This is a genomic window from Acidaminococcus fermentans DSM 20731 (genome assembly GCF_000025305.1).
Taxonomy (GTDB): domain Bacteria; phylum Bacillota; class Negativicutes; order Acidaminococcales; family Acidaminococcaceae; genus Acidaminococcus; species Acidaminococcus fermentans.
In genome coordinates this window covers 1,438,023-2,329,769 of sequence record NC_013740.1, presented here as the reverse complement: position 1 = coordinate 2,329,769, position 891,747 = coordinate 1,438,023, and the positions used below count along the sequence as shown (strand labels likewise).

Here is an 891,747-nt window from a genome sequence, read left to right as displayed (position 1 = left end):
TCATTATACCATATTCCCCGGATTGTGGATAAGTGGGGGCTGCAGGAGCCGGAACCCGGGACGGAATGTGGGGTCCGGGACTTTTCCACAGGGAAGGGAGTTTTCCACAGAAAATTATCCACAGATGTGGATAACTTTGGGGACAAGTCCGGAAATACAGGCCGGACGGGGCTTTTTCGAACGTCCGTTCTGTGGAAAACCCTCCTTGCATCTTGGGGGAGAATTTCCTATAATGAGGTCACTTGAGCGCCGGAAGGTCCCTGGAGGACAGGAAATCCGGCAAAAGGAGGAATTTCTATGACCAAATGCCGTATTGCCATTACCGCGGACACCTATCCCTTTGCATCCGATGTGACCAATCTGGTGGATGCGCCGTTTGCCCCCCGGGGACTGGTGGAAGTGATTGCCCGGCTGGGAGCCATTCCGGTGGTGCTGCCCGATGTGCCCGGGGTACGGGGAGAAGACTATGTGGATCTGTTTGACGGACTGATCATTCCCGGCGGACCGGATGTGGATCCCACCCTGTTCGGGGAAGAACCCAAATGGAAGATCGGCCGGACCAACTACAAGCGGGACCTGTTCGAGCTGGAACTGTTCCAGGCCTTCTACAAGGCCGGCAAACCCATTTTCGGCATCTGCCGGGGCTGCCAGCTGATCAACATCGCTCTGGGGGGCAATGTGTACCAGGATCTGCCCAGTGAAGATCCCCAGTGCACCATCCGCCATTCCCAGGGAGCCCCCGGGGGCTATCCCACCCATCATGTGGAACTGGTGCCCGGCAGCAGCCTGTACGGGACCCTGGGCGAAAAAGCCTATGTGAATTCCCGGCATCACCAGGCCATCCACCGGGTGGCCGAAGTCCTGGAAGTCACCGCTGTGGCGCCGGACGGGGTCCAGGAAAGTGTGGAGACCCACGACCACAAACAGGTGGTGGCCGTCCAGTGGCATCCGGAAAACATGTGGCAGGACCACCCGGAACAGTTGAAGCTGTTCGCAGACTTCCTGAAGAGGGTGGAGGAGAGCAGATAAAAAGGAGCTGTGAAAAAATAATTCACAACTCCTATATTTGCCAGCGACAGCTGGCTTCCATCAGCTAGAGACTAGTGACTAGAGACTAGAGACTAGTGACTAGAGACTAGTGACAGGGGCTGTGAAGAAATGAGGATTCATTTCTTCACAGCTCCTTTTTTTACTTGTCCGTACTCCTTCTTCCGTACTCCTTCTTCCGTACATGACCCCTTTGTCCTGATACATTTTCCGGTCCACCTGGGTGATGATCTGGTCCACATTGGCCAGGGGGGTCCGGCAGGTGACGGTGCCCAGGGCCATGCTGACTCCCAGGGCTTTGTACCGGTCCTTCAGGGCCTTTGTGAGGGCCTCAGCGTCCTCTGGAGAGGCGATTTCCTTCAGCAGGAGGAATTCATCGCCTCCCATCCGGAACACCTTCCCGGAGCCCTTCAGCTGCCCCATGACCTCGGCTGCGGTGCAGATCAGCTGATCCCCCGCTTCGTGGCCCCGGGTATCGTTCACCCGCTTCAGGCCATTGATGTCCCCGAAGACAAAGGCCAGATCCACCCCCTCAGGCAGGGCGGCAATGGCGGCGTGGAAGGCATACCGGTTCCCGGCACCGGTAAGGGGGTCGGTCCGGCTGTTGTGTTCCAGGATCCGCCGGCTGTTCCGGTTCCGGAGCAGGATGGCGAAGAAACGGGTCAGGGTGGCCAGCAGCAGGCTGGCGGAATGGAAGGTATCCGCAGAGGGATTGACCACTTCCGTAAAGCCCAGGGACCGGCCGCCCTGGGTCAGGTGGCCGGACACCACACTGTGGAGGTCCGGAATATGGGGATGGAACCCGTGATAACGGTCCAGCAGGGCCTGCATATCCGGGACCAGGGCAATTTGTTCCTTGTCAAAGGTGTCATACAACGGTTGTGCAACCTTTTTGGGCAGGTTCTGGAGCTGATCCAGGTGGGGGGCCAGCCCTTCCCGGTACCATTCGTAGGTGGCACTGATGGTGCCGTCAGGATTCTCTTCGAAAATGTAGAACCGGTCCGCTTTCATGTTCTGCCCGATCTGGGCCATCATCTTCCGGATGCCCTGGTTGGGATCTTCTTCCCGGAGCCCCAGGGCGATTACGTCATTGGCGGCGGCCTCCCGGAAAATCAGCTCGTTCCGGGCAATGTCCATATCCACATACTGGTTCAGGTTCAGGGCCATGACAAAATGGAGGGCCCGGCCCCGCCAGGGCACCAGGGTATCCCGGACCAGCAGATCCAGGCCGGCTTTCAGGCTGTGGTGGGTCACCACATGGAATTTGTCCTGGCGGAGAATGGGGACGGGGCAGTCCGCACAGGGGGTTTTCTGGGCTTCCAGCACCTCATGGCAGGACCGGCCTTCATAGTCCTGGGGACCCTTCAGGTGGTAGGCCTGCTGGGCCACTTTGTTCATGTAGACCATTTCATGGGTCTCCGGATCACTGATCATTACCAGTTCATCCATGTTGTCGAATTTTTCCCGGTCGAAGACGATCCGGTCCCCGATGAAAATGGATTCCCCATACCGTTCTTCCCGGGCCTCCTTCAGCCGCTCCGTCAAAAGGGAAAGCAGGTTGTCCAGGTTCTGGCACTCGGATCCCCGGGCCAGGGCATACTGGAGATACAGGGTGCAGGGGTAGCCTTCCACCTGGGTAATGGCGTGGATGCGCCGGGCCAGGAGCTGGATCTGCCCGTCCAGCTCCTTCAGGATGAGGGCTTTGGTAAAGGCCAGGAAGCAGCAGCTGCCGATCCGGGACAGGGAAATGGCCTTGAGCCCCAGGTTTCGGAGTTTTTCCGTAATCTTGTCCAGCAGCTTCCGGCCCAGTTCCATTCCATAGGCCTGGCAGAACTCGTCGAATTCCGGGATATCCAGGAGACAGGCGGCATAATCCTCCTTCCGGCAGCGCCAGGCGTCGGCGTACTGGAGCCCCGTTTCCAGCATCCCCCGGTAACTGAGGAAGCCGGTTTCCGGATCCCGCAGGCTCAGTTCCCGGAGCAGGGCCTGCTGGGCGGGGGTATCCTCCAGATCATCAAAATAGCCCAGGATCCCTACAATCTGGTTGTTCCGGTACAGGGGGAATTCGCTGGACAGGATGGTGTGGGGGACCCCCCGGACAATGCAGGTCCCCAGATGCCGGGTAATGGTCCGTCCCTGCAGGAGGACATCTTCTTCATCTTTCCGGTACGGGTCCGGAGCCGGGTGCCAGCCCAGTTCCTCATCGGTGCGGCCCAGGATGTCCTTTTCTTCCAGACCGTAGAAATCCAGGAAGGAACGGCTGGCTCCCTTGAACCGGAGCTGCCGGTCTTTCCAGAAGAATTTCAGGGGAGAGGTGCGGATGGAATTCCAGAACAGTACCTGATAAGCGGACTCGTCCCGGGGGGATGATTCCAGAGGGATTCCCAGAGACCGGGCAAACTGGGGCAGCTCCCGGCGCCGAACAGACGGATCCTTTTGTTCCCAGCATTCCTCCTGGATACCCAGGAGCAGCTTCCGTCCGGATGATTTGTAAGGGAGGACCCCGTGGAACACGAACCAGCGGTACTCGCCCTTGGACCGGAGCAGCCGGAACAGATCCGCGGTTTCCCCATGGTCGGAATGGCTGGCCTGCTGCTGGATGTTGTCCGGCCGGAGAAATTGGAGGAACCGGGTCCGGTCTTCCGGATAGACGAACCGGTCCGCATAGGTCTCGAAAAAGGCAGCGATGTCGTGATACACGCGGCTGCCGTCCAGGGAGGGATTGGTGTTCTGGAGAAGCTCCACCGTATCCCGGTCCAGATCCAGCTCCAGCAGACTGTCGTAGGTGGTGAGCAGGTTCCGGAAATGGGAATCCAGCTGCTGCTGGGAGGCCGGGGCTTTTTTGTCCCAGGTGATGTTCTGGAGTTCTGCAGTGCCCAGATAGCAGGGCGTCGTCCCTGTAATCTTCCGGGCCTTCAGCCGAAGATACTGCCCGTTCTGCACAAAGACGATGGGTGATACGGAACGGCCGGCCACCAACTGGTCCAGGTAGGCCCGGATCCGGCTGCCCGGAGGATAGGCTGGATCGCGGAGCATCTGGTTGGCTTCTTCCAGAGAATGGATCCCTACGCTCCGGAGCACCCGGAGATAAGCCTGGTTGATGAAAATCAGGGTGAGGGCTTTCTGGTTGTAGCGGAACAGCCCCAGGGGCAGGTCCGTCACCACGTTCTGGAGCCCCAGCTGTTCATAGCACTGATCTTCCAGGCCGGTTTCTCCTGGAATGTGCCGGGATTTCAGGTGGGTCATGAGGGCTTCATAGGGCTGGGGACGGCTGAAATAGAAGCCCTGGATCTTTTCACAGCCCACTTCCCGGAGAAACTCCAGCTGTTCCCGGGTTTCCACCCCTTCGGCCAGGGTGTGGATTCCCAGGGATTTGGCCATGAGGATGATGGAGGTGATGATCTTTTTGCCCCGGGCGTTCAGGTTGCGGAGAAAGGCCTGGTCGATTTTGATCAGGTCGAAATGGTAATTGTGGAGCAGGTTCAGGGAGGAATAGGCACTGCCGAAATCATCCATCCACAGCTTGTAGCCGCTGGTGTGGAATTTCTGCAGGGTCTGGAGGATGGGGCCGGACTGGTGGATCAGGGCGCTTTCCGTCACTTCGATCCGGATGTATCCCCGTTGGAGCCCGTATTTCCGGACGGCTTTTTCCACCAGCTGGAAAGGATTGGACACCAGGAAGTCGATCCGGGAAAAATTCACGGAAATGGGGATCAGGGGCTGATGGCTGCTCCGCAGGTCCCGGAGCAGCCGGGCCGACTGGTTCAGGACGAACTGGTCCAGCTGATGGATCAGACGGGCTTCTTCCAGGATGGGTACGAAGACCCCGGGGGGAATCATTCCCCGCTCCGGATCGATCCACCGGGCCAGGGCTTCCATGCCGCAGAGTTTGCCCGTAAGGCTGCGGATCACCGGCTGGTAATACACCTGGATATGACCGGCCTGGAGGGCCTGGGCAAAGTGTTCGATCACAAAGGAGCGGATCTCCAGCCGGGCACCCAGTTCCGGAGTATAGAAGGCAACGGCCTGGAGGGCATCTTTTTTGATGGAATCACAGGCGGATTTGGCCATGTCGAAGGACTGGCGCAGATCCTGGGGGAAATCGTTTTCCTGGGGAGGATAGATCCCCGCCTTCAGCTGGATGTTGGGATTGCCGATCAGCTGGTTCACCTGCCTGACAGCATCCAGGAGCTTCTCTTCCAGGTCCTGGGCGGCGGCCATCAGTACAAAGCCGTCCCCGGTCAGCCGGGTCAGCAGCTGGGTGGGAAAATGGCTCTGGAGTACAGCCCCGATGGTCCGGAGCAGGTTGTCCCCGGCCTGGATGCCCCAGGTGGCGTTGTACAGCTTGAAATTGGTCAGGTTGAGATAAACGGGACAGAAGGTTTTCAGCTGTCCCTCCTGTTTCTTCCGGCTGCCCAGGCAAAAGGCTGCCTGGAAGAAGGTATGGATCCCCATAAGGCCGGTAATCGGATCCCGCTTCAGTTCCAGCATTTTCTGGGAAGTGCTGATGAGACTCAGGATCCATACGGTACCCAGCTGGGGCACATCCTCTTTGCCCAGGATGCCCTCCACCCGCCGGTAGTGGCCCTCCCGGGTCCGGATCCGGAACGTGAGGAAGGGATGGATGGGGCCCTGGGTCCGGGCCAGGGGATCATTGGAAGGATGGCTCACGATTTCCAGGGGACGGTAGTCCTCCGGATCCACCATGTCCCGGAACCGGCTGCCCGTCAGGGCCTGGAATTCCTCCTGGGTGCGGCAGGCATACAGGGAGAGCAGGCCCTGGCTGGCGAACAGGATCTGTTCCCGGCCATCGGTGGACAAAAGACAGATCCCGGAAGGCAGGCTGTCATAAAACGCATGGAGTTCCTGGAGAGGAGCAGATGGTGTCAAGGATATCCCTTCTTTATCTGAAAATTTTCCGGAAACAGAAAGAAGCAGCCTGTCCGGACAGGAGTTTTGTTATGTATCTTTTATTATACCCCAATCCAGCCGGTTCCAACAGGGTGATTTCCGGCAGGATTACCAAAATCTCCGGATTACCCCTTTACAAACAGAGAAAAAATTGCTAAAATACAGTTTATCTGATGCGGGCATAGTTCATTGGTAGAATGAAAGCTTCCCAAGCTTTAGAGGTGGGTTCGATTCCCATTGCCCGCTCCAACTGAAAAAGCAGGGGGCTGTGAAAAAGTGAGAAATCATTTTTTCACAGCCCCTTTTTTGTCAGCAGTCAGCAGCCGATGGAAATCAATTTTAGCAAATTGATTTTGAAACAGTATAAACCGTAGGGGGCGCAGGCCGGTTGCCCCGCAAAACACATGGTCAACGGCTGATTTGGCGGGCGGCCGGGCCTGCCGCCTCTACGGAAACGATTTATATAACGGTTGCCGTTGTTCAAAGCCAGCTTTGCTGGCTTCCTTTGGCCGTTGACAGTTGACAGGGGGTGTGAAAGCTGTTTTTTCACACCTCTTTTTTTGTTCTCCGGAAGGTACGGATATGATATAATATCCCTTTATAAAAACAATATGATTTGTCTGGAAGAAACGGGAGGAAGACATGGCAGAGTACAATTTACTGCAGAAGAAAATCCTGGCGGACGGGACCATTAAAAGCGGCGATGTGTTGAAGGTGGACAGTTTCCTGAACCACCAGATCGATGTGCCTTTCATCAGCAAGCTGGGGAAGGAATTCTACGAACTGTTCAAGGACCGGCCCATCAGCAAGATCCTGACCATCGAGGCTTCCGGCATCGGCATTGCCTGTCTGACGGCGGTCCATTTCCGGGTGCCCGTGCTCTTTGCCAAGAAAAGCGCCGGCAGCAACATGGACAAGGACGTCTACAGCACGGAAATCAGATCCTTCACCCACAACAAGGTGAACCATGTAGTGGTTTCCAAGAAATACCTGAATGCCGGAGATCACGTACTGATCATCGATGACTTCCTGGCCAACGGCTGTGCGGTGGAAGGCCTTATCGACCTGGTCCACCAGGCTGGTGCCGAAGTGGAAGGAGTGGGCATTGCCATCGAAAAAGGCTTCCAGGGGGGCGGCGATGCCCTGCGGAAGAAAGGCTACGATGTAAAGAGCCTGGCCATCATTGAAAAAATGGATGCCGCATCCGGCACCATCGTATTCCGGTAAGGAGGGGCCATGGCAGAAGAAAAGATCCAGGAACCGGGTTTGGACCTGTCCGATCCCATTTACCGGTTCGACGGCGAAATCAGCCTGAAAAAGGCAGTGCCCTTCGGGCTCCAGCATGTGCTGGCCATGTTCGTGGCCAATATCGCCCCCATCCTGATCGTCACCGGGGCGGTGAAGATGCCCACGGAACAGGCGGCGGCCCTGATCCAGGCGGCCATGATCATGGCCGGGGTGGGGTCCCTGTTCCAGATGTTCCCGGTGGGTCCCCTGGGGAGCCGGCTGCCCATCATCATGGGGATCAGCTTCACCTTTGTATCCACCTTCTGCGTGATCGGGGCCAAATACGGCTACGGGGCCATCCTGGGAGCGGCCCTGGTGGGGGGCTGTCTGGAAGGCTGTCTGGGACTCATTGCCCGGTGGTGGCGCCGGTTCATCCCGCCCATCGTTTCCGCCAGCGTGGTGACTTCCATCGGGTTCTCCCTGCTGGGCATTGGGGCCAATTCCTTCGGGGGTGGTTTTGGCAACCCCCATTTCGGGGAAGCTCCTTATATGATCGTAGGGACCGTGACCCTGGTGTCCTGCCTGGTGTTCAACATCAAAGCCAAGTCCTTCTACAAGCAGCTGTCCGTGCTTTTCGGGCTGATCGTGGGGTACATCACCGCCTTTTTCTACGGTATGGTGGATCTGTCCAAGATCGGTTCTGCCGGGCTCTTCTCCCTGCCCCAGCCCCTGCCCTATGCCCTGGAATTCCATCCGGACGCCATTTTCTCCGTATTCCTGATTTTCCTGGTATCCGCCACGGAAACCCTGGGGGATACGTCGGCGCTGACGGTCATGGGCTTTGGCCGGAATGCCACGGATAAGGAAATCGAAGGGTCCATTGGCGTGGACGGGTTCATCAGTGCCCTGTCCTCCCTGTTCGGGTGCTTGCCCATCACGTCCTTCAGCCAGAACGTGGGGCTCATTGCCATGACCCATGTGGTGAACCGGAAAGCGGTGGCCAGCGGTGCGGCCATTATGATTCTGGCCGGTCTGTTCCCGGTGCTGGGAGTGATCCTGGCGTCCCTGCCGGAAGCGGTGCTGGGGGGCTGCACCCTGATGATGTTCGGCTCCATCGTGGTCAGCGGGGTGCGGATGCTGGGCAGCTGCGGCTACAGCCAGCGGAACATGATCATTGCGGCCCTGAGCCTGTCCATCGGCATCGGGTTCACCCAAAACCCCGCCATCTTCAAGATCTTCCCGGATCTGATGAAAAGCGTCTTCGCCGAAAACTGCGTGGCCGTGGTGTTCGTGGTGGCTGTGGTGCTGAATCTGATTCTGCCGGAAGAGATGAAATAAAGGGTTGCTGCACGGCTTGTGCAACAATCCTGTCAACGGCCGAAGGATAAAATTTGCAGGCAAATTTTTGCTTGTATCAATCGGAACTGTAGGGGCTGCACGCCGGGCAGCCCGACTGAACGCTGATGATGAGTGCTTTGGGCGGGGCGCCGGGCCTGCGCCCCCTACGGTTTATGCTGTTTCAAAATCAATTTGCAAAATTAATTTCCATCGGCAATTGACCATTGACCACTGACAAGGGGATGTGAAAAAATGATTTTCACATCCCCGTCACTAGTCTCTAGTCACTAGTCTCTAGCCGATGGAAGCCAGCTTACGCTGGCAAATTTAAGGCGCTGTGAATGATTTTTTCACAGCGCCTTTTTTATTGGAAACAACTGGTTGTTTTACAGGTTGTTTCCCTTTCCCCGCTGCCTTGTTCAGCTTTTCCACCCAGGCGGCACCGTCATCTCCGTACTGGAGGCTCATGATCCGCCGGCCTCCGAAATACAGATCGCTGCCGTCCTGCTCAGCAGAAGGTTGTACGGAAGGTTGTTCGTGGTAGACCCGGGCCAGGCTGCCGGCCACCAGATAGGTCCGTTCCCGGCTGCTCATGTTTCCCCCGGGCCGGACCAGTCCCAGATTCTTTTTGTTCACCAGGATGGCGCCGGTCTTCTTGTCCACATTCACATGTTTCCCGCTGTATTCGTACATTCTTTTGGTGTATTTGTCCCGGCGGGAGCCGTTGTTGGGATGGTCGCTGGGCATGAAGATGGTCCCCAGGAAGGTTTCCCGGTTGTTCCCCATCTTTTCCATCACCCGCTGCCACAGGGCACTGCCGGCTCCTGGGTTGTAGCCGGCTTCCGTGGCGTAGGTGAAGCCCAGTTCATCGGCTTTCTTTTCCATGGGCAGGGTAACCAGTTTGGCACTGCCCAGGTTGGCCAGCAGGTTGGTGCCCACCGCTTCCAGCATATTGCTCTGGCTGCCGGCCACGGCTGCCAGCAGGGCAATGGGGAAGGTCCGTTTCACCCCGTTGGCCGGGTCGTGCTGTTCCCCGTGGCCCAGTTCGTGGCCCAGTACAAAGGCCACTTCGTCCTCATTGTAGTTCAGGGTGGTGAACAGGCCGATGTTCACGGATACATTGTGGCCCAGGGTGCAGTAGGCATTGAATTTGGTGCTGTTGTTCACAAAGTAATGATAGGGATTCTTTTCGATGGAAGGATCCGTTTTGGCGATGGCACCGGACAGCCGTCCCATTACCCGGTCCAGCATGGCATTGGCTTCCGGATCCTCATTGACTCCTTCCTGGCCCTTGATCTGGTCCAGGTATTCTCCCCGGCCTTTGCCGTCCAGGTAGGCCACCTGTTTGTTCAGCATGCTGTACTGGGCGGAGACCAGGACAATGGACCCGATGGCATTGCTCCAGTCAAAGGCTTCCGCCGCCGGGGCGGCGGACAGGGTCAGGGCGGTGGAAAGGAACAGCCCGGAAAGGGACAGGGACAGTTTCTTTTTCAGTTTTCGGGTAAGCAGACCGGTCATGGAAAATCTCCTCCAAACGTAACAGAAATAGATAAAACAACAATAAAACAACGGTTGTTTTATATCAAAACAACCCTGTACAACCGTAAAAATCTTTGGAATGCATCCACTTCCTCTGCCTGAATTCCTTACATATGCTATAATTGTTTCTATAGATTATAGAACAAGGAGAAGGAAAAATCCATGAAGAAAATACTCTTTCTGACCACCGGCGGAACCATTGCCTGCACGGTAACCGACGAGGGGCTGGAGCCCACCCTGAAGGGGGAGGACATCCTGAAGCAGGTACCGGAACTGCGGACCCTGGGAGAGATCACCGTACAGGATCTGACCCTCCTGGACAGCAGCAACCTGGAACCGGCCCACTGGAGTGCCTGGGCCCGGCTGATCGGGGACAATTACAGCGACTACGATGCCTTTGTGCTGACCCATGGCACGGACACCATGGCCTATACCTCCAGTGCCCTTTCCCGGATGCTGATCAATCTGGGGAAACCGGTGGTGCTCACCGGGGCCCAGGTGCCTCTCAGCCTGACCAACAGCGATGCCCGGAGCAACCTGGAACTGGCGTTTTCCGTGGCGGCCAGCGGGCTGCCCGGAGTCTTCGTGGCCTTTGGGAACAAGGTGATCAAGGGGGACTGTGCCAAGAAGATCTTTACCCGGAACCCCAATGCCTTTGAAAGCGTCAACGAGGCACCGGTGCTGTATTTCGGCAAGGAAGGGGTCAAGAAGAACCTGCCCAGCCGGGAAAATGTGGGGGGCTTCCGGGTGGAGGAAAAAATGGAACCCCGGGTGATGGCCATCACCATGACCCCCGGCCTGAAACCGGACATCATCGATTATGCGGTGGAACGGGGCTACCGGGGCCTGGTGCTGGAATGCTATGGGGCCGGAGGGGTGAACACGGACCAGCAGAACTTCCTGCCGGCCATCCGCCGGGCCATCAAAAAAGGCGTCAAGGTGGTCTGCGTCAGCCAGTGCCTTTTTGACGGGGTGGATCTGTCCCTGTATCCCATGGGGATCCTGGCGGCCCAGGCCGGGGTGGAATCCGGCGGTCCCATGACCCTGGAAGCGGCGGTGACCCGGCTCATGTGGAGCCTGGCCAACGAAACGGAAGAGGAAGCATAAAGGAGGGAGCAGTATGGCCGGGGATTACAAACATCTGGCATCCCAGTTCCTCCAGGCCTGGCAGCGGGAACGGGATCATAAAATCAAAATCTGTCTGTTCGGGCAGCCGGGGGCCGGCAAAAGCTCCCTGATCAACGAACTGGCCGGCCAGCGGGTGGCCCGGGTGAGCCAGGCCACGGACACCACCCGGGAAGCCCAGATCGTGGAATGTCCGGATGTGATCTATGTGGACCTGCCGGGCTATGATACCAGCCTGTTTCCGGAAAACGCCTATTTCAGCACCTTCAATCCTCTCCAGTATGACCTGTTCCTGTGCGTTTTTGCCGGGAAGCTCCATCAGGCGGATGTGGACTTTTTCGGGAAGATTGCCCGGACCGGCCGGGTCTGCCTGTTTGTCCGGAACAAATGCGACGGACTGTACGATCCTTCCTGCAGCCGGGAAGAGCTGGAAGCAAAGATCCGCCGGGATCTCCATCATCAGGTGGGGCCCCGGGAAACCCTGGTGTTCACCAGCTGCCGGCGGAACCGGCCGGCCGGGGAACGGGGGATCCCGGAACTGGAACGGGCCATGGGTGCCCTTTTGCCGGAAGCCCAGCGGGACCGGTTCTTCCGCCATGCCAAAGCCTATACGGAAGAAGCCCTGCAGGTGAAGCGGAGGGCGGCGGAACGGTCCCTGAAGAAGTTCATGATGCTGGCAGCGGCCAACGGATTGAATCCGGTGATCGGCATGGATGCGGCCCTGGACAGCCAGATCCTGAAAAGCCTGTACCGGGCGGTCCGGGAGGCCTTTGGTCTCAGTGAAAAAGAAGTCCTGCCCCAGGGGCCCGCTTCCCAGGCGGTGAAAAAACTGGCGGAAGGGGTCACGGGAGAACGGGTGACCAAGGGGATCACCTGGCTGCTCCGGAAAAAAGCCACCGGAAAAACCGCCAAAGTGATCCCGGTGATCGGAGGAGCGGCGGTGATGGGCTTCAATGCCGCCAGTCTCTATTACCTGGGACAGAAATACATCGACGACTGTTACACCTATGCCCTGGAACGGCTCCAGGCGGAAATCCGGATGGGGGACGCATGACAAAGGACGGAAATGCCATCAGAGAAAAAATGAAGAACCTGGACCAGGAGAATGTGACCATTGTGCTGTTCGGTCAGCCCGGTTCCGGGAAATCCAGCCTGATCAATGCCATCTGCGGGTATCAGGCGGTACCGGTGGGGGTGGAAACGGATACCACCCGGGAACCCCTTTTGGTGGAACACGGGGATGCCACCTTTATGGATCTGCCGGGATACGGAACAAAATCCTTTCCCTGGAACGAGTTTATCGATCAGTTCCATCTTTTCGACTATGATATGTTCCTCTGTGTGTTTTCGGACAAACTGCATCAGGGGGATACGGAATTGTTCCGGCAGCTCACCGGGAAGGGAAAACCCTGCATCTTCGTCCGGAACAAAACGGACCTGATCTATGAAGAAGGGATGAGCCTGGAGGAAAGCGAAGCTTCCATCCGCCGGGATGTGGCGGCCCAGCTGGGACGGGAGGATTTCGAACTGGTCTTTGTCTGTTCCCGGAAGGATGCTCCCGCCGGACTGGATGACCTGAATGATGCCATTATCCGGAAAATGCCCGCCGCCCGGAGGGAAAAGTACATCCTGACCGCGGAAGCCCGGACCCAGGAACAGCTGGACGCCAAACGGGAAGCGGCCCGGAGCTATGTGCGCCGGAGTTCCGCCTATGCCGCCTACAATGGCATCAACCCCATTATCGGGGTGGATGCGGCGGTGGATCTGCTGATCCTGTACCAGATGTACGGTTGTATCCGGGATGCTTTCGGCATCACGCCGGAAGTGATCCACAGCAGCCGGAAAGTCTCTCTCCGGGACAAGGCCATGGTCCTGGGCGGCATGAGCCGGGAAGGAATCAAGGTGATCATCAAGACCCTGGGCCGGAAATTCGCGGCCCGGAGCTTCCTGAAAGCGGTGCCGGTGGTGGGGCAGGCGGCCTCGGCCCTCCTGGGGTATCAGCTGGTGCGCCAGGCCGGTCTGGCCTATATCGAAGCCTGCTACGGACTGGCCCGGGAACGGTTGCTGGACGAACTGGATGCCCGGCGGGAGAAACCGGAAAAAGCATAAACAACCTATGTCCGACAAAGGTTGTACAACTGTTGTTATGCAACGAAGGAGGTCAATGCCCATGAATCTGGAACCCTATGAAAAAGAACTGGAGAAACTCAATGCCTGTATCTGGGACTATGCGGAACTGAAATTCCAGGAGGTCCGGTCCGCCGGAGCCATGGAGGATCTGCTGGAACAGCACGGATTCCGGGTGACCCGGGGACTGGCCCATATGCCCACGGCCTTTGTGGCGGAATACGGCAGCGGGAAACCGGTGATCGCCATCCTGGGAGAATATGATGCCTTAAGCGGGCTCAGCCAGGAAGACGGAGTCTGGGAGGAAAAGCCCCGGGAAGAGAATCCCAACGGCCACGGCTGCGGCCACTGCCTGCTGGGCACTGCCGCTGTGGGCGCCGGGCTCCTGCTGAAGGACTATCTGGCAGCCCATCCGGGCCAGGGCACCATCCGGGTCTATGGCTGTCCGGCGGAAGAAGGGGGCAGCGGCAAGACCTACATGACCCGGGAAGGGGTCTTTGCTGATGTGGATGCGGCCCTTACCTGGCACCCGGGGACCCAGAACGAAGTGATGGTGGGCACCAACCAGGCCAACATCCAGGCCGCCTTCACCTTCCGGGGTCGGGCCTCCCATGCGGCGGCCGCCCCCCAGAACGGCCGCAGTGCCCTGGACGCGGTGGAACTGATGGATGTGGGGGTCAATTACCTGCGGGAGCATATGGCCGACTACGAGCGGGTCCATTATGCCATCCTGGATACCGGCGGGGTTTCACCCAACGTTGTACAACCCAAGGCGGAAGTGTTGTATCTGGTCCGGTCCCGGTCCAATGAAGAGACCCGGCGGCTCTATGACCGGGTGGTGAACATTGCCCGGGGGGCAGCCCTGATGACGGAAACGGAACTGGCCATCCGCTTCGACAAGGCCGTATCCAACCTGGTGCCCAACCGGACCCTGGGACAGGTCCTCCAGGACGCCATGGAAACGGTTGGGGCCCCCGGGCGGACGGAGGAGGAAAAAGCCTTCCTGAAAAAATTCCAGGACCAGGTGGGTCCGGAACGGGTCCTGAAAGATCCCGGCATGGCGCCTTTCCCGGATCCGGAACTCCGGGAGGAACTGATCCGGAAGGATCCCTCCGGGGCCTACATCCTGCCTTACCAGCCCACCAGCGCCGTGGCCATGGGGTCTTCGGACACCGGGGATGTGAGCTATGTGACGCCCCTGGCCCAGTTTGCCGCCGCCTGTTTTGCCATCGGCACCAGCGCCCATTCCTGGCAGTGGGTGGCCCAGGACAAGGGAAGCGTGGCCCTGAAGGGCTGCTTCTTTGCCGCCCGGGTGCTGGCGGAAGGAGCCCGGACCCTGTACGAAAAACCGGAAGTGCTGGCAGCGGCGAAAGCCGAGCTGCAAAAACGCATGGACGGCCGGACTTATGAATGTCCCATTCCCCGGGACGTGATGCCCAGAGGGTATGGGAAATAACGGCTGCTGACTGTTGACAGCTGACAAAAACAGGGCTGCCGCCTGGGCGGCAGCCCCTTACACAAAGGAGCTGATACCATGTTTCGTCCCATGCGGCGTTTCAAACAGGCACTCTCTGCGGAGGAATGCCTGGAAGTGTTGAAGGAGGAAAAACGGGGGACCCTGGCTCTGGCCGGAGATGAGGGCTATCCCTATGCTCTTCCCATCAATTATTTTTACGAGGAGGCTTCCGGCCGGATCTATTTCCACGGAGCCGGGGAGGGTCACAAGATCGATGCCATCCGGCGCTGTGACAAGGTATCCTTCAATGTCCACGATGCCGGGGTGAAGCTGGAAGGAGACTGGGCCTATACGGTCCGGTCCGTGACAGTTTTCGGCCGGCTCCATATCCTGGAGGACCGGGACCGGGCCATGGCTCTTTTGCGGCAGATCGGCCTGAAGTACTACCCTTCCGTGGAGGAAGTGGACCAGGTCATGGAACGGGCCGCCAGCCGGGTGACCATGCTGGAACTGGTGCCGGAACACATCACCGGGAAACGGGTCCATGAAAAGTAAGAAAAAAGGAAGGTTTTCTCCGGTTTTCTTGGTAAATATATTGACACTCTCTCTTTTTCCTCTTATAATGATATGAGCTGTCAAACGATTTACTTATTATAGATCTTGACGTATCTTTGGAGGCAAGGGAGGGTTAGGAACATGAAGAGAACTTTTCAACCGAATACCAATCGGAGAAAAAAGACTCATGGCTTCAGAGAAAGAATGAAGACTCTGGGTGGTAAACAAGTCTTAAAAAGAAGACGTGCAAAAGGCAGAAAGAGATTGTCTGCATAAAGATTAAGATAGGCCGCTCTTCGCGGCCTATTTTACTACAAGGCAGGTGCAGGAGTTTGGAACAGAATGTTCCCCCAATGAAATATACCCAGGCCAACCGGGTCAAGGCTCATGGGCGGTTCCAGGAGGTCTACGAAAAAGGCAGATCCTTTGCGGACCGGTACGGGGTCTTCTACGTGCTTCCCTCAGCCAACGGACAGAACCAGCTGGGGACGGCTGTGGGCAAGCGGCTGGGACATGCTGTGCTGCGCAACCAGGTGAAGCGCCGGATGCGGGAAGTGTTCCGGAAGGAACAGGCCCGTCTGAAGGGAAAACACGCCATCGTCTGGGTGGCCCGCCATCGTCTGGCCCATGCTCCCTATGCAGTCTATGAAGAAGTTTTCCGGCGGCTGGCCAGAAAGGCCGGTCTGCTGTAAATCAGCGGAGGGCTTATGAAAACCATTGCCATTGCCCTGATCCGTTTTTATCAGGTATGGATTTCTCCCTGTTTTCCACCCCGGTGCAGGTTCATACCCACCTGTTCCCAGTATGCGCTGGAAGCCGTCCAGAAATACGGCTTTTGGAAGGGATCCTATCTGGCTGTGAAGAGAATACTGAAATGTCATCCTTTCCACAAGGGAGGATATGATCCTGTGCCCTAACGGACAGGAAGAAAAGGAGTCGAACTTTGGAAATTTTAAGCTCGTTTGTCCAACAGGTTGTGGCCCATATTTATGAACTGACCCGTCTGATCGGGGAACCCAGCTATGGGCTGGCCATCATCATCATGACCATCCTGATCAAGCTGATCCTGTCGCCTCTGACGGCCAAGCAGATCGCTTCCACCCGCGCCATGAGCCGGATCCAGCCCAAAATGAAGGAGCTGCAGGCCCGGTACAAGGACGACAAGGTGACCCTGAACCAGAAAATGTCCGAGCTGTACAAGTCGGAAGGCGTGAATCCGCTGGCCGGCTGTCTGCCTCTGCTGATCCAGATGCCCATCATGATCGGCATCTTCTACGGCATCCGGGATTTCCAGTATGCAGGACCCAGCTCTTTCTTGTGGATGCAGAGCATTGCCGATCCGGATCCCTACTACATCCTGCCCATCCTGTCCGCTCTGACCACCTTTATCCAGTCCAAACAGACCATGCCCCCCTCTGACAATCCCCAGGGGAAGATCATGCTGTACTTCATGCCCCTGTTCATCGGGTACATCAGCTTGAAGTTCCCGGCCGGGCTGGTACTGTACTGGGTAGTCATGAACATTATGCAGATCGGACAGCAGTTCCTGCTGGACCGGAAGAAATAAGAAGACAAAACAAGTGCCTGAGGGCCTGTAAGGAGGCTTGAAGATGAACATGGTGGAAAAGACGGGCAAAACCGTCGAAGACGCAGTGAAGGCGGCACTGGCAGTGCTGGGTGTCAGCCGGGATCAGGTGGACGTGGAAGTCCTGGAGGAATCCAAAAGTTCGATCCTGGGCCTGTTCGGAGGCCGGGATGCCAAAGTGCGGGTAACGGTGAAGGAAGTCCCGGCAGAGGAACCTTCCGTTCCGGAACCGGTGGCGGAAATCCCGGAAGAAAAGCCTGAACCGGCAAAGGGAGAGGTTCCGGAAGAACCGGTACAGGAAATCAAAGCACCGGCAGACCGGGATGCGGAACGGCAGGCTGTGGCCGCCGCGGCCAAGACTTTCCTGGAAGAAGTCTTCCGTGCCATGGGCATGGACCTGCTCATCGAAAAATTCATCAGTCGGAAGGATGAGGAAATCATCCTGAAAATCCATGGGGACGGCATCGGTGTCCTGATCGGAAAACACGGCCAGACCCTGGATGCCCTCCAGTACCTGACCAATCTGGCCGGGAACAAGGGCCACAGAAACTGGCACCGGATCATCCTGGATGCGGAGAACTACCGGGAACGCCGGCGGGAAACCCTGGAACGGCTGGCCAAAAATCTGGCGGACCGGGTGAAACGGACCCGGAAGAAGGCCATGCTGGAACCCATGAATCCCTATGAACGGAAGATCGTACACATGAGTCTGCAGTACGATCCGGCGGTAACCACCTACAGCGAAGGAGAAGAACCCTACCGCAAAGTGGTCATCGATCTGAAATAAGGACCTTTTTTGTCAGCGGTCAACAGTCAGCGGCCAGCGGCCGTCGGAAATCAATTTTCTCAAATTGAGTTTGCATGGGAAAAAAGTTGGTTGCTCAAGTTGTTTTGACGATGTTCAAAGCCAGCTGTGCTGGCTTCCTTCGGCAGTTGACCGTTGACAGCTGACCGTTGACGGGGCTGTTGCGCTGCAACAGCCCCTCTTTTTCTTTTGGAGGAAACGAATGATGGATGATACAATCAGTGCCATTGCCACTGCTCTGGGCGTGGGTTCCATTGGGGTGATCCGGGTCAGCGGACCGGACAGCCTTGCCATTGTCCGCCGGTTCTTTGCCGGGCGGGAACAGCCTGGAAGGGAAAATGCCCGGAAGCTGCTGTACGGCCATATCCTGGACGGGAAAGGCCAGGTGGTGGATGAGGTGCTGGCGGTGTACATGCCGGGACCCCATTCCTATACGGGAGAAGATGTTTGTGAGATCCAGTGCCACGGGGGCCGGGAAGCCCTCCAGGAAATCCTGAGACTGACCTTCCAGGCCGGGGCGCGGCCGGCGGAACCGGGGGAATTCACCAAACGGGCCTTCCTGAACGGCCGTCTGGACCTGGCGGAAGCGGAAAGCGTCATGGACATCATCAATGCCCGGAGCCGGCAGGCCCTGGCAGCGGCCAACCGGGGCCATGAAGGGGGACTGTCCCGGCAGGTGAAAGCCCTGCGGAAAACTCTTCGGGACCTGGTGGTCCAGCTGGAGGCCTGCATCGACTATCCGGAAGACGATATTGAAGAAGTCACCTATGACCGTACCGTATCCACCCTGGAAGAAGGGAAAAAGGCGGTGGAAACCCTGGTGCGCCGGGGGACTGCCGGCCGGATTCTCCGGGAAGGGCTGCGGACGGCCATCGTGGGCCGGCCCAATGTGGGGAAATCCAGCCTGCTGAACAGCCTGCTCCAGGCGGACCGGGCCATTGTGTCCAATATCCCCGGCACCACCCGGGACATCATTGAGGAACAGATGACCATCGGCGGGATCCCTCTGGTGCTCACGGATACCGCCGGGCTCCGGGATACCAGCGACCTGGTGGAAAAGATCGGGGTGGAACGGTCCCGGGCGGCCCTGGAGGATGCCCAGCTGGCCCTGGTGGTGCTGGACGGCTCCCAGCCCCTGGATCCGGAAGACCGGCAGCTGCTGGAAAGTCTCCGGGACCGGAAAAAACTGATCCTGGTGAACAAGGCGGATCTGCCCCTGGCCCTGGATGTGGAGGGGCTCCGGAAAACCTATGGAGAAAAAGATGTGCTGGTCCTTTCCGTGAAGGAAGGGAAGGGCCTGGAACAGGTGGAACAGTGGCTCCGGGATTTTGTCTACGGAGAAGGGTCCGACAGCGAAAGCAGCAGCATGACCCAGAATGCCCGGCAGCAGAACCTGCTGGAAAAGGCCCTTCAGAGCCTGGAGGATGCCCTGGCAGGGGCCCGGCAGCATCTGCCCTATGACTGTCTCACCATAGACCTGACCCAGGCCCTCCATGACCTGGGGGAAATCACCGGGGAAGACGTGCCGGATGAAATCATCGATGAAATCTTTGCCCAGTTCTGTGTGGGCAAGTAACAGCGGAGGGGAAAAGCATGATCGTAGTGGATCATTATGATGTGGTAGTGGTGGGAGCCGGCCATGCCGGATGCGAAGCGGCTCTGGCAGCGGCACGGATGGGGCAGAAGACCCTGCTGGCCACCCTGTCCATGGACAATATTGCCCTGATGCCCTGCAATCCGTCCGTGGGGGGACCAGCCAAAGGCCATCTGGTCCGGGAAATCGACGCCCTGGGAGGACAGATGGGACTGGCAGCCGATGAAGCCTGCATCCAGATGCGGATGCTGAACACCGGCAAGGGCTATGCGGTACAGGCTCTCCGGGCCCAGGCGGACAAACCCCTGTATCACACCATCATGAAAGAAGTGGTGGAAAACCAGGACAACCTGGACGTGAAACAGCTGATGATCGACAAGCTGCTGGTCAAGAATGGCCAGGTCCAGGGGGTGGAAGCGGAAACCGGGGAAGTGTTCGAAGCCGACGCGGTGATCCTCTGCACCGGCACGTACCTGCGGGGGAAGATCCTCTACGGGGAAGTGGCCTACATGTCCGGTCCCATCGGCCAGCGGTCCGCCATGAAGCTCACCGGGTCCCTCCAGGAAGCCGGTCTCCAGCTCATGCGGTTCAAGACCGGGACTCCGGCCCGGGTGGATGCCCGGACACTGGACTACACCAAAATGGAACCCCAGTACGGGGATGAACGGGTGCGGAATTTCTCCTTCATGAGCACCATCACCACCCGGAATCAGGTGCCCTGCTACCTGACCTACACCAATCCCCGGACCCATCAGATCATCCGGGACAACCTGGACCGGAGCTGCATGTTCAACGGCATGATCGAAGGGGTGGGGCCCCGGTACTGCCCCAGCATCGAATCCAAGATCATCCGGTTCGCCGACAAGGACCGGCACCAGCTGTTCCTGGAACCGGAGGGGCTCCGGACCAACGAAGTCTATGTCCAGGGTATGAGTTCTTCCCTGCCGGCAGAGATCCAGGTGGCCTTCATGCAGACCATCCCCGGGCTGGAACACTGCAAGATGATGCGGGCCGGCTATGCCATTGAATATGACTGCCTGGATCCCCTCCAGCTGAAAGCCAACCTGGAACACAAGGCCATCAGCGGGCTGTTCAGTGCGGGACAGGCCAACGGTACCAGCGGGTATGAGGAAGCCGCTGCCCAGGGGCTTATGGCCGGGATCAACGCGGCCCTGAAGCTCCAGGGGAAGAAACCCCTGATCCTGAAACGGAGCGATGCCTATATCGGGGTGCTCATCGATGACCTGGTGACCAAGGGCACCACGGAACCCTACCGGATGATGACCAGCCGGGCGGAATACCGGCTGCTGCTGCGCCAGGACAATGCGGATCTGCGGCTGACCCAGAAGGGCAGGGATGTGGGGCTGGTCACTGATGACCGGTATGCCGCCTTCACCCGGAAACGGGACGTGATCGAGCGGACCCTGTTCAATCTCTCCAAAATCAATCTGGCTCCCAGTGAGGAAAACCAGGAAAAAGTCACCGGCATGGGGTCCACGGCCCTCCGGAGTTCCATCAACATGCTGGATCTGCTTCGCCGGCCGGAAGTGACCTATGAAAAACTGGCGGACGCCTTCGGCCTGGAAAAACTTCCGGTGGATGCGGCGGAGCAGGTGGATGTGCAGGTGAAGTACCAGGGCTATATCCGGAAACAGAAGCAGGAAGTGGAACGGGCCCTGAAACTGGAGGACAAACTGCTTCCGGAAGACATGGATTATACCAAAATCCAGGAACTGTCTTCGGAAGCCATGGAAAAACTCACGAAGCAACGGCCGGTTTCCATCGGTCAGGCCAGCCGGATCTCCGGGGTGTCCCCGGCGGATATCAGCGTGCTGATGGTGTGGCTGGAAACCCAGCGCCGGAAGGGAGAAGAAGCATGAGTTATCGGGAAACCCTGAAAGCAGCAGGAGAAGCGGCTGGTTTTACCCTCAGCGAAAAACAGCTGGACCAGTTCACCCGGTATGCGGATCTGCTGCTGGAAACCAACAAAAGCCTGAACCTGACGGCCATTACGGATCCGGAGGAAGTGGCAGTGAAGCATATGGTGGATTCCCTGCTGGTGTACGATCCGGAACGGTTCCACAACCATACCATTGTGGATGTGGGCACCGGCGCCGGGTTCCCCGGGCTGCCCCTGAAGATCTATGATCCCGGGATGCGGGTGACCCTCATCGATTCCCTCCAGAAGCGGCTGAATTTTCTGGAGCAGGTGGTGAAGGATCTGGGCCTGGGCCAGGTCCGGTGCACCCATGCCCGGGCAGAGGATGCCGGGAAGGATCCGGCTCTCCGGGAAAAATTCGATGTGGCGGTGGCACGGGCGGTAGCGGCCCTGCCGGTGCTGGCGGAATACTGCCTGCCCCTGGTCCGGGTAGGGGGCGTGTTCTACGCCATGAAGGGCAGCCGATACCAGGAGGAAGTGGACGCTGCCCACCATGCGGTGGAGGTGCTGGGCGGAAAGATCACAGAAGTCCGGCCGGTGCAGCTGCCGGGGCTGACCGATCAGCGGGCCATCATCACCATCAAAAAGGTGCGGCCCACTCCGAAGCAGTATCCCCGGAAAGCCGGGACGGCGGTGAAGAAACCGCTGTGAGTGGGGAAGGCAATGTTTCACGTGAAACATTGCCTTCTTTTTGTTGTCAGTCCTTTGTCACATAAACGTAACTTCTTTGTGGTATCCTTGAACCATCTGATCCTGAAGGAGGTTCCATCCATGAACAAGAAAATCGCAGCCGCAGTGCTTTCCGCCTATCTGTTGGGAGCCGGTACGGCAGCTCTGCCGGCCCAGGCTTTTGATCTGGGTTCCGTCCTGAAACTGGGAGGCATCAGCTATCTGGTCAGCCGATTCGGGGGAGAAATCAACACCTTCATCAACAAAATGACCCTTCAGAAGGGCATGGATACCCATTATGCCACCAAGGTGGTGCCCATCCTCAGCCTGGGCAGCGGCAGCTACATCGGCGCCGTCCAGGTGGTGGGGCCAAAAGCCCAGGTGGACAAGGTAAAAGCGGTGGGACAGCTGGAAGGGAAGTTCCTCAGCGTGGCCCGGGTCAAGGCCATGATCCCCATCGACGCCACCAGTATCTCCAACATCAACCGGGTGGACGGAGTAGGCGTGGGAGCCATTGTGGACTTTAAGCTGTAAGGGAGGGTGAAAAAATCACACCCCCTTTGAACAACGGTAATGGCAGCATCAATCGTTCCCGTAGGGGTGGCAGGCCCGGCCGCCCGCCAAATAACCGTTTGCCCGTGTGTTTTGCGGGCTGCCGGTTGTGCGGCCCCTGTCAACGGCCAGTGACCATTACGGGCAGCGTTGCTGCCCTCAGATCCAGAAAGGAGACGGATACCATGATCGACGAAAACAAACTGGTGGACCGTTTTTTGCAGTATGTTTCCTTTGACACCCAGTCCGACGAGGAACAGGATGTCCTGCTGCCCAGCACCCCGGGACAGATGGTGTTTGCCCGGGCCCTGGCGGAAGAACTGAAGGGACTGGGGCTTTCCGATGTATCTCTGGATGACCATGGCTATGTGATGGCCACCCTGCCGGCTTCGGCGGGGATCTCCGGACCGGTGACGGGCTTCATTTCCCATATGGATACCAGTCCGGACGCCTCCGGGGAGGATGTAAAACCCCTGCGGGTCCGGAACTATGACGGGGGAGATGTGCTGCTGAACCGGGACAAGGGCATCGTGTTTTCCGCAAAGGATTTCCCGGAAATCCGGAAATACCGGGGACAGGACATCCTGTTCACCGACGGCACCACCCTGCTGGGGGCCGACGACAAGGCCGGGGTGGCGGCCATCGTCACCGCCATGGAACATTTCCTGGACCATCCGGAAATCCTCCACGGGACCCTGCGGGTGGGGTTCACCCCTGACGAGGAAACCGGACGCAGCGCCTCCGGCTTCGATGTGGCGAAATTCGGAGCGGATTTTGCCTATACGGTGGACGGCGGGGAACTGGGAGGTCTGGAATATGAGAACTTCAATGCGGACAACCCGGTGGTCACTTTCCATGGGCGCAGTGTCCATACCGGTTCCGCCAAAGGGAAGATGAAGAATGCCCTGGCCATGGCGGCGGAATGGCAGCAGGCGCTGCCGGCAGGAGAAAAACCGGAATACACGGAAGGGTATGAAGGATTCTTCCATGTGTACAAAATCACGGGAGATGTGGAAACCTGCCGGATGCACATGCTGGTCCGGGACCATGACCAAAAACGGTTCGGAGAACGGAAGGTCTTCCTGGACCGGCTGGCGGACTTCCTGAACGAAAAGTATGGCATTGGCAGCGTGGAACTGGAACACCATGATGTGTACTACAATATGGCGGAAAAGATCCGGGACGGCCATATGGCCGTGGTGGACCTGGCCCGGGAAGCCATGGAGGCGGTGGGGGTCACGCCGGTGGTGGAACCCATCCGGGGCGGCACCGACGGAGCCCAGCTGTCCTGGCGGGGCCTGCCCTGCCCCAACCTGTTTACCGGGGGCGCCAATTTCCACGGCCGGTTCGAATATTTGCCCATCCCCAGTCTGGTGAAAGCCTGTGAGACCGTAGTGGAGATCGGGAAGAGAGGGTACAGGATTTAGGGCCGCGGGCTATGGGTCCCGGGCTTGTTGGTGAGGGTCGGATGATACGGTCCTGGAGTCAGGGTACAGCTGCATCGCTGTTTTTTGAAAAGAAAAGGACGGAAAGAGCTGCAGAAACAAGCCCGGGACCAGCGACTCATGGCTCGTGACCTGAGGTTGTTGCTTCTATGTGCAACAACCTCATTTCTATGTTACAATATCCTACAGTGTCCCAAAAAGGAAATCCCATTTGAAAGGAGTGGACCCTATGACCCGAATCATTGCCGTGGCCAACCAGAAGGGCGGGGTGGGGAAGACCACCACCAGCATCAGTCTGGCGGCCTGTCTGGCGGAAGGACGGAAAAAGACACTGCTGGTGGATCTGGACGCCCAGGGGAACGCCACCAGCGGTCTGGGTATCGATAAAAGCAGCCTGGAACGCTGTCTGTATGATGTGCTGATCAACCATACGGAACTGGAGGAGATCATCCAGCCCACTGCCTGGAAGGATCTGTGGGTGGCTCCTGCCACCATGAACCTGGCCGGCGCGGAAATCGATCTGATCGAGAAAAAGAATCCCCCCAATGCCCTGAAAAAACATCTGTACAAAATAAAGGACAATTACGACTTTGTAATCATCGACTGTCCCCCTTCTCTCAGCCTGCTGACCGTCAATGCCCTGACGGCGGCGGACAGCGTGCTGATCCCCATCCAGTGTGAATTCTATGCCCTGGAGGGCGTGACCCAGCTGCTGGCCACCGTGGACCGGATCCGTCAGTCCACCAACCCGGATCTGACCATTGAAGGCATCGTCATGACCATGACGGACAGCCGGACCAACCTGTCCAACGATGTGGTGGCCCAGGTGAAGGAACATTTCCCTGAGCTGCTGTTCAAGACCATGATTCCCCGTTCTGTGCGGCTGGGGGAAGCCCCCAGCTATGGACAGCCCATTACCGTGTACGATCCTCACGGGAAAGCGGCGGAAGCCTACAGAGCACTGGCAAGGGAGGTGAAGCGCCGTGGCCGGTAAGAAAGGCGGTCTGGGCATGACGGGCCTGGACAAGATGTTCGGCGGGCGGAAGCCCAAGGGAGCTCCTGCGGCCAGAACGGCGGTGGAAGAGAAACAGGCCGGAGAAGCGGTAGGGGAAGTGACGGTGAAGAACCTGAAGCCCAATCCCTACCAGCCCCGGAAGACCTTTGACCCTGAGGCCCTCCGGGAACTGGAGGAAAGCATCCGCCAGAGCGGGGTGATCCAGCCCCTGATCGTCCGGAAGAAAGGGCGGCAGTACGAAATCGTGGCCGGGGAACGGCGTTGGCGGGCGGCCAAAGCCGCCGGACTCACCAAGGTGCCGGTGGTGGTCCGGGACTACGATGAAGATGCCATGATGGAAGTGGCCCTGGTGGAAAACATGCAGCGCAGCGACCTGGATCCCATGGAAGAGGCCCGGGGCATCCAGCAGCTGATGGAGACCCTGGGGCTGACCCAGGAAGAAGCGGCCCGGAAGCTGGGGAAAAGCCGCGCGGCGGTGGCCAATGCCCTGCGGCTGCTGAAATTGCCCGCTGAAGTGGCAGAACTGGTTTCCGCAGGGAAACTGTCTCCCGGCCAGGTACGGCCCCTCCTGGGGCTGGATACGCCGGAGAAAATCAATGAACTGGCCCGGAAGGCGGCGGAAGGGGGCTGGTCTGCCCGGATCGTGGAAGAAGTGGCCAAGGCGGAAAAAGCAGGGAAACCCTGGCATCTTTACCTGAAGACGGAAGAAGAACTGCTTCCTCCGGAAAAAACGCCAGGAAAGAAAGAACGGAAAGCCCCGTCTTCCCAGAACGGAACGAAGGCCCAGGATCCGGATACCCGGGCCTTCCAGGAAAAGCTGATCCAGTACCTGGGGACCCGGGTGAAGATCGAGCCTTCCCAAAAGGACCAGGGGGGCCGGATCCTCATCGAATATTATGGACCGGAAGATCTGGAACGGCTCTATGAACTGCTCCAGGGGCCGGTCCGGTCCGGGAACCGGAAAAAAACCGGGCTGTTCACTGTGTGAGGGCTGCCATGATCGGATCGGGAACCCTTGTGAATGTGGCCGCCATTGCCGGCGGCAGCCTGGTGGGCCTGCTGGTGGGCCGGGGCATCAAGGAAAAATACCAGGAAACGGTGATTTACGGTCTGGCTCTCTGTGTGATCCTGCTGGGGCTTCAGATGGCCCTCCAGGGACAGCACATCCTGCTGACCATCATCAGTCTGGTCACCGGATCCATCCTGGGGGAAGCCCTGGGGATCGAAGAGAAACTGGAACAGGTGGGCACCTGGCTGGCGGCCCGGGTCCAGAAAGCCAAGGGAAAGGGAGATGCAGGGACGGAGGCCTTTGTGGAAGGATTCCTGTCCACCAGTCTCCTGTACTGTGTGGGGGCCATGGCCATTGTAGGGTCCATCCAGGACGGGCTCAGCGGGGATGCCACCACCTTATACACCAAGGCCATGATCGACGGCCTCAGCGGCATCATCTACGCCTCCAATATGGGGATCGGGGTCCTGTTCTCCGCCTTGTCCGTAGGGGTCTATCAGGGCATCCTGACAGCTCTGGCCGGAATCCTGGGGCCCTATATGAGCCAGACCGTGGTCCAGGAGATCTCTGCCAGCGGAGGCCTGATGATCCTGGGGGTGGGGATCAACATGACCCGTCTCCTGAAGATCCGGGTGGGAAACATGCTGCCGGGGCTTTTGGTGGCCGGAGTGGCTGCAGGAATTTTTTTATAAAACCCCTTGCATTATTTGGGAAAGAAGCGTATAATACAATTTATCGGGATTATAGCTCAGTTGGTTAGAGCGCATCGCTCACATCGATGAGGTCTACGGTTCGAATCCGCATAATCCCACCAATTAAAAGGTAAGAGGCTGTTGCAAAAGCAACAGTCTCTTTTTTGCGTATGAAAAAATCCGTCCGGTCAACGGTCAACAGCCAAAGGAAACCAGCAAAACTGGCTTTGAACAACGGCAACCGTTATATCAATCGTTTCCGTAGAGGCGTCAGGTCCGGCCGCCCGCCCAACCAGCAGCTGACCATGTGTTTTGCGGGGCGACCGGCCTGCGCTCCCTACGGTTCATGCTGTTTCAAAATCAATTTGCAAAAATTGATTTCCATCGGCTGCTGGCCGCTGACCGTTGACAGCTGACAAAATAGGGCCTGTTTCCCTTGCTTCCCACTCTTCTTTCCTCTTTTTTACCAAATCCCTTCACTTTTTCCATTCACTTTTCATCCATCCGGACATGGCTCCCGTCCATGCCCCTTGTCCGGCCTGGATTTCCATGCTACACTTCTTCTGAAGGCGCTGACTTCAGACTTTATCAGAAACGAGGTTTTGCAATTGTTCTCTCTGAAGACGAAACAGTTTCTTGCAGTATCTGCTTCCCTGCTGATCCTGGGGATAGCCGGACCGGTTTTTGCGGCTCCGGCCGCCGGTCCGGATCAGGTTCCCAATCCCTATGTGTCCTATGCCACCTACCAGGATGCCGCCCGGGTCCTGGGCTTTTGTCCTCTGACCCTCAGCCGGGATTCCGGCTATGCCCTGGATGGGATTTCCGTGATCAGCGGGCGTTCTTCTGACCTTTCCTTTGTCCGGCTGGGACAGCCAGAAACAAAAGTACGGATCCGTACTGCATTGAAAAACAATATGCCTAAAGAAACTCTCAGTGGAGTTTATGGAGTAAAATGGAATAAGCAACCCGTAAACAAGACGATTGTCAGCATGGCCCGGCTGGGACCCCGATTCTTTGCCGCCTGCTGGGAAACCGGGAACTATGTGTTCGCCGTCCAGGGAAAAGGCCTGGAGGAAGCCGCTTTCCAGAGCCTCCTCACCAACAGCCTGGTGGAGGATGCGGAACATTATTTCATTTCCCTCCAAAAAGAGAAAGAAGAGGGGAAGAAGACTGTGTACAGCAATTTGTGAAGAGGTGGCTGCTGCACGCGTTCTGTGCAACAGCCACCTGTCTGGTCGCGGGCTTCTTGGCGGAACCCCAAAATACGGTTTTCTGGATTTCTGTCGGTTTTGCCTCATCCTTCTATAGAAAAAGAATAAACGGTTGCAACGTCCAGGCTCGCGACCCATGACTCGCGGCCCGCGACTGGGGGTGTGAATTTTTCACACCCCCTTCCTCATTTCTCCTGGAACCGGTATCGTACGGTCCATCTGGGGCAGCCACTGGTGTTTTTTGTGGCTGTAGGTGCGGATTTCGATTTTTTCCGGGTACAGATACAGGGAATTGGTCCATATCTGCTTTCCGTCCCAGGTGGGGTTGTGCACATCCAGGATTTCCGTGCCGGGGATTTTGTTCACCGGGTTGTTGAAACTGGGGTTCTTGGGAGATGTATGGGTGTGGCCGGATACCCACAGCAGCACCTGGGGATTTTCCGTCAGCAGTTGGTGGAGCTTTTTGGCCGGCTGGGCGTAATTCCGGGGCGTATCCAGTTTGCTGCCGGGGATCAGGGTGCCGGTGATGGGGGCATGGCAGAAGATCAGGGTGGGTTCCTGCCGGTGGTCCTTCAGTTCCTTTTCCAGCCAGGCTAGCTGTTCCTTGGACAGCTCCACGGCATATTTGCTTTCCAGGGTGTCCGGGGACAGGAATACCAGGAAGTACTGGCCCAGCTTCCGGGAATGGTACAGGGGACCGAATGTCTTCTCGTAGGTCTGGAGGTGGAGCCCCCGTTCATAAGGATCCGCCGGTACCAGCCTGCCGGTGCTGGACAGATCCCGGTGATAGATGACTTCATGGTTCCCGGCCAGGAATTCCTTGGGCTTTTTCACCCGGTCCGTCAGTTCCCGGGCCAGTTTGTAGTCAGCCGGGCTGCCGGTTTTCTGGACCATATCCCCGGTAAAGACGCACAGGTCCACATCCTCCCAGCCGTTGATGTCCCGGACGGCTGCTTTTTTGTTTGCGATTTTCCGGGCCCGGAGTTCCGGTTCCCGGGTTTTGCTGCCGTAATGGATGTCACTGCACACCACGATCCGTTCATAGCGCCGGGCCTGGACCGGCTTGTCCAGAGGCAGGAGGGGCAGCACACAGGCCGCCAGGGTGCACAGGGCCGTGAGAAACACCTTCTTTTTGTTTTGCATAAGGAAACAACTCCCTTCTTATGGAATCCATTATAGCAGGGAGGGGGAAAAGGGAAAGAATCGCGAGTATACAATGAAAACGATTGCATGAAAAGCTCATAAAATACGATTACTGACAAAATCCTCTTTTTGAAGTGGAATAACCTCATTAAACCTTGCTTCTAGACATGAAAAGCCGGTGCAAAAAATTGCGGAACTGTCAGAAAACATTGACGGATGACCCTGAAACATGATATAAAATAGCCAAGGTTGATGCAAACGATTGCAGAGACAGGACGAAAAAATAGAAATCATTTTCAGGAGGTTTTTCATCATGGCAAAAGTAAAGAACTTCAAGACCATTTTCCCGGCGGTATCCGTTCCTCTGAACGCTGACTATACCATCAACGAACCGGAATTCAGAGCATACCTGCGCTGGATCAAATCCTTCTACAACAAAGGCATCGAAGGTCTGGTCTGCAACGGCCACACTGGCGAAGTCACCGGTCTGACCCGGGAAGAACGGAAACGGGTAACGGAAATCTGCGCCGAAGAATGCGGCGATGTGATGACCATCATCTCCGGGGTCAACTGTGAAAACACCGAAGGCGCCATCGAAATGGCCAAGGATGCCAAAGAAGCCGGCGCTGACGGGATCCTGCTGATGCCGCCCCATATGTGGCTGCGTTTCGGGATGAACCCCAAGGCTCCCTTCCAGTTCGTCAAAGATGTGGCTGACGGTGCCGACATCGACATCATCATCCACCTGTATCCGGCTACCAGCAAGGCCTTCTACCCGGTGGAAACCCTGATCAAGATGGTCAAGGAAATCCCCCATGTAAAGGCCATCAAGATGGGTACCCGTGTCACCGCCATCTATGAACACGACGTCCGTGAACTGCGGAAAGCCTGCCCGGATGTATCCCTGATCACCTGCCATGATGAGACCCTGTGTGTATCCTGGTTCCCCGGCATGGACGGCGCTCTGATCGGCTTTGCCGGCTGCGTGCCCGAACTGATCACTGCAGCCTGGAAAGTATTCAAGGACCCGGCCAACCACACCCTGAAGGAAGCCCAGGATGCCTCCAACAACATTTATCCCATCAGCCAGGCCATCTACGGCGGCGGCCAGCCTTCCGGCGAAGCCCATGCCCGTCTGAAGGAAGCTCTGGTACAGCGCGGTGTATTCACCAGCGGCCTGATGCGGAAACCGGTTCTGCCCCTGGACCAGGAAGAAAAAGACTGGGTGGCAGAAGGTCTGAAGAAGAGCGGTCTGCCCAAAGTGGACATGAAACCCTTCGAAAAATAAGCAGGAGATTCTCCTCTGAACGGAGTGCATCAAAGACCATCCTTTTTGACCTATACAGGAAAACCACGAGGCGGCTGCCCATCCAATCATGGGCAGCCGTTTTCATTTGAAATAAGGAAGGAAATTATGGAATCTGCAGTAAACAAACAACTTGGGTTTGACCCCTCCACCGTAAAACGGCTGACGGCTCTGGAGATCCTGAAGCGGATCGGCCCCGGCATCATCCTGGCCGGTGTTGTGGTGGGGCCGGGGGCCATCACCACTGCGGCCATGCTGGGTTCCAGCTATGGATACCATATGCTGTGGCTGTTTATCCCCATCTTCATCATGAGTATTACCTTTATGCTCACCTGCTATCGGCTGGCCATGCTGACCGGCATGCCTCTGCTCCATGGGATCCGGCACTATTATGGCCATGGAGCCGCGGCCTTTGTGGGCATCTGTCTGTTTTTTTCCTGTCTGTTCTTCACTTTCGGCAATATTTCCGGAAGCGGCGCCGGGATGAGCCTGCTTTTCGGGGTCGACTGGAAAATCGGAGCACTGATCATGCTGGCACTGCTGCTGGGACTGTACTTTTCCAAAGATACCTATTCGAAAATCGAAAAAGGCGTCATGGTCTGCATCCTGGGGATGATCCTGGCTTTTTATGCCACCCTCTATGCGTCCGGAGGCCCGGACCCCCAGGGATTCATCTTGGGACTGACCCATTGGGGATTTCCGGAAGGGAGCGTCCTGGGGTCATTGGCTTTTCTCAGTACCCATGCTTCCATTACCGCCGGGATCTACGGAACCTATCTGGGGGCTGAAAAAAAGTGGAAGAAACAGGATTTGTTCAACGGCACCATGCTGTCGGATGCCTGTGCCCATGTGCTGACAGTGATCCTGATTTCCGGGGCCATTGTTACCGTGGGTGCCATTGTCCTCCATCCCACCGGGCTGACCATTTCCAGTCCGGTGCAGATGGCCGGCATGCTGGAACCCGTCCTGGGCAGTAAAGCGCGGTTCGTTATGGGGGCCGCCCTGCTGGGCTCCGCCTTTTCCGCACTGATGGGGAATACCCAGCGGGGGGTGGTGCTGCTGAACGCCGGCCTGGGCTGGGAAGTAGGGCTGGAAAGCAGACGGGTCCGCTGGAGCTGTGTGGCCTGCCTTCTCCTGGGGGTGATTGTATGCTTTGCCTACAGCGGGTCTCCCACCCAGCTGATTTTCCTGGCCAATCTGGCCACCAGCATCGGGACCCCCACGGCCGGGCTCTTTGTGACCCTGATGATCTGGAGGAAAGATGTCCAGGCAGGCCTGAAGCCGCTTCGCCTGTTGCAGCTCACCATGACCCTGTGCTATCTGTTTACCACCGCGCTGACTCTGTATAGTTTCGGAGCCCGGTTTCTGTAACCGCAAGGGATTGAAAAAAGAGGGGCTGTTGCTTATGCAACAGCCCCTCTTTTTTCAATCCAACCCATGTCCCACAATGATTGTACAACCGTTGTTTATCAGGTGCTTTCCCGTTCGATCAGCACTGAATCGTACACCACATGCTGGATGGACACGGCGCTCCGGTCCTTGGCTTCGATCTGCTCCAGCACCAGCTGGGCGGCTTTCCGGCCGATTTCCCGGGCGGGCATTTCCAGGGTGGTCATGGTGGTTTCCAGCATGTTCCCGATTTCATGGCCGGTAAGGCTGATGATCCGGACCTGCCGGGGAACTTTTTTCCGGGCTTCCTTCAGGGCCCGCATGGCACCGATGCCCTGGGCATCCGTGGCCGCCAGGATGGCATCCAGTTCCGGATGCTCCAGAAGCATCTGCCTGGTGGTCTGGTAGCCGTATTCCAGGGAACTGGTGAACCCTTTGGCTTCGGAGGTGATTTCCTTCAGCCCCAGTTCCTCCAGGGCTTCCCTGTATCCCTGATACCGGAATTTATAGGGAGATACCTTCAAAGAACCGGTGATCAGACCGGGATGACGGCTTCCCTTGCCGTACAGGTACTTCACCGCCTCGTATCCGCATTTCACATAGTCCACGGTGACGCTGGAGAGAGTGTCATCCTGGATCCGGATTACCTGGGTCACCGGGATCCCGGAAGCCTGGATGTCCCGGACCAGTTTTTTGTTCTTTCCGGTGCCGGCCAGGAGGATCCCGTCCACCAGACCGTTCCGCAGCCGGCTCAGCCCCTCTTTTTCAATCTGGGGATCATCTTCGGTGCTGCACAGCAGGGTGGCATATCCCTGGGCCCGGGCCGTTTCTTCGATGGCCTGGGCTACGGTGGAGAACACTGTCAGATGGAGCCGGGGCACCACCACTCCGATGGTGTGCCGTTTGCCCTGACGCAGCCCCTTGGCCAGCAGGTTGGGCCGGTAGCTGAGTTTTTCCACCGCGGCCATGATCCGGGCCTTGGTCTCCGCGTGGACGCAGGGATTGTTGTTCAGGGCCCGGGAGACGGTGCTCACATCCACGCAGGCCAGCTTGGCCACGTCTTTCAGGGTTGGCATGGAATTTCACTCCTTTCCCGGATTGATGGATCCGGAATTGATAGGTATTGTTACTTATTTACGAAAACGTTTGCATACGATTAATAAATATCATAGTGAAAGAGTTTTGTCAATATAAACTTGTCAAGGCGCATGAAACCTTGCTGTACGATATATTTATCCGTGCAATAAGTTGCAGAAGTATCAGAAAATATTGACGAAAAGCCCAGGGAAATGCTATAAAGTAGGAGCAGTAATACAAACGATTGCAAAAAGCAGCTGCCAATACCTGAAAATACGGGCTGGGAAAGAAACCCGGCGCCTGCCACAAGGAGATAAGATCATGTACATTGAACATCTGGGCTTCGACCCTGAAACCGTTCCCAAACTGACTTTTCTGCAGATGCTGAAGCGGATCGGCCCCGGCATCATCCTGACCGGGGTGGTCATCGGTCCGGGAGCCATCACTACCGCTGCCATGCTGGGGGCCAACTACGGCTATGACATGCTGTGGCTGTTCATCCCCATTTTCCTTATGGGCATCACCTTCATGCTCACCTGCTACCGGATTACCATGCTGACGGGCATGCCCATCATCCACGCCATCCGCCACTATTACGGCAAAGGGTCGGCGGCCTTTGTGGGTGTCTGCCTGTTCCTGGCCTGTCTGTTCTTCACTTTCGGGAACATTTCCGGCAGCGGAGCCGGCATGAACCTGCTGTTCGGCATCGACTGGAAAATCGGGGCCCTGATCATGATCGCCATCCTGCTGGTGATGTATTTTTCCAAGAATACCTATTCCAAGGTGGAAAAAGGGATCCTGCTGTGCATCCTGGCCATGATTGCCGCCTTCTATGCCACCCTGTACGTGTCCGGAGGACCGGAATGGGGCGGATTCTTCCAGGGTGTCACCCACTGGGGATTCCCTAAGGGGAGCATCCACAACAGCCTGGCCTTCATCAGTACCCATGCGGCCATTACCGCCGGGGTCTACGGCACCTACCTGGGCGCAGAAAAGAAATGGAACAAGAAGGACATGTTCAACGGGACCATGCTGGCGGATGCCATTGCCCATGTGGTGACGGTGATCCTGATTTCCGGCGCCGTGGTGCTGGTGGGGGCCATCGTCCTCCATCCCCAGGGGCTGCGGATCAAGGCTCCGGCCCAGCTGGCGGCTATGCTCCGTCCCTTCCTGGGCGGGTATGCCAACCTGGTCATGGGCCTGGCGCTCCTGGGAGCCGCCTTCTCCAGCCTTCTGGGGAACACCCAGAGAGGGGTGGTACTGCTGAATGCAGGGCTGGATAAGGACGTGAGCCTGGAAAGCAAACTGGTCCGGTGGCTGTGTGTGGCCTGCATCGTGTTCGGCTGTGTCATCTGCTTTTTGTACAACGGGTCTCCCACCCGGCTGATCTTCATCGCCAACCTGGCCACTGCCATCGGGACGCCCACGGCAGGGTTCTTCGTCACCCGGATGATCTGGCGGAAGGACGTGAACGAAGGGATGAAACAGCCCCTGCTGCTCCAGATCTCCATGACCGTCTGCTACCTGTTCGCCCTGGGCATGACCGTATACGCCCTGGTGGCGAAGCTGTGAAAAGGTGGGGCTGTTGCATGCGCAATAGCCCCATGTCAATTGACAATTGACCATCGACAAAAAGGGACTGTGAAAAAATAATTTCTCATTTTTTCACAGTCCCTTTTCTGTTGCCAACTTCCTTTCCATCCGGTAAGATACTATTATATAGAAAACAACTGGGAAAAGGAGCGATACTATGGGGAAATACGACTTTGACCGGATCATCGACCGGAAGAACACCAGCTGCCTGAAATACGATTTCGGCATGAAACGGAAGGGGCGGACGGATCTGCTGCCCATGTGGGTGGCGGACATGGATTTTGCTCTGCCGGAGGAGATCCTGGAAGATTTCCACAAACGGATCGACCATGGGATCTTCGGGTATACGGATCCGGATGCAGAATACTTTGCCGCCCTGGACCGGTGGTTCTCCCTCCATCACGGGTACCACATCCAGCCGGAATGGGTGACCCTGGGCTGCGGGGTGGTCTATGGCCTGGCCACCGGGGTGAAGGCTTTTACGGAGCCGGGGGACAGGGTGCTGATCCAGCAGCCGGTGTATTATCCCTTCCGGGAAGTCATCGAAGACAATGGCCGGAGCTTCATCAACAGCCAGCTCCATTATGAAAATGGGAAATACACCATCGACTTTGGGGATTTTGAGCAGAAAATCCGGGAAAACAAGGTAAAAGCCTTCCTGCTGTGCAACCCCCACAACCCGGCGGGACGGGTGTGGACCAGGGAGGAACTGACCCGGTTGGGGGATATCTGCCTGAAGCACAATGTGATCATCCTGGATGATGAGATCCATTGTGATTTCGTCTATGCGCCCCATCACTTTACCAGCTTCCTGACCCTGGACGAAAAATACAGAAACAACCTGGTTGTATTCAATTCGCCCAGCAAGACCTTCAACGTGGCCGGCCTCCAGCCCGGGAACATCATCATCCCGGACAAGGAACTCCGGCGCAGATACCGGAAAGCCAATGCCGCTGCCGGCTACAGCCAGGGCAGCATCATGGGACAGGTGGCGGTGAAAAGCTGCTACACCAAAGGGGATGCCTGGGTGAAGGAACTGGTGGAATATATTGCCGGGAACATTGCCTGGGCCCGGGAATTCGTGAAGGCAAACTTCCCCAAAGCCACCTTTGTGGAACCGGAAGGGACCTATCTGGTGTGGATCGATTTTTCCGGCTACGGGCTTTCTGACGACGAATTGGAACACCTGATGGTGGATGAGGCCAAATTGTGGCTGGATTCCGGGAAGATCTTCGGACCGGCCACCGCCCAGTTCGAACGGTTCAACATGGCCTGCCCCCGGTCCACTGTGGAAAAGGCCTTCCGGCAGCTGAAGGCGGCCATGGAGAAAAAGGGCCTGTAAAGAAGAAATTCCCCGTCTTGTGAAATAATATACTCTAAAGTATGATACTCTAGAGTATATTATTTTTTTATAAACAGGATGAAAAAACAGGAAGGAGGAAAAGGACCTGTTATGGGTATGACAAAACTTATCCTGGCTCCCCAGCAGAAGCAGCAGCTGAACCTCCATCTGGTCCAGCAGATGAAACTGCTCCAGCTGGGGGCCCTGGAACTGGAACAGTACGTCCGGGAGGCGGTGGAAGCCAATCCCCTCCTGGAATTTCCCGGTGAAGCAGAGGGGCCGGCCTGGCAGGAAACGGCTCAGGAGGTATACCGGAGGAAACGGACCCGGGATCAGGAGGATGAACCGCTGCCGGATCCGGTGGCCAATGCTGGGCGGCAGGAAAAGACCCTGCAGCAGGTGGTGGAAGAACAGCTGGGCTGTCTGCGGCTTTCCGGGGTGGATCGGAGCCTGGCCTGTTATATGGCCGGGACTCTGGACAGCCGGGGCTGGTGGACGGAAAGTGTGGAAGAAACGGCCCGGGCCTTTGGGGTGACGGAAGACCGGGTTCTCCAGGTGCTGCAGCAGATCCAGCAGCTGGAACCGGCGGGAATCGGGGCCCGGGACCTGTCCCAGTGTCTGCTGCTCCAGCTGGAAAACCAGGGGAAAGAGGCAGATCTGACCCGGAGAATCATCCGGGAGGGGTTGGACCTTCTGGCCCGGAACCAGATCCCGGCCCTGGCCCGGAAATTCGGCTGTACCCAGAAGGAAATCCTGGCCGCCAAGGCCCGGATCTGTGTACTGGATCCCAAACCGGGAGCCCGGTTTGCCGGAGCCGGACCGGTGGTGTACCAGCGGGAGGACGCCCGGGTGGAAGATACCGGGGAAGGATTGAAAGTCACCGTCTACGATACCTGGGGACGGAAATTCGTCCTGAACCAGGAATATCTGGACTGGGCCGGGGAGCAGGGGAATGGGCAGGTGAAAGCCTATCTGAAAGAACAGCTGGGCAAGGCACGGCAGCTCCAACAGCTGCTGAAGGAACGGCAGCAGACCCTGCTGGTGGTGTTCCAGGCCCTGGTGAGCCATCAGGAACCCTTTTTCCGGCTGGGGCCCGGGCACCGGCAGCCTTTGAAACTGGCAGATCTGGCAGAAGAAACAGGGCTGGCCGTTTCCACGGTCAGCCGGGCTCTCCAGCACAAGGTGATCGGCTGCCGCTGGGGAAGTTTTACTGCCGGAAGTTTTCTCCAGGGACAGGCGTCTTCCCATGAACAGGGAGCCGTGACGGAAGAACGGCTCCAGCAGCTGATCCGGGAACTGATTGAGGGAGAAGACAAGCATCATCCCCTCAGCGACCAGGCCATCTGCCGGGCCCTGGAACAGCAGGGCGTCCAGGTGGCCCGGCGGACCGTGAACAAGTACCGGGTGAAAATGGGCATCGGGGATAAAAGCGCGAGAAAAGAGTGGTAATTTAGGGGGTGTTGCTCATGCAACATCCTCTAAATTATCTCAAATTCTGTACGGGCCATGAGTCACGGGTCGCGGGCTGGACCTTTTGGCTCGTTTGTTCTTTTCTATAGGATGATGAGATAAAATCGATTGGAATTTTGTAAAACCGAAAGGGGGGGTGAACTTTTTTCACCCCCCTTCTTCATTCACTTCGTCGCCTTTTCCGTTGCGGCTTTTACCAGCGCCTGGAAGAACTTCAGGGATACCTTCGTATCGCAGTAGTCCTTGGCGTCTTTTTTGTTGATCAGTACCTGTTTCAGATCATTTTCCGGATGGAACTGGAGAGCCACCGTAAAGGTGTTCTTGGGATATTCCACCCCTTCGATGACGGATACACCATTGTAGGTGGTTTCTGCGGTCTGGATCAGATCCGTACCGGCGATGCTGCCGATGGCCTGATGGTGCCAGGAAGAAACGTTCTTCAGCTCATCAGCTCCCACGATTTCCCGGAGATGGGAGTGGGCCGGCAGGATATGCACATCGTGACGGGCGTAATCCCGGTTGGGAGTTCCCGGAGGCATCCGATGGAAATCATCATGGTAGGTCTTTCCCTGTTCTTTGTAATAATCCGTCAGGTCCTGGATCATTTTGGCTCCGGACACCACCCCCAGCATCTGTTCACTCCGGCATACATCCAGGGTGGGGATGTTGTTGGCCAGGCAGTAGGCCTGGAGGGTATAGTCGGAAATATCCCGGGTGGCATTGATTCCTTCCCCGTGGTTCTTTTCCTTTTCTGCATTTTTATACAAGGACGGGCTGATGTCTTCCCCTCCGGTGCCGAAGACCCCATCCACACCCTGCATCACCGTGGCGATGTTGGTTTTGGCAAAGTCTTTGGCTTTGATCTTGTTGGCATATTTCTGCTTCAGCATGCCGGATTTTTCCAGAGCGGATTTGTCCACGGCTCCGTCACCGTCATATTTCACATCGGTGCTTTTGATCTGGCCCAGTTCCACCGGGACACCGCCGGCCAGCTCAATGATTTTTTTGAAGGCCGTATAATCCTGTTTGTTGCTCTTCCAGGAAATTCCGATGACCGGCTTGCCTCCCACCATGGCATGGACATCATAGGCCATCCCCAGGGAGAAACTCAGAGACAGGGCAGTTACAGCGAGGACTTTTTCCAGTTTCTTCAACTTCATGGACATGCACTTCCTTCTCATAGAATGGTTCCGGATGCAAACGGAACAGAACAAGGTTAGTGTAGTCCATTATATGTATAAAGTCAACAAAAGTGTGAAATCTCCATGAAGAAATATGAAATATGTCAGATATGATACAGAAAAATAGGTACAAGTGTCTTATCATACTGAACGATTAAAAAAACAGATATGTGCAGTTCGGAAAATACAACAACTACATTTTTACCCCTTCATAAAGCTCCTGGAGATCGATCAGCTTCAAGGGTTCCTTTGCAGCCTGCTCCTGGAGCCAGGAAGAAAATCCACTGCGGGCGAAGAAAAGATACTGTACAGTCTGGTAATGACGGTCAATCAAACCATTCCGTTCTTTTAGGCTTTCATAGACTTTTTTGTCCACCGGCTCCATTTTGAATTTGCATTCCCCCAGCACAGCCTGTTTATGGACGGGATCCAGGCCTATCACATCGATATCCGTTTCTTCTTTCTTTTGGGGATTGGTGCCCCACCATTTTCCCGTCCTGGTAACGAAGCAGGCCAACTTGCCGTCCAGCCCGGCCAGCAGCGTATAGGTGCGGCACATTTCTTCGTAAATGCTTCCCATATAGTCGGACAGCTGGGGCCGGACAATGGTTTGGTAATAAGCGGCCCCCCGGCCCAGTTCGATGGCATCCAGTGCCGCGGGAACAAACCGGTACCAGAACTGGAACATGGTGTCAGCCAGGGTGTAGCGGATTTTTTTTCGATTCTTCTCATCGGTAATGGGCTGGTTCTTCTGGACAATCTCTGTGGCCACAAGGTTGCGGAGGGCATGGGAGGTGGCGGAAGAATCCAGGTGTGCCGCATCAGCAATTTCCGCAGGCCTGGTTTTGCCGGAGGCAACGGCTTCGATAATGGCGCTGTAGGAAGAAATGTTCCGGAACTCCTGGGTCAGCAGATTGGCCGGTTCCTCAAACAGGTAACCGCTTTTCTGAAAAAAAAGATCTGTAATGTTCTGGTCCAGAGAACGGTCTTTGTCCCAAAGAGACAGATATTTGGCCACCCCGCCGGTTACCCCGTAACAGATGGCCTTTTCCTCGAAGCTGCAGTCAGGAATGAAATCGGCGGCTTCCAGATAGGAAAAAGGCCCCAGTTTCAGCTGGGAGGTGCGGCGCCCAAATAAAGGACTTTTTTCGCTGAGGACCTTTTCTTCCATAAACGAAAGCGAGGATCCGCAGAGAATCAGATACATCTGGCCCTGCTGCCATTCCGTGTCGATGGCCTTCTGCAGTATGGAGAGCAGGGATGGGTATTCCTCTGCCATATAGGGAAATTCATCCAAAATGAACACAATCCGCTCTTTCTGGCATTTTTGGGCCAGAAAAGAAAACAGCTGTTCCAGATTCTGGAAGACCATCCCCAGGCTTTCCGGTGCCAGGACTTCCAGGACCCGCTGGCTGAGCAGTTCCAGATTCCGGTAAAGACTGCTGCGGATGGCGGTATAGAAAATGACCTTTTTATGTTCAGCAAACTTTTGCAGCAAAGTGGATTTGCCGATCCGCCGGCGGCCGTAGAGAATGGTCATCTGGAAACCCGGCTTGCGGTAGAGAGCTTCCAGTGCCTGCAACTCCTTTTTTCTGCCAATGAAAGAGTACATGGAAACAGCCTCCTTTTTACTGAATTGTACTTCAGTGAATTATAATTCAGTGAAATATGATTCAATAAAAAGTATAGCAGGATTCTCTGCGGAATACAACCTGCTTGCATTCCTTCTCCTTACCCGGTACAATACGGTCAACAGAAAAACAAAGGAGCGAGAAACCATGATCCTGTTCTATGGAAGCGAAATCTGCATCGACTGCCGGAATACCCTGGCCATCCTGAAGGCCCGGAAGCTGGAAGACCAGTTCCGGTTCATTGATATGACGGCCAATACCGATAACATGAAGGCCTTCTTCACCCTCCGGGACCGGGAAGCGGCCTTTGCCCCGGCCCGGGAAGGAGAAAACGGCCGTTCCTTCATCGGCATCCCCGCCTTTGTAAAAGAAGACGGAAAAGTGACCCTGGACCTGGATGAAGCCCTGGGCTGGCTGGGACAGCCGCCGGTCCGGGAAGAGGAGATTGTGGAGAAATAATCCGCTTTTCCAACATCCATATTGCCAAACTGACAAATCCTGTACAGTTTACCTGCCTGAAATCGTGTATACATCTCTTTAAACTGTTCGGCATTTCCCAGGCTGCTTTGGGCGGCAAAGCGGCGGCTCTGTGCCTGCCGGAAATGTTCCTGCCCTCCATCCTGATCAAGAGCAGCGGGACCCTGCTGCTGAAATTCGTCATTGCGGTGGTGAGCATTTCGGAGATCCTGTTCTTCTCCGCCAGCATTCCCTGCATTATGGGAACGGATATTCCATTGAAAATGAGGGATATCCTCGTAATCTGGTTTGAAAGAGTGGTGCTGTCCATTCTTATCACCATCCCCATCGGCTGGTTCCTGGGACTGCCGGATTGAAGGAGACACAGACCTCCTGAGCGGCCGGGGTGGATTTTGCCTGGGGTGAACCCCTGGGGCGTTGGTGCCGGAAACTGGTGCATCTGGCGGGGCAACCGGCCTGTGCCCCCTACGGCATCGCAATGGGGCATAGGATTTTCATCGTCCGTGCTCTTCCATCTGCACTCTTTACTTTGCTGCATAACTATACTGGGATGAAGGTTTTACCGGGAACTTGTTGACTCATACCATTGAATCAGTTCAATTGCATTTTTTATGACGGGAATGATATACTGTACTCAGGCAAAATGATAGGAGTGCTTATTGGGCACGCGAAAAAGACCGGTGTTGCCGCACCGGTCTTTTTCTGTTTCGTTTTGGAGAAGGTGGCTTAGGCCTTCGGCTATTGACCATTGACAATTCAAGGTACTGTTGCCCATGCAACAGCACCTTGACAGAATCCCTGCCGGTTCGATAGACTATAGGGAAATACCATCTTTGAGGAAACGAGGTTTTCCGTATGTCCATTCACGAATTGGAAGAAGCCAACCGGTGTCTCCAGTGCAAGAAACCCATGTGCCGGGAAGGCTGTCCCATCCATACCAATATTCCGGAAATGATCCGGCTGTTCAAGGAAAACGACCTGATGACCGCTGCCCAGATGCTGTTCGACAACAACCCGCTGTCCGTGGTCTGCAGTCTGGTATGCAACCATGCAGCCCAGTGCGAAGGGCATTGTATCCGGGGAATCAAAGGAGCTCCGGTACATATTTCCGCTATTGAGAACTACATTTCTGATTCCTGCTTCGACCGGCTGAAAATCGAACAGGCACCCTCCAACGGGAAAAAGGTAGCCATCATCGGCGCCGGCCCGGCGGGGATCACCATTGCCATCATCCTGGCCAAACGGGGCTACCAGATCACCGTGTTCGATTCCCGGGACAAAATCGGGGGGATCATGCGGTACGGGATCCCGGAATTCCGGCTGCCCCGGTACATCTTGGACCGGTTTGAGGAACGGATGAAGCAGATGGGGATCAAGTTCCGGTTCAACTTCACCATCGGCGGCAACATCACCCTGAAGGACCTGTTTGCCGACGGGTACAAATCCGTGTTCATCGGTACCGGGGCCTGGCGGCCCAAACGGATGCTGATCCCCGGGGAAACCTTCGGCAACGTCCATTATGCCATCAGCTATCTGAACAACCCGGATGCGGTGGATCTGGGCCAGAGCGTGGCCATTTTCGGGTCCGGGAACTCCGCCATGGACGTGGCCCGTACCGCCGTCCGTCACGGCTGCCAAAACGTCACCGTCTATGTGCGCCGGGACCATGTGTCCGCCTCCCAGGATGAATACGAATATTCCCTGCTGGACGGGGTGAAGTACGAATTCAACAAAACCGCCGTGGCCATCAAGGACGAAGGCCCCATGGTGGCGGATACCAAAGTGGAAGACGGCCATGTGATTGTGCTGGAAGACACCGCCCGGCTGGTGCCCGTGGACAGTGTGGTGATCGCCGTTTCCCAGGTGCCCAAGCGCCGGCTGGTGGAACACAATGAAGGGCTGGAACTGAACGACCGGGGGAACCTGAAGATTTCCGAAGAAGGGGAAACCACCCTGCCCGGGGTCTTTGCCTCCGGAGATGTAGTTACCGGGGCCAAGACCGTGGTCCATGCCGTGGAGTATTCCAAGAAGATTGCCGATGAAATGGATCTTTATATGAAAAACCTGGAAAAAAAGGGTTGACAAAATCGGCTGCTTCACGCTATAATGATTAAGCTGTAACGCAATGATTCACTAGCTCAGTTGGTAGAGCACCTGACTTTTAATCAGGGTGTCCCGGGTTCGAGTCCCGGGTGGATCACCATTTGAAAGTAAAAGACCTGTCCTGCTGGGCAGGTCTTTTTTTGCGTGCACGGAAAAAATTCCCCTGTCCGGTGATTTTTCGGGCCTCCCGGCGTGAGGATCCTGCAGATCATGCTGGGATGTTGGGGTTGAATCGTCAGCCTCGACTCCAGAGAATTTGTCAGAAAGGGGGAGAAATATCCATAATCATCTTTTATCATGAACAAATGCTGTATTTATACAACCTGTTGTATACAGTGTTGCAGACAAAATTGTGTTGAAAGTGTGAAAAGTGTATGTTATACTGAATCCATAGAATTTGCGGAATTATGAAAATAAATGTCTGGTTTATGCAAAACAGAATTTTGCGGTTCACGAATTGCCTTTTTATGATGTACCCCCTTTTCTTTCTGAATTCAGCCCTTTGCCGGGTTTGAAGAGCTCTCATTTCATCAATCTAAGGAGGGATTATTGTGAAAAAGTGGTTTGCAGTATTGATGGCAGGGTTGCTGGCCGTAACGGCCGCAGGCTGCGGCGGCTCCGGGGACAAAAAGACCAGTGACGGAAAACTGGACCGGAGCAAACAGTTCATCACCGTCCTGACCGGACCTACCAGCGGGATCTATTTCCCCATCGGAGGCGCCTTCTCGAAAGTCGTCGGGGAAATGGGATACAAAACATCCGCTACGGCCACCGGGGCTACGGTTGAAAACATCAACGGGATCCTGACCGGCAAGGGCGAAATGGCCATTGCCATGTCCGACTCGGTGATCCAGTGCCAGGATGCCTTCGGGGCTTTTGAAGGCAAGAAAAAAGAACCGGATCTGCGGGTGATGATGGGTCTGTGGCCCAATGTGGTCCAGATCGTTACCACGGAAGATTCCGGCATCAAGACCTTCAAGGACATCAAAGGCAAGAGAGTGGGGGTAGGGGCTCCCAACTCCGGGGTGGAACTGAATGCCCGGATGATCTTTGAAGCCAACGGCATGAGCTACAGCGATGCCAAAGTGGACTACCTGTCCTACGGGGAAGCCATCGACCAGATCAAGAATGGCCAGTGCGACGTGGCCTTTGTAACCTCCGGTCTGGGGAATGCCACCATCAAGGAACTGGGCACCATGAAGAAGATCCGGTTCATTCCCATCGACGGGGAAGCCATCAAGAACCTGACCACCAAATATCCCTTCTACATGCCCTTCAAGATTCCCAAGGAATCCTATGACACCGAAGTGGATACGCCTACCGCTGCTGTGATGAACGTGATGCTGGTGGACAAGAAGCTGCCGGACGATGTGGTCTATGACCTGCTCACCGGGATCTATTCCCAGAAGGGCCTGGAAACCATCGGCGCCTCCCACGCCACCGCCAAACGGGAAATCACCCTGGATACCGGCCTGAGAGGCATCAAAGGGACCTCTCTGAAGCTGCATCCCGGTGCGGAAAAATTCTGGAAAGAAAAAGGGAAGCTGTAACGCTGTCCCATGAAGGGTAAAAAAAAGATCCTGGCCTGTCTGGCCCTGCCCTTTGCCGTCGGACTGCTGTTCTGGTGGCATTGGGCCAGCCAGACGGTCCTGCGGATCAGGGATTATCAGACAGGGAAAACCTATGTGGAATTTCCCGCCGGCAGGGGGGACCGGCTGTTTTTCGGCTGGATCCATTCCCTGGAGCACATCCACTGGCATGAATATTTCCATGTGGCTGACGACAACAGCCTGGTGCTGGATACCATTTCCTTCCCGGCCTTTGGGGCGGGGATCCCGGAGAACAAGGGGAAAAAGACCTGGGTCGACGAAAAGGGAAACATCTACATGGACGAAATCGGCCAGGTGTTCCCCCGGATCGACTGGCTGAATTCCCATTACGCCACCCGGGAAATCCGGCTGAACGACCAGCTGATCACCAGCGGACGGCTCCTTCCGGAGCATACCCGGCTGACCCTGATCATAGAGAAGAGGGGGTATTTCGATGGACGATTTGAAGAAACGCTCGACAGAATCGGGTACAGACGCCTTCTCCCAGGCTCCCGTCAATAAGGACGGGATCATCACCGGGGATATGACGGAAGAAATGGCCGCCAAGACCAATGCCATCATTGAAAAGGTGGATAAGGAAAGCGCCACCCGGAAATTCACCGGAAAAATCAAAAGCTTCTTTTATATTTTTGCCATCCTGGTTTCTCTGTACCATTTGTACACGGCCATTTTCGGGCCTCCGGTCACCCTGGTGCACCGGTCTCTCCATGTGGCCATGATGTGTTCCATGTGTTTTTTGATGTATCCCATGCGGAAAAAATCCAGCCGGACCAAACCCAGCTGGTTTGACTGGTTCCTGGCCGCCATTTCCTTTGTGATCCCCTTCTATATCTGGCATGATTATCTGGGGGTCGTGGAACGGGCCGGACGGGCCAGCGATATGGATATGGTGATGGCCACCCTGCTGGTGGTACTGGTGCTGGAAGCCACCCGGCGGTGCAGCGGCAAGGCCCTGCCCATCCTGAGCCTCTGTTTTATCCTCTACGGGATGTACGGACGGGAATTCCCGGGCATGTTCATGCACCGGGGCTATGACTGGCTCAGCCTGTCCAACCATTTCTTCGCCAATACGGAAGGGATCTACGGGACTTCCGTCAACGTATCTTCCAGCTATATTTTCCTGTTCATTCTTTTCGGCTGTGTCATGACCAAATCCGGCATGGGGAAATTCTTCAATGACATTTCCCTGTCCCTGGCCGGCCACACCAAAGGCGGTCCCGCCAAGGTGTCGGTGGTGGCTGCCGGGCTCCTGGGCTCCATCAACGGGTCTGCCGTGGCCAATGTGGTGACCACCGGATCCTTTACCATTCCCCTGATGAAAAAGACCGGGTATTCGGCGGAATTCGCCGGAGCCGTGTCGGCAGCGGCATCCGTAGGGGGCCAGCTGCTTCCGCCCATTATGGGGGCGGCCGCCTTCATCATGGCGGAAATCCTGGGGGTTAAATATTCGGAGATCATTGTGTGGGCGGCCATCCCGGCCCTGCTGTACTACATGGGGATCATGATCCAGGTCCAGCTCCGGGCTTCCAAGGACGGGCTGGTGGGGGTTCCCAGGGAACAGCTGCCCCGGACCCGTGATGTGCTGAAGGCCCAGGGCCATCTGATCATCCCCATCGTGTTCCTGCTGTACATGCTGTTCATGTCCGGTTCCACCGTGGTGTATGCGGCGGTGCTCACCATCGGGGTGACCATCCTGGTGGCAGCCCTGAAGAAAACCACCCGGATGAAACCCAAAGCCATTGTGGATGCCCTGGCGGAAGGGGCCAAGCAAACGGTCAGCGTGGCCATTGCCTGTGCCTGCGTGGGCATCGTGGTGGGGGTTTCCTCCAAGACCGGGTTCGGGCTCACCATGGCCAACACCATCATCAGCCTGGGGAACACCAGCATCATGTTCACCCTGGTGTTCACCATGATCACCTGCATGATCCTGGGCATGGGCCTGCCGTCCATTCCCTCCTACATCATCACCTCCTCCATTGCGGCTCCGGCCCTGTTCAAGCTGGGGATCCCCAATGCGGCGGCCCATATGTTCAGCTTCTACTTTGCCATGTTCGCCAACCTGACGCCTCCCGTGGCGCTGGCGGCCTTTGCGGCAGCCGGTGTGTCCGGCGGGGATCCCATGAAGACCGGGTGGACTTCGGTGAAGCTGGCGGTGGCCGGGTTCATCATTCCCTACATCTTCGTGCTGTCGCCCCAGCTGATGCTGATCAATACAACCCTGGCAGAAGGGTTGTTTACGGCGGCCACGGCGGCCCTGGGGGTATTCCTCCTGGCAGTGGCCTGCGAAGGGTATGTGTATGCACCGGTGAATGTGGTCATGCGTCTGGTTTCTCTGGCGGGAGCCCTGCTGCTGATGATCCCGGGGGTCCAGACCGACATTGTGGGGGCTGTGATCCTCATCGGCGTGATCTTCTTCCAGAAAAGGAAAGCTGCCGCCCTCCAGGCGGCGTGAAACAGAAGGGGCTGTTGCATGGGCAACGGCTCCTTCTTCATTTGACAAACCTTTGGGGCTATGGAATAATGCAGGTATCATGAGAAAGGTGAGGGGATAGCATGGCGAAAAAAGAGGAATGGCGTCTGGAACGGGATTCCATGGGAGAAATCAGAGTCCCGGCGGATAAATACTGGGGGGCCCAGTCAGAACGGAGCATCGAGAATTTCCGGATCGGTACGGAAAAAATGCCCCCGGAAGTGATCCGGGCCTTTGCCTATCTGAAGAAAAGCGCGGCCCAGGCCAATGAGGCCCTGGAAAAACTGGACAAAAAGCGTTGCCAGACCATCGGGAAGGTCTGTGATGAAATCCTCAAGGGGAAACTGGACGGGAATTTCCCCCTGGCGGTATGGCAGACCGGCAGCGGTACCCAGAGCAACATGAACGTAAACGAAGTGATCGCCCACCGGGGCAATGAAATGGCCGGGGAAGCCCTGCTCCACCCCAACGACCATGTGAACATGTCCCAGAGTTCCAACGACACCTTCCCCACGGCCATGCACATTGCCGCCGTCTGGGAACTGGAAAAACATCTGCTGCCCTCCCTGGACGAACTGGTGGCGGCCTTCAAAAAGCTGGAAAAAGCCAACAAGGGCATTGTGACCACCGGCCGTACCCACCTGCAGGATGCGGTGCCTGTGGCTTTCTCCCAGGAAATCTCCGGCTGGCGGACCATGCTGGAACGGAACCGGCAGGAAATCAAAGCGGCGGAAAAGGGCCTGCTGGAACTGGCCCTGGGGGGCACGGCCGTAGGCACCGGTCTCAACGCACCCAAGGGCTTTGACAAAAAGGTGGCCGGCTTCATTGCCAAGAACACCGGGTTCCCCTTTGTGACGGCTCCCAACAAGTTCCATGCCCTCACCAGCCTGGATGACATGGTCTTTGCCCATGGGGCCCTGAAAGCCCTGGCAGCCAACCTGATGAAAATGGCCAATGATGTGCGGTGGCTGGCTTCCGGTCCCCGGGACGGCCTGGGAGAAATCACCATCCCCGCCAATGAACCGGGTTCTTCCATTATGCCCGGGAAGGTGAATCCCACCCAGTGTGAAGCAGTGACCATGGTGGCGGTCCAGGTCATGGGGAACGATGCGGCCATCGGTTTTGCCGCTTCCCAGGGGAATTTCCAGCTGAACGTGTTCCTGCCGGTGACCATCTACAATTTCCTCCAGTCCGTGCGGCTGCTGGGGGATGTGATGGAATCCTTCCGGAAGAACTGCGTGGTGGGCATTAAGGCAAACAAGGAAAAAATGGCCCACAACCTGCACAATTCCCTGATGCTGGTGACGGCCCTGAGCCCTTACATCGGCTATGACAAATGCGCCCAGGTGGCCAAGCTGGCCTTCAAGGACAATGTTTCCCTGAAGGAAGCCGTGCTGAAACTGGGCTTCATGGAAGAAAAAGAATTCGACAAAGTGTTCCATCCGGAGAAGATGGTATAAAAAAGGGGGTGTGGAAAAATCCACACCCCGGTTGCGGGTCGCGGGCCACGAGTCGCGAGCCAAAAGGCGCTGTGAAAAAATCATCCACAGCGCCTTTATTTCGCTTGCGTCAGCTGGCTTCCATCGGCTAGTGACTAGAGACTAGTGACTAGTGACGGGGTGTGAAAAAGCATTTTTTCACACCCCCTTTTTCTTATTCTCCCAGCATCTCCAAAATCTTGGCGCCGGCGGTGCAGGCCGGGCAGAAGCAGTATTTGCCCCCTTCAGCCTTGACCTTCTGGCCCTGGGCCAGCATCTGGGCGGCCGCTTCTTCTCCGAAAGCCTTTTTGGCTTCATCGGAAGCGAAGAAGGGCAGCACCTCATCGATGGTGCACACATCTTCCTTCAGGGCTGCCCGGAGCAGAGCCGTCAGGTTGGCCTGGGCTGCGGTACCGTCCGCTGCCAGCCATTGTTCCGCCAGATCCTTCAGCCCGCTGTATACGCTGGGGGCTGCCGCCAGATTCTTTACTTCTGCAACCAGTTCTTCATGATTTGCCATGGGAATCATCCTTTCTGTAATGAAAAGTATTACAATGCTATTATACACCATTTCCAGGAAAGAGCATAGGCTTTTTTTGCAGAATTTCGTATAATGGAACGGTGCAACAACCAAACTGCAATGAGGTGATACAATGAAAATGACGACCCGCCTGTTTTCCGCCCTGCTGACCGGCATCCTGGCAGCAGGCTTTTCCCTGCCGGTGTGGGCAGCGCCCGGACGGAACTTCAGCGACGACATGAAATTCCAGGAACCGGCCAAGATTACCCAGGACCAGGGGGCTGCTTCCATCGAACGGAAGCTGGATCACAAAAAATCCATCTATTATGCCCACCCTGATTTCTATCATATGCATTCCAAAGGGTCTTTGACGCTGCTGCCGGCCTTCAAGACCATTCAGCAGTCCAGTGAATGGTCCTGCGGGCCTGCCGCAGCTCTGATGGTCCTCCGGTGGTATGACCGGCAGAAGGACTGGACGGAACAGAAGCTGGCGGATCTGCGCCATCCCCTGAAGGATGTGGATGTGCCCGGCTTCCCGGATGGCTACCCGGGCACCACCCTGGAACAGATGAAGGACATCTTCCAGAAGGTGGGGGGCTTCGACCTGGTGACCACCGAAGATTATGCCAAAGCCGGAAAGACCTTTGGGCCGGAAGACATCAAGGCCACCCTGAAGGCCGGTAAACCCATCCTGGCGGGATGGATCGACTGGGGCGGCCACTGGCAGGTGATCATCGGCTATGACGATATGGGCACCGCCGATACCCAGGACGATGTGCTGATCGTGGCAGATCCCTATGACACCACGGACCACAACCAGGACGGCTACGGCATCTACCCGGCGGCCCGGTTCTTCTCCACCTTTGACATGTACGGTCAGTTCCCGGAAAAAGAGGGAGGGAACCACAACCTGTTCCTGATCGCCTCTCCGGCAAAGGTGAAGATGTAAAAGTCAAATAAAGTTTGACTTTTTAGCACTCAACGCTTGACAGTGCTAACAAAGTGTGCTAGTATAATAGCAGAACGAAGGAAAGACACAGAGAAGGGTTCCCAAGAGAACCTGGAACGTGGGAGGGGCTCCTCAGGGAGCCACAGGAATCCAGCCTTTCGGTAGTTCCAAAAGCTGACCTTCAAGGCCAAGATTGAATGGAGGAATGGCTTATGTTACTGCCTAGCGTTTTCAATGACAATGTGTTCGATGATCTCATGAATGACTTTGATGATGTGTTCACCGCACGGAACCCTCTGTACGGGAAACACGCCAGAAATATGATGAAGACCGATGTGCGGGATGTGGGCGACCACTATGAACTGGATATCGATCTGCCGGGCTTCAAGAAAGATGAAATCCATGCACAGCTGGAAAACGGGTATCTGACCATCAGCGCCAGCAAGGGTGTGGACAAGGATGAAAAAGACAAGAAAGGCCAGTATATCCGCCGCGAACGGACCTTTGGCCAGTGCGCCCGGAGCTTCTATGTGGGCGAAGGGGTCACCGAGGCTGATGTGAAAGCCAAGTACGAGAACGGGATCCTGGAACTGAGCATTCCCAAGAAGGAACCCCAGAAGGTGGACAACAAGAAATACATCGCTATCGAAGGATAACGAGGGAGGGAGACTCCGAGGGAAGCCGGAGCTCCCAGGTGAAAAAGGACTGCTGCTTTGGCGGCGGTCCTTTTTCTTGGCGTTCAAACCGACTGAGCAGTCGGATACTGACCTGTTAGTCTGGAAAAAACGAAGGATGTTACAGGGATTTCTCCAAAGCAATGTGGCAAAAAAATGAAAATCATGAACTTTTCGCCATGGGATTGCTGAAGGAGGATAGCCCGTGCTACACTGGGACCAACAAGAAATTGCAGAAAGAATGGAGTTTCAGATAGTATGGGCAGAAACAGAAAAGAACCATTGGCAGATATTCCTCTACAGGAGCAGGCGAGTCGGGAAAAAGTGCTGAAAACGGCAGTCCGGATGCTGCAGGAAATCGGCTATCAGCGGACGACGCTCCGCCGGATCAGTGCGGAATCCGGTGTGGGGGAAGGTGAACTCCGCCGTTGGTATAAAACCAAGGACGAACTGCTGGCCGCCATCTCGGAGATGCTGCTGGTCCGGGCCCAGGAAGTGATGGAAAAAGAACTGGCCCCTTCGGAAATCCTGCTGAAGGAAAATCCCAGGGAAATGCTGGCCCTGTACCAGTACATTGTGCCCCTGGCCATAGCCCTGGAAGCCGTGGACAAAAGCGCCATGCTCTGCAGCCTCTGCCGGACTCTGTACACTACCTCCCGGCTGTTCGAGCTGCTGGTGGACCGGCATGCTTCTTATGCCCATCTGACTTTTGCCCGGCAGTTTACCGCCCAGGAATGTTATGAACGGGTGCTGGTGGTCCGGGCTTCCCTGGGCGGGTACATCATGGCTCACGATTTCAAATACCTGTTTCCCCGGGAGCAGCTGAAACGGCTGATTCTGGCCCAGGCCCTGGAGGTGTTCCAGGTGCCGGCGGACCGGATCGAGATGCTTTTGGTGGAACTGGAAACCCAGAAGAAGAAACTGCTGGAAGTCTGCTGTCAGATTTTCCGGCCCGAAGGGCGGAAATCGGAAAAATGCTGACCGTTGACCAGTGACCAAAAAGGTGCTGTGGGAAAATGATTCTTCATTTTTTCACAGCACCTTTTTTTCTTGACATCCCCCCGGCGGCCCCATAAACTATACATTATAATGTTATTGCAGCAAAGGAGCATCGCAGCATGGAAAAATCGATTCCGGAACTGATTACGGTGGAAGCCGCCAGGGATACCCACCGCTGGGTGGCCATGACGGCCCTGCTGTTGGCCATTGGAGTCATCCTCCATACCATCAGCCCCAACGTGGGCGGGGTCACCCCCAACTGGACCATTGCCATGTATTCCATCACCATCTCGTTGACCAGGCCGGGGCTGACCCGGGCGCTGGGCATCGGCTTTGTGGCCGGTCTGACGCTGATCCCTTCCTCCAAATCCGCCTTCCCCCTGGGGAACATTGCCAGTGAGCTGTGCGGGGCAATGACCGCCTGCATCCTGGTGAAGGCCTTCGCCCTGGCCCATCTGGAGCAGCTGAAAGTGAAGCCTTTTATTGTAGGTTTTCTGGCCACCACGGTCAGCGGCAGCGTATTCACCTACATCCTGAAACTGGTGCTGGGCCTGCCCCTTGCGGTATGGACCCGTGCCATGCTGCCGGTGGTGCTCACCGTAGGGGTGCTGAACGGAGTTGTGACCCAGGTACTTTACGGTCCGGTCCGGAAGATTTTCTTTGCCACGGAGGGAAAACGCCATGAGTGAAACAGCCATCCGGATTTCGGATTTCTATTTTGCCTATCTGAACAGTGATCTGGTGCTGAAAGACATCAACCTGGAGATCCAGAAGGGCAGCTTCACCGCCATCGCCGGGCCCAGCGGCGCCGGCAAGACCACCCTGTGCAAGGCCATGACGGGCATCGTCCCTCATTATTACGGGGGGCGGTACCATGGCTCCGTGGAAGTGCTGGGAGAAGACCTGAAGGGCCGGAAGATCTCGGAAATTGCCATGCGGGTGGGGATTATGATGGACGATTACGAAAGTCAGATGGTTTCCCTGACCGCCGGGGAAGAAATCGCCTTCGGTCTTTTGAACCATGGGTTTTCTCCGGACGAAGTGGATGCCCGGGTGAGCCAGGCCCTGGAAGACGTGGGGCTCCCCGGCCGGGAAAACTACCAGCTGGATGAACTGTCCGGAGGACAGCGGCAGCGGCTGCTGCTTGCATCGGTGCTGGCCTGCCGGCCGGAAGTGCTGATCCTGGACGAACCGGTGTCCGCTCTGGATCCGGACGGAGCCCGGTCCCTGTATGCCCTGGTGCACAAAATCTATCAGCAGCACCAGATGACCGTGGTGGTGGTGGAACACGACCTGAACTACCTGCTGCCCTATATGACGGATCTGGTGCTGATCAGCGGCGGGGAAGCCCGGGTGCAGGGGAAATTCGAAGAAGCGGCCCGGACCGCCTTTGCCCAGGAAGATCTGCGGGAGAACCTGCCGGAACTGTGGCTGGTGAAACTGGGCCTGGAAGAAAGATACCCGGTGAAGCTGGGCGACTGGAGAACGGAAGAGGAAGCAGAAAAAGAACTGCTCCAGAAATTTCAGGGAGGCGGCAAGGCATGATTGAAGCAAAAGCAGTAAACTTCGCCTATCGGAGAGGCGTCCCTGTGCTCCAGGATATCACCTGCCGGGTGGAAGACGGGGAAGCAGTGGCGCTTCTGGGCCACAACGGCAGCGGCAAGACCACCCTCAGCCGGCTGTTCATGGCCCTGGACCATCCCCGGAGCGGCCAGGTGCTGGTGGATGGGGTGGACATTGCCGGCTACGAACCGGCGGACCTGGCGGACAAGGTGGGATATGTGTTCCAGAATCCGGACCTCCAGCTGCTGGGGGATACGGTATATGATGAGGTGGCTTACGGGCTCCAGAACCGGAAAATGCCCAAAGAAGCCCTGGACCGGCAGGTGCGGGATGCAGTGGAAGCCATGGGGCTGACCCCTTATCTGGACCAGTATCCCCGGGGCCTGTCCTTCGGCCAGAAACGGCGGCTGGGGGTGGCGGTGGCGCTGTCTCTCCAGCCCCGGACCCTGATCCTGGACGAAATCACCAACGGCCAGGACGAACAGGAAAAACAGCATATGATGGAATACCTGGCCCGGCTCCAGGAAGAAAAGCACATCACCCTGATCCTGATCACCCATGATATGGAAATCGCCCGGAAGTTCACCACCCATGCCCTGGTGCTCCACGACGGCCAGCTGGTCTATGACGGGAAAACCGGGGATCTGTTCGACGGGAAGCGGCCCATTGGGGAATGGGGCCTGAAGCAGCCCGTCATGGCCCGGCTCAGCGCTCTGTTCAATGTAATGGCGGACAGTCCGGAAGACCTGTGTGAAAAAATCCAGCCGAAAGAAGGTGCCAAGGCATGAAAATCACCGCATTTACCAAACTGATCCTGGTGCTGGCGGTCACTGCCTGGGTGTTCCTGCTGCCGGTGTCCGCAGTGGCCAGCCTGCTGGTGCTGGAACTGGTGATCCTGCTGACCATCAAGCGGGACCGGATGACCATGGCGGCCATCGGCACCCTGACCGTATTCACCGGCATGATGGTGCTGCTCCAGCTGCTGTTCGGCTCTCCCCTGTATGTGGCCCTTACCGGGGGCCTGCGGATGTTCGTGATGACCACGGCCTTCCTGTGCCTTCTGGCGTCCACCCGGATCCAGGACATTGCCCAGGCCCTGGTGGAAAAGTTCCACATGCCCTATGAATATGCCTTCATGCTCACCACGGCCCTGCGGTTCGTGCCGGATTTCCTGTCCGATTCCGCCATTACCCTGGATGCCCAGTCCTGCAGGGGCTATTCCAACCGGGGGAACGCCTTCAAACGGCTCTATGCCTACCTGGCGGTGGTAAAGCCCCTGGTGATGCGGGCGGTGGCCAAATCCGACACCCTGGCCCTGTCCATGGAACTGAAAGGATTCGGCCCCAACACCTACAAGAACCGCCGGCCCATGAAACTGCACCTGGGAGATTATGTGACGCTGCTGATAGTCATCATCCTGAGTACGTACCCGATATGGGTGAAACATATTTAAAGGCTGACGCATAACCCATCTCGTGTGCCTGGAAAGAGTCGGGGCTGCGGTATAATCCGCAGCCCTCTTTTCTACGAAAGGAAAATATCCAATGAAACAAACTGACATCGCCCCGCGCATTGCCCGGGAACTGTCCGTCCAGCCCTGGCAGGTGGAAAAGACCGTGGAACTCCTGGATGGGGGCAACACCGTCCCCTTTATCGCCCGTTACCGGAAAGAAGTCACCGGCTCCCTGCTGGATGAGCAGATCCGGACCATCGAAGAACGGCTGGGCACCCTCCGGAACCTGGTGAAGCGCCAGGAAGAGATCCTGGCCAAAATCGACGAACAGGGAAAACTGACCCCGGACCTGCGGAAAGCCATTGAAAATGCCCAGAAACTGACAGAACTGGAAGATTATTATCTGCCTTACAAGCAAAAACGGCGTACCCGTGCCCAACAGGCTCGGGAAAAAGGCCTGGAACCCCTGGCTACCGCCTTCCTCCTCCAGCGGGACCAGAAGGGAGATGCCCTGACCGCCGCCCGGGCCTATGTGGATCCGGACAAAGGGGTGGAGACCCCGGAAGACGCCCTGGCCGGCGCACGGGACATTGTGGCGGAACTGGCGGCGGAAGATCCCACCCTGCGCCAGACCCTCCGGGAACAGCTGTGGAACCACGGTTTCCTCCAGACCGAACTGGTGGAAGATGCGGAAGAGGCCCAGACCTTCCTGATGTACGCCGATTACCGGGAACCGGTCCGGACCCTGCCTTCCCACCGGGTACTGGCCATCAACCGGGGCGAAAAGAAAGGCTGTCTGAAAGTCCATCTGGTGTGGGATGAACAGCAGGCCCTCCGGAAAATGGAATGGCGGGTGCTCCGCCGGCCCTGCATCTACCGGGACCAGTTGAAGGAAGCCCTGGCGGACAGCTGGAAACGGCTGCTGTTCCCGGCCCTGGAACGGGAAATCCGCAGCAGGCTGACGGAACAGGCGGAAGACCAGGCCATCAAGGTGTTCGGGGCCAACCTGGGACAGCTGCTGCTCCAGGCTCCCCTGGCCGGCCATACGGTTATGGGGCTGGATCCGGGCTACCGGACCGGCTGCAAGGTGGCGGTGGTGGATCCCACCGGCCAGGTGCTGGACCACGGGGTGATCCAGGTGACACAGAGCGAAGGCCAGAAGAAAAAGGCCGAGGCCCTGCTCCTGTCCATGATCCAAAAGCACCATGTAACCCTGCTGTCCATCGGCAACGGCACTGCTTCCTATGAGACAGAGCAGTTTGCCGCCCGGCTGATCCAGGAACACCAGCTGAAGGACGTCCATTATCTCATTACCAATGAAGCCGGGGCTTCCGTCTATTCCGCCTCCAAACTGGCTCAGGAGGAACTGCCGGAATACGATGTGACCATCCGGGGTGCCGTATCCATGGCCCGGCGGGTCCAGGATCCTCTGGCGGAACTGGTGAAGATCGATCCCCAGGCCATCGGGGTGGGCCAGTACCAGCACGATGTGGACCAGAAAGCCCTGGCCGGCACCCTGGACGGGGTGGTGGAACGGGTGGTGAACCATGTGGGAGTGGACCTGAACACCGCGTCTCCCGCCCTGCTCCGCCATGTGGCCGGGATCACTGCCGCCACCGCCGGCAACATTGTGGCCTGGCGGAACGCCAACGGCCGGTTCACCGGACGGCGGCAGCTGCTGAAGGTGCCCCGGCTGGGCCCGGCTGCCTTTACCCAGTGCGCCGGGTTCCTGCGGATCCACGGGGGCAAGTCTCCTCTGGATGACACCCCCGTCCATCCGGAATCCTACGCCCTGGCCCAGCAGATCCTGGAAAAGCTGGGCTTTGCCCTGGAAGACCTGCAGGACAAAGAAAAACTGGCACGGCTGGCCGCCCGGCGGAAACAGGTGGATGAAGCCCGGATGGCCCGGGAACTGGAGGCCGGGGAACCCACCGTCCACGACATCCTGGATGCCCTGGTGGCTCCCGGCCGGGATCCCCGGTCCGATCTTCCGGCCCCTCTGACCCGCCAGAACATCGTGAAACTGTCGGACATCAAAGTGGGGACCATCCTCCGGGGCACCATCCGGAATGTCACCGATTTCGGCGCCTTCGTGGACATCGGCATCAAAACCGCCGGCCTCATCCACATTTCCCACATGAGCCAGAAACGGATCAAACATCCCCTGGATGTGGTCAGCGCCGGAGAAACGGTCCAGGTCAAGGTGATCAGCGTGGATGAGGGGAGGGGGAGGATTGGGCTTGCTCTGGTAACGGCTGACGCATAACCCCTGCACACAATAAGACCCCATCTGCTTTGTCAGCGGAGATTTTGGAGCTGGGCATGTACCACTATGTACTATGCCCAACTCCAAAATCTCCGCTTTCGCGCATCTGGAGCCATCTCGTGCACCTGGTTCCTTTTTCTGTCCGCCCGCTTTGTTCCGCATCCTATGCTATAATATCCCCGACAACACAAATCCAAGGAGGAATTGCCCATGTCTCAACTGACTCAACAACTGCTTGATCGTTTTCTCCGTTACGTGAATATCCCTTCCCAAAGCAAGGCCGGGGTCGCCGCTGTTCCCAGCACCCCGGACCAGTGGCATATGGCCCAGCAGCTGGAAGCGGAACTGGAAGTGATGGACCTGGAAAACATCCAGCTCAGCGACCGCTGCGTCCTTACCGGAATGCTGCCCGCCAACCTGCCCGCCGGCTTCACCGGCACCGTGCCCAAAATCGGCTTCTGCTGCCACCTGGATACGGTGGATGTGAACCTGAGTCCCCAGGTCCATCCCCAGGTGATCCGGAACTATCCTGGGGGCGACGTGGTCCTCAACGCCGATAAGAACATTGTCATGAAGGCTGCCGACCATCCGGAACTGGCGGACTATGTGGGCCAGGACATTGTGTTCACCGATGGCACCAGCGTCCTGGGGGCCGACAACAAGGCCGCCCTGGCCAATGTGATGACCATGCTCCAGACCCTGACGGACCATCCGGAGATCCATCATGGGGATATCTATGTGGCCTTCGTCCCGGATGAGGAAGTGGGGCTGAAGGGCTCCAAATCCCTGGATATCAGCCGGTTCCCGGTGGATTTCGCCTATACCATCGACTGCTGCGCCCTGGGAGAAGTGGTGTATGAAACCTTCAATGCCGGAGCCGCCACCGTGGAAATCCAGGGCATCAGTGCCCATCCCATGAACGCCAAGGGGAACCTGGTGAACCCCACCCTGCTGGCGGTGGATTTCGCCAATTTCTTCGACCGGAAGGAAACCCCGGAATGCACCGAAGGGAAGGAAGGGTATATCTGGATCAAGAGCATCCAGTCCAATGCCTCCCAGGCCACGGTCCAGCTGGCCATCCGGGACCACGACAAAACCCGGTATGAAGCCCGGAAACAGACCATCCTGGCCAATGTGGAACGGCTGAAGGCCCGGGAACCCCGGGCCCGGATCCGCTGCACCCTGGAAGACATCTACGGCAACATTGCCGACGCCATGACTTCGGACAACCGGGAAGCGGTGGATTTCCTCTATGAAGCCCTGGCAGAACTGGCCATCACCCCCAAAACCATTGCCATGCGGGGCGGCACCGACGGCTCCTGGCTGTCCACCCAGGGCATCTTTACCCCCAATTACTTCACCGGGGCCCTGAATTTCCATTCCCGGTATGAATTCCTGCCCCTGCCTTCTCTGGAAAAATCCTGTCAGGTGACCCTGAAACTGGTGGAAAAAGTCTTCCGGAAAGCCGCTGAAAAATAAAAAGGAAAAAACACAAAAACTTCCTTGAAAAATGGACTCATTTCCTGTAAAGTGTAAGGAGCTTCTATAGTCAAGTGAGTATTTAAGGGAAAGAAAGAGGAATCCTATGCTTCAGCGCAAGATCGAAAAATTCCTGCAGACCTGGAAACAGGTCCCGCAGCACAATCCCCTGGTGGTCAAGGGGTGCCGCCACTGCGGAAAGACCACTTCCATCCTGGATTTCGCCAAAAAGGAATACGCCCATGTGGTATACCTGAACTTCCAGGAAAAGCCCGATTATGCGGCCATTTTCCGGGATTCGGTGGACGTGAACTACCTGGTGATGCTGATCACCGCCCTGGTGGGTCCGGAAGCCGTGTTCGAACCCTACCGGACCGTCCTGATCCTGGACGAAGTCCAGGAATGCCCCGAAGCCCGCAGTGCTCTGAAGGCCTTTAAGATGGACGGCCGGTACGATGTGATCGCCGCCGGGTCCCTGCTGGGGGTCAAGGGCTACGGCAAAGAGCCCGCTCCCATTGCGGTGGGCTGCGAAACCGTGGTGAACATGGTGCCCCTGGATTTCGAAGAATTCCTCTGGGCCAACGGCATCACCACCCCGGTGCTGGATATGCTCCACCAGAGTCTGGATAAGGAGACTCCCGTGCCGGAGGCCCTCCACCTGCGGCTCAACGAACTGCTCCGGCAGTATGCCCTGGTGGGCGGGCTGCCGGAAGTGGTGGAAACCTATGTCCAGACCCACGACATCAACGCCGTCCTGGAAAAACAGCAGGCCATCCTCCGGGATTATGAGGAGAACCTGTTCGTGGACGTGAACAAACGGGCCCGGGCCAAGCTGAAGACGGTACTGGATGCGGTGCCCCTCCAGCTGAACAAGGAAAACAAAAAGTACCAGTATGCCCAGCTGAAAAAAGGCTCCAAAGCGTCCCAGTTCGAAGGGGCTCTTTCCTGGCTGGAAGAAGCGGGCATCGTCACCCGGTGCTACAACCTGACGGAACCGGGGCTGCCCCTGGAACGCCACGCCATCGATTCCATATTCAAGGTCTATATGAAGGATGTGGGGCTCTACGCCGCCATGCTCACCGGGGAGGACCGGCTGAAACTGCTCCAGGGCGATCTGTCCGGCTGCCAGGGAGCCGTGTACGAAAGCCTGGCCGCCGACCTTCTCAGCAAGGGCGGCCGGAAGCTCTACTACTATCATAAAAATTCCGGGCTGGAAGTGGATTTCGTCATCCGCTGCCAGGGCAAGAGCACCCTGGTGAAGGCAACCCCTTCCACCGGCAACACCAAGAGCCTGAAGACCCTGCTCCAGCAGCCGGAAAAATACCAGGTGGAACAGGCCATCCAGCTCACCGCTGACAATGTGTCCCGGAAGGGGCAGATCCTGGAACTTCCCCTGTATTTCGGTTTTCTGGTGGGATCCTATTAAAAAACAGGAGGTATGGCAATGGAATTTGATGCATCGGTTTATCCTTATCCTTCCCGGCGGCGGACCATTTTCGCCCGGAACGGCATGGTCTGCACCGGGCAGCCTCTGGCGGCCCAGGCCGGGCTGCGGATGCTGCTCCAGGGAGGCAACGCCATCGACGCGGCCCTGGCCACGGCCATCTGCCTGACGGTGGTGGAACCCAACTGCAACGGGCTGGGCAGCGATGCCTTTGCCCTGGTGTGGGTCAAAGACCATCTCTACGGTCTCAACGGCAGCGGTCCGGCTCCCGGTCTCCTGACCCGGGACAAGGTCCTGGCCGCCGGTCATAAAGAAATGCCCCAGCGGGGCTGGATCCCGGTGACCGTACCCGGAGCCGTTTCCGCCTGGGCGGAACTCCACCGGCGGTTCGGCCGTCTGCCCTTTGCCAAACTCTTTGAGCCGGCTCTGGAATACGCCCGGAACGGCTATCCGGTTTCTCCCACGGTACGGATGCTGTGGAAAGCGGCGGAAGACATTTTCGCGCCGTACCGGGACGATCCGGCCTTTGCCGGATTCTTCGCCACCTTCCTGCCCAAAGGTGCGGCGCCAGAAGTGGGCGAGACCGTCACCCTGCCGGATCATGCCAAAACCCTGGAACTGCTGGCCCGGACTGAAGGGGAAGCCTTCTACCGGGGCGCCCTGGCGGAGCAGATGGACCAGTTCAGCCGGGCCACCGGCGGCTTCCTCCGGAAAGAAGACCTGGCCGGCTACCGGGCCCAGTGGGTGGAACCCATCCGCACGGACTACCGGGGCTATGATGTATGGGAGATCCCGCCCAACGGCCACGGGATCACCGCCCTGATGGCCCTGAACATCATGAAGGGTTTCCACCTGGAACAGCGGGAAACCCTGGACAGCTATCACAAACAGATCGAAGCCATGAAACTGGCCTTTTCCGATGCCCGGCACTATGTGGCGGATCCCCGGTTCATGCACACCCGGGTGGAAGACATGCTGAGCCAGGCCTATGCGGACCAGCGCCGGACCCTGATCGGGGAACAGGCCCTGGAACCCCGGTGGGGCAAACCCTTCAGCGGGGGCACCGTGTACCTGTGCACCGCCGATGGAGAAGGGAACATGGTCTCCTTCATCCAGAGCAATTTCCGGGGCTTTGGCTCCGGCATCGTGATCCCCGGCACCGGCATCGCCCTCAACGACCGGGGGAACAACTTCAGCCTGGATCCGGCTATGGACAACTGCCTGGCCCCCGGGAAGAAACCCTACCACACCATCATCCCCGGGTTTCTGACCAAAGACGGGAAAGCCGTAGGGCCCTTCGGGGTCATGGGCGGCTTCATGCAGCCCCAGGGCCATCTCCAGGTGATCCTGAACACTCTGGATTTCCACATGAATCCCCAGGCGGCCCTGGATGCCCCCCGGTGGCAGTGGATCGAAGGAAAGAAAGTGGAAGTGGAAGCCCAGGTGGATCCGGCCATTGTGGAAGGACTCCGGGCCCGGGGCCACGAAATCACCGTCAAAAAAGACCGGTCCACCTTCGGCCGGGGTCAGATCATCTGGCGCCGGGAAGACGGCACCCTGGTGGGAGCCACGGAGGGGAGGACGGATGGGACGGTGGCGGCGTTTTAGGGCCGCCCGCCAATGACAACACCTCCTTGTTGACATTCCTTTGCAGCAGCTGTATAATGCAATACATCACGATTAGAGGGGTTGATGGATATGGCATCCGTTAATGTTAACATCCGCATGGACGCGGAGCTGAAAAAAGAGTTTGAAGAATTCTGCAGCAACGTGGGCATGAACATGACCACCGCTTTCACCATCTTTGCCAGAAGGACCGTCCGGGAAAACCGGATTCCCTTTGAGGTTTCCGCTGACTGCCGCCGGGCAGCCGTCCACCAGGTGCCGGTGGACCCGGCTGCTGTCCAGGATGCGGCGGCGAAGAAACCGGAAGACATGTTTGAGGAAATCAAACGGGATTTCAATATTTGAATAGGTTGTCAATGGCCATTGGCGAGAACCCGTCCTTTTTGGGGGACGGGTTCTTTTTTGGAACAAATTTCCGCCCCGGTACCATCCCACGCAAAAGGAGACCATCTGCCGGGGACAGATGCTGCCGATTGGAAACGCCCCCTTGGCGGGCGGCCGGGCCTGCCGCCCCTACGGTTTAGGTACCCAACCACCTGATCACCCAATCACCTAACCCTGGCGGGTCTGCCGCCCCTGCGGATCCAACCCCTTAACCACTCATCCCATACATAAAATAACATTAAATACGAAGAAAAGATGAATAAATAATCAATATTGACAAGTATTAAACAGCTACATATAATGAGGTCATAAAGTGTATAGAATTTTGTTTTTCCTTTTGATAAAGGAAAAACAAAATAAAGAAGTAGACTTTTCGGGGCAACAGGTTACAGTCATTCAGGAGGGAATCTGTCATGAACAAAATTTATAAAGTCATCTGGAGCCGGGTCCGGCACTGCTATGTGGTGGTGTCTGAGCTGGCCAAACGGGCTGGGAAGGAAAAGTCCAGTCATCCGGGGCTGGCGGCTCATCTGGCAGCAGGGGCTCTGTGTGTGTGCCTGCTGACCCTGGGCGGACACGGGACGCCGGCAGAAGCGGCAGGACAGCCTGCGGTATCGGCTGCTACCCAGAATCAGTATGTGGCGTTTCTGGTCACAGTGGATTCCGGCAGTGTAAAGGGCAACGACAACGGCCAGGACACCAATACCTTCAACGGAGCCACCTATCACAAAGTGACCCTTTCTGACGGCAGGACCAAATACTGGGTCCGGGAAGGCTATACCCTGACGGAGGGAACAAATGGCAAATACACTACCTTATCCCGGTCGGATAAAAAATTTGACGTGGCTTTTACCGGCAGTGGGAATCAGCCGGCTGATATCCTGTCCAATACCACTTCTGCCGTTTCTTCCACCGGTGTTTCCACCAATGTGGGGGAATCCCTGAACAAGGTTTCTGCCAGTGCCTTTGAAGGGCTGAGTCAGGCCGGTGGTACCCAGGTGCCCGGAAACTGGGATTACATCATCTACGAACCTTCCTGGGAAGGACACACCCAGGCCAATACTGCCAACCGCACCTATTACAAAGACGGCTATGCGGATATGTACAATCCCTCTGCAGGGACCAACGGCAATCCCCGGGGATTTGTGTCCGTGGGGAATGACCTGGTATGGAACGGGACCCTGAATCAGTATACCTACAAAGGGAAGGCGGTGGACACCTCCCACCTGTATGTCATAGGCGGCAAAATCGGTGTCTTTACCAGTTATGATGGATCCAAAGTCTATGAAGGCACCGTCTATGGGGCCAACAACGAAATCCTCATGACGGCTATAAAGGACGGAAAATATTACAGCTACTGGGCAGCCCCGGTGACGGACCCCAGTGCCACCATGGGCACGTACCGGGTATCGGATTACAACAAGGACCTGGATGTGCTGAAAAGCAACGATGTGGCCTTATATCACAACGATATCAAATCCGTGGATATGGCAAAAAGGGGCACGAACGCAGCGCCTGCAGCCACCATCACCGCCATGCGGAACGGGAACGGCACCCCTGAGGCCGTGGACGGAGCCATTACCGTCACCGGAGGGGGCGGCACCAACGGTCAGGATACCACAGTGACCCTGTCCAACACCACCAATGGAGCTACAGTATCCCAGGTGTTTACCACCGGTTCCAAAGTGGTGGTCAATACGGCTGCCACCGGGTCCAGTGAACTGAAAAGCCTCACCATCAACGGTCAGGAGTATGCAACGGCCCTGAAATTCGGCGGGGACAACCATGGTACCACCACCCTCACCAGAAATCTCAGCGAGGAACTGGATATCCTGGGGGGAGCCACAGGCACCCTGACGGACAATAACATCGGAGTCAATGCTTCTGACGGCACCCTGAAGGTCCAGCTGGCCAAAGATGTAGATCTTACCGTAGCAGGGTCCCTGACGGTGGGGAATACCCGGGTGGACACCAATGGGGTCACGGTTGCTCACACGGGGAGTACTCTCCAAATGGGCTATCAGAGCTTTACCTATGACTATATGAAGCCCGTTACTGAAAATGGCACGCTGAAGCTGGAATCTGCCAGAGCCAATGCAAAAGGGCTGTTTGTGACGGGCCTTTCCAACCGCACCTGGACCCCTGGAAACTATGTGACCGGCCGGGCAGCTACGGAAGACCAGCTGGAGCAGGCAGGCCGCCACTTCCTGAGCATCAAGACGGCTACTACGGATGAAGATGGCAATCCAATTACGCCAGCAGAGGAAAATACCCTGGCCAATTATTACAATGATGGCGCCACGGGCTCGGCTTCCATGGCCTTTGGCGTAGAAACTAAGGCATCTGGCGATCAATCCTTGGCCATGGGTGCCAAGAGCTCTGCTTCGGGCATGAATTCCCTGGCCATCGGCTATGGCAATGAAGCAGCCGGTACGCAATCTGTGGCCGTGGGCAATAGCACCAATGCCAGCGGCAATTTCTCCGTTGCCATGGGCCTTGGCGCGCAGGCTGGTACGAAGAATGATGATGTAGAGTCTACCGACCATGGTGCGGCTGTGGCCGTTGGTTATGGTGCAGAAGCTGCGGAAACTGGTTCAGCCGCTTATGGCTACTCGGCTATGGCAGGTGGAGTGGAATCTTCCGCCTTTGGTACCAGCGCCAATGCCGCAGCGGAAGGTGGTGTAGCCTTAGGTGCTCATTCTATTGCCAATAGAGGAAGTGGAGAACAGGGATATTTGATTCCTGATGAAGTCAAGAATATCTTGATTAAAGATGATGGCGATAAAGGCAACACGTCGGCAGATACGGATATTGATACTACCACTTGGGTAGCTACCTCTGGTGCTGTTTCTGTAGGCGGTACTGATGCGACGGGAGTCAAGATTACCCGCCAGATTACCAATGTAGCAGCAGGTTCTCAGAATTCGGATGCGGTCAACGTGGCCCAGCTCAAAGCCTTGGCAAGCCAGGGCATGAACTTCCAGGGTAATGACACGAGTACTTCTGTCCACCTCGACCAGGGCGGCACCCTCCAGATCCAGGGCAGCGGCCGCAAGAAAGACGAGGAATATTCCACCCAAAATGTGAAAGTCCTGACGGATACGGCCAATAAGCGCCTTTCCATCGCTCTGGACAAGAATCCGACGTTTGACTCTGTCATGGCCGGTACGGAAAACGGCACTTCCGGCGGACAGGCCGGCTCCATCAAGATTGTGGGAGCAGACAGCAGCAATGCAAACAAGGCCACGACCATCACGGCGGGCTATGCCGCTTTGCCGGAACTCGCCGGCACCAATGGCACGGGCCGCATCAGCTATACCGACGGGGACGGCACGGCTCATACCGTGGCTACCCTCGGCGATGGCCTCAAGCTGGCCGGAGATGCGGGAACGGGCAGCGTGGCTCTGGACAACACCCTGACGGTTTCCGGCGGCGCCACAAACCTGGCAGCGGGCAGCAATATCGGCGTTACTGCCAATGGCTCCACCTTGTCCCTGAAACTGGCCAAGGACATCACCGGCCTCGATACGGTGACGGCCGGCGGCGCCAAGCTGGGCAAGCAGACCGATGGCAATGATACCACTCGGAGCGGTGATTATCTCACCGGATTGGACAATACCACCTGGACCGTAGGGCAGACCAATTATGTATCCGGCCGGGCTGCTACGGAGGACCAGCTGAAGAGCGTGTCCGATGTGGTGAATGCCAACAAGACAAATATTGCCAATAATACCGAAACCATTGGCAGAGGTCTCAACTTCCAGGCCAATACCAAGGGAACTGATGACTCTTATAAAACGGTCAACCGGGCTTTGGGCAGCACCGTGGCCGTCCGTGCCCACGATGCTCAGGATGGGCACACCTACAAGACGGACAACCTGACCACGGAAATCGATGACAACGGCATCATCACCGTGAAGATGGACACCCAGCTTACGGCGGACAAGGTGACTGTGGGGAAGGACAATAATGCCATCACCATCAATGGGGCCGACGGCAGTCTGACTACCGGTTCTTCCACCCTGAGCGGCACAGGCCTGACCATTAATAATGGTCCCAGTGTCACCACCAGCGGCATCAGCGGCGGCAGCAAGCAGATCACTGAGGTCAAGAGCGGTGCATCCAGATATGATGATTCCAATAATCCGGTATATGGAACAGACACCAATGCCGCCAATATCGGCGATGTCAAGAATATTGCCGCAAAGATCGTAACCGTCAGCGGCGATGGGACGAATACGAAAGTCGATAAGACCACCGCTGCTGATGGAACGGTAGACTATAAGGTTTCCCTGAATGACAGCGTGACACTGGGCAGTGATGCTGCCAAGAAAATTGCCCTGGATGGCACGGCCGGAACTGTAATGGTGGGAGATAAAGTCACCCTGAATGGGAATACGGGAACGGCCGCCATCGGCGGGGCCACCCTTGGCAAGTCTGGTGCAGACACCTATCTGACCGGCCTGACCAACAAAACCTGGGACGGTACAGCTGTGAGTGGCCGTGCGGCTACGGAAGATCAGCTGAAGAGTGTGTCTGATACAGTGAATGCCGGCTGGAATGCCAAAGTGGGAGACCAGACCCTGGCGGTTACTCCTGCCAACAATACCTTCACTTTTGCAGCGGGGGATAATATCGCTCTTACACCGACTGACAGCAGCAAAACCATTACCATTGCAACCCAACCCAATGTAACCTTTACCACGGTCCGTGTGGGAAGTACGGATGGAACCGATGGTATTTACATCGGCAGCCAGCCCGGCGGCGGTGCCAACGGCAGTGCCACTTCAAACATTACCAGTATTACAGGACTCAAAAATACAGCATGGGTGACGGATCATTTTATGTCCGGCCGGGCAGCTACGGAAGATCAGCTGAATGAAGTAGCGAAAACCATCAAAGGGGAAGCCAGTGCTTCGGATATTTATGTAGAAAGTGGATCCGTTTCTTATGGCAATAATGGGGAAGGCACAGGGACTTTAGTCAGAAAAAATGACAAGACTACTGGGCAACTTACCGGGCTCCACGATTACTATGTAACCGGCGGCAGTGTCAGCACGGATGGTAAGACCCTGAATCTGACGAAAAATGGCGGTGCTGCCATTCCGGGTATTGACCTGACCAATGTGCTGAATCAGGACAGCCATCTGGTGACCGCCGACAGTGGTGAATACACGGTAGGCAGCGATGGCAAGGTAACGCTGAAGGTGAAAAATAACGTAGCGGGAAGTACTCCTACGGATGTGGTGATTTCTGGTATTGCCAGCAATGCGGCTCTGCGGCAGGGCCTGAATTTCAAGGCCAATGCTGCTGAAAAAACGGATGGCAGTGATACCTACAATGCCCAGCTGGGAGGAACTGTCAGGGTGTTGGGCGGTGCAGCAAAAGAGAAGCACACCTATAACACGGATAACATCACCACTACCATGGACAATGGCACCATCACGGTGAAGTTGGACAATGACCTGACGGCTAACAGCCTGACGGCAGGGTCCAGTACTGTTGATGGTACAGTGAGAGTAACTGGCGCTACAGGTGCCTATGTTGAGATGGACGGCAGTGACGGTTCCATTCATTTGGGCAACAACGGTGGCCGTTATTCCGCACTGTATCAGAATTATGGTGGCAAGGGCTTCTTGACGGCTGAAACATCTCCGCGTTTGGAATATGCGGTAGACAATGACCTGAACACGCGTCACACCATTGCCACCCTGGACGATGGCATGAAGTTTGCCGGTGATGATGCCAAGACCGATTCAACAAAGGTGGTCAGCAGGACACTCAACAGTACCTTGAATATCACGGGCGGGGCTGCTACTGGAAACTTGACGGACGGCAATATCGGTGTGGTGAAGAACGATGCCGGTGACGGCCTGACCATCAAGCTGAACAAAGACCTGACGAATATGGGCACCATCAGCTTTGCGCCGACTGAAACAGGTAAGCAGGGAATCAAGATTGGCTCTCAGAATGTCGGTACTTCTGGCAAAGGGACTAATGCCCAGACTGGGGATTATATCACTGGCCTGACCAATACCAAATGGAATGCCGATGATATCGTCAGCGGCCGGGCGGCTACGGAAGATCAGCTCCAGAACGTGGCCAAGTCCATTGTCAATGGCTCGGCTACGGGCGGCGGCTTTGGCCTCAGCGCCGATAATGCTGACAGCACGAATGCGACGGAGGTCAAGCAGGATCTCGGCAGTTCCATCAAGATTACTACTGGCGGTGACATCAACCTGTCCACGCAAGCAGATTCTGCCAACAAGGCCATCGTCGTTTCTCTGAATAAAGAATTGAACCTGACGAAGACGACCCTTACGGATGGGATAACTGGAGCCACTACGGTGGTAGATGGCAATGGTGTTGTCATTACGCCGAAGCAGGGGTCTGATGCGGACAAGGTAAAACTGACCACCGATGGTCTGTCCAACGGCGGCAAGCAGATTACCAATGTACAGAGCGGCCTGGATGGTACGACCTTTGAAAATGCTGCTGGGGATGTGTTGAACCATGCAGCAACCATTGGCGACCTGAAGACTGTCAGCAATGGTGTGAAGACAGACCTGACAGCTACGGGTTTGAACTTTAAAGGCAATAATGAGGATACTACGGTTCATCGGAATCTGGGCGATACCTTGATCATTCAGGGAACCGGTGCAAATGGCCGCGACTATGATGGCGGCGCCAATGTGCAGGTCCTGGCTAATAAAGATACGGGTACCCTGACCGTTCAGCTGGACCGTGACCTCAATGCGCATACCATGACGTTGGGGAAAGCAGGTGCACCAGGTGTTGATGGTGAAACCGGTATCCTCAAGATTAACGGCCAGAATAAGGACGGTAGCATCAGTCCTGTTTCCATCAAGGCGACTTATGCCGATACGACGCAGGATAACACGACGACTTTAAAGACGGCCATGTCCCGTATTACCTATGATGGCGGTAATGGTCATTCTCATACGGTGGCCACCCTGGAAGATGGTTTACAGCTCTCTGGTGATAATGGTGAAACAGCCAACACCACGCTCAATAAGAAAGTGACCATCAAAGGCGGTGTCACGAAGGATAACCTGGTGGATAACTCCACAGATCCCACGAAGAACAACAACATCGGCGTCATTGCCAGCCAGGATTCTGGCGGCAATACCACCCTTTCCCTGCAGCTGGCCAAGGATATCACCGGTCTCCATACGGTGGAAGCCGGCACGGTGGTTATGGGGAATCAGACAGTTGTGAATTCGAACCAGACGAATGAAACGGGGAACTATGTAACGGGCCTCTCCAACAAGGATTGGAATGGTACTTATGTCTCCGGCCGGGCGGCTACGGAAGACCAGCTGAAGAAGGTCAATGATTCCATTACCCGGGTCCTGGGAAGCGGGACATTTGCCATTACGGCCGGTGGCAGAGGCGAAGCCGTGGATGCCACCATCGAACAGAATCTGGGCAGTGCCATCCGGATTTTCGGGGATGCCCCTGTGACCAATGAACAGAATGACGGCTCCGGGGATTTCTGGGATCGCAGCAAGGCTAATATCCTGACCAAGGTGAAGAAAGACCATAACAACGAGGATTACGTTTCCGTAGAACTCCAGGATCATCTGGAAGTCGGTGTCCATGGGGATGGTAAAACCATCGAAGGCACAGACGGCAGCATGCAGTTCAAGGGCAAGTCTGCCAAAGAGGTGAACATCACTGGCGATACCGGGATTGCCCTGAGCGATAATGGCAATCAGGCCGCTGCCCTCCGCCAGGCTGATGGCGCAGGCTATCTGGACCTGACGGGAACCACGGCTGGAACCAGGGCTGCGGTATCCGTCTATACCGGTGCCAAGAACCTGGCCCAGCAGGACCAGACCCGTCTCACCTATACGGATCAGAGCAACACTCCCCATGATGTGGCTACCATGGATGATGGTCTGATCTTTGCCGGAGATACTGAGGACAATATAAGCCGGACTTTGAACGGCACTTTGAAGATTTACGGGGGCGTGACGGATAAAGATAGTCTGTCCACTGGTTCCAATATCGGCGTGGTGGCTTCTTCCGATGGTTTGCAGCTGAAGCTGGCCAAAGATCTCACCGGCATCGACAGCCTCACCGGGCTGACCAACACAACCCTGGATGTGGCCGGGTTTGGTGCCAGCCATCGGGCAGCCACGGAAGAACAGCTGGTCCTGATGAAAGGGAGCATCATTAATTCCCAGCAGGGCGGCGGCTTCGGGCTGACGGCGGATAAGGCCAATACCAGTGGTAAGTCGGACGTTAAACAGAATCTGGGCAGTACCATTGGCATCCATGGGGATGGCAATATCACCACTGCTGTTTCGGAAGATGGCAAGTCCATCGACATCAAGCTGAACAACCAGGTGGATCTTGGCACTGAGGGTTCTCTCAAAGCCGGCGGAGTGACCATCAACAAAGATGGTATCGACGTTGGCGGCAAGAACATCATCAAAGTGCACAGTGGTATCGTCAAGGGGGACGACAGCGACAACACCAACGCCGCCAACATCGGCGATGTGAAGAAACTGGCTGGCGATGCCGCCAAAAGGGCCGTGGACAGCCTGGGCACCCGGGACTTTACCGGGGACGACGGAGAAAAAATCTCCAAAAAACTGGGCGAATCCATGAAGCTGTCCGGCGGGGCAGATACCACGAAACTCACTGACAAGAACATCGGCGTGGTGAAAAACGCCAACGGGGAGGGCCTGGACATCAGGCTGTCTAAGGAATTGAACGGCCTCACCAGCGTTACCACCGGCAGCAGCACCCTGAACAACGAGGGTCTGACCGTCCATAGCAGTACCGGATCCGCCGGGACCACCGTAACCAGCAGCGGCATCAAAATCGCATCCGATGGGGAAGGCACGCACGCTGTGGAAGTCAGCAATGGCAATGTCTCCATGGGCGGCCAGCAAATCCATGACGTGGCTCCCGGGACCAAACCTACCGATGCGGTGAACGTGAGCCAGCTGGGCGGGGTGGTCAGCGGCGTGAGCAACGCCATCACCCGTCTGGACAGCCGGGTGGACCGGGTGGGGGCCGGTGCCTCTGCCCTGGCGGCCCTCCATCCCCTGGAATTCGATCCTGAGGACAAACTGAACTTTGCCGCGGGCTTCGGCCATTACCGGAGCGCCAATGCGGCGGCCATCGGGGCCTTCTACCAGCCGACGGAAAGCGTCCGCTTCAATGTGGGCGGCAGCTTCGGCGGCGGGGAGAACATGGTGAATGCCGGGGTGACCTTCTCCCTGGATCCCCAGCGGAGAGACCGGTTCCAGAGCCGGATTGTCCTTATGCGGACGGTCCAGCAGCTGCGCAGCGACAACGATGCCCTGCGCCAGGACAACCAGAAAGTCCACGCCCAGCTGGACGCCATGAACGACCGGCTGAACCAGCTGACGGCATTGGTGGAACAGTTGAGTGCAAGAAAATAAAGGGGTTGTCAACGGTCAGCGGCCAAAGGAAAGAACCCGTCCTTTTTGGGGGACGGGTTCTTTTTTTACGATGAATGACGAATCCTTTGCGGGCGACCGGGGCTGTCGCCCTTACGAGTGAGCCTATCCTAACTATTTATCCACTTACCCCCCAAAATCGCTATAACTGTGCTATAATATTCCATTATCCCGGTTGATACTGGAGTAAGGTACCTGAGATCTGATTTGAATGCGGCTTTGAGGACGTGGATTAGGCCGTTCCCAAAGATCGGGCGCTCTGCCCTGCTCATGTTTACACAGCTTCCTAATAGGCGAAATGCTCCGGGGAAAATTTACCATGGTTCACAGAAACTGTGAGCCGAGAAGGGAGCCATTTTACTATGGAAAAAGAAGATTGGATCAAAACGGGTTTGGTAGCTGGAGGCGCCGTACTGGGCCTTCTGGGAGAACGGGTGGTCAAATCCAAGCTGGTGAAAAAAGCTCTGGTCAAGACCACGGCTGCTGCTCTCCGTGTGCAGAAATGTGCTGCGGAAAGCTCTGCGTCCCTCCAGGCACAGGCTGATGACATCGTAGCCGCTGCCAAAGAAGAAAACCAGAAGCTGGAAGAGGCGGAAGCGGCAGAAAAAGCCAAGGAAGAAGCGGCGGCTGCCGTGATTGAAGACCAGGCCAAATAAGCTCTTTTCTTAGAGAAAGGAGCCGAAGCCTCATGAAATTTCAAATCCAACATGAAACAGCCGGCCGTCTCCGGGTCCGCTGCCTGGCCCAGGAAGGGCGGAGTGTCCGTTCCTTCAGCCTGGAACAGGGAGCGGCCATCCTGGGCGGCCTGGAACGGGTCCCCGGGATCCGGAAGGTGAAGCTGTATTCAGGAGCAGCGGGCATTGCCGTGCTGTACCGGCCCGATGATCTGGGGAAGACCCGGGAAGGGATCTTGAAGGCCCTGGCCCGGCTGAACATGAACGATCCGGACCTGCGGAAAGCCACCAAAGAAAAGGCTGGAGCCCTGATGCTGAACCGGCAGTACCGGAACCGGCTGATCACCCTGCTGGCCCGTCACTTTGCCTGCAAGTGGTTCCTGCCCCTGCCCATCCGGATGGTCTGGGGCTGGTACCATACCCTGGGCTTTATCCGGTTGGGGCTGCAATCCCTGCGCCACGGCCGGCTGGATGTGCCGGTGCTGGACGCCACGGCCATTACGGCGGCCATGCTCCAGAAGGACATCAGTACCGCCGGTTCCGTAATGCTGCTGCTGCGGGTCGGGGAACTGCTGGAAGAATGGACCTACCAGAAGTCCGTCCATGATCTGGCGGACAACATGTCCCTTCACATCGACACAGTGTGGAAAGTGGTGGACGGGTCGGAAGTGGAAGTGTCCCTGTCCGATATCCAGGCCGGGGACCTGGTCAGCGTGAAGATGGGCAGCACCATTCCTCTGGATGGGGAAGTGGCCGGGGGGGACGCCATGGTGAACCAGGCGTCCATGACCGGGGAATCCCTGCCGGTGCACAAGACGCCGGGGCTTACCGTCTATGCCGGGACCGTGGTGGAAGACGGGGAAATCACCATCCGGGTGAAAGGCGGTGCCGGTTCCAACCGGTACGACCGGATCGTCCAGATGATCCAGGATTCCGAAGCCTTCAAGTCCAACCTGGAAAGCCGGGCCAACCATCTGGCGGACAGCCTGGTGCCCTGGTGCCTGGGAGGGACCCTGCTCACCTATCTGCTGACCCGGAACCTGACCCGGGCCATGTCCATCCTGATGGTGGACTTCTCCTGTGCCCTGAAACTGTCCATGCCCCTGGCGGTGCTGTCGGCCATGCGGGAATGCAGTACCCACAAGATCACCGTCAAAGGGGGCAAATTCCTGGAAGCGGTGGCCCAGGCGGATACCATTGTCTTCGACAAGACCGGTACTCTGACCCTGGCCAAACCCAAAGTGGCAGATGTACTTTGCTTCAGTGGGTATGACCGTGCCACCGTGCTGCGCTACGCGGCCTGTCTGGAGGAACATTTCCCCCATTCGGTGGCCAACGCCATTGTGCGCCAGGCGGCGGAAGAAGGGCTGATCCACGAGGAAATGCACAGCAAAGTGGAATACATCGTGGCCCACGGGATCGCCTCCATGGTGGAGGGCAAACGGATCGTGATCGGATCCGGACACTTCATCTTCGATGATGAGAAATGTGTGATCCCGGAAGGGGAAGAAGCTCTGTATGAAAGCCGTCCGGAGGAATATTCCCATATCTACATGGCCCTGGACGGCAAACTGGTGGCCATCATCTGCATCCAGGACCCGCTCCGGCCGGAAGCGCCGGCAGTGCTCCAGGATCTGCGGAAAGCCGGATTCAAGCACCTGGTGATGATGACCGGGGACAGCGAACGGACCGCAGCCGCCGTGGCGGCCAAAATCGGCGTGGACAAGTTCTATGCGGAGGTGCTGCCGGAAGATAAGGCCCGGTTCGTGAAAGACGCCAAAGCCAGCGGCCACCGGGTGGTCATGGTGGGGGACGGCATCAACGATTCCCCGGCCCTGTCCGAAGCGGATGCCGGGGTGGCCATTGCCGAAGGGGCGGACATCGCCCGGGAGATTGCGGATATCACCATCTCCGCCCACGACCTGCGCCAGCTGGTGGTACTGAAACAGATCAGCACCCTGCTGATGAAGCGGGTGAATTTCAACTACGATTTCGTCGTGTCCTTCAATGCAGGTCTGATCGGCCTGGGGGTGATGGGGATCCTGCCTCCGGCCACAACGGCCCTGCTCCACAACGGATCGACCATAGCCATCAGTCTCCACAGCATGACGGATCTGATGGAAGCGTAAAAAAAGGGCGCTGTGAAAAAATCATCCACAGCGCCTTTATTTCGCTTGCGTCAGCTGGCTTCCATCGGCTAGTGACTAGAGACTAGTGACTAGTGACGGGGTGTGAAAAAGCATTTTTTCACACCCCCTTTTTCACGGCATCAGCGCCCTCAGGACAAATCCGATCAGCCGGTCCAGCAGCTGCTCCAGCGGCTGGTTTTCCGGATTCAGGGACAGGGGCCGGTCCTTGACCAGGAACAGCATTTCCGTAATGGCCGTCAGAATGAAGGTCACATAGGCATAATCGTCGTCCTGGACCGGGGCTTTGAGCTGCCCCTGCTCCACTGACTGGATCAGCAGGCTTTCCACGTAATTCCCCATCTGGGTCAGCTTGTGCCATGAGTCCTGATCCAGCAGTCCGGAAGGGGTCAGCAGCTCCTGGTACAGGATAATCATGTGACGCCGGGGATCCAGCTGGCTTTTCAGGATGGCGTGGAGATACTGTTTCAGCCGCTGGAGAGGCATTTTTTCTTCTTTTTCAATCCCGTCTTCCAGCTGGTGGAGCACTTCCAGCTGGCTTTCGATGATGGCCTGGTACAGGGCCTGTTTGCTGCCAAAATGGTAGGAAATCAAAGCACTGTTGCAGCCGGCCAGCCGGCCGATTTCCTTGATGGAAACATTGTGGTACCCCTTTTTGTCAAACAGTTCCGCCCCGGCATCTATCAGCCGCTGCATGGTTTCTTCCGAATTCCGTCTGTGCATAAGCCTTCCCCTCTTTGCAGTTAATTAGTTATGCGATTAATTTAATTATAGCGCAGAAATGAGAGAGGGTAAAGGTAAAAACACCTGTTCGCATATCTTCTTTTTTGCTATAATGGAATGAGAATTTTACGAAAGGCGGAAACTGTCATGGAAACCATCTTGCTGGGGGCGGTATTGTGCGCCCTCCTTGTGCTCATCGTGCTTCTGGTCCAGCTCCAGAAATCCCTGGGGGCCCAGGAAGAAATCCGGGCCCAACAGGCCCGGGAAGAGGCGGACCGGCTCCGGAACAGCCTGGATCAGAAGGTGACCCTGTCCATGAGCGTGGTCAGCGACCGGCTGGCCATGGTGAACCGGGGGCTGGGGTCCATGCAGTCCCTGGCCCAGGGTGTGGGAGACCTGAAAAAGGTCCTGACCAATGTGAAGAACCGGGGGATCTGGGGCGAAATGCAGCTGGGGAACCTGCTGGGGGATATGCTGGCTCCGGAACAGTACGGCACCAATGTGGCTATCCGTCCCCGGAGCCAGGAACGGGTGGAATTCGCCATCCGTCTTCCGGGACGTACCGGGGATGCCCCGGTATGGCTGCCCATCGATGCCAAATTCCCCCTGGAGGACTACCAGCGCCTGGTCCAGGCCCGGGAAGACGGGGATGCCGATGGGGAAACACTGGCCCTGAAACAGCTGGAAATCCGGCTGAAAAGCGAGGCAAAAGACATCCGGGACAAATACATCGCGCCTCCTTATTCCACAGATTTCGGGCTGCTGTATCTGCCCCTGGAAGGGCTTTTTGCAGAAGCGGTGTCCCGGCCGGGGCTTGTCAGTGAGCTCCAGCGGAAATACCGGGTGACCCTGGTGGGACCCACCACCCTGGCGGCGGTGGTGAACAGCCTCCAGATGGGCTTCCGGACCCTGGTGATCCAGAAACAGACCAGCCAGGTGTGGCGGCTGGTGGCCCAGATCAACACGGACCTGGGGGCTTTCCAGACGGCAGTGGAACGGGCGGAAAAGAAGCTGGCGGAAGCCCAGTCCGCCATGGAGTCCGTGGGAGACCGTACGCGGATTCTGAAAAAGCACCTGGACCGGGCGGAAAAATTTACGAAAACTCTTGACAATACAGGGGAGAATGAGTAAAATCGTAAGCAAGTGCTTGATGTACCTAAATAGATATACCGAAAAAAGTGTCCATGAAGGAACCAAGTACACAAGGCCTTTTCTTTCAGAGAGCTGCTGGCTGTGGGAAGCAGCGGAAGACCCTGTGGAATCCACTCCTGAGACGGTGGGGGCAGCAACCCACCCGGCCAAGCCGTTACCCTGGAAATGAGGCTGCAGTGCAGCGAAATAAGGTGGCACCACGTGAGAGGTTCTCCCGTCCTTGACATACCCGTTTAGGGGGTCAGGCACGGGAGTTTTTATTTTATCCCTACAGGGAACAAGGAGAGAAAAAACATGGACAAGAAAAAAGTCATCGTGGTGGAACGGATTTCTGACAAAGGCGTGGAAATGCTGAAAGCCCAGCCGGATCTGGAAGTAACTGTAAAATTCGACATTCCCCGGGAAGAGCTGCTGAAAATTGTGGGGGATTATGATGCCATCATCGTCCGCAGCGTAACCAAAGTCAACGAAGAATTCTACCAGGCCGCCAGGAACCTGAAAGTGGTGGGCCGCGCCGGCAACGGGGTGGACAACATCGATATCGAAGGGGCCACCAAACGGGGGATCATTGTGGTGAACACCCCGGAAGCCAATGTGATTTCCGCTGCCGAACACACCATCGGCCTGATGCTGGCTTCCTGCCGGAACACGGTGAAAGCCCAGAAAATGATCGAAAGCCGGGTGTGGGACCGGAAGAACCTGAAGGGCGTGGAACTGTACCACAAGACTCTGGGCATCATCGGCCTGGGCCGGATCGGTACCCTGGTGACTAAACGGATGCAGGCTTTTGAAATGAAAGTCATCGCCTACGATCCCTATATCCCTGATTCCCGGTTCAAACGGCTGGGAGTGGAAAAATGCGAAACCCTGGATGATCTGCTGGCCAAGGCCGATGTGATCACCATCCATACTCCCAAGACCGAAGAAACCATCAACATGATCGGCAAGGAAGAACTGAAGAAATGCAAGAAGGGCGTCCGGCTGGTGAACTGTGCCCGGGGCGGCCTGTACAACGAACAGGCTGTGGCCGATGCCATCAAGGAAGGCCAGGTGGCCAGCATTGGTCTGGATGTGCTGGTGGATGAACCCAAACCCATTTCTCCCCTGATCGGGCTGGAACAGTGCGTGCTGACACCTCACCTGGGCGCGGATACCGTGGAAGCCCAGGACAAGGTGGGCATTTCCATTGCCCAGGAAGTGGTGAATGTGCTCAACGGCCAGATGGTGCCCAATGCGGTAAACCTGCCGGCTCTCCATCCTCAGGAACTGGAAGGGATGATGGGCTACCTGCAGCTGGGTGAATGCCTGGGCAAACTGTACTACCAGATGGAAAAAGACCCGGTGGACAAGGTGGAAGTGGTCTACGAAGGGCCGGCCGCCAACCTGGAAACCACCCTGATCACCCGGAGCATCCTGAAGGGCCTGTTCGATCCCATCCTGAAGGAACGGGTGAACATGGTCAACGCCGAACTGGCTGCGGAAACCCGGGGTGTAGCCGTGGTGGAAGGCAAGATGAACGGGGAAGAACGGATGAACCGGGTTTCCGTGAAGATTTCCAGCGGGAACAAGACCTTTACCGCTGCCGGTATGGTGGCTCCCGACGAAACCCCGCATATTACGGAAGTCCAGGGCTATCACTATGACCTGGTGCCGGAACACTACATGATCCTGGCCAAGAACGACGACAAGCCCGGGATGATCGGCCAGATGGGGACCCTCTTGGGAGCGGCCCATGTGAATATCGCCAACATGCAGGTGGCCCGGAAGCCCAAGACCGGCAACGCCATGATGATCATGACCGTGGACAGCCCGGTGGAAAAAGCCACCCTGCAGATGATCGCCGGCCTGGACGGTATCCAGAGCGCGGATTTCGTAACGCTGTAAAGAGAACGGCTGCCCTGAGCAGCCGTTCTGTCACTAGTCACTGGAAGAAGGAAGGCAGCCGGTCTCCGGCTGCCTTTTGTTTTTTTGCTGCTGGAACATTCACAAAGAAAATTTGTCAATATTTCAAACTATAACTGTTTTACTTTGTTGGTAAAATCCCGTATCATACAATTGCAAAGAGAAAACAAGAGAATCTGTGATTCGGGAGGATATGGATATGAATATTGGATTTATCGGTTTCGGCGAAGCGGCATTCAACATTGCACAAGGGTTGTATGGGGAAGGCATCCGGGGCATCAAGGCCCACGACGCCATGCAGAACCATGAAGTCATGGGGAAACTGGTCCACAAACGGGCGGAAGAAGCCCATGTTACCCTGGTGGACGATTCCAGGGACCTGGTGGACTGGGCGGATGTGGTTTTTGCCGCGGTTCCCTCCACCTTCACCATGGGGGTCTGTGACGAAATCAAAGACCATCTGCGGAAAGGCCAGCTGTATGTGGATGTAAGCGCTTCCACCCCGGCCACCAAACAGGCCATCTGGGAAAAGATCAAAGACACTGGCGTCCTGTTCACCGACGGGGCCATGCTGGGATCCCTGCCCAAAAAGAAACACCAGGTGCCCATCACCGCCAGCGGCAACGGGGCCGCTGCCTTCAAGGAAACCATGGCACCCTACCATATGGACATCACCCTGGCCGGGGAAAAAGCCGGTTCCGCTTCCGCCATCAAACTGGTGCGCAGCATTTTCATGAAGGGGATTGCCAGCCTGATGATCGAAATGCTGGAAGGGGCCCATGCCTATGGAGTGGCCGAAGAAGTGGTGAATTCCCTGTCCAAATCCCTGGACGGCACGCCCTTTGTGTCCCATCTGAACCGTCTGGTCACCGGTACCGGTGTCCATGCCAAACGGAGAGGCCATGAACTGGAAGGGTCCATCGACCTGCTGAAGGATGCCGGGGTGGAACCACTGATGACCGTAGCCGCTAAAGCATCCCATGAAATGCTGGTGCCTTTTGATTTTGCGGAGAAGTTCGTGGATGCTGCTCCTACCCAATGGGAACAGATCGTAGATCCTCTATTGGAAGAAGCAAAGAAGAGAAAATGATATGGAAGAAGGCGCTGTGAAAAAATCATCCACAGCGCCTTTATTTCGCTTGCGTCAGCTGGCTTCCATCGGCTAGAGACTAGACTAGAGACTAGTGACTAGTGACGGGGTGTGAAAAAGCATTTTTTCACACCCCCTTTCCTTATTCCCTAATCCTGGTGAGATCCAGGGCGTCGATTTGGCTGTAATATTCCCGGAGCAGCTGGATGAAGTACTGGGTGTACTGGGGGTGGTAGCGGTTTTCGTAGTAGGCCAGGTACAGGTCGTGGCTCACCGGGTGCCGTTTGTAGAGCACCGGGAACACGTTCACATCCTCCGCCAGATTCTGCTGGAGCTTGTACAGGGGCATGGTGGTGGAAAAGGCGGCACAGAGCCCCTGGGAGGCCAGGGCCCCGCCCATCCGCATGTAACTGGTGGACAGGTACACCCGGGGGATCACCCCGGCTTCTTCGAAGCAGTTGGCGATCAGGGTACCCAGTTTGTTGGGGGGTGTGATCAGCAGGAAGGGCAGTTTGGCAAAATCCTCCAGCTGGGCTCCCCGGCGGGACTGCTCCTTGATGGCCTGGGCCGCCGGGCCGTAGTACTGTTCCAGCAGCCGGTCGGAAACCAGCAGGTACAACTGGTTGGACAACAGCAGGGTGCTGGACAGACCGGGAAGATTTTCGTTCCGCACGGACAGGATCACATCCAGTTCCCCCTGGTCCAGTTTGGCCATCAGATGGCCGGAAGTGTCATCCGTAAGCTGGAGGGACACCTGGGGGTATCTCTGGGAAAAGGTGGGCAGGATGCTGGGGAGCATGTAGTTGTACCGGACGAAGCTGGCTCCGAACCGGATGACCCCGCTGGATTCGTCGATCAGGTCCGAAAGCACCTCCTTGAATTCCCGTTCCTGGGTCAGGATGCTGCTGGAAAAATGCAGCAGGGCCAGGCCGGCGGGAGTCAGGGACAGCCGGGGCTTCCGGTAGAACAGGGCCGTGCCGCAGTACCGTTCCAGCCGGGCTATGTGGTTGGACAGGGTCTGCTGGGACAGGTACAGCCGTTTGGCCGTCTGGGTCATGTTCAGGTCCTTGGTCAGTTCGGCAAAATAGTGGAGACTTTCCAGATCCATGAAGATTCCTCCTTTGCACAGGCATGGATTATGCTACAAAAATAATTTGTTATATATCCAAATTATAACTGTTTTACTTTGTTGTCGCAAGGATTTATGATACAGGTGTCAAAAGGAAATGACAGAAAAACCGAAATAACCTGTCATGGAAAAAAACATTCAAGATATACTTTGAGGAGGAATTGATTATGTCTATTGGAAACCGTATTTTCCTGAAAAAACCGGAAGCTCCCCAGGAACTGCTGGATGCCTTCAGCACCATTCCCGCCGCCAACATTTCTGACACCATGGGCCGTCTGGTGGGGATGCATCCCCGGATCAAACTCCAGAGCGCTCCCAAGAACCCCATCAACGTGGGCCGCGCCCTCACCATCAAGACCCGCAGCGGGGACAACCTGATGCTCCACAAAGCCCTGAACATGGCCAAACCTGGCGACGTGATCATCCTTTCCAATGACGGCGGCGAAAGCTACCGGTCCCTGATCGGAGAAATTATGTTCACCTACCTGGCTTCCCGGGGCGCTGCCGGCATCATCATCGATGGGCCCATCCGGGATATCGATGCCGTCCGGAAAATGGAAATGCCGATTTATGCAACGGGAACCAACCCGGCCGGCCCGTATAAAGAAGGACCCGGGGAAATCAACGTGCCCATCTCCTGCGGCGGCATCAGCATCAACCCGGGGGATATCATCGTAATGGATGAAGACGGTGTCATCGTGATCCCTCTCCAGGAAGCGGAAACCGTGCTGAAGAATGCCCGGGCTTTCCAGGAAAAAGACGAAGCCAAGCTGTTGGCCGCCCAGGAAGGCAGAGCCAAACGGGAATGGGTGGATGCCCTGATCGAAAAGAAAGAAGTGGAGATCCTGGACAAGGCCTGGAACGAATAAGAAACAGCAGGACAAACCCTCTACCCCTCATGAGAAGGACGGAAACCTTCAGTTCCCGTCCTTCCCTTTTCTCAAAAGATGACTGAAATTTTATACTTATAGAAACTGGAAGATACGTCCGAGGTGCAATATGACAATCAGAGCATTGATGAATATGATGACGGCCGTAAGTATGTTTATTCTGCTGGGGTTCTTCGTCCGTGAATTTATAAAGCCCCTGCAGAAACTGTTTTTGCCTGCTTCCCTGGTGGGAGGACTGATTATGCTGGCACTTGGTCAGCAGGGTGCAGGTTTGATTACCGTACCCAAAGTGTTGGGCAGTGTCCCCGGCGTCCTGATCGACATCGTCATGGTGTCCCTGGTGTTCGGGGTCAGCTTCAACCGGAAAATGCTCCACTCCTACCTGGACTATGTGTGTCTGCCCATGCCGGCCTATGGCATGCAGATGTGCGTGGGCACGCTCCTGGGAGCTTTCCTGAGAGGCGCCTGGCCGGGACTGCCGGTAGGCTGGGGAGTCCTGGGGGTCTTCTCCTTCCACGGGGGCCACGGGACCGCAGCAGCGGCTGCCGCTTCTTTCGAAAAGCTGGGTTATGAAGGCCATATGGCCATTGCCATGGTGCTGTCTACGGTGGGGCTGATTGTGGCCATGACCGTGGGGATGGCCCTGGTGAACTACGGGGTTCGGAAAGGCTGGGGGACCTATGTGAAGGAACCCACCAAACAGCCGGATTACTTCTACGGGGGCGCCCTGCCGGCTGACCAGCGGAAATCCGTAGGGAGCACGGTGACCACTTCCATCAGCATCAACCACCTGGCCCTGCAGTTTGCCTGGCTCATGGGAGCCCTGTTCATCGGGCAGCAGATCTTCGGTTTCCTGAACACCTTCCCGGCCTTCAAGGCCCTGCACCTGCCCAGCGTGCTCCACGGTGTGGTAGGGGGTGCGGTGATGTGGGCCATCATTGAGCAGCTCCATCTGGAAAAATTCGTGGATCTGAAGACCGTCAAACTGCTGTCCGGATTCTTCCTGGAACTGGTGGTGTTTACTGCCATGGCCACCCTGAACCTGAAGTTCGTTTCCACTTATGCGGCGCCCCTGGCCATCTACTGTGTGGTGATGACCGCCCTGACCGTGCCCCTGGTGCTGTTCTGTGCCCGGAAGTTCGCCAAGGAAGAATGGTTCGAAAAAGCCTGCATGTGCTTCGGGGCAGCCACCGGCAATACGTCCACCGGTCTGGCCCTGGTCCGTTCCATCGACCCCAACTCTGAATCCCATGCCGGGGACAGTCACGGGATCTATTCCACCCTCATGTCCTGGAAGGATATCTTTGTGGGACTGACGCCCATCTGGCTCAGCAGCGGGGTAGGCCTTACGGCAGGTGTGGGGGCTGCCATTATGGTAGCATTTCTAGTCATAGGGTTCATGTTTTTCAACACCAGACGGGCACTGAATTAACGGTGCTTTGGCTGCTTATCGGAAAGATCAACGGATGAACAGATAGAATGGGAAAGGCTGACAGAAACTGTTTGGAATTTGTGAAGAAGAAAAGAAATCATCTGGCATGATGAAATTGCAAAGGAGCGTGTGATACAAATGGGCTGGAAAATCTTATTACCACAGGAAATCATGAGTGAAGGACGGGAATTGTTGGAAAAAGCCGGTCATACCATCATTCAGGGGCGAGGATTTGAAACGGCTGATGTACTGGCTGATTTCAAGGAACATCAACCAGATGCCATGATTGTCCGGATTACGCCCATTACCCGGGAAGTCATTGAAGCTGATCCCAATTTAAAAGTCATTGTCCGCCATGGTGCCGGATTTGATGCCCTGGATGTGAAGGCCTGCCATGACAATGGGGTCCAGGCCCTGTATGCACCGGTGGCCAACAGCACATCTGTGGCGGAAACGGCTCTGCTGCTGATGCTGGAATGCAGCCGGAATGTGACTGTGCTGCATAAAACCTGGGTAAATGATTTTTATAAAGCAAAATTGAAAGTCCGCAAGAATACCCTGAATGGCAAGACCGTAGGGATTGTGGGCTGTGGAAACATCGGCAGCCGGGTGGCGAAACGGTGCCTGGCTATGGAAATGAACGTACTGTGCTACGATCCTTATAAACCGGCCAAAGATTTCCCTGATGGAGTGGAAGTGGTCCGGGATCTGGATCGGATCCTTACGGAAAGTGATTACGTTTCCCTTCATGCGCCCAACACTCCAGTAACCCGAAATATGATCAACAAGGAAACCCTGGCCAAGATGAAACCTACTGCTTTCCTGATTAATACGGCCCGGGGCGCCCTGGTGGTGGAAGAAGATCTGTATGAAGCCTGCAAGGACGGAGTCATCGCTGGGGCAGGCCTGGACGCCATCCGGAAAGAACCGGTGGATCCCAAGAATCCCCTGCTGACCCTGGACAATGTGATCATTTATCCTCACATCGGCGGGAATACAACGGAAGCAGCCCATAGAGCTTCTTACTTCTCTGCCATGGGAGTCGAAGAAGTCTATGAAGGCAAGGAACCTACCTGGCCCATCCACGATGTGGATTACGAAACGGCCAAAACCTATACAGATACAAAAAAACCGGACAAAGCACCTGCAGGGATGTTTGATTTCTAAAAAAGACAAATCCCAGTTGGAAAGGTCTGTCAGGGAGCCGTAAAAAATCCGTACAACCCGAAAAACAAAGGTTGTACGGATTTTCTTTGTGATTGTATGATCCTATGGTCGTTTCAATTTAATTATACAATCATTCAACAAAATTATTTTGTTAAACAGTTAAAATATATATGTTTTACTTTGTTGACAGAATAAGTTATCATACTATTGCGAACAAGAAATGCCCTTGCGGAAGCTAGCACCGGATAAGGGGCGTAAAAAGCACGTACCAAGGGAGGAATTTATTTATGACACCGATGGCTCTTGCCTTAGGCATTCTGGCAATTACAATTATATGTTTTATATGGGAACCATTTCCCATTGCCGTTACAGCCATTCTGGCATCCTTGTCCTATGGCTTCTTCGGCATTGTGAAAATGAATACGGTTTTTGCCGCTTATGACAACAATACCAATATCCTGCTTGCCGGGATGATGGTTGTGGGAGCGTCTTTATTCCACACCGGGATTACCGATGCCATTGGCAAGAAAATGGTGGCTCTTACGGGAAAAAGCGAACGGAATATCATTCTGGCCACATTGATCGTTTCCTGCCTTCTCAGTTCTGTCTGCAGCAATATCGGGGTAATGGTGGCGATGGCTCCTCTGGTCACGGCCATGTGTGTGGCTGCTGGAATTGGGCCGTCCCGGGCACTTTTGGGCTTGCTGTTTGGTGCTCAGTTCGGAGGATTCGTCACGTTGGTTGGTGTGGGATCCAATGCTGCCGCAGCTGCTTCCATGGGAGAACTGGGATTGACACCATTTGGCTTTTTCAGCATTACCCCTTTCGGTATTGGGGTATGCATCATCGGAACCTTGTACTTTACCTTTATTGGGTCCCGGATGATCCCCGATACGGGATACATTCCTGAATTTGCCAAAACAGAAAAGAAAGAGCTGAATAAATCCAAAGCGACCATCGCTTCCATTACCATGCTGGTGGTTCTGGCCGTCATTGCTTCCGGAATCAAGGCTGTACCCATGCATGTGGCGGCTGTATTGGGGGCCTGCGTTATTGTGGCAACCCGCTGTATGACTTTGAAAGAGGCCTTGAAGGCCATTGATTGGAACTGCTTGATTCTGGTAGGAGCTTTGAGTGTAATTTCAACCGGGGTAAAGAACAGTGGCGCTGGTCAGGCCGTAGCGGATCTGATCATCCATATCCTTGGCGACAATCCCAGCCCTTTCATGATTTCTACTGTTATGTTCTGGGCTGCTGCTGGGCTGACTCAGATTATGTCCAATATTCCAACTATATTGGTGTTCATGCCCATAGGGATTTCCATTGCACAACAGATTGGAGTCAGTCCTTATCCGGTGGCCATGATCATTACCCTGGCTGGGGCTGCTTCTTATGCCACTCCTTTTGCGGCACCTCAAAATATGATGACGGTAGGCTGGACCCAGTATAAATTTCTGGATTTTTTAAAAATTGGGATTCCCATGGTAGTTTTAACGTATCTGGTAATTGTTGGGTTGATTCCTGTTTTCCTGCCATATTAAGGAGGAATTGCAATGAAGATTTCCTGTAAAGGATTCTATGATATTCATCTTCATCCAGGACCGGATGTATCTCCACGAAAATTTTCAGATGAAGAAGTTGCCGAACAGCTGTCAAAAAAGAAATTTGCGGGATTTGTCCTGAAGAATCATTTTTCTGAGACTGCCAGCCGGGCTGCTCTTCTCCAATCCAGATATCCGTCCATGCTTATTGTGGGAGGGATTGTCCTGAATAGGACGGTAGGAGGGATGAACCCTTATGCCGTGGAGAATTGCAGCAAACTGGGCGGGCGGATTTGCTGGATGCCCACTTTGGAAGCCCGCAGTTATCAACAGAAAAAAAAGCCAGAACTGACAAAGCAGGAAGCAGATTCCTATCTCTATCTTTTGGATCCTGAAGGAAAGCTGAAACCAGAGGTGGTATCCGTACTGGAAACTGTGGCTCGATGCGGAATGGCTCTGGCTACCGGGCATATCAGTGCCCAAGAAGGCCTGGCTGTTCTGCAGAAAGGAAAGGAACTGGGAATCCGGACATTGATAGCCACCCATGCGGATAATCCTGCCGATTATTATACGAAGGCAGAAAGAAAGAAAGTTGTCCAATTGGGAGGTTTCGTAGAACACTGCTTTTTCAATGTACGTCGGGGAGATACCCCGATTGAAGAGCTGGTGGAGGAAATCCGGGAGCTGGGAGCGGATCATGTGCTCCTTTCCTCTGATGTGGGACAGCCCTCCTCACCGTATCCGGATGAAGCGATGGAAATGTTTGCCGAAATGTTGTTGGAAAATGGCTTGTCCCAGGATGAATTGGATTGGTGTTTTAAGAAAAACCCCAAAAGAATACTGGAAGCGTAAAAAGCAGCAAAAGAGGATTGGTCATAGGCAGACGATTAACCATGTCCTTGAAGCACGGAAATCCCCCGGTGTGTGGCACCGGGGTATTTTGCATTTTTTTATTCCAACAAAAAACAAGGATATTTTTGTGGATGATTCCATTCAGTAAAATTTTATATTTAACACTTTATCCTATAAATAGAAAAACGTAAAGTACAGACGAACAGAAATGGAAAAACAAGATTTTCGTAAAGTACAGAAGAACACTTTCCCGGCAATTCTACCAGGCCTTCAACATTGCCCAGGAACGGGTGGATCAGGCTTTGGCCGCCCAAAAATCCGGGGACAAACCCCTGTGCGTGGTCACTGACGTGGATGATACACTGATCCTCCATCCGGACTACTGGGGGTCCATGATTGCCACCAAACATGATGCTTTCGATGATCCCATGTGGGATGAGCCTATCAAACAGGATAAACTGACCACAGCCCCTGGGGCAGTGGACTTTCTCAACTATTGCAAATCCAAAGGGGTGGAAGTGTTCTACGTCACCAGCCGGGACCAGGGAGAAGGCACCTATGGCTATGCCCTGAAGAACCTTCAGGATCTGCAGTTCCCCTATGCGGACAAAGACCATCTCACCGTGCTCATCGACACCTCCAACAAGGAAAAGGAACAGAAGAAAATCGCCCAGACCCACAATATCGCCGTGTATCTGGGAGACAGCCTGAATGATTTCCAGCGGGTATATTATGTGAAGGATGTGGACCAGCGGAATGACCTGATGGAAAAGGACAAGGATCTGTTCGGGAAAAAATTCATCCTGATGCCCAATCCCACTGACGGGCACTGGGTACGGGCTATTTTCGGGGAATCCGAACCGGCTCCCACCAAAAAGAACCGGGAGACCTGGAAAAAGGCTGCCGAAAAACAGCAGAGCCGGGGAATCCGGGATCATATGGGGAAATGAAGGGGCTATTTATAAAACAAGATGAAAAATAAAAATATTTTTCAAGGGAAATAAATCACATAATCAATAAATTTCGTACCAAAAATATTAAAATTACAATATTTTTGGTACGAAATTTATTTTATTGGCAAAATAAAGCCCTGTCCCGTAGAGGGAACTCGTAGGGGGTGTAGGGGCGGCAGGCCCGGCCGCCCGCAGGATGCCCGGCCACCCCTTCTTATAAAGTCACGAAAAAAACAGGAGATAATTTTAAAAAGATTTATCGTTTTCGTGCAAAAATAGCCAAAAACATTTACTGTTTTCGTGCTATAATAACCTAAAAGATTTATCATTTTCGTGCTGAAAGAGCCATAAACACTTTTCATTTTGTGTAAGATATGTTAAAGGAGGGTTCAGCGTGCTGTTTCGGAGAAAGGTCTATGAAAAACTGCTGTATTGGAAAAAAATGGCAGCCGGTTCTACGGCGGTACTGCTGGAAGGGGCACGGCGTATTGGAAAAAGTACCATCATTGAGGAATTTGCAAAAAACGAGTATGATGACTATCTGATTTTGGATTTTGCTCTGGAAAATCAGGACATCAGAGAAAATTTTCGGGAAAATCTGAACGATTTGGATGCTTTTTTTCGTACTCTGTTCCTTTTGAAAGGAAAATCCCTCAAGGGAAAACGCTGTGCCATTATTTTTGACGAGGTACAGCTTTTCCCGGAAGCCAGACAGGCCATCAAGTATCTGGTGAAGGACGGCCGGTATGATTATCTGGAAACCGGTTCTCTGATTTCCATCCGCAAGAATGTACAAAATATCCTGATCCCTTCCGAAGAATATCGGATCAGGATGTTTCCCATGGATTTTGAAGAGTATCTGTGGGCCATCCAGGACGAAATCACGGGACCAGCCATCAGGGACGCCTTTGCCCGGAGAAAACCGTTGGGGGATAAAATCCATCGGGTCATCATGAAAAAGTTCCGCACCTACATGGCCGTGGGGGGAATGCCCCAGGCAGTGGAGGCCCTTGTGGAAGGGAAGGATTTCGCCCAGATCGATTTCATCAAACGCAATATCCTGGACCTGTATGAGGAAGACCTGGCAAAATATGATCAGCAGAATCATGACAAGGCTTCCGTGGTATTCCGTACGATTCCGGAACAATTGGAAAACAAGAATTCTCATTTCAAACTGTCCCTGTTGGGAAAAAATGCACGGTATCGGAACTATGTAGAAGCCGTTTCCTTTATAGCGGATTCTATGATCGGCAATGAATGCATCAACGTAACCAAACCGGAACCAGCACTGGAACTGTTTGCGGACCGGAGCAATTTTAAACTGTATATGGGGGATACGGGGCTTTTGGTGACCCAGATCATGCGCAGTGATGCAGAAACAGGAGATGCCTTGTACAAAGCGCTGATTACCGGGCGTTTGGGAATCAATGAGGGAATGGTTATGGAAAACATGGTGGCCCAGATGCTGCGGGCGGCCGGGCATGGCCTGTATTTCCATGAATACCGCTACTGTCCTGAAGGCAGCCAAAGGGAGAATTCTTATGAGATTGATTTCCTGATTGTGAGGAATAAGAAACTCTGCCCCCTGGAAGTGAAATCCTCAGGCTACCAGACCCATAAATCCTTTGACTATCTGGTGAAAAAGTACCAATTGAAAATGGAAGAACGGTACATCCTCTATACCCGGGATCTGCAGATGAAAGAAGGAATCGGATTCCTTCCCTTGTATATGGCTATGTGTCTCTAACGGCTTCTTATCCAACCTCTATACAACCTTTGCACAACAGACGTTGCCCGAGATCAAAAGGGGGGCCGGGAAGAAGACCGGATTGGATTGCATACTCTGTTTGTCCGTTCTGAAAAGACAGATACCACAAATGAAGAGATAACAAATGTATCATTTTCCAATAATTGCATTTGAATAAAAACAAAGTTGACAAGTTGATGAATAAAAATTCTTCGATAAAATACTTGATTTCTATGATATGCCATGGTAGAATAGCCGTCATCACTCATTGTTTTATGAGTGCAGAATTGAATGAGGGGCGGTTTTATCATGCAAGAGTCTTTAACCATTGAAAAAACAATGGAAGATGCCGAAGAGAACAGTCAGGTCTCCAGCTGGCATTCCAAACTCCGGGCACTGGGGCCGGGTATCCTGATGGCATCGGCTGCTGTGGGCGGATCCCACATTGTTGCTTCCACCCAGGCAGGGGCCATTTACGGGTGGCAGCTGGCCATCATCATTATCCTTGCGAACCTTTGCAAGTATCCGTTTTTCCGTTTTGGTGTCCATTATACCCTGTCCACCAATGAGTCCCTGCTGCAAGGGTATCAGAGAAAAGGCAATCTGTATCTCGGGGTATTCTTCATACTGAACGTGTTTGCCGCCATGGTCAACACTGCCGCCGTCAGCATTATTTGTGCTGCAATCCTGAAATTCATCTTCATGGCGGTGGGCGTGAACTTTGCCGTGAGCATCCCCATGGCCAGCACCATGGTCATTGCCATTACCTGGGGAATGCTGATCCTGGGACAGTACCGTTTCCTGGATGGGCTTTCCAAAGGGATCATGATTGCCCTGACCGTTTCTACGGTATCTGCCGTAATTATCGCAGCCTTCAAAGGCGGTATGCCCATGGCACAGGATTTTGTGGCACCCAATCCCTGGACGCTGACATCTCTCGGCTTTATCGTGGCCCTGATGGGCTGGATGCCGGCACCCATTGAAATCTCCGCGTTGAATTCCATGTGGGTGGTTGCGAAACGCCGCCTGAATCCGGTCAGTTTCAAGGATGGCATCTTCGACTTCAACGTGGGCTACATCGGTACGGCAATCCTTGCCCTGGTCTTCATGGCCCTGGGGGCACTGGTCCAGTACGGCAGCGGTGAAAAGGTCGAGGCAGCCGGTGTTGCCTATATCGGCCAGCTGATCAAAATGTACGCCTTTGCCATCGGATCCTGGTCCAAACTGCTCATTGCCCTGATTGCTTTCCTGTGCATGTTCGGGACCACCCTTACCGTTATCGACGGCTACTCCCGTGCCAACGATGAGGCCCTCCGGCTGCTGCTGAAAAAGGATCACAGCTCCACCCGGAACCTGAACATCTGGATGACGGTTACGGCCCTGATCGGGATTGTCATCATTTCCGGCTTCATGAGTGATGTGGCCACCATGCTCTACTTCGCCATGATCTGCTCCTTTGTTTCCACTCCGTTCTTTGCACTGCTGAACTTCTCCCTGGTGCGGACGGGAGCGAACAAAGTCAAGGGCGGCCTGTTCTGGCTGGGTGTATTCGGATTCCTGTACCTGGCAGGCTTTACCATTTTGTTCATTGCGTATGAGGCAGGATTGCTGAGATAAAACAGGGATTTTGGGGTAAGATCTCTGTTGGGCTCCGGCAGGTGGATGAAAGCGTCATTATGGAAGATATGGAGAAGAAGGACCAGTCCGAACTCCGTCGGCCCAAACTGTTCTGGTTCAACCTGCTGCTTACAGTGCTGCTGATTGTAGGCCTCAGTGTGGTTCCGGCTCCCGGATATGTAATCTTTGCCCTTGTGGGTCATGAACATCATGTGGCTGGTGGCCGGCTACGTGCTGGGTATCTTTCGGTAATCTTCTTTCGCCAACTGTGTACCAAACTCATACATCCTTGGAAACCAACAGACCCAAAGGGCTGCTCCTGCGCAGGAGCAGCCCTTTGGGTCATTCTGCGTTTTATTTTTCACTTTTGCTCTGCACTCTGCACTTTGGCTTTTTGCATCCAGTACTCCCGGGCCTGCTGGATGAACAAATTCTCCGCCTGGTTCAAAAAGGCTCCTTTGGGGTAGCTGACTGCCACGTTCCAGCGGAGGGGCTTTTCAAAGGAATAGTACCGGATCCCCTGTTCGAAGCCCTGGGCAGTGGATTCCGCCACGATGCCGCAGCAGATCCCGGCCCGGACCATTTCCAGGATGGTGGCAGGGTTGGCGGTGTCGAACAGGATCTGCGGCACCACCTGCCGGGCCCGGAACAGCCGGTCCAGCACCGGACGCATGGTGGTCTGCTTCCGGAGCAGGATCATGGGCCGGTCCTTCAGGGCCAGGAGGGGCAGCCGGGGCCGTCTTTTTCCGGCTTCCATTACGGCCCCTTCCAGATTCCAGGCTTCCGGCACCGCAATGAGGATCTCTTCTTCATACAGATTCTGGTATTCATTGTCATCCCGCTGGCTTTCGAACAGGGTCATGAACCCCAGGTCCAGATCCCCGGCAGTGACCAGCTTCTGCATCTGGAACACGTTCAGTTCATAGGGAACCACCACCAGATTGGGATACTGTTCATGGAAAGCCGGATACACATGGATGAACATGTCCGGTCCCCGGACCGGGGTCATGCCCACCCGGATGGTTCCCGTGTACCCATGGGTCAGGTCGCTGATCTGGCTGTAGGTATTCTGCTTCACCCGGAGCATTTCCCGGGCTCCCTCCAGGTAGATTTCCCCGGCCCGGGTGGGCCCCCAGTTGGTCTTGCTCCGCTTGAAAAGCGGCGTTCCCAGTTCATGCTCCAGGTGGAGCAGCTGCTGGTTCAGCGCCGACTGGGTCAGATACAGCTTTTCCGCCGCTTTGGTGATGCTCTTTTCTTCTGCAATTTTAAGGATATGCTCGATGAGTCTGGTATCCATAAGTGGAATCAACTCCTTATTGCTGACATATAGAAAAATAATTAAGGATTCTCTGTTGATTTATTAAGTGTACATCTACATTATAGGGCAATATAATGATTGTAACAAGGTGTTACGGAAAATTCAGGAAATTAAAATTCTGCTTGCTGTTCGCAAAATATTTAATTTTCGTAAAAATCCAAGGAGGGAGAACAATGCTGAAAAAAATTTTGTGTGCAGGGCTGGCAGCGGCGCTTCTGGTTGCTGTTACAGGCTGTGGGGGAGCCAAAGACAAGGGGAAGACCGCCAATACCAAGGCCAAATGGCCCAAAAACGTGGAAGTGGTGGTCCCTTATGGGGCCGGCGGGGATACGGATTTCAACGCCCGTCTGCTGTCCCAGAAGCTGAGCAAGAAACTGGGAACCAACATCGTCGTTTCCAACATCAAGGGTAATGGAGGCGCTACCGGATCCCGGAAGGTCAAGGATGGGAAGAAAGACGGCAGCATCCTCCTGTTCAACCACACGGGATTTGCCGTGAACAAGGCCAGCAAGGCTTCCGATTTCGGATTCGATGATTTCTCCTTTGCATCCATAGTAGGTCTGAACCCCGGGAATGTCATTGTGGTGAACAAGAAACTGGGGATCAATTCGTTGGCTGAACTGAAAGCCTATACGGAACAACATCCGGATGAACTGAAGATTGCCGTCCAGACCGGGGCTACCTCTTATGTCATTGCATCCCAGCTGGTCAATCAGGGATTTAAACTGAAAATGGTGGATGCAGGAGCTGCAGCATCCCGTCTGACCGCCCTTCTGGGGGGCCATGTGGATGTCATCTTCTCTCCTTACGGCGGCGTAAAGGATTACATTGCCAAAGGGGAAATGGTTCCTCTGGCTATGGATGGGGAAAATGATCTGGTGGTTCCGGACAAGAACATCAATGTAAAGACCATCAAACACCAGGGCTTTGACGCCTATGTGCCCTTCTACTACTTTGTGGCCTTCCCCAAAGGTACGGATCAGGCTCTGATTGATTCTTTCAATGCGGCAGCCAAAGACATCATTGAAAATGATAAGGATTACCAGAGCAAGATTTACAACATGTACTTCCAGAAACCCACCTTCCTGCCGGGCAGCGATGGACTGGCCAAGTTCAGCGCCTATGAAAAAGTCCTTCAGGGAGTCAAGTTTACGGATGTTGCCAAGAACAACTGACGGAGCCGTCTCCTGAATGAAGAGCAACAAAGCTGGTACCGGCTCGCTGCAGATCGGTGCCAGCTTCTCCATTTGTGAAAGGAAAAATTATGGGTACAAGAAAACTTGCGGAATACATCATCGATCTGGTCCTGCTGCTGGTGGGCATTGCCCTGGCGGTGGCGTCTCAGAGCATCCCTCCGGGATCTTCCATTGGCATTGGTGGAGACTTTATGCCGAAAGTCTGTACGAAAATCTGGATTTTTATCAGTCTCTGCCTGTTGCTGTGGGAAAAATTCACTCCGGATGATCACCAGAAAGGCATCACGGCTGATCTGAAATGCCTGGGCCTTACAGCCCTTGCACTTTTTCTTTATATTGCTCTGCTGGATACTCTGGGATTTGTGCTTTCTTCCATTCTGTACATGGCCGCCCAGATGCTGATTTTCATCCCGTTGGAAAATCGGAACCGGAAGCACTACATTATGATCGGCGTCCTGGCCCTGGTGGTGCCCCTTTTGATCAATGAAGTCTTTGAAGAAGTCTTTTCCCTGCTCCTTCCGGCCGGGATCCTGTTCTAAGGAGGATGTTATGGTTGTTGAAGGCATTTTATCTGTACTGAATCCCACAACCCTGCTGATTATCCTGGTGGGGGTTGTTGTGGGTATCATCTTTGGCTCCATTCCCGGGCTTACTTCCACCATGGCAGTGGCCCTGTGTCTGCCCATTACCTTTGGGATGTCTCCACTTAACGGGATTTCCATGCTGATTGCGCTGTATGTGGGAGGCACTTCCGGCGGTCTGATTTCTGCCATTCTGCTGAAAATTCCCGGTACACCCTCTTCCGTAGCAACCACTTTTGATGGTGCACCCATGGCGGAACGGGGAGAAGGAGGAAGGGCTCTGGGCATCGGTATCTTCTATTCCTTCCTGGGGACCATTCTTTCCATGATTGCCCTGTTCTTCATTGCACCGCCTCTGGCAAAAGCTGCCTTGAAGTTCGGTCCCATTGAAACTTTTTCCATCTGTCTCTTTGCGCTGACCATGATTGCCGCCATGATTTCTGACAATCCCTTTAAAGCGGTTATGGCCGGGGTGTTCGGCATTGTGATTTCCCTGTTTGGGATTTCCGATATTACCGGTTCCGCCCGCTTCACCTTCGGGATCCCGGAACTGGAAAACGGTTTTTCCCAACTGCCAGTGATGATTGGGCTCTTTGCCACCGCTGAAATCCTGAAAGCGGCAGCCGACGGGGTCAAGTCCAAGGAAGGGCAGATCCTGGAATACAAAATCAAGGGTTTTGGTTTTACCCTGCAGGAATTTAAGGACCAGTTCGTCAACTTCATACGGTCGGCTCTGATTGGTATTGGCATCGGCATCCTGCCGGGAATTGGCGGAGCCACTTCCAACATTGTGGCCTACAGTGTGGCCAAACAACAGAGCAAACATCCGGAAAAATTCGGCACCGGCTGCATGGACGGGATTGTGGCTTCTGAAACATCCAACAACGCTTCCATTGGCGGGGCGCTGATCCCGCTGCTGACCCTGGGGATTCCCGGGGATACGGTAACTGCCATCATTCTGGGCGGCCTGATGCTCCACGGCATCATCCCCGGACCCCTGCTGTTCCAACAGAGTGGTGAACTGGTCTATGGCCTGTTTGCCGGTCTTATGGTGGCCACAGTCGTGATGCTGGTAGTAGAATACGGAGGTATCCGGGCCTTTGTACGGGTCCTGGATGTGCCCAAATACATCCTGTTCCCCATTATTTTCGTCTTGTGCGTGGTGGGGACCTATGGCACCAACCACAATATGTTCGATGTCTGGACTTCTCTGGGATTCGGGGTCATCGGTTACTTCATGAGCAAGTACAAATATCCCCAGGCACCGCTGATCCTGGGTCTGGTACTCGGGAAGGAAGTAGAGCAGAACCTGATCCGGGGCATGCAGTATACGGACGGAAGCTTCCTGAAATTCTTCCAGTCTCCCATTGCTGCCGTATTCCTGACCATTTCCATCGGCGTTCTTCTGTGGTCTGTAATCAAGCAGATCAGACGGAGATTCTGTTAGGCGTAAAAAACGAACTGTGAAGTTGCCAGCAGGCAGTTTCACAGTTCGTTTTTTTATCTGTTATACTTATTATTTTCCAGCTTTTTCAGCCAGTTTCCGTACATAGCTGACAGGAACCTTTGTCCCTGCAGAAATCTGCTCCACAGGCATACCGCTGGAAAACAGGTTCAGCAGCAATTCCCGTTGGACCAGAGCAATGCCTTCCTGTTTCCCCTCCAGGCGGCCTTTTTGCAGGCCCTTTTGCATGCCTTCTTCCAGGTTCTTTCTTGCAATGGCGTGTCCGATACCGCACATGGTCTCCGCCTCCTCTTTCATTTCAACGGTCATGGGAATGGCGTATTCCCGTTCCAGGATTTATTTCTTCTCGTCAGGGTCCATCTGATGATGTCCTCCTGCCGTCTGTCCGGCTGTCCCAGGCCAATCATGATCATGGACATCATGTCATAATTCATTTTATCATATTTGGAGCTATAAATGATGAAAAGTGAAGAATGCAGAGTTAAGAGTGAAGCGCACTGGACTAAACCGTACCCCTTGTCAAGGACAGTTTCTAAAAGTAGGACCCCTTGTTTTAGACAGTTCAACAATCCTGGTACCTTTAAAATGGACGTTTGGTAATTGTCTATCAGAAGGCCCCTAACCATCCAATCTTATGCACTGGCTCCTTACTCATAAAATGGCTGCTTTTGCCATTTTATGAGGTGAGCTGGTTCCCCAGCTCACAGGCTCTCCGCTTCAATGTAGGAACCTCGGGCATCTTGGGAATATCGAGCGGATAAACCCCTGTTGTTACAAATTGGTAGAACTCGTTTGGCGACAGTTTCGCCAGTTCCCACTGGTAGCGCTCGTTGTTGTAATAATCCATGTAATCATCTACGATGGCCTTCACCTCCCCAAAGCTCACTGCTGCTGCAATTTTCTTTTTCACATGGTCTTTCATACGGCCGAAGAAGCTTTCCTGCGGCGCATTGTCCCAGCAATTCCCCCGCCGTGACATGGATTGTCTGAGATCCTTGTCATGGAGGATATCGATGAAGCTGTGACTCGTGTAATGGCAACCCTGGTCAGAATGCACGATGGTTTCAGCATGCAGTGAGACGCCGTGATCTCGAATCAGGTTGTTCACCGTTTCTACCACGAAATCCACCTCCAAAGAATCGCTGAGGACATACGCCAGAATCTGCTTGGTATAGGCATCCAGTATGGTGGAAAGATAAGCAAAGATCCCATTGTAAGGAAGATAGGTAATATCTGTCAGCAGTACCATGCGAGGACCATAGTCCTCAAACTGGCGCTGCAGCAGATTATCGGCCACCGTATTGGTCTTCAGGGCTTTCGCCAGCTGCCGATAGGGATTCGCCTTCCTGATGGGGCAAAGCAGGTGGAACTTTTTCATCAGACGACGGATTTTCTTCACATTCATAATGACGGGCGGATCCATGTGGAGCAGCTCCATATAGATGCTGCGGGCGCCCTTCTTGTACCCTCGTCTTTTGTAAGCGGCAAGGATCAGTTCAAAGTCCTTGCGGTCCTGTTCTTGCTGGGCCTGCCGAAATGCTTCCGCCTTTACCCAGGCATAATAACCGCTTCGGGACACGCCTGCCATCTTGCATAAACTGCTGATGGAAAGTCTGTTCTCGCTGGTACTTACCGTCTTTTCTATGATTTCGAACACACAAGAGGAATCGTTCATGAGCAGAGAACCTACCTTTTTGTGTTCTTGATCGCGGAAATTTTTTTTAAATATTCCACTTCCTGCCGCAAGTATTCAACTTCATGTCTGAGGGCCTTAATGTCATCTTCAGGCTTGACCTTGGCGGCGGTGTCAGACCTGTCGGCGGGTCTCCTGCCTTCATAGAAACAACCATATTTGGCATATTCCTCTTTGATATGCTGGAGAGCACCGCCAATGCGTCTTTCGCCCAGCACAGCAGGGTCAAAGCCGTATTTTTTGAAGACGTCTTTAGGATAGACTCCTTCCATATATTCGGTGTAAAAGATTTCTTTAAAGGACTTCCTCAGGACCAGGGTAGAGCGGCTTACGCTATACACATAAGGGTTCTGGCGCAACGCTGCAATCTGCTCCTCAGTAAAAAGTTTTCTGCTCATGTGGATTCTCCTTGGCTTTATTGGATTTGAGGATACCACATGCATATGATTGTGTTCAATAGGTTGGGTCCAAAATGAGCACGCCAATTTTAAAGGATTCAAATTGTAGCCTGTCCAATTTTGTGGGCAGGTGCTACTCTTAAAAAGTGTCCACACTTATGGGGACAGTATAGGACCGTAGGGGACGCAGGCCCGTCGCCCCGCCCGGTATTCGTCTATAAGCTCAAGAACAGCAGCATGCAGTGCCTGTTCTTCCAGCCACGTGCCCAGATCCTGGGCCACAGTGGTAGAGGTTTTCATGGAATCACCATCTTTCTGTAAGATTTTGCAAGGATCACTGGGGGATTCTTTCCCTTATCCAACAGAAAAATTCCTTCCCAACTGGAAAAAGGAGGTCATTATTGGGCATTTTTCCGGCATGAATGGGATTTTGAGGTCTTGGAAAAGAAAATAGAAATGGAATTAGGTCATCGTTTGTCGCAAAACTTGTTGCAAAAATGAAACCGTGAAAGGCACCAATAGAAATGAATGGCATCTTTCACGGCTTGTTTCTATTTTACGATATATTTTTCAATGCGCTCCCAGTCAACTTCAATACCTAGTCCAGGTCCGTCCGGAACGAAAAAATTCATTTCAGGATCGGTCTGAAAGGGTGTTTTCAAGATATCTGTTTTCAGCGGATTGGGATTTTCTTCTGATTCCATGGCAATGGTGTTGCTCATGGCGGCGGCTGTTTGGAGACTGGCGGCAAACAACACAGCAGAACCAAAGCAGTGGAGAGAAATCTTTTTGTTGGCCGCCAAGGCTGCGGCACCGATTTTTTTGACTTCAGAAATACCTCCGGCCCAGCCTACATCGGGTTGAAGGATATCAATCTGATTTTCTTTCAGCAGATTTTGGAAGTTCTTGAGACCCTGCTGTGTTTCACAGCCAGCGATGACTAAAGAAGGCACGGCATCAGCAATTTTGCGATAGCCGTCCACATCTTCGAATGGCAGAGGTTCTTCGATAATCTTTACTCCGTAAGCCTGGAGCTTGGGAGCATTTTGAATTACTTGGTCTGCCGTCCAGGTGGCATTGGTATCCACCATTAACATGCCATCTTCCATGATTTCATGAGCTGCCTGAATGCGCTGCCAGTCCTCTTCTTCACTGACTTTGTCATTTTTATTATCCATATAATCCAGAAAAGGATTGGATGAGGTACGGCCAATTTTGATTTTGGCATCTTTGTAGCCTTTTTTACGGTAGGAAGACAGTTCTTTCCGAAGACCATCAAGTCCTTTGCCAGGAGCATAAAAGCCACCACTGGCATAGGTGGGAATCTTTTGAAAAGCCAATCCCAAGAGATGACTGACAGACATGTGGGCGGCTTTTCCCAAAATATCCCAGAGAGCGGTATCAACGCCGGAAATAATGGCCATAGTAAGACTGCGGCGGCCATTGGCCAATGTACGCCAGTACATGGTTTGCCAGAGCTCTTCGATGTTTTCTGCTTCTTTTTCCAGGATAATGGGGGCAATTTGCTGATCAAGCAACGTCTGAAGTGCATTGAGGGGAGCTCCAAAGGAAAAGGCTTCCCCAATTCCCCAAATTCCTTTATCAGTTTCAATACGGATCAGAAAGGCCTGTCGGGCAATAGAAGTGCTTAAAGCATCATGGATTTCTTCACAGGGACAGCGCAGCTGGATCCCTTTCACAGAAGTGATTTTCATAGCGTCCTCCTATACAGTCATTCCCAGAAATGTGGGAAACCACAGGCTGATGGATGGGACAAATGTAATCAGCATCAAGGCAATCAGCAGACAGGCCAGCCAGGGAAGCAGTGCTCTTGAGAAATGACCTACAGATATATGACCAATCTTGCTGACTACGAACAAGACCAGGCCAAAAGGCGGCGTCAACAGCCCAATCATCAGATTCAATACCATGATGATGCCAAACTGCGTAAAGTTTACATGGTACGCTTTCAGGAGAGGCATAATCAGCGGTACAACAATGGTGATGGCGGAAGCGGTTTCCAGGAAACAGCCAATAACCAACAGGAAAATATTGATCAGTAAAAGCAGCATAAATTGAGAGGAAACCAACCCTGTCATTTCTTTCAGAATCAGCTGGGGAATCCGTACACGGGTTGCCACGTAACCAAAGAAGGTGGCGCCGGCAATGATCAGAGCAATGGTCACAGAATCCCGGAAGGTTTCTTTCAGGATGGAAATAAATTTTTCCAGTGTCAGTTCACGATAAATGCAGATTTCCAGGAACAGGCTGTAGCAAACCACAATGGCGGCACTTTCTGTAGGGGTGAAGACACCGCCGTAAATTCCTACCAACAGGATAACAGGAGCCATCAGCGGGAGAAATCCGTCTTTAAGAGCGGTAAAAAATTCTCCTCCAGAGGGAAATTTGGTACGGGGATAGTGCCGTAGAATGGCATAAGCACTGACCAGTACCATCATCAAAATGGCCATGACCAGGCCAGGGATGATTCCAGCCATAAACAGGGCACCTACGGAAGCTCCAGATACGGTTGCATAGACAACCAGAGGAATGGAAGGGGGGATAATGGGTCCCAATGTTGAAGATGCCGCTGTGACACAGCAGGAAAAATCATTATCAAATCCATTTTCGTTCATGGCTTTGATTTCGATGGATCCCAGTCCGCCGGCATCAGAAACTGCTGTACCGGACATACCGGCAAAAATTACGGAACAAAGGACATTTACATGGCCAAGACCACCAGGCAGCCAGCCGACAACTTTCATACAAAAGGAAAAAAGCTTTTTGGTGATGCTGCCCGTATTCATGATTTTGGCGGCCAACAGGAACAGTGGAATGGAAAGAAGTGTGAAAGAATCCACCCCTGTATAAAGATATTGGCTGAGCAGGCTCCATTTCATGCCAAAGCGGGTAGCCAGGACGGCACATCCTGCCAGGGACATACTGATGTAAACGGGGACTTTCAGCAGGAAGAGAGCCAGCATGGAAACAAGGAGCATCAGGATAATTGTATTCGTAGTCATATTCCCAAATTCATCTCGCTTTCTTTTTTTCGGGCAAGCGCTTTTTCTTCTTTGTTGATATCCATGGTATCCGGGCAGCCTTTGCACAAAGCGACGATTTTGCATATAGCGACCACAAAGAGAAAAGCGAATCCTACGCACATGGCTGAATAGATCCAGTTCATTTTAATCCAGGGAAGTGCTACCGCTGAAACTCCTGCGTTGGTACGGATCAGGACCAGAAGGCTTTTGAGACAGAGTACGGAAAATACACATGTCAGAATGTTGATCAGGATATTGATGGCCTTCTGCAGCTTTGCAGGGCATTTGTTGACCACCATATCCACACAGATATCAGCGCCTTCTGCCAGCGTCAGGGGAGCTCCCAGAAAGATCATCAGACAAAAACAGATGCGGGCCAGTTCTTCCGTAAAATTCTGGCCAATGGTAAAGAGACGGCAGACAACCTGGATAACCATCAGCAAAAAAATGATGAATAAAAGCGTTATACAAATTCCTTCAACAGTTTTCAAATAGCCTCGTGCTATTTTATGGAACATAAGAGAATCCCTCCTTATCTGCGAGAAAGGGTGCCGTACCCTTTGGTGCGGCACCCTTCTGTTGTAGATTATTTGGCGTATTTCATGACTTCATCGTAAGTGGTGACCGTCCATTTGCTGTTGAACTGTTCCTTGTAATAATTTTCCAGTGCACTGCGGAAAGCAGCCTGGTCAACTTCCAGCACTTTCATTCCCTTGTCCTGGCACTGCTTTTTGTATTCCTGGCGGCTTTCTTCAGCCAGCTTGTCAGCATAGGCAAGGTCTTCCTTGGCACATTCCTGCAGGATTTTCTGCTGTTCAGGACTCAGTTTTTCAAAAGCTTTATTGTTGATGAAGAGTCCAACAAATTCATATACATGGTTGGTTTCCATGATGTAAGGCTGGACTTCATACAATTTCAGCGTAGCCATCTGTTCATAGCCGCCTTCGCAGGCTTCAGCCACCTTGGTCTGCAGAGCCGTGTACAATTCATTCATGGCAACGGTGGTAGAGCTTACACCTAGTTGGCTCCAGGTATCCACATAGACTCTCATGCCGGGCAGACGAAGTTTCAGACCCTGCAGATCGGCCGGTGTCTTGATGGGCTTTGTCCCAGCCAATTCCCGAACATCCCGGTTGTGGAAACCCAGAGTGGTAAAACCATTTTTCTTATAGATGGCTTTGAGCTTATCGCCAATTCCACTGTTCAAGATTGCCTGCTGTTGTTTCAAATCTTTCATCAGGAAGGGGGCATCCAGGAATGTGTATTCTGGAGCATACAAGTCAAGTCCTTCCAAACCGGACATCGTCATGTCCAGGTCGCCACTGGCTACAGAAGAATAGTTGTCTTTGGGATTCCCTAAAGTTCCATCTGTGAACAAATTGATTTCAATGCTGCCGTTGGATTTCTTCTTTACATCTTCTACGAATTTTTTCATGGCTTTTCCTGCAGGAGAATCTGCTGAGTAGGCGGTAGCCAGATCCATTTGGACTTTTCCTTCACTGCTCTTTGATTTTCCGCCTTCTTCAGATCCGCAGCCGGTAAGAGTAAATACAGCCAGTGATGCCAGGCACAAAGCGGCAAGTGTCTTTTTGATGTTCATTACAGATTCCTCCCCTTTAAAAGCATATAAAAGATTCTAAAAATTCCGTTCATTTTTCCTAGTTCGATTCTAGCATAGATTCTTTTTGCATCCAAAGGATATATCCAGTATAATTGAAATATATCTGATGTATACAAGAGAATGGCAGGACAGAGGTGAAAGCGGAGCCATGATGAGTTTGCGGGACAAGGCCTATTATGCAATCAAAAACAAAATCTTACGATGCCAGTATGAAAGCAATGGCTTTTTGAATGAAACTGCTCTGATGGAAGAACTGCAGGTCAGCAGAACACCTATCCGGGAAGCTCTGACGCGGCTGGAACAGGAGGGGCTGGTTACGGTTCTCCCCAAAAAAGGGGTGATGGTCAGACCATTGACCATCAATGAAATCAACCAAAGTTTTGAAGCCAGGATGCTTTTGGAACCTTTCATTATCCGAAAGGATCTGAAGTATCTGGATTTAAAGAAACTGCATGAGATAAGGGATAAATCTGAGGAACTAATAGAGTCTGCACCGGACCCGGAGCAGTTCGCTTTACTGGATGACCGGTTCCACCGACTTCTGGCACAAGGATGTTCCAATCTTTACTTTCGCAATATGCTGGCTCATATTTTTGATCAGCATATGAGAATCCGGGTCCTGTCCGGGAGTGATATCTGGGAACGGCACAAGGAAGCAGCCAAGGAACATCAGAAGATCATTGATTTGATTTTTATGGGAGAAAGGGATAAGGCAGGAGATGCCATGCTGTTCCATTTAAAAGGATCCCGAGAAACAGCTCTGCGGAGTTTGGGAAAATAATCAATTACTAAAAAAGCACTGCGTACGCCGCAGTGCTTTTTTGTGCTTTATTTTGTCTATTTTTGCCAGTGTTCCTGACACCGCCTGAAAAAGTCTGATACAGCCTGGTCGTAGTTGTAGGAATTGCATAAAACATAAAATTTGCGAGGATTATAGGCAGGAACGATCTTTTTTAGGAGAACGTTTTTGTAGGATTCCGTTTTTATAAATGAGGGAACAAAACCAATCCCCATATTGGCATCTACCAGGGCGATTTTGGCAGCAAAGGAATTGACCTGGATTACGGTACGGAATGGCTCGGTAAAATCCTGATTCCGATAGATGTTCCGGATCATTTTGCTGCTCCCGTTGTACATGGTGATGATGGTCTGGTCCCGCAATTGTTTTCGGTCTATAAAAGGATATGCAGCCAAAGGGTTGTCCCGGGAAAGAATCAAACTCCAGCTGTCCTGCCAAAGCAGTTGCTTCTTGTAGGCGTTTTCGGAAATCGAGGAAAGGAATTGGTCGCTGGTCAGAATGATGTCCAGATTTCCCCGGATAAAATATTCCAGGAGTGTTTCATAGACAAATTGATACAGATTGATTTTGATGTTTGGGTGGCTGGCAGAAAACTGCCCAATAAACGGCATAAGGAAAAAATGCTCATAGTAACCAATACCGATCCGGAGTTTTCGGGAATATCCGCCTACTGCTTTTTTGGTCAAACTGATGGCCAGGTGGTACTGCTCCAACAATTTGTTGGCTTGGAAGTAGAATTCTTTTCCTGCTTCCGTCAATTTTATATTGCGGGTATCCCGTTGGAACAGTTGGACATTCAGTCCTTTTTCCAGGGACTGGATCCGACGGCTGAGTGTGGACTGGGAAATATGTTCTTTTTCTGCCGTTTTGGCGAAACTGAGCAGTTCAGCCAGAACTACAAAACTGTGGATGTTTGCAATATCCATGACAGAATCCTTTCTACTGATGCATAAAACGCAATAATACATGCAACAAATAGAATTTAGTTGTTGTTCAAAAGACTCTATGATAAATAATATACAAAAATAATAATAAGACGACAAACAAAAGAGAAAAATGAAACAGAAAGCAAGAAAGGACTGAAAGATTATGCAAAATTATATCAGAAAAATGCCAGGGAAACAATATTTGGAAAGAATGGAAAAGGATCCTCTGGTTATCATTCCTACAGGCGCTTGTGAAGTCTACGGGCCTCATCTGCCCATGGGAACGGATCTGCTGGTGGCCAAACGGATTGCTGAACTGGTTGCCGAGGAGACGGATGCTTTGATTGCACCGACTATTGAAGCCGGAGAATCTTCTGCGCTGGCTTCTTTTCCCTGCACATTTGCCATGCCTCGGAAGATTCTGGAAGACTATCTGGATTATATCCTGGGGAAAGTACTGAAAGATGGAGCCAAGAAAATTTTATTTATCACTGGCCACGCAGGGAATGTGGATACAGTCAATTATTTGTCCAAAAAATACATGGAACAGTATGATTTTAAAATGGCTCAAGTTGACTGGTGGCGTTTTGCTACTGTCCACAACAAAGGAATCTGCCAGTATGAAGGGTACATGTGCAATGGCCATGCCAGTGAATGCGGAACATCTGTAATGTTGTATCTGTTCCCTGAATTGGTGGATGAAGCTGGAGAAACCTGTGTAGATCCTCATACCAGCTCTGAATTCAGTGATTTTATCACGTTGGGAAAATTTACGGATAAAACTTACAACGGAACGGTAGGGGATGCAACGGTTGCTACCAGAGAAAAGGGCGAAAAAATCGTGGAGGCCTGTCTGGCAAGGATTTTGAAGTTTATCAAGGCCTACTACAAGTAAGCTAACGTCTCCGTTTGGGCGGGAGGGGGAGTGAAAAATGAACTTGACAGATATTGCCATTGATATTGCAACAGTCAGCTTTCTGCTGTGTCTGGGGTTTGCACTGCGGGTGAAGATTGCTTTTTTCAGACGGTATTTTATTCCGGCATCTCTGATTGCCGGAATCCTGGGTCTGCTGTTGGGGCCCCAGGTGTTGGGGGAAGTATCGCCCATTTGTCTGCATTACAGCAAAGGAATCGGGCAATGGATTAATTTTGCTTTCTGCTTCATCTTTGCCACTTCATTTTTAGGAAATTCTGTGGGCAAACTGGGAAGAGACATCTTATCCACAACAGTTATTGCCGGGACCATGCATATGATGCAGATCCTTGTGGGGTTGGCCATAATTGTGGCATTGCTTCCGTTTATGCAGGATCTGCCCATGTGGCTGGGCCTGTTGCCTGTCACCGGTTTTTATGGAGGACACGGTTCTGCTGGAATCATTGGGGCGTCCTTTGGATCTGAAGGAATCAGCGATGCCATGGGGATTGCCATGACCTATGCTACCATTGGGATGTTCGCCGCCGTTATCGGAGGGATGTTCCTGATCAACTATGGGGCTTCCAGAGGATGGACCAGTCATAAAGTAGATCAGGCAGAAATCGACAAACTGACCCATTCTTCCGGATTGCTTGAAAAGGGAAGCCGTCCTTCCATGGCCGCTGCAGTGTGCAGTCCTTCAGCTCTGGATCCTTTTGCTTTTCAGTTTATGATTGTCGGCGTTATCATTGCCATTTCCTATATCACACGGATTGGTCTGATCGCCATTATCCCTTTCTGGAAGCGGATTCCTTTGTATACCATGTGCCTTCTGATGGGGGCCATTGTAGGACCTATTCTGGGGAAAACAAAATGGGGACAGTATATTGACCGTCCTTCCATGAAACGGATTTCCGGGCTGGCACTGGAATATATGATTGTGGTGGCGGTGGCAACCATCCGGATCAGCGTCTTAAAAGCCTATTTCGTTCCTATTGTTGTGTCTACCATTATCCTGTGCGGATTGACGGCTTTCTTTTCCGTGTATCTTTCCAAAAAATGGTATGGAGATCATTGGTTTGAGGTAGCTATGGGAATCTATGGGCAATGCACCGGGACTTTGGCAACCGGCCTGCTGCTGATCAAAGTCCTGGATCCTGATGGGGATACCATGACCAGTGAGAGTATTTCCGGTTCCAGTACCCTGGGATCCTTCTACCAGCTGCCCAATACCACCATGGGCCCCATGCTGTTCCTGAGCAGTCCCATGCTTTATATAGGGGGTGTTTCCGCTGCCCTGGTGGCATTTATTCTGGCAGGGATACTCTTCTTTAGGGTGAAAGGAAAGGCGGATCCGGCATGAAAAAGTTTATTTTGACCGATACGGAAATCAAGGAAGCAGTGGCGTTTCGAAGAGAATGTCATCAGTATCCGGAATTGGGGTATGAAGAAACCGAAACTACGGAAAAAATTCGTAGGAAACTACAGGAATGGGGAATCCCCATTCTGGATACTGGTTTGAAAACAGGCTTGGTGGCATCCATCGGTCAGGGGAAAGAGCCCCAGTGCATAGCGCTGCGGGCGGATATCGACGCGCTGCCCATCCAGGAAGCATCCGGATTGCCCTTTGCTTCAAAAAAGGCAGGTATCGCCCACTGTTGCGGGCATGACCTGCATATGACCGCTCTTCTGTATGCGGCAAAACTGCTGAAAAAGGCTGAAAATGATATTACTGGCAGAGTACTGCTGATTTTCCAACCGGCAGAGGAAAAACTCAACGGTTCCAAGTCCGTGATTGACACAGGGATTTTTGAAAAATATCATCCACAATTCATTATCGGACTCCATACCTGGCCGGAAATTCCCGGCGGTACCATTGGCATACGGAAAGGTCCTTCCATGGCCGCCAGTGACTCTTTGAAAGTGACTGTCCATGGGAAAGGTGGTCATGGGGCACATCCCCATAAATCCATAGATCCGATTTGCATTACGGGCTACATCCTGACGGCCCTGCAAACCATTGTATCCCGGAATATAGCGCCGCTGGATTCCGGTGTTATCACCATTGGAAAGATTACAGGAGGAACGGCCCCCAATGTGATACCGGACAAGGTGGTGCTGGAAGGGACGGTCCGTTCTCTGGATCCCTCTGTACGTACGTTGATCCAAAATCGTTTGGAAACACTGTTGCCTTCCATTGCCGAAGGATTTGGCGGAACCTGTGAAGTGGAGTATCAGAAGGGAAATCCCCCTGTCATCAACGATGCCAATGTAGTTGACCGGATCGCCCAAGCGGGGAAGGAAGTACTGGGCGAAGACCATGTAATAGAACTGGAGAAAGCCTCCATGGGATCTGAGGATTTTGCGGATTACCTGGAAATTCTTCCCGGGGCGCTGTTCCGCATAGGGACCTGCAATGCGGATGAGAAATCTCATCGTCCCCTGCATAACAGCGGCATCGTTTTTGATGAAAAGGGAATTGCCACTGGAGCGCAGGTGCTGGCACAAACAGTTTGGGACGCTTTTCAGGAGAAATGATTTTTTGCGTGCATCTTGGGCTCATGTAAGGAAAAGAAAAAACAATTCAAAAAGCGAGGATACCCTTTGTACGGTATCCTCGCTCTTTTTTCAAGGAATGATTGGAAAAACCTCCATCCTCATTCTCTGGTCAGATGGGTCAGCACTTTCTCCAGGACGGAAGCTGCCTGTCCAATATCTTCTGCTGAAGTGAATTCTTCGGGAGAATGGCTGATGCCGTTTTTGCTGGGGACAAACAGCATGGCAGTGGGCAGTTCGTGGCCCAGGATCATGGCATCATGGCCTGCCCAACTGGGTTGTATCTGAAAACGGACACTTTCTTTTTGAGCGTACGATTGAAAAAGTTCCATGATTTTCCGGTCCATGGGCAGGGGCGGAATCTGATCCAGCTGATTCCACAGAAATCGGACGCCATATTGTTTCTCCAGGTTTCGTGAGAAATCCTTGTAGGCAGAAACGACACAATCCATAGTGGAATCTTCCTCCGCACGGATTTCCAGAGAGAACTCTGCTTCTCCTGGAATGACATTTCCTGCATCGGGAGACACCCGGATATGTCCGACTGTGGCTACATACTGATTGTTGGATGTCAGGGCGCACTGATGGATTTCACTGATTTCTGCAGCTGCTGCCGCCAGGGCGTCATGCCGGTCTTTCATGGCGGTAGTGCCGGCATGGTTGGCCTGGCCCTGGACCCGGATTATAAAATGCCGGATTCCTACAATGGCGGAAACAATGCCCAGAGGCAGTTTGGCATCTTCCAGGGCACGGCCCTGCTCAATATGCATTTCCACAAAACATTTCCCCGGAAGCAGATGCGGGGCAAAGGGATCCCCTTCCAGTCCGGCTTCCTGGAGCAGTTGGGGAAGGGGTTGGCCTTCTGCTGTGATAAAACTGCCAGGATCTTTTCCCTGGAGCTTTCCTGCCATAGCTTGGCTGCCCATGCATGGGGGTCCGAATCGGGTGCCTTCTTCTTCGGCAAAGGCAATGATGGTCAGAGGGCGGCGGGGACGGAATCCTGCCTGATGCCAGGCTGCGGCAATGGCCAGAGGGACCGTAATCCCCAGGGCTCCATCATATTTTCCTCCATGGGGAACGGTATCCAGATGGGAACCGGTATACACCGGCGGAAGGCCAGTTTCTCCCGGTACAGTCATGAGCAGATTACCCCAGCCGTCCCGCTGGCATTGGAGTCCGGCAGCTTCTGCGTAACTATGCAGATATTTCTGGGCCTCCAGGAAAGGGTTTGACCAGGAAAGACGGGTGGTACCCTGGCCTTCTTCATAGCCGAAGGCTGAAAGGGCTTGGAAAAGCGCTGACCAGATATCTTTCAGGTTATCCATTATGGCATCTCCTTTCTCATGGCCTGTTTCCAGGTATCAATGGCTTTTTGGAAATCCTTCAGCAGATCGTTTTTGAGCTGGGGAAGGGATTTTACAAAGAAGGTGGCACTGATAGTCAGCAGCAGCCGGCCTTTTTCATCATAGAGGGGCACTGCCAGGCTGCCCACATCATTGACAAATTCTTCGATTTCCGTGGAATAGCCGTTTTTCTGGATGGCTTTCAGCTGGGATTCCAACTGTTCTCTGGAACGGATACTGGAAGGTGTGAAAGCCTTGAAATCCAATTGACCCAACATTTCTTTCCTTCCATGGGTCACTTCATCCAACAGAAGCAGTTTTCCGGAACTGGTGGCATGGAGGGGAAGATCTGTGTATTCACTCATAACGATGTAATAGGCCTGCTTGGTGGGATAGGTACAATAGACACTGAAAATCTGATTCTGGTACACCATCTGGAGACTGGCGGAGAAGTGATATTTTTCTGCAATGGCATCGACCAGAGGTTTGAACAGTTCCACATACCGGTCGATATCCTGGTGGATCATGGAAGCTTTGGTAACGAAGTAATATCCCAGTTTATAATAACCGGTTTCCCTGTCCCGCAGCAGCAGCTGGCTTTCTACCAACGTGTTGACCAGACCCCGGGTGGTATTGATGTTCAGTCCCGTTTTTTCGCTGATGGCTGACAGGGGCAGACTGGGATCCGTAGGCGTGAAACAGTCCAGAATCTGTACAGCCCGCTGGATGGACTGAATGGGCTTTTGTAACTTTTTTTCCATAAACGACCTCCCTTGGCAGCGATTTTTTCTTTATTAGAGTAGCACAAAAGATTTTGATTGACAAACAGAAATAATGGTGGTATAAAAATACACAAAACTACAATGCGAAATAAAAAACGACAATGTAGTTAAACAAGAGCGAGTAACTAGGGTAATGCGGCGTAGGATTTTACCAATGAGGGGGAGAGAAGTATGGCGGACAAAAAAGAAAAGCAGTTTACCCTAAAGGAAAAATTGGGGGCATTGGGGCCTGGCTTCCTGATCGTCGGCTCCTTTATCGGACCGGGGACGGTTACCAGTTCCACGAAAGCCGGGGCTGATTATGGGTTCCAGCTGTTCTGGTGCATCATCTTTTCAGTTATTGCAGTAATTGTCATGCAGGGCATGGCAGCCCGCCTGGGTATTGTGACCCAGATGGGGCTGGCTCAGAACCTGGTCAAGGATTTTGAAAACCGTCCTGTACTGCGGAATCTGCTGTGCGGTCTGGTGGCCGTGGCCATCACTATTGGCGGGTTCGCTTACATGAGCGGGGACCTGACAGGGACGGCCATTGGAATCAGCGCCCTGACCGGGATTTCCACCCGGATCATTGCTCCGGTTTGGGGCTTTTGCATCCTCCTGCTCCTGAGCTTCGCCGGAGATGCCCTGAAATACCTGGAAAAATTGTTGGGAGCCTGCGTCATCATCATGGCTGTGGTATTCCTGGTCACCATGTTCGTGGTGAAGCCGGACCTGGGAAAACTGCTGGCTGGCTGTGTCCCCAACATTCCCAAGGGCGGACTGATGACCTGTCTGTCCCTGATCGGGACCACGGTAGTGCCTTACAACATGTTCCTCCATGCGGCCTCCGCCAAGAGAACCTGGCATTCTACTGATGACCTGCCTCTCTGCCGGTTCGGGACCAATATCCCCATGATCATCGGGGGCATCGTAACCGGAGCCATCATGGTTACGGCGGCAACGGTCATGCTGGGAATGCCGGTCCGGAATGCCATGGACATGTCCATCCAGTTGGAACCGACTTTGGGGACTTTTGCCAAACCCTTCATGGCCATCGGCCTGGTGGCCGCCGGGGTGTCCAGCGCTGTTTGCACGCCCATGGGTGTTTCCTATGTGCTGGCCGGTCTGTTTGGCTGGAAAACCAACCGCAGTGACAAACGGTACACCGTGACCAACTTCCTGGTTCTTATTACCGGCATCATCGTTGCCGGGATGGGATTTAACCCCATTGCCCTGATTATGGCTGCCCAGATGGTCAATGGTGTGGTATTGCCCGTTGTGGTGGGTGTGACCATTTATCTGACCGCCAGCCGGAGAATTATGGGAGAATTTGCCAACAGTACGCTGGAAAACGTTCTGGGAACTGCCATCTTTATCATCTCCCTGATCTTGGGAGTCAGCAGCATCATCAGTTTGTTCTAAAAAGGCATTGGCCTCTTTGGTAGATTTATAAGGAGATGTTTTGAAATGAGAGAAAGTAAACCTACGATTTATGATCCCAATTTCCTGCCCAATATGATTTACAGCGGAGTACCTTCCTGGTTGAACCTGTCCGTCATTGAAAATGATGACGATCTGAAAAAAATCGATGCCGCAGTGGTTGGGGTACCCTGGGAAGGAGGCTGTACCATCGGCGGGTATTCTTCCACTACGGAAGGCCCCAAAGCAGTCCGCTCTGCGTCCATCCGGTATACCGGCTTCCTGCCTGACTACAACCTGGATTGCTTTGATTACCTCAATGTGGCTGATTCCGGGGATATTGCCACCCAGAATGGCAACTATGACTTTACCTTCAAATCCATCCGGGAGCGGATTGGCAAACTGGCTGATGCCAAAATTATCCCCATTACCATTGGCGGGGACCATGGCATTGCCTATCCCATCATCAGTGAAATCGCCAAACGGTATCCGAAGAAAGTAGGCGTTCTCCACTTTGACGCCCATCTGGACAACTACTCCCATTTCGGTGATGATGAATTGTCCCGGTGTTCTCCTTTCTATCGGGTCTACAATGATCCCAACATGGATCCCACCAAGATCGCTCATATCGGGATCCGTGGACCCAGAAACCATCGGGAAGAATACAACAATGCCGTAAAATATGGCGCAACGGTCATCCGGGCCATCGATGTCCATGAAGATGGCTGGAAGGCTTCCATTTCCAAAGCCCTGGAAGTAGTCAGCAAGGATACGGAATATATCTACATTACCGTATGTGCAGACAGTCTGGATGCAGCCAACATGCCTCAGGCACCCCAGGACATGGGTGGTCTGACTTCTTATGAACTGCTGATGATGCTCCATGAAGCAGGACTGGCAGGGGCGAAAGGCATTGACTTTGTGGAAACCTATCCGGAAGTGTTCACCCTGCAGACGGCGGCCCATGTGGTTAACTGGGCATTCCTGTACTATCTGAACGGCCTGGCTCAGCATATCAAAGAAAGCAAATAAATACGATTGTTCTGGTTGAGGGTCCTGCTGTATCTGCAGCAGACCCTGGGACATAAAAAAGGGGAGTGTAAAACTTGAAACCGCAAAAAATGGATGAACCGGTTTCCATGTTCGTTCTGTTTGCCCGTTTTTTTTCCATCCTGGCAAAGAATCTGGAAAAAGAATTTGGGGAAAAAGGCCTGGAAATCCTGAAACAAAGCGTTATCGACTGGGGAATAGCCCGGGGTAAAGATATTGCCCGCCGGGCTGCTCAACGGGGCCAGAAAAATGATCTGGATGCCTATCTGCCCAACTATGACATGGAACGCAGTGAACTGTTCGGGTATGACACAGAATATGGCAAAGACGAAATCAACCAGGATTTTGACCGCTGTGTATTCGCCAAGACCTGGATGGATGCGGGGGAAGAAAAATACGGCCGCATTTACTGCGAAAATATCGACCCCGCCATCTGCAAAGGGTACAATGAAGACCTGGAATGTGTACATGACCATATCATGTACAAAGATCATCACTGCACCTTCTGCTTCCGGATGAAGAAAAAGTAAAGGAATAAAAAAGGCTGTGCAAGGATACGGACAGAGAATCTCCGGGATTCATGCACAGCCTTTTTTATGCTTAAGTTATTATGCAAAAGGACTGTTGGAGGGTGGCTTTTTGAGAAGTGAGAAATGTAGTTTTGTGGTTGTTAAATACTATACACTATTGGATGATTTTATTTGAATTGTAAAAAACATGTAAATATTCAGTAAAAATATGGTAAAATTAGCACATAAAGTACTTTGCCCGGCAAAGAGATTCCAATAAGGGAGGCTGAATTACCATGAATCTGAAGAAGTGGCTGTCTGTAGGGATGCTGTGCGTGCTGGCAGCAGGAATCAGTGCCTGCGGTGGGGGCGGGGCGATTCCCGGTTCCAAACAGGACAAGAAATCCGCAGGGAATACGGTGATGCTGTATTCCTCTATGCAGGAAGACCAGTTGAATGCTGTGAAGAAAGCGTTTGAAAAGAAATACCCGGACATCAAACTGGATTACTACTTCGCCGGAACCGGGAAAGTTATTACGAAAATCGCCACGGAAGCGAAATCCGGCCAGGTAGCGGCAGATGTAATCTGGGTAGGGGATCCGGCCGACTACATCGGTTTTAAGAAAATGGGCATCCTTCAGAAATACAGTTCTCCGGAAGCCAAGGCCATCGATCCGGTATTTATTGATAAGGAAGGCTATTATACCGGTGCCCGGATGATGAATATGGGGATTGCCTACAATCCTCAGAAGGTTTCCAAAGAAGAAGCGCCCAAGACCTGGGATGATCTTTTGGATCCCAAATGGAAAGGCCAGATTGTCATGACGGATCCCGGTACGGCGGGAACCACCAAATACGCCGTAGGGGCCCTGATTTCCAATTCCAAGTACGGAAAGGCCTATTTTGAAAAACTGAAGGAAAACGGCACGGAACTCCAGTCCGGGACTACTGCAACCCACAACCAGATTGCAGCCGGTGCCTATAAAGTAGGGATGTGCCTGGATTATGTCACGGAAAACCTGAAGAGCAAAGGGTCCACCATCGAATTTGTCTATCCGAAACAGGACATCATCTCCATTTACAGTCCCATCGCTCTGGTAAAGGGAGCCAAAAACGAAGCCAATGCCAAGAAACTTTATGACTTCATCCTTTCCAAAGAAGGACAGGAAGTCCTGGTACAAAACAATATGCTTTCTGTCCGCAAAGATGTGAAACAGAAGGGTGTGACCATTGAGGAAATCGCCAAGAATGCCATGAAGGTGGACCTGGAGAAACTGGCAGCCAATGCCAAGAACGTGCTGGATCAATTCGATGCCATCTTCAAGAAAAAATAACGTCGGAACGGACGGCAGGACAGGCTGCCGTCCGTTTTTTCAGGAGGTGAAAGTATGGCCGATGTTCGGTTCAATCATATTACCTTCCACTATGGGAAAAAATGTATTTTCAAGGATCTTTCTCTAACAGTGGAAGAAAGCCAGATCATGTGTCTGGTCGGCCCTTCTGGCTGCGGGAAGACAACTTTGGTCCGCTGTCTGTTGGGATTCATCAAACCGGAGACAGGATCCATTTATGTAGGAGACCGCTGCCTGTTCGATGCGGAAAAAGGCATCGACGTCTCTCCGGAACACCGTCATATCGGGGTGGTGTTCCAGGATTATGCGGTGTGGCCCCATATGACCGTGCTGGAAAACGTACTGTATCCCATGAAGAAAATGAGAATACCCAAGCAAGAAATGAAAGAAAGAGCCCACCATGCCCTGGAGCAGGTGCGGATGCTGGGGTATGAGGAACATTTGCCCAGCCAGCTTTCCGGTGGGCAGCAGCAGCGGGTGGCCATTGCCCGTGCCCTGGTGAGCAGTGATGAAGTCATCGTCATGGATGAACCCATTACCAACCTGGATGCCAAGCTGCGGGAAGAAATGCTGACGGAAATCCGTCTGATTCAGCACGATATCGGGACCACCATCCTCTATATTACCCATGACCAGGAAGCGGCTCTTCAGCTTTGCGACCGGATGGCCATTATGGACCGGGATGGGAATCTGTGCCAGATCGGCGAGGATGAGGACATCATCTTGAGACCGGCTAATCGGTTTGTCTTTGAATTTATCGGAGTCTCGAACTTCTTCCCCCTGGTACGGGAAAATGGACATACCTATCTGGTAGCCGGAGAAAAGTTCCTCTATGATGAATGCCCCCAGGAAATCTTTGCAAGTGGAAGACCCATGGAAATGGGAGTGCGTCTCAATGATATGATTTTTGATGACAGTTCCCCTGTCCGTGGAAAAGTTACCCGAAGCGTGTTCCTGGGCAGTGAGTACGTATATTTCATCCAGCTGGGAAATCGGGAAATCCGGATGCAGGTCAATGCACTGGATGTGATGCAGAACAATAAGGCAGAGGAAGGCCAGGAAGTGGGCCTGCGTTTCCTTCAACCCCGGTATTATGAAGCCAGAAAGGAGGATCATGATGAATCTGCGTAGAACTCGTCAGGGCACGTCTGATCTGGCGGCCCTGGATGGAAAAACTTTCAGCTTGGACAAGGCCATGACTCTGGTCAGCTTTGTGCTGCTGTTTGTCATCGTCTTTATCCCTATTTTCATGATTGTCTACAATGCCTTCTTTTACGAAGGCCGTCTGGATATCGAGATGTTCAAGACTGTTGTTTTCAGCCAGGACAATATCAGTGCCATGACCCATACGGTCATCATCGGTCTCAGTGTGACAGTGGTGGGAACGATCATCGGACTCTTCTATGCCTGGCTGCTGGGACGCAGCGATATCCCCTGCAAGAACCTGATGCGGGCCCTGTTTATGATTCCCTATATGTTCCCACCTTTTTTTGGGGCCATGGCCTGGGATATGCTCCTTTCAGGACGAGGCGGCTATGTGAACACCTGGCTGATGAATACCTTCCATCTGACAACGCCGCCATTTAACATCAATTCGCTGGGTGGCATCATTTTCGTTGAGGTATCGTATTATTTCCCCTTTGTGTTCATGCAGGTGGTCAGTGCTCTGGAACGGATGGACCCTACTCTGGAAGAAAGTGCTCGGATCGCCGGAGCCAGCCAAGGAACGGTCATCCGGAAGATTACCATCCCTCTGGTGACTCCGGCTATTTCCGCAGGTGCCCTGCTGATCCTGATTTCTTCTCTCGCCCATTTTGGGGTGCCAGCTATTCTGGGATTTTCCAAACAGATTTACACCCTGCCTACAGTAATCTATGCTTATATTGATCGGGCAGGAGGCAGTTTTGAGGGGATTCGGCAGGGGGCGGCCCTTTCCATCCTTCTGGTCTTTGTGGTCACTATGGCTCTGATCCTGCAGAAAGTGGTCCTTTCCAGCGGGTCTTACGATATCATCAAGGGTAAGAGCATGCGGCCCACTCTGATCAAGCTCCGGGGAGCAAAATATCCTCTTCTGCTGTTGGCTGTGCTGACATTGGTACTCATCGTGCTGGTTCCTCTTATCATGATTTTCCTGGAAGGCTTGGTAAAAGCTTATGGACTGCCGCTGATTCCAGCGAATTTCACCCTGGATAATTTCCACAATATCATTACCAGCAAGCAGACCATGGATGCCATCCAGAACTCCCTGTTCCTGTCCATCAGTGCCGGGATTCTCTGTATGTTCCTGGGTGTGATGATTGCTTATGTGGTCATCAAGATCAAACCCAAAGGAAAGGAAATCCTGGAAATGCTGTCCGTACTGCCCTATTCCATCCCCGGGACCGTGCTGGCCATTGGGGTCATCCTCTCCTGGTCCGGGCAGTTGGGCATCAGCCTGTATAACACCATTTGGATCATTTTGGTGGCATATATGGCCCGGTATCTGAGTTTTTCTATGAAGAGTGCCTCTGCTTCCCTGCAGCAGGTCCATCCATCTCTGGAAGAAGCGGCCCGTGCCTGCGGGGCCTCTCATACGGAATCTTTGAAAGACATTACCCTGCCGTTGATCCGTCCGGCTATGGTGGCCGGGTTCTTCCTGATTTTCCTGCCTTCCATGCGGGAACTGACCACTTCCATCTTACTGTATGGGCCCTATACCCGGACCCTGGGGGTACAGATCTTCGCCCTGCGGGATAGCGGGCAGATTCCTCAGGCATCGGCATTGGCTGCTGTAGCCATCTGCATCATCATTATCTGCAATTTCATCGTTACGCAGATTACCAAAGATAAGAAGGGGGTGTAAAACGTGACTGACCAGATTGTGCTGCGGCACGTGACCAAACGTTTTACCACCAAAAAACTGGGCACAATAACCGCTGTCAATGATTTCAATCTGACGGTCCGGGAAGGGGAGTGCTTTTCCTTCCTGGGGCCTTCAGGCTGCGGTAAAAGCACCACGCTGCGGATGATTGCCGGATTTGAAGACCTGTCGGAAGGTGAAATCGAACTGTGCGGCCGTCCTGTTTCGGTAAAAGATAAAAATATCTATGTGCCTCCCGAGGAACGGGGCTTGGGAATGGTGTTCCAGGCCTTCGCTGTCTGGCCACATATGAATATCTTTGAAAATGTGGCTTTTCCCCTGCAGATCCGAAAACTGCCCAAGGCGGAGATCGTGCAGCGGGTGAAAGAGGCCCTGCATCACACTAGTCTGGATGGGATGGAAGAAGTCTATCCCAGTGATCTTTCCGGAGGACAGCAGCAGCGGATTGCCCTGGCCCGGGCCATCGTTACCAATCCCAAGGTCATGCTGCTGGATGAACCTTTGTCCAACCTGGATCCCAAACTCCGGGAAAGCATGCGTTTTGAAATCAAGAACCTCCAGCAGAAATTCGGGTTCACCATTATTTTCGTGACCCATGACCAGAGCGAAGCCATGGCCATTTCCGACCGGATGATGGTCTGCGACATGGGGAATATCGTCCAGATCGATACTCCGGAGAATCTGTATAATCGGCCGTGCAACCGGTTTGTCCATAGTTTCCTGGGACAATCCACATTTTTACACGTTTATTTAAAGGACGATAAAGTATATGTACGGGGGGATTCGGAACAGACCCTGGATTTGCCCATCCCGGAGAATGTGGACCGGGAGATGGTCATTGCTACCCGACCCAATGAAATAGACCTGAATCGGACAAAAGGCTTCAGGGGAAAGATCGAAAGCCGGATTTTCCTCACTGATTCCACCCAGTATCTGGTCCGTATGGGAGATCAGCTCCTAAAAGTTCAGACTCCTCATCGGATCACCTTCGCCGAAGGAGAAGAATGCCGGGTCAATCTGGTGAAAGTCATGTGGTATCCGGAAGAAGACCCTGGCAAAGAAGAAGAAAGGGCCAGAAGACAGCTGGTATAAGTTATTCCAAAAATCCATAAAAATGTTGTCTAGAAGTTATTTTTGACTTCTAGACAACATTTTTTTTGTCGGTTGTAAAATGAATTTGAACAGGTAATCTAAAAATAAAAATCCATAGTGAAGCTTCATGTTAAAATGGTTTTGCGAGAAATCATCAATAAAGGGGCAATCACTATGAATCACATCCATTCTAACACAAGTGAGGACGTACATACACCCGGCCGCCATCTTTCTTTGGAGAAACGTGGCATGATTCAGGCTCTGCATCGCCAGGGGCTCTCCCTTCGCAGTATCGCTGCCGCGATAGGATGTGCTCACACGACTGTTTTCTATGAACTTCGGTGTGGACGCCGGATCGAAAAAGCAAGCACGGCCGTGCCCCTCAGTGTATGGCAAAGTGCAGTCAGGAAAAGCGCTTCAGCCAGATTTTTAAGACGATAACCGGTCCTGAGTTTGAGAACTTGTCACAGTTCGAGAGTCTCGGCACCAAGATGTACTTTACACATTCGTACAGCTCATGGGAGCGGGCTCAAAACGAACGCCACAATGGCTTGCTGAGGGATTTTAACCCAAAGGGCATGTCCATGGAGCGGTTCTCTAATGAAGATATCCTGAACATGGCAGATACGCTGAACCAGCGCCCACGTCGTGTTTTAGGCTACCATACGCCGTCAGAGCTATTTGATGCATTCCTCGATGAAGTTTATGCTATTGAGTGTGTTTCTTGATTATAGTTGTTCAAATTCAACTTGCAATTTACCATTTTTTATATTCTCAATGAATTTTGTAACACACTGATTGAACTGTTCCGGTTTTTCCCAGAACAGCATATGGCTGCAGTCCTCAAAGATTACGGTTTGGGCACCGGGGATGTGTTCCCCGACCCAGGCACTTCCGTGTACATCGAAGACCTTGCTTTCCCGGGCGCAGCAGACCAGGGTGGGGATGTTGATATGCGGCAGGAAATCCCGCCAGTCCAGGTTGGTGTGGTCCCGCATGATTTCAATCCGCACATAGGGAGGGCATTTGCAGATTTCATCCACCAGCATATTGCGGTCTTCTGCTGATGGTGCGTGTTTCAGACAGGCACTGACAAGTCCTTCGGCGGCGCCCCGTGGATCGCTTTTGGCCGCAAAACAGGTTTTCATGAAGGTTTCCACATCAAAACAGGCTTTCTGTCCCCAGGGCCAATCGGATTTCACATATTGGGCTGGGGACTGATCTACGCAGATGAGGCTGTCGATCCGGTAGTTTCCAAATAATTCGATATAACTCCAGAGGATGGAGGCGCCCATGGACCAACCCAGTACTGTCACATCTTTCAGGTCCAGGGCATCCAGCAGATTCTTTACATCCATGGCATATCGGGAAATGCGGTGGCTGTGGAGTACTTTTTCTGATTCCCCATGGCCCCGCATATCCATCAGGACAACCTGGAAATGACGGGCAAGTTCGTCCACATTGTATTTCCAGAATTTGGTGGAACAGGTCCATCCGGGCAGCATGAATAAGGGTTTTCCTTCCCCATGGATTTCGTAGTAAATGGAAACATTGTCGTTGGTTGTAATAAATGGCATGGCTTGACCTCCTGAAGATAAAATTGAAGATTCTGAATAAAGTATAACATATGGTGAAGTGAGTGAAAATTGTAAGGGAAATGGTAGGAAAAGTATGCAAGATCTTCTTTATATTCATCATGGACAAAGAGAAATTCTGTGATACAGAAATCTGCATGGGCTTCTTTAAGGCTTTGATCAAGGCTTCTACAAAATAATACAGACAAAACAACACCATCCTGTCTGCCTGATTGGCAAACAGGATGGTGTTGTTTTGTGGCCGTTCATTTTCTCAGGCACTTATCCGTTTCTTTTCCGCATTCCCTACGATCACCGTTCCGGCCAGGTCTCCCAGGCAGTTGATCATGGTCATGCCCATATCGTTGAAAGCGTGGACACCGGCTACAAGACCCACGATTTCCAACGGGAATCCCAGGCTTTCCAACAGGATGGCCAGGATGACCAGCATACCGCTGGGCACGGCGCCGCTGCCGGTGGTGAGGATCAGGCCCAGGATCAGCACTTTCAGCATCAGTCCCAGATCCAGCGGAGCACCAATGGCCTGGGCCGTCATAATAAATACCGTGGTCAGGCAGACGCAGGTTCCGTCCTTATTGATCTGTGCACCCAGAGGAATGGTGAAGGAGTACACTTTTTTAGGGGCGCCCAGGCTTTCCGCACAGGCCATGTTGATGGGGATGGAACTGGTGCTGGAACAGGTGCTGAAAGCGGTGACCATGATCCGGCTGGCTTTCCGGAAGAATTCCCGGGGTGTAATCCGGGTGAACAGGAATACCAGGGTGGCATACAGACAACACATGGCAAAGATCCCCAGGTACACACTGCCGATGTATTTGGCCAGGGTGCCGAAGATCTTGCTGCCGTATTTGCCGACGGAAACGGCAATGAGGGCAAAAATCCCATAGGGGGCCAGGATCATCACAATGGATACCACCTTTCCCATCAGGTCGGACATATCCTGGAAGAAAGTGGCCAGCCGTTTCCGGGGAGCTTCCGGCAGCAGAAGGAGAGCGATGCCGGTGACGGCACTGACGAAGACAATCTGGTCGAACCGGCCTTCCATCATGGCTTTGAACACGTTGCCGGGAATCAGGGCCAGCAGAGTGGAACTGATGGTGGGCAGTTCACCCACGACCCCTTTGTAGGTCCCTTCCAGAGGCAGGTTGACGCCGGGCTGGATGATCAGGGAAATGACCATACCCACCACCATGGCCACGGCACTGGTGGCAATGTAATAGAAGATGATCCGTCCGCCGATACGACCGAAAGATTCCGGACTGTCCAGATTGGAAATGCCGGCGATCAGGTTTACGATGACCAGCGGCATGGCGATGCATTTGAGACAGGTGAGGAAAAATTTCCCCAGCGGCTGGAACCAGACGGCATCAGGTCCCATGGACCAGCCGGCCAGGATGCCCAGCACCATGCCTGTTACCATTTTGTAGATCAACGGTATACTTTGGTATTTTTTCCACATGATGAGTCTCCTCCTAAAGTTTTTGTGTATAAAAATTATTATACACGAAAAAGAGAAAGAGATTTACATATATTTCACAAAAACATTACGCAAATTTTACAAAGCGGGGGGCGGTGCAGCAGCACCCTTTCTCTTTTTGAGAAAAAACAGTAGAATAAGGGCAGCGAAAGAGAAGGGAGCGTATTCTCTATGGAAAAAGCAGGGGACGAAATCCGGTCCAGGCTCCGGAACATCCAGCGGACGGTGGCTTCTTACGCGGGGATCATTTCGAAAATCGCCGGGGTGGATGTGGAAGTGGTGGACGACAACCTGTACCGGGTCGCCGGGACCGGCATGTTCGCGGCAGGGGTGGATGCCAGTATGGCCCAGGAAGGCCATGTGTACCGGAAGGTACTGGAAACCGGGAAACGCAGGGTCATTTACCAGCCCGGGGAAGAACTGGTCTGCCAGGGCTGTCCCAATTTTCTCAACTGTCCGGAAGAAATCGAACTGGCCATGCCGATCCTGGCGGAAGGCCATCCCATCGGGGTCATCGGCCTGGTGGGAAGCAGCCGGGAACAGAAACTGCATATCCTGGAAAATGAAACGCTGTTCCTGGAACTGATCGAACAGATTGCCGACTTCATTTCCGTCAAAGCCATGGAGCGGGAACGGGCTCTTCAGCGGGAAGCACTGCTGAGCACCCTGAATGCCACCCTGGAGCATATCCAGCAGGGAATCCTGATCCTGGGGAAGGATTTTCGGGTGACGGATTGCAACCGGGCTGCCATGGAACAACTGGAAACGCCCAACCTGGCCGGCGAGCGGATTTTTCTGGAAGCCACCGGGGATAATCTGGCCAAATATACGGAATACAGCCTGACGGCCCTGGGACGGCAGTACCGGCTCATGGGGACCTATCTGCCGGTGCCGCAGCCAACCCGGGATTACCAGAGCGTCCTGATTTTTTACCGCAGCAGGGAAATCAAAGAGCGGTATTTTGAAACAGCAGCACTGCCGGCGGTGGACAAAACCAGCATTCTGGGCTCCAGTCCGGCTACCCTGAAACTGAAGGAAGAAATCAGCAAGGTGGCCCGCAGTACCTCTACGGTGCTGATCACCGGCGAAAGCGGTACCGGGAAGGAAATGGTGGCCACGTCCATCTGGCGGGAAAGCGACCGGCGGGACAAGCGGTTCATTGCCCTGAACTGTGCGGCCATCCCGGAATCCATTATGGAAAGTGAATTGTTCGGCTATGTGAAGGGGGCCTTTACCGGAGCGGATCCCAATGGACGGATGGGAAAATTCGAACTGACCAATGAAGGGGTCATCTTCCTGGATGAAATCGGGGACATGCCCCTGTATCTCCAGTCCAAACTGCTGCGGGTGCTCCAGGAACGGAAGATTGTACGGATCGGATCCAATCAGCTGATGGATATCGATGTGCGGGTCATTGCGGCCACCAACAAGGATCTGAAGAAAATGGTCCGGGAGAAGCGGTTCCGGGAAGACCTGTACTATCGTCTGGATGTGATCCCTTTGCGGGTGGCTCCTCTGCGGGAACGGTTGGAAGATATCGAAGATCTGACCCTTTTCTACAGTCAGCGGTTTGCCCGGAAATTCGGGAAAAAGGCACCTCGTCTCACGGAAGAGGTCATGGATGCCCTGAAGGGGTACCGGTGGCCGGGGAATGTCCGGGAACTGGAAAATGCGGTGGAATACATGGTGAATCTCATGGGCGAGGATGGGACGCTGGATGTCTCCATGCTGCCGGAAGATATCCGTACCGGGAGCCGGGAAGCAGCGGCGCCGACAGAAAATGGTCCTGGAAAACAAACCGGGGCGGGACAGATCCTTTCTCTGCGGGAATTGGAAAAGAATGCCATCCGGCAGGCCCTTCTCCAATGCGGGAACCATACGGCCGGGAAAGCCATGGCGGCCAGGAAACTGGGTATCGGGATGGCAACCCTGTACCGGAAGATCCAGCAGTACGGACTGTAAAATAGAAATTCTTATAATGAGAAATTTTCTCAAAATGAGAAGAAATACTTATCAAAATGATAAAAATAAAACCCCTGCAGAGTGACAGGCGGGGTGAAAATTGCATCTGGCACAGATAAAAACGGGGGAGATCCCGGAATTTATCTGTGCTTTTTCTGTGTAGAGAAAAAACGAAAAAAAGTTGGCACGGTATTTGCAATATATAAAGGCGAATCAACAGAAAGGGGTCGTCATATGGAACAGAAATTTGCCATGGTCGCTTTGGACCATGGAACACAGAAAACAGATCTGACCTTTCTCAGCAAGCCGGTGGAAGAAAAGGTCAAAGCTTACCATCAGAGTTTTCCTGTCTATCAGGAAACGCCTCTGGCCTGTCTTCAGGAAACCGCCAGGGAACTGGGGGTAGGAAATATTTATGTAAAAGATGAATCCTACCGGTTCGGGCTGAATGCGTTCAAGGTTCTGGGCGGAAGCTATGCCATGGGCCATTATCTGGCAGACCGGCTGGGAAAACCCATGGAGGAAGTGGATTACAGGTTCCTGACTGCGGAAGCTTCCCGCAAAGCACTGGGAGACATTACCTTTGTGACGGCTACGGACGGAAACCATGGCCGGGGGGTAGCCTGGACGGCACGGCAGCTCCGGCAGAAGTCGGTGGTCTATATGCCGGAAGGGAGCGCCCGGGAACGCTTGGAGAATATCCGGGCTGAAGGGGCAGAGGCTTCCATTACAGATCTGAATTACGATGATGCAGTCCGCCTGGCCAACCGGCAGGCCGAGGAAAAGGGCTGGGTCATGGTCCAGGATACGGCATGGGAAGGGTATGAATCCATCCCCCGCTGGATTATGCAGGGGTACGGGACCATGGGACTGGAAGCCTATGAGCAGCTGCCGGAAAAGCCCACCCATATCTTTCTCCAGGCAGGGGTCGGATCCATGGCAGGCGCTATTACCGGACTGTTTTCCTCTCTGTATGGATCGGAAAAACCCATCATTGCCATTGTGGAACCCAATGCGGCCGATTGTCTTTTCCGGACCGCCCGGGCTCATGACGGAAAACTCCATCCGGTCACCGGATCCATGCGGACAATCATGGCCGGACTGGCCTGCGGGGAACCCTGCAGCATCGGCTGGCAGGTCCTGAAGGATTATGCAGATTTCTTTCTCTCCTGCCCGGATTATGCTGCCGCCCAGGGAATGCGGATCCTGGGCAATCCGGCAGGCGGGGATCCCCGGGTGATTTCCGGGGAAAGCGGAGCCGCTGCCTTTGGGGCGGTCAGTGAAATCCTGCGGAATCCGGAACTCCATTCTCTGAAGGAACAGCTTCAGCTGGATCAGGATTCCCGCATCCTGTTCTTCAGCACGGAAGGAGCAACGGATCAGGAAAATTATCGGCACATCGTTTGGGATGGAACGTATCCCAGAAAATAACAGTATACAGTTACAGGAGGAATGCAAAATGATCAATAAAGAAACCCAGGAACAGGCCATCGCTTTATGTCAGAAACTGGTACAGCAGAAGAGTTATTCCGGCCATGAAGACGGGCCTGCCAAAGTGCTGGAGGAAGTCTGCAGAGCCAATGGATTTGATTCCATCCATGTGGACAAATACGGGAATTTCATTGCCTGCATCAAGGGCAAACGTCCGGGCAAAAAGCTGCTGTTCGATGGTCATATGGATACGGTGCCGGTGACCAATGAAAAAGAGTGGATCCATCCTCCTTTTGGAGCGGAAATCCATGAGGGAAAGATCTATGGCCGGGGAACCACGGACATGAAGGGAGCCATTGCCGGGTATACGGCAGCCGCCATTGCCTTTGCCAAAGACACCAACCGGGGTTTTGCCGGAGAAATCTATGTGGACGGGGTGGTCCACGAAGAATGTTTTGAAGGAGTGGCTTCCCGTTCCATCAGTGACTATGTGAAGCCGGATATCGTGGTCATCGGGGAAGCCTCCCGGTGCAATCTGAAAGTGGGACAGCGGGGCCGTGCGGAAATTGTGGTGGAAACTTTTGGGAAACCCTGCCACAGTGCCAATCCGGAAAAAGGCATCAACGCCGTTTATAAAATGGCCGGGGTAATCCAGGCCATCCGTACCCTGGTGCCGCCGGAACATCCTGTCCTGGGCAAAGGAATCCTGGAGCTGGTGGATATCAAATCTGAACCGTATCCCGGTGCTTCCGTGGTTCCGGAATACTGCAAGGCCTCCTATGACCGCCGGCTGCTGGTGGGGGAAACCAAGGAAAGTGTGCTGAAACCCATCCAGGAACTGCTGGAAAAACTGATGGCGGAAGATCCTGAACTGAAAGTGAAGGTTTCCTATGCGGTGGGGAAAGAAAAATGCTACACCGGTGCGGAAATCGAAGGAGAACGGTTCTTCCCGGGCTGGCTGTATGCCAAGGATGCTGATTTTGTCCAGGCCGTGAAACAGGAACTGGAAGAACGGGGGTATGCTCCGGAAGTGACCCAGTACAATTTCTGCACCAACGGCAGCCATTATGCTGGAGAGGCAGGCATCAAGACCTTTGGCCTGGGACCGTCCCAGGAAAATCTGGCCCATACAGTCAACGAATACGTGGAAGTGGATCAGCTGATCAAAGTGACGGACTGCTATTACGGAGTGATGAAAGCTCTGATGAAATAAGAGAGAGTCCAGCCTGCGGATGCTGCAGAGCGGATGGTTGCCAGGATTCCGCAGGCTGTCGTTTTGGAAGGAGATGGAAAAATGAGTTCTAAGCAGATAACGGCCCTGATGATCATTCTCCTCTATATGGCAATGACCATTGTAATTGGCCTGGTGGTTTCCAAACGGAAAGCCAAACAAAAAGCTTCTCAAAGCAATGAAGACTTCCTGATGGCCGGGAAATCCCTTGGTCCCCTGGCTCTGGCAGGAACCTTGTTTGCGGCCAATACCGGCGGGGCCAGTACCACTGGTATTGCGACCAATGTGTATCAGTATGGTCTGTCTGCCAGCTGGTATGTAATCGCCGGGGGGATCGGTTTCATCCTTGTGTCGTTCATTGCCCCTTACTTCCGGCGTGCGGCTGCTTCCACGGTTCCGCAGATCATCGGGACCCGGTATGGGAAACCTTCCCATATTGTGACCGCTTTTACTTCCATTACGGCCTTGTTTATGGCTACCGGGGCACAGATCATCGCAACGGCTTCCATCATCAATGTAATCACCGGGCTGAGCTTCCAGACCGCAGCCATTGTCACTACTGGCGTGGTCATCGTTTATACGATGATCGGAGGGTTTGCGTCTGTGGCGGCGGCCAACATGATGCATGTGCTGTTCATCACCATCGGGATGGCCATTGCCATGTTCGTCATGGCGGAAAATCCGGAAGTGGGCGGATTCAGCGCACTGTTTGCCAAAGCTGCTGCCATTAAGGGGTCTCAGGGACAGAATATGGATCTCCTGAGCATGACGAAAATCGGACTGCCCACCATCATAGGGTATATCGCCATGTACTGCATGACTTTTCCCACAGGGCAGGAAATCGTACAGACCTACTGTTCGGCAAAAGACGGGCGTACGGCCAAAGTGGGATCCGTAATCACGGGGATGCTGTCCGCTGTTTATGCCATCGTTCCGGCCATTATCGGGCTGATGGCCTACACCTGTATCGACGGGTATGCGGCCGGGCCCCAGAAAAATGCCCTGGCGGATGCCACCATGCGCTTTGCTCCGGCGGTTGTGGCGGGGATCATCCTGGCTGCCGTAGTGGCGGCAACCATCAGCTCGGCTTCTGGGAATATGATCGGGACGGCAACCATGTTCACCAATGATGTGTACCGCCCGTACATCATGCATGGCGTCCATGATGACAAGAAAGAAATCTGGGTGTCCAAAGTGGTGATGACCATTGTGGGCCTGGTCGGATTGGGAGTGGCACTGACCTCTTCCAATATCATCGCCGTGATGATGAGCTGTTTCGCACTGCGCAGTGCCGGGCCTTTTGCCGCTTTTATTTGCGGACTTTTCTGTAAGAATGTGACCCAGAGTGCAGGTTTCTGGTCCATTCTCTCCGGGACGGCTGTAGCCGCTTACTGGATCTATGGGCTCCATTCTCCCTATGGGCTCAGCGCCGTGGTCCCTGGCGGACTGGTGGCATTCATCGTGATTTTTGTGGTATCGCATTTCCAGAGAGCCAATGGTGTACCGGCAGCTCCGGAAATTCAGCTGGATCAGGAATGAAAGAGGAGGAAGATCCATGGCAAAGATTTTATTTCAGAATGGAATGGTAGTGGATGGAACCGGGGCCAAGCCCTATCAGGCAGATGTCCTGGTTGAAGGAGACCGGATCGTAAAAATCGGGAAAGTCACTCCGGATCCTTCCATGGAAGTCATTGATGCGGCAGGGCTGGCGGTGGCACCGGGCTTCATCGACACCCACAGCCACAGTGACCTGCAGATCCTGGTGGATCCGGAAGTGAAGCCCAAGGTCATGCAGGGCATCACCACGGAAATCCTGGGGCAGGACGGTATCTCCATGGCGCCGTTGCCGGAACAGTACATCAGCCCCTGGCGGAAAAATCTGGCCGGTCTGGACGGGGACAGTGACCAGGTGGATTATCACTACAAAGACACTGCTGGTTATCTGAAAATGATCGAAGGGGTGAAGCCCGGTCCCAACGAATGCTACCTGGTTCCTCATGGGAATGTGCGGATGGAAGCCATGGGACTGGACAACCGGCAGCCTACCGAAGTGGAACTGGAAAAAATGAAGGAAATCGTCCGCCGGGAAATGGAAAACGGAGCCATTGGGCTGTCCACCGGTCTGATCTACATGCCCTGTGCATACGGAGAGACCAAAGAAGTGGTGGAAATGTGCAAAGTGGTTGCTGAATATGACGGCCGGTTCGTTATCCACCAGCGCAGTGAAGCGGATACCATCCTGGATTCCATGAAAGAAGTGATCCGGATCGGCAAAGAATCTGGGGTCAAGATCCATTATTCCCATTTCAAGGTCTGCGGCCGGAAAAACTGGGATAAAATCGACGGGATGGTGCAGCTGCTGGAAGAAGCCGAAAAAGAAGGCATCGATGTTTCCTATGACCAGTATCCCTATGTGGCCGGCAGTACCATGCTGGGGGTCATCCTGCCGCCCTGGGTCCATGACGGCGGCACCAACAAGGTGATCGAACGGCTGAATGATCCGGAACTGCGAAAAAAGATGGTCTATGATATTGAGCACGGGATTCCCGGTTGGGACAATTTTGTGGATTTCGCCGGGCTGGACAATATCTATGTCACCAGTGTAAAGACGGAGAAAAACAAGGATGCGGTGGGGCTTTCCCTGACCCAGTTGGGTGAGCTGCGGCAAAAGGACCCTTATGATGCCACCTTTGATCTGCTCCGGGACGAAGAAAATGCCGTAGGGATGGTGGACTTCTATGGGACGGAAGACCATGTGAAGCTCTTTATGAAACGTCCGGAAATGAACGTCTGCACGGACGGGCTGCTGGGCGGCAAACCCCATCCCCGGGTCTATGGTGCATTTCCAAGAGTCCTGGGCAAATACGTCCGGGAAGAAAAAGCACTGACCCTGGAACAGGCTGTGTACAAAATGACCGGCAAACCGGCAGATGCCTTCAATATCAAGGAACGGGGACAGATTGCAGAAGGAAATTATGCGGACATCACCGTTTTCAATCCGGACACGGTCATCGACAAAGGGACCTTCACAGATCCGGCACAGTATCCGGAAGGCATTGAATACGTCATGGTCAACGGGGTACTGGAAGTGTCGGAAGGAAACCATACCGGCAGACGGAATGGGACGGTCCTGCGGAAGAAAGGCAAAGAGGTGATCAAATGATGAAGAGAGAAATCATCAATACCCCAGAAGCTCCGGCAGCAGTGGGGCCTTATGTACAGGGAATCAAAACCGGGGACACTGTCTACGTTTCCGGTCAGTTGGGCATCGATGTGGCGGCAGGGAAAATGCCGGCTTCCTTGGAAGAACAGGCGCATTGTTCCATGCGGAATCTGGGCGCCATTCTGGAAGCGGCCGGTTCCTGTTATGATCAGATCGTCAAGACAACGATCTTTCTGCAGGATATGAATGATTTTGGCAAAGTCAATGAAATCTATCAGTCTTATTTCAAGCAAGGATTCCCCGCCCGATCCTGTGTCCAGATCGGCAGGCTGCCTCTGGGAGGCCTGGTGGAAGTGGAATGCGTGGCAGTGATTACGGAATGAGGCAGAAATAGAAAAGCTGTGGAAGCAGGGACCCCTTGGGGACTGGCTGCTTCCACAGCTTTTTTTGCACGATTTGTCAGGATTTTCCCCGGTCACAGTACTTTCGGAAAATTCTTCCATGGTATACTGGACCTGCTGTGGAATCGGAATTTTGCAGGAAGGAGGAACTGTCATGAGTTCACTGGAAGATATGCTGAAGGGATATGAAATCCCGGAGGTGGTGAAGATCCGGACGATCTTTGACCGGACCCGGCTGGAGAATCCGGAAGAAATGCTGTTGGAACGACTGCGGGAGAAGGATCTGCCGGTGCTTCCGGGGCAGCGGATCGCCATCACGGGAGGCAGTCGGGGCATTGCGGATTACGTGGCTCTGATGCGGGCTGCGGTCCGGTATCTGAAGGAAAAGGGTGCTGTGCCTTTCATCGTCCCGGCCATGGGGAGCCATGGGGGAGCTACGGTAGAGGGCCAGGTGGAAGTGCTGCGGAATCTGGGCATTACGGAAGACAGTGTGGGAGCCCCCATCATTTCCAGTATGGAGGTGGTGGAGATTGCCCGGACGGAACTGGATCTGCCCGTGTATCTGGACAAAAATGCCTGGGAGGCAGACGGCATCCTGCTGCTGAACCGGGTGAAAACCCATACGTCCATTTATGGACGGTACCAGAGCGGTCTGGTGAAGATGCTGGCCATCGGTCTGGCCAAGCATGTGGGGGCGGCCATGACCCATAGTCTGGGGACGGATTATCTCAATGACAATATGGCCCGGGTGGGACTGACTGCCTTGGATCATGCCAAAGTGGTGGGCGGGATCGCTGCCATAGAAAACGGGTATGACCAGCTGGCTGACGTCTATGTGCTGAAAAAAGAGGAAATCCGGGAGGAGGAACCAAAAATCCTGGAACGGGCGAAGACAATGGTGCCCCGGATTCCCTTTGCCCATATGGATGTACTGATCTGCCGGAAACTGGGCAAGGAAATCTCCGGGACGGGGATGGATCCGGCGGTGGTGGGACGGCCCATCAACAACCGGCCCAATGTGGGTCCGGATGTAACGGAACTGGGCATCCTGTCTCTGACGGCCAAGTCGGAAGGAAATGGCAATGGCATCGGTATGGGGGATTTCATCAGCCGGCGGCTGCGGGATGCGGTGGATGAAAAGATGACGGTGGTGAATGCCCTTACCGGGATGAAACCTTTCACGGCCCGGATTCCGCCCACCATGGATACGGATGAGCTGGTGTTCAAAGCCTGTATCAAGGCGGCGGGACGGATTGCGCCGGGAGACCTGAAACTCTGCATCATCAACAGCAGCGGTGACCTGCGCCATATCTGGTCCACCAGGGCCCTGGCGGAGAGCCTGGATCCCCGTAAGGGAGAATTGGCCGGAGCGTATCAGAAGGTGCCCTTCGATGCTTCCGGAACGCTGATGCTGGAGGAATAAAGGGGGGCTGTTGCGTGAGCAACAGCCCCCCTTTTACATATGCTCCCGGATGAATTTTTTGGGCGGCTGGCCCAGTTTGCTGGTGAATGTGCGGATAAAGTGGGTATAGGTCCGGAACCCGACGGCTTTGCCCACTTCCTTTACTTTTTCACCTTTTTCCAACAGGGAGCAGGCTGTCTGGAGCCGGTACATGGTCAGATAGTTCCCGATGGTGAAGCCGGTGTGCTCCCGGAACACTTTGCACAGCCGTGATTTGCTCACATACAGATGGGCGGACAGTTCTTCCAGGGAAATTTCTTCCCGGTAGTGGCCATGGATGTACTGGAGGATCTGCTGGACCAGGCCGTTGTATTCTCCGGAACCGGGCTGCCGGGCCGGCTCTCTGGTGTGCAGGATGCGGGCAAGGATGAGGATGAACTGGAAAAGAAGAAGGTTCTGCTGGATATCCTGGGCAAAGCGGTTGGGAGCCGGCTGGAGCAACCCTTCCATCAGTCCGCTGACCTGGGCCAGTTCCTGGTGGGTCAGCTGGATGGACTGGGGCGCGGTCCGGAACAGGGTTTCCAGATCGGTATCGGCCGTGGAAAGCTGTTTCAGGATTCCCAAAGGAAACCGGATGGCATAGCGGTTGGTGGTTTCATTGGCACCGCAGAAACCGTGATGGATTTCAAAAGGATGGATCAGGAAGAGACTGCCCACTTGCAGCGGATATTTCTTTTCCTGCAGGAAGAAATCACCAATATTGTTCAGGCTGATGTAAATTTCCAGCTGGTCATGGAGATGGGGACGGGGATTCACATTGTGATCGCCCCAGTAGGCATAATACAGACAGTGTGTCATCATGAGCTTCCTTCCTGAAAAATGGAGTTAATTCCATCATACGCCAGAAAGAGCATTTTGTAAATTCCAGGGAAAAACTGCGGAATCGTATCCGTATTTTCCGCCCGATTGGCAAATCCTCGCCGGATGCTCCAAATGAATTGACGGTAAAATTCAGAATACTCTATGATAACAGGCAGATGGCTCTGCCGGAACGGCGGAGCAAGCGGAAAAGATTTTGCGAAATGGGGAAGGAGCGGTAACATGAGTGAAATTACAGTCTGCCTGATCATTGCGGTGGTAACCATGATCCTGTTCATCGGCCGGGTGTTTCCCATGGCACTTACCTCAGTGCTGTGTGCCCTGGCCATGGGAATCTGTCTGCCCAGTGTGAAGCTGTCCGCCATTTACAGCGGGTTTGGGACAGCTCCGGTGTACATGATTGCCGGGATGACCATTGTGGGGGATGCCCTGTTCCAGACCGGGGTGGCCCAGAAAATCGGGATTACCCTGAGCAAGATGAAAATCTTCCAGAGCGAGCGGATTTTTACCGTGATGGTGGTTGTGGTTTGTACCCTGATGTCCGCATTTATGAGCGATTCGGGCTGCATTGCCATGTGGATGCCTATCATTGCGGCGGTGGCTGCCGGTTCCAAGGGGAAAATCCGGTCCAAGATGGTGATCATGCCCGCCGGCATTGCCTGTATCGTGGGCGGGGCCACCACCCTGGTAGGGTCCACTTCCCAGAATACGGCCAACAGTTTCCTGATGCAGGTACCCGGGTTTGAAACCGGTATGGGTGTTTTCGATATGACGTCCGTCATGTGGATGGTGGATGCACTGATGGTCCTGTATTTCGCTACCATAGGGTATACCATCACCAAGAAAACCCTGAAGCCCGGCTCTCCCCATTTTGATGACGGCAATGTATTTGCCCAGAGTTCAGAAGAACTGGACAATGTGCCTCAGGCATCCACCCGGAAACAGGTGATTTCCGTATTCACCCTGCTGCTGTGCATCCTGGGATTCATCCTGTGTGGATTTGCCCCGTTCAACAAATACCTGAACATTGCCAATGTGGCCCTGATTGGAGCGTCCATCCTGTTTGTGACGAAGACCATTGATTACAAGACCACGTTAAAAAATATAGGCTGGGATGTGCTGCTGACGGTGGGGTTTATCGCTACCCTGGGGGTGGCATTGGAGAAGACCGGTGCCGGAAAGCTGATTGCGGAACAGACCCTGGCCTTCTTTGGCGGGGAGGATGCCTCTCTGCAGGTCATCCTTTGCGTAATGTTCGTCCTGGGCAGCTTCCTGACCCTGTTCATGTCCAATGTGGCGGTATCCGCCATGCTGGCCCCTATTTATATCCCTCTGGCCCAGCGCATGGGTCTGAGTCCGGCACCGTTCATCATCCTGATTGCCATTGCCTCCAACATGGCCATCGCCACGCCGATCGGGACACCGGTGAATATGCAGATCCTGCCGGCCGGGTATAAATTCAGTGATTATGTGAAAATTGGCGGTCCGCTGTGGCTGATTTTTGTGATTGCCGTATGCCTGACTGCCAAGGGTATTCTGTTCTGATGGGAGAGATGGAAAATGGAATTGTATGATGCAGTTGTTGTTGGTGCCGGTGTGGTGGGCTGTGCCATAGCCCGGGAACTGTCCCGGTACGATCTGAAGATCCTGGTGCTGGAAAAGGAACTGGATGTGGCAACCGGGAATTCCAGCCGGAATACGGGGATGCTCCATGCCGGGTTCACCTATAAATTGGGGACTCTCCGGGCCAGATGTTCCGTGGAAGGAAACCAGGAATTCGACCAGGTGGCCGCCGAACTGGGGGTCCCCTTTAAACGGACCGGCAAGCTGGTAGTGGGCTTTACGGACCATGACCGGGAGAACATCCTCCGGTTCAAGGCCAATGGGGAAGCCAACGGGGTTCGGGGCATCCGGATGGTGGATCCGGAGGAAATGCACCGGATCGAGCCCAATGCAGGAGGAAATTTTGCCATGTATGTACCGGCTTCCGGTATCCTGGACCCTATGCAGTATACCATCGGGCTGGCGGAAAATGCCTGCAAAAACGGGGCCAGGTTTTCGTTCGGATCCCGGGTGATCGGCATTGAAGGCCTGGATGGTCCGCGGCAGCAGCAGGTGCTGGGCCGGACGGAAAAAGGAAAGGTATATCAGATTGTCACCAATCGGGGCATGGTGTGCAGCCGCTGGGTGATCAACAGTGCCGGAGCCTATGCGGTGAAAATCGGGCAGCTGATGGGGTATCCGGAAGTCCCTCAGATCGGGACCAAGGGAGAATATTACGTGCTGGATAAAAAGGCCGGGGCTTTCCTGAAGACCCCGGTGTACCCGGCACCCAATGACCGGGGCGGTTTCGTGACCCATGCCACTCCTACGGTGGACGGGAATATCCTGGTGGGGCCGGACTGGTATACCACGGAGGGACCAGAAGATTATGCCAACCAGCAGCAGAGCCTGGACCGGCTGTTTCAGGATGGCCGGAAAATGTTCAAAAAAATGGAACGGCAGTATTTCATCCGGAACTTTGTAGGCATCCGCTGGCGGAACTGTGATCCTGTCACCAAAGAACCCATGGATTTCCGGATCATGACGGATCCGTCCATTCCCCATACGGTCAGCCTGGTGGGCATCGAATCTCCCGGGGTCACGGCAGCACTTCCCCTGGCACGGAGAGTGGCGGCCATCCTGGTGGGAGAATCGGAAAATGAGGGCCGGTCCATTGCCCAAAAACAGGATTTCGACCCGGTGAGAAAACCGATCCGCCGTTTTGCGGAGATGAGCCTGGAAGAAAAGGAAGAAGCCATCCGGGAAAATCCGGATTACGGCCAGGTATTCTGCCGGTGTGAAAATGTTTCCCGGGCAGAGATCCTCCAGGCCATCCACAACCCGCTGGGGGTCCATACCCTGACGGGCATCAAGAACCGGACCCGTTCCATGATGGGCCGGTGCCAGGGCGGTTACTGCCAGACCCGGATCACCCAGTTGATGGAACAGGAACTGGGCATGGCACCGGAAGAACTGCGGTACCAGCGGGAAGGCGGATGGCTGTTCACGGGAGAAGTGCGGCCTGAAAAACAGGGGGAGGAATGAAGCATGGAAGCAGTGAAAAAAGCGGAGAAAGGGCAGTCCTTCCGCCAGGCGGACGTGGTCATCATCGGCGGCGGGCCTGCCGGACTGGCGGCAGCGGTGCGGCTGTATGACCTGGGAGTCAAAGACATTCTGATCCTGGAACGGGAACACCAGCTGGGAGGGATCCTGAAACAGTGCATCCATGACGGATTCGGACTGACCCGGTTCGGGGAAACCCTCAGCGGTCCGGAATATGCGGACCGGTTCATCCAGGAGGTCAAAGAGCGGAAGATCCCCTTTGTGACGGATACCACTGTGATCCAGATTACGCCGGATCATAAAGTCTATGCGGCCCATGAAGACGGCATGGTGCTGGTCCAGGCCAGGGCCATTGTACTGGCCATGGGATGCCGGGAACGGACCCGGGGAGCCCTGGCCATTCCGGGGACCCGGCCGGCAGGGGTGCTGACAGCCGGTGTGGCCCAGGCCTACATCAATCTGCAGAACCGGATGCCCGGGAAGGAAATCGTCATCCTGGGGTCCGGGGACATAGGCCTGATCATGGCACGTCGGCTGACCCTGGAAGGGGCCCATGTGAAAGGGGTCTATGAAATCAATCCCATCCCCAGCGGGCTGCCCCGGAACATCGAACAGTGTCTCCATGATTACAATATCCCCTTGTATCTCAGCCATACGGTGGCGGATATCCGGGGCCGGGACCGGCTGGAAAGCGTGGTGGTGGCCCAGGTGGACGGCCATTTGCGGCCCATTGCCGGCACCGAGAAGGAAATCCCCTGCGATACCCTGATCCTTTCTGTGGGGCTGATCCCGGAAAATGAACTGACCCTGGGAGCCGGAGCAGAACTGGATCCCCACACCCAGGGAGCCCTGGTGGACGAGTTCTGCCAGACCACGGTCCCCGGCCTGTTTTCTGCGGGGAACGTGCTCCATGTCCATGACTTGGTGGACTTTGTTTCCCTGGAAGCGGAAGGGATGGCGGAAGGAATCAGACAGTACCTGGAAGCCGGTCTGCCTGAGGCGGAAATCCCGGTGCGCTGCGGTCGGAACATCGGGCATACGGTACCCCAGCGGGTCAGCGGAAAACGGGATTTCCGGCTGTCCCTTCGGGTCCGGCAGCCTCAGCGGAATGCCCGGCTGGTGGTGAAACAGGGAGAACGGATACTGGCCCGAAAGAAAATCGTCAATGCGCTGCCGGCCAATATGATTGAACTGACGGTTCCCTGCAGGGAAATGGCAGCAGAGGGAGAAATCGAGGTGAGCCTGGATGAATAAGGAAATGACCTGCATCGTCTGCCCCAATGGGTGCACCCTGCAGCTGGATTATGAAATCCGGGAAGGAAAACCGGTACTGGAAAAAGTAACGGGGAACCTGTGCTCCCGGGGAGAGGAATATGCCCGTCAGGAACTGCTGGCTCCCAAACGGACCATTGCCAGTTCCGTCCTGGTGGAGGGCGGAGAACTGCCCCTGGTCAGCGTACGGACCCGGGGGGCCATTCCCAAAGAACAGATCTTTCCAGTGATGGAAGAAATCCGGAAATGTCAGGTAAAGGCGCCGGTCAGGGCAGGTACGGTGCTGATTCCCAACGTACTGGGACTGGGAGCGGATGTGATCGCCACAAAGACGGTGGAAAAGAGATAAGAAAAAGGCGCTGCAGAAAATGGGCAGCGCCTTTTTTAGCGGTTGTATCCGGGACTGTGACAGGAAAACTGTTCTTCCATAGAGCGGCCGTACTGTTTCGCCAGTTCCAGCAGATATCGGGTGGCTTCGCCCAGCCGGTAATCCTTCCGTCGGACTACGGAAACGGACCAGGTGGGATTTTCCAGCAGGCGGAACCAGGCACACTCGTCCTGGTGACTGCTGGCCAGGACCCGGGAATGGGGCAGAATGGTACAGCAGAAGCCACGGCTGACCAGGGTGGCCAGGGCGTTGTTCATGGCAGTTTCCAGCATGATATGGGGATAGAATCTACTCTTTTCGAATAAGGGATCAATGACGTCCTGCCGCATGGTGGAAGACTTGAAAATCAGGGCAAACGGGTCATCTTTGAAAAGGTGCAGATCAATGACTCGGAGAGGTTTCCCTGCACTGAGAGGAACCGCCCGGGAGGCCAGGGGGTGGGACAAAGGAATCCCCAGCAGCAGATCTTCCTGATACAGATCTTCCCGGATCAGGGTGCGCTGGATCTCGGCGGGAAGTTTCTTGATCAGGACAATGCCCAGGTCCAGAGAGCCCCGGCCCAGCATCTGGTACTGGTCCGCCACGATTTTTTCTTTCAGGGAAAAGTTGATATGGGGGTAACGCTGATGGAACTGCTGATAAATGGCAGTAAACACATCGATGCCGTGCTCATGGGTCAGTCCCAGGGAAATCAGGCCGCTGATGCTGGATTGAAGATCACTGAGCTGGGTCAGGGTGTTCCGGCGGATCCGGAGGATTTCCGTGGCGCTGTCCACAATCAGCTGGCCGGCGGGGGTGATTTCCAGATGATGATTGTCCCGCTCAAAGATTTTGATGCCCAGCCTGTTTTCCAGTTTGATCAGCTGCTGGTTCAGTCCGGACTGGGTGATGAACAGTTTCTGAGCAGCCCTGGAGATGCTGCCGCAGTCGGCGATGGTTACGATATATTCCAGAACCTGGATATCCATGATGTGGCCCCTTTCCATTCTTTGCTAGTAGTATTACTTCTTATCACTATAATTATTAGCACGTTTACTGCTAGCAGACAAGATGATAGGATAAAAGTATGAAATTTCCGGAAAATTCTTGCTTCAGAGAGGGGAGTAGGAGAAAATGAAACTGGTCAAATGGTTTGATAAAAATCTGGAACTGCTCATCCTGGCCATTATGCTGGCTGTGATGTGCTGCCTGTCCTTTGCCAATGTAATCATGCGGTACGGTTTTCATCATGCGCTGACCTGGTCGGATGAAATATGCTGTTATCTGCTGGCTCTGTCGGCTTTTTACTGCCTGCCCTGTGCGGTACGCCACGGGGTGAGCATCAAGGTGGATACCTTTACCACTATGATGCCGGAGAGTCTGCAGAAAACCCTGGGACTTGTTTGTGACGGAGTGATGATCCTTCTTTTGGCTTATCTGTTCAAAGGCACTCAGGAACTGATTCAGAAAGCGGATTTGATCCATCAGGCCAGTCCGGCTCTGGCCATTCCGGTAGCGGATATTTACCGGATTATGGCTTTTGGAATCCTGTTGGGAATCTTCCGGTATGCACAGCTGATGGTCCGGGTCTTCCAGGGAAAAGTGAATCTGGAAGCGGACAACGGCAATGATCTGGAAAAGGGAAGGGGGGCGGAAAAAGAATGAATATCGGATTCTTTTTTGCACTGCTGGGTCTCCTCCTTTTTGTGGCACTGCCGGTGGGCGGGGTGTTTGCCCTGCTGTCAGCGGCTCCCAATCTGCTGAACAGCCATTTTACCTTTGGCATCAGTGACGTGGCCCGGGCCATGTTTTCCGGGCTCAACAGTTTTACTCTGCTGGCCGTTCCCATGTTCATGGTTTCCGGGATGATCATGGCCCAGGGCGGGATTTCCAAAAAGCTGTTCAACTTCTTTGGCTATTTCATTGGCAACAAGACGGCCGGGTTCCCCTGTGCGGTGGTGGCAACCTGCATGTTCTACGCAGCCATTTCCGGTTCTTCTCCGGCGACGGTTTCTGCCGTAGGGGCCATGACCATTCCTTTCCTGGTTTCCATGGGGTATGAAAAAATCTTTGCTACCTCCATCGTAACGGTGGCCGGGGGGCTGGGGGTCATTATTCCGCCCAGCATTTCCTACATCGTGTATGCCTCCACGGCCAACTGTTCGCCTTCCAAGCTGTTCATTGCCGGCATCATTCCCGGCGTCCTGATCGGGGTTTCTCTGATGGGATACTGCTGGATCTACTGCAAAAAGCATGGGGAGGACAAGGAAAAGCTCAACGCCAGCTATCAGAAACTCCATGAACAGGGGCTGTGGAAACTGTTCCGGGAAAGCTTCTTTGCCCTGATGACTCCGGTCATCATTCTGGGGACCATCTATTCCGGTATCTGCAGTCCTACGGAAGCAGCAGTAATCAGCGTGTTCTATGGGCTGTTCATCTGCCTGTTCGTCTACAGGACCCTGAAGTTCCAGGACCTGGGGAAGGTGTTCATGGAAGGGGCCAAGACCTATGTGAACATCCTCTTTGTGATTGCGGCAGCAGCGGCTTTTGCCAAGGTCATCACCCTGCTCCGGTATCCCCAGACCATCAGTACGGCGGTGCTGGCAATGTCCGCCAACAAGTATGTGGTGCTGCTGATCATGAACGTTATTATGCTGATTTGCGGCATGTTCATCGACAACATTCCCAACATCATGATCCTGACGCCCATTATGGTGCCGGTAGCTACAGCACTGGGCATGGACCCCATCCATTTCGGGATCATCATGACCTGCAACCTGGCCATTGGCATGGTGACTCCGCCCATGGGCATCAACCTGTTTGTGGCATCCGGGATGACCAAGATCCCCATGCTGAAACTGGCCCGGGCCACGGTTCCTTTCCTGGCTACATTCCTGCTGTCCCTGATGCTGATCACCAACATCCCCGGCATTTCCATGGGTCTGGTCAGCGCACTTTCCAAAGAAAAGGCCAAGGTGGCCTCCAATATCAGTACGGCGCTGGATGCGGATGCTGACGAATTCGGCAAAAATATCCAGCCGCTGGATCCCAGTGAGATTCCGGGAGAATACCATTGGCGGGCGGCCATGACCGTGGCGGATTCGTCCATCAACTACCAGATGGTCGCAGAATTCGCCCATCTGCTGAAACAAAAATCCGGCGGAAAGATTACGGTGGACCTGTATCCCGGCGGACAGCTGGGGAACACCACGGAATTTACCGAAGCCGTGGTCAGCGGCTCCATTGAAATCGGTACCGGCATGACTACGGACCTGGTGGACTTCATTCCTCAGTATGCGGTCTTTGATATGCCCAACCTGTTTGACAATGTAGGACAGATGCGGGCCGTGCTGAATGGGCCTTTTGTCAAGGTCATGAATCAGTACTGCAACGCCGGCGGCATCCAGATGCTGGGTTATTCGGACGCCGGTTTCCGGGAACTGACCACCAACAAAAAAGTGACGAAACTGGAAGATCTCCAGGGTCAGAAAATCCGGGTGATGACCAACAAGTATCATATCGCCTACTGGAATTCTCTGGGAGCTGCGGCAACTCCCATGCAGTTTACGGAAGTGTTCATGGGCCTGCAGCAGGGGACCATTGACGGGGAAGAAAATCCCTATATGAACATCGTGGGGAACAATGTGCAGGAAGTGCAGAAGTATGTGGTGGAAACCAACCATGTGGGGCACATCATTACCTTCTTTATGAACAAGGACGTGTACAATTCTCTGCCGGACAATGTGCGGAAACTGGTGGATGAATGTGCTGCAGCTGCTACAGCCTACGGCAACCGGCGGGCGGACAAGAGCATCCAGAAATACAAACAGACCTGCATCGATGCGGGATGCGAAATCGTCGCTCTGGATCCTCAGGTCATTGCCCAGCTGCGGGACAAGGGCAAAGTGGTTTATGACATGGTCAGAAAAGATCAGGGCAGTGAAATCGTGGATCAGTTGCTCCAGGCCATCGACCAGGCCAGAAAAAACGGAAAATAAAAGAAAAGACCCGGCAGGACATTTTCTGCCGGGTCTTTTGAAAGGACGTGCTGAATATGGATTTTTTAATCAGGAATGGACTGCTCTATGATCCGGCAGCCCATCGGCTGATCAGGAAAGATGTGGCCCTGGTGGAAGGGAAAATCGTTTATCCCGCGGTAAATGCGGGCTCTGCCGGTTACAGGCAGATCATTGATGCATCTGGATGCCTGGTGACACCGGGTCTGATCGATTATCATACCCATTACTGTTTCCGGGGCAGTGAAAATGGTGTCAATGGGGATGCCGCCTCTTTCTGCATGGGGATCACCACTGCTGTGGACGGCGGGAGTGCAGGCACCGGAAATTATGAACTGTACAGAGCCAGCATTATGGCCATGGCAGAAGTCAGGATCCTGAACTATCTGCTGGTGGCGTCCGGCGGACAGTCCAATGACCAGTATCCGGAGAATCTGGATCCCCGGTATTTTGATGAAAGAAAGATTCTGGATTTCTTTCAGCGGTATGAAGACAATCTGGTGGGCCTTAAAACGCGGCTTTCCCGGGGAATCCTGGGCCCGGAAATGGCACGGAAATCTTTGCAGCGGACTGTGGAGATTGCTGAAAAGGCAGGCACAAGGGTCATCGTCCATGTGACGGATTGTCCTCTGCCCCTGGATGAAGTGGCTGCCATGCTGCGGTCGGGAGATGTGATCTGCCATATTTACCAGAACCGGGGAAATCATTCCTGTCTGGACGAAAAGGGGAAGGTGCTGCCGGGACTGTGGAAAGCCAGGGAAAGAGGCGTACTCTTTGATGCCTCCAACGGGCGGAGCAATTTTGACTTGGAGGTGGCTCGGAAGGCCGTAGAACAGGGATTCGTCCCGGATGTGATCAGTTCGGACAACAATGCCTCCAGCTTTTTCCTGCAGCCTCTCCATTCCCTGCCCCGGGTTTTGTCCAAGTACCTGGATTTCGGGATGCCGTTGGAACAGGTATTGGACTGTGCCACTGGAAACCCGGCCCGACTGATCGGACGTCCGGAACTGGGAACCATGGAAGAAGGTACAACCGCTGATGTGGCGCTGTTCCGACTGAAAAAGAAAGAGGTCCCCTATTGTGATATCAACGGCCATACCATGACGGGACATCAGGTGCTGGTGCCCCAGATGACGTTTAAAGGGGGCAAGTGCGTATACTGCCAGGCGGATTTCGGATAAGAAAAATCCGCCCCTCCTTGCTCATTTTGCCAAAGGATTGGATAATAGAGGAAAAGGAGGGACGCATATGGAACTTTTTGATCTTTTGGCGGCCCGGCGGAGTGTGCGGCAGTACACGGAACAGCCGGTAAGCCGGCAGGATCTGGAGAAAATCGTGAAGGCGGGGCTGATGGCTCCCAGCAGCAAGAACCTGCACAGTACGGAATTTCTGGTGGTGGAGGACCGGGGCATCCTGAAGGCCATGGCCCACTGCAAACCCCGTTTTGGCCAGATGCTGGAGCAGGCGCCGGCGGCCATTGTGGTAATGGGGAAACTGGAATCTCATGCCTGGGTGGAAGACTCTTCAGTGGCCATGATGGCCATGATGCTCCAGGCGGCGGAACTGGGACTGGGTAGCTGCTGGGTCCAGGTGCGTCATATGACGGCTGGGGAAAAAGGGGCGGACGGTCAGTGTCTTACGTCCCATCAGTATCTGGCACGGCTGCTGGATCTGCCGGAAGGGGTGGAGGTGGAAGCCATCCTGGCCCTGGGCCATGAGGTCAAGAAACAGCGGCCCAGGACCCTGGAGGAAGCCCGTCCGGAACGGGTTCATTGGGGCAGGGTGTGAGAGGACCCAGGACAAGAAGGTAGAAATGGTCTCTATGTTGTCAGTCGTTGAGAAGCTTATTTCAGGCATTCGGGAATTTCCAGAATGGCACCCCGGTCGGCACTGGTAACCAGTGCTGCATATTTCTGAAGCGCCGGTGTTGCCGTTTTTTTGAGAAGCTTTACCTGGGTTAACCGTTTTTGGATTTCCTCGACCGTAAGATGCAGGGTCAGCTTTCTCCCGGGAATGTCTATGGTAATGGTATCTCCGTCCTGTACAGCGGCAATGGGCCCCCCTGCAGCGGCTTCGGGAGAGATGTGTCCGATGGCGGGACCGCGAGTGGAACCGGAGAACCGTCCATCGGTAATCAGAGCGCAGCTTTCATCCATGCCCCGGCCTACCAGCAGGGAGGTGACCATGTGCTGCTCCCGCATGCCGGGGCCTCCTTTGGGGCCTTCATAACGCAGGACGATGACGGTGCCGGCAGGGATCTCCCCTGCCTGGATGGCCCGGCAGGCATCTTCCATATAGTTGAATACCCGGGCAGTCCCTGTAAACTGGTACATGGATGGCTTTACTCCGGCTTTCTTCACTACAGCGCCTTTGGGAGCCAGATTGCCGTAGAGGATGGCAATACTTCCTTCTGGCTTTTTGGGATGATCCAGAGAATGGATCACCGGTCCGTCAGCAAAAGAAACCTCTTTCAGGTTTGCTCCCAGGGTCTTTCCTGAGGGTGATCAATCCTTCTGCGGCAAGGGTCTGAAAGGCTTCCCGTACGGGGGTGCGGCTGATGCCCAGCTGTTCCGCAATGGCGGTCAGGCTCAGCTCCTGACCCGATTTATATTCTCCGCTTTCTGGGTCTATACCAACTGCATGGGATTCGATATGAAGACCGGGCTGAAAACCCTGTCCCTGGGCAACGTTTTCATGTCCCTGGGAGGGCTGCTGGCCACCTACATCGCCAGCCTGTGGCTGTAAGACAGCCGTACTGCTATAAAAAAACACCAGAACCGTACCTGGTAAGGGGTACAGTTTTGGTGTTTTTTTGTATTTGTACGACAGAAATCAAGTGCAGAGTGCCGCCCAGAGGGTTGTTCAACGGCGAATGCCTGGCATTTGGCATCCAAAACGATGAAGGATGGACGACCAACGATGAGCCCGCTGGTTCTCCGGAAAATCATACAGTAAACATATAACTTGCCATGAATCATAAAAAATATCATATAACTCCTATGGGAGGAATAGTATTGGAAACTGTTTGAAAAATCATTTAATGTAATACCTGACAGAAGGAAGATTTTGAACGGAAAGAAATGAGGGAGGAAAAATGGAAAAACGGAGAGAGCAGGTGCCTTACTGCGGAGGGAAGACTTTTCCCCGAAATCGTATCCCGCTGGGAGCTTGTGACTGCCATCATCACATCTATGATCCCGTCCGGTTCCCTTATGTACCGGGGGATGTGAGAAACCAACCTCCGGCTGACGTGGAATGCTACCGTCTGCTGAAGGATAAACTGGGCATTGCCCGAAGTGTGGTGGTGCAGCCTTCTGCTTATGGCCTGGACAACCGGTGCACCATGGATGCGGTCCAGAGACTGGGTGTGGAAAATACCCGGGCCATTGTGGTATTGGACAACCAGGTGATGGATTCCCAGCTGGCGGCCCTTCACCGGAAAGGCGCACGGGGCATCCGGTTCAACATGAACTGCGGATATAAAGGCGATTGGGAAGAAATCCGCAGACTGGTGGAACGGGTTGCGGAATATGGCTGGTGTGTCTGTCTGTGGATGGATCCGGATCTTCTGGTGGAGAAACGGACATTTTTCGAGAATCTGCCTGTACAGCTGGTCCTTGACCATCGGGGACACCTGCCTGCAGGGACAGGGACCAGTCATCCCGCATTCCGGATGATCTGTGACTGGCTGGATCAGGGAAGGGCCTGGGTCAAACTTTCCGGCTGGTATTTTGACAGTGGGGAGGAAACTTATGGAGACACCCTGGCCATAGGCCGGGAATACGTCAAGGCCAATCCCAACCGGTTGCTGTGGGGAACGGACTGGCCCCATCCCAACCGGTACAGCAAACGGAAACCCTGCCCCGATGACAGTGCGTTGCTGGATGCTCTGTTCGATATGGCAGAGGATGAAGAAACGGTTTATAAAACGTTGGTGGAAAATCCGGCAAAACTTTTTGGCTTTTCCAATTCCGGACAGGAGGCATAAGGTCATGAAAGAAACCACGTTTAAGCTTTATGGTATGGACTGGCGGATTTTCACGTTTTTCTCTGTAATCGTTCTGATTTCTGCCTGCCTGAACATCATTCCCAATCAGTTCATTGGAGGCATCGCTGTCATGTTCATCCTGGGTGCCATCTTCGGTGAAGTGGGAGAACGGCTTCCTGTTTGGAACAAGTACTGCGGAGGCGGAGCCGTGCTGGCGTTCCTGGGCTGCGGGATTCTGGTATACAACAATCTGATGCCCAAAAACATCCTGACTGTTTCCAAGGGATGGATGAATACCTACAATTTTTTGAACGTATTCATCTGTGCCCAGGTGGTGGGAAGCCTGTTGGGAATCGAAAGAAAGGTCCTGCTGAAATCCAGTCTTCGTATTGGCCCAGCTGGTGGCGAAAAAAGTCCTGCCCACGGTCTTTGGAGTGGCCATTCCCAATTTTGCCTACATGATCATATTTGCCACCCTGGCCAATGTGCTGGACCTGATCCCGGAACGAACGAAGGAAGCCTGCCACCGGGTACAGCAGTTCTGCGCCAGCCGGCTGGTCTGGGCCATGATGGCCGGATGCGGTGTCACCCTGATCGATTTCAACAAGATGATGGGTGTGCTGAGCGTTGCCAATTTCATTATGGTGCTGCTGATTGTCCTGGGCTGTGTCATCGGTTCCGCAGCTTTTGGTTCGCTGGTGGGCTTCTATCCCATTGAAAGCGCCATTACAGCCGGACTGTGCATGGCCAACATGGGCGGTGCAGGAGATATGGCCGTGCTGGGTGCCTGCAGACGGATGGACCTGATGAGTTACGCTCAGATTTCCTCCCGGATCGGCGGGGCCATTGTCCTCCTGGTGGGCAGTTTTATTTTCCAGTTCCTGTAATCAGAAAGAGAGGTTTTATACGATGAGAAAGTTTCCTGTGGTATATATGCGGGGTGGGACCAGCAAGGGCTGCCTGTTCCATCGGGAAGATCTGCCGGAAGATTCCAAGGAATGGGATGAGATTTTTCTCCAGGTCATGGGGAATCCGGATCCCAAGCAGATGGACGGGATGGGCGGGACGGTATCGTCCAACAACAAAATCGTCATTATCTGGAAGAGCGCCCTGCCCAATGTGGACATCGAATACCTGGTGGGCCAGGTCATTGTAGGAAAGAAACAGGTGGATTACAAAAGCAACTGCGGCAATATGACCGCTGCGGTGCCGGCCTATGCGGTGGAAGAGGGCATGGTCCCCATTGTGGAACCGGTGACCACCGTCCGGATGCTCAACAAGAATACGGATAAATATATCAATGTGACCGTCCCCATTGATCCCCGGACCCACACTTTTGCTCAGGAGGGGGATTGCCATATTGCCGGTATCGATGGAACCGCTGCGGAACTGAAGGTGAATTTCCTGGATCCGGCAGGAGCCAAGACGGGGAAACTGCTGCCCACGGGCAAAGCACTGGATGTGCTGGAAATCGACGGACGGAAAATCGAAGCCACCATCCTGGATGTATCCAATCCCCTGGTCCTGGTCCGGGCGGAAGATGTGGGCCTCCAGGGTACGGAACTGCCGGCACAGGTGGATGCGGACAAAGAAGTATCGGCTCTGCTGGAAAAAATCCGGGGAGCGGCTGCTGTGAAAATGGGCTTTGCCAGGGATCTGGAAGATGCCACAGCCCATTCCCCGGCGGTGCCCAAAGTGGGCTTCTTCACGGCACCGGTTTCCTATACGGATATTGCCGGGAACCAGGTGGATGCCGGCCAGATGGATCTGTGCGCCCGGGTCATCTCGGTGTTCAAGTGCCACAAAGCCTGCCCCCTGACTGCTGCCAGTTCCATTGCCGTGGCGGCTTTCGTACAGGGGTCCATCATCGAAAAGACATTGGGCAGACAGACTGAAGGCCGGCAGGCCATCCGGCTGGGGCACCCAAGCGGAGTGATGACCGTCTATCCTGATCTGGAAGTCCGGGAAGAAGGGAACCTGGATGTAAAAGGGGTGGCTGTCCAGCGGACGGCCCGCCGGATTATGGACGGCACCATTTACATCAGAAAATAAGCTGCAGAGAAAAGGAGAAAATTCATTATGATCAATCTGTTCAAGAACGGGGCCTACCTGGTCCATGGCAACGAAATCATCCCGGAAGAAGAACTGTCCCGGGCAGAAGCAACCCTGGGCCGGAAAATCCAAAAGGAAGAAGCCCAAAAGGGCACCATTGCCTATGGCATCCTGAAAGCCCACAACCAGAACGGGGACATGGACAGTCTGAAAATCCGCTTCGATGCCCTGACCAGCCATGACATCACCTACGTGGGGATCATCCAGACCGCCAAAGCGTCCGGCATGGAAAATTTCCCCATGCCCTACATCCTCACCTGCTGCCACAACTCCCTGTGCGCCGTAGGGGGGACCATCAACGAGGATGACCACATGTTTGGCCTCAGCGCCGCCCAGAAATACGGAGGCATCTTCGTACCGCCCCATATGGCCGTCATCCACCAGTATATGCGGGAAATGCACGCCGGCTGCGGGAAGATGATCCTGGGGTCCGACTCCCACACCCGGTACGGGGCTCTGGGGACCATGGCCGTAGGCGAAGGGGGCGGCGAACTGGACAAGCAGATCCTGAAGGATACCTGGGACAACCCCTATCCCGGTGTGGTGGCCGTATACCTTACCGGCAGCCCCAAACCCTGGGTGGGACCCCACGACATTGCCCTGGCCATCTGCCGGGCAGTGTACAAAAACGGCTATGTGAAGAACAAGGTGATGGAATTCGTGGGCCCCGGAGTCTCCTCCATGACCACCGACTACCGGAATGCGGTGGACGTGATGACCACGGAAACCACCTGCCTGTCCTCCATCTGGCGGACTGATGAGGATACCCGGGCCTTCCTGAAGGAACACCACCGGGAGGGGGACTACAAAAAGCTGGATCCGGCGGAAGTGGCCTATTATGACGGCTGCGTCCAGGTGGATCTGTCCACGGTGAAACCTATGATCGCCCTGCCCTTCCATCCCTCCAATGCCTATGAAATCGACGAACTGAACGCCAATCTGGGGGACATCCTCCGGGAAACGGAAAAAAAAGCGGCGGAAGTGGCCCAGGGCCGTGCTGCCTACAGCCTGACGGACAAGATCCATGACGGGAAACTCCAGGTCCAGCAAGGTGTCATCGGCGGCTGTGCCGGGGGCAACTATGTGAACGTGGTGGAAGCCGCCAACCTGCTCCGGGGCAGAGCCATCGGCAGCGGGGAATTCACCCTGAACGTATACCCCTCCTCCATGCCGGTGTACATGGATCTGGCCAAAAAGGGCATGCTCACCGATCTGATGGCTGCCGGGGCCGTTGTGAAGACTGCCTTCTGCGGACCCTGCTTCGGGGCGGGGGATACCCCCAACAACGATGGTCTGTCCATCCGCCACACCACCCGGAACTTCCCCAACCGGGAAGGGTCCAAACCGGGCCAGGGCCAGATGGCTGCCGTGGCCCTCATGGATGCCCGGAGCATCGCCGCCACTGCCGCCAACAATGGCCGGCTGACTTCCGCAGAAGAATTCGCTGATGCGTTCGGGAACGTGCCGGCCTACCATTTCGATGACAGCGCCTACAAGGCCCGGGTGTATAACGGCTTCGGGAATCCGGAACCGGAAAAGGAGCTGTTCTACGGACCCAATATCAAGGACTGGCCGGAAATGCCGGCTCTGGGGGACAATATCCTGCTGAAGGTGTGCTCCAAGATCCTGGACCCGGTGACCACCACCGATGAACTGATCCCTTCCGGGGAAACTTCTTCCTACCGGTCCAACCCCATGGGGCTGGCGGAATTCACCCTGAGTCGCCGGGATCCGGAATACGTGGGACGGACCAAGGCCGTCAAAGAACTGGAACTGGCCCGGGAAGCCGGAAAAGACCTGTCGGAAGTGGACAAGGTGCTGGCACGGGTACAGGGACTGCCGGGCAGTGCCACCCTGGCCAATACGGAAATCGGGTCCATGGTGTATGCCAACAAACCCGGTGACGGATCTGCCCGGGAACAGGCCGCCAGCTGCCAGCGGGTGATCGGAGGCCTGGCCAACATCACCCAGGATTACGCCACCAAACGGTACCGGAGCAATGTGATCAACTGGGGGATGCTGCCCTTCCACCTGAAGGGAGAACCCACGGACTTCGAAGTGGGGGACTGGATCTACGTGCCGGAAATCCGGAAGGTCCTGGACGGGGATCTGGAAACCATTCCGGCTTATGTGGTGAAGGAAAGCGGCACCGTGCCCCTGACCCTGTACAGCAAACCGCTGACGGAAGAGGAACGGGCCATCATCAAGGCCGGCTGCCTGATCAATTACAACCGGATGAAAAAAGCAAAATAAAGACAAAAGGGACTGTGGCTCAGACCGCAGTCCCTTTTTTAATGGCCCGGACCAGTTTGGGAGCCAGGGCCCGGAGCGGAGAATCCTCCCGGAAGGCCAGGCCGATGGTCCGGTGATTGCTGCGGCTTTTGAAATGGAAAAAGCGCACATGATTGGTCCGGGGATTGTAATTCCGGGCAATCACATCGGGCAGGAATCCCACCCCGTAGTTGTGGTTCACCAGGGAATAGACCGTATCCAGATTCTCGGAAGAATAGACGGACTGGGGCTGGAAGCCCAGATGACGGCAGATGTTCAGGGCCGCCTTGTGCATTTTCAGTCCTTCCTTGGGCAGGACGAAGGGAAAATGCCGGTAATACCGGAGATCCAGGAACCCGTCCTTGTCCGCTTGGGCCAGCAGGGCCATGGCCTCCGGATTCTCTTCACTGAAGGCAAAAAGGATCTCTTCTTCTCCCAGGGGCAGGAAGTGGATTTCCTGATGGACCACCGGCGCCGGATAGATGGCAAAGTCCAGCTTCCGCTGGATCATCAGGAGCTCCAGATGCCGGGATTCCCCGTCCACGATGCGGACCTGGTACTGGGGAAGGCTTTTCTGGATGTTCTGGAGGTAGGGGGTCAGGAACCATTTGCCGTAGAACTGGGAAACTCCGATGCTCAGCTGCCGCTGTTCTTCCTGCTGCCAATGGCGCATGGTCTGTTCCAGGTCCTGCATCTGTCGGAGGATGGCCTGTCCTTTTTTTACGTAGTAGGCGCCGGCCGGGGAGAGTTCCACCTTGTTCCGGTTGCGGTAGAACAGGGTCACCCCCAGATTTTTTTCCAGCCTCCGGATGTACTGGCTCAGGGCCGGCTGGCTGATGAACAGCATCTGGGCCCCTTGGGAAAAGCTGCCGGTCCGGGCAATGGCCATTACATATTCCAGGTCGCGGGAATCCATAGGCATCCACTCCTTATAACTTGATATTATAAGTATATCATAATCTAATATTATACAAAAGGAAGCGTACATGATACAGTATAGACAAGGAAAAAGTGAGAATAATATGAAATATTACTGAAACTATGAAAATTTACAGACGGAATCAAAGGAGTGTGCTTTCCATGGCAATGAATCTGACGCAGAAACTGTTTGCGGCCCATCTGGCAGAACCGGCGGAACTGGTGCCGGGCCAGGAAATCAAAGTGACGGTGGATCAGACCCTGACTCACGACATCAATGCGGTCATGGCCTATCTGGCTTTTGAAGCCCTGGACCTGGACCGGGTGCGGACCAAACTGTCCGTCAGCTATATCGATCACAACCTGCTCCAGATCGACAACAAGACACCGGATGACCATATCTATCTCCAGTCCATCGCCCAGAAATACGGGCTGGTGCTGTCCAAAGCCGGGAACGGCATCTGCCATGCTCTCCAGTGCAGCCGGTTCGGGAAGCCGGGAACTCTTCTCCTGGGAGGCGACAGCCATACGCCCAGCTGCGGAGCCCTGGGGATGCTGGCCATCGGGGTAGGGGGCATGGATATCGCCGTGGCCCTGGCCGGATTCCCTTATGTGATGAAAATGCCCAAGGTGGTGAAGGTGAACCTGAAGGGCCGGCTCCGGCCGGGAACCGCCGCCAAGGATATCATCCTGGAAATGCTCCGCCGGACCACGGTGAAAGGCGGCGTGGGCAAGGTCTATGAATATGTGGGAGAAGGTGTGGAAACCCTGTCCATTCCCGAACGGCTGACCATTGCCAATATGGGCGCGGAAATGGGCGCCACCACCTCCGTATTCCCGGCAGATGGACAGGTCCGGGCTTTCCTGAAGGCCCAGGGCAGGGAACAGGATTATACGGAATGGCTGCCGAATGCAGGATGCGGATACGACGAAGAAATCCAGTTGGATCTGGATGCCCTGGAACCCCTGGTGGCCTGCCCCCATATGCCGGACAACGTGATGAAAGTGGCCGATGTGCCCAAAATCCCGGTCCAGCAGGTGTTCATCGGCAGCTGCACCAATGGGTCCTACAGTGATTTCAAAAAAGTGGCCCTGGTGCTGAAGGAGCATAAAATCAATCCGGATGTGAGTCTGGTGCTGGGCATCAGCTCCCGGCAGATCTATCTGCGGCTGCTCCAGGACGGGGTCATTGCCGATCTGGTGGATTCTGGTGCCCGGATCACGGAATTCGCCTGCGGCCCCTGCTGCGGCATCGGCATCGCTCCTTCCAGCAAGGGCATTTCGGTGCGGACGTCCAACCGGAATTTCAAGGGACGCAGCTCCACGGCGGATGCCAGTCTGTATCTGGTGAGCCCGGAAGTGGCGGCGGCCACGGCCATCAAGGGGCGGCTGGCCCTGCCCCAGGAAGTGATGGACGATGTAAGCGTGCTGGGTACAGTGAAGGAACCGGAAACCTATCCCATCAACGACAACCTGTTCCTGCTGCCGCCGGAAGACGGCCGGGACATTTCCATCGTCCGGGGCCCCAACATCAAACCCCTGCCGGTAGCCGATCCGCCGGAAGAAACCCTGGAAGCCAAGGTCAGCCTGAAGGCCCGGGACAACGTATCCACCGACGACATTACCCCGGCCAGCGCCCAGTTCTCCTCCATGCGGAGCAATATGCCGGCCATGGCCCAGTACGCCTTCTGCCGGTATGACCCGGACTTTGCCAAACGGGCCCAGAAGGACGGCAAGAGCTTCATCGTAGGCGGCGAGAACTACGGCCAGGGATCCAGCCGGGAACATGCGGCCATCACGCCCATGTACCTGGGCGTGAAGATGGTCATTGCCAAGAGTTTCGCCCGCATCCATAAGGGAAACCTGATCAACCACGGGGTGATCCCGGCCGTGTTCGTGGACAAGGCGGCCTACGATGGCATCGACCTGGATGATACTTTCCATATCGACAACCTGCGGGACCAGATGAAGAACAAAACCATTGAAATCCAGAACCTGAGCAAAGGGAACCGGTTCACAGTGAAACTGGAACTGACGGACCAGGAAGTGGAAATCCTGCTGGCTGGCGGCAAGCTGCGGTTCTACAAGGCCAAACTGGCAGAGGAGAATAAAAAATGAAAAAAAGCAGCTGGCTCCGCCTGGTCCTGTCCACCATGCTGCTGTGCATGGCAGGGACGGGCGTAGGGATGGCGAATCAGAAAATCGAGAAAGGAACGAAGAAAATGACTACTGCATATGTAGGCTGCCGGACCACGGCGAAGCGCTATGCCCACGGGAAGGGCATTTCCCGCTACACCATCGACGAGAAAGGTAACTGGAAGCTGGAAGGCATCACGAAGACTCTGGACAACCCGGCCTGGCTGGTACTGGACCAGACAAAAAAATATCTTTATACCGTCCATGGGGATGCCCATGAAGTCAGTGCCTTCCGCATCAAAGAAGATGGGGACCTGGAATTCCTGGATACGGTGGACAGCCAGGGGAAGAACCCGGTGTATGGCGTGGTGACCCCTAACAATCAATTCCTGCTGGTGGCCAGTCTTCAGGGCGGAGCGGTGGCCAGCCTGCCCATCCGGGCCGACGGGAGCCTGGGCGAAGCGGTCAGCGTGGAGCATTTCGAAGGCCCCAAGGCCGGCGGCATCTCCCACGCCCATGCCTGCGTGCTGGACCGGACGGGCAAATGGCTGTTGGTCCCCACCCAGGCAAGGGGCAGCGGCTATGATCGGGTATGGGTATTGGCCCTGGACGAAAACACGGGCAAACTGACCCGCACGTCCTATGCGGAGGCCCGGAAATACGACGAACCCCGCCACCTGGTGTTCAGCAAGGATAATCGGCACGTGTATCTGGTGAACGAAAAAGCTAGCACACTGCGGGTGTTCGATTTCGACGATCAGAAAGGACAGCTGACTGCCAGACAGGTGGTCCCCACCCTGCAGGATACGTATGTGGGACCCAATATGGCCAGTGCCATCGTCCTGAGCCGGGACGGGAAACAGGTCTATGTGTCCAACCGGATCAAAGAGGGCATCCCGCCGGAAGGGGAAGGGTATGCCGGGACCTTCCGGGGCCAGGAAACGGTGGTCAGCTACACCATCGACCCGAAGACGGGGCTGCTGGGGAATCCCCAGTGGACGAATTGTGAAGGGTACACACCCCGGTTCATGACCCTGACGCCGGAAGGACAGCTGCTGGTGGCCAATATGGACAGTGACACCCTGCAGTTCTTTGCGCCGGAAGGCAAAAACGGGCAGCTCCACTTCACCGGGAAGACCGTGAAGACGGAAAGCCCCTGCACTGTGGTATTTCGGTAAGGAGGAAGGATTATGGAGCTGGGTATCATTTCTCTGCTGCTGCTGGCGGTGGCCATCGCCATCGGCTTTTTCCGCAAGACCAATGTGGGCCTGGTCTGCCTGCTCTTTGCCTTTGTGCTGGGCAAGGTGGCCGGCATTCCCACGGCGGAAATCCTGAAGGGCTTCAAGCCCAACCTGTTCATCAACCTGATGGGCGTCACCCTGTTGTTCAGCATCCTGAACAAGAATGGTACCATCGAACTGCTGGCCCGGAAAATCGTGAGCCTGGCCGGTAGCAACAAATACCTGATTCCCATCGCGGTCTTCCTCATGGGAGCCCTGCTTACCGGAATCGGGCCGGGGTCCATTCCCTTGCTGGCCATCATGCCGGCCATTGCCATCCCTTTGGCCAGGGCCCGGGGCTACAACCCTCTGATGCTGGCCATCATCGGGTGCAGCGGCTGTTTCGGAGGGCGCATGAGTCCCATTACCCCGGAAGGACTGCTATCCTATGATCTGCTGCGGCAGAGCGGGCTGGATGCGGTGGCTGCGGTACGGTCCATCTATACGGCCCAGATGATCAGCGGCATCCTCATCGCCCTGGCAGCTTTTGTCTACTACAAGGGCTACCGGATCCAGATGCCGGAAAAGGGGACGGAAGAGAAACTGTCCGGATTCACCGGGCAGCAGCTGCTGTCCCTGCTGGGACTCCTGGTCATGGCTGTGCTGGTCATTGCGTTCAAACAGAATGTGGGGCTCACCAGCTTCTCCGTCAGCGCCATACTGCTCATGTGCCATGCAGCCTCGGAAAAGGACAGCCTGAAGGCCATCCCCTGGGGTGTGCTGCTCATGGTGTCCGGCGTCAGTACCCTCATGAATCTGGTGATCAAGACCGGGGGCATCAAGCTGCTGACGGCGGCCCTGTCCACCTTCATGAACAGTTATACCGCTCCGGCGGTCATGGCCTGCACGGCAGGGGTCATGAGCCTGTTCTCCTCCGGCCTGGGCGTGGTGTTCCCCACGCTGCTTCCCACCGTGGCTTCCCTGGGACAATCCGTGGGTGTGAACCCGGTTGAACTGGGGTCCATGGTGGTCATCGGCGGGACCATCACCGGCATCAGCCCCATATCCACAACCGGCGGGCTGATCATGGCCACCCTGATGGCCGATGAAACCGAAGGGACGGACAAAAAAGGGGAAGAAATGAAGCTGTTCATGGAACTGACCGTCTGGGCTCTGGGCATCCTGGTGGTGCTGACCCTGCTGGCCGGCCTGGGCTTCTACAAGATCATCTTTTAAAGGATTGGCTCTGTTCTATGGATGGACGCACAGCATAGAAAGAATCAAATGATTCCTATGGGAGCAGAAGTATTGGAAATTGCCTGAATCATCGGATAGAATCGGGGGTAAGAAAATGACCCCCCAGAAAATGGTATTGGAAAAAAGGAGAAGGTGCAGCATATGGAAGAAAAAGACCGTCAGGAACAGAGCATCCGGAACGCCATGGAACAGTTTGGCCGGCTGATCCGGGAGGATTTCAAACGGATCGAGGCCATCAAACAGGCTCCCGGCCGGAAGGATTTCAAGAAGCTGGATCACATCACCGTGGGAATCCTTCCCGGGGACGGCATCGGGCCCTGCATCATGGAACAGGCCCTGCGGGTGGCCAAATATCTGTTGAAGGACGAAATGGCCTCCGGCAAGGTGGAATTCCGGACCATCCCCGGCATGACCATCGAGGAACGGGTCCAGAAGAATGAAAGTCTGCCGGCGGAAGTGCTGGAAGCCTGCAAAGCCTGTGACGTGCTGGTGAAGGGGCCCTTTGTGACGCCCCGGGCCGGGGATCCCTGGCCCAATATGGTCAGCGCCAACAGCCTGTTGCGTCGGGCCCTCCAGCTGTATGCGGCGGTGCGGCCGGTGCGGATTCCGGAAAAGGGCATCGACTGGACCTTCTTCCGGGAAAATATCGAAGGGGAATACATCTGGGGCAACAAGGGAATCCAGGTGGATGATGACCTGGCGGTGGACTTCAAGGTGCTGACCCGTCCCGGAGCGGAACGGATCTGTCGGGCCGCCTTTGAATTCGCCAAAAACAACGGGAAGACCAACGTGACGGTGGTCACCAAGGCCAACATCGTGAAACTGGTGGACGGGAACTTCCTGAAGACGGCCCATGCCCTGGAAAAGGAATATCCCGGAATCACCGTCCGGGAAGAACTGGTGGATTCCATGGCTGCCAAGATCACGGACCAGGAATTCACCAAAGGGATGCAGGTGTTCCTGCTGCCCAACCTGTACGGGGATATTGTCACCGATGTGGCGGCGGAATACCAGGGGGGCCTGGGGACCGCCAGCTCCTCCAATATCGGGGACCAATACGCCCTGTTCGAAGCCATTCACGGGGTGGGGAACTTCCTGGTCCAGCACAACCGGGCCCAGTACGCGGATCCCTGCAGCCTGATCCGGGCCATGGGAGAAATGATCAGCCATATCGGCTATCCGGAAAAGAAGGAACAGCTGGTGAAGGCCCTGGACATCTGCACCCGGACGGAACGGAAAGTGGTGATTACCACGGACAAGGACGGGGCAACCGCAGAAGAATTCACGGATTATCTGCTGGATACCCTGCAGCGGGAAGCATAAAAGAAACAACAGGGAACAAAAAGGACTGACTGTGTGGATCCAGTCAGTCTTTTTTTTGATGGTTTCCAAAATGCTCTTTCAGCAGTTCGATGAGATACCGTTCCGCTTTGTTCAGATAGGTGTTTTCTTTGTAAATGGCGTTGACTTCCCAATGGATGGGCTGGGGGGTGCACCGGTAGCAATAGTCCTGCCAGTCTTTCCCCAGGATGGCCCGGGCCCGGCCGGGGACGATGGTGAATCCCAGACCGCCGGCTGCCAGCTGGGCGGCGGAAATGCTGCTTTCCTCCTCCAGGAGGATGTTGGGGGTGATGTTGGCTTTCTGGAACAGCCGGTTGACTTTGGCGTGGACGGAATGGGCTTTTTTGATCCGGATGAAAGGCATGTCCGCGAATTTTTTCAGATCCACAATGCGCTGTTCCTGATTCAGGAACATGTCGGGAGAAAGGGCATCTTTTCCGGCCACCAGGATCAAGTCTTCCGGATAAATGAATTCCGCTTTCAGGTGGGCCGGAAGATCTTCTTCGTTGCAAGGAACCACAATGAAGGACACTTTGTTGTTCCGCAGCAGGCTGAACAGTTCGGTGGTGCTGGCTTCCTGGATGTAGAAGGAAGAACCAGGGAATTTCCGGCGGAACTGGGGCAGTACGGGAGGGAGCATATAGCCGGAACGCTCCGCAGGGATCCCCAGGCTGATGGATCCGTTGGCGCCGTTCTTCAGGTCGGCCAGATGATTCTGGAAGTTGCTTTTGTCCCGCAAAAACTGCCGGGCTACAGAGACATAGTACTGGCCGGCGTCAGTAAGGACCAGGGGCTGTTTGGAACGGTCGAACAGCTTCAGGCCGATTTCCTTTTCAATTTTTGCCAGGGCATAGCTCAGGGAAGGCTGAGAAATATAGAGTTGTTTGGCCGCATCGGTGATGCTGCAGCAGTCCGCAATGGTGACCACATACTGGAATTCCCGAAAATCCATGAAAAGCCTCCTTCTGTCTATGATCCGTCCAAAGGACGGGCATTTATAAAAAAAGGTGTTTCAAATGATTATAGCACAGAATTGTTTGAATGAGTGAAGAGCACGGACGATGAAAATCCAATGACCCATTGCGATGCCGTAGGGGCCGCACGCCGGGCGGCCCGCCAAATGCCCGTTCCTCCAACACCAACGCCGTAGGGGTTCGCCGGAGGCAAACCCCTACGGCCGCCCCTTTTTCATTTCCCCAATACCTCAAAAATCACCTGGTCCAGGGCCTGGGTGGCTTTGGAATGGTACCGTCCCGGTGCCATGGCCGTGCCCAGGGCGATGGAGGTGCCGTCTTTGCCCAGGCTCAGCAGCTGGGCCCGGTGGAAGTACTGGCGGCTGCTGGCGTAGGTAAAGGCCAGCCCCAGGCCGCTGGCCCCCAGGGAGGCGGCGAACAGGGCGGTCAGGTTTTCGTTGTAATAGGTGGGATTCATGCCGTGGCGCAGGAAGATCCTTCTGGCTTCCCGGCCCAGGATGGTGTCGTAGCCGCTGAGCAGGAATTCGTAGCAGGCTGCATCCTGGATGTTGATGTACTGGGACAGCTGGGAGGGATGCAGCCCGGCCTGTCCCTGATGGACGCACTCCATCACAGGATGATTGGGGCTGGTGATCAGGCAGATTTCATCATTCATCAGGAACCGGGCCTGGATGCGGCTGCGTTTTTCCGGCATGACCAGCAGGGCCAGGTCGATTTTTCCGGTGAGCAGCAGCTGTTCCAGGGCCAGGGAATTCTCTTCCACGATCTGCACCCGGATTCCAGGGTATTTTTTCTGGAACACCTGGAGTACCGGGGGCAGCAGGAAGGAGCCCCGGAAGGAACTGATTCCCAGGATCACATGGCCTCCCTTCAGGTTGCCGATGTCCTGGATCTCATCTTTGGCCCGGTGGAATTCGGACAGGGTGTCCTGGGCGAACCGGATCATCCGTTTCCCCGGTTCTGTGGGCCGGATGCCGCTGGAGGTGCGGATGAACAGCCGGTATCCCAGGTGGGCTTCCGTGCTGCTGAGAAACTGGGACAGGCTGGACTGGGCCATGAACAACCGCTCCGCCGCCCTTGAAATGCTTTTTTCTTCCGCCAGGGCCAGTAAATAATGAAGTTCCCGTAGATCCATGATTTTTCTCCTTTGCCATCGGTTTTACCGATACAATATATCGCATTTTATCGGCTTCTGCAATGACTGATCCCGCGTTACACTAAAAGCAAATTTATTCTGAATACTTTCATAACAAGGGGGAGCATCATGAGCAGAGTTTCACTGAAAGGCATTTGCGATATGCATGTACACACCAATCCGGATCTGCGGCTGCGGGCCTACAACGATCTGGAACTGGCGGATGCGGCGGTCCGGGTAGGGGCCCGGGCCCTTGTGATCAAATCCCACCTGGGCTTTACGGTGAACCGGGCGAATATCGCCAATGCCTATGTGAAAAAGGTTTATGGGGATAAGACCAACTTCACCATGTACGGTGGTGTGGTCATGAATAAGGTCATCGGCGGGGTGAATCCGGAAGCGGTGGAAAAAGGCCTGAAGCTGGGAGCCAAGGTCATCTGGCTGCCCACCCAGTCCGCCCGCCGGCACCTGGAAAAAATGGGGAAAAATCCTGATGAAGGAATCCAGCTGGTCCGGGACGGGAAGGTGATCCCGGAACTGGAAACGGTGTTCGGGCTGATCAAAGACCACGACGCCGTGCTGGCCACAGCCCATGTGTCCCCGGAAGAGGCCTTTGTGGTGGTGGAAGCGGCCCGGAAGGCCGGGGTGGAAAAAATTGTCATCACCCATCCGGAATGGTGGGTCTGCGGGTACACGCTGGAAGACCAGATCCGGTTGGTGAAGGATTATGATGTGATCCTGGAACGGTGCTATGCCCAGAACATGGGGAAAGGGAAAAAATATCACATGAATCTCCGGGAAAATGCGGAACTGATCCAGGCCGTGGGGTACCGGCATGTGATGGTGGATACGGACGGGGGACAGACGGAAAATCCGGACTGGGAAACGGAAATCTATGAATACATGCATTACCTGGTGGAATATGGGATCCCGGAAGAACAGGTGTACTACATGACCAAGACCATTCCTTATCGGCTGCTGGGCATCCAGGATGAACCGGTGGGAGCAGCCAAGGACTGATTACAAAGGGGGAGAATCATCATGTTGAGTGCGGCGATTATTCTGGCCATTGCCATAGCCATCTATCTGGGATACAAAACCAGTCTGAATACCGGGCTGTTCTGTATCGTCTTTGCGTATCTGATCGGGTGTCTGGTCATGGGGCTGAAGCCCAAGGCAGTGATCGGCTTCTGGCCCATCAGCACCATGTTCGTGATTCTGTCGGTGTCCCTGTTCTACAATGTGGCGGCCATTAACGGGACCCTGGAAAAAATGTCCGGTTCTCTGCTGTACGCCTGCCGGAAATTTCCGGGCATGCTGCCCTATGCCCTGTTCGGTGTGGCCGTGGTGCTGTCGGTGATGGGGGCCACCTATTTTACGGTGCTGGCGTTCCTGGCGCCCATTACCCTGCTGATCTGCGATGAATCCAAAATGGACAAACTCACCGGGGCCGTGGCCATCAATTGCGGGGCCCTGTGCGGGGGTAACTTCCCCACTTCCAACCTGGGGGTGATTTTCCGGGGACTGTCGGATACGGCTTATGAAGCCCTGAAACTGAAGGCCCCCATGGATTCCTTTGCCATGGAAATGGAAATCTTCCTGCTGTCCCTGGTGTTTTCCCTGGTGTTGATCACGGTGTTCCGGTACGGCATCAAGGCCAACCGGAACATCGGCCAGGGGGTCACCTTCAAGAAACCGGAACCCTTTACGAAGGTCCAGAGCCAGACCCTGACTCTGATGCTGGTGATGATGGTGGTAGTGCTGATCTTCCCGCTGCTGAAGATCCTGGTGCCCGGAAACCCGGCCGTTGCCTATATGGCGGGTAAAGTGGACGTGGGGCTGGTGGCCATTATCTTTGCGGTGATCGCCCTGCTGATGAAACTGGCGCCTCAGAAGGAAGCCATTGCCAAGATTCCCTGGAACACCATCATCATGATTGCCGGGGCCGGGATGCTGATTGCGGTGGCGGTGAAAGCCGGGACCATCAAGATGCTCAGCGCCTGGGTGGGGGCCAATGTGCCCACGCCGCTGATTCCCCTGGCGTTCTCCATCATTGCGGCCATCATGAGCTTCTTCAGTTCCACCACCGGTGTAGTGGCTCCTGCGTTATTCCCGCTGATTCCGGGGCTGGCGGAAAGTACAGGGCTTTCTGCCGGGGCACTGTTCGCCTGCACGGTGCTGGGCGCACAATCCAGTGCCATCAGCCCGTTCTCTTCCGGCGGCTCCCTGATCCTGGGGTCCACCCCGAAAGAAGAAGACCGGACCACTCTGTTCAACAAGCTGCTGCTCCGGGCGGTTCCCGTCAGTGTCCTGGCAGCCGGGGCCTACAACTTCCTTGTGGCGTTTGTGCTGTAAGGGAAGTGAAAAGTGCGAGCGCAGAGCACGGACGATGAAAATCCAATGACCCATTGCGATGCCGTAGGGGCCGCACGCCGGGCGGCCCGCCAGCGAGATGCCAGATGCGGAACGCATTTCTTCCATTCAAAAAGGACCCGCCTGTTTCTGGACGGGTCCTTTCCTTCGGCCATTGACAATTGACGGGGCTGCTGCGCCTGGTGCAACAACCTCCTACTTCTGGCACTCCCTGCAGGTCCCCAGAAAATACGTCTGGTGGCAGCGGATGGTGAAACCGGTCTTCTTGGCCACATCCTGGTCCAGGTGTTTGTGGTAGGTGAAATCCAGGTTGAACACCTTGCCGCACTGTTCGCAGCGGAAATGGGGATGGGGCCGGGGTTCCACATCATACCGCATGACTCCGTCTCCCACATCGATGGTCTGGAGCAGGTGCAGCCGGCAGAAAAAGCCCAGGGACTGGTAGATGGTGGCAAAACTCAGGGTGGGCATCTGCAGCCGCACTTTTTCGTAGATTTCCGTGGCGGTGGGGTGTTCCTCCGGTCCGGTGAAGGCCCGATACACTTCCAAACGCTGGGGGGTGATCTTCATCCCTTTGGCTTTCAGGATTTCTGACAGTTCCTTTGGACTCAGCATGACACGTCCTCCTTGCCTGTATATCATGGAAAAGAATTGTTAAAATAGAAGTTTCTTTAATAATAACTTTTAATATATAAAATGTCAATAAAATAAGTATTTTTGCCAAGCGGATGTTCTCCATAACCAACTGGACCATCCTCAGCCCACGGAAGCTGTGTTACAATAGAATGATAGAACAAGATCAGGCAGGGAGCGTGAAACCATATGGCACAAGGACAGGAAAAGGAAATCAAACTGCTTTCCACCAAGGCGGGCCGGCGGAAATTCTTCCAGCTGGCACTGGTGAAGGAAAAGATCATTCCCGGCAGTCGCCATACTCTGGATCTGTGGAATCAGTACAGGGATACCCGGGATGGGAAACTGACCCGGACCGGCATGGCGTACCGTATCCGCCGGACTAACGGCAAGGCCTTTGAAGCCACGGTGAAAAGCCAGGGCAAGACGGTGAACGGCTTCTCCAGCCGGGAGGAGTACACGGTGCCCCTGGAAAAACCGGAACCGGTGATCCAGGGCTTTGCTCCCCAGCTGGACCAGAAACTCCAGACCCTGCTCCAGGAGGATGAGCTGCTGCCTTTGTGCACGGTGGAATTCACCCGGAAGACGGCGCTCCTCCAGCTGTCGGCGGTGACGGTGGTGGAAGCGGCCCTGGACCAGGGAACCCTTACCGCTGGGGACAAAACGGAACCCATTGAGGAACTGGAACTGGAAATCAAACGGGGCCAGGAACGGGACCTGCTGCGGTTTACGGCAGTTCTGGCCCGGGAAATCCCCCTGTGGCCGGAAGAACGGAGCAAGTTCAAACGGGGACTGGATCTGCTGGGCTGGAAGGGCACTCCGTCCAAAGCGGCCAAAGGGCCGGAATGGAACCGGGAAACGGAACCATCGGAGGTGTGGCAGGCTCTGGTCCGGCAGACCCTCAGCCAGGGTCTGGATCTGTTGGTGCCGGACGCTGACCGGGAATTCCAGGACCGGCCTTTCCTGGAGCTGCTCCAGCAGTGCGCCGGGCTGTGGAATCTGGGGGAGGGATTCCTGTCCCAAACCTCCTGGAAAAAAGGACGGGATCTGCTGGACGGGCTGCTCCAGGTGCTGGAACCGGTGGACTATCTGGCGGTGTCTGACCGGCAGAAGGGAAAACCCTTTCCGGAAGAGTTGCTGTCCCTGGAACCGGCCTGGCAATGGCTGGAAGACCGGTGGGTGGCGGCGGCCCAGGAATGGGCGTCCTGGTGCGGCCGGGATGCGGCAGGGGCTCTGTGGCAGCTGCTGTACCTGGTTTCCCTGGCCCGGAAAGATGGGGAGAACTCCACCCTGGAAACGTTCCTCCAGAAGCGCTGGAACCGCTGGCAGCAGGACTGGCAGCTGCTGGAAGACGCCGGGAACCCGGATCCCTGGGAACAGAAGGAACAGATGGAAAATCTGGCAGGCCTGCTTGCCCTGGAGCGGAGCCTGGGCGAAAAGCGTCTGGTGAAGCGGGGGCAGGCCTATAAGGAACAGTGGTGGAAGACCTGCCGCAGCTATGCCCGGACCGGTGCCCTGGCGGAAGGAGCGGAAAGCAGCCGGGAACGGAGCCTGATCCTGGCCCTGGCGGCTCTTTGCGGCCAGGAAGGGATCCGGACAGAAAAGCGGGGGAATAAAACGGAAGAAGCCGGCAAGGCCTTTTTCCGGGAAATGGCCCGCCATCCGGAATGGTCCTGCCTGGCCCTGGAAGAATAAAATCAAAAAAAGTCAAAAAAACGAAAATAATATTTGACTTTTTGACTTTTAAGCGGTACAATAAGACCCGGGAAGTGAGAAAAAGACTTCCCGGGCCCTGCTTTTTTCTGCAGGAGCCGTAATTGAGAATACTATCCATTGATCCAATGGTTTTTTGGAGGTGTTTGTTATGCAGGCAGAACGCTTGAGTGATGAAGTGCGTGGATTGTTGGAAGCTGCCCAGCAGCAAGCCGTTATGAATTACAACCAGGAACTGACCACCGTCCATCTGCTGTCCGCCATGTGCAGCCAGCCGGACGGGTTCTTCAAGTTTGTGCTGAAGAGCCTGAACGTGGATGAGGCCCAGTTCAGCCGGGAAGTGGACCGGCTGCTGAAACAGATCCCCTCTGTGAAGGGGTCCGACCAGATGAGCATGAGCACGGGGCTGGCCCGGGTGTTCGCCCTGGCGGAAAAGGCTGCCGGCCAGAACCCGGTGACCGCATCCCATCTGCTGGCCGCTCTCTGTGAGGACGGGGATACGGAAGTGGTGAACCTGTGCAAAAAGTACGGGATCACCCGCAGTGCCATCCGGGGTCTGATCGACAAATATGAAAACAACGGGGATGCGGACGAAAACCGCAAGACCCTGGAGAAATTCGGCCAGGACCTGACCCAGAAAGCCCGGGATGGGAAACTGGATCCGGTGATTGGCCGTGACGATGAAATCCGTCGGACCATCGAGATCCTGTCCCGCCGGAAAAAGAACAACCCGGTGCTGATCGGTGAACCCGGCGTGGGCAAAACCGCCATTGTGGAAGGTCTTGCCCGCCGTATCGTGGCCGGAGATGTGCCGGAATCCCTGAAGAACAAGACCCTGTATGCCCTGGACCTGGCGTCTTTGGTGGCCGGGGCCAAGTACAGAGGGGAATTCGAGGAACGGCTGAAGAAAGTCCTGAAGATCGTGTCCGATTCCGCCGGTCAGATCATCATGTTCATCGATGAACTGCACACGGTGGTGGGGGCCGGGGCTTCCGAAGGCTCCATGGATGCCGGGAACATCCTGAAACCCATGCTGGCCAGAGGGGAACTCCGGTGCATCGGTGCCACCACCCTGAAGGAATACCGGAAGTACATTGAAAAGGATTCTGCTCTGGAACGGCGTTTCCAGCCGGTGCTGGTGAAGGAGCCCAGTGTGGAGGACACCATTTCCATCCTGAGAGGGCTGAAGGAACGGTATGAAGTCCATCATGGGGTGCGGATCAAGGATTCCGCCCTGGTGGCGGCCGCAACCCTGAGCAACCGGTACATCAACGACCGGTTCCTGCCGGACAAGGCCATCGACCTGGTGGATGAAGCAGCTGCCCGTCTGCGGGTGGAAATCGATTCCATGCCCACGGAACTGGATGAAAGCCGCCGGCGGATGCTCCAGCTCCAGATCGAGGAACAGGCCCTGTCCAAGGAAGAGGACGATGCTTCCAAGGCCCGTCTGGAAAAAATCAAAGAGGAACTGGCCAAGCTGAAGAGCGAGAACGACAAGCTCATGGACCAGTGGAAGGCCGAAAAGGGCGGCATTGCCAAGATCCGTCAGGTGAAGAAGGATATGGACAATGTGAAGAAGGAAATGGAAGAAGCGGAGCGGTCCTATGACCTGAACCGTCTGGCAGAACTGAAGTACGGCAAGTTGCCGGAACTCCAGAAACAGCTGGCGGCCCTGGAAAAAGAGGAACATTCCGACAAGCGCCTGCTGAAGGAAGAAGTGGACGAGGATGATATCGCCAAGGTGGTCAGCACCTGGACGGGGATCCCTGTGAACCGTCTGATGGAGGGGGAAAAGAAGAAACTGGCCCATCTGCCGGAAATCCTCCACAAACGGGTGATCGGCCAGGACGAAGCGGTGGAAGCCGTCAGCGAAGCCGTCATCCGGGCCCGGGCCGGGATCAAGGATCCCAACAAGCCCATTGGCTCCTTCATCTTCCTGGGGCCCACCGGTGTGGGCAAGACCGAACTGGCCAAAGCCCTGGCAGAAGTGCTGTTCAATGATGAAAAGAGCATCATCCGGATCGATATGAGTGAATACATGGAGAAACATACGGTGTCCCGTCTGATCGGTGCCCCTCCTGGCTATGTGGGCTATGAAGAGGGCGGCCAGCTGACGGAAGCCGTGCGGCGCCATCCGTATTCCGTGATCCTGTTCGATGAAATCGAAAAGGCTCACCCGGATGTGTTCAACGTGCTGCTGCAGGTGCTGGACGACGGCCGTCTGACCGACGGTCAGGGCCGGATGGTGGATTTCAAGAACACCCTGATCATCATGACCAGCAACCTGGGGTCCCATGAGATTATGGAAAAGAAGGGGGCCATCAGCAAGGACGAAGTCCGGAGCATGCTGATGAAGTTCTTCCGGCCGGAATTCCTGAACCGGGTGGACGACATTGTGGTGTTCAAACCCCTGCAGGAAGAACAGCTGAAGGACATTGTACGGCTGATTCTGAACCATCTGGGCAGCCGGCTGCACAGCCAGCTGGAACTGACCCTGACGGCCACCGACGACGCCATTGCCTACCTGGCCAAAGCCGGGTTCGACCCTGCCTTCGGGGCCCGTCCCCTGAAGAGACTGATTGTCCACACAGTGGAAACCGTGGTGAGCAACAAGATCGTCCGGGGCGAGATCCAGAGAGGGGATCATATCGAAGTGGTATTCAAGGACGGGAACATCGATGTGGTGAAGAAATAAAAGAAAAAATGCCTGGGAGAGCAATCTCCCGGGCATTTTTTATCTTTCCAGGGCGGGGAATCCGATACAAGTTTTCATTTGCTTTTCATTTGCTCCAGGTACAATAATCTATACGATTGGATAAGGAGGCAGATCATGGTGAAATGGAAACTGTGCCTGGGGACCGGGCTGCTGGCCGCCTGTTGTTTTTCTGCGGGGGCTTTTGCTGCCGGGCATGTGGAGGATGTGGAAGCCATCTCTCAGGTCTATGGGGATGGAGAAAAGCTGGCAGAAGTCCAGCTCAGGTATGACGCCGATCTTTTGGGCTCGTCCGTGACCGCAGAAGATTATGCTGTACCGGGACGGACGGTGGCAAAAGCCTTCGTTTCCGCAGTACCGTATGGAAAGGCAGCGGAAAAAGGGCGCTATGTCCAGGTGGAACTGGCACCCCTTCCCCTGTCCGACCAGATGGTGGATCCCCATCCGGAAGATAAGCACAAGGCTCCTGTGGGAGTGGGAGGACCCCAGCTGGGGAGCCATGGAAATCCCCAGCCTCTGGTTCCTGTTACGGGCAAAATCAGCCAGAAGGGTCTGGTCAAGACGGCAGAGGGACGGCTGTACGGAGGAGAACCGGAAATGAGCAGTTCCCATACCCGCCAGCTGCTGATCGAGAAATTCACCCAACACACTTTCACTGATCAGGATGGGAAAAAACTGCAGTACAATTTGTATGTGCCGGAAAAACTGGAAAAGGGCAAGGTGTACCCGCTGGTCCTTTTCATGCATGATGCGGGGACGGTGTCTCCGGAAGTGAAGGCCACCCTGAGCCAGGGCCGGGGCGCTGTGACCTGGGTGGAACCGGAATGGCAGAAGGAACATCCCTGCTTTGTGCTGGCACCCCAGTATGATACGGTGATCGTGAATGACCAGTACCAGTACGGACCGGAACTGGATCGGACCATCCATCTGGTGGAAAGTCTGTCCAGCCAGTATCCCATTGATACCCAACGGATCTACAATACAGGGCAATCCATGGGATGCATGACCTCCATTGCCATGGATGTGAAGTACCCGGATTTCTTTGGGGCTTCCTATCTGGTAGCCGGCAAATGGAATCCCCGGGTGACGGCGCCCCTTGCCCGGCAGAACATCTGGGCAGTGGCGGCTGCGGGGGATCCGGGAGCCAAACCTTCCATGGATACCATCATGACCCAGCTGGATGCGGACGGAGATCGGGTCATCAGAGGAACCATCGCCCAGGATGCTCCGGAAACCCAGGTGGATCAGCTGACGGAACAGATGATCCAGCCTGGAGTCCATGCGTATTATCTGCTGTACCAGGGAGGCAGCCATCGGAGCACCTGGCAGCACGCCTATGATATCACCCCGGTCAAGGAGTGGATCTTCGGGCAGAAAAAGGGCGCCTGATTTTCTGGCCAGGCCCCTTGACTGCGAAAGAAGGGACTGTTGCACGTTAATGGTCGATGAGACCTCTTGAAAGCCCTTTTATCTGTGTCCTGTCATTATGGACTAAAAGAGGCATCAAAAAATGATCCATCATTTTTCGATGCCTCTTTCTTTATTTTCAGTCCGCTCCCTTGGGGGCGGGGGACCGGGCTTGCCCGGTGGTGGGGGTGCTGTCGAGTAACGCCGGTTGTCTCCGTTACTGTCACCGCCAGTCGGGGCACCCCTGCCCGACGCCGTTTCCCGTCACTAAAATTTTCGGCCTCGCCATTCGAATCCGCTTCCCGCCAACGCGCTGGCGATTGAACGAGGCTCCCAGCGGATGAGCGAAACCGGAAATTTCTTCACGCTCCGCTCAAGGGTCGTTCAGCGGTTCCCCGCCTGGCTCTTGCCTGCTGTTTTCTAAAAAACTAAAAAAAAAAGAACTTCTTGAGGTTTCAAAACGGCTCCTGGAATTGCGGGCAGAAGATAAGAAACGGATAACGTCGGAAGAGGGAAAACTGCTGAGGATGAACCGGTCGATCCAGGCTGAAGGTGCCTTTGCAGATGTGAAAGAAACTCAGCTGTTCCGCCGCTTCCTGGGGACTGGGCATCTGAATGCGCTTACAGAGACCGTGATCTGTGTTCTGGCCCACAACTTCAACAAATTGCACCACAAGATACAGAACGGAACCCAGGGCAGATATCTGTTTCCCTTGCAAAAGCTTGCCTAACCCGCCTGCATAACTAAAAAGTGAGCAAGAAAAAAGCCACCAAAATGGACGGTTTATATTGTTGTATCCAATTTTAGGGAATTCGAGATGTTTTTTTCGATTTTCCATTGAAGACTTTAAAACTGAAGAAAAAAGAAAGCTGTTGCATGTGTGAAAACCCCACACACGCAACAGCCCCCTTTTCCTTGACTTTTTCCGGTATGTTGTCTACCATGTATTTTCAAAGTCTATTTTTTCTATCCGAAGGTGAAGCCTGTGAAAAATGAATCCAATACTTTTGTGCGCCGGGCCGATGCCCGGCTGTTTCTGTCCATAGTGGCGGCGGGACTGCTGTCCTTTACCGGGGTGGTGATCGAAACCGCCATGAATGTGACCTTTCCCACCCTGATGGAGGAATTTTCCATCAGCACTTCCACGGTCCAGTGGCTGACCACCGGGTATCTGCTGGTGCTGGCTCTGGCGGTATTCGGCTGGCAGGAAAACTTGCTCCAAAAGGTTGGGGTCACCCCGCTGCTGAACCTCCAGGTGTTCCAGGTGCCGGCTTTTGATGGAGCGGTGCTGGGACTGCTTCTGATCCAGTTCCTGTGTCTGGGGGTGGGGTTCCTGCTGCCCAACTATGCCCAGATCGTCCTGGGGTCTGATCCTTTTGCCGCCGGGTGCATCCTGCTGCCCGGGTGCCTGGTGGGGGCGGCCCTGGCCCCTGTGAGCGGCCGGCTCTATGACCGGCTGGGAGCCCGGAAACCGCTGCTTTTGGGGAGCTGTGCCATTGTCCTCAGCTTTGTGCTGTATCAGCTGGCCCTGGGCCGGGTGGGAATTTCCGGGCTTACGGCCATTTATGTGGTGTTCACCCTGGGTCAGGGGCTGTCTGCCGGGAACATCCTTACCTATGCCCTGGAGAACCTGCCGGAATCCATCCAGCCGGATGGGAATGCGGTGTGCAATACCCTCCAGCAGCTGGCTGGGGCGGTGGGGACTTCCGTCTGCGCGGCCCTGGTGGCGGCCGGCCAGGTGGGACGGGCCCTGGGAGAAGGTACCAGCCTGGGCACTGCCCATGCCTTCCATCTGCTGCTGATCCTGGCCCTGTGCCAGGGCGCTTCCATGGTATGGGCGCTGGGGAAAAATAAGTGCAGAGTGAAGAGTAAAGAGGGAAGAACGGGACGGTGAGTCCGACTGACCCTGGAAAAACTGGAAAGCCTGGTGGGACAAGACCCCTGGGTGGATGTATGCAAAGAATGAAAAACAAGGAAGGATGCTGTTTATGAATCCATTTCCATATGAACAGGAAGAATTAATCGGACTGGAAACTGTGAAACGGAATTTTCGGTCTGTACCAACAAGCCCGCGACTCACGACTCGCGATCCGCGACACCTGCTTTTTCCCTGATCCGTTCCGCTTCTTCCCCTTCCACCAGGGTGGGACAGAAATCGTTCCAGTCCGGGGTGGAGGAAATCCGGCAGGGAATCACTTTTCCCGGATCCGCTCCCAGCAGACGGCCTTTCTGGAACCGGAAGGTCTGCTGGTAGATGAAGGTGTCCTTGTCCCGGGGGTTGCTGTTGCCACCGAAGCAGAAATTCCCCAGGCTGTAGCAGATGGTCCTGCCCTTGTAGGTTTCCAGGGGCTGGATCACATGGGGATGGGCCCCCAGCACCAGGTCCGCTCCCTGGTCCACGGCCAGGTGGGCCAGCCACACCTGATCCTCGTCCGGACGGGTCTCCAGTTCACTGCCCCAATGGAAAAACACCACCGTCAGCCGGGCACCCCGTTCCTTCACTTTGGCCAGTTCCTCCTGGAGCTGGTCGGGGGCCCCGGCTTCCAGGGCGTTGATTCCTACCAGCCCCACCGGGATCCCTTTCACGGTGAGGATCTGGCTTTCTTCATAGCCGAAGGGCATGATCCCGTTGTCTCCCAGGGTTTTGAAGGTGTCCCAGTATCCGTCGTTCCCGTAGTCGTAACTGTGGTTGTTGGCCAGGGAGGCGGCTTCCACGCTGCCGGTTTTCAGCACTTCCACATAGGCCGGGTCTCCCCGGAAGGCGAAGGTCTTGTCCTGACGTTCTCCCCGGGTGGTGAGGGGGCCTTCCATGTTCACCAGGGTCAGGTCGTCCTGGACGAAAACGGACCGGACCCCGGCCAGGAATACGGAGCCGTCACCCCCGGCGGCATCCCAGGCTTCCGGAAAAGTCCCTTCATAGCCGAAACTTTCCTCCGTGCCCAGGGTGCAATCACCGGCAGCGCTGAGGGTCACTGTGGTGACGGGGTCTGCCGGAGGCTGGGGCGCCGGAGCAGGTGCAGCGGGGGCGGAGGGGGCTGTTGGAGAAACAGCCGGAGCGGCAGCCGGCTGGGCAGGGGCGGCCGGCACCGGGGCCTTGGCCTGGACCGGCGCCGGCTTCCGGGTCCCCGGGACCGCCGGAGAAGCAAAGGAAGGAGCGGGCATTGCCAACAGGGCCAGGGATGCCAGAAGGGAAATGAAAAGGGCAGAAATGGAATGGGTCATACAGCAGGTTCCTTTCTCAGAAATTTCAGTACCTATCATACGATGGAACCGGACTGCTTGTCCAGTGTGTGTGTGCGGTAGAAATCCGCAGGGGCGAATCAAGACCGGCGCAGCCGTGCCGCCTGGTTCACCCGTTGCCTCCTGTTTGCAGGGATTTTCCTTTCGGGGGAGAACAACAGAGAAGAGGAGGAATGCATCATGAACGTATTGCTGACAGGTTTTGATCCCTTTGGCGGGGAACCGGTGAATCCGGCGCTGGAAGCGGTGAAAAAACTGGACGGGCTGCTCCTGGCCGGGGCCCGGGTCCACACGGTGGAAATCCCCACAGTCCGGGGGAAGGCCATTGCCAGAGTGAAGGACGCCATTGCCGCCTTCAATCCGGACATCGTGATCTGCATCGGCCAGGCCGGAGGCCGGACGGACCTGACGGTGGAACGGGTGGCCATCAACTGCGATGATTTCCGGATCGGGGACAACGAAGGGAACCAGCCGGTGGATGAGCCCGTGGTGCCGGGCGGTCCGGCAGCTTATTTTGCCACCCTGCCCATCAAGAAAATGGTGGCCGCCCTCCAGGCCAGAGGTATCCCGGCCAAGGTTTCCAACACTGCGGGCACCTTTGTGTGCAACCATGTGTTCTACGGCCTCATGGACCTGTTGGCCCACGACAGCCGGCAGCGCCGGGGCGGCTTCATCCACGTGCCCTATCTGCCGGAACAGGCGGCCCGGCTGAAAGATCAGCCCAGCATGGCCCTGGAGACTATTGTGGAAGGCTTGAAAACGGCCGTGGAAACGGCGGTGGAAAACCAGGAAGACGCCAAAGTGACAGGGGGAACGGAGTGCTGAAAAAAGCGGGGTGTGAAAAATTCACACCCCGGTCGCGGGTCGCGAGTCGTGAGTCGCGAGCCTGGACGTTCAAGCCGTCTGTTCTTTTTCTATAAGATGAAAGGATAAAATCGGGATGGACTCTGAAAAACAGAATCTTCGGTTCGCACCAACAAGCCCGCGACCCGTGACCCGTGGCTCGTGACCGGAGCTGCTGCCTATGCAGCAGCTCCTTTTTACATCTTCCACCCAAAATGGTCCGTATGGAGCAGGGCTTCTGCTTTGGGGCTCAGGGGCTTGCCCAGGAATTCCCGGTACAGCCGCTGGATCTGGGGATTTTCGTGGGAGAACCGGAAGCGGCTGCGCTTGTCCAGGGTCCGGAGCTGTTCACCCCGCACGCCTTCCAGTTCCTCGTCCTCCTGGGGAATGGGCTGGCCGCCCCCGCCGGCGCATCCGCCCGGGCAGGCCATCACTTCCACGAAATCGTAATGGACTTCCTTCCGCTTCAGGGCCTGGATCAGCTGCCGGGTGTTCCCCAGACCGCTGACCACCGCACAGCGGATCTCTTTGCCGGCGATGGTGTACACCGCATCCCGGAGCCCGATGCCGTTCCGCAAAGGAGCAAACAGTTCCGGGTCGGGATTTTCCCCGGTGAGTTTGGCATAGGCCGTCCGGAGCGCCGCCTCCAGCACCCCGCCGGTGGTTCCGAAAATGGTCCCGGCACCGGTAAAGGTCCCCATGGGATCATCCAGGGGCTCTTCCGGCAGCAGGGACGGATCCAGATGGTCCGCACGGAGCACACGGATGAATTCCCGGGTGGTCAGGGCCAGGTCCACATCGGGCCCGTGGTCCGTGCGCATGGTGGGCAGGGCACATTCCGCCTTCTTGGCCAGGCAGGGCATGATGGATACGCAGTACAGTTTTTCCGGGATCACCTGCAGCTTGTCCGCCAGCCAGGTCTTGGCTATGGCCCCGAACATCTGCTGGGGGGATTTGGAGGTGGACAGCCGGTCCGTCAGCTCCGGATACTGTCCTTTCAGGAACCGGACCCAGCCGGGACAGCAGCTGGTGAACATGGGGAATTCCCGGGTATCCCCTGCCAGGAACCGTTCCAGGAATTCGTTGGCTTCTTCCATAATGGTCAGATCCGCGGCAAAGGTGGTGTCGTACACATGGTCGAACCCCAGCTGACGCAGGGCTGCCGCCATCCGGCCGATGGTCCCTTCCTCCCGGGGCAGGCCGAAGGCTTCGCACCAGGCCGTCCGCACCGCCGGAGCCACCTGGACCAGGGTCACCTTGTCCGGGTCTGCCAGGGCTTCATAGAGCCGGTCCGTGTCGTCCCGCTCCCGGAGCCCGGCCACCGGGCAGTGGATGATGCACTGGCCGCACAGGGTGCAGTCCGAATCCTTGATCACCCGGTTCCCGGACACATCCACGGTGGTCCGTCCCCCGGTGCCCGCCACATCCCAGATGTGCATGGCCTGGATTTTGTCGCACACCTGGATGCAGCGCATGCACTTGATGCATTTGTTGTAGTCGTGGAACAGGGGATAGGTGGTGGTCCAGGCCCGGCGGAGCCCTTTGGGCAGCTGTTCCTCATAGGGATTGTCGTGGATCCCCAGGCTGTTGGCCAGGGACTGGAGCCGGCAGTTGCCGCTGCGGACGCAGGTGGCGCACCGGCAGTCATGCTGGGACAGGATCAGTTCCACATTGATTTTCCGGGTTTCCCGGACCCGGGGCGAATTGGTGCGGACCACCATGCCTTCTTTCACCGGGCTGTTGCAGGCGGTGACCATGGCCGGTTCCCCTTCCACCTCCACACAGCACACCCGGCAGGCGGCAATCTCGTTCAGCCCTTTCAGGTAGCACAGGTGGGGGATCCGGATGTGGGCCTGCCGGGCCGCTTCCATGATGGTGGTCCCTTCCGGCACCTGGATGATTTTTCCGTCGATGGTACAGGTTACCATTCCCGATTCCTCCCTCCTTTGAAGCTGCCGTAGCCAAAGTGGTCACAGCGCAGACAGCGGCTGGCTTCCTGCCGGGCCTCTTCCGGCGTCATCCCTTCCGAGACCAGGTGGAAATCTCCCACACAGTCCGGGGTGCAGTGCTGCTTCAGGTTCACCCGGCCGCAGGGCGGGGTGTGGGTGAAATAGGCCGGAGGAATCTCCACCCCGCAGGAAATCCGGTGGTGGAATCCCAGGAAGGAATCGATGTTGTCCGCTGCCACCTTGCCGGCCGCCACCGCCCGGATCACCGTGGCCGGACCGGAGACGGCATCCCCGCCGGCAAACAGGTTCCCCAGGCCCGGGACGCTGCTGGACAGGTCCGCCTGGATGGTGCCCCGACGGATGGTGACCCCCACCGCCTCAAAGGGCTGGGTGACAATGGACTGACCGATGGCCACGATCAGCACATCGCAGGGGAACCGCCGTTCAGGAAGAGCCGCCTTCACCGGATTGGGCCGGTCCTTTCCATTGTAGGGACCGATGTGCTGGGGCTGGGTCCACAGGGCCGTCACCTGGCCCTGTTCGTTGGTTTCGATCCGGCTGGGGGCTTCCAGGGTGACAATCTCGCAGCCCTCCGCCATGGCATCCTGGATTTCTTCCGGCAGGGCCGTCATGTCTTCCAGCCGGCGCCGGTAAATGCACTGGACGGAAGCAGCGCCCAGCCGTTTGGCCGTGCGGGTGGCGTCCATGGACACGTTGCCGCCGCCGATGATGCATACCCGTTTCCCGGTAAAATCCGGAATCCGGCCTTCCCCGATGTCCCGGAGCAGCCGGACGGCGCTGAACACTCCCTGGGCCTCTTCCCCGGGCAGGTGCAGTTTTTTGTCGCTGTGGGCCCCGATGGCGATGTACACCGCATCGTACTGCTGCTGGAGCTGAGCCACCGGGATATCCGTGCCGATGGAGACGCCGGTGCGGACCTGGATGCCTGCGGACAGGATGTAGGAAAGATCCCGGTCCAGCACCTCCAGGGGCAGCCGGTAATCGGGGATCCCGTACCGGAGCATGCCGCCCAGCCGGGGCCGCTGTTCGTACACCGTGACACTGTGGCCCATCAGGGAAAGGTAATAGGCCGCCGTCAGGCCTCCGGGGCCCCCTCCGATCACCGCCACCGTCTTTCCCGTGGCCGGGGCGGGAGCCGGAGCCTTGGCCGGTCTGGCATGGTCCACCGCAAACCGCTTCAGGCCGCAGATGTTCACCGGAGCATCCACCATGCCCCGGCGGCAGTGGTGCTCGCAGGGATGTTCACATACATAGGCGCAGGCCGCCGGGAAGGGATTGTCCTTCCGGATCAGTTCCAGGGCATCCTCGTAGCGGCCGTCCCGGATCAGGGCCACGTAGCCCGGGATATCCACATGGGCCGGGCAGGTGGACACACAGGGCACCGGGTGGCTGAGACCGCAGATGCACCGGCCGGTGAGCACGTGTTCCTCATAGTCCTCCCGGAAGCCCCGGACTCCCTTCAGCACCATGGAAGCCGCTTCAAACCCAATGGCGCAGTCCGAAGAATCCGCAATGCTCCGGGCCGTCTTTTCGATCAGGGTGATGGTGTCCAGGCTGGCCGTCCGATCCAGCACCTGTTCGATCAGCACTTCCAGCTGGCCCAGCCCCACCCGGCAGGGCACGCATTTGCCGCAGCTCTGGGCATGGCAGAAGCGCAGGAAATTCAGGGCCATGTCCACCGGACAAAGCCCCGGCGAACTGGCACTGATCCTTCGGTGCATATCCTGATACAGGCTGTTCAGGACCGTCTGGGCCCTGCCCGGCGTTTCAATCTGTAAGCGACTCACGATGATTTCCCCCTCTGCGAATTTCCGGTATGGATTCCGGAAACAGAATGAACAGATACGATATTATTTTACCGTTCGGAAGCAAAGAGTGTCAATCGATTCGGCGAAAAAATCAGATAAATCAAGAAGGATGAAATTCCTAAAAATTACTAGGAATTTACCTTTCCTTTTGGAAAATTCTATAGTACAATTATAGGAAATTATTCTTGCTGCGAGGAGGAACCATGAAAATCTCTACCAAGGGACGGTACGCCCTGCGCCTGATGATCGATCTGGCCATCAACGGCACCGAATCCTATGTACCCATTAAAAGTGTCTCTCAGAGACAGGAAATCTCAGAAAAATACCTGGAACAGATCATTACCCAGCTCTCCCGCGCCAAACTGGTGAAAAGCGCCAGAGGAGCCCAGGGCGGGTACAAACTGGTCCGTGATCCCAAAGACTATACAGCCGGAGAGATCCTCCGGGCGGTGGAAGGGTCCCTGGCCCCGGTGGCCTGCCTGGAACCCGGCCATGCCATCTGCGACCGGGCCGCCCACTGCGTGACCCTGGACCTGTGGAAAGAAATCCAGGACGCCATCGACAACATCGTGGACAACACCACCTTGGAAGACCTGGTGAAAAAGCAGGAAAAGAAGGGGATGTAAAAAGAGGGGTTGCTGCCTGGGCAGCAGTCCCTCAGTCTGGAGTCAGAAGACTCAGGACAGGACCTGGCCTGATGGCCAGGTCCTTTTGATGTGTATAAAAAGACTTGGGAAATGAAATAGGATGCCGTAGGGGCGGTTCAAAACCTTTGCCTCCGGCAAAATGTTGCCAGAGCCGCCCGCCCATTTTCCCCCTTTTTCTGCTGCCAAATTGATTGATTTTTAGATGACCCTTATAAGATTTTTTGCAAACAAAAAAGCATCCACACGGTCAAAACCCGCATGGATGCTTGCTTTTTGTCTGGTGGAGCATAGGGGGAAGGGCGCATATTTCCTTGTTCCGCGCTCCTTTATATAGAAAAGTTGGTAAAAAGTTGGCAACCAACATAAAATTTCATTGTGCCCCTGCAATAGGCCTGGATTTTTACCAGGTCTATTTTTTATGTGCAGGTGGCAAGGGATCCGGACAGATCGTTGCAAAGAAAAAGACAAGGGGCGCCCATGTTGTCAACCACCAGTAGGCCACAATGGTCACACCCCTTGCCCTCATGCTCTGTATTTTACACGGTTTTTAATTCTATTGCAACCGCCCCGCGTGCTGAATTGAACCGGGTTTAATATGGGTGTTTGGGGTGAAACCCGCCCGCCCTATATACTTATACCTGTTTTCAATTCTGTACTTTTTAAAGGGGCTTAAACACGTGTTACCAGTCGAACGATTCCCGTTCGGCGTATTCGCCGTCCGTTCTTTCCTCATAATCATCATAGATTTCCTGCGGGGTGGAATCGCTAGGCATTTCCACTAACGAATCTTCCAGGGCTTCTTCCTGCGCATTGTCGCAAAAATCGTCATAATCAATATAATCACCGTTTTCCATTTCAATATCATCCATCTTTTTGGCTCCTTTCAGAAATTACACTTTTTATAGGGACTTTTAAGGGCGGGTGAAAAAAGAAACAAACCTACCGCCGAATTGCAAAATTGCCGCCCGATTTTTGGGACTATACCCCCCATTGCAGGGGGATCCCGTTGCCTAACAACGTAAAAATTACGCTGATTCATTCGCCCTCCCTGGCTGTTTACCGTTTTTTCGTTAAAATTTAACGGTATTTTGGGGCTTTCGTTAAACCGAAAACCCGCTCCCCGCCTTGCTCTACGGGTTTTTTAACGAATTTAACAGTTTTTCTGCACAATAACACTATATATATTTAATTTATTGCGGCGGGGGATTGGAATATACCCGCATAATAAATTGGATCATATATATATATTATTTATTGTTAAAAATGTTAAATTCGTTAAATTTTACTCATGCAGCAAGGATTCATGCGGGTTTTCGGGTTTAACGAAACTGGCCAAAAGTTTAACGATTTTAACGAAAAGGGTTTTATTCACGGTCTAATACCAATGTTCCTATATGGTTACTTGTAATACCGGCAATAGAGCCGCGTCCAAAAATCCCGTCTTTCCTGTAACGTTTCATGTAGCCCCGTTTTAACCATTCCCGCTTGACGGCCCGCAATGAATAGCCTGCTTCCTTTAGGATCCCTTCCAGGGCTTCCCTAAAAATATCCACGGTGTTATCACCAAACACTTCGCCCCATGTTTCGCCTTTCGGGTTGATACCATTCATCACAAACTTGTTTTGGTTGATTCCAATCTGGCCGCAAACATACTCATAGGCCCGCTGCGGTACATCCACTTCTTGTTCTGTTTTTATACACCCTTTTACGTCCCCTACGGTCAACACGGGACAGCCAGCCGGGGCCATGCTCTGAAGAAGATCGTAGGCGGTCAGCATTAGTGCCAGGGCTTGCACCTGTTTTCCTGTTCCGCCCATGTCCTGTAGTTCCTTTTCAAACTGTTTGAATACCTTTCTATTGGTGTCCTGGCTTTGCCTTGCTTGTGCAACGAAGGCCCGCCCCAATACGCCGTGACAGTCAGCAATTGCCGCAACCGTGCCGTTGCCGTCTTGAATAATCTTCTCCGTACATTCCAGTTCAATAACCCGGTTGATAGCCCCGCCGCCGCTGTTGCTCTGCGTAATGGGTTCTTCCCCTGTGAAAAGGAAACTGTTTTGCCAGGACAGCCGCCGCACCATAGATCCGTTGGCCCGCAATCTTCCCCTGTTAGTCTGGCCGGTTACCCGGTAAATCAGACTATCATAGTTTCCGCCGTTTCCTTTGATGGTCTGCAATTCATCCCCGAAAAACGGGATACTGTATAAAACCCCGGCCTTGTCCATAATGTAATTTATGGTGTTGTTCATGGTGTCCACCATTTTTCCCTCGTCTGGATTTCCCCATATACTGGCCGCAACTTTGAGCGCAACTGTTTTTCCCGCGCCCGTGCCGCCCCATAAATGAAGGATAAAGGGCAACGCGTGCATGGGGCCTATAAGTACACTGGCCAGGCTTGCGGCTATGGTCATGCGCATGTAGGGGCTTTTTAGCAGGGGACACACAATCTTATACCATTCTGGCAACGTTCCTTTTGGTTCCAGGGCTTTCAGTAATGCGCCGAATTGATCGCCAACATCTGGTTGAATAGAATCAGAGTAGGGGACAAATTCCCCGTATTCCTCTTTGGGATCCCAGCCCATGTGCCCAATACTGGCAACGCGCGGCAACGTATCCTGGTTGCTGTTTACTACGTCAGAAATATATTTAACCAGGAAACTAGAATTTTCACTGGTAACCTCTATACCATCGTCAGCCAGGGCAATAATTTTTGTTTTGTTGGCTACAATCGAACGGGGTACAAGTATTTGCTTCCATTTGCCATATTTAAAGAATGACAGTTCAATTTTTTCCGTTCCTGTTTCCTGGTTCTCATAGATTGCCGAAGGTAACAGGGGAATAGAGGACGCGTCTTCTCTTTTCGTGTTTCCGTTGCCTAAAAGAACGAATTTCCGCACCCCTTCTTCATCCGCGATCCAGTCACCACACCGCAATTGTAACGGCTGGCCCGGAAATTGTGTGTAGTGTTCTTCCTGGTTTCCGTTCCCTTTCTTTGCCTGTTCATGCATGAAGGCTCTGTAATTCTTGTCAAATTCCCGCTTTATAGACAGGTCACTGGCACGGAACGTGGCCAGGCTTTCCACTCGTTGCCGTTTCGCCGTGTCTTCAATAGCACAGATCCTTGCAAACAGTTTCGGGCTTGTCAGTTGTGCTTTGTCCAGGGTTTTAAAATACTCTACTATCTGTTCTTCCTGGCATGTTTCTAAATCCGGGGCCGCTGCTTCTTCCTGTGCGGGGAACTGATAGTTTCTAATTTTTTCCGGATCCCCGTCTGCCTGGAAATAGTCGGCAACGTCACCCTTTACCGGGCACTCTGGCCAGATTTCCGGTAAAGGAAGGATCCTGGCCCCTTGTTTCTGCTGCCAAAATTCCGCATAAGCGCGGCCCGGGTCGTCATAGTCGGGTATCACGATTTTATTGGAAAATTTACCCAGGATTTCCTTGTCCGTTTCTGACAGGTTCGGGCTTTCCGCGCCCGTGTTGGTACTCGTTGCCAGAAAGCCCGCCGCCGTCATTGAATCCGCGCATTTTTCGCCCTCAACGATATATAAAGGCGTATCCGGGGCCGCTTTGGCCAGTTTATCCAGTTTATCCAGGTTATACAGATTGTTGCAATGTTTCGGCTTTTTATAAACCAGGTTCCCGTCCGCGTCCGTGTAGAGAAAGCTGAATTTCTTATGACCATCCGCGAACTTTTCCCGAATCTTGCAATAGGCTTCCCTGCCGTCTGGATCCCGATAGGTATATACAATCCGTTCTACTTGTTTTCCATGGTCTTTGGGCTTTTTAGGTTCAGCAGGGGCCGGGGGCTTTGCGGCAACGGGGTTTCCGCCGTTGTTCATGCCCAGGGCTTTCAGTACAGCAGGGAGGGACGCGTGGCACTTGTGGCAAAAGGCCAGAACTTTTCCGTCTTCTACTTCTTTTATATATAAATGGTGGTCACTTCCGCATACAGGACAAGCGGTTTCCCATTCGTTCTCGCCCCTCTTGTGCCATTCCCCACACTTTGATAGAATTTCATTCAGAGAATATAATTTCTTGTTCATGTTTCTCCTTTCATCGTTAGTGTTTTTTATTGTTACATACTGTTAAAATCGCTATAATAAAGAACAAGGACAAAACCCCTGGCCGGAATTTTGTCCCTTGCCGTTGTGAATGGTCGCTCATTCATGACGGCTGTTTTTATTTTTCAACGATTTCAAACAGGGCCTTTTTCATGCTGTCTGCCTTTAATTCTTCCCGTACTGCTACTTTCTTCATGAATTCGACAACTTCCGGATAATTCTCATTGCCCGCAATGTCCCCCATGGTATTCCATAGTTCCGCCGATTTCAGAACCTGTTCAATGTAAGCCGTTACGGCTTTCATCTGTTCCCGCGTTACTCTGATTCTTTCCATGTTGCACACTCTCCTTTTACAACTTTTACCGTGTAGGATTTTCCCAGGCTGTTTATGGCCGCCTTTGGCCCCTTACCGAACCGATAGGGGAACAGGGGGCAATCTGTCAAAACACAATCCCGGACTTCCGCCCGCTGATAACCAGAACAGTTTAAACATTTTGCCCGAATAGCCCGGGCCATTGAAGGGGTTTTAACGTCCAAAATTACAACCGTTTGTTTCTTGCTCATGGTTTCACCTTCTTTCCACTTGTTGTGTGAATCTGCAACGGGTTAAAGCCGCCGCAATGCCAATAAATCCCCGCCCCGGATGGAATCCCATAGGGGCTTTATTTCGTTGCCGAAAAACGGGGTTTATTTCTTCAAATACGCCAGGTTCTGTTCTTTCAGAAATTCCTTTAGATCCCGTTCCCGAACACGTTTCAGAGTGCTGCTTAAATCCAGGAACGCGCCCCGGTATTTCGGAATTGCCCGCATTTTGTTCAATAGCCGCCAGGCAGTAGGCCTTGAAATAGAAAGTATTTCCGCAATCTCTGTGCGGCTCAACCAACGCTCGCCGTAATCATCAACGCAAACCGTTTTGACTTGTAACATGTTCATCCTTCCTTTCCCGACTCAATAAGCACTGACAGGGTACTTGTTATTTTTCGATAATATCGGCCGGGGATACATCCAGGGCCGCGGCAATCTTGTACACGGCTCTTTCACTAGCCTTACGCCGCTTTGCTTGATATGCAAACAGAGAAGCCGCGGAAACATGGGATTTAATTGCCAGGTCTTGCAGGCTCATGTATTTTTTGTAGGCTGTTTCCTTAACCTTCCGCATATCAACATTGAAAGTTTTCATATGGTTCCCTCCTCTTAAAATGTCCATAAAATCAATTTTCAAGAGAAGTATAGCCGATTCTCAAATATATGTCAATAGCTATATTGGAAATATACTTTACTTATATTCACTTTATGGATATAATACTAGATATGAAAGGGGGCTTTTCCGTGGGATTTCAAGAAAACTTAATTCATTACAGAGAAAAGGCCGGGTATAAATCCGCAAAAGATTTTTCCGAAAAACTAGGCATAAACTACACAACTTATATGGGGTACGAAAACAAAGGGCGGGAACCTAAATATTCTTTATTGGTGAAAATTGCCCGCCTTCTTCATGTATCTGTGGACAATCTCCTGGGATATGATCCGGAACAGCCGGACGAATTAACCAGGTGTTTGGACGTATGCAAGGAGGCGGGACTTTTCACGGATCCCTGGCAATTTCGGGGGAGTACCGCTGTTTTTGTATATCAGAACAAGGAAGAAGCCAAACAAGACAAGGGCTCATTAGACGTTCCTGTTTTGGGCAAGGATGAATTTATCGCGGCGGTCATTGCAGGCGCGAATAATCCCAATTACCAGGCCGCGAAAAAAGACTTGTTGAAAATGTATGTATACGCTAGCATATTGCAAAAATACGCTAAAAGCGCGGGGAATATCAATGTTGATATTGAGAGTTTAAAGGCAGGTGCTTTGCCGTCAAAAGCGAAAAACGCGATTCAAGAAAATCTTGACGCCTTGCAGGAAAACCCAGATAAATAACCTTTTTTCTCCCGACTCAATAAGCACTGACAGGGGCACAATGAGTAACGGGAAAGAAGGTATTTTGTATGTGGATAACCAAAAGAACGAACAGCAAGGGAACACGGTATGTTTATCAAGAACGGTTTGAAGATAAGAAAACGGGGCTTAAATTAACTGTTTCTGTTACTTTGAACAGCAAGAACGCCCATGCCCAAAAGGTGGCAGCGCAAATGCTGCGGGAAAAGTTTGAAGAAAAAGCAGACAAGGGGGAAGCCAGAAAGGCTAGCCGCCTTGAATCCCTGGCCCTGTCTACCGTCTTGCAGGAATGGCAAGAAATTACGGATATGCGGATCAAAGAAGCAACCAGGATAAACCATGACTTGTATATACGGAAGATCCTGGCCGGATTGCCGGAAGGGATCCTATTCAAAGACTTCACCGCCCCAATAGCGGAAAAAATGCTGTTCCGTTATTACTACGTGGACAAACTTTCTTTTAACTATTGCAAGTCCCTGCTGATTACTGTAAAAGCGATTATGCGGTATGCGAAAAAAGCCGGTTACACCGACAATGTAACCGACTTTGAAGAAATTGACTTGAAACGCCGCCCGGATACCCCGGAAGAACTGGCCAAAAAGAACAACAAGTTCCTGGACAAGGAAGAATTAAAAAATTGCCTGGATCAACTCAAAGAACGGAATTTCCGTGTTGGCCTGGCCATGGAATTTATTTCACTCACGGGGCTACGGTGCGGGGAAATGCTTGCTTTGCGCCGTCAAGACGTGAACCTGGATAAGCGGCAACTTTCAGTCACGGGAACCATCCTGGTAACAGCCAAAAACGGGGAATCCATTCAAAGGGGAACGCCCAAAACAAGAACGTCCTATCGTACCATTGATTTAAGTATGCGGGCTGTTCAGATCCTGGAATGGTTCAATACCGACAACAAGCGCATGGAACGATGGGGGAAGCAAGGGAACAGCCTTTGCAGCAAGTACAAGGACAGGGGCTATATATTTACCACGGATACGGGGTTTCCATTGAATCGGCAATATATAAACCGCCTGTTACGGGCTGTGCAGATCCCGGGGAAGCATATCAGCACCCATATTTTCAGACACACGCATATTTCCATGCTTGCGGCCATGGGGGTACCTGTAAAGGCAATTATGGAAAGGGTAGGCCATTCAGATCCAAAAGTTACCTTGTCGGTTTATACCCATGTCACACAAGAGATGAAGGAACAGCTTGACGAATGTCTGGAAAAAATTACCGTATGAAAAAGTTGGCGACTTTGGCCCAATACCCTTTGAAAAAAATCAGCAAAAAAAGGCCGCAACCCTAGACAGGAAGCGGCCCCCCGGCTTTGAAAAAAGTTGGCAAATTTTTCTCATGCTGATTTTAGGAAAGTTGGCAAAAAGTTGGCAAAAAAGGGTAAAAAAAAGAAACGGTTTGAAACGCTTCAAACTGTCTTGAAAACCGCTAACCCCGCATGGAAACACGGTTTGAAACACTTTGAAACATTTCACCGTTTCGGCTTAATAATTGGTGGAGCACAGGGGGATCGAACCCCTGACCTCAAGATTGCGAACCTTGCGCTCTCCCAGCTGAGCTAGTGCCCCAATACATAATATTATAGCGCTTCCGGAGAAAGTGTGCAAGGATTTTGTCAGGGATTAATCCCCTCTCTGTACGTCGGTCTGACGTCTTTTTTTACTTTTTCGCGTTCTTCGTCATTTCGTCCGTGGCGGTGCGGATGATTCCGGCCAGCAGGGTGTCGGAATCGTATTCGGTGCTGGTCCGGCTGTCGGTGACCTGGTAGATGGTCTGTCCGTTTTTGGTGGCCAGGAAGCTGACGCCGGCGTAGGCGGTTTCCCCTTTGGCCAGTCTGTTCCCCTTCCGGGCGGCAGGTTCGGTGCCGTCGGCGGTTTCAATGCCCACCGGGTTCACCTGCACCTGGAGGGTGATGGTGTTCCGGAGTTTTTTGTCCGGCAGCATCACCGGATTGCTGTACACGGTGACGCCTTCTCTTTTGAAGTCCCGCTCCAGGGTCAGCAGGGTCTTGCGGACTGCATCATCATCCCGGGTAAAGGCGGGATGGGCTTTCCGGAAGTCCATATCCTGCCGGCTGAGATCTTTGAGATAAACGACTTGGACATTTTTGAAAGCAAAGGTGCTGCTCTTCCAGCCGCTGCGTTCCGCGCCCGCCGTCAGGGGCAGGGCCAGCAGGGTCAGGAGCAGGGTGGCCAGGGTCAGGAATTTTTTCATGGGTGTTCCTCCTCTTTGGTTCTGTCTTCCCATTTTACAACGGAAAAGGCCGGCTTTCAACGGCTTTTCATTTTGACTAACCCGGGGAATCGGGCTATAATTTGTAGAGTTATCTTGTATCCGCTGTGGGTACAGTGCAGGAAGTGAGGGAATCATTATGCCAATACCTCTTGTGGTATGGGCGGCTGCCGGGATCGGGGCTGCCGGACTGAAACTGTATAAAAGTGCCACCAGCTCTGCAAATATGGTGAAAAATGCCATTGAACGGTATAATGAAGAGAGGTTCAAGTTCTACAAGGTGCTGGAACGGCTGATGCCGGAAGTGGAGGAACTGGGCCGGATGAAGCTCCATATCTGGGGCTGTTACGACAAGGTCTATGCCATCCTGGACCGGATCGAGAACAAACCGGGCCATTATACCTACAAAAGCCACAAAAACCTCCATCTGCTGCCCCAGGATGTGCGGAAACTGAAGCGGATCCGCCGGGTGGTGGACCGGATCCAGGAAAAGAAGCTGGATACGGAAGGCACCGGGATGCTGACGGTGGTGGCTCTCCAGGGGGGCGCGGCCAGTTCCTACAGCCAGTCGGAACTGGAACGGGATGAGGCCAAGCTGGTGATGGAAAAGATCATGGACCAGCCGCTGTACACTTCGGAAGTGACGGCCCTGGACGAAATGAGCGTGCTGGAATCCATCATGTGCTTCCCCAAGGTGCTGCGGCCCGGGTATTTTTCCGACAAGGACGGGTCCAAGATGACCAAGGATGAGGCGGTCCGGTTCAAGACGGACACGGACACCCAGTCCCTGCTCCTGGCGGATGCGGAAGCCCGGGGAGAACGGCTGCTGGAAGTGGTCCGCCATGTGTACAGGACCACGGAAACCCTGAAGAACGAGCAGCGGGAACAAATCCAGTTCATGCAGCGGCTCCTGGAGACCAAGACGGATTACCAGACCTTCACCCTGGAGGAAAAGGACCGGCTGAATTTCCTGGTGGCCCTGGGGTTTGTACTCCGGGAACTGGCCCGTACGGATATTGTACTGAAGAATGGCAGCATGGCCATCCTGAACCGGAGCGGTCTGCGGGTGCCTCTGGGCAAGGCCCAGGATCTGCTGCCGGTGGAAAATCTGGCACTGCTGGATGAAAATGACTAAGTGTGGGAGGGAATCATTATGATCAGTACCAAAGCATTCAAAGCCTATGACATCCGGGGAATCGTCCCCAGTGAAGTGAACGAGGAACTGGCGTACCGGCTGGGCCGTGCCCTGGCCTGGAAACTCCAGGCAAAGAAACTGGTGGTGGGCCATGACATCCGGCTCAGCGGACCGTCCCTCAGCGAAGCGGCGGTCCGGGGCATGCGGGATGCCGGTGCGGATGTGCTGGACCTGGGCCAGTGCGGTACGGAAATGATCTATTTTGCCACCGCCCACCTGAAAACCGATGGGGGCATGATGATCACCGCCAGCCACAATCCCAAGGACTACAACGGTATGAAACTGGTCCGCTCCGAAGCCCGGCCCATTTCTGCGGATACGGGGCTGAAGGAGCTGGCGGAACTGGTGGCGGCGGAGGATTTCGAGACCCGGGTGCCCAAGGCGGAAACCCGGGGATCCTATGAAGAAGTGGACATCGTCCCCAGCTATGTGGACCATCTTCTTTCCTATATCAATGTGAAGACCCTGCTGCCTCTGAGGATCGTGGCCAATCCGGGGAACGGGGGTGCCGGTCCCATTGTGAAGGAACTGGCCAAGCACCTGCCCTGCCAGTTCATCCTGATCAACGACACTCCGGACGGCACCTTCCCCAACGGAGTCCCCAATCCGCTGCTGACGGAAAACCGGGCGGCCACTTCGGAAGCGGTCAAGGAAAATGGCGCCGACCTGGGGATTGCCTGGGACGGGGATTTCGACCGGTGCTTTTTCTTTGACGAAAACGGCCGGTTCATCGAAGGGTACTATCTGGTGGGGCTCTTTGCCCAGTATTTCCTCCAGAAGCATCCCGGGAGCAAGATCCTCTACGATCCCCGGCTCACCTGGAACACGGAAGATATCATTGCCCGGTACGACGGCCAGCCGGTGCGCTGCAAGAGCGGCCATGCCTTCATCAAGGAATGCATGCGCCGGCAGGGCGTGCTCTACGGGGGCGAAATGAGCGCCCATCATTATTTCCGGGATTTCTCCTACTGCGACAGCGGGATGATCCCCTGGCTGCTGCTGATTTCCCTGCTGTCCACCTCCGGCATGACCCTGTCCCAGCTGGTGGATGCCCGGATCAATGAGTATCCCTGCAGCGGGGAGATCAACCTGAAGGTGAAGGATGCGGACGAAGTGCTGGAACGGCTGTCCAGCCATTTCCGCTCCGGCATCCAGGACCGGATGGACGGGCTCAGCGTGGTGTACAATGAATGGCGGTTCAACCTGCGGAAATCCAATACGGAACCGGTGGTGCGGCTGAATGTGGAAACCCGGGGGGACAAGGATCTGCTGAAGCAGAAGACCCGGGAAATGCTGGAACTGATCGGCGGAGAAAGAGCATAGGAGGCAGAAACGGATGAATGTACTGGTAACAGGGGGAGCCGGCTATATCGGCTCCCATGTGGTGGAAGAACTGACGGCCAACGGGTATACCCCCATCGTTTATGACAATTTCAGCACTGGCCACGTGGATGCGGTGTCGGACAAGGTCCAGCTCATCGAAGGGGATATCCACGATTTCAATTTCCTGAAGCATATCCTGGGAGAATATGAAATCGACGGGGTGCTCCATTTCGCCGCCAGCAGCCAGGTGGGAGAATCCATGGTGAACCCGGGGAAATACTACTACAACAATGTGGCAGGGACCCTGGGCCTGCTGGATGCCATGCGGGAAGCCGGGGTGGAACAGCTGGTGTTCTCCTCCACCGCCGCGGTGTACGGGGAACCGGACCGGGTGCCCATTACGGAAGACATGCCTCTCCAGCCCACCAATGTATACGGCCGGACCAAGCTGATGATCGAAAAGATGATGGAGGACTACAGCCACGCCTATGGTCTGCGCTATGTGGCCCTGCGGTACTTCAACGCGGCTGGTGCGTCCCTTCTGGGGAACATCGGGGAGAATCACCGGCCGGAGACCCATCTGATCCCCCTGATCATCCAGGCGGCCCTGGGCCAGCGGGAAAGTGTGTCCATTTTCGGGACGGACTATCCCACTCCGGACGGCACCTGTCTCCGGGACTACATCCATGTGAAGGATCTGGCCAGCGCCCATGTACTGGCCATGGACCATCTCCGGAACGGAGGCGGCTGCCGGACCTACAATCTGGGGACGGAAAACGGCTTCTCCGTCCGGGAAATCATCGATGCGGTGAAGACGGTCACCGGCCGGAACTTTACCGTGAAGGAAGAGGCACGGCGGGCCGGGGATCCGGCGAAACTGATCGCCTCTTCGGAAAAAATCAAGAAGGAGCTCCATTGGGAGCCCCGCCACAGCCAGATCGAGGAAATCGTGGAAACTGCCTGGCGGTGGCATGAAGGGCATCCCAAAGGATACGAGAAATAAGCTGTATGGATATTTTGCTGACCGTGGACGGCCTGAAAAAAAGTTTCGGCGTCCACGATATTTTTCAGAATGTGAGTTTTACTCTCCGGCAGGGGGAGAAAGTGGGCTTAGTGGGGGTAAACGGCAGCGGCAAGACCACCCTGCTCCGGTGTCTGCTGAACCCGGATTTTGCCGACGGAGGGTCGGTGAAGTTTGCCGGGGAACTGCGTCTGGGTTATGTGGAACAGGGATTCGATGATTTCCGGGAGGAAACGGTCCGGGAATTCATGGAACACGCCTGTCCGGATATCCTGGACCTGCGGGAGAAGATGCGCCGGCTGGAGGAAGCCAGCGGCCGGGCTCAGGGAGAGGAACTCCAGGGGATCCTGGACCAGTATGCCCGGACGGAAAGCCGGTATGCCCATCTGGACGGGTACCATTACGAAAGCAACATCAAGCGGGTGCTGCTGGGGCTGGGGTATCCGGAAGACACCTGGCAGTGGCGTGCGGACAAGCTCTCCGGGGGACAGAAGACCCGTCTCCAGCTGGCGGCGGCCCTGGTGAATTCTCCGGACCTTTTGATCCTGGACGAACCCACCAACCATCTGGATATCGTCATGAGCGAATGGCTGGAAAAATACCTCCGGGAATTCCGGGGGGGCGTGCTGGTGATTTCCCATGACCGGGCCTTCCTGGACAATGTGGTGGAAGAGATCCTGGAAATGGAAGGGGGCACCATCCACCGGTTCAAGGGGAATTATTCCCGGTACCTGGAACAGAAGGAAATCCAGGTGCTGACCCAGACCCGGGCCTACGAGGCCCAGCAGGAATACATCGCCCGGCAGGAAGCCTACATCCGCCGGTTCAAGGCGGGGATCAAGAGCAAGATGGCCCGGGGACGCCAGTCCCAGCTGGACCGGCTGGAGCGGATCGACGCACCGGTGCAGGAGGAGGAATTTGAGCTGCGGCTGCCCCCTGCGGCGGAATGTGCGGAAAAGGTGATCATGCTGGAACATCTGGATGTGGGGTATCCCCAGCACCGGCTGCTCCAGGATGTGGATCTGACCCTGCGCCGGGGGGAGAAGGTGGCCATCATCGGTCCCAACGGCTGCGGGAAATCCACCCTGCTGAAGACCATCCTCCAGGAACTGCCCCCTCTGAAAGGGGAGGCCCGGATCGGGAACCGGGTGAAGATCGGCTATTTTTCCCAGAGCTATGAACGGCTGGACGAAAAACAGACCATCATGGAAAACTTCCTGACGGAATACGGCATGACCGATGAACAGACCCGCCGGCTCCTGGGGAGCATGATGTTCCACGGGGAGGACGTGTTCAAAGTGATCGGGACCCTCTCCGGGGGCCAGAAGGCCCGGCTGGTGCTGCTGAAACTGGTGCTGGACGGGGCCAACTGCCTGCTCCTGGACGAACCCACCAACCATCTGGACATCGCCGCCAAGGAAGCGGTGGAAGCGGCCCTGGAGACCTTTGACGGCACCGTGCTCCTGGTGAGCCACGACCGGTACCTGGTGAACGAGGTGGCCGGCCGGATCTGGGCGGTGGAAAACGGCCATGTAACCGATTACAAAGGCAACTACGACTTCTATCTGGAGGAGCGGGACAAGAACCGGGCCCGGGAAGGGGCTGATGCTCCGGCGGCGCCCCGGAAAGAGGAGAAGAAGGCGGCAAAGCCGGCCCCGGAAAAAACGGCGCCGGAAGCTGCCAAAACGGAAAAGAAAACGGAGAAAAAGCCCTACAGCCCGGCGGAAGCCCAGAAGCTGCTGCCCCAGGTGGAACTGAAGATCCGGGAATATGAAGCCCTCCAGAAGGTGCTCAGTGACCGGATCGCCGACCCGGCCAACCAGCAGGACCTGGAAACCAGCACCAGGCTGGCGGAGGAGTACGCGGAACAGGAAAAGATCCTGGACGGGCTCATGGACAAATGGGAAAAGCTCATGGAGTCACTGGAATGACCATCAACGAATTTCTGCATGCACTGCAGCAGTTCCAGGGGGACGGCTGCTTCAATCCCTGGAGGGAATACGACCCCTCCTGCGACATCGGACCGGAAGCCCCGGTGATCCGGGCGGCCAATTTCCGCCGGTACCTGGAACTGCGGCAAAAGGCCCGGTTCCTGTTCATCGCCGAAGGCCTGGGGTACCAGGGGGGGCATTTTTCCGGCATGGCCATGACCAGCGAACGGATCCTGCTGGGGCATCATCCCACGGTGCGGCCGGAAGTGGTGCTGGGGGAAGGCTGGGACTACCGGCGGACCAGCAATCCGGACAGTCCCCTGCTGAACCGGAAACAGCGGGAAGAGGGGTTCAACGAGCCCACTGCCACCATTGTGTGGGGAGAACTGGCCAACCAGGGGCTGGCACCCTTCCAGACCATCCTGTGGAACATCTTTCCCTTCCATCCCTACAAACCTTCCGGCATCCTGACCAACCGGACCCCCACCGGGCCGGAACTGGATCAGGGAATCGTCTATGCCCGGATGCTGCTGGGGCTGGTCCCCGGCCTCCGGGTCATCGCCATCGGCCGGAAAAGCGCCGGCACCCTGGAAAAATACGGGGTGCCCTGTGCGGCGGTGCCCCATCCCTCCATGGGCGGGGCCAACCGGTTCCGGGCAGCTGTGGCGGCGCTGTTTGCCCAATAGAGGTGAAATTATGGCGAAGAGTACCTTAGCATCCATGAGCAAGGAACAGGTGCTGAAAATCGCCCTGACCGCCGGGAAGATCCTCCTGGTCAGCGGGGCGGAGACCTACCGGGTGGAGGACACCATGCTGCGGATCTGCCGGGAGGGGGGTATGACCACCATTGCGGCCTTCTGCACCCCCTCTCTGATCATGATCGGGGAGGAGACCATGGAAGGGGCCAGCCTGATGTACCGGGTGACCCACCGGGGCACGGACCTGACCCTCATCAGCGAAGTGAACGACATGAGCTTCCACATGCCCACCTGGGGGAAGAGCTTCCAGGACACCATGGCCATCCTGGAGGAAAAGACCATGCGGAAACCCCGTCCGGCCCGGGAGGAAATCTTCTGGTCCGGCCTGGCCGGGGCTTTCTTTGCCGTGGTGCTGGGGGGAGGCCCTCTGGAATTCCTGGCGGCCCTTCTGGGCTCCCTGCTGTCCATGGCCTTTGTAAAGGCGGTGTCCCCCTTCCGGCCCAGCAGTTTCTGGGAGACCACCATGGCCGGGGCCATCATCTGTCTGACCGTGGTGCTGTTCCGGATGGCCTGTCCGGACCTGGTGATGGAACTGGCCATTGCCGGGGGCGTGATGCCCTACCTGCCGGGGATGGCCTTTACCAACGGGATCCGGGATTTCATGGCCGGAGATCTGCTCAGCGGCACCTGCCGGGCCGGGGAAGCCATTTTCCTGGTGGGCGGGGTGGCCATCGGCATTGCCACCGTCCTGGGCATTCTGTACTTGTAGGAGGGGCCTATGCCGCTGGCAGCAACCATTTTCATCAAAACCGTATTTTCGTTCTTTGCCACCGTGGCTTTCGGCAAACTGTTCAAATGTCCGGAAAGCTGTCTGTACAAGGCGGGCTTCGTGGGCATGGTGGGCTTCGGGGTGTACATCATCCTGCTGAGCGGCTTCGGGCTCAGTTCCATGCTCAGCAACTTTGCCGGGACGGTGGCCCTCTCCATCTGCAGTGAGATCTTTGCCCGGTGGTACCGGCAGCCGGTGCCCATTTTTTCCATTCCGGGGATCATCCCCCTGGTGCCCGGACTGCCCCTGTACCGGGCCATGAACTACACCATGCTCAATGCCTACAGCCTGGGGATGCACACTTTTGTATCCGCGGCCCTGGACGCCACCGCCATCGCCATGGGGATCCTGCTGGTATCCGGCCTGGCCAAGGTGTACAAGACCAGCAAGAAGATGGTCCGGGACAAGCGCCGGTCCGGCCGTTGAGGAATCCGTCCACCGGGCTTATAATACAGGCAGGAAACGTGAAGGAGGAGATTCTTATGGCAGTATTTACGGAAAAAGCAAAACAGGTGGTCACCAATCCGGGAACCGGGACCATCGAAAAGGAAATCCTGGTGGATCCGGCCCTGTTCCAGGGGACCAACGACCTGTTCGCCCGGATTACCCTGCATCCGGGCTGTGCCGTTCCCGTCCACCAGCATCTGGGGAACAACGAAACCTATTACCTGCTGAAAGGGGAAGGGGAATACACGGACGAAGACAAAAAAGTGGCCGTGAAGGCCGGAGACGTGACTTTCTGTGCCGACGGAGGCACCCATGGCCTGCTGAACACGGGGAAAGAGGATCTGGTGTTCATCGCCCTGATCAGCAATACCCCGGGGTACAAGAGATAAAAGAACGTCAACGGTCAGCTGTCAACTGGCAGCGGCCGATGGAAGGAACCCGCTTCCCGCGGGTTCCATTTTTATTTGTAAAAAGATTGTGAACTTCTGTATAAAATTTACCGGTTTCTTTGTGGAATTGACGGCAAAAACGAGAAAACTTTCCTGCTTTACTGCAGTACCAGTGTCCGGAAAGCGAGGATTTTTGCCCCGGTTTACAGAAAAAGAAACACCAGGAACTGTGTAAAGAAAGAAGCGCATAAAATGTGGGCTAAAACAGAAAAAAATCCCTAAAAAATATTGACATCCGGTGTCAGTAATGTTACAATACCACAGTGTCACAGAGGGTAGTATGTCTTTTGGAGGTGTGAAATGTTTCTCGCAGACGTAAAGAACGGTTCGCCGGTTGTAGTCGGTGTGAAGCAGTCCCAAAAGGCCATTGCCCGGGATCAGGCCGCAGGGGTCATGATTGCCCGGGATGCGGATGAACACGTGACGGGGCCTGTCAAGGACCTGTGCGAAGCCAAGAGTGTTCCGGTGGAAACCGTGGAGACCATGGCTGAGCTGGGAAAGACCTGCGGCATCCATGTGGGTGCATCCGTCGCCGCTGTGCTCAAAACCCGGTAGAATCTGCCGGAAACGGCAGGTTTTCATACTCATTAAATCTTATTCTCGAGAAAGGAGGTGCCGGAATGCCTACAATCAACCAATTGGTTCGTAAAGGTAGACAAGTCATTACTCAAAAATCCACGGCGCCAGCATTGAAAAATTCACCGCAAAAACGCGGTGTCTGCACGAGAGTGTACACCACCACTCCGAAGAAACCTAACTCTGCTCTGCGGAAGGTTGCTCGTGTCCGTCTGACCAATGGTATTGAAGTTACCGCTTACATTCCTGGTATTGGCCATAACCTGCAGGAACACAGTGTTGTTCTGATCAGAGGCGGAAGAGTCAAGGATCTTCCCGGTGTTCGTTATCACATCATTCGCGGCGCATTGGATACCGCCGGTGTTGCTGACCGCAACCAGGGCCGTTCCAAATACGGTGCCAAACGCCCGAAAGCAGCCAAGAAATAATCAGCTGCCGCTGTAGAATGAGACAATAACGAAGGAGGAAATACAGATGCCGAGAAAAGGTCCTGTAACCAAAAGAGACGTATTACCGGATCCAGTATATGGTTCCAAACTGTTAACCAGATTCATCAACAAGATTATGCTCGACGGCAAAAAAGGTGTTGCTGAGCGTATCGTATATGACGCATTCGATCTGATCCATTCCAAGACCGGAAAGGATCCCATGGAAGTGTTCGACGCTGCCATGAAGAACGTAATGCCTGTCCTGGAAGTCAAAGCACGCCGGGTGGGCGGTGCCAACTACCAGGTTCCTGTGGAAGTCAGAGCTGACCGGAAAACCACCCTGGGGATCCGGTGGCTGGTCAACTATTCCCGCCTGCGCGGTGAAAAGACCATGTGCGAACGGGTTGCCGGCGAACTGATGGATGCCGCCAACAACACCGGTGCTTCCGTGAAGAAACGGGAAGACACGCACAAGATGGCTGAAGCAAACAGAGCTTTTGCTCATTATCGTTGGTAAGATTCCTTAAGGAGGAGTAATTCGTGGGTAGAGAGTTTCCCTTAGATAAAATCAGAAACATCGGTATCATGGCTCACATCGATGCCGGTAAAACTACGACCACGGAACGTATCCTGTTCTACACCGGCAAGACTCACAAGATCGGTGAAGTTCATGATGGGGCTGCCACCATGGACTGGATGGTACAGGAACAAGAACGTGGTATTACGATTACTTCCGCTGCTACGACCTGCCATTGGAAAGGCCATTCCATTAACATCATCGACACCCCGGGCCACGTTGACTTCACCGTTGAAGTAGAACGTTCCCTGCGTGTACTGGATGGCTCTGTGGCTGTATTCAGCGCCAAGGGCGGTGTTGAACCCCAGTCCGAAACCGTATGGCGTCAGGCGGAAGAATACAATGTTCCCCGTATCGCTTATGTGAACAAAATGGACACCACCGGGGCCGACTTCTTCAACGTAATCCAGATGATGAAAGACCGTCTGGGTGCCAATGCGGTTGCCATCCAGGTTCCCATGGGCGCTGAAGACAGCTTCGTGGGTCTGATCGACCTGGTGAAGATGCAGGCCGTTATTTACGGGGACAAACTGGGCAAGGATGAAGAATTCGAACCCATCCCTGAAGAATACGTGGAAGAAGCCCAGAAATACCGTCAGATCCTGCTGGAAGCCGTTGCAGAAAGCGATGACGATCTGATGGAAAAATATCTGGAAGGCGAAGACCTGACGGAAGAAGAAATCAAGGCCGCCATCCGGAAGATGACCTGCCAGTGCAAGCTCTTCCCTGTGACCTGCGGTTCTTCCTACAAGAACAAAGGCGTACAGCCGCTGCTGGATGCCATCATCGACTACATGCCGTCTCCTCTGGATGTTCCCGCCATCAAAGGGACCAACCCGGAAACCGGGGAAGAAGAAGAACGGCCTTCCGATGACAAGGCTCCCTTCGCGGCTCTGGCCTTCAAGATTGCCACTGACCCCTATGTAGGCCGTCTGGCATTCTTCAGAGTGTACTCTGGTACCCTGACCGCCGGCTCCTATGTCTATAACTCCAACAAAGACAAGAGAGAACGGATCGGCCGTATCCTGCGGATGCACTCCAACCACAGAACGGAAATCGACGAAGTATTTGCCGGGGACATCGCGGCAGCCGTTGGTCTGAAAGACACCGGCACCGGTGATACCCTGTGCGACGATAAAGCCCCCATCATCCTGGAATCCATGGTGTTCCCTGAACCGGTTATTTCCGTGGCCATCGAACCCAAAACCAAGGCTGACCAGGAAAAAATGGGCATTGCCCTGGGCAAGCTGGCTGAAGAAGACCCCACCTTCCGTGTGCGCACGGATCCGGAATCTTCCCAGACCATCATCTCCGGGATGGGTGAACTTCACCTGGACATCATTGTTGACCGGCTGAAGAGAGAATTCCATGTAGACTGCACCGTGGGCAACCCGCAGGTAGCTTACAGAGAAACCATCCGCAAGGAAGTGGAAAGCCAGGGTAAATTCGTACGGCAGTCCGGTGGTAAAGGGCAGTACGGCGATTGCTGGCTGAAACTGACTCCGCTGCAGCCGGGCGAAGGCTTCAAGTTCGAAAACAAGATCGTTGGCGGTGCCATTCCCAAAGAATACATCGCTCCTGTTGAAGCCGGTGTCAAGGAAGCTATGGAAAACGGTGTCATCGCCGGGTATCCCATGGTGGATATCGCTGTTACCGTATTCGACGGCTCCTACCACGAAGTCGACTCCTCTGAAATGGCATTTAAGATTGCCGGTTCCATGGGCTTCAAGAGCGGTGCTCTGAAAGCCAACCCTGTTCTGCTGGAACCGTACATGAAAGTGGAAGTCACCATCCCCGAAGAGTACATGGGCGACGTTATCGGCGACCTGAACTCCCGCCGGGGCCGCATCGAAGGCATGGAAGCAAGAAGCGGTGCACAGGTTATCACGGCTTATGTTCCCCTGTCCGAAATGTTCGGGTATGCAACGGACCTGCGTTCCAAGACCCAGGGCCGCGGCAACTACTCCATGGAAGTAGACCATTACGAAGAAGTTCCCAAGAACATCGCGGAAGCGATCGTTGCTAAAAATAAGGGGACCGCACAGGACTAAGGTCCTGGCATCACTAGGAGGATATTAACAATGGCTAAAGAGAAATTTGAAAGAACCAAACCCCATGTTAACATTGGTACCATTGGTCACGTCGATCACGGCAAGACCACTCTGACTGCGGCTATCACCAAAGTCCTGTCCGAAACTCCGGGCTGCAAAGCCACTTTCGAAGCTTATGCCGATATCGATAAGGCTCCGGAAGAAAGAGAACGTGGTATCACCATCAACACTGCCCACGTTGAATATGAAACCGAAACCAGACACTATGCACACGTTGACTGCCCGGGGCACGCTGACTATGTAAAGAACATGATCACCGGTGCTGCTCAGATGGACGGTGCCATCCTGGTTGTTTCCGCTGCTGACGGCCCCATGCCTCAGACCCGTGAACACATCCTGCTGGCCCGCCAGGTTGGCGTTCCTGCCATCGTTGTGTTCCTGAACAAATCCGACCAGGTTGACGATCCCGAACTGATCGAACTGGTTGAAATGGAAGTCCGTGACCTGCTGAGCCAGTACGGCTATCCCGGAGATGATATTCCCATCGTTGTTGGCTCCGCTCTGAAAGCCCTGGAAGGGGACAAGGAACAGGAAGACAACATCCGGAAACTGATGAAGGCTGTTGACGAATACATCCCCACTCCGGAACACGATCTGGCCAAACCGTTCCTGATGCCTATCGAAGACGTGTTCACCATCACCGGCCGTGGTACCGTAGCTACCGGCCGTGTGGAACGTGGCGTGATCAAAGTTGGCGACACTGTTGAAATCGTCGGCCTGTCCGAAGAAAAGAAACAGTCCGTAGCCACCGGTCTGGAAATGTTCCGGAAGACCCTGGATCAGGCTGAAGCCGGCGACAACATCGGCTGCCTGCTGCGTGGTATCGACCGTACCGAAATCGAAAGAGGTCAGGTACTGGCCAAACCGGGCACCATCCATCCTCATACCAAATTCAAAGGCCAGGTTTACGTACTGACCAAAGAAGAAGGCGGCCGTCATACTCCGTTCTTCAACGGCTACCGTCCGCAGTTCTACTTCCGTACCACCGACGTTACCGGTGTTGCTCACCTGCCTGAAGGCACCGAAATGGTTATGCCTGGGGACAACGTGGTGATGGATGTTGAACTGATCACCCCGATCGCTATCGAACAAGGTCTGCGTTTCGCTATCCGCGAAGGCGGCCATACCGTTGGCGCCGGTGTTGTTACCGAAATCGAAGGCTAATCCTTTCGATTCAATCTAAAGAAAGCCCATATGAGGGGCTTGGCCAAAGCCCCTCATATTCTTATGCTTTACAGGGCCCGCGATGAGGCAGAAGATGGCTTCTGGCCCGCTGGCAAAGAAGGGAACTTCTGCTGAGTATGTCCGTTCTTGGAAACGTGGCGAATGGAGGAATTAAAAACAATGGCAAAGACTCAAAAAATCCGTATACGCCTGAAAGCGTATGACTACAAAGCACTGGATCAGAGTGCTTCCAAAATCGTAGAAACGGCGAAACGTACCGGTGCTCAGGTATCCGGCCCGATTCCCCTGCCTACGGAAAAAAACATCTATACGATTCTGCGTTCCCCTCATGTGAACAAAGACTCTCGTGAACAGTTCGAAATGCGGACCCACAAGAGACTGGTTGACATCCTGGAACCTACAGCTAAGACGATCGATGCACTGACTCGCTTGGATCTTCCTGCTGGTGTAGATATCGAGATCAAAGCGTAAGGAGGTGCGATGATGGCTAAAGGAATCTTAGGCAAGAAATTAGGTATGACCCAAATTTTTGAAGCTGACGGTACTTTGGTTCCCGTAACGGTTGTTGAAGCGGGTCCCTGCGTCGTACTGCAGAACAAAACGGAAGAAAAAGACGGTTACAATGCTGTTCAGCTGGGTTTTGGGGATATCAAAGAAAAACAAGTCAACAAACCCATGAAGGGCTTCTTTGACAAAGCTGGCGTGGCTCCTGTAAAGGTTGTCCGTGAAGTTCGTCTGGACGCTCCTTCTGAATATAAAGTCGGTGACAAGATTGCTGCTGACATTTTCGCAGCCGGCGATCTGGTTGACGCTGTCGGCGTTTCCCGCGGTAAAGGGTTCGCTGGTACGATCAAACGCCACAACTTCGCTCGCGGGCCTATGAAACACGGTTCCAAATCTCATCGTGAACCCGGTTCCAATGGTCCTATGCATTCCGGTCCTGGCGGCCGCGTGATCAAAGGCAAGAAACTGCCTGGCCGTATGGGTGGAATCAGCGCAACTGTGCAGCGCTTGACGATCGCAAAAGTGGACAAGGACCGCAACCTGATTATGGTGAAAGGTTCTGTACCTGGTGCCGCTGGTACCTTCCTGCTGCTGAGAGACACGGTTCGTCCCGATGTCGTGAAAGCAGAACAAAAATAAGGTTTAACGAAAGGAGGGCGTTTCAATGCCGAAAGTAGCAGTTTACGATATCACCGGCAAACAGACCGGTGAAGAAATAGAATTGATGGATTACGTCTTTGGCGTAGAATTCAACGAAGCCGTTGTTCATCAGGCTGTAGTGATGCAGCAAGCCAACGAACGTCAGGGCACTCATGCAACCAAGACCCGCGGTATGGTACGGGGCGGTGGCAGAAAACCCTGGAAACAGAAAGGTACTGGCCGGGCTCGTGCCGGTTCCGTCCGTTCTCCTCTGTGGGTAGGCGGTGGTACCGTCTTCGGTCCTGCTCCCCGGAGCCATGCCAAAGATATGCCCCGGAAAGCACGCCGTCTGGCAATCCGCTGCGCACTGAGCGCGAAAGTGGCAGAAGGTGCACTGGTCGTGGTGGACAACCTGACCTTCGATGCTCCCAAGACCAAAGATGCTGTTGCCATGCTGACTGGTTTTGAAGCCGCTGACAAAAAAGCCCTGATCATCACTGACGGGGAAAACGAAAACGTAGAAAAATCTTCCCGCAACATCGAAAAGGTAAAGGCCCTGTCCAACGACTGCCTGAACGTTTACGATATCCTGAATGCGGAAAAAGTACTGCTGGCTAAAGATGCCGTAGCAAGAATTGAGGAGGTGCTCGCATAATGGCTGCCAATCCTCGCGACATTATCATCAGACCCATTGTGACCGAAAAGACTTCTGACATGATGAAGGACAACAAATACACTTTCCAGGTGGCAATGGGCGCAAACAAGACTGAAATCCGCCAGGCCATTGAAGCCATCTTCAATGTGAAGGTTGTGAATGTCAATACCATCCGCGTTCTGGGCAAAACCAAGCGTATGGGCAAATATGAAGGCAAGCGTTCCGATTACAAGAAAGCAATTGTAAAACTGGCTGAAGGTAATACAATTCCGCTCTTCGAAGGAATGTAATTCGTCTAAGGAGGTCAAACAATGGCTATTAAAAGCTTTAATCCGTATTCTCCTTCCAGACGCAGCATGACTGTGTCCACCTTTGAAGAGATCACTACGGACAAGCCCCATCGCCCTTTAGTTGTTAAACTGAACCAGCATGCCGGCCGCAACAACACCGGTAAAATGACGGTTCGTCATCAGGGCGGCGGTCACAAAAGACAGTATCGTATCATCGATTTCAAACGGAATAAAGACAACATCCCTGCAAAAGTTGCGACCATCGAATATGATCCCAACCGCAGCGCCAACATTGCTCTGCTGAACTATGCTGACGGTGAAAAACGCTACATCCTGGCTCCTCAGGGCCTGAAGGTGGGCGACGTTGTTGTCAGCGGTCCCGAAGCTGATATCAAAGTGGGCAACGCTCTGCCTCTGCTGAACATCCCTCTGGGTACCATGGTCCACAATGTGGAACTGAAGATCGGCAAAGGCGGCCAGATGGGCCGGAGCGCCGGTGCTGCCATCCAGCTGATGGCCAAAGAAGGCAGCTATGCTCTGCTGCGTATGCCTTCCGGTGAACTGCGCCAGGTACACATCAACTGCCGTGCCACCATCGGTCAGATCGGCAATCTGGATCATGAAAACCTGACTCTGGGTAAAGCCGGCCGGTCCCGTTGGCTGGGTGTCCGTCCTGCCAACCGCGGTGTGGCAATGAACCCGAACGACCATCCTCATGGCGGCGGTGAAGGTCACTCCCCTGTTGGTCGTAAGCGTCCTGTTACTCCTTGGGGCAAGAGTGCTTTTGGTACCCGGACCCGGAAGAACAAGAAAGCATCTTCCAAACTGATTCTGAAACGCAGAACGAAATAATAGAGTTTGTTGAAAGGAGGCATACAGAGTGTCCAGATCCGTTAAAAAAGGACCTTATGTCCAAGCTAGTCTGCTGAAAAAAATCGAAGCGCTGAACGCTGCTCAGGAAAAGAAAGTCGTCAAGACTTGGTCCCGCAGCTCCACGATTCTCCCTGATTTCCTGGGTCACACCATTGCTGTCCATGATGGCCGCAAACATGTGCCTGTGTATATCACCGAAGATATGGTCGGCCATAAATTAGGCGAATTCGCTCCCACCCGTCTGTTCAAGGGCCATGGCGATAAAGCTGCTGCCGTGAAATAATCAGGGGAAGGAGGATATAAATAGATGCAAGAAGCTAAAGCTGTTGCCAAATACATCCGTATCGCACCTCGCAAACTGCGCATCGTGATCAACCTGATCCGGGGCAAGTCTGTGAACGAAGCCTTTGCAATCCTCAAGTTCACCCCGAAAGTTGGTTCTGAGGTTATTGAAAAAGTTCTTCGCTCCGCTGTTGCGAACGCTGAACACAATTTTGACATGAACGTTGACAAACTGGTCGTTTCCAACGCTTTCGTTGACCAGGGTCCCACCATGAAGAGAATCCATCCGCGGTCCCGTGGACAGGCCTTCAAGATCCTGAAACGTTCCAGCCATGTCACTGTGGCTGTTTCCGAAAAATAATCATCCTGACAGAAGGAGGGAATGAATAGTGGGTCAAAAAGTTAATCCACATGGTTTCAGAGTGGGCGTAATCGCTGATTGGGATTCCAAATGGTTCGCCGACAAAGACTATCAAAAGAATCTGTTGGAAGACATCAAGATTCGTGATTTCATTAAAGATAAACAATTCCAGGCTGGTATCTCTCGGGTTACCATCGAAAGAACGGAACAGAAGATGCGCATCAGCATCTACACCGCAAAACCTGGTATCGTGATCGGCCGTCAGGGCAGCAACATCGAACTGCTGAAAAAAGACCTGGCCAAAATGACCGACAGCAAACTGGACATCAACATCATCGAGGTAAAACAACCCGATATGGATGCCACCCTGGTTGCTGAAAACGTGGCTTCCCAGCTGGAACGCCGGATCGCTTTCCGCCGTGCCATGAAACAGTGCGTGGGCCGTACCATGCGTCTGGGCGCCAAAGGGATCAAGATCCAGTGTGCCGGCCGTCTGGGCGGAGCTGAAATCGCCCGTACCGAAAGCTATCGTGATGGCAGCATTCCTCTGCACACCCTGCGGGCCAACATCGACTATGGAACCGCTGAAGCTCATACCACTTATGGCCGTATCGGCATCAAGGTATGGATCTACAAAGGCGAAGTCCTGCCGACCAAGGCTGTGAAGAAGGAAGCTCCTGAAGCGCAAGAAGGAGGGGCGAAATAATGTTATTACCGAAGAGAGTACAGCATCGTAAACAGCATAGAGGCCGTATGAAAGGCCGTGCAATGCGGGGCAACAGAGTGGCTCATGGCCAGTTCGGCCTGGTGGCTCTGGAACCGTCCTGGATCACCAACCGGCAGATTGAAGCTGCCCGTATCGCCATGACCCGTTACATCAAACGTGGCGGTCAGGTATGGATCCAGATTTTCCCTGACAAACCTGTAACTGCCAAAGCTGCTGGCAGCCGTATGGGTAGTGGTAAAGGTTCTCCCGAATACTGGGTTGCCGTGGTTAAACCCGGCCGTGTTCTGTTCGAAATGGCAGGCGTTACTGAAGAAATCGCCAAGGAAGCCATGCGTCTGGCCGGCAACAAGCTGCCGATCAAGACCCGCTTCGTAACGAAGGAACAGCTGGATGCCGAAGTCACCGCGCGTGAAAATGGAGTAGGTGGTGAAGCTTAATGAAAACTAACGAAATCAGAGAAATGTCTGTTGAAGAGCTGGAAACGAAGCTGGCAGGCTTAAAAGATGAACTTTTTAATTTGCGTTTTCAAATGGCAACCGGACAACTGGACAATCCGATGAAAATCAGAGAAGTCAAGAAATCCATTGCCCAGATCAAAACGATCCAGCGGGAACGCGAAGTGAACGCTTAATCCGGGTTATACCCTAAGCGAAGGAGGATACATTCCGTGGCTGAAGAGAGAAACTTGCGTGTTACGCGTACTGGTAAAGTCGTAAGCGACAAAATGCAGAAAACCGTTGTGGTCGCTATTGAACGTCTGGTTCAACACCCTCTTTACAAAAAAGGCGTAATGCATACCATTAAACTGAAGGCTCATGACGAAAACAACGACGCTCATACTGGCGATATCGTAAAGATCGCCCAGACCCGGCCCCTGTCCAAGGATAAATGCTGGCGCGTAGTTGAAATCGTAGAACGGGCAAAATAAGATAGACTGCTGAGCATAGCTTGGCAAGGGAGGTAAACCATGATTCAACAGCAGACTGTGCTGAATGTTGGGGACAATACCGGCGCCAAAAAGATTATGTGCATCCGTGTGCTGGGCGGTTCCTATCGGAGATACGCCAACATCGGTGACATCATCGTGGCTTCTGTCAAAGATGCTACACCCGGTGGCGTTGTCCAAAAAGGTGACGTAGTGAAGGCCGTTGTGGTGCGCTCCGTAAAAGGCACCCGCCGTCCGGATGGTTCTTACATCCGTTTCGACGAAAACGCTGCGGTTCTGATCAAAGACGATAAGACCCCTCAGGGCACTCGTATTTTTGGGCCTGTTGCCCGGGAACTCCGTGATAAAGACTTCATGAAGATCATTTCCCTGGCACCGGAAGTGCTCTAAGAACAAGGAGGTGTTGCAGAAATGGCTGAAGCCGTAAAATTGCACGTAAAAAAAGGCGATACCGTTGTGGTATTGGCCGGTAAAGATAAAGGCAAGGAAGGCAAAGTGACCGCTGCTTTCCCGAAGAAATCCAAGGTGACTGTGGAAGGCGTGAACCAGGTAAAACGGCACACGAAACCTTCCCAGAGCAACCCTCAGGGTGGGATCATTACCAAGGAAGCTCCCATCAGCGTTTCCAACGTAATGCTGGTATGCCCGTCCTGCAAGAAACCGACCCGTATTAAGAAAGTGGCCGCTGGCAACGGTTTTGTCAGAGCCTGCAAAAAATGCGGGGAAGTCATCGACAAATAATCTTCGGGAAAGGAGGAAAACAGATGGCAACGAGACTGCAAGACAAATACAATTCCGAAGCTGTGAAAGGCTTAATGGAAAAATTCAATTACAAGAACGTCAACGAAATTCCGAAACTGGAAAAAGTTGTTTTGAATATTGGCTGCGGTGAAGCAGTGACCAACAGCAAAGCCATTGAATCTGCTGTGGCTGACATGACCATGATCGCCGGTCAGAAACCCATCATCACCAAAGCAAAGAAATCCATCGCTGCATTCAAACTCCGTGAAGGCATGCCCATCGGCGTGAAAGTTACCCTGCGGGGCAACCGGATGTACGAATTCCTGGATAAATTCATGAACATTGCCCTGCCCCGGGTACGTGACTTCAGAGGGGTCAACCCCAAGTCCTTCGACGGCCGTGGCAACTACTCCATCGGCCTGAAAGAACAGCTGATTTTCCCTGAAATCGACTACGATAAAGTCGACAAAGTCCGCGGCATGGATGTTATCATCGTAACGACTGCGAAAACCGACGAAGAAGGCAGAGAACTGCTGAAGCTTCTGGGTATGCCGTTTGGGGCATAAGGAGGGAAAACCGTGGCAAAGACCGCATTGATTGAAAAATGGAAAGCGGAACCGAAGTTCAAGGTCCGCAAATATAATCGCTGCAAAATCTGTGGCAGACCGCATGCTTACATGCGCAAATTCGGCATTTGCCGTATCTGCTTCCGGAAGTATGCTTACGAAGGCGCTATTCCCGGCGTAACGAAAGCAAGCTGGTAAGAGCGGAAAAAGGAAGGAGGGCTTTTATAAATGACCATGACTGATCCGATTGCCGATATGCTTACGAGAATCCGTAATGCCAATTCGGTTCATCACGATAAAGTTGAAATCCCCTGCTCCAAAATCAAAACTGCCATTGCAGAGATTTTGAAGAGCGAAGGATTCATTAAAGATTTCGAAGTCGTAGCCGGTGAACACCAGAATGTGATCCGTGTACAGCTGAAATACGGTCCCAACAAGGAAAAAGTTATTTCTGGCATTAAGCGTATCTCCAAACCCGGTTTGAGAGTCTACACCCAGAAAGACCAGCTGCCTCGCGTACTGGGCGGCCTGGGCATCGCCGTAATCTCCACTTCCAAGGGCATGATGACCGACAAGGCTGCCCGGAAAGCTGGATTGGGCGGCGAAGTAGTGGCTTACGTTTGGTAAGATATTCCCTAGACCGGAGGTGCTTATAAGTGTCAAGAATTGGAAAAGCTCCGATTACCGTCCCTGATAAAGTTACGGTAACGGTGGAAGATAACCTGGTCTCCGTTAAGGGACCGAAAGGCGAACTGAGCCGTCAAATCAGCAAAGAACTGACCGTGGCCCTGAATGATGGGGTGATCACCGTGACCCGTCCTTCCGACGACAAGGTGCACCGCAGCCTCCACGGCCTGTCCCGTACCCTGATCAACAACATGATCATCGGTGTTACGGAAGGGTATTCCAAACACCTGGAAATCCAGGGCGTTGGGTACCGTGTAGCCAAGAAGGGCAAAGCCCTGAGCTTCACCCTGGGCTTCTCCCATCCCTGCGTGATGGATCCTCCCGAAGGCATTTCCTTCGACTGCCCGAACTCCACGGAAATCATCGTTTCCGGTATCGACAAGGAAAAAGTTGGTGCTGTTGCTGCTGAAATCCGCAGCCTGCGGGCTCCCGAACCCTACAAAGGCAAAGGGATCCGCTATGTAGGCGAACATATCATCCGCAAGGTTGGTAAAGCCGGCGCCAAAGGCAAGAAATAATTTCTAATAGGAAGGAGTGAATCTCTTGCTGAACAAGAAAGATAAAAACGCAGCACGTCAGAAACGTCACCTGCGTATGCGCAGAAATATTGTGGGAACGGCTGAAAAACCCCGTTTCAATGTATATCGCAGCCTGAGCAACATCTACGCTCAGATTATCAACGATGAAACTGGTGAAACTCTGGTATCCGCCAGCACCGTGGAAAAGGCCAACAAAGCCAACTACGGCGGCAACATCGAAGCTGCCAAAGCTGTGGGCACCGAAATCGCCAAAAAGGCTCTGGAAAAGGGCATCAAGACGGTTGTATTCGACCGTGGCGGCTACCTGTATCACGGCCGTGTGGCAGCTCTGGCTGAAGCAGCCCGTGAAGCTGGTCTGGAATTTTAACAGAGGGAGGACATAAGAGTGGCTAATTACGAAAAACAAGATGATGGCTTCAAAGAAAGAGTAGTCTTCATCAACCGCGTAGCTAAGGTCGTAAAAGGCGGACGTCGTTTCTCCTTCTCTGCTTTGGTTGTTGTTGGTGATGAAAACGGCAAGGTTGGCATGGGCCTGGGCAAAGCTGCCGAAGTTCCCGAAGCCATCCGCAAAGGTGTGGATGATGCCAAAAAGAACCTGATCACCGTTCCCCTGAAGGGCACCACCATTCCTCACGAAGTAATCGGTGTGTTCGGTGCAGGCCGTGTTCTGCTGAAACCGGCTATGGAAGGTACCGGGGTTATCGCCGGCGGTCCTGTCCGTGCGGTCCTGGAACTGGCTGGCGTTCGGGACATCCTGACCAAATCCCAGGGGACTTCCAACCCCAACAATGTGGTCCGGGCTACCCTGGAAGGGCTGAAATCCCTGAAGAATGCCAAAGACGTTGCTGCTCTGCGCGGCAAAACTGTTGAAGAACTGTTGGGCTAAGGAGGTAGCATGATGGCACAGGTAAAAATCACGCTGACCCGTAGCTTGATCGGGTATCCCAAAGACCAACGCGCTACTGTCAAGGCTCTGGGTCTGACCAAGATCCGTACCAGCGTTGTGAAAGAAGACTGCCCTGCTCTGCGCGGTATGATCCACAAAGTGGAACATATGGTCAAAGTAGAAGAAGTCAAGGCGTAATAAGGAGGTCTGCAAATGTATTTGCATGAATTGGCTCCCGCTGCCGGCTCCAAAAAAGCTCGCGTCCGTGTAGGCCGCGGTCTTGGTTCCGGCCTGGGCAAAACATCCGGCAAAGGCCAAAAAGGTCAGAAATCCCGTAGCGGCGGGGTGAAACGTCCTGGATTTGAAGGTGGCCAAAAGCCGTTGTACCTGCGTCTGCCGAAACGCGGTTTCTACAATAAATTCGGCAAACATTACACTGAAATCAACGTGGAAGTATTCAACTGCTTTGACGACGGTGCTGTAATCGATCCTGTGGCCCTGATCGAAGCCGGTCTGGTGAAAAACATCCGTGACGGCATTCGTGTCCTGGGCAATGGCGAACTGACCAAAAAGGTCACGGTAAAAGCCATGGGCTTCAGCAAAACTGCTCAATCCAAGATCGAAGCTGCCGGCGGTAAGGTAGAGGTGATCTAATTGGCATCAGCCCTTGATAACCTGTTAAAGGCTACGGAACTCCGAAAGAAAGTATTCTTTACCCTTGCGATGTTCATAGTATTCAGGGCTGGTACGCAAATTCCCGTTCCGGGGGTTAACGCAGCCATGATCGAACGGCTTTTCACCAGTGGGAATCTGTTCGGTCTTCTGGATCTGTTCTCCGGCGGTGCTCTCAGCAAATTCTCCATATTTGCCATGAGCATTACTCCTTACATCAATGCGTCAATCATTACGCAGCTGCTGACAGTGGTGATCCCGACTTTGGAAGAATGGTCCAAAGAGGGAGCGGAAGGAGCAAAAAAAATCAATAAAATCAACCGCTACGCAGCGGTGGGCCTGGGCGCCATTCAGGCAATCGGGATGGCATATGGCTTGCGGGCAGCAGTCAACAATCCTGACTTCTTCTCCTTTGCCATGATTGTCATCACCCTTACCGCAGGCTCTCTGCTGCTGATGTGGATTGGGGAACAGATTACGGCCAAAGGGATCGGGAACGGGATTTCTCTGATCATCTTTGCTGGGATTATTTCCCGACTGCCCAACGGGCTGGCTGTGATCGGCCGGTACCTGCAGGCAGGAACTATCAACGTCTTCAACGTATTGATCTTCGCTGTGCTGGCTGTACTGATGGTGATGTTCGTGGTGGCCATTACGGTGGCCTACCGGAAAGTCCCCGTCCAGTACGCAAAGCGGATCGTAGGTCGGAAGATGTACGGCGGGCACACCACCTATATTCCCTTAAAGGTGAATCAGGCTGGTGTGATGCCCATCATCTTCGCTTCTTCCGTATTGATGTTTCCTGTGACCATTGCGCAGTTCATCAAGATCCCCTGGATCCAGAAAGTGGCCGGCTATTTAGCATGGGGCACACCGTTGCAGACCTCGCTGTACATCCTGCTCATCCTGTTCTTCACTTACTTCTATACGGCAGTAAGCCTGAACATTCCGGATATGTCCGACAACATCAAGAAATATGGGGGCTTCATCCCCGGGCTGCGGCCTGGCAAACCCACCACGGACTATCTGGACAAGGTGATGAACCGGATCACCCTGGCGGGTGCTGTTTTTCTGGCGTTCATTGCTATTATGCCCAACATGATCGTCTGGCTCACAGGAATTTCCGGAGTATACTTCGGCGGAACGGCTTTGTTGATCGTGGTTGGCGTAGCGCTTGACACGATGAAACAGGTAGAGTCCATGACCCTCATGCGGCACTACCAGGGTTTCATGAAATAAGGAGAGAGAACATGCATATTCTTTTAATGGGACCTCCTGGCGCAGGCAAGGGGACCCAAGCGGAAAAATTAGTTGCCGATTTCCCCATTCCCCATATTTCCACGGGAGATATGTTCCGTGCGGCTGTGAAAAATGGGACGGAACTGGGGAAAGAAGCCAAGAAATATATGGACGCCGGCGGTTTGGTTCCTGACAGTGTCACGATCGGCATTGTGAGAGAACGGCTGAGCCAGCCGGATTGTGCCAAAGGATTCATCCTGGACGGTTTTCCCCGTACCAAAGAACAGGCAGAAGCTCTGGACGAAATCCTGAAGAATCTCGGGATCACCCTGACCGCTGCCGTCAACATCAGCGTGCCTGATGAAGACCTGGTGGCCCGGGTCACCGGCCGGCGGATCTGCAAGAACTGCGGTGCGACCTATCATGTGGTATACAATCCTCCCAAACAGGAAAATGTATGCGACAAATGCGGTGGGGAACTTTACCAGCGGGATGATGACAAAGAAACCACTGTAAAAAAACGTTTGGAAGCGTACCATAGCCAAACTGCTCCTCTCATTGCGTATTACAAGGCGGAAGGCGTGTACAGGGAAATTGACGGCACTCAGCCCATCGACAAGGTGTATGCTGATGTGGTCGCTGCGGTAAAAGGGTAAGGAGGCATTAGCGTGTCAAAACAAGATGCGATCGAAGTAGAAGGTACTGTCTTGGAATCTTTACCCAATGCGATGTTCCGGGTAAAACTGGAAAACGATCATGAAATCCTGGCACATATTTCCGGAAAAATACGTATGAACTTTATTAAGATCCTCCCAGGGGACAAGGTTACCGTAGAGCTGACGCCCTATGACCTGAACCGGGGCCGGATTACTTATCGGTTCAAATAAGAGGATTGGCAAGAGGAGGTTCAAGCAACATGAAAGTAAGACCGTCTGTAAAACGCATTTGCGAAAAATGCAAGATTATCAAACGCAAAGGCCGCGTTATGGTCATTTGCGAAAACCCGAAACATAAACAGAGACAAGGATAAGGAGGTGCTTTGAATGGCTCGTATCGCCGGTGTAGATTTGCCTAGAGATAAACGTATCGAATATGCCCTGCCGTACATTTACGGGATTGGTCTGACCCTGTCCCGGGAAATCCTGGCCAAGACCGGGATCAATCCGGACACCCGTGTCCGGGATCTGACGGAAGCGGAAATTGCCAAGCTGCGTGAAATCCTGGATCATGAATATAAAGTGGAAGGGGACCTTCGCCGTGAAGAATCCCTGAACATCAAACGCCTGGTGGAAATCGGCTGCTACCGCGGCCGCAGACATCGTGCAGGCCTGCCTGTGCGCGGTCAGAACACCAAAAACAATGCTCGTACCCGTAAAGGCCCGAAAAAAGTGGCCGGTGCTAAGAAGTAAGTTTGTCTAAGGAGGGATTAGACGAGTGGCTGGTAAAAAAGTTGTCCGTAACAAACGGAAAGTAAGCAAGAACATTGAAGCTGGTGTAGCACATATCCGCTCCACCTTTAATAACACGATCGTAACGATTTCCGACCTGAACGGGGCTGTCCTGAGCTGGGCTTCTGCCGGCGGTCAGGGCTTCCGCGGTTCCCGGAAAAGCACTCCTTTCGCAGCTCAGATGGCTGCTGAAACCGCTGCCAAAGCCGCTATGGAACATGGCCTGAAACGGATCGAAGTATTCGTAAAGGGACCCGGCGCTGGCCGTGAAGCTGCCATCCGCGCTCTGCAGGCTGCAGGCCTGGAAGTGGAATCCATCAAAGATGTGACTCCGATTCCTCACAATGGCTGCCGTCCGCCGAAACGCAGAAGAGTATAATTGGAGGTGAAAGACTAGATGGCTATTGATAAGACTCCTGTTCTGAAAAGATGCAGATCTCTGGGCATGTCTCCGGCATTCGTTGGGGTTATGAAAGAATCCAACCGTCAGCCGAAACGCCAGTTCAAAAAGAAGAGCGAATATGGTATGCAGCTGGCTGAAAAACAGAAAGCCAAGTTCATCTATGGCGTTCTGGAAAAACAGTTCCGCGGCTACTACGAAAAAGCCAAGAAAATGGAAGGCATCGCTGGTGCCAACCTGCTGATCCTGCTGGAACGCAGACTGGACAACGTGGTGTATCGCATGGGCCTGGCCCACACCCGCCGTCAGGCTCGCCAGCTGGTGACCCACGGCCACATTGCCGTCAACGGCAAGCGCCTGGACATCCCCTCTGCTCTGGTAAAAGCCGGGGATGTAGTCTCCGTAATGGAAAACAGCCGCAGCTCTGCCTACTTCAAGGGCATGGCTGAAGTCCTGGGCAAGACCTCCGTTCCTGCCTGGATCTCTGTGGACGCTCAGAACCTCTGCGGAAAGGTTGACCGTCTGCCGGTTCGGGAAGACATCGACGTTCCTGTTGAAGAACAGATGATCGTCGAATTGTACTCCAAGTAATCCGATACTGTTCTCCACTTACTTATACCGCGTATTGTGGTAATGCGCGAAAGGAGGCTTCCGCATGAAGGAAATCGAAAAACCTAGCCTGGTTGTCGACGAAATTTCTCCTGACGGACGTTATGGCAAGTTCGTCTGGGAACCTTTGGAACGTGGATACGGTATTACTTTAGGTAACAGTCTGCGTCGTGTACTGCTTTCTTCCTTGTCCGGCATGGCTGTGACGGGCATCAAAATCGATGGAGTTCTCCATGAGTTCTCTACCATTGAGGGAGTCAGAGAAGACGTTGCGGATATCGTATTAAACATTAAAGCCCTGTGCTTCAAAGTGGGTCTGGATGACCAGGCCTCCTTTGAGCCCAAGACGTTCTACATCAAGAAGGCCGGCGAAGGCGAAGTGACCGGCGCTGACGTGATCACCGATCAGGATACGGAAGTTCTGAACCCTGAGCTGCACATTGCAACCCTGGACAAGAACGGCGCCCTGAACATGGAAATCTACGTTGACGTGGGCCGCGGCTACGTGCAGGCGGAGAAGAACAAATCCAAGGATCAGCCCATCGGCTTCATCCCTGTGGATTCCATCTATTCTCCCATTACCCGTGTGAAATTCGGTGTTACCGATACCCGGGTGGGCAACGTGACCAACTATGACCGGCTGACCCTTGAAGTGTGGACCGACGGGAGCCTGGGGCCGGATGAAGCTGTGACTTCTGCAGCCGAAATCCTGATCAAGTATCTGGCTCTGTTCAAGACCACCAACGTGCCCCGCATCCAGGGGGACGAAGATGGTACCAAGACCAGCGACGAAGGCAGCAAGTCTTCTGTGCTGCAGATGTCCATCGATGATCTGGATCTGACTGTCCGTTCCAACAACTGCTTGAGACGGGCCGGCATCAACACGGTAGAAGATATCATCAACAAGACGGAAGACGAGCTGATTTGCGTCCGGAACCTGGGCAGCAAATCCTTGGAAGAAGTCAAGAACAAAATCGAGGAGTTGGGATTGCACCTGCGCAATGCTGACGAAGAATAGGAGGAAGACGAAAGATGTCCTACAGAAAATTCAACCGGAACACCAGCAACCGGAAAGCTATGTTCCGCAGCGTCTTGACCGCCTTCTTCAAAAACGAGAGAATTGAAACCACCGAAACGAAGGCCAAAGAAATCAGCGGTCTGGCTGATAAGATGATCACCCTGGCCAAAAAAGGTGATCTGAGCGCCCGTCGTCAGGTTCTGGCATTCCTCGTGGATGAAGATGCCACCAAGAAGCTGTTTGATGTAATCGCCCCCAAATACGCTGACCGCAACGGCGGTTATACCCGTATTTACAAAACGGCTCCCCGCCGCGGCGATGCAGCTGAAATGGCTATCCTGGAACTGATCTGAGTTCTGCAAGAAGGGGTGTTGCTGCGGCAACCCCCCGGTTTCGGGTTTCGAGTCTCGCGTCTCGGGCCTGTGGAGAGAACCCGCCCTTTGGGACGGGTTCTTTTTTATGGTATACTGACGATGAAGGCTGCTGCTTCATGGGAGATTCATGTGGAGATGGCAGAATACAAGAAATCAGAAAAAACAGAAAGGGTGAGACACCATGAAACTGCTGCAAGGCATCCGCACGGTGCTGCTGGCGGGATTCCTGACGGTGGCCGGGGCTTCCGGGGCGCTGGCGGAATACACCAGCTGGCAGGATACGGAGTATGATTTCAGCCAGGTGAAGACGGTGTATCTGTCGGAGATGGATCTGAGCGGGTATGGGCTGGAAAGCGGGACCAAGGCCCAGAAAATGCTCCAGGAATACCGGAAAAAGGCGGGGAAAGTGAAATCTCCCAAAGTGGTGATGGAATCGGCGGCCCAGTTCCGGGCCCTGCTGCCGGGGGAAGGGAAAACAAAAGCCTCCCTGCCTGCTCCGGGGACAGGAGAAAAAGCCGGGGAACAGGAAACAGAGAAGTCGGTCCATCCGGCGGAAAGCGGAGAGCGGAAGGCAGTGACCATCCCCCAGCAGGCCCTGGATGCCGGGGCCCAGCTGTATATCCTGGCCCTGCTGGACAAATGCCAGGTGGATTCCTATCTGGTGCCCGCCCACACAGAGTGGAAGACCCGGGAAATCGACGACAGCTACCGGGATGACAAGGGCAACTGGAACACCTTTTACCGGACCATTACCTATCCGGAGTATATCCCGGACTACTATGTGCCCTATGCCAGCGTCACTGTCCGGTTCCTGTGGTTCGACACCAAAACCGGGAAGCTGGTGGCTTCCAGCGAAGACGCCCGGGTCCGGAACAGCGAAAACGATCCCCTTGGAGTCTACAACCGGATCATCGACCGGTTTTTCAAGAATCTGAAGGAGATGGGGAGGAAGTGAAAAAAGGGGGTGTGAAAAAATTCACCCCCCTTTTTTACAACGTATACGTCACTCCCATCAGGGCCGTGCGGCCGTAGGCGGGACAGTCTCCCAGGGCCCGGGAGCCCACGTCTTCGTAACTTTCGTCCAGCAGGTTCCGGAGCTTCAGCCAGGCGCTCCAGCGGCTGTTGAACCGGTAGTTGAAATTGGCGTCCAGGGTATAGGCATTGCCGGTGTACCATCCCTTGTCCCGGCCCCAGGCGGCCTGGAACAGCAGGCTGTTGGTCCAGCGGCTGTCCTGGTAGGTCAGGGCCGTCTTGAAGGCATGGGGAGCCACCTCATCGGTGTACCGGGGATCGATGCCCCCGCCGCAGGTGGTGTCCGTCCGGGTCCAGGCATAGGAAGCAGTGAGCCCGTACCGGGGACTGAACCGGTCTTCCCAGGTGAGCTGGAGCCCCGATTTGTTCTGGCTTTCCAGATTCTTCGGAGTCCAGGCTCCGGCCTCCTTGTACCAGACAATGGGATTGTTGATGTGGGACACAAAGGCATTGGCGTCCAGGGTGCTGTGATCATTGAGCCGGTATCGGATGCCCCCGTTCCATTTGAGGCCCGTTTCCGGCTGGAGATGCTCATTGCCCCGAATCTTCCAGGCACCGTTGGAATCCCGGTTGGCATTGTTGTAATACAGCTCATCCAGGGTGGGGACGGAATAGATCCGCTGGAGGGATCCGTAGAGGGTCAGCCGGTCATCGGGATGGTATTCCAGGGAATTCCCATATACGTATTCATTGTCGAACCGGGTGTTGTGGTTGAACAGGGAGGTGCTCTGGAGGGACAGTTTGCCGTACCGGGTCTTGGTGGTCACAAAGGCGGACAGGTTGCTGATGCCCTTGTTGTAGTCCTTGGCAAAGTTGTGTGCATCCAGCAGGTTCTGCTCCGTATCCAGGGAGGTGTGCTGCCAGGAGGCCCCAGCGGAAACCGTCAGATTCCGGCCCACTTTCCACCCGTCCCGCCAGTCCAGACTGTTGGTCCGGGCTTTCCACCGGCTGTAGCTGGGGAGCCGGTCCTGTTCCTCCGTCCCGGCAGGATAGTAGGAATCCGCCTGGTTGTAGTTGTGGGAGAAGGAAATCCAGGCCGGCACCGGAGCGTCTTCCTTGTAGTTGTAGGTCAGGTTCACGTTGTTGGCCAGCTTTTCCGCCTCATAGTCCTCCCGGTGGCTGTCCCAGTAGGAACGGCCCAGCCAGAGCCCCCGGCTGTTGCTGAAATGGGCGTAGGAGAGGGTCAGGGAGGTGGAATCGGTGAACTGCCGGTCGAATCGGTAGAACATTTCCCGCCGGTTCCGGGCGGAATCGGGCATGGTGTGCCGGCTGCCGGAAGCGTCCCGGTAGTGGAGGGCATCCAGGTTGGAACGGCCTCCGGTGGCCAGCCAGCTCCAGCCTTCGACGCTGCCTTCCAGATGGGCGCTCCAGCGCCAGCCGTCATAGGGACCCCGGGCTCCTTCCAGCCGGACCTGATGGTCCCGGCCCTTCCGGGTGACGATGTTGATGGCCCCGCCGGGGGTATCATAGTTCAGATAGCCGCCGTCCGCCATCCCGCGGATCACTTCGATCCGTTCAATGGCGGAAGGGGGCACGGCCATGTCCAGGTCGTAGGTGCTGCGGCCGTTGGTCAGGCCGCTTTCCAGGTTCCTCCGGTGGCCGTCGATGAATACCGCCACCCGCTCGTCCCCGTCGATCCGGACGATCCGCTGGGAGGTGTTCACCACCCCGCCGGTGACGGTGATTCCCGGTGCATAGGTCAGGGCTTCGGCCACGCTGTCATAGTGGTTGGCGGCGATTTCCTGCCGGGTGATCACCGTGACGCCGGCCGCCACCGGCATCAGATCCGTGTTGGCCACGGCGCTGTGGGCGTCGATGACCGGGGAGATTTTGCCGTGGGGGCGGCCCAGGAGCGCCGGGGCTTTTTGGGGATGGGGCGCGGCCTTTTGGGCATGGGAGGGACCGGCCTCCGCCGCCAGGGCAGGAAGGGGCCGGAAACCCAGGGGAGCCAGGGCCAGGATGGCCAGGAAAAGGGAAAGAGAAACTTTTCGGGAAAGAAGCATGGTGGTGGTCCTCCTATTCCAGTGCTTTCCAGAGGGGCCGGTCCTTTTCCAGCACCATATATCCGTGGGCGCTGCCGGCTTTGGGCAGGGATACGGAGCCCGGGTTCCAGTACCGGTTGTCCCGGCCCCAGGGTTCGTCAGCGGGGATGTGGGTATGGCCGTGGAGCAGGATGTCTCCGGGCTGGAGGGGCGGCGGGTTCTGGGTGTTGTAGAGGTGGCCGTGGGTCACAAAAATCAGGTGATGGTTCCATTCCAGCAGGGCATAATCTGCCAGCACCGGAAACTGGAGCACCATCTGGTCCACTTCCGCTTCACAGTTTCCCCGGACGCAGAAAATCCGGTCCTTGACGCTGTTCAGCAGCCGGATGACCTCTTTGGGGGCATAGCCTTCGGGCAGGTCGTTCCGGGGCCCGTGGTACAGCAGGTCGCCCAAAAGAAGCAGTCGGTCGGCCCCTTCGGCACGGAACCGTTCCAGCAGCTGCCGGGTGAACAAGGCGGACCCATGGATATCAGAAGCAATGAGCCATTTCATGAGTATCAGTCCTTTCATGGGTCCATTATAACAAAAAAGGAGCTGTGAAAAAATAATTCACAACTCCTATATTTGCCAGCGATAGCTGGCTTCCATCAGCTAGAGACTAGTGACTAGAGACTAGTGACAGGGTGTGAAAAGCATTTTCACACCCTTTATTACTTCAACCCCCAATACCGGATCCCGTTCCAGTAGAGAGGCTTGTACACTTCCGCCTTTTCCGGCAGGTGCACGTCCCGGAGGATGTACCGGAGGAATTCTTCCGGACCGGTCCGGTCCACCATGTACCCGATGTGTTCCTTGCCGCCAGGGGCTTCCGGGTCGATGTACTTCCGGGCGTAATCATACACATTGCTGACGATCTTTACCACGCTGTCCGCATCCGCCCATTTGATGAAGTCCACGCCCATCCGGGGATTCTTCTTGCCGCTGCGGCCCAGGAGGGTGATCCGGAAGTACTGGGTCCTGCTCCGGGTCCAGGCCCGGTTGGGACAGGCATGGGCGCAGACCCCGCAGCCGATGCATTTTTCCACGTTCCGAACCGGCCGGAATTTGTCCATATGCAGGGCTTCCACGGAAAGCTGTTTGCATTTCTTCACGCAGGCCCCACAGCTGATGCACCGGGACGGGTCGAACTGGGGCTCGGTCATGCCGATGATCCCGAAATCGTGCATCCGCACCTTGCAGCAGTCGTTGGGACAACCGGTAAGGGCCACCTTCACATGGAGGTCGTTGGGGAAGATGGCCTTTTCGATCCGTTTGGCCAGGGCAGTGGTGTCATAGTTCCCGAAGGGGCACACCCGGTTCCCCACGCAGGCCATGATGTTCCGGGTACCGGAAGCCGGGTAGCCGGTGCCGGGGGCTTCCTGGTTGATGTCCAGTTCCTCGATGATGGGCTGGAGAGCCTTGTTCACTTCCGGAACTTTTTCAAAGGGGATGCCCAGGATCTCGAAGCCCTGGCGGATGGTCAGATGGACCTGGCCGTTGCCGTAGGTTTCGGCGATTTCCTGGATCTTTCCCAGCACATCGGCGGTGAGATGCCCTCCGGGCACCCGTACCCGGGAAGAGGTGACGCCCCGGTGCTTGGTGACCCGGTAGGCGTTCTTTTTCAGTTTTCCACAATCCATATCCAGCATGGCACGCCTCCTAGTCAATGAAGGAACGGACCTGGGTGTATTTGAACACCGGTCCATCCTGGCACACGTAGATTTCCCCAATCCGGCAGTGGCCGCATTTGCCTACGCCGCAGCACATCTTCCGGGATTCGGAGACCCAGACTTTTTCTTCGTCGAAGCCCAGGCCCAGCAGGGTCTTGATGGAGAATTTGATCATCATGGGCGGGCCCACCACCACGGCGATGGCGTTGTCCGGATCCTGGAGGTTCATTTCCGGGATGTACTGGGTCACCAGGCCCACATGGCCGTCATAGTCCGGGTCGTCATCGGCCTTGTCCACGGTGTAGATCAGGTTCATGCCGCTTGCTTTCCACCGTTTCAGGTCATCCCGGAACAGGATGTCATGGGGGGACTTGAAGCCCACGATTACCGTCAGCCGTTCACATTCATCCATATGGTCCGCAAAGTAGTCGATGACCCCGTGGATGGGGGACAGGCCGGAGCCCCCGGCCACCAGGATGATTTCCTTTCCCTTGAACATGTCCACATCGAACCCGTTGCCGTAGGGTCCACGGAGAAAGAAATGGCTGCCCACGTAGTTTTCAAAGATTTCGTTGGTCAGGCTGCCCACTTTCCGGATGGTGAAATCCAGGGAATGGTCGGTGATGCCGCTGACGGAAATGGGGGCCTCCCCGTATTTGGGGATGGAAATCTCGAAGAACTGGCCCGGCTTCACCGGATGTTCCGCACCCCGGTCATAGGCCATCCGGAAGGTATATTCCAGGTCCGCATGTTTGATCACTTCCAGGATCTCGGACCGGAAAGGCAGATAGGTGTTATTTTTCATCTTTCGTAACCTCCGTCATGCCGTCCGCCAGTTTTTCGATGCAGCGGACAAAGGAAATGTATTCCGGACAGATGGCGTCACAGCGGCCGCAGCCCACGCACATCTGGTAGCCGGCCCGTTTCTTGAAGTCCAGGACCTTGTGGAGCACCTTGAAGCGCATCCGTTCCCCGCCCTTCTGGCGGAACTTCAGGCCCCCGGCCACGTCGGTGTAGCCGTCGATCATGCAGGAAGCCTGGACCCGGCGCCGTTCCCCGGCCTGGCCGTTTTCCGTGTAGTAGAGATCCTGCATGGACCAGCAGGTGCAGGTGGGGCACACCAGGGTGCACCGGCCGCATTTGATGCACCGTTTGTCGTATTCGTCCCAGATGGTGCTTTTGGCCACCGCTTCCGTCAGGTTGTCCGGTACGGTGACGGTGAAATCGTTGGTTTCCACCGCATCCGGGGCCACCTCCCCACAGGAGGTGCCGGCTTTTGCCAGAGCGTCCGCCAGGAAGCCGTCCCGGGCTTCTGCCAGGTATCCTTCAGGGCGCCGGTTCAGGGCCCCGTCCCAGCCATCGGCATGGTTGGTGCCCATGGAGCAGCAGAAACAGCCCTCAAAGGACTCCGCACAGCCCATGAGGACGAATTTGATCTTGTCCCGGCGGGCTTTGTAGTAGGAATCCTCCGGCCCGTTCTGGAGGAAGATGTAGTCGAACCGTTCCACTGCCGCCAGGTCGCAGCTCCGGAGCAGGACAATCTTGCCCCGGTCCGGGTCCTGGGCTTCGGTGACCGTGTCTTCCGTAAAGTACAGCAGGGTCTGGCACACCGGCAGCAGCGCTTCCTTCCAGGAATAGTCGGACCGCTGGTCCCAGATCACTTCTTCCGGATCGGAAACCGTGCCATAGCGGATCACGTCGGTTTCCGAGAACCGGCCAGTGCCTTCGAACCGTTTGGGAGCGTAGATGTCGTACTCCCGGCTCCAGGCGGCAAAGACCTGCCGGAGCCCTTCCTTTGTCAGTTGATAACCCATGTTTTTCTCCCCTTGTTTTCCATGAATCCTGTTGTGGGTCACAGGCCCGCCGCCCATGCGGCAGACCCCTATCGGGGACAGTATAGCATACGGTACAGGCAGATGTCTGTTGTCCCGGCAACGGATGGGAGGATTGGACCCGGCGGGGGTTTTATGGTATACTAAATCGATTATAAAGGCTGCTGCGGGGCAGCAACCCTGTCAACGGTCAGCTGTCAACTGTCAACGGCCCAAGGAGGCCAGCAAAGCTGGCATGAATGAACAAAGATGAAGGAGTTCCTGCATGAGCGTTTTGGATGTTGCCCATCTGTCCCACAGTTATGGGGGACGGGATATTTTCGACGATGTTTCTTTCCGCCTGGAAAAAGGGGAGCACGTGGCCCTGGTGGGGGCCAACGGGGAAGGAAAATCCACCTTTATGTCCATCATCACCGGCAAACTGAGTCCGGATGAAGGGAAGGTCACCTGGGCCCGGCGGACCAAGGTTGGCTATCTGGACCAGCATTCCGTGCTGGTGCCCGGGATGACCATCCGGGAAACCCTACGCACCGCCTTCCAGGACCTGGTGGAACAGGAACAGGAGATGCTGGCGGATTACGACAAAATGGAAAGCGCTTCCCCGGAGGAAATGGACCGGCTCATGGAAGAAGTGGGAGAAATCCAGGAACGGCTGGAAGCGGCGGACTACTACAACCTGGATGCCAAGATCGAGGAAGTGGCCGGGGGTCTGGGGCTCCGGGACATCGGCCTGGAACATAAGGTGGACGAACTGTCCGGGGGCCAGCGGACCAAGGTGCTCCTGACCAAACTGCTGCTGGAGAATCCGGACATCCTGCTGCTGGACGAACCCACCAACTATCTGGATGCGGAACACATCCAGTGGCTTACCCGGTACCTCCAGGATTATGAAAACGCCTTTATCCTGATTTCCCATGACGTGCCCTTCCTGAATGCGGTGACCAACATCATCTGGCATGTGGACAACCTGAAGCTGGACCGGTATACCGGGAACTATGAAAAGTTCGAGGAAATGGCGGCCCTGAAACGGCGCCAGGAAGAAGCAGCCTATGAACGGCAGCAGGCGGAAATCAAGAAGGAACAGGATTTCATCGCCCGGAACAAAGCCCGGGTGGCCACCCGGGGCATGGCCAACAGCCGGCAGAAGAAGCTGGACAAAATGGAGCTTCTCACCAAACGGGCGGAGAAACCCAAACCCCATTTCCGGTTCCTGGAGGACCGGACCCCGTCCCGGTTCGTGCTCACGGCCTCCAACCTGGTGCTGGGGTACGATGTACCTCTCACCAAACAGGTGGACCTGAAGCTGGAACGGGGACAGAAAATCGCCATCCGGGGCACCAACGGCCTGGGGAAATCCACCCTGCTGAAGACCCTGCTGGGAATGATCCCCCCGGTGGCCGGCAGCGTGGAACAGGGAGATTTTGTTTCCGTAGGGTATTTCGAACAGGAAAGCGCCAAGGGGAACCAGAACACTGCCCTGGAGGAACTGTGGCAGGAATATCCGGGGATGAGCAATTCGGAAGTCCGGGCAGCCCTGGCGGCCTGCGGGCTTACCAATGACCACATCACCACCAGGATGACCGCCCTTTCCGGGGGCGAGGCGGCCAAGGTGCGGCTGTGCAAGATCATGCAGCGGCCGGCCAACCTGCTGGTGCTGGACGAACCCACCAACCACCTGGATGTGGAGGCCAAGGAGGAACTCCAGCGGGCCCTCCGGGAATACAAGGGAACCCTGCTGCTGGTGTCCCACGAACCGGAATTCTACGAAGACTGGGTGGACCAGGTGTGGAACATTGAGGGATGGTCCACGAAAATCGTATAAATTGTCAACGGTCAGCTGTCAACGGTCAGCGGCCGGATGAAAAAATCTGCTGGCAGATTTTTTGAATGTGTAAAGCGGAACCATAGGGGCTGTACAACCGGCAGCCCGCTGCATGAGGGGAGAAAAACATGGAAGAAAGCAAAGCGAAGAACCTGACTCTGGATGAACTGTATCACAAGATGCTGAAGCGGGCGGCGGAAGGGAAGAATGTGGAAGACATCGAAAACGCCGATCCCAAGATGATCGAATGTCTGGCCCATCCGGAAGACACCAGCCTGGTGTGGCGGGTGAAACCCTGCACCTGTTCTGAAGACAAACAGGCGGACTGCGTGAAGGTGTGTCAGTGGGATGCCATGCACCCCAGCGCTGACGGGGTCCAGATCGATCCGGACAAATGCGTGGGCTGCCAGGCCTGTGTGGATGCCTGCAAACTGGAATCCCTGAAGACCAAGAAGGACATCATCCCGGTGGTGGAAGAACTGAAGAAGGGGGATACCCCCATCTACGCCCTGGTGGCACCGGCTTTTTCCGGCCAGTTCGGTCCGGAAGTCACTGCCGGCAAGCTGCGGACGGCCCTGAAGCTGCTGGGCTTTTCCGGGATGCTGGAAGTGGCGGTGTTCGCCGATATCCTGACGTTGAAGGAAGCCCTTGAATTTGACAAGAACGTCAACAAGGAAGGGGACTTCCAGCTGACCAGCTGCTGCTGCCCCATGTGGATCGCCATGATCCGCCGGCTGTACCATCAGCTGATGCCCAATGTTCCCGGTTCCGTATCTCCCATGATCGCCGGGGGCCGGACGGTAAAAGTGCTCCATCCGGAAGCCAAGACCGTGTTCATCGGGCCCTGCATGGCCAAGAAGGCGGAAATCAAGGAACCGGATCTGAAGGGTGCCATCGACTACGTGCTCACCTATGAAGAACTCCGGGATCTGTTCTCCACCACCAAACTGGATCTGGCTTCCCTGGAAGAGGACAATGTGCCCCACGCTTCCAAGGCCGGGATCCGCTACGCCTATGCCGGCGGGGTGGCGGCGGCTGTGGATGCCACGGTGAAGAAGCTGAATCCCCACCGGAAGATCGAAATGAAGATCCGCCGGGCGGACAGCGTGCCGGAATGCCGGGCCATGATCGACAACATCCTGAAGGGGAACCATGAAGGGAACTTCTTCGAAGGCATGGGCTGCAAGGGCGGCTGCGTAGGCGGCCCCAAGGCCCTGGTGAACCGGGAGGAAGGCAAGAAGAACGTACAGGCCTACAGCGATGAGGCCCAGTACAACACCCCGGCGGAAAATCCCTACGTGATCGAGCTGCTGAAAAAGCTGGGCTTCGCTACGGTGGAGGAATTCCTGGCCAAGAGTGATCTGTACGACCGGAAGTTTGATTAAAAAAGGGGCTGTGAAAAAATGAGAAATCATTTTTTCACAGCCTTTTTTTTTATTCCTTCTTCTCCTTTCCCACCCCTGGCACCGTATCCACGTGGGGAATATGGACCGGATGGCCGGCGGCTGATGGGGCCTGGGGGGTTCCTTCCGGTCCGGTCGCGGGATGGAGACCGTGCCAGGACAGGTTGTTTTCCACGATGCCGTCCGGATTGGTGGCCACATGGGGCTGCACATAGGTGGTGCCCCCGTCAGGGGTGGAACGGAAGTAGCCGTTCACATGGTGTATGGGCACCGGGTGGCCATCTGCCGGCATAGGGACCTCGCCGGTGCCGTGGAAGCCGTCGGTGGTCTGGATCCCGTGGGTGCCATGGAATCCGTCCGTGCCATGGAATCCGTCCCCGCCCATGTGCCCGGTGTGGCCGGCGTCGGTAAAAGCGGCCCCGTCAAAGGCGCCCAGGATTTTCAGGAAGGGCAGCAGGAAGGAAAGCACCACCAGGGGCAGGCCGAACAGCACCGTCAGGGCATTGCGGCTTTCATACCCCCTCCGGTAGGCCAGCCAAAGCAGCAGGTGGACCAGGAGCACCGGGAGACCGGCGGCCAGGAGCAGGGCCGGGTAGGCCAGGAAATGCCGGAGCTGCCAGGGCAAACAGGTGGTTCAGAGTCACCAGTTTGTAGCAGGCTTCCACCAGCGCCCAGCCCAGCCGCATCCGGTCGGCAAACAGATGGTAGTACAGCAGATAGACCAGGAAGCCGCTGGCCAGCAGCTGGGCGTTCTGGATCACGTACCGGATCCGGAGGATGAAGAACACGATGCCGATGATGAGGAAAATCAGGGCCGCCGGAGGAAAGAACCGGGACAGGAACAGGATGGCCCCGGTGAAGACCAGCATGGTCCAGAGCATGGGGGCGGTTTCCACCAGAAGGAACAGCACCCAGCCCGCAATGGCGGCGGTATAGTGGCCCCGGCCCGCCCAGCCCAGGGTGTAATACCCCAGTCCCCACAGGGCCAGCAGGCTCCCCCAGTGCCAGGGGTTCCGCACCTGGGCCCGTATCCATTCCTCCCGTGTCATCCAACCAGCTCCCTTCAAAAAGTCTGTCCCCATGGTAGCACGGGGGAAGGGAGAAAGACAAGATGAAATTGACAACGGGGTGGGGGTATGTTAAAATTTTTACGATTTGAAAATTCGGTCACGTGTTTTCAAAACCTTCATCGGACCACTGGACAAGATTACGTCTTTCGGGACGGCTGTCCGGTCAAGGCCATACGGACAGCCGGGTCCACTGCCGAACTGGCGGCAACTGGTTTGCAGCCTTATTGATTGAACCTGTGGGTTCAACTTTTATAAGTTGGTTACTTCATAACCGCAATGCGTCTGTGCGCAGACTTGTGAAACGGTCAATAAGAGTCGTTCGTAACGGGGAGATTCCCTGAAAAGAAGCAAACCGCCATACCGGATGAGACCTTATTACGCAAGCTGCAAAGAGGCAGCTTGCGTTTTTTTTGCAGGAAGCAGAGACAGCAGCAATACTGGGGAGGGAAAGAGCTTGGAAAAACAATATCGGTTGAAGCAGGATCGGGCCCCCATCTATGAGGCCCTGGAACGGTTCCGGAAGATGCGGGTGGTGCCCTTTGACGTGCCCGGCCACAAACGGGGCCGGGGAAATCCGGAACTGACGGATTTTCTGGGAGAAAAATGCGTGGGGGTGGATGTAAACAGCATGAAGCCCCTGGACAACCTGTGCCATCCGGTGTCGGTGATCCGGGAGGCGGAACAGCTGGCCGCCGACGCCTTTGGGGCCAGCCAGGCTTTCCTGATGGTGGGGGGGACCACCAGCGCTGTCCAGTCCATGATCCTGTCCGCCTGCAAACGGGGGGACAAGATCATCCTGCCCCGGAATGTCCACAAAAGCATGATCAACGCCCTGGTGCTCTGCGGGGCCATCCCGGTGTACGTGAACCCGGATGTGGACAAGCGGCTGGGAATCAGCCTGGGGATGAAACGGGATGCAGTGGCCAAGGCCATCCGGGAAAATCCGGACGCGGTGGCGGTGGTGGTGAACAACCCCACCTATTACGGGGTGTGCAGCGATCTCCGGGCCATTGTGAAAATGGCCCATGACGCGGGGATGCTGTGCCTGGCGGATGAAGCCCACGGCACCCACTTCTACTTCGGCAGCGGCCTGCCCGTATCCGCCATGGCCGCCGGCGCCGACATGGCCGCCATCTCCATGCACAAAAGCGGGGGCAGCCTGACCCAGTCCAGCTTCCTGCTCACCGGGCCCAAGGTCCACGCCGGGTATGTGCGGCAGATCATCAACCTGACCCAGACCACCTCCGGCAGCTACCTGCTGATGTCCAGCCTGGACATCAGCCGCCGGCGGCTGGCCCTCCACGGCCGGGAGATCTTCCACAAAGTGGTGGATATGGCGGAATACGCCCGGCAGGAAATCAACAACATCGGGGGCTACTACGCCTTCGGCCGGGAACTGATGAACGGGGATTCCGTCTTTGATTTCGACAACACAAAACTGAGCATCCACACCCTGGACATCGGCCTGGCCGGCATCGAAGTGTACGACATCCTCCGGGATGACTACGACATCCAGATCGAGTTCGGGGATATCGGCAACATCCTGGCCTACCTGTCCATGGGGGACCGGATCCAGGATCTGGAACGGCTGGTCAGCGCCCTGGCGGAAATCCGCCGCCGGTACCAGAAGGATCCCACCGGCATGCTTACCCAGGAATATGTGGAACCGGTGGTGGTCACCAGTCCCCAGGAAGCCTTCTATGCGGACAAGATCAGCCTGCCCCTGGAGCAGTGCGAAGGCCGGGTGTGCAGCGAATTCGTCATGTGCTATCCGCCGGGGATCCCGCTGCTGGCACCGGGCGAAAAAATCACCAAAACCGTACTGGAACATATCCGGTACGCCAAAGAAAAGGGCTGCAGCATGACCGGTTCAGAAGATCCGGAACTGAAGCACCTGAATGTACTGGCATAAGAGGGGGATACAACCAATGGAAATGTGGTTCAGCGAATTCCATACACCGGATGTGAAACACAGCCTCCGGGTGAACCGTCACCTGTTCTCCAAACAGAGTGACTTCCAGCGGATCGATATTTTCGAAACGCCGGAATTCGGCCGGGTCCTGACACTGGACGGCAATGTGATGCTGACGGAACGGGACGAATTCATTTACGACGAAATGATGACCCATGTACCCATGGCGGTCCACAAGGGCATCAAGGACATCCTGGTGATCGGCGCCGGGGACGGGGGCGTGGTCCGGGAACTGACCCGGTACGACCGGGTGGAGAAAATCGATCTGGTGGAAATGGACCCCATGGTGGTGGAAGCCTGCCGGAACTATCTGCCCGGGAACGCCTGCCGGATGGATGACCGGCGGGTGCACATCTATTTTGAAAATGCCCTGAAATTCATCCGCCACCGGGAAAATTCCTATGACCTGATCATTGTGGATTCCGTGGATCCTTTCGGTCCTTCCGAAGGGTTCTTTACCCGGGAATTCTACGGCAGCTGCTACAACGCCCTCCGGGAAGACGGGATCATGGTGAACCAGCAGGGGAGCCCCTTCTACAAGGAAGACGCCATCGCCATGCAGCGGAGCCACCAGCGGATCGTCAGTACCTTCCCCATCAGCAAGGTGTACCAGGCCCATATCCCCACCTATGCGGCGGGCTACTGGACCTTCGGCTTCGCCAGCAAAAAGTACCATCCCATCAACGACCTGGATGCTCCGGCCTGGGAAGCCCTGAACATGCACACCCGGTACTACACCACCCGGCTCCATGTGGGAGCCTTCTGGCTGCCGGCCTTCCTGGAGGAGATGCTGAAGGAAGTGGAAACGGAAGAAGGGTGCCAAAATGCTGAAAAATAACGTGGAAACCTTCCTGGCCTGTGATGCTCCCTATGAGGACGCCAAAATCGTCCTGTTCGGGGCGCCCTTTGATTCCACCACCAGCTTCCGGCCCGGGACCCGGTTCGGGTCTTCTGCCATCCGCCACGAAAGCTTCGGGCTGGAAACTTACAGCCCCTACCAGGACAAGGATCTGGAAGAGTACGCCGTTTTTGACAGCGGGGATCTGGAACTGTGCTTCGGCAGTTCGGAAATGGCCCTCCAGGACATTGAGGAACGGACGGCCACCATCCTCCAGGACGGGAAACTGCCTTTCATGGTGGGGGGCGAGCACCTGGTGACCCTGGGGGCTTTCCGGGCAGTGCTGAAAAAGTACCCGGATGTCCAGATCATCCACTTCGATGCCCACACGGACCTGCGGGACGATTACCTGGGGGTCAAACTGAGCCATGCCTGCGTAATCCGCCGGTGCCACGACCTGATCGGGGACGGAAAGATCCATCAGTTCTGCATCCGCAGCGGGGAAAAGGCGGAATGGCAGTTCGCCCGGCAGCACACGGACCTGCATCCCTTCAGCTTCGGAGGGCTGGAACAGCTGGTCCGGAATCTGGAAAAGAGTCAGGTTCCGGTGTACTTCACCATCGACCTGGACTGCCTGGATCCTTCGGTGTTCCCGGGGACCGGTACCCCGGAAGCCGGGGGCGTCACCTTCATGGCGCTGCTGAACGCCCTGCGGCTGGTGGCCCGGACAAATGTGGTGGCCGCCGACGTGAACGAACTGGCACCCATGCTGGATGCCAGCGGCGCCTCCACCGCCGTGGCCTGCAAAGTGGTCCGGGAACTGCTGCTGGCGCTGTTGTAAGGCTGCCCGGAGGGCAACCTCGGTCTCGAGTCTCGAGTCACGGGTCTCGGGCCGAAGGATAAATTTGCAGGTAAAATTTTTAAACGTGTAAACCGGATCCGTAGGGGCTCCACGCCGGGGAGCCCGCCGAATTACAGACAGTATGTGCAGCAAGCGGGCCGTCAGGCCTGCGGCCCCTACGGTTTTATCTGAGAATACAAGAAGTCAAGGAGGAAAATACTATGAGCAGAGTCCTTGTTATCGGCTGCGGCGGGGTTGCTTCCGTGGCCATCCAGAAATGCTGTCAGGTCAGCGATGTGTTCACCGAACTGTGCATTGCCAGCCGGACCAAATCCAAATGCGATGCCCTGGCGGAAAAACTGAAGGGAAAAACCGCCACCAAAGTCACCACTGCCCAGGTGGATGCGGACCAGGTGGATCAGGTGATCGCCCTCATCAAAAGCTACAAACCGGATCTGGTGATGAACATCGCCCTGCCCTACCAGGATCTGACCATCATGGACGCCTGCCTGGCCTGCGGGGTGAACTACATGGATACCGCCAACTACGAACCGGAAGACACCGATGATCCCCAATGGAGGGCCATCTACGAAAAACGCTGCAAGGAAGAAGGGTTCTCCGCCTACTTCGATTACAGCTGGCAGTGGGCCTACAAGGAAAAATTCGAAAAAGCCGGCCTCACCGCCCTGCTGGGCTGCGGGTTCGATCCCGGGGTGACCCAGGCTTACTGCGCCTATGCCCAGAAGCATGAATTCGACACCATCGACACCATCGACATCCTGGACTGCAACGGCGGGGACCATGGGTATGCCTTTGCCACCAACTTCAACCCGGAAGTGAACCTGCGGGAAGTGTCCGCCCCTGGCAGCTACTGGGAAAACGGCCACTGGGTGGAAATCCCGGCTATGAGCATCAAACGGGAATATGATTTCGACCAGGTGGGCGAAAAGGATATGTACCTGCTCCACCACGAAGAAATCGAAAGCCTGGCCAAGAACATCCCCGGGGTGAAACGGATCCGGTTCTTCATGACCTTCGGCCAGAGCTACCTGGACCATATGCGCTGCCTGGAGGATGTGGGCATGCTGTCCACTACCCCCATCAACTTTGAAGGCCACGAAATCGTTCCCATCAAATTCCTCAAGGCCCTGCTGCCGGATCCCGCCAGCCTGGGTCCCCGGACCAAGGGCAAGACCAACATCGGCTGCATCTTCACCGGGAAGAAGGACGGGAAGGACAAGACCTATTACATCTACAACGTGTGCGACCACCAGGCCTGCTACCGGGAAGTGGGCAGCCAGGCCATCAGCTACACCACCGGCGTACCGGCCATGTGCGGTGCCCTGATGCTGCTCACCGGCAAATGGACCACTCCCGGCGTCCATACGGTGGAAGAATTCGATCCGGATCCCTTCCTGGATGCCCTGGACAAGCACGGCCTGCCCCGGAGCGAATCCCATGATCCGGCGCTGGTGAAATAATGGACTGGAACAAGGTGCGGGAGGACCGTCCCGCCTTTGCGGGCCTGCAGGGGAAAACACCGGAGGCCGCTTTCGGCCGGCTGGGCACCCCCTGCTACATCCTGGACAAGGCGGCCCTCCGCCGGAACGGGGAGATCCTGAAAGGGGTACAGGACCGGACGGGCTGCCGGATCCTCCTGGCCCAGAAGGCTTTTTCCAACTACGACCTGTACCCGGTGCTGGAACCGTACCTGGCGGGCACCGAAGCCAGCGGCCTCTATGAGGCGAAGCTGGGCCGGGAAGCCATGCCGGGGAAGGAAGTCCACGTGTTCTGCGGGGCCTACCGGGCCGACCAGATGGAAGAAGTCTGCCAGGTGGCGGATCACATTGTGTTCAATTCGCCCCGGCAGCTGAAAACCTATGGCCCCATGGCCAAAAAGGCCGGGAAAAGCGTGGGGCTCCGGATCAATCCGGAATGTTCCACCCAGGAAGGCCACGCCATCTATGATCCCTGTGCCCCCGGCAGCCGGATGGGGACCACCCGGGCCCAGTGGGATGCCTGGATGACTCCGGATCTGGTGGAGCTCCTGGACGGGATCCATTTCCACACCCTGTGCGAACAGGATGCGGATGATCTGAAAAAGACCCTGGATGCGGTGGAAGAGAAGTTCGGGGATGTGCTGCCCAAAATGAAATGGGTGAACATGGGGGGTGGGCACCACATTACCCGTCCGGGCTACCATATCCCCCTGCTGGAAGAATGCATCCGCCGGGCCCAGAAGGCCTGGGATGTGACCGTGTACCTGGAACCGGGAGAGGCCTGTGCCCTGAATGCCGGCTACCTGGCCACCCGGGTGCTGGATGTGGTGGAAAACGGGGATGTGAAGATCGCCATCCTGGACACCAGCGCTGCCTGCCATATGCCGGACGTGCTGGAAATGCCCTACCGGCCCCCTCTGTACGGAGCCGGGGAACCGGGAGAACGGGCGGTGACCTGGCGCCTGGGCAGCGGCACCTGCCTGTCTGGGGATGTGGCCGGAGACTACAGCTTCGACGGGGACCTGGAAGTGGGGGACATGCTGCTTTTCGGAGACATGGCCATCTACACCACCTGCAAGAACAACACCTTCAACGGCATGCCTCTGCCGGACATCGACGTGCTGGAAGAGGACGGCTCGGTAAAGGTGCTGAAAAAGTTCGGATACGAAGATTTCAAGATGAGATTGGGGAGGTAAAGAGCTCAGCCCTTTACCTGTCAACTGTCAACAGTCAACGGCCAAAGGAAGCCAGCAAAGCTGGCTTTGAACAACGGCAACCGTTATATAAATCGTTCCTGTAGGGGCGGCAGGCCCGGCCGCCCGCCAAATCAGCAGCTGACCATGTGTTTTGCGGGGCGCCGGGCCTGCGCCCCCTACGGTTTATGCTGTTTCAAAATCAATTTGCAAAAATTGATTTCCATCGGCTGCTGACCGCTGACCGTTGACAGCTGACAAAAAAAGAGATGTGAAAAAATGAGAAATCATTTTTTCACATCTCTTTTTTACAATTCTTTACAAAACCCTGCCCTTACTTTTTACATGACTCTGGTATCTTATAGCCATAGACAAAAGCAATACTGTCATCAAGGAAATTCTGTAAGGGGAGCGATGAAGATGATCTTGAAAAACAAATGGAAAAAGCTGGCTGTGACGGTCCTGGCAGGGATGATGGTCATGGGAGCCCTGGGCTGCGGCGGGCAGAAAGCCGCTGACACCAAGAAACCGGCTGCGGTCAGCGGCAACATCACCGGATCCGGTTCTTCCGCTCTGCTGCCGCTGGTGAAGGATGCCGCCGAAAGCTTCAAGAAGCAGCACAAGGAAGTCAGCATCAGCCTGAACGCCGGAGGATCCGGCATGGGCCTGAAACAGGTATCCGACGGTTCCGTGGATATGGGGAACTCCGACGTGCCGGCCGCTTCCAAACTGCCCAAGGAAAAAGCGGATAAACTGGTGGACCACAAAATCTGCGTCATGACCGTGGCCACCATCGTCAACAAGGATGTGGCGGAAAAAGTCAAGAGCCTGACCAAACAGCAGCTCACCGACATCTTCACCGCCAAGATCACCAACTGGAAAGAAGTGGGCGGCCCGGATGAACCCATCACCCTGGTGACCCGGCCCAAGACTTCCGGCACCCGTGCCCTGTTCAGCAAATACGCCATGGGCGGTGCGGAAGAAGCCGCCAACAAATCCCTGGAAACCGATAACTCCGGTCTGCTGGTCCAGAGCGTAGCCCAGAACAAAGGGGCCATCGGGTATGTGGCCCTGCCCTACCTGACCAAGAACGACACGGTGGCCACCGTTGCCATCGACGGCGTGGCTCCCACTCTGGAAAACACCTATTCCGGCAAGTACAATGTATGGGGTTATGAACATGTTTACACCGGTAAAAATCCGAAAGCGGCTGTAAAAGCCTTCCTGGATTACCTGCTGTCCGCCGATTACGGCAAACGGATCGAAGAACTGGGGTATGGTGTAAGCAGCAAGATGCAGGTCAAAGATACCGCTCATGATTAACGAAAAGGTTTCAAAAAAACTGGTGCAGGTACACCGCAAAGAGTCCCTGTCACAGTCCGTGATCACGGCCTGCGGCATTGCAGCGGCCCTGCTGCCTTTCCTGATGGCCGCTTTCCTTCTTGTGAAGGGAAGCGGCACCTTTTGGGATTTCGGCCACAACATAACCGAATTCCTGTTTTCCGCCCAGTGGAAGCCCAGTGACACCATGGAGGGCGGGGGCCAGGTAGGGGCCGCCATGTTCATCAGCGGTTCCCTGGTTACCTGCTTCCTGTCCCTGGTGTTTGCCCTGCCGGTGAGCCTGGCGGCGGCCATTTATATGTCGGAAATGGCTTCTCCCGGAGTCCAGCGGCTGATCCGTCCCATTGTGGAAATGTTCACCGGGATCCCTTCCGTCATTTACGGCTGGGTGGGGCTTACCGTGCTGGTGCCCTTCCTGCGGAAAATCTTCCCCATGCCCTTCGGGTTCTCGGTACTGGCCGCAGCCCTGGTACTGGCGGTGATGATCTTCCCGGTGATCACCACCATGGCCGCTGATGCCATGCTGGCGGTGCCCAAAAGCTGGAGGGATGCCTCCTATGGCCTGGGGGCCACCCGGTGGGAAACCATCCGGAACGTGATCCTGCCGGCAGCCCAGCGGGGCATCTTCACCGGCGTGGTGCTGGGCCTCGTGCCCTGGGAGAAGCCCTGGCGGTGGCCATGGTCATCGGCCAGATGAAACGGTTCCCCACTTCCCTGTTCATGCCGGCTTCCACCATGACCACGGTGATCGCCAACGACATGGGGGGCGCCATGGAAGGCGGGGAATACAGTGCAGCCCTGTGGACCCTGGGCCTGCTGCTGTTCGTGATTTCCTTTATCCTGATCTTTATCATCCACACTTTTGGGAAAGATCCCCTGAAGCTGAAAGAGGAGGAGTGAGCCATGGGAGACCTTGCACAGAAAAAAGCCATGGACCGGTTCATGAGCCTGCTCTTTACAGCCGGGGCGGCCGGTTCCGCCATCCTGCTCTTCGCCTTTATCCTGGATGTGGTGGGACAGGGCCTGGGGGCCCTTACGGCAGATATCCTGCTGAGCCTCCGGGACATGTTCTTCAACACCCTGTATCTGGTGTTCCTGGCCCTGGTGATCAGTGCCCTGTGGGGCATCCCCGCCGGGATCTATCTGGCGGAATACGCCCGGGACGGGAAGCTGACCAACTGGGTGCGGATGGCGGTGGAGACCCTGTCCTCCCTGCCGTCCATCGTGGTGGGCCTGTTCGGCTACCTGGTGTTCATCGTCATGACCGGTTCCCAGTGGAACCTGATGGCCGGCGCCCTGTCCGTGTCCATCCTGACCCTGCCCCTTATGGTGTCGGTGACGGAAAACGCCCTGAAGGACCTGCCGCCGGAATACACCCTGGGCAGCCTGGGGCTGGGGGCCTCCAAATGGCAGACCATCTGGAACGTGCTGCTGCCGGCCTGTCTGCCCCGGATCATGACCGGCCTGATTCTGGCCGCCGGCCGGGGCTTCGGGGAAGCTGCCGCGCTGATGTTCACCGCCGGCATGTCCACGGACATCGACTGGGGGAACTGGAATATGAGTTCCACCACCTGTCCTTTGAATCCTTTCCGCCCCGGGGAAACCCTGGCTCTCCATGTGTGGGTCATGCGGACGGAAGCCCTGAGCCCGGATGCGGCGAAAATCGCCGGGGTCACCTCTGCCATCCTGATGCTAGTGGTGGTGCTGTTCAACGTACTGGCCCGGTATATCAGCTGGCGGCTGGAAAAGAAGATGGAGGGAACTGCAGATGACTGAACAAGGAAACGGACCGGTTTCTCCGGAAACCCTGGTCTTCGATATCCGGCACCTGAACCTGTTTTACGGAAAACATCAGGCTCTGAAGGATATCAATATGCAAGTGAAACGCAATGAAATCACCGCCCTGATCGGGCCTTCCGGGTGCGGCAAAAGTACCCTGCTCAAGACCCTGAACCGGATGAACGACTGGGTATCCGGGTGCCGGGTGGAAGGACAGATCCTGTTCGAAGGAAAGGATATTTTCAAGGAAGTGGACCCTCTGGCCCTCCGGTATCGGGTGGGCATGGTGTTCCAGCAGCCTTCTCCTTTTCCCAAGAGCATTTTTGACAACGTGGCCTACGGGCCCCGGGTCCAGGGCATCACCAACAAGGCCCAGCTGGCGGACATCGTGGAAAAGAGCCTGCGCCAGGCGGCCATCTGGGACGAACTGAAGGACCGGCTGGACAAAAGCGCCCTGGGGCTCTCCGGCGGGCAGCAGCAGCGTCTGTGCATCGCCCGGACCCTGGCGGCCCAGCCTTCGGTGATCCTCATGGACGAACCCACCTCCGCCCTGGATCCCATTTCCACCCAGAAAATCGAAGACCTGGCCCTGGAATTGAAAAAGGACTACACCATCGTCATCGTCACTCACAACATGCAGCAGGCCAGCCGGATTTCCGACAAAACGGCCTTCTTCTACCTGGGTGAACTGGTGGAAATGAACGATACGGAAACCCTGTTCACCAATCCTTCCGAACCTCGGACGGAATCTTATATCACCGGCCGGTTCGGCTGAGAGAGGAGCCATTATGAGAGATGCCTATGTAAAGACCCTGGTGGAAATCCAGGACGATGTGCGGGTGCTCATCGGCAATCTGGAAAAGACCCTGGAGGAAACCAAGACGGCCCTGTTCACCCAGAATCTGGACAAAGCCCGGATTGTCCGGGATGGGGACGATCAGTTCGACGAACAGATCCGGGGGATCATGCGGAAGGACCTGACCGTCCAGGTGCTCCAGTCTCCGGTGGCTTCCGACTGGCGGAGCCTGATGGGGACTTTCCGGGTGCTCAGCGAACTGGAACGGATTGCGGACCACTGCTCCGACATGGCCCTGTACATTGCCCGGATTTTGGAACGGAATCCGGTGGTGAAGCCTCCGGAAGGGTTTAAAGAGATGTACGAGGATATGCAGTCCCTGCTGGAAGAAAGCTTCCGGTGCTACCTGGAAGGGGACGACGAAAAGGCCCGGTACATCGGGGACAAGGACGATATCGTGGACGCGGATTTCGAGCGTCTGCTGCCCCGGCTCACCGACGCCATCAAGGATGACCCGGCAGATGTGGCCTCCTACGTGGATTACGTGCTGCTCCTGAAATACATGGAACGGACCGCCGACCACGGCACCAACATCGGCAACTGGGTGCTGTACATGAAAAAGAACCTGTTGAAAGGGGACAACGGGTTTACGATGGACTGAGGAAAAAGGACTGCTGCGTGCGCAGCAGTCCTTTTTTTGGTCGCGGGTCGCGACCCGTGACCAGGGGGCTGCTTCAGCAGCACCCTTAAAATTTGACACAAATTTGACAAACCGTTGACTGGAATCTGACAGAGACCGCCTATAGTTATACCTGTGCAGACAACAAGTTCATTTTTGCTTTCCCTGCACCAACCAGCAGGGAAAGGTTTAGGAGGCATATCCATGGAAAAAAAGTGGCTGAAACGAGCGATCCTGTCAGCGGTGCTGGGAAGTTCCTTCCTGGGCCTGCTGCCCTCTGTGGAAGCGGCGGAAGTCCGCATCCTGCCGGTGGACCGGGCCAAATTCTGGGCCGGAGCCAAATTTGACTTCGATGTGGAAGTCAAAGGGGACCAGCAGCTGAAGGACGTGGCCATCACCGTCAACGGCCAGCCTGCGGACAAATTCTTCGGGCAGAAACTGGTGAAGAAGGATCTGGGCAACGGGGTCACTTCCTACCGGGCTGACCAGGTCACCTTCCCCAAGACCGGTGCTTATGAAGTGAAGGTCACCGCCCAGGACGGGGCCGGCAAAGGGGTTTCCGCCGCCGGTTATACCGTGGTCAGCGAAAAGGCGCCCAAACGGGCCAAGAACGTGATCCTGTTCGTGGGGGACGGCATGAGCCTCCAGGCCCGGGAAATCGCCCGGATCCTGTCCAAGGGTCTGACCAACGGGAAATACAATGATCTTCTGGCCATGGAAAAACTGGAGCACAATGCGGTGATCACCACCAGCGGCTATGATTCCCTGGTCACCGACAGTGCCAACTCCGCTTCCGCCTATGCCACCGGCCACAAATCCGTGGTGAACGCCATGGGGGTCTATGAAGATTCCACCAAGGATCCTTTTGATGACCCCAAAGTGGAAAATATCTCCGAAATCGTGAAACGGACCCGGGGCATGTCCGTGGGGGTCGTCACCCAGGCCGAATCCACCGACGCCACCCCGGCTGCCATGATCGGCCATACCCGCCGCCGGGCCAGACAGGACTGGCTGGCCAGCAGCTACCTGGACCAGTACCACCGTCCCGATGTGATCATGGGCGGAGGCTCTGCCCGGTACCTGCCCAAGAGCACCCCGGGATCCAAACGGAAGGACGATGAAAACGTAATCCAGGAATTCAAGGACCTGGGCTACACCTTTGTGGGCACTTCCACGGAAATGAAAGCGGCGCCCAGCGACAAACCGCTGCTGGGGCTGTTCCACACCGGTACCATGAACGTGTACCTGGACCGGGAAATGCTGAAGGATCCCCAGGTGCTGAAAGGGTTCACCGACCAGCCCAACCTGATGGACATGACCAAAAAATCCCTGGACATCCTGTCCAAGAATCCCAACGGCTTTTTCGCCATGATCGAAGGGGCTTCCATCGACAAGCAGCTCCATGTGATGGACTGGCAGCGGGCAGCCTATGATACCATTGAATTCGACAAGGCCATCCAGTATGCGGAAGACTGGAACAGGAAACGGGGGAACGATACCCTGATCATCGTTCTGGCCGACCATGCCCATGGGGTTTCCATCAGCGGCACTTACCATGAACGGGATGGGAAGAAAGGCACGGAAGCCGTCCGGGTGTACCAGAATTCCGTATTCCCCACCTTCAAGGATGAAAATCATGACGGATTCCCGGACAATCCGGATCCGGATGTGACCCTGGCCGTCCAGTACGCCAACCATCCGGAATACTACGAAAACTACCACTTCATGAAGAAACCCACCCCGCCGGCCCTGTCCGTAACGGAAACCAAACAGGAACAGTCCGCCATCGGGGACAAGGTGGAATTCCATCAGGTGACCAAGGCCAGCTCCAAGGCCAACCCGGCCCGGATCCATCCGGGAGACCCGGCGGAACTGATGCCTGCCAACACTCCCAAGGACGATCCCCAGGAATGCCACAGCGCCGATGATATTCTGCTGAACGCCGGCGGTCCCGGTTCCGAATACTTCAAGGGCACCATGGACAACACGGAAGTGTTCTTCGGGATGCTGCGGGCCCTGGGTATCGACGGCAACAAAACCAAAGTCCACCTGACCCAGGCCAGGAAGTGACATGGCCTGGCTGAAGCGGGGGCTCCTGGCCCTGGTGCTGACCCTGTCCCTGGCCCTGCCGGCTGCAGCGGAGGAGCTGTCTTTCGGAGAGCTGTACAGCGGCTATTCCTCCGAAGGACTGACCTTTTCGGATAAAGTCCAGAACCTGGCGGGGGGCACGGTGACCATGACAGGCTACATGGCTCCGCCCCTTACGCCCACCATCCGGTTCTTTGTGCTGACGGAAGTGCCCATGTCCGTCTGTCCCTTCTGCTCCACGGATGCGGACTGGCCGGACAACATTGTGGTGGTGAAACTGTCCGATCCGGTAACGGCCCTGCCCTATGATACCCCCATTACGGTGACCGGAATCCTGGAGACAGGCAGTGAAACCGATGAAGAAACAGGATTTGTGAGCCAGCTGCGGATCGTGGCGGACTCCATAGATGAATAAGGCAGGAAGGGAGGCTCCCGGCCGCAGCGGCGGCCGGCCCCTCCTTTTTTGCGCAGGAGGATGGAAATATGCTGGAAGTGGAAAATCTGATCTGTGATTACCCGGAAGAAGGGGGCAGGACGGTCCGGGGACTGACCCTGCCTTCTTTTCAGATGGACGAAGGGGAAGCCTGGGGGGTGGAAGGACCCTCCGGCAGCGGCAAGACCACCCTGTTCCACTGTCTGGCCGGGCTCCTGACGCCTACCCGGGGGCGGATTGTCCTGGACGGGGTGGAGCTGACCGGCCTTTCTGAACCGGAACGGGCCCGGTGGCGGGGAAAGAACCTGGGTTATGTGTTCCAGGAACCCAAACTGCTGCCCTTCCTGACCCTGGAAGAAAACATCCGGCTCAGCGGCCGGCTGGCCGGGCAAACCGTTTCTTCCGGGCAGATCCGGGAACTTCTGGCTCAGGTGGATCTGCCAGACTGCGCCGGGCGGTTTCCCCGGCAGCTCAGTGGGGGCGAACGGCAGCGGGCGGCTTTCGTCCGGGCCATTGTCCGGCGGCCCCGGCTGCTCCTGGCGGATGAACCCACCGCCAGTCTGGATGTAAAAAACAGCCGGCGGATCCTGGAGCTGCTCCTGGGGTATCAGGCCCGGAGCGGCTGTCTGCTCCTGTGCGCCAGCCATGATCCGGCGGTCCAGGCCCGGTTTGCCCGGAAGCTGGAACTGCGGAAGGAGGAAGCGTGATGCTCTGTCTGGCTTTTCTTTCTTTGTGGCGGCGGCCCCTCCGGTACGGGCTGCTGATTCTTCTGACGGCGGTGGCCTGTGCCCTGCCGGTGTTTGTGATCCAGATGGCCGGGGGCCTGTGCCAGGGCCTGAACCGGGCGGCGGCTCCCTTTCCCATCCTGGCAGGGGCCAAAGGGTCTCCCTACCAGCTGGTGCTGAATACGGTATTTTTGCGGGACCGGCCCATCGGGAACATCCCTTATGGGGAAGTGGATGACCTGCGGCAGAGCGGCAAAGCCGACAGGGTGCTGCCCCTGGCTTTCGGGGACAGCTACCGGGGGTTCCGGCTCTGCGGCACGGAACCGGAAATCTTTTCCTATGTGGTGCCCGGGGAACACAAGCCCTGGCTGCGGCCTGCCCGGGGACGGAGCTTTGCCGGTACCGGGGAAGCGGTGCTGGGAGCGGAAACCGCCCGGCTCACCGGGCTCCAGGTGGGAGATGTGTTCCAGTCCAGCCACGGGTTCATTGGCAAAGGAAAAGCCCACCATCATCCCTACCGGGTGGTGGGAATCCTGGCTCCGGTCCAGGGACCCTATGACAAAGCCATCCTGGTTCCTCTGAAAGACATCTGGGAAGCCCATGCCGGTCATGGAGCCGCCCTGGTCTCCGGCCAGAAGGGGGAAGTGACTGCCATCCTGGTCCGGCCCAAGGGGTATGGTCAGGCCATGGCGCTGCTGGCCGCCTGGCAGCGGAAAAAAGGCGGCCCCTCCCAGCTGCTGTTCCCGGCCCAGAGTCTGATCGCCCTCTATGGGATGGTGGGCCAGAGCCGGCAGTTCTGGATCACTCTGTCCCTGGGCCTTTTGGGGGCGGCCACCCTGGTGACCCTGCTGGCCCTGTATTGGGACGGGACTTCCCGGATGGAAGAATGGGCCCTGCTCCGGGCCCTGGGAGCCAGCCGCCGGAAAACCCAGGCTCTGCTGCTGCTGGAACAATTCCTGCTGCTCCTTCTGGGCAGCACCCTGGGCTGGTGCCTGGGATGGGGCGGCAGCCTGCTGGCGGCAGAAGGCATCGGGCAGCAGGCGGCGGTGCAGATGAGCTGGGTTCCCCTGTGGCAGGGATTCCTGGCCCCGGCGCTCCTTTTGGGCGCCGGGACCCTGGGAGGGCTGGTCCCCCTGTGGCTGCTGCGGAAGAAGGATATTGCCCCGTATCTCTGAGGGGCTATGGTATAATGAGAACCATACGGACGGAAGAAATCGAAAGAAAGCAGGAAAAACCATGACTTTACAACAATTGCGCTATATTGTGGCCATTGCCGAAGCCGGAACCTTCAGCGGAGCGGCCAAGACCCTGTTCATCACCCAGCCCAGCCTCACCAAGATGGTCCGGGAACTGGAACGGGAAATGGGCATCCAGATCTTTGAACGGACCAACAAGGGGGTCCACCTGTCCCGGGACGGGGAAATCTTCCTGGGCTATGCCCGGCAGGTGCTGGAACAGGCAGATCTCCTGGAATCCCGGTACAAGAAACAGGCCGGGGGCAAGCAGGAATTCACCGTGTCCACACAGCACTATTCCTTTGCGGTGAACGCCTTTGTGGATCTGATCAAACAGTACGGGGGCGATACCTACGATTTCAGCCTCCAGGAGACCCAGACCTACACCATCATCGACGATGTGGCCCACATGCGCAGTGAAATCGGCATCCTGTACTACAATGCTTTCAACAAAGCCGTCCTCCAGAAAATCTTCAAGGCCAACGACCTGGTGTTCCGGGAACTGTTCGTGGCCCGGCCCCATGTGTTCCTCAACGCGTCCCACCCCCTGGCGGGACGGGACAGCGTTTCCATGGAAGAACTGGCTCCCTATCCCTATCTGTCCTACATCCAGGGAGACCACAACGCCTTCTATTTTTCCGAAGAGATCTTCAGCACCCTGGTCCGCAGCAAAAACATCCGGGTCACTGACCGGGCCACCCTGTTCAACCTGCTGATCGGGCTCAACGGCTATACCGTGTGCAGCGGGGTCATCGACCAGAAACTGAACGGAGCCAGCATCATCGCCGTGCCCCTCCAGAAAGAAGGGGACATGCACATCGGCCTCCTGACCCACAAACAGACCCATCTCAGCCGCCTGGGTAAGGCCTATGTGGAGGCCCTGGAGCGGTATATCGCAGGGCAGGTGGGGGAGAAAACAGTGAAGAGTGCAGAGTGAAGAGTGAAGTGCGGGTCAGTTTGAATAAACCGTACCCCTTGTCAAGGACAGTTTCTAAAAGTAGGACCCCTTGTTTTAGACAGTTCAACAATCCTGGTACCTTTAAAATGGACGTTTGGTAATTGTCTATCAGAAGGCCCCTAACCATCCAATCTTATGCACTGGCTCCTTACTCATAAAATGGCTGCTTTTGCCATTTTATGAGGTGAGCTGGTTCCCCAGCTCACAGGCTCTCCGCTTCAATGTAGGAACCTCGGGCATCTTGGGAATATCGAGCGGATAAACCCCTGTTGTTACAAATTGGTAGAACTCGTTTGGCGACAGTTTCGCCAGTTCCCACTGGTAGCGCTCGTTGTTGTAATAATCCATGTAATCATCTACGATGGCCTTCACCTCCCCAAAGCTCACTGCTGCTGCAATTTTCTTTTTCACATGGTCTTTCATACGGCCGAAGAAGCTTTCCTGCGGCGCATTGTCCCAGCAATTCCCCCGCCGTGACATGGATTGTCTGAGATCCTTGTCATGGAGGATATCGATGAAGCTGTGACTCGTGTAATGGCAACCCTGGTCAGAATGCACGATGGTTTCAGCATGCAGTGAGACGCCGTGATCTCGAATCAGGTTGTTCACCGTTTCTACCACGAAATCCACCTCCAAAGAATCGCTGAGGACATACGCCAGAATCTGCTTGGTATAGGCATCCAGTATGGTGGAAAGATAAGCAAAGATCCCATTGTAAGGAAGATAGGTAATATCTGTCAGCAGTACCATGCGAGGACCATAGTCCTCAAACTGGCGCTGCAGCAGATTATCGGCCACCGTATTGGTCTTCAGGGCTTTCGCCAGCTGCCGATAGGGATTCGCCTTCCTGATGGGGCAAAGCAGGTGGAACTTTTTCATCAGACGACGGATTTTCTTCACATTCATAATGACGGGCGGATCCCATGTGGAGCAGCTCCATATAGATGCTGCGGGCGCCCCTTCTTGTACCCTCGTCTTTTGTAAGCGGCAAGGATCAGTTCAAAGTCCTTGCGGTCCTGTTCTTGCTGGGCCTGCCGAAATGCTTCCGCCTTTACCCAGGCATAATAACCGCTTCGGGACACGCCTGCCATCTTGCATAAACTGCTGATGGAAAGTCTGTTCTCGCTGGTACTTACCGTCTTTTCTATGATTTCGAACACACAAGAGGAATCGTTCATGAGCAGAGAACCTACCTTTTTGTGTTCTTGATCGCGGAAATTTTTTTTAAATATTCCACTTCCTGCCGCAAGTATTCAACTTCATGTCTGAGGGCCTTAATGTCATCTTCAGGCTTGACCTTGGCGGCGGTGTCAGACCTGTCGGCGGGTCTCCTGCCTTCATAGAAACAACCATATTTGGCATATTCCTCTTTGATATGCTGGAGAGCACCGCCAATGCGTCTTTCGCCCAGCACAGCAGGGTCAAAGCCGTATTTTTTGAAGATGTCTTTAGGATAGACTCCTTCCATATATTCGGTGTAAAAGATTTCTTTAAAGGACTTCCTCAGGACCAGGGTAGAGCGGCTTACGCTATACACATAAGGGTTCTGACGCAACGCTGCAATCTGTTCCTCAGTAAAAAGTTTTCTGCTCATGTGGATTCTCCTTGGCTTTATTGGATTTGAGGATACCACATACATATGATTGTGTTCAATAGGTTGGGTCCAAAATGAGCACGTCAATTTTAAAGGATTCAAATTGTAGCCTGTCCAATTTTATGGGCAGGTGCTACTCTTAAAAAGTGTCCACACTTATGGGTACAGTATAGAACGGAGAATCCATTGCGGAACCGTAGGGGCGTCACCAAGGCCGGCGGAGCCGTGCCGCCCGGTGCGCCCGCAACAGGCAACGGCAGGATATGCACGGGTCCCCTGGGGCTTCACGCCGGGAGACCCGCCTCATCATAGCCGACAGATAAAGATACTATACATCAAATCAATACATATATCCATATATGTGTAACAAATTGCACAAATTTTGCCATATTTCCTGCTTTATTGTATAATAGCTCTCATGGAATCATAAAGGAAATCAATACGCCTCATGAGGAAAACAAAAGGGAGACACAGCACAAGGTGGGAGACGCAATGGAACTGAAAGAACAGCGGTATGTGTGTACGCTGGCGGAATACGGAAACCTGACCCGGGCGGCGGACCGGCTGTATATTTCCCAGCCGGCCCTGAGCATCTACATCAGCAATTTGGAAAAACATCTGGGGACCCCTCTTTTCGACCGGGAAGGCAAAAAATTCGAACTGACCAAGGCTGGGGAACGGTATGTCCTCCATGCCCGGAAAATCCTGGAAGAATCCAACCAGTTCAATGAAGAACTGAACATGATCCTCAGTGACGAAGTAGGCCGTCTGCGGCTGGGGATATCCCTGCTCCGGGGTCCCTGGCTGCTGCCCCGGGTGCTGAAGGCCTTCGGGGAAAAATGGCCCCATGTGGAACTGACCCTGCGTCAGGGGAACATCATGTTCCTGAATGAACTGCTGAACAACCATGAACTGGACATGATCATCGTCAACGGGGAAAACTGGGACCGGACCATGGAGTTCCGGGAACTGTTCGAGGAAGAATTCCTGGTGGCCGTACCCCAGGGCCATCCTCTCAACAGCCAGGCGGTGTTCCGGGAAGGCCATCCCTACGGGATCCTGGCACCGGAAGCCCTGAACGGCCAGGTGCTCCTGTCCACCACCCAGGAACAATCTTCCCGGGACCTCCAGGACAGGATCTTCCGGAAGCACCAGATCCGTCCCAGCCATATTTATACCATCCGGAGCATCGAACTGATCCTCCAGATGGTGGCGGAAGGATTCGGCATCACCCTGGTCCGGGAAGCCTACACCAAAACTTTCCGGTATGCCAAACCGGTGAACCTGTATCAGCTGGACGTGCCGGAACACCGGCGAAAAGTGGTGGCCGCCTTCCACCGCCGGGAAAAAGTGCCCCGGTACATGGAGGACATGATGGAAATGCTGAAAAAGAGAGGGCTGGAAATCATGGCCGGAAGATTGTAAAGGAGAAAGCCTTTTAGTTTTTAAATATAGCTCTTAATAAAAATATATTTCGAAAAAGTCCATTTTACTGGTATCCTTTAGTTGGATAAAGGATGCAGTGAAATGGATTTTTTTGCATATCGCCGTTTCTGTCCCGTATCTATACAAATGCGGACCAGGAAACAGGAAAACGGGCAGTTGCAAGCACAAAAATGGACAAAGGTATTTACATAATTATGAGATAAAAAGAATGAAATATTCATGATTTGTATCAAAAAGTGTGGTATAATACATAAATGTTCTTCTGTAAAAAATAAATGTTCTTAAGCAGTAAACCGTGCTGAGAATGTGGACGTCCTGAACAAACGAGATCCTTGGAAAAGAAAGCAGGAAAGGTAAAAACATGGACAATCAGATGAGAAGAGAAAAACTGTATGAGATGCTGGAAAATGCGGAAGAACCCCTGACCGGAGTGGTTCTGTCCAAAGCCCTGAATGTGACAAGGCAGATTATTGTAAGCGATGTGGCCCTGCTCCGGAGCAGCGGGAAAAAAATCATTTCCACTGCCCGGGGGTATCAGCTGGCAGGAGAAGCACAGGAAAAAGGGTTCCATCAGGAAATCCACTGCCAGAGCCGGGCCATGGATGACGGAGAACTGGAAGCCGAACTGAATGTGGTGGTGGACAATGGGGGCATCGTCCATGGTCTGGTCCTGTCCCATGAGGTCTACGGGGTGATCCAGGTGCCCATGAAACTGTACAGCCGGCGGGATGTGCGGCAGTACATGGACCGGCTCCGGGAAGAAAAAGGTCCTCTGATCGTAACACTGACCCAGGGCCGTCATACCCTGCTGGTGGAAACCCGGAATGACGAGGATATGGATGCCCTGGAAGAGGGATTGAAGGAACTGGGGGTGTTGGAATAAAGAAAAGATCCCCTATGGTTCACATCATGAAATGTCCGAATAGTTCAACAGCTGTTGAACTGACAGGTACTCAATCCATAGACAACAAATACCCTGCTGCTGGCCAGCAGGGTATTTGTTTGGACAGAAGAAAACAGCGTGAGGAAATGAAATGAGGAAAGACGGGCGGAAGAAAAACAGCAGAACAAATATAATATAAACAGCAAACCGTAGAGAGTAGTTGATATATAGGCTGATGTTCAATAAAGATATACAAAATGCAATATAATTTATTTATAATATATACATATTGTAAATAAAATGCCTGATTGATAGGATAAAAAAGCAAACAACGAAAAATTTGCTGGGGAAAAGGAGAACTTATGAAAAGAATCAATCAGGCAGTACGGAAGCAGACGGAAAAGGGCCGTAGGGTTGTGCCGGAACAGGTGGCAGCCGGACCAGAGGGAAAGGGGAAAAAGCTGCGGAGTGCCGCTTTGACCCTGCTGATCCTTTCGGCTCTTGGCAATTGCACCTATGCGGCAGACACTGCAACGGGAGCGGGAAACGGTGTTGCATATGGCACAGGGAGCAATGCCCCCAAAGCTGAGAATGTGGCCATTGGGAAGGGGGCGGGGATTTCCTATTCCAATGGCGCCAGCAATGCCACCGGGGATATTGTGGTGGGCAATGGAGCCAACATCAACAACTATGCCAGCCAGGGGGGCAGCATCGCCATCGGCAAAAATGCCAAAGTGGAAAACATGGCCGGCGGAGGGGAAGCCAGTTTTGCCTTCGGGCAGACCACCTACAGCGGCAGCTGGTTCTCTTCCCCACGGATCCCTGCTGACCCTACAAAAGTCGTCGGCAGTATCGCCATCGGGGACAATACCTTTGCCCGTACCGGCAGTACCATGATCGGGTCCCACAATTACAAGGGAGAGCTGGGAGATACCACGGTGGACAGTGCTTCCACCCGGACTGATGCCCTGAACGTTTATGCCACCACCATCGGGGCCAACAGCTTCAGCAATGGGGCGTTCACCACCAGTACCGGTGTGTACAACATCATTTCCAGTGAGTATAACGGTGGGCGGCTGGCCAATCCGGTAAAGAACCTGGGGGCCACCATCAACGGAGCCCTGAACAGCATTGAATCCAAAACGGGAAGCTATTACTCAGGGATTGCCAATACCATCAGCGGGGTGGCCAACCGGGCTTTCAATTCCAACGGGGCCCTGATTTACGGGGCGGGGAATGAAATCACCAATTCGGTAACAAGTCTGAGTGGTGTCCCTTCAGACAGCGGAGCTTCCGCCAAAGAATTTGCGGAAAAACTGAGGACCGCCATTGCCGCTTCTGACAGCGGCGGCGCCACCCTGGCCATCGGTGGTGGGAACAAGGCAGATTACACCGAGAAGACGGCTATCATCGGGGTGGGAAACCAGGTGACCGGGGCCAGCGCAGCCGTCAGCAGCCACAATATGGTATCCGGATACAAGAATACCGCTTCCAATGTCCAGCATGTGTCCGTAATCGGGTCCGGCAATACGGTGAAAGATACGAATACGGCGTTGCTGCTGGGGGACAAAAGGACTTTGTCCGGGGCCACCAACAGCGTTGTGCTGGGGTCAGCAGATAATATGACCACCACGGACCAGAAGAATGTGGTGATCCTGGGGCACAATGCCAACGCTACTGCAGAAGGGGGAGTGGCCCTGGGAAGCGGTTCCCTGGCATCGGTGGGAGCCGGGGAAGCCGGCTATGATCCCTCCACCAAACAGGCTTCCACGGATACCTCCTCCACCTGGGTGGCGACGGGAGCCGCAGTGGCCGTGGGCAGCGGAACGGAGCTGACCCGGCAGATCACCAGTGTGGCCGCCGGGACCCAGGATACGGATGCCGTCAATGTGGCCCAGTTGAAAAAAGTCAGCGCGGTACTGAACCAGGCAGCAGCAGAAGCAGGGAAACATTCCACTGTTTCGGCAGGGGACAATATCCAGGTGCAGAATACTGCGGGTGCCGGAGAAGCAGCCAATTATCAGGTGTCGATGAAAAAAGACATTGCCGTGGACACCATTACTGCCCAGAAAGCGTATGTGGGAGATGGGACCATTGCAGCAGGTTCCAAAGAAGCTGTCAATGGGGGCCAGATCTATGGCATCCAGAAAGAGGTGGAGAAAAACACGGGAGATATCAGGAATCTTTCTGGAGATGTCCAGAACATGAGCCGTTCCATCACCAAACTGGATGCCCGGGTGGACCGGGTGGGGGCCAATGCGGCAGCCCTGGCGGCTCTCCATCCTCTGGATTTCGATCCGGATGACAAACTGGACTTTGCGGTGGGGGCCGGCAGCTACAGCGGGGCCAATGCCGTGGCCCTGGGGGCCTTCTACCGGCCCAATGAGGATGTGATGTTCAGCCTGGGCGGCAGCGTGGGCGGCGGAGAAAACATGGTGAATGTGGGTGCCACCTTCAAACTGGGTCAGCACAACCATGTGTCCAACAGCCGGGTGGCCATGGCCAAGGAACTGAAAGATCTGCGGAAGGAAGTGGAAAACCTCCGGGGCGCCCTGGCCGATGTGGCCGCCGGACGGAAGCTGGATCCCACTCTGACCAAACTGTTCCCGGATGTGGAAAAGAACCACTGGGCCTACAACGAAATCGCCCAGCTCTACGGGAACGGCATCATGGAAGGGTATCCGGATGGAGAATTCAAAGGCGACCGGATGATGACCCGGTATGAATTCGCCATGATCGTCTATCGGGAAATGCAGAAAGGCGCCCGGCTCAGCGAACGGATCCTCAACGAATTCGAACCGGAACTGGAACGGATCCGGGTGGATACCATTGCCAAAGACAGCAAAGGGAATCCCACCATCCAGCGGGTACGGGTGATCAAAGGAAGAGGATAAGGGGGATAGAGCAGAGGAAAGAGTGAAGAGTGGAATGGTTTGACTGGAGAATCCATTGCGGAATCGTAGGGGCGTCACCAAGGCCGGCGGAGCCGTGCCGCCCGGTGCGCCCGCAACAGGCAACGGCAGGATATGCACGGGTCCGTAGGGGCCTCACCGCCGGGAGACCCGCCAGATTACAGAGAGACTTCTGAAAAAAACCGTAGGGGACGCAGGCCCGGCGCCCCTCCTGCTGTACAGGGACAAGCGTCCGCCCGGCGGGCTCTATGAAAAGGCGTTGGACACGTGTCTGACGCCTTTTTCTTTCTGCATAAATTATCCAAGAATTCCCTTCAACAAGCGGTTAATTTTCAGTTATAATGAAACCGTGCACTTTACTACGGTACAATTGGAAAGGAGGGTAGCGAAGGTTCAGCAGTTCGATTTTTTTTGTATCAGAATTTACAGAATTAAACGACAAAGATTGGAGGAACAACCCATCATGAAAGAATCCAACTGGAGTGTACTGCTGGGGGCGGCCTTCCTGATGGCCACCTCGGCCATCGGACCGGGGTTCCTGACCCAGACCACCGTGTTCACCGGCAAGCTGGGGGCCAGCTTCGGTTTTGTGATCCTGGCCACCATCCTGATCCACGCCATTACTCAGCTGAATGTGTGGCGGATCATTGCGGCGGCCAAAAAGCCCGGCCAGGATATTGCCAACGCCCTCTTGCCCGGGCTGGGGTATTTCGTATCGGCTCTGGTGGTGGCCGGGGGCCTGGCCTTCAACATCGGCAATGTAGGGGGCGCGGGCCTGGGGCTCAATGTGCTGCTGGGGGTGTCCCCGGTGACCGGGGCTCTCATCAGCACGGTGATTGCTGTGTTCATCTTCCTGAATAAAAGTGCCGGGGCCCTCATGGACCGGTTCGCCCAGATCGTGGGGGGCTTCATGGTGCTCCTGACCATCTATGTGGCCGTTACCTCCCATCCTCCGGTGGGGCTGGCTCTGGCCAAAACCGTCATGCCGGATACGGTGGATGTGATGTCCATCGTGACCCTGGTAGGGGGCAGTGTGGGCGGCTACATCACCTTCGCCGGCGGCCACCGGCTGCTGGATGCGGGGATCACCGGGGTGGAAAACATGAAGGAGGTCAACAAGAGCTCGGCCATGGGCATCGGCATCACCAGCCTGATGCGGATCCTGCTGTTTTTGGCCACACTGGGGGTCATTTCCCAGGGGCTGACCCTGGATCCGGCCAACCCGCCGGCTTCTGTGTTCAAACTGGCAGCCGGTGACCTGGGCTACAAGATCTTCGGTCTGGTCATGTGGTCTGCGGCCATTACCTCCGTGGTGGGCTGTGCCTATACCTCTGTTTCCTTTATCCGGACCTTCAGCCCCACCCTGGAAAAATATCACCGGTATCTGATTATCGGCTTCATCCTGTTCTCCTCCTTCATTTTCTCCTTCATCGGCAAACCGGTAATGGTGCTGGTGGTGGTGGGGGCTCTCAACGGGCTGATCCTGCCCATTGTGCTGGGCTCTCTGCTGCTGGCGGCCAAGAAGGAAAAAATCGTGGGGGCCTACCGTCATTCCTCCTTCCTGTTCTATACAGGCTGGCTGGTCTTTGCAGTGATGCTGTACATGAGCCTCCAGACCATCCTGAAGATGCTGGGCTGACAGAAGGGGAGGACTTTATAACAAATTTGACAGGCTGGAGGTGTGTATACAGTATAATGTGAAGAAAATGTGACGTAGTTAATTAATAACGAGAATCATGGTAATATCCTAAATGTTCGGTATGTAGCAAAGGAAAGGGGTAATATTATGAAAATTGATTTAAACTCTGATCTGGGAGAAAGTTTCGGCGCCTACAAAATCGGCATGGATGACAAGGTCCTGCCGCTGGTGACTTCCGCCAACATTGCCTGCGGATTCCATGCAGGGGATCCTTCCGTGATGAAAAAGACGGTGGATCTGGCGGTAAAGAGCGGCGCAGCCCTGGGGGCTCATCCCGGATACCCGGACCTGGTGGGTTTCGGCCGTCGGAAAATGGCCGTTTCTCCGGCAGATGTGTATGCCATGGTGGTGTATCAGGTGGGGGCGCTCAGTGCTTTTGCCAAAGCGGCGGGCACCCGGCTCCAGCATGTAAAGCCCCACGGAGCCATGTACAATATGGCGGCCAAGGATCCGGCCCTGGCGGAAGCCATTGCCCAGGCCATTTATGATGTGGATCCGGAAATCATCCTGTTTGCCCTGGCCGGCAGCGAAAGCGTCAAGGCTGCGGAAAAGATCGGTCTGAAGGTGGCTTCGGAAGTGTTTGCGGACCGGAGCTATCAGGAAGACGGTTCCCTGACGCCCCGGACCCAGCCCGGTGCCATGATCACGGATGAGGATGCTTCCATTGCCCAGGTGCTGTCCATGGTGCTGAAGGGCCAGGTGACCACCCTCAGCGGCAAGGTGATCCCGGTGAAGGCGGATACCATCTGCGTCCATGGGGATGGGGAAAAGGCACTGCTGTTCACCCAGAAAATCCGGAAGGCCCTCCAGGAAAACGGGGTGGAAATCGCTGCTGCCGGAACCTTCCTGAAATAACAGGTGAGGGTCCATGCCGGATGGCTAATGTCCACGGGGTACCCATTGTAAAGAACGCGGATCTGAGCGTGCTGTAAAAAAAGAGAAAAAGCACGGGACCCGACCGTTCCAGAAAAAACCATAACAGGATCCAAATGAGGGGGAAGTTTGTTATGAAAAAAGAATCCAACATCAGCGTACTGCTGGGTGCTGCCTTCCTGATGGCCACATCCGCCATCGGACCGGGCTTCCTGACCCAGACTACGGTATTTACCGGCCAGCTGGGGGCCAGCTTCGGCTTTGCCATCCTGGCCATGATCATCATCGATGCCATTGCCCAGCTGAATGTGTGGCGGGTGATTGCTGTGGCCAAAAAGCCCGGCCAGGACATTGCCAACATGGTGCTGCCGGGCCTGGGCTATCTGGTGTCCGCCTTTGTGGTGTTCGGGGGCCTGGCCTTCAACATCGGCAACCTGGGGGGTGCCGGCCTGGGGCTGAATGTGCTGTTCGGGATCTCTCCCATTGTGGGGGCTTTGATCAGCGCGGCCATTGCCATCTTCATTTTTTCCAGCAAGGAAGCCGGCACTCTGATGGACAAGTTCGCCCAGATCGCCGGAGGTGTCATGGTGCTCCTGACCATCTATGTGGCGGTCACTTCCCATCCTCCGGTGGGGGAAGCAGTGACCAAGACTTTTGTGCCTGACCATATCGACCTGATGTCCATTGTGACCCTGGTAGGGGGCAGCGTGGGCGGCTACATCACCTTCGCCGGCGGCCACCGGCTGCTGGATGCGGGCATCTGCGGGGTGGACAAGCTGGACGAAGTGAACCGCAGTTCTCTGACGGGCATCGGGATCACCAGTGTCATGCGGGTGTTCCTGTTCCTGGCGGCTCTGGGGGTCATCAGCCAGGGCTATACCCTGGATCCGGCCAACCCGCCGGCCTCTGTGTTCAAACTGGCCGTAGGGGAAGTGGGCTACAAGATCTTCGGGGTGGTCATGTGGTCCGCGGCCATCACTTCCGTCATCGGCTGCGCCTACACCTCTGTTTCTTTCATCCGGACCTTCAGTGAAGGCCTGAACAAAAATTACCGGTATCTGATCATTGGATTTATCATTTTTTCTGCTGCCGTCTTTGCCTTCATCGGCAAACCGGTGAAGGTGCTGATCCTGGCCGGGGCCCTGAACGGGCTGATCCTGCCGCTGGTGCTGGGGGCTCTGCTCCTGGCCGCCCGGAAGAAGACCGTGGTGGGGGATTATCATCATCCCCAGTTCCTCACCGTCACCGGCTGGATCATCTTTGCCGTAATGCTCTGCCTGGCAGTGGAAACCGCAAGCAAATTACTGCCCAAACTGTTGGGATAGAAAAGGTGGAATGACCATGGAAAAAGCTGCAGAATATTTACAGGCAGCCCAGATCCGTCCGGTGGGAGAAGGAGCCCTGATGGTCTCTTTCGGCAGTACCATCGATCCGGAGATCCTGCGCTGCGCCCGGGCACTGGTTACAGAACTGGAACAGCATCCGTTTCCGGGACTCCTGGAATTTGAAGCTTCCTATACCGGGGTGACGGTGTTCTACGATCCCCTGGTGCTGGCCCGGGAATCTTCCCTGCCGGAAGATCACTGGCTGTCCAAAGGATATCGGGAAGCGGCGGCCCGGGTAAAGACCCTGCTGGAAGGGATCCGGTTCACTGCGGAAGCGGAACGGGACAAGATCCGGATCCCGGTGTGCTACGGAGGTGAATACGGACCGGATCTGGAAGAAGTGGCGGAGTATCATCACCTGACCCCGGAAGAAGTGGTGAAAATCCACACCGGCGGGGATTATCTGGTGTACATGATCGGATTTGCTCCGGGCTTCCCCTATGTGGGAGGACTGCCGCCGGAAATCGCCACCCCTCGGAAGAAAACTCCCCGGCTGGTGATCCCGGCCGGATCCGTAGGTATTGCCGGGTCCCAGACCGGGGCCTACCCTCTGGAAACCCCCGGAGGCTGGCAGCTGATCGGCCGGACGCCCCTGGCCCTGTTCCGGCCCTGGGATCTGGAACACCCCAGCCTGCTCCAGGCCGGGGACCGTCTGGAATTTGTCAGCATCACTCCGGAAGAATATAAGGAACTGGCAGCGAAAGAGAAGGAAGGTGCCCAAAAATGAAGATCATCGTGAAAAAAGGCGGCCCTCTCACCACGCTGCAGGATACGGGGCGGTACGGATTCCAGAAGTACGGGGTCCTGGTCAGTGGGGCCATGGACCTGTTCAGCCTGAAGCTGGGAAATATCCTGGTGGGCAACAAAGAAAGCGAAGGGGCCCTGGAAATGACCATGAGCGGGCCTTTCCTGAAACTGCCGGCTGGCCTGGTTTTTGCCCTGACCGGGGCGGACCTGGGAGCCAAACTGGGGGGCAAACCCGTGCCTCTCAACCGGGCGGTGTATGTGAAGGAAGACAGTGCCCTGTCCTTCGGTTTTGCGGCAAAAGGCGCCCGGGGCTATCTGACGGTGGCTGGGGGCTTTGCAGTGCCGGAAGTGATGAACAGCAAGAGTACCTATCTCCGGGCCAAAATCGGCGGGGTGGGAGGCGCTCCCCTGGCGGACGGCACGGAACTGGAAACGGGGGACCTGACGGCGGAACAGGAAAAACTGGCGGCAGCCCTGGCCGGACTGGGGGGCAAGCCCTTCAGTACCCTGGGCTGGTCCGTGGGGACGGAAAGCCTGTTTGCCGGGGAACCCATCCGGGTGACCCAGGGACTCCAGGCAGACTGGTTCTCCAATGCCACCCTCCATGCCTTTTTCCGCAGCGGCTACACCATTACGGCCCAGTCAGACCGGATGGGGTACCGGCTCAGCGGGACACCGCTGCCCTATAAGGACAGCAGCCTGGAGATGATTTCTGAACCGGTGACCTTCGGATCCATCCAGGTGCCGGCGGACGGGAATCCCATCATCCTGATGGCGGACCGGCAGACCACCGGGGGCTACGCCAAGATCGGCCAGGTAATCCAGGCGGATCTGTCCCGTCTGGCCCAGATGAAGCCCGGTCAGACCATTTACTTCCAACCGGTGACACTGACCCAGGCGGAAGAAGCCCTGGCCCGGCAGGCGGATTTCCTGACGGATGCGGCGAAAATGGTGAAACGGTAAAAAAATCCGGAAGGGACTGTACCCAGCGTGCAGTCCTTTCTTTTTTCCTGTATAATAGAACCGATATGGTCCGGCGTCGGACCGGCAGAAGGAGGAATTGGACATGACTTTTGCTGTGAAGGACTATTTGAAAGATCTGGAAACCCTGGTGAACATGGACAGTTTCAGCACCTGTCCGGAAGGCACGGCCCGGGTGGCGGACTGGATCCGCCGGCGGCTTGATGGGGCCGGCTGGCAGACAGAACTGATTTCCGTGGGGGACCAGGTGGGGCCCTGCCTGAAGGCCGTGTGGGGAAATCCGGACCATTATGACGTGATCCTCCTGGGCCACATGGATACGGTGTTCCCCATGGGGACCGTGAAGGACCGTCCCTTTTCCATCGAAGGGGACCATTACAAAGGCCCCGGTTCCGCGGACATGAAATGCGGAGACCTGTTCATGGTGTATCTGGCGGAAGCCGTCAGCCGGAAAAACCTCCAGGGGAACCTCTGCCTGCTGTTCAACCCGGATGAGGAAATCAGCTCCCGGTACTCCCGGCCGGTGATTGAACGGGAAGCCCGGAAGGCCGCCCATGCCCTGATCATGGAAAGCGCCCGGCCCAACGGGGATTTGGTGAACCAGCGGAAGGGAATCTGCAAGTACACCCTGACCTTTGAAGGCATCGCCTCCCATGCCGGGGTGAATCCGGACAAGGGGGCCAGCGCCATCAACGAATTCATCCGCTGGGGAGAAAAAATCATTCCTCTGGCAGACCGGGCAGCCGGGACCACGGTGAACATCGGTCTGGTCCAGGGAGGCACTGCTGCCAATGTGGTGCCGGCCCAGTGCCGGTGCGTCATCGATGTGCGGATTGAAAAAAACAGCGAAGGAGATCGGATCGACCGGGCCATCCGGGAGCTGGAAGCCCATCCCTTCGATCCCCGGGTGAAGGTCCGGGTGGAAGGAGGGGTGGCCCGGCCGCCCATGATGCCTTCTGAAAAGACGCTGGCTTTCTGCCGTCTGGCGGAAGAAGTGGGCCGGAAAGAAGGGGTGTCCTTCCAGTGGCAGGCCGCCGGCGGGGGCAGCGACGGCAACTTTACCTCCGCCCTGGGCATTCCCACCCTGGATGGACTGGGCCCTGTGGGCGGCAACGGCCATGCAGTGACGGAATATGGGGTGATCAGCAGCCTGGAGCCCCGGTTCCGGTTCCTGAAGGCCCTGGTGGAAGCGGTGCTCAGAAAATGAGGGATACATCGCTGGTGTACCTGCTGGATGGTGCCGGCCGGGTGCTGCTGGGGCGGAAGCGCCGGGGTATGGGCGTGGGAAAATGGAACGGGTTCGGGGGCAAGATCGAACCGGGAGAGACCATGCGCCAGTGTGCCGCCCGGGAGCTCCGGGAAGAAAGCGGCATCACCGTCCGGCCGGAAGATCTGGATCTGGCGGCGGACCTGTATTTCGATCAGCCTTCTGATGGCCGCTGGTCCCACGGGGGCATGGTGTATTTTGTCCGGAAATGGCAGGGCGAGCCCCATCTGTCGGAAGAAATGGAACCCCGGTGGTTCTCTCTGGACCAGCTGCCTTATGAGGAAATGTGGGAGGCCGACCGGATCTGGCTGCCCCAGCTGCTGGCGGGGAAACAGCTCCGGGGGACCATCCTCTTTGCTCCGGACGGGGATCATGTGATCCAATCAATTTTTCAGGAGGTCCATCTGGATGAAAAGAAATGACTGGCCGGAAACCCTGCTGGCCTGGTTCGACGGCAGTCGGCGGGCGCTGCCCTGGCGGGAGGAGCATCCCCGGAATCCCTACCATGTATGGGTGTCGGAAATCATGCTCCAGCAGACCCGGACCGAAACGGTAAAAGGATATTTCCAGCGGTGGATGGAACAGTTTCCCACCATCCGGGATCTGGCCCAGGCCCCGGAAGAACAGGTACTCCGGGCCTGGCAGGGCCTGGGCTATTACAGCCGGGCCCGGAATCTCCACAAGGCGGCCCGGCAGGTGATGGCGGAATGGGGTGGTCAGCTTCCCCGGGAACGGAAGGCTCTGGGGAGTCTGGCGGGCATCGGGGCCTATACGGTGGGCGCCATCCTTTCCATGGCCTTTGGAGAGAAGATCCCGGCGGTGGACGGGAATCTGCTCCGGGTGCTGTCCCGGCTGTACGGGGTGGAAGAGGACATTTCCGGGACCCAAGGGAAGAAAACCATCACGGCCCTGGCGGAAGAAGCCATTCCCGGGGACCGGCCGGGAGATTTCAACGAAGCCCTGATGGATCTGGGAGCGGAAGTGTGCATCCCCCGGCATCCCCGGTGTGAAGCCTGTCCCCTGACCGCTTTCTGTCAGGCCTGGAAAGAGGGGAAGACAGAAACCCTTCCCGTTAAAAAGCCCAAGGCTCCGCAGAAGGAACTGGCTGCGGCCTGCGGACTGGTGGTCCGGGAGGGTCGGTATCTGTTCCACAAGCGGCCGGCCAAAGGGATGCTGGCCTCCATGTGGGAATTTCCCATGGTACTGGAGCCTGGGGCAGAAAAGGCCCGGAGCAGCCTGGTAAAACTGCTGGAAACGGAAGCTGGTCCTGCCGTGTGGCAGCATCGCCATGTGTTTACCCATCAGATCTGGAACATGACTGCCTATGTGATGGAAAGAGCGGAAGTCCCGGGGGGAGAGTGGTCCTGGTTCAGCCCGGAAGAGTGGGAAAAGGTCCCGCTGGCCGGTCCCCATGCCAAATTGGCCGATTGGCTGAAAAAAACTGTTGACAGAAATGAGAAGGTTTGATATTATATACAAGCTTTCTCTTTGAGGAAGCAGACAAGTCAGAGGAATTGAGAACAAAGAAAAAAGTTGTTGACAAATTCCAAATGATTTGTTAATATAAATGAGCTGTTACAAACAGCGAGGTTGGAACCCTGAAAACTGAATATTGTTGACAGATGTGCGGGTCAAGTCACTTTTAGTGATGAGATCGAGTCACCTGGATGACAACCAGGTTAAAAAATCAAAGCTAGTTTTTCAAGAGCCAAGCGGCTCTTCAAAATACCTGTTTTGGAGAGTTTGATCCTGGCTCAGGACGAACGCTGGCGGCGTGCTTAACACATGCAAGTCGAACGGAGAACTTTCTTCGGAATGTTCTTAGTGGCGAACGGGTGAGTAACGCGTAGGCAACCTGCCCTCTGGTTGGGGACAACATTCCGAAAGGGATGCTAATACCGAATGAGATCCTCTTTCCGCATGGAGAGAGGATGAAAGATGGCCTCTACTTGTAAGCTATCGCCAGAAGATGGGCCTGCGTCTGATTAGCTAGTAGGTGAGGTAACGGCTCACCTAGGCGATGATCAGTAGCCGGTCTGAGAGGATGAACGGCCACATTGGGACTGAGACACGGCCCAAACTCCTACGGGAGGCAGCAGTGGGGAATCTTCCGCAATGGACGAAAGTCTGACGGAGCAACGCCGCGTGAGTGATGAAGGCCTTCGGGTTGTAAAACTCTGTTGTCAGGGACGAAAGCACCGATCTATAATACATTTTGGTGTTGACGGTACCTGACGAGGAAGCCACGGCTAACTACGTGCCAGCAGCCGCGGTAATACGTAGGTGGCAAGCGTTGTCCGGAATTATTGGGCGTAAAGAGCATGTAGGCGGGCTTTTAAGTCCGACGTGAAAATGCGGGGCTTAACCCCGTATGGCGTTGGATACTGGAAGTCTTGAGTGCAGGAGAGGAAAGGGGAATTCCCAGTGTAGCGGTGAAATGCGTAGATATTGGGAGGAACACCAGTGGCGAAGGCGCCTTTCTGGACTGTGTCTGACGCTGAGATGCGAAAGCCAGGGTAGCAAACGGGATTAGATACCCCGGTAGTCCTGGCCGTAAACGATGGGTACTAGGTGTAGGAGGTATCGACCCCTTCTGTGCCGGAGTTAACGCAATAAGTACCCCGCCTGGGGACTACGATCGCAAGATTGAAACTCAAAGGAATTGACGGGGGCCCGCACAAGCGGTGGAGTATGTGGTTTAATTCGACGCAACGCGAAGAACCTTACCAAGGCTTGACATTGAGTGAAAGACCCAGAGATGGGTCCCCTTCTTCGGAAGCACGAAAACAGGTGGTGCATGGCTGTCGTCAGCTCGTGTCGTGAGATGTTGGGTTAAGTCCCGCAACGAGCGCAACCCTTATCCTATGTTACCAGCACGTAATGGTGGGGACTCATAGGAGACTGCCAGGGATAACCTGGAGGAAGGCGGGGATGACGTCAAGTCATCATGCCCCTTATGTCTTGGGCTACACACGTACTACAATGGTCGGCAACAAAGGGCAGCGAAGCCGCGAGGCGGAGCCAATCCCAGAAACCCGACCCCAGTTCGGATCGCAGGCTGCAACCCGCCTGCGTGAAGTTGGAATCGCTAGTAATCGCAGGTCAGCATACTGCGGTGAATACGTTCCCGGGCCTTGTACACACCGCCCGTCACACCACGAAAGTTGGTAACACCCGAAGCCGGTGAGATAACCTTTTAGGAGTCAGCTGTCTAAGGTGGGGCCGATGATTGGGGTGAAGTCGTAACAAGGTAGCCGTTCGAGAACGAGCGGCTGGATCACCTCCTTTCTATGGAGAACCGAAGGAGTCCAAGGACTCACTTCTATTCTCGTCGACGCACATCTGTCAAAACAATATTTGGTTTTGAGGGTTTTACCCTCAGGCAATCCATGGGCCTATAGCTCAGCTGGTTAGAGCGCACGCCTGATAAGCGTGAGGTCAGAGGTCCGAGTCCTCTTAGGCCCACCAATTTTTGAATTGAAATGGATTGTTGAAATAGTTTTCATCTGTTCTTCTGAACAGCTGAAATATAGCGGGGGCGTAGCTCAGCTGGGAGAGCACCTGCCTTGCAAGCAGGGGGTCAGGAGTTCGATTCTCCTCGTCTCCACCACATGAACCTTGAAAACTTCATAGAAGAGACAAAACAAAGTCTTATCTGATGTGATGATCAGATAAGCACCTCTGATCTAAATGCGAATTTAGAAACGAGTAACGAGAATACCAGGGAACGTAAGTTCCTTAGTAATGAGAACCGGGATTTTAAAGCAATTTAGAATCCGGAAAATTGCGAAGAGAAATTGCTCTGATCCGCGAAGCGAGAAAGAGAGCCACCGGAGACTATACTCCAGTATGTCGAGGGTGGCGAACGACGAGCGACAAAGGAGCAGACAATTTATCGAAGCAATTTTAAGTCAAGCTACTAAGGGCATACGGTGAATGCCTTGGCACTAAGAGCCGATGAAGGACGTGGTAAGCTGCGAAAAGCTACGGGGAGCCGCAAGCAGGCTTTGATCCGTAGATGTCCGAATGGGGGAACCCACCATCCGTCATGGGATGGTATCCTTCGGGAAGGGAACCCGGTGAACTGAAACATCTAAGTAGCCGGAGGAAGAGAAATCAAACGAGATGCCCACAGTAGCGGCGAGCGAAGAGGGCAGAGCCTAAACCAGAGAGCTTCGGCTCCCTGGGGTTACGGACTGGCATAAGCGAAGTCCAATCTAGTCGAATCACCTGGAAAGGTGAGCCACAGACCGTGAGAGCCGGGTAGATTAAAGATTGAATGAGTGGCCAGTATCCAGAGTACCGCGAAGCACGAGGAATTTTGCGGGAAGTCGGGGGGACCACCCTCCAAGGCTAAACACTTCTTAGTGACCGATAGCGCATAGTACCGTGAGGGAAAGGTGAAAAGAACCGCGGGAGCGGAGTGAAAGAGAACCTGAAACCGTATGTCTACAAGCAGTCGGAGCGCAAGCGACGGCGTGCCTATTGAAGAATGAGCCAACGAGTTACGGGCGCCAGCGAGGTTAAGCAGAAAATGCGGAGCCGTAGGGAAACCGAGTCTGAAAAGGGCGAAGAGTTGGTGTTCGTAGACCCGAAACTGTAGTGATCTACCCATGATCAGGTTGAAGCACGGGTAAAATCGTGTGGAGGACCGAACCGGTGAGTGTTGAAAAACTTTCGGATGAATCGTGGGTAGCGGTGAAATTCCAATCGAACGCAGAGATAGCTGGTTCTCCTCGAAATAGCTTTAGGGCTAGCCTCAGGCAGTAAGCATAGGCGGTAGAGCACTGATCGGGATAGGGACTGTAATGGTTACCGAACCCTGTCAAACTACGAATGGTTATGCTGCAGAGCCTGGGAGTCAGACTACGAGAGATAAGTCCCGTTGTCAAAAGGGAAACAGCCCAGACCATCAGCTAAGGTCCCCAATGCCATACTAAGTGGAAAAGGATGTGGGGTCTCATAAACAACCAGGATGTTGGCTCAGAAGCAGCCACCATTTAAAGAGTGCGTAATAGCTCACTGGTCGAGAGGCCCTGCGCCGAAGATTCCCGGGGCTAAAGTATGGAACCGAAGCTATGGATGCATACGTAGGTATGCGTGGTAGAGGAGCGTTCCCATCGGGTTGAAGTCGTCCTGGAAGGGACGGTGGACTGGTGGGAAGTGAGAATGTTGGCATGAGTAGCGAAAAGAATGGTGAGAATCCATTCCACCGAAAGCATAAGGATTCCTGAGCAACGATCGTCGTCTCAGGGTAAGTCGGGACCTAATCCGAGGCAAAGAGCGTAGGAGATGGACAACTGGTTGATATTCCAGTACCGGCAGTGATCGTTTGAACGAAGGAGTGACGCAGGAAGGCAGGTCCGCACGAGATTGGTAGATCGTGTGCAAGCGTGCAGGCTGGTTACCAGGCAAATCCGGTAACTGAGGCTGAGGCGTGATGCGGAGGGAACTTGTTCCCGAAGGGATTGAGCCTACGCTGCCGAGAAAAGCTTCTAGTGAGAAAGCTGCCGCCCGTACCGTAAACCGACACAGGTATGCGGGGAGAGAATCCTAAGGTGCGCGGGAGAACCCTCGTTAAGGAACTCGGCAAAATGTACCCGTAACTTCGGGATAAGGGTAGCCACAAAGGTGAAGGGACTAGCTCCCGGAGCCCGGTGTGGTCGCAGAGAAGAGGCCCAAGCGACTGTTAACCAGAAACACAGGTGCCTGCGAAAGAGAAATCTGAAGTATAGGTGCTGACACCTGCCCAGTGCTGGAAGGTTAAAGAAGGATGTCCGGGTTCGACCCAAAGCATTCGACTGAAGCCCCAGTGAACGGCGGCCGTAACTATAACGGTCCTAAGGTAGCGAAATTCCTTGTCGGGTAAGTTCCGACCCGCACGAAAGGTGTAACGATTTGGGCACTGTCTCAACGAGGGACCCGGTGAAATTGAAATACCTGTGAAGATGCAGGTTACCCGCGACTGGACAGAAAGACCCCATGGAGCTTTACTGTAACCTAATATTGGGTTCTGATACTTGATGCACAGGATAGGTGGGAGGCATGGAAGGCAGTCCTCTGGGATTGCCGGAGCCGACGTTGGGATACCACCCTTCAATTATCGGGATTCTAACCGAGCGAGTAACGATCGCCGGGACAGTGTTAGGCGGGCAGTTTGACTGGGGCGGTCGCCTCCCAAAGAGTAACGGAGGCGCCCAAAGGTTCCCTCAGCGCGGACGGAAACCGCGCGCGGAGTGTAAAGGCAGAAGGGAGCTTGACTGCGAGCCAAACACGGCGAGCAGGTACGAAAGTAGGGCTTAGTGATCCGGTGGCATCCAAGTGGAAGGGCCATCGCTCAACGGATAAAAGCTACCCTGGGGATAACAGGCTAATCTCTCCCAAGAGTCCATATCGACGGGGAGGTTTGGCACCTCGATGTCGGCTCATCACATCCTGGGGCTGAAGTCGGTCCCAAGGGCTGGGCTGTTCGCCCATTAAAGTGGTACGTGAGCTGGGTTCAGAACGTCGTGAGACAGTTCGGTCCCTATCCATCGCGGGCGCAAGAGATTTGAAGGGGGCTGCTCCTAGTACGAGAGGACCGGAGTGGACGGACCGCTGGTGTACCAATTATCCCGCCAGGGGTACAGTTGGGTAGCTACGTCCGGAACGGATAAACGCTGAAAGCATCTAAGCGTGAAACCATCCTTAAGATGAGATCTCTCACAGCGTAAGCTGGTAAGACACCTGGAAGATTACCAGGTTGATAGGCAGGGTGTGGAAGCGTAGCAATATGTTAAGCTGACCTGTACTAATATGTCGAGGGCTTGACTTAAGTGAGTCGCCGATTGTTTGCAAGCGGAAGCGCAGCAAAGAATCGTGCCAGCGAACTTACTCAGAAGGATGCGACGAAAAGGAGCATCCGTGAGTATCCTCTACCGCGAAGCGGCTGAGGCATACGAAATAAGAGAGTAAGTGAGCGAAAGAAGCTCGTAACGTTACGTCCGAAAGAACGTATATGTCTCTTCATGAAGTTTTGAGGGCTCATGCCTTCAATTGAAAATCCGGTGGCGATAGCTAAGGGGATCCACCTGTTCCCATGCCGAACACAGCAGTTAAGCCCTTATACGCCGAAAGTACTCGACTGGAAACGGTCCGGGAGGATAGGGAGCTGCCGGTTAAGAGAGAACGCCTGCATCGAAAGATGCAGGCGTTTTTGTGTATGTCATTGGTCAACGGTCACTCGGACCCGTAGGGGCTGCACGCCGGGCAGCCCGTATTGATTTCATTCGGCAGTTGACAGCTGACAGCTGACAAAGAGGGGCTGTTGCCACAGCAACAGCCCCTCTTTTACGTCCGTTATGCGGTTTTTATTACAGGAACAGTCCGGCTCCCGGGCCGATGGGCAGGCCCAGCAGGATCCAGATGCCCATGAGGATGCTCCAGGAGATCAGGAAGGTGATGGAATAAGGGAGCATCATGGAGATCAGGGTCCCCAGACCGGCATCTTCCTTGTATTTCTGCATGAACACCACGATCATGGCGAAATAGCTCATGAGAGGGGTGATGATGTTGGTGGAAGAATCCCCGATCCGGTAGGCTACTTGGGTAAGGGCGGGGGACAGGCCCAGCCGGTACATCATGGGCACGAAGATGGGCGCCATAATGGCCCATTTGGCAGAGGCGGATCCCATGAACAGGTTCAGGAAGGCGGACAGGAAGATGAACAGGATGATCAGTGGCAGTCCGGTGAGGCCGGCGGCTTCCAGGGCATCGGCTCCTTTGAAGGAAACGATGATCCCCAGATTGGTTTTTCCAAAATAGGCAATGAACTGAGAGGCAAAGAAGGCCAGGACCATGTAGCCGCCCAGGGATTTCATGGCGGCGGTCATGGCGGTGACCAGATCATGGGAGTTGTTGATTTTTCCCACGATTTTTCCGTACACCAGGCCGGGGATCAGGAACAGGAGCAGGATGGCGGGAATCAGTCCGTTGTGCATGAAGGCCTTCAGGGTATATTCCCCGGTGGCTTTTTCCAGAGTCCGGAAGACGGCGTTTTCCGGGAACATGAGGAAGGCCATCAGGACCACATAAGCCAGCAGAGCCAGGGTGGCCTGGCCCAGGGCTTTGTTTTCCAGGGGAGTCACCGGCTGGTTGTCCGGTTTGTAGACCCCGGTGTAGGTGCCCAGGTTCTTCTCCACGATCCTGTCGGTGACAAAGGTTCCCACAACGGTCAGCAGGATGGTGGACACGGCCAGGAAGTACCAGTTGCAGGTGGGATCCAGGACCATGTCGATGCCGGCGGCAATCAGGGCCTGGTTGGTAATCCCGGTGAGCAGAGGGTCAGTGGTGCCGATCAGCAGGTTGGCGGAGAAACCGCCGGATACTCCGGCAAAGGCGGCGGCCATGCCGGCCAGAGGATGCCGTCCGGCCATGGCGAAGATCATGGCCCCGATGGGTACCACGATTACATAGCCGGCATCAGAAGCTATGTTGGACATGACCCCGGCAAACACCACAATGGGGGTCAGGAACCGGGGATTGGCGTTCATCAGGAGTTTTTTCAGGGAAGTGTTGAACAGGCCGGACCATTCGGCCACACCCACCCCCAGCATGGCCACCAGTACGGTGCCCAGGGGAGCGAATCCGGTATAGTTTTTGGTGGCGGAATCGAACATGTACCGGAGACCGTCCCCGTTCAGCAGGGAAACGGCTTTTTTGGTGACTTCCGCTTTGGCCCGGGCGTCGAAATAGGTGACGGTCATGCCCTGGGATGCGGCAATGTGGGAAACAACGATGACGATGAGGGAGAGGATGAAGAAAAGGATCGCAGGGTGGGGCAGTTTGTTGCCGATGATTTCCACTCCTTTCAGGAAACCTCCGATTTCCTGGGGATTTTTCTTCTGGGTCGGGTTGGTCATGGATGGTGCCTCCTTTTGGATAACAAACAGGGTGTGAATTGGGTAGAAATGAAAAGCACAACGGACTGAATACTATGACTATTTTAACAAAAAGCAAATAAAAAAGATAGCCAAAAAGACGAAAATGTCTGTGAATTACGGACAATGATACAAAACAGTCAGAGTATCAAACGGAAAACCGATTTCTGTTATTTTTCACAATGGTTTGTGCTATAATCATAGGAAAGCATGCAGAATCCCTGCAGAAAGGATGAACTACTATGGATGACAAGAATCCCGACAAACAGTCCAAGCGTGTCCGACTGTATTATATTGCAGCCATTTTGCTGATCCTGGTTATCAATACGATCATCAGCCCCATGTTCTTTCAGCCGAAAGTCCATGAAGTCAGCTATACCAATTTCCTGAGCATGGTGGATGAGGGGAAGGCCACCAAGGTGGAAATCACCAAGGACCGGATTGCTCTCCTGTGCAACCAGGAAGGCAAGGAACAGATCTATGTGACCGGACGGGTGGATGATCCGGAACTGGTCAGCCGTCTGGTGAAGGCCAAAGTGGAATTTTCCCAGGTCATCCCCAAACAGGAATCTCCCATTATGAGTTTCTTCAACAACTGGATCCTGCCCTTCCTGCTGTTCATGGTGATCGGCCAGCTGATCATGCGCTATCTTGGGCCCAAGCTGGGCGGAGGCAACATGATGAGCTTCGGCAAGAGCAATGCCAAAGTGTACATTGCCGCCCAGACCGGCAAGACCTTCAAGGATGTGGCCGGTCAGGATGAAGCCAAGGAAGCCCTTCAGGAAATCGTCAATTATCTGCACAACCCGGCCAGATACAAGGCCATTGGTGCGGTGATGCCCAAGGGCGTGCTGCTGGTGGGGCCTCCCGGCACCGGGAAAACCCTGCTGGCCAAGGCTGTAGCCGGGGAAGCCAAGGTGCCCTTCTTCTCCATCTCCGGTTCCGAATTCATTGAAATGTTCGTGGGCATGGGGGCTGCCCGGGTCCGGGATCTGTTCAAACAGGCTCAGGAAAAAGCGCCCTGCATCGTGTTCATCGATGAAATCGATGCCATCGGCAAGAAGCGGGACAACGGTGCCTTTGGCAGCAACGACGAACGGGAGCAGACCCTGAACCAGCTGCTTTCTGAAATGGACGGGTTCGACGGCAGCAAGGGGGTCATCATCCTGGCCGCCACCAACCGTCCGGAAGTCCTGGACAAGGCGCTGCTCCGGCCGGGCCGGTTTGACCGGCGGGTACCGGTGGAACTGCCGGATCTCCAGGGTCGGGAAGCCATCCTGAAGGTCCATTCCCATGATGTGAAGATGGATCCTCAGGTGGATTTCCATACCATCGCCCTGGCCACCAGCGGTGCCTCCGGGGCAGAACTGGCCAACATCGTCAACGAAGCCGCTTTGCGGGCCGTGCGGATGGGCCGGTCGGAAGTGATCCAGGAAGACCTGGAAGAAAGCGTGGAAGTGGTCATTGCCGGGGCCCAGAGAAAGGGCGCAGTGATTTCTCCGGAAGAAAAGAAGGTCATTGCCTACCACGAAATCGGCCATGCCCTGGTGGCGGCCTGCCAGAAGGATTCGGCTCCGGTCCACAAGATCACCATCATCCCCCGGACTTCCGGGGCTCTGGGCTACACCATGCAGGTGGACACCCAGGAAAAGGTGCTCATGAGCCGGGAAGAACTGTACAACAAGATCGTTACCCTGACCGGGGGACGGTCTGCAGAAGAAGTGGTGTTCAACCTGGTGACCAGCGGTGCCTCCAACGACATCGAACAGGCCACCAAGCTGGCACGGGCCATGATCACCCGGTTCGGCATGACGGAGGAATTTGACATGGTCGCCCTGGAAACAGTGAACAATGCCTATCTGAGCGGGGATACCTCCCTGTCCTGTGCGCCGGAAACGGCAGCCCGGATCGATGGGGCGGTGTTCGACCTGGTGAAGAAAGCCCACAAGGAGGCCCGGGAGATCCTGGAAGCCCATCGGGAAAAAATGGACGAGCTGGCCCAGTATCTGCTGAAGAAGGAAACCATCACCGGGGATGAATTCATGGCCATCCTCCACGGGACTATGGAGCAGGCAGAACCGGAGACGGTGGAAACCACCGCTGTTCCGGAAACGGCACAAGTGGAACAAGGCCAGGAGCCGGAAGCCTAGAGGGCCGGCCGCCGGGGCTTTCATGGTGGTTGTAGGGGGCTGTCGCCAGAGCCGCCCGTCCATCCGGGTAGTCCGCAAAATGCTTCAAATGCCCAAAAGGGCTGCTGCACAAAACGTGCAACAGCCCTTTTTCTATGATATAATGGACTCTCTGCAGAATGCTACAATTTTTAGAAACAGGATGAGAAAAATGGAAACACGCACGAAACCCTGGAAACAGGGAAAAAGTATCTTTGATTATGTCAAAAGCAACCTGGACAAGGACGGCTTTTTTATCCGGGGCACCCTGGAGGACCGGGCAGTGGTGACCGGGGACAGTGATGTACTGCTGCAGCCCGGGGCGGCGGACGCCTATCTGGCCAGCAACAGCCAGGGGGAGGAAGCAGTGGGAGCTGTGGGGAACCAGATTTATCAGGTGCTCCGGGCCTATGCGGAAGACCCTACCCCGGAAAACGCCACCATGCTGTACATGGGGATCTCTTCCACCCCCTGTATCCTTTATTATGAACCACTGGTGGATGCCCTCAGTGAAGAACGAATTCCCCAGCCGTTGTGGGAACTGGCCCGGGAATGGATGTACGAGGCTTCCAGCCGGGAAACGGTGAAGCTGGCCATTGTGATCTGCGGGCTGTACATGCTCAATGAGCAGGACTTGTCGGTGAACTGGCAGCTGAAACGGGATCTCCTGCTCCTGGCCCGGTGCGAGGAATTCACCAGTTTCGTGATCTATGCCCTGGAACTGAGCCATCAGCTGGAACAGAAAGACCTGTGGGACATGCTCCAGCACACCTCTGGCTGGGGCAAACTCTGCGCCATGCAGGCTTATGATTTTTCCGCTCCGGAAGACCAGGCCTGGCTGGTGATCCACGGCTGCGAACTGACCATTGACTATCCGGCGGTATCCCTGATGGTCTTTTCCCGGGTGAATATCCCGGCCCTGCTGGATGAACCCCATCTGGAACATATCCAGTTCCAGGGCATCTGCCATATCCTGCTGAACTATCTGGCGTTTCTGCTGGGATTCCAGCAGCTGGAGGCACCGGAGGACGGCAAGCTGCCGGTCATCGACCTGTTCTCGGTAATGAAGAAGTTGCTGAAACACGCCCGGGAATACCATACGGACCTGACAGACGGGGCGGCTCTCATCAACATGGTGGGAGGAATCCGGACCATGGTGGAGGATGAATGCTGGGATTATCTCACCATGAACCAGTGCCATATCCTGATCAGCGATATGGAAGCCCTGGTGTTCTCCCAGGACTGGCTGCCCAGGATCAAGGCCAACCTGCTGGAAGAAGACGGGCAGGTGAACCTGCTGGTGGTCCAGATGGCCTATGCCCTGGACCTGGATATCCATCGGGAACTGTGGGACCTGCTGAAAAAAGATCCCAAACGGACGGAACTGTACGGTTTCCTGCTGGACACCGATGACAAACGGCGGTTCAACCGGGTGATGAAGTTCGCCCGGGAACACGCGGACGAATACCTGCAGGAGGAATATGTCATGGAGCCCCTGCTCCAGGCTCTGGGAGAGCACCCGGGGGAAGGGGAGGACCTTCTGGAAGAGGCCCTGACATCCATTTATGATTCCTGCAGGAATGAGGCTCTCAGCGTGCTGGACAGCTGGCCGGATAAGAACTGGTCACCCCGGATGCGGCTGGCCCTGGTGAAGGCAAGGGAAATGAGCCAGCATCCCCTGCTGAAGCTGCGGGTGGATGTGCTGCTGAAGAAAAGGACACTGGATTTCGCCAATTTCCTGGATGTGATCCATGAGCATCAAAAATAGGGGGAGTGAAAAATCCCCCCCTGGTCAGCTGTCAACGGCCAAAGGAAGCCAGTAAAACTGGCTTTGAACAACGGCAACAGTTGTATCAATCACTCCCGTAGGGGCAGCAGGCCCGGCTGCCCGTCAAATCAGCGGTTGTCCATGTGTTGTGCGGGGCGCCGGGCCTGCGTCCCCTACGGTTTATTTTGTTCAAAAGCAATTTGCAAAATTGATTTTGAACAAAAAGAGCTGTGAAAAAATGAGACATCATTTTTTCACAGCTCTTTTTTATCCGATTTCTTTTACCACAACGGTCAGGGGACAGCCCATGTTCTTCCGGAACCACTTGGTCAGGGTATGGAGCTGCTGGAGTTCCACGGAGGGAGTCCGGCTGGCAGTGATGGTCAGTACGGCACTGCCTCCCAGGATGGCAGGCTCGATGGACTGGATGGCTCCGGTCTGGGTGTAATCCAGGCATTCTGCCAGAGCCAGGAGCAGGGCCCCGTTGCTCAGCCGTTTCATATCCGCTTCCGGGATCAGCTTCCGGTAGGGACGGTTCCGCAGGTAGCCCCGGTTCACTCCATGATGCCAGGCGGCCAGGATGGCGGTGTACACCACATCCAGGTGGTTCAGCCCGAACAGCTTCCCGTTTTCGATCAGGTACCCGCTGTGCCGGGTGTGATTGTAGTAGTTGATGGTGATCCCTGTATCATGGAGCAGGGCGGCGGTTTCCAGCAAGGGTTCCCACCGGGCTGCTTCCAGTTTGTGGAGGGACTGCCAGCCCTGGAACAGCTGAAGAGCATACCGGGCCACCAGCCGGCAGTGTTCTTCATCAGGGGAATAGAGGTGGATCATGTTTTCCCGGGCCGTTGCCAGGATATCCGGGACAATCAGAGGCCGGTCCGTGTGTTCGTGGAGATATTGGGAGAACAGGCCTTCCCGGAGCCCGCAGCCGGAGACAATCAGTTTCCGGGCTTTGCTCCGGTCCGCCAGGGCCTTGATGATGGAGGAACCGGCAATGATCACGTCCGCCCGGTCGTTGGACAGGCCGGGGATCCGGCGCCGGGTGGCCAGGGTGGTGCCCGGCAGGGTCTTGTACCATTCCTTGAAGTCCTGGACGGCGAACTGGTAATTGTGGAGCTTGGACGTAAAGTATTTGGTCCGTTTCTGCTCGATCTTCCCAACGGAACGGGCGGTGCCTCCTACTCCGATGAGAGGCAGGCCGCAGCCGGCGATCCAGGGCGCCTTCTGCATCTGGTCGTTGATGGCCCGGCGCATTTTGTTCAGAGCAGCCGGATCCGCCATGTTGTTCAGTTTGAAGTTCTTGGTCAGGTTTACGCAGCCGATGGGCAGGCTGACGCTTTCCACCAGTTTCCGGTCCCGGACCAGGATCACTTCCGTGGAGGCACCTCCCAGGTCGAAGATCACTGCGTCATTGACGGCGATGGTGTTGATGACACCCAGATAGCTGAGATAGGCTTCCGTTTTCCCGGAGATGATTTCCAGATTGATGCCGGAAGCCTGGGAAGCGGCTTTGGCCAGCTTGGCCCCGTTTGGAGCGTTCCGGATGGCGGCGGTGGCCACCGCAATGGTCTCGTCCACATGGAAAATCCGGCACATGGAGGCGAAATTCTTCAGGCAGTTGGTGGTGGCGGCAAAGGCTTCTTCCGTCAGATAGCCTTTCCGGTCCGTCTTGAGTGCCAGCCGCAGCGGGTCCTTCTGGTTATAGACCAGGTTGCAGGCATGGGACGTATGGACTTCCATGATGACCAGGCGGGCTGAGTTGGAGCCCACGTCGATAATGGCAATGCGTTTCATAAAATCCCCCGATTCACAGGTGTATATAAAAAAACTATACTCCCCGAACGCTGTTTTTTTCTTATAATAGAAGTGTTAAACTAAAACTAGTATAACACGATTGCTGCACTGAGGGTAGGAGAAACAGAGTTATACCCGGGGCAAGGAGGTATTTATGGCCAGGAAAAAATTGCGGTCTGCAGCGGTGATCCATCTGGGGTCAGAGAACATCACCATGCAGCTGATGGAATATACCGGTCTGGATGACATCCGGATCATTACGGAACTGCGCAGCAGGGTCCGGCTGGGAGAAGAAACCTTCCAGACCCGGAAAATTTCTTTTGGAACCATGCTCCAGATTGTGGAAATCCTGAAAGGCTACCGGCAGGTGATGCGGGAATACGGAATCAAATCCTATATCCTCCAGGCCACCACTGCTGTCCGGGAAGCGGAAAACCGGCAGTATTTCCTGGACCAGGTGCTGGTGAAAACCGGGTTCCAGATCGAAGTGGTGAACATGTCCCGGGAAATCTACACCAAGATGGCATCCCTGCTGCGGACCCTGGAGACCCACGGAAACATGCCCCTGCCCCGGGAAGGGGTGCTGCTGGCGGATATTTCCTCCGGTGGCCTGGGGCTCACCTATGTGAAGGACCGGGAAGTGAAGTTCCAGCAGAACCTCCATGTGGGGCTGGTCCGGCTGAAGGAACAGTTCACCCGGAATGAGCGGTCCAGCATCCATTTCGAACAGGCCCTGAAGGAATATCTCCAGGACCGGATCGGCGTGGTGGCGGAAGAACTGGCCGATGAAACCATCGGCATGCTGGTGCTTACCGGGACGGAAAGCCAGGTGCTGCTGGATCTGTTCGGGAAGGAGCGGGACCGGAAGGAAAACATTTCCTTTTCGGCCGGGGAAGTGGAAGAATTTTACCACCGGATCCACCGGCTGAAGGAAAGCCAGCTGGAAAAGCTGTTCCGCCTGAATCCGGAAGAAACGGAAGTGGCCCTGCCGGCTGTGACCCTTTGCCAGCTGCTGATGGAAATGTCCCGGGCGGAAAAGATCCAGATGCCCGTGGACCGGTTTGTGGACGGGATGAAGATCCTCTACATCGCCCGGCAGCTGGACCGGAAATTCCTGGAAGAGATGCTGGATATCCAGATGAGCCTGGTCCGGAGCATCGGGAACCGGTTCCATTACGATGCCCCCCATGCAGCCTGGGTGGAAACCATGAGCTGCCGGCTGTTTGATGCTCTGGCTCCTTCCCAGGGACTGGATGAGGAAGATAAGATCCTGCTCCGGGCGGCAGCCTATCTGCACAATATCGGGAAATACGCGTCCATGCGGACCTACGACCGGTACAACTACTATCTGATCGACAGCGCGGACCTGCTGGGGTTCAGTGAGGAACAGTGCCACACCATCGCACAGATTTCCTATCTGTATACTCTGGAACGGCCGGAACTGAACGGCAGCGAGCCCAAAGATTTTGGCAGCGGGATCCCGCCTCTGGTGGCCAAACTGGCCGGCATTTTGCGGCTGGCGGATTCCCTGGACATCAGCGGCCGGCAGAAGATCAGGGACTGCAAAGTGGCCATCCGGGGCAACGAACTGCGGGTCCGGGCCAAAAGCCGGGAAAACCTGTCCCTGGAAGAGTGGATCTTCAGCAAACGGAGCGGTTTCTTTGAAGAAGTATTCGGCCTGCGGCCGGTTTTGGAGAAAGCAGAGGAGAAATGATGAAAATCGATCTGAACAAACCAGAATATTACGTGAACCGGGAACTGAGCTGGCTGAAATTCAACCTGCGGGTACTGCGGGAGGCCGGAGTGCGGAACCTGCCCCTGCTGGAGCGGCTGCGGTTCGTGGCTATTTCTGCGTCCAACCTGGATGAATTCTTCATGGTCCGGGTGGCCGGGCTGATCGAACAGAAAGCGGCAGGAGTGGACCATGTGGATGCGGCAGGCCTGAATGTAGAGGACCAGCTGCGGAACATCGCCCTGTCCGCCCACAACCAGATGAAGCTGAAGTACCGGTACTTCTTTGCTCTGGTCAATGAACTGGAAAAATATGCCATCCGGTTTTCCCGGGTGAAGGACGTGGAACCGGACCAGCGGAGAGAACTGGAAAACTACTACCAGGAAATGGTCTTTCCGGTGCTGACACCCATGGCGGTGGATGCGGCCCGTCCCTTCCCCTTCCTGGCCAACAAATCCCTGAACATTGCCGTGGAGCTCCGGGACCAGAAGGGAGAACAGAAAATCGCCTTCGTTCAGGTGCCTTCGGTGCTGCCCCGGTTCATTTCCCTGATGGGCCGGGATGGGGAACGGTCCTATGTGTTCCTGGAAGACCTGATCATGGAACACTGCCAGGACCTTTTCAAAGGGCTCACCATCGTGGACATGGTTTCCTTCCGGATCACCCGGGACAGCGACCTGGAAGTGGAGGAAGACGCCACCCGGGATCTGATGAAGGAAATCGAACGGTCCCTGCGGAAACGGAAGCGGGGGGCTGCGGTGCGGCTGGAAATCAACGCCACCGATGACAAGTACCTGAAGGATTTCCTGGTGGAGAATCTGGATCTGGAACCCCGGGATGTATATGAAATCCAGGGGCCTCTGGATCTGACCTTCCTGAACAAATTCATCGACCAGCCGGGGATGGACCAGTGGAAGTTCACTCCCTACACCGGACAGCAGCCGGAAGAACTGCCGGATTATGAGGATCTGTTCGGGAAGATCCGGGAACATGACATCCTGCTCCATCATCCCTATGAAAGCTTCGACCCCATTGTGAAGCTGGTGTCGGAAGCGGCGGAAGACCCCCAGGTGCTGGCCATCAAACAGACCCTGTACCGGGTCAGCGGCAATTCTCCCCTGGTGGCGGCCCTGGCCCGGGCGGCGGAAAACGGCAAGCAGGTGACTGCCCTGGTGGAACTGAAAGCCCGGTTCGACGAAGAAAACAACATCGTCTGGGCCCGGCGGCTGGAAAAGGCCGGCTGTCACGTGATCTACGGGCTCATGGGACTGAAGACCCATTCCAAGATCATCCTGATCGTTCGGAAGGAAGCGGACGGGATCAAACGGTATGTGCATCTGGGCACCGGGAACTACAACGACAAGACCGCCAAGCTGTACACGGACCTGGGGCTGCTCACCGCCAACGACCAGTACGGCCAGGATGCTTCCGCCTTCTTCAATGTGCTCAGCGGTTATTCTGAACCGCCGGTGTTCAACAAGCTGGTGATGGCTCCCATCGGCCTCCGGGAAAAGATCTACGAACTGGTGGACCGGGAAATCGCCCATGTGAAAGCCGGGGGCACCGGGTACATTGCCGCCAAGATGAATTCCCTCATCGACCAGCCGGTGATCCGGAAGTTCTACGAAGCGTCCCAGGCCGGGGTGAAAATCGACCTGATCGTCCGGGGCATCTGCGGCCTGCGGCCCGGGATCAAAGGGGTCAGCGAAAACATCACCGTCCGGTCCATCATCGGGCGGTTCCTGGAACACAGCCGGGTGTACTATTTTGCCAACAACGGCAATGAGGAATTGTACCTGTCCAGTGCGGACATGATGCCCCGGAACCTGAACGACCGGGTGGAACTGCTGTTCCCGGTGGAACGGAAGGCCCATATCGACCGGGTGAAGGAATTCCTGGACCTGTGCCTGAAGGACAATGTGGGAGCCCATGGCATGCTGGCCAACGGGACCTGGCGCCGGGCCTATCCCCACGGCCGGAAGCGGATCAGCGTCCAGGCGGCCATGATGCAGCGGGCCAAATCCCATGCGCCCAAAAAATCCATGCCCATGGAACAGCGGCTGAAGCCCATGGTCCGCAGGGAAGAATGACGGCGGCACCGTTTTTGTGATATAATGGCTTATCATAAAGAGAGGTGCGGTGCGAGAAATGGCAGTGCAAAGTGTTACCTTAAACTACAATGGACATTATGGATATCTGGATTACAACGAAGAAACCCATGAAATGACGGTTTTCATTCCGGATGGGGAAGCAGCGGCCCAGAAAGTACGGGACTTTTTGAACCAGCCCCGGAAACTGGAAGTCCCTACGGACGAATGCACCTACCATTTCGGGGAAATCACCGTGGATCCCCGGAAAAGCTGGGAAGACTGCCAGCAGGCGCTTACCCGGCTGTGGGTGAATACCGGGGTGCTGGTGGAATGGAGCATGCCGCCCCGTATGACCAACGATCTGTAAGTTATGCACAGAGTTATCCACTTATGAACATCTGTGCTGTGGATAGTGTGGATAACCGAAGCCTGAACGGGAGAAAACCGTGTACCAGCGGGGATCCCGCCTGTGGATAAACAGGCATCGAAAAGTAAAATGGGGAGGGTGCCAAGGTGGCAAAGCGCTTTTATGAACTGGAAGTGGCAGGGGTGAAACGGTCCCTGCCGGTAATCAATATTTCGGATACCCTGGCCATTGCCGGATTCGTGATCCTGGGGGATACGGAAATCGTGGAAAAGACCGCGGCAGAGCTGGCCAAAAAGGTGCCGGAGGGGACGGACATCCTGATGGCGGCAGAGACCAAGGGGATTCCCCTGGTCCAGGCCATGGCCCGGATCCTGGGCATGCCCCGGTACATCGTGGCCCGGAAATCCATCAAGGCCTATATGGAACATCCCCTGATTGTGGAGGATGAATCCATCACCACCCAGGGCAAGCAGATGCTCTGCCTCCAGGATGAGGACATCGACCGGGTCCGGGGCCACAAAGTGACCCTGGTGGACGATGTGATCAGCACCGGAGGCTCCATGAAGGCCCTGGAAGAACTGGTGGCCAAAGCCGGAGGCACGGTGAACGGAAAAATGGCCATCCTGGCCGAAGGAGACTCCATGGGACGGAAGGACATCACCGTCCTGGCCAATCTGCCGCTGTTTGAGGCGGAGTGAAGTTGGTCTGTCAATGGTTAAATGTCAATGGCCAAAGGAAAGAACCCGCCTGAATGGACGGGTTCTTTTATTATGCAAAATCCATATTGTGTCTGATATGGCAATAATTATATTTTTTACTGTTAATTAAAAATTTGCTTGCAAATTTTATCATTCGGCAATTGACCATTGACAACTGACCACGATGGGGGCCTTCATTCAGGTAAAGGCCCCCATCTGCACCATCACCATATAGCACAGAGTCCCTCCGGCCATGGAGAGGAGAAACTGGCGCTTCCACAGGTGGAGCAGGATCACCACGCCCATGGACAGCAGTTCCGGAAGTCCGTGGGTACCAGTGGTGAAGGAAACGTCCTTGAGGCAGTAGATCACCAGGAGACCGAATACTGCCGATGGCAGCACCGTGCCCAGGTACCGGACCCGGGCCGGGGTGGGTTTCCCTGCCGGGAACAGCAGGAAGGGCAGGAACCGGGTCAGCTGGGTGCTGATGATGGCCAGGAACAGGATGGCAAGATGCTGGAAGAAGCTCATGGCCGGGCTCCTTTCTGTTCCAGGTTCTTCTGAAGCAGCAGCAGGACGGCCAGGATGGCCCCCAGGGACGGCAGCAGGAAGTGCTGCGAGCCGGTCAGGTTCAGCATCACCAGGGCAATCCCCAGTCCCAAAAGGGAGCTTACATGGCTGTCTTCCTTCAGCCACTGTTCCAGGAAAATCACCACGAACATGGCGGTCAGGACGAACCCCAGCCCCCGGGTGTCGAACCGTAGACAGCCACCGAACAGGCCGCCCAGGGTGGCACCGATGAACCAGTACATATGGTCCAGGAAGGTGATGAAGAACAGGAACCAGCCACGGTCCACATTTTCCGGGATCCGGGCGGTATAGTTGATGGAAAAGGTTTCATCGCAGAGCCCGAAAATCAGGTAGAGCTTTTTCCAGCCGGTGCCCTTGTACCGGTCCAGCATGGACAGACCGTAGAATAGATGCCGGGCATTGATCATCAGGCTCACCAGGAAGACCTGGGCGGGATCGAAGACTCCCACCATCAGGTTTACCAGGACGAATTCCACGGAACCGGAAAAAATCAGGAGACTCATGAACATGGGGTACCAGAAGGGGAACCCGGCAGCATGCATCCAGATTCCATAGGTGAGCCCCAGGAACAGGAAGCCGGCCAGGATGGGCAGAGTATGGGGAAAGGCACAGCGCAGGGCCTGGATCCGCCGGTCCCGGACAAGGGAAGGCAGGCTGGCGATGCAGGGACGGGAAAGGGAAAGAGAGCTTGGCTTCATGACGGTACCTCCAATTCGTATCATTTGCACCATCAGCATATCATGGAAAATACGTACAATCAATCAGGAAAATGTATGCATTACAAAATTGTTTGAAAAAACAATCCCGGTATTCTTTTCATAAAACCAGAAAAAAGAAGGGAAACAGGGAAAAAAGCCAACAAAATGATTGATATTCCATACAATAATCAGTATAATTGTATGGAATACAATTGCAGGAGGTATTTATGGCCGTCAATTCATTTCTTACCTATCCGCTATCCTGGAAACCGGACCGGGAAACCCTTACCCGTCCCATCTATCTGTCCCTGGCCCGGCAGCTGAAGGAAGCCATTGCTTCCGGTACCCTGGCTCCGGGCACCCGTCTGCCTCCCCAGCGGGAACTGGCCCGGTTCCTGGGCATCAATTTCACCACGGTGACCCGGGCTTACAAGCTGTGCGAACTGAAGGGCCTGCTCCAGGCGGTTACCGGCAGCGGCACTTTTGTGTCGTCCAGTGCGGCCCGGTCCGTGACCATTTCCACGGAAGCGGCCCGGCCGGCGCTGATCGATCTGGGGTTCGAGAATCCCTTCCAGGTGCTGCCGGATCAGATCCGGAATCTGGCCCGGGAAATCGCCGGGCGGAAGACTTTTCCCCGGCTGCTGGATTACGCCTGTCCCACCGGCATGCCCCATCAGAAGGCGGCCGGAGTCAACTGGCTGAAGAACATCGGGCTGGAAACGGACCCGGACCATCTGGTGCTGGTATCCGGCACCCAGAACGGCCTGGCCCTGGCGCTGCTGGCCCTCTTCGACCCGGGGGACCGGATCGGGGTGGATACCTATACCTATGCCAATTTCATCGAGCTGGCCCGGCTCCACCATCTCCAGCTGGTGGCCATTGGCAGTGATGAAGAGGGAATGCGGGCGGATCTCCTGGAACGGCAGCACCGGCTCAACGCCCTGAAGGGTGTATTCCTGATGCCCAGCTGCTGCAATCCCACCACCCGGATGATCTCGGAACGGCGGAAACAGGCCCTGGCCCAGGTGATCCGGAAGGAACAGCTGATCCTGGTGGAGGATGACATCCACGCCTTCTTCACCGCCGGCACCGTAGCCGATTACCAGGGCCCCCTGGCCCGGCTGGTTCCGGAACAGAGCCTGTATGTGAGCGGCACCTCCAAACCTTTGTGCGCCGGGCTCCGGGTGGCCTACCTGGTTTTCCCGGACCGGTTCCGGGAGCCCCTGCTCCAGGCCCTGTTCAATGTGAATGTGAAGACTTCTTCCCTGGATGGAGAAATCATTACGGAACTGATCCTCACCGGTACCGCTACCGCCATGGTACGGAAAAAACAGGAACTGGCGGCCGAACGGAACCGGCTGTTTTTCCGGTATTTCCCGGAACTGGAAGGCCAGGGCCATCCCCTCAGCTTCTACCGGTGGCTGCCCATTCCGGATACCCGCAGCGGGGCGGAAGTGGAGCAGGACCTCCAGCAGCAGGGGATCCGGGTCTATCATTCGGACCGGTTCCTTTGCGGCAAACGGGGGCTCCAGGCCTATCTCCGGGTGGCTCTTTCCACGGAACCGGACATTGTCCGGCTGGAACAGGGGTTGGTCCGGCTTCGGGACTGGATCCGGGGAAAGAAAGAGAAATAGGGCGGCCGGAACGGAAAAAGGCTTTGCTTTTTCAGTCCTTTCTGGGGTAAAATGAAACGATATACTTTTGCTTTTGCATGAGGGGGTAGCTTCTTTGAAAATCATAGACCTGTTAAAGAGTCCCAAGGTCTGCGTATCCTGCGAACTGTTCCCGCCCAAAAAGGGCAGTGAACTGGAACATGCCCAGGAAATCGTCCGGACCATTGCCATCCAGGGAGTGGATTACATGAGTGTCACCTATGGAGCCGGCGGGACGGCTGTGGGCAAAAGTGTGGCCCTGGTGTCCGAAATCGAACGGTGCGGGGTGCCGGCCCTGGCCCATCTCACCTGTGTGGGAGCCGATGAAGGGAAAATCGAAGGAGTATTGGACCAGCTGAAAGATGCCCATGTGGAAAATGTACTGGCGCTCCGGGGCGACCTGCCCCAGGGCCAGGACCATCCTCTGGGAGATTATGCCCATGCCAGCGACCTGGTGAAAAAAATCAAAAGCTACGGGGATTTCTGTGTGGGAGGCGCCACCTATCCGGAAGGCCATCCGGAAGCCGCCGGGCTGGATGAAGACCTGGAACACACCAAAATGAAGGTGGAAGCCGGCTGCGATTTCCTGGTGACCCAGATGTTCTTCGACAACAGCATGTTCTACAACTTCATGTACCGGCTGCTGGCCAAGGGCATCCAGGTGCCGGTGGTGGCCGGGATTATGCCGGTGACCAATCTGAAGCAGATCGAAAAGATCTTCACCCTCAGCGGTACCCCGGTGCCGGCGCCTCTCCGGGCCATGGCGGAACGGTTCGCCGACCATCCGGCGGCCCTGAAACAGGCGGGTATGGCCTATGCCATTGGCCAGATCGTGGACCTGATCGCCAACGGCTTTACCAATATCCATATCTACACCATGAACAAGCCGGAAATCATCGGCGGCATCCGCAGCAATCTGTCGGAAATCATCCGCTGCTGAAAGGAGACGGGCCATGGGGAATCTGCGGATCCAGTTTGATGAAAAAGAGGCTCTCCGGTATTTCGGGGCTCGGCCGGGGGATGACCAGGCGAAAGTCACCGTGGACCGGGCCTTTCTCCAGCTGCGCAACGAAGTCCAGCCCCGGAACATCCTCCAGCAGTGGAGCTGCCGGGTGATCCAGGGAACGGAGCGGGAAAAGGGCCGGGTGATTTTGGAGAACGGCACGGAATTTGTCAGTTCGGGCCTGGCCCGGCATCTGGAAGGCTGTGATGCCCTGCTGCTGTTCGGGGCCACCCTGGGAGCCCGGGTGGATACGGCCCTGCGCCGGATCAGCATCCGGAGCATTGCGGAAGGAGCGGCGGCCCAGGCGGTGGCCTCTTCCCTGATCGAAAGCTACCTGGATCAGCAGGAGATCCTGTGGAAAGAGGACCTGCCGGACACCTGGCAGTACCGGAGCCGGTTTTCTCCCGGATACGGGGACTGGGATCTGGGGGAACAGCAGAAGATCTTCCGTCTCCTCAACTGTCCCAAGACCATCGGACTGACCCTGACCGCCGGGGGCATCATGGCCCCCACCAAAAGCGTCACGGCGGTGATCGGCATCGACCGGAGCGGGAAAGAGCCCCGGGAAACGGAAATGGGCCGCTGCGGGAAGAAAAACAAATGTGCCGCCTGCGGCAATGTGGATTGTCCTTTTCGTCAGGAGGAATCATGAATTTTACAGAAGCTTTGCATACCAGACGACTGTTCTTTGACGGAGCCATGGGGACCATGCTCCAGGAAGCCGGCCTGCAGCCGGGAGAACTGCCGGAAACCTGGAACCTGCTCCATCCGGAGAAGGTCCGGGCCATCCACCAGGCCTATGTACGGGCCGGAGTGGATATCCTGAAAACCAATACCTTCGGAGCCAACGGGCTGAAGTTCGGGGCAGCCCACGGCCAGCCGGAAGTGGAAGAACTGGTCCGGGCCGGGGTGGAAAATGCCCGGGCGGCGTTTGCTGCAGAAGTCCGGGACGGATTTGTGGCCCTGGATCTGGGCCCCACCGGGAAACTGCTCCAGCCTTTCGGGGACCTGCCCTTTGCAGAGGCGGTGGCTTTGTACGCCGCCCAGGTGAAGGCAGGAGCCGCTGCGGGAGCGGACCTGATCCTGATCGAAACCATGAGCGACAGTTACGAAGCCAAAGCGGCCATCCTGGCAGCCAAGGAAAATGCAGACCTGCCCATTGTGTGCACCTTTACCTTTGATGAGGATGGGAAGCTGCTGAACGGGGCGGATGTGACCACGGCCCTGGTGATGGCAGAATCCCTGGGGGTTTCTGCGGTGGGGTTCAACTGCGGCCAGGGTCCTGACACCCTGGTGAAGCTGGTGCCTCAGGCACTCCAGGCGGTGGATATCCCCCTGGTGGCCAATCCCAATGCCGGGCTGCCGGTCCAGAAGGACGGGAAGACCGTGTTCCACATCGATGGGGAAGGGTACGCTCCGCTGATGGTGCCCTTTGCAGAAGCCGGGGTTTCCGTGCTGGGAGGTTGCTGCGGCACCACCCCGGACCACATTGCCCGGCTCATCGAAGCCTGCCGGGACATTCCCCTGCCGGCACCCCGGTCCGGGGCTCCCTGCGCCATTGCCGGTTACGGCAGGGCGGTGGATTTTGAAGGGATGCCGGTGATCATCGGAGAACGGATCAATCCCACCGGGAAACCCCGGCTGAAGGAGGCCCTGAAGTCCCAGAACATGGACTATGTATGCCAGCTGGCCCTGGAACAGCTGGACAAGGGCGCCCAGGTACTGGATGTGAACGTGGGGGTGCCCGGGGTGGATGAACCGGCCCTGATTGAAAAGGTGATCCTCACCCTCCAGTCCATCACCTCCGTCCCGCTCCAGATCGACACCTCCAACATCGAAGCCATGGAACGGGCCCTGCGGATCTACAACGGCCGTCCCCTGCTGAATTCCGTCAACGGCAAGGCGGAAAACATGGCGGACGTGCTGCCCCTGGCCAAAAAGTACGGGGCGGCCCTGGTGGGGCTGTGCCTGGACGAGGGAGGCATTGCGGATACCGCGAAAGGCCGGCTGGAAGTGGCGGACAAGGTAATCGCCGAAGCCGGGAAGTACGGGATCCCGGCCAGGGACATGGTGATGGATCCCCTGGCCATGACCATCAGCACCGGAGGGCAGAATGCCCGGATCGACCTGGAAGTGATCCGGCAGCTGAAGGCCCGGAACATCAAGACCGTCATGGGGGTGTCCAACATCTCCTTCGGACTTCCCAGCCGGGATGCGGTGAACAGTGCCTTCTTCGCCCTGGCCATGGAGGCGGGGCTTTCCGCCGGGATCATCAATCCCAACAGCGGAGCCATGATGGGAGCCTACATTGCCTACGGAGCCCTCAGCGGCAAGGATGAAGGCTGCAAGAAGTATGTGGAATACTTTGCGGACGCGCCCCAGATGGTGGCTGTGGCCAAATCCCAGGGGGGCGCCAAACCGGCGGCCAAAGGTCCCCAGAAGGAATATCCTCTGGAAGAGGCCATTGTGAAAGGGCTCACCAGCCAGGTGGAAAACGGGGTACGGAAGCAGCTGGCGGAAGGAAAACCGGCTCTGGACATCATCAATGAATCCATGATCCCGGGCCTCAACATCGTGGGGGACCTGTTCGAAAAGAAGAAGCTGTTCCTGCCCCAGCTGCTGGTCAGCGCCGATGCGGCCAAAGCCGGATTCGAAATCCTGAAGCAGTCCATTGCCAAAGGAGCCAGTACGGAAAAAGGAGATCCCATTGTGATCTGCACCGTAAAAGGGGATATCCATGACATCGGCAAGAATATCGTGAAAGTGCTGCTGGAAAACTACGGGTACCAGGTCATCGACCTGGGAAAGGATGTGCCCCCGGAAGAAGTGGTGAAAGCCGCCCGGGAACATGATGCCAGACTGGTGGGACTCAGTGCCCTCATGACCACCACCGTGGGTTCCATGGAAGAAACCATCCGCCAGCTCCGCCAGGCGCTGCCGGACTGCCGGGTGATGGTGGGGGGCGCCGTGATGACGGAAGAATACGCCCGGACCATCGGTGCCGATTTCTACGGAGCCAATGCCGTAGCCAGTGTCCATTATGCCAACCAGTTGTTCCATAAATAAATCCAATACAGAAAGAAGCGATGCAACCATGAAAAGACCTTTGATCGGCGTCTCTGGAAGCCACATGGTGGATGACCACGGACCCTTTGCCGGGTACCACCGTTCCTATGTGAATGACGACTACATCCGTTCCGTGAACGAAGCCGGAGGGGTGGCCATCCTGGTGCCCTTTACGGAAGATGAGGAAGCCGCCCGGGAAATCATGAGCCGGGTGGACGGGCTGGTGCTCAGCGGGGGCCATGATGTGTATCCCCTTCTGTACGGGGAAGAACCCTGCCGGCAGATCGGTCCGGTGTGGCCGGCCCGGGACCGGTTCGACCAGCTGCTGCTGGCGGAAGCGGAAAAGCGGGGGATCCCGGTGATGGGCATCTGCCGGGGCTGCCAGATTATCAATGTGGCCCATGGGGGAACCCTGTACCAGGACCTGTCCCTGGACAAAAATTCCTTTGTGAAGCATTCCCAGAACCAGGATCCCGCCACTCCCACCCATACGGTGGAAATCCAGGCAGGGAGCCGGGCCGCCCGGATCCTGGGCCGGACGGAGTGGGTCACCAACACCCATCACCACCAGACTGTGCACCAGGTGGGCGAAGGGCTGAAGGTCACCGGACGGGCCAAGGACGGCACCGTGGAAATCATGGAAGGCATCGGGGAAACCTACCTGATGGCCTACCAGTTCCATCCGGAAATGATGTCCATCAACAATGACCAGGCCAAAGCCATTTTTACGGATTTCATTGCAGCAGCCAAAGGAGAGAAAGCATAACATGACGGAGAAAAAAGAGAAATTCGGCCTGTTCAGCATTGTGCTGCTGGGCATCAATTCCATTATCGGTACCGGGATCTTCCTTTTGCCCAACCGGGCCTATGCCCTGATGGGTCCGGCTTCTCTGGGCATCCTGCTGTTCGACGCCTTCCTGGCCGGGGCCCTGGCCCTGTGCTTTGCGGAAGCTGCCGGGTTCTTTTCCCGGAACGGGGGGCCTTATCTGTATGCCAAAGCCGCCTTCGGAGATTTCTGGGGTTATGAGATCGGGGTGCTGAAACTGGTGGTGACCATCATCGCCTGGGCCGCCATGGCCGTGGGCTTTGCCACCGCCCTGGGGGCCGCTTTCCCGGCCTTTTCCGGGGAACAGGCCAAGGACATCATTGCCGCGGTGCTGATCGGGGGGCTCAGTGCCCTGAACATTGCCGGGGTCAAGACCACCAAATACCTGAACAATATCCTGACCGTATCCAAACTGGTACCCCTGGTACTGTTCATTGCCCTGGGGATCTTCTTCCTCAACGGCAGCAACTTCACCCCCTTTGTGCCGGTTCACCTGGAAGAAGGAGCCTTTGCCAATGCGGCCATTACCATGTTCTTTGCCTTTACCGGTTTTGAAGCCATTGCGGTGGGGGCCGAAGACTTCAAGGATCCCAAGAAGAACCTGCCCCGGGGCATCATTCTGACCATGCTCCTGGTGACCGTGATCTACATGCTGGTGGTGGCCATTTCCATCGGTATCCTGGGACCGGACCTGGCCGCCGACAAGGCACCCATCCAGACCGCCTTCGGACGGATCGTGGGACCGGTGGGAGCCTACATCATCCTGGTGGGGACCCTGTTCTCCATGGGGGGCATCAACATGGCGGAAGCCTTCATTGCGCCCCGGGCCTGCACCTCCCTGTCCGAAGACGGGATGCTGCCGGAAATCCTGGCCAAACGGACTCCCTGGGGGACTCCCTATGTGGCCAGTATCGTCATTGCCATTCTGAGCATTGCCCTGGCCTGGAGCGGCAGCTTCACCACCCTGGCGGCCATCAGCGCCGTGTCCCGGTTCACCCAGTACCTGCCCACCTGCCTGGCGGTGATCGTGTTCCGGAAAAAGTGGGCGGACCGTCCCCGGACCTACAAGATCCCCGGGGGCATCACCATTCCGGTGATTGCCATTGTCACCAGCCTGTGGATGCTGTCCAACGCCAAACCCATGCAGCTGGTCTGGGGCCTGGGTGGCTGCCTGGTGATTCTGCCCTACTACTTCGTCTACGCCAGCAAGAAGAAGCGGGGCCTGATCAAAGAGAAAGAAGAATAAAGAGGGGTGCTGCCCGGCAGCACCCCCTTTCCATAAGGAGGGTTCTATGGTATCATTGTTCAAGCGTTTTCTGACCCCTCCTGGGGGCCAACGGCTCCTTTTCACCAACCGGGATCTGTTCAGGCTGTTCCTGCCGCTCATCATCGAACAGTTCCTGGTGGTCCTGGCCGGGTTCACCGATTCCCTGATGGCGGCTGCCCTGGGGGAAGCGGCGGTATCCGGCATTTCGCTCATCGACAACATCATGGTGCTGCTGATCCTGGTGTTCGTGGCCCTGGCCACCGGGGGCTCCGTGATCATGGGCCAGTACCTGGGCCACCGGGAACAGGAACGGGCCAGGGAAGCCGGGCGGCAGCTGATCTGGGTGGCCGGGCTGATCTCCCTGGTGCTCATGGGGATCTTCTACGGCAGCCGGTCCTTCATCCTGCACCGGCTGTACGGGGACATTGCCCCGGATGTGCTCCGGAGCGCCAGTGACTATCTGGATGTCATCGGAATGACCATCCCCTTCATCGCCCTGTTCCAGGCGGGCAGTGTGATCTTCCGCACCGCCGGGAACACCAAGTTCCCCATGCTCATTGTGCTGGGGGCGGATATCTTCAACATCGCCGGCAACTATACAGCCATCTACATCCTCCACTGGGGAGTCTTTGGCACGGCCCTGTCCACCCTGATCAGCCGGATCCTGTCCGTCCTGATCGTGCTGTACGGTGCGGAACATGCCCGGTTCCTGCTCCAGGTGCCGCCGCTCCGGAAGGTCCGGCTGGACGGGGACCTGATCCGGCGGATTCTTCGGGTGGGGATCCCCTTCAGTGTGGAAAACGGCCTGTTCCAGCTGGGAAAAGTGGTGGTGGTCAGCGTGATCACCACTTTTGGCACCAGTGCCATTGCCGCCAATGCGGTGGGTACCGTGTTCACCAATTTCCAGGTGCTGCCAGGGATGGCCATGAACATGGGGATGACCGCCGTGGTGGCCCGGTGCCTGGGAGCCGGCAACGTGCCCCAGAGCCGGTATTACACCCGGAAGATCATCGCCCTCATCATGGGCACCAACCTGACCATGACCCTGCTGAGTTTTGCCGGCTGGCCCCTGATCCTGTGGATCTACCGGTTTCCCCAGGAGACCATGGACATGGTCTGGGAAATCATGTTCTGGCACGGCACCCTCCAGACCCTGGTCTGGCCCCTGGCCTTTACCCTGCCGGTGACCTTCCGCAGTGCGGGGGACGCCCGGTTCGCCATGGTGGTGGGGGTGCTGAGCATGATGCTGGTCCGGGTGGGCGGCGCGTACCTCCTGTGCGGGCCGCTCCGGTGCGGCATGTTCGGGGCCTGGATCGCCATGTTCTTGGACTGGGCCGTCCGGGCCGTGATTTACGTGCCCCGGTACCGGAAGGGGACCTATCTGAAACACAAACTGATTTGAAGAAAGGAATGCTATGGATCTCCAAACTCTGCTGCATAAAGAAAATCTGGACCGGGAGGATCTGGTCACCCTGCTGGGGCTGACGGATCCGGAAGACCGGAAAGCTCTGTACGATGCCGCCTACCAGGTGAAAAGCGCTTCGGTGGGCCGGGTGGCCTATTACCGGGGGCTCCTGGAATTTTCCAACCGGTGCATCAAAGACTGCCTCTACTGCGGCATCCGCCGGGACAATGAGGAAGTGGAACGGTTCGATACCGCCCGGGAAGACATCCTGTCCATGGCCCGGTGGGCCCTGGACAACCAGTACGGTTCCCTGACTCTCCAGTCCGGGGAACGGCAGGATGAGGAATTCATCACCTTTGTGGAAGGACTGATCCGGGACATCAAGAAGCTCAGTGACGGGAAGCTGGGGCTGACCCTGTGCCTGGGAGAACAGACGGAAGAGACCTACCGGCGGTGGCTGGAGGCGGGGGCCCACCGGTACCTGCTGCGGATCGAAACCAGCAATCCGGCGCTGTATGCCACCCTCCATCCCCGGGACGGCCATCATGAATGGACCGTCCGGAAGCATTGCCTGGAAATTCTCCGGAAACTGGGATACCAGGTGGGCACCGGAGTGATGATCGGCCTGCCGGGACAGACCCTGGAAGACCTGGCGGACGACATTCTGTTCTACCGGGACATGGACATCGACATGATCGGCATGGGGCCCTATGTGGTCCATCACAACACCCCCCTGGGGAAACAGGTGGTGGCGGAAGGGGGAAATACCCCGGAAGCCCAGCAGCACCGGTTCATCCTGGGACTGAACATGATTGCGGTGACCCGCTTGTTCCTGAAGGACGTGAACATTGCCGCCACCACCGCCCTCCAGGCCCTGAATCCCCTGGGACGGGAACTGGGCCTGAAGGCCGGGGCCAACATCCTGATGCCCATTGTGACCCTGCCCAAATTCCGGCCCGATTACCTGCTCTACGACAACAAACCCTGTGTGGAAGACAGTCCGGACCAGTGCCGGAACTGCCTGTCCGCCCGGGTGGCCTCCGTAGGGGATACGGTGGGATTCGGGAAATGGGGGGATTCGCCCCATTATTTCCGGGAACATGGTGGCGCCGGGAAATGACATTTCCCGGCGCTGACAACAGCCGAAGGAAGCCAGCAAAGCTGGCTTTGGACAACGGGAATGGTTGTATCAATCGTTCCCGTAGGGGCGGCAGGCCCGGCCGCCCGCCAAATCAGCAGTTGATCATATGTTATGCGGGGCGCCGGGCCTGCGCCCCCTACGGTTTGTGCTGATTCAAAATCAATTTGCAAAATTGATTGCCATCGGCCGCTGACAAAAAGGGGGTGTGAAAAAATTCACACCCCCTTTTTTGATTCTCTTTTGACGGAATTCCGTGAAAACGTCCATAGGATTTCCGGGAAAAAACTGAAATTTATTTTTTATGGACGCTGTCATTAGACGTTTTTCAGATGAATATCTCTTACAATGGAGCCATGAAGTCGAGGAAATGAGATTCCTGCACGAAGCATGACGCAAAGGAGTGGTATTGCAATGATGAAGAATGAAGAAATCGGAAAAGCCATGACCATTAAACTGGAATTCCCCAACGGGCTGCCCAAACCGAAACCTTTCCAGGAAGGCATCCGCCGGGCTCCGGACCGTGGCTTCCGCCTGACTCCGGCACAGACTGAAATTGCTCTGAAAAACGCCCTGCGCTATATCCCAGAAGAATATCATGAAGAACTGATCCCGGAATTTTTGGAAGAACTGACCACCCGGGGCCGGATCTACGGCTACCGTTTCCGTCCGGAAGGCCGGATCTACGGGAAACCCATTGATGAATACAAAGGCAAATGCACTGAAGGCAAGGCCTTCCAGGTAATGATCGACAACAACCTGGATTTTGAAGTGGCCCTGTACCCCTATGAACTGGTCACCTACGGGGAAACCGGCAGCGTGTGCCATGACTGGATGCAGTACCTGCTGATCAAACGGTACCTGGAAGAAATCACCCCGGACCAGACCCTGGTCATGGAATCCGGCCATCCTCTGGGACTGTTCCATTCCAAACCGGAAGCCCCCCGGGTCATCATCACCAACGGCCTGATGATCGGGGAATATGACAACCTCCACGACTGGGAAATCGCCGAAGAAATGGGCGTGGCCAACTATGGTCAGATGACCGCCGGCGGCTGGATGTACATTGGACCCCAGGGCATCGTCCACGGGACCTTCAACACCATCCTGAACGCAGGCCGCATGAAACTGGGGATTCCGGAAGACGGGGACCTGGGCGGCAAACTGTTCGTCACCTCCGGTCTGGGCGGCATGAGCGGTGCCCAGGGCAAAGCGGCGGAAATCGCCAACTGCACGGCCATCGTGGCAGAAGTGGACTACTCCCGGATCAAGACCCGTCTGGATCAGGGATGGATCTCCGGCGTATCTGATTCCCTGCCGGAAGTCATCGCCATGGCCCAGAAATCCATGGCGGAAAAGAAGGGCAAATCCTTCGCATACCACGGCAATATCGTGGACCTGCTGGAATACATCGTGGATCACAACATCCATGTGGATCTGGTATCTGACCAGACTTCCTGCCACAATGCCTACAATGGTGGCTACTGCCCTCAGGGCCTGACCTTTGAGGAACGGACCCGGATGCTGGCGGAAGATCCGGCCCATTTCCGTGAACTGGTGGACAAGACCCTCCATGCCCACTTCGAAGCTCTGAAGAAGATTACCGCCCGGGGCGTGTACTTCTTCGATTACGGCAACTCCTTCATGAAAGCCGTGTTCGATTCCGGAGTGAAGGAAATCTCCAAGAACGGCGTGGACGACAAAGACGGGTTCATCTGGCCTTCCTACGTGGAAGACATCATGGGACCCCAGCTGTTCGACTACGGCTATGGACCTTTCCGCTGGGTATGCCTGTCCGGCAAGCCGGAAGACCTGCACAAGACCGATATGGCAGCCATGAGCTGCATCGACGTGAACCGCCGGTACCAGGATCGGGACAACTACAACTGGATCCGGGATGCGGAAAAGAACAAACTGGTGGTGGGCACCCAGGCCCGTATCCTGTACCAGGATGAAGTGGGCCGTGTGAACATCGCCCTGAAATTCAATGAACTGGTCCGCAAGGGAGAAATCGGACCGGTCATGATGGGCCGTGACCATCATGACGTATCCGGTACGGACTCTCCGTTCCGGGAAACCTCCAACATCAAGGACGGCTCCAATGTGATGGCTGACATGGCAGTCCAGTGCTTCGCCGGGAACGCAGCCAGAGGCATGAGCCTGTGCGCTCTCCACAACGGCGGCGGCGTGGGCATCGGCAAGGCCATCAACGGCGGGTTCGGGCTGGTCCTGGACGGCAGCCACCGGGTGGATGAAATCATCCGCAGCTCCCTGAGCTGGGATGTGATCAGCGGTGTGGCACGCCGGTCCTGGGCACGGAACGAACATGCCATGGAAACGGCTCTGGAATTCAACAAGACCCGTTACGGGGTCGGTCAGATCACCCTGCCGTACCTGACGGACGAAAAACAGATCAAAGACGCAGTGGCCAAGGTTTATCCCAAGGCTCATGTGATCAAAGACTGACGGAACAGGGATCATAGGAAACCCAAGGGCTGCTGCACGGAAACGTGCGGCAACCCTTTTCTGGCAGAAACGGAGGAAGAAAGTATGGTTGACAGACTGCTGATCAAAAATGCGGCCCAGATCGTAACCCCGGAAGGGAAAAGCGCCCGGCACGGCCGGGAAATGAAACAGCTGAAAATCTATGAGAACCAGTCCATCCTGATTGAAAACGGAAAGATCCGCAGCATCGGGAACCAGCCGGACTGGGAAAAACTGGTACCGGCGGACAAACAGATCGATGCCTCCGGCAAGGCGGTGCTGCCGGGTTTTGTGGATTCCCACACCCATCTGGTATTCGGGGGCTACCGGCCCGATGAATTCCTCTGGCGGATGGGCGGCATGAGCTATATGGAAATCATGGAACGGGGCGGGGGCATCCTGAATACCATGAAGGCCACCCGGGAAGCCAGCCGGGAAGAGCTGGTGGACCACAGCATGGACTTCCTGAAGAAAATGCTGGCCATGGGGGTCACCACTGTAGAAGCCAAAAGCGGCTATGGCCAGGACCACGACACGGAAATCAAACAGATGGAAGTGGTCCGGGACCTGAATGAAAAGCAGCCCATCGAACTGGTTTCCACTTTCCTGGGAGCCCATGCGGTACCGCCGGAATACAAGGACCGGGGAGACGACTTCATCGAATTCCTGCTGAAGGATGTAATGCCGGAAGTGGCGGAAAAACACCTGGCGGAATTCTGCGATGTGTTCTGTGAAAAAGGGGTATTCTCCATCGAACAGAGCCGTCACCTGCTGACGGAAGCCCGGAAGATGGGCTTCAAGCTGAAGATCCACGCTGACGAAATCGTCAGCCTGGGCGGTGCGGAACTGGCGGGAGAACTCCATGCCACCAGTGCGGACCATCTGCTCCATGCCTCCGACGAAGGAATTCGGGCCATGGCGGACAATGGGGTGGTATCCACCCTGCTGCCCACCACGGCGTTCTGTCTGAAGGAACCATTCGCCCGGGCACGGGAAATGATCGACGCCGGCTGTGCCGTGGCTCTGGCCACGGACTTCAACCCGGGCAGCGGGTTCACCTTCTCGGTGCCGCTGATGATCGGCCTGGCGGTGATCTATATGAAGATGACCGCGGAAGAAGCCATCACAGCCCTGACCCTGAACGGGGCGGCGGCTCTGGACCGGGCGGACCGGATCGGGTCCCTGGAGCCGGGGAAACAGGCGGACCTGGTGATCCTCCAGTATCCTTCCTACAAATTCCTGCCCTACCATACGGGAATCAATATTGTGGAAACAGTCATCAAAAAAGGAAAAGTTGTGGTCCGGTAAGGGAAAAAACGGGGACTGTGGCAGAAGCAGCAGTCCCCGGCTTTTTTTTACCGGAAATTTATACTATAATAGAGCTGATTAATTATGCGACAATTTGAGGGGTCCTTTCAGGAGTTGATAAACGAATCATAAATTTTCAAGGTTGAGGTGTGGAGACATGACGAGTCTGATCCAAGCGCGGCTGTTGGGCGCTCCGGTTATCAAGAAGGACGGAAAGGAAATCTTCTTTCCCTATAATAAAGTCAATGCCCTGGTGTACTACCTGCTGGTCAAAGGCACAGTGATGCGGGATGAACTGAGCGGGGTACTGTGGGCGGACAAGCCCGATGCCATTGCCCGGAAGAATCTCCGGAATGCCATTTACGAAACCAAGAAGATCCTGGGGCCGGATGTGTTCATCTCTCCCCGGAAAGCCATCATCAAGGTGAATCCGGCCATCCGGACGGAGGTGGATGCCCGGGCTTTTGAGGAGGATCCGGGACGGAATCTGGATCTGTACCAGGGGGCCTTCCTCCAGGGATTCTTCATCAAGGACGCGGCGGAATACGAAAGCTGGTATCTGACGGAACGGGACCGGCTGGAAGCCCTTTACATGGATGCCCTGCTCCAGAAACTGAAGGAGGCGGTGGCGGTCCGGAACCAGGCCAAGGTAACCCGGTACGGGCGGATGCTCATCGCCCATGATCCCTATGATGAATCCATCTATACCCTGCTGCTCCGGACCTACTGCGAACAGGGGAACATGAAACAGGCGGTGGACCTGTACGAAGAAATGAAGAAGCTGTTTCGGGAAGAACTCCAGAGCAATGTACCGCCGGAAATCGAAGAATTGATGAAACGGACCCTCCATCAGGAGAAGCTGGAGAAACAGGAGCAGGGAATCCGCCTCCGGCAGCCGGAAACCCTGACCGGCCGGGAAAAGGAACTTCAGCAGGTGAACCGGCATATGGAAGGGTTCCTCCAGGGTCCGGCAGCCAGACCCTGCTGATCCGGGGGGAAGCGGGCAGCGGCAAGACCATCCTGAAGGATGCCCTGGTGGAGGAACTGCCTCCGGAAGTGGCGGTGATCCAGACCAACTGTTTCAAGCCGGAACAGAACATCCTGCTCCGGCCCTGGACCGGGATCGTGGAAGGGCTGGGGAACCTGATCCGCCGGGAAAAGATCTCTGTGCCCAATATGGATCCCGGACGGCTGTTTGAACTGTTTCCCCAGATGGACATGAGCGGGGACCGGGAAGCGGGCCTGGCGGAGATCAAGGATCTGCTCAAGTTCGACGCCATTTTCCACACCCTGTACACGGCCATGGAAACCGTGTCAGAGAAACGAAAGCTGCTGTTCATCTTTGAGGACATCCAGTGGATGGACCCCCTGAGCCTGTCCCTGCTCAGCAGCCTGATCCTCCACCAGAAATCCTCCCGGTTCCTGTTCCTGCTGACGGCCCAGCCTTTCCAGGAAAAAAATTACCAGAAGTTCGAAACTTCCCTGGCCATGTACCACAAGCTCCGGCTGCTGGATCTGGCACCTCTGGACCGGGAAACCATCCGGCTCTTTGCCCAGGATCTGGATCTGCCAGTGACCGTGGACGAGCACCTGGTGGACCGGCTGCTGGAAGAATCGGAAGGGAACCTGTTCCTGCTCCGGGAATGCCTGAAGGCTCTCCAGACCACCGGCAGTCTGGACAATCTGACGGAAAACATGCGGAACATCTTCAAATCCAACTGTTTCGCCCTGACTGACGACCAGCAGAAGATCCTGGATTTCATTTCCCTGTTCTATGACGGGGCGCCCCTGGCCATGATCTCGGAATACATGCATATGAACAGTCTCCAGGCCCTGGAAAACCTGGAGGTGCTCCGGAAGAACAACTTCATCCGGCCGGTGCCCCAGCAGCCGGAGGTGATCTATGAAATCGTCCAGCAGAAGCTGAAGGAATACATCCACCAGCAGATTTCCCAGGAAAAGCAGAAAATCCTCCACAGCTACATTGCCGGGCTCTGGGAAAAGCGGCTGACCCATTCTCCTCAGGACATCCGGCTGTACCATCACCTGGAATACCACTACCAGGAGGCCGGGGAACTGGTGAACATGGGCCGGTACAAGCTGAAGATCCTCATGTATTACCTGAATTTCAGCAACGAGCTGTTCCCGGTGCTCAGCAGTGCGGACATCGTGCCGGATGAGGACCGGAGCCGGTACATCGAATCCAACCTGGGGCAGTTCCTGGCGGAAGTGGACGAGATGATGCACACCATCCGGCGGACCTGCGGGGAAACCCCGGAAGTCCGGGACCTGGAGATGAACTATCTCCATCTGATGGGCCGGCACTACATCCGGGTGGGGGAATACGAAAAGGGCGTCCGGAACATCCTGAGCCTGATCGAACAGGCGGCGGAAGTCCACAACCGGGACTACATGCTTATGGGCTACAAGCAGATGATCTATTACGACATCCAGATCGGCAACACGGAAGAAATGAAGAACTATCTGGAAGTGGCCCTGAACCTGGCGGACGAGTGCAATTACCACAAGGAAATGGGCATCCTGCTCCGGCTCAAGGGTCTCAACATGATCATGCAGGGGAATTTCCCGGAAGCGGAACGGCTGCTGAGGGAATCCATTTCCACCTTCATGGTGACCCAGAATGTCCAGCGCCGGTATGCCCTGAACATTGCCGGAGCCTACAATTACCTGGGGGAGATCCGCCGGGGAGAAGGGAAATTCCAGGAGGCATTGGACTATTACGACAAAGCCCTGGAGTATGCAAAAAATCAGGAAGCCTACAGCTCCTGGGTGGTCTTTTCCTGCAATGCGGGGGTCACCTGCTACAATATGGGTCAGTTCGCCCGGGCCAGGAAGTATTTTCTCCAGGCCTATGAGCTGTTTCCCCGGTATGTGTTCTATTGGCGCCATCCCATTGTGGAATCCTATCTGGCCCTGCTGTCCATGCGGGAAGGAAAGGAGAAGGAGGCCGTCCGTTTCCTGGATGATGCCCTCCACAAGCTGGGGAACATGAACAATCCCCGGGAGGCGGGCTATGTGTACATGGCCATCGCCCTCCTGAAGAAGGATTATCCGGAAAGCGGGATCGCCGGGCATTATGAGGGGACGGTGGGCGCCTATGCCACCCGGGCCCTCCAGGTGCTGGATCCTTACCGGGATACCTGGGAACGGAAACAGATGGAAGCGTTGTTTTGAAGATGAAGGAGGAATGCAGAATGGTAACATTGAAAAAAGTGGCGGAAGTTCTGGAAGCCCAGGTGGTTTCCGGACAGGAATCCCTGGGACGGACCGTGAACCAGGCCTGCGGCAGTGACATGATGAGTGATGTGCTGGCCTATGCTAAGGAGGATTTCGTCCTGCTTACCGGGCTCCTGAACATCCAGGTGGTGCGTACTGCCGATGTGAGCGACGCGGCAGCCCTGATCTTTGTCCGGGACAAGCATCCGGAACAGGAAGTGCTGCTGGCGGCCCGGGACAAGGGAATCCCGGTGCTCTACACAAGGTATACCATGTTCGAAGCCTGTGGCCGGCTTTATGGACTGGGGATCCGGGGCTGTTCCCACAAGGACCGGAAGTAGGCCGGTATGGAAGAGGTCTATACGGTCATTCCGGATGACTTCGAACGGGCCGGGGCGGCATCCACCTCTCTGAAGGGGCTGCTGAAGCAGCTGGGCCTGGCCCCGGAACTGATCCGGCGGATTGCCATCGGTACTTATGAAGGGGAAATGAACTGCCTGATCCATGGGGGCGGGGGCACCATCCGGGCCCGGCTGGATCCGGAGAAGGTCACCATTTCCATAGAGGACCATGGACCCGGCATCCCGGATGTGGAAAAAGCCATGCAGGAAGGGTGGTCCACCGCTTCTGCCAGGATCCGGGCCATGGGGTTCGGCGCCGGCATGGGGCTGCCCAACATGAAGAAAGTGTCCGATGACATGAAAATCGATACCCAGGTGGGAAAGGGCACCACTGTGACCCTGGTGTTCCGGCTGGCCCACTGAGACAGAGAGGGAAAAGCAGGTGAGAACCGGTGAGTGAAGCCTATCTCAATTCTGTCAGAGTCAATACCCGGCACTGTACCGGCTGCCTGATCTGCGTGAAGGATTGTCTGGTCCAGGCCATCCGGGTGCGGAACGGGAAGGCGGTGATCCTGTCCGACCGGTGCATCGACTGCGGGGAATGCATCCGCTGCTGTCCCACCCGGGCCATGGAAGGCTGGGCGGATCCACTGACGGAACTGAAGAAGTACAAAGTGAACATTGCCCTGGCCACTCCTTCCTTTTATGCCCAGTTCGACGGGAACATCGCTGCTTCCGTGATCTGGGAGGGACTCCGGGAACTGGGATTCGACACGGTGTTCGATGTGGCCCTGGCCGGGGATTACATCAGTGACGAGATGGAACGGTACATCGCCCATTACAAGGGGCCATTCCCGCTGATTTCCTCCGCCTGCCCGGCGGTGCTCCGGCTGATCCAGACCAAGTACCCGGAACTGGTGAAGCAGGTGCTGCCCATCCTGGCCCCGGCGGAAGCGGCGGCCATCTACACCCGGCGGGAAACCACGAAACGGCTTCAGCTGGCCCCGGAACAGGTGGGCATCTGGTTCATTTCCCCCTGTCCCGCCAAGGGCACCAATATCCACCAGTCCGTGGATGTGGCCCATACGGCGGTGACCGGGTCCTTTACCATCGCCTCCATCTACGGTCCTTTGACCCAGGCCATCAAGCATGTGCAGGAAACCCGGTATGAAGTGCCGGAGGCCACCCTGGGGTCTTCCTACAGCCTGAGCTGGGGCAGCTGGCAGGGAGAGCTGGAGTCCACCGGCGTCACCAATGCCCTGGCGGCCCAGGGGCCGGAGGAAGTGGATGAGCTGCTGGAACAGATCAGCATGGCCAAACTGAACGATGTGCGCTATGCCTGCTGCTACAGCTGTGCCGGCGGCTGCATCGGCGGTCCCTGTGTGGCGGTGAACAAGTACGTGGCGGCCAAGAACCTGCGGGTACGGGTGGAACGGCGCCGGAGCCGGGAGGATGGGGACCGGAAAAGTGCCATGCAGCGCCGCCGGATCATCGAGGATTTCCCGGATTCCTGGCGCTACATCAAGCCCCTGGAACCCCGGCCCCACCCGCCCCTTGCCCGGGATTTCGGAGAAGCCCTGGAAAAGATGGCCCGGCTGAAGGAACTGGAAAAGGAATTCCCCCAGCTGGACTGCGGCGCCTGCGGGGCCCCCACCTGCCATGCCTTTGCGGAAGACGTGGTACGGGGCTACGGAAAGAAAGAGGGGTGTATCTTCCTGCAAAAGAAACAGGAAACAGGAGAAAAAGACAGATAGGACTTGAGAAATGACAGAAAAATAGCAACTGTACATTGAAAATTCTCGCGCTGTCCGGTCTTTTTTCTTGCAAGTTGGCTGAAATATTGTTATTATTTATGACGTAGATTCTATTTTTAAATATTCAGATAGAATCCAGACGAGAGAGCCTATCAGGCAAACAGGAGGAAAAGCAAATGATCGATATTACGGATCGCGTCCATTGCGCCGCAGCACTCAGCAAGATCACCACAGCTGAAAAAGCGGCAGAAATGATTCAAGACGGTATGAACCTGGGCATGAGCGGATTCACCCCTTCCGGGTATCCCAAGGCAGTACCCCTGGCTCTGGCAGCCAGAGGGAAAGAACATCCCTTTAAGGTCAATGTCTGGACCGTGCTTCCTGGACCTGAAATCGATACAGCCATGGTGGAAGCCGGAATTGTGGGCAACCGGATGCCCTATCAGACGGACAAGCACTGCCGGAATGCCATCAACAACGGCCAGATCCGGTATCTGGACACCCATATCAGCACCTTCAACCAGATGGCCCGGTTCGGCTTCCTGCCGGATCACCGGGACGTGGATGTGGCCATCATCGAAGCCTGCTCCATCAAGGATCTGGGCAAGGGCAAGATCGGCATCATCCCCACCACCAGCCTGGGCGGCAGCTGCGGCTATGTCCAGAGCGCCAAAAAAGTCATCGTGGAAGTGAACGTGACCCAGCCTCTGGGCCTGGAAGGGATGCATGACTGCTATGTGCCCCTGGATCCTCCCAACCGGAAGATCATCCCCATCGAACGGCCGGAAGACCGGATCGGCACTCCCTACATCCCCTGCGACCTGGACAAGGTGGCAGCCATCGTTCCCTGCGACATCCCGGATACCCCCAGCAAACTGGCGGCCATCACCGATGATGCCCGGGCCATGGGCGGGAACCTGGTGGAATTCCTGAAAAATGAAGTGAAAGCCGGCCGGCTGCCCAAGAACCTGCTGCCCCTCCAGTCCGGGGTAGGGTCCGTGGCCAACGCGGTGATCAACGGTCTGGTCCATTCTGATTTCGAAGACCTGACCGTATATACGGAAGTCATCCAAGACGGCATGTTCGACCTGATCGACGCAGGGAAACTGCGGGTGGCCTCCGGGGCCTCCCTGACCATGTCTGCGGAAGTCCAGAAGAGATTCTACAGCAACCTGGACAAATACAAATCCCATCTGATCCTCCGGCCCCAGGAAATCTCCAACAACCCGGAAGTGGTCCGGCGCCTGGGTGTCATTGCCATGAACACGGCCATTGAAGTGGACCTGTACGGCAACGTGAACTCCTCCCACATCAACGGCACCAACCTGATGAACGGCATCGGCGGCAGCGGGGACTTTGCCCGGAACGGCTATCTGTCCATCTTCTTTGCGGAATCCGAACGGAAAGACGGGAAGATCAGCTCTGTGGTTCCCTTCTGCTCCCATATCGACAACTGCGAACACGATGTGGATGTAATCGTTTCCGAACGGGGCGTGGCTGACCTGAGAGGCCTGTCTCCCAAAGAAAGAGCTCCGATCATCATCGACCAGATCGCCAGCCCCAGATACCAGCCCATCCTGAAAGATTATTTCGATCGGGCCTGCGCTGCCTGCCACAACAGCCAGACTCCCCACATCCTGTCCGAAGCCTTCTCCTTCCATGAAAGAATGCTGAAAAACGGCACCATGGAAAAGGAATAAGGGATTCTCCAACGAAATTTTCGGAAAACCGGTGGTAACAGGGTGATATTTATGTTACAATTACCGTGTTTTAGTTTCGTTGCAGAAAAAGAATCCTTCAAGGAGGTGCGTATTTTTGACCACACAGGAAAAAATTGAAGATATGTTTGCCCGCTACGAGAAGATTGAAGCTGGCGGCGGTGCAAAAAGAGTCGGAAAACAGCATGATGCCGGTAAAATGACTGCCCGGGAACGGATAAACTCGTTCTTAGATGAGGGAAGTTTTGTAGAACTGGATAAATTTGTGGAACATCGCTGCTCCAACTTCGGTCAGGAAAAGAAATATCTGGCCGGAGACGGGGTGGTGACGGGCTACGGTACGGTCAACGGACGGACGGTGTTCGTTTACGCCCAGGATTTCACCGTGGAAGGGGGATCCCTGGGGGAAATGCATGCCAACAAGATCGCCAAAGTCCAGGCCATGGCCCTGAAGACCGGGGCCCCCATCGTGGGGATGGAAGATTCCGGCGGTGCCCGGATCCAGGAAGCCACTGATGCCCTGGCCGGTTTCGGCAAGATGTTCAAGCAGAACACCCTGGCATCCGGGGTGATTCCCCAGATTTCCGCCATCATGGGCCCCTGCGCCGGCGGCGCCGTGTACAGCCCGGCCCTGACGGATTTCATCTACATGGTGAAGAAAAATTCCAAGATGTTCATTACCGGACCGGAAGTGGTGAAAACCGTGACCGGCGAGGAAGTGGGCCAGGAAGACCTGGGGGGCACCTTCACCCACTGCACCCGCAGCGGGGTGGCGGACTTCCCGGCGGAAAACGATGCGGACTGTCTGGAACAGATCCGGTACCTGCTGAGCTTCCTGCCCAGCAACAACCGGGAAAATCCTCCGGTCTATGATACCGGCGACAGCGCCTATCGGATGGATGAAAGCCTGAACACCGTGATCCCTGATGGTCCCCAGATGCCCTATGACATGTACAAGGTCATCCGCAGCATCGTGGACAACGGGGAATATGTGGAACCCCACCGGATGTACGCCCGGAACATCATCACTTGCCTGGCCCGGATGGACGGCTCCACCGTGGGCATCATTGCCAACCAGCCCCGGATCATGGCCGGCTGCCTGGATATCAACGCTTCTGACAAAGCGGCCCGGTTCATCCGCTTCTGCGATGCTTTCCGGATCCCGCTGATCAATATCGTGGACGTGCCCGGTTTCCTGCCGGGGACGGACCAGGAATACGGCGGCATCATCCGTCACGGGGCCAAGATGCTCTATGCCTACTGCGAAGCCACGGTGCCCAAGATCACCCTGGTGACCCGGAAGGCCTATGGGGGCGCTTATCTGGCCATGTGTGCCCAGGATCTGGGTGCGGATCACGTCATTGCCTGGCCCACGGCGGAAATCGCCGTCATGGGACCCCAGGGGGCTGCCAAGATCATCTTCCGGAAAGACCCGGATGTGGAACAGAAGACCCAGGAATACATCACCAACTTCGCCACGCCGTATTATGCGGCCAAGCACGGGATGGTGGAAATGGTCATCGAACCCAAGACCACCCGTCCCATCCTGATCAAGGCGCTGCGTATGTTAAAATCAAAGCAGGAAGACCGGCCAACAAAGAAACACGGTAACATTCCTCTGTGATTTTGATATAAACCATTCATCATGAGGGAAGAGAGGTGAAACGTTCATGACCGACAATCCTTGGCTGATTATGATGATCAACATGACCATCGTATTCGGTGTGCTGATTGTGCTGGGAATCCTGATGGTGCTGATCCATGCTGTCGATCCCACCAAGAAAGTTCAGGGAAAAAAAAAGCCTGTAGTTGCTAAGCCGGCGCCTTCCGCTGCTGCCAGCAAACGGCAGGAAGAGGAAAAAGTGGCTGCCATGGCAGCTGTCCTGGCCCTGGTCCAGGATGAAGACGATATGATTGCAGCTGCCCTGAGTGCTGCCATCGCCGAACACAAAAGAAAAATGGAGCCGATGAATCTGCCCCATCATTCTTTCTGATGAACTGTTGAGGGACGGTTCATTATCCACAAAATCAAACAACTTGAAAACTGTTTAGGAGGGTATTCTCATGAGAAAATTCAATGTTAACGTTAACGGTACTGTTTACACTGTAGAAGTTGAAGAAGTCGGCGGCGCTGTAACTGCAGCTCCTGCTGCTCCTGCCGCTCCTGCCGCTGCTCCTGCTGCCGCTCCTGTAGCTGCTGCTCCTGCTGCTGCTCCCGCTCCGGCTCCTGCCGCTGCTCCTGCTGCTGCTCCCGCTCCGGCTGCCAAACCGGCCGCTGCTGCTCCTGCCGGCTCCGTAACCGTATCCGCTCCCATGCCCGGCAAGATCCTGTCCGTTAACGTAAAACCCGGCGACAAAGTGGAAGCCGGCGATGTTCTGCTGATCCTGGAAGCTATGAAGATGCAGAACGAAATCATGGCTCCTGAAGACGGCACGGTTTCCGAAGTCCGCGTAAACGCTGGCGATACCGTAGCCACCGGCGACGTAATGGTTATTCTCTAATCAACGTCTCCGAACATAAAGGAGGATTTTAGAACATGGATGCTTTTGTGGTAGCCCTGACCTCTGTCATCCAGGACAGTGGGTTTGTGGCTTTTACCTGGGGCAATGCCGTAATGATGCTGGTCGGGTGCATCCTGCTGTACCTGGCCATCGTCAAAGGCTTTGAACCCCTGCTGCTGAGCCCGATCGCCTTCGGGTGCATTCTGGCCAACGTACCCCGGACCGGGTTCGAAACCGACCCCGGCGTCATGCAGCTGATCCTGGGCGGGATCAAATACGAAATCTTCCCTCCGCTGATTTTCATGGGCGTAGGGGCCATGACCGACTTTGGTCCGCTGATTGCCAACCCCAAGACCCTGCTGCTGGGCGCTGCTGCCCAGATCGGCGTGTTCGTGGCTCTGCTGGGGGCCATGCTCCTGGGCTTCAATGTGAAGGAAGCTTCCGCCATCGGGATCATCGGTGGTGCTGACGGCCCGACTTCCATTTACCTGGCTTCCAAGATGGCTCCCCATCTGCTGGGCGCCATCGCCGTGGCCGCTTATTCCTACATGTCCCTGGTGCCCCTGATCCAGCCGCCTGTGATGAAACTGTTCACCTCCAAGGAAGAACGGAAGATCAAAATGGCCCAGCTGCGTACGGTGACCCACTTTGAAAAAGTGGTGTTCCCCATTGTCACCACCATTTTCATTTCCCTGCTGCTGCCTTCCGTATGCTCTTTGATCGGGATGCTGATGCTGGGGAACCTGTTCACCGAATCCGGCTGTATGGACCGTCTGTCTGACACGGCACAGAATGCCCTGATGAACAGCGTGACCATCATGCTGGCCACCGGTACCGGCCTGACCATGAAGGCCGAAAGCTTCCTGACCTTGCAGACCATCGAAATCATCTGCCTGGGTCTGGTTGCCTTTATCGGCGGCACCGCCGGCGGTGTGCTGTTCGGCAAGCTGATGAGCAAGCTGGACGGCGGCAAGACCAACCCGCTGATTGGTTCTGCCGGTGTATCCGCAGTGCCTATGGCTGCCCGTGTGTCCCAGGTTGTGGGACAGCAGGCTGACCCTGGCAACTTCCTGCTGATGCACGCCATGGGCCCCAATGTGGCCGGGGTTATCGGTACGGCTGTTGCAGCTGGTACCATGCTGGCCATGGTGGGCGGCAAATAAAAAACAGAAGTTTTTTGAGCTGTTGCTTCGGCAGCAGCTCTTTTTTTTTTGCAGAAAACGCCTTTCTATTGGGGGAATTTTTGTTATAATAAAAGAGATATGTTTTTTTATCGCCGGAACCTGAACAAAGGAGATCATTTTGGAAGCATACAAGGAATTTTCAACCACCAGCCGGGAACGGCGGCTGTACCAGTGGGGGACCCTGGCCCTGATCGGGGTCAGCTGTGCCTATGAAGGGTACCATACCTTTGCCCTGGGGCAGCTGAGCATCATGGGCTGGGGCTACAATCTGCTGTTCATCATCCTATGGTGCTGGCGCTGCCTGTTCCAGTACAGCATCCAGCTCACCGGGGACAAACTGATCGTGGTGATGTACGGCCTGGGGCTGGAAAGGCGGATGACCGTTTACCTGAAGGACCTGGAAAGTTTTTCCAACCATTACAAACGGAGCTTTTTCCGGAAGACCGCCATCAAAAAATACGTCCACCGGTATTCTTCCGTGGATCCCCAGCCCCAGCGGATCCTGGTGTACCGGGAAAACGGCAAACTCTGCGGTCTGCTGTTCAAGTCCAGTGATGAACTGATGGAGCGGCTGGCCCGTCGGTTCCCCAATCAGTATCTGGAATTTCCAGAATAACAAAGGAGTCATAGTATGAGCAACAACAATGTGTATGTAGGCAAGGTCATTGCGGTGAGCAAACAGCGGGCCAAGGTGAAGATCGAACAGAGACCGGGGGAACAGCGGCCCAAGATGCTGGACTGCTGGAACGCCTGTGAAGCCAAACGGGGGACCCGGGTGATTGTGGGGAAACAGTCCCTGGATGAAAAGAAAGCCCAGATGATCGTGTACGGGATCCCTGTGCTGACGGCTGTGGCCGGTGCCGCTTTCGGACGGGCCCTGGCCCATTTCTTCTCTGCTCCCGTCTGGCAGGTGGTGGTTCTGAGCACCCTGGTGTGGCTGGCCCTGGGGCTGGTCTATGCCCGGAACTTCAAGAAGAGCGTCCGGACCAAGGTGGAACAGTGGACCATCACCGGATACTTCAGCAATGGGGAAATCTACGACGCCAAGGGGAAAAAAGTGGAGGTCTAAGGAATGCTGGGGAAAAATCATCTGACCCTGCTGCTGGTCCTGGCGGCAGGGGCGGTTATCGGAGGTCTCCTGGGGGACAGCCTCCAGGCATCCCAGATTTTGGGCGGGGCCACCGATATCCTGGTGCGGAAGTACCAGGTGCTGACCATCCCCCCTTCCACCATGGACCTGTATGTGGCCAAAGTGACGGCCGGGGTGGAATTTTCGCCCAACCTGGCAGCCATCCTGGGCATGATCCTGGCAGGGGTCCTGTTCCACAAACTGTAGGAGATGACTATGGAACTGATACTGGCCTCCGGTTCCCCCCGCCGCCTGGAACTGCTCCGGCAGATCGGTCTGGAGCCCCGGGTGGCGGTGAGCCGGGGAGAAGAAGAAAAGAATGACGTGACGCCGGAACAGCTGGTCCGGACCAATGCCCTGAACAAGGGCCGGGAGGTCCGGGAATGGCTGGGGGATAAGGTGCCTATCCTGGCCGCGGATACGGTGGTGGCCCTGGAAGGAGAAATCCTGGGCAAGCCCCGGGACCGGGAAGAGGCAGCCGCCATGCTCCGGAAGCTCAGCGGCCGGCGGCACCAGGTACTGACGGGAGTGGCCCTGTTCTACAAGGGGCAGGTGCGCACCCATGTGGAAATCACAGAGGTGGAATTCGCCTCTTTGACGGAAAAGGATATTGCCTGGTACATCGCCACCGGGGAACCCATGGACAAAGCCGGCGCCTACGGCATCCAGGGCAAAGCCGCCCTGTTCATCCCGGCCATCCGGGGGTCCTACAGCAATGTGGTGGGGCTGCCCCTGGCACCTTTGAAGAAATTATTCGCAGAACTGGACGTGACAAGCTATGACACACTATCTGATCCGGGAGATGCTTCCGGAGGAACGGCCCCGGGAACGGCTGCTGGCCAAGGGGCCTGAGGCGCTGACCATTACGGAGCTGCTGGCCATCCTGATCGGCACCGGGCGGAAGGACCATTCGGCCCTGGACATTGCCCGGGAGCTGACCGGGGACCTGTTGAAGGATGCCCGGCTGGCCCGGACCCAGGACGTACGGGAACTGACCCGGATCTCCGGCATCGGCCCGGCCAAGGCCACGGTGATCCTGGCGGCCCTGGAACTGGGACGGCGGCTGGCGGGGGCAGGAACCCGGCCGTTCCGGACCATCCACTGTCCGGAAGACGGAGCCATGCTGGTGATGCCCCGGCTCCGGTATGAGAACCACGAACATTTTCTGGTGGTGCTGCTGAACAGCAAAGGCAAAGTCATCGGCATCGAACCTGTATCTGAAGGGTCTCTGAATGCTTCGGTGGTCCATCCCCGGGAGGCCTTTGCCCCGGCACTGCTCCATCATGCGGCTGCCATCCTGGCGGTGCACAACCACCCCTCCGGGGATCCCACTCCCAGCCGGGAGGACCGGGAACTGACCCGGACCCTGTGGGATACGGGGAAGGTCATGGGGATCCCTCTGGTGGATCACCTGATCATCGGGGACGGAGTCTATTACAGTTTCAAGGAACACGGTCTGCTATAAAAAGGAGGAAGTCGGATGCTGGATCTTTGGGGGTCTTTTTCCACCGATCTGGGGGTGGATCTGGGTACGGACCATACACGGATCTGTCTCCGGGACGAGGGCATCGTCCTGGATGAACCTACGGCGGCGGCAGTGGACCTGCGCCAGGGGAAGATTTTGGCCCTGGGCCGGGAAGCCCGGCAGATGCTGGGCCGGACCCCGGAAGGGATCCAGGTGGTCCGGCCTCTCCAGAACGGGGTCATTGCCGACTTTGACCTGACCCGCCGGATGCTGAAGGGATTTCTCCGGCAGGCCTTGGGGAAACGGCCTCTCTTCCGACCCCGGCTGGTGCTCAGCGTACCCTGCGGAGTCAACAGCGTGGAACGGCGCGCAGTGCTGGATGCAGCCATGGAAGCCGGTGCCGGGGAAGCTTATCTGCTGGAAGCCCCGCTGGCAGCGGCCCTGGGGGCCGGGATCCCGGTACGGGAAACCAAAAGCTGCCTGGTGGTAGATATGGGGGCCGGGGCCACGGAAGCCGCGGTGCTGACCCAGGGGAAGATCGCCGTCAGCCGGCTGCTCCGCCAGGGAGGACGGAGCCTGGATGAGGCTCTTGTCCAGTACAGCCGGAAAAAGTATAATCTTCTTATTGGATCCCTCCAGGCGGAGCAGGTCAAGATCGAAATCGGCACGGTCCGGGATACGGTGCCGCCGGCCTATATGGATCTCCGGGGCCGGGATCTGATCACCGGTCTGCCCCGGAGCGTGACCATCGACCAGAATCAGCTCCAGGAAGCCCTGTGGGAGCCGGTCCACCGGATGGTGGACTGTGTCCGGAACCTGCTGGAACAACTGCCGGACCTTTTGGCCCGGGATGTGGCGGAACGGGGCATCGTGCTTACCGGGGGCGGAGCCCTGCTGCGGAATTTTGACTGGCTCCTGGAACGGGAAACCGGCCTCCGGGTCTGGGTGGCGGAAAACGCCCTGACCTGCGGGGTCAAGGGAACCGGCATTGCAGCCGGCAATATGAATCTGTTCCGGAAGGGGCCCCGGCCCCGCCGGAATGTATAATGGGGAGAAGCGGTGCAAATGAGGAAGGAACAGAAAATCAGACTGGGCGTGCTGGGAGCGTCCGTCCTGCTGGTGGCAGGTCTCCTGTGGGATGGCTTCCATCGGTTTCCGGCCGTGAACACGGTGCTCACCACCCTGACCCGGCCCATCAGCTTTGTGGTGGGGGGGATCGGCGGAGGTGTCAAAGGTTCCGGAAACTATTTTGCCTCCAAGGCTTCCCTGGAAAAGGAAAACGCGGCTCTGAAAAAGGAAAATGAAGAGCTGCGCCAGACCAATGTGGAACTGATCGGCATGAAGGCAGAGAACCAGCGGCTCAGCAAGCTGTTGAAGTTCAGCAGCCTCCATCCCCAGTGGAAGATGGTGTCCGCCAAGGTGATCAGCCGGGACCTGGGGGATTTCAAGGATGTGATCCTCATCGACCGGGGGAAGGATGACGGACTGCAGGTGAACATGCCCGTGGTCAATGCCTCCGGGCTCATCGGCATTGTGGACGGAGTCTATCCCCACATGGCCAAGGTGCTGCTGATCTCCAGTCCCCGGAGCCGGATCGGAGGGCTGAACCTCCGGGGGGATTCCCGGGCTTCCGGCATCGTCAACGGGGTGGCCGGACCGGATCTGCTGCTGGAAATGCGCAACCTGAGCCGGAATGCGGACATCCTCCCCGGTGATACCATCGTTACCAGTGGCTACAGCGGATACCACCCGGAAGGGCTGGTGATCGGCACCGTGGAAGATGTGCAGATGGATACCGGCGGGCTGACCAAAATGGCCACCATCGCTCCTTCCGTGGATTACAGCCATCTGGAAGAAGCCAGAGTCATCACGAACTTCCAGGGCTTTGCGGATTTCCTGCGCAAGGAAGGGAAAGATCCGGATGCCCAGTCTGGCAAAGGAGGGAAATAATGGTGCTTGTTGGCTTTGCCTGGCTGTTGTTCACCCTTTTCCTGTTCACTCTGGAGAACCACTGGTTCCTCTTTTTCAATACCACCCAGTCCCCGGACTTGCTGCTGTTGTTTCTCCTGCTCTATGCCATGGATCAGGGGAAGCGGAACGGCGCAGTGTATGGACTGGGTATTGGTGCTTTATTGGACGTTGTCACTTTCAGCTATTTTGGCTGGCACATGGTGAGCCGGACCGTCATCGGATACCTGGTGGGGAAGAACCGGGTGAACATGTTCGTGGACCGGCTGCCCACCTATCTGATCCTCACCACTCTGGTGACCCTGCTGCTCCAGGTGGCCCGGGGCCTGTTCCTGTGCATCATGCTGGGACGCTGGCTGCCGCTCTGGCCCCTGACCCTTCAGACCCTGAAGACCATGGGCTGGAATCTGGTCCTGGCTCCGGTAATGTGGTTCCTGTATCACAGACTGAAGAAACGGGTCCGCAGCCGTCTGGATTATTACTATCATCTGTAGGAGTCTGCCGTGCTGAACAAAAAATATGCTTACCGTCTGGAATTCATGATGGTCACCGGGATCCTGGTGATCCTGGTGCTGATCGGACGGATGTTCTATCTGCAAATCATCAAAGGATCCACCTACCGCCGTCAGGCGGAAGGGAACCGGACCCGCTATACCCGGATCCTGGCCCCCCGGGGCATCATCTATGACTGCAACGGGGAAGAACTGGCCAACAACAAGCCGGGGGTCATGGTGTCCCTGGTGCGCCGGACGGACGGCTACCGGGAGGAGACCCTGGAACGGCTGAGCCAGCTGCTCCATATCCCTCTGGAAGACATCAAGGAGACCATCCGGCTTTCCGGCGGCAGTTCGGAACCCATCCGGCTGGTGCGGAACGCCTCTCCGGAAGTGGTGGACAAAGTGGAGGAAAACCTCCGGTATCTGCCCGGGGTGATGCTGGAAGTCCAGCCGGTACGGAACTATCCCAACAAGGGACTGGCTGTCCATGCCCTGGGCTATGTGGGGGAAATCAGCGATTATGAAATCTCCCAGGGAGCCTACAGCGAACTGAAGGCCGGGGACATCATCGGCAAGTTCGGTCTGGAAAATTACTATGATTCCTATCTCCGGGGAGAAGACGGCAGTTATCGGGAAGAAGTGGACGTGGCAGGCCGGGTGGTCCAGATCATGGACAAAGTGGATCCCAAACCGGGCCAGGGACTGGTGCTCACCATCGACGCCAAGCTCCAGCGGATTGCGGAAGAGGCGGTGGAACGGCAGCTGAAGGCCATCGGGGCCCGGGGCTGCGCCCTGGTGGCCCTGGATCCCAACAACGGGGAAGTGAAGGCCCTGGTGTCCCGTCCCGGTTTCGATCCCAACTGGTTCGTAAACGGCATCAGCGAAAAGAACTGGAAGTATCTGAATACGGATCCTTTCCATCCCATGACGGACAAGGTCATTGCCGGGGAGTATCCTCCCGGCTCCACCTTCAAGATCGTCACCGGGTCCGCCGCCCTGGAAGAGAAAAAAGTGACCCCCAATGAACTGATCTACGACTCCGGCCGCCACTGGCTCATCGACATGCGGAATGCCGGCGGGGAAGCCCTGGGGTACATCAACTTCAAACGGGCCCTGGCGGCATCCGACAACGTGTACTTCTACGAAATGGGGAACCGGGTGGGCATCGACCTGCTGGACAAGTATGCCCGGGAATTCGGCTTCGGCCAGACCACCGGCATCGACCTCCATGGAGAGGCCCAGGGGCTCATTGCTACCCCGGAATACAAAAAGAAAGTCTTCGATGATGAATGGTATCTGGGGGATACCTTCAATACGGCCATCGGTCAGGGTTTCACCCTGGCCACCCCCATCCAGGTGGCGGAGATGCTCAGCGCCGTAGCCACCGACGGGAAACGGTACAAGCCCCATCTGGTCAGCAAGATCCTCAATGATGATGGCAGTGTGGCCAAGACCTTTGAACCGGAAGAAGAAGGGAAGCTGCCCATTTCGGAAGCCACCCTGAAACTGATCCAGGAAGGGCTGGAAGCGGTAACGGAAGAAGGGGGCACCGCAGCCTTCCTGAAGAACCTGCCGGTGCCGGTGGCCGGCAAGACCGGTACGGCAGAAAACCCCCATGGCCTGGAACACGGCTGGTTCATTGCCTATGCCCCGGCCAAGAAGCCCCAGCTGGTGGTGGTGTGCATTGTGGAACAGGGCAGCTACGGCACCATTTCCGCCGCACCCATTGTCAAGAGCATCCTGGAATACGTATTCACCGATCCCCGGGTGCGCCGGCAGGGCAAACAGGGCAGCAAGAAATAAGGAGAGACTATGCGCTGGCATTTTTCGTTGAAAAAATATTTTCGGAATATCGACAAACCCCTGCTGATCAGCGTCCTGCTGCTGATCGCCATCGGCGTGGTGCTCATTGCCAGTGCCACCCATGCCAATGTGCCCGGTCCCCGGCGCTACAGCTTCGTCCTGCGCCAGCTGAGCTTTGCGGCCATCAATCTGGTGCTGGGGACCTTCCTGATGCGGTTCGACTACCGGGTCCTGAAGAGCCTGGCCCGGCCTCTGTACATCTTCAACATCCTGATGCTGCTGGCGGTGATGCTGGTGGGGAAAAGCGCCCTGGGAGCCCAGCGCTGGCTCCAGCTGGGCCCCATCAGCATCCAGCCCAGTGAATTTGCCAAGGCCATCATGATCATCAGCCTGTCCTCTTTTGTGGACGACCGGCTGCCCCTGCTGACGGATTTCCGCAGCTGGCTGCCGGTGTTCGGCTATGTGCTGCTGCCTTTCCTGTTCGTCATGAAGCAGCCGGACCTGGGGACTTCCCTGGTGTTCCTGGCCATCCTGCTGGGAACCATGATCGTCTGCGGGTTCCGGATCCGCTATTTCCTGATCATGGGAGGCCTGGGCCTGGCCTCGGCGCCCCTGGTGTGGCAGCTGCTCCACGAATACCAGCGGAACCGGATCCGGGTATTCCTGAATCCCGGACTGGAACCCTATGGCAGCGGCTACCATGTGATCCAGTCCATGATCGCCATCGGGTCCGGGCTTTTTGCCGGCAAGGGACTGTTCGCCGGCACCCAGAGCCAGCTGAACTTCCTGCCGGAAAACCACACGGACTTCATCTTTGCGGTGGCCGGGGAAGAATTCGGCTTCATCGGCACCACCATCATCCTGCTCCTGTACGGAGTGGTGATTTACCGGGGCCTTTCCATCGCCCTCCACGCTTCCGATGATTTCGGGACCCTGCTGGCGGTAGGGGTGGTCTCCATGTTCCTGTTCCACATCCTGGTGAACGTGGGGATGACCAGCGGCATCATGCCGGTGACCGGGGTGCCCCTGCCTTTCATGAGCTACGGGGTCAGTTCCCTGACCACCAACATGCTCATGGTGGCCCTGCTGCTGAACATCAATGCCCACCATCAGACTCTGCGCTTTCATTAAGGAGAAATTATGCGAAAAGATTTACCCATCGATATACTCAGTGCTGTGGAAAAGCCCGCCCGTTATACCGGCATGGAATTCGGCAGCATCGTCAAACCCGAAGAGGAAACGGAAGTATCCTTCTGTCTGGCCTTCCCTGATACCTATGAAATCGGCATGAGCTACCTGGGCTTCAAAATCCTTTATGAAATCCTCAACAAGCTCACCGGGGTGGCGGCGGAACGGGCCTTCGCCCCCTGGGTGGACATGGAAGCCAAAATGCGGGAACGGGGACTGGTGCTCTCCAGCCTGGAAAACACCCGGCCCCTGAAGGATTTCGACCTGCTGGGCTTTACCCTGCTCTATGAAATGTCCTATTCCAACATCCTGAACATGCTGGACCTGGGCGGCGTCCCCATTCTGGCCAAAGACCGGACCCTGGACGATCCTTTTGTCTGTGCCGGGGGATGCTGCGTGTTCAACAGCGAACCCCTGGCGGATTTCCTGGATTTCTGCATGCTGGGGGACGGGGAACGGATCATCCAGGAAGTGACCCTCCTGTACCGGGACTGGAAACGGGAAGGGAAACCGGGAGGACGGCTGGGATTCCTGCGCCGGGTGTCCCGGATCCAGGGAGTCTACGTCCCTTCCTTCTATGAAATCACCTACGGGCCGGACGGTACCATCACCGGGAAGAAACCTCTGGAGCCCACGGCACCGGAAGTGGTGTACAAACGGGCGGAGCAGGATCTGGACGCCCTGGATTTCCCCACCCATCCCATTGTGCCCTACAGCGACACGGTCCACGACCGGATCATGCTGGAACTGTTCCGGGGCTGCAGCCGGGGCTGCCGGTTCTGCAACGCCGGGATCATCTACCGGCCGGTCCGGGAACGGAAACCGGAAACGGTGATGGAACTGGCCAGGAAGCTGGTGCCTGCCACCGGATACAATGAAATCTCCCTGTTCTCCCTGAGCACGGCGGATTATTCCCATCTGGAACCGCTGATCCGGGAACTGCTGGGAACCTTCAAGAAGGACCGGGTCAGCGTATCCCTGCCCTCCCTGCGGATCGACAGCTTCTCCGTGAAGCTGGCCCAGGAAGTCCAGGCGGTGCGGAAAAGCGGACTGACCTTTGCCCCGGAAGCCGGCAGCCAGCGGATGCGGGATGTGATCAACAAGGGGGTCACGGAAGAGAACCTGATGAACGCCGTGGGAGCTGCCTTTGAAAACGGCTGGTCCCAGGTGAAGCTGTACTTTATGATCGGCCTGCCCACGGAAACCGATGAAGACGTACTGGCCATTGCCAAACTGGCCCAGAAGGTCCAGTGGAAATACAAGGAGATCACCGGCCATATGGGGGCCAAAGTCACCGTCAGCGTATCCAATTTCGTGCCCAAGCCCTATACCCCCTTCCAGTGGGTGGGACAGAACACCAAGGCGGAATTCGACCGGAAGCACATGCTGCTGAAAAATGCCTTTGCCAATCTGAAGAACATCCATTTCCAGTACCATGATTCCCGGACCAGCCTGATGGAAGGGGTCCTGGCCCGGGGCGACCGGCGGCTGGGGAAAGCCATCTATCTGGCCTGGCAGCGGGGCGCCAAATTCGACAGCTGGACGGAATTCTTCGATTATGACCGGTGGGCCCAGGCCATTGCCGATGCGGGATTGACGACGGACTTCTACAACAGCCGGCCCCGGGGCAAAGAGGAGATCTTCCCCTGGGAACACACCAGCTGCGGGGTGAGCCGGCAGTTCCTGTGGAGCGAGTACGAAAAAGCCCGGGAAGCGGCCCTGACCCACGACTGTCGCCGGGATACCTGTACCGGCTGCGGGGTCTGCCAGAAACTGGGCATCCATATCATTGACTGGAAGGAGGGAGAAGCATGAAACTGCGGCTGCAGATCACCAAAGAACCGGGAATCCGGTTCATCTCCCATCTGGAATACCAGCGGAGCATCGAGAAAGCCCTCCGCCGGTCCGGGATCCCGGTGGCCTATTCAGAAGGCTTCAATCCCCATATGAAATTTTCCCTGGCTTCTGCCCTCAGTGTGGGGGTCACCAGCTCCTGCGAGTTTGCGGAGATCCGCCTGGCGGAGGAACGGCCTCTGGACCAGCTGGTGGAAGCGGTTTCCCAATCCCTGCCCATGGGCATCCATATTGTCCGGGCCGATCTTACCGATGACAAGGCACCCAAACTCATGGCCCGGGCCCAGGGGGCTTCCTATGAAGTAAAGGTTCCCTGCGCTTCCGATCCCTCTGCCGGACTGGCGGCTTTTGCCGCAGCGGCAGAAGTGCCTTATACCAAACCCTACAAAAAGGGCAAAGGGAAACCCAAGACCATCGACGTGAAATTCTACATTCCCCAAGTGGAGTCCCGGTGGCAGGACGGGATGCTGGATCTGTCCTTTGACGTCCGGATCACGCCCACCGGCAGCATGAAGGCTTCGGAATTCCTCCAGGTGCTGGCCGGGGATTTCCAGGTGCCCCTGGCCGCCGTCCAGGCGGACATCCGCCGGGTGGACCTGTACAGCCGGGATGAAGCCGGCCGGAAAGTCCCGCTGATCGGGGAAGGCTGAGAGGCTGCCCATGAATACGATCTTTGTCAGTGTCCGTCCGGAAGAAACCCGGATGGGAACCGTGGAGGATGATCAGCTCCGGGACTATGCCGTGGAGCGGAACAGTGCCGACAATCTGGTGGGCAATGTGTACAGGGCCCGGGTGTGCAATGTGGTGCCCGGGATCCAGGCGGCCTTTGTAGATCTGAACACCGGCAAGAATGGATTCCTGACCCTGAAGAAAGGGGAAACCCTGTCCGAAGGCCAGATGCTCCTGGTCCAGGTGGTGAAGGATGCCCGGGGCAGCAAGGGTCCGGCGGTGACCCGGGACATTACCCTGCCCGGCCGGTATGTGGTGCTGGAACCCTACGGCAGCCGGGTGAGCCTGTCCCGGAAGATCAGCTGCAAAACCAAGCGGAAGGAACTCCGGGACTGGGCCCGGGAACTGCTGCCGGACCACATGGGTCTGGTGCTGCGGACGGCAGCCGCCCATGCGGAGGAAGATGAGATCCGGGCGGATCTGGAACAGCTGCTCCGGAACTGGGATGTGCTGGTCCGCCGGAGCAAGGTTGGCCGGGGACCCCAGCTGCTGTACCGGGAACTGGACCTGGCCATCCGGCTGGTCCGGGATTATGTGACGGACCGGGTGGAGCGGATCATCGTGGATGAGGAAAAGACCTGCCGGCGGCTCCAGGAAATGCTCCGGGACATGGGGCTGCCCGGGATCCAGGTGAAGCTGTACCGGGGAAAGGAAGACCTGTTCACTTTCTACCGGCTGGATGAGGACATCGAAAGCCTGTCCGACCGGGTGGTCTGGCTGCCGGGGGGCGGCTATCTGGTCATCGACTGCACGGAAGCCATGACCGTCATCGACGTGAACAGCGGGAAGTTTTCCACCGGGGCGGACCGGGACGCCACCAGCATGGCCACCAACCGGGAAGCCGCCCGGGAAATCGCCCGGCAGCTGCGGCTCCGGGATATCGGTGGCATCATCGTGGCGGATTTCATCGACATGGACCGGGAAGAGGAACAGGAGGAGATCCTCCAGATCCTGAAAAAGGAATTCGCTTCCGACAAGATGAAACCCAAGGTCATCGACCTGACCCAACTGAACCTGGTGGAAATGACCCGGATGAAGGCCCGAAAGAACCTGGCCGGCATCCTGTACACCACCTGTCCCCTGTGCGGAGGCAGCGGCCGGGTGGAATCCCCGGAAACCGTCTATGTGGAGATCCGCCGGCGGCTCCGGAGTACTTTTCTCCAGGGGAAGATGAGCCATGCCCTGCTGCTCACCGTCCATCCCCTGGTCTACAGCTGGCTGCGGCAGCAGGGACTCCGGGACATGGAACAGGAATTCCACTGCAGCCTGAAACTGGCCAGCGACCCTTCCCTGGAAGTGGGGGTGTTCACCCTGCTCACCGCAGACCCGGAAGGGACAGGAAGAGAGGGTGAACGGCAATGAAACTGACGATTCCTGCTTATGTGAAAACCGTCATGGATGTGCTCCAGGCCCGGGGCTTCCAGGCCCATGTGGTGGGGGGTGCCGTCCGGGACATGCTCCTGGGCCGGACCCCCGACGACTATGATGTGGTGACCAATGCCCGGCCGGAAGAGATCATCCGCACGGCGGAAGACGCCGGGATCCCGGTGGTCAGTGAACTGGGACAGAATTTCGGAGTGGTGATCCTCCGGGTGGAACGCCACGGAGTGGAAGTGGCCGCCTACCGGAATGAGACCTACGGCAGCGGGGATGCCCACCGGCCTTCGGAAGTCTGGTACTGCAAAACCCTGGAAGAAGATCTGAGCCGGCGGGATTTCACCATCAATGCCCTGGCCGTGGATCAGGAAGGCCACATCACCGACTGTTTCCATGGGCTGGATGATCTCCGGGGCCGGGTGCTGCGCACGGTGGGGGATCCGGACCGGCGGTTTTCGGAAGATGCCCTGCGGATGTTCCGGGCCTGTCGGTTCGTGGGGCAGCTGGGGTTTGCCCCGGATCCGGCCATCCTGCCCGCCATCGGCCGGAATCTCCAGAAGGTCCCGGGCCTGTCCCTGGAACGGGTCCGTACGGAACTGAACAAGCTGCTCATGGGGACCTATGCCGGGGAAGGTATGGACCTGATGGTGAAAAGCGGTCTGGCGGCGGAAAGCTGCCGGGTCCGGCGGAAGGGACAGTACGAAACCGTACCCATCCTGCCGGAACTGACCCATCTGGTGGGTCTGGGCCAGAACCCCCAGTTCCACCCCTATGATGTGTGGAAACACACGGCGGTGGCTCTGGACAAAGGGGACCGGAGCCTGGAAGTGGGCTGGGGGATCCTGCTCCACGACGTGGCCAAGGGCCTGGAAGGCGTCCGGGGCATCAACCGGGAGGGCCAGCCCTGTGATCACGGCCACGAAGCGGTGGGAGCCGCCCTGGCCCGGCAGATCCTGGAACGGCTCCAGCTGCCCCGGGAAGTGGTGGACCGGGTGGCCTGGCTGGTGAAGAACCATATGCATTTCGGCTTCATCAGTGCCCAGGAAGACAGCAAGACCTGGCACTGGCTCCGGAAAGAAGCCCGCAGCGGCCATTTCCGGTTGAACAAGGAAATGGCGGAAGCCTTCAAGCAGCTGACCGCCGTGTGTGTGGCTGACGTGGCTGCCACCAATGCCGCCCAGAACGACGTGATCCATGCCCAGATGTATGGGAAGCGGCTGGTGAAGATGGCCTATCTCATGCCCGTCCATACCTCGGATCTGGATTTTTCCGGGAAGGATGCCCTGACCCTGGGAGCGGCGCCGGCCCAGCTGAAGGAGCTGATGCCGGTGCTGCTCCGGCGGGTCCAGGACCGGATGCTGGAAAACGACCCGGAGCAGCTGGCCCTGGCGGCCCGAAAATGGCTGGAACGGCAGAAAAAACTGTAATGACAGTTCTCAATGGAAGAAAAAGAAGGTGTTGGAAAGGGAACACCTTCTTTTTTATGTAATTTTTAAAATAAAAATGCTAAAAAAAGAGAATTTTTCTCACAAGTTATTAGAATTTTTATATATTTGTAAAAAAATCAACAAATAGTCCTGGGAAAGATTTAAAAAAAAATTTATTTGTGTTATAATCAATCCGTACACTGAATACAGTAGGTTCAGCCGGGATGCGAATGTAAAAAATATTCAAAAGGGGGATGGTTATTTCTTAGAGGAGGATTCCGGCGGTTTCACAAACTAGTATGGATCTTAAGGAGGTTTTTGCTTTGAGTAAAGTAATGACGTTAAAAGACGCAATCGCCAAGTATGTGCACAGTGGTGATCACATTGCTCTGGGTGGTTTTACGACGGACCGTAAACCCTATGCGGCTGTGTTCGAAATCCTGAGACAGGGTATCACGGATCTGACCGGTCTGGGCGGCGCTGCCGGCGGCGACTGGGATATGCTGATCGGCAACGGCCGTGTGAAAGCCTACATCAACTGCTACACCGCCAACTCCGGTGTGACCAACGTTTCCAGACGGTTCAGAAAATGGTTCGAAGCCGGCAAACTGACCATGGAAGACTATTCCCAGGATGTTATCTACATGATGTGGCATGCCGCCGCTCTGGGCCTGCCCTTCCTGCCTGTAACCCTGATGCAGGGCTCCGGCCTGACCGATGAATGGGGCATCAGCAAGGAAGTCCGTAAAACCCTGGACAAAGTTCCTGATGACAAATTCAAATACATCGACAACCCCTTCAAACCGGGTGAAAAAGTCGTGGCTGTTCCTGTTCCGCAGGTTGATGTGGCCATCATCCATGCCCAGCAGGCTTCTCCCGATGGCACCGTTCGCATCTGGGGCGGCAAATTCCAGGATGTGGATATTGCTGAAGCAGCCAAATACACCATCGTTACCTGCGAAGAAATCATTTCTGATGAAGAAATCAGAAGAGATCCCACCAAGAACGATATCCCCGGCATGTGCGTAGATGCTGTTGTCCTGGCTCCTTACGGTGCACATCCTTCTCAGTGCTATGGCCTGTACGACTACGACAATCCGTTCCTGAAAGTCTATGACAAGGTCTCCAAGACCCAGGAAGACTTCGATGCCTTCTGCAAGGAATGGGTGTTCGACCTGAAGGATCATGACGAATACCTGAACAAACTGGGTGCCACTCGTCTGATCAACCTGAAGGTTGTTCCTGGTCTGGGCTACCACATCGACATGACGAAGGAGGACAAATAACAATGGCTGATTACACGAATTATACCAATAAAGAAATGCAGGCTGTGACCATTGCCAAGCAGATCAAAAATGGTCAGGTTGTAACGGTTGGTACCGGTCTGCCTCTGATCGGCGCCAGCGTGGCCAAGAGAGTCTATGCTCCTGACTGCCACATCATCGTGGAAAGCGGTCTGATGGACTGCTCCCCGGTGGAAGTTCCCCGTTCCGTAGGTGACCTGCGGTTCATGGCTCACTGCGGCTGCATCTGGCCGAACGTCCGGTTCGTGGGCTTCGAAATCAACGAATACCTGCACAAGGCCAACCGTCTGATCGCCTTCATCGGCGGGGCCCAGATCGATCCGTACGGCAACGTGAACTCCACTTCCATCGGTGATTACCATCATCCGAAAACCCGTTTCACCGGGTCCGGCGGTGCCAACGGCATTGCCACCTACTCCAACACCATCATCATGATGCAGCATGAAAAACGCAGATTCATGAACAAAATCGACTACGTGACCAGCCCGGGCTGGATCGACGGCCCTGGCGGACGGGAAAGACTGGGTCTGCCCGGCGATGTGGGACCTCAGCTGGTAGTAACCGATAAAGGGATCCTGAAATTCGACGAAAAGACCAAACGGATGTACCTGGCTGCCTACTATCCCACTTCTTCTCCGGAAGATGTACTGGAAAACACCGGGTTCGACCTGGATGTATCCAAGGCTGTGGAACTGGAAGCTCCGGATCCGGCCGTCATCAAACTGATCCGTGAAGAAATCGATCCGGGGCAGGCCTTTATCCAGGTCCCCACGGAAGCAAAATAAGACATTCGGGAGGAAGAATTTAAATGGGTTTCTACTCTATGCCTAGATATTTCCAAAATATGCCTCAGGTGGGCAAACCCCTGAAAAAGGCGGATGCCGCCAATGAAGAACAGCTGAAAAAGATCGAAGAAGAGATCCATCAGCTGATCAAAGAGGCTCAGGAAGCCGGCAAGGCAGATGCTGATGTAAACAAGAGAGGGGAACTGACCGCTCTCCAGAGAATTGAAAAACTGGTGGAACCGGGCTCCTGGAGACCCCTGAACACCCTGTTCAACCCTCAGGGCAACAAGAACGGCTCCGTGGCCATCGTCAAGGGCCTGGGCCGTGTAAACGGCAAATGGTGCGTGGTCGTGGCTTCCGACAACAAGAAGCTGGCCGGTGCCTGGGTGCCAGGCCAGGCTGAATGCCTGCTGCGGGCTTCCGATACCGCCAAGACCCTGCACGTGCCTCTGGTGTATGTGCTGAACTGCTCCGGCGTTAAGTTCGACGAACAGGAAAAGGTATACCCCAACCGTCGTGGCGGCGGTACGCCTTTCTTCCGGAACGCTGAACTGAACCAGCTGGGCATTCCCGTCATCGTTGGCATCTACGGCACCAACCCTGCCGGCGGCGGCTATCATTCCATCAGCCCCACGGTGATCATTGCCCATGAAAAAGCCAACATGGCTGTGGGCGGCGCCGGCATTATGGGCGGCATGAACCCCAAAGGTCATGTGGACCTGGAATATGCCAACGAAATCGCCGACATGGTGGACCGTACCGGCAAGACCGAACCTCCGGGAGCTGTCGACATCCACTACACCGAAACCGGTTTCATGCGTGAAGTCTATGCTTCCGAAGAAGGCGTTCTGGAAGGGATCAAGAAGTATGTAGGCATGCTGCCGAAATACGATCCTGAATTCTTCCGGGTGGACGATCCGAAAGCACCGGCATTCCCGGCTGACGACCTGTACAGCATGGTTCCTCTGAACGACAAACGGGCTTATGACATCTACAATGTAATTGCCCGCCTGTTCGACAACAGCGAACTCCATGAATACAAAAAAGGCTACGGCCCTGAAATGGTCACCGGTCTGGCCAAAGTCAACGGCCTGCTGGTGGGCGTTGTGGCCAACGTCCAGGGTCTCCTGATGAACTACCCTGAATACAAGGCTGCAGGCTCCGTAGGGATCGGCGGCAAACTGTACCGCCAGGGTCTGGTGAAAATGAATGAATTCGTCACCCTGTGCGCCAGAGACCGTCTGCCCATCGTCTGGATCCAGGATACCACCGGGATCGATGTGGGCAACGATGCGGAAAAGGCTGAACTGCTGGGTCTGGGCCAGTCCCTGATCTACTCCATCCAGACTTCCCACATCCCTCAATTCGAAATTACCCTGAGAAAAGGCACGGCTGCTGCCCACTACGTACTGGGCGGGCCTCAGGGCAATGACACCAACGCCTTCTCCATCGGTACCGCTGCTACGGAAATCGCCGTTATGAACGGTGAAACCGCTGCCACCGCCATGTACTCCCGGAGACTGGCCAAAGACCGGAAAGCCGGCAAGGATCTGCAGCCGACCATCGACAAGATGAACAACCTGATCCAGGCTTTCTACACCAAATCTCGTCCGAAAGTCTGTGCTGAACTGGGTCTGGTGGATGAAATCGTGGACATGAACAAGATCCGCGGGTATGTGGAAGCCTTCACGGAAGCTGCTTATCAGAATCCGGAAAGCATCTGCCCGTTCCATCAGATGATTCTGCCTCGTGCCATCAGAGAGTTTGAGACTTTCGTAAAGAAATAATCCTTACGGAGGAAATGTTTTAATGAGTATCTATACCTTGGGAATCGATGTTGGATCTACTGCATCCAAGTGCATTATCCTGAAAGATGGAAAAGAAATCGTGGCGAAATCCCTGGTAGCCGTGGGGACCGGAACTTCCGGTCCCGCACGGTCTATTTCGGAAGTCCTGGAAAATGCCCACATGAAAAAAGAAGACATGGCCTTTACCCTGGCTACCGGCTACGGACGCAATTCGCTGGAAGGCATTGCCGACAAGCAGATGAGCGAACTGAGCTGCCATGCCATGGGCGCCAGCTTTATCTGGCCCAACGTCCATACCGTCATCGATATCGGCGGGCAGGATGTGAAGGTCATCCATGTGGAAAACGGGACCATGACCAATTTCCAGATGAATGATAAATGCGCTGCCGGGACTGGCCGTTTCCTGGATGTTATGGCCAATATCCTGGAAGTGAAGGTTTCCGACCTGGCTGAGCTGGGAGCCAAATCCACCAAACGGGTGGCTATCAGCTCCACCTGTACTGTGTTTGCAGAAAGTGAAGTCATCAGCCAGCTGTCCAAAGGAACCGACAAGATCGACATCATTGCCGGGATCCATCGTTCTGTAGCCAGCCGGGTCATTGGTCTTGCCAATCGGGTGGGGATTGTGAAAGACGTGGTCATGACCGGCGGTGTAGCCCAGAACTATGGCGTGAGAGGAGCCCTGGAAGAAGGCCTTGGCGTGGAAATCAAGACGTCTCCCCTGGCTCAGTACAACGGTGCCCTGGGTGCCGCTCTGTATGCGTATAAAAAAGCAGCCAAATAAGCTGTATATCATGTAAAGAAGGAAGGATCATTATGCCAAAGACAGTAAGCCCTGGCGTTCAGGCATTGAGAGATGTAGTTGAAAAGGTTTACAGAGAACTGCGGGAAGCCAAAGAAAGAGGAGAAAAAGTAGGCTGGTCCTCTTCCAAGTTCCCCTGCGAACTGGCTGAATCTTTCGGTCTGCATGTTGGGTATCCGGAAAACCAGGCTGCTGGTATCGCTGCCAACCGTGACGGCGAAGTGATGTGCCAGGCTGCAGAAGATATCGGTTATGACAACGATATCTGCGGCTATGCCCGTATTTCCCTGGCTTATGCTGCCGGGTTCCGGGGTGCCAACAAAATGGACAAAGATGGCAACTATGTCATCAACCCCCACAGCGGCAAACAGATGAAAGATGCCAATGGCAAAAAGGTATTCGACGCAGATGGCAAACCCGTAATCGATCCCAAGACCCTGAAACCCTTTGCCACCACCGACAACATCTATGAAATCGCTGCTCTGCCGGAAGGGGAAGAAAAGACCCGCCGCCAGAATGCCCTGCACAAATATCGTCAGATGACCATGCCCATGCCGGACTTCGTGCTGTGCTGCAACAACATCTGCAACTGCATGACCAAATGGTATGAAGACATTGCCCGTCGGCACAACATTCCTTTGATCATGATCGACGTTCCTTACAACGAATTCGACCATGTCAACGAAGCCAACGTGAAATACATCCGGTCCCAGCTGGATACGGCCATCCGTCAAATGGAAGAAATCACCGGCAAGAAGTTCGATGAAGACAAATTCGAACAGTGCTGCCAGAACGCCAACCGTACTGCCAAAGCATGGCTGAAGGTTTGCGACTACCTGCAGTACAAACCGGCTCCGTTCAACGGGTTCGACCTGTTCAACCATATGGCTGACGTGGTTACCGCCCGTGGCCGTGTGGAAGCTGCTGAAGCTTTCGAACTGCTGGCCAAGGAACTGGAACAGCATGTGAAGGAAGGCACCACCACCGCTCCCTTCAAAGAACAGCATCGTATCATGTTCGAAGGGATCCCCTGCTGGCCGAAACTGCCGAACCTGTTCAAACCGCTGAAAGCCAACGGCCTGAACATCACCGGCGTTGTATATGCTCCTGCTTTCGGGTTCGTGTACAACAACCTGGACGAATTGGTCAAAGCCTACTGCAAAGCCCCGAACTCCGTCAGCATCGAACAGGGTGTTGCCTGGCGTGAAGGCCTGATCCGCGACAACAAGGTTGACGGCGTACTGGTTCACTACAACCGGTCCTGCAAACCCTGGAGCGGCTACATGCCTGAAATGCAGCGTCGTTTCACCAAAGACATGGGTATCCCCACTGCTGGATTCGACGGTGACCAGGCTGACCCGAGAAACTTCAACGCGGCTCAGTATGAGACCCGTGTTCAGGGCTTGGTCGAAGCCATGGAAGCAAATGATGAAAAGAAGGGGAAATAACAATGGCTATCAGTGCACTTATTGAAGAGTTCCAAAAAGTATCTGCCAGCCCGAAGACCATGCTGGCCAAATATAAAGCCCAGGGCAAAAAAGCCATCGGCTGCCTGCCGTACTATGTTCCGGAAGAACTGGTCTATGCTGCAGGCATGGTTCCCATGGGTGTATGGGGCTGCAATGGCAAACAGGAAGTCCGTTCCAAGGAATACTGTGCTTCCTTCTACTGCACCATTGCCCAGCAGTCTCTGGAAATGCTGCTGGACGGGACCCTGGATGGGTTGGACGGGATCATCACTCCGGTACTGTGTGATACCCTGCGTCCCATGAGCCAGAACTTCAAAGTGGCCATGAAAGACAAGATGCCGGTTATTTTCCTGGCTCATCCCCAGGTCCGTCAGAATGCCGCCGGCAAGCAGTTCACCTATGATGCCTACAGCGAAGTGAAAGGCCATCTGGAAGAAATCTGCGGCCATGAAATCACCAATGATGCCATCCTGGATGCCATCAAAGTGTACAACAAGAGCCGTGCTGCCCGCCGCGAATTCTGCAAACTGGCCAACGAACATCCTGATCTGATCCCGGCTTCCGTACGGGCCACCGTACTGCGTGCCGCTTACTTCATGCTGAAGGATGAATACACCGAAAAGCTGGAAGAACTGAACAAGGAACTGGCAGCTGCTCCTGCCGGCAAGTTCGACGGCCACAAAGTGGTTGTTTCCGGCATCATCTACAACATGCCCGGCATCCTGAAAGCCATGGATGACAACAAACTGGCCATTGCTGCTGATGACTGCGCTTATGAAAGCCGCAGCTTTGCCGTGGATGCTCCGGAAGATCTGGACAACGGCCTGCAGGCTCTGGCTGTACAGTTCTCCAAACAGAAGAACGATGTTCTGCTGTACGATCCTGAATTTGCCAAGAATACCCGTTCTGAACACGTTTGCAATCTGGTAAAAGAAAGCGGCGCAGAAGGACTGATCGTGTTCATGATGCAGTTCTGCGATCCGGAAGAAATGGAATATCCTGATCTGAAGAAGGCTCTGGATGCCCACCACATTCCTCATGTGAAGATTGGTGTGGACCAGATGACCCGGGACTTTGGTCAGGCCCAGACCGCTCTGGAAGCTTTCGCAGAAAGCCTGTAAGCCGATACGAAGAAGGAGCTGTGCAAGCGCAGCTCCTTCTTTTTTTTGAGTCTCTAGTCACTGGTCTCGAGTCTTCAGCGAATGGAAAGGGGCTGTGAAATAATAGCTCCATGAAAACGAAAGGGACTTTCGATTCTTGTGAATCGAAAGTCCTTTTTCGTGTTAGAATTTAACTGCTATGAAAAACCTAACTGTGTATTATGGTACTCCCAAACAGGGAATTTTACCAGCATTTTTTTCTGAGTGCCTGGATATCACAGATCCGGTTTTCACATTTGACAGATTTATGGAGGAAATCGATTTACGCAAATATCTGAGCAAACTTCCTGCTCATGAGTTGGGAAGAATCAGATATAATCCCATCAATATGTTGAAAACGGTTCTGTTCGGGTTTATGGATGAAGGATGCATCTCTCTCAGAAAGCTGGAAGACAATTGCAAAGTCAATATCCGCTATAAATACCTTATGGACGGTAAACACCCGTCCTATCGGACTTTCGGATATTTCATCAATACTGTCCTGATGAATCAAGCTGAATCGCTCTTTTATGAAATTACCCAAGAAATCATCACCAAAGAGCATGTGGACCTGGACCACCTCTATATCGATGGCTCCAAATTCGAAGCCAATGCCAACAAATACTCCTGGGTCTGGAAAAAAGGTACGGAGAAATCGAGATTCCGGCTGTTTGCCAAAATCTCAGCACTCCTGGAAGAAATCAACGAGATGCTGAGCTGTGGTGGACTGAAAGCCGAAAACAATTCAGAATATGCTCCTGAATATCTGGAGCTCATCCTGAGCAAACTTCACGAAATCTGGGAACTGGACGAGGAAAGATTTGCCCATGGCAAAGGACACCATAAGAGTCCGGAACAGCGGAATTACGAAAAACTAAAAGTGTATCTGCAGAAACTTAAGGAATATGGAAAGAAATTGAGTATCTGTGGAGAGAATCGTAATAGCTATTCTAAAACGGATCATTCAGCTACGTTTATGCGGATTAAGAGAGACTACATGGGAAACGACCAGCTGCTGCCGGCATATAACGTCCAAGTTGGCATAGCTGATGAATACATAGCGGTCCTTGACGTAAACCAGTACAGATCAGATATGGACTGCTTCGTTCCCCTTCTGGAAAAGTTTTATGAGCACCATGGGATCTATCCGAAATATCCAGTAGCTGACGCAGGGTATGGTTCATTCAATAACTATCTGTACTGCAGCGAACATGGGATGGAAGCCTGTATGAAATTCCCCATGTTCTTCAAAGAAACGACGGACAAGAAGTATCACGAGGACCCATTCCGTGCGGTTAATTTCAAGACGACGGTTGATGGAGCGTTGCTCTGTCCCAATGGAAAGAAGTTCAAATTCGTCTACAGGAAAAACATTCAAGGCAACCAATATGGCCGTCAGGAAGAAATCTATGAATGTGAGGACTGCAATGGCTGTCCTTATGCAGAACGTTGCAAGAAAACACCTCATAACAGACGGATCAGCCTGAATCGTGAACTTACAAAGGTCCATGCTGACGTCATCGGACGATTGACAGATACCCGCGGATTTCTGCTGAGAAGGAACCGTGCTATCCAGGCAGAAGGTACTTTCGGAGTGATGAAGAACGATCGGGAATATGACCGGATTGTCCGAAGAGGCATGGATTCAGTGAAAATGGAAGTTTTTCTGGTTTCTATTGGCTTCAACCTGTACAAATACCATAGGAAGCAGCAGGCACATATGGATATGGCAGCTTAATTTTAAAAAGCTGAGTTTTGGGGGAAAGGGGGAAAGGGGGAAGTATACCCTTTTTCTCTTGCTTTTTACTGCCAGGAGTAAAAAGAGACAACAAAAAAGGAGCTGTGAAGAAATGAATCCTCATTTCTTCACAGCCCCTTTTTATGTGTATTAAAAAATCAGTCCATATTTTTTGGCGTCGGCGGTCAGCTGGTCCCGAAAGGACGGGTGGGCGATGGCAATGAGAGCTTTGGCCCGCTTGTCCACGGAAAGACCTCGGAGCCAGGCTGTGCCATATTCTGTAACAACGTAATCCACATCGTTCCGGGAGGTGGAGACGATGGTGCCCGGCCGGAAGGAAAGTACGATCTTGGAGCGAAGGACCTTTTCTCCGGTCCGGCTCCGGGCCGTATAGCAGGAGGGCAGGGCCAGGATGGATTTGCCGCCGGGAGACAGCTGGGCCCCTTCCACGGTTTCTGTCTGGGCTCCCGTAGCACTCCACTGGGTAAACCCCATGGATTCAGCGGCACACTGGCCGGTCAGATCGATTTCCAGGGCGGTGTTCAGGGAGACCATGTTCCGGTTTTGGGCAATGACAGCCGGAGCGTTGGTATAATATCCGCCTTTGATCAGGATATCCCTGTTTTCGTGAAGGAACCGGTACAGTTCCTGACTGCCGGCAGCAAAGGCTGTGACTGTCTCTCCCGGATGAAAGCCTTTCCGGGAATTGTCCACGGCTCCACAGCGGATCAGTTCCATCAGGCTCTCACTGAACATGCCGGAATGGATGCCCAGGTGCCTGCGATCTTTCAGCCGGATGGCTACCGCATCGGGAATGTGCCCCACCCCCAGCTGGAGGGTGGAACCATCCGGGATCAGTTCGGCGATCCGGGTGCCGATGGCCTGGTCCACGGGCCGCAGGGTGGTTTTCGGCATTTCCGGTACCGGCCGGTCCGTTTCCACAAAAGCCGTCACGGCGGACAGGGACAGGGTGGTATCTCCATGGGTCCGGGGATACCGGGAACTGACTTCCAGCAGGACCAGGGCCCCGTTATCGATGATTTCTCTTTCGAACAGGGCGCTGATGGAAAGAGAAAAATTTCCCTCCGCATCCATGGGGGAAGCCGTAGCCAGCAGTACCGGGCGGCGGCCCTGGGAGCGGAGCTGCTGGAAAGTCTTTCGTACCAGGTTGGTGGAGTACCCGGGAAGGAAACTGCACAGCCCTTTCTGATGGGCTTTCCGGGCCGGGGGACTGAAGAACCAGCAGACATGCTCCAGGGTTTCCCGCATGGCCGGATCATGGTACCAGGCCAGATCCCGGGCAGGCATACAGGAATTGAACACCAGGTTTTTCCGCCCCCATTGGTGGAGCAGGGGGAACTGTTCCAGCAGGATCACCGGTTCAGCCAGTGCCTGGGCGGACAGGATATAATCACCGTCCTGGAGCAGGGAAAGCAACTCCGGGACGGTCTTCTTTTTTTGGTTATAGGCGGACAGTAGCGACAAAAGAATGCCTCCTTATAAGATGGTTTGGACGATTTCACGCAACAGATGGATCAGGGTCTCCAATACAGGATCTCCTTCCAGTTCCTTTCGGTAATACAGAGTCAGCCAGGGGGCTTCCTGCAGGTTTCCGGTGGCAAAATAGCGGACCGGATGGGCTGGATGCAGGGCCTTCACGTAACAGCTCATGGTAAAGGAAATCCCCAGGCCTTCTGCGGCCAGTCCAAGGGCTGTTTCGATGCTGGCAATCTCTTTGCAGGCTGCGGGTTTCAGACCCTGTTCCAGCAGTCGATCCTCCTGGTGGCGAATTTGCTGGATGGGACTTTGCAGAAACAGGGTCTCTCCAGAGAGTGCCGCAGGAGTCAAATAGGGCCAGGACAGGCCTTCCAGGGGACGGGCCTGCTGGCAGCAGGGATTATCGGGCAGCAGGATGGCCAGCAGGGTCTCCTGTTTCAGGCGTACACAGGAAAATTCCGGATCTGGCTTGTCCTGGATGCACAGAATCAGGTCGAACTCACCCCGGCGCAGCGCATCCTTCAGTTCAAAACCGTGGCGATGGTGCAGCTTCAGGTCTACTGGCAGATGGGATTTATGGATGGCGGCCAGGAGAGGAGGCATCAGCAGGGTGGAAAACAGCAAATAGGTGCCGATATGCAGGTCTCTCTGGGAATTCTGCCGCAGGGCTTTCAGCTCTCTGGCCAGTTCTCTGTCCAACTGCAGCATCTTCCGGGCGTAGGATAGAGCCAGCCGCCCGGCTGGCGTCAGCTGGGCTTTGCGGCCCTGCTTCTGGAACAGGGGCTGGCCCATTTCCTGCTCCAGCTTTTTCATGGCGATGCTCAGAGTGGGCTGGGTGATGAACAGAGTCCTGGCGGCCTGATGGAAGCTGTTACAGTCGGCCAGCGTGACCAGGTAGTGGCATTGTTTCAGATTAAAGGGCATAATGGCTTGCCTCCTTAGACTCCTGGAGTTGATTGATTTATTATACCATGGATGCGGAGCCTGCCGGGTAAAATGATAAATAAACTTTATCATTTTGATGAAAAAGAGCAATTTGAAAGGATGGATGATCTATCCTACAATAAAACCATCAATCGTGCGGGTATAAAAAAGGAGTGAATGAAATGGAGGCAACAGCCAAATTGAAAGCGGTAAAGAAAGTCAGTTTCCCTCATACCTTCATCATCATCTTTGCGTTGATCGTGGTGGCGGTCCTTCTGACCTGGATCATTCCGGCGGGGATGTACGACTTTGTCAAGGGACCAGGGGACAAAAAAGTCCTGGATCCGGCAACCTTCCATTATGTGGCCCAAAGCGGCATCAATCCCCTGAAGATTCCTTTGTATATCATGAAGGCTATGAACAAGCGGATCGATCTGATGATGGTGATCCTGATGGCAGGGGCTGCCTTCCACATCGTGACAAAATCCGGTTCCCTGCAGGCCATCCTGGCCATGGGAGCCAGAAAATTCTCGGATCGGCTTGAGATCTTCCTGCCGGCGTTGACCCTGATCTTCGGCTTGATCTGCACCACCCAGGGTGCCAATACGTTCATACCCTTCGGACCGGTGATGGTGATGCTGGCCATGGCCATGGGACTGGATTCCATCACCGGGGCATCCATCCTGCTGTTGGGCGGGGCCATCGGCTTTGCCACCGGTACCCTGAATATGTATACCACGGTGGTAGCCCAGACTATAGCAGATCTGCCCCTGTATTCCGGACTGTGGTATCGGGCCATCTGTTTCGCAATATATTATGTGATCACCAATATCTACCTGATTCGGTATGCACGGAAAATCAAGGCTGATCCCAAACAGAGTCCCATGTATGACCTGGATCAGGAGACCCGGGCTACCACTGGAGGAATGGATCTGGAAGAAACGGGGAAAATGACCCGTCAGAAAGCGATTCCTCTGGCCCTGCTGGTCCTGACCTTTGGAGTGATCATCTACGGAGCCATTGCTTTGCGCTGGGGCATGGCAGAAATGTCTGCCGGTTTTCTGGTGTATGCGGTGGTGGCTGACTTATTGAGCGGTGCCAGTCCCAATGAAATGTGCAAGGATATCATTGCCGGCAGCAAACAGATGCTGGGAGCCGCCTACATCATCGGTATGGCCACGGCCATCAGCACCATCATGAACGACGGGAAAATCACCTATACCATCGTCCATGCTATGGCTGTCCTGCTGGACGGACTGCCGGCGGGAATCATCGCACCCGGTATGGTGTTGGCCAATACGCTGATCAATGTGTTCCTGACCAGCGGCAGCGGCCAGGCGGTGGCTGTGATGCCCATTATGATCCCTCTGTCCGATGTTTTGGGCGTGACCCGGCAGACAGCCGTACTGGCCTTTAATTTTGGTGATGGCTTCTGCAATTATATACTGCCCACGTCCACAGCCCTTATGGGGACACTGGGGGTGACCAACATTCCCTATGACCGGTGGATGCGGTTCATGTGGAAACTGTTCCTGATTTGGCTGCTGATGGGATGCGTCCTAGCTTCTGTGGCCCAGCTGATCCATTTGGGACCCGTGTGATGGGATGAGTGCAGAGGGAAGAGTGCAGAATATAGAGCGAAGCGTAAAGACCGGTGAAGGATAGTGCAGAAGGAGAATGAAATGCTGGAAGAAATGATTGCCCGTGCCAACAGCTGTGTGGACGGATATGCAAAAGAACTGACGGAAATGGCGGACCGGATTTTTGACCACCCGGAAATCGGACCTCATGAAGTCTTTGCCAGCGGTCTTTTGACGGACTGGCTGGAAGCCCATGGGTTTGCCGTTACCCGGGGTGTGGGAGGACTGGAAACCGCTTTCAGGGCCGTGTGGAAAAACGGGGAAGGAGGACCCAACCTGGGGCTTCTGTGCGAATACGATGCCCTGCCGGGGATGGGCCATGGCTGCGGCCACCAGATGCAGGGACCGGCCATCCTGGGAGCTGCTCTAGCCGTCCAGCAGGCGGCGGGAGACCGTCCCTTCACCCTGACGGTGTACGGGACTCCCGGGGAAGAGAACATCAGCGGCAAATACATCATGATCCGGAACGGCTGCACCTTTGAGGAGCTGGATGTGGCCCTGATGATGCATGGGGGACCGGCCACCCAGACGGACATCAAATGCCTGGCCAATGCAGCCTGGCAGCTGACCTATCACGGAAAAGCGGCCCATGCGGCCCTGAAACCGGAAGCCGGCCGGAGCAGTCTGGATGCCATGTGCCTGGCCTTCCACGGGATGGAATGTCTCCGGGAACATGTGACCGATGATGTGCGGCTCCATTACAACATCACCGATGCCGGGGGCACGGCGGCCAATGTGGTGCCCAGCCTGACCCGGGCCCAGGTGATGGTCCGGGCCAATACGGTGAAAGCGGTGAAGGAACTGATGGTCCGGCTGGAAAAGATCTTCCAGGGGGCAGCCATGATGACGGAAACGGAAGCGGAAATCCGGCTGGACAAGGTGCTGGACAACAAGATCCCCAATCTCCGGCTCAATGATCTGCTGATGAAGCATGCCCGCAGGCTCCAGGCCCCCAACTGTCAGCCTCCCCGGCAGCGCACCGGTTCCACGGATTTTGCCAATGTGATGCACCGGGTGCCCGGCTCCTGCATCCGGGTGGCCTTTGTCCCTGACGGGACCAGTTCCCATTCCCCGGAATTCATCGCCGCCGGCAAAAGTGAGGCGGCTCACCGGGCGGTGGTCTTCGGGGCCAAGATCCTGGCGGATACGGTGCTGGAGCTGGTTGAAAATCCGGAAGAACTGGCTGCCATCCGGCAGGAATTCCAGGAACGTCTGGCTGCGGAAGAAAAGTGACAGGGGAGTGTTACCTCCACTGACTGTAAACCCAAAAATCTGTAACAGAGGACGGAGAAGCCCATTCCGCCCTCTGTTTTTCTGTGGGGCAGAAACTGTCCCGGAAGAGAAAAAACATTTTCCGGGGAAAAACCGTAACAGGCGTGTTTCTCTATGAAACATACTATCTATTGTGTTCTCTTACGGGATAAATAGAAAAACGCCACAAGATATAGGTTGCCGAAAAACAAAATATGGTGTATGATTACTACCAGCGGTGAGTGCGGAAAGGCTAAGACCATTTGTACTGCAGCTGTTTTTGATGTACAATAAGGAAAGTAATTATTAAAAACGTAAAATTATTAGAAAGATATACAAGGGGGAGCGGGCATGAAGGTTATCAAACGGGACGGATCCACGGTTTCTTTTGACCGGAATAAAATCGTCACTGCCATATCCAAAGCCAACAAGGCAGTGGAAGGAAAGGAACGGCTGAGACAGGAAGACATCGAAGAGATTGCTTCCTTTGTGGAACACAAGAACAAAAAGAGACTGCTGGTGGAAGACATCCAGGACATGGTGGAAAAACAGATCATGATCCGGGGGCATTATGAACTGGCCAAGGCCTACATCATCTACCGCTACAACCGGGCCCTGGTCCGGAAGGCCAACACCACCGATGAATCCATCCTGAGCCTGATCAGCAACAAGAACAAGGATGTCATGGAGGAAAACTCCAACAAGAACGCCGTCATGGTGTCCACCCAGCGTGACCTGATTGCCGGGGAAGTGTCCCGTGACCTGACCCGCCGGGTGGTGCTGCCGGAAAAGATTTCCCGGGCCCATGATCAGGGTGTCATCCATTTCCACGATGCGGATTACTTCATTCAGCCCATGTTCAACTGCTGCCTGGTGAACCTGGGGGATATGCTGGACAACGGCACGGTGATGCACGGCAAGCTGATCGAAAGCCCCAAGAGCTTCCAGGTGGCTTGTACCGTCATGACCCAGATCATCGCTTCCGTGGCTTCTGCCCAGTATGGCGGCCAGTCCGTGGATGTATCCCACCTGGGCAAATACCTGCGCCGGAGCCGGGAAAAATTCCGCAAGCGCCTGATCGAAACCACTCATGGTCAGCTGCCGGAAGATGAAATGGAAGCCATCCTGGACAGCCGGATGAAGGATGAACTGGCCAGCGGGGTCCAGACCATCCAGTACCAGATCAATACCCTGATGACCACCAACGGACAGTCTCCTTTCGTGACCCTGTTCCTGCACCTGGATCCCCATGATGAATACATTGAGGAAAATGCCCAGATCATTGCGGAAATCCTCCGGCAGCGGCTGGAAGGCATCAAGAACGAAGTGGGTGTCTACGTGACCCCGGCCTTCCCCAAACTGGTCTATGTGTTGGATGAATTCAACTGCCTGAAGGGCGGCAAGTACGACTATCTGACCAAACTGGCGGTCCAGTGCTCCATCAAACGGATGTATCCGGACTACATCTCCGCCAAGAAAATGCGGGAGATCTACCAGGGCAATGTATTCTCTCCCATGGGCTGCCGTTCCTTCCTGTCTCCCTGGAAGGACGAAAAAGGCAATTACAAGTTTGAAGGCCGGTTCAACCAGGGGGTTGTGTCCCTGAACCTGCCTCAGATCGGGATCATTGCCAAAGGGGACGAAGCAAAATTCTGGAAGCTGCTGGATGAACGGCTGGATCTGTGCTATGAAGCCCTGATGGTCCGGCACAATGCCCTGAAGGGCATCCGCAGCGATGTGAGCCCCATCCACTGGCAGAACGGCGCCATTGCCCGCCTGAAGAAAGGGGAAACCATCGACAAGCTGCTGGAAGGCGGCTATTCCACCCTGAGCCTGGGATACATCGGCCTGTACGAATGCACCAAGGCCATGAAGGGCTGCAGCCACACCACCCCCGAAGGGGAAGAATTCGCCATGCGGGTGATGAAACGGCTGCGCAAGGCCTGCGATGACTGGAAAGCCAAGACTGGCCTGGGCTTTGCCCTGTACGGGACTCCGGCGGAATCCCTCTGCTACCGGTTTGCCCGGATTGACAAGGAACGGTTCGGAACCATCAAGGATATCACCGACAAGGGATATTACACCAACTCTTACCATGTGGATGTACGGGAACCCATCGATGCCTTCAGCAAGTTCAAGTTCGAATCCCAGTTCCAGCCCATTTCCTCCGGCGGATGCATTTCCTACGTGGAAATCCCCAACATGAAGAAGAACCCTACCGCCATCGAAGACGTGGTCCGGTTCATCTACGACAACATCCAGTACGCGGAATTCAACACCAAGTCCGACTACTGCCAGGTGTGCGGCTTTGACGGAGAAATCCAGATCAATGACAATCTGGAATGGGAATGCCCCCAGTGCCACAACAAGGATCAGTCCAAGATGAACGTGACCCGGCGGACCTGCGGGTATCTGGGAGAAAACTTCTGGAACGTGGGGAAAACCAAAGAAATCAAATCCAGAGTGCTGCATCTGTAAGGGGGCTTTTCGTTGAATTACGCAACCATCAAAAAATGTGACGTGGCCAACGGCCCCGGGGTACGGGTTTCCCTGTACGTCAGCGGCTGTACCCACCACTGCAAAGGCTGTTTCAACCAGGAAACCTGGGATTTCGCCTTCGGCAAGCCCTTTACCCAGGCCCAGCTGCAGGAAATCCTGGAAGACCTGGAACCGGAGTACATCCGGGGGTTCTCTCTCCTGGGGGGCGAACCTTTCGAACCGGCCAACCAGGAAGTGCTGGTGGGGGTGCTGCGGCACATCCGGGAGCGGTATCCGAAAAAGACCATCTGGTGCTACAGCGGCTATCTTTTCGACCACGACATGCTGGCCGGAAAGCTGGGCGATCCGGCCATTACCCGGGAGATGCTGGGGTATCTGGATGTGCTGGTGGACGGGGAATTTGTGGAAAGCAAAAAGAACCTGAACCTGCGCTTCAAGGGCAGCGAAAACCAGCGGATCATCAACGTGCCCAAGTCTTTGGAGACCGGCACCATCGTCCTGTGGGACGGAGAAGAATATGCGTGAAAAGAGAGGGTGCTGTACATTTTGTGCAGCACCCTCTAGCTGTAGAACCGTATGGCGGCTCAAATCCGGAGTCTGAAGGCTGCTACCCCACCACAGGCCATGGGCAGCATGTGTGGTGGGGTTGCAGCGTCAGCTGCGTTTCCATTCAGAATCATCTGTTCCCGGCAGATGGTCTCCGTTGACAGCTGACCGTTGACGGAGCTGCTGCGTCTGCCACAGCCCCATTTTCAAATTCCCCCAAAAATGGTAGAATAAAGCCGTTGATTGAAAAGATTTTCTGATGATCGTGATTTGGAACGCATTGGATTGGGAGGGGATTTCAATGGACGTACTGCATATGACGGAAGATGCTCTGGAAGCAAAATGTGTGGAATGGCGCCGGTGGTTCCATGAACACCCGGAAGTCAGCACGGAGGAAAAGAACACTTCGGAAAAGATTTTCGGCATTTTGAAGGAACTGGGCCTGGATCCGGTACGGGGACAGGGCCATTACGGGGTGGCGGCCACCATCCAGGGCGGCAAAACCGGCCCCATGGTGGCGCTCCGGGCGGATATGGATGCCCTTTCCGTCAGGGAAGACACCGGGCTGCCCTATGCGTCCCAGAATCCCGGCGTCATGCACGCCTGCGGCCATGACATCCACATGACCACCCTGCTGGAGACCATTCTGCGGCTCCTCCGCCGGAAAGACGAGATCCAGGGCAGTGTCCGGATTCTGTTCCAGCCTTCGGAAGAACTGGCTCCCACCGGCGGCGCCCGGTACATGATGAAGGACGGGTTCCTGAAGGATGTGAAGGCGGTATTCGGTCTCCATGTATGGCCCAACTTTGTCTGCGGCCAGATCGGGGTGAAGGAAGGGGCCATGATGGCCGGGTCCGACCGGATCAAAGTGGTAATCAAAGGCCGCACCTCTCATGCCGGCCATCCCCAGGAAGGCATCGATGCCATTATGGCTGCGGCGGATTTCCTCCAACAGGTGAGCCACATCGTCAGCCGCCGGGTCAGTCCGCTGGCTACAGCCACCATCAACATCGGCACCATCCACGGGGGCTCCCGGTACAATGTGGTGCCTGACGAAGTGACCCTGGAAGGGACCATCCGGACCCTGGACGAAACCAACCGGAAACGGATCCCGGAATTCATCCAGGGTATCCTGGACGGACTGAAGGCTTCTGCCGGAGTGGACTGCGAATTCAATTATTACTATGGCTATCCGGTGCTGGACAACTGGCCGGTGCCGGCGAAACTGGTGGCGGATACGGCCCGGCAGGTGCTGGGCGAAAAAGGCCTGGTATCCCATGTGGTGCCGGACCTGACGGCGGAAGATTTCGGCTTCTACATGCAGGACATCCCCGGCTGCTTCCTGTGGCTGGGCTGCGGTACGGAAGGGGAACCGGTCCATGGCCTCCACAATGCCAAACTCTGTCCCAACGAACAGGCCCTGGTGGTGGGCTCCAAGCTCATGAGCCAGGTGGTGATCAACGCCCTGGCGGCCCTGAACCAGGGTGTGGATTTCAACAAAAAAGACTGAAGGAGAATGAGTTATGAAAATGGCTTTTATCGGTGACAGCCTGGTAAGCTGCACCAACGAAACTCTGGCCAACACCTGGTATGACATCGCTTCCAAAAAGATGGGTTTCGATGTGGTGAACAATGCTGCCGGGGGCAAATTGACCCTGGTGATGTGGGGCATGTTCAAAATGGATGTGGTGGATGAAAAGGCGGACGGGGTGTTCCTGTGCTGCGGCATGAACGATATCCTGCTGGACGAACCCATGAGCTCCATTCAGGAAAACATTTCCGGCACCCTGGACAAGGCCCGGGACGCCAAGCTGCCCATTGTGATCCTGGGAATCCCTCCTTTGACCCGGATCGAAAGCACAGAAAAAGGCTGGCAGCTGCCCAGCGAATTCGAAAAGCACAATGCCGCACTCCGGGAATACCGCCAGTGGCTCCAGGAAGAGGCGGACCGCCGGAACCTGCCGGTGCTGGACTATGAAAAAGTCCTCCGTGAAGCGGAAGAAAAAACCGGCCGGAGCATGTTCCAGGACGGACTCCATCCCAACAAGGAAGGGTACCAGGCGGTGGCGGAGGCTTTTGAAGCCGTACTGACCCGAGCCCTCCAGGAGCAGGCATGAAACAGGAGCACAACCAGCCGGTGATCATGACCCGGTCGGTGATGCTGTCCATGGCCAATTCCGCTGGCCATCTGTTCGGCGGTACCCTGATGGGCTGGATGGATGAACTCAGCGGCATCACCGCCCACCGGTTTGCCTGGACCCGGGTGACCACAGCGGCCGTCAAGGGTATGAACTTTTATGTCCCCATTCCCTATGGTTCCGTGCTGCAGCTGGAAGGCCGGGTGGTCCGGGTGGGAAATACCTCCATGGACGTGGAAGTGGTGGCCTGGATGGAACCGGAACAGGAAGAGCAGGAACCCATCCGGGCAGCGGATGCCCTGTTTGTGTATGTATCGTTGGACGAAAACCGAAAACCCAAAAAAATCCAGAGGTCTCTGTGAGACCCTGGATTTTCTGTATCAGGAGAAGAAAAAAATCATGATTTACTATTTTTCCACCACCGGCAATTCTCTGGCACTGGCCCGGGAGCTGGGCGAAGCCCTGGATGACAAAATCATTTCCATTACCCGGACGTCCGGAACGGTGCTGGAAGGGCCGGCCATCGGTCTGGTGTTTCCCGTGTATTATGGAGATGTGCCTGCCAATGTAGCGGAATTTGTCCGCAGCCATGATTTTCCGGAAGGATCCTATATCTATGCCCTGGCCACCTGCGGCAGTTCCTGGGGTCGCACGTTCCGGACCCTGCAGAACCTGTTGCAGGCGCAGGGCTGCAGGCTTTCCTGGAGCCGGGCCGTGCCGCTCATCGCCAACAGCACCATCTGCGGCAGGTCCCACATCGGCTACGATCTGCACAAGCTGAACAAGGAACCGGAAGTAGTGAAGGAAGCGGTCGAAGCCATCCGGAACCGGAAAGAAAATCACAGCCTGGAAACCGGGTCCCTCATGGCCAGCCTGTTCGACAATCCCATCGGCCACGCCATCGGAGACTGGTACATGCGCATCCAGGTGGATCCGGACCGGTGCAAAAAATGCGGAGAATGCGTGCGGTTGTGTCCGGTGGAAAACATCCATCTGGGAGAAAAGTACGCCGTCATGGGGGACCATTGCCTCCACTGTCTGGCCTGTCTCCACGGCTGTCCCCACCAGGCCATCACCGTCCGGGGCAGAGTGGTCCTGAAAGAGGACCAGTACAGGCATCCGGGCGTAACAGCGAAGGAGCTGGAGCGGTAAAAAAGAAGGGAGATGTGAAAAAATGAGAAATCATTTTTTCACATCTCCCTTTTTGTCAGCTGACCGTTGACCGGGGGGGGGTGACTCCCCCCTTTTTTTCTTATTCTTTTTTCGTTCCACATCCCTTTACACAGTACCCGATCCACCCCAGGAATGCCAGGGCGATGAGCATCCACTGGGCCAGGACGGCGGGACCCTGTTTGGCGAACAGATCGTCGTAGCCTTTCAGGTAGATCCCCAGGATCACCAGGGGCAGGCCCCAGGTATAATACTGTTTCCACCAGTCCGCCAGGTTCCGGCCGGCTCCCTGGTTCACTTCATCCAGGAAATTGTTCCAGCCCCAGCCGTTCTTCCGGGTGCAGAACAGGACGAAGGTCAGGCCGCCCAGGGGCAGCAGGTTGTTGGAAACGATGAAGTCTTCCAGGTCAAGGACGCCGGTGCCCGGTCCCAGAGGCTGGAAACCGCTCCACAGGTTGAAGCCCAGCACGCAGGGGATACTGCCCAGGGCGATGAGGGCGAACACGAACCAGGCGGCTTTGGGCCGGTCCCAGCCCAGCAGCTCCCGAAAGCAGGCGATGATGCTTTCCATCACGGCAATGACCGTGGACAGGGCGGCAAAGGACAGGAACACGAAGAACAGGCTGCCCCAGATCCGTCCTCCCGGCATCAGGGTGAACAGGTTGGGAATGGTCAGGAAGATCAGGGAGGGTCCGGCATCCGGCTGGATTCCGTAGGCGAAACAGGCGGGGATGATGATGAAGCCGCTCATGAGAGCCACAAAGGTGTCCAGGGCGGTGATGGTCAGGGCTTCTCCCGGCAGGCTCCGTTTTTTGTCCATATAGGAAGCAAAGATCATCATGGCGCCATTGCCGGCGCTGAGGGTGAAGAAGGCCTGGCTCATGGCGGCGTAGATCACGTTTCCCCAGCCCAGTTTTTCCAGGGCTGCGAAATTGGGCACCAGGTAAAATTCAATGCCTTTTTCTGCTCCGGGGAGGAACAGGGAATGGACTGCCAGGATGATCATCAACAGCAGCAGGGCGCTCATCATCACTTTGGTGATCCGCTCGATGCCTTTTTCCAGCCCCATGTAGCAGACCACAAAGCCCAGAAAGCAGGACAGGAAGGTCCAGAAGCCCATGGAAAGAGGCTGGGCCAGCATGGCCTGGAAGGTGCTCTGGATGAAGGCGGGGGACTGGCCTGCAAAGGTCCCTTTCAGATGGAGCCAGCAGTAATTCAGCATCCAGCCGGTGACGGTGGTGTAGTACAGCATCAGCAGGGTGACCCCGGCGATGCCGATGTACTTCAGCCGGGGCCAGCGGCTGCCGGCGGGAGCCAGCCGGTCGAAGCACCGGGCCACGCTCTGGCGGCTGCTCCGGCCCAGGGCGAATTCGCACAGGAGCACGGGTATCCCCAGGATCAGCAGGAACAGGAGATACAGGAGAATGAAGGCGGCTCCGCCGTACTGGCCGCACAGGTAGGGGAACTTCCACACATTGCCGATGCCGATGGCACAGCCGGCGCTGACCAGGATGAAACCCAGACGGGATTGGAAGGAATCACGGGTGCTTTGCTGTTCTGACATAAGTTCTACCTCACTTCTATGCTACGAATGATTAATATGTTACAATTTTACACTAAAAGCCCAAAGGATGCAAAAAAAGCTGTGGACGGGTAGCCGGCTGCAAGAACCGACCGTGTCCACAGCTGTTTTTTACTGTGTTTTTTTCCTGCTGGCGGTGTAGAAGATGAAACCCAAAAACAGGAAGGCCAGGACCAGCCACTTGGCCAGTACTGCCGGTCCCTGTTTGCTGAACATGTCGTAGTACCCTTTCAGGTAGATGGTGATGATCAGCAGGGGCAGCACATACAGCAGATAGTTCCGGAGGGAGGCCGGCAGGTTCCGGCCTTCCCCGTCGTTGGCTTCCGCCAGGAAGTTCTTCCAGCCCCAGCCGTTCTTTTTGGTGCAGAACAGTACAAAGGCCAGGCTTCCCAGAGGCAGCAGATTGTTGGAGACGATGAAGTCTTCCAGGTCCAGGACGGAAGAACCGGGGCCCAGGGGCTGGAAGCCGCTCCACAGATTGAAGCCCAGGACGCAGGGGATACTCAGGAGCACAATGGCCAGCCCGTTGACGGCCACGCTCTTTTTCCGGCTCCAGCCGTACAGGTTCATACCAAAGGCAATGATGTTTTCAAATACGGCGATGACCGTGGACAGGGCTGCAAAGGACAGGAAGATGAAGAACAGCATACCCCAGAACCGGCCCCCCGGCATCTGGACGAACAGGTTGGGGATGGTCAGGAAAATCAGGGAAGGGCCGGCATCCGGCTGGATGCCAAAGGCGAAGCAGGCGGGGATGATGATGAATCCGGCCATCAGGGCCACAAAAGTGTCCAGGGCGGTGATGGTGGACGCTTCTCCGAACAGGCTCCGGCCATGGGGCAGGTAGGCCCCAAAAATCAGCATGGCTCCGATGCCGATGGACAGGGTGAAGAAAGCCTGGCTCATGGCGGCGTAGATCACATTTCCCCAGCCCAGCTTTTCCAGGGCGGCAAAATTGGGCACCAGATAGAACTGGATGCCTTTTTCCGCACCTTCCAGGAACAGAGAATGGGCAGCCAGGACCATCATCAGCAGCAGGAGAGCACTCATCATCCATTTGGTGATCCGTTCCACCCCGTTCTGGATCCCCAGGTAGCAGACCCCGAAGCCCAGCACGCAGGTGAGCACCATCCAGAACAGCAGGTTGGCCGGATCTTGGAGCATGGCTCCGAAGGTGGCGGTGATGAACTGGGGAGTGGCCCCCACAAAAGTTCCCTTGATATGGAGCCAGCAGTAATACAGCATCCAGCCGGTGACGGTGGTGTAGTACATCATCAGCATGTAACAGCCTGCGATGCTGATGGCCTTGAACCGGTGCCAGCAGGTGCCGGAAGGCTCCAGGGCCTCGAAGCTTTTGGCGGCGCTGCAGCGGCTGCCCCGGCCGATGGCGAATTCACAGACCATCACCGGGATGCCCATGATGAGCAGGAACACTAGGTAGATCAGGATGAAGGCGGCTCCGCCGAACTGGCCGCACAGGTAGGGGAACTTCCACACATTCCCGATGCCGATGGCGCAGCCGGCGCTGACCAGGATGAAGCCCAGCCGGGAACTGAAGGATTCCGTAGAAACACCTTTCTCAGACAAAAAAACACCTCATTTCAAAATGTGACAATTCAGTGATTTCTATTGTATTATAGACTGGGGAAAGTTGCAAGAAAATTGTAGGAGTCACGAGCCGCGGGTCGCAAGTCGTGAGCTTGGACCAGCGCCATTTTTGCTCCGTTTCTGGTTAAAAAAGGTGAAATCGGTTGGGAAGTGTAAAAATGGGTTGTCACGGCCGCAGCAACAGGCCCGCGCCCCGTGACTCACAGCCCACGACCGGTTCTGTTGCACAGGCAACAGAACCTATCTTGCCTTCGGCTGGATCATGGGCGGAGTCTGGGCCTTTACTTTGGGTCCGGTGGGCACGGGGACCTGGGGCTGGGATGGCGGGGGCAGGGGAGCGGCGGGCTGTTTGTTCACGGCAGGAGAGTTCTGGCCGGCCTGGGGAGCCGGTTTCCGGGGAGCCACCCTCCTGGGTCCGGTTTTCTGCTGTTCCATGATCCGGGTCCTTTCCTGGGCCGCTTTTTCCTCTGCCCGTTTGTCAGACTGGGTTTTCCAGAAAAAGAGTCCGGCAGCCAGGACTCCGATCAGGATCAGGGACAGGAGACGCTGGGGGGAGAACCGGGGTTTTCCCCGGGAAGAAGAGGGGGCAGCCGGCTGTTCTCCCTCTGGGAAGCCGGTCAGCCATTTCATGATTCTGCGAAGCATGGCAAAAATCCTTTCCTTGGTGAAAAATGGAGCCGGACTGATCAGTCTGTCCGGCAAAGGATATTGTACCGTTTCGAGGGGAAAAATACAACGGAGCTGCCGACTTATATTTGGCCTTTCCCCCGCACTCTTCACTTTGTGTTATAATAGGAAATCATTGCGTAATTATCACTGACAAAGGAAGGAATCCATGGCTAAAAAATATTTTTTCTTTGATATCGATCGAACTCTGGGACTGGGGATTACCGGCCAGGTGCCGGAAGATACCCAGTACTGTGTGGATGAGCTCCAGCGGCAGGGGCATTTTGTGGCCCTGGCTACCGGACGGCTCCAGTGTGATGCAGCGGCCTTTGCGGAAAAACACGGCATCCATTCCATGGTGGCCGACGGAGGCAACAGCCTTACGGTGGATGGGAAGATCCTGGAGATGGAAGGGCTGCCCCTGGCACCGGCCAAGGCCCTGCTCCGGGACCTGACGGAACGGAATCAGCCCTGGTCCGTGGTGCTGGACAACACCCTGGACCGGTACACCCCTTATGCCGATTTTCCCCGGGAAGATCCGGGCAACTACATGAACACCAAAGTCCAGCCGGTGGACATCGGCAGTCTGGACCATGTGTACAAGATCATGTACGTCCGGGAACAGCCGGGCACCGAACCGGCGGACCGGCGGCAGCTGCCCCATCTGCCCTTCATTGACAACACATGGCTGGTGGAACCGGTGGACAAGGGGGCCGGCATCGAAAAACTCATGGACATGATGGGGGCGGATCCCAAAGATGCCGTGGTGTTCGGGGACGGGCTCAACGACATCACCATGTTCCGGAAACCCTTCTTCGGGGTGGCCATGGGCAACGCCCGGCCGGTGATCAAGGAACGGGCGGACTACATCACCGATGACAATGACAAGGGAGGCATCCTCAAGGCCTGCCGGAAGTTCGGGTGGATTACGAAGTAAACACTCCCCCTCCGTAGGGGCTACCCGTCAGGGGAGCCAGCAAAGTGAAGAGTGCAGAGAAAAAGAGGTAATGAGATGAAGTTTTGGAAAATCACAACGGGGATCCTGCTGATGAGCCAGCTCTCCCTGGGGCTGGCCTGGGCCGATGCCCCTTCCATTGCAGCTATCGTGAAACCTTCCAAAGGGTACGTATGGCGGCTGGATACGAAGAACAAACTGCAACTGCCCCGGAATTACCGGGCAGACGTGGAAAACTGCATGAGCGGCAGCGCCCAGCCTTCCATCCTGGGGCTGTCCTCCCTGGTCCAGGAACTGGCGCAGCAGGGGGTAAAACCCCAACAGATCATCCTGGTAGACCTGCGGCAGGAATCCCACGGGTTCGTGAATGGCCAGGCTGTCAGCTGGTATGGGGACAACAACTGGGCCAATGTGGGGAAAGCCGATGCCGCCATCCGGAAGGATGAAGCTAACCGCTTGGCGAAGACCCTGGGGAAGGAGACTTCCTATTATAAGCTGGACAAGAACAAGCAGCCCCATTTCAAGGGAAAGGAAAATGTGGCAGCGGCCCTGACGGAACGGCAGGCCGCAGCGTCCTTCGGCCTGGGCTATGCCCGGTTCGCCAGTACGGATCATATCTGGCCGGAACCGGAAGAGGTTGATGCGTTCCTGGCCTGGCAGAAGACGCTGCCAAAAGATGCCTGGCTGCATTTCCACTGCCAGGCGGGCAAGGGCCGGACCACAGCGTATATGATTATGCGGGACATCTGGCTGAACGGGCAGAAGGACAGCCTGGAAACCATCTGTGCCCGGCAGCATGCCCTGGGGGGCCAGGACGTGCTCCACATGACTCACAAGGAAGCCTGGCGCCAGACCATCGATGACAACAAAGTCTATCGCCTGAAGCAGTTCTATACCTATGTAAAAGGGCTGCAGCAGGGAACCATTACAGGGACATGGACCGAATATTTGAAGCAAAACCCATAAAAATCAGGACCCGCTTGTCAAAGCGGGTCCTTTCCATTGGCTAGTGACTAGAGACTAGTGACTAAAAAAGCGGGTGTATTTTCACACCCGCTTTTGCTTACTTATCTTTTTTCAAAAATCCCGGCGTGGTCAGGTACCGGTCTCCGTTGTCCGGCAGCAGCACCACCAGGGTCTTGCCTTTGTTTTCCGGCCGTTTGGCCACTTCCACCGCAGCGTACAGGGCTGCCCCGCCGGAAATCCCGATCAGGAATCCTTCATGATGGATGAAGTCCCGGGCGGTTTCATAAGCCTGGTCCGTGGAGGCGGTGAGGATCTCATCGTAGATCTTGGTGTTCAGGGTCTTGGGCAGGAAGTTGGTGCCGATGCCCTGGATCTTGTGGGGACCGGGTTTGCCCTGGCTCAGGAGGGGAGAATCCGCCGGTTCCACAGCTACCACTTTTACGGAAGGTTTCTTTTCCTTCAGATATTCGCCCACACCGGTGAGGGTGCCGCCGGTGCCCACCCCGGCCACGAAAATGTCCACAGCGCCGTCGGTGTCTTCATAGATTTCCGGACCCGTGGTGGCTTTGTGGGCCGCCGGGTTGGCCGGATTGTCGAACTGTTCCGGGATGAAGCTGCCGGGGATGGAGGCAGCCAGTTCCCTGGCTTTTTCCACGGAACCGGCGATGCCTTTCTTGGCTTCCGTCAGCACCACTTCAGCCCCATAGGCAGCAATCATGTTCCGCCGTTCGATGGACATGGTTTCCGGCATCACCATGATGGCCCGATAGCCTTTCATGGCTGCCACCGCCGCCAGCCCGATGCCGGTGTTGCCGCTGGTGGGCTCAATGATCACGCCGCCTTTTTTCAGGACGCCCCGTTTTTCCGCATCTTCGATCATGGCCTTGGCAATCCGGTCCTTGGCGGAACCAGCCGGGTTGAAGCTTTCCAGCTTCACCAGCAGCCGGGCCTGGAGGTTCTTGTCCGTTCCAAATTTCACCGGTTCCAGCAGAGGGGTGTGGCCAATTAGATCCAGTACGCTTGTATAAACTTTAGACATAATGATCTCTCCTTTATTTTCATGGAAATGTATTTTCAGATGGATGATGAACTGCCTGCTTTCCCGGGCTTCAACATCGTGGGCCCAGGGGCTTGTTCCACCAGTTTTGCTGCAAGGAAAAGACCTCCTTTTTCCAAGTAAATCGCTAGGATATTCGTCTCGAAAAAAAGCGCCGGAGCACTTTTTTTCGGAAGTTGCCGAAAGATCAGCGGAAGTTGACCACCTGCTTCAGGGCCGGGCCTTCCTGCTGGGCCCGCAGGTCACTGACCTGCCGTTTCAGCAGGGCCACCTGTTTTTCCAGGGCGGCAATCTGGTCCTCGATGGGGTCAGGCAGCCGGTTGTGGTTCAGGTCCACATCCCGTTCGGAATGGGCGGGAGCCACCCGGATACCTTTCCGGGCCACCACATGGCCGGGAATGCCCACTACTGTGGCATAGGGAGGCACTTCTTTCAGCACCACGCTGCCGGCCCCGATCTTGGCCCCTTCTCCCACGGTGAAGGAACCCAGCACCTTGGCTCCGCAGGCCACCACCACATAGTCTCCGATGGTGGGATGCCGTTTGCCTTTTTCCTTGCCGGTGCCGCCCAGGGTCACTCCCTGGTACAGGGAAACATTGTTGCCGATGATGGTGGTTTCTCCGATGACGATGCCGGACCCGTGGTCGATGAACAGCCCTTCTCCGATCTGGGCACCGGGATGGATCTCGATGCCTGTGGCCAGCCGGGCCAGGGTGGAAATGAAACGGGCGGTAACGAACCAGGACTTTTTATAGAAGAAATGGGAAAGCCGGTAGGCCCAGATGGCGTGGAGACCCGAGTAACAGAGCACAACTTCCAGGGTGTTCTTCACCGCCGGATCCCGTTGTTTGATAACCCGGATATCATTGCGCATGGATGCAAACATAGCTTTCTCCTCCCTTTTGGATACAAAAAAAGACCGCCTCCTGACAGAGGCGATCACTCGCGGTTCCACTCTGATTGCAGTCACACTTCGACTGCCGCTCATACCGGTAACGGCGGCTGCCCGGAAGGCCCTACTTGCAGTTCAGGTCTTCAGCTCCCAAAGGCATTCCATCTTCTCAAGCTGCGGCGCAAACTTTCAGCCGGTGATTCGCGCTCTCTGTGCCACTTTTTGAAGTGTACTTGTTTTGGTCATAGCCTTTCGCTTTGTTGCGTTGGTTGTATAGTAAACTTTTTCGATACACTTGTCAAGAGAAAATTTCAAAAAAGTTTTGAAACCGGGGATTGTGGGAAAAACCGGTGGATGGTATGATAGAGTCTGCATGAGAAAAGAGGGATGTTTTATGGACGGAAAGAACAACGGGACGGAAAAGTCCCGGGCACATAAAGGAAAAAAACTGATGCTGGGGGTGTGCACCCTGGTGTTCCTGGGGGTACTGCTCACCGGCTGCTTTGCCCTGGGCTACAAGGGCGTGGGAGCTCCCGGTCCCACCGTACCGGTGAAAAAGACGGAAACGGTGAAAAAAGAACAGCCGGCTCTGCCGGAAAAGAAGGAGACTCCGGTGGAAAGCCTCCAGAAAAAACAGAAAGAACCCAAACAGGTTGCCCCCCAGCCGGCAGCGGAACAGCCTCTGGTACCGGGGAAAAAGTATGCCGTACTGGTGGACAAAAGTGACCATAAACTGTATCTGAAGGACGGGGATACGGTGGTCCGGACCTGGGGCTGCGCCATCGGCAAAGGCGGCCTGGGCCAGAAGGAACGCCGGGGGGACAACATGACTCCCGTGGGAACCTTCCGGATCGATGAAATCGATGACGCCTCCGGCTGGACCCACGATTTTGGGGACGGCAACGGGGAAATCCAGGGGGCCTACGGACCCTGGTTCCTGAGCCTGGATACGGAAGACCTGAGCCAGGGGAACTGGGATGGCATCGGGATCCACGGTACCCATGATCCGGCTTCCATCGGCACGGATGCTTCGGAAGGCTGTGTGCGCCTGGACAATGCCAATCTCCGGGAACTGGAAAAGGTGGCCTATGTGGGGATGCCGGTGACCATCCAGGACTGACAGGAGGATATTCATCAGATTTCCACCCAGGGGGACTATACTATATACCCAAAATGAAAAACCCAGTTCTATTGACTTGGAATGAATGTTACTTTTCAATCAATCAAACAGGCCACAATCCAGGGGCATAAAGAAAATTAATAAAAAGTATTAAAAAGATAAAAGCGACCTTCCGGTCAGCATTTCTGAACACAAAAAACAGTTGACAAACCGGCCTTGAAAAGTTATATTAATTATAGTAATCATTATCCAAAAGTGTAAGACTAAGAATTTGAAGAATGGAGGTGTTGATTACGCTTACTGCTGCTGAACTGGCGAAACTGCTCCGGGACAACGGATGCAAGGTGACGCCTCAGAGACTGGCGGTCTATGACATGCTGGCCCATACAACGGAACATCCTACAGCGGAAATGATCTACAACAAGGTGAAGGAAAAATACCCCACCATGAGTTTTGCCACGGTGTACAAATCTGTGGAGATTTTCAGCAAACTGCACATCATCCAGGTGCTGAACACCGGGGAGGACAGCTTCCGCTACGATGCCAATGTAATGGAACATCCCCATATCCGCTGCATGAAATGCGGCAAGGTCTGCGATGTGCCCCATCTGGACGCCAAGGCCATTGAAGACAAGGTGGCCAGGGACACGGGCTTTACGGTACAGGGCCATCAGTTCTATTTTTACGGACTATGCGGGGACTGTCAGACCCAGAAAAACTGAAGCCAGGAAAGAATGCCGGACTCGGAGAGTTCGGTATTTTTTTACACTTCTTTCCCTGTTTTTGCTATAATAACAAGTATAATAGCGGGGTGAGGACAATCGCCCCGACATTTTTGTATGGAACGGTGTTACTATGAGTCTGACGAATTTTGAAGTAGATGTACTGGCCAGCGGCAGCAAAGGCAATTCCACCCTGATCCGGGCGGGACAGACGGCCATCCTGATCGATGCGGGGATTTCCTGCCGGCGGATCGTCCAGGGACTGAAACGCTGTGGATTGGAGCCGGAAGACCTGAGCGGCGTGTTCCTGACCCATGAGCACCGGGACCATATTGCCGGACTGGATGTGTTCGCCCGGCACTATGATTCGGTACCGGTGTTCGCCAGTGAAAAGACCTGGGCCCAGCTGCCTGTCCGGCGCCAGCTGCCCCGGCCCCAGGTGCGGGTGATTCCCCGGAGCTGTACCATGGGGAACCTGCGGATCGAACCGTTCCGGATCCCTCACGATGCGGCGGATCCGGTAGGGTATGCCATTTTCAACGGGGATGAGAAATGCACCTATCTGACGGACTGCGGGGTGATCACCCGCACGGTGGAACAGGCGGCGGAAGGGGCTTCCGTCATGGTCCTGGAGGCCAACCATGATGAAACCATGCTCCGGAACGGTCCTTATCCGGTGGCCCTCCAGAACCGGATCCTGGGCCGGGAAGGCCACCTGTCCAACCGGACGGCGGGCCAGTTCCTGGCTTCCCTGGCGGAACCTCCGACGGAAGTGATCCTGGCCCATCTCAGTGAAAAGAACAATACACCGGATGTTGCCTACAAGACGGTACGGGCGGTGCTGGAAGACAGCCCCCGTACCCGGAAAATCCAGCTGTTTGTGGCCCGGCAGCAGGAAATGGTCAGCAATGTCCGCTGACAAGGAGTGAGATTATGAAACATACCATTACCAAGAAAACCCTGAGCACCCTGGTGGCTCTTTCCCTCAGCGCCAGCTTTCTGACTGCCGGCTGCGGCCTGGCCAGCACCAAGACTGCCGGAAAGACGGAAACCAAACCGGCCCTGACCCAGGAACAGCAGACCAAAAAGGCGGAAGCCGGCATGAGTGCCGCCCGGAACACCCCCATTGTCCAGGCCGCCAAGAAAGTTGGCCCTGCTGTTGTGGGGATTACCAACAAGGCCCTGGTCCGGGATTACTTCAACCGGACCCAGCTGGTGGAACAGGGCAGCGGATCCGGGGTGATTTACAGCAAGGACGGACTCATTGCCACCAACAACCATGTGGTGGCCGGGGCACAGGAAATCGTGGTGAGCCTGCCGGACGGCAAGACCTATACCGGCAAAGTGCTGGGCACCGATCCCAACACGGACCTGGCGGTGGTGAAAATCGAAGCGGACGGGGATCTGCCGGTGGCAGAATTCGGCGATTCTGATTCCCTGATGGTGGGAGAACCGGCCATTGCCATCGGGAACCCCCTGGGCATGGAATTCCGGGGCAGCGTCACCGCCGGGGTGATCAGTGCCCTGAACCGTTCTCTGGATATGGGAGAACGGCGGTTCCGGCTGATCCAGACCGATGCGGCCATCAACCCGGGGAATTCCGGGGGAGCCCTGGTGAATGCGGATGGCCAGGTGATCGGCATCAACAGCGCCAAAATCGCAGCCTCCGGAGTGGAAGGTATCGGTTTTGCCATTCCCATCAATGAGGCCAAACCCATTTTGAAGGAACTGGCGGAAAAAGGACGGGTGGTCCGTCCGTATCTGGGGGTCAGCCTGTTGGATCAGACCCTGGCCAAACGGCTGGGCTTCGATCTGGACCTGAGAGGAGGGCTGTTCGTCGTCAAAATGTTTCAGGACGGTCCTGCATACCGTGGGGGCATTCGTCCAAATGATATTATCGTTAAGTTCAACGGTACTAAGGTGGATTCTGTAGCTGCCCTCCGGGATGCCCTGGGCAAATGCCAGGTGGGCCAGCAGGTGCCGGTGACCATCCTCCGGGGAGATGAAGAGGTCAACAAGACGGTGACCTTGACGGAAATGCCCCAGCAGAGCAGCCGGCAATGATCAGGATCACGCTGGCCTGTGCGGGCAAACTGAAGGAAAATTATCTCCGGGAGGCGGAACAGGAATTCACCAAACGGCTGGGGGCCTACTGCCAGCTGGAAATCCGCTGCATCAACGAGGAAAAGATGCCGGACAATCCCTCACCGGCGGTGAAGGCGCAGGTGCTGGCCCGGGAAACGGACCGGATCCTGAAGCTGATCCCGGAACACAGCTTTGTGGTGCTGCTGGATCTGAAGGGGAAGGAAATCTCTTCCCCCCAGCTGGCGGAAAAAATGGAACAGTGGATGGTGGAGGGAATCAGCCATCTGACCTTTGTGATCGGGGGACCGTTCGGGTACACGGATGCCCTGCGGAAACGGGCGGATTTCCGCTGGAGTTTCTCCCCCCTGACCTTTACCCACCAGATGATCCGGGTCCTGCTCCTGGAGCAGATCTACCGGGCTTTCAAGATCATGAGGAAAGAGAAATACCATCATTAAGCGGGCGACTGGCAACGGCCGATCTGTACTGCGCAAGGGGGAGTAAACCATGGAAAAGGCAAAAGTGTATTTTACGGATTTTCGCTGCCCGGTGGGCACCAGTGCATTGGACAAACTCCAGCGGCTCTGTAAGGCGGCCCATATGGGAGACATCGACTTCCAGGGAAAGTTCACCGCCATCAAGATGCATTTCGGGGAACTGGGCAACCTGGCCACCATCCGGCCTCAGTATGTAAAGGCCGTGGCGGACCTGGTGAAGGAATGGGGGGGCAAACCCTTCCTGACGGACTGCAATACCCTGTATCCCGGGAGCCGGAAAAACGCCCTGGACCACCTGGACTGCGCGGCTCTCAATGGCTACAACACAATTACCACCGGCTGCCAGGTGATCATCGGGGACGGGCTCCGGGGCACCGATGAAGTGGAAGTGCCGGTACCCAATGGGGAATACATCAAGACGGCCAAAATCGGCCGTGCCGTCATGGATGCGGATGTGTTCATCAGCCTGGCCCATTTCAAAGGCCACGAAGCCACCGGGTTCGGGGGAGCGGTGAAGAATATCGGTATGGGGTGCGGCAGCCGGGCCGGGAAAATGGAACAGCATTCTTCCGGCAAGCCCAAAGTGGATGAAGAACTGTGCCGGGGCTGCGGCCGCTGTGCCAAAGAATGCGGCAGTGATGCCATCAGTTACGGAGAAAACCACAAAGCCCACATCGATGAGGAAAAATGTGCCGGCTGCGGCCGCTGCATCGGAGCCTGCGGATTCGACGCCATCCAGAGCGTCCAGTGGGATGCCAATGAACTGCTGGACCGGAAAATGGCGGAATACGCCCTGGCAGTGGTCCATGGACGGCCCTGCTTCCACATCAACATGGTGATGGATATTTCCCCCAACTGTGACTGCCATGGGGAAAACGATGCGCCCATCCTGCCCAACATCGGGATGTTCGCTTCTTTTGATCCCATTGCCCTGGATCAGGCCTGTGCGGATGCCTGCCAGAAGGCACAGCCCCTGCCCAACAGCCAGCTGGCGGATCATCTGGCGGAAAAAGACTGGCACTGCCACCACGACCATTTCCTGGACAGCAATCCCAGAGTGGACTGGGCCACCACCCTGGAACACGGGGAAAAGATCGGGCTGGGGACCAGAGCCTATGAACTGATTGCACTGAAATAAAAGGAAAAGGCTGCTGCATCTGCAACAGCCTTTTTTCTGCAGAAAGGAAGATTGGATGATTGTCACGGAATCCCTGCTTCGGAAGATCCCGGAGATGCGCTACCTGAATGCAGACAACGCGGACCGGTACCGGTGCATCATGCGGGCCTTCTATGAGCAGTATGAGAAGCTCCGATACAAACTCTATGAGGAGGATGTCTTCGCCCTGCTCACGGAGGATCCTTATTTTGCCGGGTATCAGGAAAACATCCCGGCCTTCTGGAACAGGCCTGAAAAATAGGGTACAATAGGGGAAAAGGAGGTGGGACGGATGGCACTGTTTGCCCTTGGGGACCTTCATCTGGCTTTTCAGCGGCCGGAGAAGTCCATGGACGCCATGGGGCCCGTCTGGGTCCGCCACGAAGAAAAAATCTGGAAGAACTGCCAGGAACTGGTGAAACCGGAGGATACCCTGGTGCTCCTGGGGGACCATTCCTGGGGGCGGAAGATGTCCCAGTGCCGGGAGGATCTGGATTTCATCGCCCGGCTGCCGGGCCGGAAGATCCTTCTCCGGGGGAATCATGACATGTTCTGGGAAGCCCAGAAAACCGAAGCCCTGAATGCGGCATACCGGGGGAAACTGTTCTTCCTCCAGAACAACTTTGCCGTCTATCGGGATTACGCCCTGGTGGGGACCAAGGGATTCACCTTTGAAGGCCCCTTCCTGATCAACCGGTATACGGGGGAGGTGCTCAGCTGGGACCAGGAGGCGGAGAAACACGCCCAAAAACTGGTCCGCCGGGAAGCCATCCGTCTGGAGGATTCCTTCCGGAAAGCCCGGGAAGCCGGATACCGGAAGTTCCTGGTATTCCTCCACTATCCGCCCACCAACATCCTGGAAGAGGACAGCGTCTTTACCCGGATGGCCGAAGAGTACGGGGCGGAGCAGGTGATTTACGCCCACTGCCACGGAGAAGGCCAGTTCCAGGACAGCATCCTGGGTCTCCACAACGGCATCCGGTACCGACTGGTATCCGGAGATTACCTGGATTTCCGGCCGGAGAAGATTTTGGATTGAAAAGTTTTTCAGATAAAAAATTGAAAAACAGCAAAAAATCCCTTGCATTTTTTTGCTCTCCGTCGTATACTAAGAAAGTACTCTTTGAGAGAGCAAAGAGAATTACTCCGGGATGGTGTAATGGTAGCACAGGAGATTCTGGATCTTCTAGTCTGGGTTCGAGCCCTAGTCCCGGAGCCATTTTTTTATTCAGAAACCGACCACTGCGGAAGCGGTGGTTTTCTTTTTGGAAATTGAAAAAAATCCTTGCAATTTCTTTCGGGTATGCTATAATAATCGAGTAAGCTTTCTTCCGGGATGGTGTAATGGTAGCACAGGAGATTCTGGATCTTCTAGTCTGGGTTCGAGCCCTAGTCCCGGAGCCATTTTTTTATCTTGGCGCCATGGTCAAGCGGCTAAGACGTCGCCCTCTCAAGGCGAAATCACGAGTTCGATTCTCGTTGGCGCTACCAGGTCAATACGTGGGAATCCCCTATGGGCCATGCACTCGTGAGGATGGAACTGCATTATATAAAACACAGGACGCTCCCGTTGGGAACGTCTTTTTTGTTTGCCGGAAAGAAGGAAAACCGTTATGAAAGCAAAAAAATGGGGCATCCGGCTGGCCCTGCTGCTGGTGCCGGTCTGCCTCCTGGCCCTGTTCAGCGGCCAGGTGCCCGTGTCTCCCCTGGGGCTGTTCCAGGGAGGCTGGACCCCTCTGGAAGTGAATGTGCTGTGGAATCTCCGGCTGCCCCGGCTTTTGCTGGGGCTGGGAACGGGCGCGGCCCTGGGGGCCTCCGGGACGGCGCTCCAGGGCATCTTCGGGAATCCTCTGGCGGACCCGGGGATCCTGGGGGTCACCGGAGGCGCTTCCCTGGGGGCGGTCCTGCTGCTGCTCACCGGGCTGCCCCAGAAAGTCTACTGGTTCCTGCCCCTGGGGGCTTTTGCCGGAGCGGCCCTGGCCTCCCTGCTGGTGGGCATTCTGGGCAGCCGGGGCCATGACCGGGTGAAGCTGCTTCTCTCCGGGGTGGCGGTGAGCCTGTTCTGCGGGGCTCTGACTTCCGGCCTGCTGAGCTTTGCTCCCGACGCCGTCATGCGCCAGTATTTTTTCTGGACCCTGGGGAACCTGGGGGTGGGCACCTGGCAGCAGGTCAGATGGCTGCTGCCGCCGCTTTTTGGGGTGCTGGGGATCCTCTGCCTCTGGGGCCGGCAGCTGAACGTGCTGAGCCTGGGGGAGGAGCAGGCCCTGTCCCTGGGGATGGATGCCCCTTTCTGGCGGAAGCTGTTTCTGGGCTGGCTCTCCCTGCTCATGGGGCTTGCGGTCTGTGCCGGGGGGAACATCGGCTTTGTGGGGCTTCTGGTGCCCCATTGCCTGCGTCTCCTTACCGGGCCGGACCACCGCTCCCTGCTGCCCCTCAGCGCCCTGGGGGGAGGAATTTTCCTGGTGTTCTGCGATACCCTGGGACGGCTGCTGCTCCCTGGAGGAGAGATTCGGGTGGGCATCGTCACCGCCCTGTTCGGAGCTCCTTACTTCCTGTGGCTCCTGTGCCGGAAAAAGTGACAGTTGTGGTATAATGGGACCAAAGGAGTGTGATTCCCATGCGGAAAGATTTTGGAGCAAAACCGCTGACCTATCCTCAGCCGGTGTATATGATCGGGACCTATGACGAACAGGGGAACCCGGATGTGATGAATGCAGCCTGGGGCGGCATCAGCAATGATACGGAGATTTCCTTCTGTCTGGCCCGGACCCACAAAACCGTGGCCAACCTGAAAAAGACCGGGGCTTTTACCGTGAGCATGGCCACGGTGGACCAGTTGGCGGCCTGTGATTACCTGGGACTGGTTTCCGGGAACCAGGTTCCCGACAAAGTGGCCCGGGCCGGGTTCCATACGGAAAAATCCAGCCGGGTGAATGCTCCGGTCATCGCCGAACTGCCCATGGTGCTGGAATGCCGGGTAAAGAGCTATGACGAGGAAAATGAACGGCTGGTGGGGGAAATTCTCAACGTGAGTGCCGACGAAAGCATCCTGACGGATGGGAAGATCGACCCGGCCAAGCTCCGGCCCCTGGTGCTGGATCCGGTGAACCACACCTACCTTGTGGCGGAACAGGCCGTGGGGAAAGCGTTTGCCCACACGAAAGCGCCGGGAGAAATAAAATAATTTTTTCGGGCACGGGTCGCGGGTCGTGAGTCGCGGGATTGTTGGTACAGATTGAAGATTCGGTTTTTCAGATTCAAGTGGATTTTCTCATATCATCCAATAGAAAAAAGAATAAGCAGGTTGAACGTCCAGGCTCGCGACCCGTGACTCGCGACCCGTGGACCGGGGGTGTGAATCTTTTCACACCCCCAAATTTTCTCTTGAATATGACGCATCATAGTGATATAGTATACACTATATTAAAGAAATATCCGCCAACAGCGTAGAGTAAAGGAGCGAATACCATGGATAAATCCAAAGCATACTTGTTGTGGTTCGAACAGCTGGAACGGAAAGACGTGGATATTGTGGGAGGCAAATCCTCCTCCCTGGGGGAAATGACGTCCAAGACCGATGTGCCGGTTCCCTACGGCTTTGCCACCACGGCCTATGCCTACCGCTACTTCATCCAGGCCACCGGGCTGGAGGAAAAGATGCGGAGCCTGCTGGCCAGCCTGACGGATGTGGAGGACAATGAACAGCTGAGCACTGTGTGCGGTCAGCTGCGGGCCGCTATCATGGAACAGGAAATGCCCCAGGATCTCCAGGATGCCATCCGGAAGGCCTATGGGGAACTGGCCGCCAAAGTGGGCGAAGCTCAGCCCTATGTGGCCGTCCGCTCCAGCGCCACCGCGGAAGACCTGCCCGATGCCAGCTTCGCCGGTCAGCAGGACACTTACCTGAATGTCCAGGGCGCCGACAGCGTCATTGCCAAGGTGAAGGAATGCTACGCTTCCTGCTTCACGGACCGGGCGGTGTATTACCGGGAAAAACAGGGGTATGACCATCTGTCCCTGGCCCTTTCCGCTGTAATCCAGATGATGGTGTTCTCCAAGGCTGCCGGGGTCATGTTCACGGTGAACGTGGCCAACGGGGACGATAAAAACATCATGATCGAAGGAGCCTGGGGCCTGGGCGAATACGTGGTGGGAGGCATCGTTACCCCGGATACCTACATTGTCTCCAAGGACGACATGAAGATCTTGTCCGCCACGGTCAACGAACAGGATGTGATGCTGGTCCGGAAGAAGGGCGGGGACACGGAAGAAGTGCCGGTGCCGGAAATGGACCGGAAACGCCAGACCCTGACCAACCAGCAGATCCTGGAACTGGCCGGCTATGCCAAAAAAATCGAAGCCCACTACGGCTGCTATATGGATATGGAATGGGGCATCGATGAACGGGATGGGAAGATCTGGATCCTCCAGGCCCGGCCGGAAACTGTATGGTCCCGGAGAAACAAGGAAAAGAAGGCGGCGGAAAAGATGGAAGAACAGGATACCAAAAGCGCAAAGGTCCTGGTGAAAGGACTGCCGGCCAGCCCGGGGATGGGCTACGGCAAGGTCCATGTGATCAAGGATCCTTCCGATATCGACGAATTCAAGGATGGGGAGATCCTGGTCACGGAAATGACCGCTCCCGACTGGGTGCCGGCCATGAAGAAGGCCCAGGCCATCGTCACCGACAGCGGCGGCATGACCTGCCACGCTTCCATCGTCTCCCGGGAACTGGGCATCCCCTGCATCGTGGGGACCAAGAGCCGGGGCACGGCTGCCACCAGCCTGCTCCGCACCGGGGATGAGATTACGGTGGACGCTTCCAACGGGGTGGTGTTCGCCGGCAATCTCCAGGTGAAGAAGGCTGCGGCTGCGGCTGCGCCCCAGACCCAGATCGTGGCTCAGGAAACCTTCCCGGTGACCGGCACCAAGATCTACATGAACCTGGGGGATCCGGCCCTGGCGGAAAAATACAGCAGCCTGCCCTGCGACGGCATCGGGCTCATGCGGGAAGAATTCATCTGGACCACCTACATCCATGAACATCCCCTGTATCTGATTCAGTCCGGCCATCCGGAAAAAGTGGTGGATGCCCTGGCCGACGGCTTCCGGAAAGTCTGTGCTGCCATGGCTCCCCGGCCGGTGACCCTCCGGTTCAGCGATTTCAAATCCAGTGAATACCGGGATCTGAAGGGGGGAGAAGCCTTCGAACCCCATGAACCCAGTGCTCTCCTGGGCTGGAGAGGCGCTTCCCGGTACTACGATCCCAAGTACACCGCCGCTTTCCGGCTGGAAATCGCCGCAGTCCGGAAAGTCCGGGAAGAATACGGCCTGAAGAACCTGAACGTGATGATCCCCTTCTGCCGGACAGTGGATGAAGCCCGGAAAGTGGTGGAAATAATGGCGGAAGAAGGGCTCCACAGAGGCCCGGATTTCAAGGTGTGGCTCATGGCGGAAATTCCCGCCAACATCATCCTGGCAGACCAGTTCAACCAGTTCGTGGACGGCTATTCCATCGGTTCCAACGACCTGACCATGCTGACCCTGGGCTGCGACCGGGACAATGATGTGATCTCCCATCTGTTCGATGAACGGAACCTGGCAGTGAAACGGGCCATCCGCCATCTGATCGAGGTGGCCCACAAGGACGGCAAGACCGTTTCCCTGTGCGGCCAGGCGGCCAGTGTCTATCCGGAATTTGCCGCCTTCCTGGTCCAGAGTGGCATCGACAGCATGTCCGTGAACCCGGATGCGGTGAAGTTCACCAAAAAGATGGTGGCCCAGGTGGAACAGCGGCTGATCCTGGACAAACTCACCGGACGGGGCCGGAACCTCCACGAAGAAGAACTGGCCTGGTAAGGGCCTGCTGACAGTCGACCGGGGGCTGCTGCGCAAGCGGCAGTCCCCTTCTTGCGTCCGCTCTGTTTTTCTTCTATAATGAAACCATACATCATCGGAAGGGAGATGAGTCCCATTCCTCTCAGCGAAAGACAGAGAAAAATTGCGGAAATCGTACGGCAGGAGGGGCCAGTGGCCGGAGAAACCATTGCCCGGGAGCTGGGGCTCAGCCGGGCGGCTCTCCGGTCCGACCTGGCCATCCTGACCATGAGCGGCATCCTGGATGCCCGGCCCCGGGTGGGGTACTTCTACACCGGGAAAAACACCCTGGGGCTGCTCCAGGAGGAACTGTCCTCCATCACCGTGGAAGACATCAAATCCGTACCCATTGTGGTGAGCAGTGAAAAAAGTGCCTATGACGCCGCCATCACCATGTTCCTGGAAGACGTGGGCACGGTATTTGTGGTGGAGGGGCCGGAAGGGCTGCTCCACGGGGTGGTTTCCCGGAAGGACCTGCTGAAGGCGGCCCTGAACCCGGGATCCGACCTGCACCAGCTGCCGGTGGCCATGGTCATGACGCCCCTGAGCAAAATCGTCACCGCCAGTCCGGAGGAACCGGCGGCTTCGGCGGCCCGCCGGCTCATGGACCACGAAATCGACTGCCTGCCGGTGGTCCGGCTCCTGGACCAGGATCCCCGGCGGCTCCAGGTGCTGGGTCGGGTGACCAAGACCAACTTTACCCGGCTCCTGGTGGAACTGGCGGAAGGAAAAGGAGGGAATTATCATAGCTAAAGCACCGATTATCTATGCCATTTCAGATTCCATCGGAGAAACTTCAGAATCGGTGGTGAAAGCCACCACCAGCCAGTTTGTCCAGGAAAAATTCGACATCATCCGGGTGCCCTATGTGAAAAGCGTGGAGCAGATCAACAAGATTCTTACGGAAGCCAAGGAGCAGAACGCCATTGTCTGCTATACCATGGTTTCTCCGGAAATGCGGGAAGCGGTGGCCCGGAAGTCCATCGAGCTGGATGTGGAAGTGGTGGATATCCTGGGCCCTGTACTGAAGGCCATTGAAAAGACTTCCGGCCTGCTGCCCAAGAACCAGCCCGGTCTGATCCATGCCCTGGACCATGAATACTTCAAACGGGTGGCGGCCGTGGAATTCGCCATCAAGTACGACGACGGGAAGAATCCCTGGGGCCTGGCCAAGGCGGACCTGGTGATCATCGGGGTATCCCGGACTTCCAAGACGCCCCTTTCCATGTACCTGGCCAACAAGCAGCTGAAAGTGGCCAATGTGCCGCTGGTGCCGGAGATCCCACCCCCGGAGGAACTGTTCAAGGTCCCTTCCAGCCGGATCATCGGCCTGTTGATCGACCCCTACAAACTCAATGAAATCCGCTGTGCCCGGCTCAAAGCCATGGGGCTTACGGACGGAGCCAACTATGCGGACATCCGACGGATCCAGGAAGAACTGGAATATGCCCGGGCCATTATGCAGCAGCTCCACTGCATGATCATCAATGTGTCCAACCGGGCCATTGAGGAAACCGCCAGCCTGATCCTGGAATATCTCCGGAAACGGTTCGACTACGAATCCTGAAAACGGATTTTGTCAAGAGGAAATTTCTGTGCCAGCAGGGATTTCCTCTTTTTTGTCGAATAAAAACAGTATCGCAGGAGTGAAAAAGGAAGGATCCCATGGATGAACTGAAAGAGAAAATGACCAATTTCAAAGAGCAGGTGCGGCAGGCTGCTGATCTGCTGACCATCGTTTCTGAAACGGTGAGCCTGAAGCGCCGGGGCACCCAGTACTGGGGATGCTGTCCCTTTCATGGGGAGAAAACGCCTTCCTTCAAGGTGGATCCGGCCCGGGGGCTGTTCCACTGCTTCGGCTGCGGGGCCGGAGGGGATGTGTTCTCGTACGTGATGAAGCGGGACAACCTGACCTTCCCGGAAGCCCTGAAGCAGCTGGCGGAAAAATATGGGATCCCGGTGCCGGAACGGGCCAAATCTGCCCGGGAAATCGCCCGGGAAAAGGAAAGCCGGGAAGTGATGGGGGCCAATGACCTGGCCTCCCGGTTCTTCCATTCCTGTCTGGTGAACACCCGGTACGGAGAGCGTGGCATCCAGTACCTGGCAGGCCGGGGCATCGGACGGGATATCATCGATTCCTTCGGGCTGGGACTGGCCCCACCGGATTTCCAGACACTCTCCACAGCTCTGGAGAAACGGGGGGTGACGGAAGAGGTGCTGCTGAAGGCGGGGCTGGTGAGCCCCCGGCAGCGGGGCACCCGGGTCTACGACAAGTTCCGGGCCCGGGTGATGATTCCCATCCGGGATCCCCGGGGCCGGGTGGTGGGCTTTACCGGGCGGATCCTGGACAAGGACGCCTCCCCGGCCAAATACATGAATACCCCGGAAACCGCCTGGTTCCACAAGGGGAATCTGCTTTTCGGACTGGACCGGGCCTCAGGCCCCATCCGGAAGCGGCAGCAGGCTCTGATCGTGGAAGGCCACATGGACGCCATCAGCCTCCATGCCGCCGGCATCGACTGGGCGGTGGCCTCTATGGGGACTGCTTTCACCGAGCACCAGGCGGCCCTTCTGAAACGGCTGACCCCGGAAGTGGTTTTCTGTTTCGACAGCGACCGGGCCGGCCTGGCGGCGGCCATGCGGGCCATTCCCCTGGCGCTCCAGGCCGGCCTCAAATGCCGGGTGATGCACGTGACCGACGGGAAGGACCCGGACGAATTCATCCGGAAGGAAGGCCGGGAAGCTTTCGAGGAACTGCTGAACAATGCCAAACCCGGCATGGACTATCAGGTGGATACGGTGCTGGGGGAATGTGACCTGGAAACCCTGGGGGGCAAAGTGGAAGCGGTGGACAAGGTGCTTCCCCTGTTCCGGGACTGTCAGAGCGATGTGGAAGTGGGCGAGCGGATCCGGGAACTGTCCCGGCGGCTGGCCATTGACGAAGGGCTGATCCAGAGCGAATACCGGAAGCTGACCCATCAGGAATCCGGTGGCCGGGCCTACAATCCGGAATGGCTCACCCAGCAGAAGGTGAAGGTGACCAGTCCCACGGAACAGGCGGAACGGCTGGTGCTCCGGGCCTTCCTGGAAGGGATCCCGCCCCGGCCGGGCCAGGAGGGCATCGCCCATGTGGATTCCTTTACCAGCCCGTCCCGGCAGGCCATTTTCACCACCTTCCTCCGGATGGTCCAGGAAGGGACCTACAAGGATCCCCGGGACCTGTTCCCCCATCTGGACGACGCCGGAGCCGGAGAGCTTACCGGGATCCTGACCCTCAATGTGGAAAAGGGAACCCTGCCTTCCATCCTGGCGGATTGTCTACGGCGGCTGCAGATTGCCGCCCTGGACCGGGAGTACGAAAAACACAGCCAACTGGCGGAAAAATATGAAAAAGAGGGAAATGAAAAATTTTTGCAGGAATTGGCGGAATGTCGGCGAATAAAAATGGAGATAGGAAAATTGACAAAACCGGCATAAGGCCGGAAACCGTAGATTTTTCTCATTTGAAAGAAAGGAGGGAACGCCCCAATGACTGAAAAAGAAAAGAAAGAATTGGAGCCGCAGCTGACTGCCAACGCAGCAGAGAAAGGACAGAGTGAGGCCCAACCCACGGCAGTGGGAAAAGCCAAGGCTGCTCCCAGAAAGAAGAAGGCGGCAAAAACCACGGGAAAGGCGGGTTCAGGAACGAAAACCAGAAGCAAGGCAGGCAAAAAAGACAAACCCAAAACCGCGGCGGAATACCTGGCGGAATTCGAAGCGCTGGCCAAAAAGAATCACGGCGTTCTCACCTATAAGGAAATCCAGGACCGGCTGCAGAACGAAGACACTGTCTCCGTAGATGAGATGGATGCCATCTATTCCAAACTGGCAGAAAAAAACATTGAAGTGGTGGATGACGGAGCCGAAGACGAGGAACCGGAAACCATCGATGAAGACGAGCTGAAAGTGGACGAATCGGAACTGGCCAATCTGTCCGTTCCGGAAGGGGTCATTGTGGATGACCCGGTCCGCATGTATCTGAAAGAAATCGGCCGGGTGCCTCTGCTGGCCGGGGATGACGAAATCAAACTGGCCAAACGGGCCGACAAGGGCAACCAGGCCAAAGCCATCCTGAAAGGGGAAAAGCCGGAAGGGGAGTTCCCGCCGGTGAACAAGCGGCTGTCCATCGGGAAACTCCTGGAAGAAGCCAATGAACTGCTGACCCAGGAAGGCATCTGGGTGGACAAACGGAGCGTCTCCCTGGCGTACCGGAAGGCCCAGACCCTGACCGGTCCGGATCATGTACTGGATGCGGAAGCGTATCAGGAAATGGTCAGCGACTTTACCATGGATGAAAAGAAGCGGCTGAACCGGCTGCTTCAGGAAAACAAGTACAAGATCGCCCATGGGCAGAAGCATGCCCAGGAAGCATCCGAAAAGGAAGAAGGCAGCAGCCTGGGGACCCTCCAGGAACTGTTCGCCGTCGTCGAGGACAAGGCGGCCCACCAGAAGGTGGATGAGGAGACCCAGAAGCAGATCGAAGAAGGGAAGAAACGGTTCAACCGGCTTCTCCATCGGATGGAATTCTGCGGGGACAACGCCAAGAAATGCCTGTCCGAAGCCAACCTCCGGCTGGTGGTCAGCATTGCCAAACGGTATGTGGGCCGTGGCATGCTGTTCCTGGATCTGATCCAGGAAGGGAACCTGGGGCTGATCAAGGCCGTCGAAAAGTTCGACTACAACAAGGGCTTCAAATTCAGTACCTATGCCACCTGGTGGATCCGGCAGGCCATTACCCGTGCCATTGCCGACCAGGCCCGGACCATCCGGATCCCGGTGCATATGGTGGAAACCATCAACAAGCTGGTCCGGGTGTCCCGGCAGCTGCTCCAGGAACTGGGACGGGAACCGACTCCGGAAGAAATCGCCAAGGAAATGGATGTGTCTGTGGAACGGGTCCGGGAGATCCAGAAAATCGCCCAGGAACCGGTTTCCCTGGAAACTCCTATCGGGGAAGAAGAAGATTCCCATCTGGGAGACTTCATCGAAGACCAGGAAGCCCCGTCTCCGGCGGATGCCGCTTCCTACACCCTGCTCCAGGAACAGCTGGGCAAGGTGCTCCAGGAACATCTCAGCGCCCGGGAACGGAGAGTGCTGGAACTGCGGTTCGGCCTGATGGACGGCCGTACCCGTACCCTGGAAGAAGTGGGCCAGTATTTCGGAGTCACCCGGGAACGGATCCGGCAGATCGAAGCCAAGGCCCTGCGGAAACTGCGGAGCCCCAAGCGGAGCAAACCCCTGAAGGAATTCCTGGAATAATTGACAGAATTTCCTTTTCTGGTTTATAATTTTAGCATTGGGCCTATAGCTCAGCGGTAGAGCCCCCGGCTCATAACCGGTTGGTCCAAGGTTCGAATCCTTGTGGGCCCACCAACTGAAAAACACAGGCGGAACTTGACAAGTTCCGCCTGATTTGTTATAGTTCCTCTGTAATCACGCAATGAGGGGGTTGGCATCCCTGAGCGTTCGCTTCACAAGAGAGGCCGCTTTCGGGCGGCAAGCAGGGTGGAACCGCGGAACAACCTCCCGTCCCTGTAATGTAGAGTATCCTGTCTATATTACAGAGACGGGAGTTTTTGTATAGGAGGAGAGAAAATGGATTTTCAAACCATCATTTTGAACCTGCAGAAGTACTGGGCCAACCAGGGCTGCATCATGGCCCAGCCTTACGATGTGGAAAAAGGCGCCGGGACCATGAACCCGTCCACCTTCCTGCGGGTACTGGGGCCGGAACCCTGGAACGTGTGCTATGTGGAACCCTCCCGCCGTCCGGCTGACGGCCGGTACGGGGACAACCCCAACCGTCTGTACCAGCATCACCAGTTCCAGGTGATCATGCAGCCGTCCCCCAGCAACATCCAGGAACTGTACCTGGAAAGCCTGCGGGAACTGGGCATCCATCCGGAAGAACATGATATCCGGTTCGTGGAAGACAACTGGGAATCCCCCACCCTGGGCGCCTGGGGCATGGGTTGGGAAGTCTGGCTGGACGGGATGGAAATCACCCAGTTCACCTATTTCCAGCAGGTGGGCTCCATCGACATCAAACCGGTAGCCGTGGAAATCACGTACGGCCTGGAACGGCTGGCCATGTACATCCAGGGCGTGGAAAACGTTTACGACCTCCAGTGGGTGGGGAATGTGACCTATGGGGATGTGTTCCATACCAACGAAGTGGAACAGTCCCGGTACAGCTTTGACATCGCCGATATCGACCTGCTGTTCGATCTGTTCGACAAGTACGAAAAGGAAGCCAAACGGGTCATCCTTACCGGCAACATTCGTCCGGCCTATGATTACGTGCTGAAATGCTCCCACACCTTCAACCTGCTGGATGCACGGGGCGCCATCAGCGTCAGCGAACGGACCAACTACATCTCCCGGGTGCGGGCACTGGCCCGGCTGTGTGCGGCGGCCTATGTGGAACAACGGGAAAAACTGGGATTCCCCATGCTGAAGAGAGGGTAATGGATATGGCAAATTTATTATATGAAATCGGAACGGAAGAAATGCCGGCCCAATACATGCCCGGCATCCTGAAGGAATACAGGGAACTGGCCGGGAAGAAGTTGGCCGAAGCCCGGATCCCCTTCAGCACGGTGAAAGTGTACGGGACTCCCCGCCGGATGGCTTTCCTGGCGGAAGGGGTAGCGGAAAAACAGGAAGACTCCAATGTGGAGAGCAAGGGACCTTCTCTGAAAATCGCCTTTGACAAGGATGGCAATGCCACCCGGGCTGCCCAGGGCTTTGCCCGTGGCCAGGGTGTGGATGTGAAGGACCTGGTCCAGAAGGACGGCTATGTATACGCCGTCAAACACCTGGAAGGAAAAAAGACCATCGACCTGCTGCCGGCCATCCTGGATGACATTCTCCATTCCCTGAACTTCCCCAAGACCATGCGGTGGGCTGACTATGATTTCGGGTTCGTCCGTCCTTTCCGCTGGATGGTGGCGCTCCTGGACGACCAGATGATCCCGGTGGAAGCCAATGATGTGAAGAGCGGCAGAGAAGCCCGGGGCCACCGGTTCCTGAGCAACCATCTGATCACCATCCCTGACGCCGCTGCCTACGAAAAGACCATGGAAGACAACTTCGTCATGGTGGACGTGGACAAACGCCGGGAAACCATCCGGAAACAGATCGAAGACCTGGCTGTGGCCGAAGGGGGCAAAGCCGCCATTTCTCCGGACCTGCTGGAAGAAGTCACCTTCCTGGTGGAATATCCCACGGCCCTGTGCGGCCATATCGATGACAAGTACCTGCGTCTGCCGGACTGCGCCATCATCACCCCCATGCGGGACCACCAGCGGTACTTCCCCATGTTCGACAAAGATGGGAAACTGATGCCTAAGTTCATCACCGTCCGGAATGGCGGCAAGGAACATCTGGACATCGTGACCCACGGGAATGAACGGGTGCTCCGGGCTCGCCTGGACGATGCGGTGTTCTTCTTCGACAACGACCGGAAGAAATCCCTGGCCCAGCATCGGGAAGGGCTCCACGAAGTAGCCTTCCAGCATGGCCTGGGGAACATGTACGACAAGACGGAACGGCTCCAGAAGCTGTGTGACGTGCTGGTAAAAGCCACTGGCCTGGAAGCAGATGCCAAGGCTGTGGAACGGGCTGCCCTCCTGTCCAAGGCGGATCTGGTCACCGGCATGGTGACGGAATTCACCGAACTCCAGGGCACCATGGGCAAGGAATATGCCCTCCTGGACAACGAAGGGGAGAAAGTGGCCCAGGCCATCGGGGAACAGTACATGCCCCGGTTTGCCGGCGATGAACTGCCCCAGAGCAACGAAGGACGGATCCTGGCCGTGGCGGACAAACTGGACAACATTGTGGCCACCTTCAGCCGGGGCATGGCTCCCACCGGGTCCCAGGATCCCTACGCCCTGCGCCGTCAGGCTCTGGGTATCCTGAACATCGTGGCCGATGGGGATGTGCACTTCCCGCTGCGGGCCGTGCTGGCGGAAACCCTCAAGAACCTGCCGGTGGAAGTGGAAAACGAAGCCAGGCTGCTGGATGAAGTGGCTGATTTCTTCGCCCAGCGGGCCAAGAATATGCTGCTGGACAAGGGCGTCCGGTATGACGTGGTGGATGCGGTACTGGCTGCTCCGGGGCTGGACGACCTGGCGGATATCTTCGTCCGGGCCGACGCCCTCAGTGCTTATCTGGAAACGGAAAAAGCCGCTGACAGTATCCAGGCCTTCACCCGGGTGGAAAACATCAGCAAGAACAATGTGGTGGAAGCCCCTGTGGATGCCGCCCTGTTCCAGGATGCGGCAGAAAAGGCTCTGTATGAAGCCGTGGAAAAAGTGGCCGCTGCCTCTGCTCCTCTGGCTGCCGACCGGAAGTACGCCGACCTGCTGGCGGCCAACGATGAGCTGGCCGCTCCCGTCAACGCCTTCTTCGATGCGGTGATGGTCATGGACAAGGACGAAAAAGTGAAGAACAACCGTCTGGCCCTGCTGAACCAGGTCAAGAAACAAGTGAACCAGGTGGCCGACCTGAGCCAGCTGGTGATGAAATAAGAGAACGCCCCGGTCCGCCCTGCGGGCTGAGGAAGAAAGCGGTACAGCTGCTGCTGAAGGGAACTCAAAAGACTGTGAAGATCCTGCCATGATTTGGCAGGATCTTTCACAGTCTTTTTTCTGGTTGTATAACCGGGGATGGAGAAATCTTCTGCAACCTTCTTTGCTTCTGCTTTTTGCTGCTTCGAGGTAGACGGCATAGGGAACATTTTGGGGAGACTGTCCTGAACGTTCATCGGGTAAAAACTCGCTTAAAATTGTATACAAAAAACAGAAAAACTTCATTGCGACATTTCTCTAGAAATGATCCGCTTATACAGATGGAGAGAAATTTGTCTATATACTTTTGAGGTTTTATGAATCTCCAGAACTCCCCTCCCATGGGATATTGGACAGAGACTGTCCAGTCGGGTCTATACAGCTTTTTAACGCCTAAGGCAGCACCTGATACTTCCAAATGAATCTTTTTGTGAAAAAATGGAAATCTTGTCATAAAAAGCCCCTTACGGTATACTGAAGCCAGGAAGTATACACAAACAACGGGGGTTGTGGATCATGGGGAGACAATGGACCGGAATCATAGGGGCAGTGGGTGTGCTGTGGGGGATGGCATGCCCTGTTTTTGCTGCGCCCAATCCATTTTTGCAGCAGGAACAGCTGCAGCAGGCCAGACAGGAACAGAGAAAGCGGATGGAGAGGTTGGAAAACCCGGGAGAACGGCAGCCGGAAAAACAAGAAGTCCCGGAGGCGGAGTTGCCGTCTTCTCCCGTACGTTTTCAGATAGACCGGATTCAGATGGAGGGGAATATCATTGCTTTTCCCTGGATGGACAGGATTACGAACAAATATCTCCATCGGGAACTGGATGGTGCCTCCATCAGCCGTCTGGCCGGAGAACTGAATCAGCAGCTGCTGGACCGGGGCTATGTGACCACACGGGTCCTGGTTCCGGAACAGAACCTGAATGGGGGGACTCTCCGTCTGATTCTTCAGGCAGGAATCTTCCATGGATTCCGGAATCCAGATGGGACGGCCGTGTACGGCAGCATGGCCCGGGCTTTTCCCATCCATCCGGGAGACGTGCTGAACCTGCGGAAACTGGAACAGGGAATGGAACAGCTGAACCGTCTTCCTTCCCAGAAAGTGCGGATGAACCTGGTGCCTGCCAGGGAAGACTTTGCCACGGATGTGGAACTGCAGGTGGAAAGAAAGAACAATGTGTATGGCCTGGTTTCCACAGACGATTCCGGGCTGAAAAGCACGGGAAAGAGCCAGTGGAATACGGAAATCAGCTGGGATCAGCCGCTCTTCCAGAATGACAGACTGCAGCTTGACCTGAACGGGGATGCCACCCGAAGCGGTACGGAAAAAGGTACAAGGGGACAGGCTGTTTCCTATTCCATTCCTTATGGCTGGGATACCTTCACCTTTTCTTTCAGCCGGTACCAGTATCATCAGCGGGTTCACCTGGAGCCCTTTCCCTTTCTCAGTGAAGGGCTGACCAAAACGGGAAAATTCACCTGGGATCATGTAGTCTATCGGTCCCGGACCCAGAGACAGAGCCTGGACTTCAGCATCCGGAAACGGGATTCCCACAGTTATCTGGACCATCGGGAACTGGATATCCAGACCCAGCACACCACAGCTGTGGAAGCAGGCTGGAACCTCCGGGATTATCTGGGCAGCGGTGTCCTTTATACCCGTCTGGGCCATCGGATGGGGGTGGCCTGGCTGGGTGCCCAGCCGGAAAATCCCTATGGAGAGGGTCCCAAGACCCGGTACAATATGTGGCTGCTGGATGTGGACTATCAGAAACCTTTCCAGCTGGGAAAGCAGCAAGCTACCTATACCGCCTCTTTCCACGGCCAGTGGACCATGAAAGGGGACAGGCTCTATGGCCTGGACGACATCAGTATGGGAAACCGGTACACGGTACGGGGCTTTGATGGGGAATACACCCTGATGGGAGAGAGCGGATGGTATCTCCGGAACGAAGTGGCCTGTCCGGTGGCACCCTGGGGAGAAGTGTATGTGGGAGCCGATGGAGGGGCTGTTTACGGTCCCAGTACGGACATCCTGACTGGCAGGACCATTGCCGGGGGTGTAGTGGGCCTGCGGGGGACGATTCCTTTCGGGAACACGGAACTTTTCTATGATGTATTTGCCGGTATCCCTCTGTACAAGCCCCAGGGATATCCCACCAAAAGTGTGACCTGCGGCTTTTCTGCAGGATGGCGGTTTTAAGGAACCCGGAAAGGAAGAACTATCCTATGACTAAGAAAAAAGCACAAGCCATCATTGCCTGCATCCTGGCCGGGATGACCTGGTCGCAGCCAGTTCTGGGAGCCCCGATACAGGTCGATCCCCAGGCTCCTTCCGGACGCCATCCCCAGGTGCTGGAAACCGGGAACAAACTGCCTCTGGTCCAGATTGCACCGCCCAGAGACGGACTCTCCCACAACCAGTACAGGGATTTCAATGTTCCGGAAAAAGGGGCTATCCTGAACAATTCCTATACCCTCAGTAAGACCCAGCTGGCCGGATATGTACAGGGAAATCCCAACCTGGCCAAAGGACCTGCCCGAATCATCCTGAACGAAGTGACCGGAAGCAATCTGTCCCGTCTCAACGGATACCTGGAAGTGGCCGGGCAGCGGGCGGATGTGATTCTGGCCAACCCAAACGGGATCGCCGTAAACGGGGGCGGATTCCTCAATACAGCCCGGGCCCTTTTGACCACTGGGAAACCGGGCTTTGATGCCCAGGGAAAACTGGATCGTTTTCAGGTATCCGGCGGTCTTGTCACCGTGGAAGGAAAAGGCCTGAGCGGAAAAGATACGGACAGCCTGGCCATTTTGTCCCGGGCGGCTGAAATCAACGCCGGGATCTGGGCCAACAGGCTGCAGGTGGTCACAGGGAAAAATCAGGTAGCGGCAGATACCCTTCAGGCAAAGCCTCTTGAAACAGCTGCTTCCCAGGAAGCACCGGAATTTGCCCTGGACGTGGCGGCTGTGGGCGGCATGTATGGAGACAGCATTTATCTGGTGGGAACGGAAAAAGGACTGGGGGTGAACCTGGCCGGGAAAATCCAGGCCACTGGAAACCTGACGGTGGACGTCAACGGTAATCTCCATGTGAAACAGGAAACCGCCGGCGGAGGTAACGTGACCCTTCAGGTGGAAAAACTGGAGAATACAGGACGGATTTCTGCCGGAAAGAACCTGACAGTGCAGGCTGCTCGGAACATCGTCAATAGCAGCAGCCTGGAAAGCAAAGAGACCAGCTATCTGGCAGCCGGACAGGAGATCCGGAATACCGGGACCATCCAGACCGGGACTCATCTGGAAATGCAAGGGGAAACCATCTGCCAGGCCGGGAACCTCAGTGCCGGTCTGGATAAGGAAAAGAAGGTGAAAGAGCCGGGGAACATCTCCATCCAGGCCAACCGGTACCAGGGAGAAAAGGGACAGGTGAACGCCGGCGGGAACGTGGAGTTGAAGGCAGAAGAAGTCCGGCTCCAGGACAGTTACCTGTATGGGGGGAACAATGTTTCTGTAACGGCCGGGAACACAGACATCCGCCGGGCTTTTCTCCATGGAGAGAAAACCGTCACGATGCAGGCGGAAGTCATGCCCCTTGAGGGAAATATTACCAGCGGCGGAACTGTGACCGTTGCCCTTAAGCAGGACCTGACCAATGAGAATAGTGAAGAAAAATACGGAAATATCCAGGCGGGAGGAGATGCCCTCCTTGCGTCCCAGGGCAGCGTGCGCAACCGGAAAAAAATGGAAAGCGGCGGCACCCTGGTTCTCCACGCCCCAAAACAGGTGGAAAACAGCGCGGAAATCAGCGGGAAGAATGTGGATATTGAGGGAGAGGTCCTCCACAATACGGGCCTTGTGACAGCGGACCAGAAGGCCAGTCTGAAGGGAAAACAGATTGTGAATGAAGCCGGCGGGCGGATTTACGGAGACAATCTTTCCCTCCAGGCCCACCAGGTCATCAACCGCCGGGATGAAGCCAGAGAGAAGGCACTGGCAGAAAGGGTGGAACGGCTTAAAGAGCAGGAAGCCATCCTGGAACAAACTGTCCGGACTGATGTGACGGCTTTCCATTCGGAAGAAGAAGTCCAGGCCTATGAAAACAGGATCCGGGAGGCCAGCCGGGAATATGACCGCCGGAAACAACAGGTGGATGAAGAAAAACAGGAACTGGACAAAATAGCTCCCGGCACTCTGGCAGCCCGGGAAAAGCTGTCCATTTCTGCGGAAACCATCCAGAACAGCAGGGACAGCCTGCTGTACAGCGGCGGTACCATGGAACTGGCCGCTTCCGGGGAAATCCTCAATCAGGGCGGCCGGGTGGAAAGCCAGGGGCATATGACCCTCACGGCCGGATCTATCCGGAACGAAAATGACCTTTTCTCTGTGAAACGGGTGGTGGGGAATCTTACGGATAATCCGGAACGGATTCGGATCGATCAGGCCGGACACCCGGAACAGGGACAGACCTTTGATAAAAGCGAATTCAGCAATCTGGGCAGCGGCTATGGAGCCTACCATCATGGCAGCTACCAGGAAGAAAAAGAACGGGCCGGCTATGGCATCATCCAGCAGCGGACCCGGGAAGAGCTGGAAAATGGAGAAGCCCCCATCCCGGCTGATCTGGTGGGGACCCGTGCTCCCAACTACGCCTATGATGACCCCATTTTCCAGGAGATGGGCGTTGCGTCCATGACAACACCCCGCCCAGTCCCAATGGGATCAGGAATACCAGAAGATCCTGGATACCCTCAATGAAAAAATCGATGCCTGGAATGCCCAGGTGCGAAACCATAATGCCTCCATCGGGGTGGTGGAAAGTCAGAAAATCCACAACCTGACTTTCGTACGCACAAAATCCCAAACCAGCCACCGGGAAGTGACAGAAAGCCGTCCCGGAGTCATTGCCAGCGGGGAAAACCTGGAAATCCAGGGGAATGTGACCAATGAGAATAGCCAGCTTGCTTCCGGAGGGACCCTCCATATAAAGGGAAAACTGGACAATCTGGCCAAAGAGAACCAGACGTACACCGTCACTTTTGGTACCACCCAGGGCAGTTATACATACAAACGGGGCTGGCCCCACAAATCCCGACGGAGAGGGTACAAGTCCCGGGTATTCATGACGCCCCAGGTGGAACAGGGGGCGCCGGCTTCTTTGGGAATCTCTCAGGTGCTGGATGGCAGCGGCCAGGCTCCGGAAAAAACAGAAATCAGCCAGAGCCAACGGCAGGCCGTCAGCCATTTCCTGGATCCATTTGGGGTTTCCTTTGCCCAGGCAGCCCAGGGAAAAGAACAGTGGCAGAATCTGCTGACCGGTTCTTTGTACCAGGTCCATCCGGAAAGCACGGCCCGGTACCTGATGGAAACGGATCCGAAGTTCACCAGCAGGAAGCAGTTCCTTTCCTCTGACTATTTCTTCCAAAAGCTCCAGTGGGACCCGGACAAAGTGCCCAAACGGCTGGGCGACGGGTTCTATGAAGGGATGCTGGTCCGCCAGCAGATCCTGGACCGGACCGGGAACCGGTACCTGGAAGGGTACAGCGATGAAGAAAGTGAATTTCGGGCCCTGATGGATGCCGGGGTCCTCTATGCCCAAAAGACAGGGCTGCAACCCGGCATCGTCCTGAGCGAAGAACAAATGGCCCAGCTGACCAGCGATATGGTGTGGCTGGAAAATCGGACCATCACCTACGAAGGAAAACCCTATGAAGTATTGATTCCCCGGGTCTATCTGCGGCCCAACCGGGAACTGGAACTGAAAGCAGATGGGAGCCTGGTCAGCGGGAAAAAACTATGGGTGGAGACCAAGGTGGCCATTGCCAACGAAGGGACTCTGCAGGGGAAAGAAGTGATCCTTGAAGCCGGGAGCCTGAAGAACCTGGGTATTCTCCAGGGAGACAGCCTGTTTGCCCATACCCGGGGCAATCTGGAATCTACCGGAGAAATCCGGGGCAACGCACAGGTAAAACTCCTGGCAGATGATGAACTGCACATCCGGAGCACGGAAAATCGACTGGCCCATCAGGATGTGGTGGACCAGGTGGCAGGAATCGCGGTCACCGGGAAAGCTGGAGTACTGCTGCTGCAGTCTGGAAAAGACCTGACAGTATCCGGCGCTGTATTGCAGAACCTGGGAGAGCAGGGAAAGACCATCCTCAAAGCAGGGAGTTCTTTACAATTGGGAACTCTGCAGCTTTCGTCCGATAAGGATATGACCCTGGACAGCAAAAATTACCTGCGTACCCAGAGAAGAACCGAAATGGGGACGACTATGAAAGCAGCAGGGGATGTCCGGCTGGAAGCCGGGGACGATATGACGCTGAAAGCTGCCCAGATTTCCAGTACCCAGGGAGAAGTGGAGCTGCAGGCTGGCGGTAATCTGACCCTGGAAGCAGGGAAAGCCTACGCCGGGGACCAGTATGCCCTGAGCCACAGAGAACGGAGCCTTGTAAGCCGCAGCAGTACGGAAACGCGGAGCGATGAACAGCACGAAGTCATCCTGGGCAGAGCCCTCAGCGGGAAAAGTCTCATGGCCAAAGCAGGAAACGATTTTACCCTGAGAGGAACTTCTATGGCCGCAGATGGAGATATCCGCCTGCAGGCAGGTGGTGATTTGAGTCTGGATACGGTGGACCAGAAAGATATCTCTGGAGTCTATCAGAAGACAAAGAGAAAAGGTCTCATGGGAGCCGGAATGGGCATCCTGATCGGCAGCGAAAAGAAAAGCGGGCAGGTGCAGCAGGAAACCCATACCCAGGTGGGGAGCACGCTGGGAAGCCTCGGGGGAAATGTGAATTTGGAGGCGGGAAATCGCCTGCAGACATGGGGAAGCAGCATATTGGCCAGTAAGGATATTACCCTCTCCGGGAAAGAAATCCAGGTTGAAAATGCGGAAGACACCTATCACTATCAGGAAAAACAGGAATATCGGCGGACCGGTCTCACGGCATCGCTGGGTGGAGATTATATGGATGCTGCGGGTACAGTATCAACTCTGGCGCAAAGAGCCGGTACAGTGCGGGATGGCCGACTGGCTGCTTTATATGGTACGGAGGCCGCCCTCAGTACAGCCAAAGGGCTGGGTGACATCCAGAAAAGCTGGGATACAGCACAAAAAGCAGCCCAGGAGTATCGCTATGCCAATATCTTTGGCAAAGGGAAGCAAGCCAGTGAAGCCTTTGATAAGATGAAAGCGGCTAAAGAAAAGCTGCCTTTTGTGGGGAAAACGGCAGTGACCCTGAACTTGGGCATGGGAACCCAGCATAGCTCCCATGCGGTGGAAATCAATGGAACGCGTGCCAGTGGCAGCCAGGTGCAGGCGGGAGGCAACGTAACCCTGAAGGCAGATGGCAAGGATATCCTGCTGAAAGGAAGCCAGGTTTCCGGACAGAACGTGGAATTGTCAGCTGGAGAAAATATCTTCCTGCAGGCCGGGAAGAATCAGGAAACGATTCAGGAAAAGGAAAGCGCAAAAGGCGGAAACGTGGGAATTTCCATGGGAAGGACCGGTCTGGTGGGAATCTCGGCAGAAGGCGGCATGGTGAAGGGAACAAGCCAGGAAGAAAAAAGTTATTATACAAATGCTGCTGTACAAGCAGACCGAAAACTTACTTTTACTACTGGAAAAGATATCCATATAGCGGGAGGCACCCTTTCTGGGGAAAGCGTAAACGGCCAGGTAAGCGGAAATCTGCAGCTGGATAGTTTGCAGGATACTCATACGTATCAGGAAAAACGGAAGTCTGCCGGCTTCTCCGCCGATTATGGTTTGGGAGCTGGTACGCTCAGCGGCATGGGAAGCCTGTCGCGAGAAAACACAGAAAGCCGGTACCGGAGCGTGAAAGAACAGACCGGGATTTATGCCGGCCAAAACGGTTTTGCCCTGGAAGTAGGGAAAGAAACAGGTTTAAAAGGCGCTGTCATAAGCAGCCAGGCAGAAACAGCAAAAAATACTCTGTCTACAGGAACCCTGCGATATGAAGACTTGAGGAATGAAGCCGCATATTCTATAAACAGTGAGGGTATGCAAAGCGGAATCAGCGGAATCCGTGGGAAAAATGGAACCACTTATTATGGCGGTATTGCACCAATCCAGGATACTCCCGTGAAAGGTAGAAAAAGCAGTGAAACTTTGTCAGGAATAGCGCAAGGAAATATGACAATTCGAAATTCCGAAGAACAAAAGCAAGAATTGGATAAATTGAACCGTAATACCCAACAGGCACTCCAAAAGCTGGGAGAGATATTTGATAAACAAAAAATCAGGGAACGGAAAGAATTGGCGGGAGCCTTTGGAGCTTTGGCTTTTCGCACGATTGGGGATATAGGCCTAAAAAATGGATGGAAAGAGGGAGGAATCGAAAAAACGACTCTCCATGCAATGATTGGTGGAATCATGGGAAAATTGACAGGAAATCAATTTATAGTTGGAGGGGGTGCAGCTGCAGTTAATGAACTGATGCAAAAAGAAATGGCTAAATGGACTGGAACGAACCCGCAGCTGCAACAATGGGCAAGTATGGTAATTGGCGGCACGGCAGCAAAATTGGTCGGCGGAGACTGGAGAATGGGAACAGCGTCTGCAGGAAGCGGGACAAGGTACAATTTCCTGCCACATGAGGACCAGCAATATCTTTTACGTGATATCGAAAAATATGAAAATGGTGAATTGACGCAAGAAGAGTTTGTCCAGAAATTAAAATATTATTGTGCTAAGGACTTGTATTACAATGATGGCCTGAACACGGATTATATCAGTACAGAACTAAAAGAAGGCGGAAATCCAATCATTTCTTCTCAGATTATCAATTATTCTTCTTTGGAAGATTTTTTCAATGCACAAGGTATCAATACTGACCAAGGTCTGAGCTATGCGTTGGCTCAGTATGCTAAGGGGTTTGGTGTGGAATACAATTACGATAATCCGGAATTATGGAATATCATAAACACGAAAATAGGGCCTCAAACTGGATGGATGAATAAACTAAATGAATACTCTATAGATTTATTAAGTTCAACTTTTTATAATAAAACGATTATTGATACAACATCTTTAAATGAAGCGGAAAAATGGTTTGATTTAAGAAATGCACTTAATATTAATTTAGCTATTAGTTCTATTGATCAAAGTATTGAATTAAATAATGGCTTTTATGGTAAAATACCGGCTGGGTTAGCAGGAAAAGCATCTTTTGTAATTTCGATTGTGGAAGAAAGCAAAAATTATGAGGGGAAAAAATTAGGGATAGCCGTTATTAGTGATACTGCTGGTTCTGCTTTAGGTGATGTATTAGGAGTAAACTTAATCAAAACAATAAATTGGAATGCTGGACTTAATTATAACAAACCAGTATTGATGATATTTATTGGAAAAACCTTAGCACAAAGTATGGGGGCAAGTTTAGGAGACTACATTAGTTATTATCTTAAGAAAAATATATTTAATTTGGAGGAGTGAAATGAATGCTTTGTTTCTAACTTGTGCAGTGTTTGTACTTGGCGGCATTGTGATGAAAACGACATATGAAAGTTTGCGTAGTAAGAGAAAAAATGATAATGGTGTTTTTATATTAATCCTAGGAACCCTCATGCAAATTTATTTTTTAGCCATGCTCGTAGTAAATTTCTGCTTAAAAAGGATGTTATTCTACTATAATCCTTGGTGTTTTTGGGGATTGAGCTACCTACTAGTTTTTAAAGGATTAAAAGTTATTGAAGAGAATAAAGAAATATTAAATTTAAAAAAATATGAAGCTTTTAAAAATGGGTATCGATATAGTGCTTTTATTAATATTTTAATATGGACGTTGTATATAATTGTTTATCTTTTGTGAATGCTAATATAAAAGTGAGCCACTCTGAAACAAGTTCCCCTATACTAGAGTCAGTAATTTGATTCTAAGGGGATTGATGTTAGGATGGTCATCACTATGAAAGATTATGGTCAAATTCGCCAGATGTACATTCGCGATGGAAAATCTATCCGCCAGATTGCCAGAGAAATGCATATCTCCCGTAATACTGTGGCCAAGTATTGCAAAGGAAATGCACTCCCGGGCATCCGCTGCGAATATCATCGGACATCTGCAGTGATTACAGAGGAGGTGACTCGATTCATCCAGAGCTGTCTGGATGAAGATGCGAAAGAACCCAATAAGAAGCAGCACCACACAGCCAAGCGGATTTATGACCGCCTGGTAGAAGGAACTGGATTTACAGGAGGTGCAAGCACAGTCCGGCGCTGCGTTCATCTGTTACGTGGCAATCTTCAGGAAGCCTTCGTCCCTTTGGCTCACCTTCCAGGTGATGCGATGCAGATTGATTGGGGTGAAGCTGTGGTTTACCTCAAAGGAGTGCGTACTAAAGTCAATTTCTTTTGTGCCCGCCTTTGCTACAGCTGTGCTCCTTTCGTGGTCTGTTTCCGCAGGAAGAATACGGAAGCTTTACTTGAAGCATTGAGAAAAGCTCTGGAATTCTTTGGGGGCGTCCCTGCTAAGGTCATTTTTGACAATGACCGGGTAGCCGTTAAGGAAAAAGGTGGCAAAGAAGCCATTGCCCAGGAAAAGTATGAAGCATTTGCAGCCCATTATTGCTTCCATACCGTTTTCTGCAATGTCCGGAGTGGAAATGAAAAAGGACTGGTGGAGAATCTCGTAGGCTGGGTCCGCCGGAATGTCTTTGTCCCTGTACCCAGAGTAGATGCGCTGGACGAATTGAACAGACTCCTGCTGGATAAATGCAAGGTGTATGCGAATACGCATAAAATCCCTGGACGGGAGAACCCTGTAAAGGATCTGCTCCTGGAAGACCAGAAACGTCTCTGCCCACTGCCGGGCAGCCCTTTTGATGCAAGCAGAGCAGCAGTCTGCCGAGTAACACCCTTTTCTGTTGTCCGATTCGTCGCTAACGATTATTCTGTGCCCGTGAAATATGTGGGACAGGAGGTCACGGTGCGAGCCTATGCTGAACAGATTCGGATCTTTGCCAAGGGGGAACTGATTGCTGAACACGCCAGAAACTATGGGCAAAACCAGCAGATTCTGAAACTTGCGCATTATCTGCCGTTGCTGGAATACAAGCCGCGCAGCATCCTGGAAGCAAAACCGGTACGGCAGAACCTCAGTGCTGCCCTGCTACAGTTCCTGGAGACCAATGCATTCAGCAGCGAACAGCTGGTTGAGATTCTGCGGCTATGTGCTGCCGACGGAGAGAACGCTTTTTGGGAGCACAAAGAGCAATTTATGGTTTCCGACAGGAAAGCGCATATCCTTACCGACCCGGTAAAAGTGCAGCAGACAGATCTTTCAATGTATGACCAGCTTTTACAGGAAGGAGGCACTATGTGCAGGACGCAGGTGTAAAGGAAGCACTCCGTTTCTATGCGAAACAGCTTAAACTTCCCACTTTCAAAGACGTCGGTGAACCAGCGGAAAAATTCCGCCCCGGACAAAGCCTGGAAGAATTCGTGCTCGGGTTGATGAAGCGGGAATATGCATCCCGTCAGGAAAAACAGCAGCAACGCAGGCTGAAGAGAGCGCACTTTCCCATGCTCAAGACCCTGGAAGAGTTTGATCTCACAAGGCTGGAACATGTTCGGCCTGAATATGTGAAGCAGCTGGCAAGCTGCGATTTCATAAAGAGGCATGAGAACCTGGTGATGATCGGTAATCCGGGGACGGGGAAAACACATCTGATGACAGCCCTTGGAGTGAAAGCCTGTCTGCTGGGCTGGAAGGTCATTTTCTGCAATGCCACAACGCTGGCAACTGAGCTATGTGAAGCCCATGATGATTACCAGTTGCGCAAGATGGAAAAAACTTTGAGCGGAGCAGACCTGCTGCTCATAGATGAATTAAGTTATGCAAGATTCAGCCAGGAAGAATCTGAAATGTTGTTCAAAGTGATTGCCGAAAGGAGTGAAAGAGCCAGTACAGTGATTACGACAAACCTGGAGTTTTCCAAATGGACGGAGATGTTTGCCAGCGAGACGCTGGTTGCCGCATTGGTCGATCGGCTCACCTACCACTCCAGTGTTTTAAATATGAATGGACAGTCTTACCGTTTGCACAGCAGCAAACGGAAGATGACGAATGCTTAAGTGGCTCAAAAATTTGTGAGCAGATGGCTCACTTTTTCATGAGCATGAGTGGCTCAAAAATTCGTGAGCAAGTGGCTCACTTTTTGGTTGACATTCACAATCTTTTTCCAGAATGAAAATATCCCATTATGTGTTATCATCGGGCTAATACACCCCTTAGCTAATTAAATCCGACGCTGACACCAGTACCAGAAGTGCCGGAGCCGGTGTAACTGTGGGCGTGGGGAAGAACCATGCCGGCATCGGGTATGACCTTTACGGAAACCAGGGCCGGGAGAACGAAAAAGAAAGCCGCATGACCTATGAGGGAAGTACAGTAAAGGCCCAGGAACAGCTCCATACCGTCAGCGGCCGGGACACTCTCCTGACCGGGAGCCGGATGGAAGGACGGCAGGTACAGGTGGAAGCCGGAAGGAATCTGCGTCTGGAAAGCCTCCAGGACCGGGAAACCTATGCCAGCCGGAATACCGGAGGGGGAATTTCCGTCTCTGCCGGAGGAGGCCATGTTTCCGGAAGTGGCAGCGCCCAGAAACAGATCCTTCGTTCCGATTACGAAAGTGTGACGGAACAGGCGGGGATCTATGCAGGAGACCAGGGGTTCCAGATCCAGGCAGGGAGCCATACCCACTTGAAGGGAGCTGTGATCCACAGCGATGCCCCGGCAGAAAAGAACCGTCTGGAAACGGGAACCCTCAGCTGGGAAGATGTAGAAAACAAGGCGTCCTACAAAGCAGATGGACAGGGTGTGGCCTTTTCTGCCACTACCCGGACCGGACAGGAAGACCGGCGGAAACTCAATGAACGGGGACTCTATCCTGAAGTGGTGAGCACTGTCAAAGGACGGGCAGAAAGCACCACAAAAGCCGGTATCTCTGCCGGAAGCATCATCGTCCGGGAGGGAGAAAAACAGATCCAGCCGGTAAAACAGCTGAACCGGGACACGAAAAACAGCCTCCAGAAACTGGCGACCATCTTTGACAAGGAGAAAGTCCAGGAAAAGCAGGAACTGGTGAACGAACTGAGCAAAGTGGGGAACCGGGCCATCCATGAACTGGCTGCACGGAAAGGTTGGCAGGAAGGCAGTGATGAAAAGATCCTGGCCCACAGCATTTTCGGAGGGCTGCTCAGCTCCCTGGCAGGCGGAAAGATCGCAACCGGATCCCTGGCCGGAGGTGTGGGAGAATACGTAAACGGCCGTATTCTGGACGCCAAAGGGAAAGCATGGGTGGAAAAGCACCCGGACCTGGTCCAGGCCATCAGCGCCGCGGTAGGAAGTGCTGTGGGGGCAGTGACCGGAGAAAGCAGCATCGGGAGCAATGTGAGCCTTGGGGAGACAAAGTGGAATGATGAATCAATCAATAATGTTTATGACGATACAAGTTTGTTAATAGTTGGGCTGACATTAATTCAGGTTGAAGAAGGAAGAAAGCAAATTGTTGATGCTGTTGGAAATGTAATTGGAGTTATTGATTCAAATACTAGTGAACTTGTTGAAATGTACGATGACTTTACGGATGAAATGGCTGAGACAATTATTGCAAATGAAAATTTGTTGCCTGAAGATTTAGTAACTTTTGCTAAAAAAACACGACAGTCACATAAAAATGCGGCCGATGATATACCTTCATGGGTTATAAATGAAGGATATCAAAAGAGAGAAAATGAATCTGGTAATGACTTTGCTAAAAGAGCTCTAGATGGACATTATGGTGAAAATAATTATCCTAAAGGGCCGGGCAGTGAATATAATAAAGTTAGAAAATATGGGGATCGAAAGGAATCATAAATATGGAGTACTATCTTCTTGGATTTAGTTCCAATAATATAGTAAAATATTGCATTTGGATGACAAATCGTACAGACAGAATATACTGTGATATTAATCGTAAAATTGTGACTTTTAAAAGTGAAAGAGAAGCACTGAGTTATGCATGTTCTAAAAATATAAATTTGGATATAAATAATAAATATATATGTAAATTTGAAAAAATAAAAGTTATTAATAATAACTTAGGAAATGTATTGGATTTTTGGAATTTAACAGCTGATATTACTAAGACATTAGGAATAAATTTCCTTGGAAATAGAAAAAGTCCTGTTGTAAATAGAATATATTATAAATTATTTCATGGTTGTAATTTATTTAAGAAAAAAGATGTGGGACCTTATATTCCGAAATTCAATGATAATGAAATGCATATTTTGAATAAGATTATAAAAGATGGGGAAAAAATAATATGTAGATATATATTCGAAATGTAGCAGAAACCAGTGAGCTAAACTGTTCAAATTTGGAATCCGGGTCTCCAACACTGTTTTAGGAAGCGCCAATGGGAATCAGAAAGGACAAATGAAGCAATAATGACGATAATATTTTCTTTCTGATCAGCCGGAGCGAGGCGGAAGTCCGCAGTGCCAAAGGAAGCCGGATTGCCGGGAAGGAAAACGTATCCGTCGGGGCAGAGGAAAACCTGGCACTGAAAGGTTCCTCCCTCTCCGGAAAGAACGTCCGCCTGGAAGCCGGCAGAGACCTTACCCTGGAAGCGGCAGAAAATACCCTGGAAAGAGAAACCAGCTCCAGCACCAGAAGTGCCGGAGCCGGTGTGACTCTGGGCGTGGGGAAGAACCATGCCGGGATCGGATATGACCTTTACGGAAACCAGGGCCGGGAGAACGAAAAAGAAAGCCGCATGACCTATGAGGGAAGTACAGTAAAGGCCCAGGAACAGCTCCATACCGTCAGCGGCCGGGACACTCTCCTGACCGGGAGCCGGATGGAAGGACGGCAGGTACAGGTGGAAGCCGGAAGGAATCTGCGTCTGGAAAGCCTCCAGGACCGGGAAACCTATGCCAGCCGGAATACCGGAGGGGGAATTTCCGTCTCTGCCGGAGGAGGCCATGTTTCCGGAAGTGGCAGCGCCCAGAAACAGATCCTTCGTTCCGATTACGAAAGTGTGACGGAACAGGCGGGGATCTATGCAGGAGACCAGGGGTTCCAGATCCAGGCAGGGGGCAATACCCATTTGAAGGGAGCCGTGATCCACAGCGATGCCCCGGCAGAAAAGAACCGTCTGGAAACGGGAACCCTCAGCTGGGAAGATGTGGAAAACAAAGCGGCGTACAAGGGTAGTCAAATTGGAATGGGAATTGGGGTTGAAGTGAAAAAAAGCACGAACATAAAGATATCCCCTTTGAATTCTCAATTTAGTCCAGAGGTTAAAGACGAAAAACACAGTAGAACAAAATCTGGAATTGCACCAGGAACCATTCTGCTAAAAGACTCTGCCAAGTCAAAAGACCTGATAGATTTAAATAGGAATCTGGAAGATACGGCAGCAAGATTGGAAAAAATATTTGATAAAGAAAGAATACAGGAAAAACAAGAAACAGCACAAGTATTTCAAAGAATAGCCCATTCATATATTGGGAGTCTTGCCGGCAGAGTTCCTAAGAACACGAAAAAAATCCTGAATACCTTTTTTGATGGGATAACTTCCTATGCTTTGAATGGCAATTTTATAGCAGGAGCCGGAAGTACTGCTTTTTTGGAATATATGCAACACAGTATGAAGAAAATCAAAGACCCGTCAGTTCGCTTGCTTGCTGTTGGCGTACTTGGAGGTACTGTTGGTAAAATTCTAGGTGGTGATACAGAAACTGGCGTGTCTTCTACTATTAGCACTGAACTGTATAATCATCTTTATCACATGGAACAAGAAGCGTTTGCTGATGAAATGGAGAATGCAGAAACAAACGCGGAAAAATATGAGATTCTAAAAAAATATGTTGATATTAGTCTACAAAATAGTATGGATGATCCTAATCCTGAAAAAGAGGTGATGGAAGAGCGACTCATTTACGAATTAAATAAGCTGACAAAATACGATAACAGTGGTATAGAATTTGTTGTAGATGAAAATGACAGTATGCAAAATAATTTGCTAAGAGCCAAAAAATTTTTACAACTATCTTATATGCTTAGGAATTTAACTAAGGTATTTGAGAATCAGGTGATTGGTGAGGCTGAAAATATCATTGTTTCCAACAAAATATTTTCACTACGAACAGTTGCTGTTTTAGATGCTGCAGGTAACTTGGTGCAAAATTATAATGAGAGCACATCTACTGAAGAGTTATTGAAAAAAGCATCTATAACCTTAGGCAAAGCTGTAGTAACTTATAAAATTAATAAGAGTGCAGCAGAGGGAGGAGTTGGCAAATATTTGGCAATCCCAAGTACAATAGGGATTATTCTGATAGATTTGGAAGAATAGGATGCAAAATTATGGATATTATGGATATTATTGCACTTTTTTTCTTGGGTGTCTTTTTATATGGAGTTTTTTATGTAACATGGAAAAAAAAAGAGGAGCCGATATTATGGAAAATCGGATCTCTAGCCTTTTTATCGATAAATTTGATTGTAGTTCTTTTATTTGAAGCGCCAGATCAATTTTATCTGCTGGCTAGAAAATATAGGTATTATTATATTGCTTGGAAATATGGAGCGATGGGCATGTTTTTAGTAGGGTATTTAAAGTGGATTTTTGTTCATACTGAAAAAGGAACAGAAATACGAAAGAAAAAAATCAAAGATTTCTTAACAACATCATTATGCTTAATTATACTTGTTATTTTGCTTATAAATGAGTAACGTAGTATGAATTTGTCATGATAAAATTTAAAAGATGAAGATTGTAATCGTCTTTATAAACTGGCGACCCTGGGGGTGGGGAAGAATTCTGCCGGGATCGGATATGACCTTTATGGAAACCAGGGCCGGGAAAATGAAAAAGAAAGCCGTCTGACCCATGAGGGAAGTACGGTCAAGGCCCAGGAACAGCTCCATACCGTAAGCGGCCAGGACACTCTCCTGACCGGGAGCCGGATGGAAGGCCGGCAGGTACAGGTGGAAACCGGAAGGAATCTGCACCTGGAAAGCCTCCAGGACCGGGAAACCTATGACAGCCGGAATACAGGAGGGGGAATTTCCGTCTCTGCCGGAGGAGGTCATGTTTCCGGAAGTGGCAGCGCCCAGAAACAGACTCTCCGTTCTGACTACGAAAGTGTGACGGAACAGGCGGGGATCTATGCAGGAGACCAGGGGTTCCAGATCCAGGCAGGGGGCAATACCCATTTGAAGGGAGCCGTGATCCACAGCGATGCCCCGGCAGAAAAGAACCGTCTGGAAACGGGAACCCTCAGCTGGGAAGATGTGAAAAACAAAGCGTCCTACAAAGCGGATGGCCAGGGTGTGGCTTTTTCTGCCACCACCCGGACCGGACAGGAAGACCGCCGAAAACTCAATGAACGGGGACTCTATCCTGAAGTGGTGAGTACCGTCAAAGGACGGGCAGAAAGCACCACAAAAGCCGGTATCTCTGCCGGAAGCATTATCATCCGGGAGGGAGAAAAACAGGTCCAGCCGGTAAAACATCTGAACCGGGACACGAAAAACAGCCTCCAGAAACTGGCGACCATCTTTGACAAGGAGAAAGTCCAGGAAAAGCAGGAATTCTTAAGTAAAGTTAGTAAATTGGGAAATCAAGTAATCCATCTGTATTCTGTTCGACAGAAATGGGAAGATGGAAGTGATGAAAAAATACTGGCACACGGTATTTTTGGCGCAATAATGAGTTCCATGGCTGGTGGAAAATTATCTACAGGAATATTGGCTGGTGGAATTAATGAGTTTGTTGTAAAGTCGATAATCAAGATAAAAGGAAGACAGTGGGTTTTAAAAAATCCGGATTTAGTTCAACAAATTAGTATGGCAGTGGGAAGTGTTGTTGGGGTTATAAATAGCGAAAGTGGCATTGCAAGAGAAATTACTATTGGAGCAATTAAAGATAATTTGTTCTTAGAAGGTCGAAATGCCATTTTAATTGGAATTGTTTTTAAAGCTGGTGGGCTAGGACATATTGGACTTATTGCTGAAGATGAGAAGGGAACATATGGTTCTGCAGATTATGGGAGATACGGAATGGATGTGGAAGAAAGTATAGGGGGATATCCTGCCCCTAATGGAATTGGAACATATATTACAGGATTTTATTTTAATCCTGATGACAAAACGATTTTTATTTTAAATAATAATGTTGTAGATGCTCAAGCAAGTGTAGATGCATACAATCAAAATATAACAAATTCCTATGACGAGTTAGAAAATGTTTCTATGTTTAGAGATGTTGATAAGAAACAATTTTATCGGACTTCAGATGGTAGTAAAGATTATAAATTGTTTTCGAATAACTGCGTAACGACTTCAATACAAGCTATACAATTGCAGGAGAGCGCAAGTTATAACGAAAATGCTATGGTCACCTTAGAGCAAATGCAAGGAATTTATTCCCCCAATGCGTTGGCAGCATTATTACGATATGATTATATTCATTACCAAGGAAAAGGACTTGTTGCATGGATGGGATACGGAGAAGTTCCAAAATGAAAAAAATAGTCATGATAATTGTTTTGATAGCGATATTATTTTGTATAGGTATAAAGGTTTTAAGTTATGCCTATTATCGATATTCGCTAACCAATATTTTATCAGGAACAATTGTTGTGTCTAAAGTCAATACATTAGAGTTGGTAAATCCCAACAACATAAAAGAAGCAGTTATGATTGATTTGCAGCCGTATATAAAAAAACAAAAACAATATCTGTTGACACCAGCTGTAACAAAAGATGGGATTTACTTTTTGGCTATTGGACATGAAAAAGAAGATAAATCCACACCTTATTCAGTTGTTAAACTTTCCAATAAGGGCTATGAAACATTACCTGTCGCTATTGATAACAGCACTCGCCAAAGTTGGGGAGGGCAGTTATATGTCAATGTAAAATATTTCTACATAGTTGACGGATCGCAGGTGTTCGAAGTTGACAGAATAACGAATTCAGTAAAACGAATAGATGCAGGACTGCAGACTCATAAAGGGCCTTTATCCTATCAGAATAATACGCCAGTGGTCTATTACCGAGATGGTATTATTGGAACCAATGAGAAAAATGACGTAATCTACATTCACGATGGAAAAATTGAATTTTTGTTTTCCATTCCTTTTTTTCTGCTTAAAGGATGGTATAAAACAGGAGAGAGTTTCTTGGTCTATGACTGGCAAAATGAAAAAAGTGTAGTCCTCGATATGACAGGTAAGGAACTCTTTACTTTCGGATATCAGCCCTATGATGTATTAGGTTCCCAAAAAGATGGATTGCTGTTGGCCATGATGCCTCGAGGAGAAGGCGGTCAAGATTTCTTTGATTGGGAATTTTCCTGGAATAATTTATTGGATTATAATTTGCGGATTCCGTTCGTACCTTTCATATATGACTATAAAACAAAAAATACTAGACTGGTACGGAAGAATATCAGTTTGGTGACCAATCAATGGCAGGATATGGATTATGATAAAGAAACTTTCGAACAATATCGAAAAGCTGCGCTGATGAATGAGAAATAGAAAAGTAACATACATCCCGCACCAGAATAAAAATACTGCCAGATCCGCCTTGTTCGAATCCAAAAGGTAGGGGCCGCACTCCGGGCGGCCCGCCAGAGAAAGCTCTCCCGACACCACTGCCGCAGGGGAGCCCGTCCCGGCCGCCCAGGGGGCCAATACGTTCAAAGCCAGATGCACGGCATCTGGCTTCCTCAACGACAAACGACAAAATCCAAAAAAGCCGCCACCCGAAGGTGACGGCTGTCCTTTTTCAAGTTGGTCGGGGCGACGGAAAACTACGGTTTGCCGTGATTTCCGGCTCCTGAAAATCCCATGGGAGCACCATGGGCGCAAAAGCTGCACCCCCTTGGGCAAGGAAATTCCCATAGATTGTGAAAAAGCAGGTGCCAGACGCTGCACCTGCTCCGGATCCCCTGTCAAAAGCTGTGATAAAAGGCCCTTTGACAGGGGATTTTTGTGGATGGGCTTCCGTTGCCGGATTTCATGCCGATATGTTATACTGTACACGGTGTTGTCTATACGGTAGGCGGTCAAATCTTGCCCCAGAAATGGGGTGAGGGCCATGAACGAAACAAATCTAACTTTATTTTTGTTAATCGTCCTGGTACTTCTTTTGCAAAAAAGAAATTAACCGCCCCAGGCTCCCAAGCTAGGCGGTTAATTCTCAACTAAGCTATGGGGCTGACCGTCACCAGACAGCACCATTTATATTTTCATTATAACACAGTTACAGGGGATTGCAAGAGAGGTACAGAAAGAGCATAAGGAAACCCGCCGTCGGCCACAAACGATAGGCGGGTTTTCTTAAACCTTCTAACAACGGGGCTGACCAAATGGACAGCTTCTTTTTCATTGTATCACAGGTCCCTGAGATTGACCACCTTATGAATATTTTTGTAAAAAAATGAAAATCTTGTCATAAAAAGCCCCTTACGGTATACTGAACCCAGAAAGTATCAACAAACAACGGGGGTTGTGGATCATGGGGAGACAATGGACCGGGATTATAGGGGCAGTGGGTGTGCTGTGGGGGACGGCATGCCCTGTTTTTGTTGCGCCCAATCCATTTTTGCAGCAGGAACAGCTACAGCAGGCCAGACAGGAACAGAGAAAGCGGATGGAGAGGCTGGAAAACCCGGGAGAACGGCAGCCGGATGGAAGGCCGGCAGGTACAGGCGGAAACTGGAGGAAATCTGCGCCTGGAAAGTCTCCAGGACCGGGAGACCTATGACAGCCGGAATACAGGAGGGGGAATTTCCGTCTCTGCCGGGGGAGGCCATGTTTCCGGAAGTGGCAGCGCCCAGAAACAGACCCTCCGTTCCGACTACGAAAGTGTGACGGAACAGGCGGGGATCTATGCAGGAGACCAGGGGTTCCAGATCCAGGCAGGGGGCAATACCCATTTGAAGGGAGCCGTGATCCACAGCGATGCCCCGGCAGAAAAGAACCGTCTGGAAACGGGAACCCTCAGCTGGGAAGATGTGGAAAACAGAGCGTCCTACAAAGCGGATGGACAGGGTGTGGCTTTTTCTGCCACTACCCGGACCGGACAGGAAGACCGGCGGAAACTCAATGAACGGGGACTCTATCCTGAAGTGGTGAGTACTGTCAAAGGACGGGCAGAAAGCACCACAAAAGCCGGTATCTCTGCCGGAAGTATCATCATCCGGGAGGGAGAAAAACAGGTCCAGCCGGTAAAACAGCTGAACCGGGACACGAAAAACAGTCTCCAGAAACTGGCGACCATCTTTGACAAGGGGAAAGTCCAAGAAAAGCAGGAACTGGTAAATGAACTGAGCAAAGTGGGAAACCGGGCCATTCATGAACTGGCCGCACGGAAAGGCTGGCAGGAAGGCAGTGATGAAAAGATCCTGGCCCACAGCATTTTCGGAGGGCTGCTCAGTTCCCTGGCAGGCGGAAAGATCGCAACCGGAATTTTGGCCGGAGGTGTGGGAGAATATGTAAACGGCTGTATTCTGGCCGCCAAAGGGAAAGCCTGGGTGGAAAAGCACCCGGACCTGGTCCAGGCCATCAGCGCCGTTGTGGGAAGTGCCGTGGGGGCAGTGACCGGAGAAAGCAGCATCGGGAGCAATGTGAGCCTTGGGGGGACGAAGTGGAATGAGTTGGAACAATTGCCGATTATTGGTCAAGGAATAAAAACTATGGTAAAAGAGGCACCTGTCTACCAAGATGATGATGGGACTTGTGTAGGAAAAATGTTTACAGCAGATGCTGGTGCACTAGGATATGCCCGGGGAATTACAATTATTTCTACAGAAGATAAAGTGTTTGAAGGACAGCAAGTTAGCATAGGTGTGTCAGTACTTCCAGCAAATTTAGGTGTGTCAGAAGTAAGAATATATAAGAAAAAAGAGGGGTCTCCTGAAATCGATTATTGGGTAACAGATTGGGCGGAATTTGATAATGCACTTATAGGATTGGCACCATCAATAAGCGGAGGAGTTGCTTTATCTGGTAGTATTTCTCCCGGAAGTGATGGCTATGTCTTATGTACTGCGGGTGTTTCAATTTCAATAGGAGTATCATTAGGGAAAGGAATTGTAGATAAATATTATGACAAAAATGATTATATAAGTTAAGAAAGAGGGCTCAAAATAATAATGTTTGAATTTTATAGAGTATTAGATGAAAATGAAAAAATAATTTGGATGGGAAAACCTAAATGTCATCATCTGATGGCCGAAGGAGAATTTTATTTGATACCCATTAAATTGTTTATATATACTCTACTTGTAGCAAGTGCAGTTTTTCGAACTAACTATACAGCCGCTTTAGGAATGATGCTCATTGGCTTCTATGAATGTGGGGGATATTTGCTTCATAAACTTTATATTCGAAAAAGGCTTGTTTATGTAATAACGAATCAACGAGTATTCATCTTTTATAAACAGAGGCCGCAAAGTATCACATACCCCAAAATGGAGCACCTAGATAAAATTATCTATCCAGATGGTTATGGCGATATTCTTTTTGTTGAACGTTCTCATGTTTGGGGAAGACATTTTATGTTGTCTGTTGTATGGAGAGAACTGTATGATGAATTGGTATGTGTGAATCAGGTAGAAAAATTGTACAAAGTTATTCATGATTATCATATGATGGCAAAATAGTTTATTAAAGGGAAAAATTCCAGGCTTCCGACTTCCGACTAGGCGTGCGACAGATCCTTTTTTCCATACCGCTCTTCCACAAATGCCAAAAACCGCTTCAGGGCCGGGAACTGGTTCGGATCCCGGTTCCAGACGAAATTCACGTGGCCAGTGGCGATCTGGTTCACGGGGATGGCCACCAGGTTCTTTTCGTCCTGGGCGAATTCTTCGGACAAAAAGCCCAATGCCGCCTGGTGACGGATGTATTCTAGGATGGTGAACACCTGGGAGGTCTGGTGGAGAACATGGGGGTGGACCTGGCAGGCGGCGAACAGCCGGCGCAGGTACCGGGTCTGGCCGAACTGGTCGGTAAACAGCACCAGGGGTTCGTCCTCCAGGTCTTTCAGGTCCACGGAAGACCGGGTGGCCAGGGGATGGTCCTTGTGGACGAACAGCATGAGACGGCTGTCCTTCAAAACCCGGCAGTGGTAGGGAGCCTCCGGCAGATGGTTGGTGACGCACAGGGCCAGGTCGATTTCCTGCTGGTCCAGCAGGGAATACAGGATGGGGCCGGTGGCTTCGGTGGTGATGATCCGCAGCTGGGGCCAGGCTTCCTGGAGAGCACGGTGGAGACCGGGAAAAATAGTGTTGCCGCACATGGGCACCAGGCCGATCCGCAGCAGGGCTTCCCCGGATCCCAGGGACCGGGCGGTGGCTTCCAGTTGTTCATACTGGTCCTGGAACTTCCGGGCCTGTTCCAGGAAGACCCGGCCGGCAGGGGTCAGGGCCAGGGAGTTGTGATGCCGCTCCCACAGGGCGGCCCCGCACTGGCTTTCCAGTTCCCGGATGGCTTTGCTGAGCCCGGGCTGGGTCAGGTGCAGTTCTTCGGCGGCTTTGGTGAAATTCATGTAATGGCAGGCGGTGATGAAGTACCGGATCTGCTCCGGGGTAATGGACATGGGATGACCCTCCTCATTCTTTTGGATTTGCCAAACTTTCCGTTAGTCTGACTGAATGACAGAAAGTTCACAAAATACCGTTTCCATAGTATAGTAATACCATGAAAGAGCAAGACCGTCCATGGGATTTTGGAACCTGGAAGAAAGAAGGAACGGCAATGGAAAAGAAGATCTACAAAATTGCGGTAATCGGAGGAGACGGCATCGGGCCAGAAGTGCTGGCGGAAGGCATCAAGGTATTGAACCGGACGGCGGAACTGGACGGGTCCTTTGCTTTTGATTTCACCTATTTTCCCTGGGGCTGCCAGTATTACCTGGAACACGGGGAAATGATGCCGGAGGACGGTATCGAACAATTGTCCCGTTTCGATGCCATCTACCTGGGGGCTGTGGGGTATCCCGGGGTGCCGGACCACATCTCTCTCCGGGGCCTTTTGATCAAAATCCGCAAGAGCTTCGATGAATATGTGAACCTGCGGCCGGTGAAGCTGCTGAAAGGGGCTCCCTGTCCCCTGGCCGGCGTGAAGCGGGAGGACATCGACATGGTCTTTGTCCGGGAAAACAGCGAAGGGGAATATGCCGGCGCCGGTGCCTGGCTGTACAAGGATACCCCCCGGGAAGTGGTGATCCAGGACAGTGTGTTCTCCCGGTTCGGCACGGAACGGATCATCCGCTATGCCTATGATCTGGCCCGGAAGGAACACAAATCCCTGACCAGCATTTCCAAGGGGAATGCCCTGAACTATTCCATGGTGTTCTGGGATCAGATCTTTGCCGAAGTGGGGAAGGAATATCCCGATGTGGAAACCCATTCCTACCTGGTGGATGCGGCCAGCATGTTCATGGTGAAGGATCCCAAGCGGTACGGAATCATCGTGTGCTCCAACCTGTTCGGGGATATCCTGACGGACCTGGGGGCGGCCATTTCTGGCGGCATGGGCCTGGCAGCCGGGGCCAACCTGAACCCGGAACGGAAGTATCCCTCCATGTTCGAACCCATCCACGGCAGTGCACCGGACATTGCCGGTCAGGGCAAGGCCAATCCCCTGGCTTCCATCTGGTCCGCCAGCCAGATGCTGGATTTCTTCGGGCACAAGGACTGGGGAAAGAAACTGATTGATATCATCGAAGAGATGATGGTGGAAAAGAAGGTCCTGACCCCGGATATGGGCGGAACGGCCACCACGGAAGAAGTGGGGGACGAAGCTGTTCGATTGCTGGGGAAATAAAAAATGAGCTGCCGCAGCTGCGGCAGCTCATTTTTTATTTGCACTGGCGGAACGCCTGGGCCAGGTCGTCCCGCAGGTCTTCCTTGTCTTCCAGTCCTACGGAGAACCGGAGCAGGGTGTGGGTGATGCCCTTTTCTTCCGCTTCTTCCGGGGTCAGGTCCGCATGGGTCTGGGTAATGGGATAGGTGAGCAGGCTTTCGGTGCCTCCCAGGCTTTCGGCGAACTGGATCAGCCGGATCTTTTCCAGGATGGTCTTGGCGGCTTCCGGGGATTTCACATAGAAGGAAATCATCCCGCCGAACCCGTTGGCCTGTTTTTTCTGGATGGCATAGCCCGGATGGTCCGGCAGCCCGGGATACAGCACCTTTTCCACCAGGGGCTGCTGTTCCAGCCACCGGGCCAGGTACAGGGCGTTTTCCTGGTGCTGCTTCATCCGCACCGGCAGGGTCTTCAGGCTCCGGAGCATGAGCCAGGCGTCAAAGACGCTGAGCACGGTTCCGGTGGTCTTGTAGATGGTCCGGAGACGGGCTGCCACTTCCTCTTCCCGGCTGATGGCGAAACCGGCCAGCAGATCGTTGTGGCCGGCCAGGTACTTGGTGCCGCTGTGGACCACGATGTCCGCACCCAGGGTCAGGGGCCGCTGGAAGCAAGGGGACAGGAAGGTGTTGTCCACGATTACCAGCAGCTGGTGCCGGTGGGCCAGGTCGCTGAGGGCTTCCAGATCGGTGATCTCCATGGTGGGATTGGTGGGGGTTTCCAGGTAGATGGCCCGGGTGGCCGGGGTGATGGCTTTTTCCACCGCCTTCAGGTCGCTGGTGTGGACGGGGGTGAAGGTAAGCCCCAGGGGTTCATAGGTGGTCCGGAACAGCCGGAAGGACCCGCCGTACAGGTCGAAGCCGGTGATAAGGTGATCCCCCGGGGCAAAAAGCCGCATCACCGCATCGATGGCTGCCATGCCGGAGGAAAAGCACAGGGCATCGGTGCCCCCTTCCAGGGTGGACAGGACTTTTTCCAGTCTGGCGTGGGTGGGGTTGGATTCCCGGGTATAGGCCCAGCCGGTGGACTGTCCCAGTCCAGGATGGGCAAAGGTGGATGTGAGATACAGAGCCGGAGAAACAGCCCCTGTGGCATCGTTGGGGCCGCCTCCGTGGATACAGGCCGTAGTGAATTTCATGATTTTTTTCCTCCTTGCAGGACACCGCAGTGCCTTTAATACATAGTAATATTATAGGAATACATTACCTGTTCCCGGAATTTTTGTCAAGAGGCCGGAAGGGGCATGGAGACAGGGAAAGCCGGGCAAAATGGTTTTCTAAACGGTGGACCTGTGATATAATCAATTGGTAAAACTGGTTCCGGCAGGTCCTGACGCCCTGCCTGGAATAGATTTTCGATAGGCGGTGAAAAAATGAGCGTTACAGTCAATGATGTAAAGCATATCGCAAATCTGTGCCGGTTAAATGTTCCGGACGATGAAATGGAAAAGTTCGTTGAGCAGTTCAACCAGATTTTGAATTATGCTGAAATCTTAAAGAAAGTGGATACCAAGGGAATCGAACCTTCTCCCTATGTGCTTCCCATCAGCAATGTGCTGCGGGAAGATGTTCCTGTTGAGAGCCTGTCCCATGAGGACGCCATGAAGAATGCTCCGGAGGAATATGAAGGCGGCTTCAAAGTTCCCCGGGTGATCGAATAAGAGGAGGCAGAACAGTGGCTTTATACAGTGAAACTGCACATGAGCTCCATGACAAGCTGGTCAAAAAAGAAATCAGCTCCGTGGAACTGACCAAAGCGGTCTATGACCGGATCGACGAAGTGGAAGATCAGGTCAAGGCCTATATTACCCTGGACAAGGAAAATGCCCTGGCCCAGGCAGCCAAAGTGGATAAGATGATCGCCGACGGCGAAACCATCAAACCCCTGGCCGGGATCCCCGGCGCCATCAAGGACAATATCAGCGTGAAGGGCGTACGGATGACCTGCGCTTCCAAGATCCTGGAAAACTTCGTGCCGGTGTACGATGCCCATGTCATTGAAAACCTGCGGAAAGATGAGACCATCTTCCTGGGCAAGACCAACATGGATGAATTCGCCATGGGGTCCACCACGGAAACCTCTCATTTCCAGATCACCCACAACCCCTGGGATCTGTCCCGTGTACCGGGCGGTTCTTCCGGCGGCAGCGCAGCCAGCATTGCAGCCGGGGAAGCCATCTGGTCCCTGGGCTCCGATACCGGAGGTTCCATCCGGCAGCCGGCTTTCTTCAACGGCTGTGTGGGGCTGAAACCCACCTACGGCCGGGTCTCCCGGTACGGCTGCGTGGCGTTCGCCTCCTCCCTGGATCAGGTGGGGCCCATTGCCCGTGACGTGACCGACGCCGCCCTGGTGCTGAACACCATCAGCGGCCTGGATGCCCATGATTCCACCTCCTATGACGCTCCGGTGCCTGATTACACCAAGGCCCTGCGCCAGGATGTGAAAGACCTGACCATCGGTCTGCCCAAGGAATATTTCGGGGAAGGCACCGATCCCAAAGTGGCCGCCCAGATCAAACTGGCCGCCAAGAAGTTCGAAGAACTGGGTGCCCATGTAATCGAAGTGTCCCTGCCCCATACGGAATATGCCGTGATCACCTACTACATCATCGCTCCGGCAGAAGCTTCCGCCAACCTGGGCCGTTTCGACGGTGTCCGGTACGGCTTCCGGGAACTGGCTGCGGAAAGCGCTCCGGAAATGATGCGCAAGACCCGTACGGAGGGTTTCGGCAAGGAAGTCCGCCGCCGGATCATGCTGGGGACCTACGTGCTCAGCTCCGGGTACTACGATGCCTACTACAACAAGGCTATGCAGGTCCGGACCCTGATCCGTCAGGACTTTGCCAATGCCTTTGAAAAATGTGATCTGCTGCTGACTCCCACCTCCCCGGTGGTGGCTTATCCGCTGGATGCCAAGATGGATCCGCTGACTGTCTACATGCTGGACGTAACCACCATCCCCGTGAACATGGCCGGTCTGCCCGGTATCTCCATTCCCTGCGGCTTTGTGGACAACATGCCCGTAGGGGCCCAGCTCATCGGCAAGGCACTGGGCGAAGAAACCCTGCTGCGGGCAGCGTATACCTTTGAACAGGCTACGGATTTCCATAAAGCCGTGGCACCTCTGGGAGGTCGGAAATAATGACAGAATATACTACCGTAATCGGTCTGGAAGTCCATGCGGAACTGAAAACCAAGACCAAGGCTTTCTGCTCCTGCTCCACGGAATTCGGCGGCGCCCCCAACACCCATGTATGCCCGGTCTGCCTGGGTATGCCCGGGGCCCTGCCTGTAATCAACAAACAAATGGTGGAATTTGCCCTGCGCTTTGCACTGGCTGTGAACTGCGAGATCCAGCGCTACAGCAAATTCGACCGGAAAAACTACTACTATCCGGATCTGGCCAAAGCCTACCAGATTTCCCAGTTCTATCAGCCCATCGCCCTGAACGGCCATCTGGACGTGAATGTGGACGGGGAAACCAAACGGATCGGCATCACCCGGATCCATATGGAAGAAGATGCCGGGAAACTGGTCCATTCCGGCGCCTCCATCAGCACTTCTGATTTCTCCGCCGTTGACTACAACCGGGCCGGGGTGCCTCTGATCGAAATCGTATCCGAACCGGATATGCGGTCTGCAGCAGAAGCCCGTGCCTACATGGAAAAACTCCGGGCCTATCTCCAGTACACCGGGGTCTGCGACGGCAAGATGCAGGAAGGCTCCATGCGCTGCGATGCCAACATTTCCATTATGCCCGTAGGCTCCAAGGAATTCGGCACCCGTGCGGAAATCAAGAACCTGAACTCCTTTAAGGCCCTGGAAAGAGCCATTGAATACGAAGTGGAACGGCAGAAGGAAATCCTGGAAGACGGGGGCCATGTGGTCCAGGAAACCCGTACCTGGGATGATGCCCAGGGCATGACCTTCTCCATGCGGTCCAAGGAAGAAGCCCACGATTACCGGTATTTCCCGGAACCGGACCTGGCACCCATCATCATCGAAAAAGAATGGGTGGAAAAGGCCAAGAGCGAACTGCCGGAACTGCCGGATGCCCGGAAAGCCCGTCTCATGAACGAAAAAGGGCTGGACGACTATTCTGCCGAACTGATTGTGGCGGACAAGAAAATGGCCGAATACTTCGATGCGGCTGCCGCTGAAACGGATGACGCCAAAGGGGTTGCCAACTGGATCCTGGGGGATGTATCCGCCTACCTGAACAGCAACAGCTGCGGCATCGGGGACTTCCCCGTATCTCCGGCTCACCTGGGTCAGATGGTGGCTCTGATCAAAAAGGGCGTGCTGTCCAGCAAGCTGGCCAAGAAGGTCTTTGCGGAAATGCTGAAGAAGGACGAAGCTCCTGCAGACCTGGTGAAGAAGCTGGGTCTGGAACAGGTCAGCGACGAAGGGGCCATCCAGGCCATGGTGGACGAAGCCATCGCCGCCAATCCCCAGTCCGTAGCCGACTACAAGGCCGGCAAGGACAAGGCCATCGGCTTCCTGGTAGGTCAGGTCATGAAGAAATCCCGGGGCAAAGCCAACCCGGGCATGGTGAACAAACTGATCATCAAGACCATCAAGGGAGAATAAAGAACGGGGCTGTGAAAAAATGAGAAATCATTTTTTCACAGCCCCTTTTTTGTGCCAGAAATTTCACACCTTTGCTCTTTCTTTTTCATGGGAAACTGGTATAATGGGGAAATTTATAAAAAGAAGGAGGGAAAGCCATGCTGCAGCATACGGAAAGACGCCGGTGGCGCTGGCTGCTGGTGGGAGCTCTGCTGCCGGGATTGTTTGCGGGACAGCTGGACAATACCCTTCAGCAACGGATGCCCCGGTACATCCAGCGCTATGTCCAGGGAGGCCCCCGGCTGGGGCTGCTCCAGTGGCCGGAAGACCTGCAGGCCGTCCGGTACGAACTGGAAGTGTTTTCCCAGGTTCCGGACGACCTGGATCCGGACCATCCGGTGGAAGAAGTCCTGTACCGGAATGAGGAAATCTACACCAACCGGATTCTCCTGGATGAAGGGCAGCTGCTTTCCCTGGATGATGGTCTGCCCCTGTTCTGGCGGGTCCGGGCTTATGATCTGGAGGGGAACCCTATGGGCGCCTATTCCCAGCCGACAGAACTCCAGAGCACCCTGGAACGGAATATGCGGGATGCTCCGGTGCCCCGGCCCATGGAAACCGGGGTTCCGGGATCCCGGCTGCTGTACCCGGTGTATGCCTATACGGCCCTGCCGGGAGCCAGCCAGTACGAAGTGGAAGTGCTGGACCAGCTGCCGGAAACCAGGGGCGGCATCCTGCCCTCCCGGCACCGGATCTATGCGGAGACCACCGAACTGACGGATCTCTATGACAAGGAGCCCCGGATCGGCACCTACTACTGGCGGGTCCGGGGGATGGATGCCAAGGGCCGGCCGGTGGGGGAATGGAGCCTGCCGGAAAAGGTGGAACTGGAACCGTCGGAGCAGGTACCGGTGGGCATTTTCGGGGACAGCATTTCCCATGGGGGAGGGCGGCTTTCCTTCAGTCCTGCGGATCTGGCCTACAGCTATGCCCACTATATGGATGTTCCGGCGGTGAATCTGTCGGAAAGCGGGGATACCAGTGAAATGATGGTGGAACGGTTTGAACGGGATGTGCTGCCCTTTGGCCTGAAGACCCTGCTGATCATGGGGGGCAGCAACAGTCTCCGGAACGGGACGGACCCGGAAGAAGTGATCGGCGATCTGCGGAAGATCCAGGAACTGTGCCGGGACAACGGCATCACCCCGGTGCTCCTGACCCTGGCGCCCATCAATCCGGGGAACATCGAAAAGGCTTTTGACGAGCCCACGGACAGCCACTGGCAGGAATCCTTCCGAAAAGTGAACGCTTTCATCCGCACCCAGCCCCATATCGATGTGGCAGCACCCTTTGAAGCCATGGGGCCTGAACTGCCCACCGAAATGGCCCTGGACGGTCTCCACGGGGATGTGCCCATGAAGCGGATCATGGGCCGGGTGATCAGTGACCATATTCGGGAGTTCCTGTAAAGGGTATGGTATAATGTCCCTGTAAAACCGGAAAGGGGGGCGGACTATGGATAAACAAGAACTGAAGGCGTTCTGCCGGCAGCTGGGACTGACGGAAGTGGGGGTGGCCCCCAGCCGTCTGCCGGTGCCGGATCCCCTGCCGGAGATATGCCCCCTGGCGGCGGGAAAGGGCCTGGAACGGTACGACCTTACCCGTCTGCTCCCCGGCTGTCAGGGTGCGGTGGTGGTCCTGTTCCCCTACTGGCAGCCTCCGGTTTCCGGCAGCAATCTTTCTTTGTACTGCCAGCTGCCGGACTACCATCCGGTGGTCCGGAAATACCTGGAACAGATTGCCGGCTGGATGGCGGCCCGGAACCCGGACAGCGGACAGCTGGCCATTGTGGATACTTCGCCCCTGGCGGAACGGGATCTGGCGGTCCAGGCCGGTGTGGGGTTCCTGGGGGACAATGGCTGCCTGATCAATCCCACCTACGGCTCCTGGTGCTTCATCGGGGCCGTGCTCACCACCTGGCCCCTGGAACCGGACCGGCCTCTGGAACGGAGCTGCTGCCACTGCGGAGCCTGTGCCCGGAACTGTCCGGGCCGCTGCTTCCGGGAGGGAACCTATGGGTACCGGACCTGCAAATCCTACCTGACCCAGAAAAAAGGGGAACTGACGGAAGAGGAACAGGCCATTCTCCGGAAAACGCCTCTGATATTCGGCTGTGACCATTGTCAGCTGATCTGCCCCCACAACCGGCAGGTGCCGGAAACTCCTTTGGCGGAATTCCGCCGGGACCGGCTGCCCCGGATTGCCGGGCAGGACCTGGAAAACCTCACCAACCGGCAGTTCCGGGAACGGTACGGGTCCTATGCCTTTTCCTGGCGGGGGAAGAAAATCCTGCTGCGGAACCTGGATCTGGTGGAACAAAACGACAAAAGCGGACAGGAAAGTCGGTGAAAACAGGAGGTGTCTCCCATGAAAAATGCCAAGACCATCCCGCTGCCCCGGGATCTGATCCAGTTTATCTTCGAAGCGGCCTATATCCAGCGGTGGAATGATCATATCCGGCCCCAGGGGTTCACGGAACTGGACAAACAGGCCCACAAGATGATGATCCTCTATGTGTTGGCCCGGTATGAGGAACAGGACCATGGAGCCAGCCTGGACTGGCAGGTGCTGGTGGAAGGGGGCATCTTTGAATTCCTCCACCGGGTGGTGCTTACGGATATCAAGCCCCCGGTGTTCCACGAGTTGATGGAGAAAAGCGGAGCCCGGCTGAACCAGTGGGTCTACCGGGAACTGGCCCGGCGGGTGCCGTCCCTGGCCGGCACGGATTTCATGGAGAAAATGCAGGACTATCTGGATGGAACCGGCCATCCCCTGGAAAAACAGCTGATCCGGGCCGCTCATTATCTGGCAACGGAATGGGAGTTCAGGATCATCTACCGGATGAACCAGGGGATTTTCGGGGTGGAGGAGATCAAAGAACGGATCGCCGACAACATCGAAGACCATTACAACCTGGCCGGTGTCCAGAAAATCGCCATGAACGGGAAAACCCGGAAATTCGTGGATCTCATCGGCAAGCTCCGGTTCCAGAAGCGCTGGTCCCAGTCTCCCCGGGTGCCGGAAACCTCCGTCATGGGCCATGTGCAGGTGGTGGCCATCATGGGGTATTTCTGCGCCCTTTCCCTGGGCGCCTGCAAAGCCCGGCTGGTGAATGATTTCCTGGGAGGCCTGTGGCATGATCTGCCGGAAGTGCTGACCCGGGACATCATTTCTCCCATCAAACGGTCCGTGGAAGGACTGGATGAACTGATCAAGGACATCGAGCAGCGGCAGATGGAGGAAATCCTCCTGCCTCTGCTGCCGGCCGGCTGGCGGGGAGACATCCTGAACTTCACCCTCCATGAGTTCGAGAACCGGATCCGGGAAGACGGGAAAGTCCGGCTGCTGGACGGGGATATCCCCGAGAAATACAACCAGGACCGGTACAGCCCGGTGGATGGCCGGGTGCTCAAGGGCTGCGACCATCTGGCGGCCTTCCTGGAAGCCTGGCTCAGCATCCAGTGCGGCATCACTTCTTCCCATCTGGCCGGAGTGGTGGAAGAGCTGCCGAAGACCTACGAAGGGAAAATCATCGGAGGCATCGACTTCGGGAAGATCTATGCCCAGTTCCGGTAAAGACAATGCTGCACGGCAGTGTGCGGCATTGTCTTTTTATTATGGGGGCAATAAGCATACAATAAATTGCGGGAATTTTTCCTTAAAATAAATTTGTATACAAAATACAAAAAATGATTCCATATTTTCTGAAAGGTGCTATAATACGAACTGTAAGGGTTCACTAGATAAATTTTTTAGGAGGCGTTACAAATGAGTTTGTTTGAAATGGCAAAGATTCCTATGGAAAAAGCTAGTAAACTGATCAACCTGGATCCCAACGCTGAGGCCGTCATCTCCCAGCCTGAACGGACCCTGGAAGTCAGCATCCCTGTAAAAATGGATGATGGCCATGTGGAAGTATTCACCGGCTATCGTTCCCAGAACAGCACCGTGCTTGGGCCTGCCAAAGGCGGCGTTCGGTACCATCAGAATGTGTCCATGGATGAAGTGAAGACCCTGGGCTTCTGGATGACCACCAAATGCGCCATCGCTGGTCTGCCTTACGGCGGCGGCAAAGGCGGCATCATTGTTGATCCCCGGAAAGTTTCCAAGACGGAACTGGAAAAAATCACCCGTGGGTACATCGACAAGATCGCACCGGTAATCGGCGAAAAGAAAGATATCCCGGCTCCTGACGTGAACACCAACGCCCAGATCATGGCCTGGATGTGCGATGAATTCTCCAAGATCAACTGCCAGTTCGCTCCTGGTTTCATCACCGGGAAAGCCATCTGCATGGGCGGTTCTCAGGGCCGTACCTCCGCAACCGGCCGTGGCGTAATCACCGCTACCCTGGAACTGCTGAAGAGAGAAGGAATCAAACCGGAAGATGCCACCCTGGCCATCCAAGGGTTCGGCAACGTAGGTTCCTGGACTGCCAAATGCGCAGCTGACAAAGGCCTGAAGATCGTTGCCCTGAGCGATATCAGCGGCGGGATCTATGATGCCAACGGCTTCGATCCGTACAAAGTGGAAGAATATGCCAAGAACAACGGCGGCGTGATCAAAGGGTATCCTGGCGCTACCCCGATCAGCAACGAAGAAGTGCTGGAACAGGATGTAACCGTACTGATCCCGGCTGCTCTGGAACTGCAGATCACTGCCAAGAACGCTGACAAGATCAAAGCAAAGATGATCGTGGAAGCAGCCAACGGCCCGACCGATGCAGAAGCCGATGTCATCCTGGAAAAGAGAGGCATCCCTGTAGTGCCTGACGTGCTGGCCAACGGCGGCGGCGTAACCGTATCCTACTTCGAATGGGTACAGAACCTGTACAGATACTTCTGGACGGAAGAAGAAGTCATCGACAGACAGGAACAGATGATGGTGAAAGCCTTCGGGAACGTATATGACGCAGCCAAGAAGTACAACACCACCATGCGTGTAGGCGCCTACATCGTAGCTCTGAACGCTCTGGTTGAACCTCTGAAACTGAGAGGCATTATCTAATAGAACCCTACAAACGGAGCTGTGCCCGGAACGGCACAGCAAAACACCCCGGACAGTGGTTGTCCGGGGTGTTTTGTATTGTTTCAAAAATTTGCAGGCAAATTTTATCCGATGGCTGTTGACTGGTGACTGCCGACTGGTGACGGGGGTTACACCCCCTTCGGATACACTGTCAGATAATGGTTCTGGGCATCCTTCAGGGCGGCAATCACCGCTTTCTGGGACAGGGCCAGGAAACGGCTGCGCAGTTCCCGGACCATTGGGTCCATGTCCGTCAGCAGGTTCTTCCCGATCAGGATGTCCTGGAGAAAGGCAATGGTGTCAGCCATGATCATGTTGGCGCTGCAGTGGAGGATCAGGCCGGTTTTCCGATCGATGACCAGGCTCAGGGTGAAGGTCCCGTATAGGGTGTTGATCACGTCTTCCCGGGACACTTTGGCTACGCCGGTGACGAAGATGGCATCGGCAGGGTAATGTTTTTCCATGGATGTTGGCTCCTTTTGTGGTGGACTGGTGTTAGCGTATCATAAAAAGCAGGCGGCGGTCAACGGAAAGAACGAAAATTCATATAATTCTGTTGCAGACGGGGAGAGAGTGTGCTATACTAAGGGTGTTGTTGAGAACGTACAGTACAAAATCATACATCCTTATGGATCTGGGAACAGTTTCCCCTGTTTCTGACCGTCTGTAAGGCCTGAATCGACAGCCCTTCCCACCGGGCTGTCTGTTCGGGCCTTTTTTATTTGCAACCAGGAGGTAGTTGACATGATGCAGGCAAAGCAACCCATTGGCGTAATCGATTCCGGCGTAGGCGGGCTCACCGTACTGAAATGGCTCCAGGCCAAGCTGCCCCATGAAGATTTCATCTTTATCGGGGATACGGCCCGGACCCCCTACGGCAACCGGTCCCGGGAGGAGATCACCCGGTTTGTGGCGGAAATGACCGACTGGCTGGACAAACGGCACATCAAGCAGCTGGTGGTGGCCTGCAATACCATAACGGTGCTGGGCCTGGACGTGATCAAAGGGAACCATCCCTTTGACGTAATCGGCATGGCCAAAGGCTCCCGGATGGTCCCCGGAGTGACCAAGAACAACCGGGTGGGCTTTTTTGCCACGGATTTCACCGTATCCACCGGAGCCCACAAACGGGAAATCCAGCGGATCTGCCCGGAAATCCAGGTGTTCGGCCAGGGATGCCCCAAATTCGTGCCCCTGATCGAAGGAGAAAAATTCGGTTCGCCGGAGCTGAAGGCCGCCATCCATGAATATGCGGACAAGCTCCGGGAACATAATGTGGATACGGTGCTCCTTTCCTGCACCCATTATCCCTTTGTCCGGAAAGAAATCGAAGAGGAATTCGGGCCGGAAGTGACCATCCTGGATCCGGCGGAACGGACCACCCAGGATGCTCTGGAAAACCTGGAGAAACGGGGACTGGCCAGGACCACCGGCCTGGGGCGGGCAGAAATCTGCTTTACGGCGGACCTGGAACGGGGGCGGAGACTGGCTGCCCGGATGCTGGACCTGAGCAAGTGCGGATTCCATCTGATCGATCTCCAGAAGGATCCGGAACAGCCAGAACAGGAAGGCCGGACGGCGTGAAAACCCTGGATTCCCGGGGATGGGCGATGGGCCAAGGATGGATCTCCCTCCGGAAAATATGGAATTTCCGGAAAAATTCGCTTATAATAATATCTGATAAAATGAATCAGTATTTATGAACAAGGAGGGGAAGAACCATGGAAAACAAAGAACGGCGGGATGCTATCCTGGCCATGCTCAAAAAGACCGACAAACCGGTAACCGGTACGGAGATGGCCAAAGCCTGTCAGGTGAGCCGCCAGATCATCGTAGGGGATATTGCCTTGCTCCGGGCCAGTGGGACACCGATCATTTCCACGCCACGGGGATATCAGCTCCATGAATTCCAGAAACATGGGATCCAGGAATCTTTCCTTTGCCGCCACGGCACGGATCAGGTGGAAGCGGAACTGAACGCCATTGTGGATAACGGGGGAGTTGTCCACAATGTGGTGGTGGAACATGAAGTATACGGATTCATGGAGGGGGAACTGAATCTCCGGTCCCGGCGGGATGTACAGCTGTATATCCAGCGGATGAAGGAAACGAAGGCGCCGCTCCTGTCCAGTATATCCAACGGGGTCCATACCCATCTGGTGGAAACAGAGACGGAAGAGGAAATGGAAGCCATCCACCGGGCCCTGGAGAAGCTGGGAATCCTGGTGAAATAAACAACGGAAGAAAATGCGGGTGTGAAAATTTCACGCCCGCATTTTTGCGTTCAGGAGCATCCCGCAGAGGATGACGGCAAAACCGGCAAGGACCATGGGACCGGGGATCTGGTGGAGGAACAGGGCCACCCACAGCGGTCCCAGGATCATTTCCCAGAGGGCCAGCACAGAGGCTTCCCGGGCAGGGATCTTCTGGACTCCCAGGTTGTAGAAACCGTAGCCCCCGGCCACCTGGACCACCCCCAGCAGGACCATCAGGAGCCATTCCCTGCCGTCCATAGCCGGCAGGGCGGCCCGGGCGGAAGGGAACAGGGCAAAGACCACCAGCGCCGTCACCAGGTTGCCCAGTGCCGTGATCCCCAGGGCATTGGTCCGGGTGGCCTTCTGGGAGGCTAGGCTCATGCCGGCAAAGAAAATCCCCTCTGTCAGGGCGATGAGATTTCCCAGGGGATGGGAATCCCCGCTGCCTCCGGACAGCATGAAACACAGGACACCGGCCATGATCACCAGCACCGGCAAAAAGGCCCGGCGGTTGAAAGCGCGGCTCTGGATCCAGTACAGCAGGAACAGCCAGATGGTGGCGGTGTACTGCATGCCGATGGCAATGGCCGGGGAGGTGAGGGACAGGGAGGTAATGACACTGAGGCACAGGGCACAGTAAGCCAGGGCATAGGCCGCCAGGTACCGGTTCCAGGCGATTTCCCGGGGCCGGAGAGCGGGCAGCAGGACCAGGCCGGCAATGAGAGAACGGAGAGCGCAGATCAGGAAGGAATCCAGGGTCAGATATTTGACCAGAGGGGAATTCAGGCTCCAGCAGAGGGCTCCCAGAAGGACCAGGGTCCTGCCGGACAGGGCGGGCAGATGGGGCATGGGGAACGCTCCTTTCCAAGGGGAATTTTGGTACTTGACGTTTAATCAAGATTAAAATATAATCATGATTAGAAATTAGCTATATTATAAAAGCGGCCTGAAAAATTGTCAACCATCTTCCCCAACGGGAAATCAGGATCAGCAGTCAGGAGGTGCCCTGTCCCACATGGAAAAACAGACAGAAAGCAAACAGCGGAAAGCGCTGACGCTGCGGCAGAAGCGCAACATGGTGTATTTTGTGGAAGCTACGGAAAAAATCCTCAAAGAGGAGGGGATTCCCGGTGTGACCATCCGGCGGATCGCAGCAGAGGCCGGGTACAACAGTGCCACCCTCTACAACTATTTCCAGGATCTGGACGAACTGATCCTGTTCGGATCCGTGTGCTTTCTTCGGGACTACCTGCTGGATCTGTCCCGGAACCTGCAGCCGGAGATGACCTCCCTGGAACGGTACCGGACCATTTACCAGTGTTTCAACCGGCAGGCCTTCCAATTCCCGGAAATCTTCTACAACATGTTTTTCGGCCGGTACAGTGCCAAGCTGGGCCGTGTAATCCAGACCTATTACCTGGATCTGTTCCCGGAAGAACTCCAGGGGCTGCCGGCGGATGTCCGGGAAATGGTCATCCGGGGCACGCTGGTGGAACGGGATCAGGTGGTCATGCAGAATCTGGTGGAAGGCGGATTCGTGGCCGGTGACCGGGCTGCCGAAACCCTGGAGATCATCGTGGCTGTCCACGGCAGCTACATCCACCGGGCCTGCCTTTTGGGAGACAGCCCAGAGCGTCCCGGACTGGAAGAACGGTTTCTCCATATCTTCGATTATGTGCTGGCAGCCGCCCGTCCGGAGTCTCATCAGAAAAAAGAAAAACCATGAAATGATCGGATAACTGAAAAGGAGTGGTAACAATGGCGGAAGAAAAGAAAAGCGGTTTCAGGCTCCATGCCCTGAATCCCATGGTCCTTCTGGGAATCATCATGTTCCTGGCGTTCCTGGCCTCCTATATTGTCCCGGCCGGGGAATACAGCCGGGTACTGAACCCCGTCCTCAACAAGGAAGTGGTGGATCCGGCCACCTTCCATTACATCCAGCAGCAGCCGGTGAGTCCCTTCTATCTGTTCCAGTCCCTGACACTGGGGCTCCAGAACGCAGCAGAAATCATTTCTTTCCTGTTCATCATCGGGGGCATGTTTGCCATTATGGATGCCACCGGAGCCATCAACGCCGGGCTGTCCAACGTGGTGGAAAAGATGAAGGGCCGGGAGCTGCTGATGATCCCGGTGGTTATGGTGCTTTTCAGCCTGCTGTCCGCTTTCGCCGGCTGCTTTGAAGAATTCCTGGCCTTTACGCCTTTGGTGATCGGGGTGTCCGTGGCCATGGGCTTCGATTCTCTCACCGCCATTGCCATTGTCTTCTGTGCGGCACCGGTAGGGTATGCCGGGGCCATGACCAATCCCTTTACCGTAGGGGTGGCCCAGGGCATCTGCGGTCTGCCCATGTTTTCCGGCATGGGGCTCCGGGCGGTGCTGTTCGTGGTCATGAACATCGTGACCATCCCCTATGTGATGTGGTACGCCAACAAAGTCCGGAAGAATCCGGAACTGAGTACGGTACGGGAAGAAGACCTGCTGTACAACAGCCATCTGAAACTCCAGGAAACTCCGGTGATCACTCTTCGGCACAAACTGGTGCTGGTGCTTTTTGTGGCCACCATTGCCACGGTGGTGCTGGGGGTGCTAAAGTTCGACTTCTACATCAATGAAATGGCCGGACTGTTCCTGCTCTGCGGGATCCTGGCCGGCATCATCGGGGGATTGTCCTCCGGGGAAATCGCGGATGCCTTCCTGGCCGGCTGCAGCAACATGCTGTTCGCCAACCTGGTCATCGGCATGTGCAACGGGGCGGTGCTGATCATGCAGAACGCCCATATCATGGATACGGTGATCCACTATATGGCCAGCATGCTCAACGGACTGCCGCCCACCCTCAGCGCCTGCGGCATGTTCATCGTCCAGGACCTGTTCAACGTGCTGGTGCCTTCCGGCAGCGGCAAGGCGGCCATCACCATGCCTCTGTTCGCTCCGTTGGCTGATCTGATCGGGGTGACCCGGCAGACCGCCGTCCTGGCCTTCCAGATGGGAGATGCTTTCACCAACGTGTTCGCTCCCACCAGCGGGGAAGTGGTGGCGGCCTGTGCCATGGCCCATATTTCCTTCGGGAAATGGTTCCGCTGGCTGGCCCCGCTGTTCGCCATCTGGTGTGTAGTGGCCATGGTGTTCATGGTCATTGCCGTGCAGATCCACTACGGTCCCTTCTAAGGAGGCAGCATCATGGAACAGGAAAAATTCGAAAATCTGGAAGAACTGCTCCGGCAGCCGGTGTTCCGGCATTTTGCCCGGCTCTGTGAGATTCCTCATCCTTCGTTTAAAGAAAAGGCCCTCAGTGACAGGGTGTTCCAGTGGGCCAAAGAAAAAGGCTTCGCCGTCCGTCAGGATGAATGGAACAATGTGCTGCTGCGGAAACCCGCGTCTCCCGGGTATGAAAACCGGCCGGGGGTGATGCTCCAGGCCCATCTGGACATGGTGTGCCAGAAGGCCAAAGGGGTGGACCACGATTTCCTGAAGGATCCCATCCATCTGGAACTGGACGGGGACATCCTTTCCACCGGAGGCCGCACCACCCTGGGGGCCGATGACGGCATCGGAGTGGCCCTGGCTCTGGCTCTCCTGGAAGAGGATTCCTTCGCCCACCCGGAACTGGAAGTCCTGCTGACCACCGCTGAAGAAGAAGACCTCAGCGGTGCCCAGAATGTGGATGCCAGTGATTTCCGTTCCCATTACCTGGTGAACATCGACAATGCGGTGGAACGCCATTCAGTGACGGGCAGCTGCGGAGGTTTCGGGGTGAACTTCCACCTGCCGGTGACCTGGGAGGCGGCTCCGGAAACGGGCAAATTCTTCCATCTGAAAGTGGAAGGGCTCCAGGGCGGCCATTCCGGGGAGGACATCCACCGGGGCAGGGGCAATGCCAACATCTTTCTGATCCGGATGCTCCTGTCCGCCCGGAAAGAGATGCCCCTGCGGCTGTCCGCTCTCCATGGAGGCACTTTCCGGCTGGCCATTCCCCGGGACGGGGAAGCAGTGGTGCTGGTGCCCGGGGACAAAGCGGATGCTTTCCTCCAGGCGGTGAATGCCACGGCGGAAGAGTTGCGCCGGGAGTACAAGGCGGTGGCCGCCAATCTGAAGATTTCCGTGGAAGAGACCCGGGGACCGGCCAACGGACTGGTGGTATCCCGGGATGTGACGGACAAGTTCATCCAGGTGCTGGTCCTGTCTCCCAACGGGATCTCTGAAATGAATGCGGCGGTGCCCGGCGTGGTCCAGAGTTCGGACAATCTGGGGGAAATCCGTCTGGAACGGGAACAGAACCGTCTGGTGGTGGTATACGAAATCCGTACATCCTTCCGGTCCAAGGCGGACTATATCTGGGACAAAATCCATCTCCTGGCCCAGATGGTGGGGGGCAGCTGCGAGAAATTCGCCGCTTATCCCGGCTGGCCCCATGATCCGGATTCCAGACTGACCCCACTGGTCCAGCAGGTGTATGAGGAAACCTTCGGAGAAGAAATGGCCGCCACACCCATCCATTCCGGACTGGAATGCGGCTGCTTGATCGGAAAAAAGCCGGATCTGGATGCCATTTCCCTGGGTCCGGACTGCTGGGATCTCCATTCTCCCCAGGAACGGCTCAGTGTGAAGAGCACCATAAGGATGTATGGTTTTTTGAAGAAGCTGTTGGAAAAAATCAAATAAAAGAGCCAGGTTGCTGGCGGCCTTTGGCCGTTGAACGCTGACCGGGGGGTGTGAATTTTTCACACCCCCTTATTTTATGGCTTCAGCAGCTGGATGAAGGCACGGACGGAATAGGGGGTGAATTCCTTGTCCGGCAGCAGGGCGTGGAAAGACCGGGTGAAATCCGCTTCGGCAATCTTGAAGAACAGCAGATCCTGGCTGGTGGGGCCTACCATGGCATCGCTGACAAAAGTGGCGGCCAGACCGTGCTCCGCCAGCCGCTGGGCCGTGGCCAGCTGGGACAGCATCAGCTTGATGCGGGGGGTGAAACCGGCTTTCTGGAACAGGGCCTGACACCGTTTGTACAGATTGTTCCCGGGGGTCAGGAGGATGAAGGGCAGCTCCTGGAACCGGGTGATGGAAACCGTGGGGGTCTCTGCCTTCCGGCTCCGTCCGGCCTGGATATCCTGGCAGGTCAGGGCATGGGCTGCGGTTCCTTCCGGCAGTTGGGCGGAGCGTGGAACAGCCAGCAGGATCTGGTCCTGGAAGGCCGGATAGTGGTGGGCATGTTTCCGGATCACCGCGGAATCGCAGCTGAAGGTCAGATCCAGTTCTTCCTTTTCCAACAGGGACAGAAGGGTGTCCGAGGCCTCCTCCACCAGCTTGAGCCGGATCTTCGGGTATTTTTGCACATAGGCGGTGAGCAGGTCGGGAATCTGGTAGGACAGGAGATAATGGCTGCCCCCAAGGGTCAGGGTGCCGGTCTGGAGGGTCTTCAGTTCCTGGACTTCCCGGTCCAGATCCTTTTCCAGTCCGTGCATTTTCCGGATGGCCTTCAGATAAAGCTCTCCGGCCGGAGTCAGCTGGAGGGGACGGCGGTTCCGCTCAAAAAGCGGCATGCCGATCCGGGCCTCGATCTTGCGCAGGGCAATGCTGAGCGCCGGCTGGGTGATGAACAGTTTTTCCGCCGCCCGGGTGAGACTGCCTTCCTGGTAGATGGTGTAGATGTATTCGTAGGCTGTTTTCATGAGAAAATCCTTTCGACTATAAAAGAAATTAATAGAAACATATATGGGATAAATTGGATTATATACCGAAAGAATGATATTGTAAATATATGAAAAGTCAAGCAATTCAGCTGGGAGGAGAAAACATGAAAATCAATGGACTGCTGATGGATGACCGGGACAACGTGGTCACCTGTGTGGCCGAAATCCACAAGGGAGAACAGGTCGTCTACAAAAAAGACGGACGGGAAGAACAGGTGGAAGCCCTGGAAAACATTCCCTTCTGCCACAAAATCGCTCTGACGGACCTGCCGGAAGGCAGTGAGGTAATCAAATACGGGGAACTTCTGGGGAAGACCAACGCTCCCGTTGCCCGGGGCCATTGGGTTTCTGACAAGAACATCTTCAGTGTGCCGAGAGACTACGAACAGGAATTTGTCAAAGAATAAGGAGTGAACATCATGGAATTTTGGGGATATAAAAGAAAAGAAGGCAGAGCGGGCATCCGCAACCATGTACTGATCCTTCCCACCTGCGCCTGCGGCAGTGAAACGGCCCGGATCGTGGCCAGCCAGGTACGGGGTGCTGTGAATATCGTGTTCAACACCGGCTGTTCCGATGTGGCTGCCAATACCGCCATGTCCCAGAAAGTGCTGACCGGGTTTGCCTGCAACCCCAATGTGTATGGGGTGGTGATCATCGGTTTGGGGTGCGAAACGGTTCCCCACCTGAAACTGAAGGAAAAAATCCAGAGCATGACTTCCAAGCCCGTGGTATCCTTTGGCATCCAGGACGAAGGGGGCACCCTGAAGACCATTGAAAAGGCCGTACGGGCTGCCCGTGAAATGGCGGCGGAAGCCGGCAAGCAGCAGAAGGAACTGTGCGATATCTCCAACCTGCTGCTGGGAATCGAATGCGGGGGTTCTGACGCCACCAGCGGGATTGCCAGCAACCCGGCTGTGGGGGAACTCAGTGACCTGCTGGTGGACCTGGGGGCTTCCACCATTATGAGTGAATCCATTGAATGGATCGGGGCGGAACATGTGCTGGCCAAACGGGCGGCCACTCCCCATATCCACAACCAGATCATCCAGATCTGCAAAGACTATGAAGCTCACCTGATGGCAGCCGGACAGGACTGCCGGGCCGGACAGCCCACGCCGGGGAACAAGGCAGGCGGTCTGTCCACCCTGGATGAAAAGAGCCTGGGGTGCATCCGGAAAGGGGGTACCCGTCCCATCGTGGAAGTGTTGGAACAGGCTGCACGGCCGTCCTGCCAGGGAGCCATTGTGATGGATACCGCCGGGTATGATATTTCTTCCGTAACCTCCATGGTGGCAGGGGGCTGCAATGCGGTGATCTTCACCACCGGCAGAGGGACGCCTACCGGCAATGCCATTGTACCGGTCATCAAGGTCACCGGGAACGAACGGACCTACCAGAAAATGGAAGACAACATGGATGTGGATGTCAGCGCCATTGTCCGGGGAGAAAAGACCTTCAAGGAATGCGGCAAAGAGATGCTCCAGGTGATCCAGGATGTGTGCAACGGCAGAATGACCAAAGCGGAAGCTTATGGATTCTCGGACATCGCCGTGGACCATGTGTGCCGGTTCGTTTGATGGACGGGCAGGAAAGGAGCGGAATAGAAAATGGGCTTTATTTTTAAACCGTGGAATCGCCTGAGTCTGTTTACCCGGATCATGATCGGCTTCGTCCTGGGCATTGTCCTGGGCCTGGTCCTGGGGCCCCGTGCCGAGGTACTGAAGCCGCTGGGGACCATCCTGACCAACCTGCTGACCATGGTGGTGGCACCGCTGGTGTTCACCCTGCTGGTCTGTGCTGCGGCGGATGTAGGGGATGGCAAGCGTCTGGGCCGGATCGGCATCAAAACCGTCATCATCTTTCTGGTCAGCACGGCCCTGGCCATTGTGCTGGGTCTGGTGGTAAGCAACATGATGAACATTGGTGCCGGGGTGGAACTGAGCAATGTGGCAGCGCCCCAGCCCAAGGGACAGGCACCGGCTTCCATGCTGGATACGGTGATCAACATCATCCCGGTGAACATCTTTGCCTCTCTGGCCAAACAGAACCTGCTCCAGATCATCTTCTTTGCCCTGATCATGGGCTTCGCCCTGCTGAAACTGGGCGATAAGGGCAAGGCCCTGCTGGACTGCTGCCGGGCCGGCCAGGAAGTGATGAAGGAAATCACCAACATGGCTCTGGAATTCACTCCTTACGGGGTGCTGGGGCTGATGGCTTCTGTGGTGGGTAAGAACGGAACGGCCATCCTGATTCCGTACATCAAGACCATCGGGGCCATGTACCTGTGTGCGGTGGTGTATCTGCTGGTGGTCCAGGCTGTCCTGATGGTGGGGGTCTGCGGACGGGTGAGTCCGGTGAAGTTCCTGAAAAACATGAAGGAAGCCATCACGTTCGTCTTTGCCACCTGTTCCAGTGTGGCCACCATCCCGCTGAACCTGGCCTGTGTGAAGAAAGTGGGCGTGGATGAGGAAACCGCCAATTTCGTCATTCCCTTCGGAGCGGTCATGAACATGAACGGAACGGCCATCTATGAAGCGGTGGCAGTGGTGTTCACGGCCCAGATCTTCGGGGTGGATCTGACCTTCACCCAGCAGGTGATGATCATGCTGACGGCCACCCTGGCCTCCATCGGTACCGCCGGGATCCCCGGCTCCGGTCTGGTGATGCTGACCATCGTGCTCAGCTCCGTGAACCTGCCCATGGAAGCCATCGGCCTCCTGGCCGGCATCGACCGGATCCTGAACATGGCCCGCTGCGTACCGAACATCGTAGGGGATGCGGCAACGGCAGTCATCGTGGCCCAATCGGAAGGAACGTTGAAAAGATAAAAAAAGAAGATGTGAAAAAATGATTTCTCATTTTTTCACATCTTTTTTTTGTCAGCTGTCAACGGTCAGCTGTCAGCAGCCGATGGAAATCAATTTTTGCAAATTGATTTTGAAACAGCTTTTTTATTCCTCCGTTTTGGCCGCTTTTGCCACCGCTTCCGGCAGGGTCACATCCTTGCCCTGCTGATAGTCGAACTGGAAGGCGAACACCAGGGTGGAGCTGCCCAGCAGGCTGGTGAACATCTGCTGCTGCTCCGGGGAGATCTTTTTGGCTTTGGCGGCGGCATCCAGGAAATACCCTCCGGCCGTCTGGAGCACCGGGGTCAGATCCATACCCAGCCGTTTTACCCGCCAGGTCTTTTTATCCAACACTACGGTGTAGGGGACTTCCTTCACCTGGGCCACCAGGGCCTGGATCCGTTCTCCATCCTTCTGCTTTTTGAATTCCGGATCACTGGCCAGTTTCTGAGCCAGCTTCTGGCCGTCCAGGGTGAGTTCCAGGGTCTTTTCCCGGCTGGTTTCCTTGGCGACTTTGGCGGAAGACAGGTACTGGAGCAGTTCTTTTTCCGCCTTTTTCCCATCCGGATCGGGCAGGAGAGGCAGGGTGTAGGGACGGACCGTTTTGGCCCAGCCTTTGCCGCTGTTGATATACTGGGTCAGCTGGCCCTTTTCTGCAAAGAAATAGCCATCGATGGGCTGGCTTACAGTCTGCTGGCCGGTGAGCAGGGTCAGTTCCCCGGTGCCATGAAGATCCCCGCTGAGTTTTTCCATCCGGGTATTCTTTTTGTCCGTTTCTTCCACCCCATTCCCGGTAAGGGTCAGGTTCCCCACACCGATGGGGCTGAACAGGGTGCCCTTCATTTCATACTGGATGTATTTTTCTTTGGCCATGACGCTCTGGGAGCGGACCAGGTCTTTCACCACGGCTTTGTCCACGGGTGAGGCTGCCTGGACCAGGGAGCCGGCGGACAGGACCAGCAGCAGGGACAGACCGGCTGCCCGGATTTTGGATAACAGTTTCATCAAAGGTTCCTCCTTTTTTCCTCAGGATCTGCATCGACTCTATCTTTTTACTATGTCATATCCCGTGAGAAATGTCAAAGGAAAAAGTTTTGAACTTTTCGGGGCAGAAGGACCCGGAACCCGTGGGATATGGTATCATGACAGCAGAGAGAAAAAAGGAGTGGATAGTATGAACAATGAAGTATTGGAAGCCATGCAGATGCGCCGGAGTATCCGCAGTTTCAAACCGGACCCGGTACCGGAAGCGGACCTGCGGGAAATCGTCAAAGCCGGCCTTTATGCAGCCAGCGGACGGGGCAGTCAGGATACCATCATCCTGGCCATTACCAATCCGGCCATGGTGAAGCGGCTGAGCAGACTGAACTGTGAGATCGGCGGCTGGACCCCGGATTTCGATCCCTTCTACGGAGCGCCTGCTGTGCTGGTGGTCCTGGCGGAAAAAGCCCGGCCCACGGCGGTGTATGACGGGTCCCTGGTCATGGGGAACCTGATGCTGGCCGCCCATTCCCTGGGTCTGGGCAGCTGCTGGATCCACCGGGCCAAGGAAGAATTCGACCGGCCGGAAGGCAGGGCCCTGTTGAAGACCCTGGGCATCACCGGGGAATATGAAGGCATCGGTCACTGCGTGGTGGGCTATGTGGAAGGGGATATCCCTGTGGCTCCCCTGCGGAAAGATCATCGGGTGTATTGGATGAAGTAAGGAGCATATTGCGGAGGCAATATGCTCCGGTTGCGGGTCGCGACAAAAGGGGTGCTGCGTCAGCAGCACCCTTTTTAAAATACTTCCGATCCTGCCGTCCGCTGATAACTCTTTTCCAGCATGGCCTTGTGGGACAGGAACCGGGGATCATCGAAATATTTGGCTCCCTGGGGACAGTACTGGATGCAGGCCTGGCATTTGATGCAGATGCCGGGGACTTCATCGGTGTTGTCCGGATTGATGGACCCCATGGGACAGACTTTGGCGCATTTTCCGCAGTGGTCGCATCGGGTCAGGTCCGTTTTGGGTTTGGCCTTGAGGAATTTGGCCGGCTGGCCGTCTTCTCCCAGGGGAATGTAGTAGGGAGCCACCGGGGCATCTCCCTTGATCACGACCCGCTCCAGGGGTTTTCCGCTCCGGAGCCGGGCTTCCGTCCGGTCCAGCAGCTCCCGGAAACGGGCCCGGTCTTCTTCCGTAGGGTGTTCCCGGCCAATGGCGGCAAAGGCATGGGGAGCCGCAAAGGCACCGGCGGCAAAGACCAGGAAATCCTTCTTTTCCAGTTCATCCCGGAGTTCCGTAAGGGAACTGTCATAGCTCCGGTTGCCGAAGGTGACCAGAGCCACCGCAGGGGTCTTCCGGTCCGGATCCCCGGAAAACAGCTTCTGGACAAAAGGCAGGGCCTTGTTGGGAATCCGTCCCGCATAGGTGGGCATGCCGAAAACCACCAGGGTATGGGGACCGAAAGAATGGAGGGTATCCTGGTCTTTGGGCAGGGTGAAGGAATGGAAGTCCAGGGTCACGCCTTCCTCCTGGAAGCGTTGGGCCAGCTGTTTCCCGAATTCCCGGACCAGGGTTTCCGTCCGGCCGGTGGGACTGAAAGAAATGGCAGCAATATGATTGATCAATGGAAAGACCTCCCTTATGGATACAGAATTTTCCGCCAACTGTGTTTTTTACTATCATATCGTATTTCTGGAAAGAATGCCAGTCTCAGAAAAAACTGAGTGCCGGAGGGAATAAAAATGGAAATATTTGCCCCTTCTCCAGAAAATGCCCTATAATAAAATCATCATCTTATAAAAACAGGGGGAATACCCATGAGCAATATGATTATCCGGGAAGCCACGGTGGAGGATGCTGCCGCCATCCGTTCCGTCTATGCACCCTATGTGGAAAGCACCGTCATCACCTTTGAATACCAGGTGCCCAGTGTGGAGGAATTCCGCCGGCGGATCGCCCATACCCGGGAACGTTATCCTTATTTTGTGGCGGAAGAGGACGGCCGGGTCCTGGGCTATGCCTATGCCGGTTCCTTTGTGGGGCGTCCGGCCTATGACTGGTCGGCGGAACTGAGCATTTATGTGGACCGCCATCTCCGGAAGAAAGGTCTGGGAAAGAAATTGTATGGAGCACTTCTGGAAGCCCTGAAAAAAATGGGAATCCTGGATGTGTACGCCTGCATCGGGTATCCGGAACAGCCGGACGAATACCTGGATTTCAACAGTGCCCAGTTCCATGCCCATCTGGGCTTTGAACCGGTGGGCATCTTCAAAAACTGCGGGTACAAGTTCAACCGCTGGTACCACATGATCTGGATGGGGAAGAACCTGGGAGAGCATGGAAAGAATCAGCCTCCGGTACGGCCCTATCCGGAAGTACGGGACAAGGCATAGGAAGGGGGGAATACCATGGAACAGCAGGTGGTGCTGGTCACCGGGGCCAGCAGCGGAATTGGACGGGAAACCGCCATCCTCATGGCCAAAACCGGCCATGTGGTGTACGGAGCCGCCCGGCGGCTGGATAAACTCCAGTCTCTGTCCCGGTACGGGGTGATCCCTCTGGTGCTGGATGTGACCAAGGACTATTCCTGCCAGAATGCCCTCCAGCAGATCCTGAACCAGCATGGGACCCTGGACATTCTGATCAACAATGCCGGGTATGGATCCTGCGGGGCAGTGGAGGATGTGCCCCTGGCCGAAGCCCAGCATCAGCTGGATGTGAATGTGTTCGGGGCCATCCGTCTCACCCGGATGGTGCTGCCTTTGTTCCGCCGGCAGCACCGGGGTCGGATCATCATGGTTTCTTCCATTGCCGGACGGATCCCCGCTCCTTTCGGAGGGTGGTACCATGCCAGCAAATATGCCCTGGAAGCCCTCAGTGATGCCCTGCGGATGGAAACCGCCGGACAGGGGATAAAGGTCTGCCTGGTGGAACCGGGGCTGGTGCGTACCGCCTGGGGCCATATTGCCGCCGATCATCTGGCGGATGTGTCCCGGCGGGGTCCCTATGCCCAATGGGGCGCCAGACTGGCTCGGGGACTCCACCGGCTCTATGACAAAAAGTGGCTGACCAGTCCCCAGGATGTGGCCCGGACCGTATTCCTGGCGGCCAATGCCTCCCAGCCCCAGGCCCGGTACCTGTGCGGCAGAGATGCCTGGCTGCTGCTCCTGGCCCATGCCCTGCTGCCCACGGGGCTCTACGATATGGCGGCCCGGTGGGTTCTGAAGAAACTGTCCTAAGGAGGCGGAAGCGTGGATATCTATCGTTTGGGGAATCTCCAGCTGTCCCTGTTCCTGCTGATCCTGATCGGACTGTTCCTGCGGAAAAAGAATATTGTGGATGAACCGGGGAAACGGTGTCTCAGCGATGTGTGCGTCTATGTAATCATTCCCTGCAACATCATCAAATCCTGTCTGATGCCCTTCGAGGGAAACATTTTCCTCACCTGCGGACGGATCCTGGCGGCCGGTGCAGTTCTCCAGCTCCTCTTTATGATCCTGAACCATTTTCTCTTCAACCGGTATCCGGATACCCGGAAAAAAGTGCTCCAGTACGGAACCCTGGTGTCTAACAGCGGTTTTTTGGGCTATCCGGTGGCGGAAGGGGTCTATGGGGACCTGGGACTGTTCTATGCGTCCGTGTTCCTGATCCCGCTGCGGCTGGTCATGTGGTCCGTGGGCACCGGGTATTTCATGGCCCGGCAGGAAAGCCGGAAAGAAGTCCTGAAAAAGGTGCTGACCCATCCCTGTCTGATTGCCGTGTACATCGGGATCCTGCTGATCCTGACCCAGTGGCGTCCGCCGGCGTTCCTGGACATGACCATCCGGTACATCGGAGGCTGCAATGCGGCCATTACCATGTTCATTGTAGGGACCATCCTGGCGGACGTGCCCCTTCTGACCATCTTCAACCGGGACAGCATCCTGTACAGCATCCTGCGGCTGATCCTGCTGCCCGGGCTGGCCTGGGGCGTCAGCGCCGCCCTGGGACTGGATGCGGTGGCCACTGGGATTGCGGTGCTCATGACCGGCATGCCTGCCGGGGCCACCACCGCCATCTTTGCCGCCCGGTACGGCAGCGACGCGCCTTTTGCCACCAAACTCACCGTGCTCTCCACTCTGCTGAGCATGTTCACCATCCTGTTCTGGTGCCTGCTGCTGCCGAAACCGTGAAAAAAGGGATATGAAAAAATGAAGAATCATTTTTTCATATCCCCTTTTTTTGACAGGGGGTGTGAAAACTATTTTTTCACACCTTTTTTACAGGCTCTCCAGAAAATTCCCCACCACCCGGTCATAGCCCCGGGGATTGTCCATAATTTCATTGGCGTGGCCGGAGCCTTCGAAATAGACCAGCTTTTTGGTGGGACTGGTGCAGCGGGTCATCAGTTCTTCCGCAATATGGGGCGGGATCAGCCGGTCCACATCCCCGTGGAGAAACAGCACCGGAGCGGTCATCCGCTGGACGCAGGATGCAGGGTCCACATCCCGGAGGGTCTTCCGGGTATGGTAATACATGGACAACTGGAAGAAGGGTTCCAGTACTTCCATCCCTGCCAAGAGACGCTGGTCCCCGGTGTAGTTCATGAGCTTTTCCTGGCCCAGTTCCAATACATTGCCATAGGAACTGTCCGCCACATAGAAGGCCATGCCCCTGCCCTGGGGGGTGCCGGCATAAATCAGGCTCATGGCGGCCCCCAGAGAAATGCCGTGGAACCCGATGGAAACCTGGGAATCCTGCTGCCGGAGCAGGGCCACCCAGCTGTCCATGTCATCAGGATCGTGGACACCCCAGTCATTGGTGCTGCCGCCGCTTTCCCCGTGTCCCCGGATATCCGGCATCAGCACATTGTATCCCCGGGACAGATAGATCCTGGCATAGGGGACGCACATGGTCCGGTTCTGGTACAGTCCGTGGAGCAGGATCACGGTTTTGTGGCTGCCGGAAGGGTTTTCCATATAGGTCCCCTGGAGCCGGGTACTGTCTTTGGATGTGACGGCCACCCGCTGCCAGCCGTATTTCCGCTCCAGGGCGTGGATGGTGTCCAGATCATTCCGGTGATTCTCGATGGCCAGCAGCTTGTCCCAGGGCTGGGAGAACAACTGGGTGTAGGCGGTATTCCCGGCATAGACTCCCAGGCCCAGAAGCAGGAGCAGGGTCAGGAATACCAGGTATTTGATGAAATTCCAGAGAAAACGCATAGCTAGACTGCCTTTCTGTGATGCATAGAATACTGATTATACATCATAGATCCAAGATGAAGAATAAATAAGGCAGAAAAGAGAAAAAAAGATGAACAAAAAGGGGGTGTGAAAAATTCACACCCCCGGTTGCGGGCTGCGGGTCACGGGTCGCCTAAGACTAAATCAAATGGAATTTGAGAAGCAGAATCTTCGGCCTGTACCAACAAGCCCGCGACTTACGACTCATGACCCGCGACCAAAGAGGCTGTCACGCATATTTCTTCAGCAGGGCTAGGAAATCTTCTTCATGATCCGGATACCATTGGGTGAAAGGCTGGGCCGCTTCCAGCAGGATCCCGTTCAGCTCCAGGAAGAACTGGGGCAGCCGGGCAGTGGCAATGAGCGCCAGGGGTTCACTGATCTTTTCTTTCCCGTAGGCGTAGCTGCCGCCGGCATACACCTGGAAGGCGCTGGCCCGTTCCCCGTTCACCAGGGTGAAGGCTCCCCGGAAGCCCAGGGCCGCCAGGGACTGGACGGTGCAGGTGGAAGGGCAGCCGGAAAAATGGCATTTGGGCAGATACCGGGTATCCGCACCCTGTTCCTTCAGGAAAGCGGCGATCCGGGCCAGGGCCCCGTGGGAATCGCACAGGCCCTGCTGGCAGACAGTGGCGCCGATGCAGCTGACAGAGTGTTCGAAAGCCGTACGGGCAGTGTCTGTTTCCGTCAGGGCCGCCACCTTCCGGGCTTCCTCCGCCGTCAGGTTGATGATGTAGCAGGTCTCATCCGCGTTGAGCCGCAGCTGGGCTCCTTCCATTTGAGAGGCCGCACCCAGCAGCTGCCGGAACACTTCCATATTGGGGACGCCGCCCAGGGGCTTGTATTCCACATAGTACAGCCCTTCCTGTTTCTGGCTGCGGATCCGGGGATCCGCCAGGACCCGGTCATCCTTCCCGGTTTTGGACAGGGCAGGGATGGGTTCCAGTTCCAGCTGGGGAATCCCTTCTTCCCGGGCTTTCCGGACAGCATCCCGGACGGCGGTCCGGAAGGCGTCTTCCCCCATTTTCGTCAGGATGAAACGGGAACGGGCCGTGCCACGGTGCTCATAATCCCCGTATTTCATGTACACGTCCCGGGCATAGCCCAGAATGTACCGGGACAGCTCCCGGGGATCCACCTGGCTGTCGATGAGTACCCCGAACCGGCTGCCGTTGACGCCGAAGCCGCCGCCGGCATACACATCGAAGGTGCCGCCGGGCCGGGCTACGAAGCCCAGATCCTTGAAGGTGGCATGGCCTTCGTTGTCGATGCCGTTGGAGAAGCTGATCTTGTACTTCCGGGGCAGCTTCAGTTCCGGAATCAGGCTGATGACGAAATTGGCCGCAGCCCGGATGACCGGGGTCATGTCAAAGGGTTCCCCCGGTTCCACTCCGTGGAGCGGGCTGGCAGTAATGTTCCGGGGATTGTCCCCGCCGGCACCTGCGCAGTAGATGCCGGCTTCAAAGCAGTCCTGATACAGTCCCAGCACTTCCTGTTCCTGGAGGTGATGGAGCTGGAGGGCTTCCCCGGTGGTAAAGTGGGCCAGGGTGATGTGGTATTTGTCGATGGCCTGAGCCAGGAAGGCCATATGGGCCTGGCTGATGGCACCTCCGGAAAAGCGCAGCCGGAGCATGCTGCTGTTGGCCCCTCGTTCTCCGTAGGAACCGAATTTCCCCGAAGTTCCCTTGTATTTGCCGGGCGCCAGTTCTTTGGCATAGAAAGCCCGGGCGGCTTCCTGGAAGACCGGGAACTGGCTGCGGAGCTTCTCTTTGGCGGTTTCAGAAATCTGCGTCATGGACGGATTCCTCCTTTGTGTGCTGTGAAATGGAATAGAAAAAGGATAACACATTATAAATCATAGTGCAATGGTGTGAAATAAAGAGGGGATGTGAAAAAATTCACACCCCCGGTCAATGGTCTCATGTCACTAGTCACTTGTCTTTGGTCACTAGACACTGGAAGGAACCCGGGCTGCGGGTTCCCCAGATAATATAAAACCAAGAATGTACGGAAAATAGAAGCAATGATTTTATCAGTAAAAAACCGATTTTGTACATTCAAAAATTTGCTTGCAAATTTTATCCTTCAGCCAGTGACAAGTGACGGGCAGCTTTGCTGCCCCTAGACAAAGGGGGTGGTGCAGTTCACCTGCAACAGCCCCTTTACCGCAGCGTCAGCAGACAGACGGTTTCCACATGGCTGGTGTGGGGGAACATGTCCACAGGCTGGACTTTCCGGACCACGAACCCTTTGTCCCGCAAAATGGCTGCATCCCGGGCCAGGGAGGCCGGATTGCAGGAAACATACACCACCCGCTGGGGACGGACTTTGGCAATGGCCTCCAGCACCCGCTGTTCACAGCCGGCCCGGGGAGGATCCAGGACCACCACGTCCGGACGGCTGCCCTGCCGGACCAGTTCCGGCATTTCCTTGGCCGCATCCCCGCATAAAAAGTCCACATTGGACACCTGGTTGTCCCGGGCGTTCTGCCGGGCATCCCGAATGGCCGGTTCCACGATTTCGATGCCCAGGGCCCGTTTTGCCTTCTGGGCCAGGAACAGGGTGATGGTGCCGGTACCGCAGTATGCGTCGATGACCTTCTCCTTTCCCGTAAGCGCCGCATACTGAAGGGCGGTTTCGTAGAGTTTTTCCGCCTGGAGGGTGTTCACCTGGAAGAAGGAATGGGGAGAGATGGTGAAGGTGAATTTCCCCAGCCGGTCGTGGATTACCCCGGGACCCCAGATGACTTTGTTCTTTGGTCCCATGATCACATTGGTGTGCCGGGTGTTGAGGTTCTGGACCAGGGTGGTGAAGCCGGGGATTTCCTGGCGGAGCAGGGCCGTCAGGTCCTTCAGATGGGGGACCTGGGGCTCGTTGGTCACCAGCACGGCCATGACTTCTCCGGTCTGGACCCCCACCCGTCCCATAATGTGGCGGACGATGCCCCGGCGGGCATCTTCTTCCAGGGCCGGGATCCGGTATTTTTCCATCCAGGACCGGACCACCTGGACGATCCGGTTGTTGGCCTGCTGCTGGATCAGGCAGTCCTTCACGTCAATGACCCGGTGGGTGCCCTGGGCATAGCAGCCGATGGCCAGGGTATGGTTCCGTCCCTGGGCCGCCGGCACCTGCATCTTGTTCCGGTAATGCCAGGGGTCTTCCGCTCCCAGGGTTTCCTGGACGCTGAGTTTGGTAAAGTGGCCAATCCGTTCCATGGCATCTACCACGGTCTGGCGTTTCAGGGCCAGCTGGGCCGGATAGGACAGATGCTGGAGCTGGCAGCCGCCGCACTGGGCGTACACCGGACAAGGGGGCTTCACCCGGTCCGGGGAGGGAACCAGCAGCTTCAGCAGACGGGCCTGGCCGTAGCTTTTTTTCAGCAGGGTCACCTGGGCCTGGATCCGTTCCCCGGGCAGGGCACCAGGGACGAAGAAGGTAAAGCCGCTGACTTTGCCCACTCCTTCGCCTGAGCTGCCCAATCCGGTGATGGTCAGTTCAATGTTTTCTTTGAGTTTAAAGGGAATTTTATTTTCTTTCATAATACTGTCATTATACCTTTGTCCCCGGATTGGTGCAATGTTTCCGGCAGAAAAGTCCTGAAACCATCGGAAAAGACGGGAAACGGAAGATAAAGAATTCATTTCCGTTATATTCCAATGAATTGACAAAATAAACGGTTTTTACTATCATATTATCTAGAAGGACGCTGGGAATGGATTCAGCGCCCGTTTTTTCAAATCCAGGGAAAAAGGGTGCAGCTGGGAGGCGTGATCTTATTGTTTGTTACTATGAGGGGGATAAGTTTATGATGTGGAAAGAAGATGCATTGCTGCTGATTTATGTGGCCCTGGGAGGTGCCCTGGGGTCCGTGGCCAGATACCTGGTGGCCGCGGCCCTGAAAGGGGTGTGGAGCAACCATTTCCCCTGGGAAATGGTTTTTGTGAATACCTTCGGGTGCATCCTGGTGGGCTTTTTTGCCGCCTTCCTGTATACGAAGTTTCCTCATCCCCGGTGGGCCATGCTGCTGTACTGGGGGTTTATCGGCGGCTTTACGGCCTTTTCTTCCTTTATCAAGGAGGGACTGCACTTCTTTCTCCATGGGGATCATCTGACGGGTTTTTTGTACCTGCTGCTCCAGAACACCCTGGGCCTTCTGGCGGCCAGTGTGTCTTTCTGGGCGGGGAAAACTTTTTTTTAAAGGGATGAGCATGCTTTGAAATCTTTCTTCCTGACAATGCTCCTGGTGGGCCTGGGTGGGTCCTCAGCCATCTGGGCCATGTACAGGACCGGGCTTTCTTTTCTCCGGTCCTGGTGGACTCTGGGATTGTTTTTGGGGATGCCTCTTTGTTTTGTGTTCAGCAATGTGTTCCTGAATGCCGTGCCAAGGAATCTGCTCCGTTTTCTGGCCTGGGCCGGGGGACTGTGGATGGGATTCCTGTATTACTCAGTACTGGGAGCCCTGGTGTTCCTGGCTGCTCTCCTGGTGGGGAAGCTGGGTCACTGGCCGTTTCTGGCACCCCGGGCGGCCCGGCTGCTTTTTGCCGGTACGGTGCTCCTGGTGGCGGCCGGCTGCTGGCAGGCCCTTCACCCGGTGGTCCGGAAAATGGAGTATGTGACGGATAAACCTGTTCCCGGTCCCTACCGGATTGTGTTTGTGTCCGATCTCCATTTCGGCGGGCTTTTCGGGACTTCCTACGGAGAGAACCTGGTCCGCCGGATCAACGGGCTGCAGCCGGATCTGGTCCTTTTGGGCGGGGACATGGTGGACGGAGACCTGCCCTTTGTGCTCCAGGAAGGCAGCCTGGAAACCCTCCGGAATCTCCGGAGCCAGGATGGGGTCTATGCTGTTTTCGGGAACCATGACAAACGGCTGGGGTCCGGAGTGGTGGAACGGTCCTTCCTGGAACAGGATGGGATCCGGTTCGCCGTGGACGAGAACAAGTCCGTGAACGGCTGGCTGAGCCTGACCGGGATGGATGATTATCTGTTCGGGAACCGGCGGGCGGAATACAGTCCGGAACCGGGGAAATTCAACATCTTCCTGGAACATGAACCCCGGCGGATCCCGGAAGCGGCATCCAGGGGCTATGACCTGTACTTTGCCGGCCATACCCATGCCGGACAGATGGCACCCAACCGGCTGATCACCCGGAAAATGTATTTCCTGGATTACGGTTCGGAAGAAGTGGAAAATATGCTGGCTACCGTTTCCAGCGGTTATGGCCTCTGGGGCGTCCCGGTCCGCACCGGGCCCAAACCGGAAATCGTAGTTGTGGACATCAAAAAAGGGGCTGTGGAGAAATGAGAAAATTCATTTCTCCACAGCCCCTTTGGTCACGAGTCGCGAGCCATGAGTCGCGGGCTTGTTGGTACAAAGCGAAAATCTGGCTTTACAGATTCTGTTGGATTTTGTCTTACCCTCTTGCAGGAAAAACAAACGGTCTAAACGTCCAGGCCTGCACCCCGTGACCCGAGGCCCGCGTCCGGAGGTGCTGCCTGCAGCAGCACCTCCTTATACATCTCCGCCTTTTTCTCCAACTTCATGGGATAGGCCCGGGAAGTGGAGGGGAGCCGGGACAGCAGCAGGTCCCGGCCGTCCAGGGTGATGGGAACGGAAGTGCCGGTCCGGGGCAGTTTGGGGGGATTGGTGCATTGGTGCAGGACGATTTCCGTGGCTTTTTCTCCCGTGGTGATCAGCAGCCGGCAATGGGGAATCTGCCGGAGCATGGCGGCCAGGGAGGCTTCCTCCACCACATGGAGGAATTTGTCCGAGGCATTGCCCTTTTCCCGCTGGGCCCGGAGTACCGTGGGCCCCAGGGCAATGCCCGTTTCCGCCAGGAAGAGTCGGATTCTCGTCGGATCAAAGGCTTTTTCCATCCCTTTCCGGAAATGGTCCGGGTCAGAAAAATACACCATTCCCAGGATTCGCCACATATCGTTCTGGAAATTGGGATAGTAAAAATCCATGGCCCGTTTTTCCGCAGCAGGAGGGAAGGTGCCCAGGATCAGCACCCGGGCAGTTTCCGGCAGAAAAGGGGGAAAAGGATGGACCTCCACCGGGATCCCCGGCAGAATCTCCCCCGTCAGTTCCATTTGTTCCATAGCAGGCATACTCCTTTATTTCATTCAGAGCCGGCTGCAAACCGGCTTCCATCGGCCATTGACCATTGTCAGCCCTCATTCCTCCTTCAGCAGCTTGAAGCTTTCCTTGTGGTATTCCAGGATCCCTTCCTTCTGCATCTTGCTCAGCTCATTGCTGAGGGCACTCCGGTCCACGCTGAGATAATCCGCCATCTGCTGCCGGTTGAAAGGGACGGTGATGATCTTCTTTTTCTGCTGTGCGGCCAGGAAGGACAGGTAGGACAGGACCCGTCCCCGGATGGATTTGGAGGAAGTGTGGAGGATCCGCCGGGAAAGGGACAGGTTCTTCCGGGCCAGGATGTGGAGCAGGTTGTCGCTGATCTGCTGGTGCTGGGGGCAGCTCCGGGAACAGGTATGAAATACTTTGGACAGATCCATCATCAGCACGGTGGTGTTTTCCGCCGCCAGCACGTTGATCAGCAGGGGTTCATTTTCCGCACAGGCGTAAGCTTCCGCAAACAGTTCCCCGGGGCCGATCTGCCCCAACAGGTTCCGGTTCCCCCACAGGTCGTCGTTCTCGATGATGACCTTTCCGGAAAGGACCATGCTTACGGTATGGACCACATCCCCTGCATAATGGATGTAGGATCCTTTTTCATAGGAACGGACCACGCCGCCCAGACAGTGCATCCGGACCTGGATCTCTTCCGGGGGAACATTTTTGAACAGGGCCGTTTTGGCCAGAAATGCAGTATCCATATTTTGCCTCCGTTGTTAAAACAACAAAAATAATCTGTCCCCAGTATACGGCGAAAAAGAAAAGTTGGCAAGGGGGTTCCCTCTTGACGAAAAAAAAGTTCTGTGCTAAATTGTAAGCAATTTGATAGACATACCTGCAATGAAAAGAAGAGTACCCTTGGCAGGCCGGCACAGAGAGCTTCCATCCTGGTGCAAGGAAGTGCGGCGAAAAAGGGGAACATGGCCTTGGAGCAGATGATTGAACAGCAGTAGGTCATCCGGGGGTGCCCGTTACAGCACTGGAGCATCCGCTTTGGCGTGTGCTCGAGAGGCCTGGCATGCCAGGCGAAGCCGGGTGGTACCACGATGCTTTCGTCCCTGCAGGGACGGAAGCTTTTTTTATGGAAAAACAAAGGAGTGATCGTTATGCCAATCAAAATCGACAGCCATCTTTCCGCCAAGGAAAAGCTGCGGGAAGAGAATATCATCACCATCGACAATGACCGGGCCATGACCCAGGACATCCGTCCCCTGAAAATCCTGATCCTGAACCTGATGCCCCTGAAAAAGCCCACAGAACTGCAGCTGCTGCGCCTTTTGGGCAATTCCCCCCTGCAGCTGGAAGTGGACTTCTGCCGGCCGGTGAGCCGGGTGGGGACCCACACGGACAATTCCTACCTGGAATCCGCCTATCTGGAATTCAGCGATGTCCAGGACCGGTATTACGACGGTCTCATCGTTACAGGGGCGCCGGTGGAGAAAATGGAATTTGAAGAGGTGGAATACTGGGGGGAAATCGAGGAGTATCTGGAATGGGCCCGGACCCACGTGTATTCCGTACTCCATTACTGTTGGGGCGCCCAGGCCGGTCTGTACTATTATTATGATGTGCCCAAGAAAATGTTCCCCCAGAAGCTCTGCGGCATCTATCCCTACGGCCTCACGGTCCGGAACCATCCGCTGCTCCGGGGCTTCGACGACCGGTACTTCATTCCCCAGTCCCGGTACACCACGGTGGACGACGCCAAAGTGTACAGTACGCCGGATCTCCAGGTGCTCAGCCGCAGCGTGGAAAACGGCATCAACATCTGTGCCACTGCCGATATGCGCCGGATCTTCGTCATGGGCCATTTTGAATACGACCGGATGACCCTGCGGGATGAATACGTCCGGGACCGGGACAAGGGACTGAATCCATCCCTGCCCAAACATTACTATCCTACCGACGACACCACCCAGGAACCGCTGTTCAAATGGTGCAGCTACGCCCATCTGTTCTACCTGAACTGGCTGAACGTGGTGTACCAGGATACGCCCTATGATCTGCACAAACTGACCAAGAGGGAGTAGGAGAAGGGGTTGCTGCGGCCGGATCAAATTTGCAGGCAGATTGTTGCCTGTGTGAATGGGAACCCCAGGGGCTGCGCGCCGGGCAGCCCGTCACATCACTGATGGGGGGAAAAGGAGAAAACAAGATGGTGCAGAATGCAGGAAACAGCCTTGCCGGGCAGAGGGATGTGCATTTCATGGAAATGGCCCTGGAGGAAGCCCGGCAGGCGGCCCGGGAGGGAGAGATACCCGTGGGGGCCGTGCTGGTCCGGGATGGACAGGTGCTGGCCCGGGATCACAACCGGCGGGAACAGGACCGGGATGCCACTGCCCATGCGGAGTTCCTGGTGATCCGGCAGGCCTGCCGGCTGCTCCGGCGCTGGCGGCTCAGCGACACCACCCTGTACGTGACCCTGGAACCCTGCCCCATGTGCGCCGGGGCCATCTGGAACGCCCGGGTGGGGAGGCTGGTGTACGGGGCCTGGGACAGTGCCGCCGGGTCCTGCGGTTCCCAGTTCAACCTGCCGGCTCATCCGTCCCTGAACTTCCGGACGGAAGTAACCGCCGGGGTGCTGGAAGAAGAGTGCCGGAAAATTTTGCAGGATTTTTTGAAAGCACGGCGGTAAGTATGGTATAATAAAACTCTCATGGATGGGTGTCCGAGTGGTCGAAGGTGCTTGACTCGAAATCAAGTGTACCGCAAGGTACCGAGGGTTCGAATCCCTCTCCATCCGCCAGCTCTGGGCACCGTTGTCTGCAGCGGTGCCTGTTCCGGGCTCATGGAAAAGACCTGTCCTGATGGACAGGCCTTTTTTATTGCATAAAAACTGTAGCGGCCGCAGGCCCGGCGGCTCTCGAAGGAAGGAAAGAAGCATGAAAACCTATCACCCCATTACTGGAGAAATCCTGGAACAGCTGCGCAGTATTGTAGGAGAGAAGTATGTCTGGACGGATCCGGACCATCTGGAACAGTACAAGACCGACGAGGAAACGGATCCCCGGAAATTCCACCGGCCGGAGGCAGTGGTGGCACCGGCTTCCACAGAAGAAATCGCTTCCATCATGAAGCTGGCCAATGCAGAACAGTTTCCGGTGACGCCCCGCAGCGGCGGCACCAGTGTGTCCGATGGGGCCATCCCTGTGTGCGGCGGTCTGGTGCTGCTTATGGAACGGCTGGATAAGATCCTGGAAGTGAGTCCGGAAGGGATGTACCTGCGGGCCCAGGCCGGTGCCCGTACCGGAGATGTGCAGCAGGCCGCCCGAGAAAAAGGCCTGTTCTATGCCGGGGATCCCTGCAGTGCTGACAGCTGTCTGATCGGGGGCAACCTGGCCACCAATGCCGGGGGTGACAAGGCTGTCCGCTACGGCACCACCCGGGACCAGGTCCATGCCGTTGAAGTGGTGCTGCCCAATGGGGAAATTGCCCATCTGGGGACCCGGTGCAAAAAGAATGCCACCGGGTATTGCCTGGATCAGCTGGTGATTGGCAGTGAAGGCACCTTGGGAATCATTGCTGAAGTGACCCTGAAGCTGCTGCCCCAGGCTCTTTTTAAGGCCGATGTACTGGCCATCTTTACGGACCAGGCCAAAGCCACCGGCATCGTCCCGGTGCTGCTCCGGCAGGGGCTGAACCCCACCAGTGTGGAATTTATGGACAACGGGTTCGTACGGATCGCCAGCGACTATTCCCGGCTGGACCTGGGCCATTATGAGGATGGGTCCTATGTGATCATCACCCTGGAAAGTTTCGATGAGGAAGACCTGGACCGGAAGCTGGTCCAGCTGGACGACCTGTGCCGGAGCCATGGAGCAGCGGATGTGCGGGTGGCCGATGACCGGGTGTGGACCCTGCGGAAGAACTGCCTGGAATCCGCCCGGGTGCTGAGCAAAGTCATGACCAGTGATGATTTCGTGGTGCCTCTGGACAAAATCGCCCAGGCCATCGATGAACTGTCCGCTGAAGCCCAAAAATATCCCTTCCGGGTGTTCACCCTGGCCCATGCCGGGGACGGGAACCTGCATTTTGCCATCCTGAAGGGAGAACTGTCCGACGAGGAGTGGGAGCAGGCCCTGGATGCCTTCCATGAAAAGGCCTACCGGTACATCTACGCTCTGGGAGGAAAGCTCAGCGGGGAACACGGTATCGGGGCCAAAAAAGTGAAACAGCTGGCCCGGCTGGCGGATCCGGGAGAGCTGTACATGATGGAAACCATCAAAAAAGCACTGGACCCGCTGGATATCCTGAATCCGGGGAAGGTGTTGGAAGTGTACTAAAAAGGGGGTGTGAAAGAATTCACACCCCCCGTCACGGGCCGCGAGTCACGGCCCGCGACAAAAAAAGACTGTTGCGCGGGCAACAGCCTTTTTTCTTTATTTTCCCGGCGGGCTGCAGGGGCAGGCACCCCTGCGGCACATGGGGGTATCCGCTTATTGCTGCTTCCTTCCGGACCTGACAAGGTTCACAGGCCTCCATTGCGCAGGACCCACTCCTGCAGTCCGCCGGAAAAATAAAAGCCGCTGGACGCGGCTGATTGGATAAAAATGGCGGAGAGTGAGGGATTCGAACCCTCGATACGGTTATCCCGTATACACGCTTTCCAGGCGTGCTCCTTCAACCACTCGGACAACTCTCCAGGTTGAATTGCTGACAGACAGCTATTCAGTTTTCAGTGCCGTAACGACAACTGCGAGATTTAGTATATCGGATTTCCCTGCCCTTGTCAAGAGATTTTTTGAAAAAGAGAAGAATCCAGTTGAAAGCGTCCATGGAAAAAAGGTATAATAGCAAAGAAGCACTGCAGAAAGGATGGGAACGATGGCATACGTAGCACTGTACCGGACCTGGCGCCCCCAGGATTTTGACGATCTGGTGGGGCAGGCGCCCATCAAGAAAGCTCTGACCAACGCCCTGGAAACCGGGCGAATTTCCCATGCCTATCTGTTTGCCGGTCCCCGGGGTACCGGGAAGACCAGTACGGCCCGGATCCTGGCCAAGGCCCTGAACTGTGAAAAGGGGCCCACAGCCCATCCTTGCAATCAGTGCAGCAACTGCCGGGAAATCACGGAGGGGACCTGCGGGGATGTGGTGGAAATCGACGCCGCGTCCAACCGGGGCATCGATGAAATCCGGAAACTCCGGGAGCAGGTGTATTTTGCTCCCACTTCCTGCCGCTACAAGGTGTACATCATCGACGAAGTCCACATGATCACCACCGACGCCTTCAATGCGCTGCTGAAAACCCTGGAGGAACCGCCGGAACATGTGGTGTTCATCCTGGCCACCACGGAACCCCAGAAAATCCTGAACACCATCCTGTCCCGGTGTCAGCGGTTCGATTTCCGCCGGGCCACGGTGGATGAAATCGCGGAACACCTGGAGAAGGTGGCCAAAGGCAGCCATATCCAGGCGGAACCGGAAGCTTTGCGTCTCATGGCCATCCAGGCGGACGGGGGGCTCCGGGATGCCCTGAGCCTGCTGGACCAGTGCAGTGTCATGGCCAGTCCGGTGACGGCGGAAACGGTCCGACAGGTCCTGGGCCTGGTGGGCCGGGAAAAGCTCCGGGAACTGGTGACCCGGATCGGCCAGAAAAATCTTTCCGGGGCCCTGGATGCCCTGGGCCAGCTGCTGGAACAGGGCAAGGAAATGGAGCAGATCCTGGCGGAGCTGCTGGAATATTTCCGGGCGCTGCTGCTGTATCAGGCGGACCGGGAATACCAGGAAATCTACCTGACCGATACCCGGGAAGCCCTGGCAGAAACGGCGTCCCTGTTCACGTCCAGCCAGATTGTGGCCAGTGTGGAACGGATCCATGAGGCCATCCGGGAAAGCAAATATTCCCTGCGGAAAAAAATCGTGGGGGAACTTTGTCTTTTTGATCTGTGCGAAAATCGGGGAAATACGGAAGCGGCGCTCCTGGCCCGGATCGACAGTCTGGAACAGCAGGTGGCCGCCCTCCGGCAGGGCAATGGAACCGCTCCAACCTTTGTGACGGCGGTGCCGGCTGCTCCGGCGGCAGTCCAGGCGGTTTCGGCTTCCCGGCCGGTGCCGCAGGGACCGGTGCCGGCTACCCCTGGACCTTCCGCTCCCCCTACCGGGGGAACGGTCCGGGATGCTTTTGCCCGGATGGCAGCGGCTGCCCGGCAGGAAATCAGCCAGGAACCCCCTGCACCGGCTCCGGCAGAACCTGCACCCGTACCTGCACCTGCACCGTTGCCGGAGGCCCGTCCGGAAGCGGGCCCGGCGGCTGCTCCGGAAGGAGAACCCCAGTTTGACGGCAGCGGGCGGGCCCAGGCCCAGCAGCTGTGGCAGCTGGTGCTCCAGGGCCTGAAACAGCGTCGGAAGCGGACCTTCCTGGTGTATGCGGAAATGGCCCGGGCGGCGGATTATCAGGACCAGGAACTGCTCCTGGGGGTGAGCTCCGCCTATGGAAAGGAAAAGATGGAGGAGCCGGCTTTCCGGAACCTGATCCAGGATATCCTGAAAGGTGCGGTGGGGCAGTCCATCCGGCTCCGGGTGGTCCAGCAGGAAGGGGAAATCTCCCTGCACCGGCCCCAGGGGAAAAAGACGGATGCGGCGGCAGCGCCTGCCCCGGCGGCGCCTGAACCGGTGCCTCAGCCGGATCCGCTGCCGGAGCCGCCGCCCCCTCCGGAGGAAGAGATCCCTCTGCCTCCGGAACCGCCGACGGAAGAGGACTTCCCGGAACCTGATCCGGAAGTGCCGCCGTCCGTCCAGTCAGCAAGTCCCGCTCCTAAGCCTGCAGCAAGGGGAGAACTCCCCGAGGGTGTGAAAAAAGCCATGCAGGTCTTTGGCGGTGAAGTTTATAAAGAATAAAAAACAGTCCCTGCGGGGAAACTAGGAGGAAACCAAATGTTCAAAGGTGGAATGGCAATGAACGGCATGCAGGGCATGCTGAAGAAAGTACAGAAAATGCAGAGTGAAATGACCCGTCTCCAGGATGAACTGAAGGAACGGGAAGTGGAAGGTACGGCCGGCGGGGAAGCCGTCAAGGCCGTGGTCAACGGCAACAAGAATCTGGTGAGCCTGACCCTGTCTCCGGATGCAGTGGATCCGGAAGACGTGGAAATGCTCCAGGACCTGATCGTCACCGCCGTCAATGATGCCATGAAGAAAGTGGACGAGATGACGGAAAAGGAACTGGGCAAAGTGACTGGCGGACTGAAGCTGCCGGGGATGTTTTAAGGAACGGTTCCGGTCATGCGGATGGTAAAACCCCTGGCCCGGCTCCACGAACAGCTGCGGCGTCTGCCGGGCATTGGTTCCAAGTCGGCCCTGCGTCTGGCCTACCATGTGCTGGACATGAAGCGGGAAGATGTGGAGGAACTGGCCCGGGCTCTCCTGGATGTGAAGGATCATGTCCATCTCTGCCGGCAGTGTTTCGATCTGTGCGAAGGGGAACTGTGTGAAATCTGCCAGGACGAAAAAAGGGACCGGAGCCTGGTGTGTGTGGTGGAACAGCCCCAGGATGTGGCGGCCATGGAACGGACCCGGGGCTACCAGGGTCTGTATCATGTGCTCCATGGGGTCCTCTCTCCCCTGGACGGGGTGGGGCCGGATCAGCTGAAGATCCGGGAACTGCTGCTCCGTCTCCAGAAAGGGACGGTCAAAGAAGTGATCATCGCCACCAATTCTGATGTGGAAGGGGAAGCCACGGCCAATTATCTGGCCGGACTGATCCGTCCCACGGGAATCAAAGTCAGCCGGATCGCCCATGGTCTGCCGGTGGGCGGCGACCTGGAGTATGCCGATGAACTGACTCTGTACAAGGCCTTGGAAAACCGGCGGGAAATCTGAAATGGCCCGGCCGGGACCCGGTCCTGGTGATGGCATGTGCTGGAAAGGCGGTCAAGATAAATGGAAATCTGGATTGCAGGCGGGGCGGCCCTGGTTGTCCTGTTCCTGATCATCAATATGTTCTCCCTGTCCCTGAAGCTTCTGTGGAATGGGATCTGCGGGGTGGTGCTGCTGTGGCTGTTCAATATGCTGGGAGGGATCTTCGGAGTCACCATCCCCATCCATTTTGCAACGGCCCTGGTGGCCGGATTCTTCGGCATTCCCGGAGTGATCTTCATCCTGCTGGTCCAGCTGATGGGGCACTGAGATGCTGCAGAAATCCAAAAGCGAAAAGATCCGTGTCCTCTGTTATCTTTGCATTGGGGGCACGGCTGCTTTGTTTGAGTGGGGGCTGGTCTATCTGTTCAACAGCCGCTGGGGATGGAACTATCTCCTGGCCACGGCGGTGGCCTATCTATGCTCCACGGTATGCCACTATATTGCCACCAATATCTGGGTGTTCACCAGCGGGGTCCGGTACAGCCGGGGCAAGGAATTTTCCCTGGTGCTCCTGGTGTCCACCCTGGGCCTGGTGTACAACGTGCTGCTCATGCGTCTTTTCGTGGGCAGCCTGGGTCTGCCGGTGATGGGGTCCAAGGTGGGGGCCTCGGCCCTGGTGACCGTCTGGAATTATTTTTCAAGGAAGAAATGGATATATTCAGACTGAAGAAAGAAAAGGAATAGGTGGAGATACCATGCTTCGTCATAAAGTCGATATTGAAGGATTTGAGCGGGTCCTCCTGGTCCACAACCACAACTCCGGGAAACAGACTTTTTTCAGCGGGATCCACAGCAATGTGGAAAGCATTGCCCGGCAGCTGATGCGGATGTACGGAGCGGAACGGTTCCAGTATGTGAAAGTGGGGACCTTTGCTGAAACCCAGGCGGTGGGAAAGAAAATCTGCGCCGAAAAGATCCAGTGGGTGATCGTGGCCGGCGGGGACGGGACTCTCCGGGCTCTGGTGGAAGAATGCGTGGACCAGGACTACTGGCCCTATGTGAGCATTTATCCGGCCGGGACGGTGAACCTGGTGGCCAAGGAACTGATGCAGAAAACCGATGTGCACAACTGGATGTACCGGGTGTCCAAAGGGGTCACCACCCCGGTGTGCCTGGGGAGAGCCAACGATCGGATCTTCCTGACCGTGGCCGGCATCGGCGTGGATTCCATGGTGGTCCAGCAGGTGACGCCCAAAGAGAAAAAATATCTGTCCACCCTGGCTTATGTGCGTCAGAGCGGACGGGTGCTGGGCAACGAGATGCTGCTCCACAACTGGAAATACCGCTTTCAGGTCATGATCAACGGGGATGGGGTATGGCACCAGGCCAGCTCCGTCATCGTCACCAAAAGCCGGTACTATGCCGGACGGTTCTCCCTGGTGAACGGGGGATCCCTGTCCAACCCCACCATGCACGTCTGCCTTTTTACCAAGGGACGCTGCGTGGACTTTCTCCGGTATACGGCCCTGATTGCGGCGGATATGCTGACCCTGGACAAAAGTGTGGAGATCTATCCCGCCCAGCAGGTGGATATCCGCTGCAATGTAAGCAAATTCGCCGCTGAACTGGACGGAGACGCGGTGGTCACTTCACCCCTTTCCATTGCCCTGCTGCCCAAACCCCTGGAATTCATTTCGTGAGAGGCTGTACTGTGAAAAAGAAAATCCTGTACGGAGTCTTCGTACTCCTGAGTTTTCTGGCGGAAGCCGGTTACCGCTGGAATTTTTTGAAAGAAATCGTGCCCTTTCCCTGGGCGGAATTCTGGTATCATACCCTGAACTATTTTTTCCGGGATCTACTCCTGTCCTGGGTGGCACTGTTCCTGTACGCCCAGCGCCGGCGGATCCGTGACCGGGTGAAACGGTATTTCCCCGTGGTGGTGGTGGGGACCCTGTATCTGGCCGATGCCCTGTTCATGGTCAGCTACCTGGAGCTGGATCCGGGGTTCATGACGGTCCTTTCCGTACTGGCCGGGCTGTTCAACAACATCGTCCTGGTGCTTCTGGCGGCCATGTGCTATCATCACTGGCCCAACCGGGTGATGAAGGGGCTGTACTTCCTGGCCTATTATGTGACCTGCCTCCTGATCCTGGGAGACGGGATCTACTTCTGGAACACCTCCATGCATGTGGAAAGCGTGCTCTTTGACAATCTGAACATCTATGCGGCCAAAGGGATCCTGAGCACCACGGAGAACTGGCAGCTGGGGCTGCTGGCCGCCGTGATGCTGCTGTTCATCCCTCTGTTCCGGGTAGTCCATCCCCGGCGCCACAAACCCAACCTGCCCTGGTCCCTTTTGTGCGTGGTGCTGTTCGCCCTGGGGCTCAACGGCTCTTATGTGCTGCTGGCAGAAGGGACCTATCATGCGGCGGACAGTGTGAGCGGGCTGGATATCGAAGTGGATATGGAAAAAAGCCGGAAGCCCACCCGGGCCATGGTGGCCTATCCCATCAATGTGAACTTCTTCCACAAAGCTTTCTTCAAAACCGACAAGGTGGTCCATGATCCCTGGAAATATCAGGAACGGACCTTGTCGGACAAGGACAAGGCTGCTCTGGAAGAACTGGGAATCCTGCCCAAACAGAAAATCGTACCCCGGAAGCAGCCGGCTTACGACCGGGTGGTGATGCTGATCCTGGAAAGTGTCCACAGGGATTATCTCCATCATTACAATCCCAGCATCCCGGCGGATGCCACGCCTTACCTGGATTCCCTGGTGAAGAAGTATCCCCGGATCGATCATTACTATTCTTCTGCCGTACCCACCACCCAGGGCCTCAATGCCACCTTCCGGTCCCAGCTGGTCTATGACAAGGACCTGCCGGGCGAGCGGCAGCCGTCCCTGTTCCGGATCCTCCAGCAGGCCGGCTTCGAAGGCTATTTCATCAATGCTTCCAGCCGGTACTATGCCAACGAATACCGGGAGTATCCCGCCCAGTTCGGCATGGAACATTATCTGGCCAAGGAAGACCTGGGGAACATGGGATACAAGGGGGCCAGCGGCTGGGGCTTCCACAACGACGTGATGTACGATGCGGCCCTGAAGACCCTGGCGGAGAACCGGGACAAGAAATTGTTCCTAGTGTGCAAGACCCTGGATATGCACCAGCCCTATCCTTATTACGGCTACACCTATGCGGAGATGCCGGAGGATGTCCGGGACAACGGGACCGCCACCGTCTGCGGCATGTACTGGGTGGACAAGACCATCCAGCACTTCTTTGAAGAGGCATCCCGACAGGGCCTGATGGATGACCGGACCCTGTTCATCGTCACTTCGGATCACAACCCCCATTCCGGCGGGGAATACAAGACCCTGGTGACCAATCCCCAGGACAAACAGAGTGTGGCGCCCATTCCGGTGATTTTCATTTCCAAAAACCTGGCGCCTCTGGCGGATCTGGACGAATCCATGTACGCCAGCCAGCAGGATATGGCACCCACCCTGCTGACCCTGCTGGGCCAGCCGGTTCCCCAGGAATTCCTGGGACGGGACCTGCTCCAGCCGGTACCTCATCCCTATGCCCTGGGATACTTCGGGGGCAAGGCCTACTATTATTCCGCGGACCGGAATTTCGTGGCCACCCTGGATGAAGAGACCCCGGATACGGAAGAAAAAGATGCCCTGGCCAATTACATCATGTACGGCTATGTGAAACGGCATATTGAGTTTATGAAGTAAGGAGGGAGGACTGCTGCCCAGGCAGCAGTCCTTGGTTTTAAAGGAGCTGATTGGTTGAGTGAAACGACGCTTGCGGGAACCGGCACTTTCCGTTCCCGTCTGAAGAAAATCCTGGGGGTCATGATCCCCATCCTGATTACCCAGCTGTGCATTACCGGCATGAGCCTGTTCGATACGGTGATGAGCGGCCATGCCGGTACGGTCCAGCTGGCCGGGGTGGCCATCGGTACCAATGTGTGGATGCCGGTGTTCACCGGGCTCAATGGCATCCTCCAGGCACTGACCCCCATTGTGGCCAATTACCGGGGTGCCCGGGAATATCACAAAATCTCCGGAGCGGTGGTCAGCGGTCTGGCCCTGGCCTGTGCCCTGGCCCTGACGGTGATCGGGGCCGGATCCCAGCTGCTGCCCCGGATCCTGGATACCATGAGCCTGGCACCGGAAGTCCGTACGGTGGCCTTCCGGTACCTGGGCTTTGTGGCCTGGGGTATCCTGCCCCTGTTCTGTGCCAGTATTCTCCGGTCCTTTGTGGATACCCTGGGCTACACCCAGGTGACCATGCGGCTGTTTCTGCTGACCATGCCGGTGAATGCCGCCATGAACTACATCTTCATCTTCGGCAAACTGGGAGCCCCGGCCCTGGGGGGACCGGGAGCCGGGGTGGGGACGGCCATCACCTGCTGGCTGCTGTGCCTTTCCTTTTCCCTGCTGGTACTGCGGCTGAAGGTGTTCCGGGATTTCCACGTGTTCCGGATTTCCGGCTTTTCCTTTTCCCATGTCCGGGAGCATTTGCGAATCGGCATCCCCATGGGGCTGGCCATTTTCCTGGAAACCAGTTTCTTCGGGGTGGAATGCCTGCTGGTGTCCCGGTTCGGCACCATTGCCGTGGCGGCCAACCAGGCGGCCATGAGTTTCTGCAATATGCTGTACATGGTGCCCCTGAGCTTTTCCCTGTCCCTGACCATCATTGTGGGGGCCTATGTGGGAGCCCGGGATTTTGTCCAGGCCAAGGCCTATGCGGATACGGGCCGGCTGTCCAACATCCTGATCGGGGCCTTTTTCGGCTGCGTCCTGTTCCTGGGCCGGGGACTGATTGCCCGGCTGTATACGGAAGACCCCAACCTGATGGAACCCATTATGCACTTCCTGACCTTTGCGGTGGCCTTCCAGTTTTTCGACAGTACGGCAGCTCCCATCCAGGGCGTGCTCCGGGGCTACAAGGACGTAAAAGCCACCTTCTATTCCGCTCTGGCGGCCTACTGGGGCATTGCCCTGCCCTTCGGCCTGTTCCTGGATCACGGCCTCCACAAGGGACCGGACGGGTACTGGCTGGGGCTTATTACGGGAATCTTCTTCTCTGCTGCTTTCCTGAGCCTGCGGCTGCGGTATATGGAACGGAAAAAAAGAGAGACTGTCTGAGATGGCAGTCTCTCTTTTTTCTTATCCCGCAAACCCGAACACTACGCCCACCACGGCCGAAGCGGCCAGGAAGGCGATGGGGTGGATTTTTTTGTATTTTCCTGTGAGGAACACCAGCACCAGGGCCAGGAGAATGGAACGGACATTGGGGAGCCCGGCCAGGTTCCCGGTTTTCCAGGCTTCCGGGTGGAGCAGGGTCACTCGGGCCACCATGAGTCCGGCTGCAGCGATCAGGCCGGCGGAAGCGGCCCGGAGTCCGTACATCACGGCCTTGACGTATTTGCTGTCCCCGAATTTTTTCAGGAACTGGGATACGATGATGATAATGATGACGGACGGCGTAATCAGCCCCAGGGTGGCATCCAACGCACCGGGGAACCCGGCAATGTGATAGCCTACGGCAGTGGCACTGTTGACCCCGATGGGACCGGGGGTGGATTCGGATATGGCAATCATGTTCAGCAGGTCCGTTTCCGTGAACCATCCGGTGGCGATGGCCAGTTTGGCCAGGAAGGGGATGGTGGCCATGCCGCCCCCGATGGCGAACAGGCCGATCTTGAAGAATTCCGTAAACAACTGGAGGAAGAGTCCCACTACAGTTCACCTCCCGCTTTCTTTGCCAGGAGACCCACTACGCCGGCCAGGACCACCAGCCAGGCAGGGGAGAGACTGGAAAACAGATTGATGCCCATAACCAGCAGGAACAGGCCGATGGTCAGCTTGTCCACCAGGGCTCCTTTGGCCAGTTTCCGGATGGCATTGAAGATCAGCACACAGACACAGACCCGGATTCCGGCAAAGGCATCCTTGACCACCTGGAGCTGGGCAAAATTGGACAGGCAGGCGGCGATCACGGTGATGATTACCAGGGAAGGGAACACCACCCCCAGGGTGGCGATGATCCCGCCGGGCACCCCTTTCCGCTTCATGCCGATGAAGGTGGCCGTGTTCACCGCAATGACGCCGGGTGTGCACTGGCCCACCGCATAATAGTCCGCCAGTTCTTCCTCACTGGCCCAGTGGTATTTTTCCACCACTTCGGCCTGGAGGATGGGGAGCATGGCGTAGCCGCCCCCAAAGGTAACTGCCCCGATCCGGGCAAATACCGTAAACAGCTGGATCAGTTCATTCATGGAAACACCTCCGATGTCATCAGTGTAACATGGGAATCCGGGAGTGTAAACCAAAAGAAAAAAACAGAAAGAAGAAAAAAGACGAAAATGTCACAAAGGAAACAAGGGGAACAAATTGTAGATTTTCCAAAACTGTACTATAATTACTTTGTATGAGTAAAAGTGCATGGGTATAAAATTCTGGAGAGGGAAGGTTTCTTCCCCAGGCGGGATATCCGCAGAAAGGCTTGTTTTGTGAAAACGTATTTACTGGCATTGAGCATTTCGCTGATCATCAGTTGGGTCCTGACTCCTTTTGTCAAGAAACTGGCATTCCGCATCGGCGCGGTGGACCGGCCCAACGCCCGAAAGGTGCATCACCGGATCATGCCCCGGATGGGCGGGCTGGCCATCTACATCGGTTTTATGGCCGCCGCCGTCACCACCATGGAACTGACACGGGACGTGGTGGGAATCCTGCTGGGAGGAACGGTCATTGCCATTGTGGGTATACTGGATGACATGTTCCAGCTGGCCGCCAAGGTCAAGCTGGTGGGCCAGATCGTGGCTGCTCTGGTCCCGGTGTGCTTCGGGGTCCGGATCGAATGGCTGAACAATCCCTGGGGCGGGTATTTCTATCTGAACTACCTGTCCATTCCTTTTACGGTGTTCTGGATCGTCAGCTTCACCAACGTGGTGAACCTGATCGACGGTCTGGACGGTCTGGCTGCCGGTGTATCCGCCATTGCTTCCGTGACTGTCATCATGGTGGCTCTTCAGCAGGGGCTGTATCCGGTGGCAGTACTGACCGCGGCACTGGCCGGGGGCATCATCGGCTTCATCCGGTACAATTTCAACCCGGCCACCATTTTCATGGGGGATACCGGGAGCCTGTTCCTGGGCTATATGCTGGCTGCCATTTCCATTTTCGGAGCGGTGAAGAGTGCGGCCACCATTGCGCTCCTGGTGCCGGCCATTGCGCTGGGGCTGCCCATTATGGACACGGCTTTTGCCATTGTCCGCCGCTACCGGAACGGACGGCCCATTTTCAGTCCGGACAAGGGACATATCCATCACCGCCTGCTGGCCATGGGCTTCAGCCAGCGGCAGGCTGTGATTTTCATGTATCTGATCAGTGCAGGACTCTGTCTTACGGCAGTGCTCCTGACGGAAATGGAGGGGATCTATGCCATTGCACTGCTGGTATTCCTGCTGGCGGTGATTTTCATTGGCGCAAGGAAAATCGGGATTTTACAGGATAGATCATGAAATAGGGGCGAAGGAATATGAAAAAATTGAAAGTCATGACGATTTTTGGGACCCGGCCGGAAGCCATCAAAATGTGTCCGCTGGTACTGGAAATGAAAAAGTACCCGGACATGCTGGAACCCATTGTGGCCGTAACAGCTCAGCATCGGGAAATGCTGGACCAGGTGCTGGAACTGTTCCAGATCAAACCGGATTATGATTTGAACATCATGACCGCCGGTCAGACCCTGTATGATGTGACCAGCCGTGCCCTGATGGGTCTGAAGGAAGTACTGGAACAGGCACAGCCGGATCTGGTGCTGGTCCATGGGGATACCACCACCACTTTTGTGGGGGCCCTGGCCTCCTTCTACAAGCAGATTCCGGTGGGCCATGTGGAAGCGGGCCTGCGGACCGGCAACAAATATTCTCCCTTCCCGGAGGAAATGAACCGGAAGCTGACGGCGGCCATCACCGACCATCATTTTGCGCCTACGGCCAATGCCAAGGCCAATCTGCTGAAGGAAAACATCAAAGAAGACGATATCTACGTCACCGGCAATACAGTCATCGATGCCCTCCAGGCCACGGTGAAGGATTCCTTTGATTTCCACAACCCCAAACTGGAGGAGGCCATCCGGTCCGACCACAAACTGATCCTGATGACCACCCACCGCCGGGAGAACCTGGGGGCGCCCATGCGCCATGTTTACCAGGCTCTGAAGGAAGTCCTGAAGGACAATCCGGATGCGGAAGCCATTTTCCCCATGCACAAGAACCCCAAGGTGCGGGAAGTGGCGGAAGCGGTGCTGGGCAAAATGGAACGGGTCCATCTGCTGGAACCCATGGACTATGAACCCTTTGCCAACCTCATGGCCCGGGTGGACATTGTCCTGACGGATTCCGGCGGTATCCAGGAAGAAGCTCCGGCCCTGGGGAAACCGGTGCTGGTGCTGCGGAACACCACGGAACGGCCGGAAGCCGTTACTGCCGGCACGGTGAAACTGATCGGCACCGGCAAGGAAGATGTGTATGCGGCCACCAGCCGGCTGCTGAACGACGAAAAATACTACCGGTCCATGGCGGAAGCGGTGAATCCCTATGGGGACGGCCAGGCTGCCAAACGGATCGTCACCTATCTGCTCCACACCCATGGATATCCGGTGGAACTGATGCCGGAATTCCACGGGGGACAGGACAAGTAAAAGACCATGGAAAACCGGAAGGGAGCAGCCGGGGACCGGGAACCGGAAAGCCTGTTCCAGCGTCTGGGACGGCAGCTCCGGCAGGTGTTCCTGAGACAGCTGGCCCTGGGGCTGCTGTTCCTGGCGGGGGTCCTCCTGGGGGGAGGACATCTGCCGGGGGCCCTTCTGGGTACGGCGTCCGGCCTTATGGATACGGCCCTGTTTCTCTGGGGTGTCCATCGGGGCATGGGGAAGCCGCCGGCCCAGGCTGCGCTTTCCATGCACCGGATGATGTTACTGCGGATTGCCGTCCTGTTGGGCCTTACGGTACTGGCCCTGCGGGAAAAATGGCAGTCCGTGCTGGTACTGGCCGGTTTCCTGGTCCTGAATATCGGGTTGATCATTCAGCTGGCCAAAAGCCGGCCTGGATGCCGGAAACTTTGAATCATCAAAGTTTCCCGTAAAAAGAAAAATCATGCAAAGGAAGTGATAGTCTATGGGAATTGCAGAAGCTGCAGGTTCGGAAGTCATTCACTATGGAACCACAGAGGTGCTGCCGGGGGTTGCCCTGAACATGCAGACCATCTATATGTCCTGGCTGACCATGGTGATCGTGGCGGCCATTGTCTTTGCGGCCACCCGGCGGGTCCAGGAGATTCCCTATGGAATCCAGAATCTGGTGGAAATGATTGTGGAATGGCTGGAAAAACTCATGGATGCCAACCTGGGGGTGGAAGGCCGGCGGGTGGCCACACCCTTTGTCCTGACCCTGTTTCTGTACATCTTTGTGGGGAACGAGCTGGGGCTGATGCCTTCCATCGGGGTGCATCTATCTTCTCCCACCAATGACATCAACGTGGCACTGGGGCTTTCCATTACCGTGGCCGTTGCCACCTATATCATCGGGATCCTCCAGCAGGGACCCAGTTATTTCAAGCATCTGGTTTCTCCCTTTGCCCTGATGCTGCCCCTGAACATCATCGAAGAGCTGGCCAAGCCTCTGACCATGGCCCTGCGTCTTTTCGGGAATATCCTGGCAGGGGAAATCCTGCTGGCAGTACTGTACATGCTGGTGCCCTGGGTGGTACCCAACCTGTGGATCGGCTTCAGCCTGATCATCGGTTTTCTTCAGGCTTTCATCTTTACCATGCTTACCGTGATTGCCCTGGCGCCGATTTTCAAACAGGTCCATTCCAATCATCATTAATCTGGCAAAAGAAAGGATGTATAAAATGATAGACAACAATACCCTGATCATCATCGCTTCCGTGCTGGGAGCTGCCTTAATTGGCGTAGGTGCTTCTCTGGCAGCCACCAGAGGGGACTCCACTGTGGCTTCCAAGGCCCTGGAATGCATGGCCCGCCAGCCGGAACAGGCTGGCAGCTTCCAGGTGAACATGCTGATTGCCATCGGTCTGGTGGAATCCATCCCCATCATCGCTTCCGTTATTGCCATTGTGCTGGTGTTCGCCAATCCCTTTGTCAAATAAGAGATGCGGCAGGAACCCCCTTTGGAAGATCGGAAGAAAGGAAGTGATGGGGAATGGTAAGTATCAACTATACACTGATCGCCCAGGTGGTGAACTTCATCATTCTGCTCTGGGTGCTGGCCAAATTTGCCTACAAGCCGCTGCTGAAGGCCATGGATGACCGCCGGACCAAGATCGTCAAGGATATGGACCAGGCGGACCATGCCCGGAAAGAGGCGGAAGCCCTGAAGCAGGAATATGTGAATCAGCTGAAAAACGCCAAAAAAGAAGCCAATGACATTGTGTCCAAAGCCAATGCCATGGCCCAGCAGCTCCACGACGAAGCCCTGGCCAATGCCCAGAAGGAACGGGAAGAACTGCTGGCTTCCGGACGGCAGACGGTGGAAATGGAACGGAAGAAAGCCCTGCTGGATGTGCGGGAGCAGATCATTGCCCTGAGCACGGAAATCGCCGGCCGGGTGCTCCAGGAAAAACTGGATTCTGCCGAAGACCGGAAGCGGATCACCCGGATCACGGATGAAACCCTGGCGGAACAGAAAAAATAAGCGTCCCTGCAGAGGAACGGTGGAGGCAGTTGCAATCTATGAACAGTAAAAACAAGGAAGCTCTGTGGAAACAGATCCTGGACAGACTGACCGTAACGAAGGATGACCGGGCTCTCTTTGCAGGAGAGTCTGTTCTGCCTCTGACGGTGACCACGGCCCAGCCCCTGGCTCCGGAAGAAACAGAGCTGCTGACGGCGCTTTTGTCGGAGAAATTCGGCAAGCCTGTCCGTCTCCAGGAACAGAAAGTGGATGCCCGGCTGGTGGGCGGCGTGCTCATCCAGTACGGAGACCATATCTTTGATGCCACCATGAAGCGGCAGCTGGAAAAGATGGATGCCCTGATGAAGGAAATCCATCTCAGTGATCAGGATCTGGAACAGACCGGGAACATCACCGCGGCCCTGACTCAGGGTGTCCAATCCTTCCATGAAGGCGTGGACCTGGAAGAAATCGGCGTGGTGGAAAAAGTCGGCGACGGCATCTGCACAGCCACCGGGCTGGGCGGAGCCATGAGCGGCGAACTGGTGGCCCTCCATGACGGAGTGTACGGCATGGTCCAGAACCTCCGGGAAAATGAAGTGGGGATCGTCCTTCTGGGCGGTGCCACGGAAATCAAGGAAGGGGACCTGGTGCGCCGTACGGGAGAAATCATGGAAATCCCTGTGGGGGAAGCCATGCTGGGACGGATTGTGGATCCTCTGGGCCAGCCCCTGGACGGAAAAGGGGCCATCAAGACCTGTGCCAGGTATCCCATCGAACATCAGGCTCCCGGCATTGCCGCCCGGCAGCCGGTGGATGTGCCCCTCCAGACCGGGCTCAAGGCCGTGGATGCCCTGGTGCCCATCGGCCGGGGACAGCGGGAACTGATCATCGGCGACCGGGGTACCGGCAAAACGGCCATTGCGGTGGATACCATCCTGAACCAGAAGGGGAAGGATGTAATTTGCATCTATGTGGCCATCGGGCAGAAAGCCTCTTCCGTGGCCCGGCTCTCCCATACTTTCGAACAGTACGGAGCTGCTGATTACACCATGATCGTGGCGGCCACAGCGGCTGACACGGCTCCCATGCAGTATCTGGCTCCTTATGCCGGAGCTGCGGTGGGGGAATATTTTATGGACCAGGGCAAGGATGTGCTGATCGTCTATGACGATCTGAGCAAACATGCAGTGGCCTACCGGGCCATGAGTCTGCTGCTCCGCCGTCCCCCCGGACGGGAAGCTTATCCCGGGGATGTGTTCTACCTCCATTCCCGGCTGCTGGAACGGGCCTGCCGGCGGAATGAGCAGCACGGTGGCGGTTCCATGACTGCCCTGCCCATCATCGAGACCCAGGCCGGGGACGTGAGCGGGTACATTCCCACCAACGTGATTTCCATTACCGATGGCCAGATCTATCTGGAAACCGATCTGTTCAACTCCGGCGTCCGGCCGGCGCTGAACTCCGGGCTGTCCGTATCCCGTGTAGGGGGCGCAGCTCAGACCAAAGCCATGAAAAGCGTGGCAGGGACCCTGCGTCTGTCCCTGGCCCAGTACCGGGAACTGGCCGCTTTTGCCCAGTTCGGCTCCGATCTGGACCGGGAGACCAAGGCCCAGCTGGACCGGGGTGCCCGGGTGACGGAAATGCTGAAGCAGGGGCAGTACCAGCCCCTTTCCATGGCCCAGGAGGTCATTTCCCTCTATGCAGTGAACAACGGGTTCCTGGATGAGATCCCGGTGGAGGATGTGACCCGGTATGCCCATGAGATGCTGGGGTATCTGAACAACCACTGTTCCATCATCCTGACCCGGCTGGAAAAAGAAAAGAAATTCACCGATGATCTGAAAGAGCAGCTGGATGAAGCTCTGGATGACTTCGGAAAGATGTTTGCGCCCGGCAGCGCAGATAAACTGTAAGGCAGGTGATCCCAGATGGCAAATACCAGCGGCATCCGTGCCCATATGAAAACCGTAGGCAGCATCAGCAAGATCACCGGTGCCATGCAGATGGTGGCTTCCGCCCGGATGCATCAGGCACAGCAGCGGGCTGATGCCAGTCTCCCCTATGCGGAAAAGCTGAAGAGTCTGCTCCAGGAAGCTGTCAGCGACCCTTCCGTCATGGCCCATCTGGACCTGAAGGCCAATCCTCTGCTGGAAAAACGGCCGGTGTACCGGACCGCCTATGTGATCATGGGCTCTGACAAGGGACTGGCCGGACCCTACAACAACAACGTGGTGAAATATGCCGGCGTGGAGCTCCGGGGCAGGGAAGATTCCCCGCTTCTGGCAGTGGGGAAGCAGATGAAGATCGGGCTCAACCACTGGGGCTATCACATCGCCAAAAGCTGGAGCGGATTTTCGGAAAAACCCACCTTTGAAGCGGCGGAAGAAATCGCGGATACGGTGGAATCCATGTTCATCCATGGAGAAGTGGACGAAGTGGATGTGATCTTCACCTATTTCAAGTCCGCCATGGTCCAGATCCCCAAAACCGTCCAGCTGCTTCCCGTCCAGCCCAAGGCCCGGGAAGGGGTGGAAGTCCAGGCTCAGGAAGTCTGGGAAGAGGATGATCCCACTGATTATCCCACCCTGGTTTTTGAACCGGAACCGGCCCAGATGCTGCCCTACCTGGCCAGATATTATCTGCGCAGCCAGATCTTTACGGCGCTGATCCAGAGTTCGGCCTGCGAGCTGGCGTCCCGGATGACGGCCATGAGCACGGCTACGGACAATGCCCAGAACCTGCTGGGCAAACTCCAGGTCTACTACCAGAAAGTGCGGCAGGCCAGCATCACTACGGAAATCAATGAAATCGTCAGCGGCGCGGAAGCGCTGAAATAAAGGGGGCACGAAAGGTGTCGGAAGACCAGAAACAAGCAATCGACAGGGCCGTTGCCCATCTTACTGCCAAAACCAGAGGGCATGTGGGCAGAGTGGTCCAGGTCATGGGTCCGGTAGTGGATATCCGTTTCCCGGATAAGGAACTGCCGGCCATTTACAATGCAATCGTCATCGATGCCCGGGCATCCAAAAACATCCATGTGCATCTGACTGCGGAAGTGGTCCAGCACATCGGCCATGATGTGGTCCGTACCGTGGCCATGAGTTCCACGGATGGGCTGACCCGGGGCATGGAAGCCCTGGATACGGGCAAACCCATCACCGTTCCGGTGGGGAAGGGATGCCTGGGACGGGTGTTCAACGTACTGGGGGAAACGGTGGACGATGATCCCACGCCGGTGCAGGCGTCGGATTACTGGCCCATCCACCGGCCGGCTCCGGATCTGGCTGACCAGGCTACGGAAACCAAGATCATGGAGACCGGCATCAAGGTGGTGGATTTGATCGCTCCCTATTCCCTGGGCGGGAAGATCGGGCTGTTCGGCGGCGCCGGTGTAGGCAAGACGGTGCTGATTATGGAACTGATCCACAATGTGGCCACCAACCACGGGGGCTATTCCGTATTCTCCGGGGTCGGGGAACGGACCCGGGAAGGGAATGACCTGTGGGGAGAAATGAAGGAATCCGGGGTTATCGACAAGACGGCTCTGGTGTACGGACAGATGAACGAACCCCCGGGAGCCCGTATGCGGGTAGGCCTGACCGGGCTTACCATGGCTGAATATTTCCGGGATGTGGGGGGACAGGATGTGCTGCTGTTCATCGACAACATCTTCCGGTTCATCCAGGCCGGGTCGGAAGTTTCCGCCCTTTTGGGGCGCATGCCTTCCGCCGTGGGGTACCAGCCCACCCTGGCCAACGAAATGGGGGCGCTGGAAGAGCGGATCACCTCCACCCGGAGCGGTTCCATCACTTCCGTACAGGCGGTCTACGTACCGGCCGATGACCTGACGGACCCGGCTCCGGCGGCTACCTTTGCCCATCTGGATGCCACCACGGTGCTGAGCCGTGAAATCGTGGAACTGGGGATTTATCCGGCAGTGGATCCCCTGGCTTCCACCAGCCGGATCCTGGATCCCCTGGTCATCGGAGATGAACACTACCAGGTGGCCCGGGGCGTCCAGAAAATCCTTCAGCGGTACAAGGAACTCCAGGATATCATTGCCATCCTGGGGATGGAAGAATTGAACGAACAGGACAAGCTCACCGTATCCCGGGCCCGGAAGGTCCAGCGGTTCCTGAGCCAGCCCTTCTTCGTGGCCCAGCAGTTCACCGGCCAGCCGGGGAAATACGTTCCCCTGGCGGAAACCATCCGGGGCTTCAAGGAAATCCTGGAAGGCAAACACGACGACCTGCCGGAAAACGCCTTCTATATGGTGGGGTCCATCGATGAAGCGGTGGCCAAGGGCCGGAAACTGAAAGGCGCATGATCATGGCCAGATTAATGAAACTGGAAGTCCTCACACCGGAAAAAATTCTGGTGAAAAGAGAGGATATTTCCTATGTCTTGTTGAATACAGTCACGGGAGGGGTTGGCGTCCTGGCCAACCACGGTCCCATGATTGCCGTTTTGGGGGAAGGCACACTGAAGCTGCAGGATAAGGACAACCATGTGATTCTGGTCTACGTGGAAGGGGGCTTTGCCGAGGTCAAGGACAACCAGGTGGTGATCCTGACCCCCAGAGCCCAGAGAGCGGAAAATATTGACGTGGCCAAATATCAGCAGATCCGGGACGAAGCTCTGGCCAGACTGGATCATCCGGATGCTCTCACCGATGTGGAGCATACGGAAAAGATCCTGCGGCGGGCGGAAGCCCGGCTGCGGACCGCAGCCCTGGTGGGGAAGGTGGACCCTTATCCCCTGGGAAGCGAATAAACAGGAAAAAGTTCATTGCAGCAGACAGAGGGGGGATCCGCTGTGGACTTTATCAGCAAAATGGCTGCCAGCAAAATGGGGCAGCTGCGGCTGGAACTGGTGGAGCTCAATGAGCGACTGGAAGCCGCAACCGACGAGGAACAGATCCGCAAACTGCGAAAGACCATTCAGGAAAAAGAAGTCTATTACAATATCCTGGCGGACCGGCTGCGGACCCATACGAGGAATTTCTGAGAAAGGGGGCTGTTGCGTGAGCAGCAGCCCCCTTTTTTCATTTCCCCCTATGGCAAACAGAACGTTCTATGGTATAATAGTCTGGTTATAAAAAATGGACAGTAAAGGAAAGTTCCGTAGACATTAAGGGGGGTGCCGTACGGTTTGTCCAACATGATTGTTTTGGTGCTCTGCTGTCTGGTGACCTGGGTGATTTACCTGGACAGCCACAGTATCGGCATGAAGCACAAAAATCTCTGGGTATTGGGGACGTTTCTGCTGCTGCCCCTTGCCGTTCCTTTGTATCTGATCCGGCGGGCCCAGTTCCTGCATCAGCATCAGCTGACGCCCCGGCAGAAACTGGAAGCCAGGGCCCGGGAAGCTTCCCGGAAGCGCCGGGAAAAGGCGGAGCGGGAAAAGCAGCAGTGGGAACAGGAGCAGCGGCAGAAAGCCCAGGCCGATCCGGAAAAGACGGCCCGGGAAAAAGCGGAACGCTACCGGGAAAAACATGAAATGCGGCTGCGGCTGGATGAACAGCTCAGCAGCCAGCAGCAGCGGCATGCCCGAAAATGGGGCATCCATCGCGAATAGAGAAACCATGAAGGCAGACAACAAGGGGAGCCAGGCTTCCCTTCAAGTAAGGAAAGGTGTGGAATCAGGCGTGGAGAAACTGGTGGTAAAGGGCGGTCATCGGCTGACGGGAACAGTCCGGGTCAGCGGGGCCAAAAACGCAGTGCTGCCCATCATTGCAGCATCTGTCCTGGGGACGGAAGGCAGCACGATTTTGGAAGTTCCGGAACTGGAAGATGTGAGCACCATCTGCAAAGTGCTGGAATGTCTGGGGCTGAAGGTGGACCATTCCACCCCCCATGTGCTGAAAATCGATAGCCGGCAGGTCACCGGCTGGGAAGCGCCGTATGATCTGGTGAGCACCATGCGTGCCTCCTTCCTGGTCATGGGCTCTCTGCTGGCGCGGGTGGGCCGGGCCAAGATCTCCCTGCCGGGAGGCTGCGCCATCGGGACCCGTCCCATCGATATCCATCTCAAGGGATTCGAAGCCCTGGGGGCCACCATCGAACAGGGGCATGGCTATATCGAAGCCTTTGCGCCCCACGGTCTGGTGGGCACCACCATCTATCTGGATTTCCCCAGCGTGGGGGCAACGGAAAATTTGATGATGGCCGCTTCCATGGCCAAAGGCACCACCATCATTGAAAACGCGGCCCAGGAACCGGAAATCGTGGACCTGGCCAACTATATCAATGTGATGGGCGGCAAGGTGAGAGGGGCCGGCACTACGGCCATCCGCATCGACGGGGTGGAAAGCATGAAGGGCGGCGAACACACGGTGATCCCGGACCGGATTGAAGCCGGGACCTTCATGGTGGCCGGAGCCATGACCCAGGGGGATATCCTGGTGGACAACGTGCTCTGTGAACACATGAAGCCTCTGATCGCCAAGCTCCGGGAAGCCGGTGCCATTGTGGAAGAAGGCATCAGCGACGTCCATGTGGTGGGACCTCAGGAACTCCATCCCATTACCATCAAGACCCTGCCCTATCCCGGCTTCCCTACGGATATGCAGGCCCAGGTCATGGCCATGATGTGCATTGCCAAGGGACAGAGCTCTGTCCTGGAAACGGTGTTTGAAAACCGCTTCATGCATGTGGACGAACTGCTGCGCATGGGCGCCAATATCCGGACCAGCGGCGGCCGGGCAGCCATTGTGGAAGGGGTCCCCAAGCTGTACGGATGCCAGGTGCGGGCTACGGACCTGCGGGCCGGTGCGGCCATGGTGCTGGCCGGGCTGGTGGCTGACGGGGTTACGGAAATCACGGATATCTACCATATCGATCGGGGCTACGAAAACCTGGTGGCCAAACTGACCGGACTGGGAGCGGATATCCAGCGGATCGGCTGATGCGCCATGAAGCGCACGGAAAAAAGCCTGTTTGACCGGCTGTTCAATCCGGTGGATGTGGGTATCGACCTGGGGACCGCGTCCACCCGGGTATTCATGAAGAACCGGGGCATCGTCCTGGAAGAACCCACAGTGGTGGCCATCGATCCTGCCACAGGGAAAACCGGTGCCATCGGCTCCCGGGCCCGGGAAATGGCCGGCCAGGGACAATGGGAAGTGGTATGGCCCCTGGAAAGCGGGGTCATTGCCGATTTTGACGCTTCCGTGGGCCTTTTGGAAACGGTCCTGGACCGGGTGGTGGGAAAGAACCTGTTCTTCAAGCCCCGGGTCATGATCTGCGTCCCCACCGGCGTCACCGGAGTGGAACGGCGGGCGGTGACGGAGGCGGCCATGCTGGCGGGAGCATCCCGGACCTATCTGATCGAAGGGCCGCTGGCGGCAGCTCTGGGGGCCGGGCTGCCCATCCAGGAACCCCGGGGACGGATGGTGGTGGACATCGGCAGCGGCACCACCAGTGCGGCGGTCATGAGCATGGGCCGGATCATCCAGGCCGCCTCTCTCCGGATCGGGGGAGAAGCCTTCAACGAAGGTCTGATCCGCCACCTCCGGGACCGGCTGAATATCCAGATCGACCGGCCTCTGGCGGAAGAAATCAAGCTGGAAATCGGTACCGTCAGCCGGCGGGGCCGCCGAAGCACCCAGATCATCCGGGGACGGGACAACATTACCGGACTGCCCACCAGCCTGCGGCTGTCCTCCCAGGATACGGTGGCCGGGCTGGAAGAACCGCTGACGGACATCCTGGCCTGTATCCACCGGGTGCTGGAAAAAACACCGCCGGAACTGGCAGCGGATCTGCTGGAGGAAGGCATTGTCCTTACCGGGGGAGGGGCACTGCTGGAAGGGATGGATGAATGCATCCAGGCCGGGACCCATGTGCGGACAAGAGTGGCCGCCAGTCCCAGGGAATGTGTGGCAAGGGGAGCCGCCATGGCCCTGGAAGACCGGGGACTGCTGGAAATTTTGGAAGGAAAATAAGGGGGCTGTTGCTCATGCAACAGTCCCTTTTTCCACGAAAGGATCGCGATAGAGAACCATGAATCACAGTTACAGACAATGGATGGCACGTTTTATCCTGGCGGGCATGCTGCTGACGGCTTCCCTGCCGGCAGCCCAGGCAGCCCGGGTCAGCACCCTCCGGGGAGGGGTCACGCCCAACCGGGCCAGGGTGGTGATGAATCTGGATGCCCCCCTGTCCTATACCGCCCGGGTGACCGGGAACCAGTTGATCATCGACCTGAAGGGGAAAGCGGAACGGACGGAAATGGTCCGGCTCCGGGACCCCCGGATCCAGAAAGCTTATCTGGAACCCCAGGGCAGGAACAGCCGGCTGGTGGTGGTGTTCCGGAAAACCGTGCCTGTCTACAAGATCTTCCTGCTGAAGAATCCCCAGCGGCTGGTGGTGGATTTTCCCCGGTCCGGAAGTACCGGGGGCAGCACCGCCAGACCGGAAGCCGGGAAATCCCAGTGGCTGGGCAAAGGGCTGACCTACCGGGAAAGCACTGTAAACCTGGGGGCCGGCCGGGTGAAGACCTATCTGCTGACCCTGGCTCCCTCCAGTGATTTCCGGCTGGATTTCATCCCCGGGTACGGAAAGACCATCCAGCGGGGGACACTGTCCATGATCCAGAAACGGTCCGGTGCCGTGGCCCTGGTGAACGCCTCCTATTTCGACAGCGATATCTGGGTGGTGGGGAACCTGAAGATCCAGGACAAATGGCTGGGCATGGAAAGTACCCCCCGGACCGGTCTGGTGATTCCCCGGACGGGAGCTCCTTCCATCCAGCCCGGTCTGTCCTACAGCGGCACCGTCACCCGGCCGGACGGGAAAACCTTTGCCATCGGCGGGGTGGACCGGATGCGGCTGGCCAATGAACTGATCCTGTTCAATGACGGATATGATGATACCACCGATACCAATGCCTACGGAACGGAAGTCCGGCTGGCAGGCGGGGTGGTCCGGGAGATCCGGAAAGGGGCCGGCAGCATGGCCCTGACCCCTGGTACCACGGTACTTTCCGGGAACGGAGCGGCCGCGGCCTTCCTGAACGGACTCCGGACCGGGGATCCGGTGAAAGTGACCCAGACCCTGGGGAATGCCGCAGCCGACAGCGCACCTTCCGTGGGATCCGCCGGTCCCCAGCTGGTCCGGGATGGCCGGGTCCAGGTGACCAGTGAGGAAGAGGAAATCGCCGATGACATTGCCCTGGGCCGGGCTCCCCGGACCGGCGTGGGCATCAAAAAAGACGGCACCGTCCTGGTGGTGGTGGCCGACGGCCGGTCTGATGACAGCGTGGGGATGACCCTGACCGAGTTCGGCCGGTATTTCGTCCAGCTGGGGGCCGACCGGGCCATGAATTTCGACGGCGGCGGCTCCAGTGAAATGGTGGTCAACGGAAAGATCATGAACGACCCCAGCGACGGAACCGAGCGGCCGGTACGGGTGGCCCTGGGGGTGTTCAGGAAATAAAAACTGTCAGCGGTCAACGGTCAGCAGTCAGCTGCCGTTGGAAATCAATTTTTGCAAATTGATTTTGAAATGGTAAATCTGTTGTTCGCCGAACCTGTTTGCCATTGTTCAAAGTCAGCTTTGCTGACTTCCTTTGGCCGTTGACAGTTGACGGCTGACCGTTGACAGATCTGTTGCCCTACAGGCAACAGCCCCCTTGCATCCCCCCTCTCCTTCGGTATATAATAAACAAACAGAAGAAAAGAGGTGCTGATCATGTTACACAAAATTCTGAAAAACAGAAAAATATGGGCAGCAGCCTTGCTGATGGTATTGCTGGCCCTGGGTGTGGCCCAGGCGGCAGGGGTGCAGCCCCAGAAAAGCAGTCTGTCCGGCCAGGTGGCAACGGTGGTTTCTGTGGGCACCCAGGTATCGGAAGGCTCTGTACTGGTAACGGTGAAGACCCTGACCGGGACGGCTCCGGCAGCCCGTGCCAACTGCAGCGGAAAAGTGGTTTCCGTGGAAGTGGCTCCCGGCAGCCAGATTGCCGCGGATCAGGTGGTGGCCGCCATCCAGCCCTGAGGGGACGGAAGCGGGCTTTTGCAAAACGACAGGAACCAGAGGGTGTGAAGACACAATCACACCCTCTTTTTTACAGGAGGAAATATGGATCGTATGAAGTGGAAGCGGCTCCTGGTGCTGACCCTGGGATGCCTGATGGCGATGGTGTCCCTGGTGAGCGCCGCCATTCCCACCATTGCGGTGGAAGAACTGAAGCCGGGGATGAAAGGCTACGGAAAGACGGTGATCCGGGGCGCGGACATCGAAACCTTCGATGTGGAGGTCCTGGGGGTCACCGGTACGGAAACCGGGGGCTACAACATCCTGATCAAAGCATCCGGGCCGCTGCTGAAGGAAAGCGGCGGCATCGCCCAGGGCATGAGCGGCAGTCCGGTGTACATCGACGGCCGGCTGGCGGGAGCCGTGGCCTACGGCCAGGCCTTTTCCGACCCCAATTACTGCTTCCTGACTCCCATCAGCGAAATGCTCCGGCTCTTTGACGAAACCGATCCCCGGCCTTCCGTATTCCTGCCCAAGAGCACACCGCTGATGGTCAGCGGATTCACCGCCGACGGGGTGGCCCATCTCAATGAAAGACTGTCTCCCTTCGGGCTCACTTCCTATGCAGTGCCCGGGGGCACGGAAGCCCTGGACAATGTGAAACTGGAACCGGGCAGTTCCGTGGGGGTTTCCCTGGTCCGGGGGGATATGGTCATCGGGGCCATCGGTACCGTGACCTGGACCGATGAAGAAGGACGGATCCTGGCCTTCGGGCACCCCTTCCTCCAGCACGGGGATTCCAACTATTTCATGACCAATGCCTGGATCTTTGCCTCCGTGCCCAACATCCAGAGCGCCTTCAAAGTGGGGACCTTGGGCAAGACCCTGGGACGGATCAGCCAGGACAGGCTCAGCGGCATTGCCGGGAAAGAAGGGGAGAACGCTCCCATCATTCCCATGTACGTCTCCGTCACCGACAAGGACCGGGGGCTGCACAAAAGCAGCAATGTCCAGCTGATCACCGATGAGGACCTGGTGCCCACCCTGGTGGACGGAGTCACCTACAATACGGTGAGCATGGCCAAAGACCGGAAAGGGGCCGGTACTTCCCGGATCCGGTTCACCATCACGGCCCAGGGAGAGAAGGAAGGGCCCATCCGGCTCCGCAGGGAAAACATGTTCTACAGCGCTTCCGATATCGGGAAGCTGACGGATTCGGAACTGAACGTGGCTACGGACATGCTGATGAACAACCGGTTCGACAAAGTGACCATCCAGGACATCAATGTGGACGTGGAAACCACTTCCGGCTGTGAAGTGGCGGAAATGGTGGGAGCTTCCGCTCCCTCCACCGCCGTACAGGGAGGCCTCCTGCCCATCACCCTGACCTTCAAGCCCTACCGGGCGGAGGAAATCACCCGGACCATCAATTTCAGGATCCCGGACAAACAGCCGGCGGGCCCCATGAACCTGATCGTCCGCAGCGGCAATGCCACTACCTGGATCAGCAAGGCCCTGTCCAAGCGGAACAGCCGCAACGGGGGCAATGCTGCCCAGGGACAGGATGGAGGGGACGGGTCTGCTGAGGACGACAGCGCCATGTACCAGTCCTCCCAGCGCCAGTTCCGGGATTTCCTCACGGAATTCAATGACATGGACGCCAACAATGAAGTGGTGGTGGACCTGATGCCTTCCTACGGGGACAGCCGTCCCAGCCGCCGGGCCGCAGCCCGGGCTGCAGGCAGTTCTTCCGGCAGCATGACCAGTGCCATCACCGGCCTTCTGAAAGGCAGCAAATACAAACAGAAATTCCCCATGGATTTCATCATCACCGGGGAAAGCAATGTAGTGGTGGATGTGAAGAAGCGATAAGGAAAAAGGTGCTGTGAAAAAATGAGAAATCATTTTTTCACAGCACCTTTTTGGTCACGGACAGGGGATGTGAATTTTTCACACCCCCTTTTTCTACAAATTTTCATTCGGATAGGGTATAATAATCATTATAACTATAAGGGAAAAGGAGCTGTTTCCATGGGATGCCAAGAGATTTGCCGCTGGGTCGGCCGGAAAATGGTGGATCTGTGTGCCCGCACCGGGCGTGTGGTGAACCTGTTCCTGGAGGCCTGCCGGGCGGCCGGGACGGCGGACCGGCGGGAAGTCCTGCGGCAGATGGCCCGGCTGGGGGCAGATTCCCTGCCCATCGTCAGCATGACCATCCTGTGCACCGGCATGGTCATGTCCGTCCAGACCGCCAAGGAATTCGTCCGCTTCGGCGCCGCGGATTCCGTAGGGGGCATCGTGGCCATCGCCATGGGCCGGGAACTGTCCCCCATCCTTACCGGGGTGGTGGTGGCCGGCCGGATCGGGGCGGCCATTGCAGCGGAGATCGGGACCATGAAGGTCACCGAACAGATCGATGCCCTGCGGGTGATGGCGGTCAGTCCCATCCGGTTCCTGGTAACACCCCGTCTCCTGGCCATTGTCCTGATGATGCCCGTCCTGGTGGTCTACGCCAACCTGGTGGGGGACGTGGGGGGCTGGTTCGTGGCGGAAAACTACGCCGGCATCAGTTCCCACATGTTCCTGGAAAGCATCCGGGGCTTCATTGAACCCTGGGACATCATCGGTGGCCTGATCAAGGGAGCCGTGTTCGGAGCCATCATCGCCACCATCGGCTGCCACAAGGGGCTCAACGCCCAGCAGGGAGCCGAAGGGGTGGGCATGGCCACCACCAAATCCGTGGTGCTGTCCATTATCCTGATTTTTATCGCCAACTATTTCCTGTCGGTGATCCTGTATGTCCATGGAGGCTGAGATGGAACAACCTGTGATTGAATTCCGGAATGTGGAAATGCATTTCGGTCCTAAAGTGGTCCTGGACCGGGTCAGCTTTTCCGTGGCCAAAGGGGAGACCCTGGCGGTGATCGGCCCTTCCGGGACCGGGAAAAGCACCGTGCTGAAGCTGCTCATCGGCCTGCTGAAACCCCAGGAGGGCCAGGTGGTGATCCAGGGCCAGCCGGTGGAACAGTTCAACGAAGAACAGTGGAATCAGCTGCGCCAGCATATGGGCATGGTATTCCAGTATTCCGCTCTGTTCGATTTCCTGGATGTGGGTGAAAACGTGGCCTTCGGGCTGCGCCAGCACACCAGCCTGTCCGAAGAAGCCATTCAGAAGCGGGTGAAGGACCTGCTGGAGGCCGTGGGCCTTTCCGGCAACGAGCATGTGTACCCGGCCCAGCTGTCCGGGGGCATGCAGAAACGGGTGGGACTGGCCCGGGCCCTGGCCCTGCAGCCGGATATCATCCTCTATGATGAACCCACCGCCGGCCTGGATCCCATTATGGCCACCAACATCAGCCAGCTGATCCTGGATACCAAGAAAAAGCTGGGGATCACCTCCGTGCTGGTGACCCATGACATGGCCTCCGCTTTTCTCTGTGCGGACCGGATCCTGATGCTGAGCCACGGACACATCGTTTTTTCCGGAACGGTGGAAGAAGCCAGACATACCCGGGAACCCCTGGTACGGGCGTTCCTGCGCAGTGATATTTTGGAAGACAAGGAGTAAGAGCATGAAAGCAGATGAAGTCAAAGTCGGTGCCGTCACCCTGGGAGGCATCGTGATCCTGGCCCTGATGCTGACCTTTCTGGGGGTATTCAGTTTTGCCGGCCGGACCTACAAACTGAATGTGATGTTCGACGATGTGAACGGCCTGAAGGTGGGCAACGAAGTCCGTTTCGCCGGGGTACCGGTGGGCAAGGTGGATGACATCGTGGTGGACGGGTCCAAGGTGAAAGTGGTCATGAAGATGGATGAAAAACAGAAGATTCCCCGCAATTCCCAGTTCGCCATTGGCATGGACGGGGTCATGGGAACCAAATTCGTCACCATCGCTCCGCCGAAAATCGCCACCGGCCTGGTGTTCAAAGCCGGAGAGACCATTACCGGCCAGCAGGCGGGAGGCATCGACAAACTGATGGATTCTTCCGGCAAGGTCCTGGACAAGCTGGAAGTGGTGGTGGATGCCTTCAGCAATGTGTTCGGGGACAAGAACGTGCAGAAATCCATGCGGGAGGGCTTCGTCCAGACCGGGGAAGTGGCCAAGAACATGAATGACTTCACCAAAGCCCTGGCCACCATGGCCCAGCAGAACCAGGGCGACATCCACACCATGGTGGGGCAGATGAAGGAAATGAGCATCCACATGAACAGCATCATGGACAAGGCGGATGCGGACGGGGCCACCGGCCAGAACGTGGCGGCCATGGCGGCCAATATGGCGGATGCCAGCAAAAAGCTCCAGAACACGGCAGCAGCCCTCCAGAATGTGGTCACCGATCCCCAGACCCAGCAGGATCTGAAGGAGACCATCCGTCATGCCAAATCCACTTCCGTGAAGGCGGACAAGATCCTGGGGGTGGTCACCGATGCCCAGGTCCAGGCGGATGTGCTGTACAATGACAAAAGAAGCAAATGGCGCACGGATATGGGCGTGAAGCTGCCCCTGAAGGAAGATGCCTATGCCTTCCTGGGGGTTTCTGACATCGGGGACCGGGACAAGCTGAATTTCCATTACAACAAAAAGCTGAACAAATACATCTGGGGACGGGCCGGGGTCATGGAAGGCCAGTTCGGTGTAGGCGCCGACTGGGTCCTGTCTCCCAAGTTCAGGCTGTTCACCGATTTCTATGATTTCGATGATGCCAAACTGAAGGTGGGGGCGGAGTATGCCTTTACCCCGAAACTGTCCCTGATCGGGGAGAGTATGGATGTGCTGGATCATGGCGCCGATACAGCCTATGTGGGGCTCCGGGCCAGATTCTGACAAAAAGTTCAAAAAGTCGTTGGTTGACTTTACTTTTTCAACTGATTATAATAATAAAAGCTGACTAGGTAGTCAGAAAGTACAGGAGGGTCTGATTGTGAAGCATTTCCATACCAAAAGCATGATTCTGAGCGCTGTGATCCTGAGCGCCCTTTCTATCCATACAGTCGGGGCTGCCACCCCGGAAACCGTAAACCTGGACCTGGGGAAAACCGTCCGCATGGCCTTGGACAACAATTCCAGCGTGAAGATTTCCGCTGCGGAACTGGAAGCCGCCAAAGCCAACCTGGACCAGGCCAAAGGAGCCCGGTGGGGGAGCATTGACTTTTCCCATACCAGCGGCCGTACAGAAAAATATCAATCCAATGTCATCGGCAACAACCATTCCAATGCCGTGAGCATCACGGTTCCTATCTATACCGGTGGACGGCTGGAAGGGGCCATTGATCAGGCCAAAAAGAACCTGGACTACTACCAGTACGGCATGAGCAGTTCCTACCAGACCACCCGGTACAATGCGGAAAAAGGCTACTACGACGTGCTCCAGGCCGCCAACACCGTGAACCTGGACAAGGAAACCGTGAACCGGCTGGATGAACACCTGAAGAACACCCAGGCCCAGTTTGCCGTGGGCGTGGTGGCCAAGGCCGACGTGCTCCGGTCCCAGGTGGAACTGGTGAATGCCCAGCAGACCCTGACCCAGGCGGAAAACAACTACGAAGTGGCTGTTTCCTCCCTGAACAATGTAATCGGGCTGCCCACCGCCACCCGGCTGAATCTGAGCCAGGGACTGGAATACAAACCCAATGATTACACCCTGGACAACTGCGTGACCTACGCCATGGCCAACCGGCCGGAGATCCACCAGGCGGAAGCCTCTGTGGGCATGGCCCAGGCCGCCCAGAAAATCGCCAACGCCGGCAGCCTGCCCCAGGTGAGCCTGGGGGCTTCCAATGCCTGGAGCAATGATACTTTCCCTGGACAGAACCGGGACAACTGGACCGTGGGCCTGAACATTACCCAGAATATCTGGGATTATGGCGTCAACGCCGCCAAGGTCCGGGAAGCCAAGGCCAATGTGGTGAAGGCCCAGGAAAGCTACCGGCAGATCAGTGATCAGGTGCGGCTGGCGGTACGGACCAGCTACCTGAGCATGCGGGAAGCGGAAAAACGGATCAAGACCACGGAAGTGGCCGTGGCCCAGGCGGAAGAAGATTACCGCATTGCCCAGCTCCGGTACCGGGCCGGCGTGGGGACCAACACCGACGTGATGGATGCGTCCGTGGCCCTGACCACCGCCAAGAACAACTACATCCAGGCCCTGTACGACTACAACACCTCCACCGCCCTGTTGGAACAGAGCATGGGTGTGCCTGTGGAAAACGAATAAAATCAACAGTGACCAAAGAGTCTGCGTATGCAGGCTCTTTTCTTTTACCCTCCATACCTGCTATACTTATGTTGTGCATAATCAATCAATGAAATGTGGGGCACAGCCTTTTTAAGGGCGTAAGCAGGCGCCCGACGCTTTAGCGGCGTTGGCGGTCGCTTATGCCGTAGCTGGGAACCATGCGGCATTCTTCTCTTTTTCTATCCGCCCTTTTTAAGGGCGGGGGACCATGCGGAGCATGGTGGTGGGTTCCATGCTAAACGATGAACGACCAACGACCAACGACCAACGATACGGAGGCCCCTATGGGTACCAAAGGGAAAAGACGGCTGGGCATTCTGGCCGGGGTCCTGGTCCTGCTGTACCTGGTCCTGTGGAAGGTGATCCTTCCCGCAGGACTGGAGCGGGCCATTCCCCTGGTGGAACAGACGGCCGGTGAATACATCAACGGACAACTGCAGATGGAAACCATGGACGTGAGCCCGGATCTGACCTTTACGGCCCGGAACCTGCGGCTGGAAGACGAACAGGGCAATCTGGTGGCCCAGGTGCCGGCCCTGTCCCTCCAGGTGGACCCCCTGAAATTCCTCACCGGCAGCGGTGCAGTGGGTACCGTGACACGGATTACCCTGGAAAGTCCCCGGCTGCATCTGGTCCAGAATGACCGGCAGGAATGGAATGTGGCCCATCTCCTGAAGGAAAGCCAGAGTTCCAGTACGGATTTCAAGGGTCTCATTGCCATCCGGGACGGCTCAGTGGAACTGCGTCTGCCCTACGGCACCTGGCAGGCCGGAGTGGAAGGGACCATCAATCCTTCCCGAAACCCGGATTTTGCCCTGGAACTCACGGTTACCCGGAAGGATCAATCCATCCATGTGGCCGGGACCCTGAACACGGACCGGCAGGGCACCCTGACGGCCCGGACGGAGCTGCTGGCCCTCCAGGATTTCAGCCCCCTGGCGGAACAATTCCTGCCGGTAACGGATTTGTCCGGAGCCCTGGCGGATGCCTCCGTTACCTGGACCAACAATGCCTCCGGCAGCCAGCTGTCGGGTAAAGCCCTGCTGCGCCAGGTGGGGGCCGTTTATGAATGGGAAGGGAAGGAACTGGCTCTGGGCGCCGACGGGGAACTGTCCTTTGACCAGCTGCAGCTGAAAGCCCGGGATCTGGATGTTTCCGTGGACGGACAGAAACTCCGGATTTCCGGGGGCATGGATCTGACGGATCTGGAGAACCCCCGGATGGAAAAACTCCAGGCGGAAACCGACGGGATCGACCTGGCTGCCCTGCCTCTGGATCTGCCTGTATCCGGAACCATCCAGGGCAGCATGGCCCTGGACGGCACCAAAGACAACCTGACCGGCAGCGGCACCTTTACCAGCCCGGTGCTGACTTTCCAGGGCTATGAGGCGGCCCAGGTGACCCTGCCCTTCTCCTTCCGGGACCACCGGGTGGAAACCGATGGGGCCAAAGCGTCCCTGGGCGGCGGCTCGGTGACGGTGCAGGCCTCCTATGACTGGGAAGACCAGGACGGCCAGCTGGCCCTGACGATGGACGGCGTGGACGCCGGTACCTTCCTGCCCCGGCTGGGCAGCCTGGTCCTGGACGGGACCCTCTATGCCCAGGGACAGTACAAGCACGGCCAGCTCCAGGGGGAAACGGTTTCCAGTGATCTCTCCCTTTCCTGGGGGAACCTGAAGCTGCAGCAGATTGCCCTGGACGGAACGGTGGACGGCAGCGGTTTTACCCTCAGCCGGATTTCCGCCTATACGGAAGAAGGGGGCGCCCTGGCCGGCAGCGGCAGCCTGAAAGAAGACCAGCTCCAGGGGGATCTGTACGTGACGGATCTGCCGGTGGATTCTCTGCTGGCAGCGGTTGGACAGGAGGGCAAAGGCCTTTTGTCCGCCCATCTCCTTCTCAGCGGCACCGGGGAGGATCCCCAGGCCTTCGGAGCCTTTTCCTTCCGGGAAGGGGAAATCATGGGCCAGACCATCCAGGAAGCCCACGGAGCCCTGGAATGGAAGGGCCGGAAGGCCGGTTTCCACAAAGTGGAAATCAACCTGGACAAGGGAACCCACATCCTGGACGGCACGGCGGATCTGTCCGGCAGCGAACCGGTACTGGATCTGACCCTGGAGACCCGGGGCATCCGGCTGGAGCCTCTCAGTGAGGTCTTCCAGTCCCCCTGGCCGATAACCGGCAACCTGACCAACACCCTTTCCGTCAAAGGGCCTTTGTCCAATCCCTCCTTCACCGGCCATGTCCACGGCTGGGACGGTTCCGTGAACAAGTTCCTGGTGGACGAAGTGGACGGGGATTATGCCTATGACGGAAAGCTCCTCCATCTGAACAATTTCCGGGTCCAGGCTCTGACCTGCCAGGCCCGGTTCAGCGGCACCGTCAGCCGGGACGGATTCCTGGATCTGGGCATCGATGCCAAAAACATCAACCTGCTGCGGCTGCCCTGGCTCAAGGACAGTGTGGATCTGGAAGGCAACGTGAACTTCAGCGGCAGCATCACCGGCCACACCAGCCGGCCCCTGTTCCAGGGGGTACTGTCTTCGGATTCCGTGCTGATCAACGGGGTGGAATTCACCGGACTGGCCCTGTCCTTCCAGAGCCAGGGCGGTCACGTGAACAATTTCCAGGGCACTTTCCAGCAGAAAACCGGCGGGGACTACGCCCTGAAAGCCAAATTCGACTTCGACCGGAAACTGTTCCAGTGGACGGTGGATGTGAACCGGGGCAATGTACGCTCCCTGCTCCAGATGGGCGGCATCCAGGCGGATGTGGACGGGTACCTGTCCGGCCGCATCGAAGCCAATCCTGACGGTCCCCGGACAGGCATGACCGTCATCGGCAAGGTGGAAGACGGGAAAGTGGCCGGGGTGCCCTTTGCCTCGGCAGATTTCGACCTTTACACCCATCTGGGCCTGTGGAAGATCCGGAAGCTCCAGGCTCGGGAAAGCGGCGGCGGGCTCATTGCCGCCCAGGGGAACATCGACCTGCGGAAGCGGACCCTCGACCTGGAACTGGCCACCAGTGAGGCCAATGCCAAGCTCCTTACCGTGGCCCTGGACAACCCGCCGGAAGTCAGCGGCAAACTGAACATCGTGGCCCAGCTGAAAGGGAAGCTGGACGACCCCAGCGGGAACTTCTCCCTGGAAATGAAGGAAGGGAGCATCAGCGGGGTGTCCTTCGACAGTCTGTACGGCATGGTTACCCTCCGGAATGACATGTTCCATCTGGACCAGTTTCTGATCCAGCGTGACGTGTACAAGATCAGTGCCTACGGCACCTTCCCCATGGACCTGCTCCGGGCGGCCGGGAAACGGAAAAATCCGGATGCCCGGATGAACCTGGAAGTCCATCTGGACAACGGGAACCTGGCCATCCTGCCCACCCTGACCAAATGGGTCCAGTGGGCGGAAGGGTCCACCAGCGGCCGGGTATCCGTAACCGGCACCCTGGAAGACTATAATCTGAACGGATCCATCGATCTGGACGGAGGTACGGTGAAATTCCGGGGCCTGGACAACACCTTCGACAATGTGAAGTTCCATGCGGGTTTCGACGGGAAGACCATCACCCTGAAGGAATTTTCCACCACCACCGGGAAAAAGGGCAGCATCACCGCTTCCGGGTCCTATCTGCTCCGGGATGATTCCGGCAAGCCCTACCACCTGAACCTGGCCATCCGGGATGTGGAACTGGTTTCCTCCAGCGTAAAAGGGAAACTCAACGGGAATTTCGACCTGGAACACAAAGAGGGGAAACCTTTCCTGTCCGGGAATCTGAAGCTGGACAAGGGGTATTTGGGGATCTCCTCCATTCCGGAATTCGGGGAAGGGGGCTCGGACATCGGGCTGGACATCGATGTGGACCTGGGCAACAACCTGCACCTGTACAACGCGGCCTTCATGGACCTGTGGCTGAAGGGGCAGTTCCACATCCTGGGCAGCACCGCCTTCCCCCAGATCAACGGCAGCATCCGGGTGAACCGGGGCAGCCGGCTGAAATACCTGGGGACTCCCTTCAACATCGGTTTCGGGGAAATCTACTGGCCCCGGCCGGGCACCTTCATCCCCAATGTGAACATGGCGGCCTTTACCCGGTTGGGACAGTACAATATCCTGGCCAAGGCCAGCGGGCCCCTGAGCCTGGACGACATCGTCATCAAGCTGTCCAGCGATCCGCCCCAGGATGAGAATACCCTGAAGCGGTTCCTGACCCTGAAGACGGACAATGCCAGCCTGGGGGACGATGCCTGGAAGGGCCTGGTGGATGCCGGGCTCCAGATGACCTTCCTGGCGGATGTGGAAGATGCTATCAAACAGGCCCTGGGGCTGGACGAACTGCGGATCTACAGCGGCAATGTCCAGAACACCGTGGCGTTTTCGGCGGACACCAACCGGGCCAATGATGCCACCGGTCAGGAACGGCGCCAGTACAATGTGCTGCTGAGCCGGTACTTCGGCCGGAAGCTGCTGATCGGCTACACCACCAGCTTCGACGGAGAGGAGCACAACCTGTACGCCGGGTTCCGGATCGCGCCGAAAGTCCACGTGGGCATAGCCACCGATCAGGACAACAATCACTGGTACGGTGTCCAGTACCGGACAAGATTCTGACAGCTGACAAAAAGCAGGGCCCGACCCGGGGACCTGCTTTTTTCACACTCCGGGACTGGAAATCTTGGCCTATAGAAGGTATAATAAACAAGATATGGTATCATTAATCGTTAGTGATGCTGACTGATGATGAAAGCAACCTGTACAGGGGGTACTCTATGAAGAATCAAGTAAACTGGCGGCGCCTGTCCGTCGCAGTCCTGGCTTCCCTGGCGCTGACCTCTCCGGTCTATGCCGCAGAAGTTTCCCACAGCCAGGAAGTGGAACTGGGCGGTCACAAGACCGCTGCCAAGGAAGGACAACAGGGTGTGGGGACCATCGAAGTGGCTCCGGCAGAACAGCCCGCCGTCCAGCCGGCTCAGACGGAAACGTCTGCCGCAGCCGCGGAAGAAGAACCCAGATACCGGGAAGTCCGCCGGAATGGCGTCACCTATATCGAAAAAGTCGGCAAGAAAAAGCTGGAACAGGAAAAACAGAAGGTCCAGGCTGACGAAGAACAGCTGGAAGCCCGGATGACCCAGCAGAAGGAAATCCAGGAAGCCCAGAACAAACAGCTGCCGGGCCGGAGCATCCTCCAGCAGTCCGTGTTGTCCGACTACGACATCACTACCCAGGAAAACCAGTACGCCAAAGTGGAAAAGGAATCCACGCCCTTCATCGGTCAGACCGTGACCAAAGTTACCCTGGAAGGGGCGGCCCATGAAGATGCCGCCAAACTGGCGGATGTGCTGAAAATGCCCGCCGGCACCAAATTCACCAGGGAAGGGCTCCAGGACGATATCCGGGCCCTGTATGAAACCGGCTGGTTCTATGACATCCGCCCGGTGTTCACCAAAGTGCCGGAAGGGGTCCAGATCAAATACCAGCTGGAAGAAAATCCCGTGCTGACGGATCTGGATATCGAAGGGAATACGGTGCTCTCCACCGGGGACATCAAAAAAGCCCTGGATCTGCCCATCGGCAAGGTCCTGAACTCCCGGGACGTGAACATCGGCGCACGGAAGGTGGAAAGCCTGTACAGCCAGCAGGGCTACATCCTGGCCAAGGTGGCCGACGTGCGGATGCAGCCGGACGGCCGGCTGATCGTCCAGGTGGCCGAAGGGGTCATCGAAGATTTCCGGGTCAAGGGCAACACCAAGACCAAGGATTATGTGGTCATCCGGGAAATGCGCATGAAGAAGGGGGAACCATTCAACGCCAAGAAAGCCCGCCGGGCCATGCAGAAGATCTACAACCTGGGCTTCTTCGAAGACGTGAACATCCGTCTGAACCCGGGCCAGATGCCCAATACCGTTTCTGTGGAAGTGTCCGTGGTGGAAACCAGCACCGGTACCTTCGGGATCGGCGCCGGCTACAGTGATGCCGACGGCTTCCTGGGCATGGTGAGCATCGGGGACAAGAACTTCATGGGCACCGGGGACAGCGTCAGCGCCCGTTGGGAATTCGGCGGCGACTCCGAAACCAAAGCCAACTTTGAAGTGTCCTATGTGAAGCCCTGGATCGACGACAAGGAAACCACCGCCGGTTTCACCTTCTACAACATGACCAACGAGTACGTGGACTACAATCGGAGCGGGGACGAAATCGCCCGGTACTACAAGAAACGTACAGGGGAAGAACTGTTCTTCAGCCGGGTCACCGACAACGAATTCATCACCAACAGCATCACCCTGAAGAACCGGGATGACAAATACAAGAAGCCTGTCAGCGGCTACGGCACCCAGTGGTTCGAAGCCGGACAAAACGGATATGATTATATCCACGAATATCCGGACGACTACGATTGGGACAAGCACGAACGGATGAAGAAGAACTTCGGGATCACCCGGAGCATCACCTTCGCCCGGACCCTGGATACCCGGGACAATATCTACGATCCCCGGGAAGGGAAACGGACGGCCTACTCCGTGGAAGTGGCTAACTTCGGCGGGGACTTCGACTTCCAGAAGTACCAGGCCGATTACCGGTACTACTACCGGATGGGCAAGGACAATGTGTGGGCCCTTAACCTGGGGGCCGGCTATGCCAACGGGGATATGCCCCTGTCCCAGCGCTTCAGCGTAGGCGGCAGCGACGTCCTCCGGGGCTACCGGGACGACCAGTTCAAGGGCAACAGCATGGTGAAGGGATCCCTGGAATTCCGGTATCCCATCATCAAGAAAGTCCAGGGCGTGTTCTTTACGGATACGGGCTATGCCTGGAGCAAGGAATACGACGAATCCAACTTCGACCTGGGCAAAATGAAGAACTCCGTGGGTATTGGTCTCCGGATCAACTCCCCGCTGGGTCCCATCAAGCTGGACTATGGCTACCGGCTGGAAAGCAGCGACCGTGGCGGCCGCTTCCATTTCAGCTTCGGCGGTCAGTTCTGATAAACAAATTGCATAACAAGGAAGCAGGGATAGTAAAATGATGGAATTGGCCCACAAGAAAAATGTCAAGGTCATTTCTCTGGCCATTGCGGCCATTATGGTGGTCGGGATCTTCGTCCTGGCCGTCCAGGGCAAGAACATGGGCGGTGGCGACGCCACCAGCAATTCGGCCATCGGCAAAATCAACTACAACCAGGTGATGGCGGCAGCCCCCGGGCTGGCAGAAGCCCAGACCCAGCTGCAGCAGGCCGCCGAAGACAGCCGCAAGGAATTTGAAGAAAAAAGCAAGGACATGAGCGACGCGGACAAGCAGAAACTGGCTGCGGACTACCAGAAGAAACTGGAAGAAAAGCAGAAGGAACTGATTGAACCGGTCAAAAAAGAAGTGGATGACGCCATTGTGGCCGTGGGCAAGACCAAGGGCCTGACGGTGGTGGTCAACCAGGGCGCCGTGGTGTACGGCGGCCTGGATGTAACGGCGGATGTCACCGCCCAGCTGAAAAAAGCCAAGAAATAAGGATCTGGCAGGGGACAGGAGGAATGGCTCATGGGCAGATGGCTCAGTCTTCTGCTGACCGGGCTCTTTCTCCTGACCGGCTGCGGCCTTTCCTGGGGGAAGCTTCCCTTTCAGCAGGAAAAGCCCCGGTTTGCCGTAGTGGACTGGGACCGGCTGGTTGAACAGCATCCCAAATACAAGGAATGGCAGCGGCAGAAAGAACAGCTGGAAACCGCCAAATGGCTCCGTGACCGCCAGAAGGAAAACGGCCAGCAGCAGCTGGCGCTCCTGGGACAGATGAAGAAAGTCCGGGAAGCCGGAAAGGGACAGTTCCAGTCCGCCCAGTGGTCCGCCAAAGTGGCGGAAAAACGGGCCCAGGAACAGGATCTGCTCCGGAAGAAACGGGCGGCCCTGGAAGAGGAAGCGGAAAGCCGGGTGAAGGCGGACCGGGATGCAGTGGAGGAAAAATACCGGATCCCCCTGTTCAACCTGCGGCTGAAGCTGGGCAGCGTGAAGATGAACGATACCGCCCAGAAAGCACTGCTCCAGGAACAGCAGGAACTGCTGGACAAACGGCAGAAGGACCGGGCGGAAGTGGAAGCGGAAAAGGAACAGTGGCTCCAGCAGCAGCTGGCAGCCGATGTGGCGGCTTCCCAGGCACGGCTCCAGGCCTTTTCCAAGGAACTGGCCGGCCAGGTGGTCCAGGAGCAGACGGGCCTGTCCCTGACCGGGAAAAAGCCCCGGAACCAGGAAGGCCAGCCGGAACTGGACAAGCTGATCCAGTCCATGGACAAACAGATCCAGCAGCAGGAAGACAAGGAAAAACAGATGCGGGAGGAAATCGACAGCGATATCCTCAGCGCCATCAAGAAAGTCAATCTCAGCCGGAAATACACGCTGATTTTCCGGAATCCGAGAGCCAATATCAGCGCCGACGACATTACCGATGAGGTGAATACAGTCGTCCAGCAAATTGTTTATTAAGAGGGATGGAACGAATATGAAAAAAGCAATGATTCTCTGTGTGGTGGCAGCAGCCATGCTGTCCTTTGGCTGTGGGCGGAACGCCCAGTTCGGCGTGGTGGACATGAACAAGGTCCAGACGGAAAGCCAGGTGTTCAAGGACGCCACCCAGGACCTCCAGACCAAGGGCAAGGCCATGGAAGAGGAACTGAACCAGGAAACCGCCGGGAAGAGCCAGGAAGAAGCCCAGAAGATCCTGACGGAAAAGAGCCAGAAGATGCACAGCCTCCAGGCGGAAGCCCAGGCCAAGGTCAAGGGCAGCTTCGACGCCGCTGCCGCTTCCGTGGCCAAGGAAAAGAACCTGAGCGCCATCCTGGTGAAAGAAGCCGTTCCCCAGGGCGGCGTGGATGTGACTGACGACATCATCAAAGCAATGAAATAAGATTTGACAAGGGCGGACGGTGTTCGCCCTTTTTCCCGTACCATCATGAAATGGAAAGGATGCTGGAAATGGAAAAAACCTTACAGGAACTGGCAACATTGTTGAAAGGGGAAATCCTTCAGGGAGATCCGGGCATGGTCCTCAAGGGAGTCAATGGACTGGAAGAAGCCCAGAATGATCAGATTTCCTTTGCGGTGCCTCCCTATCTGGAAGTGGCCGGACAGTCCCGGGCCGGGGCCATCATGATTCCCCGGGGCGCGGAATTCAAGGGACAGCAGGCAGTGCTGGCGGTGGAAAATCCCCGGGCAGCCTTTGCGGTGCTGCTCCAGCTGTTCCGTCCCCCGGAAGCGGTGAAGAAAGGCATCAGCCAGTACGCGTTCATCCATCCCTCCGCCAAGGTGGGGAAGAACGTGGCCATCCTGCCTTTTGCCTATGTGGCGGAAGATGCGGAAATCGGCGACAACACGGTGATCTATCCCCATGTGTATGTGGGGCGCCATGTGAAGATCGGTTCCGACTGCACCCTGTACTCCAATGTGACGGTGCGGGAAGACTGCATCGTGGGTGATCGTGTGATCCTCCAGGCCGGCTGCGTCATCGGCGGGGACGGCTTCGGCTACATCACCGCCAACGGCAAACACACCAAAGTGCTCCAGACCGGGAACGTGGTCCTGGGGGACGATGTGGAAATCGGCTGCAACACCTGCATCGACCGGGCCACCGTGGACAGCACGGTGATCGGCAAGGGCACCAAAATCGACAACCTGGTCCATGTGGGCCACAACGACATCATCGGGGAAAACTGCATCCTGGTGGCCCATGTGGGCATCAGCGGCAGCGTGACCATCGGGAACAACTGCACCTTCGGGGGACAGGCCGCCACTGCGGGGCACCTGAAGATCGGCAGCAACTGCACCTTCGCCGGCCGTACCGGGATCATCAGCGATGTACCGGACAATGTGGTATGGGCCGGTTTCCCGGCACAGCCCCATGTGGACTGGCTGCGGCAGACCGCCAACGAACGGAAGCTGGGCACCATGCTGAAACGGCTCCGTCAGCTGGAAAAGACCGTGGAACAGCTGGAAAAGGGAAAGAAGGAGGAGCCATGAAAAAACAACTGACTGCAGCGCTCCTGTGTGCCCTGGCTGCCCTGCCCCTGGCGGCGGAAGCCAAGACCACCCCCAGCGGCACCAGCGGTGTGATCAATGCTCCTTCCGGATACGTCCGGCTGCCCGGCCATGTGTCCGGGGGTCTGGACTGGACCAAGGAAGGACGGAATGTCCGGGGGAACATCGCCCTGCCCCTGGGGCTGGAAATCGCCGGCAGCCATGTGGATACCAAACATGACGGATCTTACGGCACCGTCAGTGCCAAGCTTCAGGTGCTCCGGGAAACCCCGGTGACTCCGGCCATCGCCGTCGGAGTGGAAGACATCGGCGACCGGAACGACCGCCGGGGCTATGTGGCTGTCAGCAAGGCCCTGATGGCCGGCTGGAAGCTCCATGCCGGGGTGGGCACCGGAGACCAGTACAAGCACGGGTTCTACGCCGTGGAAAAAGAAACGAAGCTTCTGGGGCTTTCCATGAACCTGATGGGAGAATATGACGGCAGCCATTTCAACTACGGCGCCGGTCTCCCGGTGGGGAAATTCATCCAGGCACAGGTGGGGGTAAGGGACCATCGCCTGTACGGAGGCATGGATCTTACTTTTTAAGGAGGAAACAGGATGGCTGCGTACAAACTCATGGAGTTCATCAGCTGGCTGGTCTGCCATCAGCCGGACTGTCTGAACCATGCCCTGGCCTGGGTGCTGGGACACCTGGGGTGGCGTGTGGTCCCTGCCTGGCGCCGGTATATGGCCAAAGAAAACATCAAGGACTGTCTGGGCGTGGATGAGACGGAAGCGGAAAAAATCGCCCGGGAAAGCGTGTACCGCTTTGGACGGATGCTCATCGAGGTACTGAAATATCCCCTGATCACCAGGGACAATTTCCGGCAGCTGGTCCATTTTGAAGGGCTGGAGAACCTGGAAAAAGCCTATGCCGAAGACAAAGGGGTGATCATGTGCACCGCCCATTACGGCAACTGGGAAATGCTGGGCGCTTCCATGGCCCTCCTGGGCTACCCCATCCTGTCCATTACCCGGAAACAGAACAACGGGGCCATGGACCGGTTCATTAATGACTACCGGCGGATGGTGGGGCAGCACGTGACCTACAACCATGGGGAAAACAGCATGCTGGCCATTGGCCGCTATTTGAAGAAAAAGCATCTGGTAGGGATCCTCTACGACCAGGATTCTGCCCATACGGGAGAACATCTGGAGTTCTTCGGCAAACCTTCCCGGGTGCCCCAGGGTGCGGCCCATCTTTCCCGGATGTTCGGATCTCCCATTGTGCCTCTTTTTATGCACAACAATCCGGACGGCACCCTGACGGCCCGGATCTATCCGGCCCTCCATACGGAGAAAACCCCTAACCGTTCCCAGGACGTCCGTGTTATAATGAAAGAACTGGTGGCCATTGCAGAGCGGGAAATCCGGTTGGATCCCCCCATGTGGTTCTGGGTCCACGACCGCTGGAAAGATGGCCGCAAACGGTATAAAGAATATCAGAAAGGCGTGTGATTTATGACCAGTGAAAAACAGCATACCCTGAAACAGGCAGCTTCCTGTGACGGGATCGGGCTCCATTCCGGAAAACTGGTGGAAATGACACTGCGTCCGGCTCCGGTGGATACGGGAATCGTGTTCATCCGGACGGACATGGAAGGCCGGCCCCAGGTCCATGCTGTGGCCGCCAACATTACCGCCACCACCCGGGCCACCACCCTGACGGAAAACGGGGCCAGCGTCACCACCATCGAACATCTCATGGCCGCCCTGGCCATCCTGAAAATCGACAACTGCTATGTGGAGATGTCTTCCGCAGAACCTCCGGTGGGAGACGGTTCCGCCCAGGCTTTCATCGACCAGATTCTGAAGGCCGGCATTGCAGAACAGGATGCGGAACGGCAGGTGTATCATGTGGACCGGGCCTTCTCCCATTATGACGGAGACCGTTCCATTGTGGTGCTGCCCTATGAAGGGTTCCGGATCACCTTTACCTCCATCAATCCCCATCCCCTCCTGGGTACCCAGGTGATGGATGTGGAAGACAAGGGGGAAAACTTCCTGAAGGAAGTGGCTGCCGCCCGGACCGTGGCCTTTGAGGACGAAATCGCCCAGCTGCAGAAAATGGGACTGGGTCTGGGAGGCACCCTGGAAAACGTGGTGGTGTTCGGCAAGGACAAGATCCTGTCCATCCCCCGGTTCCCGGACGAACTGATCCGGCACAAGATCCTGGATGTAATCGGAGACATGTATCTCCTGGGACCCATCCACGCCCACATCATCTGCATGAAGAGCGGCCATGCCTTCAACGACAATGTGTCCCGGCAGATCGATGAATACCGGAGACTCCATGAATACCAGCCCAGACACACTCCGGTTCCCGGAAAAGAGAAAAAAGAAGTAAGGAGCAAGGATATGATTACATTAGACATTCAGGAAATCCAAAAGATTCTGCCCCACCGGTACCCCATGCTGCTGGTGGACCGGATCATTGAACTGGAACCCATGAAACGGGCCGTGGGTATCAAGAACATCACCATGAACGAGCCCCAGTTCATCGGCCACTTCCCCGGGAACCCCATTATGCCGGGGGTCCTGCTGATCGAAGCCATGGCCCAGGTGGGCGGCGTAACCCTGCTGTATCCGGAAGAAAACCGGGGCAAGATCGCCGTCTTCGGGAAAATCGACAAAGTGCGTTTCCGCCGTCCCATCAAACCGGGAGACCAGCTGGTCACCACGGCCATCATCACCAAGATCAAAGGCAACATGGGTGTGGCCCACTGTGAAGGTACGGTGGACGGCGAGCCGGCCTGCGAAGGAGATTTCTTCTTTGCACTGGCAGAAAATAAACAATAAAGGTGGAGTGAAACAATGACAGCAGATTCTACTTTGATACATGAGACAGCCATCATTGCACCGGGTGCGGAAATCGGCCCCAACGTGAAAATTGGCCCGTACTCTGTGATCGGTGAACATGTCAAGATCGGTGAAGGTACCGTGATTCACCCCCACGTCGTGATCACCGGGCGGACCACCATCGGGAAAAACTGCGAGTTCTTCCAGGGTGCCAGCATCGGTGAGGTCCCTCAGGACCTGAAATACAAAGGCGAAGATACGGAAACCATCATCGGGGATCACGTGACCATCCGGGAATGTGCCACAGTCCATCGGGCTGTGGGGGAAGGCAATGAAACCCGCATCGGCAACAACGTGCTGATGATGGCCTATACCCACGTGGCCCACAACTGCATCGTGGGCAACAACGTGATCATGAGCAACGTGGCCACCCTGGCCGGCCATGTGATCGTGGAAGACCGGGCCGTCATCGGCGGCCTTACGGCTGTGCACCAGTTCACCAAGATCGGCCGGAACTGCATGTGCGGCGGCATGAGCCGGATTTCCCAGGATGTGCCTCCCTTCGTGATCGTGGCCGGGAACCCGGCCTATGTGGCAGGGCTCAACAGCGTGGGCATTTCCCGGGCTGGCATTCCCATGGAAGTCCGCCGGGAGCTGAAGAAAGCCTACAAGATCCTCTACAAGAGAGGTCTGTCCCTGTCCGATGCCATTGCGACCATGGAACAGGAACTGGACAGCTACGAAGAAGTGGAACATTTCATGCGCTTCCTGCGCACGGTGGAAAGAGGCATCTGCCGGGCATCCGCCCACGGCATCCGGGAGTAAGCCTATGGGGAAGACCTTGGGGGTACTTTCCGGAGTGGGCCATCTGCCGGTGGATGTGGTCCGGGGGGCCAAAAAGGCCGGCTACCGTACGGTGGCCATTGCCCTGGTGCCGGGGACCCATGAAGACCTGGAAAAAGAAGCGGATGTCTTCCATGCCATCAACATCGGCAAGGTGGGCAAGATCTTCAAGACCCTGAAGCAGGAAGGGGTGGACGAAGTCACCATGATCGGCAAGGTGACCAAGGAAATCCTCTATTCCGGCGGCATTTTGGTCCCTGACTGGCAGGCCATCAAGATCCTCATGTCCCTGCCGGACCGGCATGATGACACCATCATGAACGCCCTGGTGGCCAAACTGGAGGATATGGGGATCCATGTGATGGATCAGACACTGTTCCTCACCGACCTGATGCCCCAGGAAGGGGTGCTGAGCAAACGGCAGCCCACACCGGAAGAATGGGAAGACATGAAGTACGGCTTCGCCATGGCGAAAAAAATCGGCGGCCTGGACATCGGCCAGACCGTGGTGGTGAAGAACAAGGCCATTATGGCCGTGGAAGCCATCGAGGGCACCGATGCCTGCATTCTCCGGGGCGGCAAGCTGGGCAAGGGGGCCATTGTGGCCAAAACCGCCAAGCCCGCCCAGGACAACCGGTTCGATATGCCGGGGGTGGGGGTGAAGACCGTGGAATCCATGATCGAATCCGGCTGTGCCGGCATCGTCATGGAAGCCGGCCGGACCCTCCTGGTGGAACGGGAAAAGGCACTGGACCTGGCCAACCGCCACAAGCTGGTGGTCGTGGCCATGAAGGATCCGGAAGCGTGAATAAAAAGAGGGGGCTGTTGCATGAGCAACAGCCCCCTCTTTTTTGTCAGCAAAGGGGGTGTGAATTTTTTCACACCCCCTTTTTTGTTATGTGATATAATAAACTGTACATTTATGTTCAGATGAGAGAGGAGACAACAGGGTGACAAAAGTTTTCATTTCTGCTGGGGAAGCTTCCGGCGACCTTCATGCCGCCGCGCTGACCCGGGCCATCCTGCAGCAGGACCCCACGGCCCAGGTCTTTGGCATGGGTGGTGATGCCCTGGCAGCAGCCGGCGGCCAAGTGGTGTTCAACTATAAAGATTACAGCGTCATGGGCTTTGTGGAAGTCCTTCAGGCCCTGCCCCGTCTGCTGGGGCTGAAGAAGGCCTTCCGCCGGCTCATGGAGGAACGGAAACCGGATGTGTTCGTGACCGTGGACTATCCGGATTTCAACATGCGGGTGGCCAAAGAAGCCAAGAAACTGGGCATCCCGGTGTTTTCCTACATCCCGCCTTCCGCCTGGGCCTGGCGCCGGGGACGGGCCAAAGACGTGGCCCGGCTGGCCACCAGAGTGGCCTGCATCTATCCCTTTGCCGCCAAAGTCTATCAGGAAGCGGGAGCGGCTGTGGAATTTGTGGGGAATCCCCTGGTGGACATCGTCCAGCCCACCCTGAGCCCCCAGGAGGCGGAAGCCCTGGTGGGCAAGCGGTCCGGCCATCCTCTGGTGCTGCTGCTGCCGGGCAGCCGGGTGAAGGAAATCACCGGGGTGCTGCCGGTGATGCTCCAGGCCCTGCCCAAAATCCGGGCCCGGCGGCCGGATGTGGAGTTCATCCTCCAGAAAGCCCCTTCCATCGATGCTGCCCTGCTCCAGGGCATCCTGGAAACCAGCCCGGTGCCGGTGAAAGTGGTGGAAGGCCACAACTACGATGTAATGACCGCCTGTGATGCGGCCCTGGCCACCAGCGGCACCGTCACCCTGGAAGCGGCCCTCTGCGGACTGCCCAGCGTGATCTGCTACACGGCCAGTCCCCTCAGCATGTGGATCGCCAAACACATGGTCTATGTGAAATACATCGGCCTCCCCAATATCCTGGCCGGGAAGGAAATCCTGCCCGAACTGATCCAGGAAAACATGACCCCGGACCATATGGCCGCTGCCGTCCTCCATTTTCTGGAGCCGGAAACCACTGCCACCGTCCGGGAAGAGATGCGGCAGGCTGTGGCCAAACTGGGCCAGCCGGGAGCCGTGGACCGGACAGCCAGACTGATCCTTGAAACAGCAAAGGAGAATCCATGAACCTGTATCTGCGAATCTTGCGCTTCATCAAACCCTATCTGCCCCGGCTGGCTCTGGCGGGCATCTGCACCGTGCTCACCTCCGCCGCCAACCTGTACGTGCCCTGGATCGTCCGGGACGTGATCGACAAAGTATTCATCAACAACGATGCCCAGCTGCTGAACCTGATTGCCCTGGGGATCGTGGTGATCTTCTTTGCCCGGGGCATCACCTACTACGGCCAGAACTACCTGATGAACTACGTGGGGGAAAGCGTGGTCATCGATATCCGGGGCCTGGTGTTCAAGAAAATGATGGAACTGGATACCCGGTTCTATGACACCAACAAACTGGGCACCATCATGAGCTATGTGACCAACGACGTCCAGGCCATGCAGAGCGCCATGGTGGACAATTCCGTGGAAATCATCACGGAAACCTCCGTGCTCATCGGCTCCATCTGCGCCATGGTCTATCTGGACTGGAAACTGACCCTGTTTGCCTTCTGCACCTTCCCGGTGGTGCTGTTCTTCATGGATTTCTTCGGCAAGAAGATCCGGAAGACCGGCCACCGGATCCAGCAGGCCACCGCCGACATCACCTCCGTGCTCCAGGAAACCCTGTCCTCCAGCCGGGTGGTGAAGTCCTTTGTCCGGGAACCCTATGAAATCGCCCGGTTCGAACGGACCAACCGGCAGAACTTCGACGCCAACATGAAAAGCGTCCGGCTCATGGGGACCCTGTCCCCGGTGATCGAATTCATCGCCGCCCTGGGGGTCACCGCCATTATCTGGTTCGGGGGCCGGGGAGTGCTCAGCGGTGACATTACCGCCGGGTCACTGATCGCCTTCCTGGTGTATGCGGTGAACATCTCCAACCCCATCAAGCGGATCGCCCGGGTACTGGGGAACATCCAGAAAGCTCTGGCTGCGGCGGACCGGGTGTTCAGCATCCTGGACCTGGACGAAAAGATCCCCGAAAAGGCCAATGCCATCGCCCTGCCACCTGTGAAGGGCAAAGTGGAATTCCGGGATGTGTCCTTCTCCTACAATCCGGATGAACCCATCCTGAAGCACCTGACCTTCGATGCACAGCCCGGCCAGGCCATTGCCCTGGTGGGGCCCAGCGGTGCCGGGAAATCCACCATTGCCAACCTGCTGCCCCGATTCTATGATGTGACCGACGGGGCCATCCTTATCGATGACCATGATATCCGGGATGTGACTGTGGCGTCCCTCCGGGAACAGGTGGGCATCGTGCCCCAGGAAACCAACCTGTTCAACGATACGGTGTACAACAACATCCTGTACGGGCGGCTGGACGCCACCCGGGAGGAAGTCATCGCCGCGGCCAAAGCCGCCAATGCGGATGAATTCATCCAGAAGCTGCCCCAGGGCTATGACACCCAGCTGGGAGACCGGGGCATCAACGTGTCCGGGGGCCAGCGTCAGCGCATTGCCATTGCCCGGGCCATCCTGAAGGATCCCCGGATCCTGATCCTGGACGAAGCCACCTCCGCCCTGGATACGGAAAGCGAACGGATCGTACAGGAAGCCCTGGACCGGCTCATGGTGGGACGGACTTCCTTCGTCATCGCCCACCGGCTGTCCACCATTCAGAATGCCAGCAAGATCCTGGTGCTGGACCATGGGGAAATCGTGGAATCCGGTACCCATGAGGAACTGATGGCCCTCCACGGGCTCTATGCCCACCTCCACGACATCCAGTACCGGGAAAAGGCCGAACAGGCCGAAGTCCGGAACCTGGAAGAGCGGGAAGGGAACCCTGCCGGGACAGAGGCTCCCGGCAAATGACGGCCCATCCTTTTTTCACCCTAGCCCAATGAAAACGAGGTCAATGTATGTACTATATCTATAACTTCCTGGCCACCGTTCTCTTCATTTTTGTGATCCTGCCCTATTTTACCTGGCGGTACTTCCGGGAAAAAGGCTTTCCCCGCCGTTTCCGCCAGAGCATGGGGTTCATCCGGGATGAGGAAATCGCGGCTGTTGCCCATAAAAACTGTATCTGGATCCACGGTGCATCCGTAGGGGAAATCGTGGCCACCAGCCCGCTGGTGAAGGAGATCCGCAAGGCCATGCCCGATGCCAAGATCCTGGTATCCGCGGTGACCACCGGGGGCTACAACATGGCCCACCAGATTATTCCGGAAGCCGATGCCATCATTTACTTCCCCCTGGATCTGCCCTTTGTATCCGAATCCTTTGTGAAACGGATCATGCCCCGGATCTTCATGCCGGTGGAAACGGAACTGTGGCCCAACTTCCTCCGGGCCATCAAACTGCGCCGGATCCCGGTGATGATGGTCAATGGCCGGATCTCCGACAAATCCGTCAAGAGCTACCGGTATCTGTTCGGCATCCTGGCCGACATGATGGGCAGCGTCACCCGGTTCTGCATGCAGTCTTCCATCGATGCGGAATACATCCAGCATCTGGGAGCGGAAAAACGCCGGATCTTTGTCACCGGCAACACTAAATTCGACCAGACCTATGCGGAAGTCACTCCGGAAGACCTGCACCAGTACAAGGAAGAACTGGGAATAGAGGATGACTACCCGGTGATCGTGGCCGGCAGTACCCATCCCACCGAAGAAGATACCCTGTTCCAGAGCTTCCTGGACATCCGGAAGGAATTCCCCCGGGCCCGTCTCATTTTGGCCCCCCGGAAACCGGGCCGGATCCATGAAATCAGCCGGCTGGCGGAAAAATACGGCCTCACCCTGGGGCTCCGGTCCGTGCTGAAGGAGATGGATGGTCCCCGTCCCAGATACTCCGTGGTCCTTATCGACACCATCGGGGAACTGGGCCGGATCTATGCGGTGGGGGATGCGGTCTTTGTAGGCGGCAGCCTGATCGACCACGGCGGCCACAATGTGCTGGAACCGGCGGCCCATGCCAAACCCATCATCGTGGGGCCCAGCATGTCCAACTTCAAAGATTCCTTTGCCCTCCTGAGCAAAGTGGGGGCCTGTGTCCAGATCCGTGACGGCCAGGAAATGACCGCCATGTTCCTGAAGATTTTCAAAGACGATGCCCTGCGGAAAAAGATGGGGGATGCCTCCCTCCAGGTAATCCGGGAAAACCGGGGAGCCGCCGTACGGACCATCGGCTATCTGAAAGAACTGCTGGAGCTCACCGCCACCGAAAGCATGGTGAACACCCATTACAAGATCAACACCCGGAACATCAATGACGAAGTGAGCCCCCGGATGCGTCCCGGAGACGCGGTGACCCAGTACCTGATCCAGCTTTCCCACGGGGAAGACAACGGGATCCTGGACTGGTGCGTCCTGTCCTTCCTCCGGATCCTGTCCGTGCTCTATGAAGCCGGGGTCCGGCTGAAGCTGTTCTGCTACAATGCCGGCATCGTGCCCCGGACCAGACTGGACTGCTGTGTGATCAGCATCGGCAACATCACCGTAGGGGGCACCGGCAAGACCCCAACCGCCCAGAAAGTGGCCCTGATGATCCAGAAATTGGGCTACCGGGTGGTGATCCTGAACCGGGGCTACCGGTCCCACTGGGAAGAAAAGATCGGGGTGGTTTCCGACGGCAAAAAAATCTACATGACCGCCTATGAAGCCGGGGACGAAGCCTTCCTCATGGCCAAACAGCTGCCGGGGATCCCGGTGGTCATCGGCAAGGAACGGGCCATTACCGGCCAGTTCGCCGTGGACAAATTCAAGGCGGAAGTGATCATCCTGGACGACGGCTACCAGCACTGGCAGCTGTACCGGGATCTGGACGTGGTGCTGGTGGATACCCTCAACATGTTCGGCAACGGCTGCATCCTGCCCCGGGGCACCCTCCGGGAACCTCTCTGCAACCTGAGCCGGGCCGGGCTGTTCCTCCTGACCAAATGCGACCAGAGTTCGCCCATTTCCCGGGCCACCCTCTGCGATACCCTGCACAAATACGCACCGGCGGCACCCATCGTGGAGAGCATCCACAAACCCTGCGATTATATCGAAATCGCAGACTGGTACAAGAACGACATGTCCAAGGCACTGCCTCTGGAAGCCCTCCGGGGCAAGCATGTGATGGTGTTTTCCGCCATCGGCAACCCCTCTTCCTTTGAGCAGACCATGACCGCCGAAGGGCTGAACATCGTGGAAGCCATCCGGTATCCGGATCACCACGATTACGGCATGGTGGAAATGCAGTACATCATGGAACGGGCCATCAGCCGGGGCGTCAAGGCCCTGGTCACCACCGGGAAAGATGCGGTGAAGATCCCCACAGAATTCATCTACCTCCACCGGGATGTGCCCCTGTACATCCTGGATATGGAAATCCAGATCACCAGCGGCGAAGAAGCTTTTGCCGATACCATCAAAGCAGCCATTAAAAAGGAGAAAGCATCGAAATGAAAGTACTCTGTGTAATTCCGGCCCGTTACGGGTCCACTCGTCTGCCGGGGAAACCCCTGGCTCTGATCCATGGCAAACCCGTGATCCAGCGGGTCTATGAACGGGCCGCACTGGCCCGGATCCCGGATGAAGTGCTGGTGGCCACTGACGACCAGCGGATCCTGGATTGCGTCCATTCTTTTGGCGGCCGGGCCGTCATGACGGCGGAAGACCACCCCAGCGGCACCGACCGGCTGGCGGAAGTTGCCCTCAATTTCGAAGATGTGGATGTGATCGTCAACGTCCAGGGGGATGAACCCATGATCCCGCCCCAGGTCATCGACGACCTGGCCCAGGCTTTTGCGGAAAATCCCGACCTGGAAATGGCCACCTGCAAAACGGAAATGAACCCGGAAGACTACCAGAACCCCAATGCGGTGAAGGTGGTCACCGATCAGAACGGCTACGCCCTGTATTTTTCCCGGAGCCTGATCCCCTATCCCCGGAACGAGGAACCGGAAGTGAAGGTGTGGAAGCACATCGGCATCTATGCCTACCGCCGGGATTTCCTGCTGAAGTTCGCGGCGCTGCTGCCCACTCCCCTGGAACGGGTGGAAGGGCTGGAACAGCTCCGGGCACTGGAAAACGGCGTAAAGATCAAAGTCCTGGCCACGGATTTCCAGGGCGTGGGCATCGATACCCAGGCCGACCTGGACCGGGCCAATGAAATCTTTGCCAAACTGGACGCGGAAGGAAAGGAGTAACCCATGGAAATCGTCAAGATCGGACCCTACCAGGTTGGGCAGGGTCATCCTCTTCTCATCATGGCAGGCCCCTGTGTGCTGGAAGGCTACGAACGGAGCCTGGCCATCGGCCGCCGGGTCAAGGCCATCTGCGACAAGCTGGGGCTGCCCTATGTGTTCAAAGCCTCCTATGACAAGGCCAACCGGTCTTCCCTGGATTCCTTCCGGGGACCGGGCCTGGAAGAAGGGCTCCAGATCCTGGCCCAGATCAAAAAGGACCTGGGGGTGCCGGTGATCAGCGACGTCCATGAAACCTGTCAGGTGGAAAAGGCCGCCGAAGTCCTGGACATCATCCAGATCCCCGCTTTCCTGTGCCGGCAGACGGACCTGCTGGTGGAAGCCGCCCGGACCGGGAAAGTGGTCAACGTGAAAAAAGGCCAGTTCCTGGCTCCCTGGGACATGAAGAACGTGGTGAACAAGATCGTGGAATCCGGCAGCCGGAACCTGATGCTCACCGAACGGGGAGTCAGCTTCGGCTACAACACCCTGGTCACCGATATGCGGAGCCTGCCCATTATGCGGGATCTGGGCTTCCCGGTGATCATGGACGTGACCCACAGTGTCCAGATCCCCGGCGGCCAGGGCACCAGCTCCGGGGGCCAGAGCAAGTATGCGCCCCATATGGCCCGGGCTGCGGCGGCCGTGGGGGTGGACGGTCTCTTCATCGAAACCCACGACAATCCGGCGGAAGCCCTGTCCGACGGACCCAACATGATCCCCCTGGACAGACTGGAACAGGTCCTGGCCGACGCCAAAGCCATTGACGCCATCGGCCGCAGGGAGGCGTAAGGGTATGTTTGAAAAAGCCAAAGAAGCATTGCAGATCGAAGCGGATTCCATCCTGGAACTGCTGCCCCGGATCGATGACCATTTCGGCGAAGCCCTGAAGATGATCCTCCACTGCCGGGGCCGGATCATTGTGACCGGCATGGGCAAATCCGGCATCATCGGCCGGAAAATCGCCGCCACTCTGGCCAGCACCGGCACTCCCGCCTTCTTTCTCCATCCGGCGGAAGGCATCCACGGGGATCTGGGCATGGTCACCGAGCACGATGTAGTCCTGGCCCTGTCCAACAGCGGGGAAACCGGCGAAGTCCTGAACATCCTGCCTTCTATCCGGCGGATCGGGGCCAGGATCATCGCCATGGTGGGGAATCCGGAATCCACCCTGGCCAAAAATGCCGATATCGTCCTGAACGTGGGCGTCAAACGGGAAGCCTGCCCCCTGGGCCTGGCTCCCACCAGCAGCACCACGGCGGCCCTGGCCTTTGGGGACGCACTGGCCATGGAACTGCTCAGCGCCCGGCATTTCACTCCGGAAGAATTTGCCATCTTCCATCCCGGGGGCAGCCTGGGACGGAAGCTGCTGCTTACTGTGGACGATGTGATGCACAAAGGGGACGAAAACCCGGTGGTCCATGCGGACATCAGCGTCAAGGACGCCCTGTTCATCATCACCGACAAAGGGGTGGGGGCCGTCTCCGTTGTGGATGAGGATCAGCATCTCCAGGGTCTCCTGACCGATGGGGATATCCGTCGGGGCATCGCCCGGGATTTGGACTGCCTGAACCGGCCCGTGTCCCAGATGATGACCAAAAATCCCAAGACCATCCAGGATCACAAACTGGCCGCCGAAGCCCTGCATCTCATGGAATCCAACAAACCACGGCCCATTACCGTCCTGCCTGTAGTGGACAAGGACCGGAAAGTGGTGGGTCTGCTGCATATTACTGATCTGGTACACCAGGGAGTGGTATAAATGATTACAGAAGAACAACTGGCCAAGATCCGTCTCCTGGCCCTGGATGTGGACGGGGTCCTGACGGACGGCAGCATCATCATCGGACAGGAAGGGGAACTGTCCAAGCATTTCGATGCCCGGGACGGCATGGGCATCAGCCTGGCCCTCCGCCACGGTATCCAGGTGGCTCTCATTACCGGCCGCCACAGTGAAATCGTCCTGCACCGGGCCATGGAACTGGGCATCAGCTCCGTGTACGAAAATGTGGTCTTTAAGGGAAAGGTCCTGGAGAAGGCCTCCAACGAACTGGATATTCCCCTGGAAGAAACCGCTTTCATGGGGGACGATCTCAACGATCTGCCGGCCTTTTCCAAGGCGGCGGTGACCCTGGCTCCGGCGGACGCCGCTCCGGAAGTCCGGGAACGGGCCATGCTGGTATCTTCCTGCACAGGGGGCCATGGGGCCGTCCGGGATGTGATCGAACGGATCCTGAAAGCCAAGGGACTGTGGGAAGAAATCATCCGCAGTTACGAAATCCAGGGACAGGGAGACAGACAGTAATGCTTTACGGATTTTTGAAAGCCATGAGCCGGTTCCTGTCCCTGCTGCCCTACAAATTCGTAGTGCGGCTGGGGCGGAATTGTGGTAAACTATACTGGCATATTGCCAAAAAACAGCGGGTCCGGGCGGAACAGACCATCCAGGAACGGATGGGGGTTACGGCCCGGGATGCCCGGGAGATCATCCACCGGCTGTTCCTGAACCTGGGGATGACCGCCATGGAAATCCTCTACATGCCCGCTCTGAACAAGGACAACATCCGGGGCCTGGTAAGCTTCGACCGGCCGGATATCCTCTGGGAAGCCCTGGCCAAAAAGCGGGGCGTGGTGATGCTGGCCTGCCACATGGACAACTGGGAATGGCTGGGAGCGGCCCTGGCCCTCAACGGCTTTCCCCTCAGTGCAGTGGAAAAGCCCCAGCCCAATCCGGTGTACAGCGATTTTCTCAATGAGCTGCGCCGGGGCGTGGGACAGGAAATCTTCGCCCGGGGCACCAACGAGATCCTGGGCTGCGCCCGGGCCATGAAAAAGGGCCGGATGCTGGGGCTCATCGCCGACCAGGACGGGGGCTACCACGGGATCTTCGTCCCCTTCTTCGGGAAGATGGCCTCCACTCCGGAAGGCCCGGCCTATTTCGCCCGGAAGTTCAAAGCGCCGGTGGTGCCCATCTTCATGGTGCGGAAACCCAGCGGCTACGGCCATCAGGTGTTTGTGAAAGAACCCATTTACTATGAAGATACCGGGAATCAGGAAAAAGACGATTACCGGATTACCCTGAAAATGACCCAGGAAGTGGAAAAGATCATCCGCCAGTATCCGGACAACTGGATCTGGTTCCAGCACCGCTGGAACACTCCCTGGAACGGTTAAAGAAAGGATGCCTTCATGCACGCAGAAAAACGTACGCTGCTGGTGATTGCAGTCGCTGTGCTCCTGATGGGAGGCGTCATTGCCTGGCTCCTGAGCAGCAAGCCCACCACGGGCCCTGTGAAGGACAATGGCAAGGACGTGCTCCAGGAAGTCAACGGCTCCACCATCCAGGAGACGAAAAACGGGAAAAAAGTCTGGGAACTCACCGTCCAGTCCCTGCTCTATGACAAAAAAGCCCAGCTGGCCCATATGAAGGGCATCAACGGGACCTTTTACCAGGACGACGGCCGGACCATGACCGTGACTGCGGACGAAGGAGAAGTCCACATGGACAGCAAGGACGTGGTCCTCACCAAGAATCCCCACGGCGTAACCTCTGACGGAGGGGATGCGGTGGCCGACAAATTCACCTGGATCAACAAGGACCAGACGGTGGTGGGAGAAGGAAACGTCCGGCTGAAGAAAGACGATACCGTGGCCACGGCCAAAAAGGCAACCTTCAATGTTGCCCTGGATCAGGCCAAACTGGAAGAGGATGCACACGTACAGAAGGGAGAATTTTAATGCTGAAAGTGAAAAAATTTGCAGTGCTGGGACTCCTGGCAGGCCTTCTGTCCGTATCCACTGCCTGCTGGGCGGCGTCCTCCATTTCCGGGGACCAGGTGCAGTATGATTTCAAAAGCGGACAGGCGGCTGCCGTGGGGAATGTGAAAATCCGTCATGATGACGGCACCGCTTCCGCGGAAGAAGCCGATTACAACACCAAGACCGGAGAAGGGAAACTCACCGGATCCGTGGTGGCCGACCAGAAGGATGCCCACCTGACCAGCTCTGAACTGATCATCAGGAAAAAAGGCAAATTCCTGTCCGCCATTGGCAATGCGGTGCTCCGGAAAGCTGACAAGACCCTCCGGGCCGCCCAGGTGGATTACGATTCCGATGCCCAATTTGCGGAAACCATCGGCTCCTGGGCCCAGCTCACCATGGATGACGGCTCCAGCATCGATTCTGCCAACATGAAGTACAACATGGGAACCGGGGTAGCCAATGCGGACGGCAACGTGCGACTGATCAGTCCGCCCCGGAACCTGACTGCCCGGGCGGACCGGGCCATCTACAACACCAAGGAAGCCGACGGGACCATCCGGCTCATCGGCCATGCCACCGCCACCCAGAACGATGACACCGTCAGCGGGGATACCCTGACCATCACCGGGGCCGGCGGCAAAGTGGCCATGGGGGAAGGGAATGTGAAGATGGTGGTCCTGCCCCAGAGCACCCAGCCCCAGACGGCAGAAGCCGGGGAAGGACCGGCACCGGTGTTCAGCCTGGCCGGACTGGCCAATGTACCGGAGTTCCTGTATAAGTTCTACAACTGGCCCGGCCATCTCATGACCATCGGCCAGACGGAAATTGGATAAAGGGAGTCAAGAGTGAAGATACGTGCGGAAAAACTGGTAAAAGAATACGCCGGACGGCGGGTGGTCAACGAAGTCAGCCTGGAAGTGGAGCAGGGGACCATCGTGGGTCTCCTGGGCCCCAACGGCGCCGGGAAAACTACCTCCTTCTACATGATCGTGGGCCTGGAACATCCTGATACCGGCCATGTGTACCTGGACGACGAGGATGTCACCCATCTGCCCATGTACAAACGGGCCCTGAAGGGCATCGGGTATCTGCCCCAGGAAGCCTCCATCTTCCGGAAGCTTACGGTGGAAGAGAACATCATGGCCATCCTGGAGGAAATCGAACCGGACAAAGCCAAACGGCAGCAGAAAATGGAAGACCTGATCCAGGAATTCCACATCGACCATATCCGCAAAAGCAAGGGCAGTGCCCTCTCCGGGGGCGAACGGCGCCGGGTGGAAATCGCCCGGGCCCTGGCCACGGATCCCGGCTTCATCCTCCTGGACGAACCCTTTGCGGGCATCGACCCCATCGCCGTGGCGGATATCCAGGTGATGGTGGCCCATCTGGCCAGACGGGGCATCGGGGTGCTGATCACCGACCACAACGTCCGGGAAACCCTCAGCATCGTGAACCGGGCCTACATCCTCAGCGCCGGGAAGATCCTGGTGGAAGGCACCAGCCAGCAGGTGGCGGGAGATCCGGTGGCCCGGAAATTCTATCTGGGCGATAATTTCAGAATGTGAGGCTGCCTATGTCTATTTTGGATAAATACATTTTAAAACAGATGATGCAGCCCTTCCTCTTCGGGGTGGCTGCCTTTTCCACCATCTTTGTGGCCAGCTCCTTCCTGTTCCGGGTGACCCAGTACATTACCCAGTACGGGGCCTCCTATTCCTCCCTGATCCGCCTGTTCCTGTGCCTGATGCCGGAAGTGATCAACTACACCTTCCCCATGTCCATGCTGTTGGCGGCCCTTCTCACCATGGGCCAGCTGTCCAGCAACAGCGAAATCACCGCCATGCGCAGCGGGGGCCTGAGCTTCCGCCGGATCGCCGCTCCCATCCTGGCTGCCGGCTTCGTGGTGAGCCTGTTTTCCGTGGTGTGGGCCGAAAAAGTGGTGCCGCCGGCCAAAAGCGAATACGAACGGATCATTAAAGTGGAAATCAAACGGGACACCAAGCCCCGGACACAGAACCATGTACTGATCAAACAGGTGTCCAAGGGACAGCTGGTCCGGCTCACCTATGCCCGGACCTTTGACGAAAAGCAGGGCATGATGAAGGACATCACCATCGAAGACTGGGACAACGGGAAAGTGGCCCGGATCCAGCGGACCCCCCAGGCCAAATGGACCCAGGGGACCTGGATCATGGAAGGGGGAACCATCACCGACCTGACCGGGAAGGATGGGGTGGCCCGGACCATGACCTTCGACAAACAGGTGCTGCCCATCAGCGAGACCCCAAAGGCCATCACCCTGGATCAGAAGGATCCGGACCAGATGACCATCGGGGAACTGAAGATGTACATCGATATTTTGAAGCGGCAGTACATGCCCACCAGCAAGTACGAGATGGAAATCTACCGCCGGTTCACCGTGCCTCTGGCCAGCTTCTTCTTTGCCCTCATCGGGGTGCCCCTGGGAGTACAGTCCCAGCGGACCGGGGCGTCCATGGGCCTGGGCTTTTCCGTGGTAATCATCTTCATCTACTACTCCATCATGACCTTCATGACCGGCCTGGGCCAGGGCGGCGTGATCCCGCCCCTTCTGGCCGCCGCCACCCCCAACCTCCTCTGCGGAGCCTTCGGGTGCTGGATGATTTATAAAAAGGATAATGTATAGCAGAAAGGCTGCCGGAAGGCAGCTTTTTTGCGGTCGCGGGCCATGAGTCGCGGGTCGCGGGCCATTTGGTCTGTAAAGTCGGATGAATCGTGAACTTTTGTTCACAATATGATATAATAAATATAATATACAATGAAAAGCAGCCATACTTTTGGCTGCACCAAAAAAGCCCGCGGCCCGCGACTCGCGGCTCGCGACCCTGCCAAGGAGGGAAATCCCATGTTCCTCATCACTGCCGTCGATGATTCCGGCGGCCTTCTGTTCAACCAACGGCGCCAGAGCCAGGACTGTCTGCTCCGGGCCCGTATCCTGGATCTCACCGGGGATGCGCCCCTGTGGATGGATGCCTATTCTGCCGGTCTTTTCGAGCCGCCTGCGGCCAATATCCGCGTGGCGGAGGATTTCCTGGACCAGGCCGGTGCCGGGGAATACTGCCTGCTGGAAGACCGGGAGGCGGCACCCTATCTGGACAAAATCGAAAAGATCATCCTGTACCGCTGGAACAGGGCCTACCCCGGGGACTTTTTCTTCGACATCGACCTGAACGAGGGGTGGCGGAAAATCTCCTCCACGGATTTTCCCGGCTCCTCCCATGAAAAAATCACAGAAGAGGTATACGTAAAATGAAAAAAATCACCGCTTTCCTGGCCGCCCTCCTGGTTTCCCTGTCCCTGGTGTTCACCGCCTGCGGATCCTCCAAACCGGCTTCCAACAAAAAAGCCCCGGCCAAAAACAGCACCAAAGTCACCCAGCAGGTGGGGAAAAACCAGCCCTCCTTCGACCTGTCCTCCATCCCCGCCTTCACCAACAAGCCCTATGTGGTGCTGAACCACAATGTGCCGGATTTCCCGGACAAGGACAAGACCAGGAAATCCTTTGAACGCTACAGCGAACTGGACAGCCTGGGCCGCTGCGGCCCTGCCTACGCCAATGTGGGAAGGGAAACCATGCCCACCCAGAAACGGGGCCCCATCGGCAGCGTGAAGCCCTCTGGCTGGCAGACCGTAAAGTATGAAGGCATCGACGGGAAATACCTGTACAACCGGTGCCACCTGATCGGCTATCAGCTGACCGCGGAAAACGCCAACCCCAAGAACCTGATCACCGGCACCCGGTATCTCAATGTGACCGGCATGCTGCCCTTTGAAAACATGGTGGCCGACTACGTGAAAGAAACCAACCACCATGTGCTGTACCGGGTGACCCCCATTTTTCAGGAGAACGACCTGGTGGCCCGGGGGGTACAGATGGAAGCCTGGAGCGTGGAGGACAAAGGCGCCGGCGTCCAGTTCAATGTGTTCGTGTACAACAACCAGCCCGGTATCACCATCGATTACAAAACCGGCAAGAGCAAGCGGGCGTAGGAAAACCGAAAGGGTTGAGGATGTTGCACTTCGTGCAACATCCTCTTTTTATAAAACAAATTTATGCTATAATATTTTGTAATAAAGATGCCAGAGAAAAGATGCCAGATGTCAGCTCTGTTCGACTGGAAATCTACAGTTCTGCTGCTTGCCGAACAAGCTGACATCTCGAGGCTTTGGAAAAGCCGAGTCTGATTTCTGACATCTAAATGATTTACGAAAGGAGAGCGCATACCATGACCGGTGGAATCACCCTGATCCTGGTGCTGGCCCTGATGGGCGGCCTGATTGCCTATCTGGGCGACAAACTGGGAAGCAAGATCGGCAAAAAACGGCTCCGGCTTTTTGGCCTGCGCCCTCATGACACTTCCGTGCTCATGACCATCCTCAGCGGAATCCTGGTGGCCGCCCTCACCATCACCGTCCTGACCATTTCCTCCAAGGAGGTCCGTACCGCCCTGTTCGGCATGAAGAAGATGCGGGCGGAAATCGCTTCCCTGACCACAGCCCGGGACCAGGCCAATCAGGAACTCAGTGCCCAGAACGCCAAGATCCAGGAACTGGATCAGAAAATCGGGGAGGCCACGGCAGCGGCCGACCAGGCCAGACAGCAGGAGGCTGCGGCCAAAACCCAGATGGCCCAGGCCCAGGCCCGGATGCAGCAGGCCCAGGCCGATCTGGAACAGCTACAGGCCCGGTACAGCGAAGCCAGCGCCCGGCTCCAGGAAGCCCAGGCCCAGGTCCGTCAGGCCGAAGCCGCCCGGGATAAGCTCCAGCAGGATGTGAAATCCCTGGAAGACACCGCCAAAAAACTCCAGGCAGGCATCGTGGCCGTCCGGGAAGGGGATGTGGTGTTCCGCAGCGGCGAAATTCTCTATTCCGGAGTGCTGAAAGGCGGTCAGAAAGAAGAAGAGACCCAGAAACAGCTCCAGGATTTCCTGAACCAGGCCAACATCCAGGTGGCCGGACGCATCGGGGTGGATCCCTCCACGCCGGTGATCTGGCTCAGTCGGGAAGCGGTGGAAAGCGCCGCCGACAAACTGGGCAGTGCCAAGGGGGATATGTATGTCCGGGTCTGCGCCGCCGGCAACATCCTGTCCGGCGAAGTGGTGGTGTCCCGTCTGGAAATGGTGGGGGACAAGGTGGTCTATCCCCAGGGCACCCTGATCCTGGCCCAGGCCATTACCGTGGATCCCGATTCCAACCAGTCCGATCTGGCCCTGATGGCCTTTTTGAAGTCCGTGAACCGCACCGCCCAGGCCGATGGAGTCATCCCCAATCCCATTACCGGGGATGTGGGAGCCATTACCAGCACCGAACTGTCCAACGCCAGCGAAAAGATCCGCAGCCTGGGAGGCCGGGTCACCATTACCGCCCGGGCCCGGAAGGATATCACCGTGGCCGGTCCCGTGCTGCTGGATCTGGAGATCCGCCCGTCAGGAGGGCTGCCCCGTGAATAAGAAGGCACTCTATCTGGGCGTGGATCCCGGCCGGGACAAGACCGGTGCCGCCCTGGTGGCCGGGGACGGCACCCTGGTCCGCCAGGCCATCCTGCCCACGGACCATTTCACGGACCATCTCCGGGCCTTCCTGGCCGGGGAAAGCCCTGCCGGCTGCGTTTTGGGAGACGGCACCACTTCAACAACCATGCACCGGCAGCTGGAGGAAACTTTTCCCCGGCTGCCCCTTTTTACCGTGGATGAATACGGCAGCACCCAGGAAGCCAAAAAACTCTACTGGCAGCTGTTTCCGCCCCGGGGCTGGAAACGGTTCCTGCCCCAGGCACTTCTGGATGCACCGTCCGCAGTGGATGGACTGGCGGCCGCCGTACTGGTACGGAGATATCTCCGTGATAAAACTGTGAAATAACGACTGAAAAGTCACGAAACTGACCCAATAGTCAAGTGAAGGAACAAGGTACTATCTGATGGAAGTGGAAACTCTTCCCCAGGCACCTTGTTTCTTTTTTTGCTCCATGTTACACTGCAGATGTGAAGAAATTCACACAGTCCCGCCAAGGGGCCACTGGATGGAAGCATCCGGGATGTGTACGTAGAGGAAACAAGGATACTCGCACGGAAAAGACCGGAAAGCGCCGGAAAGGAACCCTGACAGCAGGACAAATCCAATCCAAGGGAGTGTTTTCCTATGAAAAAATCCTTAGTATTTGCCATGGCTATGGCACTGGGTGTCAGCGCAACCGCTTTCGCTGCCAACCCCTTCTCCGACCTGCCTGCCGGCCACTGGGCTTATGGCGCTGTTGCCAAACTGGCTGCCGCCGGCGTGGTTGACGGGTATCCGGATGGCACCTTCAAAGGCGACAAGACCATGACCCGTTATGAAATGGCTCAGATCGTGGCCAAGGCTCTGGCCAAAGGCGCCATCGGTGCTGATGACAAACTGGTCAGCGAATTCGCTGACGAACTGGACAACCTGGGTGTCCGGGTTGCCAAACTGGAAAAGAACGCTGACAACGTGAAGATCACCGGGAACGTTCGTGCCAGCTACCGGGACAGCAGCGGCGGCAAGATGAAGGGTGATAATTCCAGCAATTCACAGTCCCGTTTGCGTACCCGTCTGTTCCTGACCGGGGAAGTGAACGACAACTGGCATTACGTTTCCATGCTGGAAAACAACCAGTACTTTGCTGGTAAAAACGAATCCGGTGACTCCGACACTTCTTTCCAGAGAGCTTACCTGAACGGTAACATCGGTGTCTGGAACATCACTGCAGGCCGGTACCATAAGAACATTGCAGAAGGCAATGTCTATGATACCCGTGTGGACGGTGTGGAATTCAAGGTTCCCTTCGGCCAGGCTTATCTGAGCGCTGCCTATGGCAAGATGGCCAATGTTGATGCTTATGGCTATACCAACAAAGTGCTGGGCACAGTTGACGGCAGAGAATGGAACAAGAAAGATTCCGTAGCGGACAAGTTCTGGAACGCAGAACTGGGCGGCACCATCGGCAACCTGGATCTGGCCGCCACCTACACCAAGGCGGATGACCTGAATCCGTACATCGACAACGGCCTGACCGGCGACAACAAGATCTGGACCGTAGGGGCCAACTACAAAGCCGGCGACTTCAAGATCGGTGCCATGTACCTGAAAGGCGACGATGACACCCTGAAGAACAGCGACTACAAGAACGGCGACGATGACGGCTATGTGGTATCCCTGGGTTACAAGGGCGCCACCGCTGCCAAACCCGGCAGCTGGGGCCTGTTTGCCAAATACTATGATCAGGGAGCTCCGACCATGATTTACCACACCATGAACGGTATGTGGGATTCCTTCAACGGGGAAGGCTTCAAAGGCTATAACGTGGGCGGCAACCTGACCCTGGCCAAGAACATGGTGGCTCAGGTGGAATACTACGACCTGAAGGGCAAAGAATCCGATGCCCATGCCCGGACCCTGTGGTCTCAGATGGTTGTAACCTTCTAAAAACCAATATATCCGCCCTTTTTAAGGGCGGGGGACCAGCCGAAGGCTGGTGGTGGGTTCTTCCTCACCAATACAAAAAGGACGATTCTTCGGAATCGTCCTTTTTGTATACTATAAAAATAAAAATACGTGATAAAACTTAGAATAAACATAGAATAATCACAACAAAGTGCAACTGTCGGTCAAAAATACTTCACAAATTTGCTTTTTTCTGTAATCTTGTGTTAAAATAAAACCGTGACAAGAAGTTGTCACAATAGTATTGTGAAAATCCAAAGAGCTGAACGCTGAAAGAACCAGAGGAAACAAGGATACTCGCGGCAGAGGTCAGCTGGATGCTCCCAGGAAATTCACTCCGTGATTCCTAAGGAGGAATATCCCATGAAAAAGTCTTTAGTTTTTGCTATGGCTATGGCTCTGGGCGTAAGCGCAACTGCTTTTGCTGCCAACCCGTTCTCCGATCTGCCTGCTGGCCACTGGGCTTACGGCGCTGTTGCCAAACTGGCTGCTGCCGGCGTAGTTGATGGTTATCCTGATGGCACCTTCAAAGGCGACAAGACCATGACCCGTTATGAAATGGCTCAGATCGTTGCCAAGGCTCTGGCCAAAGGCGCTATCGGTGCTGATGACAAACTGGTCAGCGAATTCGCTGATGAACTGGACAACCTGGGTGTCCGCGTTGCCAAACTGGAAAAGAACGCTGACGCTGTAAAGATCACCGGGAACATCCGTACCCATTATGCTCATACTACCGGCGACTTTGGTAAGAAGAGCGTAACCAAGACCCGGTCCCGTCTGTTCTTCACCGGTGAAGTGAACGACAACTGGCATTATGTTGGGATGCTGCAGAACGAACAACAATGGAACAATAAAGGCGATAACGACTCCGGCGATAACGACACTGACTTCCAGAGAGCTTACCTGACCGGTAACATCGGTGTTGTGAACATGAACCTGGGCCGTTACAACGGTACTTATGCTGAAGGCAACGTGTACGATACCCGTGTGGATGCTGTAAATGCCAACACCAAATTCGGTGCTACCTACCTGGGCGCAACCTGGGGCAAAATGGCCAATGTTGATACCTACGGCTGGACCGGCTTTGATAAGGCTACTGCAGATGAAAAGGCTAAGGCTAAAGAATCCAAAGCTGGCGAATTCACTCAGGCTGTATTGGGCGGCGACATCGGCAACCTGAACCTGGAAGCCAACTACCTGCATGTAAAAGATCTGGATACCAACTGGGTTAAAGGTTCTGACAACATTTGGACCGCTGCAGCCAACTACAAAGCAGGCGATTGGAAGATCGGTGCTATGTACCTGCACGGCGATGCCGATGAAAAGATTGACGGTGTAGAACCCGATAACGATGGCTGGGTAGCTACCCTGGCTTATAAGGGTGCTTCTGCTGCCAAAGCTGGTTCTTGGGGCCTGTTCGGTAAATACTATGACCAGGGCGGCGCTACCTACATCGCTCATACCATGAACGGTAACTACGATGCTTTCGGCCCGGACGGCTTCAAAGGCTGGATGGTCGGCGGCAACCTGACTGTGGCCAAGAACATGGTGGCTCAGGTTGAATACTATGACCTGAAAGACAAAGGGTCTACCAGCGATCATAACAAGACCCTGTGGTCTCAGATGGTTGTTACGTTCTAATCTCCGATTGGAACCCAAAAGACGATCTCGCAAGAGATCGTCTTTTTTTATGCAAAATAATCGATAAAAAGTGTAATAAAATGTACAAAGTAAAACGTATCCTGCAAGTCTATGCCGATACTATTGTAAAATATATGTAAATATGGTACTTTATAAAAAGTTGATAGAATTGTCACAATTGATTTATCCCAGGCAGGTGGATTGATTCTTTTGCCAGGAACAGAGGAAACAAGGAGACTCGCGGGAATGGAAAGAAACGGAAAACTGCCTGGATAAAAATAACTTCTGGGAGGAATCTCCAATGAAAAAATCTTTAGTGTTTGCCATGGCTATGGCTCTGGGCGTCAGCGCCACTGCCTTTGCTGCCAACCCCTTCTCCGACCTGCCTGCTGGCCACTGGGCCTATGGCGCTGTGGCCAAACTGGCTGCTGCCGGCGTAGTGGATGGGTATCCGGATGGCACCTTCAAGGGTGACAGGACCATGACCCGGTACGAAATGGCCCAGATCGTGGCCAAAGCCCTGGCCAAAGGCGCCATCGGTGCGGATGACAAACTGGTCAGCGAATTCGCCGATGAACTGGACAACCTGGGGGTCCGGGTGGCCAAACTGGAAAAGAATGCGGACAATGTACAGGTGACCGGGGCTGCCCGTATCAGCTATGCAGATCGCAGAGGCGGCGGCTTCAAGAATTGGGATGACAAATCCGAAGCCCAGCTGCGGACCCGTCTGTGGTTCACCGGTGAAGTGAACGACAACTGGCATTACACCGCTATGATCCAGAACCAGCAATACTTCGAAGGCAAGAACGAATCCGGCGACAGCGATACGAACTTCCAGAGAGCTTACCTGAACGGGAATATCGGCGTGGTGGACATCACCGCCGGCCGTTTCAATGACTTCATTGCCGATGGGAACGTGTTCGATGACCGTGCCGACGCTGTCCGGGCTGATGTAAAATTCGGCCAGGGATATCTGTCCGCTGCCTATGGTAAGCTGGCCAACGCTGATCGGTATGGCTGGCAGGATAAAAATGGTTCTGTAGGGGATACCTACTGGAGCGCAGCCCTGGGCGGCAAATGGGGCAACCTGCATGGCGAAGCCACTTATACCAAGATCAATGACCAGGACTTCGGCGCCATGAAAGAAGGGGAAAGCACCCTGGAGAAGACTGATAACAAAATCTGGACCGTTGGGGCCGATTATACCGCCGGCAAATGGAATGTGAACGCCATGTACCTGAAGGGTGACGCTGATTCCAAGAACAATAGCTGGGTCAACAATGTGGATGATGATGGTTATGTAGTGGGTCTGGGCTATGCCGGTGCCGATGAAAAGAAACCGGGCACCTGGGGCCTGTATGCCAAATACTATGACCAGGCTGCTGTGACCGTGGCCTCTCACACCATGAACGGCGACTGGTACGTATTCCCGTACACCGGGTTCAAGGGCTACATGGTGGGCGGCAACCTGACCGTGGCCAAGAACATGGTGGCTACCGTGGAATACTATGATCTGAAGAATAAAGATGCAGAAAACGGCATCGATGCAGGCAACAAACACGCCCGCACCCTGTGGTCCGAACTGAACATCACTTTCTGATGATCCCATCAGAATCACAAAAAACGGCTCTCCCCAAAGGAGGGCCGTTTTTGTATACCGGGGAAACCAGTGCAGAGGGAAGAACGTAGAGTGCAGAGCGGGACAGCGGAAATCCAACGACCCATCGCGATGCCGCAGGGGCCGCATGCCGGGCGGCCCGCCAGTGCCGGTTCTAACGTCTTCTCCTATCCGTAGGGGGCGCAGGCCCGGCGCCCCGCATAGTTGCAGGTCCCGTCCCGGCCGCCCGGCAGGGCCATACGTTCAAAGCCAAATGCCCTGCATTTGGCATCCGAAACGATGAACGATGAACCCACAGGGCCGGTTCTGACGACCCTCCATCATGGAGTTGCAAAATAGAAACGTTTATGATAAAATGAATAAAAATTTCAGAAAATAATTCGGCAAGCATCATTGACTTTTGCCACTATTTCATGTATGATATTAGCACCAATAAGGTTAATAGTGTCCTTGGTAGTAAGCCGTCCGATAATAGGGATAGAGCCGAATCCAGGGACTTTTTTATATTCGGAGGTGTTTCCCATGATACGAACGGCAATCCTGGTGGATGGAGGTTTTTACAGACGCAGGGCGCAGGCCTGCCTGGGAGAGAAAACGGCACAGGAGAGAGCAGAAGAACTCATCCAATACTGTCATCGGCATATTAAAAGATTCCGCCATGAAGAAGCGTTGCTGTATCGTACGGCCGCTGACTGTTGACAGCTGACAAAGGCCGCCGGAGGTTCCGGCGGCCTTTTCATAAGGAAACCATATGCCGGGGGCAGATGCTTCTGAATGGAAACGCAGCCCAGAGGGCTGCTAACCCACCACCATTGCGCAAGCGCAACGGTCCCCCGCCCTTGAAAAGGGCGGATAAAAAATAGTGGTCGGGCAGAACCGTTCAAAGCCAAATGCCCGGCATTTGGCATCCGAAACGATGAACGATGAACCCATAGGGGTCCGAATTCTTCTTCCCCCCACCTTGTCAAAGAAGTTACTTTAGTGTATAATTTGTGGCGTAAAGTTATATAAAACTAACTATGCTTCACCCCAATCCATTTTTCTGCCGGAGGAAACACGGATACTCCTGACAGGCCCTGGCTGGGGGAAGCACCACAAGGAGGCTTTTATCCATGAACAAAAAACTGATCCTGGCTCTGGCCATGGCTCTGGGCGTCAGCGGTACGGCCCTGGCGGCCAATCCTTTTTCCGATCTGCCTGCCGGGCACTGGGCTTACGGCGCTGTGGCCAAACTGGCGGCCGCCGGCGTGGTTGACGGGTATCCGGACGGCACTTTCAAAGGGGACAAGACCATGACCCGGTACGAAATGGCCCAGATCGTGGCCAAAGCCCTGGCCAAAGGCGCCATCGGGGCCGATGACAAGCTGGTCAGCGAATTCGCCGATGAACTGGACAACCTGGGCGTTAGAGTTGCCAAACTGGAAAAGAATGCTGACAACGTGGCCATCACCGGGGAAATCCAGATGAGCTACCGGAACGATTCCGGTTCCGCCACCGGCAAGGGCAGCGAATCTGATCTGCGGACCCGTCTGTGGTTCACCGGGGAAGTGAATGACAACTGGCATTATGTTTCCATGCTGGAAAACCACCAGTACTTCGGCGGCCGCAACGAATCCGGGGACAGCGACACGGATTTCCAGAGAGCGTTCCTGGATGGCCGGATCGGCAGCGTGGAACTGAAGGCCGGCCGGTATGATGAATTCCTGGCGGATGGGAATATCTATGACAGCCAGGTGGACGGGGTGAAGGCCAAGGTGAACCTGGGCCATGCTTCCTACCTCCAGGCAGCCTACGGGAAAATGGCCGATGTATCCGGGTTCGGTTATATGAGCGATGACGAAAAAAACTCCGTAGCCGACAAATTCTGGACCGCTGAACTGGGCGGGGATACGGGCAACCTGCATCTGTCTGCCACCTACACCCGGGCGGACAATGTGACCTTCCTGGACGGAGCGGACAATGAGATCTGGACCGCCGGTGCCGGATACCAGGCCGGGAAACTGGGCCTTAACGCCATGTACCTGCGGGGCAGCAACGATTACGAAAAAGACCGCAGCTGGGACAAGGACGGCTGGGTGGCCGGCCTGACCTATGGCGGAGCTGAAAGCAGCAAGCCGGGCAGCTGGGGCCTTCTGGCCACTTATTACGACCAGAGCGCTTCCACGGTGATCGCCCACACCATGGATGGCAACTGGGATACCTTCGTTCCCGGTGAAAGCGGCGTCACCAATGGGTTCAAAGGCTGGAAAGTGGGCGGCAACCTGACCCTGGCTAAAAACATGGTGGCCGAAGTGGATTACTACGACCTGAAAGGCAAGGAAGGGGACCAGAACGGCAAACACGCCCGGACCCTGTGGAGCCAGTTTGTAGTAACATTCTAATTTCTTCCATAAAAAAGACCGTCACATCATTGATGCGACGGTCTTTTTTCATTCGGCTAGTGACTAGTGACAGGGCCGAAGGCCCCTTAGCTGAGCTGTTGCATAGCAAAGCTCCTATCTCCACGTATTGCACTGTGTCATCTGGTCCACCAGGGGGGTTCCGCTGCCGGCCATGAGATCCACTTTGCTGACTACCACCTGCATGATCCGGTTCTTCACCACTCCGCTGGAGGTCTCCATGCCGTAGGAGGCCAGGGAATGGATCATGTAGGGGGTGCCGTTGGAATTCCCCAGCACCATCATCACATGGTAGGGGGTAAACAGCAGGGAACCGGGAGCGGCGGTTTTGATATAGGCCAGTTTCTGGTCGTGGGTCATGCCCTGGAAGCTTTTTCCCGGGAAGGACTGGGCCTGTTCGTCCCCGTTCCGGGGCAACTGGATGCCCATGGTCTTGTACACGTCCTGGACGAAGGAAGAGCAGTCCACGCTGTTGTGCATGCCGCCCCAGCCATAGGGGGCACCCAGGTGCTTGAAGGCCATTTCAATGGTGTTGTTGGCGGTGTAGGGCAGGTATCCCTGGTGCAGGTCCGTTCCGTAGGCGGCTTTCACCGGGACAATCTGGAGATAGCCCTGGTGGTCCCGGGTGGGCAGCAGCAGGTTCCCGTTCCGGGTGGGGATGGCGGTGCCCATCTGGTACAGCTGGGACTGGCTGCCGGCCTGGAGGGTCAGCACCCGGCCGGTGACCACGGCGGGAGAAGCCGGATTGGCATAGGTCTGCCAGGTCTTGGCATCCGTGATGGCTACTTTGTTCCGGGGAACCCAGCCCCGGTAATGGGGGGTACGGACGAAGATGAAGTTCCCCTGGGGATTGGTGTGGTATACCCGCACCGGGGTGGCCGGATCCACTGCCGTTTCCTGCCAGTTGTCGAACTGGGTGTCGGATGCGGAATCGAAGGCCCGCTGGAGGGTGGGGAAGGAACGGAGATCCACCCGGTCCACCACCACTCCGTATTTCACCGTGTTGGTGGGACGGATGTTGGCCTTGGCATCCTGGACCAGCTGGGCCGCGAAGGAATGGCTCAGGGGAGCCCGCTGGACGTACTGGTCCTCATCCATGCCGAAGGCGTTCACGTAGCCGGTGAGCTTGTCCCCGGAAATTGTGGGCCCCAGGTCCTGGATGGAATCTCCGAAAATGGCTTTGTCCATCTGGGCGTTCATGGCTTTGATCCGTTCCGGTGTGGCCAGGATAGTGTTCCCCGCCGGGGTGGTCCAGGCGGACGGTTTGGTGAGAGCAGCCGGTGTGCCGGGCATGGCCGCGGCGGCAAAAGCCACCGAAGCGGACAGGCACAGGGCACCGGTCAGAAGAGAAATGCGATGAAAAGCATGCAGCAATATGATGACCTCCTTTATATAGCGTTCCTATTATACCATAAGAAGGGCTGCTGCACGCGCAACAGCCCGGTCGAGTATGTGTCAACAAGTTCTCGGTGAAGCCTTCATCGCAGTATAGTTATGCAGCAAAGTGCAGAGTGAAGAGTGCAGAGTGAAGAGCACGGACTAAACCGTACCCCTTGTCAAGGACAGTTTCTAAAAGTAGGACCCCTTGTTTTAGACAGTTCAACAATCCTGGTACCTTTAAAATGGACGTTTGGTAATTGTCTATCAGAAGGCCCCTAACCATCCAATCTTATGCACTGGCTCCTTACTCATAAAATGGCTGCTTTTGCCATTTTATGAGGTGAGCTGGTTCCCCAGCTCACAGGCTCTCCGCTTCAATGTAGGAACCTCGGGCATCTTGGGAATATCGAGCGGATAAACCCCTGTTGTTACAAATTGGTAGAACTCGTTTGGCGACAGTTTCGCCAGTTCCCACTGGTAGCGCTCGTTGTTGTAATAATCCATGTAATCATCTACGATGGCTTTCACCTCCTCGAAGCTCACTGCTGCTGCAATTTTCTTTTTCACATGGTCTTTCATACGGCCGAAGAAGCTTTCCTGCGGCGCATTGTCCCAGCAATTCCCCCGCCGTGACATGGATTGTCTGAGATTCTTGTCATGGAGGATATCGATGAAGCTGTGACTCGTGTAATGGCAACCCTGGTCAGAATGCACGATGGTTTCAGCATGCAGTGAGACGCCGTGATCTCGAATCAGGTTGTTCACCGTTTCTACCACGAAATCCACCTCCAAAGAATCGCTGAGGACATACGCCAGAATCAGGTTGTTCACCGTTTCTACCACGAAATCCACCTCCAAAGAATCGCTGAGGACATACGCCAGAATCTGCTTGGTATAGGCATCCAGTATGGTGGAAAGATAAGCAAAAATCCCATTGTAAGGAAGATAGGTAATATCTGTCAGCAGTACCATGCGAGGACCATAGTCCTCAAACTGGCGCTGCAGCAGATTATCGGCCACCGTATTGGTCTTCAGGGCTTTCGCCAGCTGCCGATAGGGATTCGCCTTCCTGATGGGGCAAAGCAGGTGGAACTTTTTCATCAGACGACGGATTTTCTTCACATTCATAATGACGGGCGGATCCATGTGGAGCAGCTCCATATAGATGCTGCGGGCGCCCTTCTTGTACCCCCGTCTTTTGTAAGCGGCAAGGATCAGTTCAAAGTCCTTGCGGTCCTGTTCTTGCTGGGCCTGCCGAAATGCTTCCGCCTTTACCCAGGCATAATAACCGCTTCGGGACACGCCTGCCATCTTGCATAAACTGCTGATGGAAAGTCTGTTCTCGCTGGTACTTACCGTCTTTTCTATGATTTCGAACATACAAGAGGAATCGTTCATGAGCAGAGAACCTACCTTTTTGTGTTCTTGATCGCGAAAATTTTTTTTAAATATTCCACTTCCTGCCGCAAGTATTCAACTTCATATCTGAGGGCCTTAATGTCATCTTCAGGCTTGACCTTGGCGGCGGTGTCAGACCTGTCGGCGGGTCTCCTGCCTTCATAGAAACAGCCATATTTGGCATATTCCTCTTTGATATGCTGGAGAGCACCGCCAATGCGTCTTTCGCCCAGTACAGCAGGATCAAAGCCGTATTTTTTGAAGATGTCTTTGGGATAGACTCCTTCCATGTATTCGGTGTAAAAGATTTCTTTAAAGGACTTCCTCAGGACCAGGGTAGAGCGGCTTACGCTATACACATAAGGGTTCTGGCGCAACGCTGCAATCTGCTCCTCAGTAAAAAGTTTTCTGCTCATGTGGATTCTCCTTGGCTTTATTGGATTTGAGGATACCACATGCATATGATTGTGTTCAATAGGTTGGGTCCAAAATGAGCACGCCAATTTTAAAGGATTCAAATTGTAGCCTGTCCAATTTTGTGGGCAGGTGCTACTCTTAAAAAGTGTCCACACTTATGGGTACAGTATAGACGATGAAAACCCAATGACCCATTGCGATGCCGTAGGGGGCGCAGGCCCGGCGCCCCGCCAGATGCACGAGGTTCCGACACCAAAACGACCAACGGTGAACGATGAACCTCACAGTTTCTCCCGGACGCTGACAGAGTTTCTTATGGTATAATATCCCTTGTGATACACAATGGAGAAAGGACGATAGCCCCTATGGGAAAATATGTGATCGCCCGGCCTGTGGCCAGTGAGCTGGTGGTGGAAAAATCCCGGTTCCTGTGTACCCTGGCCCGGGTGGAAACGGAAGGAGAGGCCCAGGAATTTGTCCGGGCCATGAAGAAAAAATACTGGGATGCCACCCACAACTGCTCGGCCTACATTGTGGGGCCGGACAACCGGGTGGAACGGTCCAACGATGACGGGGAGCCCAGTGGTACTGCCGGGTCGCCCATGCTGGAAGTGCTCCGCCGGAAGGACCTGTACAACACGGCGGCGGTGGTGACCCGGTATTTCGGAGGCATCAAGCTGGGGGCCGGGGGCCTTACCCGTACCTACGGGAAATGTGTGGCCCAGGCGGTGGACGAAGCAGGGCTGGCGGAAAGGGTGCCCATGGGGGACTATTCCTTTGTCTGGTCCCTGGACGATGTGGGACGGGTGCTGAACCAGCTGTACCAGCAGCCCCTGTTCACCGTGGGGGACGTGGAATACGCCAACCGGGCCAAAATCCACCTGGTGATGCCCCGGAACCGGAAGGGGGAAGCGGAAGCCTGGCTCACGGAAACCCTCAGCCGTCCGGTGAATTTGGAAGAAGAGAAAACTTTCTTTGAAGAATGTGCCGTGGATCCGGGCCAGCCTTGATTTTCCCTCCCCGATACAGTACACTAATACTATTGTACATCATGAGATGATGGGGAAAGAATATCTTTAGAAAGCAGGCATGATCAATGCTGAAAAAAACTTGTGCTGTCCTGATGAGCTGTCTGGTCCTGGGGGCCACCACAGTTCCGGTCTGGACGGCGGAGGCCAGTGTCTCCGTAAAGACGCTGAGCCGTACGGAAAATAAAGTAACGGTGGAATGTCCTCAGGTCAGCGGCGGCAGCCGGTCGGCGGATGACAAAATCAACCGGGCTCTCAGCAGCCAGGTGGCTTCTTTCGTCAGCGAAGCCTCCACCCTGGGGGGCGGCAAGGTCCATTACGATGTCCACAGATCCGACGAGGATCTGGTCAGCTTCACCCTGGTGATGACCCCCAACATGGGCGTGGAAGAAAGCGTCGGTATGACCTTTGACCGGAAGACCGGGGAACTGCGGCCTCTCAGCTACTACTATACCAAAGACCAGCTGGCAGGACTGGCCCAGAACGGGCTCCAGTATCTGTATGATGTGGACCCGGCCAAACTCCAGACCCTTCCGGATACCTATTATGTGGACCGGGACGGCAGCTTGATCGGGGTGTACCATGCAGGAGCCGTACTGGACAAAAGCGAGGGAGAAATCGAAATCAACCTGTCGGCGGCGGGCATGGATGAAGAGGGCAATGTGACCGAAGCTCCCATCGACCACAGCAGTGCCGCACCGGCGGAAACGGAAAATGCTTCCAGCCAGGGAACGGCGGTAAGCGGAGGGTCCAGACCGGCGGAAACCGCAGCCGGCACCGGGGAAAGCACCGGCCAGGGCCTGGCCCGGATCCGGGCTCGTCTGGCAGCCAAAGAAAAAGCTCAGGACGAAGCCAAAGCCAAAGCGGACGCCAAGGCCAGAGCAAAAGCAGAAAAAGCCGCCAAAGCCAAGGCGGAAGAACAGGCCCGTCTGGAGGCCCAGGCCAAAGCAGAAGCCCAGGCCAGAGCGGAAGCCAGAGCCAAAGCCCGGGCAGAAGCCAAAGCCCGGGCGGAAGAAGAAGCCCGGAAAGAAGCGGCCCAAGCAGCCAAAGCCCGGAAGGCAGAGAAAAAGAGAGCTGCGGAAGCAGCAGCCGGCAGCCTGACCGTGGCCAAAGGGGTGAAAGCAGCCGGAAAGACCGCTACTGCCAAACCGGCGGTGCCGGAAACCAAACTGGAAGGGGTTAAGGAACAGGCTCCGGCCCGTCCCATGACCGTGAAGGAAAAGGTGGCGGCCATCCAGGCTCAGGAAGCCCGGGAAGAAGCAGCCCGGGAAGAAGCACGGATGAAGGAACTGGTGGCCATCAAGGAAGCCGCTGAAAAACGGGCGGCGGAAGAAAAAGCCCGCCGGGAAGCGGAAGAACGGGCGGCAGAAGAAGCCCGCCGGCAGGCCGAAGCCGAGGCAGAAGCGGAACGCCAGGCGGAAGCACAGCGGCAGGCGGAAGCCGCCAGAGCCGCGGCGGCAGCCCTGGATACGGACGTAAGCGGAGCCGGGGTGATCACCGGCAGCGACGTGCGGATGCGGGACGGCGCCGGCCTGGACAGCGGCGTCATCGGCGTGTTCAGCCAGGGCGAATCGGTGGAAGTCCTGGGCAGCACCCGGGCGGACGGCATGACATGGTACAAGGTCTCCCGCAGTGACGGCTCCACCGGCTATGTGGCTGCCGATTACTGCAGCCTGGGCAACGGTGACTCTTCCAGCAGCCCCACGGGAACCATCACCGGTACCGATGTGCGGATGCGGGCCAGCTACAGCACGGACAGTGATGTGCTTGGGTATTTTGACAACGGGGAGACGGTCACTATCCTGGATGATGTGACCAGCGGCGGCCAGCGGTGGCTGAAGGTCCAGCGGAGCGATGGTTCTGTGGGCTGGGTGTCCGCGGATTTCTGTGCGGAGAACTGAGCTCCGGTTCCCTCTGGCAGGGAAACGGCGTTCGTGATACAATGATTGCAACAAAAGGAGAGGAGGCAGACCATGATGAAAAAACTGGGACGGATTCTTGCTGCACTGTGCTGTCTGCTGGGTCTGACTTTCCCCATGGAACGGAAAGTGGAGGCATCGGCCGCCGGCACCATCATCGGTACGGAAGTGCGGATGCGGAAAGGCGCCGGGACGGATACGGAGATCCTGGGCTATTTTGAAAACGGTGAAAAGGTGGAAGTCCTGAAGAGCAACGTGAACGAAGGACGGAAATGGTACGAAGTGAGCCGGAAGGACGGCACCCTGGGCTGGGTGGCCGGGGAATACTGCCGGGTGCCGGAAGGGTCCCTGATCCCTTCGGTGGCCCGTCTGGAGGACCGGAAGGGCCGGATCACCGGAACGGAAGTCCGGATGCGCAGCGACCCCAACCAGAACGGGGATGTGCTGGATTACTTCACCAAAGGGGAAATCGTCACCATCCTGGATGCAGCGGATGGAGGCGGCCTCCACTGGACCAAGGTTCAGCGGGAAAACGGAGACATCGGCTGGGTGGCTTCTGCCTACTGTGAGGAACTGTAAGCTTCTGGCCAACAGCCTTCGGAATGTGATAAAATAGGAGAAATGACAACTAGGAGGTTACACTATGAAAAAAATCTGGCAAACCCTGTCTGCTGTGGCATTCAGCGCCGCACTGACCCTGCCTGTATTCCGGCAGGCGGAAGCCGGTACCTTTACCTTCACTCCGTCCAAACCGGCGGAAACCACCACCCAGCAGCAGACCCCTGCTGCCCAGCCCCAGGTGAAATCCCTGAAATTGGCTGTGGTGCCCTTGATGATCGGGGAAAAAGTGGAAGACAACGAAGGGATGAAACCCATCGTGTTCAGCAACGAAATCGCCAAGGCCTTCCAGTATCCGGAATATGATATGGTGGATTCCGACATTGTCCGGAAAGTGGCTCTCCAGGAACAGGACAACCTGTTCACCCAGGCCGGGCTGGAAGCGGTAGCCAAAGCCAGCGGGGCCGATGTGGTCATCGTCATGGCCGTGGACAAGTTCGATGTGACGGAAGACAACTTCCGCCGGGAACCCATGACCATCCTGGATTACCGGGGCCGTTTCGCTACGGTGAACATGCTGAACCACAAGTTCAAACTGGACCACTGGAGCTATGGCCGTGAAATGGAATCGGGCGCCATCAATCCCCGGTCCGACTGGCCGCACCACGAATTCGGCCTGTTCTGCCGGAGAGAACTGAAGAAGGTTATTAAGAATAACAAATAAAAGGGTGTGTGAAAGACGTTCACACACCCGGGTCGCGGGTCGCGAGTCACGGGTCGCGAGCCAGGAGGTTCAAGCCGCTTGTTTTTTCTATAGGATGATAAGACAAAATCGGCTGGAATCTGCAAAACTGGATCTTCGGTCTGTACCAACAAGCCCGCGACTCGAGACCCGCGACCAAAGGGGCTGTTGCCTGTGCAACAGCCCCTGTTTTCATAAGGAAGGAATCACATCAATGGATTGGGCGGAAATCAAGGGAGCAGGCCGGGCCTGCTACAATCTCAAACATCTGAAGGAACGGAAGCGCTACTGGGTGTATCTTGTCCGCTGCCGGATGCATCAGGGCCAGATGGCGGGACTCCAGCAGTTCTTCCATGAGGATCCCCTGCGCCGGGAGGTGCTCCAGGGGATGCCCTGCCTGCTGGAACAGGCCACCCGGGCCTTCTTTTACAAGGGAGCAGACTGGGAGCAGCGGACAAAGCTGATCCGGGACCATGTGGCGGCCCTCCAGCAGAAGATGACGCCGGAATTCCTCCGGCAGATCTATGTCCGTCACGGACGGGTGAACCTGTGGACCGATGAATTCCAGGAAAAGCCCCTGACCCTGGACCTGCTGTTCCATCCGGGCCAGCGGAAGGAAGGGTGCCTGTCCCTGGTGCTCCACTGGGGGGACCTGGATTTTTACCAGATCATGTTCTGGCTGGGACCCTCCCCGGAAACCGGGAAGACCTGCTTCTGGGTGGGGGCTCTCCAGGGCACCAGCCTGGGGAATGATGCAGTAAAGGCCATGACCAAGAAGTTCTTCGGCTACCGGACCAAGAACCTGATCTTCTACGGGCTCCGGACCCTGGCGGATTTGATGGGCTGTGAAGCCATTTATGCGGTGACCAATGAAGGATACTACGCCATGAACCATGTGCGCATGGACCGGAAGCTGAAGACCAATTTTGGGGATTTCTGGGGAGAATGCGGAGGCGAACCCACGGCGGATCCCCGGTTCTACAAAATCCCCCTGGAGGAAAAGCGCCGGGACCTGTCGGAACTGAAACCCTCCAAACGGGCCAACCACCGGCGCCGGTACGAACTGATGGACAAAATGCGAGGGGAGATGGCGGAGAAACTGAAGCCTTTCGCCGTAGTCTGATTTATGTTACAATAAAACCGATCGTTTCTGAAAATTACCCTGACGGAGGTGTCTGGATTGAAGAAAAAAATCATCAGCCTGTTTTTGACAGCCCTGCTTTGCCTGACCTGCCTTGTCCCGGCCTTTGCCGAGGAAATGGCCGCCACCAATACGGTGGCCGGCAAACTGGAAACCGCGGAAAATTTCCTGTACGGCGCCGTGCAGACCGGATCCCTGGTTTCCCGGGTGGACAAAATGGAAACGGATATGTACGGACAGAAAAGCTCCGGTTCTGTGATGAGCCGGGTGGACAAGCTGTACAGCCGTCTGGAAGGAGCCCCGGTGGGCGGGAAGCTTTCCATGGCCACCATGATGAACGTCATCGAATGGCAGTTCTCTGACCGGATGTCCACCGATGCGGCCAAGACCCGTCTGGGGACTCTGGAAACCCAGATCTTCGGCACGGAATATGCCAAGGATTCTTTTACCAGCCGTTTGTCCCGTCTCACCAAGGCGGCTTTCCCCAACGGCAGCCTGACTTCCAGCACGGTAGTGCTGCCCAAGGATTCCCTGATCAAGGTGAAGTTCATGGAGGATATCAACAGCAAGACCAACCAGCAGGGAGATACCATCGACTTTGTGGTGGATGACAATGTGTATGTGGGGGATGCCCTGGTACTGCCCAAAGGGGCCAAGGGCTACGGCCAGATCAAAAAGATCGTGCAGCCCCGGATCTTCGGGCGGGATGCCCGGATCGATCTGGACTTCTCCCATGTGGTGGCCGTCAACGGGGGCGCCGTCCCTGTGATGGTGGGCGACCTGGCCAAACAGCAGGCCAAGACCGCTGCCGGTGCCGCCGGTGCTTCCATCGGGGGCATGATCCTCTTTGGACCGGTGGGCGTTGTGGGCGGCGCCTTCGTGAAAGGCTCCTCCGTGACCATCCCGGCAGGGACCAGCACCTATGTGCAGGTTGCGGAAGACACCAGTGTGGACGGAGTGATCCTGGCCGGCAGTGCCGTAGCCGGTCAGCAGCTGGATGGCTCCGCCCAGGACACCACGCCTGCCGTGGCCCAGCCCGCTTCTGCCGTGACCAAAGAAGCGGCTGCGGAAACCGTTCCGGCCCAGGAAGCCCAGAAGGAACCGGCTGCAGCACCCCAGCCCAAAAAGGACACGGGAGTCGCCCTGGATGAATCGGAAGAGGAAATGACCCAGCCGGCAGAAGAAAAACCGGCCGCCCAGGAACCCGCTGCCAAGAGCGGGGAAGACAAGGCGGACGACGAAACGGAGGCGGCTCTGGCGGAAGCCCGGAAACGGGACGAAGAAGCCAAGAAGCTGGCCCGGAAAGACAACAGCCAGCCCATGCTGGATGAAGACGACGGAAGCGCCTACGATACTTCCACTCTCTAAGGGAATATGCGGGACCCCTCTCTTTCACACAAAGTTGCGGAAGAGAGGGGCCTTTTGTGTTATAATATTGAAGAGTGTAACTGTTTTCCAGCCAGGGAACAGCCTGGCTGCTGCAATGATCTGAGTAAGAATTTATCCACTGGAGGACAGAATCCTATGAACAAAAAGGCGTTGGCCTTAGGCATTACATTGGCGGTCTCGCTGCCGGGCATGGCCAGTGCGGCGGTGAACTATGACGGAGGAAAACTGAGCAGCAAGGACGGTCCGGCCTTCCAGCCGGCCATCCAGAGCCTGGACGAAGTGGAATCCCTGGCCCGGACCAAGGAAGGGGTGCACCGGCTCCAGGACCAGCCGGATGCCAAAACGGAAGCCATTACCCGGGCCAGCCGGGAAACATCCAAAGAACAGAAGAAACGCCAGGAAAAAGGGGAGACCGTTCCCAGCGAATCCACCCTGCCCATAACCATTTACGGGGACCAGGTGAAGTACAATACGGAAACCGGGGATTTTGAAGCCAAAGGGAACGTGCGCCTGTACCAGGGCAGCCAGAAGCTCTACACCGCCCAGGCCCAGGGGAATTCCAAGACCGGGGATGTGTACCTCCTGACCGGGGGCCGGATCGTGGATGAGACCAGCACCGGCACCAGCGTCACCGACGGCCAGTGGGGCCATTACAATTTTCTGGACAAGACCGGGACGGTGAAAAACATTTCCGGCCACAACGGCAAGGACCTGTACAAGGCGGATATCGGGGAAATCTACCCGGACCGGGTGGAACTGACCAGCGGCGGCACCACCACCCGGTGCCCGGCGGTGAAGCATCCTCCCTGTGTGGAAATCAAGGCGGACAAAGTGGTGATCTATCCCAAGGACAAGATCATCGCCTTCAATGTGAAGGTGTTCGTGAAGGGCAAACACATCTATTCCCGGGACCGGTGGATCAACCGGATGGACGACAACGGGGGAGAACAGAAGCTGCTGCCCCATATCGGCTATGATACGGATCATGGGGTGAAGATCCGCTACAACCTGGATGTGCCCCTCAGTGACAAGAACACCCTGGATGCGGAACTGAAGTATTATTCCAAGATCGGCTGGCGGCCTCTGTTCACCGACCGGCAGGATGAAAAGAACTTCTATGTGCAGATCCAGGACGGGCATACGGAGGATTCGGACAACAACTGGATCCGGAAGGAACGGGATGTGAAGTTCGTCTACAAGGCCCACAAGTTCGATGACCGGATCCCGGTGAACTATTCCGCCTACATCAGCCACGGCCTGTGGAGGGACAACTGGAAGCGCAGCTGGCATACGGAATACGGGGTATACCTGAACCACGATTCCATCCGGCTGACCCAGGAAAAACAGCCCCTGTACCTGAACCTGGGCATGGGCCACAAGTGGGTCCGTGAAAGCATCAACGACGAAACCAAAAAGACCATGCTGTATTCCGCCACCCTGCGGAAAAACTTCGACGGGGGCTGGAATACCTGGCTGGGCTATTATTATGAAAAAGAACACAGTTCCGTATTCTCCTATGCGGATCCGGACATGTCCAAGGAAGTCCAGTGGGGGCTGGGCAAGAGACTGGGCCCCAATGACTGGGTGAACTTCGTCATGCGGTACGACCAGGGCAAGAGCAGCGTCTATGAATACATCTACCGGTGGTACCACGACTTCTGCTGCTTCCGTCTGGGACTGGAATATCGGGACAAGAAGTACAGGAATGATCATGAATGGAGTGTGACATATGACCTCTATCGGTGGTAAGGCACAGGAACTGATCGGCGCCCGGCTCCTGGAACATGAAAAACTGGTCCATAAGGTCATGGGCAGCAAACGGCTGCTGAAGGCCATTGAAGAGGCTGCCGGACTGATTTCCCTGACCCTGGCTTCCGGGGGCAAGGTGATGTTCTGCGGCAACGGTGGTTCGGCGGCGGACGCCCAGCACTGGGCGGCGGAAATCGTGGGCCGGTTCCAGAAGGAGCGGCCGGGGATGGCGGCTCTGGCCCTCACTACGGACACTTCCATCCTGACGGCCATCGGCAACGATTACGGCTACGACCGGATCTTTGCCCGGCAGGTGGAAGGCCTGGGCCGGGAAGGGGATGTGCTGGTGGGAATCTCCACCTCCGGCAACAGCGACAATGTGCTGGCGGCCATTGAAACGGCCCGGGCCAAAGGCATCCGGGTCATCGGGTTCACGGCCAAAGGCGGCGGCAAAATGGCGGATCTCTGCGACGTGCTCCTGGACGTGCCGTCGGTGAATACGGCCCGGGCCCAGGAAATCCATGAAATCATGGGACATATCATTTGTGAGCTGGTGGAAGACTATGCGTAATACCCAAAGTACCCAATTCCTGACGGAAGACATCCAGAACCTGCGGATCGCGGTGATCGGGGATGTGATGCTGGACCGGTATGTGTACGGGGAAGTGAAACGGATCTCTCCGGAAGCCCCGGTGCCAGTGAACCGGGTGCGCCGGATGGAAAGCGTCCTGGGGGGCGCCGGCAACGTGGCGGCCAACCTGGCGGGACTGGGCGTGAAAGTGTATGCAGCAGGGGTCACCGGGCTGGATGAGCACCGGGAATCCCTGGAAAAGAAAATGGCCGCGGCGGGCATAGATTATAGCGGCCTCCTGCCCATGCCGGGCCGCAGCACCATTACCAAGATGCGGATCATCGGCGCCCGGCAGCAGATGCTCCGGCTGGATTTTGAAGAACCGGGGGATCTGGCCCCGGAAGAGGAACGGCAGCTGCTGGACTGGCTGCAGAAACGGCTCCAGGAAGGCCTGGACGGCATTGTCCTCAGTGACTATGCCAAAGGGGTCTGCTCGGACCATTTCTGCCAGACGGTGATCGACCTGGCCCACAGTGCCCAGGTGCCGGTGCTGGTGGACCCCAAGGGGGCGGACTGGCGGAAATATGCCGGTTGTGATTTCATCACCCCCAATGTAAAGGAAATGTGCGAAGCCGGGGGCAGGGTGGTTCCCAACGAAACAGAACCCCTGGTGGAACTGGCGGCCAAGGCACGGGATGCCTTCCAGATTAAAAACGTGGTGGTGACCCGGTCGGAAAAAGGGGTATCCCTGATCAACCGGAAAGAAGTGATCACCGAAGCCGCCACGGCCCGTGATGTGTTCGATGTGTCCGGGGCCGGGGATACGGTGGCGGCGGTGCTGCTGGCGGCGGTGGCCGGAGGCCTGTCCCTGGGAGAAGCCCTGAAGCTGTCCAACAAGGCGGCGGGAATCGTGGTCTCCAAAGTGGGGACCTATCCGGTGCACCGGGAGGAACTGCTCCGGGAAGTGCTGGCCAGTGAGGAACGGGAAGGCCGGGATTACCGGCCCCTGAGCTGGGACGAAGTGACCAGCCTGGCCCGGACCTGGCAGGCTGCCGGCGAAAAGATCGTCTTTACCAACGGCTGTTTTGACATCCTCCACACCGGCCATGTGACCTACCTGGAACAGGCGTCCCGGCTGGGACAGCACCTGATTGTGGGGGTGAACACCGATGCTTCGGTAAAACGGCTGAAAGGGGAAACCCGTCCCCTGAACCAGGAAAACGACCGGGCGCGGCTGCTGGCCGCCCTGGGCTGCGTGGATGCGGTGGTACTTTTTGGAGAAGATACCCCCACCGAGCTGATCCGCCGGATCCGTCCGGATATCCTGGTGAAAGGCGGGGACTATAAACCGGAAGAAGTGGCCGGACGGGAATATGCCGGACGGGTGGAGATCCTGCCCTTCAAGGAAGGGTATTCCACCACCGGTGTGATCCGGAAAATCGCTGAACTGGTCAAGGAGGGCAAATTATGATCATTGTAACCGGAGGTGCCGGTTTTATTGGCAGCAATATCGTCAAGGGTCTGAATGAACAGGGCCGGGATGACATCCTGGTGGTGGACAATCTGACCAATATGGTGAAGTTCAAGAACATCCAGGGGCTGAAGGTCATGGACTACCTGGACAAGGTGGACTTCATCCAGCGGGTCCGGGACGGGAAGTTCGACCACGAACCCATTGAAGTGATCTTCCATGAAGGGGCCTGCTCCGATACCATGGAATACAATGGCAAGTACATGATGGAAAACAACTTCGAATACACCAAGACCCTCATGCACTTTGCCCTGGACCGGCGGATCCAGTTCCTGTACGCTTCTTCCGCATCCACCTACGGCAGCGGGAAGAACGGGTTCCGGGAGGAACCGGCCTGTGAAGAGGCCCTGAACGTGTACGCCTTCTCCAAGCTGTTCTTCGACAACTATGCCCGCCGGTATTTCGACAAGGCGGAAAGCCAGATTGCCGGGTTCCGGTATTTCAATGTGTTCGGACCCCAGGAAAACCACAAGGGGAAAATGGCCTCCATGGTGCGCCAGATGTTCCTCCAGTGGCAGGGGGAACACAAGGTGAAGCTGTTCGGGGAATACGACGGCTACGGGCCGGGGGAACAGACCCGGGACTTCATCTATGTGAAGGACGTGGTGAAGGTGCTGTTCTATTTCTGGCAGCATCCGGAACTGAAAGGGGTCTACAACCTGGGGACGGGTCATGCCCATACCTTCAATGACATGGCCAGAGCGGTGCTGGAATTCTTCGGCAGCGGAGAACTGGTCTATGTGCCCTTCCCGGAAGTGCTGAAGGGGAAATACCAGAGCTATACCCAGGCCGATGCCACCAAGCTGCTGGCCACCGGCTACGACGGCGGGTTCACGGATTTTGCCCAGGCGGTGAAGGAATACTGCCAGGTGCTCCGGGATTCTGACGGCTATTACAAGGCATGAGCGGGAAACGGAAAGCGGTGTTCCTGGACCGGGACGGGGTCCTGGACATCGACAAGGGATATATCTGCCGTCCTGACCAGGTGGAATGGGTGACCGGCGCCAGAGAGGCGGTGGCCGCCCTGGTCCGCCGGGGCTATCAGGTGTATGTGGTGACCAACCAGAGCGGTATCGCCCGGGGCTACTACACCCAAAAGGACATGGAGCATCTCCATGCCTATATGGCGGAAGAAATCAGGAAAGCCGGCGGCCAGATCGACGGCTTCTATTTCTGTCCCCACCATCCCACCAAAGGGGTGATACCGGAACTGACTGTGGCCTGCAATTGCCGGAAGCCCAAACCGGGGATGATCCTGCAGGCCCTGGCAGACCATGATCTGGACCGGGAAGGATCCTTCCTGATCGGGGACAAGGAAAGCGACGTGCAGGCGGCCCTGGCGGCGGGAATCCCGGGCTACCGGTTCACCGGGACGGATCTGCTGGCCTTTGTCCGGCAGGTGCTGGCCCGGCAGGAGGGGGCAAAGTGACCTACAAGAACATCCTGATCATCAAAATGAGTTCCCTGGGGGACGTGATCCATGCCCTGCCCTTTGCGGCGGCCCTCCGGGAAACTTTCCCGGACAGCCGGATCAGCTGGCTGGTCCATCCCCAGTTCAGCGCCTTTGTGCCGGAACCGCCCATCATCGACGAAGTGCTGTATTTCGACAAGAAGGCTTTCGGGAAAATGGGCTGGGGGGACAAGTGGAAGACCCTACGGGAAACCCGGGCTCTGCTCCGGTCCAAAAATTTCGACCTGGTGATCGACCTCCAGGGGCTGTTCAAAAGTGCGGTGATGGCCTGGCTCACCGGCTGTCCCAACCGGATCGGCTACTGTGAGATGCGGGAAGGGAGCCGGCTGGTATCCCGGCCCATTGCGGGGGCCCATGCCCACGATCATGTGATCGAACGGTACCTGGATGTGGCCCGGTATCTGGGGGCAAAGGTGGAGAAGATCACCTATCCCATGCCGGCGCTCCGGGAAGAGGGGGAAACGATCCGGCAGAGACTCCGGGAAGCCGGGGTGCCGGAGAAAGAAAAAATGCCCTATGCGGTGCTGGTGCCCGGAGCCCGGTGGGAAACCAAGCGGTGGCCCCTGGAGCACTATGCCGCCCTGGCCCGGAAGTTTCTCCAGGACGGGACCTGGGTGGTGCTGGCAGGGGGACCGGAAGACAAGCCCCTGGGAGAAAAGATCCGGGACCTGGTGGGGCCGGAACCCCGTCTGCTGGACTGGATCGGGAAGACCAGCCTCCGGGAACTGGGGGCCCTGATCAAAGGGGCCCGGTGCTATGTAAGCGGGGATACCGGGCCTCTCCACATTGCCACGGCGCTCCAGAAGCCCCTGGTGACCATCTACGGCCCTACACGGCCGGACCGGACGGGTCCCTACGGCAATCCCCGGGCCACGGTGCTGGTCAGCCCGGCAAAGTGTGCCGGATGCCTGAAAAAGCACTGTGACCACTGGACCTGCATGGGGGAAGTGACTCCGGACCAGGTGTATGCCCTGTGCCGGGAAAAGGAGGAAAACAGCTGTGATTGAACTGGCAGGCAAGAAAATCATCGTGACATTCCTGATGCACCTGGGGGACCTGGTGCTCACCACTCCTTTCCTCCATGCCCTGCGCCAGGCGGCGCCGGGAGCGGACATCACCTATCTGGTGGATGAGAAGCTGAAGGAAATCGTGGAATACAATCCCAACATTGACCATGTGTGGACCATCGACAAGAAGGGGAAGGACAACAATCTGCGGGCCCTGTGGGCCATGAGCCGGAAAATCACCGACGCCCATTTCGATGTGCTGATCAACCTGCACCCCAATGAACGGTGCTCCTTCATCGATGCCATGGCGGTGGTGCCGGTGAAGGTTGGGGCTTCCCATTTCCTGTTTCGGGGCTTCTTCCGTCCCTGGCTGAAGCTGAACCGGAAAATCCATGCGGCGGATATGTACCTGGATGTACTGAAACGGATCGGGGTGGAGAACCTCCGGAACAATGGACTGGAAGTGTTCCCGGGACCGGAGCACAAACAGGCGGCGGAAGCCTATTGGGCGGCCCAGGATCTGAAGCCGGAAGAAAAAGTGGTGGGATTCAACATCGGCAGTGCGGTGGTGACCAAACGGTGGGCCCCGGAACGGTTCGCCCAGGTGGCGGATACTCTGGCCGGGGAAGGATACCGGACGGTGTTCTTCGGGGGCCCCATGGATGAGGAGATGGTCCGGGAGGCGGTTTCCTTCATGAAGAGCCGTCCCATGGTGGCCACCGGGAAATTTTCCCTGGGAGAACTGGCAGCGGCCATGAGCCGGTGCAGCCTGATCATCACCAACGACAGCGGCCCCATGCATGTGGCCATCAGCCAGAAGGTACCCATTGTGGCCATGTACGGGCCCAGCCATCCGGAACTGTACGGTCCCTATACGAAAATGGCCATCATTGTCCGGGCGGAACCGCCCTGTGACGGGTGCCGGAAGGGGATGAAGCACCACTGCGATGACATGCGCTGCATGCGGGATCTGACGGTGAAACAGGTGCTGAAAGCGGCCCACCGGTGGCTCCGTGAAAAAAAATAAAGTTTTTTTGAAAAAAGGCTTGCAATATTTTAGATTATCTTGTATACTAAACAAGTCAGCGGTTGAGAAACCAAAGACATGATGGTCCGCTAGCTCAGCTGGTAGAGCACCTGACTCTTAATCAGGGTGTCCAGAGTTCGATCCTCTGGCGGATCACCATTTTTTTTGGCCGGATGGTCAAGCGGTTAAGACACCGCCCTTTCACGGCGGTATCGGGGGTTCGATTCCCCCTCCGGTCACCAACTTATGGGCGCTTAGCTCAGCTGGGAGAGCGTCTGCCTTACAAGCAGAATGTCAGCAGTTCGATCCTGTTAGCGCCCACCACAAAAGAAGACGATACATGCGTAACGCTGTATCGTCTTCTTTATTTTGTTTTTTTTTTGTCAGGAGGTTGATACCCTGTGGAACCGGGAGTCGTGCAGGGCCTCTGGCCAAACCCTCTACCCGCTGACGCGGGTCCTTTCTCTCTTTCAGGGAGACACAGCCCCCTGACTACCTGGCTCATTTGCGGGCGGCCGGGCCTGCCGCCCCTGCGGATGGGTGCAGCCTGTCCCCTAACCACCTAACCACCTAACCACTTAACCACCTAACCACTTAACCACTTAACCACTTAACCATGCCCCCTCCCAAATAGCAGGGATTTTCCTTTCTGCCTCGAATATACTCATCAATCCCTGTTCATCCTTGGGAAAGGAGGGTTCTTATGGCAATGCAACTGTTTTTTGTGGGGGTTGTGCTGCTGATCATTGAGGGATTGATCCCCGGGTTCGGGGTCTTTGGCATCAGCGGCATCCTTTGTCTTCTGGGTTCTTTGTATTTTATCCTGGGAGCCACGGCCCAGGCGGCGGCCCTGGTGGGCGGTCTTTTGCTGGTACTGGTGCTCCTGGGGCTGTGGCTGATCCGCCGGGGTCCCGGAAGCTGGCTGGGCCGTCAGGTGACCCTCCATCTCCGGTCCACGGCGGCCCAGGGCTATACGGGCAGCCAGGAACGGCAGGACCTGCTGGGGAAAACCGGCGTGGCCCAGACAGTGCTCCGTCCCTCTGGCCGGGCCCTGATCGACGGTGAACTGGTGGATGTGATTACGGAAGGTGAATTCTATGAACCGGGGACGGCTGTCCGTGTGGTGGCTGTAACCGGAGGTCGGACCGTAGTCCGGAAGGAGGAAAAGAAATGATTGCCGTATTGGGAAGTACCGTATTTCTGGTGGCCGTCCTGGCCCTGATCATCCTGTTCCTGCATTTTGTCCCTCTGGGGCTGTGGATCTCCGCCATGGCCGCCGGGGTCAACGTGCACATCTTCACCCTGGTGGGCATGCGGCTCCGCCGGGTCATTCCTTCCAAGATTATCCTGCCCCTGGTAAAGGCCAACAAGGCCGGGCTGGATGTGAATGTGGACCAGCTGGAAGCCCATTACCTGGCCGGCGGCGATGTGGACCGGGTGGTGGATGCCCTGATCGCCGCGGAACGGGCGGCTATCCCCCTGACCTTTGAACGGGCGGCGGCCATCGACCTGGCCGGCCGGGATGTGCTGGAAGCGGTCCAGATGAGCGTCAATCCCAAGGTCATCGAGACCCCGCTGATTTCCGCCGTGGCCAAGAACGGCATCGAACTGAAGGTTCGGGCCCGGGTCACCGTGCGGGCCAACATCGACCGGCTGGTGGGGGGCGCCGGGGAAAGCACCATCATCGCCCGGGTGGGGGAAGGCATCGTCACCACCGTAGGGTCTTCGGAAGAGCACACGGATGTGCTGGAAAATCCCGACCACATTTCCCGGACGGTGCTGAGCAAGGGCCTGGATGCAGGCTCTGCCTTTGAAATCCTGTCCATCGACATCGCCGACGTGGACGTGGGCCGGAATATCGGGGCCCAGCTGATGACGGACCAGGCGGAAGCGGACAAGAACATTGCCCAGGCCAAGGCGGAGGAACGCCGGGCCATGGCCGTGGCCAAGGAACAGGAAATGCGGGCTTACACCCAGGAAATGCAGGCCAAGGTGGTGGAAGCCCAGGCCCAGGTGCCGGAAGCCCTGGCCCAGGCCCTGCGGGAAGGCCATCTGGGGGTCATGGATTACTACCAGATGAAGAACCTGCTGGCGGATACGAAAATGCGGGAAAGTCTGGTGGCCGGCAGCCAGGACGAGCTGCCGCCTACCCGGAAACCGGAAAAATAACAGGAGGCGCCTATGCGGAGTGATCTGCTGCTGTTCCTGGTGTGGATCCTGTTCCTGCTGGGGACCCAGCTGCTGAAAAAGAAAAAACGGCCTCTGAAGAAGGTCCTACCGCCGGTCAGGCGGCAGGATCCAGGGTCTTTTGTCTGTGAGGAGGCACAGGCTCCGGCGGTAAAGGAACCGCCCCTCCAGCCCTCGGTAAAGCCGGTGCGCAGCGACCTGGTGGAAGAGATCCGGGACCTGAAGCCTTCAGTGGCGCCCCAGGTGGCGGAAACCCGGCAAAGACGGCCGGAACCGGTCCGGCACCCGGCCCTGTCCGGAGGCCTGCGCCAGGGGATGCTCTGGTCCCTGGTGCTGGGAGAACCCCGGAGCAAAAAGAGCTGGGCCCGGGAGCAGCGGGAAAAAAAGGACTTTTGAAGCGGGCGTTTGTATAAAACCGTAGGGGGCGCAGGCCCGGCGCCCCGCAAAATACACGGACAACCGGTTGTCTGGCGGGCTGCCCGGCGTGCAGCCCCTGCGGGTCCGCTTGATATATTTAGAGGAATAGGTTTTATGTTGATTCGAAATCAATTTGCAAAATTGATTTCCAACGGCCATTGACCGCTGACAATCAGAAAAAAGGAAGGGATAGGATGATAGAAGACACGCAACAGACACGGGGCAGCTGGGTGGACCGGTTCCTGAACGGAGTGGAGAAGGTCTGCGACAAACTGCCCCCGCCGGCCATTTTGTTCTGCATTCTGTTTGTTATTACGGCCCTGGCGGGAGCGGCCCTTTCCGCCTCCGGCATGAGCCTGGTGAACCCGGCCAACGGGAAGACAGTGGTGGCTCAGAATCTGTTCACCAAAGAAGGGGTCACCTGGCTTTTGAGCAATATGGTGAAGAATTTCTCCGGCTTTGCGCCGTTGGGCCTGGTAATCACCATGACCCTGGCCATCGGCTTCTGTGAGGAAAGCGGCCTGCTGGTGAGCCTGCTCCGGCGGAGCATGCGCAATGTGCCTCCCGGAGTGGTGCCCTATCTGATCGCTTTTGTAGGGACCCTGGGAAATATCGCTTCGGACACGGCATCGGTGGTGATCCCGCCCCTGGCGGCCCTGGTGTACATCGGCGTGGGGAAGAACCCGCTGGTGGGGATGATCGTGGGCTATGCAGGGGCCAACGCCGGCTTTACCGCCAACCTGATGATCGCCGGCACCGATACCCTGATGCAGGGGCTCACCAACCAGGCCCTGGACGGGTTCCTGGGCAAAGGGGCCTACGCCGTGGACGTAACCTGCAACTGGTACTTTATGGCGGCTTCCACCTTCCTGGTGGCCCTGGTGCTGGGGTACACCTCCAAGCATCTCATCGAGCCCCGGTTCGGGAAATATGAGGCCAAGGAGCTGGAAGCGGTCCAGGATCTGACGGAGGCGGAAAAGAAGGGCCTCCACCGGGCCGGCTGGGTGAGCCTGGTGTACGTGGCCACCATTGCAGTGGGCTTCTTTACGGGCATCCTGTCCAAGGACGGGCACACCCTGGTGGGCTCCCTGCTGCTGAAGGGGCTGATCCCCATCCTGTTCTTCCTGATGAGTTTCGCCGGCATTGCCTACGGGCTGACCACCGGTAAATTCAAAACCGTGAAAGACATCAACGGGGCCATGGTGAAACAGATGTCCCATATGGGTTCCTATGTGGTGTTCTGCTTTTTCTGCGGCCAGTTCCAGGGGCTGTTCAACTGGAGCAAAATGGGGACCCTGCTGGCCATCGGCGGGGCGGATTTCCTGAAGAACATGGGCTTTACCGGCCTGCCTCTGTGTGTAACCTTTGTGCTGGTCTGCGCCTTTGTGAACATCTTCATGTCCTCCGGGTCCGCCAAATGGGCCATTTTCGCCCCCATCTTCGTGCCCATGTTCATGCTGCTGGGATACCATCCGGCTTTTGCCCAGCTGCTGTACCGGCTGGGGGATTCCCCGGGCAACAGCGTGACTCCCATGATGCCCTATCTGTGGATGATGCTCAGTGTGGCCCAGGAAAAATATGATCCGGACTGCACCGTGGGGACCTTTATCTCCAACCTGATCCCCCTGGCGGCGGTGCTCCAGGTGGCCTGGATCCTGTTCATGCTGGTGTGGGTGGCCCTGGATATCCCTCTGGGACCGGGGGTAAGCGTACACCTGCCGGCGGGGATTTTGTAAAAAAGCATGGCTGTAGGCCGGTTGTTTCTCTGGCCGGCAGCCGGTATAATTGAGATTGTATTTTCATGAGGGGAGAATGATCCGATGAACGAAACATCCAAACGGGCCGAACAGGCCGTGGAACTGAAACATACCACCGATGTGCACACCAACTGCGCCCAGGCGGTGCTTCTGTCCTACCAGGACAAGCTGGACAAAACCACGGAGGAACTCCGGGCCCTGGGATCCGCCTTCGGAGGCGGCATGGGCGGCATGGAAGCCACCTGCGGGGCTTTGACTGGTGCGGCAGTGGTACTGGGCCTCCTGGACAAAAGCGGCCGGGAACCCAAGCAGGTGATGAATGAAATCCTCCAGGGATTCAAAGAAAAAGCCGGGGCTACCCTGTGCAAAGACCTGAAGGGCGTGGAAACCGGCAGGATGCTCTGCTCCTGCGACGACTGCGTACGCCTGGCCGTCCTGGGCCTGGAAAAACACCTGGGCTGAGAAGGTTTGGAGGATAAATGTTGATAAAGTGGGGAGTTATCCACGAAAACGTGGATAACTCCCCACTTGTCTACATGCCCACACGTCGGGCCTGCGCCCCCTACGGCAGCGCAATGGGTCATTGGATTTTCATCGTCCGTGCTCTTCACTCTGCACTCTTCCCTTTTGCTTCCAAATACAGTATAATTTAAATTTGTGAGTCTGCACGGAACTGTTTTTTCCGGCTGCGGATCTTTCCAGAACTGTACTTTTTGGAGGAATGAACGATGAGAACTGAAGAAGAACTGCGCGGCGTAACCAAACTGGGCAGCGGCCATACGGTGTACCAGAATACCTATGCCCCGGAAGTGCTGGAATCCTTCCCCAACAAACATGAGGAAGCCCCCTACATGGTGAAGCTGAACTGCCCGGAATTCACCAGCCTCTGCCCCAAAACCGGCCAGCCGGATTTCGGCCGGATCGTGATCAGCTACATCCCGGACCACAAGCTGGTGGAAAGCAAATCCCTGAAACTCTACCTGTTTTCTTTCCGGAACAACGGGGATTTCCACGAAGACTGCGTGAACATCATCAAAAATGACCTGGTGAAGCTGCTCCAGCCCAAATACCTGGAAGTGGCCGGCTATTTCAATCCCCGGGGCGGCATCAGCATCCTGCCCTTTGCGGTGTATTACCAGCCGGACTACAAAGACATGGCCCAGCGGAGAATGGAGGCCTTTGTCCATGAATAAGAAAGCCCTGGTCCTGTCCAGCGGCGGGGTGGATTCCACCACCTGCGTCTCTGTGGCAGTGGAAGAATTCGGGAAAGAAAACGTTTCCACCGTTTCCATTTTTTACGGCCAGAAACACCGGAAGGAACTGGAATGTGCCCGGAAGGTGGCGGAGTATTACGGACTGCCCCATTACGAACTGGACCTGTCCAAGATTTTCCAGTATTCCAACTGCTCCCTGCTGGACCATTCCACGGAAGAAATCGTCCATGAAAGCTATGAACAGCAGATTGCGGAAAACGGGGAAGGGAAGGTATCCACCTACGTGCCTTTCCGGAACGGTCTGATGCTGTCCGCAGTGGCCAGCCTGGCCATGAGCATCTATGAAAAGGACGATGTGTCCATTTTCATCGGCGCCCATGCGGACGATGCGGCGGGGAACGCCTATGCGGACTGCAGTGAAGCCTTCATCGGAGCCATGGGGAAGGCCATTTCCCTGGGCACTTACAACCAGTGCCATATTGTGGCCCCCTTTGCCAGCTGCAGCAAGGCCGGCGTGGTGAAACGGGGGCTGGAGCTCCATACTCCCTATGATCTGACCTGGAGCTGTTATGAAGGCGGGGACAAGCCCTGCGGTACCTGCGGCACCTGCATCGACCGGGCACGGGCCTTTGCTGCCAACGGGGTAAAAGACCCGGCACTGGAGGATTGAACATGTATACGGTAACCAAACGGATCGAAGTCAGCGGGGCCCACTGCCTCCGGCTGCCTTATGAAAGCAAATGCACCCGTCTCCACGGCCACAACTGGATCATCGACGTGACCTGCCGGCGGGAAGAACTGGATGCAAACGGGATGGTGGTGGATTTCACCCACATCAAGGATGTGGTGATGAAGCTGGACCATGCCTTCATCAACGATATTGTGAAAACCAATCCTACGGCGGAAAACATTGCCAAATGGATCCATGACCAGATCCCCTTCTGCACCCGGGTTTCCGTCCAGGAATCGGAAGGGAACGTGGCCATTTATGAAGACTGAAACATTTCCCGTGGTGGAACTGTTCGATTCCATCGAAGGAGAAGGAAAGCGGACCGGAGCCATGGCGGTGTTCGTCCGTTTTGCCGGCTGCAACCTGCGGTGCAGCTACTGTGACACCGGCTATGCCCTGGAACCGGCCGATGCCCGGGAACATCTGACGGAGGAAGACCTGATGGGGCGGATCCGCCGCTATCCCTGGAAAAAGGTGACCCTTACCGGGGGCGAACCGCTGCTCCAGCCTCTGGACAGCCTGTGCCGGACCCTTTCCCGGGAAGGATACGAAGTGAACATCGAGACCAACGGGGCGGTGCCCCTGCTGGAAGAGCGGCCCAGGGGCCTGTTCTACACCATGGATGTGAAATCTCCCTCTTCCGGGATGCGGGGACGGATGCGGATGGAAAATCTCACCCGGCTCACCGGGGAGGATGTGGTGAAGTTCGTGGTGGGCAGCCGGGAGGACCTGGAGGATATGGACCGGGTGCTCCGGGAGTACACCCTCCGGAGCCAGGTGTACGTATCCCCGGTGTACGGAGCCATCGAACCCAGGGAACTGGTGGAATTCGTCCGGGAACACAAACTGGCCCAGGTCCGCGTCCAGGTCCAGCTCCACAAGATCATCTGGAATCCGGAGATGAGAGGGGTATGAAAAAGGGGGTGTTGCTCATGCAACAGCCCCGTCAACGGTCAGCTGTCAGCAGCCGATGGAAATCAATTTTTGCAAATTGATTTTGAAACAGCATAAACCGTAGGGGGTGCAGGCCCGGCGCCCCGCAAAACACATGGTCAACTGCTGATTTGGCGGGCGGCCGGGCCTGCCGCCCCTACGGAAACGATTTATATAACGGTTGCCGTTGTCCAAAGCCAGCTTTGCTGGCTTCCTTTGGCCGTTGACAGTTGACAGCTGACCGCTGACCAAAACGGGTTTCTGCACATTTTGTGCAGAAACCCGTTTTTTACACCCTGAACCGGGTGGTGCTTCCCTGATTGGTGGGAATGATTTCCAGCTGGGCGGAGATCCTTTCTTTCAGTTCGGCCACGTGGGAGATGATCCCCACCAGCCGTCCTCCTTTCTGGAGTTCCAGCAGGGCGCTGATGGCGCTGTCCAGGGTTTCCGGATCCAGGGAACCGAACCCTTCATCCACCAGGATGGTATCCAGGTGCAGGCCTCCGGCGTAGGATTCCAGCACATCGGACAGCCCCAGGGCCAGGGAGAGGGAGGTAAAGAAGATCTCCCCGCCGGACAGGGTGGTCACCGCCCGGGCCTGGCCGGTGAAGGCGTCCATGATTTCCAGCCCCAGTCCCTGTTCCTTCCGGGCATCCACAATGTCCTGGCTCCGGTACAGGCTGTAGCGGCCCTGGCTGATCTTGCTCAGCCGCAGGTTGGCGGTCTGGAGCACATCGTCCAGGACGGCCTGGAGCACAAAGGAGGAGAAGGTCAGTTTCCGGCTGTTGTCCCCTTTGGCGGTGGAGGCCAGGAGACCGATGGGCCCATAGGCTTCCTGGAGCCGGTCCAGTTCCTTTTCCAGTTTTTCCAGCTGCTTCAGGGCCGCTTCTTCCCGGCGGAGGGTTTCCTGGAGGGCACCGGTCCGGGTGGCCAGGGTGTGGGCGGTGCTGCCGGTCTGCCGGACGGCTTCCTGGAGGGGAGCCAGGTCCGGAGGGGTCTTGTCCTTCAGCTGGTCGGCCAGGATCTTCAGTTCTCCCTGGAGACTGTCCGCCTGCTGCCGGTACCGGTCCACCTGTTCCTGCCACAGGGGTTTGCTGGCCAGGGCCTTGTGGGCCGCCACGAAGGTGTGCTGGTCCGGGAAGGGGGACTGGTCCAGGGCGGTCTTGTAGGCCTCCCGGTCTGCTTCAAAGGCCTTCTGGGCGGCAGCCAGGTTCTCTTCGGCGGTTTTGCAGGAGCCGGCGGCCTGGTCCGCTTCTTTCTGGGCTTTTTCCAGAGCCTTCTGCTTCCGGTTCAGCCGGGCGATTTCCTCTTCCATGGCCCGGGTCTTCCGGGCCAGTTCCTCCTGGGCCTTCCGGGTCTGGGTGGCAGGCTGGGGATGGTCCGGGGATCCGCACACCGGGCAAGGCTCACCGGGAACCAGGGTCTGGGCCAGCCGCACCGTTTCCCCGGAAACGGCGGTCATCCGGGCCAGCTGTTCCCGGACCCGGACCATCTGTTCCTGGAGGGCGTGGGTGTTGGTTTCCGTGGCAGAGGCCAGCTGCTGCCGGAGCCGCTCCTGGGCGGCCTGGAGGTCTTCCCGGGCTTTCTGGAGCAGGGCCTGGGCGGTATCCAGCTGGGCCTTGGCTTTCCGGGTCCGGTCGTAAATGGGATGGAGCTTCAGGGCTTCGTCCAGCCACCGGATCTTCTGCTGCAGATCCCGGATGGTGTCCGCCTGGGCGGCCAGGGCCTCTTTCCGTTTCTGGCCTTCCTGCCAGCGCTGGAAGGTGTAAGCCAGCTGCTGTCCCTGCTGGAGGGCTTCCAGGGCGGCGGAAGCGGCTTTCTGGGCCTGGGCTGCCTGGGCTTCCAGGTCTTTGGCCTGCTGCTGCTCTTCCTGGATCCGCTGTTTCAGGGCGGCAGGGCTGTCGGTGCCGGCACTTTCCAGGAGCAGCTGATATTTCTGCCGGCATTCCTCGTGCTGCTTTTTCAGGACTTTGGCCCGGGCATCCAGGGCATCTTCCAGGGCACTGTACTGGCCGGTCTTGAACAGGGTTTCCAGGATGGTCTTCCGCTCCTTGGAATCAGCCACCAGGAACCGGCGGAATTCTCCCTGGGGCAGCACCATCAGCTGCCGGAACTGCCGGGCCTGGAAGCCCAGGAGCTGTTCCACCGCCCGGGTCACGGCGCTGTTGGAGGTGCCCAGGACTTTCCGTTCGCCCTCCGGCAGGATCTCCACCAGGGAAGCCCCCGCCGGCACCGTCCGGGTCCCTTCGCCCCGCTGTTTGTTCAGCACCTGTTCCGGGGTCCGGGTCACTTCGTAGGTCCGGTCCTGGTTCCGGAAGGTGAACCGGACTTCCGTCTTCCGGTCCGGGGTGGCGTAGTCGCTGCGCAGGGACCGGTTGTCCCGGAGATCCCCGCTGGCGGTGCCGTACAGGGCAAAGGTGATGGCATCCAGGATGGTGGTCTTGCCGCTGCCGGTGGGGCCGGTGATCAGGAAAAACCGGTTCTCCCCCAGCCGGGTGAAATCAATGGTTTCCTCCCCGGCGTAGGGGCCGAAGGCGTTCATTACAAGTTCCAGGGGACGCATCAGGCATTCCTCCCTTCCTGGCTCACTTCATCGGCGATCTGGTGGAACAGGGCTTTTTCCCCTTCCGTCAGGTCCCGGCCCTGGACTTCCCGGAAAAAGGCCTGGAACAGGTCGTCGGTGGAAAGACCCTTCCGCTGGGCGGTGGCGGTTTCTTCCTTTTCCAGGGGCTGGAGCCGTTCATAGCCCAGCTGGAGGATCTGGGGGTACACCTGTTCCAGCCGGTGCTTGGCATCCAGGATGGGCACGCCGTCCGTCAGCTGGATCTGGAGATAGTCCTGGAGATGGTCGGTACGGGGATTTTCCAGAAGATCCCGGAATTCCCCCTTCAGCACCGCCAGTTCGTGGGGGGCGGTCAGGGGGACGGTTTCCACGGAAACATCCCCTTTGGCGTCCAGGTCCACAATATGGACGGCCTTTTTCTGGCTGGCTTCCGCAAAGGAATATTTCAGCAGGGAGCCGCAGTACCGGATCCGGGGACTGTTGTTCTGGCAGGCATGGAGATGGCCCAGGGCGGTGTAGTGGAAGTCCCTGAAGCAGTCCATGCTCACGGTGGTGGCCCCGCCGGCGGCCAGGGGCCGTTCGCTGTCCGGGGTGGTCCGGGCGCCGGTGAGGAATACATGGGCCAGGGCCACTTTCCGGGCCCGGGAGGGAATCTGCCGGAGGATGGTCTCCACCTGCCACTGGAGGGCCGCTTCGTGGGTGGGCTTCTTTTCCCCGCTGAGTTCCGTGGCGGTCAGGGGTTCGCAGTAGGGCAGGGGGGCAAAGTACACCGGGCCGTCGGCATCTTCCAGCACCACCGGATGGGCGGCCGGGTCCACAGGCCCCGTAATGTACAGCTGCCGGGCGGCAAACAGGGCCTGGCCGAAGTTCAGCCGGTCCGGATTGTCGTGGTTCCCGGCAATGAGCAGGGCGGGGATCTTCAGATCCAGCACCAGACGGCGGAGGGTCTCATCCAGCAGGTTCACCGCTTCCGTGGGGGGGACGGCCCGGTCATAGACATCCCCGGCCACCAGCAGGGCATCCACCCGGTATTCCCGGGCCAGGTCCAGGATCTGGTCCAGAGCCGCCCGCTGGTCCTCCAGCAGATGGAGACCATGGAAAATCCGGCCCAGATGCCAGTCAGAAGTATGTAAGAATCGCACAGCAATGCCTCGCTTTCGTTCAAGTCGTTGCTATCATCATAACACGAAGGGGAGTGCAGAGTGAAGAGTGCAGAGCTTGGACGATGAAAATCAACTGCCCCATTGCGATGCTGTAGGGGCTGCAGCCCCGGCTGCCTTCCTTCGACCAGTGACCGGGCTGTAAAAAATGATTCTTTATTTTTTCACAGCCCCTTCTCCCTTCCATCATGTATAATAACTAGATATGGATGCAGGAGGGATTGCTATGCGGAAACTGTTTGGAATCTTTTTGTTCTGTCTTTTGATGGTGCTGCCGGTGCCCCAGGGGCAGGCGGCCATGATCAGCCAGAAACAGGAGGTGGAAATGGGCCAGCAGGTGGCCCGGAAGCTGGAGAACCAGTACGGCCTGGTCCAGGATGACGAGATCCAGGACCGGGTGGACCGGATCGGGAAGAAACTGCTCCAGCACGGCACCCGGCCGGATCTGGCCTATTCCTTCAAGGTGCTGAACACGCCGGATGTGAACGCCCTGGCCTGCCCCGGGGGCTTCATCTATGTGTACAAGGGGCTCCTGGACTACATGACCAGCGACGACGAACTGGCGGCGGTGCTGGGCCACGAAATCGGCCACATCGAAAAACGCCATACGGTCCACCAGATGGAACAGCAGATGGCCCTGTCCCTCCTGACCCTGCTGGCGGGGGTGGCCTCCGGGGACCCGGGAGCCGGGATGGTGCTGGCTTCCACTGCCAGTCAGGCCCTGATGGCCGGTTACAGCCGGAAGGACGAGCGGGAGGCGGACCAGGAGGGCTTCCGGCTGTCCACCCTGGCCGGGTACAATCCCTACGGCTCCTATGTGACCATGGCCAAACTGGAAGACATGAGTAAAGATATGGGGAACCCGGGGTATGGGCTCTTCGCCTCCCACCCGGAACCGGAAGTCCGGATGGCCAAGGCCCTGAAATGGACGGAACCCCTGGCCATCCCGGAAAAAGTCACGGTGAAACCGGACGGCACCGCCGTTGTGAGCCTGGGCAGCTGGTCGTTCCCCCTTACGGAAACCGCCGGCTACGACAAACCGGAATACCGGGCACGGCTCATGGCCGGAGCCCTGTACCTGGCCTGGAAACGGGGGAACCTGGATGAATCCCATTTCATGACCGTGGACGGGGAACGGTGGAGCGACATTTATTATGAAGACATCCGGGTGCTCCGGGTCTATCCCCAGGACAACCAGGCAACCGGGAACACCGGGGAACTGGCCTTGAAAATCGCCGGCCGGCTCCAGGACTGGGCGAAAATCGCCCGGCAGCAGCCGGTACCCAAAGGAACCCCGGCGGCCGTACCGGCTGCCGGAAAGAAAGGAAGCAACCATGACAACCATTGAAGTACTGGAACAGGAACCCTTTCTCTGGGACTATCTGCCCAGGGTGGAAAAGCCCATCGTCCTTTATGGCATGGGCAACGGAGCGGATGCCATCCTGGACCGCTGCGCCGCACTGGGCATCCCGGTGGCCGGGGTCTTTGCCAGCGACGAATTCGTCCGGGGCCAGGAATTCCGGGGGTACAAAGTGAAGACCTACAAGGAAATGAAGGCGGAACTGGGGTCCTTTGTGATCCTTATCGCCTTTGCCAGCGAACGGCCGGAAATTCTCCGGCGTTTCTTCCACCTGGCCCGGGAACAGGAAACCTACGCCCCCCATCTGCCCCTGTTCGGGGATAGCCGGGTGGTGACTCCCGGCTGGATCCGGGAAAACCGGGGGGTGCTGGAACGGGTCTATGAGAAGCTGGCGGATGATGCCAGCCGGCAGGTGATGGAGGACATCCTCCGGTACAAGCTCACCGGGAAACTGGAGTACCTGGCCCGGACCTCGGACCGGCGGCAGGATCTGGAAACCCTGTTTTCCTTTGGGGAAGAGGAAAGTTACGGGGATCTGGGGGCCTACAACGGGGATACCCTCCGGGAATTCCTGGAGCTGACCGGAGGCCATTATGACCATCTGTACGGGGTGGAACCGGATCCGAAGAATTTCGCCAAGCTCCAGAAGTTCGTGGAAGAAGAACAGCTGGGCCGCTGCACCCTGGTCCCTGACGGCATCTGGGCCCAGTCGGCGGCGCTGCCCTTTGCGGCCCGGGGCGGCCGGATGTCTTCCCTGGAACAGGGGGGAAAAAAAGAGGTGAAGGTCACCTGCCTGGACGATCTGGTGGGGGACCGGCCCCTGACCTGCGTGAAAATGGACGTGGAAGGGGTGGAGAAGGAAGCCCTGGCCGGAGGGGCCCGGGTGATCCGCCGCTGCCGGCCCAAAATGCTCCTTGCAGGCTACCACCACGATGACGATCTGTGGGAAATCCCCCTGGAGGTGTGGAACCTGGTGCCGGAGTACAGGATCCATCTCCGCCGCCATCCTTATGTTCCCTGCTGGGAGATTAATTTTTTCGTGACTTTGTAAAAACTCCTTTCCATGTTACAAAACAAAATGAACGGCAGAAAAAAACGGGGCAAAATGCCCCGTTTCGTTGCTCCCGGGGCCGGGATATGTTAGAATGAAACAATAGACCAACCCGTGATCTCAGAAACGTTCACAGGAATCAGGAAGGAAAGAAGGAAAGCAGAGATGAAAATGTGGAAGAAAGGGGTTCTCCTTATGGCGGCACTGGCTGTGGGACTGACGGCAGGCTGCGGGAGCACCCAGAAGACCGGGGAAAAGAAGAACGTGAAGGTGGGCGTGGTCCAGCTGGTGGAACACCAGGCCCTGGATGCGGCCAACAAGGGGTTCGTGGACGGCCTGGCTGCCGGAGGGTTCAAGGAAGGGCAGAATCTGACCCTGGACCGGCAGAATGCCCAGGCGGACCAGTCCAATCTCCAGACCATCGCCCAGCGGTTCGCCAACAACAAGGAGGACCTGATCTGCGCCATTGCCACGCCGGCAGCCCAGACCATGGCCAATGTGACCCGTGACATCCCCATTGTGGGCACGGCCATCACCGACTACAAGGAAGCCAAGCTGGTGAAGGATCCGGAAAAGCCCGGCACCAACGTCACCGGCACCACGGACATGAACCCCATCGACAAGCAGCTGGATCTGCTGCTGAAAATCGTGCCCAAGGCCAGGACCATCGGCATCCTGTACAATTCCAGTGAAATCAACTCCCAGATCCAGGTGAAGAAAATGAAGGAACTGGCGGAAGCCAAAGGCCTCACCGTACGGGAAGCCACGGTTTCCAGCGTCAACGACATCCAGCAGTCCGCCCAGAGCCTGGTGGGCCAGGTGGACGCCATCTACGTGCCCACGGACAACGTGATCGCTTCCGCCATGCCGGTGCTGGCCAAGATCACCAACCCGGCGAAGATCCCGGTGATCTGCGGGGAAGAAGGGGTGGTCAAGAGCGGGGCCCTGGCCACCATCGGCATCGACTACTACAAACTGGGCTACCAGACCGGACTCATGGCGGCCAAGATCCTGAAAGGGGAAGCCAAACCCCAGACCATGCCCATTGAAAAGCAGAAGGACATGAAGGTGACGGTGAATGAAGCAACGGCCAAGGCACTGGGCCTCACTCTTCCGGAAGATGTCCTGAAGGGTGCCAGCATCGTGAAGTAAAGCAGGAGGGGATGCATCATGAAGAAAAGCGCAAAAGCGGCGGCAGTCCTGGCCATGCTGGCCATGCTGGTGGGGGTGGCAGGCTGCGGCGGCGACACCAAGCAGGCCGGAAAAGACAAGACCTGCAATGTGGGGATTTTGCAGCTGGTGGAACATCCGGCCCTGGATGCGGCCAACAAGGGGTTTGTGGACGGCCTGAAGTCCAAGGGCTTTGAAGAAGGGAAGAACATCAAATTCGACCGGCAGAATGCCCAGGGAGACCAGTCCAATCTCCAGACCATCGCCCAGCGTTTCGTCAGCAACAAGGTGAACCTGGTGTGCGCCATTGCCACCCCGGCAGCCCAGACCATGGCCAATGCCACCAAAGACATCCCCATTGTGGGGACGGCCATTACCGATTACAAAGTGGCCAAACTGGTGAAGGACAACAGCCAGCCGGGTACCAACGTCACCGGCACCACGGACATGAACCCGGTGGAAGCCCAGATCGACCTGCTGGTGAAGATCATGCCCAAAGCCAGGACCGTGGGCTTCATTTACAATTCCAGTGAAGTGAACTCCCAGCTCCAGATCGACCTGGCCAAAAAGGCGGCAGCCGCCCGGGGCCTGAAGACGGTGGAAGCCACGGTTTCCAGCGTCAACGACATCCAGCAGGCTGCCCAGAGCCTGGTGGGCAAGGCCGATGCCCTGTACGTGCCTACGGACAATGTGCTGGCCTCCGCCATGCCCAACCTGATCAAGATCACCGATGAAGCCAGGATCCCCGTATTCTGCGGGGAAGCCGGGATGACCAAGGCCGGCGGTGTGGCCACCCTGGGCATCGATTACTACAAACTGGGCTTCCAGACCGGGGAAATGGCAGCGGACATCCTGAGCGGCAAAGCCAAACCCCAGAACATGGCCATCCAGGCCCAGAAGACCTTTACGGTGACCCTGAACGAAGCCCAGATCAAGAAACTGGGACTGACTGTCCCGGATGATATTCTGAAAGAAGCCAAAGGAGCCAAATAATCCATGATCGATCTGTTATTGCCAACTGTTTCCCAGGGCCTGCTGTGGTCCCTCCTGGCCCTGGGCGTCTACATCACCTTCCGGGTCCTGGACATTGCGGACCTGACCGTGGAAGGGTCCTTCCCCCTGGGGGCCTCGGTGGCCGTTACTCTGCTGGTGAAGGACGTGAACCCGGTGACGGCCATCCTGGCCGCCGCTCTGGCCGGGGGACTGGCCGGGGTGGTCACCGGACTGCTCCACACCAAACTGCGAATCCCTGCTCTCCTGGCAGGGATCCTCACCATGATCGCCCTGTATTCCGTGAACCTGCGGATCATGGGCAAGGCCAACGTGTCCCTTCTGGGGAAGGAAACCGCCTTTACCCTGGTGGAAAGCACCCTGGGGGTGGCCTATTCCCAGGCGGTGCTTCTGGTGGGCATCCTGTCCTGCCTGCTGTTCTCCGTGCTCATGTACTGGTTCTTCGGGACGGAAATCGGGGCCGCCATCCGGGCCACCGGGTACAATCCCCAGATGATCCGGGCCCAGGGGGTGGATACCAACATCATGCTGCTGATCGGCCTGTTCTTCAGCAACGCCCTGGTGGCCGTGGCCGGCGCCCTGGTGGCCCAGAGCAACGGCTTTGCTGACGTGGGCATGGGGGTGGGGACCATCGTCATCGGTCTGGCCTCCGTAATCATCGGAGAAGTGCTTTTCGGCACCCGCAGCTTCAAGAACTCCCTGATCTCCGTGATCCTGGGGTCCATCGTCTACCGTCTGGTCATCGCCATTGTGCTCCAGATGGGGATGCCTCCCAATGATCTGAAACTGTTTACGGCGGTGCTGGTGGCCATTGCCCTGAGCCTGCCCATGGTCAAAGGGAAGTTCCAAAGCAGAAAGGCGGGAATCTGATGCTGGACATCAAACATTTATCCAAAACCTTCTTTCCGGGAACGGTCAACGAAAAGAAAGCCCTGACCGATGTGAACCTGCATATGGAACCGGGAGATTTCATCACCATCATCGGGGGCAACGGGGCCGGGAAATCCACCCTGCTGAACTCCATTGCAGGGGTCTTCCCCATTGATGCGGGCCAGATTCTCATCGACGGGGTGGATGTGAGCAAAATGCCGGAACACAAACGGGCCCGGTATATCGGCCGGGTGTTCCAGGATCCCATGATGGGCACCGCCGCCGGGATGATGATCGAAGAGAACCTGGCCATTGCCTCCCGCCGGGGCAAAACGCCGGGGCTCTCCTGGGCCCTGAAGGACGGGGACCGGGAAAAGTTCCGGGAAATGCTGAAAGAACTGGACCTGGGCCTGGAAAACCGGCTCACCAGCCGGGTGGGGCTGCTCTCTGGCGGCCAGCGGCAGGCCCTGACCCTGCTGATGGCGGCCATGAACAAGCCCCGGATCCTGCTGCTGGATGAACACACCGCCGCCCTGGATCCCAAGACGGCGGAAAAGGTGCTGACCATGACGCAAAAAGTCATTGGGCGGGACCATTTGACATCTCTCATGATTACGCATAATATGAGAGATGCCCTGCGCTTTGGCAACCGGCTGATCATGATGAACGCCGGCCGGATCGTGGTGGATGTGAATGCAGAAGAAAAGGCCAAACTGACCATTCCGGATCTGCTGGCCCTGTTTGAAAAAGCGTCCGGCTCTGCACTGGACAATGACCGTATGATGCTCAGCTGAAACATGAGCCAAATTGAGGGGGAATAACCAATTATGAAAAAAGTTCCATTCGTAACCAAAGAACAGGTGGAAAAACTGGCGGAAACCTATCCCACGCCGTTCCATATCTACGATGAAAAGGGCATCCGGAATACGGTGCGCAGCATCAACAAGGCTTTTGCCTGGAACAAGGGCTTCAAGGAATATTTTGCCGTGAAGGCCACGCCCCTGCCGGGGATTCTGAAGATCATGAAGGAAGAAGGCTGCGGCACGGACTGCTCTTCCTATCCGGAACTGCTGCTCTCCGATGTGTGCGGCTTCAAGGGCCATGACATCATGTTCTCTTCCAACGATACCCCTGTGAAAGACATGCAGGAAGCCTACAAGCTGGGGGCCATCATCAACCTGGACGATTTCACCATGATCGATTTTCTGGAACAGGTGGCGGCCATTCCGGAAACCATCTGCTGCCGGTTCAATCCCGGGGGCGTGTTCGCCCTGGGCAACGACATCATGGACAACCCGGGGGATTCCAAATACGGCATGACCCGGGACCAGCTCCGGGAAGCCTTCAAGATCCTGAAAGCCAAGGGCGTGAAGCATTTCGGCATCCATGCCTTCCTGGCCAGCAACACCGTGACCAACGGATATTATCCGGAACTGGCCCGTCAGCTGTTCCAGCTGGCTGTGGACATGAAGAAGGAAACCGGTGTGGCCGTGGACTTCATCAACCTGTCCGGCGGGGTGGGCATCCCCTACCGTCCGGAACAGACACCCAATGACATTGCCGCCATCGGGGAAGGAGTCCGGAAGGTCTATGAAGAAGTGCTGACGCCGGCAGGCATGGGCAATGTGGCCCTGTTTACGGAAATGGGGCGTTTCGTCACCGGTCCTTACGGGGGCCTGGTCACCAAGGTCCTCCATTTCAAACACATCTACAAGGAATACGTGGGGGTGGATGCCTGCGCCGCCAACCTGATGCGGCCGGCCATGTACGGGGCCTATCATCACATTACGGTGCTGGGGAAGGAAAACGAACCCTGCGACCATACTTATGATGTGACTGGCGGCCTCTGCGAAAACAACGACAAATTCGCCATCGACCGGAAACTGCCGAAAATCGACAAAGGGGATTACCTCTTCATCCATGATACCGGGGCTCACGGGTCTGCCATGGGCTACAACTATAACGCCAAGCTGTGGTGTGCCGAACTGCTGCTGAAGGAAGACGGCAGTGTGGAACTGCTGCGCCGGGCAGAAACGGAGAAGGACTACTTCGCCACGCTGGACTTCACCGGCCTGTTCAAGGATCTGTAAGATGGAAGGGCAGGAAAGGGAAAAGACCCTCCAGGGGATGCTCCATGTTCCCAACCTGAAACTGAAGCTGGCTTTTGAAGGAATCCTGGTGGGGATCACCACCGGCCTGTGCATTACGGTGCTGCGGCTGTGTCTGGGCTTTGTGGCCCGGAACCGGGCGAAGATGGTGGATTTTCTCCAGAATGTGCCTCCCGCCTATACCCTGCTGTGGGTGGGGGCCCTGCTCCTGATTGCCATGGTGATCGCGGCCCTGGTCCGGTGGGCTCCCATTGCCGGGGGCAGCGGCATCCCCCAGGTCCGGGGCATTGTGCTGGGCCTGGAGAAAAGCACCCACTGGGCCCGGGTGATCCTGGTGAAACTGCTGGATACTTCCCTGGGCATCGGGGCCGGCCTTTCCATGGGCCGGGAAGGACCTTCGGTCCAGATTGGGGCCATGACCGGCCAGGGGGTGGGGAACGCCCTGAACAACACCAACCTGGAAAAGCGGGCCCTGATCAGCAGCGGTGCCGGAGCCGGGCTGGCGGCGGCTTTCAACGCACCCATGGCCGGGGTGATGTTCACCATGGAAGCCATCCACAAGAATCTGTCCGCCATTGTCATGGCACCCACCCTGATGGCCTGCATGACCACCACAGTGCTGGTCCATTGGGTGTTCGGGGTGGAAACGGTGCTGACCATTCCCAAGATGCCCATCCTGCCGGTGGAACTGCTGCCCCAGGTGATCGTCCTGGGCCTGGTATCCGGGCTCATCGGGGTGGCCTTCAACAAGGGGTCTCTGAACATCGGCCGGTTCTACAGCCTGCCGGTGTTCCGAAAACCCTGGATGAAGATCGCCTTTCCCCTGCTGCTGACCATTCCCCTCACCTACCTGCTGCCCCAGATCCTGGGGGCCGGGGACAACATCATCGAAGCCATGGTGGACCTGGAAGGGACCCTGGGGATGGTACTGGTGATCCTTCTGGGGAAATTCTTCTTCACCATTTTCAGTACCGGGTCCGGCGCTCCCGGGGGCAGCCTGCAGCCCATGCTGGTGCTGGGGTCCCTGGTGGGGAGCCTGTACGGGAACCTGCTGGTGCAGCTGGGGCTCCTGCCGGAAGCCTACCGGCTGAATATGGTGGTGTTCGGCATGGCCGGCTTATTTGCCGGCTCCGTCCGGGCACCGGTGACGGCCATCCTGCTGCTTTTGGAAATGACCGGCCGGTTCTACCATCTGGTACCTTTGGGCATTGTGACCCTGTTTGCCTATGCGGCCGGGGAAATCGTCCATGATACGCCCATTTTCGACGCCATGCTGGAACGGTCGCTGAAGGACAACCCCAAGGTGAAGAATATCCTGGAGGCTCCGGAAGAGCAGATGCTGGTGGAAATCGCCGTGGAAGGGGGAGCCCGGGTGGAAGGGAAGACCCTCCAGGAAATCCGCCTGCCCGGCCGGGCCCTGGTGGTCTGCGTCCGGCGGGGGGATCAGGACATGATCCCCCAGGCCGATACCGTCCTGCTGGGCGGAGATTACGTCTATCTCATCCCCAACCACGCCCGTCTCCATCAGCTGAATGAGCTGTTCAAGACGAAGACGGGGGAGTAGGGGGCGAAGGGATTCGCCCCCTGGTCGCGGGTCGCGAGCCATGAGTCGCGGGCTTGTTAGTGCAAATCGAAAATCTGATTTTGCAGATTCTGATTGATTTTGCTGTATCATCCTATAGAAGATAAACAAACGGCTTAAACGTCCAGGCCCGCGACCCGTGGCCCGTGACCAAAGGGGACTGTTGCATGGCAACAGTCCCCTTTTTCATGGTATAATAAAATTTAGAGTATACGGGAGGTGATATCCTTGGAAGAAGACAGTCTGTTTGCGGCGCCGGCGGATGAGCCTCTGGCGGCCCGGCTGCGGCCCCGTACCCTGGACGAATTCGTGGGCCAGGAGCAGCTGCTGGGACCGGGGAAGATCCTCTGGAACCTGATCGAGGAAGACCGGATCTCCTCCATGATCTTCTGGGGGCCGCCGGGGGTGGGGAAGACCACCCTGGCCCAGATCATCGCCCACACCACCCGGGCCAATTTCATTAATTTTTCCGCCGTGACCAGCGGCATCAAGGAAATCCGCACGGTGATGCAGCGGGCCGATGAGAACCGGCGGTTCGGGGCCCGGACCATCGTGTTCGTGGACGAAATCCACCGGTTCAACCGGGCCCAGCAGGATGCGTTCCTGCCCTTTGTGGAAAAAGGCGCCATCATCCTGATCGGCGCCACCACGGAAAATCCTTCCTTTGAGGTGAACGGGGCTCTTCTGAGCCGGTGCAAGGTCTTTGTGCTGAAGGCCCTGGATGAAAAGGCCATCAAAGGGATCCTGAAACGGGCCCTCACCGATCCCCGGGGATTCGGGAAAGAAACCGTCCATCTGGCGGAGGAAGACCTGACCTTCCTGGCCCGGCTCTCCAACGGCGATGCCCGGTCCGCCCTGGCCACCCTGGAAATGGTGGTGCTCAACGGGGAACGGAAACCGGACGGCATCCATGTGTCCCGGGAGCTGATTGAACAGTGTACCGGGAAAAAGGCTCTCCTGTATGACAAAACCGGGGAGGAACACTACAACCTGATTTCCGCCCTCCACAAATCCATGCGGAATTCCGATCCGGATGCGGCGGTGTACTGGCTGGCCCGGATGCTGGAAGCGGGGGAGGATCCCCTTTACATTGCCCGGCGGGTGGTCCGGTTCGCCAGCGAAGACGTGGGCCTTGCGGATTCCCGGGGGCTGGAGATCGCGGTGGCAGCCTACCAGGCCTGTCATTTCCTCGGTATGCCGGAATGTTCCGTGAACCTGACCCATGCGGTGATCTACCTTTCCATGGCGCCCAAATCCAACGCCATGGAACTGGCCTACAACGAGGCCAGGGACGATGCCCGGCAGCATCTCAACGAACCGGTGCCCCTCCAGATCCGGAACGCTCCCACCCGGCTGATGGGAGAGCTGGGCTACGGCAAAGGGTACCAGTATGCCCATGACACCAAAGAGAAAATGGCCGCCATGCAGTGCCTGCCCGACGGGCTGAAGGACCGGAGCTATTACCATCCCACGGAACAGGGGCTGGAAGCCCGGTACAAGGAACGGCTCCGGCAGATCAAGGACTGGAAAAAACAGCATGGGATGTAAATGGAAAAGAAAGAGCACAGTTTTGCCATAGTTTTGTAACATTGTTTCAATAAGATAGAAAAGCGTGAAAGAAGGAATTGGATATGATTCTTGGCATGGGTGTGGATATCCTGGAAGTGGGCCGGATGGAACGGGCCCTGAAACAGGCCGGGTTCAAAGAAAAGACCTTTACCCGGGACGAAATCGAGTACTGTGAAAGCAAGGGCGCTCACAGCAGCGAATCCTACGCGGCCCGGTTTGCGGCCAAGGAAGCCCTGGGCAAGGCCCTGGGTACCGGCCTGACTCCGGGACAGCTCCAGCAGGTGGAAGTGCTGAACGAGGAAAAGACCGGGGCGCCCCGGCTCCATCTTATGGGCCAGCTGCGGGTGGCCGCTCTGGTGCGGGGCGTGGAACGGATCCATGTAAGCCTGAGCCATACGGCGGAAAATGCCATTGCCCAAGTACTGTTGGAGGGATAAGATGAAACTCATTGCAAGTGAAGCCATGAAAAAAGTGGATGCCAAGGCCATCGGGGAAATGGGAATCCCGGAGGCCGTCCTCATCGAGAACGCCGGACGGGCCGTGGCCGATGTGGCGGCGGACCTGATGGGGAATCCCCGGGAAAAACGGGTGATCCTGCTGATCGGGAAAGGAAACAACGGGGGAGACGGCCTGGCCGCCGCCCGGTTCCTGCTGAAACGGGGGGCTCTGGTGACCCTGGTGCTGGCGGAAGCCCCGGAAAGCTTCGGCCCGGGAGCGGCGCTACAGTACAAGATCTGCCAGAGCTTCCCTTTTACCATCCTCCGGTGGGAAAAGGACCAGAATGAAGTGCTCCAGGCCTGTGCCCAGGCGGATCTGTTCATCGACGCCCTGCTGGGGACCAGCTTCCATGGTAAAGTCCGGGAACCCATCCGGTCCCTCCTGGAAACCCTCCAGATGGTGCCGGTACCGGTGCTGGCGGTGGACATCCCCAGTGGGGTGGAAGCGGATCATGGGTATACGGACCTGGCCCTCCACGCCCGGGCCACAGTGACCATGATCGCCCCCAAACCGGGGCTGTACCTGTATCCCGGAGCCGGGTACACCGGGAAGATCATCCTGGCGGATCTGAATACCCCGCCCTCCCTGGTGCTGGAAGCGGAAAGCAATGCGGAGCTCCTGACGGAAGACCTGGTCCGGCACGTGCTGCCCAAACGGCCCCCCAATGCCCACAAGGGCATGAACGGCCGGGTGGGGATCCTGGCCGGGAGCCTGGGGTATGCCGGAGCGGCGGAACTTTGTTCCAAGGCGGCGGTCCGGGCCGGGGCCGGTCTGGTGACGTTGTACACCCAGCCGGAAGTGCTCCAGCCCCTGATCATCAAATCCACGGAGGTGATGGTGCGGCCGGTGACGGAAGCCAGCCTGAAGGCCTTCCGGAGATTTGACGTGGTGGCTGCCGGTCCCGGAGCAGGGAAAGCCCCGGAAACCGTCCAGTACCTCCGGGAACTGCTGCCCCAGCTGTCCCAGCCCCTGGTGCTGGATGCGGACGGCCTCAATGCCCTGGCTGGGGATGATGCCCTGCTGCAGTCCCTCCAGAAAAAAATCTTTACCCCCCATCCGGGAGAAATGGCCCGGCTGCTGGGGAAATCCACCGGGGAGATCCTCCAGGATCCGGTCCGGGCGGCCCTGGAAGGGGCGGCCAGATGGCAGGCGGTAGTGGTGCTGAAATGCACGCCGGTGGTGGTGGCCCTGCCCAACGGACAGGTGTTCATCAATACCACCGGCAATGAAGGCATGGCCACCGGGGGCTGCGGAGACGTGCTCACCGGGACCATTGCCGCCCTTTTGGGACAGGGACTGGACCTGGGCCAGGCCGCCTGCTGCGGGGTCTATCTCCAGGGGCTGGCCGGGGATCTGGCGGCGGAAGGCGGAAAGATCGGTCTTGCGGCCGGGGATCTGGTGACCCACCTGCCTGCAGCCCTGGACAAAGTGAAAAAGAGATAAAAGATGGCCGGCCCGCCGGGGCGGTCAGCCGGCCTGATTTGCATGGAACCTGGGAAAGTGTTACAATGGCCGGGTAGTCCGGGAGGCAGAAGACAGCCTGCTGCGTCCCAAGAGGAGGTTCAACGTGTTCAAAAAACTGCTGTTATTCTTTTTCTGCCTGGTGGCATGCCTGGGAACGGGAAATGCCCAGGCGGCGTCCAAGATCCAGGATGTGGTGTACGGGGTCAATCCCAACGGACGGCTGCGGATTGTCCTGGATACCAACCAGGCCACGAAATACAAAACGGAAATGCTGGACAATGAACTGCGGGTCACCGTCTACGGCAACCTGAAATCGTCCATTCCCCGGGTCACTACCCCCAAAAAGGCCACCTATGTTTCCAAGGTGTATCTGGAACGGAAAATCAATGCCACGGTGGTCCATGTGATGATGAAGAGACCCCTCCAGAAGGGGATGTTCAACGTGTTCAGCCTGAAGGAAGACAAAGTGGCCAAGCGGCCCACCCGGGTGGTGGTGGATGTGATCGCGGCGCCGCCCCAGAAGACCTTCACTCCCAAGCGGCCCAGCAGGCCTTCCAGCTCTCCCTGGCAGCCCACCCGGCCCAAACCCAGTTTTGGCAACACCTATTCCGTGGTGGGAGGCATCAGAGGCAAGCGGATCACCCTGGATCCGGGCCATGGGGGCACGGACCCGGGAACCCACGGACTGGTTACCGGCACCTATGAAAAGGACGTGACCCTGCCCATTTCCAAAAAGGTGAAGGCCCTGCTGGAAAAGAAAGGGGCCATCGTCTACATGACCCGGACCACCGACGTGGATGTGTACGGACCGGACGCCACCGATGCGGAAGAGCTCCAGGCCCGGGTGGATGTGGCGGAGAACAGCCATTCCGACATGTTCATCAGCATCCACATCAACGCCAGTGAAAACACCAGCGTGGGCGGGTTCTCCACCTACTACCATCCCAAGACCAAGTACGATATCCAGGTAGCCCAGTGCATCCAGGACCGGCTGATGAAGACCGCCGATGTGGATGACCTGGGGGTACGGTACGCCAACTTCTACGTGAACAAGCGGAGCACCATGCCCGGGGCATTGGTGGAATGTCTGTTCCTGACCAACAAAAGGGAAGAAAAGCTGCTGATCTCCGACTGGTTCCAGAACAAGGTGGCCAATGCCATTGCTGACGGTATCGAAGACTTCTACAACCAGCATCAAGGAGGCTGAGCCCATGGACAAAAGACTGACCCGCTGGACGGCGGCAGCACTACTGCTGGGGAGCCTGACTTTTTTGGGAGGCTGCAGTCCCCAGAACACCACCGTGAACCCTGACACGAAAAAGGAAACGGCTGCGGCGGATGCCAAGGCCGGGCAGAAGGGAGCCCAGGCTTCGTCCCGGACCCTGTACCGGGTGGGGAAGAACGGGAAGCTCCAGGCCCAGACCGTGAAGCTTTCCGGCAGCCGGGACAAGCTGCCCCTGCTGGTGCTGAAGGAACTGGTGGAAAAGCGTCCCCAGGGGGACACCACCTTCCCCAAAGGGGTCAGGGTGAACAAAGTCACCGTAAAGGACAAGGTGGCCACCATTGATTTCAGCCGGGAATTCCAGACCCGGCGGGGGGACCACGACACTCTGCTGATGCTGTATGCGGTGGTGGACACCCTCACCGAATTCCCGGAAATCCAGAAAGTAAGGTTCACCGTAAAAGGCAAGCCGGTAACGGTTCTGGGAGGGCAGGATCTGTCGGAGCCGCTGAAACGGGACGGGAAGTATATACAGTAAGAAAAGGTGGGCTGTGAAGAGATGCTTTTTTCATTTCTTCACAGCCCACCTTTTTGGTCACGAGTCGTGGGTCGCGGGCTTGTTGGTACGGACCGAAGTTTCAGTTTTGCAGATTCCAACCGATTTTTTCTTATCATCATATAGAAAAAGAAACAAATGGCTTAAACGTCCTAGCTCGCGACCTGTAGCTCGCGACCCGCGACCAAAAGGGGGCCTGGAAAAAATGAGGAATCATTTTTTCCAGGCCCCTTTTTTCATTCCTCTTTCAACTTGGCAACCGCCTCGTCGTACCGGGCCACCACTTCCGGCTCCGGTTCGCTGTCCATCAGGCTGACGATGACGATGGCCAGGCAGGACAGGATGAACCCGGGGATGATTTCGTAGACGCCGGTGAAGGCGAAGAAGTTCTTCCAGATCAGCACCGTGGAACCGCCCACTACGATGCCCGCGAAGGCCCCGTCAGTGGTCATCCGGCGCCAGAACAGGGAGAACAGCACCAGGGGCCCGAAGGCGGCCCCGAAACCGGCCCAGGCGTAGGAAACGATGTTCAGGATCATGCTGTCCGGGTTCATGGCCAGTACCAGGGAAAGGGCGGATACCACGATGATCATCATCCGGCTCATCCGTACCAGTTCCGCGGCCGTGGCCTTGGGGTTGATCAGGATCTTGTAGAAGTCCGTGGTAAAGGAAGAAGCGGCCACCAGCAGCTGGCTGTCGGAGGTGCTCATGATGGCCCCCAGGATCCCGGAGGTGATGATTCCGGCGAAGAAGGGATGGTAGAATTTCCCGCTCAGCTGGATGAAGACGGTTTCCGCTGCCCCGCCTTTCAGCACATCCCCCAGGTATACCCGGCCGGTGAGACCCACCAGTACGGCCATGGCCAGGGAGATCACCACCCAGGTGACGGCAATGTGGGTGGCCTGCCGGATGCTCTTGGGATCACGGATGGCCATGAACCGGACCAGAATGTGGGGCTGTCCGAAATATCCCAGGCCCCAGGCCAGCAGGGAAATGATGGCGGTCAGGCTCAGGACGCTGCCGTCGGCCCCCCGGATCATATCGAAATAGTGGGGGCTGATGGCGTTCAGCCGGGCCATGGTGGCATCCACCCCGCCGATGTAGTACATGGCGGTCACCGGCACCACCAGGATGGAGAAAAACATCAGGAAGCCCTGGAACAGGTCCGTCCAGCACACGGCGGCAAAGCCCCCCATCAGGGTGTAGAACACCACGATGCCGGCGGTGAGGAACAGGGAATAGCGGTAATCCAGACCGAAGGCCGTGTTGAACAGCTTGCCCCCGGCCACGAAGCTGGAGGAAGTGTAGATCAGGAAGAAAATGAAAATGAAGAAGGCGGAGGCAATCCGCAGCTTCCGGTGCTTGTCGGAGAACCGGTTGTCAAAGTACTCTGGCAGGGTAATGGCGTTGCCCATGACGGAGGTGAAGATCCGCAGCCGCTTGGCCACCAGCACCCAGTTGACCCAGGTGCCGATGATCAGTCCCAGGGCAATCCAGAAGGCGCTGATGCCGGCCATGTAGGCGTACCCCGGCAGGCCCATGAGCATCCAGCCGCTCATGTCGGAAGCCTCCGCGCTCATGGACGTGACCCAGGGACCCAGCGCCCGTCCCCCCAGGGCGTAGCCTTCCATATCATCATCTTTTTTATACGTGATCAGCCCGATCCCGATCAAAACGGCAAAATACAGGACCAGAGCCACCACCGTGCTTAATGCAACATGCATAAACACACATCCTTTCTTTTATTTTTGCATAAGGTCCATTATATAATAGAATGGGGATCGGTGCAATCCAATCCCTTCCCGGGATTTTCCCCATCCACCCCTTGCCTTTTGGACGGCTTTAATATAAAATAAACAAGAATAGGCAAGACAATACAATTTTTTTGCTGACAGATACTACATAACGAATCCGAAAGAGGGCTTGCTCCTTCGCCGCGCTGATGGTGCTGGCTTGCACAGGGGCAACCCTCTCTTATTGTGGAGAGAGTCCATGACACCTGTAAAGATTACCATCCATAGTGAAACCGTAGGGGCCGGGGATGCAGATCCCGCCACCCTGGTGGCCTTCGGGCAGCTGACGGAAAAGGACGGGACCGTCTATGTCCGGTACGACGAATCGGAAGTGACCGGCATGGAAGGGACCCGCACCACCCTGAAATGGACGGAGGACACCCTGACGGTAATCCGGCATGGCCGTTATGAACATCGGCAGCAGTATGAACGGGGCCGGAACAGTTCGTTTCAGTACAGGACCCCGTATTTTACTGTTCCCATGACGGTCTTTACCCGGGAACTGGCCATCAGCCGCCGGGACCGTGCCTGGCAGCTCCGGGTCTTCTTCGACCTGGAAATGGACAGCCAGCCCAATGGAAGCATTCGTTTGCAAATCGAGATCGAGGAGGAAGAAAAGCGTGGACATGAAGAAAGTACTGGCGGAGGCCGTAGCCGACGCCGTCCGGAAGGCCATTGAGGCAGGGAAACTGTCCCAGGGGGAAATGGCCCCGGTGGTCCTGACCGTACCGCCCCAGAAAGCCTTTGGTGATTTTGCCACCAACTTCGCCCTGCAGGCGGCCCGGAATTTCCACTGTGCCCCCCGGGTGATCGCCGCTGCGGTGCAGGAATACCTGGACTGCCCCAGCGTGGACAAAGTGGAAATCGCAGGTCCCGGATTTTTGAACTTCTACCTGAAGGAAGACTGGCTGGGAGAATCCCTCCGGGCCATCCTGGACAAAGGGGAGAATTACGGAAACCTGCCCCCCAAGAACGGGGAAAAGATCCAGATCGAATACGTAAGCGCCAACCCCACCGGTCCGCTCCATGTGGGCCACGGACGGGGCGCGGCAGTGGGCAGCGCTCTGGCCAGCCTGATGAAGGCCGCCGGTTATGACGTGACCCGGGAATACTACATCAACGATGCCGGGAACCAGATGCACAACCTGGCCCTTTCTGTGAACGCCCGGTACCTGGAACTCTTCGACATTCCCTGCCAGTTTCCGGAAAACGGATACCATGGGGAAGACATCAAAGTGACCGCCCGGCGGATCAAGGCCAAATACGGGGACAAGTTCATCCATATGCCGGAAGAAGAACGGCTGGAACAGTTCCAGACCCTGGCCAAGGAAGAAAAACTGGCGGCCCTGAAGGAAGACCTGGAAGCCTTCAACTGTGAATTCGACGTGTGGTTCAGCGAACAGAGTCTCCACGATGCGGACAAGATCCACCAAGTGGTGGACGAGCTCCAGGAAAAAGGCTATGTGTATGAGAAAGACGGAGCCAAGTGGTTCAGATCCACGGCTTTCGGAGATGATAAAGACCGGGTGGTGATCCGTGACAACGGGGTATCCACCTACTTTGCCGCGGATATCGCCTACCACCAGAACAAATTCCAGCGGGGCTTCGACCGGGTGATCAACCTGTGGGGCGCCGACCATCACGGGTACATTCCCCGGGTGAAGGCGGCCATGGAGGCCCTGGGCTATGATCCCAGCCGGCTGGAAGTGCTGATCCTCCAGATGGTGGCCCTGTACCGGAACGGGGAACTGGTGAAGATGAGCAAGCGCACCGGCAAGAGCGTGACCCTCAATGAACTGATCGAGGAAGTGGGGACCGATGCGGCCCGGTTCTTCTTCATCATGCGGAGCATGGACAGCCAGCTGGATTTCGATCTGACTCTGGCCACGGAACATTCCAATGACAACCCGGTGTACTATGTCCAGTATGCCCATGCCCGGATCTGCAGCATCCTGCGGCAGATGGAAGAAGAAAAGATCGCCCTCCGGAAGGACTGCGACCTTTCCGTGCTGAAGGAACCCATTGAAGTGGACCTGATCAAGAAGCTGAATGATTATGAGGAACTGATTGAAACGGCAGCTGCAGAACGGGCCCCCCACAAGATCGCCCACTATGTGTACGATCTGGCCGGGCTGTTCCATTCGTTCTACAACCAGTGCCGTGTCCTGGGCGTGGATCCTGCGGTGCAGCAGGCCCGTCTGGCGTTGATTACAGCTGTGGGCAATACCCTGCGCCACGGTTTGAAGATCCTGGGTGTCAGTGCACCGGACCATATGTAAAGTTGGGCGAAAGCCAGAAAAAGGGAGGAAGAAAATGACCAAGTATATTTTTGTAACGGGCGGTGTGGTGTCTTCTTTAGGGAAAGGAATCACGGCAGCGTCCCTGGGCCGTCTGCTCAAGAGCAGAGGGTACAAGGTGACCATCCAGAAGTTCGATCCCTACATCAACATCGATCCTGGTACCATGAGCCCGTACCAGCACGGGGAAGTATTCGTCACCGATGACGGGGCGGAAACGGACCTGGATCTGGGCCATTACGAACGGTTCATTGACATCAACCTGTCCCGGAATTCCAACGTGACCGCCGGCCGGATTTACCAGTCCGTGATCAACAAGGAACGCCGGGGGGATTATCTGGGCCGTACGGTACAGGTCATTCCTCACATCACCAACGAAATCAAGGAACGGGTCTACCGGGTGGGCCGGGAAGAAAATGCTGACTTCGTGATCACCGAAATCGGCGGCACCGTAGGGGATATCGAATCCGAACCCTTTATGGAAGCCATCCGGCAGGTGAAGAAGGATGTGGGCCGGAACGATGTGCTCTACATCCATGTGACCCTGGTGCCCTACATCGCCGCTGCCGGGGAACTGAAGACCAAACCCACCCAGCACAGCGTAAAGGAACTGCGGAGCATCGGCATCACCCCGGATATCCTGGTGTGCCGGAGCGAAAAGGAAATCAGCAAGGAAATGCGGGAAAAGATTTCCATGTTCTGTGACGTGGATGCGGACGCCGTGTTCCAGTCCATCACCGCTCCCAGCATCTACGAAGTGCCCATGCTGCTGGAAGACCAGGGTATGGACAAAGTGGTGCTGCGGAAACTGGACATGGAAGACAAACCCAAGGACATGGATGCCTGGCATGCCATGGTGAAGAAGATCCTGGCCCCCCATGCCCAGAAATCCACCATTGCTGTGGTGGGCAAATACGTGGAACTGCCCGATGCCTACATCAGCATCGTGGAAGCCCTGAAACACGCCAGCTATTTCCATGACGCAGATGTGGACATCGAATACATCAACGCCGTGGATCTGGAAGACCCCAAGGCGGACTTCGCTCAGATCTTCAAAGGCGTGGATGGGATCCTGGTGCCCGGCGGCTTCGGCGACCGGGGCATCGAAGGGATGATCCGGGCTGCCCAGTATGCCCGGGAAAACAAGATCCCCTTCTTCGGCATCTGCCTGGGGATGCAGTGTCTGGTCATCGAATATGCCCGGAACGTCTGCGGCATGGCCAAGGCCAACTCCACGGAATTCGACGAAAACACCCCGTATCCGGTAATCTATCTGATGCCGGAACAGATGAGCGTGGAAATCAAGGGCGGCACCATGCGGCTGGGGGCTTATCCCTGCAAGCTGTATCCCGGCACCCTGGCGGAAAAGGCCTACGGCACTGAAAGCATCAGCGAACGGCACCGTCACCGCTACGAAGTGAACAACGAACTGCGGGATGAACTGTTCAGCCACGGTCTGGTGCTGGGCGGCACCCTGCCCAACGGGAAACTGGTGGAAATGGTGGAACTGCCCACGGATGTCCATCCCTGGTACCTGGGGGCCCAGTTCCATCCGGAACTGAAATCCCGTCCCACCAATCCCCATCCTTTGTTCAAGGCCTTCATCGCAGCCGCGTTGAAGTATCATAACCATTGATTTCTGCAGCAATAGCGGATACAATGAAAGGGCAAGGAAAATTGCCCAACGAATCTGGGAGGCGTATGGAATGAACAGAGAATTATCCATGGAATTTATCCGAGTAACGGAAGCCGCAGCGATTGCCAGTGCCCGTGGTGTTGGCCGGGGCGACAAGAATGGCATCGACCAGCTGGCCGTGGATGCCATGCGGAAAATGTTTGATACCGTCCACATCAACGGGACGGTGGTCATTGGTGAAGGGGAAATGGACGAAGCCCCCATGCTGTACATCGGTGAAGAAGTAGGGGCCGGCGGTCCGGAAGTGGACATCGCCGTTGACCCGGTGGAAGGGACCAACCTGGTGGCCAAAGGCCAGAACGGCGCCATTGCCGTTATCGCCATTGCCCCCAAAGGCTGCCTGCTCCACGCACCTGACATGTACATGGACAAGATCGCCGTAGGTCCCCGGGCCAAAGGCTGCATCAACATCGATGATCCGGTGAGCGTCAACCTCCAGCGGGTGGCCAAGGCCCTGAACCGGAACGTGAACGATCTGACCGTTGTGGCCCTGGACCGTCCCCGTCACCGGAAAATCATTGAAGAAGTCCGTGCCGTTGGGGCCCGGATCCGTCTGATCAGTGACGGGGATGTGGATCCCATCATTGATGCCGGTATCGAAGGCACCGGCGTGCATATGTACATCGGCCGGGGCGGCGCTCCGGAAGGCGTACTGGCTGCCTGCGGGCTGAAATGCCTGGGCGGCGACATGCAGGCCCGTCTGGTTCCGGAAAACGAAGACCAGGTGGAACGCTGCCGGAAGATGGGCATCGAAGACACCAAGAAGATCCTGACCATTGATGATCTGGTCAAGGGCGATGACTGCATGTTCACCGCCACCGCCATCACCAACTGCGATATGCTCCGGGGAGTCAACTACTTCGGCAACGGTGCCCGTACCCATACCATTTCCATGCGGTATGCCACCGGCACGGTCCGGTTCGTGGACGGCGTCCACACCTTCGACCGGAACAACATCAACATTAAACTGTAATTGAAAAGGGGCTGTTGCAGAAGCAACAGCCCCGTCAGCAAGAGGGGTGTTGCCCAGCAACACCCCTCTTTCCCTGTTCCTGTAAAGAGAGAATTTTATGACAAATACACTGACGAAACTGTTGCAGCAGGAGAAAAATGTCCGGGAAGGGGCAGATCTCTGGCAAAAGACCCCCGGTCCCCTGCAGCTGACCGGCCTCACAGGCTCTGTGAAAGCCGGCTTTTTGTGCGCCCTCCAGGAAACGGTCCAGGCGGCCCAGCCCCTGGTGATCCTTACGGTGAACCGGGAGAGCATCCGGGCCCAGCGCCGGGAACTGGCCCATTTCTATCCGGACCTGGCCATGCGGGAACTGTACCCGGCCAGCCTGATCCACGGCCAGGTGGATACCCGGAACGAACAGGTGATGGCGGAACGGGCAGCGGCCCTGGAAATGATCGTCCGGAAGGAGCCGGGAATCATCTTCGCCACCGCGGAAGCCGCCATCCAGAAACTGCCCCAGCCGGAATCCCTGGTCCGGGAAAACCTGAAACTGGCGGTGGGGCAGGAGATCGAACAGTCCCTGGTGGTGGAAAAACTGGTGAAGGCCGGCTACGAACGGACGGAACAGGTGGATACCCTGGGTCAGGTGGCGGTCCGGGGGGATATCCTGGACGTGTTCCCCATCAACGGGAAAGATTCGGTGCGGATCGAATGGTTCGACAACACCATCGATGCCATGAAACGGTTCGACCTTGACACCCAGCGGAGCATCGGGACCATCTCCCAGGTGGGGATCATGCCACTGGCGGTCCCAAACCAGGAAATCAGTGCCTCCCTGTTCCAGTACCTGTCGGCGGACCAGCTGGCGGTACTGGATGAACCTGTAGCCTTCTTTGAAGAATGCAAAAAAAGCTGGGGAGACAATCGGGAATTCGCCGACCAGCTCCTGGACCAGGAAACCATGATCCAGCAGGCCGGGGAAACCCATCTGCTGACGGTCAGCGACCTGGGCCATCCCTATTTTCCCCAGGCTCCCCGTATCCATGTGCAGGTCCGGGCCATGGCTCCCTACAATAAAAACACCGACCTGCTCCAGAAAGACCTGAAGGGCTGGCTGGACCAGGGCATCCATCCCCTGATCATGATGGGGACCCGGGACAAGGCCGCAGGCCTGGCAGAAAGCCTGAAAGGAGCCGGTCTGCCCATGGCCTTTGCCGGCCAGTTCCAGGGCGTACCGGAAACCGGGGGCCAGGTCTTTGCCGGCAGCCTGACCAACGGCTTCTATTTCTGGGATGAAAAATGGCTGCTGCTGACGGAAAGCGACATCTTCGGGGCCCAGAAGAAGCGCCGGCTCACCAAAACAAAGGGCAAAGGACCGGCCCTGAACTATTTCTCCGACATCAAGGCCGGGGATTATGTGGTTCATGACGTCCAGGGCATCGGGCGGTACATGGGGGTGGAAACCATCGAAGTGAACGGGGTCCACCGGGATTACCTCCAGCTCCAGTACGCCGGCGGGGACAAGCTCCATGTGCCGGTGGAACAGGTGGGCCTCCTCCACAAATACGTGGGCAACGAGGGGACGCCGCCCAAATTGTCCAACATGGGCCGGAAGGACTGGCAGAAAGCCACCCGGAAAGCCCAGAAGGCCATCACCATCCTGGCCACGGAACTGCTTCGGCTCTACGCCCAGCGGAAGATCACCCCGGGCCATGCCTTTGCCCCGGATACCCACTGGCAGAAAGAATTCGAGGACAGCTTCCCCTTTGAGGAAACCCCGGACCAGCTGAAGGCCATTGCTGAGATCAAGGCGGACATGGAAAAGCCCGTACCCATGGAACGGCTCCTCTGCGGGGACGTGGGCTACGGCAAGACCGAAGTGGCCATCCGGGCCGCCTTCAAGGCCGTCATGGACGGCAAACAGGTGGCAGTACTGGCTCCCACCACCGTCCTGGCCCAGCAGCACCTGCTGACCTTTACCCAGCGGATGGGCTCCTTCGGGGTGCGGGTGGAGATGCTCAGCCGGTTCCGGACCCCCAAACAGCAGCGGGAGATCATGGAACGGGTGGCGGAAGGCAAGATTGACGTGCTTATCGGCACCCACCGGATCCTGAACCCGGATGTGGAATTCCACGACCTGGGACTGTTGATCATCGATGAGGAACAGCGGTTCGGGGTGGCCCAGAAAGAAAAAATCAAGCAGCGCAGCGCCGGCATCGACGTGCTGACCCTCTCCGCCACCCCCATTCCCCGTACCCTCCACCTGGCCCTGGTGAAGGGACGGGACATGAGCATCATCGAATCCCCTCCGGAAGACCGGCTGCCGGTGGAAACCTATGTGGCCGAATATGATGACGGGATGGTCCGGGAAGCCCTGGAACGGGAAATCCGCCGGGGCGGACGGATCTACTATGTCCACAACCGGATCGAGGGGCTGAGCCGGATCGCTGCCCATCTCCGGGAACTGGTCCCCGGGATTACCATCGGTCTGGCCCATGGACGGATGACTGAGGACGAACTGGAAGATGTGATGCTGGGGTTCTACCAGGGGGACTTCGACGTGCTCCTGAGCACCACCATCATCGAAAACGGCCTGGACGTGCCCCTGGCCAACACCATCATCATCGACGGGGCGGAAAACTTCGGACTGTCCCAGCTGTACCAGATGCGGGGACGGGTGGGCCGGTCCTCCCGGCTGGCCTATGCCTATTTCCTGTACAAAAAGGACCGGGTGCTCAGTGAAGTGGCCCAGAAACGGCTCCAGGCCATCCGGGACTTTACGGAACTGGGGGCCGGCTTCAAGATCGCCATGCGGGACCTGGAGATCCGGGGGGCCGGGAACCTGCTGGGGGCCGAACAGCACGGACAGATCACCGGGGTGGGCTTCGACCTGTACTGCCGGCTGCTGGAAAAGACCATCAACACCCTCCAGAACGGCGGAAACCCGGATGAACCCGTTCCGCCGGATCCGGTGATCGAAATGAAGCTGGATGCCTACATCCCGGACGATTATATCGACAATCCCCGGTACAAGCTGGAACTGTACCACCGTCTGGGAGACATGAAGTATGAGGACAGGAACGATCTGATGGATGAGATCATCGACCGGTTCGGCACGCCCCCCACCCAGGTGGAGAACCTGTGGCGGGTGGCGGCTCTCCGGGATGTGTGCCGGAAGCTCCGGATCATCAGCGTGGCGGTGCGGCCGGGAGAAATCCGGCTCGCCTTCGATCCCCACAGCAAGGCCAATCCCGATGTGCTTCAGGCCCTGATCCGGGAATACGTGCCCCGGGCCACACTGAAGATGGGGCCCCAGCCCCAGTTCGTGCTGAAAACCAAAGGCATGGAGGAACAGCCCCTTTCCTGGCTGGAAAAGAACCTGCCCCGCATGCTATAATCTTTTGTGAATAACCCAATCCCGTAGGGGGCGCAGGCCCGGCGCCCCGCTGAAAAACACCCTGGGCCCGGCAAAAAGGAGGCAGAAATGGCAGACCGGTTTATGAAAGGGACCCTGATTCTGACGGCGGCAGGGCTCATGGTAAAAATCCTGGGATCCGTGAACCGGATCCTTCTGTCCCGTCTCCTGGGCGGGGAGGGCATCGGCCTGTACCAGATCGCCTATCCCCTGTACCTGCTGCTGGTGGCCCTGTCTTCGGCGGGGATCCCGGCGGCCATGTCCATCCTGATCTCCCGCCGGGCCGCCGCCGGAGACCGGCAGGGAGCCCGGGGGATTCTGGGGATTTCCGCCGGGCTCATGGCCCTGGCCGGGGTGGCTTTTGCCGGGCTGGCCTGGGCCCTGGTGCCCTGGCTCATCGACGGGGGCATCGTGAAGGACGGACGGGCCCGGCTGGCCATGCTGGCCCTGGTGCCGGCCATCGGTCTGTCCATTCCCGCCGCCTGTCTCCGGGGGTATTTCCAGGGCTTCCAGGAAATGACCCCCACGGCGGTGTCCCAGATCCTGGAACAGTTCACCCGAGTGGTGACCATGGTGCTCCTGGCCTGGATCCTGCTGCCCCGGGGACTGGACTGGGGGGCGGCGGGAGCGGCCTTCGGTGCCGTGCCTGGAGCGGTGGTCAGCCTGGGGAGCCTGCTGTGGTTCGTCCGCCGGCAGCAGAAACGGTGGAAACGGGAACCGGCGGCCCCTGCCGGAGCGGGAGAACGGCCTTCTCTTTCCCGTACCGCCTGGCAGCTGGTATCCCTGGCCCTGCCGGTGACCTGCGCCAACCTGATGGTGCCCGTGGTCAGCGGCATCGAGATGATTCTGGTGCCGGACCGGCTGCTGGCGGCAGACTTTACCGTGGCCGCTTCCACCCGGGCCCTGGGGTACCTGTCCGGCATGGCCATGCCTTTGGTGAACATGGGGACCATTCCCACCAATTCCCTGGCGGCTTCGGTGGTGCCGGCGGTGGCGGAAGCCAAAGCTCTGGGCCGCCGGGACCTGATGGGAAGCAAAACCCGCCGGGCCTTCCGGTTCTTCCTGCTGCTGAACGTGCCGGCGGCAGTGGGGGTGGGCCTTCTGGGGACACCCATTTCCCAGGTGCTCTACGGCACCGTCCATGCGGGACCGGTGATCACCGCCCTGGCTCCGGCCATTTTCTTCCTGGGGCTCCACCAGGTGTCCACCGCCATCCTCCAGGGACTGGGCCATACCCGGGTGCCCATGATGAACATGCTCCTGAGCCTCCTGGTGAAAGTGGGGCTCCTGTGGGTCCTTACCGCCAATCCCCTCTGGAACATCCAGGGGGCGGCCTGGGCCACCGATGCCAACCTGGCCATGGCCGGCCTGGGAAACCTGCTGTGGATGTACCACAGCGACCGACTGTCCCTGCCCGGGAAAAACTGTCTGCGGATCGGGTTTTCAGCGGCGGTGATGGGACTGGTCCTGTGGGCCGGGGCTCCTGCTGCCGCCCGGCTGCTGCCCGGACTGGTACTCCGTCTGGCGGTGGAAATCTGCGCCGGGGCCCTGGTGTACGGACTGTGCCTGCTGGCCACCGGAGAACTGAAACTCCGGGATCTGAAAAAGAAGAAATGAGGGGAACACCATGAAAACACTCCATGAAAAAGGCATCCACCAGCCGGGGGTCCTGGACCTGCGGCCCCTGATGGAACTGGTCCGGGTACTCCGGGAACCGGGCGGCTGTCCCTGGGACCGGGTCCAGACCCACCAGTCCATGCGCCGGGAACTGGTGGAAGAAGTCTATGAAATGCTGGAAGCCATCGATGACGGCAATGTGGCCGGCATGCGGGAAGAAATGGGGGATGTGCTCCTCCAGGTGGTGTTCCACGCCCGGCTGGCAGAAGAAGAGGGACTCTTTGCCATGCAGGATGTGATCGACGATGTGGTGAAGAAACTGGTCCACCGGCATCCCCATGTGTTTGGCAGCACCCGGGTCAGCGGCGCCGGGGAAGTGATGGCCAACTGGGAAACCCTGAAGGCCCAGGAAAAGACCGAACGGACCCATGCCCTGGACGGCATCGCCAAGGGACTGCCGGCCCTGATGCGGGCCTACAAACTCAGCGCCAGGGCGGCCAAAACCGGTTTTGAATGGCCGGATGCCCCTTCCGCATGGGAGAAGGTGCAGGAAGAGGAAAAAGAGCTCCAGGAGGCCGTGGAAGCCTGTGACAGGGACCGGACCGAGGAGGAACTGGGGGACCTGTTCTTTGCCCTGGCCGTCTACGCCCGGAAACTGGACCTGGAGCCGGAAACCACTCTGAACCGGGCCAACAACAAATTCCAGCACCGGTTCGAACATCTGGAAGCCCGGATCAAGGCAGAGGGAAAGGACTGGAAGGACCTGACCCTGGATGACCTGGAAACCCGGTGGCAGGAGGCGAAGAAGGAGACGGGGGCTTGACGGCTGACAAACTGGGGGCCGCGGGTATGAATCCTTTCACACCCCCCGCGTTTTCATGATTTTCCCAAAAAATGCGTGCATTTTTCCTGCGGTTGTGCTAATATGACCATAGTCAGGCGCCGCCCACGCAGGCGCAATACCTATTTAGGAGGATTTTTCTTATGAACAAAAGTGAATTGATTGCTGAAGTTGCGTCCAAAACCGCGCTGCCCAAAAAAGATGCTGAAAAGGCTGTGAACGCTTTCATCGATACCGTAAAGGAAGCCGTAGCCAACAAAGATAAAGTACAACTGATCGGTTTCGGTACTTTCGAAGCTCGCGTTCGTAATGCCCGCAGCGGCAAGAATCCTCGCACTGGTGAAACCATTGAAATTGCAGAAGCCAATGTTCCTGCTTTCAAAGCCGGGAAGGCTTTCAAGGATGCCGTAAACAAATAAGTGGCAGATCCAGCAACCTGATGCCTCCGGTGTCGGGTTGCTTTTTTATCCCGGCAGGAAGGGTGCCGGGGAAGGATGGAAAGGCAGGACAATGGATTCCAGACGCAAAACCAACAGACGTTTCCTGGTACTGGTCCTGGTATGCTGTCTGCCCTTATTGGGCAGCGCGGTCCATCAGGGATACCGGATCTTCCGGATCCATCAGGAAAGCGTGCGGACAGAAAAGAAAGTCCAGCAGCTGAAAGCGGAAAACGACGCCCTGGCACAGGAAAAGGAAAACCTGGGCGATATCCGGTATATAGAAAAAGTCGCCCGCGACGAGCATAATATGGTGGGAAAGAACGAGATCCCGCTGTTTATGGTGAAGAAGTGAAAAGACGGGTGTGCTGCACGGAACGTGCAGCACACCCGTCTTTTTTGTCAGCGGCCAAAGGAAAGCATCTGCCGGGCAGATGCTTCTGAATTTGTAAAACCGGTGGCTACGGAAGGGCGGGCCTGACCGGCTCACCCCTACGGCGTATTCGGCGGACAAACGGGATAATGGTCCAGAAAACGGCCTTCTCCGTCAATCCCGTTTCTGGATTTGCAGGAGACCCATAGACCCCGGTGCCGTAGGGGCCTCACGCCGGGCGGTCCGCCAGATTGCTGATTATTTGTGTGTTGTGCGGGGCGCCGGGCCTGCGCCCCCTACGGTTTATGCTGTTTCAAAATCAATTTGCAAAATTGATTTCCATCGGCCGTTGACCGCTGACAAAAAAGGGGGTGTGAAAAATTCACCCCCTGTCACTTGGTCTCTTGTCACTGGTCACTGGACAAAGGAAAGCAGCCGGGCTGCGGCTGCTTTTCATTGTATGATACTGACTCGGATGTGCCTTTTTCTCTTACTGATCCTGTTCCACAACCTTATCCACAATGGCATTCAGGGCCTTGCGGCTGGCTTCGCTGATGTTGGCCAGGGGGTTGCCTTCGTCTTCGGCAGCCACCACCTGGGGATCGATGGGGATCCGGCCCAGGAAAGGCAGTCCTTTTTCTTCCGCCAGGGCCTTGCCGCCGCCGGCTTTGAAGATATCCACTTCCTGGCCGCAGTGGGGGCAGACGAACCCGCTCATGTTCTCGATGATGCCCCGGACCGGGATCTGGCCCAGCTGGCAGAAGCTGAGGGATTTCCGCACATCCGCCAGAGCCACTTTCTGGGGGGTGGTGACGATGATGGCTTCCGCATCCTTGATGGTCTGGACCACGGTCAGGGGTTCATCCCCGGTGCCCGGCGGGCAGTCGATGATCAGGTAATCCAGGGGATCCCATTTGGTATCGCTCATGAACTGCCGGATGGCCCCCACCTTCAGGGGACCCCGCCAGATCAGGGCATCGTCCTGCTGGGCCAGGAAGCCCTGGGCGGACAGGAATTCCAGATGGTCGCTGTAGCGGAAGGGCACCAGTTTTTCCCCTTCCACCTGGACATGTTTGTCCATGAAGCCCAGCATGCCGGCCACGCTGGGGCCGTGGAGATCCACGTCCATCAGGCCCACCTGATAGCCCCGCTGGCTGAGCAGCAGGGCCAGGTCCACGGAAACCGTGCTTTTGCCCACGCCCCCTTTGCCGCTCATGACGACGATTTTATGTTTCACATGGGCCAGGAAATCGGCAATGGCCGTATCCTGGGGATTCTGCTTCGGATTGGATTCACAGCCGGAGCAGTGGGAATGATCGCAGTGATCACATTCGCTCATTGAAAAAACCTCCCTCAAAGAAAACAGTTTGTCAACCTGCCCTTATTATAGAGAAAAATCCAACTGAATGCAATCGGGTTACACTATAGTAAGACGTCAGACGTCAGCTTTGTCCGGTGGAAAATTCGTGCAGAGCGGGCGGCCGGGCCTGCCGCCCCTACGGATTCAACCACCCAACCACTTAATCACTTAAAACTCCCGCTGACTCTCTGGTCAAAACAGTGTATAATAGGGAGAGAAAAATCCGGGTGCGGGGCACCCACAAGGAGTGAAGGATATGGAATGGAAAAAAACATTGGCGGTGGCCCTTTTGGCGGGGCTTTTTGCCGTGCCGGGATATGCGGCGGAACGGCCGAAACTGGCGGATGGGGAGCTGTTTGTATCGGAACGGATCGTCCGGGACGGAAAGGTCCTTTATCAGGCGGCGGATGCCCATACGGACTGGGAGCATGACAGTGAAAAGGCTGTACAGGGCCTGGTGTGCACCGCATTTCTCCCTTCCGGAGAGGGGCAGGAAGGACCGGAACTGGCCAGCATCAAGAAGCTGACCAGCCAGCAGGAAAAGATCCGGCAGGCCCGGCAGCGGTATGGGGGAGCCGCCTATGCCAACCAGCTGGTGCTCTATGCGGCCATGAACACCAACGGACAGAACGGGAAGCTGGCCATCACCAAGGCGGAACTGTTCGGCCGGCTGCTGAATGTGACCCTGGCAGTCCAGGACCCCACCGGTACCCAGAATGACGGCAGCGAAGCTCTCAGCGAGGAACATGTGGTGACCATCCCGGCAAAGAAGCTGCCCCGGTACGGGAACCTCAGAGTCCGCTTCTCCGATGCCACCGGCCACGCCCTGGAAGACCTGGATGTGGCGTTGGAGAGATAACAGGGATGTCAGCAGTATCCTGTAACACCCGTTACACATTTCCGTTTCAATTTTTTGCAAATCATTTCCCCGTTGACGGATTGTGTAAACAGGGGTATTATAGATTCATTCCAACAGTAGTAAAGGCGGGTTGACAGATGGCTCTTTCCAGATGGATCGAAGGAACTGCATATGGCTTTCCTTTTACCCAGAGCTATTATTTTGGCTTTGGTTATTTTGGCTGCCATGAACTGCATACCTTCTCCACCGTAAAGAGAGACTGAACATCCGGCCGTTCCGGAGGTTTCATCAGCAGGAAACCCTGAAGCAGACTCCTTGCGAGTCTGCTTTTTTTGTGGAATGGCTCTTCCCGCCGGAAAAAAGCAGAACAGTAGGAAAGTAGGACAGGAGGAATTATCATGATCATTGTAATGAAAAAAGGGGCACCCAAAGAAGTTACGGAGAAACTGAAACAGAGCCTGGAGCAGCGGGGCTTCACCATCCATGACAGCATCGGGGAAAATCAGGAAGTGCTGGGAATCGTCGGGGACACCAGCATCCTGGATCCGGAAGATTTCATGGTGAACCCCTGGGTGGACAAGGCCATGCGGGTCCAGGAACCCTTCAAGCGGGCCAACCGGATGTTCCATCCGGACGATTCCGTCATCGATGTGAGCGGGGTCAAGGTGGGGGGCAAAAAGCTGGTGGTGATCGCCGGACCCTGCTCGGTGGAAGGCCAGGAACAGATGGACACCATTGCTGCTTCCGTCAGGGCCAGCGGCGCGGACATGCTCCGGGGCGGAGCCTTCAAACCCCGTACCTCTCCCTACTCTTTCCAGGGCCTGGGAGACAAGGGGCTGGATCTGATCCGTCAGGCGGGGAATGCCAACCATCTGCCCATTGTGACGGAAATCATGTCTGCGGACAAGATCGATGAATTCGTGGAAAAGGTGGATCTGATCCAGGTGGGAGCCCGGAACATGCAGAACTTCACCCTGCTGAAGGAACTGGGGAAACTGAAGAAACCCATCCTGCTGAAGCGGGGTCTGTCCGCCACCATCGAGGAATGGCTCATGAGTGCGGAATACATCATGTCCGAAGGGAATGAAAACGTCATCCTCTGCGAACGGGGCATCCGGACCTTTGAAACCTACACCCGGAATACCCTGGATCTGTCGGCAGTCCAGGCAGTGAAGCGGCTGAGCCATCTGCCGGTGATCGTGGATCCCAGCCATGCCACCGGGAAGGCCTGGATGGTGCCCACCATGAGCAAGGCGGCCATTGCCGCCGGGGCGGACGGGCTCATCATCGAGACCCACAACGATCCCCAGCATGCCTGGTGCGATGGGGCCCAGAGCCTGTCCCTGCCGGAATTCGCTCAGCTGATGAAGGACCTGAAGGTCCTGGCCCCTGCAGTGGGTCGGGAACTGTAAGGCGGAAAGCGGGAAAGGACAGTCATGAAGAAACTGCAGGATACGGTTGTTGCCATTGTGGGACTGGGCCTGATCGGCGGATCCTATGCCAAAGCCCTGAAAAGCCAGAAGGTGAAACGGATCATCGGCATGGACCGGAACCACATCGTTTCCCTGATGGCCCTGGACGAAGGGTATGTGACGGAACTGGCGGATGAAGATCCGGAACGGCTCCGGGAGGCGGATGTGATCATCTGCTGCATGTACCCTGGCGCCTTTGTCCCCTTTGTCCGGGACCATGTGAAGTACTTCAAAAAAGATGTGCTGCTTACGGACGTGATGGGGATCAAGGGATCCATTCCGGATCAGGTGGATGCTCTGCTGGGACCGGAGATGGATTTTGTACCAACCCATCCCATGGCGGGACGGGAAGGAAAGGGCTACAGCCAGAGTACCTCCCAGATTTTCCAGGGGGCCAATTTCATCCTGATCCACCGGGAAGGGAACCGGCCCGAACACCGGGACTGGCTCCGGAACATGGCCTATGAACTGGGCTGTGCCCGGGTGGTGGAGCTGACGGTGGAGGAACACGACAGCATCATCGCCTACACCAGCGATCTGCCCCATGTGATGGCGGTTTCCCTGATCAACAGTGATTCCATGCAGGAAAACACCAAATATTTCGTGGCGGGGTCCTTCCGGGACGCCACCCGGGTGGCGGACATCAACGCCAAATTGTGGAGCGACCTGTTCCTGCTGAACAAGGGCCCGGTGATCCAGGAAATCAACAAACTGGAACAGGAACTGGAACACTGGAAAAGCGCCCTCCAGCAGGATGACCGGGAAGAACTGGAACAGATGATGGACAAGGCGAAAAAGAAAAGAAGGGACATGTTTTATGGAAAAAATCTTCGTTGATCTGGGCAAAGAATCCTATACCATTGCAATCGAACCCCATTCCTGGTCCGGATTCGGGAAAAAGATCCGGGCTCTGTCCCGAGGGGACAAGGCGGCGGTGATCACGGACCGGACGGTGGACGGCCTGTACGGGGCGGATCTGGAACAGCAGCTCCGGGCGGAAGGGTTCCAGGTGCGCCGGCTGGTGATGGAACCCGGGGAAGACCACAAGAACCTGGACACCTTTGGGAAGATGGTCCGGGCCTGTGCGGATTTCGGCATGACCCGCAGCGATCTGGTGATCACCCTGGGGGGAGGCGTTCCCGGTGACCTGGGGGGCTTTGCGGCAGCCAGCTTCCTCCGGGGGGTGGATTTCATCCAGGTGCCCACCACCCTGCTGGCCCAGATCGACAGCAGCGTGGGAGGCAAGGTGGCAGTGGACCTGCCGGAAGGGAAGAACCTGGTGGGAGCCTTCTACCAGCCCAAAGGGGTGCTGATGGATCCGGTCCTGCTCCGGAGCCTGGACCGCCGGTATCTCCACGATGGCCTGGCGGAAGTGATCAAATGCGCGGCCTTCGGGGATCCGGACCTGTTCGCAGCCCTGGAGGATTTTTCCGGGGATGAGGACGTCCTGGCCCATGCGGCGGAAATCAGTGCCGCCTGCTGCCGGATCAAGGTGAAGGTGGTGGAAGAGGATGAACGGGACGTGGGAGCCCGGATGGTGCTGAACTTCGGCCACACCATCGGTCATGCGGTGGAACGGTATTACCACTATGAAAAATACACCCACGGGGAAGGGGTGGCCATCGGCATGGTGCGGCTGACCCGGAATACGGAAAAAATGGGGCTGACGGAACCCGGAACCGCGGACCGGATCCGGCGGCTGCTCCAGAAGTATGACATTCCCACGGAAGATCCCATCAGCGATGAGGATGTGCTGGCAGGGATCACCATGGACAAAAAGAAGCGGGGCAATCAGATCACCCTGGTGATCGTACCGGCCATCGGGAAGCGGATGCTGAAAAAGGTGGATTTTGCCGATCTGCGGCCCTATGTGAAAGGATGAGATCATGACCACACTGCGTATCGAACCCCGGTCCCTGACCGGGACTCTCCGGGTGCCTTCCTCCAAGAGCATGGGGCACCGGGCCCTCGTCTGTGCGGCCCTGGCCCAGGGCTCCAGCCAGGTGGAGGGAGTCAGCGTCAGTCGGGATATCCTGGCCACCTGTGACTGTCTCCGGCAGCTGGGGGCCGTCATCACCAGCCGGGAAGAGACGGGGGGCCGGACGGCTTTCACCGTGGAAGGCACGCGTCCTCACCAGGTGGGGACGGAAATGGACTGCGGGGAATCCGGGTCCACCCTCCGGTTCCTGATCCCTCTGGCGGCTCTTACCGGGGATGCCTTTACCTTCCAGGGATCCGGGAAACTCGGCAGTCGGCCCCTGGAACCCTATGAAGTCATTTTCCGCCAGCAGGGCCTGGTGTTCCGAAAAGGGAGCGCCAGGGACAATTTTCCCCTGACGGTCCAGGGTCCGCTCCGGCCCGGGCATTTTACCCTGCCCGGGGATGTGAGCAGCCAGTTCATCAGCGGGCTGCTGTTTGCCCTGCCCCTGCTGGAAGGGGAATCCACCCTGGAAATCACCGGGAAACTGGAAAGCCAGAGCTACATCGCCCTGACCCTTTCCGCCCTGCAGAAATACGGCATCACCATCGAACACGAAAACTACCGACGGTACCGGATCCCCGGGAACCAGCAGTACCAGCCCCGGGAAGGGGCCGTGGAAGGGGACTATTCCCAGGCCGCCTTCTGGCTCACCGCCGGGATGCTGGGCCGGACCATCAGCCTTCTGGGCATGGATCCGGATTCCCTCCAGGGGGATAAAGCCATCATCCCCATCCTCCAGAAAATGGGAGGACAGGTGGTCTTTGAAGGGGACAGACTGGTGAGCCGGCCGGGCACGCCCATCGGCACCACCATCGATGCTGCCGACTGTCCGGACATCATTCCGGTGCTGACGGTGGCGGCAGCCCTCAGCCAGGGCCACACGGAAATCATCCATGCGGAGCGGCTGCGGCTGAAGGAATGTGACCGGCTGAAGGCCATGGCCACGGAACTGAACAAACTGGGAGCCCGGATCACGGAAAAACCGGACGGCCTTTCCATCGACGGGGTGGAAGAACTGTCCGGGGGCACCGTGGACTGCTGGAACGACCACCGGATCGCCATGAGCCTGGCGGTGGCCAGCATCCTGTGCCGGGAACCCCTGACCCTGATGGGGGCCGAATGCGTTTCCAAATCCTATCCGGAATTCTGGCAGGATTTCAAGACCTTAGGAGGACAATATGAGCAGTGTAATGGGTGAGCGGGTCAAGCTGACCATTTTCGGAGAATCTCACGGGCCCTCCATCGGAGTGGTCATGGACGGTCTGCCGGCCGGGGTGGAACTGGATCTGGCGGCCATTGAGAAAGAAATGAAACGGCGGGCACCGGGCAGCAGCAAGCTGGCTACGCCCCGGAAGGAACCGGACAGCTTCACCATCGAAAGCGGGTTCTTCAACGGAAAGACCACGGGCATGGCCCTGTGCGCCCGGATCGTGAATACCAATGCCCATTCCAGGGATTACAGCAAAATGAAGGAAATCATGCGGCCGGGCCACGGGGATTACCCGGGCTATGTGAAATTCCACGGTTGCAACGATTACCGGGGCGGCGGCAGTTTTTCCGGTCGCCTGACGGCACCCCTGGTGTTTGCCGGCGCCGTGGCCAAGCAGCTGCTGGCGAAAAAGGGTGTGACCGTGGGGGCCCATGTGGCGGCCTTGGCCGGGATCAGGGATGACCGGTTCAATCCCCTGGGAGAAACGGCGGAGACCCTGCGCTCCATGGGGGAAGAGACCCTGCCGGTGCTGAATCCAGACGTGCGGGAAACCATGGCCCAGGCTGTGACTGCTGCCCAGAAGGAAAAAGACTCCGTGGGCGGGCTTATCGAATGTATGGCCATCGGCCTGCCTGTGGGATTGGGGGAACCCTATTTCGACTCTGTGGAAAGCCGGTTGAGCCACGCCCTGTTCTCCGTACCTGCGGTGAAGGGCATTGCTTTCGGGGACGGTTTCGGCCTGGCGGAGATGCGGGGCAGTGAATCCAATGATCCCATGCAGTACCGGGACGACAGGGTGGTGTGTACCACCAACCACAACGGCGGTGTCACCGGGGGCATCACCAACGGCATGCCTCTGGTTTTCACGCTGGTGATCAAACCCACCCCTTCCATCGGCAAGACCCAGCATACGGTGAACGTGGTGACCCGCGAAGACACCACCCTGGAAGTCACCGGTCGTCATGATCCCTGCATCCTGCCCCGGGCCATCCCGGTGGTGGAGGCCGTAACGGCCTGGACCCTGCTGGATCTGTTCTATATGGCGGAACGGGGGTAGGCATATGACACAGGAATCCATCCTTGTAGGCTATATGGGGGTGCCGGGGGCCTACAGCCACCTGGCCCTGCAGCAGTACTTCTCTGGTCAGCCGGTGGAAGCCCGGAACTTCATGCTTTTTGAAGATGTGGTGACGGCAGTCATGGACGGTACTGTCCGGTATGGGGTGCTGCCCATCGAGAATTCCTCCACCGGCGGCATTACGGAGGTCTATGACCTGGTGCGCCGGTATGGGGCCAGCATCGTGGGCGAGAAAATCGTGAAAGTGGAACACTGCCTGCTGGGCCTGCCCGGAGCGAAGCTGGAGGATATTACAGAAGTCTATTCCCATCCCCAGGGCTTTTCCCAGTGCCAGGCCTTTTTCAAGGCACATCCGGCCATGCAGCAGTTCAATTATTTCAATACGGCCAAGGCGGCGGAAATGGTGGCCCGGAAAAAGGACATCCATAAGGCGGCTGTGGCCGGGGCTCAGGCGGCCGGACCCTATAGCCTTACCATCCTGGCCCGGGGCATCAATACCAACCAGAGCAACTACACCCGGTTCATCATCATCAGCCGGCAGCAGGAACTGGCCGCAGATGCGGACAAGATTACCCTGATCGTCAGCTTGAAACACCAGCCCGGGTCCCTGTACCGGGTCCTGTCCCATTTCGCCCGGTATCAGATCAACATGACCAACATTGAATCCCGCCCCATCCCCGGGCGGCCCTGGGAATATTATTTCCATATGGATATCACCGGCCATCTGACGGATCAGGCCGTGCAGAATGCCCTGGCGGACCTGCCGGAGGATACCACGGACTGTAAGATCCTGGGGAACTACCGGGCGGATCACGGAAAGGAAGCCAGACCATGAAATTCGGATTGTTAGGACGGGTACTGGGGCACAGCCTGTCGCCCCAAATCCATGCAGCCATCTTCCGGGCCCTGGGCAGCCAGGATACCTATACCCTGTTGGAACGGGAGCCGGACCAGGTGGCAGCCTTTGTACGGGAAAACCGGGAGGGGCTTACCGGCAGCAATGTGACCATTCCTTACAAAGAAACTGTCATTTCCTATCTGAAGGACATTGCACCGGAAGCAGAAAAGATCGGAGCGGTGAATACCCTGTTTTTCACGCCGGAAGGGGTGAAAGGCTACAATACGGACTATATGGGCTTCGACCGGATGCTCCAGGCGGCCGGCATTTCCCTGACCGGGAAACGTGTAACCGTGCTGGGCAATGGAGGTGCGGCCAAGGCCGTGCTGCAGGTGGTGGCCGACCGGAAGGCGGAGACGGTCCAGATCCTGTCCCGTCACCCCCAGCAGGCGAAAGAGAGCCTGCAGCATTTCCTGGCCCAGCGGCCGGATGCACGGGTACGGCTTTATGCCGAAGCACAGCCCGGCAGCCAGGTGGTCATCAACACCACTCCGGTGGGTATGTTCCCCAAGGTGGGAGTGAGCCCGGTGCCGGCAGACTTTACAGTGGGCGCCGAAGCGGCAGTGGACATCATCTACAATCCCAGGGAACCCCAGTTCCTGGCTGACGCCCGCAAAAATGGGGCGAAGACCTGCAATGGACTGTACATGCTGGTGGCCCAGGCTGTGGCTTCAGAGGAAATCTGGCAGCAGAGGAAACTGGATCCGGATCTGATTCCGGAAATCATGAAACAACTGGAGGCTTCATTTCATGGCTAATATTGTACTGATCGGCATGCCCGGGGCGGGCAAGACCACCATTGGAAAGAAACTCAGCAAGGTGCTTGGGCGTCCGGTCATAGATGCGGACGATGTGGTGGTGCAGCAGACCGGACGGACCATCAAGAGCCTGTTCCAGGAAGGAGAGAATGTATTCCGGGACGCGGAGACGGCAGCCATCCGCAGCCTGGCCGCCAAAGATGGCATCATCATCTCCTGCGGGGGCGGCGTGGTGAAGCGCCCGGAAAATATGGCCTATCTCCAGGAAACGGGGAAGATCTTCTTCCTGAACCGGGACCTGGCAGCCATCGCCGGGTGCGTGGACAAAGTGAGCCGGCCCCTGCTGAATTCCGCAGAAGACCGGCTGACCCAGCTGTACAGGGAACGGATGCCCCTGTACCTGAAATATTGTGATTATGCCATTCCTGTGGACGAAGATTTCGACAAAACCACAAAGTACATCATCGACCTGATCAGGAAGCTGGGGATCTGAAAGACTGGAAGTCCTCGGATTGGTGTACAGCCGACCACCAACCACCAACCACTAAAAAACGGGAGCGTGATTTTTCACACTCCCGTTTTTTCAATATACACACTGGTACTGGGAAATGCGGCGCTGGTGCCAGTTTCTTCCAGGAGTTTCATCAGTTCCAGGTTGATCCGTTCCTTGCTTTTCATGTATTTGTCGTAGCCGGTGTGCCGGCAGTAGCACACGATGCTGATGTCCAGGCTGCTGGCCCCCATTTCAGAAAAGGCCACGGTGATCCCTTCGTCCACGATGTCCGGGTCTTCCTTCAGGAATTCCGTGATCTTCCGGACCAGTTCCTGCATCTGTTCCCGGGTGCTGTCATAAGTGACTCCCAGGGTCATTTCCAGCCGCCGCATGTGCCGGTTGGTGAAGTTCTGGATGGGGGTGCTGATGATCAGGGAATTGGGGATGTACACCAGGGCCTGGGTAAAGGTCCGCACATTGGTGCTTCGGAAGGAAATGGATTCCACGATCCCTTCCACATTGTTGCAGATGATCCAGTCCCCCACATGGAAGGGCTGGTCCATGAGAATCACCAGGCAGGCGAAGATGTTGGCCAGGGAATCCTTGGCCGCCAGGGATACGGCCAGGCCTCCGATGGACAGCCCGGCGATGAACCCGCTGATGTTGAAACCCCAGGTGCTCAGCACCGTGGCCAGGGCGAAGAAGACGATCAGGGCATGGAAGAAGGAGGAAAACAGGCCGCTGATGGCGGGATCCAGCTTCTTTCCGGATTTGGTGAAAAAGTGGTTGAAAATCACGTTGGTGGTGGAACTGAAATTGTACAGGCTCCAGTAAAAGGCGATGAACAGCAGGGAGGCCATGGTGTTGGACAGGAAGGCCGTCCGGGCCAGCCATTCCCAGGGGGAATTGGCCAGGGCCGAATAGCCCCCGAAAACGGCAATGGCCATCCGGCCGGGCCGGTACACCGCAGCGGCGATGTTTTCGTCGGCGTCGAAGGGCAGTTTGTCCAGGATGAAGCGGATGACCCGGATGCTGACGATCCGGAAGCCGATGTAGAACAGGATGGTGAAGGCCAGAATCACCAGGGCCGGCACCCAGGCCAGGAAATCATGATAGAGAGTCATGGGAATGCTCCTTTATGAGAGGATTTGCTCCCATTGTACCATTCTCCCGGCGGCGGGTGCAAGAATATGCTATAATGAAGGAAATTGTGATTCAGGTGAGGGGGAAACTTCATGACGTTGCGAGAAGATGCAGAAACCATCATGCAGAAAGCCATCCGGGCTTCTCTGCCCGATGCGGCTGTGGCAAAGGCTTTGGAACACAAGGAATTCGGCACCGGGAAGATCGTGGTGGTGGCCATCGGCAAGGCGGCCTGGCAGATGGCCAAAACAGCGGTGGGAATCCTGGATGGAAGGATTTCCGCCGGGATCGTGATCACCAAGTACGGTCACAGCAAGGGGGAACTGGCACCGCTGGAAATCTGGGAAGCCGGCCATCCGGTGCCGGACGAGAATTCCCTGAAGGCCACCCAGCGGGCCATCGAACTGGTCCGGGATCTGACGGAGCGGGATACGGTACTGTTTTTGATCAGCGGCGGGGGATCGGCCCTGTTTGAAAAGCCCCTGATTTCCCTGAAGGAACTCCAGGACATCACCTCGGACCTTTTGGCCAGCGGGGCGGACATCGTGTCCATGAACACGGTGCGGAAACGGCTGAGCAGCGTCAAGGGCGGGAAGTTTGCCCGGCTCTGTGCGCCGGCCCATGTGTATGCCATCGTCCTCAGCGACATTATCGGGGATCCCCTGGACATGATCGCTTCCGGTCCGGCTTATCCGGATTCCTCCACCTGTGAGGAAGCCATGGAAGTGATCCGGAAGTTCAAGATCATGCTGCCGGAGGATGCGGAAAAGGCCCTGAGGGAAGAAACCCCCAAGACCCTGGACAATGTGGAAACGGTGATCACCGGCAGCGTGACGGAACTGGCGGCGGCCGGGCAGCAGGCGGCGGAGGAACTGGGGTACGAACCCTGGCTCCTGACCACAAGCCTGAACTGCCAGGCCAAGGAAGCGGGCAGTTTCCTGGCGGCCATCGGACGGCAGTATGCTGCCAGCGGGAAAAAGATGGCGGTACTGGCCGGGGGCGAGACGGTGGTCCACCTCCATGGCCGGGGCAAGGGAGGCCGGAACCAGGAAATCGCCCTTTCGGCTGCCGACGGCATTGCAGGACTGGACAATGTGGCGGTGTTCTCCTTTGGCAGCGACGGCACCGACGGCCCCACGGATGCAGCCGGGGGCTACGGAGACGGACATACGAAGGAAAAACTCCTGGAGCAGGGGCTGGCCATTTCCGATGTGCTGGATAAAAACGACGCCTACCACGCCCTGGAAAAGACAGGAGGTCTCCTGATCACCGGAGCCACCGGGACCAACGTGAACGACCTGAGCGTGCTGCTGATCGGGTGAGAAGGGGGGGGCTGCACGTCCTGTGCAGCACTCGGGTCTCGAGCCTTGGGTCGCGGGCTTGTTGGTGCAGACCGAAGATTCAATTTTACAAATCTCAACTGATTTTTTCTTGTCATTCTATAGAAAAAGAATAAACGACTTAAACGTCCAGGCTCGCGACCTGTGACTCGCGGCCCGAGACCGGGGTGTGAATTTTTTCACACCCTCTCTTTTACACCTGCTATGTAACAAAAACAGCCTCTTATGTAAAATAATATAAATCAGTTGATAAAAAGCAAGAATGAGAGTATTATAAGTGCGTACAATAATTTTTCATTAGGGGAGTGGAGATTACGGATACGAAAACAATGAAGGAAAAAGTGTTCAGGATGATTGATGATTCTGCCCAGGAGCTCCAGGCCTATGCTGCGGATGTGGCCTCGGAACCGGAATTCGGTTTCAAGGAATTCAAAACATCTGCCAAACTGGCGGCCCAGTTCGACAAACTGGGGATCCCCTATCGGAAAGGGATGGCCATCACCGCCGTCAAAGGGGTACTGAAAGGGGGCAAGCCCGGTCCCACCATCGCCATTTTGGGGGAACTGGATGCCATCGGCTGTCCGGAACATCCCAAAGCGGATCCGGATACCGGGGCCGCCCATGCCTGCGGCCATCACATGCAGCAGTCCTCCATGCTGGCAGCGGCCTACGGACTGGCCAAAACCGGGGTCATGAAGGACCTGTGCGGGAACGTGGTGTTCTTCGGGGTGCCGGCGGAGGAATATGTCCAGATCGCCTACCGGAAAAAACTCCGGAAGGAAGGGAAGCTCCATTTCCTCCACGGGAAAGGAGAACTGATCTACGAAGGGGAATTCGATGACATCGACATGGCCATGATGATCCATTCCCAGAAACGGACCCCCGGACCGGTGGTGGCCATCGGCACCAGCAGCAACGGATTCATCGGCAAGACCATCCAGTATGTGGGGAAGGCCGCCCATGCCGCCGATGCGCCGGACCAGGGCATCAACGCCCTGAATGCCGCCATGCTGGGGATCATGGGTATCAATGCCCTGCGGGAAACCTTCCGGGATGACGATGCCATCCGGGTCCATCCCATCATCACCAAGGGCGGGGATCTGGTGAACAATGTGCCTGACGATGTGCGGATCGAAACCTATGTGCGGGCCAAGACCATGGACGCCATCGACCGGACCAACGCCAAGGTGGATGCGGCCCTCCGGGCCGGGGGCGCGGCCATCGGAGCCAAGGTGAACATCGATACCCTGCCTGGCCAGCTGCCGCTCATCTGCAACCAGGAAATGAACGAGCTGTTCGTCCACAATGCCCAGGAAGCCTTCCCGGCGGTGGAAATCACCAATGCCGGTCATTTCAGCGCTTCCACGGACATGGGGGATGTGTCCCACCTGATGCCGGCCATCCATCCCTTCATCGGTGGGGTGGACGGACTGCTCCACGGACCGGATTTCAAGGTGGTGGACTTCAAGGCGGCGGCTCTGCTGCCGGGCAAGGCCTTTGCCGGCATGGTCATCGACCTGCTGAGCGACGATGCCAAAGAGGCCAGAAAGATCCTGGCGGCTTTCAAGCCGGCGCTCACCAGGGAACAGTACATTGCCAAACTGGACGGCTATTTCAGTGAGGAGGAACCCGACCATGATTAACTGGAGACTGCATATTACGGCCCTGGCCCTGGTGGTCATCGCCGAACTGATCGGCATCAAATCCTTCAGCCTGGGGCCCGGGAAAGTGGTTTTCGTCCCCATGCTTTATGCCCTGATCCTGGGGATTTTGACCACCCCCCACTTCTTCAAACTGACCAAACAGAAAGACATGGAAGACGCCGGATCCCTGGTGGGGATTACCCTGATGCTGCTGATGGCCCGGTACGGCACCCTGGTGGGGCCCACCCTGCCGAAGATCATCAGCGCCAGCCCGGCCCTGATCCTCCAGGAATTCGGGAACCTGGGTACGGTATTTTTGGGCGTGCCCCTGGCGGTGGCTTTCGGTCTGAAACGGGAAACCATCGGGGCGGCCCATTCCATCGCCCGGGAACCCAACGTGGCCCTGATCGGTGAAAAGTACGGCCTGGATACGCCGGAAGGCCGGGGGGTCATGAGCGTATACATCGCCGGTACCGTCTGCGGCACCATTTTCTTCGGAATCATGGCCTCCTTCCTGGCGGCCCTAAAGATCTTCCATCCCTATTCCCTGGCCATGGCTTCCGGGGTGGGGAGCGCCAGCATGATGTCCGCTTCCCTGGGGACCCTGACGGTGATGTATCCGGAAATGGCGGACCAGCTGGCGGCTTTCGCCACGGCCTCCAACATGCTGTCCGGTCTGGACGGGGTGTACATGGCCGTGTTTTTGGCCCTGCCCCTGACGGAATGGCTCTACAAGAAATGCTGCATCATTAAATACGGCCATGTGCTGACCAAGGAGGAGGAAGGAAAATGAGATCGTTTACCCTGCCTGAAACTACACTGGTGCTGCTCATCACCGCCGTCCTGTCCCTGGTGGCCAATGCCCTGTCCAGCAACATCCCGTTTCTGGATGCGGTGCCCGGCATGGTGATTCTGATTGTCATTTCCCTGGCCGGGATCGTGGCCGCCCGGGTGCTCCCCGGCGGGATCCCTGCAGTGGCCTACATCACCACCTTGGGCTGCATCCTGACCTATCCCGGGTTCCCCGGTTCGGAAATCGTCAATATGTATATGAAGAAAGTGGGATTCCTGTCCCTGTGCACCCCGATCCTGGCCTATGCAGGGATTTCCATCGGCAAGGACATGGACGCCTTCAAGAAAACAGGCTGGCGGATCGTGGTCCTGGCCTGCGTGATCTTCGTAGGGACCTACCTGGGTTCCGCCATCATCGCCGAAGTGATCCTGAAAGCGCTGGGGCAGATTTAAGAGCCCGGTCAGCTGTCAACTGTCAGCGGCCGAATGAAAAATTTGCAGGCAAATTTTTGCTGTGTAAACTGAATCCGTAGGGGCCGCATGCCGGGCGGCCCGCCAAATCAGCAGTTGACCATGTGGCTTGCGGGGCGCCGGGCCTGTGCCCCCTACGGTTTATGCTGTTTCAAAATCAATTTGCAAAAATTGATTTCCATCGGCTGCTGACCGCTGACCGTTGACAGCTGACAAAGGGAGGGCACAGAATGTGCCCCCCTTTTTTTCTCTTGACAAACCTACCCCAAGGGGGTATGATATGACCATAAAGAATGGATACCCTGGTAGGGTATTGGAAAGAGAGGATCGGTTATGAAACAATATATCGTCACCGGCATGACCTGCGCTTCCTGCCAGGCTCATGTGGAAAAAGCGGTGGCCGGGGTTCCCGGTGTCACCGGTGTGTCGGTTTCCCTGCTCACCAACAGCATGGGGGTGGAAGGGACGGCATCGGATCAGGCCATCATCAAGGCCGTGGAGGATGCGGGCTACGGCGCTTCCGTGAAAGGGGCCGCCCAGGCCAGACAGGGACTGGCGGAAAAACTGGCCGCTGATGAAGAAGCCCTGAAGGACCATGAAACGCCCCGGCTCCGCCGGCGTCTGCTCAGCTCCCTGGGCTTCCTGTTCGTGCTCATGTATCTCACCATGGGCCACAATATGCTGGACTGGCCGGTGCCGGCCCTGCTGGACGGGAACCATCTGGGGCTGATGCTCACCCAGCTGCTCCTGGCCCTGATCGTCATGGCCATCAACCGGGATTTCTACACCAGCGGATTCAAGACTCTGTTCCACGGGGCTCCCAACATGGATACCCTGGTGGCCCTGGGGTCTTCCGTTTCCTTCCTGTGGAGCCTGGCGGTGTTCTATGAAATCACCTATCTTACCGTTCATGGGACGCCTTTCGCCGAACTCCATCAACTGTATATGCACGACCTGTATTTTGAAACGGCAGCCATGATCCCTTCCCTGATCACCCTGGGGAAGATGCTGGAAGCCATGAGCAAGGGCCGGACCACTGATGCCCTGAAAGGGCTCATGAAACTGGCTCCCAAAACCGCCGTGCTGATCCGGGACGGGAAGGAAGTCACCGTTTCCATCGATGATGTGCAGAAAGGGGATATCTTCGCCGTCCGTCCCGGGGAAAACATCCCGGTGGACGGGGTGGTGGTGAAAGGGAATTCCGCCGTCAATGAAAGCGCCCTCACCGGGGAAAGCCTGCCGGTGGACAAGAAGCCCGGGGACAAGGTCTCTACCGCCACCATCAACCAGTCCGGGTATCTGGAATGTGAAGCCACCCGGGTAGGAGAAGACACCACCCTGAGCCAGATCATCAAACTGGTCAGCGATGCGGCGGCCACCAAGGCCCCCATTGCCCGGATCGCGGATAAAGTGTCCGCCGTGTTCGTACCCGCCATCATCACCATTGCGGTGGTCACCACCCTGGGCTGGCTCCTGGCCGGGGCACCTCTGGGGTCCGCCATCGCCCGGGGCATCGCCGTACTGGTCATCGCATGCCCCTGCGCCCTGGGGCTGGCTACGCCGGTGGCCATCATGGTGGGCAGCGGAGTGGGCGCCAAGAACGGCATCCTGTTCAAGACCTCCTCTTCCCTGGAAAACGCCGGGAAGGTGGCGGTGGTGGCCCTGGACAAAACCGGGACCATCACCAAAGGCCAGCCCAAGGTGACGGATGTGGTGCCGGCGGAAGGGTATACCCGGGAAAGCCTGCTCCAGCTGGCCTATGACCTGGAACAGAAATCCGAACATCCTCTGGCCCGGGCTGTGGTGGAAGAAGCAGCAGCCAAAGGGCTCCAGGCGGAACCGGTGGATGATTTCCAGGCCCTGCCCGGGAACGGGCTCCAGGTGGCCCGGAACGGAGAAAAACTCATCGGGGGCAGCCTGAACTTCCTGAAGAGCCTGGGAGCTGTGGACAGTGCCCTGGAAGCCAAGGCCGGGGAACTGGCCGGACAGGGAAAGACTCCCCTGGTGTTTGCCAAAGACGGAAAACTGGCCGGGATGATCGCCGTGGCGGACGTGATCAAGGAAGATTCCGCCAAAGCCATCAAAGAACTCCAGAACATGGGGATCGAAGTGGTAATGGTCACCGGGGATAACCAGCGGACTGCAGAAGCCATCGGCCGGCAGGCCGGGGTGGACAAGGTGGTGGCCGGGGTGCTGCCGGAAGGCAAGGAAACGGTGATCCGGGAACTCCAGAAGGCCGGCGGCTTGGTGGCCATGGTGGGGGACGGCATCAATGATGCGCCGGCGCTCACCCGGGCGGACATCGGCATCGCCATCGGAGCCGGTGCCGACGTGGCCATCGATTCTGCGGATATCGTGCTGATGAACAGCCGGCTGACGGATGTGTCGGCGGCGGTGCGGCTGAGCCGGGGGACGGTGACCAACATCCACGAAAACCTGTTCTGGGCCTTCTTCTACAATGTAATCTGCATCCCTCTGGCAGCCGGCCTGTTCAGCTACAAGATGAACCCCATGGTGGGGGCGGCGGCCATGAGCATTTCCAGCTTCACCGTGTGCATGAATGCCCTGCGGCTGAACCTGTTCAAACTCCATGATGCCGGCCAGGACAAAAAGCGGAAGAATCCCGCAGCGGCTGTGGTGGAAAAAGCCGACCTGGCACCCCAGCCCGCCGGCTGTCCGGTACCGGAAGCTGCCGGCACCCAGGTGACCTATCAGGTGAAGGGCATGATGTGCGCCCACTGTGAAGGCCGGGTGAAGAAAGCTTTGGAAGGGCTGGACGGAGTGGTCAGCGCCAAAGCGGACCACACCGCCGGGACTGTGGTGGCCACGGTGTTGAAACCCCTGGACTATGCCCAGGTGCAGCAGGCAGTGGCCAAAGCCGGCTATGAAGTGACCGGAGCCACTCAGCCGGCAGCCCAGGCAGCGGAGGGCACCACTGTGACCCTGAAAGTGAAGGGCATGATGTGCGCCCACTGCGAAGGCCGGGTGAAAAAGGCCCTGGAAGGCCTGGAAGGCATCACCAGCGCCCAGCCGGATCATACTACCGGCACCGTAAAAGTGACCGAAACCCGCCAAGTACCAGAAAACGACATCAAAAGCGCCATCCTGAAGGCGGGGTACGAGTATGAGGGGATGGAGGCATAAAGATTGTCAGCGGTCAACTGTCAACGGCCGAATGATAAAATTTGCAGGCCAATTTTTTGAATGCGGCAATCGGAATCGCAAGGGCTGCCGCTTTCGCGGCAGCCCCTTTTCCCCCTTGACGAAAAATCGTTAACAACGGTATAATGGTTAACGTAATACCCACTGAAAAAGGAGGATGTCTTTGACTTATGGCTTTGGAAAAAGGCGCAGTTGTTGATGGTATTGTCACCGGGATTACGAATTTTGGTGCTTTTGTGTCATTGCCCGAAAATAAGGTTGGTCTGATTCACATTTCTGAGGTTTCCAATGTCTTCGTCAAAGATGTACATGATTTCCTCAAGGTAAAGGATAAGGTTACCGTCAAGGTGGTTTCCATTGACGACAAGGGGAAAATCGGCCTGTCCCTGAAAGCCCTGATGCCTCCTGCTCCTGCTCCGGAACGGAAACCGGCAGGGGAAAACAGACATTTTGAAAACAAGCACTTCGAAAACAAGCGGTTCGAAGGGAAGAAACGGTTCGAGAGCAAGCCGTTCCATGGCGCTCCCCGGGCCCAGGGTCCCATGAGCTTTGAAGACAAGCTTTCCCGGTTCCTGAAGGAAAGCGATGATCGGCTGCTGGATCTGAAACGGAATACGGAATCCAAACGGGGCGGCCGTGGTGCTCGCAGAGGAGATTGATGAACACAAAAGGTACTTCCTCGGAAGTACCTTTTTTAATTAGAAGGTGAAAATGTGAGTATTTTGGAAAACAGCCTGCGGCAGCTGGTGGCGGCGTCCCCTCTGTGGAAGCCGGGGACGAAGGTCATCGCCGCCTTAAGCGGCGGTGCGGATTCCCTGTGCCTGGCCGATGTGATGGCGGCACAGGGGGAAGAAGACGGAGTGGATGTGCTGGCGGTCCATGTCCAGCACCATCTCCGGGGCGAAGAAGCGGAACAGGATGCCCGGCAGGTGGAAGACTACTGCAGGAACCGGGGCCTGGCCTTCCGCCGGGTGGATGTGGATGCCCGGTCCCTGGCGGAAAAAGAGGGGCTTTCCCTGGAAGATGCGGCCCGGCGGCTGCGCTATGAAGCACTGGAAACCTGCCGGCAGGAAGCCGGTGCGGAGGCCATCTTCCTGGCCCATCATCAGGATGACCAGGCGGAAACGGTGCTGCTGAACCTGGTCCGGGGCGCCGGTACCCGGGGCCTGCGGGGCATGCTGCCGGTAAACGGGTATCTGGCCCGGCCCTTCCTGGGGATCACCCGGCGGGACACGGAAGCCTACTGTGAGGAAATGGGGCTCACCTGGTGCCAGGACAGCACCAACGAGGACCAGAGCCTGAAGCGGAACTGGGTCCGGAAGACCCTGCTGCCCCTTCTGGAAACCCAGAATCCCCAGATCCGGAAACAGCTGGCCCAGGCAGCCGCCCTGGCTGCCAGTGACGAGGCCTATCTGGAAAAACTGGCAGGCCGGTACATCGATGCCTATGGCCGGGAAGTGTTCGACACCTGGGACATCAAGGTGGAGAAAGATTTCGCCGCCCTGCCCCTGGCCCTCCAGAGCCGGGTGATCCGGATCCTGGTCCGGAACGTAGGGGGCGCAGAACTGAGTTATGACCATGTCCGGAAAATCCTGGACATGATTGCCCGGGGCGTGGGGAACAAATCCCTGGATGTCCCTGGAAATGTCCGGCTGATCTATCTCAACGGCCGGTTGATGGTGGGAAAAAATCAGCGGTCCCGGGAAGAAGAACGGGCCGCCAAGTTGGCACAAAAGGAGCGTCAGAGAAATGAACGAAAATCTTGAAAGAATCCTCATCGATGAGAAAACCCTGAAAGCCCGCATTGCAGAAATGGGCGCCCAAATCAGCCGGGATTACGCCGGAGAAGAACTGGTGGTCATCGGCCTTTTGAAAGGGGCCGCCTACTTCCTGACGGAACTGACCCAGCATATCACCGTGCCGGTACGGATCGACTTCATCAAGGCCTCTTCCTATGGTTCCGGCACCACGACTTCCGGCAAGGTGGACATTGATTATGACACTTCCCGGAACATCGCCGGGAAAAACGTCCTGCTGGTGGACGATGTAATCGACACCGGCCTGACCCTGAAAGCCGTGGGAGAACTGTTCCGGAACCGGAACCCCAAGAGCCTGAAGGTGGCCGCCATGCTGGACAAGAAGGAACGCCGTCTGGTAAAGGTGCTGCCGGATTACGCCGGGTTCGAGATCCCCGATGAATTCGTGGTGGGCTTTGGCCTGGACTATGATGAAGAATACCGGAATCTGCCCTATATCGGCATTATGAAGCGTTCCGTCTATGAAAAATAATTCCATGTCTGCCGGCCTTTTGGGGACGGATACGGACAGGAAAGGAGCCCTAGTGTGAGTAAGTTTATCCGCAATCTTGTGTTTTACCTGCTCATCGTCATCGTAGGGGTCTGGATCTATGACTATTACAATGCCTCCAGCACGCCCAAAAATGAAATGAGCTACAGCAACTTCGTCAAGGAAGTCCAACAGGACGAAGTGAAGAGCGTGACCATTGTGGACAACTCCGTAATCAAAGGAAAGCTGAAAAATGGTGCGGAATTCACCACCATCGCTCCCCGGGATGAAAAACTGGTGGACACCCTCCGGGCCCGGGACGTGGAAATCCGGGCGGAACTGCCGCCCCAGCCTTCCATGCTCAGCAACATCCTCACCTCCCTGCTGCCCATGGTGGTGATCGTGATTCTCTGGTTCTTCATGATGAACAACGCCCAGGGCGGCGGCAGCCGGGTCATGAGCTTCGGCAAAAGCAAGGCCAAGCTCTATGGGGACGGCAAGAGCCGGGTCACCTTCAAGGATGTGGCCGGGGCGGATGAAGCCAAACAGGAACTGGAAGAAGTGGTGGAATTCCTGAAGGCGCCCCAGAAATACAACCAGCTGGGAGCCAAGATCCCCAAAGGGGTGCTGCTCTACGGGCCTCCCGGCACCGGGAAGACCCTGCTGGCCAAAGCCGTGGCCGGGGAAGCGGGGGTGCCTTTCTTCAGCATCTCCGGGTCCGACTTTGTGGAAATGTTCGTGGGCGTGGGGGCTTCCCGTGTCCGGGACCTGTTCGACCAGGCCAAGAAAAACGCGCCCTGCATTGTGTTCATCGATGAAATCGATGCGGTGGGCCGGCAGAGAGGCGCCGGTCTGGGGGGCGGCCACGATGAACGGGAACAGACACTGAACCAGCTGCTGGTAGAAATGGACGGCTTTGGCGCCAACGAAGGGATCATCATGATCGCTGCCACCAACCGTCCGGACATCCTGGATCCGGCGCTTCTGCGGCCGGGCCGGTTCGACCGGCAGATTGTGGTGGACAAGCCGGATATCCGGGGACGCCGGTCCATCCTGCGGGTCCACACCAAGGGCAAACCCATGGATCCTTCTGTGGACCTGGGAGTCATTGCCCGGCAGACCCCGGGCTTTACCGGGGCTGACCTGGCCAACCTGGTGAACGAAGGGGCCCTGCTGGCTGCCCGGCACAACCAGGTGACCATCACCATGAGCGACCTGGAAGAGGCGGCGGAACGGGTGATGATGGGACCGGAACGGAAGAGCCGGGTGATCACCGACGAGGAAAAGAGACTGACGGCCTACCACGAAGGGGGACATACCCTGGTGGGCATGCTGCTGGATCATACGGATCCGGTGCACAAAGTCACCATCATCCCCCGGGGACGGGCCGGGGGCTACACCCTGAGCCTGCCTACGGAAGACCGGTATTATGCCACCCGCAGTGAAATGCTGGATCAGCTGAAAGTGCTCCTGGGGGGCCGTGTGGCGGAAGCCCTGGTGCTCCATGAAATCTCCAGCGGGGCCAGCAGCGATCTCCAGCGGGCCACGGAACTGGCCCGGCGGATGACCTGCGAATACGGCATGAGCGATGTGCTGGGGGCGGTGACCTTCGGCCACCGGCAGGAACAGGTGTTCCTGGGACGGGATATCGGCCGGCAGAATGACTACAGCGAAAAAGTGGCCGCCCAGATCGACGGGGAAATCCGCCGGTTCATTGACGAAGCCTACGAAGGCACGGTGAAGCTGCTCACCGACAACATGGACAAACTCCACCTGATTGCCAAGAATCTGATGGAACGGGAAACCCTGGAAGGCCATGAAATCGAAGAACTGCTGAAATACGGCCACATCCTGGAAAAAGGCGAAGTGCCTCCCCAGGAAGAACCTGAGAAACCGGCCGACGGCACACCGGCTCCCGTGGGCCCCCTGCCCGCAGAAGAACCGGCCGAGGCCCCGGTCATGGCACCGGTACCCAAAGAGGTGCCGGAGGGGTAAGGAGTCTGCCGCCAGGCGGCAGACTGGGTCACGGGCTTTGAGGCTCGAGTCGCGGGCTTGTTCGGTGTATTGCGAAAGCTGCTGCCTTATAATCGGATGATGGATCTTTTCTGGTGTATGGACAAGAAAAAGAAGAAAAGTTCCATCAGGGCCAGGCTCGCGACCCGCGACCCGCGACTCGAGATCCGGGGTGCTGCTTCTGCAGCACCCCTTTTTCCAGACTCTTACGTTAACATACTTTTCCCAACAGGGAACGAAAGGAAGACAGTCATGCGCAATGAAATCCTGAAGATCCTTCGTGACAAGGCTCCGGAACCGGTTTCCGGAGAGGAACTGGCCAAACAGCTGGGGATTACCCGCACGGCCATCTGGAAACACATCCAGACCCTGAAAAAAGAAGGCTACGGCATCGAGGCCTATACCAAAAAAGGCTACGCCCTGACTTCCGTTCCGGATAAACTGCTGCCTTCGGAAATCATGGCCCATCTCCATACCCGGTTCGTGGGCCGGGCCATCTGCTATGAAGAAAGCGTCACCAGTTCCAACGAGGTGCTGAAAAAACTGGCGGATAAAAATGCCGCCGACGGCACGGTCTGCGTGGCCGAGGAACAGACCGGGGGCAAGGGCCGGCTGGCCCGGGGCTGGTTCAGCCCCAAAGGGAAAGGCCTGTGGTTCTCCCTGCTGCTGAAACCCTCTTTCCTGCCTCAGGAAGCCCCCAAGATGACCCTCCTCAGTGCGGTGGCGGTGGTCCGGGCCATCCGGGAAGTGTGCCAGGTGGAAGCCCAGATCAAGTGGCCCAATGATGTACTGCTAAACGGGAAGAAACTGGTGGGGATCCTGACGGAAATGAGCGCGGAATTCGGCCACATCAATTATCTGGTGGTGGGCATCGGCATCAATGTGTGCGTGCCCCATGACATGGTGCCGGAAGAACTGCGGCCGGCGGCCATTTCCATTGCCGATGCGGTGGAAGGGAAGGTGGACCGGGTGGCCCTCCTGGCCAAGGTGCTGGATTATCTGGAATCCTATTACGACATTGCCTGCCGGGAAGGTTTCGGCCCCATCCTGGACCAGTGGCGGGACTATTCCATCACCCTGGGAAAACAGGTGAAGGTGATCGCTCCGGACAAGACCTATGTGGGCACGGCCCTGGACATTGATGAAACCGGGGCGCTCCAGGTGAAAAAGGAAGACGGCACCGTGGAAACAGTCCTGGCCGGGGACGTATCCATCCGTCCGGCCCAGGGAAAGGGGAAATACGCATGAAACGCACACGGAATATGATGGGAGCGGCCCTGTTCACCGCCCTGATGATCATGAGCTCCTATGTGACCATTCCCATTGGGCCGGTGCCTGTGACCCTCCAGACTCTCATGGCCCAGCTGGCCGGGTTCCTGCTGGGGCCGGTGTGGGGTACGGCGGCCGTACTGGTGTGGCTGATCCTGGGCTGCGTGGGGCTGCCGGTATTCAACCAGGGCCAGGCGGGCATCGTGATGCTGGCCGGCCCCACCGGGGGCTTCATCCTCAGCTTCCTGGCGGTGGCCTGGCTGGCCGGCAGGACCAGCCACAGCCGGTGGGCCGGGGACAGCCTGTGGAAGAACTTCCTGGCCCTGGCCGGAGTGACGGTGGTATGCTATATCATCGGCGCCATCGGGTTCCGGCTGAGCTTCGCCTTCTTTCTCCACAAACCCATGACCTGGGAAAAGACACTGGCTCTTTCCGTGGCCCCGTTCCTGCCCCTGGACATCGTAAAAGCCTTCGTAACCGCCTTCCTGGGCATCCGCATCCGCCGGGCTCTGAAGGCAGGGGGGATGTGGGAGTAAGGGGCTGTTGCTCCTGCAACAGCCCCTTTTCCTTGACAACTCCCCCTTTTCCTTGACAACTCCCCCTTTTCCTTGACAACTCCCCCTGTTCCCCCTATAATAAAGTCGTTTATGGACCGGACCTGAACGGACGAGAATACGGGGAATCTCATTGCGGGAGGTTCCTGCGGATTCCCAGGCCGGTCATTATTTTAGAAACCGATATGGAGGGTTCACCATGTTAATGGTAATGGATGTTGGCAACACCAACATCGTAGTTGGCGTACACGACGGCAAAAGCTGGCAGGCACACTGGAGGATTTCCAGCAGCCGGTCCCGGACTTCCGATGAATTCGGCATCATCCTGGGCAGCATGTTTGCCTACAGCGGCATGGATATGAAGGATATTGAAAACATCATCATTTCCACGGTGGTTCCTCCGCTCCTGGTGCCTCTGTGCAATATGTGCAAGCGGTTCTTCAGCATTACCCCCTTTGTGGTGACCAGCGAGATCAACACGGGACTGAAACTGGATTACGACGATCCCTCCCAGATCGGGGCGGACCGGATCGTCAATGCAGTGGCAGCCCATAACCTGTACGGGGACAAAGGGAACCTGATCATCATCGACTTCGGCACCGCCACCACCTTCTGTGCCCTGACGCCGGAAGGGGAATACCTGGGGGGCGCCATTGCCCCGGGCATCGGCATTTCCACGGAAGCCCTGTTCCAGAAAGCGGCCAAGCTGCCCCGGATCGAACTGATCAAACCCCCCAAGGCCATCTGCCGGGACACCATCCACGCCATGCGGTCCGGCGTGATCTTTGGCTTCGTGGGCCAGATGGACGGACTGATCAGCCGGATGAAAAAAGAACTGGGCGGCCAGGCCTTCGTAGTGGCCACCGGCGGTTTCGGCAAGCTCATGGCCAGCGAATCCGACCAGGTGGACGTGGTAGAACCCTTCCTGACCCTGGAAGGCCTGCGCATTCTGCATGAGATGAACCGATAAAAGCGGTCAGCGGTCATCTGTCAACGGTCAGCGGCCGAAGGAAGCCAACTTATGTTGGCTTCAAAAATAGGAAAACAGAATAACTGTTCCTGTAGATGCCAGAGTAGTAAATGGACTAAAGCAGGTGAATGGATTGCAGTATTCTTATCAATAACTTATGGAATGGCCCGTTGTCTAGAAATACGAAATAAATTGACCAAATTGGCATCCAGACTTCAATAAAACTCAATGATTGATTGATGGTCGAACAAGGAACAGATTCAAAAGCAGGAAGCAGTGAATTGCTGCTTCCTGCTTTCATTAGGCAGTTGACCGTTGACAGCTGACAATGGACCATTGACAATCAGTAAAGGAGCACTTCCACATGACAATCCAAACCAACAGCCCGCTGCACGCCATCCTTCCTACCCAGCTTCCCATCGCCCTTGCCCCTATGGCGGGGGTTACGGATCTGCCTTTCCGGGTGATCTGCCGGGAGCTGGGGGCGGATTATACGGTATCGGAGATGGTCAGCGCCAAGGCTCTCTTGTTCAAGAACCCCAAGACCTTCGCCATGCTGGAAGTGGATCCCCGGGAGCATCCGGTGGCCATCCAGCTGTTCGGCTCCGTGCCGGAAGAACTGGTCAAAGGGGCCAAAATCGTGGCGGAACACGGAGCGGACATCATCGACTTCAACATGGGGTGCCCGGTGCACAAAATCGTGGCCAACGGAGAAGGCTCCGCCCTGATGAAGGATCCGGAACGGGCCTATGCCTGCCTGGCGGCCCTGGTGGATGCGGTGGACCGGCCGGTGACGGTGAAGTTCCGGGCCGGCTGGGATGAGGACCACCGGAATGCGGTGGAAATCGCCCGCCTGGCGGAAAAGGCCGGGGTGGCGGCGGTGGCCGTCCATGGCCGCACCCGGGGCCAGTTCTACAGCGGAAAAGCGGACTGGGACATCATCCGCCAGGTGAAGGAGGCGGTATCCATCCCGGTGCTGGGGAACGGGGACGTGTTCACCGCCCAGGATGCCCTGGATCTACTGGCAGCCACCCATTGTGACGGGGTCATGATCGCCCGGGGCGCCCAGGGGAATCCCTGGATCTTCCGGGAAGTCCAGGCGGTCCTGGCCGGGAAAACTATCCCCCCGGTGACACTGGAGGAACGGTTTGCCATGGTCCGGCGCCATCTCCGGGACCTGACGGCCTTCAAGGGAGAAAAGGTGGCCATCCGGGAAATGCGCCACCACGGGGCCTGCTATTTCACCGGCCTCCCGCACAGCGCCCACTACCGGAACGCCATCAACCAGTGCCTGACCAAAGAGGCCTTTGAAGAGGTGCTGGAGGAGTATGAGGGGGAATTGATTTCCAGCGGCCGCTGACTGCTGACCGTTGACCGCTGACAAAAAAGGGAAGCTGCACACACGCAGCTTCCCTTTTTTTCAGAAAAACGCCTCGTCACAGATGGCATTCATCACATTTTCTTCCCATACATAGTTGCCGCTGAAATTCCCGGCGCTCCGGGGATCCTCGTCTTCGGCCACGGCTTCCCCGTTCATCATGTAGATGAACCCGTCCCTGGTGCCGGGGACCATGAACAGGCCGGACAGCAGGCCGTAGGCTTCGCCGGTGTGCCCCCACAGGTTCAGTTCATGCTCCTTCACCACCCGGGAGGTGCTGTTCCCTTTGATGGGGAACAGGGCCAGGCCGTAGGCTTCAATGGTGCCTCCGTAGGTGGAACCGTTCTCTTTGGCCGGGTCATAGACCCACTGGGGGGTCATCATTTCCCGCAGGGCACCGGGCCGGAGCACCTGTTTTCCTTTGTATTTCCCGTTGTTCAGGATCATCTGGAGGGCATGGCCCAGTTCGTCATAGGAAATCCGCAGGCCGCCCTGGGGGGAGAAGAAGGTGGCGTTGGTGCCGGGCTGGTAATCCTTCAGGCTGTAGAAGGCATCCAGGTCCCGGTGGTCTGGATTCTGGACCTTTACCTGGTCTTTGGGCGGCTGTTTGCCCTGATAATCGTCGATCTGGGGGATCCAGGGACCCTTTTCGTCCCATTTTCCGTTATTGTTCTTCTGATAGATCACCCCCAGGTCCCGGAAGGCGCTTTTGGACAGGTTCCCTACCGTGTAATCGGCTTTGATGTCCAGGTCTTTCAGGATGTGCTTCTTCTGGTACAGGTCAAACCGTTCCCCGGTGACTTTCTCGATGATGGTGCCCAGGAGGCCGTAGTTGATGTTGGAGTACTTGAAATATTCCCGGGGCGCCTGGCCGGCAGGGGCGAAATGGTCCCCGTTTTCATAGAATTTCCCGTCCTTCACAAAGAATTCCCGGACGGAGTATTCCGGGGGAATGGCGTAAAGCTTCCCATCCCGGAGACTGGAGGTGTGGCTCAGGAGCATCCGGACGGTAATGGGGGTATCCGGATAGTTGGGATTCCGCAGGGGGAACCCCAGGATCTCGCTTACATCCTGGTCCAGACGGATCTTCCCATCATCCACCAGCTGCATGATGGTGAACCCGGTGAACATCTTGGAAACCGAAGCGGCCCGGAAACGGGTGTCCGCTGTAACCGGCAGGTCTTTCTGGCCGGGCTTTTCCGCAAAATACCGGTGGCCGGCAAAATGGGTGTAGACTTTCTTTCCGTTTTTGTACACTTCCACCCCCAGCCCGGGCACATGGGTTCCGTCATGGCCCACCATGGCGTCCAGCCGGGTGGAAAGGTCCCTGGCTTTCTGGGGCGCCATGGCTTTTTTGGCCAGGACTCCCTGGGCGGGCAGCAGGACGGCAGCGCACAGTCCCAGGGCTGCCATCCATTGCAGATGGTGCTTCGTTTTCATAAAAAGACCTCCTTTGAACAGTTCCGGATAAGCGGCGGAAAAATCAGTCTTTTCCGTCACTGTCAGTTCCCATTATACCGGTGAACAAAATAATGGTCAACATGTATACAGCATACTTTATAATGTTAAGAAATCGGAATAATTCATTGACAGCAGCCGGGAAAATACGGTAGACTAAAGCTGTAAGACCCATGAGGAATGCTGTTTCATTTTGTGTGGGCTATGGCCAATAGCTCAGGGAGCATTGTGAGACCCAGCACGGGGGCAGAGTTGTTTTGCTGCGCCTTTGCTGGGCTTTTTTGCACCCGGACCATTCCCGGGGGAATCATCAACAGGAGGTCGTACAATGGATTTGGCAAAACTGGTAGACAGCAATCGGGAAGCAATGGTAAAGACCCTGCAGGAAGCGGTACGGATCAAGAGTGTGCAGGAACCGGCCGTTCCCGGCAAGCCTTTTGGAGAAGGTCCGGCCCGGTGCCTGGCCTATATGCTGGAAGAAGCGGAAAAAATGGGCTTCCGGACCCAGAATGTGGACAATTACATGGGCTGGTGTGAATATGGGGAAGGCCCGGAAATGGTGGCCGTCCTGGGACACCTGGACGTGGTGCCAGAAGGGGATGGCTGGACCAGGGATCCCTACAGCGGGGAAGCGGACGGAGAGAATGTCTACGGCCGGGGCACCATGGATGACAAAGGCCCCACCACCGCCGCCCTTTATGCCCTGAAGGCCCTGAAGGACAGCGGGGTGCCCCTGAAACGCCGGATCCGGATCCTGTTCGGGACCAATGAGGAAACCGGCAGCCAGGACATGAAGCATTACCTGGAAAAAGGCGGGGAAATCCCCGTGTGCGGTTTTACCCCCGATGGGGAATATCCGGTGATCAACGGGGAAAAAGGCATCATCAACGTGACCTTCGAACGGGAATACACCCAGGAGGGCGGTCTGGTGCTGAAGGAAATCAAAGGGGGATCCGCTTTTAACGTGGTGCCGGCCCTGGCTTCGGCCACCCTGCTGTGCGCACCGGCGGAAGCCACCCGGATCCTGGAACAGTACGGGGAAAAAGATCCCAAGGTCCGGTGGGAAGTGATCCCGGAAGGGCTGAAAGTCACTGCGGAAGGGGTACAGGCCCATGCGGCGTCTCCGGAAAAAGGGGAAAATGCCATTGGACGGCTCCTGGCCGCCCTGGGGGATCTGCCCTTTGCTGCTGATCTCCATCAGGCCCTGGCCTTCCTGGGGCAGAAAATCGGGACGGAAGTCCATGGGGAATCCCTGGGCATCTGCCTGGAAGATCCGGATTCCGGAAAACTGTCCTTCAACATGGGGGTTATTGCCGGAGATGAAGGGAAGCTGACCCTGAAGATCAACTACCGGTATCCGGTGACCAAAAGCTATGAAGACTGTGCACCCAGACTGGATGCCCAGTTCGGGGAGGCCGGCTTCCGGAAGGTGTCCGAAGCTCACAAGAAGGCACTGTACGTGGACCCCAAAACCGACTACATCCAGACCCTGCTCCAGGTGTACGGGGAACTGACGGAGTTCGAACCCAAGACCATCTGCATTGGCGGCGGCACCTACGCCAAGTCCATCCCCAACATCGTGGCCTTCGGCCCCATTTTCCCCGGGGATGCGGTACGGGAACATCTGCCCAATGAATACTGGGAAATCGACAAACTGGTGCTCAACGCCAAAATCTATGCGGAGGCCCTGTACCGGCTGGCGAAGTAAAAAAGGCTGTCAACGGTCAGCGGCCGATGGAAGCCTGGCTGGCTCTGAATGAAGGAAGCAGGTTGTGAAATTAAGGAGGGAATGCTGATGAAAATCACAAAAGTGCGCCTGGGTCGGATTTCCGTACCTCTTCGGGTGCCGTTCAAAACTGCTCTGCGGCAGGTCAACAGTGTGGAGGACATCATTGTGGAGATCCACACGGACAGCGGTGAGGTAGGGTTCGGGGAAGCTCCGCCCACCGGAGTCATCACCGGAGATACCACTGGTGCCATCATCGGCGCCTTCCAGGACCATATCAGCAAGACCCTGGTGGGCCGGGATGTGGACGATTTCGAGGACATCACCCGGGCAGTCCAGGACTGCATCGTGAAGAATTCCAGCGCCAAGGCGGCGGCGGACATGGCCCTGTGGGATCTGTACGGGAAGAAGTACGGGATCCCGGTGTACAAGATGCTGGGGGGAGCCCGGAACAAGATCATCACGGATATCACCATCAGCGTGAATCCTCCGGAAGAAATGGCCCGGGATGCGGTGGACGCCATCCGGCGGGGTTATGATACCCTGAAGGTGAAGGTGGGCATCGATCCCTCCCTGGATGTGGCCCGGCTGGCTGCCATCCGGCAGGCGGTGGGACCGGAGGTGCGGATCCGCATCGACGCCAACCAGGCCTGGAGCCCCAAACAGGCAGTGCGCCTGCTGAACCAGATGCAGGACAAGGGACTGGACATCGAACTGGTGGAACAGCCGGTGAAGGCCCACGATTACGAGGGCCTGAAATACGTGACGGAACGGTCCTATGTGCCGGTGCTGGCCGATGAGGCGGTGTTCTCTGTGGAGGATGCCCTGAAGATCGTCCAGATGCAGGCGGCGGATCTGATCAACATCAAGCTGATGAAATGCGGAGGGCTCACCAATGCCCTGAAGATTGCCACCCTGGCGGAAGTGTGCGGGGTGGAATGCATGATCGGCTGCATGCTGGAAGCCAAGGTCAGCGTCAATGCGGCGGTGCATCTGGCCTGCGCCCGGAAGATCATCACCCGGGTGGACCTGGATGGGCCGGTGCTGTGTTCGGAGGATCCGGTGGAAGGCGGCGCCGTGTTTAATGAAAAGGAAATCACGGTAAGCGATGTGCCGGGCCTGGGTGTCACCGGCATCCAGGGCATCCGCTATCTGGATGACTGACCGGCCGGACGGGAAGAAGAAAGGGGAGATTCAATATGGTCATCACCAACGGCTTTACCTACATTGCGTTCCTGATGTGCCTGGCAGGGGTCCTGCTGGCACTGGAAAAATACACCAAGTGGAAGATCTTCAACCTGGTTCCGCCTCTGGTGTGGATCTATGTGCTGAACATGATCTTCTGCACCATGGGCCTGTATCATTCCAAGGAAGTGTCCGCAGCCTATAAGGCTTTGAAGAACAACCTGCTGTATGCCATGATCTTTGTGATGCTGCTGCGCTGCGACTTCCGGAAACTGGCCAAACTGGGCGGACGGATGGTGGCCATTTTCCTGGGCTGCTCCGTGACCCTGTTCATTGGCTTCGTGATCGGCTATCCCATTTTCAAGGGTTTCCTGGGCCATGACACCTGGGGTGCCGTGGCGGCCCTGTATGCTTCCTGGGTGGGCGGCTCCGCCAACATGGCGGCCATGCAGGCGGCTCTGCCGGTGGATGCCGGGGCCTACAGCTGCGCCCTGGCCCTGGATACGGTTTGCTATTCCGTGTGGATTGCCCTCTTGCTCCTGATGGTGAAGCATGCGGACAAATGGAACAACTCCGTCCAGGCAGATACCTCCAAGCTCCAGGCGGTGGCAGATGCCGCTGCAGCGGAAGTGGCCAAGGAAAAGAAAAAGGCAACGGCGGCTGACTGGATTTTCCTGATCGGCGTATCCCTGCTGGTTTCCGCCATTTCCCAGAGTGTGGGGGCTTCCCTCAACACCATGCTGAAGGGCGTGGGCCTGGCCATGTTCGACAAAGGCACCATGACCACCGTGTTCGTCACCGTCCTGGGCCTGGTGTGCGCCATGAGCCCCCTGGGCAAGGTGCCTGCCGTGGAAGAACTGTCCAGCGTATACCTGTATGCTGTGGTGTCCCTGCTGGCTTCCACCGCATCGGTGACGGATCTCCTGAGCGCTCCCATGTGGGTGGTCTACGGGTTCTTTATCCTGGTGGTCCATGTGATCGGCATGTACATCCTGTCCAAGATCTTCCACTGGGATCTGTGCATGGTGTCCACGGCATCCCTGGCCAACATCGGCGGGGCGGCTTCCGCACCCATCGTGGCTTCGGCCTACAACGAATCCTACGCCGGCATCGGGGTCCTGATGGGGGTCCTGGGGGCAGCCGTAGGGAACTTCGCCGGACTGATCTGCGGATATATTTTGAAAATGATGGCGTGACTGGTATAATGAGAGGGCGGCACGGAGGTGCCGCCCTCTCATTGTTTTTGTCAACGGTCAACGGTCCGCTGACCGTTGACGGGGCTGTTGCTCAATGCAACAGCCCCCTTATACAACCCAAAGGAGCACAGGAACATGGACAAACGGACCCTTTACATCACCGGGGAAGCCCGGACCAATATGGACAATGCCATCACCAAGATCTACGGCGTGTTCTACATGGCGTTTGAAGTGGTGGAGCAGACGGGAGAAATCGTGGAAGTGGACTGCAACGCCACCCTGGAGCTGACCCGGAACTTTATCCGGAAGCTGTTCCTGAACCACTCCATCCTCAGCGAATCCCAGTTCCTGGAGCAGGAAGTGAGCCAGCGGTATTACGGATCCTCCGGCAAAGCCATCCTGGCCGCCTACCGGGATGCCCGGCAGCATTATCGGCAGATTGTGGGGCAATAGGGGGTGTTGCACGTCCTGTGCAACACCCCCTAGTCGTAGAGCCGCATAGCAGTTCAAGTCTGGAGTCAACGGTCAGCTGTCAGCTGCCGGTGGAAATCAATGCTGCAATTGATTTTGCAACAGCAGAAACCGTAGGGGGCGCAGGCCCGGCGCCCTGCCCGACGCATAAACCGGCAACAGTCAGGGACGCCTTTTTACCCTGCTAAAGTTCGGAAATATCCCTCCAACGACTATTTTTCCCCTGAAAATCCTGAAAAAGTTCTCTTGAAAAGAAATAAATTCGAACGATAGAATAAAATAAAATAAAAACATTCGAGAAAATTCCATTTTCCTCTAGGCGATGGGAATCTTTTGTGCTATAATAAAGCACGTAATCAAAGAACAAAGGATACAGGTTTTGGTCAGGCAAGATTGAATCGGAACAGCGTCCCGGATGCAGCAGAGACTCTGTCCCAGTCAAAGCCAGGTATTCAAAAAGAGCTATCGAGGGGAAAGGGGTACATGATTATGTACGAAAAAGATTTGCTTTACGTCATTAAACCCAGCGAATTAACACCGGAAACCTTACGCGTATTACTCACTCAGCATCCTGAAATCAAATTTGTGTCCTTTATGGGCATTGACTTTGCCGGGAACGACACCGATGAAAAAGTACCCATCAGCGCTCTGCTGGACGATATGGATACCATGCTCTACAGCCATACGGCCCAGACCGACGGATCTTCCGTGGTGCTGCCCGGGGTTGCTTCTCTGAACGACGCCCGTGTGGATATGGTGGCCGACCTGTCCGTGAACTGGTTCGTGGACTACAACATGGACCACATCGATCCGGAAACCGGAAAGATGGTGGGGACCCTGCGTGTTCCCTGCTTCCTGAAACACAACGGGGAATTCGTGGATTCCCGTTATCTGCTGAAAGAAACCCTGCGTTATGTGGGGGATGAAATCCTGAAGGCCATGAAGGCCGAAGGCAAAGTCCCCGGTCTGGCCTTTGCTCCGGAAGATGTGGAAAAGATCACCTCCACTTCCGCAACGGAACTGGAATTCTGGGTCAAGACCCCCACGGAAGACGTTTCCACCGAAGCCCTGTCTTCTTCCCAGATCATGCAGGAACAGTACTGGGCCCGTACCCGGGGCAACGTCCGGACCGCTCTGGAACAGGCTGTGGAAATCCTGGGCTACTATGGTCTGGAACCGGAAATGGGCCACAAAGAAGTGGGCGGCGTCCGGGGCCAGCTGGATGCCAACGGCAACATGACTCACGTGAACGAACAGCTGGAAATCGACTGGAAGTATTCCAATGGTCTCCAGGCGGCAGACAATGAAATTCTGGTCCGCACCATCGTGAAGGAAGTGTTCCGTGCCAACGGGCTGGAAGTTTCCTTCCTGGCCAAACCCATCGTAGGGGTTGCCGGCAGCGGCGAACACACCCATGTGGGTCTGGGGTGCATCACCAAGGACGGCAAGTTCTACAACCTGATGAGCCCTGCTGACATGACTAAGGACTTCCTGTCCGCCGTGGGCTTTGGCGCTCTGATGGGCATCCTGAAGAACTATGAAGTGCTGAATCCCATCGTTTCCTGCACCACCGATGCCTTCAAACGGCTGAAACCCGGGTTCGAAGCACCCATCTGCATCGTAACCTCCCTGGGCATCGCTCCGGATGTGCCTTCCCGGAACCGGACCATCCTGGCCGGCCTGATCCGTGACCTGGATAACCCCAAGGCCACCCGTTTCGAAATGCGGGCTCCCAACCCCTTCACCAACACCTACATGGCCCTGGCAGGGTTCTACATGGCCGCTCTGGACGGCATCAAAGCTGCTCTGGGCTCCGGCAAGAGCTGCGATGAACTGTGTGCGGAACTGTCCAAGAAACCGGGCGAAGAAGGGTTCTATCTGGAAAAAGACAGACAGTATCGGTCTGAAAACGATGTGTTCGAAGACTACACCGATGAAGAACGGAGCAAGTTCTTCGGCGCTCCCCCTGCCACCGTTTGGGAAAACTGCAAGGCTTTCGATGCCTATCCGGAAAAGGTGGCCGTGCTGACCGCCGGTGACATCATCAAACCGGTTTACTTGAAATCCTTCGAAACCGGTGCCCTGATCCGTTGGCAGACCGAATTGCTGAAGCACATCATCCCGGATTACAGAGCCAAGGTAGTGTCCATGAAACCGGTTGCCAGCGAAAGCAGCACCGCCTGGGACGATGGCATGTGGCAGAGAGTCCAGGAACTGCGGGTGCAGATCGCCAAGGATACGGATACCAGCACCAGCCTGTTCACCCAGATTGCCAAGGCCTTTGCTGCAGATGACTTCGACAAGGCCTCCAATCTCCAGAAGACCCTGGATGCCAAGATGGAAGAACTGGAAGGACTGTACAACGATTACAAGAACAACATCCTGTAAGTCATAAAAAAGGAGGCTGCCGCGCTGTGCAACGCAAGACCCATGGTCTCCTGCTGGCGCTCCTGCTTCTTTTCCTGATGCCCCTGACTGGCAAGGCTGCCGCCGTGAAACCGGTGGCAGTCTTGGGGTCCAAGGGCCAGAAGGTGGAAGAAGTACAAGCTATGTTGTCCAGACTGCACTACTACAATGGCGATATAGATGGAGAGTACGGAACAGGGACACAGAGTGCCGTTAAAAAATTCCAACAGAAAAACCGAAAACCACAGACCGGGGAAGTGACCTGGTCCATCTACAATTTGATGAGCAAACAGAGTGGCCTGAGTTTTGGTCATTTCCGGAAAACCTGGATCATGGAAGCTACGGGGTACAGTCCCCAGGATCCCGGGGTCACAGGGGTTACCTATACCGGTGCCATGATGCGCCGGGGTGTGGTGGCCGTGGATCCGGTAATCATCCCTCTGGGTACAAGAATGTATATAATGGGCTATGGCGAAGGACTTGCCTGCGATATTGGCTCTGCCATCAAGGGCAACAAGATCGACCTGGCATTTGACAACCGCGGACAGGCGCTGGAATGGGGCCGTCGGCGGGTACGCGTGTATATACTGTAAAATGCGGCAGGAAACGGAACAGGAAAAGGAGTGGACAAGGTGCTGACAGCAAAGGAAATCCCCGATTGGATGGTCAAAAAATTTGAAGAAAACAGCTTTATGAAGCTGGCGGATGTGAAACTGGAAAAAGTGAAATGCGGCTACTGTGAACTGAGCATGGATGCGGATCCCGTCCACAAACACGGCAACCGGTACGGGGTGATCCATGGGGGAGCCCTCTTTACCCTGGCGGATACGGCCATGGGGGCTGTGGGCTACAGCATCGGCTGCAAGGTGGTGACCCTGTCCAGCTCCATCAATTTTATCAGCAATTCCAGTGCAAAGGAAAAGGTCTGGGCCAAAGCCTCACTGATCCATGCGGGCCGGTCCACCATCGTCACCCGGGTGATGATCTACGACCATACCGGGAAGGAAATGGCCGATGTGACCGGTACCATGTTTGTCATCGGTCATTTTGACGAAATACCCAAAAAGTGGTAAAATATCCATACATTTAGGCTTAAAATCGAGAGAAAACCATAATACAGGAGGACCCTTATGGACTTTGCATTAACCGAAGAGCAACAGGAACTGCAGGCGATGGTGAAGGATTTCGTGGATAAGGAAATCGTTCCCTATACCGAAGAAATGGACCGGGAAAATCATGCAAGACCGGAAATCTTCAAAAAAGCAGGAGACATGGGCCTGCTGAACCTGGTTGTTCCGGAAGAATACGGCGGTCCCGGACTGGACAGCATTACCATTGCCACCATCTATGAAGAACTGGGCAAGGGCTGCGCCGGTATCGCCACCTCCATTGCCGCCAACGCCCTGGCATCCTATCCCATTCTGCTGGCCGGCAATGACGAACAGAAAAAATACCAGTGCGACCTGCTCAATGACGGGAAACTGGCTGCCTTTGCCCTGACCGAACCCAGTGCCGGTTCCGATGCAGGAGCTGTGGCCACCAAAGCCGTAAAAGACGGGGATCACTATGTACTGAACGGCAACAAAGTGTTCATCACCAACGGGGGCATCGCCGACAGCTTCCTGGTGTTCGCCAACACCCGGAAAACCGGCGGTATCCGGGGGCTGACCGCCTTCATCGTCCCCAAAGACACCCCGGGCTTCAGCGTGGGCCGCAAGGAAGACAAGATGGGGATCCGTCCTTCCAACACCTGCGAACTGATCCTGGAAGACGTGGTGGTTCCTGAAAGCATGCGGGTGGGCCGGGAAGGCCAGGGCTTCCGCATCGCCATGAACACCCTGGACAGCGCCCGTCCCTTTGTGGCGGCTGTGGCCGTGGGTCTGGCCCAGTCCTGCCTGGATATCGCTGCCCATTATGCCCGGGAAAGAAGACAGTTCGGCCAGCCCATCGCTTCCTTCCAGATGGTCCAGGCCATGATCGCCGATATGGCCATGAAAGTGGAAACGGCCCGGCTGATGGTCCACAAAGCCTGCTGGATGCGGGACCAGGGGGTGGAATTCGGCAAGGAAGCAGCCATGAGCAAATGCTTCGCTTCCGATGTGGCCATGGAAGTGGCCACCGATGCAGTCCAGATCATGGGCGGCTACGGCTATATGAAAGACTATCCCATGGAAAAGAAAATGCGGGATGCCAAGATCCTCCAGATCTACGAAGGCACCAACCAGATCCAGCGGATGGTCATCGCCAACAAGATTTTGTACTGATGAAAAAGGGACTGTGAAAAATGAGAAATCATTTTTCACAGTCCCTTTTCTGCTGCAATTTTCAGAATACCGCGGTTGTCAATACTGAAAAAATATCATATAATGGGTAATGAATACAAAACGCGGCTCCTCCGTATTTGGAGTCCAATCGAAGGATATAGGAGAGAAAAACAAATGATCAGTGCCGGATTGTTAGCGGAAGCGAAAGAAACTGTAAGAGATTTGAGCGTTCGTGAATTGATTGAAGAGGCCATCCGTAACGGGGAAGGGACTTTTTCTGACCGGGGTGCGCTGCGGGTTACCACCGGTACCCATACGGGCCGGTCTCCCAAGGATAAATTCATTGTGGATACCCCTCTCACCCATGATGTGGTGAACTGGAACAACAACCAGCCCTGCAGCCAGGAAACCTTCGACCGGCTGTATGTCAAATGCGAAGAATTCATCAAGACCCACAAGGTCTATGTGAAGAATGTGAAGGCCGGGGCTGATCCCAAATACCAGATCCGGGTGAAATTCATCAACGAAATGGCCTGGCAGACCGTTTTCGTCAGCCAGCTGTTCATCAAGACCGATGAACCCAGCACGGTACAGGAAGATTTCACCGTCATTTCCCTGCCCAGCGTGGAAGCGGATCCGGCCACGGACCACACCAACTCGGAAACCTTCATCATCCTGAACTTTGACAAGAAAGTGGTCCTGATCGGCGGAGGCATGTACGCCGGGGAACTGAAAAAATCCATTTTCTCCGTGATGAACTACCTGCTGCCCCGGCAGGACATCCTGACCATGCACTGCTCCTGCAACGAAGGGAACAAGGGGGACGTGGCCCTGTTCTTCGGTCTGTCCGGTACCGGCAAGACCACTCTGTCCGCCGATCCTCAGCGGTCCCTGATCGGGGATGACGAACACGGCTGGGGGGACAACGGCGTATTCAACATCGAAGGGGGCTGCTATGCCAAGTGCATCGACCTGACGGAAGACAGCCAGCCGGAAATCTACCGGGCTGTCCGGTTCGGTGCCGTTATGGAAAACGTGGTGGTGGATCCCAAGAACGGGGTACCTGATTTCTCCGACAGCAGCATTACGGAAAACACCCGGGTGGCCTATCCTCTGGATTACATCCCCAATGCCAAACTGCCCAGCATGGCCGGCCATCCCAAGAACATCATCTTCCTGACCGCTGATGCCTTCGGGGTGCTGCCTCCCATCTCCAAACTCACCAAGGAACAGGCCATGTACCATTACCTGACCGGGTACACCAGCAAGGTGGCCGGTACGGAACGGGGCATCACGGAACCCCAGGCCACTTTCTCCACGGCCTTCGGGGCACCCTTCCTGCCTCTGCCTCCCCTGACCTATGCCAAGCTGCTGGGTGAACGGATCGCCAGACATGACACCAATGTGTACCTGGTGAACACCGGCTGGAGCGGCGGCCCTTACGGGGTGGGCAAACGGATGAAACTGGCCTATACCCGGGCCATGATCCATGCGGCTCTGGACGGGGAACTGGGCAAGGAAGGCTGGACCACCATGCCCATGTTCGGGGTTTCCATCCCCAAATCCTGCCCCAACGTGCCCAGCAATGTGCTGAATCCCCGGAGCACCTGGGAAGACAAGGCCGCCTACGACGAAACTGCCCGGAAACTGGCCCGTCTCTTCCAGGAAAACTTCAAGAAATTCCAGGGCGAAGTCACCGACGACATCGCCTCCGCCGGACCAGTGGTGGAATAAAGAGAAAAGGGGCTGTTGCATGAGCAACAGCTCTCTTTTTTCTGTCAGCTGCCGATGGAAATCAATTTTACAATTGATTTTGAAACAGCATAAACCGTAGGGGGTGCAGGCCCGGCGCCCCGCAAAACACATGGTCAGCTGCTGATTTGGCGGGCGACCGGGCCTGTCGCCCCTGCGGGAACGATTTATACGACTATTGCCGTTGACAGCTGACCGCTGATAAGGGTGTGTGAAAGGCATTTTTCACACACCCTTTTTTATGCTATAATTATAAATTGCAATGAACGGGAAGGCGGTGTTTGTATGGCAGAAGCGGTCTATTGTGCCGATGAAGCGGCTACGGAAGCCCTGGGACGGAAACTGGGGAGCCTGTGCCGGAACGGGGATGTGATCCTGCTCAACGGAGATTTGGGCACGGGAAAGACCTGTCTGGTGACAGCCGCATCCGTGGCCATGGGGGTACCGCCCCAGGAAGTGACCTCTCCCACTTTTTCTCTGATGAATGTGTATCACGGGAAGACGCTGAACGTGAAGCATTTTGACCTGTACCGGATCAACTGGCCGGAAGAACTGGAAGACATCGGGTTTTCTGAATATGCCGGGGGAGACGGGGTCACCTTCATCGAATGGGCGGAACTGTTTCCGGATGCCATGCCGGAAGAGAATCTGGAACTGAAACTGACCCGTGAAGGAGAAGGCCGCAAGGTGGAACTGCTCCCTCACGGCAAACCATATGAAGAGTTGGTCCGGGCCCTGTTGGCCCAGAAGGACCAGGAAGGTTGAAATCGTGTTGACATTGGGAATCGATACGGCGACCCGGGTATGCTCCGTGGCCGTCTGTGACGGAAACAAAATCCTGGGGAGCCTGGAAGTGAATGTGGGGCTCACCCATTCAGAAGGGCTGGTGCCCCAGCTGGAAACCCTGCTGAAACTGGCCCGGGTGAAAAAAGAAGACCTGGAACTGATCGCCGTCAGCCGGGGCCCCGGTTCCTTTACCGGGCTGCGGATCGGCATGGCCACCGCAGAAGCCATGGCCTACGCCCTGAACCTGCCCCTGACGGCGGTGGATACCCTGGAAGTCATCGCCTACAACCTGCCGGTGGCCGGGGTGCGGCTGACTCCGGTGCTGGATGCCCAGAAGGGAAACCTGTACGTGGGCAGCTATGTCTGGGACCGGGACCATCTGGTGGAAACCGAGCCGGTGCAGATCGTTCCCGGCAAGGAACTGGCGGCCCGGCTCCAGGAGGGGGACCAGCCGGCCATCCTCATGGGAGAATGCCACCGGGTTTCCGGGACGGAAGCCTGTGACCGGGTGACCCTGGCTCCGGAAAGCGCCCGGCTGCCCAGAGGGTCTTCCGTGGCCATCCTGGGAGCGGCCCGGTACGTGCCCGGCGGGAATCTCCACAGCTATTTCGGCATGGACCCCTTCTACATCCGCCGGTCAGAAGCGGAGGAATTATGGGAAAAGAGACATCCGGAAGGACGGTAAGGCCCCTTGTCCGGGAAGATCTGTCCTGGCTGCTGCCCCTGGATGCAGGGTCTTTTGCGGAAGCCTGGACGGAAGACACCTGGGGGGATGAGCTGGAAGGCCGGCTCAGCCATTATATTGCCCTGGAAGAAATGGGGGTGCCGGTGGCCTTCGGGGGCTTCTGGCTGGTGGCCGGAGAAGCCCAGGTGATGAGGCTGGCAGTGGATCCCCGGCGGCGGGGAGAAAAGCTGGGGCTGGCCCTGGTGGAAGCCATGGTGGCGGAAGCCCGGAAGCTGGAGGCCGTGGAAATGACCCTGGAGGTCCGGGAGGGGAACACCCCGGCCCGGCGGACCTATGACCATCTGGGATTTACGGAATGCGGCCGGCGGCGCGGCTATTACGGAGACAACGGGGAAGCGGCGGTGCTCATGCGCCGGGACCTGTGAAACGAGGAGATTATGACGGAAAAAGCAATCAATATATTGGGAATCGAAAGCAGCTGTGATGAAACCGCTGCCGCGGTGATCCGCAACGGACGGGATGTGCTGTCCAATGTGGTGTCCACTCAGATCCTGGTCCACCGGAAATTCGGCGGGGTGGTGCCGGAAATCGCTTCCCGGAAGCATATCGAACATGTGATGCCGGTGATCCACAAGGCTCTCACCGATGCGGAAATGACCCTCCAGGACGTGGATGCCATTGCGGTGACCTACGGACCGGGGCTGGTGGGGGCGCTTCTGGTGGGCCTTTCTGCAGCCAAAGGACTGGCACTGGGCAGCGGCAAGCCGCTCATCGGGGTGAACCATCTGGAAGGCCATGTATTCGCCAATTTCCTGGCAGATCCGGACCTGAAACCGCCGTTCCTGGCCCTGGTGGTCAGCGGGGGCCATACCTCCCTGCTGGTGGTGGAGGACTACAACACCTTCCGTCTCCTGGGCCAGACCCGGGACGATGCAGCCGGAGAGGCCTTTGACAAAATCGCCCGGTTCATGGGGTTGCCTTATCCTGGCGGACCGGAAATCGAGCGACTGGCCCGGAACGGGAATCCCCAGGCGGTGGAATTTCCCCGGCCCCTCCTGCCCGGATGCTTCGATTTCAGCTTCAGCGGCCTGAAAAGTGCCGTGATCAACCATATCCATACGGAAGAACAGCGGAAAAGCGGGTTCCGCCGGGAAGATGTGGCGGCTTCCTTCCAGCAGGCCATTGTGGATGTGCTGGTAAAGAAAAGCCAGGAAGCCCTCCAGTCCACGGGACTGAAGAAAATCGTCCTGGCCGGCGGGGTATCCGCTAACCGATGCCTCCAGGAGGCCTTGGCCCGGGGAGCCCAGGCTGTGGGGGCCCAGCTGGTCCATCCCACGCCCATCCTGTGCACCGACAACGCGGTGATGATCGGAGTCCGGGGGTATTACCAGTACCTGCATCACGACTTCGCCAAACTGGACCTGAACGCCGACCCCAGCCTGAAGTTGGGGGAATAGAAAAGAGGGCGCGGAACGCGCCCCGGTCAACGGCAAGCTGACAAAAAAGGGGCTGTGAAATAATAGCTCCATGAAAACGAAAGGGACTTTCGATTCTTGTGAATCGAAAGTCCTTTTTCGTGTTAGAATTTAACTGCTATGAAAAACCTAACTGTGTATTATGGTACTCCCAAACAGGGAATTTTACCAGCATTTTTTTCTGAGTGCCTGGATATCACAGATCCGGTTTTCACATTTGACAGATTTATGGAGGAAATCGATTTACGCAAATATCTGAGCAAACTTCCTGCTCATGAGTTGGGAAGAATCAGATATAATCCCATCAATATGTTGAAAACGGTTCTGTTCGGGTTTATGGATGAAGGATGCATCTCTCTCAGAAAGCTGGAAGACAATTGCAAAGTCAATATCCGCTATAAATACCTTATGGACGGTAAACACCCGTCCTATCGGACTTTCGGATATTTCATCAATACTGTCCTGATGAATCAAGCTGAATCGCTCTTTTATGAAATTACCCAAGAAATCATCACCAAAGAGCATGTGGACCTGGACCACCTCTATATCGATGGCTCCAAATTCGAAGCCAATGCCAACAAATACTCCTGGGTCTGGAAAAAAGGTACGGAGAAATCGAGATTCCGGCTGTTTGCCAAAATCTCAGCACTCCTGGAAGAAATCAACGAGATGCTGAGCTGTGGTGGACTGAAAGCCGAAAACAATTCAGAATATGCTCCTGAATATCTGGAGCTCATCCTGAGCAAACTTCACGAAATCTGGGAACTGGACGAGGAAAGATTTGCCCATGGCAAAGGACACCATAAGAGTCCGGAACAGCGGAATTACGAAAAACTAAAAGTGTATCTGCAGAAACTTAAGGAATATGGAAAGAAATTGAGTATCTGTGGAGAGAATCGTAATAGCTATTCTAAAACGGATCATTCAGCTACGTTTATGCGGATTAAGAGAGACTACATGGGAAACGACCAGCTGCTGCCGGCATATAACGTCCAAGTTGGCATAGCTGATGAATACATAGCGGTCCTTGACGTAAACCAGTACAGATCAGATATGGACTGCTTCGTTCCCCTTCTGGAAAAGTTTTATGAGCACCATGGGATCTATCCGAAATATCCAGTAGCTGACGCAGGGTATGGTTCATTCAATAACTATCTGTACTGCAGCGAACATGGGATGGAAGCCTGTATGAAATTCCCCATGTTCTTCAAAGAAACGACGGACAAGAAGTATCACGAGGACCCATTCCGTGCGGTTAATTTCAAGACGACGGTTGATGGAGCGTTGCTCTGTCCCAATGGAAAGAAGTTCAAATTCGTCTACAGGAAAAACATTCAAGGCAACCAATATGGCCGTCAGGAAGAAATCTATGAATGTGAGGACTGCAATGGCTGTCCTTATGCAGAACGTTGCAAGAAAACACCTCATAACAGACGGATCAGCCTGAATCGTGAACTTACAAAGGTCCATGCTGACGTCATCGGACGATTGACAGATACCCGCGGATTTCTGCTGAGAAGGAACCGTGCTATCCAGGCAGAAGGTACTTTCGGAGTGATGAAGAACGATCGGGAATATGACCGGATTGTCCGAAGAGGCATGGATTCAGTGAAAATGGAAGTTTTTCTGGTTTCTATTGGCTTCAACCTGTACAAATACCATAGGAAGCAGCAGGCACATATGGATATGGCAGCTTAATTTTAAAAAGCTGAGTTTTGGGGGAAAGGGGGAAAGGGGGAAGTATACCCTTTTTCTCTTGCTTTTTACTGCCAGGAGTAAAAAGAGACAACAAAAAAGGAGCTGTGAAGAAATGAATCCTCATTTCTTCACAGCCCCTTCTTTTTACGCTTCTTTCATGGAATTCAAAATCCCATCCACCAGGTCGTTCATACTCCGTTCCTGGCCTCCGGTCATCCGGGAGTTGATGGTCACCCCGTCCTGAAGGACGGTCATGGCCTTCATGTTGTTTTCCAGGAATTCCGTCATGAGTCCGCCTACAGTGCAGGCCCAGGATCCGTTTTCGATGATGCCCACGATCCGTTTCTGCAGGTTCAGGGCCTTCATGTCTTCCAGGAAGTTCAGCATCTTGGGATAGATCCCCAGGTTGTAGGTCACCGAAGCCAGCACCAGATGGCTGTATTTGAAGGCATCGGAGATCAGGTAGGAAATGTCCGTCTTGGATACATCGTACATGGCGATATTGGTCATGCCCTTTTCCGCCAGCTTGGCTGCCAGCACGGAAGCAGTGCTTTCGGTGTTGCCGTACATGGAGGCATAGACCAGCAGCACGCCTTTTTCTTCCGGTTCATAGGTGGCCCAGTGGATGTACTTATCCACGATGTATTTGATGTTGTTCCGCCATACCGGCCCGTGGAGCGGGCAGATCATCTTGATGTCCAGCTGGCTGGCCTTGCCCAAAAGGTCCATGACGAAGGGACCGTATTTGCCCACGATGTTGGTGTAGTACCGGCGGGCATCATCCAGCCAGTCCCGGTCGAAATCCACTTCATCGTTGAAGATACGGCCGCCCAGGGCTCCGAAGGAACCGAAGGCATCGGCGGAGAACAGGGTACCGGTGGTCAGGTCGAAGGAAACCATGGCTTCCGGCCAGTGGACCATGGGAGCGGCCACAAAGGCGATGGTGTGTTTCCCGAATTTCTGGGTGTCGCCTTCCTTCACCACAATCTGTTTTTCTCCTTCCACCCGATAGCCGAACTGGTCCATGAGGGTGAAGGCCTGTTCATTGCTGATCACGGTGGTTTCCGGGTGACGGAGCAGCACTTCCTCGATGGAAGCCGCATGGTCCGGTTCCACATGGTTGATGATCAGGTAGTCCAGTTTCCGGCCCTTCAGGACCCCTTCCACGTTTTCCAGGAACTGCTTGCACACGGACCAGTCCGCGGTGTCGAACAGCACGGTCTTTTCGTCCAGCAGCAGATAGGAGTTGTAGGAAACGCCCCGGGGAATGGGATGGATGTTTTCGAACAGTGCCAGCCGGCGGTCATCCGCCCCCACCCAGTATAAGTCATTGGTTAATTTTCTTACACATTCCATAGTTATGCTCCTTTTCTCACTTTACGGGTACGAATTCAGTCTTGGCGGAGTTGCACAGCGGGCATACCCAGTCTTCCGGCAGATCCTGGAACTTGGTTCCCGGTTTCACATCCGCATCCGGGTCGCCCAGATCCGGGTTGTATTCATAACCGCAGCCCTTGCAGACATAACGGCCTTCCGGCATGTCTTTCAGGATCAGAGGTCTCTTCATCTTGACCATGGGAGGAGCGGGTTTCTTGGGCTGGCCGTTGTTCAGGGCCTTGGCCAAAAGCGGCAGGATCACCTTCACATCGCCCACAATACCGTAATCGCAGTTCTTGAAGATGGGAGCGCCGGCGTTGATGTTGATGGCCACGATGGTGGTGGCGTTCTTGATGCCTTTCAGGTGCTGTACTGCACCGGAGATGCCGCAGGCAATGTACAGGTTGCCGTTGAACTTCTGGCCGGACATGCCCACATACCGGTCAATGGGAACATACTGGAGGGTTTCCGCCACAGGACGGGAGGAGCCTACGGCTGCCCCGGCCTGACGGGCCAGGTCTTCGATCAGTTTCATGTTGGCCTTTTCGCCGATGCCCTTGCCGGCGCTGACCACCCGTTCCGCATCGGAGATGGGGGTATCCAGAGGGATGCCTACGGTGAAGTCATAGCCGTCACCCTTCAGGGCATCCACCAGGGCTGCCACCTGTTCTTCCGGGGTGCCGTCCTTGAAGATCTGTTTCTTCCGGGCACCGGTGATGGCTGCATTCTGCTTGGGAGCGCCGCCGTGTTTGGCCACGGACATCTTGTCGGTGATGTGGGAGGCGATGACCACCCGCTGGATTTCGTTGGTACCTTCGTAGATGGTGGTGATCTTGGCATCCCGGTAGAACCGTTCTACATCCATGCCCTTCAGGTAGCCCGTGCCGCCGAAGATCTGCAGGGCATCATTGGTGATGGAAACTGCTGCATCGGAAGCATACATTTTGGCCATGGCACTTTCCATGCCGTAATCCTGGTGTTCCTGTTTCAGTTCTGCAGCGCTGTACACCAGGAACCGGGCGGCCCGGAGCTTGGTGGCCATATCCGCCAGCTTGAAGGAAACACCCTGGTTCTGGCAGATGGGGGCGTTGAACTGGATCCGTTCCTTGGAATAGTTCAGGGCCGCTTCATAGGCACCCTGGGCAATCCCCAGTGCCTGGGCCGCAATGCCGATCCGGCCCCCGTCCAGGGTGGCCATGGCAATCTTGAAGCCCTGGCCCCGTTTGCCCAGCAGGTTTTCCTTGGGCAGCTTCACATTGTTGAAGATCAGTTCCGCCGTGGCGGAGGAGCGGATCCCCAGTTTGTCATAATGGTCCCCGAAGGTGAACCCGGGCATGCCTTTTTCCACGATGAAGGCGCTGATGCCCCGGGTGCCCTTCCCCGGTTCCGTCACGGCGAACACCACATAGGTGTCGGCTTTGCCGGCGTTGGTGATGAAGATCTTGTTCCCGTTGAGGATCCAGTGGGTACCATCGAATTCCGCGGTGGTTTCTGTTTCCCCGGCGTCAGACCCGGCATTGGGTTCGGTCAGGCCGAAAGCCCCGATCTTTTTCCCGGAAGCCAGGGGAACCAGGTATTTCCGTTTCTGTTCTTCCGTGCCGAAAGCGAAGATGGGGTAGGAGCCCAGGGACACATGGGCGGAGAGGATAACCCCGGCTCCCCCGTCCACCCGGGCCAGTTCTTCCACGGCAATGGCGTAGCTGATGTAGTCCAGCCCGGCACCGCCATATTCTTTGGGGAAGGGGATGCCCATCCATCCCAGTTCGCCCATTTCCTTAACCTGTTCATCAGGGAATTTGTTTTCCTTGTCCAGCATGAACGCAATGGGTTTGATCTTGGCTTCCGCGAAGCCCCGGACCTTGGCGCGGAATTCTTCATGTTCCTGTGTGGTGGTGAATAACATACGCGTACCTCCTCTGTTTGGGAAAATTGATTGACAGATTCCTTCAGGTTATAACAGAACAACTTAAAAATAAAATTATTTTAATAATAATTCTATCTTTTTATAGCTCAATAGTACACTTTTCATATACCTTTGTCAATGGGAAAAATCAGAAAGTTTTTGCTTTAACTGGTCCAGGAACACCTGGCTGGAACGGGACAGGAGCCGGAACTTCTTCCAGGCCACCAGGCTGCCGACGGACAGGGGAGGATCCAGAGGGATGACCTTCAGGCCCTGGGTTTCGATCTGCAGCAGATGGTCCAGGCCCAGGGCATTTACCTGACCGGTACGGACCAACAGGGAAGCATTGCCAATCAGGTCGAAGCGGCCTGCCACACAGAGAGTTTCCAGGGTTACCTGGCCACCGGACCAGCGGGAAAGATCAAAGGTCTTCTGGGTGGTCCGGGAGGAAATGAGAAGGGGCATGGCCTGGAGCTCTTTGGGGGTCACTTTTTCCAGGTGAGCCCAGGGGCTGTGGAGGCTGGTAACGATGCCCACCTGGTCCGGTTCCGGGAGACGGAGGAAGTTGTAGTTTTCCGGGTTGAAGGGTTCGATGAACAGTCCGAAATCCAGCAGTCCGTGTTCCAGGCGCTCCTGGACTCCGTCTGCGTTGTTAGTGAACAGCTCGATAGTCAGATGGGGATACTCCTGATGGAGTTCGGCGAAGGTGTCGGTGACCCAGTGCATGGCCCGGGTTTCTCCGGCACCGATCCGTATGCAGCCGGAAAGGTCCATGTCGTCTTCCCGGATCTCTTCTTTGGTCTGGTCCACCAGGGCCAGGATCTCTTCCGCCCGCTGGCGCAGGTGCATTCCTTCCTCCGTCAGGGTGGTACTCCGATTGGTCCGGACAAAGAGCTTCTTTCCCAGTTCCTTTTCCAGGTCTGCCATCTGCCGGGACAGGGTAGGCTGGGTGACGAACAGTACATTGGCGGCTTCGGTCATGTTCTGCTCCCGGGCCACCGCCAGAAAATATTTCAGGGTACGGATTTCCATGATTTCCTCCTGCAATAGGAAAAATGTATTTTCAACTACTTGTTATAAGCATTATACATCCGTAAGAAGATGGAATACAATACAACTATGACAGGAAAGGAGTCGATCATATGGATCTGCAGGAACTGGAAAAAACGAGCCCCTTTGCCCTGGGAAAAGAAAATACAGGGTATGCCCAATATTTTGATGGAAAGAGCTATTTGAACATGCTGACCCTCCAGCAGGTGGTCACAGCGGTGGTGACCTTTGAACCGGGCTGCCGGAATCATTGGCACATCCACCATGCAGCCAACGGAGGCGGACAGATCCTCATCGTCACCGCCGGACGGGGCTATTACCAGGAATGGGGAAAGCCGGCCCAGGAACTGAAAGCCGGGGATGTGGTGAACATTCCTCCGGAAGTGAAGCACTGGCACGGGGCGGCTCCGGATTCCGCCTTCCAGCATCTGGCTCTGGAAGTGCCTGGAGAAGGCACCAGCAATGAATGGTGCGAAGCGGTGGATCCGGCAGAATATGGCAGGCTGAAATGAAGGAGAAGGGGACGGAAAGTCTCAAAAAGACTACCCTGAGCCAGGAAGTGCTCCAGGCGGCCGGCTGTCCGGAAGAGACCATCCGGAAGATCCTCCAGGAAAAAAGTGACCGGTGCCAGTGCCGCTGCCTCCGCCAGTACCGGAAGGAACTTCTGGCCAATTTCTACCGGGAGCAGGAAAAACTCACCAATGTGGATTATCTCCTGTACCATCTGGAGAAAAGACAATAAAAGGACCTTGATGAACAAAGAAAGAAGGAAGCATCATGGCAAAAAACATAGTGACCAGTCTGGAAAAGAAGGCACTGGGCATGAGCTTTCTGGCTCTGGCGGCTATCCCGGTGATTTTGGCCAGCTCCTGTACGGTGCGTCGGGTGGTCGGCTTTTCCCCTGTGGCGGCTCAGAACCGGCAGGCAGCATTGGAAGTGGACCGGGCGGACCTGGGACTGCTCACTTGGCCGGAACAGTTGGATGCGGTCCGCTATGAACTGGAAGTGTTGGATGGGATTCCTCTCGATCTGGATTCCGCCCGGGAAGCCGCCGGGGCTCTGTACCGGAACAGTCGGATTTATTCTGCCCAGGCCCTGCTGCCCATGGAGAAACTCCGGAAGAAACAGACTACCGGTGTGCTCTATTACCGGGTGCGGGCTTTTGACCTGGATGGGCGACCCCTTGGGAATTATTCCCAGGCTGTAGCAGTTCAGAGCAGTCTGCAGAAAGTGGAACGGAATGCACCGGTCCCCCGAAGCCGGATGCAGGATACCAACGGTTCACTGTTGCTGTATCCTGTCTATGCCTATACCGGGAATCCGGGAGCCACTCAGTCGGAAAGCGGAGATACCAGCGCCATGATGGTGGAACGGTTCGACCGGGATGTGCGCCCCTTCCATCTGAAATACCTGCTGATCATGGGTGGCACCAACAGCCTCCGTGCCGGGGTGTCGGCGGAAGAGGTGATCCGGGATCTGGAAGAAATAGGGCAAAAGGCGGAAGCACTGGGCATCCATCCCATCTATCTTACCCTGCCACCCCTCAATCCGGCCAACATCCAGAAGGCCTTTGACGAACTCACGGCGGACAACTGGCGTCAGTCTTTTGCCCAGGTCAATGCCTATATCCGCAGCCGGGACCACATCGATGTGGCGGCCCCCTTTGGAACCGGGGAGGACCTGCCCACGGAACTTTCCCTGGACGGGATCCACGGAGACTGGAACATGAAACAAATCATGGCTCAGACCATCAATAGGTCTATGGCTGGGCGGCTGGGATGAAAAGCATCCACGGGTTACGTCCCTGTACAACGAGAAAACATGAGAGAAAAAAACAGATTTTACAGCTACAGCCAGGCAACGTGACCATCAAGGAAAAATGATACGCTGGCGGCACGAAGGTACACAATTACGACGATGCAAAAGAAAAATGAGAGGAGAATTCTGATGTTAGAAAAAATCAAGGGACCGGAAGACTTGAAAAAATTGAATCCCCAGGAACGGCAGGAACTGATCGACGAAATGCGGAAGGCGATGCTGGAGCGGGCCAGTGTCCATATGGGCCACGTGGGCCCGGACCTGGGCATTGTGGAAGCGACAGTTGCTTTGCATACCGTATTCGATTCGCCGAAGGATAAAATCGTTTATGACGTGTCCCACCAGTCCTATCCCCACAAGATGCTGACCGGACGCATGCAGGCTTATACGGACCCGGCCCATTACAATGATGTGTCCGGCTATACGAATCCGGACGAAAGTGAACACGACTTCTTCAACGTGGGCCATACGTCCACCTCCATTTCCCTGGCCAGCGGTCTGGCCAAGGCCCGTGACCTGCAGGGCGGCAAAGAGAACATCATTGCCGTCATCGGCGACGGTTCCCTTTCCGGCGGCATGGCCTTTGGAGGGCTGGATACCGTGGGGGAATTGGGCACGAATTTCATCGTGGTCTTCAATGACAATGACATGTCCATCGCAGAAAATCACGGCGGCATGTACAAGGGCATCAAGAAACTCCGGGAAACCAACGGGCAGGCAGCGGACAATCTGTTCCGTGCCTTCGGGCTGGACTACCGTTTCGTGGCCGACGGCAATGATGTGGAAGCCCTGATCCGTGCGTTTGAGGAAGTCAGGGATATTGACCATCCTGTGGTGGTGCACATTGTCACCCAGAAGGGCAAGGGCTATGCCCCGGCAGAAAAGAACAAAGAAGACTGGCACTGGCATATGCCCTTCGACCTGGCAACGGGCGAGGTCAGGGAACCCTACACGGACAGGTACGGTGAAGCCACTGCTGCTTTCCTGCTGCAGCAGATGAAAAAGGACCCGAAACTGGTGGCTATGACGGCTGCTGTACCCATGGTCATGGGCTTTACGCCGGAACGCCGGAAAGAAGCAGGCAGCCAGTACATCGATGTGGGCATTGCCGAAGAACAGGCTGTCTCCATGGCTTCTGGGCTTGCCAAAGGCGGCATGCATCCCGTCTTCGCCAGTTATGCCACATTCTTCCAGCGCACGTACGACCAGTTGTTCCAGGATGTGTGTGTAAATCGCAACCCGGCCACGTTCCTGGTATTCGGGGCATCCATGTACAGCATGAATGATGTAACCCATCTGTGCTTCTATGATATCCCGCTGCTGAGCAACATCCCGAACCTGGTGTATCTGGCGCCTGCAACCCTGGAAGAATATAAGGCAATGCTGGGCTGGGCCATCGCACAGGAAACCCATCCTGTGGCTATCCGGGTGCCTGTACCGGTCTATGAAAATGGTTCCCTCTATCCAGTGAAAGCCGAAAAGGATTACAGGGAGCTGAACCGTTTTGCCGTGACCCATAAAGGTTCCCAGGTGGCTCTCCTGGGTGCCGGCAATTTCTACGGCCTGGCAGAACAGACGGCAAAGGATCTGCAGTCTCGCGGTATCGACGCCACGGTCATCAATCCCCGCTATCTCACCGGCCTCGATACAGAGCTCCTGGAAGAGCTGCGGAAAGATCATACTGTCGTTGCAACCATGGAAGATGGCTGTCTGGCCGGTGGCTTCGGAGAAAAGATCGCCAGCTATTATGGCAAAACGGATATGCGCATATTGAATTTCGGCATCCCCAAGGCCTTCTATGACCGCTATGACTACGCCAGGCTGGCGGAAGAGAACCATCTGACGCCCCAGCTGGCGGCTGAAGATATTCTGGCACTTTTGTAAGCTTCCTTTTTCATACATTTTACTTATTGCCATGGATGAACGATAAGCATTTAATATGAAAGAGCGGATTTGCTATGATACATCCAGGAGATAACCCGAAGGAGGAATCATGATGGACGAACGCATGAAACAATTTGCTGGACTCGCACTGGCCCTGGTCATGACGACTTGCGTGGGCATACATTTTGGGGAGGCAGCAGCCATGGAAAATGAAACAAAAAAACGGTCAAAATCGTGCAAACCGCAGGACGGGATCAGCTGGGGAATTTTGCCCCGGATTTTGCCCGGTACAACGATGACATCCTTTTTGGAGAGGTGTGGAGCGCCAACGACAAGCTGAGCCTCCACGACCGGAGCCTGGTGACAGTGACGGCGCTCATTGCCCAGGGACTGACAGACAGTTCCCTCCAGTACCACATGGCCACCGCTAAAAAGAACGGAGTAACCCGGGAGGAAATGGTCCAGGCCATTACCCAGCTGGGGTTCTACGCCGGCTGGCCCAAAGCCTGGGCAGCCTTCCGGTATGCCAAAGAAGTATATGGAAATGAATGAGAAGGAGGCGGAGAGTTTCAAAAAGACGACTCTGAGCCAGGAAGTGCTCCAGGCGGCCGGCTGTTCGGAAGAGACCATCCGGAAAATCCTCCAGGAAAAGAATGATCGGTGCCAGTGCCGGTGTCTCCGTCAGTACCGGAAGGAAATCCTGAAAAAGCTCCACCGGGAGCAGGAAAAACTCACCAATGTGGATTATCTCCTGTACCATCTGGAGAAAAACAGCAGGAAAAATCATAGAGGAACAAGGAGGAAAACAACATGAGATGGAAAAAAGCGATTTCCATCGTCTGCATGGCTCTGTCTCTGCTGGCGGTTACGGCCTGCGGCGGACAGCAGGCTGCCCAGAATGGCGGGGGCAAGGCAGCGGGTACGGCGGCTGCGGAAAAAGCGCCTGCCAAGGCCAAAAAGGTACTGGTGGTCTATTATACTAATACTCACCGGACGGAACAGGTGGCCAAGGCCATTGCCGGGGAGACCGGCGGGGATCTGTACCTGCTGGATCTGGAAAATCCCTATACGACCGCAGACTTGGATTACAACAACAAAAGTTCCCGGGTCTACCAGGAACATGATGACCCCAGCCTGCGGAACGTGGCTCTGAAGAACGCCAAACCCGCCAACTGGCAGGACTATGACACCGTATTCGTCGGGTATCCCATCTGGTGGGGCATTGCCGCCTGGCCCATGGATACCTTCGTGAAGAGCAATGACTTCACCGGCAAGACGGTGATTCCCTTTGCCACCGCTTACAGCTCCGGCATGGGCAGCAGCGCCGACCAGCTGAAGGAAATGGCCGGCAGCAAAGGCAGCTGGCTCCAGGGTCGTTGCTTCACCGGCACCCTCCAGGACAGCCAGGTGAAGGACTGGGTGAAGAGTCTGGGGGTGAAATAAAAAAAACGGGATGCCCAGCGGCATCCCGTTTTTTTTATTTCTTCCCATGACACATGCCGCAGCTTCCGCAGTCGCAGCCGCAGGAACTTTTTCCTGCCTTATGATCTTTGATCATCTTGCGGATCACTGCTGCTACGATGAGGAAGAGCACCAGTCCCACAACAAAAGTACCCATAATCAATTCTCCTTTTTATTCATTGGCAGACGCATGGCGCCTGCCTTCCAATGGCCATTGACCATTGACTATTGACAGGGAGTGGCTGTAAACAGCCACTCCCATATTATACCTTATTCCGCTGCATTCGCCGCGTCTTTGATCTGGATTTCTCCATTGTATTTGGGAGCCGGACGGAAGAACAGGTAGAGCATGATGGCCAGTATCACACAGGCGGCTGCCGTGCCCAGGGTGAAGACCCCGGTGGAAATGAAGCTGCCGAACTGGTAGAACAGCAGGGCCATGCAGTAGGCGAAGCCGCACTGGTAGCCGATGGCGATCAGGGTCCAGCGGCCGTTGTTCATTTCCCGTTTGATGGCGCCCATGGCAGCCACACAGGGAGCGCACAGCAGGTTGAACACCAGGAAGGAGTAGGCGCTGAGCACGGAGAACTCCTGGGCAAAGGTGCCCCAGAATTCCTGGCCGTCTTCGGCGGCATCTGCCAGCCCATACAGGATCCCGAAGGTACCCACCAGGTTTTCCTTTGCAATCAGGCCGGTGAAGGCAGCCACGGCCGCTTTCCAGTCACCCCAGCCCAGAGGCGCGAAGAGCCAGGCCACTTTGGTGCCGATGAAGGCCAGGATACTTTCGTTCAGGGCATCTTCATCCAGCATGGTGAAGGCACCGTCATCCCAGCCGAAGCTGGACAGGAACCATACCAGGATGGTGGACAGCAGGATTACCGTACCGGCCTTCTTGATGAAGGAGGAGCTTCGTTCCCACACGCTCCGGCCGATGTTGCCCAGGGTGGGCATATGGTAGGGAGGCAGTTCCATGACGAAGGGGGCCGGATCCCCGGCAAACAGCTTGGTTTTTTTCAGGATGATCCCAGAAATGATGATGGAGAAGATCCCCACAAAGTAAGCGGAGGGAGCCACCCACCATTCTCCGTGGAAGTAGGCCCCTGCAATTAGGGCGATGATGGGCATCTTGGCGGAGCAGGGAATCATGGTGGTGGTCATGATGGTCATCCGCCGGTCAGATTCGTTTTCAATGGTACGGGAAGCCATGATCCCGGGCACGCCGCAGCCGGAGCCGATCAGCATGGGGATGAAGGATTTCCCGGACAGGCCGAACTTCCGGAAAGCCCGGTCCAGGATGAAAGCGATACGGGCCATGTAGCCGCAGGCTTCCAGGAAGGCCAGGAAAATGAACAGCACCACCATCTGGGGTACAAAGCCCAGCACGGCGCCTACGCCGGAAATGATCCCATCCACGATCAGACCATCCAGCCAGTCAGCCACTTCCAGGCTTTCCATCAAATCATGGGCGGCAGGGATGATCATGTCGCCGAACAAGGTGTCATTGACCCAGTCCGTGGCGTCCGTCCCGATGGTGGTCACCGATACATAATAGACCAGGAACATGATGGCGGCAAAAATGGGGAGGGCCAGCCACCGGTTGGTGACGATCTTGTCAATCTTGTCGGAGGTGGTCAGTTTTCCTTTGCTCTTTTTGATGTTGCACTCATGGATGATGGAACTGATGTATTTGTACCGTTCGTTGGTGATGATGCTTTCCGCATCGTCATCCATTTCCTGTTCCACCGCTTCGATGTCCCCATCAATGTGGTCGATGACCGACTGGGGCAGCTTCAGGGCAGCCCGGACTTTTTCGTCCCGTTCGAACAGTTTGATGCCGTACCACCGTTCCTGATGGGCAGGGAGCATTCCCTGGGTGGCTTCTTCAATGTGGGCCAGAGCGTGTTCCACCGGCCCGTCGAAGGAATGTTTGGCCACCATTACCTGCTGGTGCTTGGCTACCTTGGCTGCCAGGTCTGCGGCTTCCTTGATGCCTTCTCCCGTACGGGCGGAGATTTCGATCACCTGACAGCCCATCTTCTGGGACAGCTTATCGATGTTGATGATGTCTCCGTTGCTCCGGACCATGTCCATCATGTTCACGGCCATTACCATGGGGATCCCCAGTTCAGCCAGCTGGGTGCTCAGGTACAGGTTCCGTTCCAGGTTGGTCCCGTCCACGATGTTCAGGATGGCATCCGGCCGTTCCTTGACCAGATAGGTCCGGGACACCACTTCTTCCAGGGTGTAGGGGGAAAGAGAGTAGATGCCGGGCAGGTCCTGGATGATCACATCCGGATGGCCCATCAGTTTCCCTTCTTTTTTTTCAACTGTTACCCCGGGCCAGTTGCCCACGAACTGGTTGGATCCGGTCAGGGCATTGAACAGGGTGGTCTTGCCAGTATTGGGGTTGCCGGCAAGGGCAATCTTGAATTCCATAAATCGTTACCTTCTTTCCCATAGTTTACTGATTTTAAAAATAGTTAGAAAAAGCTAATGCACGGGTGAAAAATTACAGTTCCTTCACTTCCACCATTTCCGCATCGGCTTTCCGCAGGGACAGCTCATAGCCCCGCACGTTGATTTCCACCGGGTCTCCCAGAGGAGCCACTTTCCGGATGTGCACCGGGGTGCCCTTGGTAAGGCCCATATCCATGATCCGGCGCTTGATGGCTCCCGTGCCATGGAGTTTCACCACTTCGTAATCCTTGCCCGTCAGGGCGTCTTTCAATGTGTTCATCATACGACCTCCTGCTGTTACTGTACGGTGATCTTGGCAGCCATTTCCATACTGACGGCCACCCGGGATTCCCGGATGTTCAGGATCAGCCCGCTGGGGGTGTGCTGGACAATGGAAATCTCCGCGCCCTGGGTGATGCCCAGGTTTTCCAGATGGGTCCGCACCTTGGGGGACCCGCCTACCCGCAGGACAACCAAGGTCCTGCCTTCGTCGGCAAATGATAAGGGCATGCTGCTACCTCTTTTCACAATTTATTCATAGAGCCTAATCTTTATACCAGATATGTTAGCACACGCTAATATGAGAGTCAACAGATTTGGTAAAAAGGGTGTGTGAAAATATTTTTCTCACACCCTGTCAATGGCCGAAGGAAATCAATTTTTACAAAATTGATTTCCTTCGGCCATTGACAGATGACAAAAAAGCACCGCCGCAGCGGTGCTTTTCTCACTTGTCCGGATGCATCTTCTTTTCTGTAAAGGCCTTCAGCCCGTTGAGGCCGGCCAGGAACACTCCGCCCATGAGGAACCAGAAAATATGGAAGGTTTCCCAGGTGAGAGCCGGCTGGGGCACTTTCAGGGTGGTGGGACCTTGGGCAATGGCATACAGGGAACCGATCATCAGCCCCAGGATGAAGTACACCATGGCTGCCCGGTGGTTGTCCAGGGCATTTTTCACCAGCTTGATGATCCCCACAATCCCGGTGAGCACCCCGAAGCCGAAAACGCACAGCACCGGGAAATAGGACAGGTTCATATGGAGGAATTCCTTGATGGCGCTGATGATGGGTACATACAGCCCGAAGATCAGCAGCATGGTGGAACCGGAGATCCCCGGCAGCACCATGGCGCAGATAGCGATCATGGCACAGACGAAGATGTATCCTCCCAGGAGAGGGGTCAGGTGGGCGATTTCCACATTGGTCCCCTGGCCGCCGGTGGGGTTCACCGCCGCGATCACCAGCACCAGCACGATCCCCAGTACCAGGAACAGGAGCCGGCTCACACGGCGGAGGCATTCCTTCTCTTCCCGGATAATCAGAGGAAGGGAAAAAATGGAAAAGCCCAGGAACAGGGAACTCAGTTCATAGATCCGGCTGGTGAAAAGACTGGAGATCACCAGCACCGAAGAACCCATGCCGATGACCCAGCCCATGCCCAGCTTGGCCAGGAAACGGATGCCCTCCCGTTTCAGTTCCCGGTTGCCGTGGGTGAGCACATACAGGGAACCGATGAATTCGTCGTAAAAGCCCAGCACAAAGGCAATGGTGCCGCCGGATACCCCGGGGACGCTGTCGGCCAGGGCCATGCAGAAACCCCGGACCATGTTCAGGAACAGATCCATAGATGTCATCCTTTCTTGGGGGCAGGACCCCTCTCTTTTCCTACAGTATAAAAGGCAGGGTTAAACAATTTCGAAACAAACAGAGAAAAAAACCGTAAAATTTGTGTTATAATGATTCATCGGGTTGACGGCTTCAGCCGGACCCGACAGCAAGACTTTATTATATCGTATTTCATCAGAAAATAGAATAGCACAGGGGAACTTTCCCTGGGCAAAGGAGGATGCAGCTTGGACAGAAGTGAACTGAAACTGAAACTCATGGAGTACGCCGCCAAAGGGTACGAAGTGCCCCGGATGGACATGATCAAGACCCCGGAACAGATCGAAGGGATCCGGAAAGCCGGCAAGGTCAATTCCGCAGTGCTGGATGCGGTGGAAAAGAACATCAAAGTGGGGATGACCACCGATGACATCAACACCATCGTCTACGACACCACCCTGAAGCTGAAGGCCATTCCCGCCTGCCTGAACTATGAGGGCTTTCCCAAATCCGTGTGCACTTCCGTCAATGACGTAATCTGCCACGGCATCCCGGATCCCCATCAGGTGCTGAAAAGCGGGGATATCGTCAATGTGGACGCCACCACCATTTATGAAGGGTACGTGGGGGATGCTTCTCGGATGTTCATGCTGGGCCGGGTGCCTGCGGAACGGAAGAATCTGGTGGGCATCACCAAAGAATGCCTGAAGCGGGGCATGGAAAACGCCGTGGGCTGGAAGAACACCCTGGGGGACATCGGAGCAGCCATCCAGAGCTTTGCCCAGAAACACGGCTGCAGCGTGGTCCGGGAATTCGGCGGCCACGGGGTAGGACTGGAAATGCATGAAGATCCCTTTGTGTCCCATGTGGGGAAACGGAAAACCGGCATGCTGCTGGTGCCCGGCATGGTGATCACCATCGAGCCCATGATCAACGCCGGCACTCCGGAACTGTGGATCGATGAAGTGAACGGCTGGACCGTCCACACTGCCGACGGCAAAGACAGCGCCCAGTGGGAACATACCCTGCTGATTACTGAAGGGGAGCCGGAAGTATTGAGCTGGTAAGCCGTGCTGTTGCATGGGCAACAGCACCGTTAACGGTCAGCTGTCAACGGTCAACGGCCGGAGACAAGGGACCAGAGACAGAGGCTGCTGCCTGTGCAGCAGCTTCTAAAGCAATCAAACAGGAAAGGTGTGCATACAAATGACATTCATGGACCTGGCCAAGGCCAGATATTCTGTACGGAAATTCAGCGACAAACCCATTGAAAAGGAAAAAATGGAGGCCATCCTGGAAGCGGGACGGATCGCTCCCACTGGCCACAACTACCAGCCCTACCGGGTGTACGTGCTCCAGAGTCCGGAAGCCCTGGAAAAAATCCGGGGACTGACCCGGTGCGCCTTCAATGCACCGGTGGTGCTCATGGTCACCGTCCGGAAGGACGAGGAATGGGTGAACCCCTTTGAACACAGCATCCGGGCCGGGGAACAGGATGCCAGCATCGTGGCCACCCATATGATGCTGGAAGCCTGGGAACTGGGCATCGGCTCCTGCTGGGTGAACTATTTCCCGGTGTCCCAGACCGCCGATGCCTTCGGCCTGGATCTGAAGGAAGTGCCCCTGCTGCTGTTGCCCCTGGGCTACGCCGCAGAAGGAGTCCACGCCGCCCATCTCCACAACGAACGGAGAAGCAACGAGGAATTGGTGAAAGTGCTGTAAAAAAGGGGTTGTTGCACAGGACGTGCAACAACCTTTTTTTTACTCCACAACCACCTGACAGCTCCTCATGGTCTCCAGGGCCGCCTGGTGGCTTTCTTCCGTTACGCCGGCGCAGCAGCGGCTGTCCACCCGGATCTCCACTTCCGGCAGGGCCGCTTTCAGCAGCAGGGCATTGCTCACTACACAGATGTCCGTGCACAGCCCGATCAGTTCGATGCTCTGGATGGGCTGTTTCCGGTGCAGTTCCTTCAGGTCTTCCGCCAGGGTCACCGAACCGAAGGAGGGCTTCTGGATCACCGGCCAGTGATGTTCCTGCTGGAGCTTTTCCAGGGCCGGGATCAGCCGCCATCCGGGGGTGCCCTTGATGCAGTGCTTCACCGGCAGCCGGCGGCCTTCCTGGGTTTCCAGGTAATCCTCTCCATGGGTATCCTGGGTAAAGATCACCCGGCCGGGGAAATTGGCCACCTTTTTCAGCACATTCAGGGTAATGTCTTGGGCCGCCTCCGACCCCAGGCTTCCGCCCACAAAATCATTCTGCATATCCACTACAACAAGAATACGGTTTTCCATAGCAGCACATCCTTTTCTGATACAGGAATTGTTATTTTCCAAGCCAGTAAAGCTGGCTTCCATCGGCCATTGACAATTGACCCTTGACCATTGACAGCCCTGTCACTCTTCACTCTTCTCCTTCTTCTCCGGCCGCACTTCCACGATGATTTCCTGGACCCGGTGCTCATTGGCCCGGGTCACCGTCACATGGAGGTTCCGGCAGTCGAAGGAATCTCCCTTTTTGGGTATGGTCTCCAGGGTATCCACCACCCAGCCGCTGATGGAATTGTTTTCCAGGCCGTAGTCGTCGATATCCAGATCCAGATATTTGAACAGGTCGAACAGGTTGGCATTCTGGGAATTGGAGGAACAGGAGACCAGGTACCGGTTCCTGCCCAGCTTCCGGAAGGAAGAAACCGCCTTGTCATGCTCGTCCCAGATTTCGCCCACCAGCTCTTCCACAATGTCTTCCGTGGTCACCAGGCCCCGTACGGTGCCATAGCTGTCCATGACCATGGCCATTTCCACCTTGGCTTCCTGGAGGGTCTTCAGCACCCGGGAAATCTTGGTGGACTGATGGACCAGGGCCGCTTTTTTGATCAGATTCTTCAGACTGCAGCGGGGATTCTGGAGATAGGCCGCCAGGAAATCCTTGGCGTGGAGGATCCCGATGATTTCGCTGTAGTCATCCTTGAAAACCGGCAGACGGGAGAAACCATGGCTGCTGAACAGCTTCAGGGCTTCTTCGCTGCCTTCGGAAATATCCATGGCCACCATGTCCACCCGGGGAGTCATGATCTCCCGGACCCGGATGTCGCTGAATTCAATGGCACTTTTGATCAGCTGGCTGTCCTGTTTGTTGATGCCGCCCCCATGCTCCACTTCATCCACCATCAGCAGCAGCTCGTCTTCCGTGGCGAACCGGTGGGAGACTTTTTTCCGCAGGCAGTGGTTGAAGGCGGACTTCATCATCCGGAACAGGAAATTCAGGGGGGTGAACAGGAGCACCAGCACACTGAGCAGCCGGGAACAGTCCATGGAATATTTTTCCGGAGCGTCGCTGGCCACGCTTTTGGGGATGATTTCCCCGAAGATCAGGATCACAATGGTGGTGAATACCGTGGCCAGGGCCAGACCGGAGGTGCCGAAGGCCGCGGTGGAAACCGCCGCCGCCAGGGAAGCCGTGGCGATATTCACCACATTGTTCCCGATCAGGATGGTGGACAGGGCATCATCGAAATGGTCCAGCAACCGCAGGGCTCGCCGGGCTTTCCTGTTGCCGCCTTTGGCCAGGTTCTTCAGCCGCAGCTTGTTGGAGCCGGTCAGGGCCGTTTCCGAAGCGGAAAAAAAGGCGGAAAGGGATATGAAAATCATGAGAATCAGCGTCAGGGCTGACGTTGGTATATGCAAATCATCCATTTTATTACACTTCCTCCGTATATTACTGATATTATAGGAGAAAGTATGACACTGGTCAATGTTCTATGCTATAATAGGAAAGCTATGGTTGCTGAATCAATTCTGAAAAATGCCCGGATCATCCAGTCCTTCCGCCGGAGCATCGGCTTCGAAGTGGTGGAAGACGGTACCCTGGTGCTGCGGGTCCCTTACGGGGTCTCCCGGCAGGAACTGGAACGGGTGGTGGCGAAAAAAGAAAAATGGATCACCGGGGCCCAGGCCAGGGTCCGCCGGGAGCGGGAAGAGCATCCCACCCTCCGTCTGGAGGAGGGGGAACAGTTCCTGCTGTTCGGCAAACCCTGCACCCTGCGGCTCCGGGCCGGCAAAGGCTTTGCCCTGGAAGAAGGGGAGAGCCTCCTTGTGATGGGCCGGGAAGAAACCCGGGAATCCCTGGCCCGGTTTCTGATCAGCCTGCTCCGGGATGTGATCCGGAGCCAGGTGGAACGGTATGCCGCCCAGCTGCAGCTGCCCCTGCCGGTGGTGAAATGCAGCCGGGCCCGGAAACGGTGGGGGTACTGCAACTGGAAGGGCGAAATCGGCTTTTCCTGGCCCCTGGTGTTCTGTCCCCGGGAGGTCATTGCCTATGTGGTGGTCCATGAATTGTGCCACATCCGGAACATGTCTCACAACAAAGCGTTCTGGAAATCGGTGGCCCAGGTGCTGCCGGATTACCGGGAACGGGAAAACTGGCTGAAAGCCCACAGAAAGGTCATGAGTACATTATGAGCATCAACAAGAAAATCCTCCTTTGCTTCATCGCGCTGGTTGTGGTGGGGGCGGTTTCCCTGACCCTGCTCCACCGGAGTCCCAAGTATCTGGAACAGCAGCAGCAGGCCCAGAATGCCCAAACGGTCCATTCCCAGGACACCAAGCTGCCCTATGATTACCTGAACAATGTGATCGCCCAGAGCGGAGCCGCCTGTTCCGTGTACTACCATTCCCTGGAAAATGATGATGTTTTTTACAACTATTCCGGGAAGATGCCCGCCGGGGATCTGGTCCGGCTCTATGTGGCGGCCGGGGTGCTCCGGCAGGCGGAGGATGGGGACCTGTCCCTGGACGAAGTCTATACCCTCCGGGAAAAAGACCGGCGGCCCGGCAGTCCCGTGCTGGACAAACTGCCTGCGGGCAGCCGGCTGACGGTCCGGAACCTGTTGGAAGACATGGTGCTCCAGAACGATACCACGGCCCTGTACAAGCTGATCTGGATCGCCGGCCGGGAAGACCTGAATGAATGGCTGGCCAAACAGGGGTATGCGGATACGGTGGTGGGCACGGCCCAGCTGCCCCGGGGCGAGAATGGCCAGGATACCCTGGCTCCCGGAGAAAAACGGCAGCTCAGCTACACCTCCGTCAACGATACGGTGAACCTGCTGACCCGGCTGTACCAGGGGAAATGCGTGTCCCCGAAGCAGGACGGGTATCTGCTGGACCTGCTGCGGAAACAGCCGGCCCGGGATATGCTGGGGGCCCTGCTGCCCCAAAAGGCCAGGATCGCCGGACTCCAGTCCGACCAGGGGCAGGTGCTGGGGGCGGCCGGCATCGTCTATGCCAAGGAAAAATATGTGCTGGTGGTCCTGATGGATAAAGCGGTGCGCCCGGAAGAAAGCCGCAAGACACTCAACCAGATTTCCTCCATTATCTTCAATACAGTCAACGACAAAGAGGTGTTTAAAAAATGAAGAAAAAAGTCGATGTAGCCATTATCGGCGGGGGCCCGGCCTCCATTTATGCCGCTTATGAATTTGTCCTGAAATATCCCCAGGTCAGTGTCCTGATCCTGGAAGAAGGCCACGCCATCGATTTCCGCAGCTGTCCCATCATCGCCGGAAAAGTGGAAAAATGCGTCCGCTGCACCCCCTGCAGCATTATGCGGGGATTCGGGGGCGCCGGGGCTTTTTCCGACGGGAAATACAATTTCACCACCGAATTCGGCGGGTGGCTCAGTGATTACATCCCCAAAAAGACCGTCATGGACCTGATCGATTATGTGGATGAGATCAACCTGAAGCATGGGGCTCCCGGGGAAGTCTATTCCACCAAGAACTGCCGGATCGGCCGGCAGGCCCTGGGCCACGACCTCCATCTGCTCAACGCCAAAGTCCGGCATCTGGGCACCGACAACAACCGGAAACTTATGGCCAGCATCTACCGGTACCTGGTGGAACACGGAATCCAGATCCAGTGCGATACCCAGGTGGATACCTTCCAGCCCTGTGAGGGAGGGTATGAAGTGTTCCTGAAAAACAGCGAGGATACCATCCAGTGCCGGTATCTCATCGGGGCTCCTGGCCGGGCCGGGGCGGAATGGTTCTCCGGCCAGTGCGAGAAACTGGGCCTGGAACTTACCAACAACCAGGTGGACGTGGGGGTCCGGGTGGAAGTGCCCGCCGCCGTGTTCCAGGAAATCACCGATGAAGTGTACGAAGCCAAACTGGTGTACCGGACCAAGGGATACGGGGACCGGGTGCGGACCTTCTGCATGAACCCCAACGGCTATGTGGTGGCGGAAAATACCGATGGCATCGTCACCGTCAACGGCCACAGCTTCAGTGATCCCAAAAAGAACAGCGGCAACACCAACTTTGCCCTGCTGGTGAGCAACCGGTTCACGGAACCCTTCAAGGAACCCCACCGGTACGGCAAACACATTGCTTCCCTGTCCAATATGCTGGGAGGTGGGGTGCTGGTCCAGCGGTTCGGGGACCTGATCAAGGGCCGGCGGACCAATGCCCACCGGCTGAGCCAGAGCTTCCTGCGGCCCACCCTCAATGCGGTGCCCGGGGATCTGAGCCTGGTGCTGCCCAAACGGCATCTGGACAACATCATCGAGATGATTTATGCCCTGGACAAGGTGGCGCCCGGTACGGCCAATGACGACACCCTCCTTTACGGGGTGGAAGTGAAGTTCTACAGTGCCCGGCTGGAACTGGATGACCAGCTGGAAACCCGGCTGCCCAACTTCTTTGCCATCGGGGACGGCGCCGGCATCACCCGTGGCCTGAGCCAGGCCAGCGCCAGCGGCGTCTACGTGGCCCGGATCATCGGGGAAAGAATGAAACAATGAAAGGAACCCGCTGATGCGGGTTCCTCCCATGGGCCATTGACCATTGACGGGTGCTGCACGATGCGTGCAGCACCCCTTTTTCATATCTCCCCCAGCTGCAGCAGAGCATCCCGGATTTCCCGGGAACGGTGCTTGGACAGGGGCAGGACCTTTCCGTTCAGCAGGGTCACTTCTGTGCCCCACACATTCCGCACCCAGTGGAGATTCACCAGGTAGCTCCGGTGGATCCGTACGAAACAGGAACGGCCCAGCCGCCGTTCCACCGTGGACATGGTTTCCCGGTATATATAGCTGCCCAGCCGGGTGACCACCTGGATCCGGGAGCCTTCCGATTTGAAATAGAGGATCTCCTTCAGAAAAAAGCGGTGGACACCCTGCCAGTTGCTGAACAGGAAGGATGCATTCTGGACTTCCTGTTTTTTCTGCATCAGTTCCTCCAGGTCCTGCTGGAGCACCGGCATGGGGACGGTGCCGGCATAGAACCGGAACAGGGGGATTTCATAGCCTTCCAGAGAATCCCGGAGATCATGGGAAATCAGGGAAATGGATACTCCCGGGTCCAGCTTCCGAATCCGCCGGGCCGTATCCAGCACATGGTGTGCCTCCTGGAAGGGTCCCAACAGGATCAGATTGTAGCAGATGCCCTGGCGGCAGCTTCGGAGCAGATCGTATTCCTGGAGAAAGGGGTGGATCTCAAGAGCATCGGTGGGGTGGGGCAGGCGCTGGATATTGACGGAGAGCTGGTGGAGAGAACGGGAATTGTCAGTGCACAGGGCAACGTGGAACATAATGGGGCCTCCATTTCTGAAAAATTGTAAAACTGGACACCTGTACAGTATATCATGAATATTCAAAAATAGCAGAAAATTATTGTTTTTTTGTGTGTTTCCCATGGATTTCCCCAAGATCGGCGAGCAATTTTCCGGCAGGTACGCTATAATATCTTTTGTGAGCGGCTGCAGGAAATCTTCCTGCAGGGAAAACCAAGAGAAAGAAGGCGCACTATGTCCACGTGTCAGGAAGACCGCATGATCTATCACTATTGTTCCACCAGTGGCTTTTTCAATATACTGCGCAACCAGTGCCTCTGGCTGACCGAAGCGTCTTTTACCAACGATGCCTGGGAAAACCGGATGCTGGACCCGGTGTTCGAACAGGCCCTGGAAGAGCTGGCTGATGACGGCGAGATTGAACGGGCCCGGATGGATACGGCCCGGGATCTGTACTACCATCATTCCGCCTGTTTCATCTACCTTGGGTGTTTTTCCGAAGAGGGGGACATCCTGCCCCAGTGGCGGTCCTATGCGGATGATGGCCAGGGCTTTGCCATCGGCTTCTCCTCCCGGGAAATGGATTTCGATTGTTCCACCGTCCATCTCAATGCGGACTTTGCCAACAAATACTATCTGAAAAAAGTCATCTACATGAGAGAGGAATATGGAGAACAGTTTCTGCCCCTGGCCAAGAACTGGATCCGTATGCGGCTCACCCGGGGACGGCATCTGAACGACCGGGAGATCCGCCGGGCCATTGCCGACGACGCCGCCTTCTCATCCCTCCGGTACTACTGCAAGGACGCCAGCTTTGCTTCCGAAAAAGAACTCCGGGCCCTTTGGCTGCCGGTGCTGCTGAAGGATCAGGAGGGCCACATGGCCGCCGGCAACCGGAAAGCCTACCGGCAGATCCGTTTCCGTCCCGAAGCCAGCCGGCTGGTGCCCTATACGGAAATGCCCTTTGCCAAAAGCGCCGTCCGGGAAGTGGTGCTGGGGCCCAAAAATGACATGAAAGACCATCTGGACATCCTGAAGATGTTCCTGGCCGCCAACGGATATGACGACCGGAATGTCCGGCTGCGTATATCCAGAAGTTCCTATCGATAAGGAGAAAACCATGCAGAATTTTGCCTTTACCCAACCATCCATCCTCCAGCGTCTCTATGATGCCCTGGATGAACGGGGCCGGCTGCCCCGGGACTATTCCCTGCAGCAGGCCCTGGAGCCGGAAGGACCGGCCGGGGGATTTTACTACAGCGACGGGTTCATGGAAGGAAACATCACCGGCTTGGACAAGGGAGGGGAAGAAAGCCCCGAACTGCAGGACGGGCTCAGCCAGATCCTGGAAGGAGAGTATGACCGGGCGGTCCAGACCCTGCAGGCGTTTTTCAGCGACGGGGAAGACCATCTGATGAATGCCTATGTGGAATCCGTCCAGCAGTGGATCGATGACCACCGGGATACCCTGGATCCGGAACCCCTGATCTGGTTCGCTGACCGGCTGCTCCAGGAAGCGGACCAGAGCGAGATCATCAAATTTGCCCTGAGTCTCCTGGAGTTTTTCGACCTGCACCAGGAAGAAGAATTGGCGGAAGAAATCCGTCTCCTGGCCAAGTGCAACGAATTCACCCTGTTCTGTGTGCGGAACTTCCTCCAGTGGGAAAACGGTCAGGAGGAAATCTGGCAGACCGCCCGGCAGGTGTACGGCTGGGGACGGATCGCCGCCCTGGAATACCTGGATCCCCGGACGGCCCAGATCCGGCAGTGGATGCTGGAGGAAGGATGGGACAACGATGTGAACCCGGAATACACCGCACGGCTCCTGGCGGAAAATGTGGACCTGCTGGGGGTATTGGAACAGCCCACCCTGACGGCCAAAGCCTTTGAAGGGGCAGAAGCCCTGGTGGATGCCCTGCTGGTGGACGAACCAGTGCCCGGGATTTCCCGGATCCGGCAGCCGGTGAAACTGCTGACGGAATTTCTCCGGCACTGCGAGGAACAGGAAAAAGAACTGGAAGAGTACCAGGTAATCCTCCACATCCTCCAATACGCCCAGAGCAGGCTTGCCGGCAAAGAGCAGGAAACGGTGAAACAGGCCTGCGGCAAACTCTTGCTGTCCTTTGCCTGTGCCCAGACCGTCCAGCAGGCCATGAAAAAAGGGGAAGGCTTTGAAATGGCCCGGACACTGGACCTGCCCTATGCCCAACAGGCTGTGGAACTGGTGCTCCAGGCCCCTCTGGACCATGTGGACCTGCTGCCCTATGCCCTTACTGGGGATAGCCACCATGACCATCATGTGATGGGACTGTATGAAGCGCTGATTCCCGGCTTTGTGAAGGCCTTCGGAGAGAAACGGCCCGGAGAAATTTCCCTTGAGGAACAGCTGAACGGGGTCTATATGGACCTGAACCGGATCCTCAGCCAGCTGTACGGATTCCCGGGCACAGGAGAAAAACTTTTCCTCACCGCTCTCCAGTCCCCAGCCCTGATGAACCGGAACACCGCCCTGGAAATCCTCGCCCAGTGGAAAGACCTGGGATACAAGCTCAGTGGGGAGATCCGGGACGGGGTGGAAAAGCTCCTGCTCCAGGAAGGAAACCAGGACGTAAAGGAAAAAGCAGAACAGGTATTGAAGTAGGGAATAAAGGCTCCTGCGGGATCTTGTCCGTAAGGGCCTCACGCCGGGAGGTCCTTACGGTTTATTTTGAAAAACTTGTTGACAGAGGTACCCCTTTTTGCTATACTATACAAGCTTTCTCCTTGAGAAAGCAACAGACAAAAGGTTTCTCAACAACGAAATGTTTCAACTGAAACATTGAAAGAAAAAAGTTGTTGACAAAGAAACGAAAGTCTGGTATTATATAGAAGCTGTCGCTGAGACAGTGAGACGAACTTTGAGAACTGAATATTGTTGACAGATGTGCGGGTCAAGTCACTTTTAGTGATAAGATCGAGTCACCTGGATGACAACCAGGTTAAAAAATCAAAGCTAGTTTTTCGAGAGCCAAGCGGCTCTTCAAAATACTCTATTTTGGAGAGTTTGATCCTGGCTCAGGACGAACGCTGGCGGCGTGCTTAACACATGCAAGTCGAACGGAGAACTTTCTTCGGAATGTTCTTAGTGGCGAACGGGTGAGTAACGCGTAGGCAACCTGCCCTCTGGTTGGGGACAACATTCCGAAAGGGATGCTAATACCGAATGAGATCCTTTTTCCGCATGGAGAGAGGATGAAAGATGGCCTCTACTTGTAAGCTATCGCCAGAAGATGGGCCTGCGTCTGATTAGCTAGTAGGTGAGGTAACGGCTCACCTAGGCGATGATCAGTAGCCGGTCTGAGAGGATGAACGGCCACATTGGGACTGAGACACGGCCCAAACTCCTACGGGAGGCAGCAGTGGGGAATCTTCCGCAATGGACGAAAGTCTGACGGAGCAACGCCGCGTGAGTGATGAAGGCCTTCGGGTTGTAAAACTCTGTTGTCAGGGACGAAAGCACCGATCTATAATACATTTTGGTGTTGACGGTACCTGACGAGGAAGCCACGGCTAACTACGTGCCAGCAGCCGCGGTAATACGTAGGTGGCAAGCGTTGTCCGGAATTATTGGGCGTAAAGAGCATGTAGGCGGGCTTTTAAGTCCGACGTGAAAATGCGGGGCTTAACCCCGTATGGCGTTGGATACTGGAAGTCTTGAGTGCAGGAGAGGAAAGGGGAATTCCCAGTGTAGCGGTGAAATGCGTAGATATTGGGAGGAACACCAGTGGCGAAGGCGCCTTTCTGGACTGTGTCTGACGCTGAGATGCGAAAGCCAGGGTAGCAAACGGGATTAGATACCCCGGTAGTCCTGGCCGTAAACGATGGGTACTAGGTGTAGGAGGTATCGACCCCTTCTGTGCCGGAGTTAACGCAATAAGTACCCCGCCTGGGGACTACGATCGCAAGATTGAAACTCAAAGGAATTGACGGGGGCCCGCACAAGCGGTGGAGTATGTGGTTTAATTCGACGCAACGCGAAGAACCTTACCAAGGCTTGACATTGAGTGAAAGACCCAGAGATGGGTCCCCTTCTTCGGAAGCACGAAAACAGGTGGTGCATGGCTGTCGTCAGCTCGTGTCGTGAGATGTTGGGTTAAGTCCCGCAACGAGCGCAACCCTTATCCTATGTTACCAGCACGTAATGGTGGGGACTCATAGGAGACTGCCAGGGATAACCTGGAGGAAGGCGGGGATGACGTCAAGTCATCATGCCCCTTATGTCTTGGGCTACACACGTACTACAATGGTCGGCAACAAAGGGCAGCGAAGCCGCGAGGCGGAGCCAATCCCAGAAACCCGACCTCAGTTCGGATCGCAGGCTGCAACCCGCCTGCGTGAAGTTGGAATCGCTAGTAATCGCAGGTCAGCATACTGCGGTGAATACGTTCCCGGGCCTTGTACACACCGCCCGTCACACCACGAAAGTTGGTAACACCCGAAGCCGGTGAGATAACCTTTTAGGAGTCAGCTGTCTAAGGTGGGGCCGATGATTGGGGTGAAGTCGTAACAAGGTAGCCGTTCGAGAACGAGCGGCTGGATCACCTCCTTTCTATGGAGAACCGAAGGAGTCCAAGGACTTACTTCTATTCTCGTCGACGCACATCTGTCAGGAACAATATTCGGTTCTCAGGGCTCGTCCCTGAACATGAACCTTGAAAACTTCATAGAAGAGACAAAACAAAGTCTTATCTGATGTGATGATCAGATAAGCACCTCTGATCTAAATGCGAATTTAGAAACGAGTAACGAGAATACCAGGGAACGTAAGTTCCTTAGTAAACTGAACCAGAAAATTGCGAAGAGAAATTGCTCTGATCCGCGAAGCGAGAAAGAGAGCCACCGCAGACTATACTCCAGTATGTCGAGGATGGCGAACGACGAGCGACAAAGGAGCAGACAATTTATCGAAGCAATTTTAAGTCAAGCTACTAAGGGCATACGGTGAATGCCTTGGCACTAAGAGCCGATGAAGGACGTGGTAAGCTGCGAAAAGCTACGGGGAGCCGCAAGCAGGCTTTGATCCGTAGGTGTCCGAATGGGGGAACCCACCATCCGTCATGGGATGGTATCCTTCGGGAAGGGAACCCGGTGAACTGAAACATCTAAGTAGCCGGAGGAAGAGAAATCAAACGAGATGCCCACAGTAGCGGCGAGCGAAGAGGGCAGAGCCTAAACCAGAGAGCTTCGGCTCCCTGGGGTTACGGACTGGCATAAACCGAGTCAGGCCTAGCCGAATCACCTGGAAAGGTGAGCCACAGACCGTGAGAGCCGGGTAGGCGAAAGGCAGAGCAAGGAGGCCAGTATCCAGAGTACCGTGAAGCACGAGGAATTTTGCGGGAAGTCGGGGGGACCACCCTCCAAGGCTAAACACTTCTTAGTGACCGATAGCGCATAGTACCGTGAGGGAAAGGTGAAAAGAACCGCGGGAGCGGAGTGAAAGAGAACCTGAAACCGTATGTCTACAAGCAGTCGGAGCGCAAGCGACGGCGTGCCTATTGAAGAATGAGCCAACGAGTTACGGGCACCAGCGAGGTTAAGCAGGAAATGCGGAGCCGTAGGGAAACCGAGTCTGAAAAGGGCGAAGAGTTGGTGTTCGTAGACCCGAAACTGTAGTGATCTACCCATGATCAGGTTGAAGCACGGGTAAAATCGTGTGGAGGACCGAACCGGTGAGTGTTGAAAAACTTTCGGATGAATCGTGGGTAGCGGTGAAATTCCAATCGAACGCAGAGATAGCTGGTTCTCCTCGAAATAGCTTTAGGGCTAGCCTCAGGCAGTAAGCATAGGCGGTAGAGCACTGATCGGGATAGGGACTGTAATGGTTACCGAACCCTGTCAAACTACGAATGGTTATGCTGCAGAGCCTGGGAGTCAGACTACGAGAGATAAGTCCCGTTGTCAAAAGGGAAACAGCCCAGACCATCAGCTAAGGTCCCCAATGCCATACTAAGTGGAAAAGGATGTGGGGTCTCATAAACAACCAGGATGTTGGCTCAGAAGCAGCCACCATTTAAAGAGTGCGTAATAGCTCACTGGTCGAGAGGCCCTGCGCCGAAGATTCCCGGGGCTAAAGTATGGAACCGAAGCTATGGATGCATACGTAGGTATGCGTGGTAGAGGAGCGTTCCCATCGGGTTGAAGTCGTCCTGGAAGGGACGGTGGACTGGTGGGAAGTGAGAATGTTGGCATGAGTAGCGAAAAGAATGGTGAGAATCCATTCCACCGAAAGCATAAGGATTCCTGAGCAACGATCGTCGTCTCAGGGTAAGTCGGGACCTAATCCGAGGCAAAGAGCGTAGGAGATGGACAACTGGTTGATATTCCAGTACCGGCAGTGATCGTTTGAACGAAGGAGTGACGCAGGAAGGCAGGTCCGCACGAGATTGGTAGATCGTGTGCAAGCGTGCAGGCTGGTTACCAGGCAAATCCGGTAACTGAGGCTGAGGCGTGATGCGGAGGGAACTTGTTCCCGAAGGGATTGAGCCTACGCTGCCGAGAAAAGCTTCTAGTGAGAAAGCTGCCGCCCGTACCGTAAACCGACACAGGTATGCGGGGAGAGAATCCTAAGGTGCGCGGGAGAACCCTCGTTAAGGAACTCGGCAAAATGTACCCGTAACTTCGGGATAAGGGTAGCCACAAAGGTGAAGGGACTAGCTCCCGGAGCCCGGTGTGGTCGCAGAGAAGAGGCCCAAGCGACTGTTAACCAGAAACACAGGTGCCTGCGAAAGAGAAATCTGAAGTATAGGTGCTGACACCTGCCCAGTGCTGGAAGGTTAAAGAAGGATGTCCGGGTTCGACCCAAAGCATTCGACTGAAGCCCCAGTGAACGGCGGCCGTAACTATAACGGTCCTAAGGTAGCGAAATTCCTTGTCGGGTAAGTTCCGACCCGCACGAAAGGTGTAACGATTTGGGCACTGTCTCAACGAGGGACCCGGTGAAATTGAAATACCTGTGAAGATGCAGGTTACCCGCGACTGGACAGAAAGACCCCATGGAGCTTTACTGTAACCTAATATTGGGTTCTGATACTTGATGCACAGGATAGGTGGGAGGCATGGAAGGCAGTCCTCTGGGATTGCCGGAGCCGACGTTGGGATACCACCCTTCAATTATCGGGATTCTAACCGAGCGAGTAACGATCGCCGGGACAGTGTTAGGCGGGCAGTTTGACTGGGGCGGTCGCCTCCCAAAGAGTAACGGAGGCGCCCAAAGGTTCCCTCAGCGCGGACGGAAACCGCGCGCGGAGTGTAAAGGCAGAAGGGAGCTTGACTGCGAGCCAAACACGGCGAGCAGGTACGAAAGTAGGGCTTAGTGATCCGGTGGCATCCAAGTGGAAGGGCCATCGCTCAACGGATAAAAGCTACCCTGGGGATAACAGGCTAATCTCTCCCAAGAGTCCATATCGACGGGGAGGTTTGGCACCTCGATGTCGGCTCATCACATCCTGGGGCTGAAGTCGGTCCCAAGGGCTGGGCTGTTCGCCCATTAAAGTGGTACGTGAGCTGGGTTCAGAACGTCGTGAGACAGTTCGGTCCCTATCCATCGCGGGCGCAAGAGATTTGAAGGGGGCTGCTCCTAGTACGAGAGGACCGGAGTGGACGGACCGCTGGTGTACCAATTATCCCGCCAGGGGTACAGTTGGGTAGCTACGTCCGGAACGGATAAACGCTGAAAGCATCTAAGCGTGAAACCATCCTTAAGATGAGATCTCTCACAGCGTAAGCTGGTAAGACACCTGGAAGATTACCAGGTTGATAGGCAGGGTGTGGAAGCGTAGCAATATGTTAAGCTGACCTGTACTAATATGTCGAGGGCTTGACTTAAGTGAGTCGCCGATTGTTTGCAAGCGGAAGCGCAGCAAAGAATCGTGCCAGCGAACTTACTCAGAAGGATGCGACGAAAAGGAGCATCCGTGAGTATCCTCTACCGCGAAGCGGCTGAGGCATACGAAATAAGAGAGTAAGTGAGCGAAAGAAGCTCGTAACGTTACGTCCGAAAGAACGTATATGTCTCTTCATGAAGTTTTGAGGGCTCATGCCTTCAATTGAAAATCCGGTGGCGATAGCTAAGGGGATCCACCTGTTCCCATGCCGAACACAGCAGTTAAGCCCTTATACGCCGAAAGTACTCGACTGGAAACGGTCCGGGAGGATAGGGAGCTGCCGGTTAAGCCAGAAAGAGCATCGCAGACGCGATGCTCTTTCTTTTTGTGTTCTGAGGAGAAGGCTGCTTGTCGCCGCCGGGCAGGGCACCCCTTGCCGACGCAAAGTCGCCTCCCTGCCATTTTCTGCCTCGCCGTTCCATTCCGCCTTCCGCCAACGCGCTTCGCTTGAACGAGGCTCACGGTGGATGAGCGAAACAGAAAATGGCTTTACGCTCGGCTCCATGGTCGGCCAGCGGCACCCTGCCCGGCTGAGGGAATACGGTATTGCTATGACCCCAACGCTGTAGGGGCCGATTGCTTTGATCGACCTGCTTACCGACCTGCCCTGCGTGCAAAAAATTCTTTTCCAACCACTACTCGCTATCCACCAGCCACTGAAAAAGGGGGTGTGAAAAAATGCTTTTTCACACCCCGTCACTAGTCACTAGTCACTAGCTGATGGAAGCCAGCTGACGCTAGCAAAATAAAGGCGCTGTGGATGATTTTTTCACAGCGCCTTTACTCCCTATGTTTTTGTCAGTTGTGGTCCAGTTGTTTCCTGTTGGCAATTTTCACCAGGCTCAGCATCACGGGGACCTCTGTCAGCACGCCTACGGTGGTGGCCAGGGCGGCGGGGCTGGTAACTCCGAACAGGGCAATGGCCACGGCTACGGCCAGTTCGAAGAAGTTGGAGGCACCGACCATGCCGGCCGGAGCTGCAATGTCATGTGGCAGATGGAGCAGGTTGCTGGCGCCATAGGCGATGGCAAAGATCAGATAGGTTTGAAGGACCAGGGGAATGGCGATCAGCAGGATATGGAAGGGATTGGACAGGATGACCTGGGCCTGGGAACTGAAAATGATCACCAGGGTCAGCAGCAGTCCCCAGGTGGTTGCCTGATCGAATTTATGGACAAAGATCTGGTTGAAATAAGCAGCACCTTTCCGCTCTATGACGCTGATCCGGGTCAGGATCCCTCCGGCAAGGGGAATCACTACGAACAGGAAGATGCTCAGGAACAGCACGCTGTAGGGAACAGTTACATGGGATACACCCAACAGGTATTTGACAATGGGTACGAATGCCACCAGGATGATCAGATCATTGGTGGCTACCTGGACAACCGTATAAGCGGGATCTCCTTTGGTCAGGGTACTCCATACAAATACCATGGCCGTACAGGGAGCAGCACCCAGGAGAACGGCCCCGGCCAGATATTGGGTGGCCAGTTCCTCTGGAATGAATCCGTGGAATCCATGATAAAAGAAGAAGGCAGCCAGACCATACATGGTAAAGGGCTTGATCAGCCAGTTGGTAATCCAGGTGACAAACAGTCCTTTGGGATGGCGCCCTACCTCACGGATGCTTTGGAAATCCACCTTCATCATCATGGGATAGATCATGATCCAGATCAGGATGGCAATGGGTATGGAAATCCCGTCAATCTGGAGCCGGTCCAGGAAACGGGGCACCGCCGGCAGGAAATGGCCTATCAGGACTCCAGCCACCATGCAGAGGAATACCCAAAGAGAAAGATACCGTTGGAACGGGCTGATGCCCTGATCTTTACCTTCCTTCATTTTGTGACATCTCCTTTCATCTGATCCCGGAGGGACAGCACCTGGGACCGGATGGTTTCTATAATGGTACGGAACTCTGGATCTGGTTTGCCGGCCGGGTCAGGGATTTCCCAGGTCAGGGTCCTCACCCCGGGCAGTACCGGACATTGGACACCGCAGCCCATGGTCACCACCATGTCCAGCGTGGGCAGGGATTCCAGTCTTTTGGGGAACTGGCCTTCTTTTTCCATGTCGATCCGGTACAGTTCCTTCATCAACCGCTGGGCGGTTGGATGGATCCGTTCTGCCAGACAGGTACCGGCAGAACGGCTGACAAACACATCTTCTGCCAGGTGACGGCCAAAGGCTTCGGCCATCTGGCTCCGGCAGGAATTTTGGATACAGAGAAAAGCGACAACAGGTTTTCGGTTCATAATGTTTCCAGCACCTTTCCTTTGATTTCTGCCTGTTTCCAGGGAATCACTGCCGCACAGCCGCTGGCGTGGGCTGCCACCTGGTTGATCCAGGGGATTTCCCGGTCCGCTTTGGCCTTTAGCAGAGGGCTTTGGGCGGCAGTCTGGCTGAAGCACCGGTTGATGATCCACCAGCGGCTGTAGAGCCGGGTCCGTTTCAAATCTGCTTCCAGACGCAGGGCTTCATACACAGGAGTGGCTTCTGGCAGGGTGACGATCACCACTTCCGTTTCCGGCCCTTTCAGCCGGGGCAGTAGCTGCTGGACGGCAGGGGGAACAGCACCCCGGGTCCGGCGGATCTCCCGGTCGTAGTTTTCTGTGGATTCCAGGAGCAGCAGGGTATGGCCGGTTGGGGCAGTGTCGATGATGACAATCCGGTCCCCGGACCGGGCCACGATTTCTGCAAATGCCCGGAACACGGCGATTTCCTGGGTGCAGGGGGAACGGAGGTCTTCTTCGATGTAAGCCAGATCTCCTTCTTTCAGGCCATTTTTCCGGGCCTGGTCCAGGACTTCCTTCTGGTAGCGGCGGAGTTCAGCCTGCTCATCGATCTGGCACAGCTGGAGCCGGTCCGTCTGATCCAGGATTTCCTGGAGATGGCCGGCCGGGTCGGTGGTGGTGAGCAGTACCTGGTGTCCCTTTTGGGCCAGACGGAGAGCCAGGGAGGCCGCTACAGTGGTTTTTCCCACGCCGCCTTTGCCCATGGTGAAGATGACCTTCCGATGATTCCGCTCCAGATCTTCCGCCACCTCCTGGAGGGTGTAGACGGGAGCCTGTTGTTCCCGTCCGGCGACTGGGGCCACTTCCCCTTTCAGGAGAGCCCGTACATGGTCCAGGCCGGTCACATTGTAGCTCCGGAAGGGAATCTGCCAGGATGGCAGGATTTTCAGCCCCTGGGACATTTCTGCCAGAGCCATCTGCTGTTTGGCAAAAAGTTCTTTGGTGACCGGATCATCGGTTTTTTCCAGCAGCCCGTTGATGATCAGCTGCTGGTTGCCGATGCCCAGTTTGGCCAGTTCCCGGGATGCCCGGTCCGCTTCCAAAAGCGGAGGCCGGTCAGGACGGGCCACCAGAAGCAGGGTGGTCCGGCCAGGATCCGCCAGCGTTTCTACAGCCTGCCGGTACAGGGCCTTCCGGCTTTCCAGGCCGGACAGTTGACCCAGACAGGAGGCTCCGTGGGTACTGGTGCTGATAAACTGGCTCCAGGCAGAAGGCAGCTGGAGCATCCGCAGGGTATGGCCGGTGGGAGCTGTATCGAAAATGATCTTATCATAAGCTGTGGCCGTTTCCGGATCTGTGAGGAAATCCGTAAAGGCGTTGAAAGCAGCGATTTCGATGGTGCAGGAACCGGACAGCTGTTCTTCCATGTTCCGCAGGGCGGCTTCCGGCAGAATGCCTCGATAGGGACCCACCACGCTTTCCCGGTAGGCGGCAGCGGCCTTGACCGGATCCAGGTTGGCCGCTTCCAGCCCGGGGACACCGGGAATGGGAGTGGGTTTTTCTTTCAGTTCCAGAGAAAAGATGTCCTGGAGATTGGAGGCCGGGTCCGTGCTGACCAGCAGCACTTTCTGTCCGGCGTCGGCCAGAGCCACGGCGGTGGCACAGGCTGTGGAGGTCTTACCCACACCGCCTTTGCCGGTAAAGAACACATACTGGGTGCGGATGGCGGCAAAAGGATCATACAGTTCCATGAGGGCCTCCCTTTTTCAATGGCAGCAGCTGGAAGAGCTGGAACTGCAGCAGGAACCGGACGTTTCGCTGTCTTTCTTTTCTTCGCAGCAGCAGGAGGATCCGGTAACCGGTTCTTCTTCGCAGCAGCAGCAGGAGCCGGGTCCTTGTTTTTCGCTGTCCTGCCGGGCAGAGTCTTCGACCAGCAGGGCCGGATTGAAATCCAGCATCCGGGCAAATTCCTCATTGGTGGGGTAACGGCCGGTCATCCAGATTTTTCCATCTGCCAGGATCAGAGGCAGTTCCTCAGGCCCATGGTGCTGCAGGAATTCTGCGGCTGCCGGGGTCTGGATGAACTTGAGGGGCGCATTGCTCAGATTATACCGTTCCACCGGGATTCCGTGCTTTTCCAGAGTGTCCAGCACTGCAGAAATCCGCAGCAGTTCCGGATCGATGGAAGGACCGCAAAGTCCTGTAGGGCAGCACATGGCCTGTTCAAAAATCTGTACTTGTTTTCTTTCCATAATGGATTCCTCCCAGAAAATAAATTTATAGATTGAAATTTATCAATCTGTTAACGCAAAAAATTTACTGGCACTTGTGGCAGTTGCAGTCCGTCGGCTGGAGAGAGGGGATTTCCCGGAACAGGGCCCGGATCCGTTCTTCCAGTTCCCGGGCTGTGTTCCGGTTCAGGGTATAGTAGACCCATTTGCCTTCTTTCCGACCGGTGACCAGCCCCGCGTCGCACAGGATTTTCATATGGTGGGAAAGGGTGGGCTGGGACAGATGGAGATTTTCCAGCAGCACGCAGGCGCACCGTTCTCCTCCCTGGAGAAGTTCCAGGATGTGGAGACGGTTTTCGTCGCCCAGGGCCTTGAACTGTCGGGCTGTATGGGATAAAGATTCCATGGGATACTCTCCTTTCATATTGATAAATATAAATCTATTAGCTGCATTATAAGACGATTCCTGGAGATTGTCAAGAAGACCTGCTCGGCATATTTCCTCCGTTTTATCTGACTGTGGCAGCAGCTTTTTTCATATACTGGAGCAATGCTTCCGTGAAATCCTCCAGGTATCTGGGCCGTACCTGGGCTTTCAGGCGCAAAATGCTGGAACGCATGGTGTGGGTCTCATTGGCAATGTAAAAAGCCAGCAGGGGATCTTCCTGGCTCTTTTCCACTTCCCGGATCAAGGGGAAAGCCAGGATATCATTGCAGAAGGTGGCCGTATGCCCCAGACGGCACAGCTGGACCTGGGTACCGATGTCGCTGATGGAAATGGGCTGGGGACAATCCAGATGATTTTCCCGGAGACAGCTTTGGACCAGTTCCAGCAGGGTAATGTGCTCCCGGTTGCCAATCAGAGGAAAAGGGGAAAAGTCGCTCAGGGACAGGGTATCCCCTGAATTCCACTTTCCAGGAGTGGCCGGCCCCTGATAATATTGCAGGAAGAAGGAACGGGTTCCCACCACCATCAGCTGTTCCTTTCCGATGAGCAGTTCCTCCAGGAAGGGATCTGCCGGAGCATCCAGGCCCACCACCAGGTCCAGTTTCTGGGATTTCAGCAGCTGGATGTGGCGGACCGTATCCCCCAAAGTAATGGAAATGTGGACTTGGGGATACTCTTTGTGGAAAGTTTCCAGGAAACCCGGAAGCAGGAGCCGGGCCCGGGAGGTGCTGATTCCCAACCGGACTTCCCCGATTTCTCCGGCTTCGATTTCCTGGATCCGATGCTCCAGGTTCTCTTCCAGGTGCTGGATCTGCTGCAGGGTACTGACCAGGGCCTTTCCCGATTCTGTGAGCTGAAGATGCCGTCCTCGGAGAAACAGCTTGGTATGCAGCTGTTTTTCCAGTTTGCTGATATGTTCGCTGAGACACTGCTGGGTTACAAAGGCCCGTTTCGCTGCTTTGGTAAAATTCATTTCTTCCGCTGCCAGAAGAAACATTTTCTGTGCCAGTTCCATGGAACCGCCTCCTTTTTTGTATTATATCACAGGTGTTAACTTGTAGTAATGCTGAAATCTATTTGTTTTTCTTTGTAGCGATTCCATCGTATAATGAAGCCACAAAGGAAAACAAACCAAGCATCCAGTAAAAGGGAAGGGAGAGATCAGTATGGAAATGGTAGGATTGACTGTGTGGGAAATGAATCTGGGCTTCCGTCCCAAGGATTTCAAGAGCGTATGGGGTGCCCTCATCCAAAAGAACAGCCCGAAAAAAACCGGTGATGGGGTGGAAGGATCCAGTCATAAATGAGAGAAAAGAAGGTACTGCATTTTCCGTGCAGTACCTTCTTTTATGCTATAATTATACCCATCGGACAGGAGGTGGGGCTATGGGCCGCAGGCTGCTTTGGATACTGCTGGTACTGCTGCTGGGGTTCATCTGGGGACATTCCCTGCAGAACGGAAGGGTTTCCCAGGCAGAGAGCCAGTCGGTGCTCCATCTGGCCCTGAACCGATGGGGGACGCTGCCGGGCATGGGGTATCTGAATTTCTATACCATCCGGAAACTGGCCCATCTAACGGAATTCGCCGCCCTGGGCATGGTCTTGGAAGGGCTGGCTGGCCGGAGCTTCCTGGCGCTGCTCCTGGGGGGCACCGTGGGCGCGGTGGATGAATTCCTCCAGCTGTTCAGCCCGGACCGCAGTGCCCAGGTGTCCGATATCCTGCTGGATACCCTGGGCGTGCTGGCAGGAATCCTGCTGTGCCGGCTGCTCCGGTGGCTGTGGAAAAAGGGAAAATAAACAGGGAAAAGGAGACAGACTATGACCAGACTGGAACAACTGAGCCATGAACTGGTGGATGTGGTGGTAAACCTGGGATATCCGGCGGAACTGGGAGATCTGATGGCCCGGAATCTGGGAACGGAAAGTACCGTGGAACGGATGATCCAGTACCTGCTCCATGTCCAGCCGGCCACTGCGGAAGAAATGGTGGATGAAATGCTGGCCATCTGTGACGAAAGGGACAAATGGGTTCAGAAGAAAAAGAATGAGTACTACAACCGGAAGGTCAATGAATGGATCAACCGGTAAACGGGGAGTGCTGCACGGAACCTGCAGTACTCCTCTATTCTTTTTATCTATACCAATCCCAATCTTTTATCCATTATACAAAATTCCCGCTCTTTCTTATAATAAGACCCATGAAGAAACAACAACTATCTGATGGCTCAGAATACAGAGGGGGATTTTAAAAATGACTTTGCAGGCACCATTTCGTTTTGATATTGTAGGAAGTTTCCTGCGTCCGGACCGGATCAAAGAGGCCAGGGCCAGTTTTGCCCGGGGCGAGATTGCCGCCCTGGACCTGAAGCAGGTGGAAGATGAGGAGATCGCCAGGCTCATCGAAAAACAGAAGGCCGTCGGGCTCCACACCATCACCGACGGTGAATTCCGGCGGAGCTACTGGCACCTGGACTTTTTCTGGGGTTTCCAGGGAATCACCCACATTGAACTGGAACACGGCTACCAGTTCCACGGAGAGGAGACCACCCGGGGCACCGCCATCGTCACCGGGAAAATCGGCGGAGAAAATCATCCATTTGTGGAGCACTTCAAGTATGTAAAGGGATTTGAGGATGATGATACACTGGCCCGGCAGACCATGCCCGCGCCGGCACAGCTTCTGGCAGAACTGTACCGGGGAGACAACGGGAAAATCACCGATGCGGTGTATCCGGACCGGGAAGAGCTGCTCCAGGATATTGCCGCCGCCTACAGGCAGGTAATCCGGGATCTGTACCATGCCGGCTGCCGGAATATCCAGTTCGATGACTGCACCTGGGGCATGTTCTGCGATACGGAATACTGGAACAAGCGCCAGAAGGGAGCTGTTTCCCTGAAGGCCATTGCGGAGGAATACCTCAGATTGAACAATATGGCGTTGGAAGGCCGTCCGAAAGATCTGGTGATCACCACCCATGTATGCCGGGGCAATTACCATTCCACCTGGGCGGCCCGGGGCGGCTACGGCCCCATTGCGCCGCTGCTGTTCGGCAGGGAGAATGTGGATGCTTTTTATCTGGAATTCGATGATGAACGGTCCGGAAGCTTCGAACCGCTGAAGGAAGTGGTTCCCGGGAAAAAGGTGGTGTTGGGCCTCATTACCACCAAACGGCCGGAACTGGAAGACCGGGAACAGGTCATCGCCCGGATCCGGGAAGCGGCCCGGTATGTTCCCCTGGAAAACCTTTGCCTCAGTCCTCAGTGCGGTTTTGCCTCCTGCGAAATCGGCAACAGGCTGACGGAAGAACAGCAATGGGCCAAACTGGCTCTGGTCCGTTCCATTGTCCAGGAGGTCTGGGGAGAATAAGGGTCAGGGAGCTGCGCATATCCAGTCTCTTGACATCTTTCTCTTTTCCGTCTATGATATACACATCAATTACTAGTAAATTAATATGAATTAAAAGGGGAGCGATGAAATGAAAGGAAAGAAGAAACTTCTGTTGTTTTTGACGGGGATGGTAACGGCGGCACTGCTGGCAGCCGGCTGCGGCGGCAGCGGTGGGGACAAGAAAAGTGCAGGCAGCGGCAAGCCCATTAAAATCGGGGCGACCGCAGGGCCTCATGCGGATGTGGTCCATGCAGTGGCGGACGAAGCCAAGAAGCAGGGGATCAATATGGAAGTGGTGGAATTCTCCGATTACATCACCCCGGACAAAGCCCTGGCCGAAGGGGACCTGGATCTGAACAGCTATCAGCATGCGCCCTTCCTGGCCAACTTCAACAAGCAGAACGGCACCAAGCTGGTGCCCATCGGGAATACCATCCTGATGCGCATGGGGATCTACAGCGACAAGATCCATGACCTGAAAAATGTTCCGGAAGGGGCCACTGTGGCCATCCCGAATGATCCCACCAACGGGGGCCGGGGGCTGGTGCTTCTGGAAAAAGCCGGCCTGATCAAACTGAAACAGGGTGTGGGCTTTAAAGCCACGGTCAGCGATGTGGTGGAAAATCCCAAGAATCTGAAGTTCAAGGAACTGGAAGCGGCCCAGCTGCCCCGGAGCCTGGCGGATGTGGATCTGGCGGTGATCACCATGAATTATGTGATGAGTTCCGGCATGGATGTGAAGAAGCAGGGGCTGTTCTGGGAAAAGGACGATGAACCGCTGGCTGTGATGGTGCTGGCTGCCCGGGAAAAGGACAAAGACAAAGGGGAATACAAAAAAATCGCTGAAATCTTCCATTCCGAAGCGGTAAGAAAATTCATCGAGGAAAAATTCAAAGGAACCATTGTACCGGCAAAATGAGGGAAAATGCCTTTCCATCGGCCAGTGACCGTTGACAGCTGACAAAAAAAGAGATTGTTGCCTTAACAACAATCTCTTTCGTCTTTTCAATTGGTGCCGAAGGCCGGACTCGAACCGGCACGCTTTTAGGGCGCTTGATTTTGAGTCAAGTGCGTCTGCCAATTCCGCCACTTCGGCAAGCGTGATGGATATCACAACAAAAATATTCTATCATGGGTTTTGAAATGTTGTCAAGAGGGAAAGAGCCTCTGAATCAGGGTTTCTCTGTATCCTCCAGGGTTTCCGGTCCCAGCCGGACAGGGCCTCCGATGGTAATGGAAACCAGCTTTTCAGCCTGCCAGTCCGTTTCGATGTCGATACGTCCGCCCGGTTCCTGGAGAGTGGCCGCCAGGGACCGTTTCTGCCGCTGGGTCAGGGCCGCAGCCACGGCAGCGGACCCGCTGCCACAGCTGTTTTCATGGTAAAGGGTACCGGTGGCAGAAACATACACAATGGGGATCACTTTCAGGGTGCTCATTTCCACCAGCATCAGGCCGTAGGCCTCCGGTTCCTCTCCCCGGGAAATTTCCCGCTGGAGGGAATAGAACAGCTGGTCCTGGTCCACTTCATCCACATTCAGGGTAAAATACACATAGTGGGTGATTCCGGGAAACACCACTTCCTGACATTCCACGCTTTCCCGTTCGTAGGACAGGCGGATTTTTTTCATGGACAGGGGCGGGGGCAGCTGGACGCTGGCCTCGTACAGGTTCTCCCGGACTTTTTTGGCCCGGACGGGCAGCGGGACGGGACAGCCGCTGCAGGTGACCTGGAATTCTCCTTCCTTCTCCCCATTGAAGTAAAGGGCACAGGCACCTGCCGAACGGGTGGCATTGCCGCAGAATTCCCCTCCCATCATTTCCACCTGGGGCTGCCCTTCTTTGATGGACAGACAGCCTGCCTGCTCCACGGAAGGGTGGAGAGTCAGCAACTGGCGGTTCAGTTCCTTGCGGTCTTTCTGTGGGACCGGATCCAGCACATATAAAGTGACGTTGCCGCTGGGATCGGCCTGCATGGTACGGACTTTCATAGGCAACTTCCTTTCTGATAAAAATCATGACGCCATGATTTCATAAACGGTTCTTATAAATAAATCCTATATTTCATATTATAGCGGCTTGCCATGCTTTATACAAGGGAAAAAAGCGGACTTTTTGATAATTTCTGAAAATAACAAGCATATCAGGATTTTGTGATAGAATAAGGAATATGTTTCTTGCAAACAGACTTTTAAATACAGGAGGGGCCATTGTTGCAGTATCGTCAATCAATCTGGAGTTGGCTCTGCGCCGGCCTGGCTCTGCTGTTCCCGTTGGGAGCGCAGGCCTCGGTGCAGGATCTGGCCTGGCAGGACGGGGTGCCGTCCTATCAGGAAGTAAAGGGAACCATCACCCATGACGGACCCAAGCTGATTTTTTCGGACAGTCCGGAAATGGTGGGGAAAACCGGGATTATGTACCGGGATACGGTGGAAGGGCCGGTCCGGCTGTTCTTCCATCATGTGAATGACACATCCACGGACAAACGGCTGGCTGTGCTGCTGCGGCGGACTACCCTGCGGCCCAGTCTGGTAAGCTTCGGGAAAACCGGGATCTCCCGGCCCAATGAGGACTGGCTGGCTGCGGGCAAGGAAGCCCAGGAACGGTATTACAGTGCGGCGCCCAACGGAAGGAAATTCTTCCTCAGCGAACCCCGGGACATCCTGAACAACGGGAGAGGATACATCCTCCATCCCCAGGAACTGGTCACCGGGATCGTGGACCTGGATTTTGCACGGCCGGTGGAAGTTTCCTTCATTATGATGCCGGTGGAGGCGGATCCCCGGATTTCTGCAGAAGTCTATGCCATCCTGCCTCCGGATGAAGGGGGCCATGTGCTCCGGGGCACGTTTGAAGGGGCGGATGCCCATGTGACCCTGCCGGAAGCCTTTGACACGGAAAGCGGAACCATCTGGGGCGTGGAACTGGCCGATGACAATCGGGATCCCTATGTGCGGGGCGTGGACGTGACCCGGAACGCTCCTGTGGTGAATTACGGGAACTATGGGGTCATGTACGATGTGGACTTCCGGACCCGGGGAAAAAATGACACCCGGCTCCGGTTCAATCCCTATGGAGGGGCTTATGCAGGCTTCGGGGTGCTGACGGTCCAGGGGCAGACCGCCCGGTACATCCGGATCCCGGACAATGGGCTTTCCTTTGGCTGGGACCATGATGGGGAGACTATGAAGCTGGGACAGGTGCCGGCAGGGAAAAGCGCGGCCTTCTATTTTTCACCCCCCGGTTCTTCCAACCTGCCGGTGCGGATCTTCCTGGAAGGGGTCCATGGACCCCGGGACGGGAAAAAGTCCGGCAGGGTCCGGACCGCCAAAGAAATCCTGGCAGAGCGGATGGCCAGAAAAGAATAGGATACAAATCAAACTAAACGAAAATAATTATTAAAAAGCCTTGACTATTTTCTACTTCTATTGTATTATAAGGATGTCAAAGAAATGATGTCCCAAAGGGGTGTGGTTCTTCGTTCCGGGGAACCCGAGAGAAAAAGGAGGATTTGACAATGGCTGAATTGAAAGGTTCTCAAACTGAAAAAAACTTATGGACTGCGTTTGCCGGTGAATCCCAGGCATACAATAAATATGGCTATTATGCCAGTGTAGCCAAGAAGGAAGGGTACGAACGGGTTGCCCAGAACTTCCTGGAAACTTCCGGCAATGAAAAAGAACATGCCAAGATCTGGTTCAAGGCTCTCCATGGTGGTTCCATCCCTGATACGGTGGCCAACCTGAAAGATGCCGCTGCCGGCGAAAACTACGAATGGACGGAAATGTACAAGGAATTCGCTGAAACCGCTGAAAAAGAAGGGTTCAAGGATCTGGCCTACAAGTTCAAGGCTGTGGGTGCCATTGAAAAGCACCATGAAGAACGGTACAGAGCCCTGCTGCAGAAAGTGGAAGACGGGACCATGTTCCAGCGCAGTGAAAAGACCGTATGGATCTGCTCCAACTGCGGCCATATCGTGGAAGCGGAAAAAGCTCCGGAAGTCTGCCCGGTGTGCGCTCATCCCAAATCCTATTTCATGGTCAACTGCGAATGCTTCTGATGGTATAAAAAAAGGACCCGTCCAGGGTCCTTTTTTTTACCGGTTGGTCATCCCCAGTTCTTTCAGCATCTCCATGTCTTCCTTGATGGTGGTGCCGCTGGTGGTGAGCATGTTGCCGGTAATGGAGGCGGAGGCGCCGGCTTTCAGTGCGGTGGCTCCGTTCTGGGGCAGCAGCTTCCGGCCGGCTGCCAGACGGATGTTGGCGGTGGGGTTGATGAACCGGAAAAGGGCAATGGTCCGGAGAATGTCTTCTGCGGGCAGGGGCTTGCGGCCTTCCATGCCGGTGCCGGGAATGGCCATCAGGGCATTGATGGGAATGGATTCGATGCCCAGGCTCTGCAGGGTGAAGGCCATGTCCAGCCGGTCCTGCCAGGTTTCGCCCATGCCGATGATGCCCCCGGAGCAGACGCACATCCCTTCGGCCTGGGCCGCTTTGATGGTGCGGATCCGGTCCTCGAAGGTATGGCTGGTGCAGATCTGGGGGAAGTACCGGCGGGAGGTTTCGATGTTGTGGTGGTAGCTGGTGACGCCGGCTTCCCGGAGTTTCCGGAACTGTTCCTGGCTGAGGATGCCGTGGGAGGCGCAAAGGTCGATGGTCAGATCCTTTTTCATGGCCCGGTAGATGGCCAGGGCTTTTTCAAAATCTTTGCCGGTCAGGGCCCGTCCGGAGGTGACCATGGCAAACCGGTTGGCGCCGGCGTCCTGGTCGGCTTTGGCGGTTTTCATCACTTCTTCTTTGGAGAGGAAGCCGTATTCTTCACAGCCGGTATGGTGGCAGGCCGCCTGGGCACAGTATTTGCAGTTTTCTCCACAGCGGCCGCTCCGGGCGTTGATGATGGTGCAGAAATCCACATGGTTTCCGCAGAAGTGCTGCTGGATACGCCCGGCTTCTTCCTGGAGTTCTTCCAGAGGCTGGGTCAGGAGTTCCTGGACTTCCGGGTCTTCCGGTTTCAGCCGGTAACCCTCCACAATCCGGTCCGTCAGTGCACGCAAAGCTTCTCTCTTCAATGATCTCATCCCTTCTGGTATAATATGGTTATCATTATAAAGAAGGATTTTTCCGAGGTCAACGTTTTAAAAATACAGGTTAACGCAAATCATTTGCGGATATGAAAAGGAGGCAATACAATGGAACTGCTTTTTATCTACATGGATGGATGCCCTTACTGCCGGCTGGCCAATGAAGTGCTGGAGGATCTGTTTGCGACCCATCCGGAATACAAAAAGATCCCCCTGGTGAAGGTGAATGAAAACCGGGAACCGGAAAAACTGAAGGGCCGGAACTATTATTATGTGCCCACCTTCTTTTATGGGGATGAGAAAATCTACGAAGCCCAGCCGGGGGACGGCCGGGAAAAAATGGAAAAGATCCTGGGAGAGTTTTTCCAAAAGGTGAGTGAATGAAAAATGGAGGCTGTCGCGTGAGCAACAGCCTCCATTTTTTATTCTACCAATATCCTCCTGCAGGTTTCGTTTTTCAGGACCATTTTCAGCAGTATATTTCCCAGTACGGTGACGCTGAGGAATTCGCCGGCGCCAATGTAGGCCATGGCCGCTCCCAGGGACAGGTCCGGAGGCAGCTGGGCCAGGAAATCCAGCTCGGCCCCGATCACCACCCCGTTGCTGAGCACCGGGCACAGGGAAGCCAGGAGAGGGCTCTTCAGCCGGTGCATGGGCCAGATCCCCAGAAAAGTGGCCAGGGTCCCCAGCACCATGTCCGGCAGTCCAAAGGGACTGCCCACATTGGCCAGGAAGCAGCCGATGGTAAGGCCGGGGATCCACCGCCGGCTGCAGAAGGCCAGCAGGGTGAGGCATTCGGAAAGACGCACCTGGATGGGACCGTAGCTGAAAGGGGCCAGACCCAGGGTCAGGGCCGCATAGATGGCGGCCAGCAGGGCGTTCCGCAGCAGCCAGGGCTGGCGGTTCATGCCTGTTCTCCCAGGGCCAGGGCCTTCATTTCCCTGTATTTCCGGGAATAGAAAGGTTTCAGCTGGGCTTCCCGGTGGTCATAGCCATAGGCCCGTTTGGAAATGGTCAGGATGGGCGGAGCCTGGATCCGTTTGGCCACCGCCAGGCCGCAGAACAGTTTCCACCACCGTTCCAGGTCATCAATAAAGGATCGGACATCCGGGAACAGCTGCCGGACCAGGCCTTTTTCGCAGCCCAGATGGTCTTCCAGGGTGCCTTCCAGGTACCAGCCCAGCAATTCTTCCGGCGAGGTTTTGTTCCAGCTTTCCACAAAGGCCTGGAGCAGGTAATCATGGTAGGGATACACCAGCGGGTCTCCACCGGTCCCCACGGTCTGGGCGGCGGACAGTTCCGCACTGGGTTTGATCTTGAAGATTTCGTCCGGGATCACTTCCCGGCGGAACACTTCTTCATTGAGATACCGGCCCAATCCATAGACCTGGTGCTTCCACAGGTCGCCGATCAGTGCCAGCACCCCGGCAATGTCCCCGTAGAAGGTAGCGTAGCCCACGGTCATTTCCGCTTTGTTGGAGTTGCAGGAGAACCCGCCCCCGAACAGGGAAGCCAGACCGGCCAGCACCCGGGCACCCCGGTCCCGGGCCTGGATGTTCTCGGCGGCAAAAGGGGTTACTTTCAGGTGGAAATCGTTTCCGGTGGCATAGTTGTGGATGTCCGTACTGCTGAACTGGAGGATGGTCTTGTCCACCACTTCCTGGATGGGCAGGATGGCGTAGCTGGCCCCCAGGGCTTCCGCCATTTTCTGGGCCAGGTTTTTGGTCAGATCGGAATTGTACTGGCTGGGCATGTTCACCAGGAGCACATTTTCCGGACCCAGGATATCCACGTAGAAAGCGGCGGTGACGGCGGAGTCGATGCCTCCGGAAACCCCGATGGTCATCTTTCGGATCCCCAGCTGGTCCAGGAACAGGGAGGCCCCGTAGCGCAGGGACCGGTAGATTTCCTGGGCATCGGACAAGGGTTCCTGGAGTCCCCGTTCTCCCTGGATGGAACCGGTATCCGGATTCCACAGGCTCACCAGCAGATCTTCCTGGAAGGCCGGAGAATCGGTGACCATCTCTCCCCGTGCATCGTACATGCAGCTGCAGCCATCGTAGGTGAACACGTTCTTCCCGTTGTTCTGGATTCCCACATTGTTGCAGTACACCAGGGGGATGGCACAGGAACGGGACTGGTTCACGAACAGGTCATGGCGTTTCCGGTTCTTGTGGAAGGTGTAGGGAGAACAGGACAGGTTGCAGAGGATCTGGGCCCCGTTCTTCTTCAGCAGCTCCGGTACATTATAATGATAGTTTTCCGTCCAGCCGTCTTCGCACAAAAGGACCCCCAGTTTCAGCTCCCGGCCCCGGAGGGTAAGGGAGACCGGCTTCACCAGGTCTTCGATGGTCACATCCGGCCCCAGTTCCGGCAGCAGTTTGGCGATGCTGTGGAAGTACCGGCTGTCGTCGAATTCCCGGTAGTCCGGCAGGGAAGTCTTGCTGATGAAGGGGTAGGGCAGGCCGCCCCGGAGGAGTTTTCCGTCCTGGGCCACAAAAGCGGCATTGTACTTCCGCACCCGGCCGTCTTCATTGACTTTGGCAGGGTCGGTGGCAATGTTTCCGAAAATTACGCACAGGCCTTCACTGGCGGCGATAATCTCCCGGCCCCAGGCTTCGCAGTCCTGGAGAAAGGCACTCTGTTCCCACAGGTCGCCCAGGAGATAGCCGGGGACCATCAGTTCCGGCAGGAGCAGGATGTCCACCTGGGCTGCCCGGGCTTTGGCTATGGCCTGGAGGGCTTTCCGGGTGTTGGCTTCCGGATTGCCCGGTTCGATTTGGATTTGCGCACAAGCAATTTTAACGTCCATTTGTCTCTCGCTCCATAAATTGATATAATGAACTGAACTGCTTCCATTATAACAAAAGGGAACGGGATAGGAAAGCCGTCCGGCCTCCGGGGGACCGGATGAAATGCGAACAAAGAAAATATTTGAACGGGAATTGTTGCGTATATACAGTTCTTATGCTATGATTTGAATTGCGATATGCAGAAAGTAGGGGGGACTATGTTATACATTAGTACAAGAGGGAAAACTGACATGGTGAGCTCGGCTCACGCCATTTCCAATGGCCTGGCGGCAGACGGTGGACTGTTCGTCCCCAAGGAATTTCCGCCCATCAGCCTGGCTGAAATCGATGCCATGCGGGAAGCACCCTACAGTGCCCGGGCACTGACGGTACTGGCCCGTTTTCTGACGGATTACAGCGAAGATGAACTGAAAAACTGTGTGGAAACGGCTTACAGCAAGGAACGGTTCGGGGATTTCCCGGCACCGCTGCACCTTCTGAAAGACAACCTGGACGTACTGGAACTGTGGCATGGCCCCACTTGTGCGTTTAAAGACATGGCCCTGCAGATTCTGCCTCTGTTCCTGACCAAGGCGGTCCAGAAGACCGGGGAACAGAAAAAACTGGTGATCCTGGTGGCCACTTCCGGGGATACCGGGAAAGCGGCCATGGCTGGGTTCGCCGATGTGCCGGAAACGGAGGTCATCGTGTTCTATCCCCAGGAGGGGGTCAGCGACATCCAGAAACTCCAGATGGTGACCCAGCGGGGAGCCAATGTCCATGCCGTGGCCGTGGAAGGGAACTTCGACGATGCCCAGACCGGGGTGAAGATTCTGTTCGGCAGCCGGCCTCTGGCGGAAGAACTCCAGGCCCACGGCTGTGCCTTCTCTTCGGCCAACTCCATCAACTGGGGACGGCTGGTGCCCCAGATCGTGTACTATTTCAGTGCCTATGCGGATGCGGTGAACAGTGGCCGGATCGAAAACGGGGCCCCTGTGAACTTTGCCGTGCCCACCGGGAACTTCGGGGACATCCTGGCCGGGTTCTATGCCAAACTGATGGGGCTGCCGGTGAACAAGTTCATCTGTGCTTCCAACAGCAACAATGTGCTGACGGACTTCATCAATACCGGGGTCTACAACCGGAAGCGTCCGTTCCACAAGACCATTTCTCCCTCCATGGATATCCTGGTTTCCAGCAACCTGGAACGGCTGTTGTTCGAAGAAACCGACCATAATGCAGTCCAGGTGGCGGAATGGATGAAGGAACTGAACGAAAAGGGCGAATACAAGATCGGCACGGAACTCCAGAACAAGATTTTGAAGGATTTCTTCGGCACCTGGGTGGACGAAGTGGAAACCCGGGAAACCATCGGGGATGTGTACAACAACTATGGCTATGTGATGGATCCCCATACGGCGGTGGCCTACAAGGCCATGGAAAAGTACCGGCTGATGACCGGGGACGAAACCTACAGCATCGTGCTGAGTACCGCCAGCCCCTTCAAGTTCAATGATGTGGTCCTGGCCTCCATCGATCCGGACACCTACGAAGGAAAGGCACTGGATCCTTTCGTGGCCATGGACGATTTGAGCCGGCTGGCCAAGATGCCCATCCCGGCCGGGATGCAGGAACTGTCCAAGCTCCAGAAACGCCAGAGCGATGTGGTGGACAAGACCCGGATGGAAGCGGAAGTGAAGAAGCTGCTGGGTCTGGAATAAAAGTGGTCACTGTATATACGGGAGTGCTGCACCCAATGTGCGGCACTCCTTTGTTATATCCGCCATAAGCCTGAATTTATGGATAAGTGTAACTTTTGTTTCACTCTTACTTAAAAATATACAGTTCCCGGCTTATTTTTTCTTATAAAATATGGTATGATAGAGGGCATGTAGATTGATCGAATTTCAATGATTTAAAGGGGAGCAAGATATGGAAGTCACTGTTATTACGAACATCAGACGGAAAGTGCTGACCATGGTGTCAAAGATGGCCTATGACGGGAACCTGCCGGATCATGTGTATGACGTGCTGCAGATCGTCAACGAAAACACCCCCCGGACCCGGTGCTGCGTGCACAAGGAACGGGCGGTGCTGAAGGAACGGATCTGTGTGGCCCTGGGTGTCAACGAAGACATGAACATCATCGATGCCGCCAACAAGGCCACCACGGAACCGGTGGACCGGACCCAGCACGTGATCGCTGTGCTGCCGGAAGCCTGCTCTGCCTGCCCGGTGAACAAATACATGATCACCGATGTGTGCCGCCGCTGCCTGACCCACCGGTGCATGAACGGCTGCCCCAAGAAAGCCATTTCCGTATACCAGGGCCGCGCCCATATCGACTATGACATGTGCATTGAATGCGGCAACTGCAAACGGGCCTGCCCCTACGGCGCTGTGGTGGAAATCGCCCGTCCCTGTGAAAATGCCTGCAAGGTCCATGCCCTCCATACCGGCAAGAATAAAAAAGCGGAAATCGACAAGAACATCTGTGTGGAATGCGGTGCCTGCCGGGGAGCCTGCCCCTTCGGCGCCATCGAGGAACGGAGCCATATCGTCCAATTGATCCAGGCCATCAAGAGCGGCAAGGAAGTGGTGGCACTGCTGGCGCCTTCCTTCGTGGGCCAGTTCGGCCTGAAGGTACAGCCGGGCCAGATCGTGAAGGCCTGCCAGGAACTGGGCTTTGCTTCCGTGAAGGAAGTGGCTCTGGGGGCGGATATGACCACCATTTCCGAAGCGGAAGAACTGCTGGAAAAGGTGCCCACCGGCAAACAGAAGATCCTGACCAGCTCCTGCTGCCCTGCCTTCGTGGCTACGGTGAAGCGCCACGCTCCGGAACTGGCGGACTGCATCTCCGATGCAGTGTCTCCCATGGTGGCCCGGAGCAAGCTGGAAAAATATGCCCATCCCGGTGCCCTGACCTGTTTCATCGGGCCCTGCATCGCCAAGAAGGTGGAAGCCCGGGAACATCCGGACGAAATTGACTTCGTCCTGACTTTCGAAGAGCTGAAGTGCATGATGGACAGCCGGGGCATCGATCCGGCGGAATGCGAAGTGGCACCGTTCAATCCCGCTTCTTCCGCCGACGGCTGCAGCTTCCCCCAGGCTGCCGGGGTCAGCACCGCCGTGAAGGATTACATCCGGGACAACCATCCGGAAGTGGAAGTGGATTCCCTGAAGACCCTGTACTGCAACGGGCTGGATGAATGTCTGGGAGCCCTGAAGGATGTGGAAGCCGGGAAACTGGATCTCCAGTATCTGGAAGGGATGGCCTGCCAGAAAGGCTGCCTGAACGGACCGGGAGCGCTGACGGAACCGGGCCTCACCCGGGTGCTGCTGAAACGGTTCGCCGGCACCACCCAGGCGGACAGCGCCGGGAAAATCGAAAAAGCCATGGACGGTGTGAAGCACGTGGACATGGAACGGGTATATTTGCGCAAATAAACAGAGTGTGATAAAATAGCCGGGTATGAGTACGTTGAAAACAGGGCTCCATACCCGGCGTTTTCGAATTTATGTAGGAGGAATTTAGCATGTCAGGACATTCCAAATGGGCGAATATCAAATTCAAAAAAGGGAAGGCTGATGCTCTCCGTGGGAAAATCACCACGAAAATCGGCCGGGAAATCACCATCGCAGTACGTATGGGCGGTCCTGATCCTACTGGCAATATGAGACTGAAACTGGCTTTGTCCAAGGCCAAAGCCAACAACATCCCCAAGGACAACATCAAGAGAGCCATCGCCAAGGGCCAGGGTGCCACCGAAGGCTCCAACTACGAACAGATCACCTACGAAGGCTACGGCCCGGCCGGGGTGGCCATTATGGTCAGCGCCCTGACGGACAACCGGAACCGGACGGCGGCCGATGTGCGGCACGTGTTCTCCAAAGGCGGGAACATGGGTGAATCCGGCTGTGTGGGCTGGATGTTCAAGAACAAAGGCGTGTTCACCGTGGAAAAGGAAGGGGCTCCTTCTGAGGACGAAGTACTGGAAGTGGCACTGGATGCCGGTGCGGAAGACATGGAAACCACCGACGATGCCTATGTGATCACCACTTCTCCGGAAGACTATGATGCCGTGGAAAAGGCTCTGGCTGACCACAACATCGAAGTGGCCATGAGCGAACTGTCCCTGATCCCGGACAACACCATTGCCGTGGCCGGGGAAGATGCAGAAAAAGTCCAGAACATGATCGATGCTTTCAATGAACTGGACGACGTGCAGGACGTTTATACGAACGCTGACCTGCCTGAGGAAGAATAAGGGGGAAGCTGCCTCACAGCCATCCCAGGAATGAATACGGCCGGCCAGCTGGGGACCTTTTTCCCCGGAGGCCGGCTTTTTGACCCTAAGGAGGGAATCGGATATGCTGGCATTGGGTATCGACCCGGGAACGGCGATCTGCGGCTACGGGCTGGTGCGTCTGGAACGGAGCCGTCTGATCCCGGTCCACTACGGGGCCGTTTTTACGGACAAGGACATGCTGCCGGAGCGACGGCTGAACAAAATCTATGAGGAACTGACGGACCTGATCGACCGGTACCATCCGGATTTCATGTCCGTGGAAAAACTGTTCTTCAACCGGAATGTGACTACGGCCATTGCGGTGGGGGAGGCCCGGGGGGTCATCCTGCTGACGGCGGCCCGGGCCGGCATCCCGGTCTACGGCTATACGCCCATCCAGGTGAAGCAGGCCATCACCGGTACCGGACGGGCCAACAAGGAACAGGTGACCTATATGGTACAGAAACTGCTCCATATCGAGGAAAAACCCAAACCGGATGATGTGGCCGATGCCCTGGCCATTGGCATTACAGGGCTGAACTTCATCCGGGAACAGGAACTGCAGGAGAGAATGCGATGATCGGATTCATTACCGGACGGGTGGACCATATTGGAACGAATTTCTGTCTGGTGGACACCCAGGGGGTGGGCTACCGGATTTTCCTGAATACCGGGGATCTGTCCCGGATCCAGGTGGACCAGAAGGTGAAGATCTACACTTATCTGTCCGTACGGGAGGATGCCCTCCAGCTGTTCGGCTTCCTGTCCTACGACGCCTATTCCCTGTTCACCCAGCTGATCACCGTCAGCGGCATCGGTCCCAAGGTGGCCCAGGGCATCCTGTCGGCGGCCAAGGTGGATGCCTTCTACCTGGCGGTGAAGAGCCGGGACCTGAAATTCCTCACCAAGCTGCCGGGCATCGGCAAGAAGACCGCTGAACGGCTGCTGCTGGAACTGAAGGACATGACCGGTCCGGAAGGCCTGGAAGAAGAGGGCACGGCAGGGGGATTCGACGGAGACGTGCCGGAGGACGACACCACCACCCTGGGAGCGGTGGCCGAAGGGCTCAGTTATCTGGGATACACCCAGGGAGAAATCGCCCAGGTGCTGAAAAAACTGAAAGTGACTGCTGACAGCAGGGCGGAGGACCTTCTGAAGGAGGCCCTGCGCCTTTTGGCCAGGAGGAGTTAAATGGAAGATACCAATCGGGTAATCGCCGGGCATGAGCAGGAACAGGATGGATGGCAGTACAGCCTGCGTCCCCGGCGGCTGGCGGAATACATCGGCCAGTCCAAAGTGAAGAAAAATATGGAGATTTTTATCCAGGCGGCCCTGAAGCGGAAAGAGGCCCTGGACCATGTACTGCTCTACGGACCGCCGGGCCTGGGGAAAACCACCCTGGCCAACATCATCGCCAACGAGCTGAACGTGAACATCCGGATCACCAGCGGGCCGGCTCTGGAACGGCAGGGGGACCTGGCGGCCATCCTGACCAACCTGAGTGACAGTGATGTGCTGTTCATCGATGAAATCCACCGGCTGCCGAAAACCGTGGAGGAAATCCTGTATTCCGCCATGGAGGACTATGCCCTGGACATCATCATCGGGAAGGGGCCTGCAGCCCGGAGCGTCCGGCTGGATCTGCCCCGGTTCACCCTGATCGGGGCCACCACCCGGATGGGGTCCATTGCGGCGCCTCTCCGGGACCGGTTCGGGGTGATTTGCCACCTGGAATTCTACACCCCGGAAGAACTCCAGATCATTGTGGAACGGGCGGCGGAAATCCTGAAAGTATCCATCGAACCGGAAGGGGCCTATGAGATCGGCAGGCGGAGCCGGGGCACCCCCCGGGTGGCCAACCGGCTGCTGAAGCGGGTCCGGGACTTTGCGGAAGTGGGGGGCCATGAGGTAATCACCCGGGACGTGTGCCGGGATGCCATGAAACGGCTGGAAATCGATGACCTGGGCCTGGACCAGAACGACCGGCGGCTGCTGCACAAGCTGGTGAAGGATTTCGGCGGACGGCCGGTGGGGGTGGATACCCTGGCGGCTTCTCTCAACGAAGAGACCGAGACACTGGAAGATGTGTACGAACCCTACCTGATGCAGCTGGGGATGCTCCAGCGGACCCCCAAGGGACGGCAGGCCACCCTGGCGGCGTACCAGTATCTGGGGGTGCCCTATCCCACGGAGGACGGAACGAAATGAAAGGGAAACGGACGGTTTTCCTGCTGGTCCTGCTGCTGCTGATCCAGAGCCTGGCCCTGGCGGCCGGGAGCGGTCCGAAGCTCCGGGTGGGGCTGGCGGTGGATCAGTTTGCGGCCCAGGTGAGTTCGACCGGCAAGATCAAAGTGGTGGACAGCCGGGGAAAGACCACGGTGCTGAATCCGGGCAGCCATTTTATCAGCGTGAAGAACGGGTCCCTGTATGCGGACCAGAAAAAACTGGAAGGCAGCCAGGTGTCCCTGGTGGCCGCTGATGCCCGGGACCCGGTGCTGGTGCACCAGAAAAAATACCGGGGCGCCCTGACGGTGCTCCTGAACAGCGGGAAAAAGAACCTGAATGTGGTGAATACCCTGCCTCTGGAACAGTATCTCTACGGGGTGGTGGCCAAAGAAGTGCTTCCCCTGTGGCCCGATGAAGCCATCAAGGCCCAGGCAGTGGCGGCACGGAGCTTTGCCCTCTACAGCCTGGAGCATGGGAAGTATCCCAATTTCGACATCCGGTCCAATGAACTGGGCCAGGTGTACGGGGGCCTTTCTGCGGAGCATGCCAACACCTCCCGACTGGTGGATGCCACCAGCGGCGTGGCGGCTCTGTACCAGGGAGAACCCATCCAGGCGGTGTTCCACAGCAGCGGCGGGGGCTATACGGAAGCGGCCAGTGCCGTGTGGGGGAAAGACATCCCCTATCTCCAGGCGGTGCCGGACTATGACCAGGATTCTCCCAAATTTTCCTGGACCCGGACCTTTACCAAAGTCCAGCTGACCCGGCTGCTGAGCCAGGGGGGCTATGACCTGGGAGACCTCCAGGGCATCCGGCTCTCCGCCCGCACGGCAGCCCCCATGCGCTGGACCCCGGACCGGGGAATTTCCGGCCGGGTGAAGCGGCTGACCTTTGTGGGGTCCAAAAGAAGCGTGACCCTTACCGGCAGCCAGGTCCGGTCCCTGCTGGACCTGAACAGCACCCTGTTCGATATCCAGATCGGCCTGGAACGGCCCAAAGAACTGGATGTGACCATCACCAACGGCTACGGCTATCCCATCGGGAAAAAGACCATCCCCATCGGGGGCGGCAAAAAAGACGGAACCGACGGAGCCAGTGTGGGAGACATGCGGCTTTTCTCCAATGTGGAAGGGGAAAAGGTGATCATTTCCGGAAACGGGTTCGGCCACGGGGTGGGCCTGAGCCAGTGGGGAGCCAGAGGTATGGCCCTCCAGAAGAAAAAGAACAGTTACAGGACCATCCTGTCCCATTATTACAAGGGAATTACCCTCAAACAGGTCTATTAGGAGAGAGAAAAAAATGGAAGTTACTGATTTTGATTATGATCTGCCACAGGAACTGATTGCCCAGACACCGGTGGAACCCCGGGATTCTTCCCGGCTGCTGGTGATGGACAAAAAGACCGGAGAACTGGAACACCGGCATTTCTTCAATCTGCCGGAATACCTGAAGCCCGGTGACCTGCTGGTGTTCAACGATACCCGGGTGATCCCGGCCCGGCTCCACGGGTTCAAGACCACCGGGGCCCATGTGGAAGTGTTCCTGCTGAACCGGAAGAACGCCACCGACTGGGAAGTGCTGGTGAAACCCGGCAAGAAGCTCCAGAAAGGGGCCCGGATCAAGTTCAGCGATGAGCTGAGCTGTGAGATCCTGGACACCACGGATTTCGGGGGCCGGATCGCCCGGTTCCAGTATGACGGGATCTTCGAGGAAATCCTGGACCGGCTGGGAGAAACGCCCCTGCCCCCCTACATCCATGAAAAACTGGAGGACAAGGAACGGTACCAGACCGTGTACAACCGGGAACGGGGCAGCGCGGCGGCCCCTACGGCCGGCCTCCACTTTACCAGGGAACTGCTCCAGAAAATCCGGGACATGGGGGTGGAAGAAGTGTTCGTCACTCTCCATGTGGGGCTGGGCACCTTCCGTCCGGTGAATGAAAGCCGGATCGAGGACCACAAGATGCACCGGGAATTCTACACCGTTTCCCAGGAAGCGGCGGACGCCATCAACAAAGCCAAACGGGAAGGCCGGCGGATCATCGCCGTGGGCACCACCTCCGTACGGACCCTGGAAAGCGCCGGGGCCAGCGGGGAAATGAAGGCCGGGGGCAATTGGACCAGCATCTTCATCTATCCCGGCTACCAGTTCCGCTTCGTGGATGCCCTGGTGACCAACTTCCATCTGCCCCAGAGCACACTGATCATGCTGGTTTCCGCTCTCAGCACCCGGGAAAACATCCTCCACGCCTACAAGGTGGCGGTACAGGAAAAATACCGGTTCTTCAGCTTCGGCGACGCCATGTTCATTCATTAAAGGAGAGAAAATGCACTCGGTCTATTTCGAACTCATCAAGGAAGATCCTCGGAGCGGGGCCCGGCTGGGCAAGCTGCACACCCCTCACGGGACCTTCGACACCCCCATGTTCATGCCGGTGGGGACCCAGGCCACGGTCAAGACCCTGACCCCGGAAGAACTGTATGCCATGCACTCCCAGGTGATCCTGTCCAACACTTACCATCTGTTCCTGCGGCCGGGGACGGAACTGGTGCGGAAAGCCGGCGGCCTCCACAAGTTCATGAACTACAAGCGGGGGATGCTCACCGACAGCGGCGGCTTCCAGGTGTTCAGCCTGGGAGAGATGCGGAAGATCACCGAAGAAGGGGTGATGTTCCGGTCCCATCTGGACGGCTCCCGGCAGTTCCTGAACCCGGAAGTGGCCACCAAGGCCCAGGAGGACCTGGGGGCGGACATCATCATGGCTTTCGATGAATGCATCCCCTATCCGGCGGACCATGGCTATGCCAAACAGTCCACGGAACGGACCACCCGCTGGGCCCGGCGCTGCCTGGAGGCCAAGACCCGGGAAGACCAGGGTCTGTTCGGCATCATCCAGGGGGGCATGTACCCGGATCTGCGGGAATACAGCGCCAAGGCCATCACGGATATGGATTTCGCCGGGTTCGCCATCGGCGGCCTGTCTGTCGGGGAACCCCATCCCCTGATGTACGACATCCTGGACAAGACCACCCGGCACATGCCCAAGGACAAGGCACGGTATCTCATGGGAGTGGGGACTCCGGACTGCCTGGTGGAAGGTGTGAACCTGGGAGTGGACATGTTCGACTGCGTGTATCCCACCCGGGTGGCCCGGAACGGCACCGCCATGCTCCCCACCGGACGGCTGGTGGTGCGCAACGCCCAGTACGCCGAAGACTGGCGGCCCATCGATGAACACTGCGACTGCTACACCTGCCGGAACTTCAGCCGGGCCTACATCCGCCATCTGTTCAAGGCGGAAGAGATCCTGGCCCTGCGGCTGTTGTCTATACATAATCTCCATTTTCTGCTAAAATTTGCAGAGGATATGAGAACTGCCATCGCTAACGACACGTTCCCCGAATTCCGGGCAGCGTTCTTAGAGAACTATGAAACCACAAGGAGGTAATTTTCGATGGACAATCTGCTTCAAATGGCCTGGCCTTTCATTCTCATGGGTGTGATCTTCTATGTGATGATCTACCGGCCCCAGAAACGGGACCAGAAGAAACGCACGGAAATGCTGGATTCCCTGAAGGTGGGCACCAACATCGTCACCATCGGGGGCATTCTGGGCACCATCACCAAAGTCCAGGAAGACAAGGTCCGGATCAAGGTGGCGGAAGGGGTGGAATTCCACATCCGGAAATCCGCCGTGGGCGGCGTGATCACCTCCGCCTTCAGCAAGAACGACACCAAAAAGAAGGCCGAACCGGAAGCCAAGCCGGCGGAAGCTCCCGCTGAAGAAGCGCCCAAGGCAGAAGGGACCGGAGAAGAAAAATAATGGAAAAGAAAGCTGTCCGCCAGGAAATCCGGGAACGGATCCAGAAGCTGAACCAGCGGGAAATCCACCGGTTCAACCGGGAAATCAACAGCCATATCGTCAACAGCCGGCTGTTCCTGGAAGGGAAAGTGATCATGGGCTACCTGGCAGAACCGGGAGAAGTGAACATTGACCAGTCCCTCCAGACCGCCCTCAACATGGGCAAGACCGTCTGTGTGCCCCAGATCCTGGAGGCTCCGGGAGAGATGGCCGCTGCCCGGCTGGTGACCCTGAAAAAGCTGGGACGGGACCGGTACGGGATCCGGACGCCCCAGGAGCCGGTGGAGACCATCGCCCCGGAAGACATCGACCTGGTGCTGACACCCGGGCTGGGCTTCACGGCCCAGGGAGAACGGCTGGGCCGGGGAGCCGGGTATTATGACCGGTTCCTGCCCCGGTGCACCAAAGGGGTTCCCATGGCAATCGGGTACGAAGTGCAGGTCCGGAAGGAACTGCCCACCAGTGCCCACGACGCAAAAGTCCGTTATCTGTGTACGGAAAAAGGACTGCGGGTATGCAAGACCAACGGAAAATGAGGGGGAATCGTTTTGGAAAGTAAGAATCGGGCCAAGCTGCTGGTTTCAGTACTGGCCATTGTGATTGCGTTTGCCGTGTTCATCAAACCGCTGGTGAGTACGGTGAAGCAGGGCCTGGACCTGCAGGGGGGCACCCATGTGGTGCTCCAGGCCCAGGAAACGCCGGAAAGCAAGGTGGATGACGATGCCATCAACCGGTCCATCCAGATCATCAGCCGCCGGGTCAACGAACTGGGCCTGACGGAACCGGTGATCCAGCGCCAGGGCAAGGACAAGATCATCGTGGAACTGCCCGGGGTCAAGGATCCGGAACAGGCCATTGCCATGCTGGGCAAAACGGCCATGCTGGAATTCAAGGATATGGAAGGGAACACCGTCCTTACCGGGAAAGACCTGAAGGATTCCAAGGCCAGTGCGGACCAGAGCGGTCAGCCGGTGGTCACACTGCAGTTCAATGAAGACGGGGCCAAAAAATTCGCCGACCTCACCGCCCGGAACGTGGGCCGGCAGATTGCCATCCTGCTGGATGGCAAGGTGCTGACGGCACCCCGGGTCAGCGAACCCATTACCGGGGGCAATGCCCAGATCACCGGGTCCAAGGACGCCAAGGAAGCGGAACATCTGGCCATCCTGCTGCGCAGCGGCTCCCTGCCGGTGAAACTGGAAGTGGTGGAAAACCGGACCGTTGGACCCACCCTGGGGCAGGACGCCAAGGACGCCAGCATGAAGGCCTTTGCCATCGGTTTGGCCGGGGTGTTCCTGTTCATGCTGCTGTACTATCGGCTGTCCGGGCTGGTGGCGGACATTGTGCTGCTGCTCTATACCCTGCTGTTGCTGGCGGTGATGAAGGGGCTCAACGCCACCCTGACCCTGCCGGGCATGGCCGGGATCATCCTGTCCATCGGGATGGCCGTGGATGCCAACGTGCTGATCTTTGAACGGTTCAAGGAAGAAATCGCCAATGGCAAGACCCTCCGGGCGGCGGTAAACTCCGGGTTCTCCCGGGCCTTTACCACCATCCTGGACTCCAACGTGACCACCCTGATGGCGGCTGCCGTGCTGTTCTATCTGGGCACCGGGCCCATCAAGGGCTTTGCGGTGACCCTGGCCCTGGGGGTACTGATCAGTATGTTCACGGCGGTGACGGTGACCAAATTCATCCTTGGCGCCCTGATCGGCAGCAATTTCACGAAGAATCCGGCCTGGTTCGGGGCGAAAGCCTTCCAGCCGAAAGCAAAAGACGGAAAAGGGGAGGCGGCACGATGAAAAAGTTTTCCATAGTCAAGCATGCCAGGATCTTCTTTTCCATTACGGCTGTAGTATTGATTGTAGGGATTGTTTCCATGTTTGCCCGGGGCTTCAACCTGGGGATTGATTTTACCGGGGGCAGCATCCTGGATATTAAATTCGACCAGCCAGTAACGGTGGCCCAGGTGCGGACCGTGCTCAGCGATCATCAGCTGGGCAGCAGCGTAATCCAGCTGGGCAGCAGTGACCAGCAGGTGGAAAGCAGCCAGTCGGTGCTGATCCGGACCGGTCTCATCAGCGACAGCCAGCGGGTGGATGTGATGAACGATCTGTCCAACCGTCTGGGGCATAATGAAGTGCTCCGGGTGGAAAACGTGGGCGCCACCGTGGGCGGCGACCTGGTGAAAAGCGCCGTGGGCGCCGTGGTCCTCAGCTGGGTGCTGATGATCATCTACATCACCATCCGGTTTGAGCTGCGGTTCGCCCTGGCGGCCATCGTGGCCCTGATCATCGACGTGATGGTGACCCTCACCTGGTTCTCCGTGCTCCATCTGGAAATCGATTCCTCCTTTGTGGCGGCGCTGCTGACCGTGGTAGGGTATTCCGTCAACGGCACCATCGTGGTGTTCGACCGGATCCGGGAAAATCTCCATACCCACCGGCGGAACGAAAGCATGGGGGATCTGGTGGATGCCAGCATCTGGCAGACCATGACCCGGAGCGTGTACACCACTCTGACCACCCTGTTTGCGGTGGTGGCCATCTTCCTGTTCGGGGGAGAAACCATCCACAACTTCTCCTTCGCCATGCTGGTGGGCTTCTGCAGCGGGTTCTACACCTCCACCTTCCTGGCCGGCAGCATGTGGCTGTTTTTCCGGAAGAAACTGAAAAGATGACAGGATGGCAGCCAGAACCTCTGGCGGCCCGGTCACTGGTCACTGGCCGATGGAAAGAACCCGTGGCTGACGGGTTCTTTCGAATGAAAAACAGGACTGTGCTTTTCTTTTAATGCGCTGCTTGTCTGGATTTCTATAGGAGAGGCAAGGACAAGCCAAAGGCGCGTACGAGCCAGTATTATACAATGAAAGGCAGCCGCAGGCCGGCTGCCTTCTTTCGTCCAGTGACTATGGACCAGTGACGGTGCTGCCGCAAAGGCGGCAGCACCCCATAAGGAAAGGACTGATACCATGAAAATTGCAGTACCCATGTTCATGCGGGACAAGGACAAAAAAGTGCTGGAAGCGGCGGCTCCCGGGGCGGAATTCGCCTACGGGAAGGAGGATGCCGTGCTCCAGGGGGCGGAAGTGATCATCGGCAATGTACGGCCCCAGCGGCTGGCCGCACTGACGGATCTGAAATGGGTCCAGCTGAATTCCGCCGGAGCCGATGCCTACTGCAAACCCGGGATCCTGGATCCCCGGGTGCAGCTGACCAACTGCACCGGCGCCTATGGCCAGGCCCTTTCGGAACACATGCTGGCCCTGACCCTGTCCCTCCAGAAAAAGCTGTACCTGTATCACCGGAACCAGCTGGAGCACCGGTGGAAGGATGAGGGAGAAGTGACCAGCCTGGACGGGGCCACCGTTGTGGTGGTGGGCTTCGGGGACATCGGCCGGGCCTATGGCCGGCTGTGCAAACTCCTGGGCGCCCATGTGATCGGCATCCGGCGGCACCGGGGAGCAATGCCCCCGGAAGCGGAGGAAATGGGGACCATGGAGGACCTGCCCCGGCTCCTGGGCCGGGCGGATGTGGTGGCCAGCGTGCTGCCCGGTACTCCGGAAACCACCCATCTGTACAATGAGCAGCTCTTTTGTGCCATGAAGCCCGGGGCCTTCTTCATCAACTGCGGCCGGGGCAGTGCGGTAGTCCAGGAAGACCTGGCCCGGGCCCTGAAGGAAGGCAGACTGGGGGGCGCCGCCCTGGACGTAACGGATCCGGAACCGCTGCCGGAAACCAGTCTCCTGTGGGATGTGCCCAATTTGCTGATCACTCCCCACATCAGCGGGGACCATCACCTGCCCCAGACCTGGGACAAGGCTGTGGCCATCGCCGCCCGGAACCTGCGGCACTACCTGGCCGGAGAATCCCTGGAAAACCAGGTGGACCGGAAGACCGGGTACAAAAAAAGCATATAACCTGTGAGAAAGGGGCGCTGCACGCCAGGTGCAGCAGCCCCTTCTTTTTCTTCCCAAAATACGGTATAATAGAACATCACGCAAGGTTTGTCCCACATGGATTCGGACGGAAAGGATGTGCTCTTATGCTGTATGCCATCATCATGGGCATCATTGCCCTTTTCATTGCCATTTTTGCTCTCCAGAATGCGGCCGCGGTGGAAGTGAGCTTCCTGGTCTGGCATTTCTCCCTGTCCCTGGCCCTGATCATCCTGGGCTGTCTGCTGCTGGGCTTCCTGCTGGCCAGCCTGTGGACCCTGAAGGTGAAGGCCGGCCATTACATGAAGGACCGGAAGCTGAAGGAACAGCTCCGGCAGCTGGAAGAAAAGAAGGAAAACTGGGAAGCCCGGCAGCGGGAGCAGGTTTCTTCCGGCCGGATCCCCCGGATGGACCTGCCCCGGTCCGGGGCGAAAAAAGGGAGGACTTTCGATCCTTCCCGGGACAAGGACCCCATCATCAAACCTTTTCGGCCCAAGGAGTAAGAAGCAGCCATGATCTACACCAGAATCAGAAGAACGGATGAAGCACGGGAACCCCAGATCCGGACCCTGTGCCGGGAGCTGGGGATCTCTCCCCTTCTGGCCGGCATCCTGGTCCGCCGGGATCTGACGGAACCGGAGAAAGTGAAAGAATTCCTGGAAGGGAAGACGCAGCCCTATTATGATCCCTTCCGGCTGAAAGATATGGACCGGGCTGTGGACCGGATCCTTCAGGCACTGCAGCAGGGCGAACCCATGACCATCTACGGGGATTACGACGTGGACGGTACATCGGCCAGTTCCCTGCTGTATTTGTTTTTGCAGGCCCGGGGGGCCAAAGTGGATGTGTATGTGCCCCGGCGGGATCGGGAAGGGTACGGTCTCAACGGACCGGCCCTGGAAAAAATCGCCGCCCGGGGCACGAAGCTGCTGATCACCGTGGATACCGGGATCAGCGGAGCCCAGGTGGTGGCGGATGCCCCCAAAGGACTGGACATCATCATCACGGACCACCATCTGGCCCCCCGGCAGCTGCCTCCGGCCCTGGCGGTGGTGAACCCCAACCAGCCCGGGGACGAGTATCCCTTCAAGGGCATCGCCGGGGTGGGGGTGGCCTTCAAGCTGTGCCAGGCCCTGGAACAGAGACGCACCGGCCAGCCGGATCTTTACTGGGATGAGCTGATCGAGCTGGTGGCCCTGGGCACGGTGGCGGACATGGTGCCGCTGCAGGACGAAAACCGGGAGATCGTCCGGAAAGGGCTGGCCAGGATGCCCCACAGTCCGCTGCCGGGCCTCCAGGCCCTGATCCATGTGACCGTGGCCCCGGGCAGCGCCATCAACAGCGGCACCATCGGCTTCGGCCTGGGCCCCCGGATCAATGCGGCGGGCCGGCTGGACGACGCTATGACGGCAGTGAAGCTGCTGACGGCCCGGGATCCGGAAACCGCCAAAGAGCTGGCAGAGGAACTGAATTCTGCCAACCAGGAACGGCAGGCCCTCAGCCAGAAGATCTTTGAAGAAGCGGAACGCCAGCTGGCCAAACAGGGTCCGCCGGAATGGAGCCTGGTGCTGGGAGAGGAAGGCTGGCACCCGGGAGTCATCGGCATCGTGGCCTCCCGGATGACGGAGAAGTACCATCTGCCTTCCGTGCTCCTGTCCATTGACGGAGAAACGGCCAAAGGATCCTGCCGGAGTATCCCGCCCCTGGATCTGTACCAGGCCCTGGACCGGTGCCGGGACCATCTGGTCCAGTTCGGGGGCCATGCCCAGGCGGCGGGGCTCACCATCAGGACGGCGGAGATCCCGGCGTTCCGGGAAGCCTTTGCCCGGGTGGTGGCGGAGATGCTGGACCACAAACCCTACGAACCAGCGGCGGTGCCGGACTGGTTCGTGCCGGAAGACCGGGAAATCACCCCGGAGGCAGTGGCTCAGCTGGCCCAAATGGAGCCCTTCGGGGTGGGGAACCCGGCACCGGTGCTGGGGTTCGCCAAGGCCCAGATCCAGGAGGTGTCCCTTCTGGGCAGGGACCACAACCATCTGAAGTTCCTGCTGAAACAGGGGGGCTTCCGGTACAAGGGGCTGCTGTGGCAGGAGGGGCCCCGGTTCCATTCCTTCTATCCGGGGGAAGTGGCGGCGGTGGCCTTTTCCCCCAGGGTGAACACCTTCCGGGGGGTGACGGCGGTGGACCTGGAGGTATCGGCGGTGGAAGCCCCCTATACCATCATCGACTGGCGGCATGAGAACCGGAACAAGGAGACAGAGTTAAATAGTATTTTACAAAAAGATAAAAAGACGGTAGTATATGTAGAGGATAGTGTAGCCCTGAAGGAAAAATATCCGGAAGCCTGCATCCTTCCCTATGGAGACCCCCTGCCGGAAGAGACCGGGGTGGTGGTGTTCTGGGACGGAGGGGCGGAAAAGGTGCTCCAGCCGGGAAAATTCCCCCTGAAAGGGGACCAGCCCGGCCGGCTCTATCTGCTGTACGGCCGGGAAGACCTTCTGGCCCGGCGGGATGCCCTCCGCCGGCAGTATCCGGATCTGGCAGGGCTGCGGGTGTGCTATACGGCCATCCGGAACCGGCTGCGGGAGCAGGGAGCATGTCAGGAAGCCCAGCTGCGCCAGCTGACGGCGGAAAACGGATGTCCGATCAGCCAGACTGTCCTGGACATTTTTTATGAATTGCACCTGTTCAACCGGGAAGCGGGACTGGTTTCCCTGGGAGATACGGGCCACAAGAATATGCAGGAATCCAAAGGGTTCCAGGCGCTGCAGGCGGAATATGACCGCCGTTTCCAGGCCCTGAACCGCAGCTGGAAGCTGCAGCCGGCGGAAATCGCCGCTCTTTGGGCAGCAGGAAGGTGAAACAATGGAACAGCTCGATGACAAGCCCATCAGTGCGGAGGAATTCTATGCCCGCATCAGCAAATATCTGACCCCCCGGCAGGTGGAGTTCGTCCGGGAAGCCTACAATTTTGCGGCAGAGGCCCATGCCAAGCAGAAACGGGCCTCCGGGGAACCCTACATCATCCATCCCCTGGGGGTGGCCAGCATCCTGGCCCAGCTCCAGATGGACGATGTGACCCTGGCAGCCGCTTTTCTCCATGATGTGGTGGAAGACACCGAAGTGACCCTGGACCAGATGGAAGACATTTTCGGCCGGGAAGTGGCCATGCTGGTGGACGGGGTCACCAAACTGGGGAAAATCGAATACATTTCCCGGGAAGAACAGCAGGTGGAAAACTACCGGAAGATGTTCCTGGCCATGGCCAAGGACATCCGGGTGGTGCTGATCAAGCTGGCGGACCGGCTGCACAACATGCGGACCATGAAATTCATGCCCGTGAACAAGCAGAAACGGATCTCCTCTGAAACCCTGGAAATCTACGCGCCCCTGGCCCACCGGCTGGGGATTTACGCCATCAAATGGGAACTGGAAGACCTGGCATTCCGCTATATGGAACCCCAGCATTACTACGAACTGGTGGAACAGGTGAAGGTGAAGCGCCACGAACGGGAAGCCATGGTCCAGGAGGCCATGGATGAACTCCGGAAACTGTGCGAGGAATCCGGCATCAACTGCCAGATCCAGGGCCGGCCCAAAAGCTTCTACAGCATCTACAAGAAGATGCAGCGGGACCACAAGACCATCAACGAAATCTACGACCTGCTGGCGGTCCGGGTGCTGGTGGATACGGTGAAGGACTGCTACGGGGTCCTGGGAATCGTCCACGGCAAGTGGAAACCCATTCCCGGCCGGTTCAAGGACTACATCGCTGTGCCCAAATCCAACGGGTACCAGTCCCTGCACACCACGGTGGTCTCTTCCAGCGGCCAGCCCCTGGAAATCCAGATCCGGACCTTTGAAATGCACAAGGTGTCCGAATACGGGGTGGCGGCCCACTGGCGGTACAAGGAAAGCGGCGGCTCCAAGATGCCCAGCTCTTCCGACAAGAATGTGGATGCCAAGATGGCTTGGCTGCGCCAGCTGCTGGAATGGCATAAGGATATGCGGGATCCCCATGAATTCGTGGATACCGTGAAAATGGACGTGTTCTCCGACGAAGTGTTCGTGTTCACTCCCCAGGGGGATGTACTGGACCTGCCGGAGGGCTCCGTGCCCATCGACTTTGCCTACCGGGTCCATACCGGGGTGGGCAACAGCTGTGTGGGTGCCAAGGTGAACGGCAAGATCGTGCCTCTGGACTACCACCTGAAGAACGGGGACATTGTGGAGATCATCACCTCCAAATCCTCTCCGGGACCCAGCCGGGACTGGATCAACATCGTGGGATCCAGCCAGACCAAGAACAAGATCAAGCAGTTCTTCAAGAAGGAACGGCGGGAAGAGAACATCGTCAACGGCCGGGAAATGCTGGAGAAGGAATGCCGGCGGCTGGGCTATGACGTGAACATCATGCTGACTCCGGAGAACCTGAAGGAAGTGGCGTCCCGGTGCCATATGGACGGCAGCGTGGAGAACCTGCTGGCGGCCCTGGGCTACGGAGGCCTCCTGGTCAACGGGGTCATGGTGAAGCTGGTGGACCTGTACAAAAAGACCCAGCGCCAGAACACCACCAAGAACCTGACCCAGCTCCTCAGCGAACTGAAGCCCAAGACCGTGAAGACCCACAAGGGCAGCCACGGGATCCTGGTAAAGGGCGAGGACGATATCATGGTGAAGCTGGCCAAGTGCTGCAACCCCATTCCCGGGGACCCCATTGTGGGATACATCACCCGGGGCCACGGGGTGTCCGTCCACCGGGCGGACTGTCCCAATGTGCTGGCCAACACGGAAGATCCCAATCGGATGATCGAAGTATCCTGGAACGTGGATACGGATACGGCCTACAAGGTGGTACTGCGGCTGACGGCGGTGGATCAGCCCGGAGTCATGGCCAACATCATGACCGTGGCCAGCGAAACCAAAGTGAACATCAACTCCATCAATGCCCACACCAATCCCAACAAAACCGCCTTCATCGACATGGGACTGGACATCAGCAGCCTGGACCAGCTGAACTACATCATCGGCCGGCTGCGGCGGATCAAGGGCGTGTACAAAGTGGACCGGAAAGTGTCCGGACTGTGAGGAAATCATGCGTGCAGTGGTACAGCGGGTGACGGAAGCCTCCGTCACCGTGGACGGAAAAAACGTGGGAGCCATCGGCCCCGGTCTCCTGGTGCTCCTGGGAGTGGCCCGGGAGGATACGGAAAAGGACGGAGCCTACCTGGCAGAGAAGCTGGCGGGGCTCCGGATCTTTGAAGATGAGGATGAAAAAATGAATCTGTCCGTGGCCCAGGTGGGAGGCAGCATCCTGCTGGTTTCCCAGTTCACCCTTTACGGGGATGTGCGCCATGGCAAGCGGCCGTCCTTTACCCAGGCGGCAGCTCCGGAGGAAGCCAACCGGCTGTATGAAGCGCTGGCGGACAAACTCCGGGCCAAAGGGATCCCGGTGGCCACCGGTCAGTTCCAGGCCCATATGGAAGTGGCCCTGGTGAACGACGGGCCGGTGACCATCCTGCTGGACAGCGGAAAAAGTTTTTAGGAGGAAACAGGAATCTATGAAAATCTATCGGGTGGTCGTGGGACCGATCCAGGAAAATTGTTACATCATCAAAAATGAGGCCAACAACCAGGGCATCATCGTGGATCCGGGGGATGAAGCCAACCGGATCATGGACGCGGTGGCCAAAGCCGGCATCGAAAAGGTCCCGGCCATTTTCATCACCCACGGCCATGGGGACCATGTGTCCGCCCTGGACGAAGTGAAGGCGGCCACCTGCGCCAAAGTGTACATGAGCCGGGAGGATGCGCCCATGCTCCGGGTGTGGAACAGCAGCCTGTCCTATTCTACCAACCGGGACAAGAAATTCGATCCTCCGGATGAATATTTTACCGACGGGGAAAAACTGAATGTGGCCGGCATGGACTTCACCATCGCCGCCACCCCGGGCCACACCGCCGGCGGGGTGTGCATCATCGGAGACGGAGTGGTGTTCTGCGGGGATACGGTGTTTTTGGAAAGCATCGGCCGGACGGACCTGCCCGGCGGTTCCTATGATGCCATCCTGGACTCCATCAAGACCAAGCTGCTGGTACTGCCCGATGACTACAAGCTGCTTCCGGGCCACGGTCCGGCCACCACGGTGGGCTGGGAAAAACGGCGGAACCCGTTCCTCCAGTAAGGTCGTGACCCTATGACGGACAAACAACAGAAGCCCCGGGGACTGGTGATCAAGCTGCTTTTCGGTCTCCTGGGGTTCGGGGCTTTTTATCTGTTGGGCCACTGGTTCCTTCCGGTGTTCCTGGCCATCGGCATGAGCTTCCTGCTGTATCCTATCGTGGACCGGCTGGAACGGCTGAAAATCAAAGGACGGGCCTTTCCCAACACCCTGGCGGTGCTCATTGCCTTCCTGCTGTTCGGGCTGTTCCTGTATGCGGCGGCCAATGTGCTGATCGTTCCCCTGGTGACCCAGGTGAACACCCTGCTGAAGGCCATGCCGGGACTGGCAGCCAAAGCCAATGAAAGCATCAGCCTGTTTTTGGGCAGCGAAGCCCAGAAGCTGCCGCCCAATACCCGGGATATGCTCCAGCAGGCCGGCAGCAGCCTGAGCACCTATGTGATGGGTCTTCTGAAGGACATGCTGGCCTCCACGGTCCAGGCGGCCAAGAGCCTGGTGAGCCTGGCCCTGGTCCCCTTCCTCAGCTTCTATTTCCTGAAGGACTGGCGGACCCTGAAAAAAATGGTGGTGGGGCTCTTTGCCTATGAAAAACAGCCCCTGGCGGACCGGGTGCTGTCGGATATGGGCCGGATCCTCTGCGCCTATGTGGACAATATGTTCAAACTGTGCTTCGTGGCCGCCGCCTGCCTGACCGCCGGTAACTCCATCCTGGGTGTCCAGTACACCCTGGTGCTGGGCTTCCTGGCCATGATCAGCGAACTGATCCCCCTGGTGGGATCCGTGGTGGGGACCCTGTCGGCGGTGTTCATCGCCCTGCTCCAGAAGCCCTCCCTGGCCCTGAAGGTGCTGGTGCTGTATCTGGTGTATTACCAGGTGGATGCCCAGGTGATCATGCCCAATCTCATGGGCCACAGCATCACCCTGCACCCGGTGCTGATCATCCTGGCGGTGATGGTGGGGGGACAGATCGGGGGCGTGGCCGGTCTGATCTTTGCCGTTCCCGTGCTGTCCATCATCAAGGTGCTGTACGGGTACTTCTGGCATGCCGGGGAGGAATGTCCCGGGTCAGTTGATAAAAACCAATAAACTGTGTTAAAATTAATAAGTTCAAACAAGTTCTGTGGACGGAGGGGATTTTTATGTTAACAGGGGTACCGCGTGGTACCAAAGACATTCTGCCGGGCACCATCAATGGCTGGCGCTATGCAGAACAAATCATTCGTGAAGTATGCCGGGAATTCAACTATCAGGAAATCAGAACCCCGATTTTTGAACATACCGAGCTGTTCCAGAGAGGCATCGGGGACGGCACGGACGTGGTGGACAAGGAAATGTACACCTTTACGGACCGGAGCGGCCGCAGCCTGACCCTGCGTCCGGAAAACACCGCATCCGTGGTCCGGTCCTTTGTGGAAAACAAACTGTATGCGGAACCCATGCCGCTGAAAGTGTTCTATATCGGACCCATGTTCCGGTATGACCGGCCCCAGGCAGGCCGGATGAGACAGTTCCACCAGTTCGGGGTGGAAGCCCTGGGGGCGGAATCTCCCGTAGTGGATGCGGAAGTGATCCTGCTGGCCCTGACCGTGCTGAAACGGTTCGGTCTGAAGGACCTGAAGCTGAAGATCAACTCCGTAGGCTGCCCCAACTGCCGGCCCCAGCACCGGAAACTGCTCCAGGATTACTTCCGTCCGCATCTGGACGAACTGTGTGAAGACTGCCAGAGCCGGTTCGACCGGAGCCCGCTGCGGATCCTGGACTGCAAGGTGGATGCGGATAAGCCCTTTATGGCAGGTGCCCCCAAGATCACCGACCACCTGTGCGATGAATGCAGGGCCCACTTCGAAACCGTGAAGAAACTGCTGGATGAGGCAGGGGTGGAATACGAAGTGGACAGCAACCTGGTACGGGGCCTGGACTACTACACCAAGACCGCTTTCGAAATCCAGTACGCTCCCCTGGGCGCCCAGAGCGCTGTAGGCGGTGGCGGACGGTATGACGGCCTGGTGGAAGAACTGGGCGGTCCCAGCACTCCCGGTGTGGGCTTTGCCATCGGCCTGGAACGGATCCTCCTGGCCATGGAAAAACAGAACCTGCTGCCCACCGGCAAGGAAGCCGTGGACATTTTCGCCGTCATCCCTGATGAAGGAGGCGTGACCGATGCCTTCCGGGTGATCACCAATCTGCGGAACAAGGGGCTTGTCTGCGATATGAACCTGGTGGAACGGAGCATGAAAGCCCAGATGAAGCAGGCCAACCGGGAACAGGCCCGTTTCGCCCTGATCTTCGGGGAAGAAGAACGGTCCCGGGGCGCTGTCACTGTCCGGAACATGGCGGACAGCAGCCAGGAAGAAGTATGTTTCGGGGCTTTGGAAGCCTATTTCAACAAATAAAAACCAGAGGTGTAAACAAGAATGAGTATGGAACGCAGTCATCATTGCGGTGACTTGAGAAAAGCAGACGCCGGCAAGACGGTTACCTTGTGCGGCTGGGTAAGCAAACGGCGTGACCACGGCGGCATCATCTTCATCGATCTCCGTGACCGTCACGGTCTGGTGCAGGTGGTCATCGATCCGGCCCACGATGAAAAGGATTTCCACAAGGCTGAAGGGGTCCGCAGCGAATATGTGCTGCAGGTCCGGGGACTGGTCCGGGAACGGAGTGCGGAAACCGTCAACCCCCATCTGCCCACCGGCGAAGTGGAAGTGGTGGTCAAGGACCTGAACGTGCTGAATCCCTCCAAGACTCCGCCCTTCTACATCCAGGACGGGATCGACGTGGATGAAAACGTCCGCCTCCGCTACCGGTACCTGGATCTGCGGCGTCCGGAAATGCAGCAGAACCTGATCCTGCGCCACCAGGTGACCAAGGCAATCCGGGACTTCCTGGACAAACAGGATTTCCTGGAAATCGAGACACCGGATCTGATCCGGAGCACCCCGGAAGGGGCCCGGGACTATCTGGTGCCCAGCCGTGTGAACCCTGGCAAGTTCTACGCCCTGCCCCAGTCTCCCCAGCTGTTCAAACAGCTGCTGATGATTGCCGGCATGGAACGGTATTTCCAGATTGCCCGGTGCTTCCGGGATGAAGACCTGCGTGCCGACCGGCAGCCGGAATTCACCCAGCTGGATATGGAAATGTCCTTTGTGGACCAGGATGACATCATGGCCCTCACCGAAAAGCTGATCGCCTATGTGTTCAAGGAAACCCTGGGCGTGGATGTGCCCGTACCCATGGCCCGGATGACCTGGGATGAAGCCATGGACAAATACGGCAGCGACAAACCGGACCTGCGGTTCGGCATGCAGCTGGTGAACATGAACGGCGCCCTGGAAGGGACCCAGTTCAAGGTGTTCAAGGACATCATCGAAAAGGGCGGTCTGGTAAAAGCCATCAACGTGAAGGGCTACAACAAGATCCCCCGGAGAGAACTGGACGGCCTGGTGGAATTCGTAGGCATCTACGGCGCCAAAGGGCTGGCCTGGATCATCGTCAACGATGACGGTTCCATCAAATCCCCCATTGCCAAATTCTTCTCTGACGAAGAAATGCAGCGGATCCTGGAAGCCGGCAAGGCGGAAAAGGGCGACGTGCTGCTGTTCGTGGCCGACCGGAAACCCCAGGTGGTGGCTGCGGCCCTGGGCGCACTGCGTCTGGAAATGGGCAAACGGCTGGGGCTCATCGATCCCGACAAGCTGTGCTTCACCTGGGTGGTGAAGTTCCCCATGTTTGAATACAGCGAGGAAGAACACCGGTATGTGGCCATGCACCATCCGTTCACCGCTCCCTGCGATGAAGATGTGGACAAGCTGCTCACCGATCCCGGCCATGTGTATGCCAAGGCCTATGACATGGTGCTGAACGGGGTGGAAATCGGCGGCGGTTCCGAACGTATCCATCGGGAAGACATCCAGAAGAAGGTGTTCGAAGCCATCGGCCTCACCGATGAACAGGCCCAGGAAAAATTCGGCTTCCTGCTGAAAGCCTTTGAATTCGGAGCACCTCCCCATGGGGGTCTGGCCTTCGGCCTGGACCGTCTGGTGATGCTCATGGCCAAACGGCCGTCCATCCGTGACGTAATCGCTTTCCCGAAATCCCAGAGTGCCATCGACCTGATGTGTCAGGCACCCAATGTAGTGGACGAAAAGCAGCTGCGGGAACTCCATATCCGGAGCACCGTGGTGAAGAAGGAAAAAGAAGAAAAGAAATAAATCCGGAAAAACGGCTGTCACCAGTGAGAGGCAGCCGTTTTTGCGTTGGGACAAAGATGTGGATGTGCTGCTGACGGCTCTCCGGGAAGGCATCGACAAGGACATCACGGATCTTTCCGTATGGAACAACGGCCAGCCGGACAAGTTCACCAAAAACCTGGTGGAATACTGCCGTTCCGCAGCCAGCTGGGGTATGAAGACATCGATACCCTGGACTGGAAAACCGCCCGGGCCCTGGAAGCCGGGCTGCGGGTTCCCTTAATGGAAAACACAGCCGTAGGCTGCGTTTCTGTTCCAAGGCAAACGCCAGCCGCATTTGCCTGCCTTCGACCAGTGACCAGTGACAAAAAATGAGGTGCAGCACCAAAGTGCAGCACCTCATTTTTCTTACTCCAGGGATTCAAAATAGGAGAACCGCCATCCCTTCAGGGTCTTCACATAGGGGAAGATGGTTTTCCGGGTTTCCACCACATTGGTTTTCCCGTGGACCGGGTCTTCCATGATGGGGGTGGATACCTCCAGGTTGATCCGGGTGGGGGATTCCCGCACGATGTTGATGGTGGAGGTCCCTTTCCGGGGATCCAGGGCTTTGGCACTGGGGGCCACATACAGCTTCCCGTCGAATTCCCGGTACATCCGGCTGTCGCTGATGATGAAGCCGGCCAGGGCTTCGGTGAAGCATTCATTGACCCGGGTCTTCAGGGCCATCATGTTGGGGTAATTCTTGTCGGCCACCGTGTAATAGATCATGTACCCGGTGTCTTTTTCCCCTTTTCCGTCGGTTTTCAGGGGATGATGTTCGAACCATTCATAAACAGTGTTGGCTTCCTGGAAGGCCTGGATCACTTCCTGATCCGTGGGAGCTTCCGGAGAGGCAAAGGCGGTGAACGCCGCACTGACCGCCAGGATGGCCGTCAGCAGTAAAGAACGCAGGATTTTCATGGACCCACTCTCCTTCTGGTTTGATTCTTTTATTGTACCATAGTTTGACAGGATGTGGTATCATCTTCCCTGTGGAGGAAATCCTGTCAACGGTCAGCTGTCAGCTGCCGAATGATAAATTTGCCGGCAAATTTTTTGCAGGGATGAATCGTTCCTTTAGGGGCTGCAGGCCCGGCAGCCCGCCAAATCAACGGTTGTCCGTGTGTTTTGCGGGCCGCCCGGCCTGCGGCCCCTGCGGTTTATGCTGTTTATGATCAATTTGCAGAAATTGCTTTCCAGCGCCTGCAGACCGTTGACAGCGCAGGCATCTGCCTCTGCAGCAGCCTCACGACGAACGATGAACGACAAACGATGAACGATGAATGACGAACGTTAAGGAGTGTGTGGAACGTGAAATACAAGGCGGTGGTTTTTGATCTGGACGGGACCCTTCTGGATACCCTGACGGATCTGTGGAACAGTGTGAATGCGGCCTGCCGGGAAGCGGGCTGTGCCCCCCGTACCCGGCTCCAGGTGCGCCGGGCCCTGGGCAACGGGCTGGAAAACCTGCTGCACAAGTCCCTGCCGGAGACCATGGACCCGGCCCGGTTCCAGCGGGTGTTCCAGGATTTCCGGACCTATTACCTGGCCCACTGCAACGAGGAGACCCGTCCCTACCGGGGCATCCCGGAACTGCTGGAAGCCCTGGAAAAACTGGGGGTGAAGACGGCCATTGTGTCCAACAAGGCCCATCCGGCGGTGCTGGCTCTCCGGGACCGGTATTTCCCCAAAACCATGCAGGTGGCCATCGGGGAAAGCCGGGAGGTGCGGCGGAAACCGGCACCGGATACGGTGTTCCGGGCCCTGGAGGAACTGGGCATCCCCCGGGAAGAGGCGGTGTATGTGGGGGATTCGGAAGTGGATAAAATGACCGCGGACAACGCCGGCATGGACTGTTTCCTGGTGACCTGGGGCTTCCGGGACCGGGATGAACTGGCGGCCCTCCGGCCCACTTCTCTCATCGACAGTTCGGAACAGATCCTGGAACAGGTGAAGGGATAAGGGAAAAGACTGGACAATATTCCCTTATGGCTGTATAATACAGATAAAAGAGCAACCCTCCGATGTGCGAGTCGAATTCCATATGTTTTGAGCCAACACTCTCTATAAGGGAGCCCGTGAACTCCGGCCGTTGATGATATGCCCTTTCGAGGGGACATCAGATATGACAGGGAGGGCACCCACCTGCTTAGGCAGGTTCAAAACTCGGAATTGGTACGGCATTGTAGGGCTCTTTCTTTTTTTATACCAAAATAATCAAAGGAGCCTGTTGCACCGATGCTCAAACAGATTTGTCTGGTGGTCCTGCTGGACCGGATCACCAAACTGTTCATTACCCATACCATGACCGTCGGCATGAGCTTCCCGGTGATCCCCGGGGTGGTCAGCTGCACCTATGTGCTGAACCCGGGGGCGGCTTTCGGCCTGCTGGAATACCAGCGGGTCTTCTTTGTGGTGATCACCCTGGCGGCCGCTGTGGCCATTTTCCTGCTCCGGGACCATATCCGGCGGGAAGGCCCCAGAGCCCGGCTGGGGACGGGACTGTTCCTGGGGGGCGCCCTGGGGAACCTGATCGACCGGATCGCCACCGGGTACGTGATCGACTTTGTGGATTTTCATTTCTGGCCGGTGTTCAACGTGGCTGATATCTTTATTTGTGCAGGAGTGGGACTGATCGTATGGAGTATGCTGGAGAACGAAACCGGGAAGGGACAGCACCCGGAACAACCGGACAAACCCCGGATGGGGCAGAACTGAAGACCCTGGACCCTGCAGCCCCGGAAGAAAAGGGCCTGCGGGCGGATGTGTTCCTGGCTGCCCGGCTGGACTGCACCCGGTCCGCCGTCCAGCACGACATCCAGGAAGGCCGGGTCACCCGGAACGGGAAACCGGCCAAGGCCAATACCAAGGTAAAGGAAGGGGACGTGTTCCAGGTGCAGGTGCTGCCTCCGGTGGATCTGGAAGCCCGGCCGGAGAACATCCCCCTGGATATCCTCTATGAAGACCAGGATGTGATCGTGGTGAACAAACCCCGGGGCATGGTGGTGCATCCGGCCGCCGGGAACCCGGACGGGACCCTGGTGAACGCCCTGCTGTACCACTGCCGGGATCTGTCCGGCATCAACGGGGTGATCCGGCCGGGAATCGTCCACCGACTGGACAAGGACACCAGCGGGGTGATGATCTGCGCCAAGAACGACAGGGCCCATCTGTCCCTGGCGGAGCAGATCCAGAAAAAGGAAGCCAAACGGACCTATCTGGCCATTGTCCGGGGGAACATCAAAGACGACCGGGGGCATATCGAAACCCAGCTGGACCGGGATCCCCGGGACCGGAAGAAAATGGCGGTGGTGCCTTCCGGGGGCCGGTGGGCGGCCACCGATTACGAAGTTCTGGAACGGTACGGGAAATTCACCGTGGTCCGCTGCCGGCTCCTGACCGGCCGGACCCACCAGATCCGGGTCCATATGACGTATATCGGCCATCCCCTGGTGGGGGACCCCAAATACTGTCCCCAGAAAACCTGCTTTTCCATCAACGGCCAGGCGCTCCATTCTGAGCAGCTGACCTTCCGCCATCCCCGTACCGGAGAATGGATGACCTTCAGGGCTCCAGTGCCGGAAGACATGCAAACCATCCTGACCCGTCTGCGCCACGGGCAGTTCCATTGACAAGGAGGAAGTATCATGAGTATTTCTGTGAAGAAAAAAACCATTATGGATGCCGCTGCCATGCGCCGGGCCCTGGTCCGGATCTCCCACGAAATCGTGGAACGGAACAAAGGGGTGGAGAATGTGGCCCTGGTGGGCATCCGCACCCGGGGTGTGCCGCTGGCCAACCGGCTGGGGAAGGAAATCGAATCCATCGAAGGGGTGAAACTGCCGGTGGGCTCCCTGGACATCACCCTGTACCGGGACGACCTGTCCACCCTGGGCTACAACCCGGTGATCAGTGAAACGGACATCGATTTCGACCTGAACAGAAAAACCGTGATCCTGGTGGACGACGTGCTCTTTACCGGCCGGACCATCCGCAGCGCCCTGGATGCCCTGATCGACATGGGGCGGCCCAAAGCCATCCAGCTGGCGGTGATGGTAGACCGGGGCCACAAGGAACTGCCCATCCGGGCGGATTATGTGGGGAAGAACGTGCCCACCAGCAACAGTGAGACCGTGGATGTGGCCCTGGAGGAAATCGACGGCCACGATGAAGTGGCCCTGTCCGACATCCAGGGATAAGAAGGGACTGCCGTGCGTTTAAAAAGTTTCTCAGCCCATGGGTTCAAGTCCTTTGCGGATAAAGTGAATATCGACTTTGAGCCGGGGATCACGGCCATTGTGGGCCCCAACGGCAGCGGCAAAAGCAACATCTCCGATGCCATCCGCTGGGTGCTGGGGGAACAGAGCGTGAAATACCTCCGGGGCACCAAAATGGAAGATGTGATCTTCGCCGGCAGCAGCGGCCGACGGCCTATGGGCATGGCGGAAGTGGATCTGGTGTTCGACAACACGGATCACAGCCTTCCGGTGGATTTCGACGAGGTCTCTCTCCAGCGCCGGGTGTTCCGGAGCGGGGACAGCGAATACATCATCAACGGGAAGAACTGCCGGCTGAAGGATGTGGTGGCCCTGTTTGCGGATACCGGTCTGGGCCGGGGATCCCTTTCCATCATCGGCCAGAACAAGATCGACGAGATCCTCAACAGCCGTCCGGAAGACCGGCGGTCCATCTTCGAAGAGGCGGCGGGCATTGCCAAATACCGGCTGCGGAAGAAGGAAGCCCTGCGGAAACTGGATGACACCGCCGCCAACCTGCTGCGAATCCAGGATATCCAGAGCGAAATCGAAAACCAGCTGGTGCCCCTGGAAGCGGCGGCGGAAAAGGCCCGGCAGTACGGGGAAATCAGTGGCCGGCTCCGGCAGGTGAAGGTGACCCGGCTGCTGACCCAGCTGGGAGCCCTGGAAGGGGAAAAGACCCGGCTGAAGGAAAAGATCCGGTCCCTGGAAGGACAGCTGAAGGAACTGGCGGATCTGTCCGGAAAACTCACCGGCCAGGAAGAAGAACTGGAACAGAAGCTCCAGAATCAGGAAGACGCCTACAGCGCCTGCCAGGAAAAGATCATGGCCCGGGAAAAGGAAGCCGCCGGCTACCGGAGCCAGAAAGCAGTCCAGGAAGAACGGATCCAGCAGAGCCGGAACCGGATGGACCAGCTGGCCAAAGCCCGTACCGGCCTGGAGGAGGAACTGGCCCGGAGCCAGGAAAATCTGCGTCTGGTCACCGAGGAATACGACCGGCTGGAAGAAAACCAGTACCGGTCCCGGAACCTGCTGGAAAAGGCCGCCGCAGAAAAGGAAACCCTCACGGGCCTGGTGAAAGCCGGGGAAGAAAAACTCCAGGCCTATCAGGAGCAGGCTTTCGACAGCATGCGGACCCTGGTGATGACCCGGAACAAACTGGCGGGGATCCGCCAGGAACAGGAACGGCTCCACCGGCAGCAGGAACAGCTGAAGGAAAAGGTCCGGGAAGCGGAAGAAGGCCTGGAAGGTGTCACAGGGGCCCTCCAGGAGGAAAAAGACCGGCTGGAGACCCTGGAAGACCGGAAAAACCAGTTGGAAGAACAGGCCCTCCAACTGAACCGGGACCTGGAACAGAGCGTCCGGGCCTACCGGGAAAAGGAAGCCGGCCTGAATCAGAACCGGCGGACCCTGAACCAGAAAAAAGCCCGTCTCCAGGTGCTTTCCGCCATGGAACGGGAACATGAAGGGTTCAGCAAAGGGGTCCGGACCGTACTGAATGCCCGGGCAGCTTTCCGGCCGAAGATCTGCGGGGTGGTGGCAGAACTGTTTTCCGTGGAGGATGCCTATGTAACCGCCCTGGAAACGGCCCTGGGCGGTGCCCTCCAGAACATCATCACCCAGGATGCCCGGGCGGCCCAGGATGCCATCGCCTATCTGAAAAAAGTCCAGGGGGGACGGGCCACCTTCCTGCCCCTGGATACCCTCCGTCCCCGGGCCCTGGGAACCCGGGAAAAGGCGGCCCTGTCCTGCCCGGGGATCATCGGCATCGCCGGGGATCTGGTCCGGTGCGAAGAGGCCGTCCGGCCGGCGGTCCGGTTCCTCCTGGGCCAGGTGCTGGTGGCGGACAATCTGGACCATGCCATGGCGGCGGCCCGGAAAGCAGATATGCGGGTGCGGATCGTCACCCTGGAAGGGGATGTGGTCTACGCCGGCGGGTCCCTCAGCGGGGGCCAGAAACAGCAGGGGAAAAGCTTCCTGTCCCGGAAGCAGGAAATCCGCCATCTGACGGAAGAGACCCAGGCCCTGGAAAAGGCCGGGGAGACGCTCCGGCAGGAACTGGAAGACCTGGCGGAAAAAGGTCGGCGGGTGAAGGAAAAACGCCAGCAGGGAGTGGAAGCCCTCCAGAAAATCGAAGTGGAAAAGGCCGGGGCAGTGGCCCGGGTCCAGCAGGAAGAAACCCAGAAAAAACGCCAGCAGGAAAATCTGGAACTGCTGCTGGGGGAAAAGCGCCAGGGGGCGGAAAATTTCCTGGCCCTCCAGGCCCAGGCCAAAGAACTGGCTCCCCAGGTGGAAGCCATGGAAAATGCCGATGTGGAAGGGAAAAAAGCGGCCCAGGCCCTCAGTGACGGGCTGGTGGAACAGCGGACCCTGCTGGAAGGGGCCACCCGCCGGCACCAGGATGCCCTGATCGCCGTCAATGCGGGCCAGAGCCAGCTGGAAGCCCTGAACGCCCGGATCCAGTCTATCGACCAGCTGGGAGAAAAGACCCAGCAGGAAATCACCCGGGGAGAAGAAGAGACCCGGCAGCTGGAAACAACCATTGCCGGCTGTGAAAAGAACCGGGCCGCCCTGGAAAAGAAAATCGCCGGGCTGGAAGCGGAACTGGCCGGCAGCGACAGTGCCCGGCAGCAGTTCCTGGACGCCCGGGAAGCCCTGCTGGCACAGCGGCAGCAGCTGACCCAGCAGGGAGTGATCCTCCAGGGCCAGGAAGCCAGTATCCGGCAGAAACTCCACAACTGCGAAATGGACCAGGTGAAAAAGGCCGCAGAGGCCCAGCACAGCCGGCAGCAGCTCCAGGAAGCCTACGGGCTCACCGAGGAAACCGCCCGGCAGGAAGCCCTGGAAGGGGATCTGCCGGAAGGGGAACTGAAAAAACGGGAAGCCCAGGCCGCCCGGGAACTGGAAGAACTGGGACCGGTGAACCAGGCCGCCCAGGAAGAATACCAGGCAGCCCGGGAACGGTACGATTTTCTGAAGAAACAGTACCAGGACATGGTCCAGGCCCGGGAACAGCTGGAAACGGTGATCAGCGGCATCAACAGCGACATGACCCGCCGGTTCCGGGAAGCTTTTAAGCAGATCAACGGGTATTTCAGCGACTGTTATGAGAAGCTGTTCGGCGGGGGCCGGGCTCAGCTGCGGATCCAGGATGAGAAGAACCTGCTGGAATCGGGCATCGAGATCGAGGCCCAGCCGCCGGGGAAAAAGATGCGGAATTTGTCCCTGTTTTCCGGGGGAGAGCGGGCCCTGACGGTGATCGCCCTGCTGTTCGCCCTGCTGACCTATCAGCCGGCGCCCTTTGTGATCCTGGACGAAATCGATGCACCCCTGGATGAAACCAACATCGACCGATTTGCCCAATTCCTGAAAGCCTACGGACAGCAGACCCAATTCATCGTGATCACCCACCGGAAAGGGACCATGGAAGCCGCGGATGTGCTCCACGGGGTCACCATGGAAGAATCCGGGGTATCCCGGGTGCTGTCTGTGAAATTATCGGAGGTAGCCGAATCATGAGTTTTATGGAACAACTGAAAGACGGGCTCAGCAAGACCCGGAAAAACTTCACCGAACGGATGGAGGACCTGGTGGGAGCCAGCGTGGACCTGGACGAGGACTTCATGGATGAGATGGAGATGATCCTGGTGGCCGGGGACGTGGGGATCAAGACCACGGAAAAGATCATGGCCGCCCTGCGGAAGGCTGCTGCCACCCGGCAGATTAAATCGCCGGCGGAGGCCCTGCCCTTCCTGAAAAGCTACATTGCCGACCTGCTGAAGACCACCGGACCCCGGATGCGCTTCAAGGGCCATCCCTCCATCGTCCTGGTGGTGGGTGTGAACGGGGTGGGGAAGACCACCACCATCGGCAAACTGAGCAATTATTACCGGCTCATGGGGTACAAGGTGATGATGTGCGCCGCGGACACCTTCCGGGCCGGAGCCACGGAACAGCTCCAGATTTGGGGCAAAAAAGCCCAGGTGGACGTGATCGCTCACGGGGACGGGGCGGATCCGGCGGCAGTGGTCTATGACGGGGTGAAAGCCGCCATTGCCCGGAAAGCCGACGTGCTCTTTGTGGATACCGCCGGACGGCTCCACAACAAGACCAACCTGATGAAGGAACTGGACAAGATCTACCGGGTGATCCGGAAGGAAATCCCCGACGGACCCCATGAGACCCTGCTGGTGCTGGACGCCACCACCGGTCAGAACGCCATCAGCCAGGCCAAGATCTTCCTGGAAACCGCCCATGTGACCGGGGTGGTGCTCACCAAGCTGGACGGCACCGCCAAAGGGGGCGTGGTGGTCGCCATCAAGGAGGAACTGGGGCTGGATGTAAAGTGGATCGGCATCGGCGAAGGGATGATGGATTTCCGCCCCTTCGATCCCCAGCAGTTCGTGGAAGCATTGTTTGAAACGAAAAAATAAGGGGTGCTGCGGGAGCAGCACCCCTTATTTTTTTATTGTTCCGGTCCGAAAAACTCTACGATCGTGTGGGCGGCGAAATCACTGGTCTTGGGATCGCTGAAGGTGTGGTTGGCGTTTTCCACCGGGAGGAAGGTGATCACGTTGTTCTCCGCAAATTCCCGGGAATCCTCGATGGGGGCCAGCTTGTCCTTGGTCCCGTGGAGAATCAGCATATTGTCCGCCCAGTCGAAGTACTCATACTTCCGGATGTCCGACCGGTCCAGATCGTCCAGGAACTGTTGGTCCATCTTCATCTTCCGTTCGTAGCCCACCTGGACTTCCTTGCCCTTTTTCAGCTTCTCCATCTCTTCCGGGCTCAGGTAGTTCCGGGTCAGCTGGGCCATGTGGATCCCCGGGCACCGGAGGGCCACCTTTTTGAAGGGATTGCCGATTTCCGCCATGTATTTCAGTGTCAGGTAGGCTCCGAAACTGGCGGAATAGTTATACAGGGTGGTGGCATGGAGTTCTTTCCGGGCGTAGTCCACCACCAGGGTCAGGTAGGTCATGAATTCCTCCAGCACCAGTTTCTTCCGGGCGTCGGCCCCGTGACAGGGCCAGTCGAATACCAGCACCCCGTACCCCTTGTATTTGGTGATCAGCTGCTGGGCAAACTTGGCCGCCGAATGGTTCTCCTTGTTTCCCCCGAACCCGTGGGTGCAGATCACCAGGTTGGGAATGTTCCGGAAATCCTTCTGGTAGAACAGCTTGCAGCGGACGCTGTAGCCGTTTTCATTGATATCGATGTATTTTTCCATGAAGCAGGCATCCTTTCCATTTGGTCACGGGTAATAGTATAGAACAGTTGGGGGAAGGGGGCAAGGGGGCTGGGGAAGAAGGCGGAGATCAGATTTGTTCGGCGGGAAACCAACAATCCATTGCGGTACCGTAGGGAACGCAGGCCGGTTGCCCCGCGGGACGCACGAACGGCCGCTGACAGCTGACCGTTGACCGCTGACAAAGGCCGCCGGAACTTCCGGCGGCCTTTTTTCCTATACTTCTTCTTTCATCTCTTCAGCCAGTTTCCGTACGTAATCAATGGGAACTTTGGCTCCGGCAGCTACCTGTTCTACAGACATGCCGCTGGAAAGGAAATTCAGCAGCATCTGCCGCCGGCCTTTTTCCATGCCCTTCTGCATACCTTCCTGCCAGCCTTCTTCTGCTGCTTCTTTTTGGCGTCTTCTGATTTCATCGCTTAAAATCATATATTCTCGCCTCACTTTATCCATACTTTTGACAAGATGGACTTCCTGATCCAGGCTTTCCACGAACCTTCCTTCAGCCGCTTTTCCGTCCACGTACCGGAGAAAGGCGGCGATGTCAGGATCTGCCGCATTCTCGCTGCCCTTGCTGTTCAGGAACATCCGGGTCTCTTCGTCTTTTAATTGTACCCTGTTATCCTCTTTACAGCAATGGGTAAAAGTGTAAATGGGCAGCCCTCTGTGAAAAGGGTCGAAGGTACAGATGAAGATGACATAGGACGGATTCAGTTCTTCGTAGGGTTTGCCCTTGTCCAGCAGCTCTCCATCGATCAGGCTCTGGTAGAAACGGCTGCGTTTGGCCAGGTCATTCCTGGGGGAATTGGAACACTGCATTTCGATGTCGTAAACACGGCCTTCATTGTCTTCCACGAAGACATCCAGGCGGATGCTTTTGCCCTCCAGACGGAGATCGATGGTTTTTTCGAAACTCTGGTACTGGAGGGAACGGATCTGGATGTTCAGGAACTTTTCAATCAGATGTTTGCAAAGCCGTTCATTGCGCATAACATGCTGAAAGAGAAAATTGTCCCGGATGGTGAGTTCGTCAAAGGTTTTGATTCTTTCCATAGACTGGTCTCCTTAAAAAGTTGGTATGGGGAATTTCTTCTGAAGGGAACAGAAAAATTCCTTCCCAACTGGAAAAAGAAGGTCATTATCGGGAGTTTTACCGGTATGAATGGGATTTGGGGGTGATAAGAAGGCAGACACGGACCTGACGGGATGCACGGAGAAGAGTGCAGAGCGGGACGGCGGAAATCCAATGATCCATTGCGATAGCGTAGACCAACTATATAAAGTCAAGCCAATTTTAAAATAAATTTCAGTTGCTATGGATTTTGGCAAAAGGGCGCACTTACCCAAGCCCCCTCTTGTGGGCTTTCAAAAATCAGGCTAAATAAGGGCAGCGACTAACACCAAGCCGGTAAATCAATCGGATCAGTTTCTTGGCCACATGGGACAAAGCGACTTTGTAAGGCTTGTGTTCGGACAATTTCTTTTCAAGGTATTCTTTGAACTTTGGCACATTCTGTGCAACCAGGCGGACAGCGACGAACAGTGTCTTTCGCAAATAGGGGGATCCTCTTTTTTCCATCTTGTTATGGTTCGAATGGAAACCTCCAGATTCATATTTGGAAGGTGACATCCCTGCATAAGCAAGGAGCTTATCGACATCAGGAAAACGCTTGAAATCACCGGTTTCGCCCAGAATACTGGCACAAAGGGTATAACCGATCCCTGGTATGTCAATAATCGAAGATTCCTCCTGGTCTGCCATTTCCTTAATTTTCTCATCGATTTCAGCAACATGCTGCTTCAAAACTTCAATATCCGTAATGGCATGGACGAGTTCCATAGAAGCCGAAAGCGAGACCGTCCCGATAGAACGGCATGCTGCCTGATGAATCTCCAAAGCCTTGCTTTTGTCAAATCTGCCTTGGGAGGCATCACTTAACAGGCGTGTCAGCTGCTTCATGCTGCAATGAGCAATCTGTTCATGGCCAGGATAGGCTTTTAGAAGCGCATAAATTGAAGCAAGATGGATGGACGATGTCAGACCTTCCAGCTCTGGGAACAAAATCGTAACCAGGCGGGAAACCGATATCTTTAGCTTGGAACACTTCTGTATGGTTTGAGATCTGTAACGAGAGAGTGATTTCAGCTCCTCGTTATGGTACAATAAAGGAGAGTAGGTTTGGGATGCTTTTCCTGACACAATCATCTGTGCAATAGCGCAGGCTGAATCCTTGCTTGTATCTATTTGTGAGAAGCGGATTGAAAATGTTCAGGGGAAGGTCATGTTCTGAGATGAAATGGGCGAGATTCGAGGAATAGTGGCCGGTTGCTTCCAACCCTACTCTTATTTTATCTTTTGGGATGCCCAGCTCAGAAATCTTGGAAAGAAGCATGTCAAAGCCTTCCCGTGAATTGGGAAACGTAAAAGATTCAACTGTTTTCAATGCATCCGAGTCGATGATACAGCAGTCATGTTTCCGCTTTGCAACATCAATTCCGACACAAAGCATAAAAATCGACCTCCTTTTTTGAATTGGCAGCTGTGCATCAAAGCCACAGAGACTTCATCATAATGTATCCTCGCTAGATATGAACCGTCGAGCGGTATCCAACTCATTAACAAATTGAATGAAGTCTGTGGTCGGACTCTACGAAAACCGTCAAGCGGTAGGGGGCGCAACCGATCCACAGCTCCATTCTAATCGTACCGTAATTCATTTTAAAAGGGAATATCTGGTACAACTTTATTATACGAGGGGGCGCAGGCCGGTTGCCCCGCCCCTCAAATCTGCCTCACGCCGAAGGATACCATTTGCCCCGGCAAATGTTTCTGAATGGAAAGGCAGCCCTTGGGCTGCTAACCCACCACCCATGCTGCGCATGGATACCCCCGCCCTTGTAAAGGGCGGATAGAAAAAACGGTGGCCGGGGCGCCGGGCCTGCGCCCCCTACGGTCTGTCTTTTTTCTTTCAAAATCAATTTGCAAAATTGATTCCCATCGGCCGCTGACAGCTGACAAAGGGGCTGTTGCGCTTGCAACAGCCCCTTCCTTTATTCTTTTGCCGGAAACAGTTTGGTCAGGCCCCAGGTGAGGCCGGCGAACAGGGCCATGACCACGAACACCAGGGGATAGGCGATGACGAGCAGTTCCAGAGATGCGGTTACGGAATCCATGTTTCTGCCTCCTTTACATCAGGACCGGGATCAGGGCCATGGCCAGGCCGCCGGCCACCACGCTGGCCACCTGTCCGGCCACGTTGACCCCGATGGCCTGCTGGATGATGAAATTGGTGGGATCTTCCTTCAGGGCCATTTTGGCGATGACCCGTCCGGAAATGGGGAAGGCGCTGATGCCGCAGGCCCCGATCATGGGATTGATCTTTTTCTTCAGGAACAGGTTGGCCAGTTTGGCGAAGAGCAGGCCCCCCACCGTATCGAAAATGAAGGCCACGGCCCCCAGGGCCAGGATCTTCAGCACCTGGACCGTCAGGATATTTTCGGCGGTCATGGTGGCCCCTACGGTGATCCCCAGCAGCAGGGTCACCAGGTTGGTCAGTTCATTCTGGGCACAGTTGGACAGGCTGTCGCAGCACCCGGATACCTTCAGTAGGTTCCCGAACATCAGGGCACCGATCAGGGGTACGGAGATGGGGGCGATGATCCCGGCGATCAGGGTCACCATCAGGGGGAACAGGAACAGAGCGGTCTGGGATACGGGCTTTTCTTCCTCGTAGGGCATCCGGATCCGCCGTTCTTCTTTGGTGGTCAGCAGTTTCACCACCGGAGGCTGGATGATGGGCACCAGGGACATGTAGCAGAAGGCGGTGACGGTCAGGGGCGCCAGCAGTTCGGTGGCGAATTTCTGGGCCACGAAGATGGTGGTGGGGCCGTCCGCCGCGCCGATGATCCCGATGGAGGCGGCTTCGTTGAAGGGGAAGCCAACCAGGGCGGCGCAGAGGGTGGCGGCGAAGATCCCCAGATGGGCGGCGGCTGCGAACAGCATCATGTAGGGCGCCCGGAGCAGGGGGGTGAAATCACACATGGCACCGATGCCGATGAAGATCAGCACCGGGAACAGCTCGTTGGCGATGCCCAGGTTGTAGAGCACCGTAAGGAATCCGGGCTCACCGCCTCCGGTGGGCATGACGGCGAAATGGCCGGGGATGTTGGCCAGGATGCAGCCCACCCCCATGGGGAACAGCAGCACCGGTTCGTAGCCCTTGCGGACCCCCAGCCAGATCAGCAGGACCCCGATGGCCAACATGACCCAGACGGTCCAGTCAGCCATGCCCATGACACCGGCGAACAGTTCCTGAAAGACTTGACTTGTGTTTGACATAGAATCACCTCATTGTAGAATGTGCCAGGTGGAACACCAAAAAAGAGGACCGGACATTTTACAATGCCAGGTCCTCATGATCCTTCCTGCCCCTGTGCCATCCGCAGGAAGGGATTATCCAATTGGTATGGGTATTATAGCGTATTCTGGAGGGGATTGCAAGGGGGGAAGATGTGGTATAATAGGTATCGAATCCGGGAGGTGCCGGGGGTACCTTCCATACAGGGGAGTGACAGATATGGATTTTAAGGAAGTTATGGAAAACGCGAGAAAATGTCTGGGCAAGTGCAAGGGGTGCCCGGTTTGCAACGGCATTGCCTGCCGGAACACCATTCCCGGCCCTGGGGCCAAGGGTGTGGGGGATACGGCCATCCGGAACTATGCCAAATGGCAGGACATCCGTGTGGTGATGGATACCCTCTGTGAAAAACGGCCGGTGGATACGTCCATCGAACTGTTCGGCCGCACTTTCAAATACCCGATCTTTGCCGGTCCGGTGGGCGCGGTGGCCATGCACTACAGCGACAAATACAATGATGTGACCTACAATGCGGAACTGGTGCCCGGGTGTGCGGATGCCGGCATCGCCGCCTTTACCGGGGACGGGATGGATCCCCAGGTGATGCAGGGGGCCACGGACGCCATCAAGGCCTGCGGCGGGGTGGGGGTTCCCACGGTGAAGCCCTGGAACGCCCAGATGATCGCGGAAAAGATGGAACTGGTGAAACAATCCGGTGCCTTTGCGGTGGCCATGGACGTGGATGCGGCCGGACTGCCCTTCCTGAAGAATTTCGTGCCCCCTGCGGGGAGCAAATCCGTGGATGAGATGAAAGCCATCATCAAAGAGGCTGGACTGCCCTTCATCATCAAGGGAATCATGAGCGTCAAGGGCGCCCTGAAGGCCCGGGAAGCCGGCGCTTCCGCCATCGTGGTGTCCAACCATGGGGGCCGGGTGCTGGACCAGAGCCCGGCAACGGCGGAAGTGCTGGAAGAAATCGCCGTGGCCGTGGGCGGCACCATGAAGATCCTGGTGGACGGGGGCATCCGCAGCGGGGTGGATGTGTTCAAGGCACTGGCACTGGGAGCCGATGCCGTGCTGATCGCCCGTCCTTTCGTGAATGCGGTGTACGGCGGCGGCCGGGAAGGGGCCAGACTGCTGGCGGACAAACTGGGAGCGGAACTGGCGGACACCATGGAAATGTGCGGTGCCGCTTCTCTCAAGGACATCAATGCTGAAATGATCCGGAAATAAGGTGGACCATCTTGAACCAGATCAAACGGTTTTCTCCTTCCCAGCTGATCGCCCTGACCTTCGTGGGGCTGATCCTGGCCGGGGCCCTGCTGCTGATGCTGCCCTGTGCTAGCGCGGACGGGTCGTCTCTTTCCTTTGTGGATGCCCTGTTCACCGCCACATCCGCTTCCTGTGTCACGGGCCTGGTGGTGGTGGACACCGGGACCTATTTTTCCCTGTTCGGCCAGCTGGTGATCATCGCCCTGATCCAGCTGGGAGGCCTGGGTCTGGTGCTGTTTGCCACGCTTTTTTCCGTGATCATGCGGAAACGGATCGATCTCCAGTCCCGGCTGAACATCCAGGCGTCCCTGAACCAGAATGAACTGGACGGGGTGGTGCGGATGAGCCTGCGGATCGCCAAGTATACGGCGGTGATCGAGGGGGTGTTCGGCACCCTCCTGGCCATCCGATTCTATCCCCAGTATGGGATCCGGGGCATCTATTACGGCTACTGGCATTCCGTCTCTGCCTTCTGCAACGCCGGGTTCGACCTGTTCGGCCATTACCAGAGCCTGACTGCCTATGTGGGGGATCCGGTGGTGAACCTGTGCATCTGCCTGCTGATCATCCTGGGGGGCCTGGGGTTTGCGGTGATGCGGGATGTGATGGAAAAACGGAACTTCCGGCAGCTGAAGCTCCACAGCAAAATGGTGCTGGTGAGCACCGTGGTGCTGATTGCAGGCGGGACGGCGGTTATCGGCCTGCTGGAACGGGACAACCCGGGGACCCTGGGGAGCCTCACCGGCAGCGAGGCCTTCTGGGCCAGCTTCATGCAGTCGGTGAGCCCCCGTACTGCCGGGTTCAATACCCTGGACCTGAACAGCCTGCGGGTGCCCACCATGATTTTCGTGATCATGCTGATGTTCATCGGGGCTTCCCCTGCATCCACCGGGGGCGGGATCAAGACCACCACCTTTTCCCTGCTGCTGCTGAACATCTGGCAGGTGGTCCGGGGCAAGGAGGAATGTGAGATCTTCGGACGGCGGATCACCGGCGAGACCATGTTCCAGGCTTTTGCCATCGCCAGCATGTCCCTTTTGTGGGTGTTCTTTGCCACCCTGATGCTCACCTGCCTGGAGGACACCTCGTTCCTGTATGCGGCCTTTGAAGTGGTTTCGGCCTATGCCACAGTGGGGCTGTCCACCGGGCTCAGCCAGCATATCTGCACGGCCAGCAAGATCATCCTGATGCTGTCCATGTATGCAGGCCGGGTGGGGTTCATGACTTTCGCCCTGGCTCTGGCGGCCAACAAGCCTTCGGGCCATATCCATTATCCCAAGGAAAATATCATCATCGGTTAGGAGCGTTCGGTATACCATGAAAGACAAACGGCAATTTATCGTCTGGGGCCTGGGCCGGTTCGGCAGCAGTGTGGCGGAAACCCTCACTTCGCTGGGCCACGAGGTCCTGGGCATTGACAACAATGAAGATGTGGTGGAAAACATGGCGGACAAGCTGACCCACGCGGTGGTCTGCGACGTCATCGATGAGAAGACGGTGAACAGCCTGGGCATCCGGAACTTCGATGTGGGAGTGGTGGCCATCGGCAACCTGGAACCCAGCCTGCTGGCCACCCTGCTGCTGAAGGAAGCGGGGCTGAAGACCATTGTGGCCAAGGCCTCCAATCCCATCCACGGGAAGATGCTGAAGAAGCTGGGGGCCACCAAAATCATCTATCCGGAACGGGATATGGGCCGCCGGGTGGGACACAACCTGGCCTACACCAATATCCTGGATTTCGTGGAACTGTCGGACAACATCTGCCTGATGGAAGTGAACCTGAGCCAAAGCATGGCCGGGAAGAGCCTGGCGGAACTGGATGTGCGGCGGAAGTACCAGGTGAACGTGGTGGCGGTGAAGCACAGGGACGGCTCCACGGAAATGACCCTGGAACCCACCAAGCCCCTCCAGGAGGGGGATCTGCTGGTGGTCATCGGCAGCCGGAAAAGTGTGGAAGCCCTGGAGGACGGCATATGATCACAACCCTGACATCGTTGAAAAATGACCTGGTGAAGCGGGCGGCTTCCCTGAAAATGAAAAAGTACCGGCAGAAGGAGGGCCTGTTCCTGCTGGAAGGGAAACGGGCGGTGGAAGAAGCCCTGGCTTCCGGCTGGACCATCCGGGCCCTGTTCTTCACCCGGCTGCCGGAAGGCTGGGAACAGCAGGCGGAAAACAGTTCCCTGCCCTGGTATGAAGTGCCCCTGCCGGTGCTCCAGAAGATCACGGCCACGGAAGATCCCCAGAGCGTGGCGGCCCTGGTGGAACTGCGCCGGGAAGAACTGGCCGCCTTTGCCCCGGAACGGGGAATGGTGCTGGTGCTGGACCGGATCCGGGACCCGGGGAACCTGGGAACCCTGATCCGCACCGCAGATGCCCTGGGAGCCGCCGGGGTGGTGCTGCTGGAAAATACGGCGGATCTCTACAATCCCAAGGTGGTCCGGTCCACCATGGGCTCCCTGTTCCACCTGCCGGTGTTCACCGGGGTGAAGACCGGGGAACTGGAAGAATGGTGCCGGCAGCACGGGTATGCCCTGTGGGCCACGGCCCTGGAAGGGGCGGAGGACATGACAAGACTCACCTGGCCGGAAAAGACGGCCCTGGTGCTGGGCAGCGAGGCGGAAGGGGTATCCCCGGAAATCCTGGCCGCTGCGGACCAGAAGGTGAAGATCCCCATGGCCGGCCATGCGGAAAGCCTGAACGTGGCCGTGGCCGGGGGAATCGTGATGTTCGAGGCGGCACGGGCCTTTTCCAGTTGACCTGCCTGTGGAAGAAGTGTATAATATACAGGAATTTGATACCAACAGGCGATGACAGAGACAGTACGCCGCCGGGCTGGTGCAGCGATCCGGGGAGGGTGGGAGCCCGGACAGGAGGCCTTGCGGAAGAAGATCACTCTGGAGCCGGTCATCGAACCAGCAGTAGATGGACCCGGGTTATGACCGTTACCTCATACAGAGTGGCAGCACAGCTGTCATGAGGGTGGTACCACGGGCCCTTTTGTCCCGTCCCTTTCGGGGGACGGGACTTATTTTTTGGAGGTGTAAAGCAGTGAGCAAGAAAGACGACAAGTATGCAGCGACGTTGAACCTGCCGGAAACTGAATTCCCTATGCGGGCGGGCCTGCCCAAACGGGAACCGGATTTCCTGGATTTCTGGTATAAAAACGATATCTATGGAGAAAAACAGAAACTCCATGCAGGCCACAAGAAGTTCGTCCTCCATGACGGACCTCCCTACGCCAACGGCAAGATCCACATGGGCCATGCCCTGAACAAGGTCCTGAAGGACATCATCATCAAATACAAATACGCCCAGGGGTATGACACCCCCTATGTCCCCGGCTGGGATACCCACGGCATGCCCATCGAACATGCCTGCCTGAAGGCCACCGGCGTGGACCGTCACAAGCTGTCCCCGGTGGAACTGCGGAAAATGTGCCGGGAATATGCCCTCCAGTGGATCGATACCCAGCGGAAGGATTTCAAACGGCTGGGTGTGCTGGGTGACTGGGACCATCCCTATGTGACTCTGGATCCCCATTTCGAAGCGGAACAGATCCGGGTGTTCGGCACCATGGCCAACAAAGGCTACATCTACAAAGGCAAGAAGACCGTATACTGGTGCCCTCACTGCGAAACGGCCCTGGCGGAAGCGGAAATCGAATATGCCGACCAGAAGACTCCGACCATTTTCGTGAAGATGCCTCTGGTGAAGGACAACGGGCTGACCCCGGAAGCCGCCCAGGGCAAAAAAGCCTATATGGTGATCTGGACCACCACCCCCTGGACCATTCCCGCCAACGTGGCTGTGGCCCTGAACCCGGACTTTGACTATGCCTGGGTGGAATACAATGGGGAAGTGCTGATCATGGCTGCCGATATGGTGGACAAAGTGGCCCAGGAATGCGGCGTGGAATTCGGGCCGGTGCTGGGGACCATCAAAGGCCGTGCCTTTGAATATGCGGAATGCGAACATCCCTTCCCGGAATACAACCACCGGAAATCCCTGGTGGTACTGGCGGACTATGTGGACAAGGAAGCCGGTTCCGGCTGCGTCCATACAGCTCCCGGCCATGGGGACGTGGACTATCTCACCGGTCTGAAATACAATCTGCCCATCCTGTGCCCGGTGGACCAGAAAGGCTGCTTCACGGAAGAAGCAGGGGAACTGTTCCAGGGCAAGTTCGTCTTTGACAGCAACGGCCTGGTGATCAAGCACCTGGCGGAACAGAATGCCATCCTGGGCAAAAAGACTATCCATCACCAGTACGCCCACTGCTGGCGCTGCAAGAACCCCATCATCTTCCGGGCTTCCGAGCAGTGGTTCGCTTCTGTGGACGGGTTCCGGGACGATGCCCTGAAGGCCATTGCGGAGGATGTCCAGTGGATCCCCAGCTGGGGTGAATCCCGGATCCACAACATGGTGGCCGACCGCCATGACTGGTGCATTTCCCGGCAGAGAGTCTGGGGCGTGCCCATCCCCATCTTCTACTGCGAAGACTGTGGGGAACCCCTGATCAACGAAGAAACCGTGGAAAAGATTGCCACCATCTTCGACAAGGAAGGCAGCGATGCCTGGTGGAACCATACGGCGGAAGAACTGCTGCCGGAAGGGACCAAATGCCCCAAATGCGGCGGCACCCATTTCCGGAAGGAAAAGGACATTATGGATGTGTGGTTCGACAGCGGTTCCTCCCACATGGGGGTCTGCAAGCGCCGTCCGGAACTGAGCTGGCCCGCTGACATGTACCTGGAAGGCAGCGACCAGCACAGAGGCTGGTTCCAGAGCTCTCTGCTGACTTCCGTGGCCGTGACCGGCAAGGCTCCCTACCGGAGCGTGCTGACCCACGGCTACGTGCTGGACGGGGAAGGCCGGAAGATGAGCAAATCCCTGGGGAACGTGGTGGTGCCCCAGGAAGTCATCGACCAGTATGGTGCCGACATCGTCCGTCTGTGGGCCGCTTCTTCCGACTACAAACAGGACGTGCGGATCTCTCCGGTGATCCTGAAACAGCTGGCGGAAGCCTACCGGAAAGTCCGGAACACCATCCGGTACATCCTGGGGAACACCCACGATTTCGACTACGAAACCCAGAAGGTGGCGTTCGCAGAGATGGAAGAACTGGATCAGTGGGCCCTGATGCGCTTCGAAGCCCTGAAGAAGGACGTGACCGAAGCCTACGAAACCTACGATTTCCATGTGCTGTTCCATGCCATCCATGATTTCTGCACCGTGGACATGAGCTCCTTCTACCTGGATATCATCAAGGACCGTCTGTACACCAGCCGGAAGGACGGCAAGGCCCGCCGGTCTGCCCAGACCGCCATGACCCAGATCCTCCGGGAACTGATGGTGATGCTGATGCCGGTGCTGAGCTTCACCATGGAAGAAGTCTACCAATATATGAACAAGCCGGCTGACGCCCCCCAGAGCGTGCAGATGCTGCCCTGGCCCCAGGCCCATCCGGAATATGTGAAGGAAGACCTGAAGGCCAAATGGGATGCCTTCATCGCCATCCGGGGCGAAATCACCAAAGTGCTGGAAGGGGCCCGCCGGGCCAAGACCATCGGCCATTCCCTGGATGCCAAGGTGGAACTGTTCGCCACCGGGGATGCCCTGGCGGAACTGAAGGCGGTGGAAAAAGATCTGCCCACCCTGCTGATCGTTTCCCAGGCGGAAGTCCACGAAGGACTCACCGACGCCGGGGAAGCCACTGGCCGGGACGACCTGAAGGTGCTGGTGGAAGCCGCCGAAGGGGAGAAATGCGAACGGTGCTGGTGCTACAGCAAGACCGTGGGCCAGGATCCCCAGCATCCCACCCTCTGCGCCAAGTGCTGCGAAGCGGTGGAGTGACCCGGCTTCCATTGTCCGCTGACCGTTGACCGTTTATCGGGAAAGGGATTGTCATCTTGACAATCCCTTCTTTCATGGCTACAATATACGTAACGGAGGTATAGTACCATGGAACATCTGAAGACAGTACGGGACAAGGACTGCAAGGAATATCAGGACCTGATTACCCGGCTGAACCGGATCGAAGGCCAGGTGCGGGGAGTGAAAAAAATGCTGGAAGAGGACCGGTACTGTGTGGACATCCTGACCCAGGTCAGTGCCATCAGCAACGGGCTCAATGCCTTCAATAAAAAGCTCCTGGCCAACCACATCAAGTCCTGTGTGGTGAACGATATCCGGGCCGGGGATGATTCTGTAGTGGATGAGCTGTGCGAAACCCTGCAGAAACTGATGAAATGAAAAAAAGGCCGATTGCCTGTGTAATCTGAAGGAGGAAAAAACAATGGAAAAAGAACTGAAAGTCAACGGAATGATGTGTGTGAACTGCCAGAAACATGTCCATGATGCCCTGGCCGCCATGGCCGGTGTATCCGCCGTGGACGTGAACCTGGAAAAAGGCACCGCCAAAGTGACCGCGGACCGGGAAATCTCCCAGGACGAATTCAAAAAGGTCATCGAAGACGCAGGGTACGAGCTGGCGTAAAAGATGGTCAGGGGCAGCGAAGCTGCAGGTCGCGGGTCTCGGCTCGCGACCCATGACCTGCGACCGGGGGTGTGAATTCTTTCACACCCCCTTTTTCTCTTGCACCCGAAAACCACTCATGATATAATGACTCCTGTTAGATTCACTTTTACTTTAGGAAGATTTTCTCAACAGAAAGGATGATTTTCGTGAAAAAACAATTGATGGCTATGGTTATGGCCCTGCTGCTGTGTGTCGGGTATTCCGGCGCTCTGGTACCGGCTACGGCCTATGCGGCTGAAACCATCGGTTATGTGGATTTAAATACGGTCTTTTCCCACCATCCTGATTTCGCTTCTGCCCGGGCAGCCATGAGCCTGGAACAGCAGAACGCCCAGAAGGAGTTCCAGGAAAAGGCTCCCAGCCTGGACGACAACGGCAAACGGGCCCTGGACAACAATCTGACGGAACGGATCGCCAAGAGAGAACAGTCCCTGTTCGACCCCATCCGGAAGAAGATCCTGGATGCCGTCCATAAAGTGGCCAAGGAAAAGGGTATCAATACGGTCCTGAGCGCCGGTGCCGTAGTTGACGGCGGCGTGGACATCACCAACGATGTGATGAAGGCCGTAGGAGCCAAATAAATCAGAACACGGAAGGTGCTGCCCGGCAGCACCTTTTTTATTTGAAAGGATGATATGATGAACAACGACGAAAGCCGCAATCTGGGGGGCGTGGCCTTTTTGCCCCTTCTGGTGTTCCTGTGCCTGTACATTGGCTGCGGGCTGGCCTTTACCCTGCTGGGGATCCCCAAGCCCTTCAGCTTCCTGCCCCGTCACGTGGCCCTGCTGGCCGGGACACTGGTGGCCTTCCTGCTGTGGAAGAAGGGCCCCATTGAGGAAAAATTAAAAGTCTTCTGCTCCGGCATGGGGGATTCCGGGGTGATGATGATCGTGCTGATCTACCTGCTGGCCGGCGGGTTCCAGGGGGCGGCCGCCGCCATCGGGGGCAAGACCAGCGTGGTGAATTTCTGCCTCCAGTTCGTGCCGCCCTCCTTCCTGATCCCCGGGGTGTTTTTGATGTGCTGCTTCATTTCCACCGCCATCGGCACCAGCATGGGGACCATTGCGGCCATGGCCCCGGTGGCCATCGGGGTGGCCCAGGGGGCCGGCCTGAACCTGGCGGCGGTGTGCGCCGCGGTGATCTGCGGATCCTATTTCGGGGACAACCTGTCCATGATCTCTGACACCACCATTGCTGCAGCGGAAGGCTGCGGCTCCCGGATGAAGGACAAGTTCCGGATGAATTTTGCCATCGCCCTGCCGGCGGCCCTGGTGAGCCTGGTGCTGTACTACCTGGTCAGCGGCCAGGTCCAGGGCGGCATCCAGGTGGGGGATTTCAACCTGTTCCAGGTTCTGCCCTATGTGGTGGTGCTGGTGCTGGCCCTGATGGGCATCAACGTGGCCCTGGTGCTGTTCGGGGGCATCCTGCTCACCGGGGTTATCGGCCTTCTCCAGGGAACGGTGGACATCTTCACCTGGGCCAAGGGTCTGGGGGACGGCATGGCGGACATGTTCTCCATCAGCATGGTGGCCATCCTGGTTTCCGGGATCATCGGCCTGGTCCGGTATTACGGGGGCGTAGAATGGCTGGTGGAGAAGATCACCGGCTGGATCCACGGCCGGAAAGGGGCGGAATACGGCATCGGGCTCCTGTCCGGGCTGCTGTCCGCGGCCATGGTGAACAACACCATCGCCATCATCGTTACCTGTCCCATTGCCAAGGTGATCGGGAAGAAATACGAAATCGCACCCAAACGGCTGGCCAGCCTGGTGGATATCTTCGCCTGCAGCTTCCTGTGCGTCATGCCCCATGACGGGGGGATGCTGATCGTGACCCAGCTGGCAGGCACCTCGCCTCTGGACGTGATGAAGTACTGCTACTACGTGTACGCCCTGCTGATCGCCGCCTGCGTGACCATCCAGCTGGGGACCCATGAGGGGAAATAAGCCTGCCGCAGGTTCCTTCTTTTTTTGCCAGTGAACAGAGAACAGTGACGGAGGATGCCGGGATGCCGGCATCCTCCTCTTGACTTTCTTAACTGTATTTGCTAAAATTACAGTAAATCGAAAATCCACTGTTTCCAATGGACTGAAGGAGGTCATATTCATGGAATTCTTACATATCACCAAAGACAATTTTGACAAAGAGGTGCTCCAGAGCAGCAAACCCATGGTGGTGGGCTTTTCCGCTCCCTGGTGCGGGTACTGCAAACGGCTGAAACCGGCCCTGGGCCAGCTGGCCATGGAAATCGCCGACAAGGTGTCCTTTGGCGGAGTGAACATTGATGAAGAACGGGAACTGGCGGAACAGTTCAAAGTGGAAACCATCCCCAGCCTGATGCTGGTGAAGGACGGCCAGTGCAGTGAACTGCTGGTGAACCCGCCCTCCAAAGCGGCGGTGAAGACCTGGCTCCAGGAGAAAGGCGCATTATGAGCAAAGTCTATGATATCCTGATCATCGGCGGTGGGCCCGCCGGCTATACTGCAGCCCTCTACGGGGCCCGGAGCGGCTTTGCCACCGCGGTGCTGGAAAAACTGTCCCCGGGAGGACAGATGGCCACCACCAGCGATGTGGAAAACTATCCCGGATTCCCCGGGGTGGTGGATGGTTTCGAGCTGGGGGAACGGATGCAGGAAGGGGCCGAAAAGGCTGGGGCAGAGACTTTCTTTGCGGAAGTGAGCAAAGTGGATCTCTTGGCGGACCCCAAAGTGGTGGAAACTTCTGAAGGCACTTTCCTGGGCCGGACGGTGATCCTGGCCACCGGGGCCCATCCCCGGAAACTGGGGATCCCTCAGGAAGAAGCCCTGGTGAACCGGGGGGTGGCCTACTGCGCCACCTGTGACGGGAACTTCTACAAGGACAAAGTGGTGGTGGTCAATGGTGGGGGCAACACCGCCGTAGGCGACGCCCTGTACCTGGCCAAACTGGCCAGCAAGGTGTACCTGGTCCACCGGCGGGATACCCTCCGGGCTACCCCCATCTACCTCCAGCGGCTGAAGGATGCCGGGGTGGAAATCATCTGGAACAGCGTGGTTTCCGGGCTCCAGGCGGACAAAAAGCTTACCGGGGTGGAACTGACGGATGTGAAGACCGGTGAAAAACGGGTGCTGCCGGCGGACGGCCTGTTCGTGGCCATCGGGCAGCTGCCGGAAAGCAGCCTGGCGGCCGGTCAGGTGGCCACCGACAAGGCAGGATACATCATGGCGGGAGAAGATACCAAAACGTCCGTCCCCGGGGTGTTTGCCGTGGGGGATGTGCGGACCAAGGCCGTGCGGCAGATCATTACGGCAGCCGCTGACGGAGCGGTGGCCATCCACTATGCTGAGGAATATCTCAACGAAAAATAGAAGGAAGGGGAAAAGCAGGCTGGCGGAAACCGGCCTGCTTTGCGAGCAAGTATGAAAAGTGATTTTATTGTGGCCGTCCATGCGCTGGTGTACCTGTCCCATCGGGGCTGCCTGGCTTCCAGCGAGGAACTGGCCGAAAACATCTGCACCAACCCGGCCCGGGTCCGGAAAATCATGGGGAAACTGAAGAAAATGGGGATCATCACCACCCGGGAAGGCCATGTGGGGGGATACTGCCCCTGTGAAGGCCTGGAAAAGGTGTCCCTCTATGAAATCGCCCAGGGCATGGATACGGTGTTCGTGGATACCAAATGGCGCAGCGGCAATGAGGAGAACAACTGCTTCATCAGCAGCGGCATGTCCTCGGTGTTCGATTCCCTGTACCGGGAGCTGGACCGGCTGTGCATGGATCATCTGAAGGGGATCACCCTGGGGGATGTGACGGCACAGATCGTGGAAACCCAGCGCAGCAGCCGGAAGGAATGCCACGGAGCCATCAGCGGGGACTGCCCGGCCTGGCAGAAGGCACTGGAAGAGGAAAAATCCGGGAAAAAGGACTGACCGTCACCTTTTGCCCAGAAGTGTGTTATAATACCGATGTTCACAATTTTCTTATGAGGTGATTGTATGAAAAAAATCGGAGCATTGTTCGCGGCAGCAGTCCTGGCTTTCAGCCTCCATGCCACACCAGCCTGGGCGGATCAGCCCCTGGATACCATCCAGATCACCGGGACGGCCACCCGTACGGTGGACCCGGATATGGCCACGGTGGATTTTGCTTATGAAAAACAGGGGGCGACCCTGGATGAGGTCCGGGAAGCCGGGGCCCAGGCCAGCCAGAAGTTCATCCGCACCATGGTGGCCCAGGGAATTGCCCGGGATGACATCGCCACCACCGGATACAATGTGTCTCCCCGGTACACCTACCAGAAAAACGGGGGGCAGAAACTGGCCGGCTACCAGGTGACGGCGGACTGGAGCGTGAAGGTGAAGAGTCTGGACAATCTGGGCACGGTGATCGACAAGGGCCTGGAAAGCGCCAACCGTCTGGACAATGTGCGGTTCGGGCTCCAGGATGAGAACCTGATCAAACGGCAGCTGCTGGGCCAGGCCGTGGAAAATGCCAAATATACGGCCCAGGCGGTGGCCAGTGCCGGCGGACGGGGACTGGGTGTGCTCCGCCAGGCCAGCATCCCCACCACGTCCGTGGTGGAAGCCCAGCCTTTGCTGATGGCCCGGATGGAAAAAGTGGGGGCTGCCAATGATGCCGCCACTCCCACCCAGCTGGCCCCCAAGGCCCTGACGGTGACGGTACGGGTGAATACCCTGTTCGCCCTGACCCTGGAGTAAGGGGATGGGGGCACAGAACAAGAAACCGGCTTTTCTCCTGGGGGAAAAGCCGGTTTTGCTGCAGGGAGCCATGGAACTGGAAGTGGCCGTGCTCCGGGAGGCACTGAAGGACTGTCGGAGCTGCCGGTTCGGCGGATTCGCCTTCTGGGAGGGAACCCTGGGCGGCAGGCCGGTGGTGGTGAGCCGGACTGGGATCGGCACCGCAGCCGCGGCGGCGGCCACGGCGGTGGGCTGCGCGGAATTCCACCCCTCCCTGGTGCTGAACCAGGGGACCGCAGGGGGCTATCCGGAAGGGGTGCAGCCCTTCGACCTGGTGCTGGGAGAACGGTGGTACAACAGTAATGCCCTGTTCCAGAGCCGGTATGGAAAGGATTATTTCCTGGACCTGGAGGCCCTGGAAGGGGAAAGCAAGGAAAATGAATTCACCGGGGAAAAACCCTTCTGGCACTGGACGGACCGGGAAGTGTTGGCCTGGCTGGACCGGGAAGGGGTCCGCTGGCAACGGGGCCGGGCCCTGGTGGGGGCAATTGCCTCCGGGGACCGGTGGAACGACTGCCCGGATACCATCCGGGCGTTGGAACAGGGAACCGGTGCCCTGTGCGAAGAGATGGAAACCGCCGGAGCCGGGGAAACCGCAGCCCGGTTCGGGGTGCCCTTCGGGGCCGTCCGGGTGATTTCCAACAACAACCGGACCGGGGAGCCCTTCAATCCGGAAACGGCCAGGGCGCTGCAGGAGTGGATTGTGAGGGTGATGGGGTAGGGGGTGTTGCATGTTATGTGCAACACCCCGGTCGCGGGCCGAGGGTCACGGCCGCGAGCCTGGATGTTTTGGCCGTTTGTTGTTTTTTTCTATAGAGAAGATAATTCGACAGAAATCTGGAAAATCGGATTTTCGGGCTCCGCTAACAAGCCCACGACTCGCGACCCGTGACAAAAAAAGACGCTGCGGAGGCAGCGCCTTTTTTCTATCCCTTACTCCCCGAACTTCTTTCCGGTGAGCATTTCGTAGGCTTCTTTGTATTTGGCGATGGTCTTGTCGATTACGTCCTGGGGCAGCAGGTAGTCGCTGTCCGGGTTGGCTTTCAGCCAGTCACGGACGAACTGCTTGTCGTAGGAAGGCTGGCCCTTGCCGGCTTCGTACCCTTCCAGGGGCCAGAACCGGGAGCTGTCCGGCGTGAGCATTTCGTCACCCAGGACCACTTCGCCTTTTTCGTTCAGGCCGAATTCGAATTTGGTGTCGGCGATGATGATGCCTCTTTCATAGGCATAGTCCGCACATTTCTTGTACAGGGCGATGGTGGCGTCCTTGATGGCTTTGGTGTATTCCGCCCCTTTGCCCGGGAAGATCTTTTCCAGGTAGGTGACGCACTGGTCTTCCGTGATGTTTTCATCATGGTCACCCAGTTCGGCTTTGGTGCTGGGGGTGAAGAGGGGCTCAGGCAACTTCTGGCATTCTTTCAGCCCTTCGGGCATCTTGATGCCGCAGACGGTGCCGTTTTCCTTGTAGGATTCCCAGCCGCTGCCGGTGATGTAGCCCCGGACGATGCATTCCACCGGGATCATGTTCAGTTTCCGGCATTTCATGCTCTTGCCGGCGAATTCCGGAGTCCGGAAGAATTCGGGCATATCCGCAGGATCCACACTGATCATGTGGTTGGGGATGATGTCTTTGGTATAGTCGAACCAGAATTTGGACATCTGGGTCAGGACGGCCCCTTTGTCCGTAATGGTGTTTTTCAGAATGTGGTCGAACGCGGAGATCCGGTCGGAAGCCACCATGATCAGGCTGTCGCCCAGATCGTAGATTTCACGAACTTTCCCAGATTTAACGGGTTTGTATTCCTGCATGATCCATCCTCCTTGAAAATAGACAGTACGGTTTTGTATCCTTATCATATCACAGGAACGGGGTTTAGTCGAATAATTTTCTCGTTATGGGTGTGAATGTTTGTTTCATATGATACGGAAGGGGGACACACGCTCCGCTGCCCGGACCATTCCTGCAAGGCGCGGGTCCTTTCCCCTGGCCGCTGACTGCTGACCGTTGACAAAAAGGGGGGCCATGCGCAGCATGGTGGTGGGGTTTGGCCGGAGCCGCCTGACCCGTGCACCGGAGACGGAAAATGGTGAAATCCTTGTGGATTCTTCCAGTAACATTGAAGCTTACGGGATTTTATCGTATAATAAACTGTAAACTCCTCTGGCAAAATCATTCCGGAGTTCCTGAAACAGAAAGGATGTTATTTATGCGTATCGTTATGACCATCGTAGGTGTGGACAAAGTGGGCATCATTGCCAAAGCCAGCACGCTGCTGGCGGAAAACAACGTGAATATCCTGAACATCAACCAGAACATTGATGACGGATTCTTCAACATGGTTCTGATTGGTGACCTGGACAATGCAGCCGTATCCGTGGAAGCCCTGAAGGAAAAAGCCACGGCCCTGGGCAAGGAACTGGGCGTGGAAATCCGGGTGCAGAGCGAACAGATCTTTACGGCCATGCACCGGATTTAAGGAGGCCCGTACATGTTCTACGAAATCAAAGACGTACTGGAAACCACCCGGATGATCACCCAGAACAACCTGGATGTGCGCACCATCACCATGGGCATCAGCCTGCGGGACTGTGCGGATCCGGATGTGAAGGTGTGCGCGCAGAAAATCTATGACAAGATCACCACCAAGGCCAAAGACCTGGTGAAGGTGGGGGAACAGCTGGAAGCGGAACTGGGGGTGCCCATCATCCACAAACGGATCTCCGTGACTCCCATTTCCCTGGTGGGGGAAGCCTGCAAAACGGACAGCTATGTGCCCCTGGCCAAAGCCATGGATGACGCGGCCAAAGCCGTGGGGGTGAACTTCATCGGCGGCTTCAGCGCCCTGGTGGAAAAAGGCTATACCCATGGGGACCGGACCCTGATCCGCTCCATCCCGGAAGCCCTGTCCACCACGGACATTGTGTGCTCTTCCGTGGCCATCGGTTCCACCAAGGCCGGCATCAACATGGACGCCGTCCGGGAAATGGGCCAGGTGGTGAAGGAAACCGCCCGCCGCACCGCGGACCAGGATGCCCTGGGCTGCGCCAAACTGGTGATCTTCTGCAACCCGGTCCAGGACAATCCCTTCATGGCAGGGGCCTTCCACGGGGTAACGGAACCGGAAACGGTGATCAACGTGGGGGTATCCGGCCCCGGGGTGGTGAAGCACGCCCTGGAAGCGGTCCGGGGGGAAGACATCGGCGTGGTGGCAGAAACCATCAAGAAGACCGCCTTCAAGATCACCCGGGTGGGCCAGCTGGTGGCCCAGGAAGCCGCCAAACGGCTGAATACCCAGTTCGGCATCATCGACCTGTCCCTGGCACCCACCCCGGCGGTGGGGGATTCCGTGGCCCATATCCTGGAAGAGATCGGCCTGGAATCCTGCGGCTGCCCGGGCACCACGGCGGCCCTGGCCATGCTGAACGATGCGGTGAAAAAGGGCGGCCTGATGGCCTCCAGCTATGTGGGCGGCCTGAGCGGCGCCTTCATCCCCGTTTCGGAAGATGCGGGCATGATCGCTGCGGTGGAAAAAGGCTCCCTGACCATCGAGAAACTGGAAGCCATGACCTGCGTGTGCTCTGTGGGCCTGGATATGATCGCCGTCCCCGGGGACACCACGGCTGAAACCATTTCCGCCGTCATCGCCGATGAAGCGGCGGTGGGCATGATCAACAACAAGACCACCGCAGTCCGGCTGATCCCCGTACCGGGCAAGAAGGTGGGGGACAAGGTGGAATTCGGCGGTCTGCTGGGCTATGCGCCCATCAGCGCCGTGAATTCCTTCAAACCCGATGTGTTCATCCATCGGGGCGGACGGATCCCGGCACCGGTACGGAGCCTGACCAACTGATGCGGAAGAAAGAACGGGTGGCGGCCATCCTGACGAAACTGGAGGAGACCTACCGGGGACAGGGCACGGCCCTCCATTACCGGACTCCCTTCGAACTGCTGGTGGCAGTGGTCCTTTCCGCCCAGTGCACCGACGAACGGGTGAACAAGGTGACCGCCCGGCTGTTCCCGGAGTATGATACCCCGGAGAAGCTGGGCAACCTGACCCAGGAACAGATGGAGGAGAAAATCCGGGACTGCGGCCTGTTCCGGTCCAAGGCCCGGAACATCCTGGGCCTGTGCCGGAAACTGGTGGAGGAATTCCATTCGGAAGTGCCCCAGGATATGAAAAGCCTCCTGAGCCTGCCGGGGGTGGGCCGGAAAACCGCCGATGTGATGCTCAGCGTGGCTTTCGGTCAGCCGGCCATCGCGGTGGATACCCATGTGTTCCGGGTGGCCCACCGGCTGGGCCTGTCCCAGGGGGCGGATCCCCTGGCGGTGGAACAGGATCTGATGAAACTGATCCCCCGGGCCCAATGGGGGGAAGCCCATCACTGGTTCATCTGGCATGGCCGGAAACTCTGCAAGGCCCGGAAACCGGAATGCACCGCCTGCCCGGTGGTGGATCTCTGTCCTTCCCGGATCCTGTAAGGGGGGAAAGCCTTTCCGGACCACAGGAAAGATTGGAAAAAGTTAGGGGAGAAGCAATGGCGAATGTCTATGACGCAATAACAGCCTTTTACAACAACGATCCCGGCTGGGATCAGGTCCTTCCCCGGGCGGATGTGGAAGCCTATTTCCGCCATCTGGCCTGGCACGGGGTGCCTGACCCGGAACTGCAGCACCAGTGGGAACATCTGGTGATGCTGTGCATCTACATAGAAAACGCAGAACTGACCCTGGAGGAACTGACAGAGGACGACATTGTGGATCTGGTATCCTGGTGCGGCCGGAATGTGGTGGAATTCAAGGTTTCCTACGATTCCATCCGGGACCTGCTGGATACCCTGGGTTCTTTCTTCGTGTTCCTGAAACAGCAGGGACGGCTCCAGAACGCCCTGGCCCCCTACCTGGCCCGGCAGCAGCTGCTCCGGGACGACGGAGGGGTGGCCATCATCGACGGCTTTGGCAATTACCTGCCGGGAGAAGAGGAACGGGAAGCGGCCGGCGCACCCCCTCCGGAAGGCCGGGTGTTCCTGAACGCGGGAGCCTCCCTCCGGGGGCTGATGGAGGAAATCCACCAGTTCTTCCAGAAAGAGGAATTCGATACGGACTTCCAGCATTCCCTGGTGCTTTACGAACAGGCCCTGGGGATCCTGGAGCTGGAGGAGGAATGCGGGGAGGATTTCTGGCGGGGGTACTGGGATTATTTCCTCTTCGACTACCATCTGCTGGAAGAGGATGTGACCCCCCTGGAGATCTTCCGGCGGACCGGGAGCAGCGCCTATCCCCAGCTGGTGAACGAACTGAGCCAGGGGTTCCTGGCCCTGTTCACCATCGAGGAAGTGCTGGATGAGAACCGGTTCGTGTGCCGGGATTTCCTTACGGGAGAACTCTATTACCTGAGTTTCCCCCTGACCGGCACGGACCCCCTGGAAGACCGGGTGTTCCTGGGCCATGTGTTCTACAACCGGAGCATGGGGATGAACTGGCTCCAGAGCTACACCCTGAAGCCCCTGGCCCGGAAACGGCTGCTGGAGGTGCTGGAAGCCTGCCGGGACTGGTATGATGTCCAGTTCCCCGGGGCGGACTGGGGGGAATTCCTTTCCCGGCAGGCCCTGGTGTGCCGGGAGGTGCTCCGGAAGGTGAGCAAAAATCCCGCCGCCTGCCGGTTCCCCTACGAAACCCGCCACCGGGACTATGTGCCCGGACCCCTGCCGGAAAAAATGACCCCGGTGGAAAAAATGGTCCAGGAAATCGTCCTGGTCAGCGGCCGGGGGGAATACGACATCCGGCTGATCCGCCACATGTGGGCGGATTTCAAGGACCTCTGCCCCCATACCGGGCTCTATGAACCCCAGGTGTGGGCCGCGGCCCTGGTGGAGAATTTCCTGGAAATCAACGACAAACGGGCCGCCCGGCAGAAACCGTTCCTGCTGGAGACCTTCGGAGTCCCTCACCGGGACCTGACCCGGGCCTATATGGAAATCCGGAACCAGCTGAAACTGGAACCGTCGGACCCCCGGTATCTGGATGAAATGGGATTCCTGATGCTGTTTTCAAAATTTGTCTAGGAGTAACACGATGATCTGTAAGCACTGCGGATTGGAATATCCGGATGATCTGGAAGCCTGCCCGGGCTGCGGCACCCTCAACGAAGAGGGGGAAGCCCAGGTGATGAGTGAGGAAGAACGGGACGCCTTTGACGGGGTGACCATCGAAACGGGGACGGATGAGGAAAACCGGGGAGACTGGAAGGTCTACGACCGGGAAGATATCCGGAAGGAGCAGGAGAAAGAGGCCCGGAAGGAAAAATGGGCGGCGGTCTGGGAAATTGTGAAGCTGAACGGCCGGCTGATGCTGGTGGCAGCGCTCCTGATCCTGGGCATCCTGTTCCTGCTGCCCACCCTGCTGGGCTTTGCCCTGGTGGGAGTGGGGGCATTCCTGGTATGGACACTTTTTCGCAATTTTTTCATCAGAGGGTAAACAGCCAATTTTCAGAAAACTAGGGGCTTCCTTTTGCGCTATAATTAGTGTATAATCAAGTCCATAAGTAAAGGCTGATTGCATTTTTGCCTGATCCAATCGGAACGGCAGCGGCTGGAACCCTTACCTCATGCCGCTGCCGCCACGATTGTCATTGAATGCTTCAATTTCAAAACTAGAAGGGATGGTTTGAAAATGCGTGAAGTTGTTATTGTAAGTGCTGTAAGAACGGCAATCGGTAAGTTCGGCGGAAGCCTGACCCCGCTGTCCGCTCCTCAGATGGGCGCCATCGTCATCAAGGAAGCCCTGAACAGAGCCGGTGTGAAACCGGAACTGGTGGATGAAGTGATCATGGGGAACGTGCTCCAGGCCGGCCTGGGCCAGAACCCTGCCCGTCAGGCTGCCATTTTTGCCGGCATGCCGGTGGAAGTCCCTGCCTTCACCGTCAACAAAGTCTGCGGTTCCGGACTGAAATGCGTGGAACTGGCTGCCCAGTCCATCCTGGCCGGAGATAACGACATCGTTGTGGCCGGCGGCATGGAAAGCATGTCCAACGCTCCCTTTACCGTACCGGGGAAAGCCCGCTGGGGCCTGAAGATGGGCGATCAGAAAATGATCGACGTAATGATCCGTGACGGTCTGTGGGATGCTTTCAACGACTACCACATGGGCATCACCTCTGAAAACGTGGCGGAAAAATTCGGCGTAACCCGGGAAGACCAGGACGAAGTGGCTGCCCGTTCCCAGGCAAGAGCCATTGAAGCCATCAAGAGCGGCGCTTTCAAGGAAGAAATCGTCCCTGTTACCATTAAAACCAAAAAAGGCGAAAAAGTCTTCGATACCGATGAATTCCCCAGAGAAGGAACAACCATGGAAGTCCTGGCCAAACTGCGCCCGGCCTTCAAGAAGGGCGGCACCGTTACCGCCGGCAACGCTTCCGGCCTGAACGACGGGGCTGCCGCTCTGGTCCTGATGACCGCTGAAAAAGCCGCAGAACTGGGCCTGAAACCCATGGCCAAGATCGTTTCCTACGCTTCTGCTGGTGTGGATCCCGCCATCATGGGCATCGGACCCATCCCTGCCAGCCGGAAGGCTCTGGCCAAAGCCGGTCTGGAAGTGAAGGATCTGGATCTGGTGGAAGCCAACGAAGCTTTCGCAGCCCAGACCGTAGAAGTGGGCCGGGAACTGCAGCTGGATTGGGACAAGACCAACGTGAACGGCGGTGCCATCGCCCTGGGTCACCCCATCGGTGCTTCCGGTGCCCGTATCCTGGTCACCCTGCTGTATGCGCTGAAACACAGAAATAAGAAACTGGGCCTGGCCACCCTGTGCATCGGCGGCGGCATGGGCACGGCCACTGTTGTGGAAATGCTCTAAGCAATTCAGGGAGCACTGCTTCCTGAAGCGGGGTTCCCTCTCACCATCTAAAAAGATCAAGAGGAAAGAGGTACAAACATTATGGATTTCAATCTGACTGAAGACCAACAGATGATTAAGGACATGGCTGCGGAATTTGCTGAAAAATTCCTGGCACCCACCGTTGAAGAAAGAGACAAAGCCCATATCTGGGACCGCAAACTCATCGACAAGATGGGCGAAGCCGGTTTCTGCGGCATCTGCTTCCCGGAAGAATACGGCGGCATGGGACTGGATGTGCTGAGCTACATCCTGGCTGTGGAAGAACTGTCCAAAGTGGATGATGGTACCGGTATCACCCTGAGCGCCAACGTTTCCCTGTGCGCTACCCCGATCTACATGTTCGGGACCGAAGAACAGAAACAAAAATACCTGGCTCCCATTGCAGAAGGCACCCATGTCGGGGCTTTCGGCCTGACCGAACCTTCCGCCGGGACCGATGCCTCCGCCCAGCAGACCACTGCTGTGCTGAAAGGCGACAAATACATCCTGAACGGCTCCAAGATCTTCATCACCAACGGCAAGGAAGCTGATACCTACGTGGTATTCGCCATGACCGACAAGAGCCAGGGCGTACACGGGATTTCCGCTTTCATCCTGGAAAAAGGCATGCCCGGCTTCCGCTTCGGTAAGATCGAAGACAAAATGGGCGGCCATACCTCCATCACCGCAGAACTGATCTTTGAAGACTGCGAAGTCCCCAAAGAAAACCTGCTGGGCAAGGAAGGCGAAGGCTTCAAGATCGCCATGGAAACCCTGGATGGCGGCCGTATCGGCGTAGCCGCTCAGGCTCTGGGTATTGCGGAAGGCGCTCTGGCTGCTGCCGTGAAATATTCCAAAGAACGGGAACAGTTCGGCCGTTCCATTTCCAAATTCCAGGCTCTGCAGTTCATGATGGCTGACATGGCCACCAAGATCGAAGCTGCCCGGTATCTGGTATACCATGCCGCCATGCTGAAGAACGAAGGGAAACCTTATTCCGAAGCTGCGGCCATGGCTAAATGCTTCGCTTCCGATGTGGCCATGGAAGTGACCACCGATGCAGTACAGATCTTCGGCGGCTACGGATACACCGTTGACTACCCTGCAGAACGCTACATGCGGAATGCCAAGATCACCCAGATCTACGAAGGCACCAACCAGGTTATGCGGATCGTAACCTCCCGTGCCCTGCTGCGTGACAAGAAAAAATAATCCTTTCTCCGGGAAAGGGACACAGAGGGGCTGGTGTATGCCAGCCCTTCCTTTGCACAGAGGGAGAGGGATTCCCTTCCTCTGGAATGCTTTGCAGAAATGCAGATTTTCTCATCATACACGAAAAGGAGATCTTCAACTATGGAACTGAAAAAAGTTATGGTAATCGGCGCCGGCCAGATGGGGAGCGGGATCGCACAGGTCATGGCTGCTCACGGGGTGGAAGTGACCCTGCGGGACATCAAACAGGAATTCGTTGACCGGGGCATTGCCAAGATCGAAAAAAGCCTGGCTCACAGCGTAACCAAGGGCCGCATCACCGAAGACGACAAGAACGCCACCATGGCCCGGATCCACGGTGTGGTGGACCTGACCCCGGAAGCCTGCGATGTGCATCTGGCCATCGAAGCCGCTACGGAAAACATCAAGATCAAACAAAGCATTTTCAAGGAACTGGATGAAAAGATGCCGAAAGATGCCATCATCGCCAGCAACACCTCTTCCGTTTCCATCACCATGCTGGCTGCCGGCACTTCCCGTCCGGACAAATTCATCGGCATGCATTTCTTCAACCCGGCTCCTGTGATGAAGCTGGTGGAAGTGACCAAAGGACTGGGTACCTCTGAAGAAACCTTCGAAAAGGTCTATGAACTGGCCAAAGCCCTGGAAAAGAACCCGGTAAAGGTCAACGATGCTCCCGGCTTTGTGGGCAACCGGATCATGATCCCCATGATCAACGAAGCCATCTTCACCCTCAGCGAAGGGGTTGCCAGCAAGGAAGACATCGATGCCGTTGCCAAACTGGGCTTCAACCATCCCATGGGGCCTCTGGCTCTGTCCGACCTGATCGGGAACGATACGGTGCTGGCCATTATGGAAGTGCTGTACAAGGGCTTCGGCGATCCCAAATACCGTCCGGCTCCTCTGCTGCGGAAAATGGTGGAAGCCGGCTATCTGGGCCGCAAGACCGGCAAAGGTTTCTACGATTACAACAAATAATCTGATGGGTGGTGTGGTCGATGACGTACGAGTACAAGAATCTGCTGGTGGAGATCCAGGATGACGGGGTGACCACCGTTTCGGTGAATCGTCCCAAGTTCCTGAATGCCCTGGATACGCCCACCCTGGAAGAAATGAAGGACTGCTTCGGCAAACTGGCCACGGATCCGGCGGTAAAGGCCGTGATCATCCGCGGGGCCGGGGAGAAAGCTTTTGTGGCAGGAGCCGACCTGAAGGCCATGAGCACCATGACCGCTGTGGAAGGGAGAGATTTCTCCAACCTGGGCCACGAAGTGTTCGATGCCATTGAAAAGCTGCCGGTGGTGGCAGTGGCGGCCGTCAACGGCTATGCCCTGGGCGGGGGCTGCGAACTGGCCCTGGCCTGTGATTTCCGGTTTGCTTCCACCACGGCCAAGTTCGGCCAGCCGGAAGTGAACTACGGGATCATCCCCGGGTTCGGTGGGTCCCAGCGTCTGGCCCGGCTGATCGGCAAGGGCTATGCCAAGGAAATGATCTACACCGGTGCCATGGTGGATGCGGAAGAAGCACACCGGATCGGCCTGGTGAACCGGGTGGTGGAACCGGAACAACTGATCCCCACCTGCGAGGAAGTCTGCCGGAAGATTATGAAGAAGGCACCCATTGCCATTGCCAGCGCCAAGGATGCCATCAACCGGGGCCTGAGCATGGATCTGGAATCCGGGCTTAGCTACGAAGCCCAGGTGTTCGGGACCTGCTTCGCCACGTTGGACCAGAAGGAAGGCATGAAGGCGTTCCTGGAAAAACGGAAACCGGTGTTTATGAATAAGTAAGGGGATTGCTGCTTCTGCAGCAATCTGTCAACGGTCAGCTGTCAACGGTCAGCGGCCGATGGAAAGGACCCGCCTTTGCAGACGGGTCCTTTTTCTTGCAGGGGAAGGTTGGTCAGCCCGCTGGCAGGCGCAACTGGAAAAGGAAAGGAAGAATATGAAAAAACTCTGGTTTTGCATTTTTTGCATCTTTTTGGTGGGATTTGTGGGGATGGTGTTGCGGCCCCGGTTTCCCCGGGAGCACGGGACGGGGAAGCCGACCCAGGGGGATCCCATCCGGGAAAAGATCGCCGCCATGGCCCCGGAGGAAAAAGCCGGCCAGCTGATGCTGGTGGGCATGGAGGGCACGGAACCTTCCGCCGCTTTCCAGAAGGAGCTGCAGGAGAACCACTACGGCGGGGTGATTCTCTTTGACCGGAACATGAAGGATCCAAACCAGGTGAAGGCCCTGAACAGCCGTCTCCAGGACCTGGCCCGGCCGGAACCTCTGCTGATCGGGGTGGATGAGGAAGGGGGACAGGTGGCCCGGATGAAGGACCAGCTGCCCGCCCCTCCTTCCCAGGAAGCCATCGGCCGCACCGGGGACCCGGCACAGGCGGAAGCCTGGGCGGCGAAAACCGGGACCCGGCTGAAAGCCCTGGGCTTCAACCTGAACCTGGCTCCGGTGGCGGATGTGGGCAGCGGCATGGAACGGTCCTACAGCAGCCATCCGGCCACGGCGGCCAAATTTGTGGAAGGGGCCCTGGCTGGGTATCAGAAGGTCCATCTCCTGGCCTGCCTGAAGCATTTTCCCGGGCTGGGGAAGGGAAAAGAGGATACCCACAAGGGCCAGGTGATCGTCTCCGCGGACCGGGAGACCCTGCTCCAGGAAGACGGGCTGCCCTTCCGGCTGGCCCTGGAAAAATACCCTGAGCCCTGGTTTGGGGTCATGGTGACCCATGTGCGGTATCCGGCCCTGGATCCGGACTATCCCGCCTCCCTGTCTCCCAAAATCATGGGGGATCTGCTCAGGGGCCAGTTCCATTTCTCCGGGCTTGTGCTCACCGATGACCTGACCATGGGGGCCATCGCCAGCCAGTATCCCCTGGAAGAAGCGGCGGTCCAGGCGGTACGGGCGGGCGCGGACCTGGTGATGGTCTGCCACGGTCCGGAAACCATCCGTCGGGTCCATGGGGCCCTGGCCAAAGCCATCCGGGAAGGTACCCTGCCCCGGGAACAGGTGGACGCCGCCCTGTACCGGATCCTCCGGACAAAGGAAGCTCTGTAGCCGGGGAAAATATGGTATACTGGTGGGAAAAGCGAGAGAAAACAGGAGGTCTTGAACCATGAAAGAACCATACAGCAGAAAAGAATCCGCCTGGGCGCGGATGGACGAAAAAGAACGGCAGGAAACCCTGGCCTACGGGGAACGGTACAAAGCGTTCCTGGACCGGGCCCGGACCGAACGGCTGGCCGTGAAGGAAATCCTGGCAAAGGCGGAAGCCGCCGGTTTCAAGCCTTTATATGAGGCGGGCCAACTGAAGCCCGGGGACAAGGTGTACTGGAACCAGAAGGGCAAGGCCTGCATCCTGGCGGTGATCGGCCGGGAACCGGTCCATGAGGGACTGAAGATCGTGGGCTCCCACATCGATTCTCCCCGGCTGGACCTGAAGGGGAACCCGGTCCATGAACAGGACGGGGTGGTGTATTTCCGCACCCATTACTACGGGGGCATCAAGAAGTACCAGTGGCCCTGTCTGCCCCTGGCCCTGGTGGGGATCATCCACACCAAAGACGGCCGGACCCTTGAGGTGAACATCGGCATGGACGAAAAGGATCCGGTGTTCTACATTACGGATCTGTTGATCCACATGGCCCAGGACCAGATGAAGAAGACCCTGGCGGAAGGGGTCACCGGGGAACAGCTCCAGGCGGTGATCGGCACCCATACGGACAGGGACCAGAAGGCGAAGGATGCCCTGATGGCGCTCCTGAAGGACAGCTACGGGGTAGAGGAGGAAGACTTCACCACGGCGGAACTGGAACTGGTGCCGGCCCTGAAGAGCCGGGATGTGGGCTTTGACCGGTCCCTGATCGCCGGCTACGGCCAGGACGACCGGGTGTGCTCCTATGCCAACCTGGAAGCCATCCTGGAGGCGGTGCCGGGAGAAAAGACCCAGGCGGCCCTTTTCGCGGACAAGGAGGAAATCGGGTCCTACGGGAACACCGGCATGCAGTCTTCCTATTTCGCCAAATTCGTCATGAAGCTGCTGGCTCTCCAGGACCGGGGCAGCCTGCTGGATTTCTATGAAACCATGGAAAACAGCGAGATGCTCTCCGGGGATGTGAACAGCTGCCTGGACCCCATGTTCCCGGAAGTGACGGAAAAGGACAACGCGGCCCTTTTGGGCTACGGGGTGGCCCTGACCAAGTACACCGGTGCCCGGGGCAAGGCAGGGAGCAACGATGCCAACAGTGAGTTCATCCAGAAGATCCGGACCATCTTCAACGAAGCCGGGGTGGCCTGGCAGATCGGGGAACTGGGGAAGGTGGACCAGGGAGGCGGCGGCACCATCGCCTTCATGCTGGCGGACTGGGGCTGCGAAGTGGTGGACTGCGGCACCGCCATGCTGAGCATGCATTCTCCCTATGACCTGCTGAGCAAAGCCGATGCCTACGAGACGTACCGGGCGTACAAGGCGTTCTTTGAGAGCAAGTGAGTGGGTTAGCAGCCGCAAGGCTGCGTCTCTTTCCATCGGCCACTGACTGTTGACAGCTGACCGTTGACAAGGGCTGTTGCTCATGCAACAGCCCTCTTTCTTTGTCTTGTCAACCAAAAGCCAAAGTGCTACAATAAAAATGCAATCATTTTGAATTTTCAGAGGAGGGGTTTTCATGAAACTGAAAAAACTGGCTGTGCTGCTGACGCTGGGGGCCACCCTGCTGACCGGGACTGCTTTTGCCGCCGGGTCGCCGGCATCTCCTTTCAAACCCGATGAACAGGTTTATCCCAAAGGAGAACTGTTCACCTTTGATAAACAGGATGTAGCCAAAGGCAAGGGGACTGCTTACGGCAAATTCGCCTTTGCCCGCGACAAGGCTGCTCCGGATTCCGCCATCAAGGAAATCTGCTATCTGACACTGAAGAAGGGCGCTTCCATCGGCTGCCACAAACATGGTTTCAATGAAGACGCCTACATCATCATCTCCGGGGAAGGGATCTTCACCGACGGCACCGGCAAGGAAACCGTAGTGAAGGCAGGGGATGTGACCATCGCCCGTCCCGGCCAGTCCCACGGGCTGCGGAACGTGAAGAAAACCCCGCTGGTGTTCCTGGATGTGATCGCCCAGAACGACACCTATCTGAAGAACCATCCGGAAGCTGCACCGAAGAAATGAGAAGCAATTGACAATGGACAATTGCTGAAGGAAAGGACCTGGATTTGCCATCCAGGTCCTTTTTATCAGAATATTACTTGTTTTGCATTGGGGAAAGTTCTGATTTGGCATTGCGGGAAAAAGTGATATAATAGAAGCTGTGAAAAGGGGCGCCGTGCGCCAGCCTTTTAATATTTGGGTAGGAGTGATATGGAATGGCATTTATGGACGAACTGAAGGCTCGTGTAAAACCTGCACAAAAGGTGATTGTGCTGCCGGAAAACGACAGTGACAGAGCTCTGAAGGCTGCTGCTATCGTTACGAAGGAAGGGTTTGCTAAAATCGTGCTGGTAGGGGATCCCGCCAAACTGCAGAAAGATGCAGAACGTCTGGGCATCAGCTTTGACGGCGTAAAGATCGTCAACCCTGCAACCTATGAAAAAATGGACGAACTGTGTGCTTACTTCGCAGAACGGAGAAAGAAAAAGGGCATGACCGTGGAAAAAGCACGGGAAATCATGCTGAACGATACCACCTTCTTTGGCGCCGGCCTGCTGGCCATGGGCGATGCTGACGGCGTTGTTTCCGGTTCCACCCGGACTTCCGCTGACACCATCAAAGCCGGTCTGCAGGTTGTTGGGGTGAAACCCGGCAACAAGACCGTATGCAGCGGTTTCATCGTGCTGAGCGACAAAGAAAACCTGGGCGACCACGGCAAACTGGTCTTCGGGGACTGCGGCGTCATCATCGAACCGACGGCTGAACAGCTGGCTGACATTGCTGTAAGCTGCGCTGAACGGGCCAAGACCACCCTGGAAATCGCAGAACCGAAAGTGGCTATGCTGTGCTACTCCACCAAAGGCTCCGGCTCCGGTGAAGAAGTGGATAAGGTCAAGGAAGCAGTTGAAATCCTGAAATCCCGGAACGTGGACTTCGCTTTCGACGGCGAACTGCAGGCCGATGCTGCCCTGGTTCCCGAAGTGGGCGAACGGAAGGCTCCCGGTTCCAAAGTGGCTGGCCATGCCAACGTGCTGATTTTCCCGAACCTGTGCGCTGCCAACATTGGCTACAAACTGGTTGAACGGTTCAGCGGCGCCACCTGCCTTGGGCCTCTGGTACAGGGCCTGGCCAAACCGGTTCTGGACCTGAGCCGCGGCTGCTCCACCCAGGACGTGGTGGACGTAGTGGCTGTCTGCGCCAGCGACGCCATTGCTGCGGAAGGAAAGTAAGATTTGAAAAGAAAGAGCTGTTGCGCAGGCAACAGCTCTTTTTTCATTTCCTGTACGCCAGCGCCAGATCGGCGTTGGTGAACTGGGTCCCTTCCAGGTTGGCGTGGCTCAGGTCCGCGTCGTCCAGGTTGGCGTTGGTGAGGACGGCCCGGGACAGGTTGCTGTCTTCCAGGGTGGAACTCATGAGATTGGCGTTCTTGAAATTGGCTTCCGGCAGGCTGGCCTTCCGCAGCCGGGCGTTGTACAGGTTGGCGGAGGTGAAATTGGCCCCCCGGAGCTGGGTACTGAAGAACCAGCTCCGGGCCAGGTTGGCGGAAAAGAAATTGGCCATGGCCCCGTTGGCGTAGTCGAAATTGCTTTCCCGCAGGTCCGCGGTGTACAGGTTGGCAAAGGTCAGCAGGGCATGGGAGAAGCTGGTCCGGTAGGCAGTGACCCCCACCAGGGAGCTCCGGTTCAGCACCGTGTGGGACAGGTTGGCGTTGGAAAGGTCCGCCCCTTCCAGATTGACCCCGGCCATGTAGGCGTTCCGGAAATTGGCCTTCTGGAGATTGGCCTCCTTCAGGCTGGCGTTTTCCAGGATGGCGTTGGTCAGGTTGGCGTAGCTCAGATCCGCCCCCTGGAGATCGGCCCCGGTCAGGTCCTCATCCCGCAGGTAGGCCCCCCGCAGATCTCCCCCGGGGCAGGAACGGGTGGCCAGCAGCCGGTCCACATCGCTTTGCCGGTAGGCGGCCGCCGGCAGGGCGGCAGAAAGGACCAGCAGGGCCGTAAGCAGCAGTTTTTTTCCAGACAGCATGTCAGTCCTCCTCCAGGATGGCGTTCAGATCCCGGGGATCTTCCGGCAGTTCCGGGATGATCTTCCAGGGATGGTACGCTTCCAGACGGTCCGGGGCATAGGCGGAACCCTTCAGCACGATCAGGCTCCGGACCCCGATGGCCTGGGCGCAGGTAATGTCGTGGGGGGTATCCCCGATGACCACCAGCTGGTCCCGGGTCACGCCGGGATCCGTTTTCCGCACCCTGTCCCACAGGGCCTGGGAAAGATCGTCCCGGAGCTCGCTGATTTCCCCGAAGGCGCTGCGGCTGTAGTCGAATTCCTCTTCGATGCCGAAATAGGCCAGCTTGGCATGGGCGGCCACTTCGCAGTTGCCGGTGAGCAGCAGGGAGGTGGTATCCGGATCCTGCCGGATCCACTCCAGGGTCTCCTTTACATGGGGCAGGAGATGGCCCTGTTTTTCCACCAGGGAAGCAGGCAGCTTTTTTCCGTAGGCCTGGAGCATCCGGGTCACTTCTTCCGGGGTGCAGCGGCCCTGGATCCCCTCGATGGCCTTCCGGGCGATGTAGGTGTCCGTCCGTCCGGCCATGCCGTAGGTGAATTCAAAATTGTCCAGACCGTACAGGTCGATGATGGTGGATTTCATGGCGGCCACCCCGGCATAATTGGTGAGCAGCAGGGTACCGTCAATATCCCAGCAGATGTATTTCATGGTTGTTCTTCCTTTGATTGTCAAAAACAAGAGGCGCCAACGAGAGCCTCTTGTTTTCCGTCCTATTCTTTGGTGTTTTTCCAGGTCATGAATTTCTTCAGTTTGGCCCCGGCGTTCTTGGCCCGCCGCATGGTCTTCACCATCTTTTTCCGCTGGGGTTTCATGTCCTTGATGGAACCGTAATCCCCCCGCTTCAGGGTGGTGAGCTTGGACTGATCCGGACCGAATTCCTGCCGGAGGAAAACCGCCACCTGTTCCGGGTTGGCTCCGCTTTCCAGGGTGAAGATATCCGCTTCCACATATCCGTAGGTGGGGAATACATGGAGGAAGAGATGGCCGTTGGTGCACAGCATGACAAAGCAGAAGTCGTCCCCTTCATCATTTTCCGTGGCATACAGCGCGAGTTCCTTCAGACTGAACCGGTCAGCGGCTTCTTCCAGGATGTCCCGGATCTTTTCCTTGTCAAATACGACGTCTTCGGCACAGCGGTACATATCCAGTGCTGCCTGTGTCCCTTTTCCAATCACGTGGCGTTCACTTCCTTTATTTTTCTTCAGTTTCGTTCACATTTCAGCCTTCTTATTATACCGTAATTCGCCGTGGACTGTCAAAAAAAACCGAAAACTATGGTATAATGATGGAAACATACGTTCAGAAGGAGCAGAAGGGGTATGGCCGAATCCGTTACCATCGAAATCACTGTCAAAAACATCGTCTTCCAGGCAGACACAGGCACCTTCAGTGTCTTTCGGGGCGAGAACCCGGAAGTGGGGACCATTTCCATCGTCTACCGGGGGCAGGCGCCTTATGCGGGAGAGCAGATCCGGCTGGCCGGGATCTGGGGGGACCATCCCCGGTTCGGCCGGCAGTTCCAGGCCCAGAGCTGGGAAGCCGTCCAGCCCAGGGGGGCGGAAGGCCTGGTGCGGATGCTGGGCAGCGGAGTGCTCAAGGGAGTGGGCCCGGCCATGGCCCAGCGGATCGTGGACCAGTTCGGGGAGGACACCCTGGAGGTGCTGGAAAAATTCCCGGAACGGCTCCGGGAGGTCAGCGGCATCGGCAAGAAAAAGGCGGAAGCCATCATCACCTCCTACGGGGAACTCCGGGAAAACCGGGAGCTGGTGTTTTTCCTGGAAAGCCACGGGATCAGCGGGAATTTTGCCCCCCGGATCCAGGCCCTCTACGGCAGCACGGCGGTGACCCGGATCAGCAACAATCCCTACTGCCTGGCGGAAGATGTGGAAGGCATCGGGTTCCGGACGGCGGACGCCCTGGCCCGGAACCTGGGGATGGATGAGCACGGGGACGAACGGATCCGGGCGGGGATCCACTATACCCTGCTCCAGGGGGCCGGCCAGGGGCATACCTGCGTGCCGGATTCCTGGCTGGTGGGCAATGCGGCCAGGGTGCTCCAGGTGGACCCTCTGGAAGTGCGCCAGGTGTTCGACCAGCTGCTCCGGGACAACCTGCTCCGGGCGGAGGACCGGGGGGACCATGTGTGCGTGTACCCGGAATACCTGTACCGGGCGGAAGAGGGGGTGGCCCACCGGCTGCTGGCCCTCCGGGACAATGTGAACGCCCTGTGGAAGGTGGATTACCAGAAGATCATCCGGGAATGGGAACGGGATGAACGGATCCGACTGGCACCGGAACAGGCGGAAGCGGTGAAGGCTTCCGTGGATCACGGGGTGTTCGTCCTTACCGGGGGCCCGGGTACCGGGAAAACCACCGTGGTGAAGGGGATCCTGTCGGTGATGGAACAGGCCGGCTGCAAGATCCTGCTGGCGGCTCCCACGGGACGGGCGGCCAAGCGGCTGTCGGAAAGCGCCGGGAAGCCGGCCCTCACCGTGCACCGGCTGCTGGAATACACTCCCAACGGGGAGGGGGATTCCTTCTGGGGACGGAATGAGGACAATCCCCTGGAAGCCGATGCGGTGATCGTGGACGAAGCCTCCATGATGGACATCGTGCTCATGTACAACCTGCTGAAGGCCCTGCCCCTGGGCTGCCGGCTGATCCTGGTGGGGGACGTGGACCAGCTGCCCAGCGTGGGCCCCGGCTCCGTGCTCCAGGACATAATCCGCAGCGGCACCATGCCCATTGTCCGTCTGGAAAACGTGTTCCGGCAGGCGGAGCTGAGCCCCATTGTCCGGAATGCCCACCGGATCAACCAGGGACTGATGCCCCAGTGGGAAGGGGAAAAGGATTTCCGTTTCCGGGAATTCGCCACGGAAGAGGAGACCATGCACTACATTGTGGATCTCTACGTCCATCTGGCCGCCCGGCAGCCCCAGGACGCCATCCAGGTGCTGACCCCCATGCACAAGAACCTGTGCGGGGTGGAGAACCTGAACAACATGCTCCAGGCCCGGATGAACCCCCCGTCCCCGGAGAAACAGGAGTACCGGGGCAGTTTCCTGCTGCTCCGGGAAGGGGACAAGGTGATGCAGATCCGGAACAATTACGACAAGAACGTGTTCAACGGGGACATCGGACGGATCTGCAGCATCCAGGGGGCCCATGTGACCGTGGATTTCCCGGATCGGGCGGAAGGGGAAGCGGTGACCTATGAGGGAGCGGAAGTCTCTGATCTGCGGCTGGCCTACGCCATGAGCGTCCACAAAAGCCAGGGCAGCGAATATGCGGTGGTGCTGATGCCCCTGGTACTGAGCCACTACATCCTGCTCCAGCGGAACCTGTTCTACACCGCCATCACCCGGGCCAAGAAGCAGGTGTACCTGGCCGGCAGCCGGCGGGCCCTGCGCACCGCCGTGGAAAACGACCGGACCCGGAAGCGCTACAGCCTCCTGGCAGAGCGGCTGAAGCGGTATGGGGAGTGAAGGGGGAAGAGCCTCCGGCCAAATCCCACCACCATTGCGCAAGCGCAACGGTCCCCCGCCCCTTTCAGGGGACGGACAGCTCTTCGGGCCAATAGCGAAGCGTGTGTCCCCCTGAAAGGGAGAAAGGACCCGTGCCTGCACGGGTAGGGGGTTCCACAGCGACTCACAATGAACGACTCACGATGAACGACTCACGGAGGTGCTCCATGTTTTCTTCTTTTGTCCGCCTGCTCCAGTCCCTGTTCTATCCCCATGGCTGCCCGGGATGCGGGGAGGAGGTCCGGGAGCCGGGGGTGCTCTGCGGCCGGTGCCGGGAAAAGATCTGGCATCCCCGTTCCTTCCATCCGGAGAGTCTGGGCTGTCCCCATGTGGATGGGCTGTTCTTCCTGCTGGATTATGCCGGGGCCATCCAAAAGGCCCTGTGGATGGCCAAGTTCCGGGGACGGGAAGACCTGCTGCCCCGGCTGGGGGAGGAATGGCTCCAGGGCCTCCGCCGGGAACATAAGTTTGCCTGGGAATTCCCGCCGGGGGTGGGCCTTTCCGTCACCGGCATCCCCACGGACCCGGACCGGCGGAAGCAGCGGGGGTACGATCTGCCGGAAGAAATCTTCCGTCCCTGGTGCCGGGAGGCTGGGTACCGGTGGGAATCCCTGCTGGTCCGGAACCGGCCCACCCGGTCCCAGTACGGGCTCACCCCGGAAGAGCGGAAAAAGAACCTGAAAGGCTGCTTCACCCTGGTCCGGCAGGAAGATCTGCCGGATATCGTGCTGCTCTGCGACGACATCTGCACCACGGGCAGTACGATGGAAGAAGGGGCCAAAACCCTGAAACAGGGCGGGGTGGCCCGGGTGTACGGCCTGGCCCTGGCCAGCGGGAACTGACAGGGGCGGCACAACCGGCGGCCCGCAAAACAAACTGTAGGGACCGCATGCCGGGCGGCCCGCAAAACACAATCAAGGGGATGGAGTATGGAAAAGAAAAATCGACAGAATGAACGGGATTTCCGGAATGGCCGGGATGCCTGGCTGCTGATGCTCCGGTCCCTCCGGGAATTCAAAAAAGATGCCCTGCTGGCCCCCGTCACCGTGATGGGGGAAGTGGTGTTCGAGGCCCTGATCCCCTATGAGATCGCCCTTTTGGTCAACGAGGTGAAGGATGGCTGCGGACTGGACCGGATCCTCCATTACAGCGGGATCCTGCTCCTGATGGCCCTGTGCGCCCTGGGCTGCGGCTATGTGGCCGGGATCACCTGCGCCCGGGCCTCCTGCGGCTTTGCCCGGAATCTCCGCCAGGACGTGTTCTGCCAGATCCAGGAGTTTTCCTTCGGGAACATCAACCGGTTCTCTTCCGCCTCTCTGGTGACCCGGCTCACCACGGACATCCAGAACATCCAGATGGCCTTCATGATGCTGGTGCGCACGGCTTTCCGGGCCCCCTTCAACCTGCTGGCCTCCTTTTTCATGGCCTGGTACATGGGAGGCCGGATGGCCCTGTGCTTTCTGGTGGTGATCCCGGTGCTGGGCTGGGGCCTGTACAAGATCGCCCGGCGGGCCCTGGGCCTGTTCCGGCAGGGGTTCCCCCAGTACGATGCCCTGAACTACAAGGTGGAAGAAAACATCAAGGGCATCCGGGTGGTGAAATCCTTTGTCCGGGAAGAAACGGAAACCGCCAAATTCGACGCAACCGCCCGGAAGGTCCAGGCCCTGTTCACCAAAGGGGAACGGATCGTGGCCCTGAACAACCCCCTGATGCAGATCTGCATCTACGGGATCATGATTTTCCTTTTGACCCAGGGCTCCCGGCTGATCCTCACCACCCGTGGCCGGCTGCTGGACATCGGCCAGTTTTCCACCCTGCTCACCTACAGCTTCCAGATCCTGGGGTCACTGATGATGGTGTCCATGATCCTGGTGATGCTGACCTTTACGGAAGAATCGGTCCAGCGGGTCCGGGAAGTGCTGGAGGAAAAAAGCACCCTCACTTCGCCGGAACAGCCGGTGGAAACGGTCCGGGACGGATCTGTGGCGTTCGACCAGGTTTCCTTCCAGTATGAAGGCAGTACCGGGGAACCGGTGCTCCGGGACATCACCCTGTCCGTCCGGAGCGGGGAAGTCATGGGCATCGTGGGGGGCACCGGCAGCGGGAAATCCTCCCTGGTCCAGCTGATCCCCCGACTCTATGATGCAACGGAGGGCACCGTCCGGGTGGGGGGCGTGGACGTGCGCCGGTATAATCTGGCAACCCTCCGGGACAGCGTGGCCATGGTGCTCCAGAAGAACCTGCTGTTTTCCGGCACCGTGGCGGACAACCTCCGGTGGGGGGCTCCCCGGGCCACCCAGGCCCAGCTGGAAGAAGCCTGCCGCCAGGCCTGTGCGGACGAATTCATCCGGCGGCTGCCCAAAGGGTACGATACCTGGATCCGGCAGGGGGGCACCAACCTGTCCGGGGGCCAGAAACAGCGGCTGTGCATTGCCCGGGCCCTTTTGAAACGGCCAAAGATCCTGATCCTGGACGACAGCACCTCGGCAGTGGATACCCGGACGGACCGGGCCATCCGGGAGGCCCTGGCCACCGCCCTTCCCGGCACCACCGTCTTTATCATCGCCCAGCGGCTGTCTTCCGTGGAACGGGCGGACCGGATCCTGGTGCTGGAACAGGGAAAGATCAACGGTCTGGGCACCCATCAGGAACTGCTCCGGACCAATGCCATCTACCGGGAAATGGCCCGGTCCCAGAATCTGCTGGAAAAGGAGGAGAAGGCCCATGGCTGAGAAAAAGAATATCTTCAGCCGGAAAATGGCCTGGCGGTTCTTCCGGACCCTGTGGGGGTTCTATCCCCGGCTGCTGCCCGGGATCCTGGTCCTGATTTTCATCAATGCGGGCATCCTGTCCCTGCCGGCGGTGTTCATGCAGAAAGTGGTGGCGGTGCTGGAAAAAGCCTGGGCCCAGGATCTTTCCTGGTCCGCCGTCCGGCCGGAAATCTACGGGTATGTGCGGATCCTGGCCCTGCTGTACCTGGTATCCCTGGCCGCCAATGTGACCTACAACCAGCTCCTGGCGGTGTTCAACCAGGGCTGCCTGGCCAAAATCCGGGAAAAGCTGTTCACCCATATGGAAACCCTGCCCCTGGGGTATTTCGACCGGCACCAGCGGGGGGATCTCATGAGCTATTACACCAACGATGTGGAAGCCCTCCGGCAGCTGATCTCCCAGGCCTTCCCCCAGCTGTGCGTCACCGCCGTGACCCTGACGGTGCTTCTGGCCATCATGCTGTATTACAGTGTGTGGATGAGCCTGGTGGTGGTGGGAGGCTCCCTCTGGTCCGTGGTCATCACCCGGAAGGTGGGGGGCCGGAGCGCCCGGTATTTCATGGCCCAGCAGCACACCCTGGCGGACTGCGAAGGGTTCATGGAAGAGAGCATCAACGGAGGCAGGGTGATCAAGGTCTTCAACCATGAGGCGGCAGCCCGGGCGGATTTCGAGCGGGTGAACCAGTCCCTCTATGAGGCGTCCTATCAGGCCAACCGGTATTCCAATACCCTGATGCCCATCCTGAACAATGTAAGCTACCTGATCTACATCATCGTGGCGGCCTGCGGAGGCCTGCTCCTGGAACGGCAGGTGCCCAACCTGTCCCTTTCCGGGCTGCCCTTCAGCCTGGCGGTGATGGTGCCTTTCCTGGGCATGAGCCGGCAGTTTGCCACCAATATCCAGATGATCTCTCCCCAGATCAACGCCATGGTCATGGGCCTGGCCGGGGCGGAGCGGATCTTCGGGCTCCTGGATGAAAAGCCGGAACAGGACAAAGGAACCGTGGAACTGCGGCCCCTGGCAGAAGGGACCGGTATCCGGCACTGGGCCTGGGTGCTGCCGGGGGACAGGGGGCAGGAAGAACTGCGGCCCCTCCGGGGAGAAGTCCATTTCCGCCAGGTGGATTTCGGCTATGAAAAGGGCAAGCCCATCCTCCGGGACATTTCCCTGGATGCCCTGCCCGGTGAGAAAATCGCCCTGGTGGGGGCCACGGGGGCCGGGAAGACCACCATCACCAACCTGCTCACCCGGTTCTACGATATTTCCTCCGGCACCATCACCTGTGACGGGATCCCCCTGGAACGGATCCGGAAGGGGGCCCTCCGCCGGTCCCTGGGCATGGTGCTCCAGGATACGGTGCTGTTCACCGCCACGGTGCTGGAAAATATCCGGTACGGACGGCTGGAGGCCACTGATGAGGAATGTGTGGCGGCGGCCCGGCTGGCTGGGGCCGATGATTTCATCCGGCATCTGCCCCAGGGGTACCATACGGTGCTCCGGGGAGCCGGGGCCGGGCTCAGCCAGGGACAGTGCCAGCTGCTGGCCATTGCCCGGGCGGCGGTGGCGGATCCCCCGGTGATGATCCTGGATGAGGCCACCTCCAGCATCGACACCCGGACGGAGCAGATCGTCCAGCGGGGGATGGATGCCCTGATGGAAGGCAGGACGGTGTTCGTCATCGCCCACCGGCTGTCCACGGTGCGGAACGCGGACCAGATCCTGGTGCTGGACCAGGGAAAGATTAAAGAAAGAGGCACCCACCGGCAGCTCCTGGAACAAAAAGGGATGTACTGGCAGCTGTATACGGGAGCGGTTGAACTGGAATAAAAAGGGGTTGTTGCACGTCCTGTGCAACAACCTCTGTCCAAATCGTATCCGTAGGAGCGGCAGGCCCGGCCGCCCGCCTGATCAAGGTTGTCCGTGTGTGTTGCGGGGCGCCGGGCCTGCCGCAGCTGACAGCAAAGAGGCGGCCTTATTGGGCCGCCTCTTTGCACATCTTCATGAACTTTTCCGGATCCCGGACGTAATCGTACCGGATGGCTTCTTTGCCCTGGCCGATGACCAGGGTGCCGTAGCCGGCCTTCCTGCCCAGGAATCCCTGTTCCATGGTCATATGGGCGGCCATGTCCAGGGAGATCATGTACTGTTTCTTTTTGAACACGCCCTTGAACAGCACCAGCCGCTTGTTGGTGAGGAGCAGCAGCTGGGATTTGTAGGCCATGAACCGGAAACACATCCAGATGAGGCCTACGGGCACGTACAGGGCCGTCACCACCAGGGGCCAGAAAAAGAACATCAGGGACCGGTCCGCCCGGCCCAGGGGCTTTTCCTCCTCTTCTTCCACCGGCTGGACCGGGGCTTCTTCTGCTGTTTCCGTTCCGGCGGCTGCTCTCGTTTCTTCGGTTCCGGCGGTTTCTTCCGTCCCGGCGGCTGCTCCGGCTTCCGGGGTCACCGGTTCCGGGGCTTTTTCCGGCTGTCCTTCTGTTTGTTCTGTTTGTTCCGCAGGGGTTTCCTGCTGGGGATTGGGTTCCATAAATGCATCTCTCCTTCAAAAAAATTCCTTCCACCCGATTATAGCATATTCCGGGACGGTTGGGGGATGGGTGCCCCTTGTCACCGGCCTCCTTCCGTACTATACTATTCCATGGTTCTTTTGACGAGGGGAGGCCTGTGGAATGGGCATGAACAGGAAAAAAACGGCGGCGCTGGTGCTGGGGGCCCTGCTGGGCTGTCAGCTGGGGTGGGGTGCTCTGCCGGCGGGGGCGGCGGCACCGGAGAACCTTTCCGGGAAAACGGCCCTGGCGGCGGAGGTGGATCCGGGCAGCGACGATGTCCTGGCCCTGTTCATGATGAAACGCAGCGGACAGGTGCCGGATCTGGTGCTGTCCACCTACGGGAATGCTCCGGAAAAACAGACCAGCACCAATCTGGGACTCACCCTCCAGGTGCTGGATCTGGACCTGCCGGTGTACCACGGAGCGGACCGGCCCTGGAAAGGGAAGAAATGGAAAGCCCCCCGGGATGGATCCAATAGAAAGGACGGGCTCCTGGGCCTTTCCGGTGCCCTGAAGGAAAAAGCGGAAAAAGCCGGCCGGGAGCCCCGGAAGCCCGGCAGCCTGGAGGAGGCACGGGACCGGCTGAAGACCTTCCATCATATTGCGTATATCACGGCCGGCCCTCTTTCTACCCTGGCCGGCCTGCTCCAGGATCCCCGGATCCGCAGCCGGGTGGACCGGGTGTATCTGGTGGGGGGCTCCCTGGCGGGGGAGACGGCAGAATTCAACTTCGCCCAGGATCCCAAAGCCGTCCAGGCGGTGCTGGCAAGCGGGGTGGACATCACCCTGTTCCCGGTGGAACTGACGGCCACACAGTATGTGGAAGAGGAAGAACTCCGAAAACTGGCCCGGTACGGCACCTGGCCGGAATTTATGGAACTGCTCCAGGCCAACCAGGCAGCCCATGCCCGGCAGGGAGAGGAACCGGCGGCGGTACTGCCGGCCCTTTTCCCCGTGCTCTACCGGATGGATCCGGACCAGTTCGCCGTGGAGGACCGGCGGGTGACCGTGGACAAAACCGGCCGCTTGACGGAAGATCCCCAGGGGACCCTGGTCCACGCCGTGCTGGGGGTGAATCCCCGGTACCAGTGGAGGATGCTGGAAAAAAGCTTCAGCCAGTAAGGCTGTGCCGGAGCTGGAAAAATGTGGTATCATAAAACCGTATGACCTGTCATGTTTGTGGGCAGAAGAATAGCTGCAAAGGGGAAATTGACTATGAAATCTACGCTGCGCCGTACCTGGGCGGAAATCGATCTGGACGCCCTGGCTTACAATTATCATAAAATCCGGGAACACATCGGGCCCCAGGTGAAATTCCTGGGGGTGGTGAAGGCGGACGCCTACGGTCATGGAGCCGTCCAGGTGGGGAGCCACCTCCAGGCCCTGGGGGCCAATTATCTGGCGGTGAGCAGCATCGATGAGGCCATGGAACTCCGGTTCAACGGCATCACCATGCCCATCCTGATCCTGGGCCACACCCCCCGGGAACAGGTGGACCGGCTGATCTGCTTCAACATCACCCAGGCGGTGACCTGCGAGGCCAAAGCCCTGGAATACAGCGAAGAAGCCGTGAAATACGGGGGAACCCTGAAAATCCATGTGAAGGTGGATACGGGGATGTCCCGGCTGGGATACATCTGCGAAGGGGATTATTTCGAACATGGGGTGGAGGGCATCATCCATGCCTGCAGCCTGCCGGGGCTGGAACCGGAAGGGATCTTCACCCATTTTGCCGTGGCCGATGAACCGGGGGAGGATGCCCTGGCCTATACCCGGCACCAGTTCGCCCTGTTCAGGAAAGTCTGCGACGAAGTGGAAAAACGCACCGGGAAGAAATTCAAACTCCGCCACTGCGCCAACACCGGGGCCACCACCCTGTTCCCTGATACCTATCTGGACATGGTCCGGCCGGGGCTGCTGCTCTACGGCTACGGGGAACACGCCCGGATGCTGGGGCTGAAACCGGTGATGACGGTGAAGACCACCATCAGCACCATCAAAATCTATCCCAAAGGGACCAAGATCAGCTACGGGGGCATCTACACCTGCCCGGACACCACCCGGATGGGGGTGGCCCCCATTGGCTACGCCGACGGGTTCATGCGCTGCCTGTCCAACCGGTGCAGTTTCGTGACGGAAGAGGGCCCGGCGCCCCAGCGGGGACGGATCTGCATGGACATGTGCATGGTGGACCTGACCGGCAAGCCAAAGGTGGACGTGGGCAGCGAACTGGAACTGTTCGGCACCCGCCAGTCCCTGGACGACCTGGCCCAACTGGCCGGCACCATCCCCTACGAAATCACCTGCAACATCAGCAAGCGGGTGCCCCGGGTGTACCTGGAAAAAGGGAAAGTGGTCGGGAAGGAATTGTTGCTGAGGATGTGAAAAAAAGGGGCTGTGAAAAAATGATTTCTCATTTTTCACAGCCCCTTTTTTACAACATCGGAACCACCACATTCGTCCACAGGGCCGATAAGGGCATGACCAGTGCCATGGCCGGGATCATGTCGGCGATGGGGAAATCTTTCAGCTGGAGCATCCGGAAACCGGTGGCCACCAGCAGGGTGCCTCCGCAGGCCTTGAAATCCCCGATCATGTCCGGGGTGCAGAAGGGCAGCAGGATATTGGCCAGGGCAAACAGGGCCAGGAAGATCACCAGCTGGGGCAGGGCGATGAAGCTGACGATGATCCCCAGTTCGCAGGCGAAAAGTGCAGCAGTGGGCAGGTCCATGATGGATTTGGCGATGAGGATGCTGTGATCCCCGGCCATGCCGGACACCATGCTGCCGTAGATGCCGGTGCCGCTGGCACAGAACAGCACAATGATGGTGATCAGCCGGCTCTCATATTCGTCCCGGGGAATCAGGGTGTCCCCGGCAGAGGCGGGCAGCACCCGGCTGATGGCCTTTTCCAGGTTCCGGGAGCCGGCGGTGATCCGGTCTCCCATATGGATCCCCAGGCCCACAATGGTGCCGGCGATCACCGCAAAGACAACCGCCGGCAGGTTTTTCATAAAGGTAATGGAAATGATCCCCATGAGCAGGGCACAGGAGCCGAACACGGTGGTCAGTTTTTCCTTGAAATCTTCTGAAAGCCGGGGCCCCAGGAAATTCCCCAGGATACCGCCCAGAACAACCGCCGCCACATTCAGCAAAACTCCAATTGGCATAAATAAAAAATCCTCCTTCTTATTCTTCCTTCAACGCCTCTTCCACACCCCGGGCCAGCTGGTCCGCACAGGAGGTGGATTTGTTCCCACAGGTGTTTCCCTTCAGCAGATCCACGACCCGGCGGGCATCGGCCCCTTCCAGCAGTTTGCTGATGGCCGACAGGTTGCCAGAGCAGCCTCCCTGGAAATGGATGTGGTGGAGCCGGCCGTTCTCCAGACCGAATTCAATCTGGCGGGCACAGGTCCCCTGGGTTTTGATGGTGAAGTTTTTCATAAGTATGGTACTCCTTTCTGTCAGCGGTTGTCCAAATCGTATCCGTAGGGGCGGCAGGCCCGGCCGCCCGCCCAATCACCGGTTGTCCGTGTGTTTTGCGGGGCGCCGGGCCTGCGCCCCCTACGGTGTCGATAGCGTCAGGGTGCGTGCTTTGCGGGCTTCCCGGCGTGGAGCCCCTGCGGTTTTTCTTTATCCGTTCAGGAAATTTGCCTGCAAATTTCATCCTGCGGCAGCTGACCGTTGACGGGGGTGCTGCCAAAGCAGCACCCCCTCTATCCCGGATTGGAAATGGAAGCGAAAAAGGCCTGGACCGCGTCGGGATCGAATTTGACACCGGCCAGGTCCCGGATCACCTGGGGGCTTTTGCAGCCTGCGATCTGCCACTGGCGGGTGCAGGGATTGCATTTCCGGTCGTAGAAATTGGCCACGGCGATGATCCGGCTGCCGATGGGGATGTTTACGCCCTTCAGCCGCTTGGGATACCCGCTGCCGTCCCAGTTTTCATGGTGGTGGAGGATAATCTTCCTGATCTGAGAAAAGGAAGGGATGTTCTCCACCATGCTGGCCCCGGCCTCACAGTGGCGCCGGTAGGCAGCCCGTTCCCGGATGTTGAAATAGGGATATCTGGCCAGAATGATGTTGGGGATGGCCAGCTGTCCGATATCGTGGAGCAGGGCAGCGGTCTTGATGCCGTTCACCTCGCTGAGGGGCAGCCCCATCTTGATGGCTGTGGCAGCAGCATAGTTGGCCACCTGCTGGCTGTGGAGGAAGAGACCGTGGCTTTTCAGCTCCAGCAGCTTCAGGAACCCCTGTACAATTTCCGTATTATCCGTATCCGTGGCAAAATCCAGGAACTGGGGAATGGTGATCATGGGAATTCGACCTTTGCTTGAGATTTCTAAACCTTATTCAGTATACACTAAAACCCGGGCTTTGTGAATTTCCGGTTGTCAAACTTTGCCCAGACTCTTATAATAGAACAAACAACTCAGGTCTGTGGTTGCAAGTCGATGCCAGTTGCAGGCAAAACGATCCACGTAAGCAATGAAAAGCCATTGTGAGCACGGTGCAGCTTAGAAGTAAGTCCTGCCGCGAAAAGCGAGAGAAGCAGTAGTGGGGAGCATGAGGCTTAGGAGCGAACCTTCCAGCAGGCGGGTGTGGGGGCGAAAACCAGGTCAGCTGAGTTGTTTTTTGTATTTTTATTAAAAAATTGTTGCATAATAATACATGAAGTCGTATAATTAATCCCAATCAAAGCCATACAATACGGAAAGGACTGAATGAGGGAGGAATAAATATGAAGAAGATTCTCGCTGCCATCTGCATTTTCGCTGCACTGATGGGGACACTGGGCTGCGGGGGCAGCCAGACGGCAGGAAACAAACCTGCAGAAAAGAAGGAACTGATCGTTGGGACGGAACCTTCCTTTGCGCCCTTTGAATTCCCGGACAAAAAGAGCGGGGAAATCACCGGCTTCGACATGGAACTGATCAAAGCCATGGGGAAGAAGGCCGGGTTTGCAAAGGTCACCGTGAAGGGTATGGGCTTCGATGCCCTGATCCCGGCCCTGGATGCAGGGAACATCGATGTGGCCATTGCGGGGATGAGCATCACCGATGCCCGGAAGCAGAAGGTGAATTTCACCGATCCCTACTATGAATCCGGCCTGGCTACCCTGGTCCGGAAGGACAACACCACCATCAAGAGCCTGAACGACCTGAAGGGCAAGACCATCGCCGTCCAGCTGGGGACCACCGGCGCCGAAGCGGCAGGCAAGATCGAAGGGGCCACAGTAAAGACCTTCGATACTTCCGATACCGCCTGCCTGGAACTGAAGAACGGGGGCGCGGATGCGGTGATCAGCGATCTGCCGGTGCTCCAGTATTTCCTGAAGCAGGGAGGCGGGGAATACGCCAAGATGGTGGGCGAACCCACCAAAGGGGATATGTACGGCATTGCCACCGCCAAGAAGAACAAGGACCTGGCCGACAAGCTGAACAAAGCCCTGGCCGACCTGAAAAAAAGCGGGGAATACCAGAAGATCTATGATAAGTGGTTTAAGTGAAAAAACGGGCGCTCCGGGCGCCCGTTTTTTGTCAGCTGTCAACGGCTGCAGGATGAAATTTGCTGGCAAATTTCCCGAACGGATAACGAAAACCGTAGGGGCTCCACGCCGGGGAGCCCGTTTTTTTGCCAGCTGGCCGCTGACAGCCTTTTTTCAAAAAACTGTTGACAGAAATCCATAAATCGTGTATTATAAACAAGTCAGCTGATTCAAACGGAGTGGTACTCAAGTGGCTGAAGAGGACGGTTTGCTAAATCGTTAGGGGGGTTAAACCCCGCGAGAGTTCGAATCTCTCCCACTCCGCCATTCAAAAACAAAACCTGCCTGAGGGCAGGTTTTTTTGTGCGGGAAAACAGTTGGTTTTTTGGTCCTTTCCATTGGCCAGTGACCATTGACCAGTGACAGGGCCGGCGGAGGTTCCGCCGGCGTTTCTTTTGGAAGGAAAACGCCTGGACGTTTTCCAACTATTTCTTCGGCACCAGATCCCCGATCCCGTTCAGGATATAATGGGGCTGGTAGGAGAACCGCTTGATGTTTTCCCGGCTGGAAACGCCGGTGAGCACCAGCACCGTTTCCATGCCCGATTCCACGCCACCGATCACGTCCGTATCCATCCGGTCCCCGATCATCACCGCGTCTTCGGAATGGACTCCCAGCCGTTTCAGGCCGGTGCGCATCATCAGGGGATTGGGCTTGCCGATGAAGTAGGCCTTTTTCCCGGTGGCCAGTTCAATAGGGGCGATGAGGGCCCGGCAGGCGGGGATGATGCCCCGGTCGCTGGGGCCGGTCATGTCGCTGTTGGTGCCGATGAGCTTGGCCCCTTTGTGAATCAGTTCTGTGGCCTTGATGATCATTTCATAATTGTAGCCGGTGGTTTCGCCCACCACCACATATTCCGGGTTCACATCATTGTAGGTGATCCCGGCATCATACAGGGCGTTCATGAGCCCGTGGGCCCCGATGATGTAGGCGGAACAGCCGGGGGCCTGGGTCTTCAGGAAATGGGCCGTGGCCAGGGCGCTGGTGTAGAAATGGCTTTCCTCGATGTCCAGCCCCATGGCCTGGAGTTTCTTCCGCAGTTCCAGGGGAGACCGTTCGCTGGAGTTGGTCAGGAACAGGAACTGTTTCTTTTCTTTCTGGAGCCAGGCCACAAATTCCTTCACCCCGGGCAGCAGGGTGCTGCCATGGTAGATCACACCGTCCATATCACTGATGAAGCCTTTCTTTTCCCGAATGATGTTCAAGTCCCGCATAGAAATCCTCCCTTTTTCTGGAAAATGTTTTTTGTTATAGTATCCCCCCACAGGAAGAAAAATACAAGCACCCTTTGCAAAGTTCCTGTTAAAATTCGGTAAAATTTAGTTGGTGGTTTTTCCATTCATTGCCTCTTTTTTCCCGTTAATACCCCAATTTTTCCAATGAAGAAGGAATTTTTTCTTCCGTTACAGAAAAGCAGGAGAAATACCCTGGAAAAGGAGGAAAAAAAGATGGATCCGTGGGAAAAGAAAAAGTGGTTGGCAGTAGTGGCTCTGGTACTGCTCTGTGTGACTGGCAGCTGGTGGCAGAGCAGGGAAAACGTTCCGGAAAAATCTGTCGTACAGGCGACAGAGGCGGGGGTGCCGGAAAAACGGGAAAAAATAGCCAAAATAACGGTATATATCAGCGGAGCCGTCCAGGAACCAGGACTCTACCAGGTGAAACCGGATATCCGCTATCAGGAAGCGCTGGAAGAGGCGGGCGGGGCTACGAAAGAAGCAGATCTCACCCGGGTGAATCTGGCCAAAAAATGCAAAGACGGCAGTCAGGTGAATGTTCCGTACCTGAAGACCAGCATCCGGAAAAGGAGTACCGGCAGAGCTTCGGCAGACCAACGAGAACCGGGACAGGATGCAAAGGGCGGGGCCGGAGAAACTGCCCAAAATGGCAGAGGGACGGAAAAAGACAATCGCCGGATCAATTTAAACCGGGCAGGGGAAGAAGAACTGACCCGGCTTCCGGGAATCGGGCCGGCTCTGGCCAGGAGAATCGTGGAATACCGCCAGCAGGCTCCCTTTCGCAGGGTAGAAGACCTGCAGCAGGTATCCGGCATAGGTCCATCAAAGTTCCAGCGGCTGAAACCGTTGGTGGAGGTGTGAAATGGATCCGGTATTGGCAGGAAGCCTGGCCTATGCACTGGGCATCCGTACGGGGCTGGAACATTTTTTGCCGGTCCAGGTCTGGATTGGTGCTTTGGGATTGGGAGCTATCCTGACCTTTGCAGCATGGAAAAAGGAATGGAGCCGCGATTTTTATATGGGGCTTTTTCTGGTGTGTATATTCTGCGCCGGAACCAGCCGGGGAACCGTGGAAAAAACAGCAGCCCAACGGATGGCGCAGCAGTTGGGCCGGACCGGACGGTTTACCGGCCGGGTGGTTCCTGGCTCAATACGGGAGGGCCGGCATGGGAACAGTTCCTTTTTATTGGAAGAACAAAAGGGCCGTATTCGTGTTTTCGTTCAGAAAAGCGGACGATTCCGGCCAGGAGCTGGTATTGTCCAAGTGACAGGCGTCCTGAAACCGGTGGATGGCTTTTTTAACCCTGGCATGCAGGACCCGGAAGTGGGAGCTGCCATACGGAAAGAGGGTGGAAGGATCCAGACGGTGGGGAAATGTTGCCGTTTCCTGTCCCGAGATCCATCCTGGATGGATCAAATACAGACCGTGGGAAACAAGCTTCGGAGGCAGCTGCGCTGTTCCATGGGGAACGGAGACAGTGCCCTTCTGGAAGGAATGATGCTGGGCGGCAGCTCACAGATTGAACCTGAAACTCTTCAGATGTTCCAGCGCTGCGGCCTGAGCCATCTCCTGTCCGTATCCGGAAGTCATGTGGCTCTCCTTATGGGCCTTTTTACTGGGGCGGTACAGTATTTCCGGATTCCCCGGAAGGCTGTAGTTCCTTTTGGCGTTCTGCTGCTGTCTGGATATGCGGTACTATGCGGTCTTCGGGCGTCGGTCTGCCGGGCAGTGATCCTTGGCGCAGGGGTACTGTTGGGAAAAGCCGGACGGCGCCGGGCAAAGGGAACAGCTTTCTTGGGGCTGGCTGCCATTTTGCTTCTTTCCTGGAATCCCTGGTGGTGTCGGGATCCGGGTTTTCAACTGTCTTTTACAGCAGCCCTGGGACTCATGACACTGCGGAAACCGGTAAGCGAGAAACTGGATGTTTTTCTGCCGCGGCCGGTGGCAGGAGGACTGTCCGTTCCCATCAGCGCCCAGCTGCTGAGCCTGCCTTTTTTGGTGATACATTTCCATACTTTATCCCTGGTTTCTCTTTTGGCTAATGTGCTGTTGGTACCTGTTTTATCCCTGTGTGTAACGGGCAGTGCCATAGGGGCCATATTGGGATCTCTGGGATTGATTTTACCGGGCCGGCCAGTTTTGGCTGTAGTTTCGCAATTGATGGGATTTGCTCTATGGGGTGGGGAGAAATTGGCCCAACTTCCCGGTACCCACCTGGTGACAGGCCAAGTGCCTCTGTGGGGGTGGCCATTGTACTTCCTATTAATAGGAGCTGTTCTGGAAAAAGGCTGGTTCCAACCCTTCCGTCCCAGACTGCGCAGGGGAACCATCCTGGCAGCCGGTTTCGGCCTGGGGGCGCTGGTAGCTTTTTGCCAGTTCTGCCCCCAGGCTTTTACGGTTTATTTTTTGGATGTGGGACAGGGGGACTGTGCCGTGGTCATAACTCCGGAACGGGAAATCATCGTGGTGGATACGGGAGGTCTTCCCGGCAGATATGACACGGGTGAACGGATCCTGGTGCCCTTTCTCCGGTGGCTGGGAGCTGATAGGGTGGATCTTCTTATCCTGAGCCATGGCCATCTTGATCATGCCGGAGGGGCCGCCGCTCTTTCCCGCTGGTTCCCTATTTATTCCGTCGCCCTCCCCCCGGATCTGTGGCCTTCTGCGCCGGACCTGGCGGTGGAAGAGGAAATTCCCACCAAAGAAGTAGCAATTATGCAACAAGTGAAACAGTTTGGACAATTGAATAAAATTGTATACAAAATGCAAACAAACCAGAAAATATGCAAAAAAGGGAGTATAATACAAATTGTAGAAGCACCGACAATTCAAAAGAAGGGAGGAGAAAAGAACGAAAACTCTGCCATTGTCCGTGTGAGCTGCGGGGCGGGCAGTGTCCTTTTTACCGGTGATGCACCGGCGGAAGGGGAACTGGCGGCGGCCCGCTGGCCCATCGGGAGCGATGTGCTGAAGGTTTCTCATCACGGTTCCCGTACTTCCTCGTCTGAAGGGTTCCTGGCGGCGGTTTCACCACGGTTGGCGGTGATTTCTTCCGGCCGGGAGAACCGGTTCGGTCATCCTCATCCGGAGATCCTGGAAAGGCTGGAACGGTTCCACATCCCCTGTGCCCGGACGGACCGGGGAGGAGCCATCAAAGTGGTTTTTGATGGGTCCGGTCCTGTATGGTATAATTATCGCTGGCAACGAGATTTTTTCTAGGAGTGGATCGATTGTGAACACAACGGCGGATGTATTTCTGGAAAGTCTGCGGAAAAATCCAGCGTGTCCCCATGTTGTCGTGGCCTGGGGGGAGGAGGAGTATTTCAGGAAAGCCGTGGGCAGGGCCTTCCGGCAGCGGGCGTTCGCCCCTGGGGAAGAGCCCACTGAATGGAGCTTCCAGAAGGATTTCCAGATGGAGGCTTTGGGAGAAGCCATCAACACCATGCCTTTTTTCGGCGGGGGCAACTGGGTGGTCATCGAAGATCCCCGGGTGCTCACGGAAAAGGCACCGGCCCGGAAAACGGGCACCAAAGGGAAGGGAAAGAAGGTAACGCCTCTGGAACAGTTCACGGAACTGCTCAGTGACGTGCCGGATTATGCCTATGTTTTCTGTCTGTGCACCAAGCTGGACAAGAGACAGGGGTTCTACAAAGCCATGAGCCGGAAGGCTGTGGTGGTGGAATGTCCCACCCTTCGGTCCTACCAGCTGCAGCCCTGGCTCCGGAGCCAGGCGGATCAGTACGGCGCCCGGTTCACCCCGGATGCCCTGAATCTGATCCAGGAATACGCATCGGCGGCGGATACGGTTCCCCTGCTGTTCCTTCAGCAGGAAATCGCCAAGATCGCCCTGTATGCGGGGGAACGGAAGCTGTGGCAGGCTGAGGATGTGGCGCAGATGTTTTCCCAGCTGCCGGAGATTTCCGGTTTTGCCCTGGGGAACGCGGTGGAGGAGAGGAAGCTGGACAAGGTCCTGCTCCTTCTGAAAGAGGAGCGGAAGAACAGCGGCAGTGACGGGATCACCGGACTGGCCATGCGGCTCTTTGCTTCGCTCCGGCGTCTGCTCCAGGTGAAGGAAATGGTGAAACAAGGTGCTCGCCAGGACGCGATTGCATCCACGCTGAAAATGCACCCCTATGCGGTGAAGCTGGCCATGCAGCACAGCAATTATTTTTCTGAGGAATCCTTACAAAATGGCATGGTCCAGCTGGCACGGCTGACGGCGGACTCCCGCCAGGGAGGACGGACCTGGTCGCGGCTTGAGGAAGTGTTGGTTACCCTTGTAGGAAGAAGTTGAATTTGAAGGAGGAAATGTGTAAATGTTTGCCCTGAATTCTTATCAGACTCTTGCTGTAGGTATTTTACTGTACTATCTGGGAAAACTGCTAAAGCAGAAGATTAAATTTCTCCAAACCTATTGTATCCCGAACCCGGTTATCGGCGGCGTGCTGTTCGCCCTGCTGAACCTGGCTCTGTTTGAAGCTGGCACTGGCGCCATCAAACTGGACACGGTGCAGCAAAGTTTCTTCATGAACATGTTCTTCACCAGCGTAGGGTTCAGCGCCAGCTATGCCCTGCTGAAAAAAGGCGGCCGTGACGTATTCATCCTGACCATCATCTGCGCCATCCTGATCACCTTCCAGGATATCATCGGCGTGTCTCTGGCCAAGGTTACCGGCCTGCATCCGCTGCTGGGCCTGTGCGCCGGCTCCATTCCTCTGGTTGGCGGCCATGGGACTTCCGGGGCTTTCGGTCCCATGCTGGAAGGCATCGGGGTTGAACGGGCCACCACCGTGGCCATCGCCATGGCTACCTTCGGTCTGATTTCCGGATCCCTGATGGGCGGCCCTGTGGCTCACCGTCTGCTGGAAAAATATCATCTGCACAGCACCAAGGAAGATATGGAAGGGGCCAATGAAAAAGCCCAGAGCATGGAAGAAAATGCCACTCTGACCATGACTCCGGAAAACTTCATGCTGGCTACCGGTGAAATCCTGGTTGCCATGGGTATCGGTACCATCGTCAGCAAGTTCTTCACCAGCGTTGGTCTGACTTTCCCTGGATACATCGGCTCCATGATCGTGGCAGCTGTGATCCGGAACATCTCTGACCACGCAGAAGGGCTGCCTGTTCCCATGCAGGAAATCGGCACCGTTGGGGATGTTGGCCTGAACATCTTCCTGTCCCTGGCCATGATGAGCCTGCGGATCTGGGAACTGTTCGACATCGCCGGCCCTCTGGCCATCATCGCTGTGGTACAGGTTGTATTCATGGCTCTGTACACCACCTTCGTGGTATTCAACGCCATGGGCAAGGACTACGATGCGGCTGTTGAAGTTTCCGCCGTGTGCGGCTTCGGTATGGGCGCAACCCCCAACGCCATGGCCAACATGAGTGCCATCACCGCCAACTATGGTCCGGCTCCCCGGGCATTCTTCGCGGTACCGCTGGTAGGGGCCATGTTTGTGGACTTCTGCAACTCCGGTATCCTGATGGTGTTCATCAATATGTTTAAATAAGATAGGGAAGAAAAAAGGCTGTTGCGTGAGCAACAGCCTTTTTTTGGTCGCGGGCTTGGACGGCTAAACCGTTTGACCTTTTTCTATCGGATGGGTAAGGTTAAATCGGATGTATTCTGCCAAATGGGACATTAGGTCTGCACCAACAAGCCCGCGACCCATGACCCGAGACCCGCGACAGATGGTGTTGCTCATGCAACACCACCTATTTCCTCATCCTCTTCTCCTCTTCCAGATCCAGGTTGGGCTGGGTGAAGCCCCGGCCGAACACGTTGTTGGCGTCCTGGATGGTTACGAAGGCCACCGGGTCCACTTCTTTGATGATGGTTTCCAGGTGGGCCAGCTGGGTGAGCTTCACCACCACCAGGATCACTTTCTGGGGCCGGCGGGTGTAGCCTCCCTGGCCGTCCAGCAGGGTGACGCCCCGGTTCACCTCGTCCATGATCCGCCGGCTGATCTCTTCGGCGTGGGTGGAGATGATGAGCACCTGCTTCTTGTAGTCGAAGCCCACCATGAACAGGTTGGTGGCTTTCAGGGTGATGAAGAACAGCACCATACTGTAGAGCACCGGGGTGAGCCCCAGAAACACCACGGCGGCGGCCATGACGCAGGTGTCGAACAGGAAGTTGGTGGTGCTCACGGAAATGTGGTAGTACTTCCGGGTGAGAAAGCCCAGGATATCCACGCCTCCGGTGGAGGCTTCGGACCGGTACACCAGGGCGCTGCCCAGACCGCCCAGGGCGCCCCCGGCAATGGAGCACAGCAGCTTGTCCGGGATGGCCACGTAAGCTTGGACAAAGGCGGTGCCGTCCAGGGCCAGGGAGAAGAGCACGGTGCCGATGACGCTGTTGATGAAGAACTGCCGGCTCATGTATTTCCAGGCGATCCAGAACAGGGGAATGTTGAACACCAGGCTGGTGATGCCCGGGGGCCAGCCGGTAAGGTAGTAGAGGATGATGGCTACCCCGGAGATGCCTCCGGAGAGGAAATGGTGCTGGACAAAGAAGGCGTTGATGGCAAGGGCCATCAAAAGGCATCCCAGGGCCGTCATAAAGTAACGGATGCATTGTTTTTTCAATGGCAGGACCTCCTCGGGGAATGATTTGGCAGGGGCCGGCCGCAGGGGCAGCCGCTCCTTCCCATTGTATCATCTCCCCTGGTTTTTTCACAGAAAATTATAAATAAAGAACGTTCGCGAAAAATTTTTGAAAAAATGTTCATAAAAACCCCTTCCTCCTATTGCGGACGGGGCCGTTTCACGGTACAATAACATGGATACAGAATACATAATTGCTTTTTTTATTTTGAGGGGAAAATCTTTCAGCAGACCGGCTTTGGCCGGCGAAGGGAGCGGACCATGGAGCGGAAGGCATACAGTAAAATCAATCTGGGGCTCAGTGTGCTGGGCCGCCGTCCTGACGGCTATCATCAGGTGGATATGATCATGCAGTCCATTTCCCTGGGGGACACCATCACCTTTGCCCCGGCGGACCGGCTGGAGCTGGTGACGGACAATCCGGACCTTCCCTGCGACGGCACCAACCTGATGGTGAAGGCGGCCCTGGCTTTTGCCCAAAAGACGGGAAAATCGGCGGACTGGCAGCTGACCTGCGCCAAGCGGATCTTCCTGGCGGCGGGTCTGGCCGGGGGCAGCACGGACGCGGCGGCGGTGCTCCGGGGGCTCAATGACCTTTCCGGGCAGCCTCTGGACCGTCCGGCCCTGGAAGAACTGGCGGCCGCCATCGGCAGCGATGTTCCCTTCTGTCTCTACGGAGGCACCCAGCGGGCCCGGGGACGGGGGGAACAGATGACGGTGCTGCCTCCGGTACCCCGGCTGGACCTGGTGCTGGCAAAACCCCGGGATCTGGGGGTGTCCACCGCCTGGGTCTACAGGGAAATCGACCGGATCCCGGGCCGGGAGCCTCTGGATATCCGGGGGCTGGAAACGGCCATCCGCCGGGGGGACCGGCAGGGGATCCTGGACCGGATGGGCAACGACCTGGAAAAAGTGACGGTGGCCCGGTATCCGGTGCTCCGGAAGCTGAAAGAAGAACTGGAGGCCCTGGGGGCGGAAAAGACCCTGATGAGCGGCAGCGGCCCCACGGTGTTCGGCATCTTCCCCGGCCGGGAAGGGGCGGAACAGGCGGCGGAGGCCCTGGGGAAGCAAGAAGTGGATATTGAGATCGAAGTGGCACATACGGTGCAGGAGGAGTAGACGAATCATGGTGCAGCATTTGAAACAGATCCCTTTGGACAGTTACAGACCTTTGCGGGATGTGGTGGTGGACAATATCCGTCAGGCCATCATCAGCGGCCAGTTCCCGGCGGGCATGCGGCTGATGGAACTCCAGCTGGCGGAGGAGATGGGGGTCAGCCGGACTCCCGTCCGGGAAGCCATCCGGAAAATGGAACTGGAAGGGCTGGTGGTGATGATCCCCCGGCGGGGCGCTTATGTGGCGGACATTTCCATCAAGGACATCAACGAAGTGTATGAGATCCGGACGGCCCTGGATGTGCTGGCAGCCGGCCTGGCGGCGGAACGGATCGGGGATGACGAAATCAGGGAAATGAAGACTCTGCTGGATGCGGACAAGCCGCTGGTGGCGGCCAAGGACTATCCCCGGATCATCGAAAACGATACCGCCTTCCATGACATCATCTACAAGGCCAGCCGGAACCGCCGGTGCATGAACATCATCAGCAACCTGCGGGAACAGATCACCGCCATCCGGGGACGGTCCATGCCCTATCCGGGCCGTCTGGACGACATGATCCGGGAGCACCAGGCCATCTATGACGCCATTGCCCAGCGCAGTGTGGACAAGGCCCAGAAGGCGGTACGGACCCATATGGAAAACGCGGAACGGACCCTCCTGAAGGTGATCGAAGCCCAGGAGAAGGAGAAGGAAGCGGCTGAAAAGAAAGAGGGGAATGCATAATGGCGAGAATCAAGAGACTGGAACGCATTGTGGCGCTGACCAAGGAACTGAACGACCATCCTTTCCAGCTGTTCCCTTTCAGCTATTTCTGTGAAAAATTCACCGTGGCCAAAAGCACTCTCAGTGAAGATGTCCAGACCGTGCGGAACGGGCTGTCCACCTACGACCTGGGGATCATCGAGACGGTGGCGGGGGCCAGCGGCGGAGTCCGGTTCATTCCCTACCATTCTCCGGAAGCGGACAATGAATTCCTCTGGACCCTGGCCAAGAAGCTGAACGACCCGTCCCGGCTGCTGCCCGGGGGGATGATCTACATGAACGACCTGCTGTTCGATCCCCAGATCTCTTTCCGTCTGGGCGAGATCATCATGCAGCGGACCCTGGAACTCCAGCCGGACTACATCATGACCGTGGAAGCCAAGGGGATCTCCCTGGCCCTGGCCACCGCCCGTGCCTTCAACATCCCCATGGTGATGGCCCGGAAGGAAGCACGGATCACCGAAGGCCCGGCGGTTTCCATCAGCTATGTAAGCGGCTCCAGCAAAAAGATCCAGACCATGAGCCTGCCCCGGAAGGCCCTGCCTCCCAAGAGCAAGGTACTGGTGGTGGACGATTTCATGCGGGCCGGGGGCACCGCCCGGGGCATGCAGGAACTGGCGGAGGAAGTGGGGGCCGAAGTGGTGGGCACCTACCTGTTCATCGCCAGCAGGGAACCGGAAAAGAAGATCATCAACGAATATGCGTCCCTGATGACCCTCCAGGGGGTGGACGCGGAAACAAAGGCCATCAGCATCGTGCCGGAAATGCTGTAATCCCACAAACCAGACAAATAGAAGGAGAGATGACCCAATGACTGAAATGATCCCTTTGGAGACCATCCGGGCCGCCCAGGAGCGGCTGGAAAAACTGGTCCACAAGACCCCTCTGGAACGGAACCACACCTTCAGCACCATCAGCGAGCGGGAGGTGTACCTGAAGCTGGAAAATCTCCAGCGCACCGGGTCCTTCAAGGTACGGGGGGCTTCCAACTGCATTATGACCCTCAGCGAGGAACAGAAGGCAAAGGGGATCATCGCCGCCTCCGCCGGGAACCATGCCCAGGGGGTGGCCCTGGGCAGCCGGATGGCCCACTGCAAATCCACGGTGGTGATGCCGGAAGGGGCCCCCCTGGCCAAGGCAGAAGCCACTAAGGGCTACGGGGCGGAAGTGGTGCTGTACGGGAAGACCTTCGACGAATCCCTGGCCAAGGCCCAGGAGATCCAGAAGGAAACCGGGGCCTATTTTGTCCATCCCTATGACGACCCGGCGGTGATCGCCGGCCAGGGGACCATCGGTCTGGAGATCCTGGAACAGAATCCCTACATCGAAAGCATCGTGGTGCCGGTGGGGGGCGGCGGCCTCCTGGCAGGGATCGCGGCGGCGGTGAAGCAGGTGAACCCCAAGGTGAAGGTGTATGGGGTCCAGACGGAACAGGCGCCGGCCATGTACCTGAGCAAGAAGGAAAACAAATGGGTGACCCACGGGGTGGGCAAGACCATTGCGGACGGGATCGCCGTGGGGATCCCCGGGAAGCTCACCTGGAAGCTGATCAACCAGTATGTGGACGATATGCTGCTGGTGAATGAGGAAGATATCTGCGCCGCCATGCTGCTGATGCTGGAACGGGGCAAGATGGTGGTGGAAGGGGCCGGGGCTGCTCCTCTGGCCGCCCTGCTCCACCACATCGTGCCGGGCAGTGACCGGGCGGCGGCGGTGATCAGCGGCGGGAACATCGACGTGAACACCATCTCCCAGATCATCGAACGGGGGCTGGTGCGCACGGGACGCCGGGTGAAGATGGTGACCTGGATGGTGGACCGGCCCGGGGAACTGCTGAAGTTCGTCAGCTATCTGGAGGAAATGAAGATCAACATCCTCTACATCAACCACGACCGGGCGGACCGGTCCGTACCCCTGGGGGTGACCCGGGTGGAACTGGATGTGGAGACCCGGAACGCGCAGCACGCCAAGGAAGTGGCGGATACCCTGCGCAAGGCGGGCTATAAAATCGAAATGCGGTAATTTTTTAGGAGGCAAGGAAGAATGTCTGATTTGGCGGCAATTATCCTGGCAGCAGGGAAGGGGACCCGGATGAAATCCAAACTCCCCAAGGTGCTGCACAAACTGAGCGGGAAACCCATGTTGGAACATGTGCTGGACGCGGCGGACGAAGCCGGGGCCGATGACAAGATCGTGATCGTGGGCTTCGGGTCCGAACAGGTGACGGAATTCCTGGGCACCCGGGCCCGGGTAGCGGTGCAGGAAGAACAGCTGGGCACCGGCCATGCGGTGCTCCAGGCCCGGGACCTTCTGGGGGATGAAAAGGGCACGGCCCTGATCCTTTGCGGGGATACCCCTCTCCTGGAAGGGGCGGAACTGAAGAAGTTCTACGAAACCCATGTAAAGAGCGGCGCCGGGGTCAGCGTGCTCACCGCGGAAGCACCGGATCCCTTCGGCTACGGCCGGATCCTCCGGGATGATGCCGGCCAGGTGACCGGGATCGTGGAGGAAAAGGACGCCACCCCGCTGCAGCGGGAGATCCGGGAAATCAACACGGGCATCTACTGCGTGGAACTGCCATTGCTGTTCGACCTGCTGGTGAACCTGAAGAACGACAATGCCCAGGGAGAATACTACCTGACGGACATCCTGGCGGAATGCCTGAAACGGGGCCGGACCGTGGCCGGCATCAAGACCGGGGATTTTGACATGGTAATGGGGATCAACTCCCGCCGGCAGCTGGCGGTGGCCCAGCAGGTGATGAACGCCCGGATCGTGGGGAAACTCATGGACGAAGGGATCACCGTGATGGATCCGGCCAGCACCTTTGTGGAAAAAGGCGTGAAGGTGGGCCGGGATACGGTGCTGTATCCCTTCACCTGGCTGGAAGGGGAAACGGAAATCGGGGAAGACTGCGAAGTGGGTCCCCAGGTCCGGTTCACCAATGTGAAGGTAGGCAATGACACCCACATCCAGTTCGCCTATGCCCATGACTGCCAGGTGGGCAGCGGGGTCCACATGGGGCCCTATGACCATCTGCGGCCCAACACGGTGATCGGGGACAAGGTGAAGATGGGGAACTTCGTGGAAGTGAAGAACTCCAGTGTGGGGGTGGGCACCAAGCTGCCCCATCTCCAGTACATCGGGGACAGCGACATCGGCAGCGGGGTGAACATGGGCTGCGGCACCATCACCGTGAACTACGACGGGAAGGTGAAGCACCGGACGGTGATCGAGGACGACGCCTTCGTGGGCTGCAACAGCAACCTGGTGGCGCCGGTGACCATCGGAAAGGGCAGCTACATCGCCGCCGGATCCACCATCACCAAGGACGTGCCGGAAAACGCCTTGGGCGTGGCCCGGGGAAAACAGGTGAACATCCCTGGCTGGGCGGAGAAGTACAGGAACAGGAAATAAAAAAGGAGCCAAAGGCCCCTTTTTTATTTGGCTGTCAATGGTCAATGGAAATCAATTTTTGCAAAACGGTTTAAACGTCCAGGCTCGCGACCCGTGACCCGGGGCCCGCAACGGGGGTGAATTTTTCACCCCCCTTTTTTAACCCCTTGCCACAATCCCCAATGAGTTGTATACTTTTTAATAGAATTACATTATAAAGCAGTGGGGGTATTAATTGTATGTTGGGTGATAAAACAGGCGAAGACATGGCGATTTTCTCCGGCAATGCCAACCCTGATCTGGCTCGTGAAATTGCGGCCTATCTGGGGACGACGGTGGGGGATGCGGTGATCAACCGGTTCAACAACGGAGAAGTCCAGGTCATGATCAATGAAAGTGTCCGGGGCAAGGATGTATTTGTGGTACAGCCCACCTGCGGACCGGCTGTCAACGACAACGTGATGGAACTGCTGATCATGTGCGATGCCTTCAAGAGAGCCAGCGCACGGCATATTACCGCAGTGGTTCCTTTCTATGGCTATGCCCGTCAGGACAGAAAGGCCCGGGGCCGGGAACCCATCACTGCCAAACTGATGGCGGACCTGATGACCGTATCCGGGATTACCCGTCTGGTGACCGTGGATCTCCACGCTGCCCAGATCCAGGGCTTCTTTGATATCCCGGTGGACCATATGCCCGGCGGCCCGATCCTGGCCGACTATGTGAAGGAAAAAGGCTTCGCTCCGGAAGACATGGTGGTCATTTCTCCGGATCTGGGCGGGGTCAGCCGTGCCCGGAACATTGCCAACCGTCTGGAATGCGGCCTGGCCATCATCGACAAGAGACGGCCTGAACCGGGTGTGGCGGAAGTCATGAACCTGATCGGCAACGTGGAAGGCAAGATCTGCATCATGGTGGATGACATTGTGGATACCGCCGGTTCCCTGTGCGAAGGGGCCAAGGCTCTGAAGAAATTCGGCGCCAAGGACATCTACGCCTGCGTAACCCATCCCATCCTGACGGATCCGGCACTGAGCCGCATTGCCCAGTCCGAAATCAAGGAACTGATCGTGACCAACACGATTCCTCTGCCGCCCAACAAAAAGCATCCGAAGATTACCCAGCTTTCTGTGGCTCCGATCCTGGCAGAGACCATCCTGCGGATTTACAACCAGCTGTCCATCAGCCAGCTGTTCCAGATCTGAGGGAGGGAAAGAGGGTGCTGCACTTTGTGTGCAACACCCCCTTTTCCATTTATAGGAGAGAATAAACAATGAAACTAGTGGTTGCCCTGGGAAACATCGGGCGGGAATATGCCGGCACCCGGCACAATATCGGCTTTATGACCGCGGACCTTCTGGCAGAGCGCTGGGGGGACACGGAGGCCTGGCGGAAGGCGGACAACGCCTTCTACCTGGAAAAGCGCATGCCGGAAAAATGCTGGGTGATCAAACCCACCACCTATATGAACAACAGCGGAGTGGCGGTGGCGGATTTCGCCAACTTCTATCACATCCCTCCGGAAGACGTGCTGGTGATCCAGGACGACATGGACCTGCCGGTGGGGACCCTGCGGATCCGCCGGAAAGGGTCTTCCGGCGGCCACAACGGCCTGAAATCCATTGAGCGGGCCCTGGGCAGCCAGGCCTATCCCCGGATCAAGGTGGGCATCGGCCACCCGGTGCACCAGGAACAGGCGGTGATCAGCCATGTGCTCCATCCCTTCCAGCGGGAGGATAAGGAAAAGGTCCAGGAAGCCCTGGACCAGGCCGCCGATGCGGTGGAAGCCTGGATGAAAGGGGCGGCGGTGGGAGAACTGATGCAGCAGTTCAACAAAAAAGCCCCCAAAAAGCCCAAAACGGAAAAAGTTCCCAGTGAAGAAGCAAAGGAGAATGCCCAATGATGAAAGTCCGTAAAGCCGTGATCCCGGCCGCCGGGTTCGGTACCCGGTTCCTGCCGGAAACCAAAGCCATGCCCAAGGAAATGCTGCCCATTGTGGACAAACCCACCATCCAGTACATTGTGGAAGAAATCCTCCAGAGCGGCATCGAACAGATCCTGATCATCTCCGGCCATGCCAAACGGGCCATCGAGGACCATTTCGACAGCTCCCCGGAACTGGAAGAGCATCTGTACGAAAGCGGCAAGATGGAGCTGCTGAAGCAGGTGCGGGCCATTTCCAGCATCAAAATCCATTATGTGCGCCAGAAATACCAGCGGGGCCTGGGGGACGCCATCCTCTGCGCCAAGGACTTCATCGACGGGGAACCTTTCGGGGTGATCCTGGGGGACGATGTGGTGTACAACGGCCAGGGAGAACCGGCCCTGAAGCAGCTCATGGACCAGTATGACAAAACCGGGGGCACGGTGATCGGATGCCAGGTGGTGAAGCCGGAACAGGTGTCCGCCTACGGAATCATCGACGGGGAGGAAACCGATGACCACAACCTGCTGAAGGTGAAGGATATGGTGGAAAAACCCAGCGTGGAAGAGGCCCCCAGCCGGTTCGCCGCCCTGGGACGGTACGTGATCACCCCGGATGTGTTCGACGTGCTGGAACAGACCCGGCCCGGCAAAGGCGGGGAGATCCAGCTCACCGATGCCCTGCGGGTGATGGCCCACAACGAAAACGTCTACGCCTACAATTTCGAAGGGAAACGGTACGACACCGGGGACAAGCTGGGCTACCTGAAAGCCACGGTGGAATTTGCCCTCCGGCGGGATGACCTGGGCCCGGCGTTCCGGGAATATCTGAAGGAACTGGCAGGGAAGGAATAAGGGCCGCCGGGCCTGCGGCCCCTACGGTTTTTCCATCGGGTGGAACGCCCCCTATGACTATTGCGGCACCGTAGGGGCTCCACGCCGGGGAGCCCGCCAGCTCGCCGTTTGTTCACAGGTGGAACGGGCCGCCAGGCCTGCATCCTCTTCCCTTTTTCCCACCCATATGGTATACTATCTTCATGAAATGTATTTCACAAAATAACAGTTAAGGAGATGACCATCATGACGGAACGGAATTTTTATGAAGCAGTGGCCCACCGGCGGACCAATTATGCCCTGGGACGGAACATCCCGGTGACGGAAGAGACCATCATCGACACGGTGGAAAAGGTGACCCGGGAAGTGCCTTCCGCCTTCAACATGCAGAGCGGACGGGTGATCGTGGCTCTGGGACAGTACCATGACAAGGTGTGGGAGATCGTCATGGACACCCTGCGGAAAATCGTGCCGGCAGACAAATTTGCCCCCACGGAAGCCAAGGTGAAGGGGTTCGCCGCCGCCTATGGCACCCTGCTGTATTTTGAGGAAACGGACACGGTGAAAAAGCTCCAGGAACAGTTCCCGGGCTATGCGGCCAACTTCCCGGTATGGGCCAGCCAGGGCAACGGCATGCTCCAGTTCGCCCTTTGGACGGCTCTCACGGACCTGGGGCTGGGGGTGAATATCCAGCACTACAACCCCATCATCGACGCCGCCATCAAGGAGGCCTTTGAGGTGCCGGAAAGCTGGACTCTGGTGGCCCAGATGCCCTTCGGGGAACCCACCGCTGATCCCAAACCCATCGAGAAACTGCCTGTGCAGGAACGGGTGTGGGTGAGGAAGTAAAGAAAAAGGTTTGCTGTACCGCATGTGCAGCAAACCTTTTTTATGGTATAATGAAAATATATTTATCAGAGAAGCTGACTGTCTATTTGACTTGTCAGATAGACAGTTCAGAAGGGAAGGTTAGTTATGGACGATACGGGACGGAAGGCGCTGGACTTCTACCGGGATATACCGGCCGCTTATGCGGTGTTCCAGGTGATCCCGGGAGAATCGGGGGACAGCGCCCAGAATGCCCGGTATGTGTTTGTGAACCAGCGGTACTGCCAGGTGGCGGGGAAGGAGCCGGAAGAGCTGCTGGGCCGGCTGTTCTATGAAGTCTACCCCCAGGGGAACGCCCTGTGGATGGACTGCTGCCACAAAGCGGTGACGGAACGGGTGGAAATCCGGAACCGGTACTTTGAGGAAGCCATCGGCCACTGGCTGGATTTTGCCGTGAAACCCCTGGCCCATCCGGACTGGGTGGCCTTTGTGTTCATGGTCGCAGACCGGGACCGGGCAGAAAAGGAAGCCATCCGCCGGGGCCGGGACACCGATGACGTGATTCTGCAAATCTCCAAGATCCTGAACAACGGGGAGGACTACGCGGAATCCCTGGACCATGCCCTGGAAGCCCTCAGTGAAGTGATCCATCCGGACCGGCTGTACATCCTGGAAACGGACCGGAAGACCGTGACCAACTCCTTTGAATGGTGCGCTCCGGGGATCAAACCGGAGCTGGAGACCCTCCAGCACCTGGACTACCAGGATTACATCGGGGGCTGGGAAAAATTCCTGGAAAAATCTTCCTGCGTGCTGATCGAAGACATCGAGATGCTGAAAGCGGACGACCCCATCGACTACGAAAACCTGAAACGCCAGGGAATCCACCGGCTGCTGGCGGCGCCTTTCTACCACGAAGGCCAGCTGGTGGGCTACCTGGGAGCGGACAATTATGAGGTCAATGACCTGCTGAACACCCGGGAAATCATGGAGACTCTCTCCTATTTCCTGGGGGCCAAGGTGACCAATCACCAGCTGATGGAAGAACTGTACCGGCTGAGCCGGTTCGATTCCCTCACCGGGGTGTGGAACCGGAACGCCCTGGAACGGAAGACCGCCTGCCTGGAGAAAAAACGCATTTCCGTGGGTATCGTCTACGGGGATGTGAACGGTCTGAAGGCCACCAACGACCGGTACGGCCACTGGGCCGGAGACGACCTGATCCGCCGGGCGGTGGGGGCCCTGGAGGACAGTTTTTCCCGGAAGTGGATTTACCGGGAAGGCGGGGACGAATTCCTGGTGCTGGCCCAGGGCATGGGGCAGGAGGATTTTGCCCGGCAGGTGGACCGGCTCCGCCGGAACCTGGACAACCGGACGGATCTTTCCATGGCCCTGGGGATCCTGTGGCTGGAGGATTCCGCCACCATCCACCAGGCCCTCCGGGAAGTGGACCAGGCCATGTACCAGGACAAAGCCGCCTATTACCGGAAACACGACCGGAGAAGACACGGGCAGGACGCAGCACAGAGTGCAGAATGAAGAGCGGGACGGCGTGGGTCGGCTGATCCATTGCGACACCGTAGGGGCTCCACGCCGGGGAGCCCGCCCCTGCGGCAATTGTCCGGCGCAAATCCATTGACCCCGCCCCATATTCACGGGTATAATAAGAAAAGCCGCGCTTGGAGAGGCGTTGGCTTTTCTTTTTATTTTTCTTTATTTGTCAAAGTACTCTTATATCTTATTTTTATTTGGAGGCCATCATGAAATCACCGAAAAACCAGAAATCCCATATTTCTGCATCCTCCCTGCCCATTTCTGAAAAAAGGCTGACCCAGATCAGCGACCGGTACCTGCAGATGATCTATGACACCACCCCGGTGGAAGTGCTGCTGAAACCCATGAAGGGGAACAGCCGGAAATACCGGAAATACATCATCCAGCTGGGGAAACTGGACAAGCGGTCTCCCCGGGTCCGGGAGAAAATCGTTCCCTTTGCCGTGGAACTGTACAAGGAAGGGGATAAAATCTACCGGGACATTGCCCTCTTTACCTACCAGGCCTTCCTGGGCCAGGTCTGCAAGGTGCTGGAGCAGCTTGTGGGGAAGGACATGGAAGCCATCAAAAAGGTCTGCAAATATACTCCGGAAGCCATGGCGGACCTGCTGCTGAAATATGAACGGATCTGCCTGAAGAAAAAGCAGCCCTTCCGGCCCAATGCCCTGTGGATGGTACTGGAAGTGATGGAAATGCCCTATCCGGAAGGAAAGCAGCACCAGGCGGAATCCCTGCTGAAGAAAAAGGAAAAGGAAGCCCGGGAAGCCCAAAACACCAAAGAACCCAAAGAGGACAAAGAATCCGGGGGAGAACCGGAAGAGAGCCGGGAAGAGGCCCCGGCGGAACAGCCCCGGAAAGCCCGGAACGGCCGAAACCGGGACAAGGGGGCCCGGAACCGGAACGGACGGGGAAAGAAGAACGCCGCCCCGGAACCGGCTCCGGAAGAAGAAGCGCAGCCGGAAGCCCTGAAGGAGGCGGAAACGCCCAAAGCCCCGAAAGAGGCGGAACCCCCGGCCCCGGAAGCACCTGCGGAGCCTGCTGCACCGGCCCCTGCTCCGGAAGCACCGGCCCGGCCGGTACCGGAGAAACCGGAAACCCGGGAAGCCGCCCCGGGGGAACCGGCTCCGGAAGAACCGGAAGAGGAACCTCTCACCACCTATGTGGGCCGGATCAACATTGTGGACAGCTTCTACAACTTCACCCCCATGGGGGTGTGGGAACAGGGGACCTACCGGGCCCTGACCCCGGAAGAGATCGACGGCCTGATCCCCCGGGCGGAACAGTACAAGAACATCAACCTGTGGTACAGTCTCCACAGCGACCAGAAATACATGGAGGAACATTTCCACGAAAACGACATTGTGTTCCTGGACCTGGGACCCCATTCCCTGGCGGAAAACAAGGACAGCCAGGGGAATCTCCGGTCCACCGCCTACCGGGTGTTCTGCATCGATGCCCTGAAAAACGGCCGTCTCCGGTTCCCCTATGAGGAGGGGATCTACGAACTGGTGCCGGAAAGCCGTCTCTTGGATCCCCTTTCTATGGATACGGTGCTGCGGCTCCAGGAACCGGGGCTCTTTGCCGGGAAACAGCTGCTGCTCCAGCTCCGGGATGGCTGGATCGCCGGGCCCTATGAGGTCCAGAAGAACATCCGCTTCGGCTGCTTCATCCAGAGCGATGTGCCGGAAAACCAGTACCTGCTCACCGCCTGCCCCCCGGAAGCCTGGCAGAAAGTGACCTTCTTCCCGGCGGAAGGAACCTGGGCCAGCCGGCAGGAAAAGACGGAATGGGTGTTCTGGCACCGGGTACCCGGGTCTCCTTCCCAGCTGGTGGACCGGGTGCCCGACGAAGTGCTGGTCCGGAGCCTGGTGAAAAGCGTCCAGGTGGAGGAAGGGGACCTGGTGAAGCCGGCGGTGCTGAAAAGCTTCCTGGAACGGGAAAAGACCCGGCTGTTCACCGACCTGCCCTCGGGAATCCGGAAAGGACGGCTGGAACGGCTGGAAGCCATCCTGGAAGGGGATGAGGCTGCCCGGGAAGACTATGCCCAGGTAAGCGCTTTCCTTTACCGGCAGCTGCTGGACAATGGGGACAAACGGTGGAGCCAGGATTTCATCACCCGGCTGCTGGAACGGTATCCGGATATCTGGCAGGAACTGGGCAGTGCCAAAGGGCTGCCTTCCCGCACCCGGAAGGCCCTGGCCCAGGCGGAGCAGCGGAAGATCCGGCAGGCCCAGCCCCGGTCCCTGGAAGAACTGGGGGAACGGATCAACGGCCTGCCCGCTTCCGGCACCAGCAGCCGGAAGGCCCTGGACTACCTGGTCACCGCCATCCAGAAGGAACGGCCCCAGTACAGCCGGAACCTGATCCTGAACCTGCTGATCTGCACTCACCAGGGGTTCCTGACGGTATTCTCCGGGGCCCCGGGCAGCGGCAAGACCTCTTTCTGCAACCTGCTGGGGAAGGTGCTGGGGCTGACCCAGTTCGACCGGAAAACCGGCCCCCAGGACATTATGAGCACCGCCAACCGGTATGTGCCCGTGTCCGTGGAACGGGGCTGGACCTCCAAACGGGACCTGATCGGGTACTACAACCCCCTTACCCGGACCTTCGAGGAAAGCAACCGGGAGGTGTATGACGGGCTGCGGCTGCTGGACTGGGAAAAGACCCACGGCGTCCGCCAGTATCCCTATTACATCCTGCTGGACGAAGCCAATCTGTCCCCCATGGAATACTACTGGGCGGACTTCATGAACGTGTGCGATGACTGGGATGGGGAGCACACCCTGAGCCTGGGCCACAACCACCGGTTCCAGCTGCCGGAGACCCTCCATTTCCTGGCCACCATCAACAACGACCACACCACCGAGACCCTGTCTCCCCGGCTCATCGACCGGGCCTGGATCGTCACCCTGCCCCACAGCGATGTGGTGCCGGAGATCCAGCCGGGGCTCAGCCAGGGCGAGATCCAGCTGCTGTCCTGGAGCCAGCTGAAGAGCCTCTTTGACGTGGCCCACCGGGAAAGCTGCCAGCTGACGGGGGTGGAACAGAATGTATACGACCGGATCCGGGCCCGTCTGGCGGAACAGAACATCTACCTGAGCATGCGGATCGAACTGGCCATCCGCCGGTACTGGAAGGTGGCTTCCCGGCTCATGGAATCGGAAGACCACATCCGGCCCGGGATCATCGCCCTGGACTGGGCGGTGGCCCAGAAGATCCTGCCGAAACTCAGCGGCAACGGGGCGGAATACGAAAAATGGCTGATCCAGTTCCGGGACGACTGTGCAGGCAACCGGATGGTCCAGAGTGCGGCTCTCCTGGACCAGATCCTCCAGTGGGGGAACCGCCGGATGAAGTTCTTCCAGTTCTTCCATTAAGATGGATATGGAACCGACCATCCGTCTCCGGGAACAGAACGGAGAAACCCTGACCCTGCCGGTGACCCGGGAGGCCCGTCCCTATTCGGCGGAACGGGTGCTGGCCGCAGCCGGCCGCCAGGGGGTACGGGAAAATCTCCATTACGACCTGGAACTGCCCGCCCAGTGGACCGGCATCCAGGAGGCGGCGGCCGCCCTGAACGGGAAGCCGCTGAACAGCCTGTTCGACAGCCGCCGTCACATGGTTCTGTTTCCCTACAATATCTTTGCCTATCACATGGGGCTGGTGGAGCTGGAACTCACCCTCCGGCTGGAGGACGGCAGCCAGCAGATGTGGTACACGGACCTGCTGCCGGTACTGATCCAGCCCTCCCCCCAGCAGGAAAACCTGAAGGCCATGGTGGAATTCATCTACGCCCACCAGGGGCCTCTGCTCCGGGAAAAAGGGCCGGGGACTGCCGGTCCGGACCGGGACGGGTTCCAGGATTTCCTCTCCCAGCTGACCCTGGCGGAGGAGACCCTCCAGGTGTATGAAGAAAACTACGGGTATTTCAAGGCCAACTGCCGGCACACCCTGGAGAGCGCGGAAGTGGTGGACTGGACGGAACGGGTCCAGACCGTAAGCCCCCACACCCTCCAGTACCTGGTCCGGCATCCGGAACATCTGAAGGAAGCCCCCTTCGGGATCCCGGTGGGGAACCGGACGGTGCTGCCGGAAAAACTCCTGAGTACCCAGGACAAAATGAGCCGGGACGTGTACGAAAACCAGGTGGTGGTCAGCTTCCTCCAGCGGATGCTCTACGACATCGGGGAGGAGGGGAAGGAGATCCGGACCCTGCTCCGGGAAATGGATCTGCCGGACCAGGACCGGGAAGGGTACCGGCTGTCCTCCCAGGTGCTGTACGAAAATGCCGCCCATATGCTCCGGAGCTTCCTGGAACGGTGTGAGGAAGTGGAGGAGCGGCTCCAGGAAATGTTTGTCAGCTACCGGCAGATCCTGCCGGTGACCCTTCTGGACGCCTCCCATCTGCCAAGGCCCACGGAGCCCTTTTTCCGGGTGCCCCAGTATTACCGGATCTATCTGTGCATCCACCGGTGGTACCAGACCGGCTGCCGGCACTTCCCCCGGGAGCGGATGCTCCTGAACCTGTACGAAAACACCTTTGTGTTCGAGATCTACTGCCTGGCCCGGCTGCTCCACCTGTTCCGGCAGGAGGGGTTCGTGCTGGAAGAGGGCCGGCACCAGGAGTACAGCCTGGGGAACCGGCACCTGTACGACACCAGCGGATACCAGAACGTGTACCGGCTGCGCCAGGGCGGGGAAGAGCTGACCCTGTACTTCCAGCCGGTGATCACCGACCACCCGGAAGAGGGGGCCAGCGGCATCCACCTGTACCGGAACACCACCTACGCCTTCAAGGCCCTGGAAGAGGGCCATTACTACACCCCGGACTATCTGCTGAAGTGGAAATCCGGGAACCGGGAAACCTACCTGATCCTGGACGCCAAGTACAGCTACCGGAAAAAGGTACTCCAGGAACTGATGCCGGAAATGAGCTACAAGTACCTGCTGTCCCTCAGCCCGGTGCCCTACGAGGAAGAGGGGAAGAAGGTGGAGCCGGCGGTCCGGGGCCTGGAGATCCTCTACGGGCTCACAAATGGGGAGCAGGAACTGGAAAGCTTCTACAACTGCCGGCTCCCGGGCACCAGCATCCTCCCTGCCGCCAACGTGATCCCCTTCGCCGAAACCGTAACCGAAGAGAACCAGCAGAAGAACATCCGGGAGCTGCTCCGGGAGATGAGGGGGTAAGGGCTGCGTTTGGCTTCCATCAGCCGCTGAACGCTGACCGCTGACGGGGGACTGTTGCATGAGCAGCAGCCCCCTTTTCCCGTGCATCTCCCGTCCATTTGTGATATGATAATATATCAGAGTGTTATTTTTATTTGACAAAGGGGAATGACCATGACGAAACCTGCTTTTTATATTACGACGCCCATTTACTATCCCAGCGCCGACCTGCACATCGGACACGCCTACTGCACCACCATTGCCGATACCATCGCCCGGTACAAACGGGCCAACGGCTTTGATGTCCAGTTCATCACCGGCAGCGACGAACACGGCCTGAAGATCCAGCGGAAAGCGGAATCCTTCGGGGTGAAGCCCATCGAATACACCGACAAGATCGTGGCGGACTTCAAGAAGCTGTGGGAGATGCTGGGGGTCAGCTACACCTCCTTCGTCCGCACTTCCAGCCCGGAACACGAAAAGACCGTCCAGACCCTGCTCCAGAAAGTCTGGGAACAGGGGGACATCTACAAAAAGGACTATGAAGGCCTGTACTGCGTGCCCTGCGAATCCTTCTGGACCGAACACCAGGTGGAGGAAGCCGGGGGCGTGTGCCCGGACTGCGGCCGTCCTGTGGAAAAGATGCGGGAAAGCAGCTATTTCTTCCGGATGTCCAAATATGCGGACCGGATCTTGGAATACATTGAGACCCATCCGGATTTCATCCAGCCCGTATCCCGCCGGAACGAAATGATCAACTTCATCAAACAGGGGCTGGAAGACCTGTGCATCAGCCGGAGCAGCTTCGACTGGGGCATCCAGGTGCCCTTCGATCCCAAACACGTGGTGTACGTGTGGTTCGATGCCCTGCTGGCCTACTTCACCGGCATCGGCTTCGGCCGGGATATGGACAAGTTCAACCGGTTCTGGCCGGCGGACCTCCACCTGGTGGGGAAGGAAATCGTCCGGTTCCATACCATCATCTGGCCGGCCATGCTGATGGCCATGGGCTTCGACCTGCCCAAGGAAGTGTACGGCCACGGCTGGCTGGTGGTGGACGGGGACAAAATGTCCAAATCCAAGGGCAATGTGGTGGATCCGGTGCAGCCCATCCAGGAATTCGGGGCTGATGCCGTCCGCTATTTCCTGCTCCGGGAAATCAACCTGGGCAGCGACGGGAACTATTCCCGGAAGGGCCTGATCAAGCGGTTCAACTCCGATCTGGCCAACGACCTGGGGAACCTCCAGTACCGGACCGTTTCCATGATCGACAAATACCACGGGGGCATCGTCCACAAGACCGTGGTGGAAAGCGAAACCGATGAGAAGTTCCGCAGCCTGGCCGCCGAAACCCTGCAGAACTACCGGGCCGCTATGGACAAATACGCCCTGAACGACGGGATCAAGGCCATCTGGGCCTATGTGGGGGCCGCCAACAAGTACATCGACGAAACCACGCCCTGGATCCTGGCCAAGGATCCGGCCCAGGCCAAACGGCTGGAAGCGGTGATGTACAACCTGGCCGATGCGGTCCGGAACATCGCCATCCTGATTTCCTCCATGATGCCCTTCACCGCGCCCAAGATCTTCGAGCAGCTGGGTCTCACCGTACCGGAACAGTTCAATCTGAACGACGTGGCCTGGGGCAATTTCCCCGACGGCACCAAAGTGGCCAAGGGCCAGCCCATCTTCCCCCGGATCGAGGAAGAAGAGGAAGACAAGCCGGCAGAAGCCAAGAAGGAAGCCAAACCGGCCAAAAAGGAAAAGAAAGCCGACAAAAGAAACGCCGGCGTGGTGACCCCGGACCAGTGCACCATCGAAGATTTCGGCAAGCTGGACCTGCGGGTGGGCACCATCCTCAGCGCGGAAAAGATGCCCAACGCGGACAAGCTGCTGAAGATCCAGGTGCAGGTGGGGGACGAAACCCGCACCATCGTATCCGGCATCGCTCCCTACTATAAGGAAGAGGAGCTCACCGGCAAAAACGTGATCGTCATTGCCAACCTGAAGCCCGCCAAGCTCCGGGGTGTGGAATCCAGAGGGATGCTCCTGGCCGCTTCAGACGGGCAGGGGAACCTGAAACTGGCGGAAGTGCCGGGGATCGCCTCCGGCAGCAAGGTGAAATAATATGAAAAAACTTCCTTTGTTCGATACCCATGCCCATGTGGACGTGGAGGATTTCGACGCTGACAGGGAAGAGCTGCTCCGGGCAATCGGAGAGACCATGGCCGGGATCATTGATCCCGGCTGTGACATTCCCAGCTCCAAAATGGCCCTCCGCCTGGCCCACCAGTACCCCTTTGTGTGGGCGGCGGTGGGAATCCATCCGGAAGAGATCGGCCACAGCTCCCTGGAGGACCTGGACCAGATCGAAGCATGGTGCGCGGATCCCCGGGTGGTGGCCATCGGGGAGATCGGCCTGGATTATTACAATGACGAGCACTCGCCCCATGGCCTGCAGCAGGAATTCCTGATCCGCCAGCTGGACCTGGCCCGGAAAACCGGCCTGCCGGTGATCATCCACGACCGGGAATCCCATGAGGACGTGCTCCGGATCATCCGGGAAGAGGGGAAGGACGTCCGGGGGGTGCTCCACTGCTTTTCCGGGGACTGGGCCATGGCGGAAGAGGCCCTTGCCCTGGGCTGGTACCTGGGGTTCGGGGGCACCAGCACCTTCAAGAACGACCGGGGGGTGCGGGCCATCCTGGCCCGGGTGCCAGAAGAGAGGATCCTCTTCGAGACCGATTCCCCCTACATGGCGCCGGTGCCCCACCGGGGGAAGCGGAACAACCCCCTCTACACCGCCATCGTGGCGGAACGGGCGGCGGAACTCCGGGGCACCACACCGGAAAAAATCATGGAAAGTTCAACAAATAATGCAAAAAAGCTGTTTTTCCGGCTGAAAACCCGGTAATACACGTGTAAAGTCTACAGATTCGTCACAAATTAGATCAGCCAAAACGTACAGAATTATCACCAGGTACTAATTTATTTTTGACAGGAATCGCCTTCTTATGGTATGATGCAGGCACTTTAAGGAGGCGAAACTTTGCGAAAATCACAACCTTTTAAGCGTCCCTACAAGTGGATTGTCGTTTGTCTGATGCTGGCTGCCAGCGTGAACTTCCTGGGCTTCGCGGCCCAGCCCAAGACCGTAAGCATTAAAGTGGACGGACAGACCATCAATCTGAAGACCAGAGCCCTGACGGTTCAGGGTGCCCTGGAAGAAGCCGGTGTCGTTCTTCAGAAAGCCGACGGATATGAACTGGTCGGCGATGAAAAAATCAGCGACGGAGCCACCATCGAAGTGGTACGGGCCATGCCTGTAAAAGTATGGAAAGCGGGAAGAACCACCGAATATACCATTGGACGCAAAACTGTGCGAGATGTATTGAATGCTGTGGGAGTGGACTACAGTGGATTCCAGGTCTACCCGGGACTGGACACGGAAGTGACCCCGGACATGACCATCCACATCATTTCTCCCACCAACAAACTGGCCACCGAAACCCGGGAAATCCCCTATGAAGTGGAGATGCGGAACAATGACAACCTGCCCCGTGGCAGACAGAACGTGATCTCTGCCGGCCAGAACGGGGTGGAAAAAGTCACCTACCGGGAAATCAGGGTGGGCAGTGAAACGGTGAGACAGGAACTCCACAGGGAGGTCGTTGCGGAACCTGTTTCAGAAATCGTGGAAGTGGGTACGGGGAACAACCTGAATATGATCGAAACCTCCCGTGGTTTCGTCCGTTACCGCTCCGCCCGGACGGTGGAGGCTTCGGCCTACACCCTGGCGGAAGGCAGCGGCACAGGACTCACCTCCACCGGCGTGGTCCCCTATCATGGGGTAGTGGCCGTGGATCCGGACGTGATCCCCTACGGCACCCGCATGTACATCCCCGGCTACGGCTTTGCTGTGGCGGCGGACTGCGGCGGCGCCATCAACGGGAACACCATCGACCTGTTCATGGAAGATTATGGCGATGCCATTTCCTGGGGCCGGCGGGACGTGACCGTATATTTCTTGGAATGACAGACAGGAGAAAATCGTGCTGAAAGAAGTGCTGGTAGTAGAAGGCAAGATGGATACCGTGGCGGTGAAGAAGGCAGTGGATGCCGAAACCATCGAGACCGGCGGGTTCACCCTGGCTCCCTATACGCTGGCCCGGATCGAAGCAGCCTACAGGAAACGGGGGATCATCATCATGACTGATCCCGACGGCGCGGGGGAGAGGATCCGCAAGTTTTTGACGGAGCGCTTTCCCCAGGCCGGACAGGCTTTTGTGCCCAAGGCGGAGGCCCTGGCCCACCATGACGTGGGCATCGAACAGGCCCGGCCCGAAGCCATCCGCAAAGCCCTGTCCAGGGTCCGTTTCCAGGAAATGAAGCCCCGAAAGGAATTTTCCTCTCGGGACTTGTTTGTTTCCGGGCTGTCCGGGTCGCCGGAGGCAGTGGCCCGGCGGGACAGACTGGGGGCCATCCTGGGCATTGGCTACGGCAATGCCAAACAGATGGTGAACCGGCTGAACAATTACGGGGTGACCCGGGAGGAATTCCAGGCCGCCCTGGCAGAAATCGAAGGGGAAGGGAAATAAGGTATGCTGCATCCAGTGATCGCCAGCCGGGACGTGACCCGGTACATCCTCGATACATTCGGCCTCCGGGCCAAGAAGAAATTCGGCCAGAATTTCCTGATCAATGAGCAGGTGGTCCGGGGCATCGCCCGGGAAGCCCAGGTGGGCCCCGGGGACCTGGTGCTGGAAATCGGACCGGGGATCGGCACCCTGACCCAGGCCCTGGCGGAAACCGGGGCTCAGGTGAAAAGCGTGGAGATCGACCGGACCCTGCTGCCGGTGCTGGCCAAAACCCTGGAAGGGTATGACAATGTGGAGATCGTCCCCGGGGACGTGCTGAAGGTGGACCTGGGAGCAGTGACGAAGCACCGGCCCTTTACGGTGGCCGCCAACCTGCCCTATTACATCACCACCCCCATCATCTTCGCCCTGCTGGAAGAGGATCTTCCCCTCCAAAGACTGGTGGTGATGGTCCAGAAGGAAGTGGCGGAGCGGATGATCGCTTCTCCGGGAGGGAAGGACTACGGCCCCCTGTCCCTGGCCCTCCAGTATTATTCCCGGCCCAGACTGGCCATCCCGGTGCCCGCCCGGGACTTCATGCCCGCCCCCAGGGTGGATTCCATGGTGGTGGTCTGCGAGAAACGGGAACATCCGGCGGTGGACGTGCCCGCCAAAGTGTTTTTCCGGGTAGTGAAGGCGGCCTTTTCCCAGCGGCGGAAGATGCTCAGCAACTGCCTGAAGAACCTGGGGCTTTCCGGTGACCAGGTGCAGCAGCTGCTGGCGGAAGCCGGCATCGACGGGAAGCGCCGGGGAGAATCCCTGACCATGGAGGAATTCGGAAACCTGGCCCGGGCCTACCGGAACCAGGCGGAACCATGAGCAGCCGGTACAAGTTCTTTGCCCACCGGCAGTGCGAATTCTTTCCCTGCCACCAGGGAGCGGATCCGGAACGGTTCAACTGCCTGTTCTGCTTCTGTCCCCTGTACCTGGTGCCGGACTGCGGCGGGGAGTTCACCCGTCTCTCCGGGGGCGCCAAGGACTGCAGCGGCTGCCTGCTGCCCCACGATCCGGACCGGTATGACCAGGTGATCCGGACCTTGCAGAAAAAAGTTTTCAGGCCTTTTGACAAAAAATAGTCAAAGGGCTTGATTTTTTTTGGAAACATGCTATTATAGATACTGTAGTTAGCACTCCAGCGAAATGAGTGCTAATAAAAATCACAAACAACCCATTGCTCATAGAATGAAAGGGGATACGTAAGATGTTAAAACCTTTGGATGATCATGTTGTAGTTGAACCCATTGTACAAGAAGAAAAAACCAGCAGCGGCATTTATCTGCCGGATACTGCCCACAAGGACAAACCCCAGACCGGCAAAGTGGTTGCCGTAGGCACCGGCCGTCTCATGGAAAACGGCACCCGGGTTCCTTCCGAAGTGAAGGCAGGGGATGTGGTGGTATTCGCCAAATACTCCGGCAGTGATGTAACCCTGGACGGGAAAGATTACATCATCCTGAGAGACAGCGATATCCTGGCGGTTGTGGAAGACTGAACGCTTTCCTCCGTCCCGTTTCTGGTAGAAGATACCAAACCGTACATTATCTGGAATTAAGGAGTCGATTAGAATGGCTAAACTGATTAAATTTGATGAAGATGCCCGCCGCGGCCTGGAACGCGGTGTCAATGCCCTGGCTGATGCCGTAAAGGTAACCCTGGGGCCCAAAGGCCGGAACGTTGTACTGGAAAAGAAATTCGGTTCTCCCACCATCACCAATGATGGGGTGACCATTGCCAAGGACATCGAACTGGAAGATCCGTTCGAAAACATGGGCGCCGCCCTGGTCCGTGAAGTAGCCACCAAGACCAACGACATCGCCGGCGATGGGACCACCACCGCTACGGTCCTGGCCCAGTCCATCGTCCATGAAGGGATGAAGAACGTGGTGGCCGGTGCCAACCCCATGGTCCTGAAGAAAGGGATCAAGAAAGCCACCGATGCCCTGGTGGACGAACTGAAGAAGAGCGCAAAGACCGTAAGCACCAAGGAAGAAAAGGCACAGGTTGCCTCCATTTCCGCCGGTGACGAAGAAATCGGCGGCCTGATCGCCGATGCCATGGAAAAAGTGGGCAACGACGGGGTCATCACCGTGGAAGAATCCAAGACCATGGAAACTTCCCTGGAAACCGTGAAAGGCATGCAGTTCGACCGTGGGTACATCTCCCCCTACATGGTAACGGATCCGGACAAGATGGAAGCCGTTATGAGCAATCCGTACGTATTCATTACGGATCGGAAGATCACTCTGATCAACGACATTATGCCCGTACTGGAAAAAGTGGTGCAACAGGGCCGTGAACTGCTGATCATCGCTGAAGACGTGGAAGGCGAAGCCCTGGCCACCCTGGTTGTGAACCGTCTGCGTGGCACCTTCAAGGCTGTAGCTGTGAAGGCTCCTGGCTTCGGTGACCGCCGGAAGGCCATGCTGCAGGATATCGCCACCCTGACCGGTGCCACCGTGATCAGTGAAGAAGTGGGCCGGAAACTGGACAGCGCTACCCTGGCTGACCTGGGTACTGCCGGTCAGGTACGGGTGACCAAGGACATGACCACCATCGTGGACGGCGGCGGCGACAAACAGGCCGTGGCTGACCGGGTGGCTTCCATCAAGGCCCAGATCCCTGAAACCACTTCCCAGTTCGACAAGGAAAAACTCCAGGAACGCCTGGCCAAACTGTCCGGCGGCGTAGCCGTAATCAAGGTTGGGGCTGCCACCGAAACCGAACTGAAAGACAAGAAACTGCGTATCGAAGATGCCCTGAACGCCACCCGTGCTGCTGTGGCGGAAGGCATTGTGGCCGGCGGCGGCACTGCCCTGCTGCAGGTACAGCCGGTACTGGATGAACTGGAAGCCAAGGCTGAAGGGGACGAAAAGACCGGTATCGATATCGTAAGACGGGCCATTGAAGCACCGGTACGGCAGATCGCCAGCAACGCCGGTCTGGAAGGGGCCGTCATCGTGGAAGCCGTGAAGAAGGCTGCCAAGGGCACCGGCTTCAACGCTGCCACCGAAGAATATGTGGACATGATCAAAGCCGGTATCGTGGATCCCTGCAAAGTGACCCGTTCTGCTCTCCAGAACGCCGCTTCCATCGCTTCCATGATCCTGACCACGGAAGCCGTAGTAGCCGACAAACCGGCTGAAAAAGGCGCTGCTCCCGCTCCTGCCATGGGCGGCGGCATGCCGGGCATGATGTAAGAAGAAGCCGTCAGGCGGTAAAAAAAGGGGTTGCTGTACGGAATGTGCAGCAACCCCTTTTTTGCACAGAAATCCTATTTACGAATCATTCTTAAAATGCTATACTATATCCATCAACAAGATTTGATCTGTACGAACAGAGGAGGAATATACTATGGAAAAACGGACTGTGAATTTTGCCGGCAACCCTGTGGCCCTGGTGGGGCCGGAAGTGAAAGTGGGCCAGCAGGCTCCGGATTTCAAACTGCTGGACAACAAACTGGGAGAAAAGACCCTGAAGGATTACGCAGGGAAGATCAAGGTGATCTCCGTGGTGCCCTCCCTGGATACCGGGGTGTGCGATGCCCAGACCCGCTGGTTCAACCAGGATGTGACCGGCCTGTCCCCTGATGTGGTGGTGCTCACCGTTTCCATGGACCTGCCCTTTGCCCAGGCCCGGTGGTGCGGTGCCGCCGGGGTGGAAAATGTGGTGACTTTGTCCGATCACCGGGACGCTGATTTCGGGAAGAACTATGGCTTCCTGATGGACGGCCTGCGGCTGGAAGCCCGGGGCGTGGTGGTTGTGGACAAAAACGACAAGGTGACCTACGTGGAATACGTCCCCGAAGTGACCCACGCCATCAACTTCGACGGCGTGCTGGCCGCGGTGAAAGGGCTGCTGTAAGGATATAAAGGGGATGCTGCCGGGGCAGCATCCGGTCAGCTGTCAACTGCCAAAGGAAAGAACCCGCCTTTTTTGGGGGCGGGTTCTTTTTTGTGAAAAAAGGAGTTTCCCATGCCATCCCTGTTCCATTTCCTCCGCTCCAACCCCGTCCTTTTCCTGGCCTCGGCTGGGGCTTTGCTGTCTTTTTGGGTGGTGCCTCCTTCCGGGGCCCTGCTGGAGGTCCTCAATGTGCCGGTGCTGGCCATCCTGTTCTGCCTGATGGCGGTGATCGGGGGCCTGCGGGAAACGGGTTTCTTCGACCGTCTCCTGGACCATCTCCTGGGCCGTCTCCAGGATACCCGGCAGCTGGGGGCGGTGCTGGTGTTCGCCTGCTTCTTCGGGAGCATGTGGGTCACCAACGACGTGGCCCTGCTCACCTTCGTCCCCTTTGCCCTGCTGTCCCTGGAAGGGCAGGGGACGGAAAAACAGGCGGCCCGGGTCATCGTGCTCCAGACCCTGGCCGCCAACCTGGGGAGCATGGTGACCCCGGTGGGGAATCCCCAGAACCTGTACCTGTACTTCCGGTATCAGATGGACCTGGGAGAATTCCTCACCCTGCTGCTGCCCTACACCCTGGCCTCCCTGGTCCTGCTGGCGCTGGGGGTGGTCTTTTGGATCCCCCGCCGCCCCCTGGAGAAAGGGGGGAGGGGAGAAGCCGGACAGAAGGGGAACCGGCGGCCGGTGAGAGAGGAACGGGTCCTGGGGGGCCTGTTCCTCCTGTGCCTTCTCACCGTGGCCCGGATCATGGACTGGAGGCTCACCCTGGGGGTGGTGACTTTGACCATCCTGCTGTACCGGCCCCGGTGGTTCCGGTGGGTGGATCTTCCCCTGCTGGCCACCTTTGTGGCCTTCTTCGTGCTGATCGGGAACCTGGGCCAGGTGCCGGCCTTCCGGCAGCTGCTGATCGGGTTCCTGGAGGGGCGGGAATTCCTCACCGCCCTCCTGGCCAGCCAGGTAATCAGCAATGTGCCGGCGGCGGTGCTGCTGTCCGGGTTCACGGACAACGGGAAAGCCCTGGTGCTGGGCACGGACATCGGGGGCCTGGGCACCCTGATCGCCTCCATGGCCAGTCTGATCTCCTACGGCTTCTACGTCCGCCGTTACCCCTGGCTCCAGGGCTACTATCTGAAAATCTTCACCCTGGCCAACCTGGCCTTCCTGGCGGTCCTGGCCGGGATGGCGGGGTGAGGGAAACCTTGTCACCGGTCACCGGAGGGAGGTCAATGGGTGGAGGAAGGAATCCGGGCTGCGTTTCTGTTCCGGGCCAAACGCCAGCCGTGTTTGGCTTCCATCGGCCGTCGACCGCTGACCGTTGACAGGCCGGCTGCCCCTGCAGCGGCCCTTTCCCATTGACAACCCCCGGGAAAAACTCTATAATTTACAAGATATGGTAGTAGCCAAAAAGCCTATAAAGGAGTCGTGAAACATGGCTGAACAAACAATTTTGACCGAAGAGGGTCTCAAAAAATTAGAAGACGAACTGGATTACCTCCGGTCCGAGAAACGGCAGCAGGTTGCCGAACGGCTGAAAGTCGCCATTTCCTACGGGGACATCAGCGAAAACTCCGAATATGACGATGCCAAAAACGAACAGGCCTTTGTGGAAGGTCGGATCCTGACCCTGGAAAACATGATTCGGAACGCCCAGATCATCAAGGATACGGACATTACCAAAAACGTGGTATCCCTGGGCTGCAAAGTGAAGATCGAAGACATGGAAACCCATGACCAGGAAGAATATACCGTAGTGGGGACCACCGAAGCCGACCCCATGGCCGAACCGCCCCGGATCTCCAACGAATCCCCGGTGGGCAAAGCCATCCTGGGCCAGAAAGTGGGCGCTGTGGTGAAGGTCACCACCCCCATCGGCGAACTGGATTACAAGATCGTGGCGGTAAGCCGTCCCGGCAGCAAGAAGAAAGCCGCCGACAAGGCCGCCAAATAATTTCGAATACAGAGAGAGCAGGAGGAATTTCATGTCCGACGAAAAGAAGAACCAACCGGACGTAGAGAAGGAAGCCCTGGCGGACGAAGACGTCAGCGAGCAGATGCAGGTCCGTCTGGACAAAATGCATAAATTGGAAGAAAAGGGCATCCGGCCTTTCGGCCATGCCTACCAGTGGACCCACCACACCAAAGAGGTCCACGACCAGGTGGAAGCCATGGAAGCCGCAGGCACCGTGGTGAAAGTGGCCGGCCGTCTCCTGGCCATCCGGGGCCATGGCAAGACCTGTTTCATGGATCTCCAGGACAAGACAGGCAAGATCCAGCTGTACGTCCGGAAGGACGAAATGGGCGAAGATGCCTACAGCGTGGTGAAACTGCTGGATATCGGGGACATCGTGGGGGTGGAAGGCCCTGTCTTCAAGACCCACATGGGAGAACCCTCCATCCGGGTCCAGAAACTGGAATTCCTCTCCAAGGCCCTGAAACCCCTGCCGGAAAAATGGCATGGGCTGAAGGATAAGGAAATCCGCTACCGTCAGCGGTATGTGGATCTGATCGTGAACCCGGAAGTCCGGGACGTGTTCGTGAAACGGACCCAGATCATCAAATGCATCCGGCAGGTGCTGGACGACCAGGGCTACCTGGAAGTGGAGACTCCTGTGCTGAACACCATTTCCGGGGGCGCCACCGCACGGCCCTTCATTACCCATCACAATGCCCTGGACATCGATCTGTACCTGCGGATCGCCACGGAACTGAACCTGAAGCGTCTGGTGGTAGGGGGTCTGGAACGGGTGTACGAACTGGGCCGGGTGTTCCGGAACGAAGGGATGGACATCAAACACAACCCGGAATTCACCACCCTGGAATGCTATGAAGCCTTCGGGGATTTCAACACCATGATGGACCTGACGGAAAAGATCGTCACCACCTGTGCGGAAAAGGTCCTGGGGACCCTGAAAATCCAGTATGAAGGCACGGAAATCGACCTGACCGGTCCCTGGCCCCGGATGACCATGATCGACGCTGTGAAGAAATACAGCGGCAAGGACTTCACCGGGGTGAAGGACGTGGAAACGGCCCGGCAGCTGGCCAGGGAGGCCGGCGTGGCAGTGGAACCCGCCTGGGGTGTGGGTAAGATCATCAACGCTTTCTTCGATGAATTCGTGGAAAAGAACCTGATCCAGCCCATTTTCATCACCGGCCATCCCAAGGAAATCTCCCCGCTGGCCAAGAGCAGCGCGGCGGATCCGGAAATCACCGACCGTTTCGAAGGGTACATCTTCGGCCGGGAACTGTGCAACGGCTTTACCGAACTGAACGATCCCCTGGACCAGAAGGAACGGTTCGAAAAGCAGGTGGAAGAACGGAACGCGGGGGATGACGAAGCGGGCATGATGGACGAAGACTTCATCAACGCCCTGATGCACGGCCTGCCTCCCACAGGGGGCCTGGGCATCGGCATCGACCGTCTGGTGATGTTCCTCACCGGGGCCGTCTCCATCCGTGACGTGCTGCTGTTCCCCACCATGAAGCCCCTGGACGGCGGGAAGAACGAAGCTCCCAAGGCTCCTGCCGCCGCTCCTGCTGCTGCAGCCGGGGAAACTGCCGCTGCACCGGCATTCACAACGGTGGCTCCCGAGAAGATCGACTTCTCCAACGTAACCATCGAACCCCTCTTCACCGACTATGTGGACTTCGACAAGTTTGCGGACTGCGATTTCCGGGTGGTGAAGGTGAAGGACTGCTTCGCCGTGCCCAAGAGCAAGAAGCTGCTCCAGTTCACCCTGGACGACGGTACCGGCACCGACCGGACCATCCTCAGCGGAATCAAGGCCTACTACGAACCGGAAGAGCTGATCGGCAAGACTTGCGTGGCCATTGTCAACCTGCCGCCCCGGAAGATGATGGGCATCGAATCCTGCGGGATGCTGCTCAGCGCGGAACATATGGAAGGGGAAGAACGGAAACTCCATCTCCTGATGCTGGATCCCCATATCCCCGCCGGCGCGAAATTGTGCTAAAGGATGCGGCATAGCCGTATCCTTTGTCAGCGGTCAATTGCCGCAGGAGAAATTTGCAGGCAAATTTTTTGCATGGGAAATCGGCACCGTAGGGGCTGCACGCCGGGCAGCCCGCCCAACGGCCGGCTGTTGTGCATAACGGGCCGCCGGGCCTGCGGCCCCTACGGTTCTGCCATCCCATCAATCACTAAGGACCCGTCTCTCATAAAGACGGGTCCTTTCCTTCGGCCATTGACAGAGGTACTGAATCATTATGCAAAAAGACATGACCCGGGGACCCATCGTCCCCATCATCCTCCATTTTTTGTTCCCCATGTTCGTGGGCAATGTGTTCCAGCAGCTGTACAACATGGCGGACATGATCATCGTGGGCCGGTATGTGGGGGCCGGGGCCCTGGCGGCGGTGGGTTCCACCGGCACCCTGATGTTCCTGGTGCTGGGCTTTGCCCTGGGGATCACCGCCGGCTTCGGCATCCTGACCTCCCAGCGGTTCGGGGCCAAAGACGAAGCGGGGGTCAGGCGGAGCGTGGCCAACGGCACCCTGCTGGCCCTGCTGCTCTCTGCTGCCATGACACTTTTGAGCACCGCCGCCGTGCCCTGGCTCCTGGATCTCCTGAACACCCCGGCGGATATCATGGAGGACGCCCGGGCCTACATCACCATCATCTTCCAGGGGCTGTTCACCAATGTGTTCTACAACATGGCCTCCGTGTTCCTCCGGTCCGTGGGGAACAGCAAGGCACCGCTGTTTTTCCTGGTGTTCTCCGCCTGCCTCAATGTGGGGCTGGATCTTCTCTGCATCATCCAGTTTCACATGGGGGTGGCCGGGGCGGCCCTGGCCACGGTGGTGAGCCAGGGAATCTCCGTGCTCCTGTGCATTCTCTACATTGTGCAGAAGGTGCCGGTGCTGGTGCCCTGGCGGGAAGACTGGAAGCTCTACGCCCATGAGACCCGGGAACAGCTGCGGATGGGGGTGCCCATGGCCCTCCAGTTTTCCATCACCGCCTCCGGGATCATGATCGCCCAGGCGGCCATCAACCTGTTCGGTTCCACGGCGGCAGCGGCCTATACGGCGGCCTCCAAGGTGTCCATGCTGCTGACCCAGGGGTGCCTGTCCATGGGCCAGACCATGGCCACCTATGCGGGCCAGAACTTCGGGAAAGGGGACCTGGGGCGGATCCGGGAAGGAGTGAAAAAGGGCCTCCGGATGATGGCCCTGTATTCCCTGCTGGCGGCGGTGGTGCTCCACTACCTGCTGCCCTTCCTGACCGGCTTCTTCTTCTCCGGGGACGTGGATGCCGCGGCCCTGCTGCCTTGGGCCCGGACCTACGGGGACATTGCCATGTGGTTCTACCTGCCCCTCAGCATGATCTTCATCTACCGGAACGCCATGCAGGGGGTGGGGTACGCCCTGGCGCCCACCCTGTGCGGGGTGATCGAACTGGCCGCCCGGGGCCTCACCGCCCTGGTGGGCATGAAGACCCACAGCTACGCCATCTCCGCCGCCTGCGACCCCATGGCCTGGCTGGCCGCCGGCATCTTCGGCTGGTGCGCCTGGCAGTGGGTGATGCGAGATCTGGAAAGGAGAGCGAAGAAAGGGGCTGCAGCATAGGCTGCAGCCGCTGACCACTGACAAAAAAAGACTGGCGCCCAGGCGCCAGTCTTTTTTTTATCAATTGTACTTCAGCACCGCACCCTGTGCCGCGGAGGACACCAGGGAAGCGTACCGGGCCAGGTAGCCCTTCTTCACCTTGGGGGGCGGGCAGACCCAGTTTTCCTTCCGTTTGGCCAGCTCTTCGTCGCTGACCCGGACGTTCAGGGTCCGGTTGGGGATATCGATATCGATGATGTCCCCTTCTTCCACCAGGGCGATGTTGCCCCCTTCCCGGGCTTCCGGGGAGATGTGGCCGATGCAGGCCCCCTGGGTGGCTCCGGAGAACCGGCCGTCGGTGAGCAGGGCCACGGATTTGCCCAGGCCCATGCCGGTGATCACGGCGGTGGGGTTCAGCATTTCCCGCATACCCGGGCCGCCCTTGGGCCCTTCGTAGCGGATTACCACCACGTCACCCGGGTTGATCTTCTTGCCCACGATGGCTTCGATGGCTTCGTCTTCGGAGTTGAACACCCGGGCCGGACCGGAATGTTTCAGCATTTCCGGAGCCACGGCGCTTTCCTTCACCACGGAGCAGTCCTGGGCCAGGTTGCCTTTCAGCACGGCGATGCCCCCGGTTTTCCGGATGGGGTCCTTCACCGTGTGGATCACTTTCGGACGGAGAATCTTGGCTCCCTTGATGTTCTGGCCCACGGTCTTGCCGGTGACGGTGAGGCAGTCCTTTTCAATGAGTCCGTGCTTGGCCAGTTCGTTCATCACCGCGCGGATGCCGCCGGCTTCCTCCACATCCACCATGTGGAAGGTGCCCCCGGGGCTCAGCTTGGTCAGGTAGGGGGTCTTCTTGCTGATTTCATCGAATTCTTCCAGGGTCAGGTCCACTCCCGCTTCATGGGCGATGGCCGGCAGATGGAGGCAGGTGTTGGTGGAACCGCCCATGGCCATATCCACGGTGATGGCGTTCTTGAAGGCTTTGGCGGTCATGATGTCCCGGGGCCGGATGTTCTTTTCCAGCATTTCCATCACCTGTTTCCCGGCCTGTTTGGCCAGGGCAATCCGGGCCCCCTGGTAGGCGGCGGGGATGGTGCCGTTGCCCGGCAGGCCCATGCCCAGCACTTCCGTCAGGGAGTTCATGGTGTTGGCGGTGAAGAGGCCGGCGCAGGAGCCGCAGCCCGGGCAGGCACAGTGTTCGATGGCGGACAGTTCCTGCTTGCTGATGGCCCCGGCTTCAAAACGGCCGGCGGCTTCGAACACGGTGCTGACACTGATGTCCCGGCCCTGGTACCGGCCTGGCAGCATGGGGCCGCCGCTGACCACCACGGTGGGGATGTTCAGACGAGCTGCCGCCATGAGCATCCCGGGGACGATCTTGTCGCAGTTGGGGATCAGCACCAGGGCGTCAAAGGCATGGCCGTTGGCCACCGCTTCGATGCTGTCCGCCACCAGTTCCCGGCTGGCCAGAGGATATTTCATCCCGTCATGGCCCATGGCGATGCCGTCGCAGATGCCGATGGCCGGGAATTCAATGGGGGTGCCGCCGTTTTCCAGCACGCCGTATTTCACGGCCTTGGCGATCCGGTCCAGATCCATATGGCCGGGAATGATTTCATTCTGGGCATTGCAGATGCCGATCAGGGGCTTCTTCAGCTCCTCTTCCGTATAACCCATGGCATAGAACAGGGAGCGGTGGGCTGCCCTGGTGGAACCTTTTTTCACAGTTGTGCTTTTCATAGTATTCCTCTTTTCCCTCATATACTGGCATTGTCGCCGTAATATAACCAATACTGTAACACGGGAGCAGGGGAGTGTCAACAAAAACGGAAATCAGTCGTTTCCAACGTGGACAGTTGTACAGGGTTTAACAAAAAGGGTGGTCTGGCCGGTGTAGATCACGAACCCGGGCTTGGCTCCGGAAGGCTTTTTCACCATCCGTTTCTCCACATAATCCACCGGCACCCGGTCGGCGTTCCGGCCCTTGCTGTATCCGGCGGCCAGCCGGGCGGCGGACAGGATGTCATCTTCCCGGGGCTGGGGCAGGGTGGTCTTCAGGATCACATGGGAACCGGGGATGTTCCTGGCGTGGAACCACAGGTCACTGCCCCGTCCCAGCTTGAAGGTCACGTAATCGTTCTGCCGGTTGTTCTTTCCAATATAAAGGAAGGTGTCCGGGGTGAGCTGGACCCTGAGAGGGGTGGAACGATTTTGGGAAGGCTGTTTCTTCCGGGGCTGGGGCAGGAGACCAAGGGAGATGATCTCCTGCTTGATTTCGGCGATTTCCCCCTTGGTGGAGGCGGTCTCCAGGGATACCTCCAGGCTCTGGAGATAGTCCAGGAGGTCCCGGGCTTCCTGCTGCTGCTGCCGGATCTCGCCCACCGCCCGTTTGTACTTGTTGTACCGTTTGTAGTAGGCCTGGGCATTTTCCATGGGGGTCAGTTCCGGGGCCAGGGCAATCTTCAGTTTTTTCCCGTCGTACAGGCTGTCCAGTTCGCAGGAAGTGAGACCCTTTTTCAGGGACCATCCGTAGGCCATCAGGGTGTCCGCCATGATCTTCTGGCCCTCGGCATTCTCCGCTTTGGCCAGGTCCTGGGCCAGGTATTTCAGCTTCTTTTCCGTTTTGGCTTCCTGGCTGGCCACCACTTTGGTGAGCAGGTCCTTTTCCGGGATCTGGACCGGGATCAGGGACGCACTGTAGGCCTGGGCCGCCAAAAGGGAGGGGAACACCTTCCGGGTCCATTCCGGATGGGCCAGGGGGGCGTAGGGCACCAGGTTCTTCATCCGGTTCCGGCTGTCGATCTGGGCCGTCACCGTGGGGTCCATGCCTTCCAGCCGCTGGCGGATCTCCTGCTGGATGCCCCCGATGGCTTCTTCCACCTTCCGGGCGGCGGTCAGGTCCATCAGGTTCATCCGACCCGTAAAGCCGCTGCGCAGCTCCACTTCCTGGGCGGTGTATTTGCCGATGCCCTGGGTAGCGGCGATCAGCCCCTGGACCAGGGACACATCCCCCTGGGCCAGGGCGGCTTTCCGGATGGCGTGGGGGTCGGCGGTGAGGAAATCCAGCCCTTCCTGGGCGGGGGGCAGCTGGTAGGGCAGGTTGGGCAGGATCTGCCGGACCCGGCTCTGGGCCTTGCCGATGTGTCGGAGGGCATCCAGGATGATGCCCTTTTCGTCGGTGAAGATGATGTTGCTGTTTTTCCCGGTAAGCTCCAGGATCAGCTTTTTGGTGATGATCTTCCGCTCCGCCCCGATGAGATCCACATCCAGGGTCAGCACCCGGTCCAGGCCGGCCTGGGTCACCTTGGCAATCCGGCCTTCCTCCAGGTGCTTCCGCAGCAGCATGCAGAAGCTGGGGGGCAGGTCCGGCCGCTCCGGCAGGGTCTCCGGCAGGGTGATCAGGGGGGAGGCCCCGTTCATGTCGATGAAAAGATTCACGGTACGGCTCTGCCGGTTCACCTGCAGCAGCAGGGAAGAACGGCTGGGCATGAAGATCTTGTATATTTTGCCGCCGCTTAAGGCAGCGGTCAGTTCCCGGGTCAGGAGCTGCAGGGTAATGCCTTCCAGATTCATGGTTTCCTCCAAAATTTGCACGGTTTCGTTAAATTCGTTATAATATATTGATTAGTATAAACCGTACAGGACTTTTCGGTCAAACCATAGAGGAGAGGATACCATGAAAAAAACCGGTTACCTTACGGCAGCCCTGTTGCTGTTTGCCCAGCCCGCCTTCGCCATGCTGCCCCTGACCCCCGCCACCATCCAGGCGGCCCAGGTCTACGGGACGGAACGGAAAGGGGCCTCCCTGGGCGAACTGCTGGCACCCTGGACCGTCTACGACCGGAAGCAGCGGAACCCTTACGGGCTCCGGGAACGGGCGGTGGTCTATACCCCCTTCCTGACCGCCGCCGTGGACGCCCGGCAGACCGCCGCCGACGGAGGCACCCCCAGCGTGCCCCAGGGAATGAAGGTGGCCAAACAGTACGACGGGGTGCTGGCCCTGGGCCTGAACCTGAGCACCAGTGTGAAGCTGGAGCCCCGGAACCTGAAGCTGCGGATGTACCAGGGCCGGAACGTGCTGGAACCCTATGCCTGCAACCTGAACAGCGCTTCCCAGCGGGATATGCAGATCCTCAACAAGAACAGCGGGGAGCTGGAGGACAACAATGTGTGGGATCTCCAGTACTTCGTCTATTTCGACCTGTCCAAACTGGATCCCCAGCGGACCATGGTGCTGGCGGCCACCGATGAATACGCGGGCACCCGGGAATTCGTCCTGAAGCTGCCGGCCATGAACTGAGGAGGGAGGAGCCATGATCCAGAGCATGACCGGCTACGGCCGGGGCACCTGTGATCTGGAAGATTTTTCCTTCCAGATCGAGATCAAGACCGTGAACCACCGGTATGCGGAGCTGGCCCTGCGGCTGCCCCGGTTCCTGAACCCGGTGGAAAACCGCATCCGGAAGCAAATCCTGGACCGGATCAGCCGGGGCCACGCCGATGTGTTCATTACGGCGGAATATACCGGGACGGAAGGCCGTCAGGTAAAAGTTGACAAAGGTCTGGCAAAAGCTTATCATGATAGTTTGAAAGAACTTGCCTGCCTGCTGGGACCTTCGGAAGAGGGGGCCCGGCAGGACCTGTTTTTCATTGCCGGCTGTGAAGGGGTCCTGGTGCCGGAAGATGCCGCCCTTGATCTGGACCGGTTCTGGCCGGCCATGGAACAGGCTGTGGATACGGCCCTGGACCATCTCCTGGCCATGCGCCAGACGGAAGGGGCCCAGCTGGAGGCGGATCTGGAACGGCGGATCGGCACCATTGAAGGGCAGCTGGGCATCATCGAAGCCCGGGCTCCGGAAACGGTGAAGGAGTACCGGGAACGGATTACATCCCAGCTCCGGGACCTGCTCCAGGAAGCGGGGGCCGGGCCCCTGGACGAGGGCCGGGTGATCCAGGAAGCGGCCCTTTATGCGGACCGGGTGAACGTGACGGAAGAAACCGTCCGGCTCCACAGCCATCTAGCCCAGTTCCGGCAGCTGCTCCGGGAAGAGAAACCTGTGGGACGGCGGATGGATTTCCTGGTCCAGGAGATGAACCGGGAAGCCAATACCATTGCCTCCAAGGCCGGGGATGCCCGGATCATCCAGACCATTGTGGATATGAAAAGTGAAATCGAGAAGGTAAGAGAACAGATCCAGAATATACAATAAGAGTAGGAGAGAAATCATCTATGGACATCAAAATGATCAACATCGGCTTTGGCAACATGGTCTCCGGTCAGCGTGTCATCACCATCATCGGACCGGACAGCGCCCCCATCAAGCGGATCGTCCAGGACGGCCGTGACAAGGGCGTGGTCATCGACGCCACCTACGGACGGCGGACCAGAGCCGTATTGATTATGGACAGCGGCCATATCGTCCTGTCCGCCCTCCAGCCGGAAACCATCGCCAACCGGTTTGCCACTCCGGAAGACGATGAGGATACGGCTGCAGAAGAAAAGGAGGAACCCAATGAATAAACCTCAGGGAATCTTGCTGGTGCTCAGCGGCCCCAGCGGTGCCGGCAAAGGCACCATCTGCGCCCGGCTCCGGGAAAAACGGGACCACATGGCCTACTCGGTGTCCTGCACCACCCGCCAGCCCCGGAACGGGGAAGTGGACGGGGTGAACTATTTCTTCAAGACCCGGGATGAGTTCGAAGAAATGATCAAAAACGGAGGCCTGCTGGAACACGCTTCCGTATACGGGAACTATTACGGCACCCCCCGGCAGTATGTGCTGGACAAACTGGCGGAAGGGCTGGACGTGATCCTGGAAATCGACCCCCAGGGGGCCCTCCAGGTGAAGAAAAGCTATCCCGACGGGGTGTTCGTGTTTATCGTGCCTCCTTCCCTGGATGAACTGTCCAAACGAATCTACAAACGGGGCACCGACGCGGTGGACGTGATCAAACGCCGGCTCAGCGCTGCCACCAGCGAACTGGCCTATGCGTCCAAGTATGACTACATCGTGGTCAACGACGAAGTGGAAAAAGCTACCGACAAGGTAAGCAAGATCATCGATGTGGAACACCTGCGGGTGGGTCGCACCTACTATATTGTTGATGAAATCTGCCACAACGGCACCTGTGACTGCGGCGAACCGCAGAAGAAGTAAAGGAGAGTATGCATTATGACCATGATTGATCCTTCCATTGATGTTCTGGCTGACAAAGTAGGGAGCAAATACGCTCTGGTGATTATGGCTTCCAAACGGGCCCGGCAGCTGGTGGACCATGCACCGGCCCTGGTGAAATGCGATTCCAACAAACCGGTATCCATCGCCCTGCACGAAATCGGCGAAGGCCTGGTGACCATTGCCACCAAAGAAGACCTGAAGGAAATGAAGAAATAAAAGGAGAAAACCAGTGCTGGAAGGCAAAAAGATTGCATTGGGAGTCACCGGGGGCATTGCGGCCTACAAGGCTGTGACCCTGGTGAGCCGGCTGGTCCAGGCCGGGGCCCAGGTGCGGGTGATCATGACCGACGCGGCCACCCACCTGGTTTCTCCCCTGCTGTTCAAGGAAATCAGCGGCAACCCGGTGGCCACGGACCTGTGGGCCGGGAACGCGGAATTCAACGTGGAGCATGTGGCCATCGGCCGCTGGTGCGATGTGATGGTGGTGGCTCCGGCCACCGCCGACATGATCGGAAAAATGGCCAACGGCATTGCCGACGACCTGCTGTCCACCACCCTGATGGCCTGTGACCGGCCCAAGATCGTGTGTCCGGCCATGAACACCAACATGCTGGAAAATCCGGCAGTGGTCCGGAACCTGGCCACCCTGCGCCAGGATGGGATCACCATCATGCCCAGCGCCGCCGGCCACCTGGCCTGCGGGATCAACGGATCCGGACGGCTTCCGGAACCGGAAGACATCAAAGCCTTCATCGACGGTTTCCTGGCCAGCCGGGAAGGGGACCTGCGGGGCCTGCGGGTGCTGGTCACTGCCGGAGGCACCCGGGAAGCCATCGACCCGGTCCGGTTCATCGGCAACCGGTCCAGCGGAAAAATGGGCTATGCCATTGCCCGGGACGCCGCCCGCCGGGGTGCGGAAGTGCTGCTGGTATCCGGGCCCACGGCCCTGCCCGCGCCCCGGAACGTGAAGTTCCAGAGCGTGGAGACCACCCGGGAGATGATGGATGCGGTGCTGGCCGCCTATCCGAAGGTGGATGTGGTGATCATGGCCGCTGCCGTGGCTGATTACCGGCCCCACCATGCGGAAGAACAGAAGATCAAAAAGAACGACGATACCCTGACCCTGTCCCTGGACAAGAATCCGGATATCCTGAAGCAGCTGGGGCAGCAGAAAGAGCACCAGTTCCTGGTGGGCTTTGCCGCTGAAACCCAGCACCTGCTGGAAAACGCCGCCGCCAAGGTGAAGAAAAAGAACCTGGACATGATCGTGGCCAACGACGTGACCATGAAAGGCGCCGGTTTCAGCACCGATACCAATGTGGTGAAGCTGCTGTTCCCCAGCGGTGAAATCCGCAGCCTGGAGCTCATGAGCAAAGAGGCCGTAGGGAACCACATCCTGGATATCGTGAGGGATGCGGTGAAAAGGAAAGTATAAAAAAGGCTGTCAACGGTCAGCTGACCGTTGACCGTTGACAGCTGACAAAAAAGACGGGGATGTGAAAAAATGATTTTCACATCCCCGTCACTAGTCTCTAGTCACTAGTCTCTAGTCACTAGTCTCTAGTCACTAGTCTCTAGTCACTAGTCTCTAGTCACTAGTCTCTAGTCACTAGTCTCTAGTCACTAGTCTCTAGTCACTAGTCTCTAGCCGATGGAAGCCAGCTTACGCTGGCAAATTTAAGGCGCTGTGAATGATTTTTTCACAGCGCCTTCTTTTTTATGGTACCATAATACCCAGAAGGAGGTGCGGCCATGAAACTTTTGTTCCGCCAACGAATCTTTTCCTGGTTCGACAGCTATGACATCTATGACGAAAACGGCAATACCGTCTTTGTGGTGAAAGGCCAGCTGGCCTGGGGCCACTGTTTGAAGATCTGCGATCCCCAGGGCCATGAACTGGGCCTGGTGAAAGAAAAAGTCATCACCTTTCTGCCCAAGTTCGAACTGTATGAAGGAGGCCGGCATATCGGCCGGATCAGCAAGAAACTGAGCCTGTTCTCCCCGAAATTTTCCATCGACTTCAACGGCTGGCAGGTGGAGGGAAACTTCCTGGAATGGGACTACACCATCCGGGACGCCCGGGGAAACTGGGTGGCCACCATCGGCAAGGAACTGTTCCACCTCTCCGATACCTATGTGATGGAGATCCGGGACCCCAGCGACGCCCTCCACGTGCTCATGTTCGCCTTGGCCATGGATGCGGAAAAATGCAGCCGGGAGGAGAAGTAGGGGCCGCACGCCGGGCGGCCCGCCAGAAGAGAACCCCGCCCCGCCCTTGACAACCCTTCCTTTTCTACGCTATACTTAATCTGTTCTGTACATGGAAGGGTGGCCGAGCGGTTTAAGGCACCAGTCTTGAAAACTGGCGATCCTGCAAGGGACCGTGGGTTCGAATCCCACCCCTTCCGCCATATATGAGGGGCCGTGAAAAGATGAGAAATCATTTTTTCACGGCCCCCTTTTGTCAGCCGTCAGCGGCCGGGCCTGCAATTTCCGGCTCACCCCGGTTCCGTGCCCCCTTCAGGCTGCTCATCGATGAACGGCACCAGGTGGAATTCTTCCGGGACCGGGGCTCTCCGGTCCATGCCGTCTCCCTGCCCCTGGTGGACAAGAGCCCCCTCCAGGCTTTATAATAGAAGTACTGTGAAAAAACGAAAGGGCGGGTGGACATTGTGGACCTGGTGGATAAGCTGAAGGAATATTCCGTGCTCACGGATGAGGAATATAAAGAGCTCCTGCTGACGGAAGACCCTCTGCTCCGGGCCAAGCTGTTCCGGGGGGCCCAGGAGGCCATGAACTTCGTGTTTCACCGGAAGGTCCATTTCCAGGGGGTCCTGGAATTCACCAACCACTGTCCCCGGAACTGCCTGTTCTGCCGTCGCCGGGAGGAAAACAACGATCTGCCCCGGTTCCGGCTCAACTGGGAGCAGATCCGGGGGGCCTGCGAACTGGGCTACCGGATGGGCATCCGTTCCTTCCTGCTCCAGGGCGGGGAAGACCATTACTATACGGACATGATCATGTGCAACCTGCTCCGGAACCTGCAGCAGCAGTTCCCGGACTGTGCTCTGGGCCTGTCCATCGGGGAACGGAGCCGCCAGTCCTACCACCGGCTCCACCAGGCCGGGGCCCAGAGGTACTTCCTCAGCTTCCAGACCGCGGATCCCCTGCATTTTTCCCGGCTCCATCCGCCCACCCATGCCCTGTCCACCAAAATCGCCTGTTTCAACGACCTGAAGGACCTGGGATATGAAACGGATACCGGGTTCCTGGTGGGGGCGCCCTACGAACAGGTGGAATACCTGGTCCGGGATCTGACCCTGCTCCAGGAACTGGCTCCCCATTCCATCACCCTGATCCCGTTCCTTCCGGAAGAGGGGACGCCTTTTTACCAGCAGGACCGGATGGCCCTGGAAGAATACCTGCGGCTGACGGCGGTGCTGCGGATCCTGTTTCCCCGGGCCAACATCGTGGCTCCCTGGTCCATCCGGCGGATCCATGCCCACGGCCAGATCCTCAGCGTCCAGAGCGGGGCCAATGTGTTGCGGATGCCCATGGCGCCTCCGGCCGGGCCTGAAGACCTGAACCAGGACGCCCGGAAAAAAATGCTCCATACGGTGGAAGTCATGTACCGGTACCTGAAGAACTGCGGCTATGCTTTGATCCCGGGCCGGGGGGATTCCCTGCTGTATCCCCACCGGGTGGAGGATCCCCAGCCGGCAGCCCTGGAAGAGCCCAAACCGGAAGAGGGGGAAACTCCCGGAACTGAATAAGAAAAAAATCAAGATATGTTGTTTTAACAACATATCTTTTTTCGTTCCTCCAGTATACTAACAACTGTAAGGAAACAACAAACAAAATTGGAAAGAATAAAATCATCATACAATGGAGGAAACGAAAATGGAAAATACCAAGAAAATCACGGGCGATATGCTGGTTGGACAGATCTGTGCAGAACATCCGGAAGCGGTTCCCGCTCTCCAGGCTGTGGGGATGCACTGCCTGGGATGCCCCTCTTCCCAGATGGAATCCCTGAAGGATGCGGCCTTCGTCCATGGGCTGGATCCGGAAAAAGTGGTGGCTGCCGTCAACGCCGCCCTGGCAGACTGAGGGGAGGGGAGACCATGAGTGCATTTCTGGGACCCATCCATCACTGGCTGTACGGCAAGATCCAGCTCCAGGAAGCCATCATCGCCCGGATCGCCGCAGAAGCGGAAGTCCAGGGCTGGAGCACCGGGGACAAACCGGCAGCGGACTATGTGAAAGAAGAAACCCGTCCTCTGGACGAACTGATCGATACCATGAACATCCACGGCTGGCTCCAGGGCCGGATCCACGATGCGGAAGGCCGCTATGCCCAGCTGGTTTCCGCCCTGCTCCACAACAATGAAGGACTGCTGCCCCGGCTGGAAGACCTGGCCCGGGAAGTGGGCCGGGACCGGGCGCTGGGGGCGGATGCCGATGCTTCCGCCATCTACCGGGCCTTTGAAGACGCTTTCCTGAACGGGATGCCCTGCGACCGGGTGAACAATGTGACGGACCAGAATCCGGACGCCTTCACCTGGGACCAGACGGAAGACCTCCACGGGGGCTACTGGCAGGAAGCGGATGTGAATCCGGCGGTGTATTACGCTCTTCGGGACGCCATGATGGCAGGGATGCTGGAAAACACCGGCTACACCCTGGAACAGGAAGACCACACCCATTATGTGCTGCGCCCCAAAGCGGCGTAAAGGAGGCGTGCCATGACCTATGCCATTGATCTGATGGTCCGGGAACACGCCAACATCAGCCGGATGCTGGAAGTGATCCGCCATGCCTCCATCGGTATCCTGGAAGGGAAGCCGGTGGACCTGGCCGACTTCCGGGAGATGGTGGATTTCATCCGGAACTATGCGGATAAGCACCACCACGGGAAGGAAGAGAAGTTCCTGTTCCCGGTGATGGTGCAGAAGCTGGGCCGGGTGGCGGACAACCTGGTGACCCACGGGATGCTGGTGGAACACGATCTGGGACGGGACCATGTGATGAGCCTGGTCACGGCCCTGGAGGAATACGAAAAGAATCCCAAGACCGAATACAAACTGGATATCCTGACGGAAGCCATGGGCTATGCCCGGCTGCTGAAACGCCACGTGGAAAAGGAAAACAATGTGGTGTACACCTTCGCGGAACGGCAGCTGAGCCCGGAAGACCTGGGCAACGTGGATGCCAGGAGCCGGAAGTTCGAAGAAGAAGAACAGGCCAAAGGCGTCCAGGACCATTACCTGGACCTGCTGGAACGGCTGGAGAAGAAGTATTTGTAAAAGGTGCTGCTGACAGAGAGGGTACCGCACACAATGTGCGGCACCCTCTTTTGTGCTATAATAAAACCATCTTCGCAACAAAGGGAGCGTGACCATGGTATGGATGCACAGAAAATCATTGAACAGGCGGTGGACGGCCGGTACCGGGACGAACTGGTGGACCTGAGCCGGCAGATCTGGGAACTGGCGGAAGTGGGCTATGAGGAGAAACAGTCCGCAGAAACCCTGTGCCAGGCTCTGGAGCGCCACGGCTTCACCGTCACCCGGAATCTGGTGAACATCCCCACGGCATTCAAGGGAGTCTGGGGCCAGGGGAAACCGGTGGTGGGGATCCTGGGAGAATACGACGCCCTGCCCGGCCTCAGCCAGGAAGCCGGCTGCCCGGTGAAGAAACCGGAACATGAAGGATGTGCCGGCCATGGCTGCGGCCACAACCTGCTGGGCACCGGGGCCCTGGCCGGCGCCCTGGCCCTGAAGGATTATCTGGAAGCAACGGGGCAGCCGGGCACCGTGGTGTATTTCGGTACCCCGGCGGAAGAAAACCTCAGCGGCAAGGCCTTTATGGCCCGGGACGGCGCCTTTGACGGGGTGGACTTCTTCCTTACCTGGCATCCCGCTCCGGAAAACCGTACCGCCACGCCCCATCTGAACGCCAACGTGTGCCGGACCTACAAATTCAAGGGCATCACTTCCCACGCCGGGGGCGCTCCGGAACTGGGCCGCAGCGCCCTGGATTCCTGCGAGATCATGGGGGTGGGGGCCAACTACCTCCGGGAGCACGTGATCATGGAAGCCCGGATCCACTACGCTTATCTGGATGTGGGAGGCCGGGCACCCAACGTGGTCCAGGACCATGCCGCGGTGCGCTATGTGGTCCGGGCTCCCTACTACCGGCAGGTGAAGGAGATCGTTCCCCGGCTGGACGATGTGGCCCGGGGAGCAGCCCTTATCTGCGGCACCCAGGTCACGGTGGAACGGGAATCCGGCTATTCCGAATACATCAACAACCAGGTGCTGGCCCAGGCGGCCACCGAGGCCTTCCACGCCATCGGGGTGCCAAAATGGGATGACCGGGACTTTGCCCTGGCCAAAGCCTTTACCGATTCCTTCAGCGACAGCATGAAGGAGAAGGAAAAGCAGACCATCCTGAAACGGTACGGCCGGGACCGGCTGGAAGAAAAGCTGGCCCAACCCCTGGATACGGATATCAAGGATTTCGACCCGGACCGGGAAGAACTGGATTTCGGCTCCACGGATGTGGGGGACGTGGGCTTCATCGCGCCCACCTATTATTTCAACGTGGCCACCGAAGCCATGGGCACCCCCGGCCACTCCTGGTACAAAACCGGCCAGGTGAATTCCTCCATCGGCCAGAAGGGGATGCTCACCGCCGGCAAGGTGATCGCCCTGACCGCGGTGAAGCTCCTGGAAGACCCGGACCGTCTGGCCGCCGCCCAAAAAGAGTTCCAGGCCAAGAACAATGGCCAGTACGACTGCCCGGTGGCGGGAGTGGAAAAGCTGCCGAAGTTGTAAAAAAAGGGGCTGCTGCATGGGCAGCAGCCCTGTCAACGGCCGCTGACCGTTGACAGCTGACAAAAAAAGACCGGCAGGCCGCCGGTCTTTTTCTTTATCCTTCCACCTTTTCAATGGCTCCCACCGGGCACCCTTCCAGGGCTGCCTGGGCGTTGGCTTCTTCGCCAGCCGGAACATCATCGGGAATGGCTTCCGCCACCCCGGCATCCGTCATGTGGAATACTGCCGGGCAGGTGCCTTCGCACAGCCCGCATCCGATACAGGTATCCTGATTGACTTTGAATTTCATAATGGAACACTCCCCTTTTTCCGGGTCCCGGTTCATTGTTCCCCGGTCCCTTTGATGGTTCCAGTATAGCCCCAGGGACAGAAAAAATCTGTTGGCAGGACAACGAAATTGAAAGATCCATTGCGAATCCGCAGGGGCCGCACAACCGGCGGCCCGCCTGGCACCTGGATCGTTCTTCTTATGGCCAACAGGCTGATGCCTTCTCCCAGCTCCCTTACAGGCTGTGGATCTCCTTCAGCCCCTGGACCAGCCAGCGGCCCTGGCCATCCATGAGCCCCCAGCCCTGTTTTCCTTTGGCCGGGGCCGCCTGTCCCTGGAAGGAACCGGTCTGGGTCACTCCGTCCGGGACCCGGGCAGGGAGGATCTCCCCATCCCGGTCCATCAGCTTCCAGGTCTTTCCTTCCCGGATCCAGGTGGTTTCCGCCTGGCTGCCAAAGGGGGTCAGGGTCACCGGCTGCTGCCAGGTACGGAGCACCTGTCCGGTGGTTTCAGAAACCAGCCGGGATATGGACCCTTCCTTCACCAGCATCCGCTGCCGTCCCAGGAACTGGACCCCGTCCCAGGCAAAGGGCAGGCGCAGGGAGCCGTCGCTTACGTCCACGATCCCGTATTTCCGGGTCCCTTTGTCCAGGACCGCCGCCAGTCCTTCCTGTTCGTCCAGACCGCCGCCGTCGATGTCGTATTTCCCCGGCCCGAACAGCACCCGGCCTTGGCGGTCCACAAACCACATTTCTCCCTTGTCCTTCACAAAGGTCCCCCAGAGGGTCATGGGGAACACGGCGTCATTCCGGTCATCCACGATCACCTGGCCCGTCCGGTCGATGTAGCCCCGCTTCACCCCGTCCCAGGTCAGGCTCAGGGGCTGGTCCGGCATATACACACTGTGGTCCCAGAAAGCCGCTCCCAGGGTTGCGCTGGCCAGAGTGGCCCAGTTGAAGGAACGGACCGTGCGCCGGGTTTCCGCCAGGCCATCCTGGAAGGGGAACACCTGGTCATAGGGGGCGGCAAACAGCTCCCGGCCCTGGGTATCGATGGCCACGGATTTGCCCTGGGCATTGACCACAAAGGCGATTCCTTCGCTGAAATCCCCCCGTACTTCCCGGTACACCGGAGCCAGCACCGTCCGCTGATTGGCATCCCGGAAGCCCCAGCGGCCCTTTTCCTTGGAGGGGATGAGGGCATCCGGCGCCGCAGGAGCCTGGGCCGGCCGGCCTTCCCGGGTGAAGTACAGCAGGTCCTTCTTGCCCTCCCGGGCCGCCAGGAGGCCCTGGGAAGCCGCTTCCAGGGAGTTGTACCGGGGTGCCAGGATTTCCCGTCCCCGGGCGTCCCAGAGCCCCCACAGGCCCTTGCTGTCCCGTCCGGCAAACACCGGGGCCAGGAGGCTTTCCCGGGCCGCACGGACCAACCCCGGCACCTTCCGGTTGGGGTTGGGGACCAGGAGCCCGCCCAGGATCTCCGCGGTGCCGGCCTTGTCCACATTGACGCTGCTGCTGGTGTGGGTGGAAGTGGTGGAAGACGAGGTGCGAGTGGAAGATTCCGTCCGGGTGGTGGTGTGGGATTCCCGGTGTTCATGGGAATAGATCTCCGCCGGCTTTTCCGCCGAAGCAGAAAGGGGCAGAGCCCAGGAAGCCGCCAGGACAGCGGCCAGCAAAGAGGATTTCAGGGAAGATCGGTGCATACAGGTCTCCTTTCAGATTCACGAAAATCATAAAACAATGCAAGAATGGGAAATTTATAACATAAAGAACGATTATCCGTAAAGGAAGAGGAAAGAAGGAAAACGTCAGATTCCTTGCGAACCCGTAGGGGCCGCACGCCGGGCGCCCCGCCAAAGGACGAATCTGGCTCCTGATCCCAACCCCGTAGGGGCCGCATGCCGGGCGGCCCGCCAGAGGATACTTTTTTTCTTCGCCCGGTTATGGTAGAGTAGGGACAGAGGATTGCAATGGGCCAGAGGACCCGGAAAACGCTCTATCCAGAGGAGGACAACAAATGTTTTGCATAAATTGTGGTACGAAATTGCCCGATGGGGCAAAATTCTGTTTCAACTGCGGGGCCAGGGTGCCTGATCTGGCAACGGACGATGCACCGGAACAGGCGCCGGCAGCGGAAAAGGGAGATGCGGCACCGGTCGTCCAGAACGCCGTTCCGGCCGCCTCCGCCGGGGCCGGACAGACCGGGGGAGAGCCCGTCCCTGCACCCAAAAAGGAAACCCTGCCGGAGGTGCCGGGCAGCCATGCCCTCATCCTTGGCAGATATCCCATTGATTTTCCCCGGCCGCTGGCCCTGCGGCGGCAGCTGTGGGCTCCCTTCAACCGGGAAGGGGCCCGGCAGAGACGGCTGGTGGGGAAGTATATCCGGGAACACCTCCATGTGGAGGACTATACGGACCCGGCCGCCCTGGTGGAATTCCTGACCCGGATTATCTTCGATGCCTGCGAGCCTGCCATGGATGCGGCGGTGGAAGCCCTGATGGATCACGGCATCGATTTTGTCAGTAAAAAAGATCTGCTGGACAAACTCTTTGAGCAGTACAAGGAAACCGACCTGGTCCGGGAGCTGGCCGAAGACCAGGCGGCGATTTCCCGCTATCTGGAGCAGCTGGGAGAGGAAAAAGAGATGAACAAGGCCCACTGGCAGGGAGGCGGCTTTGGCATCACCGGGGCCATCACCGGAGCGGTGAAAGCCGGCATGCTGAACATGGCTTCCGACGGACTGAGCGCCCTGGGACGGGCCGTTACCGGCAATACCTATTCCGGCCGGGCCCAGCGGTTCATCCGGCAGCGTCTGGACAGCCACAACTATGCAGGGATGGGAGCCAGCCTTGCAGACAACATCATTTCCGTCTGGCTGGTCAACGAACTGGTCCATGTCCTGGAAGACAGCCACAAGCTGCCCCCCTTCCACTTCCGGACCAAAGAAGTCAAAAGCCGGATGGACAACCTCCAGGTGATGCTGGAAAATGGCCGGTACAGCAATGAGAAGGCCATGGAGACCCTTTGTGAATGCCTGACCCAGACCGGAGCCACTTTTTCCGTTTATCTTGCCATGGCCAAGCTGGCGCCGGATGCCATTCCGGATATCCTGGACGTGGCGGATACGGAAGGGGAAGGTCTTTCCCTGGCCGGAAGCCTGTGGCAGGACCTCCATCAGAAAGGCGACATTGCGTTTCCCCGGTGGGTGGACTGCCTGGGCGTCGAAAGAGGGTATGCCGTCCGGACACCGGAGGAAATGGCCGTGCTGCGGTACCTGATGCGGGAGTATCCGGAGGGGTATGAGGGACTCCGGATTGTCCTGGTCGATGCCAGCGGCGTGACCCTTCCTTTTTACCCGGATCTGGAAGAGGTTTCCTATTACGGGTTCGGCGACCAGCTCCATTTTGCTTACAAAGGGACGGAACCCATCGACTTTGCAGCCAAGAAAATCCGTTTCTATGAGATCCGGTTCGCCCCGCCTTATGGGGAAGTGGCGGCAGCCCAGGTGGAAACGTTCAAACAGGACGCCCAAAAGGCCCTGGACCAGGGAGAACAGCAGCAGGCGGCGGCTTCTTACCAGGCGGCAGCGGATATGGGCGACCGGGAAGCCATGTACCGGCTGGGGCTGGTCTGTCGGAATCTGGGAGAACCGGAAGAAGCGTCCAAATGGCTCCAGACGGCGGCAGAACTGGGAGACCCCGATGCGGCCTGGGAATTCTACCGGCAGAGTGTCCAGGATGGATCCCCGGAATCCGATTACCTGTTCGCGGCAGCCAAAGGCGGCCAGGGAGAAGCCAGCATGCAGCTGGGCGAACTCTATGAAACCGGAACGGAAATGGAAGATGGAAAGGATTTTGACAAGGCGGCAAAATATTATGAGCAGGCAGCTGTCCTGGGGATCGCCGGGGCGGCAGAAGCCCTGGAACGGACCCGGAAGGCCCTCCATACCCCTGAATTCCAGGAGACGCTGTTCCGCAACTATCAGAAATACAGAGACTGTGACGAAGAACGGGCCCTTGACTATCTCCGCCGCAGTGCCGGACTGGGCTATGAGGAGGCGCGGAGGGTCCTGGGGATTTGGGACCTGAAAGAGGCGGCCAGACTCCGGCAGGAGGAAGCAACGGACTGGGCAGAAGTCCGCACCCTGTATGAAGAGTCGGTGGACTGCGGCAGTCCGGAAGGCTGCTGGGAACTGGCTCTTTTGAAAGAAAGCGGAAAAGGGACTGCCGTGGATCAGGAAGGGGCGGACGGCTTGATCCGCCGGGCCGCTGAGAAAGGCTTTGGACCGGCCTGTACCCGGATGGGACTGGAGGAAGCCCGGGCCGGCCATGGAGAAGCAGCCTTTGCCTGGTACCAGAAAGGGGCCGCTGCCAACGATCCCCAGGCCTGCCTCCAGGCCGGTCTGTGCCGGGAAGGGGGGAAGGCTGCGCAAAGGATCTGGAAAAAGCCCGGGAACTGCTGGGCAGAGCACGGGAAGGTGGTCTGGATGAGGCCCGGGAACCCCTGGAGCAGGTGGACCTGGCCCTGGGAGACGCATTCCAGGCGGCAGGACGCTTTGAGGAGGCCCTGGGCTGTTACGAAGAGGCAGCGGAAGGTGAAAATGCCGAAGCCATAGTGAAGGCTGCGGCTATCCGGGGCAACCAGGATCTGGAAGACTGTTACGATTATGGGAAGGCCATGACCTGGTATGAACGGGCGGCCAGCCTCCAGCCGGAAACAGAGGAAACGAAAACGGCCCGGATCTGCCTGAAGGCTGCCGGTGAATATCCGGACCTTCTGGCCTATCTGGAAAGCAAGCATGGGGCTCAGCTTGAAGGCAGCCATTACTATCTGGGGGACAATATCCCTGGAGACCTTCTGGAAAACGCCATGAAGGCCTACGGCAGCCGGCTGGGTGTGGACCGCTCTGAAGTTCTGCTGCTCTGTGATGCCACCAACGCCCTGCTCTGGGGAAAGGGAAAGAAAGGGTTCCTTCTGACAGACGAAGGGGATATTTTTACCTCACAAGGGGAAAAAGCCTTTGTGGATGATTTCTGCCGGGTCTTCCTGAACCAGGATCGTGTGCTCCAGAGTGACACGGGTTTTGTCCTTTGTACCTTTGAAGAAAGTGACTGCAGCAGTCTGGATGCCAATTTTGCCTCCTGGCTGTCAGAAGAAGTGATCCTGTCTAAGGAAGAATACGATCTTGCCGAAGCGCACGGCATCTTTGAGGATGAGGATGAGGAAGAAGAGGAAACGGAACCATCCGGACATCCGGCAGCTGCCGAAACACAGCCTTCTGTGCAGGAGGCTCCCCTGGCTTCTGGTGCCAGTTCTGTCAGCGGAACGGCAGGCTTTTGTTCCCACTGCGGCGCACCGGCCAAACCGGGGGCACGGTTCTGTACCCAATGCGGGGCACCTCTGGCCGCCGCAAAAGAAGCGCCCTCTGACGGACCCGGCCGGGAAGCCCTCCTTGCCTTTGTGCAGCAGCTGGCTCCCCTGGTCAATAAAACCAATACCTATCTGTACTGCGCCCCTGATATCCCGCCCAAGAAGATGGCCAATGCCCTGTCCAGCTATGCCCAAAGCTATGGGCTGGACCCGAAGGATATCCTTGTCCTTTGCGACAAAACCGTAAGGGGAACCGCCCGGGACGGCTTCCTCCTGACCTGGGATGCGCTTATTTCCTCGGAAAAGGGAGTGTTTCCCCTCAAAGAAATCGGCCGGATGGAACCTTCCACCAGCATGTGGAACGGGAAAATCACCCTGCAGCCCGGGAACCGGAAATTCCTGACCATCGGTCCGGATAAAGAACTGACGGCGTTCTGTGAGGGAATGAACAGGCTGCTGAAAGGTTGAGGGCAAGTGCAGAGGGAAGAGTGCAGAGTGAAGAGCTGGACGGCGGGAAACCAACGATTCATTGCGGTACCGTAGGGGGCGCATGCCGGGCGGTCCGCCAAGACCGGTTCTGACGACATTTTGCTTCGCGGAAGTTTTGAGCCGCCTCTACGGATTCGAGTCGATTGTTTGATGGAAATCCGCAGGGGAACCCATCCCGGCCGCCCAGGGGGCCAATACGTTTAAAGGCGCTGTGAAAAAATCATCCACAGCGCCTTTATTTCGCTTGCGTCAGCTGGCTTCCATCGGCTAGTGACTAGAGACTAGTGACTAGTGACGGGGTGTGAAAAAGCATTTTTTCACACCCCCTTCTTGTTTCAATGTATGTTATACTGTACACGGTGTTGTCTATACGGCAGGCGGTCAAATCTTGCCCCAGAGATGGGGTGGTGCCCTATGACGAAATACGATTTTTTTACCTTTTTGGTAATCCTCTTCGTAATCATCGTTGCAATTCGTGCATAAAGAAATCCGCCTCCAGCTTCCAACAGTAGGCGGATTTCTTTCCATATACTGCTATGGGGCTGACCGTCACCAGACAGCACCATTTGTATTTTCATTATAACACAGTTACAGGGGATTGCAAGAGAGGTATATAAGGGGGGCATAAGGAAACCCGCCGTCGGTCACAAACGATAGGCGGGTTTTCTTAAACCAAAATCCAACGGGGCTGACCAAATGGACAGCTTCTTTTTCATTGTATCACAGGTCCCTGAGATTGACCACCTTATGAATATTTTTGTGAAAAAATGAAAATCTTGTCATAAAAAGACCCTTACGGTATACTGAACCCAGAAAGTATCAACAAACAACGGGGATTGTGGATCATGGGGAGACAATGGACCGGGATTATAGGGGCAGTGGGTGTGCTGTGGGGGACGGCATGCCCTGTTTTTGCTGCGCCCAATCCATTTTTGCAGCAGGAACAGCTGCAGCAGGCCAGACAGGAACAGAGAAAGCGGATGGAGAGGCTGGAAAACCCGGGAGAACGGCAGCCGGATGGAAGGCCGGCAGGTACAGGCGGAAACTGGAGGAAATCTGCGCCTGGAAAGCCTCCAGGATCGGGAGACCTATGACAGCCGGAATACAGGAGGGGGAATTTCCGTCTCTGCCGGAGGAGGCCATGTTTCCGGAAGGGGCAGCGCCCAGAAACAGACACTCCGTTCCGATTACGAAAGCGTGACGGAACAGGCGGGGATCTATGCAGGAGACCAGGGGTTCCGGATCCAGACAAGGGGAAATACCCATTTGAAGGGAGCCGTGATCGACAGCGATGCGCCAGCAGAAAGGAACTGTCTGGAAACGGGAACCCTCAGCTGGGAAGATGTGGAAAACAAAGCGGCGTACAAAGCGGATGGACAGGGTGTGGCTTTTTCTGCCACCACCCGGACCGGACAGGAAGACCGGCAAAAACTCAATGAACGGGGACTCTATCCTGAAGTGGTGAGCACTGTCAAAGGACGGGCAGAAAGCACCACAAAAGCCGGTATCTCTGTCGGAAGTATCATCATCCGGGAGAGAGAAAAACAGGTCCAGCCGGTAAAACAGCTGAACCGGGACACGAAAAACAGCCTCCAGAAACTGGCGACCATCTTTGACAAGGGGAAAGTCCAGGAAAAGCAGGAACTGGTGAACGAACTGAGCAAAAGTGGGGAACCGGGTCATCCATGAACTGGCCGCACGGAAAGGCTGGCAGGAAGGCAGTGATGAAAAGATCCTGTCAAGCCCGGGTTCAATTTGACCCCCTTTAGGTCAATTATAGTCCGGCCTTAACAACTTCTTCTGAATGGAACAGAAAAAATCCTTCCCAACTGGAAAAAGAAGGTCATTATCGGGCATTTTACCGGCATGAATGGGATTTTGGGGGGATGGTAAGAAGTTAGACACGGCCCTGTGAACGGCGGAAATCTAATGATCTATTGGGGTACCGTAGGGGGCGCAGGCCCGGCCGCCCAGGGGGCCAATACGTTCAAAGCCAGATGCCCGGCATCTGGCTTCCTCAACGACAAACGACAAAATCCAAAAAAGCCGCCACCCGAAGGTGACGGCTGTCCTTTTTCAAGTTGGTCGGGGCGACAGGATTCGAACCTGCGGCCTCTTAGTCCCGAACCAAGCGCGCTACCAAACTGCGCTACGCCCCGACAACACAAATAGATTATAGAGGGTTATTGGCCTTTTGTCAACTGTTCTTTGCCAAATTCCGGAAAAATTTTCAGGCGGATCTCAAAAGGCCGCTCCCAGGGCAGGTTCACGGCAAACTGGGCATCCCGGAACCAGTACCGGTTCTCCCCGTCCTTGTAGTAGGGGAACTGGCGGCAGTACCACAGCAGTACCTGGTGGTAGATTCCCAGTTCCCGGGACAGGTAGCAGGTGGCGGCGTTGGGGTAATCCCCGCCTTTTTCCGGGGCTACCCCGTTCAGGTCCTGGAGTTCGGCCATGTGGGGACGGATCAGCTTCTGGTAGGCCCAGTCGTCCAGGAACCGGGCGTAGTTGAACTGGAAATTGGCGCTGTACAGAGCGGGCAGCTGGTCCCTGGGCAGTTTTTGGGCCTGGCCGGATACGATGGTCCCCTGGGCCAAGGCGGTGCCGATGGCGTTGGAAGCGGTGTTCCAGCCGGAATAGGCCAGCAGCCGGGGCAGCGGCGTTCCGTTGGCCATGAGATGGGGCAGGATGCAGTCCCCGGCGGCAAAACGGGTGGAAAGGTCCACCAGGGCCACGGGCTTCTTTTCCATCAACTCTTTGATGTCCCGGGCGATCCGGGTGCTGTCTTCCGCTTTTTCTCCGCCGCAGTGGATGTACAGGACGAAATCCGCATCCTCCAGGGAACCGGTTTCAGTGCCGTTGGCCAGCCGGATCTTTTCCTCGGCGATCTGGCCCAAAGTCAGGGGCACGAAATGGAGTGTATAGTCCTTCATGGCCGGATCCCCGTACAGCACCCGGATCCTGGGCCGGTAGCCGGTGCGCCGGCTGTAGATCCGGGCGGCGGCCAGGGCCCCCAGTTCGTCGGCTCCCTGGGAGGTGTAGATGGGCGGGTGCAGGTCGTAGGCCTGGGGATAGGCCCCTGCGTTCAGCCGGTTGTAGTTGGGCAGTCCGTAGGGATGGGCATCGTCCTGGCCGATCACCAGGTCCGTCAGGTTCTCCTCGGTGACGAACTGGACCAGTTCCTCGTTGAACCGGTCGTTGTCCCGGTACAGGGTGATGTACTTCCACTTCAGGTCCATGGGGATCAGGGCCTTGACTTCTTCGTAGTTTTCCCTGTCGTAGGGCAGCCCCCGGATCTTCTTGTCCATGTTGATGGTCCAGGTCATGAGATGCCACTGGTACCACCGGTCCGGCAGCACATGGTCGCTGATCAGCAGCCGGGGGATGATGGAGTACAGATAGAACTGTTTGTCCGGATTGTCATCTTTCAGTTCTTCCAGCCAGGTGAAAAAGTCCCCGGCCTTCCGGTCCGTCAGGGGTTCCATCCGGGAATGGAGCAGGCCTCCGAAGATCATCAGGTCTGTGGAAAGGAGGGCCCCCTGCTGCCGGGGCAGGGTACCGGCCAGCCAGGTCTTCAGGGCCGGGATATGGGCCGGTTCGTCGTACCAGTCCATGATCTCACTGGGCGGAGCCGTGAAATGGATGCCTCCCAGGGCCCCCAGCTCTTCGGTGAAATCCCGGCAGGGGGGACGGTTGTCCAGGGGCAGCAGGGCCCAGTTTTCTGCCGCCGGCACCGGTCCCGGGGAAAAAACAGCCCCTTTGGGCGCCAGAGTATGGTACAATACACCTGCGGCCGCAAAGACCGTGACGGCCGGCAGGAGAACGTTCTTCCACTTCACGGGAGGACCCTCCTTTTATAGGATATTTATCTATTATAACGTACGGAAGAGGTTTTGTGTATGCGAATCATAACGGGAAAGGCCAGGGGACTGAAACTGGTGACCCCGAAGAATTACCTGGTGCGGCCCACGGCGGACCGGGTGAAGGAAGCTCTGTTCAACATCATCCAGAGCCGGATCCCCGGCAGCACCGTGCTGGACGCCTTTGCGGGCACCGGGAACCTGGGCCTGGAAGCCTGGAGCCGGGGGGCGGAACAGGTGGTGTATTTCGACAAAAGCCGGGAAAGCCTGAAGCTGGTGAAGGCCAATGTGGAAAAGGCCCGGGCCGGGGAGCAGGTAAACATGATCCACACCGACGCGGTGAACGGCCTTGCCATGATGGCCCAGCAGGGAAAGACCTTCGATCTGATCTTTTCGGACCCGCCCTACAACAAGGGGCTGAACCGGAAGGTGGTGGAGGCCCTGGAGAAATGGCCGGTGCTGAAGCCTGGCGGCCTGCTGGTGCTGGAACATTCCCTGGAAGAGGACCCGGGGGACTATCTGCCCCAGGGCACGGAATTTCGGCAGGAAAAGTACGGGGATACGAAAATCTCCCTAATAGTGTGGAAAAGCTGAATCGTTTTTGTTATAATGGTACGTAGCAAATCTGCTTCTCTTGGAGGTTCAACGTGCGTAAAGCGGTATGTCCGGGCAGTTTCGACCCGGTGACCATGGGACATCTGGATATTTTTGAACGGGCCAGCAAAATGTTCGATGAGCTGATCATCAGCGTTTTCGTGAACCCGGCTAAGGACAAGGCCATGTTCTCCATGGAAGAACGGGTTGCCATGATCCGTCAGGCAACGGCCCACATCCCCAATGTGCGGGTGACCAGTTTTTCCGGTCTGCTCAACGAATTCTGCGAGAAGGAAGGGGCCCGGTTCATTGTCCGGGGTCTGCGGGCGTTTACGGATTTCGAATACGAATTCCAGCGGGCGCTGCTCATGAAGGAAATCGATGAACAGCTGGAAACGGTGTTCATCATGACCAACGCCAAATATTCCTATCTCAGCTCTTCCGGAGTGCGGGAAATGGTCTATTTCGGCGGCGATATTTCCGGTTTTGTACCGGACTGCATCCGGGCGGAAGTCATGGCCCGGGGGAAACAATCTCTCAAACGGTAGGATCGAATACAAAAAAGGAAGGAAAGATGGTCATGGAATTGGATAAAATCTTGGACGAAATGGAAAGCATTCTGTCAGATGGCTGGAGGATCCCTCTTGTCAACAAGGTAATGATCGACGAAAACGAGATCACCATGGTGATGGACAAACTGAGAGCCGCTGTGCCTCTGGAAGTGAAACGGGCCCATGACCTGCTGGAAGAACAGAAGAACATCATCGACAAGTCCCGGGCGGAAGCCGACCACATTGTGGAACAGGCCCATGCGGAAGGGGGACGGATCGTGGATCTGGCCAAAGCGGAAGCAGACCGTCTGGTGCGCCAGGAAGAAGTGGTGAAGGCCGCCGAAGAAAAGGCCAACGGCATCATCGCCACCACCCAGCAGTACGACAAGGACATGCGGGCGGCTGCCGATGCCTATGCGGAAAAACTCCACAGCGAATCCATGCAGTATGCCATGGATGTGTTCAACTATCTGGAAGAAAACCTCACCAAGACCCTCAGTGCCGTACGGGACAACGGGAATGCCCTGAAATCCAGCTATGACGCCGATCACCAGCTGAATGCCGGGAACAACGGGGGAGAAGAGAAATAATCGGTCAGAAAGAAAGAAGCCTGTTGTGCTGTCAAAAGAGCACAACAGGCTTTTCTTTGTAATCCCGGTCCGTCACCCGGCCCTCCGTCACCAGCTGGAACAGGTCCTGGGCCCGGATATCCAGCTGGAGCTGCTGCCGGAAGCCGGGATCCGGGGCCTTGCCCAGGGTGTTCTTTTGGATGCCGGTCAAAAGGGGCAGACGGGCCGTCTTTTTCATGGCCCGGAGCAGCTGCCGGCCGGTCTGGGTCATCCCCAGCACCCGCAGGTACCGGGGACCGGCCTGGGCGGCATCCCGGAACCGGCAGTCCGGACCGGAGAGAAGGTACTGCCACAGGAGCCGCCGGATCCGGGAGGGGGAGTACCGCCGGGTGCTCACCTGTTCCACCAGGGCGGCGAAACCGCCGGAGTGCCGCAGCTTCCAGATCCGGTCTTCCAGCCCTTCGGACACCTGGGTGCAGGCCGCCATGCCTTCCGGGGAACCGGTTTCCAGGGCATAGGCCAGCAGGGTGTCCAGGGCCCGTTCCCGGTCCGGCAGAGGGAGCCCGTCCTCCCACCAGGCTCTGCACAGGGGCCGGAGGGCCGGGGGCAGGGCGCCTGCCGCTGCTTCCGTGAACCCGTGGCACTGCAGCTCCTGGCGGAGAGCGGAAGCACTGGGCCAGCCGTTTTCATCGAGGGTGCGGCTGCCGTAGAGGGTGCCTTCCCGGCGGATAGGCAGGGGACGGATCTCCGGATGGGGCCGGAGGGCCCGGAGGTATTCCAGGGCCAGCAGGTTGTTGGAACCGGTGAACAGGTCCCCGTAGGCCGGATCCCGCTCACTGGCCAGCCGGGCCGCGGCGGCTCCGTAGGAGAGCCCGTCCCCCAGGGCCTGCCGCCATTCCTCCGGGGTGAATTCCTCCCGGGAAAGCCGGACCAGGGCCTCCGGGTCCCTGGCTTCGCAGCCGAAGGAAAGATGGGTCACAAGGCCGGTGGCAGCCAGCAGCTCCACCCCGAAAAAGGCGAACCCCTGGGCGCTTTGCAGGCTGCCTGTCACCGGCAGTTCCAGCACCAGGTCCGCGCCTCCCAGAAGGGCCAGACGGGTCCGCCGCCACTTGTCCCACAGGGGCAGTTCTCCCCGCTGGGTGAGGCTGCCGCTCATGACGGCGATGACCGGGAGGGCAGGTCCCAACAGGCTCCGCACTGCCTCCAGCTGATGGCCGTGGCCCCGGTGAAAGGGATTGTATTCGGCCACCAGGCCGACGACAGAAGGATGTTCCATGGCAAATCTCCAAATTTTTATTTTACAAATTCCAAAATCTTTGCTAACATATATTAGTATTATAGCATAAGCATAATACTGGTTTAAAATCAGTAGTCGATCAGGAGGCAATGTAATGAAGATTTTTGTTGTAAACTGCGGCAGCTCTTCCATCAAATATCAGCTGATTGATATGAAGGATGAATCTGTCATCGCAAAAGGTCTGGTAGAACGTATCGGCATCGAAGGTTCCGTTCTGACCCACACCCCCGCCGGCAAGGACAAAGTAAGACTGGAAAGCGCCATCCCCGACCATGTGGACGGCATCAAGAAAGTCCTGGCTGCTCTGGTTGACCCCAACCACGGTGTCATCAAATCCATGGATGAAATCGATGCAGTGGGCCACCGTGTGGTGCACGGCGGTGAAATCTTCAACGAATCCGTTGTGATTACCGACGAAGTGCTGAAACAGATCGAAGATCTGAGCGATATGGCTCCCCTGCATCAGCCGGCCAACGTTTCCGGTATCCGTGCCTGCCAGAAACTGATGCCCAACACCCCGCAGGTTGCCGTATTCGATACCGCCTTCCATCAGACCATGCCTCCTGTGGCATACATGTTTGGCGTGAAATACGAAGAATACAAGGACTATGGCATCCGGAAATACGGGTTCCACGGGACTTCCCACAAATACGTGTCCGGCGTGGCCGCCCAGCTGCTGGGTAAGGACATCAAAGACACCAAGATCATCACCTGCCACCTGGGCAACGGCTCCAGCATCACCGCTGTGGACGGGGGAAAATCCGTGGATACTTCCATGGGCTTCACTCCCCTGGACGGCGTGCTGATGGGCACCCGTACCGGTTCCATCGATCCGGCTGTGGTTCCTGTGCTGATGCAGAAGAAGGGCCTGGATGCTGCCGGCGTTGACAAGTACATGAACAAGGAATGCGGCGTCCTGGGCGTATCCGGCGTTTCCAGCGACTTCCGTGACCTGGAAGATGCTGCCGCCAAAGGCAACGAAAGAGCCCAGCTGGCCCTGGATATGTTCTGCTATCAGGTGAAACGCTATGTAGGTGCTTATGCAGCTGCCATGGGCGGCGTTGACGCCATTGTGTTCACCGCAGGCGTGGGCGAAAACGACATCCACACCCGTCAGCAGGTTTGCGCAGGCCTGGAATTCCTGGGTGTGAAACTGGATGCTGACCGGAACAACGTTCGGGGCAAAGTCACCGAAATCAGTGCTGCTGATTCCAAGGTAAAAGTATTCCTGATCCCCACCAACGAAGAACTGGCCATTGCCCAGGATACCCTGAGACTGTGCAGCAAATAAGATGATTTGGGCTTTTGCTTGACAAAGGCCGGTTTCATCGATATAATGTAACGGTTGATAATATGATTAAAATCAATGTAGCAGAAATCAAAAAAAGACTGACAGGGTCGGAATCTTTCCAGTACGACCTTGCCCCGTCCCAGTTGAACCTGACGCCGGAAGATGCGGACCTGGAAGGGCGCATCCTGGTGGAAGGGGAGATCTCCAACGGGGGAGACGTGCTGCTTCTCACGGCCACGGAACGGTTCGTCTGCCACGGCACCTGCGCCCGCTGCCTGAAAGATGTGCGGCTGGAGCTGAGCGCCCAGGTGGAAGAGCGGTATTACCCGGAAGGGACCGAAGGGCTGGAAGAGGATGCCTTCACCTATCAGTTTGACGTGGTTGATGTTACGGATGCTTTGAGGGAGTCCCTGCTCCTGGCCATTCCGGCCAGAGTCCTGTGCAAACCGGACTGCAAGGGAATCTGTCCGGTCTGTGGAGCGGACCGCAATGTGACGGACTGTCACTGCGATACCCATTCCATCGACCCCCGGTTGGAAGCTCTTAAGGCGTTGTTAGAGAAATAGGTTGAGTTTAGGAGGTGTACGAATATGGCAGTACCAAAGAGAAAAATGTCTAAAGCCCGTCGGGATTCCCGTCGTGCCAATTGGAAACTGGCTGCTCCTGGCTTGGTTGAATGCCCTCAATGCCACGAGCTGAAGCGCCCTCACCACGTATGCACTGAATGCGGCTATTACGATGGTAAGGAAGTCGTGAAAGAAGACGAAGAATAAGGATTGCCGGCTAGCCGGGAACCTTGAAAAGAACACCGTCCCTCCGGGGGCGGTGTTCTTTTCATGTCCCCCTTTCTAAATCCTCCAAACTGGCTTATAATGATAGAATAAGCATCAACCCAATATACATGAGGGGAGCAGCGGAGTATGAAATTCTTTATCGATACAGCCAACCTGGACGAGATCCGGGAAGCGGAAGCCATGGGCATCATCAGCGGAGTCACCACCAATCCTTCTCTGATCGCCAAAGAAGGCCGGGATTATGAAGAAACCCTCCGGGAAATCGCCCAGATCGTGGACGGGCCCATTTCCGGGGAAGTGAAGGCCAGCACTACCCTGGCCCGGGACATGGTGATGGAGGGCCGGGTGATCTCCCAGATCCATCCCAACATGGTGGTGAAGATCCCCATGACGGCAGAGGGCCTGAAGGCCGTGAAGATCCTGGCTTCGGAAGGGATCAGGACCAACGTGACCCTGGTCTTTTCCGCCACCCAGGCCATCCTGGCCGCCCGGGCCGGTGCCACTTATGTATCTCCCTTCCTGGGCCGTCTGGACGACATTTCCACCGACGGCACCCGTCTCATCCGGGAAGTGATGGAGATCTTCCGGATGTACCCGGATATCACCACCAAGGTGATCTGCGCCTCCATCCGCCATCCCATGCACGTGGTGGAGTGCGCCAAGGTGGGCGCGGATATCGCCACGGTGCCCTACAAGGTGCTGATGCAGATGGTCCAGCATCCCCTGACCCGGACCGGCATCGAGAAGTTCTGCCAGGATTTCGAAGCGGTGTTTGGCCGGTAATCTATGAACAAGCTGTAAATTCTGTAACAGACTCCCCAGTCAAGTCTTGTTTTTTGCCCTTACTCTGGTATAATTAACTCTAGTGTTATGACTAGGTACTAAAAGTAGGTGGTAGAATGGGTTCTGTGGGACAGAAAAAGGCAAGACAGCAGCGTCTGCAGCAGCTGCTGGCCAGGAATCCGTTCCTGACCGATGAGCATCTGGCCGAAACCTTTCAGGTCAGCATCCAGACCATCCGTCTGGACCGGCTGGCCCTGGGGATCCCGGAACTCCGGGAACGGACCCGCCACATGGCGGAGGATGCCCAGGAAAAACTGAAAGCCATTACCAGCGAGGACATCGTGGGGGAACTGATCGACCTGGAAATCGGGGTCAGCGGCATTTCCATGATGACCGTGGACCGGGAAATGGTGCTGCAGAAAACCGGCGTGTGCCGGGGGCAGTATATGTTCGCCCAGGCCAATTCCCTGGCCCTGGCGGTGATCGATGCCCCGGCGGCTCTCACCGGGGTGGCCAATGTGAAGTACAAGATCCCTGTGACCGTGGGGGCCACGCTGGTGGCAAGAGCTGAGGTGGTCCGGAAGCAGGAGGACAAATATACCATCTGGGTGAAGATCAGGAACAACCACCGGGAAGTGTTCCGTGCCAAGTTCCTGATCGTCGCCATACCGGAACAAAGGAGCCAAGAAGATGAAAATCGCAGTTGACGTAATGGGCACAGACTATGGCCCTGCCGAGATCATCAAAGGGGTGCTTCAGGCAGTAAGCGAATACGGCTGCGACGTGGTGCTGGTGGGGGATCAGGAAGTGATCCGCCGGGAACTGGCCCGGGAACATCAGGAAAACAACCCCCGGGTAACCATCCATCATGCCAGCCAGGTCATCGAAATGCAGGATCATCCGGGCATCAGCGTAAAGAAAAAGAAGGATGCCTCCATTGTGGTGGCCACCCATCTCCTCCATGAAAAGGAATGTGACGCCCTGGTGTCTTCCGGCAGTACCGGCGCCGCCGTGGCTTCCGCCCTGTTCGGCCTGGGCCGGATCCGGGGCATCGAACGGCCGGCCATCGCCACGGTGATCCCCAATGTGAAGGGGGCCACGGTGCTGGTGGATTCCGGCGCCAAGGTGGATGCCAAACCGGAACAGCTGGTGCAGAATGCCATCATGGGGTCCATCTATGCGGAACTCCAGCTGGGGATCCCCCAGCCTCGGGTGGGACTGCTGAACATCGGGGAAGAGGAGACCAAGGGCAATGAACAGTGCCTGGCCACCTACCCCCTGCTGAAAAAAGACCCTCACATCCATTTCATCGGCAATGTGGAAGGCCGGGACATCAACAAGGGTACTGTGGATGTGGTGGTCTGCGACGGGTTCGTGGGCAACGTGGTCTTAAAGACCATGGAAGGCCTGGCCGCCGCGGTGATGGAGATCCTGAAAAAGACCCTGATGGAAAGCGGCCTCTTTGCCAAACTGGGAGCCCTGCTCATGAAGCCGGCGCTCCTGCGGATGAAGAAGCAGATGGATGCCTCTGAATACGGCGGCGCCCTCCTGATGGGGGTGCGGGCTCCCTTCATCATCTGCCACGGCAGTTCCAAGGCCAAGGCCATCAAGAATGCCGTACGGGTGGCCATCGAGCTGACCCAGAAAGACGTGGTGGGACGGATCCGCCAGGAAATCATGCACGACGAAGAAAGTGGTGAATTATAAATGACGAAACCTGCAGTAGGCTTTCTGGGCATGGGCTATTACGTGCCGGAGAAAGTACTGACCAATTTTGATCTGGAAAAAATGGTGGATACCAGCGATCAGTGGATCGTGGAACGGACCGGGATCCGGGAACGGCACATCGCCGCTCCGGACCAGGCCACGTCCGATCTGGCCTACATCGCCGCCCAGCGGGCCCTGGAAGACGCCGGGCTCACGGCGGAAGACATCGACCTGATCGTGGTGGGCACGGAATCCCCGGATATGAAATTCCCCTCCGTGGCCTGCATCCTCCAGGACAAACTGGGGGCTTCCCATGCGGCGGCCTTCGACCTGGCGGCGGGCTGCTCCGGCTTTGTGTATGCCTGCGGCATCGCCAGCCAGACCATCGCCAGCGGCCTGTACAAGCATGTGCTGGTGGTGGGGGCGGAAACCCTTTCCCGGATCCTCAACTGGCAGGACCGGAACACCTGCATCCTCTTCGGGGATGGGGCCGGTGCCGCCGTGCTGGGGCCGGTGGAAGAAGGCTACGGCATCCTGTCCGTGGACCTGGGAGCCAACGGGGCCGGGGGCAAGTTCCTGACCATGCCCGCCGGGGGATCCCGGAAGCCGGCCAGTGAAGAGACCGTGGCCAACCACGAACACTGCATTCACATGGTGGGCAAGGAAGTGTTCAAGTTCGCCGTGAAGGTCATGGGCCACAGCGCCCTGGCCGCCCTGGAAAAAGCCGGCATGAGCAAGGAGGACATCGATCTCCTGATCCCCCACCAGGCCAACCAGCGGATCATCGATTCCGCTGCCAAGCGGCTGAAACTGTCCACCGACAAGATTTTCGTAAACCTGGAGAAATACGCCAATACGTCCGGCGCATCCATTCCCATCGCCCTTTGCCAGGCGCGGGATGCAGGCCGGCTGCATAAAGGTGAGAACGTGGTGATGGTGGGCTTCGGAGCCGGTCTCACCTACGGTTCCCTGGTAGTGAAATGGCAAAAAGATGAGGAGGCCAGAGGATGAGTAAAATCGCTTTTGTGTTCCCGGGACAGGGGTCCCAGACCGTGGGCATGATGAAGGAACTGTATGACAACTATGCCTGCGTCCGTGAAGTATTCAAGGAAGCCGATGAGGCACTGGGCTTTTCCATGACGGACCTGTGCTTCAAAGGGCCGGAAGACCAGCTGCGGCTCACCTACAACACCCAGCCCGCCATCCTGACCTGCAGCATTGCGGCCATGAAGGTGCTGAACGAAAACGGGGTGTTCCCGGATGTGGCCGCCGGTCACAGCCTGGGGGAATATTCCGCCCTGGTGTGCGCCGGGTCCCTGAAGTTCGCTGACGCCGTCCGCACTGTGCGGAAACGGGGCCAGTTCATGCAGGAAGCCGTTCCTGTGGGCCAGGGAGCCATGGCCGCCATCATCGCTCTGGATACCGCCAGGATCCGGGAAATCTGTGCGGAAATCCAGGAAAGACGGGGGGAAGCCGTCCAGCCGGTGAACTTCAACTGCCCGGGCCAGGTGGTCATCGCCGGGGCCACGGAAGCGGTGAAGGAAGCCTGCGATGCCCTAAAAGCCGCCGGCGCCAAGAGGGCCATCCTGCTGCCGGTAAGCGCACCCTTCCACAGCACCCTGATGCAGCCCGCCGCGGACCGGCTGAAGGAAGTGCTGGACGGGATCGAAGTGGCGGATGCCAAGATCCCGGTGATCGCCAACGTCACCGCCCGTCCCGAACAGAAGGGGGACGAAATCCGTCAGGTACTGGTGAAACAGGCTGCCAGCCCGGTGCTCTGGGAAGACAGCGTCCGGTACATGATGGAAAACGGCGTGGATACCTTCATCGAAGTGGGCCCCGGCAAGGTGCTCACCGGCTTTGTGAAGAAGATCGACCGGTCCTACACCGGCCAGAACGTGGAAGACCTGGCCAGTTTGGAAAAAACCCTTGCTTATTTAAAGGAGGTCAGATAAAATGACTTTAGTCGGGAAAGTGGCGCTGGTTACCGGCGGCTCCCGGGGCATCGGCCGTGCCATTGCCCTGAAGCTGGCGAAAAACGGGGCTGACGTAGCCATCAACTATGCCGGCAATACCGCTGCGGCAGAAGAAGTCAAAGCCGCCATCGAACAGATGGGCCGGAAGGCTCTCCTGATCCAGTGCAGCGTGGCCGATACCGACGGTGTCCAGGCCATGGTGAACCAGGTGGTGAAGGATCTGGGCCGTCTGGACATCCTGGTGAACAACGCGGGGATCACCCGTGATGGCCTCCTGATGCGCATGAAGGAAGCCGACTGGGACGATGTGATGAACACCAACCTGAAAGGCGTGTACAACTGCTCCAAGGCAGTGATGCGCACCATGATGAAACAGAAAAGCGGCCGGATCGTGAACATGGCCTCCGTAGTGGGGGAAATGGGCAATGCCGGCCAGGCCAACTACGCGGCTGCCAAAGCCGGGGTCATCGGCTTCACCAAGAGCCTGGCCAAGGAAGTGGCTTCCCGGGGCATTACGGTCAATGCCATTGCTCCCGGCTTCATCGCCACGGATATGACCAGTGTGCTCTCCGACGACCAGAAGGCCGAAATGGCTCGGACCATCCCTCTGGGACGGGCCGGCCAGCCTGAAGATGTTGCCAATGCAGTCCTGTTCCTCGCAAGCGAGGGGGCTGCTTATATAACCGGCCAGGTTTTAAATGTGGACGGTGGCATGGTAATGTAGTATCATTATCTATTAGAGGATTGGAAGGAGGTGAACTGGCATGAGCGAACAGAGCACTTTTGAAAAAGTAAAGGCCATCACCGTTGATCAGCTGAGCGTTGCTCCTGAAGACGTAAAAATGGACTCTACTTTCATCGATGACTTGGGAGCTGACTCTCTGGACATTGTGGAACTGATCATGGCTTTCGAAGAGGAATTCAACACTGAAATCCCCGACGATGTGGCTGAAAAGATCCGCACTGTGAGAGACGCAGTCGAACTGTTGGATAAAGAAGGCAAATAATAGCATCCCATTATTTTCGGAAGGCCCTGCAACAGGGGCTTTCCGAACTTTATCCATGATCTTATGATCTGAAATGGGGGATTTTTGTTGAAAGTGCCAGTGCTGAAGATTGGTGAAAAAGTAGCAACTATGCCTATCGTCCAAGGCGGTATGGCCATACGCTTGTCCACGGCGCGTTTGGCAGCATCTGTGGCCAATGAAGGCGGTGTGGGTCTGATCGCTGCTTCTGGTCTGCCCTTCGATGAGCTGCGCAAGGAAATCCGTCTTGCCCGGAAATTGTCCAACGGCAAGGGAATGATTGGCATCAATGCCATGGTAGCCGCCCGGGAATTCAAAGGCCTCATTACAACTGCGGCCCAGGAAAAAGTCGATCTGATTGTGGCCGGGGCTGGCTTTTCCAGAGATATGTTTTCTGTCGGCCGGGAATACAATGTTCCCATCGTGCCGATTGTGTCCTATGCCAAACTGGCAAAGATTGCGGAACGGCTCGGTGCCTCCGCCGTTGTGGTGGAAGGGACTGAAGCAGGGGGCCATTTGGGGACCCAGCGTTCCATCAAAGATATCCTGCCGGAGATCCTTTCGGTGGTGAAGATTCCAGTCATTGCGGCTGGTGGCGCTGTCACCGGCAAAGATGCGGCGGAATTGCTGAAAATGGGTGCCAGCGGCGTCCAGATGGGCAGCCGGTTTGCTGCCAGTGAGGAGTCCAACGGGTCTCCTTTCCTGAAACAATTTTATTTGAAAATGACCCAAGATGATGTGGTTCAAATAGATAGTCCGGTAGGCTTCAAGGGCCGGGCCGTGCTGACACCGTTCTCCAAGGCGGTGCTGGAAGGCCATCCTCTGAAACCCTCCACCTGCGACAGCTGCCTGAAGCACTGCTCCCGCAGCTTCTGTATCATCCGGGCCCTGACCCGGGCTCAGCAGGGGGATCTGGAAACAGGTCTGGTGTTTACCGGAGCCAATATGTGGAAAATCAAAGAAATCCTTCCCGTCCATGAAATCTTCAGACGGATCCGGGAAGACTGGGACAATATTGAGTAGAGGTGATCCTGTTGAAACGAAGAGTGGTTGTGACCGGCCTCAGTGCGATTACGCCCATTGGCATCGGTAAAGAAGCATTCTGGAACAGCCTGATGGAAGGCAAATCCGGTATCGGTCTGATTACCCAGTTCGATACCACTGATTTTAACTGCAAAATCGCCGGGGAAGTCAAAGGCTTTGACTTTGCGGACTACGGCGACAAAAAAGAAGGCAAGCGGATGGACCGGGTGACCCAGTTCGCCGTGGCCTGCGCCAAAATGGCGGTGCAGGATTCTGCCCTGGATCTGGAAAAAGAAGATACGGACCGGATCGGCGTGTGCGTAGGCACCGGCATCGGCGGCATCCATACCTTCCTGGACGCGGCCAGCAAGCTGGTCTCCAAGGGACCGGGCCGGATCAGCCCCTTCTTCATTCCCATGGAAATCCCCAACATGCCGGCAGCCCAGATCGCCATCGATCTGAAGGTGAAAGGCCCCAACACGGCCATTGTCACCGCCTGCTCCACCGGTTCTGACTGCATCGGGGACGCTCTCCGGACCATCCAGTACGGGGATGCGGACGTGATGCTGGCCGGGGGTACCGAAGCCGCCATCTCTCCCATTGCGGTAGCCGGCTTCGACAACATGAAGGCCCTGTCCCGGAACAACGACGCTCCGGAAAAGGCTTCCTGCCCCTTCGACAAGAAGCGCAGCGGCTTTGTTATGGGCGAAGGCGCCGGGATTGTGGTCCTGGAAGAACTGGAACACGCCAAGGCCCGTGGGGCCCATATCTACGCCGAAGTGGCCGGCTATGGCCACAACAGTGACGCCTACCATATCACTGCTCCGGATCCGGAAGGGGATATGCAGGTGAAATGCATGGAAATGGCCATCAAGGATGCCGGACTGACCCCCGGGGACATCGACTATGTGAATGCCCATGGTACCAGCACCCACCGGAACGACCTGAATGAAACCAACTGCTGCAAGCGGGTGTTCGGGGACCGGGCCAAGGAGGTGCCCATCAGCTCCATCAAATCCATGACCGGCCATCTGCTGGGCGGTGCCGGCGGCGTGGAAGCCGTGGCTACGGTGCTGACCATCGAAAACGGCATGATCCCTCCCACCATCAACTATGAGGATGTGGATACGGAAGAAGGCCTGGATCTGGACTATGTGCCCAATGTGGCCCGGAAAGCCGATGTGAAGGTGGCTCTGTCCAACAACTTCGGGTTCGGCGGTCACAACGCCATCCTGTGCTTCAAGAAGTACGAAGACTAAGAGGCGTCGGTGATGGAGGAACAGCGTCAGAAAGAGCTGGAAGGGCTCTGCCGTCAGCTGGGCATGGAAATGAAAGACCTGCACCTGCTGGACATGGCACTGACCCATACGTCCTATGCCTATGAATCCAAGAAAAATCCCCGGCCCCAGCACAATCAGCGGCTGGAGTTCCTGGGGGATTCGGTGCTGAGCCTGGTGGTCAGCACCCATATCTACAAAACCTGTCCCCAGATGGACGAAGGGGAGCTTTCCAAGCTCCGGGCCTTCCTGGTGTGCGAGGAGACCCTGGCCCAGCTGGCCACGGAAAACCATCTGGGAGACCATCTGCTCCTGGGCAAAGGGGAAATCAACCTGGATGGGGAGGAGAATCCCTCCATCCTGGCCGATGCCTTTGAAAGCGTCCTGGGAGCCTATTACCTGGACCAGGGCTTTGCCCGGGTGACGGGGCTGCTGAACCGGCTGCTGATCAGCCGGATCCCGGAACTGACGGCCGACGGCATCGACCGGGATTACAAGACCCGTCTCCAGGAAGTGGTGCAGAAAGATGGCCCGGCGGAAATCCTGTACGATCAGGTTTCCGCAGAAGGCCCCAGCCACAACCGGACCTTTGTGATGCGTGTCCTGGTGAACGGGAACGAATTGGGCAAAGGCCGGGGAAGAACCAAAAAAGAGGCGGAACAGCGTGCCGCAAGGGAAGCGTTGAAAGCCCTCCGGTAAAAAAAGGTGCTGTGAAAAAATGACGGATCATTTTTTCACAGCACCTTTTTTATCCATTTTATCTCATTTCTTTTCCTTCCCTGGATTTCTTGTCCAGGTACATGGCAGCGTCCGCCCGGAGGAACACCTGGAGGTAATTTTCGTCGGTTTCCGGATCGTAGTTGCTGAAACCGGAAGCAAAGGCCAGCTGGAGCCAGGGTTCTTTCAGGGAGTAATCCCGTTTCCGGCTGTAGGGCCGGAGTTGTTCCAACAGGGCCTTCCGGTTGGTGTAATCCTGGTTCTGGAGGATCACCACGAATTCATCCCCGCCCACCCGGTATACCGGGCTGTGCTTGAACAGGTCACAGATGGTCTTTACCGTATGCTTCAGCAGCAGGTTCCCCTGCTCGTGGCCGAACCGGTCGTTGACCCCCTTCAGACCGTTTACGTCCACCATCAGCACCCCGAAAGCGGGTTTGGGCTCCTGATACATCCGGTGATTCAGCTCATGGACCATCTGCTCATAGGCCCGGTTGTTCTTCACCCGGGTCAGGGTGTCTTCCATGGCCTGTTTTTCCAGACGGGCGAACATGTCCTTCATGAGTACCATGGTCTGGTTCATGTTCTGGGCCAGTTCACCCACTTCGTCCCCCCGGTTGTTGTGGATGAAGGTGTCATAATCTCCCTGGCCCATCCGTTTGGCCGCCGCATCGATGTCTTTCAGGGGGGCGATGATCCGGTTGGCGGTGATGATGGCCAGCCCGGAAGTGAACAGTCCGAACAGGATAGTCAGGAACAGCAGCCGGCCGTAGGTGGTTTTCCGTTCCTCATAGATTTCACTGTCAGGCGCCACAATCCCCAGGTTCATACCGTTTTTCAGGGTGATGAAGGCCATTTCTTTTTTGATTCCCCTGTAGTGATGAGATAAGAGGTCCATGCCGGAATCCCGGTCCTTAAGCTGTTCCGCATAGGGTTCCAGGCCGAAATCCTTTAGGGTGGTGGGGGCCCCGTCCGGATAGTCCGGATGGTAGAAAATCTCCCCGTCATCGGAAAACAGGGCCGCATAGCCGGTGTCGTAGATCCGGGCGTGGGACATCATGGTCACCAGGGTATCCATCCGGATGCTCATGCCCAGGAAGGCCACGAAGGTGCCGTTGCTGTACACCGGAACGATATAGGAAATCCGCCGGACCCCGAAGTTGTGGTCGTCATAGGGGTTCCGCCAGACCGGTTTTCCATCGGCAATCAGATCCCGGAAATAGGGGAGGAAACCGCCCTTTCCATAGAAATAGGCCCCCATGGCTTCCCGGGAATGGGAAATGTACTGGCTCCGCCGGGGATCCCAGGTGTACCAGAACCCGGCAGGCCCTCCGGTCAGCTCCGGATTGAACTGGACATAATAGCCAAAGACCGTGGTGGAATTCCTGGCGGACAGGTTGAAATGCTTCTGGAGATGGACCAGGATACCTTTCCGGAAAGCCGGATCACTCAGCCGGCCGGGGTCCGGTACATCTTTGATCAATCCATTGGCCAGGATGTCCGTCATGTCCATGGTGCTGGTGAGCACCCCCTGGATGGGGGCGGAAGTCCGCTGGGCCTGCCAGTTCAGGCTCATGGCGGCAATCCGGGTGGAGGTACCGTTGACGGTCTGCAGGTTCAAAAAGCCCAGCACCAGGATCAGGGCCAGGGTGATCCCCAGGATCAGCACCAGAAACTGGGCCTGTAGACTTCGGATTAATCTTCGCACAATGCAACTTCTCCTTACTTATTGGATGGCAAAACAACGAAAAGCCGCCTGTCCCATAGACAGACGGCTGACGGTTCTCACCATTCCGCATTTTTCAGGGCGGAGGAAAAACACTGTGCAGCTGGCTGCCATTTTACAGGCCCTGTTAGCTTTGCGTCGCTGGATTTCTCCAGGTTTGCCAAAAGGTTTTGTGTTTTTTTTTTTTTGATTATCATTATTATAAACGTTATGTTGTGATTTGTCCAGCCATACTTTTCCTTACCGGGCCGCGTCCCCTTCAATGGAACGTTTCACCTGGTACATGGCTCCATCCGCCCGGCGGAACACTTCCGTAAAGCTGATATCACTGCCCGGCTGGTATTCCGCATGGCCGGCGGAGAAGGAAAGCTGTTCCCAGGGCTTTTCTCCGGTCCAGTCCCGTTTCCGGAGATAGGGGAGCAGCTGCTGCCACAGAGCTTCCCGGTTTTCATAATCCCGGTTCTGGAGCAGTACCAGGAATTCATCCCCGCCGATCCGGTACACCGGACTGTGGGCATACACATCGCAGATGGTTTTGGCGGTGAGCTGGAGCAACAGGTTCCCCTTTTCGTGGCCGTAGGTGTCGTTGATCCCTTTGAGTCTGTTGCAGTCCACCATCACCACCCCGAAGGCCAGCTGGGGATCCTTCTCGGTGATCCGGCCGTTCAGGTCCAGGATTCTGGTTTCCAGGGCGCTGACATTCTTCACATGGGTCAGTTTGTCCTGGAAGGCCTCGGTCTTCAGGCCCTGGACCATGGTCTTCATCAGGCCCATGGTTTTGTTTATGTTCTGGGCCAGCTGACCGATCTCATCCTGGCTTTCGTAGGATACCGGGATATCGTAATTTCCCTGGCCCATCCGGGAAGCCGCCTTGTTGATGGCTGCCAGGGGCTGGAGGAATTTGTTGGCCAGGTAGGCCGCCAGGGAGGAGCCACAAATGGCAAACAGGATCAGCAGGAAAAAGGCCCGGAAGGTGGCTGTTCGCTGGACTGCATAGATTTCACTGCTGGGGGCTTCCACTCCCAGCTTCATCCCGTTCACCAGGGTGGTGAAGGCCAGCTGCCTTTGTTCCTTTTTATAGAAGATCGGCAGGGTGTCGGAACCGCTGTCGTGCTGCCGGAACAGGCTCTGGTACTGGGACAGTCCGAAATCACTCAGGTTTGTATCCGGGAGTCCATAGGGATGGTCCGGATGGTAGTACAGCTCTCCTCCTGCGGAAAACAGCAGGGCATAGCCGCTGTCGTAGATATGGACGTTCTTCAATCTGCCGATGAGGGTATCCATCCGGATGTCGATGCCCACCAGGCCGATGCACCGGCGGTTCACAAAGATAGGCTTGGTGTAGGAAATAACCCGGGGGCCATTGGGGCTCTCCTGATAGGGAGGGATCCACACGGGGGACAGTTTTTCCATGGGTTCGTAGTACCACCGGTTATTTGCCTGGGCCTCCTCTTCCGGCCCTTCCTTGGGATGGGCGATGGGCTCTTCCTGGAATTCCGTCCGGCCGGGCAGTTTCTGGTAGGAAAACCCGTCAGGTTCCGGAAGCAGATCCTCATTGAAATGGAGATAGAAACCGGATACTTCCGGGATGTTGCGGACAGCCGCCTGGAACTGGCGGTGAAGGCGGATTTTGATATCGGCCCGGAAGGCCGGATCCTGCAGCTGGTTCTTGGAAGTGAAATACTGCTGGGCCGTGTTGGCGGCGAAATCCACCGCGTCCTGGGACTGGAGCATCATTTTGTCCAGATGGGATGCTTCCCGCTGGGTCTCCCAGTTGAGCCCGGTATTGGCCACCTGGGTGGAATAAATATTGATGCTCCGGATGTTCATCACCCCCATGATCAGGGTCAGCACAACGGTGATGGCCACAATGACGATGGTGAGTTGAAGACGGAGACTGCGGATTTTAGCCATGACGGATACACCTCGAAAAAAGTATACTCCCCTCAGCCAGGAGAAACGTTGCATAAAGTTACCTGTTTATTCATTATAAGAAAAGAAGGGAGATTTGTCCACTCGGGTATTTTCCTGGTGGGGGTCAACAAGTTCCTGGCGAAACCTTCATCGCAGTATGGTTATGCAGCAAAGTGACGAGTACGGGACCGTAGGGGGCGCAGGCCCGGCTCCCCGCCATATACTCTTGAACGGAAAAAACGGTGTATTCTGTTTCAAAATCAATTTGCAAAAAATGATTTCCATCGGCCGCTGACCGTTGACCGCCGACAAAAAAAGACTGCCGCGGAAGCGACAGTCTTTTTTCTTGCCATCAATTATTTCACTTCGTGGATCCAGCCTTCCGGGCCTTCGATTTCGCCCATCTGGATACCTCTCAGGGTCTTGTACAGTCTGGTCAGCACAGGGCCCATTTCTTCCATCCCACTGGGGATGCAGATTTCCTTGCCGTGGTCCACCACTTTGCCCACCGGGCAGATGACGGCAGCGGTGCCGCACAGGCCGGCTTCGGCAAAATCAGCCACTTCGGAGAATTTCACCGGACGGTGTTCCACTTTCATGCCCAGCATATCCGTTGCGATGGTGATCAGGGAACGGCGGGTGATGGAGGGCAGGATGGAATCGGATTTCGGGGTGACCAGGGTGCCGTCCTTTTTCACGAACAGGAAGTTGGCGCCGCCGGTTTCTTCCACGTAAGTCCGGGTGGCCGGATCCAGGTACATGTTTTCATCGAACCCGTTGTGATGGGCGGTGATGTAGGCGTGGAGGCTCATGGCGTAGTTCAGGCCGGCTTTGATGTGGCCGGTGCCCCGGGGTGCCGCACGGTCGAAATCGGATACGCAGATGGTGATGGGCTTTACGCCGTTTTTGAAGTAGTTGCCCACAGGGGTCCCGAACAGACGGAACTGGTATTCAGCGGAGGGTTTCACCCCGATCACCGGGCCGGTGGCAAACAGGTAGGGGCGCAGGTACAGGGCGCCGCCGCTTTCAAAAGGAGGAATGTAGTCTTTGTTGGCCCGGACCACTTCGTCCACGGCTTCCATGAACATTTCTTCAGAGACCGGAGGCATTTCCAGCCGTTTGGCGGAATCAATCATCCGTTTGGCGTTCTGATCCGGACGGAAGGTCACAGTGCGCCCGTCTTTGGTCTTGTAGGCTTTCAGGCCTTCGAAGACTTCCTGACAATACTGCAGGATGCCGGCACATTCATTCAGGACCACGTTGGCATCACCGGTGAGACCGCCTTTGCCCCATTTGCCGTCCTTGAAGTTGGCAACATACCGCTGGGCAATGGGCTGGTATTCAAATCCCAGTTTGGACCAATCGATGTTTACATTAGACATACAAACCCCTCATTTCTTTCCTATAGATATGCTATAGATTATGTTACAAAAATGAATTTTGCATACCTCAATATATTACCCATCTGCAACGGGTTTGTCAATGAAATAGTAAAAAAGACGGTGGGATGGCCACAGGAATTGCAACATCTGATACAGAAAGGGTATAATGGGAGGGAATAGCGAACACAATCTGAAAGGAGTCCCGATTCCATGATCCTTCCCATTTTCATCCCCCACGCCGGGTGTCCCCACCTTTGCTCCTTCTGCAACCAGCGGACCATCAGCGGGGAGGGGGACAGCAGCCTGGCCGGAGCCCGGCGGCAGATGGAAAACCTCCTTGGCTGGGTCCGTCCCGATCCCGCCAACGAACTGGCTTTTTACGGCGGCTCTTTCACTGCCCTGGATCCTGACCGGCAGGAGGCCCTGCTGGATCTGGCGGAAACCTGGAGAGGGCAGGGGCTGTGCGGCCCTCTCCGGCTGTCCACCCGGCCGGACGCCATCACCCCGGAAATCCTGGACCGTCTCCGGGCCCACCAGGTGGAAACCATCGAACTGGGGGCCCAGTCCCTGGATGACCGGGTGCTGGAACTGGCCCGGCGGGGCCATACGGCTGCCCAGGTCCGCACGGCTTCCCGGCTGATCCGGCAGGGGGGCTTCCGGCTGGGGCTCCAGCTGATGACCGGGCTCCCGGGCCAGGACGGGCCCAGCCTGGAAGACACCAAAGCCCAGGTGCTTGCCCTCCACCCGGATCTGGTGCGGATCTACCCGGTGCTGGTGATCGAAGGGACGCTCCTGGCGGACCAGTGGCGCCAGGGAGCATACAGGCCCCAGACGGTGGAGGAGGCGGTGGATGCCTGCTGGCCCCTGTACCGGGACTTCACCGCCGCCGGGATCCAGGTGATCCGCCTGGGCCTCCAGCCGGACCGGGAACTGTGCGCTCCGGGGCACATCCTGGCCGGGCCCTTCCATCCTGCCTTCGGGGAACTGGTGAAAAGCCGGGGGGTGGGGCTCCAGGTGCTGGAGAAGATTGCAGAGCTCCCCGGTGGGGATTATAATATGATTATCACCTGTCCGGACAGGCTGGCTTCGATCGTCCGGGGCCAGCACCGGAGCAATGTCCGTCTGTGGGAAGAGACGGGAAAGGTCCGGGTGGCATTCCAGACAGGAGAAAAGTTCGAGGTGAGGTTCCATGACAGAAAAACTGTATGAAAACGATTCTCTGCTCCAGAGCTGTACGGCGGTGGTCCGTTCCTGTGAGCAAAAAGAGGACCATTATGAAGTGATCCTGGACCGGACGGTGCTGTTCCCGGAAGGGGGCGGCCAGCTGTCCGACAAGGGCTGGCTGGATATGGTGCCGGTGTACTATGCCTCGGAAGACGGACCGGAGGTGCGCCACTGGACCCATGCTCCGGTGGAACCGGGGAAGACCGTCACCGTGAAGCTGGACTGGCCGGTGCGTCTGGACCGGATGCAGCAGCACTGCGGGGAGCATATCCTCTCCTATGCCTTCTGGAAAACCTGCGGGGCCAACAATGTGGGCTTCCATATGAATGAAGACAGTGTGTTCATCGACCTGGACCAGGAAATCGACGAGGAAAAGGCCAAAAAGGCGGAGTGGATGGCCAATGAGTGCCTGTGGGCCAACGAACCTGTTTCCCTCCATTATGTGGATGCATCGGAACTGGGGAAGTATCCCCTGCGGAAAAAGAACGAAAAACTCAGGGGCACCGTGCGGCTGGTGGACATCAAGAACGGGGACATCTGCACCTGCTGCGGCACCCATCCCCCCTATACAGGCATGGTGGGGTCCATCCAGATCATCCGCTTCGTCCGGCACAAGGGAGGCAGCCGGATCGAGTTCCTCTGCGGGAACCGGGCCCTGAAGGCCATGCATGAACGGAACCGGATCCTGGAAGAAACCAGCAACTTCCTGTCCGTCAAGGCGGAAGACGTGCTGCCGGCGGTGGAGAAGCTCCACCAGGAAATCCTGGATCTCCGGGGGAAAGTCCGGGAAAAGACCCAGGAACTGATCCGCTTCCAGCTGCCCGACCTTCTGGCCCAGGCCCCGGTGCTGGCCGACGGCACCCGGCTGCTGGTGCTGACCCTGGAAGGGACGGCAGCGGACGGGAAGAGCGCCATGAAGCTGGCCTCCGCGGAACCCGGGGTGCTGGCGGCAGTGTTCACCAAAGACGGGGACCGGATCATGTACCAGTTCGCCCTCAGCGAAGGGGCGGAAGGGGACTGCAAAGCCTGCTGCACCAAAGCCAATGCCCTGTTCGGAGGCCGGGGCGGGGGACGGCCCCAGAGCGCCCAGGGCGGCGGCACCGCCGGAGCGGACTGGGAACAGAAGGTCCGGGAACTGGTGGCAGAGATTAAAAAGTAAAAAGCGGGAAACCTGCCGGCTGGCAGGTTTCCTCCATGGGCCGTTGACCGTTGACAGTTGACCGCTGACAGCAAGAGGATATGGCACGTTCCGTGCAATACCCTCTTGCAACTTTTGTAACAAATATGATATAATTTCTATCGGCTGTGATTGCACAGCCGGAGAAAAAACACACGCAGAGTCAGGACGCGGCTGTCCTTCTTTGGAAGGTTAAGCGAAAAATGATCTGCGGAGGTAAAAACAGGAGGAAACAAAAATGGCAATTGTATCCATGAAACAACTTTTGGAAGCAGGCGTACACTTCGGTCATCAGACCCGCCGCTGGAACCCCAAGATGGCTCCCTACATCTTCACCGAACGGAACGGGATCTACATCATCGATCTGCAGAAAACCGTGAAAAAGGTGGAAGAATGCTACAGCTTCCTGCGTGAACTGGCTGCCCAGGGCGGCACCGTGCTGTTCGTAGGCACCAAGAAGCAGGCTCAGGCTGCCATTAAAGAAGAAGCTGAACGCTGCGGCATGTTCTATGTGAACGAAAGATGGCTGGGCGGCATGCTGACCAACTTCAAGACCATCCAGACCCGGATCAAGAGACTGCATGACCTGGAAAAGATGGAAGAAGAAGGCACCTTCGAACTGCTGCCGAAGAAAGAAGTTATCGTTCTGCGCCATGAAATGGCCAAACTGGAAAAATACCTGGGCGGTATCAAAGACATGAAGAAGCTGCCCAGCGCTCTGTTCGTCATCGATCCCCGGAAGGAACACAACGCCATCCTGGAAGCCCGGAAACTGCACATCCCCATCGTGGCCACCGTTGACACCAACTGCGATCCCGATGAAGTGGATTACCTGATGCCCGCCAACGACGACGCCATCCGTGCCGTCCGTCTGCTGACCAGCAAAATGGCTGACGCTGTCCTGGAAGGCAAAGCCAGCGCTGTGGATGAAGAAGCTGCCGCTGCTGACGAAGCTGCTGCTGAAGAAGAAGCCAAGGACGCTGAATAAGCTTCCTTTCCCAAATTCCATAAAGTTACAGGAGGAATACTGATGGCAATTACTGCTAGCATGGTTAAAGAACTGCGTGAACGTACCGGCGCCGGCATGATGGACTGCAAAAAGGCCCTGACCGCCACCAACGGCGATATGGATCAGGCAATCGACTACCTGAGAGAAAAAGGCCTGTCCAAGGCTGCCAAAAAGGCCAGCCGTGTGGCTGCTGAAGGCCTGGTGGAAGCATATGTGGACGAAGCCAATAAAGTGGCTGTCCTGGTGGAAGTCAACTGCGAAACCGACTTTGTGGCCAACACCGACGAATACAAGAACCTGGTGCTGAGCGTGGCCAAACACATTGCCGCCCACAAACCGGCTGATGTGGCTGAACTGAACGACCAGACCTTCGAAGGTACGGACAAGAAAGTCAGCGAAGTGATCACCGAAGCCATCGCCAAGATCGGCGAAAAGATCGATGTCCGCCGCTTCGCCGTGTATGAATACGGCAACGATACCCTGGGCCATTACATCCATGGGGCCGGCAAGATCGGCGTCCTGGTTGAACTGGAAGGCGGGGATGCGGAAGTGGCCAAAGACGTGGCCATGCACATCGCTGCTGCCAACCCGTCCTATCTGGACCGGACTCAGGTTCCTGCCAGCGAACTGGATCACGAAAAAGAAGTCCTGGCTGAACAGGCCAAGAACGAAGGAAAACCGGAAAAAATCATCGAAAAGATGGTTATGGGCCGTATCCAGAAATTCTATAAGGAAATCTGCCTGGTGGATCAGGAATTCATCAAAGATCCGGATAAATCCATCAGCACCCTGCTGAAGGAACACAATGCCAAGGCAAAGAGATTCGTCCGCTTCCAGCTGGGCGAAGGCATTGAAAAGAAGAAGGAAGACTTCGCTGCTGAAGTTGCCAGCTTCGTAAAATAACACTCTTGCAAGGGGCTCTCGCTTGTGCGGCAGCCCCTTGTTTTTTGAGACATTCTAGATTCAGTCTTGCAGGAAAGACCATTTTCACCTATAATGATAAAGAACGGAAGGGGACGGCTGGTCCGGACCTTTCAAAAGCATTGTAGAACTGTGGATGACTTCTTGTTCAAGATCTGCGGAACTCTGTAGGAGGTACTGTCAGTGTCGGGTAATAGAAAGTTCAAGCGCGTGATTCTGAAACTCAGTGGGGAAGCCCTGGCCGGTGAGAAAGGCTACGGCATCGATCCCAAAACGGTGGACGCCATTGCGGCCCAGATCCAGGCAGTCCGGGAAAGCGGACTGGACGTGGCTGTGGTCAACGGCGGCGGGAACATCTGGAGAGGCCTGGCCGGTGCTTCCAAAGGCATGGACCGGGCAACGGCGGACTACATGGGGATGCTGGCCACGGTCATCAACTCCCTGGCGCTGCAGGATGCTCTGGAAAACCGTGGGGTGCCCACCCGGGTGCAGACGGCCATTGAAATGCGAGCCATTGCGGAACCCTATATCCGCCGGAGAGCGGTGCGGCACCTGGAAAAGGGCCGTGTGGTGATCTTCGCAGCCGGCACCGGCAATCCGTATTTCTCCACGGACACCACGGCAGCCCTGCGTGCGGCGGAAATCGAAGCCGACGCCATCCTGATGGCCAAGAAGGGCGTGGACGGGGTCTATGACAGCGATCCTGCCGTGAATCCCAACGCCGTGAAGTTCGACCATCTGGAATATATCGAAGTGATCCAGAGAAATCTGGGTGTCATGGACTCCACCGCCATCAGCCTGTGCATGGACAACCACATTCCCATCGTCGTGTTCAACATCGATGAGGAAGGGAACATCCTGAAGGCCGCTGCCGGTGAAGAAATCGGAACCCTGGTAGGAGGATTCTAAATGGCAACGATTGAAGAACTGCAAACCAAAACCCAAGAAAAGATGGATAAAGCGCTCCATGCGCTCCGGAACGAACTGACCAACATCCGCACCGGGCGGGCTACCCCGTCCCTGCTGGACCAGGTGAAAGTGGACTACTATGGGGCTCCCACTCCTGTGACCCAGGTGGCCAATGTGTCCGTGCCGGAACCCCGTATGATCGTGATCCAGCCCTGGGACCGGAGCCTGCTGAAGGTCATTGAAAAGGCCATCATGACTTCCGACCTGGGCCTGAACCCCAACAACGACGGGACTGTGATCCGCCTGAACCTGCCTCTCCTGACGGAAGAACGCCGGAAGGAACTGGTAAAGGTGGTCAACAAAAAGGGCGAAGCCAGCCGGGTGGAAATCCGGAACATCCGCCGGGATTTCAATGACGCTGTGAAAAAACAGGTGAAAGCCAAAGAAATCACCGAAGATGATGCCAAAGATGCAACGGATTTTTCCCAGAAGCTGACGGACAAATTCATGAAGAAAATCGATGATGTCCTGGCCCAGAAAGAAAAGGAAGTCATGTCGGTGTGAGTACGGCAGCTCCCAAGGCCCCCGATGTACTGGCCCGGCCCCTGGCCCTGGCTCTGAAAAAACTGGAGCAGGCCGGCTGGCAGGCTGAAATCGTCCGGGCGGAACCTTATCTTCACCATCCTGCGCTAGTCTGGCATGATGACTCTGCTTATATCCTTAAGCAGACCGTTGTGTCTGACCATACATTACAAATTATTGTTGGTTGCAAATTCGAAGGGAGGTGTACTGACCAATGGCACACAAAATTAACCAAGACGAATGCATCGGCTGCGGTTCCTGCGCTGGGACCTGCCCGGTAGGTGCAATCGCTGAAGACAACGGCAAGTACAAGGTTGACGAAGCCAGCTGCATCGATTGCGATGCTTGCACCGGCGCTTGCCCGGTTGGCGCTATCAAAGCTGAATAAGCTTTCTGGCGTTGTTGCGCAGCCCGCGTAAGCAGGCTGCGCAAATTTTTTTATAGGGGTATGCCAATGCTGAAAAAACTCTTAGGCCTCACTTCCAAACCGGAACCCATCCCGGAAACCGACGGGGTGGATACTTCCATGCTTCAGCCCGATCTGATCCCCTGCCACGTGGCCATCATCATGGACGGCAACGGCCGGTGGGCCAGAGCCCAGGGAAAACCCCGGACCTTCGGCCATGCAGCCGGTGCCCGCACCCTGCGGCGGATCGTGAAGTTTGCAGACCATCTGGGCATCAAGGCCCTGAGCGTCTACGCCTTTTCCACGGAAAACTGGAAACGGCCCGTTACGGAAGTCCGTTTCATCATGGATCTTCTGTGCCAGTATCTGACCAGTGAACTGGAAGAATTCAATCAGTACAATGTCCGTATCCGTTTCATGGGCTCCCGGGAGGGACTGCCCGCCATTGTCCAGGAAAAGATGGACCATGCCCTGGACGTGACCAAGGACAATACGGGAATCATCCTGAATATCGCAATCAATTACGGCGGCCAGCGGGAGCTGGTGGAGGCCGTGCGGGAAATCGCCGGCTCCGTCCAGCAGGGGACCCTGACCCCGGATGCCATAAATGAAAAGACCATCGAAGAACATCTGTATACCCGGGGCCTGCCGGCACCGGATCTTTTGATCCGCACCGGGGGTGACCTGCGGGTGAGCAATTTCATGCTCTGGCAGATCGCCTATTCGGAATTCTGGACCACGCCTGTTTTCTGGCCGGACTTTTCCGAGGAACTGCTGACGGAAGCGGTGTTCAGTTATCAGAAACGGGACCGCCGGTTCGGCGGCCTGAATCAGAAATAAGAGGCGCTGACTATGGGACAGAGAATACGGACGGCGATCGTCGCCATCCCCATTGCATTGTTTTTGATCAAGATGGGGGGCCTGCTGTTTGCTCTGGGAGTACTGATCCTGGGGCTGGTGGGCTTCCGGGAATACCGGAACATGCTGACCCGGGACGGGATCCAGGTGTACCGGGCCACGGGACTTGTGGGTACGGCTCTTCTCATCGGGGCGGCCGGGCTGGGGAGACCGGACTGGCTGCTGCCCCTGGTGACCCTGTTTTCCCTTTTGGTGCTGCTGGAAGGGCTCTGTTTTTATGCCCAGGGCCATTTTCCGGAAAACACCGGCCTGACCTGCATGGCTCTGGTGTACCTGGGGCTGCCCTTTGCCCATTTCATCCTGCTCCGGGAACTTTCCGGTCCCTTCCACACCATCCCCGGATGGGGGACGGTGAGCCTGGGGGAAGCCCTGCTGTGGACGGTGATGTTCGCCACCTGGGCCAGTGACACCTTTGCCTATTTCGGGGGACGGGCTTTCGGGAAGACCAAGCTGCTGCCCAGGGTGAGCCCCAAAAAGACCCGGGAAGGGGCCCTGTGCGGCTTCCTTGGCTGCGTGGCCACCGTGTGGCTCCTGGGCTCCCTGTGGCTCCGGTATCCTCTGGTGCCGGTGCTGCTCCTGGGGGTGGGCATCGGGTTCTTCGCCCCTCTGGGCGACCTGGTGGAAAGCATCCTGAAACGGTCCTGTGACATCAAGGATTCCGGCAATTTCTTCCCTGGCCACGGGGGTGTGCTGGACCGGTGTGACAGCCTGATCTTCTCGGTGCCCTTTGCCTATTATTTCATTACCCTGTGCCTGCTGGGCTGAAGGAGGTTTCCATGAAGAAAATCGCAATATTGGGGTCCACCGGTTCCATCGGCACCCAGACCCTGGATGTGGCGGCGGCCAACCCGGAACGGATCCGGGTGGTGGCTCTGGCGGCCCATAAAAACGATGCCTTGCTGGAAGCCCAGATCCGGAAGTTCCAGCCCCTGGTGGCGGCCCTTTCGGATCCTGCAGCGGCCAAAAGGCTGAAGGAACGGTACAACGGACCTACGGAGATCCTCAGCGGTCCCGAAGGGATCATGGCCGCAGCCACCTGCAGCGAAGCGGATACGGTGCTGGGTGCCATGGTGGGCTATGCGGGGCTTCGTCCCACCCTGGCGGCCATCCGGGCCGGGAAGCACATTGCCCTGGCCAACAAGGAGACCCTGGTGGCGGCGGGCAGCCTGGTGATGGACGCGGTGAAAAAGGCCGGGGTCCGTCTGACCCCTGTGGACAGCGAACACAGTGCCATTTTCCAGTGTCTCCAGGGCAACGCCCACAAAGACCTGAAACGGATCCTGCTGACGGCCTCCGGGGGGCCCTTCCGGGGCAGGACCCGGGAAGAACTCCAGGGGGTGACCGTGGAGCAGTGCCTCCATCATCCCACCTGGACCATGGGCACCAAGGTGACCATCGATTCCTCCACCCTGGCCAACAAAGGACTTGAAGTGATCGAGGCCCACTGGCTGTTTGATGCTCCCTATGAAAAGATCGTTCCCATCATCCATCCCCAGAGCATCGTCCACAGCCTGGTGGAATACAGCGACGGGGCGGTGATGGCCCAGCTGGGGGTAGCGGATATGAAGCTGCCCATCCAGTATGCCCTCAGCTGGCCGGACCGGTGGCCGGTGGCCTTTGACCAGCTGGACCTGGTGAAGGCCGGGGCCCTGGAATTTTATGAACCGGATACCAAAGTCTTCCGTGCCCTGGCCCTGGCCATCCAGGCTGGGAAAACCGGCGGCACCCTGCCCTGCACCTTCAATGCGGCCAACGAAGTGGCGGTGGCTTCCTTTCTCCAGGGCCGGCTGTCCTTCCTGGGCATTGCCGACCTGATCGAAAAGGTGCTGGAAGCCACGGTGCCGGAAAAAGTGGACGGGTACGAAACCATTGTGGAAGCGGACCGGAAGGCCCGGGCCCTGGCGGAAGACCTGGTGGCCCGGGGACAGTAGGAGGGAAAAGCCTTGTTGACGATTCTTGCAGCCATCGTCCTGTTCGGTGTGCTGATCACGGTCCATGAACTGGGCCATTTCCTGGCGGCCAAAGGTACCGGCATGCTGGTTACGGAGTTTTCCATCGGCTTCGGGCCCAGGCTGTTCCAGAAAAAAGTGGGGGAGACCCTGTATTCCCTCCGGCTGTGCCCTCTGGGGGGCTACAACCGCATTGCCGGCATGGAGCCGGGGGAGGCGGTGACGCCCCGGGGATTCAACGGCCGTCCCCTGTGGGCCCGGATGCTGGTGATCCTGGCAGGGCCCTTCATGAATTTCCTCCTGCCTTTCCTGATCTTCTTCGGGGTGTTTGCTTTCAGCGGCCTGACCCTGCCGGTAAACGAACCGGTGGTGGGCTCCCTGATGGAAGGATATCCGGGAGCGGAAGCGGGGCTCAAGGCCGGGGACCGGCTGGTGAGCATCAACGGCCGGAAACTGGAAAAATGGAATGACATCAATGCCCTGGTCCAGCAGAACGGACCGGAACCGGGCCAGGTGGTGATCGATCGGAACGGGACGGAACGGACGGTGGTGCTGAAGCCCCGGTATGACGGGGAATCCCACCGGTTCCTGATCGGGGTCCGGCCCCGGGTGGAACACCGGCAGCTGTCCCTGGGAGAAAGCCTGAAGACTGCGGCCCTGGCCGTGGGCCGGACCACCGCCGCCATGGTGGACGGACTCCGGAAGATGATCACCGGCAAGGTGAACGCGGATATCGCCGGCCCCATCGGCGTGGCCCACATGGCCGGGGACGTGGCGGCCCAGGGGGCGGTGCCCTACCTGGAGTTCATGGCCTTTCTGAGCCTGAACCTGGCGGTGCTGAATCTGGTGCCCATCCCGGCCCTGGACGGAGGCCAGTTCCTGGTGCTGGTGGTGGAGGGGATCCTGGGCCATGCCCTGGCCCCCAAAGCCAAGGAAGTGATCCAGATGATCGGGGTGGGCTGCATCGTGGCCCTGACCATTTTCGCCACCCTGCATGATCTGCTGCAGTAGGAGGAAACCATGGAAAGAAGAAAAAGCCGTACCATTGCCATCGGCCAGGTGACCATCGGGGGAGAGAACCCGGTGGCCGTCCAGTCCATGACCAATACGAAAACCGAAAATATCCCCGCCACCGTGGACCAGATCCACCGGCTCACGGACCGGGGCTGTGAAATCATCCGCTGCGCCGTGCCCACCCTGGAAGCGGCCCAGGCCCTGAAGGAAATCCGGAAACAGATCGCCATCCCCCTGGTGGCGGACATCCATTTCGATTACCGGCTGGCCCTGGCGGCCCTGGAATCCGGGGTGGACGCCCTGCGTCTGAACCCGGGGAACATCGGGGGACGGGACCGGGTGGAAAAGGTGGTGGAAGCCGCCCGGCAGCGGCAGGTGCCCATCCGCATCGGGGTGAACGCCGGGTCCCTGCCCAAAGACCTGCTGGAAAAATACGGGCACCCTACGGCGGAAGCCCTGGTGGAAGCCGCCTGGCGCCATATTCATATTCTGGAAGAAATGGATTATAATAATATCGTCATTTCTCTCAAAGCCCACGATGTGCCCCTGACCCTGGCCGCCTACCGGCTCATGGCCAGAGAGTGCGACTATCCCCTCCATGTGGGGATCACCGAGGCGGGGACCATCCGCAGCGGTCTCATCAAAAGCGCCGTGGGCATCGGCACCCTGCTGGCCGAAGGCATCGGGGACACCATCCGGGTTTCCCTTACCGGGGATCCCCTGGCGGAAATCGATGCCGGGTTCGAGATCCTGAAATCCCTTGGCCTGCGCCAGCACGGACCCACCCTGGTATCCTGCCCCACCTGCGGCCGGACCTGCTGGAGCCTGGAAAAGGTGGCCAAAGAGGTGGAAGCCCGGCTGGCTGAGATCCCGGAACCCATTACCGTAGCCGTCATGGGCTGCGTGGTGAACGGACCGGGTGAAGCCCGGGAGGCCGATGTGGGCATTGCCGGAGGCAAGGGCGAAGGTCTGTTGTTCCGGAAGGGACAGATCCTTCGGAAGGTGCCGGAAGCCCGGCTGGTAGAAGAACTGTTTGAAGAAATCCAAAAGATCACAGACGAAAGGAAGTTGTAAACATGCGCGTTTCCCAATTGTATGCTCCCACTCTCAGAGAGGTTCCGGCAGAAGCCGTCATCGAAAGCCACAAGCTGATGCTCCGGGCCGGATACATCCGGAAGGTGGCCGGCGGCCTGTACAGCTATCTGCCCCTGGCCTGGCGGAGCCTGCGGAAAATCGAGGAAATCATCCGGGAGGAAATGGTCCCCACCGGAGCCCAGGAAATCATGATGCCCATTGTGCAGCCCTCTGAAATCTGGCAGGAAAGCGGCCGGTGGCCGGCATACGGGGCGGAAATGTTCAAGCTGAAGGACCGGCACGGCCGGGATTTCTGCCTGGGGCCCACCCATGAAGAACTGGTGACCACCCTGGTCCGGGATGACCTGCGCTCCTACCGGCAGCTGCCGGTGACCCTGTACCAGATCCAAAGCAAGTTCCGGGATGAAAAGCGCCCCCGTTTCGGGCTCATGCGCAGCCGGGAATTCATCATGAAGGACGCTTATTCCTTCGACAAGGATGCGGAAGGCCTGGACAAATCCTACCAGGATGAATACGATGCCTACAGCCGGATCTTCACCCGGTGCGGCCTGGATTACCGGCCGGTGGAAGCGGACAGCGGCGCCATCGGCGGCAAGGGCAGCCATGAATTCATGGCCCTGGCGGACAGCGGGGAAGCGGGCATTGTGTACTGCGATACCTGTGAATACGCCGCCGACGTGGAAAAGGCCGAATGTGCCGCCATCGAAGCTCCGGCTGAAGAACCGAAAGAACTGGAAAAGAAAGCCACTCCGGACTGCAGCACCATCGAAGCGGTGTGCCAGTACCTGGGATCTCCCATTGAAAAGAGCGTAAAGGCCGTGGCCTTTGTCACCGACGAAGGGAAACTGGTGCTGTGCTTTGTCCGGGGGGACAAGGAAGTGAACGACACCAAGGTGGTGAACGCCGTGGGCTGCAACGAAGTGGACATGGCTCCCGACGACCTGATCCGGGAAGCTGGCACGGTGCCTGGGTTCATGGGCCCCATCGGCCTGAACAAGGACAAGGCCATCATCCTCATCGACCATACGGTGATGCACATGCACAATGTGTGCTGCGGCGCCAACGAAAAAGACGTCCACTATGTGAACGCGGAACCCTCCCGGGATTTCGTGTACACCCAGGTGGCGGACATCAGCACCGCCGTGGCCGGGGACAAATGCCCCCACTGTGACGGGCACCTGAAGGAAGCCCGGGGCATCGAAGTGGGCCAGGTGTTCAAGCTGAACACCAAGTACAGTGAAGCCCTCCATGCCACTTATCTGGATGTGGACGGGAAGGAACATCCCCTGGTGATGGGCTGCTATGGCATCGGCGTGGGCCGGACCCTGGCTGCGGCCATCGAACAGCACCACGACAAGGACGGGATCATCATGCCCAGGAACATCGCCCCCTACCAGGTGATGGTGCTGGCCATGAACGTGAAGGACGAGGAAAGCTGGCAGAAGGCGGTGGAAATCCACGACGCCCTGAACCAGGCCGGCATCGATACCCTGCTGGATGACCGGGACGAACGGGCCGGGGTGAAGTTCAAGGATGCGGACCTGATCGGCTGCCCCCTGCGGATCGTCATCGGGCCCAAGACCATGAAGCGGAACGCCATGGAAACCAAGCTCCGGTGCAATGGGGAAATGGCCGACGTTTCCTTTGAAGGCGACTGGATCCAGGCCATCCGGGACATCCTAGACAAGGCGCTGTAATTGGGTCACGGGTCGCGGGCAAGTGAGTCGCGGGCTTTGACCGCAATCCCTATAGAATCCTGCTGCTTTGCAGAAAAGAGCAGAGCATGTTTCTATGGACAGGAAAGACGGCCGTTTGATTCAACGGAACAGAGCACGCGATTCGCGACCCGGGCTGCTTTCTGCAGCCCGTAATTGGAGGTGGAAACCATGGAAAACGAAATGCTGGCCCAGATGACTTTGCGGATCCTTCTGGCCGCCTTCCTGGGCGGTCTCATCGGTCTGGAACGGAGCAGCGGGGACCGGCCGGCCGGGCTGCGGACCCACGTGCTGGTGGCTACCGGCTCGGCCCTTCTGATGGTGGTTTCCATCTACGGCATCGACGGACACCCCCAGTACCGGGATCCTTCCCGGATCGCCTCCCAGGTGGTCAGCGGCATCGGCTTTCTGGGGGCCGGCACCATCCTCCACGAGGGACTGACGGTGAAGGGGCTTACCACCGCCGCCAGCCTGTGGATCGTGTCGGCCATCGGGCTCACGGTGGGCTGCGGCATGCTGGCCGTGGGGATCTTCACCACGGTGATTACCCTGGTGACCCTGATCATGATCCGGGGGCTGGAAAAGAAGGTGCTGCCCACGGGCAAAGCCACCCGGTGCAAGCTCCATGTGGTGCTGGACAAGAATCCGGACAGCATGATGGACGTGATGGATTTCCTCCAGGAACGGAACATCAAGACCCGGATCCTGGGAATCCACAACGACCCCCAGCGGAATGTGATCGAGGTGGACCTGGCGGTGAAAATCGGCAAGTACTACAACGCCAATACCATCATCAGCGGCCTGGAAAGCACCAAAACGGTGCAGCACGTGGCCCTGGTGGATGAGTGACGGAATAACAAAGAGGTTGGAATGAGCGCAAGTTGCTATAAGATCGTACCCAACAGGCATGTGTTCCTGGACTTTATGATCACCCTGGATCTGAGCCCGGAACAGCGGCACTGTGTGGAAACCTTTCCCATCCGGTATGTGGAAGTGGATGAGGCCAGGAACACCTGGAAGATTTTTTACGATGCGGCGGCGACGGCTCTGGAACAGCAGGAACTGGCAGCGGCAGCGAAAAAGCTGGCCGCTGCCTGTTCTGTTGCCCAGGTGGCTTTCGTGAATGTCCACGCAGACCAGGTGGCGGCGCCCTGTCTGGAGGATGAAGAAGTCCCCCTGCCCCCGGAACCGGAAGAACCCCCGGAAGAAGAACAGGCACAGGATGATTTCTTCCAGAGTGAGGAATATCTCCGGGCCCTGGAGGCGGTGGAAGCCAGCCGGGGCGGGGGAAAACTGACCGACGGGGTGGTCTTCGGCCGGAAGATCACCAAAAAGGCCCGGACCATGGCGGAAGTGGTGGAAGAAGAGAACAATGTGGTGGTGGAAGGCACCGTGGTGGGGTTCGAAGTGCGGGAACTGCGGACCGGCGCCGTGATGCTCACCATCAAGCTCTCCGACGACACCGAAGGGCTCTTTGCCAAGATCCGCTTCGGCGAACGGAACGAAGGCAACGACCCCAAGAAGAACCAGAAGGAGTGTGCGGACCTCCAGGCCAAGATCCCGGAAGGATCCCTGGTGAAGATCCAGGGAAACATCACCGTGGACAAATACGCCAACTCCGAACTGGTGATGGTGGGGGTCAAGGGCATCATGAAGGAACCGGTGGAACTCCGGGAAGACAGGGCGGAAGTCAAGCGGGTGGAGCTACACTGCCACACCAAGATGAGCAAGATGGACGGCCTCACCCCCATCAAGGAACTGGTGGATACGGCGGTGCGCTGGGGCCACAAGGCCCTGGCCCTGACGGATCACGGGGTGGTACAGGCCTTCCCCTTTGCCTATGATGAAGCCAAGGACCTGGCCAAAAAGAACGGCTGGGAACTGAAGCTGATCTACGGGGTGGAAGGATACCTGTGCCACAGCCGGGAGGACAAGAAGAACTACCACATCATCCTGCTGGCCAAAAACGTGGAAGGGCTCCGGAACCTGTACCGGCTGGTGTCCCTGTCCCACCTCCAGTATTTCGGGGGCAAACCCAAGCGGCCCCGGATGACCAAGGGCCTCCTGGACCAGTACCGGGACGGGCTGATCATCGGATCCGCCTGTGCCGCGGGGGAAGTGTACCGGGCCATCCTGGCCGGGCTCCCCGATGAGGAAGTGAAGGAGATCGCCTCCTACTACGACTATCTGGAGATCCAGCCCACGGGCAACAACAACTACCTGATCCGGGATCCCCGGTTCCCGGACATCCATTCGGTGGAAGACCTCCAGGCCATCAACAAAAAGATCCTGGCCCTGGGGGACGAACTGGGAAAACTCACCGTGGCCACCTGCGACGTCCACTTCCTGAATCCGGAAGACGCCCTGGCCCGGAAGATCCTCCAGGCCGGGATGGGCTATCCTGATGAGGAACAGCCGCCCCTGTACCTGCGGACCACCGAAGAGATGCTGGAGGAATTTTCCTACCTGGGGGACCGGGCCTATGAAGTGGTGGTGGAAAACGCCAACAAAATCAGCGACCAGGTGGAGCATTTCAAGCCGGTGCCCGACCGGGACCAGCTGTATTCGCCCACCATCCCCGGGGCCAAGGAAAAGGTGGAATCCCTGAGCTACGCCAGAGCCCACGAATGGTACGGCCCCAAGCTGCCGAAGATCGTGGAGGACCGGCTGAAGCAGGAACTCTCCTCCATTATCGGCAACGGGTTCTCGGTGCTGTACTACATCGCCCATCTGCTGGTGAAGAAATCCAACGACGACGGGTACATGGTGGGGTCCCGGGGGTCCGTAGGGTCCTCCTTTGTGGCCACCATGCTGAACATCACGGAAGTGAATCCTCTGGTGCCCCATTACCGGTGCCCTCACTGCTACCATACGGAATTCTTCACCGATGGCTCCGTAGGGTCCGGCTTCGACCTGCCGGAAAAGGACTGCCCGGAATGCGGCACTCCCATGATCCGGGACGGGCACAATATCCCGTTCGCCGTATTCCTGGGGTTCCACGGGGACAAGGTGCCGGATATCGACCTGAACTTCTCCGGGGAATACCAGCCCCGGGCCCACAAATACACGGAAGAACTGTTCGGCCGGGACAATGTGTTCCGGGCCGGTACCCTGGGCACCATCAAGGACAAGACGGCCTACGGGTACATCAAGAAGTACTATGAGACCCGGGGAGAACCCAAGCGGACGGCCTTCATCGAAGGGCTGATCCCCAAACTGGCCGGGGTGAAACGGACCACCGGCCAGCACCCCGGGGGCATCGTGGTCATTCCCCGGGATCTGGATGTCCACTACATCACCCCCGTATCCTATCCGGCGGATGATCCCAGCTGCGGCACCATCACCACCCATTACGATTTCCACTCCATTGACGAACGGATCGTCAAGCTGGATATCCTGGGCCACGATGATCCCACGGTGATCAAGATGCTGGACCGGATGCTGGGAGAGGACTACTGCCGGAACATCCCCATCGGGGATCCGGACACCATGGAACTGTTCCTGTCCACCAAATCCCTGGGGGTGACCCCGGAGCAGATCGGGACGGATGTGGCCACCTACGGGGTGCCGGAATGCGGCACCCGGTTCGTCCGGCAGATGATTTCGGACGTAAAGCCCAAGAACTTTTCCGACCTGCTGCGCATTTCCGGGTATTCCCACGGCACCGACGTGTGGCTGAACAACGCCCAGGACCTGATCCGCAGCGGGACTCCCACGGAAGACACCATCTCCACCCGGGACGACATCATGAACTGGCTGATCAACAAGGGCATGGAGCCCAGTATGGCTTTCGGGATCATGGAATGGAGCCGGAAAGGGAAGGCCCACAAGAAAGGGTTCGAACCGGACCAGCTGGAAGCCTTTGAAAAGGCCCACATCCCGGATTTCTACATCAAGGCCTGCACCACTCTCCAGTACCTGTTCCCCAAGGCCCATGCCGTGGCCTACGTGCTCAGTGCCTACCGGATCGCCTACTGCAAGGTGCACCATCCCAAGGAGTTCTACGCCGCCTACTTTACGGTGCGGGCGCCCCACTTCGATTACACCCTGGTCCACAAGGGCCTGGATTACATGAAGCGGTTCATCCAGAACGTGAACGCCCAGGGCACCAAGGCATCGGTGAACGACAAGGATACGGCCACCTACATGGAACTGTGCGTGGAGATGCTGGAACGGGGCTTCGTCTTCGATGAGGTGGACCTGTACAAGTCCGACGCCCACAAGTTCCTGGTGACGGAAAAAGGGCTTTTGCCGCCGCTGGGTGCCATCGGGGGCATCGGGGGCGTGGCCGCGGAAGGGATCGTGGAGGCCCGGAAGAAGGGCCCCTTCATTTCCCAGGAAGACCTGCGGAACCGGGCCAAGATCAGCACCAGCAACGTGGAGATCCTGGACGAACTGGGAGTCCTGGAAGGGATGCCCAAAACGGACCAGATCGAGCTGTTTTAAGGGGGCTGCTGCCAGGGACGGAGCTGTGAAAAATGATTTTTCATTTTTTCACAGCTCCTTTTCTATTTCCCCATTTTATGGTTATAATGGAAGAAATGTACGTGAAGGAGGTCTTTTTCATGGGAAAAGTTATGGATATCCTGGAAACCATCGGCCATTTTGGCAAAAATCCGGACGGGTCTTATACCCGCCGGCTGTACAGTCCGGAATTCTTCCAGGCCCTGGAGGCGGCGGAAGGGCTGCTCCGGCAGGCGGGTCTCACCACCAGCCGGGACGCGGCGGGGAATCTTCGGGCCGTGCTGCCCGGGACGGATCCGGAGGCAAAGCACATCCTCCTGGGGTCCCATCTGGACACGGTGCCCTCCGGGGGTCTTTATGACGGGGCCTACGGGGTGGCGGCGGCCATCGGCTGCGTCCGGCGGCTCCGGGAAGAAGGACGGAAGCTGCGGCACACGGTGGAGGTGTACGCCTTCAACGGGGAAGAAGCCAGCCCCCTGGGAGGGACCTTCGGCAGTCGGACTCTGGCCGGGCTTACAGATCCGGACCAGCCCCTGCTCCGGGAAACCCTGGAGGGATTCAGCCATTCGGTGGAAGAAATCCTGGCCTGCCGCCGGGACTTTTCCGATGCGGCCTGCTACCTGGAAACCCACATCGAACAGGGGGGACGGCTGGAGAAGGAAGGGATCCAGCTGGGCATCGTCAGCGGCATCTCCAACATCGTCCGGTACCTGGTGACGGCGGAAGGCCAGAGCAACCACGGGGGCACCACCCCCATGGAGGACCGGCAGGATGCCATGGTGGCCATGGCCAAACTCATCGTCTTTGCCGACGCAGCCTGCCGGAAGATCGGCCACAGCCTGGTGTTCACCGCCGGGAAGATCCAGTGCAGCCCCAATGCGGCCAATGTGGTCCCCGGGAAGGTGACCTGCACCTTTGAAATGCGCAATGTGGACCGGCAGTACACTGACGAACTGATCCGGGAGATCCGGGCGGCCACGGAGCTGATCCCGGATGCCCGGTTCACGGTGCAGCAGCTGATCCACAAGGACAGCGCTCTGTGCGATCCCAAACTGATGGAAGCCTTTGAAAAGGCGGCGGACAGCCTGGGAGCCACCTGGCAGGTGATGCCCAGCGGCGCCGGCCACGATGCGGATTCCATCGCCCACCGGATCCCGGTGGGGATGCTGTTCATCCCCAGCCATCTGGGCATCAGCCACAGCGGCAAAGAATACACGCCTCCGGAAGACGTGGAACGGGGCGGAGAAGTGCTGTACCGGACCCTGTTGGGACTGGACGATTGACGCCCGCCAATCCAACTGATATTATAGGATATACATTTACCATAAGGAGTTGAGGGGATTGCTGCTGACTTTTCTGCAGGGGGCTGCAGACGCATTGTGGGGGACACCGATGACGGTGGTCCTGGTGGGCATGGGGCTGTATCTGAGCCTCCGGTTCCGCTTTTATTACAATTTCCGCCACTGGGGGTTCCATTTCCGGAACACCTTCGGCAAAATGTTCCAGAAAGGGGAGGGCCATGGCACGGTTTCCGGCTTTGCCGCCGCCTGCACCGCCATGGCCAACACCATCGGGGTGGGGAACATCGGCGGGGTGGCTACGGCCATTGTGTCCGGGGGACCGGGGGCCGTATTCTGGATGTGGGTGTCCGGCTGTCTGGGCATGTCCACCAAAGCCTGTGAGATCATCCTGGGCCAGCGGTTCCGGGTGAAATATTCCAAATCCATGGACGAATACATGTGCGACCGGTCCTTTGTGATGAAAAACGCCCTGGGCTGGAAACGAGGCGCCCTGCTCCTGTCCGTGGCCTGCTTCACCCTGGGCCCCTGGACCTGCTCCGTCCAGACCGAATCGGTAGTGGGGGCCCTGAAGGAAGCCTTCGGGATCCCGCCGGTGTACGCTGCAGCGTTTCTGGGAATCACCTGTTTTGCCACCATCTTCGGGGGTCTCCGGCGGATCTCCCAGGTGATGGAACGGGTGGTGCCGGTGATGGCCCTGCTGTACATCCTGGGAGGAGTGGCCATCCTGCTCCAGAACTGGCAGGAGGTACCCGGGGCCCTGGCCCTGATCGTCCGCAGCGCCTTCAGTCCTACGGCTGCCGCCGGGGGCTTTGCGGGAGCCACCGTGAAGGATGCCATGCGCTACGGCATTGCCCGGGGACTGTATTCCAATGATGCAGGCACTGGCTACGGGATCATCGCCCATGCCTCGGCCCGGACGGATCATCCGGTGCGCCAGGCTTCCTGGGGCTGGGGGGAAGTGTTCCTGGACACCATCGTGGTGTGTTCCGTTACGGCCCTTTCCCTGATCCTGACCCATGCCTATACGGATTTCCCCGGCCTGGACAGTGCCCGGCTCACCACCGCCGCCTTCCGGGTCTCTTTCGGGGAACCGGGGGCCTGGTTCCTGGCCCTGGCCATTACAGTCTTTGCCTGGACCACCATCATCGGCATGTATTACAGCTGTGAGAAATCCGTCAACTACGCCTTCGGGGACACCCGGCGGAACAGAATCGGCACCCGGCTGTACATGTTCTACTACATGATCCCCTGTGTGGTGCTCTATCATGCCAAAGCCGATGCCCTGTGGGCCATGACGGACATCCTGTCCGCCATCTATGTGATGATCACCATCCTGTTCATCGTCACCCAGCAGAAGGAAATCTTCCGGCTGTTCGATGATTTCTGGTTCCGGTTCCTGCCGGCCAAAGAACGGGGCGAAAATCCCCCGGTGGTCTCCTACGGGACTGTGGAGGATGAGAGAAGAGTGAAGAGTGCAGAGTGAAGAGTGCAGAGTGAAGAGGGAAGAGGCGTCCGTAAACCGTACCCCTTGTCAAGGACAGTTTCTAAAAGTAGGACCCCTTGTTTTAGACAGTTCAACAATCCTGGTACCTTTAAAATGGACGTTTGGTAATTGTCTATCAGAAGGCCCCTAACCATCCAATCTTATGCACTGGCTCCTTACTCATAAAATGGCTGCTTTTGCCATTTTATGAGGTGAGCTGGTTCCCCAGCTCACAGGCTCTCCGCTTCAATGTAGGAACCTCGGGCATCTTGGGAATATCGAGCGGATAAACCCCTGTTGTTACAAATTGGTAGAACTCGTTTGGCGACAGTTTCGCCAGTTCCCACTGGTAGCGCTCGTTGTTGTAATAATCCATGTAATCATCTACGATGGCCTTCACCTCCCCAAAGCTCACTGCTGCTGCAATTTTCTTTTTCACATGGTCTTTCATACGGCCGAAGAAGCTTTCCTGCGGCGCATTGTCCCAGCAATTCCCCCGCCGTGACATGGATTGTCTGAGATCCTTGTCATGGAGGATATCGATGAAGCTGTGACTCGTGTAATGGCAACCCTGGTCAGAATGCACGATGGTTTCAGCATGCAGTGAGACGCCGTGATCTCGAATCAGGTTGTTCACCGTTTCTACCACGAAATCCACCTCCAAAGAATCGCTGAGGACATACGCCAGAATCTGCTTGGTATAGGCATCCAGTATGGTGGAAAGATAAGCAAAGATCCCATTGTAAGGAAGATAGGTAATATCTGTCAGCAGTACCATGCGAGGACCATAGTCCTCAAACTGGCGCTGCAGCAGATTATCGGCCACCGTATTGGTCTTCAGGGCTTTCGCCAGCTGCCGATAGGGATTCGCCTTCCTGATGGGGCAAAGCAGGTGGAACTTTTTCATCAGACGACGGATTTTCTTCACATTCATAATGACGGGCGGATCCATGTGGAGCAGCTCCATATAGATGCTGCGGGCGCCCTTCTTGTACCCTCGTCTTTTGTAAGCGGCAAGGATCAGTTCAAAGTCCTTGCGGTCCTGTTCTTGCTGGGCCTGCCGAAATGCTTCCGCCTTTACCCAGGCATAATAACCGCTTCGGGACACGCCTGCCATCTTGCATAAACTGCTGATGGAAAGTCTGTTCTCGCTGGTACTTACCGTCTTTTCTATGATTTCGAACACACAAGAGGAATCGTTCATGAGCAGAGAACCTACCTTTTTGTGTTCTTGATCGCGGAAATTTTTTTTAAATATTCCACTTCCTGCCGCAAGTATTCAACTTCATGTCTGAGGGCCTTAATGTCATCTTCAGGCTTGACCTTGGCGGCGGTGTCAGACCTGTCGGCGGGTCTCCTGCCTTCATAGAAACAACCATATTTGGCATATTCCTCTTTGATATGCTGGAGAGCACCGCCAATGCGTCTTTCGCCCAGCACAGCAGGGTCAAAGCCGTATTTTTTGAAGACGTCTTTAGGATAGACTCCTTCCATATATTCGGTGTAAAAGATTTCTTTAAAGGACTTCCTCAGGACCAGGGTAGAGCGGCTTACGCTATACACATAAGGGTTCTGGCGCAACGCTGCAATCTGCTCCTCAGTAAAAAGTTTTCTGCTCATGTGGATTCTCCTTGGCTTTATTGGATTTGAGGATACCACATGCATATGATTGTGTTCAATAGGTTGGGTCCAAAATGAGCACGCCAATTTTAAAGGATTCAAATTGTAGCCTGTCCAATTTTGTGGGCAGGTGCTACTCTTAAAAAGTGTCCACACTTATGGGGACAGTATACCGGCGGAAAGGGACGTCCCGCTGCCGGTATATAGAATCAAAGGAGAGAAACGATGAGACAGACACTGAAGAATATCCTGGACCAGAACAAGATCCTGGTCATTGACGGCTCCATGGGCACGGCCCTGGAAAACCTGGGAGCGGATCTGAACAACAGCCTGTGGACCGCCCGGGTGCTGGCCAACCGGCCGGAACTGGTGAAACAGGTCCATCTGGATTATTTCCGGGCCGGGGCCGATGCGGGGATTACCTGCAGCTACCAGGCTTCCATCCCGGGGCTTGTGGCCAACGGCTTTACGGAACAGGAAGCGGAAGAGCTGATCACCCGGTCCGTGACCATTTTCCAGGAAGCCCGGCAGGAATGGTGGGACCGGGAAGGGAAAGCCGCCGGCCGGGCCTGGCCTCTGTGCCTGGCCGGGGTGGGGCCTTACGGCGCCTATCTGGCGGATGGGTCCGAATACCGGGGCCATTACGGGGTGTCCCGGGAAGATCTGGAAAAATTCCATCGGCGCCGGGCGGAACTGCTGTGGCAGGCCGGGGCGGATGTGCTGCTGTTCGAGACCCAGCCCTCCCTGGAAGAAGCCCTGGTGGAAGTTTCCATCGCCAAAGATCTGGGAGCCGCCTTCTGGGTGAGCTTCTCCTGCCGGGACGGGCTCCATATCTGCGAAGGGACCCCGATCCGGGAAGCGGCGGCGGAAGTGGTCCGTCAGTTCCCGGAAGTGGAGGCCCTGGGGGTGAACTGCACCAAACCGGAATACCTGGTGAGCCTGATCGGAGAACTGAAAACCGCTTCTGACCGGCCCATATTCGTCTATCCCAACAGCGGAGAAGAATATGACCCGGTGACCAAGACCTGGCATGGAGTGGGCACGGACCGGAAGTTCGGCGATTATGCCCTGGAGTATATGAAGGCCGGAGCCGTGGCCGTAGGGGGCTGCTGCACCACGGTGGCGGATCATGTCCGCCAGGTGGCGGCGGCCCGGGAACAGTTCCTGGGAGAGGCATGAGGGCAGAGGGAAGAGGAACAAAGGAGGCGCCGGTCCATGAGTGAGGGGGAAATCACAACCTATACGGGGATCCAGTTCGATCCCCTCCATCCGGACCCGGAAACCATCCGGATCCAGGACATCGCCCATGCCCTGAGCCTTTTGTGCCGGGGCAACGGCCATGTGAAGACTTTCTATTCCGTGGGCCAGCACTGTCTGGCGGCGGCCAAAGAAGCGGCAGCCCGGGGGGATTCCCGGCAGGTGATCCTGGGGGCCCTGCTCCATGACGCCACGGAATGTTATCTGTCCGACGTGCCCCATCCCTACAAGGTGAACATGCCCCGGTACCGGGAGCTGGAAGACCGTCTGCTCCAGGCGGTGCTGGACCGGTTCCTGGGAGGGCCCCTTACCCCGGAAGAATGGGCGGAAGTGGAACAGATCGACCGGGCCCTGATGTTCAGCGACCTGCATCATCTCATGGACCATCCGGAAAACCGGGAACAGGAAGGGACCCTGCGGCTGCCGGTGGACTACCGGGTGCGGCTCTTTACCGAAGTGGAACAGGAGTATCTGGACTGGTTCCGGAACTGTCAGGAAGAAAATAAAGGAGAATGACCATGGAACGGGAAAAAATCAAGGAAAGCTGGGAAAAACGCCGGGAAGAACTGTGCCGCATGGCGGACCAGATCTATGACTGGGCGGAAGTGGGCCTGGAAGAAACCAAATCCTCCGCCCTGCTGGAAGACTATCTGGAACAACAGGGATTTGCCGTGGAAAAAGGAGTAGGGACCCTGCCCACCGCCTTCCGGGCCACCTGGAAACAGGGAGAGGGAGGACCCCGGCTGGGGTTCCTGTGTGAATACGATGCCCTGGAAGGCATGGGCCATGGCTGCGGCCATCATCTCCAGGGACCTTCCGTCATCGGGGCGGCCCTGGCGGTCCGGGACCGGTTCGCTGGGAAAGGCGTGCCCTTTTCCCTGGTGATCTACGGGACACCGGCGGAAGAGACCATCGGGGGCAAGACGGTGATGATGGAGCAGGGCTGCTTCCAGGACATCGACATCGCCCTGATGATGCACGCCGCGCCCACCACCTGCGTGGATGTAAAGAGCATGGCCAACAAAAGCTATAGGGTGGAATTCCACGGGGTGCGGGCCCATGCGGCCATGAGCCCGGAACAGGGACGGAGCGCCTTTGACGCGGCCCTGCTCAGCTTCAATGCCATCGAATTCCTCCGGGAACATGTGAACGAGGACACCCGGATGCACTACACGGTCCGGGACGCCGGGGGACCGGCCAATGTGGTCCCTGACCGGACCCTGGCCCAGTATGAGCTCCGTTCCTACGATACCGGCTACCTCCGGAGCCTGGAACCCCGGTTCCTGGATATCCTGAAAGGGGCCTGCCTGATGACCGGTACCACCCATACCATCACCGAGACCCACGAATTCTATGCCAAGATCCCCTGTCTGACCCTCAATGACCTGGTGATGGAACAGGCCCGGGCCTTCGGGGCGCCCCAGCTGTCGGAACCCCGGCAGAAAACCGGTTCCACGGATTTCGGCATCATCCTGTACCACATGCCCGGCACCTGCATCCGGGTGGCCTTTGTGCCGGAAGGGACCCCGGCCCATTCCGAAGTCTATCTGAAGGCCGGGAAGACGGAAGCCGCCCATAAGGCCATCGGCTATGGCAGCCAGATCCTGGCCGCCGCCTGCTGCTCCATCCTGGAAGACCCGGAAAAGCTCACCGCCATGTGGGAAGAATTCCGGAAAAGAAAAGCTTCACACTGAAATAAGGATCTGCTAATATTCTGAATAAACTACAATGTATTACCTCAGAGGACGGATGTATGATATAATATACATTGTATAAATCAGTTAGACTGTTCGTAACTATAGGAGGTTGAGCAATGAACAATCCGAACCCCGTTAAAATCGTGGAAACGGTTCTCCGTGACGGCCATCAGTCCCTGTGTGCCACCCGTATGCGCACCAGCGACATGCTGCCCATGCTGGAAGCCCTGGATGACTGCGGCTTCTATGCCCTGGAAGCCTGGGGCGGCGCCACTTTCGATTCCTGCCTGCGTTTCCTGAACGAAGATCCCTGGGAACGGCTGCGTACAATCCGGAAACATGTGAAGAAAACCAAGCTGCAGATGCTGCTCCGTGGCCAGAACATCCTGGGCTACAACCATTATGCCGATGATGTGGTCACCGAATTCGTCAAACGCAGCGTGGACAACGGGATCGACATCATCCGTATCTTCGATGCCTTCAACGATACCCGGAACCTGGAAACGGCCATGAAAGCCACCAAGGCTGCCGGCGCTCATGCCCAGGGCACCCTGGTATACACCATCAGCCCGTACCACAAGGACAGCGACTATCTGAAGCTGGCCAAGGAACTGGTGGAAATGGGGGCTGACTCCATCTGCATCAAAGACATGTCCGGCCTGCTGGCTCCCTATGCCTGCGCTTCCCTGGTAGAGGCCCTGAAGAAGGAAATCAGCATCCCTGTAAACGTGCACTCTCACTGCACCAGCGGCATGGCTTCCATGACCCTGCTGAAGGGCATCGAAGCCGGTGCGGATATTGTGGATACGGCTCTGTCTCCCTTTGCGGAAACCACCAGCCATCCCTGCACCGAATCCCTGGTGTACACCCTGAAGGGCACCGAAAGAGATACTGGCATCGACATGGACAAACTGGGGCCCATTGCGGACCACTTCAAGAAAGTCCGTGCTGATCTGGTGAAGACCTTCAAGCTGCCCAGCAACATCAGCATTAACCCCAAGGTCCTGAGCTTCCAGATCCCTGGCGGCATGCTGTCCAACATGCTGAACCAGCTCACTGAAATGGGCATGGCCGACAAATACGAAGAAGTGCTGAAGGAAGTGCCCAGAGTCCGGGCCGACCTGGGGTATCCTCCTCTGGTAACTCCTTCCAGCCAGATTGTGGGCACCATGGCCACCATGAACGTCATGATGGGACGGTACAAAATGATCCCCAACGAAATCCAGGATATTGTCATGGGCAAATACGGCAAGACGCCGGGACCCATCAGCGAAGATCTGAAGAAACTGGTTCGCCGCTGGATCGTAAAGAAGACCGGCAAGACCGTGATTTCTCCCATTACCCACAGACCGGCCGACGATATTCCGCCGCAAATGGAAAAGATGAAAGCCGACCTGGCTGCCAAAGGCTATCCCAATGCCTCCGTGGAAGATGTGCTGTCCTATGCCCTGTTCCCGGAAGTGGCCCTGGCCTTCTTCAAGAACAACCGGTAAAAAGCTGCTGCTGTGGCAGCGGCCGATGGAAAGGGACTGTTGCATGAGCAACAGTCCCTTGTCTGGAGTCAGGAGTCTGAAGTCGGAAGCCTTAGGACAGGATTAGCCTGGATGGGCGAATCCTTCTGATTCTATAGAACCAGAATCGAGAGTAAACTGAGAGGTTATTTGATCCAAAGGTTCTGCATATTCAAAAATTTGTCTGCAAATTTAACATTGGGCCATTGTCGACTGGCCATTGACTCTTACCCCTTGACAAAAAAATCCCCGCCGCAGCTGCGGCAGGGATTTTTTTTATCACTGTTTCGGCGGCCGTACCGGCGGGGGCGTGGAGCTCTTGCCGGACCGGGGCGGCTGGGGAACGTTCCCGCCTCCCGGCAGGGCGTCTTCCTTCTTGCTGTCCTTTTTCTTGGTATCCTGTTTCTTGGTGGTCTGTTTCTTGGGCTGGGGCTTGGGGGCTTCATACTTCGGCGCCGGCATCTTGAAGCCGTCCGGTTTTTCGAAGTCTTCAGCAGGAATGCCGTCCAGAGCACCGCTCATGAAGGCACGCCACAGGGTGGCCGGCTGGCCGCCCCCGGTCATGCCGCCCAGGGATTCATTGTTGTCATCCCCGATCCATACGGCACAGGCCAGGTTGGGGGTGAAGCCCACGAACCAGGCATCGTGGTAATTGTCGGTGGTCCCGGATTTCCCGGCGCAGGGCCGGCTGATGGCGGCACCACGGCCGGTGCCCCGGGTCATGACGTCTTCCATCATGGAGATCATCATGTAGGCGCTTTCCGGTTTCACAGCCTGGGTGGGATTGGTCTTGTGTTCATAGAGCACTTTGCCGTTCCGGTCCAGGATTTTGATGATGGGGGTGGGTTTATTGAATTTCCCCATGTTGGCGATGCCCGCATAGGCACCGGCCATTTCCAGCGGGGTGACCCCGTGGGTCAGGCCCCCTACGGCCATGGCCGGATTGTCGTCATCCTCCACCAGGGTGGTGATGCCCAGCCGCTTGGCCAGCTTGATGGTCTTTTCCGTACCGTACTTCATGGCCACCTTGATGGCGGGCACATTGTAGGAATAGGTGAGGGCCGTCCGGTAGCTGACGGTGCCGTGGAAGCTCCGGTCATAGTTCTGGGGATTCCATTCGCCGGGGATCGGAGAATCCTGTACGGTGTCCCCGGGGGTGGCTCCCTGTTCCAGGGCGTTCAGATACACAAAGGGTTTCATGGAGGAACCGGGCTGCCGTTCCGCCATGACGGCACGGTTGAACTGGTCGGTGCCCCGGCCCCCGATCATGGCCTTGATGTAGCCGGTCTTGGGATCAACGGCCACAATGGCGCTCTGGGGCTGTTTCAGCTTGTTGCTGTCGGTGTAGTAGGTGGGAGTGAGGGCGGCGGCTTTTTCCGCAGCCTTCTGCATATCCGGATCCAGGGTGGTGTAGACTTTCAGGCCCTGCTTGTACACGGCGTCGGGACCGAACTTGTCCACCAGCAGCTGGATGCAGTAATCGATGAAGTATTTCTTGGAGCCGGGAGATTCATTGAGGCTCTTGTAGGTCAGGGGCTCCGCATAGGCCTTGTCGGCTTCTTCCTTGGTGATGAACCCGTATTTGGTCATCTGCTCCAGCACCGTCTTCTGCCGGGCCTTGGCGGCCTTGGGGTTGGACAGGGGGGAGTAGTAGTTGGGGCTCTTGGGGATCCCGGCGATCATGGCACTCTGGGCCAGATCCAGATCTTCCACGTGTTTGCCGAAGTAGGTGTTGGCGGCGGTTTCCACCCCGTAAGCCCCCTGGCCGAAGTAGATCTGGTTCATGTACATCTCCAGGATCTCGTTCTTGGTGTATTTCTGTTCGATCTGGAGGGCAATGAAGGCTTCATGGAGCTTCCGGCTCAGGGTCTGTTCCTGGGTCAGGAAGTAGTTCTTGGCCAGCTGCTGGGTGATGGTGCTGCCCCCCTGGACCTCGCCCCACCGGATGTAGGTGTAGATGGCCCGGCCGATCCCCCGGAAGTCGATGCCTCCGTGTTCATAGAACCGGATGTCTTCTGCCGCCAGGAACGCATGCTGGAGGTTCTTGGGGACTTTGTCGATGGTCACCGGGATCCGGTCTTCTTCCGAATTCACCGTAGTGATCAGGTTGCCCTTGGCGTCGAAGAACTGGGAGGAAGCCATGGGTGCCATGTCCTTGGTGAGGATCTTGGCGGTGGTGAACTTGGCCACCGCAAAGAAGGCGGCCACCGAAAGGAAGCCCACCAGCACCAGAGCCATCAGGGCCGAAAAAATCGTCCCCCCCAGCTTCTTTCGTTTGTGAGGAGAAGAGGAACCGAAGAGGTTCCTCCAGTTCTTATTCTTGTTGCTTGTCATCACGTCAGCTCCTATAACAGATAGAAATGGATTGAGACCATAAGTTACAGGATATTATATCACATTTGTCCGGTGAGGTGTATAGGGGACATTTCTTCCAACAGTTGCCATTTTCCCGGGAGGGTGCTATAATAATGAGGAAAACTGAGGCAGACCTTAGAGAGTGGGTATTCGTACCCGCTCTTTCGTTTACTAGGAAAGAAAAAAGCAGAGGTGCCTGAATGGACAAAAAGAAAATCACAGAACGGGTGACGGACCTGGCAGCTCCCATTGTGGAGGAAGCCGGGCTGGAACTGGTGGATGTGGAATACGTGCGGGAACGGGACTGGTTCCTGCGGGTATTCATCGACAAGGCGGGCGGCATCGACATCGATGACTGCTCGGCGGTCAGCAATGCGCTGGCCAAGAAGCTGGATGAGGAAGACTTCATTAAAGAGAAGTACTACCTGGAAGTCTCTTCCCCGGGAATCGACCGGCCCCTGAAGAAGGACAAGGACCTGGAAGCCCATTACGGGCAGAAGGTGGACCTGGCCTTCTTTGCCCCCTATGAGGGGAAAAAGCAGCTGACGGCAGTGCTGAAAAGCCACGATGCCGAAAAGCTGGTGCTGGAAGATGCCAAAAAGAAAAAACTGGCCATTGAACGGAAGCTGATCGCTTCGGTACGGCCCCACATCGACTTTTAATGGAACCATTGATTAAGGAGGAATTTTGAAGTGAATGCGGATTTCGTGAAAGCCATTGCGCTCCTGGCCAAGGAGAAAAGCATTTCTCCCGACGTACTGTACAGTGCAGTGGAGGAAGCCCTGATCACCGCTTACAAGAAAAACTACGGTTCTGCCCAGAATGTACGGGTTTCCATGCATAAAGAAACCGGGGAGATCCATGTCTATGCCCGGAAGAACATTGTGGAGGAAGTCACGGATCCCACCACGGAAATCAGCCTGGAAGACGCCCAGAAAATGAACGCCCACTACCAGGCCGGGGATATCCTGGAAACGGAAGTGACCCCCAAGAACTTCGGCCGGATTGCCGCCCAGAACGCCAAGCAGGTGATCGTCCAGCGGATCCGGGAAGCGGAACGGGGGATGGTGTACGAACGGTATTCCGACCGGGAAAACGACATCGTCACCGGGACGGTACAGCGGATCGAAGGCCGCAACGTGTTCATCGACCTGGGCACGGCGGAAGGCCTGCTGCTGCCCAATGAACAGATCCCCCATGAAACCTACGACTACCATCAGCGGCTGAAATGCTATGTGGTAGAAGTGAAAAAGACCACCAAGGGACCCCAGATCATCCTGTCCCGGACCCATCCCGGCCTGCTGAAACGGCTGTTCGAGCTGGAAGTGTCCGAAATCCAGGATGGCACCGTGATCATCGACAGCGTGGCCCGGGAACCGGGGATGCGCAGCAAGATCGCCGTCCACAGCACCAATCCCAGCGTGGATCCGGTGGGCGCCTGCGTGGGCCCCAAGGGCATGCGGGTACGGACCATCGTGGACGAACTCCGGGGCGAAAAGATCGACATCGTGAAGTACAGCGAAGATCCGGAAGAATACGTGGCCAACGCCCTGTCTCCTTCCAAGGTGGTCTCTGCCCGGGCGGACAAGGACGAAAAGATCTGCCGGGTGGTGGTGCCTGATTACCAGCTGTCCCTGGCCATCGGCAAGGAAGGGCAGAACGCCCGTCTGGCCGCCAAACTCACCGGCTGGAAGATCGATATCAAGAGCGAATCCCAGGCGGCGGCTGCCGAAGCTGCCCAGGCTCAGGAAGCCCCTGAGGAAAGTGGTGAGGACGCATGAAAGTGAAGAAGATTCCCCAGCGGACCTGCATCGGCTGCGGGGAAATCCACAATAAAAAGGAAATGGTCCGGATCGTCCGGTCTCCGGAAGGAGCCGTGAGCCTGGACCGTTCCGGCAAGAAACCGGGCCGGGGGGCCTATGTGTGCCCCAACGCCGGCTGCATCGAAAAGGCCTTCCAGAGCAAAAGCCTGGAACGGGCCCTGCAGGTGAAGGTTTCTCCGGAAACGAAGGAAGCATTGCTGGCGGAGCTGTCCCATGAAAACGGACAATGAGCTCTGCTTTGCCCTGAGTCTGGCGCAGAAGGCCGGGAAACTGGCCTCCGGCGATCAGGGCGTATGGGACACGCTGAAGAAAAAAGGCCGTGCCCGCTACGTGCTGATTGCCGCAGATGCCTCTCCCCGGACGGTGGAAAAGATCCGGCACTGGTGCGATACCGAAAAAATCCCCTATGGGATGGCTTTGGACCGCATCCGGCTGGGGTCCGCCATCGGAAAAGCGCCCCGGGCGGCAGTGGTCCTGTTGGACGACGGCTTCCGGAAGATGATGGGCTTGTGATTATGGAGGTGTGCGGATGACAAAATACAGAATCTATGAGATCGCCAAGGAACTGAACCTGGACAACAAGAAGGTGCTGGGCTTTCTGGCCGACCACAAGATCACGGTGAAGAACCATATGAGCACCGTGGAAGCCGGGGTCCGGGACATGATCGTCAAGGGCCTGAAGGCCAACCAGGGATCCGTGAAGGAAGCCGCCCAGAATGCGGCCCGGAAGGTCCAGGAAAAAGCCGCCCAGGCGGCGGCGCCGGTGGCTGCCAAAGTGGCCCAGGTGAAAAGTGACATTGCCGTGGGGAAGGCGGCCATCCAGGCCCATCATGCGGCCCAGCAGAAACCGGCCCAGGAAAGCCGGAATGACCGGAACGACCGGAGAAACGACGGCCGGGGAGAAAACCGCGGCCATGACCGGAACGGCCAGAACCACAGCGAACGGCGGGGCGACCGGCCCCAGAGCAGCCAGAATGGCCAGAACCGGGACAACGGCCGGAGAAACGACCGGCCCCAGAACGGCCAGAACCGCAGCAACGGGAACGGCAGCAGCCGGTTCGGCCGGAATGACCGGAATGGCGGGAACCAGAACCGCAGTGGGAACGGCGGGAACAACCGGAACAAGCCCCAGAACGGCCGTGCCGGGAAGCCCGGTGCCCCCATCGGCGGGAACAGTGCCCATGCCGGCAAGGATATGGGCAAACGGAACAACAACCACAACCATCAGGAAAAACGGGAGAAAATCAAGGGCTCTTATGCCACCCGGGAGGACCGTCCTACCCGCAGTGCCGATCATATGATGAAAAACCACAAACACAAAAACAACAACAACAGCAACCGGAACGCCGCTCCGGCCAGAAAAGCGGAAGTGGTCCGTCCCACCAGCATCGAAGTGGGCGAAAGCATCAGCGTAAAGGATTTCGCCAAGCTCCTGTGCCGGGACGTGAACGAAGTGATCAAGAAGCTGTTCATGCTGGGCAAGATGGTGACCATCAACCAGGAAATCGACCATGAAACCGCCGAACTGGTGGGCATGGACTTCAACTGTGAAATCAAGGAACCGCCTCCTGAAGCGGATCCCACGGAAGTGCCGGAAGTGGAAGACGACCCGGCTCTGCGGGTGCCCCGTCCCCCCGTGGTGACGGTCATGGGCCACGTGGACCACGGCAAGACCTCCCTGCTGGATGCCATCCGGAAGACCAACGTAACCGCCCGGGAAGCCGGCGGGATCACCCAGCACATCGGTGCCTACCGGGTGGTGTGCCAGGGCAAGCCCATCGTGTTCCTGGATACCCCGGGCCACGAAGCTTTCACCGCCATGCGTGCCCGTGGGGCCCAGGTGACGGATATCGCCGTGCTGGTGGTGGCCGCTGACGACGGGGTGATGCCCCAGACCATCGAAGCCATCAACCATGCCAAGGCTGCCAAGGTGCCGGTGATCGTGGCCATCAACAAGATCGACAAGGAAGGGGCCAACCCGGATTTCGTCATGCAGCAGCTGTCCGAGCATGGACTGATCCCGGAAGCCTGGGGCGGGGATACCATCATGGTTCCCGTATCCGCCCGGCAGAAGACCGGTATCTCCGACCTGCTGGAAATGATCCTGCTGGTGGCTGAAATGCAGGATCTGAAGGCCAACCCCAACCTGCCCGCCCACGGCACCATCATCGAAGCCAAACTGGACAAGGGCAGAGGGCCTGTGGCCTCCGTGCTCATCGACCGGGGCACCCTGCACATCGGGGATTCCATCCTGGCCGGCACCTGCTACGGCAAGGTCCGGGCCATGGTCAACGACCGGGGCGAAAAGGTGAAGAAGGCCCTGCCTTCCACCCCTGTGGAAGTCCTGGGGCTCAACGATGTGCCGGAAGCCGGGGATATCCTGGATGCCTGCGATGAACATGTGGCCCGGTCCGTGGCGGAAAAACGCCAGGCCAAGCAGAAGATGGAAGAACAGAAGAAGGCCAAGGTTTCCCTGGACGATATCTTCAACCGGATCCAGGAAGGGGAACTGAAGGACCTGAACATCGTGGTGAAGGCCGACGTGCAGGGCACCATCCAGGCCCTGGAACAGGCGCTCACCAAGATCAAGAACGATGAAGTGAAAGTGGTCATCGTCCATTCCGGGGTAGGGGCCATCAACGAATCCGACGTGATGCTGGCTTCCGCCGCCAACGCCCTGATCATCGGCTTCAACGTCCGTCCGGACGCCAATGCCCGGAAGACCGCCGAAGCCGAAAAGGTGGATATCCGCACCTACCGGGTCATCTACGATGCCCTGAACGATGTGGAAGCCGCCATCAAGGGGATGCTGGCACCCAAATTCAAGGAAAAGATCATCGGCCATGTGGAAATCCGTCAGGTTATCCCCATCAACAAGATGCTGATCGCCGGGGCCTATGTGAAGGACGGGAAGATCACCCGGTCCGCCAAGGTGCGTCTGGTCCGGGACGGCATCGTGATCCACGAAGGGGAACTGGATTCCCTGCGCCGGTTCAAGGACGATGTGAAGGAAGTGGCGGCCAACTTCGAATGTGGGCTTACCCTGGCCGACTACCGGGATATCAAGGTGGGGGACCAGCTGGAAGTCTACACCATGGAAGAAGTGGCTGCAGAATAAGGAGGGACCATGTCCAAACTTCGTGCTGAAAAACTCCAGGCGCTGATCAAGCAGGAAATGAGCAACATGATGATCCGTGACGTGAAGGATCCCCGGGTGAAGTTCGTCACCATCACCGGGGTGGAAGTCAGCAACGACCTGAGCTACGCCAAGATCTATGTAAGCCTCTACGGCAGTGAGGAACAGCAGGCAGCCGCCTGGAAGGGCCTCCAGTCCGCCCTGGGCTTCTTCCGCCGGGAAATCGCCCGGCGGATCGATCTCCGGGTGGCTCCGGTGCTCAGCTTCCACAAGGATACGTCCATGGAATACAGCGCCCATATCGAATCCATCCTCCATGAGCTGAAGAAAGAAGAGCATCATGAGTAAGGCACTGGATCTGAAGGAAACCTGGCAGCTGCTGATGAGCGTCAGCCGCCTGGTGCTGGTGAGCCATGTGGGACCGGACGGGGATACCCTGGGCTCCACCCTGGGACTGGCCCGGGCCCTGCGCCAGGCAGGGAAACAGGTGCGTCTGCTGGTGGATGACATCCTGCCGGCGGTGTACCAGTTCCTGCCCGGACTGGACGCCTATGAGCAGCCCAAACCCGGGGAGAAAATCGACTGCGACCTGACGGTGGTGGTGGATGCCTCTTCCAAAGACCGGATGGGGGCTGCGGAAGACTGTCTTTCCGCACCCATCCTGAACATCGACCACCATGTGTCCAACACCCGGTATGCGGATTATCTGCTGCTGGATGACAGGGCGGCGGCCACCGGGGAAATCATGTACCGGATGCTGGAAGCCAACAGGATCCCGGTGGACCAGGAACTGGCCACGGATCTGTACACGGCCATTGTCACCGACTGCGGCTTTTTCAAGTACGCCAACACCACCCCCCGGTGCATGCGGGTGGCGGCGGACCTGGTGGCCCTGGGGGTGAAGCCCGACGAGATCTCCGACCAGCTGGAACTGAAAGCCCGGAATTCCGTGGAGCTCCTGGCCAAGGTGCTGCCCAGCCTGAGCTTCTATGCCGGAGGGAAAATTGCCACCCTGGAAGTGCCTCTTTCCCTGTATGACAAGACCGTTTCCACGGAAAGCTTCATCTACCATCCCCGGTACATTGCCGGGGTGGACGTGGCGGTGCTCTTCAAGCAGGTGGAACCCAGATCCACGCGGGTGAGCATGCGCTCCAAAAAGGTGGACGTGAGCAGGGTGGCCGTGGCCTTCAACGGGGGCGGCCATCCCAAAGCCGCCGGCTGCACCATCGGCCTGCCTCTGGAAGAGGCCAAGAAGGCCCTGCTGGAGGCGCTGGAAAAGGCCCTGGAGGAACTGTGATGGATGGGATTTTCAACGTACTCAAACCACCGGGCATGACCAGCCATGATGTGGTGGGGGCCCTGCGGAAAATCCTCCATATGAAGAAAATCGGCCACGGGGGCACCCTGGATCCCCTGGCCGCCGGGGTGCTGCCGGTGTTCACCGGCATGGCCACCCGATTCCTGGAATACGCGGCCCACGAGGAAAAAAGCTACCGGGCAGAGCTGACCTTCGGGTTTCAGACCGACACCGGGGATACGGAAGGGGCGGTGATCGCCGAAAGTCCCGTACGGGACCTGACGGCAGAGGAAATCGAAGCCGCCCTGGCCTCCTTCCGGGGGGAAGGGACCCAGATCCCGCCCATGTATTCCGCCATCAGTGTGGGGGGCACCAAGCTGTACAAGCTGGCCCGACAGGGCATCGAAGTGAAGCGGGAGCCCCGTCCCATCACTCTCTATGAACTGGAAAAGGTGGATTACACCGGAAAGACCCTGGTGTTCGACGTGACCTGCTCCAAGGGGACTTTTATCCGGACCCTGTGTGAGGACCTGGCGGCGAAGCTGGGGATGAAGGGGACCATGAGTTTCCTGCTCCGGCGGCGGGCCGGGGTCTTCCGGCTGGAAGACGCCCATACCCTCCAGGAGATCGCCGCCGATCCGGAAGGCTGCTGCATGGGGGTGGAACCCATCCTGGCCGGCTTTCCCAAAAAGATTGTGAATGCCCTCCAGGGGCGGCGGATCGCCCAGGGAGTGGCCACCACCCTGCCCGGGCTGACGGAAGGGACCCTGTACCAGCTGTGGACCCGGGACGGGGTGCTGGTGGGACTGGCCCGTGCCGTGGACGGCCGGCTCCGGGCCCACAAGATCATCCACATCCCGGACGTGGAAACAAGGACGGAAGAACAACCATGAAACTGATAACCTCACTGGACGAACTGCACAGAGCCCATCTGCTGCCTTCCGCGGCGGCTCTGGGGACCTTTGACGGGGTCCACCGGGGACACCAGGAAGTGATCGGGACCACCCGGACCTATGCCCGGCAGCACCATCTCCAGCTGATGGTGTTCACCTTCAGCACCCACCCTCTGGCCAGTCTGAAGCCGGAGCTGGAACCGCCCCGGCTGCTGGACAATGCCGCCAAGGAAAAACTCATGGTGGACCTGGAGGTGGACATCCTGGTGAACATCCCCTTTACCCGGGAACTGGCGGCCATGAGCGCCGACGATTTCCTCCAGATGCTGGTGGATCTGGGAGTCAAGGCTGTGGGCATCGGGGACAACTTCAGCTTCGGGGCCGGGGGCAAGGGGAACGTCCGTCTTCTGAAGACGGAACACACCCGGTTCGGGCTCACCATCCTGTCCCGGCCTCTTTTGAAGCAGGACGGGCTGGTGGTGAGCAGCACCAACATCCGGAAGGCTATCGCCGAAGGACGGGTGGAACTGGCGGCCCAGATGCTGGGCCGGCCCTATGCCATCCGGGGCCAGGTGGTGCCCGGGGATCACCGGGGACGGCTCCTGGGCTTCCCTACGGCCAATCTGAAGCTCCTGGGCCAGCATTTTGCCGTGCCCGCCTTCGGGGTGTACGCAGGGCGGGTGCTGGTGGACGGCCAGTGGCATGATGCCATGGTGAATGTAGGGGACAATCCCACCTTCGCCAACCAGGAAACCCGGCTGGAAGCCCATCTGTTCCGGTTCCAGGGGGACCTGTACGGGAAGGAAGTCCGGGTGCAGCTGGTGGCCCGGCTCCGGGGAGAGGAGAAATTCCCCGACCTGGACAGGCTCCAGGAACAGCTCCGGAAGGACGCCCGGAATGCCCAGAGCATCCTGGCCATGGAAAAGAACAAGAAATAATGGAAAAATCCCTTGCACAAAGGACGTATCCATGATATTATATTTTGGTAAAGCTTATTGGTGGAGGTGAGAACATGCCGAATATTAAGTCTTCCATTCGTAGTGTCAAGACTGATGCCGAACGGCGCGCTGCCAATGGCCCGGTGAAAGCTGAAATCCGCAGCACCGCACGCAAGGTTGAAGCTTTTGCTGCTGCAGGATCCAAAGAAGAGGCCCAGGCCACTTTGAAAGTAGCAGCGAGCTTATTAGATAAAGCTGCTCGGAAGGGCACGGTGAACAAAAAAGCCGCAGCTCGCAAGAAATCCCGTTTAGCTAAGAAAGTCAACGCAGTAAAATAAGGCTGAACAGCAGGAAGGCTGACAACTCCGGTTGCCGGCCTTTTTTGTTGTATGCGGAGGGAGCGGGGCAACCGGCCTGCGCCCCCTACGGCATCGCAATGGGTCATTGGATTTTCATCGTCCGTGCTCTTCACTCTGCACTTTGCTGCATAACCATACTGTGATGAAGGTCTTACCGAGAACTTGTTGACACTTACATTGCCGGATGCCAGGTGGAAGGGCCCGGCCGAACATGATATAATAAAGTATTGAAATATTTCCGCCTGTTTTTCAGGCGTTGGCAGAAAGCGAGAAGATTCCATGGCAAAACGTGATCATATTCGAAATTTTTCCATCATCGCCCATATCGACCACGGCAAATCCACCCTGGCCGACCGGCTCATTGAAATGACCGGCACCCTGTCCAAGCGGGAAATGGAGGACCAGATCCTGGACTCCATGAGCCTGGAACGGGAACGGGGCATCACCATCAAGGACCAGGCGGTCCAGCTGGATTACAAGGCCAAGGACGGGAACGACTACATCCTGAACCTGATTGATACCCCGGGCCATGTGGACTTTACCTACGAAGTGTCCCGGGCCCTGGCGGCCTGTGAAGGGGCCCTGCTGGTCATCGACGCCACCCAGGGCATCGAGGCCCAGACCCTGGCCAATGTGTACCTGGCCATGGACCATGACCTGGAGATCATCCCGGTGATCAACAAGATCGACCTGCCCAGCGCCGATGTGCCCCGGGTGGAAAAGGAAATCGAGGACATCCTGGGCATCGACAAGAGCGAATGCGTCCTGTGCAGCGCCAAGACCGGCCTGGGGGTGGACCAGGTGCTGGAAGCGGTGGTGAACCGGGTGCCGGCGCCCAAAGGGGACCCGGCGGCCCCTCTCCAGGCCCTGATCTTCGATTCCAAGTTCGACGCCTACAAAGGGGTCATGCTCTATGTGCGGGTGGTGAACGGCTGCCTGAAGAAGGGCATGTCCATCCGGCTCATGGCCACCGGCAAGGTCTATGACGTGACGGAAGTGGGGGTGTTCAAGCCCGCCATGGTCAACGTGCCGGAACTGGGAGAGGGCCAGGTGGGCTTTCTGGCAGCCGCCATCAAGACCGTGAAGGACGCCCGGGTGGGGGATACCATCACCGACAACAGCCAGCCGGCCAAAGAGCCCCTGCCGGGGTACCGGAAGGCCACCCCCATGGTGTACTGCGGCCTGTATCCCATCGAGAACTCTGAATACGACAATCTCCGGGACGCCCTGGAAAAACTCCAGCTCAACGACGCCTCCCTGACCTTCGAACCGGAAACTTCTTCCGCCCTGGGCTTCGGTTTCCGCTGCGGCTTCCTGGGCCTGCTCCACATGGATGTGATCAAGGAACGGCTGGAACGGGAATACGGCCTGAGCCTCATCACCACCGCTCCCAACGTTATCTACGAAGTGGTGAAGACCAACGGGGACATTGAAATGGTGGACAACCCCTCCCAGTTCCCCAATCCCACGGTAATCGAGCATGTGGAGGAACCCTTTGTGAACGCCACCATCATCGTGCCCAAGGATTTTGTGGGGCCGGTGATGGAACTGTCCCAGGAAAAGCGGGGAGAATACCAGAACATGACTTACCTGGACGAAACCCGGGTGATGATCCACTATGCCCTGCCCCTGTCGGAAATCATCTTCGACTATTTCGACCGGCTGAAAAGCGTATCCCGGGGCTATGCCTCCCTGGATTATGAACTGAGCGGCTACCGGCCTTCGGACATGGTGAAGGTGGATATCCTGCTGAACGGGGATCCGGTGGATGCCCTCAGCGCCATCGTCCATCGGGACCGGGCCCAGTACTGGGGCCGTGCCCTGGTGGAAAAGCTCCGGAAACTGATTCCCCGGCAGCTGTTCGAGATCCCCATCCAGGCGGCCATCGGCAGCAAGATCATTGCCCGGGAAAACGTCAGCGCCCTGCGGAAGGACGTGCTGGCCAAATGCTACGGGGGCGACATCACCCGGAAACGGAAACTGCTGGAAAAGCAGAAAGCCGGGAAGAAGCGCATGAAGCAGGTGGGCAGCGTGGAACTGCCCCAGGAAGCCTTCATGGCCATCCTGAAAATGGACGACAAGTAAGAGAGAAAGGAGGTGGACCCATGGTGACCCTGCAGAAATCCACCCAGGAACTGATCTGCCAGTCCCTGCGGAACCGGATCGCCTCCGGTGATCTGGAACCGGGGACGGAACTGAAGCAGGTGGAACTGGCCAGGACCTACGGCGTATCCCGGATGCCCATCCGGGAGGCCCTCCAGACCCTGCTGCTGGAAGGGCTGGTGACCCGGCTCAGCAACCGGCACATGGTGGTGGCGGAGGAGGCCCGGGAGCTGCTGGGGAACCGGAAAACGGGACAGGCCCCGGTGCCGGAAGCCCAGGAACCGCCGGCGTCCCCTGTTCCGGTGTACCGGGTAGCCGGGGACACCCCGATGAAAAACGTGGGGAAGATCCATCTCCTGCCGGCCCGGGAACAGGTGGCTTCCTATCTGCGGAAAGCCATCCTCCGCCGGGAGATCCCGGAAGGCAGTGTGCTGACCCTGGAAGAGACCGCCCGGCACATGGGGGTCTCCGCCACTCCGGTCCGGGAAGCCCTCCAGCTTCTGGCCAGCCAGGGACTGGTGAAGCTGCGGCCCAACAAGGGAGCGGTGGTGCTGGGAATGGATGAAAAGGCCATCCGGGACCATTTTGCCGTCCGGGAAATCCTGGAACGGGAAGCCGCCGCCCTGGCCGCCCGGCCCGGCAGTGACCTGACGGAAGTGGAACAGGTCTATGCCGGCATGGAAAAGTGCATGGAAGAGCACCGGTACGGGGACTACAAGCACTACAACGAAAGCTTCCATATGGCCCTGTGGGAGGCGGCGGACAATCCCAAACTGGCCCGGATTCTGGCCAGCCTGTGGAACGGGCTTTCCCTGGGGTTCCTGATGACGGAAACCGATTATGCCAAGATCTCCTTCTTTGAACACCGGCAGCTGATGGAAGCCCTCCGGGCCCATGATCCGGAAAAGGCCCGGAAGCTCATGGACGAACACATGGAACGGAGCATGGAAAACATCCTCACCAACTACCGGGAGCAGGTGGGGAAAAAGCTTTAGTCACGAGCCCCGAGTCGTGAGCCGCGGGCTTGTTGGAGCAGATACAATGTCCGGTTTTCTATTCCGTACGGTTTTCTCGTGTCATTATATAGAAAAAGAACAAACGATTTAAACGTCCAGGCCCGCGACCTGTGACTCGTGGCCCGTGACCGGGGGTGTGAATTCATTCACGCCCCCGGTTTTGTATTTATGATAAACAATCCAATTTGTAGTCAAAAATCAGATAATTCTTAAACCCCATTGACTCCTGCAGCCAATGGGGGTATAGTATAACCAACAAATGGATACATTATCAAATATCAAGATTAATCCAAAGCGCGCAGGATTGATGAAACAAAGGAGGAGAAACCCATAATGTCACCCATTGCCATTACCCTGACCCTTCTGGTCTGTGTCATTATCCTGTTCGTCACCGAAAAACTTCCCCTGGCCGTCACGTCCATGCTGGCCCTGATGGTGCTGGTGCTCACCGGCGTGCTGAGTCCCAAGGATGCCTTTGCCGGCTTTGTGGACAACAACCTGATCCTGTTCGTGGCCATGTTCATCATCGGCGGTGCCTTTTTTGAAACGGGCATGGCCAACAAGGTGGGGGGCATCGTTACCCGGTTCGCCAGCTCCGAACGGCAGCTGATTGTGGCAGTGATGCTGGTCACCGGCATCATGAGCGGCTTCCTGTCCAACACGGGCACTGCCGCCATCCTGATCCCGGTGGTCATCGGCATCGCTTCCAAATCCGGCTTTGCCCGGTCCCGGCTCCTGCTGCCCCTGATCTTCGCCGCCGCCATGGGCGGTAACCTGTCCATCATCGGGGCTCCCGGGAACCTGCTGGGGAAAAGCGCCCTGGAAGCCATCGGCCAGGACATCAGCTTCTTTGAATACGGTTTCGTGGGCTTTCCCATCCTGCTGATCGGCACTGCCTTCTTTGCCACGGTAGGTTACCGGTTCCTGCCGCAGCGGCAGGGGAAGACCGGGGAAAGCATCTACGACAAGACGCCGGATTTCTCCCAGGTCCCGGCCTGGAAACAAAAAGTTTCCCTGATCGTCATGGTGCTTACCATCATCGCAATGATCTTTGAAAAACAGATCGGCATCAAATTCTACCTGTCCGGCTGCATCGGTGCCCTTGTGCTGGTCACCCTGGGTGTCATCAGTGAAAAACAGGCGTACCAGTCCATCGACCTCCAGACCCTGTTCGTGTACGGTGGCACCCTGGCCCTGGCCAAGGCTCTGGCCAAAACCGGCGCCGGCAAGGCGGTGGCCGACGGGGTGATTGGTCTCCTGGGATCCAACGCTTCCCCGCTGCTGCTTTTGGCGGTGATTCTGCTGCTCAGCTGCGTCATGACCAACTTCATGAGCAACTTTGGTACGGCGGCCCTGCTGATCCCCATTTCCGTGAATATTTCCGAAGCCATGGGGGCGGACCCCAAGGCGGTGATCGTAGCCACGGTCATCGGCGCTTCCCTGGCTTTTGCCACCCCCATTGGCATGCCTGCCAACATGATGGTGTTCGCCCCCGGGGGATACACCTTCAACGATTACGTGAAGGCCGGCATTCCCATGGTGATCATCGGCTACATCGTCTCTCTCATCCTGCTGCCCATCCTGTTCCCTTTCTATCCCTGATGGAACCGGAACCTGTACATAAAAAATTCCTGTGTGTTCAAGTATAAGGAGGAAATGAAAATGTCCAAAGAAGCCCAAGTGAAACAAATGACCGACATCATGGCCAAGTTCGTGGGATACACCGCCAAGGTGCTGCCCGATGACGTGGCCGCCAAACTGAAGGAACTGGCCGAAAAGGAAACCGTGCCCATTGCCAAGCTGCTGTATGAAACCTATGCCAAAAACCAGAAGCTGGCCAAGGAACTGAACCGTCCTTCCTGCCAGGATACCGGGGTGCTCCAGTATTTCGTGAAATGCGGCACCAACTTCCCCCTGATCGGGGAACTGGAAGGGCTGCTGAAGGAAGCCACCGTCCAGGCCACCTTCGCCACTCCCCTGCGCCACAACAGCGTGGAAACCTTCGATGAATACAACACCGGCAAGAACGTGGGGAAAGGCACTCCCACCGTGTTCTGGGAAATCGTACCGGATTCCGATACCTGCGAAATCGACACCTATATGGCCGGGGGCGGCTGCACCCTGCCGGGCCATGCCATGGTGCTGATGCCCGGGGAAGGGTATGAAGGGGTCACCAAATTCGTCCTGGAACGGATGTACACCTATGGACCCAACGCCTGCCCGCCCTTCCTGGTGGGGGTAGGGGTGGCCACCTCCGTGGAAACCGCCGCCGTACTCTCCAAAAAAGCTCTGATGCGTCCCCTGGGGACCCACAATCCCAATCCCCGGGCTGCGGAAATGGAAAAACTCCTGGAAGAAGGCATCAACAAGATCGGTCTGGGGCCCCAGGGCATGACCGGCAGTGCTTCCGTCCTGGGCGTCCACATCGAGAACACCGCCCGTCATCCGTCCGCCATCGGGGTGGCTGTGAATATCGGCTGCTGGAACCACCGCCGGGGCCACATCATTTTCGACAAAGACCTGCATTACACCATCACTTCTCATAAGGGGGCTGAATTATAATGGCTAACAAAGTTGTGCTGCATACACCCATTAAATCCGAAGACATCGAGAACCTGAAAATCGGGGATATCGTCTATCTGACCGGCAAGATCACCACCTGCCGGGACGTGGCTCACCGCCGTCTCATCGAAGAAGGCCGGAAGCTGCCGGTGGACCTGGAAGGGGGCGCCATTTTCCACGCAGGCCCCATCGTCCGTCCCATCGAAGGAAAGGAAAACGCCTATGAAATGGTTTCCATCGGACCCACCACGTCCATGCGGATGGAAAAATTCGAAAAGGATTTCATTCCCCAGACCGGCGTGAAGCTGATCGTGGGCAAGGGCGGCATGGGCCAGGATACCATGGATGCCTGCCAGAAATACAAGACCATCTTCTGCGTGTTCCCTGCCGGCTGTGCAGTGGTTTCCGCGGTGCATTTCAAGAAGATCATCGATGCCCAGTGGAAGGATCTGGGAATGCCGGAAACCCTGTGGACCAGCGAAGTGGAAGAACTGGGGCCCCTGATCGTGGCCGTGGACACCAAAGGCGGCAACCTGTTCGAAGAAAACAAGAAGACCTACAAGAAACGGGCCGAAGAAGTATACGAGGAAATCATCCCCAACGTCCGGTTCATTAAATAAGCAACAAAAAAGGAGCTGCTGCACGTGCAACAGCTCCTTTTTTATGGTATCCTTATTCTTACAATGTGTGAAAAGGGGAATACCATGGATCAAATGAAAGGAAATCTGCTGCTGCTGCTGACGGCCCTGATCTGGGGCAGCGCTTTTGTGGCCCAGAGCGTGGGCATGGATTATGTGGGGCCCTTTACCTTCAACGCGGCCCGGAACCTTTTGGCTACCGGGGTGCTGGTACCGGTGGTGCTGGCCTTCGGGGGCGTCCGCCAGGGGAGTCTGTGGCAGCGGCTGCGGCCCGATGCCGTGACGGTGAAGGCGGGGCTGTGCTGCGGGGTCATCATGGGGGTGGCCAGCAACCTCCAGCAGGTGGGGATTGCCCAGACCACCGCCGGAAAGGCTGGTTTCATCACCGCCCTGTACATCATCCTGGTGCCCATCCTGGGCCGGTTCCTGGGGCGGACGGTGCGGAAAATCCTGCTGCTGTGCGTACCCATGGCCCTGGTAGGGTTCTACCTGCTCTGCGTCACCGGGGATTTCACCATATCCTTCGGGGATTTCCTGGTGTTCCTGTGTGCGGTGTTCTTTGCCCTCCACATCCTGTGTGTGGACCATTTCCTGCTGAAAGGGGCCAGCGGGGTGCGGGTGGCCTGGATCCAGTTCGCCATGACCTTCCTGGTGTCCCTCCTGGGAGCCCTGGTGTGGGAAACCCTGCCCGCCGCCGGTCTGGGCCCTGCCCTGTGGGCGGCCCGGTGGCCCCTGCTGTATACGGCGGGGCTTTCCAGCGGGGTGGCCTATACCCTCCAGATCGTGGGGCAGAAGTACACCGACCCCACCACCGCCACCCTGATTATGAGCCTGGAATCGGTGTTTGCGGTGCTGGCCGGGTGGCTGTTCCTGGGAGAAGTGATGACCTTGCGGGAAATCATCGGTTGCGGGCTGGTGTTTGCCGCCGTGCTGCTGGCGCAGCGGTAGGGAATGGGCTCTTGAAATTTCTGTCAAATTTGGGTATAATAAAAGGGATTTCTTATACCTTAAATCTTAACGTTGGGAGATGTGCAAAATCGCATGAATAGAGTCGTACTCACTGCCGTGCTTTTTTCTTCGCTGACGGTTTCCGTTTCTGCTTCTGCTGCCGGAATGGCGCGCCGTGCCGTACCCTTTAACTATGGCACCCGTACGTCTTCTGCGGCTTCTGTAAAAAGCGCCGGGTACCGGGTTTCCACCCTGCAGAACCGGGGAAAAGCCCTGTCTTATACCCCCATTTCCACCAAAAAGGCCTATGCATGGCGGCGGGATTTCGGCAAGAGCAACCTGCGGAAGTGGAGCAGCACCGAAGGGATGGATACGCCCTGGCGGAGCAACAGCACCACGGATACGGCCCATTTCAAAGCCTCCACGGTGGCCTTCCTGGACCACCTGAATGACCTGGCCCGGAGAAACGGGGTCACCTTCGTGATCACTGGCGGGGCAGAGCGGGGGTATCATGCGTCCGGCACCTATTCCCACGAAAACGGCTATAAAGTGGACATTTCCGATGAGGGAGCCATGTGGGGGTCCAAGCCCTTCAAGGTGCTCCATCTGGCCCTGGCGCCCTTCAAGCACCAGATCACCCACGAGCTGGACAATGCCCATTATGACATTACCATTTATCCCTACAATTACCGGGGACGGTATTCCTGGGGGTATAAATACTGAGAAATAAAGGAGCTGCTGCATAAGCAGCTCCTCTTTTATGAAAGGAACCCATTATGACCCAATGTACTCTTTGTCCCCATGAATGTAGGGTGGACCGGCAGGAAACCGCCGGGGCCCCGGGCACCCTGGGGTGGTGCCGGATGCCCTGGCGGCCCCGGGCGGCCCGGGCGGCTCTCCATCTGTGGGAGGAACCCTGCATCAGCGGCACTTCCGGGGGCAGCGGCACCGTGTTCTTTTCCGGCTGCACTCTCCAGTGCGTGTTCTGCCAGAACAGCGAGATCAGCAGCGGAGGAAAGGGCTGGGAAGTGACCGCTGATGATCTGCGCCGGATCTACCGGGACCTGATCGCCCGGGGGGCCCACAACATCAACCTGGTGACGCCCACCCATTTCCTGCCCACCATCCTGGAATCCCTGGAGCCCAAACTGCCGGTGCCGGTGGTGTACAACTGCGGGGGCTACGAAAAGGTGGAGACCCTCTGGCAGCTGGAAGGGAAGGTCCAGATCTACCTGCCGGACCTGAAATACGTCAGCGAAGAAGCTGCCTGGCGGTACAGCCACGCCCGGAATTATTTTGCCGTGGCCACCGCCGCCATCCGGGAAATGTTCCGGCAGACCGGTCCCTACGAAATGGATGAAACAACCGGCCTGCTGAAAAAAGGGGTGATCATCCGGCACATGATCCTGCCGGGCATGACGGAGGACAGCAAGCGGATCATCGACTGGGTGGCGGAGAATTTCGCCCCCGGCCAGGTGCTGTTCAGCCTGATGCGCCAGTATGTGCCCTGCGGGCAGGCCAAAGAGGGAAAGTATCCGGAAATCGGCCGTCCCCTGGCAGAAGAGGAGTACCAGGAAGTGGAAGACTACCTGTTCCAGAGCCCCATCGAGGATGGCTTCGTCCAGGAGGCCGGTTCCGCCGACAGCCAGTTCATCCCGCCCTTCGATGGGACGGGAATAAAAAAGGTCTGACAGTTGACCGTGGACGGCTGACAATGCTATAATGAGACCGACAGATCATGTGACTGACGGAAGTGGGTTTACCCACAGGGAGCATGGTCGTAGAACGCCGACCGTCTGGGCACCTGCTGTGGCCCGGGGTCGGTTTTTCTTTTGACCCTAAGGAGGAATCTTTCATGAAAGAACTGAAACTGAAGTATGGCTGCAATCCCAACCAGATCCCGGCCCGGATCTTTATGGAGAGCGGGGCGGACCTGCCCATTACGGTGCTCAACGGCAGACCCGGATACATCAACTTCCTGGATGCCTTCAACAGCTGGCAGCTGGTGCGGGAACTCCGGAGAGCCACCGGACTGCCGGCTGCCGCTTCCTTCAAGCATGTAAGCCCGGCCGGGGCTGCCGTGGGCCTGCCTCTGACGGATACCCTGAAGAAGATCTATAGTGTGGAAGGCATGGAACTGTCTCCGCTGGCCTGCGCCTATGCCCGGGCCCGGGGTGCGGACCGGATGAGCTCCTTCGGGGATTTCGTGGCCCTGTCCGACGTGTGCGACAAAGCCACGGCCCTGGTGCTCCAGCATGAAGTTTCCGACGGGGTCATTGCTCCCGGGTATGAACCGGAAGCCCTGGAAATCCTGTCCGCCAAGAAAAAGGGCAAATACAATGTGATCCAGATCGACCCGGCCTACGAACCGGAAGAACTGGAAACCAAGCAGGTATTCGGCATCACCTTCGAACAGAAACGGAACAACGACCACATTACGGAAGAACTGCTCCAGAACCGTCCCACGAAGAACAAGGAAATCCCGGAAAATGCCCGGCGGGATCTGCTGATCGCCATGATCACCCTGAAATACACCCAGTCCAACTCCGTGTGCTATGTGAAGGACGGCCAGACCATCGGTGTGGGCGCCGGCCAGCAGTCCCGGATCCACTGCACCCGTCTGGCCGGGGACAAGGCGGACAAATGGTGGCTGCGCCAGTGCCCCAAGGTGCTGAACCTGCCCTTCAAGGCGGATATCCGGAAACCGGACCGGGACAACACCATCGATGTGTACACCTCCGACGACTGGGAAGATGTGCTGGCGGACGGCGTATGGGAAAACTTCTTCACGGAAAAACCGGAACCCATGACCCGGGAAGAACGGAAAGCCTGGATCGCCAAAAACACCGGCGTAGCCCTGGGATCCGATGCCTTCTTCCCCTTCGGGGACAACATTGAACGGGCCCACCGGAGCGGGGTGGAATACATTGCCCAGACCGGCGGCAGCATCCGGGACGACAATGTGATCGAAACCTGCGACAAATACAACATCGCCATGGCCATGACCGGCGTACGGCTGTTCCATCATTGATGGAAAGGGAGCCTGGTCGCGACTCGCGACCGGAGGGGTGAATCTTTTCACCCCTCCATATTTTTTTAAACATTTTTCCCAAAACTTGTTGACAGCCGTTATAAAACACTCTATAATAAGCACCATCAAGTTCAAAAATGTAACCAACAATGACTGTGAAGGAAAGAAGATCAGAAAATGGGTTCACAGAGAGTCGACAGCTGCTGGGAGTCGATAATCCGTTTCTGAATGATAACTGGTTCCAGAGTCGTCCGGGTGACAGGTAGTCCGGAACGGGAGGTCCCGTTACAGACCTTAGCCTTATACCGTTGCGGTAAGAGGTGAAAGGGCCGGTCTTTTGACTGGCTGAATCAGGGTGGTACAGCGTGGAATTGTTTGCCTCGCCCCTAGAGCACAACAGGGGGCGGGGATTTTTTATACCCGCCTCGCAAAAACAAGGAGGAATTCATGATGCATAAGCCCATTAAAAAGTACATTCCCTTCCAGGGAGTCAGCCTGCCGGACCGTACCTGGCCGGACAAGACCATTACCAAGCCCCCCGTCTGGTGCAGCGTAGACCTGCGGGACGGGAACCAGGCCCTGGTGACCCCCATGCAGCTGGAAGAAAAGCTGCTGCTGTTCACTACCCTGGTGAAGATCGGCTTCAAGGAAATCGAAGTGGGATTCCCCTCCGCTTCTGAAACGGAATATGAAATCCTCCGGACCCTGATTGAGGACAACTACATCCCCGATGACGTGACCATCCAGGTGCTGGTTCAGGCCCGTCCGGAACTGATCAAGAAGACCTTTGAAGCGGTGAAGGGTGCAAAGAACGTGATCATCCACTTCTACAATTCCACTTCCACCCTCCAGCGGAAAATCGTGTTCCGGAAGGACATGGAAGGGATCACCAAGATTGCCGTGGACGGGGCCAAACTGATCCGGGAACTGACGGAAAAAGAAATCGCCAAAAGCGGCATGAACATCCGGTACGAATATTCTCCCGAAAGCTTCACCGGCACGGAAACCGACTATGCAGTGGAAATCTGTGAAGCGGTGCTGGACACCCTGGGTGCCACCAAGGAAAAACCGGTGATCATCAACCTGCCTTCCACGGTGGAAATGTCCACCCCCAACACCTATGCGGACCAGATCGAATACTTCATCCGGAATCTGAAGGACCGGGACCGGGCCATCATCAGCCTGCACCCCCACAATGACCGGGGTGAAGGGGTGGCCGCCACGGAACTGGCCCTGATGGCCGGAGCCGACCGGGTGGAAGGGACCCTGTTCGGCAACGGGGAACGGACCGGGAATGTGGACATCGTCACCCTGGCCCTCAATATGTACACCCACAACATCGATCCCCAGCTGGATTTCTCCCACATCAACCGGATCAAACGGATCTGCGAAAGCGTCACCAAGATGAAGGTGGAACCCCGCCATCCTTACGCCGGGGAACTGGTCTTCACCGCTTTTTCCGGGTCCCACCAGGATGCCATCCGGAAGGGCTTCAAGTACATGGCCGATACCAACAGCCGCTATTGGGAAGTGCCCTATCTGCCCATCAACCCGGCGGATATCCACCGGGAATATGAACCGGTGATCCGGATCAACAGCCAGTCCGGCAAGGGCGGCGCTGCCTTTGTGATGCAGCAGGCGGTGGGGTATTACCTGCCCAAGGAAATGCATCCGGAATTCGGCCATATGGTGAAGGAAGCCGCCGACGAATACGGGGACGAACTGTCCGCCAGCCAGATCGTGGAACTGTTCAACAAAAAATATGTGGACTACCGGGGCAAGTATGAACTGGGGGCCCACAAGGTGTACGACAACCACGAAGGGGATGAGGACACCAGCACCATCTTTGAAGGGGACATCAAGGCCGACGGCACGGAAATGCACATTTCCGGCAACGGGAATGGGCCCATCGATGCCTTCTTCAATGCCCTGAACAAGATCGGGGTGGACGGGTTCGAGTTCATCAACTACCACGAACACGCCATCAGCCAGGGCTCCAATTCCAAGGCCATTTCCTACATCGAACTGAAGAAACCGGACGGAGGCCACATCTTCGGTGTGGGCATCCATCCCAACATCAACACCGCCTCCCTCTTGGGCATTATCAATGCCATCAACCGGGCGATCGGACAGAAATAAAAAATACGGGGTACTGCACGTTTTGTGCAGTACCCCGTATTTTTGTCAGCGGTCATCTGTCAACGGCCGCTGGAAATCAATTTTGCAAATTGATTTTGAACAGCATAAACCGTAGGGGGCGCAGGCCCGGCGCCCCGCAAAACACATAGTCAACTGCTGCTTTGGCGGGCGGCCGGGCCTGCCACCCCTACGGGAACGATTTTTATAACACAATCTCCACCCGCTTCCCGATTTCCAGGGTTTCCGGGGTCACTTTGCAGTCACAGGCCAGGAGGGTGACCCCCTGGCTTCTGGCGTCCAGGAGGGCCTGGCCGAAATCCGGGTCGGTGCGCCAGTTGGGTTCGAAATGGTCCACGTTTTCCATCTGGATTACCAGGAACACCCAGGCTCCGTACCCTTCTTTGGCGGCCCGGATCAGTTCATGGAGGTGTTTGGCTCCCCGGGCGGTGGGGGCATCGGGAAAACGGACCACCCCGTCTTCTTCCAGGGTGACGCCCTTCACTTCCAGGAAGGATTTCCTGTCCCCCTGTTCCAGGTAGAAGTCGAACCGGGACTGGTCGTACCGGAATTCCGGCTGGATTCTGGTAAGGCCGGGGAGGCCTCCCTGTTCCAGCCATTCCTGGACCACCTTGTTGGGGGCCTGGGAATCCATATTGATGAGCCGGGGGCCTTTTTCCACCGCCACCAGGTCGTATCGGGTCTTCCGTTTGGGATTGTCACTGGCGGTGAGGTACACCCTGGCCCCTGGGACCAGCAGTTCCCGGCAGCGTCCGGTGTTCTTCACATGGCAGGTTTCTTCCTTACCATTGATTTCCACCTGGGCGATGAACCGGTTGGGCCGGGAACGGAAGGTACCGGAAGTGATGTTGGGGTAGTGCATGAAAAGTCAGGTCCTTTCCTCAGGGATTCCAGGTTTCCGTCTTGTAGTTGTTGCTGTCGGAAGGCCGGAACCCATCTTTGCTGGCATTGCTGTAGCCGCTGCCATCTCTGTATTTAACCGTATAATTGCCGCTGCCATTGTTCGTGATTTCCACGCCATACCAGTCTTTGTCTTTCTGGGCCACGGAGGCACCGGTGTAGGATTGGCTGTCGTCCACCGCTTTCCACAAGCCGTAAAAGGCCCCGTTGGCCATGTAATCTTTTCCGTTGACGGTCACATTTCCCGTTTTCAGACCGTTGATATTGTACTTGTCCGCTTTGCCGTTGGGGGCATTCTGGGCATAGATGCCTACGGTGGCTCCGTCAGAAAGCTGTACCGTCCCCTTGGCAATGGCATCCTTCAGCATTTTCGCCATGGCGTCCGCATAATTCCGGTCGTGGAGGACAGCCGGATCGCTTTCTTTTTCCACGGTGGCCAACAGGTTGTTGGCATTCCCGAACACAGCGTTGATCTTATCGGCCATGTTGCTCTGGTTGTAGATCAGGAAGCCGATGCCCACCACAATGGCCAGCATCAGGGCGTATTCGATGATATCCTGGCCCTTGGACCGCAGGGAGTGTTTTCTGTTGTGTTCCATGAGAATGCCTCCTTATATCTTCCAAAGAATGTACCAGGCCTCTGGCGAACCCCCACCACCAGCCCTTGGCTGGTCCCCCGTCCCTTTCAGGAGACGGACAGCCCTTCGGGCATTCAGTTCCTCACCACAGCTGCACCCGTTCCAGGTCGTCGGGAATCAGCAGATTCCCCTGGTAGTATTCCTTGCCTTCGGCGGTGTACAGTTCCTTCCGCTGGGCCAGGTGGGTGTCCTCGGTGTGGTAGAGGATCAGGTTGGGCACCTGGAGCCGGTCGCCGTTTTCGCAGGCTTCCCGCACGGTGGAATGGTGCTTTTCATAGGGCCGGAACCGGTCCCGTTCCCGGTACAGGCAGAAGGCTTCGTGGAGGAGCCACTGGCTGCCGGAAAGCCGGGTAAAATTGTGGTCGTTCATGGGTTCGTCGCCGCAGCAGCCCAGTTTGTGGCCGTTGCTTTCCAATATGTAGCCGTACTGTTTGGCCTTGGTGGAATGGATGTCGAAAAAGGTCACGTCCCAGCCCCGGATCTTCCGGGTTTCCCCGTCTTCCACGGTGATGAAATGGAGCCGGGTATCCAGGAACTTCAGGTCCCCCGGGTCCAGCAGCAGCCGGGCGGTGGAACGGAGCAGGGTGATCACCTCATCGTGGCCGTAGATCCGGGCTTCTCCCACATAGGTGCCCCGTTTCATGGCCTTCACAATCATCCGGATCACCCAGAAGATCCCCAGCACATGGTCCATATGCCGGTGGGTGACGAAAATATCCTTGATTTTCTGCCAGGGCAGCCGGGCCCGCTTCAGCTGGCGCAGGATCCCGTTGCCCCCGCCCCCGTCCACCAGCAGGTAGCGTTCATTCTGGCGCAGCACATAGCAGGTGTTGTAGCACCGGGTGGAGATGGCATGGCCTGTACCCAAAAACAAAATTTCCATACGATTGGTATCCTTCCTTGTTCTTCTCTTTAGTATACCGTATCTGAAACCGGGTGGGAAGGGGCAGAAACCAAAACCCTGTCCGTCCGCTGTCTATACGGACAAATATGATAAAAAGACAATAAACTTTCAATCAAGGTATATATGATACAGAAAATGAAAGTAATAATAAGATAAAGTAAATTGTTTCTGCGAACAAGAAAATTCCGCTGTACTCTGATTCCATCAGAGAAAAGACGGCGCGCAGACTTTACGCTCTGATATCCAGCACAATATTCAGGAGGGGACTGATCATGGGCATTCCGGCAGAACTGGAACTGCTGAAGCACCCTGAACCGGGCCTACGACAACGCCATCCTGCTCCGGGGAAAAGCACATCCGCATCGCCGTGGGCCGGGACGTACGGGACTGTCCCATGAACAGCGGCATCTTCTACGGAAGCGCGGATCAGGAGATCCGGGTGAAGGTGAAGGTGTGGGAGGAGAAATGAAACAGAAGGGGGTGTGAAAAAATGAGAAATCATTTTTTCACACCCCTCTTTTTCACATTTCCTCCAGAAAAGAATGTTCCTTTCCGTTCTGCTTGTATTTCAATACCGTGTCCAGGTTGATGTTTTCCAGGCTGTGGAAGATGTTGGCCGGGACCTGGGGATTCTTTTCCGCCAGGGCGGCGATCAGCTTCTTCACTTCCAGCCTCTTGGAATCGGTGGTCCCGTCGGTGTGGCAGGTGGAGCAGGTTTCCGTGAACTTGCAGGCGCACTGGATGAAATACAGGCCGTTTTCGTCCCGCCAGCTCTTGATGTCCTCCTCCCGGACGTAGTACAGGGGCCGGATCAGCTCCATCCCCGGGCAGCTGGTGCTTTTCAGCCGGGGGAGCATGGTGCGGATGGCGCCGGAATAGAGCATGCTCATGAGATTGGTCTCGATTACGTCGTCGAAATGGTGGCCCAGGGCGATCTTGTTGCAGCCCAGTTCCCGGGCTTTCCGGTACAGATACCCCCGGCGCATCTTGGCGCACAGGTAGCAGGGGGAATCCTCCACATGGAACACCGCTTCGAAGATTTCCGTGGAAAAGAAGGTGAGGGGCACCTGGAGCAGTTTGGCGTTTTCCTCGATGATCTTCCGGTTCATGGCATTGTACCCCGGATCCATGCACAGGAACACCAGGTCGAAGGGAATCTTGTTGTGGCGCTTCAGGTCCTGGAACAGCTTGGCCATAAGCATGGAATCCTTGCCTCCGGAAATGCACACGGCAATCTTGTCCCCGGGCTGGATCATGGCGTAATCACAGATGGCCTGGACGAATTTGCTGGAAATCCGCCGTTTGTATTTCCGGCGCAGGGAGGATTCGATCCGTTTCAGCCGCTGGGAATCTTCCGCCGCCAGGGCGTTTTCCCGTTCCAGCCGTTTTTGGAGCCACAGGGAGTAGCCCCCTGCCAGGGAAACAGCGGTGTATCCCTGGTCCCGGAGATTGGCGGCCAGGCCCAGGCTGATCTTCCCCCACATGCACACCAGGACGATGAGCCGGTCTTCCGGCAGGTCCACGCTGCCTTCCTGGAGCGCCAGGGGGTTCAGGTTCATGGCGCCGGGCACCGTGCCCCGGTCAAAGGCCGCCGGATCCCGGATGTCCGCCAGGAACCGCTGGTCCGGGGAGAGACCCGCCAGTTCCTCCACGGTGATTTCAGTTTTGTCATCCCACTGGGAAAGATTCATGGTCATAGATTCAAAGCTTCCTTTATTGTAGATTGGTTTCCATTGTACCATGGTATAATGAACCTATCAACCAAAAGGGGTGACGGGTATGAAGAAACGGATTTATCTCTGGCTGGGGCCCGGGCTGATGCTGCTGTGCCGGTGGCTGCTGGCTGACGGGTTCGGGGCATCCGGGGCCTGGGCCATCGGGGTGTCACTGTGGATGATCTTCTGGTGGATCACCCGGCCGGTGGGGCTTACGGTGACGGCCCTGCTGCCGGTGGTGGCCAATGCATTTCTCTCCCTGGCTCCCATGGACCGGGTGCTGGCCCAGTATGCCTCCAGCAGCATCGTGCTGCTTTTTGCCGCCACCCTGCTGACCCTGCCCTGGGAACCTATCGGCCTGGACCACCGGATCGCCCTCCGGTGCCTGGCCTTCATCGGACCCAGCATGAAAAGCCAGATTACCGTGTGGTTCCTGGCGTCGGTGCTGTTTTCCATCGTGCTGCCTAATGCGGTGGTGGTGGCCATCTTTACCCCCACGGCCCTGGCCATGGTGAAGGCGGCCGGATACCGGGGCAGCGATCCGGCGGCAGCTCCCATCCTGTGCGCCATTGCTTTCGGTTCCGTGGTGGGGGGCGTGGGGACCCCGGTGGGAGGGGCCATGGACGTGATCGCCGCGGCTCTTTACCAGCAGGCCACCGGGGAGGAATTCCTGTTCACCCGCTGGTTCCTGGCCTTTCTGCCCTACCTGGCCCTGACCACCCTGGCCACCCTGGGGGTCCAGCTGGTCAGGAAAGAACCGGTGGAACAGCTCCAGGGGACCCGGGACTATTTTCTGGAAGAGTGCCGGCAGATGGGGCCCATGACCCGGGAAGAAAAAATCTGTCTGGGGCTGTTCGGACTGGCCCTGACTGGATCCTTCCTGCGGCCGCTGTACGCCGGTCTGCTGCCCGGGCTGCTGCCGGCCTATCTTTACGGCAGCCTGGGGTTCCTGCTGTTTTTCCTCGACGGGAAGGACGGGAAGCCCCTCCTGACCTGGAAACAGGTCCAGGAGCACATGATCTGGGGGGTGCTGATCCTGTTCGCCGGGGGCCTGGCCATGGGGATCCTGCTGGAAGCCTCCGGAGCCAACGGGCAGCTGGCCCGGTGGGCCGGAAAACAGGCCCTGGCACCGGGACTGCCTCTGGCGGCGGGAATCGTGGGGCTGGCGGCCTTTCTCTCGGAAGTATCCAGCATCACCATTTCCTCGGCTCTCACCATCCCCCTGGTGATCACCTATACCCACAGCGCCGGCCTGCCGCTCCTGCCCTGGTGGATGACGGCGGTGATGGGGTTCAACGGGGCCTTCCTGCTGCCCACCGGCATCCGGGCCATCCCCTGCGGCGCCGGCCTGGCTCCGGCCACCCTGTTCCGCCGAGGCCTGCCCCTGTGCCTGGTGCGGGTCCTGTGTGCGGTGGTGATGGGGTGGCTTGCGGGCTGAGTCGGTAAGCCCTCCCTGTTGCCCCTGCCCCGGCCCCATGGTATACTGATAAGAATGAACCAAAGGAGGTTGGCTGTTTTGTCCATGACGGAGGAGAAGAAGAAAAAATCCCGGTTCCGGTCCAGACTCACCTTCCTGCTGCTCACCCTGGCGGTGATCCTGGGGGTGGTGGGCTACACCTACCGGACGGATATCGAAATGCACATCGTCCACCTGAAGCCCCAGCCGGTGCGCCAGGTGGAACTGGGGAAAATGGGACTCCAGCTCCAGCGCTTCAACACCCCGGAGATCACCAGCTACGACGTGGACAAGATCCTCAGCTTCGTGATCCGGGATGACAGATTCTACATCGCCCTCCGGAGCCAGGACGGGGACAGCACCGCGGTCCAGGCCTACCAGCGGAAAGAAGGGAGCCTGTTCCCCCTGCGGAGCTTCGGGAAGAAAGGGACCTGCACCATCCCGGAAAAAATGGTCCTCAGTGTGGACCTGGCCGGCAACGGGGATATCGTCTATGTGAAGAAGGGCATCCACACCCTCCGGGACGGGAACGACATCATCAGCCTGAAGGGGAACACCACCGCCACCCGGGTGGCCTTCCTGCCGGGGTATGAACAGGCCTACCTGTACGGCAACGACAACTTTACCCTGGCGGATTACCGGGACGGGGCCTTTGAGAAGAACCATCCCGCCTTCCTCCACAACCGGGCCAAACCCTTTGCCGGAGGCCTGACCCAGGTGCGGATCACCGGGGACGGCACCATTTACGGGGGCGGGCGGATCAAGCCCAACGGCCTCAACATGGTGGAGGCTTTCAACAGCAAAGGGAAGGCTCTCCGGAGCTTCGGCAGTCCCATCCAGACCGACAAGGATTCCATCTACAATCTGATCGACATGGCGGTGCTGGACCATTACCTGGTGGTCATCGACGGGTTCACCCTGAAGTTCTGGACCCGGGAGGGCCAGTACCTGGGGAACCTGAACAGCTCCAGGGTGCTGGGGGACAACCTGAACTGCGCCAAACTGGCCCCCATCGACGGGAACACCCTGGGGATCCTGGCCTTCGTCCGGAACGCCCAGACCAAGCTGGTGGAGATCCGGATCTTCGCCCTGACGTTCCCCCGGTGAGCCGGCAGCCCATCGGGCTGCGTTTTTCTTCAAAAGCCTCGGCCCATGGCAGAGGGGATCCATCAGCCATTGACCATTGACCATTGACGGGGGCTGCTGCATGTGCAGCAGCCTCCTTTTACCGAAAGGAGCAGCCATGTTCAACATCCTGCACTGCCTCCAGCTGGGGGAAACCATGAGGGACCGGTTCCTGGAACAGGCCCGGGCCCTGCCGTACGGTTCGGCACTGTTTGTGGTGCCCAACCGGTATTTTTTGCAGAAAGTCCGGGAAACCGGCGCCGTCCGGGCGGTGATCATGGACTCCCTGCCCGGGGAGATCCTCCGGTGGAACCGGGCGGAAGGGGAGTTCCGCCGGATCACCCGTCCCGCCCAGAAAAAAATTCTGGAAGACACCCTGGAGAAACTGAAAGACCAGCTGTCTTATTTTTCCGCCCTGGTGGGGAAGGACGGATTCCGGGACAGCCTGCTGGGGCTGTTCGACGAATTTTCCCGGAACGGCCTGGACCCGGATACCTATCAGCGGATCCTGATGAACTGGAACCGGGAAGGGGCACTCCGGAACAAAGACATGGACCTGGCCAAACTGTACCTGGTGTACAGCACCCTGGTCAGCGGTCAGAAACTGGAAGATCTGTCCCAATCCTACGCCCGGGCGGCAAAGGTGCTGGAGGAGGGGGGCTCCGTGCCCTGGCAGCAGTGCTTCTTCAGTGAATTCTACCAGCTGGACCCGGTCCAGCTCCGGCTGCTGAAAGCCCTGGGCCGGTGCTGCCCGGTGGAAATGGGCCTGTTCTATGATCCCAAACGGCCGGAACTGAGCCAGGTGACGGAAAAAATCTACGGGGACCTGCTGGGGGACGGGTTCCAGCCGGTGCCGGAAGAACCGGTGAAGGACAAACCGGAGGATCTGGCCGCCCTGGCCCGGGAATGGAAGCCCGGGGCCAAGTGCGGCCTGGCTGCGGACCACATCCATCTGGGAGAAGGGGCCAGCCAGGAACAGGAGATCCGCCTGGCGCTCACCTCCATCAAGGAACGGCTCCAGGACGGAGTGCAGCCGGAAGAGATCCTGGTGCTGGTCCGGAAACTCCAGGATTACCAGGGCCTGGTCCGGTCCTTTGCCCAGTACGGCATCCCCTGCCGGCTGCCCCTGCCGGCGGACCTGAAAAGCCAGCCCCTGCCGGATTTTCTCACCAAACTGCTGGCGGCGGCCGGGGAAAAATGGGACCTGTCCCTGTGGCAGGCCCTGTTCCGCTGTCCCCTGATGGAGCTGCTGTTCCAGACGGACCGGGAAAATCTGGACTTCCTCTATACCCAGGCGTATTTCTCCAGTGCCGGGGCTTTTCTGGCCCATGTCCGCCGGAAGGAACTGGTTTCTGCCGGGTTCTGGGACCTGGTGGATTTCCTCCAGCAGGACCATACCCCCGAAGCCTGGCGGGACGGACTGACGGAATGGCTGGACCGGTGGCAGCTGGCCCGGACCTGGGGACAGCTCCACAAAGAAGGGAAAGTGGATCTGGACCAGGTGAAGCTCCTGGCCGGCACCGAAGACTTCGTCCGGAAGACCCTGGACAGCCTGGTGAAGACCTGGGAGCAGTGCGGAGAAGAAAAATCCGCCCTGGGCCTGGACAAGATCCGGACCTTCTGGAAGGACAGCCTGGCCCAGGCCTCCCTGCCCCTGACTCCGGGAGAACCCCGGGGGATCCCGGTGCGGGAAGCCGGGGAGATCCAGGGGGCGGCCTTTCCCTATGTGTACATCCTGGGGGTGCGGGAAGGGATGTTCCCGGCGGTGAAGCGGGAAAGCTGGCTGTACAGCGACCAGGAACGGGCGGAACTGAACGCCCTGGGGCTGGAGCTGAGCCTGACTGCCCGGGCCCTGGACACGGACCGGTACTTTTTCGGGTCCGCCGCAGCTCTGGCCTCTCGGGAGCTCCATCTCAGCTGGTACAGTGATGAGGAAGGGGGGGCCAGCCCCTACATCACCGGGCTGGACCATTTCTATGCCCCGGACAGCCTGCCGGTGACCGTGTATGAAGCCGATCCGGACCGGTGTGCCAGCCCGGCCCTTTTGACCAATTGCCTGGCGGAACAGGAATGGCTGGGGCCCCGGGAAAAAGAAACCCTGCTGGCCGCCGTGGGAACGGACTTTTCAGATCGGACCCAATCCGCCCGCCGGCGCTGGGAAGAACCGGACAGTCCCTGGAACGGCACGGTGCCCGGGGTGGTGAAGAAGCCCCTCCATCTGTCCGCTTCCAGCCTGGACGCCTTTTTGCAGTGTCCCTTTGCCGCTCTGGTAAGCCGGGTGTGGAAGCTGGTCCCCTGGGAGGAACAGGAGCCCTGGCCGGCACCGGATGTGGTGGGGAACCTGCTCCACCAGACCCTGGCCGCTTTCCTGGGGAACCATCTCCAGACCGGACTGGAAGCAAAGGATCGGGAAATCCTGGAGCAGGAACTGGAACAGGTCTATCAGGGCATCTTCGACCGGTTCCATCAGGAAGGAAAGATCCCGGACAGCCCCCTTCTGGACCATATCCGGGAACGGTACGGGAAAGAGCTCCGGACCTGGCTCCGGGGGGAACTGGATTATGAAGCCCGGGATCAGCTGGGCCTGAAGCCCTGGAAGGTGGAATGGAGCTTCGGTCGGGAGCACAGTCCCTGGCCGGCCCTTACCCGGACCGTGGACGGAAAAAAAGTGTGGTTTTCCGGCCAGATCGACCGGATCGACAGCAACGGAAAAACCTGGTCCCTGCTGGATTACAAAACCGGACAGCCCCCCACCGGCCAGGACATCCTCCAGGGCCGGGCGGTGCAGCTGCCCCTGTATCTGGAGGCTCTGGCGGTCCTGGGAGAAGTGGATCCGGAAGCCATCCTGGGGGGCGGCTATGTGCAGCTCTGTTCCGGGGAACGGAAAGGGGGCATCTGGGACAAGGCGGTGAAGGATGCCTTCCCCTGGATGCAGAAGGCCCGTCCCCCGGAGAAAAAGCAGGCCCTGGAAGCCGCCCAACAGGCGATGGATCAGGCAGTCCGGGAGATCCGGGAAGGGAAGTTCCCGGCCCGTCCCTCCGGAACCTGTCCCGGCTGGTGTCCGGCCCGGGACCTGTGCCGGATCGGGGAGAATCCCCACAGGACAGAAACAGTGAAGGAAGAGGAGTGATACCATGGCCAGTTTTACCCCACAGCAGCAGGAAGCCATCTCCACCCTGGACCGGAACGTGTCGGTATCCGCCGGCGCCGGTTCCGGCAAGACCCGGGTGCTGGTGGAACGGTTCCTGAAGATCCTCCAGGAGCGGAAGGCCACCGCCCAGGAAATCCTGGCCATCACCTTTACCCGGAAAGCCGCCCGGGAAATGCGGGAACGGGTCCAGAAAGGGATCCTGGACCGGCTGGGAGCGGCCGCCGAGCCGGAAGAAAAAGCCTACTGGCAGGAGCAGCTCCAGCTGGCGGACCGGGCGCCCATCACCACCATCGACAGCTTCTGTTCCCAGGTGCTCCGGGAAAACCCGGTGGAGGCCGGGCTGGACCCCAATTTCGCCGTGAAGGAAGAATACCAGATCCGGGCCTTCCGGGAAGAGACCGCCCAGGCCTTTGTCCAGAAGGAAATCCAGCAGCAGGACGGGGACCTGGCCGCCTTGCTGGACCTATATCCGGCGGACCGGCTGGCCAGGATCCTGGTGGCCCTCATCGATGACTTGCCGGAGATCCTGGCCCTGCCCGGAGGCCTGGCCGCCCCCTATGAAGTCAGCCTGGGAGGAGAAGAAGCGGGGAAAATCGAAGCAGAAGGGGCCCTGGATGCCCTGCTGGAGAGCCGGGACCTGGCAGGCCCCAAAAGCCGGGCGAAACTGGATGCCCTGGCAGACCAGCGGGAAGCCATCCACCAGTGGATCGCCGCCGGGGAGTATAGTAAGGCCTCCGCTGCCCTGAAGCCTGTTTCCGCCACCGGGAAGATCAAAGACCTGGTGAAGGAAGCCAAAGAGGCCCTGGCCCGGCTGGAAACCCTCTCTTTGGACGGGGCGGGGGCGGAGCAGGCCCGGCACTGGGAGAATCTGCTGGGCCGGTTCCGCCAGGCCCTGCTGGATGCCGCCGAAAGCCGGGAAATCTACAGCTTCGGCTATCTCTCCGGACGGGCGGTGGAGCTGCTGGAAAAGCGGCCCAATGTGCTCTTCCGGTACAAAAGCCGGTTCCGGTACCTGATGGTGGACGAATTCCAGGACACCAACGAAGAACAGAAAAGACTGGTGTACCTGCTCAGCGGGGGCAGCAGCCGGAGCCTCCAGGGACGGAACCTGTTCGTGGTGGGGGATGCCAAGCAGTCCATCTACCGGTTCCGGGGAGCGGATGTCAGCGTGTTCCGGCAGGTACGGGACGCCATCGGTGAGACCGGCGGGGACAACATCGTCATGGACGACAACTTCCGGTCCGCTCCGGAAATCATCGAAGCCTGCAACACCCTGTTCGACGATCTGCTGGGCACCGACAGCCGGTCCGACGTGACCGCCCAGCCCCTCCATCCCCACCAGCCCTCTTCCCGGAAGCCTGTGTTCGCGGTGCTGAAGAAGGGAGAGTGCACCCTGGAGGAATGCCAGCAGGCGGAAGGACGGTACGTGGCCCAGGCCATCCGGCAGCTCCGGGAAGACACCGGGCTCCCCTACGGCCAGATGGCCATCCTGCTGCCGGCTATCCATCTGTCCCGGCAGTATGAGGAAGCCCTGACCGCCCTGGGCATCAAAAGCCAGGTCAGCGACGGCAAGGGATTCTACGAACGGCAGGAGGTGGTGGACTGGATCAGCCTGCTGACCTTCCTGCTGAACCCCCGGAAGGACTGGGCCCTGGCCGGGTTCCTCCGGTCCCCCTACGCCGGGATCAGCGACCGGCAGCTGACGGACCTGCTGAAGCCCTGGCCGGAACTGAGCCTGTGGGAAAGCCTCCGGCAGAGCCTGGAAGAACCCTTCGTGACCCTCTCCCGGAAGCTGGAAGCCCTGCACCGGACGGCCCTGTTCCAGTCCCTGCCGGAACTGATGGATGCCTTCCAGGAAGCCTTTGCGGTGGAACCCACCCTGCTGGCCCAGCGGGGAGGACGGGAAAAACTGGCCAACTTCCGGAAGCTCCGGGCCCTGGGGGTGAAGGGAGCCATGGAAGACGGGGATACGGCCCGGGATTTCCTGGACCGGCTGAACCTGATGCGCCGGCTCTCCGCCCGGGAAAGCGCCGCCAACCAGGAAGCGGATCCGGAAGCGGTGCAAATCATGACCATCCACAAATCCAAGGGGCTGGAATTTCCGGCGGTTTTCCTGCCGGATCTGTCCAAAAAGAATCACAACGATACCCTGGGAATCCAGTTCCTGCCCGGCCAGGGATTCGGGGTCAGGGTGCCCGATGCCCAGGGGAATCTGCTGGAAACCTCCGTGTACACCCGGCTGAAAGGGGAAAAAGCACGGCTGGAACGGGCGGAGAAACAGCGGCAGCTGTATGTGGCCATGACCCGGGCGGAAAAATACCTGTACCTGATCAATGTGGATGAAAGCAAAGAAGGAAGCAGGCCCCCGGATCCGGACAAGGAAAAATGGGGCCAGTCCCTCCAGCGGGTCTTTGCGCCGGAAGGGCCCCACGGGGACCAGATGGACTGGGAAAAACTGGATGTGGCGGAGATCTTGGAGAACCAGGAGACCGGACAGCCGGGAGCCGGGGAGGCTTTTGTGCTGGATCCTGCGGTGTATGACCGGGGCCGGCCGGTGACCGTGCCCCGGGACCTGGAACTGTCTGCCAGCGCCCTGCTGGAATACGATACCTGTCCCCGGAGCTTCTACTACCATTATTTCCGCCACATGCCCGGAATCGATCCGGAAACGGTGGGAGAAGGGTCCCACCGGATCTCTGCCATCGATCTGGGGACCTATGTGCACCGGGTGCTGGAACTGCTCCAGGAAGAGCCGGAAGAAGAGGCCCTGGCCGAAGCCCTGGAAGTGCTGGACCGGACCGGGGCGGAGAAGAAGGTATTCGCCCGGGAAGGACGGAAACTGGTGGAACAGTACTGTGCCAGCCCCCTGTACCAGGAACTGAAGGACCTGCCCGCCCAGGCGGAACGGGATTTCGCCCTGCCCCTGTTCCAACTGGAGCAGGGACGGGCGGTGTTCCAGGGAAGTGTGGACAGACTGGTGACCCTGCCGGACGGCCGGCTGGGGATCGTGGATTACAAAACCGGCCATCCGCCGACGGATGGGGAGGAAAAGCAGGGATATACCCGGCAGCTGACCATCTATGCCCTGGCGGCGGAAATCCTGTATCCGGGGCAGAAAGTGGCCTGGGCCCGGCTCCATTTCCTCCAGGACTGCTCCTCCTGGGAACTGAAGGACCGGGAGCAGGAAGAGGAAAAGCTGAAGGCCCTGGTGGAAAACCTCCTCATCTGGGACAAAGAAGAACAGTTCCCCGCCAGGAAGGAAGGATGCCAGTGGTGTCCGTACCGGTATTTCTGTCCGGAGGGGACAGGAGAGCAGCCGGCAGTTGACCGCTGACCGTTGACAGGGGTGTTGCCCATGCAACACCCCTCTTTTAAAATCCTTTAATTTTCTGTCGATTCATGGTAAAATGACCGTTGTAGTATGTTCGAAGGAGGCTTTCTGTGGCTGTACGGGGAATTTTATTTGACTTTGACGGGACGCTGGCCAACACCACGCCCCTGATCCTGGCCACTTTCCATCAGACCCTGGACCATTTCGTCCCGGAACGGAAGGTGGAGGACCAGGCCATCATCAACACCTTCGGCCTTCCCCTGCGGGAGGGCCTGGCAGGGCTGGCCGGCTGCACCGACCCGGCGGAACTGGACCGGATGACGGCCTATTACCGCCAGTACAACACCGCCTGGCATGATGAAATGATCCGCCCCTTTCCCGGGGTGAAGGAAGGGCTCACCGCCCTGCGCCGGGCCGGGGTTCCCATGGCCATCGTCACCAGCAAGTTCAAGGCCAGCTGCCAGCGGGGACTCCGGTGCCTGGGGCTGGAGGACTGCATCGACGGCATCATCGGATGCCAGGAGTGCACCGCCCACAAACCGGATCCGGAACCCATGGAAAAGGGCCTGGAGCTGCTGGGGCTCCGGGGGGAGGAATGCCTCTGTGTGGGAGACAGCCCCTATGACCTGGTCAGCGGCAAAAAAGCCGGCTGCCGGACGGTGAAAGTGGGCTGGACCTCCTTCTCCCAGGATTTCTTCGACCGGTTCATCCGGCCCGACCATACCATCGGCACCCTGAAAGACCTGCTTTCCTTCGTGGAACCATCAAAACCAGAGAGGTGATTGCATTGCGCAAAATCGGGATCATCGGCGGCACCGGGGTGGAGGACGCCTCCGCCTTCGGGAAGCTGGCTCCTCTTACGGTGGAAACGCCCTTCGGCCAGGCCCGCTGCCTGAAGGGGACCGCCGCCGGCCATGAGATCTATTTCCTGGCCCGGCACGGCCTGGACCACAGCGTCCCGCCCCACAAGATCAATTACCGGGCCAACATCTTTGCCCTGAAAAAACTGGGGGTCACGGAGATCCTGTCCTTTACGGCAGTGGGATCCCTGAACCGGGGACTGCCTCCCGGCACCTTTGTGGTGACCAGCCAGCTGCTGGACTTTACCAAAAGCCGGGTGAACACCTTCTTCAACGGGGAAAACGGCCAGGTGGCCCATGTGGATTTCGCCCAGCCCTACTGCCCGGCTCTCCGGGAACGGCTGAACCGCTGCCTGGTGAAACTGGGGCTCCGGCACAGCAAACAGGGGACCTACGTGGTCACCGAAGGGCCCCGGTACGAAACTGCGGCGGAAGTGCGGATGTATGCCGCCATGGGAGGCGATGTGGCCGGCATGACCAACATGCCGGAAGCGGTGCTGGCCCGGGAAGCGGAAATCTGCTATGCCAACTGCTCCGTGGTCACCAACATGGGGTCGGGGCTGGCGGTCCGGTCCCTGTCCCACGAAGAAGTGACGGAAGCCATGGAACGGCTGGAAAAGCAGATCCTGGCGGTGATCGAAGCCTATGTGAACGATGACGGTCCCCTGACCCACAGCTGCCAGTGCCGGGAAGCCCTGAAGGAATACGGGGGATTCCGGCTGGAAGCCTTCGGCGGGGATGCAAAGGAGGAATGACGGGGCATTATGGTCTATGATATTGCAATCAAGGATGTGGAACTGACGGAACCCGGGGACGGGACCCTGTTCAACATCGGGATCAACGGCAGCACCATCGGGTATGTGGGCACGGACCCGGTGGAAGGAAAAACCGTGCTGGACGGCCGGGATCACCTGGCGGTGCCCGGGTGGGTGAACGCCCATACCCATGTGGCCATGACCCTGTTCCGCAGCTATGCCGACGACATGGCCCTGATGGACTGGCTCCAGAACCGTATCTGGCCCCTGGAAGCCAGACTGGACGGCCGGGCGGTGTACTGGGGGAGCCTGCTGGGCATCGGAGAGATGATCCGCACCGGCACCACCTGTTTCGCCGACATGTATTTCTTTATGGAAGAGACCGCCAAGGCGGCGGCGGACAGCGGCATCCGGGCCGTATTGTCCCGGGGGCTCACCGGCAGCAGCCCGGAAGACGGAGCCGCCCGGCTGGAAGAGAACACCCAGCTGTACAAAACCTGGAACGGAGCCCAGAACGGCCGGATCACCGTGATGTTCGGGCCCCACGCTCCCTACACCTGCAGCCCGGACTACCTGAAGACCGTCATTGCCCGGGCCCGGGAACTGGGTGCGGAGATCCACATGCATCTGGCGGAGACCGCCGGGGAAGTGGCGGACTGCCTGAAACAGTACGGCAAGAGCCCCATCGCCCTGATGGAGGAACTGGGGATGTTCGAAGGGGGAACCCTGGCGGCCCACTGCGTCCATGTGGATGAGGCGGACCAGGACATCCTGGCCCGGCACGGGGTCCGGGTGGCCCACAACCCCCAGAGCAACCTGAAACTGGCCAGCGGCATCGCTCCGGTGGCCAGCATGCTGAAAAAAGGCATCACCGTGGGCCTGGGCACCGACGGGGCCAGCAGCAACAACAACCTGGACATGCTGGAGGAAGTGCGGCTGGCGGCCATGCTGGCCAAGACCCAGTCCGGGGATCCCAAGGCGGTACCGGCCTCCCAGGCCCTGGCCATGGGCACCTGGATGGGCGCCAAAGCCGTGGGGCTGAAGGACACCGGGAAGCTGGAAGTGGGACAGAAGGCGGACATCGTATTGTACAATATGGATTCGCCCGCCTGGTACCCCCGGCACGACCGGACGTCCCTCCTGGTGTACGCCGCATCCTCCGCGGATGTGGACACGGTGCTGGTGGACGGCAACATCCTGCTGCGCAAAGGAGAACTGACCACCATCGACCTGGAAAAAGTCACTGCGGAAGTGGGACAGTGCTTGAAGGAAATGACAGCCAGTGCAGAGTGAAGAGTGGGGGGGCCGTTGGCCGAACCCCACCACCGTCCTGACGGACGGTCCCCCGCCCCTTGCAGGGGACGGACAGCCCTTCGGGCGAAATAACCAGGACGGGCTCCCGGCTGTGGAGCCCCTGCGGCATTGACGATGGATCATCGGGACCGTAGGGGCCGCACGCCGGGCGGCCCCCCTCGATGAACGACTCACGATGAACGACTCACGATGAACGATTCACGATGAACGACAATAAAGGAGTGTTTGGTGTGGCAAAGATCTTGAAAAAACTGCAGCTGGCACCTGCAGTCTGGGAATTTGAAGTGGATGCGCCTCTGATTGCGCACAAATGCAAACCGGGACAGTTCGTCATGGTACTGGTGGACGAAACCAGCGAACGGATCCCTCTGACCATTGGTGATTTCGACCGGGAAAAAGGCACCATCACCCTGATGGTCCAGGCGGTGGGGAACACCACCCGGCATCTGTGCGAGGATTTCGCCCAGGGAGACGAGATCCAGCACATCCTGGGGCCTCTGGGCCAGCCTTCTGAAATGGGCAGATTCGGCACTGTGGTCATGGTCTGCGGGGGCATCGGCGTGGCGCCGGTCCATCCCATTGCCCGGGCCTACCACGAACTGGGCAACAAGGTGATCACCATCATCGGGGGCCGGCACAAGGATCTGATCCTGTGGCGGGACCGGATGGAAAAGATCAGCGATGAAGTGATCATCACCACCGATGACGGGTCCGAAGGCATCAGGGGCTTTGTCACCGATCCTCTCCGGAAAATGCTGGAAGAAGGGAACCATCCGGACCTGGTGGTGGCCATCGGCCCCATCATCATGATGATGAACGTGGCCAAGGTCACCCAGCCTTACAACGTGAAGACCACCGCCAGCCTCAGCTGCCTCATGGTGGACGGCACCGGCATGTGCGGCGGCTGCCGGGTGCAGGTGGGGGGCGAAAGCAAATTCACCTGCTGTGACGGGCCGGAATTCGATGCCCATCAGGTGGATTTCAAAAATCTGATGCAGCGTTCCAAGATGTACAAGGACCAGGAAGCAGTAGAATACAGTTGCGGGGGGCATTGCAGATGCGTGGAGGAATGAGAAATCCCATGCCGGAACAGCCGGCGGATGTACGGAACCATAACTTTGAAGAAGTGGCCCTGGGCTACCCGGAAGACGTGGCGGTGGACGAAGCCCAGCGCTGCCTCAACTGCAAGAATCCCCAGTGCGTCAAGGGCTGCCCGGTGAACGTGGATATCCCCCAGTTCATCCATGCGGTGACGGAACGGGATTTTGACGGAGCCATCCACATCCTGAAGAACAAGAACTCCCTGCCCGCTGTGTGCGGCCGGGTGTGCCCCCAGGAAAACCAGTGCGAAAAACACTGCATCCTGGGCATCAAGGGAGAACCGGTGGCCATCGGCCGTCTGGAACGGTTCGTGGCGGACCGGGCCCGGGAAGCGGGCACGGATATCGTGAAAGAAGGCCTGGCACCCAAGAACGGCATCAAAGTGGCCGTGGTGGGGGGCGGACCTTCCTGCCTCACCGCCGCCGGGGACCTGGCCAAACTGGGCTATGACGTGACGCTGTTCGAAGCCCTCCACAAGGTGGGCGGGGTGCTCATGTACGGCATTCCCGAATTCCGTCTGCCCAAGGCCATCGTCCAGCACGAAATCCAGCAGCTGAAGGAACTGGGCGTGAAGATCATGACCGATGTGGTGATCGGCCGCACCTTCACCCTCCACGAACTTCTGGGCGAAGAAGGATTCCAGGCCGTGTACGTGGGCACCGGCGCCGGGCTGCCCCATTTCATGCGGATCCCCGGAGAAGCCCTGAACGGGGTGTATGCCGCCAACGAATTCCTCACCCGGGTGAACCTGATGGGAGCCTGGAAGTTCCCGAAAATGGCCACCCCCGTGTATGTGGGGAAGAACGTGGCCGTAGTGGGGGCCGGCAACGTGGCCATGGATGCCGCCCGGACCGCCAAGCGGCTGGGGGCGGAAAACGTCTATGTGGTGTACCGCCGGAGCGAAGCGGAAATGCCCGCCCGGAAGGAAGAAATCGCCCACGCCAAGGCGGAAGGCATCGAACTCCACATGCTGAACAACCCGGTGAAGATCCTGGGCAACGAAGAGGGCTGGGTCACCGGCATCGAATGTGTCCGGACGGAACTGGGCGAACCGGATGCCTCCGGCCGCCGGAGCCCGGTGGAAATCCCCGGCTCCAACCATGTGTTTGACGTGGACATGGTGGTGATGGCCATCGGCCAGGGGCCCAACCCCCTGCTGAAGCACACCACCCCGGACCTGGTGACCAACCGGAAAGGGCTCATTACCGTGGACGAAAAAGAAGAAACCTTCATTCCGGGGGTCTTTGCCGGGGGCGATATCGTCACCGGGGCTGCGACGGTGATTTCCGCCATGGGGGCCGGCAAGAAGGCTGCCCGGGAAATCGACGCCTATCTGAAAGAAAAATTAGGGAAGTAACAGAAGGAATGAACAAACTGAAACGATGGGGGCTGGCGGCGGCCGTCCTGTGCCTGGGACTGATCCAGGCCGGGACTGCCGGAGCGGCAGCGCCCAAAAACACCTATAAACCGGCCAGCGGGGGCTATACCCTGACGGTACCCCCCGGCAGCCGGGAGATTTACCATACCTCCACAGGGATCCGGTTCACCGTGGGGAAGGATTTTCTGGTCAGTGCGGATCTGTACACCCTGCCCAGTTTCGTATCCGTCCCCATGAAGCAGTATTCCTCGGAGCAGAAGAAAGATTTCAAGAAGTTCCTGGGGAAGATCCAGGACCAGGAAAACGACACCATCCAGGATGAGGGCAGCTCCCGGAATTTCGGCAGCCAGCCCGCCCTGGACGGGATCCTGGGGGAAAAGCTCCGGAAATACCGGGCCACCTCCGGGGAACAGGAACCCAGAAAGAAGGACAAAAAGGAACAGGACAGCTACACCTATGTGGCGGTACCCCAGGACAAGCTGCGGACCCACCGGCCCTTCCTGATCGGCCGGGCCTACCAGCCGGAAAAGAACGTGCTGCTGGTGGTGAACGTGAGCGCTCCGGAAAACCTGGAAGCCGCGGCCCGGGCTGCCCTCCAGTCCCTGTGCGCCGATCTGACCCTTTCCCGGGTGAAGTACACCGAAGTGAACCTTCTGACGGTGCCGGGGATGGGCTATGAAATGGAGATCCCCAGTGGCTGGCGGATGTACACCCTCCGGGCGGACAATGTGCTCCTGGGCCGGTCTCTCAGCAGCGTCCATACCGACGGGCTGCTGATCCGGGAATTTTCCGATGACACCTTTGCGGAACTGGGGAATTCCACCCCGGAAGGGCTGAAGGAAGCGGAAGACGCCTTCATCCAGAAAGTGACCCGGTACACCCCCAACATCACCGTGCTCCGGCACCAGCCCATTTCCGTGGGCAGCCTGAACGGCAGCATGTCCGAATGCACCGACAGCGGGGACCTGAAGAAAGTGTTCGTGGTGAACACCTATCTGATGAACGCCCGGGGCAACGGGTACATGATCCGGTACCAGACCGATGACACCATCAACTACGACCTGAAACTGAAAGCCTTCAAACAGTCCGTGGAAAGCTTCAGCCTGCTCCAGAACAACGACGGCAGCGGCTTGAAGCCGGAGAGGGATATGTAGGATTTTGGTTGACAGTTGACAGCTGACCATTGACAGGGGGTGTGAAAGTTATTTTTTCACACCCCCTCCCCTTTTTTTTACATTTCCGTCACAAATCCTTCATGAACCGTTCATTTTAAAAGGTGTACAATAAAACCATAAGAAGTGACTGGCCAGTCCGGTCTCTTTTCTTTTGGTAAAAATCGAAACGGGAAGAAGGAATCTTCAATGCAGAAGAAAATGTTTGCAGTGACGCTGGCTGTGCTGGCATCCGTGGCCTCCATGGGCTTTGCAGCTCCCCAGACCAGCTGGGAACAGGGGGAATGGCAGCTGAACGCAGGAGCCTGGGCTCCCAAAGCCAAATTCGACGGCAATGAATCCAGCACCAAATGGAACTTTGACGGCGGTGTGGGCTACGGACTGTCCGACAAATGGGCTCTGGAATACAACTATCGGGGCCTGAAGACCAAAGCCGGGGATTTCAAGACCGACGGGGACCAGAACGAAGTGAACCTGGTTTACAGCCTGAACAAGAACTGGGCTCTGTTTGGCGGCTGGAACCGGATCAACAATGATTTCGACGGCAGCTACCATGGGCCCCACACCGGCAGCGCTGACAGCGTGATCAACAACGTGGCCCAGTTCGGGGTACGGACCAAATACGACCTGGCCAAAAACCTGGCCTTCTATGCAGAAGGCGCCCTGGGCACCAAGAAGACCAGCCAGTGGGATGCGGGCCTGGCCTACACCATTGCGGACAACTGGGATTTGAACGCCGGCTACCGGTATGTGGATACCAAGCTGAACGATGACAGCAACATCAAATACCGTGGCTTCCTGGTAGGCCTGTCCTACCGGTTCGGAGGCCACAAGAAGGCAGCCCCCGTGGTGGAAGAACCGGTGGCACCGACGGTGGCTGAACCGGCAGCTTCCGCTCATGTGTACAATGACTACTATCTGGACAGCATCCACTTCGATTCCGATGTGGATACCCCGAAAGCTTCCGAAGCGGCCAAACTGGCCAACTTCGTAGCTGTGGCCAAGGCCCATCCGGATTCCACCTTCAAACTGGTAGGGAACACCGACTCCGATGCTTCCAACGCCTACAATGAAGACCTGTCCAAACGCCGTGTACTGAACGTGGCCAGATACGCCAACGACAACGGCGTGGCTGCTTCCCGGATGCAGCTGAACTACAAGGGTGAAAACAACCCTGTATCCTCCAACGCCACCGAAGCCGGCAAAGCCGACAACCGTCGCGTGGATATCTGGGAACATAAATAATTAAGAAAAAGGGGACTGTTGCAGGAGCAACGGTCCCCTTTGGTCGCGGCCCGTGGCTGGGGTGTGGCAGGTTTCCTGTCACACCCCTTTCCTTTTCCCCCTCTATCCCCTATAATAACCCTATGAGAAAGGTTGTGATACTTTATGGAACCATTGGAACAGCTTGCCTGGGCAGCCATTGCCTGTGATGCGGGGGATCCCCGGCGGATCCACCATCTGTTGAAAGTCCATGCTTTTGCCCGGCTCATCGGGCTGGAGGAAGGGCTGGATCCTCGGACCCAGTTCCGCCTGGAAGCCGCCGCTTACCTCCATGACATCGGCATCCACGAAGGAGAACGCCGGTACGGCCACTGCACCGGGAAAATCCAGGAAGAACTGGGGCCCGGGGTGGCTCAGCCCATCCTGGACAAGGCCGGCATCACCGGGGAAGACGCGGAACGGATCAAATGGCTCATCGGCCATCACCACACCTATGCCAGTATCGACGGGCCCGACGCCCAGATCCTGGCGGAAGCGGACATGCTGGTGAACCCCTACGAGGACGGCACCGACCGGCAGCAGGACGAAGCTCTGTATCAGCGGCTGTACAAGACGGAAACCGGGAAGAAGCTGTTCCGGGAACTGTATCTCACGGACTGGGCTCCGGGGAAGCAGGTGTCTCTCTGAAAGGGAGAAAGGACTCGCTTTAGCGGGCAGAGGGTTTCCCGGAGGGGTAACCCCACCATTGCGCCAGCGCAACGGTCCCCTGCCCCTTTCAGGGGACGGACCAAAAAGGAGCAGCAATACCATGACAGAACAGCAGACGGACGGGAACTTTTCTCCGGATTCCCGGAAAACAGAACAGGAGCAGGAACGGCTGAAAAAGAAAAAACGGAAAAAGATCGCCCTGGGAGCGGCCCTGGCAGTCCTTGTGGGGGCTGTTTCCGGATGGTATTTCCTGTACTATACCCGCACCCCCCAGTATGCGGTGAAGCTGATCCGGGAATCGGTGAACAAGCACGACATCGTCACCTTCCAGGAACACACGGATCTGACCCGGGTGGTGGAAAAGGGCTATGACGCCATCCTCACCGCCCAGGGGGAGAACGATGTGGAAGATGGCTACACGGAAGGGGAAAAGGACGAAGTCACCCGGCATCTGGAGGAACTGATCCACAACGGGGTGCTTACCGGGGACTGGACCGATTCCTACCGGAAGATCAACCCGGACAAGGTGCTGCCGGTGGACTGGACCGCTCTGAAGGTGAAGGACATCCAGCCCGGGGCCAGGTACCCCCAGGATGCCCTGGTGAACGTCCAGATGGACAACCCTGCCGTGGGGAGCGACACCCTGGTGCTCCACATGCACAAAAATGAAAAAGGGGACTGGCAGCTGGTGGAGATCACCAACCTGAAAGGGTATTACGGGAAGATCCTCCAGAAGGGGACGAAGAAAAAAAAGACCGGACAGGCGGCGGGGGTGGCCGGAGCGGTGCTCCAGGCTGCCCAGGGACTGGAACAGACGCCTCTGGCTCCGGTGTATGAAGTGATCCGGGACAAGGTCCAGGAAGCCGCGGACAGCGGGGATGGAGAGACGGATACCCCGGCTCCCGGCACCCGGAAGAAATCATCCGGGGAAGGCCGTGCCCTGCCGCCGGCGGCAGCGGTACCCGGCAGCACCACCAGCCCCGAGACCCTGGAGCAGCAGCGCAGGGCCCTCCAGAAGGCACTGAACAATCCTCTGGTGGGGAAAGTGGTGAGGACCCTGGTGGACCACCAGGATGAGATCCTGGAGAAACTGGACCAATTGGCCCGGGCCGCCCAGAACGGCCAGGGAGATGCCGCCATCCAGCAGGAAATGGGTAAATACCAGGACCAGCTCCGGACCATCGGAAAGATCCTGGATCTGGCGGCCCGGTGGTTGAATTAGGAACAGGAAAGGAAAAGAGGTGCTGGAGTGAATTGGTGTAAACGTTTTGGGGCTTTTGTGGTGCTGATGATGGGTATTTGTGCACCGGCGGCAGCGGAAAAGATCCTTTTCATTCCCCTGGACAACCGTCCCGTGTCCCTGGCCTATACGGCGGACAGCTTCCGGAAAGCCGGGGTCCAGGTGGTGACCCCGCCGGAAACCCTCCTGGCCAGCGATCGGCAGTCCGGGGACCCGGAAAAACTGGCCTGCTGGCTGGACCAGGAAGCCCGGGGCGCCCAGGGTGCGGTGGTCTCGGTGGATTCCTATATTTACGGGGGACTGGTGCCTTCCCGGACCCATGAACTGGATCCGGCGGTGCTGGCCCGGCGGGCGGGAGATTTGCTGGCCTTCCAGAGCCGCCATCCCGGGGTGCCCCTGTACGCTTTTGCCACCGTGATGCGCTCCCCCAGATGGAGCAGCGCACCGGCAGAACCTGCCTATTATGCCCAGTACGGGCCCCAGATCTTCCGGTGGGGGCAGCTTCGGGACCGGCAGCGGCTGGGGAAGCTGACCCGGAAAGAGAAAAAGGAACTGGCCCAGGTGGAAAAGGAGCTGCCCCTGGATATCCGCCGGGATGTGCTGGAACGCCGGAAAAAGAATCTGTTCGTGCTGAAGGGGCTGACCCGGGGGCTGGAACGGGGAAAACTGGATTACCTGCTCATCGGCCGGGACGATTCCGCTCCCTATTCCGAAGCCCACCGGGATGCGGAAGACCTGGCCGCCTTTGCCGATCCGGCCTTCCGGCACAAATTCCGGAGCTTTTCCGGCGCCGATGAACTGGGGATGGTGCTGCTGAACCGGGCCATGAACAAAGCCCGGGGAGAGACGCCCCTGGTGTATGCCTGGTACAACGGAGGCGCCGGGCCGGCCACGGTGCCCAGCTATGAAGACGGTCCCATCCGCCGGAGCTTCCGGGAACATGTGCTGGCGGCCGGGGGCTTTCCCGCCCGGACGGACAAACGGGCGGATCTGGTGCTGGGGCTCTATACCCCGGCGGACGGGGTGACCCTGGGGGCCGATGTCCCGGCCAACGGGACGGAACTGGATGAAATGGGACGGCAGTTCCTGGCCACGGCCCGGCAGTACGTGGAAAAAGGCCGGAACGTGGGGATCGCCGACGTGGCTTTTGGCAACGGAGGCAGCCGGGCCCTGGTGGAAACCCTCCTCCGGAAGGAAGGGGAACGGGAGCCCCTGGGGTACCGTCTGGGGTCCTATGCCGGATGGAATACTGCCGGCAACAGCCTGGGGTACGCCCTGGGCCAGGGGATGCTCCGGCCGTACCTCAGTGACCGGGACCGGCAGGATCTCCTGACCGTCCGGTACCTGGACGACTGGCTGTACCAGAGCCGGGTCCGCCAGGAAGTCCGGCAGCAGCTGATCTGGCCCAACCAGTGGCCCGACGGGAAACTCACCGATGACCAGACCGCCCGGGCAGAAACCATGATCACTGAAAAAATGGAAAAAGAAGGAACGCCCCTCCTGGGAAAACGGCCGGAACAGTACCGGTACCGGCTCCCCTGGCACAGGACGTTCGAAGTGGCAGTGAAGAATGCAGAGTAAAGAGTGAAGAGAAAAGAGTGAAGAGGGAAGAGGGAAGAGCGGGACGGCGGGAACCCGATGAACGATGAACGACCAACGATAGGGCCGCTGTGAATCAAATACAATCAGGGAGGAAATGCCATGAATTACTATGAAGAAGCCATGGGAATGAAAGAGGAGTTGATCCATCAAAGACGGGACTTCCATGCCCATCCGGAAACCGCCTGGACGGAATTCCGGACCACCTCCATTATCGCCACCGAGCTGGAAAAACTGGGATACGAAGTGAAAATGGGCAGCGAGGTACTGGATGACAGCGCCCGGATGCTGGTCCCTGACGAAAAGACCCTGAAACAGTGTGCCCAGCGGGCCATCAAAGAAGGGGCCAACCCGGTGCTGGTGGACCGGATGAAAGGGGGCATGACCGGCTGCGTGGGCATCATGCATTTTGCCAAACCCGGAAAAACCGTGGCCCTGCGGTTCGACATCGATTCCCTGTTCGTGGCCGAAGATCCGGCCCCCAGCCACCGGCCCAGCGCCCTGGGATTCCAGTCCTGCCATCCGGGGCTGATGCACGCCTGCGGCCATGACGGCCATGCCACCATCGGTCTGGCCGTGGCCAGACTGGTGGCCGCCCACAAGGACCGGATGGCCGGCACCCTGAAAATCTGCTTCCAGCCCGGGGAAGAAGGGGTGGTAGGGGCCAAGAGCATGGTCCAGAGCGGCATTGTGGACGATGTGGACTACTTCATCAGCGGGCACATCGGCCTGGGGGACTACAATGACGGGTCCCTGGTGTGCATGACCAAGGGATTCCTGGCCACGGACAAACTGGATGCGGAATTCAGCGGGGTGCCCAGCCATGCAGGGGCTGAACCGGAAAAAGGGAAGAATGCCCTCCTGGCCGCCGCCCAGGCCGCCATTTCCCTTCATACCATCAGCCGCCACAGCGGGGGCTCCTCCCGGATCAACGTGGGGGTGCTGGAAGCCGGCACCGGCCGGAACGTGGTGCCCGCCAACGGGCTGATCAAATTCGAGACCCGGGGGGAAACCGCCGAAATCAATGATTTCATGGCCAAAGAAGCCAAACGGATGTGTCGGGCCGCCGCCATGCTCTACGACGTGGATGTGAAGATCACCCCCCGGGGCAGCGCCACCTCCTCCAATTCCTCCAGAGAGATGGGGGAAGAGATTTACAGCCTGGTGGAACCACTCAACGTGTACCAGCATGTGGTGAAAGAACAGAAAGTCAGCGGCAGTGAAGACTGCTGCTACTTCATGAGCCGGGTCCAGGAACACGGAGGCCAGGCCGTGTACATGCTCTACGGCACCAAAGAAGCCGCCGGCCATCACCAGAGCGACTTCGACTTCAATGAAGACGTGCTGCCCCGGACCGCCGCCACCATCGCCATGCTGGTGGAGCATTTCGGGAATAAGGAAGAGTGAAGAGGGAAGAGCAGGACGGCGGGGGCGGATCGTCCATTGCAATGCTGTAGGGGGCGCAGGCCGGTTGCCCCGCCAAGGCCGGTTCAGACGTATTCTCCTGCCCGTAGGGGCCGCACGCCGGGCGGCCCGCTTGATGCACGGCCTTTCCATGGGAACCTGGTTCCAGGTTCCTTTCATCGGCCGTTGACCGTTGACAGCTGACAAAGGCCGCCGGAGTTCCGGCGGCCTTTTCTCACAACACCCCACTGCTATCCGTAGTAGTAATATACTTGGCCGGGATGGGGTTGTCCAGGTGATAGAGGATGGTAATGGGCTGGCTGCCGCTCCAGCTGGAGAGTTGGGCGGTTCCCAGGAAGGTGTAATTCTGGGATGTGCCCTGGGCGTCTTTTTTCTGTTCCCTAACGAACAGCAGCACAATATTTCCTTTTTCCCGCTGGTGGATGTACCGCTGCCCGGTGGGGGAATCGGGGGTGGTGGCGTTCTGGCTTTGCCAATGGAACAGCCGGTCGTTGATGGAATAATCTTCGTACCGGGTGGATTCGGAGAATTCTTTTTCGGATTTGTTCAACGTGACCAGGAATACATCCGTATCCCGGGTAACTACCTGGCTGTTTTTTTGATGCAGGTATTTCACTCCTTCCCGGACGCTGTTGGGTTTGGCCAGGCCCAGGGCCGCAAAAATCTGGTCCCGGGAATAATTGCAGTATACTTCCAGAGCGCAGGGATAGGGCAGACGGGCCTTTTGGGGCAGCACGGTGAACTGGTCGAACTGGAAAGCCAGTACGGACTGAATCTCCCGGGCCAGTTCCGGGGTCTTTTTCCACAGGGTTACTGCTTCCCAGGGGTCAGCAAGACCGGTCTCCAGCCAGTCTTTACCCCACAGGGTAAACTGCCACATCCGCAGATACTGCTGGGCCACAGGCTCCAGGGCAGCGGGGTGGGTGTTTTCCTGGAAGGCCTGTTGCAAAAAGCTCAGCCAGTGGGGAGAATCCAGGCCCAACAACCGGGGCAGGGCCCGTTCCAATACTTTTTCTTCCGGGGTATCCGGAAAATCCGGGATTACCTGGGCCTGGGCACACAGCCGGGCATAGGTCCGTTTGCCGTTGAAAAAGACTTGGGGCTTTACATTGGCGGCTTTCAGGAACTGGGTCAGGGTGGGTACCTGGTGGTCAGTGGCTTCGTACAGGTCCCGGATACACTCCTGGTAGAATGCATCCCCCCGCAGCCGGGAGCGGATGTTATCCAGGACCCGTTTCTGGGCAATTTCTTCCAGCTGGATGGAACAGCCTTTAGGCACATGGGGGAACCCTTCCTTCAATTCCCGGGGAACGGAAACTGTTTCCCGCCCCACCAAAGCCTGGAACCGGCTGGCGAAATCGTATTTCCGGTTGGCCTGGGCCACAAAGTCCAGGACGGTCAGGCAATCTTTTCCCTGGTCCAGGCGAAGTCCCCGGCCCAGCTGCTGGAGGAACACTGTCATACTGTTGGTGGGCCGTAAAAACAGGATGGTGTTGATGCAGGGAATGTCCACTCCTTCGTTGAACAGGTCCACCACAAACAAGAAGGTCAGAGCTCCGCTTTCTAGCTTTTGCCGGGCACTTTGCCGGTCCTCTTCGGAAGAATGGGCATTCAGGGCCAGGGAGGGGATTCCGTTGTCATTGAAATAGTCCGCCATAAAATGGGCATGGTCCTGGGAGACGCAAAATCCCACGCCGTGGATGTCCTGCCAGTCTGCGGTGTAGCGTTCCACAGCCTGGAGAATGGCCTGGGCCCGGTTATTGGCGGTATGGGATTCCATTACGTACAGATTGGTCAGGGCACCTGTATCGTAATGGCCGTTGGTCCATTTCACATGGGACAGATCCACCGTGTCCGCCACCCCGAAATAATGGAAAGGACACAGCAGCCGTCGTTCGATGGCCGCCGGGAGGCGGATCTCTGCGGCAATATGGTCATCGAACCAGTGGAGGATATCTTTCCCGTCCATCCGTTCCGGAGTCGCCGTCAGCCCCAGCAGGATTTTTGGTTGGAACCAGTGAAGCAGATTTTGGTAGGATTGGGCTGCCGAATGGTGGAATTCATCTACAATGATCATATCGTAAAAATCCGGCTCCAGATGGTCCCACAAGGAAAGGCTGTTGCAGGTCTGGATGGACATGAATACCTGGTCCAGGTGCTCCGGACGGCTGCCCGCCACCGCCAGTTCGCCAAAATTGGGGTCCTTCAACACCTGCCGGAAACAGGAAAGGCTCTGCTCCAGGATTTCTTTCCGATGGGCGATGAACAGCAACCGGGCCCCTTCTGGACGGCTGGCAGCAAAACGCCGGTAATCAAAGGCGGAAATGGCCGTTTTCCCCGTTCCTGTAGCGGCTACAATCAGGTTATGCCAGCGGCCCCGTTCTTTTCGTTCCACGTCCAGAGCGTCCAGGATCACCTGCTGGTAGGGGTAGGGACGAATGGTAAAAGAATAGGAAACTTCGCTGCCCTTGGCTGTTCCCTGGTACCGCTGCTGACGGATGGCTTCCTGGAGCTGGGGCAGGTCCTGGGAGGTATAGGGCTGGAAATCTGTAGAATGCCAATAGGTTTCAAAAGTGGCATTCATTTTGGCCATGATTTCCGGCATGTCCTGCTGGGTCACCTTCATGTTCCATTCCAGACCATCGGCAATGGCCGCATGGGACAGGTTGGAAGAACCCACATAGGCCGTGGAATACCCGCTGTTCCGCTGGAACAGGTACGCCTTGGCATGGAGCCGGGTTTCTTTCACGTTGTAAGAAATCCGGACTTCCGTATTGGGCAATTGGGAGAGCAGTTCAATGGCCTTAGGGTCCGTGGCTCCCATATAGGTGGTGGTCAGCACCCGCAGATGGCCGCCGGCAACTGTAAACGTCCGGAGATAGGGAAGAATTAGCGTAAGACCGGAAAATTTAATGAAGGAAACCAGGAAATCGATCCGGTCACTGGAGGCAATTTCTCGCCGGAGTTCCGACACCATGGATACATCTTTCTGGCTGTTGGTAAAAAGAAATGAATGGGACAGGGAAGTGGCCGGGCGGGGACGATGGGTTTCTTTCAGATGGTTCAGCCGGTGCTGAAGTTCCAGCAGCAGGAAATCTTCCCGGTCCACCTGGCTATCCGCAGCCAGGGCCGGGGCTTTTTCCGTGAGATAGCCGACCAATCCATTGGTCAGGGCCAGTTCCTGTTCCAACAGGCTGTCCCCGTTCTGGTCCGCCAGGTCCTTCAGGCAAAGATGGACCAGCTTCCGGATATAGTCCGACAAATACCCCACCGCTTCTTGGGGATCTACCCTGTCCGAAATGGTGGCCCAGATTTCCTGGTTGTCCAATGCCTGCTGCAACTTTCGTCCCAGTCGTTGAGAAATGACTTTTTCATACAGTCCGTCTTTGTATTCGTCCATGGTCCAGCCTCCCTGTGGTGATAGGGGTATTATAGCATGGATGGTGGAGGGGGTGGCAGGGGAAAAAGGCAGAAGGGCTAGGTAAGAAGTCAGACACGGCCCTGCGGGATGCACGGCCTGTCGATACCGGAACCGTAGGGGGCGCAGGCCGGTTGCCCCGCATAGTTGCAGGTCCCGCCCCAGTCGCCCAGGGGGCAGATATGTTCAAAGGCAGTGCGGAGCATCTGGCGTCAATCGGCCGTTGACAGTTGACCGTTGACAGCTGACAAAGGCCGCCGGAATCTCCGGCGGCCTTTCCATTCGGAAGGAAAACGCCCAGGGCGTTTTCCAACCTACAATAATCCATGCAATTTTCCCAGTTTCTGGATCTGGTCCAGGGAATAGTGGGTGATCCGGGAAATGGTTTCCATGGGGATCTTTTCCCTCAGCATGCCCAGGATGTTGGCTTCCCGTTCTTTTTGACGGCCTTTTTCCATGCCTTTCTGCATGCCTTCTTCTGCTGCTTCTTTTTGGCGTCTTCTGATTTCATCGCTTAAAATCATATATTCTCGCCTCACTTTATCCATACTTTTGACAAGATGGACTTCCTGATCCAGGCTTTCCACGAACCTTCCTTCAGGCGGATGCTTTTGCCCTCCAGACGGAGATCAATGGTTTTTTCGAAACTCTGGTACTGGAGGGAACGGATCTGGATGTTCAGGAACTTTACTGGAAAAAGAAGGTCATTATCGGGCATTTTACCGGCATGAATGGGATTTGGGGAGCCTGATAGCTCCCTTCTTGACTTTTCTTTCCCCCCGTGCTACACTAGAAAAAACTTCAAAGAACCACCTTTTAACCTAGTCCTGTGAGACTAAGAAAGGGACTTTTATCCAGAAGCAATTATTAGAAGCCTTCTTGTCTTAGGACGAGAAGGCTTATTTTTGTTGAACCTGGGTGCGGCAGGGGCCGTTTCCCTGATTCCATCTGTAACTATAGGAGGCTACAACATGACAAAGGCGGCAGTCAGCCTGTCCGGACGGGATATCCTGGATCTTTCCTCCCTGTCCGTGGAAGAGTACGATCTGATCATGCGAACGGCGGCGGAGATGAAAAAGGTCATGAAACGGGACATCAAGAAGCTCCCGTCTCTCCGGGGCAAATCCATCGTGAACCTGTTCTATGAAAACAGCACCCGGACCCGGAGTTCCTTCGAACTGGCCGGGAAGTACCTGGGCGCCGACGTGATCAACCTGAGCACCGGTACCTCCAGCGTGAAGAAGGGGGAATGCCTGAAGGACACCATCCTGACCATGCAGTCCATGGCCTGTGATGCCATCGTCATGCGGCACCCGGTGGAAGGGGCGGCCAAATACGCGGCGGACATTGCCGCGCCGGTGGTGATCAACGCCGGGGACGGGGCCCATGCCCATCCCACCCAGGGACTTCTGGACATGTTCACCATCCTGGAACACGGGAAACAGTTCAAGGGCCTGAAGATGGCCATCATCGGGGATATCCTCTACAGCCGAGTGGCCCGGAGCAACATCGCCGCCTGGACGAAACTGGGGGCGGATGTCCATGTGGCCGGCCCCATGACCCTGATCCCCCACGATATCCAGGAACTGGGTGTGACGGTGCACAAACGGGTGGAAGACGCCATTGAAGGGGCGGATGTGGTGGATGTGCTGCGGATTCAGCTGGAACGCCAGGACAAGGCCATGTTCCCCACCCCCCGGGAATACGCCCGGATCTACGGGGTCAACGAAGAACGGATGAAGCTGGCCAAGCCGGACTGCCTGGTGATGCATCCGGGTCCCATGAACCGGGGCCTGGAAATTTCCTGGGATACGGGCTACAGCGACCAGGCGGTGATCCGGGAACAGGTGACCAACGGGGTCGCCGTGCGGATGGCGGTGTTATTCTTGACGATTATGGGAGGAAAGCCAGTTGAAAACGCTAATTAAGAACGGACGGATCGTTGATCCCAGCCAGCAGCTGGACCAGGTGATGGACCTTCTGGTGGAAGACGGGAAAATCGCGGAAGCGGCGCCTCACATCGATGCAGCAGCGGACGAAGTGTTCGATGCCACGGGCCTGGTGGTGGCTCCCGGCTTCATCGACCTGCACACCCATCTCCGGGAACCGGGGCTGGAAGCCAAGGAAGACCTGGTCACCGGCACCATGGCGGCAGCCCACGGGGGCATTACCCGGGTGGCCTGCATGCCCAACACCAAGCCGGTGATCGACAGCTCCATTGTGGTCAGCGGCATCCAGGAACGGGCCAAAAATGAAGGGTATGTCCACGTGGAAGTGATCGGGGCCATCACCAAAGGGGAAAAAGGCAAGGAACTGACGGAAATGGGCGACATGGCCCAGCGGGGCGTCATGGGCTTTTCCGATGACGGCCACTATGTTTCCAGCGCCCTGGTGATGAACCTGGCGGCCCAGTATGTGAGCGCCTTCGACAAGCCCCTGATCGTCCACGACATCGACGAGGAAATGAACCACGAAGGGTACATGCACGAAGGGGCGGTTTCCGCCCGCCTGGGGGTGCCCGGCATCCCCTCCATCGCCGAAGACATCTGCGTGGCCCGGGATGCGGCCATTGCGGAATACACCGGGGCCCACATCCACATTGCCCACATCGCCAGCAAAGGGGCAGTGGACATTGTCCGGAAGGCCAAGGCCAAAGGGGTGAACATCACCTGTGAAGTGACGGTGCACCACCTGACCCTCACTGACGAGGCCTGTGCCGGATACAGCACGGCCACCCGGGTCTCTCCGCCTCTGCGGAGCCGGGACCATGTGGAAGCCATGCGGGCGGGCCTGAAGGACGGCACCATCGATGCCATCGTCACGGACCATGCGCCCCATGCGCCGGAAGAAAAGGATGTGGAATTCCGGTATGCCCCCAACGGGTTCTGCGGTCTGGAAACCTCTGTGGGGGTCATCCTTACGGAACTGTACCACACGGGAGAGTTCTCCATCAATGAAATCGTCAACAAAATGAGCACCAGCCCGGCCCGGATCATGAATCTGGACGCCGGCAGCCTGGCACCAGGGAAGAACGCGGATATCACCATCCTGGATCTGGACCGGGAATGGACGGTAGATTCCAGCAAGTTCTATACCCGGGGCAAGGTGACTCCTTTTAACGGAAAACACTGCAAAGGCATGGCAGTGGCGACCATGGTCGATGGCCGGTTTGTGATGAAAGACGGTGTAGTATGCAAAAAGTAAAAGGCAAATTGGTATTGAAAGACGGCAGCGTCTATGAAGGGACGCTCTACAGCACCCATAAATCCGTAGGGGAAGTGGTGTTCACCACCGGCATGTCCGGCTATCAGGAAACCCTGACGGACCCCTCCTTCTGCGGGCAGATCGTCATCTTCACCTATCCCCTGATCGGGAACTACGGCTGCAACGACCTGTTCTGTCAGAGCGACAGCTGCTGCTACAAAGGGCTGATCGTCAGCGAACTGTGCGATGAACCCTCCAGCTGGCGGGATGAAGGCACGGTACTGGACTTCCTGGAAAAGAACGACATCCCGGTGCTCACCGGGGTGGATACCCGGGCGCTGACCCGCCGGATCCGCTCCTACGGGACCATCCAGGGCGTGATGGTGCCGGCGGATACTCCGGAAGACGAGATCCAGGCCCTCCTGGCCACTCCGGAAGAACATGACCAGGTGGCCCAGGTGACCACCAAAAAGGTCTACACCATGGGTCCGGAAGACGCCAAATATTCCGTAGCCGTCATGGACTACGGGGTGAAGCGGCACATTCTGGAATGCCTGGTGGAAAAAGGCTGCCGGCTGACGGTGTTCCCGGCGGAAACTCCGGCGGAAGACGTGCTGGCCATCGATCCGGACGGGATCTTCCTGAGCAACGGCCCCGGGGATCCGGCGGACCTGAAACCGGAAATCGAAAACGTGAAGAAGATGATCGGGAAGAAACCCATCTTCGGCATCTGCATGGGGCATCAGGTAATGGCTCTGGCCAACGGGGCCAGGACCAAGAAGATGCTCTTCGGCCACCGGGGCATCAACCAGCCGGTCCGGGACCTGGTGGACCACAAGATCTGCATCACCTCCCAGAACCACGGGTTCATGGTGGACGAGGATTCCCTGAAGGGACTGCCCATTGAAGTGATCAACCGGTCTTTGAATGACAACACCATCGAAGGCCTGCGCTATCTGGACCATCCCACCTTTACGGTGCAGTACCATCCGGAAGCATCCCCCGGTCCCAGCGGCAACGCTTATCTGTTCGACCGGTTTATCAAAATGATGGGAGGGCACTGATATGCCAAAAAAAGAGAATGTAAAAAAAGTCATGGTCATCGGTTCCGGCCCGATCATCATCGGTCAGGCAGCTGAATTCGACTATTCCGGCACCCAGGCCTGCCGGGCCCTGAAGGAAGAAGGGCTGGAAGTGGTGCTGGTGAACTCCAACCCGGCCACCATCATGACCGACGTGCACATCGCCGACCGGGTGTATGTGGAACCCCTGGATGTGGAATTCCTGGAAGCCATCATCGCCAAGGAACGGCCGGATTCTCTCCTGGCCACCCTGGGCGGGCAGATCGGCCTGAACCTGGCCATCGAACTGGATAAAAAAGGCATCCTGAAGAAATACAATGTGCAGCTCCTGGGCACCCAGATCGCCAGCATCATGAAGGCGGAAGACCGGGAACTGTTCAAGGAAACCATGGAAAAACTCCACCAGCCCATTCCCCAGAGCACCATTGTGGAAAGCGTGGACGCCGCCAAGGAATTCGCCCAAAAGGTCGGGTTCCCGCTGATCGTGCGGCCGGCGTACACCCTGGGCGGCACCGGGGGCGGCATTGCCCACAACATGGACCAGCTGGATGACATCACCACCAAAGGGCTGATGTACTCCCTGATCGGCCAGGCCCTGATCGAACGGTCCGTGGCCGGCTGGAAGGAAATCGAATACGAAGTGGTCCGGGACCATGAAGACAACTGCATCACCGTCTGCAACATGGAAAACATCGACCCGGTGGGGGTCCATACCGGGGACTCCATCGTGGTGGCTCCCTGCCAGACCCTGACGGACCGGGAAGTGCAGATGCTCCGGACCGCCGCCATCGACATCGTCCGTGAACTGGGGGTGGAAGGGGCCTGCAACGTGCAGTACGCCCTGAACCCGGACAGTGAAGAATACATCGTCATCGAAGTGAACCCCCGGGTGAGCCGGTCTTCCGCCCTGGCTTCCAAGGCAACGGGCTATCCCATCGCCAAAGTGGCCGCCAAGATTGCTGCCGGGTACACCCTGGACGAAATCGAAAACGCAGTGACCAAGAAGACTTCCGCCTGCTTCGAACCCACCCTGGACTACTGTGTCATCAAGATCCCCCGCTGGCCTTTTGACAAGTTCGTCAATGCCGACCACACCCTGGGGACCCAGATGAAGGCCACCGGGGAAGTGATGGCCATCGAACGGAACATCGAAGCCGGCCTGCTGAAAGCCGTCCGCTGCCTGGAAATCGGCCTGACCCACATGGATATGCCGGAACTCCACAAGCTGACGGACCAGGAAGTCTTTGAAAAAGTCCGGAAAGTGGACGACGAACGGCTCTTTACCATCGCCGAAGCCTTCCGGAGAGGGATGACTGTGGACCAGGCCCACGCCATCACCAAGATCGATGAATTCTTCCTGCGGAAGATCCGCCACATCGTGGAACTGGAAACCCGTCTGAAGAGCGAAGAACTGACTCCGGAACTGCTCCGGGAAGTGAAAAAACGGGGCTTTGCGGATGTGACCATCGGGAAACTGGTGGGCAAGACCGGTCTGGAAATCCGGGCCATCCGGAAAGAATGGGGCATCACCCCGGTGTACAAGATGGTGGATACCTGCGCGGCGGAATTCGACGCGGAAACTCCGTACTACTACTCCACCTACGGGGTGGAAGACGAAGTGGAAGACACCCCCAACAAAAAGGTGCTGGTCCTGGGCTCCGGTCCCATCCGGATCGGCCAGGGGGTGGAATTCGACTACTGCTCCGTCCACTCTGTATGGGCCCTGAAAGACCTGGGCTACGAAACCATCATCGTGAACAACAACCCGGAAACCGTATCCACCGACTTCGATACCGCTGACCGGCTGTACTTCGAACCGCTGACCCTGGAAGATGTGCTGAACGTGATCGACCGGGAAAAACCGGAAGGGGTCATCGTCCAGTTCGGAGGCCAGACCGCCATCAACCTGGCCGGGCCGCTCCATGAATGCGGGGTGAAGATCCTGGGCTCCTCCGTGGACAGCATCGACCGGGCAGAAGACCGGGAACGGTTCGACGAACTCCTGACCAGCGTGGGGATCCCCCGCCCGAAAGGCCATACGGTGTTCGACATCGACGGGGCCCTGAAAGCCGCCAACGATGTGGGCTACCCGGTGATGGTGCGTCCTTCCTATGTGCTGGGCGGCCGGGCCATGGAAATCGTCTACAATGACGAAGAACTGAAATACTACATGAACAACGCCGTGAAGGCGTCCCAGGAACACCCGGTGCTGGTGGACCACTACCTGATGGGCACCGAAGTGGAAGTGGATGCCATCTGCGACGGCAAGGACGTGCTCATGCCCGGGATCATGGAACACATCGAACGGGCCGGGGTCCATTCCGGGGATTCCATCGCCGTGTATCCGCCCCGGACCCTCAGCGAGCATGTGATCGAACAGATCATCGACTACACCACCAAACTGGCCCTGGGCCTGGAAGTCCACGGGATGATCAACATCCAGTACATTGTCCGGGATGACAAGCTGTATGTGATCGAAGTGAACCCCCGGTCCAGCCGTACGGTGCCGTTCCTGAGCAAGGTGACGGGCATCTCCATGGTGGATGTGGCCACCAAATGCGCCATGGGCGTATCCATCCGGGATCAGGGCCTGGAACCGGGCCTGAAGCTGTTCCCGGATTACTATGCAGTGAAGGCGCCGGTATTCTCCTTCAACAAGATGACCGATGTGGACATCACCCTGGGGCCGGAAATGAAATCCACCGGGGAAGTGATGTGCATCGACGCCCAGTTCCCCAGAGCCCTGTACAAGGCCTGCATTGCCGCCGGCACCCACATCCCCAAGAGCGGGGCCATCCTGATCACCGTTGCGGACCAGGACAAGGAAGAAGTGGTGCCCATTGCGGAAGGATTTGAAAACCTGGGCTACGAACTGGTGGCTACCGCCGGTACCGCCAAGTTCCTGGAAGAAAAAGGCATCCATGTGGGCCGGGTGGAAAAGGCCAGCGCCGGCACCCCCAACCTGCTGGATGACATCAAGGAAGGCCGGATCTGCATGGTGATCAACACCCTGACCCACGGCTCCGACGCCACCCGGGACGGCTTCAAGATCCGCCGGTCCACGGTGGAACACGCCATTCCCTGCCTGACCAGCCTGGATACGGCCCGGGCCCTGTACAAGGCCATGGGAGCCATGCGCCGCCGGAATGTGGTGAGTGTGGTGGCCCTCCAGGATCTGAAAACGGAGTAAATCATGGCAGTGTATTTGGATGGAACCATTGTCCGGCAGGAAAAACTGTCGGAAGACATCCGGCTGATGGAGATCCGTTGCCCGGAAGTGGCGGCAGCGGCTCAGCCGGGTCAGTTTGTGACGGTGCGGGTGAATCAGCTCCACGAACCCCTGCTCCGGCGGCCCTTCGGGGTGGCCGGGGCGGACCGGGCGGCGGGGACTTTTTCCCTGATGTACCGGATCGTGGGGGAAACCACGGAGCTGATGGACACCATGGAGGCGGGAGCAACCATCAGTGTGGTGGGGCCTCTGGGCCACGGTTTCCACCTGGGGGCCAAACGGGGTCTCCTGGTGGGCGGCGGCATGGGCCTGGCGCCCCTGCATTTCCTGGCCCAGGCTGACCCGGATCACAAAATGGAAGTGATCGTGGGCGGCCGGACCAGGGCGGAAGTGTTCTGGGCGGACCTGTTCAAGGACAAGACCGCCAGACAGTATGAAACCACCGATGACGGCTCCTACGGGGTGAAGGGCACGGTGAACGCAGTGCTGCCGGGGCTTCTGGCCACGGGACAGTATGACTGCGTGTACGTGTGCGGTCCCAGCCCCATGATGAAGGCCGTGGTGGAAGTGGTGAATCAGTACGGGGTGCCCTGCCAGGTATCCCTGGAAAAATACATGGGCTGCGGCCTGGGTGCCTGCCTCTCCTGCTCCTGCGAGGGCAAGGGCGGCAAACGGATGAAGATCTGCAAGGACGGACCGGTGTTCTGGAGCCAGGAGGTGGTGGAATGGTGAAGCCTTATGAAGATCCCCGGATGCAGGTGGACCTGGCGGGGGTGACCATGAAGACGCCGGTGACCACGGCCTCCGGCACCTTCGGGTTCGGCCTGGAATTCACCGATTTCCTCAACCTGGACCACATCGGCGCCATTACAGTGAAGGGGACCACCCTGAAGCCCCGGCCCGGCAATAAGGGCCAGCGGGTGGTGGAGACCCCGGCAGGGGTGCTGAACTGCGTGGGGCTGGAAAACCCCGGGGTGGAATTTTTCCTGAAGGAAACCCTGCCCCAGCTCCGCAAGGTGACAAAGACCCCGGTGATCGTGAACATCGACGGAGACAGTGCGGAAGACTACGGAACCCTGGCGGAAATGCTGGATGTGGACGGAGTGGATGCCATTGAGCTGAACATCTCCTGTCCCAACGTGGCCCAGGGGGGCCTGGCCTTCGGCACCGACTGCCATGCGGCGGGAGAAGTGGTGAAGGCAGCCAAAGCCCATACCCACAAGCCGGTGATTACCAAACTGTCCCCCAATGTGACGGACATTACGGAAATCGCCCGGGCCGTGGAAGCGGCGGGCACCGATGCCATTTCCCTCATCAATACCCTGGTGGGGATGAAGATCGACATCTGGAAGCAGCGGCCGGTGCTGGGGAATACCGTGGGAGGCCTTTCGGGCCCGGCGGTGCACCCGGTGGCGGTGCGCATGGTGTACCAGGTGGCCCAGGCGGTGAAGGTGCCCCTCATCGGCATGGGCGGCATCAGCAGCTGGCAGGATGCGGTGGAATTCATCCTGGCAGGGGCCACGGCTGTGGCTGTGGGCACCTGCAGCTTTACGGATCCCAGCCTGGCGGAAACCATCAGCCTGGGGATCCAGCAGTATCTGGACCGCACGGGAGCGGCATCTCTGGACGAGATCCGGGGACAGGCCCTGCCGGGACGGAACTGAGGAGGAACGACCCATGGATGCAAGAGACAGACTGATCTGCGCCCTGGATTTCCCCACCTTTGATGAGGCCAAAGCCCTGGTGGAGGAACTGGGAGACGCGGTGACCTTTTACAAGGTGGGGATGGAACTGTTCTACGGAGCAGGTCCGGATATCATCCGCTATCTGAAGGAAAAAGACAAGAAAGTGTTCCTGGACCTGAAGCTCCAGGATATCCCCAATACGGTGGCCCACAGCCTGGCGGTCCTGACCCGGCTGGGGGCGGACATCATGAACGTCCATGCGGTGGGCGGTCCCAAAATGATGGCCGAAGGGATGAAGGCGGTGAAGGAAGCGGCGGCGGAACTGGGCCGGCCCGCTCCCAAGCTGATTGCCGTCACCGTGCTCACCAGCATGGATGAAGCCCAGTGGAAACCCCTGAACTATGCCAGACCCATCGGGGAAGAAGTGCTGGACCTGGCGGCCCTCACCAAAGAGAGTGGCCTGGATGGGGTAGTGGCCTCTCCCCGGGAAGCGGCGGGGATCCGGGAACGGTGCGGGAAGGATTTCCTCATCGTCACTCCGGGGGTGCGCCCGGCCTGGGCGGCCTCCAATGACCAGAGCCGGATCGCCACGCCGGCAGCCGCCATTGGCAACGGATCCACCCATCTGGTGGTGGGACGGCCCATTACCAGGGCGGACAACAAACAGGAAGCTGTACGGAAGATCCTGGAAGAAATGGAAGGAGCTTTTTAACCATGAACGATACGACGGTACTGCATATGCTGGAAGAAACCAACGCGGTGATGCACGGTCATTTTCTGCTGACCAGCGGTCTGCACAGCCCCACTTACGTGGAAAAATTCAATGTGCTGCAGCAGCCCCGGTACACGGAAGCCCTGTGCAAGGAAATCGCCGCCCGGTTCGTCAACGACAACGTGGAACTGGTGGTGGGCCCCATGACCGGCGGCATCCTGCTGGCCTATGAGGTGGCCAAGAACCTGGGCACCCGGTTCTTCTTCACCGAACGGGTGAACGGGAAAATGACCTTCAAGAGAGGGTTCCACATCGAACCGGGCACCCGGGTGCTGATCGTGGAAGACATCGTCACCACCGGCGGCAGCGTGCGGGAAGTGCTGGACGTGGTGAAGAGCGAAGGCGGCGTGCCCGTAGGCGTGGGCCTTTTGGTTGACCGGAGCGGCGGCAAAGTGGATTTCGGCGTCCGCACCGAACCCCTGCTGCGCCTGGATGTGGAAGCCTACAAACCCGAAGAATGCCCTCTGTGCCAAAAGGGCGTGCCCCTGACCCAGCGGGGACGGACGGGGAAATAAAAAATGGGGTGTGAAAAATACTTTTCACACCCCGTCACTAGTCTCTAGTCACTAGTCTCTAGCCGATGGAAGCCAGCTTACGCTGGCAAATTTAAGGCGCTGTGAATGATTTTTTCACAGCGTCTTTTTTTGTGCCTTATTTTGCTTCTTTTTTGTCGTTGCCTTCCACTTCAGCGATGCAGTCGTTGATGTCGGCGATCAGGGCTTCCACGTCGATGCCGTGGGCGGCAGCACCCTGGCCGATGGTCTCGAAGTTGGCGGCCATGCAACCGATGCAGCCCAGACCATACTGCATGAAGATGTTGACGATTTCAGGGTGCATCTGCACCGTTTCAATAATGCTGGAATCAGCAGTAACCTTTTCCATCTGAATCCTCCTTAAGTACATTTAATGGGTATGATTTATTATACCACAGGTTGTCAAGAAAGGGGGAGCCAACGTATCTTCCGCGCCGGGAAGAAATCCGATTATTCTGCGGGGTGCCGGGCCTGCGCCCCCTACGGTTGGAAAAGAACCCGACCATCCAGGAGGGTTCTTACCATCAGCCATTGACCATTGACAATAGACCATTGACAACCAGGACGCCTGCACCCCTGTCTTGTCTGACTTTGCATTGCTTTTTCGGGGAAAACATTCTATAATGGTGAAAAGTGGGTAAAAGTGGCGGATTTTTTCACGGAAAGGGGGCGCGGCCCATGCTGATGGGTGAATTTGAACATGCACTGGACAGCAAGGGCCGTTTGTTCGTCCCGGCGAAAATGCGGGAGAACCTGGGCCCTTCCTTTGTTGTGACCAAAGGGGTGGACGGCTGCCTGGACGTGTATCCCCTGGAAGCCTGGGAGAAGCTGAAGAACAGCTTTGCCCAGAAAATGATGCCCAAACAGAAGATGCGGGATGTGTCCCGGTTCATTTTCGGCGGCGCCTGTGAGGTGGAGCCGGACAAACAGGGACGGATCCTGCTGCCGGCCAACCTGCGGACCTATGCCCGAATCGGGGAAACGGCCCTGATCGTGGGTGTGGGGGGCAAGGCGGAAATCTGGGATGCCCAGCGCTATGCGGATTACACCAAAGCCGTGGAAGGCGATGTGGCGGAACTGATCGAAGAGCTGGATTTTGAGTAAAAATGGAAGCCGGGCGCCTGCTTACGCCCTTGAAAAGGGCGGATATACCGTAATGGAGAAAGTTGGGCTGTGCTGCAGTCTGTCAGATAGAATGAGGAATAGTCATGGAATTTGTCCATAAAAGTGTATTATTGGAAGAAAGTGTACAGTGGGTTGTTACGGATCCCAAGGGGATCTATGTGGACTGCACCCTGGGGGGTGGGGGCCATTCTCACCGGATCACGGAACTGCTGGACCCGGAAGGGCTGCTGATCGGCATTGACCAGGATGAGGACGCCATTGCCGCGGCTACGGAGCGGCTGAAGGACGCCCGGTGCCAGGTGAAGATCGTCCACAACAACTTCCGGAACCTGGACCAGATCCTGGACCAGCTGGGGATCCCCCAGGTGGACGGGATCCTGTTCGATCTGGGGGTGTCCTCCTACCAGCTGGATACCCCGGAACGGGGCTTTTCCTATATGCATGACGGCCCTCTGGACATGCGGATGGACCAGGAAGCCAGCCTGACGGCGGAGCAGGTGGTGAACCGGTACAAAGAGGACGACCTGGCCGGCCTGATCTACAAATACGGGGAGGAACGGTGGGCCAAACGGATCGCCCAGTTCATCGTGGCGGCCCGGAAGGAGCATCCCATCCGCACCACCGGGGAACTGGTACACATCATCAAGGCAGCCATTCCCAAGGGAGCCCGGCAGGACGGTCCCCATCCGGCCAAACGGACTTTCCAGGCCATCCGGATCGAAGTGAATGACGAGCTGAAGATCCTGGACGCCACCATGGAGGCGGCGGTCCATCATCTGAAAAGCGGGGGCCATATCGGGGTGATCACCTTCCATTCTCTGGAAGACCGGATCATCAAGCAGGCTTTCAAACGGCTCCAGCGGGGATGCATCTGCCCGCCGGAGCTGCCGGTATGCGTCTGCGGACGGAAGCCGGAACTGAAGAAACTGAAGGAATTCACCCCCGGCGAGGCGGAACTGGCCGAAAACCCCAGAGCCAGAAGCGCCCGGCTGCGGGGAGCGGTGAAGATCTGACCCGCCATAGAACGAACATCAACCAATAAAGGAGAGGGCAGGATGGTTACCAGGAAGAACGGACGGCCTCCCATGTGGACGTCCCAAAAATATTATACCTATGGTTCTGCCGCCATCCAGGAGGAAGAGGCACCCGTCCCTTCCCGTCCCCGGAAACCGGTGGCGAAACCAAAAAAATCTGCAGAAGGGAAAAATATTGTGCTGCGTCGGGTTGCATTTTTTGCCTGTTTGGTATTATCATTAGTATTCGTGAATGTTGCCCTCAGCGAGCTCTATTTTGTCCGGGCCCAGGCCCTGGTGAAGCTGAAAAACCTGGAAGCCCAGGCCCTGGATGAAAACGAAACCCTGAAGATCGATGTGGAGCGGCTGCGGAGTCCGGAACGGATCACCAGCATCGCTGAGAAGAAACTGGGCATGCAGACCGCCCGGAGCAATATTTATGTAAGGGAGTAGAGCAGCAGTGCTGCTCTGGGGGCCAAGGGCCCTGTCACTGGTCCAATGGCCAGAGACCAGTGACAAGAGATCAGTGACAAAAAAGCGGCCGGATCCGGTCGCTGCCAACAAGGGGGATAAACATGGAAAGAAACCTGCAGGATGTAATCAGACAGCTGCCTGGCGCCGTGGTTACTGGGAATGGGGCAGATCGGACTGTCAGCGATTTGACCATCGATTCCCGGACCGCCGGTCCCGGCAGCCTTTTTATATGCATCAAAGGGGTCAACACCGACGGCCACAAGTATGTGGCCAAAGCGGCAGCCCAGGGGGCGGTGGCAGCCCTGACGGAACAGGAAACGGAAGTGCCGGACGGGATGACGGTGATCCGGGTGCCCAGCACCCAGGAAGCGGTGAAGACCCTGGCACCCTGGTTCTATGACTGGCCCGCCCGGAAAATGCGGATGATCGGGGTCACCGGCACCAACGGCAAGACCACCACCACCAATATTCTCCGGACCCTTCTGACCCGGACCGGCCACAAGGTGGGGCTCATCGGCACCATCAACGTGATGATCGGGGACGAAGTGCGCACCAGCCACAACACCACCCCGGATGTGGTGGATCTCCAGAAGATGCTCTATGAAATGGTGGAAAACCACTGTGACACCTGCGTCATGGAAGTATCCTCCCATGCCCTGGCCCTGGACCGGGTGGCGGGGATCGAATACGATACGGCGGTGCTCACCAACATCACCCAGGACCACCTGGATTTCCACAAGACCATGGAAAACTACCGGGAAGCCAAGGCCCTGCTGTTCACCCGTCTCCATGAAGGGACAAAGCCCAACAAGACGGCGGTGTTCAACAGCGATGACCCCAGCTCGGCCATCATCATGCCCCGGGTGAAGACGAAAATCATGACCTACGGGAAGGGGAAGGACAACGATGTGTATCCCCTGACCTTCCATGTGGCCGCCAGCCATATGGAACTGAACCTCCAGACTCCGGTGGGAGAAATGGACCTGAAGCTGCACATTACCGGGGAATTCAACGTGTACAATGTGATGGGCTCCATCTGCGCCGCCATTGCGGAAGGCCTGACCCGGGAGGACATCATCCGGGGCCTGGACGATTTCGCCGGGGTGCCCGGACGGTTCCAGCTGATCCATGCGGGCCAGCCCTTTACGGTGGTGGTGGACTATGCCCACACCCCGGACGGCCTGGAAAACGTGCTGAAGACTGCCCGGCAGATCACCAAAGGGAAACTGTGGGTGGTCTTCGGGGCCGGGGGAGACCGGGACCGGAAGAAACGGCCCATTATGGGGAAAATCGCCCTGGACCTGGCGGACATTGCCGTGGTCACCAGCGACAATCCCCGTTCTGAAGACCCGGAAGCCATTATCCGGGATATCGAAGAGGGACTGAAAGACAATCCGGAAGGAAAGGAAATCCACAAGATCACCGACCGGCGGGAAGCCATCGAGTATGTGATGGCCCATGCCAAGCCGGATGATGTGGTGATGATAGCGGGAAAAGGCCACGAGAATTACCAGATCCTGAAGGATCGGACCATCCATTTCGACGATGGAGAAGTGGTGCGGGACTTTTTCCAGAAGGGGAAGACCAATGCTTGATGCTGCTTTGCTGAAACGCGCCCTCCAGGTGCCCATGGCCCTGGAAGACGGAGAAGAATTTACGGATGTGGTAACGGATTCCCGGGCCATTGTGCCCGGGTGCCTGTTTGTGGCCCTGAAAGGGGAAAAGTTCGACGGCCACCGGTTCGTGGCCCAGGCTCTGGAGGACGGAGCCCGGGCGGCGGTGGTGTCGGAAGTGCCGGAGGGCGTGGCCGCTGACCGTTGCGTGGTGGTGCCCGATACCCTGACGGCCTACCAGCAGATCGCCAGCCGGTACCGGCTGGACAAAAAAGGCCTGACGGTGATCGCCATTACCGGCAGCAACGGCAAGACTTCCACCAAGGACTGCATTGCCGCAGTGCTGGGGGAAAGATACCGGGTGATCAAGACCCAGGCCAACTTCAACAACGAAATCGGTCTGCCCAAGACCCTGCTGACCATCCGGGAAGACACGGAAATGGCTGTGGTGGAAATGGGCATGCGGGGCCTGGGACAGATCCGGGCCATGAAGCATATCGCCTATCCTGATGCGGCGGTGATCACCAATGTGGGGGATACCCATCTGGAACTGCTGGGGTCCCTGGAAAACATCGCCAAAGCCAAAAGCGAGATCCTGGAAGACTTTACGCCGAAGAACCATGCCTTCCTCAACGGGGATGATCCCCGGGTCAGTGTGATGGAAACCGGTGCCGCAGTGCATACCTACGGCATCGACAGCGACGCTGATGTGAAGGCGGTGGAAATTTCTGCCGACGGGCTCCGGACCGTGTTCACCTACCGGAGCAGGATCACCGGAGCCACCCAGAAGGTGCAGCTGCCCCTGATCGGCCGGCACAATGTGATGAACGCCCTGGCGGCGGTGGCCGTAGGGGAAGTGTACGGGGTCCCCGATGCAGCCATTGCCCGGGGCCTGGAAAACCTGAAGATGACCGGCATGCGCCAGGAGATCCTCCATTTTGGCCCGGTGACGGTGATCAACGATGCTTACAACGCCAGCCCGGCATCCATGGAAGCGGCTCTCCGGACCCTGGGAGATGTGGTGAAAAGCCAGGGGAAGGGCCGGGCCATTGCGGTGCTGGCGGATATGCTGGAACTGGGGGCCCATTCCCAAAGCGGCCATGCCCAGGTGGGGACCTGGTGCAGCCAGTACGGGGTGACGGAACTGGTGTGCTACGGACCGGAAAGCCGGTTTATGGCGGAAGCGGCCCAAAAGGCCGGGGTGCCCGTCCACTATGCCCAGGACCGTGGGGAAGCGGCCCGGGTGCTGGCCCGGCTGGTGCGTCCGGATGACGTGGTGCTGCTGAAAGGCTCCCACGGCATGGAAGTGTTCAAACTGATCGACGAAGTGTTCCGGAAGGGGGATGCAGCATGCTGAGCGGCCTGGGGATCCTGGTGACCTCTTTCGTCCTGACGGCCCTTTTCGGCCGGTTCCTGCTGCCCCTGCTCCACAAATGGCATTTCGGCCAGAGCATCCGGGAATGCGGCCCCAAGGAACATCTGAAGAAAAACGGCACCCCCACCATGGGGGGGCTGATGATGATTGCCGCAGCCATTGTGGCGTCCCTGCTGTGGATCCCCCTGGATTCCCGGACCATCGTGGCCCTGTGGCTGTTTGTAGGCTACGGGATCATCGGGTTCATCGATGACGGCCTGAAGATTTTCTTCAAGCGGAACCTGGGGCTCACCTCCAAACAGAAGATGGCCCTGCAGATCCTGGTGGCCGCCGTATACCTGCTCTATCCCGGGGATGTGACCGTGTACAGCACCCGGATCTGGGTGCCGGTGGTGAATGCCACCCTGGACCTGGGGGCTGGGTACTATCTGTTCCTGCTGTTGCTGCTGGTGGGCACCACCAATGCAGTGAATCTGACTGACGGGCTGGACGGACTGGCTTCCAGTGTGACCATCCCTGTGATGCTGGCCTTTGCCTATATCGGCTTTGCCAGCGGCCTGCTGCCGGAGGCGCTGTTCGCCCTTGCCATCGTGGGCTGCTGCCTGGGCTTTCTCATTTACAACCATCACCCGGCCAAGTGCTTCATGGGGGACACCGGTTCCCTGGCCCTGGGGGGCGCGGTGGCTGCCGTGGCCATCGGGACCCATACGGAACTGCTGCTGGTGGTGATCGGGGGCATCTACGTGCTGGAGGCCCTGTCCGTCATGCTCCAGGTGGGGTATTTCAAGATGACCCACGGGAAGCGGATCTTCCGGATGGCGCCTTTGCACCACCATTTTGAACTGGGAGGCTGGAAAGAAGTCACCGTGGTGAAGCGGTTCTTCCTGGCCAGCTGCCTGTTCTCCCTGCTGGGGGTGGGGATGTATCTGGCCAGGTAAAAGGTCACGGGTCTCGAGTCACGAGTCTCGAGCCGAAGGAGAAATTTGCAGGCAAATTTTTGCATGTAGGAAATTTGACTTTTTCAAGATAAAATGATCGGTACTGTTTCAAGGACGGTACTGATTCAGGAGGTTCAAAAGAACCAGGCCGAAGGACGGGTTCTTTCCAGTGGCCCGAGACTCGAGACCCGAGACTCGAGACCAAGTCGGCTGCTTGTACAGCCGACTCCTGAACGATAATCATATACTGGGGGGCATCATCATGGATGACAAGAAAAAAATCTTTGTGTACGGAGCTGGGATCAGCGGCCAGGGGGTATCGGAAGTCCTGGCCCGGAAAGGCTCTGCCGTAATCCTATACAACGATGACAAAAAGGAACTGGATCCGGCCTGGCTGAAAGCCTTTGAAGCCCTGGGCGGGGAATATATCCAGGGAACGGATCCGGAACCGTATCTGGAACAGTGCCATCTGTTCATCATCTCTCCCGGCATCCCCTTCACCACGGAAACGGTGAAGAAGGCCCGGAACCTGGGCATGGAAATCATCGCCGAAGCGGAAGAAGCCAGCCGGCTGTACAAGGGCCACTGGTGTGCCGTAACCGGCAGCAACGGGAAGACCACCACCACCACCCTGCTGGGCGAAATGCTGGCCACCCTGCCGGTGAAGACCGCCGTAGCCGGGAACATCGGCTTTGCCCTGAGCAAGGAACTCCAGGACCTGGACCAGGATTCCTGGGTGGCGGCGGAACTGTCCAGCTTCCAGCTGGAAGGGACCACCAGCCTGGCGCCGGACGTGGCCTGCATCGTCAACATCACTCCGGACCATTTTGAACGGCATGGGGACATGGCCGGCTATGTGGCAGCCAAATCCAAGATTTTCGCCTTC

The 891,747-nt window shown here is 56.8% G+C and carries 793 protein-coding genes, 19 tRNA genes, 6 rRNA genes, 2 other RNA genes, 6 pseudogenes, 2 riboswitches and 3 other annotated features (1 of these 831 cut by a window edge); of the genes and pseudogenes, 680 read left to right on the top strand and 146 right to left on the bottom strand.

Translation table 11 applies throughout. The features are described from left to right. The first annotated feature begins 297 nt into the window (after positions 1-297). Positions 298-1,029, top strand: a complete 732-nt coding sequence (locus tag ACFER_RS10710; RefSeq protein ID WP_012939414.1) for a gamma-glutamyl-gamma-aminobutyrate hydrolase family protein — start codon at positions 298-300, stop codon at positions 1,027-1,029. 99 nt (positions 1,030-1,128) lie between these two features. Here the strand turns inward: ACFER_RS10710 and ACFER_RS10920 are convergent, their stop codons facing one another. Beyond that, complete coding sequence (locus tag ACFER_RS10920) at positions 1,129-5,937, bottom strand: EAL domain-containing protein (protein ID WP_012939413.1); 4,809 nt, start codon at positions 5,935-5,937, stop codon at positions 1,129-1,131. 196 nt (positions 5,938-6,133) lie between these two features. On the opposite strand from ACFER_RS10920, the gene ACFER_RS10700 reads away from it, so the two are divergent. From ACFER_RS10700 to ACFER_RS10690, 3 genes are all read left to right on the top strand, one after another. After that, positions 6,134-6,207: transfer RNA gene (locus ACFER_RS10700), tRNA-Gly, on the top strand. Between the two features lie 393 nt (positions 6,208-6,600). Next, positions 6,601-7,185, top strand: a complete 585-nt coding sequence (locus tag ACFER_RS10695; protein WP_012939412.1) for a xanthine phosphoribosyltransferase — start codon at positions 6,601-6,603, stop codon at positions 7,183-7,185. A 9-nt stretch (positions 7,186-7,194) separates the two neighbouring features. Beyond that, entirely contained in the window at positions 7,195-8,523 is a 1,329-nt protein-coding gene (locus tag ACFER_RS10690; protein WP_012939411.1) for a uracil-xanthine permease family protein, read from the top strand. Between the two features lie 327 nt (positions 8,524-8,850). Here the strand turns inward: ACFER_RS10690 and ACFER_RS10685 are convergent, their stop codons facing one another. After that, positions 8,851-10,041, bottom strand: coding sequence for a M48 family metallopeptidase (locus ACFER_RS10685; protein WP_012939410.1), 1,191 nt, complete (start codon positions 10,039-10,041; stop codon positions 8,851-8,853). A gap of 183 nt (positions 10,042-10,224) precedes the next feature. Here ACFER_RS10685 and ACFER_RS10680 point away from each other — a divergent pair, with 183 nt between their 5' ends. From ACFER_RS10680 to ACFER_RS10590, 20 genes are all read left to right on the top strand, one after another. Then, complete coding sequence (locus tag ACFER_RS10680) at positions 10,225-11,169, top strand: asparaginase (RefSeq protein ID WP_012939409.1); 945 nt, start codon at positions 10,225-10,227, stop codon at positions 11,167-11,169. A gap of 13 nt (positions 11,170-11,182) precedes the next feature. Further along, a complete protein-coding gene (locus ACFER_RS10675; RefSeq protein ID WP_012939408.1) occupies positions 11,183-12,241 on the top strand; it encodes a GTPase in 1,059 nt (352 codons plus the stop codon). Beyond that, on the top strand, positions 12,238-13,296 hold the full coding sequence (locus tag ACFER_RS10670; protein ID WP_012939407.1) for a GTPase: 1,059 nt from the start codon (positions 12,238-12,240) through the stop codon (positions 13,294-13,296). The genes ACFER_RS10675 and ACFER_RS10670 overlap by 4 nt, the downstream gene beginning before the upstream one ends. 61 nt (positions 13,297-13,357) lie before the next feature. Next, complete coding sequence (locus ACFER_RS10665) at positions 13,358-14,770, top strand: amidohydrolase (protein ID WP_012939406.1); 1,413 nt, start codon at positions 13,358-13,360, stop codon at positions 14,768-14,770. Between the two features lie 78 nt (positions 14,771-14,848). Next, positions 14,849-15,325: a pyridoxamine 5'-phosphate oxidase family protein gene (locus tag ACFER_RS10660; protein ID WP_012939405.1), complete on the top strand. Its 477-nt coding sequence runs from the start codon at positions 14,849-14,851 to the stop codon at positions 15,323-15,325. A gap of 141 nt (positions 15,326-15,466) precedes the next feature. Further along, positions 15,467-15,601 (top strand): 50S ribosomal protein L34, encoded by a 135-nt coding sequence (rpmH, locus tag ACFER_RS11190; RefSeq protein ID WP_012939404.1) that lies wholly within the window; start codon positions 15,467-15,469, stop codon positions 15,599-15,601. A 77-nt stretch (positions 15,602-15,678) separates the two neighbouring features. Then, complete coding sequence (gene rnpA / locus ACFER_RS10655) at positions 15,679-16,017, top strand: ribonuclease P protein component (protein WP_012939403.1); 339 nt, start codon at positions 15,679-15,681, stop codon at positions 16,015-16,017. Positions 16,018-16,032: 15 nt separating this feature from the next. Further along, positions 16,033-16,242, top strand: coding sequence for a membrane protein insertion efficiency factor YidD (yidD, locus tag ACFER_RS10650; protein ID WP_012939402.1), 210 nt, complete (start codon positions 16,033-16,035; stop codon positions 16,240-16,242). Between the two features lie 26 nt (positions 16,243-16,268). Further along, on the top strand, positions 16,269-16,892 hold the full coding sequence (locus ACFER_RS10645) for a YidC/Oxa1 family membrane protein insertase (protein ID WP_012939401.1): 624 nt from the start codon (positions 16,269-16,271) through the stop codon (positions 16,890-16,892). A 43-nt stretch (positions 16,893-16,935) separates the two neighbouring features. Further along, positions 16,936-17,697, top strand: a complete 762-nt coding sequence (gene jag, locus ACFER_RS10640; protein WP_012939400.1) for an RNA-binding cell elongation regulator Jag/EloR — start codon at positions 16,936-16,938, stop codon at positions 17,695-17,697. A gap of 220 nt (positions 17,698-17,917) precedes the next feature. Next, a complete protein-coding gene (gene mnmE / locus ACFER_RS10635) occupies positions 17,918-19,291 on the top strand; it encodes a tRNA uridine-5-carboxymethylaminomethyl(34) synthesis GTPase MnmE (protein WP_012939399.1) in 1,374 nt (457 codons plus the stop codon). A 17-nt stretch (positions 19,292-19,308) separates the two neighbouring features. Further along, positions 19,309-21,189 carry a tRNA uridine-5-carboxymethylaminomethyl(34) synthesis enzyme MnmG gene (mnmG, locus tag ACFER_RS10630; protein WP_012939398.1) on the top strand — a complete coding sequence of 627 codons (1,881 nt, stop codon included), beginning with the start codon at positions 19,309-19,311 and terminating at the stop codon, positions 21,187-21,189. Next, positions 21,186-21,899, top strand: a complete 714-nt coding sequence (rsmG, locus tag ACFER_RS10625; RefSeq protein WP_012939397.1) for a 16S rRNA (guanine(527)-N(7))-methyltransferase RsmG — start codon at positions 21,186-21,188, stop codon at positions 21,897-21,899. The genes mnmG and rsmG overlap by 4 nt, the downstream gene beginning before the upstream one ends. A 120-nt stretch (positions 21,900-22,019) precedes the next feature. Next, the gene (locus ACFER_RS10620; protein WP_012939396.1) at positions 22,020-22,451 is read left to right on the top strand and encodes a hypothetical protein; all 432 of its coding nucleotides are present in this window, start codon (positions 22,020-22,022) and stop codon (positions 22,449-22,451) included. Positions 22,452-22,654: 203 nt separating this feature from the next. Further along, on the top strand, positions 22,655-23,896 hold the full coding sequence (gene pepT, locus ACFER_RS10615) for a peptidase T (protein WP_012939395.1): 1,242 nt from the start codon (positions 22,655-22,657) through the stop codon (positions 23,894-23,896). Between the two features lie 247 nt (positions 23,897-24,143). Beyond that, entirely contained in the window at positions 24,144-24,908 is a 765-nt protein-coding gene (locus ACFER_RS10610) for a ParA family protein (protein ID WP_012939394.1), read from the top strand. Beyond that, the gene (locus tag ACFER_RS10605) at positions 24,898-25,917 is read left to right on the top strand and encodes a ParB/RepB/Spo0J family partition protein (RefSeq protein ID WP_012939393.1); all 1,020 of its coding nucleotides are present in this window, start codon (positions 24,898-24,900) and stop codon (positions 25,915-25,917) included. Before ACFER_RS10610 ends, ACFER_RS10605 begins: the two co-directional genes overlap by 11 nt. Before the next feature lie 8 nt (positions 25,918-25,925). Next, positions 25,926-26,630 (top strand): DUF554 domain-containing protein, encoded by a 705-nt coding sequence (locus ACFER_RS10600; RefSeq protein WP_012939392.1) that lies wholly within the window; start codon positions 25,926-25,928, stop codon positions 26,628-26,630. 45 nt (positions 26,631-26,675) lie between these two features. Then, a tRNA-Val gene (locus ACFER_RS10595) sits at positions 26,676-26,752 on the top strand. A 486-nt stretch (positions 26,753-27,238) separates the two neighbouring features. Beyond that, positions 27,239-27,820: a hypothetical protein gene (locus ACFER_RS10590; protein WP_012939391.1), complete on the top strand. Its 582-nt coding sequence runs from the start codon at positions 27,239-27,241 to the stop codon at positions 27,818-27,820. Between the two features lie 192 nt (positions 27,821-28,012). On the opposite strand, the gene ACFER_RS10915 is transcribed toward ACFER_RS10590, so the two are convergent. Continuing rightward, positions 28,013-28,984 (bottom strand): metallophosphoesterase family protein, encoded by a 972-nt coding sequence (locus ACFER_RS10915; RefSeq protein ID WP_012939390.1) that lies wholly within the window; start codon positions 28,982-28,984, stop codon positions 28,013-28,015. A gap of 313 nt (positions 28,985-29,297) precedes the next feature. Here ACFER_RS10915 and ACFER_RS10580 point away from each other — a divergent pair, with 313 nt between their 5' ends. After that, positions 29,298-30,272: a dihydrodipicolinate synthase family protein gene (locus ACFER_RS10580; RefSeq protein WP_012939389.1), complete on the top strand. Its 975-nt coding sequence runs from the start codon at positions 29,298-29,300 to the stop codon at positions 30,270-30,272. 126 nt (positions 30,273-30,398) lie between these two features. Further along, the gene (locus tag ACFER_RS10575) at positions 30,399-31,661 is read left to right on the top strand and encodes an Nramp family divalent metal transporter (protein WP_012939388.1); all 1,263 of its coding nucleotides are present in this window, start codon (positions 30,399-30,401) and stop codon (positions 31,659-31,661) included. A gap of 98 nt (positions 31,662-31,759) precedes the next feature. On the opposite strand, the gene ACFER_RS10570 is transcribed toward ACFER_RS10575, so the two are convergent. Then, positions 31,760-32,755 (bottom strand): LacI family DNA-binding transcriptional regulator, encoded by a 996-nt coding sequence (locus tag ACFER_RS10570; RefSeq protein WP_012939387.1) that lies wholly within the window; start codon positions 32,753-32,755, stop codon positions 31,760-31,762. A 322-nt stretch (positions 32,756-33,077) separates the two neighbouring features. Here ACFER_RS10570 and ACFER_RS10565 point away from each other — a divergent pair, with 322 nt between their 5' ends. The 3 genes from ACFER_RS10565 to rpoN all read left to right on the top strand — a co-directional run bounded on the left by ACFER_RS10565 (position 33,078) and on the right by rpoN (position 37,140). Continuing rightward, positions 33,078-34,328 (top strand): Nramp family divalent metal transporter, encoded by a 1,251-nt coding sequence (locus ACFER_RS10565; protein ID WP_012939386.1) that lies wholly within the window; start codon positions 33,078-33,080, stop codon positions 34,326-34,328. Positions 34,329-34,506: 178 nt separating this feature from the next. Beyond that, a complete protein-coding gene (locus tag ACFER_RS10560) occupies positions 34,507-35,691 on the top strand; it encodes a MalY/PatB family protein (protein ID WP_012939385.1) in 1,185 nt (394 codons plus the stop codon). Positions 35,692-35,802: 111 nt separating this feature from the next. Then, the gene (gene rpoN, locus ACFER_RS10555) at positions 35,803-37,140 is read left to right on the top strand and encodes an RNA polymerase factor sigma-54 (protein ID WP_012939384.1); all 1,338 of its coding nucleotides are present in this window, start codon (positions 35,803-35,805) and stop codon (positions 37,138-37,140) included. A 185-nt stretch (positions 37,141-37,325) separates the two neighbouring features. On the opposite strand, the gene ACFER_RS10550 is transcribed toward rpoN, so the two are convergent. Further along, the gene (locus ACFER_RS10550; protein WP_227898339.1) at positions 37,326-38,321 is read right to left on the bottom strand and encodes a gamma-glutamyl-gamma-aminobutyrate hydrolase family protein; all 996 of its coding nucleotides are present in this window, start codon (positions 38,319-38,321) and stop codon (positions 37,326-37,328) included. A 214-nt stretch (positions 38,322-38,535) separates the two neighbouring features. Beyond that, positions 38,536-39,954, bottom strand: a complete 1,419-nt coding sequence (locus ACFER_RS10545; RefSeq protein ID WP_012939382.1) for an ATP-binding protein — start codon at positions 39,952-39,954, stop codon at positions 38,536-38,538. 166 nt (positions 39,955-40,120) lie between these two features. Here ACFER_RS10545 and ACFER_RS10540 point away from each other — a divergent pair, with 166 nt between their 5' ends. From ACFER_RS10540 to fumC, 8 genes are all read left to right on the top strand, one after another. Further along, positions 40,121-40,432, top strand: a complete 312-nt coding sequence (locus ACFER_RS10540) for a hypothetical protein (protein WP_012939381.1) — start codon at positions 40,121-40,123, stop codon at positions 40,430-40,432. 107 nt (positions 40,433-40,539) lie between these two features. Beyond that, the gene (locus ACFER_RS11895) at positions 40,540-40,806 is read left to right on the top strand and encodes a hypothetical protein (protein ID WP_041666284.1); all 267 of its coding nucleotides are present in this window, start codon (positions 40,540-40,542) and stop codon (positions 40,804-40,806) included. A 499-nt stretch (positions 40,807-41,305) separates the two neighbouring features. Continuing rightward, positions 41,306-42,532, top strand: a complete 1,227-nt coding sequence (locus ACFER_RS10530) for an NAD(P)-dependent oxidoreductase (protein ID WP_012939380.1) — start codon at positions 41,306-41,308, stop codon at positions 42,530-42,532. A gap of 45 nt (positions 42,533-42,577) precedes the next feature. After that, positions 42,578-42,653 (top strand) — tRNA-Lys (locus ACFER_RS10525). A 451-nt stretch (positions 42,654-43,104) separates the two neighbouring features. Further along, positions 43,105-44,103: a TAXI family TRAP transporter solute-binding subunit gene (locus ACFER_RS10520; RefSeq protein WP_012939379.1), complete on the top strand. Its 999-nt coding sequence runs from the start codon at positions 43,105-43,107 to the stop codon at positions 44,101-44,103. A 9-nt stretch (positions 44,104-44,112) separates the two neighbouring features. Then, positions 44,113-44,664, top strand: coding sequence for a DUF1850 domain-containing protein (locus ACFER_RS10515; RefSeq protein ID WP_012939378.1), 552 nt, complete (start codon positions 44,113-44,115; stop codon positions 44,662-44,664). A gap of 22 nt (positions 44,665-44,686) precedes the next feature. Then, entirely contained in the window at positions 44,687-46,615 is a 1,929-nt protein-coding gene (locus ACFER_RS10510; protein ID WP_012939377.1) for a TRAP transporter permease, read from the top strand. A 101-nt stretch (positions 46,616-46,716) separates the two neighbouring features. Next, on the top strand, positions 46,717-48,093 hold the full coding sequence (gene fumC, locus ACFER_RS10505; protein ID WP_012939376.1) for a class II fumarate hydratase: 1,377 nt from the start codon (positions 46,717-46,719) through the stop codon (positions 48,091-48,093). Between the two features lie 193 nt (positions 48,094-48,286). Here fumC and ACFER_RS10500 read toward each other — a convergent pair whose 3' ends face one another. Continuing rightward, complete coding sequence (locus ACFER_RS10500; protein ID WP_012939375.1) at positions 48,287-48,631, bottom strand: hypothetical protein; 345 nt, start codon at positions 48,629-48,631, stop codon at positions 48,287-48,289. Positions 48,632-48,764: 133 nt separating this feature from the next. Here ACFER_RS10500 and ACFER_RS10495 point away from each other — a divergent pair, with 133 nt between their 5' ends. The 15 genes from ACFER_RS10495 to ACFER_RS10425 all read left to right on the top strand — a co-directional run bounded on the left by ACFER_RS10495 (position 48,765) and on the right by ACFER_RS10425 (position 73,729). Next, positions 48,765-49,580 (top strand): C39 family peptidase, encoded by an 816-nt coding sequence (locus ACFER_RS10495; protein WP_012939374.1) that lies wholly within the window; start codon positions 48,765-48,767, stop codon positions 49,578-49,580. 212 nt (positions 49,581-49,792) lie between these two features. Next, positions 49,793-50,236 (top strand): Hsp20/alpha crystallin family protein, encoded by a 444-nt coding sequence (locus ACFER_RS10490; protein WP_012939373.1) that lies wholly within the window; start codon positions 49,793-49,795, stop codon positions 50,234-50,236. A 276-nt stretch (positions 50,237-50,512) separates the two neighbouring features. After that, on the top strand, positions 50,513-51,235 hold the full coding sequence (locus tag ACFER_RS10485) for a TetR/AcrR family transcriptional regulator (RefSeq protein WP_012939372.1): 723 nt from the start codon (positions 50,513-50,515) through the stop codon (positions 51,233-51,235). Positions 51,236-51,372: 137 nt separating this feature from the next. Continuing rightward, entirely contained in the window at positions 51,373-51,942 is a 570-nt protein-coding gene (locus ACFER_RS10480; RefSeq protein WP_012939371.1) for a tryptophan transporter, read from the top strand. After that, positions 51,935-52,798: an energy-coupling factor ABC transporter ATP-binding protein gene (locus tag ACFER_RS10475; protein WP_012939370.1), complete on the top strand. Its 864-nt coding sequence runs from the start codon at positions 51,935-51,937 to the stop codon at positions 52,796-52,798. Before ACFER_RS10480 ends, ACFER_RS10475 begins: the two co-directional genes overlap by 8 nt. Then, complete coding sequence (locus tag ACFER_RS10470) at positions 52,795-53,604, top strand: energy-coupling factor ABC transporter ATP-binding protein (RefSeq protein ID WP_012939369.1); 810 nt, start codon at positions 52,795-52,797, stop codon at positions 53,602-53,604. The genes ACFER_RS10475 and ACFER_RS10470 overlap by 4 nt, the downstream gene beginning before the upstream one ends. Continuing rightward, the gene (locus ACFER_RS10465) at positions 53,601-54,269 is read left to right on the top strand and encodes an energy-coupling factor transporter transmembrane component T (RefSeq protein WP_012939368.1); all 669 of its coding nucleotides are present in this window, start codon (positions 53,601-53,603) and stop codon (positions 54,267-54,269) included. Before ACFER_RS10470 ends, ACFER_RS10465 begins: the two co-directional genes overlap by 4 nt. Before the next feature lie 91 nt (positions 54,270-54,360). Then, positions 54,361-56,535, top strand: a complete 2,175-nt coding sequence (locus tag ACFER_RS10460; protein WP_012939367.1) for a Tex family protein — start codon at positions 54,361-54,363, stop codon at positions 56,533-56,535. 210 nt (positions 56,536-56,745) lie between these two features. Further along, the gene (gene pepT, locus ACFER_RS10455) at positions 56,746-58,014 is read left to right on the top strand and encodes a peptidase T (RefSeq protein WP_012939366.1); all 1,269 of its coding nucleotides are present in this window, start codon (positions 56,746-56,748) and stop codon (positions 58,012-58,014) included. Positions 58,015-58,120: 106 nt separating this feature from the next. Continuing rightward, positions 58,121-59,440 carry an ATP-binding protein gene (locus tag ACFER_RS10450; protein ID WP_012939365.1) on the top strand — a complete coding sequence of 440 codons (1,320 nt, stop codon included), beginning with the start codon at positions 58,121-58,123 and terminating at the stop codon, positions 59,438-59,440. Positions 59,441-59,458: 18 nt separating this feature from the next. Continuing rightward, positions 59,459-61,066: a gamma-glutamyltransferase family protein gene (locus ACFER_RS10445; RefSeq protein WP_012939364.1), complete on the top strand. Its 1,608-nt coding sequence runs from the start codon at positions 59,459-59,461 to the stop codon at positions 61,064-61,066. A gap of 90 nt (positions 61,067-61,156) precedes the next feature. Further along, positions 61,157-61,429, top strand: coding sequence for a type II toxin-antitoxin system RelB/DinJ family antitoxin (locus tag ACFER_RS11330; protein ID WP_041666279.1), 273 nt, complete (start codon positions 61,157-61,159; stop codon positions 61,427-61,429). A gap of 452 nt (positions 61,430-61,881) precedes the next feature. Continuing rightward, entirely contained in the window at positions 61,882-70,908 is a 9,027-nt protein-coding gene (locus ACFER_RS10435; protein ID WP_012939362.1) for an ESPR-type extended signal peptide-containing protein, read from the top strand. A gap of 380 nt (positions 70,909-71,288) precedes the next feature. Then, positions 71,289-71,582 (top strand): DUF6110 family protein, encoded by a 294-nt coding sequence (locus ACFER_RS10430; protein WP_012939361.1) that lies wholly within the window; start codon positions 71,289-71,291, stop codon positions 71,580-71,582. A gap of 32 nt (positions 71,583-71,614) precedes the next feature. After that, a complete protein-coding gene (locus ACFER_RS10425; protein ID WP_012939360.1) occupies positions 71,615-73,729 on the top strand; it encodes a heavy metal translocating P-type ATPase in 2,115 nt (704 codons plus the stop codon). Between the two features lie 132 nt (positions 73,730-73,861). Here the strand turns inward: ACFER_RS10425 and ACFER_RS10420 are convergent, their stop codons facing one another. Further along, complete coding sequence (locus ACFER_RS10420; protein ID WP_012939359.1) at positions 73,862-74,470, bottom strand: TetR/AcrR family transcriptional regulator; 609 nt, start codon at positions 74,468-74,470, stop codon at positions 73,862-73,864. A 147-nt stretch (positions 74,471-74,617) separates the two neighbouring features. Between ACFER_RS10420 and ACFER_RS10415 the strand changes: the two genes are divergently transcribed. The 3 genes from ACFER_RS10415 (at position 74,618) to ACFER_RS10405 (ending at position 78,614) form a co-directional block, all read left to right on the top strand. Then, a complete protein-coding gene (locus ACFER_RS10415) occupies positions 74,618-75,601 on the top strand; it encodes a DNA recombination protein RmuC (RefSeq protein ID WP_012939358.1) in 984 nt (327 codons plus the stop codon). 315 nt (positions 75,602-75,916) lie between these two features. Continuing rightward, on the top strand, positions 75,917-77,506 hold the full coding sequence (gene serA, locus ACFER_RS10410) for a phosphoglycerate dehydrogenase (RefSeq protein WP_012939357.1): 1,590 nt from the start codon (positions 75,917-75,919) through the stop codon (positions 77,504-77,506). Between the two features lie 217 nt (positions 77,507-77,723). Then, positions 77,724-78,614 carry an NAD(P)-dependent oxidoreductase gene (locus tag ACFER_RS10405; protein ID WP_012939356.1) on the top strand — a complete coding sequence of 297 codons (891 nt, stop codon included), beginning with the start codon at positions 77,724-77,726 and terminating at the stop codon, positions 78,612-78,614. Between the two features lie 142 nt (positions 78,615-78,756). Here the strand turns inward: ACFER_RS10405 and ACFER_RS10400 are convergent, their stop codons facing one another. Next, positions 78,757-79,722, bottom strand: a complete 966-nt coding sequence (locus tag ACFER_RS10400) for a LysR family transcriptional regulator (RefSeq protein WP_012939355.1) — start codon at positions 79,720-79,722, stop codon at positions 78,757-78,759. A gap of 188 nt (positions 79,723-79,910) precedes the next feature. Between ACFER_RS10400 and ACFER_RS10395 the strand changes: the two genes are divergently transcribed. From ACFER_RS10395 to ACFER_RS10360, 8 genes are all read left to right on the top strand, one after another. Further along, entirely contained in the window at positions 79,911-80,612 is a 702-nt protein-coding gene (locus ACFER_RS10395; RefSeq protein ID WP_012939354.1) for an RraA family protein, read from the top strand. 130 nt (positions 80,613-80,742) lie between these two features. Further along, the gene (locus ACFER_RS10390) at positions 80,743-82,065 is read left to right on the top strand and encodes a sodium/glutamate symporter (protein WP_012939353.1); all 1,323 of its coding nucleotides are present in this window, start codon (positions 80,743-80,745) and stop codon (positions 82,063-82,065) included. A gap of 138 nt (positions 82,066-82,203) precedes the next feature. Further along, the gene (locus ACFER_RS10385) at positions 82,204-83,232 is read left to right on the top strand and encodes a hydroxyacid dehydrogenase (RefSeq protein ID WP_012939352.1); all 1,029 of its coding nucleotides are present in this window, start codon (positions 82,204-82,206) and stop codon (positions 83,230-83,232) included. Between the two features lie 287 nt (positions 83,233-83,519). Continuing rightward, the gene (locus tag ACFER_RS10380) at positions 83,520-84,773 is read left to right on the top strand and encodes an SLC13 family permease (protein WP_012939351.1); all 1,254 of its coding nucleotides are present in this window, start codon (positions 83,520-83,522) and stop codon (positions 84,771-84,773) included. A gap of 12 nt (positions 84,774-84,785) precedes the next feature. Continuing rightward, positions 84,786-85,625: a DUF6282 family protein gene (locus tag ACFER_RS10375; RefSeq protein ID WP_012939350.1), complete on the top strand. Its 840-nt coding sequence runs from the start codon at positions 84,786-84,788 to the stop codon at positions 85,623-85,625. Between the two features lie 221 nt (positions 85,626-85,846). After that, the gene (locus tag ACFER_RS10370) at positions 85,847-86,575 is read left to right on the top strand and encodes a 5'-nucleotidase, lipoprotein e(P4) family (RefSeq protein ID WP_071818359.1); all 729 of its coding nucleotides are present in this window, start codon (positions 85,847-85,849) and stop codon (positions 86,573-86,575) included. Positions 86,576-86,972: 397 nt separating this feature from the next. Beyond that, a complete protein-coding gene (locus ACFER_RS10365; protein ID WP_012939349.1) occupies positions 86,973-88,325 on the top strand; it encodes an ATP-binding protein in 1,353 nt (450 codons plus the stop codon). 309 nt (positions 88,326-88,634) lie between these two features. Continuing rightward, positions 88,635-89,942 carry an NRAMP family divalent metal transporter gene (locus ACFER_RS10360; RefSeq protein WP_012939348.1) on the top strand — a complete coding sequence of 436 codons (1,308 nt, stop codon included), beginning with the start codon at positions 88,635-88,637 and terminating at the stop codon, positions 89,940-89,942. 361 nt (positions 89,943-90,303) lie between these two features. Here ACFER_RS10360 and ACFER_RS10355 read toward each other — a convergent pair whose 3' ends face one another. Continuing rightward, a complete protein-coding gene (locus tag ACFER_RS10355) occupies positions 90,304-91,239 on the bottom strand; it encodes a LysR family transcriptional regulator (RefSeq protein ID WP_012939347.1) in 936 nt (311 codons plus the stop codon). Between the two features lie 194 nt (positions 91,240-91,433). Here ACFER_RS10355 and ACFER_RS10350 point away from each other — a divergent pair, with 194 nt between their 5' ends. From ACFER_RS10350 to ACFER_RS10340, 3 genes are all read left to right on the top strand, one after another. Next, positions 91,434-92,435 carry a tripartite tricarboxylate transporter substrate binding protein gene (locus ACFER_RS10350; RefSeq protein ID WP_012939346.1) on the top strand — a complete coding sequence of 334 codons (1,002 nt, stop codon included), beginning with the start codon at positions 91,434-91,436 and terminating at the stop codon, positions 92,433-92,435. A gap of 89 nt (positions 92,436-92,524) precedes the next feature. Next, positions 92,525-92,995 (top strand): tripartite tricarboxylate transporter TctB family protein, encoded by a 471-nt coding sequence (locus ACFER_RS10345; RefSeq protein WP_012939345.1) that lies wholly within the window; start codon positions 92,525-92,527, stop codon positions 92,993-92,995. A 10-nt stretch (positions 92,996-93,005) separates the two neighbouring features. Then, on the top strand, positions 93,006-94,484 hold the full coding sequence (locus tag ACFER_RS10340; protein ID WP_012939344.1) for a tripartite tricarboxylate transporter permease: 1,479 nt from the start codon (positions 93,006-93,008) through the stop codon (positions 94,482-94,484). A gap of 69 nt (positions 94,485-94,553) precedes the next feature. Here ACFER_RS10340 and ACFER_RS10335 read toward each other — a convergent pair whose 3' ends face one another. From ACFER_RS10335 to ACFER_RS10300, 7 genes are all read right to left on the bottom strand, one after another. Next, on the bottom strand, positions 94,554-94,778 hold the full coding sequence (locus tag ACFER_RS10335) for an RpnC/YadD family protein (protein ID WP_041666276.1): 225 nt from the start codon (positions 94,776-94,778) through the stop codon (positions 94,554-94,556). 400 nt (positions 94,779-95,178) lie between these two features. Then, positions 95,179-96,177, bottom strand: a complete 999-nt coding sequence (locus tag ACFER_RS10325) for an IS3 family transposase (protein WP_012938408.1) — start codon at positions 96,175-96,177, stop codon at positions 95,179-95,181. An 11-nt stretch (positions 96,178-96,188) separates the two neighbouring features. After that, on the bottom strand, positions 96,189-96,593 hold the full coding sequence (locus ACFER_RS10320; protein ID WP_012937547.1) for an HTH domain-containing protein: 405 nt from the start codon (positions 96,591-96,593) through the stop codon (positions 96,189-96,191). Between the two features lie 551 nt (positions 96,594-97,144). Continuing rightward, complete coding sequence (locus ACFER_RS10315; RefSeq protein ID WP_012939343.1) at positions 97,145-98,308, bottom strand: mandelate racemase/muconate lactonizing enzyme family protein; 1,164 nt, start codon at positions 98,306-98,308, stop codon at positions 97,145-97,147. A 9-nt stretch (positions 98,309-98,317) separates the two neighbouring features. Next, a complete protein-coding gene (locus ACFER_RS10310; RefSeq protein ID WP_012939342.1) occupies positions 98,318-99,616 on the bottom strand; it encodes a TRAP transporter large permease in 1,299 nt (432 codons plus the stop codon). Further along, the gene (locus tag ACFER_RS10305; protein ID WP_012939341.1) at positions 99,613-100,155 is read right to left on the bottom strand and encodes a TRAP transporter small permease; all 543 of its coding nucleotides are present in this window, start codon (positions 100,153-100,155) and stop codon (positions 99,613-99,615) included. The genes ACFER_RS10310 and ACFER_RS10305 overlap by 4 nt, the downstream gene beginning before the upstream one ends. A gap of 68 nt (positions 100,156-100,223) precedes the next feature. Next, positions 100,224-101,237, bottom strand: coding sequence for a TRAP transporter substrate-binding protein (locus tag ACFER_RS10300; RefSeq protein WP_012939340.1), 1,014 nt, complete (start codon positions 101,235-101,237; stop codon positions 100,224-100,226). 169 nt (positions 101,238-101,406) lie between these two features. Between ACFER_RS10300 and ACFER_RS10295 the strand changes: the two genes are divergently transcribed. Further along, positions 101,407-102,039: a GntR family transcriptional regulator gene (locus tag ACFER_RS10295; protein ID WP_071818371.1), complete on the top strand. Its 633-nt coding sequence runs from the start codon at positions 101,407-101,409 to the stop codon at positions 102,037-102,039. Positions 102,040-102,095: 56 nt separating this feature from the next. Here ACFER_RS10295 and ACFER_RS10290 read toward each other — a convergent pair whose 3' ends face one another. Next, positions 102,096-102,983 carry a LysR family transcriptional regulator gene (locus ACFER_RS10290; RefSeq protein ID WP_012939338.1) on the bottom strand — a complete coding sequence of 296 codons (888 nt, stop codon included), beginning with the start codon at positions 102,981-102,983 and terminating at the stop codon, positions 102,096-102,098. A 163-nt stretch (positions 102,984-103,146) separates the two neighbouring features. Between ACFER_RS10290 and ACFER_RS10285 the strand changes: the two genes are divergently transcribed. Genes ACFER_RS10285 through ACFER_RS10275 form a run of 3 tightly spaced genes read left to right on the top strand, consistent with a single transcriptional unit; the run spans position 103,147 to position 106,434 of the window. Beyond that, positions 103,147-103,878 carry a creatininase family protein gene (locus ACFER_RS10285; RefSeq protein ID WP_012939337.1) on the top strand — a complete coding sequence of 244 codons (732 nt, stop codon included), beginning with the start codon at positions 103,147-103,149 and terminating at the stop codon, positions 103,876-103,878. Between the two features lie 37 nt (positions 103,879-103,915). Next, complete coding sequence (locus ACFER_RS10280; RefSeq protein ID WP_012939336.1) at positions 103,916-105,259, top strand: sodium/glutamate symporter family protein; 1,344 nt, start codon at positions 103,916-103,918, stop codon at positions 105,257-105,259. After that, on the top strand, positions 105,256-106,434 hold the full coding sequence (locus ACFER_RS10275) for a M20 metallopeptidase family protein (RefSeq protein ID WP_012939335.1): 1,179 nt from the start codon (positions 105,256-105,258) through the stop codon (positions 106,432-106,434). The genes ACFER_RS10280 and ACFER_RS10275 overlap by 4 nt, the downstream gene beginning before the upstream one ends. 119 nt (positions 106,435-106,553) lie before the next feature. Here the strand turns inward: ACFER_RS10275 and ACFER_RS10270 are convergent, their stop codons facing one another. Together ACFER_RS10270 and ACFER_RS10265 are read right to left on the bottom strand one after the other, a co-directional pair. Next, positions 106,554-107,777: a Zn-dependent hydrolase gene (locus tag ACFER_RS10270; protein ID WP_012939334.1), complete on the bottom strand. Its 1,224-nt coding sequence runs from the start codon at positions 107,775-107,777 to the stop codon at positions 106,554-106,556. Next, on the bottom strand, positions 107,777-108,556 hold the full coding sequence (locus ACFER_RS10265) for an IclR family transcriptional regulator (protein WP_012939333.1): 780 nt from the start codon (positions 108,554-108,556) through the stop codon (positions 107,777-107,779). The genes ACFER_RS10270 and ACFER_RS10265 overlap by 1 nt, the downstream gene beginning before the upstream one ends. A gap of 192 nt (positions 108,557-108,748) precedes the next feature. Here ACFER_RS10265 and ACFER_RS10260 point away from each other — a divergent pair, with 192 nt between their 5' ends. The 9 genes and pseudogenes from ACFER_RS10260 to ACFER_RS11700 all read left to right on the top strand — a co-directional run. Next, entirely contained in the window at positions 108,749-109,978 is a 1,230-nt protein-coding gene (locus tag ACFER_RS10260; protein ID WP_012939332.1) for an Nramp family divalent metal transporter, read from the top strand. Between the two features lie 45 nt (positions 109,979-110,023). Then, the gene (locus ACFER_RS10255) at positions 110,024-111,007 is read left to right on the top strand and encodes an agmatinase family protein (RefSeq protein ID WP_012939331.1); all 984 of its coding nucleotides are present in this window, start codon (positions 110,024-110,026) and stop codon (positions 111,005-111,007) included. A gap of 74 nt (positions 111,008-111,081) precedes the next feature. Beyond that, complete coding sequence (locus ACFER_RS10250) at positions 111,082-111,555, top strand: L-2-amino-thiazoline-4-carboxylic acid hydrolase (RefSeq protein WP_012939330.1); 474 nt, start codon at positions 111,082-111,084, stop codon at positions 111,553-111,555. A 275-nt stretch (positions 111,556-111,830) separates the two neighbouring features. Next, positions 111,831-112,868: an ABC transporter substrate-binding protein gene (locus tag ACFER_RS10245; RefSeq protein ID WP_012939329.1), complete on the top strand. Its 1,038-nt coding sequence runs from the start codon at positions 111,831-111,833 to the stop codon at positions 112,866-112,868. A 54-nt stretch (positions 112,869-112,922) separates the two neighbouring features. After that, positions 112,923-114,017 (top strand): ABC transporter ATP-binding protein, encoded by a 1,095-nt coding sequence (locus tag ACFER_RS10240; RefSeq protein WP_012939328.1) that lies wholly within the window; start codon positions 112,923-112,925, stop codon positions 114,015-114,017. Continuing rightward, positions 114,004-115,728, top strand: coding sequence for an ABC transporter permease (locus ACFER_RS10235; RefSeq protein ID WP_012939327.1), 1,725 nt, complete (start codon positions 114,004-114,006; stop codon positions 115,726-115,728). Before ACFER_RS10240 ends, ACFER_RS10235 begins: the two co-directional genes overlap by 14 nt. 3 nt (positions 115,729-115,731) lie before the next feature. Further along, positions 115,732-116,838, top strand: a complete 1,107-nt coding sequence (locus ACFER_RS10230) for an ABC transporter ATP-binding protein (RefSeq protein ID WP_012939326.1) — start codon at positions 115,732-115,734, stop codon at positions 116,836-116,838. 135 nt (positions 116,839-116,973) lie between these two features. Continuing rightward, the gene (locus ACFER_RS12045; protein ID WP_367318046.1) at positions 116,974-117,279 is read left to right on the top strand and encodes a helix-turn-helix domain-containing protein; all 306 of its coding nucleotides are present in this window, start codon (positions 116,974-116,976) and stop codon (positions 117,277-117,279) included. Then, positions 117,252-117,566, top strand: a pseudogene (locus ACFER_RS11700) (IS30 family transposase); the annotation flags it as partial. The gene ACFER_RS12045 and the pseudogene ACFER_RS11700, both read left to right, overlap by 28 nt. Here ACFER_RS11700 and ACFER_RS10215 read toward each other — a convergent pair. Together ACFER_RS10215 and ACFER_RS10210 are read right to left on the bottom strand one after the other, a co-directional pair. After that, positions 117,567-118,415: an alpha/beta fold hydrolase gene (locus tag ACFER_RS10215; protein ID WP_012939325.1), complete on the bottom strand. Its 849-nt coding sequence runs from the start codon at positions 118,413-118,415 to the stop codon at positions 117,567-117,569. It lies immediately after the preceding pseudogene. A 271-nt stretch (positions 118,416-118,686) separates the two neighbouring features. Next, positions 118,687-119,892, bottom strand: coding sequence for a dicarboxylate/amino acid:cation symporter (locus ACFER_RS10210; RefSeq protein WP_012939324.1), 1,206 nt, complete (start codon positions 119,890-119,892; stop codon positions 118,687-118,689). 189 nt (positions 119,893-120,081) lie between these two features. Between ACFER_RS10210 and ACFER_RS10205 the strand changes: the two genes are divergently transcribed. The 7 genes from ACFER_RS10205 to ACFER_RS10175 all read left to right on the top strand — a co-directional run bounded on the left by ACFER_RS10205 (position 120,082) and on the right by ACFER_RS10175 (position 129,521). After that, entirely contained in the window at positions 120,082-121,872 is a 1,791-nt protein-coding gene (locus ACFER_RS10205) for a sigma 54-interacting transcriptional regulator (RefSeq protein WP_012939323.1), read from the top strand. 234 nt (positions 121,873-122,106) lie between these two features. Next, the gene (dpaL, locus tag ACFER_RS10200; RefSeq protein WP_012939322.1) at positions 122,107-123,303 is read left to right on the top strand and encodes a diaminopropionate ammonia-lyase; all 1,197 of its coding nucleotides are present in this window, start codon (positions 122,107-122,109) and stop codon (positions 123,301-123,303) included. 28 nt (positions 123,304-123,331) lie between these two features. Further along, the gene (locus tag ACFER_RS10195; RefSeq protein ID WP_012939321.1) at positions 123,332-124,516 is read left to right on the top strand and encodes a YgeY family selenium metabolism-linked hydrolase; all 1,185 of its coding nucleotides are present in this window, start codon (positions 123,332-123,334) and stop codon (positions 124,514-124,516) included. Between the two features lie 81 nt (positions 124,517-124,597). After that, positions 124,598-126,073 carry a sodium:solute symporter family protein gene (locus ACFER_RS10190; RefSeq protein WP_012939320.1) on the top strand — a complete coding sequence of 492 codons (1,476 nt, stop codon included), beginning with the start codon at positions 124,598-124,600 and terminating at the stop codon, positions 126,071-126,073. Positions 126,074-126,089: 16 nt separating this feature from the next. After that, on the top strand, positions 126,090-127,697 hold the full coding sequence (locus tag ACFER_RS10185; RefSeq protein ID WP_012939319.1) for an N-acyl-D-amino-acid deacylase family protein: 1,608 nt from the start codon (positions 126,090-126,092) through the stop codon (positions 127,695-127,697). Continuing rightward, positions 127,697-128,080 (top strand): RidA family protein, encoded by a 384-nt coding sequence (locus tag ACFER_RS10180; protein WP_041666742.1) that lies wholly within the window; start codon positions 127,697-127,699, stop codon positions 128,078-128,080. The genes ACFER_RS10185 and ACFER_RS10180 overlap by 1 nt, the downstream gene beginning before the upstream one ends. Before the next feature lie 172 nt (positions 128,081-128,252). Next, the gene (locus ACFER_RS10175) at positions 128,253-129,521 is read left to right on the top strand and encodes a nickel pincer cofactor-dependent isomerase, group 22 (protein WP_012939317.1); all 1,269 of its coding nucleotides are present in this window, start codon (positions 128,253-128,255) and stop codon (positions 129,519-129,521) included. Between the two features lie 33 nt (positions 129,522-129,554). On the opposite strand, the gene ACFER_RS10170 is transcribed toward ACFER_RS10175, so the two are convergent. Then, on the bottom strand, positions 129,555-130,361 hold the full coding sequence (locus tag ACFER_RS10170) for an AraC family transcriptional regulator (protein WP_012939316.1): 807 nt from the start codon (positions 130,359-130,361) through the stop codon (positions 129,555-129,557). 240 nt (positions 130,362-130,601) lie between these two features. Between ACFER_RS10170 and ACFER_RS10165 the strand changes: the two genes are divergently transcribed. The 4 genes from ACFER_RS10165 to ACFER_RS10150 are packed head-to-tail and all read left to right on the top strand — an operon-like array spanning position 130,602 to position 135,105. Continuing rightward, positions 130,602-131,924, top strand: coding sequence for an SLC13 family permease (locus tag ACFER_RS10165; RefSeq protein WP_012939315.1), 1,323 nt, complete (start codon positions 130,602-130,604; stop codon positions 131,922-131,924). 15 nt (positions 131,925-131,939) lie between these two features. Then, a complete protein-coding gene (locus ACFER_RS10160; protein ID WP_012939314.1) occupies positions 131,940-133,466 on the top strand; it encodes an NAD(P)/FAD-dependent oxidoreductase in 1,527 nt (508 codons plus the stop codon). Positions 133,467-133,469: 3 nt separating this feature from the next. Next, on the top strand, positions 133,470-134,738 hold the full coding sequence (locus ACFER_RS10155; protein ID WP_012939313.1) for an NAD(P)/FAD-dependent oxidoreductase: 1,269 nt from the start codon (positions 133,470-133,472) through the stop codon (positions 134,736-134,738). After that, positions 134,731-135,105 (top strand): DUF1667 domain-containing protein, encoded by a 375-nt coding sequence (locus ACFER_RS10150; protein WP_012939312.1) that lies wholly within the window; start codon positions 134,731-134,733, stop codon positions 135,103-135,105. The genes ACFER_RS10155 and ACFER_RS10150 overlap by 8 nt, the downstream gene beginning before the upstream one ends. Positions 135,106-135,140: 35 nt before the next feature. On the opposite strand, the gene ACFER_RS10145 is transcribed toward ACFER_RS10150, so the two are convergent. Beyond that, a complete protein-coding gene (locus ACFER_RS10145) occupies positions 135,141-136,112 on the bottom strand; it encodes a LysR family transcriptional regulator (protein ID WP_012939311.1) in 972 nt (323 codons plus the stop codon). Between the two features lie 145 nt (positions 136,113-136,257). Here ACFER_RS10145 and ACFER_RS10140 point away from each other — a divergent pair, with 145 nt between their 5' ends. The 5 genes and pseudogenes from ACFER_RS10140 to ACFER_RS10125 all read left to right on the top strand — a co-directional run bounded on the left by ACFER_RS10140 (position 136,258) and on the right by ACFER_RS10125 (position 140,927). Beyond that, entirely contained in the window at positions 136,258-136,788 is a 531-nt protein-coding gene (locus ACFER_RS10140) for a TRAP transporter small permease (protein ID WP_012939310.1), read from the top strand. Beyond that, a pseudogene (locus tag ACFER_RS12040) lies at positions 136,785-138,068 on the top strand (TRAP transporter large permease); the annotation flags it as partial. The gene ACFER_RS10140 and the pseudogene ACFER_RS12040, both read left to right, overlap by 4 nt. Then, entirely contained in the window at positions 138,060-139,121 is a 1,062-nt protein-coding gene (locus ACFER_RS12035; protein ID WP_349681827.1) for a TRAP transporter substrate-binding protein, read from the top strand. The pseudogene ACFER_RS12040 and the gene ACFER_RS12035, both read left to right, overlap by 9 nt. A 56-nt stretch (positions 139,122-139,177) precedes the next feature. Continuing rightward, on the top strand, positions 139,178-140,320 hold the full coding sequence (locus ACFER_RS10130; RefSeq protein ID WP_012939308.1) for a metallo-dependent hydrolase: 1,143 nt from the start codon (positions 139,178-139,180) through the stop codon (positions 140,318-140,320). Positions 140,321-140,387: 67 nt separating this feature from the next. Beyond that, the gene (locus ACFER_RS10125; protein WP_012939307.1) at positions 140,388-140,927 is read left to right on the top strand and encodes a nitroreductase family protein; all 540 of its coding nucleotides are present in this window, start codon (positions 140,388-140,390) and stop codon (positions 140,925-140,927) included. 56 nt (positions 140,928-140,983) lie between these two features. On the opposite strand, the gene ACFER_RS10120 is transcribed toward ACFER_RS10125, so the two are convergent. Both ACFER_RS10120 and ACFER_RS12030 read right to left on the bottom strand, forming a co-directional pair. Further along, the gene (locus tag ACFER_RS10120) at positions 140,984-141,583 is read right to left on the bottom strand and encodes an IlvD/Edd family dehydratase (RefSeq protein WP_049763468.1); all 600 of its coding nucleotides are present in this window, start codon (positions 141,581-141,583) and stop codon (positions 140,984-140,986) included. A gap of 7 nt (positions 141,584-141,590) precedes the next feature. After that, positions 141,591-141,731 carry a GntR family transcriptional regulator gene (locus ACFER_RS12030; protein WP_411674877.1) on the bottom strand — a complete coding sequence of 47 codons (141 nt, stop codon included), beginning with the start codon at positions 141,729-141,731 and terminating at the stop codon, positions 141,591-141,593. A 502-nt stretch (positions 141,732-142,233) separates the two neighbouring features. On the opposite strand from ACFER_RS12030, the gene ACFER_RS10115 reads away from it, so the two are divergent. The 5 genes and pseudogenes from ACFER_RS10115 (at position 142,234) to ACFER_RS10100 (ending at position 147,492) form a co-directional block, all read left to right on the top strand. Beyond that, complete coding sequence (locus ACFER_RS10115; RefSeq protein WP_012939306.1) at positions 142,234-143,127, top strand: amidohydrolase family protein; 894 nt, start codon at positions 142,234-142,236, stop codon at positions 143,125-143,127. Continuing rightward, positions 143,024-143,458 (top strand): annotated as a pseudogene (locus tag ACFER_RS12025) (2-hydroxycarboxylate transporter family protein); the annotation flags it as partial. The gene ACFER_RS10115 and the pseudogene ACFER_RS12025, both read left to right, overlap by 104 nt. A 70-nt stretch (positions 143,459-143,528) precedes the next feature. Beyond that, positions 143,529-144,014: a 2-hydroxycarboxylate transporter family protein gene (locus ACFER_RS11690; protein WP_222831709.1), complete on the top strand. Its 486-nt coding sequence runs from the start codon at positions 143,529-143,531 to the stop codon at positions 144,012-144,014. A 22-nt stretch (positions 144,015-144,036) separates the two neighbouring features. Next, positions 144,037-145,179: a 2-methylaconitate cis-trans isomerase PrpF family protein gene (locus ACFER_RS10105; protein WP_012939305.1), complete on the top strand. Its 1,143-nt coding sequence runs from the start codon at positions 144,037-144,039 to the stop codon at positions 145,177-145,179. Between the two features lie 27 nt (positions 145,180-145,206). Further along, on the top strand, positions 145,207-147,492 hold the full coding sequence (locus tag ACFER_RS10100; protein WP_012939304.1) for a hydratase: 2,286 nt from the start codon (positions 145,207-145,209) through the stop codon (positions 147,490-147,492). Positions 147,493-147,511: 19 nt separating this feature from the next. Here the strand turns inward: ACFER_RS10100 and ACFER_RS10095 are convergent, their stop codons facing one another. After that, complete coding sequence (locus ACFER_RS10095; RefSeq protein WP_012939303.1) at positions 147,512-148,426, bottom strand: LysR family transcriptional regulator; 915 nt, start codon at positions 148,424-148,426, stop codon at positions 147,512-147,514. A gap of 164 nt (positions 148,427-148,590) precedes the next feature. Between ACFER_RS10095 and ACFER_RS10090 the strand changes: the two genes are divergently transcribed. The 4 genes from ACFER_RS10090 to ACFER_RS10075 all read left to right on the top strand — a co-directional run bounded on the left by ACFER_RS10090 (position 148,591) and on the right by ACFER_RS10075 (position 154,364). After that, positions 148,591-150,546, top strand: coding sequence for an aconitate hydratase (locus ACFER_RS10090; protein ID WP_012939302.1), 1,956 nt, complete (start codon positions 148,591-148,593; stop codon positions 150,544-150,546). Further along, positions 150,543-151,742 (top strand): lactonase family protein, encoded by a 1,200-nt coding sequence (locus tag ACFER_RS10085; RefSeq protein WP_012939301.1) that lies wholly within the window; start codon positions 150,543-150,545, stop codon positions 151,740-151,742. Before ACFER_RS10090 ends, ACFER_RS10085 begins: the two co-directional genes overlap by 4 nt. Positions 151,743-151,754: 12 nt before the next feature. Continuing rightward, the gene (locus tag ACFER_RS10080) at positions 151,755-153,020 is read left to right on the top strand and encodes an SLC13 family permease (RefSeq protein ID WP_012939300.1); all 1,266 of its coding nucleotides are present in this window, start codon (positions 151,755-151,757) and stop codon (positions 153,018-153,020) included. A 162-nt stretch (positions 153,021-153,182) separates the two neighbouring features. Next, positions 153,183-154,364, top strand: a complete 1,182-nt coding sequence (locus tag ACFER_RS10075; RefSeq protein WP_012939299.1) for an isocitrate/isopropylmalate family dehydrogenase — start codon at positions 153,183-153,185, stop codon at positions 154,362-154,364. 43 nt (positions 154,365-154,407) lie between these two features. On the opposite strand, the gene ACFER_RS10070 is transcribed toward ACFER_RS10075, so the two are convergent. Both ACFER_RS10070 and ACFER_RS10065 read right to left on the bottom strand, forming a co-directional pair. Continuing rightward, the gene (locus tag ACFER_RS10070; protein ID WP_012939298.1) at positions 154,408-155,334 is read right to left on the bottom strand and encodes a LysR family transcriptional regulator; all 927 of its coding nucleotides are present in this window, start codon (positions 155,332-155,334) and stop codon (positions 154,408-154,410) included. A gap of 236 nt (positions 155,335-155,570) precedes the next feature. Beyond that, on the bottom strand, positions 155,571-156,491 hold the full coding sequence (locus tag ACFER_RS10065; RefSeq protein WP_012939297.1) for a LysR family transcriptional regulator: 921 nt from the start codon (positions 156,489-156,491) through the stop codon (positions 155,571-155,573). A gap of 129 nt (positions 156,492-156,620) precedes the next feature. Here ACFER_RS10065 and ACFER_RS10060 point away from each other — a divergent pair, with 129 nt between their 5' ends. Next, a complete protein-coding gene (locus tag ACFER_RS10060) occupies positions 156,621-157,511 on the top strand; it encodes a DUF6282 family protein (protein WP_012939296.1) in 891 nt (296 codons plus the stop codon). A 21-nt stretch (positions 157,512-157,532) separates the two neighbouring features. After that, on the top strand, positions 157,533-158,846 hold the full coding sequence (locus tag ACFER_RS10055; protein WP_012939295.1) for an SLC13 family permease: 1,314 nt from the start codon (positions 157,533-157,535) through the stop codon (positions 158,844-158,846). A gap of 213 nt (positions 158,847-159,059) precedes the next feature. On the opposite strand, the gene ACFER_RS10050 is transcribed toward ACFER_RS10055, so the two are convergent. Beyond that, the gene (locus ACFER_RS10050) at positions 159,060-159,479 is read right to left on the bottom strand and encodes a Fur family transcriptional regulator (protein ID WP_012939294.1); all 420 of its coding nucleotides are present in this window, start codon (positions 159,477-159,479) and stop codon (positions 159,060-159,062) included. Between the two features lie 207 nt (positions 159,480-159,686). Between ACFER_RS10050 and ACFER_RS10905 the strand changes: the two genes are divergently transcribed. From ACFER_RS10905 to ACFER_RS10025, 5 genes are all read left to right on the top strand, one after another. Next, complete coding sequence (locus tag ACFER_RS10905; RefSeq protein WP_012939293.1) at positions 159,687-161,192, top strand: CYTH domain-containing protein; 1,506 nt, start codon at positions 159,687-159,689, stop codon at positions 161,190-161,192. 169 nt (positions 161,193-161,361) lie between these two features. Further along, a complete protein-coding gene (clpB, locus tag ACFER_RS10040) occupies positions 161,362-163,905 on the top strand; it encodes an ATP-dependent chaperone ClpB (RefSeq protein WP_012939292.1) in 2,544 nt (847 codons plus the stop codon). A 135-nt stretch (positions 163,906-164,040) separates the two neighbouring features. Continuing rightward, positions 164,041-165,312 (top strand): alpha/beta hydrolase-fold protein, encoded by a 1,272-nt coding sequence (locus tag ACFER_RS10035; protein ID WP_012939291.1) that lies wholly within the window; start codon positions 164,041-164,043, stop codon positions 165,310-165,312. A 374-nt stretch (positions 165,313-165,686) separates the two neighbouring features. Beyond that, the gene (locus ACFER_RS11475) at positions 165,687-166,061 is read left to right on the top strand and encodes a transposase (RefSeq protein ID WP_081443289.1); all 375 of its coding nucleotides are present in this window, start codon (positions 165,687-165,689) and stop codon (positions 166,059-166,061) included. Positions 166,062-166,316: 255 nt separating this feature from the next. Then, entirely contained in the window at positions 166,317-167,225 is a 909-nt protein-coding gene (locus tag ACFER_RS10025; protein ID WP_012939290.1) for an MFS transporter, read from the top strand. 182 nt (positions 167,226-167,407) lie between these two features. Here the strand turns inward: ACFER_RS10025 and ACFER_RS10020 are convergent, their stop codons facing one another. After that, positions 167,408-168,553, bottom strand: coding sequence for a CapA family protein (locus tag ACFER_RS10020; RefSeq protein WP_012939289.1), 1,146 nt, complete (start codon positions 168,551-168,553; stop codon positions 167,408-167,410). Positions 168,554-168,751: 198 nt separating this feature from the next. Here ACFER_RS10020 and pcp point away from each other — a divergent pair, with 198 nt between their 5' ends. Beyond that, positions 168,752-169,396 (top strand): pyroglutamyl-peptidase I, encoded by a 645-nt coding sequence (gene pcp / locus ACFER_RS10015; protein WP_012939288.1) that lies wholly within the window; start codon positions 168,752-168,754, stop codon positions 169,394-169,396. A 215-nt stretch (positions 169,397-169,611) separates the two neighbouring features. Here pcp and ACFER_RS10010 read toward each other — a convergent pair whose 3' ends face one another. Both ACFER_RS10010 and ACFER_RS10005 read right to left on the bottom strand, forming a co-directional pair. Then, positions 169,612-171,342, bottom strand: a complete 1,731-nt coding sequence (locus tag ACFER_RS10010; protein WP_012939287.1) for a [FeFe] hydrogenase, group A — start codon at positions 171,340-171,342, stop codon at positions 169,612-169,614. Then, positions 171,336-173,171 carry an NAD(P)-binding protein gene (locus ACFER_RS10005; protein ID WP_012939286.1) on the bottom strand — a complete coding sequence of 612 codons (1,836 nt, stop codon included), beginning with the start codon at positions 173,169-173,171 and terminating at the stop codon, positions 171,336-171,338. Before ACFER_RS10005 ends, ACFER_RS10010 begins: the two co-directional genes overlap by 7 nt. A 224-nt stretch (positions 173,172-173,395) precedes the next feature. Here ACFER_RS10005 and ACFER_RS10000 point away from each other — a divergent pair, with 224 nt between their 5' ends. After that, a complete protein-coding gene (locus ACFER_RS10000) occupies positions 173,396-173,818 on the top strand; it encodes an RrF2 family transcriptional regulator (RefSeq protein WP_012939285.1) in 423 nt (140 codons plus the stop codon). Positions 173,819-174,519: 701 nt separating this feature from the next. Here the strand turns inward: ACFER_RS10000 and ACFER_RS09995 are convergent. From ACFER_RS09995 to ACFER_RS09975, 6 genes are all read right to left on the bottom strand, one after another. Continuing rightward, positions 174,520-174,708: a hypothetical protein gene (locus tag ACFER_RS09995; protein ID WP_012939284.1), complete on the bottom strand. Its 189-nt coding sequence runs from the start codon at positions 174,706-174,708 to the stop codon at positions 174,520-174,522. Positions 174,709-175,203: 495 nt separating this feature from the next. After that, positions 175,204-177,882 (bottom strand): DUF927 domain-containing protein, encoded by a 2,679-nt coding sequence (locus tag ACFER_RS09990; RefSeq protein WP_012939283.1) that lies wholly within the window; start codon positions 177,880-177,882, stop codon positions 175,204-175,206. Positions 177,883-178,018: 136 nt separating this feature from the next. After that, positions 178,019-178,234: a hypothetical protein gene (locus ACFER_RS09985; protein ID WP_012939282.1), complete on the bottom strand. Its 216-nt coding sequence runs from the start codon at positions 178,232-178,234 to the stop codon at positions 178,019-178,021. Continuing rightward, a complete protein-coding gene (locus tag ACFER_RS11470) occupies positions 178,216-178,464 on the bottom strand; it encodes a hypothetical protein (protein WP_012939281.1) in 249 nt (82 codons plus the stop codon). The genes ACFER_RS09985 and ACFER_RS11470 overlap by 19 nt, the downstream gene beginning before the upstream one ends. A 123-nt stretch (positions 178,465-178,587) precedes the next feature. After that, entirely contained in the window at positions 178,588-178,827 is a 240-nt protein-coding gene (locus ACFER_RS09980; RefSeq protein WP_012939280.1) for a helix-turn-helix transcriptional regulator, read from the bottom strand. 46 nt (positions 178,828-178,873) lie between these two features. After that, positions 178,874-179,080, bottom strand: coding sequence for a helix-turn-helix domain-containing protein (locus ACFER_RS09975; RefSeq protein ID WP_012939279.1), 207 nt, complete (start codon positions 179,078-179,080; stop codon positions 178,874-178,876). 149 nt (positions 179,081-179,229) lie between these two features. Here ACFER_RS09975 and ACFER_RS09970 point away from each other — a divergent pair, with 149 nt between their 5' ends. From ACFER_RS09970 to ACFER_RS11465, 3 genes are all read left to right on the top strand, one after another. Beyond that, complete coding sequence (locus ACFER_RS09970) at positions 179,230-179,823, top strand: helix-turn-helix domain-containing protein (RefSeq protein ID WP_187287518.1); 594 nt, start codon at positions 179,230-179,232, stop codon at positions 179,821-179,823. 68 nt (positions 179,824-179,891) lie between these two features. Further along, positions 179,892-181,085, top strand: coding sequence for a site-specific integrase (locus ACFER_RS09965; RefSeq protein WP_012939277.1), 1,194 nt, complete (start codon positions 179,892-179,894; stop codon positions 181,083-181,085). Further along, on the top strand, positions 181,054-181,281 hold the full coding sequence (locus ACFER_RS11465; protein ID WP_148213947.1) for a hypothetical protein: 228 nt from the start codon (positions 181,054-181,056) through the stop codon (positions 181,279-181,281). Before ACFER_RS09965 ends, ACFER_RS11465 begins: the two co-directional genes overlap by 32 nt. Before the next feature lie 70 nt (positions 181,282-181,351). Here the strand turns inward: ACFER_RS11465 and ACFER_RS09960 are convergent. Next, positions 181,352-181,427: transfer RNA gene (locus ACFER_RS09960), tRNA-Ala, on the bottom strand. A gap of 91 nt (positions 181,428-181,518) precedes the next feature. Continuing rightward, a complete protein-coding gene (locus tag ACFER_RS09955) occupies positions 181,519-182,073 on the bottom strand; it encodes a hypothetical protein (RefSeq protein ID WP_012939276.1) in 555 nt (184 codons plus the stop codon). Positions 182,074-182,230: 157 nt separating this feature from the next. Between ACFER_RS09955 and ACFER_RS09950 the strand changes: the two genes are divergently transcribed. From ACFER_RS09950 to ACFER_RS09740, 44 genes are all read left to right on the top strand, one after another. Beyond that, on the top strand, positions 182,231-183,226 hold the full coding sequence (locus tag ACFER_RS09950) for a hypothetical protein (protein ID WP_012939275.1): 996 nt from the start codon (positions 182,231-182,233) through the stop codon (positions 183,224-183,226). 18 nt (positions 183,227-183,244) lie between these two features. Beyond that, positions 183,245-184,609: a phosphohexomutase domain-containing protein gene (locus tag ACFER_RS09945; RefSeq protein WP_012939274.1), complete on the top strand. Its 1,365-nt coding sequence runs from the start codon at positions 183,245-183,247 to the stop codon at positions 184,607-184,609. A 13-nt stretch (positions 184,610-184,622) separates the two neighbouring features. After that, on the top strand, positions 184,623-185,612 hold the full coding sequence (gene galE / locus ACFER_RS09940) for a UDP-glucose 4-epimerase GalE (RefSeq protein ID WP_012939273.1): 990 nt from the start codon (positions 184,623-184,625) through the stop codon (positions 185,610-185,612). Positions 185,613-185,617: 5 nt separating this feature from the next. Continuing rightward, positions 185,618-187,561, top strand: a complete 1,944-nt coding sequence (locus ACFER_RS09935) for an ABC transporter ATP-binding protein (RefSeq protein WP_012939272.1) — start codon at positions 185,618-185,620, stop codon at positions 187,559-187,561. Further along, entirely contained in the window at positions 187,558-188,247 is a 690-nt protein-coding gene (locus tag ACFER_RS09930) for a uracil-DNA glycosylase (RefSeq protein ID WP_012939271.1), read from the top strand. The genes ACFER_RS09935 and ACFER_RS09930 overlap by 4 nt, the downstream gene beginning before the upstream one ends. A gap of 10 nt (positions 188,248-188,257) precedes the next feature. Then, entirely contained in the window at positions 188,258-189,028 is a 771-nt protein-coding gene (locus ACFER_RS09925; protein ID WP_012939270.1) for a threonine/serine exporter family protein, read from the top strand. 9 nt (positions 189,029-189,037) lie between these two features. Continuing rightward, positions 189,038-189,514, top strand: a complete 477-nt coding sequence (locus ACFER_RS09920) for a threonine/serine exporter family protein (RefSeq protein ID WP_012939269.1) — start codon at positions 189,038-189,040, stop codon at positions 189,512-189,514. Between the two features lie 56 nt (positions 189,515-189,570). After that, positions 189,571-189,924 (top strand): cupin domain-containing protein, encoded by a 354-nt coding sequence (locus tag ACFER_RS09915; protein WP_012939268.1) that lies wholly within the window; start codon positions 189,571-189,573, stop codon positions 189,922-189,924. Positions 189,925-190,284: 360 nt separating this feature from the next. After that, positions 190,285-190,539, top strand: coding sequence for a L7Ae/L30e/S12e/Gadd45 family ribosomal protein (locus ACFER_RS09910; protein ID WP_012939267.1), 255 nt, complete (start codon positions 190,285-190,287; stop codon positions 190,537-190,539). Positions 190,540-190,604: 65 nt separating this feature from the next. Further along, positions 190,605-190,988 carry a 30S ribosomal protein S12 gene (rpsL, locus tag ACFER_RS09905; protein WP_012939266.1) on the top strand — a complete coding sequence of 128 codons (384 nt, stop codon included), beginning with the start codon at positions 190,605-190,607 and terminating at the stop codon, positions 190,986-190,988. A gap of 46 nt (positions 190,989-191,034) precedes the next feature. After that, entirely contained in the window at positions 191,035-191,505 is a 471-nt protein-coding gene (gene rpsG / locus ACFER_RS09900; protein ID WP_012939265.1) for a 30S ribosomal protein S7, read from the top strand. Positions 191,506-191,528: 23 nt separating this feature from the next. Then, positions 191,529-193,616 carry an elongation factor G gene (fusA, locus tag ACFER_RS09895; protein ID WP_012939264.1) on the top strand — a complete coding sequence of 696 codons (2,088 nt, stop codon included), beginning with the start codon at positions 191,529-191,531 and terminating at the stop codon, positions 193,614-193,616. Between the two features lie 30 nt (positions 193,617-193,646). Beyond that, positions 193,647-194,840: an elongation factor Tu gene (tuf, locus tag ACFER_RS09890; RefSeq protein WP_012937652.1), complete on the top strand. Its 1,194-nt coding sequence runs from the start codon at positions 193,647-193,649 to the stop codon at positions 194,838-194,840. A gap of 180 nt (positions 194,841-195,020) precedes the next feature. After that, the gene (gene rpsJ, locus ACFER_RS09885; protein ID WP_012939263.1) at positions 195,021-195,332 is read left to right on the top strand and encodes a 30S ribosomal protein S10; all 312 of its coding nucleotides are present in this window, start codon (positions 195,021-195,023) and stop codon (positions 195,330-195,332) included. 12 nt (positions 195,333-195,344) lie between these two features. Further along, positions 195,345-196,004, top strand: coding sequence for a 50S ribosomal protein L3 (gene rplC / locus ACFER_RS09880; protein WP_012939262.1), 660 nt, complete (start codon positions 195,345-195,347; stop codon positions 196,002-196,004). 25 nt (positions 196,005-196,029) lie between these two features. Further along, entirely contained in the window at positions 196,030-196,659 is a 630-nt protein-coding gene (gene rplD, locus ACFER_RS09875; RefSeq protein ID WP_012939261.1) for a 50S ribosomal protein L4, read from the top strand. Next, positions 196,659-196,949, top strand: coding sequence for a 50S ribosomal protein L23 (gene rplW / locus ACFER_RS09870; RefSeq protein WP_012939260.1), 291 nt, complete (start codon positions 196,659-196,661; stop codon positions 196,947-196,949). The genes rplD and rplW overlap by 1 nt, the downstream gene beginning before the upstream one ends. A 21-nt stretch (positions 196,950-196,970) precedes the next feature. Continuing rightward, a complete protein-coding gene (gene rplB, locus ACFER_RS09865; protein WP_012939259.1) occupies positions 196,971-197,801 on the top strand; it encodes a 50S ribosomal protein L2 in 831 nt (276 codons plus the stop codon). Positions 197,802-197,829: 28 nt separating this feature from the next. Then, complete coding sequence (gene rpsS, locus ACFER_RS09860; protein WP_012939258.1) at positions 197,830-198,105, top strand: 30S ribosomal protein S19; 276 nt, start codon at positions 197,830-197,832, stop codon at positions 198,103-198,105. Positions 198,106-198,129: 24 nt separating this feature from the next. Then, positions 198,130-198,465 (top strand): 50S ribosomal protein L22, encoded by a 336-nt coding sequence (rplV, locus tag ACFER_RS09855; RefSeq protein ID WP_012939257.1) that lies wholly within the window; start codon positions 198,130-198,132, stop codon positions 198,463-198,465. Positions 198,466-198,493: 28 nt separating this feature from the next. Next, positions 198,494-199,171, top strand: coding sequence for a 30S ribosomal protein S3 (gene rpsC / locus ACFER_RS09850; RefSeq protein ID WP_012939256.1), 678 nt, complete (start codon positions 198,494-198,496; stop codon positions 199,169-199,171). After that, on the top strand, positions 199,171-199,629 hold the full coding sequence (gene rplP, locus ACFER_RS09845; protein ID WP_012939255.1) for a 50S ribosomal protein L16: 459 nt from the start codon (positions 199,171-199,173) through the stop codon (positions 199,627-199,629). Before rpsC ends, rplP begins: the two co-directional genes overlap by 1 nt. Next, a complete protein-coding gene (rpmC, locus tag ACFER_RS09840; RefSeq protein WP_012939254.1) occupies positions 199,629-199,823 on the top strand; it encodes a 50S ribosomal protein L29 in 195 nt (64 codons plus the stop codon). The genes rplP and rpmC overlap by 1 nt, the downstream gene beginning before the upstream one ends. A gap of 36 nt (positions 199,824-199,859) precedes the next feature. Then, complete coding sequence (rpsQ, locus tag ACFER_RS09835) at positions 199,860-200,120, top strand: 30S ribosomal protein S17 (protein WP_012939253.1); 261 nt, start codon at positions 199,860-199,862, stop codon at positions 200,118-200,120. 39 nt (positions 200,121-200,159) lie between these two features. Further along, on the top strand, positions 200,160-200,528 hold the full coding sequence (gene rplN, locus ACFER_RS09830; RefSeq protein WP_012939252.1) for a 50S ribosomal protein L14: 369 nt from the start codon (positions 200,160-200,162) through the stop codon (positions 200,526-200,528). A gap of 21 nt (positions 200,529-200,549) precedes the next feature. Beyond that, positions 200,550-200,879 (top strand): 50S ribosomal protein L24, encoded by a 330-nt coding sequence (rplX, locus tag ACFER_RS09825; RefSeq protein WP_012939251.1) that lies wholly within the window; start codon positions 200,550-200,552, stop codon positions 200,877-200,879. Positions 200,880-200,902: 23 nt separating this feature from the next. Continuing rightward, the gene (rplE, locus tag ACFER_RS09820) at positions 200,903-201,445 is read left to right on the top strand and encodes a 50S ribosomal protein L5 (RefSeq protein ID WP_012939250.1); all 543 of its coding nucleotides are present in this window, start codon (positions 200,903-200,905) and stop codon (positions 201,443-201,445) included. Between the two features lie 12 nt (positions 201,446-201,457). Then, positions 201,458-201,643, top strand: coding sequence for a type Z 30S ribosomal protein S14 (locus ACFER_RS09815; RefSeq protein ID WP_012939249.1), 186 nt, complete (start codon positions 201,458-201,460; stop codon positions 201,641-201,643). Between the two features lie 30 nt (positions 201,644-201,673). Continuing rightward, complete coding sequence (rpsH, locus tag ACFER_RS09810) at positions 201,674-202,072, top strand: 30S ribosomal protein S8 (protein ID WP_012939248.1); 399 nt, start codon at positions 201,674-201,676, stop codon at positions 202,070-202,072. A 29-nt stretch (positions 202,073-202,101) separates the two neighbouring features. Further along, entirely contained in the window at positions 202,102-202,650 is a 549-nt protein-coding gene (rplF, locus tag ACFER_RS09805; RefSeq protein WP_012939247.1) for a 50S ribosomal protein L6, read from the top strand. Between the two features lie 25 nt (positions 202,651-202,675). Beyond that, complete coding sequence (gene rplR / locus ACFER_RS09800; RefSeq protein ID WP_012939246.1) at positions 202,676-203,038, top strand: 50S ribosomal protein L18; 363 nt, start codon at positions 202,676-202,678, stop codon at positions 203,036-203,038. 18 nt (positions 203,039-203,056) lie between these two features. Next, on the top strand, positions 203,057-203,557 hold the full coding sequence (gene rpsE / locus ACFER_RS09795) for a 30S ribosomal protein S5 (protein WP_012939245.1): 501 nt from the start codon (positions 203,057-203,059) through the stop codon (positions 203,555-203,557). A gap of 12 nt (positions 203,558-203,569) precedes the next feature. Next, on the top strand, positions 203,570-203,755 hold the full coding sequence (rpmD, locus tag ACFER_RS09790) for a 50S ribosomal protein L30 (RefSeq protein WP_012939244.1): 186 nt from the start codon (positions 203,570-203,572) through the stop codon (positions 203,753-203,755). A 15-nt stretch (positions 203,756-203,770) separates the two neighbouring features. Continuing rightward, positions 203,771-204,211, top strand: coding sequence for a 50S ribosomal protein L15 (rplO, locus tag ACFER_RS09785; protein ID WP_012939243.1), 441 nt, complete (start codon positions 203,771-203,773; stop codon positions 204,209-204,211). Beyond that, positions 204,212-205,468: a preprotein translocase subunit SecY gene (gene secY, locus ACFER_RS09780; protein WP_012939242.1), complete on the top strand. Its 1,257-nt coding sequence runs from the start codon at positions 204,212-204,214 to the stop codon at positions 205,466-205,468. An 11-nt stretch (positions 205,469-205,479) separates the two neighbouring features. Next, positions 205,480-206,124, top strand: coding sequence for an adenylate kinase (locus tag ACFER_RS09775; protein ID WP_012939241.1), 645 nt, complete (start codon positions 205,480-205,482; stop codon positions 206,122-206,124). 12 nt (positions 206,125-206,136) lie between these two features. Continuing rightward, positions 206,137-206,355, top strand: a complete 219-nt coding sequence (infA, locus tag ACFER_RS09770; RefSeq protein ID WP_009015367.1) for a translation initiation factor IF-1 — start codon at positions 206,137-206,139, stop codon at positions 206,353-206,355. A 29-nt stretch (positions 206,356-206,384) separates the two neighbouring features. Continuing rightward, complete coding sequence (gene rpmJ, locus ACFER_RS11165; protein ID WP_009015366.1) at positions 206,385-206,498, top strand: 50S ribosomal protein L36; 114 nt, start codon at positions 206,385-206,387, stop codon at positions 206,496-206,498. A 13-nt stretch (positions 206,499-206,511) separates the two neighbouring features. Then, positions 206,512-206,877: a 30S ribosomal protein S13 gene (gene rpsM, locus ACFER_RS09765; RefSeq protein WP_012939240.1), complete on the top strand. Its 366-nt coding sequence runs from the start codon at positions 206,512-206,514 to the stop codon at positions 206,875-206,877. A gap of 25 nt (positions 206,878-206,902) precedes the next feature. Continuing rightward, the gene (gene rpsK / locus ACFER_RS09760) at positions 206,903-207,295 is read left to right on the top strand and encodes a 30S ribosomal protein S11 (protein WP_012939239.1); all 393 of its coding nucleotides are present in this window, start codon (positions 206,903-206,905) and stop codon (positions 207,293-207,295) included. Between the two features lie 18 nt (positions 207,296-207,313). Beyond that, positions 207,314-207,907, top strand: a complete 594-nt coding sequence (gene rpsD, locus ACFER_RS09755) for a 30S ribosomal protein S4 (RefSeq protein ID WP_012939238.1) — start codon at positions 207,314-207,316, stop codon at positions 207,905-207,907. Between the two features lie 64 nt (positions 207,908-207,971). After that, positions 207,972-208,943, top strand: coding sequence for a DNA-directed RNA polymerase subunit alpha (locus ACFER_RS09750; RefSeq protein ID WP_012939237.1), 972 nt, complete (start codon positions 207,972-207,974; stop codon positions 208,941-208,943). A gap of 14 nt (positions 208,944-208,957) precedes the next feature. Continuing rightward, a complete protein-coding gene (rplQ, locus tag ACFER_RS09745; RefSeq protein ID WP_012939236.1) occupies positions 208,958-209,296 on the top strand; it encodes a 50S ribosomal protein L17 in 339 nt (112 codons plus the stop codon). Between the two features lie 202 nt (positions 209,297-209,498). Then, positions 209,499-210,272 carry a hypothetical protein gene (locus ACFER_RS09740; protein WP_012939235.1) on the top strand — a complete coding sequence of 258 codons (774 nt, stop codon included), beginning with the start codon at positions 209,499-209,501 and terminating at the stop codon, positions 210,270-210,272. Positions 210,273-210,306: 34 nt separating this feature from the next. Here ACFER_RS09740 and ACFER_RS09735 read toward each other — a convergent pair whose 3' ends face one another. The 5 genes from ACFER_RS09735 to asrA all read right to left on the bottom strand — a co-directional run bounded on the left by ACFER_RS09735 (position 210,307) and on the right by asrA (position 215,855). Continuing rightward, positions 210,307-212,352 carry a TonB-dependent receptor plug domain-containing protein gene (locus ACFER_RS09735; RefSeq protein WP_012939234.1) on the bottom strand — a complete coding sequence of 682 codons (2,046 nt, stop codon included), beginning with the start codon at positions 212,350-212,352 and terminating at the stop codon, positions 210,307-210,309. A 13-nt stretch (positions 212,353-212,365) separates the two neighbouring features. Further along, the gene (gene yfcE, locus ACFER_RS09730) at positions 212,366-212,884 is read right to left on the bottom strand and encodes a phosphodiesterase (RefSeq protein ID WP_012939233.1); all 519 of its coding nucleotides are present in this window, start codon (positions 212,882-212,884) and stop codon (positions 212,366-212,368) included. 158 nt (positions 212,885-213,042) lie between these two features. Beyond that, positions 213,043-214,020, bottom strand: coding sequence for a sulfite reductase subunit C (asrC, locus tag ACFER_RS09725; RefSeq protein WP_012939232.1), 978 nt, complete (start codon positions 214,018-214,020; stop codon positions 213,043-213,045). A 10-nt stretch (positions 214,021-214,030) separates the two neighbouring features. Continuing rightward, positions 214,031-214,846: an anaerobic sulfite reductase subunit AsrB gene (gene asrB, locus ACFER_RS09720; RefSeq protein WP_012939231.1), complete on the bottom strand. Its 816-nt coding sequence runs from the start codon at positions 214,844-214,846 to the stop codon at positions 214,031-214,033. Further along, positions 214,836-215,855 (bottom strand): anaerobic sulfite reductase subunit AsrA, encoded by a 1,020-nt coding sequence (gene asrA / locus ACFER_RS09715; protein WP_012939230.1) that lies wholly within the window; start codon positions 215,853-215,855, stop codon positions 214,836-214,838. The genes asrB and asrA overlap by 11 nt, the downstream gene beginning before the upstream one ends. 283 nt (positions 215,856-216,138) lie before the next feature. Here asrA and ACFER_RS09710 point away from each other — a divergent pair, with 283 nt between their 5' ends. Both ACFER_RS09710 and ACFER_RS09705 read left to right on the top strand, forming a co-directional pair. Continuing rightward, positions 216,139-217,695: an ABC-F family ATP-binding cassette domain-containing protein gene (locus ACFER_RS09710; RefSeq protein ID WP_012939229.1), complete on the top strand. Its 1,557-nt coding sequence runs from the start codon at positions 216,139-216,141 to the stop codon at positions 217,693-217,695. A 128-nt stretch (positions 217,696-217,823) separates the two neighbouring features. Then, positions 217,824-219,080 (top strand): [Fe-Fe] hydrogenase large subunit C-terminal domain-containing protein, encoded by a 1,257-nt coding sequence (locus ACFER_RS09705; RefSeq protein WP_012939228.1) that lies wholly within the window; start codon positions 217,824-217,826, stop codon positions 219,078-219,080. Positions 219,081-219,129: 49 nt separating this feature from the next. On the opposite strand, the gene ACFER_RS09700 is transcribed toward ACFER_RS09705, so the two are convergent. Further along, complete coding sequence (locus tag ACFER_RS09700) at positions 219,130-219,723, bottom strand: hypothetical protein (protein WP_148213946.1); 594 nt, start codon at positions 219,721-219,723, stop codon at positions 219,130-219,132. Next, entirely contained in the window at positions 219,611-220,147 is a 537-nt protein-coding gene (locus ACFER_RS09695; protein ID WP_012939226.1) for a hypothetical protein, read from the bottom strand. Before ACFER_RS09695 ends, ACFER_RS09700 begins: the two co-directional genes overlap by 113 nt. A 475-nt stretch (positions 220,148-220,622) precedes the next feature. Between ACFER_RS09695 and ACFER_RS09690 the strand changes: the two genes are divergently transcribed. The 15 genes and pseudogenes from ACFER_RS09690 (at position 220,623) to ACFER_RS09620 (ending at position 236,524) form a co-directional block, all read left to right on the top strand. After that, on the top strand, positions 220,623-222,080 hold the full coding sequence (locus ACFER_RS09690) for an aminotransferase class I/II-fold pyridoxal phosphate-dependent enzyme (RefSeq protein WP_012939225.1): 1,458 nt from the start codon (positions 220,623-220,625) through the stop codon (positions 222,078-222,080). Positions 222,081-222,096: 16 nt separating this feature from the next. Next, entirely contained in the window at positions 222,097-222,978 is an 882-nt protein-coding gene (gene speE, locus ACFER_RS09685) for a polyamine aminopropyltransferase (protein WP_012939224.1), read from the top strand. Next, positions 222,965-223,819 (top strand): agmatinase, encoded by an 855-nt coding sequence (gene speB / locus ACFER_RS09680; RefSeq protein WP_012939223.1) that lies wholly within the window; start codon positions 222,965-222,967, stop codon positions 223,817-223,819. The genes speE and speB overlap by 14 nt, the downstream gene beginning before the upstream one ends. 221 nt (positions 223,820-224,040) lie before the next feature. After that, the gene (locus ACFER_RS09675) at positions 224,041-225,300 is read left to right on the top strand and encodes a saccharopine dehydrogenase family protein (protein WP_012939222.1); all 1,260 of its coding nucleotides are present in this window, start codon (positions 224,041-224,043) and stop codon (positions 225,298-225,300) included. Further along, positions 225,300-226,514 carry a carboxynorspermidine decarboxylase gene (gene nspC / locus ACFER_RS09670; RefSeq protein ID WP_012939221.1) on the top strand — a complete coding sequence of 405 codons (1,215 nt, stop codon included), beginning with the start codon at positions 225,300-225,302 and terminating at the stop codon, positions 226,512-226,514. Before ACFER_RS09675 ends, nspC begins: the two co-directional genes overlap by 1 nt. A gap of 417 nt (positions 226,515-226,931) precedes the next feature. After that, the gene (locus ACFER_RS09665; protein WP_012939220.1) at positions 226,932-227,834 is read left to right on the top strand and encodes a phosphate ABC transporter substrate-binding protein; all 903 of its coding nucleotides are present in this window, start codon (positions 226,932-226,934) and stop codon (positions 227,832-227,834) included. Then, a pseudogene (gene pstC / locus ACFER_RS09660) lies at positions 227,827-228,752 on the top strand (phosphate ABC transporter permease subunit PstC). The gene ACFER_RS09665 and the pseudogene pstC overlap by 8 nt, the downstream one beginning before the upstream one ends. 3 nt (positions 228,753-228,755) lie before the next feature. After that, entirely contained in the window at positions 228,756-229,628 is an 873-nt protein-coding gene (gene pstA, locus ACFER_RS09655) for a phosphate ABC transporter permease PstA (protein ID WP_012939219.1), read from the top strand. Then, positions 229,621-230,406: a phosphate ABC transporter ATP-binding protein PstB gene (gene pstB / locus ACFER_RS09650; RefSeq protein WP_012939218.1), complete on the top strand. Its 786-nt coding sequence runs from the start codon at positions 229,621-229,623 to the stop codon at positions 230,404-230,406. The genes pstA and pstB overlap by 8 nt, the downstream gene beginning before the upstream one ends. Positions 230,407-230,419: 13 nt before the next feature. Beyond that, positions 230,420-231,088 (top strand): phosphate signaling complex protein PhoU, encoded by a 669-nt coding sequence (gene phoU, locus ACFER_RS09645; protein WP_012939217.1) that lies wholly within the window; start codon positions 230,420-230,422, stop codon positions 231,086-231,088. A 222-nt stretch (positions 231,089-231,310) separates the two neighbouring features. Beyond that, a complete protein-coding gene (locus ACFER_RS09640; protein ID WP_012939216.1) occupies positions 231,311-233,176 on the top strand; it encodes an alkaline phosphatase in 1,866 nt (621 codons plus the stop codon). A gap of 1 nt (position 233,177) precedes the next feature. Then, entirely contained in the window at positions 233,178-233,609 is a 432-nt protein-coding gene (locus ACFER_RS09635; RefSeq protein WP_012939215.1) for a hypothetical protein, read from the top strand. A gap of 68 nt (positions 233,610-233,677) precedes the next feature. Beyond that, on the top strand, positions 233,678-234,334 hold the full coding sequence (locus ACFER_RS09630; protein ID WP_012939214.1) for an ABC transporter ATP-binding protein: 657 nt from the start codon (positions 233,678-233,680) through the stop codon (positions 234,332-234,334). After that, the gene (locus ACFER_RS09625; protein WP_012939213.1) at positions 234,334-235,527 is read left to right on the top strand and encodes an ABC transporter permease; all 1,194 of its coding nucleotides are present in this window, start codon (positions 234,334-234,336) and stop codon (positions 235,525-235,527) included. Before ACFER_RS09630 ends, ACFER_RS09625 begins: the two co-directional genes overlap by 1 nt. Positions 235,528-235,588: 61 nt before the next feature. Continuing rightward, a complete protein-coding gene (locus ACFER_RS09620) occupies positions 235,589-236,524 on the top strand; it encodes a LysR family transcriptional regulator (RefSeq protein ID WP_012939212.1) in 936 nt (311 codons plus the stop codon). A gap of 198 nt (positions 236,525-236,722) precedes the next feature. Here the strand turns inward: ACFER_RS09620 and ACFER_RS09615 are convergent, their stop codons facing one another. Genes ACFER_RS09615 through ACFER_RS09610 form a run of 3 tightly spaced genes read right to left on the bottom strand, consistent with a single transcriptional unit; the run spans position 236,723 to position 238,139 of the window. Further along, a complete protein-coding gene (locus tag ACFER_RS09615; RefSeq protein WP_081443287.1) occupies positions 236,723-237,451 on the bottom strand; it encodes an IS3 family transposase in 729 nt (242 codons plus the stop codon). Next, a complete protein-coding gene (locus ACFER_RS11320; protein ID WP_081443286.1) occupies positions 237,448-237,723 on the bottom strand; it encodes a hypothetical protein in 276 nt (91 codons plus the stop codon). Before ACFER_RS11320 ends, ACFER_RS09615 begins: the two co-directional genes overlap by 4 nt. A gap of 11 nt (positions 237,724-237,734) precedes the next feature. Next, the gene (locus tag ACFER_RS09610) at positions 237,735-238,139 is read right to left on the bottom strand and encodes an HTH domain-containing protein (RefSeq protein ID WP_012938407.1); all 405 of its coding nucleotides are present in this window, start codon (positions 238,137-238,139) and stop codon (positions 237,735-237,737) included. Between the two features lie 492 nt (positions 238,140-238,631). On the opposite strand from ACFER_RS09610, the gene ACFER_RS09605 reads away from it, so the two are divergent. The 16 genes from ACFER_RS09605 to rrf (ACFER_RS09530) all read left to right on the top strand — a co-directional run bounded on the left by ACFER_RS09605 (position 238,632) and on the right by rrf (ACFER_RS09530) (position 257,491). Continuing rightward, positions 238,632-239,564, top strand: coding sequence for a LysR family transcriptional regulator (locus tag ACFER_RS09605; protein ID WP_012939211.1), 933 nt, complete (start codon positions 238,632-238,634; stop codon positions 239,562-239,564). Positions 239,565-239,946: 382 nt separating this feature from the next. Continuing rightward, the gene (locus tag ACFER_RS09600; protein WP_012939210.1) at positions 239,947-240,468 is read left to right on the top strand and encodes a transcription repressor NadR; all 522 of its coding nucleotides are present in this window, start codon (positions 239,947-239,949) and stop codon (positions 240,466-240,468) included. Positions 240,469-240,830: 362 nt separating this feature from the next. Continuing rightward, positions 240,831-243,362 (top strand): S-layer homology domain-containing protein, encoded by a 2,532-nt coding sequence (locus ACFER_RS09595; RefSeq protein WP_012939209.1) that lies wholly within the window; start codon positions 240,831-240,833, stop codon positions 243,360-243,362. A 481-nt stretch (positions 243,363-243,843) separates the two neighbouring features. Further along, positions 243,844-245,019: an NRAMP family divalent metal transporter gene (locus ACFER_RS09590; protein WP_012939208.1), complete on the top strand. Its 1,176-nt coding sequence runs from the start codon at positions 243,844-243,846 to the stop codon at positions 245,017-245,019. A gap of 144 nt (positions 245,020-245,163) precedes the next feature. Then, complete coding sequence (gene pxpA / locus ACFER_RS09585) at positions 245,164-245,934, top strand: 5-oxoprolinase subunit PxpA (protein WP_177180546.1); 771 nt, start codon at positions 245,164-245,166, stop codon at positions 245,932-245,934. Positions 245,935-246,086: 152 nt separating this feature from the next. Next, a complete protein-coding gene (locus ACFER_RS09580; protein WP_012939206.1) occupies positions 246,087-247,277 on the top strand; it encodes an NRAMP family divalent metal transporter in 1,191 nt (396 codons plus the stop codon). Between the two features lie 16 nt (positions 247,278-247,293). Next, complete coding sequence (gene pxpB, locus ACFER_RS09575) at positions 247,294-248,064, top strand: 5-oxoprolinase subunit PxpB (protein WP_012939205.1); 771 nt, start codon at positions 247,294-247,296, stop codon at positions 248,062-248,064. After that, positions 248,061-249,047, top strand: coding sequence for a 5-oxoprolinase subunit C family protein (locus ACFER_RS09570; RefSeq protein ID WP_012939204.1), 987 nt, complete (start codon positions 248,061-248,063; stop codon positions 249,045-249,047). The genes pxpB and ACFER_RS09570 overlap by 4 nt, the downstream gene beginning before the upstream one ends. A gap of 103 nt (positions 249,048-249,150) precedes the next feature. Then, positions 249,151-250,272: a M20 family metallopeptidase gene (locus ACFER_RS09565; protein WP_012939203.1), complete on the top strand. Its 1,122-nt coding sequence runs from the start codon at positions 249,151-249,153 to the stop codon at positions 250,270-250,272. Then, positions 250,269-250,754, top strand: coding sequence for an 8-oxo-dGTP diphosphatase (locus tag ACFER_RS09560; protein ID WP_012939202.1), 486 nt, complete (start codon positions 250,269-250,271; stop codon positions 250,752-250,754). The genes ACFER_RS09565 and ACFER_RS09560 overlap by 4 nt, the downstream gene beginning before the upstream one ends. Further along, positions 250,741-251,799: an A/G-specific adenine glycosylase gene (gene mutY, locus ACFER_RS09555; protein WP_012939201.1), complete on the top strand. Its 1,059-nt coding sequence runs from the start codon at positions 250,741-250,743 to the stop codon at positions 251,797-251,799. Before ACFER_RS09560 ends, mutY begins: the two co-directional genes overlap by 14 nt. Before the next feature lie 264 nt (positions 251,800-252,063). After that, positions 252,064-253,620: ribosomal RNA gene (locus ACFER_RS09550) — 16S ribosomal RNA — on the top strand. A gap of 103 nt (positions 253,621-253,723) precedes the next feature. Then, positions 253,724-253,800, top strand: a tRNA-Ile gene (locus ACFER_RS09545). Between the two features lie 66 nt (positions 253,801-253,866). Then, positions 253,867-253,942, top strand: a tRNA-Ala gene (locus ACFER_RS09540). Between the two features lie 299 nt (positions 253,943-254,241). Further along, positions 254,242-257,146, top strand: a 23S ribosomal RNA gene (locus ACFER_RS09535). A 228-nt stretch (positions 257,147-257,374) separates the two neighbouring features. Beyond that, positions 257,375-257,491 (top strand): 5S ribosomal RNA (gene rrf / locus ACFER_RS09530). Together the 16S, 23S and 5S rRNA genes with 2 tRNA genes alongside form the textbook arrangement of a ribosomal RNA operon. Positions 257,492-257,684: 193 nt before the next feature. Here rrf (ACFER_RS09530) and ACFER_RS09525 read toward each other — a convergent pair. Continuing rightward, positions 257,685-259,232, bottom strand: coding sequence for an AbgT family transporter (locus ACFER_RS09525; protein ID WP_012939200.1), 1,548 nt, complete (start codon positions 259,230-259,232; stop codon positions 257,685-257,687). A 260-nt stretch (positions 259,233-259,492) separates the two neighbouring features. Here ACFER_RS09525 and ftsH (ACFER_RS09520) point away from each other — a divergent pair, with 260 nt between their 5' ends. Together ftsH (ACFER_RS09520) and ACFER_RS09515 are read left to right on the top strand one after the other, a co-directional pair. Then, a complete protein-coding gene (ftsH, locus tag ACFER_RS09520) occupies positions 259,493-261,400 on the top strand; it encodes an ATP-dependent zinc metalloprotease FtsH (protein WP_012939199.1) in 1,908 nt (635 codons plus the stop codon). 190 nt (positions 261,401-261,590) lie between these two features. Continuing rightward, positions 261,591-263,186 carry a hypothetical protein gene (locus ACFER_RS09515; protein ID WP_012939198.1) on the top strand — a complete coding sequence of 532 codons (1,596 nt, stop codon included), beginning with the start codon at positions 261,591-261,593 and terminating at the stop codon, positions 263,184-263,186. Positions 263,187-263,453: 267 nt separating this feature from the next. On the opposite strand, the gene ACFER_RS09510 is transcribed toward ACFER_RS09515, so the two are convergent. Beyond that, positions 263,454-264,983 (bottom strand): Ppx/GppA phosphatase family protein, encoded by a 1,530-nt coding sequence (locus ACFER_RS09510; RefSeq protein WP_012939197.1) that lies wholly within the window; start codon positions 264,981-264,983, stop codon positions 263,454-263,456. A gap of 154 nt (positions 264,984-265,137) precedes the next feature. Between ACFER_RS09510 and ACFER_RS09505 the strand changes: the two genes are divergently transcribed. The 4 genes from ACFER_RS09505 (at position 265,138) to ACFER_RS09490 (ending at position 269,870) form a co-directional block, all read left to right on the top strand. Beyond that, a complete protein-coding gene (locus ACFER_RS09505; RefSeq protein WP_012939196.1) occupies positions 265,138-266,697 on the top strand; it encodes a Ppx/GppA phosphatase family protein in 1,560 nt (519 codons plus the stop codon). Next, positions 266,697-268,805, top strand: a complete 2,109-nt coding sequence (locus ACFER_RS09500) for an RNA degradosome polyphosphate kinase (RefSeq protein WP_012939195.1) — start codon at positions 266,697-266,699, stop codon at positions 268,803-268,805. The genes ACFER_RS09505 and ACFER_RS09500 overlap by 1 nt, the downstream gene beginning before the upstream one ends. Before the next feature lie 58 nt (positions 268,806-268,863). Further along, on the top strand, positions 268,864-269,172 hold the full coding sequence (locus ACFER_RS09495) for a hypothetical protein (protein WP_012939194.1): 309 nt from the start codon (positions 268,864-268,866) through the stop codon (positions 269,170-269,172). Positions 269,173-269,318: 146 nt separating this feature from the next. Further along, on the top strand, positions 269,319-269,870 hold the full coding sequence (locus tag ACFER_RS09490; protein ID WP_012939193.1) for a phosphoribosyltransferase family protein: 552 nt from the start codon (positions 269,319-269,321) through the stop codon (positions 269,868-269,870). Positions 269,871-270,068: 198 nt separating this feature from the next. Here the strand turns inward: ACFER_RS09490 and ACFER_RS09485 are convergent, their stop codons facing one another. Further along, on the bottom strand, positions 270,069-270,401 hold the full coding sequence (locus ACFER_RS09485) for a branched-chain amino acid transporter permease (protein WP_012939192.1): 333 nt from the start codon (positions 270,399-270,401) through the stop codon (positions 270,069-270,071). Beyond that, positions 270,398-271,159, bottom strand: coding sequence for an AzlC family ABC transporter permease (locus tag ACFER_RS09480; protein ID WP_012939191.1), 762 nt, complete (start codon positions 271,157-271,159; stop codon positions 270,398-270,400). Before ACFER_RS09480 ends, ACFER_RS09485 begins: the two co-directional genes overlap by 4 nt. 227 nt (positions 271,160-271,386) lie before the next feature. Here ACFER_RS09480 and ACFER_RS09475 point away from each other — a divergent pair, with 227 nt between their 5' ends. From ACFER_RS09475 to ACFER_RS09280, 41 genes are all read left to right on the top strand, one after another. Next, positions 271,387-272,793 carry an aminotransferase-like domain-containing protein gene (locus tag ACFER_RS09475; RefSeq protein WP_012939190.1) on the top strand — a complete coding sequence of 469 codons (1,407 nt, stop codon included), beginning with the start codon at positions 271,387-271,389 and terminating at the stop codon, positions 272,791-272,793. A 94-nt stretch (positions 272,794-272,887) separates the two neighbouring features. Further along, complete coding sequence (locus ACFER_RS09470; RefSeq protein WP_012939189.1) at positions 272,888-273,751, top strand: methylenetetrahydrofolate reductase; 864 nt, start codon at positions 272,888-272,890, stop codon at positions 273,749-273,751. A gap of 13 nt (positions 273,752-273,764) precedes the next feature. Beyond that, complete coding sequence (locus ACFER_RS09465; protein WP_012939188.1) at positions 273,765-274,466, top strand: vitamin B12 dependent-methionine synthase activation domain-containing protein; 702 nt, start codon at positions 273,765-273,767, stop codon at positions 274,464-274,466. Beyond that, positions 274,463-276,880: a homocysteine S-methyltransferase family protein gene (locus ACFER_RS09460; RefSeq protein ID WP_012939187.1), complete on the top strand. Its 2,418-nt coding sequence runs from the start codon at positions 274,463-274,465 to the stop codon at positions 276,878-276,880. The genes ACFER_RS09465 and ACFER_RS09460 overlap by 4 nt, the downstream gene beginning before the upstream one ends. Positions 276,881-276,908: 28 nt before the next feature. Beyond that, complete coding sequence (locus ACFER_RS09455; protein WP_041666262.1) at positions 276,909-277,646, top strand: gamma-glutamyl-gamma-aminobutyrate hydrolase family protein; 738 nt, start codon at positions 276,909-276,911, stop codon at positions 277,644-277,646. 1 nt (position 277,647) lies between these two features. Beyond that, positions 277,648-278,952 carry an APC family permease gene (locus tag ACFER_RS09450; RefSeq protein ID WP_012939185.1) on the top strand — a complete coding sequence of 435 codons (1,305 nt, stop codon included), beginning with the start codon at positions 277,648-277,650 and terminating at the stop codon, positions 278,950-278,952. A gap of 46 nt (positions 278,953-278,998) precedes the next feature. After that, on the top strand, positions 278,999-280,375 hold the full coding sequence (locus ACFER_RS09445) for an MATE family efflux transporter (protein ID WP_012939184.1): 1,377 nt from the start codon (positions 278,999-279,001) through the stop codon (positions 280,373-280,375). Between the two features lie 13 nt (positions 280,376-280,388). Then, positions 280,389-281,498 (top strand): [FeFe] hydrogenase H-cluster radical SAM maturase HydE, encoded by a 1,110-nt coding sequence (gene hydE / locus ACFER_RS09440; RefSeq protein WP_012939183.1) that lies wholly within the window; start codon positions 280,389-280,391, stop codon positions 281,496-281,498. A gap of 435 nt (positions 281,499-281,933) precedes the next feature. Then, complete coding sequence (locus tag ACFER_RS09435; RefSeq protein WP_218125717.1) at positions 281,934-283,982, top strand: urocanate hydratase; 2,049 nt, start codon at positions 281,934-281,936, stop codon at positions 283,980-283,982. Positions 283,983-284,066: 84 nt separating this feature from the next. Next, positions 284,067-285,308: an imidazolonepropionase gene (hutI, locus tag ACFER_RS09430; protein ID WP_012939181.1), complete on the top strand. Its 1,242-nt coding sequence runs from the start codon at positions 284,067-284,069 to the stop codon at positions 285,306-285,308. 157 nt (positions 285,309-285,465) lie between these two features. Continuing rightward, positions 285,466-286,296, top strand: coding sequence for an AfsR/SARP family transcriptional regulator (locus ACFER_RS11885; protein ID WP_012939180.1), 831 nt, complete (start codon positions 285,466-285,468; stop codon positions 286,294-286,296). Then, on the top strand, positions 286,290-288,503 hold the full coding sequence (locus tag ACFER_RS09425) for an ATP-binding protein (protein ID WP_227898361.1): 2,214 nt from the start codon (positions 286,290-286,292) through the stop codon (positions 288,501-288,503). The genes ACFER_RS11885 and ACFER_RS09425 overlap by 7 nt, the downstream gene beginning before the upstream one ends. Before the next feature lie 20 nt (positions 288,504-288,523). Beyond that, on the top strand, positions 288,524-288,886 hold the full coding sequence (locus tag ACFER_RS11610) for a DRTGG domain-containing protein (protein ID WP_012939178.1): 363 nt from the start codon (positions 288,524-288,526) through the stop codon (positions 288,884-288,886). A gap of 6 nt (positions 288,887-288,892) precedes the next feature. Then, positions 288,893-289,309, top strand: coding sequence for an ATP-binding protein (locus ACFER_RS11605; protein WP_012939177.1), 417 nt, complete (start codon positions 288,893-288,895; stop codon positions 289,307-289,309). 29 nt (positions 289,310-289,338) lie between these two features. Next, positions 289,339-290,640, top strand: coding sequence for a [Fe-Fe] hydrogenase large subunit C-terminal domain-containing protein (locus ACFER_RS09410; RefSeq protein ID WP_012939176.1), 1,302 nt, complete (start codon positions 289,339-289,341; stop codon positions 290,638-290,640). Between the two features lie 176 nt (positions 290,641-290,816). Further along, positions 290,817-292,340 (top strand): succinate CoA transferase, encoded by a 1,524-nt coding sequence (locus ACFER_RS09405; RefSeq protein WP_012939175.1) that lies wholly within the window; start codon positions 290,817-290,819, stop codon positions 292,338-292,340. A gap of 142 nt (positions 292,341-292,482) precedes the next feature. Then, positions 292,483-293,982: a methylmalonyl-CoA decarboxylase subunit alpha gene (gene mmdA / locus ACFER_RS09400; protein ID WP_041666703.1), complete on the top strand. Its 1,500-nt coding sequence runs from the start codon at positions 292,483-292,485 to the stop codon at positions 293,980-293,982. 46 nt (positions 293,983-294,028) lie between these two features. Further along, complete coding sequence (gene gcdD, locus ACFER_RS09395) at positions 294,029-294,352, top strand: sodium ion-translocating glutaconyl-CoA decarboxylase subunit delta (RefSeq protein WP_012939173.1); 324 nt, start codon at positions 294,029-294,031, stop codon at positions 294,350-294,352. A gap of 70 nt (positions 294,353-294,422) precedes the next feature. Next, a complete protein-coding gene (gene gcdC, locus ACFER_RS09390) occupies positions 294,423-294,860 on the top strand; it encodes a sodium ion-translocating glutaconyl-CoA decarboxylase subunit gamma (protein ID WP_012939172.1) in 438 nt (145 codons plus the stop codon). Positions 294,861-294,895: 35 nt separating this feature from the next. Further along, positions 294,896-296,023, top strand: a complete 1,128-nt coding sequence (gene gcdB, locus ACFER_RS09385; RefSeq protein WP_012939171.1) for a sodium ion-translocating glutaconyl-CoA decarboxylase subunit beta — start codon at positions 294,896-294,898, stop codon at positions 296,021-296,023. A gap of 139 nt (positions 296,024-296,162) precedes the next feature. After that, the gene (locus tag ACFER_RS09380; protein ID WP_012939170.1) at positions 296,163-296,660 is read left to right on the top strand and encodes a hypothetical protein; all 498 of its coding nucleotides are present in this window, start codon (positions 296,163-296,165) and stop codon (positions 296,658-296,660) included. A gap of 15 nt (positions 296,661-296,675) precedes the next feature. Beyond that, a complete protein-coding gene (locus ACFER_RS09375) occupies positions 296,676-297,113 on the top strand; it encodes a SoxR reducing system RseC family protein (protein ID WP_012939169.1) in 438 nt (145 codons plus the stop codon). A gap of 3 nt (positions 297,114-297,116) precedes the next feature. Then, complete coding sequence (locus ACFER_RS09370; RefSeq protein WP_012939168.1) at positions 297,117-297,380, top strand: DUF4321 domain-containing protein; 264 nt, start codon at positions 297,117-297,119, stop codon at positions 297,378-297,380. 9 nt (positions 297,381-297,389) lie between these two features. Further along, a complete protein-coding gene (locus tag ACFER_RS09365; protein WP_012939167.1) occupies positions 297,390-298,025 on the top strand; it encodes a Maf family protein in 636 nt (211 codons plus the stop codon). Beyond that, positions 297,952-298,638 carry a RadC family protein gene (gene radC, locus ACFER_RS09360; RefSeq protein ID WP_041666258.1) on the top strand — a complete coding sequence of 229 codons (687 nt, stop codon included), beginning with the start codon at positions 297,952-297,954 and terminating at the stop codon, positions 298,636-298,638. The genes ACFER_RS09365 and radC overlap by 74 nt, the downstream gene beginning before the upstream one ends. Positions 298,639-298,653: 15 nt before the next feature. After that, complete coding sequence (mreB, locus tag ACFER_RS09355; RefSeq protein ID WP_012939165.1) at positions 298,654-299,685, top strand: rod shape-determining protein; 1,032 nt, start codon at positions 298,654-298,656, stop codon at positions 299,683-299,685. Positions 299,686-299,703: 18 nt separating this feature from the next. Further along, positions 299,704-300,588, top strand: coding sequence for a rod shape-determining protein MreC (gene mreC, locus ACFER_RS09350; protein ID WP_012939164.1), 885 nt, complete (start codon positions 299,704-299,706; stop codon positions 300,586-300,588). Then, positions 300,588-301,100, top strand: coding sequence for a rod shape-determining protein MreD (mreD, locus tag ACFER_RS09345; RefSeq protein WP_012939163.1), 513 nt, complete (start codon positions 300,588-300,590; stop codon positions 301,098-301,100). Before mreC ends, mreD begins: the two co-directional genes overlap by 1 nt. Positions 301,101-301,109: 9 nt before the next feature. Continuing rightward, entirely contained in the window at positions 301,110-302,906 is a 1,797-nt protein-coding gene (mrdA, locus tag ACFER_RS09340) for a penicillin-binding protein 2 (RefSeq protein WP_012939162.1), read from the top strand. A gap of 9 nt (positions 302,907-302,915) precedes the next feature. Continuing rightward, entirely contained in the window at positions 302,916-304,037 is a 1,122-nt protein-coding gene (gene rodA, locus ACFER_RS09335) for a rod shape-determining protein RodA (RefSeq protein WP_012939161.1), read from the top strand. A gap of 9 nt (positions 304,038-304,046) precedes the next feature. Beyond that, positions 304,047-305,909, top strand: coding sequence for a TIGR03960 family B12-binding radical SAM protein (locus ACFER_RS09330; protein ID WP_012939160.1), 1,863 nt, complete (start codon positions 304,047-304,049; stop codon positions 305,907-305,909). Further along, positions 305,906-306,598 carry a TIGR03936 family radical SAM-associated protein gene (locus tag ACFER_RS09325; protein ID WP_012939159.1) on the top strand — a complete coding sequence of 231 codons (693 nt, stop codon included), beginning with the start codon at positions 305,906-305,908 and terminating at the stop codon, positions 306,596-306,598. The genes ACFER_RS09330 and ACFER_RS09325 overlap by 4 nt, the downstream gene beginning before the upstream one ends. A gap of 10 nt (positions 306,599-306,608) precedes the next feature. Beyond that, the gene (locus tag ACFER_RS09320; protein ID WP_012939158.1) at positions 306,609-308,039 is read left to right on the top strand and encodes an Rne/Rng family ribonuclease; all 1,431 of its coding nucleotides are present in this window, start codon (positions 306,609-306,611) and stop codon (positions 308,037-308,039) included. Next, positions 308,036-309,481 (top strand): CCA tRNA nucleotidyltransferase, encoded by a 1,446-nt coding sequence (locus tag ACFER_RS09315; protein ID WP_012939157.1) that lies wholly within the window; start codon positions 308,036-308,038, stop codon positions 309,479-309,481. Before ACFER_RS09320 ends, ACFER_RS09315 begins: the two co-directional genes overlap by 4 nt. 323 nt (positions 309,482-309,804) lie before the next feature. Continuing rightward, positions 309,805-310,767 carry a glutaconate CoA-transferase subunit A gene (gene gctA / locus ACFER_RS09310; RefSeq protein WP_012939156.1) on the top strand — a complete coding sequence of 321 codons (963 nt, stop codon included), beginning with the start codon at positions 309,805-309,807 and terminating at the stop codon, positions 310,765-310,767. Positions 310,768-310,769: 2 nt separating this feature from the next. Then, the gene (gene gctB / locus ACFER_RS09305; protein ID WP_012939155.1) at positions 310,770-311,570 is read left to right on the top strand and encodes a glutaconate CoA-transferase subunit B; all 801 of its coding nucleotides are present in this window, start codon (positions 310,770-310,772) and stop codon (positions 311,568-311,570) included. A 23-nt stretch (positions 311,571-311,593) separates the two neighbouring features. Continuing rightward, positions 311,594-313,357 carry a sodium ion-translocating glutaconyl-CoA decarboxylase subunit alpha gene (gene gcdA / locus ACFER_RS09300; RefSeq protein WP_012939154.1) on the top strand — a complete coding sequence of 588 codons (1,764 nt, stop codon included), beginning with the start codon at positions 311,594-311,596 and terminating at the stop codon, positions 313,355-313,357. A 22-nt stretch (positions 313,358-313,379) separates the two neighbouring features. Then, positions 313,380-314,162, top strand: a complete 783-nt coding sequence (gene hgdC, locus ACFER_RS09295) for a (R)-2-hydroxyglutaryl-CoA dehydratase activase HgdC (protein WP_012939153.1) — start codon at positions 313,380-313,382, stop codon at positions 314,160-314,162. Between the two features lie 32 nt (positions 314,163-314,194). Further along, the gene (hgdA, locus tag ACFER_RS09290) at positions 314,195-315,628 is read left to right on the top strand and encodes a (R)-2-hydroxyglutaryl-CoA dehydratase subunit alpha (RefSeq protein ID WP_012939152.1); all 1,434 of its coding nucleotides are present in this window, start codon (positions 314,195-314,197) and stop codon (positions 315,626-315,628) included. A gap of 2 nt (positions 315,629-315,630) precedes the next feature. After that, a complete protein-coding gene (gene hgdB, locus ACFER_RS09285; RefSeq protein WP_012939151.1) occupies positions 315,631-316,770 on the top strand; it encodes a (R)-2-hydroxyglutaryl-CoA dehydratase subunit beta in 1,140 nt (379 codons plus the stop codon). A 178-nt stretch (positions 316,771-316,948) separates the two neighbouring features. Next, positions 316,949-318,526 (top strand): IS1182 family transposase, encoded by a 1,578-nt coding sequence (locus ACFER_RS09280; protein WP_012937636.1) that lies wholly within the window; start codon positions 316,949-316,951, stop codon positions 318,524-318,526. Between the two features lie 150 nt (positions 318,527-318,676). On the opposite strand, the gene ACFER_RS09275 is transcribed toward ACFER_RS09280, so the two are convergent. Together ACFER_RS09275 and ACFER_RS09270 are read right to left on the bottom strand one after the other, a co-directional pair. Then, entirely contained in the window at positions 318,677-320,011 is a 1,335-nt protein-coding gene (locus ACFER_RS09275; protein ID WP_012939150.1) for an acetyl-CoA hydrolase/transferase family protein, read from the bottom strand. Between the two features lie 12 nt (positions 320,012-320,023). Next, positions 320,024-320,947, bottom strand: a complete 924-nt coding sequence (locus tag ACFER_RS09270; RefSeq protein ID WP_012939149.1) for a LysR family transcriptional regulator — start codon at positions 320,945-320,947, stop codon at positions 320,024-320,026. A 182-nt stretch (positions 320,948-321,129) separates the two neighbouring features. On the opposite strand from ACFER_RS09270, the gene ACFER_RS09265 reads away from it, so the two are divergent. The 8 genes from ACFER_RS09265 to ACFER_RS09230 all read left to right on the top strand — a co-directional run bounded on the left by ACFER_RS09265 (position 321,130) and on the right by ACFER_RS09230 (position 330,173). Then, positions 321,130-322,548 (top strand): YfcC family protein, encoded by a 1,419-nt coding sequence (locus ACFER_RS09265; protein WP_012939148.1) that lies wholly within the window; start codon positions 321,130-321,132, stop codon positions 322,546-322,548. A gap of 81 nt (positions 322,549-322,629) precedes the next feature. Then, positions 322,630-323,820, top strand: a complete 1,191-nt coding sequence (locus ACFER_RS09260; protein ID WP_012939147.1) for a M20 family metallopeptidase — start codon at positions 322,630-322,632, stop codon at positions 323,818-323,820. A gap of 369 nt (positions 323,821-324,189) precedes the next feature. Beyond that, positions 324,190-326,316 carry an anaerobic ribonucleoside-triphosphate reductase gene (gene nrdD, locus ACFER_RS09255; protein ID WP_012939146.1) on the top strand — a complete coding sequence of 709 codons (2,127 nt, stop codon included), beginning with the start codon at positions 324,190-324,192 and terminating at the stop codon, positions 326,314-326,316. 12 nt (positions 326,317-326,328) lie between these two features. Then, positions 326,329-326,862, top strand: coding sequence for an anaerobic ribonucleoside-triphosphate reductase activating protein (nrdG, locus tag ACFER_RS09250; RefSeq protein WP_012939145.1), 534 nt, complete (start codon positions 326,329-326,331; stop codon positions 326,860-326,862). Between the two features lie 322 nt (positions 326,863-327,184). Next, positions 327,185-328,393 (top strand): M20 metallopeptidase family protein, encoded by a 1,209-nt coding sequence (locus ACFER_RS09245; protein WP_012939144.1) that lies wholly within the window; start codon positions 327,185-327,187, stop codon positions 328,391-328,393. Positions 328,394-328,406: 13 nt separating this feature from the next. Further along, a complete protein-coding gene (locus ACFER_RS09240; RefSeq protein ID WP_012939143.1) occupies positions 328,407-329,000 on the top strand; it encodes an SGNH/GDSL hydrolase family protein in 594 nt (197 codons plus the stop codon). Next, on the top strand, positions 328,997-329,383 hold the full coding sequence (locus ACFER_RS09235; RefSeq protein ID WP_012939142.1) for an acyl-CoA thioesterase: 387 nt from the start codon (positions 328,997-328,999) through the stop codon (positions 329,381-329,383). Before ACFER_RS09240 ends, ACFER_RS09235 begins: the two co-directional genes overlap by 4 nt. A gap of 37 nt (positions 329,384-329,420) precedes the next feature. Beyond that, on the top strand, positions 329,421-330,173 hold the full coding sequence (locus ACFER_RS09230) for an EFR1 family ferrodoxin (protein WP_012939141.1): 753 nt from the start codon (positions 329,421-329,423) through the stop codon (positions 330,171-330,173). Positions 330,174-330,273: 100 nt separating this feature from the next. Here the strand turns inward: ACFER_RS09230 and ACFER_RS09225 are convergent, their stop codons facing one another. The 3 genes from ACFER_RS09225 to ACFER_RS09215 form a co-directional block, all read right to left on the bottom strand. Continuing rightward, the gene (locus ACFER_RS09225; RefSeq protein WP_012939140.1) at positions 330,274-331,755 is read right to left on the bottom strand and encodes a sodium-dependent transporter; all 1,482 of its coding nucleotides are present in this window, start codon (positions 331,753-331,755) and stop codon (positions 330,274-330,276) included. A 129-nt stretch (positions 331,756-331,884) separates the two neighbouring features. Continuing rightward, on the bottom strand, positions 331,885-333,360 hold the full coding sequence (locus ACFER_RS09220; protein ID WP_012939139.1) for a sodium-dependent transporter: 1,476 nt from the start codon (positions 333,358-333,360) through the stop codon (positions 331,885-331,887). 261 nt (positions 333,361-333,621) lie between these two features. Next, positions 333,622-334,026, bottom strand: a complete 405-nt coding sequence (locus ACFER_RS09215; RefSeq protein ID WP_012939138.1) for a hypothetical protein — start codon at positions 334,024-334,026, stop codon at positions 333,622-333,624. Between the two features lie 190 nt (positions 334,027-334,216). Between ACFER_RS09215 and ACFER_RS09210 the strand changes: the two genes are divergently transcribed. Both ACFER_RS09210 and ACFER_RS09205 read left to right on the top strand, forming a co-directional pair. Continuing rightward, positions 334,217-334,984 carry an HAD family hydrolase gene (locus tag ACFER_RS09210; RefSeq protein WP_012939137.1) on the top strand — a complete coding sequence of 256 codons (768 nt, stop codon included), beginning with the start codon at positions 334,217-334,219 and terminating at the stop codon, positions 334,982-334,984. Positions 334,985-335,059: 75 nt separating this feature from the next. After that, positions 335,060-335,968 (top strand): protein-tyrosine phosphatase family protein, encoded by a 909-nt coding sequence (locus tag ACFER_RS09205; RefSeq protein WP_012939136.1) that lies wholly within the window; start codon positions 335,060-335,062, stop codon positions 335,966-335,968. Positions 335,969-336,065: 97 nt separating this feature from the next. Here ACFER_RS09205 and cysK read toward each other — a convergent pair whose 3' ends face one another. Together cysK and cysE are read right to left on the bottom strand one after the other, a co-directional pair. Continuing rightward, positions 336,066-337,007 carry a cysteine synthase A gene (cysK, locus tag ACFER_RS09200; RefSeq protein WP_012939135.1) on the bottom strand — a complete coding sequence of 314 codons (942 nt, stop codon included), beginning with the start codon at positions 337,005-337,007 and terminating at the stop codon, positions 336,066-336,068. A gap of 205 nt (positions 337,008-337,212) precedes the next feature. Beyond that, entirely contained in the window at positions 337,213-337,965 is a 753-nt protein-coding gene (gene cysE / locus ACFER_RS09195; protein WP_422652818.1) for a serine O-acetyltransferase, read from the bottom strand. Beyond that, positions 337,954-338,172, bottom strand: a binding site (T-box leader). It overlaps the preceding gene by 12 nt. A 139-nt stretch (positions 338,173-338,311) precedes the next feature. On the opposite strand from cysE, the gene ACFER_RS09190 reads away from it, so the two are divergent. The 36 genes and pseudogenes from ACFER_RS09190 to ACFER_RS09010 all read left to right on the top strand — a co-directional run bounded on the left by ACFER_RS09190 (position 338,312) and on the right by ACFER_RS09010 (position 380,686). Next, the gene (locus ACFER_RS09190; protein WP_012939133.1) at positions 338,312-339,037 is read left to right on the top strand and encodes a L,D-transpeptidase; all 726 of its coding nucleotides are present in this window, start codon (positions 338,312-338,314) and stop codon (positions 339,035-339,037) included. 278 nt (positions 339,038-339,315) lie between these two features. After that, positions 339,316-339,759: a transcriptional regulator PerR gene (gene perR / locus ACFER_RS09185; RefSeq protein WP_012939132.1), complete on the top strand. Its 444-nt coding sequence runs from the start codon at positions 339,316-339,318 to the stop codon at positions 339,757-339,759. 133 nt (positions 339,760-339,892) lie between these two features. Next, positions 339,893-340,678, top strand: coding sequence for an MBL fold metallo-hydrolase (locus ACFER_RS09180; RefSeq protein WP_012939131.1), 786 nt, complete (start codon positions 339,893-339,895; stop codon positions 340,676-340,678). Between the two features lie 14 nt (positions 340,679-340,692). After that, entirely contained in the window at positions 340,693-341,823 is a 1,131-nt protein-coding gene (locus tag ACFER_RS09175) for a S1C family serine protease (protein WP_012939130.1), read from the top strand. Next, positions 341,820-342,302, top strand: coding sequence for a 23S rRNA (pseudouridine(1915)-N(3))-methyltransferase RlmH (gene rlmH, locus ACFER_RS09170; RefSeq protein WP_012939129.1), 483 nt, complete (start codon positions 341,820-341,822; stop codon positions 342,300-342,302). The genes ACFER_RS09175 and rlmH overlap by 4 nt, the downstream gene beginning before the upstream one ends. Before the next feature lie 49 nt (positions 342,303-342,351). After that, entirely contained in the window at positions 342,352-343,479 is a 1,128-nt protein-coding gene (locus ACFER_RS09165; RefSeq protein WP_012939128.1) for a DUF362 domain-containing protein, read from the top strand. Positions 343,480-343,534: 55 nt separating this feature from the next. Continuing rightward, positions 343,535-343,759: a DUF2397 family protein gene (locus ACFER_RS09160; protein WP_012939127.1), complete on the top strand. Its 225-nt coding sequence runs from the start codon at positions 343,535-343,537 to the stop codon at positions 343,757-343,759. Positions 343,760-343,789: 30 nt separating this feature from the next. Further along, positions 343,790-344,536, top strand: a complete 747-nt coding sequence (locus ACFER_RS09155; RefSeq protein WP_012939126.1) for a metallophosphoesterase — start codon at positions 343,790-343,792, stop codon at positions 344,534-344,536. Between the two features lie 106 nt (positions 344,537-344,642). After that, a tRNA-Gln gene (locus ACFER_RS09150) sits at positions 344,643-344,716 on the top strand. 111 nt (positions 344,717-344,827) lie between these two features. Beyond that, positions 344,828-344,901 (top strand) — tRNA-Gln (locus tag ACFER_RS09145). A 12-nt stretch (positions 344,902-344,913) separates the two neighbouring features. Next, a tRNA-Glu gene (locus ACFER_RS09140) sits at positions 344,914-344,988 on the top strand. A gap of 122 nt (positions 344,989-345,110) precedes the next feature. Beyond that, entirely contained in the window at positions 345,111-346,076 is a 966-nt protein-coding gene (locus tag ACFER_RS09135; RefSeq protein WP_012939125.1) for a FecCD family ABC transporter permease, read from the top strand. A 38-nt stretch (positions 346,077-346,114) separates the two neighbouring features. Then, positions 346,115-346,681 (top strand): flavin reductase family protein, encoded by a 567-nt coding sequence (locus tag ACFER_RS09130; protein ID WP_012939124.1) that lies wholly within the window; start codon positions 346,115-346,117, stop codon positions 346,679-346,681. 284 nt (positions 346,682-346,965) lie between these two features. Next, the gene (ppsA, locus tag ACFER_RS09125; protein ID WP_012939123.1) at positions 346,966-349,356 is read left to right on the top strand and encodes a phosphoenolpyruvate synthase; all 2,391 of its coding nucleotides are present in this window, start codon (positions 346,966-346,968) and stop codon (positions 349,354-349,356) included. 105 nt (positions 349,357-349,461) lie between these two features. After that, positions 349,462-350,127 carry a transcriptional regulator CcpN gene (locus tag ACFER_RS09120; RefSeq protein ID WP_012939122.1) on the top strand — a complete coding sequence of 222 codons (666 nt, stop codon included), beginning with the start codon at positions 349,462-349,464 and terminating at the stop codon, positions 350,125-350,127. Beyond that, the gene (locus ACFER_RS09115; RefSeq protein ID WP_012939121.1) at positions 350,120-350,941 is read left to right on the top strand and encodes a pyruvate, water dikinase regulatory protein; all 822 of its coding nucleotides are present in this window, start codon (positions 350,120-350,122) and stop codon (positions 350,939-350,941) included. Before ACFER_RS09120 ends, ACFER_RS09115 begins: the two co-directional genes overlap by 8 nt. A 98-nt stretch (positions 350,942-351,039) precedes the next feature. Next, the gene (gene dnaG / locus ACFER_RS09110) at positions 351,040-352,851 is read left to right on the top strand and encodes a DNA primase (RefSeq protein ID WP_012939120.1); all 1,812 of its coding nucleotides are present in this window, start codon (positions 351,040-351,042) and stop codon (positions 352,849-352,851) included. A gap of 51 nt (positions 352,852-352,902) precedes the next feature. Next, on the top strand, positions 352,903-354,672 hold the full coding sequence (gene rpoD, locus ACFER_RS11940) for an RNA polymerase sigma factor RpoD (RefSeq protein ID WP_012939119.1): 1,770 nt from the start codon (positions 352,903-352,905) through the stop codon (positions 354,670-354,672). A 39-nt stretch (positions 354,673-354,711) separates the two neighbouring features. Beyond that, positions 354,712-354,786 (top strand) — tRNA-Ile (locus ACFER_RS09100). A gap of 222 nt (positions 354,787-355,008) precedes the next feature. Beyond that, positions 355,009-355,881, top strand: a complete 873-nt coding sequence (gene glyQ / locus ACFER_RS09095) for a glycine--tRNA ligase subunit alpha (RefSeq protein WP_012939118.1) — start codon at positions 355,009-355,011, stop codon at positions 355,879-355,881. A gap of 5 nt (positions 355,882-355,886) precedes the next feature. After that, a complete protein-coding gene (glyS, locus tag ACFER_RS09090) occupies positions 355,887-357,947 on the top strand; it encodes a glycine--tRNA ligase subunit beta (protein ID WP_012939117.1) in 2,061 nt (686 codons plus the stop codon). 555 nt (positions 357,948-358,502) lie between these two features. Then, complete coding sequence (locus ACFER_RS09085; RefSeq protein ID WP_012939116.1) at positions 358,503-360,191, top strand: ShlB/FhaC/HecB family hemolysin secretion/activation protein; 1,689 nt, start codon at positions 358,503-358,505, stop codon at positions 360,189-360,191. 26 nt (positions 360,192-360,217) lie between these two features. Then, positions 360,218-362,746: a filamentous hemagglutinin N-terminal domain-containing protein gene (locus ACFER_RS09080; protein WP_012939115.1), complete on the top strand. Its 2,529-nt coding sequence runs from the start codon at positions 360,218-360,220 to the stop codon at positions 362,744-362,746. 25 nt (positions 362,747-362,771) lie between these two features. Then, positions 362,772-367,448: a hemagglutinin repeat-containing protein gene (locus tag ACFER_RS09075; RefSeq protein ID WP_012939114.1), complete on the top strand. Its 4,677-nt coding sequence runs from the start codon at positions 362,772-362,774 to the stop codon at positions 367,446-367,448. 1 nt (position 367,449) lies between these two features. Then, entirely contained in the window at positions 367,450-367,824 is a 375-nt protein-coding gene (locus tag ACFER_RS09070; RefSeq protein ID WP_041666253.1) for a hypothetical protein, read from the top strand. Positions 367,825-367,920: 96 nt separating this feature from the next. Next, complete coding sequence (istA, locus tag ACFER_RS09065; RefSeq protein ID WP_012939113.1) at positions 367,921-369,351, top strand: IS21 family transposase; 1,431 nt, start codon at positions 367,921-367,923, stop codon at positions 369,349-369,351. Further along, the gene (istB, locus tag ACFER_RS09060; RefSeq protein WP_012939112.1) at positions 369,333-370,088 is read left to right on the top strand and encodes an IS21-like element helper ATPase IstB; all 756 of its coding nucleotides are present in this window, start codon (positions 369,333-369,335) and stop codon (positions 370,086-370,088) included. The genes istA and istB overlap by 19 nt, the downstream gene beginning before the upstream one ends. Positions 370,089-370,251: 163 nt before the next feature. Next, positions 370,252-370,548: pseudogene (locus tag ACFER_RS12020) on the top strand (hemagglutinin repeat-containing protein); the annotation flags it as partial. Between the two features lie 168 nt (positions 370,549-370,716). Then, a complete protein-coding gene (locus ACFER_RS09055) occupies positions 370,717-371,874 on the top strand; it encodes a hypothetical protein (RefSeq protein ID WP_244830035.1) in 1,158 nt (385 codons plus the stop codon). A gap of 2 nt (positions 371,875-371,876) precedes the next feature. Continuing rightward, the gene (locus ACFER_RS09050; protein WP_012939110.1) at positions 371,877-372,350 is read left to right on the top strand and encodes a hypothetical protein; all 474 of its coding nucleotides are present in this window, start codon (positions 371,877-371,879) and stop codon (positions 372,348-372,350) included. 110 nt (positions 372,351-372,460) lie between these two features. Beyond that, positions 372,461-374,362: a hemagglutinin repeat-containing protein gene (locus tag ACFER_RS09040; RefSeq protein WP_081443281.1), complete on the top strand. Its 1,902-nt coding sequence runs from the start codon at positions 372,461-372,463 to the stop codon at positions 374,360-374,362. An 11-nt stretch (positions 374,363-374,373) separates the two neighbouring features. Continuing rightward, positions 374,374-374,742, top strand: a complete 369-nt coding sequence (locus ACFER_RS09035) for a hypothetical protein (protein WP_041666247.1) — start codon at positions 374,374-374,376, stop codon at positions 374,740-374,742. A gap of 75 nt (positions 374,743-374,817) precedes the next feature. Continuing rightward, positions 374,818-376,536 carry a hemagglutinin repeat-containing protein gene (locus ACFER_RS09025; RefSeq protein WP_012939109.1) on the top strand — a complete coding sequence of 573 codons (1,719 nt, stop codon included), beginning with the start codon at positions 374,818-374,820 and terminating at the stop codon, positions 376,534-376,536. Further along, positions 376,533-377,555: a hypothetical protein gene (locus ACFER_RS09020; protein ID WP_012939108.1), complete on the top strand. Its 1,023-nt coding sequence runs from the start codon at positions 376,533-376,535 to the stop codon at positions 377,553-377,555. The genes ACFER_RS09025 and ACFER_RS09020 overlap by 4 nt, the downstream gene beginning before the upstream one ends. 1,154 nt (positions 377,556-378,709) lie before the next feature. After that, the gene (locus ACFER_RS09015) at positions 378,710-380,155 is read left to right on the top strand and encodes a hemagglutinin repeat-containing protein (RefSeq protein WP_012939107.1); all 1,446 of its coding nucleotides are present in this window, start codon (positions 378,710-378,712) and stop codon (positions 380,153-380,155) included. A gap of 21 nt (positions 380,156-380,176) precedes the next feature. Further along, positions 380,177-380,686, top strand: coding sequence for a hypothetical protein (locus tag ACFER_RS09010; RefSeq protein ID WP_012939106.1), 510 nt, complete (start codon positions 380,177-380,179; stop codon positions 380,684-380,686). 38 nt (positions 380,687-380,724) lie between these two features. Here the strand turns inward: ACFER_RS09010 and ACFER_RS09005 are convergent, their stop codons facing one another. After that, positions 380,725-381,624 (bottom strand): LysR family transcriptional regulator, encoded by a 900-nt coding sequence (locus ACFER_RS09005; protein WP_012939105.1) that lies wholly within the window; start codon positions 381,622-381,624, stop codon positions 380,725-380,727. A 158-nt stretch (positions 381,625-381,782) separates the two neighbouring features. Between ACFER_RS09005 and ACFER_RS09000 the strand changes: the two genes are divergently transcribed. Then, complete coding sequence (locus ACFER_RS09000) at positions 381,783-382,853, top strand: tartrate dehydrogenase (protein ID WP_012939104.1); 1,071 nt, start codon at positions 381,783-381,785, stop codon at positions 382,851-382,853. A 34-nt stretch (positions 382,854-382,887) separates the two neighbouring features. Here the strand turns inward: ACFER_RS09000 and ACFER_RS08995 are convergent, their stop codons facing one another. Next, complete coding sequence (locus ACFER_RS08995) at positions 382,888-384,027, bottom strand: trans-sulfuration enzyme family protein (protein ID WP_012939103.1); 1,140 nt, start codon at positions 384,025-384,027, stop codon at positions 382,888-382,890. A gap of 234 nt (positions 384,028-384,261) precedes the next feature. Between ACFER_RS08995 and gatC the strand changes: the two genes are divergently transcribed. The 7 genes from gatC to ACFER_RS08960 all read left to right on the top strand — a co-directional run bounded on the left by gatC (position 384,262) and on the right by ACFER_RS08960 (position 392,524). Beyond that, positions 384,262-384,549, top strand: coding sequence for an Asp-tRNA(Asn)/Glu-tRNA(Gln) amidotransferase subunit GatC (gatC, locus tag ACFER_RS08990; protein WP_012939102.1), 288 nt, complete (start codon positions 384,262-384,264; stop codon positions 384,547-384,549). A 14-nt stretch (positions 384,550-384,563) separates the two neighbouring features. Then, positions 384,564-386,030, top strand: a complete 1,467-nt coding sequence (gene gatA, locus ACFER_RS08985) for an Asp-tRNA(Asn)/Glu-tRNA(Gln) amidotransferase subunit GatA (RefSeq protein ID WP_012939101.1) — start codon at positions 384,564-384,566, stop codon at positions 386,028-386,030. Further along, on the top strand, positions 386,030-387,478 hold the full coding sequence (gene gatB, locus ACFER_RS08980; protein ID WP_012939100.1) for an Asp-tRNA(Asn)/Glu-tRNA(Gln) amidotransferase subunit GatB: 1,449 nt from the start codon (positions 386,030-386,032) through the stop codon (positions 387,476-387,478). Before gatA ends, gatB begins: the two co-directional genes overlap by 1 nt. 137 nt (positions 387,479-387,615) lie before the next feature. Further along, on the top strand, positions 387,616-388,926 hold the full coding sequence (locus ACFER_RS08975; RefSeq protein ID WP_012939099.1) for an SGNH/GDSL hydrolase family protein: 1,311 nt from the start codon (positions 387,616-387,618) through the stop codon (positions 388,924-388,926). Between the two features lie 46 nt (positions 388,927-388,972). After that, on the top strand, positions 388,973-389,866 hold the full coding sequence (locus ACFER_RS08970; protein WP_012939098.1) for an epoxyqueuosine reductase: 894 nt from the start codon (positions 388,973-388,975) through the stop codon (positions 389,864-389,866). A gap of 18 nt (positions 389,867-389,884) precedes the next feature. Beyond that, the gene (locus ACFER_RS08965) at positions 389,885-391,093 is read left to right on the top strand and encodes an HD domain-containing protein (protein ID WP_012939097.1); all 1,209 of its coding nucleotides are present in this window, start codon (positions 389,885-389,887) and stop codon (positions 391,091-391,093) included. Between the two features lie 192 nt (positions 391,094-391,285). Beyond that, positions 391,286-392,524, top strand: a complete 1,239-nt coding sequence (locus tag ACFER_RS08960; protein WP_012939096.1) for a Glu/Leu/Phe/Val family dehydrogenase — start codon at positions 391,286-391,288, stop codon at positions 392,522-392,524. Positions 392,525-392,673: 149 nt separating this feature from the next. Here ACFER_RS08960 and ACFER_RS08955 read toward each other — a convergent pair whose 3' ends face one another. Further along, positions 392,674-393,009, bottom strand: a complete 336-nt coding sequence (locus ACFER_RS08955; RefSeq protein ID WP_012939095.1) for a DUF3870 domain-containing protein — start codon at positions 393,007-393,009, stop codon at positions 392,674-392,676. A gap of 283 nt (positions 393,010-393,292) precedes the next feature. On the opposite strand from ACFER_RS08955, the gene murI reads away from it, so the two are divergent. Both murI and ACFER_RS08945 read left to right on the top strand, forming a co-directional pair. Beyond that, complete coding sequence (gene murI / locus ACFER_RS08950) at positions 393,293-394,129, top strand: glutamate racemase (protein ID WP_041666689.1); 837 nt, start codon at positions 393,293-393,295, stop codon at positions 394,127-394,129. 137 nt (positions 394,130-394,266) lie between these two features. After that, positions 394,267-394,779, top strand: a complete 513-nt coding sequence (locus tag ACFER_RS08945) for a transcription repressor NadR (RefSeq protein WP_012939093.1) — start codon at positions 394,267-394,269, stop codon at positions 394,777-394,779. A gap of 30 nt (positions 394,780-394,809) precedes the next feature. On the opposite strand, the gene ACFER_RS08940 is transcribed toward ACFER_RS08945, so the two are convergent. Then, positions 394,810-395,649 carry a DMT family transporter gene (locus ACFER_RS08940; protein ID WP_012939092.1) on the bottom strand — a complete coding sequence of 280 codons (840 nt, stop codon included), beginning with the start codon at positions 395,647-395,649 and terminating at the stop codon, positions 394,810-394,812. Between the two features lie 166 nt (positions 395,650-395,815). On the opposite strand from ACFER_RS08940, the gene ACFER_RS08935 reads away from it, so the two are divergent. Genes ACFER_RS08935 through ACFER_RS08925 form a run of 3 tightly spaced genes read left to right on the top strand, consistent with a single transcriptional unit; the run spans position 395,816 to position 399,462 of the window. After that, complete coding sequence (locus tag ACFER_RS08935) at positions 395,816-396,526, top strand: TetR/AcrR family transcriptional regulator (protein ID WP_012939091.1); 711 nt, start codon at positions 395,816-395,818, stop codon at positions 396,524-396,526. Positions 396,527-396,558: 32 nt separating this feature from the next. Next, the gene (locus tag ACFER_RS08930) at positions 396,559-397,968 is read left to right on the top strand and encodes a YfcC family protein (protein WP_012939090.1); all 1,410 of its coding nucleotides are present in this window, start codon (positions 396,559-396,561) and stop codon (positions 397,966-397,968) included. Positions 397,969-397,980: 12 nt separating this feature from the next. Beyond that, a complete protein-coding gene (locus ACFER_RS08925) occupies positions 397,981-399,462 on the top strand; it encodes an aminoacyl-histidine dipeptidase (protein WP_012939089.1) in 1,482 nt (493 codons plus the stop codon). Positions 399,463-399,536: 74 nt separating this feature from the next. Here the strand turns inward: ACFER_RS08925 and ACFER_RS08920 are convergent, their stop codons facing one another. Further along, entirely contained in the window at positions 399,537-400,469 is a 933-nt protein-coding gene (locus ACFER_RS08920; RefSeq protein ID WP_012939088.1) for a LysR family transcriptional regulator, read from the bottom strand. Between the two features lie 125 nt (positions 400,470-400,594). Between ACFER_RS08920 and ACFER_RS08915 the strand changes: the two genes are divergently transcribed. From ACFER_RS08915 to ACFER_RS08905, 3 genes are read left to right on the top strand one after another with little or no spacing between them, the layout of a single operon-like run. Beyond that, complete coding sequence (locus tag ACFER_RS08915; protein WP_012939087.1) at positions 400,595-400,897, top strand: UxaA family hydrolase; 303 nt, start codon at positions 400,595-400,597, stop codon at positions 400,895-400,897. A gap of 12 nt (positions 400,898-400,909) precedes the next feature. Beyond that, on the top strand, positions 400,910-402,070 hold the full coding sequence (locus tag ACFER_RS08910) for a UxaA family hydrolase (RefSeq protein WP_012939086.1): 1,161 nt from the start codon (positions 400,910-400,912) through the stop codon (positions 402,068-402,070). A 30-nt stretch (positions 402,071-402,100) separates the two neighbouring features. Continuing rightward, on the top strand, positions 402,101-403,321 hold the full coding sequence (locus ACFER_RS08905; RefSeq protein WP_012939085.1) for a dicarboxylate/amino acid:cation symporter: 1,221 nt from the start codon (positions 402,101-402,103) through the stop codon (positions 403,319-403,321). 123 nt (positions 403,322-403,444) lie between these two features. On the opposite strand, the gene ACFER_RS08900 is transcribed toward ACFER_RS08905, so the two are convergent. Then, positions 403,445-404,344 carry a hypothetical protein gene (locus ACFER_RS08900; protein WP_012939084.1) on the bottom strand — a complete coding sequence of 300 codons (900 nt, stop codon included), beginning with the start codon at positions 404,342-404,344 and terminating at the stop codon, positions 403,445-403,447. A gap of 169 nt (positions 404,345-404,513) precedes the next feature. Here ACFER_RS08900 and ACFER_RS08895 point away from each other — a divergent pair, with 169 nt between their 5' ends. Then, positions 404,514-405,044, top strand: a complete 531-nt coding sequence (locus ACFER_RS08895) for a nitroreductase family protein (RefSeq protein WP_012939083.1) — start codon at positions 404,514-404,516, stop codon at positions 405,042-405,044. 74 nt (positions 405,045-405,118) lie between these two features. Here the strand turns inward: ACFER_RS08895 and ACFER_RS08890 are convergent, their stop codons facing one another. Further along, positions 405,119-405,949 (bottom strand): 4Fe-4S binding protein, encoded by an 831-nt coding sequence (locus tag ACFER_RS08890; RefSeq protein WP_012939082.1) that lies wholly within the window; start codon positions 405,947-405,949, stop codon positions 405,119-405,121. Between the two features lie 192 nt (positions 405,950-406,141). On the opposite strand from ACFER_RS08890, the gene ACFER_RS08885 reads away from it, so the two are divergent. Genes ACFER_RS08885 through ACFER_RS08875 form a run of 3 tightly spaced genes read left to right on the top strand, consistent with a single transcriptional unit; the run spans position 406,142 to position 408,496 of the window. Continuing rightward, positions 406,142-406,717 carry a GNAT family N-acetyltransferase gene (locus ACFER_RS08885; RefSeq protein WP_012939081.1) on the top strand — a complete coding sequence of 192 codons (576 nt, stop codon included), beginning with the start codon at positions 406,142-406,144 and terminating at the stop codon, positions 406,715-406,717. A gap of 15 nt (positions 406,718-406,732) precedes the next feature. After that, positions 406,733-407,563: an oxidoreductase gene (locus ACFER_RS08880; RefSeq protein WP_012939080.1), complete on the top strand. Its 831-nt coding sequence runs from the start codon at positions 406,733-406,735 to the stop codon at positions 407,561-407,563. Between the two features lie 12 nt (positions 407,564-407,575). Further along, the gene (locus ACFER_RS08875; protein WP_012939079.1) at positions 407,576-408,496 is read left to right on the top strand and encodes an AEC family transporter; all 921 of its coding nucleotides are present in this window, start codon (positions 407,576-407,578) and stop codon (positions 408,494-408,496) included. Between the two features lie 87 nt (positions 408,497-408,583). On the opposite strand, the gene ACFER_RS08870 is transcribed toward ACFER_RS08875, so the two are convergent. From ACFER_RS08870 to rlmD, 3 genes are all read right to left on the bottom strand, one after another. Then, positions 408,584-409,525 carry an alpha/beta hydrolase gene (locus tag ACFER_RS08870; protein WP_012939078.1) on the bottom strand — a complete coding sequence of 314 codons (942 nt, stop codon included), beginning with the start codon at positions 409,523-409,525 and terminating at the stop codon, positions 408,584-408,586. Between the two features lie 250 nt (positions 409,526-409,775). Then, positions 409,776-411,338 (bottom strand): nitrite/sulfite reductase, encoded by a 1,563-nt coding sequence (locus ACFER_RS08865; protein WP_012939077.1) that lies wholly within the window; start codon positions 411,336-411,338, stop codon positions 409,776-409,778. A gap of 367 nt (positions 411,339-411,705) precedes the next feature. Next, a complete protein-coding gene (gene rlmD / locus ACFER_RS08860; protein ID WP_012939076.1) occupies positions 411,706-413,082 on the bottom strand; it encodes a 23S rRNA (uracil(1939)-C(5))-methyltransferase RlmD in 1,377 nt (458 codons plus the stop codon). A 266-nt stretch (positions 413,083-413,348) separates the two neighbouring features. Here rlmD and ACFER_RS08855 point away from each other — a divergent pair, with 266 nt between their 5' ends. Together ACFER_RS08855 and ACFER_RS10900 are read left to right on the top strand one after the other, a co-directional pair. Then, positions 413,349-413,741, top strand: coding sequence for a fluoride efflux transporter FluC (locus ACFER_RS08855; RefSeq protein WP_012939075.1), 393 nt, complete (start codon positions 413,349-413,351; stop codon positions 413,739-413,741). A 15-nt stretch (positions 413,742-413,756) separates the two neighbouring features. Further along, entirely contained in the window at positions 413,757-414,848 is a 1,092-nt protein-coding gene (locus ACFER_RS10900) for a metallophosphoesterase (protein ID WP_012939074.1), read from the top strand. Positions 414,849-414,985: 137 nt separating this feature from the next. Here ACFER_RS10900 and ACFER_RS08845 read toward each other — a convergent pair whose 3' ends face one another. Both ACFER_RS08845 and ACFER_RS08840 read right to left on the bottom strand, forming a co-directional pair. Then, a complete protein-coding gene (locus ACFER_RS08845; protein ID WP_012939073.1) occupies positions 414,986-415,645 on the bottom strand; it encodes a uracil-DNA glycosylase family protein in 660 nt (219 codons plus the stop codon). Positions 415,646-415,720: 75 nt separating this feature from the next. Continuing rightward, on the bottom strand, positions 415,721-416,383 hold the full coding sequence (locus ACFER_RS08840) for a Crp/Fnr family transcriptional regulator (RefSeq protein ID WP_012939072.1): 663 nt from the start codon (positions 416,381-416,383) through the stop codon (positions 415,721-415,723). Between the two features lie 130 nt (positions 416,384-416,513). Further along, positions 416,514-416,745: a binding site (T-box leader), on the top strand. A 43-nt stretch (positions 416,746-416,788) separates the two neighbouring features. Here ACFER_RS08840 and ACFER_RS08835 point away from each other — a divergent pair. From ACFER_RS08835 to ACFER_RS08820, 4 genes are all read left to right on the top strand, one after another. Further along, entirely contained in the window at positions 416,789-417,712 is a 924-nt protein-coding gene (locus tag ACFER_RS08835) for a homoserine O-succinyltransferase (protein ID WP_012939071.1), read from the top strand. Positions 417,713-417,837: 125 nt separating this feature from the next. After that, the gene (gene tadA / locus ACFER_RS08830; RefSeq protein WP_012939070.1) at positions 417,838-418,317 is read left to right on the top strand and encodes a tRNA adenosine(34) deaminase TadA; all 480 of its coding nucleotides are present in this window, start codon (positions 417,838-417,840) and stop codon (positions 418,315-418,317) included. Between the two features lie 23 nt (positions 418,318-418,340). Beyond that, a tRNA-Ser gene (locus tag ACFER_RS08825) sits at positions 418,341-418,428 on the top strand. Between the two features lie 136 nt (positions 418,429-418,564). Next, a complete protein-coding gene (locus ACFER_RS08820) occupies positions 418,565-419,965 on the top strand; it encodes an FAD-binding oxidoreductase (protein ID WP_012939069.1) in 1,401 nt (466 codons plus the stop codon). A gap of 115 nt (positions 419,966-420,080) precedes the next feature. Here ACFER_RS08820 and ffs read toward each other — a convergent pair. Beyond that, positions 420,081-420,180: signal recognition particle sRNA small type (ffs, locus tag ACFER_RS11160), an RNA gene on the bottom strand. 53 nt (positions 420,181-420,233) lie between these two features. Next, positions 420,234-420,324 (bottom strand) — tRNA-Ser (locus ACFER_RS08815). Positions 420,325-420,506: 182 nt separating this feature from the next. Here ACFER_RS08815 and dnaX point away from each other — a divergent pair. The 8 genes from dnaX to ACFER_RS08775 are packed head-to-tail and all read left to right on the top strand — an operon-like array spanning position 420,507 to position 428,643. Continuing rightward, the gene (gene dnaX / locus ACFER_RS08810) at positions 420,507-422,522 is read left to right on the top strand and encodes a DNA polymerase III subunit gamma/tau (protein ID WP_012939068.1); all 2,016 of its coding nucleotides are present in this window, start codon (positions 420,507-420,509) and stop codon (positions 422,520-422,522) included. A gap of 36 nt (positions 422,523-422,558) precedes the next feature. Next, positions 422,559-422,891: a YbaB/EbfC family nucleoid-associated protein gene (locus tag ACFER_RS08805; RefSeq protein WP_012939067.1), complete on the top strand. Its 333-nt coding sequence runs from the start codon at positions 422,559-422,561 to the stop codon at positions 422,889-422,891. A 15-nt stretch (positions 422,892-422,906) separates the two neighbouring features. After that, positions 422,907-423,503 (top strand): recombination mediator RecR, encoded by a 597-nt coding sequence (recR, locus tag ACFER_RS08800; RefSeq protein WP_012939066.1) that lies wholly within the window; start codon positions 422,907-422,909, stop codon positions 423,501-423,503. A gap of 60 nt (positions 423,504-423,563) precedes the next feature. Beyond that, the gene (locus ACFER_RS08795) at positions 423,564-423,809 is read left to right on the top strand and encodes a pro-sigmaK processing inhibitor BofA family protein (protein ID WP_012939065.1); all 246 of its coding nucleotides are present in this window, start codon (positions 423,564-423,566) and stop codon (positions 423,807-423,809) included. Position 423,810: 1 nt separating this feature from the next. Beyond that, entirely contained in the window at positions 423,811-424,209 is a 399-nt protein-coding gene (locus tag ACFER_RS08790) for a GtrA family protein (protein ID WP_012939064.1), read from the top strand. Positions 424,210-424,237: 28 nt separating this feature from the next. Continuing rightward, positions 424,238-425,182, top strand: coding sequence for a diacylglycerol/lipid kinase family protein (locus ACFER_RS08785; RefSeq protein WP_012939063.1), 945 nt, complete (start codon positions 424,238-424,240; stop codon positions 425,180-425,182). 11 nt (positions 425,183-425,193) lie between these two features. Then, a complete protein-coding gene (locus ACFER_RS08780) occupies positions 425,194-427,224 on the top strand; it encodes an LTA synthase family protein (RefSeq protein ID WP_012939062.1) in 2,031 nt (676 codons plus the stop codon). 54 nt (positions 427,225-427,278) lie between these two features. Beyond that, positions 427,279-428,643: an MATE family efflux transporter gene (locus tag ACFER_RS08775; protein WP_012939061.1), complete on the top strand. Its 1,365-nt coding sequence runs from the start codon at positions 427,279-427,281 to the stop codon at positions 428,641-428,643. A gap of 21 nt (positions 428,644-428,664) precedes the next feature. On the opposite strand, the gene ACFER_RS08770 is transcribed toward ACFER_RS08775, so the two are convergent. Together ACFER_RS08770 and ACFER_RS08765 are read right to left on the bottom strand one after the other, a co-directional pair. Next, positions 428,665-429,237 (bottom strand): chromate transporter, encoded by a 573-nt coding sequence (locus ACFER_RS08770; RefSeq protein WP_012939060.1) that lies wholly within the window; start codon positions 429,235-429,237, stop codon positions 428,665-428,667. Further along, positions 429,237-429,776: a chromate transporter gene (locus tag ACFER_RS08765; RefSeq protein WP_012939059.1), complete on the bottom strand. Its 540-nt coding sequence runs from the start codon at positions 429,774-429,776 to the stop codon at positions 429,237-429,239. The genes ACFER_RS08770 and ACFER_RS08765 overlap by 1 nt, the downstream gene beginning before the upstream one ends. 234 nt (positions 429,777-430,010) lie before the next feature. Here ACFER_RS08765 and ACFER_RS08760 point away from each other — a divergent pair, with 234 nt between their 5' ends. The 52 genes from ACFER_RS08760 (at position 430,011) to ACFER_RS08505 (ending at position 488,248) form a co-directional block, all read left to right on the top strand. Continuing rightward, complete coding sequence (locus ACFER_RS08760; protein WP_012939058.1) at positions 430,011-431,024, top strand: glycosyltransferase family 4 protein; 1,014 nt, start codon at positions 430,011-430,013, stop codon at positions 431,022-431,024. Positions 431,025-431,041: 17 nt separating this feature from the next. Further along, positions 431,042-432,208, top strand: coding sequence for a non-hydrolyzing UDP-N-acetylglucosamine 2-epimerase (gene wecB / locus ACFER_RS08755; RefSeq protein WP_012939057.1), 1,167 nt, complete (start codon positions 431,042-431,044; stop codon positions 432,206-432,208). Positions 432,209-432,214: 6 nt separating this feature from the next. Then, on the top strand, positions 432,215-432,631 hold the full coding sequence (locus ACFER_RS08750; RefSeq protein WP_012939056.1) for a hypothetical protein: 417 nt from the start codon (positions 432,215-432,217) through the stop codon (positions 432,629-432,631). A gap of 52 nt (positions 432,632-432,683) precedes the next feature. Continuing rightward, on the top strand, positions 432,684-433,394 hold the full coding sequence (gene atpB / locus ACFER_RS08745) for a F0F1 ATP synthase subunit A (RefSeq protein WP_012939055.1): 711 nt from the start codon (positions 432,684-432,686) through the stop codon (positions 433,392-433,394). A gap of 25 nt (positions 433,395-433,419) precedes the next feature. After that, complete coding sequence (gene atpE, locus ACFER_RS08740; RefSeq protein ID WP_012939054.1) at positions 433,420-433,677, top strand: ATP synthase F0 subunit C; 258 nt, start codon at positions 433,420-433,422, stop codon at positions 433,675-433,677. Positions 433,678-433,730: 53 nt separating this feature from the next. Continuing rightward, a complete protein-coding gene (gene atpF / locus ACFER_RS08735; RefSeq protein ID WP_012939053.1) occupies positions 433,731-434,222 on the top strand; it encodes a F0F1 ATP synthase subunit B in 492 nt (163 codons plus the stop codon). A gap of 38 nt (positions 434,223-434,260) precedes the next feature. Further along, the gene (atpA, locus tag ACFER_RS08730; RefSeq protein ID WP_012939052.1) at positions 434,261-436,117 is read left to right on the top strand and encodes a F0F1 ATP synthase subunit alpha; all 1,857 of its coding nucleotides are present in this window, start codon (positions 434,261-434,263) and stop codon (positions 436,115-436,117) included. Between the two features lie 15 nt (positions 436,118-436,132). Next, positions 436,133-437,041 (top strand): ATP synthase F1 subunit gamma, encoded by a 909-nt coding sequence (gene atpG / locus ACFER_RS08725; protein ID WP_012939051.1) that lies wholly within the window; start codon positions 436,133-436,135, stop codon positions 437,039-437,041. Between the two features lie 38 nt (positions 437,042-437,079). Further along, complete coding sequence (gene atpD, locus ACFER_RS08720; RefSeq protein WP_345742996.1) at positions 437,080-438,531, top strand: F0F1 ATP synthase subunit beta; 1,452 nt, start codon at positions 437,080-437,082, stop codon at positions 438,529-438,531. A 2-nt stretch (positions 438,532-438,533) separates the two neighbouring features. Then, positions 438,534-438,977: an ATP synthase F1 subunit epsilon gene (gene atpC, locus ACFER_RS08715; RefSeq protein ID WP_041666682.1), complete on the top strand. Its 444-nt coding sequence runs from the start codon at positions 438,534-438,536 to the stop codon at positions 438,975-438,977. A gap of 42 nt (positions 438,978-439,019) precedes the next feature. Continuing rightward, a complete protein-coding gene (locus tag ACFER_RS08710) occupies positions 439,020-439,211 on the top strand; it encodes a hypothetical protein (protein WP_012939048.1) in 192 nt (63 codons plus the stop codon). Between the two features lie 144 nt (positions 439,212-439,355). Further along, positions 439,356-439,781, top strand: coding sequence for a 6TM ABC transporter family protein (locus ACFER_RS08705; RefSeq protein ID WP_012939047.1), 426 nt, complete (start codon positions 439,356-439,358; stop codon positions 439,779-439,781). Positions 439,782-439,851: 70 nt separating this feature from the next. Beyond that, complete coding sequence (gene murA / locus ACFER_RS08700) at positions 439,852-441,111, top strand: UDP-N-acetylglucosamine 1-carboxyvinyltransferase (protein ID WP_012939046.1); 1,260 nt, start codon at positions 439,852-439,854, stop codon at positions 441,109-441,111. A gap of 6 nt (positions 441,112-441,117) precedes the next feature. Beyond that, on the top strand, positions 441,118-442,149 hold the full coding sequence (gene mreB, locus ACFER_RS08695; RefSeq protein WP_012939045.1) for a rod shape-determining protein: 1,032 nt from the start codon (positions 441,118-441,120) through the stop codon (positions 442,147-442,149). Positions 442,150-442,207: 58 nt separating this feature from the next. Further along, positions 442,208-443,641: a phosphodiester glycosidase family protein gene (locus tag ACFER_RS08690; RefSeq protein WP_012939044.1), complete on the top strand. Its 1,434-nt coding sequence runs from the start codon at positions 442,208-442,210 to the stop codon at positions 443,639-443,641. Between the two features lie 255 nt (positions 443,642-443,896). Further along, a complete protein-coding gene (locus ACFER_RS08685) occupies positions 443,897-444,202 on the top strand; it encodes a biotin/lipoyl attachment domain-containing protein (protein ID WP_012939043.1) in 306 nt (101 codons plus the stop codon). Positions 444,203-444,286: 84 nt separating this feature from the next. Continuing rightward, complete coding sequence (locus tag ACFER_RS08680) at positions 444,287-446,053, top strand: SpoIVB peptidase S55 domain-containing protein (RefSeq protein WP_012939042.1); 1,767 nt, start codon at positions 444,287-444,289, stop codon at positions 446,051-446,053. Positions 446,054-446,212: 159 nt separating this feature from the next. Further along, entirely contained in the window at positions 446,213-446,995 is a 783-nt protein-coding gene (locus ACFER_RS08675; RefSeq protein ID WP_012939041.1) for an MlaE family ABC transporter permease, read from the top strand. Between the two features lies 1 nt (position 446,996). Beyond that, the gene (locus ACFER_RS08670) at positions 446,997-447,749 is read left to right on the top strand and encodes an ABC transporter ATP-binding protein (RefSeq protein ID WP_012939040.1); all 753 of its coding nucleotides are present in this window, start codon (positions 446,997-446,999) and stop codon (positions 447,747-447,749) included. 4 nt (positions 447,750-447,753) lie between these two features. Continuing rightward, positions 447,754-449,007 carry an MlaD family protein gene (locus ACFER_RS08665; RefSeq protein WP_012939039.1) on the top strand — a complete coding sequence of 418 codons (1,254 nt, stop codon included), beginning with the start codon at positions 447,754-447,756 and terminating at the stop codon, positions 449,005-449,007. 97 nt (positions 449,008-449,104) lie between these two features. Continuing rightward, positions 449,105-450,397 (top strand): TolC family protein, encoded by a 1,293-nt coding sequence (locus tag ACFER_RS08660; RefSeq protein ID WP_012939038.1) that lies wholly within the window; start codon positions 449,105-449,107, stop codon positions 450,395-450,397. A gap of 305 nt (positions 450,398-450,702) precedes the next feature. Next, on the top strand, positions 450,703-455,028 hold the full coding sequence (locus tag ACFER_RS08655; RefSeq protein WP_012939037.1) for a translocation/assembly module TamB domain-containing protein: 4,326 nt from the start codon (positions 450,703-450,705) through the stop codon (positions 455,026-455,028). A 158-nt stretch (positions 455,029-455,186) separates the two neighbouring features. Beyond that, positions 455,187-457,400 carry a BamA/OMP85 family outer membrane protein gene (locus ACFER_RS08650; RefSeq protein WP_012939036.1) on the top strand — a complete coding sequence of 738 codons (2,214 nt, stop codon included), beginning with the start codon at positions 455,187-455,189 and terminating at the stop codon, positions 457,398-457,400. A gap of 37 nt (positions 457,401-457,437) precedes the next feature. Beyond that, a complete protein-coding gene (locus tag ACFER_RS08645; protein ID WP_012939035.1) occupies positions 457,438-457,917 on the top strand; it encodes an OmpH/Skp family outer membrane protein in 480 nt (159 codons plus the stop codon). A gap of 30 nt (positions 457,918-457,947) precedes the next feature. Continuing rightward, a complete protein-coding gene (locus ACFER_RS08640; RefSeq protein WP_012939034.1) occupies positions 457,948-458,880 on the top strand; it encodes a coiled-coil domain-containing protein in 933 nt (310 codons plus the stop codon). 16 nt (positions 458,881-458,896) lie between these two features. Continuing rightward, positions 458,897-459,301, top strand: a complete 405-nt coding sequence (locus tag ACFER_RS08635; RefSeq protein ID WP_012939033.1) for an OmpH/Skp family outer membrane protein — start codon at positions 458,897-458,899, stop codon at positions 459,299-459,301. 68 nt (positions 459,302-459,369) lie between these two features. Beyond that, positions 459,370-460,410: a UDP-3-O-(3-hydroxymyristoyl)glucosamine N-acyltransferase gene (lpxD, locus tag ACFER_RS08630; RefSeq protein ID WP_012939032.1), complete on the top strand. Its 1,041-nt coding sequence runs from the start codon at positions 459,370-459,372 to the stop codon at positions 460,408-460,410. Next, complete coding sequence (locus tag ACFER_RS08625) at positions 460,407-461,015, top strand: YjbH domain-containing protein (protein WP_012939031.1); 609 nt, start codon at positions 460,407-460,409, stop codon at positions 461,013-461,015. Before lpxD ends, ACFER_RS08625 begins: the two co-directional genes overlap by 4 nt. 12 nt (positions 461,016-461,027) lie before the next feature. Then, complete coding sequence (locus tag ACFER_RS08620; RefSeq protein WP_012939030.1) at positions 461,028-461,927, top strand: lysophospholipid acyltransferase family protein; 900 nt, start codon at positions 461,028-461,030, stop codon at positions 461,925-461,927. 3 nt (positions 461,928-461,930) lie between these two features. Further along, entirely contained in the window at positions 461,931-463,268 is a 1,338-nt protein-coding gene (gene lpxC / locus ACFER_RS11870; protein WP_012939029.1) for a UDP-3-O-acyl-N-acetylglucosamine deacetylase, read from the top strand. 15 nt (positions 463,269-463,283) lie between these two features. Beyond that, entirely contained in the window at positions 463,284-464,093 is an 810-nt protein-coding gene (gene lpxA, locus ACFER_RS08610; protein ID WP_012939028.1) for an acyl-ACP--UDP-N-acetylglucosamine O-acyltransferase, read from the top strand. A 4-nt stretch (positions 464,094-464,097) separates the two neighbouring features. Then, positions 464,098-464,919, top strand: a complete 822-nt coding sequence (locus ACFER_RS08605; protein ID WP_012939027.1) for an LpxI family protein — start codon at positions 464,098-464,100, stop codon at positions 464,917-464,919. Between the two features lie 142 nt (positions 464,920-465,061). Beyond that, positions 465,062-466,198, top strand: coding sequence for a lipid-A-disaccharide synthase (gene lpxB, locus ACFER_RS08600; protein ID WP_012939026.1), 1,137 nt, complete (start codon positions 465,062-465,064; stop codon positions 466,196-466,198). Continuing rightward, positions 466,195-467,991, top strand: coding sequence for a lipid A export permease/ATP-binding protein MsbA (gene msbA, locus ACFER_RS08595; protein WP_012939025.1), 1,797 nt, complete (start codon positions 466,195-466,197; stop codon positions 467,989-467,991). The genes lpxB and msbA overlap by 4 nt, the downstream gene beginning before the upstream one ends. Positions 467,992-468,038: 47 nt before the next feature. Then, positions 468,039-470,570, top strand: a complete 2,532-nt coding sequence (gene lpxK, locus ACFER_RS08590) for a tetraacyldisaccharide 4'-kinase (RefSeq protein ID WP_012939024.1) — start codon at positions 468,039-468,041, stop codon at positions 470,568-470,570. Continuing rightward, positions 470,567-471,313, top strand: a complete 747-nt coding sequence (gene kdsB, locus ACFER_RS08585) for a 3-deoxy-manno-octulosonate cytidylyltransferase (RefSeq protein ID WP_012939023.1) — start codon at positions 470,567-470,569, stop codon at positions 471,311-471,313. Before lpxK ends, kdsB begins: the two co-directional genes overlap by 4 nt. A 3-nt stretch (positions 471,314-471,316) precedes the next feature. After that, a complete protein-coding gene (gene kdsA / locus ACFER_RS08580; RefSeq protein WP_012939022.1) occupies positions 471,317-472,141 on the top strand; it encodes a 3-deoxy-8-phosphooctulonate synthase in 825 nt (274 codons plus the stop codon). Between the two features lie 4 nt (positions 472,142-472,145). Then, on the top strand, positions 472,146-473,111 hold the full coding sequence (locus ACFER_RS08575) for a KpsF/GutQ family sugar-phosphate isomerase (protein WP_012939021.1): 966 nt from the start codon (positions 472,146-472,148) through the stop codon (positions 473,109-473,111). Beyond that, the gene (locus ACFER_RS08570) at positions 473,112-473,654 is read left to right on the top strand and encodes a KdsC family phosphatase (protein ID WP_012939020.1); all 543 of its coding nucleotides are present in this window, start codon (positions 473,112-473,114) and stop codon (positions 473,652-473,654) included. Then, positions 473,654-474,523, top strand: a complete 870-nt coding sequence (locus tag ACFER_RS08565) for a lysophospholipid acyltransferase family protein (RefSeq protein WP_012939019.1) — start codon at positions 473,654-473,656, stop codon at positions 474,521-474,523. Before ACFER_RS08570 ends, ACFER_RS08565 begins: the two co-directional genes overlap by 1 nt. A 15-nt stretch (positions 474,524-474,538) precedes the next feature. After that, entirely contained in the window at positions 474,539-475,087 is a 549-nt protein-coding gene (lptC, locus tag ACFER_RS08560; RefSeq protein WP_012939018.1) for an LPS export ABC transporter periplasmic protein LptC, read from the top strand. Further along, on the top strand, positions 475,087-475,944 hold the full coding sequence (locus ACFER_RS08555; RefSeq protein ID WP_012939017.1) for an LptA/OstA family protein: 858 nt from the start codon (positions 475,087-475,089) through the stop codon (positions 475,942-475,944). The genes lptC and ACFER_RS08555 overlap by 1 nt, the downstream gene beginning before the upstream one ends. 12 nt (positions 475,945-475,956) lie before the next feature. After that, complete coding sequence (gene lptB, locus ACFER_RS08550; protein ID WP_012939016.1) at positions 475,957-476,676, top strand: LPS export ABC transporter ATP-binding protein; 720 nt, start codon at positions 475,957-475,959, stop codon at positions 476,674-476,676. Positions 476,677-476,684: 8 nt separating this feature from the next. Further along, the gene (locus ACFER_RS08545) at positions 476,685-477,776 is read left to right on the top strand and encodes an LptF/LptG family permease (RefSeq protein ID WP_012939015.1); all 1,092 of its coding nucleotides are present in this window, start codon (positions 476,685-476,687) and stop codon (positions 477,774-477,776) included. 219 nt (positions 477,777-477,995) lie between these two features. Further along, the gene (locus tag ACFER_RS08540; protein ID WP_012939014.1) at positions 477,996-478,403 is read left to right on the top strand and encodes a hypothetical protein; all 408 of its coding nucleotides are present in this window, start codon (positions 477,996-477,998) and stop codon (positions 478,401-478,403) included. Next, a complete protein-coding gene (locus tag ACFER_RS08535) occupies positions 478,400-479,140 on the top strand; it encodes a DNA/RNA non-specific endonuclease (RefSeq protein ID WP_012939013.1) in 741 nt (246 codons plus the stop codon). The genes ACFER_RS08540 and ACFER_RS08535 overlap by 4 nt, the downstream gene beginning before the upstream one ends. A gap of 236 nt (positions 479,141-479,376) precedes the next feature. Further along, entirely contained in the window at positions 479,377-480,600 is a 1,224-nt protein-coding gene (locus ACFER_RS08530; RefSeq protein ID WP_012939012.1) for a DUF3084 domain-containing protein, read from the top strand. Further along, positions 480,593-481,009, top strand: a complete 417-nt coding sequence (locus tag ACFER_RS08525) for a RuvC family protein (protein WP_012939011.1) — start codon at positions 480,593-480,595, stop codon at positions 481,007-481,009. Before ACFER_RS08530 ends, ACFER_RS08525 begins: the two co-directional genes overlap by 8 nt. Positions 481,010-481,288: 279 nt before the next feature. Continuing rightward, positions 481,289-482,590 (top strand): S-layer homology domain-containing protein, encoded by a 1,302-nt coding sequence (locus ACFER_RS08520; protein WP_012939010.1) that lies wholly within the window; start codon positions 481,289-481,291, stop codon positions 482,588-482,590. Positions 482,591-482,971: 381 nt separating this feature from the next. Next, the gene (locus ACFER_RS08515) at positions 482,972-484,249 is read left to right on the top strand and encodes an S-layer homology domain-containing protein (protein WP_012939009.1); all 1,278 of its coding nucleotides are present in this window, start codon (positions 482,972-482,974) and stop codon (positions 484,247-484,249) included. A 301-nt stretch (positions 484,250-484,550) separates the two neighbouring features. After that, positions 484,551-485,849 carry an S-layer homology domain-containing protein gene (locus tag ACFER_RS08510; RefSeq protein ID WP_012939008.1) on the top strand — a complete coding sequence of 433 codons (1,299 nt, stop codon included), beginning with the start codon at positions 484,551-484,553 and terminating at the stop codon, positions 485,847-485,849. Positions 485,850-486,979: 1,130 nt separating this feature from the next. Next, a complete protein-coding gene (locus ACFER_RS08505) occupies positions 486,980-488,248 on the top strand; it encodes an S-layer homology domain-containing protein (protein WP_012939007.1) in 1,269 nt (422 codons plus the stop codon). Positions 488,249-488,362: 114 nt separating this feature from the next. Here the strand turns inward: ACFER_RS08505 and ACFER_RS08500 are convergent, their stop codons facing one another. The 3 genes from ACFER_RS08500 to ACFER_RS08490 form a co-directional block, all read right to left on the bottom strand. After that, on the bottom strand, positions 488,363-489,640 hold the full coding sequence (locus ACFER_RS08500) for a C40 family peptidase (protein WP_012939006.1): 1,278 nt from the start codon (positions 489,638-489,640) through the stop codon (positions 488,363-488,365). Positions 489,641-489,979: 339 nt separating this feature from the next. After that, a complete protein-coding gene (locus ACFER_RS08495) occupies positions 489,980-491,026 on the bottom strand; it encodes a DDE-type integrase/transposase/recombinase (protein WP_222831707.1) in 1,047 nt (348 codons plus the stop codon). Between the two features lie 29 nt (positions 491,027-491,055). Further along, positions 491,056-491,460, bottom strand: a complete 405-nt coding sequence (locus ACFER_RS08490; RefSeq protein ID WP_012939004.1) for an HTH domain-containing protein — start codon at positions 491,458-491,460, stop codon at positions 491,056-491,058. 366 nt (positions 491,461-491,826) lie between these two features. Here ACFER_RS08490 and ACFER_RS08485 point away from each other — a divergent pair, with 366 nt between their 5' ends. The 25 genes from ACFER_RS08485 to queE all read left to right on the top strand — a co-directional run bounded on the left by ACFER_RS08485 (position 491,827) and on the right by queE (position 512,814). Next, positions 491,827-492,471, top strand: coding sequence for a YigZ family protein (locus ACFER_RS08485; RefSeq protein WP_012939003.1), 645 nt, complete (start codon positions 491,827-491,829; stop codon positions 492,469-492,471). Positions 492,472-492,557: 86 nt separating this feature from the next. Then, positions 492,558-494,390 (top strand): SH3 domain-containing protein, encoded by a 1,833-nt coding sequence (locus ACFER_RS11600; protein WP_012939002.1) that lies wholly within the window; start codon positions 492,558-492,560, stop codon positions 494,388-494,390. A gap of 72 nt (positions 494,391-494,462) precedes the next feature. After that, entirely contained in the window at positions 494,463-494,987 is a 525-nt protein-coding gene (locus ACFER_RS08465; protein WP_012939001.1) for an SH3 domain-containing protein, read from the top strand. Between the two features lie 64 nt (positions 494,988-495,051). Continuing rightward, on the top strand, positions 495,052-495,690 hold the full coding sequence (locus ACFER_RS08460; RefSeq protein ID WP_012939000.1) for a hypothetical protein: 639 nt from the start codon (positions 495,052-495,054) through the stop codon (positions 495,688-495,690). A gap of 232 nt (positions 495,691-495,922) precedes the next feature. Then, on the top strand, positions 495,923-496,831 hold the full coding sequence (locus tag ACFER_RS08455; protein ID WP_012938999.1) for a VirK/YbjX family protein: 909 nt from the start codon (positions 495,923-495,925) through the stop codon (positions 496,829-496,831). Between the two features lie 48 nt (positions 496,832-496,879). Continuing rightward, on the top strand, positions 496,880-498,217 hold the full coding sequence (locus ACFER_RS08450) for a prolipoprotein diacylglyceryl transferase (RefSeq protein WP_227898273.1): 1,338 nt from the start codon (positions 496,880-496,882) through the stop codon (positions 498,215-498,217). 156 nt (positions 498,218-498,373) lie between these two features. Further along, positions 498,374-499,987 (top strand): OstA-like protein, encoded by a 1,614-nt coding sequence (locus ACFER_RS08445; RefSeq protein WP_012938997.1) that lies wholly within the window; start codon positions 498,374-498,376, stop codon positions 499,985-499,987. Next, entirely contained in the window at positions 499,968-500,558 is a 591-nt protein-coding gene (gene gmhA / locus ACFER_RS08440) for a D-sedoheptulose 7-phosphate isomerase (RefSeq protein ID WP_012938996.1), read from the top strand. Before ACFER_RS08445 ends, gmhA begins: the two co-directional genes overlap by 20 nt. Further along, on the top strand, positions 500,551-502,029 hold the full coding sequence (rfaE1, locus tag ACFER_RS08435; protein ID WP_012938995.1) for a D-glycero-beta-D-manno-heptose-7-phosphate kinase: 1,479 nt from the start codon (positions 500,551-500,553) through the stop codon (positions 502,027-502,029). The genes gmhA and rfaE1 overlap by 8 nt, the downstream gene beginning before the upstream one ends. Continuing rightward, the gene (rfaD, locus tag ACFER_RS08430; protein WP_012938994.1) at positions 502,026-502,994 is read left to right on the top strand and encodes an ADP-glyceromanno-heptose 6-epimerase; all 969 of its coding nucleotides are present in this window, start codon (positions 502,026-502,028) and stop codon (positions 502,992-502,994) included. Before rfaE1 ends, rfaD begins: the two co-directional genes overlap by 4 nt. Further along, a complete protein-coding gene (locus tag ACFER_RS08425; protein ID WP_012938993.1) occupies positions 502,991-503,518 on the top strand; it encodes a D-glycero-alpha-D-manno-heptose-1,7-bisphosphate 7-phosphatase in 528 nt (175 codons plus the stop codon). Before rfaD ends, ACFER_RS08425 begins: the two co-directional genes overlap by 4 nt. Further along, positions 503,515-504,567, top strand: coding sequence for a lipopolysaccharide heptosyltransferase I (gene waaC, locus ACFER_RS08420; protein WP_012938992.1), 1,053 nt, complete (start codon positions 503,515-503,517; stop codon positions 504,565-504,567). The genes ACFER_RS08425 and waaC overlap by 4 nt, the downstream gene beginning before the upstream one ends. Then, positions 504,560-505,594, top strand: a complete 1,035-nt coding sequence (locus ACFER_RS08415; RefSeq protein WP_012938991.1) for a glycosyltransferase family 9 protein — start codon at positions 504,560-504,562, stop codon at positions 505,592-505,594. The genes waaC and ACFER_RS08415 overlap by 8 nt, the downstream gene beginning before the upstream one ends. A gap of 83 nt (positions 505,595-505,677) precedes the next feature. Beyond that, positions 505,678-505,753: transfer RNA gene (locus ACFER_RS08410), tRNA-Lys, on the top strand. An 8-nt stretch (positions 505,754-505,761) separates the two neighbouring features. Beyond that, positions 505,762-505,836, top strand: a tRNA-Glu gene (locus ACFER_RS08405). A 6-nt stretch (positions 505,837-505,842) separates the two neighbouring features. Then, positions 505,843-505,918: transfer RNA gene (locus ACFER_RS08400), tRNA-Val, on the top strand. A 379-nt stretch (positions 505,919-506,297) separates the two neighbouring features. Continuing rightward, positions 506,298-506,768, top strand: coding sequence for an NfeD family protein (locus ACFER_RS08395; protein ID WP_012938990.1), 471 nt, complete (start codon positions 506,298-506,300; stop codon positions 506,766-506,768). Then, entirely contained in the window at positions 506,765-507,763 is a 999-nt protein-coding gene (floA, locus tag ACFER_RS08390; RefSeq protein WP_012938989.1) for a flotillin-like protein FloA, read from the top strand. Before ACFER_RS08395 ends, floA begins: the two co-directional genes overlap by 4 nt. Positions 507,764-507,775: 12 nt before the next feature. Beyond that, entirely contained in the window at positions 507,776-508,177 is a 402-nt protein-coding gene (locus ACFER_RS08385; protein WP_012938988.1) for a hypothetical protein, read from the top strand. 215 nt (positions 508,178-508,392) lie between these two features. Then, positions 508,393-509,934, top strand: coding sequence for an AbgT family transporter (locus tag ACFER_RS08380; RefSeq protein ID WP_012938987.1), 1,542 nt, complete (start codon positions 508,393-508,395; stop codon positions 509,932-509,934). Positions 509,935-510,018: 84 nt separating this feature from the next. Beyond that, the gene (locus ACFER_RS08375; protein WP_012938986.1) at positions 510,019-510,417 is read left to right on the top strand and encodes a C-GCAxxG-C-C family protein; all 399 of its coding nucleotides are present in this window, start codon (positions 510,019-510,021) and stop codon (positions 510,415-510,417) included. Positions 510,418-510,683: 266 nt separating this feature from the next. Then, a complete protein-coding gene (gene queF / locus ACFER_RS08370; protein WP_012938985.1) occupies positions 510,684-511,148 on the top strand; it encodes a preQ(1) synthase in 465 nt (154 codons plus the stop codon). Then, positions 511,141-511,839 carry a 7-cyano-7-deazaguanine synthase QueC gene (queC, locus tag ACFER_RS08365; RefSeq protein ID WP_012938984.1) on the top strand — a complete coding sequence of 233 codons (699 nt, stop codon included), beginning with the start codon at positions 511,141-511,143 and terminating at the stop codon, positions 511,837-511,839. Before queF ends, queC begins: the two co-directional genes overlap by 8 nt. Before the next feature lie 2 nt (positions 511,840-511,841). After that, a complete protein-coding gene (locus ACFER_RS08360; RefSeq protein WP_012938983.1) occupies positions 511,842-512,168 on the top strand; it encodes a 6-pyruvoyl trahydropterin synthase family protein in 327 nt (108 codons plus the stop codon). Continuing rightward, entirely contained in the window at positions 512,158-512,814 is a 657-nt protein-coding gene (gene queE, locus ACFER_RS08355; protein WP_012938982.1) for a putative 7-carboxy-7-deazaguanine synthase QueE, read from the top strand. Before ACFER_RS08360 ends, queE begins: the two co-directional genes overlap by 11 nt. Before the next feature lie 307 nt (positions 512,815-513,121). On the opposite strand, the gene ACFER_RS08350 is transcribed toward queE, so the two are convergent. Together ACFER_RS08350 and ACFER_RS08345 are read right to left on the bottom strand one after the other, a co-directional pair. Further along, positions 513,122-515,395: an AAA family ATPase gene (locus ACFER_RS08350; RefSeq protein ID WP_012938981.1), complete on the bottom strand. Its 2,274-nt coding sequence runs from the start codon at positions 515,393-515,395 to the stop codon at positions 513,122-513,124. Then, entirely contained in the window at positions 515,395-516,537 is a 1,143-nt protein-coding gene (locus tag ACFER_RS08345; protein ID WP_012938980.1) for an exonuclease SbcCD subunit D, read from the bottom strand. The genes ACFER_RS08350 and ACFER_RS08345 overlap by 1 nt, the downstream gene beginning before the upstream one ends. A gap of 244 nt (positions 516,538-516,781) precedes the next feature. Here ACFER_RS08345 and ACFER_RS08340 point away from each other — a divergent pair, with 244 nt between their 5' ends. The 13 genes from ACFER_RS08340 to ACFER_RS08280 all read left to right on the top strand — a co-directional run bounded on the left by ACFER_RS08340 (position 516,782) and on the right by ACFER_RS08280 (position 530,998). Next, on the top strand, positions 516,782-517,903 hold the full coding sequence (locus tag ACFER_RS08340; RefSeq protein WP_012938979.1) for a M48 family metallopeptidase: 1,122 nt from the start codon (positions 516,782-516,784) through the stop codon (positions 517,901-517,903). Then, a complete protein-coding gene (locus ACFER_RS08335; RefSeq protein WP_012938978.1) occupies positions 517,890-518,966 on the top strand; it encodes an FkbM family methyltransferase in 1,077 nt (358 codons plus the stop codon). Before ACFER_RS08340 ends, ACFER_RS08335 begins: the two co-directional genes overlap by 14 nt. A gap of 165 nt (positions 518,967-519,131) precedes the next feature. Further along, positions 519,132-520,118: an ABC transporter substrate-binding protein gene (locus ACFER_RS08330; protein WP_012938977.1), complete on the top strand. Its 987-nt coding sequence runs from the start codon at positions 519,132-519,134 to the stop codon at positions 520,116-520,118. 18 nt (positions 520,119-520,136) lie between these two features. Further along, the gene (locus ACFER_RS08325) at positions 520,137-521,129 is read left to right on the top strand and encodes an ABC transporter substrate-binding protein (RefSeq protein WP_012938976.1); all 993 of its coding nucleotides are present in this window, start codon (positions 520,137-520,139) and stop codon (positions 521,127-521,129) included. A gap of 3 nt (positions 521,130-521,132) precedes the next feature. After that, positions 521,133-522,017: an ABC transporter permease gene (locus ACFER_RS08320; RefSeq protein WP_012938975.1), complete on the top strand. Its 885-nt coding sequence runs from the start codon at positions 521,133-521,135 to the stop codon at positions 522,015-522,017. Then, positions 522,017-522,811 (top strand): ABC transporter ATP-binding protein, encoded by a 795-nt coding sequence (locus tag ACFER_RS08315; RefSeq protein ID WP_012938974.1) that lies wholly within the window; start codon positions 522,017-522,019, stop codon positions 522,809-522,811. The genes ACFER_RS08320 and ACFER_RS08315 overlap by 1 nt, the downstream gene beginning before the upstream one ends. Positions 522,812-522,844: 33 nt before the next feature. Next, positions 522,845-524,107, top strand: coding sequence for a diaminopimelate decarboxylase family protein (locus ACFER_RS08310; RefSeq protein ID WP_012938973.1), 1,263 nt, complete (start codon positions 522,845-522,847; stop codon positions 524,105-524,107). A gap of 1 nt (position 524,108) precedes the next feature. After that, a complete protein-coding gene (locus ACFER_RS08305) occupies positions 524,109-525,689 on the top strand; it encodes a ClC family H(+)/Cl(-) exchange transporter (protein ID WP_012938972.1) in 1,581 nt (526 codons plus the stop codon). 246 nt (positions 525,690-525,935) lie between these two features. Further along, on the top strand, positions 525,936-527,255 hold the full coding sequence (locus tag ACFER_RS08300; RefSeq protein WP_012938971.1) for a replication-associated recombination protein A: 1,320 nt from the start codon (positions 525,936-525,938) through the stop codon (positions 527,253-527,255). An 83-nt stretch (positions 527,256-527,338) separates the two neighbouring features. Beyond that, entirely contained in the window at positions 527,339-527,713 is a 375-nt protein-coding gene (gene acpS / locus ACFER_RS08295) for a holo-ACP synthase (protein WP_012938970.1), read from the top strand. A 1-nt stretch (position 527,714) separates the two neighbouring features. Then, the gene (locus ACFER_RS08290) at positions 527,715-529,217 is read left to right on the top strand and encodes a bifunctional ADP-dependent NAD(P)H-hydrate dehydratase/NAD(P)H-hydrate epimerase (RefSeq protein ID WP_012938969.1); all 1,503 of its coding nucleotides are present in this window, start codon (positions 527,715-527,717) and stop codon (positions 529,215-529,217) included. A gap of 124 nt (positions 529,218-529,341) precedes the next feature. Then, on the top strand, positions 529,342-530,445 hold the full coding sequence (locus ACFER_RS08285; protein WP_012938968.1) for an N-acetylmuramoyl-L-alanine amidase family protein: 1,104 nt from the start codon (positions 529,342-529,344) through the stop codon (positions 530,443-530,445). A gap of 4 nt (positions 530,446-530,449) precedes the next feature. Beyond that, on the top strand, positions 530,450-530,998 hold the full coding sequence (locus tag ACFER_RS08280; RefSeq protein WP_012938967.1) for a GerMN domain-containing protein: 549 nt from the start codon (positions 530,450-530,452) through the stop codon (positions 530,996-530,998). A 254-nt stretch (positions 530,999-531,252) separates the two neighbouring features. Here the strand turns inward: ACFER_RS08280 and putP are convergent, their stop codons facing one another. After that, on the bottom strand, positions 531,253-532,740 hold the full coding sequence (putP, locus tag ACFER_RS08275; RefSeq protein ID WP_012938966.1) for a sodium/proline symporter PutP: 1,488 nt from the start codon (positions 532,738-532,740) through the stop codon (positions 531,253-531,255). 268 nt (positions 532,741-533,008) lie between these two features. On the opposite strand from putP, the gene ACFER_RS08270 reads away from it, so the two are divergent. From ACFER_RS08270 to ACFER_RS08230, 9 genes are all read left to right on the top strand, one after another. Next, entirely contained in the window at positions 533,009-533,488 is a 480-nt protein-coding gene (locus ACFER_RS08270) for a YwiB family protein (RefSeq protein ID WP_012938965.1), read from the top strand. Further along, positions 533,430-535,088, top strand: coding sequence for an arginine--tRNA ligase (gene argS / locus ACFER_RS08265; protein WP_012938964.1), 1,659 nt, complete (start codon positions 533,430-533,432; stop codon positions 535,086-535,088). The genes ACFER_RS08270 and argS overlap by 59 nt, the downstream gene beginning before the upstream one ends. Positions 535,089-535,122: 34 nt before the next feature. Then, positions 535,123-536,742 (top strand): CTP synthase, encoded by a 1,620-nt coding sequence (locus ACFER_RS08260; protein ID WP_012938963.1) that lies wholly within the window; start codon positions 535,123-535,125, stop codon positions 536,740-536,742. 70 nt (positions 536,743-536,812) lie between these two features. After that, the gene (gene glpX, locus ACFER_RS08255; RefSeq protein ID WP_012938962.1) at positions 536,813-537,775 is read left to right on the top strand and encodes a class II fructose-bisphosphatase; all 963 of its coding nucleotides are present in this window, start codon (positions 536,813-536,815) and stop codon (positions 537,773-537,775) included. Between the two features lie 97 nt (positions 537,776-537,872). Continuing rightward, positions 537,873-541,151 carry a transcription-repair coupling factor gene (mfd, locus tag ACFER_RS08250; RefSeq protein ID WP_012938961.1) on the top strand — a complete coding sequence of 1,093 codons (3,279 nt, stop codon included), beginning with the start codon at positions 537,873-537,875 and terminating at the stop codon, positions 541,149-541,151. Positions 541,152-541,238: 87 nt separating this feature from the next. Then, positions 541,239-542,786 carry a putative polysaccharide biosynthesis protein gene (locus ACFER_RS08245; RefSeq protein WP_012938960.1) on the top strand — a complete coding sequence of 516 codons (1,548 nt, stop codon included), beginning with the start codon at positions 541,239-541,241 and terminating at the stop codon, positions 542,784-542,786. 10 nt (positions 542,787-542,796) lie between these two features. After that, on the top strand, positions 542,797-543,609 hold the full coding sequence (mazG, locus tag ACFER_RS08240; protein WP_012938959.1) for a nucleoside triphosphate pyrophosphohydrolase: 813 nt from the start codon (positions 542,797-542,799) through the stop codon (positions 543,607-543,609). A gap of 161 nt (positions 543,610-543,770) precedes the next feature. Next, the gene (locus ACFER_RS08235) at positions 543,771-544,046 is read left to right on the top strand and encodes an HU family DNA-binding protein (protein WP_012938958.1); all 276 of its coding nucleotides are present in this window, start codon (positions 543,771-543,773) and stop codon (positions 544,044-544,046) included. Positions 544,047-544,137: 91 nt separating this feature from the next. After that, positions 544,138-544,419, top strand: a complete 282-nt coding sequence (locus tag ACFER_RS08230; RefSeq protein ID WP_012938957.1) for an FtsB family cell division protein — start codon at positions 544,138-544,140, stop codon at positions 544,417-544,419. 508 nt (positions 544,420-544,927) lie between these two features. Here ACFER_RS08230 and ACFER_RS08225 read toward each other — a convergent pair. After that, positions 544,928-545,776: an Mrp/NBP35 family ATP-binding protein gene (locus ACFER_RS08225; RefSeq protein ID WP_012938956.1), complete on the bottom strand. Its 849-nt coding sequence runs from the start codon at positions 545,774-545,776 to the stop codon at positions 544,928-544,930. 277 nt (positions 545,777-546,053) lie between these two features. On the opposite strand from ACFER_RS08225, the gene ACFER_RS08220 reads away from it, so the two are divergent. The 9 genes from ACFER_RS08220 to ACFER_RS08180 all read left to right on the top strand — a co-directional run bounded on the left by ACFER_RS08220 (position 546,054) and on the right by ACFER_RS08180 (position 554,546). Beyond that, entirely contained in the window at positions 546,054-546,656 is a 603-nt protein-coding gene (locus ACFER_RS08220; protein ID WP_012938955.1) for a hypothetical protein, read from the top strand. Positions 546,657-547,054: 398 nt separating this feature from the next. Further along, entirely contained in the window at positions 547,055-548,068 is a 1,014-nt protein-coding gene (aroF, locus tag ACFER_RS08215) for a 3-deoxy-7-phosphoheptulonate synthase (protein ID WP_012938954.1), read from the top strand. A gap of 24 nt (positions 548,069-548,092) precedes the next feature. Continuing rightward, on the top strand, positions 548,093-548,965 hold the full coding sequence (locus ACFER_RS08210) for a prephenate dehydrogenase (RefSeq protein ID WP_012938953.1): 873 nt from the start codon (positions 548,093-548,095) through the stop codon (positions 548,963-548,965). Further along, complete coding sequence (aroB, locus tag ACFER_RS08205) at positions 548,946-550,010, top strand: 3-dehydroquinate synthase (protein ID WP_012938952.1); 1,065 nt, start codon at positions 548,946-548,948, stop codon at positions 550,008-550,010. The genes ACFER_RS08210 and aroB overlap by 20 nt, the downstream gene beginning before the upstream one ends. Positions 550,011-550,014: 4 nt before the next feature. Next, entirely contained in the window at positions 550,015-551,307 is a 1,293-nt protein-coding gene (aroA, locus tag ACFER_RS08200) for a 3-phosphoshikimate 1-carboxyvinyltransferase (RefSeq protein ID WP_012938951.1), read from the top strand. Then, on the top strand, positions 551,288-552,376 hold the full coding sequence (gene aroC / locus ACFER_RS08195; RefSeq protein WP_012938950.1) for a chorismate synthase: 1,089 nt from the start codon (positions 551,288-551,290) through the stop codon (positions 552,374-552,376). The genes aroA and aroC overlap by 20 nt, the downstream gene beginning before the upstream one ends. Before the next feature lie 4 nt (positions 552,377-552,380). Further along, a complete protein-coding gene (gene pheA / locus ACFER_RS08190) occupies positions 552,381-553,232 on the top strand; it encodes a prephenate dehydratase (protein WP_012938949.1) in 852 nt (283 codons plus the stop codon). After that, positions 553,229-554,053: a shikimate dehydrogenase family protein gene (locus ACFER_RS08185; protein ID WP_012938948.1), complete on the top strand. Its 825-nt coding sequence runs from the start codon at positions 553,229-553,231 to the stop codon at positions 554,051-554,053. Before pheA ends, ACFER_RS08185 begins: the two co-directional genes overlap by 4 nt. After that, positions 554,046-554,546, top strand: coding sequence for a shikimate kinase (locus ACFER_RS08180; protein ID WP_012938947.1), 501 nt, complete (start codon positions 554,046-554,048; stop codon positions 554,544-554,546). The genes ACFER_RS08185 and ACFER_RS08180 overlap by 8 nt, the downstream gene beginning before the upstream one ends. A 74-nt stretch (positions 554,547-554,620) precedes the next feature. Here the strand turns inward: ACFER_RS08180 and ACFER_RS08175 are convergent, their stop codons facing one another. Further along, entirely contained in the window at positions 554,621-555,670 is a 1,050-nt protein-coding gene (locus ACFER_RS08175) for a mechanosensitive ion channel family protein (protein WP_012938946.1), read from the bottom strand. Positions 555,671-555,781: 111 nt separating this feature from the next. Here ACFER_RS08175 and ACFER_RS08170 point away from each other — a divergent pair, with 111 nt between their 5' ends. From ACFER_RS08170 to dusB, 13 genes are all read left to right on the top strand, one after another. Continuing rightward, positions 555,782-557,011, top strand: a complete 1,230-nt coding sequence (locus ACFER_RS08170) for a glycerate kinase type-2 family protein (RefSeq protein WP_012938945.1) — start codon at positions 555,782-555,784, stop codon at positions 557,009-557,011. A gap of 368 nt (positions 557,012-557,379) precedes the next feature. After that, positions 557,380-558,672 (top strand): amidohydrolase, encoded by a 1,293-nt coding sequence (locus tag ACFER_RS08165; RefSeq protein WP_227898275.1) that lies wholly within the window; start codon positions 557,380-557,382, stop codon positions 558,670-558,672. Next, entirely contained in the window at positions 558,665-559,465 is an 801-nt protein-coding gene (locus ACFER_RS08160; protein WP_012938943.1) for a DUF3100 domain-containing protein, read from the top strand. The genes ACFER_RS08165 and ACFER_RS08160 overlap by 8 nt, the downstream gene beginning before the upstream one ends. Continuing rightward, a complete protein-coding gene (locus ACFER_RS08155) occupies positions 559,462-559,917 on the top strand; it encodes a hypothetical protein (protein WP_012938942.1) in 456 nt (151 codons plus the stop codon). Before ACFER_RS08160 ends, ACFER_RS08155 begins: the two co-directional genes overlap by 4 nt. Before the next feature lie 351 nt (positions 559,918-560,268). Next, positions 560,269-563,079, top strand: coding sequence for a heavy metal translocating P-type ATPase (locus tag ACFER_RS08150; protein WP_012938941.1), 2,811 nt, complete (start codon positions 560,269-560,271; stop codon positions 563,077-563,079). A gap of 188 nt (positions 563,080-563,267) precedes the next feature. Beyond that, positions 563,268-563,756, top strand: a complete 489-nt coding sequence (locus tag ACFER_RS08145; protein WP_012938940.1) for a S1 RNA-binding domain-containing protein — start codon at positions 563,268-563,270, stop codon at positions 563,754-563,756. A 54-nt stretch (positions 563,757-563,810) separates the two neighbouring features. Further along, positions 563,811-564,863, top strand: coding sequence for a tRNA lysidine(34) synthetase TilS (tilS, locus tag ACFER_RS08140; protein ID WP_012938939.1), 1,053 nt, complete (start codon positions 563,811-563,813; stop codon positions 564,861-564,863). After that, positions 564,847-565,386 (top strand): hypoxanthine phosphoribosyltransferase, encoded by a 540-nt coding sequence (gene hpt / locus ACFER_RS08135; RefSeq protein ID WP_012938938.1) that lies wholly within the window; start codon positions 564,847-564,849, stop codon positions 565,384-565,386. The genes tilS and hpt overlap by 17 nt, the downstream gene beginning before the upstream one ends. A 54-nt stretch (positions 565,387-565,440) precedes the next feature. Further along, a complete protein-coding gene (gene ftsH / locus ACFER_RS08130) occupies positions 565,441-567,378 on the top strand; it encodes an ATP-dependent zinc metalloprotease FtsH (RefSeq protein ID WP_012938937.1) in 1,938 nt (645 codons plus the stop codon). A gap of 270 nt (positions 567,379-567,648) precedes the next feature. Next, positions 567,649-568,644: a biotin--[acetyl-CoA-carboxylase] ligase gene (locus ACFER_RS08125; RefSeq protein WP_012938936.1), complete on the top strand. Its 996-nt coding sequence runs from the start codon at positions 567,649-567,651 to the stop codon at positions 568,642-568,644. Then, complete coding sequence (locus ACFER_RS08120; RefSeq protein ID WP_012938935.1) at positions 568,641-569,201, top strand: biotin transporter BioY; 561 nt, start codon at positions 568,641-568,643, stop codon at positions 569,199-569,201. The genes ACFER_RS08125 and ACFER_RS08120 overlap by 4 nt, the downstream gene beginning before the upstream one ends. Before the next feature lie 217 nt (positions 569,202-569,418). After that, complete coding sequence (locus ACFER_RS08115) at positions 569,419-570,189, top strand: type III pantothenate kinase (RefSeq protein WP_012938934.1); 771 nt, start codon at positions 569,419-569,421, stop codon at positions 570,187-570,189. 364 nt (positions 570,190-570,553) lie between these two features. Continuing rightward, positions 570,554-571,549, top strand: a complete 996-nt coding sequence (gene dusB, locus ACFER_RS08110; protein ID WP_012938933.1) for a tRNA dihydrouridine synthase DusB — start codon at positions 570,554-570,556, stop codon at positions 571,547-571,549. A gap of 60 nt (positions 571,550-571,609) precedes the next feature. On the opposite strand, the gene ACFER_RS08105 is transcribed toward dusB, so the two are convergent. After that, positions 571,610-573,007, bottom strand: a complete 1,398-nt coding sequence (locus ACFER_RS08105; protein ID WP_012938932.1) for a serine hydrolase domain-containing protein — start codon at positions 573,005-573,007, stop codon at positions 571,610-571,612. Positions 573,008-573,353: 346 nt separating this feature from the next. Here ACFER_RS08105 and pepV point away from each other — a divergent pair, with 346 nt between their 5' ends. The 14 genes from pepV (at position 573,354) to ACFER_RS08035 (ending at position 588,669) form a co-directional block, all read left to right on the top strand. Continuing rightward, positions 573,354-574,733: a dipeptidase PepV gene (gene pepV / locus ACFER_RS08100; protein WP_012938931.1), complete on the top strand. Its 1,380-nt coding sequence runs from the start codon at positions 573,354-573,356 to the stop codon at positions 574,731-574,733. Positions 574,734-574,820: 87 nt separating this feature from the next. Then, positions 574,821-575,915 (top strand): dipeptide epimerase, encoded by a 1,095-nt coding sequence (locus ACFER_RS08095; protein ID WP_012938930.1) that lies wholly within the window; start codon positions 574,821-574,823, stop codon positions 575,913-575,915. 35 nt (positions 575,916-575,950) lie between these two features. Continuing rightward, entirely contained in the window at positions 575,951-577,132 is a 1,182-nt protein-coding gene (locus ACFER_RS08090) for a DUF819 family protein (RefSeq protein WP_012938929.1), read from the top strand. A 135-nt stretch (positions 577,133-577,267) separates the two neighbouring features. Next, positions 577,268-577,585, top strand: coding sequence for a DUF3870 domain-containing protein (locus ACFER_RS08085; RefSeq protein ID WP_012938928.1), 318 nt, complete (start codon positions 577,268-577,270; stop codon positions 577,583-577,585). Between the two features lie 507 nt (positions 577,586-578,092). Then, positions 578,093-579,991 (top strand): type I glutamate--ammonia ligase, encoded by a 1,899-nt coding sequence (locus ACFER_RS08080; RefSeq protein ID WP_041666666.1) that lies wholly within the window; start codon positions 578,093-578,095, stop codon positions 579,989-579,991. Positions 579,992-580,017: 26 nt separating this feature from the next. Beyond that, a complete protein-coding gene (locus tag ACFER_RS08075) occupies positions 580,018-580,602 on the top strand; it encodes a 3D domain-containing protein (protein WP_012938926.1) in 585 nt (194 codons plus the stop codon). A gap of 39 nt (positions 580,603-580,641) precedes the next feature. Then, positions 580,642-581,082, top strand: coding sequence for a PaaI family thioesterase (locus tag ACFER_RS08070; RefSeq protein WP_012938925.1), 441 nt, complete (start codon positions 580,642-580,644; stop codon positions 581,080-581,082). Between the two features lie 57 nt (positions 581,083-581,139). Then, complete coding sequence (locus tag ACFER_RS08065; RefSeq protein ID WP_012938924.1) at positions 581,140-582,273, top strand: acyl-CoA dehydrogenase family protein; 1,134 nt, start codon at positions 581,140-581,142, stop codon at positions 582,271-582,273. A 174-nt stretch (positions 582,274-582,447) separates the two neighbouring features. Continuing rightward, a complete protein-coding gene (gene pckA / locus ACFER_RS08060) occupies positions 582,448-584,007 on the top strand; it encodes a phosphoenolpyruvate carboxykinase (ATP) (protein ID WP_012938923.1) in 1,560 nt (519 codons plus the stop codon). Between the two features lie 303 nt (positions 584,008-584,310). Next, on the top strand, positions 584,311-584,790 hold the full coding sequence (gene tsaE / locus ACFER_RS08055) for a tRNA (adenosine(37)-N6)-threonylcarbamoyltransferase complex ATPase subunit type 1 TsaE (RefSeq protein ID WP_012938922.1): 480 nt from the start codon (positions 584,311-584,313) through the stop codon (positions 584,788-584,790). A 4-nt stretch (positions 584,791-584,794) separates the two neighbouring features. Continuing rightward, positions 584,795-585,496, top strand: a complete 702-nt coding sequence (gene tsaB, locus ACFER_RS08050) for a tRNA (adenosine(37)-N6)-threonylcarbamoyltransferase complex dimerization subunit type 1 TsaB (RefSeq protein ID WP_012938921.1) — start codon at positions 584,795-584,797, stop codon at positions 585,494-585,496. Beyond that, on the top strand, positions 585,466-585,921 hold the full coding sequence (gene rimI / locus ACFER_RS08045; protein ID WP_012938920.1) for a ribosomal protein S18-alanine N-acetyltransferase: 456 nt from the start codon (positions 585,466-585,468) through the stop codon (positions 585,919-585,921). Before tsaB ends, rimI begins: the two co-directional genes overlap by 31 nt. A gap of 12 nt (positions 585,922-585,933) precedes the next feature. Continuing rightward, entirely contained in the window at positions 585,934-586,953 is a 1,020-nt protein-coding gene (tsaD, locus tag ACFER_RS08040; protein WP_012938919.1) for a tRNA (adenosine(37)-N6)-threonylcarbamoyltransferase complex transferase subunit TsaD, read from the top strand. Positions 586,954-587,091: 138 nt separating this feature from the next. Next, positions 587,092-588,669: an IS1182 family transposase gene (locus tag ACFER_RS08035; RefSeq protein WP_012937636.1), complete on the top strand. Its 1,578-nt coding sequence runs from the start codon at positions 587,092-587,094 to the stop codon at positions 588,667-588,669. A 144-nt stretch (positions 588,670-588,813) separates the two neighbouring features. On the opposite strand, the gene ACFER_RS08030 is transcribed toward ACFER_RS08035, so the two are convergent. The 3 genes from ACFER_RS08030 to ACFER_RS08020 all read right to left on the bottom strand — a co-directional run bounded on the left by ACFER_RS08030 (position 588,814) and on the right by ACFER_RS08020 (position 592,981). Beyond that, positions 588,814-590,025, bottom strand: a complete 1,212-nt coding sequence (locus ACFER_RS08030; RefSeq protein WP_012938918.1) for an FprA family A-type flavoprotein — start codon at positions 590,023-590,025, stop codon at positions 588,814-588,816. 16 nt (positions 590,026-590,041) lie between these two features. Further along, complete coding sequence (locus ACFER_RS11860) at positions 590,042-591,949, bottom strand: acyl-CoA dehydrogenase family protein (protein ID WP_012938917.1); 1,908 nt, start codon at positions 591,947-591,949, stop codon at positions 590,042-590,044. 135 nt (positions 591,950-592,084) lie between these two features. Beyond that, the gene (locus ACFER_RS08020; protein ID WP_012938916.1) at positions 592,085-592,981 is read right to left on the bottom strand and encodes a LysR family transcriptional regulator; all 897 of its coding nucleotides are present in this window, start codon (positions 592,979-592,981) and stop codon (positions 592,085-592,087) included. A 110-nt stretch (positions 592,982-593,091) separates the two neighbouring features. Between ACFER_RS08020 and ACFER_RS08015 the strand changes: the two genes are divergently transcribed. From ACFER_RS08015 to ACFER_RS07985, 7 genes are all read left to right on the top strand, one after another. Continuing rightward, the gene (locus tag ACFER_RS08015; RefSeq protein ID WP_012938915.1) at positions 593,092-593,511 is read left to right on the top strand and encodes a cupin domain-containing protein; all 420 of its coding nucleotides are present in this window, start codon (positions 593,092-593,094) and stop codon (positions 593,509-593,511) included. Next, on the top strand, positions 593,508-593,741 hold the full coding sequence (locus tag ACFER_RS08010; RefSeq protein ID WP_012938914.1) for a hypothetical protein: 234 nt from the start codon (positions 593,508-593,510) through the stop codon (positions 593,739-593,741). Before ACFER_RS08015 ends, ACFER_RS08010 begins: the two co-directional genes overlap by 4 nt. Positions 593,742-593,776: 35 nt before the next feature. Next, positions 593,777-594,781, top strand: a complete 1,005-nt coding sequence (locus ACFER_RS08005; RefSeq protein WP_012938913.1) for a GDSL-type esterase/lipase family protein — start codon at positions 593,777-593,779, stop codon at positions 594,779-594,781. A 162-nt stretch (positions 594,782-594,943) separates the two neighbouring features. Beyond that, positions 594,944-596,701: a 1-deoxy-D-xylulose-5-phosphate synthase gene (locus tag ACFER_RS08000; protein WP_041666664.1), complete on the top strand. Its 1,758-nt coding sequence runs from the start codon at positions 594,944-594,946 to the stop codon at positions 596,699-596,701. A 234-nt stretch (positions 596,702-596,935) separates the two neighbouring features. Further along, on the top strand, positions 596,936-597,253 hold the full coding sequence (locus ACFER_RS07995) for a carboxymuconolactone decarboxylase family protein (RefSeq protein ID WP_227898277.1): 318 nt from the start codon (positions 596,936-596,938) through the stop codon (positions 597,251-597,253). Further along, on the top strand, positions 597,246-597,515 hold the full coding sequence (locus tag ACFER_RS07990) for a hypothetical protein (protein WP_012938911.1): 270 nt from the start codon (positions 597,246-597,248) through the stop codon (positions 597,513-597,515). The genes ACFER_RS07995 and ACFER_RS07990 overlap by 8 nt, the downstream gene beginning before the upstream one ends. Further along, entirely contained in the window at positions 597,512-598,144 is a 633-nt protein-coding gene (locus ACFER_RS07985; RefSeq protein WP_012938910.1) for a flavodoxin, read from the top strand. The genes ACFER_RS07990 and ACFER_RS07985 overlap by 4 nt, the downstream gene beginning before the upstream one ends. A 34-nt stretch (positions 598,145-598,178) precedes the next feature. Here ACFER_RS07985 and ACFER_RS07980 read toward each other — a convergent pair whose 3' ends face one another. The 5 genes from ACFER_RS07980 to ACFER_RS07960 all read right to left on the bottom strand — a co-directional run bounded on the left by ACFER_RS07980 (position 598,179) and on the right by ACFER_RS07960 (position 602,243). Beyond that, the gene (locus ACFER_RS07980) at positions 598,179-598,319 is read right to left on the bottom strand and encodes a FeoB-associated Cys-rich membrane protein (protein WP_012938909.1); all 141 of its coding nucleotides are present in this window, start codon (positions 598,317-598,319) and stop codon (positions 598,179-598,181) included. A 113-nt stretch (positions 598,320-598,432) separates the two neighbouring features. Further along, a complete protein-coding gene (feoB, locus tag ACFER_RS07975) occupies positions 598,433-600,598 on the bottom strand; it encodes a ferrous iron transport protein B (RefSeq protein WP_012938908.1) in 2,166 nt (721 codons plus the stop codon). 73 nt (positions 600,599-600,671) lie between these two features. After that, positions 600,672-600,899 carry a FeoA family protein gene (locus tag ACFER_RS07970; protein WP_012938907.1) on the bottom strand — a complete coding sequence of 76 codons (228 nt, stop codon included), beginning with the start codon at positions 600,897-600,899 and terminating at the stop codon, positions 600,672-600,674. 17 nt (positions 600,900-600,916) lie between these two features. Continuing rightward, positions 600,917-601,129 carry a FeoA family protein gene (locus ACFER_RS07965; protein WP_012938906.1) on the bottom strand — a complete coding sequence of 71 codons (213 nt, stop codon included), beginning with the start codon at positions 601,127-601,129 and terminating at the stop codon, positions 600,917-600,919. A 217-nt stretch (positions 601,130-601,346) separates the two neighbouring features. Continuing rightward, positions 601,347-602,243, bottom strand: coding sequence for a DUF368 domain-containing protein (locus tag ACFER_RS07960; protein ID WP_012938905.1), 897 nt, complete (start codon positions 602,241-602,243; stop codon positions 601,347-601,349). A gap of 258 nt (positions 602,244-602,501) precedes the next feature. Between ACFER_RS07960 and map the strand changes: the two genes are divergently transcribed. Together map and ACFER_RS07950 are read left to right on the top strand one after the other, a co-directional pair. After that, positions 602,502-603,290 carry a type I methionyl aminopeptidase gene (gene map / locus ACFER_RS07955; protein ID WP_176767978.1) on the top strand — a complete coding sequence of 263 codons (789 nt, stop codon included), beginning with the start codon at positions 602,502-602,504 and terminating at the stop codon, positions 603,288-603,290. Positions 603,291-603,429: 139 nt separating this feature from the next. Continuing rightward, positions 603,430-603,945: a nitroreductase family protein gene (locus tag ACFER_RS07950; RefSeq protein WP_012938903.1), complete on the top strand. Its 516-nt coding sequence runs from the start codon at positions 603,430-603,432 to the stop codon at positions 603,943-603,945. A 39-nt stretch (positions 603,946-603,984) separates the two neighbouring features. Here ACFER_RS07950 and ACFER_RS07945 read toward each other — a convergent pair whose 3' ends face one another. Together ACFER_RS07945 and ACFER_RS07940 are read right to left on the bottom strand one after the other, a co-directional pair. After that, positions 603,985-604,515: a cysteine hydrolase family protein gene (locus ACFER_RS07945; RefSeq protein WP_012938902.1), complete on the bottom strand. Its 531-nt coding sequence runs from the start codon at positions 604,513-604,515 to the stop codon at positions 603,985-603,987. A gap of 102 nt (positions 604,516-604,617) precedes the next feature. Further along, positions 604,618-605,916: an HlyC/CorC family transporter gene (locus ACFER_RS07940; RefSeq protein ID WP_012938901.1), complete on the bottom strand. Its 1,299-nt coding sequence runs from the start codon at positions 605,914-605,916 to the stop codon at positions 604,618-604,620. 84 nt (positions 605,917-606,000) lie between these two features. Here ACFER_RS07940 and ACFER_RS07935 point away from each other — a divergent pair, with 84 nt between their 5' ends. The 3 genes from ACFER_RS07935 to ACFER_RS07925 are packed head-to-tail and all read left to right on the top strand — an operon-like array spanning position 606,001 to position 609,022. Then, complete coding sequence (locus ACFER_RS07935) at positions 606,001-606,681, top strand: M48 family metallopeptidase (RefSeq protein WP_049763458.1); 681 nt, start codon at positions 606,001-606,003, stop codon at positions 606,679-606,681. Further along, positions 606,678-607,637 carry a serine hydrolase gene (locus ACFER_RS07930; RefSeq protein WP_012938899.1) on the top strand — a complete coding sequence of 320 codons (960 nt, stop codon included), beginning with the start codon at positions 606,678-606,680 and terminating at the stop codon, positions 607,635-607,637. Before ACFER_RS07935 ends, ACFER_RS07930 begins: the two co-directional genes overlap by 4 nt. Then, positions 607,634-609,022, top strand: coding sequence for an NAD(P)/FAD-dependent oxidoreductase (locus tag ACFER_RS07925; RefSeq protein ID WP_012938898.1), 1,389 nt, complete (start codon positions 607,634-607,636; stop codon positions 609,020-609,022). The genes ACFER_RS07930 and ACFER_RS07925 overlap by 4 nt, the downstream gene beginning before the upstream one ends. An 80-nt stretch (positions 609,023-609,102) precedes the next feature. Here the strand turns inward: ACFER_RS07925 and ACFER_RS11595 are convergent, their stop codons facing one another. Further along, positions 609,103-609,810 (bottom strand): LytR/AlgR family response regulator transcription factor, encoded by a 708-nt coding sequence (locus ACFER_RS11595; RefSeq protein ID WP_012938897.1) that lies wholly within the window; start codon positions 609,808-609,810, stop codon positions 609,103-609,105. A 240-nt stretch (positions 609,811-610,050) separates the two neighbouring features. Between ACFER_RS11595 and ACFER_RS10885 the strand changes: the two genes are divergently transcribed. From ACFER_RS10885 to rrf (ACFER_RS07890), 5 genes are all read left to right on the top strand, one after another. Further along, positions 610,051-610,902 carry a DUF2971 domain-containing protein gene (locus ACFER_RS10885; RefSeq protein WP_049763456.1) on the top strand — a complete coding sequence of 284 codons (852 nt, stop codon included), beginning with the start codon at positions 610,051-610,053 and terminating at the stop codon, positions 610,900-610,902. Positions 610,903-610,912: 10 nt separating this feature from the next. Continuing rightward, positions 610,913-612,433 (top strand): hypothetical protein, encoded by a 1,521-nt coding sequence (locus ACFER_RS07905; protein ID WP_012938895.1) that lies wholly within the window; start codon positions 610,913-610,915, stop codon positions 612,431-612,433. Between the two features lie 390 nt (positions 612,434-612,823). Next, positions 612,824-614,380, top strand: a 16S ribosomal RNA gene (locus tag ACFER_RS07900). Between the two features lie 369 nt (positions 614,381-614,749). Continuing rightward, positions 614,750-617,655 (top strand): 23S ribosomal RNA (locus ACFER_RS07895). Positions 617,656-617,883: 228 nt separating this feature from the next. Next, positions 617,884-618,000, top strand: a 5S ribosomal RNA gene (gene rrf, locus ACFER_RS07890). 512 nt (positions 618,001-618,512) lie between these two features. Here rrf (ACFER_RS07890) and arsB read toward each other — a convergent pair. The 6 genes from arsB to ACFER_RS07860 form a co-directional block, all read right to left on the bottom strand. Next, positions 618,513-619,556 (bottom strand): ACR3 family arsenite efflux transporter, encoded by a 1,044-nt coding sequence (arsB, locus tag ACFER_RS07885; protein WP_012938894.1) that lies wholly within the window; start codon positions 619,554-619,556, stop codon positions 618,513-618,515. Further along, complete coding sequence (locus ACFER_RS07880) at positions 619,553-619,969, bottom strand: arsenate reductase/protein-tyrosine-phosphatase family protein (protein ID WP_012938893.1); 417 nt, start codon at positions 619,967-619,969, stop codon at positions 619,553-619,555. Before ACFER_RS07880 ends, arsB begins: the two co-directional genes overlap by 4 nt. After that, on the bottom strand, positions 619,966-621,699 hold the full coding sequence (gene arsA, locus ACFER_RS07875) for an arsenical pump-driving ATPase (RefSeq protein ID WP_012938892.1): 1,734 nt from the start codon (positions 621,697-621,699) through the stop codon (positions 619,966-619,968). Before arsA ends, ACFER_RS07880 begins: the two co-directional genes overlap by 4 nt. Positions 621,700-621,714: 15 nt before the next feature. Then, positions 621,715-622,200: an arsenite efflux transporter metallochaperone ArsD gene (gene arsD, locus ACFER_RS07870; RefSeq protein ID WP_012938891.1), complete on the bottom strand. Its 486-nt coding sequence runs from the start codon at positions 622,198-622,200 to the stop codon at positions 621,715-621,717. A 64-nt stretch (positions 622,201-622,264) separates the two neighbouring features. Then, positions 622,265-622,585, bottom strand: coding sequence for an ArsR/SmtB family transcription factor (locus tag ACFER_RS07865; protein WP_012938890.1), 321 nt, complete (start codon positions 622,583-622,585; stop codon positions 622,265-622,267). 103 nt (positions 622,586-622,688) lie between these two features. Next, complete coding sequence (locus ACFER_RS07860) at positions 622,689-623,642, bottom strand: LysR family transcriptional regulator (protein ID WP_012938889.1); 954 nt, start codon at positions 623,640-623,642, stop codon at positions 622,689-622,691. Between the two features lie 151 nt (positions 623,643-623,793). Here ACFER_RS07860 and ACFER_RS11590 point away from each other — a divergent pair, with 151 nt between their 5' ends. The 5 genes from ACFER_RS11590 (at position 623,794) to ACFER_RS07840 (ending at position 626,934) form a co-directional block, all read left to right on the top strand. Next, entirely contained in the window at positions 623,794-623,934 is a 141-nt protein-coding gene (locus tag ACFER_RS11590) for a hypothetical protein (RefSeq protein WP_012938888.1), read from the top strand. 79 nt (positions 623,935-624,013) lie between these two features. After that, positions 624,014-624,424 (top strand): VanZ family protein, encoded by a 411-nt coding sequence (locus ACFER_RS07855; RefSeq protein ID WP_012938887.1) that lies wholly within the window; start codon positions 624,014-624,016, stop codon positions 624,422-624,424. A gap of 21 nt (positions 624,425-624,445) precedes the next feature. After that, positions 624,446-624,715 carry a hypothetical protein gene (locus tag ACFER_RS07850; RefSeq protein ID WP_012938886.1) on the top strand — a complete coding sequence of 90 codons (270 nt, stop codon included), beginning with the start codon at positions 624,446-624,448 and terminating at the stop codon, positions 624,713-624,715. 163 nt (positions 624,716-624,878) lie between these two features. Beyond that, entirely contained in the window at positions 624,879-625,994 is a 1,116-nt protein-coding gene (locus tag ACFER_RS07845) for a 5-methyltetrahydropteroyltriglutamate--homocysteine S-methyltransferase (RefSeq protein WP_012938885.1), read from the top strand. A gap of 109 nt (positions 625,995-626,103) precedes the next feature. Beyond that, complete coding sequence (locus ACFER_RS07840; protein WP_012938884.1) at positions 626,104-626,934, top strand: MetQ/NlpA family ABC transporter substrate-binding protein; 831 nt, start codon at positions 626,104-626,106, stop codon at positions 626,932-626,934. A gap of 91 nt (positions 626,935-627,025) precedes the next feature. Here the strand turns inward: ACFER_RS07840 and ACFER_RS07835 are convergent. Both ACFER_RS07835 and ACFER_RS07830 read right to left on the bottom strand, forming a co-directional pair. Continuing rightward, positions 627,026-627,111 (bottom strand) — tRNA-Leu (locus ACFER_RS07835). A 76-nt stretch (positions 627,112-627,187) separates the two neighbouring features. Then, positions 627,188-628,003 carry a histidine racemase CntK family protein gene (locus ACFER_RS07830; RefSeq protein WP_012938883.1) on the bottom strand — a complete coding sequence of 272 codons (816 nt, stop codon included), beginning with the start codon at positions 628,001-628,003 and terminating at the stop codon, positions 627,188-627,190. A gap of 219 nt (positions 628,004-628,222) precedes the next feature. Here ACFER_RS07830 and ACFER_RS07825 point away from each other — a divergent pair, with 219 nt between their 5' ends. Continuing rightward, entirely contained in the window at positions 628,223-629,380 is a 1,158-nt protein-coding gene (locus ACFER_RS07825) for a copper amine oxidase (RefSeq protein ID WP_143068699.1), read from the top strand. A gap of 149 nt (positions 629,381-629,529) precedes the next feature. Further along, positions 629,530-630,072 carry a rubrerythrin gene (rbr, locus tag ACFER_RS07820; protein WP_012938881.1) on the top strand — a complete coding sequence of 181 codons (543 nt, stop codon included), beginning with the start codon at positions 629,530-629,532 and terminating at the stop codon, positions 630,070-630,072. A gap of 36 nt (positions 630,073-630,108) precedes the next feature. Here rbr and bioB read toward each other — a convergent pair whose 3' ends face one another. Next, complete coding sequence (bioB, locus tag ACFER_RS07815; protein ID WP_071818353.1) at positions 630,109-631,089, bottom strand: biotin synthase BioB; 981 nt, start codon at positions 631,087-631,089, stop codon at positions 630,109-630,111. Between the two features lie 111 nt (positions 631,090-631,200). Here bioB and ACFER_RS07810 point away from each other — a divergent pair, with 111 nt between their 5' ends. Beyond that, positions 631,201-631,476, top strand: a complete 276-nt coding sequence (locus tag ACFER_RS07810; RefSeq protein WP_012938879.1) for a thioredoxin domain-containing protein — start codon at positions 631,201-631,203, stop codon at positions 631,474-631,476. Positions 631,477-631,514: 38 nt separating this feature from the next. Here ACFER_RS07810 and ACFER_RS07805 read toward each other — a convergent pair whose 3' ends face one another. Both ACFER_RS07805 and nadE read right to left on the bottom strand, forming a co-directional pair. Continuing rightward, the gene (locus ACFER_RS07805) at positions 631,515-632,000 is read right to left on the bottom strand and encodes a QueT transporter family protein (RefSeq protein WP_012938878.1); all 486 of its coding nucleotides are present in this window, start codon (positions 631,998-632,000) and stop codon (positions 631,515-631,517) included. After that, positions 631,997-633,904 (bottom strand): NAD(+) synthase, encoded by a 1,908-nt coding sequence (nadE, locus tag ACFER_RS07800; RefSeq protein ID WP_012938877.1) that lies wholly within the window; start codon positions 633,902-633,904, stop codon positions 631,997-631,999. The genes ACFER_RS07805 and nadE overlap by 4 nt, the downstream gene beginning before the upstream one ends. A 198-nt stretch (positions 633,905-634,102) precedes the next feature. Here nadE and thrC point away from each other — a divergent pair, with 198 nt between their 5' ends. The 23 genes from thrC (at position 634,103) to ACFER_RS11585 (ending at position 658,853) form a co-directional block, all read left to right on the top strand. Further along, the gene (gene thrC, locus ACFER_RS07795) at positions 634,103-635,605 is read left to right on the top strand and encodes a threonine synthase (protein WP_012938876.1); all 1,503 of its coding nucleotides are present in this window, start codon (positions 634,103-634,105) and stop codon (positions 635,603-635,605) included. Between the two features lie 211 nt (positions 635,606-635,816). Beyond that, a complete protein-coding gene (locus tag ACFER_RS07790; RefSeq protein ID WP_012938875.1) occupies positions 635,817-637,331 on the top strand; it encodes a 4Fe-4S dicluster domain-containing protein in 1,515 nt (504 codons plus the stop codon). An 89-nt stretch (positions 637,332-637,420) separates the two neighbouring features. Beyond that, positions 637,421-638,152 (top strand): YebC/PmpR family DNA-binding transcriptional regulator, encoded by a 732-nt coding sequence (locus ACFER_RS07785; RefSeq protein WP_012938874.1) that lies wholly within the window; start codon positions 637,421-637,423, stop codon positions 638,150-638,152. A 103-nt stretch (positions 638,153-638,255) separates the two neighbouring features. Then, positions 638,256-638,753, top strand: a complete 498-nt coding sequence (gene ruvC, locus ACFER_RS07780) for a crossover junction endodeoxyribonuclease RuvC (protein ID WP_012938873.1) — start codon at positions 638,256-638,258, stop codon at positions 638,751-638,753. Further along, positions 638,750-639,364, top strand: a complete 615-nt coding sequence (gene ruvA, locus ACFER_RS07775; RefSeq protein WP_012938872.1) for a Holliday junction branch migration protein RuvA — start codon at positions 638,750-638,752, stop codon at positions 639,362-639,364. Before ruvC ends, ruvA begins: the two co-directional genes overlap by 4 nt. Continuing rightward, entirely contained in the window at positions 639,365-640,381 is a 1,017-nt protein-coding gene (gene ruvB, locus ACFER_RS07770) for a Holliday junction branch migration DNA helicase RuvB (protein ID WP_012938871.1), read from the top strand. Continuing rightward, positions 640,378-641,685, top strand: coding sequence for a SpoIID/LytB domain-containing protein (locus ACFER_RS07765; protein WP_012938870.1), 1,308 nt, complete (start codon positions 640,378-640,380; stop codon positions 641,683-641,685). The genes ruvB and ACFER_RS07765 overlap by 4 nt, the downstream gene beginning before the upstream one ends. 13 nt (positions 641,686-641,698) lie before the next feature. After that, positions 641,699-642,715: a tRNA preQ1(34) S-adenosylmethionine ribosyltransferase-isomerase QueA gene (queA, locus tag ACFER_RS07760; protein ID WP_012938869.1), complete on the top strand. Its 1,017-nt coding sequence runs from the start codon at positions 641,699-641,701 to the stop codon at positions 642,713-642,715. 10 nt (positions 642,716-642,725) lie between these two features. Beyond that, a complete protein-coding gene (gene tgt / locus ACFER_RS07755) occupies positions 642,726-643,847 on the top strand; it encodes a tRNA guanosine(34) transglycosylase Tgt (RefSeq protein ID WP_012938868.1) in 1,122 nt (373 codons plus the stop codon). Positions 643,848-643,853: 6 nt separating this feature from the next. Then, positions 643,854-644,222 carry a preprotein translocase subunit YajC gene (gene yajC / locus ACFER_RS07750; RefSeq protein ID WP_012938867.1) on the top strand — a complete coding sequence of 123 codons (369 nt, stop codon included), beginning with the start codon at positions 643,854-643,856 and terminating at the stop codon, positions 644,220-644,222. Then, the gene (locus ACFER_RS11445; protein ID WP_012938866.1) at positions 644,222-644,797 is read left to right on the top strand and encodes a 5-formyltetrahydrofolate cyclo-ligase; all 576 of its coding nucleotides are present in this window, start codon (positions 644,222-644,224) and stop codon (positions 644,795-644,797) included. The genes yajC and ACFER_RS11445 overlap by 1 nt, the downstream gene beginning before the upstream one ends. Before the next feature lie 12 nt (positions 644,798-644,809). Continuing rightward, entirely contained in the window at positions 644,810-646,063 is a 1,254-nt protein-coding gene (gene secD / locus ACFER_RS07740) for a protein translocase subunit SecD (RefSeq protein WP_012938865.1), read from the top strand. Then, positions 646,060-646,941, top strand: coding sequence for a protein translocase subunit SecF (gene secF, locus ACFER_RS07735; protein WP_012938864.1), 882 nt, complete (start codon positions 646,060-646,062; stop codon positions 646,939-646,941). Before secD ends, secF begins: the two co-directional genes overlap by 4 nt. Before the next feature lie 291 nt (positions 646,942-647,232). Then, positions 647,233-648,180, top strand: coding sequence for a D-2-hydroxyacid dehydrogenase (locus ACFER_RS07730; RefSeq protein WP_012938863.1), 948 nt, complete (start codon positions 647,233-647,235; stop codon positions 648,178-648,180). Positions 648,181-648,305: 125 nt separating this feature from the next. Further along, positions 648,306-648,701: a lipopolysaccharide assembly protein LapA domain-containing protein gene (locus ACFER_RS07725; protein WP_012938862.1), complete on the top strand. Its 396-nt coding sequence runs from the start codon at positions 648,306-648,308 to the stop codon at positions 648,699-648,701. A gap of 9 nt (positions 648,702-648,710) precedes the next feature. After that, entirely contained in the window at positions 648,711-651,059 is a 2,349-nt protein-coding gene (gene recJ / locus ACFER_RS07720) for a single-stranded-DNA-specific exonuclease RecJ (protein WP_012938861.1), read from the top strand. Between the two features lie 4 nt (positions 651,060-651,063). Further along, positions 651,064-653,286: a RelA/SpoT family protein gene (locus tag ACFER_RS07715; RefSeq protein WP_012938860.1), complete on the top strand. Its 2,223-nt coding sequence runs from the start codon at positions 651,064-651,066 to the stop codon at positions 653,284-653,286. Positions 653,287-653,293: 7 nt separating this feature from the next. Continuing rightward, positions 653,294-653,743, top strand: a complete 450-nt coding sequence (gene dtd, locus ACFER_RS07710) for a D-aminoacyl-tRNA deacylase (RefSeq protein WP_012938859.1) — start codon at positions 653,294-653,296, stop codon at positions 653,741-653,743. A 16-nt stretch (positions 653,744-653,759) separates the two neighbouring features. Continuing rightward, the gene (locus tag ACFER_RS07705; protein ID WP_012938858.1) at positions 653,760-654,383 is read left to right on the top strand and encodes an MBL fold metallo-hydrolase; all 624 of its coding nucleotides are present in this window, start codon (positions 653,760-653,762) and stop codon (positions 654,381-654,383) included. Between the two features lie 12 nt (positions 654,384-654,395). Continuing rightward, complete coding sequence (locus ACFER_RS07700; protein ID WP_012938857.1) at positions 654,396-655,466, top strand: AI-2E family transporter; 1,071 nt, start codon at positions 654,396-654,398, stop codon at positions 655,464-655,466. A 53-nt stretch (positions 655,467-655,519) separates the two neighbouring features. After that, positions 655,520-656,773: a histidine--tRNA ligase gene (gene hisS / locus ACFER_RS07695; protein ID WP_012938856.1), complete on the top strand. Its 1,254-nt coding sequence runs from the start codon at positions 655,520-655,522 to the stop codon at positions 656,771-656,773. Positions 656,774-656,794: 21 nt separating this feature from the next. Further along, positions 656,795-658,591 (top strand): aspartate--tRNA ligase, encoded by a 1,797-nt coding sequence (gene aspS / locus ACFER_RS07690; protein ID WP_012938855.1) that lies wholly within the window; start codon positions 656,795-656,797, stop codon positions 658,589-658,591. Between the two features lie 40 nt (positions 658,592-658,631). Then, positions 658,632-658,853 (top strand): hypothetical protein, encoded by a 222-nt coding sequence (locus tag ACFER_RS11585; RefSeq protein ID WP_041666235.1) that lies wholly within the window; start codon positions 658,632-658,634, stop codon positions 658,851-658,853. 125 nt (positions 658,854-658,978) lie between these two features. On the opposite strand, the gene ACFER_RS07680 is transcribed toward ACFER_RS11585, so the two are convergent. Next, positions 658,979-659,533: a hypothetical protein gene (locus ACFER_RS07680; protein ID WP_012938854.1), complete on the bottom strand. Its 555-nt coding sequence runs from the start codon at positions 659,531-659,533 to the stop codon at positions 658,979-658,981. A gap of 390 nt (positions 659,534-659,923) precedes the next feature. On the opposite strand from ACFER_RS07680, the gene ACFER_RS07675 reads away from it, so the two are divergent. From ACFER_RS07675 to ftsY, 7 genes are all read left to right on the top strand, one after another. Next, on the top strand, positions 659,924-660,574 hold the full coding sequence (locus ACFER_RS07675) for an HAD family hydrolase (RefSeq protein ID WP_012938853.1): 651 nt from the start codon (positions 659,924-659,926) through the stop codon (positions 660,572-660,574). 51 nt (positions 660,575-660,625) lie between these two features. Next, positions 660,626-660,808, top strand: a non-coding RNA gene (gene ssrS, locus ACFER_RS11130) — 6S RNA. 42 nt (positions 660,809-660,850) lie between these two features. Beyond that, on the top strand, positions 660,851-661,330 hold the full coding sequence (lspA, locus tag ACFER_RS07670; RefSeq protein WP_012938852.1) for a signal peptidase II: 480 nt from the start codon (positions 660,851-660,853) through the stop codon (positions 661,328-661,330). Then, a complete protein-coding gene (locus tag ACFER_RS07665) occupies positions 661,327-662,244 on the top strand; it encodes an RluA family pseudouridine synthase (protein ID WP_012938851.1) in 918 nt (305 codons plus the stop codon). The genes lspA and ACFER_RS07665 overlap by 4 nt, the downstream gene beginning before the upstream one ends. A 15-nt stretch (positions 662,245-662,259) precedes the next feature. Next, a complete protein-coding gene (pyrR, locus tag ACFER_RS07660) occupies positions 662,260-662,811 on the top strand; it encodes a bifunctional pyr operon transcriptional regulator/uracil phosphoribosyltransferase PyrR (RefSeq protein WP_012938850.1) in 552 nt (183 codons plus the stop codon). Between the two features lie 12 nt (positions 662,812-662,823). After that, on the top strand, positions 662,824-666,387 hold the full coding sequence (gene smc, locus ACFER_RS07655; RefSeq protein ID WP_012938849.1) for a chromosome segregation protein SMC: 3,564 nt from the start codon (positions 662,824-662,826) through the stop codon (positions 666,385-666,387). Then, on the top strand, positions 666,384-667,301 hold the full coding sequence (ftsY, locus tag ACFER_RS07650) for a signal recognition particle-docking protein FtsY (protein ID WP_012938848.1): 918 nt from the start codon (positions 666,384-666,386) through the stop codon (positions 667,299-667,301). Before smc ends, ftsY begins: the two co-directional genes overlap by 4 nt. Before the next feature lie 32 nt (positions 667,302-667,333). Here the strand turns inward: ftsY and ACFER_RS07645 are convergent, their stop codons facing one another. The 6 genes from ACFER_RS07645 to ACFER_RS07630 all read right to left on the bottom strand — a co-directional run bounded on the left by ACFER_RS07645 (position 667,334) and on the right by ACFER_RS07630 (position 672,452). Beyond that, positions 667,334-668,095: an alpha/beta hydrolase family protein gene (locus tag ACFER_RS07645; RefSeq protein ID WP_012938847.1), complete on the bottom strand. Its 762-nt coding sequence runs from the start codon at positions 668,093-668,095 to the stop codon at positions 667,334-667,336. Positions 668,096-668,329: 234 nt separating this feature from the next. Continuing rightward, positions 668,330-669,166, bottom strand: coding sequence for an Rpn family recombination-promoting nuclease/putative transposase (locus ACFER_RS07640; protein ID WP_012938846.1), 837 nt, complete (start codon positions 669,164-669,166; stop codon positions 668,330-668,332). 319 nt (positions 669,167-669,485) lie between these two features. After that, positions 669,486-670,175: a transposase gene (locus ACFER_RS11855; protein ID WP_244830030.1), complete on the bottom strand. Its 690-nt coding sequence runs from the start codon at positions 670,173-670,175 to the stop codon at positions 669,486-669,488. 91 nt (positions 670,176-670,266) lie between these two features. Further along, entirely contained in the window at positions 670,267-670,623 is a 357-nt protein-coding gene (locus ACFER_RS11850; RefSeq protein ID WP_227898280.1) for an IS110 family transposase, read from the bottom strand. A 541-nt stretch (positions 670,624-671,164) separates the two neighbouring features. Further along, on the bottom strand, positions 671,165-671,287 hold the full coding sequence (locus tag ACFER_RS11920; protein ID WP_012938845.1) for a hypothetical protein: 123 nt from the start codon (positions 671,285-671,287) through the stop codon (positions 671,165-671,167). A 13-nt stretch (positions 671,288-671,300) separates the two neighbouring features. Then, complete coding sequence (locus ACFER_RS07630) at positions 671,301-672,452, bottom strand: sodium ion-translocating decarboxylase subunit beta (RefSeq protein WP_012938844.1); 1,152 nt, start codon at positions 672,450-672,452, stop codon at positions 671,301-671,303. A gap of 238 nt (positions 672,453-672,690) precedes the next feature. Between ACFER_RS07630 and ACFER_RS07625 the strand changes: the two genes are divergently transcribed. The 14 genes from ACFER_RS07625 (at position 672,691) to ACFER_RS07560 (ending at position 685,738) form a co-directional block, all read left to right on the top strand. Then, on the top strand, positions 672,691-673,704 hold the full coding sequence (locus tag ACFER_RS07625) for an alpha-hydroxy-acid oxidizing protein (protein ID WP_012938843.1): 1,014 nt from the start codon (positions 672,691-672,693) through the stop codon (positions 673,702-673,704). 11 nt (positions 673,705-673,715) lie between these two features. Then, positions 673,716-675,044: a TrkH family potassium uptake protein gene (locus ACFER_RS07620; RefSeq protein WP_012938842.1), complete on the top strand. Its 1,329-nt coding sequence runs from the start codon at positions 673,716-673,718 to the stop codon at positions 675,042-675,044. A gap of 16 nt (positions 675,045-675,060) precedes the next feature. Further along, the gene (locus ACFER_RS07615) at positions 675,061-675,720 is read left to right on the top strand and encodes a potassium channel family protein (protein WP_012938841.1); all 660 of its coding nucleotides are present in this window, start codon (positions 675,061-675,063) and stop codon (positions 675,718-675,720) included. Further along, positions 675,717-676,499, top strand: a complete 783-nt coding sequence (locus ACFER_RS07610; protein ID WP_012938840.1) for a TrmH family RNA methyltransferase — start codon at positions 675,717-675,719, stop codon at positions 676,497-676,499. Before ACFER_RS07615 ends, ACFER_RS07610 begins: the two co-directional genes overlap by 4 nt. A gap of 352 nt (positions 676,500-676,851) precedes the next feature. Then, positions 676,852-679,596 carry an isoleucine--tRNA ligase gene (ileS, locus tag ACFER_RS07605; protein ID WP_049763492.1) on the top strand — a complete coding sequence of 915 codons (2,745 nt, stop codon included), beginning with the start codon at positions 676,852-676,854 and terminating at the stop codon, positions 679,594-679,596. 108 nt (positions 679,597-679,704) lie between these two features. Beyond that, positions 679,705-679,995 carry a metal-sensing transcriptional repressor gene (locus ACFER_RS07600; RefSeq protein WP_012938838.1) on the top strand — a complete coding sequence of 97 codons (291 nt, stop codon included), beginning with the start codon at positions 679,705-679,707 and terminating at the stop codon, positions 679,993-679,995. A 43-nt stretch (positions 679,996-680,038) separates the two neighbouring features. Further along, entirely contained in the window at positions 680,039-680,239 is a 201-nt protein-coding gene (locus tag ACFER_RS07595) for a heavy-metal-associated domain-containing protein (protein ID WP_012938837.1), read from the top strand. 179 nt (positions 680,240-680,418) lie between these two features. Further along, complete coding sequence (locus tag ACFER_RS07590; protein ID WP_049763455.1) at positions 680,419-680,862, top strand: OmpH/Skp family outer membrane protein; 444 nt, start codon at positions 680,419-680,421, stop codon at positions 680,860-680,862. Between the two features lie 54 nt (positions 680,863-680,916). Further along, positions 680,917-682,227 carry a Na+/H+ antiporter NhaC family protein gene (locus ACFER_RS07585; protein ID WP_041666233.1) on the top strand — a complete coding sequence of 437 codons (1,311 nt, stop codon included), beginning with the start codon at positions 680,917-680,919 and terminating at the stop codon, positions 682,225-682,227. A gap of 160 nt (positions 682,228-682,387) precedes the next feature. Next, entirely contained in the window at positions 682,388-682,714 is a 327-nt protein-coding gene (locus tag ACFER_RS07580; RefSeq protein WP_012938834.1) for a thioredoxin family protein, read from the top strand. After that, entirely contained in the window at positions 682,711-683,628 is a 918-nt protein-coding gene (gene trxB / locus ACFER_RS07575) for a thioredoxin-disulfide reductase (RefSeq protein WP_012938833.1), read from the top strand. Before ACFER_RS07580 ends, trxB begins: the two co-directional genes overlap by 4 nt. A gap of 51 nt (positions 683,629-683,679) precedes the next feature. After that, a complete protein-coding gene (locus tag ACFER_RS07570; protein ID WP_012938832.1) occupies positions 683,680-684,189 on the top strand; it encodes an RrF2 family transcriptional regulator in 510 nt (169 codons plus the stop codon). A gap of 66 nt (positions 684,190-684,255) precedes the next feature. Then, the gene (locus ACFER_RS07565; protein ID WP_012938831.1) at positions 684,256-684,978 is read left to right on the top strand and encodes an SIMPL domain-containing protein; all 723 of its coding nucleotides are present in this window, start codon (positions 684,256-684,258) and stop codon (positions 684,976-684,978) included. 4 nt (positions 684,979-684,982) lie between these two features. Continuing rightward, positions 684,983-685,738, top strand: a complete 756-nt coding sequence (locus ACFER_RS07560) for a 5'-methylthioadenosine/S-adenosylhomocysteine nucleosidase family protein (RefSeq protein ID WP_012938830.1) — start codon at positions 684,983-684,985, stop codon at positions 685,736-685,738. A 212-nt stretch (positions 685,739-685,950) separates the two neighbouring features. On the opposite strand, the gene ACFER_RS07555 is transcribed toward ACFER_RS07560, so the two are convergent. After that, positions 685,951-686,826, bottom strand: a complete 876-nt coding sequence (locus tag ACFER_RS07555) for a phosphoribosylaminoimidazolesuccinocarboxamide synthase (RefSeq protein ID WP_012938829.1) — start codon at positions 686,824-686,826, stop codon at positions 685,951-685,953. A gap of 398 nt (positions 686,827-687,224) precedes the next feature. On the opposite strand from ACFER_RS07555, the gene ACFER_RS07550 reads away from it, so the two are divergent. From ACFER_RS07550 to pta, 13 genes are all read left to right on the top strand, one after another. Further along, complete coding sequence (locus tag ACFER_RS07550) at positions 687,225-687,494, top strand: ACT domain-containing protein (RefSeq protein WP_012938827.1); 270 nt, start codon at positions 687,225-687,227, stop codon at positions 687,492-687,494. A gap of 12 nt (positions 687,495-687,506) precedes the next feature. Next, the gene (locus tag ACFER_RS07545) at positions 687,507-688,868 is read left to right on the top strand and encodes a PFL family protein (RefSeq protein WP_012938826.1); all 1,362 of its coding nucleotides are present in this window, start codon (positions 687,507-687,509) and stop codon (positions 688,866-688,868) included. Beyond that, complete coding sequence (gene nth, locus ACFER_RS07540) at positions 688,868-689,497, top strand: endonuclease III (protein WP_012938825.1); 630 nt, start codon at positions 688,868-688,870, stop codon at positions 689,495-689,497. Before ACFER_RS07545 ends, nth begins: the two co-directional genes overlap by 1 nt. Positions 689,498-689,553: 56 nt before the next feature. Further along, complete coding sequence (locus ACFER_RS07535; RefSeq protein WP_012938824.1) at positions 689,554-691,080, top strand: hypothetical protein; 1,527 nt, start codon at positions 689,554-689,556, stop codon at positions 691,078-691,080. A 10-nt stretch (positions 691,081-691,090) separates the two neighbouring features. After that, positions 691,091-691,492, top strand: coding sequence for a hypothetical protein (locus ACFER_RS07530; RefSeq protein ID WP_012938823.1), 402 nt, complete (start codon positions 691,091-691,093; stop codon positions 691,490-691,492). A gap of 195 nt (positions 691,493-691,687) precedes the next feature. After that, positions 691,688-692,869, top strand: a complete 1,182-nt coding sequence (locus ACFER_RS07525) for an acetyl-CoA C-acetyltransferase (protein WP_012938822.1) — start codon at positions 691,688-691,690, stop codon at positions 692,867-692,869. Positions 692,870-692,950: 81 nt separating this feature from the next. Next, on the top strand, positions 692,951-694,102 hold the full coding sequence (locus ACFER_RS07520) for an acyl-CoA dehydrogenase (RefSeq protein WP_012938821.1): 1,152 nt from the start codon (positions 692,951-692,953) through the stop codon (positions 694,100-694,102). 141 nt (positions 694,103-694,243) lie between these two features. Then, complete coding sequence (locus ACFER_RS07515; RefSeq protein WP_012938820.1) at positions 694,244-695,101, top strand: 3-hydroxybutyryl-CoA dehydrogenase; 858 nt, start codon at positions 694,244-694,246, stop codon at positions 695,099-695,101. A 20-nt stretch (positions 695,102-695,121) separates the two neighbouring features. After that, entirely contained in the window at positions 695,122-695,913 is a 792-nt protein-coding gene (locus tag ACFER_RS07510) for an enoyl-CoA hydratase-related protein (RefSeq protein ID WP_012938819.1), read from the top strand. 208 nt (positions 695,914-696,121) lie between these two features. Further along, positions 696,122-697,177, top strand: a complete 1,056-nt coding sequence (locus ACFER_RS07505) for a glycoside hydrolase family 3 protein (protein ID WP_227898367.1) — start codon at positions 696,122-696,124, stop codon at positions 697,175-697,177. A 58-nt stretch (positions 697,178-697,235) separates the two neighbouring features. Next, positions 697,236-698,609 (top strand): aminopeptidase, encoded by a 1,374-nt coding sequence (locus ACFER_RS07500; RefSeq protein WP_012938817.1) that lies wholly within the window; start codon positions 697,236-697,238, stop codon positions 698,607-698,609. A gap of 175 nt (positions 698,610-698,784) precedes the next feature. Next, positions 698,785-699,288, top strand: coding sequence for a cupin domain-containing protein (locus ACFER_RS07495; RefSeq protein ID WP_012938816.1), 504 nt, complete (start codon positions 698,785-698,787; stop codon positions 699,286-699,288). A gap of 194 nt (positions 699,289-699,482) precedes the next feature. Then, entirely contained in the window at positions 699,483-700,496 is a 1,014-nt protein-coding gene (pta, locus tag ACFER_RS07490; protein ID WP_012938815.1) for a phosphate acetyltransferase, read from the top strand. 43 nt (positions 700,497-700,539) lie between these two features. Here the strand turns inward: pta and ACFER_RS07485 are convergent, their stop codons facing one another. The 3 genes from ACFER_RS07485 to speD form a co-directional block, all read right to left on the bottom strand. Further along, positions 700,540-701,289 carry a pentapeptide repeat-containing protein gene (locus ACFER_RS07485; RefSeq protein WP_012938814.1) on the bottom strand — a complete coding sequence of 250 codons (750 nt, stop codon included), beginning with the start codon at positions 701,287-701,289 and terminating at the stop codon, positions 700,540-700,542. 1 nt (position 701,290) lies between these two features. Further along, on the bottom strand, positions 701,291-701,980 hold the full coding sequence (locus tag ACFER_RS07480; protein ID WP_012938813.1) for an HAD family hydrolase: 690 nt from the start codon (positions 701,978-701,980) through the stop codon (positions 701,291-701,293). Between the two features lie 62 nt (positions 701,981-702,042). Further along, positions 702,043-702,507: an S-adenosylmethionine decarboxylase gene (gene speD, locus ACFER_RS07475; protein ID WP_012938812.1), complete on the bottom strand. Its 465-nt coding sequence runs from the start codon at positions 702,505-702,507 to the stop codon at positions 702,043-702,045. Positions 702,508-702,651: 144 nt separating this feature from the next. On the opposite strand from speD, the gene recD2 reads away from it, so the two are divergent. The 4 genes from recD2 (at position 702,652) to ACFER_RS07455 (ending at position 709,455) form a co-directional block, all read left to right on the top strand. Then, entirely contained in the window at positions 702,652-704,817 is a 2,166-nt protein-coding gene (recD2, locus tag ACFER_RS07470; RefSeq protein WP_012938811.1) for an SF1B family DNA helicase RecD2, read from the top strand. 206 nt (positions 704,818-705,023) lie between these two features. Then, on the top strand, positions 705,024-705,698 hold the full coding sequence (locus tag ACFER_RS10880) for a ComF family protein (RefSeq protein ID WP_012938810.1): 675 nt from the start codon (positions 705,024-705,026) through the stop codon (positions 705,696-705,698). A gap of 87 nt (positions 705,699-705,785) precedes the next feature. Beyond that, positions 705,786-707,588, top strand: coding sequence for an ABC transporter ATP-binding protein (locus tag ACFER_RS07460; protein WP_012938809.1), 1,803 nt, complete (start codon positions 705,786-705,788; stop codon positions 707,586-707,588). Then, complete coding sequence (locus ACFER_RS07455; RefSeq protein WP_012938808.1) at positions 707,581-709,455, top strand: ABC transporter ATP-binding protein; 1,875 nt, start codon at positions 707,581-707,583, stop codon at positions 709,453-709,455. The genes ACFER_RS07460 and ACFER_RS07455 overlap by 8 nt, the downstream gene beginning before the upstream one ends. A gap of 145 nt (positions 709,456-709,600) precedes the next feature. Here ACFER_RS07455 and ACFER_RS07450 read toward each other — a convergent pair whose 3' ends face one another. Next, entirely contained in the window at positions 709,601-710,161 is a 561-nt protein-coding gene (locus tag ACFER_RS07450; protein ID WP_012938807.1) for a PH domain-containing protein, read from the bottom strand. 148 nt (positions 710,162-710,309) lie between these two features. Here ACFER_RS07450 and ACFER_RS07445 point away from each other — a divergent pair, with 148 nt between their 5' ends. Further along, positions 710,310-711,305, top strand: a complete 996-nt coding sequence (locus tag ACFER_RS07445; RefSeq protein ID WP_187287514.1) for a nucleoside hydrolase — start codon at positions 710,310-710,312, stop codon at positions 711,303-711,305. Positions 711,306-711,398: 93 nt separating this feature from the next. Next, positions 711,399-712,568: an alanine racemase gene (gene alr / locus ACFER_RS07440; protein ID WP_012938805.1), complete on the top strand. Its 1,170-nt coding sequence runs from the start codon at positions 711,399-711,401 to the stop codon at positions 712,566-712,568. Between the two features lie 49 nt (positions 712,569-712,617). Here the strand turns inward: alr and ACFER_RS07435 are convergent, their stop codons facing one another. From ACFER_RS07435 to ACFER_RS07425, 3 genes are all read right to left on the bottom strand, one after another. Next, on the bottom strand, positions 712,618-713,352 hold the full coding sequence (locus ACFER_RS07435; protein WP_012938804.1) for a DUF554 domain-containing protein: 735 nt from the start codon (positions 713,350-713,352) through the stop codon (positions 712,618-712,620). A gap of 19 nt (positions 713,353-713,371) precedes the next feature. Next, positions 713,372-713,626: a TIGR03905 family TSCPD domain-containing protein gene (locus ACFER_RS07430; protein WP_012938803.1), complete on the bottom strand. Its 255-nt coding sequence runs from the start codon at positions 713,624-713,626 to the stop codon at positions 713,372-713,374. Positions 713,627-713,898: 272 nt separating this feature from the next. Next, entirely contained in the window at positions 713,899-714,498 is a 600-nt protein-coding gene (locus ACFER_RS07425; protein WP_012938802.1) for an HD-GYP domain-containing protein, read from the bottom strand. Positions 714,499-714,923: 425 nt separating this feature from the next. On the opposite strand from ACFER_RS07425, the gene ACFER_RS07420 reads away from it, so the two are divergent. Then, the gene (locus tag ACFER_RS07420; protein WP_012938801.1) at positions 714,924-715,691 is read left to right on the top strand and encodes a basic amino acid ABC transporter substrate-binding protein; all 768 of its coding nucleotides are present in this window, start codon (positions 714,924-714,926) and stop codon (positions 715,689-715,691) included. 215 nt (positions 715,692-715,906) lie between these two features. Continuing rightward, positions 715,907-715,997: transfer RNA gene (locus ACFER_RS07415), tRNA-Ser, on the top strand. Between the two features lie 158 nt (positions 715,998-716,155). Here ACFER_RS07415 and ACFER_RS07410 read toward each other — a convergent pair. Next, positions 716,156-716,944: an HAD-IIA family hydrolase gene (locus ACFER_RS07410; protein WP_012938800.1), complete on the bottom strand. Its 789-nt coding sequence runs from the start codon at positions 716,942-716,944 to the stop codon at positions 716,156-716,158. A gap of 234 nt (positions 716,945-717,178) precedes the next feature. On the opposite strand from ACFER_RS07410, the gene ACFER_RS07405 reads away from it, so the two are divergent. From ACFER_RS07405 to gltS, 4 genes are read left to right on the top strand one after another with little or no spacing between them, the layout of a single operon-like run. Next, a complete protein-coding gene (locus tag ACFER_RS07405; protein WP_012938799.1) occupies positions 717,179-717,826 on the top strand; it encodes a ComEA family DNA-binding protein in 648 nt (215 codons plus the stop codon). A 1-nt stretch (position 717,827) separates the two neighbouring features. Next, the gene (locus ACFER_RS07400) at positions 717,828-720,185 is read left to right on the top strand and encodes a DNA internalization-related competence protein ComEC/Rec2 (RefSeq protein ID WP_012938798.1); all 2,358 of its coding nucleotides are present in this window, start codon (positions 717,828-717,830) and stop codon (positions 720,183-720,185) included. Then, positions 720,133-721,260, top strand: coding sequence for a DNA polymerase III subunit delta (holA, locus tag ACFER_RS07395; protein ID WP_457758530.1), 1,128 nt, complete (start codon positions 720,133-720,135; stop codon positions 721,258-721,260). Before ACFER_RS07400 ends, holA begins: the two co-directional genes overlap by 53 nt. A gap of 22 nt (positions 721,261-721,282) precedes the next feature. After that, entirely contained in the window at positions 721,283-722,482 is a 1,200-nt protein-coding gene (gene gltS, locus ACFER_RS07390; protein WP_012938796.1) for a sodium/glutamate symporter, read from the top strand. Between the two features lie 205 nt (positions 722,483-722,687). Here the strand turns inward: gltS and ACFER_RS07385 are convergent, their stop codons facing one another. Then, positions 722,688-723,560, bottom strand: a complete 873-nt coding sequence (locus tag ACFER_RS07385) for a YitT family protein (RefSeq protein ID WP_012938795.1) — start codon at positions 723,558-723,560, stop codon at positions 722,688-722,690. Positions 723,561-723,839: 279 nt separating this feature from the next. Between ACFER_RS07385 and ispE the strand changes: the two genes are divergently transcribed. The 25 genes from ispE to ACFER_RS07260 all read left to right on the top strand — a co-directional run bounded on the left by ispE (position 723,840) and on the right by ACFER_RS07260 (position 753,281). Then, the gene (ispE, locus tag ACFER_RS07380) at positions 723,840-724,697 is read left to right on the top strand and encodes a 4-(cytidine 5'-diphospho)-2-C-methyl-D-erythritol kinase (protein WP_012938794.1); all 858 of its coding nucleotides are present in this window, start codon (positions 723,840-723,842) and stop codon (positions 724,695-724,697) included. Between the two features lie 7 nt (positions 724,698-724,704). Next, positions 724,705-725,421: a GntR family transcriptional regulator gene (locus tag ACFER_RS07375; protein ID WP_012938793.1), complete on the top strand. Its 717-nt coding sequence runs from the start codon at positions 724,705-724,707 to the stop codon at positions 725,419-725,421. Then, a complete protein-coding gene (gene purR, locus ACFER_RS07370; RefSeq protein WP_012938792.1) occupies positions 725,421-726,233 on the top strand; it encodes a pur operon repressor in 813 nt (270 codons plus the stop codon). Before ACFER_RS07375 ends, purR begins: the two co-directional genes overlap by 1 nt. A gap of 37 nt (positions 726,234-726,270) precedes the next feature. Continuing rightward, positions 726,271-727,482 (top strand): threonine ammonia-lyase, encoded by a 1,212-nt coding sequence (gene ilvA / locus ACFER_RS07365; protein WP_012938791.1) that lies wholly within the window; start codon positions 726,271-726,273, stop codon positions 727,480-727,482. A gap of 21 nt (positions 727,483-727,503) precedes the next feature. Beyond that, complete coding sequence (gene glmU / locus ACFER_RS07360) at positions 727,504-728,877, top strand: bifunctional UDP-N-acetylglucosamine diphosphorylase/glucosamine-1-phosphate N-acetyltransferase GlmU (protein WP_012938790.1); 1,374 nt, start codon at positions 727,504-727,506, stop codon at positions 728,875-728,877. Positions 728,878-729,095: 218 nt separating this feature from the next. Continuing rightward, positions 729,096-730,061 carry a ribose-phosphate diphosphokinase gene (locus tag ACFER_RS07355; protein ID WP_012938789.1) on the top strand — a complete coding sequence of 322 codons (966 nt, stop codon included), beginning with the start codon at positions 729,096-729,098 and terminating at the stop codon, positions 730,059-730,061. A 68-nt stretch (positions 730,062-730,129) separates the two neighbouring features. Then, positions 730,130-730,759, top strand: coding sequence for an aminoacyl-tRNA hydrolase (pth, locus tag ACFER_RS07350; protein WP_012938788.1), 630 nt, complete (start codon positions 730,130-730,132; stop codon positions 730,757-730,759). Continuing rightward, positions 730,756-731,634 (top strand): UTP--glucose-1-phosphate uridylyltransferase GalU, encoded by an 879-nt coding sequence (gene galU / locus ACFER_RS07345; protein WP_012938787.1) that lies wholly within the window; start codon positions 730,756-730,758, stop codon positions 731,632-731,634. The genes pth and galU overlap by 4 nt, the downstream gene beginning before the upstream one ends. A 225-nt stretch (positions 731,635-731,859) precedes the next feature. Then, positions 731,860-732,462: a nitroreductase family protein gene (locus ACFER_RS07340; RefSeq protein WP_012938786.1), complete on the top strand. Its 603-nt coding sequence runs from the start codon at positions 731,860-731,862 to the stop codon at positions 732,460-732,462. Positions 732,463-732,588: 126 nt separating this feature from the next. Beyond that, the gene (locus ACFER_RS07335; RefSeq protein ID WP_012938785.1) at positions 732,589-733,980 is read left to right on the top strand and encodes a sensor domain-containing diguanylate cyclase; all 1,392 of its coding nucleotides are present in this window, start codon (positions 732,589-732,591) and stop codon (positions 733,978-733,980) included. A gap of 221 nt (positions 733,981-734,201) precedes the next feature. Further along, positions 734,202-737,372, top strand: coding sequence for a hypothetical protein (locus tag ACFER_RS07330; protein WP_012938784.1), 3,171 nt, complete (start codon positions 734,202-734,204; stop codon positions 737,370-737,372). 7 nt (positions 737,373-737,379) lie between these two features. Further along, positions 737,380-739,182 carry a DUF2357 domain-containing protein gene (locus tag ACFER_RS07325; RefSeq protein WP_187287513.1) on the top strand — a complete coding sequence of 601 codons (1,803 nt, stop codon included), beginning with the start codon at positions 737,380-737,382 and terminating at the stop codon, positions 739,180-739,182. Positions 739,183-739,335: 153 nt separating this feature from the next. After that, positions 739,336-741,288: a methionine--tRNA ligase gene (metG, locus tag ACFER_RS07320; protein WP_012938782.1), complete on the top strand. Its 1,953-nt coding sequence runs from the start codon at positions 739,336-739,338 to the stop codon at positions 741,286-741,288. Position 741,289: 1 nt separating this feature from the next. Further along, on the top strand, positions 741,290-742,075 hold the full coding sequence (locus ACFER_RS07315) for a TatD family hydrolase (protein ID WP_012938781.1): 786 nt from the start codon (positions 741,290-741,292) through the stop codon (positions 742,073-742,075). Between the two features lie 135 nt (positions 742,076-742,210). Beyond that, positions 742,211-743,197 carry a 3D domain-containing protein gene (locus ACFER_RS07310; RefSeq protein ID WP_012938780.1) on the top strand — a complete coding sequence of 329 codons (987 nt, stop codon included), beginning with the start codon at positions 742,211-742,213 and terminating at the stop codon, positions 743,195-743,197. A gap of 16 nt (positions 743,198-743,213) precedes the next feature. Beyond that, positions 743,214-743,759 (top strand): ribonuclease M5, encoded by a 546-nt coding sequence (gene rnmV, locus ACFER_RS07305; RefSeq protein WP_012938779.1) that lies wholly within the window; start codon positions 743,214-743,216, stop codon positions 743,757-743,759. A gap of 3 nt (positions 743,760-743,762) precedes the next feature. After that, positions 743,763-744,617 carry a 16S rRNA (adenine(1518)-N(6)/adenine(1519)-N(6))-dimethyltransferase RsmA gene (gene rsmA, locus ACFER_RS07300; protein ID WP_012938778.1) on the top strand — a complete coding sequence of 285 codons (855 nt, stop codon included), beginning with the start codon at positions 743,763-743,765 and terminating at the stop codon, positions 744,615-744,617. Then, on the top strand, positions 744,614-744,874 hold the full coding sequence (locus ACFER_RS07295) for a cysteine-rich small domain-containing protein (RefSeq protein WP_012938777.1): 261 nt from the start codon (positions 744,614-744,616) through the stop codon (positions 744,872-744,874). Before rsmA ends, ACFER_RS07295 begins: the two co-directional genes overlap by 4 nt. A 125-nt stretch (positions 744,875-744,999) precedes the next feature. Continuing rightward, the gene (gene groES / locus ACFER_RS07290; protein ID WP_012938776.1) at positions 745,000-745,290 is read left to right on the top strand and encodes a co-chaperone GroES; all 291 of its coding nucleotides are present in this window, start codon (positions 745,000-745,002) and stop codon (positions 745,288-745,290) included. Between the two features lie 73 nt (positions 745,291-745,363). Then, a complete protein-coding gene (gene groL / locus ACFER_RS07285; protein ID WP_012938775.1) occupies positions 745,364-746,995 on the top strand; it encodes a chaperonin GroEL in 1,632 nt (543 codons plus the stop codon). A 154-nt stretch (positions 746,996-747,149) separates the two neighbouring features. Next, positions 747,150-747,659 (top strand): thiol peroxidase, encoded by a 510-nt coding sequence (gene tpx, locus ACFER_RS07280; RefSeq protein ID WP_012938774.1) that lies wholly within the window; start codon positions 747,150-747,152, stop codon positions 747,657-747,659. A gap of 111 nt (positions 747,660-747,770) precedes the next feature. Next, positions 747,771-748,886: an SLC13 family permease gene (locus ACFER_RS07275; protein WP_012938773.1), complete on the top strand. Its 1,116-nt coding sequence runs from the start codon at positions 747,771-747,773 to the stop codon at positions 748,884-748,886. 238 nt (positions 748,887-749,124) lie between these two features. Further along, positions 749,125-749,643, top strand: a complete 519-nt coding sequence (greA, locus tag ACFER_RS07270) for a transcription elongation factor GreA (RefSeq protein WP_012938772.1) — start codon at positions 749,125-749,127, stop codon at positions 749,641-749,643. Positions 749,644-749,674: 31 nt separating this feature from the next. Beyond that, positions 749,675-751,669 carry a lysine--tRNA ligase gene (lysS, locus tag ACFER_RS07265; protein ID WP_012938771.1) on the top strand — a complete coding sequence of 665 codons (1,995 nt, stop codon included), beginning with the start codon at positions 749,675-749,677 and terminating at the stop codon, positions 751,667-751,669. A gap of 253 nt (positions 751,670-751,922) precedes the next feature. Beyond that, on the top strand, positions 751,923-753,281 hold the full coding sequence (locus tag ACFER_RS07260; RefSeq protein WP_012938770.1) for an MATE family efflux transporter: 1,359 nt from the start codon (positions 751,923-751,925) through the stop codon (positions 753,279-753,281). A 60-nt stretch (positions 753,282-753,341) separates the two neighbouring features. On the opposite strand, the gene ilvD is transcribed toward ACFER_RS07260, so the two are convergent. Together ilvD and ACFER_RS07250 are read right to left on the bottom strand one after the other, a co-directional pair. Beyond that, positions 753,342-755,009, bottom strand: coding sequence for a dihydroxy-acid dehydratase (ilvD, locus tag ACFER_RS07255; protein ID WP_012938769.1), 1,668 nt, complete (start codon positions 755,007-755,009; stop codon positions 753,342-753,344). 93 nt (positions 755,010-755,102) lie between these two features. After that, complete coding sequence (locus tag ACFER_RS07250) at positions 755,103-756,842, bottom strand: Rqc2 family fibronectin-binding protein (protein ID WP_012938768.1); 1,740 nt, start codon at positions 756,840-756,842, stop codon at positions 755,103-755,105. Between the two features lie 103 nt (positions 756,843-756,945). Between ACFER_RS07250 and ACFER_RS07245 the strand changes: the two genes are divergently transcribed. The 14 genes from ACFER_RS07245 to ACFER_RS07180 all read left to right on the top strand — a co-directional run bounded on the left by ACFER_RS07245 (position 756,946) and on the right by ACFER_RS07180 (position 766,287). After that, a complete protein-coding gene (locus tag ACFER_RS07245) occupies positions 756,946-757,569 on the top strand; it encodes a hypothetical protein (protein WP_012938767.1) in 624 nt (207 codons plus the stop codon). 13 nt (positions 757,570-757,582) lie between these two features. Next, positions 757,583-758,479: a YicC/YloC family endoribonuclease gene (locus ACFER_RS07240; RefSeq protein WP_012938766.1), complete on the top strand. Its 897-nt coding sequence runs from the start codon at positions 757,583-757,585 to the stop codon at positions 758,477-758,479. A gap of 20 nt (positions 758,480-758,499) precedes the next feature. After that, positions 758,500-758,790: an extracellular matrix/biofilm regulator RemA gene (remA, locus tag ACFER_RS07235; protein WP_012938765.1), complete on the top strand. Its 291-nt coding sequence runs from the start codon at positions 758,500-758,502 to the stop codon at positions 758,788-758,790. Beyond that, positions 758,783-759,427, top strand: coding sequence for a guanylate kinase (gene gmk / locus ACFER_RS07230; protein ID WP_012938764.1), 645 nt, complete (start codon positions 758,783-758,785; stop codon positions 759,425-759,427). Before remA ends, gmk begins: the two co-directional genes overlap by 8 nt. 15 nt (positions 759,428-759,442) lie before the next feature. Then, positions 759,443-759,664, top strand: a complete 222-nt coding sequence (rpoZ, locus tag ACFER_RS07225; protein ID WP_012938763.1) for a DNA-directed RNA polymerase subunit omega — start codon at positions 759,443-759,445, stop codon at positions 759,662-759,664. Positions 759,665-759,677: 13 nt separating this feature from the next. Continuing rightward, on the top strand, positions 759,678-760,883 hold the full coding sequence (gene coaBC / locus ACFER_RS07220; RefSeq protein ID WP_012938762.1) for a bifunctional phosphopantothenoylcysteine decarboxylase/phosphopantothenate--cysteine ligase CoaBC: 1,206 nt from the start codon (positions 759,678-759,680) through the stop codon (positions 760,881-760,883). A 317-nt stretch (positions 760,884-761,200) separates the two neighbouring features. Further along, positions 761,201-761,677, top strand: coding sequence for an LURP-one-related/scramblase family protein (locus ACFER_RS07215; RefSeq protein ID WP_012938761.1), 477 nt, complete (start codon positions 761,201-761,203; stop codon positions 761,675-761,677). A gap of 93 nt (positions 761,678-761,770) precedes the next feature. Continuing rightward, positions 761,771-761,859: transfer RNA gene (locus ACFER_RS07210), tRNA-Ser, on the top strand. Between the two features lie 21 nt (positions 761,860-761,880). Further along, a complete protein-coding gene (locus ACFER_RS07205; RefSeq protein WP_012938760.1) occupies positions 761,881-762,081 on the top strand; it encodes a hypothetical protein in 201 nt (66 codons plus the stop codon). A gap of 39 nt (positions 762,082-762,120) precedes the next feature. After that, on the top strand, positions 762,121-763,221 hold the full coding sequence (gene hydE / locus ACFER_RS07200) for a [FeFe] hydrogenase H-cluster radical SAM maturase HydE (RefSeq protein ID WP_012938759.1): 1,101 nt from the start codon (positions 762,121-762,123) through the stop codon (positions 763,219-763,221). 127 nt (positions 763,222-763,348) lie between these two features. Further along, on the top strand, positions 763,349-763,558 hold the full coding sequence (locus ACFER_RS07195) for a DUF1858 domain-containing protein (protein ID WP_012938758.1): 210 nt from the start codon (positions 763,349-763,351) through the stop codon (positions 763,556-763,558). A gap of 14 nt (positions 763,559-763,572) precedes the next feature. Beyond that, the gene (locus ACFER_RS07190; RefSeq protein ID WP_012938757.1) at positions 763,573-764,181 is read left to right on the top strand and encodes a hypothetical protein; all 609 of its coding nucleotides are present in this window, start codon (positions 763,573-763,575) and stop codon (positions 764,179-764,181) included. 12 nt (positions 764,182-764,193) lie between these two features. Continuing rightward, positions 764,194-764,754: a hemerythrin domain-containing protein gene (locus tag ACFER_RS07185; RefSeq protein WP_012938756.1), complete on the top strand. Its 561-nt coding sequence runs from the start codon at positions 764,194-764,196 to the stop codon at positions 764,752-764,754. 99 nt (positions 764,755-764,853) lie between these two features. Further along, positions 764,854-766,287, top strand: coding sequence for an amidohydrolase (locus tag ACFER_RS07180; protein WP_012938755.1), 1,434 nt, complete (start codon positions 764,854-764,856; stop codon positions 766,285-766,287). Positions 766,288-766,381: 94 nt separating this feature from the next. On the opposite strand, the gene ACFER_RS07175 is transcribed toward ACFER_RS07180, so the two are convergent. Together ACFER_RS07175 and ACFER_RS07170 are read right to left on the bottom strand one after the other, a co-directional pair. Continuing rightward, complete coding sequence (locus ACFER_RS07175) at positions 766,382-766,576, bottom strand: ferredoxin (protein ID WP_012938754.1); 195 nt, start codon at positions 766,574-766,576, stop codon at positions 766,382-766,384. Between the two features lie 214 nt (positions 766,577-766,790). Then, positions 766,791-768,254, bottom strand: coding sequence for a WG repeat-containing protein (locus ACFER_RS07170; RefSeq protein WP_012938753.1), 1,464 nt, complete (start codon positions 768,252-768,254; stop codon positions 766,791-766,793). Between the two features lie 314 nt (positions 768,255-768,568). On the opposite strand from ACFER_RS07170, the gene ACFER_RS07165 reads away from it, so the two are divergent. The 3 genes from ACFER_RS07165 (at position 768,569) to ACFER_RS07155 (ending at position 774,099) form a co-directional block, all read left to right on the top strand. Then, positions 768,569-771,166 carry a zinc-ribbon domain-containing protein gene (locus tag ACFER_RS07165; protein ID WP_012938752.1) on the top strand — a complete coding sequence of 866 codons (2,598 nt, stop codon included), beginning with the start codon at positions 768,569-768,571 and terminating at the stop codon, positions 771,164-771,166. 62 nt (positions 771,167-771,228) lie between these two features. Beyond that, positions 771,229-772,389, top strand: a complete 1,161-nt coding sequence (locus ACFER_RS12015; RefSeq protein ID WP_419186767.1) for a zinc ribbon domain-containing protein — start codon at positions 771,229-771,231, stop codon at positions 772,387-772,389. A 1,038-nt stretch (positions 772,390-773,427) separates the two neighbouring features. Next, on the top strand, positions 773,428-774,099 hold the full coding sequence (locus tag ACFER_RS07155) for a hemagglutinin repeat-containing protein (RefSeq protein WP_041666222.1): 672 nt from the start codon (positions 773,428-773,430) through the stop codon (positions 774,097-774,099). Positions 774,100-774,492: 393 nt separating this feature from the next. On the opposite strand, the gene ACFER_RS07150 is transcribed toward ACFER_RS07155, so the two are convergent. Then, positions 774,493-774,569 (bottom strand) — tRNA-Pro (locus ACFER_RS07150). Positions 774,570-774,593: 24 nt separating this feature from the next. Further along, entirely contained in the window at positions 774,594-776,249 is a 1,656-nt protein-coding gene (locus ACFER_RS07145) for a DUF4127 family protein (protein ID WP_012938750.1), read from the bottom strand. A gap of 60 nt (positions 776,250-776,309) precedes the next feature. On the opposite strand from ACFER_RS07145, the gene rsmD reads away from it, so the two are divergent. From rsmD to ACFER_RS07130, 3 genes are read left to right on the top strand one after another with little or no spacing between them, the layout of a single operon-like run. Next, on the top strand, positions 776,310-776,864 hold the full coding sequence (rsmD, locus tag ACFER_RS07140; RefSeq protein WP_012938749.1) for a 16S rRNA (guanine(966)-N(2))-methyltransferase RsmD: 555 nt from the start codon (positions 776,310-776,312) through the stop codon (positions 776,862-776,864). Positions 776,865-776,917: 53 nt separating this feature from the next. Next, positions 776,918-777,412 (top strand): pantetheine-phosphate adenylyltransferase, encoded by a 495-nt coding sequence (gene coaD, locus ACFER_RS07135; protein ID WP_012938748.1) that lies wholly within the window; start codon positions 776,918-776,920, stop codon positions 777,410-777,412. Between the two features lie 32 nt (positions 777,413-777,444). Further along, a complete protein-coding gene (locus ACFER_RS07130; protein WP_041666646.1) occupies positions 777,445-778,005 on the top strand; it encodes a hypothetical protein in 561 nt (186 codons plus the stop codon). 31 nt (positions 778,006-778,036) lie between these two features. Here ACFER_RS07130 and ACFER_RS07125 read toward each other — a convergent pair whose 3' ends face one another. Next, positions 778,037-779,260, bottom strand: coding sequence for a tRNA(Met) cytidine acetate ligase (locus tag ACFER_RS07125; protein WP_012938746.1), 1,224 nt, complete (start codon positions 779,258-779,260; stop codon positions 778,037-778,039). A 115-nt stretch (positions 779,261-779,375) separates the two neighbouring features. On the opposite strand from ACFER_RS07125, the gene ACFER_RS07120 reads away from it, so the two are divergent. The 13 genes from ACFER_RS07120 (at position 779,376) to rnc (ending at position 789,856) form a co-directional block, all read left to right on the top strand. Next, positions 779,376-780,572: an acetate/propionate family kinase gene (locus ACFER_RS07120; protein WP_012938745.1), complete on the top strand. Its 1,197-nt coding sequence runs from the start codon at positions 779,376-779,378 to the stop codon at positions 780,570-780,572. 62 nt (positions 780,573-780,634) lie between these two features. Next, the gene (locus tag ACFER_RS07115; RefSeq protein ID WP_012938744.1) at positions 780,635-781,138 is read left to right on the top strand and encodes a YceD family protein; all 504 of its coding nucleotides are present in this window, start codon (positions 780,635-780,637) and stop codon (positions 781,136-781,138) included. Positions 781,139-781,162: 24 nt separating this feature from the next. Then, positions 781,163-781,345 (top strand): 50S ribosomal protein L32, encoded by a 183-nt coding sequence (gene rpmF / locus ACFER_RS07110; protein WP_012938743.1) that lies wholly within the window; start codon positions 781,163-781,165, stop codon positions 781,343-781,345. 147 nt (positions 781,346-781,492) lie between these two features. Beyond that, positions 781,493-782,149 (top strand): fructose-6-phosphate aldolase, encoded by a 657-nt coding sequence (gene fsa / locus ACFER_RS07105; RefSeq protein ID WP_012938742.1) that lies wholly within the window; start codon positions 781,493-781,495, stop codon positions 782,147-782,149. 116 nt (positions 782,150-782,265) lie between these two features. Next, the gene (gene fapR, locus ACFER_RS07100; protein ID WP_012938741.1) at positions 782,266-782,856 is read left to right on the top strand and encodes a transcription factor FapR; all 591 of its coding nucleotides are present in this window, start codon (positions 782,266-782,268) and stop codon (positions 782,854-782,856) included. Beyond that, positions 782,840-783,856, top strand: a complete 1,017-nt coding sequence (plsX, locus tag ACFER_RS07095) for a phosphate acyltransferase PlsX (RefSeq protein ID WP_012938740.1) — start codon at positions 782,840-782,842, stop codon at positions 783,854-783,856. The genes fapR and plsX overlap by 17 nt, the downstream gene beginning before the upstream one ends. Beyond that, entirely contained in the window at positions 783,857-784,867 is a 1,011-nt protein-coding gene (locus tag ACFER_RS07090; protein WP_012938739.1) for a beta-ketoacyl-ACP synthase III, read from the top strand. It abuts the gene before it with no gap. Next, positions 784,864-785,811, top strand: coding sequence for an ACP S-malonyltransferase (fabD, locus tag ACFER_RS07085; RefSeq protein ID WP_012938738.1), 948 nt, complete (start codon positions 784,864-784,866; stop codon positions 785,809-785,811). The genes ACFER_RS07090 and fabD overlap by 4 nt, the downstream gene beginning before the upstream one ends. 1 nt (position 785,812) lies before the next feature. Further along, complete coding sequence (gene fabG / locus ACFER_RS07080) at positions 785,813-786,556, top strand: 3-oxoacyl-[acyl-carrier-protein] reductase (protein ID WP_012938737.1); 744 nt, start codon at positions 785,813-785,815, stop codon at positions 786,554-786,556. Positions 786,557-786,596: 40 nt separating this feature from the next. Next, complete coding sequence (locus ACFER_RS07075; protein ID WP_012938736.1) at positions 786,597-786,839, top strand: acyl carrier protein; 243 nt, start codon at positions 786,597-786,599, stop codon at positions 786,837-786,839. An 87-nt stretch (positions 786,840-786,926) separates the two neighbouring features. Then, complete coding sequence (locus ACFER_RS07070; protein ID WP_012938735.1) at positions 786,927-787,880, top strand: NAD(P)H-dependent flavin oxidoreductase; 954 nt, start codon at positions 786,927-786,929, stop codon at positions 787,878-787,880. 11 nt (positions 787,881-787,891) lie between these two features. Beyond that, complete coding sequence (gene fabF / locus ACFER_RS07065) at positions 787,892-789,139, top strand: beta-ketoacyl-ACP synthase II (RefSeq protein ID WP_012938734.1); 1,248 nt, start codon at positions 787,892-787,894, stop codon at positions 789,137-789,139. Between the two features lie 12 nt (positions 789,140-789,151). Next, the gene (gene rnc / locus ACFER_RS07060; protein WP_012938733.1) at positions 789,152-789,856 is read left to right on the top strand and encodes a ribonuclease III; all 705 of its coding nucleotides are present in this window, start codon (positions 789,152-789,154) and stop codon (positions 789,854-789,856) included. A gap of 58 nt (positions 789,857-789,914) precedes the next feature. Here the strand turns inward: rnc and ACFER_RS07055 are convergent, their stop codons facing one another. The 3 genes from ACFER_RS07055 to ACFER_RS07045 all read right to left on the bottom strand — a co-directional run bounded on the left by ACFER_RS07055 (position 789,915) and on the right by ACFER_RS07045 (position 794,896). Then, on the bottom strand, positions 789,915-791,582 hold the full coding sequence (locus ACFER_RS07055) for a diguanylate cyclase (RefSeq protein ID WP_012938732.1): 1,668 nt from the start codon (positions 791,580-791,582) through the stop codon (positions 789,915-789,917). A gap of 113 nt (positions 791,583-791,695) precedes the next feature. Then, positions 791,696-791,772: riboswitch (cyclic di-GMP riboswitch) on the bottom strand. A 68-nt stretch (positions 791,773-791,840) separates the two neighbouring features. Then, a complete protein-coding gene (locus tag ACFER_RS07050; RefSeq protein ID WP_012938731.1) occupies positions 791,841-793,514 on the bottom strand; it encodes a sensor domain-containing diguanylate cyclase in 1,674 nt (557 codons plus the stop codon). A 356-nt stretch (positions 793,515-793,870) separates the two neighbouring features. After that, a complete protein-coding gene (locus ACFER_RS07045) occupies positions 793,871-794,896 on the bottom strand; it encodes a branched-chain amino acid aminotransferase (RefSeq protein WP_012938730.1) in 1,026 nt (341 codons plus the stop codon). Positions 794,897-795,106: 210 nt separating this feature from the next. On the opposite strand from ACFER_RS07045, the gene ACFER_RS07040 reads away from it, so the two are divergent. From ACFER_RS07040 to ACFER_RS06960, 18 genes are all read left to right on the top strand, one after another. Beyond that, on the top strand, positions 795,107-796,105 hold the full coding sequence (locus tag ACFER_RS07040) for an elongator complex protein 3 (RefSeq protein ID WP_012938729.1): 999 nt from the start codon (positions 795,107-795,109) through the stop codon (positions 796,103-796,105). After that, positions 796,086-797,279, top strand: coding sequence for an alanyl-tRNA editing protein (locus ACFER_RS07035; RefSeq protein ID WP_012938728.1), 1,194 nt, complete (start codon positions 796,086-796,088; stop codon positions 797,277-797,279). Before ACFER_RS07040 ends, ACFER_RS07035 begins: the two co-directional genes overlap by 20 nt. A gap of 256 nt (positions 797,280-797,535) precedes the next feature. After that, positions 797,536-798,285, top strand: a complete 750-nt coding sequence (gene rpsB / locus ACFER_RS07030; protein ID WP_012938727.1) for a 30S ribosomal protein S2 — start codon at positions 797,536-797,538, stop codon at positions 798,283-798,285. Positions 798,286-798,327: 42 nt separating this feature from the next. Continuing rightward, complete coding sequence (gene tsf / locus ACFER_RS07025; protein WP_012938726.1) at positions 798,328-799,209, top strand: translation elongation factor Ts; 882 nt, start codon at positions 798,328-798,330, stop codon at positions 799,207-799,209. Positions 799,210-799,410: 201 nt separating this feature from the next. Then, positions 799,411-800,136, top strand: coding sequence for a UMP kinase (gene pyrH, locus ACFER_RS07020; RefSeq protein ID WP_012938725.1), 726 nt, complete (start codon positions 799,411-799,413; stop codon positions 800,134-800,136). Continuing rightward, the gene (frr, locus tag ACFER_RS07015) at positions 800,137-800,700 is read left to right on the top strand and encodes a ribosome recycling factor (RefSeq protein WP_012938724.1); all 564 of its coding nucleotides are present in this window, start codon (positions 800,137-800,139) and stop codon (positions 800,698-800,700) included. Further along, entirely contained in the window at positions 800,697-800,999 is a 303-nt protein-coding gene (locus ACFER_RS11295; protein ID WP_187287538.1) for a hypothetical protein, read from the top strand. The genes frr and ACFER_RS11295 overlap by 4 nt, the downstream gene beginning before the upstream one ends. After that, a complete protein-coding gene (locus ACFER_RS11125; protein ID WP_012938723.1) occupies positions 800,933-801,106 on the top strand; it encodes an indolepyruvate ferredoxin oxidoreductase subunit alpha in 174 nt (57 codons plus the stop codon). The genes ACFER_RS11295 and ACFER_RS11125 overlap by 67 nt, the downstream gene beginning before the upstream one ends. A 66-nt stretch (positions 801,107-801,172) precedes the next feature. After that, the gene (locus ACFER_RS07005) at positions 801,173-801,964 is read left to right on the top strand and encodes an isoprenyl transferase (protein WP_012938722.1); all 792 of its coding nucleotides are present in this window, start codon (positions 801,173-801,175) and stop codon (positions 801,962-801,964) included. A gap of 12 nt (positions 801,965-801,976) precedes the next feature. After that, on the top strand, positions 801,977-802,807 hold the full coding sequence (locus ACFER_RS07000) for a phosphatidate cytidylyltransferase (RefSeq protein ID WP_012938721.1): 831 nt from the start codon (positions 801,977-801,979) through the stop codon (positions 802,805-802,807). Between the two features lie 11 nt (positions 802,808-802,818). Beyond that, complete coding sequence (locus ACFER_RS06995) at positions 802,819-803,973, top strand: 1-deoxy-D-xylulose-5-phosphate reductoisomerase (RefSeq protein ID WP_012938720.1); 1,155 nt, start codon at positions 802,819-802,821, stop codon at positions 803,971-803,973. Between the two features lie 12 nt (positions 803,974-803,985). Further along, positions 803,986-805,002: an RIP metalloprotease RseP gene (rseP, locus tag ACFER_RS06990; RefSeq protein WP_012938719.1), complete on the top strand. Its 1,017-nt coding sequence runs from the start codon at positions 803,986-803,988 to the stop codon at positions 805,000-805,002. Positions 805,003-805,011: 9 nt separating this feature from the next. Further along, positions 805,012-806,079 carry a flavodoxin-dependent (E)-4-hydroxy-3-methylbut-2-enyl-diphosphate synthase gene (gene ispG / locus ACFER_RS06985; protein ID WP_012938718.1) on the top strand — a complete coding sequence of 356 codons (1,068 nt, stop codon included), beginning with the start codon at positions 805,012-805,014 and terminating at the stop codon, positions 806,077-806,079. 2 nt (positions 806,080-806,081) lie between these two features. After that, positions 806,082-807,797: a proline--tRNA ligase gene (locus ACFER_RS06980; protein WP_012938717.1), complete on the top strand. Its 1,716-nt coding sequence runs from the start codon at positions 806,082-806,084 to the stop codon at positions 807,795-807,797. 189 nt (positions 807,798-807,986) lie between these two features. After that, a complete protein-coding gene (locus ACFER_RS06975; RefSeq protein WP_012938716.1) occupies positions 807,987-808,664 on the top strand; it encodes an MgtC/SapB family protein in 678 nt (225 codons plus the stop codon). Positions 808,665-808,685: 21 nt separating this feature from the next. Beyond that, on the top strand, positions 808,686-812,261 hold the full coding sequence (locus ACFER_RS06970; protein ID WP_012938715.1) for a PolC-type DNA polymerase III: 3,576 nt from the start codon (positions 808,686-808,688) through the stop codon (positions 812,259-812,261). A gap of 119 nt (positions 812,262-812,380) precedes the next feature. Beyond that, complete coding sequence (locus ACFER_RS06965) at positions 812,381-813,562, top strand: Zn-dependent hydrolase (protein WP_041666219.1); 1,182 nt, start codon at positions 812,381-812,383, stop codon at positions 813,560-813,562. Positions 813,563-813,671: 109 nt separating this feature from the next. Further along, positions 813,672-815,063, top strand: a complete 1,392-nt coding sequence (locus ACFER_RS06960; RefSeq protein ID WP_049763454.1) for an alanine/glycine:cation symporter family protein — start codon at positions 813,672-813,674, stop codon at positions 815,061-815,063. A 205-nt stretch (positions 815,064-815,268) separates the two neighbouring features. Here ACFER_RS06960 and ACFER_RS06955 read toward each other — a convergent pair whose 3' ends face one another. Beyond that, complete coding sequence (locus ACFER_RS06955; RefSeq protein ID WP_012938408.1) at positions 815,269-816,267, bottom strand: IS3 family transposase; 999 nt, start codon at positions 816,265-816,267, stop codon at positions 815,269-815,271. An 11-nt stretch (positions 816,268-816,278) separates the two neighbouring features. Next, entirely contained in the window at positions 816,279-816,683 is a 405-nt protein-coding gene (locus tag ACFER_RS06950) for an HTH domain-containing protein (RefSeq protein ID WP_012937547.1), read from the bottom strand. Positions 816,684-816,908: 225 nt separating this feature from the next. Between ACFER_RS06950 and mmuM the strand changes: the two genes are divergently transcribed. The 4 genes from mmuM (at position 816,909) to ACFER_RS06930 (ending at position 821,130) form a co-directional block, all read left to right on the top strand. Further along, positions 816,909-817,862, top strand: a complete 954-nt coding sequence (gene mmuM / locus ACFER_RS06945; RefSeq protein WP_012938712.1) for a homocysteine S-methyltransferase — start codon at positions 816,909-816,911, stop codon at positions 817,860-817,862. 36 nt (positions 817,863-817,898) lie between these two features. After that, positions 817,899-818,456: a hypothetical protein gene (locus tag ACFER_RS06940; protein ID WP_012938711.1), complete on the top strand. Its 558-nt coding sequence runs from the start codon at positions 817,899-817,901 to the stop codon at positions 818,454-818,456. A gap of 2 nt (positions 818,457-818,458) precedes the next feature. Then, the gene (locus tag ACFER_RS06935) at positions 818,459-819,634 is read left to right on the top strand and encodes a M20 family metallopeptidase (RefSeq protein ID WP_012938710.1); all 1,176 of its coding nucleotides are present in this window, start codon (positions 818,459-818,461) and stop codon (positions 819,632-819,634) included. A 119-nt stretch (positions 819,635-819,753) separates the two neighbouring features. Then, positions 819,754-821,130 (top strand): pyruvate carboxylase subunit B, encoded by a 1,377-nt coding sequence (locus ACFER_RS06930; protein ID WP_012938709.1) that lies wholly within the window; start codon positions 819,754-819,756, stop codon positions 821,128-821,130. 297 nt (positions 821,131-821,427) lie between these two features. Here ACFER_RS06930 and ACFER_RS06925 read toward each other — a convergent pair whose 3' ends face one another. After that, positions 821,428-823,482 carry a transglycosylase domain-containing protein gene (locus ACFER_RS06925; RefSeq protein ID WP_012938708.1) on the bottom strand — a complete coding sequence of 685 codons (2,055 nt, stop codon included), beginning with the start codon at positions 823,480-823,482 and terminating at the stop codon, positions 821,428-821,430. 221 nt (positions 823,483-823,703) lie between these two features. Between ACFER_RS06925 and ACFER_RS06920 the strand changes: the two genes are divergently transcribed. From ACFER_RS06920 to leuA, 21 genes and pseudogenes are all read left to right on the top strand, one after another. After that, a complete protein-coding gene (locus ACFER_RS06920; RefSeq protein ID WP_012938707.1) occupies positions 823,704-824,165 on the top strand; it encodes a ribosome maturation factor RimP in 462 nt (153 codons plus the stop codon). Between the two features lie 30 nt (positions 824,166-824,195). After that, entirely contained in the window at positions 824,196-825,284 is a 1,089-nt protein-coding gene (gene nusA / locus ACFER_RS06915) for a transcription termination factor NusA (RefSeq protein WP_012938706.1), read from the top strand. Next, positions 825,281-825,556, top strand: coding sequence for an RNase P modulator RnpM (gene rnpM, locus ACFER_RS06910; protein WP_012938705.1), 276 nt, complete (start codon positions 825,281-825,283; stop codon positions 825,554-825,556). The genes nusA and rnpM overlap by 4 nt, the downstream gene beginning before the upstream one ends. Further along, the gene (locus ACFER_RS06905; RefSeq protein WP_012938704.1) at positions 825,540-825,839 is read left to right on the top strand and encodes a L7Ae/L30e/S12e/Gadd45 family ribosomal protein; all 300 of its coding nucleotides are present in this window, start codon (positions 825,540-825,542) and stop codon (positions 825,837-825,839) included. Before rnpM ends, ACFER_RS06905 begins: the two co-directional genes overlap by 17 nt. A gap of 16 nt (positions 825,840-825,855) precedes the next feature. Further along, complete coding sequence (gene infB / locus ACFER_RS06900) at positions 825,856-828,444, top strand: translation initiation factor IF-2 (protein WP_012938703.1); 2,589 nt, start codon at positions 825,856-825,858, stop codon at positions 828,442-828,444. Between the two features lie 9 nt (positions 828,445-828,453). Continuing rightward, positions 828,454-828,810, top strand: a complete 357-nt coding sequence (rbfA, locus tag ACFER_RS06895) for a 30S ribosome-binding factor RbfA (protein ID WP_012938702.1) — start codon at positions 828,454-828,456, stop codon at positions 828,808-828,810. Continuing rightward, positions 828,803-829,759 (top strand): DHH family phosphoesterase, encoded by a 957-nt coding sequence (locus tag ACFER_RS06890; protein ID WP_012938701.1) that lies wholly within the window; start codon positions 828,803-828,805, stop codon positions 829,757-829,759. The genes rbfA and ACFER_RS06890 overlap by 8 nt, the downstream gene beginning before the upstream one ends. Next, complete coding sequence (gene truB, locus ACFER_RS06885; RefSeq protein WP_012938700.1) at positions 829,759-830,652, top strand: tRNA pseudouridine(55) synthase TruB; 894 nt, start codon at positions 829,759-829,761, stop codon at positions 830,650-830,652. The genes ACFER_RS06890 and truB overlap by 1 nt, the downstream gene beginning before the upstream one ends. Then, positions 830,649-831,590, top strand: a complete 942-nt coding sequence (locus ACFER_RS06880) for a bifunctional riboflavin kinase/FAD synthetase (protein ID WP_012938699.1) — start codon at positions 830,649-830,651, stop codon at positions 831,588-831,590. Before truB ends, ACFER_RS06880 begins: the two co-directional genes overlap by 4 nt. Before the next feature lie 74 nt (positions 831,591-831,664). Continuing rightward, complete coding sequence (rpsT, locus tag ACFER_RS06875) at positions 831,665-831,928, top strand: 30S ribosomal protein S20 (protein ID WP_012938698.1); 264 nt, start codon at positions 831,665-831,667, stop codon at positions 831,926-831,928. A 300-nt stretch (positions 831,929-832,228) separates the two neighbouring features. After that, on the top strand, positions 832,229-834,034 hold the full coding sequence (gene lepA, locus ACFER_RS06870) for a translation elongation factor 4 (protein ID WP_012938697.1): 1,806 nt from the start codon (positions 832,229-832,231) through the stop codon (positions 834,032-834,034). Between the two features lie 20 nt (positions 834,035-834,054). Further along, a pseudogene (locus ACFER_RS12010) lies at positions 834,055-834,240 on the top strand (GntR family transcriptional regulator); the annotation flags it as partial. 141 nt (positions 834,241-834,381) lie between these two features. Next, positions 834,382-835,047, top strand: a complete 666-nt coding sequence (locus ACFER_RS06865; RefSeq protein ID WP_041666644.1) for a GntR family transcriptional regulator — start codon at positions 834,382-834,384, stop codon at positions 835,045-835,047. A gap of 354 nt (positions 835,048-835,401) precedes the next feature. Beyond that, entirely contained in the window at positions 835,402-836,670 is a 1,269-nt protein-coding gene (locus ACFER_RS06860; RefSeq protein WP_012938695.1) for an SLC13 family permease, read from the top strand. Positions 836,671-836,730: 60 nt separating this feature from the next. Next, a complete protein-coding gene (ttdA, locus tag ACFER_RS06855) occupies positions 836,731-837,630 on the top strand; it encodes a L(+)-tartrate dehydratase subunit alpha (RefSeq protein WP_012938694.1) in 900 nt (299 codons plus the stop codon). Next, positions 837,630-838,250, top strand: a complete 621-nt coding sequence (gene ttdB / locus ACFER_RS06850) for a L(+)-tartrate dehydratase subunit beta (protein WP_012938693.1) — start codon at positions 837,630-837,632, stop codon at positions 838,248-838,250. Before ttdA ends, ttdB begins: the two co-directional genes overlap by 1 nt. An 84-nt stretch (positions 838,251-838,334) precedes the next feature. Then, positions 838,335-839,216: a DMT family transporter gene (locus tag ACFER_RS06845; protein WP_012938692.1), complete on the top strand. Its 882-nt coding sequence runs from the start codon at positions 838,335-838,337 to the stop codon at positions 839,214-839,216. A gap of 93 nt (positions 839,217-839,309) precedes the next feature. Further along, on the top strand, positions 839,310-839,939 hold the full coding sequence (locus ACFER_RS06840) for a hypothetical protein (RefSeq protein WP_012938691.1): 630 nt from the start codon (positions 839,310-839,312) through the stop codon (positions 839,937-839,939). A gap of 53 nt (positions 839,940-839,992) precedes the next feature. Continuing rightward, on the top strand, positions 839,993-840,907 hold the full coding sequence (locus tag ACFER_RS06835) for a radical SAM protein (protein ID WP_012938690.1): 915 nt from the start codon (positions 839,993-839,995) through the stop codon (positions 840,905-840,907). Positions 840,908-840,946: 39 nt separating this feature from the next. Next, a riboswitch (ZMP/ZTP riboswitch) is annotated at positions 840,947-841,025 on the top strand. 46 nt (positions 841,026-841,071) lie between these two features. Beyond that, positions 841,072-842,247, top strand: coding sequence for a phosphoribosylaminoimidazolecarboxamide formyltransferase (locus ACFER_RS06830; protein ID WP_012938689.1), 1,176 nt, complete (start codon positions 841,072-841,074; stop codon positions 842,245-842,247). Between the two features lie 146 nt (positions 842,248-842,393). Further along, positions 842,394-842,638 (top strand) — a binding site (T-box leader). Between the two features lie 56 nt (positions 842,639-842,694). Continuing rightward, a complete protein-coding gene (leuA, locus tag ACFER_RS06825) occupies positions 842,695-844,386 on the top strand; it encodes a 2-isopropylmalate synthase (protein WP_012938688.1) in 1,692 nt (563 codons plus the stop codon). A gap of 202 nt (positions 844,387-844,588) precedes the next feature. Here the strand turns inward: leuA and sfsA are convergent, their stop codons facing one another. The 4 genes from sfsA to ACFER_RS06805 form a co-directional block, all read right to left on the bottom strand. Continuing rightward, on the bottom strand, positions 844,589-845,266 hold the full coding sequence (sfsA, locus tag ACFER_RS06820; protein WP_012938687.1) for a DNA/RNA nuclease SfsA: 678 nt from the start codon (positions 845,264-845,266) through the stop codon (positions 844,589-844,591). A gap of 19 nt (positions 845,267-845,285) precedes the next feature. Beyond that, positions 845,286-845,903 carry a hypothetical protein gene (locus ACFER_RS06815; protein ID WP_012938686.1) on the bottom strand — a complete coding sequence of 206 codons (618 nt, stop codon included), beginning with the start codon at positions 845,901-845,903 and terminating at the stop codon, positions 845,286-845,288. Positions 845,904-846,024: 121 nt separating this feature from the next. Then, the gene (locus tag ACFER_RS06810; RefSeq protein WP_012938685.1) at positions 846,025-846,825 is read right to left on the bottom strand and encodes an MBL fold metallo-hydrolase; all 801 of its coding nucleotides are present in this window, start codon (positions 846,823-846,825) and stop codon (positions 846,025-846,027) included. 542 nt (positions 846,826-847,367) lie between these two features. Then, entirely contained in the window at positions 847,368-848,543 is a 1,176-nt protein-coding gene (locus ACFER_RS06805; RefSeq protein WP_012938684.1) for a PP-loop family protein, read from the bottom strand. Positions 848,544-848,625: 82 nt separating this feature from the next. On the opposite strand from ACFER_RS06805, the gene ACFER_RS06800 reads away from it, so the two are divergent. The 15 genes from ACFER_RS06800 to ACFER_RS06730 all read left to right on the top strand — a co-directional run bounded on the left by ACFER_RS06800 (position 848,626) and on the right by ACFER_RS06730 (position 870,382). Further along, a complete protein-coding gene (locus ACFER_RS06800; RefSeq protein WP_012938683.1) occupies positions 848,626-849,999 on the top strand; it encodes an SLC13 family permease in 1,374 nt (457 codons plus the stop codon). An 84-nt stretch (positions 850,000-850,083) separates the two neighbouring features. Next, a complete protein-coding gene (locus tag ACFER_RS06795; protein ID WP_049763489.1) occupies positions 850,084-851,124 on the top strand; it encodes a hypothetical protein in 1,041 nt (346 codons plus the stop codon). 136 nt (positions 851,125-851,260) lie between these two features. Continuing rightward, positions 851,261-854,272 (top strand): PD-(D/E)XK nuclease family protein, encoded by a 3,012-nt coding sequence (locus tag ACFER_RS06790; RefSeq protein WP_012938681.1) that lies wholly within the window; start codon positions 851,261-851,263, stop codon positions 854,270-854,272. Between the two features lie 4 nt (positions 854,273-854,276). Beyond that, positions 854,277-857,627 (top strand): UvrD-helicase domain-containing protein, encoded by a 3,351-nt coding sequence (locus ACFER_RS06785; RefSeq protein ID WP_012938680.1) that lies wholly within the window; start codon positions 854,277-854,279, stop codon positions 857,625-857,627. 107 nt (positions 857,628-857,734) lie between these two features. Then, a complete protein-coding gene (locus ACFER_RS06780; RefSeq protein ID WP_012938679.1) occupies positions 857,735-858,406 on the top strand; it encodes an HAD-IA family hydrolase in 672 nt (223 codons plus the stop codon). Positions 858,407-858,411: 5 nt separating this feature from the next. Next, positions 858,412-859,239: an S-methyl-5'-thioadenosine phosphorylase gene (gene mtnP, locus ACFER_RS06775; RefSeq protein ID WP_012938678.1), complete on the top strand. Its 828-nt coding sequence runs from the start codon at positions 858,412-858,414 to the stop codon at positions 859,237-859,239. Positions 859,240-859,248: 9 nt separating this feature from the next. After that, complete coding sequence (locus ACFER_RS06770; protein WP_012938677.1) at positions 859,249-860,532, top strand: amidohydrolase; 1,284 nt, start codon at positions 859,249-859,251, stop codon at positions 860,530-860,532. Between the two features lie 251 nt (positions 860,533-860,783). Further along, the gene (locus tag ACFER_RS06765; protein WP_012938676.1) at positions 860,784-861,626 is read left to right on the top strand and encodes a sulfide/dihydroorotate dehydrogenase-like FAD/NAD-binding protein; all 843 of its coding nucleotides are present in this window, start codon (positions 860,784-860,786) and stop codon (positions 861,624-861,626) included. Then, the gene (gene gltA, locus ACFER_RS06760) at positions 861,611-863,011 is read left to right on the top strand and encodes an NADPH-dependent glutamate synthase (RefSeq protein WP_041666216.1); all 1,401 of its coding nucleotides are present in this window, start codon (positions 861,611-861,613) and stop codon (positions 863,009-863,011) included. Before ACFER_RS06765 ends, gltA begins: the two co-directional genes overlap by 16 nt. An 8-nt stretch (positions 863,012-863,019) precedes the next feature. Continuing rightward, entirely contained in the window at positions 863,020-864,186 is a 1,167-nt protein-coding gene (locus tag ACFER_RS06755) for a hypothetical protein (RefSeq protein WP_012938674.1), read from the top strand. A gap of 207 nt (positions 864,187-864,393) precedes the next feature. Next, positions 864,394-865,449, top strand: a complete 1,056-nt coding sequence (locus tag ACFER_RS06750) for an OmpA family protein (RefSeq protein WP_012938673.1) — start codon at positions 864,394-864,396, stop codon at positions 865,447-865,449. Positions 865,450-865,593: 144 nt separating this feature from the next. Beyond that, entirely contained in the window at positions 865,594-866,115 is a 522-nt protein-coding gene (locus ACFER_RS06745; protein WP_012938672.1) for an HD domain-containing protein, read from the top strand. 121 nt (positions 866,116-866,236) lie between these two features. Beyond that, positions 866,237-867,358 carry a hypothetical protein gene (locus ACFER_RS06740; RefSeq protein ID WP_012938671.1) on the top strand — a complete coding sequence of 374 codons (1,122 nt, stop codon included), beginning with the start codon at positions 866,237-866,239 and terminating at the stop codon, positions 867,356-867,358. Positions 867,359-867,385: 27 nt separating this feature from the next. After that, positions 867,386-868,957 (top strand): DUF4127 family protein, encoded by a 1,572-nt coding sequence (locus ACFER_RS06735; protein WP_012938670.1) that lies wholly within the window; start codon positions 867,386-867,388, stop codon positions 868,955-868,957. 120 nt (positions 868,958-869,077) lie between these two features. Continuing rightward, positions 869,078-870,382 (top strand): amidohydrolase, encoded by a 1,305-nt coding sequence (locus ACFER_RS06730; protein WP_012938669.1) that lies wholly within the window; start codon positions 869,078-869,080, stop codon positions 870,380-870,382. Between the two features lie 232 nt (positions 870,383-870,614). On the opposite strand, the gene ACFER_RS06725 is transcribed toward ACFER_RS06730, so the two are convergent. Together ACFER_RS06725 and ACFER_RS11835 are read right to left on the bottom strand one after the other, a co-directional pair. After that, positions 870,615-873,800 (bottom strand): DEAD/DEAH box helicase, encoded by a 3,186-nt coding sequence (locus ACFER_RS06725; protein WP_012938668.1) that lies wholly within the window; start codon positions 873,798-873,800, stop codon positions 870,615-870,617. A 332-nt stretch (positions 873,801-874,132) separates the two neighbouring features. After that, positions 874,133-874,342, bottom strand: coding sequence for an RpnC/YadD family protein (locus ACFER_RS11835; protein WP_244830022.1), 210 nt, complete (start codon positions 874,340-874,342; stop codon positions 874,133-874,135). A 447-nt stretch (positions 874,343-874,789) separates the two neighbouring features. On the opposite strand from ACFER_RS11835, the gene ACFER_RS06715 reads away from it, so the two are divergent. The 8 genes from ACFER_RS06715 to pyrE are packed head-to-tail and all read left to right on the top strand — an operon-like array spanning position 874,790 to position 884,305. Beyond that, a complete protein-coding gene (locus ACFER_RS06715; RefSeq protein ID WP_012938666.1) occupies positions 874,790-875,746 on the top strand; it encodes an aspartate carbamoyltransferase catalytic subunit in 957 nt (318 codons plus the stop codon). Beyond that, a complete protein-coding gene (locus tag ACFER_RS06710) occupies positions 875,730-877,022 on the top strand; it encodes a dihydroorotase (protein ID WP_012938665.1) in 1,293 nt (430 codons plus the stop codon). Before ACFER_RS06715 ends, ACFER_RS06710 begins: the two co-directional genes overlap by 17 nt. Then, entirely contained in the window at positions 877,010-878,086 is a 1,077-nt protein-coding gene (gene carA, locus ACFER_RS06705; protein ID WP_012938664.1) for a glutamine-hydrolyzing carbamoyl-phosphate synthase small subunit, read from the top strand. The genes ACFER_RS06710 and carA overlap by 13 nt, the downstream gene beginning before the upstream one ends. A gap of 1 nt (position 878,087) precedes the next feature. Then, the gene (carB, locus tag ACFER_RS06700) at positions 878,088-881,294 is read left to right on the top strand and encodes a carbamoyl-phosphate synthase large subunit (protein WP_012938663.1); all 3,207 of its coding nucleotides are present in this window, start codon (positions 878,088-878,090) and stop codon (positions 881,292-881,294) included. 3 nt (positions 881,295-881,297) lie between these two features. Then, positions 881,298-882,065, top strand: a complete 768-nt coding sequence (locus ACFER_RS06695) for a dihydroorotate dehydrogenase electron transfer subunit (RefSeq protein ID WP_012938662.1) — start codon at positions 881,298-881,300, stop codon at positions 882,063-882,065. Beyond that, complete coding sequence (locus ACFER_RS06690; RefSeq protein WP_012938661.1) at positions 882,059-882,997, top strand: dihydroorotate dehydrogenase; 939 nt, start codon at positions 882,059-882,061, stop codon at positions 882,995-882,997. Before ACFER_RS06695 ends, ACFER_RS06690 begins: the two co-directional genes overlap by 7 nt. A 13-nt stretch (positions 882,998-883,010) precedes the next feature. Further along, on the top strand, positions 883,011-883,730 hold the full coding sequence (pyrF, locus tag ACFER_RS06685) for an orotidine-5'-phosphate decarboxylase (protein WP_012938660.1): 720 nt from the start codon (positions 883,011-883,013) through the stop codon (positions 883,728-883,730). Positions 883,731-883,732: 2 nt separating this feature from the next. Further along, positions 883,733-884,305, top strand: coding sequence for an orotate phosphoribosyltransferase (pyrE, locus tag ACFER_RS06680; RefSeq protein ID WP_012938659.1), 573 nt, complete (start codon positions 883,733-883,735; stop codon positions 884,303-884,305). A gap of 136 nt (positions 884,306-884,441) precedes the next feature. On the opposite strand, the gene ACFER_RS06675 is transcribed toward pyrE, so the two are convergent. Beyond that, the gene (locus ACFER_RS06675; protein ID WP_012938658.1) at positions 884,442-884,672 is read right to left on the bottom strand and encodes a DUF1858 domain-containing protein; all 231 of its coding nucleotides are present in this window, start codon (positions 884,670-884,672) and stop codon (positions 884,442-884,444) included. A gap of 329 nt (positions 884,673-885,001) precedes the next feature. On the opposite strand from ACFER_RS06675, the gene mraZ reads away from it, so the two are divergent. The 7 genes from mraZ to murD all read left to right on the top strand — a co-directional run. Beyond that, positions 885,002-885,427: a division/cell wall cluster transcriptional repressor MraZ gene (gene mraZ, locus ACFER_RS06670; RefSeq protein WP_012938657.1), complete on the top strand. Its 426-nt coding sequence runs from the start codon at positions 885,002-885,004 to the stop codon at positions 885,425-885,427. A 104-nt stretch (positions 885,428-885,531) separates the two neighbouring features. Beyond that, complete coding sequence (rsmH, locus tag ACFER_RS06665) at positions 885,532-886,461, top strand: 16S rRNA (cytosine(1402)-N(4))-methyltransferase RsmH (RefSeq protein WP_012938656.1); 930 nt, start codon at positions 885,532-885,534, stop codon at positions 886,459-886,461. A gap of 42 nt (positions 886,462-886,503) precedes the next feature. After that, a complete protein-coding gene (locus ACFER_RS06660; RefSeq protein WP_012938655.1) occupies positions 886,504-886,914 on the top strand; it encodes a septum formation initiator family protein in 411 nt (136 codons plus the stop codon). 122 nt (positions 886,915-887,036) lie between these two features. Then, positions 887,037-888,530 (top strand): UDP-N-acetylmuramoyl-L-alanyl-D-glutamate--2,6-diaminopimelate ligase, encoded by a 1,494-nt coding sequence (locus tag ACFER_RS06655; protein WP_012938654.1) that lies wholly within the window; start codon positions 887,037-887,039, stop codon positions 888,528-888,530. Continuing rightward, the gene (locus tag ACFER_RS06650; RefSeq protein ID WP_012938653.1) at positions 888,523-889,905 is read left to right on the top strand and encodes a UDP-N-acetylmuramoyl-tripeptide--D-alanyl-D-alanine ligase; all 1,383 of its coding nucleotides are present in this window, start codon (positions 888,523-888,525) and stop codon (positions 889,903-889,905) included. The genes ACFER_RS06655 and ACFER_RS06650 overlap by 8 nt, the downstream gene beginning before the upstream one ends. Next, the gene (mraY, locus tag ACFER_RS06645; RefSeq protein WP_012938652.1) at positions 889,899-890,861 is read left to right on the top strand and encodes a phospho-N-acetylmuramoyl-pentapeptide-transferase; all 963 of its coding nucleotides are present in this window, start codon (positions 889,899-889,901) and stop codon (positions 890,859-890,861) included. The genes ACFER_RS06650 and mraY overlap by 7 nt, the downstream gene beginning before the upstream one ends. Before the next feature lie 262 nt (positions 890,862-891,123). Continuing rightward, positions 891,124-891,747: the 5' portion of a UDP-N-acetylmuramoyl-L-alanine--D-glutamate ligase gene (murD, locus tag ACFER_RS06640; protein WP_041666212.1), read on the top strand. The gene runs 750 nt beyond the window's last position; 624 of the gene's 1,374 nt are visible here — the first part of the coding sequence; it begins with the start codon at positions 891,124-891,126; its stop codon lies beyond the right edge, outside the window.

Excerpts from the sequence above, each read along its gene's own strand:
- ACFER_RS10710 (WP_012939414.1), top strand. The coding sequence starts at position 298 with ATGACCAAATGCCGTATTGCCATTACCGCGGACACCTATCCCTTTGCA.
- ACFER_RS10695 (WP_012939412.1), top strand. The coding sequence starts at position 6,601 with ATGGCAGAGTACAATTTACTGCAGAAGAAAATCCTGGCGGACGGGACC.
- ACFER_RS10690 (WP_012939411.1), top strand. The coding sequence starts at position 7,195 with ATGGCAGAAGAAAAGATCCAGGAACCGGGTTTGGACCTGTCCGATCCC.
- ACFER_RS10685 (WP_012939410.1), bottom strand. The coding sequence starts at position 10,041 with ATGACCGGTCTGCTTACCCGAAAACTGAAAAAGAAACTGTCCCTGTCC.
- ACFER_RS10680 (WP_012939409.1), top strand. The coding sequence starts at position 10,225 with ATGAAGAAAATACTCTTTCTGACCACCGGCGGAACCATTGCCTGCACG.
- ACFER_RS10675 (WP_012939408.1), top strand. The coding sequence starts at position 11,183 with ATGGCCGGGGATTACAAACATCTGGCATCCCAGTTCCTCCAGGCCTGG.
- ACFER_RS10670 (WP_012939407.1), top strand. The coding sequence starts at position 12,238 with ATGACAAAGGACGGAAATGCCATCAGAGAAAAAATGAAGAACCTGGAC.
- ACFER_RS10665 (WP_012939406.1), top strand. The coding sequence starts at position 13,358 with ATGAATCTGGAACCCTATGAAAAAGAACTGGAGAAACTCAATGCCTGT.
- ACFER_RS10660 (WP_012939405.1), top strand. The coding sequence starts at position 14,849 with ATGTTTCGTCCCATGCGGCGTTTCAAACAGGCACTCTCTGCGGAGGAA.
- rpmH (WP_012939404.1), top strand. The coding sequence starts at position 15,467 with ATGAAGAGAACTTTTCAACCGAATACCAATCGGAGAAAAAAGACTCAT.
- rnpA (WP_012939403.1), top strand. The coding sequence starts at position 15,679 with ATGAAATATACCCAGGCCAACCGGGTCAAGGCTCATGGGCGGTTCCAG.
- yidD (WP_012939402.1), top strand. The coding sequence starts at position 16,033 with ATGAAAACCATTGCCATTGCCCTGATCCGTTTTTATCAGGTATGGATT.
- jag (WP_012939400.1), top strand. The coding sequence starts at position 16,936 with ATGAACATGGTGGAAAAGACGGGCAAAACCGTCGAAGACGCAGTGAAG.
- mnmE (WP_012939399.1), top strand. The coding sequence starts at position 17,918 with ATGATGGATGATACAATCAGTGCCATTGCCACTGCTCTGGGCGTGGGT.
- mnmG (WP_012939398.1), top strand. The coding sequence starts at position 19,309 with ATGATCGTAGTGGATCATTATGATGTGGTAGTGGTGGGAGCCGGCCAT.
- rsmG (WP_012939397.1), top strand. The coding sequence starts at position 21,186 with ATGAGTTATCGGGAAACCCTGAAAGCAGCAGGAGAAGCGGCTGGTTTT.
- ACFER_RS10620 (WP_012939396.1), top strand. The coding sequence starts at position 22,020 with ATGAACAAGAAAATCGCAGCCGCAGTGCTTTCCGCCTATCTGTTGGGA.
- pepT (WP_012939395.1), top strand. The coding sequence starts at position 22,655 with ATGATCGACGAAAACAAACTGGTGGACCGTTTTTTGCAGTATGTTTCC.
- ACFER_RS10610 (WP_012939394.1), top strand. The coding sequence starts at position 24,144 with ATGACCCGAATCATTGCCGTGGCCAACCAGAAGGGCGGGGTGGGGAAG.
- ACFER_RS10600 (WP_012939392.1), top strand. The coding sequence starts at position 25,926 with ATGATCGGATCGGGAACCCTTGTGAATGTGGCCGCCATTGCCGGCGGC.
- ACFER_RS10915 (WP_012939390.1), bottom strand. The coding sequence starts at position 28,984 with ATGCAAAACAAAAAGAAGGTGTTTCTCACGGCCCTGTGCACCCTGGCG.
- ACFER_RS10580 (WP_012939389.1), top strand. The coding sequence starts at position 29,298 with ATGGCAAAAGTAAAGAACTTCAAGACCATTTTCCCGGCGGTATCCGTT.
- ACFER_RS10575 (WP_012939388.1), top strand. The coding sequence starts at position 30,399 with ATGGAATCTGCAGTAAACAAACAACTTGGGTTTGACCCCTCCACCGTA.
- ACFER_RS10570 (WP_012939387.1), bottom strand. The coding sequence starts at position 32,755 with ATGCCAACCCTGAAAGACGTGGCCAAGCTGGCCTGCGTGGATGTGAGC.
- ACFER_RS10565 (WP_012939386.1), top strand. The coding sequence starts at position 33,078 with ATGTACATTGAACATCTGGGCTTCGACCCTGAAACCGTTCCCAAACTG.
- ACFER_RS10560 (WP_012939385.1), top strand. The coding sequence starts at position 34,507 with ATGGGGAAATACGACTTTGACCGGATCATCGACCGGAAGAACACCAGC.
- rpoN (WP_012939384.1), top strand. The coding sequence starts at position 35,803 with ATGGGTATGACAAAACTTATCCTGGCTCCCCAGCAGAAGCAGCAGCTG.
- ACFER_RS10550 (WP_227898339.1), bottom strand. The coding sequence starts at position 38,321 with ATGAAGTTGAAGAAACTGGAAAAAGTCCTCGCTGTAACTGCCCTGTCT.
- ACFER_RS10545 (WP_012939382.1), bottom strand. The coding sequence starts at position 39,954 with ATGTACTCTTTCATTGGCAGAAAAAAGGAGTTGCAGGCACTGGAAGCT.
- ACFER_RS10540 (WP_012939381.1), top strand. The coding sequence starts at position 40,121 with ATGATCCTGTTCTATGGAAGCGAAATCTGCATCGACTGCCGGAATACC.
- ACFER_RS10530 (WP_012939380.1), top strand. The coding sequence starts at position 41,306 with ATGTCCATTCACGAATTGGAAGAAGCCAACCGGTGTCTCCAGTGCAAG.
- ACFER_RS10515 (WP_012939378.1), top strand. The coding sequence starts at position 44,113 with ATGAAGGGTAAAAAAAAGATCCTGGCCTGTCTGGCCCTGCCCTTTGCC.
- ACFER_RS10510 (WP_012939377.1), top strand. The coding sequence starts at position 44,687 with ATGACGGAAGAAATGGCCGCCAAGACCAATGCCATCATTGAAAAGGTG.
- fumC (WP_012939376.1), top strand. The coding sequence starts at position 46,717 with ATGGCGAAAAAAGAGGAATGGCGTCTGGAACGGGATTCCATGGGAGAA.
- ACFER_RS10500 (WP_012939375.1), bottom strand. The coding sequence starts at position 48,631 with ATGGCAAATCATGAAGAACTGGTTGCAGAAGTAAAGAATCTGGCGGCA.
- ACFER_RS10495 (WP_012939374.1), top strand. The coding sequence starts at position 48,765 with ATGAAAATGACGACCCGCCTGTTTTCCGCCCTGCTGACCGGCATCCTG.
- ACFER_RS10490 (WP_012939373.1), top strand. The coding sequence starts at position 49,793 with ATGTTACTGCCTAGCGTTTTCAATGACAATGTGTTCGATGATCTCATG.
- ACFER_RS10485 (WP_012939372.1), top strand. The coding sequence starts at position 50,513 with ATGGGCAGAAACAGAAAAGAACCATTGGCAGATATTCCTCTACAGGAG.
- ACFER_RS10480 (WP_012939371.1), top strand. The coding sequence starts at position 51,373 with ATGGAAAAATCGATTCCGGAACTGATTACGGTGGAAGCCGCCAGGGAT.
- ACFER_RS10475 (WP_012939370.1), top strand. The coding sequence starts at position 51,935 with ATGAGTGAAACAGCCATCCGGATTTCGGATTTCTATTTTGCCTATCTG.
- ACFER_RS10470 (WP_012939369.1), top strand. The coding sequence starts at position 52,795 with ATGATTGAAGCAAAAGCAGTAAACTTCGCCTATCGGAGAGGCGTCCCT.
- ACFER_RS10465 (WP_012939368.1), top strand. The coding sequence starts at position 53,601 with ATGAAAATCACCGCATTTACCAAACTGATCCTGGTGCTGGCGGTCACT.
- ACFER_RS10460 (WP_012939367.1), top strand. The coding sequence starts at position 54,361 with ATGAAACAAACTGACATCGCCCCGCGCATTGCCCGGGAACTGTCCGTC.
- pepT (WP_012939366.1), top strand. The coding sequence starts at position 56,746 with ATGTCTCAACTGACTCAACAACTGCTTGATCGTTTTCTCCGTTACGTG.
- ACFER_RS10450 (WP_012939365.1), top strand. The coding sequence starts at position 58,121 with ATGCTTCAGCGCAAGATCGAAAAATTCCTGCAGACCTGGAAACAGGTC.
- ACFER_RS10445 (WP_012939364.1), top strand. The coding sequence starts at position 59,459 with ATGGAATTTGATGCATCGGTTTATCCTTATCCTTCCCGGCGGCGGACC.
- ACFER_RS11330 (WP_041666279.1), top strand. The coding sequence starts at position 61,157 with ATGGCATCCGTTAATGTTAACATCCGCATGGACGCGGAGCTGAAAAAA.
- ACFER_RS10435 (WP_012939362.1), top strand. The coding sequence starts at position 61,882 with ATGAACAAAATTTATAAAGTCATCTGGAGCCGGGTCCGGCACTGCTAT.
- ACFER_RS10430 (WP_012939361.1), top strand. The coding sequence starts at position 71,289 with ATGGAAAAAGAAGATTGGATCAAAACGGGTTTGGTAGCTGGAGGCGCC.
- ACFER_RS10425 (WP_012939360.1), top strand. The coding sequence starts at position 71,615 with ATGAAATTTCAAATCCAACATGAAACAGCCGGCCGTCTCCGGGTCCGC.
- ACFER_RS10420 (WP_012939359.1), bottom strand. The coding sequence starts at position 74,470 with ATGCACAGACGGAATTCGGAAGAAACCATGCAGCGGCTGATAGATGCC.
- ACFER_RS10415 (WP_012939358.1), top strand. The coding sequence starts at position 74,618 with ATGGAAACCATCTTGCTGGGGGCGGTATTGTGCGCCCTCCTTGTGCTC.
- serA (WP_012939357.1), top strand. The coding sequence starts at position 75,917 with ATGGACAAGAAAAAAGTCATCGTGGTGGAACGGATTTCTGACAAAGGC.
- ACFER_RS10405 (WP_012939356.1), top strand. The coding sequence starts at position 77,724 with ATGAATATTGGATTTATCGGTTTCGGCGAAGCGGCATTCAACATTGCA.
- ACFER_RS10400 (WP_012939355.1), bottom strand. The coding sequence starts at position 79,722 with ATGGATCTGGAAAGTCTCCACTATTTTGCCGAACTGACCAAGGACCTG.
- ACFER_RS10395 (WP_012939354.1), top strand. The coding sequence starts at position 79,911 with ATGTCTATTGGAAACCGTATTTTCCTGAAAAAACCGGAAGCTCCCCAG.
- ACFER_RS10390 (WP_012939353.1), top strand. The coding sequence starts at position 80,743 with ATGACAATCAGAGCATTGATGAATATGATGACGGCCGTAAGTATGTTT.
- ACFER_RS10385 (WP_012939352.1), top strand. The coding sequence starts at position 82,204 with ATGGGCTGGAAAATCTTATTACCACAGGAAATCATGAGTGAAGGACGG.
- ACFER_RS10380 (WP_012939351.1), top strand. The coding sequence starts at position 83,520 with ATGACACCGATGGCTCTTGCCTTAGGCATTCTGGCAATTACAATTATA.
- ACFER_RS10375 (WP_012939350.1), top strand. The coding sequence starts at position 84,786 with ATGAAGATTTCCTGTAAAGGATTCTATGATATTCATCTTCATCCAGGA.
- ACFER_RS10360 (WP_012939348.1), top strand. The coding sequence starts at position 88,635 with ATGCAAGAGTCTTTAACCATTGAAAAAACAATGGAAGATGCCGAAGAG.
- ACFER_RS10355 (WP_012939347.1), bottom strand. The coding sequence starts at position 91,239 with ATGGATACCAGACTCATCGAGCATATCCTTAAAATTGCAGAAGAAAAG.
- ACFER_RS10350 (WP_012939346.1), top strand. The coding sequence starts at position 91,434 with ATGCTGAAAAAAATTTTGTGTGCAGGGCTGGCAGCGGCGCTTCTGGTT.
- ACFER_RS10345 (WP_012939345.1), top strand. The coding sequence starts at position 92,525 with ATGGGTACAAGAAAACTTGCGGAATACATCATCGATCTGGTCCTGCTG.
- ACFER_RS10340 (WP_012939344.1), top strand. The coding sequence starts at position 93,006 with ATGGTTGTTGAAGGCATTTTATCTGTACTGAATCCCACAACCCTGCTG.
- ACFER_RS10335 (WP_041666276.1), bottom strand. The coding sequence starts at position 94,778 with ATGTGCGGTATCGGACACGCCATTGCAAGAAAGAACCTGGAAGAAGGC.
- ACFER_RS10325 (WP_012938408.1), bottom strand. The coding sequence starts at position 96,177 with ATGAACGATTCCTCTTGTGTGTTCGAAATCATAGAAAAGACGGTAAGT.
- ACFER_RS10320 (WP_012937547.1), bottom strand. The coding sequence starts at position 96,593 with ATGAGCAGAAAACTTTTTACTGAGGAGCAGATTGCAGCGTTGCGCCAG.
- ACFER_RS10315 (WP_012939343.1), bottom strand. The coding sequence starts at position 98,308 with ATGAAAATCACTTCTGTGAAAGGGATCCAGCTGCGCTGTCCCTGTGAA.
- ACFER_RS10310 (WP_012939342.1), bottom strand. The coding sequence starts at position 99,616 with ATGACTACGAATACAATTATCCTGATGCTCCTTGTTTCCATGCTGGCT.
- ACFER_RS10305 (WP_012939341.1), bottom strand. The coding sequence starts at position 100,155 with ATGTTCCATAAAATAGCACGAGGCTATTTGAAAACTGTTGAAGGAATT.
- ACFER_RS10300 (WP_012939340.1), bottom strand. The coding sequence starts at position 101,237 with ATGAACATCAAAAAGACACTTGCCGCTTTGTGCCTGGCATCACTGGCT.
- ACFER_RS10295 (WP_071818371.1), top strand. The coding sequence starts at position 101,407 with ATGATGAGTTTGCGGGACAAGGCCTATTATGCAATCAAAAACAAAATC.
- ACFER_RS10290 (WP_012939338.1), bottom strand. The coding sequence starts at position 102,983 with ATGGATATTGCAAACATCCACAGTTTTGTAGTTCTGGCTGAACTGCTC.
- ACFER_RS10285 (WP_012939337.1), top strand. The coding sequence starts at position 103,147 with ATGCAAAATTATATCAGAAAAATGCCAGGGAAACAATATTTGGAAAGA.
- ACFER_RS10280 (WP_012939336.1), top strand. The coding sequence starts at position 103,916 with ATGAACTTGACAGATATTGCCATTGATATTGCAACAGTCAGCTTTCTG.
- ACFER_RS10275 (WP_012939335.1), top strand. The coding sequence starts at position 105,256 with ATGAAAAAGTTTATTTTGACCGATACGGAAATCAAGGAAGCAGTGGCG.
- ACFER_RS10270 (WP_012939334.1), bottom strand. The coding sequence starts at position 107,777 with ATGGATAACCTGAAAGATATCTGGTCAGCGCTTTTCCAAGCCCTTTCA.
- ACFER_RS10265 (WP_012939333.1), bottom strand. The coding sequence starts at position 108,556 with ATGGAAAAAAAGTTACAAAAGCCCATTCAGTCCATCCAGCGGGCTGTA.
- ACFER_RS10260 (WP_012939332.1), top strand. The coding sequence starts at position 108,749 with ATGGCGGACAAAAAAGAAAAGCAGTTTACCCTAAAGGAAAAATTGGGG.
- ACFER_RS10255 (WP_012939331.1), top strand. The coding sequence starts at position 110,024 with ATGAGAGAAAGTAAACCTACGATTTATGATCCCAATTTCCTGCCCAAT.
- ACFER_RS10245 (WP_012939329.1), top strand. The coding sequence starts at position 111,831 with ATGAATCTGAAGAAGTGGCTGTCTGTAGGGATGCTGTGCGTGCTGGCA.
- ACFER_RS10240 (WP_012939328.1), top strand. The coding sequence starts at position 112,923 with ATGGCCGATGTTCGGTTCAATCATATTACCTTCCACTATGGGAAAAAA.
- ACFER_RS10235 (WP_012939327.1), top strand. The coding sequence starts at position 114,004 with ATGAATCTGCGTAGAACTCGTCAGGGCACGTCTGATCTGGCGGCCCTG.
- ACFER_RS12045 (WP_367318046.1), top strand. The coding sequence starts at position 116,974 with ATGGTTTTGCGAGAAATCATCAATAAAGGGGCAATCACTATGAATCAC.
- ACFER_RS10215 (WP_012939325.1), bottom strand. The coding sequence starts at position 118,415 with ATGCCATTTATTACAACCAACGACAATGTTTCCATTTACTACGAAATC.
- ACFER_RS10210 (WP_012939324.1), bottom strand. The coding sequence starts at position 119,892 with ATGTGGAAAAAATACCAAAGTATACCGTTGATCTACAAAATGGTAACA.
- ACFER_RS10205 (WP_012939323.1), top strand. The coding sequence starts at position 120,082 with ATGGAAAAAGCAGGGGACGAAATCCGGTCCAGGCTCCGGAACATCCAG.
- dpaL (WP_012939322.1), top strand. The coding sequence starts at position 122,107 with ATGGAACAGAAATTTGCCATGGTCGCTTTGGACCATGGAACACAGAAA.
- ACFER_RS10195 (WP_012939321.1), top strand. The coding sequence starts at position 123,332 with ATGATCAATAAAGAAACCCAGGAACAGGCCATCGCTTTATGTCAGAAA.
- ACFER_RS10190 (WP_012939320.1), top strand. The coding sequence starts at position 124,598 with ATGAGTTCTAAGCAGATAACGGCCCTGATGATCATTCTCCTCTATATG.
- ACFER_RS10185 (WP_012939319.1), top strand. The coding sequence starts at position 126,090 with ATGGCAAAGATTTTATTTCAGAATGGAATGGTAGTGGATGGAACCGGG.
- ACFER_RS10180 (WP_041666742.1), top strand. The coding sequence starts at position 127,697 with ATGAAGAGAGAAATCATCAATACCCCAGAAGCTCCGGCAGCAGTGGGG.
- ACFER_RS10175 (WP_012939317.1), top strand. The coding sequence starts at position 128,253 with ATGAGTTCACTGGAAGATATGCTGAAGGGATATGAAATCCCGGAGGTG.
- ACFER_RS10170 (WP_012939316.1), bottom strand. The coding sequence starts at position 130,361 with ATGATGACACACTGTCTGTATTATGCCTACTGGGGCGATCACAATGTG.
- ACFER_RS10165 (WP_012939315.1), top strand. The coding sequence starts at position 130,602 with ATGAGTGAAATTACAGTCTGCCTGATCATTGCGGTGGTAACCATGATC.
- ACFER_RS10160 (WP_012939314.1), top strand. The coding sequence starts at position 131,940 with ATGGAATTGTATGATGCAGTTGTTGTTGGTGCCGGTGTGGTGGGCTGT.
- ACFER_RS10155 (WP_012939313.1), top strand. The coding sequence starts at position 133,470 with ATGGAAGCAGTGAAAAAAGCGGAGAAAGGGCAGTCCTTCCGCCAGGCG.
- ACFER_RS10150 (WP_012939312.1), top strand. The coding sequence starts at position 134,731 with ATGAATAAGGAAATGACCTGCATCGTCTGCCCCAATGGGTGCACCCTG.
- ACFER_RS10145 (WP_012939311.1), bottom strand. The coding sequence starts at position 136,112 with ATGGATATCCAGGTTCTGGAATATATCGTAACCATCGCCGACTGCGGC.
- ACFER_RS10140 (WP_012939310.1), top strand. The coding sequence starts at position 136,258 with ATGAAACTGGTCAAATGGTTTGATAAAAATCTGGAACTGCTCATCCTG.
- ACFER_RS12035 (WP_349681827.1), top strand. The coding sequence starts at position 138,060 with ATGGGTCTGGTCAGCGCACTTTCCAAAGAAAAGGCCAAGGTGGCCTCC.
- ACFER_RS10130 (WP_012939308.1), top strand. The coding sequence starts at position 139,178 with ATGGATTTTTTAATCAGGAATGGACTGCTCTATGATCCGGCAGCCCAT.
- ACFER_RS10125 (WP_012939307.1), top strand. The coding sequence starts at position 140,388 with ATGGAACTTTTTGATCTTTTGGCGGCCCGGCGGAGTGTGCGGCAGTAC.
- ACFER_RS10115 (WP_012939306.1), top strand. The coding sequence starts at position 142,234 with ATGGAAAAACGGAGAGAGCAGGTGCCTTACTGCGGAGGGAAGACTTTT.
- ACFER_RS10105 (WP_012939305.1), top strand. The coding sequence starts at position 144,037 with ATGAGAAAGTTTCCTGTGGTATATATGCGGGGTGGGACCAGCAAGGGC.
- ACFER_RS10100 (WP_012939304.1), top strand. The coding sequence starts at position 145,207 with ATGATCAATCTGTTCAAGAACGGGGCCTACCTGGTCCATGGCAACGAA.
- ACFER_RS10095 (WP_012939303.1), bottom strand. The coding sequence starts at position 148,426 with ATGGATTCCCGCGACCTGGAATATGTAATGGCCATTGCCCGGACCGGC.
- ACFER_RS10090 (WP_012939302.1), top strand. The coding sequence starts at position 148,591 with ATGGCAATGAATCTGACGCAGAAACTGTTTGCGGCCCATCTGGCAGAA.
- ACFER_RS10085 (WP_012939301.1), top strand. The coding sequence starts at position 150,543 with ATGAAAAAAAGCAGCTGGCTCCGCCTGGTCCTGTCCACCATGCTGCTG.
- ACFER_RS10080 (WP_012939300.1), top strand. The coding sequence starts at position 151,755 with ATGGAGCTGGGTATCATTTCTCTGCTGCTGCTGGCGGTGGCCATCGCC.
- ACFER_RS10075 (WP_012939299.1), top strand. The coding sequence starts at position 153,183 with ATGGAAGAAAAAGACCGTCAGGAACAGAGCATCCGGAACGCCATGGAA.
- ACFER_RS10070 (WP_012939298.1), bottom strand. The coding sequence starts at position 155,334 with ATGGATTTTCGGGAATTCCAGTATGTGGTCACCATTGCGGACTGCTGC.
- ACFER_RS10065 (WP_012939297.1), bottom strand. The coding sequence starts at position 156,491 with ATGGATCTACGGGAACTTCATTATTTACTGGCCCTGGCGGAAGAAAAA.
- ACFER_RS10060 (WP_012939296.1), top strand. The coding sequence starts at position 156,621 with ATGAGCAGAGTTTCACTGAAAGGCATTTGCGATATGCATGTACACACC.
- ACFER_RS10055 (WP_012939295.1), top strand. The coding sequence starts at position 157,533 with ATGTTGAGTGCGGCGATTATTCTGGCCATTGCCATAGCCATCTATCTG.
- ACFER_RS10050 (WP_012939294.1), bottom strand. The coding sequence starts at position 159,479 with ATGCTGAGTCCAAAGGAACTGTCAGAAATCCTGAAAGCCAAAGGGATG.
- ACFER_RS10905 (WP_012939293.1), top strand. The coding sequence starts at position 159,687 with ATGGCACAAGGACAGGAAAAGGAAATCAAACTGCTTTCCACCAAGGCG.
- clpB (WP_012939292.1), top strand. The coding sequence starts at position 161,362 with ATGCAGGCAGAACGCTTGAGTGATGAAGTGCGTGGATTGTTGGAAGCT.
- ACFER_RS10035 (WP_012939291.1), top strand. The coding sequence starts at position 164,041 with ATGGTGAAATGGAAACTGTGCCTGGGGACCGGGCTGCTGGCCGCCTGT.
- ACFER_RS10020 (WP_012939289.1), bottom strand. The coding sequence starts at position 168,553 with ATGACCCATTCCATTTCTGCCCTTTTCATTTCCCTTCTGGCATCCCTG.
- pcp (WP_012939288.1), top strand. The coding sequence starts at position 168,752 with ATGAACGTATTGCTGACAGGTTTTGATCCCTTTGGCGGGGAACCGGTG.
- ACFER_RS10010 (WP_012939287.1), bottom strand. The coding sequence starts at position 171,342 with ATGGTAACCTGTACCATCGACGGAAAAATCATCCAGGTGCCGGAAGGG.
- ACFER_RS10000 (WP_012939285.1), top strand. The coding sequence starts at position 173,396 with ATGAAAATCTCTACCAAGGGACGGTACGCCCTGCGCCTGATGATCGAT.
- ACFER_RS09995 (WP_012939284.1), bottom strand. The coding sequence starts at position 174,708 with ATGGATGATATTGAAATGGAAAACGGTGATTATATTGATTATGACGAT.
- ACFER_RS09990 (WP_012939283.1), bottom strand. The coding sequence starts at position 177,882 with ATGAACAAGAAATTATATTCTCTGAATGAAATTCTATCAAAGTGTGGG.
- ACFER_RS09985 (WP_012939282.1), bottom strand. The coding sequence starts at position 178,234 with ATGGAAAGAATCAGAGTAACGCGGGAACAGATGAAAGCCGTAACGGCT.
- ACFER_RS11470 (WP_012939281.1), bottom strand. The coding sequence starts at position 178,464 with ATGAGCAAGAAACAAACGGTTGTAATTTTGGACGTTAAAACCCCTTCA.
- ACFER_RS09980 (WP_012939280.1), bottom strand. The coding sequence starts at position 178,827 with ATGTTACAAGTCAAAACGGTTTGCGTTGATGATTACGGCGAGCGTTGG.
- ACFER_RS09975 (WP_012939279.1), bottom strand. The coding sequence starts at position 179,080 with ATGAAAACTTTCAATGTTGATATGCGGAAGGTTAAGGAAACAGCCTAC.
- ACFER_RS09965 (WP_012939277.1), top strand. The coding sequence starts at position 179,892 with ATGTGGATAACCAAAAGAACGAACAGCAAGGGAACACGGTATGTTTAT.
- ACFER_RS09955 (WP_012939276.1), bottom strand. The coding sequence starts at position 182,073 with ATGAAAAAATTCCTGACCCTGGCCACCCTGCTCCTGACCCTGCTGGCC.
- ACFER_RS09950 (WP_012939275.1), top strand. The coding sequence starts at position 182,231 with ATGCCAATACCTCTTGTGGTATGGGCGGCTGCCGGGATCGGGGCTGCC.
- ACFER_RS09945 (WP_012939274.1), top strand. The coding sequence starts at position 183,245 with ATGATCAGTACCAAAGCATTCAAAGCCTATGACATCCGGGGAATCGTC.
- galE (WP_012939273.1), top strand. The coding sequence starts at position 184,623 with ATGAATGTACTGGTAACAGGGGGAGCCGGCTATATCGGCTCCCATGTG.
- ACFER_RS09935 (WP_012939272.1), top strand. The coding sequence starts at position 185,618 with ATGGATATTTTGCTGACCGTGGACGGCCTGAAAAAAAGTTTCGGCGTC.
- ACFER_RS09930 (WP_012939271.1), top strand. The coding sequence starts at position 187,558 with ATGACCATCAACGAATTTCTGCATGCACTGCAGCAGTTCCAGGGGGAC.
- ACFER_RS09925 (WP_012939270.1), top strand. The coding sequence starts at position 188,258 with ATGGCGAAGAGTACCTTAGCATCCATGAGCAAGGAACAGGTGCTGAAA.
- ACFER_RS09920 (WP_012939269.1), top strand. The coding sequence starts at position 189,038 with ATGCCGCTGGCAGCAACCATTTTCATCAAAACCGTATTTTCGTTCTTT.
- ACFER_RS09915 (WP_012939268.1), top strand. The coding sequence starts at position 189,571 with ATGGCAGTATTTACGGAAAAAGCAAAACAGGTGGTCACCAATCCGGGA.
- ACFER_RS09910 (WP_012939267.1), top strand. The coding sequence starts at position 190,285 with ATGTTTCTCGCAGACGTAAAGAACGGTTCGCCGGTTGTAGTCGGTGTG.
- rpsL (WP_012939266.1), top strand. The coding sequence starts at position 190,605 with ATGCCTACAATCAACCAATTGGTTCGTAAAGGTAGACAAGTCATTACT.
- rpsG (WP_012939265.1), top strand. The coding sequence starts at position 191,035 with ATGCCGAGAAAAGGTCCTGTAACCAAAAGAGACGTATTACCGGATCCA.
- tuf (WP_012937652.1), top strand. The coding sequence starts at position 193,647 with ATGGCTAAAGAGAAATTTGAAAGAACCAAACCCCATGTTAACATTGGT.
- rpsJ (WP_012939263.1), top strand. The coding sequence starts at position 195,021 with ATGGCAAAGACTCAAAAAATCCGTATACGCCTGAAAGCGTATGACTAC.
- rplC (WP_012939262.1), top strand. The coding sequence starts at position 195,345 with ATGGCTAAAGGAATCTTAGGCAAGAAATTAGGTATGACCCAAATTTTT.
- rplD (WP_012939261.1), top strand. The coding sequence starts at position 196,030 with ATGCCGAAAGTAGCAGTTTACGATATCACCGGCAAACAGACCGGTGAA.
- rplW (WP_012939260.1), top strand. The coding sequence starts at position 196,659 with ATGGCTGCCAATCCTCGCGACATTATCATCAGACCCATTGTGACCGAA.
- rplB (WP_012939259.1), top strand. The coding sequence starts at position 196,971 with ATGGCTATTAAAAGCTTTAATCCGTATTCTCCTTCCAGACGCAGCATG.
- rplV (WP_012939257.1), top strand. The coding sequence starts at position 198,130 with ATGCAAGAAGCTAAAGCTGTTGCCAAATACATCCGTATCGCACCTCGC.
- rplP (WP_012939255.1), top strand. The coding sequence starts at position 199,171 with ATGTTATTACCGAAGAGAGTACAGCATCGTAAACAGCATAGAGGCCGT.
- rpmC (WP_012939254.1), top strand. The coding sequence starts at position 199,629 with ATGAAAACTAACGAAATCAGAGAAATGTCTGTTGAAGAGCTGGAAACG.
- rplN (WP_012939252.1), top strand. The coding sequence starts at position 200,160 with ATGATTCAACAGCAGACTGTGCTGAATGTTGGGGACAATACCGGCGCC.
- rplX (WP_012939251.1), top strand. The coding sequence starts at position 200,550 with ATGGCTGAAGCCGTAAAATTGCACGTAAAAAAAGGCGATACCGTTGTG.
- rplE (WP_012939250.1), top strand. The coding sequence starts at position 200,903 with ATGGCAACGAGACTGCAAGACAAATACAATTCCGAAGCTGTGAAAGGC.
- rpsH (WP_012939248.1), top strand. The coding sequence starts at position 201,674 with ATGACCATGACTGATCCGATTGCCGATATGCTTACGAGAATCCGTAAT.
- rpmD (WP_012939244.1), top strand. The coding sequence starts at position 203,570 with ATGGCACAGGTAAAAATCACGCTGACCCGTAGCTTGATCGGGTATCCC.
- rplO (WP_012939243.1), top strand. The coding sequence starts at position 203,771 with ATGTATTTGCATGAATTGGCTCCCGCTGCCGGCTCCAAAAAAGCTCGC.
- ACFER_RS09775 (WP_012939241.1), top strand. The coding sequence starts at position 205,480 with ATGCATATTCTTTTAATGGGACCTCCTGGCGCAGGCAAGGGGACCCAA.
- rpmJ (WP_009015366.1), top strand. The coding sequence starts at position 206,385 with ATGAAAGTAAGACCGTCTGTAAAACGCATTTGCGAAAAATGCAAGATT.
- rpsM (WP_012939240.1), top strand. The coding sequence starts at position 206,512 with ATGGCTCGTATCGCCGGTGTAGATTTGCCTAGAGATAAACGTATCGAA.
- rpsD (WP_012939238.1), top strand. The coding sequence starts at position 207,314 with ATGGCTATTGATAAGACTCCTGTTCTGAAAAGATGCAGATCTCTGGGC.
- ACFER_RS09750 (WP_012939237.1), top strand. The coding sequence starts at position 207,972 with ATGAAGGAAATCGAAAAACCTAGCCTGGTTGTCGACGAAATTTCTCCT.
- rplQ (WP_012939236.1), top strand. The coding sequence starts at position 208,958 with ATGTCCTACAGAAAATTCAACCGGAACACCAGCAACCGGAAAGCTATG.
- ACFER_RS09740 (WP_012939235.1), top strand. The coding sequence starts at position 209,499 with ATGAAACTGCTGCAAGGCATCCGCACGGTGCTGCTGGCGGGATTCCTG.
- ACFER_RS09735 (WP_012939234.1), bottom strand. The coding sequence starts at position 212,352 with ATGCTTCTTTCCCGAAAAGTTTCTCTTTCCCTTTTCCTGGCCATCCTG.
- yfcE (WP_012939233.1), bottom strand. The coding sequence starts at position 212,884 with ATGAAATGGCTCATTGCTTCTGATATCCATGGGTCCGCCTTGTTCACC.
- asrC (WP_012939232.1), bottom strand. The coding sequence starts at position 214,020 with ATGCTGGATATGGATTGTGGAAAACTGAAAAAGAACGCCTACCGGGTC.
- asrB (WP_012939231.1), bottom strand. The coding sequence starts at position 214,846 with ATGAAAAATAACACCTATCTGCCTTTCCGGTCCGAGATCCTGGAAGTG.
- asrA (WP_012939230.1), bottom strand. The coding sequence starts at position 215,855 with ATGGGTTATCAACTGACAAAGGAAGGGCTCCGGCAGGTCTTTGCCGCC.
- ACFER_RS09710 (WP_012939229.1), top strand. The coding sequence starts at position 216,139 with ATGAGCGTTTTGGATGTTGCCCATCTGTCCCACAGTTATGGGGGACGG.
- ACFER_RS09705 (WP_012939228.1), top strand. The coding sequence starts at position 217,824 with ATGGAAGAAAGCAAAGCGAAGAACCTGACTCTGGATGAACTGTATCAC.
- ACFER_RS09695 (WP_012939226.1), bottom strand. The coding sequence starts at position 220,147 with ATGACACGGGAGGAATGGATACGGGCCCAGGTGCGGAACCCCTGGCAC.
- speE (WP_012939224.1), top strand. The coding sequence starts at position 222,097 with ATGGAAATGTGGTTCAGCGAATTCCATACACCGGATGTGAAACACAGC.
- speB (WP_012939223.1), top strand. The coding sequence starts at position 222,965 with ATGCTGAAAAATAACGTGGAAACCTTCCTGGCCTGTGATGCTCCCTAT.
- ACFER_RS09675 (WP_012939222.1), top strand. The coding sequence starts at position 224,041 with ATGAGCAGAGTCCTTGTTATCGGCTGCGGCGGGGTTGCTTCCGTGGCC.
- nspC (WP_012939221.1), top strand. The coding sequence starts at position 225,300 with ATGGACTGGAACAAGGTGCGGGAGGACCGTCCCGCCTTTGCGGGCCTG.
- ACFER_RS09665 (WP_012939220.1), top strand. The coding sequence starts at position 226,932 with ATGATCTTGAAAAACAAATGGAAAAAGCTGGCTGTGACGGTCCTGGCA.
- pstA (WP_012939219.1), top strand. The coding sequence starts at position 228,756 with ATGGGAGACCTTGCACAGAAAAAAGCCATGGACCGGTTCATGAGCCTG.
- pstB (WP_012939218.1), top strand. The coding sequence starts at position 229,621 with ATGACTGAACAAGGAAACGGACCGGTTTCTCCGGAAACCCTGGTCTTC.
- phoU (WP_012939217.1), top strand. The coding sequence starts at position 230,420 with ATGAGAGATGCCTATGTAAAGACCCTGGTGGAAATCCAGGACGATGTG.
- ACFER_RS09640 (WP_012939216.1), top strand. The coding sequence starts at position 231,311 with ATGGAAAAAAAGTGGCTGAAACGAGCGATCCTGTCAGCGGTGCTGGGA.
- ACFER_RS09635 (WP_012939215.1), top strand. The coding sequence starts at position 233,178 with ATGGCCTGGCTGAAGCGGGGGCTCCTGGCCCTGGTGCTGACCCTGTCC.
- ACFER_RS09630 (WP_012939214.1), top strand. The coding sequence starts at position 233,678 with ATGCTGGAAGTGGAAAATCTGATCTGTGATTACCCGGAAGAAGGGGGC.
- ACFER_RS09625 (WP_012939213.1), top strand. The coding sequence starts at position 234,334 with ATGCTCTGTCTGGCTTTTCTTTCTTTGTGGCGGCGGCCCCTCCGGTAC.
- ACFER_RS09620 (WP_012939212.1), top strand. The coding sequence starts at position 235,589 with ATGACTTTACAACAATTGCGCTATATTGTGGCCATTGCCGAAGCCGGA.
- ACFER_RS09615 (WP_081443287.1), bottom strand. The coding sequence starts at position 237,451 with ATGAATGTGAAGAAAATCCGTCGTCTGATGAAAAAGTTCCACCTGCTT.
- ACFER_RS11320 (WP_081443286.1), bottom strand. The coding sequence starts at position 237,723 with ATGAACGATTCCTCTTGTGTGTTCGAAATCATAGAAAAGACGGTAAGT.
- ACFER_RS09610 (WP_012938407.1), bottom strand. The coding sequence starts at position 238,139 with ATGAGCAGAAAACTTTTTACTGAGGAACAGATTGCAGCGTTGCGTCAG.
- ACFER_RS09605 (WP_012939211.1), top strand. The coding sequence starts at position 238,632 with ATGGAACTGAAAGAACAGCGGTATGTGTGTACGCTGGCGGAATACGGA.
- ACFER_RS09600 (WP_012939210.1), top strand. The coding sequence starts at position 239,947 with ATGGACAATCAGATGAGAAGAGAAAAACTGTATGAGATGCTGGAAAAT.
- ACFER_RS09595 (WP_012939209.1), top strand. The coding sequence starts at position 240,831 with ATGAAAAGAATCAATCAGGCAGTACGGAAGCAGACGGAAAAGGGCCGT.
- ACFER_RS09590 (WP_012939208.1), top strand. The coding sequence starts at position 243,844 with ATGAAAGAATCCAACTGGAGTGTACTGCTGGGGGCGGCCTTCCTGATG.
- ACFER_RS09580 (WP_012939206.1), top strand. The coding sequence starts at position 246,087 with ATGAAAAAAGAATCCAACATCAGCGTACTGCTGGGTGCTGCCTTCCTG.
- pxpB (WP_012939205.1), top strand. The coding sequence starts at position 247,294 with ATGGAAAAAGCTGCAGAATATTTACAGGCAGCCCAGATCCGTCCGGTG.
- ACFER_RS09570 (WP_012939204.1), top strand. The coding sequence starts at position 248,061 with ATGAAGATCATCGTGAAAAAAGGCGGCCCTCTCACCACGCTGCAGGAT.
- ACFER_RS09565 (WP_012939203.1), top strand. The coding sequence starts at position 249,151 with ATGACTTTTGCTGTGAAGGACTATTTGAAAGATCTGGAAACCCTGGTG.
- ACFER_RS09560 (WP_012939202.1), top strand. The coding sequence starts at position 250,269 with ATGAGGGATACATCGCTGGTGTACCTGCTGGATGGTGCCGGCCGGGTG.
- mutY (WP_012939201.1), top strand. The coding sequence starts at position 250,741 with ATGAAAAGAAATGACTGGCCGGAAACCCTGCTGGCCTGGTTCGACGGC.
- ACFER_RS09525 (WP_012939200.1), bottom strand. The coding sequence starts at position 259,232 with ATGACCAACCCGACCCAGAAGAAAAATCCCCAGGAAATCGGAGGTTTC.
- ftsH (WP_012939199.1), top strand. The coding sequence starts at position 259,493 with ATGGATGACAAGAATCCCGACAAACAGTCCAAGCGTGTCCGACTGTAT.
- ACFER_RS09515 (WP_012939198.1), top strand. The coding sequence starts at position 261,591 with ATGGAAACACGCACGAAACCCTGGAAACAGGGAAAAAGTATCTTTGAT.
- ACFER_RS09510 (WP_012939197.1), bottom strand. The coding sequence starts at position 264,983 with ATGAAACGCATTGCCATTATCGACGTGGGCTCCAACTCAGCCCGCCTG.
- ACFER_RS09505 (WP_012939196.1), top strand. The coding sequence starts at position 265,138 with ATGGCCAGGAAAAAATTGCGGTCTGCAGCGGTGATCCATCTGGGGTCA.
- ACFER_RS09500 (WP_012939195.1), top strand. The coding sequence starts at position 266,697 with ATGAAAATCGATCTGAACAAACCAGAATATTACGTGAACCGGGAACTG.
- ACFER_RS09495 (WP_012939194.1), top strand. The coding sequence starts at position 268,864 with ATGGCAGTGCAAAGTGTTACCTTAAACTACAATGGACATTATGGATAT.
- ACFER_RS09485 (WP_012939192.1), bottom strand. The coding sequence starts at position 270,401 with ATGAGCTTCTTCCAGCATCTTGCCATCCTGTTCCTGGCCATCATCAGC.
- ACFER_RS09480 (WP_012939191.1), bottom strand. The coding sequence starts at position 271,159 with ATGAAGCCAAGCTCTCTTTCCCTTTCCCGTCCCTGCATCGCCAGCCTG.
- ACFER_RS09475 (WP_012939190.1), top strand. The coding sequence starts at position 271,387 with ATGGCCGTCAATTCATTTCTTACCTATCCGCTATCCTGGAAACCGGAC.
- ACFER_RS09465 (WP_012939188.1), top strand. The coding sequence starts at position 273,765 with ATGGGGAATCTGCGGATCCAGTTTGATGAAAAAGAGGCTCTCCGGTAT.
- ACFER_RS09460 (WP_012939187.1), top strand. The coding sequence starts at position 274,463 with ATGAATTTTACAGAAGCTTTGCATACCAGACGACTGTTCTTTGACGGA.
- ACFER_RS09455 (WP_041666262.1), top strand. The coding sequence starts at position 276,909 with ATGAAAAGACCTTTGATCGGCGTCTCTGGAAGCCACATGGTGGATGAC.
- ACFER_RS09450 (WP_012939185.1), top strand. The coding sequence starts at position 277,648 with ATGACGGAGAAAAAAGAGAAATTCGGCCTGTTCAGCATTGTGCTGCTG.
- ACFER_RS09445 (WP_012939184.1), top strand. The coding sequence starts at position 278,999 with ATGGTATCATTGTTCAAGCGTTTTCTGACCCCTCCTGGGGGCCAACGG.
- hydE (WP_012939183.1), top strand. The coding sequence starts at position 280,389 with ATGGATCTCCAAACTCTGCTGCATAAAGAAAATCTGGACCGGGAGGAT.
- ACFER_RS09435 (WP_218125717.1), top strand. The coding sequence starts at position 281,934 with ATGAAGAATGAAGAAATCGGAAAAGCCATGACCATTAAACTGGAATTC.
- hutI (WP_012939181.1), top strand. The coding sequence starts at position 284,067 with ATGGTTGACAGACTGCTGATCAAAAATGCGGCCCAGATCGTAACCCCG.
- ACFER_RS11885 (WP_012939180.1), top strand. The coding sequence starts at position 285,466 with ATGACGAGTCTGATCCAAGCGCGGCTGTTGGGCGCTCCGGTTATCAAG.
- ACFER_RS11610 (WP_012939178.1), top strand. The coding sequence starts at position 288,524 with ATGGTAACATTGAAAAAAGTGGCGGAAGTTCTGGAAGCCCAGGTGGTT.
- ACFER_RS11605 (WP_012939177.1), top strand. The coding sequence starts at position 288,893 with ATGGAAGAGGTCTATACGGTCATTCCGGATGACTTCGAACGGGCCGGG.
- ACFER_RS09405 (WP_012939175.1), top strand. The coding sequence starts at position 290,817 with ATGATCGATATTACGGATCGCGTCCATTGCGCCGCAGCACTCAGCAAG.
- mmdA (WP_041666703.1), top strand. The coding sequence starts at position 292,483 with ATGTTTGCCCGCTACGAGAAGATTGAAGCTGGCGGCGGTGCAAAAAGA.
- gcdD (WP_012939173.1), top strand. The coding sequence starts at position 294,029 with ATGACCGACAATCCTTGGCTGATTATGATGATCAACATGACCATCGTA.
- gcdC (WP_012939172.1), top strand. The coding sequence starts at position 294,423 with ATGAGAAAATTCAATGTTAACGTTAACGGTACTGTTTACACTGTAGAA.
- gcdB (WP_012939171.1), top strand. The coding sequence starts at position 294,896 with ATGGATGCTTTTGTGGTAGCCCTGACCTCTGTCATCCAGGACAGTGGG.
- ACFER_RS09375 (WP_012939169.1), top strand. The coding sequence starts at position 296,676 with ATGAGCAACAACAATGTGTATGTAGGCAAGGTCATTGCGGTGAGCAAA.
- ACFER_RS09370 (WP_012939168.1), top strand. The coding sequence starts at position 297,117 with ATGCTGGGGAAAAATCATCTGACCCTGCTGCTGGTCCTGGCGGCAGGG.
- ACFER_RS09365 (WP_012939167.1), top strand. The coding sequence starts at position 297,390 with ATGGAACTGATACTGGCCTCCGGTTCCCCCCGCCGCCTGGAACTGCTC.
- radC (WP_041666258.1), top strand. The coding sequence starts at position 297,952 with ATGACACACTATCTGATCCGGGAGATGCTTCCGGAGGAACGGCCCCGG.
- mreB (WP_012939165.1), top strand. The coding sequence starts at position 298,654 with ATGCTGGATCTTTGGGGGTCTTTTTCCACCGATCTGGGGGTGGATCTG.
- mreC (WP_012939164.1), top strand. The coding sequence starts at position 299,704 with ATGAGGAAGGAACAGAAAATCAGACTGGGCGTGCTGGGAGCGTCCGTC.
- mreD (WP_012939163.1), top strand. The coding sequence starts at position 300,588 with ATGGTGCTTGTTGGCTTTGCCTGGCTGTTGTTCACCCTTTTCCTGTTC.
- rodA (WP_012939161.1), top strand. The coding sequence starts at position 302,916 with ATGCGCTGGCATTTTTCGTTGAAAAAATATTTTCGGAATATCGACAAA.
- ACFER_RS09330 (WP_012939160.1), top strand. The coding sequence starts at position 304,047 with ATGCGAAAAGATTTACCCATCGATATACTCAGTGCTGTGGAAAAGCCC.
- ACFER_RS09325 (WP_012939159.1), top strand. The coding sequence starts at position 305,906 with ATGAAACTGCGGCTGCAGATCACCAAAGAACCGGGAATCCGGTTCATC.
- ACFER_RS09320 (WP_012939158.1), top strand. The coding sequence starts at position 306,609 with ATGAATACGATCTTTGTCAGTGTCCGTCCGGAAGAAACCCGGATGGGA.
- ACFER_RS09315 (WP_012939157.1), top strand. The coding sequence starts at position 308,036 with ATGAAACTGACGATTCCTGCTTATGTGAAAACCGTCATGGATGTGCTC.
- gctB (WP_012939155.1), top strand. The coding sequence starts at position 310,770 with ATGGCTGATTACACGAATTATACCAATAAAGAAATGCAGGCTGTGACC.
- gcdA (WP_012939154.1), top strand. The coding sequence starts at position 311,594 with ATGGGTTTCTACTCTATGCCTAGATATTTCCAAAATATGCCTCAGGTG.
- hgdC (WP_012939153.1), top strand. The coding sequence starts at position 313,380 with ATGAGTATCTATACCTTGGGAATCGATGTTGGATCTACTGCATCCAAG.
- hgdA (WP_012939152.1), top strand. The coding sequence starts at position 314,195 with ATGCCAAAGACAGTAAGCCCTGGCGTTCAGGCATTGAGAGATGTAGTT.
- hgdB (WP_012939151.1), top strand. The coding sequence starts at position 315,631 with ATGGCTATCAGTGCACTTATTGAAGAGTTCCAAAAAGTATCTGCCAGC.
- ACFER_RS09280 (WP_012937636.1), top strand. The coding sequence starts at position 316,949 with ATGAAAAACCTAACTGTGTATTATGGTACTCCCAAACAGGGAATTTTA.
- ACFER_RS09270 (WP_012939149.1), bottom strand. The coding sequence starts at position 320,947 with ATGCCCTTTAATCTGAAACAATGCCACTACCTGGTCACGCTGGCCGAC.
- ACFER_RS09265 (WP_012939148.1), top strand. The coding sequence starts at position 321,130 with ATGGAGGCAACAGCCAAATTGAAAGCGGTAAAGAAAGTCAGTTTCCCT.
- ACFER_RS09260 (WP_012939147.1), top strand. The coding sequence starts at position 322,630 with ATGCTGGAAGAAATGATTGCCCGTGCCAACAGCTGTGTGGACGGATAT.
- nrdD (WP_012939146.1), top strand. The coding sequence starts at position 324,190 with ATGAAGGTTATCAAACGGGACGGATCCACGGTTTCTTTTGACCGGAAT.
- ACFER_RS09245 (WP_012939144.1), top strand. The coding sequence starts at position 327,185 with ATGGACGTACTGCATATGACGGAAGATGCTCTGGAAGCAAAATGTGTG.
- ACFER_RS09240 (WP_012939143.1), top strand. The coding sequence starts at position 328,407 with ATGAAAATGGCTTTTATCGGTGACAGCCTGGTAAGCTGCACCAACGAA.
- ACFER_RS09235 (WP_012939142.1), top strand. The coding sequence starts at position 328,997 with ATGAAACAGGAGCACAACCAGCCGGTGATCATGACCCGGTCGGTGATG.
- ACFER_RS09230 (WP_012939141.1), top strand. The coding sequence starts at position 329,421 with ATGATTTACTATTTTTCCACCACCGGCAATTCTCTGGCACTGGCCCGG.
- ACFER_RS09225 (WP_012939140.1), bottom strand. The coding sequence starts at position 331,755 with ATGTCAGAACAGCAAAGCACCCGTGATTCCTTCCAATCCCGTCTGGGT.
- ACFER_RS09215 (WP_012939138.1), bottom strand. The coding sequence starts at position 334,026 with ATGCTTCGCAGAATCATGAAATGGCTGACCGGCTTCCCAGAGGGAGAA.
- ACFER_RS09210 (WP_012939137.1), top strand. The coding sequence starts at position 334,217 with ATGGCTAAAAAATATTTTTTCTTTGATATCGATCGAACTCTGGGACTG.
- ACFER_RS09205 (WP_012939136.1), top strand. The coding sequence starts at position 335,060 with ATGAAGTTTTGGAAAATCACAACGGGGATCCTGCTGATGAGCCAGCTC.
- cysK (WP_012939135.1), bottom strand. The coding sequence starts at position 337,007 with ATGTCTAAAGTTTATACAAGCGTACTGGATCTAATTGGCCACACCCCT.
- ACFER_RS09190 (WP_012939133.1), top strand. The coding sequence starts at position 338,312 with ATGGACGGAAAGAACAACGGGACGGAAAAGTCCCGGGCACATAAAGGA.
- perR (WP_012939132.1), top strand. The coding sequence starts at position 339,316 with ATGGAGGTGTTGATTACGCTTACTGCTGCTGAACTGGCGAAACTGCTC.
- ACFER_RS09180 (WP_012939131.1), top strand. The coding sequence starts at position 339,893 with ATGAGTCTGACGAATTTTGAAGTAGATGTACTGGCCAGCGGCAGCAAA.
- ACFER_RS09175 (WP_012939130.1), top strand. The coding sequence starts at position 340,693 with ATGAAACATACCATTACCAAGAAAACCCTGAGCACCCTGGTGGCTCTT.
- rlmH (WP_012939129.1), top strand. The coding sequence starts at position 341,820 with ATGATCAGGATCACGCTGGCCTGTGCGGGCAAACTGAAGGAAAATTAT.
- ACFER_RS09165 (WP_012939128.1), top strand. The coding sequence starts at position 342,352 with ATGGAAAAGGCAAAAGTGTATTTTACGGATTTTCGCTGCCCGGTGGGC.
- ACFER_RS09160 (WP_012939127.1), top strand. The coding sequence starts at position 343,535 with ATGATTGTCACGGAATCCCTGCTTCGGAAGATCCCGGAGATGCGCTAC.
- ACFER_RS09155 (WP_012939126.1), top strand. The coding sequence starts at position 343,790 with ATGGCACTGTTTGCCCTTGGGGACCTTCATCTGGCTTTTCAGCGGCCG.
- ACFER_RS09135 (WP_012939125.1), top strand. The coding sequence starts at position 345,111 with ATGAAAGCAAAAAAATGGGGCATCCGGCTGGCCCTGCTGCTGGTGCCG.
- ACFER_RS09130 (WP_012939124.1), top strand. The coding sequence starts at position 346,115 with ATGCGGAAAGATTTTGGAGCAAAACCGCTGACCTATCCTCAGCCGGTG.
- ppsA (WP_012939123.1), top strand. The coding sequence starts at position 346,966 with ATGGATAAATCCAAAGCATACTTGTTGTGGTTCGAACAGCTGGAACGG.
- ACFER_RS09120 (WP_012939122.1), top strand. The coding sequence starts at position 349,462 with ATGAGTCCCATTCCTCTCAGCGAAAGACAGAGAAAAATTGCGGAAATC.
- dnaG (WP_012939120.1), top strand. The coding sequence starts at position 351,040 with ATGGATGAACTGAAAGAGAAAATGACCAATTTCAAAGAGCAGGTGCGG.
- rpoD (WP_012939119.1), top strand. The coding sequence starts at position 352,903 with ATGACTGAAAAAGAAAAGAAAGAATTGGAGCCGCAGCTGACTGCCAAC.
- glyQ (WP_012939118.1), top strand. The coding sequence starts at position 355,009 with ATGGATTTTCAAACCATCATTTTGAACCTGCAGAAGTACTGGGCCAAC.
- glyS (WP_012939117.1), top strand. The coding sequence starts at position 355,887 with ATGGCAAATTTATTATATGAAATCGGAACGGAAGAAATGCCGGCCCAA.
- ACFER_RS09085 (WP_012939116.1), top strand. The coding sequence starts at position 358,503 with ATGGGGAGACAATGGACCGGAATCATAGGGGCAGTGGGTGTGCTGTGG.
- ACFER_RS09080 (WP_012939115.1), top strand. The coding sequence starts at position 360,218 with ATGACTAAGAAAAAAGCACAAGCCATCATTGCCTGCATCCTGGCCGGG.
- ACFER_RS09070 (WP_041666253.1), top strand. The coding sequence starts at position 367,450 with ATGAATGCTTTGTTTCTAACTTGTGCAGTGTTTGTACTTGGCGGCATT.
- istA (WP_012939113.1), top strand. The coding sequence starts at position 367,921 with ATGAAAGATTATGGTCAAATTCGCCAGATGTACATTCGCGATGGAAAA.
- ACFER_RS09050 (WP_012939110.1), top strand. The coding sequence starts at position 371,877 with ATGGAGTACTATCTTCTTGGATTTAGTTCCAATAATATAGTAAAATAT.
- ACFER_RS09035 (WP_041666247.1), top strand. The coding sequence starts at position 374,374 with ATGGATATTATGGATATTATTGCACTTTTTTTCTTGGGTGTCTTTTTA.
- ACFER_RS09020 (WP_012939108.1), top strand. The coding sequence starts at position 376,533 with ATGAAAAAAATAGTCATGATAATTGTTTTGATAGCGATATTATTTTGT.
- ACFER_RS09015 (WP_012939107.1), top strand. The coding sequence starts at position 378,710 with ATGGAAGGCCGGCAGGTACAGGCGGAAACTGGAGGAAATCTGCGCCTG.
- ACFER_RS09010 (WP_012939106.1), top strand. The coding sequence starts at position 380,177 with ATGTTTGAATTTTATAGAGTATTAGATGAAAATGAAAAAATAATTTGG.
- ACFER_RS09005 (WP_012939105.1), bottom strand. The coding sequence starts at position 381,624 with ATGTCCATTACCCCGGAGCAGATCCGGTACTTCATCACCGCCTGCCAT.
- ACFER_RS09000 (WP_012939104.1), top strand. The coding sequence starts at position 381,783 with ATGGAAAAGAAGATCTACAAAATTGCGGTAATCGGAGGAGACGGCATC.
- ACFER_RS08995 (WP_012939103.1), bottom strand. The coding sequence starts at position 384,027 with ATGAAATTCACTACGGCCTGTATCCACGGAGGCGGCCCCAACGATGCC.
- gatC (WP_012939102.1), top strand. The coding sequence starts at position 384,262 with ATGAGCGTTACAGTCAATGATGTAAAGCATATCGCAAATCTGTGCCGG.
- gatB (WP_012939100.1), top strand. The coding sequence starts at position 386,030 with ATGACAGAATATACTACCGTAATCGGTCTGGAAGTCCATGCGGAACTG.
- ACFER_RS08975 (WP_012939099.1), top strand. The coding sequence starts at position 387,616 with ATGCTGCAGCATACGGAAAGACGCCGGTGGCGCTGGCTGCTGGTGGGA.
- ACFER_RS08970 (WP_012939098.1), top strand. The coding sequence starts at position 388,973 with ATGGATAAACAAGAACTGAAGGCGTTCTGCCGGCAGCTGGGACTGACG.
- ACFER_RS08965 (WP_012939097.1), top strand. The coding sequence starts at position 389,885 with ATGAAAAATGCCAAGACCATCCCGCTGCCCCGGGATCTGATCCAGTTT.
- ACFER_RS08960 (WP_012939096.1), top strand. The coding sequence starts at position 391,286 with ATGAGTTTGTTTGAAATGGCAAAGATTCCTATGGAAAAAGCTAGTAAA.
- ACFER_RS08955 (WP_012939095.1), bottom strand. The coding sequence starts at position 393,009 with ATGGAAAAACATTACCCTGCCGATGCCATCTTCGTCACCGGCGTAGCC.
- murI (WP_041666689.1), top strand. The coding sequence starts at position 393,293 with ATGCAGGCAAAGCAACCCATTGGCGTAATCGATTCCGGCGTAGGCGGG.
- ACFER_RS08945 (WP_012939093.1), top strand. The coding sequence starts at position 394,267 with ATGGAAAACAAAGAACGGCGGGATGCTATCCTGGCCATGCTCAAAAAG.
- ACFER_RS08940 (WP_012939092.1), bottom strand. The coding sequence starts at position 395,649 with ATGCCCCATCTGCCCGCCCTGTCCGGCAGGACCCTGGTCCTTCTGGGA.
- ACFER_RS08935 (WP_012939091.1), top strand. The coding sequence starts at position 395,816 with ATGGAAAAACAGACAGAAAGCAAACAGCGGAAAGCGCTGACGCTGCGG.
- ACFER_RS08930 (WP_012939090.1), top strand. The coding sequence starts at position 396,559 with ATGGCGGAAGAAAAGAAAAGCGGTTTCAGGCTCCATGCCCTGAATCCC.
- ACFER_RS08925 (WP_012939089.1), top strand. The coding sequence starts at position 397,981 with ATGGAACAGGAAAAATTCGAAAATCTGGAAGAACTGCTCCGGCAGCCG.
- ACFER_RS08920 (WP_012939088.1), bottom strand. The coding sequence starts at position 400,469 with ATGAAAACAGCCTACGAATACATCTACACCATCTACCAGGAAGGCAGT.
- ACFER_RS08915 (WP_012939087.1), top strand. The coding sequence starts at position 400,595 with ATGAAAATCAATGGACTGCTGATGGATGACCGGGACAACGTGGTCACC.
- ACFER_RS08910 (WP_012939086.1), top strand. The coding sequence starts at position 400,910 with ATGGAATTTTGGGGATATAAAAGAAAAGAAGGCAGAGCGGGCATCCGC.
- ACFER_RS08905 (WP_012939085.1), top strand. The coding sequence starts at position 402,101 with ATGGGCTTTATTTTTAAACCGTGGAATCGCCTGAGTCTGTTTACCCGG.
- ACFER_RS08900 (WP_012939084.1), bottom strand. The coding sequence starts at position 404,344 with ATGAAACTGTTATCCAAAATCCGGGCAGCCGGTCTGTCCCTGCTGCTG.
- ACFER_RS08895 (WP_012939083.1), top strand. The coding sequence starts at position 404,514 with ATGAACAATGAAGTATTGGAAGCCATGCAGATGCGCCGGAGTATCCGC.
- ACFER_RS08885 (WP_012939081.1), top strand. The coding sequence starts at position 406,142 with ATGAGCAATATGATTATCCGGGAAGCCACGGTGGAGGATGCTGCCGCC.
- ACFER_RS08880 (WP_012939080.1), top strand. The coding sequence starts at position 406,733 with ATGGAACAGCAGGTGGTGCTGGTCACCGGGGCCAGCAGCGGAATTGGA.
- ACFER_RS08870 (WP_012939078.1), bottom strand. The coding sequence starts at position 409,525 with ATGCGTTTTCTCTGGAATTTCATCAAATACCTGGTATTCCTGACCCTG.
- ACFER_RS08865 (WP_012939077.1), bottom strand. The coding sequence starts at position 411,338 with ATGACGCAGATTTCTGAAACCGCCAAAGAGAAGCTCCGCAGCCAGTTC.
- rlmD (WP_012939076.1), bottom strand. The coding sequence starts at position 413,082 with ATGAAAGAAAATAAAATTCCCTTTAAACTCAAAGAAAACATTGAACTG.
- ACFER_RS08855 (WP_012939075.1), top strand. The coding sequence starts at position 413,349 with ATGATGTGGAAAGAAGATGCATTGCTGCTGATTTATGTGGCCCTGGGA.
- ACFER_RS08845 (WP_012939073.1), bottom strand. The coding sequence starts at position 415,645 with ATGGAACAAATGGAACTGACGGGGGAGATTCTGCCGGGGATCCCGGTG.
- ACFER_RS08840 (WP_012939072.1), bottom strand. The coding sequence starts at position 416,383 with ATGGATACTGCATTTCTGGCCAAAACGGCCCTGTTCAAAAATGTTCCC.
- ACFER_RS08835 (WP_012939071.1), top strand. The coding sequence starts at position 416,789 with ATGCCAATCAAAATCGACAGCCATCTTTCCGCCAAGGAAAAGCTGCGG.
- tadA (WP_012939070.1), top strand. The coding sequence starts at position 417,838 with ATGGTGCAGAATGCAGGAAACAGCCTTGCCGGGCAGAGGGATGTGCAT.
- ACFER_RS08820 (WP_012939069.1), top strand. The coding sequence starts at position 418,565 with ATGAAAACCTATCACCCCATTACTGGAGAAATCCTGGAACAGCTGCGC.
- dnaX (WP_012939068.1), top strand. The coding sequence starts at position 420,507 with ATGGCATACGTAGCACTGTACCGGACCTGGCGCCCCCAGGATTTTGAC.
- ACFER_RS08805 (WP_012939067.1), top strand. The coding sequence starts at position 422,559 with ATGTTCAAAGGTGGAATGGCAATGAACGGCATGCAGGGCATGCTGAAG.
- recR (WP_012939066.1), top strand. The coding sequence starts at position 422,907 with ATGCGGATGGTAAAACCCCTGGCCCGGCTCCACGAACAGCTGCGGCGT.
- ACFER_RS08795 (WP_012939065.1), top strand. The coding sequence starts at position 423,564 with ATGGAAATCTGGATTGCAGGCGGGGCGGCCCTGGTTGTCCTGTTCCTG.
- ACFER_RS08790 (WP_012939064.1), top strand. The coding sequence starts at position 423,811 with ATGCTGCAGAAATCCAAAAGCGAAAAGATCCGTGTCCTCTGTTATCTT.
- ACFER_RS08785 (WP_012939063.1), top strand. The coding sequence starts at position 424,238 with ATGCTTCGTCATAAAGTCGATATTGAAGGATTTGAGCGGGTCCTCCTG.
- ACFER_RS08765 (WP_012939059.1), bottom strand. The coding sequence starts at position 429,776 with ATGAATGAACTGATCCAGCTGTTTACGGTATTTGCCCGGATCGGGGCA.
- wecB (WP_012939057.1), top strand. The coding sequence starts at position 431,042 with ATGAAAAAATTGAAAGTCATGACGATTTTTGGGACCCGGCCGGAAGCC.
- ACFER_RS08750 (WP_012939056.1), top strand. The coding sequence starts at position 432,215 with ATGGAAAACCGGAAGGGAGCAGCCGGGGACCGGGAACCGGAAAGCCTG.
- atpB (WP_012939055.1), top strand. The coding sequence starts at position 432,684 with ATGGGAATTGCAGAAGCTGCAGGTTCGGAAGTCATTCACTATGGAACC.
- atpE (WP_012939054.1), top strand. The coding sequence starts at position 433,420 with ATGATAGACAACAATACCCTGATCATCATCGCTTCCGTGCTGGGAGCT.
- atpF (WP_012939053.1), top strand. The coding sequence starts at position 433,731 with ATGGTAAGTATCAACTATACACTGATCGCCCAGGTGGTGAACTTCATC.
- atpA (WP_012939052.1), top strand. The coding sequence starts at position 434,261 with ATGAACAGTAAAAACAAGGAAGCTCTGTGGAAACAGATCCTGGACAGA.
- atpG (WP_012939051.1), top strand. The coding sequence starts at position 436,133 with ATGGCAAATACCAGCGGCATCCGTGCCCATATGAAAACCGTAGGCAGC.
- atpC (WP_041666682.1), top strand. The coding sequence starts at position 438,534 with ATGGCCAGATTAATGAAACTGGAAGTCCTCACACCGGAAAAAATTCTG.
- mreB (WP_012939045.1), top strand. The coding sequence starts at position 441,118 with ATGAAGCGCACGGAAAAAAGCCTGTTTGACCGGCTGTTCAATCCGGTG.
- ACFER_RS08690 (WP_012939044.1), top strand. The coding sequence starts at position 442,208 with ATGAATCACAGTTACAGACAATGGATGGCACGTTTTATCCTGGCGGGC.
- ACFER_RS08685 (WP_012939043.1), top strand. The coding sequence starts at position 443,897 with ATGTTACACAAAATTCTGAAAAACAGAAAAATATGGGCAGCAGCCTTG.
- ACFER_RS08680 (WP_012939042.1), top strand. The coding sequence starts at position 444,287 with ATGGATCGTATGAAGTGGAAGCGGCTCCTGGTGCTGACCCTGGGATGC.
- ACFER_RS08675 (WP_012939041.1), top strand. The coding sequence starts at position 446,213 with ATGGGATGCCAAGAGATTTGCCGCTGGGTCGGCCGGAAAATGGTGGAT.
- ACFER_RS08670 (WP_012939040.1), top strand. The coding sequence starts at position 446,997 with ATGGAACAACCTGTGATTGAATTCCGGAATGTGGAAATGCATTTCGGT.
- ACFER_RS08665 (WP_012939039.1), top strand. The coding sequence starts at position 447,754 with ATGAAAGCAGATGAAGTCAAAGTCGGTGCCGTCACCCTGGGAGGCATC.
- ACFER_RS08655 (WP_012939037.1), top strand. The coding sequence starts at position 450,703 with ATGGGTACCAAAGGGAAAAGACGGCTGGGCATTCTGGCCGGGGTCCTG.
- ACFER_RS08650 (WP_012939036.1), top strand. The coding sequence starts at position 455,187 with ATGAAGAATCAAGTAAACTGGCGGCGCCTGTCCGTCGCAGTCCTGGCT.
- ACFER_RS08645 (WP_012939035.1), top strand. The coding sequence starts at position 457,438 with ATGATGGAATTGGCCCACAAGAAAAATGTCAAGGTCATTTCTCTGGCC.
- ACFER_RS08640 (WP_012939034.1), top strand. The coding sequence starts at position 457,948 with ATGGGCAGATGGCTCAGTCTTCTGCTGACCGGGCTCTTTCTCCTGACC.
- ACFER_RS08635 (WP_012939033.1), top strand. The coding sequence starts at position 458,897 with ATGAAAAAAGCAATGATTCTCTGTGTGGTGGCAGCAGCCATGCTGTCC.
- lpxD (WP_012939032.1), top strand. The coding sequence starts at position 459,370 with ATGGAAAAAACCTTACAGGAACTGGCAACATTGTTGAAAGGGGAAATC.
- ACFER_RS08625 (WP_012939031.1), top strand. The coding sequence starts at position 460,407 with ATGAAAAAACAACTGACTGCAGCGCTCCTGTGTGCCCTGGCTGCCCTG.
- ACFER_RS08620 (WP_012939030.1), top strand. The coding sequence starts at position 461,028 with ATGGCTGCGTACAAACTCATGGAGTTCATCAGCTGGCTGGTCTGCCAT.
- lpxC (WP_012939029.1), top strand. The coding sequence starts at position 461,931 with ATGACCAGTGAAAAACAGCATACCCTGAAACAGGCAGCTTCCTGTGAC.
- lpxA (WP_012939028.1), top strand. The coding sequence starts at position 463,284 with ATGACAGCAGATTCTACTTTGATACATGAGACAGCCATCATTGCACCG.
- ACFER_RS08605 (WP_012939027.1), top strand. The coding sequence starts at position 464,098 with ATGGGGAAGACCTTGGGGGTACTTTCCGGAGTGGGCCATCTGCCGGTG.
- msbA (WP_012939025.1), top strand. The coding sequence starts at position 466,195 with ATGAACCTGTATCTGCGAATCTTGCGCTTCATCAAACCCTATCTGCCC.
- lpxK (WP_012939024.1), top strand. The coding sequence starts at position 468,039 with ATGTACTATATCTATAACTTCCTGGCCACCGTTCTCTTCATTTTTGTG.
- kdsB (WP_012939023.1), top strand. The coding sequence starts at position 470,567 with ATGAAAGTACTCTGTGTAATTCCGGCCCGTTACGGGTCCACTCGTCTG.
- kdsA (WP_012939022.1), top strand. The coding sequence starts at position 471,317 with ATGGAAATCGTCAAGATCGGACCCTACCAGGTTGGGCAGGGTCATCCT.
- ACFER_RS08575 (WP_012939021.1), top strand. The coding sequence starts at position 472,146 with ATGTTTGAAAAAGCCAAAGAAGCATTGCAGATCGAAGCGGATTCCATC.
- ACFER_RS08570 (WP_012939020.1), top strand. The coding sequence starts at position 473,112 with ATGATTACAGAAGAACAACTGGCCAAGATCCGTCTCCTGGCCCTGGAT.
- ACFER_RS08565 (WP_012939019.1), top strand. The coding sequence starts at position 473,654 with ATGCTTTACGGATTTTTGAAAGCCATGAGCCGGTTCCTGTCCCTGCTG.
- lptC (WP_012939018.1), top strand. The coding sequence starts at position 474,539 with ATGCACGCAGAAAAACGTACGCTGCTGGTGATTGCAGTCGCTGTGCTC.
- ACFER_RS08555 (WP_012939017.1), top strand. The coding sequence starts at position 475,087 with ATGCTGAAAGTGAAAAAATTTGCAGTGCTGGGACTCCTGGCAGGCCTT.
- ACFER_RS08545 (WP_012939015.1), top strand. The coding sequence starts at position 476,685 with ATGTCTATTTTGGATAAATACATTTTAAAACAGATGATGCAGCCCTTC.
- ACFER_RS08540 (WP_012939014.1), top strand. The coding sequence starts at position 477,996 with ATGTTCCTCATCACTGCCGTCGATGATTCCGGCGGCCTTCTGTTCAAC.
- ACFER_RS08535 (WP_012939013.1), top strand. The coding sequence starts at position 478,400 with ATGAAAAAAATCACCGCTTTCCTGGCCGCCCTCCTGGTTTCCCTGTCC.
- ACFER_RS08530 (WP_012939012.1), top strand. The coding sequence starts at position 479,377 with ATGACCGGTGGAATCACCCTGATCCTGGTGCTGGCCCTGATGGGCGGC.
- ACFER_RS08520 (WP_012939010.1), top strand. The coding sequence starts at position 481,289 with ATGAAAAAATCCTTAGTATTTGCCATGGCTATGGCACTGGGTGTCAGC.
- ACFER_RS08515 (WP_012939009.1), top strand. The coding sequence starts at position 482,972 with ATGAAAAAGTCTTTAGTTTTTGCTATGGCTATGGCTCTGGGCGTAAGC.
- ACFER_RS08510 (WP_012939008.1), top strand. The coding sequence starts at position 484,551 with ATGAAAAAATCTTTAGTGTTTGCCATGGCTATGGCTCTGGGCGTCAGC.
- ACFER_RS08505 (WP_012939007.1), top strand. The coding sequence starts at position 486,980 with ATGAACAAAAAACTGATCCTGGCTCTGGCCATGGCTCTGGGCGTCAGC.
- ACFER_RS08495 (WP_222831707.1), bottom strand. The coding sequence starts at position 491,026 with ATGTTCGAAATCATAGAAAAGACGGTAAGTACCAGCGAGAACAGACTT.
- ACFER_RS08490 (WP_012939004.1), bottom strand. The coding sequence starts at position 491,460 with ATGAGCAGAAAACTTTTTACTGAGGAGCAGATTGCAGCGTTGCGCCAG.
- ACFER_RS08485 (WP_012939003.1), top strand. The coding sequence starts at position 491,827 with ATGGGAAAATATGTGATCGCCCGGCCTGTGGCCAGTGAGCTGGTGGTG.
- ACFER_RS11600 (WP_012939002.1), top strand. The coding sequence starts at position 492,558 with ATGCTGAAAAAAACTTGTGCTGTCCTGATGAGCTGTCTGGTCCTGGGG.
- ACFER_RS08465 (WP_012939001.1), top strand. The coding sequence starts at position 494,463 with ATGATGAAAAAACTGGGACGGATTCTTGCTGCACTGTGCTGTCTGCTG.
- ACFER_RS08460 (WP_012939000.1), top strand. The coding sequence starts at position 495,052 with ATGAAAAAAATCTGGCAAACCCTGTCTGCTGTGGCATTCAGCGCCGCA.
- ACFER_RS08455 (WP_012938999.1), top strand. The coding sequence starts at position 495,923 with ATGGATTGGGCGGAAATCAAGGGAGCAGGCCGGGCCTGCTACAATCTC.
- ACFER_RS08445 (WP_012938997.1), top strand. The coding sequence starts at position 498,374 with ATGAACAAAAAGGCGTTGGCCTTAGGCATTACATTGGCGGTCTCGCTG.
- gmhA (WP_012938996.1), top strand. The coding sequence starts at position 499,968 with ATGACCTCTATCGGTGGTAAGGCACAGGAACTGATCGGCGCCCGGCTC.
- rfaE1 (WP_012938995.1), top strand. The coding sequence starts at position 500,551 with ATGCGTAATACCCAAAGTACCCAATTCCTGACGGAAGACATCCAGAAC.
- rfaD (WP_012938994.1), top strand. The coding sequence starts at position 502,026 with ATGATCATTGTAACCGGAGGTGCCGGTTTTATTGGCAGCAATATCGTC.
- ACFER_RS08425 (WP_012938993.1), top strand. The coding sequence starts at position 502,991 with ATGAGCGGGAAACGGAAAGCGGTGTTCCTGGACCGGGACGGGGTCCTG.
- ACFER_RS08395 (WP_012938990.1), top strand. The coding sequence starts at position 506,298 with ATGGCAATGCAACTGTTTTTTGTGGGGGTTGTGCTGCTGATCATTGAG.
- floA (WP_012938989.1), top strand. The coding sequence starts at position 506,765 with ATGATTGCCGTATTGGGAAGTACCGTATTTCTGGTGGCCGTCCTGGCC.
- ACFER_RS08385 (WP_012938988.1), top strand. The coding sequence starts at position 507,776 with ATGCGGAGTGATCTGCTGCTGTTCCTGGTGTGGATCCTGTTCCTGCTG.
- ACFER_RS08380 (WP_012938987.1), top strand. The coding sequence starts at position 508,393 with ATGATAGAAGACACGCAACAGACACGGGGCAGCTGGGTGGACCGGTTC.
- ACFER_RS08375 (WP_012938986.1), top strand. The coding sequence starts at position 510,019 with ATGAACGAAACATCCAAACGGGCCGAACAGGCCGTGGAACTGAAACAT.
- queF (WP_012938985.1), top strand. The coding sequence starts at position 510,684 with ATGAGAACTGAAGAAGAACTGCGCGGCGTAACCAAACTGGGCAGCGGC.
- queC (WP_012938984.1), top strand. The coding sequence starts at position 511,141 with ATGAATAAGAAAGCCCTGGTCCTGTCCAGCGGCGGGGTGGATTCCACC.
- ACFER_RS08360 (WP_012938983.1), top strand. The coding sequence starts at position 511,842 with ATGTATACGGTAACCAAACGGATCGAAGTCAGCGGGGCCCACTGCCTC.
- queE (WP_012938982.1), top strand. The coding sequence starts at position 512,158 with ATGAAGACTGAAACATTTCCCGTGGTGGAACTGTTCGATTCCATCGAA.
- ACFER_RS08350 (WP_012938981.1), bottom strand. The coding sequence starts at position 515,395 with ATGCGTCCCCTGGAACTTGTAATGAACGCCTTCGGCCCCTACGCCGGG.
- ACFER_RS08340 (WP_012938979.1), top strand. The coding sequence starts at position 516,782 with ATGCGGAAACTGTTTGGAATCTTTTTGTTCTGTCTTTTGATGGTGCTG.
- ACFER_RS08335 (WP_012938978.1), top strand. The coding sequence starts at position 517,890 with ATGACAACCATTGAAGTACTGGAACAGGAACCCTTTCTCTGGGACTAT.
- ACFER_RS08330 (WP_012938977.1), top strand. The coding sequence starts at position 519,132 with ATGAAAATGTGGAAGAAAGGGGTTCTCCTTATGGCGGCACTGGCTGTG.
- ACFER_RS08325 (WP_012938976.1), top strand. The coding sequence starts at position 520,137 with ATGAAGAAAAGCGCAAAAGCGGCGGCAGTCCTGGCCATGCTGGCCATG.
- ACFER_RS08320 (WP_012938975.1), top strand. The coding sequence starts at position 521,133 with ATGATCGATCTGTTATTGCCAACTGTTTCCCAGGGCCTGCTGTGGTCC.
- ACFER_RS08315 (WP_012938974.1), top strand. The coding sequence starts at position 522,017 with ATGCTGGACATCAAACATTTATCCAAAACCTTCTTTCCGGGAACGGTC.
- ACFER_RS08310 (WP_012938973.1), top strand. The coding sequence starts at position 522,845 with ATGAAAAAAGTTCCATTCGTAACCAAAGAACAGGTGGAAAAACTGGCG.
- ACFER_RS08305 (WP_012938972.1), top strand. The coding sequence starts at position 524,109 with ATGGAAGGGCAGGAAAGGGAAAAGACCCTCCAGGGGATGCTCCATGTT.
- acpS (WP_012938970.1), top strand. The coding sequence starts at position 527,339 with ATGATTCTTGGCATGGGTGTGGATATCCTGGAAGTGGGCCGGATGGAA.
- ACFER_RS08290 (WP_012938969.1), top strand. The coding sequence starts at position 527,715 with ATGAAACTCATTGCAAGTGAAGCCATGAAAAAAGTGGATGCCAAGGCC.
- ACFER_RS08280 (WP_012938967.1), top strand. The coding sequence starts at position 530,450 with ATGGACAAAAGACTGACCCGCTGGACGGCGGCAGCACTACTGCTGGGG.
- putP (WP_012938966.1), bottom strand. The coding sequence starts at position 532,740 with ATGCATGTTGCATTAAGCACGGTGGTGGCTCTGGTCCTGTATTTTGCC.
- ACFER_RS08270 (WP_012938965.1), top strand. The coding sequence starts at position 533,009 with ATGACACCTGTAAAGATTACCATCCATAGTGAAACCGTAGGGGCCGGG.
- ACFER_RS08260 (WP_012938963.1), top strand. The coding sequence starts at position 535,123 with ATGACCAAGTATATTTTTGTAACGGGCGGTGTGGTGTCTTCTTTAGGG.
- glpX (WP_012938962.1), top strand. The coding sequence starts at position 536,813 with ATGAACAGAGAATTATCCATGGAATTTATCCGAGTAACGGAAGCCGCA.
- mfd (WP_012938961.1), top strand. The coding sequence starts at position 537,873 with ATGACAAATACACTGACGAAACTGTTGCAGCAGGAGAAAAATGTCCGG.
- ACFER_RS08245 (WP_012938960.1), top strand. The coding sequence starts at position 541,239 with ATGGCAGACCGGTTTATGAAAGGGACCCTGATTCTGACGGCGGCAGGG.
- mazG (WP_012938959.1), top strand. The coding sequence starts at position 542,797 with ATGAAAACACTCCATGAAAAAGGCATCCACCAGCCGGGGGTCCTGGAC.
- ACFER_RS08235 (WP_012938958.1), top strand. The coding sequence starts at position 543,771 with ATGAACAAAAGTGAATTGATTGCTGAAGTTGCGTCCAAAACCGCGCTG.
- ACFER_RS08230 (WP_012938957.1), top strand. The coding sequence starts at position 544,138 with ATGGATTCCAGACGCAAAACCAACAGACGTTTCCTGGTACTGGTCCTG.
- ACFER_RS08225 (WP_012938956.1), bottom strand. The coding sequence starts at position 545,776 with ATGAGCGAATGTGATCACTGCGATCATTCCCACTGCTCCGGCTGTGAA.
- ACFER_RS08220 (WP_012938955.1), top strand. The coding sequence starts at position 546,054 with ATGGAATGGAAAAAAACATTGGCGGTGGCCCTTTTGGCGGGGCTTTTT.
- aroF (WP_012938954.1), top strand. The coding sequence starts at position 547,055 with ATGATCATTGTAATGAAAAAAGGGGCACCCAAAGAAGTTACGGAGAAA.
- ACFER_RS08210 (WP_012938953.1), top strand. The coding sequence starts at position 548,093 with ATGAAGAAACTGCAGGATACGGTTGTTGCCATTGTGGGACTGGGCCTG.
- aroB (WP_012938952.1), top strand. The coding sequence starts at position 548,946 with ATGGAAAAAATCTTCGTTGATCTGGGCAAAGAATCCTATACCATTGCA.
- aroA (WP_012938951.1), top strand. The coding sequence starts at position 550,015 with ATGACCACACTGCGTATCGAACCCCGGTCCCTGACCGGGACTCTCCGG.
- aroC (WP_012938950.1), top strand. The coding sequence starts at position 551,288 with ATGAGCAGTGTAATGGGTGAGCGGGTCAAGCTGACCATTTTCGGAGAA.
- pheA (WP_012938949.1), top strand. The coding sequence starts at position 552,381 with ATGACACAGGAATCCATCCTTGTAGGCTATATGGGGGTGCCGGGGGCC.
- ACFER_RS08185 (WP_012938948.1), top strand. The coding sequence starts at position 553,229 with ATGAAATTCGGATTGTTAGGACGGGTACTGGGGCACAGCCTGTCGCCC.
- ACFER_RS08180 (WP_012938947.1), top strand. The coding sequence starts at position 554,046 with ATGGCTAATATTGTACTGATCGGCATGCCCGGGGCGGGCAAGACCACC.
- ACFER_RS08175 (WP_012938946.1), bottom strand. The coding sequence starts at position 555,670 with ATGACTCTCTATCATGATTTCCTGGCCTGGGTGCCGGCCCTGGTGATT.
- ACFER_RS08170 (WP_012938945.1), top strand. The coding sequence starts at position 555,782 with ATGACGTTGCGAGAAGATGCAGAAACCATCATGCAGAAAGCCATCCGG.
- ACFER_RS08165 (WP_227898275.1), top strand. The coding sequence starts at position 557,380 with ATGATTGATGATTCTGCCCAGGAGCTCCAGGCCTATGCTGCGGATGTG.
- ACFER_RS08160 (WP_012938943.1), top strand. The coding sequence starts at position 558,665 with ATGATTAACTGGAGACTGCATATTACGGCCCTGGCCCTGGTGGTCATC.
- ACFER_RS08155 (WP_012938942.1), top strand. The coding sequence starts at position 559,462 with ATGAGATCGTTTACCCTGCCTGAAACTACACTGGTGCTGCTCATCACC.
- ACFER_RS08150 (WP_012938941.1), top strand. The coding sequence starts at position 560,269 with ATGAAACAATATATCGTCACCGGCATGACCTGCGCTTCCTGCCAGGCT.
- ACFER_RS08145 (WP_012938940.1), top strand. The coding sequence starts at position 563,268 with ATGGCTTTGGAAAAAGGCGCAGTTGTTGATGGTATTGTCACCGGGATT.
- hpt (WP_012938938.1), top strand. The coding sequence starts at position 564,847 with ATGAACGAAAATCTTGAAAGAATCCTCATCGATGAGAAAACCCTGAAA.
- ACFER_RS08125 (WP_012938936.1), top strand. The coding sequence starts at position 567,649 with ATGCGCAATGAAATCCTGAAGATCCTTCGTGACAAGGCTCCGGAACCG.
- ACFER_RS08120 (WP_012938935.1), top strand. The coding sequence starts at position 568,641 with ATGAAACGCACACGGAATATGATGGGAGCGGCCCTGTTCACCGCCCTG.
- ACFER_RS08115 (WP_012938934.1), top strand. The coding sequence starts at position 569,419 with ATGTTAATGGTAATGGATGTTGGCAACACCAACATCGTAGTTGGCGTA.
- dusB (WP_012938933.1), top strand. The coding sequence starts at position 570,554 with ATGACAATCCAAACCAACAGCCCGCTGCACGCCATCCTTCCTACCCAG.
- ACFER_RS08105 (WP_012938932.1), bottom strand. The coding sequence starts at position 573,007 with ATGAAAACGAAGCACCATCTGCAATGGATGGCAGCCCTGGGACTGTGC.
- pepV (WP_012938931.1), top strand. The coding sequence starts at position 573,354 with ATGGATTTGGCAAAACTGGTAGACAGCAATCGGGAAGCAATGGTAAAG.
- ACFER_RS08095 (WP_012938930.1), top strand. The coding sequence starts at position 574,821 with ATGAAAATCACAAAAGTGCGCCTGGGTCGGATTTCCGTACCTCTTCGG.
- ACFER_RS08090 (WP_012938929.1), top strand. The coding sequence starts at position 575,951 with ATGGTCATCACCAACGGCTTTACCTACATTGCGTTCCTGATGTGCCTG.
- ACFER_RS08085 (WP_012938928.1), top strand. The coding sequence starts at position 577,268 with ATGGACAAACGGACCCTTTACATCACCGGGGAAGCCCGGACCAATATG.
- ACFER_RS08080 (WP_041666666.1), top strand. The coding sequence starts at position 578,093 with ATGTACGAAAAAGATTTGCTTTACGTCATTAAACCCAGCGAATTAACA.
- ACFER_RS08065 (WP_012938924.1), top strand. The coding sequence starts at position 581,140 with ATGGACTTTGCATTAACCGAAGAGCAACAGGAACTGCAGGCGATGGTG.
- pckA (WP_012938923.1), top strand. The coding sequence starts at position 582,448 with ATGATCAGTGCCGGATTGTTAGCGGAAGCGAAAGAAACTGTAAGAGAT.
- tsaE (WP_012938922.1), top strand. The coding sequence starts at position 584,311 with ATGGCAGAAGCGGTCTATTGTGCCGATGAAGCGGCTACGGAAGCCCTG.
- rimI (WP_012938920.1), top strand. The coding sequence starts at position 585,466 with ATGGGAAAAGAGACATCCGGAAGGACGGTAAGGCCCCTTGTCCGGGAA.
- tsaD (WP_012938919.1), top strand. The coding sequence starts at position 585,934 with ATGACGGAAAAAGCAATCAATATATTGGGAATCGAAAGCAGCTGTGAT.
- ACFER_RS08035 (WP_012937636.1), top strand. The coding sequence starts at position 587,092 with ATGAAAAACCTAACTGTGTATTATGGTACTCCCAAACAGGGAATTTTA.
- ACFER_RS08030 (WP_012938918.1), bottom strand. The coding sequence starts at position 590,025 with ATGGAATGTGTAAGAAAATTAACCAATGACTTATACTGGGTGGGGGCG.
- ACFER_RS11860 (WP_012938917.1), bottom strand. The coding sequence starts at position 591,949 with ATGTTATTCACCACCACACAGGAACATGAAGAATTCCGCGCCAAGGTC.
- ACFER_RS08020 (WP_012938916.1), bottom strand. The coding sequence starts at position 592,981 with ATGGAAATCCGTACCCTGAAATATTTTCTGGCGGTGGCCCGGGAGCAG.
- ACFER_RS08015 (WP_012938915.1), top strand. The coding sequence starts at position 593,092 with ATGGATCTGCAGGAACTGGAAAAAACGAGCCCCTTTGCCCTGGGAAAA.
- ACFER_RS08010 (WP_012938914.1), top strand. The coding sequence starts at position 593,508 with ATGAAGGAGAAGGGGACGGAAAGTCTCAAAAAGACTACCCTGAGCCAG.
- ACFER_RS08005 (WP_012938913.1), top strand. The coding sequence starts at position 593,777 with ATGGCAAAAAACATAGTGACCAGTCTGGAAAAGAAGGCACTGGGCATG.
- ACFER_RS07990 (WP_012938911.1), top strand. The coding sequence starts at position 597,246 with ATGAATGAGAAGGAGGCGGAGAGTTTCAAAAAGACGACTCTGAGCCAG.
- ACFER_RS07985 (WP_012938910.1), top strand. The coding sequence starts at position 597,512 with ATGAGATGGAAAAAAGCGATTTCCATCGTCTGCATGGCTCTGTCTCTG.
- ACFER_RS07980 (WP_012938909.1), bottom strand. The coding sequence starts at position 598,319 with ATGGGTACTTTTGTTGTGGGACTGGTGCTCTTCCTCATCGTAGCAGCA.
- feoB (WP_012938908.1), bottom strand. The coding sequence starts at position 600,598 with ATGGAATTCAAGATTGCCCTTGCCGGCAACCCCAATACTGGCAAGACC.
- ACFER_RS07970 (WP_012938907.1), bottom strand. The coding sequence starts at position 600,899 with ATGAACACATTGAAAGACGCCCTGACGGGCAAGGATTACGAAGTGGTG.
- ACFER_RS07965 (WP_012938906.1), bottom strand. The coding sequence starts at position 601,129 with ATGCCCTTATCATTTGCCGACGAAGGCAGGACCTTGGTTGTCCTGCGG.
- ACFER_RS07960 (WP_012938905.1), bottom strand. The coding sequence starts at position 602,243 with ATGGATCTGTTCCTGAACATGGTCCGGGGTTTCTGCATGGCCCTGGCC.
- map (WP_176767978.1), top strand. The coding sequence starts at position 602,502 with ATGGAGTACGCCGCCAAAGGGTACGAAGTGCCCCGGATGGACATGATC.
- ACFER_RS07950 (WP_012938903.1), top strand. The coding sequence starts at position 603,430 with ATGACATTCATGGACCTGGCCAAGGCCAGATATTCTGTACGGAAATTC.
- ACFER_RS07945 (WP_012938902.1), bottom strand. The coding sequence starts at position 604,515 with ATGGAAAACCGTATTCTTGTTGTAGTGGATATGCAGAATGATTTTGTG.
- ACFER_RS07940 (WP_012938901.1), bottom strand. The coding sequence starts at position 605,916 with ATGGATGATTTGCATATACCAACGTCAGCCCTGACGCTGATTCTCATG.
- ACFER_RS07935 (WP_049763458.1), top strand. The coding sequence starts at position 606,001 with ATGGTTGCTGAATCAATTCTGAAAAATGCCCGGATCATCCAGTCCTTC.
- ACFER_RS07930 (WP_012938899.1), top strand. The coding sequence starts at position 606,678 with ATGAGCATCAACAAGAAAATCCTCCTTTGCTTCATCGCGCTGGTTGTG.
- ACFER_RS07925 (WP_012938898.1), top strand. The coding sequence starts at position 607,634 with ATGAAGAAAAAAGTCGATGTAGCCATTATCGGCGGGGGCCCGGCCTCC.
- ACFER_RS11595 (WP_012938897.1), bottom strand. The coding sequence starts at position 609,810 with ATGTTCCACGTTGCCCTGTGCACTGACAATTCCCGTTCTCTCCACCAG.
- ACFER_RS10885 (WP_049763456.1), top strand. The coding sequence starts at position 610,051 with ATGATCTATCACTATTGTTCCACCAGTGGCTTTTTCAATATACTGCGC.
- ACFER_RS07905 (WP_012938895.1), top strand. The coding sequence starts at position 610,913 with ATGCAGAATTTTGCCTTTACCCAACCATCCATCCTCCAGCGTCTCTAT.
- arsB (WP_012938894.1), bottom strand. The coding sequence starts at position 619,556 with ATGAAGGAAGGTAAAGATCAGGGCATCAGCCCGTTCCAACGGTATCTT.
- ACFER_RS07880 (WP_012938893.1), bottom strand. The coding sequence starts at position 619,969 with ATGAACCGAAAACCTGTTGTCGCTTTTCTCTGTATCCAAAATTCCTGC.
- arsA (WP_012938892.1), bottom strand. The coding sequence starts at position 621,699 with ATGGAACTGTATGATCCTTTTGCCGCCATCCGCACCCAGTATGTGTTC.
- arsD (WP_012938891.1), bottom strand. The coding sequence starts at position 622,200 with ATGGAAAGAAAACAAGTACAGATTTTTGAACAGGCCATGTGCTGCCCT.
- ACFER_RS07865 (WP_012938890.1), bottom strand. The coding sequence starts at position 622,585 with ATGGAATCTTTATCCCATACAGCCCGACAGTTCAAGGCCCTGGGCGAC.
- ACFER_RS07860 (WP_012938889.1), bottom strand. The coding sequence starts at position 623,642 with ATGGAACTGGCACAGAAAATGTTTCTTCTGGCAGCGGAAGAAATGAAT.
- ACFER_RS11590 (WP_012938888.1), top strand. The coding sequence starts at position 623,794 with ATGGAAATGGTAGGATTGACTGTGTGGGAAATGAATCTGGGCTTCCGT.
- ACFER_RS07855 (WP_012938887.1), top strand. The coding sequence starts at position 624,014 with ATGGGCCGCAGGCTGCTTTGGATACTGCTGGTACTGCTGCTGGGGTTC.
- ACFER_RS07850 (WP_012938886.1), top strand. The coding sequence starts at position 624,446 with ATGACCAGACTGGAACAACTGAGCCATGAACTGGTGGATGTGGTGGTA.
- ACFER_RS07845 (WP_012938885.1), top strand. The coding sequence starts at position 624,879 with ATGACTTTGCAGGCACCATTTCGTTTTGATATTGTAGGAAGTTTCCTG.
- ACFER_RS07840 (WP_012938884.1), top strand. The coding sequence starts at position 626,104 with ATGAAAGGAAAGAAGAAACTTCTGTTGTTTTTGACGGGGATGGTAACG.
- ACFER_RS07830 (WP_012938883.1), bottom strand. The coding sequence starts at position 628,003 with ATGAAAGTCCGTACCATGCAGGCCGATCCCAGCGGCAACGTCACTTTA.
- rbr (WP_012938881.1), top strand. The coding sequence starts at position 629,530 with ATGGCTGAATTGAAAGGTTCTCAAACTGAAAAAAACTTATGGACTGCG.
- bioB (WP_071818353.1), bottom strand. The coding sequence starts at position 631,089 with ATGAGATCATTGAAGAGAGAAGCTTTGCGTGCACTGACGGACCGGATT.
- ACFER_RS07810 (WP_012938879.1), top strand. The coding sequence starts at position 631,201 with ATGGAACTGCTTTTTATCTACATGGATGGATGCCCTTACTGCCGGCTG.
- ACFER_RS07805 (WP_012938878.1), bottom strand. The coding sequence starts at position 632,000 with ATGAACCGCCAGCCCTGGCTGCTGCGGAACGCCCTGCTGGCCGCCATC.
- nadE (WP_012938877.1), bottom strand. The coding sequence starts at position 633,904 with ATGGACGTTAAAATTGCTTGTGCGCAAATCCAAATCGAACCGGGCAAT.
- thrC (WP_012938876.1), top strand. The coding sequence starts at position 634,103 with ATGTTATACATTAGTACAAGAGGGAAAACTGACATGGTGAGCTCGGCT.
- ACFER_RS07790 (WP_012938875.1), top strand. The coding sequence starts at position 635,817 with ATGGAAGTCACTGTTATTACGAACATCAGACGGAAAGTGCTGACCATG.
- ACFER_RS07785 (WP_012938874.1), top strand. The coding sequence starts at position 637,421 with ATGTCAGGACATTCCAAATGGGCGAATATCAAATTCAAAAAAGGGAAG.
- ruvC (WP_012938873.1), top strand. The coding sequence starts at position 638,256 with ATGCTGGCATTGGGTATCGACCCGGGAACGGCGATCTGCGGCTACGGG.
- ruvA (WP_012938872.1), top strand. The coding sequence starts at position 638,750 with ATGATCGGATTCATTACCGGACGGGTGGACCATATTGGAACGAATTTC.
- ruvB (WP_012938871.1), top strand. The coding sequence starts at position 639,365 with ATGGAAGATACCAATCGGGTAATCGCCGGGCATGAGCAGGAACAGGAT.
- ACFER_RS07765 (WP_012938870.1), top strand. The coding sequence starts at position 640,378 with ATGAAAGGGAAACGGACGGTTTTCCTGCTGGTCCTGCTGCTGCTGATC.
- queA (WP_012938869.1), top strand. The coding sequence starts at position 641,699 with ATGGAAGTTACTGATTTTGATTATGATCTGCCACAGGAACTGATTGCC.
- tgt (WP_012938868.1), top strand. The coding sequence starts at position 642,726 with ATGCACTCGGTCTATTTCGAACTCATCAAGGAAGATCCTCGGAGCGGG.
- yajC (WP_012938867.1), top strand. The coding sequence starts at position 643,854 with ATGGACAATCTGCTTCAAATGGCCTGGCCTTTCATTCTCATGGGTGTG.
- ACFER_RS11445 (WP_012938866.1), top strand. The coding sequence starts at position 644,222 with ATGGAAAAGAAAGCTGTCCGCCAGGAAATCCGGGAACGGATCCAGAAG.
- secF (WP_012938864.1), top strand. The coding sequence starts at position 646,060 with ATGAAAAAGTTTTCCATAGTCAAGCATGCCAGGATCTTCTTTTCCATT.
- ACFER_RS07730 (WP_012938863.1), top strand. The coding sequence starts at position 647,233 with ATGAAAATTGCAGTACCCATGTTCATGCGGGACAAGGACAAAAAAGTG.
- ACFER_RS07725 (WP_012938862.1), top strand. The coding sequence starts at position 648,306 with ATGCTGTATGCCATCATCATGGGCATCATTGCCCTTTTCATTGCCATT.
- recJ (WP_012938861.1), top strand. The coding sequence starts at position 648,711 with ATGATCTACACCAGAATCAGAAGAACGGATGAAGCACGGGAACCCCAG.
- ACFER_RS07715 (WP_012938860.1), top strand. The coding sequence starts at position 651,064 with ATGGAACAGCTCGATGACAAGCCCATCAGTGCGGAGGAATTCTATGCC.
- dtd (WP_012938859.1), top strand. The coding sequence starts at position 653,294 with ATGCGTGCAGTGGTACAGCGGGTGACGGAAGCCTCCGTCACCGTGGAC.
- ACFER_RS07705 (WP_012938858.1), top strand. The coding sequence starts at position 653,760 with ATGAAAATCTATCGGGTGGTCGTGGGACCGATCCAGGAAAATTGTTAC.
- ACFER_RS07700 (WP_012938857.1), top strand. The coding sequence starts at position 654,396 with ATGACGGACAAACAACAGAAGCCCCGGGGACTGGTGATCAAGCTGCTT.
- hisS (WP_012938856.1), top strand. The coding sequence starts at position 655,520 with ATGTTAACAGGGGTACCGCGTGGTACCAAAGACATTCTGCCGGGCACC.
- aspS (WP_012938855.1), top strand. The coding sequence starts at position 656,795 with ATGAGTATGGAACGCAGTCATCATTGCGGTGACTTGAGAAAAGCAGAC.
- ACFER_RS07680 (WP_012938854.1), bottom strand. The coding sequence starts at position 659,533 with ATGAAAATCCTGCGTTCTTTACTGCTGACGGCCATCCTGGCGGTCAGT.
- lspA (WP_012938852.1), top strand. The coding sequence starts at position 660,851 with ATGCTCAAACAGATTTGTCTGGTGGTCCTGCTGGACCGGATCACCAAA.
- pyrR (WP_012938850.1), top strand. The coding sequence starts at position 662,260 with ATGAGTATTTCTGTGAAGAAAAAAACCATTATGGATGCCGCTGCCATG.
- ftsY (WP_012938848.1), top strand. The coding sequence starts at position 666,384 with ATGAGTTTTATGGAACAACTGAAAGACGGGCTCAGCAAGACCCGGAAA.
- ACFER_RS07645 (WP_012938847.1), bottom strand. The coding sequence starts at position 668,095 with ATGGAAAAATACATCGATATCAATGAAAACGGCTACAGCGTCCGCTGC.
- ACFER_RS07640 (WP_012938846.1), bottom strand. The coding sequence starts at position 669,166 with ATGGAAAGAATCAAAACCTTTGACGAACTCACCATCCGGGACAATTTT.
- ACFER_RS11850 (WP_227898280.1), bottom strand. The coding sequence starts at position 670,623 with ATGCTTTGTGTCGGAATTGATGTTGCAAAGCGGAAACATGACTGCTGT.
- ACFER_RS11920 (WP_012938845.1), bottom strand. The coding sequence starts at position 671,287 with ATGGATTCCGTAACCGCATCTCTGGAACTGCTCGTCATCGCCTATCCC.
- ACFER_RS07630 (WP_012938844.1), bottom strand. The coding sequence starts at position 672,452 with ATGTCAAACACAAGTCAAGTCTTTCAGGAACTGTTCGCCGGTGTCATG.
- ACFER_RS07625 (WP_012938843.1), top strand. The coding sequence starts at position 672,691 with ATGGATTTTAAGGAAGTTATGGAAAACGCGAGAAAATGTCTGGGCAAG.
- ACFER_RS07615 (WP_012938841.1), top strand. The coding sequence starts at position 675,061 with ATGAAAGACAAACGGCAATTTATCGTCTGGGGCCTGGGCCGGTTCGGC.
- ACFER_RS07610 (WP_012938840.1), top strand. The coding sequence starts at position 675,717 with ATGATCACAACCCTGACATCGTTGAAAAATGACCTGGTGAAGCGGGCG.
- ileS (WP_049763492.1), top strand. The coding sequence starts at position 676,852 with ATGCGGGCGGGCCTGCCCAAACGGGAACCGGATTTCCTGGATTTCTGG.
- ACFER_RS07600 (WP_012938838.1), top strand. The coding sequence starts at position 679,705 with ATGGAACATCTGAAGACAGTACGGGACAAGGACTGCAAGGAATATCAG.
- ACFER_RS07595 (WP_012938837.1), top strand. The coding sequence starts at position 680,039 with ATGGAAAAAGAACTGAAAGTCAACGGAATGATGTGTGTGAACTGCCAG.
- ACFER_RS07590 (WP_049763455.1), top strand. The coding sequence starts at position 680,419 with ATGATTTTCGTGAAAAAACAATTGATGGCTATGGTTATGGCCCTGCTG.
- ACFER_RS07585 (WP_041666233.1), top strand. The coding sequence starts at position 680,917 with ATGATGAACAACGACGAAAGCCGCAATCTGGGGGGCGTGGCCTTTTTG.
- ACFER_RS07580 (WP_012938834.1), top strand. The coding sequence starts at position 682,388 with ATGGAATTCTTACATATCACCAAAGACAATTTTGACAAAGAGGTGCTC.
- trxB (WP_012938833.1), top strand. The coding sequence starts at position 682,711 with ATGAGCAAAGTCTATGATATCCTGATCATCGGCGGTGGGCCCGCCGGC.
- ACFER_RS07570 (WP_012938832.1), top strand. The coding sequence starts at position 683,680 with ATGAAAAGTGATTTTATTGTGGCCGTCCATGCGCTGGTGTACCTGTCC.
- ACFER_RS07565 (WP_012938831.1), top strand. The coding sequence starts at position 684,256 with ATGAAAAAAATCGGAGCATTGTTCGCGGCAGCAGTCCTGGCTTTCAGC.
- ACFER_RS07560 (WP_012938830.1), top strand. The coding sequence starts at position 684,983 with ATGGGGGCACAGAACAAGAAACCGGCTTTTCTCCTGGGGGAAAAGCCG.
- ACFER_RS07555 (WP_012938829.1), bottom strand. The coding sequence starts at position 686,826 with ATGCAGGAATACAAACCCGTTAAATCTGGGAAAGTTCGTGAAATCTAC.
- ACFER_RS07550 (WP_012938827.1), top strand. The coding sequence starts at position 687,225 with ATGCGTATCGTTATGACCATCGTAGGTGTGGACAAAGTGGGCATCATT.
- ACFER_RS07545 (WP_012938826.1), top strand. The coding sequence starts at position 687,507 with ATGTTCTACGAAATCAAAGACGTACTGGAAACCACCCGGATGATCACC.
- nth (WP_012938825.1), top strand. The coding sequence starts at position 688,868 with ATGCGGAAGAAAGAACGGGTGGCGGCCATCCTGACGAAACTGGAGGAG.
- ACFER_RS07535 (WP_012938824.1), top strand. The coding sequence starts at position 689,554 with ATGGCGAATGTCTATGACGCAATAACAGCCTTTTACAACAACGATCCC.
- ACFER_RS07530 (WP_012938823.1), top strand. The coding sequence starts at position 691,091 with ATGATCTGTAAGCACTGCGGATTGGAATATCCGGATGATCTGGAAGCC.
- ACFER_RS07525 (WP_012938822.1), top strand. The coding sequence starts at position 691,688 with ATGCGTGAAGTTGTTATTGTAAGTGCTGTAAGAACGGCAATCGGTAAG.
- ACFER_RS07520 (WP_012938821.1), top strand. The coding sequence starts at position 692,951 with ATGGATTTCAATCTGACTGAAGACCAACAGATGATTAAGGACATGGCT.
- ACFER_RS07515 (WP_012938820.1), top strand. The coding sequence starts at position 694,244 with ATGGAACTGAAAAAAGTTATGGTAATCGGCGCCGGCCAGATGGGGAGC.
- ACFER_RS07510 (WP_012938819.1), top strand. The coding sequence starts at position 695,122 with ATGACGTACGAGTACAAGAATCTGCTGGTGGAGATCCAGGATGACGGG.
- ACFER_RS07505 (WP_227898367.1), top strand. The coding sequence starts at position 696,122 with ATGGTGTTGCGGCCCCGGTTTCCCCGGGAGCACGGGACGGGGAAGCCG.
- ACFER_RS07500 (WP_012938817.1), top strand. The coding sequence starts at position 697,236 with ATGAAAGAACCATACAGCAGAAAAGAATCCGCCTGGGCGCGGATGGAC.
- ACFER_RS07495 (WP_012938816.1), top strand. The coding sequence starts at position 698,785 with ATGAAACTGAAAAAACTGGCTGTGCTGCTGACGCTGGGGGCCACCCTG.
- pta (WP_012938815.1), top strand. The coding sequence starts at position 699,483 with ATGGCATTTATGGACGAACTGAAGGCTCGTGTAAAACCTGCACAAAAG.
- ACFER_RS07485 (WP_012938814.1), bottom strand. The coding sequence starts at position 701,289 with ATGCTGTCTGGAAAAAAACTGCTGCTTACGGCCCTGCTGGTCCTTTCT.
- ACFER_RS07480 (WP_012938813.1), bottom strand. The coding sequence starts at position 701,980 with ATGAAATACATCTGCTGGGATATTGACGGTACCCTGCTGCTCACCAAT.
- recD2 (WP_012938811.1), top strand. The coding sequence starts at position 702,652 with ATGGCCGAATCCGTTACCATCGAAATCACTGTCAAAAACATCGTCTTC.
- ACFER_RS10880 (WP_012938810.1), top strand. The coding sequence starts at position 705,024 with ATGTTTTCTTCTTTTGTCCGCCTGCTCCAGTCCCTGTTCTATCCCCAT.
- ACFER_RS07460 (WP_012938809.1), top strand. The coding sequence starts at position 705,786 with ATGGAAAAGAAAAATCGACAGAATGAACGGGATTTCCGGAATGGCCGG.
- ACFER_RS07455 (WP_012938808.1), top strand. The coding sequence starts at position 707,581 with ATGGCTGAGAAAAAGAATATCTTCAGCCGGAAAATGGCCTGGCGGTTC.
- ACFER_RS07450 (WP_012938807.1), bottom strand. The coding sequence starts at position 710,161 with ATGGAACCCAATCCCCAGCAGGAAACCCCTGCGGAACAAACAGAACAA.
- ACFER_RS07445 (WP_187287514.1), top strand. The coding sequence starts at position 710,310 with ATGAACAGGAAAAAAACGGCGGCGCTGGTGCTGGGGGCCCTGCTGGGC.
- alr (WP_012938805.1), top strand. The coding sequence starts at position 711,399 with ATGAAATCTACGCTGCGCCGTACCTGGGCGGAAATCGATCTGGACGCC.
- ACFER_RS07435 (WP_012938804.1), bottom strand. The coding sequence starts at position 713,352 with ATGCCAATTGGAGTTTTGCTGAATGTGGCGGCGGTTGTTCTGGGCGGT.
- ACFER_RS07430 (WP_012938803.1), bottom strand. The coding sequence starts at position 713,626 with ATGAAAAACTTCACCATCAAAACCCAGGGGACCTGTGCCCGCCAGATT.
- ACFER_RS07425 (WP_012938802.1), bottom strand. The coding sequence starts at position 714,498 with ATGATCACCATTCCCCAGTTCCTGGATTTTGCCACGGATACGGATAAT.
- ACFER_RS07420 (WP_012938801.1), top strand. The coding sequence starts at position 714,924 with ATGAAGAAGATTCTCGCTGCCATCTGCATTTTCGCTGCACTGATGGGG.
- ACFER_RS07410 (WP_012938800.1), bottom strand. The coding sequence starts at position 716,944 with ATGCGGGACTTGAACATCATTCGGGAAAAGAAAGGCTTCATCAGTGAT.
- ACFER_RS07405 (WP_012938799.1), top strand. The coding sequence starts at position 717,179 with ATGGATCCGTGGGAAAAGAAAAAGTGGTTGGCAGTAGTGGCTCTGGTA.
- ACFER_RS07400 (WP_012938798.1), top strand. The coding sequence starts at position 717,828 with ATGGATCCGGTATTGGCAGGAAGCCTGGCCTATGCACTGGGCATCCGT.
- holA (WP_457758530.1), top strand. The coding sequence starts at position 720,133 with ATGGGTCCGGTCCTGTATGGTATAATTATCGCTGGCAACGAGATTTTT.
- gltS (WP_012938796.1), top strand. The coding sequence starts at position 721,283 with ATGTTTGCCCTGAATTCTTATCAGACTCTTGCTGTAGGTATTTTACTG.
- ispE (WP_012938794.1), top strand. The coding sequence starts at position 723,840 with ATGGAGCGGAAGGCATACAGTAAAATCAATCTGGGGCTCAGTGTGCTG.
- ACFER_RS07375 (WP_012938793.1), top strand. The coding sequence starts at position 724,705 with ATGGTGCAGCATTTGAAACAGATCCCTTTGGACAGTTACAGACCTTTG.
- purR (WP_012938792.1), top strand. The coding sequence starts at position 725,421 with ATGGCGAGAATCAAGAGACTGGAACGCATTGTGGCGCTGACCAAGGAA.
- ilvA (WP_012938791.1), top strand. The coding sequence starts at position 726,271 with ATGACTGAAATGATCCCTTTGGAGACCATCCGGGCCGCCCAGGAGCGG.
- glmU (WP_012938790.1), top strand. The coding sequence starts at position 727,504 with ATGTCTGATTTGGCGGCAATTATCCTGGCAGCAGGGAAGGGGACCCGG.
- ACFER_RS07355 (WP_012938789.1), top strand. The coding sequence starts at position 729,096 with ATGTTGGGTGATAAAACAGGCGAAGACATGGCGATTTTCTCCGGCAAT.
- pth (WP_012938788.1), top strand. The coding sequence starts at position 730,130 with ATGAAACTAGTGGTTGCCCTGGGAAACATCGGGCGGGAATATGCCGGC.
- galU (WP_012938787.1), top strand. The coding sequence starts at position 730,756 with ATGATGAAAGTCCGTAAAGCCGTGATCCCGGCCGCCGGGTTCGGTACC.
- ACFER_RS07340 (WP_012938786.1), top strand. The coding sequence starts at position 731,860 with ATGACGGAACGGAATTTTTATGAAGCAGTGGCCCACCGGCGGACCAAT.
- ACFER_RS07335 (WP_012938785.1), top strand. The coding sequence starts at position 732,589 with ATGGACGATACGGGACGGAAGGCGCTGGACTTCTACCGGGATATACCG.
- ACFER_RS07330 (WP_012938784.1), top strand. The coding sequence starts at position 734,202 with ATGAAATCACCGAAAAACCAGAAATCCCATATTTCTGCATCCTCCCTG.
- ACFER_RS07325 (WP_187287513.1), top strand. The coding sequence starts at position 737,380 with ATGGAACCGACCATCCGTCTCCGGGAACAGAACGGAGAAACCCTGACC.
- metG (WP_012938782.1), top strand. The coding sequence starts at position 739,336 with ATGACGAAACCTGCTTTTTATATTACGACGCCCATTTACTATCCCAGC.
- ACFER_RS07315 (WP_012938781.1), top strand. The coding sequence starts at position 741,290 with ATGAAAAAACTTCCTTTGTTCGATACCCATGCCCATGTGGACGTGGAG.
- rsmA (WP_012938778.1), top strand. The coding sequence starts at position 743,763 with ATGCTGCATCCAGTGATCGCCAGCCGGGACGTGACCCGGTACATCCTC.
- ACFER_RS07295 (WP_012938777.1), top strand. The coding sequence starts at position 744,614 with ATGAGCAGCCGGTACAAGTTCTTTGCCCACCGGCAGTGCGAATTCTTT.
- groES (WP_012938776.1), top strand. The coding sequence starts at position 745,000 with ATGTTAAAACCTTTGGATGATCATGTTGTAGTTGAACCCATTGTACAA.
- groL (WP_012938775.1), top strand. The coding sequence starts at position 745,364 with ATGGCTAAACTGATTAAATTTGATGAAGATGCCCGCCGCGGCCTGGAA.
- tpx (WP_012938774.1), top strand. The coding sequence starts at position 747,150 with ATGGAAAAACGGACTGTGAATTTTGCCGGCAACCCTGTGGCCCTGGTG.
- ACFER_RS07275 (WP_012938773.1), top strand. The coding sequence starts at position 747,771 with ATGCCATCCCTGTTCCATTTCCTCCGCTCCAACCCCGTCCTTTTCCTG.
- greA (WP_012938772.1), top strand. The coding sequence starts at position 749,125 with ATGGCTGAACAAACAATTTTGACCGAAGAGGGTCTCAAAAAATTAGAA.
- lysS (WP_012938771.1), top strand. The coding sequence starts at position 749,675 with ATGTCCGACGAAAAGAAGAACCAACCGGACGTAGAGAAGGAAGCCCTG.
- ACFER_RS07260 (WP_012938770.1), top strand. The coding sequence starts at position 751,923 with ATGCAAAAAGACATGACCCGGGGACCCATCGTCCCCATCATCCTCCAT.
- ilvD (WP_012938769.1), bottom strand. The coding sequence starts at position 755,009 with ATGAAAAGCACAACTGTGAAAAAAGGTTCCACCAGGGCAGCCCACCGC.
- ACFER_RS07250 (WP_012938768.1), bottom strand. The coding sequence starts at position 756,842 with ATGAATCTGGAAGGCATTACCCTGCAGCTCCTGACCCGGGAACTGACC.
- ACFER_RS07245 (WP_012938767.1), top strand. The coding sequence starts at position 756,946 with ATGAAAAAAACCGGTTACCTTACGGCAGCCCTGTTGCTGTTTGCCCAG.
- ACFER_RS07240 (WP_012938766.1), top strand. The coding sequence starts at position 757,583 with ATGATCCAGAGCATGACCGGCTACGGCCGGGGCACCTGTGATCTGGAA.
- remA (WP_012938765.1), top strand. The coding sequence starts at position 758,500 with ATGGACATCAAAATGATCAACATCGGCTTTGGCAACATGGTCTCCGGT.
- gmk (WP_012938764.1), top strand. The coding sequence starts at position 758,783 with ATGAATAAACCTCAGGGAATCTTGCTGGTGCTCAGCGGCCCCAGCGGT.
- rpoZ (WP_012938763.1), top strand. The coding sequence starts at position 759,443 with ATGACCATGATTGATCCTTCCATTGATGTTCTGGCTGACAAAGTAGGG.
- ACFER_RS07215 (WP_012938761.1), top strand. The coding sequence starts at position 761,201 with ATGAAACTTTTGTTCCGCCAACGAATCTTTTCCTGGTTCGACAGCTAT.
- ACFER_RS07205 (WP_012938760.1), top strand. The coding sequence starts at position 761,881 with ATGAGAAATCATTTTTTCACGGCCCCCTTTTGTCAGCCGTCAGCGGCC.
- ACFER_RS07195 (WP_012938758.1), top strand. The coding sequence starts at position 763,349 with ATGGAAAATACCAAGAAAATCACGGGCGATATGCTGGTTGGACAGATC.
- ACFER_RS07190 (WP_012938757.1), top strand. The coding sequence starts at position 763,573 with ATGAGTGCATTTCTGGGACCCATCCATCACTGGCTGTACGGCAAGATC.
- ACFER_RS07185 (WP_012938756.1), top strand. The coding sequence starts at position 764,194 with ATGACCTATGCCATTGATCTGATGGTCCGGGAACACGCCAACATCAGC.
- ACFER_RS07180 (WP_012938755.1), top strand. The coding sequence starts at position 764,854 with ATGGATGCACAGAAAATCATTGAACAGGCGGTGGACGGCCGGTACCGG.
- ACFER_RS07175 (WP_012938754.1), bottom strand. The coding sequence starts at position 766,576 with ATGAAATTCAAAGTCAATCAGGATACCTGTATCGGATGCGGGCTGTGC.
- ACFER_RS07170 (WP_012938753.1), bottom strand. The coding sequence starts at position 768,254 with ATGCACCGATCTTCCCTGAAATCCTCTTTGCTGGCCGCTGTCCTGGCG.
- ACFER_RS07165 (WP_012938752.1), top strand. The coding sequence starts at position 768,569 with ATGTTTTGCATAAATTGTGGTACGAAATTGCCCGATGGGGCAAAATTC.
- ACFER_RS12015 (WP_419186767.1), top strand. The coding sequence starts at position 771,229 with ATGACCTGGTATGAACGGGCGGCCAGCCTCCAGCCGGAAACAGAGGAA.
- ACFER_RS07155 (WP_041666222.1), top strand. The coding sequence starts at position 773,428 with ATGGAAGGCCGGCAGGTACAGGCGGAAACTGGAGGAAATCTGCGCCTG.
- rsmD (WP_012938749.1), top strand. The coding sequence starts at position 776,310 with ATGCGAATCATAACGGGAAAGGCCAGGGGACTGAAACTGGTGACCCCG.
- ACFER_RS07130 (WP_041666646.1), top strand. The coding sequence starts at position 777,445 with ATGGAATTGGATAAAATCTTGGACGAAATGGAAAGCATTCTGTCAGAT.
- ACFER_RS07125 (WP_012938746.1), bottom strand. The coding sequence starts at position 779,260 with ATGGAACATCCTTCTGTCGTCGGCCTGGTGGCCGAATACAATCCCTTT.
- ACFER_RS07120 (WP_012938745.1), top strand. The coding sequence starts at position 779,376 with ATGAAGATTTTTGTTGTAAACTGCGGCAGCTCTTCCATCAAATATCAG.
- ACFER_RS07115 (WP_012938744.1), top strand. The coding sequence starts at position 780,635 with ATGATTAAAATCAATGTAGCAGAAATCAAAAAAAGACTGACAGGGTCG.
- rpmF (WP_012938743.1), top strand. The coding sequence starts at position 781,163 with ATGGCAGTACCAAAGAGAAAAATGTCTAAAGCCCGTCGGGATTCCCGT.
- fsa (WP_012938742.1), top strand. The coding sequence starts at position 781,493 with ATGAAATTCTTTATCGATACAGCCAACCTGGACGAGATCCGGGAAGCG.
- fapR (WP_012938741.1), top strand. The coding sequence starts at position 782,266 with ATGGGTTCTGTGGGACAGAAAAAGGCAAGACAGCAGCGTCTGCAGCAG.
- plsX (WP_012938740.1), top strand. The coding sequence starts at position 782,840 with ATGAAAATCGCAGTTGACGTAATGGGCACAGACTATGGCCCTGCCGAG.
- ACFER_RS07090 (WP_012938739.1), top strand. The coding sequence starts at position 783,857 with ATGACGAAACCTGCAGTAGGCTTTCTGGGCATGGGCTATTACGTGCCG.
- fabD (WP_012938738.1), top strand. The coding sequence starts at position 784,864 with ATGAGTAAAATCGCTTTTGTGTTCCCGGGACAGGGGTCCCAGACCGTG.
- fabG (WP_012938737.1), top strand. The coding sequence starts at position 785,813 with ATGACTTTAGTCGGGAAAGTGGCGCTGGTTACCGGCGGCTCCCGGGGC.
- ACFER_RS07075 (WP_012938736.1), top strand. The coding sequence starts at position 786,597 with ATGAGCGAACAGAGCACTTTTGAAAAAGTAAAGGCCATCACCGTTGAT.
- rnc (WP_012938733.1), top strand. The coding sequence starts at position 789,152 with ATGGAGGAACAGCGTCAGAAAGAGCTGGAAGGGCTCTGCCGTCAGCTG.
- ACFER_RS07050 (WP_012938731.1), bottom strand. The coding sequence starts at position 793,514 with ATGGCTAAAATCCGCAGTCTCCGTCTTCAACTCACCATCGTCATTGTG.
- ACFER_RS07045 (WP_012938730.1), bottom strand. The coding sequence starts at position 794,896 with ATGTCTAATGTAAACATCGATTGGTCCAAACTGGGATTTGAATACCAG.
- ACFER_RS07040 (WP_012938729.1), top strand. The coding sequence starts at position 795,107 with ATGATCCTTCCCATTTTCATCCCCCACGCCGGGTGTCCCCACCTTTGC.
- ACFER_RS07035 (WP_012938728.1), top strand. The coding sequence starts at position 796,086 with ATGACAGAAAAACTGTATGAAAACGATTCTCTGCTCCAGAGCTGTACG.
- rpsB (WP_012938727.1), top strand. The coding sequence starts at position 797,536 with ATGGCAATTGTATCCATGAAACAACTTTTGGAAGCAGGCGTACACTTC.
- tsf (WP_012938726.1), top strand. The coding sequence starts at position 798,328 with ATGGCAATTACTGCTAGCATGGTTAAAGAACTGCGTGAACGTACCGGC.
- frr (WP_012938724.1), top strand. The coding sequence starts at position 800,137 with ATGGCAACGATTGAAGAACTGCAAACCAAAACCCAAGAAAAGATGGAT.
- ACFER_RS11125 (WP_012938723.1), top strand. The coding sequence starts at position 800,933 with ATGGCACACAAAATTAACCAAGACGAATGCATCGGCTGCGGTTCCTGC.
- ACFER_RS07005 (WP_012938722.1), top strand. The coding sequence starts at position 801,173 with ATGCTGAAAAAACTCTTAGGCCTCACTTCCAAACCGGAACCCATCCCG.
- ACFER_RS07000 (WP_012938721.1), top strand. The coding sequence starts at position 801,977 with ATGGGACAGAGAATACGGACGGCGATCGTCGCCATCCCCATTGCATTG.
- ACFER_RS06995 (WP_012938720.1), top strand. The coding sequence starts at position 802,819 with ATGAAGAAAATCGCAATATTGGGGTCCACCGGTTCCATCGGCACCCAG.
- ispG (WP_012938718.1), top strand. The coding sequence starts at position 805,012 with ATGGAAAGAAGAAAAAGCCGTACCATTGCCATCGGCCAGGTGACCATC.
- ACFER_RS06980 (WP_012938717.1), top strand. The coding sequence starts at position 806,082 with ATGCGCGTTTCCCAATTGTATGCTCCCACTCTCAGAGAGGTTCCGGCA.
- ACFER_RS06975 (WP_012938716.1), top strand. The coding sequence starts at position 807,987 with ATGGAAAACGAAATGCTGGCCCAGATGACTTTGCGGATCCTTCTGGCC.
- ACFER_RS06970 (WP_012938715.1), top strand. The coding sequence starts at position 808,686 with ATGAGCGCAAGTTGCTATAAGATCGTACCCAACAGGCATGTGTTCCTG.
- ACFER_RS06965 (WP_041666219.1), top strand. The coding sequence starts at position 812,381 with ATGGGAAAAGTTATGGATATCCTGGAAACCATCGGCCATTTTGGCAAA.
- ACFER_RS06960 (WP_049763454.1), top strand. The coding sequence starts at position 813,672 with ATGACGGTGGTCCTGGTGGGCATGGGGCTGTATCTGAGCCTCCGGTTC.
- ACFER_RS06955 (WP_012938408.1), bottom strand. The coding sequence starts at position 816,267 with ATGAACGATTCCTCTTGTGTGTTCGAAATCATAGAAAAGACGGTAAGT.
- ACFER_RS06950 (WP_012937547.1), bottom strand. The coding sequence starts at position 816,683 with ATGAGCAGAAAACTTTTTACTGAGGAGCAGATTGCAGCGTTGCGCCAG.
- mmuM (WP_012938712.1), top strand. The coding sequence starts at position 816,909 with ATGAGACAGACACTGAAGAATATCCTGGACCAGAACAAGATCCTGGTC.
- ACFER_RS06940 (WP_012938711.1), top strand. The coding sequence starts at position 817,899 with ATGAGTGAGGGGGAAATCACAACCTATACGGGGATCCAGTTCGATCCC.
- ACFER_RS06935 (WP_012938710.1), top strand. The coding sequence starts at position 818,459 with ATGGAACGGGAAAAAATCAAGGAAAGCTGGGAAAAACGCCGGGAAGAA.
- ACFER_RS06930 (WP_012938709.1), top strand. The coding sequence starts at position 819,754 with ATGAACAATCCGAACCCCGTTAAAATCGTGGAAACGGTTCTCCGTGAC.
- ACFER_RS06925 (WP_012938708.1), bottom strand. The coding sequence starts at position 823,482 with ATGACAAGCAACAAGAATAAGAACTGGAGGAACCTCTTCGGTTCCTCT.
- ACFER_RS06920 (WP_012938707.1), top strand. The coding sequence starts at position 823,704 with ATGGACAAAAAGAAAATCACAGAACGGGTGACGGACCTGGCAGCTCCC.
- rnpM (WP_012938705.1), top strand. The coding sequence starts at position 825,281 with ATGAAAGTGAAGAAGATTCCCCAGCGGACCTGCATCGGCTGCGGGGAA.
- ACFER_RS06905 (WP_012938704.1), top strand. The coding sequence starts at position 825,540 with ATGAAAACGGACAATGAGCTCTGCTTTGCCCTGAGTCTGGCGCAGAAG.
- infB (WP_012938703.1), top strand. The coding sequence starts at position 825,856 with ATGACAAAATACAGAATCTATGAGATCGCCAAGGAACTGAACCTGGAC.
- rbfA (WP_012938702.1), top strand. The coding sequence starts at position 828,454 with ATGTCCAAACTTCGTGCTGAAAAACTCCAGGCGCTGATCAAGCAGGAA.
- ACFER_RS06890 (WP_012938701.1), top strand. The coding sequence starts at position 828,803 with ATGAGTAAGGCACTGGATCTGAAGGAAACCTGGCAGCTGCTGATGAGC.
- truB (WP_012938700.1), top strand. The coding sequence starts at position 829,759 with ATGGATGGGATTTTCAACGTACTCAAACCACCGGGCATGACCAGCCAT.
- ACFER_RS06880 (WP_012938699.1), top strand. The coding sequence starts at position 830,649 with ATGAAACTGATAACCTCACTGGACGAACTGCACAGAGCCCATCTGCTG.
- rpsT (WP_012938698.1), top strand. The coding sequence starts at position 831,665 with ATGCCGAATATTAAGTCTTCCATTCGTAGTGTCAAGACTGATGCCGAA.
- lepA (WP_012938697.1), top strand. The coding sequence starts at position 832,229 with ATGGCAAAACGTGATCATATTCGAAATTTTTCCATCATCGCCCATATC.
- ACFER_RS06865 (WP_041666644.1), top strand. The coding sequence starts at position 834,382 with ATGAAAAACGTGGGGAAGATCCATCTCCTGCCGGCCCGGGAACAGGTG.
- ACFER_RS06860 (WP_012938695.1), top strand. The coding sequence starts at position 835,402 with ATGTCACCCATTGCCATTACCCTGACCCTTCTGGTCTGTGTCATTATC.
- ttdA (WP_012938694.1), top strand. The coding sequence starts at position 836,731 with ATGTCCAAAGAAGCCCAAGTGAAACAAATGACCGACATCATGGCCAAG.
- ttdB (WP_012938693.1), top strand. The coding sequence starts at position 837,630 with ATGGCTAACAAAGTTGTGCTGCATACACCCATTAAATCCGAAGACATC.
- ACFER_RS06845 (WP_012938692.1), top strand. The coding sequence starts at position 838,335 with ATGGATCAAATGAAAGGAAATCTGCTGCTGCTGCTGACGGCCCTGATC.
- ACFER_RS06840 (WP_012938691.1), top strand. The coding sequence starts at position 839,310 with ATGAATAGAGTCGTACTCACTGCCGTGCTTTTTTCTTCGCTGACGGTT.
- ACFER_RS06835 (WP_012938690.1), top strand. The coding sequence starts at position 839,993 with ATGACCCAATGTACTCTTTGTCCCCATGAATGTAGGGTGGACCGGCAG.
- ACFER_RS06830 (WP_012938689.1), top strand. The coding sequence starts at position 841,072 with ATGAAAGAACTGAAACTGAAGTATGGCTGCAATCCCAACCAGATCCCG.
- leuA (WP_012938688.1), top strand. The coding sequence starts at position 842,695 with ATGATGCATAAGCCCATTAAAAAGTACATTCCCTTCCAGGGAGTCAGC.
- sfsA (WP_012938687.1), bottom strand. The coding sequence starts at position 845,266 with ATGCACTACCCCAACATCACTTCCGGTACCTTCCGTTCCCGGCCCAAC.
- ACFER_RS06815 (WP_012938686.1), bottom strand. The coding sequence starts at position 845,903 with ATGGAACACAACAGAAAACACTCCCTGCGGTCCAAGGGCCAGGATATC.
- ACFER_RS06810 (WP_012938685.1), bottom strand. The coding sequence starts at position 846,825 with ATGGAAATTTTGTTTTTGGGTACAGGCCATGCCATCTCCACCCGGTGC.
- ACFER_RS06805 (WP_012938684.1), bottom strand. The coding sequence starts at position 848,543 with ATGACCATGAATCTTTCCCAGTGGGATGACAAAACTGAAATCACCGTG.
- ACFER_RS06800 (WP_012938683.1), top strand. The coding sequence starts at position 848,626 with ATGAAGAAACGGATTTATCTCTGGCTGGGGCCCGGGCTGATGCTGCTG.
- ACFER_RS06795 (WP_049763489.1), top strand. The coding sequence starts at position 850,084 with ATGACGGAGGAGAAGAAGAAAAAATCCCGGTTCCGGTCCAGACTCACC.
- ACFER_RS06790 (WP_012938681.1), top strand. The coding sequence starts at position 851,261 with ATGTTCAACATCCTGCACTGCCTCCAGCTGGGGGAAACCATGAGGGAC.
- ACFER_RS06785 (WP_012938680.1), top strand. The coding sequence starts at position 854,277 with ATGGCCAGTTTTACCCCACAGCAGCAGGAAGCCATCTCCACCCTGGAC.
- ACFER_RS06770 (WP_012938677.1), top strand. The coding sequence starts at position 859,249 with ATGGTCTATGATATTGCAATCAAGGATGTGGAACTGACGGAACCCGGG.
- gltA (WP_041666216.1), top strand. The coding sequence starts at position 861,611 with ATGCGTGGAGGAATGAGAAATCCCATGCCGGAACAGCCGGCGGATGTA.
- ACFER_RS06755 (WP_012938674.1), top strand. The coding sequence starts at position 863,020 with ATGAACAAACTGAAACGATGGGGGCTGGCGGCGGCCGTCCTGTGCCTG.
- ACFER_RS06750 (WP_012938673.1), top strand. The coding sequence starts at position 864,394 with ATGCAGAAGAAAATGTTTGCAGTGACGCTGGCTGTGCTGGCATCCGTG.
- ACFER_RS06745 (WP_012938672.1), top strand. The coding sequence starts at position 865,594 with ATGGAACCATTGGAACAGCTTGCCTGGGCAGCCATTGCCTGTGATGCG.
- ACFER_RS06740 (WP_012938671.1), top strand. The coding sequence starts at position 866,237 with ATGACAGAACAGCAGACGGACGGGAACTTTTCTCCGGATTCCCGGAAA.
- ACFER_RS06730 (WP_012938669.1), top strand. The coding sequence starts at position 869,078 with ATGAATTACTATGAAGAAGCCATGGGAATGAAAGAGGAGTTGATCCAT.
- ACFER_RS06725 (WP_012938668.1), bottom strand. The coding sequence starts at position 873,800 with ATGGACGAATACAAAGACGGACTGTATGAAAAAGTCATTTCTCAACGA.
- ACFER_RS11835 (WP_244830022.1), bottom strand. The coding sequence starts at position 874,342 with ATGATTTTAAGCGATGAAATCAGAAGACGCCAAAAAGAAGCAGCAGAA.
- ACFER_RS06715 (WP_012938666.1), top strand. The coding sequence starts at position 874,790 with ATGACAAAGGCGGCAGTCAGCCTGTCCGGACGGGATATCCTGGATCTT.
- carA (WP_012938664.1), top strand. The coding sequence starts at position 877,010 with ATGCAAAAAGTAAAAGGCAAATTGGTATTGAAAGACGGCAGCGTCTAT.
- carB (WP_012938663.1), top strand. The coding sequence starts at position 878,088 with ATGCCAAAAAAAGAGAATGTAAAAAAAGTCATGGTCATCGGTTCCGGC.
- ACFER_RS06695 (WP_012938662.1), top strand. The coding sequence starts at position 881,298 with ATGGCAGTGTATTTGGATGGAACCATTGTCCGGCAGGAAAAACTGTCG.
- ACFER_RS06690 (WP_012938661.1), top strand. The coding sequence starts at position 882,059 with ATGGTGAAGCCTTATGAAGATCCCCGGATGCAGGTGGACCTGGCGGGG.
- pyrF (WP_012938660.1), top strand. The coding sequence starts at position 883,011 with ATGGATGCAAGAGACAGACTGATCTGCGCCCTGGATTTCCCCACCTTT.
- pyrE (WP_012938659.1), top strand. The coding sequence starts at position 883,733 with ATGAACGATACGACGGTACTGCATATGCTGGAAGAAACCAACGCGGTG.
- ACFER_RS06675 (WP_012938658.1), bottom strand. The coding sequence starts at position 884,672 with ATGGAAAAGGTTACTGCTGATTCCAGCATTATTGAAACGGTGCAGATG.
- mraZ (WP_012938657.1), top strand. The coding sequence starts at position 885,002 with ATGCTGATGGGTGAATTTGAACATGCACTGGACAGCAAGGGCCGTTTG.
- rsmH (WP_012938656.1), top strand. The coding sequence starts at position 885,532 with ATGGAATTTGTCCATAAAAGTGTATTATTGGAAGAAAGTGTACAGTGG.
- ACFER_RS06660 (WP_012938655.1), top strand. The coding sequence starts at position 886,504 with ATGGTTACCAGGAAGAACGGACGGCCTCCCATGTGGACGTCCCAAAAA.
- ACFER_RS06655 (WP_012938654.1), top strand. The coding sequence starts at position 887,037 with ATGGAAAGAAACCTGCAGGATGTAATCAGACAGCTGCCTGGCGCCGTG.
- ACFER_RS06650 (WP_012938653.1), top strand. The coding sequence starts at position 888,523 with ATGCTTGATGCTGCTTTGCTGAAACGCGCCCTCCAGGTGCCCATGGCC.
- mraY (WP_012938652.1), top strand. The coding sequence starts at position 889,899 with ATGCTGAGCGGCCTGGGGATCCTGGTGACCTCTTTCGTCCTGACGGCC.